This window comes from Pseudomonas sp. TE3552 (assembly GCF_056278945.1).
In genome coordinates this window covers 975,579-1,898,324 of sequence record NZ_JBWBQJ010000001.1, presented here as the reverse complement: position 1 = coordinate 1,898,324, position 922,746 = coordinate 975,579, and the positions used below count along the sequence as shown (strand labels likewise).

The 922,746-nt window shown below is 59.1% G+C and carries 770 protein-coding genes, 7 tRNA genes, 2 rRNA genes, 46 pseudogenes and 2 riboswitches (2 of these 827 running past the window's edge); of the genes and pseudogenes, 406 read left to right on the top strand and 419 right to left on the bottom strand.

The window, feature by feature from the left end:
• Positions 1-2,439: the end of a DUF5801 repeats-in-toxin domain-containing protein gene (locus ACZ9BB_RS08390; RefSeq protein WP_476213346.1), read on the top strand. 3,621 nt of this gene lie to the left of the window's left edge; the window shows 2,439 of its 6,060 coding nt (coding positions 3,622-6,060); its start codon lies beyond the left edge, outside the window; its stop codon occupies positions 2,437-2,439.
• A 115-nt stretch (positions 2,440-2,554) separates the two neighbouring features.
• Here the strand turns inward: ACZ9BB_RS08390 and ACZ9BB_RS08385 are convergent, their stop codons facing one another.
• The 8 genes from ACZ9BB_RS08385 to ACZ9BB_RS08350 all read right to left on the bottom strand — a co-directional run bounded on the left by ACZ9BB_RS08385 (position 2,555) and on the right by ACZ9BB_RS08350 (position 12,978).
• Positions 2,555-3,271, bottom strand: coding sequence for a response regulator transcription factor (locus tag ACZ9BB_RS08385; protein ID WP_476213345.1), 717 nt, complete (start codon positions 3,269-3,271; stop codon positions 2,555-2,557).
• Between the two features lie 624 nt (positions 3,272-3,895).
• On the bottom strand, positions 3,896-5,275 hold the full coding sequence (locus tag ACZ9BB_RS08380) for a TolC family outer membrane protein (RefSeq protein ID WP_476213344.1): 1,380 nt from the start codon (positions 5,273-5,275) through the stop codon (positions 3,896-3,898).
• A 2-nt stretch (positions 5,276-5,277) separates the two neighbouring features.
• Positions 5,278-6,591: an HlyD family type I secretion periplasmic adaptor subunit gene (locus ACZ9BB_RS08375; protein ID WP_476213343.1), complete on the bottom strand. Its 1,314-nt coding sequence runs from the start codon at positions 6,589-6,591 to the stop codon at positions 5,278-5,280.
• Positions 6,569-8,347 carry a type I secretion system permease/ATPase gene (locus ACZ9BB_RS08370; RefSeq protein ID WP_476213342.1) on the bottom strand — a complete coding sequence of 593 codons (1,779 nt, stop codon included), beginning with the start codon at positions 8,345-8,347 and terminating at the stop codon, positions 6,569-6,571. Before ACZ9BB_RS08370 ends, ACZ9BB_RS08375 begins: the two co-directional genes overlap by 23 nt.
• Before the next feature lie 303 nt (positions 8,348-8,650).
• Positions 8,651-9,895: a saccharopine dehydrogenase family protein gene (locus ACZ9BB_RS08365; RefSeq protein WP_476213341.1), complete on the bottom strand. Its 1,245-nt coding sequence runs from the start codon at positions 9,893-9,895 to the stop codon at positions 8,651-8,653.
• Positions 9,896-9,922: 27 nt separating this feature from the next.
• Positions 9,923-11,020, bottom strand: a complete 1,098-nt coding sequence (locus tag ACZ9BB_RS08360; RefSeq protein WP_476213340.1) for a carboxynorspermidine decarboxylase — start codon at positions 11,018-11,020, stop codon at positions 9,923-9,925.
• A gap of 349 nt (positions 11,021-11,369) precedes the next feature.
• On the bottom strand, positions 11,370-12,407 hold the full coding sequence (locus ACZ9BB_RS08355; protein WP_476213339.1) for a polysaccharide deacetylase family protein: 1,038 nt from the start codon (positions 12,405-12,407) through the stop codon (positions 11,370-11,372).
• Between the two features lie 13 nt (positions 12,408-12,420).
• Complete coding sequence (locus tag ACZ9BB_RS08350; protein WP_476213338.1) at positions 12,421-12,978, bottom strand: ester cyclase; 558 nt, start codon at positions 12,976-12,978, stop codon at positions 12,421-12,423.
• 93 nt (positions 12,979-13,071) lie between these two features.
• Here ACZ9BB_RS08350 and ACZ9BB_RS08345 point away from each other — a divergent pair, with 93 nt between their 5' ends.
• A complete protein-coding gene (locus ACZ9BB_RS08345) occupies positions 13,072-14,025 on the top strand; it encodes a LysR family transcriptional regulator (protein WP_476213337.1) in 954 nt (317 codons plus the stop codon).
• Between the two features lie 370 nt (positions 14,026-14,395).
• On the opposite strand, the gene ACZ9BB_RS08340 is transcribed toward ACZ9BB_RS08345, so the two are convergent.
• Positions 14,396-14,992, bottom strand: a complete 597-nt coding sequence (locus ACZ9BB_RS08340) for a TetR/AcrR family transcriptional regulator (RefSeq protein WP_476213336.1) — start codon at positions 14,990-14,992, stop codon at positions 14,396-14,398.
• A 607-nt stretch (positions 14,993-15,599) separates the two neighbouring features.
• Between ACZ9BB_RS08340 and ACZ9BB_RS08335 the strand changes: the two genes are divergently transcribed.
• From ACZ9BB_RS08335 to ACZ9BB_RS08300, 8 genes are all read left to right on the top strand, one after another.
• Positions 15,600-16,613 (top strand): SDR family oxidoreductase, encoded by a 1,014-nt coding sequence (locus ACZ9BB_RS08335; protein WP_476213335.1) that lies wholly within the window; start codon positions 15,600-15,602, stop codon positions 16,611-16,613.
• Positions 16,614-16,693: 80 nt separating this feature from the next.
• Positions 16,694-18,214 carry a class I adenylate-forming enzyme family protein gene (locus ACZ9BB_RS08330; RefSeq protein ID WP_476213334.1) on the top strand — a complete coding sequence of 507 codons (1,521 nt, stop codon included), beginning with the start codon at positions 16,694-16,696 and terminating at the stop codon, positions 18,212-18,214.
• A complete protein-coding gene (locus tag ACZ9BB_RS08325) occupies positions 18,204-18,815 on the top strand; it encodes an HAD-IB family hydrolase (RefSeq protein WP_476213333.1) in 612 nt (203 codons plus the stop codon). Before ACZ9BB_RS08330 ends, ACZ9BB_RS08325 begins: the two co-directional genes overlap by 11 nt.
• A gap of 3 nt (positions 18,816-18,818) precedes the next feature.
• Positions 18,819-20,582: an FAD-dependent monooxygenase gene (locus ACZ9BB_RS08320; RefSeq protein WP_476213332.1), complete on the top strand. Its 1,764-nt coding sequence runs from the start codon at positions 18,819-18,821 to the stop codon at positions 20,580-20,582.
• Positions 20,583-20,700: 118 nt separating this feature from the next.
• On the top strand, positions 20,701-21,786 hold the full coding sequence (locus ACZ9BB_RS08315) for an acyl carrier protein (RefSeq protein ID WP_476213331.1): 1,086 nt from the start codon (positions 20,701-20,703) through the stop codon (positions 21,784-21,786).
• Positions 21,787-21,870: 84 nt separating this feature from the next.
• On the top strand, positions 21,871-25,281 hold the full coding sequence (locus tag ACZ9BB_RS08310) for a beta-ketoacyl synthase N-terminal-like domain-containing protein (RefSeq protein WP_476213330.1): 3,411 nt from the start codon (positions 21,871-21,873) through the stop codon (positions 25,279-25,281).
• 59 nt (positions 25,282-25,340) lie between these two features.
• Positions 25,341-25,817 (top strand): SRPBCC family protein, encoded by a 477-nt coding sequence (locus tag ACZ9BB_RS08305; protein WP_476213329.1) that lies wholly within the window; start codon positions 25,341-25,343, stop codon positions 25,815-25,817.
• An 84-nt stretch (positions 25,818-25,901) separates the two neighbouring features.
• Positions 25,902-26,600: an outer membrane protein gene (locus ACZ9BB_RS08300; protein WP_476213328.1), complete on the top strand. Its 699-nt coding sequence runs from the start codon at positions 25,902-25,904 to the stop codon at positions 26,598-26,600.
• A 76-nt stretch (positions 26,601-26,676) separates the two neighbouring features.
• Here ACZ9BB_RS08300 and ACZ9BB_RS08295 read toward each other — a convergent pair whose 3' ends face one another.
• Positions 26,677-27,375, bottom strand: a complete 699-nt coding sequence (locus ACZ9BB_RS08295) for a lysophospholipid acyltransferase family protein (RefSeq protein WP_476213327.1) — start codon at positions 27,373-27,375, stop codon at positions 26,677-26,679.
• Positions 27,372-27,509, bottom strand: coding sequence for a hypothetical protein (locus ACZ9BB_RS08290; RefSeq protein ID WP_476213326.1), 138 nt, complete (start codon positions 27,507-27,509; stop codon positions 27,372-27,374). The genes ACZ9BB_RS08295 and ACZ9BB_RS08290 overlap by 4 nt, the downstream gene beginning before the upstream one ends.
• Positions 27,510-27,764: 255 nt before the next feature.
• On the opposite strand from ACZ9BB_RS08290, the gene ACZ9BB_RS08285 reads away from it, so the two are divergent.
• From ACZ9BB_RS08285 to ACZ9BB_RS08240, 10 genes are all read left to right on the top strand, one after another.
• Positions 27,765-28,478 carry an autoinducer binding domain-containing protein gene (locus ACZ9BB_RS08285; protein WP_476213325.1) on the top strand — a complete coding sequence of 238 codons (714 nt, stop codon included), beginning with the start codon at positions 27,765-27,767 and terminating at the stop codon, positions 28,476-28,478.
• Positions 28,479-28,864: 386 nt separating this feature from the next.
• Positions 28,865-30,031: a cellulose biosynthesis protein BcsQ gene (gene bcsQ, locus ACZ9BB_RS08280; RefSeq protein ID WP_476213324.1), complete on the top strand. Its 1,167-nt coding sequence runs from the start codon at positions 28,865-28,867 to the stop codon at positions 30,029-30,031.
• Positions 30,028-32,259 (top strand): UDP-forming cellulose synthase catalytic subunit, encoded by a 2,232-nt coding sequence (gene bcsA / locus ACZ9BB_RS08275; RefSeq protein ID WP_476213323.1) that lies wholly within the window; start codon positions 30,028-30,030, stop codon positions 32,257-32,259. The genes bcsQ (ACZ9BB_RS08280) and bcsA (ACZ9BB_RS08275) overlap by 4 nt, the downstream gene beginning before the upstream one ends.
• Positions 32,256-34,559 (top strand): cellulose biosynthesis cyclic di-GMP-binding regulatory protein BcsB, encoded by a 2,304-nt coding sequence (gene bcsB, locus ACZ9BB_RS08270; protein ID WP_476213322.1) that lies wholly within the window; start codon positions 32,256-32,258, stop codon positions 34,557-34,559. Before bcsA (ACZ9BB_RS08275) ends, bcsB (ACZ9BB_RS08270) begins: the two co-directional genes overlap by 4 nt.
• 7 nt (positions 34,560-34,566) lie before the next feature.
• Positions 34,567-35,808 (top strand): cellulose synthase complex periplasmic endoglucanase BcsZ, encoded by a 1,242-nt coding sequence (bcsZ, locus tag ACZ9BB_RS08265; RefSeq protein WP_476213321.1) that lies wholly within the window; start codon positions 34,567-34,569, stop codon positions 35,806-35,808.
• On the top strand, positions 35,784-39,644 hold the full coding sequence (locus ACZ9BB_RS08260; protein WP_476213320.1) for a cellulose biosynthesis protein BcsC: 3,861 nt from the start codon (positions 35,784-35,786) through the stop codon (positions 39,642-39,644). Before bcsZ (ACZ9BB_RS08265) ends, ACZ9BB_RS08260 begins: the two co-directional genes overlap by 25 nt.
• A 17-nt stretch (positions 39,645-39,661) precedes the next feature.
• Positions 39,662-40,330 (top strand): SGNH/GDSL hydrolase family protein, encoded by a 669-nt coding sequence (locus ACZ9BB_RS08255; protein WP_476213319.1) that lies wholly within the window; start codon positions 39,662-39,664, stop codon positions 40,328-40,330.
• Positions 40,327-41,001 (top strand): alginate O-acetyltransferase AlgF, encoded by a 675-nt coding sequence (locus ACZ9BB_RS08250; RefSeq protein WP_476213318.1) that lies wholly within the window; start codon positions 40,327-40,329, stop codon positions 40,999-41,001. Before ACZ9BB_RS08255 ends, ACZ9BB_RS08250 begins: the two co-directional genes overlap by 4 nt.
• Before the next feature lie 18 nt (positions 41,002-41,019).
• Positions 41,020-42,429, top strand: a complete 1,410-nt coding sequence (locus ACZ9BB_RS08245; protein ID WP_476213317.1) for an MBOAT family O-acyltransferase — start codon at positions 41,020-41,022, stop codon at positions 42,427-42,429.
• Positions 42,429-43,631 (top strand): alginate O-acetyltransferase AlgX-related protein, encoded by a 1,203-nt coding sequence (locus ACZ9BB_RS08240; protein ID WP_476218241.1) that lies wholly within the window; start codon positions 42,429-42,431, stop codon positions 43,629-43,631. The genes ACZ9BB_RS08245 and ACZ9BB_RS08240 overlap by 1 nt, the downstream gene beginning before the upstream one ends.
• A 41-nt stretch (positions 43,632-43,672) precedes the next feature.
• On the opposite strand, the gene ACZ9BB_RS08235 is transcribed toward ACZ9BB_RS08240, so the two are convergent.
• Positions 43,673-44,605: an AraC family transcriptional regulator gene (locus tag ACZ9BB_RS08235; RefSeq protein ID WP_476213316.1), complete on the bottom strand. Its 933-nt coding sequence runs from the start codon at positions 44,603-44,605 to the stop codon at positions 43,673-43,675.
• A 305-nt stretch (positions 44,606-44,910) separates the two neighbouring features.
• Here ACZ9BB_RS08235 and ACZ9BB_RS08230 point away from each other — a divergent pair, with 305 nt between their 5' ends.
• Both ACZ9BB_RS08230 and ACZ9BB_RS08225 read left to right on the top strand, forming a co-directional pair.
• Positions 44,911-45,870, top strand: coding sequence for an alpha/beta hydrolase (locus ACZ9BB_RS08230; protein ID WP_476213315.1), 960 nt, complete (start codon positions 44,911-44,913; stop codon positions 45,868-45,870).
• Between the two features lie 85 nt (positions 45,871-45,955).
• Positions 45,956-47,155, top strand: a complete 1,200-nt coding sequence (locus ACZ9BB_RS08225) for an MFS transporter (RefSeq protein WP_476213313.1) — start codon at positions 45,956-45,958, stop codon at positions 47,153-47,155.
• Positions 47,156-47,432: 277 nt separating this feature from the next.
• On the opposite strand, the gene fabF is transcribed toward ACZ9BB_RS08225, so the two are convergent.
• The 3 genes from fabF to ACZ9BB_RS08210 are packed head-to-tail and all read right to left on the bottom strand — an operon-like array spanning position 47,433 to position 53,033.
• Positions 47,433-48,731, bottom strand: a complete 1,299-nt coding sequence (gene fabF, locus ACZ9BB_RS08220; RefSeq protein WP_476213312.1) for a beta-ketoacyl-ACP synthase II — start codon at positions 48,729-48,731, stop codon at positions 47,433-47,435.
• A 46-nt stretch (positions 48,732-48,777) separates the two neighbouring features.
• Positions 48,778-51,927 carry an efflux RND transporter permease subunit gene (locus ACZ9BB_RS08215; protein ID WP_476213311.1) on the bottom strand — a complete coding sequence of 1,050 codons (3,150 nt, stop codon included), beginning with the start codon at positions 51,925-51,927 and terminating at the stop codon, positions 48,778-48,780.
• Positions 51,924-53,033, bottom strand: coding sequence for an efflux RND transporter periplasmic adaptor subunit (locus ACZ9BB_RS08210; RefSeq protein ID WP_476213310.1), 1,110 nt, complete (start codon positions 53,031-53,033; stop codon positions 51,924-51,926). Before ACZ9BB_RS08210 ends, ACZ9BB_RS08215 begins: the two co-directional genes overlap by 4 nt.
• Positions 53,034-53,252: 219 nt before the next feature.
• Here ACZ9BB_RS08210 and ACZ9BB_RS08205 point away from each other — a divergent pair, with 219 nt between their 5' ends.
• Entirely contained in the window at positions 53,253-54,713 is a 1,461-nt protein-coding gene (locus ACZ9BB_RS08205) for an efflux transporter outer membrane subunit (protein ID WP_476213309.1), read from the top strand.
• Between the two features lie 44 nt (positions 54,714-54,757).
• Positions 54,758-55,543 carry an SDR family NAD(P)-dependent oxidoreductase gene (locus tag ACZ9BB_RS08200; RefSeq protein WP_476213308.1) on the top strand — a complete coding sequence of 262 codons (786 nt, stop codon included), beginning with the start codon at positions 54,758-54,760 and terminating at the stop codon, positions 55,541-55,543.
• A gap of 112 nt (positions 55,544-55,655) precedes the next feature.
• Here the strand turns inward: ACZ9BB_RS08200 and ACZ9BB_RS08195 are convergent, their stop codons facing one another.
• The 3 genes from ACZ9BB_RS08195 to ACZ9BB_RS08185 form a co-directional block, all read right to left on the bottom strand.
• Positions 55,656-56,927: an OmpP1/FadL family transporter gene (locus ACZ9BB_RS08195; RefSeq protein ID WP_476213307.1), complete on the bottom strand. Its 1,272-nt coding sequence runs from the start codon at positions 56,925-56,927 to the stop codon at positions 55,656-55,658.
• A 196-nt stretch (positions 56,928-57,123) separates the two neighbouring features.
• Positions 57,124-57,747 carry a TetR/AcrR family transcriptional regulator gene (locus ACZ9BB_RS08190; RefSeq protein ID WP_476213306.1) on the bottom strand — a complete coding sequence of 208 codons (624 nt, stop codon included), beginning with the start codon at positions 57,745-57,747 and terminating at the stop codon, positions 57,124-57,126.
• 135 nt (positions 57,748-57,882) lie between these two features.
• Complete coding sequence (locus tag ACZ9BB_RS08185) at positions 57,883-58,290, bottom strand: winged helix-turn-helix transcriptional regulator (RefSeq protein ID WP_476213305.1); 408 nt, start codon at positions 58,288-58,290, stop codon at positions 57,883-57,885.
• 101 nt (positions 58,291-58,391) lie between these two features.
• Between ACZ9BB_RS08185 and ACZ9BB_RS08180 the strand changes: the two genes are divergently transcribed.
• Entirely contained in the window at positions 58,392-59,141 is a 750-nt protein-coding gene (locus ACZ9BB_RS08180) for an NADPH-dependent F420 reductase (RefSeq protein ID WP_476213304.1), read from the top strand.
• Between the two features lie 333 nt (positions 59,142-59,474).
• Complete coding sequence (locus ACZ9BB_RS08175) at positions 59,475-60,224, top strand: substrate-binding periplasmic protein (RefSeq protein WP_476213303.1); 750 nt, start codon at positions 59,475-59,477, stop codon at positions 60,222-60,224.
• A 96-nt stretch (positions 60,225-60,320) separates the two neighbouring features.
• Here ACZ9BB_RS08175 and ACZ9BB_RS08170 read toward each other — a convergent pair whose 3' ends face one another.
• A complete protein-coding gene (locus tag ACZ9BB_RS08170; protein WP_476213302.1) occupies positions 60,321-61,253 on the bottom strand; it encodes a helix-turn-helix transcriptional regulator in 933 nt (310 codons plus the stop codon).
• Between the two features lie 585 nt (positions 61,254-61,838).
• Here ACZ9BB_RS08170 and ACZ9BB_RS08165 point away from each other — a divergent pair.
• From ACZ9BB_RS08165 to ACZ9BB_RS08150, 4 genes are all read left to right on the top strand, one after another.
• The gene (locus tag ACZ9BB_RS08165) at positions 61,839-63,188 is read left to right on the top strand and encodes an MFS transporter (protein WP_476213301.1); all 1,350 of its coding nucleotides are present in this window, start codon (positions 61,839-61,841) and stop codon (positions 63,186-63,188) included.
• A 99-nt stretch (positions 63,189-63,287) separates the two neighbouring features.
• A complete protein-coding gene (locus tag ACZ9BB_RS08160; protein WP_476213300.1) occupies positions 63,288-63,980 on the top strand; it encodes a fumarylacetoacetate hydrolase family protein in 693 nt (230 codons plus the stop codon).
• A 42-nt stretch (positions 63,981-64,022) separates the two neighbouring features.
• On the top strand, positions 64,023-64,781 hold the full coding sequence (locus tag ACZ9BB_RS08155; protein ID WP_476213299.1) for an SDR family oxidoreductase: 759 nt from the start codon (positions 64,023-64,025) through the stop codon (positions 64,779-64,781).
• 33 nt (positions 64,782-64,814) lie between these two features.
• On the top strand, positions 64,815-65,771 hold the full coding sequence (locus ACZ9BB_RS08150; RefSeq protein WP_476213298.1) for a 2-hydroxyacid dehydrogenase: 957 nt from the start codon (positions 64,815-64,817) through the stop codon (positions 65,769-65,771).
• Positions 65,772-65,833: 62 nt separating this feature from the next.
• Here ACZ9BB_RS08150 and ACZ9BB_RS08145 read toward each other — a convergent pair whose 3' ends face one another.
• A complete protein-coding gene (locus ACZ9BB_RS08145; protein WP_476213297.1) occupies positions 65,834-68,854 on the bottom strand; it encodes an EAL domain-containing protein in 3,021 nt (1,006 codons plus the stop codon).
• Positions 68,842-69,861 (bottom strand): substrate-binding domain-containing protein, encoded by a 1,020-nt coding sequence (locus ACZ9BB_RS08140; protein WP_476218239.1) that lies wholly within the window; start codon positions 69,859-69,861, stop codon positions 68,842-68,844. Before ACZ9BB_RS08140 ends, ACZ9BB_RS08145 begins: the two co-directional genes overlap by 13 nt.
• A gap of 408 nt (positions 69,862-70,269) precedes the next feature.
• On the opposite strand from ACZ9BB_RS08140, the gene ACZ9BB_RS08135 reads away from it, so the two are divergent.
• The gene (locus ACZ9BB_RS08135) at positions 70,270-71,652 is read left to right on the top strand and encodes an LLM class flavin-dependent oxidoreductase (protein WP_476213296.1); all 1,383 of its coding nucleotides are present in this window, start codon (positions 70,270-70,272) and stop codon (positions 71,650-71,652) included.
• 73 nt (positions 71,653-71,725) lie between these two features.
• On the opposite strand, the gene ACZ9BB_RS08130 is transcribed toward ACZ9BB_RS08135, so the two are convergent.
• From ACZ9BB_RS08130 to ACZ9BB_RS08115, 4 genes are read right to left on the bottom strand one after another with little or no spacing between them, the layout of a single operon-like run.
• Positions 71,726-74,095, bottom strand: coding sequence for a CehA/McbA family metallohydrolase domain-containing protein (locus tag ACZ9BB_RS08130; RefSeq protein ID WP_476213295.1), 2,370 nt, complete (start codon positions 74,093-74,095; stop codon positions 71,726-71,728).
• 53 nt (positions 74,096-74,148) lie between these two features.
• Complete coding sequence (locus ACZ9BB_RS08125; RefSeq protein ID WP_454186292.1) at positions 74,149-74,898, bottom strand: ABC transporter permease; 750 nt, start codon at positions 74,896-74,898, stop codon at positions 74,149-74,151.
• Positions 74,899-74,905: 7 nt separating this feature from the next.
• The gene (locus ACZ9BB_RS08120) at positions 74,906-75,907 is read right to left on the bottom strand and encodes an ABC transporter substrate-binding protein (protein WP_476213294.1); all 1,002 of its coding nucleotides are present in this window, start codon (positions 75,905-75,907) and stop codon (positions 74,906-74,908) included.
• A complete protein-coding gene (locus tag ACZ9BB_RS08115) occupies positions 75,904-76,740 on the bottom strand; it encodes an ABC transporter ATP-binding protein (protein ID WP_476213293.1) in 837 nt (278 codons plus the stop codon). Before ACZ9BB_RS08115 ends, ACZ9BB_RS08120 begins: the two co-directional genes overlap by 4 nt.
• A gap of 135 nt (positions 76,741-76,875) precedes the next feature.
• Between ACZ9BB_RS08115 and ACZ9BB_RS08110 the strand changes: the two genes are divergently transcribed.
• Positions 76,876-77,619, top strand: a complete 744-nt coding sequence (locus tag ACZ9BB_RS08110; RefSeq protein WP_476213292.1) for a GntR family transcriptional regulator — start codon at positions 76,876-76,878, stop codon at positions 77,617-77,619.
• 144 nt (positions 77,620-77,763) lie between these two features.
• On the opposite strand, the gene ACZ9BB_RS08105 is transcribed toward ACZ9BB_RS08110, so the two are convergent.
• The 6 genes from ACZ9BB_RS08105 to ACZ9BB_RS08080 form a co-directional block, all read right to left on the bottom strand.
• Positions 77,764-78,165, bottom strand: a complete 402-nt coding sequence (locus ACZ9BB_RS08105; RefSeq protein WP_019578566.1) for an ExbD/TolR family protein — start codon at positions 78,163-78,165, stop codon at positions 77,764-77,766.
• Between the two features lies 1 nt (position 78,166).
• Positions 78,167-78,889 (bottom strand): MotA/TolQ/ExbB proton channel family protein, encoded by a 723-nt coding sequence (locus tag ACZ9BB_RS08100; RefSeq protein ID WP_476213291.1) that lies wholly within the window; start codon positions 78,887-78,889, stop codon positions 78,167-78,169.
• An 85-nt stretch (positions 78,890-78,974) separates the two neighbouring features.
• Positions 78,975-79,787 carry an energy transducer TonB gene (locus ACZ9BB_RS08095; RefSeq protein ID WP_476213290.1) on the bottom strand — a complete coding sequence of 271 codons (813 nt, stop codon included), beginning with the start codon at positions 79,785-79,787 and terminating at the stop codon, positions 78,975-78,977.
• 48 nt (positions 79,788-79,835) lie between these two features.
• Positions 79,836-80,861: an ABC transporter substrate-binding protein gene (locus ACZ9BB_RS08090; protein WP_476213289.1), complete on the bottom strand. Its 1,026-nt coding sequence runs from the start codon at positions 80,859-80,861 to the stop codon at positions 79,836-79,838.
• A gap of 37 nt (positions 80,862-80,898) precedes the next feature.
• A complete protein-coding gene (locus ACZ9BB_RS08085) occupies positions 80,899-81,687 on the bottom strand; it encodes an ABC transporter ATP-binding protein (RefSeq protein WP_476213288.1) in 789 nt (262 codons plus the stop codon).
• Between the two features lies 1 nt (position 81,688).
• Positions 81,689-82,561, bottom strand: a complete 873-nt coding sequence (locus tag ACZ9BB_RS08080) for an ABC transporter permease (protein ID WP_094989689.1) — start codon at positions 82,559-82,561, stop codon at positions 81,689-81,691.
• Positions 82,562-82,923: 362 nt separating this feature from the next.
• On the opposite strand from ACZ9BB_RS08080, the gene ACZ9BB_RS08075 reads away from it, so the two are divergent.
• On the top strand, positions 82,924-84,012 hold the full coding sequence (locus tag ACZ9BB_RS08075; protein WP_476213287.1) for an LLM class flavin-dependent oxidoreductase: 1,089 nt from the start codon (positions 82,924-82,926) through the stop codon (positions 84,010-84,012).
• Between the two features lie 123 nt (positions 84,013-84,135).
• Here the strand turns inward: ACZ9BB_RS08075 and ACZ9BB_RS08070 are convergent, their stop codons facing one another.
• Together ACZ9BB_RS08070 and ACZ9BB_RS08065 are read right to left on the bottom strand one after the other, a co-directional pair.
• On the bottom strand, positions 84,136-84,930 hold the full coding sequence (locus ACZ9BB_RS08070) for a class II aldolase/adducin family protein (RefSeq protein ID WP_476213286.1): 795 nt from the start codon (positions 84,928-84,930) through the stop codon (positions 84,136-84,138).
• A 120-nt stretch (positions 84,931-85,050) separates the two neighbouring features.
• Positions 85,051-85,956 carry a LysR family transcriptional regulator gene (locus ACZ9BB_RS08065; protein ID WP_476213285.1) on the bottom strand — a complete coding sequence of 302 codons (906 nt, stop codon included), beginning with the start codon at positions 85,954-85,956 and terminating at the stop codon, positions 85,051-85,053.
• A gap of 230 nt (positions 85,957-86,186) precedes the next feature.
• On the opposite strand from ACZ9BB_RS08065, the gene ACZ9BB_RS08060 reads away from it, so the two are divergent.
• The 12 genes from ACZ9BB_RS08060 to ACZ9BB_RS08005 all read left to right on the top strand — a co-directional run bounded on the left by ACZ9BB_RS08060 (position 86,187) and on the right by ACZ9BB_RS08005 (position 102,516).
• On the top strand, positions 86,187-86,795 hold the full coding sequence (locus ACZ9BB_RS08060; protein ID WP_476213284.1) for a cysteine dioxygenase family protein: 609 nt from the start codon (positions 86,187-86,189) through the stop codon (positions 86,793-86,795).
• The gene (locus ACZ9BB_RS08055) at positions 86,792-88,375 is read left to right on the top strand and encodes a rhodanese-related sulfurtransferase (RefSeq protein ID WP_476213283.1); all 1,584 of its coding nucleotides are present in this window, start codon (positions 86,792-86,794) and stop codon (positions 88,373-88,375) included. The genes ACZ9BB_RS08060 and ACZ9BB_RS08055 overlap by 4 nt, the downstream gene beginning before the upstream one ends.
• 127 nt (positions 88,376-88,502) lie before the next feature.
• Positions 88,503-89,471, top strand: coding sequence for an ABC transporter substrate-binding protein (locus ACZ9BB_RS08050; RefSeq protein ID WP_476213282.1), 969 nt, complete (start codon positions 88,503-88,505; stop codon positions 89,469-89,471).
• Positions 89,472-89,483: 12 nt separating this feature from the next.
• Positions 89,484-90,830: an LLM class flavin-dependent oxidoreductase gene (locus tag ACZ9BB_RS08045; RefSeq protein WP_476213281.1), complete on the top strand. Its 1,347-nt coding sequence runs from the start codon at positions 89,484-89,486 to the stop codon at positions 90,828-90,830.
• Positions 90,827-91,843 carry an ABC transporter substrate-binding protein gene (locus tag ACZ9BB_RS08040; RefSeq protein ID WP_476213280.1) on the top strand — a complete coding sequence of 339 codons (1,017 nt, stop codon included), beginning with the start codon at positions 90,827-90,829 and terminating at the stop codon, positions 91,841-91,843. Before ACZ9BB_RS08045 ends, ACZ9BB_RS08040 begins: the two co-directional genes overlap by 4 nt.
• Before the next feature lie 205 nt (positions 91,844-92,048).
• A complete protein-coding gene (locus ACZ9BB_RS08035; RefSeq protein WP_476213279.1) occupies positions 92,049-93,236 on the top strand; it encodes an acyl-CoA dehydrogenase family protein in 1,188 nt (395 codons plus the stop codon).
• Complete coding sequence (locus ACZ9BB_RS08030; RefSeq protein ID WP_476213278.1) at positions 93,233-94,192, top strand: D-isomer specific 2-hydroxyacid dehydrogenase family protein; 960 nt, start codon at positions 93,233-93,235, stop codon at positions 94,190-94,192. Before ACZ9BB_RS08035 ends, ACZ9BB_RS08030 begins: the two co-directional genes overlap by 4 nt.
• Positions 94,193-94,611: 419 nt before the next feature.
• Positions 94,612-96,744: a TonB-dependent receptor gene (locus ACZ9BB_RS08025; RefSeq protein ID WP_476213277.1), complete on the top strand. Its 2,133-nt coding sequence runs from the start codon at positions 94,612-94,614 to the stop codon at positions 96,742-96,744.
• Between the two features lie 56 nt (positions 96,745-96,800).
• Positions 96,801-98,375: a flavin monoamine oxidase family protein gene (locus ACZ9BB_RS08020; RefSeq protein ID WP_476213276.1), complete on the top strand. Its 1,575-nt coding sequence runs from the start codon at positions 96,801-96,803 to the stop codon at positions 98,373-98,375.
• 24 nt (positions 98,376-98,399) lie between these two features.
• On the top strand, positions 98,400-98,897 hold the full coding sequence (locus ACZ9BB_RS08015; RefSeq protein ID WP_008006142.1) for a RidA family protein: 498 nt from the start codon (positions 98,400-98,402) through the stop codon (positions 98,895-98,897).
• A 36-nt stretch (positions 98,898-98,933) separates the two neighbouring features.
• Entirely contained in the window at positions 98,934-101,420 is a 2,487-nt protein-coding gene (locus tag ACZ9BB_RS08010; RefSeq protein ID WP_476213275.1) for a TonB-dependent receptor plug domain-containing protein, read from the top strand.
• A 109-nt stretch (positions 101,421-101,529) separates the two neighbouring features.
• Positions 101,530-102,516, top strand: coding sequence for an aliphatic sulfonate ABC transporter substrate-binding protein (locus tag ACZ9BB_RS08005; RefSeq protein WP_476213274.1), 987 nt, complete (start codon positions 101,530-101,532; stop codon positions 102,514-102,516).
• A 191-nt stretch (positions 102,517-102,707) separates the two neighbouring features.
• On the opposite strand, the gene ACZ9BB_RS08000 is transcribed toward ACZ9BB_RS08005, so the two are convergent.
• Positions 102,708-103,892, bottom strand: a complete 1,185-nt coding sequence (locus tag ACZ9BB_RS08000; RefSeq protein ID WP_476213273.1) for an MFS transporter — start codon at positions 103,890-103,892, stop codon at positions 102,708-102,710.
• Between the two features lie 49 nt (positions 103,893-103,941).
• The gene (locus tag ACZ9BB_RS07995; protein ID WP_476213272.1) at positions 103,942-105,174 is read right to left on the bottom strand and encodes a serine hydrolase domain-containing protein; all 1,233 of its coding nucleotides are present in this window, start codon (positions 105,172-105,174) and stop codon (positions 103,942-103,944) included.
• A gap of 125 nt (positions 105,175-105,299) precedes the next feature.
• Here ACZ9BB_RS07995 and ACZ9BB_RS07990 point away from each other — a divergent pair, with 125 nt between their 5' ends.
• On the top strand, positions 105,300-106,187 hold the full coding sequence (locus ACZ9BB_RS07990) for a LysR family transcriptional regulator (RefSeq protein WP_476213271.1): 888 nt from the start codon (positions 105,300-105,302) through the stop codon (positions 106,185-106,187).
• A 48-nt stretch (positions 106,188-106,235) separates the two neighbouring features.
• Here the strand turns inward: ACZ9BB_RS07990 and ACZ9BB_RS07985 are convergent, their stop codons facing one another.
• Entirely contained in the window at positions 106,236-107,243 is a 1,008-nt protein-coding gene (locus ACZ9BB_RS07985; RefSeq protein ID WP_476213270.1) for an AraC family transcriptional regulator, read from the bottom strand.
• 131 nt (positions 107,244-107,374) lie between these two features.
• On the opposite strand from ACZ9BB_RS07985, the gene ACZ9BB_RS07980 reads away from it, so the two are divergent.
• From ACZ9BB_RS07980 to ACZ9BB_RS07965, 4 genes and pseudogenes are all read left to right on the top strand, one after another.
• A complete protein-coding gene (locus ACZ9BB_RS07980) occupies positions 107,375-108,559 on the top strand; it encodes an acetyl-CoA C-acyltransferase family protein (RefSeq protein ID WP_476213269.1) in 1,185 nt (394 codons plus the stop codon).
• A 13-nt stretch (positions 108,560-108,572) separates the two neighbouring features.
• Positions 108,573-109,424 (top strand): 3-hydroxybutyryl-CoA dehydrogenase, encoded by an 852-nt coding sequence (locus ACZ9BB_RS07975; RefSeq protein WP_476213268.1) that lies wholly within the window; start codon positions 108,573-108,575, stop codon positions 109,422-109,424.
• Positions 109,411-110,097: a TetR/AcrR family transcriptional regulator gene (locus tag ACZ9BB_RS07970; protein WP_476213267.1), complete on the top strand. Its 687-nt coding sequence runs from the start codon at positions 109,411-109,413 to the stop codon at positions 110,095-110,097. Before ACZ9BB_RS07975 ends, ACZ9BB_RS07970 begins: the two co-directional genes overlap by 14 nt.
• 37 nt (positions 110,098-110,134) lie before the next feature.
• Positions 110,135-110,374, top strand: a pseudogene (locus ACZ9BB_RS07965) (LysR substrate-binding domain-containing protein); the annotation flags it as partial.
• A gap of 28 nt (positions 110,375-110,402) precedes the next feature.
• On the opposite strand, the gene ACZ9BB_RS07960 reads toward ACZ9BB_RS07965, so the two are convergent.
• Positions 110,403-111,512 (bottom strand): MFS transporter, encoded by a 1,110-nt coding sequence (locus ACZ9BB_RS07960; RefSeq protein WP_476218237.1) that lies wholly within the window; start codon positions 111,510-111,512, stop codon positions 110,403-110,405.
• Between the two features lie 135 nt (positions 111,513-111,647).
• Positions 111,648-112,589 (bottom strand): LysR family transcriptional regulator, encoded by a 942-nt coding sequence (locus ACZ9BB_RS07955; protein ID WP_476213266.1) that lies wholly within the window; start codon positions 112,587-112,589, stop codon positions 111,648-111,650.
• A 497-nt stretch (positions 112,590-113,086) separates the two neighbouring features.
• Here ACZ9BB_RS07955 and ACZ9BB_RS07950 point away from each other — a divergent pair, with 497 nt between their 5' ends.
• From ACZ9BB_RS07950 to ACZ9BB_RS07930, 5 genes are all read left to right on the top strand, one after another.
• Entirely contained in the window at positions 113,087-114,463 is a 1,377-nt protein-coding gene (locus ACZ9BB_RS07950) for an MFS family transporter (protein WP_476213265.1), read from the top strand.
• A 122-nt stretch (positions 114,464-114,585) separates the two neighbouring features.
• On the top strand, positions 114,586-115,482 hold the full coding sequence (locus ACZ9BB_RS07945) for a LysR family transcriptional regulator (RefSeq protein ID WP_476213264.1): 897 nt from the start codon (positions 114,586-114,588) through the stop codon (positions 115,480-115,482).
• A 126-nt stretch (positions 115,483-115,608) separates the two neighbouring features.
• Entirely contained in the window at positions 115,609-116,274 is a 666-nt protein-coding gene (locus tag ACZ9BB_RS07940) for an RraA family protein (protein WP_476213263.1), read from the top strand.
• A gap of 228 nt (positions 116,275-116,502) precedes the next feature.
• The gene (locus ACZ9BB_RS07935) at positions 116,503-117,849 is read left to right on the top strand and encodes an MFS transporter (protein WP_476213262.1); all 1,347 of its coding nucleotides are present in this window, start codon (positions 116,503-116,505) and stop codon (positions 117,847-117,849) included.
• 79 nt (positions 117,850-117,928) lie between these two features.
• Positions 117,929-118,591 carry an RraA family protein gene (locus tag ACZ9BB_RS07930; RefSeq protein ID WP_476213261.1) on the top strand — a complete coding sequence of 221 codons (663 nt, stop codon included), beginning with the start codon at positions 117,929-117,931 and terminating at the stop codon, positions 118,589-118,591.
• Between the two features lie 197 nt (positions 118,592-118,788).
• On the opposite strand, the gene ACZ9BB_RS07925 is transcribed toward ACZ9BB_RS07930, so the two are convergent.
• Entirely contained in the window at positions 118,789-120,093 is a 1,305-nt protein-coding gene (locus ACZ9BB_RS07925) for a dicarboxylate/amino acid:cation symporter (protein ID WP_008073707.1), read from the bottom strand.
• Between the two features lie 564 nt (positions 120,094-120,657).
• Here ACZ9BB_RS07925 and ACZ9BB_RS07920 point away from each other — a divergent pair.
• From ACZ9BB_RS07920 to ACZ9BB_RS07875, 10 genes and pseudogenes are all read left to right on the top strand, one after another.
• Complete coding sequence (locus ACZ9BB_RS07920; protein WP_007896342.1) at positions 120,658-121,197, top strand: thiamine pyrophosphate-binding protein; 540 nt, start codon at positions 120,658-120,660, stop codon at positions 121,195-121,197.
• Positions 121,185-121,781: a thiamine pyrophosphate-dependent enzyme gene (locus tag ACZ9BB_RS07915; protein WP_476213260.1), complete on the top strand. Its 597-nt coding sequence runs from the start codon at positions 121,185-121,187 to the stop codon at positions 121,779-121,781. Before ACZ9BB_RS07920 ends, ACZ9BB_RS07915 begins: the two co-directional genes overlap by 13 nt.
• Before the next feature lie 65 nt (positions 121,782-121,846).
• The gene (locus ACZ9BB_RS07910; RefSeq protein ID WP_007896339.1) at positions 121,847-123,010 is read left to right on the top strand and encodes an acyl-CoA dehydrogenase family protein; all 1,164 of its coding nucleotides are present in this window, start codon (positions 121,847-121,849) and stop codon (positions 123,008-123,010) included.
• Between the two features lie 19 nt (positions 123,011-123,029).
• Positions 123,030-124,232, top strand: a complete 1,203-nt coding sequence (locus ACZ9BB_RS07905) for a CaiB/BaiF CoA transferase family protein (RefSeq protein WP_476213259.1) — start codon at positions 123,030-123,032, stop codon at positions 124,230-124,232.
• Positions 124,233-124,269: 37 nt separating this feature from the next.
• Positions 124,270-125,019 (top strand): electron transfer flavoprotein subunit beta/FixA family protein, encoded by a 750-nt coding sequence (locus tag ACZ9BB_RS07900; protein ID WP_476213258.1) that lies wholly within the window; start codon positions 124,270-124,272, stop codon positions 125,017-125,019.
• The gene (locus ACZ9BB_RS07895; protein ID WP_476213257.1) at positions 125,020-125,976 is read left to right on the top strand and encodes an electron transfer flavoprotein subunit alpha/FixB family protein; all 957 of its coding nucleotides are present in this window, start codon (positions 125,020-125,022) and stop codon (positions 125,974-125,976) included.
• A 14-nt stretch (positions 125,977-125,990) separates the two neighbouring features.
• Positions 125,991-126,821: pseudogene (locus ACZ9BB_RS07890) on the top strand (HTD2 family dehydratase); the annotation flags it as partial.
• Positions 126,822-126,830: 9 nt separating this feature from the next.
• Positions 126,831-127,646 carry an HpcH/HpaI aldolase/citrate lyase family protein gene (locus ACZ9BB_RS07885; protein WP_476218235.1) on the top strand — a complete coding sequence of 272 codons (816 nt, stop codon included), beginning with the start codon at positions 126,831-126,833 and terminating at the stop codon, positions 127,644-127,646.
• Between the two features lie 61 nt (positions 127,647-127,707).
• Entirely contained in the window at positions 127,708-129,099 is a 1,392-nt protein-coding gene (locus tag ACZ9BB_RS07880) for an aldehyde dehydrogenase family protein (RefSeq protein WP_476213256.1), read from the top strand.
• The gene (locus tag ACZ9BB_RS07875) at positions 129,068-129,283 is read left to right on the top strand and encodes a hypothetical protein (RefSeq protein WP_476213255.1); all 216 of its coding nucleotides are present in this window, start codon (positions 129,068-129,070) and stop codon (positions 129,281-129,283) included. The genes ACZ9BB_RS07880 and ACZ9BB_RS07875 overlap by 32 nt, the downstream gene beginning before the upstream one ends.
• Positions 129,284-129,461: 178 nt before the next feature.
• Here ACZ9BB_RS07875 and ACZ9BB_RS07870 read toward each other — a convergent pair.
• Positions 129,462-129,851, bottom strand: a pseudogene (locus ACZ9BB_RS07870) (LysR family transcriptional regulator); the annotation flags it as partial.
• A gap of 679 nt (positions 129,852-130,530) precedes the next feature.
• Here ACZ9BB_RS07870 and bcsE point away from each other — a divergent pair.
• From bcsE to bcsC, 9 genes and pseudogenes are all read left to right on the top strand, one after another.
• Entirely contained in the window at positions 130,531-132,072 is a 1,542-nt protein-coding gene (gene bcsE / locus ACZ9BB_RS07865; RefSeq protein WP_476213254.1) for a cellulose biosynthesis protein BcsE, read from the top strand.
• On the top strand, positions 132,069-132,269 hold the full coding sequence (gene bcsF, locus ACZ9BB_RS07860; RefSeq protein WP_476213253.1) for a cellulose biosynthesis protein BcsF: 201 nt from the start codon (positions 132,069-132,071) through the stop codon (positions 132,267-132,269). The genes bcsE and bcsF overlap by 4 nt, the downstream gene beginning before the upstream one ends.
• Positions 132,256-133,887: a cellulose biosynthesis protein BcsG gene (gene bcsG / locus ACZ9BB_RS07855; RefSeq protein WP_476213252.1), complete on the top strand. Its 1,632-nt coding sequence runs from the start codon at positions 132,256-132,258 to the stop codon at positions 133,885-133,887. The genes bcsF and bcsG overlap by 14 nt, the downstream gene beginning before the upstream one ends.
• Positions 133,857-134,093 (top strand): cellulose biosynthesis protein BcsR, encoded by a 237-nt coding sequence (bcsR, locus tag ACZ9BB_RS07850; protein WP_476213251.1) that lies wholly within the window; start codon positions 133,857-133,859, stop codon positions 134,091-134,093. The genes bcsG and bcsR overlap by 31 nt, the downstream gene beginning before the upstream one ends.
• Positions 134,090-134,812, top strand: coding sequence for a cellulose biosynthesis protein BcsQ (gene bcsQ / locus ACZ9BB_RS07845; protein WP_476213250.1), 723 nt, complete (start codon positions 134,090-134,092; stop codon positions 134,810-134,812). The genes bcsR and bcsQ (ACZ9BB_RS07845) overlap by 4 nt, the downstream gene beginning before the upstream one ends.
• On the top strand, positions 134,809-137,403 hold the full coding sequence (gene bcsA, locus ACZ9BB_RS07840; protein ID WP_476213249.1) for a UDP-forming cellulose synthase catalytic subunit: 2,595 nt from the start codon (positions 134,809-134,811) through the stop codon (positions 137,401-137,403). Before bcsQ (ACZ9BB_RS07845) ends, bcsA (ACZ9BB_RS07840) begins: the two co-directional genes overlap by 4 nt.
• A complete protein-coding gene (gene bcsB, locus ACZ9BB_RS07835) occupies positions 137,400-139,694 on the top strand; it encodes a cellulose biosynthesis cyclic di-GMP-binding regulatory protein BcsB (RefSeq protein WP_476213248.1) in 2,295 nt (764 codons plus the stop codon). The genes bcsA (ACZ9BB_RS07840) and bcsB (ACZ9BB_RS07835) overlap by 4 nt, the downstream gene beginning before the upstream one ends.
• A 3-nt stretch (positions 139,695-139,697) precedes the next feature.
• Positions 139,698-140,801: a cellulose synthase complex periplasmic endoglucanase BcsZ gene (bcsZ, locus tag ACZ9BB_RS07830; RefSeq protein ID WP_476213247.1), complete on the top strand. Its 1,104-nt coding sequence runs from the start codon at positions 139,698-139,700 to the stop codon at positions 140,799-140,801.
• 5 nt (positions 140,802-140,806) lie between these two features.
• Positions 140,807-144,302, top strand: a pseudogene (gene bcsC / locus ACZ9BB_RS07825) (cellulose synthase complex outer membrane protein BcsC).
• A gap of 66 nt (positions 144,303-144,368) precedes the next feature.
• On the opposite strand, the gene ACZ9BB_RS07820 reads toward bcsC, so the two are convergent.
• On the bottom strand, positions 144,369-144,518 hold the full coding sequence (locus ACZ9BB_RS07820) for a hypothetical protein (RefSeq protein ID WP_476213246.1): 150 nt from the start codon (positions 144,516-144,518) through the stop codon (positions 144,369-144,371).
• A 669-nt stretch (positions 144,519-145,187) separates the two neighbouring features.
• Here ACZ9BB_RS07820 and ACZ9BB_RS07815 point away from each other — a divergent pair.
• Both ACZ9BB_RS07815 and ACZ9BB_RS07810 read left to right on the top strand, forming a co-directional pair.
• The gene (locus ACZ9BB_RS07815; RefSeq protein WP_476213245.1) at positions 145,188-145,775 is read left to right on the top strand and encodes a hypothetical protein; all 588 of its coding nucleotides are present in this window, start codon (positions 145,188-145,190) and stop codon (positions 145,773-145,775) included.
• 197 nt (positions 145,776-145,972) lie between these two features.
• Positions 145,973-146,071: pseudogene (locus tag ACZ9BB_RS07810) on the top strand (LysR family transcriptional regulator); the annotation flags it as partial.
• Positions 146,072-146,243: 172 nt separating this feature from the next.
• Here the strand turns inward: ACZ9BB_RS07810 and ACZ9BB_RS07805 are convergent.
• Together ACZ9BB_RS07805 and ACZ9BB_RS07800 are read right to left on the bottom strand one after the other, a co-directional pair.
• On the bottom strand, positions 146,244-146,762 hold the full coding sequence (locus tag ACZ9BB_RS07805) for a cysteine hydrolase family protein (RefSeq protein ID WP_339547225.1): 519 nt from the start codon (positions 146,760-146,762) through the stop codon (positions 146,244-146,246).
• A 334-nt stretch (positions 146,763-147,096) separates the two neighbouring features.
• Positions 147,097-147,336, bottom strand: a pseudogene (locus ACZ9BB_RS07800) (IS66 family transposase); the annotation flags it as partial.
• Here ACZ9BB_RS07800 and ACZ9BB_RS07795 point away from each other — a divergent pair.
• Positions 147,317-147,547, top strand: a pseudogene (locus tag ACZ9BB_RS07795) (IS3 family transposase); the annotation flags it as partial. The pseudogenes ACZ9BB_RS07800 and ACZ9BB_RS07795 sit on opposite strands and share 20 nt — an antisense overlap.
• A 57-nt stretch (positions 147,548-147,604) precedes the next feature.
• On the opposite strand, the gene ACZ9BB_RS07790 reads toward ACZ9BB_RS07795, so the two are convergent.
• Positions 147,605-147,955 (bottom strand): hypothetical protein, encoded by a 351-nt coding sequence (locus ACZ9BB_RS07790; RefSeq protein WP_476213244.1) that lies wholly within the window; start codon positions 147,953-147,955, stop codon positions 147,605-147,607.
• 24 nt (positions 147,956-147,979) lie between these two features.
• On the bottom strand, positions 147,980-148,948 hold the full coding sequence (locus tag ACZ9BB_RS07785) for a GlxA family transcriptional regulator (RefSeq protein ID WP_476213243.1): 969 nt from the start codon (positions 148,946-148,948) through the stop codon (positions 147,980-147,982).
• A gap of 203 nt (positions 148,949-149,151) precedes the next feature.
• On the opposite strand from ACZ9BB_RS07785, the gene ACZ9BB_RS07780 reads away from it, so the two are divergent.
• The gene (locus ACZ9BB_RS07780; RefSeq protein WP_476213242.1) at positions 149,152-149,832 is read left to right on the top strand and encodes a cysteine hydrolase family protein; all 681 of its coding nucleotides are present in this window, start codon (positions 149,152-149,154) and stop codon (positions 149,830-149,832) included.
• 83 nt (positions 149,833-149,915) lie between these two features.
• Here the strand turns inward: ACZ9BB_RS07780 and ACZ9BB_RS07775 are convergent.
• From ACZ9BB_RS07775 to ACZ9BB_RS07715, 13 genes and pseudogenes are all read right to left on the bottom strand, one after another.
• Positions 149,916-150,089: pseudogene (locus ACZ9BB_RS07775) on the bottom strand (transposase domain-containing protein); the annotation flags it as partial.
• An 82-nt stretch (positions 150,090-150,171) separates the two neighbouring features.
• A complete protein-coding gene (locus tag ACZ9BB_RS07770) occupies positions 150,172-150,828 on the bottom strand; it encodes a reverse transcriptase domain-containing protein (RefSeq protein WP_476213241.1) in 657 nt (218 codons plus the stop codon).
• On the bottom strand, positions 150,804-151,112 hold the full coding sequence (gene tnpA, locus ACZ9BB_RS07765; protein WP_476213240.1) for an IS66-like element accessory protein TnpA: 309 nt from the start codon (positions 151,110-151,112) through the stop codon (positions 150,804-150,806). The genes ACZ9BB_RS07770 and tnpA (ACZ9BB_RS07765) overlap by 25 nt, the downstream gene beginning before the upstream one ends.
• A 96-nt stretch (positions 151,113-151,208) precedes the next feature.
• Complete coding sequence (locus ACZ9BB_RS07760; protein WP_476213239.1) at positions 151,209-151,505, bottom strand: Arm DNA-binding domain-containing protein; 297 nt, start codon at positions 151,503-151,505, stop codon at positions 151,209-151,211.
• Positions 151,506-152,103: 598 nt separating this feature from the next.
• Positions 152,104-153,921 carry a glycosyl hydrolase family 28 protein gene (locus ACZ9BB_RS07755; protein ID WP_476213238.1) on the bottom strand — a complete coding sequence of 606 codons (1,818 nt, stop codon included), beginning with the start codon at positions 153,919-153,921 and terminating at the stop codon, positions 152,104-152,106.
• Between the two features lie 54 nt (positions 153,922-153,975).
• A complete protein-coding gene (locus tag ACZ9BB_RS07750; RefSeq protein WP_476213237.1) occupies positions 153,976-154,344 on the bottom strand; it encodes a 5-carboxymethyl-2-hydroxymuconate Delta-isomerase in 369 nt (122 codons plus the stop codon).
• A 26-nt stretch (positions 154,345-154,370) separates the two neighbouring features.
• Positions 154,371-155,147 (bottom strand): ABC transporter ATP-binding protein, encoded by a 777-nt coding sequence (locus ACZ9BB_RS07745; protein WP_008006396.1) that lies wholly within the window; start codon positions 155,145-155,147, stop codon positions 154,371-154,373.
• A gap of 10 nt (positions 155,148-155,157) precedes the next feature.
• Positions 155,158-155,997: an ABC transporter ATP-binding protein gene (locus ACZ9BB_RS07740; RefSeq protein WP_476213236.1), complete on the bottom strand. Its 840-nt coding sequence runs from the start codon at positions 155,995-155,997 to the stop codon at positions 155,158-155,160.
• An 11-nt stretch (positions 155,998-156,008) separates the two neighbouring features.
• The gene (locus tag ACZ9BB_RS07735; protein WP_476213235.1) at positions 156,009-156,926 is read right to left on the bottom strand and encodes an ABC transporter permease; all 918 of its coding nucleotides are present in this window, start codon (positions 156,924-156,926) and stop codon (positions 156,009-156,011) included.
• A 62-nt stretch (positions 156,927-156,988) separates the two neighbouring features.
• Positions 156,989-158,599 carry an ABC transporter substrate-binding protein gene (locus ACZ9BB_RS07730; RefSeq protein WP_476213234.1) on the bottom strand — a complete coding sequence of 537 codons (1,611 nt, stop codon included), beginning with the start codon at positions 158,597-158,599 and terminating at the stop codon, positions 156,989-156,991.
• Between the two features lie 51 nt (positions 158,600-158,650).
• The gene (locus ACZ9BB_RS07725; protein WP_454188788.1) at positions 158,651-159,664 is read right to left on the bottom strand and encodes an ABC transporter permease; all 1,014 of its coding nucleotides are present in this window, start codon (positions 159,662-159,664) and stop codon (positions 158,651-158,653) included.
• An 87-nt stretch (positions 159,665-159,751) separates the two neighbouring features.
• On the bottom strand, positions 159,752-161,362 hold the full coding sequence (locus ACZ9BB_RS07720; RefSeq protein WP_476213233.1) for an ABC transporter substrate-binding protein: 1,611 nt from the start codon (positions 161,360-161,362) through the stop codon (positions 159,752-159,754).
• Positions 161,363-161,434: 72 nt separating this feature from the next.
• Positions 161,435-162,589, bottom strand: coding sequence for a mandelate racemase family protein (locus ACZ9BB_RS07715; protein ID WP_008006402.1), 1,155 nt, complete (start codon positions 162,587-162,589; stop codon positions 161,435-161,437).
• Positions 162,590-162,949: 360 nt separating this feature from the next.
• On the opposite strand from ACZ9BB_RS07715, the gene ACZ9BB_RS07710 reads away from it, so the two are divergent.
• From ACZ9BB_RS07710 to ACZ9BB_RS07700, 3 genes are all read left to right on the top strand, one after another.
• A complete protein-coding gene (locus ACZ9BB_RS07710; RefSeq protein WP_454186297.1) occupies positions 162,950-163,675 on the top strand; it encodes an oligogalacturonate-specific porin KdgM family protein in 726 nt (241 codons plus the stop codon).
• 91 nt (positions 163,676-163,766) lie between these two features.
• Positions 163,767-164,609, top strand: a complete 843-nt coding sequence (locus tag ACZ9BB_RS07705; RefSeq protein ID WP_476213232.1) for an NAD-dependent epimerase/dehydratase family protein — start codon at positions 163,767-163,769, stop codon at positions 164,607-164,609.
• Positions 164,606-165,487: an SMP-30/gluconolactonase/LRE family protein gene (locus ACZ9BB_RS07700; protein WP_476213231.1), complete on the top strand. Its 882-nt coding sequence runs from the start codon at positions 164,606-164,608 to the stop codon at positions 165,485-165,487. The genes ACZ9BB_RS07705 and ACZ9BB_RS07700 overlap by 4 nt, the downstream gene beginning before the upstream one ends.
• A 9-nt stretch (positions 165,488-165,496) precedes the next feature.
• Here the strand turns inward: ACZ9BB_RS07700 and ACZ9BB_RS07695 are convergent, their stop codons facing one another.
• From ACZ9BB_RS07695 to ACZ9BB_RS07675, 5 genes are all read right to left on the bottom strand, one after another.
• On the bottom strand, positions 165,497-166,252 hold the full coding sequence (locus ACZ9BB_RS07695) for a FadR/GntR family transcriptional regulator (protein ID WP_008006407.1): 756 nt from the start codon (positions 166,250-166,252) through the stop codon (positions 165,497-165,499).
• Between the two features lie 661 nt (positions 166,253-166,913).
• A complete protein-coding gene (locus ACZ9BB_RS07690) occupies positions 166,914-167,315 on the bottom strand; it encodes an ExbD/TolR family protein (protein ID WP_476213230.1) in 402 nt (133 codons plus the stop codon).
• 1 nt (position 167,316) lies between these two features.
• Complete coding sequence (locus ACZ9BB_RS07685; protein ID WP_476213229.1) at positions 167,317-168,036, bottom strand: MotA/TolQ/ExbB proton channel family protein; 720 nt, start codon at positions 168,034-168,036, stop codon at positions 167,317-167,319.
• A 52-nt stretch (positions 168,037-168,088) separates the two neighbouring features.
• Complete coding sequence (locus tag ACZ9BB_RS07680) at positions 168,089-168,895, bottom strand: energy transducer TonB (protein ID WP_476213228.1); 807 nt, start codon at positions 168,893-168,895, stop codon at positions 168,089-168,091.
• 327 nt (positions 168,896-169,222) lie between these two features.
• Positions 169,223-171,562, bottom strand: a complete 2,340-nt coding sequence (locus ACZ9BB_RS07675; RefSeq protein ID WP_476213227.1) for a TonB-dependent receptor — start codon at positions 171,560-171,562, stop codon at positions 169,223-169,225.
• Between the two features lie 155 nt (positions 171,563-171,717).
• Between ACZ9BB_RS07675 and ACZ9BB_RS07670 the strand changes: the two genes are divergently transcribed.
• Both ACZ9BB_RS07670 and ACZ9BB_RS07665 read left to right on the top strand, forming a co-directional pair.
• Positions 171,718-172,662, top strand: coding sequence for a LysR family transcriptional regulator (locus ACZ9BB_RS07670; protein WP_476213226.1), 945 nt, complete (start codon positions 171,718-171,720; stop codon positions 172,660-172,662).
• A gap of 181 nt (positions 172,663-172,843) precedes the next feature.
• Positions 172,844-174,451 carry an alkaline phosphatase family protein gene (locus ACZ9BB_RS07665; protein ID WP_476213225.1) on the top strand — a complete coding sequence of 536 codons (1,608 nt, stop codon included), beginning with the start codon at positions 172,844-172,846 and terminating at the stop codon, positions 174,449-174,451.
• A 150-nt stretch (positions 174,452-174,601) separates the two neighbouring features.
• Here ACZ9BB_RS07665 and ACZ9BB_RS07660 read toward each other — a convergent pair whose 3' ends face one another.
• Positions 174,602-175,507, bottom strand: a complete 906-nt coding sequence (locus ACZ9BB_RS07660) for a TauD/TfdA dioxygenase family protein (RefSeq protein WP_476213224.1) — start codon at positions 175,505-175,507, stop codon at positions 174,602-174,604.
• A 182-nt stretch (positions 175,508-175,689) separates the two neighbouring features.
• Between ACZ9BB_RS07660 and ACZ9BB_RS07655 the strand changes: the two genes are divergently transcribed.
• Entirely contained in the window at positions 175,690-176,610 is a 921-nt protein-coding gene (locus ACZ9BB_RS07655) for a LysR family transcriptional regulator (protein WP_476213223.1), read from the top strand.
• A 37-nt stretch (positions 176,611-176,647) separates the two neighbouring features.
• Here the strand turns inward: ACZ9BB_RS07655 and ACZ9BB_RS07650 are convergent, their stop codons facing one another.
• Entirely contained in the window at positions 176,648-177,649 is a 1,002-nt protein-coding gene (locus ACZ9BB_RS07650; protein ID WP_476213222.1) for an ABC transporter substrate-binding protein, read from the bottom strand.
• 288 nt (positions 177,650-177,937) lie between these two features.
• Here ACZ9BB_RS07650 and ACZ9BB_RS07645 point away from each other — a divergent pair, with 288 nt between their 5' ends.
• The 3 genes and pseudogenes from ACZ9BB_RS07645 to ACZ9BB_RS07635 all read left to right on the top strand — a co-directional run bounded on the left by ACZ9BB_RS07645 (position 177,938) and on the right by ACZ9BB_RS07635 (position 181,983).
• On the top strand, positions 177,938-179,530 hold the full coding sequence (locus ACZ9BB_RS07645) for an ABC transporter permease (RefSeq protein ID WP_476213221.1): 1,593 nt from the start codon (positions 177,938-177,940) through the stop codon (positions 179,528-179,530).
• Positions 179,527-180,342: an ABC transporter ATP-binding protein gene (locus tag ACZ9BB_RS07640; RefSeq protein ID WP_476213220.1), complete on the top strand. Its 816-nt coding sequence runs from the start codon at positions 179,527-179,529 to the stop codon at positions 180,340-180,342. The genes ACZ9BB_RS07645 and ACZ9BB_RS07640 overlap by 4 nt, the downstream gene beginning before the upstream one ends.
• Positions 180,343-180,371: 29 nt before the next feature.
• Positions 180,372-181,983, top strand: a pseudogene (locus ACZ9BB_RS07635) (arylsulfatase).
• Positions 181,984-182,086: 103 nt separating this feature from the next.
• Here ACZ9BB_RS07635 and ACZ9BB_RS07630 read toward each other — a convergent pair.
• Positions 182,087-183,133 (bottom strand): LacI family DNA-binding transcriptional regulator, encoded by a 1,047-nt coding sequence (locus tag ACZ9BB_RS07630; protein ID WP_476213219.1) that lies wholly within the window; start codon positions 183,131-183,133, stop codon positions 182,087-182,089.
• 207 nt (positions 183,134-183,340) lie between these two features.
• Between ACZ9BB_RS07630 and ACZ9BB_RS07625 the strand changes: the two genes are divergently transcribed.
• The 3 genes from ACZ9BB_RS07625 (at position 183,341) to ACZ9BB_RS07615 (ending at position 187,975) form a co-directional block, all read left to right on the top strand.
• Positions 183,341-185,599, top strand: a complete 2,259-nt coding sequence (locus ACZ9BB_RS07625) for a TonB-dependent receptor (RefSeq protein WP_476213218.1) — start codon at positions 183,341-183,343, stop codon at positions 185,597-185,599.
• Positions 185,600-185,638: 39 nt separating this feature from the next.
• Entirely contained in the window at positions 185,639-186,973 is a 1,335-nt protein-coding gene (locus ACZ9BB_RS07620; protein ID WP_476213217.1) for an LLM class flavin-dependent oxidoreductase, read from the top strand.
• 63 nt (positions 186,974-187,036) lie between these two features.
• Positions 187,037-187,975 carry an aliphatic sulfonate ABC transporter substrate-binding protein gene (locus ACZ9BB_RS07615; protein ID WP_476213216.1) on the top strand — a complete coding sequence of 313 codons (939 nt, stop codon included), beginning with the start codon at positions 187,037-187,039 and terminating at the stop codon, positions 187,973-187,975.
• A 97-nt stretch (positions 187,976-188,072) separates the two neighbouring features.
• Here the strand turns inward: ACZ9BB_RS07615 and ACZ9BB_RS07610 are convergent.
• Both ACZ9BB_RS07610 and ACZ9BB_RS07605 read right to left on the bottom strand, forming a co-directional pair.
• Positions 188,073-188,360, bottom strand: a pseudogene (locus ACZ9BB_RS07610) (helix-turn-helix transcriptional regulator); the annotation flags it as partial.
• Positions 188,285-188,788 carry a LysR family transcriptional regulator gene (locus ACZ9BB_RS07605; protein ID WP_476213215.1) on the bottom strand — a complete coding sequence of 168 codons (504 nt, stop codon included), beginning with the start codon at positions 188,786-188,788 and terminating at the stop codon, positions 188,285-188,287. The gene ACZ9BB_RS07605 and the pseudogene ACZ9BB_RS07610, both read right to left, overlap by 76 nt.
• A gap of 232 nt (positions 188,789-189,020) precedes the next feature.
• Here ACZ9BB_RS07605 and ACZ9BB_RS07600 point away from each other — a divergent pair.
• Positions 189,021-189,182: pseudogene (locus tag ACZ9BB_RS07600) on the top strand (conjugal transfer nickase/helicase domain-containing protein); the annotation flags it as partial.
• A 27-nt stretch (positions 189,183-189,209) separates the two neighbouring features.
• Here ACZ9BB_RS07600 and ACZ9BB_RS07595 read toward each other — a convergent pair.
• The gene (locus tag ACZ9BB_RS07595; RefSeq protein WP_476213214.1) at positions 189,210-190,145 is read right to left on the bottom strand and encodes an AraC-like ligand-binding domain-containing protein; all 936 of its coding nucleotides are present in this window, start codon (positions 190,143-190,145) and stop codon (positions 189,210-189,212) included.
• 572 nt (positions 190,146-190,717) lie between these two features.
• Between ACZ9BB_RS07595 and oxdA the strand changes: the two genes are divergently transcribed.
• The 11 genes and pseudogenes from oxdA (at position 190,718) to ACZ9BB_RS07540 (ending at position 200,797) form a co-directional block, all read left to right on the top strand.
• Positions 190,718-191,773 carry an aliphatic aldoxime dehydratase gene (gene oxdA / locus ACZ9BB_RS07590; protein ID WP_476213213.1) on the top strand — a complete coding sequence of 352 codons (1,056 nt, stop codon included), beginning with the start codon at positions 190,718-190,720 and terminating at the stop codon, positions 191,771-191,773.
• A gap of 87 nt (positions 191,774-191,860) precedes the next feature.
• Entirely contained in the window at positions 191,861-192,727 is an 867-nt protein-coding gene (locus ACZ9BB_RS07585) for a transporter (protein WP_476213212.1), read from the top strand.
• A 160-nt stretch (positions 192,728-192,887) separates the two neighbouring features.
• Positions 192,888-193,412, top strand: coding sequence for a group I truncated hemoglobin (locus ACZ9BB_RS07580; protein WP_476213211.1), 525 nt, complete (start codon positions 192,888-192,890; stop codon positions 193,410-193,412).
• 305 nt (positions 193,413-193,717) lie between these two features.
• A complete protein-coding gene (locus tag ACZ9BB_RS07575) occupies positions 193,718-195,232 on the top strand; it encodes an amidase (protein ID WP_476213210.1) in 1,515 nt (504 codons plus the stop codon).
• 76 nt (positions 195,233-195,308) lie between these two features.
• Positions 195,309-195,941 (top strand): nitrile hydratase subunit alpha, encoded by a 633-nt coding sequence (gene nthA, locus ACZ9BB_RS07570; protein ID WP_476213209.1) that lies wholly within the window; start codon positions 195,309-195,311, stop codon positions 195,939-195,941.
• 19 nt (positions 195,942-195,960) lie between these two features.
• Positions 195,961-196,614, top strand: a complete 654-nt coding sequence (gene nthB / locus ACZ9BB_RS07565; RefSeq protein ID WP_476213208.1) for a nitrile hydratase subunit beta — start codon at positions 195,961-195,963, stop codon at positions 196,612-196,614.
• 8 nt (positions 196,615-196,622) lie between these two features.
• Positions 196,623-197,051 (top strand): nitrile hydratase accessory protein, encoded by a 429-nt coding sequence (locus ACZ9BB_RS07560; protein ID WP_476213207.1) that lies wholly within the window; start codon positions 196,623-196,625, stop codon positions 197,049-197,051.
• A gap of 59 nt (positions 197,052-197,110) precedes the next feature.
• Complete coding sequence (locus ACZ9BB_RS07555) at positions 197,111-197,788, top strand: energy-coupling factor ABC transporter permease (RefSeq protein WP_476213206.1); 678 nt, start codon at positions 197,111-197,113, stop codon at positions 197,786-197,788.
• Positions 197,789-197,897: 109 nt separating this feature from the next.
• Positions 197,898-199,721, top strand: a pseudogene (locus ACZ9BB_RS07550) (acetyl/propionyl/methylcrotonyl-CoA carboxylase subunit alpha); the annotation flags it as partial.
• Positions 199,718-200,424, top strand: a pseudogene (locus ACZ9BB_RS07545) (hydroxymethylglutaryl-CoA lyase); the annotation flags it as partial. The pseudogenes ACZ9BB_RS07550 and ACZ9BB_RS07545, both read left to right, overlap by 4 nt.
• On the top strand, positions 200,414-200,797 hold the full coding sequence (locus ACZ9BB_RS07540) for a winged helix-turn-helix transcriptional regulator (protein ID WP_476213205.1): 384 nt from the start codon (positions 200,414-200,416) through the stop codon (positions 200,795-200,797). The pseudogene ACZ9BB_RS07545 and the gene ACZ9BB_RS07540, both read left to right, overlap by 11 nt.
• Before the next feature lie 18 nt (positions 200,798-200,815).
• Here the strand turns inward: ACZ9BB_RS07540 and ACZ9BB_RS07535 are convergent, their stop codons facing one another.
• Positions 200,816-203,020: a TonB-dependent siderophore receptor gene (locus tag ACZ9BB_RS07535; RefSeq protein ID WP_476213204.1), complete on the bottom strand. Its 2,205-nt coding sequence runs from the start codon at positions 203,018-203,020 to the stop codon at positions 200,816-200,818.
• Positions 203,021-203,432: 412 nt separating this feature from the next.
• Positions 203,433-204,290, bottom strand: a complete 858-nt coding sequence (locus tag ACZ9BB_RS07530; protein ID WP_476213203.1) for an AraC family transcriptional regulator — start codon at positions 204,288-204,290, stop codon at positions 203,433-203,435.
• A 151-nt stretch (positions 204,291-204,441) separates the two neighbouring features.
• Between ACZ9BB_RS07530 and ACZ9BB_RS07525 the strand changes: the two genes are divergently transcribed.
• Positions 204,442-204,834 carry a hypothetical protein gene (locus ACZ9BB_RS07525; protein ID WP_476213202.1) on the top strand — a complete coding sequence of 131 codons (393 nt, stop codon included), beginning with the start codon at positions 204,442-204,444 and terminating at the stop codon, positions 204,832-204,834.
• 50 nt (positions 204,835-204,884) lie between these two features.
• Here the strand turns inward: ACZ9BB_RS07525 and ACZ9BB_RS07520 are convergent, their stop codons facing one another.
• The 6 genes from ACZ9BB_RS07520 to ACZ9BB_RS07495 form a co-directional block, all read right to left on the bottom strand.
• A complete protein-coding gene (locus ACZ9BB_RS07520; RefSeq protein ID WP_476213201.1) occupies positions 204,885-206,165 on the bottom strand; it encodes an OprD family porin in 1,281 nt (426 codons plus the stop codon).
• A 275-nt stretch (positions 206,166-206,440) separates the two neighbouring features.
• Positions 206,441-207,136 carry a DUF4286 family protein gene (locus tag ACZ9BB_RS07515; RefSeq protein WP_057400013.1) on the bottom strand — a complete coding sequence of 232 codons (696 nt, stop codon included), beginning with the start codon at positions 207,134-207,136 and terminating at the stop codon, positions 206,441-206,443.
• A 23-nt stretch (positions 207,137-207,159) separates the two neighbouring features.
• Positions 207,160-208,053: a fumarylacetoacetate hydrolase family protein gene (locus tag ACZ9BB_RS07510; protein ID WP_476213200.1), complete on the bottom strand. Its 894-nt coding sequence runs from the start codon at positions 208,051-208,053 to the stop codon at positions 207,160-207,162.
• Between the two features lie 3 nt (positions 208,054-208,056).
• Entirely contained in the window at positions 208,057-208,857 is an 801-nt protein-coding gene (locus ACZ9BB_RS07505; RefSeq protein WP_476213199.1) for a 2-keto-4-pentenoate hydratase, read from the bottom strand.
• On the bottom strand, positions 208,854-209,660 hold the full coding sequence (locus ACZ9BB_RS07500; protein WP_476213198.1) for an IclR family transcriptional regulator: 807 nt from the start codon (positions 209,658-209,660) through the stop codon (positions 208,854-208,856). Before ACZ9BB_RS07500 ends, ACZ9BB_RS07505 begins: the two co-directional genes overlap by 4 nt.
• Before the next feature lie 287 nt (positions 209,661-209,947).
• The gene (locus tag ACZ9BB_RS07495) at positions 209,948-211,126 is read right to left on the bottom strand and encodes a fumarylacetoacetate hydrolase family protein (protein ID WP_476213197.1); all 1,179 of its coding nucleotides are present in this window, start codon (positions 211,124-211,126) and stop codon (positions 209,948-209,950) included.
• A 120-nt stretch (positions 211,127-211,246) separates the two neighbouring features.
• Between ACZ9BB_RS07495 and ACZ9BB_RS07490 the strand changes: the two genes are divergently transcribed.
• The 6 genes from ACZ9BB_RS07490 (at position 211,247) to ACZ9BB_RS07465 (ending at position 219,624) form a co-directional block, all read left to right on the top strand.
• Positions 211,247-212,224, top strand: a complete 978-nt coding sequence (locus ACZ9BB_RS07490) for a LysR family transcriptional regulator (protein WP_476213196.1) — start codon at positions 211,247-211,249, stop codon at positions 212,222-212,224.
• A gap of 133 nt (positions 212,225-212,357) precedes the next feature.
• Positions 212,358-213,905, top strand: coding sequence for a UxaA family hydrolase (locus ACZ9BB_RS07485; RefSeq protein WP_476213195.1), 1,548 nt, complete (start codon positions 212,358-212,360; stop codon positions 213,903-213,905).
• Positions 213,906-213,965: 60 nt separating this feature from the next.
• Complete coding sequence (locus ACZ9BB_RS07480; RefSeq protein WP_476213194.1) at positions 213,966-215,546, top strand: aldehyde dehydrogenase (NADP(+)); 1,581 nt, start codon at positions 213,966-213,968, stop codon at positions 215,544-215,546.
• 422 nt (positions 215,547-215,968) lie between these two features.
• Positions 215,969-217,402 carry an MFS transporter gene (locus ACZ9BB_RS07475; protein ID WP_476213193.1) on the top strand — a complete coding sequence of 478 codons (1,434 nt, stop codon included), beginning with the start codon at positions 215,969-215,971 and terminating at the stop codon, positions 217,400-217,402.
• 117 nt (positions 217,403-217,519) lie between these two features.
• A complete protein-coding gene (locus ACZ9BB_RS07470; RefSeq protein ID WP_476213192.1) occupies positions 217,520-218,446 on the top strand; it encodes a shikimate dehydrogenase family protein in 927 nt (308 codons plus the stop codon).
• A gap of 158 nt (positions 218,447-218,604) precedes the next feature.
• The gene (locus ACZ9BB_RS07465; RefSeq protein WP_476213191.1) at positions 218,605-219,624 is read left to right on the top strand and encodes a Gfo/Idh/MocA family protein; all 1,020 of its coding nucleotides are present in this window, start codon (positions 218,605-218,607) and stop codon (positions 219,622-219,624) included.
• 22 nt (positions 219,625-219,646) lie between these two features.
• Here the strand turns inward: ACZ9BB_RS07465 and ACZ9BB_RS07460 are convergent.
• The 3 genes and pseudogenes from ACZ9BB_RS07460 to ACZ9BB_RS07450 form a co-directional block, all read right to left on the bottom strand.
• A pseudogene (locus ACZ9BB_RS07460) lies at positions 219,647-219,957 on the bottom strand (Arm DNA-binding domain-containing protein); the annotation flags it as partial.
• 304 nt (positions 219,958-220,261) lie between these two features.
• Positions 220,262-220,477 (bottom strand): annotated as a pseudogene (locus tag ACZ9BB_RS07455) (ATP-binding protein); the annotation flags it as partial.
• A 284-nt stretch (positions 220,478-220,761) separates the two neighbouring features.
• Positions 220,762-221,574 carry a helix-turn-helix domain-containing protein gene (locus tag ACZ9BB_RS07450; RefSeq protein WP_476213190.1) on the bottom strand — a complete coding sequence of 271 codons (813 nt, stop codon included), beginning with the start codon at positions 221,572-221,574 and terminating at the stop codon, positions 220,762-220,764.
• A 328-nt stretch (positions 221,575-221,902) separates the two neighbouring features.
• Between ACZ9BB_RS07450 and ACZ9BB_RS07445 the strand changes: the two genes are divergently transcribed.
• The 8 genes and pseudogenes from ACZ9BB_RS07445 (at position 221,903) to ACZ9BB_RS07410 (ending at position 228,696) form a co-directional block, all read left to right on the top strand.
• Complete coding sequence (locus tag ACZ9BB_RS07445; RefSeq protein ID WP_476213189.1) at positions 221,903-222,166, top strand: hypothetical protein; 264 nt, start codon at positions 221,903-221,905, stop codon at positions 222,164-222,166.
• Positions 222,167-222,241: 75 nt separating this feature from the next.
• Complete coding sequence (locus ACZ9BB_RS07440; RefSeq protein ID WP_476213188.1) at positions 222,242-223,132, top strand: LysR family transcriptional regulator; 891 nt, start codon at positions 222,242-222,244, stop codon at positions 223,130-223,132.
• A gap of 257 nt (positions 223,133-223,389) precedes the next feature.
• Complete coding sequence (locus ACZ9BB_RS07435) at positions 223,390-223,881, top strand: TIGR03756 family integrating conjugative element protein (RefSeq protein WP_476213187.1); 492 nt, start codon at positions 223,390-223,392, stop codon at positions 223,879-223,881.
• Positions 223,882-223,994: 113 nt separating this feature from the next.
• Positions 223,995-224,609 (top strand): annotated as a pseudogene (locus ACZ9BB_RS07430) (DNA topoisomerase); the annotation flags it as partial.
• A 469-nt stretch (positions 224,610-225,078) separates the two neighbouring features.
• Complete coding sequence (locus tag ACZ9BB_RS07425; protein WP_476213186.1) at positions 225,079-225,822, top strand: GIY-YIG nuclease family protein; 744 nt, start codon at positions 225,079-225,081, stop codon at positions 225,820-225,822.
• 456 nt (positions 225,823-226,278) lie between these two features.
• A pseudogene (locus tag ACZ9BB_RS07420) lies at positions 226,279-226,482 on the top strand (DUF6130 family protein); the annotation flags it as partial.
• A gap of 649 nt (positions 226,483-227,131) precedes the next feature.
• Positions 227,132-228,016, top strand: coding sequence for a DNA-processing protein DprA (locus ACZ9BB_RS07415; RefSeq protein ID WP_476213185.1), 885 nt, complete (start codon positions 227,132-227,134; stop codon positions 228,014-228,016).
• Positions 228,013-228,696 (top strand): hypothetical protein, encoded by a 684-nt coding sequence (locus tag ACZ9BB_RS07410; RefSeq protein WP_476213184.1) that lies wholly within the window; start codon positions 228,013-228,015, stop codon positions 228,694-228,696. Before ACZ9BB_RS07415 ends, ACZ9BB_RS07410 begins: the two co-directional genes overlap by 4 nt.
• A 544-nt stretch (positions 228,697-229,240) precedes the next feature.
• Here the strand turns inward: ACZ9BB_RS07410 and ACZ9BB_RS07405 are convergent.
• Positions 229,241-229,627 carry an AAA domain-containing protein gene (locus ACZ9BB_RS07405; RefSeq protein WP_476213183.1) on the bottom strand — a complete coding sequence of 129 codons (387 nt, stop codon included), beginning with the start codon at positions 229,625-229,627 and terminating at the stop codon, positions 229,241-229,243.
• A gap of 496 nt (positions 229,628-230,123) precedes the next feature.
• Between ACZ9BB_RS07405 and ACZ9BB_RS07400 the strand changes: the two genes are divergently transcribed.
• The 7 genes from ACZ9BB_RS07400 to ACZ9BB_RS07370 all read left to right on the top strand — a co-directional run bounded on the left by ACZ9BB_RS07400 (position 230,124) and on the right by ACZ9BB_RS07370 (position 239,499).
• Positions 230,124-230,261 (top strand): hypothetical protein, encoded by a 138-nt coding sequence (locus ACZ9BB_RS07400; RefSeq protein ID WP_476213182.1) that lies wholly within the window; start codon positions 230,124-230,126, stop codon positions 230,259-230,261.
• A gap of 310 nt (positions 230,262-230,571) precedes the next feature.
• A complete protein-coding gene (locus tag ACZ9BB_RS07395; RefSeq protein WP_476213181.1) occupies positions 230,572-231,321 on the top strand; it encodes a DJ-1/PfpI family protein in 750 nt (249 codons plus the stop codon).
• Between the two features lie 103 nt (positions 231,322-231,424).
• Positions 231,425-233,605, top strand: coding sequence for a multicopper oxidase family protein (locus ACZ9BB_RS07390; RefSeq protein WP_476213180.1), 2,181 nt, complete (start codon positions 231,425-231,427; stop codon positions 233,603-233,605).
• Positions 233,606-233,648: 43 nt separating this feature from the next.
• Complete coding sequence (locus tag ACZ9BB_RS07385; protein ID WP_476213179.1) at positions 233,649-235,184, top strand: tyrosinase family protein; 1,536 nt, start codon at positions 233,649-233,651, stop codon at positions 235,182-235,184.
• Between the two features lie 94 nt (positions 235,185-235,278).
• Positions 235,279-236,742, top strand: coding sequence for a tyrosinase family protein (locus ACZ9BB_RS07380; protein WP_476213178.1), 1,464 nt, complete (start codon positions 235,279-235,281; stop codon positions 236,740-236,742).
• A gap of 11 nt (positions 236,743-236,753) precedes the next feature.
• Positions 236,754-237,530, top strand: coding sequence for a copper chaperone (locus ACZ9BB_RS07375; RefSeq protein WP_476213177.1), 777 nt, complete (start codon positions 236,754-236,756; stop codon positions 237,528-237,530).
• Complete coding sequence (locus ACZ9BB_RS07370) at positions 237,523-239,499, top strand: hypothetical protein (RefSeq protein WP_476213176.1); 1,977 nt, start codon at positions 237,523-237,525, stop codon at positions 239,497-239,499. The genes ACZ9BB_RS07375 and ACZ9BB_RS07370 overlap by 8 nt, the downstream gene beginning before the upstream one ends.
• 92 nt (positions 239,500-239,591) lie before the next feature.
• Here ACZ9BB_RS07370 and ACZ9BB_RS07365 read toward each other — a convergent pair.
• Positions 239,592-240,052 (bottom strand): annotated as a pseudogene (locus ACZ9BB_RS07365) (LysR substrate-binding domain-containing protein); the annotation flags it as partial.
• Between the two features lie 257 nt (positions 240,053-240,309).
• Positions 240,310-241,215: a LysR substrate-binding domain-containing protein gene (locus ACZ9BB_RS07360; RefSeq protein ID WP_476213175.1), complete on the bottom strand. Its 906-nt coding sequence runs from the start codon at positions 241,213-241,215 to the stop codon at positions 240,310-240,312.
• A 115-nt stretch (positions 241,216-241,330) separates the two neighbouring features.
• Here ACZ9BB_RS07360 and ACZ9BB_RS07355 point away from each other — a divergent pair, with 115 nt between their 5' ends.
• Together ACZ9BB_RS07355 and ACZ9BB_RS07350 are read left to right on the top strand one after the other, a co-directional pair.
• On the top strand, positions 241,331-242,173 hold the full coding sequence (locus ACZ9BB_RS07355) for a type 1 glutamine amidotransferase domain-containing protein (RefSeq protein ID WP_476213174.1): 843 nt from the start codon (positions 241,331-241,333) through the stop codon (positions 242,171-242,173).
• A gap of 66 nt (positions 242,174-242,239) precedes the next feature.
• On the top strand, positions 242,240-242,962 hold the full coding sequence (locus tag ACZ9BB_RS07350; RefSeq protein WP_476213173.1) for an SDR family oxidoreductase: 723 nt from the start codon (positions 242,240-242,242) through the stop codon (positions 242,960-242,962).
• A gap of 199 nt (positions 242,963-243,161) precedes the next feature.
• Here the strand turns inward: ACZ9BB_RS07350 and ACZ9BB_RS07345 are convergent, their stop codons facing one another.
• The 5 genes and pseudogenes from ACZ9BB_RS07345 to ACZ9BB_RS07325 form a co-directional block, all read right to left on the bottom strand.
• The gene (locus ACZ9BB_RS07345; RefSeq protein WP_052964729.1) at positions 243,162-243,803 is read right to left on the bottom strand and encodes a LysE family translocator; all 642 of its coding nucleotides are present in this window, start codon (positions 243,801-243,803) and stop codon (positions 243,162-243,164) included.
• A 318-nt stretch (positions 243,804-244,121) separates the two neighbouring features.
• Positions 244,122-245,552 (bottom strand): annotated as a pseudogene (locus ACZ9BB_RS07340) (IS1182 family transposase).
• A 137-nt stretch (positions 245,553-245,689) separates the two neighbouring features.
• On the bottom strand, positions 245,690-246,910 hold the full coding sequence (locus tag ACZ9BB_RS07335; protein WP_476218233.1) for an MFS transporter: 1,221 nt from the start codon (positions 246,908-246,910) through the stop codon (positions 245,690-245,692).
• Positions 246,911-247,135: 225 nt separating this feature from the next.
• Positions 247,136-247,717, bottom strand: a complete 582-nt coding sequence (locus tag ACZ9BB_RS07330) for a TetR/AcrR family transcriptional regulator (protein WP_476213172.1) — start codon at positions 247,715-247,717, stop codon at positions 247,136-247,138.
• Positions 247,718-247,970: 253 nt separating this feature from the next.
• Positions 247,971-248,177, bottom strand: a pseudogene (locus ACZ9BB_RS07325) (low molecular weight phosphatase family protein); the annotation flags it as partial.
• 3 nt (positions 248,178-248,180) lie between these two features.
• Here ACZ9BB_RS07325 and ACZ9BB_RS07320 point away from each other — a divergent pair.
• Positions 248,181-248,705 (top strand): CHAD domain-containing protein, encoded by a 525-nt coding sequence (locus tag ACZ9BB_RS07320; RefSeq protein ID WP_476213171.1) that lies wholly within the window; start codon positions 248,181-248,183, stop codon positions 248,703-248,705.
• 102 nt (positions 248,706-248,807) lie between these two features.
• Positions 248,808-248,987, top strand: coding sequence for a hypothetical protein (locus tag ACZ9BB_RS07315; protein WP_476213170.1), 180 nt, complete (start codon positions 248,808-248,810; stop codon positions 248,985-248,987).
• An 83-nt stretch (positions 248,988-249,070) separates the two neighbouring features.
• Here the strand turns inward: ACZ9BB_RS07315 and ACZ9BB_RS07310 are convergent, their stop codons facing one another.
• Positions 249,071-249,499: an NUDIX hydrolase gene (locus tag ACZ9BB_RS07310; protein WP_476213168.1), complete on the bottom strand. Its 429-nt coding sequence runs from the start codon at positions 249,497-249,499 to the stop codon at positions 249,071-249,073.
• Positions 249,500-250,095: 596 nt separating this feature from the next.
• Between ACZ9BB_RS07310 and ACZ9BB_RS07305 the strand changes: the two genes are divergently transcribed.
• Together ACZ9BB_RS07305 and ACZ9BB_RS07300 are read left to right on the top strand one after the other, a co-directional pair.
• Entirely contained in the window at positions 250,096-250,905 is an 810-nt protein-coding gene (locus tag ACZ9BB_RS07305; protein WP_476213167.1) for an NYN domain-containing protein, read from the top strand.
• Positions 250,906-251,076: 171 nt separating this feature from the next.
• Entirely contained in the window at positions 251,077-251,292 is a 216-nt protein-coding gene (locus tag ACZ9BB_RS07300) for a hypothetical protein (RefSeq protein ID WP_476213166.1), read from the top strand.
• 51 nt (positions 251,293-251,343) lie between these two features.
• On the opposite strand, the gene ACZ9BB_RS07295 is transcribed toward ACZ9BB_RS07300, so the two are convergent.
• The 3 genes and pseudogenes from ACZ9BB_RS07295 to ACZ9BB_RS07285 form a co-directional block, all read right to left on the bottom strand.
• Positions 251,344-252,000, bottom strand: coding sequence for a hypothetical protein (locus ACZ9BB_RS07295; RefSeq protein ID WP_476213165.1), 657 nt, complete (start codon positions 251,998-252,000; stop codon positions 251,344-251,346).
• A gap of 294 nt (positions 252,001-252,294) precedes the next feature.
• Positions 252,295-252,489: a DUF7740 domain-containing protein gene (locus ACZ9BB_RS07290; protein ID WP_253422315.1), complete on the bottom strand. Its 195-nt coding sequence runs from the start codon at positions 252,487-252,489 to the stop codon at positions 252,295-252,297.
• A gap of 286 nt (positions 252,490-252,775) precedes the next feature.
• Positions 252,776-253,410: pseudogene (locus ACZ9BB_RS07285) on the bottom strand (tyrosine-type recombinase/integrase); the annotation flags it as partial.
• Positions 253,411-253,797: 387 nt separating this feature from the next.
• On the opposite strand from ACZ9BB_RS07285, the gene ACZ9BB_RS07280 reads away from it, so the two are divergent.
• The 3 genes and pseudogenes from ACZ9BB_RS07280 (at position 253,798) to ACZ9BB_RS07270 (ending at position 256,890) form a co-directional block, all read left to right on the top strand.
• On the top strand, positions 253,798-254,016 hold the full coding sequence (locus ACZ9BB_RS07280) for a hypothetical protein (RefSeq protein ID WP_476213164.1): 219 nt from the start codon (positions 253,798-253,800) through the stop codon (positions 254,014-254,016).
• A 16-nt stretch (positions 254,017-254,032) separates the two neighbouring features.
• A pseudogene (locus tag ACZ9BB_RS07275) lies at positions 254,033-254,221 on the top strand (alginate O-acetyltransferase AlgX-related protein); the annotation flags it as partial.
• 245 nt (positions 254,222-254,466) lie between these two features.
• Positions 254,467-256,890, top strand: a complete 2,424-nt coding sequence (locus tag ACZ9BB_RS07270) for a glucose/quinate/shikimate family membrane-bound PQQ-dependent dehydrogenase (protein ID WP_476213163.1) — start codon at positions 254,467-254,469, stop codon at positions 256,888-256,890.
• A gap of 104 nt (positions 256,891-256,994) precedes the next feature.
• On the opposite strand, the gene pcaG is transcribed toward ACZ9BB_RS07270, so the two are convergent.
• The 3 genes from pcaG to pcaQ form a co-directional block, all read right to left on the bottom strand.
• On the bottom strand, positions 256,995-257,600 hold the full coding sequence (gene pcaG, locus ACZ9BB_RS07265) for a protocatechuate 3,4-dioxygenase subunit alpha (RefSeq protein WP_476213162.1): 606 nt from the start codon (positions 257,598-257,600) through the stop codon (positions 256,995-256,997).
• 11 nt (positions 257,601-257,611) lie between these two features.
• Entirely contained in the window at positions 257,612-258,331 is a 720-nt protein-coding gene (gene pcaH, locus ACZ9BB_RS07260; protein ID WP_476213161.1) for a protocatechuate 3,4-dioxygenase subunit beta, read from the bottom strand.
• Between the two features lie 103 nt (positions 258,332-258,434).
• Positions 258,435-259,364 carry a pca operon transcription factor PcaQ gene (gene pcaQ, locus ACZ9BB_RS07255; RefSeq protein WP_476218231.1) on the bottom strand — a complete coding sequence of 310 codons (930 nt, stop codon included), beginning with the start codon at positions 259,362-259,364 and terminating at the stop codon, positions 258,435-258,437.
• Between the two features lie 247 nt (positions 259,365-259,611).
• On the opposite strand from pcaQ, the gene ACZ9BB_RS07250 reads away from it, so the two are divergent.
• Complete coding sequence (locus ACZ9BB_RS07250; protein ID WP_476213160.1) at positions 259,612-260,658, top strand: Rieske 2Fe-2S domain-containing protein; 1,047 nt, start codon at positions 259,612-259,614, stop codon at positions 260,656-260,658.
• Positions 260,655-261,605 (top strand): PDR/VanB family oxidoreductase, encoded by a 951-nt coding sequence (locus ACZ9BB_RS07245; RefSeq protein ID WP_476213159.1) that lies wholly within the window; start codon positions 260,655-260,657, stop codon positions 261,603-261,605. The genes ACZ9BB_RS07250 and ACZ9BB_RS07245 overlap by 4 nt, the downstream gene beginning before the upstream one ends.
• A gap of 10 nt (positions 261,606-261,615) precedes the next feature.
• On the opposite strand, the gene ACZ9BB_RS07240 is transcribed toward ACZ9BB_RS07245, so the two are convergent.
• The 5 genes from ACZ9BB_RS07240 to ACZ9BB_RS07220 all read right to left on the bottom strand — a co-directional run bounded on the left by ACZ9BB_RS07240 (position 261,616) and on the right by ACZ9BB_RS07220 (position 268,109).
• Positions 261,616-262,329, bottom strand: coding sequence for a GntR family transcriptional regulator (locus ACZ9BB_RS07240; protein WP_476213158.1), 714 nt, complete (start codon positions 262,327-262,329; stop codon positions 261,616-261,618).
• 93 nt (positions 262,330-262,422) lie between these two features.
• Positions 262,423-263,664 (bottom strand): thiolase family protein, encoded by a 1,242-nt coding sequence (locus tag ACZ9BB_RS07235; RefSeq protein ID WP_476213157.1) that lies wholly within the window; start codon positions 263,662-263,664, stop codon positions 262,423-262,425.
• On the bottom strand, positions 263,661-265,544 hold the full coding sequence (locus ACZ9BB_RS07230) for a feruloyl-CoA synthase (protein WP_476213156.1): 1,884 nt from the start codon (positions 265,542-265,544) through the stop codon (positions 263,661-263,663). Before ACZ9BB_RS07230 ends, ACZ9BB_RS07235 begins: the two co-directional genes overlap by 4 nt.
• 156 nt (positions 265,545-265,700) lie before the next feature.
• Entirely contained in the window at positions 265,701-267,149 is a 1,449-nt protein-coding gene (locus tag ACZ9BB_RS07225) for an aldehyde dehydrogenase (RefSeq protein WP_476213155.1), read from the bottom strand.
• A gap of 129 nt (positions 267,150-267,278) precedes the next feature.
• Positions 267,279-268,109: a p-hydroxycinnamoyl CoA hydratase/lyase gene (locus ACZ9BB_RS07220; protein WP_007895816.1), complete on the bottom strand. Its 831-nt coding sequence runs from the start codon at positions 268,107-268,109 to the stop codon at positions 267,279-267,281.
• Between the two features lie 212 nt (positions 268,110-268,321).
• On the opposite strand from ACZ9BB_RS07220, the gene ACZ9BB_RS07215 reads away from it, so the two are divergent.
• Positions 268,322-268,810, top strand: coding sequence for a MarR family winged helix-turn-helix transcriptional regulator (locus ACZ9BB_RS07215; protein WP_095631958.1), 489 nt, complete (start codon positions 268,322-268,324; stop codon positions 268,808-268,810).
• Positions 268,811-268,867: 57 nt separating this feature from the next.
• On the opposite strand, the gene ACZ9BB_RS07210 is transcribed toward ACZ9BB_RS07215, so the two are convergent.
• Positions 268,868-270,178 carry an OprD family porin gene (locus tag ACZ9BB_RS07210; protein WP_476213154.1) on the bottom strand — a complete coding sequence of 437 codons (1,311 nt, stop codon included), beginning with the start codon at positions 270,176-270,178 and terminating at the stop codon, positions 268,868-268,870.
• 333 nt (positions 270,179-270,511) lie between these two features.
• Between ACZ9BB_RS07210 and mhpT the strand changes: the two genes are divergently transcribed.
• On the top strand, positions 270,512-271,738 hold the full coding sequence (mhpT, locus tag ACZ9BB_RS07205) for a 3-(3-hydroxy-phenyl)propionate transporter MhpT (RefSeq protein ID WP_476213153.1): 1,227 nt from the start codon (positions 270,512-270,514) through the stop codon (positions 271,736-271,738).
• Between the two features lie 34 nt (positions 271,739-271,772).
• On the opposite strand, the gene ACZ9BB_RS07200 is transcribed toward mhpT, so the two are convergent.
• The 6 genes from ACZ9BB_RS07200 to ACZ9BB_RS07175 form a co-directional block, all read right to left on the bottom strand.
• A complete protein-coding gene (locus ACZ9BB_RS07200; protein ID WP_476213152.1) occupies positions 271,773-274,196 on the bottom strand; it encodes an efflux RND transporter permease subunit in 2,424 nt (807 codons plus the stop codon).
• Positions 274,197-274,248: 52 nt separating this feature from the next.
• Positions 274,249-275,349: a WD40/YVTN/BNR-like repeat-containing protein gene (locus tag ACZ9BB_RS07195; RefSeq protein WP_476213151.1), complete on the bottom strand. Its 1,101-nt coding sequence runs from the start codon at positions 275,347-275,349 to the stop codon at positions 274,249-274,251.
• Positions 275,350-275,419: 70 nt separating this feature from the next.
• Positions 275,420-276,781 carry a DUF1329 domain-containing protein gene (locus ACZ9BB_RS07190; RefSeq protein ID WP_476213150.1) on the bottom strand — a complete coding sequence of 454 codons (1,362 nt, stop codon included), beginning with the start codon at positions 276,779-276,781 and terminating at the stop codon, positions 275,420-275,422.
• A gap of 15 nt (positions 276,782-276,796) precedes the next feature.
• Complete coding sequence (locus ACZ9BB_RS07185; protein ID WP_476213149.1) at positions 276,797-278,446, bottom strand: DUF1302 domain-containing protein; 1,650 nt, start codon at positions 278,444-278,446, stop codon at positions 276,797-276,799.
• Positions 278,447-278,625: 179 nt separating this feature from the next.
• Positions 278,626-279,393, bottom strand: coding sequence for a coniferyl-alcohol dehydrogenase (locus ACZ9BB_RS07180; protein ID WP_476213148.1), 768 nt, complete (start codon positions 279,391-279,393; stop codon positions 278,626-278,628).
• A 74-nt stretch (positions 279,394-279,467) separates the two neighbouring features.
• Positions 279,468-280,943 carry a benzaldehyde dehydrogenase gene (locus ACZ9BB_RS07175; RefSeq protein ID WP_476213147.1) on the bottom strand — a complete coding sequence of 492 codons (1,476 nt, stop codon included), beginning with the start codon at positions 280,941-280,943 and terminating at the stop codon, positions 279,468-279,470.
• A 293-nt stretch (positions 280,944-281,236) separates the two neighbouring features.
• On the opposite strand from ACZ9BB_RS07175, the gene ACZ9BB_RS07170 reads away from it, so the two are divergent.
• Both ACZ9BB_RS07170 and ACZ9BB_RS07165 read left to right on the top strand, forming a co-directional pair.
• A complete protein-coding gene (locus ACZ9BB_RS07170) occupies positions 281,237-283,012 on the top strand; it encodes a sigma 54-interacting transcriptional regulator (protein WP_476213146.1) in 1,776 nt (591 codons plus the stop codon).
• A gap of 217 nt (positions 283,013-283,229) precedes the next feature.
• Positions 283,230-283,841: a TetR/AcrR family transcriptional regulator gene (locus ACZ9BB_RS07165; RefSeq protein ID WP_476213145.1), complete on the top strand. Its 612-nt coding sequence runs from the start codon at positions 283,230-283,232 to the stop codon at positions 283,839-283,841.
• 91 nt (positions 283,842-283,932) lie between these two features.
• Here ACZ9BB_RS07165 and ACZ9BB_RS07160 read toward each other — a convergent pair whose 3' ends face one another.
• The 3 genes from ACZ9BB_RS07160 to ACZ9BB_RS07150 all read right to left on the bottom strand — a co-directional run bounded on the left by ACZ9BB_RS07160 (position 283,933) and on the right by ACZ9BB_RS07150 (position 287,793).
• A complete protein-coding gene (locus ACZ9BB_RS07160; RefSeq protein ID WP_476213144.1) occupies positions 283,933-285,036 on the bottom strand; it encodes a polyamine ABC transporter substrate-binding protein in 1,104 nt (367 codons plus the stop codon).
• Between the two features lie 39 nt (positions 285,037-285,075).
• Positions 285,076-286,413 (bottom strand): alginate export family protein, encoded by a 1,338-nt coding sequence (locus tag ACZ9BB_RS07155; RefSeq protein ID WP_476213143.1) that lies wholly within the window; start codon positions 286,411-286,413, stop codon positions 285,076-285,078.
• Positions 286,414-286,530: 117 nt separating this feature from the next.
• Positions 286,531-287,793, bottom strand: coding sequence for a serine hydrolase domain-containing protein (locus tag ACZ9BB_RS07150; RefSeq protein WP_476213142.1), 1,263 nt, complete (start codon positions 287,791-287,793; stop codon positions 286,531-286,533).
• Positions 287,794-288,180: 387 nt separating this feature from the next.
• Between ACZ9BB_RS07150 and fdhA the strand changes: the two genes are divergently transcribed.
• Together fdhA and ACZ9BB_RS07140 are read left to right on the top strand one after the other, a co-directional pair.
• Complete coding sequence (gene fdhA / locus ACZ9BB_RS07145) at positions 288,181-289,380, top strand: formaldehyde dehydrogenase, glutathione-independent (RefSeq protein ID WP_063340127.1); 1,200 nt, start codon at positions 288,181-288,183, stop codon at positions 289,378-289,380.
• A 254-nt stretch (positions 289,381-289,634) separates the two neighbouring features.
• Positions 289,635-290,235: pseudogene (locus tag ACZ9BB_RS07140) on the top strand (aldehyde dehydrogenase family protein); the annotation flags it as partial.
• A 256-nt stretch (positions 290,236-290,491) separates the two neighbouring features.
• Here ACZ9BB_RS07140 and ACZ9BB_RS07135 read toward each other — a convergent pair.
• From ACZ9BB_RS07135 to ACZ9BB_RS07110, 6 genes are all read right to left on the bottom strand, one after another.
• Positions 290,492-290,567: transfer RNA gene (locus ACZ9BB_RS07135), tRNA-Gly, on the bottom strand.
• Between the two features lie 63 nt (positions 290,568-290,630).
• On the bottom strand, positions 290,631-291,191 hold the full coding sequence (gene pgsA, locus ACZ9BB_RS07130; protein WP_007933765.1) for a CDP-diacylglycerol--glycerol-3-phosphate 3-phosphatidyltransferase: 561 nt from the start codon (positions 291,189-291,191) through the stop codon (positions 290,631-290,633).
• A 33-nt stretch (positions 291,192-291,224) separates the two neighbouring features.
• Positions 291,225-293,048 (bottom strand): excinuclease ABC subunit UvrC, encoded by a 1,824-nt coding sequence (uvrC, locus tag ACZ9BB_RS07125; RefSeq protein ID WP_476213141.1) that lies wholly within the window; start codon positions 293,046-293,048, stop codon positions 291,225-291,227.
• A gap of 3 nt (positions 293,049-293,051) precedes the next feature.
• The gene (gene gacA, locus ACZ9BB_RS07120) at positions 293,052-293,693 is read right to left on the bottom strand and encodes a response regulator transcription factor GacA (RefSeq protein WP_476213140.1); all 642 of its coding nucleotides are present in this window, start codon (positions 293,691-293,693) and stop codon (positions 293,052-293,054) included.
• 127 nt (positions 293,694-293,820) lie between these two features.
• Complete coding sequence (locus ACZ9BB_RS07115; protein ID WP_476213139.1) at positions 293,821-294,264, bottom strand: GNAT family N-acetyltransferase; 444 nt, start codon at positions 294,262-294,264, stop codon at positions 293,821-293,823.
• Positions 294,265-295,023 (bottom strand): carbon-nitrogen hydrolase family protein, encoded by a 759-nt coding sequence (locus ACZ9BB_RS07110; RefSeq protein ID WP_476213138.1) that lies wholly within the window; start codon positions 295,021-295,023, stop codon positions 294,265-294,267.
• Positions 295,024-295,649: 626 nt separating this feature from the next.
• Here ACZ9BB_RS07110 and ACZ9BB_RS07105 point away from each other — a divergent pair.
• Positions 295,650-296,729 carry a 3-deoxy-7-phosphoheptulonate synthase gene (locus tag ACZ9BB_RS07105; protein ID WP_476213137.1) on the top strand — a complete coding sequence of 360 codons (1,080 nt, stop codon included), beginning with the start codon at positions 295,650-295,652 and terminating at the stop codon, positions 296,727-296,729.
• Between the two features lie 57 nt (positions 296,730-296,786).
• Here the strand turns inward: ACZ9BB_RS07105 and ACZ9BB_RS07100 are convergent, their stop codons facing one another.
• On the bottom strand, positions 296,787-297,848 hold the full coding sequence (locus ACZ9BB_RS07100; protein ID WP_476213136.1) for a hypothetical protein: 1,062 nt from the start codon (positions 297,846-297,848) through the stop codon (positions 296,787-296,789).
• A gap of 339 nt (positions 297,849-298,187) precedes the next feature.
• Here ACZ9BB_RS07100 and ACZ9BB_RS07095 point away from each other — a divergent pair, with 339 nt between their 5' ends.
• The 10 genes and pseudogenes from ACZ9BB_RS07095 to ACZ9BB_RS07050 all read left to right on the top strand — a co-directional run bounded on the left by ACZ9BB_RS07095 (position 298,188) and on the right by ACZ9BB_RS07050 (position 311,224).
• Positions 298,188-299,069, top strand: a complete 882-nt coding sequence (locus ACZ9BB_RS07095) for an esterase/lipase family protein (RefSeq protein WP_476213135.1) — start codon at positions 298,188-298,190, stop codon at positions 299,067-299,069.
• A gap of 107 nt (positions 299,070-299,176) precedes the next feature.
• The gene (locus ACZ9BB_RS07090) at positions 299,177-299,458 is read left to right on the top strand and encodes a peptidylprolyl isomerase (protein WP_476213134.1); all 282 of its coding nucleotides are present in this window, start codon (positions 299,177-299,179) and stop codon (positions 299,456-299,458) included.
• Between the two features lie 135 nt (positions 299,459-299,593).
• Complete coding sequence (locus ACZ9BB_RS07085) at positions 299,594-301,462, top strand: extracellular solute-binding protein (protein WP_476213133.1); 1,869 nt, start codon at positions 299,594-299,596, stop codon at positions 301,460-301,462.
• Positions 301,462-302,523: a microcin C ABC transporter permease YejB gene (locus ACZ9BB_RS07080; protein WP_476213132.1), complete on the top strand. Its 1,062-nt coding sequence runs from the start codon at positions 301,462-301,464 to the stop codon at positions 302,521-302,523. The genes ACZ9BB_RS07085 and ACZ9BB_RS07080 overlap by 1 nt, the downstream gene beginning before the upstream one ends.
• Positions 302,523-303,545, top strand: coding sequence for an ABC transporter permease (locus tag ACZ9BB_RS07075; protein WP_476213131.1), 1,023 nt, complete (start codon positions 302,523-302,525; stop codon positions 303,543-303,545). Before ACZ9BB_RS07080 ends, ACZ9BB_RS07075 begins: the two co-directional genes overlap by 1 nt.
• Positions 303,546-303,559: 14 nt before the next feature.
• The gene (locus ACZ9BB_RS07070; protein WP_476213130.1) at positions 303,560-305,140 is read left to right on the top strand and encodes an ABC transporter ATP-binding protein; all 1,581 of its coding nucleotides are present in this window, start codon (positions 303,560-303,562) and stop codon (positions 305,138-305,140) included.
• Between the two features lie 76 nt (positions 305,141-305,216).
• Positions 305,217-306,633: pseudogene (locus ACZ9BB_RS07065) on the top strand (sigma-54 interaction domain-containing protein).
• A gap of 284 nt (positions 306,634-306,917) precedes the next feature.
• On the top strand, positions 306,918-308,309 hold the full coding sequence (locus ACZ9BB_RS07060) for a GntP family permease (RefSeq protein ID WP_476213129.1): 1,392 nt from the start codon (positions 306,918-306,920) through the stop codon (positions 308,307-308,309).
• A gap of 7 nt (positions 308,310-308,316) precedes the next feature.
• A complete protein-coding gene (hbdH, locus tag ACZ9BB_RS07055) occupies positions 308,317-309,090 on the top strand; it encodes a 3-hydroxybutyrate dehydrogenase (RefSeq protein WP_476213128.1) in 774 nt (257 codons plus the stop codon).
• Positions 309,091-309,268: 178 nt separating this feature from the next.
• A complete protein-coding gene (locus ACZ9BB_RS07050) occupies positions 309,269-311,224 on the top strand; it encodes an acetoacetate--CoA ligase (RefSeq protein WP_476213127.1) in 1,956 nt (651 codons plus the stop codon).
• Positions 311,225-311,419: 195 nt separating this feature from the next.
• On the opposite strand, the gene ACZ9BB_RS07045 is transcribed toward ACZ9BB_RS07050, so the two are convergent.
• A complete protein-coding gene (locus ACZ9BB_RS07045) occupies positions 311,420-312,529 on the bottom strand; it encodes a PilT/PilU family type 4a pilus ATPase (protein ID WP_476213126.1) in 1,110 nt (369 codons plus the stop codon).
• 119 nt (positions 312,530-312,648) lie between these two features.
• On the opposite strand from ACZ9BB_RS07045, the gene ACZ9BB_RS07040 reads away from it, so the two are divergent.
• Both ACZ9BB_RS07040 and ACZ9BB_RS07035 read left to right on the top strand, forming a co-directional pair.
• On the top strand, positions 312,649-315,186 hold the full coding sequence (locus tag ACZ9BB_RS07040; RefSeq protein WP_476213125.1) for a PAS domain-containing hybrid sensor histidine kinase/response regulator: 2,538 nt from the start codon (positions 312,649-312,651) through the stop codon (positions 315,184-315,186).
• A gap of 66 nt (positions 315,187-315,252) precedes the next feature.
• Positions 315,253-315,528, top strand: a complete 276-nt coding sequence (locus ACZ9BB_RS07035) for a peptidylprolyl isomerase (RefSeq protein ID WP_007933743.1) — start codon at positions 315,253-315,255, stop codon at positions 315,526-315,528.
• A gap of 195 nt (positions 315,529-315,723) precedes the next feature.
• Here the strand turns inward: ACZ9BB_RS07035 and ACZ9BB_RS07030 are convergent, their stop codons facing one another.
• The 8 genes from ACZ9BB_RS07030 to ACZ9BB_RS06995 form a co-directional block, all read right to left on the bottom strand.
• On the bottom strand, positions 315,724-316,650 hold the full coding sequence (locus tag ACZ9BB_RS07030) for a sugar kinase (protein ID WP_476213124.1): 927 nt from the start codon (positions 316,648-316,650) through the stop codon (positions 315,724-315,726).
• A 71-nt stretch (positions 316,651-316,721) separates the two neighbouring features.
• Positions 316,722-317,939, bottom strand: coding sequence for an amino acid deaminase (locus tag ACZ9BB_RS07025; protein ID WP_476213123.1), 1,218 nt, complete (start codon positions 317,937-317,939; stop codon positions 316,722-316,724).
• Positions 317,940-317,978: 39 nt separating this feature from the next.
• Positions 317,979-318,743 carry an IclR family transcriptional regulator gene (locus ACZ9BB_RS07020; protein WP_476213122.1) on the bottom strand — a complete coding sequence of 255 codons (765 nt, stop codon included), beginning with the start codon at positions 318,741-318,743 and terminating at the stop codon, positions 317,979-317,981.
• Positions 318,744-318,834: 91 nt separating this feature from the next.
• On the bottom strand, positions 318,835-319,224 hold the full coding sequence (locus ACZ9BB_RS07015; RefSeq protein ID WP_018927658.1) for a RidA family protein: 390 nt from the start codon (positions 319,222-319,224) through the stop codon (positions 318,835-318,837).
• Between the two features lie 30 nt (positions 319,225-319,254).
• Positions 319,255-320,046, bottom strand: coding sequence for an amino acid ABC transporter ATP-binding protein (locus ACZ9BB_RS07010; protein ID WP_476213121.1), 792 nt, complete (start codon positions 320,044-320,046; stop codon positions 319,255-319,257).
• Positions 320,043-320,705 (bottom strand): amino acid ABC transporter permease, encoded by a 663-nt coding sequence (locus ACZ9BB_RS07005; protein WP_476213120.1) that lies wholly within the window; start codon positions 320,703-320,705, stop codon positions 320,043-320,045. Before ACZ9BB_RS07005 ends, ACZ9BB_RS07010 begins: the two co-directional genes overlap by 4 nt.
• A gap of 9 nt (positions 320,706-320,714) precedes the next feature.
• Complete coding sequence (locus ACZ9BB_RS07000; RefSeq protein ID WP_476213119.1) at positions 320,715-321,377, bottom strand: amino acid ABC transporter permease; 663 nt, start codon at positions 321,375-321,377, stop codon at positions 320,715-320,717.
• A gap of 52 nt (positions 321,378-321,429) precedes the next feature.
• A complete protein-coding gene (locus tag ACZ9BB_RS06995) occupies positions 321,430-322,278 on the bottom strand; it encodes a transporter substrate-binding domain-containing protein (protein WP_476213118.1) in 849 nt (282 codons plus the stop codon).
• A gap of 341 nt (positions 322,279-322,619) precedes the next feature.
• Here ACZ9BB_RS06995 and ACZ9BB_RS06990 point away from each other — a divergent pair, with 341 nt between their 5' ends.
• Positions 322,620-323,051, top strand: a complete 432-nt coding sequence (locus ACZ9BB_RS06990; RefSeq protein WP_476213117.1) for a thioredoxin family protein — start codon at positions 322,620-322,622, stop codon at positions 323,049-323,051.
• A gap of 209 nt (positions 323,052-323,260) precedes the next feature.
• On the opposite strand, the gene ACZ9BB_RS06985 is transcribed toward ACZ9BB_RS06990, so the two are convergent.
• The 5 genes from ACZ9BB_RS06985 to cobW all read right to left on the bottom strand — a co-directional run bounded on the left by ACZ9BB_RS06985 (position 323,261) and on the right by cobW (position 331,840).
• Positions 323,261-324,907, bottom strand: coding sequence for a phospholipase D-like domain-containing protein (locus ACZ9BB_RS06985; protein WP_476213116.1), 1,647 nt, complete (start codon positions 324,905-324,907; stop codon positions 323,261-323,263).
• A 109-nt stretch (positions 324,908-325,016) separates the two neighbouring features.
• Positions 325,017-325,562, bottom strand: a complete 546-nt coding sequence (locus ACZ9BB_RS06980; protein ID WP_476213115.1) for a vWA domain-containing protein — start codon at positions 325,560-325,562, stop codon at positions 325,017-325,019.
• A 119-nt stretch (positions 325,563-325,681) separates the two neighbouring features.
• On the bottom strand, positions 325,682-326,680 hold the full coding sequence (locus tag ACZ9BB_RS06975; protein ID WP_476213114.1) for a magnesium chelatase ATPase subunit I: 999 nt from the start codon (positions 326,678-326,680) through the stop codon (positions 325,682-325,684).
• A 183-nt stretch (positions 326,681-326,863) separates the two neighbouring features.
• A complete protein-coding gene (gene cobN / locus ACZ9BB_RS06970) occupies positions 326,864-330,769 on the bottom strand; it encodes a cobaltochelatase subunit CobN (RefSeq protein ID WP_476213113.1) in 3,906 nt (1,301 codons plus the stop codon).
• Between the two features lie 3 nt (positions 330,770-330,772).
• Positions 330,773-331,840 carry a cobalamin biosynthesis protein CobW gene (cobW, locus tag ACZ9BB_RS06965; RefSeq protein WP_476213112.1) on the bottom strand — a complete coding sequence of 356 codons (1,068 nt, stop codon included), beginning with the start codon at positions 331,838-331,840 and terminating at the stop codon, positions 330,773-330,775.
• Between the two features lie 102 nt (positions 331,841-331,942).
• Positions 331,943-332,157, bottom strand: a riboswitch (cobalamin riboswitch).
• A 253-nt stretch (positions 332,158-332,410) separates the two neighbouring features.
• Positions 332,411-332,638, top strand: a riboswitch (cobalamin riboswitch).
• Positions 332,639-332,760: 122 nt separating this feature from the next.
• Here cobW and ACZ9BB_RS06960 point away from each other — a divergent pair.
• The 4 genes from ACZ9BB_RS06960 to cobM all read left to right on the top strand — a co-directional run bounded on the left by ACZ9BB_RS06960 (position 332,761) and on the right by cobM (position 334,921).
• The gene (locus ACZ9BB_RS06960; RefSeq protein WP_448724437.1) at positions 332,761-332,967 is read left to right on the top strand and encodes a CbtB domain-containing protein; all 207 of its coding nucleotides are present in this window, start codon (positions 332,761-332,763) and stop codon (positions 332,965-332,967) included.
• Positions 332,968-332,978: 11 nt separating this feature from the next.
• A complete protein-coding gene (locus tag ACZ9BB_RS06955) occupies positions 332,979-333,683 on the top strand; it encodes a CbtA family protein (RefSeq protein ID WP_476213111.1) in 705 nt (234 codons plus the stop codon).
• A complete protein-coding gene (locus tag ACZ9BB_RS06950; RefSeq protein ID WP_007898224.1) occupies positions 333,680-334,093 on the top strand; it encodes a cobalamin biosynthesis protein in 414 nt (137 codons plus the stop codon). The genes ACZ9BB_RS06955 and ACZ9BB_RS06950 overlap by 4 nt, the downstream gene beginning before the upstream one ends.
• An 81-nt stretch (positions 334,094-334,174) precedes the next feature.
• The gene (gene cobM, locus ACZ9BB_RS06945) at positions 334,175-334,921 is read left to right on the top strand and encodes a precorrin-4 C(11)-methyltransferase (protein ID WP_476213110.1); all 747 of its coding nucleotides are present in this window, start codon (positions 334,175-334,177) and stop codon (positions 334,919-334,921) included.
• Between the two features lie 197 nt (positions 334,922-335,118).
• On the opposite strand, the gene nfuA is transcribed toward cobM, so the two are convergent.
• The gene (gene nfuA, locus ACZ9BB_RS06940) at positions 335,119-335,703 is read right to left on the bottom strand and encodes a Fe-S biogenesis protein NfuA (RefSeq protein WP_007941757.1); all 585 of its coding nucleotides are present in this window, start codon (positions 335,701-335,703) and stop codon (positions 335,119-335,121) included.
• Between the two features lie 84 nt (positions 335,704-335,787).
• Positions 335,788-338,073, bottom strand: coding sequence for a fatty acid cis/trans isomerase (locus tag ACZ9BB_RS06935; protein ID WP_476213109.1), 2,286 nt, complete (start codon positions 338,071-338,073; stop codon positions 335,788-335,790).
• Positions 338,074-338,228: 155 nt separating this feature from the next.
• Between ACZ9BB_RS06935 and metH the strand changes: the two genes are divergently transcribed.
• On the top strand, positions 338,229-341,939 hold the full coding sequence (gene metH / locus ACZ9BB_RS06930) for a methionine synthase (protein ID WP_476213108.1): 3,711 nt from the start codon (positions 338,229-338,231) through the stop codon (positions 341,937-341,939).
• Between the two features lie 186 nt (positions 341,940-342,125).
• On the top strand, positions 342,126-342,347 hold the full coding sequence (locus ACZ9BB_RS06925) for a DUF2970 domain-containing protein (protein WP_476213107.1): 222 nt from the start codon (positions 342,126-342,128) through the stop codon (positions 342,345-342,347).
• 6 nt (positions 342,348-342,353) lie between these two features.
• On the opposite strand, the gene ACZ9BB_RS06920 is transcribed toward ACZ9BB_RS06925, so the two are convergent.
• Entirely contained in the window at positions 342,354-343,439 is a 1,086-nt protein-coding gene (locus tag ACZ9BB_RS06920) for an ABC transporter substrate-binding protein (protein WP_476213106.1), read from the bottom strand.
• A gap of 521 nt (positions 343,440-343,960) precedes the next feature.
• Here ACZ9BB_RS06920 and ACZ9BB_RS06915 point away from each other — a divergent pair.
• Complete coding sequence (locus ACZ9BB_RS06915; protein WP_476213105.1) at positions 343,961-345,619, top strand: nitrite/sulfite reductase; 1,659 nt, start codon at positions 343,961-343,963, stop codon at positions 345,617-345,619.
• A complete protein-coding gene (locus ACZ9BB_RS06910; protein ID WP_476213104.1) occupies positions 345,603-346,097 on the top strand; it encodes a DUF934 domain-containing protein in 495 nt (164 codons plus the stop codon). Before ACZ9BB_RS06915 ends, ACZ9BB_RS06910 begins: the two co-directional genes overlap by 17 nt.
• A 44-nt stretch (positions 346,098-346,141) precedes the next feature.
• Here the strand turns inward: ACZ9BB_RS06910 and ACZ9BB_RS06905 are convergent, their stop codons facing one another.
• Together ACZ9BB_RS06905 and sohB are read right to left on the bottom strand one after the other, a co-directional pair.
• On the bottom strand, positions 346,142-349,153 hold the full coding sequence (locus ACZ9BB_RS06905) for a leucine-rich repeat domain-containing protein (RefSeq protein WP_476213103.1): 3,012 nt from the start codon (positions 349,151-349,153) through the stop codon (positions 346,142-346,144).
• Positions 349,154-349,345: 192 nt separating this feature from the next.
• Positions 349,346-350,368, bottom strand: a complete 1,023-nt coding sequence (gene sohB, locus ACZ9BB_RS06900) for a protease SohB (RefSeq protein ID WP_476213102.1) — start codon at positions 350,366-350,368, stop codon at positions 349,346-349,348.
• 202 nt (positions 350,369-350,570) lie between these two features.
• Here sohB and ACZ9BB_RS06895 point away from each other — a divergent pair, with 202 nt between their 5' ends.
• The 4 genes from ACZ9BB_RS06895 to ACZ9BB_RS06880 all read left to right on the top strand — a co-directional run bounded on the left by ACZ9BB_RS06895 (position 350,571) and on the right by ACZ9BB_RS06880 (position 355,815).
• Positions 350,571-351,281 (top strand): histidine phosphatase family protein, encoded by a 711-nt coding sequence (locus ACZ9BB_RS06895; RefSeq protein WP_476213101.1) that lies wholly within the window; start codon positions 350,571-350,573, stop codon positions 351,279-351,281.
• A gap of 65 nt (positions 351,282-351,346) precedes the next feature.
• Positions 351,347-351,661 carry an SCP2 sterol-binding domain-containing protein gene (locus tag ACZ9BB_RS06890; RefSeq protein ID WP_007941766.1) on the top strand — a complete coding sequence of 105 codons (315 nt, stop codon included), beginning with the start codon at positions 351,347-351,349 and terminating at the stop codon, positions 351,659-351,661.
• Positions 351,662-351,967: 306 nt separating this feature from the next.
• Positions 351,968-353,815 carry an amidohydrolase gene (locus tag ACZ9BB_RS06885; RefSeq protein WP_476218229.1) on the top strand — a complete coding sequence of 616 codons (1,848 nt, stop codon included), beginning with the start codon at positions 351,968-351,970 and terminating at the stop codon, positions 353,813-353,815.
• Positions 353,816-354,096: 281 nt separating this feature from the next.
• Positions 354,097-355,815 (top strand): hydrogenase maturation protein, encoded by a 1,719-nt coding sequence (locus tag ACZ9BB_RS06880; RefSeq protein ID WP_476213100.1) that lies wholly within the window; start codon positions 354,097-354,099, stop codon positions 355,813-355,815.
• A 140-nt stretch (positions 355,816-355,955) separates the two neighbouring features.
• Here ACZ9BB_RS06880 and ACZ9BB_RS06875 read toward each other — a convergent pair whose 3' ends face one another.
• On the bottom strand, positions 355,956-356,315 hold the full coding sequence (locus ACZ9BB_RS06875; RefSeq protein WP_476213099.1) for a DUF6124 family protein: 360 nt from the start codon (positions 356,313-356,315) through the stop codon (positions 355,956-355,958).
• A 548-nt stretch (positions 356,316-356,863) separates the two neighbouring features.
• Here ACZ9BB_RS06875 and ACZ9BB_RS06870 point away from each other — a divergent pair.
• The 3 genes from ACZ9BB_RS06870 to ACZ9BB_RS06860 all read left to right on the top strand — a co-directional run bounded on the left by ACZ9BB_RS06870 (position 356,864) and on the right by ACZ9BB_RS06860 (position 360,076).
• Complete coding sequence (locus ACZ9BB_RS06870) at positions 356,864-357,727, top strand: LysR family transcriptional regulator (RefSeq protein WP_476213098.1); 864 nt, start codon at positions 356,864-356,866, stop codon at positions 357,725-357,727.
• Between the two features lie 115 nt (positions 357,728-357,842).
• Complete coding sequence (locus tag ACZ9BB_RS06865) at positions 357,843-358,988, top strand: SRPBCC family protein (protein ID WP_476213097.1); 1,146 nt, start codon at positions 357,843-357,845, stop codon at positions 358,986-358,988.
• Complete coding sequence (locus ACZ9BB_RS06860; protein ID WP_476213096.1) at positions 358,985-360,076, top strand: SMP-30/gluconolactonase/LRE family protein; 1,092 nt, start codon at positions 358,985-358,987, stop codon at positions 360,074-360,076. Before ACZ9BB_RS06865 ends, ACZ9BB_RS06860 begins: the two co-directional genes overlap by 4 nt.
• Positions 360,077-360,175: 99 nt before the next feature.
• Here ACZ9BB_RS06860 and ACZ9BB_RS06855 read toward each other — a convergent pair whose 3' ends face one another.
• From ACZ9BB_RS06855 to ACZ9BB_RS06820, 8 genes are all read right to left on the bottom strand, one after another.
• Entirely contained in the window at positions 360,176-360,370 is a 195-nt protein-coding gene (locus tag ACZ9BB_RS06855) for a hypothetical protein (protein WP_476213095.1), read from the bottom strand.
• 110 nt (positions 360,371-360,480) lie between these two features.
• On the bottom strand, positions 360,481-360,723 hold the full coding sequence (locus ACZ9BB_RS06850) for a DUF465 domain-containing protein (RefSeq protein ID WP_476213094.1): 243 nt from the start codon (positions 360,721-360,723) through the stop codon (positions 360,481-360,483).
• Positions 360,724-361,198: 475 nt separating this feature from the next.
• Positions 361,199-363,310 carry a hybrid sensor histidine kinase/response regulator gene (locus ACZ9BB_RS06845; protein WP_476213093.1) on the bottom strand — a complete coding sequence of 704 codons (2,112 nt, stop codon included), beginning with the start codon at positions 363,308-363,310 and terminating at the stop codon, positions 361,199-361,201.
• A 218-nt stretch (positions 363,311-363,528) separates the two neighbouring features.
• Positions 363,529-366,627 carry an error-prone DNA polymerase gene (locus tag ACZ9BB_RS06840; protein ID WP_476213092.1) on the bottom strand — a complete coding sequence of 1,033 codons (3,099 nt, stop codon included), beginning with the start codon at positions 366,625-366,627 and terminating at the stop codon, positions 363,529-363,531.
• Complete coding sequence (locus ACZ9BB_RS06835) at positions 366,603-368,018, bottom strand: Y-family DNA polymerase (RefSeq protein ID WP_476213091.1); 1,416 nt, start codon at positions 368,016-368,018, stop codon at positions 366,603-366,605. Before ACZ9BB_RS06835 ends, ACZ9BB_RS06840 begins: the two co-directional genes overlap by 25 nt.
• Positions 368,019-368,025: 7 nt before the next feature.
• On the bottom strand, positions 368,026-368,643 hold the full coding sequence (gene imuA / locus ACZ9BB_RS06830; protein WP_476213090.1) for a translesion DNA synthesis-associated protein ImuA: 618 nt from the start codon (positions 368,641-368,643) through the stop codon (positions 368,026-368,028).
• Positions 368,643-369,260, bottom strand: coding sequence for a transcriptional repressor LexA (lexA, locus tag ACZ9BB_RS06825; protein WP_476213089.1), 618 nt, complete (start codon positions 369,258-369,260; stop codon positions 368,643-368,645). The genes imuA and lexA overlap by 1 nt, the downstream gene beginning before the upstream one ends.
• A 38-nt stretch (positions 369,261-369,298) precedes the next feature.
• Positions 369,299-370,216 carry a LysR family transcriptional regulator gene (locus ACZ9BB_RS06820; protein ID WP_476213088.1) on the bottom strand — a complete coding sequence of 306 codons (918 nt, stop codon included), beginning with the start codon at positions 370,214-370,216 and terminating at the stop codon, positions 369,299-369,301.
• A gap of 103 nt (positions 370,217-370,319) precedes the next feature.
• On the opposite strand from ACZ9BB_RS06820, the pseudogene ACZ9BB_RS06815 reads away from it, so the two are divergent.
• Together ACZ9BB_RS06815 and ACZ9BB_RS06810 are read left to right on the top strand one after the other, a co-directional pair.
• Positions 370,320-372,063, top strand: a pseudogene (locus ACZ9BB_RS06815) (amidohydrolase).
• A 99-nt stretch (positions 372,064-372,162) separates the two neighbouring features.
• Entirely contained in the window at positions 372,163-372,900 is a 738-nt protein-coding gene (locus tag ACZ9BB_RS06810) for a TorF family putative porin (RefSeq protein WP_476213087.1), read from the top strand.
• 35 nt (positions 372,901-372,935) lie between these two features.
• Here the strand turns inward: ACZ9BB_RS06810 and ACZ9BB_RS06805 are convergent, their stop codons facing one another.
• A complete protein-coding gene (locus tag ACZ9BB_RS06805; protein ID WP_476213086.1) occupies positions 372,936-373,823 on the bottom strand; it encodes a Dyp-type peroxidase in 888 nt (295 codons plus the stop codon).
• A gap of 227 nt (positions 373,824-374,050) precedes the next feature.
• Between ACZ9BB_RS06805 and ACZ9BB_RS06800 the strand changes: the two genes are divergently transcribed.
• Together ACZ9BB_RS06800 and ACZ9BB_RS06795 are read left to right on the top strand one after the other, a co-directional pair.
• Positions 374,051-375,676 (top strand): NADP-dependent glyceraldehyde-3-phosphate dehydrogenase, encoded by a 1,626-nt coding sequence (locus ACZ9BB_RS06800; RefSeq protein WP_476213085.1) that lies wholly within the window; start codon positions 374,051-374,053, stop codon positions 375,674-375,676.
• Between the two features lie 68 nt (positions 375,677-375,744).
• Positions 375,745-376,764 (top strand): FUSC family protein, encoded by a 1,020-nt coding sequence (locus tag ACZ9BB_RS06795; protein WP_476213084.1) that lies wholly within the window; start codon positions 375,745-375,747, stop codon positions 376,762-376,764.
• A gap of 8 nt (positions 376,765-376,772) precedes the next feature.
• On the opposite strand, the gene ACZ9BB_RS06790 is transcribed toward ACZ9BB_RS06795, so the two are convergent.
• Entirely contained in the window at positions 376,773-377,666 is an 894-nt protein-coding gene (locus ACZ9BB_RS06790; RefSeq protein WP_476213083.1) for a DMT family transporter, read from the bottom strand.
• A gap of 134 nt (positions 377,667-377,800) precedes the next feature.
• Here ACZ9BB_RS06790 and ACZ9BB_RS06785 point away from each other — a divergent pair, with 134 nt between their 5' ends.
• Together ACZ9BB_RS06785 and ACZ9BB_RS06780 are read left to right on the top strand one after the other, a co-directional pair.
• Positions 377,801-378,238 (top strand): Lrp/AsnC family transcriptional regulator, encoded by a 438-nt coding sequence (locus ACZ9BB_RS06785; protein ID WP_476213082.1) that lies wholly within the window; start codon positions 377,801-377,803, stop codon positions 378,236-378,238.
• A 57-nt stretch (positions 378,239-378,295) separates the two neighbouring features.
• Complete coding sequence (locus tag ACZ9BB_RS06780; protein WP_476213081.1) at positions 378,296-378,625, top strand: YceK/YidQ family lipoprotein; 330 nt, start codon at positions 378,296-378,298, stop codon at positions 378,623-378,625.
• A gap of 68 nt (positions 378,626-378,693) precedes the next feature.
• On the opposite strand, the gene ACZ9BB_RS06775 is transcribed toward ACZ9BB_RS06780, so the two are convergent.
• Positions 378,694-379,365, bottom strand: a complete 672-nt coding sequence (locus ACZ9BB_RS06775; protein ID WP_431758902.1) for a Bax inhibitor-1/YccA family protein — start codon at positions 379,363-379,365, stop codon at positions 378,694-378,696.
• A 123-nt stretch (positions 379,366-379,488) separates the two neighbouring features.
• Here ACZ9BB_RS06775 and ACZ9BB_RS06770 point away from each other — a divergent pair.
• From ACZ9BB_RS06770 to ACZ9BB_RS06750, 5 genes are all read left to right on the top strand, one after another.
• Positions 379,489-379,576, top strand: a tRNA-Ser gene (locus ACZ9BB_RS06770).
• A 4-nt stretch (positions 379,577-379,580) separates the two neighbouring features.
• Positions 379,581-379,970, top strand: a complete 390-nt coding sequence (locus ACZ9BB_RS06765) for a hotdog family protein (RefSeq protein ID WP_476213080.1) — start codon at positions 379,581-379,583, stop codon at positions 379,968-379,970.
• Positions 379,971-381,004: 1,034 nt separating this feature from the next.
• Entirely contained in the window at positions 381,005-381,568 is a 564-nt protein-coding gene (gene msuE / locus ACZ9BB_RS06760; RefSeq protein ID WP_008073835.1) for an FMN reductase, read from the top strand.
• 10 nt (positions 381,569-381,578) lie between these two features.
• Positions 381,579-382,766, top strand: a complete 1,188-nt coding sequence (locus ACZ9BB_RS06755) for an acyl-CoA dehydrogenase family protein (protein ID WP_008073834.1) — start codon at positions 381,579-381,581, stop codon at positions 382,764-382,766.
• Between the two features lie 8 nt (positions 382,767-382,774).
• Positions 382,775-383,878, top strand: a complete 1,104-nt coding sequence (locus ACZ9BB_RS06750; protein ID WP_476213079.1) for a sigma-54 interaction domain-containing protein — start codon at positions 382,775-382,777, stop codon at positions 383,876-383,878.
• 13 nt (positions 383,879-383,891) lie between these two features.
• Here ACZ9BB_RS06750 and ACZ9BB_RS06745 read toward each other — a convergent pair.
• The 3 genes and pseudogenes from ACZ9BB_RS06745 to msuE (ACZ9BB_RS06735) all read right to left on the bottom strand — a co-directional run.
• Positions 383,892-384,041 (bottom strand): annotated as a pseudogene (locus tag ACZ9BB_RS06745) (ABC transporter ATP-binding protein); the annotation flags it as partial.
• Positions 384,040-384,885 (bottom strand): annotated as a pseudogene (sfnG, locus tag ACZ9BB_RS06740) (dimethylsulfone monooxygenase SfnG); the annotation flags it as partial. The pseudogenes sfnG and ACZ9BB_RS06745, both read right to left, overlap by 2 nt.
• A 46-nt stretch (positions 384,886-384,931) precedes the next feature.
• A complete protein-coding gene (gene msuE, locus ACZ9BB_RS06735) occupies positions 384,932-385,495 on the bottom strand; it encodes an FMN reductase (RefSeq protein WP_008073822.1) in 564 nt (187 codons plus the stop codon).
• A gap of 392 nt (positions 385,496-385,887) precedes the next feature.
• Between msuE (ACZ9BB_RS06735) and ACZ9BB_RS06730 the strand changes: the two genes are divergently transcribed.
• Positions 385,888-387,126 (top strand): acyl-CoA dehydrogenase family protein, encoded by a 1,239-nt coding sequence (locus tag ACZ9BB_RS06730; protein ID WP_476213078.1) that lies wholly within the window; start codon positions 385,888-385,890, stop codon positions 387,124-387,126.
• 7 nt (positions 387,127-387,133) lie between these two features.
• Here the strand turns inward: ACZ9BB_RS06730 and ACZ9BB_RS06725 are convergent, their stop codons facing one another.
• The 4 genes from ACZ9BB_RS06725 to ACZ9BB_RS06710 all read right to left on the bottom strand — a co-directional run bounded on the left by ACZ9BB_RS06725 (position 387,134) and on the right by ACZ9BB_RS06710 (position 392,159).
• Positions 387,134-387,349, bottom strand: a complete 216-nt coding sequence (locus ACZ9BB_RS06725) for a hypothetical protein (protein ID WP_476213077.1) — start codon at positions 387,347-387,349, stop codon at positions 387,134-387,136.
• A 334-nt stretch (positions 387,350-387,683) separates the two neighbouring features.
• On the bottom strand, positions 387,684-388,910 hold the full coding sequence (locus ACZ9BB_RS06720) for a carbohydrate porin (protein WP_134104550.1): 1,227 nt from the start codon (positions 388,908-388,910) through the stop codon (positions 387,684-387,686).
• 239 nt (positions 388,911-389,149) lie between these two features.
• The gene (gene pgi, locus ACZ9BB_RS06715; RefSeq protein WP_476213076.1) at positions 389,150-390,814 is read right to left on the bottom strand and encodes a glucose-6-phosphate isomerase; all 1,665 of its coding nucleotides are present in this window, start codon (positions 390,812-390,814) and stop codon (positions 389,150-389,152) included.
• 334 nt (positions 390,815-391,148) lie between these two features.
• Entirely contained in the window at positions 391,149-392,159 is a 1,011-nt protein-coding gene (locus tag ACZ9BB_RS06710) for a LacI family DNA-binding transcriptional regulator (RefSeq protein ID WP_008006387.1), read from the bottom strand.
• Positions 392,160-392,676: 517 nt separating this feature from the next.
• On the opposite strand from ACZ9BB_RS06710, the gene ACZ9BB_RS06705 reads away from it, so the two are divergent.
• The 5 genes from ACZ9BB_RS06705 (at position 392,677) to ACZ9BB_RS06685 (ending at position 398,098) form a co-directional block, all read left to right on the top strand.
• Entirely contained in the window at positions 392,677-394,236 is a 1,560-nt protein-coding gene (locus ACZ9BB_RS06705; RefSeq protein ID WP_476213075.1) for a sugar ABC transporter ATP-binding protein, read from the top strand.
• Entirely contained in the window at positions 394,233-395,255 is a 1,023-nt protein-coding gene (locus tag ACZ9BB_RS06700) for an ABC transporter permease subunit (RefSeq protein ID WP_476213074.1), read from the top strand. Before ACZ9BB_RS06705 ends, ACZ9BB_RS06700 begins: the two co-directional genes overlap by 4 nt.
• A 43-nt stretch (positions 395,256-395,298) precedes the next feature.
• Positions 395,299-396,225: an ABC transporter substrate-binding protein gene (locus ACZ9BB_RS06695; RefSeq protein WP_476213073.1), complete on the top strand. Its 927-nt coding sequence runs from the start codon at positions 395,299-395,301 to the stop codon at positions 396,223-396,225.
• Between the two features lie 164 nt (positions 396,226-396,389).
• Positions 396,390-397,028, top strand: a complete 639-nt coding sequence (locus tag ACZ9BB_RS06690) for a nucleoside/nucleotide kinase family protein (protein WP_476213072.1) — start codon at positions 396,390-396,392, stop codon at positions 397,026-397,028.
• 131 nt (positions 397,029-397,159) lie between these two features.
• On the top strand, positions 397,160-398,098 hold the full coding sequence (locus ACZ9BB_RS06685) for a carbohydrate kinase family protein (protein ID WP_476213071.1): 939 nt from the start codon (positions 397,160-397,162) through the stop codon (positions 398,096-398,098).
• Between the two features lie 356 nt (positions 398,099-398,454).
• On the opposite strand, the gene ACZ9BB_RS06680 is transcribed toward ACZ9BB_RS06685, so the two are convergent.
• On the bottom strand, positions 398,455-399,192 hold the full coding sequence (locus ACZ9BB_RS06680) for an NAD(P)H-dependent oxidoreductase (RefSeq protein WP_476213070.1): 738 nt from the start codon (positions 399,190-399,192) through the stop codon (positions 398,455-398,457).
• Positions 399,193-399,223: 31 nt separating this feature from the next.
• Positions 399,224-400,471 carry an acyl-CoA dehydrogenase family protein gene (locus ACZ9BB_RS06675; protein WP_476213069.1) on the bottom strand — a complete coding sequence of 416 codons (1,248 nt, stop codon included), beginning with the start codon at positions 400,469-400,471 and terminating at the stop codon, positions 399,224-399,226.
• Between the two features lie 128 nt (positions 400,472-400,599).
• Here ACZ9BB_RS06675 and ACZ9BB_RS06670 point away from each other — a divergent pair, with 128 nt between their 5' ends.
• Together ACZ9BB_RS06670 and ACZ9BB_RS06665 are read left to right on the top strand one after the other, a co-directional pair.
• Entirely contained in the window at positions 400,600-401,592 is a 993-nt protein-coding gene (locus tag ACZ9BB_RS06670) for a GlxA family transcriptional regulator (RefSeq protein WP_476213068.1), read from the top strand.
• 13 nt (positions 401,593-401,605) lie between these two features.
• Positions 401,606-401,815: pseudogene (locus tag ACZ9BB_RS06665) on the top strand (HD domain-containing protein); the annotation flags it as partial.
• Positions 401,816-402,406: 591 nt separating this feature from the next.
• On the opposite strand, the gene ACZ9BB_RS06660 reads toward ACZ9BB_RS06665, so the two are convergent.
• The gene (locus tag ACZ9BB_RS06660; protein ID WP_476213067.1) at positions 402,407-402,697 is read right to left on the bottom strand and encodes an excalibur calcium-binding domain-containing protein; all 291 of its coding nucleotides are present in this window, start codon (positions 402,695-402,697) and stop codon (positions 402,407-402,409) included.
• A 159-nt stretch (positions 402,698-402,856) separates the two neighbouring features.
• Here ACZ9BB_RS06660 and ACZ9BB_RS06655 point away from each other — a divergent pair, with 159 nt between their 5' ends.
• A complete protein-coding gene (locus ACZ9BB_RS06655) occupies positions 402,857-403,597 on the top strand; it encodes a Mut7-C RNAse domain-containing protein (RefSeq protein WP_476213066.1) in 741 nt (246 codons plus the stop codon).
• A gap of 67 nt (positions 403,598-403,664) precedes the next feature.
• On the opposite strand, the gene ACZ9BB_RS06650 is transcribed toward ACZ9BB_RS06655, so the two are convergent.
• The 5 genes from ACZ9BB_RS06650 to ACZ9BB_RS06630 all read right to left on the bottom strand — a co-directional run bounded on the left by ACZ9BB_RS06650 (position 403,665) and on the right by ACZ9BB_RS06630 (position 409,972).
• Entirely contained in the window at positions 403,665-404,984 is a 1,320-nt protein-coding gene (locus tag ACZ9BB_RS06650; RefSeq protein WP_476213065.1) for an outer membrane protein transport protein, read from the bottom strand.
• A 162-nt stretch (positions 404,985-405,146) separates the two neighbouring features.
• On the bottom strand, positions 405,147-407,048 hold the full coding sequence (locus tag ACZ9BB_RS06645) for an acyl-CoA synthetase (RefSeq protein WP_476213064.1): 1,902 nt from the start codon (positions 407,046-407,048) through the stop codon (positions 405,147-405,149).
• The gene (locus ACZ9BB_RS06640) at positions 407,048-408,004 is read right to left on the bottom strand and encodes a fumarylacetoacetate hydrolase family protein (RefSeq protein ID WP_476213063.1); all 957 of its coding nucleotides are present in this window, start codon (positions 408,002-408,004) and stop codon (positions 407,048-407,050) included. Before ACZ9BB_RS06640 ends, ACZ9BB_RS06645 begins: the two co-directional genes overlap by 1 nt.
• A 175-nt stretch (positions 408,005-408,179) precedes the next feature.
• Complete coding sequence (locus tag ACZ9BB_RS06635) at positions 408,180-409,271, bottom strand: VOC family protein (RefSeq protein WP_476213062.1); 1,092 nt, start codon at positions 409,269-409,271, stop codon at positions 408,180-408,182.
• Between the two features lie 86 nt (positions 409,272-409,357).
• On the bottom strand, positions 409,358-409,972 hold the full coding sequence (locus ACZ9BB_RS06630) for a TetR/AcrR family transcriptional regulator (RefSeq protein WP_476213061.1): 615 nt from the start codon (positions 409,970-409,972) through the stop codon (positions 409,358-409,360).
• Positions 409,973-410,325: 353 nt separating this feature from the next.
• Here ACZ9BB_RS06630 and ACZ9BB_RS06625 point away from each other — a divergent pair, with 353 nt between their 5' ends.
• Positions 410,326-411,561 carry an NADH:flavin oxidoreductase/NADH oxidase family protein gene (locus tag ACZ9BB_RS06625; protein WP_476213060.1) on the top strand — a complete coding sequence of 412 codons (1,236 nt, stop codon included), beginning with the start codon at positions 410,326-410,328 and terminating at the stop codon, positions 411,559-411,561.
• A 22-nt stretch (positions 411,562-411,583) separates the two neighbouring features.
• Here the strand turns inward: ACZ9BB_RS06625 and ACZ9BB_RS06620 are convergent, their stop codons facing one another.
• Together ACZ9BB_RS06620 and mhpA are read right to left on the bottom strand one after the other, a co-directional pair.
• Positions 411,584-412,228: a TetR/AcrR family transcriptional regulator gene (locus ACZ9BB_RS06620; protein ID WP_476213059.1), complete on the bottom strand. Its 645-nt coding sequence runs from the start codon at positions 412,226-412,228 to the stop codon at positions 411,584-411,586.
• Between the two features lie 2 nt (positions 412,229-412,230).
• Positions 412,231-413,889, bottom strand: a complete 1,659-nt coding sequence (gene mhpA, locus ACZ9BB_RS06615; protein WP_476213058.1) for a bifunctional 3-(3-hydroxy-phenyl)propionate/3-hydroxycinnamic acid hydroxylase MhpA — start codon at positions 413,887-413,889, stop codon at positions 412,231-412,233.
• 232 nt (positions 413,890-414,121) lie between these two features.
• On the opposite strand from mhpA, the gene ACZ9BB_RS06610 reads away from it, so the two are divergent.
• The 6 genes from ACZ9BB_RS06610 (at position 414,122) to ACZ9BB_RS06585 (ending at position 425,492) form a co-directional block, all read left to right on the top strand.
• On the top strand, positions 414,122-417,019 hold the full coding sequence (locus tag ACZ9BB_RS06610; protein ID WP_476213057.1) for an AAA family ATPase: 2,898 nt from the start codon (positions 414,122-414,124) through the stop codon (positions 417,017-417,019).
• Positions 417,020-417,141: 122 nt separating this feature from the next.
• The gene (locus tag ACZ9BB_RS06605) at positions 417,142-417,357 is read left to right on the top strand and encodes a hypothetical protein (protein ID WP_476213056.1); all 216 of its coding nucleotides are present in this window, start codon (positions 417,142-417,144) and stop codon (positions 417,355-417,357) included.
• A 116-nt stretch (positions 417,358-417,473) separates the two neighbouring features.
• Positions 417,474-418,982: an efflux transporter outer membrane subunit gene (locus tag ACZ9BB_RS06600; RefSeq protein WP_476218227.1), complete on the top strand. Its 1,509-nt coding sequence runs from the start codon at positions 417,474-417,476 to the stop codon at positions 418,980-418,982.
• Between the two features lie 30 nt (positions 418,983-419,012).
• Complete coding sequence (locus tag ACZ9BB_RS06595; RefSeq protein ID WP_476213055.1) at positions 419,013-420,125, top strand: efflux RND transporter periplasmic adaptor subunit; 1,113 nt, start codon at positions 419,013-419,015, stop codon at positions 420,123-420,125.
• Positions 420,122-423,217 (top strand): efflux RND transporter permease subunit, encoded by a 3,096-nt coding sequence (locus tag ACZ9BB_RS06590; RefSeq protein WP_476213054.1) that lies wholly within the window; start codon positions 420,122-420,124, stop codon positions 423,215-423,217. Before ACZ9BB_RS06595 ends, ACZ9BB_RS06590 begins: the two co-directional genes overlap by 4 nt.
• A 298-nt stretch (positions 423,218-423,515) precedes the next feature.
• Entirely contained in the window at positions 423,516-425,492 is a 1,977-nt protein-coding gene (locus ACZ9BB_RS06585; protein WP_476213053.1) for a preprotein translocase subunit YajC, read from the top strand.
• A gap of 5 nt (positions 425,493-425,497) precedes the next feature.
• Here ACZ9BB_RS06585 and ACZ9BB_RS06580 read toward each other — a convergent pair whose 3' ends face one another.
• Positions 425,498-426,400, bottom strand: a complete 903-nt coding sequence (locus ACZ9BB_RS06580; protein WP_476213052.1) for a LysR substrate-binding domain-containing protein — start codon at positions 426,398-426,400, stop codon at positions 425,498-425,500.
• Between the two features lie 150 nt (positions 426,401-426,550).
• Between ACZ9BB_RS06580 and ydiJ the strand changes: the two genes are divergently transcribed.
• The 3 genes from ydiJ to ACZ9BB_RS06565 all read left to right on the top strand — a co-directional run bounded on the left by ydiJ (position 426,551) and on the right by ACZ9BB_RS06565 (position 430,944).
• The gene (ydiJ, locus tag ACZ9BB_RS06575; protein ID WP_476213051.1) at positions 426,551-429,616 is read left to right on the top strand and encodes a D-2-hydroxyglutarate dehydrogenase YdiJ; all 3,066 of its coding nucleotides are present in this window, start codon (positions 426,551-426,553) and stop codon (positions 429,614-429,616) included.
• Between the two features lie 82 nt (positions 429,617-429,698).
• Positions 429,699-430,388 carry an SOS response-associated peptidase family protein gene (locus tag ACZ9BB_RS06570; protein WP_476213050.1) on the top strand — a complete coding sequence of 230 codons (690 nt, stop codon included), beginning with the start codon at positions 429,699-429,701 and terminating at the stop codon, positions 430,386-430,388.
• Positions 430,389-430,527: 139 nt separating this feature from the next.
• Entirely contained in the window at positions 430,528-430,944 is a 417-nt protein-coding gene (locus tag ACZ9BB_RS06565; protein WP_476213049.1) for a CBS domain-containing protein, read from the top strand.
• Between the two features lie 168 nt (positions 430,945-431,112).
• On the opposite strand, the gene ACZ9BB_RS06560 is transcribed toward ACZ9BB_RS06565, so the two are convergent.
• Together ACZ9BB_RS06560 and ACZ9BB_RS06555 are read right to left on the bottom strand one after the other, a co-directional pair.
• Positions 431,113-431,367, bottom strand: coding sequence for a hypothetical protein (locus ACZ9BB_RS06560; protein WP_476213048.1), 255 nt, complete (start codon positions 431,365-431,367; stop codon positions 431,113-431,115).
• A 686-nt stretch (positions 431,368-432,053) separates the two neighbouring features.
• Positions 432,054-432,248: a hypothetical protein gene (locus ACZ9BB_RS06555; RefSeq protein ID WP_476213047.1), complete on the bottom strand. Its 195-nt coding sequence runs from the start codon at positions 432,246-432,248 to the stop codon at positions 432,054-432,056.
• 178 nt (positions 432,249-432,426) lie between these two features.
• On the opposite strand from ACZ9BB_RS06555, the gene ACZ9BB_RS06550 reads away from it, so the two are divergent.
• Entirely contained in the window at positions 432,427-432,621 is a 195-nt protein-coding gene (locus ACZ9BB_RS06550) for a hypothetical protein (protein ID WP_476213046.1), read from the top strand.
• Positions 432,622-432,959: 338 nt separating this feature from the next.
• On the opposite strand, the gene ACZ9BB_RS06545 is transcribed toward ACZ9BB_RS06550, so the two are convergent.
• The gene (locus ACZ9BB_RS06545) at positions 432,960-433,196 is read right to left on the bottom strand and encodes a hypothetical protein (RefSeq protein WP_476213045.1); all 237 of its coding nucleotides are present in this window, start codon (positions 433,194-433,196) and stop codon (positions 432,960-432,962) included.
• A 101-nt stretch (positions 433,197-433,297) separates the two neighbouring features.
• Positions 433,298-434,524, bottom strand: coding sequence for an RtcB family protein (locus ACZ9BB_RS06540; RefSeq protein ID WP_476213044.1), 1,227 nt, complete (start codon positions 434,522-434,524; stop codon positions 433,298-433,300).
• Between the two features lie 91 nt (positions 434,525-434,615).
• Here ACZ9BB_RS06540 and ACZ9BB_RS06535 point away from each other — a divergent pair, with 91 nt between their 5' ends.
• Together ACZ9BB_RS06535 and osmE are read left to right on the top strand one after the other, a co-directional pair.
• Positions 434,616-434,855: a hypothetical protein gene (locus ACZ9BB_RS06535; protein WP_476213043.1), complete on the top strand. Its 240-nt coding sequence runs from the start codon at positions 434,616-434,618 to the stop codon at positions 434,853-434,855.
• Positions 434,856-434,866: 11 nt separating this feature from the next.
• Positions 434,867-435,235 (top strand): osmotically-inducible lipoprotein OsmE, encoded by a 369-nt coding sequence (gene osmE / locus ACZ9BB_RS06530; protein WP_476213042.1) that lies wholly within the window; start codon positions 434,867-434,869, stop codon positions 435,233-435,235.
• Positions 435,236-435,307: 72 nt separating this feature from the next.
• Here the strand turns inward: osmE and ACZ9BB_RS06525 are convergent, their stop codons facing one another.
• Positions 435,308-435,526: a DUF2188 domain-containing protein gene (locus tag ACZ9BB_RS06525; RefSeq protein ID WP_476213041.1), complete on the bottom strand. Its 219-nt coding sequence runs from the start codon at positions 435,524-435,526 to the stop codon at positions 435,308-435,310.
• Positions 435,527-435,747: 221 nt separating this feature from the next.
• Here ACZ9BB_RS06525 and ACZ9BB_RS06520 point away from each other — a divergent pair, with 221 nt between their 5' ends.
• Positions 435,748-436,110 (top strand): NUDIX hydrolase, encoded by a 363-nt coding sequence (locus ACZ9BB_RS06520; RefSeq protein ID WP_476218225.1) that lies wholly within the window; start codon positions 435,748-435,750, stop codon positions 436,108-436,110.
• Positions 436,111-436,128: 18 nt separating this feature from the next.
• On the opposite strand, the gene ACZ9BB_RS06515 is transcribed toward ACZ9BB_RS06520, so the two are convergent.
• From ACZ9BB_RS06515 to ACZ9BB_RS06475, 9 genes are all read right to left on the bottom strand, one after another.
• Complete coding sequence (locus ACZ9BB_RS06515) at positions 436,129-436,821, bottom strand: alpha/beta hydrolase (RefSeq protein ID WP_476213040.1); 693 nt, start codon at positions 436,819-436,821, stop codon at positions 436,129-436,131.
• A 40-nt stretch (positions 436,822-436,861) separates the two neighbouring features.
• The gene (locus tag ACZ9BB_RS06510; protein ID WP_476213039.1) at positions 436,862-437,635 is read right to left on the bottom strand and encodes a 1,6-dihydroxycyclohexa-2,4-diene-1-carboxylate dehydrogenase; all 774 of its coding nucleotides are present in this window, start codon (positions 437,633-437,635) and stop codon (positions 436,862-436,864) included.
• 228 nt (positions 437,636-437,863) lie between these two features.
• Positions 437,864-438,877, bottom strand: a complete 1,014-nt coding sequence (gene benC, locus ACZ9BB_RS06505; RefSeq protein WP_476213038.1) for a benzoate 1,2-dioxygenase electron transfer component BenC — start codon at positions 438,875-438,877, stop codon at positions 437,864-437,866.
• Positions 438,878-438,887: 10 nt separating this feature from the next.
• The gene (gene benB / locus ACZ9BB_RS06500; protein ID WP_476213037.1) at positions 438,888-439,376 is read right to left on the bottom strand and encodes a benzoate 1,2-dioxygenase small subunit; all 489 of its coding nucleotides are present in this window, start codon (positions 439,374-439,376) and stop codon (positions 438,888-438,890) included.
• Positions 439,373-440,737 carry a benzoate 1,2-dioxygenase large subunit gene (benA, locus tag ACZ9BB_RS06495; protein WP_476213036.1) on the bottom strand — a complete coding sequence of 455 codons (1,365 nt, stop codon included), beginning with the start codon at positions 440,735-440,737 and terminating at the stop codon, positions 439,373-439,375. The genes benB and benA overlap by 4 nt, the downstream gene beginning before the upstream one ends.
• 297 nt (positions 440,738-441,034) lie before the next feature.
• Positions 441,035-441,994 carry an AraC family transcriptional regulator gene (locus ACZ9BB_RS06490; RefSeq protein WP_476213035.1) on the bottom strand — a complete coding sequence of 320 codons (960 nt, stop codon included), beginning with the start codon at positions 441,992-441,994 and terminating at the stop codon, positions 441,035-441,037.
• Positions 441,995-442,112: 118 nt separating this feature from the next.
• Positions 442,113-443,042, bottom strand: a complete 930-nt coding sequence (catA, locus tag ACZ9BB_RS06485) for a catechol 1,2-dioxygenase (protein ID WP_476213034.1) — start codon at positions 443,040-443,042, stop codon at positions 442,113-442,115.
• Positions 443,043-443,093: 51 nt separating this feature from the next.
• Complete coding sequence (catC, locus tag ACZ9BB_RS06480) at positions 443,094-443,384, bottom strand: muconolactone Delta-isomerase (protein WP_123335597.1); 291 nt, start codon at positions 443,382-443,384, stop codon at positions 443,094-443,096.
• Between the two features lie 10 nt (positions 443,385-443,394).
• Complete coding sequence (locus tag ACZ9BB_RS06475; protein WP_476213033.1) at positions 443,395-444,543, bottom strand: muconate cycloisomerase family protein; 1,149 nt, start codon at positions 444,541-444,543, stop codon at positions 443,395-443,397.
• A 127-nt stretch (positions 444,544-444,670) separates the two neighbouring features.
• Between ACZ9BB_RS06475 and ACZ9BB_RS06470 the strand changes: the two genes are divergently transcribed.
• Positions 444,671-445,558, top strand: coding sequence for a LysR family transcriptional regulator (locus ACZ9BB_RS06470; protein WP_476213032.1), 888 nt, complete (start codon positions 444,671-444,673; stop codon positions 445,556-445,558).
• A 186-nt stretch (positions 445,559-445,744) separates the two neighbouring features.
• On the opposite strand, the gene ACZ9BB_RS06465 is transcribed toward ACZ9BB_RS06470, so the two are convergent.
• The 4 genes from ACZ9BB_RS06465 to ACZ9BB_RS06450 all read right to left on the bottom strand — a co-directional run bounded on the left by ACZ9BB_RS06465 (position 445,745) and on the right by ACZ9BB_RS06450 (position 448,111).
• Positions 445,745-446,644: a polysaccharide deacetylase family protein gene (locus ACZ9BB_RS06465; protein ID WP_476213031.1), complete on the bottom strand. Its 900-nt coding sequence runs from the start codon at positions 446,642-446,644 to the stop codon at positions 445,745-445,747.
• A 230-nt stretch (positions 446,645-446,874) separates the two neighbouring features.
• Positions 446,875-447,033, bottom strand: coding sequence for a hypothetical protein (locus ACZ9BB_RS06460; protein ID WP_476213030.1), 159 nt, complete (start codon positions 447,031-447,033; stop codon positions 446,875-446,877).
• 68 nt (positions 447,034-447,101) lie between these two features.
• Positions 447,102-447,413 (bottom strand): AzlD domain-containing protein, encoded by a 312-nt coding sequence (locus tag ACZ9BB_RS06455; protein WP_198537178.1) that lies wholly within the window; start codon positions 447,411-447,413, stop codon positions 447,102-447,104.
• On the bottom strand, positions 447,413-448,111 hold the full coding sequence (locus ACZ9BB_RS06450; protein ID WP_476213029.1) for an AzlC family ABC transporter permease: 699 nt from the start codon (positions 448,109-448,111) through the stop codon (positions 447,413-447,415). Before ACZ9BB_RS06450 ends, ACZ9BB_RS06455 begins: the two co-directional genes overlap by 1 nt.
• A gap of 385 nt (positions 448,112-448,496) precedes the next feature.
• Here ACZ9BB_RS06450 and dapA point away from each other — a divergent pair, with 385 nt between their 5' ends.
• The gene (gene dapA / locus ACZ9BB_RS06445) at positions 448,497-449,372 is read left to right on the top strand and encodes a 4-hydroxy-tetrahydrodipicolinate synthase (protein ID WP_476213028.1); all 876 of its coding nucleotides are present in this window, start codon (positions 448,497-448,499) and stop codon (positions 449,370-449,372) included.
• 60 nt (positions 449,373-449,432) lie between these two features.
• Entirely contained in the window at positions 449,433-449,819 is a 387-nt protein-coding gene (locus ACZ9BB_RS06440) for a DUF2784 domain-containing protein (protein ID WP_476213027.1), read from the top strand.
• Between the two features lie 15 nt (positions 449,820-449,834).
• Here the strand turns inward: ACZ9BB_RS06440 and ACZ9BB_RS06435 are convergent, their stop codons facing one another.
• The 4 genes and pseudogenes from ACZ9BB_RS06435 to ACZ9BB_RS06420 all read right to left on the bottom strand — a co-directional run bounded on the left by ACZ9BB_RS06435 (position 449,835) and on the right by ACZ9BB_RS06420 (position 454,042).
• On the bottom strand, positions 449,835-451,412 hold the full coding sequence (locus ACZ9BB_RS06435) for a sensor domain-containing diguanylate cyclase (RefSeq protein WP_476213026.1): 1,578 nt from the start codon (positions 451,410-451,412) through the stop codon (positions 449,835-449,837).
• A gap of 208 nt (positions 451,413-451,620) precedes the next feature.
• Positions 451,621-451,713: pseudogene (locus ACZ9BB_RS06430) on the bottom strand (amino acid ABC transporter permease); the annotation flags it as partial.
• Positions 451,714-451,990: 277 nt separating this feature from the next.
• Positions 451,991-452,770, bottom strand: coding sequence for an ABC transporter substrate-binding protein (locus ACZ9BB_RS06425; protein WP_476218222.1), 780 nt, complete (start codon positions 452,768-452,770; stop codon positions 451,991-451,993).
• 102 nt (positions 452,771-452,872) lie between these two features.
• Positions 452,873-454,042, bottom strand: coding sequence for a M20 aminoacylase family protein (locus ACZ9BB_RS06420; RefSeq protein ID WP_476213025.1), 1,170 nt, complete (start codon positions 454,040-454,042; stop codon positions 452,873-452,875).
• A gap of 84 nt (positions 454,043-454,126) precedes the next feature.
• On the opposite strand from ACZ9BB_RS06420, the gene ACZ9BB_RS06415 reads away from it, so the two are divergent.
• The gene (locus tag ACZ9BB_RS06415) at positions 454,127-455,116 is read left to right on the top strand and encodes a LysR family transcriptional regulator (RefSeq protein WP_476213024.1); all 990 of its coding nucleotides are present in this window, start codon (positions 454,127-454,129) and stop codon (positions 455,114-455,116) included.
• Positions 455,117-455,336: 220 nt separating this feature from the next.
• On the opposite strand, the gene ACZ9BB_RS06410 is transcribed toward ACZ9BB_RS06415, so the two are convergent.
• Complete coding sequence (locus ACZ9BB_RS06410; protein WP_476213023.1) at positions 455,337-455,864, bottom strand: DUF3087 domain-containing protein; 528 nt, start codon at positions 455,862-455,864, stop codon at positions 455,337-455,339.
• A 214-nt stretch (positions 455,865-456,078) separates the two neighbouring features.
• Here ACZ9BB_RS06410 and ppnN point away from each other — a divergent pair, with 214 nt between their 5' ends.
• Positions 456,079-457,452 carry a nucleotide 5'-monophosphate nucleosidase PpnN gene (gene ppnN / locus ACZ9BB_RS06405; RefSeq protein WP_476213022.1) on the top strand — a complete coding sequence of 458 codons (1,374 nt, stop codon included), beginning with the start codon at positions 456,079-456,081 and terminating at the stop codon, positions 457,450-457,452.
• A 271-nt stretch (positions 457,453-457,723) separates the two neighbouring features.
• On the opposite strand, the gene ACZ9BB_RS06400 is transcribed toward ppnN, so the two are convergent.
• The 17 genes from ACZ9BB_RS06400 to ACZ9BB_RS06320 form a co-directional block, all read right to left on the bottom strand.
• Positions 457,724-458,083, bottom strand: coding sequence for a DUF6124 family protein (locus ACZ9BB_RS06400; protein ID WP_476213021.1), 360 nt, complete (start codon positions 458,081-458,083; stop codon positions 457,724-457,726).
• 814 nt (positions 458,084-458,897) lie between these two features.
• Positions 458,898-459,269 carry a hypothetical protein gene (locus ACZ9BB_RS06395; protein ID WP_427623069.1) on the bottom strand — a complete coding sequence of 124 codons (372 nt, stop codon included), beginning with the start codon at positions 459,267-459,269 and terminating at the stop codon, positions 458,898-458,900.
• Positions 459,270-459,271: 2 nt separating this feature from the next.
• Positions 459,272-459,400: an HNH endonuclease gene (locus ACZ9BB_RS06390; RefSeq protein WP_476218220.1), complete on the bottom strand. Its 129-nt coding sequence runs from the start codon at positions 459,398-459,400 to the stop codon at positions 459,272-459,274.
• A gap of 128 nt (positions 459,401-459,528) precedes the next feature.
• Positions 459,529-459,978, bottom strand: coding sequence for an SMI1/KNR4 family protein (locus ACZ9BB_RS06385; protein WP_476213020.1), 450 nt, complete (start codon positions 459,976-459,978; stop codon positions 459,529-459,531).
• A gap of 257 nt (positions 459,979-460,235) precedes the next feature.
• Positions 460,236-460,643, bottom strand: coding sequence for a hypothetical protein (locus tag ACZ9BB_RS06380; protein ID WP_427623066.1), 408 nt, complete (start codon positions 460,641-460,643; stop codon positions 460,236-460,238).
• 384 nt (positions 460,644-461,027) lie between these two features.
• Positions 461,028-461,489 carry an SMI1/KNR4 family protein gene (locus ACZ9BB_RS06375; protein WP_476213019.1) on the bottom strand — a complete coding sequence of 154 codons (462 nt, stop codon included), beginning with the start codon at positions 461,487-461,489 and terminating at the stop codon, positions 461,028-461,030.
• 277 nt (positions 461,490-461,766) lie between these two features.
• Complete coding sequence (locus ACZ9BB_RS06370; protein ID WP_427623064.1) at positions 461,767-462,012, bottom strand: Imm74 family immunity protein; 246 nt, start codon at positions 462,010-462,012, stop codon at positions 461,767-461,769.
• A gap of 148 nt (positions 462,013-462,160) precedes the next feature.
• Positions 462,161-462,472, bottom strand: coding sequence for a hypothetical protein (locus ACZ9BB_RS06365; RefSeq protein WP_476213018.1), 312 nt, complete (start codon positions 462,470-462,472; stop codon positions 462,161-462,163).
• Between the two features lie 216 nt (positions 462,473-462,688).
• Positions 462,689-463,105 (bottom strand): hypothetical protein, encoded by a 417-nt coding sequence (locus tag ACZ9BB_RS06360; protein ID WP_476213017.1) that lies wholly within the window; start codon positions 463,103-463,105, stop codon positions 462,689-462,691.
• Positions 463,106-463,806: 701 nt separating this feature from the next.
• Positions 463,807-464,394, bottom strand: coding sequence for an SMI1/KNR4 family protein (locus ACZ9BB_RS06355; RefSeq protein WP_476213016.1), 588 nt, complete (start codon positions 464,392-464,394; stop codon positions 463,807-463,809).
• 16 nt (positions 464,395-464,410) lie between these two features.
• On the bottom strand, positions 464,411-464,578 hold the full coding sequence (locus ACZ9BB_RS06350) for a hypothetical protein (RefSeq protein WP_476213015.1): 168 nt from the start codon (positions 464,576-464,578) through the stop codon (positions 464,411-464,413).
• A 1-nt stretch (position 464,579) separates the two neighbouring features.
• Complete coding sequence (locus tag ACZ9BB_RS06345) at positions 464,580-464,954, bottom strand: SMI1/KNR4 family protein (RefSeq protein WP_476213014.1); 375 nt, start codon at positions 464,952-464,954, stop codon at positions 464,580-464,582.
• Positions 464,955-464,956: 2 nt separating this feature from the next.
• The gene (locus ACZ9BB_RS06340; RefSeq protein WP_476213013.1) at positions 464,957-473,137 is read right to left on the bottom strand and encodes a two-partner secretion domain-containing protein; all 8,181 of its coding nucleotides are present in this window, start codon (positions 473,135-473,137) and stop codon (positions 464,957-464,959) included.
• Positions 473,138-473,167: 30 nt separating this feature from the next.
• The gene (locus tag ACZ9BB_RS06335; RefSeq protein ID WP_476218218.1) at positions 473,168-474,877 is read right to left on the bottom strand and encodes a ShlB/FhaC/HecB family hemolysin secretion/activation protein; all 1,710 of its coding nucleotides are present in this window, start codon (positions 474,875-474,877) and stop codon (positions 473,168-473,170) included.
• A gap of 482 nt (positions 474,878-475,359) precedes the next feature.
• Positions 475,360-476,787 (bottom strand): FAD/NAD(P)-binding protein, encoded by a 1,428-nt coding sequence (locus ACZ9BB_RS06330; protein WP_476213012.1) that lies wholly within the window; start codon positions 476,785-476,787, stop codon positions 475,360-475,362.
• 155 nt (positions 476,788-476,942) lie between these two features.
• Entirely contained in the window at positions 476,943-477,287 is a 345-nt protein-coding gene (locus tag ACZ9BB_RS06325) for a hypothetical protein (RefSeq protein ID WP_429547148.1), read from the bottom strand.
• A gap of 129 nt (positions 477,288-477,416) precedes the next feature.
• On the bottom strand, positions 477,417-477,980 hold the full coding sequence (locus ACZ9BB_RS06320) for a helix-turn-helix domain-containing protein (protein ID WP_476213010.1): 564 nt from the start codon (positions 477,978-477,980) through the stop codon (positions 477,417-477,419).
• Between ACZ9BB_RS06320 and ACZ9BB_RS06315 the strand changes: the two genes are divergently transcribed.
• The 7 genes from ACZ9BB_RS06315 to ACZ9BB_RS06285 all read left to right on the top strand — a co-directional run bounded on the left by ACZ9BB_RS06315 (position 477,975) and on the right by ACZ9BB_RS06285 (position 485,268).
• Positions 477,975-479,000, top strand: coding sequence for a DMT family transporter (locus ACZ9BB_RS06315; RefSeq protein WP_476213009.1), 1,026 nt, complete (start codon positions 477,975-477,977; stop codon positions 478,998-479,000). The genes ACZ9BB_RS06320 and ACZ9BB_RS06315 overlap by 6 nt on opposite strands.
• A gap of 192 nt (positions 479,001-479,192) precedes the next feature.
• The gene (locus ACZ9BB_RS06310; protein ID WP_476213008.1) at positions 479,193-482,123 is read left to right on the top strand and encodes a monovalent cation/H+ antiporter subunit A; all 2,931 of its coding nucleotides are present in this window, start codon (positions 479,193-479,195) and stop codon (positions 482,121-482,123) included.
• On the top strand, positions 482,123-482,467 hold the full coding sequence (locus tag ACZ9BB_RS06305; RefSeq protein WP_476213007.1) for a Na+/H+ antiporter subunit C: 345 nt from the start codon (positions 482,123-482,125) through the stop codon (positions 482,465-482,467). The genes ACZ9BB_RS06310 and ACZ9BB_RS06305 overlap by 1 nt, the downstream gene beginning before the upstream one ends.
• The gene (locus tag ACZ9BB_RS06300) at positions 482,464-484,149 is read left to right on the top strand and encodes a monovalent cation/H+ antiporter subunit D (protein ID WP_476213006.1); all 1,686 of its coding nucleotides are present in this window, start codon (positions 482,464-482,466) and stop codon (positions 484,147-484,149) included. The genes ACZ9BB_RS06305 and ACZ9BB_RS06300 overlap by 4 nt, the downstream gene beginning before the upstream one ends.
• A complete protein-coding gene (locus ACZ9BB_RS06295; protein ID WP_476213005.1) occupies positions 484,146-484,634 on the top strand; it encodes a Na+/H+ antiporter subunit E in 489 nt (162 codons plus the stop codon). Before ACZ9BB_RS06300 ends, ACZ9BB_RS06295 begins: the two co-directional genes overlap by 4 nt.
• Positions 484,631-484,909 (top strand): K+/H+ antiporter subunit F, encoded by a 279-nt coding sequence (locus tag ACZ9BB_RS06290; protein ID WP_476213004.1) that lies wholly within the window; start codon positions 484,631-484,633, stop codon positions 484,907-484,909. The genes ACZ9BB_RS06295 and ACZ9BB_RS06290 overlap by 4 nt, the downstream gene beginning before the upstream one ends.
• A complete protein-coding gene (locus tag ACZ9BB_RS06285; protein WP_476213003.1) occupies positions 484,906-485,268 on the top strand; it encodes a Na+/H+ antiporter subunit G in 363 nt (120 codons plus the stop codon). The genes ACZ9BB_RS06290 and ACZ9BB_RS06285 overlap by 4 nt, the downstream gene beginning before the upstream one ends.
• Positions 485,269-485,356: 88 nt before the next feature.
• On the opposite strand, the gene ACZ9BB_RS06280 is transcribed toward ACZ9BB_RS06285, so the two are convergent.
• The 4 genes from ACZ9BB_RS06280 to ACZ9BB_RS06265 all read right to left on the bottom strand — a co-directional run bounded on the left by ACZ9BB_RS06280 (position 485,357) and on the right by ACZ9BB_RS06265 (position 487,813).
• On the bottom strand, positions 485,357-485,794 hold the full coding sequence (locus ACZ9BB_RS06280; RefSeq protein WP_476213002.1) for a DUF3995 domain-containing protein: 438 nt from the start codon (positions 485,792-485,794) through the stop codon (positions 485,357-485,359).
• 210 nt (positions 485,795-486,004) lie between these two features.
• Entirely contained in the window at positions 486,005-487,021 is a 1,017-nt protein-coding gene (locus ACZ9BB_RS06275) for an ABC transporter substrate-binding protein (RefSeq protein ID WP_476213001.1), read from the bottom strand.
• 118 nt (positions 487,022-487,139) lie between these two features.
• A complete protein-coding gene (locus tag ACZ9BB_RS06270) occupies positions 487,140-487,343 on the bottom strand; it encodes a hypothetical protein (RefSeq protein ID WP_476213000.1) in 204 nt (67 codons plus the stop codon).
• Entirely contained in the window at positions 487,343-487,813 is a 471-nt protein-coding gene (locus ACZ9BB_RS06265; RefSeq protein ID WP_476212999.1) for a hypothetical protein, read from the bottom strand. Before ACZ9BB_RS06265 ends, ACZ9BB_RS06270 begins: the two co-directional genes overlap by 1 nt.
• 410 nt (positions 487,814-488,223) lie before the next feature.
• On the opposite strand from ACZ9BB_RS06265, the gene ACZ9BB_RS06260 reads away from it, so the two are divergent.
• Together ACZ9BB_RS06260 and ACZ9BB_RS06255 are read left to right on the top strand one after the other, a co-directional pair.
• Positions 488,224-488,472 carry a hypothetical protein gene (locus tag ACZ9BB_RS06260; RefSeq protein WP_476218216.1) on the top strand — a complete coding sequence of 83 codons (249 nt, stop codon included), beginning with the start codon at positions 488,224-488,226 and terminating at the stop codon, positions 488,470-488,472.
• Positions 488,473-488,630: 158 nt separating this feature from the next.
• Positions 488,631-488,861, top strand: a complete 231-nt coding sequence (locus ACZ9BB_RS06255) for a hypothetical protein (RefSeq protein ID WP_476212998.1) — start codon at positions 488,631-488,633, stop codon at positions 488,859-488,861.
• Between the two features lie 76 nt (positions 488,862-488,937).
• Here ACZ9BB_RS06255 and ACZ9BB_RS06250 read toward each other — a convergent pair whose 3' ends face one another.
• Both ACZ9BB_RS06250 and ACZ9BB_RS06245 read right to left on the bottom strand, forming a co-directional pair.
• Positions 488,938-489,516 (bottom strand): hypothetical protein, encoded by a 579-nt coding sequence (locus ACZ9BB_RS06250; protein WP_476212997.1) that lies wholly within the window; start codon positions 489,514-489,516, stop codon positions 488,938-488,940.
• Positions 489,509-490,141, bottom strand: a complete 633-nt coding sequence (locus ACZ9BB_RS06245; RefSeq protein ID WP_476212996.1) for a hypothetical protein — start codon at positions 490,139-490,141, stop codon at positions 489,509-489,511. Before ACZ9BB_RS06245 ends, ACZ9BB_RS06250 begins: the two co-directional genes overlap by 8 nt.
• A gap of 272 nt (positions 490,142-490,413) precedes the next feature.
• On the opposite strand from ACZ9BB_RS06245, the gene ACZ9BB_RS06240 reads away from it, so the two are divergent.
• Positions 490,414-490,653 (top strand): DUF2789 domain-containing protein, encoded by a 240-nt coding sequence (locus tag ACZ9BB_RS06240; protein ID WP_007907886.1) that lies wholly within the window; start codon positions 490,414-490,416, stop codon positions 490,651-490,653.
• A gap of 24 nt (positions 490,654-490,677) precedes the next feature.
• Here the strand turns inward: ACZ9BB_RS06240 and ACZ9BB_RS06235 are convergent, their stop codons facing one another.
• The 14 genes from ACZ9BB_RS06235 to ACZ9BB_RS06170 all read right to left on the bottom strand — a co-directional run bounded on the left by ACZ9BB_RS06235 (position 490,678) and on the right by ACZ9BB_RS06170 (position 508,753).
• Positions 490,678-491,901, bottom strand: a complete 1,224-nt coding sequence (locus ACZ9BB_RS06235) for a methyl-accepting chemotaxis protein (RefSeq protein WP_476218214.1) — start codon at positions 491,899-491,901, stop codon at positions 490,678-490,680.
• Between the two features lie 593 nt (positions 491,902-492,494).
• Positions 492,495-492,899, bottom strand: coding sequence for a TraR/DksA family transcriptional regulator (locus ACZ9BB_RS06230; RefSeq protein ID WP_007935965.1), 405 nt, complete (start codon positions 492,897-492,899; stop codon positions 492,495-492,497).
• 326 nt (positions 492,900-493,225) lie between these two features.
• Positions 493,226-494,248 (bottom strand): ABC transporter permease, encoded by a 1,023-nt coding sequence (locus tag ACZ9BB_RS06225; protein WP_476212995.1) that lies wholly within the window; start codon positions 494,246-494,248, stop codon positions 493,226-493,228.
• Between the two features lie 114 nt (positions 494,249-494,362).
• Positions 494,363-495,928, bottom strand: a complete 1,566-nt coding sequence (locus ACZ9BB_RS06220; RefSeq protein ID WP_476212994.1) for a sugar ABC transporter ATP-binding protein — start codon at positions 495,926-495,928, stop codon at positions 494,363-494,365.
• 70 nt (positions 495,929-495,998) lie between these two features.
• Positions 495,999-496,925, bottom strand: a complete 927-nt coding sequence (locus ACZ9BB_RS06215) for a sugar ABC transporter substrate-binding protein (RefSeq protein WP_476212993.1) — start codon at positions 496,923-496,925, stop codon at positions 495,999-496,001.
• A 366-nt stretch (positions 496,926-497,291) separates the two neighbouring features.
• Positions 497,292-498,344, bottom strand: coding sequence for a Gfo/Idh/MocA family protein (locus tag ACZ9BB_RS06210; protein ID WP_476212992.1), 1,053 nt, complete (start codon positions 498,342-498,344; stop codon positions 497,292-497,294).
• Between the two features lie 212 nt (positions 498,345-498,556).
• Entirely contained in the window at positions 498,557-499,417 is an 861-nt protein-coding gene (locus tag ACZ9BB_RS06205; RefSeq protein WP_476212991.1) for a sugar phosphate isomerase/epimerase family protein, read from the bottom strand.
• A gap of 80 nt (positions 499,418-499,497) precedes the next feature.
• Entirely contained in the window at positions 499,498-500,523 is a 1,026-nt protein-coding gene (iolG, locus tag ACZ9BB_RS06200; RefSeq protein ID WP_476212990.1) for a bifunctional inositol 2-dehydrogenase/D-chiro-inositol 1-dehydrogenase, read from the bottom strand.
• A 32-nt stretch (positions 500,524-500,555) separates the two neighbouring features.
• On the bottom strand, positions 500,556-502,487 hold the full coding sequence (gene iolD / locus ACZ9BB_RS06195) for a 3D-(3,5/4)-trihydroxycyclohexane-1,2-dione acylhydrolase (decyclizing) (protein WP_476212989.1): 1,932 nt from the start codon (positions 502,485-502,487) through the stop codon (positions 500,556-500,558).
• A 31-nt stretch (positions 502,488-502,518) separates the two neighbouring features.
• Complete coding sequence (locus tag ACZ9BB_RS06190) at positions 502,519-503,340, bottom strand: TIM barrel protein (RefSeq protein ID WP_476212988.1); 822 nt, start codon at positions 503,338-503,340, stop codon at positions 502,519-502,521.
• Between the two features lie 26 nt (positions 503,341-503,366).
• Positions 503,367-504,869 carry a CoA-acylating methylmalonate-semialdehyde dehydrogenase gene (locus tag ACZ9BB_RS06185; protein WP_476212987.1) on the bottom strand — a complete coding sequence of 501 codons (1,503 nt, stop codon included), beginning with the start codon at positions 504,867-504,869 and terminating at the stop codon, positions 503,367-503,369.
• Between the two features lie 44 nt (positions 504,870-504,913).
• The gene (iolB, locus tag ACZ9BB_RS06180) at positions 504,914-505,723 is read right to left on the bottom strand and encodes a 5-deoxy-glucuronate isomerase (RefSeq protein WP_476212986.1); all 810 of its coding nucleotides are present in this window, start codon (positions 505,721-505,723) and stop codon (positions 504,914-504,916) included.
• A complete protein-coding gene (gene iolE, locus ACZ9BB_RS06175) occupies positions 505,723-506,613 on the bottom strand; it encodes a myo-inosose-2 dehydratase (RefSeq protein ID WP_476212985.1) in 891 nt (296 codons plus the stop codon). Before iolE ends, iolB begins: the two co-directional genes overlap by 1 nt.
• A gap of 190 nt (positions 506,614-506,803) precedes the next feature.
• Positions 506,804-508,753 (bottom strand): bifunctional 5-dehydro-2-deoxygluconokinase/5-dehydro-2-deoxyphosphogluconate aldolase, encoded by a 1,950-nt coding sequence (locus tag ACZ9BB_RS06170; protein ID WP_476212984.1) that lies wholly within the window; start codon positions 508,751-508,753, stop codon positions 506,804-506,806.
• 309 nt (positions 508,754-509,062) lie between these two features.
• On the opposite strand from ACZ9BB_RS06170, the gene ACZ9BB_RS06165 reads away from it, so the two are divergent.
• Both ACZ9BB_RS06165 and ACZ9BB_RS06160 read left to right on the top strand, forming a co-directional pair.
• Complete coding sequence (locus ACZ9BB_RS06165) at positions 509,063-509,983, top strand: MurR/RpiR family transcriptional regulator (RefSeq protein ID WP_476212983.1); 921 nt, start codon at positions 509,063-509,065, stop codon at positions 509,981-509,983.
• Between the two features lie 109 nt (positions 509,984-510,092).
• On the top strand, positions 510,093-510,704 hold the full coding sequence (locus ACZ9BB_RS06160) for a glutathione S-transferase (protein WP_476212982.1): 612 nt from the start codon (positions 510,093-510,095) through the stop codon (positions 510,702-510,704).
• 127 nt (positions 510,705-510,831) lie between these two features.
• Here ACZ9BB_RS06160 and hcnC read toward each other — a convergent pair whose 3' ends face one another.
• The 6 genes from hcnC to ACZ9BB_RS06130 form a co-directional block, all read right to left on the bottom strand.
• Positions 510,832-512,091 carry a cyanide-forming glycine dehydrogenase subunit HcnC gene (hcnC, locus tag ACZ9BB_RS06155; RefSeq protein WP_476212981.1) on the bottom strand — a complete coding sequence of 420 codons (1,260 nt, stop codon included), beginning with the start codon at positions 512,089-512,091 and terminating at the stop codon, positions 510,832-510,834.
• Positions 512,084-513,493: a cyanide-forming glycine dehydrogenase subunit HcnB gene (hcnB, locus tag ACZ9BB_RS06150; protein ID WP_476212980.1), complete on the bottom strand. Its 1,410-nt coding sequence runs from the start codon at positions 513,491-513,493 to the stop codon at positions 512,084-512,086. The genes hcnC and hcnB overlap by 8 nt, the downstream gene beginning before the upstream one ends.
• Positions 513,490-513,804: a (2Fe-2S)-binding protein gene (locus ACZ9BB_RS06145; protein WP_476212979.1), complete on the bottom strand. Its 315-nt coding sequence runs from the start codon at positions 513,802-513,804 to the stop codon at positions 513,490-513,492. The genes hcnB and ACZ9BB_RS06145 overlap by 4 nt, the downstream gene beginning before the upstream one ends.
• A gap of 245 nt (positions 513,805-514,049) precedes the next feature.
• Positions 514,050-514,289 carry a hypothetical protein gene (locus ACZ9BB_RS06140; RefSeq protein WP_476212978.1) on the bottom strand — a complete coding sequence of 80 codons (240 nt, stop codon included), beginning with the start codon at positions 514,287-514,289 and terminating at the stop codon, positions 514,050-514,052.
• A 234-nt stretch (positions 514,290-514,523) separates the two neighbouring features.
• Entirely contained in the window at positions 514,524-515,474 is a 951-nt protein-coding gene (locus ACZ9BB_RS06135) for a hypothetical protein (RefSeq protein ID WP_476212977.1), read from the bottom strand.
• Between the two features lie 183 nt (positions 515,475-515,657).
• Entirely contained in the window at positions 515,658-515,966 is a 309-nt protein-coding gene (locus ACZ9BB_RS06130) for a YdcA family protein (protein WP_476218212.1), read from the bottom strand.
• A 176-nt stretch (positions 515,967-516,142) separates the two neighbouring features.
• Between ACZ9BB_RS06130 and ACZ9BB_RS06125 the strand changes: the two genes are divergently transcribed.
• Positions 516,143-516,826, top strand: coding sequence for a response regulator transcription factor (locus ACZ9BB_RS06125; protein WP_476212976.1), 684 nt, complete (start codon positions 516,143-516,145; stop codon positions 516,824-516,826).
• Positions 516,804-518,198, top strand: a complete 1,395-nt coding sequence (locus ACZ9BB_RS06120; protein WP_476212975.1) for a sensor histidine kinase — start codon at positions 516,804-516,806, stop codon at positions 518,196-518,198. The genes ACZ9BB_RS06125 and ACZ9BB_RS06120 overlap by 23 nt, the downstream gene beginning before the upstream one ends.
• A gap of 994 nt (positions 518,199-519,192) precedes the next feature.
• Here ACZ9BB_RS06120 and ACZ9BB_RS06115 read toward each other — a convergent pair.
• On the bottom strand, positions 519,193-519,699 hold the full coding sequence (locus ACZ9BB_RS06115) for a DinB family protein (protein ID WP_476212974.1): 507 nt from the start codon (positions 519,697-519,699) through the stop codon (positions 519,193-519,195).
• A 224-nt stretch (positions 519,700-519,923) separates the two neighbouring features.
• A complete protein-coding gene (locus ACZ9BB_RS06110; RefSeq protein WP_476212973.1) occupies positions 519,924-521,042 on the bottom strand; it encodes an NAD(P)/FAD-dependent oxidoreductase in 1,119 nt (372 codons plus the stop codon).
• Between the two features lie 132 nt (positions 521,043-521,174).
• Between ACZ9BB_RS06110 and ACZ9BB_RS06105 the strand changes: the two genes are divergently transcribed.
• On the top strand, positions 521,175-521,480 hold the full coding sequence (locus ACZ9BB_RS06105) for a DUF2388 domain-containing protein (protein ID WP_476212972.1): 306 nt from the start codon (positions 521,175-521,177) through the stop codon (positions 521,478-521,480).
• Between the two features lie 24 nt (positions 521,481-521,504).
• Here ACZ9BB_RS06105 and ACZ9BB_RS06100 read toward each other — a convergent pair whose 3' ends face one another.
• Positions 521,505-522,470: a pyridoxal-phosphate dependent enzyme gene (locus tag ACZ9BB_RS06100; protein WP_476212971.1), complete on the bottom strand. Its 966-nt coding sequence runs from the start codon at positions 522,468-522,470 to the stop codon at positions 521,505-521,507.
• A gap of 188 nt (positions 522,471-522,658) precedes the next feature.
• On the opposite strand from ACZ9BB_RS06100, the gene ACZ9BB_RS06095 reads away from it, so the two are divergent.
• Entirely contained in the window at positions 522,659-523,318 is a 660-nt protein-coding gene (locus ACZ9BB_RS06095) for a methyltransferase family protein (protein ID WP_476212970.1), read from the top strand.
• Positions 523,319-523,452: 134 nt separating this feature from the next.
• Here the strand turns inward: ACZ9BB_RS06095 and ACZ9BB_RS06090 are convergent, their stop codons facing one another.
• The gene (locus tag ACZ9BB_RS06090) at positions 523,453-524,121 is read right to left on the bottom strand and encodes an HAD-IA family hydrolase (protein ID WP_476212969.1); all 669 of its coding nucleotides are present in this window, start codon (positions 524,119-524,121) and stop codon (positions 523,453-523,455) included.
• An 88-nt stretch (positions 524,122-524,209) separates the two neighbouring features.
• A complete protein-coding gene (locus tag ACZ9BB_RS06085) occupies positions 524,210-524,614 on the bottom strand; it encodes a response regulator (RefSeq protein WP_476212968.1) in 405 nt (134 codons plus the stop codon).
• A 198-nt stretch (positions 524,615-524,812) separates the two neighbouring features.
• Here ACZ9BB_RS06085 and ACZ9BB_RS06080 point away from each other — a divergent pair, with 198 nt between their 5' ends.
• Positions 524,813-525,754: a class I SAM-dependent methyltransferase gene (locus tag ACZ9BB_RS06080; protein WP_476212967.1), complete on the top strand. Its 942-nt coding sequence runs from the start codon at positions 524,813-524,815 to the stop codon at positions 525,752-525,754.
• Between the two features lie 21 nt (positions 525,755-525,775).
• On the opposite strand, the gene ACZ9BB_RS06075 is transcribed toward ACZ9BB_RS06080, so the two are convergent.
• Positions 525,776-526,549, bottom strand: coding sequence for a helix-turn-helix transcriptional regulator (locus ACZ9BB_RS06075; RefSeq protein ID WP_476212966.1), 774 nt, complete (start codon positions 526,547-526,549; stop codon positions 525,776-525,778).
• 111 nt (positions 526,550-526,660) lie between these two features.
• Between ACZ9BB_RS06075 and ACZ9BB_RS06070 the strand changes: the two genes are divergently transcribed.
• The gene (locus tag ACZ9BB_RS06070) at positions 526,661-527,764 is read left to right on the top strand and encodes an extracellular solute-binding protein (protein ID WP_476212965.1); all 1,104 of its coding nucleotides are present in this window, start codon (positions 526,661-526,663) and stop codon (positions 527,762-527,764) included.
• Positions 527,765-528,029: 265 nt separating this feature from the next.
• Complete coding sequence (locus ACZ9BB_RS06065; RefSeq protein WP_476212964.1) at positions 528,030-529,151, top strand: DmpA family aminopeptidase; 1,122 nt, start codon at positions 528,030-528,032, stop codon at positions 529,149-529,151.
• A 186-nt stretch (positions 529,152-529,337) separates the two neighbouring features.
• On the opposite strand, the gene ACZ9BB_RS06060 is transcribed toward ACZ9BB_RS06065, so the two are convergent.
• Positions 529,338-529,991, bottom strand: coding sequence for an NAD(P)H-dependent oxidoreductase (locus tag ACZ9BB_RS06060; RefSeq protein ID WP_008070720.1), 654 nt, complete (start codon positions 529,989-529,991; stop codon positions 529,338-529,340).
• A gap of 99 nt (positions 529,992-530,090) precedes the next feature.
• Here ACZ9BB_RS06060 and ACZ9BB_RS06055 point away from each other — a divergent pair, with 99 nt between their 5' ends.
• The 6 genes from ACZ9BB_RS06055 (at position 530,091) to ACZ9BB_RS06030 (ending at position 536,037) form a co-directional block, all read left to right on the top strand.
• On the top strand, positions 530,091-530,732 hold the full coding sequence (locus ACZ9BB_RS06055; RefSeq protein ID WP_476212963.1) for a TetR/AcrR family transcriptional regulator: 642 nt from the start codon (positions 530,091-530,093) through the stop codon (positions 530,730-530,732).
• 104 nt (positions 530,733-530,836) lie between these two features.
• A complete protein-coding gene (locus ACZ9BB_RS06050; protein ID WP_476212962.1) occupies positions 530,837-532,594 on the top strand; it encodes an L-lactate permease in 1,758 nt (585 codons plus the stop codon).
• Between the two features lie 284 nt (positions 532,595-532,878).
• On the top strand, positions 532,879-533,067 hold the full coding sequence (locus tag ACZ9BB_RS06045) for a DUF1843 domain-containing protein (protein WP_476212961.1): 189 nt from the start codon (positions 532,879-532,881) through the stop codon (positions 533,065-533,067).
• A gap of 41 nt (positions 533,068-533,108) precedes the next feature.
• The gene (locus tag ACZ9BB_RS06040; RefSeq protein WP_476212960.1) at positions 533,109-533,744 is read left to right on the top strand and encodes a DUF1842 domain-containing protein; all 636 of its coding nucleotides are present in this window, start codon (positions 533,109-533,111) and stop codon (positions 533,742-533,744) included.
• Between the two features lie 52 nt (positions 533,745-533,796).
• Positions 533,797-534,378 carry a DUF1842 domain-containing protein gene (locus ACZ9BB_RS06035; protein WP_476212959.1) on the top strand — a complete coding sequence of 194 codons (582 nt, stop codon included), beginning with the start codon at positions 533,797-533,799 and terminating at the stop codon, positions 534,376-534,378.
• Between the two features lie 189 nt (positions 534,379-534,567).
• The gene (locus tag ACZ9BB_RS06030) at positions 534,568-536,037 is read left to right on the top strand and encodes a GDL motif peptide-associated radical SAM/SPASM maturase (RefSeq protein ID WP_476212958.1); all 1,470 of its coding nucleotides are present in this window, start codon (positions 534,568-534,570) and stop codon (positions 536,035-536,037) included.
• Between the two features lie 82 nt (positions 536,038-536,119).
• Here ACZ9BB_RS06030 and ACZ9BB_RS06025 read toward each other — a convergent pair whose 3' ends face one another.
• The 3 genes from ACZ9BB_RS06025 to ACZ9BB_RS06015 form a co-directional block, all read right to left on the bottom strand.
• Complete coding sequence (locus ACZ9BB_RS06025; protein ID WP_476212957.1) at positions 536,120-537,067, bottom strand: LysR family transcriptional regulator; 948 nt, start codon at positions 537,065-537,067, stop codon at positions 536,120-536,122.
• A 29-nt stretch (positions 537,068-537,096) separates the two neighbouring features.
• The gene (locus tag ACZ9BB_RS06020) at positions 537,097-538,071 is read right to left on the bottom strand and encodes a quinone oxidoreductase family protein (RefSeq protein WP_476212956.1); all 975 of its coding nucleotides are present in this window, start codon (positions 538,069-538,071) and stop codon (positions 537,097-537,099) included.
• Between the two features lie 84 nt (positions 538,072-538,155).
• Entirely contained in the window at positions 538,156-539,595 is a 1,440-nt protein-coding gene (locus tag ACZ9BB_RS06015) for an MFS transporter (RefSeq protein WP_476212955.1), read from the bottom strand.
• 129 nt (positions 539,596-539,724) lie between these two features.
• On the opposite strand from ACZ9BB_RS06015, the gene ACZ9BB_RS06010 reads away from it, so the two are divergent.
• Complete coding sequence (locus ACZ9BB_RS06010) at positions 539,725-540,618, top strand: LysR family transcriptional regulator (RefSeq protein ID WP_476212954.1); 894 nt, start codon at positions 539,725-539,727, stop codon at positions 540,616-540,618.
• A gap of 211 nt (positions 540,619-540,829) precedes the next feature.
• On the opposite strand, the gene ACZ9BB_RS06005 is transcribed toward ACZ9BB_RS06010, so the two are convergent.
• The 3 genes from ACZ9BB_RS06005 to ACZ9BB_RS05995 all read right to left on the bottom strand — a co-directional run bounded on the left by ACZ9BB_RS06005 (position 540,830) and on the right by ACZ9BB_RS05995 (position 542,005).
• Complete coding sequence (locus tag ACZ9BB_RS06005; RefSeq protein ID WP_476212953.1) at positions 540,830-541,012, bottom strand: DUF1289 domain-containing protein; 183 nt, start codon at positions 541,010-541,012, stop codon at positions 540,830-540,832.
• 3 nt (positions 541,013-541,015) lie between these two features.
• On the bottom strand, positions 541,016-541,387 hold the full coding sequence (locus ACZ9BB_RS06000; protein WP_476212952.1) for a hypothetical protein: 372 nt from the start codon (positions 541,385-541,387) through the stop codon (positions 541,016-541,018).
• Between the two features lie 126 nt (positions 541,388-541,513).
• Positions 541,514-542,005 carry an N-acetyltransferase family protein gene (locus ACZ9BB_RS05995; RefSeq protein WP_476212951.1) on the bottom strand — a complete coding sequence of 164 codons (492 nt, stop codon included), beginning with the start codon at positions 542,003-542,005 and terminating at the stop codon, positions 541,514-541,516.
• Between the two features lie 383 nt (positions 542,006-542,388).
• Here ACZ9BB_RS05995 and katG point away from each other — a divergent pair, with 383 nt between their 5' ends.
• On the top strand, positions 542,389-544,677 hold the full coding sequence (gene katG / locus ACZ9BB_RS05990) for a catalase/peroxidase HPI (protein ID WP_476212950.1): 2,289 nt from the start codon (positions 542,389-542,391) through the stop codon (positions 544,675-544,677).
• Between the two features lie 69 nt (positions 544,678-544,746).
• Here katG and ACZ9BB_RS05985 read toward each other — a convergent pair whose 3' ends face one another.
• The gene (locus ACZ9BB_RS05985; protein ID WP_476212949.1) at positions 544,747-544,986 is read right to left on the bottom strand and encodes a hypothetical protein; all 240 of its coding nucleotides are present in this window, start codon (positions 544,984-544,986) and stop codon (positions 544,747-544,749) included.
• Between the two features lie 29 nt (positions 544,987-545,015).
• On the opposite strand from ACZ9BB_RS05985, the gene ACZ9BB_RS05980 reads away from it, so the two are divergent.
• The 3 genes from ACZ9BB_RS05980 to ACZ9BB_RS05970 all read left to right on the top strand — a co-directional run bounded on the left by ACZ9BB_RS05980 (position 545,016) and on the right by ACZ9BB_RS05970 (position 546,406).
• Positions 545,016-545,576 carry a lipid-binding SYLF domain-containing protein gene (locus ACZ9BB_RS05980; RefSeq protein ID WP_476212948.1) on the top strand — a complete coding sequence of 187 codons (561 nt, stop codon included), beginning with the start codon at positions 545,016-545,018 and terminating at the stop codon, positions 545,574-545,576.
• A gap of 402 nt (positions 545,577-545,978) precedes the next feature.
• A complete protein-coding gene (locus tag ACZ9BB_RS05975; RefSeq protein WP_476218210.1) occupies positions 545,979-546,176 on the top strand; it encodes a T6SS effector amidase Tae4 family protein in 198 nt (65 codons plus the stop codon).
• On the top strand, positions 546,173-546,406 hold the full coding sequence (locus ACZ9BB_RS05970) for a hypothetical protein (RefSeq protein WP_476212947.1): 234 nt from the start codon (positions 546,173-546,175) through the stop codon (positions 546,404-546,406). The genes ACZ9BB_RS05975 and ACZ9BB_RS05970 overlap by 4 nt, the downstream gene beginning before the upstream one ends.
• A gap of 70 nt (positions 546,407-546,476) precedes the next feature.
• On the opposite strand, the gene ACZ9BB_RS05965 is transcribed toward ACZ9BB_RS05970, so the two are convergent.
• Positions 546,477-546,851 carry a tautomerase family protein gene (locus ACZ9BB_RS05965; RefSeq protein WP_476212946.1) on the bottom strand — a complete coding sequence of 125 codons (375 nt, stop codon included), beginning with the start codon at positions 546,849-546,851 and terminating at the stop codon, positions 546,477-546,479.
• A 107-nt stretch (positions 546,852-546,958) separates the two neighbouring features.
• On the opposite strand from ACZ9BB_RS05965, the gene ACZ9BB_RS05960 reads away from it, so the two are divergent.
• Positions 546,959-547,852 carry a LysR substrate-binding domain-containing protein gene (locus ACZ9BB_RS05960; RefSeq protein WP_476212945.1) on the top strand — a complete coding sequence of 298 codons (894 nt, stop codon included), beginning with the start codon at positions 546,959-546,961 and terminating at the stop codon, positions 547,850-547,852.
• Positions 547,853-547,858: 6 nt separating this feature from the next.
• On the opposite strand, the gene ACZ9BB_RS05955 is transcribed toward ACZ9BB_RS05960, so the two are convergent.
• The 3 genes from ACZ9BB_RS05955 to ACZ9BB_RS05945 form a co-directional block, all read right to left on the bottom strand.
• Positions 547,859-548,752: a tyrosinase family protein gene (locus ACZ9BB_RS05955; RefSeq protein WP_476212944.1), complete on the bottom strand. Its 894-nt coding sequence runs from the start codon at positions 548,750-548,752 to the stop codon at positions 547,859-547,861.
• Positions 548,739-549,203 carry a hypothetical protein gene (locus ACZ9BB_RS05950; RefSeq protein WP_476212943.1) on the bottom strand — a complete coding sequence of 155 codons (465 nt, stop codon included), beginning with the start codon at positions 549,201-549,203 and terminating at the stop codon, positions 548,739-548,741. The genes ACZ9BB_RS05955 and ACZ9BB_RS05950 overlap by 14 nt, the downstream gene beginning before the upstream one ends.
• A gap of 304 nt (positions 549,204-549,507) precedes the next feature.
• Complete coding sequence (locus ACZ9BB_RS05945) at positions 549,508-549,909, bottom strand: GFA family protein (RefSeq protein WP_476212942.1); 402 nt, start codon at positions 549,907-549,909, stop codon at positions 549,508-549,510.
• A 244-nt stretch (positions 549,910-550,153) separates the two neighbouring features.
• On the opposite strand from ACZ9BB_RS05945, the gene ACZ9BB_RS05940 reads away from it, so the two are divergent.
• Complete coding sequence (locus ACZ9BB_RS05940; protein WP_476212941.1) at positions 550,154-550,708, top strand: P-loop NTPase family protein; 555 nt, start codon at positions 550,154-550,156, stop codon at positions 550,706-550,708.
• Positions 550,709-550,860: 152 nt separating this feature from the next.
• Here the strand turns inward: ACZ9BB_RS05940 and ACZ9BB_RS05935 are convergent, their stop codons facing one another.
• The 5 genes and pseudogenes from ACZ9BB_RS05935 to ACZ9BB_RS05915 form a co-directional block, all read right to left on the bottom strand.
• Positions 550,861-551,733 (bottom strand): DNA/RNA non-specific endonuclease, encoded by an 873-nt coding sequence (locus ACZ9BB_RS05935; protein ID WP_476212940.1) that lies wholly within the window; start codon positions 551,731-551,733, stop codon positions 550,861-550,863.
• A 236-nt stretch (positions 551,734-551,969) separates the two neighbouring features.
• Complete coding sequence (locus tag ACZ9BB_RS05930; protein WP_476212939.1) at positions 551,970-552,566, bottom strand: eCIS core domain-containing protein; 597 nt, start codon at positions 552,564-552,566, stop codon at positions 551,970-551,972.
• A 132-nt stretch (positions 552,567-552,698) separates the two neighbouring features.
• Entirely contained in the window at positions 552,699-552,872 is a 174-nt protein-coding gene (locus ACZ9BB_RS05925) for a GNAT family N-acetyltransferase (protein WP_476218209.1), read from the bottom strand.
• A gap of 112 nt (positions 552,873-552,984) precedes the next feature.
• Positions 552,985-553,610: pseudogene (locus tag ACZ9BB_RS05920) on the bottom strand (LysE family translocator).
• Between the two features lie 288 nt (positions 553,611-553,898).
• Positions 553,899-554,783 (bottom strand): LysR family transcriptional regulator, encoded by an 885-nt coding sequence (locus tag ACZ9BB_RS05915; protein ID WP_476212938.1) that lies wholly within the window; start codon positions 554,781-554,783, stop codon positions 553,899-553,901.
• Between the two features lie 107 nt (positions 554,784-554,890).
• On the opposite strand from ACZ9BB_RS05915, the gene ACZ9BB_RS05910 reads away from it, so the two are divergent.
• Positions 554,891-555,184 carry a muconolactone Delta-isomerase family protein gene (locus ACZ9BB_RS05910; RefSeq protein ID WP_095055732.1) on the top strand — a complete coding sequence of 98 codons (294 nt, stop codon included), beginning with the start codon at positions 554,891-554,893 and terminating at the stop codon, positions 555,182-555,184.
• A gap of 98 nt (positions 555,185-555,282) precedes the next feature.
• Here the strand turns inward: ACZ9BB_RS05910 and ACZ9BB_RS05905 are convergent, their stop codons facing one another.
• The 5 genes from ACZ9BB_RS05905 to ACZ9BB_RS05885 all read right to left on the bottom strand — a co-directional run bounded on the left by ACZ9BB_RS05905 (position 555,283) and on the right by ACZ9BB_RS05885 (position 558,400).
• The gene (locus ACZ9BB_RS05905) at positions 555,283-555,720 is read right to left on the bottom strand and encodes a transposase domain-containing protein (protein WP_476212937.1); all 438 of its coding nucleotides are present in this window, start codon (positions 555,718-555,720) and stop codon (positions 555,283-555,285) included.
• A gap of 81 nt (positions 555,721-555,801) precedes the next feature.
• Positions 555,802-556,137 carry an IS66 family insertion sequence element accessory protein TnpB gene (tnpB, locus tag ACZ9BB_RS05900; RefSeq protein ID WP_476212936.1) on the bottom strand — a complete coding sequence of 112 codons (336 nt, stop codon included), beginning with the start codon at positions 556,135-556,137 and terminating at the stop codon, positions 555,802-555,804.
• Positions 556,134-556,466 carry an IS66-like element accessory protein TnpA gene (gene tnpA / locus ACZ9BB_RS05895; protein WP_476212935.1) on the bottom strand — a complete coding sequence of 111 codons (333 nt, stop codon included), beginning with the start codon at positions 556,464-556,466 and terminating at the stop codon, positions 556,134-556,136. Before tnpA (ACZ9BB_RS05895) ends, tnpB begins: the two co-directional genes overlap by 4 nt.
• A 402-nt stretch (positions 556,467-556,868) precedes the next feature.
• The gene (locus ACZ9BB_RS05890) at positions 556,869-557,252 is read right to left on the bottom strand and encodes a tautomerase family protein (RefSeq protein WP_138867792.1); all 384 of its coding nucleotides are present in this window, start codon (positions 557,250-557,252) and stop codon (positions 556,869-556,871) included.
• Positions 557,253-557,752: 500 nt separating this feature from the next.
• Positions 557,753-558,400 (bottom strand): TetR/AcrR family transcriptional regulator, encoded by a 648-nt coding sequence (locus tag ACZ9BB_RS05885; RefSeq protein ID WP_476212934.1) that lies wholly within the window; start codon positions 558,398-558,400, stop codon positions 557,753-557,755.
• Between the two features lie 107 nt (positions 558,401-558,507).
• Here ACZ9BB_RS05885 and ACZ9BB_RS05880 point away from each other — a divergent pair, with 107 nt between their 5' ends.
• From ACZ9BB_RS05880 to ACZ9BB_RS05865, 4 genes are all read left to right on the top strand, one after another.
• Complete coding sequence (locus ACZ9BB_RS05880; protein WP_476212933.1) at positions 558,508-559,401, top strand: NAD(P)/FAD-dependent oxidoreductase; 894 nt, start codon at positions 558,508-558,510, stop codon at positions 559,399-559,401.
• Between the two features lie 103 nt (positions 559,402-559,504).
• Positions 559,505-559,894: an antibiotic biosynthesis monooxygenase family protein gene (locus ACZ9BB_RS05875; protein WP_476212932.1), complete on the top strand. Its 390-nt coding sequence runs from the start codon at positions 559,505-559,507 to the stop codon at positions 559,892-559,894.
• Positions 559,895-559,923: 29 nt separating this feature from the next.
• Positions 559,924-560,787 (top strand): class I SAM-dependent methyltransferase, encoded by an 864-nt coding sequence (locus tag ACZ9BB_RS05870; RefSeq protein WP_476212931.1) that lies wholly within the window; start codon positions 559,924-559,926, stop codon positions 560,785-560,787.
• 238 nt (positions 560,788-561,025) lie between these two features.
• Positions 561,026-561,448, top strand: coding sequence for a GNAT family N-acetyltransferase (locus ACZ9BB_RS05865; RefSeq protein ID WP_476218207.1), 423 nt, complete (start codon positions 561,026-561,028; stop codon positions 561,446-561,448).
• 324 nt (positions 561,449-561,772) lie between these two features.
• Here the strand turns inward: ACZ9BB_RS05865 and mqo are convergent, their stop codons facing one another.
• From mqo to ACZ9BB_RS05850, 3 genes and pseudogenes are all read right to left on the bottom strand, one after another.
• The gene (gene mqo / locus ACZ9BB_RS05860; RefSeq protein ID WP_476212930.1) at positions 561,773-563,419 is read right to left on the bottom strand and encodes a malate dehydrogenase (quinone); all 1,647 of its coding nucleotides are present in this window, start codon (positions 563,417-563,419) and stop codon (positions 561,773-561,775) included.
• 317 nt (positions 563,420-563,736) lie between these two features.
• A pseudogene (locus ACZ9BB_RS05855) lies at positions 563,737-564,451 on the bottom strand (GNAT family N-acetyltransferase).
• Positions 564,452-564,510: 59 nt separating this feature from the next.
• Positions 564,511-565,080, bottom strand: coding sequence for a YceI family protein (locus tag ACZ9BB_RS05850; protein WP_476212929.1), 570 nt, complete (start codon positions 565,078-565,080; stop codon positions 564,511-564,513).
• Between the two features lie 328 nt (positions 565,081-565,408).
• Here ACZ9BB_RS05850 and ACZ9BB_RS05845 point away from each other — a divergent pair, with 328 nt between their 5' ends.
• Positions 565,409-566,098, top strand: coding sequence for a hypothetical protein (locus ACZ9BB_RS05845; RefSeq protein WP_476212928.1), 690 nt, complete (start codon positions 565,409-565,411; stop codon positions 566,096-566,098).
• A gap of 36 nt (positions 566,099-566,134) precedes the next feature.
• Here ACZ9BB_RS05845 and ACZ9BB_RS05840 read toward each other — a convergent pair whose 3' ends face one another.
• From ACZ9BB_RS05840 to ACZ9BB_RS05805, 8 genes are all read right to left on the bottom strand, one after another.
• A complete protein-coding gene (locus ACZ9BB_RS05840; protein WP_476212927.1) occupies positions 566,135-566,575 on the bottom strand; it encodes an SRPBCC family protein in 441 nt (146 codons plus the stop codon).
• 147 nt (positions 566,576-566,722) lie between these two features.
• Positions 566,723-567,256: a Rossmann-fold NAD(P)-binding domain-containing protein gene (locus ACZ9BB_RS05835; RefSeq protein WP_476212926.1), complete on the bottom strand. Its 534-nt coding sequence runs from the start codon at positions 567,254-567,256 to the stop codon at positions 566,723-566,725.
• A gap of 122 nt (positions 567,257-567,378) precedes the next feature.
• A complete protein-coding gene (locus tag ACZ9BB_RS05830; protein ID WP_476212925.1) occupies positions 567,379-567,765 on the bottom strand; it encodes a nuclear transport factor 2 family protein in 387 nt (128 codons plus the stop codon).
• Positions 567,766-567,794: 29 nt separating this feature from the next.
• Entirely contained in the window at positions 567,795-568,175 is a 381-nt protein-coding gene (locus ACZ9BB_RS05825; RefSeq protein WP_476212924.1) for a nuclear transport factor 2 family protein, read from the bottom strand.
• Between the two features lie 79 nt (positions 568,176-568,254).
• The gene (locus ACZ9BB_RS05820; RefSeq protein ID WP_476212923.1) at positions 568,255-569,289 is read right to left on the bottom strand and encodes an aldo/keto reductase; all 1,035 of its coding nucleotides are present in this window, start codon (positions 569,287-569,289) and stop codon (positions 568,255-568,257) included.
• Positions 569,282-570,403, bottom strand: coding sequence for an alkene reductase (locus ACZ9BB_RS05815; RefSeq protein ID WP_476212922.1), 1,122 nt, complete (start codon positions 570,401-570,403; stop codon positions 569,282-569,284). The genes ACZ9BB_RS05820 and ACZ9BB_RS05815 overlap by 8 nt, the downstream gene beginning before the upstream one ends.
• A gap of 60 nt (positions 570,404-570,463) precedes the next feature.
• Positions 570,464-571,723 carry a cation:dicarboxylate symporter family transporter gene (locus tag ACZ9BB_RS05810; protein ID WP_476212921.1) on the bottom strand — a complete coding sequence of 420 codons (1,260 nt, stop codon included), beginning with the start codon at positions 571,721-571,723 and terminating at the stop codon, positions 570,464-570,466.
• Positions 571,724-571,836: 113 nt separating this feature from the next.
• Positions 571,837-572,262 carry a VOC family protein gene (locus ACZ9BB_RS05805; RefSeq protein ID WP_476212920.1) on the bottom strand — a complete coding sequence of 142 codons (426 nt, stop codon included), beginning with the start codon at positions 572,260-572,262 and terminating at the stop codon, positions 571,837-571,839.
• Positions 572,263-572,382: 120 nt separating this feature from the next.
• On the opposite strand from ACZ9BB_RS05805, the gene ACZ9BB_RS05800 reads away from it, so the two are divergent.
• Positions 572,383-573,258 carry a LysR family transcriptional regulator gene (locus tag ACZ9BB_RS05800; protein WP_476212919.1) on the top strand — a complete coding sequence of 292 codons (876 nt, stop codon included), beginning with the start codon at positions 572,383-572,385 and terminating at the stop codon, positions 573,256-573,258.
• A gap of 26 nt (positions 573,259-573,284) precedes the next feature.
• Here the strand turns inward: ACZ9BB_RS05800 and ACZ9BB_RS05795 are convergent, their stop codons facing one another.
• The gene (locus ACZ9BB_RS05795; protein WP_476212918.1) at positions 573,285-574,616 is read right to left on the bottom strand and encodes an aminotransferase-like domain-containing protein; all 1,332 of its coding nucleotides are present in this window, start codon (positions 574,614-574,616) and stop codon (positions 573,285-573,287) included.
• A gap of 88 nt (positions 574,617-574,704) precedes the next feature.
• On the opposite strand from ACZ9BB_RS05795, the gene ACZ9BB_RS05790 reads away from it, so the two are divergent.
• A complete protein-coding gene (locus tag ACZ9BB_RS05790; RefSeq protein ID WP_476212917.1) occupies positions 574,705-575,601 on the top strand; it encodes a DMT family transporter in 897 nt (298 codons plus the stop codon).
• A gap of 145 nt (positions 575,602-575,746) precedes the next feature.
• Positions 575,747-576,289, top strand: a complete 543-nt coding sequence (locus tag ACZ9BB_RS05785; protein ID WP_476212916.1) for an Hsp20/alpha crystallin family protein — start codon at positions 575,747-575,749, stop codon at positions 576,287-576,289.
• A gap of 186 nt (positions 576,290-576,475) precedes the next feature.
• Here the strand turns inward: ACZ9BB_RS05785 and ACZ9BB_RS05780 are convergent, their stop codons facing one another.
• Entirely contained in the window at positions 576,476-577,396 is a 921-nt protein-coding gene (locus ACZ9BB_RS05780) for a universal stress protein (protein WP_476212915.1), read from the bottom strand.
• Positions 577,397-577,672: 276 nt separating this feature from the next.
• On the opposite strand from ACZ9BB_RS05780, the gene ACZ9BB_RS05775 reads away from it, so the two are divergent.
• From ACZ9BB_RS05775 to ACZ9BB_RS05730, 10 genes and pseudogenes are all read left to right on the top strand, one after another.
• Positions 577,673-578,593 carry a universal stress protein gene (locus tag ACZ9BB_RS05775; protein WP_476212914.1) on the top strand — a complete coding sequence of 307 codons (921 nt, stop codon included), beginning with the start codon at positions 577,673-577,675 and terminating at the stop codon, positions 578,591-578,593.
• Positions 578,594-578,829: 236 nt separating this feature from the next.
• Positions 578,830-579,043: pseudogene (locus ACZ9BB_RS05770) on the top strand (hypothetical protein); the annotation flags it as partial.
• Positions 579,044-579,056: 13 nt separating this feature from the next.
• Positions 579,057-580,883, top strand: a complete 1,827-nt coding sequence (gene ftsH / locus ACZ9BB_RS05765; protein ID WP_476212913.1) for an ATP-dependent zinc metalloprotease FtsH — start codon at positions 579,057-579,059, stop codon at positions 580,881-580,883.
• 71 nt (positions 580,884-580,954) lie between these two features.
• Entirely contained in the window at positions 580,955-581,380 is a 426-nt protein-coding gene (locus tag ACZ9BB_RS05760; protein ID WP_476212912.1) for a potassium channel family protein, read from the top strand.
• Positions 581,381-581,550: 170 nt separating this feature from the next.
• Positions 581,551-581,712, top strand: a pseudogene (locus ACZ9BB_RS05755) (Crp/Fnr family transcriptional regulator); the annotation flags it as partial.
• Positions 581,713-581,854: 142 nt separating this feature from the next.
• A complete protein-coding gene (locus ACZ9BB_RS05750; protein ID WP_476212911.1) occupies positions 581,855-582,838 on the top strand; it encodes a zinc-dependent alcohol dehydrogenase family protein in 984 nt (327 codons plus the stop codon).
• A 163-nt stretch (positions 582,839-583,001) separates the two neighbouring features.
• A complete protein-coding gene (locus ACZ9BB_RS05745; RefSeq protein WP_476212910.1) occupies positions 583,002-583,565 on the top strand; it encodes an N-acetyltransferase family protein in 564 nt (187 codons plus the stop codon).
• Positions 583,566-583,822: 257 nt separating this feature from the next.
• Positions 583,823-585,643 carry a DAHL domain-containing protein gene (locus ACZ9BB_RS05740; RefSeq protein ID WP_476212909.1) on the top strand — a complete coding sequence of 607 codons (1,821 nt, stop codon included), beginning with the start codon at positions 583,823-583,825 and terminating at the stop codon, positions 585,641-585,643.
• Positions 585,644-585,681: 38 nt separating this feature from the next.
• Positions 585,682-585,831, top strand: a pseudogene (locus tag ACZ9BB_RS05735) (transposase); the annotation flags it as partial.
• 445 nt (positions 585,832-586,276) lie between these two features.
• Entirely contained in the window at positions 586,277-586,837 is a 561-nt protein-coding gene (locus tag ACZ9BB_RS05730) for a lipid-binding SYLF domain-containing protein (protein ID WP_476212908.1), read from the top strand.
• A gap of 97 nt (positions 586,838-586,934) precedes the next feature.
• Here ACZ9BB_RS05730 and ACZ9BB_RS05725 read toward each other — a convergent pair whose 3' ends face one another.
• A complete protein-coding gene (locus ACZ9BB_RS05725) occupies positions 586,935-587,873 on the bottom strand; it encodes a LysR family transcriptional regulator (protein WP_476212907.1) in 939 nt (312 codons plus the stop codon).
• A gap of 127 nt (positions 587,874-588,000) precedes the next feature.
• On the opposite strand from ACZ9BB_RS05725, the gene ACZ9BB_RS05720 reads away from it, so the two are divergent.
• On the top strand, positions 588,001-588,756 hold the full coding sequence (locus tag ACZ9BB_RS05720; protein ID WP_476212906.1) for a sulfite exporter TauE/SafE family protein: 756 nt from the start codon (positions 588,001-588,003) through the stop codon (positions 588,754-588,756).
• A 92-nt stretch (positions 588,757-588,848) separates the two neighbouring features.
• Here ACZ9BB_RS05720 and ACZ9BB_RS05715 read toward each other — a convergent pair whose 3' ends face one another.
• Positions 588,849-589,667, bottom strand: coding sequence for an aldo/keto reductase (locus ACZ9BB_RS05715; RefSeq protein ID WP_476218205.1), 819 nt, complete (start codon positions 589,665-589,667; stop codon positions 588,849-588,851).
• A gap of 285 nt (positions 589,668-589,952) precedes the next feature.
• Here ACZ9BB_RS05715 and ACZ9BB_RS05710 point away from each other — a divergent pair, with 285 nt between their 5' ends.
• The 7 genes from ACZ9BB_RS05710 to ACZ9BB_RS05680 all read left to right on the top strand — a co-directional run bounded on the left by ACZ9BB_RS05710 (position 589,953) and on the right by ACZ9BB_RS05680 (position 596,720).
• Positions 589,953-590,741 (top strand): alpha/beta hydrolase, encoded by a 789-nt coding sequence (locus ACZ9BB_RS05710; RefSeq protein WP_476212905.1) that lies wholly within the window; start codon positions 589,953-589,955, stop codon positions 590,739-590,741.
• A 279-nt stretch (positions 590,742-591,020) separates the two neighbouring features.
• The gene (locus tag ACZ9BB_RS05705; protein WP_476212904.1) at positions 591,021-591,998 is read left to right on the top strand and encodes an NAD-dependent epimerase; all 978 of its coding nucleotides are present in this window, start codon (positions 591,021-591,023) and stop codon (positions 591,996-591,998) included.
• Positions 591,999-592,048: 50 nt separating this feature from the next.
• Entirely contained in the window at positions 592,049-592,789 is a 741-nt protein-coding gene (locus ACZ9BB_RS05700) for a glycosyltransferase family 2 protein (protein WP_476212903.1), read from the top strand.
• The gene (locus ACZ9BB_RS05695) at positions 592,786-593,064 is read left to right on the top strand and encodes a lipid-A-disaccharide synthase N-terminal domain-containing protein (protein WP_320391148.1); all 279 of its coding nucleotides are present in this window, start codon (positions 592,786-592,788) and stop codon (positions 593,062-593,064) included. Before ACZ9BB_RS05700 ends, ACZ9BB_RS05695 begins: the two co-directional genes overlap by 4 nt.
• Positions 593,065-593,067: 3 nt before the next feature.
• On the top strand, positions 593,068-594,588 hold the full coding sequence (locus ACZ9BB_RS05690; RefSeq protein WP_476212902.1) for an ArnT family glycosyltransferase: 1,521 nt from the start codon (positions 593,068-593,070) through the stop codon (positions 594,586-594,588).
• Positions 594,585-595,520, top strand: coding sequence for an SdiA-regulated domain-containing protein (locus ACZ9BB_RS05685; protein WP_476212901.1), 936 nt, complete (start codon positions 594,585-594,587; stop codon positions 595,518-595,520). The genes ACZ9BB_RS05690 and ACZ9BB_RS05685 overlap by 4 nt, the downstream gene beginning before the upstream one ends.
• Before the next feature lie 300 nt (positions 595,521-595,820).
• A complete protein-coding gene (locus ACZ9BB_RS05680) occupies positions 595,821-596,720 on the top strand; it encodes a DMT family transporter (RefSeq protein ID WP_476212900.1) in 900 nt (299 codons plus the stop codon).
• A gap of 83 nt (positions 596,721-596,803) precedes the next feature.
• Here the strand turns inward: ACZ9BB_RS05680 and ACZ9BB_RS05675 are convergent, their stop codons facing one another.
• The 8 genes from ACZ9BB_RS05675 to ACZ9BB_RS05640 form a co-directional block, all read right to left on the bottom strand.
• Positions 596,804-598,252 (bottom strand): aminotransferase-like domain-containing protein, encoded by a 1,449-nt coding sequence (locus ACZ9BB_RS05675; RefSeq protein WP_476212899.1) that lies wholly within the window; start codon positions 598,250-598,252, stop codon positions 596,804-596,806.
• A gap of 531 nt (positions 598,253-598,783) precedes the next feature.
• A complete protein-coding gene (locus ACZ9BB_RS05670; RefSeq protein ID WP_476212898.1) occupies positions 598,784-599,599 on the bottom strand; it encodes a YfaP family protein in 816 nt (271 codons plus the stop codon).
• Between the two features lie 3 nt (positions 599,600-599,602).
• Positions 599,603-601,222 carry a DUF2300 domain-containing protein gene (locus ACZ9BB_RS05665; protein WP_476212897.1) on the bottom strand — a complete coding sequence of 540 codons (1,620 nt, stop codon included), beginning with the start codon at positions 601,220-601,222 and terminating at the stop codon, positions 599,603-599,605.
• Between the two features lies 1 nt (position 601,223).
• On the bottom strand, positions 601,224-605,798 hold the full coding sequence (locus ACZ9BB_RS05660; protein WP_476212896.1) for an alpha-2-macroglobulin family protein: 4,575 nt from the start codon (positions 605,796-605,798) through the stop codon (positions 601,224-601,226).
• Positions 605,795-606,433: a DUF1175 domain-containing protein gene (locus tag ACZ9BB_RS05655; RefSeq protein ID WP_476212894.1), complete on the bottom strand. Its 639-nt coding sequence runs from the start codon at positions 606,431-606,433 to the stop codon at positions 605,795-605,797. Before ACZ9BB_RS05655 ends, ACZ9BB_RS05660 begins: the two co-directional genes overlap by 4 nt.
• Positions 606,430-608,154 (bottom strand): DUF2138 domain-containing protein, encoded by a 1,725-nt coding sequence (locus ACZ9BB_RS05650; protein ID WP_476212893.1) that lies wholly within the window; start codon positions 608,152-608,154, stop codon positions 606,430-606,432. The genes ACZ9BB_RS05655 and ACZ9BB_RS05650 overlap by 4 nt, the downstream gene beginning before the upstream one ends.
• A gap of 35 nt (positions 608,155-608,189) precedes the next feature.
• On the bottom strand, positions 608,190-608,981 hold the full coding sequence (locus tag ACZ9BB_RS05645) for a YfaP family protein (RefSeq protein WP_476212892.1): 792 nt from the start codon (positions 608,979-608,981) through the stop codon (positions 608,190-608,192).
• A gap of 55 nt (positions 608,982-609,036) precedes the next feature.
• Positions 609,037-609,273, bottom strand: a complete 237-nt coding sequence (locus tag ACZ9BB_RS05640) for a hypothetical protein (protein ID WP_476212891.1) — start codon at positions 609,271-609,273, stop codon at positions 609,037-609,039.
• Between the two features lie 65 nt (positions 609,274-609,338).
• Between ACZ9BB_RS05640 and ACZ9BB_RS05635 the strand changes: the two genes are divergently transcribed.
• On the top strand, positions 609,339-610,088 hold the full coding sequence (locus ACZ9BB_RS05635; RefSeq protein ID WP_476212890.1) for an SDR family oxidoreductase: 750 nt from the start codon (positions 609,339-609,341) through the stop codon (positions 610,086-610,088).
• Positions 610,089-611,353: 1,265 nt separating this feature from the next.
• Positions 611,354-612,346 (top strand): hypothetical protein, encoded by a 993-nt coding sequence (locus ACZ9BB_RS05630; RefSeq protein ID WP_476212889.1) that lies wholly within the window; start codon positions 611,354-611,356, stop codon positions 612,344-612,346.
• A gap of 231 nt (positions 612,347-612,577) precedes the next feature.
• On the opposite strand, the gene yecR is transcribed toward ACZ9BB_RS05630, so the two are convergent.
• Positions 612,578-613,048: a YecR family lipoprotein gene (gene yecR, locus ACZ9BB_RS05625; protein WP_258696304.1), complete on the bottom strand. Its 471-nt coding sequence runs from the start codon at positions 613,046-613,048 to the stop codon at positions 612,578-612,580.
• 834 nt (positions 613,049-613,882) lie between these two features.
• On the opposite strand from yecR, the gene ACZ9BB_RS05620 reads away from it, so the two are divergent.
• Both ACZ9BB_RS05620 and ACZ9BB_RS05615 read left to right on the top strand, forming a co-directional pair.
• Entirely contained in the window at positions 613,883-614,707 is an 825-nt protein-coding gene (locus ACZ9BB_RS05620; RefSeq protein WP_476212888.1) for a TIR domain-containing protein, read from the top strand.
• A gap of 165 nt (positions 614,708-614,872) precedes the next feature.
• Positions 614,873-615,736: a DUF6216 family protein gene (locus ACZ9BB_RS05615; RefSeq protein WP_476212887.1), complete on the top strand. Its 864-nt coding sequence runs from the start codon at positions 614,873-614,875 to the stop codon at positions 615,734-615,736.
• A 662-nt stretch (positions 615,737-616,398) separates the two neighbouring features.
• On the opposite strand, the gene ACZ9BB_RS05610 is transcribed toward ACZ9BB_RS05615, so the two are convergent.
• The 3 genes from ACZ9BB_RS05610 to ACZ9BB_RS05600 all read right to left on the bottom strand — a co-directional run bounded on the left by ACZ9BB_RS05610 (position 616,399) and on the right by ACZ9BB_RS05600 (position 619,551).
• Positions 616,399-616,977 (bottom strand): hypothetical protein, encoded by a 579-nt coding sequence (locus tag ACZ9BB_RS05610; protein WP_476212886.1) that lies wholly within the window; start codon positions 616,975-616,977, stop codon positions 616,399-616,401.
• Between the two features lie 87 nt (positions 616,978-617,064).
• Positions 617,065-618,009, bottom strand: coding sequence for a pYEATS domain-containing protein (locus ACZ9BB_RS05605; protein WP_476212885.1), 945 nt, complete (start codon positions 618,007-618,009; stop codon positions 617,065-617,067).
• A 183-nt stretch (positions 618,010-618,192) separates the two neighbouring features.
• The gene (locus ACZ9BB_RS05600; RefSeq protein WP_476212884.1) at positions 618,193-619,551 is read right to left on the bottom strand and encodes an MATE family efflux transporter; all 1,359 of its coding nucleotides are present in this window, start codon (positions 619,549-619,551) and stop codon (positions 618,193-618,195) included.
• Positions 619,552-619,908: 357 nt separating this feature from the next.
• Here ACZ9BB_RS05600 and alaE point away from each other — a divergent pair, with 357 nt between their 5' ends.
• The 3 genes from alaE to ACZ9BB_RS05585 are packed head-to-tail and all read left to right on the top strand — an operon-like array spanning position 619,909 to position 622,533.
• Positions 619,909-620,370 (top strand): L-alanine exporter AlaE, encoded by a 462-nt coding sequence (gene alaE, locus ACZ9BB_RS05595; RefSeq protein WP_476212883.1) that lies wholly within the window; start codon positions 619,909-619,911, stop codon positions 620,368-620,370.
• Between the two features lie 9 nt (positions 620,371-620,379).
• Positions 620,380-621,378 (top strand): hypothetical protein, encoded by a 999-nt coding sequence (locus ACZ9BB_RS05590; RefSeq protein ID WP_476212882.1) that lies wholly within the window; start codon positions 620,380-620,382, stop codon positions 621,376-621,378.
• Positions 621,379-622,533, top strand: coding sequence for a cysteine desulfurase family protein (locus ACZ9BB_RS05585; protein WP_476212881.1), 1,155 nt, complete (start codon positions 621,379-621,381; stop codon positions 622,531-622,533). It begins immediately after the preceding gene.
• Between the two features lie 69 nt (positions 622,534-622,602).
• Here the strand turns inward: ACZ9BB_RS05585 and ACZ9BB_RS05580 are convergent, their stop codons facing one another.
• Positions 622,603-623,619 carry a LysR family transcriptional regulator gene (locus ACZ9BB_RS05580; RefSeq protein ID WP_476212880.1) on the bottom strand — a complete coding sequence of 339 codons (1,017 nt, stop codon included), beginning with the start codon at positions 623,617-623,619 and terminating at the stop codon, positions 622,603-622,605.
• Positions 623,620-623,667: 48 nt separating this feature from the next.
• A complete protein-coding gene (locus ACZ9BB_RS05575; RefSeq protein ID WP_476212879.1) occupies positions 623,668-624,369 on the bottom strand; it encodes an FMN-dependent NADH-azoreductase in 702 nt (233 codons plus the stop codon).
• 102 nt (positions 624,370-624,471) lie between these two features.
• Between ACZ9BB_RS05575 and ACZ9BB_RS05570 the strand changes: the two genes are divergently transcribed.
• Positions 624,472-625,335 (top strand): LysR family transcriptional regulator, encoded by an 864-nt coding sequence (locus ACZ9BB_RS05570; protein ID WP_476212878.1) that lies wholly within the window; start codon positions 624,472-624,474, stop codon positions 625,333-625,335.
• A gap of 32 nt (positions 625,336-625,367) precedes the next feature.
• Here the strand turns inward: ACZ9BB_RS05570 and ACZ9BB_RS05565 are convergent, their stop codons facing one another.
• Positions 625,368-625,997, bottom strand: coding sequence for a LysE family translocator (locus ACZ9BB_RS05565; RefSeq protein ID WP_476212877.1), 630 nt, complete (start codon positions 625,995-625,997; stop codon positions 625,368-625,370).
• A 299-nt stretch (positions 625,998-626,296) separates the two neighbouring features.
• Here ACZ9BB_RS05565 and ACZ9BB_RS05560 point away from each other — a divergent pair, with 299 nt between their 5' ends.
• The 3 genes from ACZ9BB_RS05560 (at position 626,297) to ACZ9BB_RS05550 (ending at position 627,804) form a co-directional block, all read left to right on the top strand.
• Positions 626,297-626,659, top strand: coding sequence for a hypothetical protein (locus tag ACZ9BB_RS05560; RefSeq protein WP_476212876.1), 363 nt, complete (start codon positions 626,297-626,299; stop codon positions 626,657-626,659).
• Positions 626,660-626,859: 200 nt separating this feature from the next.
• On the top strand, positions 626,860-627,252 hold the full coding sequence (locus tag ACZ9BB_RS05555; RefSeq protein WP_476212875.1) for a VOC family protein: 393 nt from the start codon (positions 626,860-626,862) through the stop codon (positions 627,250-627,252).
• Positions 627,253-627,498: 246 nt separating this feature from the next.
• The gene (locus ACZ9BB_RS05550) at positions 627,499-627,804 is read left to right on the top strand and encodes a panthothenate synthetase (RefSeq protein ID WP_476212874.1); all 306 of its coding nucleotides are present in this window, start codon (positions 627,499-627,501) and stop codon (positions 627,802-627,804) included.
• Between the two features lie 169 nt (positions 627,805-627,973).
• Here ACZ9BB_RS05550 and ACZ9BB_RS05545 read toward each other — a convergent pair whose 3' ends face one another.
• From ACZ9BB_RS05545 to yfcF, 3 genes are all read right to left on the bottom strand, one after another.
• Entirely contained in the window at positions 627,974-628,309 is a 336-nt protein-coding gene (locus ACZ9BB_RS05545) for a hypothetical protein (RefSeq protein WP_476212873.1), read from the bottom strand.
• A gap of 137 nt (positions 628,310-628,446) precedes the next feature.
• The gene (locus ACZ9BB_RS05540; protein WP_476212872.1) at positions 628,447-628,836 is read right to left on the bottom strand and encodes a c-type cytochrome; all 390 of its coding nucleotides are present in this window, start codon (positions 628,834-628,836) and stop codon (positions 628,447-628,449) included.
• 172 nt (positions 628,837-629,008) lie between these two features.
• Positions 629,009-629,641, bottom strand: a complete 633-nt coding sequence (yfcF, locus tag ACZ9BB_RS05535; protein WP_476212871.1) for a glutathione transferase — start codon at positions 629,639-629,641, stop codon at positions 629,009-629,011.
• Between the two features lie 214 nt (positions 629,642-629,855).
• Between yfcF and ACZ9BB_RS05530 the strand changes: the two genes are divergently transcribed.
• The 3 genes from ACZ9BB_RS05530 to ACZ9BB_RS05520 are packed head-to-tail and all read left to right on the top strand — an operon-like array spanning position 629,856 to position 631,491.
• On the top strand, positions 629,856-630,425 hold the full coding sequence (locus tag ACZ9BB_RS05530) for a thioesterase family protein (protein WP_476212870.1): 570 nt from the start codon (positions 629,856-629,858) through the stop codon (positions 630,423-630,425).
• Positions 630,426-630,469: 44 nt separating this feature from the next.
• Positions 630,470-630,973, top strand: a complete 504-nt coding sequence (locus ACZ9BB_RS05525) for an SLATT domain-containing protein (protein WP_476212869.1) — start codon at positions 630,470-630,472, stop codon at positions 630,971-630,973.
• Between the two features lie 32 nt (positions 630,974-631,005).
• Entirely contained in the window at positions 631,006-631,491 is a 486-nt protein-coding gene (locus ACZ9BB_RS05520) for an adenosine-specific kinase (RefSeq protein WP_476212868.1), read from the top strand.
• Between the two features lie 354 nt (positions 631,492-631,845).
• On the opposite strand, the gene ACZ9BB_RS05515 is transcribed toward ACZ9BB_RS05520, so the two are convergent.
• The 3 genes from ACZ9BB_RS05515 to ACZ9BB_RS05505 all read right to left on the bottom strand — a co-directional run bounded on the left by ACZ9BB_RS05515 (position 631,846) and on the right by ACZ9BB_RS05505 (position 634,207).
• Complete coding sequence (locus tag ACZ9BB_RS05515) at positions 631,846-632,667, bottom strand: MinD/ParA family protein (protein ID WP_476212867.1); 822 nt, start codon at positions 632,665-632,667, stop codon at positions 631,846-631,848.
• Positions 632,668-632,911: 244 nt separating this feature from the next.
• Positions 632,912-633,298, bottom strand: coding sequence for a cupin domain-containing protein (locus ACZ9BB_RS05510; RefSeq protein ID WP_476212866.1), 387 nt, complete (start codon positions 633,296-633,298; stop codon positions 632,912-632,914).
• A 96-nt stretch (positions 633,299-633,394) separates the two neighbouring features.
• Positions 633,395-634,207, bottom strand: coding sequence for an AraC family transcriptional regulator (locus ACZ9BB_RS05505; RefSeq protein ID WP_476212865.1), 813 nt, complete (start codon positions 634,205-634,207; stop codon positions 633,395-633,397).
• Positions 634,208-634,451: 244 nt separating this feature from the next.
• Between ACZ9BB_RS05505 and ACZ9BB_RS05500 the strand changes: the two genes are divergently transcribed.
• The gene (locus ACZ9BB_RS05500; RefSeq protein WP_476212864.1) at positions 634,452-635,312 is read left to right on the top strand and encodes a CAP domain-containing protein; all 861 of its coding nucleotides are present in this window, start codon (positions 634,452-634,454) and stop codon (positions 635,310-635,312) included.
• Positions 635,313-635,353: 41 nt separating this feature from the next.
• On the opposite strand, the gene ACZ9BB_RS05495 is transcribed toward ACZ9BB_RS05500, so the two are convergent.
• From ACZ9BB_RS05495 to ggt, 4 genes are all read right to left on the bottom strand, one after another.
• Complete coding sequence (locus ACZ9BB_RS05495) at positions 635,354-635,812, bottom strand: GNAT family N-acetyltransferase (RefSeq protein WP_476212863.1); 459 nt, start codon at positions 635,810-635,812, stop codon at positions 635,354-635,356.
• 24 nt (positions 635,813-635,836) lie between these two features.
• Positions 635,837-636,490, bottom strand: a complete 654-nt coding sequence (locus ACZ9BB_RS05490) for a peroxiredoxin (protein ID WP_476212862.1) — start codon at positions 636,488-636,490, stop codon at positions 635,837-635,839.
• Between the two features lie 256 nt (positions 636,491-636,746).
• Entirely contained in the window at positions 636,747-637,280 is a 534-nt protein-coding gene (locus ACZ9BB_RS05485; RefSeq protein WP_476212861.1) for a cysteine hydrolase family protein, read from the bottom strand.
• A gap of 248 nt (positions 637,281-637,528) precedes the next feature.
• The gene (gene ggt, locus ACZ9BB_RS05480) at positions 637,529-639,256 is read right to left on the bottom strand and encodes a gamma-glutamyltransferase (protein WP_476212860.1); all 1,728 of its coding nucleotides are present in this window, start codon (positions 639,254-639,256) and stop codon (positions 637,529-637,531) included.
• A 151-nt stretch (positions 639,257-639,407) separates the two neighbouring features.
• Between ggt and ACZ9BB_RS05475 the strand changes: the two genes are divergently transcribed.
• On the top strand, positions 639,408-639,923 hold the full coding sequence (locus ACZ9BB_RS05475; protein WP_476218204.1) for a methylated-DNA--[protein]-cysteine S-methyltransferase: 516 nt from the start codon (positions 639,408-639,410) through the stop codon (positions 639,921-639,923).
• Positions 639,924-640,068: 145 nt separating this feature from the next.
• Here the strand turns inward: ACZ9BB_RS05475 and ACZ9BB_RS05470 are convergent, their stop codons facing one another.
• From ACZ9BB_RS05470 to ACZ9BB_RS05445, 6 genes are all read right to left on the bottom strand, one after another.
• On the bottom strand, positions 640,069-640,887 hold the full coding sequence (locus tag ACZ9BB_RS05470; protein WP_476212859.1) for a helix-turn-helix transcriptional regulator: 819 nt from the start codon (positions 640,885-640,887) through the stop codon (positions 640,069-640,071).
• A 5-nt stretch (positions 640,888-640,892) separates the two neighbouring features.
• On the bottom strand, positions 640,893-641,432 hold the full coding sequence (locus ACZ9BB_RS05465) for a kinase inhibitor (RefSeq protein ID WP_476212858.1): 540 nt from the start codon (positions 641,430-641,432) through the stop codon (positions 640,893-640,895).
• A gap of 125 nt (positions 641,433-641,557) precedes the next feature.
• On the bottom strand, positions 641,558-642,151 hold the full coding sequence (locus ACZ9BB_RS05460; RefSeq protein WP_476212857.1) for an NUDIX domain-containing protein: 594 nt from the start codon (positions 642,149-642,151) through the stop codon (positions 641,558-641,560).
• A 242-nt stretch (positions 642,152-642,393) separates the two neighbouring features.
• The gene (locus ACZ9BB_RS05455) at positions 642,394-642,636 is read right to left on the bottom strand and encodes a hypothetical protein (RefSeq protein ID WP_019580101.1); all 243 of its coding nucleotides are present in this window, start codon (positions 642,634-642,636) and stop codon (positions 642,394-642,396) included.
• 12 nt (positions 642,637-642,648) lie between these two features.
• On the bottom strand, positions 642,649-643,149 hold the full coding sequence (locus ACZ9BB_RS05450; protein ID WP_253419738.1) for a hypothetical protein: 501 nt from the start codon (positions 643,147-643,149) through the stop codon (positions 642,649-642,651).
• Between the two features lie 158 nt (positions 643,150-643,307).
• Positions 643,308-643,745, bottom strand: coding sequence for a hemerythrin domain-containing protein (locus ACZ9BB_RS05445; RefSeq protein WP_476212856.1), 438 nt, complete (start codon positions 643,743-643,745; stop codon positions 643,308-643,310).
• A gap of 148 nt (positions 643,746-643,893) precedes the next feature.
• Between ACZ9BB_RS05445 and ACZ9BB_RS05440 the strand changes: the two genes are divergently transcribed.
• Positions 643,894-644,325, top strand: a complete 432-nt coding sequence (locus tag ACZ9BB_RS05440) for a GNAT family N-acetyltransferase (RefSeq protein WP_476212855.1) — start codon at positions 643,894-643,896, stop codon at positions 644,323-644,325.
• A 92-nt stretch (positions 644,326-644,417) separates the two neighbouring features.
• Here ACZ9BB_RS05440 and ACZ9BB_RS05435 read toward each other — a convergent pair whose 3' ends face one another.
• Positions 644,418-644,768 (bottom strand): hypothetical protein, encoded by a 351-nt coding sequence (locus tag ACZ9BB_RS05435; RefSeq protein WP_476212854.1) that lies wholly within the window; start codon positions 644,766-644,768, stop codon positions 644,418-644,420.
• A 162-nt stretch (positions 644,769-644,930) separates the two neighbouring features.
• Between ACZ9BB_RS05435 and ACZ9BB_RS05430 the strand changes: the two genes are divergently transcribed.
• The 8 genes from ACZ9BB_RS05430 to ACZ9BB_RS05395 all read left to right on the top strand — a co-directional run bounded on the left by ACZ9BB_RS05430 (position 644,931) and on the right by ACZ9BB_RS05395 (position 649,194).
• Positions 644,931-645,179, top strand: a complete 249-nt coding sequence (locus tag ACZ9BB_RS05430) for a hypothetical protein (RefSeq protein WP_007941139.1) — start codon at positions 644,931-644,933, stop codon at positions 645,177-645,179.
• Positions 645,180-645,195: 16 nt separating this feature from the next.
• On the top strand, positions 645,196-645,525 hold the full coding sequence (locus tag ACZ9BB_RS05425) for a DUF6388 family protein (RefSeq protein WP_476212853.1): 330 nt from the start codon (positions 645,196-645,198) through the stop codon (positions 645,523-645,525).
• 197 nt (positions 645,526-645,722) lie between these two features.
• Entirely contained in the window at positions 645,723-646,115 is a 393-nt protein-coding gene (gene tusD / locus ACZ9BB_RS05420; RefSeq protein ID WP_007904900.1) for a sulfurtransferase complex subunit TusD, read from the top strand.
• A gap of 1 nt (position 646,116) precedes the next feature.
• On the top strand, positions 646,117-646,479 hold the full coding sequence (tusC, locus tag ACZ9BB_RS05415; protein WP_192342638.1) for a sulfurtransferase complex subunit TusC: 363 nt from the start codon (positions 646,117-646,119) through the stop codon (positions 646,477-646,479).
• Positions 646,479-646,772: a sulfurtransferase complex subunit TusB gene (gene tusB, locus ACZ9BB_RS05410; protein WP_476212852.1), complete on the top strand. Its 294-nt coding sequence runs from the start codon at positions 646,479-646,481 to the stop codon at positions 646,770-646,772. Before tusC ends, tusB begins: the two co-directional genes overlap by 1 nt.
• A complete protein-coding gene (locus tag ACZ9BB_RS05405) occupies positions 646,769-647,104 on the top strand; it encodes a TusE/DsrC/DsvC family sulfur relay protein (protein WP_476212851.1) in 336 nt (111 codons plus the stop codon). Before tusB ends, ACZ9BB_RS05405 begins: the two co-directional genes overlap by 4 nt.
• The gene (locus tag ACZ9BB_RS05400; RefSeq protein ID WP_476212850.1) at positions 647,101-648,102 is read left to right on the top strand and encodes a glycosyl transferase family protein; all 1,002 of its coding nucleotides are present in this window, start codon (positions 647,101-647,103) and stop codon (positions 648,100-648,102) included. Before ACZ9BB_RS05405 ends, ACZ9BB_RS05400 begins: the two co-directional genes overlap by 4 nt.
• 90 nt (positions 648,103-648,192) lie before the next feature.
• Positions 648,193-649,194, top strand: a complete 1,002-nt coding sequence (locus tag ACZ9BB_RS05395) for a glutathione S-transferase family protein (RefSeq protein ID WP_476212849.1) — start codon at positions 648,193-648,195, stop codon at positions 649,192-649,194.
• 184 nt (positions 649,195-649,378) lie between these two features.
• Here the strand turns inward: ACZ9BB_RS05395 and cysG are convergent, their stop codons facing one another.
• The 6 genes from cysG to ACZ9BB_RS05365 all read right to left on the bottom strand — a co-directional run bounded on the left by cysG (position 649,379) and on the right by ACZ9BB_RS05365 (position 657,078).
• Positions 649,379-650,773, bottom strand: a complete 1,395-nt coding sequence (gene cysG, locus ACZ9BB_RS05390; protein WP_476212848.1) for a siroheme synthase CysG — start codon at positions 650,771-650,773, stop codon at positions 649,379-649,381.
• Positions 650,774-652,054, bottom strand: coding sequence for a serine--tRNA ligase (serS, locus tag ACZ9BB_RS05385; RefSeq protein ID WP_476212847.1), 1,281 nt, complete (start codon positions 652,052-652,054; stop codon positions 650,774-650,776). It abuts the gene before it with no gap.
• A 15-nt stretch (positions 652,055-652,069) separates the two neighbouring features.
• Entirely contained in the window at positions 652,070-652,444 is a 375-nt protein-coding gene (gene crcB, locus ACZ9BB_RS05380) for a fluoride efflux transporter CrcB (RefSeq protein WP_007941127.1), read from the bottom strand.
• Entirely contained in the window at positions 652,444-653,766 is a 1,323-nt protein-coding gene (locus ACZ9BB_RS05375; protein ID WP_476212846.1) for a replication-associated recombination protein A, read from the bottom strand. The genes crcB and ACZ9BB_RS05375 overlap by 1 nt, the downstream gene beginning before the upstream one ends.
• A 214-nt stretch (positions 653,767-653,980) precedes the next feature.
• Positions 653,981-654,604 carry an outer membrane lipoprotein periplasmic chaperone LolA gene (gene lolA / locus ACZ9BB_RS05370; protein WP_008008560.1) on the bottom strand — a complete coding sequence of 208 codons (624 nt, stop codon included), beginning with the start codon at positions 654,602-654,604 and terminating at the stop codon, positions 653,981-653,983.
• Between the two features lie 68 nt (positions 654,605-654,672).
• Positions 654,673-657,078 (bottom strand): DNA translocase FtsK, encoded by a 2,406-nt coding sequence (locus ACZ9BB_RS05365; RefSeq protein WP_476212845.1) that lies wholly within the window; start codon positions 657,076-657,078, stop codon positions 654,673-654,675.
• 309 nt (positions 657,079-657,387) lie between these two features.
• Between ACZ9BB_RS05365 and trxB the strand changes: the two genes are divergently transcribed.
• From trxB to infA, 4 genes are all read left to right on the top strand, one after another.
• Positions 657,388-658,347: a thioredoxin-disulfide reductase gene (gene trxB / locus ACZ9BB_RS05360; protein WP_476212844.1), complete on the top strand. Its 960-nt coding sequence runs from the start codon at positions 657,388-657,390 to the stop codon at positions 658,345-658,347.
• Positions 658,348-658,415: 68 nt separating this feature from the next.
• A complete protein-coding gene (gene aat, locus ACZ9BB_RS05355; protein WP_476212843.1) occupies positions 658,416-659,096 on the top strand; it encodes a leucyl/phenylalanyl-tRNA--protein transferase in 681 nt (226 codons plus the stop codon).
• Positions 659,097-659,183: 87 nt separating this feature from the next.
• Entirely contained in the window at positions 659,184-659,891 is a 708-nt protein-coding gene (locus ACZ9BB_RS05350; protein ID WP_476212842.1) for an arginyltransferase, read from the top strand.
• 100 nt (positions 659,892-659,991) lie between these two features.
• Positions 659,992-660,210, top strand: a complete 219-nt coding sequence (gene infA, locus ACZ9BB_RS05345) for a translation initiation factor IF-1 (RefSeq protein WP_002553999.1) — start codon at positions 659,992-659,994, stop codon at positions 660,208-660,210.
• Positions 660,211-660,365: 155 nt separating this feature from the next.
• On the opposite strand, the gene clpA is transcribed toward infA, so the two are convergent.
• Both clpA and clpS read right to left on the bottom strand, forming a co-directional pair.
• A complete protein-coding gene (gene clpA, locus ACZ9BB_RS05340; RefSeq protein ID WP_476212841.1) occupies positions 660,366-662,636 on the bottom strand; it encodes an ATP-dependent Clp protease ATP-binding subunit ClpA in 2,271 nt (756 codons plus the stop codon).
• Between the two features lie 30 nt (positions 662,637-662,666).
• Positions 662,667-663,029 carry an ATP-dependent Clp protease adapter ClpS gene (clpS, locus tag ACZ9BB_RS05335; RefSeq protein WP_015094394.1) on the bottom strand — a complete coding sequence of 121 codons (363 nt, stop codon included), beginning with the start codon at positions 663,027-663,029 and terminating at the stop codon, positions 662,667-662,669.
• A 225-nt stretch (positions 663,030-663,254) separates the two neighbouring features.
• Here clpS and ACZ9BB_RS05330 point away from each other — a divergent pair, with 225 nt between their 5' ends.
• A complete protein-coding gene (locus ACZ9BB_RS05330; RefSeq protein WP_476212840.1) occupies positions 663,255-663,536 on the top strand; it encodes a cold shock domain-containing protein in 282 nt (93 codons plus the stop codon).
• A gap of 62 nt (positions 663,537-663,598) precedes the next feature.
• Here the strand turns inward: ACZ9BB_RS05330 and icd are convergent, their stop codons facing one another.
• A complete protein-coding gene (gene icd / locus ACZ9BB_RS05325; RefSeq protein WP_007941117.1) occupies positions 663,599-664,855 on the bottom strand; it encodes an NADP-dependent isocitrate dehydrogenase in 1,257 nt (418 codons plus the stop codon).
• Positions 664,856-665,361: 506 nt separating this feature from the next.
• On the opposite strand from icd, the gene ACZ9BB_RS05320 reads away from it, so the two are divergent.
• The 22 genes from ACZ9BB_RS05320 to nuoN all read left to right on the top strand — a co-directional run bounded on the left by ACZ9BB_RS05320 (position 665,362) and on the right by nuoN (position 691,414).
• Positions 665,362-667,587: an NADP-dependent isocitrate dehydrogenase gene (locus ACZ9BB_RS05320; RefSeq protein WP_476212839.1), complete on the top strand. Its 2,226-nt coding sequence runs from the start codon at positions 665,362-665,364 to the stop codon at positions 667,585-667,587.
• A gap of 101 nt (positions 667,588-667,688) precedes the next feature.
• Positions 667,689-668,135: an NUDIX hydrolase gene (locus ACZ9BB_RS05315; RefSeq protein ID WP_476212838.1), complete on the top strand. Its 447-nt coding sequence runs from the start codon at positions 667,689-667,691 to the stop codon at positions 668,133-668,135.
• Positions 668,136-668,194: 59 nt separating this feature from the next.
• A complete protein-coding gene (gene mnmA / locus ACZ9BB_RS05310; RefSeq protein WP_476212837.1) occupies positions 668,195-669,328 on the top strand; it encodes a tRNA 2-thiouridine(34) synthase MnmA in 1,134 nt (377 codons plus the stop codon).
• A complete protein-coding gene (hflD, locus tag ACZ9BB_RS05305) occupies positions 669,325-669,948 on the top strand; it encodes a high frequency lysogenization protein HflD (protein ID WP_476212836.1) in 624 nt (207 codons plus the stop codon). Before mnmA ends, hflD begins: the two co-directional genes overlap by 4 nt.
• Positions 669,949-670,075: 127 nt before the next feature.
• Complete coding sequence (gene purB, locus ACZ9BB_RS05300; protein WP_476212835.1) at positions 670,076-671,446, top strand: adenylosuccinate lyase; 1,371 nt, start codon at positions 670,076-670,078, stop codon at positions 671,444-671,446.
• An 86-nt stretch (positions 671,447-671,532) separates the two neighbouring features.
• Positions 671,533-672,702 (top strand): ribosomal protein uL16 3-hydroxylase, encoded by a 1,170-nt coding sequence (locus tag ACZ9BB_RS05295; RefSeq protein WP_476212834.1) that lies wholly within the window; start codon positions 671,533-671,535, stop codon positions 672,700-672,702.
• A complete protein-coding gene (locus ACZ9BB_RS05290; protein WP_258700036.1) occupies positions 672,695-673,120 on the top strand; it encodes a GNAT family N-acetyltransferase in 426 nt (141 codons plus the stop codon). Before ACZ9BB_RS05295 ends, ACZ9BB_RS05290 begins: the two co-directional genes overlap by 8 nt.
• A gap of 233 nt (positions 673,121-673,353) precedes the next feature.
• Positions 673,354-674,115 (top strand): secretin N-terminal domain-containing protein, encoded by a 762-nt coding sequence (locus tag ACZ9BB_RS05285; RefSeq protein WP_476212833.1) that lies wholly within the window; start codon positions 673,354-673,356, stop codon positions 674,113-674,115.
• Positions 674,116-674,627: 512 nt separating this feature from the next.
• Positions 674,628-675,953 (top strand): isocitrate lyase, encoded by a 1,326-nt coding sequence (aceA, locus tag ACZ9BB_RS05280; RefSeq protein ID WP_095631551.1) that lies wholly within the window; start codon positions 674,628-674,630, stop codon positions 675,951-675,953.
• A gap of 522 nt (positions 675,954-676,475) precedes the next feature.
• Complete coding sequence (locus ACZ9BB_RS05275) at positions 676,476-676,889, top strand: NADH-quinone oxidoreductase subunit A (RefSeq protein ID WP_007905050.1); 414 nt, start codon at positions 676,476-676,478, stop codon at positions 676,887-676,889.
• A gap of 10 nt (positions 676,890-676,899) precedes the next feature.
• On the top strand, positions 676,900-677,574 hold the full coding sequence (locus tag ACZ9BB_RS05270; protein WP_019689823.1) for a NuoB/complex I 20 kDa subunit family protein: 675 nt from the start codon (positions 676,900-676,902) through the stop codon (positions 677,572-677,574).
• Between the two features lie 72 nt (positions 677,575-677,646).
• A complete protein-coding gene (nuoC, locus tag ACZ9BB_RS05265; RefSeq protein ID WP_476212832.1) occupies positions 677,647-679,431 on the top strand; it encodes an NADH-quinone oxidoreductase subunit C/D in 1,785 nt (594 codons plus the stop codon).
• A 2-nt stretch (positions 679,432-679,433) separates the two neighbouring features.
• A complete protein-coding gene (nuoE, locus tag ACZ9BB_RS05260) occupies positions 679,434-679,931 on the top strand; it encodes an NADH-quinone oxidoreductase subunit NuoE (protein ID WP_007905058.1) in 498 nt (165 codons plus the stop codon).
• A complete protein-coding gene (nuoF, locus tag ACZ9BB_RS05255) occupies positions 679,928-681,283 on the top strand; it encodes an NADH-quinone oxidoreductase subunit NuoF (RefSeq protein WP_476212831.1) in 1,356 nt (451 codons plus the stop codon). The genes nuoE and nuoF overlap by 4 nt, the downstream gene beginning before the upstream one ends.
• Positions 681,284-681,420: 137 nt before the next feature.
• A complete protein-coding gene (gene nuoG / locus ACZ9BB_RS05250) occupies positions 681,421-684,135 on the top strand; it encodes an NADH-quinone oxidoreductase subunit NuoG (RefSeq protein WP_476212830.1) in 2,715 nt (904 codons plus the stop codon).
• Positions 684,132-685,139 carry an NADH-quinone oxidoreductase subunit NuoH gene (nuoH, locus tag ACZ9BB_RS05245; protein ID WP_074878218.1) on the top strand — a complete coding sequence of 336 codons (1,008 nt, stop codon included), beginning with the start codon at positions 684,132-684,134 and terminating at the stop codon, positions 685,137-685,139. Before nuoG ends, nuoH begins: the two co-directional genes overlap by 4 nt.
• Positions 685,140-685,151: 12 nt before the next feature.
• Positions 685,152-685,697 (top strand): NADH-quinone oxidoreductase subunit NuoI, encoded by a 546-nt coding sequence (gene nuoI, locus ACZ9BB_RS05240; protein ID WP_219847839.1) that lies wholly within the window; start codon positions 685,152-685,154, stop codon positions 685,695-685,697.
• Positions 685,698-685,706: 9 nt separating this feature from the next.
• Positions 685,707-686,210, top strand: coding sequence for an NADH-quinone oxidoreductase subunit J (gene nuoJ, locus ACZ9BB_RS05235; RefSeq protein ID WP_476212829.1), 504 nt, complete (start codon positions 685,707-685,709; stop codon positions 686,208-686,210).
• Positions 686,211-686,212: 2 nt separating this feature from the next.
• Positions 686,213-686,521 (top strand): NADH-quinone oxidoreductase subunit NuoK, encoded by a 309-nt coding sequence (gene nuoK, locus ACZ9BB_RS05230; RefSeq protein WP_007940879.1) that lies wholly within the window; start codon positions 686,213-686,215, stop codon positions 686,519-686,521.
• Positions 686,518-688,371 (top strand): NADH-quinone oxidoreductase subunit L, encoded by a 1,854-nt coding sequence (nuoL, locus tag ACZ9BB_RS05225; protein WP_476212828.1) that lies wholly within the window; start codon positions 686,518-686,520, stop codon positions 688,369-688,371. The genes nuoK and nuoL overlap by 4 nt, the downstream gene beginning before the upstream one ends.
• A gap of 39 nt (positions 688,372-688,410) precedes the next feature.
• Positions 688,411-689,943 carry an NADH-quinone oxidoreductase subunit M gene (gene nuoM, locus ACZ9BB_RS05220; protein ID WP_476212827.1) on the top strand — a complete coding sequence of 511 codons (1,533 nt, stop codon included), beginning with the start codon at positions 688,411-688,413 and terminating at the stop codon, positions 689,941-689,943.
• A gap of 7 nt (positions 689,944-689,950) precedes the next feature.
• Positions 689,951-691,414 carry an NADH-quinone oxidoreductase subunit NuoN gene (gene nuoN / locus ACZ9BB_RS05215; protein WP_476212826.1) on the top strand — a complete coding sequence of 488 codons (1,464 nt, stop codon included), beginning with the start codon at positions 689,951-689,953 and terminating at the stop codon, positions 691,412-691,414.
• 67 nt (positions 691,415-691,481) lie between these two features.
• Here the strand turns inward: nuoN and ACZ9BB_RS05210 are convergent, their stop codons facing one another.
• Entirely contained in the window at positions 691,482-691,946 is a 465-nt protein-coding gene (locus ACZ9BB_RS05210) for a GNAT family N-acetyltransferase (protein ID WP_476212825.1), read from the bottom strand.
• Between the two features lie 327 nt (positions 691,947-692,273).
• Here ACZ9BB_RS05210 and ACZ9BB_RS05205 point away from each other — a divergent pair, with 327 nt between their 5' ends.
• Entirely contained in the window at positions 692,274-692,531 is a 258-nt protein-coding gene (locus ACZ9BB_RS05205; protein WP_476212824.1) for a hypothetical protein, read from the top strand.
• 421 nt (positions 692,532-692,952) lie between these two features.
• Positions 692,953-693,230, top strand: a pseudogene (locus ACZ9BB_RS05200) (OprD family outer membrane porin); the annotation flags it as partial.
• A 31-nt stretch (positions 693,231-693,261) separates the two neighbouring features.
• Here ACZ9BB_RS05200 and ACZ9BB_RS05195 read toward each other — a convergent pair.
• The 7 genes from ACZ9BB_RS05195 to ACZ9BB_RS05165 all read right to left on the bottom strand — a co-directional run bounded on the left by ACZ9BB_RS05195 (position 693,262) and on the right by ACZ9BB_RS05165 (position 699,614).
• Positions 693,262-693,462, bottom strand: a complete 201-nt coding sequence (locus ACZ9BB_RS05195; RefSeq protein ID WP_476212823.1) for a co-regulatory protein PtrA N-terminal domain-containing protein — start codon at positions 693,460-693,462, stop codon at positions 693,262-693,264.
• A 215-nt stretch (positions 693,463-693,677) separates the two neighbouring features.
• Positions 693,678-695,420: an ABC transporter substrate-binding protein gene (locus tag ACZ9BB_RS05190; protein WP_476212822.1), complete on the bottom strand. Its 1,743-nt coding sequence runs from the start codon at positions 695,418-695,420 to the stop codon at positions 693,678-693,680.
• Between the two features lie 47 nt (positions 695,421-695,467).
• Positions 695,468-695,740 (bottom strand): DUF2160 domain-containing protein, encoded by a 273-nt coding sequence (locus ACZ9BB_RS05185; RefSeq protein WP_476212821.1) that lies wholly within the window; start codon positions 695,738-695,740, stop codon positions 695,468-695,470.
• Positions 695,741-695,750: 10 nt separating this feature from the next.
• Positions 695,751-696,551, bottom strand: a complete 801-nt coding sequence (locus tag ACZ9BB_RS05180; protein WP_018925489.1) for a carbohydrate ABC transporter permease — start codon at positions 696,549-696,551, stop codon at positions 695,751-695,753.
• An 8-nt stretch (positions 696,552-696,559) separates the two neighbouring features.
• Positions 696,560-697,426 carry a carbohydrate ABC transporter permease gene (locus ACZ9BB_RS05175; RefSeq protein ID WP_253421468.1) on the bottom strand — a complete coding sequence of 289 codons (867 nt, stop codon included), beginning with the start codon at positions 697,424-697,426 and terminating at the stop codon, positions 696,560-696,562.
• Positions 697,423-698,520, bottom strand: coding sequence for an ABC transporter ATP-binding protein (locus ACZ9BB_RS05170; protein WP_476212820.1), 1,098 nt, complete (start codon positions 698,518-698,520; stop codon positions 697,423-697,425). Before ACZ9BB_RS05170 ends, ACZ9BB_RS05175 begins: the two co-directional genes overlap by 4 nt.
• Positions 698,520-699,614: an ABC transporter ATP-binding protein gene (locus ACZ9BB_RS05165; RefSeq protein WP_476212819.1), complete on the bottom strand. Its 1,095-nt coding sequence runs from the start codon at positions 699,612-699,614 to the stop codon at positions 698,520-698,522. The genes ACZ9BB_RS05170 and ACZ9BB_RS05165 overlap by 1 nt, the downstream gene beginning before the upstream one ends.
• 305 nt (positions 699,615-699,919) lie before the next feature.
• Between ACZ9BB_RS05165 and ACZ9BB_RS05160 the strand changes: the two genes are divergently transcribed.
• Positions 699,920-701,767, top strand: coding sequence for a sigma-54-dependent Fis family transcriptional regulator (locus ACZ9BB_RS05160; protein ID WP_476212818.1), 1,848 nt, complete (start codon positions 699,920-699,922; stop codon positions 701,765-701,767).
• Between the two features lie 159 nt (positions 701,768-701,926).
• Here the strand turns inward: ACZ9BB_RS05160 and cysS are convergent, their stop codons facing one another.
• Both cysS and ACZ9BB_RS05150 read right to left on the bottom strand, forming a co-directional pair.
• The gene (gene cysS, locus ACZ9BB_RS05155) at positions 701,927-703,309 is read right to left on the bottom strand and encodes a cysteine--tRNA ligase (protein WP_476212817.1); all 1,383 of its coding nucleotides are present in this window, start codon (positions 703,307-703,309) and stop codon (positions 701,927-701,929) included.
• An 18-nt stretch (positions 703,310-703,327) separates the two neighbouring features.
• Positions 703,328-705,025, bottom strand: coding sequence for a glutamine--tRNA ligase/YqeY domain fusion protein (locus tag ACZ9BB_RS05150; RefSeq protein ID WP_476212816.1), 1,698 nt, complete (start codon positions 705,023-705,025; stop codon positions 703,328-703,330).
• Positions 705,026-705,287: 262 nt separating this feature from the next.
• On the opposite strand from ACZ9BB_RS05150, the gene ACZ9BB_RS05145 reads away from it, so the two are divergent.
• Positions 705,288-705,791 carry a peptidylprolyl isomerase gene (locus ACZ9BB_RS05145; protein ID WP_064618823.1) on the top strand — a complete coding sequence of 168 codons (504 nt, stop codon included), beginning with the start codon at positions 705,288-705,290 and terminating at the stop codon, positions 705,789-705,791.
• Complete coding sequence (gene lpxH / locus ACZ9BB_RS05140; protein WP_476212815.1) at positions 705,788-706,540, top strand: UDP-2,3-diacylglucosamine diphosphatase; 753 nt, start codon at positions 705,788-705,790, stop codon at positions 706,538-706,540. The genes ACZ9BB_RS05145 and lpxH overlap by 4 nt, the downstream gene beginning before the upstream one ends.
• Before the next feature lie 123 nt (positions 706,541-706,663).
• On the opposite strand, the gene ACZ9BB_RS05135 is transcribed toward lpxH, so the two are convergent.
• From ACZ9BB_RS05135 to ACZ9BB_RS05105, 7 genes and pseudogenes are all read right to left on the bottom strand, one after another.
• Positions 706,664-708,193, bottom strand: coding sequence for a DHA2 family efflux MFS transporter permease subunit (locus ACZ9BB_RS05135; RefSeq protein WP_476212814.1), 1,530 nt, complete (start codon positions 708,191-708,193; stop codon positions 706,664-706,666).
• 216 nt (positions 708,194-708,409) lie between these two features.
• Positions 708,410-709,628, bottom strand: a pseudogene (locus tag ACZ9BB_RS05130) (EmrA/EmrK family multidrug efflux transporter periplasmic adaptor subunit).
• Positions 709,629-709,643: 15 nt separating this feature from the next.
• The gene (locus ACZ9BB_RS05125; protein WP_476212813.1) at positions 709,644-711,113 is read right to left on the bottom strand and encodes an efflux transporter outer membrane subunit; all 1,470 of its coding nucleotides are present in this window, start codon (positions 711,111-711,113) and stop codon (positions 709,644-709,646) included.
• Positions 711,103-711,582: a MarR family winged helix-turn-helix transcriptional regulator gene (locus ACZ9BB_RS05120; protein WP_476212812.1), complete on the bottom strand. Its 480-nt coding sequence runs from the start codon at positions 711,580-711,582 to the stop codon at positions 711,103-711,105. Before ACZ9BB_RS05120 ends, ACZ9BB_RS05125 begins: the two co-directional genes overlap by 11 nt.
• Positions 711,583-711,879: 297 nt before the next feature.
• Positions 711,880-715,548, bottom strand: a complete 3,669-nt coding sequence (locus tag ACZ9BB_RS05115; protein ID WP_476212811.1) for a translocation/assembly module TamB domain-containing protein — start codon at positions 715,546-715,548, stop codon at positions 711,880-711,882.
• Positions 715,545-717,272 (bottom strand): autotransporter assembly complex protein TamA, encoded by a 1,728-nt coding sequence (locus tag ACZ9BB_RS05110; protein WP_476212810.1) that lies wholly within the window; start codon positions 717,270-717,272, stop codon positions 715,545-715,547. Before ACZ9BB_RS05110 ends, ACZ9BB_RS05115 begins: the two co-directional genes overlap by 4 nt.
• 64 nt (positions 717,273-717,336) lie before the next feature.
• On the bottom strand, positions 717,337-717,987 hold the full coding sequence (locus ACZ9BB_RS05105) for a GNAT family N-acetyltransferase (RefSeq protein ID WP_476212809.1): 651 nt from the start codon (positions 717,985-717,987) through the stop codon (positions 717,337-717,339).
• A 234-nt stretch (positions 717,988-718,221) separates the two neighbouring features.
• Here ACZ9BB_RS05105 and xthA point away from each other — a divergent pair, with 234 nt between their 5' ends.
• Complete coding sequence (xthA, locus tag ACZ9BB_RS05100) at positions 718,222-719,034, top strand: exodeoxyribonuclease III (protein WP_476212808.1); 813 nt, start codon at positions 718,222-718,224, stop codon at positions 719,032-719,034.
• Positions 719,035-719,226: 192 nt separating this feature from the next.
• Positions 719,227-720,567 carry a substrate-binding domain-containing protein gene (locus tag ACZ9BB_RS05095; RefSeq protein ID WP_476212807.1) on the top strand — a complete coding sequence of 447 codons (1,341 nt, stop codon included), beginning with the start codon at positions 719,227-719,229 and terminating at the stop codon, positions 720,565-720,567.
• Between the two features lie 165 nt (positions 720,568-720,732).
• Here the strand turns inward: ACZ9BB_RS05095 and ACZ9BB_RS05090 are convergent, their stop codons facing one another.
• Positions 720,733-721,962 carry an acyl-CoA dehydrogenase gene (locus ACZ9BB_RS05090; RefSeq protein ID WP_030130892.1) on the bottom strand — a complete coding sequence of 410 codons (1,230 nt, stop codon included), beginning with the start codon at positions 721,960-721,962 and terminating at the stop codon, positions 720,733-720,735.
• Positions 721,963-722,136: 174 nt separating this feature from the next.
• Between ACZ9BB_RS05090 and ACZ9BB_RS05085 the strand changes: the two genes are divergently transcribed.
• The 4 genes from ACZ9BB_RS05085 (at position 722,137) to ACZ9BB_RS05070 (ending at position 726,485) form a co-directional block, all read left to right on the top strand.
• Positions 722,137-723,066, top strand: coding sequence for a LysR family transcriptional regulator (locus ACZ9BB_RS05085; RefSeq protein WP_476212806.1), 930 nt, complete (start codon positions 722,137-722,139; stop codon positions 723,064-723,066).
• A 206-nt stretch (positions 723,067-723,272) separates the two neighbouring features.
• Positions 723,273-723,674, top strand: a complete 402-nt coding sequence (locus ACZ9BB_RS05080) for a MerR family transcriptional regulator (protein WP_476212805.1) — start codon at positions 723,273-723,275, stop codon at positions 723,672-723,674.
• A 65-nt stretch (positions 723,675-723,739) separates the two neighbouring features.
• Positions 723,740-724,639: a hydroxymethylglutaryl-CoA lyase gene (locus ACZ9BB_RS05075; protein WP_476212804.1), complete on the top strand. Its 900-nt coding sequence runs from the start codon at positions 723,740-723,742 to the stop codon at positions 724,637-724,639.
• Between the two features lie 784 nt (positions 724,640-725,423).
• Positions 725,424-726,485 (top strand): 2-oxoglutarate and iron-dependent oxygenase domain-containing protein, encoded by a 1,062-nt coding sequence (locus ACZ9BB_RS05070; RefSeq protein WP_476212803.1) that lies wholly within the window; start codon positions 725,424-725,426, stop codon positions 726,483-726,485.
• A 39-nt stretch (positions 726,486-726,524) separates the two neighbouring features.
• Here the strand turns inward: ACZ9BB_RS05070 and ACZ9BB_RS05065 are convergent, their stop codons facing one another.
• Positions 726,525-728,231, bottom strand: a complete 1,707-nt coding sequence (locus tag ACZ9BB_RS05065; RefSeq protein WP_476212802.1) for an AMP-binding protein — start codon at positions 728,229-728,231, stop codon at positions 726,525-726,527.
• Positions 728,232-728,558: 327 nt separating this feature from the next.
• Between ACZ9BB_RS05065 and ACZ9BB_RS05060 the strand changes: the two genes are divergently transcribed.
• The 4 genes from ACZ9BB_RS05060 to ACZ9BB_RS05045 are packed head-to-tail and all read left to right on the top strand — an operon-like array spanning position 728,559 to position 734,126.
• Positions 728,559-729,722, top strand: a complete 1,164-nt coding sequence (locus ACZ9BB_RS05060) for an isovaleryl-CoA dehydrogenase (protein ID WP_223489832.1) — start codon at positions 728,559-728,561, stop codon at positions 729,720-729,722.
• A 12-nt stretch (positions 729,723-729,734) separates the two neighbouring features.
• A complete protein-coding gene (locus ACZ9BB_RS05055) occupies positions 729,735-731,342 on the top strand; it encodes a carboxyl transferase domain-containing protein (RefSeq protein WP_476212801.1) in 1,608 nt (535 codons plus the stop codon).
• Positions 731,343-731,355: 13 nt separating this feature from the next.
• Positions 731,356-732,171, top strand: coding sequence for a gamma-carboxygeranoyl-CoA hydratase (locus tag ACZ9BB_RS05050; RefSeq protein WP_476212800.1), 816 nt, complete (start codon positions 731,356-731,358; stop codon positions 732,169-732,171).
• A complete protein-coding gene (locus ACZ9BB_RS05045) occupies positions 732,171-734,126 on the top strand; it encodes an acetyl/propionyl/methylcrotonyl-CoA carboxylase subunit alpha (RefSeq protein ID WP_476212799.1) in 1,956 nt (651 codons plus the stop codon). Before ACZ9BB_RS05050 ends, ACZ9BB_RS05045 begins: the two co-directional genes overlap by 1 nt.
• 39 nt (positions 734,127-734,165) lie before the next feature.
• Here the strand turns inward: ACZ9BB_RS05045 and ACZ9BB_RS05040 are convergent, their stop codons facing one another.
• Positions 734,166-734,831 carry a LexA family protein gene (locus tag ACZ9BB_RS05040; protein ID WP_476212798.1) on the bottom strand — a complete coding sequence of 222 codons (666 nt, stop codon included), beginning with the start codon at positions 734,829-734,831 and terminating at the stop codon, positions 734,166-734,168.
• Between the two features lie 129 nt (positions 734,832-734,960).
• Between ACZ9BB_RS05040 and ACZ9BB_RS05035 the strand changes: the two genes are divergently transcribed.
• Both ACZ9BB_RS05035 and ACZ9BB_RS05030 read left to right on the top strand, forming a co-directional pair.
• Entirely contained in the window at positions 734,961-735,302 is a 342-nt protein-coding gene (locus ACZ9BB_RS05035) for a DUF6124 family protein (protein WP_476212797.1), read from the top strand.
• Between the two features lie 473 nt (positions 735,303-735,775).
• A complete protein-coding gene (locus ACZ9BB_RS05030; protein WP_476212796.1) occupies positions 735,776-736,927 on the top strand; it encodes a M14 family metallopeptidase in 1,152 nt (383 codons plus the stop codon).
• 39 nt (positions 736,928-736,966) lie between these two features.
• On the opposite strand, the gene ACZ9BB_RS05025 is transcribed toward ACZ9BB_RS05030, so the two are convergent.
• Positions 736,967-737,413 (bottom strand): winged helix-turn-helix transcriptional regulator, encoded by a 447-nt coding sequence (locus ACZ9BB_RS05025; protein ID WP_476212795.1) that lies wholly within the window; start codon positions 737,411-737,413, stop codon positions 736,967-736,969.
• Positions 737,414-737,509: 96 nt separating this feature from the next.
• Between ACZ9BB_RS05025 and ACZ9BB_RS05020 the strand changes: the two genes are divergently transcribed.
• On the top strand, positions 737,510-738,736 hold the full coding sequence (locus tag ACZ9BB_RS05020) for an MFS transporter (RefSeq protein ID WP_476212794.1): 1,227 nt from the start codon (positions 737,510-737,512) through the stop codon (positions 738,734-738,736).
• Positions 738,737-738,832: 96 nt separating this feature from the next.
• Here the strand turns inward: ACZ9BB_RS05020 and ACZ9BB_RS05015 are convergent, their stop codons facing one another.
• Positions 738,833-739,378 (bottom strand): cytochrome b, encoded by a 546-nt coding sequence (locus ACZ9BB_RS05015; protein ID WP_476212793.1) that lies wholly within the window; start codon positions 739,376-739,378, stop codon positions 738,833-738,835.
• Entirely contained in the window at positions 739,375-740,469 is a 1,095-nt protein-coding gene (locus tag ACZ9BB_RS05010; protein ID WP_476212792.1) for a catalase family peroxidase, read from the bottom strand. The genes ACZ9BB_RS05015 and ACZ9BB_RS05010 overlap by 4 nt, the downstream gene beginning before the upstream one ends.
• A gap of 164 nt (positions 740,470-740,633) precedes the next feature.
• Between ACZ9BB_RS05010 and ACZ9BB_RS05005 the strand changes: the two genes are divergently transcribed.
• Positions 740,634-741,140 (top strand): RNA polymerase sigma factor, encoded by a 507-nt coding sequence (locus tag ACZ9BB_RS05005; RefSeq protein ID WP_476218201.1) that lies wholly within the window; start codon positions 740,634-740,636, stop codon positions 741,138-741,140.
• Entirely contained in the window at positions 741,137-741,889 is a 753-nt protein-coding gene (locus tag ACZ9BB_RS05000) for an anti-sigma factor family protein (protein WP_476212791.1), read from the top strand. Before ACZ9BB_RS05005 ends, ACZ9BB_RS05000 begins: the two co-directional genes overlap by 4 nt.
• A 45-nt stretch (positions 741,890-741,934) precedes the next feature.
• On the opposite strand, the gene ACZ9BB_RS04995 is transcribed toward ACZ9BB_RS05000, so the two are convergent.
• The gene (locus ACZ9BB_RS04995; RefSeq protein ID WP_476212790.1) at positions 741,935-742,771 is read right to left on the bottom strand and encodes an IclR family transcriptional regulator; all 837 of its coding nucleotides are present in this window, start codon (positions 742,769-742,771) and stop codon (positions 741,935-741,937) included.
• A 245-nt stretch (positions 742,772-743,016) separates the two neighbouring features.
• On the opposite strand from ACZ9BB_RS04995, the gene ACZ9BB_RS04990 reads away from it, so the two are divergent.
• From ACZ9BB_RS04990 to ACZ9BB_RS04950, 9 genes are all read left to right on the top strand, one after another.
• Positions 743,017-744,042 carry an ABC transporter ATP-binding protein gene (locus ACZ9BB_RS04990; protein WP_476212789.1) on the top strand — a complete coding sequence of 342 codons (1,026 nt, stop codon included), beginning with the start codon at positions 743,017-743,019 and terminating at the stop codon, positions 744,040-744,042.
• Entirely contained in the window at positions 744,039-744,908 is an 870-nt protein-coding gene (locus tag ACZ9BB_RS04985; RefSeq protein WP_476212788.1) for an ABC transporter permease, read from the top strand. Before ACZ9BB_RS04990 ends, ACZ9BB_RS04985 begins: the two co-directional genes overlap by 4 nt.
• A gap of 6 nt (positions 744,909-744,914) precedes the next feature.
• On the top strand, positions 744,915-745,709 hold the full coding sequence (locus ACZ9BB_RS04980) for an ABC transporter permease (protein ID WP_476212787.1): 795 nt from the start codon (positions 744,915-744,917) through the stop codon (positions 745,707-745,709).
• An 8-nt stretch (positions 745,710-745,717) separates the two neighbouring features.
• Positions 745,718-746,008 carry a (2Fe-2S)-binding protein gene (locus tag ACZ9BB_RS04975; protein WP_476212786.1) on the top strand — a complete coding sequence of 97 codons (291 nt, stop codon included), beginning with the start codon at positions 745,718-745,720 and terminating at the stop codon, positions 746,006-746,008.
• Positions 746,005-747,360 carry an FAD/NAD(P)-dependent oxidoreductase gene (locus tag ACZ9BB_RS04970; protein ID WP_476212785.1) on the top strand — a complete coding sequence of 452 codons (1,356 nt, stop codon included), beginning with the start codon at positions 746,005-746,007 and terminating at the stop codon, positions 747,358-747,360. The genes ACZ9BB_RS04975 and ACZ9BB_RS04970 overlap by 4 nt, the downstream gene beginning before the upstream one ends.
• Positions 747,357-748,472: an NAD(P)/FAD-dependent oxidoreductase gene (locus ACZ9BB_RS04965; RefSeq protein WP_476212784.1), complete on the top strand. Its 1,116-nt coding sequence runs from the start codon at positions 747,357-747,359 to the stop codon at positions 748,470-748,472. The genes ACZ9BB_RS04970 and ACZ9BB_RS04965 overlap by 4 nt, the downstream gene beginning before the upstream one ends.
• A gap of 18 nt (positions 748,473-748,490) precedes the next feature.
• Positions 748,491-749,537 carry an ABC transporter substrate-binding protein gene (locus ACZ9BB_RS04960; RefSeq protein ID WP_476212783.1) on the top strand — a complete coding sequence of 349 codons (1,047 nt, stop codon included), beginning with the start codon at positions 748,491-748,493 and terminating at the stop codon, positions 749,535-749,537.
• Between the two features lie 293 nt (positions 749,538-749,830).
• Positions 749,831-750,961, top strand: coding sequence for a cell division protein ZapE (zapE, locus tag ACZ9BB_RS04955; RefSeq protein WP_476212782.1), 1,131 nt, complete (start codon positions 749,831-749,833; stop codon positions 750,959-750,961).
• Between the two features lie 121 nt (positions 750,962-751,082).
• Positions 751,083-752,387 carry a leucine-rich repeat-containing protein kinase family protein gene (locus ACZ9BB_RS04950; protein ID WP_476212781.1) on the top strand — a complete coding sequence of 435 codons (1,305 nt, stop codon included), beginning with the start codon at positions 751,083-751,085 and terminating at the stop codon, positions 752,385-752,387.
• A 73-nt stretch (positions 752,388-752,460) separates the two neighbouring features.
• Here ACZ9BB_RS04950 and ACZ9BB_RS04945 read toward each other — a convergent pair whose 3' ends face one another.
• The gene (locus ACZ9BB_RS04945; RefSeq protein ID WP_095053122.1) at positions 752,461-753,165 is read right to left on the bottom strand and encodes a YebC/PmpR family DNA-binding transcriptional regulator; all 705 of its coding nucleotides are present in this window, start codon (positions 753,163-753,165) and stop codon (positions 752,461-752,463) included.
• 231 nt (positions 753,166-753,396) lie between these two features.
• Between ACZ9BB_RS04945 and ACZ9BB_RS04940 the strand changes: the two genes are divergently transcribed.
• Both ACZ9BB_RS04940 and ACZ9BB_RS04935 read left to right on the top strand, forming a co-directional pair.
• On the top strand, positions 753,397-754,815 hold the full coding sequence (locus ACZ9BB_RS04940) for a type VI secretion system Vgr family protein (RefSeq protein ID WP_476212780.1): 1,419 nt from the start codon (positions 753,397-753,399) through the stop codon (positions 754,813-754,815).
• Positions 754,816-755,139: 324 nt separating this feature from the next.
• Entirely contained in the window at positions 755,140-755,685 is a 546-nt protein-coding gene (locus tag ACZ9BB_RS04935) for a cytochrome b (protein ID WP_476212779.1), read from the top strand.
• Here ACZ9BB_RS04935 and ACZ9BB_RS04930 read toward each other — a convergent pair.
• Both ACZ9BB_RS04930 and ACZ9BB_RS04925 read right to left on the bottom strand, forming a co-directional pair.
• On the bottom strand, positions 755,682-756,614 hold the full coding sequence (locus ACZ9BB_RS04930) for a 1-aminocyclopropane-1-carboxylate deaminase/D-cysteine desulfhydrase (RefSeq protein ID WP_476212778.1): 933 nt from the start codon (positions 756,612-756,614) through the stop codon (positions 755,682-755,684). The genes ACZ9BB_RS04935 and ACZ9BB_RS04930 overlap by 4 nt on opposite strands.
• A 207-nt stretch (positions 756,615-756,821) precedes the next feature.
• Positions 756,822-758,861, bottom strand: a complete 2,040-nt coding sequence (locus ACZ9BB_RS04925) for an oxidoreductase (RefSeq protein ID WP_476212777.1) — start codon at positions 758,859-758,861, stop codon at positions 756,822-756,824.
• Between the two features lie 209 nt (positions 758,862-759,070).
• On the opposite strand from ACZ9BB_RS04925, the gene ACZ9BB_RS04920 reads away from it, so the two are divergent.
• Positions 759,071-760,201: a carbon-nitrogen hydrolase family protein gene (locus tag ACZ9BB_RS04920; RefSeq protein ID WP_476212776.1), complete on the top strand. Its 1,131-nt coding sequence runs from the start codon at positions 759,071-759,073 to the stop codon at positions 760,199-760,201.
• Between the two features lie 3 nt (positions 760,202-760,204).
• Positions 760,205-761,245, top strand: coding sequence for an AraC family transcriptional regulator (locus ACZ9BB_RS04915; protein ID WP_476212775.1), 1,041 nt, complete (start codon positions 760,205-760,207; stop codon positions 761,243-761,245).
• A 349-nt stretch (positions 761,246-761,594) separates the two neighbouring features.
• Here the strand turns inward: ACZ9BB_RS04915 and ACZ9BB_RS04910 are convergent.
• From ACZ9BB_RS04910 to ACZ9BB_RS04855, 12 genes and pseudogenes are all read right to left on the bottom strand, one after another.
• Positions 761,595-762,429: pseudogene (locus ACZ9BB_RS04910) on the bottom strand (DUF2242 domain-containing protein).
• Positions 762,430-762,659: 230 nt separating this feature from the next.
• A complete protein-coding gene (locus tag ACZ9BB_RS04905; RefSeq protein WP_476212774.1) occupies positions 762,660-764,531 on the bottom strand; it encodes a SurA N-terminal domain-containing protein in 1,872 nt (623 codons plus the stop codon).
• A 102-nt stretch (positions 764,532-764,633) separates the two neighbouring features.
• Positions 764,634-764,710: transfer RNA gene (locus ACZ9BB_RS04900), tRNA-Asp, on the bottom strand.
• Positions 764,711-764,763: 53 nt separating this feature from the next.
• Complete coding sequence (locus ACZ9BB_RS04895) at positions 764,764-765,036, bottom strand: HU family DNA-binding protein (protein ID WP_002552737.1); 273 nt, start codon at positions 765,034-765,036, stop codon at positions 764,764-764,766.
• A 148-nt stretch (positions 765,037-765,184) separates the two neighbouring features.
• Positions 765,185-767,581 carry an endopeptidase La gene (gene lon / locus ACZ9BB_RS04890; RefSeq protein WP_476212773.1) on the bottom strand — a complete coding sequence of 799 codons (2,397 nt, stop codon included), beginning with the start codon at positions 767,579-767,581 and terminating at the stop codon, positions 765,185-765,187.
• A 251-nt stretch (positions 767,582-767,832) separates the two neighbouring features.
• Complete coding sequence (clpX, locus tag ACZ9BB_RS04885) at positions 767,833-769,116, bottom strand: ATP-dependent Clp protease ATP-binding subunit ClpX (RefSeq protein WP_007946893.1); 1,284 nt, start codon at positions 769,114-769,116, stop codon at positions 767,833-767,835.
• Positions 769,117-769,228: 112 nt separating this feature from the next.
• On the bottom strand, positions 769,229-769,864 hold the full coding sequence (gene clpP / locus ACZ9BB_RS04880; RefSeq protein WP_007901795.1) for an ATP-dependent Clp endopeptidase proteolytic subunit ClpP: 636 nt from the start codon (positions 769,862-769,864) through the stop codon (positions 769,229-769,231).
• Positions 769,865-769,957: 93 nt separating this feature from the next.
• Complete coding sequence (tig, locus tag ACZ9BB_RS04875; protein ID WP_476212772.1) at positions 769,958-771,268, bottom strand: trigger factor; 1,311 nt, start codon at positions 771,266-771,268, stop codon at positions 769,958-769,960.
• Between the two features lie 399 nt (positions 771,269-771,667).
• Positions 771,668-771,743 (bottom strand) — tRNA-His (locus tag ACZ9BB_RS04870).
• A gap of 78 nt (positions 771,744-771,821) precedes the next feature.
• Positions 771,822-771,906: transfer RNA gene (locus tag ACZ9BB_RS04865), tRNA-Leu, on the bottom strand.
• A gap of 57 nt (positions 771,907-771,963) precedes the next feature.
• Positions 771,964-772,039: transfer RNA gene (locus ACZ9BB_RS04860), tRNA-His, on the bottom strand.
• Between the two features lie 32 nt (positions 772,040-772,071).
• Positions 772,072-772,148: transfer RNA gene (locus tag ACZ9BB_RS04855), tRNA-Arg, on the bottom strand.
• Between the two features lie 276 nt (positions 772,149-772,424).
• Between ACZ9BB_RS04855 and folD the strand changes: the two are divergent.
• Together folD and pbpG are read left to right on the top strand one after the other, a co-directional pair.
• A pseudogene (folD, locus tag ACZ9BB_RS04850) lies at positions 772,425-773,280 on the top strand (bifunctional methylenetetrahydrofolate dehydrogenase/methenyltetrahydrofolate cyclohydrolase FolD).
• A gap of 269 nt (positions 773,281-773,549) precedes the next feature.
• Complete coding sequence (gene pbpG, locus ACZ9BB_RS04845) at positions 773,550-774,488, top strand: D-alanyl-D-alanine endopeptidase (protein WP_476212771.1); 939 nt, start codon at positions 773,550-773,552, stop codon at positions 774,486-774,488.
• Positions 774,489-774,548: 60 nt separating this feature from the next.
• Here pbpG and ACZ9BB_RS04840 read toward each other — a convergent pair whose 3' ends face one another.
• The 3 genes and pseudogenes from ACZ9BB_RS04840 to ACZ9BB_RS04830 form a co-directional block, all read right to left on the bottom strand.
• Complete coding sequence (locus ACZ9BB_RS04840) at positions 774,549-774,773, bottom strand: hypothetical protein (RefSeq protein ID WP_007901789.1); 225 nt, start codon at positions 774,771-774,773, stop codon at positions 774,549-774,551.
• Positions 774,774-774,783: 10 nt separating this feature from the next.
• Positions 774,784-774,999 carry a DUF6021 family protein gene (locus ACZ9BB_RS04835; RefSeq protein ID WP_339524448.1) on the bottom strand — a complete coding sequence of 72 codons (216 nt, stop codon included), beginning with the start codon at positions 774,997-774,999 and terminating at the stop codon, positions 774,784-774,786.
• Positions 775,000-775,092: 93 nt separating this feature from the next.
• Positions 775,093-775,820: pseudogene (locus ACZ9BB_RS04830) on the bottom strand (cysteine peptidase family C39 domain-containing protein).
• 167 nt (positions 775,821-775,987) lie between these two features.
• On the opposite strand from ACZ9BB_RS04830, the gene ACZ9BB_RS04825 reads away from it, so the two are divergent.
• On the top strand, positions 775,988-776,158 hold the full coding sequence (locus ACZ9BB_RS04825) for a hypothetical protein (protein ID WP_476212770.1): 171 nt from the start codon (positions 775,988-775,990) through the stop codon (positions 776,156-776,158).
• An 82-nt stretch (positions 776,159-776,240) separates the two neighbouring features.
• Here ACZ9BB_RS04825 and ACZ9BB_RS04820 read toward each other — a convergent pair whose 3' ends face one another.
• Positions 776,241-776,990: a TerC family protein gene (locus ACZ9BB_RS04820; protein WP_476212769.1), complete on the bottom strand. Its 750-nt coding sequence runs from the start codon at positions 776,988-776,990 to the stop codon at positions 776,241-776,243.
• 28 nt (positions 776,991-777,018) lie between these two features.
• Positions 777,019-777,261, bottom strand: a complete 243-nt coding sequence (locus tag ACZ9BB_RS04815) for a hypothetical protein (RefSeq protein WP_476212768.1) — start codon at positions 777,259-777,261, stop codon at positions 777,019-777,021.
• Between the two features lie 136 nt (positions 777,262-777,397).
• Here ACZ9BB_RS04815 and nhaR point away from each other — a divergent pair, with 136 nt between their 5' ends.
• Entirely contained in the window at positions 777,398-778,297 is a 900-nt protein-coding gene (gene nhaR / locus ACZ9BB_RS04810; protein WP_476212767.1) for a transcriptional activator NhaR, read from the top strand.
• 4 nt (positions 778,298-778,301) lie between these two features.
• Here nhaR and ACZ9BB_RS04805 read toward each other — a convergent pair whose 3' ends face one another.
• On the bottom strand, positions 778,302-779,456 hold the full coding sequence (locus ACZ9BB_RS04805) for an MFS transporter (protein ID WP_476212766.1): 1,155 nt from the start codon (positions 779,454-779,456) through the stop codon (positions 778,302-778,304).
• Between the two features lie 336 nt (positions 779,457-779,792).
• Here ACZ9BB_RS04805 and sstT point away from each other — a divergent pair, with 336 nt between their 5' ends.
• Positions 779,793-781,025, top strand: a complete 1,233-nt coding sequence (sstT, locus tag ACZ9BB_RS04800; protein ID WP_454187186.1) for a serine/threonine transporter SstT — start codon at positions 779,793-779,795, stop codon at positions 781,023-781,025.
• 141 nt (positions 781,026-781,166) lie between these two features.
• Here the strand turns inward: sstT and ACZ9BB_RS04795 are convergent, their stop codons facing one another.
• Positions 781,167-781,676: a DUF1993 domain-containing protein gene (locus ACZ9BB_RS04795; protein ID WP_007901777.1), complete on the bottom strand. Its 510-nt coding sequence runs from the start codon at positions 781,674-781,676 to the stop codon at positions 781,167-781,169.
• A 128-nt stretch (positions 781,677-781,804) separates the two neighbouring features.
• On the opposite strand from ACZ9BB_RS04795, the gene ACZ9BB_RS04790 reads away from it, so the two are divergent.
• Positions 781,805-782,452 carry a YceH family protein gene (locus ACZ9BB_RS04790; protein WP_476212765.1) on the top strand — a complete coding sequence of 216 codons (648 nt, stop codon included), beginning with the start codon at positions 781,805-781,807 and terminating at the stop codon, positions 782,450-782,452.
• A 131-nt stretch (positions 782,453-782,583) separates the two neighbouring features.
• Here the strand turns inward: ACZ9BB_RS04790 and ACZ9BB_RS04785 are convergent, their stop codons facing one another.
• On the bottom strand, positions 782,584-783,402 hold the full coding sequence (locus ACZ9BB_RS04785) for a shikimate 5-dehydrogenase (RefSeq protein WP_476212764.1): 819 nt from the start codon (positions 783,400-783,402) through the stop codon (positions 782,584-782,586).
• A 239-nt stretch (positions 783,403-783,641) separates the two neighbouring features.
• Here ACZ9BB_RS04785 and ACZ9BB_RS04780 point away from each other — a divergent pair, with 239 nt between their 5' ends.
• From ACZ9BB_RS04780 to ACZ9BB_RS04770, 3 genes are all read left to right on the top strand, one after another.
• Positions 783,642-783,998 carry a hypothetical protein gene (locus ACZ9BB_RS04780; protein ID WP_476212763.1) on the top strand — a complete coding sequence of 119 codons (357 nt, stop codon included), beginning with the start codon at positions 783,642-783,644 and terminating at the stop codon, positions 783,996-783,998.
• A gap of 446 nt (positions 783,999-784,444) precedes the next feature.
• Complete coding sequence (locus ACZ9BB_RS04775; protein WP_476212762.1) at positions 784,445-784,639, top strand: hypothetical protein; 195 nt, start codon at positions 784,445-784,447, stop codon at positions 784,637-784,639.
• Positions 784,640-784,739: 100 nt separating this feature from the next.
• Positions 784,740-784,922: a hypothetical protein gene (locus ACZ9BB_RS04770; RefSeq protein WP_476212761.1), complete on the top strand. Its 183-nt coding sequence runs from the start codon at positions 784,740-784,742 to the stop codon at positions 784,920-784,922.
• Here ACZ9BB_RS04770 and ACZ9BB_RS04765 read toward each other — a convergent pair.
• A complete protein-coding gene (locus tag ACZ9BB_RS04765; RefSeq protein ID WP_476212760.1) occupies positions 784,919-785,980 on the bottom strand; it encodes an AI-2E family transporter in 1,062 nt (353 codons plus the stop codon). The genes ACZ9BB_RS04770 and ACZ9BB_RS04765 overlap by 4 nt on opposite strands.
• A 147-nt stretch (positions 785,981-786,127) precedes the next feature.
• Between ACZ9BB_RS04765 and trhP the strand changes: the two genes are divergently transcribed.
• A complete protein-coding gene (gene trhP / locus ACZ9BB_RS04760; RefSeq protein ID WP_476212759.1) occupies positions 786,128-787,465 on the top strand; it encodes a prephenate-dependent tRNA uridine(34) hydroxylase TrhP in 1,338 nt (445 codons plus the stop codon).
• A gap of 76 nt (positions 787,466-787,541) precedes the next feature.
• Here trhP and ACZ9BB_RS04755 read toward each other — a convergent pair whose 3' ends face one another.
• Positions 787,542-788,258: a FadR/GntR family transcriptional regulator gene (locus ACZ9BB_RS04755; protein ID WP_476212758.1), complete on the bottom strand. Its 717-nt coding sequence runs from the start codon at positions 788,256-788,258 to the stop codon at positions 787,542-787,544.
• 283 nt (positions 788,259-788,541) lie between these two features.
• On the opposite strand from ACZ9BB_RS04755, the pseudogene ACZ9BB_RS04750 reads away from it, so the two are divergent.
• Together ACZ9BB_RS04750 and gudD are read left to right on the top strand one after the other, a co-directional pair.
• A pseudogene (locus tag ACZ9BB_RS04750) lies at positions 788,542-789,901 on the top strand (MFS transporter).
• Between the two features lie 25 nt (positions 789,902-789,926).
• Complete coding sequence (gene gudD, locus ACZ9BB_RS04745; protein ID WP_476212757.1) at positions 789,927-791,270, top strand: glucarate dehydratase; 1,344 nt, start codon at positions 789,927-789,929, stop codon at positions 791,268-791,270.
• 60 nt (positions 791,271-791,330) lie between these two features.
• On the opposite strand, the gene ACZ9BB_RS04740 is transcribed toward gudD, so the two are convergent.
• Positions 791,331-792,203 carry a LysR family transcriptional regulator gene (locus ACZ9BB_RS04740; protein WP_476212756.1) on the bottom strand — a complete coding sequence of 291 codons (873 nt, stop codon included), beginning with the start codon at positions 792,201-792,203 and terminating at the stop codon, positions 791,331-791,333.
• Between the two features lie 156 nt (positions 792,204-792,359).
• Here ACZ9BB_RS04740 and ampC point away from each other — a divergent pair, with 156 nt between their 5' ends.
• Positions 792,360-793,529, top strand: coding sequence for a class C beta-lactamase (gene ampC / locus ACZ9BB_RS04735; RefSeq protein ID WP_476212755.1), 1,170 nt, complete (start codon positions 792,360-792,362; stop codon positions 793,527-793,529).
• 193 nt (positions 793,530-793,722) lie between these two features.
• On the opposite strand, the gene ACZ9BB_RS04730 is transcribed toward ampC, so the two are convergent.
• Complete coding sequence (locus tag ACZ9BB_RS04730) at positions 793,723-794,259, bottom strand: DUF4174 domain-containing protein (protein ID WP_476212754.1); 537 nt, start codon at positions 794,257-794,259, stop codon at positions 793,723-793,725.
• A 165-nt stretch (positions 794,260-794,424) separates the two neighbouring features.
• Between ACZ9BB_RS04730 and ACZ9BB_RS04725 the strand changes: the two genes are divergently transcribed.
• A complete protein-coding gene (locus tag ACZ9BB_RS04725; RefSeq protein ID WP_476212753.1) occupies positions 794,425-794,793 on the top strand; it encodes a VOC family protein in 369 nt (122 codons plus the stop codon).
• Positions 794,794-794,800: 7 nt separating this feature from the next.
• On the opposite strand, the gene ACZ9BB_RS04720 is transcribed toward ACZ9BB_RS04725, so the two are convergent.
• The 3 genes from ACZ9BB_RS04720 to ACZ9BB_RS04710 form a co-directional block, all read right to left on the bottom strand.
• A complete protein-coding gene (locus ACZ9BB_RS04720; RefSeq protein ID WP_476212752.1) occupies positions 794,801-796,159 on the bottom strand; it encodes an erythromycin esterase family protein in 1,359 nt (452 codons plus the stop codon).
• Positions 796,160-796,252: 93 nt separating this feature from the next.
• Entirely contained in the window at positions 796,253-797,038 is a 786-nt protein-coding gene (locus tag ACZ9BB_RS04715; RefSeq protein ID WP_476212751.1) for a sulfite exporter TauE/SafE family protein, read from the bottom strand.
• A 155-nt stretch (positions 797,039-797,193) separates the two neighbouring features.
• A complete protein-coding gene (locus ACZ9BB_RS04710; protein ID WP_476212750.1) occupies positions 797,194-797,943 on the bottom strand; it encodes a hypothetical protein in 750 nt (249 codons plus the stop codon).
• A 249-nt stretch (positions 797,944-798,192) separates the two neighbouring features.
• On the opposite strand from ACZ9BB_RS04710, the gene ACZ9BB_RS04705 reads away from it, so the two are divergent.
• The 3 genes from ACZ9BB_RS04705 to ACZ9BB_RS04695 all read left to right on the top strand — a co-directional run bounded on the left by ACZ9BB_RS04705 (position 798,193) and on the right by ACZ9BB_RS04695 (position 800,753).
• Positions 798,193-799,341: an aldose epimerase family protein gene (locus tag ACZ9BB_RS04705; protein WP_476212749.1), complete on the top strand. Its 1,149-nt coding sequence runs from the start codon at positions 798,193-798,195 to the stop codon at positions 799,339-799,341.
• Positions 799,342-799,430: 89 nt separating this feature from the next.
• Positions 799,431-800,252, top strand: a complete 822-nt coding sequence (locus ACZ9BB_RS04700) for an aldo/keto reductase (RefSeq protein WP_476212748.1) — start codon at positions 799,431-799,433, stop codon at positions 800,250-800,252.
• Between the two features lie 30 nt (positions 800,253-800,282).
• A complete protein-coding gene (locus ACZ9BB_RS04695) occupies positions 800,283-800,753 on the top strand; it encodes a DUF1810 domain-containing protein (RefSeq protein WP_476212747.1) in 471 nt (156 codons plus the stop codon).
• Here ACZ9BB_RS04695 and ACZ9BB_RS04690 read toward each other — a convergent pair.
• Positions 800,718-803,078: a DNA polymerase II gene (locus ACZ9BB_RS04690; RefSeq protein WP_476218199.1), complete on the bottom strand. Its 2,361-nt coding sequence runs from the start codon at positions 803,076-803,078 to the stop codon at positions 800,718-800,720. The two genes, ACZ9BB_RS04695 and ACZ9BB_RS04690, sit on opposite strands and share 36 nt — an antisense overlap.
• A gap of 347 nt (positions 803,079-803,425) precedes the next feature.
• Between ACZ9BB_RS04690 and ACZ9BB_RS04685 the strand changes: the two genes are divergently transcribed.
• Positions 803,426-803,866 (top strand): CBS domain-containing protein, encoded by a 441-nt coding sequence (locus ACZ9BB_RS04685; protein WP_008011368.1) that lies wholly within the window; start codon positions 803,426-803,428, stop codon positions 803,864-803,866.
• 186 nt (positions 803,867-804,052) lie between these two features.
• Here the strand turns inward: ACZ9BB_RS04685 and ACZ9BB_RS04680 are convergent, their stop codons facing one another.
• Together ACZ9BB_RS04680 and ACZ9BB_RS04675 are read right to left on the bottom strand one after the other, a co-directional pair.
• The gene (locus ACZ9BB_RS04680; RefSeq protein ID WP_476212746.1) at positions 804,053-804,673 is read right to left on the bottom strand and encodes a glutathione S-transferase N-terminal domain-containing protein; all 621 of its coding nucleotides are present in this window, start codon (positions 804,671-804,673) and stop codon (positions 804,053-804,055) included.
• 159 nt (positions 804,674-804,832) lie between these two features.
• Complete coding sequence (locus ACZ9BB_RS04675; RefSeq protein WP_476212745.1) at positions 804,833-805,927, bottom strand: DUF1615 domain-containing protein; 1,095 nt, start codon at positions 805,925-805,927, stop codon at positions 804,833-804,835.
• 160 nt (positions 805,928-806,087) lie between these two features.
• On the opposite strand from ACZ9BB_RS04675, the gene ACZ9BB_RS04670 reads away from it, so the two are divergent.
• Positions 806,088-807,617: an FAD-dependent monooxygenase gene (locus ACZ9BB_RS04670; protein WP_476212744.1), complete on the top strand. Its 1,530-nt coding sequence runs from the start codon at positions 806,088-806,090 to the stop codon at positions 807,615-807,617.
• Positions 807,618-807,688: 71 nt separating this feature from the next.
• Here the strand turns inward: ACZ9BB_RS04670 and hemB are convergent, their stop codons facing one another.
• The 3 genes from hemB to ACZ9BB_RS04655 form a co-directional block, all read right to left on the bottom strand.
• Positions 807,689-808,663, bottom strand: a complete 975-nt coding sequence (gene hemB, locus ACZ9BB_RS04665) for a porphobilinogen synthase (protein WP_476212743.1) — start codon at positions 808,661-808,663, stop codon at positions 807,689-807,691.
• 141 nt (positions 808,664-808,804) lie between these two features.
• A complete protein-coding gene (locus ACZ9BB_RS04660; protein ID WP_476212742.1) occupies positions 808,805-809,647 on the bottom strand; it encodes a PhzF family phenazine biosynthesis protein in 843 nt (280 codons plus the stop codon).
• 23 nt (positions 809,648-809,670) lie between these two features.
• Positions 809,671-810,378 carry a glutathione binding-like protein gene (locus tag ACZ9BB_RS04655; RefSeq protein ID WP_476212741.1) on the bottom strand — a complete coding sequence of 236 codons (708 nt, stop codon included), beginning with the start codon at positions 810,376-810,378 and terminating at the stop codon, positions 809,671-809,673.
• Positions 810,379-810,685: 307 nt separating this feature from the next.
• Here ACZ9BB_RS04655 and ACZ9BB_RS04650 point away from each other — a divergent pair, with 307 nt between their 5' ends.
• Both ACZ9BB_RS04650 and ACZ9BB_RS04645 read left to right on the top strand, forming a co-directional pair.
• Complete coding sequence (locus ACZ9BB_RS04650) at positions 810,686-811,360, top strand: histidine phosphatase family protein (RefSeq protein ID WP_476212740.1); 675 nt, start codon at positions 810,686-810,688, stop codon at positions 811,358-811,360.
• A 92-nt stretch (positions 811,361-811,452) separates the two neighbouring features.
• Positions 811,453-812,508 carry a permease gene (locus ACZ9BB_RS04645; RefSeq protein ID WP_476212739.1) on the top strand — a complete coding sequence of 352 codons (1,056 nt, stop codon included), beginning with the start codon at positions 811,453-811,455 and terminating at the stop codon, positions 812,506-812,508.
• 99 nt (positions 812,509-812,607) lie between these two features.
• Here the strand turns inward: ACZ9BB_RS04645 and mnmH are convergent, their stop codons facing one another.
• Both mnmH and selD read right to left on the bottom strand, forming a co-directional pair.
• Entirely contained in the window at positions 812,608-813,711 is a 1,104-nt protein-coding gene (gene mnmH, locus ACZ9BB_RS04640; protein WP_476212738.1) for a tRNA 2-selenouridine(34) synthase MnmH, read from the bottom strand.
• Positions 813,711-814,745 carry a selenide, water dikinase SelD gene (gene selD / locus ACZ9BB_RS04635; protein WP_476212737.1) on the bottom strand — a complete coding sequence of 345 codons (1,035 nt, stop codon included), beginning with the start codon at positions 814,743-814,745 and terminating at the stop codon, positions 813,711-813,713. Before selD ends, mnmH begins: the two co-directional genes overlap by 1 nt.
• Before the next feature lie 506 nt (positions 814,746-815,251).
• Here selD and ACZ9BB_RS04630 point away from each other — a divergent pair.
• Positions 815,252-816,209, top strand: a pseudogene (locus tag ACZ9BB_RS04630) (nucleoside-specific channel-forming protein Tsx).
• A gap of 24 nt (positions 816,210-816,233) precedes the next feature.
• On the top strand, positions 816,234-817,268 hold the full coding sequence (locus ACZ9BB_RS04625) for a purine-nucleoside phosphorylase (protein ID WP_476212736.1): 1,035 nt from the start codon (positions 816,234-816,236) through the stop codon (positions 817,266-817,268).
• 106 nt (positions 817,269-817,374) lie between these two features.
• Here the strand turns inward: ACZ9BB_RS04625 and ACZ9BB_RS04620 are convergent, their stop codons facing one another.
• The 3 genes from ACZ9BB_RS04620 to ACZ9BB_RS04610 form a co-directional block, all read right to left on the bottom strand.
• Positions 817,375-818,331 carry a quinone oxidoreductase family protein gene (locus tag ACZ9BB_RS04620; protein WP_476212735.1) on the bottom strand — a complete coding sequence of 319 codons (957 nt, stop codon included), beginning with the start codon at positions 818,329-818,331 and terminating at the stop codon, positions 817,375-817,377.
• 29 nt (positions 818,332-818,360) lie between these two features.
• Positions 818,361-818,534 (bottom strand): DUF1427 family protein, encoded by a 174-nt coding sequence (locus tag ACZ9BB_RS04615; protein WP_476212734.1) that lies wholly within the window; start codon positions 818,532-818,534, stop codon positions 818,361-818,363.
• Between the two features lie 105 nt (positions 818,535-818,639).
• Positions 818,640-819,419, bottom strand: coding sequence for an AraC family transcriptional regulator (locus ACZ9BB_RS04610; RefSeq protein ID WP_476212733.1), 780 nt, complete (start codon positions 819,417-819,419; stop codon positions 818,640-818,642).
• A gap of 145 nt (positions 819,420-819,564) precedes the next feature.
• Here ACZ9BB_RS04610 and ACZ9BB_RS04605 point away from each other — a divergent pair, with 145 nt between their 5' ends.
• Complete coding sequence (locus ACZ9BB_RS04605; RefSeq protein WP_476212732.1) at positions 819,565-819,792, top strand: DUF6555 family protein; 228 nt, start codon at positions 819,565-819,567, stop codon at positions 819,790-819,792.
• 70 nt (positions 819,793-819,862) lie between these two features.
• On the opposite strand, the gene ACZ9BB_RS04600 is transcribed toward ACZ9BB_RS04605, so the two are convergent.
• The 4 genes and pseudogenes from ACZ9BB_RS04600 to ACZ9BB_RS04585 form a co-directional block, all read right to left on the bottom strand.
• The gene (locus ACZ9BB_RS04600) at positions 819,863-820,027 is read right to left on the bottom strand and encodes a metallothionein (RefSeq protein ID WP_476212731.1); all 165 of its coding nucleotides are present in this window, start codon (positions 820,025-820,027) and stop codon (positions 819,863-819,865) included.
• A gap of 199 nt (positions 820,028-820,226) precedes the next feature.
• On the bottom strand, positions 820,227-820,982 hold the full coding sequence (locus tag ACZ9BB_RS04595; protein ID WP_476218197.1) for a methyl-accepting chemotaxis protein: 756 nt from the start codon (positions 820,980-820,982) through the stop codon (positions 820,227-820,229).
• 102 nt (positions 820,983-821,084) lie between these two features.
• Positions 821,085-821,903: pseudogene (locus ACZ9BB_RS04590) on the bottom strand (cache domain-containing protein); the annotation flags it as partial.
• A 130-nt stretch (positions 821,904-822,033) separates the two neighbouring features.
• A complete protein-coding gene (locus tag ACZ9BB_RS04585) occupies positions 822,034-823,350 on the bottom strand; it encodes a Na+/H+ antiporter family protein (protein WP_476212730.1) in 1,317 nt (438 codons plus the stop codon).
• Between the two features lie 412 nt (positions 823,351-823,762).
• Here ACZ9BB_RS04585 and ACZ9BB_RS04580 point away from each other — a divergent pair.
• A pseudogene (locus ACZ9BB_RS04580) lies at positions 823,763-825,052 on the top strand (cache domain-containing protein); the annotation flags it as partial.
• A gap of 102 nt (positions 825,053-825,154) precedes the next feature.
• Positions 825,155-825,910, top strand: a complete 756-nt coding sequence (locus tag ACZ9BB_RS04575; RefSeq protein WP_476218196.1) for a methyl-accepting chemotaxis protein — start codon at positions 825,155-825,157, stop codon at positions 825,908-825,910.
• 156 nt (positions 825,911-826,066) lie between these two features.
• Here the strand turns inward: ACZ9BB_RS04575 and ACZ9BB_RS04570 are convergent, their stop codons facing one another.
• From ACZ9BB_RS04570 to ACZ9BB_RS04555, 4 genes are read right to left on the bottom strand one after another with little or no spacing between them, the layout of a single operon-like run.
• Positions 826,067-827,380 carry a sensor histidine kinase gene (locus tag ACZ9BB_RS04570; RefSeq protein ID WP_476212729.1) on the bottom strand — a complete coding sequence of 438 codons (1,314 nt, stop codon included), beginning with the start codon at positions 827,378-827,380 and terminating at the stop codon, positions 826,067-826,069.
• A complete protein-coding gene (locus ACZ9BB_RS04565) occupies positions 827,377-828,045 on the bottom strand; it encodes a response regulator transcription factor (RefSeq protein ID WP_476212728.1) in 669 nt (222 codons plus the stop codon). Before ACZ9BB_RS04565 ends, ACZ9BB_RS04570 begins: the two co-directional genes overlap by 4 nt.
• 3 nt (positions 828,046-828,048) lie before the next feature.
• Positions 828,049-828,330 (bottom strand): PepSY domain-containing protein, encoded by a 282-nt coding sequence (locus ACZ9BB_RS04560; protein WP_476218195.1) that lies wholly within the window; start codon positions 828,328-828,330, stop codon positions 828,049-828,051.
• Positions 828,331-828,368: 38 nt separating this feature from the next.
• Positions 828,369-828,686, bottom strand: coding sequence for a PepSY domain-containing protein (locus ACZ9BB_RS04555; RefSeq protein WP_476212727.1), 318 nt, complete (start codon positions 828,684-828,686; stop codon positions 828,369-828,371).
• A 175-nt stretch (positions 828,687-828,861) separates the two neighbouring features.
• Here ACZ9BB_RS04555 and ACZ9BB_RS04550 point away from each other — a divergent pair, with 175 nt between their 5' ends.
• The 5 genes from ACZ9BB_RS04550 (at position 828,862) to codA (ending at position 834,362) form a co-directional block, all read left to right on the top strand.
• Positions 828,862-829,941: a patatin-like phospholipase family protein gene (locus ACZ9BB_RS04550; RefSeq protein WP_476212726.1), complete on the top strand. Its 1,080-nt coding sequence runs from the start codon at positions 828,862-828,864 to the stop codon at positions 829,939-829,941.
• Positions 829,942-830,196: 255 nt separating this feature from the next.
• Complete coding sequence (gene queD, locus ACZ9BB_RS04545) at positions 830,197-830,553, top strand: 6-carboxytetrahydropterin synthase QueD (RefSeq protein WP_003173033.1); 357 nt, start codon at positions 830,197-830,199, stop codon at positions 830,551-830,553.
• A 255-nt stretch (positions 830,554-830,808) separates the two neighbouring features.
• Positions 830,809-831,639, top strand: coding sequence for an alpha/beta fold hydrolase (locus ACZ9BB_RS04540; protein WP_476212725.1), 831 nt, complete (start codon positions 830,809-830,811; stop codon positions 831,637-831,639).
• Positions 831,640-831,829: 190 nt separating this feature from the next.
• Entirely contained in the window at positions 831,830-833,101 is a 1,272-nt protein-coding gene (gene codB, locus ACZ9BB_RS04535) for a cytosine permease (protein ID WP_476212724.1), read from the top strand.
• Positions 833,102-833,114: 13 nt separating this feature from the next.
• Positions 833,115-834,362: a cytosine deaminase gene (codA, locus tag ACZ9BB_RS04530; protein ID WP_476212723.1), complete on the top strand. Its 1,248-nt coding sequence runs from the start codon at positions 833,115-833,117 to the stop codon at positions 834,360-834,362.
• Positions 834,363-834,420: 58 nt separating this feature from the next.
• On the opposite strand, the gene ACZ9BB_RS04525 is transcribed toward codA, so the two are convergent.
• The gene (locus tag ACZ9BB_RS04525) at positions 834,421-835,413 is read right to left on the bottom strand and encodes a diaminopimelate epimerase (protein WP_476212722.1); all 993 of its coding nucleotides are present in this window, start codon (positions 835,411-835,413) and stop codon (positions 834,421-834,423) included.
• A gap of 167 nt (positions 835,414-835,580) precedes the next feature.
• Between ACZ9BB_RS04525 and ACZ9BB_RS04520 the strand changes: the two genes are divergently transcribed.
• Entirely contained in the window at positions 835,581-836,732 is a 1,152-nt protein-coding gene (locus ACZ9BB_RS04520; protein WP_476212721.1) for an MFS transporter, read from the top strand.
• A 113-nt stretch (positions 836,733-836,845) separates the two neighbouring features.
• On the opposite strand, the pseudogene ACZ9BB_RS04515 reads toward ACZ9BB_RS04520, so the two are convergent.
• Positions 836,846-837,037 (bottom strand): annotated as a pseudogene (locus tag ACZ9BB_RS04515) (hypothetical protein); the annotation flags it as partial.
• 119 nt (positions 837,038-837,156) lie between these two features.
• Here ACZ9BB_RS04515 and ACZ9BB_RS04510 point away from each other — a divergent pair.
• Together ACZ9BB_RS04510 and ACZ9BB_RS04505 are read left to right on the top strand one after the other, a co-directional pair.
• On the top strand, positions 837,157-838,278 hold the full coding sequence (locus ACZ9BB_RS04510) for an HlyD family secretion protein (RefSeq protein WP_476212720.1): 1,122 nt from the start codon (positions 837,157-837,159) through the stop codon (positions 838,276-838,278).
• On the top strand, positions 838,275-839,867 hold the full coding sequence (locus ACZ9BB_RS04505; protein WP_476212719.1) for a DHA2 family efflux MFS transporter permease subunit: 1,593 nt from the start codon (positions 838,275-838,277) through the stop codon (positions 839,865-839,867). Before ACZ9BB_RS04510 ends, ACZ9BB_RS04505 begins: the two co-directional genes overlap by 4 nt.
• 9 nt (positions 839,868-839,876) lie before the next feature.
• Here ACZ9BB_RS04505 and ACZ9BB_RS04500 read toward each other — a convergent pair whose 3' ends face one another.
• The 4 genes from ACZ9BB_RS04500 to ACZ9BB_RS04485 form a co-directional block, all read right to left on the bottom strand.
• On the bottom strand, positions 839,877-840,317 hold the full coding sequence (locus tag ACZ9BB_RS04500; protein WP_476212718.1) for a carboxymuconolactone decarboxylase family protein: 441 nt from the start codon (positions 840,315-840,317) through the stop codon (positions 839,877-839,879).
• Positions 840,318-840,468: 151 nt separating this feature from the next.
• A complete protein-coding gene (locus ACZ9BB_RS04495) occupies positions 840,469-841,914 on the bottom strand; it encodes a mechanosensitive ion channel domain-containing protein (RefSeq protein ID WP_476212717.1) in 1,446 nt (481 codons plus the stop codon).
• Positions 841,915-842,156: 242 nt separating this feature from the next.
• Positions 842,157-842,783 (bottom strand): isochorismate family cysteine hydrolase YcaC, encoded by a 627-nt coding sequence (gene ycaC, locus ACZ9BB_RS04490; protein ID WP_123357471.1) that lies wholly within the window; start codon positions 842,781-842,783, stop codon positions 842,157-842,159.
• A gap of 127 nt (positions 842,784-842,910) precedes the next feature.
• A complete protein-coding gene (locus tag ACZ9BB_RS04485) occupies positions 842,911-843,777 on the bottom strand; it encodes a pirin family protein (RefSeq protein ID WP_476212716.1) in 867 nt (288 codons plus the stop codon).
• Positions 843,778-843,882: 105 nt separating this feature from the next.
• On the opposite strand from ACZ9BB_RS04485, the gene ACZ9BB_RS04480 reads away from it, so the two are divergent.
• A complete protein-coding gene (locus ACZ9BB_RS04480) occupies positions 843,883-844,791 on the top strand; it encodes a LysR substrate-binding domain-containing protein (RefSeq protein WP_476212715.1) in 909 nt (302 codons plus the stop codon).
• Between the two features lie 23 nt (positions 844,792-844,814).
• Here ACZ9BB_RS04480 and ACZ9BB_RS04475 read toward each other — a convergent pair whose 3' ends face one another.
• The 8 genes from ACZ9BB_RS04475 to ACZ9BB_RS04440 all read right to left on the bottom strand — a co-directional run bounded on the left by ACZ9BB_RS04475 (position 844,815) and on the right by ACZ9BB_RS04440 (position 861,067).
• Positions 844,815-848,030 (bottom strand): transporter substrate-binding domain-containing protein, encoded by a 3,216-nt coding sequence (locus tag ACZ9BB_RS04475; protein WP_476212714.1) that lies wholly within the window; start codon positions 848,028-848,030, stop codon positions 844,815-844,817.
• A 12-nt stretch (positions 848,031-848,042) separates the two neighbouring features.
• On the bottom strand, positions 848,043-848,663 hold the full coding sequence (locus ACZ9BB_RS04470) for a response regulator (RefSeq protein ID WP_476212713.1): 621 nt from the start codon (positions 848,661-848,663) through the stop codon (positions 848,043-848,045).
• Positions 848,664-848,814: 151 nt separating this feature from the next.
• Positions 848,815-849,264 carry a response regulator gene (locus ACZ9BB_RS04465; RefSeq protein ID WP_476218193.1) on the bottom strand — a complete coding sequence of 150 codons (450 nt, stop codon included), beginning with the start codon at positions 849,262-849,264 and terminating at the stop codon, positions 848,815-848,817.
• A 117-nt stretch (positions 849,265-849,381) separates the two neighbouring features.
• Positions 849,382-852,099 carry a magnesium-translocating P-type ATPase gene (gene mgtA / locus ACZ9BB_RS04460; protein WP_476212712.1) on the bottom strand — a complete coding sequence of 906 codons (2,718 nt, stop codon included), beginning with the start codon at positions 852,097-852,099 and terminating at the stop codon, positions 849,382-849,384.
• 2,094 nt (positions 852,100-854,193) lie between these two features.
• Positions 854,194-856,419, bottom strand: a complete 2,226-nt coding sequence (locus ACZ9BB_RS04455; protein WP_476212711.1) for an RCC1 domain-containing protein — start codon at positions 856,417-856,419, stop codon at positions 854,194-854,196.
• Positions 856,420-856,484: 65 nt separating this feature from the next.
• Entirely contained in the window at positions 856,485-858,914 is a 2,430-nt protein-coding gene (locus tag ACZ9BB_RS04450; RefSeq protein ID WP_476212710.1) for an RCC1 domain-containing protein, read from the bottom strand.
• 202 nt (positions 858,915-859,116) lie between these two features.
• A complete protein-coding gene (locus ACZ9BB_RS04445; RefSeq protein ID WP_476212709.1) occupies positions 859,117-860,454 on the bottom strand; it encodes a lysine N(6)-hydroxylase/L-ornithine N(5)-oxygenase family protein in 1,338 nt (445 codons plus the stop codon).
• 130 nt (positions 860,455-860,584) lie between these two features.
• Positions 860,585-861,067: a sigma-70 family RNA polymerase sigma factor gene (locus tag ACZ9BB_RS04440; protein WP_317851030.1), complete on the bottom strand. Its 483-nt coding sequence runs from the start codon at positions 861,065-861,067 to the stop codon at positions 860,585-860,587.
• Between the two features lie 301 nt (positions 861,068-861,368).
• Between ACZ9BB_RS04440 and ACZ9BB_RS04435 the strand changes: the two genes are divergently transcribed.
• From ACZ9BB_RS04435 to ACZ9BB_RS04425, 3 genes are read left to right on the top strand one after another with little or no spacing between them, the layout of a single operon-like run.
• Entirely contained in the window at positions 861,369-862,532 is a 1,164-nt protein-coding gene (locus ACZ9BB_RS04435) for an efflux RND transporter periplasmic adaptor subunit (RefSeq protein ID WP_476212708.1), read from the top strand.
• Positions 862,533-864,506: a MacB family efflux pump subunit gene (locus ACZ9BB_RS04430; RefSeq protein ID WP_476212707.1), complete on the top strand. Its 1,974-nt coding sequence runs from the start codon at positions 862,533-862,535 to the stop codon at positions 864,504-864,506.
• Between the two features lie 7 nt (positions 864,507-864,513).
• Positions 864,514-865,908 carry an efflux transporter outer membrane subunit gene (locus ACZ9BB_RS04425; protein WP_476212706.1) on the top strand — a complete coding sequence of 465 codons (1,395 nt, stop codon included), beginning with the start codon at positions 864,514-864,516 and terminating at the stop codon, positions 865,906-865,908.
• Between the two features lie 65 nt (positions 865,909-865,973).
• Here ACZ9BB_RS04425 and pvdP read toward each other — a convergent pair whose 3' ends face one another.
• Positions 865,974-867,599, bottom strand: coding sequence for a pyoverdine maturation tyrosinase PvdP (pvdP, locus tag ACZ9BB_RS04420; protein ID WP_476212705.1), 1,626 nt, complete (start codon positions 867,597-867,599; stop codon positions 865,974-865,976).
• A 356-nt stretch (positions 867,600-867,955) separates the two neighbouring features.
• Here pvdP and pvdM point away from each other — a divergent pair, with 356 nt between their 5' ends.
• The 9 genes from pvdM to ACZ9BB_RS04375 all read left to right on the top strand — a co-directional run bounded on the left by pvdM (position 867,956) and on the right by ACZ9BB_RS04375 (position 880,183).
• Entirely contained in the window at positions 867,956-869,326 is a 1,371-nt protein-coding gene (gene pvdM / locus ACZ9BB_RS04415; RefSeq protein WP_476212704.1) for a pyoverdine-tailoring dipeptidase-like protein PvdM, read from the top strand.
• Positions 869,323-870,609, top strand: coding sequence for a pyoverdine-tailoring periplasmic protein PvdN (pvdN, locus tag ACZ9BB_RS04410; RefSeq protein ID WP_476212703.1), 1,287 nt, complete (start codon positions 869,323-869,325; stop codon positions 870,607-870,609). Before pvdM ends, pvdN begins: the two co-directional genes overlap by 4 nt.
• 246 nt (positions 870,610-870,855) lie before the next feature.
• Complete coding sequence (pvdO, locus tag ACZ9BB_RS04405) at positions 870,856-871,755, top strand: dihydropyoverdine dehydrogenase (protein WP_476212702.1); 900 nt, start codon at positions 870,856-870,858, stop codon at positions 871,753-871,755.
• Positions 871,756-871,868: 113 nt separating this feature from the next.
• Complete coding sequence (locus tag ACZ9BB_RS04400) at positions 871,869-873,518, top strand: cyclic peptide export ABC transporter (protein ID WP_427624388.1); 1,650 nt, start codon at positions 871,869-871,871, stop codon at positions 873,516-873,518.
• Positions 873,519-873,820: 302 nt separating this feature from the next.
• On the top strand, positions 873,821-876,301 hold the full coding sequence (locus ACZ9BB_RS04395; protein ID WP_476212701.1) for a TonB-dependent siderophore receptor: 2,481 nt from the start codon (positions 873,821-873,823) through the stop codon (positions 876,299-876,301).
• Positions 876,302-876,602: 301 nt separating this feature from the next.
• A complete protein-coding gene (locus tag ACZ9BB_RS04390) occupies positions 876,603-877,184 on the top strand; it encodes a nucleotidyltransferase family protein (protein WP_476212700.1) in 582 nt (193 codons plus the stop codon).
• Between the two features lie 498 nt (positions 877,185-877,682).
• The gene (locus ACZ9BB_RS04385) at positions 877,683-878,042 is read left to right on the top strand and encodes a DUF6124 family protein (RefSeq protein WP_476212699.1); all 360 of its coding nucleotides are present in this window, start codon (positions 877,683-877,685) and stop codon (positions 878,040-878,042) included.
• A 709-nt stretch (positions 878,043-878,751) separates the two neighbouring features.
• Positions 878,752-879,111 (top strand): DUF6124 family protein, encoded by a 360-nt coding sequence (locus ACZ9BB_RS04380; protein WP_476212698.1) that lies wholly within the window; start codon positions 878,752-878,754, stop codon positions 879,109-879,111.
• Between the two features lie 712 nt (positions 879,112-879,823).
• Entirely contained in the window at positions 879,824-880,183 is a 360-nt protein-coding gene (locus ACZ9BB_RS04375) for a DUF6124 family protein (protein ID WP_476212697.1), read from the top strand.
• A gap of 282 nt (positions 880,184-880,465) precedes the next feature.
• Here the strand turns inward: ACZ9BB_RS04375 and ACZ9BB_RS04370 are convergent, their stop codons facing one another.
• From ACZ9BB_RS04370 to ACZ9BB_RS04340, 7 genes and pseudogenes are all read right to left on the bottom strand, one after another.
• On the bottom strand, positions 880,466-881,422 hold the full coding sequence (locus ACZ9BB_RS04370) for an alpha/beta hydrolase (RefSeq protein ID WP_476212696.1): 957 nt from the start codon (positions 881,420-881,422) through the stop codon (positions 880,466-880,468).
• Between the two features lie 74 nt (positions 881,423-881,496).
• Positions 881,497-893,895 carry a non-ribosomal peptide synthase/polyketide synthase gene (locus ACZ9BB_RS04365; RefSeq protein WP_476212695.1) on the bottom strand — a complete coding sequence of 4,133 codons (12,399 nt, stop codon included), beginning with the start codon at positions 893,893-893,895 and terminating at the stop codon, positions 881,497-881,499.
• A gap of 12 nt (positions 893,896-893,907) precedes the next feature.
• A pseudogene (locus ACZ9BB_RS04360) lies at positions 893,908-901,741 on the bottom strand (amino acid adenylation domain-containing protein).
• Entirely contained in the window at positions 901,738-905,160 is a 3,423-nt protein-coding gene (locus ACZ9BB_RS04355) for an amino acid adenylation domain-containing protein (RefSeq protein ID WP_476212694.1), read from the bottom strand. The pseudogene ACZ9BB_RS04360 and the gene ACZ9BB_RS04355 overlap by 4 nt, the downstream one beginning before the upstream one ends.
• Positions 905,161-905,696: 536 nt before the next feature.
• Positions 905,697-906,680 carry a TauD/TfdA family dioxygenase gene (locus tag ACZ9BB_RS04350; protein WP_476212693.1) on the bottom strand — a complete coding sequence of 328 codons (984 nt, stop codon included), beginning with the start codon at positions 906,678-906,680 and terminating at the stop codon, positions 905,697-905,699.
• Positions 906,681-906,722: 42 nt separating this feature from the next.
• Entirely contained in the window at positions 906,723-907,463 is a 741-nt protein-coding gene (locus tag ACZ9BB_RS04345; RefSeq protein ID WP_476212692.1) for a thioesterase II family protein, read from the bottom strand.
• 126 nt (positions 907,464-907,589) lie between these two features.
• The gene (locus ACZ9BB_RS04340) at positions 907,590-908,762 is read right to left on the bottom strand and encodes an MFS transporter (protein WP_476212691.1); all 1,173 of its coding nucleotides are present in this window, start codon (positions 908,760-908,762) and stop codon (positions 907,590-907,592) included.
• 164 nt (positions 908,763-908,926) lie between these two features.
• On the opposite strand from ACZ9BB_RS04340, the gene ACZ9BB_RS04335 reads away from it, so the two are divergent.
• Together ACZ9BB_RS04335 and ACZ9BB_RS04330 are read left to right on the top strand one after the other, a co-directional pair.
• Positions 908,927-910,750: a glycoside hydrolase family 15 protein gene (locus ACZ9BB_RS04335; RefSeq protein WP_476212690.1), complete on the top strand. Its 1,824-nt coding sequence runs from the start codon at positions 908,927-908,929 to the stop codon at positions 910,748-910,750.
• Between the two features lie 463 nt (positions 910,751-911,213).
• Entirely contained in the window at positions 911,214-911,603 is a 390-nt protein-coding gene (locus tag ACZ9BB_RS04330) for a hypothetical protein (protein ID WP_476212689.1), read from the top strand.
• Between the two features lie 31 nt (positions 911,604-911,634).
• Here the strand turns inward: ACZ9BB_RS04330 and ACZ9BB_RS04325 are convergent, their stop codons facing one another.
• Positions 911,635-912,627, bottom strand: coding sequence for a GlxA family transcriptional regulator (locus ACZ9BB_RS04325; protein WP_476212688.1), 993 nt, complete (start codon positions 912,625-912,627; stop codon positions 911,635-911,637).
• Positions 912,628-912,718: 91 nt separating this feature from the next.
• Between ACZ9BB_RS04325 and inhA the strand changes: the two genes are divergently transcribed.
• Complete coding sequence (gene inhA / locus ACZ9BB_RS04320) at positions 912,719-913,405, top strand: isonitrile hydratase (RefSeq protein ID WP_476212687.1); 687 nt, start codon at positions 912,719-912,721, stop codon at positions 913,403-913,405.
• A 40-nt stretch (positions 913,406-913,445) separates the two neighbouring features.
• Here the strand turns inward: inhA and ACZ9BB_RS04315 are convergent, their stop codons facing one another.
• From ACZ9BB_RS04315 to ACZ9BB_RS04305, 3 genes are read right to left on the bottom strand one after another with little or no spacing between them, the layout of a single operon-like run.
• The gene (locus ACZ9BB_RS04315; RefSeq protein WP_476212686.1) at positions 913,446-914,282 is read right to left on the bottom strand and encodes an SDR family NAD(P)-dependent oxidoreductase; all 837 of its coding nucleotides are present in this window, start codon (positions 914,280-914,282) and stop codon (positions 913,446-913,448) included.
• A gap of 48 nt (positions 914,283-914,330) precedes the next feature.
• Positions 914,331-914,588 (bottom strand): Atu4866 domain-containing protein, encoded by a 258-nt coding sequence (locus tag ACZ9BB_RS04310; protein ID WP_476212685.1) that lies wholly within the window; start codon positions 914,586-914,588, stop codon positions 914,331-914,333.
• Between the two features lie 31 nt (positions 914,589-914,619).
• A complete protein-coding gene (locus ACZ9BB_RS04305; RefSeq protein WP_476212684.1) occupies positions 914,620-915,357 on the bottom strand; it encodes an SDR family oxidoreductase in 738 nt (245 codons plus the stop codon).
• Between the two features lie 206 nt (positions 915,358-915,563).
• Here ACZ9BB_RS04305 and ACZ9BB_RS04300 point away from each other — a divergent pair, with 206 nt between their 5' ends.
• Positions 915,564-916,499, top strand: a complete 936-nt coding sequence (locus ACZ9BB_RS04300) for an AraC family transcriptional regulator (protein WP_476212683.1) — start codon at positions 915,564-915,566, stop codon at positions 916,497-916,499.
• Positions 916,500-917,023: 524 nt separating this feature from the next.
• Here ACZ9BB_RS04300 and ACZ9BB_RS04295 read toward each other — a convergent pair.
• Entirely contained in the window at positions 917,024-917,500 is a 477-nt protein-coding gene (locus ACZ9BB_RS04295) for an SRPBCC family protein (RefSeq protein ID WP_476212682.1), read from the bottom strand.
• A gap of 324 nt (positions 917,501-917,824) precedes the next feature.
• Here ACZ9BB_RS04295 and ACZ9BB_RS04290 point away from each other — a divergent pair, with 324 nt between their 5' ends.
• Positions 917,825-918,226 (top strand): lysozyme inhibitor LprI family protein, encoded by a 402-nt coding sequence (locus ACZ9BB_RS04290; RefSeq protein ID WP_476212681.1) that lies wholly within the window; start codon positions 917,825-917,827, stop codon positions 918,224-918,226.
• Between the two features lie 209 nt (positions 918,227-918,435).
• Positions 918,436-918,606: pseudogene (locus ACZ9BB_RS04285) on the top strand (LysR family transcriptional regulator); the annotation flags it as partial.
• A gap of 10 nt (positions 918,607-918,616) precedes the next feature.
• Here the strand turns inward: ACZ9BB_RS04285 and mrdA are convergent.
• From mrdA to ACZ9BB_RS04270, 3 genes are all read right to left on the bottom strand, one after another.
• Positions 918,617-920,509: a penicillin-binding protein 2 gene (gene mrdA, locus ACZ9BB_RS04280; protein WP_476212680.1), complete on the bottom strand. Its 1,893-nt coding sequence runs from the start codon at positions 920,507-920,509 to the stop codon at positions 918,617-918,619.
• 244 nt (positions 920,510-920,753) lie between these two features.
• Positions 920,754-920,869: ribosomal RNA gene (gene rrf, locus ACZ9BB_RS04275) — 5S ribosomal RNA — on the bottom strand.
• Between the two features lie 160 nt (positions 920,870-921,029).
• A 23S ribosomal RNA gene (locus tag ACZ9BB_RS04270) occupies positions 921,030-922,746 on the bottom strand; it runs 1,175 nt beyond the window's last position.

The following is a 922,746-nucleotide window of genomic DNA, read 5'->3' as shown; positions in this document are numbered from 1 at the left end:
CGGGCGGTAGTGCATCCCAACGCCAGCAATCCCGATGATTCGAAAACCCTGACTTCGGACGATCTGGTGACCCTGACGGCAACCAAAACCGACAAGGACGGCGACAGTGCCCAGACCACCCTGAACATCGGCCAGAACCTGGTGTTCAAGGACGACGGACCGAGCATCAGCACCACCGGCACCGAGCCAACGCTGACGGTGGACGAAACGGTGCTGGCGACCAACGACACCCAGGGCTTTGCCGCCAACTTCAGCTCGGCGTTTGGTGCCGATGGTGCGGGCACGCTGACCTATGCGCTGGGCGTGGTGGTCGGTGCTTCCGGGCTGGTGGACACGGCCAGCGGCCAGGCGGTCAACCTGTCGCTCAACGGTGGCGTGGTCGAAGGCCGCACGGCCACCAGCAACCTGCTGGTGTTCACGGCCAGCGTGGCCGCCAACGGCGAGGTCACCCTCGACCAGATCCGCGCCGTGGTGCATCCCAACACGACCAATCCCGATGACTCGAAGACCCTGACGGCGGACAATCTGGTAACGCTGACCGCGACCAAAACCGACAAGGACGGCGACAGTGCCCAAGCGACCCTCAATATCGGGCAGAACCTGGTGTTCAAGGATGACGGGCCGAGCATCAGCACCACCGGCACGGAACCGACGTTGACAGTCGACGAGACGGTGCTGGCGACCAACGATACCAAGAGCTTTGCCGCCAATTTCACCTCGGCGTTTGGCGCTGACGGTGCGGGGACGCTGACCTATGCGCTGGGCGTGGTGGTGGGTGCCTCCGGGCTGGTGGACACGGCCAGCGGCCAAGCGGTCAACCTGTCGCTCAACGGCGGCGTGGTGGAAGGCCGCACGGCCACCAGCAACCTGCTGGTGTTCACGGCCAGCGTCGCCGCCAACGGTGACGTCACCCTCGACCAGCTACGGGCGGTGGTGCATCCCAACGCCAGCAATCCCGATGATTCGAAGACGCTGTCGGCGGACAACCTGGTGACGCTGACGGCGACCAAGACTGATGGCGACGGTGACAGCGCCCAGGCCACCCTGAACATCGGGCAGAACCTGGTGTTCAAGGACGACGGCCCATCACTCGCCTTCGGCAACCTGATCGGGACCGGTAGCATCCTTCCACAACAAGGGTACTGGGATCATTCGAACGGAGCCGACGGGCTGGGGGCAACCGGTCTGGATATTTCGTTGGTGAATAACCAGTTCACCCTCGTCAGGCCAGACAACACGACCACGACCGGGACCGGCACGCTCACCGAGCAGTCACCCTCACCGGACGTCAATGGCGCCTACCATTTCGCAGGCACGTTGACCGGCGATTTCGACAACAACGCCTCCACGGCGAATACCAGCGTCGACTACACGCTGACCGCCTATAGCAATGGCAGCTATACACTGGACCTGGTGCAAGGCTTCAGTTCGACGATTGTGCTCAGCAGTGCCGACGGCTCGCTCAGTGCCGGCGGCCCGGACCCGGTGCGCACCTTGCTGATCCCGACGCAGAATCCGCCGACCATTCCTTCGCCATCTGAGGAGATTGTGTTCTTTTCCGCGAAAGCAACGGCGTCGACTGCGGACATCCTGACCGGTATCGGGGTCGGGAAACCCGACCCCACCGAAGCCCAGCTACAGACCACCCCGCTGCCGTCGTACATCGACTCGGCGGCCATGAACGTCAGCACGTCCGGCATCGGCGTCGCCAATAACATTCTCCAGGGAGACAGCCTGGCGGCCATCAGCAACGCTGATGAAAGTTTCGTGATCAATCCGGAGAGCCTGCTGACGGGCATGAAAATCTTCATCGACAACTCCGTGGGAGGTTACAACACGGCGACCGAGGACCTGTACTACCGGATCTACTACGAGGATGGCTCGTTTTCGGCCCTCACCGAGGTGAACACCCTGACGCCGGAGGCCGGCGGACAGGTGTCCTTCCTCGTTCAAAAGCAAGGCACGCTGCTGATTGACGCGGTTCAGCTGACGATGGGCCGAGGCGATGTCAAAATCCCGGTGATCCAGTTCATTCAGCAGACCGAGAACCTGGCCAGCGATGTCAAGCTGGCGTTCAACGCGACGCTGACGGACAAGGATGGGGACTCGGCGACGAGCACGTTCGATGCCAACCTGTTCGCCAACGACCTGGGCACCACCTTCGACTTCACCCTGGCTGGCACGACCGGTGAACGGGATGCCTTCAACGTCGATTTGTCATTCACCCAAAACAAGTACCAGGTCACCGGCTTCGATGCGAACGCAGGGCTGCGCGACACGCTGGTGCTCAACGGCGACCAGAGTTCCGTTGTCCAGTCGATCGACAACAGCGGCGCAAACAGCATCGTGACGGTTGCCGAAACGGGCGGACAAATCACAACCATCACCTTGGTCGGGGTCGACCTGCTGAGTACCGACATTGTCCATGGCAGCGCCTGAGGCAGCGCGCGCGTGAAAGAATGCGAGGGTGGGAAACCACCCTCGCATGCCTTACAGGTCTGATATGAGATTCACGGACGGCGACACAGTGACGGCCTGGGCGCCCCAAAGCAATTCAGCGCAGTTCCACCCAAGTGGACTCGGGCGGTTCTTCGTTGTTGGTGAGCCCGTGCTTCTGTGCGTATATCAGCAAGTCGATACGGTTAACGAGATTAAGCTTTTGATAAATGTTACTGAGGTGGTTGTGCACGGTGTGCTCACTGATACCCAGGCGCCCGGCGATGCACATGTATTTGGCAGACGGATCCCCCACGATGGCGCGAATCAGTTCCCTTTCGCGCAGCGTCAGCCGCGCCTGTTTCGCCTGCTCCGAATTGCATTTCAAAGGTATATGCCCGGTCGCGGCATAGTCGGCAAGCCCACCGACCCAGGCTCTGTCCAGTCCGATATCACGATGGTGGACCTGGATGATGGCTCGGATGATCGACTCTGTCGGGTCTTCCGCCAGCACGACGCCGCGTGCGCCCGCCTCTATCGCCTGGGCAACAGGGACGGTTTCGTACAGGCTCTTGAGCACCAGGACTTTCATTTCGGCGGTGCGGGTGAGTCCCGCGACGACCGACAACGGGTTCAGCGCATCCGGAAAGAAACTGAAAAAAATGACATCGGGACGCAACTGATCGGCAAGATCCAGCGCTTTGGTATAGGTGGTGGCCTGCCCGCTCACTTCCATCTGAGGCTTGCGGGCATTGATCAAGTCTTGAAGGCCCATAAGAACAAGAGGACGACAGTCGATCAGCATCACGCTTATTGGTTTTATTTGGGTCGTCATTACCGTCCTGACTCCCTTGAAAAATGAACGATGGCCTCCACCCGTTGGCCTTCCTGGATCAGCAGCTCATTCACCTGGCCACCACGATTGAAGGACAGATGCGAGCGCCGACAGGCCTTGACAGTGCCCGCCCGGGTATTAGCCCTGGGGGACACTTCCACCCGTTGCACCGGCAGGGATTGCGGACGTTCCCAGAAGCCGGGCAAAAGCCATCGAAACAACAGAAACAGGAATAATCATCAATAGGTTGCGTTTGATGACGTGCTCCCTCGAACCGCTCAACTGAGTCTAGGCCAGCCCGGCGCGCTGCCAGCCCAGCCATCCGCCAGTCGTCGAATCAGCCTCCTGCGGACACCCCGGCCGATGTTCCCAAGGGGGCCATCACCCCTAGAAAATCAAGGTCTTAGGCTCGCCGCCGGCGAACTGCGGTCAAAGCCTGCCCCGATCAAAATCGTCAATTAACCGACGAATGGCGTACAGCAAAGTACGACAATAAAACAACCGTCAATTTATCGGCGAAAAACCCACCTCGCCGAGCACCCACAAGCCAGCCCAAGCCCGTGGGCACGCACTGGAAAACCAGCCTGGCTGGAGAGGTATACGACGTCGGCATTGCTGGCAGAATCAGGGGGATGTGAGGTGTGGGCTGGAGCTGCGGGGGCTCAGCCAGGCATTGACGTTTTCGACACTCTCGACAGGCGGCTTGCCCGCCCAGCGATTGAGCGTGAAGACATTGGTGACGAAGTCGTATTGTGTCTTGAGCAGATCACGACGAGCCCGGAACTCGTTGCGTACGCTGGTCAGTACATCGACGGCATTGACCATTCCGTAACTGAGTCCTTTCTCTGCCGCCACTCTGGACAACTGCGCCGAGGCCAGGGCATGCCGGCTCGCACTGATCTTTTCTGCGCTCGAGTTGGCGGTCAGGTAAGCGGTGGTGATCTCCTTGACCACTTGGCGCTGGACTGCTTCCAGTTGCTGCTCCGCCACAATCTGATCCTGGTAAAGCCCACGCACCCGCGCCGAGATTGAGCCGCCGCTGTACAGCGGCACTTGCACGCCAATACCGGCGACATAACTGTCGGTACGCGGCGCCAGGGAGTTGTTGTAGCCCTCGTTGGTCTGCTGCGCGCTCAGAGAAAGGCTCACGGTCGGATAGTGCCCGCCCTTGCCGCCACGCAACGCAGCGCCTGCGGCCTCGACACCACTTTCATTAGCCTTGAGCGCCGGGTTTTGCGCTACCCCCTCGCGGACCCACGTCTCAAGACTCTGCGCCGAGACCTGTAGTTGCACGTCATCGCGAATCCGGTTGAGCTTCTCCTTGACCGGCCGGCCGACGATTTCCGCCAGTGCCTCGCGCGTTATGCTGGCCTGGTTCAGGGCATCCAGTTCCTGCGCCGCCAGCAAATCGACCCGGGCCTTGAGGTCGAGCTGATCGGTAATCAACGCCAGCTGCTTTTCGTACAACGCATTGACTCTGTCCAGACTCTTTTGCGTGGTTTGACGCTCCGCCTTTACCAACTCCAGTTCATCCTCGGCCGCCAACGCGGCGAAGTAACGCTGGGCCAAATCCACTGTGGCCTCGGCCTGGGCCTCCTGCGCTTCTGATTCGGTTTGCTTGGCCAGGCTTTTGAATCTTTGGTAGTTCTCCCACGCGGCCTTGTTGTAGAGATACTGACGCAGCGACAGGCTGTAGATTTCGCTATCGTAACTGCGCTGCACCAGGTCGCTCTCTTGATGAATCCGGTTCTGCCCGGCGTTGAGCGATATCTGTGGTAACAGCGAGCCCAGAGCCTCGCGTTGATGTTCCTCGCCCGCCTTCGCTCGCGCATACGACGCCAACACTCGCGGATCTTCTAGCCGGGCCTCGCGATACAACTGCATGAGGTCAGTGGAGTACGTCGAGGCACTGACCCCGGTCGGCTTTGCTTCAGTGGTTTGCGCCAGAACGGCACCCGCGGCAAACATGAACGCCCCGCCCAGCAGAACTGTCGACGCTCGCATGATCACTCCTCGATCATCGCTTGAGAGATGACATTGCGGGCCGGCTGCAGAAGGTATTGCAACAGCGTGCGTTGCCCCGTGATGATCAACACGTCCGCAGGCATCCCCGGCAGTAATTTGCGATCACCCAAGACGCGCACGCCGGCTTCGGTGACCCGGACCCGCGCCAGGTAATAGGGAGTCCCGGTCTTTTCGTTGACCAGCCGGTCCGCCGAGACACTGATGACCTCGCCCTGGATCACCGGCGTGGTCGCACTATTGAACGCGCCGAAACGGATATCGGCACGCTTGCCGATGGCGATGCGATCGATATCGACCGGAGCCACCTGGGCCTCTATGACCAGTTCAGAAACCGAGGGAACAATGTCCAGCAAGGGCGTCGCCGAGCGCACGACGCCGCCAATCGTGTGCACCGTCATGCCAATCACCATGCCCGATTCGGGTGCGCGGATGATGATATGGCTGAGCCGGTCCTCCAGGGCGGAAGCCTTCTCTTGCAGGTCGTAGATTTTGGTCTGGACATCGGCCAATTGTTTGGCGACATCGGCATTGAAGTCTTTATCGACTTGTAGAATCTGCAGCTGTGTTTCATTGATCTGCAGACGAGTCCTGGTGATGGTCGAACGATGGTCGGCCAATTCGGACTTGACCATTTCAAGCTTGCGCTGCTGCTCAAGCAGACGTTGTTTGTCGACGAATCCTTGCGACAACATGTCGGTCAATTCAACGATTTCACCGCTGTAGGATTTATTCAGTTGGCCCTTGACCCCGATCATCGCCTCCAGCCCCTTGATCTGTTGATTCAACTGACCGATGCGCTCTTTCAGAACCGATATCTGGCCCAGCCGTGACCCCCGTCGTGCGTTGAATACCTGGGTCTCGCCCTGGCGCGCTTCGGCACCTCGCTGACTGTCGGAATCGGTCACGACGTCAAAGCCAATTGCTGGCAGATTGTCCCGCTCAGCCTTGAGTCTTGCCTCCATGGCTCTGGCGGCAATGAGCTGGCTTCGGGTCATCTCGTATTCGGATCGCAGCTGGGCATCATCGAGAATAATCAGCGGGTCATCTTGCTTGACGATGTCACCGTCATGGGCCAACACCTCTTTGACGATGCCACCTTCGAGGTGTTGTACCGTTTTCCGATAAGCCTGCACGGTGACCACGCCAGGCGCGTAAGCCGCGCCATCGATCGGTGCGACCGCCGCCCAGGTGCCGAACACCCCGAAGGTCATCAATAAAATGCCAAAACCCAGGCGACGGATCTTTCGATCAGATACCGCCAGGTCGGCGAAGTTATCTGTTTGACGACTGAGCATCGTACTGTTCATCGGCATCACCCTTGCGAGTAGCCACCGAAGCCACGCTTGCGCCTGCTTGCGTGGCGTGCTTTTGTGCCCGCTGCGCGAGTTCGGCCAGCACTTGTTCGCGTGGTCCATAGAGACTGATAGCGCCATCACTCATCACCATCAGCCGGTCAAGTTGGGACACAATGTTGGTTCGGTGGGTAATCACAAACACGGTTGCACCTGTCAGCTTGAGCTGCTGGATAGCCACCGCCAGGGCACGATCACCGACTTCGTCGAGATTGGAATTGGGCTCGTCGAGGATAATCAGCCGCGGGTTGCCATACAGGGCACGGGCCAGGCCTATGCGTTGGCGCTGCCCTCCCGACAGCATGACGCCATCGCTGCCAATGACGGTGTCATAGCCATCGGGCAACAGCAGAATCATTTCGTGAACGCCGGCAGACTTGGCAGCCAGAACGACTTTCTCGGAATCGACCTCGGCGAAGCGGGCAATGTTCTCGCTGACGCTGCCTTCGAATAATTCAATGTCCTGGGGCAAGTAACCTATGTACGGCCCAAGTTCATGTTTGTCCCACGCACAGATGTCCGCGCCATCGAGCCGGACCACCCCATGCTGCGGCGCCCATACCCCCATCAGTGCCCTGGCCAGGGTGGACTTGCCCGCGGCACTTGGACCGATGATCCCGACAATGCAACCGGCAGGTACGCTGAAACTTATGTTTTTGATGATCGGGGTTTTCGAGCCAGGTGCCGCGACGATCAAATTCTCCACCTGCACATGCCCCTGAGGCGCAGGCAGTGTCATACGCTCGGGCTGAGCCTGTTGTTTATCGAGGATGTCGTTGAGACGGCGGTACTGCGAGCGGGCCGCAATAAAGCCCTTCCAGCTGCCGATGATCAGATCGATGGGGGCCAATGCGCGCCCTAGCAGCACGGACCCGGCAAACACCATGCCTGGCCCCACCTGATGGTCCACGGTCAGGTACGCCCCCAGACCAAGGATCAGCGATTGCACCAGGATCCGGAAAGACCTGGAAAGCGTGCTGATGATGCCACCTCTATCGCTCGCCCCGGACTGCAGCAACAGGACATTTCTCTGGCGACGCCCCCAACGGTCCATAAGGGTATCAAGCATGCCCATGGACTCGATGACTTCAGCGTTGCGCAGATTTTTCGTGGTGTGGAGCGTCGCGCCAATATGTTCCTTGTTAGCCTGGGCAAGTGCCGGCCCCGTCAACCTCTCGTTGAGAAACGCGAGAAATAACAACAACAACGCACTGCCCACCGCTACCCAGCCATACCAGGGATGGAACATGAACATCACAGCGACATAGATAGGCAACCAGGGCGCATCGAAAAAGGCGAACAATCCATTGCCGGATAGAAACTGTCTCAAGCCCGTCAAGTCGTTGAGCGACTGGGCCGAGGCATCCATGCCGCCACTTTCCAGCGCTCGTTTGAAACTGGCCTTATAGACCTGGCGACCCAGCAACACATCCAGCCGGGTACTGACCCGAACCATGATGCGTGAACGGACCCATTCCAGGGAGCCGAGCGTGACCACCAGTCCGGTCATGATCAACGTCAGCATCGCCAAGGTTGTCAGACTTCCGCTGGTTACCACTCGTCCATATACCTGAAGCATATAAAAAGTAGGAACGAGCATCAGCGCGTTGATGAAAAAACTGAAAAAACCAACAGAAACAAAGCTGTCTCTACAGGCTTTCAACGCGATTTTCAGGCTGTTGTCAGGTGCGCTTCGCATGGAAACTCCTGCTCGAAAACCCATCCATTGTGGAGCGTAGATCATGCCGAACGACTGTGTGCAGCAATTGCCGCTAATGCCAATCAGTCAAGCCGAAATGCGATCTGTAGCAGCTGCCGAGCCCGCGAGGTTGCGTTCAACTGCACAGCAGCCTGCCCGACGTAGCGCAATCACTGGCGGCTTCGTCCGAACGCGGCCCGAGCTGAACGCAGGCTTTCTTTGAGTACAAACCAAAACGCCGCTCAAATGAGCGGCGTTTCTGCGTTTGGAGCGAGCAAGAGCTTCGCAGGTAGTTTGCGAGCCTCAGGCGTTGCAGTTCCAGGGACGATCTCCATTCTCGTCCTTGATGCGGGTCGGCAGGCCCATCACATCCAGCGCCTTGAGGAACGGCTCGGCCGGCAGCTCCTCGACGTTGGCCATGCGCTGCACATCCCACTCCCCGCGCGCGACCAGCAGGGCTGCTGCTACAGGTGGCACGCCAGCGGTATAGGAAATGCCCTGGCTGTCGGTTTCTGCGTAAGCTTCCTCGTGGTCGGCCACGTTGTAGATGAACACTTCGCGCAGCTGGCCATCCTTGGTGCCTTTTACCAGGTCGCCGATGCAGGTCTTGCCGGTGTAGCCGGGCGCCAGAGAACTCGGATCAGGGAGCACGGCCTTGACCACTTTCAGCGGCACGACTTCCAGGCCTTCGGCGGTCTTGACCGGTTGCTCGCAGAGCAGGCCGAGGTTCTTGAGTACGGTGAACACATTGATGTAGTGCTCGCCGAAGCTCATCCAGAAACGCACGTTGGGCACGCCGAGGTTCTTGGACAGGGAGTGCACTTCATCGTGGCCGGTCAGGTACAGGTTCTGCGACCCTACGACCGGCAAGTCGTCGGTGCGCTTGACTTCGAACATCGTGTTGCTGGTCCACTGACTGTCCTGCCAGCTCCACACTTGGCCGGTGAACTCGCGGAAGTTGATTTCCGGGTCGAAATTGGTGGCGAAATACTTGCCATGGGAACCCGCATTGACGTCGAGAATGTCGATCGAATCAATGCGGTCGAAATACTGTTGTTGCGCCAGTGCCGCATAGGCGTTGACCACACCCGGGTCGAAGCCCACGCCGAGGATGGCGGTAATGTTCTTCTGCTGGCATTCCTCGAGGTGCTTCCACTCGTAGTTGCCATACCAGGGCGGCGTCTCGCAGATTTTGCCCGGTTCTTCGTGAATGGCGGTGTCCAGGTAGGCCACGCCAGTATCGATGCAGGCACGCAGCACCGACATGTTGAGGAACGCAGAACCGACGTTGATGACGATCTGCGATCCGGTTTCGCGGATCAGCGCCTTGGTCGCTTCGACATCCAGAGCGTTCAGCGAGAAGGCCTTGATGTCGGCGGGCTGCTTGAGGCTACCCTTGGCCTTGACACTGTCGATGATGGCCTGGCATTTGGAGATGTTGCGCGACGCGATAGCAATACGACCGAGTTCATCGTTGTGCTGCGCGCACTTGTGGGCCACCACCTTGGCGACACCTCCTGCACCAATGATAAGTACGTTCTTCTTCAATTTTTCTCTCTCTCCTTCTCTGCCAGCTTACGAAAGGCTGGACATGTAGTCGTTGAAACCAAACTCACGAACCACCTCGACACTACCGTCGAGTTGTTTCACTACGATGGACGGCATTTTCAGGCCGTTGAACCAGTTCTTCTTGACCATGGTGTAACCCGCTGCGTCGATGAACGACAGCCGATCGCCAATCGCCAGCGGACGGTCAAATTGATACTCGCCAAAAATGTCCCCGGCCAGGCAGGATTTGCCGCACACCATGTAGGTGTGCTCGCCTTCACTCGGCGCCAGTTTGGCGTTCAGCCGATAGATCAGCAGATCGAGCATGTGCGCTTCGATAGAGCTGTCCACTACCGCCAGGTGCTTACCGTTATAAAGGGTGTCGAGCACGGTGACTTCCAGCGAAGCGCTCTGGGTGATGGCGGCTTCGCCCGGCTCCAGGTAGACCTGCACGCCGTACTTCTGCGAGAAGGACTTGAGTCGCGCGCAGAACGCGTCCAGCGCGTAGTCTTCGCCGGTGAAATGGATGCCGCCACCGAGGCTGACCCACTCGACCTTGTGCAGCAAATGACCGAATCGCTCTTCGATGGTGCACAGCATCTGGTCGAACAAGCCAAAGTCGCCGTTCTCGCAGTTGTTGTGGAACATGAAGCCAGAGATTTGCTCGATGACTTGTTCGATCTTTGCCGGATCCCACTCGCCCAGGCGGCTGAACGGCCGCGCCGGATCGGCCAGCAGGTAATCCGAGCTGCTCACCTGCGGGTTGACCCGCAGACCGCGCACCTTGCCTGCTGAAGCTTCACTGTAGCGCTGCAACTGGCTGATGGAGTTGAAGATGATCTTGTCGCAGTTATCGAGCATCTCCTCGATCTCGTCATCGGCCCAGGCCACGCTGTAGGCGTGGGTCTCGCCAGCGAACTTCTGTCGACCGAGCTTGAGTTCATAGAGCGACGACGAGGTCGTGCCGTCCATGTATTGCTGCATCAGGTCGAACACCGACCAGGTGGCGAAGCACTTGAGTGCCAGCAAGGCCTTGGCCCCGGATTGTTCGCGCACATAAGCGATCTTCTGCATGTTCTGCAGTAGTTTCTGTTTATCGATGAGGTAGTACGGCGTTTTGATCATTTCGAGGCCTCCGGCAAGGCCAGCCAAAAAAGGATGCGCATTGTGCCTTCACTTGCTACATATCGAAAGAGCAGAAAGCCCAGATCGCTGAGTCGTCCTGAACTGGATCCAGGAGCATGTTGAACAATGGGACGTCGAACATGTCGTCGGCGCTGCCTTTGCCGCGAGGTCCTTTTCATGCGTAGCAAACGACTAGTGTAGCTCTCTGAACTTTCCAGCCTCTGGATAGATGACGGCCAGCCTTTACCTCTCTGCGGGAAAATCTGCGCTGTGAACGCGTTCTTTTGTTTGATGATTTTGGCGAAAGTTTTGCCGAGTCCACCCATTGTGAGTGTGGCTGGGCAGTTTTTTATATTGTTTCGGCTTCGCGCAGCGTCAGCGGGCTGTTCCGAACGTAGCGTGCAATCTCGTCCTTACGCATGAACGCGACCCCCGACCGGCTCTTGGTGTAACGCAGAAACTCGTCCCAGACCCTCACCATTTGCGGCGAACCGCTGATGCGGTCATGTGCACTGACCGACATCATGCGGCGGCGGGTGCCGGCCTCTTCGTAGAGCTGATCGAAGTCCAACTTGATCTGTTCCAGGAATTGGGACGGCGAATAGTTACGGCCTTCGATCAGCAGAATGTCGTTGTTGCGCAGCGTATACGGCACCACGACGAAGTCCTTGCCATTGACCTGTTCGATGAAAGGCTCATCGCGGCTCAGATCGTCGATGTGATAGGCATAGCCCAACTCTTGTAGCAGCGACAAGGTGTTCGGACCACGTCGCAGCCAGTTGCAGTTGTAGCCAATCGGTCGCTGACCCGTGACTTCTTCGACCATGCCGGCTGCCTGGACGAGGAATTGCTTCTCTTCCTCGCGGCTCATCGCATATTGGGAACTCCAGCGAGGACCATGTCCGGCTGCTTCATGGCCGCGTGCAACGATCTCTCTTGCCAGTTCGGGATGCCGCCGAGCCGCCTCGCCGATCATGTGCGAGGTTACCTTGACATGGTGGCGATCCCACAGATCGAGCATGCGCGCAATTCCCTCGCGATAACCGTAGGCGAACCAGGTGTTGGCTGCCGGGTCCGATGGGATGTCTGGCGGAAAATCTACCTTGGGGAAAGGACTGTCCGTACCTTTGGACGGCTGTCCACCCGCCTCGAACTGCATGGAAATGGAAACGACCAGCCGAATGCCGTCAGGCCAGAACTGACCATGGCTTGGTGTAGCCGCGGGCTTTGGCGTAGATGACACGGCTTGCGCGGCTGCGACAGTAGGGAGTACCGCACTGGCCGCAAGAACGCCCGCGGCCGCCCCGGCGCGATTGAGAAACGTGCGGCGACTGACTTGCTCCGATGTATTGGGGTCGTCAGCAGTGGATTCATGATCAATTTTCATCAGCGTGATTTCCTTACTGCGCAACGCCGAGTTGTTGGAGCAGAGTCAGGTTATCTTCGAGATGCCAGTTCTCAGCGATGCGACCGTCGACGACGCGGTAGATATCAGTCGCTATGAAGTCGATCGGCTGCCCTTTGCCCTGGACGCTCTTGAACTGACCGGTAAAGTGGCCAGTGAAACGCAAGTGAGCGATGACCCGGTCGCCGACTACCATCATCTGCTGCACTTCGCACTGGATATCGGGGATAGCCGCATGCATCGTTTTCGATGCTGCGATCGGCCCGGTGATGCCTTGGGGGCGACCTGGCGGCAGCGTGGAATCCTTGAAGTCAGGCGCCAGGGCGGCGCGGGCGAGCGCTTCATCGCCGGTGGTCCAGAACGTGCCATAGCGACGTGCTGCCAGGATCTGCGCCTCGACCTGTGCTCTGGCAAGACTTTGGTCGATGATCACATTGCGGGGGTGGACGAGCGAATCGGTCGCGGCAAAGACGGGGGGCACCGCGACGGTGATCAGGGAAGTGAGCAACCAACAACTTGCGCGGGTCAGGCGTGCAACAGGTAAAAGCGACATTAATGACTCTCCAATCGATAGGTAATGGATCGAACTGCAACTTTACGCAGCCATTTTGAGTAGGTCCCTTCAGTTTGATAATTGGCGTACTATTTGAATAACTTTCAAAAAAATTCGAAAATCATGGACTCTCTAGGCGACATCAGGCTGTTTGTCGAAGCAGCAAATCTGGGTGGATTGTCGGCCGCAGGCCGCAAGCTCGGGCTCTCCCCCGCTGCCGCGAGTGCGCGCCTCGTCAAGCTCGAATCGGTGTTGCATACGCGCCTGTTCGAGCGCACGACACGCCACTTGCGTTTGACGGATGAAGGTCGGACGTATTTGACCTATTGCCAGCAGGCACTCCAGGCGCTCGACGATGGCAATGCCTTTCTACAGGCCGGGAAAAGCGTCGTGGGTGGCAAGGTGCGAATTTCCGCAACCTCGGATTTCGGTCGCAACGTGCTAAAGAGTTGGCTTGACCAGTTCAACACGCAATACCCTGAGGTGAGGTTCGCGCTGGTGCTGACGGATTCATTGTCGAATTTGTTGCATGACGATGTTGATCTCGCCATCCGATTCGGCGTGCCGCCGGACAGTTCCTTCGTTGCCCGCCCCCTGGCGCCCAACCGGCGCGTGCTATGCGCATCACCCCGATACCTGGCGAAGCACGGCACCCCCGAACACCCAGGGGATTTGGAGCGTTTCGACTGCATCGTCCTCAACTCTGTCGCCGGGCCTGCGAACGACTGGCGCTTCACCCGAAATGGCAAAGTCGAAAGTTATACCGTCCCACTCGCAAACGCTCGCGAGACAAATGATGGGGCGGTCGCTCGAGAGTGGGCCGTTCACGGTTACGGCATTGCGATGAAATCAATGTGGGATATTGGCGCAGATCTACGAGCAGGACGCTTGAAGATCCTATTGCCGCAATGGCAATCCGCGGACGCGCCGGTACATGCCCTTTATCAACGTAACCGGTACATGGCACCTCGCGTACGCGCCCTTCTCGAGTTTCTGATCGAGCGCTTTGCAGAAGAATCCAGCAACCTGGACGAATATTTGCGCTGATACTCGCAACTGCAAGAATGAATAGAACTTGGATCCTTAAAACCTGAACACCCGCGCCGATACCCAGATCAAGATCCAGCGCGCCGTGGAAGGCTCCGCGGGAGGCTATGTTGGTCATGACGCCCTTCGTAATCGGCATCCTTGCGCTGATTACTCTGCACATCAAAAAATCACAGAACACTGACATGGCGAATCGCAGGGATGCTGAATAAAGCAAGCGCCATTCGCTGCTGTGTAAGCCGATGACTCTGGGCTCCTGACGGGAGTCGCCATCGTAAGCACGCTAGGGCGGCGTACGCGTGGTGACGCTTGGCGGACTTTGCGCAGCCGCAGCCATCATCGTATCGATTTGGATTCGATGGATGGGCTTCTATAAAGGCTCTGCTGTCTGGATAAGCGAGTTCAACACCAGCTTTATTTCAGAGGCCGGATCTTTATGTCCTTGCAGTATCAAACCTTCCGACAAAGCGGTGAAGGTTCTTGCAAGAGCGGCATACGCCAAAGGAGGCTTCTTGCCTGCATGATTAAATATAATAGTAATCAACTTGCCCAGGGCTTCACTATTCTCCTGATGCAGGTCGTAGTAATGCTTTGAAAACTCTTCATCGCGTAAGGCGATCAGTTGCAACTCAGCATCAAGAATCGCGCAACTGGTATTATTTTTAAGCGTATCAATATATGCATTCAATCCAAGGGTCAGCTCTTCCGATGAATACCCCGAAGTCAGGGTAACACCCAAGCGATCTATCTCAACTCTCTTGAACCTCTGAGTCAACTGCAGAAGCAAGTCTGACTTACTTGTAAAGTTTGAGAAGAAGGCCCCTTTTGAAAAGCCGGCCTCCTCGGAAATAGCATTGACACTGGCAGCATGAAAGCCTTTTCTCACCATAAGATCAGTGGCGGTGTCGAATAATCTATCTCTTGTTACTTGCTGACTTTCTTCTCGACCTAATCTCTTTTTGATCACACCTTCGGCTCCTTTGGCCAAACATAAAAATCTATTTGTAACTGAATGCAACGAATCTGCTACTCACTGTGCAAAAACCTGTTCCAACTATCATATCTTATACCAGACCCTCTTAATCATTTGGTATTTAAACTGTTAAGGAGTGCCATGTAAACGCCATGTACGGGGGTTCAAGATGGCTGCACCGACGATTTTTCGCCGGTATTGCAAGCGCTTTCAACTCATGAAGAAGTCTCAGCTCCAATACGTTCACACGCCTTGGCATCCGGCCTGGCACGTGCCTCCCCTGTCGGATCGAGTCAGCGAGGTGTCTTGTGACGCCTTCCAGGGACAGGCGACGGGTGGCGGAAATGCCTTGCGATGACCTTTATCCGGTCAATCCAAGTGAATGCCAGCTGCCGACGACGCTCTAAACCACTGGATTTTCGTGTTTTAGAGCGGATCCAAGAGCGTCGACCTTTCAGCGGCCATGAAATACCGCTTGATTTTCAGATACCGAATGGTTTTTACTTGCCACCGTTGATGGAACCAACGCCTGATCAAAGCATCGAGCCTGGGGACATCGATCTCAATGCAATAGCAGGTACCTCACAGGAGCTGGATTTTAATGGAATATGCCTTTGTTACAGGCGCTACAGGCCTGCTCGGTAATAATGTGGTTCATGCGCTTTTAAAGCGAAAAATCAAAGTAAAAGCGCTGGTCCGTTCCGTCGAAAAAGCCAAGAAGCAGTTCGGCAATCTGCCTGTCGAATTTGTCGAAGGCGACATGCTCAATGTCGATGCCTTCAGCCATGCCTTGCAAGGCTGTGATGCCTTGTTCCATACAGCTGCCTATTTCCGCGATAGTTACAAAGGCGGAAAACATTGGCAGAAACTGTATGACACCAATGTGACCGGAACCGAGCGACTACTGCAAGCCGCTTATGCCGCAGGCATTCGTCGTGCCGTCCATACTTCATCCATTGCCGTGTTGCAGGGCAACAAAGATCAAGTGATCGATGAAACAATGTCTCGCAGTGAATCGGAGGCTGACGATTATTACTTGAGTAAAATAATGTCAGAACAGAAAGTTCAGGAATTTCTGTTGCGGCACCCGGATATGTTCATCGCCATGGTATTGCCAGGCTGGATGTTTGGTCCTGGCGACATCGGCCCGACCTCATCAGGACAGTTCCTGCTCGACTTTGTCGGAAAAAAATTGCCCGGCGTACTGCCTGGAAGTTTTTCCGTTGTCGATGCCAGGGATGTGGCGGAGCATCAACTCGCGGCAATCACACGCGGCAGATCCGGAGAACGCTATCTGGCAGCCGGCAATCACATGGACATGAAAAGCATTTTCCAGGCGCTCTCGAGTGTTAGCGGCGTAAAAGCGCCGGAGCGCAAAGTCCCCCTGTTCATGCTGCGTATAATTGCCTTGATATATGAAGGTTATTACCGAGTTACGAAAAAGCCGGTACTCATCAGCACCTCCACTGTCAAGCTCATGGAGCAAGAACAAGGGCGTACACATTTCAGCCACAACAAAAGCCTAACAGAGTTGGGGTGCAAGTTCCGCCCCGTGGCCGAAACATTAACCGACACCCTGGACTGGTATCGGAAAAACAACTACATCGACGCCTAATTGAAACAATTTATATATAGCCTGCCTCTGTAGTACTTTATTGTCTAACCATATATTCAAGGATTGAGAGAGGTTGGTAAATGAAAAGCCTTTCATATAAAGAAGGTTTTCTGCATCGGTTCGTCGGTTTTTCAGAGACATTCCCTGACCATATTGCTATCAGAAATCTGGACGCGGAAGAAGATACCGTCACTTACCGAGAGTTGCGAATAAAAGCTGAAGAGTGCAATGGCGCTCTCAAAGCATTAGATGTATTGCCTGGCGACAGAGTAGCGCTTGTTCTACCCAATGGGGTGGAGTTCATTGCTTACTATTTGGCGATCATCGGGCGCGGTGCGGTTCCGGTCATTCTCAACTACAAACTGACGCCATTCGAAATGAACAGCGTCATCAGCATCGCCAGACCGATGCTGGTAGTGACGACCGAAACGCTATTGGAGCAGCATAGCGAGGCATTTCAGCCTGCCCACGGTGTTCGGCATTCCTTGGTGTTGAACGCCGGAAACGAGCCGTCATCGCCCCTGCCCGACAACGCAACGGCGGATTCTCGGCTTCCCCGACAGGCCGAATCCTTGTTATTGCCCGAAGGCAATCCGATTGTCTCGGTACAGTTCACCTATCGGGGCATCGGCAAACCTCTGGCCGTTGCTCATCGCTACCTTGATCTGACGCAATCAAGTGATGGGCTGCATGAGCAGTTTCATCTTCAAGGCGTCGGATCCGTTCATCTGGTGACACTGCCGCTGTACGCGATCTTCGGGCTGTCCGTGATGATGGTTTTCCCCCTGAGCGTGGGCGCCACCCTATTAATGACTAACACCTTGCTCAATAGGGATCTGGCAGAAGTCCTGTCCCAGCATAAGGTTACCTTTGCCTGCCTGGTGCCTGACGTCATTCGCTACTTCAATACACGACTGGCCAAACGCAAAGGCGCGCTTTTGCCAATGCACCCACAACTGATGATTTACTCGGGTGGCAGCCATCTACCGGCAGACGAAGCCGAGAAGCTGGGAAGGCTGCTGGGGTGCAATCCGGTGCTGCAAGGTTATGGATTGACCGAGAGCATGCCGGTGATTGTCCAGAGCTCGATTGGCAAGGTCCATCGCGGCGCCATGGGCCAACCGATCAGGGGCGTAGAACTACGGGTCGTCGATGCCGAAGGGCGGGATGTCGCACCTGGACGTATTGGTGAACTGCTGATTCGCGGCTCGATGGTGATTGACGGCTATATCGATGCAGAGGACGCCAATGCCCGGTTCTTCCGTGATGGTTGGCTACACACGGGTGATCTGGTCTGGCGGGACGACGATGGACATGTGTTCTTCTATTGCCAACGCCTGCGAATCTCGAAGATCAAAGCGCAAATGGTCGACCTGACTGAAATCGAATCCATTGCCCTGAAGCATCCAGACGTGGTGCGCGCGAAAGCTTACATCGTCCCGGACAACAAGGAGGTCAACGTACTGCACCTGTGCGTTGAAGGGAGCGGCGACCTGACTCAGAGCGCTGTCTCTACCCTGCTCTCGCGCTACCTCTCGGGCTTCAAGCTGCCCAAAACCATCGAGATCATCTCTCTCAAGGAAGAGATTCATGCAAGCTAATGGCACACAACCGGTACTGGCCGTTTTTGACTTTGACGGCACATTGACCGACAGGCATACGTTCTGGCGCTACATGCGTTATATCGTGGGAACCCGATCGTTCTGGCTCAGGATCATTCCCCTGCTGCCCAAGATGCTCAGTGTAATCGTTGGCATCACGCCATTGATGCAAGCCCGACTGGCATTCATTGCCTGTTATCTGGGCGGTCTGTCCGTTGAGCAAGAGCGCGAGCATGCCAAATATTTCATCAGCGAGCAGCTACCGCTCTGGCTCAGGCCCGAGGCCCTGCGCCGGCTGCAATGGCATCAGTCCATGGGGCATGTCACTGCGCTGGTCAGCAACTCGCCGGAAAACTACCTGATTCCCTGGGGCCAGGCAGCGGGTTTTGACTATGTCTGCGGCACCCGCCTGGCGACTGCGAAGAACAAACTGACCGGCGGCATATCAGGTACCAACTGTGTTGAGAGAGAAAAAGTCACACGGCTCAGAGGCTGTCTGAGCAACCTTGATGACTTTTACATTTATGCCTACGGAGATTCATCCGGTGACGATGCCCTGCTCGGCATTGCCAACTCTCCCTTCTACAGAAACTGGTACTAACCGATGAACACTCTGAGCACTTTGGCCCCCAAGCACTTCAGCCAACCCGGTAATACCCCGACAGTCATGATCGTAGGCGCCGGCCCTATTGGCTTGTCCCTGGCAATCATGCTGAAGAAGTGGGGCGTCTCTTTTCGCATTATTGAAAAGAATGCCGGCCCCTCGACCGCTACCAAAGCGATGGCCATCCATTCCAGAACCCTGGAAATTTTTCGGGACCTGGGTATTGCCGATCAGGCCATCAGCGACGGATTCACCATCAACCAGTTTTCGGTGCAATCGAACGCTAAACGGGTGCTGAACTACAACTTCTCCTACCTGGACGCCACCTATCCCCTGCTCCTCAGCCTGCCACAGCCGCAGACAGAGAAGATTCTGCTTGAGCGACTGAACAAGCTGGGGGCAGATGTTGAGTGGAATACCGAGCTGGTCGATATAGAGAATCAGCCGGGATCAGTGCAGATGACACTTCATCATGCGCACGGCAGCGACGAATCAATTTCCAGTCGTTGGGTGGTCGCGTGCGACGGTGCTCGCAGCAACATTAGAAAACGTCTTGATATGACCTTCGAAGGATCATCCTACGACCGCTTCTTCATGCTCGCCGATGCCGATATCGAGTGGTCTGGAAGTAAGGACGAAGGGGCTTTCTTCCTGGGTGCACAAGACGGTTATGTCGCGGTCGCGCCGATCAGCGCTGAATCCCGTTATCGACTCTTCATCGAGATGCCCTACAACCTACCGCCAGAAGGTGAGCGCCCTTCCTTGAGCCTGGAGAACTTTCAGCGGCTGTGCGAAGGACGCGGGCAAAAGATGACGCTGTCCAATATTTCATCGACCACTATTGCCTCTTTTCAACATCGCCGCGTGCAGTCGCTACAGCAAGGCTCTGTGTTTCTGGTGGGCGACTCGGCTCATATCGGCAGCCCAATCGGCGGCCAATGGATGAACCTGGGGGTTTCCGAGGCCTATAACCTGGCGTGGAAAATGGCCTATGTCGATCAGGGCCTGGCAGATCCATCGTTGCTGGAGAGCTACAACGAAGAGCGCTACCCGGTGGCCCTGGAAGTCGAGAACACGGCACACCGACTGACCGGACTGATTACCGTCAAGCATCGCGCCCTCGTTTGGCTGCGCGACAATGTTCTGCCATTGATAAGCAACAGGCGCAAGGTTCAGCGCAAACTGCCGTCGATGATTTCCGGGCATCAGTACCATTACGGCAAGAGTGATTACATTCAAGAATCACTGACGAAAAAGCAGCGCAAGAATTGGGACAAAAAAGGCAAGAAACCCGAATTCCAGACATCTTTGCCTCGCGCAGGTCAACTGGCTCCCGATATTGAGTTGTGGCAACTGCAAGGTATGCCGCCAAAACGCTTGATCGACTTGTTCCAAGGAACGTTCACGCTGTTGATTTTCAGCGCAGCCGATCAGTTTTCCCCTTTGTTACCGGGCTACTACTCGCTGGCCGAGTCGGTGGAGAAGGATTACCCAGGCATCAAGGCTTATTGCGTTATTGATGCCCTGAGCAGCGCCGAACTGCCTTCCTGGCACTCGACGTTGCTGGACCCCGATTGGCGGCTGCACAAGCGCTACCATGCCAAAGAGGGCACGTTGATGCTGATTCGTCCTGATGGCTACATCGCTTTCCAAGGAGCCGATGCAATAACCCTCTTCACTTATCTGAACGTAAGATCCGGGCTGCTCAAGGGAGCCAGAAAAACAACATCTTCCGAGATCGACGCAGTGGAACTCCAACTTTAAGTCTCTATATGGCTACTGCCAGTTTGCTTCATTGATTCACACAAGGCCCAACCCTGGGCCAAGACTTTTTATTTCTTGTTTATAGAAAACATATACCGACTTTGGTTAGGAGAACCTCATGCGCTTCCAACTCAACGATGTGGTGCAGGAATTCATCGTGTCCAATGGAAAAATAGCCAACAGCTATTTCTCTCTTTCAGAAAAGATCATTGATTCACTGTGCGAATCCAATATCGCAAAAGAATCAATATTGATGCGTTTGCTGGAGCAGGCTGAATCCGTCACTGCGCATTACTTCAATGCTCATCAACAAGTTCTCGAGGGTGTTTATGCCCATGGGATTGAAGCCCCCGTCAATAAAAACCTTCCGGTGCTGGAGCCCGTACACTCGAACCCGGTAATCCTGGCATCGGCTCCCATCGCTGAACAAACGCCCGCACTCACCTACGGGCAATGGTTGCGCACCGAAATAAGTTCGGCCACAGGATTCAAAAAGGAACAAATCGACTTCGATCAAAGTTTCGAGAGTCTGGGCATCGACTCTCTCGGGCTGGTCGATATTTTCGAATCCCTGGCCCAACACTTCCCGGAAAAGAAAGAACTCACATCACTGCTTTTTGATGCCCCCACTCCTACCGCCTTGCTGGCGCGGCTTGAAGCCGATCCGCAGGCGCCTGTCTTGGATATCGAAGTATGGGTACTTGAACAACTGGCGAATATCACCGGTTTTACGGTTGACCAGATCGACCAAAAACAAAGCTATGAAAGCCTGGGCCTGGACTCCCTCGTGCAGCTGGACTTCCTGGAGTCCGTCGTCGCATTGTGGCCGCAACTCAAGGCCAACAGCACTGAGCTGGCCAACGCCAAGTATCCGCAGGCAACAATTGCCCTGATTAAAGCCGCCCTGGCCGCCCCCGAGTCGACATCAACACCCGCTACCGACGTGCAATCACCTGCCACAACGGACGCCCAAGGGCAGGTAAACAACCTGCTTTTCAACTCCCTGTCCCCCCTGATCCCGGACGCGCCACAGTCGATCGACATTGAGACACCCTTTGCACAGTTGGGGCTCAACGGTTTTGCCCGAGAAGCACTCTGCCAATCTATGGCGCAACAGTGCTCTGCCAGCGAGTTTGCTGGTGAAGCGCTGATGTCGCGTCGTACGCCGCAGGACGCCTTGTCGCTTCTGGCAAGACTGAGCTGAAGTACTGAGCCGCTGTAAAAAAATGGCATGGAATCCGGGTGATCGGACAGATCACCCAGCATTTTGGCAATCAGGAGACAGGGTATGAATGGCGCGGTAACAACAGAGGGCGACTTTTGCTTCAGCGCAATGGCTGGCGAGTTTCCCGGGGCACCGTCAACGGATGCGCTATGGCACTTGCTGTCGCAAGGACAGATAGCGCCTATCAATTCGATGCTGGCACGCTGGGAACTGGATAAGGCGTCAATTTATTCAGCAAAGGCAGGAGAAAAGGATCGCGTTTACCTGGACAGTGCTTTTTGCCTGACCGATGACGTATCAACCCCTTCACGGCATGAAGGACGTCAGGTCGCCATCGGTAAGAAAGTACTCCAGACGCTCCTCACCCAACTTGCCGGACAAGGCTCGCCACTGATCACGGAACGCACCGCATTGGTGGTCGCGACGTCTTGGAGTGACGAGAGTTATTTCGTCACAGGCATGTCCGGAAAAGCCGATGCACCACAGGGCTACACGCCGGGTGAACAAGTGGCTGAACTGGCTGCGGCTTTTGCCTTTGGTGGCCCGGCGTTATCGGTCGACACCGCCTGCAGTTCGTTCCCCTATGCAATCGACATGGCTCAGGCTCTGGTCAATAGCGGACAGGCGGATAACGCGATTGTCATGGCACTGAACACCGTGCTGCCACCGGCGCTGTTTCTGGGGTTCTCGCAGTTGACCGCCTTTTCCGCCCGGGCCCAAATGCAGGCGTTCGGCCAGGACGCTGACGGCATTGTACCGGGCGAATGTGCGGTCGCCTTTCTGGTTGAACCCGTATCGCAGGCCCTGATTGCGCAGCGCCGCCCCCTGGGTGTTTTACGGGCATTGGGAATGTCCGCCGATGGCGCCGAAGGTTCAGTGTTTGCGCCTGGCAAACAGGCCCAGTACACGGCTTACCAGCGTGCCTATATCGGTCTTGATCCCAACGACGTGGACTACATCGAAACCCATGGCACCGGTACTCCGTTGGGTGATGCGACAGAGCTGGACTCGTTGAACAGCTTCTTCGCTCCCCACTGCACAGACGGCAAGAAAATTACCATCGGTTCGATCAAGTCCGTCATTGGCCACCCACTGGCCGCCGCCGGAGGCGCTTCGCTCGCCAAGGCGCTGATGATCTTGCGTCACAAAGGGATTCCACCTCAGCCCGACTACCGACCCAGCGCAAAAGTCGACGAGACCAGCCTGCAGCTGGCCACAAAGCAGATGCAGCCGCTCGCGGATCGTCAGTCGGCGATCCGGATCGGCATCTCCAGCTTTGGTTTTGGCGGCGCCAATGCGCATCTGGTGGTGGATGAATATATTCCCGATAACCGCCCTGCCGTCTCTCTAGCCAACCCCGGCGTGTTAATGCTGGACCTTGCGCTTGTCGAGGCTGAAGCAGCGATCGGCAGTCACAGCTCATTACAGTCATTCAAGCAACAGCTCGATCGGCCAGCAGCGCCATCAGTCAGTTTCCCTTATGGGCGTTTCGTTAATTACACCCCTGCCCCAGGTCAGCCGTTACTGGGCCAATTCCTGGCGCAGGATCGCGTCATTGATATCGACGGTTTCGGCATGGGCCCCAAACCTCTGGCTCATGTCGATCCGTTCAAGCTGTTGATCACCGATCGCGTCAATCATTTACTGCGACGCCTGCCAGGTGTGGCCGGCTCGCCCGGCACTGCGATGGTCATGTGCTGCAACATGGGTGGGGAACGCTTCAGCAATGCATACAGCAGCGCTCACAACTTCTACTCCCAGGCTCAAGGCACGCCACCGGGCGTGGAGGTAGCGGACGTGGCGACCATGTTGCCGAACATGTTGTCCGGCTACCCGGCGCAGATTTTTGACTTCAAGGGTTTCCATCAAACACTGGTCGGCACCCCGGGTTTATTCTGGCAAACCTTGCTGGCATCGCAGCAATGGTTCAAGAAGGGCGCAACAACGCTCTTGCTCGGTGCAGGGCGCTTTATCAGCGGTGAAATCGAGATCGAACGCGCCCGACACTCAGCGACGGTGCAAGGTGAAGGACTGGGGCTGATTGCGCTGCGTCCCTATCAACCAGACTCCAGCGACAAACCTTTACTGGTGATCCGCGCGGCGGTCCTCGCCCATGCCGCGAACTCACTGGAAGAGGCTTGCCAACTGCTGGGTAAAGAGCGGAGTCAATACCAGAACATTGAAGTCTGCGAGCTGCAACCTGACGCGACTCATGCAAACGGATCACTGCAAGAGATTACCGGCTTCCTGGCTGAAGCCAGTGGCATCGAAACCCTGTTGGCGGTGATGTTGAGTGCATCGGCTCGCACGGTGATCGAGGTTCGCGAAGCCGGCAAGGCCGTGATGTGGTTGTTTACTGAAAAGCTTCGGGAATGGAGCCCAGTGGCCGAACCCGCTCCTGCCATCAAGCATCCCTTTACATTGCGCTTTGCTCACTCGGCATCCCACGAACTGCAGCAGGTCATCGCGCCTGCGCGCCCTGTCAGCCTTGTCCGTGAGCCGCAAAACGACGGCGTCGATGTGTTGCAACTCAGCGACATGCTGACCAACACCCTGCTCTCAGGGCTGCGTGTCAGAGTTCGCGCCATGGAGGGCCTTTTCGCCCTGCACCGTGGAGCTGAAGTCCAGCGCCCGGCGCACTGGCAACGTAACCCGCAAAACATCGTGATCGCCAACGTCCAGCGCGGCCCTCAGTCACTGCACGCCCAGCTCGTGGTGAATGAAGCGCACCCTTATTTCTTCGATCACCCTCTTGATCACATCCCCGGCATTTTATTGCTTGAGGGCGTGTTGCAACTGATTGAACTCGCCCTGCCCCCACTGAGCGGGCGAGTCGCCTATGTCAAAACCCTGAATATCAAATTCCAGCAATACGTACAAAAGCAGGGCGTGATTGATCTGCATCTGGAACAAGACAAAGACCCCCATGTATTCAATGCAAAGGTCATGCAAGCCGGAAAACTGATGTGCACCTGCATCCTTGGGATGACCTACAGCTCAGCGTTCGAGACATCGCCCGCTGGCGAGTTCACGGCCACTCGCTGCCGCGACAAGGCCTTGCTGCATAAGGCCAGAGAAGAAAACGTCATCGTCAGTGACATGAGCGCATTCGCTCAGGGCTTGAGCGTGGACACACTCAAGCTGCCGGATGATCACTTCTTCCAGGAGGGCGACCCCGAGCACTATTCGATGGTGTATTTCCTCGAAGTTGCCCGCCAGTGCTACATGCAGATTGCCCACAGCTATCTGCGGATTCCACTCAATACCCCGATGAACCTGCTGGCCTTGAGTTTCACCCTGGATCGACCAATCCCCAGAAACAGTCCGCTGTCATTGGCACCGCAAGCCGGTTTTGACGCGCAGCAGCCGTTCAAAACCAACCGCATCTATATCGACCTGTTCAACCGGGGAGAAAAAATCGGTCAAGCCAGTATTACCGCTCAAGTGCTGAGTCAATCCGCACCCGCTGCCTGAGGCACTCAATTGATCCCACTCTCCCGCATGACCGTGCCCCCAACAATCAAGGTGTCGCCGTGAACGATGTCAAAGTGCAAGTCATAGTCAAATCGCCGCGTGCTGAAATCTGGAATATCTGGAGCAATTTTTCAGAAGCGCCGCTATGGGATACCGACGTTCGCCAGTGTGAACTCAATGGCCCGTTTCAACCTGGAACGCGAGGCAAATGCGTCCTCAAAAATGGCCTGAACATGCCGCTGAAACTGGAAGCAGTGAAGCTGCATGAAAGCTATCGGAACACGGCAAGACTGCTTTGGATCGACCTTGAGTTCGATCACCAGATGCGCAGGCTTTCCCCGGATGAAACCCATGTCATCCATAGCGCGAAGATCTCTGGCCCCTTAAGTTTTTTGTACCGCGGGCTGCTGCGCAAAATGCTGACCGCGGCAATGACCACTGCACTGCGCAACCTGTGCACTTTGGCTGAACAACGAGCGAAAGCCATCAGTGCTCCAGGGCTCGAAAAACCTGGAACGCATTTGCACCGCGTATGAAATATCCCGGGAGCGAGCGTGATGAACGCTCGCGCCCGAATACCCCTCGCTTACTTATCGATAACGGCACACTTCGGACCGAGCATGAACCTACTAAAAAAACCTCAGTATCTCGTGATGGGCGTCATTGGCATGGGCTTTATCACCCCGGCGTCCAGTTCCGCCGACACGCTCGGCCCCTACATCAGTGTCATGGGCGGCGTGAACTGGGTTGCTGCGCAGGACCTCAACCAGAACGACCTCGATTTTGTCGAGATGGAGTTCAATCAACCGTTACACTCCGGCTTCGCCACCGGACTGGCGTTGGGCTGGCGATTCCCCATCGGGCTCAGACCTGAAGTGGAACTCAGCTACCGCAAAAACACCCTGACCCAGTTCAATAACCGGGTCTACGAAGGCGGCGGGAGCATAGACGGCAAGGGCGAAGAGGAAGCCACCACCCTGATGGCCAACCTCTGGTACGACGTCTTGAACCTGCCAGCCCCCTTCAGTCGGTTCACTCCCTATATTGGCGGCGGCCTGGGCTACACCACCCTAACGGTCAGCGGTCTGGAAGCCGGCGGCGTCCAGTTCGGCGGCACTCATCGCGACACTGTATCGGCCTATCAACTCGGAGCCGGGGTAGGTTACGAGCTCACCGAACAATGGTCCATGTCCCTGGATTATCGGTACCTCAAGACTCGCGATGCGCACTTCGGTGACATTCAAGGCCTGCCCCAAGGCGATGTACGCACTGACTACAGCGCCCAGTCATTAATGCTCGGCCTGCATTATTGGTTCTAAGCGGGGAACTCCTCGATAGGCGTAGTTTCACCTATCGAGGAGTCTGGGGGATCCCTCAGTATTCCGTTCTTATCGACTAAATAACCGGAACCCTATTGTTGATGATCTCACGGGTGTAGCTTGCCAGTTCTTTGGCGCTCATACTCGCGACCACATCCGCCTCGATGGGTTGATGGGCGACGATACTGACTTCAGTAGAACGCAATGAGTTGTAAGCAATGTTCCCAACAGCAGGACTGATCGTGACGGGAACGATCCCTACCCCTATGTCCTTAGCAATCCGAAACGCCCCTGCCTTGAAAGGCAGCATATCCCCACCTTTGTTTCGGGTGCCTTCAGGAAAGATCCAAATGGAAGTATTGTCTGCGACGACACTCTTGGAAATCTTGCGCAAGCTCTGGATAGAAGCCCGGGGGCTGCTTCTGTCAATGAACAGGCTCCCCGTCAGCCAATACAATTGACCGACCAGGGGCAACCACCTAAGTGACTTTTTACCGACAATAACCGTGCCTGGTTTCAGCGCCTCGGCAACAATCAGAACATCATAGTTACATTGGTGATTGGCTACATAGATATAAGGTTTGGCAGCGGAGATAGTGTCGAACCCATCTACAGCGACACGAACCGAGAATATCTTATTGATCACTGAATATGACCGACAGGCCACATGCAAATTCCTGTTTTTTATAGGATTGACCAACATGTATATGCATAAAAAAGGAAAACTCAAGATAATGAACAGCACCACCAACAACCATCTCACAAACGAAATCATAGGTTACCCGCCTTGCCTGAAGCACTTGAGCCGGTGAAAAAGCCCTCTTGAACATCAACATGTTCAATCAGCGCAACACCATAAAAACCTTCATCATCAACACCGAGTACAGCCCCTGCTATAGAAGCCAGCATGACAGCCTCTCGAAAATATTATTTAGCCAGTACAACAAATCGAGAGCTGTATTAGTAGCTGCCCAAATGGGCAGGTTAAGTAAAGCCACATCCAACAATGAACAAGAAAATTATCTGTGCTACGGACCGGGCGCGGTGTTGCCGCTGTTTTCATCAAAACGAATACACCCCAGGACCGCCTCCCTGGCACGCGCCAATTATGTATAATACCCCCGCCCTTCTCACTGAGGGCGCTGACCACGGAAGGTAATATTTGTGAAAGAATGGCGCGAAGACTTCATTGAGTTAGTTTCTGGCTGCACCTCTGAGAATGAATTGCTCAATGAACTGGTTAAAATAATTTCCAACTTGGGATTCGAGTTCTGCTCCTACGGACTAAAAACCCCCTTTCCGTTGACATCCCCGCAATATTTTCTGTTTTCAAACTATCCTGCCCCCTGGGTAGAAAAATATGTCACCGAAGATTATTTTTCCCAAGACCCTACCGTCGAACATGGATTAACACGATCCATCCCCATGTGCTGGTCAGCGGAACAGCAAAGTCAAAGTCCGAATTTCTGGGAAGAAGCACGGCATTACAACCTAAATCATGGTTGGTGCCTTTCATCGCAGCGCGGATCCAACAGCATTGGCTTATTCTCTGTCTCCCGCTCCAGTGAATATATTTCACCGGCAGAACTTGAGAGCAAAGAGACCAAGTTAATCTGGCTGACTCAGTTAGCGCATGAGTCCATGACGCGTTTTTTCTCCGAAAAAAACGTACCTGGCATGTATAAGCCACTGACCGCTCGAGAAAAAGAAACGTTGAAATGGACGGCCATTGGAAAAACCTATGTCGAAATCAGCATAATTCTAAATATCGATACGCGGACCGTGAAATTTCATTTGGTCAATTCCATGCGCAAACTGCAAGCATCGAACAAAACCGAAGCAGCGGTCAAAGCGTCCTTGATGGGCTTGCTGTTCTAAGCACAATATATAACACCCTCTGAGACCTATATTTTTCGACCGGTCAATGTTCGCGCCCGGCGCGCAAAAAATTGCTCCGCATCTTTCGATACGGAGCATTTTTTTGAGTACCGCGCCTAAAACACATCAGTCAACTTTATTTTATACACAACCCAGCATAAAACCATCGAAGGCGATCAACACTCACACTTTCCATGAACAACGCAACACCTTAATACCACTCAGGCGAACACTAACAAGCCTCGCTGACTTTTTATAACAGTTATTGACACGCAAACGCAGACATCCTAGATTAATGGCACTCTGCCAACACCTAGACGACGCATCAACTTTGTTAAGTTAATGGAATGCTGAGTTTCTGAGTTATTTCATTCCTGGTATAACGCATGAAATATGTAGACGATATTACGAAACTCTTTACACGTTTTGGCGCCAATGCGGAGACTTACCAGGAAATACAACCGAATTATAAAGATTTCAAAGACGACCCGGTTACACCTGCGGTGGCTGAGCCAGAACCGTCGGCGGCATTGTCTCCCGCAACACCAACGCCCCCTGTGTTTCTACTGGACGAGCCACAGCCTTCTTTATTGAATGGCGCGCCAGTCGAGCCTGTGATGAATGCAGTCCTCTCGCAACCTTCCCCCAAATCCCCTCCCCTGACCGAGCCACCCACGAGTTCTGCTACGGGTGACCGTCAGCGATTGAGCGACCTGTTGCGTGAGCTCAACCAGGTTCGTCGAGACGGTCTGCCAGAGACGACTCACAAGCGGACCAAGGCGAAGGTTATTGCAATCGTTTCGGCGAATGGCGGGGTGGGTAAAAGCACCGTCGCCGCTGGCCTCGCGAAAACACTTCGGCGCCCTGGCGGGCGAACCATCGCGATTGATCTGGACCCTCAGAACGCGCTGTCCAGCCACTTGGGTATCACCAGGCAGGTTCCCGGGCTGATCCAGCTCAAAGAGCAAGGCGCAGACTGGGGCGCTCATCGCCTGCCGGGCTTTAACGACAGTGAGTGCCTGCCCTTCGGCACTGGCGAGGTGAACGATCGCCGCTTGCTCAGGCAGTTGATGCTTGAAGATTCTGACTGGTTGAATCAGCACCTTGCGTCAATGGACCTCAGCGAAAACGATACCGTGATCCTGGACACGCCTTCGGGTGCGACTGTCTATTCGCAACAGGCACTCGACGCCGCTGATCTGGTGCTGGTGATGACGGTGGCCGACGCGGCCTCCTACCTGGCACTGGACACCATGACCCAGTGGCTGGAAACCAGCCGACGACGCGCGCAGCGGCACCGCTATGTGCTCAACCAACGGGATGACTCGCGTTCGTTCAGCAGGGACATGCGCGTGCTGTTTCTGCGGCGGCTCGGCGCTAACCTGATCGGGACGATTCGCCTCGATCACCAGTTCAACGAGTCGCTGGCCTATGGTCGGGACCTGCTGCAGTACGCTCCCGAGAGCATTGGCTGTCAGGACATCCTGTCGCTGTCAGGCGCGGTCCATGCCCTGCTTTTCGCGGATGCTTGCAGCCAGCAGGGTACGCCATGACCGTCCAACTCAATCAGCTACCTGAAAAGACGTGGTGGTTGCAGGGGCTACTGGATACTTTCCAGGATCGCGTCAGTCGATGGCCCCTGCGTTGGCGCCAAGGCCTGAAAATCTCAGGCGCACTGATCGCGGCCTTGTTGGTGCTGGGCATCCTCACTGCGCCGCTGAATCTATATTCCCAGGCCGCGTTTGCCGCTGTCTGTTTTACCGCCAGCCTGATCATCCGCAAGCAAGTCGGGCGCCTGGCGATCCTTACCCTGATCACCCTCTCGCTGATCGCTTCGTTGCGTTACATGTACTGGCGCCTGACCGACACCCTGAACTTCGACAACTGGCAGGATGCCGTATTTGGCTACGGGCTGGTGCTGGCCGAACTGTATGCCTTGCTCGTCCTGGTCTTCGGCTATATACAGACCGCCTGGCCGCTGCACCGCAAACCGCAGTTTCTGCAACAACCTCCCGCTGAATGGCCGACGGTAGATGTCTTCATTCCCACCTATAACGAAGCATTGGGTATCGTCAAACTGGTGGTACTCGCGGCTCAGGCCATGGACTGGCCCGAGGGCAAATTGCGGGTGCATATGCTCGATGACGGACGCCGGGAGGAATTCAAGGTTTTCTGTCAGCAGATTGGTGTCAACTACATCACCCGCGACAACAATCAACATGCCAAGGCCGGTAACCTCAACGAGGCACTCAAAGTTACCGATGGCGAGTTCATTGCCATATTCGACGCCGACCACGTGCCCACCCGCTCCTTCCTGCAGATCACCATGGGCTGGTTTTTAAAGGACCCGAACCTGGCGTTACTGCAAACGCCGCACTTTTTCTATTCACCCGATCCATTCGAAAAAAACCTCGATACCTTTCGCTCGGTACCCAATGAAGGTGAGCTGTTCTACGGCCTGGTGCAGGATGGCAACGACCTGTGGAACGCAGCATTCTTCTGTGGCTCCTGCGCGGTCATCCGGCGGACTCACTTGCTGGAAGTCGGCGGCATCGCCACCGAAACCGTGACGGAGGATGCGCACACGGCACTCAAGCTCAATCGCCGTGGTTTCAACACTGCTTACCTCGCCATTCCACAAGCGGCGGGACTGGCCACCGAAAGCCTTTCCCGGCACATCAGCCAGCGCATACGCTGGGCGCGGGGCATGGTGCAGATTTTTCGGACCGACAATCCGTTATTTGGCAAAGGACTGAACCTGGGGCAGCGCATCTGCTACCTCAACGCCATGATGCACTTTTTCTACAGCCTGCCCCGCCTGGTGTTCTTGACCGCACCCTTGGCCTACCTGTTTTTCGACGCGCAGATTTTCCATGCCTCGGCGTTGATGGTCACGGTTTATGTACTGCCGCATATTTTCCATTCCAGCCTGACCAACTCCAGTATCCAGGGACGCTTCCGCCATTCCTTCTGGAACGAAGTGTATGAGTCGGTGTTGGCCTGGCACATTATGCGACCGGTGCTGTTGGCCCTGATCAGCCCTTCGCTGGGCAAATTCAACGTAACCGACAAGGGCGGCACCGTCGAAAAGGACTATTTCAACTGGAAGCTCGCGCGGCCTTACATCGTCCTGCTGACCTTGAACATGATCGGTCTGGCAATCGGCGTGGTGAAACTGGTCGAGAGTGATTCGGCCGAGGTCACTACCCTGCTGATCAACCTGGCCTGGACCGTGTACAACATCATCATCGTCAGCACCGCCGTGGCGGTGGCCACTGAGTCCTCTCAGGTGCGCAACGAGCCCAGGGTGCCCGCGGATCTGCCCGTGCGCGTCTATCGCGAAGACGGCACATCGTTCGATTGCATAACCCGGGACTTCTCACAAAACGGCGTGGGTCTGACACTGCCACCGCAGGTTCAGCTCAGCGCCAAAGAGAAGCTGCGGCTCTGCATTCTGCGCACACCTCCCTCAAGCCTCTTTCCCGCAACAACGATCTTCAGCAACGACAATGTGGCAGGCGTGAAATTCGAGGGTTTGACCCTGCGCCAGCAAAGTGAGCTGGTGCGACTGACCTTTTCACGGGCCGACACCTGGGCCAACACGTGGGGTAACGGCCGCCTCGACGCGCCCATGTCGGCGTTGCGCGAGGTCAGCAGCATTGGCTTGCGCGCCATCCTGCGCTTGTTCATTGCAACCCTAAAGGACAGCCAGGCGCTGCTACGCAAACGCCCGGACACTCCATCACCTATCGACTCCACCGCGGACACGCAACGATCTTGAAGCCTTCCACTCGCCGGACCTTTCTTCCTCGTCGCTCACTCACGCTGATCGCCTGCTCGCTAATGGGCTGGAGCGGCTGGGCATTGAGTGCTGCCGCCCAAATCAGCGCCACAGAGCCGGCGGTGATGCCGCTCGCAGCGCAGCCCGGGCCCGATGCCCCGAGCAACAGCTATACCCGCACCCTCAAGGAGCTGGGCAAAAGCTATTCGATGACCCTTAAAGGCGTGGAGGCTACCGACAGTGTGAATTTCGATGTGCGCGCCGATGAAGTCGTCACGGCTGCACAGGTCACGCTGCAGTACAGCTACTCACCGGCGCTGCTGGCCGACCTTTCGCAGATCAATGTGCTGGTCAACGATCAAGTGGCCGCCAGCCTGCCCCTGCCCAAGGAAGAGGCCGGTAAATTGCAGGTCCGGACCGTGCAGATTCCGCCGCAGACCATCACCGAATTCAACCGGCTCAGCCTGCAGTTCATCGGTCATTACACGATGCAATGTGAAGACCCTTTGCACTCCAGCCTGTGGGCCAGGATCGGCAACGAGAGCCAGCTGAGCCTTCAGGTGTCCTCGATTAAACAACCCAACGACCTGGCCGCCCTGCCGCTGCCCTTGTTCGATCGTCGAGACGCCTCGCCCCTGAAGCTGCCCTTCGTGTTCGCCGCGCGCCCGGGTGGCCCTGAGCTTGAGGCCGCCGGTATCTTGTCGTCCTGGTTTGGCGCCCTGGCCAGCTACCGCGGCGCAACCTTCCCCGCCAGCCTCACCAGCCTGCCGGCCAAAGGCAACGCCGTGGTGTTTGTCAGTGGCGGCGAATCAACGACCTTGAGTGGCGTACCGATCAAAGAGGCCACGGGGCCGACATTGACACTCGTGAGCAACCCGAATGATGCTCAGGGCAAACTGCTGATCGTTTCCGGGCGCGATGGCGCCGATCTCAAAGTCGCCGCGACAGCGCTGGCTCTCGGTGGCTCGGCCTTTTCCGGGCAGAGCGTGGTGATCGACCGGATCGACTCGCTCAAGCCACGCCAACCGTACGACGCGCCTAACTGGCTGCCCTCCGATCGCCCCGTTCGCCTGGGTGAACTGGCCAAACCCGCGGAACTCAATGTGTCGGGTTATAACCCGGGACAAATGACGGTTGCGCTGCGCTTGCCACCCGACCTGTTCAACTGGCGTGAGCCCGGTGCGCAACTTGACCTGAAATACCGCTATACGCCGCAACCGGTCTCCACCAATTCCTCGTTGCTGGTCAACTTCAACGACACCTTCATCAAGTCGATCGATCTGCCTTCGATCGAGAAACTCGGCAGTAGCGACAGCCTGCTGGCGATGCTCAAAACCGACGACAGCCTGGCCCGCACGTCGCGCATGCTGTTGCCGCTCAATTCCGTAGCGCTGCAATCACGTCTGCAATTTCGCTTCATGTATGACTACATCAAACAGGGCGAATGCCGCGACATCATCATCGACAACATGCGCGGTGTGATCGACCCGGACTCGACCCTGGACCTCAGCCAATACGAACATTTCATGGCCATGCCCAATCTCGGGGTATTCAAGGACAGTGGCTTCCCGTTCACCCGCATGGCCGACCTTTCTGAAACTTCGGTGATCCTGCCCAACGAGCCAGGCCCGGCCGATCTGAGCGCCTACCTGACCCTGCTGGGCCGCTTCGGCGACTCCACCGGTTATCCGGCCACCGGCGTGAAGGTGGTCCACGCCGACCAGGTGGCCGAGCAAAGCGACCGGGATTTGCTGGTACTCGCCTCGGGCAACAATCAGCCGCTGCTTGCGCAATGGCAAAGCCTTCTGCCGGCCAAAGGCGAAGAGGCTGCGCAGTACTTTGAACTGTCTGACCTGCCCTTGCGTGTGCGCAACTGGATCAGCCCGGATACGAAAACCAATCTGCGTGAAGCGCGCAGCAGCTTCAGGTTTACCGCTGACGACGGCAGTGCTTATTTGACTGGATTCGAATCGCCGCTCAAGAGTGGGCGCAGTGTGGTGTTTATCGCCAGCGCAAGGCCCAACGGTTTGGCCGACGTGACCAACGCCCTGCTCAGCAACGAAGAAAACGCCCGCGAGTTGCAAGGCAGTCTGGTGGTGGTCAGGGGCAAGTATGTCGAATCGCTGGTCGCCGAGCAGGATTACTACGTCGGGAGCCTGAGCCCATTGCGCTATCTGCAGTGGTACCTGTCGCAAAACGTAATGGCGCTCATGCTGTTCACGCTCCTCGGAATCCTGCTGCTTGCTTCGATGGCCTACCTGGCCCTGCGCCTACGGGCCAAACGTCGTCTTGGTCAATGAGCCACGCATGCCTGTGTCGTCCATGAGCAGCCGGGGTGTTTCACTTCGCCAGTGCCTGAGCGGTAACACGCGCAGGTTGAGCGCTGTGCTTGCGCTTGCCCTGCTGGCGCCTGCGATAGCGGCCGGGAAATCCTGTGAGTCGCCAGCCTGGCCACTGTGGCAAATCTATGCAACGCGCTTCGTCCAGGCCGACGGCCGGGTTCTGGAATCGAGCCAGGAAAACAATCACAGCACCTCTGAAGGGCAGTCCTACGGCATGCTCTTCGCACTGATCGGCAACGATCAGCCACGCTTTGACAAACTCTGGCGCTGGACCTCAGCCAACCTTGCAGGCTCCGCCACCGCCACACGCTTGCCGGGTTGGTTATGGGGGCAAGGTACGGACGGTCAGTGGCGCCTGCAAGACGCCAATTCGGCCGCCGACGCCGACCTGTGGATCGCCTACGCCCTGCTCGAAGCCGCACGCCTGTGGCATCGGCCGGACTATCACCAGGATGCCCTGCAGCTGATGGCGACGATTGAAGCGCAATTGGTCGTCAAGCTGCCCGGGCTGGGCCCGATGGTGTTGCCTGGACCACAGGGCTTCGTCCAGCCGGACGCTCTCTGGCGCCTGAACCCCAGCTACCTGCCCCTGCCACTGTTACGACGGCTGGCCAAGGAAGCACCCTCCGGGCCCTGGCAAGCGATTGCCAACAACACCGCGACGATGATTGCCCAATCCAGCCGCCACGGTTTCGTCGCTGACTGGGTCGGTTATCGAGGCACTTCAGCGCAATCGGGCGCCTTCACAAGCGACCCGATCCACGGCGACACGGGCAGCTACGATGCCATTCGCGTGTACCTCTGGCTGGGCATGAGTGATACCTCTGGACCGCTGGCAGCGCGCCTGCTCAAACGGCTGGACGGCATGGCCCGCAGCACTGTCGCAACGGGCTCTCCCCCGGAAACAGTCCAGGTTCTCCACGGCACTGTTCAGGGGCAGAGCCCGTTCGGATTCTGGGCTGCACTGATTCCCTACCTTGAGGCCAAGGGCCAACCCGGCTTGGCCGATCAGCAACGACACCGCGTGGAACTCGCCTTGCAAGAAGCGCTGGCCAGGCCTGATGCCGACGCCGGTGCGCCGCGTTACTACAACTTCATGCTCAGCCTGTTCGCCCTCGGATGGGCAGATAAACATTACCGATTCCGGGAAGACGGAACGCTGAAACTCTCCTGGGAGACCGCATGCACGCGCACCACCGCACGCTAGCCATCGCCGTCATGAGCGCATGGACGGCTGCTGCCCACGCTCAAAGTCCGACGCCACAGACATTACTCGTCGAACAAGGCCAGTACTGGCAGTCGCGCAAGAACCCTCAACGCGCTGCGGAGGTCTGGCAAAAAGTCCTGCTGCTGGACCCGGTCCAGGTTGACGCACTGTATGGCCTGGGCCTGATTGGCGTGCAACAGGGCAACTCACAACAGGCGCAGCAAAATCTCGCCCGCTTGCAGGCCATCCAGCCTCCGCCTCGGCAGGCACTGCAATTGGCACAGGACATCTCCCTGGCCCAGCCGCAGAACCAGCAGCGTCTGGAGGAGGCTCGACGCCTGGTCGATGCCGGTGAGCGCGACAAGGCGACCACGGTGTTTCGCTCGCTGTTCGATGGCCGCCCACCTCAAGGCACGATTGGCCGCGAGTATTACAACAACCTTGCCTTCAATCAGGCTGACTGGGCTGAAGCGCGCGGCGGATTTCAGCGCCTGCAACGTGAAATGCCCAACGACTCGATCGTCGCGCTGTTTTACGCCAAGCATCTGGTCCGCCATGAAGACAGCCGTGCCGAGGGCATCCGCGCCCTGGCCGCGCTGACCCAGCGTGCCGACATTGCCGGTGATGCCGACGAAAGCTGGCGCCTGGCGCTGACCTGGATCGGTCCGCCCAAGCCGGCGCAAGTGCCGTTGTTCGAGGCGTACCTCAAGACGCATCCGGATGACGTGGAAATCCGGGCGCAGATGAACAAGGGCAAGCAACAGGTGGCAACGACGGCCAGCAAGGAATGGCAACCGCCCGCCGAAGTCGCGCGCGGCCTGAAGGCGCTCAAAGAAGGCGATCAGGCCACCGCCGAACAGGCTTTTCAAGCACGCTTGAAAAGCCAACCCGATGATGCTGACGCGCTGGGCGGCCTTGGGGTTATTCGCCAGCAGCAACACCGACTGGCCGAAGCAGAAAAGCTCTTGAGTCAGGCCACGCGACAAAACGACGGTAGCCGCTGGCAAGTTGCGCTGAACGACGTGCGCTACTGGTCTGCGTTGCAGCAGGCCCGCGACGCCCAGGCCAAAGGCCAGGCACCTCAGGCACAGGTCTTGGTCAACCAGGCGCTGCGGCTGAATCCAAACGGGGTAGATGCTCGCCTCGCCCTGGCGGATATTCAGGCCAGCGCGGGCCAGTTCGATGACGCTCAGCGCAACTATCGGCAGATTTTGAACCTGCGCCGCGACGACCCTCAAGCACTGGAAGGGCTGGTTAATGTGCTGCTCAAGAGCGGCAAGAACGATGAAGCGCTGCAACTGATCAACAGCCTGCCCGCCACCGGACAGGCCAAGATCGGCCAGTCCGCACGCCTGCAAGCCTTGCGCGCGACGCAACTGGCCGCCCTCGCCGAACAACGCAACGACTTGCCCGCTGCGCGCAACGCCTTGCAAGACGCGCTGCGCTACGAACCGGACAACATCTGGACACGTTTCGCCCTGGCCCGCCTGAACCTGGCGATGGGCGAACCGCAAAAGGCTCGGGACCTGATCAACGCCATGCTCCAGGCCCGGCCCGACAATGCCGATGCGCTATACGTCAGCGCCTTGCTGTCGGTGCAGATGGGTGAGTGGAAAGCTGCCCAGACAACGTTGGGACGCTTGCGCCCCGACCAGCGCACCCCGGACATGGAAGCGCTGGCCGCTGATGTCAGCCTCAACCTGCAACTCAGCCAGGCGATCGAGTTGGGCAAGCGCGGCCAGCGCCAGGAAGCCCTGACCTTGCTCGATCGTATTCAGCCGACGGCCAACAACAGTCCCGATCGCACGGCGAACCTGGCTTCGGCGTATGTCGACATCGGCGAGCCGACCCGTGCGCTGGCCCTCATGCGCGGCCAGTTGCAAAACACCACGGCGCCCTCGGCGGACTTCATCCTGCAATACGCCGCGGTCCTGCTTAAAACCGGAGAAGACGCACAGGTCAACGAGATTCTGCGCGACCTTCAGAACAGGCCCTTGAACGCGCCGGCGCGCAAGCGTTTCGACGACCTGCTCTATCGCTATCGCATCCGCCAGGCTGACCAGCTGCGCGAAAGAGGCAATCTGGCCAGCGCTTATGACACGCTAGCGCCCGCACTGGCGCAACGCCCCGGTGACAGCGCTGCCGTCGCGGCGCTGGCGCGGATGTATTCGGCCAACGGCGACACGGCAAAAGCCCTCGAACTCTACAAACCGCTGTTACAACGTCAGCCAAACGACCCGCAACTGCTGTTGGGTGCCGCCAACGCGGCGGTGTTGGCACAGGACACTGCCTTTGCCGAACAGGCACTGCAACAGCTGCTCAAGACTGAATCCGGCAACCCTCAAACGCTGACTGAGGCCGCCCGCCTCTACCAGAACATGGGCCAGACCGGCACGGCGACCGATCTGCTGCGCAAAGCGGTGGCCATTGAACAGAGCGAGAAACGCAGAAGCCAGAGCGGCCAACTGGCCGGTTCGACGGTGGCGCCCAACCCTTTTGCCGGAGTGTCGGGTCCACGTAGCGAGGTCAGTCGCGACACCTTGCTGGCAGCGATCCCGCCACCGGTTCAGGAGATGCCGGGCAGCGTGAGGTCTGACACCCCTTTTGGCATCGATGCCCCGTCAAGGTCGCAACAGGCGAGCAATCGATTCGAGTCGCAGCTGCCGCGCGCAGCACTGGTGAGCGAGGACATCAGCCCCGCGCAACTGGCGCTGAATAAAATCCTTCAGGAGCGCAGTGCCTACGTCACCCAGGGCGTGAGCATTCGCAGCAACAACAGTGAGTCGGGGTTGAGCAAACTGACCGATGTTGAAACACCGCTGGAAATCAATATCCCGCTGGATGAAAGCCGCCTCGCCCTGCGCGTGACGCCCGTCTCGCTGAACGCTGGCAGTGTCAGCGGTGATGCACTGTCGCGCTTTGGTAGCGGTGCGCAGAGCGACGGCATCGGCTCGCAAAAAGCCGAGGGGGTCGGTCTTTCCGTTGCCATTCAACGGCCCGCGGATGGGCTCAAAGCCGATCTCGGCACCACCCCGCTCGGCTTCAAATACACCACCGCCACCGGCGGCATCAGCATTGATCGCCCGGTGAGCGACTCCTCTAATGTCCGTTACGGCGTGAGCGTTTCCCGGCGTCCGGTGACTGACAGCGTCACCTCGTTTGCCGGCACCACGGACAAACGCAGCGGGCAGTCCTGGGGCGGCGTGACCGCCAATGGCGGGCGCGGCCAGTTGAGCTATGACGACAACGAAGTCGGCGCCTATGGCTACGCCTCCTGGCACCAGCTATTGGGCAACCATGTCGAGTCCAACAACCGCAGTGAACTGGGCAGTGGTGTGTACTGGTACCTGCAAAATGCGACGGACAGCAAGCTGACCGTCGGCCTGAGCATGACCGGCATGAGCTACGCCAACAATCAGGACTATTTCACCTACGGCCACGGCGGCTATTTCAGCCCGCAGACGTTCTTCGCCCTGGGCGTGCCAGTGACCTGGGCACAACGCACCGGGCGCTTGACGTATCAAGTCAAGGGCTCGGTCGGCGTGCAGCATTTCGAGCAGGACAGCGCCGACTACTTCCCGAACGACAAAGCCCTGCAGGCGGCCTCGGGATTGCGCTACGAAGGGCAAAACAAAACCGGGATCGGCTACAGCGTCGCTGCGGCGGCTGAATACAAGGTCGCTTCGAACTTCCTGCTGGGCGCCAATCTGGGCCTGGACAACGCTCATGACTACCAACAAGTCAGCGGTGCCCTGTCTTTGCGCTACCAGTTCGAGGACATCAGCGGCCCCATGAGCCTGCCGGTCAGCCCATACACCTCGCCTTATTCCAACTGATCACTCTGGAGTTTTCGATGCCCACTTCTGCCCTTGCCGGCCTGACTCTCCTTGTTCTTGGGGAGAGCCACATGAGCCTCGCGGACCATTTGCTGGAACCGCTGCACGACAACCTGACTCGCCAAGGCGCCCTGGTTCACTCCATCGGTGCCTGTGGCGCCAGCGCTAGCGACTGGCTAATCAGTAAAAAAGTCGACTGCGGAGCCGAGCGCAAAGGCAACGACAAGATTGTGATCAAGGGGCGCGAGGCAACCACCACACCGATCCAGGACCTGATCGCCGCCGACAAACCCGACCTGGTGGTACTGGTCATCGGCGACACCATGGCGTCCTATGACAAGCCAGTGTTTCCGAAGGCCTGGGCATGGCAAAGCGTCACCGGCCTGGCCAAGGCCATCGCGGCCACCGGGACCCGTTGCGCCTGGGTGGGCCCGGCCTGGGGCAAAGCCGGTGGCATGTACCAGAAGAATGATGCCCGCACCCAGTTGATGTCGCAGTTTTTGGCCGCGAACGTGGCGCCTTGCACCTACATCGATTCGCTGACGTTCTCCAAACCCGGGCAATGGATCACCACCGACGGGCAGCACTTCACCGTCGCCGGTTATCAAGCATGGGGCACTGCGATTGGCGGTGCGTTGGCCAAACTGCCCGCCAACACCGTCAGCAGCACAGGAGCCGGTAAATGACCCGATTCGCATGTGGCTGGGCGTTGTTCGCCCCCTTGATGCTGAGCCTGCACGCCCAGGCCGCCGACATTGCCCTGTACCCGACGGGCCCGGATCAGGACTCGGCCTTCCTGCGCTTTATCAACGCCGCCGACCGCCCTTTGCAGCTGCTGGCCGAAGGCTCGCGGGCAAGCCTCAAACTGGAAGGCTCGAATGCTGTGTCCGACTACCTGCCCGTACCCGCCAACCAGCCAATCAAGGGCACCCTGGAACGCAACGGCAAAAGCCAGCCGCTGGACATCCAGGTGGCAGCAGGCGAATTTGCCAGCGTGATCGCTTTGCCAGACAGCACTCAAGGTATCCGCCAGGTCGTCATCCGTGAGCAACCCGACGACTTCAATAGCCTGAGAGCCTCGCTGGCGTTTATCAGTGCCGATCCAGCGTGTCCCCAGGCCAGTTTGCGCGCTGCGGGGAAGAACGCCGACCTGTTCAAGGAGGTGGCCGACGGCAGCGTGCAACGCCGAGCGATCAACCCGGTCAGCCTGTCGGTTCAATTGGTCTGTGCCCAAACCAACGTCGGTGCCCCGCTTGACCTGGGCCAGCTCAAGGCCGGTGAGCGCTATAGCGTCGTGCTGCTACCTGGCGCAAATGGTCCGCACCTGTTGCTCGCGACTGACGTCCTGGCCCACTGATCGGATCGCGCCACCACCATGGTTTTTGCCTCTCTCGAGTTTCTGACGTTGTTCCTGCCGCTGTTCTTGTGCAGCTATGCAGTGTGCCCAGCCGCCTGGCGCAACGTCACGTTACTGATCGGCAGCTGGCTGTTTTATGGCTGGTTGAGCCCGCGATTCCTCGCAGTGCATGTGGTGCTGACGATCACGGCGTGGGCCGGCGGCTTGCTGATTGACGCCTTGCGGGAAAAAGGCAAGGGCCGCGTGTGGCTACTGGTGATGCTGATCGTGCTCAACACGGCAGTGCTGTGCTGGTACAAGTACGCCAATATCGTCGCCGGCACGTTGATCGATGCCGTCACCTGGTATGGCGCCATACCGCTGGACTGGCAACGGGTCATCATGCCGGCCGGGCTATCGTTTATCGTATTGCAGGCGATTTCCTATCTGGTGGATGTACACCGCCGCACCGTGCCGGTCGAACGCAGCTTCATTAATTACGCCACCTATATCTCGATGTTCGGCCACTCGGTCGCCGGCCCCATCATTCGCTATGACTGGGTTCGGCGTGAGCTGAATCAGCGTCACTTCAATCTGCAGAATTTCTCGCTGGGCGCACGCCGGTTCATGGTCGGGATGAGCATGAAGGTGCTGGTGGCCGACACCCTGTCGCCGGTGGTCGATGTGGCGTTCAGTTTGCCAAACCCCAGCTTCTCCGACGCCTGGGTTGGCTGCCTTGCCTACTCCCTGCAACTGTTCTTCGACTTCGCCGGCTACAGTGCCATGGCCATTGGGCTGGGACTGATGCTGGGTTTTCACTTTCCCGAGAATTTCAACCGTCCGTATCTGGCCAACAGCATCCAGGACTTCTGGCGTCGTTGGCACCTGTCGCTGTCCAGCTGGTTACGTGACTATCTGTATATTTCGCTGGGTGGCAATCGCAATGGCATCTGGAAGACTTATCGCAACCTGTTCCTGATCATGGCCATCGCCGGCCTCTGGCACGGAGGCGATAGCTGGAACTATCTGCTGTGGGGCAGCGCCCATGGCATTGCGTTGTGTGTGAATCGTGCCTGGAACAGCTCTACCCTGCCCCCGGTACCGCCGGTGCTTTCCCATGGGCTGACACTGCTGTTCGTCTGCCTGGCCTGGACACTGTTCCGCGCCCCTGACTTTCATAGCGCGCTGCGCCTGTATGCCGGACAGTTCGGCCTGCAGGGCATCGCCCTCGGTGACGAACTGTCCGCGACCCTGCGCCCGGTACACGGCCTTGCGGGTTTGCTGGGTGTGTTCGGAATCATCGCACCGCTGCTGCGCCCTTACTGTGAGAAACAACTGGGCGGCATTGCGTTTTTCACCGCCGCCCTTTGGCCGATCGCCGGTTTAATGCTGTCGTTCGCACTGATCGCCAGTCGCGAAACCGTACCCTTCCTGTACTTCCAATTCTGATGACGAACCTAAAGCACACCCCGCCCCCCACTCCGCCCGATGATCTGGCGACACGCAGCAGTCGGTTGGCAGGCGTGGCGCTGCTGATATTCCTGTTCGTCGGAATGCTGTCCTCTGGCCGTCTGATTGTCTCAGGGCAAATCTCGCTACCCGATAAAGTGCTGCCCCCGCAGATTCTTGACGGCGATATCACTCATCGGATCGCCAAGGAACTGTCGAACGCTCAACTCCCCGCGACCTTCGCCGAGCTGGAGCGCGGAGTCAGTTGGCTGCTCCTGAACGACACCGGGCCGAGGGTTCGCTCAGGTTGTCCTGGCTGGTTGTTTTTGGCTGATGAGCTCAAGGTCAATCATCAAGCGCAGCGCAATGCCGATGCCAAAGTCCAGGCAGTGATTGATCTGAAGCAGCAGCTCTCCCAACGTGGTATCGGCCTGCTGGTAGTCATCGTTCCAGACAAGAGCCGCATCGCTTCCGGGCAGCGTTGCGCACTGCACCGCCCAACCGCTCTCGAAGGGCGCATCCAGGCTTGGACCTCGAAGCTGGAGGTGGGTGGCGTGTCGAATCTGGACCTCACCAGTGCGCTGACGCCACTGGGGGCCAGTGCCTGGTTGCGCACCGATACGCACTGGAGCGAATCCGGCGCGAAGGCAGCGGCCGATGCCATCACCCAGCGCCTGAAGACCCTGGGCATCAGCGCGACGCCACGCAGGTCGTTCAACGAAAGTCATGCCCCGCTCGCGGTGCGACCTGGCGATCTGGTGCATCTGGCGGGCATCGACTGGTTGCCGCTCAAATGGCAACCCGCACCCGAAATGGTCGCCCAAACCAACACCCACGAACGTCCCGTTGCGTCAGCCGACAGCCCTGACACTGAGGCAGACCTCTTTGGCGATGCCGACCTCCCCAACACCGCGCTCATTGGCACCTCATTCTCGCGCAACTCCAACTTCGCAGGGTTTCTGCAGCAGGCACTGGGCGCCCCCGTGGGTAACTTCGCCAAAGACGGCGGAGCGTTCTCTGGCGCGGCAAACAGCTACCTCAACAACCCGGCCTTCAAAGAAACGCCGCCCAAGCAAATCATTTGGGAGATCCCGGAGCGGGACCTGCAGACGGCTTACATCGACCCCATTGCCTATCGCTCGTGTACGGTTTCGGGTGGAGCTGACCACACGAAAAAAACGATCTGCCAAGCACCAGACTGATGTACTGAAAAATGTACCCATTGGGCCTCAAGGGGGTCTCGTTATGAAGTCCAGCCCTGCCCTCGCAACGCCGCTATGTCTCGCTTGGGAGCGACTCCAAACAGACGGCTGTATTCGCGGCTGAACTGGGACGGGCTTTCATATCCAACCTTGTAAGCCGCACTGGATACGTCCTGGTGTTCATTGAGCATCAATCGCCTCGCCTCGTTCAGTCGCAGCCATTTCTGGTACTGCAAGGGGCTCATTGCGGTGAGTTGGCGGAAGTGGTGGTGAAAGGTCGGAGTGCTCATCTGCACTCGGGCCGCAAGTTCATCGACGCGAAGCGCCGAGGTGTAATTCAACTTCAACCAATCGATGGCTTTGGCGATCCGATAACCTTGGCCATCGACAGAAGTTATTTGTTGAAGCCGGCTCGCCTGATCACTCTGCAAGAGACGGTAGTGAATCTCGCGCTGGATCAAGGGGGCGAGAACAGGAATGGATTCCGGCTCATCGAGCAGTGCCAACAAGCGCTCGAATGACGCCAGCATTGCCGGGGTCACTGAACCAATTCCTACCCCCTTCGCAACTGAACGATCGCGGGTTGGCGGCAGGCCACTTTGCGCTATCAGCTCAGCCAGCATGCGCAGATCGAGTTTCAAAGTCAGCCCCAGGCATGGCCGTTCCGGGCTTGCCGCTAGCACCTCTGAATTGGCAGGCAAGTCCAATGAGGTGATCAGAAAGCGCGACGTGTCATACGGATAACCCTCGCCACCTACCCAGAGCTGTTTCTCACCCCGGGCGACGAGAATGATGCTTGGCTCGACCATGCAGACGACGGGCGGCGATGGATGTTCGCGCCTGAAAAAGCCGAGGCCCGCAATGGGCGTTCCGTAATCACCTGGTTTCGGAATCTGCGCGCCGATGATCTGCGCAAGCGTTTCTTGCGGCGATGTCTGTTGAGGAGCGATGTCGTGTTTGATCGTCTTGTTCATCTTGTACCTCTTCGCTGAACTCTAACTTGCCAGCACACGACCGTCCTGCAAAAAAACAGAGACTCATAGAATCAGGCAAGTAATCCAGCGCAATGCACTACAGAGCGCCAGGGCAGAGCCGGAGAATGTTCATCCGACACACCCATTCAGGAATTTCCCATGACGACAACGCCACATTGGCTGATTAAGCGCCTGGGTCAAAACACTCCAGCAAACTGCAACTCAATCGAAAGGAATATCCGGTGAAAGGAATTTTTCTTGCCCTGGGGCTTCTCGTTACCTCTTTTTCTTCAATGGGAGCCGATATGTCAAACGGCGCGGACAACTTTTACAAAAGCGAGAAAGTGACCGTTGAAAAGGTCACCTTCAAAAATCAATACGGTATGAAGGTGGCGGGCAACCTGTTCACCCCGAAAGACCTCGCCCCCAAATCCAGGAACGCCGCCATCATCGTCGGCCACCCCATGGGGGCGGTGAAGGAGCAGAGTGCCAACTTGTACGCCACTAAAATGGCCGAACAAGGATTTGTCACGCTGTCTCTGGATTTGTCCTTCTGGGGCGAAAGCGAGGGCACGCCTCGCCATGCAGTCTCGCCAGATATCTACGCGGAAGACTTCAGTGCCGCTGTGGACTTTCTCGGCACTCGACCGATTGTCGACCGTGAGCGAATCGGCGTCCTGGGCATCTGCGGAAGTGGCAGCTTCGCTATCAGTGCCGCCAAGATTGATGCGCGTCTGAAAGCCATCGCCACCGTCAGCATGTACGACATGGGCGCGGCCAATCGAAATGGCCTCAAGCACGGCGTAACGGCTGAACAACGCCAGCAGATCATTCGCGAAGCGAGCCTGCAGCGCTATGCAGAGTTCCAGGGCGGTGAAATCCGCTACACCGGCGGCACGCCGCTCAAGCTGACCGGCAATGCCGTGGGCGACGAGTTCTACGATTTCTATCGCACGCCACGAGGCGAAGTCACTCCGGCTGGCGCATCGGCGCAGACAACCACAATGCCGACGCAGACCAGCAACGTGAAGTTCATGAACTTTTATCCGTTCAATGACATCGAGAGCATCTCACCGCGCCCACTGCTGTTCATTGCCGGCGCCCAGGCACACTCACGCGAGTTCAGTGAGGATGCCTACAAGCGAGCCGCCGAGCCTAAAGAGCTGCTCATCATTCCAGATGCCGGACACGTGGATCTTTACGACCGGGTCAACCTCATTCCATTCGCCAAGTTGACTACGTTCTTCAAAAGCAACCTGAAGTAGCCTGATCGTGCCCTTGCCGGGCGCCGGTTCTCTCGTAGCCTCGTTCCCGGGGCTGCGACGCTTCGCGCAATACAGGATTCAAATAATGACTGATCACCTGCTCCCAGTGCCTCATAAATCATGGGGCGCCGTGTTCGCCATGTCGCTCGCCGCTTTCGTGCTGGTAGCATCGGAGTTCATGCCTGTCAGCCTGCTGACACCGATTGCCGCAGATCTGCATATCACCGAGGGGCAAGCCGGCCAGGGCATCTCCGTCTCGGGGCTGTTTGCCTTGTTCACCAGTCTTCTGATCGCATCGGTGGCTACGCGGATTGAACGTAAACCCCTGCTCCTTTCACTGACACTGTTGATGATCCTTTCCGGAACGGTGGTCGCGTTCGCGCCGAACTACTGGGTGTTCATGATCGGCCGCGCGCTGATCGGTGTGGCGATAGGTGGATTCTGGTCATTGTCCGCGGCAACCGCCATGCGTCTGGTGCCTGATGATCAGATCACTCGCGCAATGGCAATCGTCAACGGCGGCAACGCTTTGGCGACAGTGATTGCAGCGCCATTGGGCAGTTTTCTCGGTGCCTTGATCGGCTGGCGCGGTGCATTCTTGTGCATCATCCCAGTTGCGGTAGTTGCCTCTGTCTGGCTTCTGTTTAGCCTTCCAGCGATGAAGTCGCAAAGCGATTCAGGCACTGGGAATGTCTTCAGGTTGATGAAAAGCCTACCGGTCGCGTTAGGCATGGTGGCGGTCAGTATCTTCTTCATGGGCCAGTTCATGCTGTTTACCTATTTGCGCCCGTTCCTTGAAACGGTCACACACGTCAGTGTTTCCATGCTGTCGCTGATGTTGCTCGTCCTGGGGCTGGCGGGCCTCGCGGGAACCTTCCTGATTGAAGCGTTGTTGAAAAATGGCCTGCATCGAACCCTCGTCGTCATCCCGATCCTGATGGCGGTGATTGCACTGGCGCTTGTTGCATTCGGCAGCTCGGTGGCCACCACCGCTGTCTTGCTTGGCCTCTGGGGACTGGTTGCGACGGCTGCACCCGTGGGATGGTGGACTTGGCTGGCAAGAACGTTGCCAGACGCTGCTGAAGCGGGAGGCGGCTTAATGGTAGCGATCATCCAACTGGCAATAGCGTCTGGCGCAACCGTTGGCGGGCTGGTCTTTGACTTGAGCGGCTATCGAGCGACCTTTGAGTTGAGCGCCACGGTGCTGGGCGTGGCGGCCGTTCTTGCCTTCCTGGCTGCACGCGCAGCATCGCGGGAGCCGCTTGCATCAGTGAACATTGCTTGAAGTGAATACAAGACACGCCAAGGCGTGTCTTGTAATTTCCGTTGAGCATACGCTCGCAGGTTGGAAGTTACGGTCAGCGCGCGCTGTCGACGATGGAGGCACTCGCGTTATGGTGGAGCGAGTATGGGAAAAGCGTGCCGGTTCAGACCTTCTCGACCTGACCTGGATGGCGTAAGGCGGCAATACCAACATAAGCTGTCATCAGCCCAATTGATGCAGCAAAGCGGTCTGGATCCCCTGCACCCATTGCTCAGCTCCGGTTGTCGTCATTTGAGCGTCACACTTCAGACTCAGGCTCCCAACGGCGAAACAGCACGCTGGCGTTAACACCGCCGAAACCGAACCCATTCGAGAGCGCATGCGTGATCGACAACTGCCGAGCGTTGAGTGCGACCAGATCAAGGCCGCCGGCCGCCTCATCGGGATGATCGAGATTCAGCGTGGGCGGCACCACCTGGTCGCGAAGCGCTAGTACGGTGAACACAGCTTCAATGCCTCCAGCCGCTCCCAGCAGATGCCCGGTGGCGGACTTGGTCGAGCTGATCGCGACGCTAGAGCCGCTCCCGAATACCGAGCGAATCGCTGCCAGTTCGCCTTTGTCACCGACCTGCGTGGAGGTCGCATGTGCATTGATATGCTGCACCTCGGCAGGACTCACAGCCGCCTGGCGCAGTGCCTGTTCCATGGCGCGGCGTGCGCCGCTGCCGTCCTCCGGACCCGCCGTCAAGTGATAGGCATCGGCACTGGTGCCGTAACCGACCAGTTCCGCCAGTGGCTTGGCTCCACGAGCCAACGCATGCTCCAGTGACTCAATCACCAGTAACCCGGCACCTTCGGACATGACGAAGCCGTCACGGTCGCAATCAAAGGGACGTGAAGCCTGCTGTGGGTACTCGGCAAAGCCAGTTGATAGCGCGCGGGCCGCCGCAAAACAACCCAGGGTTACACGGTCTATCGCTGCTTCGGTACCGCCGCATATGGCGATATCCGCCTCACCACTTCTGATGATTCTGGCCGCATCGCCGATGGCTTGTACCCCAGCAGCACAGGCTGTTACCGGAGCGCCGAGCGGCCCTTTGAATCCGTTCCGAATGGATACGTGCCCGGCCGCCATGTTGGCGAGAAAAGACGGCGCAGTGAATGGCGACAATCGGCGAGGACCACGCGCATCGGTGGTGCGGACAGCGTCGGCAATCGCGCCAAAGCCACCCACGCCCGATGCAATGATCGTGGCGGTCCGCTCCTGGTCTGTGACTTCTGTCGGATGCCAGCCTGCCTGCTCCAAAGCTTCGTGCGCTGCCACAAGTGCAAACTCGATGAAGCGATCCATCTTCTTGCGATCCTTGGCCGAGATGATGCGCTCCGGGTCGTAACCCGCGATGGCATCATCTTCTAGAGACGGCACCTGGCCGCCTACTGCAACGCCCGTACCCTCAGTAATGTCGTCGGGCAGGTTACGGATGCCAGAACGCCCAGCCAGCAATCTCTTCCAGACTTCTTCTACTCCGCATCCCAGAGGCCCGACAATTCCGACGCCCGTGACTACGATTCGCTTTTGACCTTCGAGATTAATCATTGAACCCTCTTCATTTTTCAGTCGACGTCCACGCTATGGCCTATGGCTAAAGCTTTGTGGTGAGGTGAACGGCGAGAGGACGGGATGGTGCCCTATCCACCAGGTTTGCTTGCTTATTCGCTGTTTCGGTTTGCCCCGTATCGTCAGGACGGATCTTGAACCAGATGGCGTACATCGCCGGCAGGAACACCAGCGTCATGATGGTGCCGACTAACGTGCCTCCGATCAGCGTGTAGGCCAGCGTCCCCCAGAAGACGGAATGGGTCAGCGGGATGAACGCCAGGATTGCCGCGAGTGCTGTCAGCAGTACCGGGCGGGCACGCTGTACCGTGGCTTCGACCACTGCGTGAAACGGGTCCAAGCCTTCTTGGGCGTTGTGATGGATCTGCCCGATCAGAATCAGCGTGTTGCGCATCAAGATGCCCGACAGCGCGATCAGACCGACCAGGGCGTTGATTCCAAACGGCTGATGGAAGATCAGTAGCGTCGGCACCACGCCAATCAATCCCAGCGGCGAGGTGAAGAACACCATGATCATTGCCGAGATAGAACGCACCTGGACAATGATGATCAACAGCGTCAGGGCAATCATGATGGGAACCAGCGGCACTATCGCCTGGCCGGCCTTGCCCGATTCCTCGATCGCACCCGCCTGCTCGATCCGGTACCCGCCAGGCAGCGTGTCGATAATCGGCTGCAGTTGCTTGACGATCACACCCGATACATCGGGCGGCTGAAGGCCTTCGGCAATATCGCCGCGCACGGTGATAGTCGGCGTGCGGTCACGGCGCCTAAGGATCGGATCCTCCATACGCACATCCACCTCTCCGACCTGGGACAGAGGGATACGCTGACCCGCCGCGCCCACCAATGTGAAGCCTTCAATCCGGGCGGGATCGAGCCGGATGTCACCCGCGGCGCGACCAACCACCTGCACTGAACGAATGTCTTCACGAACCGCCGTGATCGGCACTCCGGCCAGCAGGAATTGCAACTGCTGGGCGACTGCACTGGACGTCAGTCCAACCGCCTGCAAGCGATCCTGATCCAGGTTGAAATGCAGCGTCGGCGTCAGAGGGCCCCAGTCGCTGTTGACCGTCCTCATCATCGGGCTGGCTTGCATGACCTCTTGTACACGACCCGCAATCTCGCGCAGCTTCGTCGGGTCAGGCCCCATCACCCGGTAGGCCACCGGGTATGGCGAATACGGACCAAACACAATTTGAGTCGCCCTGACTCGGGCCTCTGGGGCGAGGCCTGCAGCGACCGCTTCGCGAAGACGGAACTTGAGGGTTTCACGTGCCTCCTGACTGTCCGTCAGCACCACGATCTTGGCGAACGATGGATCGGGCAGTTCTGGCGCCATCGCCAGGAAGAAACGCGGCGCGCCCTGCCCAATATAGGCCGTGACGATTTTTGCCTCTTCCTGCTGTTGCAGCCAGGCCTCGACCTTTGCAGCAGTGGCACTGGTCTGCTCGATGGAGGTTCCGTAGGGCATTTGCACCTCGACCATCACCTCGGGACGGTCCGAGGTCGGGAAGAACTGCTTCTTCACCAGGCTCATGCCCAGAACTGCCACGAAAAACAGCGTGATAACCGTGCCAGCCACCAGCCATTTGCGGGCGATGACGCGTGTCAGAAGCCGGCGGAAGCGGTTGTAACGGGGAGTGTTGTAGATAGCCGCATGCCCACCCTCGACCTTCTTGATGTCTGGCAACAACTTCACTCCCAGATAAGGGGTGAAAGCCACCGCGACGACCCAGGAAGCGATCAGAGCAATGCCGACGATCCAGAACATGTTGCTGGTGTACTCGCCGGCAGTGGACTGGGCGAAACCGTTGGGCATGAAGCCAATCGCCGTTACCAGCGTACCGGAGAGCATCGGCGCGGCCGTATGACTCCAGGCATACGCGGAGGCTTTGATTCGGTCGTAGCCCTCTTCCATTTTCACCACCATCATTTCGATAGCAATGATCGCGTCGTCCACCAGCAGTCCCAGCGCCAGAATCAACGAGCCGAGGGTAATACGGTCAAAGTTCTTTCCGGTGGCCGCCATCACCACAAACACTATCGCCAGCGTCAACGGTACCGCCGCGGCGACCACGAGACCTACCCGCCAGCCCATGCTGAGAAAGCAAACAAGCATCACCACAAGCAGCGCGACAAAAAATTTGACCATGAACTCGCCGACTGCCGAGTCAATGTTCACGGCTTGATCGGTGACCTTGGTCAGCGTCATGCCCAGCGGCATGCCTTCATTGATCTTCGTCGTCTCGGCGTCCAGCGCCTTGCCCAGGTCCAGGCCATTCCAGCCCTCGCGCATTATGACCCCCAGCAACAGGGCCTCTTCGCCGTTATTGCGCACCAGGAAGGTGGCAGGGTCTTCGTAGCCTCGTTCAACCGTCGCCACGTCCGAGAGCTTCAACGTGCGTCCCTGAATCACCAGGGGCGTGTCACGAATTTTCTCCAATTTATCGAAAGCGCCATCCACCCGCAGGAAAACCTGCGGCCCGTTGGTTTCGATGGAACCTGCGGGTGTGAGCACGTTCTGGCTATTTAGCGCGGCGAAGATGTCCTGGGGAGAAACGCCCAAGGTGGCCAGTCGGTCATGGGAGAAGGACACAAAAATGCGCTCGGCTTGCTCACCGATGATGTTGACCTTCTTCACGCCCGGCACATGCAACAGTTGTTGGCGCAAGGATTCAGCATCGCGCACCAGCAAGCGCTGCGGCTCGCCTTTGGCTTTCAGGGCGAACAGCGCAAACGTCACGTCCGAATACTCGTCGTTGACCAATGGCCCGATCACACCCGCCGGTAGCTTGGTGGCTTCGTCGTCGAGCTTTTTGCGCGCCTGATAAAACTCTTCCTGCACCTGTGAGGGTGGCGTGCGGTCCAACAACGACACCATGGTGAAAGCGAGACCGGGCCGCGTATAGGTTTCCGTGCGGTCGTACCATTTCAATTCTTGCAGACGTTTTTCAAGTGGCTCTGCTACCTGGTCCTGCATTTCCTGCGCGGTAGCGCCCGGCCACGCGGTAATGACCGTCAACTGCTTGACCGTAAACGGTGGATCCTCCGCACGCCCCAGCTGGAAGAACGCCAGGGTGCCTGCAACAGCAATCAGAAAGATCAGAAACACCGTGATAGATCGCTCACGAACGGCGATCGCGGAAAGATTGAAGCGCCCCTCGCTCATGGACGACCCCCGGCAACTTTGACGTCATCTTGTTGAGGCAATCTCACCTCTTCACCTTCGCGCAACAGATGTGCGCCTAACGCTACGATCTGCTCGCCGACTTTGAGGTCGCCCGCGACTCGCACTGTGTCGTCGCTCAAGCCCAGGACTTGTACAGGTCGCCAGGCCACCTTCGCCGGTGTACCGGCAATGACCCACACGCCAGTGCCTTGGCCTGGGTCATAAACGGCAGCGATCGGTACTTGCAGCCCCTGCCCTTGCGCGGTGCCTTCAGCGATCCGAAGCGTGACGGTCGAACCTATCGGCGCATTGGCCAGCGCGCCCTCAAGCACATACCGCGCCTCGAAGGTGCGTGTCATGCGGTCGGCCGAGTCAGACAGCAGCCTCAGCTTCGCTGTAACAGCGTCCGTGGTATTGCCATAAAGCGTTGCCTGCGCAGTGGATCCTGCTGCGGGGCGCAACGTCTCGGGCAGGTGCACGATGGCTTCGCGCTGCCCTGCCCGCGCCAGTCGAACCACGGGCTGTCCCGGGCTGACAACTTGTCCGGGCTCGGCGAGCGTCTCCACCACCACGCCGTCGGAATCGGCAAGCAGCACCGCATAGCCAGAAGCATTACGGGCAACGTCAGCCTGCGCTTCAGCGGCGCTAAGCTGCGCCTTTGCGGTATCCGCTGCGGCTTTGATCTGGTCGTAGGCCGATGCAGAAATAGCGCCTGCGGCAACCAGACTGCGGTATCGCGCCTCGTCATCTGCTGTCTGCTTGGCTCGGGCCCGAGCGGCTATGACCGACTCCTGCTGTGCTCGTGCCTGCAACCCCAAATCGATCGGATCAAGGCGTATCAGCGGCTGACCACGTTTAACGGTCTGACCGGTGTCGACCAGACGCTCAAGCACCTTGCCGGATACCCGAAAGCCCAGGTCACCCTGGACGCGGGCAACCACGACACCACTGAAAGAACGCGAGACGTCGGACGAAGCCTGAACAGCAGTGGACCTCACCAAAGGAGCATGCGTGCGTGGATCTTCAACGGTGGATGAGTCGCCACATGCCGTCAGGACGAGAGGCAACAAGCAAGCGGCAATGGGGAAAGGTCGAAGCCGGCGCATAGGTTCCCTTACTTAAAAATAGGACGAGCGCCATATTCTCAGTCTAGTGACCATATGTGTCAATAGTCACTAACCATGAAACATCCCGCTTCTCAAGCTCAACGAAGAAGTCGCCGTTATAAACGACAAAAACCAAAAACTTGCTCAAATCACCTCAATTGACAGGAAGTGACTATTGCGTAATATGGTCACAAACAATCCTCGATTGAAGGAATCTCAATGCCTCCCCTCCGTCCAATTGCTCTTTTGGTCATCGCCGGCTTATTGGCAGGTTGCGCGGTCGGTCCGGACTACCATCGTCCAGACGCTCCGCTTTCGGATCATTACTTGGGTCAGCCTTCTGTCGAACAGCGGCGTGGAGCGACGCCAACCACCCTTGTAGCTTGGTGGGAAGGCTTTGGTGATTCAGTGCTAACCGACTTCATCGCCAAGGCGCTTGAGCAGAACCTGGACCTGGCGCAGGCGTCGGCGCGAGTCACGCAGGCACGGGCCGGACTAGGTGCTGCAAATGCCGCTTTACTGCCCTCGGGGAACATCAGCGGACAGGCCGCGCGCTCCTACCAGTCAATCGAGACGCCGCTCGGCCAGGTGTTGAACTCAACGCCTGGCTATGATCGGTACGGAAGTTCCTACGAGGCCAACCTCGATGCTAGCTGGGAGGTGGACGTCTTTGGCGGACTGCGACGCGGACGCGAGGCTGCACTGGCCGAGTACCAGGCTTCCCAGGCGGGCGTCGCTGCCACACGATTGGCCATCGCCGCGCAGACCGCTGATATCTACATCACTATCCGCGGACTGCAGACCCGGCTGGACATTGCGAATCGGCAAGTCAAAACGCAGCAGGAGTTGCTAGAGAAAGTCCAATTGCTTTACAGCAAGGGGCTCGCCGCCAACTATCAGGTTCGCCAGACCGAGGGGGCGCTATCGCAGGTCCAAGCTACAGTACCGGCCCTGCAGACCGGCCTGGATGCTGCCATGAATGCGCTGGATGTCATGCTCGGCACGCCGCCAGGCACTCACCGCACGCAACTGGCAAGTGCGGGGAGCATTCCTGTAGCGCCGCAGTTAAAGGCGATGGGAACGCCGGCCGATCTGCTGCGCCGCAGGCCAGATCTCATCGTGGCCGAGCGCCGTCTTGCGGCCTCAAACGCTCGCATCGGGGAGGCGATTGCCGAGTACTACCCGAAGTTCTCTCTTAGCGCATTGCTGGGCAGTGCCACAGCTGTATCCGCAGGCAATCTTTTTACCAGCGGCGCCAGCCAGTCGGCGGGCGTATTGGGACTGCGCTGGAGACTCTTCGACTTCGGTCGCATAAACGCCCAAATCGACCAAGCCAAGGGACAGGAAGCCGAAACCCTGGCCGCTTACCGTCAGTCTGTGCTGCGTGCCACCGAGGATGTCGAGAACGCGCTCTCCTCACTGGTGAATCGGGAAGCTCAAGCAACCACCCTCACCGGGGGAGAGGCGTCTCTGACACAGGCTCGCCAATCGTCGTTCATTGCCTATGAGAAAGGCACGGCCAGCCTGATCGATGTCCTGCACGCTGACGAAACGATGCTGCAGGCTTCCGATGCCCGGGCGCAAGCGCGAACGGAATCGGCACGGGCGGCGGTGGCGGCATTCAAGTCGCTAGGTGGTGGCTGGCAACCTCCTGAAGCCCAACCTGTTGCGACACGATGACCTGACCAGGCGAGCTCAATAGAAACCAACCGGAGTACAGCGAAATGAAATCGAACGAGAATTCCTGGGTGCTCATCACAGGCGCATCAAGCGGATTTGGCGAGGAGTTTGCCCGGCAATACGCAGCGCAGGGAAAATCACTCGTTCTGGTAGCAAGAAGGCTGAGTAAACTCGAAGCGCTATCGGCGCAGTTGCGCGAACGCTTCGGCGTTGATGTGATCGTCGAACAAGTAGACCTTTCCTCGATCCCGGCGATCATCGAACTGCATGAGCGACTCCGCGAACGCAATATAGTGATCGATGTGCTCATCAACAATGCCGGTCATGGATTGCAAGGGCCTTTCCTGGATCAACCTCTGGATGAGTCCCTGGCGTTGATTGATTTGGATATCGCCAGCCTGACAGCCCTGACACGCCTTTTTGCGGCCGACATGCGAGCCCGCAAACGTGGGCACATCCTGATGGTCGCAAGCTTGCTGTCCTTCCAGGGCGTGAAGAATTTCGCCGTTTACTCTGCCGCGAAAGCCTATGTTCTTCGCTTCTCTGATGCGCTTCATCGTGAACTGAAAAATGACGGTGTCGTCGTTACCGCACTTTGCCCAGGGATGTCAGATACCGGATTTGCAGAAAGCGCCAAACAACGGATCACACCGGCCTTGAAAATGGTGATGATGCAGCCTCAACCCGTCGTGCGTGCAGGCATCCGCGCCCTGCAAGCCGGACGCATGAGTGTCGTACCAGGTTTTGGCAACAAGGCCATCACTGTCTTGACGTGGGCCACGCCACGTCGGTTTCATCAGAGCCTTATGGCGCAGGTGATGGGAGTCTGAGGGGGGTGACAAAGAGGCCTTTTACCTCAGGGGAAAGGCCCGAGATGTGTTCCTAAAGGTCGGGAGGCAACGCGTGCTCCCGACAGGACATTTATCGTGTAACAGCACTCAATTAGAAGCGGTAACTAACAGACGTACCGAGCCCGCTCGCACTGTTCTTATATTTGGCACTGTATGCACCTCTGGTCGGCGAGGTGTCGTTGACCTGCACGCTCTCTTCCCACAGGTAAGAGTAAGCAACATCGATCGTGACATTGTCCACCGGCGTCCAGCCAGCACCGAAGCTGACAACCTTCCGGTCGCCCGTAGGAATGCGCGGTCCACGATTGGTGTTATTGGCCGGTGACTGATCGACCGAAAAGCCTGCGCGAAGTACCCATTGATTGTTCAGTTGATATGCCGCACCGATAGCATGAGCCCACGTATCGTGCCAATTCTGTTCTTCGGTAATGGTGCCCAGCGCGCCGCTCAACGCAGGGGGTAAACCTGTGTTCTCGATGGTTAACGCTTTGAAGCGACTCCAGCGAGTCCAGGTGCTCCCCACGTATAGGGTCCAGTCGTTATTAAGCTGATGAGTCACCGAGAAATCCACTGACTCCGGGGTATCCACATCCAGCGAAGCGTCATAACTGCGGCCGCTGACCCCCAACACGCTAAAGATGCCGTCAGTGACCTTGGTCTTGGCATCCAATTGATAACTGACCTTGGAATGGTAGGTCATGCCCAAACGGGTTCGGTCTGTAGCCTGCACCAAGATACCGGCGTTAAAACCCAAGGCAGTGTCGTCACCCGTGCTTTTGAGTTTTCCGTCATTGCGACCAGGGCTAAGCGGATTGGGCACCATACCGGAAATTTCACCACCGATACGGTTGATGGTCGGACCGAACCCGATCGAAACTTTGTCGTTGAAGGCATAGCTGACAGTGGGCTGGAACGTAAGGGTCGTGACTTCGCTTTTGTTGGCGTAGTAACGCCCGGCGAAACCGCTGCCATAGTCAGTCATCAGACCGAAAGGCACATAAAAACCTACACCGAACGCCCAATGCTCATCGATCGGTTTGACGTAGTAACCCATAGGCACGGTGGTGGTTGGCACCATGTCGCCGTCTTCCTGGCCGCCGAATGTACTGCGGGTGTGGCTTATGTCGGACTTGGCGAAAAGAGTCGCCGCCCCCACGCTGACCTGTTCTCTTTTCAAGCGAGACATGCCCGCAGGGTTACCGAAGACCGTACTCGCATCTTCAGCGGCGGAAGAACGACCGGCAAACCCGGCCCCCATCCCACTGATGCTTTGTTCATTGAGAGCGAAGCCGCTTGCAAAAACGTTTGAGGATGCGAGCACGACAGCAAGGCCAAATGGGGTCTTGAGCACTATTTTTTTCATTGTTTGAACTCTATGGGTATCACTGAGATGAAGCACTAGAAACAGTGGACCACCATATTTATTCATGTGACCATATCAGTCAATGGTCACTTCACAGATAAATAAAATGCCCTTCGACGGATGGAAGAAGGGCAAAGTGAAAAGCCGTTTGGGATCTGACGCGTACCGCCCTATGCGATAAACCTTTAGCCAAAGGTCAAGGCATGAGGCTACGCAAGATGAGGTTGGAGGTGAGCGTAGGCGCCTCCTCGACGAAATCGAGGTTGTACTGCAGCAGCAAGGGGTTAACGAATGGCCGCAGTGCGAGATGTATCGCTTCTACTGTCTCGTCCAGCGGAGTCTTGCGTTCAAATTCGCCAATCTCTCGCCCCTCTCGCACGATTTGCAACACGAAGCGTTTGATCTGTGCGTCATAAGCCTGTGAACTGGGCCAGCTTTCCGACGCCGCAAACGCTGCAATGTCATAGAGTTTTCGGTCGTTAAAGAACAGATTCACACCTGTGGCGATCACCGTTTTGACCAAACGTCGAAAGCGCTCCGTCGGCGACAGGTCTTCTACATTGATAGCCTGCTCCACAGCCGCGACGATTTCTGCCAGACAATTTGCGCAGATGGCTTCACCGATCGCCTGCTTGGAATCAAAAAATTTGTAGATGTAGGCCTTGGAAAACCCGATGGCCTTGGCCAGGTCGGAAACCGTGGTTTTACCGTAGCCGTATTGACTGAAGTGTTCATTGGCTGCCGCGACAATCTGGTCTCGAATGTCGTGATCGGCTGGGCCACGGGGGCTGGGCGAAGAAGATATTGATGGCTGATTCATGGGGACAGCTTACTCACCCTATCGACGACTGACAACTTGTGACCGATAAGATATATAGTCACAAATCGAACGTTCGGAAACCACAGCTGATCAGATTTGAAACGGGTTGACGTTTGAGTAATCGAACAGGGCGGATTAGCGTTCCACAAGTCTATCGTCGCTAACGCTAAGTAGTTCCATACCTTTCGCCTCGTGCTGGTGACGAAGCTCAGCCCAGTCGATAAGGGCTGTCATAGCCGGGCCGAGTGCATGACCCAGCGTTGTCAGCGCGTACTCCACTCGCGGAGGTACCTCTGGGTATACGGTTCGCTGAACGATGTCGTCTTGCTGGAGCCCTTTCAACTGCTGAATGAGCATCTTCTGCGTGACATCGGGAATGAGCTTTTCCAGTTCGGAGAACCGAAGCGGCCGGCCTTTAGCGGCCATCAGCTCATTGATGATCACAATTTTCCACTTACCCTCCAGAACACGAAGCGTAGCGTTGATAGCGGCCGACCAAGCCTGCCGTCGTAAAGGGTTTTCACATTCCCACTCGCGCGCCATCAGTACTTACCTTTTGGTGGGTTACAGACAAAAACGTCGGTTCTTGCGGATGTTGCAGTATCGATAATAACGTATCCGGACTTTGAATCCTTGGAGGTGTTATGAAAATCGCAATCGTTGGTATTGGATCTATCGGCGCAACCCTTGCCCGAAGGCTTGTCACTGCCGGCCACGAAGTCAGTGTGGCCAACTCTCGGGGAAAAGAGACGGTAAGCGCTTTTGCCGAGGAAGCAGGAGCCGTTCCTTGTGACTTGCAAGATGTCTTCGATGGCGCCGACGCTGTGATTATTTCCATCCCCCAACCGGCCATGGCAGCTCTTCCTAAGAACCTGCTGGTCGCATTGCCATCCTCGGTTCCAGTGGTCGACACGAGTAATTACTACCCAGGCCTGAGAGACGAACGCATCGCCGCGCTGGAAAAAGGTCAAACGGAGAGCGTGTGGGTTAGCGGGCAGCTTGGCCGACCGGTGATCAAGGCCTTCAACAATATTCTGGCTTTTTCGCTGGAGAATCTTGGTAAGCCAAAAGGCGCGGACGGCCGTCTGGCTGTCGCAGTTGCTGGTGACGATGCAAATCATAAGCGTCTTGTGATGCAACTGATCGATGAAGTTGGATTCGAGCCGGTCGACAGTGGCAGCCTGGAGGACTCATGGCGTCAACAGCCCTGCACGCCAGCGTACTGCTGCGATTACACCGCTGATGAGATGCGTCAGGCGCTGAATGCCGCAGTCAAGGGAGCCGCGGCGCAGAAGCGAGAGGCGTTCAATACGCAACTCCCGGCGCTCTTCGCGAAAAATCCTTCGCATCATGACGTGGTTGAATTTAATCGGAGCTTCAACGAGGCCGGCTGAATTCCTCGTCCCCTATCCATCCGGCACCACGATTGTTGCAGCGCGGCACGCCACTGGTTTATTGGACAACATTATCTGATAGTCCTTAAGTGATAAGTGCAGCCGGCCTAGCTCGCCGATACCACGGCCTTTCCATGGCATCCGCTTTCAGGCGATAGCCGCCCTTGACTCCGTCAGCCACAGTCATAAGCGGACGGTCACTACTTGTCTCAACCGATACCGATAAGAGGCAATCCGCTAAACGCTCTTGTAAATCCTGCGCCATGCGTGCTATTTCGCCCTTTTAAAATCAGATCCCCCCTTAACCACCGCACAGCCCACTAGGCAGAACACGTGAACCATTCGACACTTACTGCCGCGCTGCTCTGTCTATTACTCGGCGCTCCCGTCAGGGCCGAGCAATATCAAGTCGTTACTGAAGAGTGGGCGCCGTACAACTACCAGGAGAACAATCAGCTCACCGGCATGGCCACGGAGATTGTTCGGGGCATAATGGCGTTGACTGGGGATGACTTTGAGGTGGTGCTGCTGCCCAGTATGCGAAGCACCCGCGCATTGATGAGCCGGCCCAAGACCATAATGTATTCCCTATTCCGCACGGCGGAGCGCGAACCGTTATACAAGTGGGTCGGACCGATCGTGGAAGAGTCCATTCACCCCTATCAGTTAGCCAATGCGCAGCAGCCGGTGAATTCCTTGGAGCAGCTACTGCACGCCCCACGGATCACGACGAGACATGCCGGCCTGATACCCGAGATTCTGCAGTCACGTGGCTTCAACAACCTTGAAAAAAGTGCGACCGAGAGCCTGCAGCTCTATCGCATGCTGCTAGCCGGGCGCACCGACATCATCATAGGCGACACTGATGCGGGGGTGGCTTACTACAGCCGCCAGTTGAACATCGCCCCCGGCACGCTGCGGCAGATTCCCATCGAGCTCTATCGCTCATCGCTGTACATTGCCTTCAGCCGCGACTGTGACGACGAACTGGTAGCCGCCTGGGCCAGGGCCCTGGAGCAGCTGCGCCACTCGGGCGAGTTGCAGCGCATCCAGGATCGATACAATCACCCCATCGGGCAATGAAAGCGCGGAAGCGCAAATCCGCTTCGCCAGCATAGCAAGCGTGGAATCCGCCCAAATCGACCTGGGTCCCCCGCCGCATCAACCGACAGCTGTCGATCACGTGTTGGACGGTGATTGCGGCGTATCGGGATTGAGTTGCTGACGTCTGAATTGCCCGGGCGGCTGGCCATGTATCTGGCGAAAGCGTCGGGAGAAATAAGCCTCGTCAGCGAAACCGCACAACCTCGCCACCTCCCCCACCGGCCGGGTTCCATTGAGCAGATAATTGCGTGCCGCGTGCATCCTGCGCTCGAGTACCAGCTCAGTGAAGGTCTTGCCGATTTCCTTGCGCAACCAGTGCGTCAGGTACGTTGGTGACAGGTAAGTCGCAGCAGCCACCTTGATCAGGTTCAGATCGGGGTCGGCAATATTCTTGCGCAAGTATTCGGACATCCTGCTTAGCGCATCGCGCCGGCTGACTTCGGCGGCATTCTCTTCGGCCAATCGTTTGAGCGGCTCGGCATACAAGGCACAAACGCTCCCCACCAGTTGCAGCAACAACCCCTTGAGCATCTCGCGGGTGCCGAACTGACGGTTCTCATCCAGGACTCGCATCTGTTCGATCAAGGCACAGACCTTGTTGAAATCCTCATCGGCCAGAATGAAATCCAGATGTTCCTGAAAGCGGAACGGTGATAACTCCGGGGCCAGCAAAATCGAGATTTCCTCCAGGTCCATCGGGTCGCACTGCAAATGCGGAAGCAGGAAGGTCTGGGAAAAATTGATCACCATGAAATTGCTGTCTGCCGGATGCGGAATCACGTGAACGCGATGCGGCAGGATGAAGGCCAGTGTATTGCGCGGAAACGGACGTTCGACGTTGCCGATGTGCTGCACGGTATCGCCACCGAGGTTGACCTGAATCTGGAAATACTCGTGGCGATGCGGGCTGGTTTCGGCGCGCCGGCCCTTTTTGTCGCGGATGTAAAAGTCCGTCAATTCGCTGCGTTGCTGCATGACGTAAGTGGGTACTCGACTCGGTGACGACATCGCCTGAAGATCCTCGACAGGTACATGGACAGGTTGTCGTCGCGCCGCGGAGCAGGCGGCGACGTCGCTGATTGTGAAGGCGGATACCGCTGGGTTCAACATGTCATCGGATGACACCAAAACACAGAGAATAAATTTTATCCATGTGTGATGTGTCGCCTGTCCAAAAAAACCACGCACAAGCACATATATTTAATTGTTTTAAAACAATAACTTATTAAACATTTTAGGCAAAAATGTGGAAATTGGCTGATTTGATTTTTCTTGGACACCTGCATTAGTCGCCTTTTTCATGAGAAAAAACGATCTAACGTCTCCGTTGATTTTGAGTGGTTGTACGACCACTGTGACAGGCAATGCAGCCCGACCCGTCCAAAAACAATCAAAAGGTGCGCACGTGATGAACCTACTTTTTTCCCTCGCCAACCCGCCCCCGACCGAGCCTCTGCGAAGGCGTATCTGAGCGCCTGACAGCGGCTGTCCGCGCCTCTCATTCAACTAGTGATAGCTCTGCCCCAGACTGGGGGCATCGGCTTCGGCTGCGCGCGAACATCTCGATTCTTCTAACAATAAAAAGGTCTACTCATGTCGAACTCGCAAACCTCTCCGTCCACCGCACCGTCGGCGAGTGCCGGCGCCCGGGACGCCCTGTTGCCTCAGCGACTGCCGACGCGTCGGCGCTGGTTCATGCTGTCGTTGCTGCTGATTGCAACCATCATCAACTACATCGACCGCGTGAACATCTCGATTGCGGCACCGTTCCTCGCCAAGGACCTGGGCCTGGACAAGATCGAAATGGGCCTGATTTTTTCCGCGTTTGCCTGGACTTACGCCCTCGCCCTGGTGCCCGCGGGGTTTGTTGCCGATCGCTTCGGTTCCCGCTTCACCTACGGGGTATCGCTGATCAGTTGGTCGACGGTCACCGTGTGCCAGGGCTTTGCCACAGGATTCGCTTCACTGTTCGGGCTGCGCCTGGCGGTCGGCGCCATGGAGGCTCCAGCGTTTCCGGCCAACAGCCGCGCGGTGACGGTATGGTTCCCGGCCCGCGAACGGGGCCTGGCCAGCAGCATTTACGTGTGCGGCCAATATCTGGGCACGGCTCTGTTTACCGGCGTGCTGTTATGGCTGGCCACAACCTATGACTGGCGCCATGTTTTCTACAGCACCGGGATACTCGGCATTGTGTTCGGTGTGATCTGGCTCTACTTGTATCGCGATCCGCTGAGCTGCAAGAACGTCAGCCAGGAAGAACTGAAGTACATCGAAGCCGGGGGCGGACTGGTCAAGAGCAGTCAGGAACGCACCCGGTTCAACTGGCGGCAGATCGCCGAGCTGTTCAGTTATCGGCAGATCTGGGCGATTTGCATCGGCAAGTTCGCCAGCACCTCGGCGCTGTACTTCTTCCTGACCTGGTTCCCGACGTACCTGATCGAAGAACGCAAGCTGACCATGATCAAGGCCGGGATCTTCGCGGTGCTGCCGTTCGTGGGTGCAACGGTCGGCATTCTGCTGGCCGGCATCATCTCCGACTTGCTGATCCGCCGTGGTTACTCAATGTCCTTCGCTCGCAAGTTGCCTTTGGTGGTCGGATCGATGCTGGGGATGTCGATTGTACTGGTGAATTTCACCGACTCGAATGTGATCTGCATTGCCGTGCTCACCATTGCCTTCTTCGCCCAGGGAATCGCTTCGTCGTCGTGGGCGGCCGTATCGGAAGTCGCGCCCAAGGAACTGATCGGCCTGACCGGCGGAGTCACCAGCCTGGCCGCCAACATCGGCGGGATCGTCACTCCGATTGTGATTGGCGGCATCGTCCACGCGACGGGCTCGTTTGCCTACGCCTTCTGGTTCATTGGTGGCGTGGCGTTGATGGGGACCTTGTCCTATTCGTTGCTGCTCGGTCGCTTGTATCGCATCGAACTCAAGGCGCGCTGAGTCAAATAAACCGTTTTTCTCCAACACAAAGCGGCATTCGTCCAACTTCGCAAAAGATTGCCGCCGTACGCTGACGCTTCTAACAGGACGACTACAAAAATGACGATGACCGAGTATGTGTTTACCCCGGATCTGCCCGTGACCTTGCCGGTTGCCGGCAGCCAGCTGCGCTTTCCCGTTGGCCGGGTATTTTGCGTCGGCCGCAACTACCCTTGGCCAGACACCCAAGGCCAGTCCCGCCAGCCGCCAGTGTTCTTCATGAAACCGGCGAGCAACGTGGTGGATGCGGCGGGTGAAGTGACTTTCCCGCCGTTGACCGAAGAGTTTGCCCACGAAATCGAATTGGTCGTGGCCATCGGTGAAGGCGGCGCCAATATTCCGCAGAGTCAGGCGCTGGCCTATGTGTGGGGCTATGCCGCCGGCCTTGATCTGACCCGTCGTGATGTCCAGCGCGCGGCCAAAAGCAATGGTTTGCCGTGGGAAGGTGCCAAGGTGTTCGACGGCGCCGCGCCAATGACCGCCATCGTGCCGGTCACGCGGGCAGGACATCCCGATGGTGAGTTGTGGCTGAACGTCAACGGCGAAGAGCGCCAGCGCGACAGCCTCGACAGCCAGATCTGGTCGGTCAGTGAAATCATCAGCCGCATCTCACAGTCAGTAGCGCTGCGGGCCGGTGACTTGATCATGACCGGCAGCCCGGCAGGCGTCGATGTCCTGCAACCAGGCGACATCATCAACGCCGGGATCGACGGCATCGGCCAACTGGAAATGCGCGTTGGTCAGCGACCTTGAACCCGGCTCACGCCCTCGTGAATTGAAAAAGGAGATAACAACATGTCCAGTCCTTTGAAAGTGGCCCTGGTCACCGGCGCCGGTAGCGGAATCGGTCGCGCCGTGGCTCTGGCGCTGATGGCCGATGGATTCACCCTGGTATTGGCTGGACGTCGGCCAGAGCCGTTGCTGGCATTGGTCGACTTGGCGCTCAGCGAAGGACACGAAGCGCTGGCAGTGCCCACTGATGTGCGCGATCCGGCCAGTGTCGACGCGCTGTTTGCCACCATTACCGAGGTATACGGACGCCTCGACGTGGTGTTCAACAACGCCGGGGTCAACGCCCCTGCCGTGCCGCTCGATGAGCTGACGTTCGAGCAGTGGCGAAACGTGATCGACACCAACCTCAACGGCGTTTTCCTCTGCGCCCGTGGCGCCTTCAGGCTGATGCGCCGGCAACAGCCACAGGGCGGACGCATCATCAATAACGGCTCGATCTCGGCCCATACCCCACGACCGTTCAGCAGCGCCTACACCGCCAGCAAACACGCGGTGCTGGGGCTGACCAAATCGCTAGCCCTGGACGGGCGGGAATTCAACATCGCCTGCAGCCAGATAGACATCGGCAACGCCCTGACCGAGATGTCGGTGCGCATGACCAAAGGCGTGCGCCAGGCCAACGGCACCATCGCCGTGGAGCCGATGGTGGACGTCAAGCACGTGGCCGATGCCGTGCGCTACATCGCCGGTCTGCCGCTGGAGGCGAACGTCCTGAACATGACCGTCATGGCCAGTGCCATGCCGTTTGCCGGTCGCGGTTAAACCGGCCTTTTTATTCCGCCACACGAGGTTTACATGAAGCCAGAAGTCTTGCAGCTCAGCCCGATCCTGATCCCCGAAATCAACGCGCGGCTCGATGAACTGTTTACCGTCAGACGCTACTTCCAGCAGGCCGACAAGCAGGCTTATTTGCAGGAACACGGCGCGAACATTCGCGGGGTGATCACCGGCGGGCATACCGGTATCAGTCAGGCGCTGATGGCGCAGCTACCGAAACTGGAAGTGGTGGCGGTCAACGGCGTGGGCACCGATGCGGTGGATCTGGCGTACGCCCGGGATCGCGGAATTCGCGTGACCGCAACCATCGGCGCGCTGACCGAAGACGTCGCCGACCTGGCCATCGGCTTGTTGATTGCCGTGTGCCGGGGTCTGTGCACCAGTGATCGTTACGTGCGTTCGGGGCAATGGCCCCAGAGCCCGACACCGCTGGCCCCGTTGCCGTTGGCGCGTCAGGTGTCGGGCATGCGCATCGGCATCGTCGGCATGGGCCGGGTCGGCCGTGCAGTGGCGACCCGGGCCGCAGCGTTTGGCTGTCCGATCAGTTACACCGATCTGCAGCCGATGAGCGATGTGAACCATACTTTCATCGCCGATCTGAAGCAGCTGGCCAGCAACAGCGATGCGCTGATTCTCGCGGCCGCCGCCGACACGGCTGAAGCCATCATCAATGCCCAGGTGCTGCAAGCGCTGGGCAAGGACGGGTATCTGATCAACGTGGCACGGGGCAAGCTGGTCAACGAGGTCGACCTGGTGGCGGCGCTTGCCGCCGGTGAGATTGCGGGTGCGGCGCTGGATGTGTTTGTCGATGAACCGAACGTCCCCGAGACACTGTTTGCCAACGAGAAAGTGGTGCTGCAGCCCCATCGCGCGAGTGCGACGCTGCAGACCCGCACGCGGATGGGAGAGATGGTGGTGGCGAGCCTGGTGGACAGTTTCGCCGGGAGAATACCCCAGGGCTCCGTGACTGACTGAAGGTTGGCCACCGAGGAGACGTTGCGTCCCCTCAGTGTCTCGGTGTCAGGTAAGCTGAGTCATTAATGCCCGGGCATTGGACTGCTTGGGCGTTTTACATCGCGTTTTCGCCTTACCGAGTCAGGGCTCGCAATGCGGCTCGGTTGAGGCAACCGGGGCGTACGCAGTAACAGACTGATTTGCGTTGCGCTGACCGCTCTGCTGAAAAAGTGGCCTTGAATTTCATCGCAGCCGTTTTCACGCAGGAAGGTTTGCTGCTCTTCGGTTTCGACACCTTCGGCAATGACCTTGAGCTTCAGTTTGTGCCCCAACGAAATCACTGCAGTGGCGATGGCTTTGTCGTTCTCGTTGTCAGGCAGATCGCGGACGAAAGACTGGTCGATCTTGAGTCTGGCGATCGGGAAGCTTTTCAATGCTGCGAGGCTGGAGTAGCCAGTGCCGAAGTCGTCGATCGAGAGACTGATCCCCATTGATTGCAGTTCCTTCATTTTGCTGATGGCTTGCTGAAGGTCTTGCATGATCAGACTTTCGGTCAGCTCCAGCTCAAGGTACATCGGGTCCAGTCCGGTTTCTTGCAAGGCATGCCTCACCCGGTCGATCAGGTCCCTTTCGATGAACTGACGCGCTGAAATATTCACCGACATGGTGATCGGCGGGCAGCCCGCATCCTGCCAGTCCTTGTTCTGTCTGCACGCGGCATGAATCACCCAGTCGCCGATGGGCACGATCAACCCGGTCTCTTCGGCCTGCGGAATGAATTTGATTGGAGACACCATGCCGAGCTCGGGGTGCTGCCAGCGGATCAGTGCCTCTACGCCGATAATCTGACCTGACTGCAAATCCACCTGTGGTTGGTACAGCAGCAGGAACTCGTCATGGCTGAGTGCGTTTCGAAGCCCGTCTTGCATGGCGAGCTTGCCCTGAACCTTGTTACTCATCTCGCTCGTATAGAACTGGTAGCTGTTGCGACCCAGCTCCTTGGCCCGGTACATCGCGGCGTCCGCGTTGCTGAGCAACGTGTCGGTATCGCTGCCGTCGGCTGGATAGGTGGCCAACCCCATGCTGCAGGTGACGTGGAGTGTATGTCCGCTGAGCTGAATCGGCCGCAGGATGGCTTCCTGGATTTTGTGCAGGGCTGGAGTAACGCCGTCGAGGTCTGAGGGCTGGTCGAACAGGATGATCACAAACTCGTCGCCACCCAGCCGCACGACGGTGTCGGTGCGGCGTACACACTCCAGCATGCGCTGCGCGACGGTTTTCAGCAGTTCGTCTCCAGCACTGTGCCCAAGGCTGTCATTCACCAGTTTGAATTTGTCCAGATCGAGAAACACCACCGTCACCAGCCGGCTGTAGCGCTGAGCATAAAGTATTGCCTGCTTGAGACGGTCTTCGAGCAGTGTGCGATTCGGTAGCCCGGTCAGTGCGTCATGGTCGCCCATATAGCGAATGCGCTTTTCGGTAAGTTGGCGTTCTATCGCAATGCCGGCAAGCGGTGTCGCCATATCGATCAGTCGCGTCTCGGTCGAGCTGGGGCTGCGTACGGTGTTGGAATACAAGGCAAACGTACCCAATACCTTTCGCTCATGGGACAGAATCGGCGTCGACCAGCAGGCGCGAAATCCATAGGGCGCAGCGGCTGAACGGTACTCCTCCCACAACGGATCCAGCTCGATATCCGTGACGATGACCGGTTCTCGTCGATACACCGCGGTGCCGCATGAACCGACGTTCGGACCGATCGCAATCCCGTCAATGAGCTGGTTATAGGCTTTCGGCAAACTGGGCGCTGCCCCGTGCAGCAGGTGCTTGCCATCCTCATCCAGCACCAGGATGGACACCATCATCCCCTCCAGTTGGGACTCGACCAGGTGAGCCAGGCTGTCGAGGACTTCTGCAAGCTCGGTGCTCCTGGCAATCAGCTCCAGGACATGACCTTGTCCGGCACGGATGACGGCTTCTTGCTCTAATCGGCTGTTCTGCAAGGCGAGCCGTTCTGTGGCGATACTCAATTGAACCGTTCTTTTTTCCAGCTGAAGTCGGTCTTTGAGGAATTGATTCACCGCGCGAGCCATGTTGCCGATCTCGTCTTTCCCATGTTCCGCCATCATCAAATGCGTTTTGTCAGTGCGCTCCTGACGCAATTGCCGGCTTATTTCATTCAGGCGTACGAGCACATGACGGCCCATGAAGACCCGGGTCACAAACCAGGCGAACACCAGGCTGGCGCCCAACATGATCAGCACCCATTGCTGGCTACGATTTGAGTCCTCGACCAGGCGCTGCAGGGCTTGGCGATAGTCTTCGGTGTAAGCACTGGATTGCGCACGGGCCACCGCGACCAGAACCCCGGCCTCATTCTTCAGTTCCTCATTGACGCGCTGTATGACGTTGTGCTGATTGATGAGCCTCAGGCGCAGGGAGAAGAGATCGGGCATCTCCACATTAGCGTCGGGTAACTTGCCTGTGGTGCGTGACAGACGCTCATATCGGATCCGCAGCCGTTGCACGGCATCACTGTCAACAGCCTGCGGCAGATCGAAAAGTAACACCGCCAGTTCCAGGCTGGCCCGGGTCTGAGTCGCGGTTAATCGGGCGGTGTGATCCTCCATGGTTTGCTCGAAGGTAACCTCGGTTTGCAGCAGGCTTTCTCGCAGCTGAGCAACGATGTTGGCGGTATTGCGGAACATCTGACTCGACTGATGCATGTCGAGTATCGCCACGCCACTGTTCGCGGCAGTCAGCTCCTGCACCAGTTGATCAAGGGCTTCAAGCTGTTCGACGGTCGCCGCATAGCTTGAACGCAGGGTGTCGGGGGAGCGGGTTGTCAGCAGCTGATCGGTCTGGCGTTCGATCAGCAAGGTACGCTGCAGCATGTCTTGCCCATTTTGCATGCGGACCAGTCGTTCATCCGTCAGCTGGCGGGTGGCGTTGTTTGACGTGCGCAAGGCGTAGACCGCAGTTGCACCACTCGCCAGGATCAGCAGCGCCAGCGCCAGAAACGCCAGCGTGAACTGTGCGCGTAGCGATTGCGGTAATAGCTGGCGTCCGAGCCGGGAAGTAACGTCCAATGTCAGGGATTCCATTGGTGGCGATAGATGTCTCGATAGCCATTGTCAGGGTCGTACTGGAATTTCTTCCCGCCGTCGAAGGCAATATTGTCGGCATTGACCAGGTGAATCGGCGCGACGAAGCCGCTCACCGGCTGACCTGCAAACAGCCGGTTCAATTCATCCATCACTTGCCAGCCATGCAGGTTGAGCGGCTCGGCCACGGTGACGGTCTGGTAGGTTTTTGCCTGTATGCGCAAGAAAGCCGAGGCGCTGCCATCACCGGCAGACAACAGACTGATGCCGTCACTGGGTATTGCGGCGTTGGTCAATGAGGCAATCGAGTAGTCGAAATAGATATCGTTGATGGCCAGCGTGTGGGTCCAGCGCTTGCCATAGCGCTGAAGCAGCTCCTTGGTGATCACCGGCATCTTCTCGCCACTTTCGGAGATCGCGACATCGCGCACTTCCAGCAACGTACATTCCTGACAGGCCCGAATGACGTTTTCCATGGCCTTGGCTTTCGCCATGGCGATGCTGTACTTGGAGTCGGTCAGGATGACCACACCGGCGTGTCCGTTTGACTGTGCCACTGCCGCCATGGCCGTGAGGCGAGCCACTTCGAGCGGGTCGGTCGTGACGTTCATGGCCACCGGCGTGCCGTCAATCGGACCGGGGCGCGCCCCGGCGTGCCAGCCAACCACCGGCACATCCCTGTTGGCGAAGAGAATCAGCGCCGCATTGTTCTCAAGGGCATCGGAGCCGCACAGGATGAGGCCATCGGGTTTCGCTGCCAGAGCATCGGAAAAGGCCTTTGCGCGCCCGGACGATGATCCAGCGCCATCGAATATCTTCAGCGTCCAGCCCATCACCTTGGCTGCCTCGCGAGCGCCCTGCGCGACACCGACAATTCCTCCGTTACGCAAATCTTCTGCGACAAGGGCGATGCTCTTGCCCCGCAGGGCTCGCGGGCCGGATTCAGGGCCGCTCCAGCGAACGGCTTCAAGGGTGGACCTGGAAACGATTTCCTGCGCTTGTATCACCGTAACCATGGCGTTTTCGGCACCCGCTGCGGTTGGCAGGTTCTGGCCGTATCCGGGAGTTGCCGTGCAAAGACAGAAAACCGTAATTGAAGCCGTCCAGAGTAGCCAGGGCCTGAATAACCAGGGCCTGATCAGGCAGGTTCGATCACCGCATGTGATGCCGGGTCTGGAGCAGATGGCGCGATCATAGTCTGGCATGGCGTCCCTTTTTGCCAAAAGTGCAGCGTTCACTATCCGAAAGGATAGTCGGTTCTGCTGTCATCAGGTCTTTTGTGGGAAAAGTGCGCGATATAGCCTGATACAAGCTTCTTATTCTTTTAAAGAAGTACAAATTGATTTTATAGTGCGTTTCAATCTATGCGCTGGAGTTGATACAGAAACGCCCCTTCAATTTGTTCAGGAGCCATGATGTCCGATCCAAAACCTCTGTTGTTTGCACTCTACGAACAAGCCAGTGTGGGCTGTGGAGGTGCGCCGAGCCTCTGGACGCATCCGGCTGACGAGCGCCTGGCAATCAACTCGTTGGGCTACTGGTCGAACCTGGCGCGCATTGCCGACCAGGCCAACCTCGATATGCTGTTCTTCGGCGATGTGCTGGGTTTCTACGACGTCTTTGGCGGCAATGCCGATGCCGCGATGAAATGGGCTGTGGAAGCTCCGGCCAACGATCCGTTGATGATCATTCCCGCCCTGGCCGCGGTCACCGAAAACCTTGCGTTTGGCGTCACGGTTACCACCAGCTATGAACACCCCTTCTCCCACGCTCGGCGTTTCAGCACCCTGGACCATCTCACCAATGGCCGGGTGGGCTGGAACATCGTCACCTCTTATCTGTCCAGCGCCGCGCGTAACTTCGGCCTTGAACAGATGATCAAACACGATGACCGCTACGAACGCGCCGAAGAATTTCTCGATGTGGTGTACAAACTGTGGGAAGGCAGTTGGGCCGATGACGCGGTGATCGCGGACAAAGCTCATCAGCTGTATGCCCGGGGTGATCGGGTACGGCCGATTAACCACGTCGGCGAGCACTATCGAGTCGCCGGGCCGCACCTCACCTCACCGTCGCCGCAGCGCACACCGCTACTGATCCAGGCCGGCTGGTCGGGTCGCGGTCGCGAGTTCGCCGCCAAGCATGCCGAGCTGATCTTCATTGCCAAATCCAACCCTCAGGAAATCCGTCAGGGCCTGGAGGACATATGGGCCAAGGCCCAGGCGCTCGGTCGCCAGCGTGAGGATGTGAAGTCCCTGACTGTATTGCGCATCGTCACCGCCAAAACCGAAATTGAAGCCCAGCGCAAATATGATGCGTTGCAAAGCAACTACCATCTTCAAGCGCAACTGGTGAGTTATGCGGGCGACACGGGCATCGATATCAGTCGCTATGCCGACAGCGATGCATTGTCGACCCACACCGAAGGGCTGACGTCCTATGTCATGCACCCCGATGGCAGTGGTAAGCCGTTGACCGCCGGGGATGTGAAACAACGCTTTGCCAAAGTCACCCGCGGCAGCGACCTGATCCTGGTGGGCACCCCGCAACAGGTAGCCGACCGGATCGAAGAACACGCGCGCATTTGCGGCACCAGCGGCTATATGCTCAATCCGCTGATCAGCCCTGGCACACTCGAAGATTTCGTGGAGTTGATCATTCCCGAATTACAGAAGCGCGGCCTCTACAGAACCCAGCCACAAAACGGTACCTTCAGGTCCAGGTTAAGGGCAGATGGCAGCAGCCATTTACCCGACTCGGCTTATGGCGCTTCATTCCGCTTCGGCAAGGCGCTATAGCCCGAAGGCGACTGCTCAAGTGTTATCAAGCAGTCGCCGAACGTTCGAGAAAAACGTCGCGGGGCATCAGCGTTTACAGCGTAAGAAACAGCGCCGAAGTCCAGATCCTGGATTGATCGCGCTGCCGGGCGCAGATGAACAATGGATGTTCACGGCCCGGCTGCAGATTCAGCTGCGCCAGCTCGATCTTCCCTTGCAGCTCGCGGGGCAGCGGCACAGAAGTTGTTCTTTCAAGGGATACTTTCAGTTCCGCTCCCGGCAGCTCTTCGATAATTTGTGATTGCGCCAGCAACTCCTCACCGGACAACTCCATCAGCACAGTCGGCGCGTGTACGTAAGGTTGCGGTTCAGACGGGTCGCCGACCTTGATGTAGTTGTCGATGCGGCTGTGGATCTGCAACGTCGCGCCGGCCAGCTGCGACAAGTCGATTTCAATACTGTCGGTGTCGCCGTTGGTGTCGGTGCGAAAGGCCAGAACCGTTGCATCCTTGCGCCATACAGTTTGCTCGGGGTGATCGAGTCCCAAGGCGCGAAAGCCACTGATGACCGCGCCCGTCACCCGAATCTCGCCGGTCCAGTAAGCGCCGCGATAGCGGTCCTTGATTCGTGCGCCCCCCAGACGCAGCCGAATACGTTGGGCGGAAAACCCCAGCTCCTGATGCAGATTGCGCGACCAGATCAGCTTGTCGCCATCGAACAGATCGACCTGCTCCCACCCCGCCTCGCCCAGCAGTCGATAGTCCAGCGTGGCATTCGAATCGGCCGTGAACACTTCACCCATAAAGTGCTGGCCCTGGCGCAGGCTGGCAAACGAACGCTCGCCAGTGGTGGCAAAGGTGCGACGGGCGCGAAGTGCTTTGCCGACACTGGCTCGGTCGAAGCCGTCGGCGACGACACCGGTCAGCCCGCCACGGGAGCCGAACACCGCCGTGGCCGGGACACCACCACCGCAACGGCCCTGATGCTCATCGCTGTTGGCAGCGGCACCGACCCAATAACCACGCTGAAGTGCTTCGGCGTAGACCCAATGGAATTGCCCCCAGGCCGAGCCAACCTCGATCAGACGCTCCAGCTCCGGATGATGCCAGTCGAGGTTGCAACGGCGTCCACCGACGTGAGGCATCATCAGATGGCCTTCAGGATCCTTGGCATAGGCCGCGTACAACTCGTCCACCGGCCAGGCGCCCGGTTTGATGGTGCCGGCGGTGAACTCGTTCCATTCGAAGGAACGCACCAGCCGTCCTTGATTGTCGAAAGGAAATTCAGGTTTGCGGTCATGCAGGAACACCACATTACGGTCGCCACCCGCGCAAGAATTGCCGCACCATTCGGTGCCGGGATAACAAACAAATCGACCCGGTTCATTGAGCTCGTGAATCAGCTGGACCGCCTGATCCCAGCGTTGCTCAGTGATATTGAAATCGTTGGCGGTATAACCGAGTACGTCGAGACCGGCAACATCGCGACCGTAGCTGAGGTTGTAGAGCGTGTCGTTCGTGCCCACGGTGTCATCGGAGTGCACATGCAGATCGGCGTACAGCGGGCGCAATGCCGTGCCGGCCGGATCGACCGTGACAAACGCCTGGGCCGCGCGCACAACAGGTGCCGCCACCTCGGCCGACAAACGCCACTCGCCCACTGCACCAAGGTCAAAACCTTCAAGCCGGGCAGTCGCCCAACCTTCAGTTGCCAGGGTGAACGGTTGTTGTCGTTCGCCCCCTTCAGGGTCAACGAGGGTCAGCACGCCCTGGAGCGGCAAGTTGCGGCAGGTGTTACCCCAGGCATCATCCACCCTGAGCAAAACGTCGAACGCCTCACCCGCGCTGACTAGACGAGGAACAATCAACTGCACACTTTGCGCCGGCCCCGGCACGATGTTCAGCAGCGGATCGCCCGGCACCTCGGCAAATTTCGAGCTGCCCAGTGGGTCGATGAACAAACGGAAGCGAAAATCTTTTTCGACGAAACTCTGCACCCGCGTACCCGCGCCGCCCTGACGACGATCGCCCAGGCGAATGGTGATCTTGTCCCCCGGGTTCAGGTATCCGTCGATGATGTCGATGATGATCGCTTTCTGAAATGGCCGTTCATGACCCTTCTGATCGAAGCGCACTTTCAAGTGCTGCACCGTGGCCTGGCTCTGCCCAGGGACCAGCTCACCGGCTTGATATTCGGCGCTGACATAGTTGGGGCCGGCCGGATTCGAAGTCTGGAACAAGGCCCAGTCAGAGTAGAACTTGAAGGCCAGTTTCAGCCAGGCGCCGTCCGCCAGACCGCTGCCACCGACCTCATAGACCAGTGTAATTTCATCCCATTGCCCAGCAATCAGCGTGTCACGATCACAGCCGATGCTGCCCAGGAACGGGCGTTTCTTGTTGCGTTCGTAGAGGCCTTGCGGGGCAATGTAATGCCCGGCTTCGCGGGGATCGAAAACGTTACTCACATGACACCTCGTGCAATGGTCCAGTAAAGATTTGAAGGGTTCGAAAACAACGCTTATTGCACGCGCCATTTCTGGTAGTGACGCTCGATACGCCTGAACACAAAACTCTCCATCAGCCAGGCAATCAGGCCGATCAGGACAATACCCAGCAGCACCTGACTGCTGTTGCCGATCTGCCCGCCTGTCGACACCATCCAGCCAATGCCTTGGGACGCACCGATCATTTCCGCCGCGACCAGCGCCCGCCAGCCCTGGCTGAAGCCAATGCGCAAGGCTGCTGTCACGAAGGGCAATGAGGCCGGCAGGTAAACGTGGGCCAGCAATTGCCAGGAATTGGCGCCCAGAGTGCGTGCCGCACGGACTTCACCGCCGCGAATACTCTGCACGCCCTCCTGAATGGTCACCGCCATGGGAAACATCGCAGCAATGAAAATCACCAGCACGATGGAGACATAGCCCAGGCCGAAAATGATCATGATCAGCGGCGCCCAAGCGATCGGCGGGATGGCCATGAACAGGCTGTTGAGCGGCGAGATGAAATCGCGAAACCGCGAGGACAGCCCTCCGGCCGTACCCAGCAGAATCGCGACGATCACTGCCGCACAGAAACCACCCACCTCTTCGAGGACACTGGCCCTGAGGTGCTGCCACAGCGAACTGTCGCCCAGCCAGCGCACAGCCTCGCGGGCGACGTCCCAGGGTTGCGGCAAGATGTAAGTGGGAAAGCGGCTGGCCAGGGCGATCCAGATCAACAGCAGGAATGGCAGTGACGCCCATCCCCAATTGGCTTTTGGCAAGGACATGGCGAACTCAGCGCGAGGCTTTTTCCAGGTAGGAGGTATCCACGATCTGGTCGGTCTTGAGCGTGGTATCGATAAAGCCCAGGTCGTGGGAGTAATTCATCAGGCGCTGGATGAACTGAATATCCGAAGCCTGCAAGTCCGCGGACCAGCCCAGTCGCGTCCGCGCTTGGGCGACGATGGTTTCTGGAGCAATGGTTTTGCCGTCAACGCCTTGCACCGGCTCGAGTTTGAATGCCTCTGCGATAATTCGATTCGACTCGGCCGGATGTTCGTTGAGGAAAGCGATGGCCTTGCGATGAGCGCGCAGCAGCTTCTCCACATCGTCCGGTCGCTCCTGCAAGGTTTTGGGTAACGCGATCACCACGTACCACGGGTATTCAGGCAACGCCTGGTTTACGTCGAGCAGAACCCGGCTCGACCCGCGCAACAACGACTGGCTGACAAAGGGCTCCCAGGAAAACGCCGCGTCGACGATGCCACGTTCCAGTGCGGCATTCATGTTGCCGGGCGGCATATCGATGATGTCCAGATCCTTGTCAGGATTGAGCCCGGCCTTTTCTTTCAGGACATAACCGCGCAGCAACACATCCATGCCACTGCCCTTCTTGACCCCGGCCAGTTTTTTTCCCTTGAGATCATCCAGTTTCGTAATCGGACTCTTGGCGTCGACAATCACCGCAGCCTGGCCGTAATTGACCTTCGCCAGAATCCGGCTTTGCAGCCCCCGGGAAAACCATTGGTACACCGGTGGCGTACCGACGTAGGCAACGTCCAGCTCGCCGGCTGCCAGTGCCTGTTGAATGACCGGACCATCCCCCAACGCCTTGAGATCGACATTCAAGCCTTCCTCGCGGTAGTAACCCTGTTTGTCGGCGATCAACGCCGGCGCGTTGGCCATGGCGAAGACATAACCCACACGCAGGGGTTTCTCTTCGCCTGCCATGGCGAATGTGCTGCTTGCCAGTGCGGCAACAGACAATGAAAGGGCAAGCAGCGAGCGTTTGATCATGCTGTCAACTCAGGTTGGCGGGTTGGATAAGCGGTGGCTGCAGACACTTCCATGACCTGGGAAATGCGCTCCATCAGCTCATTGCGGTAGTCGAGGAAGGCCGGCAAACGGCGGGTTTTCAGATTGGAGCGAGGCCGCGGCAGATGAATATTCAGTTCGCTATGGATACCGCCTGGGGCGATGTTGAGCACGATGACCCGATCGGCCAGGAACACCGCTTCGTCGATATCGTGGGTAATGAACAACACCGTCTGGCCCAGCTCTGCCCAGATGCGCAAGGTCTCTTCATTCATGCTGTTGCGACTGATGGCATCCAGCGCGGCAAATGGCTCATCCATCAGCAACACGCTGGGTTCGAGTGCCAGGGTTCTGGCCAGGGAGACGCGCTGCTGCATTCCGCCAGAGAGCTGATGCGGCAACCGATGCGCCGCATTCTCCAGACCGACCAGGCGCAGGTACTGCAAGGCTTGAGCCCGCTGCTGCGATTCGTTGGCCTGAGCCGTCATCCGTAGACCGAAACGGACGTTTTCCAAAGCGCTCAGCCAGGGGAACAACTGCGGCGCCTGAAACACATAACCCAACTCTGAACGCTCCGGACGCACCGCCGTCTGATTGATGCTGATCTGCCCGCTCTGAGGTTGCTGGAAGCCTGACAACAAATTCAGCAAGGTGGTTTTTCCGCAGCCGGAGGGCCCCAGGATCGCGACGAACTCACCGGGTTTAGCGTTCAGACTGAAAGAGGTAAACACCCGATGCCCATTGGGGTAGCTGAAGCTAATGTCATCGACCGTCAGCGCATCGGCTTGCTGTATGTAAGAAGTGGTTTCGAGCATGGCAAGTGTCGTCGGGTCGTTTACAATGGGAATACCTGACATAATACGTATTAATACATGTCATCCCAATAACCTATTTTTATAACCTTAGAAGTGAAGGCTCAACGCCCCACTCCAAGGCCATGGAAGCCGACAGTGTCCACGTCCATTCTTCGCGACAGCACGACCTCGCTTTACGAACAGATCGCCCATCAGTTGTTGGAAGAGATTCAGCGTGGCGACTACGAACCCAGCGGCAAGCTGCCGTCAGAGGCGGAGCTAGGCCAACGCTTTGCGGTGAGCCGCGTCACGGTTCGCCTGGCGGTGGGCAAACTCAGCGACGATGGCGTGGTGGAACGCAAGCAAGGCAAAGGCACCTTCGTAGCGGCCAAACAGGTGCGGCACGACCTGGATGCATTGCGCAGCTTTCATGAAGCCTTGTTGCTGCAAGGACTTAAGCCGAGCATGCGTGTCATCAACCATACCTTGCTGCCCGTGCCCGAATCGTTGCGCGCCGTATTTGCAGAGGCTGAGGATTGCCTGCTTCTGGAGCGACTGCACTTCGTCGATGACGAGCCCATCGCGCTGGGACGCAGCCATTTACCGGCCGAATTGGCCAGCGTGGTCTGGACTGAAGTCGAACATCAACCGATCTACTCCATTCTCGAATCGATCACTGGCATGGCGGTCACTCGTGCCGATCTGGCGATCCGTGCGCAGGAAGCCGACAAAAGTCTGGCCAGCGCCCTGCACGTCAAACGCGGCGCAGCGCTATTGGTCATGGAACGCACCTCCTGGTTTGCCGACGGCCGCTGTTGCGACCGCACAACGTTTTTTATCCGACCGGAACGCTATGCCTTCGTCCTCAGCGGCGTCTTCAAATCCACAAGCGGCAGATAGACCGACCGCTTATGGACACGCTGGAAACCAACCAACCCCATACGAAGGTCAGAGTGGTACGTCCAGCGTGATCAACGCCCGTAAATCGGCGATTGTTCAGACGATTGCTGATTTGAGAAAAGGGAGTTGCCATAAACCCGAATCCTATTTCGCCGTAATCACCGACAGCTTGGTAATCCCGGCCCGCTCGATCGAGGCCATCGCCCGCGCGACTTCGCCATAATTCACCCCGTTGTCCGCCTGCAGCTGCACGCGCACATCGGGGTTTTTCGCCTTGGCCGCCTGTAGGTTGAACTCGAGCAGATCCGCCTGGATCTCGTCCTTGTTGATGAACACCTTGCCCTTGTCATCGATGCTCACCACCAGCGGGTCTTTCTGCTCCACCGGCGCCACCGACTCGGTCTTCGGCAAGTTGATCGGGATCGCGTTGGTCAGCAGCGGTGCGGTGACGATGAACACCACCAGTAACACCAACATGACATCCACCAATGGCGTGACGTTAATCTCGCTGAGCACTTCATCGCTGTCTTGTGTGGAGAAGGCCATTTCAGGAGGCCTCCTTTACTTTCTGTCCAGCGACGGTGGCGCCGGATTTGCTCAGGACCGGGTGTAGTAGCACACGGAACGAATGCTTCTGCGCCAGGCTGTAGAAGTCGTGGGCGAAGTCATCGAGGTCGGCGGCGGTCAGCTTCAGGCGACGCAAAAAGTAGTTGTAGACCAGCACCGCGGGTACCGCGACGGCAATCCCGACACCGGTAGCGACGAGTGCGGCACCGATGGGCCCGGCCACGGTTTCCAGACTCGCCGAGCCCGCTGCACTGATGCCTTTCAACGCCGACATGATCCCCCAGACGGTGCCGAACAGGCCGATGAAGGGCGAGGTGCTGCCGATACTCGCGAGAATCGCCAGGCCGCTTTCCAGCGAGCGACGTTCTCGCACGATCTGCTGGCGCAGGGCGCGTTCGAGACGGTCTTGATGGTTGATCGACTGACTGAGATCGCTATTCTGGTTGTCGCTGACTTGAATCGCCGCATAACCGGCCAGCGCGACGCGGGCTGCCGCGCCGGGTTGGTTTTGGGCGAGTTCGGCCGCCGAGTCGAGGCTGGAGGCCGCCCAAAAGTGTTTATGGAATTTTCGATCCTGCGTCTTGAGCCGGGTGAACTGCACGCCCTTGAGCAAGGCAAGGCCCCAGGTGGCCACGGAAAAGAGGATCAACAGCCAGATGACGGTATGTTCGATGGATTCGAAGGGGGATGCGATCAGGTTCATGTTCAGGCTCTCCAACAAGGCTATGGATCGGTTGTAGCGATGCGCCTTTTGTCAGGTGGCCCGCGGTTCTATCGATGGGGTTGAATTACTTGATTTTGAAGTCGATGGGCACGCTGACCCAGCCGTCCTGGGCAATATCGCCCTGCTTGGCCGGGACGAAACTCCAGCGCTTGACCGCAGCCAGTGCGGCGTCATCGAGTTGATCTCGGCCGCTGCTTTTCTGGATCTGGATTTCACCGGGTTTGCCGCTGGCCAGGACATGCACCCGCAGCAGCACCGTGCCTTCCCAGCCGCGACGCATCGCCAGCGAGGGGTATTCCGGCGCCGGGTTCTTCAGGTAACCGGCGCTGGCCGACGCTGGGGTCACCGGTTTCGGTGCCGGTGGTGCTGGGGGTGCAGGCGTGGCGACCGGTTGTGGCGGCGCGGGCGGTGCCGGTGTCTGCTCTACCGGCTTGGCCACGGGTTTAGGCACCGGTTTAACCACGGGCTTTGGTTTGGGGATGGGCTTAGGTGGCGGTGGTTTCACAGCCAGCTCATCTTCAACCGGCGGTGGTGGTTCGACCACGGGCTGGGGAATCGGCTCGGGCGGTGGCGGCATCACCACCGGTGGTGCCGGCTGCGAGAACTCGATAGTCATCGGCGGAATTTCCGGTGGCACCACTGGCAATGCCGGCGGTGGTGTCTGGTTGACCCAGACAATCACCGCGCCATGCAGCACCAGCGCGAACACGCCCAGCAAGACCCCTTCGCGACGACTCAACACACGCTTGGGCGTGCTGTGCAGCCGCGACAGTGCCAGGGGTTCGCGGAAAACCCGGCCAAGGTCGAGCAACTCGCCACCGGGTGCCGGGTGCCGAAACACCTCTAGGGCACTTGCGGCGCTCTGGACATTGCCCATTCATTGACTCCTGTAAACATTCAAATTGAACACGCGCCTGGACCCGGACTAACGTGCCGGCTCCGATTGCGTCAATGTCAAAGGCACCAGGGAAAACACCTGATCATCCGTCAGCTTTTGCACATCGACACGATGGGGAAAAATGTTCTTTTCCACGAACAAGTCATCGACTTGCTGTAGCGCCTGAACATCCCGTGGTTCGAGCGGCAACAGCGCTTCGTCACCCCAGCTGCGTAGTCGCTGCGAGACTTCCAGGGGAATATCGTTGACCTTGGCGAACACCCGCGCATATTCGTCGGGGTGTTGCCGAGCCCATTCGAAGGCCTTGGCGAAACGCTGCAACACGTCGCTAAGTGCTTTGCGCTTGAGTGGGTCGGCGAGCACTTCATCGGAAGCCGTGATGAAGGTCAGCCCGGTGTTGATCCCCTCGCCGCTGATCAGCACCCGAGCGCCCTGCTGCTCGGCAAACGCCTGATAAATCCCGAAAGTGGCCCAGGCTTCGATCTTGCCGGCGTTGAATGCGGACAAGGCATCGGTCGGCAGGACGAATCCGACCTTGACGTCCTTCTCATCGACACCGGCATTGGCCAGGGCGCGAATCAACAGGTATTGGGAAATGCTGCCGCGGGCCGAAGACACCACGATATTGCGGCCTTTCAAGTCGGCAACGGTGCGGATATCCGAATTAGCCGGAACCAGGATCGCAATGCCCCTTGATTGACTGCGCCGTACCGCGACGATGCGCAATGGCGTGCCCCCGGTCGCGGCGGCAAGCACCGGCGTATCACCGGCCGGCCCCAGATCGACGGCACCGGCACGCAAGGCTTCGAATAAGGGAGCAGCACCCTGGAAGTTCGCCCATTCAACTTTGTAGTCGATGCCCTCCAACGCATTCGCCGCCTCGACCACGGTGCGCAAGCCCTTGGCTTGATCGCCCAGAATCAGCTTCACGCCGGACAAGTCTGACTTGGCAGCGGATGAAGATTGGGGCGCAACCGTGTCACCGCAACCGCCGAGCAACAACGCGACGCTGGACAACAACACCAGTGCAGATTTCCGAACGAGGATCGGCATAACAGAACATTCCTGTATCAATGAGTTGGAAGCTGCGTCAGCCATGGGCAAAACGCCGGACAGTGCTGTTCGTGAGTTGACGTCCAGCCACGGCAACGGTTTCCACTTCAACCCCCAACAAACTCAGCAAGCGCGCACGGATTTCCTGAAACCCCTCCTGACCGGTGTCTCGAGCTCGCGGCAGATCGATCGACAATTGTTCGGCGATCTTGCCGTTGGCCAGCACGATCACCCGATCGGCCAGCAGGATGGCTTCGTCCACGTCATGGGTGACCAGCAGCACTGCCGGGTCGTGTTTACGCCATAATTCGATGATCAGCCGATGCATGCGAATCCGGGTCAGTGCATCGAGCGCGGCGAACGGTTCGTCGAGTAGCAGCAGCTTGGGTTCGCGCACCAGCCCACGGGCCAGTGCCACGCGTTGCGCTTCGCCACCGGAAAGCGTCGCCGGGAAAGCTTCAAGCCGATGGGCCAGTCCCACTTCCGTCAGCGCCTGCACCGCACGAGCCTTGGCGTCCGGGGTGTGCAGACCAAGAATCACATTCTTCCAGGCGCGCTTCCACGGCATCAATCGGGGCTCCTGAAATACCGCGGCCCGTGCCTTGGGCACCAGCAGCTGACCGCTGTCGATACTGTCCAGGCCGGCCAGGCTGCGCAGCAAAGTAGTCTTGCCCGAACCGCTGGCCCCGAGCAGCGCGACGAATTCGCCCGGTGCGATGTCCAGGTCCAGGCCATCGATGACCCGTTGCTGGCCAAATTGGCGCACCACATTACGCAGTTGTACCGGTGCTTCTGACTGCAGGTTTTTTGCCGCGATAGTCGACATGTCAGTTCCTCACAAAAGATGGGCGCCAGGCCAGGGCAAAACGCTCCAGCGTGCGGATCAGTCCGTCGATCAATAAGCCGAGGACGCTGTAAATAAGCAGGCAGATAACGATCACGTCGGTGCGCATGAAGTCCCGCGCATCACTGGCCAGAAAACCGATGCCGGCGGTGGTGTTGATTTGTTCGACGAACACCAGGGCCAGCCAGGAAATCCCCAGGGAGTAACGCAGGCCGACAAAGAATGAGGGCAATGACCCCGGCAGGATCACATGCCAGATCAACTCGCGACGATTCAGGCCCAGGGTGTTGGCGGCCTCGATCAACTTGGGGTCGATGTTGCGAATCCCGGCGAACAGGTTCAGGTACACCGGGAAGGTGGTACCGGTGACGATCAGGGCGATCTTGGTGAACTCGCCGATGCCGAACCAGAGAATGAACAACGGCACCAGCGCCAAGGAAGGAATGGTGCGCAGCATCTGCATCGGCGAATCGAGGATTACCTCACCGCGCTTGGACAAACCGGTGATCAGTGCCGCGACGACGCCGACGCTGACGCCGATACTCAAGCCCAGCAGCGCGCGCTGCAGTGACACCAGCAAATGCTTGCCCAGCTCCCCGGAGACGATCATCGCCCAGAGGGTGCCGCCGATTTGCGAGGGTGCGGCGATGATCCGTTGTGGGATCAGGCCGAGCTGCGACGCCAGTTCCCACAAGAGCAGCAACGCAATCGGGCTGAGCAGGCGCAGAAAGACTTCGGGGGTTCGCCAGTTGTGTAGCCAGTCGGGGATCAGCTTCGACGCACCCTGGCTTTCAACAGCCTTGCTGACGGAAAACGAGCTACTAGTGCTCTGCGTATCGAAGGTCTTTTCGGTCATCAGGCTTCCTTCCTCATCAAGAATATGGCTTCGGTTTCATGCTATTCGCATAAAAAACACCAGTGAAATTCTTTTTGGGAATAACCTAATATGATTAAAAATCAGATAGAAAATAATCCAGATAAATTATTTGCATAATTAAACCCTGCAACCCACGTCCTGTGGCGGATGCATTCCTGACGCCGATTAAAATGCGTATTACTGATATCTTGTATTTTTTATGATTCATTTAATTAATAATTAACTTAGAACAAAACGGCATTTCACAGCCCTGCCCCGCTGCGCCTACTTTCGACGTCACAGACCGACCCCCTGCCCGGTGGAGGCTTGAATCACGCCTATCCAAAGACAAGGAACTCAGCATGAGCATCGAATTTATCGGTTACATCGGTGGCCACCAATCCTCGGAAACCCAGCCGCGCAGCGGCCCGGTGTTGCAGCCCGAATATGTGGAGACTGTCGCCCGCGCCCATGAGGAAGCCGGTTTCGACCGCGCCCTGGTGGCGTTCCACTCCAACAGTCCGGACAGCACGCTGATTGCCTCCCATGCCGCCAGCGTGACGAAAAAGCTGAAGTTCCTGATTGCCCATCGACCGGGATTCGCCTCCCCTACCCTGGCCGCACGACAGTTCACCACCCTCGACGTGTTCAATGGTGGACGCACTGCCGTGCATATCATCACCGGCGGCGATGATCGCGAATTACGCGCCGATGGAAGCTACATCGGCAAAGACGAGCGCTACGCCCGCACCGATGAATACCTCGACGTGCTACGTCAGGAATGGACCCGCGAAAAGCCCTTCGACTATCAGGGCAAGTACTACCAGGTCGAGGGTGCGCACTCGCAAGTGAAGTCGCCACAACAGCCAAACATACCGCTGTATTTTGGTGGCTCATCGGCGGCGGCCATCGCGGTGGCTGGTAAGCATGCGGACGTTTACGCGCTGTGGGGCGAAACCTACGAACAGGTGCGCGAAGTGGTGAATCAGGTGCGCGCCGAGGCGGCCAAGCATGGGCGCAGCATTCGTTTCAGCCTGTCGTTGCGACCGATTCTGGCCGACACCGAAGCGCAAGCCTGGGAACGTGCCGAGCGCATCCTGCAACAAGCCACAGCATTGGCCGAACAGAACGGTTTTGTTCGTCGCGAACCACCGAACGAAGGCTCCCGGCGCTTGCTGGCGGCCGCAGCCCAGGGCTCGCGTCTGGATAAGCGCCTGTGGACCGGGATCGCCGGCCTGCTCGGCGCACAAGGCAATTCGACCTCGCTGGTCGGCACCCCGGAACAAGTCGCCGAAGCCCTGCTCGACTACTACGACTTGGGCATCACCACGTTCCTGATCCGCGGCTTTGACCCACTTGATGACGCCATCGATTATGGCAAGCGCCTGATCCCGCTGACCCGTCAGCTGGTGGCGGAACGTGAACGGCAAGCGGCGGAAAAGGTGGCTTGAACCATCCTTGATCTTTTAAGCCTCAGGACCTTAGAAGATCGCAGCCTGCGGCAGCTCCTACAGGGGTTCGCTTCCCCTTGTAGGAGCTGCCGCAGGCTGCGATCCTTTGATCTTGCTCTTCAATTACTCCCTATATGCCGTATCAGTCCTTTCCAACTGCCGAATCAGCGCATCCCAGTGCCGCGCAACACCCGGCCCGTCACCACTTTTGAGCACCTCGGCCTGCTTCTCGACCTTGGCCACCACTTCGGCCGGCGGGAAGACCAGCTCGGCATTGCCACCGGCCTGCGCCGCGATCTGAATGTTGCAGGCACGCTCCAGGCCGTGCAGTTGCTGGAAGGCGTGTTCAACGCTGACACCAGCGGTCAGCAGTCCGTGGTTGCGCAGGATCAGCACACTTTTGTCCCCCAGGTCCGCCACCAGCCGTTCACGCTCGTCCAGGTCCAGGGCGATGCCTTCGTAACCGTGATAGGCCACCCGCCCGGAAAAACCGATGGAATGCTGCGAGATCGGCAACAGCCCATCGCGCTGGGCCGATACCGCGATACCGTCGCGGGTGTGGGTATGCAGGACCGCTTGCAGGTCGGGACGCGCGCCGTGAATGGCGCTGTGAATCACATACCCGGCGTAGTTGATGCCCAGGCCGGTCGGGTCGTCGACGATGGTGCCGTCGATGTCGACCTTGACCAGGTTGGACGCAGTAATTTCATCGAACAACAACCCGAAGGCATTGATCAGGAAATGTTCCTCAGGTCCCGGCACCCGCGCGGAAAAATGCGTGTAGATGTGGTCAGTCCACTTGAACAACGCCGCGAGCCGATAGGCTGCGGCCAGTTTGACCCGCACTTCCCATTCTTCGGGAGTGACGCGCTGGCGAACATTTTTTGAGACGCTGGATAACGGGCTGACGCTGCTCATGGCAAAACTTCCTGGATGGCCTTAAGGATTTCCAGCCAGCCTAGGGGATGCCAAAAAATAATAAAAAGCACATTTTAATCTAAGCTAATTATCATTTTTTTTTATGTCTTCAGTCGCTCGTCATGCCGCGTTCTTTAGCTTCTGCAGCGACCCGGCGACCAGTTTGCCAAAGGCATCGACCGGCCCTTGCAGGTTGCCGAGAAAGTGCGGGTAAATCAGCCACAGGTCCATCAGCGGTTTGAAATCCTTGAGCGGCATCACCGCCAACTGATCGAAATGCGCACTGCGCTCCAGCAACGGACGCGGCACCAGCCCGAGCCCCAGACCGTCGGCGACCAGGCCCAACTGCAATTCAGTACCGAAGGTTTCCAGATTGACCCTCAGAGCCAACCCCTGGTCAGACAAGGTTCGTTGCAACCCGGCGCGAAAACCGCAGCCGTCAGGGTTGAGAATCCAGCCACTCTGGTAAACGTCGGCGAGTTTGCATGCACGCTTGGGCACTTGCGCCTTGGCGCAGACCACCACCAATTCCATCTTGCCGATGGACTCACCGACGATGTTGTCCGGAAAAATCTTGCCCGCCGGGAACAGCGCCGCCGCGGCGTCCAGTTCACCACGTTCGATCTTGCCGACCAGTTGACTGCCCCACCCTGTTGCCACCTGCGCGCGCAATTCGGGGTATTCGACGCGCAGGTGCTTGAGGGCATCGAGCAGCACCACATCGCCGATGGTTTGCGGAACACCCAAACGCAGCAGCCCGGTGGGTGGCGCGTCGGTGGCCACCAGTTCGCGCAATGCGTCCATTTCCCGCAGGATCAAACGGCACTGTTCATACACCCGCGTGCCGATCAACGTGGGCTTGAGCGGCTTGGTGTTGCGGTCGAAAAGCTCCACGCCCAATGCTTGCTCGAAGTTCTGCACACGCCGGGTAATGGCCGGCTGGGTCAATTGCAACGACTCGGCCGCATGGCTGATGGACTGGCAACGAATCACTTCGACGAAGGCATCGATATCATCAATTTTCATTTGGCCCGCACATAGAGAACAGTCAATAAGATGTCTGAAAAGCATAGTTCTATTGCTGGAGTCTGGATAGCCCGGAGCGCTCCCCGGCTCCTATCGATAACGTCTAACGCTATTCAATCGAGTTCTTAATTCCTTTCAGCTATAACCTAATCATTAAAAAATAGCATATTAAGAACAATCATTATGCTTAGATAATCGCAACAACCTTCGAAACGAACGATGGAATCGCCATGACCCAGGCCCGACACCCGGAGAGACTCAGAGCATTCATAGGCGCCCTGGCTGAACTGATCGACAGCCATCCGCGCGAGGGTGACCTGTTGCATCGCGGCGCCAAGCTGCTCGGCCAATTGGTCAGCCACGACGACTGGCTGCCGGAAGACTTTGCCCGCCCCGATCCGCAGCGTTATCAGCAATACCTGTTGCATGCCGATTCACGACAGCGCTTCAGCGTCGTCAGTTTTGTCTGGGGGCCGGGGCAACGTACACCGATCCACGATCATCGGGTCTGGGGCCTGATCGGCATGTTGCGCGGCGCGGAGTACTCGCAGGGATTCGCCCGCAACCCTGACGGCACCCTGGTGCCCGAGGGCCAGCGGATACAGCTGGAACCCGGCCAGGTCGAAGCGGTGTCGCCCAAGATTGGCGACATTCATCAAGTCAGCAATGCCTTTGATGATCAGGTGTCCATCAGCATCCATGTCTATGGCGCCAACATCGGCGCCGTGCACCGCGCGGTGTATCAGCCCGATGGCAGCGAGAAACTGTTTATCTCCGGTTATTCCAACGCCTTTCTCCCCAACATCTGGGATCTGTCCAAAGAGAGCCAAGCCCTATGAGCACCCTACTGATCCGCTCCTTCGCCGAGATTCGAAAGGCACTGTTGAACAAAGAAGAGCTGGCCCTCGTCGATGTGCGTGAAGAGGCGCCCTTCGCCGAGGCGCATCCGTTGTTCGCCGCCAACATTCCACTGTCCAGGCTTGAGCTTGAGGTGTACTCGCGGATCCCACGGCTGAATACCCCGGTGACCGTCTACGACAACGGCGAAGGCCTGGCGCAGATCGCCGCTCAGCGCTTGCAACAACTCGGCTACATCAATGTCGGCTTGCTGGAGGGTGGCCTGGACGGTTGGCGCCGCGCCGGTGGCGAGCTGTTTATCGACGTGAACGTGCCGAGCAAAGCCTTCGGTGAATTGGTAGAAAGTCAACGTCACACACCGTCCTTGGCGGCGGAAGAAGTTCAGGCGCTGCTCGACAGCGAGGCCGACGTGGTGGTGCTCGACGCCCGGCGCTTCGATGAATATCAAACCATGAGCATTCCCACCGGCATCAGCGTTCCGGGCGCGGAGTTGGTATTGCGCGCCCGAGAACTGGCACCGGACCCGGCGACGCGGATCATCGTCAACTGCGCCGGGCGCACCCGCAGCATCATCGGCACGCAGTCGTTGATCAACTCAGGCATCCCCAACCCGGTTTCCGCCTTGCGCAACGGCACCATCGGCTGGACCCTGGCCGGTCAAAAACTGCAACACGGCCAGTCGCGCCGTTTCGCGCCGACCAGCGAAGAACACCGACACATCGCCGCTCAGGATGCCCGTCGCGTCGCCGACAAAGCGCTGGTCGGTCGCGCAACCCTGGCCGACTTGCAAGGCTGGCAACAAGAAGCAACCCGCAGCACTTACCTGTTCGACGTCCGCACCCCGGAAGAATTCGAGACTGGCCACCTGCCCGCCGCCCGCTCGACACCGGGCGGCCAACTGGTGCAGGAAACCGATCACTTTGCCAGCGTGCGTGGCGCGCGCCTGGTGCTGGTGGACGACGACGGCGTGCGCGCCAACATGTCGGCGTCCTGGCTGTCGCAACTGGGGTGGGAGGTGCATGTGCTAGATGACCTGCAGCCGGCGCATTTCAGTGAAAAAGGTGCCTGGCAGGCGCCGGTCCCTGCGCCGCAGCAGGTCGAGGAAATCAGCCCCGAAACCCTGGCCGAGTGGCTGACCCATGGCGACAGTGTGGTGCTGGATTTCACCAGCAGCGCCAACTACGTCAAACGCCATATCCCCGGCGCGTGGTGGGTGCTGCGTGGGCAATTGCGCGAAGCGCTGGCCAACGTACCGGCCGCACAACGCTACGTGCTGACCTGTGGCAGCAGCCAATTGGCACGGCTGGCTGTCGCTGATGTCGAGGCCCTGACCGGCAAGCCGGTGTTCCTGCTCAAGGGCGGTACGGCCAGCTGGATCGCTGCGCAACTGCCACTGCAAGACGGTGAAACTCATCTGGCTTCACCGCGCATTGATCGCTATCGCCGCCCCTATGAAGGCACCGACAGTCCTCGCGAAGCAATGCAAGCCTATCTGGACTGGGAATATGGATTGGTGGCGCAACTGGCCCGCGACGCCACCCATGGCTTTTTTGTGATCTGAGCCCTTAAGGCTTCTGCGCCGTATACCGGGCAGCGCCGTTTGATACGCCCAACGTTGAATTCAGCCCGACCCCTTTCTCCAGGCGGAGGTGACATGAAGCATCAAGTCCCGCCTGGAGCATGCTGTTATGAGTTTCACCCAGCCGTTCAAATATCTGCTGATCGCCACCGCCCTCACCTTTGGCGCCGTCACTCACGCCGCCGACCTGCAACCGCTGTTGGTGGCCAATCAAAAGTCCACGATCAAGGTACTGCTGGAGGTCTCCGGTGAACTGAAAAACGTGCCCTACCAGATCCAGTTCTCCGAGTTCCCCGCCGCCGCGCCGTTAGGTGAAGCGTTGAACGCTGGAGCGGTGGACATCGGCGCCCTGGGCGATGCGCCTTATGTGTTCGCCCTCGGCGCCGGTGCGCCACTCAAAGTGGTCAGCATCATTCATGCCGAGGGGCGCAATACCACTGCCATTCTTGTGCCCAAGGATTCACCGATCAAGGATGTCTCAGGCCTCAAGGGCAAGCGCATCGTCACCACACGCGGCTCGATCGGGCACTACCTGGCCATCAAGGCCCTGCGCGGCGCCGGCCTGAGTACCCAGGATGTGCAGTTCGTTTTCCTGCTGCCCAGCGAGTCAAGACTGGTGCTGGATAACGGCACCGCGGATGCCTGGTCCACGTGGGATCCCTACACCACCGTCGTCACCTCTCAGAGTCAGGCCAAGATCCTGGTCAGCGGCAGCAACCTGCTGAGCAATCACCTTTATCTCGCAGCCACCGATCAGGCCATCGTCGATAAGCGCCAGCAACTGGACGACTTCGTCGCCCGGGTCGACCGGGCCTACCGTTGGAGCAACGAGCACCCCAATGAGTACGCCGCCGCCCAGGCCAAAATCACCGGCCTGCCCCTGGCGGTGCATGTGGCCGTGGCCAAAGCGACCCACATGCAGCCGGTGGTGATTGACGACGCGGTCGTCAGCGGCTTGCAGGCCACCGCCGACATCTATCAGGAAGAAGGCTTGCTGACCCGACACATCGACGTCTCCCAAGGCTTCGACAAGAGCTTCAACAGCAAACGTCCCCCACTTACCCAGGCTTCGCGCTAAAGGAGTAGAACCATGAGCAAACAACGCCAACTCAAACTCGGGGCGATGGTCCATGGCGTCGGCCATGGTTGGGGCGAATGGCGCCACCCGCAAGCCCTGCCCAATGCCAGCGTGAATTTCGGTTTCTATCAGCAGCAAACGCAACTGGCTGAAGCGGCGAAGTTCGACTTCGTGTTTATCGCCGACAGCCTGCACATCCATGAGAAGTCGAGCCCGCACTACCTCAATCGCTTCGAGCCGCTGACCATCCTCTCGGCGCTGGCCGCGACCACTCGCCACATCGGCCTGGTGGCAACCGTCACCGTCAGCTACACCGAACCGTTCCAGGTGGCGCGCCAGTTTGCGTCCCTGGACCACATCAGCGGCGGTCGTGCCGGCTGGAACGTGGTGACCTCCTGGCTCAGCGGCACCGCCGATAATTTCGGCAAGACCGAGCACCCGCCCCATGCGGTGCGCTACCGCATCGCCAGGGAGCATGTGAATGTGGTCAAGGGGTTGTGGGACTCCTGGGAAGACGACGCCTTCGCCTACAACAAGCAAAGCGGCGAGTTTTTCACCCCCGGCAAACTGCATGCGCTGGCGCACAAAGGTGAATTTTTCTCGGTGAAAGGCCCGCTCAACATCGCCCGCTCCCGGCAAGGTCAGCCGGTGATTTTCCAGGCCGGCACCTCTGAGGACGGACGTAATTTCGCCGCGGAGAATTCCGATGCGATTTTCGTCAGCCCCGAGGGGTTCGACGAAGCACGCGCCTACTATCAGGACCTGAAAAAGCGCGCCAGTGGCTTCGGCCGGGATGCACAAAAGCTGTCGATCTTGCCGGGCATCCGTCCGATCGTTGGTCGTGATGAAGCGGAAGTTGAAAGCCGCTATCAGCAAGCGGTGGAACTGGTGAGTATTGAGGATGCGATTGTCGCCCTCGGCAGGCCGTTCAATGACCATGACTTCAGCCAGTACCCGTTGGATGCGCCATTCCCCGAGTTGGGCGATTTAGGCTCCAATAGCCAGAAAGGCGGCTCGGACCGGATCAAACAACTGGCCAAAGACGAAGGCCTGACCTTGCGCGAAGTGGCCCTGCGTTTCTCCCGGCCACGACGCGACTTCGTCGGCACGCCCGAGCAGGTTGCCGATGCCATTCAAAATTGGTTCGAAGAAGGCGCGTCTGACGGTTTCATCATCAATTCGGTGCTGCCGGACGGTCTGCAATATTTCACCGAACTCGTCGTGCCGGTGCTGCAACAGCGTGGTCTGTTTCGCGATGAATACAGCGGCACGACCCTGCGCGACAACCTTGGGCTCGAGGCACCCGCCAACCGTTACACAACCGCTCAGGTTCACCAGAAGAGCGAGGCGCTGGCATGAGCGAGTCCTTTAATCGCCTGCCGGGGCAGTTCAATCGTCGCGGCTTCCTGACGGCCAGTTCGATCGCTCTCGGGGCGTTGGGGCTGTCCTCGATGGGATTGGCTTCGCGTGCGTTCGCGCAAAACACCTCGCTTGCGGACCTGACCCTGGGCGTCGCCACTTATCGCGGCCAGGAGTCGTATTTCACCGAAGACGCCGGCACCGCTAACCGCCCTTACAAAGTCGATTACGCGGAGTTTGCCGGCGGCAACCTGATCGTCGAAGCGCTGGCCTCGGGCAGCCTGGACATCGGCTCCATGAGCGAGATCCCACCGATCTTCTCTATCCAGAGCCATCGCCAACCGCGACTCATCGCAGTGATACAAGGCGACGTGAACAACCAGGTGTTCCTGATTCCCAAGGACTCGAAACTCGAATCGGTCGGGCAGTTGCGCGGCAAACGGGTCGGGTACGTGCGCTCGACCACCTCGCATTACTTTCTGATCAAGGCACTGAAAGAACAGGGCCTGACGATGAACGACATCACGGCGGTAGCGCTCACGCCGCAGGATGGTTTCAGTGCTTTCCAGAGCGGTCAGCTCGATGCCTGGGTGATTTATGGGGTGTTTATCCAGTTGGCGAAATTCCGCAGTGGCGCCCGGGTGTTGAAAACAGCTGAGGGTTATTTGTCCGGCAACTACTTGATGGCGGCGCGCCCCGCGGCCCTCGAAGACCCGCTGCGCAAACAAGCGATTCAGGACTACTTGCAGCGCACGGCGCGCACGCTGGAATGGATCAATAACAACCCCGAACCCTGGGCCGCCAAATCCGCGCAGCTACTGGGCGTCGACAAAGCGGTGTTTCTCGACATGTACAACAGCCGCAGCCAGCCGTGGAAAGTCATCGAAGTGGACGACCAGGCGATAGCCTCGCAACAGGAGGTCGCGGATTTGTTCTTCGCTGCGGGTGTGTTGAGCGAACGGCTGGATGTCAGTCCGTTGTGGGACCGGCAGTTCAAGTTGTTGCCGATATGAGCCCTAAAGTCGACCCCCTCCCTGTGGCGAGGGAGCTTGCTCCCGCTCGGCTGCGAAGCAGTCGCAAAACGGTTTGCCTGAATCACCGCAGTGCCTGGATTTGGGGCTGCTTCGCGACCCAGCGGGAGCAAGCTCCCTCGCCACAGTTGGTTACGGTGGCCCCCCAACCATTGCTGCTCACACTTTTTGATCGAGTGAACCCACCATGAGTCTTTCTTCTCAACACCCGCCCTTGCTGCGATCGGTCGAGGCGGCGAATTTCGAAGCCTTGCTGGAAACCATCGGCGCACAACTCGGCGCCACGGCGCACCTTTATGACGAAAGCGGCGCCTTCCCCCAGGACAATTTCAAGCTGCTGCAGGAGCACGGTCTGGTCGCGCTGACCGTGCCCAAAGCCCTCGGCGGTGGTGGCGCGAATCTGGCCCAGGCGCGCAAGGCGATCAGCGCAATCGCCAAGGGCGAACCCTCGACGGCGTTGATCCTGGTGATGCAGTACATCCAGCACGCGCGCCTGCAAGACAGTAAAACCTGGCCCGAAGCATTGCGCCTGCAAGTGGCGCAAGACGCCGTCCAGCAAGGCGCGTTGATCAACGCCCTGCGGGTCGAGCCCGACCTCGGCACCCCGGCTCGCGGTGGTTTGCCAGCGACCGTTGCCCGGCGCACCTCCGCCGGTTGGCGCCTCAGTGGCCGAAAAATCTACTCCACCGGCAGTCATGGCCTGACGTGGTTCAGCGTCTGGGCGCGCAGCACCGATGAAGATCCGCTGGTCGGTGCCTGGCTGGTGCACAAGGACACACCCGGCATCAGCATCATTGAGGATTGGGACCATCTGGGCATGCGCGCCACGTGCAGCCATGAAGTGGTGTTCGACAATGTGCTGGTACCGCTGGATCATGCCGTCAGCGTCAGCCCCTGGAGCGCGCCGCAACCCGAACTCGATGGCGACGGCTTCCTGTGGATGTCGGTGTTGCTCTCGTCGGTTTACGACGGCGTCGCCCAAGCCGCTCGCGACTGGTTGGTGGGTTGGCTGGAACAACGCAAGCCATCCAACCTCGGCGCGTCGCTCTCGACCCTGCCGCGCTTTCAGGAAACCGTCGGGCACATCGACACGCTGTTGTTCGCCAACCGCAGCCTGCTGGATGCCGCCGCCGAAGGTCGCACGCCAGCCAGTAACGCCGCGCAACTGAAATACCTGGTGACCGGCAACGCCATCCGCGCCGTCGAGTTGGCCATCGAGGCGTCCGGCAACCCCGGCCTGTCACGCCACAATCCGCTGCAACGGCATTACCGCGATGTGCTGTGCAGCCGTGTTCACACGCCGCAGAACGATGCCGTGCTGCAAGGCGTCGGCAAAGCGGTCTTCGCCCAGCACCAGCAAAAGGAACGCCCATGAGCCAGCTCATTATCGCCAGCCAACTGGATGAAGACTTCAACGATGTGATTCGTCAGCGCCTCGCACACACGCATCCTGACGCCCGGTTAATCGACGTGCCGAGCGGCGTACCCAGCGACCTGCCGACTGAAGTCAGTATTCTACTGGCGCGGCCGATCAATGTGCGCGGCTATCTGGCACCGGACACACCGCCGCCGGGTTGGCCCTACGGTTTGAAGTGGGTTCAGGTGGTGTCTTCCGGCATCGACTTCTACCCCCAATGGCTGTTCAACGGCCCGCCGGTGAGCACTTCCCGGGGCAGCGCCGCCGAGAACATCGCCGAGTTCGCCCTGGCCGCGATCTTCGCTGCCGCCAAGCGCCTGCCGAACATTTGGGTGCATGACTCGCAATGGAATTTCACCGCACTGACGCCGCTCAAGGGCACCACGTTGGGGATTCTCGGCTTCGGTGCGATTGGCCGCAGCCTGGCGAGCAAGGCCCACGCCTTGGGCATCAATGTGCTGGCATCGCGTCAGAGTCAGACGCCGTTCGAGGTGGAAGGCGTCGAAGCCGCGCGAGATATCCATGACCTGTTTGCCCGTTCCGACCATCTGGTGCTGGCCGCGCCATTGACCGGTGCGACCCGGCATATCGTCAACAGCGCGGTGCTCGCCAGCGCCAAACCCGGCCTGCACCTGATCAACATCGCCCGCGGTGGTCTGCTGGATCACGGGGCGTTGCTTGAAGCACTGGACAGCGGAACGATCGGCCTGGCTTCGCTGGACGTCACCGAGCCCGAGCCTCTGCCGGACGGACATCCGCTCTACACCCATCCACGGGTGCGCTTGTCACCCCATACCTCGGCGATTTCCACCAACAGCCGCCATGAGATTGCTGACAGTTTCCTGGCCAATCTTGAGCGTTATCTCAACGGTTTGGCGTTGGAAAATCAGGCGAACGTACAACGCGGGTATTGAATCCAGCCGAACCACCGTCATCGCGGGCAAGCCACGTTCCCACAGGTTATGTACATGACCTGTGGGAGCGTGGCTTGCCCGCGATTGCGTCATGTCAGCCAAAGATAAAACATCAGGTTTACGCATTTAACCTACAAACTTAATGCCTGTTTTTTATAATTAACTTATAACTAATCGGACTTTTACAGCACCGTATTATACAAATACTGTTACAACCATCACCGACCCCTGACCAGGTGGAGGCCCACGGAACTGCACGTTTTTCCGGCCGACACCACTCCACGGTCAACTGCCACACCCAAACCCGAAACCGGCTCAAGCCCCCCGCCGCCATGGCTTTCGAAACATGGCCCCGGCAACGCTTTGCCCAAAAAAAACATAACGACGCCAACGCTGCGCTTACACACTTGGGGTTCACCATGCATAACACCTTCACTGCAAACCGTTTGACGCTGGCCGTGTCGCTGGCGATGTTCGGGTTGTCGGCCCACGCCGAAGAAAACACCATGGATGGTGCCCTCCCCGTTGTCACAGTCACCGCCGAACACCACAGCGAAGACCTGCAAAAAACCCCGCTGGCGATTTCCGCATTCGACGAAAAAGCCCTGGAAGACAAGCAGATCAAAAGCATCCGCGACCTCTCCGGGCAAGTGCCGAACCTGACCCTCAGCCGCCAGTCGATCTCCTACAGCGCCCAGACCTACGGGATTCGTGGCATCGGCGAAACTGACCCGATCCAGGAAGCCGCCGTCGCGGTGTACGCCGATGACCTGTACATCCCGCGGGCGATTTCCTCGATGCTCGACTTCAACGACGTCGAGCGCGTCGAAGTGTTGCGCGGCCCGCAAGGCACGCTGTATGGACGCAACAGCAGCGCCGGCGCGATCCGCGTGATCACCCGCGATCCGACCCAGGAAACCCGGGGTTTCTTCGAGCTCGGCGCCGGCAATTACAACGCGCAGAACGGCCGATTGCTGATCAGTGGCCCGCTGGTGGACAACGCGCTGTTCGGCAGTTTTTCGGCGATTCGCCTGACCCGTGACGGCACCGTCTCCAACCCGACCCGTGGCGAGGATGTGAACAACGTCGACATCCAGTCCTACCGCGGTAAGTTGCGCTTCAACCCGATCGATTCGCCGTGGGATGTGCAATTGACCCTGGCCGGTACCTTCGACCGTGGCGACACCACCAGCTATACACCGTTTGATGCCGATGGCCACTTCGATAAATTCAAGAGCTACAGCAGCCTCAATCCGAAGAACCGCCTCGACCAGGGCAGCTCGGTGCTGCGCGCAATCTACGCCATCGACGACCACTTGAACTTCAAATCGGTGACCGCTTATTCGGCGTTCAACCAGCCGGTGGACTATGACAACTCCGGGCAGGCCGCCCTCATTCAGAACAGCCTGATCACCTACAAGCAGGACTATGCCACCCAGGAGTTCCAGCTCAACGGCGACTACGACGATTTCAGTTTCAGCACTGGCCTATACCTGTACCGGGAAAAATTCGACGCCGAGCGCGACAGCCTGACCTACTCGATTGCGCGCAACCGGGTGATCGGCCAGGGGCAATACAGCACAACCAATACCGAAAGTTATGCGTTGTATGGCCAGGGCAGTTACAAAGTCACACAACAACTGTCGCTGATCGCCGGACTACGGTTCACCCGCGAACACAAGAACTTCGACTACACCAACTACGTGGTCAACACCGACCGGCAGATCACCGGTACCAATTTCAGCGCCGATTCAAGCAAATCCTGGCAATCCACCAGCCCGAAACTCGGCTTCGAATACGCCTGGACACCGCACCTCAACCAGTACGCCTATGTCGCCAAAGGCTTCAAGGCCGGCGGCTACGACAACCGCGCCCCGACCCAGGCTGCCGCCGAACAGGCGTTTTCGCCCGAGGACGTGACGACCTGGGAAACCGGCTTCAAGGGTGACTTCTTCGACCAGCGCCTGCGAGCCAACGTCGCACTGTTCTACAACGACTACAAAGACCTGCAGACCAATGCCTACGACCCGGCGTTGGGTGTCAGCTTGCGGACCAATGTCGGCCAGGCACACACCTATGGCGTAGAACTGGAAACCCTGACCGCGCTGACCCGCGATCTGCAACTGACCGCCAATGTCGGCTACCTGGAAAGCCAGTACGACGATTTCGAAAATGCCAGCGGCGCCGGTGTCGATGCCAACGGCAAACAGTTGGTGTTCTCGCCGCGCTGGAACGCCAGCGTCGGTCTCAACTACACCATCCCGGCCGGACTGCCCGGCACCTGGCTGGCGGGCACCGATGCGCAGTTCCAGACCAAGTCCTACGCCAACGCGCTCAACGACGACGTCCAGCAAATCCCCCAGCAGACCTTCTGGAACGCCAACACCCGTTACCTCTCCGGCGACGGTCACTGGACCACCACGCTGGCCGTAAAAAACCTGCTCGATCGCGCCTACCCGCAATCGGTCGGCTACGTGCCCTCCAGTGGCGCCCGCTTCTACTCCATCAACGACCCGCGAACCCTCTTGTTGTCCGTGCGCTACGACCTCTGATCCCTGACGCGCCCCTACACCGGATTCCTTACCGCTTGAACGCAAGGAGCACTACGATGGCTGTTACCCGTAGAGAACTGATTTCCCGCATTGCCGCCGTCGGTGGCTATTCCGCCGCTGTCAGCGCCCTCGGTGCACTGGGGCTGACGCCTCAGGCCGTGGCGGCGACTTTCAACCCGCTGCAACTGGGCAGCAGTGGCAAAGGCAAGCACGTGGTGGTGGTCGGCGCCGGCATTTCCGGGCTGGTCAGCGCCTACGAGCTGCGCAAGGCTGGCTTCACCGTGACCATTCTCGAAGCCCGCGAGCGAGTGGGTGGACGCAACTGGACCCTGAGGCGCGGCACCAAAGTCGATTTCGACGATGGCGTCAGCCAGACCGTCGACTTCGACGACGGGCACTTTTTCAACGCCGGTCCTGCGCGCATTCCCAGCCATCACCAGACGATCCTCGGCTACTGCCGCGAACTGGGTGTCGAGCTGCAAGTGCTGGTCAACAGCAGCCGCAACGCGCTGGCCTTGCCCGATCCGACCAAACCGGCATTCCAGTTGCGCCAGGCCGTCAACGACACCCGCGGCCAACTGTCTGAACTGCTGGCGCGCACCGTCAGCCGCAAGGCCCTGGACCAGGACTTGAGCGTCGATGATCGCAAGGCGCTGCTCAATTTCCTCAAGGTCTATGGCGATCTCAACGCCGACTTCAAATACAAGGGCTCGGTGCGCTCGGGGTACACCCGTATCCCCGGCGCCGGCGATCAAACCGGCATCACCCGTGCACCGCTGGAGCTACAGACCCTGCTCAACCCCAAGCTCTGGGGTGCGTTGGTGTTCGATGAGATCCCGGAGTTTTCCTCGACCATGTTCCAACCGGTTGGCGGTATGGACCGGATTCCCTACGCGTTCTACGACAAGCTCAAGGATACGGTGCGTTTCAACGCCGAGGTCAGCGACATTCAGACCTCCGAAAACGGCAGCCGCATCACCTACCGGGACCGCAAGACCGGCACCACCCAGACGCTGAGCGCCGATTACGCCATCGTCACGGTCCCCCTGCCGTTACTGGCCAAGCTGCCGAGTAACTTCAGTGCGCCCTTCAAGCAAGCGATTCTCAGCGCGCAAAGCGATCAGGCCAACAAAGTCGCCTGGCAGTCGCCGCGTTTCTGGGAAACCGACTTCAACATCTACGGCGGATTGTCGTACCTGGACCATGAAGTCAAAGGTTTGTGGTACCCCAGCGACCGGCTGAACAGCGCCCAGGGGATTCTGGTTGCGGCCTACAACACCAGCGAGTCAGCCCAGGCCTTCAGCAAGAAATCCCTCGCCGAACAGTTCGCCTCCTCGCGGCAAGCGGTCGAACTGCTGCACCCCGGTCACAGCACCAAGTTGCAAAAACCAGTGGCGATCAACTGGGCCAAGGTGCCCTTCAGCAAAGGCCCGTGGATCGTCAACGACGAGGTCGGCGAGAGCGCTTACCAGATCCTCAACGAGCCTCAGGGCCGCACGTACCTGGCCAGCGACGCCCTCGCCCATGGCGGCGTCGGCATCTGGCAGAACAGCGCCGCCGACTCGGCGCGACGCATCGTTTCCCTGATCGGCCGCCATGCCGAACGCCAGCAACCGGGCGTTGCCGCCTGACTGTTTTCAATAAAGGACTGACCGATGAAAACCATGACTTTGCTCACAGGACTCCTCATGACCGCCACCGCCCTCAGCAGCCACGCCGACGAGATCAAACGCATCGCCCTGCCCAATTCGAGTTTCCCGATTTCGCTGGCGGTGTCGGTGCCGGCGCAAACCGACCTGCTGTTTGTCAGCGGCCTGCTCGCCGACCTGCACGACCCCAAAGCACCGAAGGATTCCTTCGCTGCCTATGGCGACACCGCGACCCAGACCACCTCGATTCTCAACAAGCTCAAAGGCGTACTGCAAAGCCAAGGCCTGGACCTGGGTGATGTGGTGCAACTTCGGGTGTTTCTGGTGGGCGATCCGGCCAAGGGCGGCAAGCTCGATTTCGCCGGGTTGCAGGAAGGCTATACGCCGTTCTTCGGCAGCGCCGCGCAACCGAACAAACCGGCACGCACCGCCGTGCAGGTAGTCGCCCTGCCGCTACCGGGCGGGTTGGTCGAAATCGAAGCCGTCGCCGCTCGCAAGAAGTGACACGGACCTTAGCTGACATTCAGGAGCTTCACTCTCATGCTCAACTGCCAAACACGCCTTGCCGCGCCTGCCTACCGCCCGTTTTTGTTGCCCCTGTCGATTGCCTGTGGCCTGGCCTCGTTCAACATCGAGGCCGCCGAAAGCAGCTCACCGACTCTCGACACGGTAGTCGTCACGGGTAACCGTGGCACCGTCCAACGCACCGTCACCACCAGCCCGACTCCGATCGACGTGGTGACCGGCGAACAATTGCGTTCGGTGGGCAAACCGAGCCTGTTGGAGGCGCTGAGCAAGTTCATCCCGTCCTTCAACCTGCCCGACCGCGCCGGTTGGGATGCCAGCGGCGTGGTTCGCTCGGCCACCCTGCGGGGGCTGACAGCGTCCCATGTGTTGGTGCTGGTCAACGGCAAGCGCCGGCATACCAGCGCCACGTTGAACATCAACGGCATCAACAGCGGCGCGGCACCCAGCGACCTAGACCTGATCCCGGTGGCGTCCATCGATCACATCGAGGTGCTGCGCGATGGCGCGGCGGCACAGTACGGCTCGGATGCCATTTCCGGGGTGATCAACATCATCCTCAAGCAGACCACCGGTGGCAGCTCCGACACCACCCTCGGCCAGGGCTATGACGGCAAACGCGGGACCGCGCAGGAGGCGCTCAATTATGGTTTTCAGGTTGGCGACGCCGGTGTGCTCAATGTCTCGCTCGACACGCGCTATCAGGAGCGCGACAACAAGGCCGGTAGCAACGGTTACAGCTCGCATTATTATCCGCAGGCCGACGGCTCGCCCGACCCGCGCGAGGCCGATGCCAGCCACCACACTTACAAGGGTTACGGACTGCCCCGCAGCCAACTGGCCGATGTCGCCTACAACCTCGACCTGCCGCTGAACGATGCCGTCACGCTCTACTCATTCTCGACCTTGGCCACACGGGAGAACAACGACGGCCAGAACTTCCGCCTGCCCAATGGACGCAACACCATCACCACCGGCCCCAATGGCTATCCCGACGGTTACAGTCCTTACTGGCTGATCAACGAAACCGACTTCCAGTCCGCCTTCGGTGCCAAGGGCGAGGATTTCGGCGGCTGGGCCTGGGACCTGAGCAGCACCTACGGGCGTAACTACGCCAAGCAACGCACCTACAACAACCAGAACCCGTCGCTGGGCGAAAACACCCCGAACAAGTTCACCTCCGGCATTTACATTGCGGACCAACTGACCAGTAATCTGGATCTGAAAAACAGCTACGAAATCGGCCTGGCCAAGCCGCTGGATGTCGCCTTCGGCTTCGAGCACCGACGTGAAAGCTACGAGACCCGCGCCGGCTCCGAAGCCTCGTATATCGATGGCGGCTACGTGTTCCCCGCCGGCCATCCGCGCGCCGGGCAGCGTCCCGATCCGGGCGCCCAGGTCACCAACGGCATTACTCCTGAAGACGCACAGAAAGTCAGCCGCAACAGCGTCGCCAGCTACATCGACCTGGGCTTCTACCCCGTCGAGCAGTGGTACCTCGGCGTCGCCGCACGGTACGAGCATTACAACGAAGGCGTCGGAGGCACCCGCAGCGGCAAACTCAGCACCCGCTACGAATTCAACCCGGTGTTTTCGGTGCGCGGCACCATCAGTAATGGCTTTCGCGCGCCGTCGCTGGCCAATCAGATTTTCACCGCGCGCTCGACCGGGTTCGACACCATCAATGGTGTCTACCAGTCTTACAACTACGTGGTTCTGCCGGTGGATTCAGCCGGCGCCCAAGCCCTTGGGGCCGAGTCGTTGAAACCCGAACGCTCGACCAACTTCAGTCTCGGTTTCGCCCTGACTCCCAGCGAAGACCTGAGCCTGACCGTGGACGGCTACGTCATCAACCTGCGCGACCGTCTGGTGCTCAGCGAACGTTTCCAGGGCCCGGGCGTCGCCGCCCTGCTCGACAGCATTGGCGTGCCGGCCACCGCCGGCGCGCAGTACTTCACCAACGGCGCCAATACCCGGACGTCCGGGGTCGATGTGGTCGGCAATTACCGGCAGAACCTGAACCAGTTCGGCTCGGTGAGATGGACTGCGGCACTGAACTACAACCACACGAAAATCCTCAGCGTCAACGACACACCGTCACAACTGACCGCCCTGGGCGACTTCCAGCTGCTCGGACGCCAATCGCAAGCACTGATTACCAAAACCTCCCCCAGCAGCAAGATGATCTTCTCCGCCGACTGGGCGATCAGCGACTTCGACGTCAATCTGCGGCTGACCCGTTATGGCACCTACACCGAGGTCAACAGCTCAAGCGATCCAAGCCTGGATCGCGAGTATTCGGCCAAATGGATCACCGACCTGGACGTGGCCTATGCGCTCAACAAACAACTGACCGTCGCCGTCGGCGCGCAGAACCTGTTCGACAAGTACCCCGACCATATCGGCGTAAGCAACTCTTCGTTCGGCGATAACTGGGGCAGTTTTTCACCCTTCGGCTTCACCGGCGGTTACTACTACACCCGCCTGCAATACGCGTTCTGATGCCTGCAAAGTCGCCTAAGCTAATACTCAAAAAATATTTATAAATCGGTTTTTAGAACAATAGGATTCATACGTAGTTACCCGTCCTTTAATTATTGTCGAGCATGCCATGTCAAAATTCATCAAGAACCCTGGGGCGATATTCCGTCGTCCTGTCCTGGCCGGCCTGGTCGTTGCGCTGGCCTTGTCGTCTCTGACACTCCCGGCTCAGGCCCGGGAAAAGCTACGCATCGGTTACCAGAAGTCATCGACCCTGATCACTCTGCTGAAAACCCAAGGCAAGCTGGACAAAGCACTCGCCCAGGCGAACATCGACGTGAGCTGGCATGAGTTCCCCAGTGGCTTGCCACTGCTGGAGGCGTTGAATGTCGGCAATATTGATGTCAGCGCCGACGTGGCAGATACCGTGCCGATATTTGCTCAGGCTGCACAGGCCAGGCTGACTTACTTTGCGCAAGAGGCACCCTCGCCTTCAGCCCAGGCAATCGTCGTGCGCAACGATTCGCCGTTGCAGCAACTGGCAGATTTAAAAGGCAAAAAAGTCGCGGTAACCAAGGCGGCCGGAGCCCACTATTTGCTGATCGCGGCCCTGAATAAGGCGGGCCTGAAGTTTTCTGACATACAACCTGCATACCTGTCACCCGCCGATGGCCGGGCGGCTTTCGAAAATCAGAAGGTCGACGCCTGGGTCACATGGGAACCCTTCCTCAGCGGCGTGCAGCGTCAACTACCGACGCGCACCCTGGCCGACGGCAGTGGCTTGGCCAGCTACAAGCGTTATTACCTGACCGGCACGAGCTACGCCAAGGCGCACCCTGAAGTCCTCAAGCTGGTTTACGAGCAACTGCATGAAGCCGGTAATTGGGTTAAAAACCATCCCCGTGATGCGGCTCAAGTCCTGGGGCCGTTGTGGGGCGACCTCGATGTGGAAACAGTCGAAGCAGCCAACGCCCATCGCAGTTACCAGATACAACCGGTGAAGGCCGATCAGTTGGGCGAACAGCAGAAAATTGCCGATGCTTTTTTTGCCGCGGGCTTATTGCCCAAGGCGGTAGATGCCCACGATGTAGAGATCTGGAAACCCGTTAGCCAATAGTACGGCCGAGCGCGTCCGAAGCATTGTGCAACGGTAACGAATTCATGTGGCCTCGATCGATTCTCAATGGAATGACAATCCAGGGTGTCAACCCAAAGGCTTGCTTCCTGGATATCCTTGTTTGGGCGATGGCGGCCACACACTGACGAAAATACACCCCCATCCGTCCGGGCGACGATGCATCGTTCAACTCAGTCTGCGGCGATCTGTGCGCCTCCCTTGCGCGGCTCGGCACTGAAAAACAGAACTTTGACCACGATGACCAATACGGCCAGCGCCGCAAATAGCAAACCACTGTACAGGGTGCCCTGCAAACCCATGCGCGCCAGGAACCACCCACCCGTCGTTGACCCAATCGTCACCCCCAGGTTGATGAACGAGATATAAATGCCGGTGGCGAATTCGGGCGCTTCCGGCGCTTCGCAGGTCAGCCATATCTGCGTGACGATCAGCCCGCTGGTATGGGTCGCGCCCCAGATCACCACAATAATCAACATCGTCATCAGGGACGGACCGGCGAACAGGTACAACAGCCCATAGGCACCGGCCAGCAGGATCGGGTGCAGTAGGGTTGTCCGGACCATGTTCTGCCCGATCAGCTTGCCGGCATACAGATTGCCCGCGACGCCGCCAATACCGAAGATCACCAACAGGATGCTGATCATCTGCGCGCTCATGCCCGCTTCCTTGGCCAGGTACTCGGCCGAGTAGCTGTACACGGAGAACATCGCGGCGAAAATCAGAGTCGAGGCGGTGATGTTCAGCCAGAGTGGAAATCTGCGCAAAATAGCCAACTGCTCTTTGTAGGAAATACGGGTTTTGTCGGGCGCGTCCGGCAGCCGGGCAATGATCCCCAGGCCGGCAATGCAGTTGACCACGGCGCAGAACAGAAACGAGGCCTCATAGGAAAACTGCGCCGCGATCAGCGTCGTCAACGGCACCCCCAACACCATGCCCATACTGGTACCGACAAAGGCTTTGGCGGCTGCACGGGTTGACTCCTGCGGTGGGTACAGCGAAACGGCTGCGACAAAGGCCAGGGAAAAGTACACAGGGTGAAACAGCGCGGGGATGATGCGCAGCACCATCAAGGACTCAAAGTTGGGTGCATAGGCCGACAGCACACTGGTGCCGGCAAAAATGAACAACGCAATGGTGAGAACTTTTTTACGGTTGAAGCGCGACAACACCAGCACCATGATCGGGCCAAATACCGCAATGATCAGTGCAAACAACCCCACCAACAGGCCAGCCTGGGATGCACTGATCGAAAAGCGCTCGATAATCACCGGAAGAATCCCGACGACGCCGAACTCAATGGTGTAAACACCAAACAGGCCCAGTGCGAGAAAGTAGATCGGATGGAGCATTTTCATGAGTCGGACTCCAGCGTGACCACGACGTTGCCAAGCCGCACGACGCGCGTCATTGACTGAGCCCTTGTTTCGTTGATTGACGGTCACTGTCTATCGCCCCGTAAACGGCGTTGCAAAGGTCAACGGTGAACTGCCCGAACATGCCTTCGAAGGCGGTATTGGTGAAGGCAACGACCGTCAATTGTTCGACCGGGTCGACAAACCAGGAGTGTCCGTAGGCACCGCCCAACCGCCAGCTGCCAACCGATTCGGCTGTCTGTGCGGCGGCCGGGTCCTTGAGCACGGTAAAGCCCAGACCGAAGCCGCGACCGGGCCAGTTTTCCAGTTCGAGCTCGCCGGTCTGGTTGCAGGTCATGTCCTCGACCAGCGCTTTAGGCAACAACGGCGCGCCACCTTTGCGCAGGGTTTCGAGCAACTGGAGAAACTCACCGGCACTGCCGATCAAGCCCGAGCCACCGGAGTTGAAAGCCTGTGGATCGAGGGCTCGGCCTGGCTCCAGCTTGATGCCGGCAGTGCCTTCAAAAACCGGCACCACTTCCAGTTCTTTCATGCGCCTGGGCTGTGGCTGATCATTCAGGTATGCCGGGCTCAGGCGGCTGGCGTCGGACACGCCGAAACCGATATCGATCAAGCCCAGTGGCTTGGCAATCAGTGTGTCGATAGCGGTGGCCAGCGAAGTACCGATGACCGCAGCGATCACGCCGCCCAGCACATCGGTCGCAATCGAGTAGCCCCACGAGCTGCCCGGTTTGTACAGCAAGGGCGCGTGGCTCAGGCGGCGCAGATTTTCTTCCAGCGTCAGGTCGCTGCGCTCCATGCCATCGGACACACCGGCATCGCGATAAGGGCCACCTTGATCGCTTTCCAGAAAACCATACGTGAAGCCGGCGGTATGGCTCAGCAACTGACGCACCGTGATCGTCGCCGGCTGGCCGTCGCTCAGGGTTGGCTTGAAGTAAGGCAACCAGCGGGTGATGTCGTCATCCAGGTTGAGTTTGCCCTGTCCGATCAGTGCCAGGGCCGCTACCGAAACGATCGGCTTGGATACCGAAGACAGCCGAAACAAGGCATCCTCGCGCATCGGCAACTGCGCCTCACGGTCGGCCAACCCGGCCGCGCGCTGGTAAATGAGCTTGCCGCGGTGAGCCACCAGCACCACCGCGCCCACCAGGCGCTGATCGTGCAGGGTCTGCTCCAGCACCGCGTCGATGCGCGAAGCCAGCTGGACGGGTTCAAACGAGCGTAGAGACTGTAATGGGCGAAGCGGTTCGTTGACTGACATTGGCGGACCTGAATAGTTGGATGAATGACTCGATGTCTCGATGGTAGAGCCGGCCGTTGTCGGGAAACAGAGGTTACAATTCCGAGGTCCACGGACCTTTTTGTCCGCAATCAAAGGAGTGAGTGTTGGATAAGCTCAATGGCATCACGGTGTTCGTGCAGGTCGCCGAAAGCCTCAGTTTTGTTGGGGCTGGCCGCTTATTGGGGATCTCCGCCTCGGCGGTGGGCAAGAGCATCGCGCGCATGGAAGAGAAACTCGGCGCACGCCTGTTCCATCGCAATACCCGCAGCATCAACCTGACCAGCGAAGGCTCGTTGTTTCTGGAGCGCTGCCGCCGGGTACTCAACGAACTGGAAGCCGCCGAGCAGGAACTCTCCAGCTCCAGCGAGACACCACGAGGCAAACTGCGCATCAGCCTGCCGCTGCTGGGTGACGTCCTGTTCATGCAGCTCTCGCGATTCATGCAGCACTATCCGCAAATCCAGCTGGAGCTGGACTTCACCGATCGGCTGGTGGACGTGGTCGAGGAAGGTTTCGACGCCGTGGTGCGCACCGGCCAATTGCACGACTCGCGGTTAATGGCCAGGAAACTCGACAGCTTCGGCTTCTACCTCGTCGGCGCCCCCAGTTACTTCGCGAACCACGGCTACCCGCAGAATGTCGAGCAACTGCAGGAACACCACTGCCTGCATTACAAACTGCCCTCCACGGGCAAACTGGAAAAATGGCCACTGGCGGGGCTTGCCGAAGGCAGCGAGTTGAAAATACCGGCCACGATGGTCTGCAATAACCTTGAAATGCTGATCCACATGGCCCGCCAAGGACTGGGCCTTGCCTGCGTCCCGGAGTTTGCGGTGCGCGAAGCACTGGCGGCCGCAGAGCTGGTGTCGATACTGCCCGATCAAGTGCTTCGCACGTTGGACATCCAGGTGGTATGGCCGTCGAGCCGCTACCTGACGCCAAAGTTGCGAGCGTTTATTGATTTTGTGTGTGATGGGGGTGTTCGAGACTAAGGCTTTTGCGGGGCTGATAAAGCCTTGCCGTGACCCAACGAGCAGGGCTCATTCCTGAAACCGCGCCCGATACCGCCCCGGGCTCTCCCCCGTCCATTTTTTGAAGGCACGATGGAACGCACTCGGCTCCTGAAATCCCAACTGCTCGGCAATATCACTGATGCTCGCCTTGCTCTGGCGTAACCGTTCAAACGCCACCGCGCGCCGCACTTCATCCTTGATTTCCTGATACGAACAGCCTTCACGTCCCAGTTTCCGGCGAAAGGTACTGGGGCTCAGGTGCTGTTCCAGGGCGAAGGCCTGCAAGGTCGGCCATTCGCTGTAATGGCTATGGCGCAGGCGCTGATGAACCTGCGATGCCAACCCATGCTGGTTGCGGAAGCGGATCACCAGCCATTGCGGTGCGGTGCGTAGAAAAACTTTCAACGAAGCAAGGTCTTGAATCACCGGCAGGCGCAGGTAGTGACTGGCGAACTCGATTTCGGTGCGTTCGGTGCCAAAGGTCAGGTGGGGTCCCCAGAGCAAGGCATCATCACGCAGCGACAAACGCTGATGACGAAAGTCCGCACGATCGATAGGAATGCGCCGCCCGCCCAGCCAGCACAGTAGACTGATCATCAACACCAGAAATGTTTCTTCGCCCAACCGGCTGACCTCGCTGTTCTGCGCACGGGTCTGCAAGCTGATGACCGCACGCTTGCCACGCACGCTCAACGTGCCGCGAAAATCACTCAGGAACAGGGCGAAATTGGCCAGGCACTGACGCATGGCTTTTTCCAGCGTCGGCTCCTGAATCAATGCCCGACAGATCAAGGCAAAACTGCCCGGCGGCATACCATGGGAGTCCAACTGGAAAAATTCGTCGTTCAACTCACGAATCTGCACCAGCCACAACGCGGCGAAAGCCTTGGCCGGCACCCGTGCCGTCGGCTGATCCATCAGTGCCGGATCAATTCCCACTTGTTCAAGCACTGACCGCAGACGCTGCGGTTCTTCACGTAGTGCATGGATCATGGGGTACATGAAGTAAACCGCCACCGAATCCGTTTCCCGCATTTGAATGCCTCTCTCGTTACATCTGAACATGGCAAAAAACGCCATCACCCTTGAACAGTTTTGGCATAGGCCAGTGGCGCTGCTGATTCTAGACTCGTGCACAACAAAAAAGACCTATTCAGAGAGCCGACATGAACCATTCCGATATTTTTGTAGTGAGCGCCGTCCGTTCTGCCATCGGCGGCTTTGGCGGTTCACTCAAGGATGTGCCGCCTATTCAGTTGGCAACCGACGTTTGCCGCGCCGCTATCGAACGATCAGGCCTGGCCCCCGAGCACATCGGCCATGCGGTGATGGGACATGTGATCCCGACCGAGGCACGCGATGCCTACATCTCTCGGGTGGTCGCGATGAATGCCGGCCTCACGAAAGAGACCCCCGCCTTCAACGTCAACCGCCTTTGCGGCTCGGGTTTGCAGGCGATTGTCAGTGCCGCGCAAAGTTTGATGCTGGGGGATGCGGGGGCTGCGCTGGCAGGCGGCGTCGAGTCCATGAGCCGAGGCGCGTACTTGTTGCCGCAGGCGCGCTGGGGCGCACGAATGGGCGACATGCAGGCCGTCGACTACATGCTTGGGGCACTGCAAGACCCGTTTGCCGGCTTCCACATGGGTATCACCGCTGAAAATATCGCCGAGCACTATGGCATCACGCGTCAGGCCCAGGATGAATTGGCGCTACTCAGCCAGCAGCGTGCTGCCCGGGCGATTGCCGAAGGGCGTTTTGCCGGGCAGATCGTGCCGATCGAAATTGAAACCCGCAAAGGGACGGTGTCGTTTGCGACGGATGAGCATGTGCGGGCTGAGGTCAACGCCGAGCAATTGAGCCGCATGAAACCCGCCTTCAAAAAGGACGGTAGCGTCACCGCCGGTAACGCGTCCGGCCTCAATGATGGTGCCGGCGCACTGATCATGGCCACGGGCCAGACTGTTCAGGAACAAGGCCTCAAACCTATGGCTCGACTGGTGGGTTATGCCCATGCAGGCGTTGAACCTTCGATGATGGGGCTGGGACCGATTCCCGCCACCCGCCTGGTGCTCAAGCGCGCCGGCCTGACCGTTGCCGACCTTGATGTGATCGAGTCCAACGAAGCCTTCGCTGCCCAGGCCTGTGCCGTAGCGCAAGAGCTGGGCTTCGATCCGCAGAAGGTCAACCCCAACGGTTCGGGCATCTCGCTGGGCCATCCGGTGGGCGCCACCGGCGCGATCATCGCCACCAAGGCCATTCACGAACTGCATCGCTGCCAAGGCCGTTATGCCCTGGCAACCATGTGCATCGGCGGCGGCCAAGGCATCGCCGTATTGTTCGAGCGGGTTTGATAAGGACATGCGCATGAATCTTCAGAACATTGGCGTCATCGGCGCCGGCACCATGGGCAATGGCATCGCGCAAGTCTGCGCCTTGGCCGGCTTCAACGTGACCTTGATCGACATCAGCGAGAGCGCTTTGCAAAAGGCAATCGCGACCGTCGATAAAAACTTCGATCGGCAGGTCGCCAAAAACACGCTGACGCACGAGCAAAAGCTCACGGCCCTCGACAAGATTCGCACCAGTACCGATTACAACAGCCTGCAAAACGTGCAACTGGTGATCGAAGCCGCCACCGAAAACCTCGACCTGAAACTGCGCGTGCTGCAACAAATCGCCGCGCAGGTCAGCGCCGACTGTGTGATCGCCTCGAACACGTCGTCGCTGTCCATTACCCAACTCGCCGCCAGCGTCAGCCAGCCTGAGCGTTTCATCGGTCTGCACTTTTTCAACCCGGTGCCGGTCATGGGCCTGATCGAAGTGATTCGTGGCCTGCAAACCAGCGATGCCACCCATGCCCTGGCGCTGGACATGGCGACCACACTCGGCAAAACCGCAATCACCGCCGGCAACCGTCCGGGCTTCGTGGTCAACCGGATTCTGGTGCCGATGATCAATGAAGCGATCCTGGTGTTTCAGGAAGGCCTGGCCAGCGCCGACGACATCGACGCCGGCATGCGCCTGGGCTGCAACCAGCCAATCGGCCCACTGGCGTTGGCGGACCTGATCGGCCTGGACACCGTGCTGGCAATCCTTGAAGCCTTCTACGACGGCTTCAACGACAGCAAATACCGCCCTGCTCCGCTGCTCAAGGAGATGGTCGCCGCCGGTTATCTGGGACGCAAAACGGGGCGTGGCTTCCATGCATATGCCTGAGCGTTGCTCACGCTTCGCCGAATACCGGGACAAGGTGCTGGAGCTCTTTGCCAGCAAGGGTTTCGGTCAGGTCGGCATGCGTGAGCTCGCGACCTGCCTGGGGCTCGCTCCGGGCTCGTTGTATTACCATTACCCCAGCAAGCAGCACATGCTGCTCGACCTGATCGAGGAGTTCTATGAAGAGCTGCTGGTCACCCTGGGGCGCATTGAACAAACGGCCCCGGCAAAACGCGACAGACTCAACCATTTGATCCGCGCGCACCTGAATCTGCATCAGGAGATGCCTTGGCATTTTCGTCTGGTGGAGCGCGACAGCGGCTGCTTGAATGAAGAGCAACAGGAACGGGTCCGGCAGCTGCGCGAGCAGTACGAACGCAAGTTGCTACTGATGCTCGGCGTTCGACCCCGATTCAGTGAACAGGGCCGGATGGCTGCCGGTCATGCCATTGCCGCCTTGCTCAACAGCGCGCCCAGTTGGTTCATGCAGTACTCGTTGGATGAACGAGAGCGCGATAATCTGATGGAAAACATGGTGAGCGGCGCCATCGAGCGATTACTGGTGTCAGGCTCGGCGGGAGCTGGGCAATCATTGAAGAAGGCTCACGGGAACGACAACGACAACGACAACGTCAACCACGCCAGTACAAGAGGCAAATTACACTGGGGTGGATGACATCCGATGGCTTTAGGAAAAGTCTTCCGATTATTCGCAGGTCCGGATCCAGGTCAGCAGCTTCGACGGCATCTGCCGCATGATCGAAGCCGGCTTGGGCATCGGGATTCTGCCGTTGTCATCCGTGCGTGCCGAATTGCTCGGTACCCGCCTGATCGCTGTCGACTTGAGCGATGACTGGGCGCACCGTACCTTATTCGTGGGGGTTACGAGTCAAGCGCAACTGGCGCCGGAAGCGGCCAAGTTGTTTGAGTATCTGAGCAGCGTGCATGGCTGACCCTGTCGCTGGTTCAGCGCTGTTCTTTTCACACCAGCCGAATGAGCAAAAACACCAAAAGCACATTCAATACAGCCAGCGAACTCAGGCCCGCTAGCACGCCGCTAGCGCCCCAGGTCTGCAACAGGTATCCGCCCGCGAGGGGGGTCAAGGCTTGTCCAATGAGCGAAGGCCGAGCCATGCGTCCCATCAGCAAAACATAATGGGTGGGCGACATCAGGGCCAGTGGCAGCAGGCCTCGAACGATCGCCCGCAAACCATTACCCGCGCCGTAGATCACCAGACCCGGCGCGGTCATTGCCGGCGCGATGGTCACCAGCAACAGACCGATTGCCACGAATACCACGCAGATCAATGTCGTCCAGATGGGGTGTCGCTTTCGCGAAAACACTTGTAGAACGCGTGAGCCGACCTGGCTCGGACCGAGTAAGGCGCTCAGCCCGATGGCGGCTGCAAGCGAGTAGCCCTGCCCCTGCAACAATGAAATCAGCTGGACAGATATCGCCGTCATGATCACTGCACCCAACGCAAAAATCAGCGTGAGCAACAGGTAGATCCGCCGGTCGACAGAGAGGTTTTCATCACTCATGGCATGGCTTTTTGCGAGTGGCCACGCGCCACGCGCCAGCACCCAAAGATAAAGCGGTGCCACGGCAATGACCAATAGCACCCCATAAGCCACGCACGTCGCGCGCCAGCCAATGTGCTCGATGACCAGCGCGACCGCAGGCCATGACAGCGTTGTCGCAAACCCTGAAATAAGCGTGATCCCGGTAATCGCACTGCCCGCCCGCTCCCCGTATAGAGAACCTAAAGCGGCGAATAGCGCTTCATACAGCCCCAGCGCCATACCGACGCCAATCACTGCCCAAGACAAAAGAAACATCGGCAATGAGGTCGAGCTGGCCATCAGAAACAGCCCGATGGCGACGCCCAGGCCGCTACTGGCCAGGATGGGGCGGCCGCCATAGCGGGCGATAAGCCGGCTGGTCAATGGCGCCAGCATCGCGGAAACCAGAATGCTCAGCGACAGCGCGCCATACACCCATTGGCTGGCCCAACCGGTCTCTTTCATGATCGGATCGGCCATGACGGCCATCAGGAAGAACGAACCTCCCCAGACCAGAACTTGCAGCATCCCCAATACAAAAATGCCGAATACGCTTGGCAGTCGCGTTTGATGGTTCAAGACAGTGTCATCAGTGGTGAGAAAAAGCAGAAGTCGTGAGCCGTTGCGCAACTACGGGTAGGGGCTGACCGATTGGCCGATGGCTCAAAGCATGTGTCCAGCCCAGATCTTGCGATTGACCAGGTCGGCAGCAATTTCGATGAAAGCATCTCCGACGAATTTGGCAGCCGGGCTGACGCGCCTGTCCGCCGGAAAAACCTGAACCAGTTTACGCATGGGCACCGGATCGATCAGCGGCGCCGCACACAGCACGCCGGCTTCAACTTGGGCGTAAATCGACGCCAGTGGCAACGCCGTCAGACCGAAGCCATTGCGGACCAGATCGATCATCGCGCCGAACGAGTCGGCTTCAACGCTGGTCTTGAGCTTGATCCCGACTTCTCTGGCACAGTTATCCAGAATGACCCGAAGGCCATGTCGCGCGCTGGGCAATACCAGTTGCTGCTCGGCCAGGGAGGCAAAGGTCACCGGCGTGTCGATGCGCAGGTTGGCGCTGGCGGGGCCGACCAGCATCAGGTTTTCCATCATCACCGGCACAATCCTGAGCGTATGCAGGGGTTGCGGATCATAGGAAATGGCCAGTTCCAATTCGCCGCGCTGCACCCAATCCAGCAGATAGCCGCTGTAGGCCGAGGAAAATCGGACAGCCAGATTGGGATGCGCCTCGCGGATCTTGCGCACCAGCGGTACGGTGACGATCTCGGCAACCGTCGGCGTCGTACCGATGACCACCGTTCCACGAAAAGACGATCGGCCACCGACAACCGAGCTTCTGATCGATTCCATTTCCTCCATGATTCGGGTGGCATGGGCCAGCACTTCCCGACCGACGTCGGTAATTTCCATCCCGCGCCCGTGTCGTTCGAACAGGTAGGCGCCGAGCTCTTTCTCCAACATTCTGATTTGTCGGCTAAGGGCCGGTTGCGCGATGTGAAGCCGATCCGAGGCCTTACTGAGACTGCCCAGTTCGGCAACATGAATCAGGGTTTTGAGTTGAACGACATCCATTACCAGGCCAGTCAGCATCGGGCTCGGCGCGATATGCGTCGAAAGTGCTGTGAGTGTAATCGCATTTGCACACCTTGGAATGCCCCGCGAACCGCGTGTCGTGAGGCCTCAAGGCTTTCGAGCCGCCTGTATGCCCCAGCCCGCCGGGGCTGCACGCCAAGCTATAGAATTTAGGTATATCAGTTAGGCCCGCCTGGCGACTTATTACCCTCCTCACTCTGCGGTAGCGTGCAATCAACGTCGGCGCCAAAGAGCGCTCGACTCACTACAAGAATAAGATTCGAGGGCTCGCGCCATGATGTTCAATGCTTCGCCTTACCTGACCGGTCCGATTTCCCCGAGCCACGTACAGCTCACCACACTCGTGCATCCTCCCTCCTCCTTCTCTTCAGAAAACCCGGCCGTGAGCGGGTTCGCGCCTCTTCGTTAAGCCCAACAACCCATCGAGCCAGTCACGTCGGACACGCATCAGCGTGCTCCTCGTATCGCCTCGCCTTGAAGAAAGGGTGAACAGCATGTCCGCATCAATCACAGACGCCAAAGACCACGCAGCCGAAACCGCTCCGATGAAAGCGCCGAACCGCGTCAAAGCCATCATGGGTGCCTGCTCGGGTAATCTGGTGGAGTGGTACGACTTTTTCATTTACGCCTACACCGCCATCTACTTTGCCGCTTCGTTTTTCCCCAAGGGGGACACCACCAGCCAACTACTGGCAACTGCCGGGGTTTTCGCCGTGGGCTTTTTCATGCGCCCGCTCGGCGGCTGGATTTTCGGCTGGATCGCTGACACTCGCGGCCGCAAGGTTTCGATGATTATCTCGGTGTTCATGATGTGCGCCGGCTCGCTGCTGATCGCCGTCATGCCCACCTACGCAACCATAGGGGTCGCGGCACCGATTCTGCTCGTGGTGGCCAGGCTAATCCAGGGCCTGTCCGTCGGTGCGGAATACGGCACCGGCGCCACCTACATCAGCGAAATCGCGACACCGGGCCGCCGCTGTTTCTATGGATCGTTTCAATACTTCACCATCATTGCCGGGCAGCTGTTGGCCTTGATGACCGTGGTCATTCTCCAGCAAACCCTGACCGGCGATGAGTTGCGTGAATGGGGCTGGAGGATTCCGTTCTTCATCGGCGCCCTGAGCTCGATCGTCGTGGTGTATCTGCGGCGCGCCATGCATGAAACCGCGACCAAAAAAGACATGAACCGCAAAGACGCCGGCTCTCTGCGCGGCATGTTCAAACACAAACGGGCGGTCGCCCTGGTCGTGGCGTTCACCATCGGTGGCTCACTGTACTTCTATACCTTCACCACCTACATGCAGAAGTTCCTGGTGATCTCCGCTGGCTTCAGCCCGGAAACGGTGAGTTTCATCATGACGGCGGCCCTGGTCGGTTTCATGCTCTGCCAGCCACTGTTTGGCTTGCTCGCTGACCGTATCGGGATCAAGGCGCACATGCTGATGTTTTCCGGATTGGCCATGCTGCTGGTGATCCCTCTGCTCTATTCGCTGCAGTCGGTTAGCAGCCCGTTTACAGCGTTCCTGCTGGTGTTTGGCGGCCTGGTCATTGCATCGCTCTACACCCCGATTGCCGGGATCGTCAAAGCTGAACTGTTCCCGCCTGCGGTGCGTGCGCTGGGTGTGGGCTTTCCGTATGCCGTCGGCAATGCCGCATTCGGTGGCACTGCCGAGTACGTGGCCCTGTCGCTCCGATCACAGGGTGTCGAGGCGTATTTTTTCTTCTATGTCGCGGCGGTAGTGACCATCACCTTCATCGCTGCGATGTTGATGCCGAATCTGTCTCGCTACGGGTACATCAGCGGTAGCGGTGAGATCGAAGAGCGCACAGGGCTCAAGGGTTATTCAAAACCGAGTGCTGCCAGGGTCTGACCATTACGACGAAAAGCGCCCATTGGGCACCCGGCCATGGCCGGGTTTTGCTGTTTATCAGTCGCGCCAACTCGATGCTTTTGGTCAATAATGGAGCACTTTTTCTCAACTGAGCCCGAGTAATGATCACGTTCAAGCAACTGGAAGCCATCTACTGGATTGTTGAACTGGGTAGCTTCGAATCCGCGGCCATGAAACTGAACATGTCCCAGTCAGCCATCTCCAAGCGTATTCAGGAGTTGGAGGATGCCTTCGACATGCCGATTTTTGATCGTTCAAAACGCAGTGCGCGCCTGACAGAAAAAGGCACGGAGTTGTTCGAGCAGGCCACGGAGATTCTGCGCCAGCGCGATTACCTGCTTGAACGCATCAGCTCCAAGGAAGTGCTGGTCAGACGCTTTCGCATTGGCGTCACCGAGCTGACCGCCATGACCTGGCTCCCAACATTGATCGAAGGTATACGTAGCGCTTACCCCAAAGTGGTACTGGAACCCTCGGTCGAGCTCAGCACCGAACTGGTGGCTAAACTGGAGAACGATCAGCTCGACCTGATCATCGTTCCCGACATTTTTGCCGACGCACGTTTCGTCAGCACCCCGTTGAGTTCGGTGGAGAATGCCTGGATGTGTGCACCTTCGCTGCATCAGGGCAAAGAGATAATGAGCATGCAAGCCATTTCCTCATACACCGTTCTGACTCAGGGAGGCGGCTCCGGCACTGGATTGATCTATGAGCGCTGGTTCGCCCAGAACGACGTCCGGGTCAACCGTACGATCAAAAGCAACTACCTGATTGCCCAGTTGGGCCTGACCCTGTCCGGTGTCGGCATCAGCTACCTGCCTCGCCAGTGTCTCTCGCCATTGGTGGACCAGGGCCGTCTGCAGGTCATCGAAACCGAGCCCGCGCTGCCGCCCATCCACTACATCGCCGTACACCGCGCTGATCGTCTTCAGGGGCTCAGCGTCGAGGTTGCACGTCTGGCAACGCACTGCTGTGATTTCAGCCACATGGTGTGGTAACGCTGGCGCTGGACTCGAGAAAAAAAGTGATGTTTTTGCATGGATAAATATCGCTAATAGTACCGGACAACCTTTCTTACTATGAACGCATAGCCCACTAGGGTTCAGTCGTTCATGGAGGTCGCTATGTCATTGCCCGGTTCACGCATTTTCCCTTCTCCCCCCCAGGCTCCACGCTCGCTATTGGACGCTTTTCAGAGCGTCGTCACGCCGCACATCAGTGACAACCTCGGGCGCCACATCGGTGCCCGGGGGCTGACGCGCTATAACCACACCGGCAAACTGGTGGGCACCGCCCTGACGGTGAAGACTCGCCCCGGCGACAACCTCTACATCTACAAGGCACTGACGCTGATCGAACCGGGGCATGTGCTGGTGATCGACGCCCAGGGTGACGCGACCAATGCGGTCATCGGTGAGCTGATCAAGCTCTATGCGCAGCAACGTGGTTGTGTCGGCTTTATTGTCGACGGTGCCATCCGCGATGTCGCCAGTTTTGAAGAGACGCCGTGCTATGCCCGCAGTGTGGTGCATTGCGGCCCCTACAAAAGCGGCCCCGGTGAGATCAATGTCCCGGTGTCCATCGGGGGGATGACCGTCAACCCAGGTGACATCATTGTCGGCGATGAAGATGGACTGGTTGCCTTCTCCCCCGAACACGCTGAACAGATACTGCTCAGGGCGCGAGAGCATGATGCCCACGAACAACAGGTCAAAGCCGAAATCGCCACTGGCGCCATCGACCAGTCATGGCTGGACAAGGTGCTGGAAAAGGCCGGCCTGGCGAACTGAGCTCCGCTATGAAGCGATCCTGAATTCCCTTTAGCACATTATTGACTGCGCTATTTTTGCCGGGCTTTCAGCCCGGTTTTTTTTGCTCGCACATTTTATACAGCGCGAATCAGGCCTCGCAGTTTCATCAATAAAAGCGATCTTTTGACAGGAGTATTTGTCGCTTTTTTTACGGTTTCATAATTATTACTTTGGCCGGACAACACCGACAAAAACAAGGTCTGCCCCATGTCTATGCCTGAAGTCATAAAACCTGCTGTGCGCAGCAATTACCGCTGGGTGGTTGCAGCCCTGATTTTTCTGATTTACACCATCGCAGCCGCCGACCGGGCCAACCTGGGTGTCGCGTTGCCGTTTATTCGTAAAGAGTTTGAAATGAGCAATGCCGAGGCCGGCGGCTTGATGAGCCTGTTTCTGCTGGCCTATGCATTGGCACAGATCCCTTCCGGTTTTGCCTTCGGCCGTTTCGGCGTCAGCCGGATCCTGCCCGGCGCCATGGTGCTGACCTCATTGCTGACGGGCCTGGTGGGCACAGCCAGTTCATTGCTGGCACTCAAGCTGTATCGCCTGGGCCTTGGCGTCGCTGAAGGTCCATTACCGATCAGCATGACCACGACCATCAACAACTGGTTTCCACCGCGAGAAAAAGGCACCGCGTCAGGGATCTTCCTGTCCGCCGTCAAGTTCGGGCCGGTGATTGTGCCGCCACTCTGTGCCGTGATCATTTCGGTGTGGGGCTGGCGAGAGATCTTTTACTTCTTTGCCGTGCCCGGCATCGCACTGGCGGTGGTCTGGTATTTCATGGTCACCGACCATCCCTCCCGGAGCCGGTTCGTTAACGCCGCCGAGCTCAACTACATCATCGAGGAAACCGGCAGTACTGAAGCGACTCAACAAACCCGCCCCAAAAAGACTCCAGCCTGGGTGAGCAAACTCGATCGAGTCATACGTGCCCGCCACGAAACGCCCCTGGAGACCAATCGGCAGGTGTTCAAATCCTGGAACATCTGGGGCTGTGCCACCAGTTATTGCTTCCAACTGGGCGTGTCGAGCGTACTACTCGCCTGGATTCCGACCTACCTGATGACGGTCAAACAGTTCTCGATCATGAATATGGGGCTGGTGTCGGCTGCGCCATGGGTGGGCGCCGTGCTCGGCAACCTGCTGGGTGGTTTCTGCTCGGATCGACTGATGGGTGGGCGACGCAAGCCCGGCATGCTGCTGTCAGCACTCGGCACTTCACTGATGATGTACCTGCTGATCAACTCGCCCGCCGAACCGATTCCCTACGGCTTGCTGCTGTTGTTGACCGGTGCCGTTCTCAGCCTGGGTTTCTCTTCCTACATGGTTTATCCGATGGGGCTGACTACCAAAAAAACGTTCCCCATTTCCAACGCCGTCGTGAACATGGTCGGTCAGTTGGGCGCGGCGGCCACCCCCTTCATCACCGGGCTGTTGCTGGACAACTATGGCTGGAACTACGTGTTTGCCTGGCTGGCTGTCGGCTCATTCATCAGTTTCATCCTCTTGCTGACCATTTCCGAGCCACGGGCGAGATTGAACACCCCGGCTTGAAGTGCATTGCGAACAAAACCGAGCCGCTCATGTGAGCGGCTTCTGTCTGAACGATTGTCATCACTGCGAGGCGTTACACATGTCCCCCCAAGACAAAGAATTGGTTGCCCTGTTTGAAGGCCTGGATACGCCGGGCGTATCCGATGCCCTGGATAAACTGGGCCTGCCTGGCCAGTGCCTGGGCATCATGCCCCTGGATAACTATCGGCAAGTGGTGGTCGGGCCGGCCTTCACCGTGCGCTACGTCAGCGCCAGTTGCCCGCCGGGAACGGTCGGAGATTTCATCGATGATGTGGCCGAAGGTGACGTGGTGGTGATCGACAACGACGGGCGCACCGACTGCACCGTCTGGGGTGACATCATGACCCAATATGCCGGGAGTCAACGGATTGCGGCGACCGTTATCGACGGGGTCTGCCGGGACGTCAGCAAGGCACTCGGGGACGGCTACCCACTGTTCAGCAAAGGCCGGTTCATGCGTACCGGGAAGGACCGGGTCGAAGTGGAATCGGTCAACCAGCCAGTGTCCATCGGCCAGGCCCGCGTGTGCGCCAGAGACATTGTGGTCGCCGATGCCAACGGCGTGGTCATCGTGCCTCGGGATCGGGCTTATGAAGTGGCCGCCTGCGCCCGCTCGATCGAAGAAGTTGAAGCCCGTATCCGCGCCTTGATCGCTGAAGGCAAATCCCTCAGGGAAGCCAGGTCAGAACTGGGTTACCACACCCTGCAACGCAAGTCCTGATCGTCGCGGCTCTCCCCTTTCCCTTTGCCCTCACAGCCTGCCCACGACAGTGCAATGTGAGGGCTTTTTTTGTGCTGTTGCATCCAGCGCCTTTGCGAAACATGTGGCCGCCCCTTACGTTCGGATAAACGACAAAGAGCGAGCAGTCACGTCTGTGAATGCTCACCCTTTGATCTTGAAGACGCACCGATAACAGGTCAGACCGTCAGCGGTTTTTCTCCTGTGTCACCCTGAACATCCAGCGCTGCGGCATGACGCTCAGCCTCGTCCTCACTCACCAACTCGCCCTCCCATTTGGCCACCACCGCCGTGGCGATGGAGTTGCCCACCGCGTTGGTGGCCGAGCGGCCCATATCAAGGAAGGTATCGATTCCCAGAATCAGCAGCAAACCGGCTTCGGGAATATCGAACTGGGTCAGGGTCGCGGCAATAACCACCAGTGAAGCGCGCGGCACGCCGGCCATGCCTTTGGAGGTCAGCATCAACGTCAACAACATAGTGATCTGCGTACCGATGGACATCTCGATGCCATAGGCCTGAGCGATGAACAGCACAGCAAACGTGCAGTACATCATCGAGCCGTCGAGGTTGAAGGAGTAACCCATGGGCATGACGAAACTCGAGATCCTGCGCTTGACCCCGAAACGATCCAGCGCATGAAGAATCTTCGGGTAAGCCGACTCGGAACTGGCCGTGGCGAAAGACAGCAGGAAAGCTTCCCTGATCAGCACCACCAGTTTGAACACGCGCCGCCCCAGGAACATCCAACCGGCAAACATCAGCATTGCCCAGAGCACGATCAGCCCGAAATAGAAGTCACGCATGAAGACCGCGAACTTCACGAGAATGTAGAGTCCGTTGACCGCCACGGTCGCGGCCATGGCCGCCATCACCGCCAGCGGCGCGAGTTTCATCACGTAACCGGTGACTTTCAACATCGCGTGAGACAAATCCTCTATGACATTGATCAATCCTTGGGCCTTCTTGCCTAGAGAGGCCAACGCCACGCCAAAAAACAGCGAGAACACCACGATCTGCAGAATTTCATTAGTGGCCATGGCCTCCGCGAAAGACCTGGGCACCAAATGCGTCGCGAAATCCTTTAGGGTGAACACTGACGTTTGCAGGTTGGTCGCACTCGTCACCTCTGGTAATGGCAAGCCCAGGTTGTGCCCGGGTTGCAGCAGGTTGGCCATGACCAACCCCACCGACAGCGAAATCAACGACGCGGTGACGAACCAGCCCAGCGCCTTGCAAAAGACCCGACCCACAGCGCTTGCGTCGCCCATGTGAGCGATGCCCACCACCAGCGTCGAAAACACCAAGGGGCCGATGAGCATTTTGATCAGACGTAGAAAAATATCGGAGATGATCGAGATGTAACCGGCGACTCGGGTCGCCGCCGCTTTGTCCGGGAAGTTGAGGAAAATCATGTAGCCGATAACGATCCCCAGCAGCATGGCGATCAAGATGCCTGCCGCAGCCGGTAGCCTGTTTTTCATAACGCACCTGTTGTCGTATTTTCTGGAAAGTAGCCTGGACAAGCGCCCGCGTGATCACGCGATGGCGCTGAAAAACGCAAGGTCAGCCGCAGTGCTACGGAATGAAAAAGGCAAGTGCAAAGTGCCTGTAACGGCAGGCCGAGGATGGATGCGGGTGGAACAGGTCATGGGCAGAGGACAGGACGGGGCAAGCCAACTGCAGGAGGCTGTCATACATAGGTGCAATCCTCGGATCTTATAGTTGTGGTTGCGTCGGTTACGCGCTGTACCGACGTAGCGGAAAACTACGCTAGTCCTGTTCCCCCAATAAGAGCCGATCGCGCTCTACCAGATATGCCCAAAAGCTATGGCGCCGCGCTCAAGCACAGCGTTTTCGTCAATGGCAAACACTCAGTTTTCCTCTTCCTATAATTCGTGGTTATCGCCGCTCACTGCTGCGCACGCATCCGCCGTCCAGCTATACAAAACGGGCATATCTCAAAGACAAAAACGGTAGTCGTCGTTCTCCTCCAGCGCTCCCAGAATGAGTGAAAACACAAAAGCGGCACTGCTTGGGAGATAGGCATGTCAACAGAAGCTGAACAAACCGTGGGGCAGGATTGGCAAGAGGACGTGTTCCGCGTGCTCAAGGCCCACGATGTCAAACACGTGGTCTTCGTTCCGGATGCAGGCCATTCGGCGGCGATCCGTATGTCGTACGCTGACCCGGACATCAAGGCCGTGGTCCTCACCACAGAAGAAGAAGGCATTGGTTACCTCGCCGGCGCCTGGCTGGGTGGTGAACGTGGCGCCCTGCTGATGCAATCGAGCGGTGTCGGTAACTGCATCAACACCCTGGCTCTGCAAGTCTGCGCCGGCTTCCCGCTGCTGATGGTCGTCACCATGCGCGGCGACTGGGCCGAATTCAACGCGTGGCAGAACCCCATGGGTCAGGCCACCGAAGCCTCCCTGAACCTGATGAAAGTCATGACTTGGCGTGCCGACGTTCCCGAAGACGTCGCCCCGTTGCTGCACGGTGCCGCGACCATGGCCTTCAACGGTGATTCCGCCACTGCCCTGCTGCTCGGCCAGCGCCTGATTGGAGAAAAGAAATGGGTCAAGTAAGCGCAAACCACACCCTGTGCCGCCGCAAAGTGGTCAAGGCCTTGCTGGCCGATCGCAAAGACGTGCTGGTCGTGACCGGCCTGGGATCGGCGTCCTATGACGTCATGGCGGCCGGTGACAATGATCTGAATTACTACCTCTGGGCCGCCATGGGCAGTGCGATCACGGTGGGCCTGGGCCTGGCCAATGCCCAGCCGGACAAGTCGGTGGTGGTCGTCACGGGTGACGGTGAGTTGCTCATGGGCTTCGGCGCACTGGCGACCGTCGCGCTGCAAAAGCCCGCCAACTTGACCATCGCGGTGTTGGACAACGGTCACTTTGGCGAAACCGGCATGCAGGTCAGCCACGCCGGATTTGGCATTTCCCTGGACCAGGTGGCGAAAACCTGCGGCTTCAGCTGGACCGATGAAATCCGCGACATGGAAGGCGTACACAACTTGCGCGAGCGCTTTGCAACCCGCGATGGCGTCAAGCTCGCAACGATCAAGATCAAAGCGGAAAACCCGCCACGGGTGCTGCCACCGCGCGATGGTCACTACATCAAGAATCGCTTTCGCGCTGCCTTGGGTTTCAACCCGATCTGATTGCTCTATGCCGGACCCGGTCACGCAGGGCAAAAGCCGTGCGTGACGCACTGAGGAGAATAATAATGACCGACCGCAACGCTGAAGAACTCAATGCCATCCGCGAAGGCGTACGCGCTCTTTGCGCTGAATTTGATGCCGCCTACTGGCGCAAAGTCGACGAAGAAAAAGGCTTTCCGGAAACCTTCGTCAAGGCCCTGACCGACGCCGGTTGGCTGGCTGCGATGATCCCTGTCGAATATGGCGGCTCCGGCCTGGGTTTGGCCGAAGCTTCGGTGATCCTTGAAGAAGTGAACCGCTGCGGCGGGAACTCCGGCACCGTGCACGGGCAGATGTACAACATGTTCACCCTGCTGCGACACGGCAGCGAAGCGCAGAAAAGCTACTACCTGCCGAAACTCGCCAGTGGTGAATTGCGCCTGCAATCGATGGGCGTGACCGAGCCCACCACCGGCACCGACACCACCAAGATCAAGACCACCGCCGTACGCAAAGGCGACAAGTACGTGATCAACGGGCAGAAGGTGTGGATCTCGCGGATCCAGCATTCCGACCTGATGATCCTACTGGCGCGCACCACACCGTTGGCCGACGTACAGAAAAAGTCCGAAGGCATGTCGATCTTCCTCGTCGACCTGCGCGAGGCGATCGGCAACGGCATGACCGTGCAGCCGATCGCCAACATGGTCAACCACGAAACCAACGAGTTGTTCTTCGACAACCTGGAGATCCCCGCCGACAGCCTGATCGGTGAGGAAGGCAAAGGCTTCCGGTACATCCTCGACGGTCTGAATGCCGAACGCACCCTGATCGCTGCCGAATGCATCGGTGACGGTCGCTGGTTTATAGAGAAGGCCAGCGCTTATGCCCGCGACCGCGTGGTGTTCGGCCGCCCGATCGGGCAGAACCAGGGTGTGCAGTTCCCGATCGCTGAAGCACACATCGAGATCGAAGCGGCCGACCTGATGCGCTGGCGTGCCTGCGAGGAATACGACAGCGGCATCAACGCCGGGGCCAGCGCCAACATGGCCAAGTACCTGGCGGCGAAAGCCTCCTGGGAAGCGGCTAATGCCTGCTTGCAGACTCACGGTGGCTTTGGCTTCGCCTGCGAGTACGACGTCGAGCGCAAATTCCGTGAAACCCGCCTGTATCAGGTCGCGCCCATCTCCACCAACCTGATCCTGTCATACGTGGCCGAACATCTGCTCGAGCTGCCGCGCTCTTTCTAATAACAAGAGAGATAACACCATGAGCCAGCCCAAAGGCCTCCGCCCGCTCGATGGCATTACCGTCATCAGTCTTGAGCATGCCATTGCCGCGCCCTTCTGCACCCGACAACTGGCCGACCTTGGCGCCCGTGTGATCAAGGTCGAACGTCCCGGCACAGGTGATTTCGCCAGAGGCTACGACCAGCGTGTCAACGGCCTGGCTTCGCACTTCGTCTGGACCAACCGCTCGAAAGAAAGCCTGACTCTGGACTTGAAGCAAGACTCGGCCACCGAGGTACTGGACAGTTTGCTGGCCACCGCCGATGTACTCGTGCAGAACCTGGCACCCGGTGCGGCCGCGCGAATGGGGCTGTCATTCGAGGCTTTGCATCAGCGATTTCCGCGGCTGATTGTCTGCGACATTTCCGGCTATGGCGTCGGTGGCCCCTATGAAAAGAAGAAAGCCTACGACCTGTTGATTCAGAGCGAAGGTGGTTTTCTGTCGGTGACCGGCGGCCCGGGCGAGGAAGAAATGGCCAAGGCCGGCTGCTCGATCGCCGACATCGCGGCCGGCATGTACGCCTACACCGCAATTCTGTCGGCGCTGTTGTTGCGTGAACGTACCGGCGAAGGCAGCCACCTCGATGTGTCGATGCTGGAAAGCCTGGTCGAGTGGATGAACTACCCGATGTACTACGCCTACGACGGCGCCCCTCCGCCACCTCGCGCCGGCGCCGCGCACGCCACCATTTACCCCTACGGTCCCTTCCCCATCGGCGACGGCACCACCGTGATGCTGGGATTGCAGAACGAGCGTGAATGGCAGCTGTTTTGCGAGAAGGTATTGCTAGCGCCTGAACTGGCCAAAGACGAGCGTTTCTCGGCCAACTTCAAGCGGGTCGAAAACCGTCACGCGCTACGGCAACTCATCGTTGAAGCATTCTCCACGCTGAACTTCGATGCCGTGTTCGATCGGCTGGAGCATGCGCAGATCGCCAACGCCCGAGTCAATGACATGCAGGGGGTTTGGGACCATCCACAACTCCAGGCACGCGATCGCTGGCGGGAAGTCGAGACCTCTGCCGGCGCCGTGCCAAGCCTGATACCGCCCGGCAGCAACAGCGCTTTTGAACCGCGTATGGATGCTGTGCCGGGCCTTGGCCAACACACCGAACAGGTGCTCAGGGAACTGGGGCTGGGAACGGACCGCATCGAACAAATGCGCGCAGCCGGGGCTATCTGACAGCAACGATCAACTATTTTCGAGTGAACACTGCCCAATGAAGATCCTGGTAGCTGTGAAACGCGTGGTCGATTACAACGTGAAAGTTCGCGTCAAGGCGGACAATTCCGGCGTCGACCTCGCCAACGTCAAGATGTCGATGAACCCGTTCTGCGAAATCGCAGTGGAAGAAGCCGTACGCCTGAAAGAGAACGGTATTGCGACTGAAATCGTCGTCGTTTCCATCGGTCCCGCTACTGCTCAAGAGCAACTGCGCACCGCGCTGGCTCTGGGTGCCGACCGCGCCATCCTCGTCGAATCGGCTGAAGATCTGACGTCCCTGGCGGTTGCCAAGTTGTTGAAAGCTGTTGTCGACAAGGAACAGCCTCAGTTGGTGATCCTCGGCAAACAAGCCATCGACAGCGACAACAACCAGACTGGCCAGATGCTCGCAGCATTGAGCGGCTACGGTCAGGGCACATTCGCTTCGAAAGTCGAAGTCAGCGGCGATACTGTTGCCGTGACCCGCGAAATCGACGGCGGCGCGCAGACGGTTTCCCTGAAACTGCCGGCCATCGTCACCACCGACCTGCGTTTGAACGAGCCGCGCTACGCGTCCCTGCCAAACATCATGAAAGCCAAGAAGAAGCCTCTCGAAGTGCTGACTGCGGACGCTTTGGGCGTTTCCACCGCCTCCACCAACAAGACCCTGAAAGTCGAAGCGCCGGCTGCACGCAGCGCGGGTATCAAGGTCAAGTCGGTGGCTGAACTGGTCGAGAAACTGAAGAACGAAGCGAGGGTGATCTGAATGACGATCCTGGTGATTGCTGACTATTCAACTGACCAGCAGGACAACAAAGTAGTAGCTCCGGCCACGCTGAACACCGTTGCGGCTGCCGCGAAAATCGGTGGTGATATTCATGTACTGGTTGCCGGTGCAGGTGTTGGCGCTGTAGCTGAAGCCGCTGCAAAAATTGCTGGCGTATCCAAAGTGCTTGCAGCCGACAACGCCGCCTACGCGCATCAACTCCCCGAAAATGTTGCACCGTTAGTGGTCAGTCTGGTGATCGAACAACACTCGATTTACAGCCATGTCCTGGCCTCGGCCACGTCCAATGGCAAAAACATCCTGCCACGCGTTGCCGCGCAGCTGGACGTTGACCAGATCTCCGAGATCATCTCGGTCGAAAGCGCCGACACCTTCAAGCGCCCGATCTACGCCGGTAACGCCATCGCTACCGTGCAGTCGAACGCTGCGGTCAAAGTGATCACCGTCCGCGCCACCGGTTTCGACCCGGTTGCAGCTGAAGGTGGTTCGGCGGCTGTTGAAGCCGTTGCCGCTGCACACGACGCTGGCACTTCCAGCTTCGTCAGCGAAGAACTGGCCAAGTCCGATCGTCCGGAACTGACCGCTGCCAAGATCGTCGTTTCCGGCGGCCGCGGCATGCAGAACGGCGACAACTTCAAACACCTGTACGCCCTGGCCGACAAGCTGGGCGCTGCCGTCGGTGCTTCCCGCGCTGCCGTCGACGCCGGTTTCGTACCCAACGACATGCAGGTCGGTCAGACCGGCAAGATCGTTGCGCCACAGCTGTACATCGCTGTCGGTATCTCCGGCGCGATCCAGCACCTGGCCGGCATGAAAGACTCCAAGGTGATCGTTGCGATCAACAAGGACGAAGAAGCGCCGATCTTCCAGGTGGCCGATTACGGCCTGGTAGTAGACCTGTTCGAAGCCATTCCAGAATTCACCTCGGTGGTCTGAAAGGAGTAAACGCCATGAGCAACCTTGATATTTCTGCTTGGATCGGCCGAGTCGAAGAAAGCCGCGACCAGATTAGCTACAACTTGGTCAAGCGCATTGCCGCGACACTCGGCGAAGCTGCACCGCAACCTGGTGAAACGCTGCCCCCCCTGTGGCACTGGGCATTCTTCCAGGAGCCGGTCGCCGAGGACGGACTCGGCCAGGACGGCCATCCGGCGCGCGGTGGTTTCCTGCCGCCAGCGGACAACCGCAACCGCATGTGGGCAGGCAGCCGGCTAACGTTCAACCGCCCCTTGCGCGTCGAAGCCCAGGTCGATCGCCTCTCAACGATACTCAAGGTCGAGGAGAAACACGGACGCACCGGCTCGCTGCTGTTCGTCACCGTGCGCCATGAGTTTTTCCAGGACGGTGAGTGCGCATTGGTCGACGAGCAGGACATCGTCTACCGCGAACCCACCCCACCCAAGCTTGGCGGCACCGAACCACTGGCGGCCGGTCAGTGGCGCCAGCCCGTAGTTCCCAGTGCAACATTGCTGTTTCGTTATTCCGCGGTGACCTTCAATGGCCACCGGATTCATTATGACTGGCCGTACGTGACCGAGACCGAAGGGTATCCGGGCCTGGTGGTGCACGGCCCGCTGATCGCCACCTTGAACCTGCGCGCGTTCTTGCGCGCACACCCTGGGGTAACCCTCAAGCGCTTCAGTTTCCGTGGTGTGCGGCCACTGATTTCGCCTCAGCCGTTCGAAGTCGGCGGCCGGGTGATCGAGCCAGGCAAGGCTGAGGTTTGGGCAGGCAATCAGGACGGCACCGCGCAGATCGGTGAAGTCGAGTTCAGCCGGGGGAGAAACACCATGAATCCGTCGATTGTGCGCTCCGCCCTGTTTGTGCCGGCCACCCGTCCAGAGCGCATCCCCAAAGCCATCGCCAGCGGCGCGGACCGAGTCATTGTCGACCTGGAAGATGCCGTGCAGGAAAACCTCAAAGAGCAGGCCCGGGATAACCTTGAGCGCTTCTTGAGTGAACACCCCGAAGCTCAGGTGTTGGTTCGGGTGAATGCCCCGGAGCACTGGGCGCACACTGCGGACCTGGATCTTTGCCGTCGGCATGCCGGCGTGACCGCCATTCTGCTGCCCAAAACAGAAAGCGCGGCGCAGGTGTCCACCGCCTTTAGCACCGGCAAACCGATCTGGCCGATCATCGAGAGCGCCAAAGGCTTGGCGGCACTCAGCTCGATTGCCGGTGCGAAAGGCGCTGAACGCTTGTCGTTCGGCAGCCTCGACCTGGGCCTGGATCTGAACCTGACCGCCGGCAGCCGTGCTGCCGAAGAGATTCTCAGCCACGCCCGCTACGCCGTGTTGCTCTGCACGCGTGTTGCCGGACTGGCCCCGGCGCTGGACGGCGTCTTCCCCTCAATCCAGGACACCGCTGGCCTGCACAACACCGTTCAGTTTGCCCGCGATATGGGCTTTGGCGGCGCGTTGTGCATCCATCCGAGCCAAGTGGCAATCATCCATCAGGCGTTAAAACCCAGCCCTGAAGAGCTTCTCTGGGCGCAACGCATTGTCGACGCAGCCCGCTCAGGTGAAGGCGTCTTCGTGCTGGACGGGCAAATGGTCGATGCACCGGTCATCGGTCGCGCGCATTCCATCCTGGCGCGCGCGACTTGACTAAACGGCGGGACTTTTGTTCTGAAGCTGCACTTTCATTCACATTTCGCAGGACGGTGTCATGACTAACGTTTCCAGCCTCACCCATGCCATTTCGATCAACCCTGCCAATGGCGAGCAGATCCGCTACTACCCATTCGAGTCCGAGTCGGCACTGGAGGCTGCCCTCTCACGCGCCGCTGCCGGGTTCTCCCTCTGGCGCAGCAAACCTGCAGAAGAACGTTCGCAGTCGTTGATTGCCCTGGCGAAAGCATTACGCGGTAATGCAGAAACGATGGCAAACATGATTACCCAGGAAATGGGTAAGCCCACCACACAGGCGCGCGGTGAAATTGAAAAATGTGCGCAGCTCTGCGAGTGGTACGCCGAACACGGCCCCGCCATGCTGACCGCCGAGCCCACCCAGGTCGAGGGTGGTAAGGCGCGCATCGAATATCGCCCACTGGGCCCGATTCTCGCCGTGATGCCGTGGAACTTCCCCATCTGGCAGGTGCTGCGCGGCGCGGTACCAGCGCTGATCGCTGGCAACACTTACGTCCTCAAGCATGCGCCCAACGTGATGGGCTGCGCCTATCTGCTGCAGGATGCTTTCAAACGCGCAGGCTTTGAGGAGGGTGTTTTCGAAGTCATCAATGTCACGCCGGACGGCGTCTCGACCGCCATCGCTGATCCACGCATCGCCGCGGTGACGCTCACCGGCAGTGTTCGCGCCGGCATGGCCATTGGCGCACAGGCCGGTGCTGCCTTGAAGAAGTGTGTGTTGGAATTGGGCGGCTCCGATCCGTTCATTGTGCTCAACGATGCCGACCTCGACGAAGCGGTCAAAGCTGCCGTCATCGGCCGCTATCAGAATACCGGGCAAGTCTGCGCGGCCGCCAAACGCCTGATTGTCGAGCAAGGCATTGTCGAGGCGTTCACCCGCAAGTTCGTTGAAGCAACCCGCGAGTTGGTCGTCGGTGATCCATTGGCCGCAGGCACCTACATCGGCCCCATGGCTCGCTTCGATCTTCGTGATGAGCTGGATCGTCAGGTCCAGGAGACGCTGGAAGAAGGCGCGACATTGTTAATGGGTGGCAAGAAGGCTGAAGGCCCTGGCAACTTTTATGAGCCCACCGTATTCGCAGATGTCACCGACCGGATGACCTCGTTCAAACAGGAGTTGTTTGGGCCGGTCGCCTCGATCATCACCGCGCGCGATGCAGCCCACGCGCTAGAGCTGGCCAATGACAGTGAGTTCGGACTTGCCTCAACCATTTACACTCGCGATGTCGAGCTTGCCCAGAAGCTGGCGGGCGAACTGGAAACCGGCGGTGTGTTCATCAATGGCTATTGCGCAACCGACCCACGTGTCACCTTCGGCGGTGTAAAGAAAAGCGGTTTCGGCCGGGAGCTTTCACATTTCGGGGTCCGTGAGTTCTGCAATGCGCAGACGGTGTGGCTGGACCGCCACTGATTGCATCGACGGTTTTCCGACTCAATCAATATCCCAACGACTCTATCTGGCTTACCTGCGAGCCGAGCCGATGGAGATTCGCGCCGGCACCAACACCTCGCTTACGCGGGTCGTGGCGGTGTTTGGTGCGGTGATGCGACAGGACGTCTGCATTGGCGCTGTTCTGATTCTGGATGTGCCCTGATTTGCACCTTTCGTCTTAACGAAAAAAGCGGGGCCGTCGATGCCAGGGAAGATCGATGGACTCTTGATGACCATGGTATCGGAGCTCCCCGCACCTAACTGACAGTCAATAACTGAAATCATGCCCCAACTCTTTCTGCTTCGATTCCAGGAATCGTCTGACCCGAGGAAAGTTTGAGTGGGCTCTTGGGAAAACCATGGCGAATGCCGACATCGATCTTGTCTCGACTGAAGTGCAGTGACTCATAAGAACACGAGAGATTGATCTGGATATCGGGATGGCTCTGACGAAACTGCTCCAACCGCGGCATCAACCACAGCAGGCCGAAACTGGGTGATGAGTGTAATCGCAGACAATCAAGGCTGACGTCACTGGCGGCGCGCTCGGTCGCCACGGCGAGTCTGTGCAGAATACCGGAAACCTCAGTCAGGTATTGCTCGCCGACCGGTGTCAGCGTCACGCCTCTGGCTGTTCTGAAAAATAACAGTCGACCGATCATCGCCTCCAGTTTAGCCAGCTGGTGACTGACCGCCGAGGGTGTCAGGTCGAGCAATTCCGCCGCGCGTGCCCTAATCAACCAGCGAAAAGCGTACGTTGCATTGACCACCCGAGCGCGAACCGCCATTTTTATGGCGCCACCTGATTGTTTCTAATGACAACTCTCGAAGCAACTCTTGGACAATTCAAAAAATTGGCGGTACCATTTTGATATCAACCCTGCTGTCGACCTGCTTACCCGACACGACAAGCAGCAGATAAGCTTCGAAACCGTGGTTGCACCTACCTGTGCGTTGCGCTGCTTGCGGCAACATTGCGTACCGGACCCGGATCAAAATGCACGGATCAGCAGCTTGATTTGCCGTACACCCAGGTGAACACAGAAGTATTCGGACAAGACACTCGATGATTGCACGCCGCGGGTCCCGGCTTTACGGGACCCCGAGGCTCTGCCGTGGATGGCTCAAGAAGTCACACCAGCCAGATACCGAGTGCCGGCGAGCGCCGAGGATTGTTTTCGCATCCGATATGGCGACTGGCACATGAACGGGTCTACCCGTCCATGTCAGGCGCAGGGTTCATCGCTGAACATCCCTGGTTTTTTCGAGGTATTCCGGCCAGATGGCAGCTCCTTTGCAGCGGCCGGTTCACACCCGGTTCACAGGTAAGAAGGCGGTAGAGGATCGATTGTTGCGTAGGGCTCTCGGCCCGGTTGGTTTAAGGCATTTTTCGGGTACGGAGAGGTCAGTTTGAGTCATGTCAGCTTAGGCATCCGGCATTTGCAGGATGAGCAAGTGCTATTGCGTCAAGGCGGCCTGTACTGGGTCTCCGTCGACTTGAACAGCGATGCCGAGACGCTTGCGCTTCAGTTCCTGAGCGCCTTGCCACGAGCCCAGCCAACCACACTGGTGTGCGGCGGATGCGATCCCCAGACCCTGCTGGAAAACCTCGACGGCGAGTCCGGCCCGGAGCGTTTGCGGCTCTTCGAAGTTGCCGACGATGATCTCGGGATGGCCCTGAAATCCTGGGTGTCCGAGTTACATCGCAGCGTCAGGACTCCAGGCAGTCAAATCCTCCTGCTATTACCGGCCCTGGCGTGGCGGCGCTTTGACGCCCGACATCTGCAGCAATGGTGTGAAGAAGTGCGCCAGTGGTTGCGCCAGCGCCGCTGCACCCTGGTGGTACTGTGCCACGGCCAGGAACCGGCGGTGCATGCAGAATTGGTGGGACTGAACGAAGAGTTATCGGGGTTGGCGCAGTTGTATCGGCGTGACGGCAGCATCCGTTATCAGCAGCACTTCTGGCACAACGAGCAGGGCGTGTGTACCGCCCAGGATTTCGAACTGGAGCAGGTAGACGGCGTTCTTGGCCTGAGCCAGGCGCAACGTGGCAGCCAGCAAGCCATCCGCACCGATGACCAGCGCGTCTACCTGACCCAGCGCCGTGTACTCGAAGGCGCACCGCCGCTGTCCCAGCAATGGCGACTGTTCGAGGAGCGCGACGAGTTGCTGCTGCACGCCCTCAAGACGCGAGCCGCTAGCGTGATCGTGGCCATCGAAGGCAACGACCAGGTCGAAGACCTTGCCCGTCAGTTGCACAAATTGCGCAATCACTGCGGAACGGCACTGAAAATCATCGTTCGCGAAATGGAACCCTGCCTGCGCTACCGCGATGAGCGTCTGCTGCTAGCCTGCGGCGCCAATCTGATCGTGCCGCTGAAGGCCTCGCTGGCGCACTTTCTAAGCCTGACCGATAGCGTGCAGGGGCAGCTCTGGCATTACCGCAGCGACATTGATTTCCAGACCTTGTACGACCGCATGCACCCCCCCCATGTTCGCGGGCTGCTGACGCCGAGCACGTTCATCGCAACCCTGGACCAGGTGTACAACGGCGCCTCGGGCGAGATCAGCCACCAGTTGCTGAAACTGCAGTCACGTGGCGGGCTCGAGATCGAGCAATACCTGAGTCAGATCAGCCTGCGCCGCTATGGCGACATCGCTTGCGTGCTGGACGGCAGCTTCTACCTGTTTCTGTTCGCCTGCCGCGCCGATGGCCTGGAGCCTGCCCTTGGCAATATATGCCGCCTGCCATGGGCCGATATTTTCAGCGCCTGCGAGTCGTTGTCGTCGGTGGATCACTTGCCGCGCAAGGCCTTTATCGAGGCGACCGAATTGCCCGAGACCTTCCGGCTGGCGGATGAGCGGGTCATCGACAACCTGTCGCAGTCCGTCGGGCTGACCGGCTTTACGCCACACCGCATCACCCTTTCGCTCACGGAACCTTGCACATGATGTATTCCGAGTTGCTGCAGGTTATTGCCGCCAGCAGTCTGTTGACGCTGGCACTGGCGATGCTGCTGAGCCGTTTCGGTCAGCGTATCAGGCACGGGCTTGAGCGTTATTTGCGCCCGCGTTACTTGAAATCCCGTGGCGTACGTCGGCGTACGACTCCGCAACCTGCCAAGAGCGAGTCCCATGAGCCGTCTTGAAATCCCCATCATCGCGCAACCTGCGTGGAGCTGGCCGGGTCTGGGCCTGTGGAACCTGTACTTTCTGATCAAGTTACTGTTGTTCTGGGGCGGTTACCTCAACCTGCAGATCCTGCCCAATCTGGTGTTCGCTGCCGCCTTGCTGGTGCCGTTACGCAATCGCCATGCGAGCCTTCTGCGTTGGCTGATCGCGGTGCCGCTGGGGGTGGCGCTGTTCTATCAGGACTCCTGGCTGCCGCCGTTCAGCCGCCTGCTGGACCAACCCGGCGTACTGAACTTCACCGGTGAATACCTGCTGGAGCTGGCTGGCCGCTTCATCGACTGGAACCTCTGCGGGCTGCTGCTGATCGTGGTGGTGGCCTACCTGTTCGTCAGCCAGTGGCTACGCCTGACCACCCTGACCCTGGGCTGGCTGGCGTTGCTGGGCAGCGCCAACCTGCTGGCGTTGCAAGCGCCCGCGCAACAGGCTGCGAACCCCGGCACGGCTTCTGCCAGCGCCGTGGTCAGCAACGCCGAGCCCGACAGCGCGACGCTGGACGACTACCTGCAGAAGTTCTATGACACCGAGGCCGGCCGACGCGTCGAGTTCAAACCCTCGACTTCGGCGGCCCAGCCGTTCGATCTGCTGTTGATCAATATCTGCTCCATGGCCTGGGACGACCTGGACGCCGTGGGCCTGCGGGACAACCCGCTGTTGCAGCAGATGGATGTAGTGTTCGACAACTTCAACTCGGCCACCGCCTACAGCGGCCCGGCGGCGATACGCCTATTGCGCGCCAGCTGTGGCCAGCAACCGCACAGCAAGCTCTACGGCGTGGCGCCGGAGCAATGCCTGCTGATGGACGATCTGCGCAAGCTCGGGTTTGCCAGCGAAGTGATGCTCAACCACACCGGCCAGTTCGAAGGCTTCCTCGATGAAGTCCGCAGTCAGGGGACTCTGCCCAATCCGGCGGTGAACGCCTCAAACCTGTCGCGGGCACTGGTGGGCTTCGATGGCTCGCCGATCTGGCGCGACCGGGAAGTCCTGGACAAGTGGTGGCAGCACCGCGAGAACAACCAGGATTCGCGCGTGGCGCTGTTCTACAACACCACCACGCTGCACGACGGCAACCGAGCGCTGACCGCCGACGGCGGCACCAAGAGCGCCGAGTACAAACCTCGTGCCCAGGCCCTGATCGACGACCTGACGGCCTTTATCAAAGAACTCGAACGCAGCGGTCGGCGCGTGGCCGTGGTGATAGTGCCCGAGCACGGCGCGGCGCTGCATGGTGACCGCATGCAGATCTCCGGCATGCGCGAGATTCCGAGCCCGTCGATCACTCACGTGCCGGTGGGCATCAAGCTGATCGGCATGGGTTCCGCGGCGAATTCAGCGCCGCGGCATGTCAGCGCACCCACCAGTTACCTGGCCTTGTCCGAAATCATCGCCCGTTTGTATGCCGCCGCTCCCCAGGCCGAGGGCCAGGGGCTGGACTGGCAGGCGCTGTTGAGCGATCTGCCGCAGACACCTGCGGTGTCCGAGAACTCCGGCACCGTGGTGCTCGACTACGCAGGCAAGCCCTATGTCCGAATCAAGGAGAAAGGTGCATGGCTACCTTACCCTCAGCGCTTCAAATGAGTGCCTTGGCGCAGGCCCGTAACGGGCGGGCCGATGACATCGCCCGACTGAAGCTTGAGCTGGATCTGCCGGACCTCGAGTACGTGGACATTTCCGCCGAACTGGAACTGCGCCGCGCCTTGCAGCGCTGGCCGCTATTGGCCGAACTCGAAGAGGCACTGCCGCTGGAAACACAACTGAAGGCCCCACAGGAGGTGAGGACGTGAGATCGCTGAGTCTGCGCGGGTTGCGTGGAGGCGTCGGCAGCAGTTCCCTGCTGGCGGGGATAGGCTACGCCCTGCACAGCCTGGGCGAGCGGGTGCTGATGGTGGATATGTGCCCGGAAAACCTGCTGCGCCTGTACTTCAACCTGGCGACGGTGGAAAGTTGCGGCTGGGCCCGCGGCATGCTCGATGGCGAGAATTGGTACAACCAGGCCTGGAGCCTGCTGCCAAATTTGAGTTTGCTGCCCTATGGCCGCCTCGACCGTGAAGAACAACTTGAAATGGAACGCCGCCTGGCGAAGGACCACACCCTGTGGGCCAGACGTCAGGCCAGCTTGGCCGAGCACTACGACTGGGTACTGTTCGATGTGCCGCTGCGGCTGATCGGGCACGGCAACACCGGCCCCTGTCATTTCCCTATCCAGGTCGCCGAAGCGGACGCGGCCTGCCATGTGCTGCTGCAACAGCAAGAGACGGTGAGCGGTCCGCTGCTGGTCAATCGTTTCGATCCCGGTAGCCAGTTGCAGCGCGATCTGATGCTGATCTGGCGAAAGAACCACGCCGATCGGTTGCTGTCCCTGACCGTGCACAACGATGAGGCGATGCGCGAGTCGCTCGCGTTCAAGACCCCGGTCGGGCTGTATGCGCCGGGCAGTCTGGCGGCCCAGGACGTGCTGAGCCTGGCGACCTGGTGCCTGACCCGCCGCCGGGAGGTGGCATGATTGCCCGCTGGTTTCCCTACACCTACCTGCGTCGCGAGTACGATACCCCCCCTCTGACCGGACTCTGGCTGGCCTCGCTCAATGCTCTGGCCTGGCTGTTCCTGCGCCTGGAGGCGCCGGGCTGGCAGCAGTTGCGCGAGCAGCGCCAGCGTTGGTATCCGCAGTTGGCGAACAAGCCGCCGAGCCTGGGTGATCCGCTGCGTTTCCTGGTGCAAAGCGTCTGGTTGCTGCTGGTGCAGCCGCTGCGGCCACGCCGCCCGCTGAGCTGGCTGCGCTGGACGCGCCCCGCGCGGCTGCAGCAACGCCTGCTCGGCGTGCGCCTGGGCCGCTTGCTCGAAGCCTTGCCGCGCCATGTCCAGCAAAGCCGGCGAGTGCGGCAGAGCCAGATCTGGTGGAAAGGCCTGGAGCCTCGCCGTCGGCGCTGGCTGAACATCGGTGTGGGCGTGGTAGCGGTGGTGCTGATGTCGGTGTGCATCACCGAACCCTTCGGCTACATCGCTCAACTGGTGTTTGTGATTCTGCTCTGGGCGCTGGCCATGCTGGTGCGGCGCATCCCGGGGCGCTTCCCAACGCTGTTGATGATCGTCCTGTCGACCATCGTGTCCTGCCGCTACCTGTGGTGGCGCTACACCTCGACCCTGAACTGGAACAACACGCTGGACCTGACTATCGGCCTGTTGCTGCTGGCGGCCGAAACCTACGCCTGGCTGGTGCTGATCCTGGGCTATATCCAGACCTGCTGGCCGCTGGGGCGCCAGCCGGCGCAGATGCCTCGCGATACCCGGCTGTGGCCCACCGTCGATCTGCTGATCCCGACCTACAATGAGGACCTCTCGGTGGTCCGCGGCACGGTCTACGCAGCCCTGGGCATCGACTGGCCGCAGGACAAACTGCGCATCTACATTCTCGATGACGGCAAGCGCGAGAACTTCCGCCAGTTCGCTGCCGACGTTGGCGTCGGCTACATCACTCGCGCCGATAACCGGCATGCCAAGGCCGGCAATCTCAACCATGCGTTGAGCCGTATCGATGGCGAGCTCGTGGCGCTTTTCGACTGCGACCACATCCCTGTGCGCTCCTTCTTGCAGCTCACAGTGGGCTGGTTCCTGCGCGATCCGAAGCTGGCCCTGGTGCAGACCCCGCACCACTTCCTGTCTCCCGACCCGTTTGAGCGCAACCTGAACATGTTCCGTCGCCGGCCCAACGAAGGCGAACTGTTCTACGGCCTGGTGCAGGACGGCAACGATATGTGGAACGCGGCGTTCTTTTGCGGTTCCTGTGCGGTATTACGCCGCGCCGCGCTGGACGAAATAGGCGGCTTCGCGGTCGAAACCGTGACCGAGGACGCCCATACCGCGCTGCGCCTGCACCGGCGCGGCTGGAACTCGGCCTATGTGCGCATTCCCCAAGCTGCCGGGCTGGCGACCGAAAGCCTGTCGGCGCATATCGGCCAGCGGATTCGCTGGGCCCGCGGCATGGCGCAGATTTTCCGCACCGACAACCCCTTGCTGGGCAAGGGCCTGACGATCTTCCAGCGGATCTGTTATGCCAACGCGATGATGCACTTCCTGGCCGGACTGCCGCGGCTGTTGTTTCTCACCGCGCCGCTGGCCTTCCTGTTTCTGCACGCCTACATCATCTACGCCCCGGCGTTGATGATCCTGTTGTACGTACTGCCGCACATGATCCATGCCAGCCTGACCAACTCGCGGACGCAGGGCAGTTTTCGCCAGACGTTCTGGGGGGAGGTCTACGAAACGGTACTGGCTTGGTACATTGCCCGACCCACCACCGTGGCGCTGTTCAACCCCAGGAAAGGCAAGTTCAACGTCACGGCCAAAGGCGGCCTGATGGAGCACAACCAGTTCGACTGGAAGATCGCCCAGCCCTATCTGGTGCTCTCGGCCCTGAACCTCGCGGGCCTGGGCTTCGCCTTCTGGCGTTTGTTCACTGGCCCGGCGACCGAGATCGGCACGGTGCTGGTGAGCACTCTCTGGGTGGTCTACAACCTGCTGATCATCGGTGCCGCGGTGGCGATTGCCGCTGAAGTGCGGCAGGTGCGCCAGACCCACCGGGTACAGTCCAAGCTGCCGGCGGCCGTGCGTCTGGATAACGGTCGCTTCTACTCCGGCATGCTGGTGGACTACTCCGACGGCGGCGCCGGGTTCCAGGTGGATGTGCCACTGTCGCTGCCGGTGGGTGGTCACGTTTCTCTGCTGATGCAGCGTGGGCAGCGCGAGTTCCTGTTTCCCGGCGTGGTCTGCCGTAGCCGCAAGAACTTCGTGGGCATCAGTTTCACCCAGCTCACGGAGCAACAAAAGATCGATTTCGTGCAGTGCACCTTCGCCCGGGCCGACGCCTGGCTTAACTGGGGCGAAGACTTCGCCCCAGACCGGCCGCTGCACAGTTTCCTGGACATCCTCAAGCTGGGCGCCAAGGGTTACTACCGGCTCTACGAATACCTGCCGGCCTGGACCCACGTGGTGATCGGTCCGTTCCTGCGCCTGCTGGCCTGGCTGGGCAGTTACCTGCCGCGTATGCCCCTGGCGTCTTCCCCCTCCTCTTCTTCTATAACGGTGAACGCATCATGAGCCGCTATTTCAGCAAATCTCTATTTGCCAACCTGGCGCTCCTGGCCGTCGCCTGCGCGCAGGCCGCCCCGGCGCCTGTCACGCCCCCGCTGGCGCAGGAGCAGAAAGCCCCGAGCTGGGCCACCGCGCGCACCTTCGAACAGCTGGGGCGTTCGGCCGACAGCCTGTTGCTGGGGATCCACAACAGCGATCAGATCGAGTTCACCCTGCGGCGCGACCGTATCGCCAGCGATGCCAGGCTTAAGCTGGAATACACCCCGTCTCCGGCGCTGCTGCCGACACTCTCGCATATGCGGGTCTACTTGAATGACACTCTGATGAGCGTGGTGCCCATCGAGAAAGAACAACTGGGGCGCAAGACCACGCAGCAGATCGCCCTGGATCCCCGACTGGTCACCGATTTCAACCGCGTCCGCCTGGAGTTCGTCGGCCATTACACCGACATGTGCGAAGACCCGGCCAACAACGCCTTGTGGGTCAACGTCAGCCGCGCCAGCCAGGTTTCCCTGCAGGAACAGGCACTGGCGACCCAGAACGATCTGGCGTTCTTCCCGAGGCCATTCTTCGACGCACGGGGCGATGGCAAGCCGGTCATCAACCTGCTGTTCGCCGCCTCCCCGACCGTAGGCGAACAGCGCGCCGCCGGCATCCTGGCCTCTTACTTCGGCAGCCTGGCGGGTTGGCGCGGCGCCCGGTTCCCGGTGCTGTTCGATCAGCTGCCGGCGAGCCAGGACCAGGACCAGAACACCCTCAACCCTTCGGTGGTGTTCGCCACCAACGATCATCGGCCACAGTTCCTTGCGGACCTGGAGAAGTTCCCGCTGGTGCAGGCGCCGGTGGTGCAGCTGATCGACAACCCCAACGACCACTACAGTAAAGTGCTGCTGGTGATGGGGCGCAATGACGCTGACCTGGCGGTGGCCGCCCGTGCCCTGGCCCTGGGCGGCGAGCTGTTCCGCGGCTCGCGGGTAACGGTGGAAAACGTCCAGCAGTTGCAGCCGCGCAAGCCCTACGACGCCCCCAACTGGATGCGTACCGATCGCCCGGTGCGCTTCGCCGAACTGCTCAAGTACCCTGAGCAGTTGCAGGTCAGCGGCCTTCTGCCGCGCCCGATCATCCTCGACATCAATCTGCCGCCCGACCTGTTCGTCTGGCGTAACCAGGGCATCCCGCTGCAGACCAAGTACCGCTACACGCCGCCGTCGACCAACGACGACTCGCGCCTGAACATCAGCCTCAACAACCAGTTCATCACCAGCCTGCCGCTGCTGCACAACACCAACAGCCGTCTGGAAGAACTGCGCCTGGCGGTGCTGTCCAACGAGTCGGCGAACACAAGCGACCACCTCTTGGTGCCGGCGCTGAAAATCGGTGATCGCAACAGCATCCGCTTCGATTTCAGTTTCGCCAGTACCTTCGGTAGCTCCCAGCGCGACCGCTGCCAGACCTCCCTGCCGGTGGACACCCGGGCTCTGATCGACGATGAGTCGACCATCGACCTGTCAGGCTATCACCATTACATCGCCATGCCAGACCTGCGCGCTTTCGCCCGCAGCGGCTTCCCTTTCAGCCGCATGGCCGACCTGTCGGAAACCCTGGTGGTGGTGCCGACCAATCCGACCGCCACCCAGCTCAGCACCTTGTTCGAAGCGGTCGCCAAGATATCCTCGCAAACCGGCTTCCCGGCGCTGGCTCTGAACCTGAGCGACAACTGGGATGACGCCAGGAAAGCCGACGCCGACCTGCTGGTGCTGGGCGCCCTGCCCGCGGACCTGCGGGACCAGCCGGACCTCAACCTGTGGCTCGACCAGACCCTCGACTCCCTGATACAGGCATCGAATGCCGCCGCCGGTCAGGCTTCGGCCCGAGCCGGACAGATCAACGATGAGCGCAACCTGGGAGCCAACCGGGTCGATGTGTCGACCAAGGCCCCGATGGCGGCGATCGTCGGTATGCAGTCGCCCTTCCATAGCCAGCGCAGCATTGTCGCGCTGCTGGCCACCAACACCCCCGACTACCAGATGCTGCGCGAAACCCTGAGCGATAGCGGGAAAATCGACGCTGTGTCCGGTTCCGTGGCCATGATCCGCAGCAGCGGCGTGAACAGCCAGCTGGTCGGCGAGCAGTACTTTGTCGGCTACTTGCCTTGGTGGCTGATGCTCTGGTTCCAGCTCTCGGAACATCCGGTACTGCTGGCTGGCATGGCGGTCCTGAGCGTGCTGCTGACCACCTTCCTGCTGTGGCGCGCCTTGCGCTGGGCCGTACGTCGTCGACTGGCGAACGAGGAGTAAGGGATGAAAGCCTCCGTCGCATGGGTGTTGGCCCTGAGCCTGCCGGGTCTGGCGACTGCCGCCGAGTGCACCTGGCCGGCCTGGGAGAGCTACAAGAAGGCGATGGTGAGCCCCGATGGACGGGTGATCGATCACTCGTTGCAGCAGCAGATCACCACCTCGGAAGGCCAAAGCTACGGGATGTTCTTTGCCCTGCTGGGCAACGACCGTGACAGCTTCGCCAAGCTGCTGAACTGGACCCGGGACAACCTCGCCGGTGGCGACCTTAGCCGCCAGCTACCCGCCTGGCAGTGGGGCCTGAGCAAGGAGGGGCGCTGGCAGGTGCTGGATCCGAACAACGCCAGCGATGCCGACCTGTGGATGGCCTACAGCCTGCTGGAGGCCGGCCGCCTCTGGAAGCGGCCGGATTATGAAACCCTTGGCCGCAACATGCTCTGGCGCAGCGCCGCGCAAACTCTGCGCCCGCTGACCGGGCTGGGCCTGATGCTGTTGCCGGGGGATGTCGGCTTCGAATCCGCCGATGGCTGGCGGCTTAACCCCAGCTACCTGCCGCCACAACTGTTGGCGCGTTTTGCCCAAGTCGCACCCGTGTGGCGCGACGTGGCGAACAGTACCCGGCGCCTGCTGCTGGAAAGTTCGCCCAAGGGCCAGCCCGCCGACTGGGTGGTCTGGAAGGCCGGGCAAGGCTGGGCAGCAGATGCCAAGGGCGCGCTCGGCAGCTATGACGCGATCCGCGTCTACCTCTGGCTGGGCATGCTAGACCCCCAAGCCCCGGGCAGGGCCGAGTTGCTCGCGCAGGTCCAACCCATGGTGGCGCTGACGGCGCGGCTCGGCCATCCGCCGGAGCGTGTGGATGTCGCCTTGGGCACCGCAGAGGGCGTCGGCCCGGTTGGCTTCTCGGCGGCGCTGTTGCCGCTGCTGGCCAGCGCAGCCGAAGGCGGTGCGGCTCTGGCGGCCCAACGCGAACGCCTACGCCAGAACCCGCCCCCGGCGGACGCCTATTACAACCAATCACTGCTGATGTTCGGCCAAGGCTGGGACCAGCAGCGTTATCGTTTCGACAAGGACGGCCGGGTGCTGCCGGCGTGGACGTCATCATGCAAGTAGTGCTCATGCGCAAAGTCGTGTCGCAATGGACGTTGGTGTTGAGCTGCTTGTCGGGCACCGCGCTGGCTCAGCCGGTTACCCCCCAGGACCAGCAACAGTGGCTGCTCGGACAGGTACGCCTGGGCGAGGCGATGAATCGCGAGGACCTGGTGCGCGACTCGCTGGCGCGCCTGGAGTCGATTGCTCCGGAACATCCGCAAGTCTTGGTCGGCGGGATTCGCCAGGCCCTGCTGCAACATAACCAGCCGCTGGCCGAGCAACGCCTGGAGCAATTGCGCCGCCAGGCCCCGGGTTCGCCAGCGCTGCACCAGGCCCAGGCCCTGATCAAGCTGCAAAGCAAGGACGGTCAGCATCTGCTGCAGCAAGCCCGCCTGCTGGCAGCTGCCGGACGGGCCGAAGAGGCAGCCGCACAGTACCAGGAACTGTTCGGCAGCGAGCCGCCGGACTTCTCCAGCGCGCTGGAATACTGGGCTGTGCGCAGTGCCATCAGCGGCCAACGCCCCGCGGTGATCCAGCAGTTGCAAAGCCTTGACAGCCAGTACCCGGGTAACGCGGGGCTGCGCCAGATGCTCGCCGGCCTGCTGTTCGCCGAACAGCGCGATGCCGAAGCCTTGGCGGTTCTGCACCAGCTGGCCAACGATCCCCAAGCCAGCAACCTCGCCTCCGAGCGCGAGTACAACTACCTGAGCAAGCTGCCGGTCAGCAGCGAAACCGCTCGCGCCTGGGAAGACTTCCAGCGGCATTACCCCTATTCGACCTTCAAGAACCAGGCAGCCAAGCAGCTGCAGCACCAACGCCAGTTGCTCGGCGATCCGGCCTGGCGGGCCGGCGTCAAAGGCAAGGAGCTGCTGGAGGCCAACGACAATGTCGGCGCCGAAAAGCTCTTGCGCCGCGCTTCGCGCAGCTACCCGGATGATGCCAGCCTGATCGGCTCCCTGGGCATCGCATTGATGCATCAGAACAAGCATGACCAGGCCTATACGGCGTTCACCGAGGCCTTGGGCAAGGAACAGGACACTTACCCGGATCAGCAAATGGCAAGACCTGCAGTTGGCCAACCGCAACTGGATGCTGCTGCAGCAGGGTGACGAAGCCCTGGAGCGCAAGGACCTGGCGGCGGCCCGCAAAGCCTATCAACAGGCGCGCCAGGTCAAACCCGACGAAGCCGACTGGCTGGTGGGCCTGGCCAATGCCGCCCAGGCCGAAGGCGAAGACATTCAGGCCGAGGCCCTGCTGCTGCAGGCGCGCAAGCTGCAGCCCGACAACGGCAAGGCGGTGCGCGCTCTGGTGCGTCTGTACCAGACGCAAGCGCCGAAAAAGGCCCAGGACTACCTCGACACCTTGCCGGCAGCCACCCAGCGCGAATTTGCGGCCTTGCACCGGAGCCTGGAGCTCGACCGTCTTAAGCTTGAAGCGGATGCTGCGACCCGGCGCGCCGACTGGCCGACGGTTTCGCGGGTGCTGCTCAAGGCCCGGCCACTGGCCCCGGACGATCCCTGGCTGACCTATCGTCTGGCCAATGCCCAGCATGCACAGGGGCAAGACAGCGCGGCCGAAGACAGCTTTCGCCAGTTGATCCAGCGCCAGGGCAGCAATGCCCAGGCCCGTTACGCCCACGGCTTGTACCTGGCCTCGATCGGGCGCGACAGCGAGACGCTCGCCACCCTGGCTGCCATTCCCGCGGTGCAGTGGGACGGCAATATGCGCGACCTGTCCAGCCGGGTCGAACGCCGCCAGCTGTTGGCCCGGGCCCAGGCCCTGCGTGATGCCGGTCACGAGCCGCAGGCGATCGCCCTGCTGCTGCGCGCGCCGAGTACCGACGATCTGGCGACCCTCGCGGACTGGGCCTACCAGCGCGGCGATCAGCTGCAAGCCGAGACCTACTATCGGCAAGTCCTGCAGCGCGAGCCGCGCAACGCCGAGGCGCAGTTGGGCCTGATCGAAACCCTGATTGCCCGCGGCCAGCTTGCGCCGGCGCAGAGCGCGCTGGAAGAACTGGCAGTGCCAGCGAACGCGCCGGCAGCCTACCAGCGGCGCCTGGCCAATGCCTGGACCGGGGTGAACCAGCCGGACAAGGCGCGCGCGCTGTACGCCCGCCTGCTCGAGACGCCACAGAGCGATCCGCTGCTGTATCGAGATGCAGCGCGGCTGATGTCCCGCCAGCAGCCCCAGCAGGCGCTGGACAACTATGCCCGCAGCATGGCCGCCGCCAGCTTGATCGATCCCGCGCAGGCCAACCCCCGCGACGATCGCGCCATGACCCTGGCCAGCCGGGCGAAGGACGCCGACGAGTGGCTGCCGCGCAGCCTTCGCAGTGACGTGGACACCCTGTACCAGGAGCAGAACCCGACTGTGCATCTCTACCATGACTTCGCCTGGCGTACGGACAACTCGTCGTCGGGGATTTCCGACCTGACCACCCAGACCACCATCCTGCGCCTGGATGCGCCGATTGCCGAAGGCCAGGGCTTCCTCCAGGCCGAGCGGGTGGAGCTGGATGTCGGCAGTTTCGCCACCGAGGCGAACGGCCTGCACCGCGAGCAGTTCGGTAGCTGCGCACTGGTCACCAGCGGTTGCCCGGACACCTCCGAAAGCACCAGCGGCACAGGCCTGGCGATGGGCTGGAAAAATGAGCGCTGGGCGTTGGATCTGGGGCACTCGCCAGAAGGCTTCAAAGTGCCGAACTGGCTCGGCGGGGTCACCTACAGCAGTGATTGGAGGTCCCTCGGCTGGTCCCTTACGGCCTCGCGACGGCCAATGAGCAACTCGCTGGTGTCCTATGCCGGCGCGGTCGACCCGATCACCGGCATCACCTGGGGTGGCGTCACCGCCAATGGCGTCACCCTGGGGCTCAGTCATGACGAAGGGGGTGTCGACGGTGTCTGGGCCAGCCTCGGCGCCCACTGGTTGCGGGGCCAGAACGTCGCCGACAACCAACGCCGGTCGGCCATGGCCGGTTATTACTACCGCCTGATCGACCGCGCCGACGAGCGTCTTCGCACCGGTCTGACCCTCATGTACTGGGGCTACGACAAGGACCTGAGCGAGTACAGCCTGGGCCAAGGCGGTTACTACAGCCCGCAGCAGTACTATTCCATCGGCGTACCGCTCAACTATGCCTGGCGAAATGCCGACTGGTCAGTGCTGCTGGAAAGCTCGGTGGGCTGGTCTTATGCCAAGACCCGCGACAGCGATCTCTACCCCGTTCACGGGGCGGACAAGTTGCGCGAGCTGGTCGAGCAGGCCGGCTTCGTATTCGCCGAGGATGCCAGCCAGGTCAACGCCGGCAGCAGTAGCAGCGGAGTCAACGTCCGCCTGCAAGGCCTGTTCGAACGCAGGTTATCGGACAACCTGGTCCTGGGCACCGGCATCACCTGGCAGCACAGCGAGGGCTACGCGCCGAGCCGGGCCTTGCTCTACCTGCGTTACACCTTCGATCCCTGGCAAGGCAACCTTCCATTGCCGGTCGAACCCATAGCGCCTTACGCCGACAGGCGCTGAGGGCTACTCATACACCGTCACCCGATTCCGCCCGGTGTTCTTCGAAGCATCCAGAGCATGGTCCGCTCAGGTGATCAGGTCGGCGTGGTTAGTCGAGGGCTGGCTCAGGTCGGCCACGCCAAGGCTGATGCCGAGGCCCAGTGCCGACGCCACTTCCGGCGCCACCGCCGGGCAGATGCGGTCTGGTGAGGTGGTCGCTACCACGACCGCTTGCACCGCCCGCCCACCCGCCGAAGTGAGGGCACGGGCGCCGGTTCGTTTAATTCTATTCGCTGGAGTCGATACGGAAACGCCCCTTCAATTTTTTCAGGAGCCATGACGCCCGATCCAAAACCTCTGTTGTTTGCACTCTACGAACAAGCCAGCATGGGCTGTGGCGCACTAGCGCCTAGCGAAGGTTACCGCCACCATAGATGATCCGTTGCGCTGTATTGCAGAAGGACAGGCATGCTACATAAAGAATGGAGGCGTACTGGCCACAGGCGCGTGGTATTGAGCGGTGAGCACGCGGATCAATCCCCCGGGCAATCAAAGCCCTGGCAACAACCCAGTTACCCAACTGGGTTATTTTTTGGTTCTTCACGGAATCCCGGGAAACACAGAAACAAGAACGCCGATTTGACTGATGATGTTCGTGCGAGCATCACCCAACTCTACGACCGGCGTGATTCACGACCGGTTGATTCGCCTACCTTCAAGGTCCGTTTCTGATACGGATGGATCTTAATCTTGAATCGATACTGCGATTTAATCACTGGGGGAAAAATATGAACCAGAAATCTGACATCGAAAGTAAACGCTGGATAGTTCAGCTGCGCTTGCCCGGCTAATCACGCGTGACTATCCTGCCGCGCTCCAAATATTTTTCTCACAAGGAAGTCCCAAATGCGCCTGCTCTTAGCCGTCTTGCTCCCCCCTGCGTTACTCGCCGGGTGCGCCGGCATTCCCTACGAAAAGCCCGAGGATCGTGCGGCCATTCAGAAAGACCTAGCGGTGAAACCAGACGATGTTGTCACGATGACCCAGGTGTTGTGGTGCGCCAACCCCTACGGTGACATAACACCCTGTCAGTTGCAGGATGCACTGGCCGTGCAGACCCGCACAAAGCTGATTCTTGCCAGTTACAGCAATAAGCACTACAGGCCGGTCTTCCAGCCCCAGGCAAGCGAAGTCATGTGCGCCCACGCACAGGCATCCGTCGACACAGCGCCGAACTTCTACATGTTTACCAAAGACTACGCCCTGCAAATATGGCCGATTACCCCCGACGCAAAACCGGACTTACTGAAGAAGAAACTCATGCTGGATGCAATGACGCAGGGCAAAAAAACCTTCGTCGGCCCCCAAGGTAACTTCGTGGAGAACACCGGGCGGTACAATTATGGCGGGGGTTATATTGCTAACACTGCCATTCCCTATGCGACAAGGACGCAGGTATTGCAGTTGGTTAATCCTTGTGGGGGTCGGGAGTAGGAGGCCGGGCTCGCGAGGTTGTCGCAGCCTATTGTGCCGCTTCCTACTGGCGTTGCACCCGCTCGCTAATCCGACCGTACCGTTGAGGCCAGGGGAATTAGGGGACAGACTACGATTCTTTTTTGATGGGTAAGCAAAAAACGTGGTCTGCCCCCTAATTCCTGTCCCCTAATTCCCTAATTCCTCCGGTGCCGGATTACCATCGCACGGGTTACGGCCTGCATGTGCTTTACCCCAGTCGGCAACATTTGCCGTTGGCGGTATCAACATTCATTGGATTGGTGATGGAGAAGCTCGTTACTCACCGTAAGCGTTCCGGCAATACATCTTGCGGCCTATCACCAGATGCGACGGTGTTCGTATCTTTGATATACAGCAGACCCATAACGTCCCATTTAAAGTACGGGAATGTCACATGGTGCCAGTGCTTACGGCAAGTCATGTGTATTCCCGTAGTTCCGGGCTCTGCTAGAAGCTCCACTCCTCAGCCCGAACTAGCTGGCAGAACGGCCCGTCAAGAGTTGCATTGTGATGAGCAACGATGTCCTTAGCTTTCATCACTGGCGTGTCTGAACAGGTATGACCTTCGGCGACAAGTACCGCATCGAAGCCAAGATCACGAGCAGCACGGCAGGTGCTGTCGACGCAGTATTGAGTTTTCATGCCAGTGATTACCACACCGGTAGCCCCGCGAGACCGCAAATTGTCCGCCAGGTCGGTCATTTCGAAGGCGTTAGGCCGCCGCTTTTCGAATACCACCTCTCCACCCAGAAGCTTCAGTTCCTGCGCAACCATCGTCAACGGGCTGCCTGGTTCGATTGGAGATCCAGCGGGCCCGATGTGGCGCGAGAGAAAAATTGGAGCACCAGCGCTGCGTGCCTTGTCCATCAGCGTATTCACTGTTTCCAACAACTCTTCGCAGCGCCATAGTTTTTCCGGGCCGTGAACAAGCCCGACTTGGATATCGAGTATCAACAGGGCGTACATGGGTGCATCTCCTTGCGTTTGAGCCAGCGACACAAGGGCATAAAAAAGGCCCTGTCCATCGCTGGCGGGCCTTTGAAGTTCGTCTGCTATTGGCTCACGACACCTCGCACGCTCCGCTTTCAGCGGTCGTGGTGGTGGTAGTCGAGGTGAGGCAATAGTTAGTCATAGATCGACACTAGCAATATTGCAGCGATCTGACAAGCCAGAATCCTAGAGTGAGTGCTTTTGGCAGACGGCGTAGTGTAAGTCTACGGACATCAGGTCTTGTGTAACTCAGGCAGATACCCACTGATGCGGCAGCAGTTGATCAATCTCACTCGCCCGCTGCGTCGGCAACTTCGTACAAGCCGCCAATCGAGTGCAGTGCCTGTTCTGCCAACTGGCTTTTATTCGCCATGTGCAGATCGAAAAACTTGCGTCGGGCATGAGCCATACAACCAATTTCAATCATGCCTTTCTCGAAGCCGGCTTTGTAGCCAGCGAAGTCGTCGCACACCAGCTTGCCATTCCAGGAACCGAGGAAGTTACGCGCATGCTCTCCGGCACGGCTCGGGCTGAAGTCATATAACAACGAGCACCGGCATAGCCGGATCCGCTTCGTGACACCAACGGAGCGACATCGAGGACTGGATCATCAGATCCTGGCGCGGCGACATGAACTGTACGAACGGGCCAAGGAGAACAACCCGGAACGCTGGTCAGGTCAGACGCGTAACTGGGAGCCGATAGGCCCGGTGATACTGAACCCGGATCGGGAGCAGCAGACTGAGAAAAGAGCGGCATAGCTGAACGGTTGACGCGACAACTACCTTGAAAAACGCCGCCTGCCGTCGCTCAAACCCTCACGCATGGTTTTGCCATGGCAAAATTTTCGCGCCTGCGAAACGCTTTACAGCTCGACGGCAAAGCCCCCCCATGCCGATCGCTTCGGCAAAGCGTCCTAGGCGGTGAGGCTCGCTCAGGTGCGTAGCGGCTTCGCGGCGTGAGCGCACGGGCAGCCAGCGGCTGCCGGCGCCGCCCAGGCGAATAGAAAGGGGCCATTTCTCGTTGTGCCGGCTGACCAGGACCTCGCGCACCGCGCGGGCCTCGAGATAGATATCCCTGATCGGAACCTGATGGCTGTAGAGGTACAGTCCAACTGGCAAGGTTTCATCAAACTCAAGGCCACCATTACACCCTGCCCCGCCAGGCATGCCATGAAAGTCGCCAGCGCATTTTCAACGCTGTGCAAACAACGCCCGATAAGCGCTGGGTGAAGTCTGATACACCCGGTTAAAGTGCTGCCGCAGTGATACCGCGCTGCCGAAGCCCGCGTGCTGCGCGATAACCTCGATAGGTTCTTGCGTTGTTTCCAGCATTCTTTGCGCGTAGGCCAGGCGCTGCCCCAGTAGCCATTGCCCAACGGTCGTGCCCGTCAATTCCCGAAATCGGCGGGTAAAGTTGCGACGGCTCATCGCGACGCGTTCGGCCAGCGTATCCAGGGAATGTGGCACGCTCAGATTTGCCACAGCCCAGTTGAGCAACTCGCCAAGGCGGTCGCCGCCGCGCGCATAATGCAGCGGCTGCTCAATGTACTGAGCCTGCCCGCCTTGCCGGTGTGGCGCGGCGACCAACCGCCTCGCTATGCGATTGGCAACTTCAGCGCCATGCCAACGGCGCACCAGGTGAAGGCAACAATCCAGCGCCGCAGCGGTTCCGGCGGACGTTACGATTAGCCCGTCATCCGCGTCCAGATACAACACGTCCGGCACCAAGGTTACCCTTGGGTATAAAGCGGCGAACCGCTCAACGCTGCTCCAATGCGTGGTGGCTTGCCGGCCGTCCAGCAAGCCGGCTTCAGCCAGCACAAATGCCCCCAGGCACAGCCCCACTACCGTCGCCCCACGCGCGTGGGCAGCTCGCACCGCATCCAACATCGGTTCGGGTGGTACCTCGGCTGGGTCACGCCAGGACGGTACGATCAGCACATTGGCCTGCGCAGCATCGGCAAGGGTCAGGTCCGTTTGGATGGCAAAGCCCGTGTTAGTGCGCAGTACGCCTCCCACAGTAGGCTCTGCCGCGCAGATGTGTAGTTGGTAGGCCGGTAATCCCGCCGAGGAACGGTTTTCAAATACCAGGCACGGCACCGACAAGTGAAAAGGGCTGATTCCGTTAAACGCTAAAACAGCAATGGTTATGGATGGCATAAGGCGGATGGTCGATGAGGAATGAGGAATGAGGAATGAGGAATGAGGAATGAGGAATGAGGAATGAGCATCGATAGATATTGGCCCAATATCATCGAGCGATGTCCTTTGGGCCGCTAACGGCGAGCATAGCATCTCTCTAAGATTCGGGCTAAGGGTTGCAGCCACTCGCGAGCGACCAGAAACCCCACAGGAATCTGACCATGCCTACTATCCAAAAACGCGCCTTGATCGTGATCGATGTACAAAACGAATACTTCACCGGGAACCTGCCCATCGAGTACCCAAACCCGCTGGAAACCATTGCCAATATCGGCATCGCCATGGATGTGGCAAGCGCCGCCGGAATTCCGATCATGGTGGTCCAACAAACTTCGCCGGCCGGCTCGCCGCTGTTTGCCATCCATACGGATGGCTGGCAACTGCATCCGGTAGTGGCAGCGCGTGCTCATGACTACTCTGTGAGTAAGACCTTGCCCAGCGCCTATCCAGAGACCGATCTGGCGCAATGGCTTGAGAAGAACGGTATCGATACCCTTACGGTAGTTGGCTACATGACCCACAACTGCAATGCGTCCACTATCAACCACGCCTTACATAACGGTTCCAACGTTGAGTTTTTACATGACGCATCCGGCACCGTGTCGTATCGGAACCAAGCGGGTTATGCGAGTGCTGAAGATATCCATCGCGTCTTCAGCGTAGTGTTGCAATCGCGCTTTGCAGCAGTCATGTCGACCCAGGAATGGATAGATTGCGTCAAATTGGGCGTGCCCCCCGTGCGCGACAGCATTTACAAATCCAACCAGCGGGCTCGCAGAAAAGCGGAGCATGTCGCTGCATTTTCTGCCGGCCAACTCACCACGACTATGCCTTTTGAATGAGGCACTTCGATTCGAATCGTGGCCGGAAGAATGTGAGGGGCCGCTGTCGAAGAGTATGCCTCCGGGCATCCCGTCTTGCGCAACTAGACTGGTTGCCACCTATGCGGCAGCAACTCGGAAATCTCACTCGCCCGCTGCGTTGGCAGGCGTGTGAGGACCTCCTTCATATAAGCATACGGGTCATGCCCGTTGAGCCGTGCAGACTGGATTAAACTCATGATCGCTGCCGCCCGTTTGCCGCTACGCAGCGATCCTGCAAGTCGAGTCAGCCGAAGGGAATTTCACCCCTCGGCTGCTCACAGAACCGTACGTGACAGTCTCCCGTCATACGGCTCTTGATCACACATTCGATGCACGTAGTAAATACCAATGCGCGAACAGCTCCGGATTCTCTCTTCGAACAAGACGCAGCCGATGCTCCGCTTGACGTATAGAGATTCGGTACTTGCTCTTCATCCATTTGAGCAGGCGCGATTGCAACGCGCTCCACAATCGATAGCTGAAGTTTCTGTACCAGAATTTACCGTAGTATTCGATCCATCCTCGAATCACAGCATTGTACCTGCGAGAAAAATCCCTCAGGTCATCCGTCGTGGATCGATGGATGCGCCAGTGTTTGATCGTGTCCACCATCCTGCGCATCGCCTTCATCGACGCTCCCGGCATGCACTTACGAAAGAGTTCGCCCTTTGAGTTCCTCAGGGTTCGCACCTTGAAGTCATATCCGAGAAAGGTGAAGCTCGTCGCGACATTGTGCCGCTCGAATGTGTCGATGTAGACAATCTTCGACTTTTCTTCGTTGATGGTCAGGCCCACTTCACTCATCCGTCGCGTCAGGCTCTCCCTGATTCGAACAGCCTCGCTCATCCTTGTGCAGTGGATAACAATATCGTCGGCATACCGTTCAAACGGCACGCCGCGATGCGTCCTGTCCATCCAACGATCAAAGGCATAGTGCAGGAATAAATTGGCTAACCACGGATGAATCGGGCGCACCCTTCGGGATCGGATGTTGGCCACTTTACCGTGAGCGTTTGCTGGCCAAGTGGTAATTCAATAATCGCCGGCGCTTCAGCCACTCGTTTTGATTCGACCTTCAAAGGGATAAAAGCTGGTAGCGCGGCAGCCTGCTGATCACGGTAAAGCGGTAGCCAACGGCGCACGACATTAGCGTTGATACCGTGACTCATCGCGATGGCTGCCACCGAAACGCCGGGCTGCTCGCATTCGTGGACGACTTGGGCCTTGAAGGATTTTGTGTAGGACTTACGTTCACGCATGGCGATCCTGACATTAAGGGTAATTGCGTCCGCTTAAAATTACGCGGACACAATCGCCCTTATCGGCCGGGCTCGGAAGGTGTGTTCGCCGGCTCCTTACTTTTCCGTGGCCAGGCGCCTCGCATTACGCACCAGCCGCCGATGGACACGCGGATCGATGCCCCTGGCGACCAGTGCCCTCGCAGCATCACGCAGAGTACGAGCATCTCGTAAGCTAATTTCAGGATAGGTACCGAGAGAAATACGGGGTTGCTTATCCGCCCAGGAAAAGCGGAAGTGCCAGCACTTGGCGCCTTTCGTATTCACGAAAAGGGCGAGGCCGTTGTAGTCAGGGAGGGTGTAATCCTTGGTACGTGGTTTGGCGTGCCGGACTGCAGTATCGATGAGAGCCATCGTACAATCTCCGTCTCGTTTGGTTGGAGGAGATTTGTACGGTTTCCAGAGAGGCGAGTATCACGAAAAAGTGATCTACCAAGCGCCGGATTAATGTACTAAAAAATGTACTAAAAAATCGTGGCTGGTAGTGTTTTCGAGTGGAATTTACTGAAACGAAAAAAGAGGCCGAAGCCTCTTTTTCAGTTTCTGCAGACCTCAATAGAAGCCTGCAGAATAATAATTGGAGCGGGAAACGAGACTCGCATCTAGCGTCCGACCCATTGAAATATAAGGGGTTTCTGTTATTCCTGAAGCAGGAATGGACTTGATTCTGGACTTGTTTTCAGGGTGTATCAAGAGCAAAAAATGAGTGATTCCAAGCAACGCTATTGGATTCTACCTATAGCCAATTGACGATTTTGGCGGCTAGAAGTCCAGCTTTGAACTCGGCGTCACCGAGATTAACTTCATGGCTTATTCTCCGCGCAAGTTCTTCGACCTGCACTCCACCAACAAAAGCCAACTCGCCAAGCTACACGCTTACGGTTTAAGGCTGATACCTCGAGCAACAAAGACTTCACGGGCATGCGCCATCCAGCTCAAAGGCAAGCAACGACTATGGCGGCGTCGGGTCCACCGCGTTGAAATACAAACCCTGGCTATTACTCACTTGCCATGAATTTCCCCCACCCGTCTCGCTGAATACAACGCTGTCGAACTGCGAGTCCTTCAACCCATCGATCTGCACCTTGGCCGGGCCGCTGAAGCGTACGCGTTCGAACACCAGGCCCTGATGATAGGCGTTGCTCCGGCTATCGCCCTTGACCTCGATCGCCTTGCCTTGCGCATTCTCGACGCTCACATCAGCGACTCGGATATCCCGGAATTGCCCCGGGACTGTTGAACGCAGGTAATCCAGTTTGGCGTTCGGGTCGTTGTAGTCGAGGGTGAATATGAAGGCCTGTTTGACGGTATTGCGCATCGCCGAATCGCGGAAGGTGACGTTCCGCGCCCCGCCGCCCATGAAGTTAGTACTCTTCATTCGCAAACCGGCATCGGTGCCGTCAGAGACGTTGTCCTCGGCCAGAATGTTCTGAATCCAGGCACCTGTGTGGCTACCGGCAACCACCATGCCATGACCTTTGCGGAAGTAGTTGTTGAAGATCCACGCATCCTCCTGAGGCTTTTGATGCACCGCATCGGCACCGGTGCCAGCCGCGAAATTGACGCAGTCATCGCCGGTGTCGAAGAAGTTGTTGAAGACCATCGCGCCTTTGCTGTTGGCGAACTCGATGCCGTCGCCGTTGTTGGCGTCATAGGTCTTGTGCGTGGTATTGGCCAGCACCACGTTTTCGGTTTCCAGATTCATGATCCCGTGGAACGCCGGGTTCAACACGGTGAAACCGCCGTAGAACACGTTTTTCACATTACGCAGGGTGATCAGCGAAGAACGCATCTGCCCGTAGGCATCCTTGACATTCATGCCACGCGCCACCGCTTGCTCGACTTGCGCCTTGGCGAGAATGCCATCTTGCTGGTAGCGCCTGTTATCGCTGGGCAGGTAGAACGGCAAAGGCTGACCACGCTCATCGACGATATCCGTGCGCCGCTTCCAGCCATTACCATCAAGGGTGCCCTTGCCAACGATACGGATGTTTTCGAACGACTGGTGTTGACGTGGATCGCGGGGCAAGGCGTTGATCAGCGAGGCCGGGCGCACCGTGCTCGAATAGGGGTACTGAATGTAACCCGCCAGCGGATAGTCTTCGGCGCGCTCAGAACCCAGCAGTGTCGCGCCCTCGGCGATTTCCAAAGTCATGTTGCTTTTGAGATAAAGCGCGCCGCTTTTGTAGATGCCCTTGGGCAACAACACTTTGCAACCAACGGTACAGGCCTCGATAGCATTCTGGATGGCCAGGGTATCGAGGCTGCTGCCGTCACCCTTGGCGCCGTACTTCTTCACGTCGAACACCGGCGCAACCTTCGTCGTACGTTGCACCAGTGCCGGACTGTCAGCCGATTCCTTGCCATCGGCACCCACTGCACGCACGGTGAAACGGTATGAGGTGTCGGGTTTAAGACCTTGGGCGGTGTAGCTGTGAATGCCGATGCGGTAGTGGAAGTTCGCGGTGTCCTGCTCGTAGAAGCGGTCGATATAGGGCTTGGCCGGCGATACCCGGTCATTGTTGGCGTTGCTGCTGCCCAGCAGGACGCCGTTGGCGTAGACCCGATAGTCCTTGATGTCGGTGTGATCGGCAGGTTTTTCCCAGACGAGGATGATCTGCTGATCATCAAAGGCCAGGGTCGGCACTTGCAGTTTCGACGGTGCTTGCAGCGCCCACGATGACAGACTGCAACTCACGGCCAGGGTGGCGATCAGTGACCGCGCCAGAAAGTGCTTGGGCAGAGCAACAGCGGGAGGTTGATACGGCATGTCGTTTTCCTTGTCTTTGCCAGTCATCAAGCCAGGGTGTCTGAACCCACGGGTTCAGGCTGATAGCCCGGCTTCTTCGAGGTATTGACTACGATTGACGAACGTCTCCCCTGGCATTTCCCGTACATCCATGGACAAGGCTTCGACGTCTGGCAGCAGGCCCAGCAATGCGGCCAACACCGCCGAAGCCAAGCTGCGTTGCTGTTCGGCACTGCGCCCGGCAAACAGGTATAGGGCCACATGGACGAAATCATCCTGGGTAGCCCCGCAGCGGTAATGGACATAACCGTTGAGTCGAACCTTGATATCCCCCGGTTTGAATACGCCAAAGGCGTCGAGAGCATCGTGCACGGTGGCCAGCAGGGTCTGCTCGCCGACGCGCTGGGCCAGGGTTACGGGGCAATCGATGAGGCAATGGGGCATGGTTGTTTCTCCGCAAATCGGTCTGTTCAAACTGCCATTTGGCGCTCGGACTCTTGGCTGAAATCACGGCTGGCCTGCACCAGCATTCTTGTATAGGCGTGGGTCGCCAGGTCCTGATTGAGTGCCTTACTGTCGAGCAGTTCAACGATCTTGCCCTGCTGCATCACCGCCACCCGATCACACAGGTGCGTCACCACACCCAGATCGTGGGTCACCATCAAATACGTGAGCTTCTCGCGCTGGCGCAGATCCGCCAGCAAGTTGAGGATTTCCGCCTGCACCGAAACATCCAGTGCCGATGTCGGCTCATCCAGCAGCAAGACCCTGGGTTCAAGAATCAGTGCTCGGGCAATCGCCACTCGCTGGCGCTGACCGCCGGACAACTGATGCGGATAGCGATAGCGGTAACTGTCGTTCAAACCCACCTTGAGCAGGATCTCGCTGATCCGGTCGTCCTTGTCCGCTACCCCGTGAATGATCAGCGGCTCGCGCAGCGCAGTGTCGACCGTATGGCGTGGATGCAAGGAACCATAGGGGTCCTGAAAAACCATCTGCACTTGCCGGAAATGCGCCTTCGGAATCTTGTGCTGCAACGGCACGCCGGCAATGCTCAGCTCGCCGCTCCAGTGCCGATACTGCCCGGCCAGGCAGCGCAGTACGGTGGTTTTGCCCGAGCCGGACTCCCCCACCAAACCAAAGGATTCACCATCGGCAACGCTGAGGCTGACGTCGTGCAGCACTTGATTGAGGGCCGGGCCAACGCCGAAACTCAGGTTCAGCGCGTGTGCTTGGATCATGGGCATGGTCAATTCCTCAGCAAGTCAGCCAGAGCGGGTCGCGTTGCAGCACCGGCAATCGTTCGCGACGATTGTCCATGCTCGGCAATGCCGCCAGCAGGCCACGGGTATAGGGATGTTGGGCGTGTTGCAGGTCGCAGGCAGCCAGTGATTCCACCACCCGCCCGGCGTACATCACCAGCACGCGGTCACAGTAGTTGCGCACGAGGTTGAGGTCATGACTGACAAAAATCAGCCCCATTTCCTGCTGTTCAACCAACTCTTCAAGCACGCTTAGCACTTGTTGGCGCACCGAGACATCCAGGGCCGAGGTCGGCTCATCGGCGATGATCACTTGCGGCCGGGTGATGACCATCATTGCGATCATGATGCGCTGGCCCATGCCGCCGGAAACCTCGTGGGGATACAGGTTGTAGACTCGCTGCGGATCACGGATATGCACCTTTTCGAGCATTTCCATTACCCGCTCACGGGCCTCGCTGCGACTGGCCTTATGGTGAGCCAGGTATGCCTCGGCAATCTGGTCGCCGACCTTGACCACCGGGTTCAGCGAGTACTTGGGGTCTTGCATGATCATCGAGATGCGCTGTCCGCGAATCTTTTGCATGACTTTTTCACTGGCCGACAGCAAATCGACTTCACCGAACTGCATGGCCTTGGCGGTGATTCGGGTACTGGCCGGGTGCAACTTGAGCAGGCTGCGTCCCACCGTTGATTTGCCCGAACCTGACTCGCCAACGATGGCCAGTTTTTCGCGCCCCAGGGTGAAGGACACATCCCGTACCGCGTGGGTTTCTTTCTGACCATTGACGAAGCGCACATTGAGCCCTTCGACGTTCAATTTGATTGCAGACATACAGCCTCCAGTTACTCGCTGCGCGGATCAAGAATGTCCCGCAGGCCGTCGCCCAACAGGTTGAAAGCCAGGCTGACCAGCATGATCGCCGCACCTGGAACAGCCACCAGCCACCAGCACTCAAGCATGTAGCGCCGGCCTGTCGATATCATCGCGCCCCACTCCGGTGACGGTGCCTGGGCGCCCAGGCCGAGAAAGCCCAACGCCGCGGCGGTGAGGATGATCCCGGCCATGTTCATGGTCAGGCGGATAATCACCGACGACATGCACATCGGGACGATGTGCCGCAGAATAATTCGCGATGTCGAAGCACCTTGCAGCTCGACCGCCACGACGAAATCCGCCTTGCGCAACGACAGGGTTTCGGCCCGTGCCAGCCGCGCAATCGGCGGCCAGGAAGTCAAGGCAATCGCCACCACCGCGTGTTCGAGGCCAGGACCAAGGGCCGCGATAAACGCCAGCGCCAATACCAGGCTGGGGAAAGAGATGAAGATGTCGGTCAAGCGCATGAAGACCGTGTCCACGAAACCACCGTAATAGCCGGAAACCGTGCCGATAAACAGCCCGATAGGACCGACTATCACCGTGACCAGCGTGATGATGTACAGGGTGATACGCGAGCCATAGACCAACCGGCTAAAGATATCCCGGCCGTATTCATCGGTGCCGAACCAGTGAACGGCGCCGGGCGCCTGTAGCGCGTTGGCGAGGTTCTGTGCCACTGGATCGTGAGTGGCGATCCAGGGGGCAAATACCGCGACCACGACCAACAGCATCGCGACCAGCAGCCCGGCCAGGGTCATAGGGTTACGCAACAGGTGGTGCAGCACTTTCAGGCCGCTCTTGCACAAGGCATCGAAGCTGGACCCGGGGGTGCGATCCACCTGCCGCTTGGCGTTGGAATCGGTAGAAGACATGTTGGCAATCATTGGCATGTTCTCGGGTTGAATTCAGGATCACCCGGCGCGTCCGCAGACACGTCCGGCCGCATTCAGCGTTGCTTGTAGACGCCCAGGTAACGCGTCGCCTCGGCATCATCGCCAGCGAAGCCCTTGACGTCGGCAGCGCTGACCACGGTGTCGGTCATCTGCGAAATCATCAGGATCGGCCCGACCTGCTGGTCGTAGAGTTCCTGCGCCTGGTGATACAGGCTGAGCCGCTGCGCCCCGTCGCGCTCGACCCCGGCCTGGTCGATCAAACTGTTGAGCTGCGGGTTAAAGAACGAGGCACGCCAGCCCTGGAAGTTCGGCAAGCCGGCGTCATCGCTGTTGTTGGGGTTGTAGGCGAACGTCCGCAGGCTGAAATACGGATGCGGATACCGCTCGGCGCCCCGTGCGACGATGATCTCGAAGTTGCGCGCACGCATCGCGCCATACACCTGATTGCCGGTGCCCGTGACGATACTGGCCTTGATCCCGCCTTCGGCCAGCGTCGCTTGCAGGCGCGCGGCGATGTCGATGAAGGGTGGCTCCGACAACGTACGAATCGTGGTGCTGAAACCCTCGGGATAACCGGCTTCGGCAAGCAGTTTTTTCGCCTTGGGCACGTCCATGTGATAGCCCGGATCCGGCAGGCGCGCTTCCAGGCTCAGTTGCATCGGTTGTTGATTGAGCTTGCCGTAATACGGCATCACCTGTTCGTCCAGGCCTTTGTAGTCGATCAGGTTGCGCACCGCTTCGCGCACCTTGGGCTTGGCGAACTCGGGTTGCTTCATGCTCATCGCCACGTAGTACATCGTGCCGCGCGGCAACGACTGCACCTGGATTTTTTCCGAGCCGTCGATGGCCCGAATGTCTGGGGCCGCCATGCCGTAAGCCAGGTCAAGGTCACCGCGTTCAAGCATCAGGCGCAGCGACTGGGATTCGGTCATGTGCCTTACCACCACGCGCTTGAGTTTGGCCGCGCCGCCCCAGTAGCCATCGAATCGGGTCAGCAGCAGCGAGTCGTTGGCGCTCCATTTGGTCAGTATAAATGGACCGCTGCCGGCTTCGTTGGTCACCAGCCAGCCAGCGCCCAAGTCACCGTTTTTCTCGTGAGTCAGGGCGGTCTTGCGATCCACCACCACGGCGCTGGGTGAGATGGCCAACGAGTCGATCAACAGCAGCGGATCCATGGTTTGCGGCAAGTCGATCATCAGCGTGTGGGCATCACTGGCGCGGATCAGCGACTGGATGTTATCGACGCTGTAGCCGTAAGCCTTCCAGGTCGTCGCCAGACCGAAGTTGAGTTTCATCACCCGGTACAGCGACCAGGCCACGTCCTCGGCAGTCAGCGGATGACCAGAATGGAATTTCACGTCCTGGCGCAGGTGGAACGTCAACTGCTTGCCGTCCTCGCTGATCTCCCAGCGTTCGGCCAATTGCGGCAGGTGTTTTTCCGGGTTGCCTTGATCACGCTTGATCAATGTGTCGTAAAGGTTGGCGTTGACGCCGGAGGCATCCAGGCCGGGGGCGTTGGCCGGATCAATCGAGAACAGGTTGACCATGCTCATGCCGACGATCAGTTGATCAGCCGGGGTCTTGGCATTGGCCATTGTCATCGGCCCCAAGGCCAGAACGGCCGCCAACAGGCTTATGTGCAGTTTCGAAAAAGCAGTCTTCATTCAAGGATCCTTCTTTTTATAGTTTTATCGGTACTGCAGCAGCGTTGTGGATTAACGGGTGCGTGGGTCGAACACCTTGTACAAGGCATCGCTGATCAGGTTGAGCGCGACAAAGATCAGTCCAATCACCAACACACAGCCCATCACCGCGTTCATATCGCCGAGCATCAAACTGCTGGTGAGGTATTGGCCGAAACCCGGCCAGGCAAACACCGTCTCGATGAGCACCGCGCCTTCGAGCAGCGAGCCATAGGCCAGCGCCACGACCGTCAGCAACTGCACGAGGATGTTGCGAAAGGCATGCCCCCACACCACTTGGCGGCGTGACAGTCCCTTGACCCGGGCGGTGATGATGTACTCCTGAGATAACTGTTCGAGCATGAAGCTGCGCGTCATCCGGCTGATATAGGCCACCGAGTTCAGGCCGAGAATCAGCGCCGGCAACACGATGTGGCGCAAAGCGCTGGCAAAGGCTTCCCAGTCCCGCGCCAGAGTCGAATCGATCAGCAACAGGCCGGTTACCTCGGGCACCATGCCGTCATACGCCAGATCAATCCGCCCGGCACCACCGGCCCAGCCGAGCCAGGCGTAGAACACCAGCAGGCCCATCATGCCCAGCCAGAAAATCGGCGTGGAGTAACCGAACAAGGTGATCACCCGAGCCACATGATCCCCAAGGCGTCCCTGATTACTGGCCGCGCACACGCCCAGCGGCAAACCGATCAGCACGCCAAACAGGATGGCCAGGGTGGCCAGTTCTATGGTCGCCGGAAATACCCGCAGGATGTCGTCGAGTACCGGGTGACCGGTCAACAGCGCGTTGCCGAAATCGCCATGGAGCAGGTCATTGAGGTACAGGCCGAACTGGGTCCAGATCGGTTTATCCAGCCCCATCGCCCGGTACACCTGATCGTAAGTGGAACTGTCCGCGTCCGGCCCGACCACCGCCAGTACCGGGTCCAGCGGCATGACCCGGCCGATGACAAAGGTCAGGGCCAACAGGCCGAGCAACGTCACCAGCACCGTACTGGCGCGCCGGACGGTATTGGAAGCGCGAGCGCCCATGACAGAGGCAGTCATAACAAACATAGTGAGCTCCTGATAAATCGGTCACCGCTGTAGCCAAGACGCGAGGCTCACCCCGCGCGGTTTTCAGCGCTTCTTGTAGACATCCTTGTAGCGCGTGGTCGCTGCCGTGTGGCCTTGAAAGTCGGCAACGTCGGCGTAGATCAGCACCGTGTCGGTCATCTGCGAAACCGGCAAAATCGCGCCCACCTGTTGATCGAGTTGCTTCTGGATTTCCCGGTACTGGGCCAGTTGTTTGTTGGCGTCAGGCTCGACTTCAGCGCTCTCGATCAATTGGTTCAACTCAGGGTTGTAGAACGAGGTGCGCCAGCCCTGGAAGTTGCTCAACTTGGCCTCGTCGCGGTTATCCGGGTTGTACACCAGGGTGCGCAAACTGGAGTGGGGATGGCGCTCAGCCCCGCCACCGCCGCGCCCGACGATGATGTCGAAGCTGCGTTCACGCATGGCACCGTAAATCTGGTTACCGGTGCCCGTGATGATGCTGGCCTCAATCCCGGCCTGAGCCAGCGTCGACTGCAAGTTGGAAGCGATGTTGATAAAGGGGGGCTCGGCCAGCACGCGGATGGTGGTCTTGAAGCCGTTGGGGTAGCCCGCGTCAGCTAACAGTTTTTTCGCTTCATCGACATTCAGCCGATAACCGGGATCGGGCAAGCGTGCGGCAAGGCCCAGTGGCAACGGCCGTTGATTGATCACGCCGTAGTGCGGCATGACGGTCTGGTTGATGCCTTGGTAGTCGATCAGGGAGCGCACTGCCTTACGCACTCGTGCGTCGGCAAACATCGGTTGCTTCACACTCAGCGCTACGTAATAGAGCGTGCCACGCTGCAAGGTTTGAGTGCGCACTTTGTCGCTTTTTTGCAGGGCTTCGATATCCGGCGCGGACATGCCTTTAGCGATATCCAGGTCGCCGCGCTCGATCATCAAGCGCAACGACTGCGACTCGGTCATGTTGCGCATGACGATGCGTTTGAGTTTGGCCGGACCACCCCAGTATCCGTCGAAGCGGCTCATCAGAATCACGTCGTTGGCACGCCAGTCATTGAGCACGAAGGCCCCACTGCCGGCCGCATGGGTCACCAGCCAGGCGGCGCCCATGTCGTTGTTCTTCTGATGTTCGAGGACTTTCTTGCGGTCGAGAATAAACGCACTTGGCGAGGTCGCCAGGGTGTTGAGCACCAGCAGCGGATCGGTCGGCCGTGGCAACTCAATGACAAAGGTATTGGCATCCGTGGCGCGCATAGAGCGCTCGACGTTCTCGGCACTGAAACCGTACGCCTTCCAGGTCGAGGCCAACGCCAGGTTGAGCTTGAGTACCCGTTGCAGCGACCAGGCGACGTCTTCGGCAGTCAAGGGGTTACCGGACTGGAACTGCACGCCGGTGCGCAGGGTGAAGGTCAGGGTCTTGCGGTCATCGCTGACCTGCCAACGTTCAGCCAGGGCCGGCAGCAGGCGATCAGGCTGGGCGACGTCTTGCACCAGCAACATGTCATAGAGATTGGCATTGATCTCCGACACATCCAGCCCGGTGGCTGCCGCCGGGTCGAGGGACAGCAGGTTAATCATGCTCATACCGACAATCAGTTGATCGGCCGGCGTCTTGGCATAAGCCACAGGTAAAACGGCGACCGCCAGGGTGGCCGCCAATACCCGCGCCCACAGCGAAGGAAGAATGTTCATAGCGAGAGTGCCTTTCTTATATTTATAGGGCTCTCGGACGGCCCGGCGTGCACCGGGCAGCCCGTGTACAGGTCAGAAGCTGTTAAGCGTATGGGTCTCGATAAACTCGAAATCGATCTCTTCACCCAGGCCCGGCAAATCGGACAGGTGCACAAAACCATCGTTGTCCATCGGATCGACAAGGCGCTTGAGGTACGCCGGCACCTCGTCGTAATCCAGGTACGGATGCAGCAATCCACGCTCATACCAGGTGCAATTCTTGATCGCCCCAACCACCGCCAGGTTCGCCGCGCCATTGCCATGGATTTCGCAATCCATGCCGAAGGATTCGGCCATGTGCGCGACTTTCAGACACGGTGCGATACCACCGACACCAGCCACACCGGCACGCAGGATGTCGCAGACGTCATTCTTGACCCAGCTGGCCCGGCTCAAGTGTTTGCCCGACAGGGTTTCCGGTCCCAGTACCGGGATCTCCAGTTGGCCCGCCAGCCAGGCATAGGACTCGGCAGACTCTTCCATCATCGGTTCTTCGAACCAGGCAAAGTCGAGTTTTTCCAACTCACGTCCGATGTAGAGGGCATCGGTACGGCTGTACCAGTGATAACCATCGAGCATCAGGGCGATGTCCGGCCCCACCGCTTCGCGCACGGCGGCGCACGCTTTAATGTCGATGCGCGGGCTTGGGGCGAAGGACACGGGCGGCATCCAGGTGTGCAACTTGATCGCCTTGTAGCCGCGCTTGACCAGCGTTTCAGCGAAACGCCCGTAGTCTTCCGGCGTCGCCAGCCCGCCGGGCAGCTCATCGCCGCACATGGTTGAGCCGTAAGCCGGGACCTTGTCGCGAAAGCCGCCAATCAACTTGTGTACCGGCACGCCAAGCTTGCGCCCCGCCCAGTCCCATAACGCTTGTTCCACCAAGGCCAAGGCACGATCGGTCAACTGGCTGGCACTGCCACGCTGCCAGTGCGCCAGGTCGTGCCAGATTTTCTCGCGATCAAACGCGTTCTGCCCGACCAGCACTTTGCGTACAAAACCGTCCAGCACATAAGGACGAATCAGTTCTGGCGCACCGAAGGCATAGCCTTCACTGCCGTCTTCGGTCTGGATGCGCAGCAAAGCCATTTGGGCTTGGGTGACATCACCTGGGTGAGCGTGGCCAGCGCTGTCCACTGCGCGGCGGGTCGGGTAGGCAAATACCTGGACGTTGACTGCTGTGATTCTCATGGACGTCTTTAGCCTTCTTATTGGATTTGTGACAGGAGTGTCGTCTGTTGTCGTCGATCATATGTCATCGTACAACGCATGAAAAGACCCAATAAATAACCTACATCCCCTGCCTTTTTCCTCAATACCCAATCAAAACGCCCGTATTTAAAGACAACCAAGGAATAACACGCATTGCTTAAAAGCCCTGTTCACATGACACATGTGTAACAACATGTTTCAAAACTGGCAATAACCCATAGACGAGTCGTCTTGTCGTACGATAACGTATATCGGCACAACAAATGAGATCCATACGCAACACCATGCTGCTCGTAGTACACGTCAAACGACCCTAACAAAAACAAAAAAGAAGACCGTATGAACACCACCCTACGCACGCTCGTTACTGTCGCGACCCTCAGCCTGCCCTTCTGCGTCAGCGCTGACTCTGCCAGCATCAACTACCGCCACCAGTACACCGAGGACGACAGCGCCCACGCTGACCGAATCAAGTTCAACTACCGCCTGGACAGTGGACTGGGCTTTGAAGCGGAAATGAAATACCGCACGGCCGGTGACCGTGAAGATGTCGCCTACGACAACATGGTCAACAACGGCCATGAGTTCACAGTCAGCTACAACTACAAGCTCAGCGCGCAATCGACGCTGACCCCGGCCTTCCAGATGGACAGCTCGAAGGACTCGACCACTTACAAGTTCGGCCTCAAGTACAACTACAAAATCAACGATGCCTTCTACGTCGCCACGCGCTATCGCCTGGACGCCAAGAAACTGGATCGTGACCAGGTCAATGAAGACATGCCCGACCACATCAAGGATGACCAGACCACCAACCGCTTTGAAGGCTGGCTCGGCTATACGCCTGCCAACAAGTGGGCCTACGAATATCAGTTCATCTATTTCAAGACCGACTACATCCGCTACGACAACAAGAAGAGCGATTACGAACAGAACCTGATCGTCAAATACAAACTCACCAAGGAATGGGCGCCGTTCATGGAAATCGGCGACGTAAAAGTCGACTCCACGTCCCCCGATCGCCAGGCGCGCTGGCGTCTGGGCGTCCAGTACAACTTCATGTAAGACCAGGTATTGCCTGACGATCGCGCATCGCTCGCCAGGCAAGCGCCCCCCCGAACCAACACGCCACTACCGTTCAATGGAAGATCTGACCATGACCACACAACCCGCCTCGCCTAAACCCTTCAACCGCATTCTGCTGACAGGCGCCGCCGGCGGCCTGGGCCAGATCCTCAGAGAAACCCTGCAGGCTCACGCCGAAATTGTCCGCGCCTCGGACATCAGCCCTATGGCACCCAGCCGTGGTCAGTATGACGAAGTGATCAACTGCAACCTGGCCGACAAGGCCGGAGTCGCGGCGCTGGTCAAAAACGTCGATGCCATCGTCCATCTGGGCGGGATTTCAGTGGAGCGGCCCTTCGAGGAAATTATCGAGGCCAACATTCGCGGCACCTTTCATATTTATGAAGCGGCGCGGCAACACGGGGTCAAGCGAATTGTTTTTGCCAGCTCCAACCACGTCACCGGTTTCTACCCGCAGGACGTCGAACTGGATGCTCACTCTCAGCGCCGACCGGATGGCTATTACGGCTTGTCCAAGGCCTACGGCGAGGACATGGCGACGTTCTACTTTCACCGCTATGGCATCGAAACGGTGAGTTTGCGGATCGGTTCATCGTTTCCGGAGCCGCGCAACCTGCGAATGCTCTCGACATGGCTCAGCTATCCGGACCTGGAGCACCTGGTAGCTCGAGCCCTGCTGGCCAGCAATGTCGGACACAGCGTGGTTTACGGTGTTTCCAACAATCGTGATCAGTGGTGGAGTAATCGCCATGCCGCCCACCTGGGCTTTGCCCCGCAGGACAGTTCGGAGGTCTTTCGCACGCAGATTGAGCAACAACCCAAACCTGCCGCTGACGATCCCAACAGCCTGTTCCAAGGGGGAGCATTCACGGCTGCCGGGCCGTTCGGTGACCTGCCGGAAACACACCAATGAATGCCGAACTCATCGTCGACGCACGCAACGCAACCGGCGAAAGTCCGGTCTGGCAAGCTCAGGAGAATGCGTTGTATTGGGTGGATATTCCCGCGGGCCGCTTGCACCGCTGGCAGCCAGATGGCAAGACTGACTGTTGGCAGGCGGACGAAATGCTCGCCTGCATCGCCCGTAGTCCGGCGGGTCATTGGTTGGGGGCGCAGGAAAGTGGAGTGTTCAAACTGGTGCCTCAGACTGACGGACGCCTGCGAGCCGAAAAACTCGCCGGCGTCGAGCATGCCCGGCCGCAGATGCGCTTCAACGATGGACGCTGCGACCGCCAGGGACGCTTCTGGGCCAGCACGATGCAAACCAACATGGGCGTCGACGCGGTCGGGGTGCTCTATCGCTACGATCCGGATACCCGTCAGCTTACTGCGCAAGTGGAAGGTCTGGTGGTGCCCAACGGTCTGGCCTTCAGCCCCGATGGCAGAACCCTGTACCTGTCCGACTCGCACCTAACCCGGCAGCAGATCTGGGCGTTTGACTACGACATCGACAGCGGCACGCCACACAACCGCCGTAACTTCGTCGACATGAACGCCCATCCGGGTCGACCGGACGGCGCGGCCGTGGATTCGGAGGGCTGCTATTGGATCTGTGCGATTGATGCCGGCCTGGTGCTGCGCTTCACGCCCGAAGGAAAACTGGATCGCTCGCTGCCACTGCCGGTGAAGAAACCGACGATGTGTGCCTTTGGCGGCGCCCGACTCGACACGCTATTTGTCACCTCGATTCGCCCGCAAGGCATCGACCTCAGTGACCAGCCATTAGCGGGCGGTGTGTTCGCCTTGAATCCGGGCGTTAAAGGCCTGCCCGACCCCATGGCACGAGCCTGAGGCCTGCGTTCAGTCGTTCAACGCCTCGGCTTCTGCGGCCTCATAAGCGCGCCGCATTCGCTCGCGGCTGTTGGACAAGTGCAGGCGCATCGCCGCCCGAGCGGCGTCGGCATCCCGCCGGACAATCGCCTTATAGATGTCTTCATGCTCGCGGCTCAGACGTTCCAGATAGGGTTCCTTGTTGTCATTGACCACTCGTGTGGAATGCAGGCGCGCGCGGGGGAGGATGCTGACCCCAAGATGCAACATGATGTCGGTGAAATAGCGGTTACCCGTGGCCAACGCGATCTGCTGATGAAACTGGAAATCCGCGGACACCGCATATTCGACACTGACCGCCCTGGAGTTCAGGGCGTCCAGCGAGTCACGCATCAGTTGCAGTTGCTGGTCGGTACGGCGTACGCAGGCCAGGCCGGCCGCCTCCACTTCCAGGCTGATGCGCAGCTCAAGCACCGCCAACACATCCTGCAACGTGAGAATGCTGGCCGGGTCGATTCGAAAACCGCTCGGGCTCGGGATGTCCCGAACAAACGTGCCGATGCCATGCCGGGTTTCCACCAGGCCTGCCGCTTGAAGGCGCGATATAGCCTCACGCACCACCGTGCGACTGACACCATGTTCTTCCATGACCTGAGATTCAGTGGGCAGCTTTGTCGCACGGGCGAGCTCACCGCTGCAAATACGCCGGGAAAGTTCGGTCACCAACTCCTCCGCCAGACTTCGGTGCCTGCGGCGAACACTGGGTTGGATGTTCAGTTTGTCCATCAAAAACAAAAATCTCGGTTTTTCGAATGATTACGCATCATAGCTCATTCAGTTGTACGACAACGCATCAGCTCAAATGATGGTACTTCGCATGCAGCTGACGTTCGATTCGCTGCAATGGCGACAAGGACGTCGCTTATTTACAGTGGAAGAAACAGCGCCGAGGCCCAGTCCCAGACTCGGGCGCAGATGAACAATGGATACTCACGGCCTGGCTGCAGATTCAACCGGGCAAGCTCGATCTTCCCTTGCAGTTCGGTGGCTTACCTTCAGTTTCGGATGGAGCAATAGATTGGTTCAAGCGGGAAATATCCTGCATATGCATTGATCCGGGTTTAAGAGTGTCAGAGCAAAAGCGCTCTTCTCCCAACCTATCGGCACTCCTGTCCGATGCTAAAGCGCTTGAAATTGCAACACTGCGGGACCGTGCCTCTCGCCACTACAAAGACGCTGAAACTTTTCGGCGGCACTCGCTACATGCTCAATTAATGACCAACACATGACTAGCTCTGCGCTCTGCGCTTTTCGAGTCATTATCCACAGATATACCCACTCATTTTGTGGATAGCTTTGTTGAGTCAAACAGCTAGCGGAGTTCGCTCGCCAAACGCAGCCTCCCCCATCATCCACCGCCCCACATCCAATGCAATAAACCCGAGTCCTATTTCGCCGTAATTACCGACAGCTTGGTAATCCCAGCCCGCTCGATCGAGGCCATCGCCCGCGCTACTTCACCATAATTCACCCCATTGTCCGCCTGCAGTTGCACCCGCACATCGGGGTTTTTCGTCTTGGCCGCCTGTAGATTGAACTCCAGCAGATCCGTCTGGATCTCGTTCTTGTTGATGAACACCTTACCCTTATCATCGATGCTCACCACCAGCGGATCTTTCTGCTCCACCGGCGCCACCGACTCGGTCTTCGGCAGGTTGATCGGGATCGCGTTGGTCAGCAGTGGCGCGGTGACGATGAACACCACCAGCAGCACCAGCATCACGTCCACCAATGGCGTGACGTTGATCTCGCTCAGCACCTCATCATTGTCTTGTGTAGAGAAGGCCATGTCAGGACGCCTCCTTCACTTTTTGCGGATTGCCGGCGCGTGTTTTGTTCAGCGTTGGGTGCAGCAGCACGCGGAATGAATTTTTCTGCGCGAGGCTGTAGAAGTCGTGGGCAAAGTCATCAAGATCGGCCGCGGTGAGCTTCAGACGACGCAGGAAATAGTTGTAAACCAGCACCGCAGGTACCGCGACGGCGATTCCCACGCCGGTGGCGACCAGCGCCGCACCGATCGGTCCTGCCACAGTTTCCAGGCTGGCGGAGCCGGCAGCGCTGATGCCCTTGAGCGCTTCCATGATCCCCCACACGGTGCCAAACAGCCCGATAAACGGCGAGGTGCTGCCGATACTGGCGACCACGGCCAGGCCGGTTTCCAGGGAGCGCCGCTCCCGTACGATCTGTTGGCGCAGGGCGCGTTCGAGGCGGTCCTGGTGGTTGATGGCCTGACTCAGGTCGGCAGCGTGGGGTCCATCACTGACTTGGATCGCGGCATAACCGGCCTGGGCCACACGGGCAGCGGCGCCGGGTTGGGTTTCGGCCAGTTCAGCGGCCGAGTCAAGGCTCGACGCCCCCCAGAACTGTTTGTGGAACTTGCGATCCTGGACCTTGAGGCGACCGAACTGCACGCCCTTGAGCAAGGCCAGGCCCCAGGTTGCGACCGAAAAGGCCACCAGCAGCCAGATCACCGCGCTTTCGATGGATTCAAGTGGAGATGCTAATGCCATGATGTTTTCCCTCTGAACAAATCGCGGCGTGTGCAACACCCCGCAGCAATAGTTAGTGAATCTTGAAATCGATGGGTACGCTGACCCAGCCGTTCTGGGCCACATCGCCCTGCTTGGCCGGCACAAAACTCCAACGTTTCACGGCGGCCAGTGCGGCGTCGTCGAGTTGCTGGCGACCACTGCTTTTCTGGATCTGGATCTCACCCGGTTTGCCGCTGGCCAGTACCTGCACCCGCAACAACACCGTGCCTTCCCAACCCCGGCGCTGGGCCAATGCTGGGTATTCGGGCGCAGGGTTCTTCAGGTACGCGGCGTTGGCCGAAGCGGGCGTTACCGGAGCCGGTGCGGGTGGTGCGACTGGCGCCGGAGCCGGTGACGCAGCCGTTGACGGCGCAGGCGGTTGTTCCACCGGCTTGGCTACTGGCTTAGGCAAAGGCTTGAGTACCGGTTTGGATTTCGGAATCTTTTTCGGCGCCGGCTTGGCGGCCAACTCATCCACGACTGGCGGCGGTGGCTCGACCACAGGTGGCGGCGCTGGCAGCACGGGCGGCGACGGTTCGACTACCGACGGCGCGGGCTGGGAAAATTCGATGGTCATCGGTGGGATTTCCGGCGGCACGATCGGCAGTACCGGGTTGGGCTTCTGACTCACCCAATAAATCACCGCACCGTGCAGGGCCAATACCAGCACCCCCAGCAGAATCCCTTCGCGCCGACTCGAAAAGCGCTTGGGGGGACGCTGCAAACGCAGCTGCCCCAGAGGCGCACGGTGCGGCTGGCCAAGGTCGACCAACTCACCACTCGGTGCCTGGCGCCATTGCGCCTCGTGTGCACTGGCGGCGGCCTGGACATTGCCCATTGATTCACTCCCTACGGTTTTTTAAAACAAAAATCGACAGGCCTGCGTGGAAGGCCGTCGAGGGCTAAATCATCGGGGCTAGACGCTTATTCCTTAAAGTAATCTTTAAAGTTATACATAGACCTAATATGAATAAGTGAAATCCGCGCATACGCCAAAGCCACGGCCCGCGTGGCCTGGCGCCGGGATACGGTTTTTCAATGCTTTTTCAGGCATGCAAAATATTCAGTAAAGGCATGGCTCAACAGGGTTGTTTGCGCACAAGGTGACGGCGCTGGCGATGCTGCGGGTGATGCGAGTGTTCAACCCGGCCACCTATCGCATGGGCTAGAAGTCGTAGCGTCCGGTCACCCCTAGCGTGCGCGGGCTCCCCAACAGGCCTTCGTACCCGCCGTTACCGCCGGTCCACAGGGTGGTGTAATAGGTTTTGTCGAAGGCGTTTTTCAGCCACAGCGACACGTCCCACTGCCCCTGCTCATAGTTGCCGCGCAAGCCGGTGGACAGGTTGACCACGGCGTAGGCGGGAATCTGTCCGTAGTCGGAATCCTCCACCGTGCCCACGGCCTTGGAGCGAAAGGCATAGCTGCCGGTGACGTAGGGTTCGAAGCCGCTATCCAGGTTCCACTTGTACTCGCCGTTGGCATTGGCGATCCACTTCGACGCCCCCACCACTGGGTGCCCGCTCAGGTCGCAGGAAGCCGGCGCCCCTGGGCGCAGACTGACTTCCGGCGGGCACGGCGCATCCTTGTAGCTCAGGTAGCGCACATCGTTGAACGAGCCGTTGAGGTTCAGCGTCAGGCCCTTGATCGGCAGCCAGGTACTTTCCACTTCCACACCGCGCGAGCGCACGGAACCGGCGTTGGTCAGGTACTGCACCCGGTTGTTCTGGTCATAGGCGTTGGTCTGGTAACCGTTGACCTGCGTCCAGAACAGGTTGGCATTGAGCTGCAGGCGTCGGTCCCACAGCGTGCTCTTGAAGCCAAGCTCGGCATTGTTGGCGCGCTCGGTGCCGACCAGCAGCGAGTCCGCCCCGGCAGTCGGTGCGGAGCCGACCACGAGGTTGACCCCACCGGACTTCTCGCCGTGGGACAAGGTCGCATAGCCCAGCAGGTTTTCGTTTAAGCGGTAGCTCAGGTTGAGCAAACCCGAAGGGCTGGCGCTGTATTGCGTCAGGTTGCCGGAGTCATAGGCACCAGTGCGGTTACGTCGAGCCGTCGCGGCAGCGCCCGTGACGGCCGCACCGCCCACCGGGTTGTTACGCGTAACCCACGCGCTTTTTTCTTCATAGGTACCGCGCAAGCCTGCGGTGAAATCCAGGCGCTCGGTGAGGTGCCAGGTGCCTTGGGCAAACAGGGCGAAACTGTCGGTGCGGATGTGCCCGTTGCCCACGGTGTTGACGTTGGCCAATGCGCCTGCGGGCGTGCCGTTCCAGATATCCGCTTGGGGCCCGTAAGAGACGAAGGATTTGTTGTCCAGCGAGTTGCCGAAGTAGTAGGCACCCAGCACGTAGTCGAAGAAGCCACCGGTGGGCGATGCCAGGCGAAATTCCTGGGACCACTGCTTGTCTTCCACCGACACGCCGCCGTTATACGATGCCGGCACGTTAAGGCCGTCATCGTTGCGCGGGGTGAAATTCCAGAAGCGATAGGAACTGACCGAGGTCAGGGTGAAATCGCTCGGCAACGTCCAGTTGGCTTCCAGGGAGGTGCCGCCCTGGAACACGGTGACGCGCTGGTCGCTGTCCAGGTTGACCTTGCGATGGGTACCATCGACCAGGGTTGCCCCCGCAGCGGCCGCCCGCGACTGGTAGAGGTTGGTGCCATTGATGGTCGGCCCGGTGCTGTACAGCACGCGGGTGCCGGCGCTGGAGTCCTCTTCGTTGTAGTCGCCGATCCAGCGCAGGTTGAACGCCTCGCTGGGCTTGTACAGCAGTTGCCCGCGAAAGCCCTGACGGGAGCCGCCGTTGAGATCATGGCCGTCGTATTCGTTCTTGATGTCACCGTCGCTGCGCGTGCGATAGGCCGAGAAACGCCCCGCCAGTTCATCGGTCAGCGGGCCGGAGATCGTGCCCTTGGTCTGGAAGTAACCGTCCTCGCCCAGCGACGTTTCGATGCTGCGCTCCGGGGTGAAACTCGGCGCACGTGTGCTGATATTGATCACGCCGGCCGTGGTGTTCTTGCCGAACAACGTGCCCTGGGGGCCACGCAACACCTCAAGCTGTTCGATGTCCATCAGGTCGAACACCGCCATCCCCGGCCGACCGAGGTATACGTTGTCGATATACAAGCCCACGCTGCCTTCCAGGCCATCGCTGGCCGGATTGTTGCCCAGGCCGCGAATCGACACGCTGGACTGGCGCGCATGCATATAGGCCACGTTGACACTGGGAACCAGTTGCTGCAAATCCTGAATCCGATAGACCCGCTGGCTTTCCAGGGCCTGGCCGCCGATCACGCTCATCGGCGTGGGTACCTCCTGGGCGCTTTCCGTACGCCGTCGGGCAGTCACCGTGACGGTTTCCAGTTGGCCGCTGGCGCTTTCACTCGAGGGTGCGGGTTCGGCCGCGTGGCTGGGTGTCCAACTGGCACTGCCCGCCAGCAACATTGCCAGGGGCAGGCGTTTTAGCCTCCAGGGAGAGCAAGGTACAGCGGGCTTCAACAGACTCATAAGCGGCTCCGGAACCCGGAAATATCCATCACCTGATATTCCCTTAGGTTATTTATTTATGCTTTAACGAACATTTACTGCATAAGAGATAGCCTTTATAAGGAGTCGACCTGATGCATAGCCAATGCATTTCCTCGATATTTTTGATGTGAAAAATGCATATCGATCTGCGCCAACTTCGCCACTTCATCGCCCTTGCCGAACAACGCAGTTTTGTCGCGGCGGCGTTGACGGTGAACCTGTCGCAGTCGGCGTTCAGTCGCAGCATCCAGGCCCTGGAACACAGCGCCGGATGCCAACTGGTGGATCGCGGCCGCAAAGACCTGGCCCCCACCAAGCAAGGCCAGGTATTGCTCGAACATGCCCGGCGCCTGGTCAGTGGCGCGCAGCAACTGGCCAACGAGATCAGCCAGTTCAATAGCCTGGAAGCTGGCGAATTGCGCTTCGGTTGCGGCCCGGCGCCGGCGGCGGGATTGATACCCCGGGCCATTGGCAGTTTTATCGGGCGCTACCCCAAGGCCCGTGTGCAGTTCCAGGTGGATGACTGGCAAAGCCTGGGCAAACGCCTGCTCAGCGAAGAATTCGAATTCTTCGTCGCCGACACCCGCCACTTCGAAGCCCACCCGGACTACCACACCTACCGCTTGCGGCCGCGCAAATGGTATTTCTGCTGCCGCGCCGGCCATCCGCTGGCGCAGCAACACAGCGTGACGGCCGCGCAATTGATGAGTTACCCACTGGCTGTGACCATCCGCCCGCCGAACCTGCGCAAAGTCATCGTTGACCTCAGTGGCCGGCCCGATTACCTGCCCAATGTCGAATGCGAGAACGGCTACAGCCTGATGGGTGTGGTGCTGCGTTCCGACGCCATCGGCATCGTCAGCGCCAACAGTGATGTGCTGCACATGGCCCGCGGCGAGTTAGTGTGCCTGACGATCGATGGTCTGGCCGAAGACCTGGAGGAGCGTTACACCCGCTATGGCATCGTCAGTCGTGCGGGGTATCGGTTATCGCCGCTGGCGGAGGCGATGATCGAGCAGATCAAGCAGATCGATGAACAGGATGAGGGTGTGCGCGCGCTGGAGAATCTTGCTGTCTGAACCGGCGCTTTCGCGAGCAAGCCCACATTTGGAATGCGTTTCAACGGTGCGAGCTTGCTCGCGAAAACGCCGGCAGCAACACCCATGCATTGACTGCATCAAACCCAGTCCCCAAATGCACTTGCCACCCACCCATCCAAACAGCGAAAAAACCTCACCTGTCCCCCATTCGGTGAGCACCATGTCTGCCCCCCAAACCGTCCGCAACGTGCTGTACATCATGTGCGACCAACTGCGCCGCGATTACCTGTCGTGCTACGGCCACGCCCATCTGCACACGCCGAACATCGACCGCCTGGCCGCCGCCGGTGTGCGTTTCAGCCGCGCCTATACCCAGGGCACCATTTGCGGCCCCTCGCGCATGTCGGCCTATACCGGGCGCTACGTCAGCAGTCATCAGGTGGCGTGGAACGCGGTGCCGTTGCCCCTGGAAGAACTGACCATCGGCGACTACCTGCGCCCCCACGGCATCCGCACGGTGCTGGTGGGCAAGACCCACGCCACGCCTAACCTGGAGGCGTTGCAGCGCCTGAACATCGACCCCGACAGCGTGCAGGCAGAGCCGCTGAATGAAGTCGGCTTCGACGCCTACTTCCGTCATGACGGCATCTACCCCGACAGCCCGCTGTTCGACGACAAGCGCGAGTCCGCGCCCTATACCCATTACCTGCGCGAGCAGGGCTACAGCGGCACCAACCCGTGGCACGAATGGGCGAACGCGGCAGAAGGTGAAAACGGCGAGGTGCTCAGCGGCTGGCACATGCGCAACGCCGGGCGACCCGCGCGAGTCGCTGAGCAGCACTCGGAAACCGTCTACACCACCGACCGCGCCATCGACTTTATCCACGAGCAAGCTGAGCGACCGTGGTGCCTGCACCTGTCCTACATCAAGCCGCACTGGCCCTACATCGCCCCGGCGCCGTATCACGCGTTGTACGGGGCCGAGCATATCCAGGCGCCCATACAGCCTGGACAAACCAGCGATCACCCTGTGTATCACGCGTTCCGCCAGCATCAGGAGAGTCTGAATTTTTCCCGTGACGAGGTGCGGCTCACGGTGATTCCCACCTACATGGGTCTGATCAAACAGATCGACGATCAACTCGGGCGCTTGTTCGATTTTCTGCAAAGCAATGGCCGCTGGGACGACACGTTGATCGTGTTCACCAGCGACCATGGCGACTTCCTCGGCGATCACTTCCTTGGCGAGAAAGAATTTTTGCTGGAGCCTGCGGTGGGCATTCCGCTGATCGTACGTGACCCGCGGGCCGCTGCCGATATCAGCCGTGGCACGGTGGACGCACGCCTGGTCGAAACCATCGACGCCCTGCCGACTTTCCTCGACGCCTTGGGCCTGCCCGCTGCCGACCATCGCCTGGAAGGCCGTTCGCTGATCCCACTGCTGCACGCTCACGACATCACTTGGCGCCGCTACGCCATCGCCGAATACGACTACGCCTTCCAGGCCCCGGCCCGCGAACGCCTGGCACAACCCATCGACCGCTGCCGCATGACCATGGTGCGCAGCGAACGCTGGAAGTACCTGGCCTACGACGGCTTTCGTCCACAACTGTTCGACTTGGAGAACGATCCGCAGGAATTGCACGACCTGGGCAACGACCCGGCCTATGCCGAGGTGCGCGAAACCCATCTGGGGTATCTGTTCGAGTGGCTGCGTGGGCTGAAGCGGCGCACCACCATCAGCCACGCAGAGATCGATCTGCGTGGCCAACGGTTTCGTTATGGTGAGCCTGAGGCGGAGAAAGTGGTGCAAATCGGCGTCTGGTAAACGACGCAAATCAATGGGGTGAGATTCCTGTGGCGAGGGAGGCTTGCTCCCGTTCGACTGCGCAGCAGTCGCCGGCTTCTGGGGGGCTTCGCACCCCAGCGGGAGCAAGCTCCCTCGCCACATTGTCCACACAGTTGAATCTGCGCCGGCTTAGAGACCCTTGGTGGTTTTACTCGACTGCCCTTGCACCCCTACCGGCACATCGCCCTTGAGGGTGACCCGGCGCACGACGCGTTCCTGGGTGCCGTAGTCGTCCACGGCGTAATGCTGGGTCGCGCGATTGTCCCAGATCGCCACGTCACCGGTGCTCCAGCGCCAGCGCACGGTGTTTTCCAGGCGCGTGACGTAGCTTTGCAACAGGTTGAACAGTTGGATCGACTCCGCCTGTGAGTATCCTTTGAGACGTTTGACAAAATGCCCCAGCAACAGGGTTTTCTCGCCGCTGACCGGATGCACACGCACCACCGGGTGTTCGGTTTCGTACACCGTGGAAGTGAACACCTTGCGATATTCCTCAAGTCGTTCTACCGACACATCCGGCTTGATCGCGGCGTAGTCGTATTCGTTGCTATGCACCGCCCACAGGGTGTCGGCCAGTGCACGCAACTCGACGCTGAGGTCGTTATAGGCGGCGGACGTATTGGCCCAAACGGTGTCGCCACCGGACTTGGGCGCCAGCACCGAACGCAGCACCGAGGCTTTTGGGTAGGCATCGACGAAGGTCACGTCGGTGTGCCAGGAATTGGCGCGCTGGCCGCGCGTACCGTCCAGCTCCATCAGGAAGCGCGTGCCGTCGCGTACCGGCACCGTCGGGTGGGCAATCGGCTCGCCGAGCAGATGGGCGAAGGCTTCCTGGCTCTGGTCATCGAGGTGGGTCTGCTCGCGGAAGAAGATCACCTTGTATTGCACCAGCGCCTGCTGGATGGCTTCGACGGTGGCGGCATCCAGATCGCCGGACAATCTGATGCCACGGATCTCGGCACCGATGCGGCCAGCGACCGGGTGAATGTCCAGTGCCTGGGCGATGGGTTGAACAGCTAATGCGGCGTTGCTCATTGTGGTGACCCTCATGTGCCTGCTGATGGTGGGAACGCTTCCCGGCAACGCTCTATTAATATGCAATTTTGATCTAGCAAACTAATAAATGCATCGTTGACGGAATAATAGATTGCATTTAAAACCTCTGCTCCCTTGGTCGCAAATGCCTTCGACCTATTTTTAAAATGCAGGGAAAGCATATGGATCTTCGCCAACTGCGCTACTTCATCGCCCTTAACGAACACCGCAGTTTCGTACGCGCGGCCGACGCCATGGGCATCACCCAGCCGGCGTTCAGCCGCAGCATCCAGGGGCTGGAACAAGAGTTCGGCTGTGTACTGGTGGACCGTGGCCACAAGGATCTGCGCCCCACGCCCGAGGGGCAGGTGGTGCTGCAACACGCACTGACTCTGGTGCATGGCGCAGCCTTGCTCAGCAGTGAAGTGACGCGCATGACCAAGCTCGACGCCGGCGACCTGCGCTTCGGCTGTGGCCCGGCACCCGCCGTGAAACTGGTGCCCGACGCCGTGGCGCGCTTTATCACCGCCCACCCGAAAATCCGCACCAGTTTCCAGGTGGACAACTGGGAAAAACTCAGCCGCGCCCTGAGCCGCGAAGAGATCGAATTTTTTATCGCCGACATTCGTCAGTTCGAAACCGACCCGAATTTCCAGACCCGCGCGCTAACGCCCAAGCGTGGGGTGTTTTTCTGCAGGCCTGGGCACCCGCTGTTGGCCAAGGACAGCCTGTCGACCAACGACATGTTCGATTACCCCCTGGCGGCGCCGCTGATCTCCCAGGGCATTCGCAAACTGCTGGCGAACCTCAGCGGGCGCATGGATTTCTCACCGAGCATCCAGACCGAACATTTCCCGGCGTTGACCAAGATCGTGTTGCAGTCCAATGCCATCGGCGTGGGCACCGAGGAAGCCTTCGCCGACGACATCGCCCAAGGCACGCTGGTGCTGCTGCACTGGCGCAACCTGCCACAGAACATGGACACCCTGAGCGCCCGCTGCGGCATCGTCAGTCGCACCGGTTCACGCTTGTCGCCAGCGGCGAAGGCGATGATCGAGACGTTGCTGGAAGTGGATCGGCAAGAGGTGAGTGTGGCGGTCTAACCGGCCTCTTCGCGAACAAGCCCAGACACCACCAGACTCAGAGCCCCGCTGCGGCCAGATTCGGCGCCACCCAATCACTCACCTGGAACGGCCTGCGAATCAGCTTTTCCTTCGACGCCAGGTCGACCGCACCCTGTAATTTGCCCAGGAACACCGGGTCCAGGGTCGACGGGAAAATCTCGCTGAGGGTCTGGTCTTTCAAGTCATTGGTCAGGATCAGCGACGGGTAACTGGCCAGCCCCGACACCAATTGGATGTAGGCCTGCTTGTTGTTGTCATCGGTCAACCATTGCACCGCTTGCTGCTGGGCCTTGAGCAGCTTGGCCACCGCGTCGGGATGCTCGTCGACGAACTGTTTGCTGCCCACCAACACCGCCTGCACGCTGCCGGCGCCACCGAGGTCCTTGGTGGTCAACGGTATTTCCGCCAGCCCCTTGGCTTGCAATGCGGTCAAGTTCGAGCCGCCCCAAGTGGCATCAATCTGCTTGGCGGCCAAGGCGGCACCGGCTGCGTTGTAATCCAGGTTGATGACTTTCAGATCCTTTTCACTCAAGCCCTGGCTGGCCAACGCGGCGTCGAACGACAACTGGCTGGCCGTGCCGCGAAACACTGCGACACGCTTGCCCTTGAGGTCCTGCAAGGTCTTGATGCCCGAGCCCGGCACCACGCCGAGGTACTGCTTGATGTCCCGTGCGGTGGCACTGAGCAGGCGGGTATACAGGCCATTGGAACGGCCGATGATCGCTGCCAGATCGCCCAGGTAGGCCAGGTCCACCTGGCCATTGGCGAAGGCTTCGTTGATCACCGGGCCCGCGCCCTTGAAGTAATTCCACTGAATCTTGATGCCTTGGTCGGCAAAGGCTTTCTCGAAGATCTGCTGCTCGCGCAACACATCCGTTATGCCGCCGCCACTGTGCTGGCTGCCAGCACTGAGGTCGGGCACGGCAATGCGGATTTCCTTGAGTTCGGCAGCATGCACCAGCCCGGCCAACGCAGTGCCCGCGAACAGAGTGATCAGACGTTTAAAAGGCAATTTCATAAGCGCAGCTCCTTGTGGGCGAGGGTCGCCTGGGGAGCAGAAAGTAGGCACAGGCTGAGCAAAACTTTAAATACTATAAATTCACACTTTAATAGCTTTTAGACCTATGCAAGTTAAAACGCTGGCCCCAGAGGACTATGCATAAACAGCATGGAAAATATTCTTCGAATGCATTGGATGCGTGCAGGACAGAGGCTTTAAATGATTTTTCTTATCCCTCAATCATCTTGATTGCATTTTTATAAGATCAAAATCAGATAACGCCATTGGCGACAACGGAGGTCCTCCATGGCCCGAATTTCACTTTTGAGCCTACCGCTCGCGGCCCCCAGCGCCACCCCGCACTGGCCGGTACTCAATGAACGTCTGCTGCCATGGCTGCTGCCTTTGGCGCTTTCCGCGCTGTGGTGGCTGGGCAGCCGCCATCACTGGATGAGCGAGCAGATTCTGCCACCGCCGTCGCTGGTATGGAGCAGCGCGGTGGAACTGGCCGGCGGCGAGCTGTGGAGCCATCTGACAATCAGCTTGCAACGCCTGTTCTGGGGGCTGTTGGCGGGCATTGGCAGTGGGGCGTTGCTGGGGGCACTGCTAGGCTTCAGTGCGCGCGCCGAGCGCCTGGTGTTTCCGACGTTCAGTGCGTTGTCGCAAGTGCCGACGCTGGCCTGGATCCCGTTGTTCATGGTGTTTTTCGGCATCGGCGAGACCCTGAAACTGGTGGTGCTGGTGAAAGCGATCGTGGTGCCCGTGACCCTGCACACCCTGGTGGGCGTACGCGACGCCCAACCCCATCTACGGGAAGCCGCCCGCGTACTGCGCCTGCCCACCCACCTGTTGATCCGCCGCCTGATCCTGCCCGCCGCACTGCCGGCATTCATGGCCGGCGTGCGCCTGGCCCTGGCGGCCGGCTGGACCTCATTGCTGGCGGTGGAGTTGCTGGCCTCCAGCGAAGGCATCGGCTACCTGATGGTCTGGGCGCGCCAACTGTTCATGCTCGATATCGTCTTCGTGTGCATCGTGATCATCGGCGTACTCGGCGTGGTGATGGATCGCGGCATTGGCTGGTTGGACCACAAATGGGTGCACTGGCCGCATCCGGCCACCGCGCAGATTCGACGCGGCCCGCGCTATCAAGGCTGGCAGCGCCTGCAACCGTGGCTGCTGCCCCTGCTGCTGCTGACTCTGTGGCAGGTGGCGACGCAACAGGCTTGGGTAAACGCAAACATTCTGGTCAGCCCTTGGGTCGTGCTGCACACCACCGCCGCGGGTGTACTGGACGGCAGCCTGAGCGGCGCCCTGGGCACAAGCCTGAGACGTACCCTGGGCGGATTGCTGCTCGGCGGCGGCCTCGGGTTTGCGCTAGGTCTGTGGCTGGGGCTGTCGCGCCACAGTGAACGGGTGCTGGGGCCGACCCTGGCAGCCTTGCGACAGATCGCGATTTTCGCCTGGGTGCCGCTGCTCACCGCCTGGTTTGGTTTGGGTGAATTGGCCAAGTGGGTGTTTATCGCCCTCGCGGCGTTTTTCCCGCTGTTTATCGCCACTCAACGCAGCGTGCTGAACCTCTCGCCACAGCTCAGCGAGGCCGCGCAGGTGCTGCGTCTGGGTCTGACCCAGCGGCTGCGCCGCCTGATATTGCCAGGCGCTGCTGCGGGCATTTTCGCCGGTCTGCGCCTGAGCCTGATCTACGCCTGGCTGGGCACCATCGGTGCGGAATATTTCATGCCGTCCAACGGCGGTATCGGCAGCCTGATGATCGGCGCCCAACAACTGCTGCGCATGGACCTGATCATGAGCGGCATGCTCCTGGTCGGTCTCACCGGCGCAGCCCTGAACTTGATCGGCCAACGCATCGAAACCCGCGCCACCCGCTGGAGACACGCATGAACGCACCGATTGTCAGCTTCAACCATGTGGGCAAGTCCTTTGACGTCGACGGCTTCGAGTTGGAGGCTATTCGAGAATTCAACTTGGACATTGCCGAAGGCGAATTCGTCGCGATTGTCGGCTCCAGCGGCTGTGGCAAATCCACCCTGTTGCGCCTGCTGGTGGGGCTCGACACCCAGTTTCGCGGCGAGATTCGCGTCGACGGCCAAACGGTCAGCGGCATCGGCGGCGAGCGCGGCATCGTGTTCCAGGAGCACCGTTTGTTCCCTTGGCTGACCGTCGCGGAAAATATCGGCCTGGGGCTGGTCAACGAGCCCATCGGCCAGGCTGAACGTGACCGGCGTATCAGCGATTTTATCGAGCTGGTGGGCCTTAGCGACTTCACCCGCGCCTATCCTCACCAGTTATCCGGCGGCATGGCGCAACGGGTGGCGATTGCCCGGGGACTGGTGGCCAGCCCGCGCATCCTGCTGCTGGACGAGCCCTTTGGCGCCCTCGACGCCTTGACCCGCCAGCAGATGCAGGACGAACTCCTGGCGATTCGTGACCGCGCCAAGATCACTACGGTGCTGGTGACCCACGATGTGGAAGAAGCGATTTTTCTCGCCGACCGTGTGGTGGTGATGGAGCCAAGGCCCGGGCGGATCAAGCAAGTCGTCGAAGTTGCCCTGCCCCATCCACGCCAACGCAGCAGCTTCGAATTCCACCAGTTGCGCGAACAGCTGCTGCACGAATTGACCAGCGATGACCATTACCAGCCGCCGGTGCGCGAACAGATCCGCGACCTGCCACTGGCCTTTATTGCCTGCTAAAAGACCGCCTGCTAATGAGGAACGCCTTGATGCCGCAACGTCCCAATTTTCTAGTGATCCTGGCCGATGACATGGGCTTCTCCGACCTTGGCGCGTTTGGCGGGGAAATTGCCACGCCGCACCTGGACGCCCTGGCACTCAACGGCCTGCGTTTGACCGACTTCCACACCGCGCCCACCTGCTCGCCAACGCGCTCGATGCTGTTGACCGGCACCGACCACCATATCGCTGGCATCGGCACCATGGCCGAGGCGCTCACCCCGGAGCTGATCGGCAAGCCCGGCTACGAAGGCTACCTGAACGATAAGGTGGTGGCGCTGCCGGAGCTGCTGCGCGAAGCCGGTTACCAGACGCTGATGAGCGGCAAATGGCACCTGGGCCTGACCGCCGTACTGGCGCCTCACGCTCGTGGTTTCGAGCGTTCGTTCTCGTTGTTGCCGGGGGCGGCCAACCACTACGGTTTCGAGCCGACCTATGACGAGCACACACCGGGCCTGCTCAAATCCACTCCGGCGCTGTATATCGAGGACGAAACCTTCGTCGAGCAACTGCCCAAGGATTTCTATTCCTCCGATGCCTTCGGCGACAAGCTGCTGCAGTACCTCAAGGAGCGCGACCAGACCCGGCCATTCTTTGCCTACTTGCCGTTTTCCGCACCGCACTGGCCGCTACAGGCACCCGCCGACATTGTTGAAAAATACCGTGGCCGCTACGACGCCGGCCCCGAAGTACTGCGCCTGGAGCGCCTGGCAAAACTCAAGGCTCTGGGGTTGATCGACGCCGATGTCGAGCCCCATCCGCTGATCGAATTGAACACCCAATGGGCCGCCCTGACCGACGAGCAGCGTCAAGTGTCGGCGCGTGCCATGGAAGTGTATGCGGCGATGGTCGAGCGCATGGACTGGAACATTGGCCGGGTGGTGGAGTACCTGCGCCAGCAAGGGCAATTGGACAATACGTTCATTGTGTTCATGTCCGACAACGGCGCCGAAGGTGCGTTGCTGGAGGCTTTCCCCAAGTTCGGGCCACAGTTGCTTACCTACCTCAACCAGCATTACGACAACAGCCTGGACAACATCGGCCGCGCCAACTCCTACGTCTGGTACGGGCCGTCGTGGGCACAGGTGGCAACGGCGCCGTCGCGGCTGTTCAAGGCATTTACCACCGAGGGAGGGATTCGTGTGCCGGCGCTGGTGCATTACCCCCAGCTGTCGCTCAAGGGGCGCATCAGCCATGGGTTCGGCACAGTGATGGACATTACACCGACCATTCTGGACCTGGCCGGCGTACACCATCCCGGCAAGCAGTGGCGCGACAAGCCCGTGGCGCCGTTGCGCGGCAAATCGTGGCTGGGCTTCCTGTCGGGCGAGACCGCCGAGGTGCACGACGAACACACGGTCACCGGCTGGGAGCTGTTTGGCCGTCGCGCGATTCGCCAGGGCCAGTGGAAAGCCGTGTACATCCCCGGCCCCGCGGGGGCCGGCAACCTGGCAGCTGTATGACTTGGGCCAGGACCCTGGCGAGATCCATGACCTGGCCTTGAGTCAACCGGACAAGCTGGCCACTTTGATTGGCCACTGGCAGCAGTACGTCGACGAAACAGGCGTGGTGCTCAGCGCATCGCCGTTTCAGCCGGATTGAATTTCTGATTTTAAAGACTCTACGACACTCGAGTTGCCCTAACCGGCGTCGCCGGATTGCAACGTTGTTGCGCAAAGCTCCCTCGCGCGATGGCTTCTGCCATTCACGCACTCTCGCGCTCGATCAAACGACACGCCAGCAGATTCAATCGCGGCACGTCATCCTCCACGGGCAGGCGGCCCAGACTCTCCAGTACACGTGTGGCGGCCAGAACGCCGATTTCAAGCGCCGGGGGCTTGATAGTGCTCAGGCTCGGCAACAGCATTTCGGCAAAAGGATAATCGCCAAAACCAAACACAGCGCAATCTTCGGGGATGTTCAGCCCGGCCCTTTTTCCGGCCAACAAGCCACCGGCAGCAAGGTTATCGTTGGCGAAAATGATCGCGTCGGGACGCAAGGCCTCGCTCATCAATGCATCCATGGCTTGCTTGCCTGCTTCGAACGGAGCCCGGCCGGCGTCCGGCGTGAACACCCAAGGCTCCAGCTCCAACGCCAGCAACGTCGCGGCATAACCATTGCAACGCTCCTGCGCGCTGAGGTCTCCTACCATGCTGTTCTGCACAAAAGCGATGCGTCGATAACCCTTGCCGTGCAGATAACGAACGGCTGTCACACCGACTTCATAGTGGGAAAAACCGATCTGCACCGGTTCACGTTCAGGTTGGTAATCCCAGGTTTCAATTACCGGAATGTCCGCCTCCGCGATCATCTTTTCCGTGCCGGCGCTGTGGTAGTGGCTGGTCAGCACCAGCGCCGCCGGTGACCAGCCAAGGAACGCCCGAACCGCGTTTTCCTCCTGTTCCAGGGAGAAATAACTCGATGCCAGCAGCAGCTGATAACCGTGCAGGCTGAGGGTGTCGCTGAAGCCTTGAAGGGTGTTGGCGAAGATTGGGCCGGAGATGTTCGGGATCACCATCGCCACGATCTTGCCCCGCGCCGACGCCAGCCCACCAGCCACCAGATTCGGCACATAACCCAGCTCATTGACCGCCGCCGCGATCCGCTCGCGACGCTCGGGTGAGACCTGCTCCGGCTGGTTGAAATAACGCGAGACGGTGATAGCCGAGACGCCGGCGTGCATGGCCACCGTATTCAATGTCACGCGTCCGGCGCCGCGGCGCTTGCGTCCTGGAGTCTTTTTAATACTCAAGGAGGGATCCTTGTTAATAAGTTAAAAGCATATAAAGATAATTTTTTAGTATTTGACGATCTATAACGGTTTTCTCAATACTGATGATGGTAGCGCTACCAAAGCGTTTTGTCTGCTACTCGCTCGAGCGAATGCCCCAAGACAAATTCAAGGCGCCGTGGCTAAAGGTCAGCGGCGGTTCAGGGCAACTTCCAAGCAGGCACAACGATGCATTACATTCTTGGGGAACAACAGAAACTGTCGCGGTCGATACGCGCCGCCACGCCACGCCAGCAGCATTTGGGCCTGTTACTGGCTGGGCTCACAGCGTTACCACTACCCTATGCCGTTGCTGCGGACAGTACCGCAGCCGCCCAGGTTCAACCGATGACCCTGGAGGCAGTCACCGTCACTGCCACCCGCCGCGAAGAATCCCTGCAGAAAGTTCCGGTGGCGGTTTCGGTGGTGGACGGCGAACAGTTGGAGCGTGACAACCGCAACGGCGTCGCCAGTATCGTCCAACAGGTGCCGTCGCTGAATTTCCGTACCGGCGCGTCGAACAAAGACACCTCGCTGTTCATCCGCGGGGTCGGGACCATTTCCACCTCCCCCGGCGTCGAACCAACGGTGGCGACAGTGATCGACGGCGTGGTTTACGGCCGTCCTGGCCAGGCCACCCTTGACCTTCTCGATCTGGAACGCATCGAAGTGCTGCGCGGCCCGCAGGGCACGCTGTTCGGCAAGAATGCCTCGGCCGGGGTGCTGAACATCGTGACCAAGGCGCCCGGCACCGAGACCCACGGATACATCGACCAGTCGTACTACAGCGGCAATGAAAGCCGCACCCGCTTCGGCATCGGCGGCAGCCTGATTCCGGAGACCCTGACCGGTTCCGTCACCACGCTGTTCGGCAGCTACGATGGGAATGTCGACAACAAACACAACGGTCATGAAGTCAACGGCTACAACCGCAAGGGCGTGCGCGGCAAATTGGCATTTACTCCCAACGACGACGTCACCTTCACCCTCGCGGCCGACTACATGCAGTCCCACGACGATGCGCCCAACGGGGTCGTCACCAAGGCCCTGACCCCGGCGTTCGCCAATGCCTTGAACCCGGTGCGGGCCAGCAGCGATAACCGTGACATCAACACCGACACCCGCAGCCATGTGGAAGACGTCAACAAGGGCTTGTCCGGCCAGCTCGACTGGAACCTCGGCGACCACACCCTGACATCCATCACCGCCTGGCGCGGCTGGGACAACACCCAATACCAGGACGGCGACCGTCTCAGCACCATCACTGCAGCTTTCCCCGGCACCGCCGACAAGGGCGAGCTGGATTACAACCAATATTCCCAGGAGCTGCGTCTGGCCTCGCCCAAGGGCCAGTTTCTCGAATACGTAGGCGGCCTGTTCTACATGCACGGCAAGGACGAGGAAACCTACCGACGCACGTTGACCACCCTCACCACCGTCAATCGTGGCGTCGCCGACTACAGCACCACCAGTGACAGCTATGCGGTGTTCGGCGAAAGCACCCTCAATTTCACTTCGGACTTTCGCGGCATCGCCGGCCTGCGCTGGACTCACGACGATCTGGAATACGATCACCGCCGTGTTTCCACCTCGGCCACCGCTGTCAGCGGCATTCAGCCGGACACCAGCAGCTCCGGCTCGGTGGACGAAGACGGCTGGTCCGGTCGGCTCGGCGTTCAGTACGACTTGAGCGACGCGGTCACTACCTACCTGACCTATTCGCGAGGTTATAAAGGCCCGGCCTACAACGTGTTCTTCAACATGCAACCACGCGATACCGAAGCGCTGAAACCGGAAACCTCCAACACCTGGGAGGTCGGCATCAAGGCGACCTCATGGAACAATCGCCTGACCACCAATCTGGCGGTGTTCCACAGCGACTACGACAACTACCAGGCAAACTTTTTCGACACCGTCGCAGGTCAAGTGGTGACGCGCCTGATCAATGCTGGCAGCGTCAGTACCGAAGGTGTCGAACTGGATTACACCTTGCAGGCGACTCAACAACTCAAGTTATCCGGCGCCCTGGCCTACACCCGCGCGCGGATCGACGAGTTTGCCTGCCCAGCGGGCGCAGCGGCTTCGTGCAACGTCAACGGCAAACCACTGCCGTACACCCCGGACTGGAAAAGTTACGTGCGCGCCGACTACAGCGTTCCCCTGGACAACGGCCTGGATATTGAACTGGGGACCGACTACAGCTGGCAGAGCGAAGTGCAATACGACATCAGCCAAAATCCGAATACCAAACAGGGCGCCTACGGCATCTGGAATGCCAGCATTGCCCTGGCCGATTACAACGAAGGCTGGCGCGTAGCGCTGCTGGGCAAGAACCTCGCCGACAAGTCCTACTCACCGCTGTTAGCCAGTGGTGGGAACTACATCTACCGGGCTGTGCCCCGGGACGACGAGCGTTATTTCGGCGTGCAAGTGCGCAAGGATTTTTGAGCCATTGCACGCGCTCGACGATTGATCAAGGAACTGGCTATGACCCGCACAACCCGCCAACTCAAACTGGGCGCTTTTCTGATGGCCACCGGGCACCACGTCGCGGCGTGGCGCCATCCGCAGGTTCCGGCCGATGCAGGGCTGGATTTCAAGCATTACAAACATCTGGCCCAGATCGCTGAAGCAGCCAGATTCGATGCCTTGTTTGTCGCCGACAGCGTCGCCGCGGCGACGGGTGAAGCGGCCAGCCGCATGGCGCGCTCGGATCATTTCGAGCCGTTGACCTTGCTGTCGGCCCTGAGCGCAGTCACCGAGCACATCGGACTGATCGCTACCGCCACGACGAGCTACAACGAGCCCTACCATGTGGCGCGTAAATTCGCCTCCCTGGATCACCTGTCCGGAGGCCGCGCGGGCTGGAATTTGGTGACTTCCGACGCTGCTGCGGAAGCGGCGAATTTCGGCCGCGAAGAACACATCGGTCACGCCGAGCGCTACCGTCGCGCCCGGGAATTTCACCAAGTCGTCACCGGCCTCTGGGATAGCTGGGGAGATGACGCTTTCATCCGAGACAAGGCTTCGGGTCAGTACTACGACCCAGGCAAGCGGCATATCCTGGATCACAGCGGCGAATACTTCAAAGTCAAAGGTCCGCTGAACGTTGCCCGCTCCCCACAAGGCCAGCCGGTAGTCGTCCAGGCCGGCGCTTCACAAACCGGCCGGGAGCTGGCGGCGCAAACCGCTGAAGTGGTGTTTACCGCGCAGACATCACTGGCCAATGCCCAGGCTTTCTATGCCGATTTGAAGGGCCGCCTGGAAGCGTTCGGACGCAATCCTGACTCGCTGAAAATCATGCCGGGGGTATTTGTCGTGGTCGGTGAGACGCAAGCGCAAGCCTGGGAGAAGTTCGAAGAGTTCCAGGCGCTGGTCGAGCCCGAAGTCGGCATCGCCCTGCTTGGGCGCATGCTGGGCAACTTCGATTTAGCCGGTTACCCGCCGGACGGCCCATTGCCTGAGCTCCCGCTGACCGATAGCGGCCAGCAAAGCCGACAGAAACTGCTGACCGACCTGGCCGGCTCGGAAGACCTCAGCCTGGCGCAATTGGGCCGCAGAATCGCCGGCGGCCGTGGACATTACAGCCTGATCGGCACACCGGGACAAATTGCCGATGAATTGCAGAACTGGTTCGAAAGCGACGCGGCGGACGGTTTCAACGTGTTGGTCCCACACCTGCCCGGTGGGCTGGAAGACTTCGCGCAGCAAGTGGTGCCCGAACTGCAAAGGCGGGGGCTGTTTCGCCGTGAATACGAGGGCCGAACCCTACGGGAAAATCTTGGACTGGCGCGCCCGGGCAACAGCTTCGTATCAACCTGACAAGCAACCCTTCCAATGCCGGGAACGGCCTCAACAGTTCCGGCACAGCAAAGAGAGACGACGATGAGTTTTCTGAAAAAAATCTGTGCAGGTCTTGCCCTGCTCGGCCTGACCCACATCGCTGCCGCGGCGGACCCCGCGACGCTGAGGATCGGTTACCAGAAGGGCTCGATCGCTCTGGTACTTGCCAAGGAACACGGTCTCCTGGAAAAACGCTTCGGACAGACCGCCGTCAAGTGGATCGAATTCCCGGCCGGGCCGCAGATGCTCGAAGCACTGAACATCGGCGCGCTGGACGTCGGCTCTACGGGTGACATCCCACCGCTGTTCGCCCAGGCGGCCGGCGCCGATCTGGTGTACATCGGCGCCGAGCCGGCCAAACCCCAGGCCGAAACCATCCTGGTGCGCGGTGACAGCCCGCTGCATGACGTCGCCCAACTCAAAGGTAAGAAAATCGCCTTCCAGAAAGGCTCCAGCTCACACAACCTGATCCTGCGCGCCTTGAACAAGGCCGGTCTGAGCTACAAAGACATCCAGCCGATCTATCTACCTCCCGCAGATGCACGAGCGGCATTCGAACAAGGCAGCGTCGATGCCTGGGCGATCTGGGAGCCCTACGCGTCACTGGCCCTGAGCCAGAACGGCGGCCGCGTACTCGCCAACGGTGAAGGGTTGGGCCTGTCCGGCCCGGTCTACACCGCCCGGCGCGACTATGCCCAAAGCCACGGTGCTTTCCTGCACGCACTGCTCGATGAGCTTACCGCAGCCGAAGCCCTGACTCGCAGCCAACGGCAAGCAAGCCTTCAGGTGCTGACTCAATTCATGGGGCTGCCCGAAGCCGTGATCGCTCGTTACGTGGATAATCGGCCGCCATCACCGGTGCTTCCCATTGATGAAAAAATCATCGAAGCGCAGCAGGTCACGGCAGATCTGTTTTATGCCAACAAGCTGTTGCCTAAACGGCTGGACGTGAAGGATGCAGTCTGGACGCAGCCAAACTGAGGCAGACCTGGCGTGGTCAACGCGCCAGGTTCCGGATCACCAAACCGTCCTTCCGAAGAGCCTAAGGAATTCAGTACTCTCATCACCCGTGGCGTCGCTAGTCGAGCCTTCCACCCTGTTTCCGTGCGTGTTTGATATCTCTTGAGGGGGGAGCTCCGAAACGTCGGGCATATTCGCGGCTGAACTGGGCGACGCTTTCATAGCCTACCCGCAACGCAGCGGTGTTCACGTCGACCCTATCGGTCAACATCAGGCTGCGCGCGGCTTGCAGCCGTAACGATTTTTGATACTGAACGGGGCTGGTGCCTGTCAGCTTGCGAAAGTTGTGATGCAGAGTAGAGCTGGCCATGCCCGATCGTTCGGCGAGTTCGGCCACGTGCAGCGGCTTGAGTCGATCAGCAGATCGAAGATACCCTCCTCCATTTGCCGACCTATGAGCCCAGGGTCAACGGCATTGAGAGACACCTGGATTTGGGTACCTGCGAGCTTAGTGATCGAGGTAATCAACGGCTCACAGATGGTGCTCAACGCTGTATCACAGGCGGCTATGCGAAAGACCCTCTTGTCGTTCCAAGGATCGAATCCAAGCTCACTCTGAATGACAGAACCAAGAGTCTTCAACGCCGAACGTAGAGGGCCCCGCAGCGCCAAAGCCCGGGCGGTAGGGGTCATGCTCCGGCCTTTTTGGATTGGGACCAACAGCGGATCGCCCATAAGCTCGCGCAAGCGTGAAAGCTGCGTAGACATTGCCGGCTGGCTGATGTGAAGGCGTGAAGCCGCCTTGGTCACGTTCAACTCAGCCAATATCCACACACGAACGAAGCGCTGTTCGCCATTGCCCTATGGCCCATATTGTTCGCGATCGGCTGCTGGCGAACGCCACAAATCGCCCAGTTTCTGAACACTCAGGGGGTTGAGATCAGCATGCTGCAGGTCTTTCTGGCGGGCTTTGGCGCCTAACCACATCTTGCCTGCCATCGGCAATAAACCGGTCAGCGAACTATTGGAACTTAAGATTAAGAACACCTGAGAGTTTTGATGTCCGGTCACCCCAGATATTTTTCAACGTTATGCTCAAGAGTTCCCAGGTAAATCCAACGGTTTCAATCAAGACATTGAAGAATGGCGATGGCTGCAAAAACAAGTCGAAAAACTCAACGTCCACAGGAGGTGTGGTGACGGATTGAACATCTGGTCGTGTAACGTGTTGCAGAAGCGATAAAGACCGCCCATTTCACTCTCGCCGCAGGAGAGTCTGAGGAGCCATGCCAAAGGCCTTGCGAAAGGCGTGGCTGAAATGAGAGAAGTCGGAGAAACCGAAATCCAGCGCCGCCTGAGAAATACTGCGGACTTGACCGCGTTCAATGGCGTCGCGGCTGGCGAACAATCGCGCCTTCCAGATTTCCGCGACCGGCGATTTCTGATGACGGGCGAAAGCGCGCGTAACCGTGCGCGTGGAGACATGGTGAGCTTGGGCAATGCGTTCGAGCGACAGGTCCGCCTCGGTCAAATACTGATGGATGTAGTTCATGATCCGGCCGTACAGGTCCAACTCATCATGAGTCTGCTTTAAATCCTGGAGTTCCAGGCTGACCACCAGAAGGTCAAGCAACGTGCTGGAGTAACGACTGGATATTCCCGTGTTCTGGAAACCTGAAGGCATACCCGCGGCCTGGCGTAACATCTCGCGTAACGGAATCACCCCTGGGCGACGATCATCCAGAACCACAGCGGTGCAATCTGCTATGCCGGGCAACCGCTGACTGAGCAGTTGTCGCGGAATGCGCACAAGGTGATTATCGGTACCACCGAAGCTGAATCTGAACGGCTGGGATGCGTCATAAAGAAACAGATCATCCGCGGTGAGCTTCGTCCGTCGGTCAGCCTGTTCCAGTTCGCCGTAACCGCTCCGGGTAAAGCCCAACCACAAATCGTCATTAGGATCACTGCGCAGGTGCTGGGCGGAACGCTCCCAATAGTGCAAGGGTGCGGACAACGTGCAAATGTCCAATGCCCCCATGCTATGCACCTCCAGCACCCCGTCGAAATCGCTCTGCGCCAGCAGTTTGCTGTCTGCGTCCAGGCAGTGGTGACACACCACCTCCTTCCAGTAATCGAACCGGAGGGGTGCCGTAACGGCAAGCGTTGAATACTGACATGTCTGGCTCATTGCATTCACCTCGCGGCGGCGTTTCAACAAAAAAAGCGGGGTAACGTTTTTGCGAGCCAAGCAATTAGCAGGCCATCTTCATCGCCTCATTCCCGCTGTCAGACACCTTGGAAGATAGCCGCCTGCGAGCTCGGCTGGCGTTAAACAGGTAGATCCTTCCAACACTCCCCGTGCCACTTCTCGGGGCGCCTCCCCCCTTGTTTCACAAGCCCCGCACCATTGCTGCGCGCTGATATGCCGGCCTTTTTTGCCTGTCCTTTTTAACCAAACGGTTGTCCATTCGAGCCAAGCACGTTTCATCGCCCCTCGATAATTTTTACTCCATGCCGTGTCCCTACAAGCACCAATGATGAGGTGTCTGATGCATCCACAAGAACAGCAGCGACTGTCCGATTCATCCTGGTTTTTACAGCGATGGGACATGGCACCCGAAGAGTTTGCCACTTACCTGGTACAGCTCGGGACCTTGGCGCTGCAACGCCGATGGAGTGGTACCCGCCGCAAAACCCCCACATCCACTGGGATGTAGAACAGCGAACCGTCCGTTTGAGACGGAAATAAAGGAGCCCCCCATGGAATCTGCAATCGATAAACATCTCAAATGTCCCCGGACGTTGTCCCGTCGTGTTCACGACGATTACCAGCCACCCTTCCCGATGTTTGTCGGGCGAGCTGACGAAAACGTGAAGCAAGTCGTGATGGCTTACCTCGGGGTGCAATTTCGCGACGAGCAACGCGCCGCCGCCCTGCAGGCCATGCGCTACATTGACGCCAGCTTCTCCCTCACCGATGGCCCTGGGAATCACGACCTGACCTACCACCTCGACAATCAGGGGTATGGAAACTTCATCGCCGTGGGTTACTGGCGTGATCCTGCTGCCTATCACCGATGGTTACTTTCAGCGCCTGTGGCCGATTGGTGGGGCGACGAGGCACGCCTGAACGAAGGGTTGGGGTATTTCCGCGAAGTCATCGCACCACGTGCCGAGCAGTTCGAGACGTTGTATGCATTCAAGGACGATTTGCCAGGTGTCGGTGCGGTCATGGACGGCATAAGCGGCGAGATTGAGGAGCACGGCTACTGGGGCTCGGCGCGCGACCGCTTTGCTATCTCACAGACCGATTGGATGCAGCCGACCGGCGAACTGCAAGTCATTTCCGGCGACCCCGCCAAGGGCGGCAGGGTTGTGGTACGCGGCCACGACAACCTGACGCTGATCCGCTCTGGACAAGACTGGGTCGAAGCCGGCGACGAAGAGCGCGCACTCTATTTCAACGAGATGCTACCGCCACTGCAAGACGGCATGAACTTCCTGCGTGACGAGGGGCAGGCGCTGGGCTGCTACAGCAACCGTTTCGTACGCAATGTTGACCTGGATGGCAATTTGCTCGATATCGCCTATGACATCGGTCACTGGCGATCACTCGACAAACTGGAGCGCTGGGCAGAATCCCATCCCACTCACTTGCGCATTTTCACCACGTTCTTTCGCGTGATCGGGGGCCTTTCGAAGCTGCGGCTGTATCACGAGGTCTCGGTAGCGGATGGTAGCCAGCAACTGTTCGAGTACATCAACTGCCATCCGCAGACCGGGATGATGCGCGACGCGCAAGTGTCGCCCACCTGACTCCATCGCTGACTCCACTTTTAGCCCTGCGCGTCGCCTGATGGGCGCTAGCGGGGCACTTTTTGCCCGAAAAAAGGATCTTCGATCATGAAACGGTTCCGCTACCTGTCGCTTGCAGCCCTCCTCCCCAGCCTTTCCTCCCACGCTCTCGAAGTGGATCCTGGCGATTACGAGCCGCTCCCCGTGGGGGCGACCATCGGCGTCGTCTACTACCAGCACGCCACCACGGACAGTGCCTATGCCCAGGGTCACAAGACCAGTTCCGATTTCAACCTGACTTCCGATGTCGGCATTCTGCGTCTGCTGCACGTCTACCAGTTGAGCGAGCGACTGACCATCGAGCCTCAATTCCTATTGCCCTTCGGTCATGTCTCAGGCGGTGGTGACGCTTCTGCTTTAGGCGACGCCAGCGGCCTCGGCGACCTCATTCTCACTGCGCCGCTCAAGTACCGCCTCAACGACGCCAACGACACCCTCGGTGCGACCGCTTACTTGTACGTGCCGACTGGCGACTATGACAAAGACGACGCGCTCAACCTTGGCGAGAACCGTTGGAAGCTTGATCTCCAGGCCGCTTACGTCAAGCACTTCACGGAGAAGTGGGCCATCGACCTCGTCGGTGACGCCATCTGGTACGGAGACAACAACGACTTCGGCGCCAGCTCCGCCCGCCGGGAGCAGGACGTTTCCTATGGCGCTCAGTTAATGGGGCGCTACATGCCCGACGAGACCACGGCGCTGGCTATCGGCTTCGGCCACAGTTGGGGCGGGGAAAACCAGATCGATGGTGTCAACCAGGACGACAGGATGGAAACCACCAACTTCCGTGTCACGGCCAGGAAGTTTTTCACCGCCAAGGACCAACTCCAAGTGCAACTTGGACGCGACCTTGCGGTGGAGAACGGCCCCAAAGAGGACTTTCGCATGAACCTGCGCTACGTCAGGGTTTTTTAGACCCGCCCGTCTCTATCAGCCGTTGTCCTTATCAACCAAGCGTGTGCCCAACGACGAATTCAACTTGGCTCCATCGCAAGACTTCGCAGCCCGTACCAATCGTGCCAACGCGACAGTTGGCTAATGAGATGCCTCTCACCCGAAACGGAGTAACCAGACAATGACCGACCAGCAACCCACCATGGAACAACAACCCTCCCTCTATACCCGTCTTGGCGGCTATGACGCTATCTATCAGTTCGCAGGCGCAGTGTTGAGAAAGACAATGGGACATCCCGCCATCGGGCACATCTGGGCCCATATGTCGGAATCGACGTTCCAAAAGGAACACATCAATTTTGTCGATTTCCTTTCCGAGCACTGGGGTGGAAGCGCCAAATACAGGGGTAGAGACATGGTCACCGCGCATCGCGGGATGGGCCTGACCGAGGTGCACTGGCAAGCGGTGCTCGATTGTCTCGAGGCGTGCTACGACGACTACGGTCTGGCCCCGGATCTGCGCAAAGAGGTCAATGACTTCCTCATCAAGTTCAAACCGGCGGTGATCGGGAGCCCCTCCTATCGGGACGTCGTACTCGCACACCCGGAAATGGACCCGGCCAAAGGAATGAAGAGCGTTGGGGTTTTCTGGCCGAAACCCGGGAAGTCATCTCAGAAACAGACCACGCCCGAATCCGAAAACTAACACGCTCGTCAAAAACCGGAGCCACACCAATGGGGCGTATCCATAGGGTGCCCTTCATGCTGCAGAGCGCTCGCTCTGGCAGCTGACGGCTATCGTGGTGTGGCTATAAAAACACGGGCACTCGCGTCCCGCTCAACCAAGCGAATGTCCTCCTCAACCAAGCACCGCTCAATGTGCGGAGATAGTTTGATACCAGCCCCGGCCACGGCCCGCCAATCGTGCACACCGTGCCCGGGCATCCCCGAGATGACGTTTGAACAGACATTGCCAGCCCCTACGGGTTGGCACAGGACAAAGGACACCCCATGGCCATCATCCGCCCGACTCTCGAACAAGTGCAGGATCTCGCCAGCCGCCTGCACATACAGCTGACACCCGAGCAAGCCAGCGAATACCTGGCGCTTATGCAATCCAGTTTCGATGCCTACGATCTCGTCGATGAGTTGCCAGACTTCATCCCTCCAGTGCGCTACGAGCGCAGTGCTGGTTACCGCCCTTCAAGCACGGATAATCCGCTCAACGCCTGGTACTACAGAACCGAGGTGATGGGCGCCAGTTCGGGCAAGCTTGCTGGCAAGACGGTCGCGCTCAAGGACAATATCTCTCTGGCCGGTGTCCCGATGATGAACGGCGCCGCACCACTGGAGGGTTTCGTACCGTCGTTTGACGCCACCGTGGTGACGCGTTTGCTCGACGCAGGAGCGACGATCCTCGGCAAAGCCACCTGTGAACATTACTGCCTCTCCGGTGGTAGCCATACCTCGGACCCCGCGCCTGTGCACAACCCTTTTCGCCATGGTTACACGACGGGCGGTTCGTCTTCGGGCAGCGCGGCGCTTGTGGCGACGGGCGCGGTCGATCTGGCTATCGGTGGCGACCAAGGCGGTTCCATCCGCATTCCTGCCGCATGGTGCGGTATTTATGGAATGAAACCTACCTGGGGTCTAGTGCCTTACACCGGGGTGATGGCGATCGAGTCCACTTTCGATCATGTCGGCCCCATGACGAGCAACGTACGCGATAACGCTCTCATGCTTGAAGTGATGGCCGGAGCCGACGGGCTCGACCCTCGCCAGACCGCTCCCGAGGTCGATGCCTATAGCGATTATCTGGAACGAGGCGTGACCGGACTCCGGATCGGGGTTCTCCAGGAAGGCTTCCAACTCGCTAACCAGGATCCACGTATCGCAGAAAAGGTGCGCAGCGCTATCGCCCGACTCGAGGCGTTGGGCGCGCGGGTCGAGGAGGTCTCGGTTCCCGAACACACCCTGGCGGGATCGTTGTGGAGCCCTATCGGTTGTGAAGGCCTGACCATGCAAATGATGCACGGCAATGGCGCGGGTTTTAACTGGAAGGGGCTGTACGACGTGGGCCTGTTGGACAAACAGGTCGGTTGGCGCGATCAGGCGAACGCATTGTCCCCGTCACTCAAGCTTTGCATGTTCGTGGGTCAGTTCGGTCTGGAGCGCTACAACGGTCGCTACTACGCCAAGGCCCAGAACATTGCGCGCTTTGCCCGAGCTGCCTATGACAAGGCGTTGAACACCTATGACCTGCTCGTCATGCCGACCGTGCCAATCACCGCTCAGCCGCTCCCTGAACCGGGCTCTTCAATCACCGAGACCGTCACTCGTGCGTTGGAGATGCTAGGCAATACGGCCGCTCAGGACATTACCGGGCACCCCGCCATGTCGATCCCTTGTGGCCTGGTGGACGGACTGCCCGTGGGGCTGATGTTTGTCGGAAGACATTATGCCGAAGGCACCCTCTATCAAGCCGCAGCCGCATTCGAGGCCTCTGTCGATTGGCGGACGTTGTAAACCTGCGCATCGCATTGGCGAGCAAACACCGGCAAGTCGCACTGAAAGTGATTATCAACTTCAGAGGAACCAATACATGAGCCCTACCCACGAACATCATCACGATCACGATCACACCGAGCCCCCCGAGGCCATCGCCCTGCGTGTCAAGGCGCTCGAGTCCCTGTTGATAGAAAAGGGCTTGGTCGACCCGACCTCCATGGATGCTCTGGTGGACACTTACCAGCACAAGGTCGGCCCGCGCAATGGCGCTCAGGTGGTCGCCAAGGCCTGGTTCGATCCTGATTACAAACATCGGCTGCTGGAAGATGCCACCGCGGCCATTGCCGAACTGGGTTTTTCCGGCGTGCAGGGCGAAGACATGGTGGTGGTGGAGAACACCGCGACCGTGCACAACGTGACGGTCTGCACGCTGTGCTCCTGCTACCCCTGGCCGACCCTGGGTCTGCCACCCGTCTGGTACAAATCCGCGCCCTATCGGTCACGGATAGTCATCGATCCGCGCAGCGTGCTGGCCGAATTCGGTTTGATTATTCCCAATGACAAGGAAGTCCGCGTCTGGGACAGCAGTGCTGAGTTGCGCTACCTGGTACTGCCGGAACGTCCGGCCGGTACGGACGGCTGGAGCGAGGAACGACTGGTCGAGCTGGTGACGCGTGACGCCATGATCGGCACCGGCCTGCCCAAGACGCCGGGCGACGAAGCCTGACCCCGAGAAGGAGAAAACCATGAACGGTGTACACGACTTAGGCGGTATGCACGGTTTCGGCCCAGTGCTCACCGAGGAAAATGAACCGATCTTCCATCACGACTGGGAGCGCAGGGTCTTTCCGCTGTTCGCCTCGCTCTTCGCCGGCGGACACTTCAATGTCGACGAATTCCGACACGCCATTGAACGCATGGAACCGGCTGAATACTTGCAGTCCAGTTACTACGAGCATTGGCTGCATGCCTTCGAGAACCTACTGCTGGAAAAAGGCGTGATCAGCACTGCCGAACTGCAGGGCACGGCCAAACCAACCCCACCGGCACAGCCCGTCACGGTTTTAACACCGGACATCGTCGAGGCCGTAGTGCTCGGCGGCGCCTCTTCCCGGGCAAAGGAACCCGTCCCCGGCCGCTTCCGGGTCGGTGACCGGGTGCGGACGAAGAACCTCAACCCAACCACCCACACCCGACTGCCGCGCTACGCGCGCGGCAAGGTCGGGACCATCGAGATTGCACACGGCGCGTTTGCCACCCCAGACACGATGGCCCACGGTCTAGGCGAACAGCCCCAACAGGTCTATGCCGTTCGCTTCAGTGCTACGGAACTGTGGGGAGTGGCGCGAGCGGACAGTGTTTGCATTGATCTGTGGGACAACTATCTGGAGGCCGTATGAGCGCAAGCATGCCTCACATCCCCCCCATAGCCGGTCTGTCTCTCGACAATGAAGGCCCGGTATTCGACAAACCTTGGCAGGCCCAGGCTTTTTCCCTGCTGCTACACCTGCACCAAATCGGTCTATTCCCCTGGAAGGACTGGGTGCAGGTATTCAGCGACGAGATCAAGGCGAGCCCGGCGCAACCCGGAGAAAGCGTCAACGACACTTACTACCGGCAGTGGATTGCAGCCATGGAAAGCATGGTCACCACACTCGGTTTAACCGGTATCGAAGACATCACCCAACGCACCGAGGAATGGCAGCAAGCTTACTTGAACACCCCCCATGGACAACCGGTCACGCTGCTCAACGCGAGTTGCCCACCGCCCCATGGACACGAGCACGAACACCTGCCACGGCGCGAGCCGGTAGCGATCAGCCGTGCCGCAAACTGAGGCCGCAGTCATCCGATTTTTTACTTTCGAGGTCGTGAAGCGGCCAAGGGGCAATCGTCATGCATATCGAACCTAATCTGGTGGAAGCTGGAAAAATCTGGCTGAGCTATGTCACTGCCGCAGGTGTCGGCGCCTACACCCTCAAACTCGCTGCGCAAGCCATCGGTGAGCGTGGTGTCTTTTCGCTGCTGGCTCGCACTGTCACTGCCACGGCCCTGGTATTCAGCTTCTTCGAGCTACTGCCGCACTATCCAGTCGGTGTTTCCGAGGTGCATCTCATCCTGGGGTCAACGCTGTTTCTGCTGCTTGGCGCCGCACCTGCGGCAGCGGGTCTCGCCCTGGGACTGCTGATCCAGAGTCTGTTCTTCGCTCCATTCGACCTGCCGCAATACGGTATGAACGTCACGACTCTTCTGGTGCCGCTGTTCGCAGTCGCCGCCCTGGCGAAACGCATCATCGCGCCAGACACGCCGTATGTGGAGCTGAGCTACAGACAAGCTCTGGGGCTGTCGACCGCCTTCCAGGCGGGCATTGTCGCCTGGGTTGCGTTCTGGGCCTTCTACGGACAAGGCTTCACAGCCGAAAACGCCATGTCAATTCTGACCTTCGGCAGTGCCTACATGACCGTCGTCACCCTCGAACCGCTGCTGGACCTGGCCGTGCTGGCCGGTGCCAAGGCAACCCATCGCCTGCGTGGTAGCACGCTGCTCGAGCGCCGACTGTACCAGGCCGCCTGAGTCGACTTACTCCAGTCCAGGTCGGACTGTCCCCGGGCATTCGAAGACCGTAATGCTCGGGGCATCAAGAGCAACATCACCCCGCAACCTCGTGAGCAAAACCAGAGGTTACAGCGATATCGATCGCACCGCTCGGCACGTTCGAGAAGCGGATATTGCCATCAGTCTCGGTGGAACCAAGCCCAGCGAAAGCTATTTGCTCGCGGAAAAAATCATTGCGGCCGCCAAGGCCAGCGGCGCGGACGCCGTGCATCCCGGCTATGGTTTTCTCTCGGAAAACGCCTCGTTTGCCCATCAATTGGAAGCAGCGGGCCTGATTTTCCTCGGCCCACCTGCCAGCGCTATCGAAGCCATGGGCAGCAAGTCCGCAGCCAAGGCATTGATGGAAAAAGCCGGTGTTCCGTTAGTGCCCGGCTATCACGGCGAAGCGCAAGACCTGGAAACCTTTCGCGCTGCCGCAGAGCACATCGGCTACCCCGTTTTACTGAAAGCCACCGCCGGTGGTGGTGGCAAAGGCATGAAAGTTGTCGAGCGGGAGAACGATCTGCACGAGGCGCTCAGTTCTGCTCAACGCGAAGCGCAAGCCGCATTCGGCGACTCGCGGATGCTGGTGGAAAAATATGTGCTAAAACCCCGTCATGTGGAAATTCAGGTGTTCGCCGACCAACACGGCAACTGCCTTTACCTGAACGAGCGTGATTGCTCCATTCAACGGCGTCATCAAAAAGTCGTTGAGGAAGCACCTGCGCCTGGTCTATCACGCGAGCTGCGGCGCGCCATGGGAGAGTCCGCCGTTCAGGCCGCGAAAGCCATCGGCTACGTGGGGGCAGGCACTGTCGAATTCCTGCTCGATGCCCGCGGGGAATTCTTCTTTATGGAGATGAATACCCGTCTGCAAGTGGAACACCCAGTAACCGAGGCCATTACCGGTCTCGACCTGGTCGCCTGGCAGATCCGGGTAGCACGTGGCGAGCCTCTGCCGATCACCCAGGATGAAGTGCCGCTTCAGGGGCATGCCATCGAAGTACGCCTGTATGCAGAGGATCCTGAAGGCGGCTTTTTACCCGCCAGTGGCCATCTCGATTTGTACCGTGAGCCGGCTGGCGGCCCGGGGCGCAGGGTAGACAGCGGCGTCGCCGAAGGAGATGAAGTCTCGCCGTTCTATGACCCAATGGTGGCCAAGCTGATCGCCTGGGGCGAAAACCGTGAGGAGGCGCGCCAACGACTGCTGGCCATGCTCAAGGAAACGGCGGTCGGTGGTTTCAAAACCAACCTGGCCTTTCTCGCCCGCATCATTGGGCACCCGGCCTTCGCAGCGGCGGAGCTGGATACTGGTTTCATTTCTCGTCACGAGGCGGATCTGCTACCCGAGCAAGAGCCGCTACCGGACGACTTTTGGCGCGCGGCAGCCACCGCATTTGTCATCAGCGATGGCGAGCGCATGCGGCATGATGACCCCTACTCCCCCTGGAGTGGTCGCACAGGTTGGCGTACAGGTCTGCCCAATGAAATCGCGCTGACACTGCGCAGTGGTGAGACCACCTGCCCACTGAAGCTAGCGACAACCGATGATGCATCTGCCCTTCTTCAGCGCCAGACGTTTTACCGCAAAGGTGATGTTCTCTATCTGAAGTGGAACGGTGTATTGCATACGGTTCGCCAGGTGGACCCTATTGCTCATGCAGGTGCGGCTCAGTCGGGACATGGTGGCGGCCTAACGGCCCCCATGAATGGCAGCATCGTACGCATCCTGGTAGAGGCAGGTCAGCAGGTCGAGGCTGGCGCACCGCTGGTGGTACTGGAGGCCATGAAGATGGAGCATAGTATTCGCGCCCCCCACAATGGCGTGGTCCAAGCCATTTACTGCAGTGAAGGCGAGCTAATCAGCGAGGGCGTTGCCCTGGTCGAACTGGAAAAGGAGACCCCGCCATGAGCCTGCCATCGAGCGTTCGCTTGGTGGAGGTCGGGCCGCGTGACGGCTTGCAAAACGAGAAGCAGCCGATTGGGGTAAACGACAAGATTCACCTGATCAACCAACTCTCCGCCTCGGGACTCGGCTATATCGAGGAGGGGAGCTTTGTTTCCCCCCAGTGGGTACCGCAAATGGCTGGCAGTGCCGAGTCTTTGTAGGTATTGAACAGCGCGACGGCGTCATCTATGCAGCGCTGACTCCCAACCTCAAAGGACTCGAAGGCGCCATAGCAGCGGGCGTCAAAGAGATAGCCGTTTTCGCCGCCGCTTCCGAAGCGTTTTCCCAGCGCAATATCAACTCCTCGATAGCGCAAAGCATCCAGCGTTTCGTTCCGGTCCTGGAGCTGGCCAAGGCCCAGGGTATTAACGTGCGAGGCTATGTCTCCTGCGTACTCGGTTGCCCCTACGAAGGCGCAATTGCGCCGGAACAGGTCGCGGCGGTAGCCCGAGAGCTCTACACCATGGGCTGCTATGAGATGTCCCTGGGGGACACCATCGGCGTAGGCACCCCGGGCCAAAGCCGTCGACTGATCGATACCGTGGCTGAAGAGGTTCCACGCGACAAACTGGCCGGTCATTTCCATGACACCTATGGCCAGGCATTGGCCAATATCTACGCCAGCTTGCTGGAAGGCATCAGTGTAGGAAACTTCGATGCTGGAATTAAAGCCGCAATGTTTTTCGTCGGAGTGCCCAAGCCGGGCGCTGTTCGACCAAATCGCTGATAAGTGGTCAATGATGGTTCTGGCGGTGCTTGATGACGGGCCGCATCGTTTTAACGCCATCAGACGTCGCCTGGAGGGCGTCACCCAGAAGGCACTTACACAGTGCCTGCGGCGGTTGGAACGAAATGGTCTCGTCTCGCGCCAGATCATTTCGTTCTCGCCCGTAGCAGTGCAGTATGAGATCACCCCACTGGGGCGAACACTTCAGCAGCCATTTCGCGAATTGCATAAATGGACGCTCGACAAATTGCCTGAGGTTGAAGCGGCCCGGTCGAAATTTGACGAGGCCGCGGAGTTTAAGCTGATGGAGTGATTCGGTTAGCCGCGCAAGCTACAATTTATAGTTCAATGTCATCAGTGCATGACGCGGCGCCCCATAACTGACAGTGTCGAAATCCCCTTTCTGCGTTGCATATTTTTTATCGAACACATTATTAACATTGATTGACACGTCCATATTCCTTGTCAGCTCATAGCGCGCCATCAGTGACGTCAACGCATAGGGATCTTGTTCCGCCACCCTTGTGCTGGTACTGCTGCTTAAGAAGCGGCTTTGCCATCTGACGCCTCCGCCCAAGGTCAACTTTTCCAACATGCCAGGTAATTTGTATGTAGTGAACATCTGAGCGGTAGTGCGCGGTACCTGTGCGTTCAGCCTGGCGTCGTTGCCATCCTTGGCTGTGAAAGCGGCGACGCCAGCGTAGATGTTCCAATTGGGAGCCACTTCACCCTGCAGGTCAAACTCAATCCCGCGGGATTTGCTGCCATCAACACCTTTGTAAGCCTGCGCACCGCCTGGCGTAAGAAGACTTCCATCCGGTTGTGCAGCATTGTCCAGTTCGGTGTCAAACAATGCGACAGACGCACTCAGTCGCCCCTCCAGGTATTCAGCCTTGAGACCAATCTCTTTCGTCTTGCCTTCAGTCGGCGTGAGGACATTGCCGTTGCTGTCTCGGAACGATGTTTGCGGATTAAATATGCCGGTATAACTGATATATACGGAATACGTACTGTCGATGTCGTATATCAGACCAGCATAAGGCGTGAATTCATTGCTCTTCTTATAACTAAACGGTGTCCCGCCCGCGGCCTCGTCGATCTCGTACCGACTGAACCGCCCGCCGACAATCAATTTCAATGGGTCGGCCAATGAAAATCTCGCTGTGCTATAGAAGCCGCGCTGCTTAACCTCGGTATTGGTCGGTATAGACGCCATTGCATCAAAGTTGGGCTTGGGGAAACGATTATTCCAATTGTAGATATTGCCCGGCGTGAACCCTACAAAAAAGGGGCTGACATCGTCTTTATTCGAGGTATACCGAGAACTCATACCGCCCACTACCAGATCATGTTGGCGCCCCATCAAATCGAAGGGACCGCTCGCCATCACATCAAAGGTGGTTTGACGGCTTTTACCTTCGCCGGCCAAAGCAACCGGATAAGCGCCATCAGGAAAAGTGCCTAATCCAGTATCCTGGTCGGGTGTACCAGAACTCCCCATTAGCTGGGTGTCATACTCTGTACGGTACTGATTCACGACACCGTGGACTTTCCAGTCGTTATCAAACCGGTGTTCTAGTTCGGCAAAAGCGCTCTGCCGGGTACTGTCCCAGCTGTTCCAGTCCTCTGCCACAGATTTAGAACGCGACCACTCTGCCTCTGAACCATTGCTGAACCATAGAGGAGTACCGCCCCAAGTCGGTCGCTTAGGGGAACTGTTCTGATAGTCGTACCCTATATCCAAGGTGGTGTCTTCGGTGATATCTGCCTCAATGATCCCGTAGAAAGCTTGCTTTTGTGTTTGGTAACCATCGATGTAGGAGTGACCATCGTTATTGACCCCTACCATACGAACTCGGATACGACCGTCGGTTGTCAACGGTACGGAAATATCCCCCATCTCTCGGAAATTGTCCCAAGACCCCGCACTGATAGAAGTGGAGGCCGAGAACTCTGGCGTTGGTCTTTTGCGCACCAAGTTGATCGCAGCTGACGGATTACCCGTGCCGGTGAGCAGCCCGTTAGCCCCGCGCACAATTTCGACACGGTCGTAAAATGCAGTTTCCAGATCACTGATACCACTACCGTTGATGACATCGCCGATGACGGCCGGTATACCATCATACTGGATGTTGTCGATCAGAAAACCTCGGGAATAAAAACTCGTGCGTTGGCTATCTGATTGATAAGACGAGATGCCGGTCGTGTTCTCCAGTACCCCCTGAACTGAATCCAGCTTTTGATCGTCCATGCGCTGACGCGTTACCACGGAAACTGATTGCGGCGTCTCCCGCAGCGTCAACGGCAAGCGAGTTGCGGCCGTGGTCTGGCCGGTGGTGTAAAGTCCTGTCCCTTCCGTCGTGGTGGCATCGGGTGTTCCCGTCCCGCTTATCGTCATCGATGGGAGAATCATCACACGTTGAGACTGAGTGCTCTCATCGGCTTCGACAGTGTCCTGCGCCATTGCGCAACTCGAACTGCCTAAAAACATAAGCAGCGCCGCAGCAACCGGGCTTGCCACCAGACGCTCAGGCACGCAAGGGCGCCTCTCACCGCAGTGAGTCAACGAACTCCACATCAGCCATTCCTTATCAAAGAAAAAAAAACAGACAGCGGCCGACCGTCGAGAGACGGATTTGAGAGAGGGCCGACAACTCAACCGGCGCCAGGCCGGAGAACAGAAGTGACAAATCAACCTCAAGTGAAATTGATTTGCATTCGTTGTTGCGCAATCTAGCAACAAGCAACCATTGCCAGATATCGAAGGATGGCCAGATTGTTTTTCAGTTCAGCCAATGTCAGCGATTGATCGTCTCCAGCCGGAATGAGAAAGCTGCAAAACTTTTCGCAATGTAGAAATAAGCGGCAAGACCTTCCCGGTGGCAGCTTATTGCTGAGTCGTCCTGCTGCCAGGATTGATTAGGTTCGGATAGATTGGCAGCGAGCCATCACACGCCGTCAGGAAACAGGATTGACGGCACGGGCAATGATTCACCTGCGACAAGAGCGCTGGCTGAGCGGGCAGAGAGATATTGCACTGGTGGTTTGCCCACGGTTTTGCGGAACATCGTGATAAAGCCACTGGGTCCCTCATAACCGAGCTCCAATGCAACCGATTGAACGCTCTCTCCCTTGGTCATGCGTTGCAGTGACAGAATCACATGCAATTGCCGACGCCAACGTCCAAAACTCATCCCTATTTCCTGCAGCAAAAGCCGACTCATGCTGCGCTCACTCATGCCAATGCGCGTCGCCCAATCGTGCACCGAAATCTTGACCGCGGGGTCGGCCAAGAGCATTTCAGCGAGCCTGCGCAGGCGCATGTCGCGGGGCATCGGCAAATGCAGGTCCTGTACGGGGGCTGCCGACAATTCGTCCAACAATGTTGCGATCAGACGGTCTTCGCGCGCGACATTGACAGCGTCTCCCGAGAAGCTCGCCGCCTTCAGCAGCAACTCACGCAACAGCGGTGATACGCCAATCGTGCAGCAGCTTCGCGGAAGATCCGGGGCGGCATCAGGTTCAACAAACAGGCAATAACATTCTGTTTCTCCAGAGCCACGTGTCGCATGTGACAAACCACCGGGTATCCATACGGCACATTGCGGTGGAACGATCCAGACACCCTCTTCTATTTCACAATTGAGGATGCCGCGCACGGAGTAAAGCAGCTGCGCCTTACGATGTTGATGGCGGGCTTGCTCCCAATCCTTGCTCACCATCGAAGCGCTGAGGGCAACGACGGGCCGCGAAATGCTATCGACGTCCCATACGGTCACCGTGTTTTTATTAGCAGTGTTCGCCATAGCAGGTGTGCGCCCCACGCAAAGCCAAAAATAGTTTGGCTGATTCGAACAATATTGTGGCCAGCCTGTGCAATTAAGCCGGCTCGCTTCAGGGTATCCTGAAACCGCAGGACATCACAGAGGCTTGGCAACTCGTCGAAGGACTATAGAAATGCGTATAGACGCCACACAATTTCCGTTCGTTTGGTTGCAAAAAACCACACCGGGCACTAGTCAGGAAGAGTCACTTGCAGAGTTCGAAGCCTTGCTTGCTCGCAATGACCCCTTCGTCCTCCTGAACAGCGAAGGTCTAGATAAGGAGGAACCGGAACATTCACCAGACGAAAAGAAACAAATAGCGCTGTGGATGAAACGCCATAAGAGCGAACTCAAAAGTTATGTCAAAGCCTCGATTCATATCGAATCAAGTCTTACCAAACGCTTAGCAGGCAAAGCGTTCGCAGTTATGTATGAAAAATTTTGGGGCTATCCCATGCTCATGACAGCTACTGAAGATGAAGCCTTGGCGCTGGCGCAGAAATTATTGAAACCTACAGAAAAATAGCGGCGCACCTGTACGCCGCTACTCATCAAGGGAAGCGAACCGGAGACGTTTTATAGCAGCGAGATGGGGTAATTGATGAAAATCCGGTTTTCATCAAATTCATTGGTGCTGAAGTCCCGACGAATCGACGCATTGCGCCATTTCACGTTGAGGTTTTTCAGCGCGCCGCTCTGCACAGTGTAGGCCAGTTCGGTTTCACGGCCCCATTCCTTGCCGTCGTCAACGGTGGCGGTGTGTACGTTATCGCCGCTGATGTAGCGGTTCATCAACGTCAGGCCCGGTACACCAACGGCAGCGAAGTTGAAGTCGTGGCGCACTTGCCAGGATTTTTCCTTCGCGTTGTCGTAGCTGGAGTTGTAGCTGTCGTTGGCCAGGGTGCCGCCGCTGGTGCCGTTGACGCGCATCCAGGCATCGTCGCCGCTGACTTTTTGCAGGCCGACATAGAAGGTGTTGCCGCCGTATTTGGCCGAGAGCAGGGCGAACGCGGTTTTGTTGTCCAGGTCGCCGGCCAGGGCGTTGCCGTCTTCCTTGCCGATGAAATAGCCGAGGTTGGCGCCCAGGGTCAAGTCGCCGATGGGCTGGCTGTGGGTCAGGTTGAAATATTGCTGCTGGTAGATGTCTGACAGTTCAGCGTACCAGACGCCGACTTGGGTGCGCTTTTCATTGAAGGCGTATTCGCCACCGCCGAAGTTGAAGCGGTCAGAAGTGAAGGCACCACGGCCATTCATCGACATGTCTTCCATGCTCGCGTCGTTACGCGGACTGTTGGCGCGGAACTGGCCACCGTATAGGGTCAGGCCGTTGATTTCAGTGGAAGTTACCTGGCCCCCACGGAAGGTTTGCGGCAGGGAACGGCCGTCATCAGAGCGCAGGATTGGCAGCACTGGCATCCACTCGCCGACCTTCAGCTCGGTCTTCGAGACTTTGCCCTTGAGGGCCACGCCCAGGCGCCCGAAGTCATCGGCCGGACGGCCATCGTCATGCACCGGCAGCAACTGAGTGCCCGCCGTGCCACGGCCGCCGTCGAGCTTTACCGAGTACAGGCCCAACACGTCCACGCCGAAACCGACCGTGCCCTGGGTGAACCCGGACTTGGCATCGAGGATGAAGTTCTGAGTCCATTCCTCGGCTTTGCCTTGGGCGGCGTTCGGGTTGGTGAAGTTGCGATTGATGTAAGCGTTGCGCAAATTGAGGGTGGCCGTAGCGCCATCGACAAAACCGCTATTTTGATCGGCTTGAACAACAGCTGACGAACCCGCGCATAACGCAAGAGTCAGACTGATGAACGATGGATGTGCAGGCACGCTGCGGATAGTAACCGGGTAGCGCATGATGTTTCCTCACAATGAATTATTATTGTTTTTTGTTGCGATTTTTAGCTCGTGACAACGCATGCACAGACAGCCCGAAGAGCTAACTTCCGAGCGACCGAAGGAGTTCCTTATCTAGCCCGTTATTGAGCAACTTGATAATTGTTTAATATCGCCTTAAGCAAAACCCGAGCGTGCGCAGACGCGAGCTAAACTCAATGCCTGTATTGGCACGCTCGTGAGGAATTGCATGAGAACAACGACTGAACGTTAAAACGTACTCGAACGCTCGGCGATCAACCCGCACTCCCCGGCGTTTTGCAACGTGTGTATTCCAGTTGATAGAGCGTGGTTTCCGGTCCTGTCGATTGCCCCTCCAACAGCCGTTGCAGCTCGGCCACAAAAGACTCGCCAGCGACGCGAACGTAGTCAGGCGCACAACCTTCGATCATGACGATCCAGGCCGGTATCTGGGTGCCTTCGGCGCGGGCCTTTTTCTCTGCGGTTTCAACCTTGCTCACGGCCTCATCAGCTACACACAAATGCACGCCCGTAATACCCTGTTTATCCGCCAGGGGAGGTAGCACGCGTTGGCGCAGTGCATCTGATACCGATTTATGTTGCCCTTCAACAACATCGAAACGGACCGTTAACAAATACGCGCCCTGCCCCACACCGCTGGAGTAAGTGACTTCGCAAATGGATCGCGCGACATTGCGATAGGATTTCACCGACTGCTGGGTCCACGCCGTCGGGGTGTTGAGACGCGATAAATAATCCTGCCCTCCCAACACCTGCACAGAATCAGCCTCATAGAGGTTGAAATAAGTCGGCCCGGCATCCAAAGCGATGTACCGGCGTCCCCGCAAAAAGCCCGGAATTCCAGCCCGCTCAGGCATGTGCTCACGGTTATGCCACTCATAGAACTCGTCCCGCGCTTCGGGCAGAAGATCATGCCAGATCGCGACTACACCTGTTCCTGCAAAGCTCATAGCGTTTTTTCCTTTAGCGATAGTCAGTCAACATTGGGATGGCGGCCCGCGACCCATGCAGCCCCCATTTCAGCAACGTACGGAACCACGGTCTGAAATTGTTCACCCAACCCCTGGCCACCGACACGCATGGTGTCACCTGCCTTGAGGAATACCGGTGGCTTCTGCCCGAGCCCCACACCTGGTGGCGTACCGGTAATGATGACGTCACCCGGCAGTAGCGGCATGAAGCGACTGAGGTACGCGACAATATGGGCAACACTGAAGATCATCGTACGGGTATTGCCGGTCTGGAGACGTTTGCCATTCACATCGAGCCAGAGGTCAAGTGCCTGCGGATCGGCAATTTCGTCACGGGTGACCAGCCAAGGTCCCAGAGGAGCGAAAGAAAATCCGCTTTTGCCCTTGGTCCACTGGCCTTCGTACTCAAGCTGATAAGCCCGCTCGGAAACATCATTGGCCAGGCAATAACCGGCAATGTGATTCAATGCCTGCGACTCATCGATCTGCCAGGCAGGCGTACCGATGACGATGGCCAGTTCGACTTCCCAATCCAGTTTCTGAGCGCCCGTTGGCAAGATGACCGGGTCATTGGCTCCGCTGATGGACGCAGTGTGTTTGTTGAAGACCACCGGTTGGCTCGGGATAGGCGTATTCGTTTCAGCCGCGTGATCGGAGTAGTTCAGCCCGATGCAAATCAGGTTCGGTACGCTGCCTACGCACGGGCCAAGACGCGTGCCAGGCGCCACCACGGGCAGCTTTTCAACGTCGACCGCGCGCAGTTTTTCAAGCACTGCCGGGCTCAGGGCCGACGCATCGATGTCATCGACAATGCCCGAGAGGTCTCGAACGATCCCTTGCGAATCCAAGATTCCCGGCTGTTCCTGCCCCGGTAAACCAAAACGAACTAAGCGCATTTGTTACTCCTCCAGCGTTGAGAAATGGACAGACAATGAGCCTGCTCCGCCGAACTGAACATGCAGTGGCTGGTTAACGGGCACATCGAGAACACCTGCATAGGACCCGGTGATAATCACCTGCCCTGCTTGCAGCCCTATCCCTTGTGTAGACAGAAAATTGGCCAGCCAGACGATCGGCAACAACGGATCCCCGTCCGGATGGCGGCCCTTGATACTCACGAGCTCCGACGTTGCATCGCTCAGGGTGATAGCCAGTTCAGAGGGCATGCTGGCAGGGTTCGACAGCGTGATTGGGGCCCCAAGTACCAGGCCGTGATTGAATAGACCATCCGCGAGCAATTGCTCGAAGGGCAGTGTCTGTGGATCGGTATAACGGCAGTCGATCACTTCCAATGCCAAGCGCACGTCGCTGATCGCAGCAGCGATCTGTTCAGCGGTATAAGGCTCGACACGTGCCGGCAAATCATGGGCCAGGACGCACGCCAATTCGGGCTCGATGCGCGCCTTATCGGCGTCAGCGGCCAGTCGGTAACGTTCGCCGTTTACAATGCTGTCGCTGTAGATCGGGGCTACGATCCACTTGCCAGCCGGCGGCAATGCACACTTCCAGCCCCCCACGGTTTTTCCAGCCAATGGGCCCACGTGTTGCTGAATGGCAAAACCTTGTGCGAGGCTGCTCGGCAGGTTCGGGCCAGGCAAGGATGCCAGCCGAACCCCCTCTAGCCGTGCACGAACCAGAGCGGCAGCGGCGACTTCCAGCCCTGATCCGGCCTTGGCCTCAGCAGGTGCGAGTTGGCTCATACGCTCTCCGAATGCACGTTGTTCTGGCGCGGCCAAACCGTACCCAGCTTGTTAGCGGCCTCTTCCAGCAAGGCATGCAATTCGTCATAACGTTCGGGCTGCATGCGCAACACCGGGCCGGCGATACTCATCGTGCCCACCACAGTGCCGGACGGAACCAGCTTGACCGGTACGGCAATCGCCCAGACACCCGCCTCGGCTTCTTCAATGACCAAGCCATACCCGCGCTTTCGGGTCAGTGCCAGCTCGGCCAACAAGCCTTCGACGCTGTTGACCGCTTTCGGCCCGCGCCCAATCCCGGCGTCAGCTTTCCCCAGCCCGCTGCGCAGTGCATGCTCAATGGCCAGCTCATCAGACATCGTTGCCAGCCAGGCTTTGCCATTGGCGGTTGCATAGAGATTGATCGGTTTATCCATGGCCGGCGAATACATAAGCCCCGGCGCGGCGCCTTGGGCCGACGATAACCAGGACAAGGTGCCCTCGTTGACCACCGTCAACCGCACCAACTCGTGACATTGAATAGCCACTTGCTCGATGATCGGCTGGACCAATTCAGGCAAGCCAATTCCATGTAAATAGCGCTGCCCCAACAGTGCCAGCTTCAGCGTCAAGCGGTACTGCGACGTCGCTTCATCCTGCTCCGCCCACCCTTGCTCGACTAACTGAGCAAGCACCCGATGAGCAGGCCCCTTCTCCAGGCTCAGCTCGGCTGCGATATCGGACATCCGCATCCAGCGAGCCTCACGGGCCAGCAGTTCAATCGCCTCCAGGCAACGGTCAACAGCACCTTTAACGACTCTCATATTTTTCTCGACTTATCTTTGACAATGAGGTGGATTCGAGCAACATTGTTCGTACTGGAACCGTGTTCCAATAGTATGCAGGCGTCCCCGGATAAGTCAAACCCGCTTGCACCGGCTTGGCCTTATCGAGACAGAGCGGGCCATACAGCCGGTTACCCGGGACATGGGACGCCTGACAGAGATAAAAACCGAACCCTTCGGGTCCGGCTCTTTATCCATAGACAAGCGCCTGTGCATGTTCAATCTTTGCGGAAGAACGCCCAATGCCTCTCACCACCCCGCCTTACCTACAGCAGTCCGCGGGCAGCAAGATTGTGCATCATTGCTCGCAAGCCGAAAGTCCAAGGCGCCGCCTCATGGCTGTAGGTGACGGTATTGCGCAGCGTGCCCAGCAACGGACTCCCGATGCTGACCTCATCACCCTGCTTATGAGTGAAGCCGCTTCCCGGCTCCTCACGATCCTGGGTAGGCGCAAACAATGTCCCGAGAAAAAGCATGAAGCCGTCCGGGTATTGGTGATCACCGCCGACCGTCTGGGCTACGAGATCCAACGGGTCACGGCTGATCAGGGCCATGGAACTGCTGCCTTCAAGCGTAAAGCCGTCGCCGCCCTGGACGTGCAAATCCACGACGCAGTTGCGCACGTCATCGAGCGTAAACGCTTCATCGAACAGACGAATAAATGGGCCGATCGCACAGGACGCATTGTTGTCCTTGGCCTTGCTCAACAGCAGTGCGCTGCGGCCTTCGAAATCACGCAAATTGACGTCATTGCCCAAGGTGACGCCATGCACTTGGCCTCGGCTGTTCACCGCCAGCACAATTTCCGGTTCCGGGTTGTTCCATTCAGACTTGCGATGAATTCCGATTTCGCTGCCGCTGCCCACTGCGGCCAGAACCGGCGCCTTCGTGAAAATCTCCGCATCCGGGCCGATACCGACCTCCAGGTATTGCGACCACATGCCCTGCTTGATCAGCACAGCTTTAAGGCGCGTCGCTTCTGGCGAGCCCGGCTTGATTGCCCGCAAGTTATCGCCTATTGCGTCGTGCACCAAGCGGCGAACACTTTCAGCTTTGGCAGCATCGCCTCGGGCCTGCTCCTCGATGACCCGCTCAATCATGCTGGACGCGAACGTTACCCCAGCCGCCTTGATGACTTGCAAATCCGCCGGGGGCAACAGCGATGCCTTGTCGGGATCGGCATGGCTGCCGGTGTTCCCAAGCAACGCCTCGACAGTCCCGATGTATCTGCCAGGCGCCTGACGAACCGCCAACAACGGCGAGGCGTGTTCCAGCAGTTCGCTGATTGTCGAAAAGGCTTCAGAAAGATCAAACGCTCCTTCATCGCGCAACACCACCGGCGAGGGTCCTGCAATCGCCCCCGGGATCCAGGCACGGCCGATCAGCGTTCCGGCCAAGCCATCCACTGGCAGTGTGTTTTCGCGCGTCAGTTTCAAATTAGCCATAAAGCTTCCAGATCAGTCAGCCATCAGAGCCGTCAAGCTAATGGACCGCCCCCGCAAATCCCAATGAAAGAATCTCACTCATCAATGCTGTTTCGTTATCGACAGACAAGGCCTTATCCAATGGAAAACGATCAAATTACTTTTGGCAGTGTCACCCGATGGCTGAAGATCAAACATTTGGTACTGGTCAATAGCCTGGCCAAGACCCGCAATATGCACACCACCGCAGAACACATGAATGTTACGCAACCGGCCATCAGTAAATTGCTTCGCGATCTGGAAGTACTCTTGGGTTTCCCCTTGTTTGAGCGCCAAACGCGTAACCTGGTCCTGACTGAACTGGGGGAGTTCGTGGCCCGTTATGCACGCATTACCCTGGAAGACACGGAATCGTTCGTCGACCAGGTCAACAAGTTGCGTAAAGGCGGGCATGGCCATTTAAAAATCGGCACCATTTTCGCCGCGACATCCGTGGTGCTGCCTGAAGCGATCGCCAGCATCAAGCGGGAGCGTCCGCTCCTTTCTATCGAGGTGATCGAACAAACCAGCAATCACCTGCTGGAAATGCTCGAACAAAAAAAGCTCGATTTGATCATTGCACGCTTCACGGATGAGGATTGCCAGCCTTTCGAATTTACATCGCTGGGACCTGAACCCTTTTGCCTTGTCGCGAACAGCACACATCCCTTGTGCCGACTCGAGGAGGTCCCCACTGAAGCACTCAGCGAATGGCCATGGGTCATGTACCCCTTTAATACGCCGATCCGACAACGCATGGAGCGGGCTTTCACGCTGTTCAAGATCGTCCCGCCAACCAACACCGTGGAGACGATTTCCATGCAAACCTTCCTGCAGTTGCTTCAGTCTGGCCCCATGCTCGCCATGCTCCCCGAGTCCATGGTCCAGTCGCAACTGCAAAACGGCCAGCTGAAAATCCTCAACACGCCCTTCAAGGTTGAATCCCAGGATTACGGTGTGATCACTCGCAAGGACGAGCCCCTGTCAGAGCCAACGCGGAGGTTTGTCGCGACTTTATTAGCGTTCGCCAGACAACGGCAAACGGCTACAGAGAAGAGGGACTGCAAGCACCCCCAATAAAAGTCGATGAGGCAAAGTTATCGAGCAATCGAAAGCTCTCATTAGGCAGCCATTTCCATGAATCCTATAGTGCCGGCACAAAAGTGCGGCGCTATTAGCGACCGCCCACCACCCAGCAGCCCGTGAGGATGCGATGGAACTGATCATGAAAACCGGTGCAGCAGCTGTGCTGCGCTTGAACCCGCTGGACGATGTGCTGATTGCACGCCGACCGCTACTCGCCGGGGAAATCCTTGAGCCAGAAGGCATAACCATCCGCCAAGCGATCGTCCCGGGCCATAAAGTCGCCTCCCGCCGTATCGAAGCCGGTCAACCGGTGAGGCGCTATGGGCAAATCATTGGTTTTGCTGTTGTCGACATAGAAGCAGGCGAGCACATCCATGTGCACAACCTGGCCATGGGGGAATTCACTCGAGATTATGCTTTCAGCGTCGATGCGAAACCCAGCGTCAAGCCGAGTGAAGCCCCGTCGTTCATGGGTATCGTACGCCCGGATGGACGCGTCGCGACGCGCAACTACATCGGCATTCTTACGTCAGTGAATTGCTCTGCCACAGTCGCCCGGGCCATCGCAGACCATTTTCGTCGGGACATCAATCCCGGCGCACTGCAAGCGTTTCCAAACGTCGACGGTGTTGTCGCTCTCACGCATTCCGCCGGCTGCGCCGTTGATCCTGCGGGCGACGGTTTGAGCATGTTGCGCCGGACATTGGCCGGCTATGCGACCCACGCCAACTTTGCGGCCGTGCTGGTGATCGGGTTGGGCTGCGAGACGAACCAAATCGACTCATTACTCACAACCCAAGGACTCACCCGTAGCAATACCCTACGCACGTTCAACATCCAGGACAGTGGCGGTACATCCAAGGCCATCGCCAGTGGCATTGACCACGTGAAGCAATTGCTTGGCGAGGCCAATCAAATTCAGCGTGAACCGGTCAGCGCTCGCCATCTGGTCGTTGGGCTTCAGTGCGGTGGCTCGGATGGCTACTCCGGTATTACTGCCAACCCTGCGCTGGGCAACGCGGTGGATCGCCTGGTCGCCTGCGGCGGTACCGCGATTCTTTCCGAAACCCCTGAAATATACGGTGCCGAACACTTGCTGACACGACGGGCTGTGAGCCGTGAAGTCGGCGAAAAACTCATCGCTCGCATTCACTGGTGGGAACAGTACTGCGAGCGTATGGGGGCCGAACTAAACAATAACCCCTCAGCCGGCAACAAGGCAGGTGGCTTGACCACCATTCTGGAAAAGTCGCTGGGCGCGGTGGCAAAGGCTGGCTCGAGCAACCTGATGGATGTCTACGAATACGCCCAGGCCGTCACGGCCAACGGGCTGGTTTTCATGGACACCCCTGGCTATGACCCGGTCTCGGCAACCGGCCAGGTCGCCGGTGGCGCGAACCTGATTGCGTTTACCACCGGTCGTGGATCGGCCTATGGCTGTGCCCCGGCCCCATCAATCAAGCTGGCGACCAATAGCGCCTTATGGGCGCGTCAGCGAGAAGACATGGACATCAACTGCGGCGAAATAGCCGAAGACACTTTGACCATCGAGGCGTGCGGTGCAGCGATCTTTGAAACCATGCTGCGCATTGCCTCGGGCGAACGCAGCATGAGCGAACAACACGGATACGGACAAAATGAGTTCGTGCCTTGGCAGATCGGCGCCGTCACCTGATTTTCAGTCCTGGGGACGCCTTGCCCTTCTATCACATGCACTTTCAACCTGGAGACAACCATGTCCCTCATCACCGGCCAAAATTTTATCGGCGGTCAGCGCCGCGCCACGGGCAGTGTCATCGTCAAGAGTGTGGATGCCAGCACGGGGGAAACCTTACCCTATGCCTTCCACCAGGCGACTGCGCAAGAAGTCGAGGACGCGGCTCATGCAGCCCACAATGCTTTTTCCAGCTACCGCACCCTGAGCGCGAGCAAACGGGCTGAATTTCTCGATGCCATTGCTCAAGAGCTAGAGGCTTTGGACGATGAGTTCATTGCGCTGGTTTGCCGTGAAACAGCACTGCCTGTCGCTCGCATCCAGGGCGAACGCGCACGTACCAGCGGTCAAATGCGCTTGTTTGCAAACGTGCTGCGGCGTGGTGACTTCTATGGGGCTCGCATCGACCAAGCGTTACCCCTTCGCAAACCGTTGCCGCGCCCTGACCTTCGCCAGTACCGCACCGCAATCGGTCCGGTTGCTGTGTTTGGTGCCAGTAATTTTCCATTGGCTTTCTCCACGGCCGGCGGCGATACCGCCTCGGCCCTCGCGGCGGGTTGTCCGGTGGTATTCAAAGCCCACAGCGGCCACATGGCCACTGCAGAACAGGTCGCCAACGCGATCATCCGGGCGGCCGAGCGCAGCGGCATGCCCGTCGGTGTCTTCAACATGATTTATGGCAGTGGCGTAGGCGAAGCCTTGGTAAAACACCCGCTCATCAAGGGCGTTGGTTTTACCGGATCGCTCAAAGGCGGTCGAGCGCTGTGCGATATGGCCGCCGCTCGCCCCGACCCCATTCCAGTCTTCGCCGAGATGTCGAGCATCAACCCGGTCGTGATCCTGCCTCAGGCACTCTCGCGTCGAGCCGACAGTATCGCTCACGATCTTGTCGCCTCGGTGGTTCAAGGTTGTGGGCAGTTCTGCACCAATCCCGGGCTGGTGGTTGGTATTCGTTCGGCTGCATTTAGTGCCTTTCAGGATAGAGTGGCAGCGTTTATAAATGACCAACCGGCACAGACAATGCTCAACGCAGGCACCCTGCGTAGCTATGCGGCTGGCTTGCAGAACCTGCACGCGCACCCCGGCATCGTGCACCTGGCTGGCAGCAACCAACAGGGTCACCAAGCCCAGCCACAGTTGTTCAAGGCCGACGTAGCGTTGCTGCTTAACGGCGACAAGGTTCTTCAAGAGGAAATCTTCGGCCCCACGTCCATCTTCATCGAGGTCGCTGACCAGGCGCAACTCAACGCTGCCATCGATGCCCTTCACGGACAATTGACCGCAACCTTGATTGGCGAGCCAGAAGACCTTACGCAGTTCGTAGAGTTGACTGCTTTGCTGGAGATGAAGGTTGGCCGCATCCTCATCAATGGCTACCCAACGGGTGTCGAGGTCTGCGATTCAATGGTGCACGGTGGCCCTTATCCTGCCACGTCTGATAGCCGTGGCACTTCGGTCGGCACCTTGGCCATCGACCGCTTCCTGAGGCCAGTGTGCTTCCAAAACTACCCCGACGCGTTGCTTCCCGATGTTCTAAAGAACGCGAATCCGTTGAACATTTCGAGGCTCGTCGACGGTGCTCTCTCGAGAGATAGCTTGTAGGTTGGCAAACGGGCACGTCGGCATGCAGACGAATTGATTTCCGATTCCCTTAAGGCGCGGGCTAGTGCGCCTTAAGGTCACTCTGTACTGCTGACGCGCCAAAATTTTGCAGAGCAATCTACAAACGTTAAAACCTGTCGCTGGGGTCATTGCTCTCTGTATGAGCAACAGCGGCGACAGCTTGACGCTTGGGAACCTGTTCATCCTCTAGCGCCCTATTCGCCCGAACGCACGAGCAGGCTTTGCCGTGCTCGCTCGGCTGGGCGACGACGTCGGACGTATGAACTCAGCACCGCACAAAAACCAGCGTCCCGCTTGATCGCCCAAGGGGACTTCTCCCTTGACAAGGCGGCAATTTCGGTAACAGAATTACTGATGGAACGGCGTTACAATAACAACAATTGAGAAACCGGAGACACGTTATGAATCAGAGCATACCGATCGACGCTCATTCCAAAAGCCAGTCAAAGAAAGCCGCAGCTAGCGGCTGGATCGGCTCGGCACTGGAGTATTACGACTTCTTTATCTATGCGACCGCGGCGGCCTTGCTGTTTCCACAGCTCTTTTTTCCGTCTGATAACCCAGCGGTCGGCATCATTGCCTCTCTGGCAAGCTTTGGTGTGGGCTATATCGCCCGGCCGATAGGCGCTGTTGTCCTAGGGCATTTGGGTGATCGCCACGGCCGTAAAACGGTTCTGGTTTACTGCATGTTCCTGATGGGCTTCTCGACGATGTGCATCGGGCTGCTGCCAACGTACCAGCAGATCGGGATCTGGGCGCCCTTGCTGCTTGTGACGTTGCGCCTGATTCAGGGTTTTGCGGTGGCCGGGGAGATCTCCTGCGCCAGCTCCATGATTCTCGAACACGCTCCGTCCGGTCGCCGTGGTTACTTCGCGAGTTTTACCCTCCAAGGGGTTCAGGCCGGGCAACTGCTCGCGGCAGCAGTTTTCTTGCCTCTCGCTCATTTTATGCCTGCGGATCAGTTCGCATCCTGGGGCTGGCGGATTCCGTTCCTGCTCAGCGTCGTTGTCGTCATCATGGGATATATCATTCGCCGCCAGGTCGACGAGACACCTGTATTTGCCAAACAAAAAACGCAAGGCGAAGCAACTGTTCTGCCAGTTGTCGAAGTCATCCGGCAGAGCTGGGGTGACCTCTTGCGTGTGATCTGCATGGCACTTGCTGCGGTGATCGCCATTGTCGCCTCGGTATTCGGCGCCACCTATGCGGTTCAACCGGCCTATGGCATCGGTTTCCCGGCAGGCGTCTATTTGTGGATTCCTCTGCTGGGTAACATGTGCGCGGTGATCCTGATCCCCTTCGTTGGTAACCTCTCAGACAAGATCGGCCGCAGGCCCCCAGTCATTATTGGCGTTCTCTGCGCAGGACTGCTCTCGTACGCGTACCTGTACGCTATCAGCGTCCACAACCTGTGGCTTTCGCTGGTTCTCTCCGTACTCATGTGGGGCATCGCCTATCAGGGTTTCAACGGCGTATTCCCGAGCCTCTTTCCCGAATTGTTCCGTACGCGGGTGCGTGTGACCGGTATGGCCATCGGACAGAACATAGGGACCGCGATGACTGCGTTTCTCCCGGCAATCTTCGTTACTGTAGCGCCCCCCGGCTCCGAGAATATCCCACTAAAAATCGGTTCTCTTACATTAGGTATCTGTGTTATCGCTGCGATCGCGGCGTTCACTACACGTGAAACATACCGGATTCGCCTTGAAGATCTCGGCAAACGCAACGCAGTGCCTATTGCCAAAGAAGAATACGATCGTATGCGGGCCGAAGCGATGCAGGGCACAGCTCAGACAGACGCACCGAAGGATCTGGCTAGCCAACTGCGCTCGTAACGACTTTCGACGATCACACTGGTGCGACCATTAGGTTTTCGCGACCCACACAGGCCCGACGGGCAGAGCAGCATCCTGCGGTCGGCACTTGCCAATGCATAGCCATCGACGCTGTGCATGAGCCAAGAAGCCGCCAGGACGCCTCTTCCCGTCAACATCAAATATCAGGCAACCATGGCCTCACATATCACAGGAACAACTCGGCTTTATGGATTGGTCGGCCATCCGCTGACGGCTGCCAAGTCTCCGCAATTATTCAACCGACTCTTTATAGAACAGCAGGCAGACGCGGTTTGTATTCCATTGGAGGTCAAGGCCGATGACCTGTCCGCGTTCGTGAAGGGTGCCAGAGCGCTGAACAATCTCGCCGGCATCCTGGTCACCATGCCTCACAAGCAAAGGATGCTGGATGTTGTCGACGAACTTCATCCGACTGCGCGTCAAGTCGGTGCGATCAACGTCATTCGTTGCGAGACAGACGGACGTTGGGTCGGCGCCGTATTCGATGGCCTCGGCTGTGTTCTTGGCATGCAATGGGAAGGCAACCATCCAGCGAACAAAAACGTTCTTTTGGTCGGTGCTGGAGGCGCAGGCAGAGCGATCGCATTTGCCGTCGCGTCGGCGGGTGCTCGATCGCTGACTATCTCCGATGTCGACGAACACCGAGCCGAGGATCTGGCGAAAGCCGTTGCTGCCGAAACAGGTTGCATCACGCATTCCGGCCCACCCGACCCACATGGCTATGAAATCGTGATCAATGCCACGCCGCTTGGCATGAGCAAAAATGATCCTATGCCTGTGGACCCCGAGCGGCTCGAGCCCGGTACCCTCGTTGTGGATATCATCAATTCGCCAGACTCGACACCGCTTTGCGATGCGGCGCGTAAACGAGGGTGTCGTACCCAGGACGGTGGCCCCATGCACAAAGGTCAGGCGTTGCTTGCACTGCGCTTCCTTGGGTTCGATTACCACCCCGATAACGTAACAGCAGTCGATGCCGAATTATTGTTGCCGCCAGCAAGAGATGCCGGCCATTTGACGTAAAAGCGCTTCAGCGAAAACGGGGAAAACAACCCGTTTTCATCGAAGCGAATAAAGGGAAAGACCATGAATGATTCCAAAGTCGCTGAAACCTTTAGCGCGATCATTCTCAACCCGAACATTCCAAATGTCTGCTTGTACCGCGCCAGGAGTGAGTACGTATGAAAGTTGCGTTACTGGAGGTCAGCCATTGGCATGTCCCACTGTATCTGAATGCTCTTGAGGCCAATGGGGTTCAAGTGGTGGCCGTATCGGATTCGGAGCACGTGAAGGGCGAGGCCATTGCCGAGCGATTCAAATGCCCTTTGTATAGCTCATCCTATGAGTTGCTTGAGCGCGAGGAGGTCGATTTTGCTTTCGTGTTCGGCAGGCATTCTGAAATGCCGTCGCTGGCAGAGGCCGTGATCGCACGAAACATCCCCTTTGCCCTGGAGAAACCCTGCGGCATCAACATGGCGCAGGTCACACGACTGCGTGAGCTGGCCGAGCAAGCCAATCTCTACTGTGCTGTGCCGCTGATCTTCCGCATGAGTGAACTGCTTAGCGCTCTGCAAGATGCTGAGGGACGCTTGGCCGCGGACTTCAACTACATGTCTTTCCGCTTCATCGTAGGTCCGCCCGCTCGTTATGAAACGGCAGGCTCAGGCTGGGCCATCGATCCCGTTTTTTCTGGAGGCGGATCCACGATCAACGTGGCTACGCATTTCATAGATCTCTTCAGACTATTGACCGGTAAGGAGGTCTCTCGAGTCTCAGCCGTCATGAATTCACTGACACATCGGGGCGCCGTCGAAGACTATTCGTTATTGACCCTGCAGACTGAAGATGGCGTGATCGGTGTTGTGGAAACGGGATACAGTTTCCCCAGTACCGCCGACGAGCAGCGCGAGTTCTCTTTCACTCTTTCATCCGATCACATGTATGCCAAATCCGGTCCCGACCGAATCGAAATAAGGGATCGACAGAACCTTGCCGCCGGTACTCGAAGCCGCCGACTACAACTGGACACTGACGTCTATTACCCCCTGTTCGTCAAGCAAGTGCTTGCTGAATGCCGTAACGGTGCCAAGCCAATTGCATCATTACGCGACGCCGAGGCAATCATGCAGGTCATGGACGCGGCCTACGCTTCAGCTCGGCAAGGAGGTACGCTTTTGACGCTTACGCCGACTCCTGAATGATCTGAGCCGCCGAGCTGAATCCGAACTCCACCCACTGGTCGAACACGGCCTCGAAGGAATGCTCTGCCGCAAAACGTACAGCACGACGCTGCTGTTTACAGTGCTCATAGGGAGGATGCCTTGGGCAACCAAGGCGCGCGCCTCGTCACGTCGGGTGCGCGCTTCTTTGAGGCTGATTTGCGGGTAACAACCCAAGGACATGCGCTTCTGCTTGCCCGTCCACTAGTAACGGAAAAGCCAGATTTTTCCACCGCTGACCGTCACATTGAGCGTGAGGCCATCACTGTCACCGAGCGTGTAGTCATGGCGAATAGACATTTCTGAGAGTGCCATCGCGAGCTCCTGAACAGAGTCAGGTCCAGATGCTCATCTCGCTACGCAAACTGTTCCAGCAAAAAACCGATTCCGTACGCATCAGAATCCTGGACTTAAACGCACCGGATAGTGCTGGATTTCAGTGGTTCCCGCCGGAACAAAAAAAGGCCCCTAAGGTTCTGATTTCAATTGCTTGCAGAATTCAGTGGAACTCTATAGCGCAATAATTGGAGCGGGAAACGAGACTCGCATCTAATGTCCTAGCCATTGAAATCTAAGGGATGCCTTCAAGGGGGATATCGAGGGTGAAGGTTGCGCCCTGTCAGGCCCCGTCGCTGTGCATGGTCAAGCTGCCACCCATTTCCATCGCAGCTAGCGCGCAGCTGTGCAGCTCTTTGCGAGTAGTGAAGCCATGCGAAAAGATACGCGTCAGGTACTCTGGCGCAATCCCATTGCCGTTGTCGGCCACCGTGATACGCAATACTGGTCCGTCAGCGAGGGAGGCGACGAACGTGATGCACGGGCTGCGATCGATCAGCCGCGGTGGCGACGACGCAGTCTTTGTGCAAGAGTTCGCTGAGGTAGCTAAGCATTTCCGGGCTTTCGTCTACCACTAGCACTCTGGATTACAAGGCGTGTTTCCGGTGCTGCTCGTCGTCTGCGCCTTCCGTCGAAGGTCGGTCGTTGCTACTGCCATGGCGGCCGTCGTCGAAACTCAGGTGGCGTTGCTCGGTTGTGCTCGGTGACGATCGCGGTGTGTGTCAAATATTGCGATGACCATACGACTCAAGGAGATTCAACTCGTTAGCTGGACATAGGGCTTCAGGCAATTTGGAACAGACCATCAACAATTTGTGCCCGCCCAAGCCTCGCCTTCAAATCGCCGTCTATTTGCTCGGTATCCGCGCGATAAAGACCAACCCTGCGGTAGGCCTTGTTCTGATCTATGTCTACGCCTAAAAAGTGCCATACCACCCTCGAACAAACCGGTTTACGGGAATCACATGCTGAAACGCCCATCTTCAGCCCGTTGAGACGAGTTATTCGACTTTTAAAGCTTGGGATGAGAATGGTTTGACTGATTTCATTAGATGTCAGCGATTCGTAGTCGATGAGGAAAAGCCTGTCCTGCAGGTAGTACGCAAGGCCTTTGTACCGAGAGCGATCAAGATCTTCGACACCAGGGATACTGGACTGCAAACGCTCATGACGTTCATACATGAAACAGTCGTCACTTTCTCGCATATGCACCAGCGAGCAGGCGATGAAACCTGGATCCGACATTGCGTAATAGTACTCGTGGTAGTACCCCAGCAACGCCCGTATATGGTGTGATGATTGTTGTTCAAGATGTTCAATCGCTCGCTGCGCCGGTGTCAATTCCAGAGACGTGCTTGACTGATTGGACCGGGCGCCTATCAGGTTGACGAACTGCTCTGTCGGTAGGCCAATTTCGTATTCCTCCAGACCAAAAAAATCACAGATGCGTTTTAGATTGAATGCTGCAGGCAGACTGCGCCCACTCAAATACTTGTTGAACTGACCACGGCTGATTTTCAGCCTTCGGCAGACCTCTGCAGTGGATCGGTAGTGACGACACAGTTGTTTCAAATTGGCAGGGAAAAACTCACGCATTTTTCGATCAGTACTTATCCGCGAAGGTGCTAGAAGGCTTAAAGTTAGCAGCAATTCGCGCCACTATCGAACAACTCGCGCAATTGCATACGAACGGATAATGACTAAATATTACTGCCGGGGCAGCGAGCTCAAAATTCGTTCGTCTATACGACCCCGCGACTACAACAGATAGTAAGGAATACTACAGGCTTGAAGTCATAAATTACTCCTTACCGGTAAATGTTCTGATAGGACCACGGTATTATCGTGGTTATTTGTCACTAGACTTTCACGCGTTGTCGTCTGATTTTTTTTGAAACCACATCAGCATCCTCAGGAGCTAAACATGGATCGTTATCGCCCTTTGAAAACAAATGCCACCTCCACTTCGGTTCTCCTGATCGACACCAACGCAGAAGCGTCGCAGCTTTTGGAAAATGCTCTATTTCGGATTGGAACCGGCACTGGGCTATTGGAAGCCTTAACCTCAGTCACGCTGAAAAACTTAGGAGAAGTTGACTTTTATCGATTGATATCTTCAGCTTACATACCACTCCAAGAGGGCTTGGAACTTCTAGAGCAGTTCCATTCAAAATCCACAAAAAAATAAGTCACGCCTTGGCAGTTATCTTACAACTTGCTATCACCTTTTTCTTTTTTAAAGGGTGATAGCTGAGGAGCTATTTTGGAACTTCGCCATTTGCGCGGCTTCATCGCTGTTGCAGAAGAGCTTCACTTCGCGCGCGCTGCGGAGCGGTTGCACATAGAACAATCCCCACTTTCAAGGACGATCAAAGAACTGGAATCGGACATAGGCGCCCAGCTTTTTGACCGAACCTCTCGCGGCACCCGGTTGACGTGGCCTGGGCAAGTTTTAGCTGAGGCCGTCCATCGTATATTTCAAGCAGTGGACCAAGCACGTAGCAATGTTCAGGCAGCTGCAGCTGGATATCGGGGATCCATCAGGATCGCTTTATCCGATGGTGTTCTGCCTCAACGTTTGACAGCGATTTTGGCTCGGTGTCGAGAGCAAGAGCCAGAGGTGGAATTACGTTTATTCGAAGTCTCGTTATCCCAGCAATTGAAAGGACTGCGCGAGGACTTGTTCGATGTTGGCTTCGCTCGCTCAAAGGACATAGGTGAAGGCTTAATTGCTCAACCTGTATGGCAAACGCCGTTAACCGTAGCCGTACCTGCACGACACCCGCTCCTTGCCCTCAAGCACATTCCGTTGGACCAAGTACTGAACTACCCGTTGGTGCTGTTCCATCCTCAAACGCACGCCGGACTTCATCAGCAAATTGACAGTTTTCTGCGCCAAATACCGTCACCTGTGACAGTTGCCGGACAAGTGTCCAGTCAGGAAGTAATGCTGATCTTGGTCGCTGCCGGCTACGGTCTTGGACTCACCTGTGAAGCGCAGATGGCGCTGTGCCAAAGCGCCGAGGTCGTGACTCGTCCTCTGGCCGGTGATCCGCCTGTACTGACCAGTTACCTGCTTCGTTCATCAAATGATCCCAGCGAGCAACTGAAGCGATTCATAACCCGTGTCACCGATATGGACTCGGTCACTTGAACAGATAAACACTCCAAAAAGGCAGGACCGATTAGGTCCTGCATCAGACCCTCATTGCATCAGTACTCTCCCAGTTTGCTCAGCACGAAACTTGGGGATCCCCCCATATCCAAGGCACCCAGTCACCAAAGGCCCGTAACCCAGAAAGTCTCGACCACCACCATCGATAAATGGGTATCTACCAAGACGTATTTCGTCTTTCCCTTGAATCACGCTGACGTTTCTATAGATGGACATTGCCATCCACGGAACGCCCAATGAATCAAAAACATGAACAGCACGGCACCAAGGTCTTTTACAGCCCCATCGAAGCAGCCGTCCGCTGGAGCGACTTGCTTGTGCGAGAGATCGGCAGTCGCATCAGTGCGAATCTATGGGGAGCGGTATATCCGCGTGGTGGACTCCTGCATGGAGTCGATGACTACAAGAGCGCAGCCGTGGTTGCTCAACGCGCTGGCGACATCGTTACCCGCCGCGGACAGACTCATGTCTATCAGCCGATGCTAGGCAAAAAGCGGGATGGGTATTGGCCTGCGGGACCACTCAAGGAAAGCGATCCCAGCACGGGCAAATGGCAGGAACTGACACCCGGTCAATCTCAAACCTGCGCAGTGTTTCCAAACAACCTCACTCACACTCAATCCCCACGAGGTGACTATGCATGGGCCCTTTGGCGGCCCTATAGCTGCTGCGAACGCAAGGGCCAACTCTTCCTGGGAAGTACAGATTTCGCAGGAGCGAACCAATGAAAGCAGCCTACCAACGCGTTACAAGCCTCCCTCAATACAAGCCCTCCAGGATTCTGATAGCCGCCCTACTGCTGTCAGCAGCCACCACTCATGCCGCGAGTAAATACGAGATCATCGTTAAACGCTTGCTGACTCAGGCCACTGAGCTCGTGATTGCTACCGATGCTGATCGTGAAGGTGAAATGATTGCTCGAGAGATTCTTGATCTCTGCCAGTACCAAGGTTCGATTCAGCGACTGTGGCTGTCAGCCCTCAATGAAGCCTCGATTCGCAAGGCGCTGGCAACTTTGCGATCGGCCAATGATACCGTACTGCTGTATCACTCTGCCCTCGCCCGCTCCCGCTCAGACTGGTTGATCGGCATGAACCTGAGTCGGCTGTTCACCCTGCTTGGCCGACAGTCGGGGCATGGTGGTGTGCTCTCAGTCGGTCGCGTTCAAACACCGACGTTACGTTTGGTCGTTGATCGAGATCGCGATATTGCTCGCTTCATATCAGTACCCTACTGGGCTATCGATGTGGTGCTGACGCTTGGAGGACAGCCGTTCAACGCGCAATGGATGCCTGCGCCAGACACGGTGGATAATGCCGGACGCTGCATTCGGCAAGCGGCCGCACATCAATCGCTTCGGTGCCTTCAGGGAGCTTCGCAGGCCCAAATCACCTCGGTGGATACGCAACGAATGCGCGAAGCGCCTCCACTACCCTTTGACCTCAGCACGCTGCAACGTCACGAGGCCACCAACGACGACCCATTGGTGAATCGACGGAATGTGTCGGCCGCTTTTATCGAGCTACCGATCTTGGCCTTGGCAGTCGAAAAATCTATCTCCTTTCCTATTTTCACTGCTTCAGACACGTCAGATAGTCCTCTCGATCAGGCGCAATAAGCGGCCAGCGAATGACCGCCACTGACTTGTAAAGGAATCGCCCATGTGCAAGTCGTGACTGATTCTGTCGCGTGTTTTCGACAGGATCACGCATCCAGCCTATTCTTCCGGAGGGCCTTCGCACTACCCCATCCTACGTCAGCGATGCTGTCAAATGGACTTGCTGGGCTGGTGCTACAACGCTTTTGACCAGGCACCGAATCAGGCTCTAGAGGTCCCACTTTGTCTAGCAAGAAAATGTCATCTACAAGGGTGCATTTAAGCAAAACATTTGCGCCTAACAGTAAGCCATCATGAGGGCTGACACATGAAGCTCCGGGTAGGAATCACCGGTGAAGGTCTCAGTCTATATTTCGGCGAACCAGAGTGTCTGCGACTTGAACCATCCGCAGACGCCAATCAAGTCTCGCCCAGAGGCAACTATGTCTACGCGCACTGTGATGAGCAAGGCACGCCATTCTATATCGGAAAGGGGAAGGCGAGACGGGCATGGGACAACTCGCGCCATCAGCTCTGGCATCGATATGTAGAGCGTCACCTCAAAAATAAGTACACGATCCACATACTCGCAGACAACCTCTCTTCTGCGCAGGCTGAGAATCTCGAAAATGAATGGATTGCCCAAGAATCAGAGACCTTGGTCAACTGGATCAATTTTGGACGAAAATTTGACTTCAATGCACTGAATAAGTACCACGCACTTCGCGATGCAAACCGCGCACTCATTGTGGCGACTCGCTCATTGGAAAAGTCGGACCCAGAACTCGCCATCTCGCGCTACTACCAAGTCATTGCCGACACCGAGGCATATGCTTCACTGCAACTTGAGCACGGATTGATCGGCCTCCTGCTGGATGAAGAGAGGCAGGAGTTCGGCTACTCGGGTGAACTGCAAGCCCTTGATCGTCTCACACTTTGCCTCACGCACCTTGGACGCGCCCTGGAAGCTCAGTCTGCGACAGAGCAGTACTTTGCAATATATCGGGCCGATCAAAAGCTTCGCCTTGCCGAGTCGATCAAGACGCGTGTTGGTAAAGCAACCCGGTCATAGAAACCACTATACTGGCAGCGTTCACTTTCACAGATGCTGTTGCCTCGTTTGTTAACGCTCTTCCATCCATGGACTCGATGTTTATCATCACAATATCCTTCGCCAGCTCCAGCTGTGACATGGGCGTCCGCTTAAAAAGGCTAAAAATGGTGTCCACTTAAAAATTAGGTGGACACCATCGCCTTAAGCGATGGCATCAGGAAGGTGTGTTGCCCGGACGGTTACGCCGGACGCTTACCGATAGCTACCGGCTCCGTAGAGTCGGTAACACTTTCTGATTGAGATTCAGTGGCTGCGACTGTCAGCTTTACGCCCTGAGGAAATCAGTCAACCTAAATCAAGGTTCTTCAGGACCGGTGAACCGCGTTTCCTCAAGGCATTCAAATAGGTGGTTCCAACCGCGACATGCCCTGGTATTTGAAGAGTTGATCCGCCGCTTCACCGAAAGCTCGAATGACAGTACCAAAACTCATTGCCTATCCGCCGCTTGCCGAGCGCGCTCGCCCGCGGAGTTGTCATCATCCAGTATTGAACAGAGCACACCAGGATCATGCCAGTATTTGGCAAGGCGGCTGTTGAGGTATCACCACGTCTCGGTCACTTTACGTGACCGTCGACTGGGAAGGTACATGGACGCATACCAGTGAAGACCCGATTATCTAGGTCGGACTGAAGCCCGGCACTCACAAACGTCTTCTTGAAGTGGCCGACCTGACCTCCACCAACCGATTCGCGGGCGCATTTAGCCAGGGTGCGGGTAACCGTAATGTCGAATTGCAGCATCGGCACATGTCGGCACATGATAGACAGCACCACCGTGGGCTATATCGCCCTCGCCCAGCACTGCGATCAGGCCTTGCCCATCTCGGTACGACGTAAGTGAAGTGGAAGAGCACCCACTGACAATCAGCGTCGAAAGAATGCCCCCAACGGATGGATTTCGGCATCTGAGTCTCCTTACGCTCGACCGTGTGTGAAAACACTCTTCCTTTATCGGCCTTAGCTAGATGTGACCCTCGGCGTAGCTGCGAGAAAGCATCTCAATAGTCAATTCAATAACAATAGGTATGGCTATATGCCATCCTGAGCGTCTGAGAATCCGCAAGCGCCTAATGATTAGAGGCCCACGGCCTTAGCAATATGTCGAAGCATTACCAATGCGCGCTTACGATCTTGAGGTAGCGTTAGGATTGGTAAACACCTAAATTAGAGAGCTACTCAGACAGTAGACGCTGTAGATTGATACAATCAATGCTGCTCTCAAGTGGAGAGCCTATGGTTCAGAAAACAGATTTTTTGCGAGGCAACGATGAGCACATGGCTTGAGTCTTTAGCTCACAAGCCTGTTAACACAAGGGCTGAAATGGGTGCTTATGAGCACCTGTGGCGGCAACCGAAATCAACGACAAAGCGACTAGCTGAGCTCTTTGATTCGAATCCTGGGTGCCTACCATCAGATCTCGTGGATATGGAGAGCGCTCTCCAGGCCGCTGACGAGGTGATTGAAGAGTTGTCTAAACGCGGCGTCAGGCATTTCGGCGTCCGTGTGAACGGTACTCTCGATTATCCGGAACGCCTTCGCGACGCCAAAGACCCTGTGGAGATTTTGTACTTCATGGGCTCTTGGGAGCTAGCTGAAGCTCCTCACCGTGTTGCCGTGGTTGGGACTCGAAAGGTATCTCCCGAGGGTGCTGCCCGCACACGTCGTCTTGTTCGTGAGCTAGTAAAAAACGACTTCACGATTGTCTCTGGTCTAGCCCAAGGCGTGGACACCATCGCCCATACCACCGCAATTGAAGAAGGCGGACGGACCATCGCCGTAATTGGAACCCCCATCTCTGAGTCTTATCCAAAAGAGAATGCTGACCTTCAGAAGCTTATTGCTACGAATTACCTTTTGATAAGCCAAGTGCCTGTGCTTCGCTACATGGATCAAGGTCCTCAGTGGAATAGGCTTTTCTTTCCTGAGCGCAACAAAACCATGTCAGCGCTCACTGAAGCGACCATCATTGTAGAAGCAAGCCAAACATCAGGCACCTTGATTCAGGCAAAGGCTGCAATTGACCAAGGTCGCAAGGTATTTATACTAGAGAGCAACTTCCATAATTCTAAAATCACGTGGCCGGCCAGATTTGAAAAACTTGGGGCCATCCGTGTGCGTGAAACTGGAGACATTCTGCGAGAACTTCTATGAGTATGCCCTCTCGTTTAGCCGTAATAAGTGACTTGGAGCGCCCTGATCATTTTCACCTTAGAGACACAGATTATTGTTATTTTTGGGGTGAGTACACGCCATACGAGCATACGGATGGCAGAAAATGGAACTACTCCTCGACCAACCAACTGATCAGTAACTTAAAGAAAAAAATGGATCGCGCGGGCCAAGTGGACTGGCAGTATAAACAGCGCGCAATTGAAGAAGTTGCTTATGCACTGTCTCAAATGTGGCGCTGGGATGAGTTGCAAGCCTATAGCCCTGCGTTAATTCCGATGCCACCATCGAAAAGCAGATCTGATGCCATGTATGATCCTCGAATGGTCCAGATACTGCATTCGGTAGCCAAGAAAATTGGCATGGCACTCGACATACGCGACTGCTTGAGTTTCGACGGGAGCACCGGGGCAAGCCACGAAACTGACAACCGACCATCACCCGAAAGACTTTATCAAAGCCTCAGTATCGAAACAGCCCCAATTCAACGCGATCGGCGACCTGGTGTGATATTCATGTTTGATGACATGCTCACTACCGGAGCACATTTCATCGCCGCAGCAAGAAGAGTCAATGAGGTTTTTCCTGGTGTACAGGTCGTGGGAGTGTTTGTTGCTCGGCGCCGGGTGCCTAACCCAGTCGACGAGTTCGATGCGCTATAGAGTTAAAAATCTGTACAGAACGCGTAATGGATCTAATGTGCCGCAGATGTAAAATTATTTGGTTACAGACCCTGTAATTGCCTCTCTAAATTACGAATGCTAATCTCCCCCTCCGCTGTATCCGGTAGGTACCTGCCGTCCACACAGGCAAAACAATAGCACTCTCGTGACGGTCGAAATACCTAACCTACCCCGTCATGACACCTACCCTACCCTGAACTCGGCCAACGGCTGAACATAGCCTCCGCCGAACTTCTGGGTTTACGCTATTACTATGAAGCATTGGCAAGGAGGTGTGTGCAAGGATGTTTTGCACGTCACGATGTGCCCAACATTCATGCTGAAGTGGCTACCGGCAAGCCGTCGAGATCCTTCACATAGCGTCTATCCCGAGGACTTTGGCCTAAAATAAAGGACGCCAGCAGAGGCTGTGTGACTGGCCAGATAAACCTAAATCAGCGTTCACAATTTCTTGACTCATGCCCCCTATCTATAACTTTGCGCAGTCTGCCCCTAAGAAGTCAGGATTAGTAAGCCCTTTTTTCTATATTTTCGTCGCAAGTTCATCGTAACGGCAGAAAGCATTAGCAAGTTGCATCTGGCGGGGTGTTCGGCATTGAGCCTCAAACAAATTAGGAGACGCGACGAGTACACAAACACATTTTGCACGTGATGTAGCGACATTCAGTCGGTTTAGGCTGTAGAGAAACTCCATTCCACGCGGTGCATCGACATAGCTTGATGTTGTCATTGAGTAAATGACGATCGGCGCTTCCTGTCCTTGGAATTTGTCGACAGTTCCGATCCGAGCTCCCGAAATGCGATCCTGCAGCTCGAACACCTGCGCATTATAGGGAGCAATGGTTAGTATATCTTGAAGCGATATCAGTCGCTCAACACCATGCCTGTCGATCCAGGTCGTGCCTGACACAAGGATTTCCTTCACGAGCGTTCGAACGCAAATCAGCCTCTTCCGGCGATGAACTCTGATTGCCTTCAGAAAGGACTTCAACATAGCGGAGGCCTGAACCATTGAGGCGTCCGAGTGAGCGAATTGCTTGAACCTCCAATCCTGGGCGAGGATGAAGACGCCCCTCGTAGAATAGTTCGGACGTATAGGAGCAAATATCCGGATGAAGACGCCATGTCTCCGCAAGAAAAAGACCTCGGTCAGGCGCAATCGTCTGCTCTTCACCAAGAGAAAGAAACGGCACCTACGCGCGACTCTGGCAACATCAGAGCGGTGGTTTTCTGGGTGAGGACCAGAGACTGGACGAGGCGATGGATCGGACCTGAGCAGTGCGAACTGCATTTCAGGATGCGTCCCGCTCCCTTCCTCTACAGAACGATGCCGCCGAGCTGTATGAACCCTTGCCCGAAGAGCGCGGCATCAGCCTGACTATCAGTACAGTCAGGTCCCCGCGATCATGGCGGGCGACGCACAACTGCAGTTCGATGCCTTGTGCAACCTGCTCGACAACGCCATCAAATTTTCACTCGACCACCCTCAGGTGCGGCTGAGCGTGATCGCCGATCAGGACAGCGTCTGCATGACATGCGGCTGACGGTGAGCGATGCGTCGCCGGGTTGCCGGATATTGGCTGGGCAAGGCAACGCCGGCCATCGTCCGGCCTTGAAAAACGGTCGTCCGTGGATGCCCGCCAGCAGCGCCTGATACCACTCGGCAGATGCCCTGGAAAACGCCTTGCACGCAGAATAACGCCGACTATGCTCCCAACAGCTGTCCTACTGGCCATTGGCCTTAAGCGGCTAAACCTCCGGTTTTGCTGTCCGGGCCTCGCAATGCTGATTAGCAAGACGCTATGCACCTGACGACGCAATTGCGCTCGCCGCGGTGTTCCCCAGGAGGGAATCATGCCTGCACCAGGACAGTACTTGATCGCAATCGCGGTCTACGATGGCGTGGATTTGCTCGACGTCAGTGTTCCTTACGAGCTGTTCAACTGGATGGCTCAGATCGAGTCTTCGCAGAACCCTTCCGCCCCCACCCGCGTCGTGCGACTGATTTCCCTTGATGGGCCTTCCATTTCCACCCGGGACGGCATGACCATCGGTGGCGATTTGCCGATTTTCGATCAGCATTCCGAGCACATCAGTCTGCTGTGGATCCCTGGCGGTGACCCCGACGCCTTACAGCGTCTGATGAAAGATTCACACTGTATGACTTGGCTGTCGCAACGGGGCCAGGCCGCGCAATTTTCCGCCTCCGTCTGCGAGGGCGCCTTGCTCGCGGCCGCCGCCGGTTTGCTGGACGGTTACAACGCCACGACTCATTGGGCCTTCATCGCCTGCCTGAAACTCTTCACCCGTATCAACGTAGTGGATGGCTATCCGCGTTACGTCGTTGACGGGCAACGTATTACCGGTGGCGGCATTTCGTCAGGCCTGGATGAGGCCTTGAAAATTATCGCCCTGATCGCCGGGGAGATCGTTGCCCGGACGGTGCAGTTGAACATCCAGTACAACCCCGATCCGCCCTTCAACAGCGGTGACCCCTCCGTCGCCAGACCGCCGGTCTACACACGCGGCACCGCGCGCACCTGTGAATTCGATGGCATGGCAACGACCATCGCCGAAGTGCTCAAGCGCACAGGCCCCTCCTAACAGCGAGCGAGCAGCAACACTTCTCAAGTTGTTCAGTTGATCAAAGGACACGCGGCCATCGAGACCGTCGCAGACACTCGCGCAACAACGCAGGGAGAACAACATGGCTTCGCTTCACAGGGTTCTGGCCGGATTGATGATGTGTACAGCCTCCCACGCAGCGCTCGCCGACCTGGCAGCGCAGCCATTTCTGGCACCGCCCAGGCTTCTTGAAAAAGGCCAGCCCGGCACACTGAAAGCCACCGAGCTGGCCGTTCCACAAACGGGTTGCAACCCGGCGGGCGATATCACCCGCGACGGGCAAACCGTGGAACTCAATCTGCAAGTGCAGAAACGCGAAAACTACATGTACAACCCGGGCAATCCCGATGGCGCCAAGGACAAAGTGATGCTGCGTTCGTATGGCGGCTGCCTGTCGGGGCCACTCATCGACGTAAAGCCCGGCAACACCCTGCGGGTGCATCTGGACAATCAACTGGACAAGAACGACCCCAGCTGTCCTGGAGGACAGGATCCGGCAAATGGCAACCCCGGCTGCTTCAACACGATCAATCTGCACTATCACGGGATGCACGTCTCGCCAGCGGGCAACAGTGACAACGTGCTATTGAACATCGCGCCGCAAACAAAATTCGAATACGAGATCAACATCCCCACCGATCACCCATCCGGCACCTTCTGGTATCACGCGCACCGGCATGGTTCCACAGCGCTGCAGGTCGCCAGCGGCGCGGCCGGCGCCTTGATTGTGCGCGGCGACCGCCCCTACACCGGTGGCAAACCGGGCGACATCGACACCATACTCAAGGATGCCACTGGCAAACCCCTTGCCGAACAGGTCTTTCTGTTCCAGCAGATTCCCTACGCCTGCTTCGACGACCAGGGAGCGATTATCATGCAAAAGGATGGCACCTGGACGTGCCCCAGCGGCAAGACTGGCGTGGTGGAGAACTTCGACGAGCAGCTATCTTCGGCCACGGTATGGGATGAAAGCGGTCGGTTCACCAGCATTAATGGCGCGGTGCAACCAACCCTGCAGGGCATTGCCGCAGGAGAAATCCAGCGTTGGCGCTTCATTCACGGTGGCATTCACGACACCGTGAACCTGCAGATCGTGCCGATGAACACGACCAGCCCCAAAGCCACCCTCGCCCTCAAGGGCGTGCTTGGCGGTACACCGAAGGAACAGGAGGCATTGATCGCCGACCTGTGCCCGGTGACGGTGCCTGACTCCAGCAAACCGGTCGAGCTTGTCCCGCAATTCGAGATTGCCGCCGACGGGATCACACGCACGGCGATCCGCCCCATAGGCGTGAACAAGAAAAGCGTCAGCGGCGGCATCGGCAGCAACTTTCTGCAACCCGGCTATCGCAGTGACGTGCTGCTGATGTTCCCCCGTGACGGCACCTACTGCGTGCTGAACCAGGCGGCAACGCCCGCAGAACGCGCCAATGCCGGGCCTCACGGTGGCCCCGGCGGCCAGGGCCCGAACGAAATCCAATTGCTGGCGACGGTCATAGTCTCTGGCGGAAAAGTCGTGACCGACGATCCGCAGCGTTATATCCAGCAAGCGCTCTACGACGGCAACAAATCAGACTCATCGCTGCCGGCCGAGGCCCTGCAGGGACTGCTTGCAGGCAACCTTAAGCCCTGGCGCGGGATGGACGATCTCAAGGATGCAGTGGTCAACGACGACATTCAGAAGGTCGACTTTTTCATTGGCAATCCGCCATTCCCGCCCTCGCCTCCAGCGACCCCACCGTCGAAACCGGGAGAACCGTGGAAAGGTGCGTTCGGTTTTTTCATCAACTACAAATCCTATGACCCGGACCGTGTCGACTTCACTCGCCAGGTCAATACCACCGATGACTGGGTGCTGACCTCCCAGGGCGAACCCCACATCTTTCACATTCACGTCAACCCGTTCCAGGTGATGGATGTGCTGTACGCCAAGCCTGGCGAGAAACCCAAAAGCATCTACGGCCCGAATGGCGAGTGCCTGGTGCCGGCGGACGAACTGGGCCTGCAAAACCAGTACTGCGGGATGTGGCACGAGTTCAAGGACACCCTCTTCGTGCAGAACGACTATCAGGTACTGGTGCGCACACATTACGACCGTTACATCGGCGAGTTCGTCATCCATTGCCACATCCTCGACCACGAAGACGGCGGCATGATGACCAATATCCGGATCGTCCCGGACCTCAATGCCGCGGGCGGCGGCATTGGCATGGCCGGCATGAAGCACGCTGCGAATCAACCGTCGGATACCCATCAGCATTGATGGGTCATCCCTTTGCACGAAAACTCACGACAAGGAGTCGGGCATGACAACTACATCGACATCAACGCCGGTCACCAACCCCACCTGGTATGGGCAGATCCGTGACATGTTCACCACCCAGGACCAGCAGCACATGGCCGCGCAAGGCCTGGACCTGGCCAGCTACGAGGCTGTGGTGAATCACGCCGGTGACATCTATCAACAGGTTGCGGTGGGGAACATGCCACCGGGTCGGCCTTGGTCCCCTGACTGGGTGAGCACCTTCCTCAACTGGATGAACAACGGCTATCCAAAAGGCGTCCCTGTCACCAGCGCCAACGAAGTGGAGTTCGATGCACGATCGCTGTCCATTGCAGCGGCCCCGGCCGGCAGGATTCGCAAGGACATCACCATGCTGTCGAGCACTGAACTCAACCTTCTCAAAAAGGCGTTTTCCGGCATCGTGGCCAAGGATCCGGGCGACCCGAACAGCTATTTCGTCCAGGCCGGCTACCACTGGTTTCCGGCCCCCAATACTTACTGCATGCACCATGTCCCGGGCTACAACCCGTGGCACCGGGCGTATCTGGTCAGTTTCGAAAACGCCCTGAGATCGGTCCCCGGCTGCGAAAGCGTGACGCTGCCCTACTGGGATATCACCACGCCTTTCCCCGAAGTGCTCAAAAGCGCGCCCTTCGACACTTACGTGCTGCCGCAAGCGATCAGCCCGGACTATCCCGAAGGCTACGTCACCTCACGTTTTGACTACGACACGATTGCCCAGAACCTGCTGAAGTACGGTGTAACCGATGACGTGAACCGGGCCATGAGCAAGACCGACTGGGAAGACTTCCACGGCTACTGGTCGGACGCCAACTACAACACCATCATCGCGGCCCATGATGCCGGCCATAACTCCATCGGCCTGACCATGAGCGCCCAGGAAGTCGCGGCGTTCGACCCGGTGTTCTGGTTCTTCCACTGCAACTGGGACAGGTTGTTCTGGGAATGGCAGAAAAAGATACTGGCCACCGACCTGCATGGTTTGCTGACCACCATCAACCAGGACACGGACCTCTTGAGTTATCAGATCTTCAACGAAGCGACGCTCCAGTCCCTGAACCCGTTCACCAACAGCCCGCCGGAGTTGAACACGCTGGCGATCATCGACTCGGTCGCACAACTCGACATTGACTACGGTCCTCCTGCGACAGCCTCGAACGTCGACTTCCTGCCCAAGACCCAGCGCACGCTCGCCGCCAACAAACGCTTCACGGTCGAGGCCGGTCGGGTCAACGTGCGGGTCAGCGGTATCAATCGCCTGAAGATTCCCGGCAGCTTCTCGGTACACCTGCAGAAAGACGGAAAGACGATCGCATCCAGAGCGCTGTTTCAACCGGTGGCGGTTCAAACCTGCGCCAACTGCGTGACCAACGCCATAACCCACTTCGACTTCGAGCTGCCGCTGGCCGATGTGCTAGGCGGCAAGCTGAGTGTCTGGGTGGAGCCGGTGGACAAGAGTTTTGTCGGCGACCGCTTCCCGCAGAAATTGATGGGCAATCCCGTTATCGATGTGCAGCTATTGCTACAAACGGATTAGCGCCGTTGCTGGACCCAGGGCGCCGGACCCTACGTGATGAGGGCCGGCGCTGACGTTGGGCAGACATCACCTAACAAAAATGGAGCAAAGGATCATGACCGCTTCTCGCCAGGATGTTGCAACACTGGGTTCCGGATGGAACAAGACATTACTGAACTACGCACTGGCCATGCGAGCGCTGGACGAACAGCCGATAGAGGATCGCAATAGCTGGAAATTTCTCGGGGCCATGCATGGATTCCATCCCCAATTATGGATCAACGAGCGTTTGATCAAACCAGGCGCCCCGATTCCAGCGGATTTGACCAACAACACATTTGGCAATCAGTGCCAGCACGGCAGCTGGTATTTCGTTTCCTGGCACCGTGCCTATCTGTTTGCGTTCGAGAGCATCGTCGCCGCCAAGGTGAAGGAACTGACGGGCGACGACTGGGCGCTTCCCTATTGGAACTACCTCAACAGCAACAACCCGAAAGCGTTGTATCTGCCAGATGCCTTTGTGGCAAAAACAATGCCCGACGGCAGCCCGAACCCTCTGTGCAAATACCCTCGCCGCCCCGGAATCACCCAATTACAGCCTCACGGCGGGTTCAGCCTTGATGCGATGGACGAGAACGACTTTACCGTAGGCAATGGGACCCTGGGCTTCGGCGGTGGGATCACTGGCAATTTCGTCCAGTTCGACGGAATTGCCGGCGAGTTGGAAGTCAACCCGCACAACACGGTCCATGGCCTCGTCGGGGGCTATATGGGGAATGCCTTGCTCGCGGGCCTTGACCCGATCTTCTGGCTCCACCATTGCAATATCGACCGGCTATGGGAAGCGTGGATGAACACGCCAGGCAAGACGATGGTCAAGGATCCGCAGTGGTCCAACGGCCCGGCAGACCGTAGCTTCATCATGCCAGTACCCGCTGATAACGCACCTGGAGTAACGTTCACCAGTAAGGACACGTTGAAGGGTGGCAAATTTTATCGGCCCTACGATGATTTGGTCAGCGGTACGGGTGTAACGCCGGGAGCGATTGCTGTGGCACGGGTCAATATGGGTTCGCCCACTCAACAAACCGTTCAGCCCATTGGCGCCAATACAACGGCCGTCAAGGTCGGGGGTGCATCGGTCGACACCCACATCGATCTCGAACCGACAGCCGCCGCCAAGAGCATGGCCACCATGGGTGCGAAGACGCCAGGCAAGGAAGTAGCCCGGCTCTATCTTTCCCTGGAGTCTGTGCGCGGGTCCGCACCATCACCTCTTCTGGATGTGTACGTCAACCTGCCCGACGGTGCCGACCCGGCACTGAATGCTGACCGACTGGCCGGCAGCCTCACGCTTTTCGGACTCAACGTCGCCTCGCAAACGGACGGCCACCACGCCGGTACCGGGCTGGGCTATACCATCGACATCACCGACCTGGCCCAGCGACTGACGGACGCCGGCGACTTCGATCCGAATCATCTGCGGGTAACGCTTGTACCTGGAGAGCAAATATCGGATGAAGAACCGGTAACGGTCGAACGCATCAGCGTTCTCAAGCGAAGTGGTGTCGTGAGCTGAGGATCGACATCATGCGACCAGGCCTGGTTCTACGCAGCTTCACTTACGCTCCCTGGCCATTGCTTCTGGCCACGGCGGGGCTCGGCCTGGCGTTGTCCGTCTACAACGATGTCAGTACCGAAGGCCCGGCATTTTGTGTGGCAGTGAATGGCCTGTCGATCATGACCAGTTGGCCAGTTGCGCTGCAAGCGGAGCTGGCATTGAACCCACTTCACCGAATCCTGGCGAGTTGGTTCCTGATGCTGCTGGCCATGATGCCGCCCCTGTTGGCGATGCCGCTCATGCATGTTTGGCGCTCCAGCCTGCCCAGCAGGCGAATACGGGCGTCAGTCACGTTTCTACTCGGCTACTGCGCGTTATGGATGGCCGTCGGCCCGCTACTGTCGGCTCTGGCATTGCTGCTGCAGATCACTGCGGGGAAAAGCGCGCTGGTCGTGGCAATACTCATCGCCATGCTATGGCGTGCGGGTCCGTGGCACCGCGCGGCGCTCATTCGTGGCCATCAGCCACGGCGAATCGGCCTGTTCGGCTGGACCGCCGACAGGGACTGTCTGGCCTTCGGCATGACCCACGGCCTGTTTTGCATTGTTTCTTGCTGGGCATGGATGTTGGTGCCGCTGGTCAGCGGGGCCTGGCACATTCCGGTGATGGTGCTGGCGGGCGCCATCATGCTGGCTGAACGGCTCACGCCTCCGGGTCCTCGGCGCGGGTACTGGCCGCTGTTTTTTTCTCCTGTCCACCTTTACACCCTCCTCACCAAACCCAACAAGGAGCGTCGTCATGGTTAGGCGTGCATGTCTGGCAATCGGAGTGAGTACGGTAACGACGGCCACGAACCCGGGGCTGAGCTTCTCCTACCTGGACGGTGCCATACTCGCCGCCCGTTCGATCGGTGAGTGGGCCCTGCGTTCGGGCTTCGGTGCCGACAATGTAAGAGTCGTCGACGACGGTGATACCAAGGGCGTCGTGAATCCGGTTACGAAAGCACGTGTTCAGCAGGCCGTCGATGAGTTGTTTCCCGCAGGCGCGGAGGTCGTTGACCAATTGATCCTGGCCTTTTGCGGCCATGGACTGACCGGTCCGGTTTTCGACTCGATCTACTGGCTGTTCAGCGACTCGTTACTTCAGAAATACCAAGTCATGGCCGACGGCTTCTATGGGGAGTTGCTGCTGCACGGCGTCAAGCACATCACACTCATAAGCGACGCCTGCCGCGAAGCGCCCCAGGGTCTGGAGTTGCTGCGACTGGATCCCGTACGCGGGATCGTTGTGCAGGGCTCTCAAGTGGACAGCCCTCAATTTGATCGCCTGGTGTCCTGCCAGGACGGAAAACTCGGCTATATGGTCTATGACCCGGCGGCGGCTGCACCGGGCAAGTGCGTGTTTTCCGGTGTCATCGCGGATGCGCTCTGGGGCCTGGAACCGACCGCCATTGAAAACGGGGTGATCACGACCGCAACGCTGGGTAAATGCGTTCGTGCGCGTACCACCGAGCGTGCAAACACCTACCACCTCAAGCTCAACCCGCAATGCCGGGTCGATGTAGAGTCGATCGTGCTCTACGACACCAACACCCCATTGCAAGGCCCTGCCGATCTACAACCCTGGCCTGCCGGAAGCAATGTGGCGAAACTGGGCGCAGAGGCAGCAGTGGGCGTACCGGATTCCGCCGATCATCTCCTTGAACGGGTACAAACCGACGGTCTGTTCCGGGATCGCATACTCGGCAAGAGTTTCGGTCTCAAACGTTTCAACCTGACGGCTCCCGAAAGTCATGCCATTCCCATTCCCGCAGACAGCAAAGATCTGCTGAAGGATCTGGTTGAGCTGCGGCAAGCGGACAATCCCACGCCCGGTAAACAACAAATGGCCAAGGCGCTGGTTAAACAACTTGAATCCGACGCTGCCGCCAGCGAGGTTCGGGGCCGATTGGAGCAAATCAAACAGGTGGGGAGCGCGAACCTGATCGTCTGGGGCGATCAGGTCAACATCCTGCCTGCCAATCGGGTCAGGCAATCAGTGCTCAACGCCCCGTTCAATGAATTTCACGTTGATAGCGATGCCAACGGCACACCTGTTCTGGTGGAACTGAGCGACGGGCAATTTACCCCGGTTGTGCCTTATGACGGTTTGTATACGGTGGTCACATCCAGCACCGGAGGAAACGTTTTCCAGGCCTATGGGGTTCAAGGCTCTCCCGATAGGTACCAGGTCGCTTTGCAGGCCATTGACGACTTCGTAGCAGGCCGACTGCAAGTCGACAGTCTTGACCGATTGGCCGCCGACCTGCGGCACGAAAAACATGCCGATCCGATGCTGGGCGTCATCTGCGCCTATCTCTATCGAGCGGTGGCCGACTACGACAACATCCGTCGCATGGCTTACTTCTATGTCATCCAAGGCCAGGCTGTACCCTATGACATCGCACTTCTCGGGGCGATGCAGGTGTCACGAAACGAACAGGGCAATCTACGACTGAGTGTGCCAGCGGTGAAGGCACGCGAGTCGCGACAGAACGCGCCATCACTCCCCGACTACGCCATACAGGCAACTCCTGCCGTTCAAGCCTGCATTGGCGGTCGGTGCCCATGGCTCGGACTGGGCTGGGACTATGTCAACGATCCTCGGCCGGAGTGGGCCGTGCTTGTCGAGGGGCTTGCTGAACATGCAGCGAATGTTCGACGCAGCGGATCGACAACGTTGCCTAAGGATTCTGCACAACAACTTGCAAAGGACTGGGGTCTGCTGCCGGGTTGATCGGCTGACGGCCACATGACTCACAACCTCGCTCGTTCGGATCACCTCTGGCCTGAGAACTGACAGGGCTCAGAGGTAAATCCGCAACCGCCTCAACCCACCGCCCGCAACCATTCAAGCAAATCCGTTTCCAGGCTGCCGGGCTTGGGAGGTGTGGCGACAGCAAGCAATAATGTGAGCCGTCTTCAACAAACCCTGATGACGCGACCAGCACGCCGCTCTGGATATCGTCGCGAACCAGATGCCACGGCCCCATGGCCACCCCCAGACCGGCGACCGCGGCCTGAATGCTGAAATAGAAGTGTTCGAAAGACTGCCTCTCCGTCGCTGGGACCGGCTGCCCTGTTGCGGCAGCCCATTCCTGCCAGGCGGTGGGTCGGCTGGTCGTTTGCAGCAGAGGGGCCGTGGCGCGCAGGCATTTCCCTCGTTCATCGAACCACTGATCGACTTTATCCGGCCGACATACCGGCCCGACCTTCTCGGCAAGTAACGTCTCGGCGTGGTAACCGGGGGGCCGGGGAAAATCGTCTCGCCGTATGGCCAGGTCTATCCCGAGTCGGTGAACCCGGATCTGTCGTATGCCGAGGCCGAGAAAAAGTTCACGAGGGAAAATCGGCCCTCCTCATTGATTTACCGCTTGGCTAAACCGGCAGAAGTGGCCAATGTTGTGGCGTTCCTGGCCAGCGAACGTGCGGGTGATCAACGGCGCGGCAATCCGCGCAGAAGGCGGGACGGTTCAACCATCGCTTGATCAGGCATCGATCATGTATGAGCGAGCCTGCTCGTTTTAGCTATGAAGCTCACATTGTTTTAGGCTCGAGTGTTATCCAGGATGAACTCGATGAGCGCTTTGGATGCGGCTGATAATTGCCGGTGAGGCGGGTAAATAATCGAGAATGGTCGAGTGCGACCATTCAACTCCGGAAGTATTTCCACCAATTCCCCCCGCAGCACTTTCTCCCGGATGATGAAGTCATATGTCTGGCAGATTCCCAGACCGCTTTCGGCCAGTGAAACGATTCCCAGGACATCATCCGAAACCTCCACATTGGCTTGCGGCAGCCATTCGATATTTTTCCCGTCAAGGCAGAACAACCACGGTCCGATCTTGCCACTGCTGGGCATGATGAACGGCAGGCAAACGTGCTCGCCTAACATTCCAAGCGTCGCAGGAACACCGGCGCGAGCCAAGTATTGGGGAGACGCGACCAGGCACAGCCGTGCATCTTCCAGCTTGCGCCCCACCAGTCCACTGTCCGGCAACTGCCCCAGGCGAATCGCCAGATCGTAACCTTCGGCGACCAGGTCGACATTGCGGTTGGTGATGCTCAGCTCCACCCGCACAGCCGGGTATTGCTGGGAAAACGCACTGAGCAGCGGCGGCAGACGATGATGTCCATAAGTTGTCGGCACGCTCATTCGAACACGCCCGCTCAACTCGCCGTCCTGCCCGCGAATGTTGCGCTCCACCTCTTCAATCTGGGAAAACGCAGAACAAGTCTGTTCCAGATACAGCTTGCCGGCGTCGGTCAGGCTGAGTCTGCGAGTAGTGCGTCGCAACAATTGCACACCAAGACGCGATTCAAGCCTCGCCAACGCACGACTGAGCACCGAAGGCGTGGTCCCCAAGGCAACGGCAGCAGCACTAACGGTGCCCTGCTCAACTACGCGAATAAAAGCTTCCACATCGCCAAGATGGTCAAATCTACGAGGCATTATTGCTTTCCAAGTCCAAATGAATTCCATTGGCGGTAGTTTATCGCCATATCACACATCAATAGAGTATCCAGGTAGGGGCGGCAAGTGTTCGCCCAATTACTTTGGACACGACATGAAAACACTGACCCGTATTGCATTGACCGCAGTCTTCGCCAGCACCAGCTTGGCGGCCAGCGCTGACAATGTACTTGTGGTGCTTTCCGATTCGGCGAAACTCGATTTGAAGGACGGCAAGGTCTTTGCGACCGGCTTCTACCTGAACGAGCTTTTGCAACCGGTGAAGATGCTGCTCGACGCTGGCCATAACGTCACCTTTGCTACCCCGAACGGCAACGTGCCGACGGTGGACAAAACCTCCATCGATAAAATGTACTTCAACAACGATGAGGCAGAACTTCAGACCTATAAGGACTTGCTTGATCAACTGAAATTGACTCTGCCGGACCAATCGCCGGTCATCAGCCTTTCCCGAGTAGAGCAGATCGGTTATGTGCATTTCGATGCGGTGTACATTCCCGGTGGCCATGCACCGATGCAGGATCTGCTCCACAGCCGTCCACTGGGTCGCTTGCTGGCGGATTTCCATGCACAAGGCAAGACCACCGCACTCGTCTGCCATGGTCCGATCGCCCTGCTCTCGACCTTGCCTGATGCCGAAAACTTTACCCAACAACTCCAGACTGCGAAGCCGGCAAAGGGGCGCGCCGACTGGATCTATGCGGGCTACAAGATGACCGTTATCAGCAACAAGGAAGAGGAAGAAGCCAAAGGGCTGCTCAACGGTGGCGCAATGAAGTTCTACCCGCAAACGGCGCTGGAAAAAGCCGGTGGGGTGTACCGCAGCAACGCTTCGAATTGGACGCCTAATGTGGTCATCGATCGCGAGTTGATCACGGGCCAAAATCCGGCCTCGGCCATCGAGGTCGGCAAGGCATTGCTCGATCAACTGAAATAACAGGCCTGCGACATCGCACTATCCCCCTCCCACGATCCCGGATGTTGCCGGGTTTTGGAGCACTCAGTGAAAACTCGCACTTTCCTTATCACCGGAGCCAGCAAAGGCATCGGGCGCGCGCTCGCGGCTCAATTGTTCCAGGCAGGCCACCATGTTGTGGGCATCGCTCGCAACAGTTTGGATCGGCACTTTCCCGGCACCCTCATCTCCCTCGATCTGGGCGACCGGGAGCAGACCAAAAAAATGTTGGTCGAGCTCGTTTCACGTTATGACTTTGATGGTTTGATCAATAACGTCGGCCTGGTACGCCCCCAGCCTTTAGGTGAAATACACCTCGACGAATTTGATGAGGTCATGCGGATCAACCTGCATAGCGCCTTGCAGACAACGCAAGCATTGCTACCGGGAATGCGCAACCGAGGTTGGGGAAGGATCGTCAACATCTCCAGCCTGACCGTTCTGGGGATCCCACACCGCACCGCCTACGCCGCGGCAAAAGCCGCAATGGTCAGTTTCACGCGCTCCTGGGCTTTGGAGCTGGCAACCACCGGAATCACCGTCAACGCCGTTGCTCCAGGCCCCACGGAAACCGAGTTGTTCCGTGCCGGGAATCCGCTCGGCAGCGACGACGAAGCTCGTTATCTGGCGAGCGTTCCGATGGGCAGACTCGGTCGGCCGGATGAAGTCGCAGCAGCCATCGCCTTCCTGTTATCGGAACAGAGCGGCTTTATCACCGGCCAGACATTGTTTGTCGATGGCGGAGCGTCTGTCGGCAAATCGGCTTTCTAACGGCAACACTGCGGCTCAGCCGCTGCCAAGGTGGCGGTCGATAGTCGGCTCGTCACGGGGCAAAACCCTCAATCCGCCACCGGGGTGGGTGAAGCGCTACGCAATCTTCCGCTCGCTCGCTCGCTCAGTCAGGCTGAGGCCGCGCGTGTGTTTCGCAGTGCCCAGCCTTCCTATTACCGGAGTTACAAGCCCGACTCCCCTACGCCGCCTGCCGCCGCATGGTCAGGATAGCAGCACCAAAACCGATGAATGTAGACCCCACCACCCGGCTGACCCAACGGGATAGCGCAGGCCGAGTTAGCACACCCTTGGCCCGCGAGGCGAGCGCGGCATAGAGGCTCAGGGACGACACCGACAATGCCATGAAGATCGAGGTGAGGATCAGAAATTGCGGTAGCAATGCCGCACTCTGATCGATGAACTGCGGGAACAACGCGGTGAAAAACATCGTCGCCTTGGGGTTGGTCACCGCCGTCAGGAAGGCGGCTTTGTACAGTTTGGAACGAGTCGGCCGGCTTTCCTTCAAGTCGTCCTGAATCCCGTCCGGGAGCATCGGGCCCTTTTTGAACAATTGTCTGATGCCCAGGTAGAACAAATAACCGGCACCGATGAACTTCACTGCGTTGAACAGCCATTCGGAACTGGCAAGCAGCGCCCCCAGCCCCAGCATGGCAGCGGACGACAGGCAGAACAGGCCACTGGCGTTGCCGAGCGATGACCATATGGCGCTGCGCTGCCCATGGGCCAGGCTATTGTTGATCGCCATCAAGGTCGCAGGCCCTGGGCTGGCAATGGCAATCGCGGCGACCAATGTAAACGTCAGAATCGAGTGAGAATCCATTTTCAAAGCTCGTGGTGGTGGGGCTGGCATGTTACAGGAACGAGCGGAACAACGAGTTAAGTGGTGCTCGGTTTCCCAGACGGTAATTGGATTGAAAGCGTTCCTTGCCCACCGACAGCAACCGCCCCATAGCTGCCAGTGGTGACAGGCAGAAAACGGCCCAGAGTGTGTAAAAACGTCAGATTGGATTTTCTATATCGACGCTAGGAGACCGTGCTCACGTTTCGCAAGCTGATCAAGGTCACGACGTTTTCAGGAACAGTTAAAACGGCTCAGCAGCCTCTTAAAGTCATTTGGACGGGGTAAAAAGACCGGCTTTTACGCCGTTAACGCTTTCATCAAGCCAGTGGTGCCGATGATTTTCATGACCCGTTTCAGGTTGTAGGCGAGCACATTCAAGCTCATCTCGGCGCTTACCCCGTTAAGCTTTCGGGTCAGGAAGTGTGTCGCACCCATCCATTGTTTGAGCGTCCCGAAGGGATGCTCAACCGTCCGTTTTCGGATCCGCATCATTTCCGGCACGTTGCTCAGCCTGTTCTGCATTTCCTCCAGGACGGCTTCATGCTCCCAGCGTCGAACCCGCCGTTCCGTGCTCGGTGTGCACTGCGGTTTCATTGCACAGCCCCGGCATTTCGAACTCCAGTAACGGTGCAACGTCAGGCCTTTTTCAACGTTGGTATAGCGTCAGATCAGCGCCTCTCCAGCCGGGCAAATGTATTCGTTTTTTGCCGCGTCATAGATGAAGGCATCGTTATTGAAACGCCCTTCAGCCTTGGCTCCAGAGGTCATCGGCTTGGGCACATAGGCGGTGATGCCTGCATCGTGACAAGCCAGGATTTGTTCGCTTTTGAAGTAACCTCGGTCAGCCACTACCGACAACGTATCTGACGCCATTGCCTCGCGGGTCTGCTTGGCCATCGAGCTGAGTTGATCGCGGTCGGAACCGACGTTCGTCACCTCTTGAGCAACGATCAAATGGTGCTGAGTATCGACCGCTGTCTGCACGTTGTAGCCGACGATTCCCGTGTCGCGCGTCATCATGGAGCGGCTGTCTGGATCGGTCAGTGAGACCTGTTTATCCGGCGATTCATTGAGCTGAATTTCGATCGCCTGAAGCTCTTTCATTTGAGTTTTGAGCTTGGCGATTTTCTCTTCCAGCCGCACGGCACTTGGCTCGGAAGCTGTTGGTTCTTGCCGATCGGCAGCATCGAGTGCCGTCAGGTAACGGTTGATGCTCGATTCAATTTCTTCCATTCGCCGCTTCAGTTTGGCGCTGGTGAAATTGCGGTCGCGGTTGTTGACTGCTTTGAATTTGCTGCCATCGATGGCGACCAGATTTTCTCCGAACAGTCCCAACTGCTGACACAGCACAACGAACTGGCGACAGACGCCTCTGATGGCTTTGCTGTTGTCTTTTCGGAAGTTGGCGATCGTCTTGAAGTCCGGCATCAAACGCCCGGTCAACCACATCAGTTCGACATTGCGTTGGGCTTCTCGCTCCAAACGTCGGCTCGACTGGATGCGGTTGAGATAGCCGTAGATGTAGATCTTCAGCAGGATCGCGGGGTGGTAAGCAGGCCGACCAGTATCTGCCGGTATCGCACCTTCAAAACCCAGCTTGACCAGGTCGAGTTCGTCGACAAAGACGTCGACTACTCGCACCGGATTGGTATCCGTGACGTAATCGTCGAGGCTCTCGGGAAGTAAGGTGCCTTGGCCTCGATGTTCACCTTGGATAAAGCGCTTCATGGGCGATCCTTGCGATGAATTCCTCAGAAATCATAGCAAGGGTTCGCGGAGGCGTCTTTACACACTCTGTGCCGAAAGCAGACTCTCAAGCTATTTTTATGATCTTCAACATCCACCTAGCGGCCCATTGGCCACTCTTATTGCATGATTGCGCGATGGCCAGGCTTGAAACCATTGGCCCTAGCTAGCCAAACCACGGACAGACCGAGCAGCGCCAATATCAGCAGTGTTGGGGGGAAAGAGCTCGGCCCCGCATGATCCAGCAACAAGCCTCCAGCGATGCCACCTCCGGCCACTGCCAGATTGAAGATGGTGACCAGCATCGACTGCGCCACATCGGCGCCGTCACCGGCGGTATCGGCAATGGCCGTCTGTAGCAGCGTCGGAGCGCCACCGAACGTCAGCCCCCAGATCGCAACGCTGAGGAGCACAATATTGGGAGAGCTGCTTGCCATTCCCAACACCAGCGCCGCCATCGCGAAAACCGCCAGACTAAGAAGCGTCAGCACACGCAACCCACGATCCACCCACTTTCCTGTGACCCCGATACCGACGATAGAGGCGACACCGAAGACCAGCAGCACGAGGTCTATTCGCTGACCAAGCCCGACGGAGTCCAAAAATGGCGCGATGTAGGTGTAAAGGATGTTGTGCGCAAGTATCCAGACAAAGATCACAAACAGTATCGAGCGCAGACCTGGGGTCAGTAGAATTCTGCAGATCGGCTGGCGCTGACGTTCGGTTTGTCCCGCGTAGTCAGGCACGCCAAACCGCACCCACACGAACAGCAGTAACGCGAGGGCCGACATGATCCAGAACACGCCACGCCAATCAAACAGAGTACCCAGCCAAGTGCCTAGGGGCACGCCGAGACACAAGGCCACAGGTTGACCGATGCCGACCACCGCCAAGGCCCGCCCCTGCAAATCTTGGGGCACCATGCGTCGTGCATAACCGGCCAACAGTCCCCATATAACGCCCGCCGCCATTCCGGCGATGAACCGCGCAACCAGGGTCAGCACATAGTGGGAGGACAATGCCGTCACGGTGTTGAATACCAGCAACCCGCCGATCGCCAGCAGAAACAACGGCCTCCTGCGCCATTTTCGCGTAGCAGCAACGACCGGAATCGCCGCCAGAACCGAACCCAAGGCATAGAGCGTAACCAACTGACCCGCCATGGCCTGCGAGACGCCAAGACCCTGCCCGATCAAAGGCAGCAGGCCGGCTGGCATGGTTTCCGTCATGATGGTGATGAAGCCAGCCATCGTAAATGCCAACAGTCTCCACACGGGCAGCCTTTGCACAGAAGACGTTTCATCGAGACCCGGTGCTATCAATCCATTGTCGCCGTGCATGCTCATCGTTGTATCCCTGATAAAGAATTCATTTCCTGTTCCTGATCGACTGCCTGAGGTTAATTCAGGCAGCAACGGTGGTGCTTTTTTTGAACGTTCAAGGCCTCTTGCAAAATGAACAAAATTGCTTTGAATTTTATCTGGAATGATCATTCCAATTCTGAGCAAATAAATTTTGGTCTCTGTCAGACTTTCACTTGAAGAATTACAACACCCCGTCCTGAGTTACAACGCGTCTATCGCGACGTCGACCACATCCAGCAAACGTTGCCGACGGTTCTGGTGAGCACTGCCTTTACTCAATACCCGCAGACCCTGAATCGTGTTCACGATAAAGCGTGCGAGCGCGCGAGGTTTCTTGTGCGTGGGGATTTCCCCCTCTGCCTGACCACGGATGAGTGCACGCTCCAAAGCTTTCTCCAGACGCAGGAAGTTGCGGGAGACCAACTCGGCAATGGATTCGTCCTGGCCAGCCAGTTCCAGTGTGGCATTGGCGGCAAGGCAGCCGCGTTGCCCGGTATCGCTGAGTTCATCATTCACGATCCTCATCAGTAGTTGCTGGATCAGCCCTTTGACCGAGCCCGATTCCTGAAGCAGCGCTACGTTCGTGGCTGTCAGATCGTGATAACGGCGCAGCGCATGCTCGTACAATCCATGCTTGTTCTCAAAGGCGTTGTACAGGCTGCTTCGAGACAATCCGGTGCTGTCGACCAGATCCTGTATCGAGGTGGCGCAATAGCCGAGTTGCCAAAAAACCTGCATGGCTGCGTCAACAATCTCGTCATGCTCAAATTCTTTGGTGCGCATCGGACTAGCCTTTCTGGAATGATCATTCCAGAAAATACTAACTTCCTTCTCGCTCGTCAAGGGTGGCTTGATCTCACACCTTACTCCGCATCAATGGAGGACGCCGAGAGTACAAATCGGCGAAGAGCTGAAATCAACTCAGAAACGTCAACTGCAAATGTTGCGACTCTTCGTTTTTACACAGCCTCGGCCAGAAGTGGTCATTGTAATGCACGTCTAAGAACAGCTCGTAATCGTTATCGCGGATCCAAGTTCACTGCCTTGTCTTCACTATGACAATCATTTTGATGCGGTCGTGAATCTCTTGGAGTGCATGACGGAAAGGCTCATGTTTCTCACTGGTCGTCGGGTCTTCAAAACTCCACACGATCACCTCACCGGAGGTCGGCATTCGTGAGGCTTCTTCCGAGGACTTGTCACACAGCGTGATCACGTAGTGAAACTCCTGCCCCTCGAACTCAAAATGGGGTACTCGCATCAAGCAATGAGCCGAAGCGCAACCCTGACAGAGCAGTATCGGAAGATCGCTGCCAGCTCAGTGCTCGACAAACTATTTGCCGAACTGGATCGATGGCCAGAGATATTCAGGACAGCCGAAAGAGCCGGCGAGCTGGTTGATGTAAAAAGACAGATAGAGAAAGCCCTGAAGAAAAGAATCACTCAACTGATCGCCGGACTTCGGGACAAACATTTTGATCGGCACGAGCTAAGGATCATCGTGAAAAACGCGAGATACCTCTCCGATGCGTTTCCAACACTGTCACCGCTCAAGGCAAAATCCAGGGCTCAATTGAAGTCGGTACAAGCGTCGCTCGGCTCATGGCGCGATCATCATCAATGGTGCCTCCGGGCCGAGGCAGAACCTGATTTGCTCGAAATCGCACCCTACTGGGAAGTCGCGTCAGAACAGGCGCTGGCTGATGCCGAGCTGAAATTGGCGTCGCTGCTTGATCACCTAGAGAAAGACCTAACGAAGTCTAAAGACTGATATCAAATCAGCTTGAAAGTCTTTATATAGAGCCTCTGATACATTTTGAATCATCTAAAAAGTGCGCTACCCTCCGCCACCTCAACAGCAAAGGGTTTGCAGATGAAAATCAGTATTGAAACAAATGAGCAAGGAAGCGGTTGCAAAGTTTGGCTTGACGAAACGGCAGTTTCGTTCCCCAGCCTAGAGGACGCTAAAACCTACATTGCTCAACTCGAAGAGCGGATAGAGGCGGCCTCTCATACTTTTGCCCAGGATGCTGAAAGCCCGGAGGTTAGGTAAGCATCTCGTCAGCGGTCGCCTACGAGGCCAGTCTGCATACAACCTGATTGCTCGACGAGGCTGAGCATTAACCATCGCTCTTTCTAACAAGCATTAGATGTGGCTGAACTATTGCTCGACTCGGACGCACAGCGCTTGAGCAATGTACGGATCGAACCCCGGACATTACGCTTGTCCAAGTCCTTTGTTGAAAACCAGCGGCAGTCATCGATCTCGTTACAAGGGCGAGGTTTGCGCTGCCCTGCCAGCGATGCTTCGAAGAGAAAGTGGATAACTCTGCTGTCTTCGTATTCGGAGACATAGGAGAGTTGGTCAAAGGTCAACCCAGTTTCCTCTGCCATCTCACGCAGAGCGGCTTGTAGGGGCGTCTCACCTTGCTCGACGCGGCCACCAGGTAAATTCCATTTGGCGTTGCGTTTGCGGACGAAAAGAATTTCCTCGTCACGGCGATAGATCACCGTGGCGCGCCTTTTCAGATCTTTTTGCTTTGCTGTGGCTTCCGTTGCACCCATGAGCGGCACCCTCTGTCTGCTGACTAAAAAGCAGATCAAGCACGAAGTAACTCTTCGAGAATGCTGCGCCACAAAGGTGTCGATTTGATGACCGTTCAACTTGTTTCTTGCTGGCTACGGGATGAACTCTTGGGTCGGCCAAGCCATTGATGAGCTTCGTAAAAGACGGTCGTGCGAACGAGCCCTCAACTCAAGTCCGGATGACACTGAAGGGGAGCGAATGGAGACAAGTTCTTTTTTCACCGTCCGCTTTGGGTCGAGGGTGTGTAAAAACGTTTTTGAGCGCGACAGGTACTCAAAACTGGACTGGAAATCGCGCTTCTACGCGAAATCCACATCTGCTGACGTGTCGATAAATTTTCAGATTTAACGTAGACGCGCACACTCCAATTTTGGCGAGGCGTTTTTACACACTCTGGACCAAAGCTGCCTCTGACCGACCATCGGCTGCTATTGTCATTGGCTAATCGGTTCCAATCTGTACATCACCGCAACCCGTAGCCGTTGGCAAAACACGCTCTCTAGCGCGAAGCGGTGATTCCTATGTTCATCCGTGATTTAACGGTATGTTGAAGCCCTCAACTCAAGGACGACCCATGGCCATCCACCCACCTACCCCCACGCAAAAACACTTGGCAGTGTTAATCGACGCCGACAATGCCCCCGCCGCAATTGTCGAAGGTTTATTTGAAGAAATCGCCAAGTACGGTGTCGCCAACGTCAAGCGGATCTATGGCGACTGGACTGGCCCTCAGTTGGGTGGATGGAAAAAGGTGCTACTCGACCATTCGATTCAGCCTATCCAACAGTTCGCGTACACCAAAGGTAAGAACGCAACAGACAGTGCCTTGATCATCGACGCAATGGACCTGCTGTACACCCGACGCTTCGACGGTTTCTGCCTGGTTTCGAGCGACAGTGACTTCACTCGCCTCGCTTCGCGGTTACGAGAAGAAGGTTTGACGGTCTACGGGTTTGGTGAAGAAAAAACCCCGAGACCGTTCGTGTCGGCCTGCGACAAGTTCATCTATACCGAATTGCTGCGCGGTGAAGTGCTTGTTGCTGCAAGCAATGGACATGATCGACCCGAACCCGAGCCACCCGCCGAAATCGAGGCCGTCAAAGTCGCCAGTACGCCCGAAGTAAAAAAGCGACCCAAAGCACCAGTCAGTTTCATCGCAAAGATCTTGGATGACATTGCCGACGAGGACGGCTGGGCTCACTTGGGTGCGCTGGGCACCAACATCAGCAAATTGAGACCTGAGTTCGACCCTCGCACCCATGGGTATAAAAAGCTCAGTGAGTTGATCAAGGGGTATCCGGATACGTTTGAACTGCAAACTAGAGGAACGTCGGGAGTGGGTGGTTCAATACTCTATGCCCGACACCGACAGCCGAGCTCGTAGCCCCCCTCACCACAGACAGCTATCGGCCATCTGAAAGCACGACTAAAAGCATCTTGGAACCCCGCACATCACAGATAGCGTGAGACTCGTCTTGACGTCTGTTTCGCCGAATGTCAACTTGACATCAAGTACTCGATCAAGGAGGACTTTTCTGAAAAAGGAGCCAACACCATGGCGAGTAACTATTCGCTACCAGATGTATTGGAAAGAATGTACGAAAACCAGCTAGCTCTGGAGGCGGCCATTATGGAGTTAACACTATTGGCTGAGGGGCAAGGATCGCTGGACGTGGGCGGAAACGTTCGCGGAGCCTTGGAAGGGATCGCTGAAAACGCCGGCCATATCAAACAAGGCCTAGCTCGACTTAAAAGACTGGACATCGGCTAATCCCCACATCGCGCTACTGCATGGACGGCACTCGTCAGATATATGCCTCTCCTACCGACAGTCCGTTGCACTGGCAGCCAATGCCCCCAATGTACGACGTCGTGGGTTCCAGAAGGTCAGACACCAAATGCCCCACCACTCCAACCCTGCATCGAAGTAGTCACTCCATAGCTCACATCTGGAGGCAATATTGTCGTTATCAAACAACCCACCATTGACCTCCTTGACCCAATTCAGAGCAACCACATCGTCCCGATCTTCGACTCCGAGCAGTTCAAGCCATTCGCGAAAAAGCGCCTCGGCCTCCACCTCACCTCCCTCAAACTGGGTGAGATAGGGAGGCTCGCGGAAATGACTGTATAGAGCCAACGGCCCATGCTGATAGTCTTCGGTCAATGTCAGGTTACGGATTTCTGCTCGACTCAATGGAGTGGCGATAGCCCTATCCAAAGCCCAAGTCATACTCGGTTCGGGGTAATCGGCGCAAGGGAGCTTCCGGATCAGCTTACGATGCCAATCAAGCTGGCTGGCCATGATCTGCTCATACAATGCATTCAGAGCCAGTCGATGCATTGCTTCATCGATCAGTGAATTCTCCCTAGGAGACACAACCACAAACTCGAACACACACCCGGCGGCGTCCATCCGTTCACGCAGTGATTCTGTTCTTTCCTGATCGACAACCTTCAGCCCGAGTAAGTGATCCATCACCCTTCCAATCCTTCTTTCCTGGCAAAGTCGGCGTACCGCACTCACTGAGCGGACGTCAAAATGAAGGCGATATGCTAACAAATACGCTGCTGGGAAAATGTAGGAGTATTCGGCAAGTAGGAGAAGATGTGGCGAAAATTGAGGGGGTGGCCTACAGGCCCCGACTCTCAATCGGTAGACAGGAATGTCTTGGTCCGGGCAAACCACTCCGAATCATCACGAGAACAGAACATCGCGGGACGCCACCGCCAGGACGGGATGAACAGAAAACGCGCTGGCGTTAGTAAGCCATCAATCATCCAGATGCTCTGCCAAAAAGCCCACTAGATGGAGAGGACTTCGTGAATCGATCACCTTATAAATCAGATCGCGCTTGCTCCTCGGCAACTTCTTCACCACGCTCTTGGCCGAAGCTCTGACAGCTTCATCCGTTCCATGGATTCGAGCCGCAAGCAGTAGCACCAGCGTTGCATCAGAGAGGTTCATAATCAGCCCCAATAGTTAAGCTTTTGAGTGTACCGATTTCAATTTTGTAAACGCACGACCAACAAGCAACGCGGCACTGGTAGAAAAGCATTCCCAGCACCGCGAAGCCATCAATTAACCAAGCCTCTAATAGCCATCACCTACCGAAGGCTCAAACTATTCAAAGCCCGCGTGCCAACACCGCCCGCTCCCGCCCCAAGGCACCACCGAGCTGGGGGCTTCCACCCGCAGATAGCTTTTTCAGGTATTCCGCAATCATATCCAACTCTCCTGAAAGATTCGGTGCAGGCGCCGCCACAATACCCTTCTCTCCTCGCTCCCACCGATCAAGCTGGTCAGCCCAATCCTGCATCATTCGCTGACGCTGTTCGACGTACAGTGCGTGATTGTAAGTGGCTCGGACTTTGTTGGGTTCGGCATGGGACAGTTGCGCATCGATCCATTTCTCTTCATAGCCAAGCCCGTTGAGCGCGGTAGAGAGCGTTGCGCGAATACCGTGCCCCCGTCAGCTGGGTTTCATAGCCCATGGGCTTGAGCGCTACGTTGAGGGTGTTCTCGCTGATCCGCTTTGACAGGTCACTGCGATGGGGCAGTAAATAGCGCTGTGCTGGACGCCTGAGCTTGAGCAACTCCCGGACGATCGCGATTGCCTGACGTGAAAGCGGAACCACATAAGGCGGAATCTTGTTGCTACCCTCCTTGCGTAGTCGCACCTGTAACAATCACCGCCGGTATAGTCCAAATCCCCCGATCCAAGTCAAACTGCTCAGGCTCAGCTAACCGCAATTCACCTGTTCGCACGTCGGTCAGGAACAGCAAGCGCAAACCCAAAACAGTTGCTTTGCCACCACCGTAATGCCGCAACTTTTGCAGGAAGACAGGAAGGTCTTCCATGAGCAAATAGGGGTTGTTAGTCACCGGCAGCTCTGAATAAGGAACTGACCAAGACCGCATCCACGCAGTACTCATTGGTTGAGCGGTTTAACCGATAACCGATCAATCCTCATGGAGAGGCCCGCCCGCGGGCTTTTGCCCGCGCTTTCGTATCCGCCCTGTCATGCCTTCGTCACACCCACTATGCACAATGCGGTCAGCCAAAAGGATTTGGCCCCATCGACAGAGAGCCCGGCCAAGTGCCGGTTTTTTTCGCTCCAGCGACATGCTTTTCACGAAGTGCTCACAGAACGGAGCGCAGATTGAACGGACAAAAGGATTTGACCCCATACAGAGAGCCCGCCATTTGCGGGCTTTTTGTTGTCAGCCATTCCCGCTGCTAAGCTCTCCACTCCCTCGAATGGAGTCGAAGCGATGCCCTCCCCTGAATACTCTCTCCCCGATGCTCTTGAACGCCTGCATCACAACCAACTCGCCCTGGAGGCTGCGCTGATGGAGCTGACCTCACTGGTTGAGAAACAAGGCCATCCCGCGGCTGGCAACAACGTTCGCGGCGCGCTTCAAACGATCGGTAAGAACGCCGGACACATCACACAGGGCTTGGCCAAGCTGAGAGCCCAAGGCCCACACTGATCAAAGCAGCGGGCATCGACAGGCACTGGGCGCCCCCGTGGGTAACTTCGCCAAAGACGGCGGAGCGCTCTCTGGCGCGGCAAACAGCTACCTCAACAACCCGGCCTACAAAGAAACGCCGCCCAAGCAAATCATCTGGGAGATCCCGGTGTGGGACCTGCAGTCGGCTTACATCGACCCCATTGCCTATCGCTCGTTGCGGTAGGCCAATCGCATCTGGCCGAAGGCAATCTTCGCAAGCTCGCCCCGCGTATTTAGAGTCATTCCTCTCGATTGTTACCATCGCCGCAACAGTGTTTCTCCTTTTCGGTAAATGACAAATTGTCGCAGGGTCTGCTTTTTTTGATATCTTTGCGTAATTAACTAATTAGTTAACAGCTATTTTCAGACTTGCCTTCACTACTCTTAACCCTCCCCACAAACGTTCATGCGCCAGTAGGATCATGCAACATGACTAAGTCTCGACCTTCGGCATCCATCAGTCGCTGGCCCATCTGGGTCGTCGCCTTCGGCGTGCTGGTATTTGGATTATTCTTCGCAGCAGGTGGTGGTTACCTCGCCACGCTTGGCGGTAGCTGGTACTTCCTGCTCGCCGGTTTCGGTTTGATCGTGTCTGCCATACTGCTGTTCAAGCAGCGTCTGCAGGGGGCCTGGCTGTTCGCGGCGGTGATGGTGCTTACCGTGATTTGGGCGCTGGCCGATGTCGGACTGAACTTCTGGCCACTGATCTCTCGCTTGTTCGCCTTGGGCGTGCTGAGCCTGTTTGTGGCACTGATCTACTCCCACCTGCGCAAGGCCAATAGCCTGGCCAGCGGTCGCAGTGGCTACGCTCTGAGCGGTGTGCTGGCAATCGCCGTGGTTGCAGGTGGCGCCGGTATGTTCGTCCCCCATGCCCCTGTCTCGCCGACCGGTGACGGCCCAGGCCTGACAACGGTCGACCCTGCCAAGGCCCAGAAAAACTGGGAACACTACGGTAACGACGAAGGTGGCGGCCGCTTCGCCGCTCTGGACCAGATCAACCGTAGCAACGTCTCGAAGCTGGTGCCGGCATGGACCTACAATACCGGGGACATCGCGATCAGCGACGGCAATGGCGCCGAAGATCAGATGACTCCGCTGCAGGTTGGCGACAAGGTGTTCATCTGCACCCCGCACAACAACCTCATCGCACTGGATGCCGACAGCGGTAAACAGCTGTGGAAAAATGAGATCAACGCCAAGACCCGTGTTTGGCAACGTTGCCGCGGTGTCGCCTACTTCGACGCTACCGCCGCGCTCGCCCAGCCTGCTGACGGCAGCACACCTGTAAAGCCAGTGTCGATACCGGCCGGCGCCAACTGCCAGCGCCGTCTGCTGACCAACACCATCGATGCGCGCCTGATCGCTGTGGACGCCGACACAGGGGAGTTCTGCCAGGGCTTCGGTAACAATGGCCAGGTTGATCTGAAAGCCGGTCTCGGCGACGTCCCTGACTCCTATTACCAGCTGTCGTCGGCACCGCTGATGGCCGGGACCACCGTGGTCGTAGGCGGCCGTGTCGCCGACAACGTCCAGACCGACATGCCAGGTGGCGTGATCCGTGGTTTCGACGTCGTCACCGGCGAGATGCGCTGGGCATTCGACCCGGGCAACCCCGAAGACAAGCAAGCTCCGGCTGCCGGCAGCACGTACGTGCGCAGCACCCCCAACAGTTGGGCACCGATGTCTTACGACCCGGCGATGAACACCGTGTTCTTGCCGATGGGTAGTTCGTCCACCGACATCTACGGTGTGGAACGTACGGCACTGAACCACAAGTACGGCGCTTCCGTTCTTGCACTGAACGCAACCACCGGCGAAGAAAAGTGGGTCTACCAAACCGTCCACAACGACCTGTGGGACTTCGACCTGCCCATGCAGCCAAGCCTGATCGACTTCACCAAAGCTGACGGCAGCAAGGTGCCCGCCGTCGTGATCGGCACCAAAGCCGGGCAGATCTTCGTGCTTGACCGCGCCACCGGCAAACCGCTGACCAAGGTGGAAGAGGTTCCGGTCAAAACGTCGAACATCCCGAACGAACCTTACTCGCTGACTCAGCCGAAATCGGTGGGCATGCCAGAGATCGGCGCACAGACGCTGACCGAGTCGGACATGTGGGGGGCGACGCCGTTCGATCAACTGCTCTGCCGTATCTCGTTCAAGAAAATGCGTTACGACGGGCTGTACACCGCACCAGGCACCGATATCTCGCTGAGCTTCCCGGGTTCGCTGGGAGGGATGAACTGGGGCGGTATCTCGACTGACCCGGTACACGGTTTTATCTTCGTCAACGACATGCGTCTGGGCCTGTGGATCCAGATGATTGCGGCGAAGAAAGATGCCAAGGCTTCTTCCGGTGGTGAAGCACTGAACACCGGCATGGGCGCGGTACCGCTCAAAGGCACCCCGTATGCAGTGAACAAGAACCGCTTCCTGTCGGTCGCCGGTATCCCTTGCCAGGCACCGCCCTTTGGCACACTGACCGCGATCGACATGAAAACCCAGAAAGTCGCGTGGCAAGTGCCGGTTGGCACCGTCCAGGATACTGGCCCATTGGGTATCAAGATGCATCTGCCGTTGCCGATCGGCATGCCGACGCTGGGTGGTACGCTCTCCACCCAGGGCGGCCTGGTGTTCATCGCCGGTACACAGGACTACTACCTGCGCGCCTTCAACTCCGCCAACGGAAAAGAGGCCTGGAAAGCCCGGCTACCCGTGGGTAGCCAGGGTGGCCCGATGACGTATGTGTCGCCGAAAACAGGCAAGCAGTACGTTGTCATCACCGCAGGTGGTGCGCGTCAGTCGCCCGATCGCGGCGATTATGTGATCGCTTACGCGCTGCCTGATAGCCAGTAACCCCGTAACACCTGAAAGCCGCTGCCGCCCTGTGAGGGTGGCAGCGGCTTTTTGTTGTCTGCATGCTTGGCTCGTTGAACTCACTGACTCGGCACTAAGCGGATTTAAAAATCGAAGAACACCGTTTCACCCTCCCCCTGAATACGTATGTCAAAACGATAAGCCGCCTTGCCATCCACCTCGCAACGTTGCGCTATCAGCGTTTCTCGACGCTGCGGTTGCTCGATCAGATTAAGCACCGGGCACTTCGCGTTGGCTTGTGGCTCATCGGCAAAGTACAGCCGGGTTTGCAGGTGAATATTGATCCCGCGGGCAAACAGCGACACATTGATGTGCGGCGCCATCGGCACCCCGGCGGCATTCTTCACCACGCCAGGCTTGATGGTATTGAGTGTCCACTCCCCTGCATCGAAGGTGGTGGCGGTTCGGCCAAAGCTGTTGAAGGTTTTTTCCGAGTCGAAGACCGGGTCGTAAACCCCTTCATGATCGGCCTGCCAAAACTCCAGAAATGAGTCTCGCACCAGGTGACCGTTGCCGTCATAGACATGACCGATCAACAAAATCTGTTCGCCCTCGGCACCCGGCTTGGCCATCTGATTCCAGATTTCCTCCGGCCGTGTCGGGTTGCCGGCAGCCGCCAGGGCCAGACCGATATGTACGTAAGGGCCGGCTGTTTGCGAAGGGGTTTCGGGTAGCAGTTCGATAGGCATGGACGGACTCCTCAGCAGTTTTCGAAGTGGGTCTTGCGCTGGCCACGCAGCACGATGTCGAAGCGATAGGCCAGGCAATCCATCGGATTGGCATTACCCATGTCGAGCCGGGCGATCAGGCTCTGTACCGCCTCTGGATTGGCGATCGACTTGACGATCGGGCACATCGGGATCAGCGGATCGCCTTCGAAATACAGCTGGGTGATCAGGCGCGTGGCGATCGATGGCCCACTGATAGAGAAGTGGATGTGCGCCGGACGCCACTCATTCGGGCCGTTACGCCATGGGTAAGGACCCGGCTTGATGGTGCGGAAGCTGTAGTAGCCGTCACGGTCGGTCAGAGCCCTGCCGACACCGCCGAAATTCGGGTCCAGTGGTGCCAGGTAGCGATCATTCTTATGCCGGTAGCGACCACCGGCGTTGGCCTGCCACATCTCCACCAGGGTATGTGGGATTGGCTTGCCATATTGATCACAGACCCGGCCGGAAACGATGATCCGCTCGCCCACCGGCAAACCGCCGTTGTTGAAGTTGAGTAGCAAGTCGTTATCGAATCGACCCATTTTCAGATGGGAGAAATCCGGGCCGCTGGCTTCGCTGCCCGACTGGGGAATGCTCACCAAGGCTTGGCGTGGAGAACGGGCGATAGAGGTTTTGTAATCAGGGGTCAGGGCTTTGGGGTGCCAATTACGGTCACGAATAACGAAACGACTGCTGTCTGCATCAGACATGTCGATCTCCTGTTGTTTGATTTATGGAGCACTGCCTGCGCAGTTTCAAACAACAGAAGGCTGGGGAATATTGAAAAGCCACCTTCAATACATAACCAAACGGTTATGGATAAAGCCCTTCGCGATACGCCTGCCCTACCTCGCGCAGCACCTCGTTACACCACTGGGCCGCCAGGGACAAGGGCAAGCTGGCGTTACTGGAAATCCCCACCGAACCACCCGGTTCGCGCTGCCCCAGATTGATCTCAAACAGTTCGCCGCTTGCCAGATCCAGGCGCACTGCATCCAGTGGCGCGATCCAGATCGCCTCGCTGGACAACACATAACGACGGCTCAGGGCCACGGACAAGGTTTCCAGACGCTGCCGCGACTGGCTGATGCCGCATTGCACGAACAGGCTGTCGGCATATTTGCGAATCGTCGTCCCTGCCAGTGGCAGCACCAGCGGGAAATCTTCCAGGGCGCTACGCTCCAGTGGCTCGGCCAGCAAGGGATGATCGGGGCGCACCACCAGCGTCATGGATTCACTGTAAAGATGCTCGAAGGTCAGTCCCTGAATCTCCGGGCTATCGGTCATACGACCGACCACCAGGTCCACGTCACCCACCCGCAACTGCGACAACAAATAGGCGCTTGGCCCGGTCACCACACTCACCACCAGCGCCGAATGGCGCTCGTGCAAGCGCCGTACAACCTCAGGCACCAGCAAGCTTTCCACCGTCGACAACACGCCGAGTCGAACCTTGCCCGCCGCGTATTCGCCACCGCGCAAGGTATTCACCCCATCACGCAGCGCCTGCACCGAAGGCCCGGCATAACGCAAAAAGGCAACCCCGGCTTCGGTCAGGTTGACACCACTTTTACTGCGTATAAACAGGCTTGCCGCCAGCAGCTCCTCCAGCTCCTTGAGCGTCTTCGACATCGCTGGCTGACTCACTGCCAAGGTATCCGCCGCCCGCGCCAGGCTGCCCTGACGAGCCATTTCAAGAAAGCACACGAGGTGACGGAATTTGATGCGGGTGTCGATGTTCACTACAGAGCCCCGTGAAGTTGCCTCGATGGCGTCGAAGCGTTTGCAGGCGATCTTAGCGTGCACTCAATTTCCTGGCGACCGGATGGTGCTGGATTTCAGAGATTCCCGCCGGAACTGATCCGGGAGCGCTCACAAACCGACAATGGATCCACTAAATCATTAACAAGCAGATTTAATTTGACAATACCGCCAATAATCACCGCTAATGGATCCACTAAATAACAACAAACAACCTTGGAGAATCTCCATGTACCCCAAGAACACCTGGTACGTCGCCTGCACGCCCGATGAAATCGCTGGCAAGCCATTGGGCCGTCAGATCTGCGGTGAAAAGATGGTTTTTTACCGCGGCCACGAAGGCAGGGTGGCGGCTGTCGAGGACTTCTGCCCCCATCGCGGCGCACCGCTATCCTTGGGCTATGTGGAGAACGGCAATCTGGTATGCGGCTATCACGGTCTGGTGATGGGGTGCGACGGCAAGACCGTGGAAATGCCCGGGCAGCGGGTTCGCGGCTTCCCGTGCAACAAGACCTTTGCCGTGGTCGAGCGCTATGGTTTTATCTGGGTCTGGCCTGGCGATCAGGCACTAGCCGACCCTGCGCTGATCCATCACCTGGAATGGGCGGTCAGTGACGAGTGGGCCTATGGCGGCGGCCTGTTCCACATCCAGTGCGACTACCGGTTGATGATCGACAACCTGATGGACCTGACTCATGAAACCTACGTTCATGCGTCCAGCATCGGCCAAAAGGAAATCGACGAAGCGCCGCCGGTGACCACGGTCGACGGCGACGAGGTGGTCACTGCCCGCCACATGGAAAACATCATGCCCCCGCCCTTCTGGCGCATGGCTCTGCGCGGCAACAACCTGGCCGACGATGTGCCGGTGGACCGCTGGCAGATCTGCCGCTTCACCCCACCCAGCCATGTGCTGATCGAAGTCGGCGTGGCCCATGCCGGCCATGGCGGTTATCACGCTCCCCGGCAGTTCAAGGCGTCGAGCATCGTCGTCGACTTCATCACGCCGGAAACCGAGACCTCGATCTGGTACTTCTGGGGCATGGCGCGCAATTTCAACCCGCAGGATGAAGCCTTGACCGCGAGCATTCGCGAGGGACAGGGCAAGATTTTCAGCGAGGACCTGGAGATGCTCGAACGCCAGCAACAGAATCTGCTCAGCCATCCCGCGCGCAACTTGCTCAAGCTCAATATCGACGCTGGCGGCGTGCAGTCGCGTCGCGTTCTGGAGCGCCTGATCGCCAAGGAACGGGCCACGCAGGAGTCAATGGCATGATCGAAGTGCTGGTGGTATCGCGCAACAACGAAGCCCAAGACATCTGCAGCTATGAGCTGGCCAGTGTCGATGACCGACCGCTGCCGGCCTTCAGCGCCGGTGCGCATATCGATGTGCACCTGCCCGGCGGCTTGATCCGGCAATATTCCCTGTGCAATCACCCCGAAGAACGCCATCGCTACCTGATCGGCGTGCTCAAGGACCCAACCTCCCGGGGCGGTTCACTGGCCATGCACGAGCAGATCCACCCCGGCACGCGGCTGCCGATCAGTGAACCGCGCAACCTGTTCCCGCTGGTCCATGAGGCCAGGCGCAGTCTGCTGTTTGCGGGCGGTATCGGAATCACGCCGATCCTGTGCATGGCTGAGCGACTGGCCCACAGCGGCGCGGATTTCGAGCTGCATTACTGTGCCCGATCACGGGACCGTGCAGCCTTTGTCGAACGCCTGCAACACTCGCCTTTTGCCGACCGGGTGTTCCTGCATTTCGATCAGGAACCCGACACCGCGCTGGACGCGGCCAAGGTCCTGGCCACGCCACACAATGACGTTCATTTATATGTGTGTGGCCCCGGCGGTTTTATGCAGCATGTGCTGGACACGGCCAAGGCCAAAGGCTGGCAGGAGCAATGCCTGCATCGCGAGTACTTCGCCGCCAACCCCGTCGACACTGGCGCCGATGGCAGTTTCTCGATCAAAGTCGCTAGCAGCGGTCAGGTCTTCGAGGTGCCGGCCGACAAGAGCGTGGTGCAAGTGCTACAAGACCAGGGCATCGAGATCACCATTTCCTGCGAACAGGGCATTTGTGGCACTTGCCTGACTCGGGTTCTGGAGGGCGTGCCGGAACATCGCGACCTGTTCCTCACCGAGGATGAACAGGCTTGCAACGACCAGTTCACCCCTTGCTGCTCGCGCTCGAAAACGCCGCTGCTGGTGCTGGATATCTGATAAACCGCGCTCATTCCGAGCGGAGAATGACCTTCATCCGCTCGTCAGCCTTCGCTGAGCCGAAGACCTCGGCATAGCGCAACGTGGCGTTGGCGTGTTCGCGCATGATCGCTTCGGCACGCGCGCCCTGGCGATTGACCAAGGCATCGAACACCGAATGGTGTTGCATGTGGGCATAGTTGAAGCGTCGGTACTCCCGGACCATGTCGTTGCGGTCCACGGCCAGGGCGGTCACCGAAGCGAAGGGTAAATGATCGTTGCGTGCCAAGGCGTCGGCGATCGCCGGGTTGTGGCTGCCTTCGACGATCACCTCGTGAAAACGCATGTTGAGGTCGTGATAGACCTCTAGGTCTTCTATCGTCACGTACCCTTTGTCGAACAGCTGATCACCCTCCATCAGGCACTGTTCGAGGGTCGCCCGGGCTTCGTCCGAGAGCCCGCGCTCGGCGGTCTGACGCGCTGCCAGGCCTTCGAGTACGCCCCGCACTTCGACCGCACCGGCAACGTCATCGGGGCTGACCGAACGCACCTGAAACCCACGCCCGCCAAAGCGCACCAGCAAACCTTCCTGCTCCAGCGTGCGGAACGCCATGCGCACCGGCATCCGCGAGACGCCAAACAGCTCCGCCGTGGGGATTTCCATCAACCGCTCGCCCGCCGCCAGCTCGCCCGAGGCGATCATCTTGCGCAATGCGACCAGCACCGTTTGACCGGGCTTACTCATCCAGGCAACTTCCAGAAAGGTGGGTCTGCATAGTAACGCAAGACAGTGACGCAAGGATTGGGCTGACTGCAGCAAAGACCTCGGGGTTCTGCTTCAGCCTTGATACGCCGGGTTTTCGATCAGCAGAGCCATGCCCTGCCCGCCACCGACACACGCGGCGGCGATGCCATAGCGCAGATTGCCCTCACGCAATTGCCTGGCCAGGGTCAGCACCAGGCGCAAACCCGTGGCGGCCAAAGGATGTCCCAAAGCAATCGAGCCGCCCCGCCGGTTGAGCCGATCACCGTCCAGTTCAAGCGCCTGGGCCACAGCCAATACCTGAGCGGCCTGGGCCTCATTGATTTCCAGCAAGCCGATGTCACCAAGGGCCAAACCGCTGCGTTGCAGAAGCAGCTGGATGGCTGGCGCAGGCCCTATCCCCATGAATTCCGGTGCCACGCCCACCACGGAACTGGCCAGCAAATGAGCCAACACCGGACGCCGCGCCGCAGAAGCTCGCCCCACCAGCGCGGCCGCCGCGCCATCGACCACCGCGCAACTGTTGCCGGCCGTTTGCACACCGCCGGCATGCACCGCCCGCAATCGGCTCAAGGCGTCCAGATCGGTGGGTCGCGGGTGGCTATCACGCGTGACGCGGTCCACGCCCCGTGGCAACTGGATACTCCGTGGCTGATAGCTGGCCAGTTCGAAGCGCTCATTGCCGAGCGCCACCAGTTCCGGTTCAAACCAGCCATCGGCCTGGGCCTGCAGCGCGAGTTGATGGCTGTCGAGGGCATAGCGATCCACCTCTTCGCGGCTCAGGCCGTGCCGCCGGGCCAGGTTGTCGGCGGTGGTGATCATGTCTACGCCCGGGGCCGGGTCGTAGAGGGCTTCCCAGAGAAAGTCCTTGAATTCCACGCCCGCACCGAGCCGGAAACCGCTGCGGTGGGTATAGGCGGCAATCGGGTTGCGCGACATGGATTCGGCCGCCACGCACAGGGCCAACTGCACGCCGTCATCCAGCTGCCTCGCGGCCTGCCGCAAGAGTTCGAAACCGGTGGCGCAGATGCGCTGCACACCCAGTGCCGGAGTCTCTTGCGGCACGCCACTGTAAAGGCCGATATGCCGAGGCAGCAGGTAAGCATCAAAACTGGCCTGAGCCATGGAGCCGGCCAACACGCTATCGACCAAAGATGGATCGATAGCGGCGCGGGCCAGCACCTCGCGCCCGACCTTGATCCCCAGGTCGATCGGCGAAACCTGGGCCAAGGCCCCGCCGAGATCGACCCAAGGCGTGCGCAGTGCTTCGAAAATGGCTACATCGCCAAAGCTCGAATACTGCCCCGCACCGCTCACGGCAGAGGTCCGGCACGCAGGATGGAAGGTTCTTCGCCGCGATACAGCGCCTCGACCTTGTCGGCGCGCCACTGCAACACAGCGCGCTGATTGATCGAGCCCTTGTCGGTGATTTCACCGCGGTCGATGGAGGCGGGCTCGTCAAGCAGCGCGATCCATTCCAGGCGGCTGGCATTCCCGGTGGCGTCGCGGTTGAGCTGTTGCAGCCAATCGCTGAACCACTGACGCACCGGCGCGCTGGCCAGAACCTCGGCATCGCTGGCGTGGACACTCAAACCGGCCAGACGTCGGCATTCGTAAAGACGGGGAAAGACCAGCGCACCCAGGCACTCACGGTCCGGCGCGGCTACCACCAAGTCCTGAACATAGGGCGAACCTTCGAGCACCGCGCGATTGCGCAACGGGCCGACGCTGACAAACACGCCGGAACTGAGTTTGAAGTCCTCGGCAATGCGCCCGTCGAACATCAGTCCCAGTTGCGGATCACGGGCGTCAGCCAGTTTCAGCGCGTCGCCGGAACAGTAGAAGCCCTGCTCGTCGAACACTTCGGCGGTCTGCTGTGGCGCACGCCAGTAACCCGGCATGATGTGCGGCCCGCGAAAACGCCCCTCCAGCTTGCCGTCCACCGGCACCAGCCGCACTTCGCAACCGGGTGCCGGCAGGCCGATGTAGCCGGCCATGGACAATGGCCCGGTGGTGAACGTGCAGGACGGTGCCGCCTCAGTCATGCCGAGCCCGGCCATCATGCGAATGCGTTCGCCACAATGCTGTTCGGCGACCCGGTCCAGGCGATCCCAAACGCGTTGGGACAAACCGGCGGCGGCGAAAAAGAACAGCTTGATGCGCGAGAAGAAACGTTCACGCAACTCGCTATCCTGTTCCAGCGCGTTGACCAGTTCTTCCCAGCCTTTGGGCACGGTGAGGTACGCGGTGGGCGATATTTCCTTGAGGTTGCGCAGTGTTTCAGCAAACCCCTGGACGGTCGGCTTGCCGTCGTCCAGATAAAAAGTGCCGCCGTTGTACAGCACGATCCCGACGTTGTGGCTGCCGCCGAAGGTGTGATTCCACGGCAGCCAGTCCACCAGCACCGGGGGTTCTTCGCCGAACACCGGAAAAGTCTGCAACAACATCTGCTGGTTGGCGCAGAGCATGCGCTGGGTGGTGATCACTGCCTTGGGCAATTTGGTGGAGCCTGAGGTAAACAGGAACTTGGCGATGCTGTCCGGCCCGGTAGCCGCGAAAGCGCAATCGGCCTCGGCGCTGCCGGGTTGTTCCAGCAGGCTGGCAAAGCTCGCCTGATTGCGGCCAGGAATTTGACCGCGCACGGTGATCAGCGGCGTTTCGGCCGGCAGCACCGCATCGATCGCCCGCTGATAGGCCGCAGCGTCGCTGACGAACACCAGGCCCGGTTGCAGCAGATTGCAGACATGCCGCAGCTTGGCGAAATCCTGGGACAACAGCGAATAGGCAGGAGAAACCGGGCAGTAAGGAATCCCGGCATACATCGCGCCCAAGGCAATCTGTAAATGCTCGATGTCGTTGCCCGAGAGGATCGCCAGCGGTCGTTCGGCCGAAAGCCCATAACTGAGCAGGCGTTGGGCAATGGCGCGGACGCTGGTCAGCATCTCGGCGTAACTCACCCGGCGCCAGTCGCCGCCGTTCTGGCGAGCAGCGATAAAGGTCTGTTGCGGGCGCACATGGGCCCAATGCACCAGGCGATCCAGCAAACGTACAGGCAACCTGGCCAAGGGTTCCAGGGAGCGCATATACAGGATGCCCTGCTCTTCGCTGACCTCGACCGCAGGATGACCGATGGACACCTGGCGATAGCGCGGCGCGTTGGCTTCGATCTGGCGTGTCGATCTGAATTCGGAACTCACGTGCTTGCTCTCCATCAAGGCACGCCACCGGCTCGCAGAAATGCGTTCAACCGGGGCATGGCAGCCAGTGGCTGCAGCCTCTTTATTGTTATGTCTGCCTGCACACGGGCAACGATTGTTCTCAAGCGTTCGCTTGCCCGACGGTGCGGCGGATGCTCAGATCGGGTAGTGCCGCGGGCCGTTCTGCAAGGTCACCCAGCGTAACTGGGTGAAATGCTCGATAGACGCCTTGCCGCCAAAACTGCCATAGCCGCTGGACTTGACCCCGCCGAAGGGCATCTGCGCCTCGTCGTGCACGGTCGGGCCGTTGATATGGCAGATGCCCGACTCGACCCGCTGGGCCAGGGCCAGAGCGCGGCTGGTGTCGCGGCTGAAAATCGCCGCCGACAGACCGAACTCGGAATCGTTGGCCAGGCGCAGCAGTGCTTCATCGCCCTCGCCGCGCAACACCACCGCCACCGGGCCAAAGGATTCTTCGCGGTACAGGCGCATGGCATCGGTGACGCCATCGAGCAACGTCGGCTGCAGAATGCTGCCCGCAAGCTGGCCTCCGGTGACCAGGGTTGCACCCTTGTCGAGGGCATCGTCGATCAGCAGTTTGATCCGTTCGCCAGCGTTGCTGTCCACCAGGGAACCCAGCACCGAACCTTCGGCGTTGGGGTTACCGGCGGGCAAGGTGGCGATCTTCGCCGCCAGTTTGGCGACAAAGGCATCGGCCACCTTGGCATCGACGATCAGGCGCTCGGTGGACATGCAAATCTGCCCCTGATTGAAGAAGGCACCGAAGGCTGCGGCCTCCACAGCTGCATCCAGGTCGGCATCCTCCAGCACCAGGAACGGCGCCTTGCCGCCCAGTTCCAACAACGCCGGTTTGAGATGACGCGCCGACAATTCACCAACGATGCGCCCGACATGGGTCGAGCCGGTGAAGTTGACCCGTCGCACCGCCGGGTTGGCGATCAACCGCTCGACAATCGCCGCGGCATCCTGGGGCGCGTTGCTGATGACGTTCACCACGCCGTCACCGAGGCCGGCGTCCTGCAACACCTGGCCGATCAGCCGGTGCACCGCCGGGCTCAATTCCGACGCCTTGAGCACCACGGTGTTGCCGCAGGCCAACGGCATGGCGATAGCGCGGGTAGCGAGGATGACTGGGGCGTTCCAGGGCGCGATGCCCAGCACCACGCCGCACGGTTGACGCAGGGCCATGGCGAAGCTGCCGGGTACATCGGAGGGAATGACTTCGCCGGTGATCTGGGTGGTCATGGATGCCGCTTCACGCAGCATGTTCGACGCCAGATGCACATTGAAACCGTACCAGTTGGCCATGGCACCGGTCTCGCCGGCTGCCGCGATGAATTCCGCGCTGCGGGCCTGCAACTGCTCGGCCGCACGCAACAACCGGGTGCGTCGTTCATTGGGGGCCAGGGCCGCCCAGGCGGGGAATGCCGCTTTGGCCGCAGCCACCGCGGCGTCGGCATCTTCCAGGGTGGCGGCGGCAACCCGTGACACGACTTCGCCGGTCACCGGATTACGCCGTTCGAAGGTTCGTCCGTCTCGGGCGGGGCACGACTGGCCGCCGATCAGCAGGGGCACGTCCAGCATGGTGATTCCTCTTTATTGTCTTTATCGGGAATACGTTCGTGGGGGCTCACAGTAGCGCCTGGGCGCCGGGGCGAACAGCTGGCGGACGCTCGATCGCCCAGCTAGCTCGCCTAGATCTCAACGCGGGGTTCAGCGTTTGTAAGCCTGCAAACCGGGCTTGATGCTCTTGTCGTCGAGGAACTGCTTCATGCCCTGCTCGCGGCCACCTTCGGTATCCAGCAGGCGCGACTGATCGAGCTTGGCGTACAGGTAGTCTTCGTTCTGCTCCCAAGTGAGTTCGCGGCAACGCTTGAAGCCGTGCTTGGCCGCCCGCAGCACCACCGGGTTTTTTTCCAGCAGGTTACGCGCCAGCTCGATCGTCACTTCACGCAGTTGCGCCAAGGGTACGCTTTCGTTGACCAGGCCCATCTCGGCGGCTTTCTGCCCGCCGAAGGTCTTGCCGGTCATGATGTAGTACAGCGACTGACGATGGCCCACGGTGTCGGCCATGGCTTTGCTCACCAGGTTGCCTGGTGGGATGCCCCAGTTGATTTCCGAGAGGCCGAAAGTCGCTTCATCGGCGCAGATCGCCAAATCGCAGGCCACCAGCGGGCTGAAACCGCCACCGAAGCACCAGCCGTTGACCATGGCGATGGTCGGCTTGGCGTACATGCGCAGCAGTTTCCATTGCCATTGAGAGGCTTCGCGGCGGATTTTTTCCTGAAGAATTTCCGGACCGGCGTCCACTTCGCGGAAGTATTCCTTGAGGTCCATGCCCGCGGTCCAGGCTTCACCCGCCCCCGTCAGCACCAGTACACCGGCGTCTGGATCCTGCTCCAGGGTTTCCAGAACGTCGATCATCTCGCGGTTCAGGGTCGGGCTCATGGCGTTGCGTTTTTCCGGGCGGTTGAGGATGACCCAGGCAATGCCTTCCTCGATTTCCACTTTGACCGTTGTCCAGCGACCTTCGTAATTGCTCATGGCGATGCTCTCTTGTTCTTGGCTTGACGATGGGTAAAAACTAAACCCCAATATTAGTTATGTCAATTAACTATTAATGAAATTAACCGAATATTTTTTGTCCCGAAAACAAGCGCAACGCCCAGATATCTGAAAGAGGTCGTGGCTATCCCCGACCAATCTCGGCAAACTAGATAGTCTTCTTAACCGCCAGCCTGAGGATTCACCCTGCAATGGCCAAGTCTTCCAAGATTGCCGCCGCCCCCGAGGCCCCTGCCGACAGCGCCGAAACCCAGGCGCCGCTGGATTCCGCCCTGGACGATCTGATCGGTTACGCCATGCGCCGGGCGCAGCTGAAACTGTTCCAGAACCTCATTGGCCGGCTCTCGGTCCATGACTTGCGACCGGCGCAGTTCTCGGCCCTGGCGATCATCGACCAGAATCCCGGGCTGATGCAGGCCGACCTGGCCAAGGCCTTGACCATCGAGCCACCGCAAGTGGTGCCGCTGCTGAACAAACTGGAAAGCCGGGCACTGGCGGTGCGGGTGCGCTGCAAACCAGACAAGCGCTCCTACGGGATTTTTCTCAGCAAGACCGGTGAAGCCCTGCTCAAGGAGCTGAAACTGATCGCGGCCGAGAGCGACCTGGATGCAACGTCCAACCTCGACAGCCAGGAACGCGAAGAACTGCTCAGGCTATTAAAAAAGGTCTACCAGGCCTGAAACGCCAACGCCGGCGCGTTCCTGGGGAACGGCCGGCTACTTGGCAGGTAAAACGACTTACCAGATCGGCACGGTGTAGAGCACCAGAAAGCGGGTCTGGTTTTCATCGCGAAACGCTGCGCCAGCGGGGAAGTCATTGCGATAGATCGACTTGCGCGCCATCAGCCCGACGTTCTTAAGCGGACCGCTCTGGATTACATACCCCAGCTCCATCTGGAATTCTCGCTCCTTGCGATCGTCGGCATTCAGCGCCGTCAGCTCGATATGGTCACCGCGCACATAACGTAGCCGGCTCTTCAGCCCGGGCACCCCGGCGGCGGCAAAGTCATAGTCGTACATCGCCTGCCAAGTCCGCTCCTTGGCATTGAGGAAGTCCGAACTCATGGTCAGCTCACTCATGCCCATCAACTCGGTGCCCGACACATAAGGCGTTGCTGTGTCGCCACTGGCGTGCATATAGCCCAGGCTCAGGCGATGACCGCCGAAGCGATAGCCGAACAGCGCCGACAAGTTGCGGTTGTCCACCTTGCCGGCCTTGGCGCTGCCATCTTCGTCGCTGAAAAAACTGCGCAGATCGGTGGTCAGCGTGCCCTCGCCCACCTGCAGATTGTGCAGCAAGGCCAGGGTGTTCTGCTGGTACAAGTCCGCCACTCCGGCATGATAGGCACGCAGACTGAGGTCCTTGTTCACCTGATAATCGCCGCCAACATAGGCCATGTGCGATGAGGTCGCCGCGCCGTTGAAACGCCGGTTCGGGGAGGCGATGCTCATCGGCTGGTAGTTAGTGGAATCACGCTTGTTGATGCGATCGATGTAGCCGGTGTTGAAGGTCAGTCCGTCGATGTCCTTGGAACTGAGGGTGGTACCGCGAAACGTCTGCGGCAGTAGCCGTGACGGGCTGGCGAAAGCGAACGGCAGAAAAATCGATACATCACCGGTCTTCACTGTGGTCTGGGCAAAACGCATCTTGGCGGTCATGGCCAGGCGCGAATACTCGTCCGCCGCGCGCTTGTCACTGGCGGACACCGGCAGCAACTCAGTGCCGCTGCGGTCCGGCGACGAGTCCAGCTTGACCCCCATCAAGCCGCGGGTGTCGAGGCCGAAGCCGACGGTCCCCGGGGTAAATCCCGATTCCACATTCATGATGAAACCCTGGGCCCACTCCCGGGCTGCGGTTTTCGCACCGTCGTCCTTGTAGTCCCGATCCAGGTAGTAATTGCGCAGGGTCAAGGTGCCGTGACTGTCATCGATAAAGCCTTCGGCCAGCGCCGGAGTGGCAATCACACTCAAACCCAACAGGGCCAGACGACGTGCGCGAACAGGTAAGACTGAGGTCGCCGCAAGGGCGCCCCGAGGGAGATTTGGCATGTTCGATGTCCACTTATTGTTGTTGTTTTTTGAACGGGATCGTCGGGGGTTGCCCCAAGGATCTCCGGTCAGAGAATGGAAACGCCTGAGGGTGGCGTCAACCCACAATGACCGATAACCGAACATTAATATTATTATCTATTTTTAAAATTCATCCTCATCTGTATGACATCACATTGATTTAAATGAAATTAATTACATTTTTAAGCCGAAAACCTTGACTGTTCATTTTTTAGTTATCTTTGTTAATCTTAATTTCAGCCTGTTATCGCCTGCTGCAATCAGGCTCGCGTTCACCCGTCAGCCCCAACAAAAACAATAATGAGGTTCGCCATGGACACCCCATCACGTCGCACGACGCTGACCATCGCCCTGAGTTTTATCGTTGCACTGATCGAAGGCTTCGACCTGCAAGCCGCCGGCACTGCCGCTGCTGGCCTGCGCCAGACCTTTGCCTTGGACCCGAAACTGATGGGCTGGGTATTCAGCGCCGGCATCATCGGTTTGCTGCCGGGCGCCTTCTTCGGCGGCTGGATCGCCGATCGCATCGGCCGCAAAAAAATCCTCATCGGCGCCGTGCTGCTGTTCGGCGTGTTCTCGCTCAGCACTGCCTACGTCAGCACGCTCTCCAGCCTGCTGCTGGCGCGTTTCATGACCGGTCTGGGCCTGGGCGCCGCCCTGCCCAACCTGATCGCCCTGTGTGCCGAAGCCGTGGGTGAGCAACGTCGTGGAACTGCGATCAGCATCATGTATGCCGGCGTGCCGCTGGGCGGCGCGCTGGCGGCGGTGGTCGCCATGCTGTTCGCCGAGCATTGGCAGACGACCTTCATCATCGGTGGTCTCGTGCCCTTGCTGGTGGTGCCGCTGATGGTCCTGCTGCTGCCCGAGTCCGGCGCCTTTCGCCAGCAACAAGGCAGCGTCAATGTGGCGCGCGCTTCAACCGGCCAGGCACTGTTCGGCGAAGGCCGGGCTCGCGTCACCCTGGCGTTGTGGCTGAGTTACTTCTTCACCCTGACCGTGATGTATATGTTGCTCAACTGGCTGCCATCACTGCTGCTGGAACAGGGATTCAGCAAACCCCAGGCGGGCCTGGTGCAGATGCTGTTCAACATCGGCGGCGCCCTCGGTTCCCTGCTCGGCGGGCTGCTGCTGGACCGCTGTAACGGCATCAAGGTGGTGATGTTTGTATACGCCGGGTTACTGGCGGCGCTGGCCGGGGTCGGCCTGTCGGTGGGCATCGTCCCCATGGCCATCGCCGGTTTTTCCGCCGGGTTGTTTGTGATGGCCGCGCAGCTGGTACTTTACGCCCTGGCACCGCCGTCGTACCCGACCTCGGTGCGGGCCACCGGCGTCGGCGCGGCGGTGGCCATCGGTCGCCTCGGATCGGTGGCCGGGCCGTTGGCCGCGGGGCAGATTCTGGCGGCCGGGGCCGGCACCACCGGGGTATTGCTGGCGACCTCGCCCGGGTTGCTGATTGCCGCACTGGCGATCATCAGCGTGATTGCCCGTTCGACCGAGCCGCAGCTCAACCCGGCAAACCCGGTCGCGGACAAACCCTGACCGGGGTGCACTCCTTGTAGCAGCTGCCGAGCCCTCAGCCCTCCTTGACCAACAACCCATGCCGGCTCGCTTCAGGCTTTTTTGCGAAGACCTTCTGCGGCAGCAGCAACCAGGCCAAGGCAGGCAACAGGATCAAGGCACCGAGCATGTTCACCATGAACATGAAAGCCAGCAGAATCCCCATGTCGGCCTGGAACTTGATCGGTGAGAACGCCCAGGTCGACACTGCGACCGCCAGCGTCATGCCGGTCAGCAACACTACTTTGCCGGTGAACAGCAGCGCCTGGTAATACGCCTGAGCCAGGGTGTCGCCGGCACGCATTCGAGCCAGAATCACACTCAAGACATAGAGCGCGTAGTCGATGCCAATGCCCACGCCCAGTGCGATTACCGGCAGTGTCGCGACTTTTACCCCCATGCCCAGCCCCACCATCAGCGCCTCGCACAGAATCGAGGTGAGCATCAGCGGCAGCATCGCGCAAAGGGTTGCGCGCCAGCTGCGGAAGGTCAGCAGGCATAACAGGCTGACCGCGCCGTAGACCCAGAACAGCATCTCGCGCATGGATTTTTTCACCACGATATTGGTCGCGGCTTCGATCCCGGCGCTGCCGGCGGCCAGCATGAATTTGACCTCTGGCACCTGATGCTCGCTGATGAATTTCTCGCTGGCCTCCACCAGCCGATTCAGGGTATCGGCCTTGTGATCGGCCAGGTAAACGTACAGCGACAACATCGAGCAGCCCTGATTGAACAGCTCCCGCGGTGCACGGGTTTGCACGGCGCCCAGCGCACCGTCATTGGGGATCAGCTCATACCATTTGAAGTTGCCTTCGTTGTAACCGGCCGTGGCGATTTTACTCAGCGCCGCCATCGAGGTGGTCGACTCCACGCCGGGCAATTGCTCCAGTCGCCAGGCCAACGCATCCACTGCCGACAGGCTCGCGTAGCGAGTGCACTGATCTTCCGGAGTCTTGATCATGACCACGAAAATATCCGAGCTGGCCGCATAGTTTTGGGTCATGAACAGCGCGTCGCGGTTGTAGCGCGAGTCAGCCCGCAACTCCGGAGCACCGGGATCGAGATCGCCGATCTTCAGGTGCAGACTCACGGCAAAACCGAACGCTGCCAGCAGCAGGCCGCCCAGCATGGCGCCCATGGCCCAGCGCCGTTGGGTGAACAAATCGAGCACGCGCCACAACGGATGCTTGATCTGCGCCTGCAGCTCGGAGGTTTCCGAACTCAGGCTACGTTGCGCCGCTGCCGGGCTGACACCGATATAGCTGAGCAGGATTGGCAGCAGAATCAGGTTGGTGAAAATCAGCACCGCCACGCCGAGGCTGGCGGTGATCGCCAGATCCTGAATCACCCGGATATTGATCAGCAGCAACACCGCGAAGCCCACCGCATCACAGAGCAACGCGGTCATGCCGGCAGCGAACAGTCGGCGGAAGGTATAACGCGCGGCCACCACCCGGTGGGTGCCGCGACCGACGTCCTGCATGATGCCGTTCATCTTCTGCGCGCCATGGCTCATGCCAATGGCGAACACCAGAAACGGCACCAACGCCGAGTAGGGGTCCAACTCATAACCGAGGATGGCCAGCAGACCCAGCTGCCAGAGTACCGCCACCAGCGAACACGTCACCACCACCAGAGTGCTGCGCGCGCAACGGGTGTAGCCAAACAGCACCAAAACAGTCACCAACACCGCCATCACGAAGAACAATAAGACCTGAGTCAGCCCCTCGATCAGGTCGCCGACGATCTTGGTGAAACCGGTGATATGAATTCGCAGGTCGTCGCTCTGGTACTTGTCCCGCAGGGCTTCCAGTTGCTGGGAAAACTCACCGTAGTCCAGGGCCTTGCCGGTCTGCGGACTGATGTCCAGCAACGGTACGAAGATCACGCTGGACTTGAAGTTGCCGGCCACCAATTGACCGACCTCACCGGAACGCGCGACGTTGGTCCGCACCTGTTCGATACTGGCCGCCGAGCCATCGTAGTCGTCGGGGATCACAGTACCGCCATCGAGCCCCTCCTCGGTCACGGCGGTCCAGCGCGTGGTCGGGGTCCATAACGATTTCATGTACGGCCGGTCGACACCCGGCAGCAGATAGAGCTCGTCGTTGAGCCTGGCCAGGGTGTCGAGGTAGTCCTTGGTGAAAATTCCGCCCTGTTTGACCTCCACGGCGATCCGCAGCGAGTTGCCCAGGCCGCTCAACTCACTGCGATTCTGCAGGAAGTTGGCGACATAGGGATGCCCCGTGGGAATGGTCTTCTCATAACTGGCATTGATGCCGATGCGCGTGGCTTGCCAGCCGAGCACCAGCGTCACCAGCAGACACAGCAGGATCACCAGCGGTCGATGGTTGAAGATCGCCCGCTCGGCGAAGTTGCCCGACGCCTGGTCAAACTCTTCCAGGCGGCCGATCACGGTTTGGGTTTTGTCGTCTTTCAAGTCTGACTCCTGTTGCACGGGCCGTGGCCCGATAGCGCTACACCGTGAAGTTTCAAGGTTTGCCAGAGGCTCGTGGATCCTGGTCAGCGGCCACACCGCTCAAACCGACGCTGGCCAGGCTGCCGTCGGCCGCCTGTTGCACGGCCGCGACAGTCCCGCCGCTGCGGCTCTGACGTTTGTCGAAGCTAAGACCCTGGTCATGGCTGAATAAAAGTTCGCCGCCCTGGCTGGCCAACAGCAGGCTGCCATCGCGCAGTTCGATGGCGCTCGCCAGTGTTGATTCAATGCCGGTGTCGAGGCGTCGCCAACTGCCGCCACGGTCATCGGACCACCAGGCGTTACCGCGCAAACCATAGGCAATCAAGGCGCCGCCGCGAGTGCCGAGCAAGCCGAAAAAGCTGCCTTCATAAGGTGACTTCAAGGCCTGAAATGAATGCCCGGCATCGGTCGAACGCAACAACAAACCGCGCTCCCCCACCAGCAGCAGATCGTTGCCCGAGACGCGGATGCCATACAGGTTCAGGCCCTGCGGATTGTCCACATGCTGCATCCACGGCTGCCAGTTTCGCCCGCCGTCGTCGGTACGGTAGATCTGGTTGTAGGCGCCAACGACGTAGCCGTGCAGGCGGTCACTGAAGTACAGGTCGAGAAACGGTTTATCCGGTCCGTCGTCGAGCATATGCCGGGCATGCGCCAGGTTGCCGGCGCCGCCCGGTTGATTGGCATCGCGCTCAGCGGCCTGCACCGCCAGTGCGCCGGCAAGCTCACCGTCGAGTTGCTTGTTCCAGGTTTCACCGCCGTCCTCGGTGTGCAACACCACGCCCAGATGACCGACCGCCCAACCCTGCTCGGCATCGACGAATTGCACCGCCGTCAGGCTGACGCTGACCGGCACACTGGCCTGGCGCCAATTGATTCCAGCGTCATCCGAGAGCAGCACGATCCCGCGCTCGCCGACCGCCACCAGACGATCGCCGGCCCGGGTCAGCCCGAGCAATGCCGCGCGCTGGGCCTTGGCAGTCGGCAGTGCCGGCTTCTGCAGTACTGTAAACGTGCTCGCCTGGGCGCTGCACACACATGCCATCAAACCCAATGCCAGGACGCAGGCGCCCCGGCGCAGGCCGAAGCCTGCATAGCGTTTTTGCCCCATCATGTCTTTATCCCACTCGCAAAGTCACAGGCGACCGCAGCGCGCACCCTCACCCGCCGCGGCCTCCTCAGGTTCAACGCATGTTTTCGTTGGCCATGGCATCCGGCGTGAAATAGGAAGCCGAAGGTTTCGCGACCTTCTGGTACTGGACTGCCAGATCGTTGCTCGAGGAGTTGAGGAAGTAGGCGCCGGTGTCGAGGTTGTAGCTGCCCCACATGACCTGCGCGGTGAGGGCCGGCAGGTCCGGCGCCAGCAGCGTCAGCGAATACATCTGCCGTCCGAGCTTGCCCTGGGCGTCATACCCGTCGGCCATCAGGATCTGCCAGGAGTCTTCGTCGATGTAGTAAGTCCGACGCGGCACCACATGGCGCTTGCCGGATTTGAGCGTGGCCTCGACCACCCAGACCCGATGCTTCTCCCAACGCACCAGGTCAGGATTGAGGAAGTTCTGTTTGACCAGGTCGTCGCTCTTGGCCAGGGCGGCGCGGTTATTGTTGTAGGCGACGATCAGTTCTTTCTTGCCCATCAGCTTGAGGTCATAGCGATCGGTAGGCCCGAACAGCATGAACGCTTCGTCGAACAGACCGACCCCCGAGGTCACGAAGTCCGGGGTGTCGTAAGCGATGTTCGGCGCCCGACGCACTCGGCGCTGGCCGACCAGATACTGCCAGGCCGCACGGTTGGCCGGGTCCAGGTCCCAATGGGTCATCAAGCCTTCGCCGGCCTTGGACGATGGCAACTCGGTCAGCAGCTTGCCCACCAGGTACTTGCCGGAAAAGTTTTCCAGGCTGCCGCCTTCGACGTAGTAGGGAAACTGGTAGGTGTACTGGGCTCGGGTCGCTTGGACTTTCTTGCCGCCGGCAGTCATCAGCCAGGTATCGAAAGGCGAGCTGATGGTGTCGCCGCCCTGCCAGGACAATCGATAGTTCCACAGCACTTGCGTACCGTTTTCCGGGATCGGGAACGGAATGCCGCCATAGGCGCCGGTGACTTTCTCGCTCGCCACGTCCAGCGTGGCGCGGGTGGCATTCTTGCCGGTGTTGTCATACACCCATTGCGGGGCTGCCGCCGAGCGATGGGTCGGGTAGACGTCCAGGCGATAGTCCGGGTATTTCTTCAGCAGCAGTTTGGTGCCTTCGGCCAGTACATTGGCGTACTGCTCCATGTTCGAGGCCTTGATCGAATACAGCGGTTTTTCACCGGCAAATGGATCGGGACGTTTGTCACCTGGCTTGTAGCCAGGCGCGACCTTGGTATAACCGCCCTGCCAGGCCGGGATGCTGCCATCGGCGTTGCCGGCGCGCTCGCCACCAAGGGGTGTCAGTTCAGTCTTCAAACGTGCAGCCTGCTCAGGCGACACGACCGCCTGCGCCAGACTCATGCCGGCAAGGGTCAGGGTGAGGACGCAAGTGTTGAGAAATGCTTTGTTCTGCATGGCGAATCCACCTTATTAGAATGAGGTTTTCACGTAGAGCGAGACGAAGTCGCGGTCGGCCAACGACTGCCCGTAACTGAAATTGCCGTCCTCGCGCAGCCCGGCTTTCGGGGCACCGAAGAAGTTCACGTAGTTGAGGCCGACATCCCAGCGCTGTAGGTAGGTGGCCTTGAGCCCGACACTCCAGTCGCCGGAATGGGTATTGCCGAAGCCCGATTTGTTGACCGCCGAAGAGCGCCCATCGAGTACCACACCCATGCCGATTGGCACGGTCAGGTCGATCCCGTCAACGATCTGGAAGTACGCAGGCTCCATCAATACCCGCAGCGCCGTGGCATCGCGGGTGGTGTTGGCATCCAGCGCGGCGGCGTTCTCGGTCACGCTCAGGGTGCGGTTCCAGGCCAGCTCGGCCAGTGCCGAGCCGCCATCCCAAAATGCGGTTGGCGATAACAGGTAAATCGCCGACAGGTTGGCGTGAGCGGTTTTGCCCCTGGAAAACAGTGAGTTATCGCCGCCATCGGCTTCCATGCCAGGGGTCACCACTTGCAGATTGCTCACCAGCGGCGCGTTCCAGCGCACGGAGGTTTCACCGGCAAAGTTGAACGGTCCATAAGCGGTGGAGAAGCTGACGCCGGCAGTCTTGATGTCTTCGGCGTAGACCTGACGATAAGAACTCAGGATCGGCAACCCGGTGGCGGCCGCAGCCGTGCCGTCGAGGTAGGCGTACAGGCCGGTCGGGGTTTTGTCGTGATACTGCGCAGCGTAGAAACCCAGCTCCAGCTCGGTGCCGGTTGGCTTGAAGCGAATCTGCATGCCGCCCTGCCCCGAGTTTCGCGGTTTCAAATCGCCGCCATTCATCGTGTCGTTGCCGAACACTTCGCGCAGTGAACCGCTGCCATAACCGATGGCATCGACATCGCTCAGGTAGCTGCCGGCGCCGGGCACATTGGAACGTTCCCACTCGAACTGGTAGTAAGCGCCCACCGACAACTGCGGGTTGATCTGCAACTGCCCGGAGATCTGGTTGACCGGACGCAGGATCTCCTTGAACTGGGTCCCCGGCACGCTGAGCAACTTGACCACATCGGTCGGGCCCTGGGCATTGGCGATACCGTTGCCACCGTAGAACAAGCTTTCGCCGTAGATCAGGCTGTGTCGGCCCAGACGCATCACGCCCTGGGAGTTTTCGCCGAGGTCACCGCGCAGGAACACGAAGGCGTCGAGAATTTCCGCGTCGCGACCGTGGAGCTTGCGGGTTTCGCTGAGGAAATGCGTTTGCTCGCTGCTGTCGGTGTCCTGGTTGTAGATATCGTCGTACCAGGCTGCGCCGCTCACGCGCAGGCCATAATTTTGCCGGCTGAGGTCCATTTCGGATAACAGGTCCAGACGATTGGAGACCAGGCCACTGCTGAAGTTTTTATCGCCCTGACTCTGGATCGAGGGATACAGGCCGTTGGCGGTCGGCGCGTTGACCAATCGGCTGTCCTGCCCCTGCAGGCGCCAGGCCTGGCTGTACTTGATGGTGTTGTCCCAACGCAGTTTCCAGTCGGAATCACCAAGGTCCATTTGCATGGCCTCGACCCTTTCGACCATTACGCTTGTGCTGCATAACGCCAGAAACAGGGCGCAATGCTTGAAACGAAAGCAACGTTTAACGTTGTCCATGGACGCTCCTCATTATTTTTATTTTTGGCATGGCTTTGCACGTGTGGCGTGTGGGCTTGCCCACGCTGGGGTGCGCAGCGGATCTGAATTCAGGCGACGAGTTCTCTCAAGTAGAACTCGTGTGCCGGTTTACGATTGCTTCGCAGCCGAGCGCGAGCAAGCTCGCTCGCCACATGGTTTCAGATGTAGGTGGAGGCCAATCCGCCATCGACTGCCAGGTTGACGCCGTTGATCCAGCGCGACTCGTCGGCACACAGGAAAGCGATCACCGCCGCCACCTCATCGGCATAACCGGGGCGTTTCATGCGATGGGCATCGGCCTGGGTTCGGGCCTCACCGAGCATGCTCACGAAGTCGCCAAGGATCGGCGTGAATACCGGACCTGGCGCGACGCTGTTCATGCGCACCGAATGTTCGAGAAACCAGGGTTGGGCCTGCAGGTAATTCCAGACGATCAAGGCTTCCTTGAAATACTGGTAGCAGGTCTGGTCCGGTACCGGGTGCTCGGCCAGCCAGGCCTGCCCGGCGGCGAAACCTTCGATGCGCGCCAGCGCCTTGTGCTGCTCCAGACGTAACGGCCACTCGGCGCCGAGGATCGAGGCGATATTGACGATGCTGCCGCCAGCGTTGATGCGTGGCAGCAACGCGCTGCTCAAGTGGCGCAATCCCAGGTAGTTGACCCGCGCCAACAGTTGCGGGTTTGCAGTGCCCGGCACTCCGGCGATGTTGCACAGGCTGTCGATCCGTGCCGGTAGCTGCGCCAGCAACCGGTCGATGCTCTCGGCACTGCTCAGATCGCCCTGAACAAAACCGTCCAGGGTCATGTGCGGCGCCTTCAGGTCCACGCCAATCACGTGGGCGCCGTGGCTGCGCAGCAGGCTTGCCGTGGCGGCGCCGATACCCGAAGAGACGCCAGTCACCAGCACAATCTTGTTGTCGAGCTTCATGTTGAGTCCTCTTATTATTTTTGTGTACTCGGTGGGCCGACCTACCTTGTCGACCCCGGTAAAAAAACGGCCCGTCAGAACGGGTAACGCGGCGCCTCATCCTTGACCGTCACCCATTGCCATTGGGTGTATTCATCCCAGTCGGCCGGGCCGCCAACGCTGCCGGCATTTCCTGAGTTGCCGCGTCCGCCGAAGGGATTGATGCATTCGTCGGCCACTGTCTGGTCGTTGATGTGCAGCAGACCGCAATTGAGTTGCTCGCCCATCGCCATCGCGTGCCCGACCGAAGGCGAAATGATCCCCGCGGACAAGCCATATTCGGTGCGGTTGGCCAGGTCGATGGCCTCATCGTCGCTGGCAAAGCTCACCACCGTGGCCACCGGGCCGAAGATTTCCTCGTCGAATGCGCGCATGCCCGGGCGCACGCCGGAAAGCACCGTGGGTTGGTAGAAGAGCTGCTCATACTCGCCGCCGGCTTGCAGAGTTGCCCCGGCCGTCACACTCTCCGTGACGATTTCATGCACTCGCAACAGCTGGCGTTTGTTGATCAATGGCCCCAATACCGCCTCGCCGCGAGCGGCATTGCCCACCGTGATTGCCCGTGCCTTTTCCGCCAGTCGGCGGACCAGTTCTTGTGCAATCGACTCATGGGCCAGGATGCGTCCGGTGGCCATGCAAATCTGCCCCTGATGCAGCCAGGCACCCCAGGCGGCGTTGCTGGCCGCCAGTTCGAGATCGGCGTCTTCGAGCACGATCAACGAGTTCTTGCCGCCCAGCTCCAGGGCGACTTTTTTCAGATGACGCCCAGCCAGCTCGGCGACTTTGCGCCCCGCTGCGGTGGAGCCGGTGAACGCGATCATCCGCACATGCGGGTCGCGGCACAGCGCCTCACCGGCCGCTGCGGCCCCCGGCAACACCTGCAGCAACCCCTTGGGCAGACCGGCCGCCTCGAACAACCGGGCAATGATGAAACCGCCACTGACCGGGGTCTGCGGATCGGGCTTGAGCACCACGGCGTTACCCGCCGCGAGCGCCGGCGCCACCGAACGCAGGGACAGCACCAGGGGAAAGTTGAACGGCGAGATCACCCCGACCACGCCATGGGGCAACCGGCGTGCATAGGACAACCGCCCCGCTTCGCTCGGCAGAACCAGACCATGGGGTTGCGACAGCAGCCCGGCAGCCTGATGCAGCAACACGACCGCCTCGCGGACCTCATGTTCACCCTTGAACAGGCTGCCGCCGCTTTCCCGGGCGATGTACAACGCCAGCTCGGCAAAGTGTTGCTGGGCCAGTGCGGCAGCTTTACGAAAGATCTCTGCGCGTTCCCGTGGTCCCAATGCCGCCCAGGCCGGTTGAACACGAGCGGCGTTCAGGCTGGCAAACGCGATGTCCGCTGCATCGGCTAAACCGGTGACGGTCAATACCTCGCCGGTAGCTGGCTCGATGACTTTATTGCTGCCGCCCAGTGGACGTATCCAGTCGCCATTGAAGATGCGTTCGCACCACAGCTCGTCCCGCAGAAAATCAGATGGTTCACTTACCGACATTTCGGTCTCCCGGCTCTTGTGTTTGTCATTGCCTGACGCGGCCTTGCTAAAACGATGCAAGGCGTCTGCGTGGTGAAAGCGCTAGAGCAAGGGCTGTGCCGACTTCCTGCGTTGCGCCGCATTTCAAGTGGCGAAGGCTCTGGCCTGCGGGCTTTAGAGGGGCATTTGCGAATAGGACAAGGTGCTTGGCGTACAGCCGGCAGCTCGCCACTTGTCCAAATGATAAAGTTATGTTTAATAACTGTTTTGCTAGTTGATCATTTCGATCAGTCGACTCGCTCAGGGGCATAACAATGAACAATCCCCATTCGCTGCTTCCTCATCTTGCCGTGCAGGAGGAGCATTTCTCGCCCCGAGGCGACAGTACCCAACTGGCCGAAGGCAACTCACCGACCCTGGCCGAGTTGACCGAATGCCTGTTCTTTTCCCCTGTTGACGGACGTATCTGGCTCAACGACCAGCGCATGCTGCTATTGCACAGCTCATCCTTCGGCGCGCTGCGGCGCGAAATAATCGAGCGCCAGGGACTGGAACAGAGCCGCGGCCTGTTTACCCGCACCGGCTATCTCTCCGGTGCACGCGATGCGCGATTGATCCGCGAGCGCTGGCCAGACGCCGACGCCGCGGCGGTTTTCTCGGCCGGCACTCGTCTGCATACACTCGAAGGCATGACGAAAGTCGAACCCCTGCACTTCAAATTCGACGCTGACTCAGGCTTCTATGAAGGTGAATTCCTCTGGCACCACTCCTGTGAGGCCGACGAACATATCGCCGCCTACGGGATCGGCCAGGATCCGGTGTGCTGGACCGAACTGGGCTATGCCATCGGTTATGTCAGCGGGCTGTTCGGCCGTCTGGTGATCTTCCGCGAGACCGAATGCCGGGGCATGGGCCATGAGAGCTGCCGGGTGATCGGCAAGACCGCCGAGCAATGGGGCGATGTCGAACAGGACCTGAGTTATCTCACCGCCTCGCCCTCCAGCGTGGCGTCCAAACAGCCTCAAGCCCCGGCGCCCGCCCCCCAGGACGACGACAGCGAAAACCCCGGCGGACCAAAACCCATTGGCGCCAGCGCGGCCTTCAATGCCGCCACCCTCGCCTTGCAGCGCGTGGCGCCGACGCCCGCCACAGTGTTGTTCAGCGGCGAGTCCGGGGTCGGCAAAGAGTTGTTCGCCCGTCAGTTGCATCAGTTCAGCCCACGCCATCAAGCGCCTTTCGTGGCGCTCAACTGCGCCGCCATCCCGGATAATCTGATCGAGGCTGAGTTGTTCGGTGTCGAGCGTGGCGCCTACACCGGCGCGACCCATTCGCGCCCCGGACGCTTCGAGCGCGCCCAGGGTGGCACCCTGTTTCTCGACGAAATCGCCAGTCTCAGCCTGCCGGGTCAGGGCAAGTTGCTGCGTGCATTGCAGGAGCGGGAGATCGAGCGCATTGGCGGTGGCCAGCCAATCAAGGTCGACGTCCGGGTGGTGGCGGCCACCAATGTCGACCTGCGCAAAGCCGTGGCGGCCGGAGACTTTCGCGAAGACTTGTTCTACCGGCTGAATGTCTACCCCATCATGCTGCCGTCACTGCGCGAACGTCGCGACGACATTCCGTTGCTGGTGAATGCGTTCCTGCGGCGCTTCTGTCAGGCCTACGGCCGCAAACCCGCCGGCCTGACCATGCGCGCACTCAAGGTGTTGTTGCGCTATGACTTTCCCGGCAACGTACGGGAATTGCAGAATCTGGTGGAGCGCGGCCTGATTGCCAGCGAAGACGGCCAAGCCATCGATCTGGTCCACCTGTTTCGCAACGAGCCCATGCCGCAGGATGCGTACTCGCTGGACGACAATGGCAGCCTCGCCGCAACCGACCAAAGTCCCGCCGACACACCGCCTCGCCCAGCCTTGCTGGAAACCCTGGCTCGCCTGGAGCACGGCTTCTCCATTGAAGGGCTGGAGTCGCGCCTGATCGATGAAGCGCTGCAAAAAAGCGAAGGCAATCTGGCCGCTGCCGCGCGACTGCTGGGGTTGAGTCGTGCGCAGTTTGCCTATCGACTGAAAAAATACCGACAGGCATCGGCTTGATTCAGGCGGGTCAATGCATGGTGAACAGCGCTGAAAAGATTAATGAACTTAACTATAAAGCCTGAGGACTCTCGCCATCAGCCAACGAGACTTTTCGCCTCCGGGATAAACGCGCACTACAGAAATTATCGCTTTAAAAGTTTTACCCGATTAAGTATTTTGCATGGATGATTGGGCGACATGCGCCCCCTTTATTCATAGCGACAAGGGATCAACCGTGAGCGGACTGCGTGAACGTCAGAAAGTCGAACGACGCCAAGCCATCAGCAAGGCGGCGATCGAACTGTTCGAGCGTCAAGGTTTCCAGAACACCACCATCGAACAGATCGCCAACCAGGCTGGGGTGTCGGCGCCCACCGTGTTCAAGTACTTCGGCAACAAGCAGGAAATCATCCTGGAAATCCTGCACGACGCCGACCAGCGCGCCCTCAAGGACACCCGCAACCAGATCCCTGAAATTGGGGATCCGGTCGACGCCCTGTGCTACCTGGAACGCCTGCTGACCGGTTACGCCCTGGAAGTCATGCATCCCAGTCTTTGGCGTGAACTGCTGCCGTTGATTCTGTTTGGTGGTGATAACGGACTGCCCGAAGGTTATCAGGCCATGAACGATGCGCTCAGGGCCGAAATCAGCGGTTTGCTCAAAGAACTGCAACAGGCCGGCAAGCTGCGCGCCGACCTCAACGTCGACCTGGCCGCCTTCCTGTTGAACGACTACTCACACCTGCAGTTGTTCAGGCTGGTCAACCAGGAACAGCCGGACATCGAGTCACACTCCACTCAGGTAAGGCGTATCACCGAGCTGCTCTTTTACGGAATGCAGGCCTGAGAACGCCAGCCTCCTCCCAGACTGGCTGAATGCTATAGCCGAGGCGCGTCATTGCTGGCGAGCCCGGCGTCACGACGCCGGGCCACGATGATCAGCGGTTGGTCTTGATGGTGGTCCAGGTGCGGGTGCGGATCCGCTCCACGGCTGCCGGCATGGGCTGCAGAGCGAACAGTGTTTTGCGCGCTTCGTCCGGCACATACATGTTGGGGTTATTACGGATGTCAGCGTTCACCAGCGCGGTGGCGTCCTTGTTCGGATTGGGGTAACCGATCTTGTTGCTGATCCGGGCAATGACGTCAGGGCGCAGGATGTAGTTGATGAACTCATAGGCCTCTTTGGTATGGGGGGCGTTGGCCGGCACCATCATCACATCCGACCACATCGGTGCGCCTTCCTTGGGTAACGCCATCTCCACCCTGACGCCCTTGCCGGCCGCATCGGCCAGTTGCTTGGCCAGCGCCACGCCGCCAGACCATCCCACGGCTACACAGATGTCACCGTTGGCCAGGTCCATGCCGTAGCGTGAGGAGTTGAAGTAGGTGATGTGCGGGCGAATCTTCATCATCGCCGCCTGAGCCTGCGGGTAGTCCTCGCGCTTCTGACTGTTAGGGTCGAGGCCCTTGTAGTGCAAGGCGATGGGCACGATTTCGTTGGCCGCGTCGAGGAAACCGACACCGCAACTGGCCAGCTTGGCGAGGTTCTCTTCCTTGAAGATCATGTCCCAGGTGTTCATCTGCACATTGGCGCCCAGGACTTGCTGAACCTTGTCGACGTTGTAGCCAATCAGCGTGGTGCCCCACAAGTACGGTGCCGCATAGCGGTTGCCCATGTCACCCGCAGCTTCCAGGGTTTTCATGAACTCCGGGTCCAGGTGCTGCCAGTTCGGCAGCTGGCTGCGGTCCAGCGGCTGGACCGCAGCGGCGGCGATCAGGTGACTCAGGTTGGCGCTGCCCGGGTACACCACGTCATACCCGGAATTGCCGGTCAGCAGTTTGGACTCCAGGGTTTCGACACTGTCAAAAACGTCGTAGATCGGACGGATGCCTGTTTCCTCCTGAAAGCTCTTGAGCACTTCAGGTGGCAGGTATTCGATCCAGTTGTAGATCCGCACCGTGCGTTCTTCAGCCAGGCACACACCGCTGGCTAGCAACGACACTACAGCGCCCAATAAGGTGTTACGCAAAAACGTGTTCATGGTTAAGCACTCCTGCGCGGCCGCGAAGGCTCGCGGCACTTAATAGCGGTAGGTGAAGTACAGTTCCAGCGCACTGAAATTCTGGTCATCGCCGAACACCTGCTTGGCAGCGGCCAGTGGCTTGACCCAGTTATAGGAGAGCGACGTATAGAACGACGGCGTCGGGGTCCAGTCGAGGAAAACCACACTCTCATCGGCAAAGCGTCGATCGCTGACGGGTGCCCCCATGTAGTTTTTCTCGTCCAGCCAGAACTGATAGTGGATCGCGCCGAGAGTCAGCGTTTCATTGAGGTGGGTCTTGAGCGAGAACTGTTGAACGTTTTCGTTGCTGTTGAACAGCAGGTAGTTGCCGACGACATCCCCCACCAGCCAGGTGCTCCAGTCGACGAAGCCCTTGCTCAGCGAGTCCCAGGCTTTCTGCCGGTTGTCGGTGAGGTTGGCGTCGCCGGAGAAACTAGCGTAGCGATAGCCGAGCACCGGGGTCAGCGGTAACGTGTTGAAGGCGTATTCCGCCTGGCCGTACCAGGCGTTGGCATCGTAATCCACGCCTTCACCACTGCCCCGCTCCACGGCGTATTCGGCATTCAGCGTCAGGTCCGGCACGCCCGGTACTTTGGCCTTCAACGCACGCACGTTGTACACCTGCATCCCGTCCCGGCGTCGTGGCAGTGTACTGCCCTTGGGCCCCAGCGCATTGACCTTCATCGCCATGGCCCCCAGCGTCACCTGATCGTCGAGGTTGTAATCCAGGTTGACACCGGTCATGCGGAAATCACCCAGATCGTCGTCGGTGCGCAAGGTGAAGGCCTGGGTCTTCAACGCGCCATGATCCCAGGCCAGAATGGCCGAATCCTTGAAGGCGGTTCTGGGGCCAAGCCAGTAGGCGCCGTCCTTGAGTTGGTCGAGGTTACCGTCCATGACGATGAAGCCCGTCCCGATCATGTAGTTCTGGCGACCGGCAGTCAGCGTCCACTCGCCGGCCCGGAAACCGCCGTAGAGTTCTTCGGTGGCCACGTCGCCATCAGAGCTTCGAGTGAAGCCGCCGGCATCGCCATCGCCAAAGGTGGTCGCCGCCACCAGCGAGCCACCGGCCAACAGGCTGAAGTCTGGCTGCAGGGCATATTCCAGCTTGACGCCGGGCTTGACGTAGAACTCCTGCCAGTCGATTTTCGTACCGCCATTCTTGCCACTGCGCGCATCGACGCGGCCGCTGCCGAAGTTGACGTTACGGGTGGAAAGGGTCGCACCGCCGGCGGTGAAGTTGACCTCACCCTTGAGGTTGCCATCCTCGAAGGTGTAGCCCGCCAGCGCGACTTGGGCGGTCAGGGGTAAGCCGACCGCTAAGAGCGTTCGAGAGAAACGCGTCATGAAAACCATATGAAGCTCCTGTGTGATTATTGTTGTTACAGGGCAGTGAATGGCGGCGCAGAGCGCCGCCAACACCTGGCCGAGCCAGGTGAAAAGGACGCAAAATTCTTGTCTTTATGGGGTGTTTCAGTGGCTAAGATGCGCGGCGATAGCACGCAGCATGCGCACGCTGTCAGCATCGAACAGGCTGACGGCCTCGGTCAGCGATGACTGCTTGACGATCACCACACCGGACGGCTTATCGACGAACAGGTATTGACCATGAATGCCACCGGCCATGATCGCCTGGCTGTGGTCGTTGAAGACGTACCACTGGCTGCGGTAGGAAGCGCCGGGGGTCCAGTCGGAGAATTCGGAGTTTTTGGCGTAGATCGCCGGATCGGAGCCGGCGGCGATGCGTGCAACCGTCTCGGTCGACAGCAACTGCAGCCCATCATGACGACCGTCGTTGGCGAGCAGCCGACCGAACCGCGCCATGTCTCGCAAGGTGGCGTTGAAACCGGCACCGGCAACGCTACGCCCCCAAGGGTCGGCCATGAAGTAGCCGTCGCGCTCACACCCCAACTGGCTCCAGAGGTCTTGCAGCAATTGATTGCAAGCCTTGCCCGAAGCGCGCTCCATGACCCAGGCCAGGGCTTCGGTGGTGGCGGTCACGTAATGGAAAAAGCCGCCGTGACTGCCGCGTTTTTTCAGCGACGGCAGGTACTGATAGAGCGACTCGAACTGAGCGTACTGCGCAGGTGCCGGCTGGAAACCGCAGGCGTAGCCGTACTGAGAGCTTTCGGAGTTGGGATCGTCATAGACTTCGCTGTAGTCGATGCCCACGGCCATGTCGAACAGCTGGCGCACCGTGGCATCGCCAAACGCGCTGCCCAACAGTTCGGGCACGTAATGCGCCGCCGGCAATTGCGGATTGAGGATGCCATCGCAGACCAGTTGCTCCCCCAGGGTGCCGATCAGCGACTTGGTCACCGAAAACATGACGTGCCGGTCGCGGGGACGCTGGCCGTTGAAGTAATGCTCGAACAGCACGGTGTCGCCCTGCATCACCAAGAAGGCGTCGGTCTGACTGGCCACAAGGTGATCGATGACACTGACGCTCAGACCACATTCACTGTCGAAGTGCAGTTCATCCAGCGCTTGCGGAGCTTCCTTCAGGACACTGACTGGTCCGCTACCCGCTTCCACATCAATGGAGGGACGCAGGCGCGCCAGATTACGGAACCCCCATTGATTGAACGGTGGACGCATCCAGTTGTTCCAGGTGACGCGGCGTTTTGGCTCGGCCGGAAAGCCCTGCATAAACAAAGGCGCCAAGCGCCTGTCGAGTGACGATTCATTCGTCTCGATATAAAGACTGGCCAGCAACGGCACGGTGTTCTGACTCATCGGGTTTCCCCTGCAAAATGACTCTGCGTGAAAGCAGATGCAGGGAAATAATTACTCGGTATTATTTTTTAGTCAATAAAACCTTTTTGCAGATTAAAATTCTGATCACTGTGCTTTGATGGGGGCAAACACGGCGCTCAGCGCCCGTTACTCCTGCGCCAGCCCTGCCAACCGGGATGGTGATTGGGCGCTAAAGGCCCTCGCGGAGTGCTGATACCAGGCGTAGGATCGATACGATGACTGCTAATCACGCGTCGTTGGAAGGTGACTTCCAACCAATCTGCATTCACGCGCAAACGCAAGACATTTACCGCCGCACTGTAAGTCCGCGCGACCCTTCGCAGTACAAGGGCCGTGTTCTCACAACAACAAAAGCGAGGTGAAATCATGTCTGGTAATCGTGGTGTCGTGTATCTCGGCGCAGGCAAGGTCGAGGTGCAGACCATCCCCTATCCGAAAATGGAAGACCCGCGCGGCAAGCGCATTGACCATGGCGTGATCCTGCGCGTGGTTTCGACCAATATCTGCGGCTCCGACCAGCATATGGTACGTGGCCGGACCACGGCCCAGGTCGGGCTGGTGCTTGGCCATGAGATCACCGGCGAGGTCATAGAGAAGGGCCGTGACGTGGAAAACGTGCAGATCGGTGACCTGGTATCGGTGCCGTTCAACGTCGCCTGCGGCCGTTGTCGCAGTTGCAAGGAACAGCACACCGGCGTCTGCCTGACGGTCAATCCGGCGCGCCCCGGCGGTGCCTATGGCTATGTGGACATGGGTGACTGGGTTGGCGGCCAGGCCGAATACGTACTGGTGCCGTATGCCGACTTCAACCTGCTGAAGCTGCCCGACCGCGACAAGGCAATGGAGAAAATCCGCGACCTGACCTGCCTCTCCGATATCCTGCCGACCGGCTACCATGGCGCGGTGACCGCCGGCGTCGGCCCTGGCAGCACGGTGTATATCGCCGGTGCCGGCCCGGTCGGACTGGCTGCTGCCGCCTCCGCCCGTCTGCTGGGTGCGGCGGTGGTGATAGTCGGCGACGTCAATCCGCTGCGTCTGGCACATGCCAAGGCCCAGGGCTTCGAGATCGCCGACCTGACCCTGGACACTCCGCTGCACGAGCAAATCGCCAACATGCTCGGTGAGCCGGAAGTCGATTGTGCGGTCGATGCGGTCGGCTTCGAAGCCCGCGGCCACGGCCATGACGGCGCGCAGCACGAGGCCCCGGCCGATGTGCTCAACGCCCTGATGGGCGTGGTGCGGGTCGCCGGCAATATCGGTATCCCCGGTCTGTATGTCACCGAAGACCCGGGTGCGGTCAACAAAGCCGCCAAGCATGGCAGCCTGAACATCCGTTTCGGCCTCGGCTGGGCCAAATCCCACAGCTTCCACACCGGCCAGACCCCGACGATGAAGTACAACCGTCAGCTGATGCAGGCGATCATGTGGGACCGGATCAAGATTGCCGAGGTCGTCGGCGTGCAGGTGATCAGCCTGGACGACGCGCCGCGTGGTTACCACGAGTTCGATGCCGGGGCGCCGAAGAAATTCGTCATGGATCCGCACAAGCTGTTTACCGCGGCCTAGGGAACAGGTTGGAAAAAGGGCAGCCTTGAGCTGCCCTTTTTTATGGCCGAGTGTCCCGTCCTGAACCTGTTTCAGGACGGGACACCTATGTCATGCACCCCAATGGGATCAGTAAGCAGTCGCCGAACATTCGAGGAAAACGTCGCGGGGCGTGAGCGCTTATAACGTAAGAAACAGCGCCGAGGTCCAGACTCGGGATTGATCGCGCTGCCGGGCGCAGATGAACAATGGATGTTCACGCCCCTGCTCCAGATTCAACCGGGCAAGTCTGCGCGGCCGCCAAACGCCTGATTGTCGAGCAAGGCATTGTCGAAGCGTTCACCCGCAAGTTCGTCGAAGCCACCCGCGAGTTGGTCGTCGGCGATCCATTGGCCACAGACACCTACATCGGCCCCATGGCTCGCTTCGATCTTCGTGATGAGCTGGATCGTCAGGTCCAGCAAACGCTGGAGGAAGGCGCGACATTGTTAATGGGCGGCAAGAAGGCTGAAGGCCCTGGCAACTTTTACGAGCCCACCGTATTCGCAGATGTCACCGACCGGATGACCTCGTTCAAACAGGAGTTGTTTGGGCCGGTGGCCTCGATCATCACCGCGCGCGATGCAGCCCACGCGTTAGAGCTGGCCAATGACAGTGAGTTCGGACTTGCCTCAACCATTTACACTCGCGATGTCGAGCTTGCCCATAAGCTGGCGGGCGAACTGGAAACCGGCGGTGTGTTCATCAATGGCTTGCGCAACCGACCCACGTGTCACCTTCGGCGGCGTGAAGAAAAGCGGTTTCGGCCGGGAGCTGTCACATTTCGGGGTCCGTGAGTTCTGCAATGCGCAGACGGTGTGGCTGGACCGCCACTGATTGCATCGACGGTTTTCCGACTCAATCAATATCCCAACGACTCTATCTGGCTTACCTGCGAGCCGATGGAGATTCGCGCCGGCACCGACACTTCGCTTACGCGGGTCGTGGCGGTGTTCGGTGCGGTGATGCGACCCTGATTTGCACCTTTCGTCTAATGAAAAAGCGGGGCCGTCGATGCCAGGGAAGATGCAGGCCTTGGATTTTCTTTGACGCAAAAAAAATGGACCTCTTTTCAGAGGTCCATTTTTATATTTGGAGCGGGAAACGAGACTCGAACTCGCGACCCCGACCTTGGCAAGGTCGTGCTCTACCAACTGAGCTATTCCCGCGTCTTGGTGAGGCGCATTCTATAGAATCCTGATGCCCCGTCAACCCTTTGATTCAAAAAAGTTTTATTTCTTTTCCACATCTGTCTTCAGATGCGGCCAGGCGGCCCGCAAGTATTGGACCATGGACCACAAGGTCAGGCCAGCGGACACCATCAGCAAGGCGTAACCCATCAGGACCCAGAAGCTGAAGTCCGACGGATTGGCCAGCAGGATCACCAGCGCCAGCATTTGCGCGGCGGTTTTCCATTTGCCCAGGTTCGACACCGCAACATGGGCGCGAGCACCGAGTTCGGCCATCCACTCGCGCAGCGCCGAGACGACGATTTCGCGACCGATGATGACGGCGGCCGGCAGCGTGAGCCACAGGTTGCCGTGTTCTTGCACCAGAAGCACCAACGCAACGGCGACCATCAATTTGTCTGCAACAGGATCGAGGAAGGCCCCGAACGGTGTGCTTTGTTCCAGACGACGGGCCAGATACCCGTCCAGCCAGTCGGTCGCGGCGGCAAAGGCAAAGACCGAGGCAGATGCCAGATAGCTCCAGTGGTAAGGCAAGTAAAACAGCAAAATGAAGATCGGAATGAGCAGGACGCGTAGAACGGTAATCAGATTAGGGATATTCATCGACACAACTGGCTACGAGGTGAGTTGGGCATTCTACTCGCTGTGCAGATTTGCATAAATCAACTCTGCGAGCTTTTTACTGATCCCGGGTGCTTTGGCGATCTCTTCGATGCTGGCACGAGACAGCTCCTGCAATCCACCAAAATGTTTTAACAAATCGCGCCGCCGTGTCGGTCCGACACCGGCAACGCCCTCAAGCGTGGACGTGCGGCGAGTTTTCCCACGACGTGCGCGGTGCCCGGTAATGGCAAAGCGGTGGGCTTCATCGCGGATCTGCTGGATCAAATGTAGCGCGGGGGAATCGCCGCGCAAGGTAAATTCATGGGCCGCGTCGTTAAGGTACAGGGTTTCGAAACCGGCCTTGCGCGTCGCGCCCTTGGCCACGCCCAAGAGAATCAGGTCTGGCACGGCCAGTTCGTTCAACACGTCACGCGCCATGGACAGCTGCCCCTTACCGCCGTCGACCAGCAGGATGTCCGGCAACTTGCCCTCACCCTCCTTCAGTTTGCTGAAACGTCGAGTCAGGGCCTGGTGCATCGCGGCATAGTCGTCACCCGGTGTAACGCCTTCGATGTTGTAGCGACGGTAGTCGGATTTGATCGGGCCTTCCGGACCGAACACCACGCAGGACGCCACGGTGGCCTCGCCGCTGGAATGACTGATGTCATAACACTCGAGACGTTGCGGCGGCTCGTCCAGGCTCAGCACTTCGGCCAGGGCATCGAAACGGGCCGCGACGTGTTGCCGGTTCGCCAGTCGCGCACCCAACGCCTGCTCGGCATTGGTGACCGCCAATTGCTGCCAGCGTGCTCGCGTACCACGGACTCGATGGCTGATGGTCAATTCACGACCGCGCAGCTCTTCAATGGCCGCGATCAGGGTCGGAAAATCTTCATGCACCACGTTGACGATCAGCTCGCTCGGCAAGTCGCGTTCAGGGCTGCTGATGAAGTATTGGCCGAGAAACGCCGCCATGACTTCGGAAACGTCTTCTTCAATACCCACTTGCGGAAAGAAGTTCTTGCTCCCCAACACCCGGCCGCCGCGTACGCTGATCAAGTGCACACAGGCGCCCCCTGGATTGACGAACGCCGCGATCACATCGACATCACCCGTCCCGCCTTCCATGCTCTGCTGATCCTGGACCCGGCGCAGCAATGAGATCTGGTCGCGCAATTCGGCGGCGCGCTCGAACTCGAGGTTGACCGCCGCCTCCTCCATCGCCGCAGACAACTCGTCCGCCAACGCGTTGCTGCGCCCTTCCAGAAACATCACCGAGTGGCGTACATCCTCGGCATATACCTCGGGCTCCACCAAGCCGACACATGGGGCCTTGCAGCGTTTGATCTGGTATTGCAGACAAGGCCGCGTGCGGTTCTTGTAATAGCTGTCTTCACACTGACGAACGAAAAATGCCTTTTGCAGCAGGCTCAGGCTTTCGCGAATCGCACCCGCGCTGGGGTAAGGGCCGAAATATTTACCCTTGGCCTTTTTCGCTCCCCGATGGATGCTCAAGCGCGGGAACTGGCCATCCGAGAGAAAGACATAAGGGTAGGATTTGTCGTCGCGCAGCAAGATGTTGTACGGCGGACGCCACTCTTTGATCAGCGTCTGCTCAAGCAACAAGGCTTCGGTTTCGTTGGCCGTGATGGTGGTTTCGACCTGGGCGATACGGCCTACCAGCGCGGCGGTCTTGGGGGCAAGACCGGTTTTGCGGAAATAGCTCGCCAAACGCTTCTTGAGATTTTTGGCCTTGCCGACATAAAGCAGGCGCGCCTCGCTGTCGAGCATGCGATAGACACCTGGCCGCCCGCTGACCGTCGACAGAAAAGCACTTGGATCAAAAGTTTCAGTCATTTTTCAGAGGCTGGCATCAACCATGCCGTGACGAACCGCCAACAGCGTCAACTCGACATCGCTGCTGATCGAAAGCTTCTCGAAAATACGGTAACGGTAGGTATTCACTGTTTTTGGCGACAGACACAACTTGTCGGAGATGATCTGCACCTTCTGACAGCCGACAATCATCAACGCAATCTGGATTTCCCGCTCCGACAAGGCGTCGAAGGGCGAATCATTGGTTGGCTGGAACGACTTGATCGCCAGTTGCTGGTCAATCTGCGGGCTGATATAGCGCTGCCCGGCAAACACCAGGCGAATAGCCTGGACCATTTCCGGCAATCCAGCGCCCTTGGTCAGATAACCTGCGGCACCGGCCTGTAACAACCGGGTAGGAAACGGATCTTCTTCGCACACGGTGACCGCGACGACCTTGATGTCGGGATGACTGCGCAATAATTTGCGCGTGGCTTCGAGACCGCCGATCCCGGGCATCTTGACGTCCATCAGCACCACATCGGGTTTCAACTCACGCGCTTTGAGCAGGGATTCCTCCCCTGACTCGGCCTGACCGACTACTTGCAGGCCATCGATGTCAGCCAGCATTCGTGTAATGCCTGTACGAACGAGATCATGGTCATCGACTACTAGCACCCTAATCAAGCAGACACCTCGCGATTTGGTCTTATTGGGTTGTCGGACACCTTAGCAAAAAGCAACTGGCAGACCTAGCGGAAAGCAGCATATAAAAAGTGTCAAATCTTCTTGCGAGGCTTGCCGCCAGTGTGTTTCAGCGATGCAGTCCATTGATATCACGCTGCATTCTCAGGAAACACTGGTCTTTGCCGACCACCTTCAGGCCTTTTTTTTCGTAAAGCTTTTTTGCCGGATTATTTTCAAAAACGGTAAGACGCATTGCCGGACGTCGTTCCTTGCATGCCATGGCGAATACCTGATCAATCACCCAGGAACCGGCGCCCTGCCCCTGGTACGCTTCGAGTAAATGCAATTCGCGGATATACAAGGCTCTGGCGTCACGGCTCAAGCTGACATACCCCATCAGTGTGTCATCACCCACGATCAGCCAGTTTTCGCGTCCCTCCCAAGCGACATCGAAGGCCTCGTCCAGCCACAACAGTTCATGTTGAATGTAGTAGCGAAGCATATTTCGACAAGTCAGGTTACGAGCGAAGTCCAGGTCCCGAGACGTTGCCGGACGTAATTCGAAACCCATTCAAGCCTCCGCAACTGCCACGATTTGCCCCTTCCAGCCGTCAGCATTGCGGCGAGCAACGACCATAAGGTTCCCCGTACCCGGCGCCGCAACAATCAATGTCCCGTCCGCCGCCCAGATTGCGCTGCGCCCTGCCGACTCCCAGCCGCCCGTTGCGCCGCCATGGTTGGCCATCAGCACCGCCATCCCATGGGTTCGGGCATAGCCTTGCAATAGAGCGGTATCTGGAGCGTAGCCGTTTTCGGTGATCAGTACGCCCGCCGCATAAAGATCAGCGCCCTGCCCTGCGGCCGCTGCCGCGTGGCTGGCATGAGAAAAATCGGCGCAGACCGCCAACGCGACGGTGTCGGTACCGATCTTCAAGGTCGAACCGCCCGTGCCTGGAGCAAACACCACCTCTTCGCCCGGATGCAGATGCTGCTTGCTGTAAACCCCGAGCGAACCATCGGCGCCCAATACCAGGGCTCCGATCAACACCGGCGATTCGTCCGACAGGCGAATCGGCATCCCGACGACACTGGTCACACCGACTTCCCGCGCGAAATCGCGCAGCGGTTGCAACTCCCTGGCGTCTGGCGCGATGGCCAACTCCGCCGCCAGACCACGCTCATAGCCGGTCAGCGACAACTCAGGAAACACCAGCAATTGCACGCCCTGTTGCGCGGCAACCTGCATGAAGCGCTGATGCCAGGCAATATTGGCGGCAAGATCACCGGCAATGGCGATCGTTTGAGCGGCGGCGATGGTCAGTGTCGTCATGGTTCGTCCGTGTGAAGTTGTGGTTTGGGCGCAACGCAAAGTGTGTCACAACCCTCGATACACTCAAGCGATAGAAAAGCCTGTGATGATCGATAGCATTTTCTGATTGAATCCGCGTACCGGCCTCTAGTAAGCTCGGCGCATTCATCGGAGACAGATCATGTTAAACGCCCTTTTACAGCTTCGTACCGTCAGCGCCCCGCGCTCGGTTGCGGCTGCCCGGGTGAATGACGTTTGTACTTCGGTCAGCTTTTATTTTGGGTATTGGTTTAGCCACTGGCGCGCCTGATACCCACACGGCGCCCACTTTAAACGGGTCGCCACCAGAGAATTCTCAACCCCCGGTCGGCCTCCCGACCGGGGGTTTTGTTTTTTCAGCCCTGAACATTTTTAGCGTCACACCAGACAATTTGAGGATTCACGACATGAACTACGCCACTTATTACCGTCACGACAGTTTTACCGCCTGGCGATTTACCAGCCTCCGCTCGGGACAGCCTGCCGCCTCCGATCGGTCACCCACAGGTGGCAAGCACACACACACAGCCAATCCGGCTAATTGTCGAACACCCCAGTAGGGCCGAGCGCGCGGGAACGAACCCGCCGCCAGCCCAGGAAGCCCGAATATGAACTCGTCCGTCTCTGCTCTGCCGCTGTCCACCCTGAGCCCTGCCAATGAAGCGCTGACCTTGCGCCTGCCCAGCTCATTGCAACTCAAACAGCAATTACCACTCAGCAACGCCCTGACCCAGCAAGTCGCCGCCCACCGTCAGGCGGTTCGCGCGATCCTCAACGGTGAAGACTCCCGTTTGCTGGTCATCGTCGGTCCCTGCTCGATTCATGACCCCCGTTCAGCCCTCGAATACGCCAACCACCTTGCCCGCCTGGCCGCTGAAGTCAGCGATGAGATGCTGCTGGTGATGCGCGCCTACGTCGAAAAACCGCGTACCACGGTCGGTTGGAAAGGCCTGGCCTACGACCCGCACCTGGATGGCAGCGACGACATGGCCGGCGGTTTGACGCTGTCCCGGGAATTGATGCGCGAAATGCTGCAACTGGGTTTACCCATTGCCACCGAGCTGCTGCAACCAATGGCCGCCGGCTACTTTGACGACCTGCTGAGCTGGGTCGCGATTGGCGCCCGTACCACCGAATCACAAATTCACCGGGAGATGGCCAGCGGCCTGAGCATGCCGGTAGGGTTCAAGAATGGCACCGACGGCGGTGTGGCTGTCGCCAGCGATGCCATGCGCTCGGCCGCCCATCCGCATCGCCATTTCGGTGTCGATAGCCAGGGGCATCCTGCGATTATCCAGACACCCGGCAACGCCGATACCCATCTGGTATTACGTGGCGGTCATCGCGGGCCGAACTACGACCGTGACAGCATCGCTCAGGTGCACAGCGATTTGACCAGACTCAAGATTCCGGCGCGGATCATGGTCGACTGCAGCCACGCCAACAGCGGTAAAGATCCATTGCGTCAGCCAGCCGTGTTCAACGACGTGCTTGAGCAGCGCCTGCAAGGTGATCGATCGTTGATTGGCATGATGATCGAAAGCCATTTGTTCGAAGGTTGCCAACCATTGAACCCGTCGCTGCGTTACGGGGTGTCGGTAACGGATGGCTGTCTTGGCTGGGCCGGGACAGAACAGTTGTTGCAGCAGGCAGCCGAACGACTTCGTGCGCAGCGCTGTACTCAATAGCCGAAGTGACCAGCGCCCGCCTTCCAGTTTTCAAGCAAAAACTGGAAGGCGGTTGCCTTAAATCGGTTGCGACTGCACTTGTACCAACGTGACTTCAGACTGTTGGCTCACATCGTCGAGACGTTCGACCGAATAGGCAACCCGTACCGTCAAATCCCGATGCTCGCGCCAAAACCTGTAGGGAACGATAAATACCAGCGGTTGACCGGCCATTTCCCTTGAGATCTCACGATCATCGCGATGATTGAAATGCTCCCCGTCACATTTCAAATAAACCAGCTCACCCTCTTCTGCCTGGGCATTGTCGATCACGACGGTGATACCATCGATTGCATCTTGCAGATCCAGCCAACCCTCATCGGCCTCCAGCACGGAGGGCGGCAATAGCGGTCCTCGCTCCAGAGGGCCGATCACCAGTTGCGCAGGCTCCGAGAAGCGAGGCTCTTGACCCTCTTTCTCGACGCAATAGCTGATCGCAATGGTTGCACCAAGGTTGGGGGCAATACACTCGGGACTTACCCAGAATGACAGTTCGCCACCCACTGCAAAGGATTCGATTTTCAATGTGTCATTGAAGCTCGATTGTGGCGTACCGCTGGCCCAGGACAGCAAGATCCGATCTCCAGCCGTCATCCGCGCATACGGCCTGATCGTTACGCGCGCGCCCTCGGTGACCCTGTCGGGATCGAGCGTGCCGCCCACCGCATCGTTCACAATCACAGGCAGCAAATCCGACCGGACATCACCAACGCTCAAATGTAAACGCCCGGACTCCAAAGGCTCACAATGGAGCGCACTGTACAGCGTGTAGTAAACCTCGAGCGACCCGCCATCCAGTGCGGCGATGTGTACGCCCGACACACTAAAGACAATCACTCTGCCCACCTGGGCTTCGCTGACAAAACGCGATGCTTCATGCCGATACGCAACACCCTCTGCATCGATACCTGACCAGGACATGATCAGTTTGTCTCCGCAGGCCATGGTCTGATAAGGCGCAACAGTGACAATGGCTTTTCTTTCTGACGGATCGAGTATGGCGTTTTCCGCCTGCTCCAGCCGTGGTGCCGCCATGTATTGCTCTACAACATTCAGGTTCCCGACTTCATAAATAGTCATTCATACGCTCCAGTCCTTGGAATAAATACCGCCTTGAAGGTCGGCATCGAACGAAGCCTATTGAAACCCACGGCGTTGATCCGTGATGCAGGGCAATCGCGTTGGTTGCCACGGAAAAATGACGTTTCTGAAGTAGGTCATTGCGAGGAACCGCTCAACCATCGTTAAAAAGATGTCTAGATATTCCGACCAAGACCTCATGCTCATCCGAGTTTTCGTACCATTTCTATTCCGTTTTCGTCAGGTTACAGCGGCTTTTTCATACACCGCCGAGCGGCTGGTGTGCTTTAGAGTGCCCCCTTGAGCACACACCTGACCTACTGCGAAAAAGGAATCTACATGCTACGGAATGCAACCACTCACTATCCGATCCTGCTGGTCCACGGGCTCTTCGGCTTCGATCGCATCGGCAACCTGGAACTGTTCCATGACGTCAAGCTGGCCCTCAGAAGCGCCGGCGCCAGGGTCTTCATCCCGCATCTGTCGGCTACCCACAGCAATGAAACCCGCGGCGAACAACTGTTGGCGCAGATCGACCGGGTACTGCAAGGAACCGGTGCAAGCAAAGTCAACCTGATCGGTCACAGCCAGGGTGCATTGGCTGCACGGTACGCGGGGGCGCTGGCGCCAGAGACGGTCGCCTCGGTGACCTCGGTCAGCGGGCCGAATCATGGCTCGGAGCTGGCCGACTTCCTGCGCAAGGCGCTGACGCCCGGGCGCCTGCCGGAACACGTTGCCGGGGCGGTGGCCACCCTGTTCGCCGACTTCCTGTCGTTACTCAGTGGCAACCGGCATCTGCCACAGAACGCCATCGCCGCGCTCAATGCACTGACCACCGAAGGCGTTGGCGCCTTCAACGACAAATACCCCCAGGGGCTACCGAAAACCTGGGGCGGCAAGGGTCGTGAGCTGGTGAATGGCGTGCGCTACTATTCCTGGAGCGGCACCCTGCAGGGAAGCATCCTCGATGAAGGGCTCCATGCGTTCCATCCGCTGCACGGTTTCCTCAGGGCCTTCTCCCACTATTTCACCACCGAAGCCGAGCAGAATGACGGCATGGTCGGCCGATTCAGCTCCCATCTGGGTAAAGTGATCCGTTCGGATTATCCGCTGGATCATCTGGACAGCCTCAGCCAGACAACCGGTCAGGTGCGCAAGGGTATCGACCCGGTCGCCCTGTATGTGCAGCATGCCGAACGCTTGAGAAATGCCGGTCTTTAAGTCGTGTCACAAACGCTGCACGAAACAGACGAAACTTTGAGGGAGAAATAGCCCACTGAATCCGGTAGGCTCCGCATTTTACTGAACATTGAATGGAGTATTTTCCCATGGCCAGAGCCACTGCCCGTCACATCCTGGTTTCCAGCGAAGAAAAATGTAATGAACTCAAGGCCCAGATCGAGGCCGGTGCCGATTTCGCCGAAGTCGCCAAAGCCAACTCCTCCTGCCCTTCCAGCCGCCAGGGCGGAGACCTGGGTTCGTTCGGCCCAGGCCAGATGGTCAAGGAATTCGACACCGTGGTCTTCAGCGCACCGATCAACGTGGTACAAGGTCCGGTCAAGACCCAGTTCGGTTACCACCTGCTGGAAGTGACCAGTCGTCAGGACTGATCAACCCTTGAGTTTTCTACACAACGGCCCGCCTTTTGGTGGGCCGTTGTGTTTTCGTTACGTGATACGGCTGGCGAGGGACGCGTCGCTAGCGTACAAATTGTGCTTATCGATCACCCGGCTCTAAGGCTGACAATGCGACTGGCTTTCCCCACTTTATTGTTCACTGCCGTGGCCCTGTTGTTGGGCGCCGCCGGTGTGAACGCTGCACCACAACAGGCATTGACCGTGTACGGTGAACCGGCGAAATATCCCGCGGGTTTCAGTCATTTCGCCTATACCAACCCGCAAGCGCCCAAGGGCGGCACGATGCGGCGCTCGGCGCTGGAAATCGGTCATTTCGACCACATCCTGCCGTACATCGACAAGGGTATCGGGGTCACGCAGATAGACGGCTGGATCTACTCGCCCCTGGCCCAGCGCTCGCTGGACGAACCCTACACCGTGTACGGCCTGGTGGCGCAGCAGATGGAGCGTTCCGACGATGGACTGTCTCTGCGTTTCTACCTGAACCCGAAGGCCCGTTTCGCCGACGGCAAACCGATCACCGCCGAAGACGTGCGCTATACCTTCGACCTGTTGATGACCCAGGGCAGCCTGCGTTATCGCACGCAATTCGCCGACGTCAAAGGCGTCGAAGTGGAGTCGCCGCTAACCATTCGATTCAACTTCAAGAGCAACGAAAACCGTACCCTGCCGTTGGACCTCGCCACCTTGCCGGTGCTTCCCGAACATTGGTGGAAAACCCGCGATTTCGCCAATGGTGGCGGTTACGAGCCGCCGCTGGGCAGCGGGCCATACCGTGTGAGCAAGGTCGACTCCGGGCGCAGCATCACCTTCGAGCGTAATGCCGACTGGTGGGCCAGGGATTTACCGGTCAGCCGTGGCCTCTACAACTTCGATCATTTCAGCATCGAGTATTTCGGCGATACCGACGTCGCCCGCCAGGTCCTGCGTGGTGGCGCCTACGACTACAACCGCGAATTCTCCGCCACCGCCTACTCCATCGGCTACGAGAGTCCGGCCCTGAGCGACGGCCGCCTGCAAAAAGCCCACCTGGCAACGCAGGCACCACAACCGTCCCAAGGCTTTGTGTTCAACCTGCAAAACCCGATATTCCAGGATCGTCGAGTGCGCCAGGCGCTGGCCATGCTCTGGGATTTCGAGTGGAGCAACCGGCAGATGATGCGCGACCTGTACATCCGCCAGCAGAGCTTCTTTTCCAACACCGATCTCGCTGCCCGACAACTGCCCGACGCGGGTGAGCGGGCGATTCTCGAGCCGCTGCGCGGGCAGATCCCCGACGAAGTCTTCACTCAGGTCTTCGAAGCGCCGAAAACCGATGGCAGCGGCGTGATTCGCGACAAACAGTTGCAAGCCCTGGACTTGCTCGAACAGGCCGGCTGGAAACCCGATGGCGATCAACTGGTCAACGCCGAAGGTCAACCGCTGAGCTTCACCTTCCTGATCAGCCAGAACGGCATGGATCGTTTGCTGCTGCCTTATAAGCGCACCCTGAAACAAATCGGCATCGACCTGAACATTCGCCGCATCGACGCCTCCCAGTACGTAAACCGCCTGATGTCCCGGGACTACGACATGATCGTCACCGGCTACCCGGTCACCACCTCGCCGGGCAACGAGCTGTACAACTACTTTGGCTCGGCGGCGGCCAACGATCCCGGCTCCAACAACTACATGGTGCTGAAAAATCCGGCGGTCGATACGCTGATCAACGGCCTGGTCCGCGCCACCACCCAGGCTGACATGCTGCGCTATGCCCATGCCCTGGACCGCGTTCTGCAATGGAACTTCTACTGGATTCCCAATTATTACCCGCCAGGCAGTTCGACCGTGTGGTGGAACCGCTTCGGCATTCCCACTGTGCAAGCGAGCAATGACGAAGCCATCGAGAGTTGGTGGCAAGTGAGCACCACCCCACTGACCAACGAACAGATGACCGCCGAACTAATCAAACGTGGCAAACCCGGAGGGCCGCGCTGATGTGGGCTTACATACTGCGGCGCCTGCTGCTGATCATTCCGACACTGGTGATCATTCTTCTGGTCAATTTCGTCATCGTCCAGGCCGCGCCCGGCGGCCCGGTGGAACAAGCCATCGCACACCTGCAAGGCATTGGTGGCGCGAGTGTCGGCGGCGGTTCCAGCGAAACCATGCATGGCAGTTCCCGTGCCAGCCGAGGGCTAGACCCGCAGCTGATCAAGGAGATCGAAAAGCAATATGGCTTTGACAAGCCGGCACCGGAACGCCTGTGGCTGATGCTCAAGAGCTACGCCCGCCTCGACTTCGGCAAGAGCTTTTTTCGCGGTGCCACGGTCACCGACCTGATCCTGGAGAAAATGCCGGTGACCATCTCCCTCGGGCTCTGGGCCACGTTGATCACCTATCTGGTGTCGATTCCCCTGGGCATCCGCAAGGCCGTGCATCATGGCAGCCATTTCGATATCTGGAGCAGCACCGCGATCATCATCGGTTACGCGATGCCGGCGTTCCTGTTCGCCATGTTCCTGATCGTGGTGTTCGCCGGCGGCACTTCGTTGAACTGGTTTCCGGTGCGCGGCCTGGTCTCGGACAACTTCGAGTCGCTGTCGACTCTGGGCAAAGTCGCCGATTACTTCTGGCATCTGGTACTGCCGGTGACGGCGCTGGTGGTCGGTGGTTTCGCCACCCTGACCATTCTCACCAAAAACTCCTTCCTCAATGAAATCACCCGCCAGTACGTGGTCACCGCCCGGGCCAAGGGCTTGAGCGAACGCCGGGTGCTTTACGGCCATGTGTTTCGCAACGCCATGCTGTTGGTGGTGTCGGGGATTCCGCAGGCGTTCATCAGCGTATTTTTTGCCGGCTCGCTGCTGATCGAAGTGATTTTCTCCCTCGATGGCCTGGGTCGCATGAGTTACGAAGCCGCGGTCTCACGGGACTATCCAGTGGTCTTCGGTTCGCTGTTCATCTTTACCTTGTTCGGCCTGCTGATAAAAATCATCGGCGACCTCTGCTACACCCTGGTCGACCCGCGTATCGACTTCGCCGCGAGGAACGCCTGATGTTCAAGCTTTCGCCGCTGGGCCGTCGCCGTTTCGAACGCTTCAAGAAAAACCGCCGGGGCTGGTGGTCGCTGTGGTTGTTTGTCGGCCTGTTCCTGTTGACCCTGGGCGGTGAGCTGATCGCCAACGACCAACCGCTGATGGTCAGTTATCAGGGCTCGCTGTATTTCCCGGCGTTCAAGCGTCACACCGAGCAGGAATTTGGTGGGCAACTGCCGTTCCAGGCTGATTACCGCAGCGATTACGTGCAGAAGCTGATTCACAAGGATGGCGGCTGGATGCTGTTTGCGCCGATCCCGTTCAGCGACGACACGCCCAATTACGACCTCAATCAACCCGCACCGAGCCCACCGTCGAAGGTCAACTGGCTGGGCACCGACGATCAGGCCCGCGACGTGCTGGCCCGGGTGATCTTCGGGGCACGGGTGTCGATCCTGTTCGCGTTGGCGCTGACCTTCATCAGCGCGTTGATCGGCATCGCCGCCGGTGCCCTGCAAGGCTATTACGGCGGCTGGGTCGACCTGATCGGTCAGCGCTTGCAGGAAGTCTGGTCGGGGCTGCCGGTGCTGTACCTGCTGATCATCCTGTCGGGGTTCGTCGAGCCGAATTTCTGGTGGCTGCTGGGGATCATGGCGCTGTTTTCCTGGCTGGCGCTGGTGGACGTGGTGCGCGCCGAGTTCCTGCGCGGGCGAAACCTGGAATACGTCAAAGCCGCCCGTGCGCTGGGCCTGACCGACCGCAAGGTGATCGTACGGCACATTCTGCCTAATGCGATGAATGCGACCCTGAGTTACCTGCCGTTCATCCTGACCGGAGCGATTTCCACCCTCACAGCGCTGGACTTCCTCGGCTTCGGCATGCCGGCCGGCAGCGCGTCCCTGGGCGAATTGATTGGTCAAGGCAAGCAGAACCTGCAAGCGCCGTGGCTGGGGCTGACGGCGTTTTTCACCCTGGCGCTGATTCTTTCTTTATTGGTGTTTATCGGGGAGGCATTACGTGATGCCTTTGATCCTCGGTCTTGAAGCGGACTGTTGATATGAGTGACAACCTGATCGAAATCCGTGACCTCAATGTCGCCTTCAGCGGCCAGACCGTGGTGCGCAACCTGTGCCTGGACATCCGCCCCGGTGAATGCCTGGCGCTGGTCGGCGAGTCGGGCTGCGGCAAGTCGGTGACCGCCCACTCGATCCTGCAACTGCTGCCCGAAAGCGGCACGACAACCACCGGCAGCATTCGCTATCGCGGCCAGGAATTGATCGGCGCCGACATCAAGGCCTTGCGTGAACTGCGCGGCAACCGGATCGCGATGATTTTCCAGGAGCCGATGACCTCCCTCAACCCGCTGCACAGCGTTGAAAAGCAGATCGGCGAAACCCTGCTGCTGCACCGAGGGCTGGGCGGCAAAGCGGCGCAAGCGCGGATTCTCGAGTTGCTGCAACTGGTGGGTATCCAGAAGCCCGAAGAGCGGCTCAAGGCCTATCCCCATCAACTTTCCGGCGGCCAACGGCAACGGGTGATGATCGCCATGGCCCTGGCTTGCGAGCCGGAATTGCTGATCGCCGACGAGCCGACCACCGCACTGGATGTGACGGTGCAGCGCAAAATCCTGCTGCTGCTCAAATCCCTGCAACAGCGGCTCGGTATGTCGCTGCTGCTGATCAGCCATGACCTCAATCTGGTGCGCAGCATCGCCCAGCGGGTGTGCGTGATGAAGGCCGGGGAAATCGTCGAACAGGCGCCTTGCGAGACACTGTTCACCGAGCCGAAACATCCTTACAGCTGCGTGCTGCTGAACGCCGAGCCGGAAGGTGAAGCCCTGCCCCGGGATGAGCGTGAAAAAGTGCTGGAGGTGGATAATCTGCACGTACGGTTCGCGGTCGGTGGCGGCCTGTTCCAGCGTAAAACCTATCTGCACGCGGTGGATGGCATCAGCCTGAATGTACAGCGTGGCAAGACGCTGGGCATCGTCGGCGAGTCTGGCTCGGGCAAGTCTACCCTCGGTCAGGCGATCCTGCGTTTGCTCGATTCAGACGGCAGCATCCGCTTTCAGGGTGAGGCCCTGGATGGCCTGACACAAAAGCAGCTGCGGCCGTGGCGCAAGAAGATGCAGGTGGTGTTTCAGGACCCTTTCGGCAGTCTCAGCCCGCGGATGTCCGTGGCGCAGATCATCAGTGAAGGCCTTGAGGTTCACAGCCAGTCCACCCCTGCCCAATGCGAAGCCCAGGTGATCCGGGCGCTGGAAGAAGTGGGGCTCGACCCGCAAAGCCGTCACCGTTACCCGCACGAATTCTCTGGCGGCCAACGCCAGCGCATCGCCATTGCCCGCGCACTGGTGCTGAAACCGGCGCTGATCCTGCTCGACGAGCCGACCTCGGCGCTCGATCGCACGGTACAAAAACAAGTGGTCGCCCTGCTCCGTCAGCTTCAGGAAAAATACGGCCTGACCTACCTGTTCATCAGTCACGACCTGGCGGTGATACGCGCCCTGGCCCACGACATGATCGTGATCAAGGACGGCAAAGTGGTGGAAAGCGGTGCCAGCCACACGGTGTTCGACTCGCCGCAGCATCCGTATACCAAAGAGCTGTTGGCGGCGGCGCATCCGGGGTGGGCATAATCGGCGGCATGCCGTTGGACCGCGTCGCGTCCATCGCGGGCAAGCACAGGCAATACTTAATCAGGATCAGCCCCCCATGAACACCACCGAAAGCCTCAAGGACTACCAGCGCGTTCGCACCCTGGCGATCCGCTCGCTGTTCGAAATCATCGAGCAATCGAGCGAAGGCACGGTGATTGTCGACCGCGATGCGAACATCGTCTGGATGAACGAGCGTTATGCCCGGCGTTTCGGTCTGGAGTCGGCCGAAGGTGCGATCGGCAGGGCCTGTGAAAGCGTGATCCCCGGCAGCCTGTTGCGCGAGGTGGTGCGCACCGGACGACCCATCCTGCTGGACATGCAGGACACCCCCAAGGAACCGCTGGTGGTGATGCGCCTGCCGATTCACGACGATGCCGGTGCGGTGATCGGCGCCATCGGTTTTGCCCTGTTCGACGAATTGCGCAGCCTGTCACCGATGCTCAAACGCTACCTGAGCATGCAGGAAGAACTCGCATCGACCCGCTCATTGCTGCGGGCGCGGCAGACCAAGTACAACTTCGCCCATTTCATCGGCACCAGCGCCGCCAGCCTGGAAGTCAAACGCCGTGCCCGGCGCAGCGCCAGTGCCGAATCACCGGTGTTATTGCTCGGCGAAACCGGTACCGGCAAAGAGTTGCTGGCCCAGGCGATCCACGGCGCCTCGCCTCGGGCGCACAAAGCCTTCGTCAGCATCAACAGCGCGGCGATTCCTGAGTCGCTGCTGGAAGCCGAGTTCTTTGGCACCGCCCCCGGCGCCTTCACCGGCGCCGATCGCAAGGGCCGCACCGGCAAGTTGCAGATCGCTCAGGGCGGCACGCTGTTTCTCGACGAGATCGGCGACATGCCGCTGCCGCTGCAAAGCAAGTTGCTGCGAGTGTTGCAGGAAAAGGAATTCGAGCCGGTGGGTTCCAACGAAGTGATTCAGAGCGATGTGCGGGTGATCGCGGCCACCTCCACCGACCTGGAAGCGGCGATCAAACGCGGCGAGTTTCGCGCCGACTTGTATTACCGCCTCAACGTACTGCCGATTCAGGTCCCGCCGCTGCGGGATCGCCTCGATGACCTGCCGGCCCTCAGTGAAGCGATCCTCGAAGAGCTGCGCAGTCAGCACGAACTGAACCGCGAAGCCTTGGAACTGTTGGGTCAACACGCCTGGCGCAGGGAACATACGTGAACTGCGCAATGTTCTGGAGCGCGCGGCGTTGCTCAGTGATGATTTGATGCTGAACGTGGCGGATATCCGCGCGGCGATTGGCAGTTTTATCCCGGTGCAGCGTGTGGCGCCCTTGGCCATCGAGCCGGTTGCCCATGAGACTTTCAGTGAAGCTCGCGAACGGTTTGATCGGCAGTTGATTGAAGCGGCCCTCGCGCAATGCGGTGGGAAGGTTATTGAAGCGGCGGCGCGTTTGGGGCTGGGGCGGTCGACGTTGTACAAGAAGATGGTGGCGTTGGGGATTGCTGAGTCTCCATAAAGAGACATTGATCTCCATTGGTAGATATATTTTTCAAGATCAAAAGATCGCAGCCTTCGGCAGCTCCTACAGTGGATTTTCGCGTTCCCCTGTAGGAGCTGCCGGAGGCTGCGATCTTTTTGGGGCGCCGCACGTCTCAAAATAGAGACCACAGTCTTCCAAATATTCAAAAAAATCAGAATAAAACCTTATATTTCAACAACTTAATCTTATGGCACGAAACTCGCTATAGCCCTTCCCACAAAGCTTCACCCTACAAAAATAACAATCGAAGGAGACACACCATGAGTGTGATCATTGCCTTGGCAGCCCTCACGCTGCTGATGGTGGCTGCTTACCGTGGCTACAGCGTTATCCTCTTTGCCCCGATCGCCGCCCTCGGCGCCGTCCTGTTTACCGACCCTTCCGCCGTTGCCCCAGTCTTCACCGGGGTGTTCATGGAAAAAATGGTTGGCTTCGTCAAACTGTATTTCCCGGTGTTCCTGCTCGGTGCCGTCTTCGGCAAGCTGATCGAGTTGTCGGGTTTCTCCCGCTCGATCGTCGCGGCGGCGATTCGCTTGCTCGGCACTCGCCAGGCGATGCTGGTGATCGTGCTGGTCTGCGCCTTGCTCACTTACGGTGGCGTGTCGCTGTTTGTGGTGGTGTTTGCGGTCTACCCGTTCGCCGCCGAGATGTTCCGCCAGAGCAATATTCCCAAGCGCCTGATCCCGGCGACCATCGCCCTCGGCGCATTCTCGTTCACCATGGACGCCCTGCCCGGTACCCCGCAGATCCAGAACATCATCCCCAGCACCTTCTTCAACACCACCGCCTGGGCGGCGCCGTGGCTGGGGCTGATCGGCACGATTTTCGTATTCTGCGCCGGCATGCTGTTTCTGCAGCGCCAGCGCAACAAGGCCCAGCGCAGCGGTGAGGGTTATGGTTCAGAGCTGCGCAACGAGCCGGAAACCGCGCCGGACATCAAGCTGCCCAACCCGTGGATCGCGTTGTCGCCACTGTTGATGGTGGGCCTGATGAACCTGCTGTTCACCCGCTGGATTCCGCTGTGGTACGGCAAGACCCACAGCCTCGCGCTGCCAGGCATGGCAGCCCCCGTGACCACCGACATCGCCAAACTGACGGCGATCTGGGCGGTCCAGGCAGCCTTGCTGGTGGGCATCGTCATGGTGCTGGTGTTCGCCTTTCAGACGATTCGCGGCAAGTTGGCCGAAGGCAGTAAAAGTGCGGTCAGCGGTGCGCTGCTGGCGGCGATGAACACGGCGTCTGAATACGGTTTCGGTGCGGTGATCGCCTCGTTGCCAGGTTTTCTCGTGCTGTCGGACTGGCTCAAGAGCATTCCCAACCCGCTGGTCAACGAAGCGATTACCGTGACCCTGCTGGCCGGTATTACCGGCTCGGCGTCGGGCGGCATGAGCATCGCCCTGGCGGCGATGTCCGAGACGTTCATCAGCGCCGCCCACGCCGCCAATATTCCGCTGGAAGTGCTGCACCGGGTCGCCGCGATGGCCAGTGGCGGCATGGACACCCTGCCGCACAACGGCGCGGTGATTACTTTGCTGGCGGTCACCGGTTTGACCCACCGCGAGGCCTACAAAGACATTTTCTGTATTACGCTGATCAAGACACTCGCTGTTTTTGTGGTGATCGGTACTTTCTACGCCACTGGCATTGTGTGAGGTATTCATGACGACTCTTTCGGGCAAGACCGCACTGGTCACCGGTTCCACCAGCGGCATCGGCCTTGGGATCGCCCTGAGCCTGGCCAAGGCTGGCGCCAACCTGATCCTCAATGGTTTCGGCGATGCCTCCAGGGTGATTGCTGAGGTCGAGCAGTTTGGCGGCAAGGTTGGCCATCATCCGGCGGACGTCAGCGACCCGGCGCAGATCGCCGACATGATCGAGTACGCCGAGCGTGAGTTCGACGGCGTGGATATCCTGGTCAACAACGCCGGCATCCAGCACGTGGCGGCCGTGGAGGATTTTCCGGTGGAGCGCTGGGACTCGATCATTTCGATCAACCTGTCGTCGGTGTTTCACAGCACCCGTTTGAGCCTGCCGGGCATGCGCACCAAGGGCTGGGGACGGATCATCAACATCGCCTCGGTGCATGGCCAGGTCGGTTCGGTGGGCAAGGCAGCGTACGTCGCGGCCAAGCATGGCGTGATCGGCCTGACCAAAGTGGTCGGTCTGGAAACCGCTACGACGAACGTCACCTGCAACGCCATCTGCCCGGGTTGGGTGCTGACGCCGCTGGTGCAGAAGCAGATCGATGATCGCGCCGCGACCGGGATCGACCCGCAGCAGGCACAACACGACTTGCTGGCCGAGAAGCAGCCGTCGCTGGAATTCGTGACGCCGCCGCAGCTGGGTGAGTTGGTGCTGTTTTTATGCAGCGAAGCCGGTAGCCAGGTGCGTGGCGCTGCGTGGAATATTGATGGTGGGTGGTTGGCGCAGTAACCCGCCGCCAAACCCTGTGGAAAGGAAGGCTTGCCTGTGGCGAGGGGGCTTGCCCCCGTTGGGCCGCGAAGCGGCCCCATATGGAAGTCGAGCTGGCGACTGCTTCGCAGCCGAACGGGGGCAAGCCCCCTCGCCACAAAAGCCTGCGTGTTATGCATAAATAAGAAGAGGCCAAGCCATGTCCGACATCCTCTGGCAACCCGGCACCGAGCGCATCGGCAAGTCCCGCATGGAGGCCTTCCGGCGCTCGATCAATCAGCGACACAGCCTTGAAATCGCCGACTACCCTGCCCTGCACCAATGGAGCATCGATCAGCGCGAAGCCTTCTGGCTGGCCATCGTCGATTTCTTCGACGTCCGTTTTCACGATCAGCCAGACGCGGTGCTGATAGAAGGCGCGCAAATGCCCAGCGCCCAGTGGTTCCCCGGTGCCACCCTGAACTTCGCCGAACACCTGCTGCGCCGTCGCGACGATGCCGTGGCAGTGGTGGCCATCGGTGAAAACGGCCAACGGGAACAACTGACCTGGGCCGAACTGGCGAGCCAGGTCGCCGGTTTTCAAAACAGCCTGAAAGCCGCCGGTGTCGGCCTCGGCGACCGCGTGGCCGCGTGCATGCCGAACACTTGGCAAACACTGGTGGCGATGCTTGCCACCACCAGTCTGGGCGCGATCTGGTCCTGTTCATCGCCAGACTTCGGCACCCACGGGGTGATCGATCGTTTCGGTCAGATCGAGCCGAAAGTGCTGATCACCTGCGCCGGTTACCGCTATGCCGGCAAAGACCTCGACCAGACTGCCAAGGTCAATGAAATCCTCGGTCAACTGCCGTCCTTGCAGCAGTTGATCGTCGTGCCTTACGCACGCCCCCAGGCGCGCACCGAGGATTTTCGCAGCCAGGCCAACGTGACGCTGTGGGACGATTTCTACGAGCCGGGCGGCGAGCCGCAATTTGTCCCGGTGCCCTTCGCCCATCCGCTGTACATCCTCTATTCCAGCGGCACCACCGGCGTGCCCAAGTGCATTGTGCACAGCACCGGCGGCGTGCTGCTGCAACACGTCAAGGAACATGGGCTGCACACCGATCTGGGCCCCGGCGACCGTTTGTTCTACTACACCACCTGCGGCTGGATGATGTGGAACTGGCTGGTCTCGGCCCTGGCGGTGGGCAGCGCCGTGGTGCTGTATGACGGCTCGCCGTTTCATCCGGGCCCGGAGCGCTTGATCGACCTGATCGACGACGAACGCCTCAACGTCTTCGGCACCAGCCCGAAATTCCTCACCGCGCTGGAAAGCAATGGCTTGAAACCGTGCGAAAGTCATGACCTCAGCAGCCTGAAAACCATACTGTCCACCGGCTCGGCGCTGTCGCCGCAAAGCTTCGATTACGTCTACCGCGCGTTCAAGTCCGACCTGTGCCTGTCTTCGATGTCCGGCGGCACCGACATCGTTTCGTGCTTTGTGATTGGCAACCCGGTCCTGCCGGTGCGCCGTGGCGAAATGCAGTGCAAGAGCCTGGGCATGGCGGTCGAAGTGTGGAACGACGCCGGTACGCCTGTGATCGGCGAAAAAGGCGAGCTGGTGTGCACCCGGCATTTTCCGGCCATGCCCATCGGTTTGTGGCATGACCCTGACGGGGAGAAGCTGCGAAAGTCCTATTTCAGCCTGTTTCCCGGCGTTTGGGCGCAGGGTGATTACGCCGAACAACTGCCCGACGGCGGCATGTTGATCCATGGGCGTTCCGATGCCGTGCTCAACCCCGGCGGCGTGCGCATTGGCACGGCGGAAATCTACCGTCAGGTGGAGAAAATCCCGCAGGTGCTGGACAGCGTCGCCATCGGCCAGCAATGGCAGGATGACGTGCGAGTGGTGCTATTCGTGCGTTTGCGCGATGGCGTCGAACTGGATGAAGCGCTGCAACAACAGATTCGCCAGGTGATCCGCGCCAACACCACGCCGCGGCATGTACCGGCGAAGATTGTCGCGGTGACCGATATTCCGCGGACCATCAGCGGCAAAGTGGTCGAGCTGGCGGTGAGGAATGTGGTGCATGGCCAGACGGTGAAGAACACCGATGCACTGGCCAATCCAGAGGCACTGGAGCAATTTCGCGACCGCCCTGAATTGAACGATTGAAACCATAGATCCACAAGCGGGCTTATGTGGCGAGGGGGCTTGCCCCCGTTGGAGTGCGAAGCGCTCCCAAAGCCAGCGGATGCGGTGCTTCAGTGAAACCGCGTCGTCCGATTTGCGACTGCTACGCAGCCGAACGGGGGCAAGCCCCCTCGCCACAAAGGCTCGCTCCCACATTTTTGATCAGCGTCACCCCCTTCAGTCCACCAATCCCCATTCACCCGGCGGCGTATGGGGCCCGGGCGTAGCCTCGGCGTGCATTTTCAGGCGCAGTCGCAAGTTGTTCACCGAGTCCGCATGTTTCAACGCCTCTGCCTCATCGATCGCCCCCTCGACAAACAGTTCGAACAGCGCCCCATCAAACGTCTGCATCCCCGCCTCTGAAGACTTCTCCATGATCCCCTTGAGTTCGCCAAACTCACTGCGCCGGATCAGGTCGCCGATGGTCGGCGTTCCCAGCATCACCTCGACTGCCGCCCGACGCTGCCCATCGCGGGTACGCACCAAGCGCTGGGAAACAAACGCCTTGAGGTTGTTACCCAAATCGTGGAGCAGTTGCGCCCGGCGCTCTTCGGGAAACAAATTGATCACCCGGTCCAGCGCCTGATTGGCGTTGTGCGCATGCAAAGTGGAAATGACCAGATGACCGGTATCGGCAAACGCCAGCGCGTGTTCCATGGTCTCGCGATCACGGATCTCGCCGATCAGCACCACGTCCGGCGCCTGGCGCAGGGTGTTTTTCAACGCTGCATGAAAACTGCGGGTATCGACACCGACCTCGCGCTGGTTGACGATCGACTTCTTGTGCCGATGAATAAACTCGACCGGATCTTCGATGGTGATGATATGGCCGCTGCTGTGGCGATTGCGGTAATCGATCAGCGCCGCCAGCGAGGTCGATTTGCCCGAGCCGGTCGAGCCGACGAACAGTATCAACCCTTGTTTGAGCATCACGGTTTCAAGCAGCACTGGCGGCAGCTTGAGGTCTTCGAAGCGGGGAATGTCGAGTTTGATGTTGCGCGCCACGATGGACACATCGTTGCGCTGCTTGAAGATATTGAGCCGAAAGCGCCCGACCCCAACCAGGGAAAGCGCCAGGTTCATTTCCAGTTCCCGATCGAACTCCTGGCGCTGTTCGGCGTCCATGATGGACGCGGCAATGGCTGCGACTTCTCCCGGTTTTAACGGTTGCTCGGCCAGGGGTTTGAGCACACCGTCGAATCGCGCGCAGGGTGGCGCGCCCGTGGACAGGTAAAGATCGGAACCATTCCGGCTGGCCAGAATCTGCAACAGTGCATCGATTTCCATGGCAAAAAACACCCACGAAGCATTCAATTGAAAAATGACCCGCAGCGGGTCATCCAGCGTCTACCACTTTGCAAAGGATAGTAGATGCCGCCACACCGACTGACACGCAGGACATTGTGATGAACGCAGCACCGACCGCCAGCGATGCCCAGGCCCTGATTGCCCGACTGGACTGGACAAACAATCCGCTGGGCGCCGCCGATAACTGGCCGCAGAGCCTGCGCACCGCCGTAGACATCGTGATTCATTCGCCGATGCCGATGCTGTTGCTCTGGGGCCCACAGCTCACCCAGATCTATAACGACGGCTTCGCCTTCCTCGCCGGCAGTAAACATCCTCACGCTTTCGGACAACCGACGCACCTGATCTGGCCGGAATTGAAAGACTTCACCGACCCGATTTACAGCGCAGTCCTACAAGGCCAGGTACGAACCTACAGCGAACAGCGCTTCACCTTGCAGCGTGACGGTAAAGATTCCGACTTCTGGCTGGATTTGACCTACAGCCCCATTCGCAATGAAAGCGCCGAGGTCGCCGGGATTCTGGTTACCGCCATCGAAACCAACGAGCGGCGCCGCATCGCCCTGGAGCTGGAACAACGCTCCGCCGCCAGCCTCAAGGCTCAGCAAGAAACCGAGCAGCGTCTGCAACTGGCGCTGGCCGCCACCGATGCCGTCGGCACCTGGGACTGGGACATTGGCGAAGACCGTTTCATCGCCGATGCGCGCTTCGCTCAACTGCATAGTGTCGACGCAAGCCTGGCCAGCCAATTGCCCATCAGCGAATACCTTCATGGCGTACACCCGCAAGACCGCGCCATGATCGCCCGTAGCATCAAGCACTGCATCACCCATGGCAGCGAGTACGCCGAGGAATATCGCTTGCTGCAAGCCGACGGCCAACTGCGCTGGGTGTTTGCCCGGGGCCGTTGCTACAAGGATCACCATGGCCGGCCGATTCGCTTCCTCGGTGCCGCACTGGACCTGACCGAACGCAAAAACATCGAACAGGCCTTGCGCCAAAGCCAGACCGAGTTGCAGCTGATCATCAACGCCATGCCGATCCTGATCAGTTATGTGGACAGCGAGGAGCGTTTTCGCCTCAACAATGCCGCGTACCTGGAATGGTACGGCCTGACGCCCCAGGAACTTTACGGCCGCACCATTCGTGAAGTACTGGGCGACGAAGCCTATGCCCTGCGCGCCGACTACATCGCCGAAGCGCTGAAAGGCAAGACCTGTTGTTTCAGCATCAGTGCCGACCACCGCGACGGCAGCACCCGCCAAGCCCTGATGAACTACCTGCCACGCCACGGCGCAGACGGCGCGGTGAATGGTTTCTACATCTTTGTGATCGACGAGACCGAGCGCAAACAGACCGAAGAAGCGCTGCGCAACCTCAACGAAACCCTTGAAGAACGCGTGAGCGCCCGCACCCGACAACTGGCCGAAGCCAACCAGCGGCTGCAAAACGAGATGTTCGAGCGCGAGCGCGCCGAAGAAGCCTTGCGGCATGCGCAGAAAATGGAAGCGGTCGGACAGCTCACCGGCGGCATCGCCCATGACTTCAACAACATGCTCACCGGGATCATCGGCAGCCTCGATTTGATGCAGCGCTACATCGCCGACGGGCGTGCCGCCGAGATCGGTCGTTTTACCGAAGCCGCGGTGTCCTCGGCCCACCGCGCCGCCGCCCTGACCCATCGATTGCTGGCGTTCTCCCGGCGTCAGTCACTGGATCGCAAACAGCTGAATGCCAACGAACTGGTGCATTCCCTGGAAGATTTGTTCAGCCGCACCAAGGGCGATCACATCGCGCTCAAACTGAAGCTGGCCGACGAGGTCTGGCCGGTCAGCACTGACGTCAGCCAACTGGAAAACGCCTTGCTCAACCTCGTCATCAATGCCCGGGACGCGATGCCCGATGGCGGCGAGTTGCTGATCGAAACCGCTAATGTCTACCTCGACGGCAGCGACATCACCACCCTGGAACCGGTGAAGGCCGGGGATTACCTGATGATTGCCGTCAGCGACAACGGCGCCGGCATGACGCCATCGGTATTGGCCAAGGCCTTCGAGCCGTTCTTCACCACTAAACCCATCGGCCAGGGCACTGGCCTTGGACTGTCGATGATTTATGGTTTCGCCCAACAGTCGGGCGGGCACGTCAGCCTGCACAGCCGTCCGGGCCAGGGCACCAGCGTTCGCCTGTACTTGCCACGGTTGTACGTCCCGCTGCCAGAACACACTCCGGAGCCGGTCACTGGCGAAACACCCGCAGCGATTGCCGGTGAAACCGTGGTGTTGGTGGAAGACGATCCGGCGGTGCGCATGCTGGTACTCGACCTGCTCAATGAATTGGGTTATCACGCCCATGAAGCCGAAGACGCGCAGGCTGCCCTACCCTTGCTGGAATCCGACCTGCGGATCGATCTGCTGGTGACCGATGTCGGGCTGCCGGGCATGAACGGCCGGCAACTGGCAGAAATCGCTCGTCAGCATCGCCCCGCACTCAAAGTGCTGTTCATGACCGGTTATGCGCAGAAAGCCACTGAGCGCCAGGGTTTCCTGGAAGAAGGCATGGACATGGTGACCAAACCCTTTTCCATTGACCTTCTGGCCAACAAGATTCGCACGATGATCGGCCACGCCGACTGAGTTAAGGCATAATCGCGCGCCCCACGCTGGCACCAACATAGCCACCACCGTTGCAAGGTACTGCCAATGAAAGCCCAAGCCCGCCATATCCTGGTGAAAACCTCGGAAGAAGCCGAGCAGCTCAAACAACGCATCGCCAAGGGCGAAGCCTTCGATGTGCTGGCCAAGAAATACTCCACATGCCCGTCCGGCAAACGCGGCGGCGACCTGGGCGAAGTACGGCCCGGGCAGATGGTCGGTGCGATCGATGCCGTGATCTTCAAAAAACCGCTGCGGGTGGTGCATGGGCCGATCAAGAGCAAGTTCGGCTATCACCTGGTGCAGGTGTTTTACCGGGATTGATCAGTTGACCTGGCCTGTATGGTGGCGCTTGCCTGTGGCGAGGAAGCTTGCTCCCGCTCGGCTGCGAAGCAGTCGTAAGCCCTGTGTGCTCGGTGTATCAGGCAGACCATGTTGCCAGTTTTTGGGGGCTGCTTCGCACCCCAGCGGGAGCAAGCTCCCTCGCCACAAAATCACAAACACCACAGGCATTGCATTTCAATCTTTGGGAATCAACGCCCCCGGCACCTGAATCACCCGACTCGCCAACCGATGCCCCGCCTCTGCGGCCTCGACCGGGTTACCACCTTTCAAACGACAAGCCAGATACGCCGCACTGAACGAATCCCCCGCCGCCGTAGTGTCGACCACCCGTTCGACCTTCTGCGCCGGCACTTCAAATGACTCACCCTCACAGCGAATCAGACACGCCTCGGCACCACGCTTGAGTACCACTTCCGGCGTGCCGATCTGCTCGTAAGCCGCAAACACGCTCTCGCAATCAGAAAAATCAAACAGCGCCTGCTCATCATCGACCGTCAGCAACGCCAGGTCGATATAGGGCAGAACGCTGCGATAAGCCGCCCGTGCATCCTCGACCGAGGCCCACAAGCGTGGCCGGTAGTTGTTGTCGAACACGATCCGCGCATCCCGCTGTCGGGCTTCGATCAGGGTTTCCACCAGTTTCTCCCGACCCTGCACACCAAGCACCGCCAGGGTGATGCCGCTGAAATACAACACATCGTAATCCGGCAGCGCTGCCAGGATCGGCGTGGCCGCCGGGGTGTTGAAGCAATCGCGCACGGCCGCTTCATTGCGCCAGTAGAGAAAACGCCGCTCGCCGGCCGCGTCGGTCTGGATGCAATACAGGCCGGGCAAACGACCGGGCAACCGCTGGACCATGCCCAGGCCAATGTGTTCGCTGGCCCAGCTCTGGCACATTGCATCGCTGAAACTGTCATCGCCCAGGGCGGTGACGTAATCCACCGTACCGCCATCACCCAGCTCACGGGCCAGGTAGACCGCGGTGTTCAGGGTGTCGCCACCGAAGCTTTGTTGCAGCGTGCCGTCGGCGCGCTGTTGCAATTCGATCATGCATTCGCCGATCAGCGCGATGCGCGGGGTGTTGGGGCCGATGGTGCTCATATCGTGGGCCTCTGGTGTTTCTGTGTTGTCTGATAGGGCCCGCTCGCGATGGCCGCGCCTCGGTCTAAACCCTAGAAACAGGTTTCCATGGTTTCGATGACATTCAGCTGCTCATCCACCAGGCACCCGATGCGCCACTTGTCGAACGTCAAACACGGGTGCGATGTACCGAACGAAATGATATCGCCCACCCGCAACTCAACCCCCGGCGCCACGCTCATGAACGCGTGCTGGTCCATCACCGCCGTCACCTTGCAGGCACTCACATCCTCGCCGATCGCCGGCACTACACCCGCCTTGTAACGCAGCAGCGGCACTGGCAAACCGGCGTCATAAGCCACGTCACGCTTGCCCAGGGCGATCACCGCAAAACCCGGTTCCGGCAATGACTGCACGTGCGCCCACACTTCCAGCGCCGGGCGCAAACCTTCGTGCAAGTCGCTGCGGCGGTCGAGTACGCAACATTGCGCTTCTTTGTAGATGCCATGGTCGTGGGCCACGTAACTGCCGGGGCGCAGCACGCTGAGGAAACGCCCGCCGGCATTCTGCGCTTCGAACGACTCGGCGATCAGGTCGTACCAGGCCGACCCCGAAGCCGTGATGATCGGCTTGGCAATGGCGAACACACCGCTGTCCTGCAATTGCACCGCCAGGCGCACCAAAGAATCAGCGAACGCACGGATGCCGCTCACCGCGTGATCGCCGTGAATCACCCCTTCGTAACCCTCAATGCCGGTCAGCGCCAACGCCGGTTGTGCCGCAATCGCCTTGGCCAGCGCCAGCACTTCGGCTTCGGTGCGACAACCGCAACGACCGCCGACCACGCCGTACTCGATCATCACGTTCAGGCGCACCCCGCGCGAGGCGAAAAACGCGCCGAGGTCCGCGACGTTATCCGGGTGATCGACCATGCAATAGAAGTCGAAGGTCGGGTCTGCCAACAGGTCGGCGATCAGCGCCATGTTTGGTGTGCCGACCAACTGGTTGGCCATCAGCACCCGGTGCACACCATGGGCGTAAGCCGCGCGGGTCTGGGTGGCGCTGGCCAAGGTGATGCCCCAGGCACCGGCGTCCAGTTGCCGGCGAAACAGCGCCGGAGTCATGCTGGTTTTGCCGTGGGGCGCGAGTTCGGCGCCGCTGTTGCTGACAAAATCCTGCATCCAGCGAATGTTGTGTTCCAGCGCGTCGCGGTGCAGCACCAGCGCTGGCAGGCTGACGTCACGTACCAGGTTGGCGCCGATGTGGGCAAAGCCCTTTTCCACGGTGGCTGTATTTTTGGCGGAATACATGGTCGAACTCCTCACATTCGCGGCCGCAGGCAGCCGCTGTTATTCGTTGATACGCCGGGCGAGGCTGTTGGCGCTGTCGATCAGCACCCGGCGATAGTCGTTGTAATTATTCTTCGCATCGGCCCGTGGGGCGACGATGCACAGGGTTGCGATGGCCACGCCGTTCGGGTCTTTGACCGGTGCAGCAAAGCAATGGGTAAAGGTGTCGGCGACGCTATCGAAAGAAAAGAACCCGTCGATCCCGGCCTGACGGATTTCCTCGAGAAACTGCTCCAGTGGCAGACGTTCGCCGTCGGGCAGGATGAAGTCGTCGGGGTCGATCAAATCGACAATCTGCTGATCGCTCAGGTGCGCCAGCAGCAGTCGCCCGGAAGCGGTCCAGGGGATTGGCGCGTTCTCGCCGATGTCCGAGGAAATGCGAAAATGCCGCTCGCCCTCTTTCATCAATGCCACGGTGTATTTGCGCCCATTGAGCAGGCACATCTGCGCGGTTTCACGGGTCTGGCTGACAATTTCCTGCAGGGCATGATCGGCCTCGCGGGCCAGGTCGAAATGGCGCAAATGCGCCTGCCCGAGGAAGTACAACTGACGGCCGAGGTAAACGTGACCGTCCTTGCCCACGGGTTCCAGAATGCGCCGTTCCAACAGGGACGCGACCAGTTCGTAGACCGTGGATTTCGGGCTGCCAATGCCGCTGGCGATTTCGTTCGGGCGCAGGGGCTGGCCGATTTCCTTGAGGAAGTCGAGGATGTCGAACGCCCGGTCCAGACCGCGAGCCCGGCGCTTGATGGTGTCTTCGGTCATGTCTTCAGGTTCCCATTCAGAGTGCCGGGAGTTTACCCAGAGTGCGGTGGCGACTGTAAGGCCGACTTGCCCGCGAAGAATTCACCGCGGTTCAGGCCTTTTTCTTGTAGGCGATGCAGTCGATCTCGACCTTGCAATCGACCATCATGTTCGCCTGCACGCAGGCCCGGGCCGGGGCGTGTTCGCTTTTGAAGTATTCGGAAAACACCTTATTGAAACTCCAGAAATCCCGCGGATCTTCCAGCCAAACGCCCGTGCGCACTACGTCTTCGAGCCCGTAACCGGCCTCTTCCAGGATCGCGATCAGGTTTTTCATGGTCTGGTGAGTCTGCTCGACGATGCCGCCCACAATGATTTCGCCATCCACCGCCGGCACTTGCCCGGACACGTGCAGCCAGCCATCGGCTTCGACGGCGCGGGCGAAAGGACGGGGCTGGCCGCCACCGGCAGTGCTGCCGGTGCCGTAACGAGTAATGCTCATGAGTGTTTCTCCTGACTGAAAAATGAAGGCTTAAAAGCGCGTGCTCTTGAGAAATTCCGCCAGACGCGGCGACTGCGGGCGTTCGAACAGCTCCTTGGGTGGCCCCTGCTCTTCGATCCGCCCCTGATTCATGAAAACGATCTTGTCCGAGACCTCGAAGGCAAAGCGCATTTCGTGGGTCACCAGCAGCATGGTCATGCCGTCTTCGGCCAGGCCCTTGATCACGTTCAGCACTTCGCCCACCAGCTCCGGATCGAGGGCCGAGGTGACTTCATCGAACAGCATCAGGCTCGGGTTCATCGCAATCGCCCGGGCAATCGCCACGCGCTGTTGCTGGCCGCCGGACAACTGTCCGGGATAGTGATCACGACGTTCCAGCAGGCCAACCCGCTCCAGCCATTTTTCCGCCAGCGCCACCGCCTCGTCCTTGTGCAGCTTTTTGACCTTGAGCAAACCGAGGGTGACGTTCTGCAACGCGGTGAGGTGCGGGAACAGATTGAATTGCTGGAACGCCATGCCAGTCATGGCGCGATGGCGGGCAATGACTTTTTCCGCATGACGCACGCGCTTGCCGTTGACCTCGTCATAGCCGATGGATTCGCCGTCGAGCAAAATCTGCCCGCCCTGGAATTCTTCGAGCATGTTCACGCAGCGCAGCAGCGTGGTCTTGCCCGAGCCGCTGGAGCCGATCAGCGTGACCACGTTACCGCGCTGCAGGGTCAGGTCGACGCCCTTGAGCACTTCGAGCGGGCCGTATTGTTTGTGCAGGCCGCGAATGTCCAGCAGCGCTTGATTCTGTGTCGAGACTTGAGCTTGTGTCATGGCAAGGCCACCCGCTTTTCAATGTGCCGGCCGAGTAATTCGATGGCGTAGTTGATGACGAAAAACAGCAAACCGGCGAACAGGTAAAACTCCAGGGTCATGAAGGTCCGGGCGATGATCTGCTGGGTGCTGAGCAGCAATTCGGCAACGCCGATCACCGACAACAGCGTCGACGCCTTGACGATCTCGGTGGACGAGTTGACCCAGGTTGGCAAGATCTGCCGCAGCGCCTGGGGCAACAATACGTAGCCCAGCGCCTGGTAAAACGTCAGGCCGATGGCCTTGCTCGCTTCCATCTGGCCACTGGGCAGCGCTTGCAACGCACCGCGCACGATCTCCGCCACATGCGAGCCGCAAAACAGCGTCAGCCCCAGGGTGCCGGCCTGAAAGGCGCTGATCTGCCAGCCCAGTGCCGGCGCCATGTAGAAGCAGGCCAACACCAATACAAACACCGGCGTACCGCGAATGATGTCGACGTAAAAACGGAACGGCGCACGCATCCAGAACGTGCCATAGGTGAGCACCAGACCTGCGACGATGCCGACCAGCGTGCCCAACAAAATCGCCAGGGCCGAGCACTGCACACTCGTCAGAAAGCCTTGCCACAGGACTTCCCGGGCCACCCATAACTCATGCAACCAACTGGGAGATTCGTACATGGGGGGCTCCTATCGGCGAATCGCCAGACGCTGCTCGAAGTAACGCAGCAGCATGGCAATGAGGTAACAGGCCGCAACATAGAGCGCTGTGGTCACCAGCCAGGTTTCAATCACCCGGTAGCTCTCGACATTGATCTTGCGCGCGTAATAGGTCAGCTCCGGCACGGCAATCGCCGCCGCCAGCGAGGTGTCCTTGAACAGCGAAATGAAGTTGTTCGACAGCGCCGGCAGCACATTGCGCAGCATCACTGGCACGGTGACGTACGCCTTGACCTGCCATTCGCCGAGCCCGATTGCGAGGCCGGCTTCACGTTGCCCCTTGGGAATGCTCAACAGCCCGCCGCGAAACACTTCAGTCAGGTACGCCCCGGCATACAGCGACAGGGTGATGATGAACGATGGAATCTTGTCCAGACGAACCCCCAGGCTCGGCAACGCAAAGTAGATCGACAGGATCAACACCAGGATCGGCGTATTACGGATCACCGTCACATACACCGACGCCAACACCCGCAACGCACGGTGCTTCGACAGCAAGGCAAACGCCATCATCAGGCCGATCACGCAGCCGATCGCGATCGACACCAGCGCCAGCTCAAGCCCCAGACCGAGCCCCGCCAGCAAGGTATCGAAGTCGCGCCAGACGGCGGCAAAATTCAACTGATAGTTCATGGTCAGCAGTACCTTGAACGGGGCGATTCAGAGTCGCCCCGCTCTCACGGGATCATTTGAATTCAGCGGGGAAACCGATTGCAGGTGTAGGGAGGTCTACACCGAACCACTGCTTGAAGGACGCCGCATACGTCGGGAACTCAACACCGGTCATGCCTTCATGCAGCACTGTGTTAACGAAGTTCAGCCAGTCCTGATCGCCGCGCTTGACCGCACAAGAATAGGTTTGCGGGCTCCAGGCATAGGCCGGGCTGCGATAGCGGCCGGGGTTCTGCACCATCAGGTATTTCACCGACGACTGATCGGTGGCCGCCGCGTCGGCACGACCGGAGTTCACCGCCTGATACATCAAGTCCACGCTGTCGTACTGATCGACCTTGGCCTTGGGCAGCGCCTGATGCACCAGCTCTTCGGCATACACGTTCTGCAGCACCGCCACGATGACGCCATCGCCGGCAGCTTTCAGGTCGTCGATTTCCTTGTACTTGCTGTTGGCCGGCAACAACAGGCCGACGCCTTCGCGGTAGTACGGCAGGGTGAACGCAACTTGCTGCGCGCGGCTGGCGGTCACGGTGATGAACTGGCAACTCATGTCGACTTTGTCGGTGAGCAGATTCGGAATCCGCGCATCGGACGACTGCACCACGAACTCGACCTTGCTCGGGTCGTTGAACAACCCTTTGGCCACCATGCGCGCGATATCAATATCGAACCCCTGCAACTTGCCATCCGCACCCTGGAAGTGCCACGGCGCATTGGTACTGCCCGTGCCTACGATCAATTTCCCACGGGCCAGCACGCTGTCGAGCTTGCTGTCTGCCGCCTGGGCGACACCCACGACAGCAGCCGAAGCCGCGAACAGAAAAACACACGCTTTAAACAAGGAAGGTCGGCGATGCATGGCAAGCACTCCAGAGTTGTGTTTATTCCGTTATACCGGAACATGGTATGTAACAACGGAATAGACAGCAGAAAGTGTGCCACAGGATGTGGGCGGAATCTCGGGAGATTGGAAAGTGTTTTGAATCAAATGGATGCGCGTGAGCGCGAGGAAGGCGTTACGAAACGCACAAATAAGAGAACGCTACCGAGGGACACAGCGCTCGAGTACTTGCACCACATCTGAAGCCATAGCGATTCAAAATGAAGCAGAGCTCTACCTGTAATTTCTGACAGTAGACCCACCTGCTCGCCTCCTTTAACGTCAACAGGTCTTCGATTGTCTTTGAAAAGGAGATTTCAATGAGTTCGATGATTAACCCATCAACGCTGGCTCCGGTCTATCGCAAGGCCCTGAAAACCTGGCGCCCGGTGATTCTGTATTTCGGCAACCAACACTGCCCCGCCTGCGAAATGGCCGAGCCGGTTTTCCGTGCCATTGCCGAGCGGTACAAAGATCACGCGCACATATATGTGCTGAGTACGAGCGCTAATCCTCGGCATCCGAAAGTCACTGGCACACCGACGGTGCTGTTCTACAAGGAGGGCAAGCTGCTGAAAAAACTCAAGGGGATTGGAACCCGGGAAACCCTGGAAGAAAATTTCAAAAAGCACATCGGCAAGCTCAGGCCCAAACAGGTTGCCCGCAAACCCCGCCACGACTTGCCGTGGTTGCAGAAAACCCTCGGTACTTTATGCACCGCGCCCCGGGCACGGGAGCTGTTGAGCCGATAAGACGCAGCCCCCACAGGTTATGCGTCTTAATTTGCCGGCATTGGCGCTAATGCTTGAGCGACGCCAGTACCCGCTCGGCATTCGCACCGCACCCCATGCCCTCGGGCCGCCGATGACGCCCGGCTGGCGTTGATGCCCGCCGTACCCGTCAGTACCGCCAGGCAATGGGCAAATAACCGACCTGCTACAAAGGGCGCGCGCGAGTGTGTTTATCGTCCGGAAAAGCGCAACCGCGACAACATCCGCAGATCGCCCTCGCGGTAATAGTCATCGGTCCAGCTGTCATCCGCCGCCAACGGCCGGACCTGCTTGAGTTGCAGTTTTTTTGCGAAGTAGCGGAACCGGTAATGCTCGTAGAAGCGCAGCAGTTCCAGCCCGTAACGATCGGCCAGGTCGGTGTCGCCACGGATGATCAAATAGTTCTCGTCGTTGCCGTTACTCGCGGCGTCACTGAGGTTGTGGCTGCCGCTGATGATGGTCGGTGAATCGCTGGTGAAGTCGACGACGATGGCTTTGGTGTGCACCAGCAGGTTGCCCTTCTGGCCTTTCATGTTTTCCTTGAGCCAGCCTTCCAGGCCGGTATTGAGCAGCGCGGTGGCGGCGAATTCGGCGGTGCGGTCGGCGTGGAAACCGGTGATGCTGCTGACGGTGTTTTGCAGGCCGTAACGCAAGATGTCGTCGTGGGGCTGGCCGAGCAGCGCGTTGAGTATTTTGTCCGGCAAGGTGAATGCGGTGACAAACAGCAGGTCTTTTTTGGCGGCGTTGATGATCTCGACGAACTCACGCAAATCGCCCTCGCCCGAGCGCGGTGAGAAGCCGGCGAACAGCGGTTGGTCCGGCACCATCGGATTGTGCTCCGTGAGCCATTCCCGCGTGGCGCCGACGTCGGCCGGTATCGTCCAGACTTGCTCGAAGGTTTGCAGATAACTGGCGCCGATCCGAGCATCATCCAGCACATGCACGACGTTGGCCTGACGGTAAACGCCGTTGGCGGTGAAGTTGGTGCTACCGCAGAGTACCGCTTCGGGCTGATGCTGCCCCGCCGCATCGAGCCGGCTCAGGACCATGAATTTGTTGTGAAAGATATTGTGGGTGACTCTCCCGCGCTTGTTCGCCGCCGGGATTTTTTCCAGGCTGGCTTCGTTCAGCGCCGTGGTGTCTTCGCCGGGTTGGGCGTGGTACAGGATCCGAACCTTTACGCCGCGCTCGAAGGCGGCGTTCACCGCATCGACGATCACTTGCAACTGGTATTCGTAGATCGCGATGTCCAGCGCCCACTGGTCATCCTCGGCACGTTCGATGAATCCCAGCAAGCGTGCGAGCAGACCATTTTCCAGCCATTGCCGTGGAGCGTCGGGCCATTCTTCGATGGGCAGTTTCTTGTTGGCGCTGAGCAGCGCATCGAGGTCGGCAAACTTGCGCTGGAATGCCTGGCTGGCAGCCACCGCCCGGTTGAAAATCACGTTCTGACCCTTGGGCAGGCCATTGTCCGTGGCGACCGTCACTTCCAGAAACTCACCCAGCTGTGGCGCATCCGCGGTGCCGTAGGCCAGGTGAACCCGATAATGCATGGTCACACCCGGATTAACCGCGTAATCGGCCCAGCGAAACTTCTGTAGCGGCGCGGCATCGCTGGGGGTGGCGTGAAACTGGGGGAAGGTATGGGTCTTGCCGGGAAAGGTCAGGCTGTTGAACAGAAACAGCCAGGGTTTGTTGCCTTGCTGTTTTTCGATGGCGAACCCCAGCAGGCCTTTGCGACGGGGTTCGGCCAGGTCGATGGCCAGCAGTACGCCGTTGGTGCCGGCATAGGCTTTGACGCGGAAATCGTCCTGATCATTGCGGGCTAGAACGCGCATGGGTCACTCCTGTGATTGTCTTGCTTACAGAGCATAGGGTAGCGATGCGGATTAACCGCAATTATCCGATTCCGAGGTGATGCCTTCGCGAGTACTGCCAGCACACAACTCAACCTGAAATCAGCTCATCGATATGTCGATAATCAACCTGCAACTGCGCTGCCAACACCTTGGCCCGTCCAAGGCGAATCGGCCCGCGTTCGATGTCGATCAGCAGCCCCGGGCACTCCAGCGTCGGCAATGTTGACCACTCCTTCACCCGTCCATCAGTCACCAGCAGCAGCCTTTGCTGTTCAGCCGCAAAGCGCTTTCGTCGCGCCGCCAGCCAACGTTGCGCCTCACCCAGCGCAGCCAGCATCGGCGTCCCGCCACCGGCCCCCAACTCCTCGAGCCAGTCACGCAAGCCCGCGGAGGCTTTCAACCCTTGCACCTGCCACTTCGGCATATGACCGCTGGCAGTCAACAACGCCAGCCGCGCACGCTGCCGATAGGCATCGTCGAACAGTTGCGCCAGCAAGCCCTTGGCATCGCTCAACGCCTGATGACGCCGGGTCGAAGCCGAGGCATCGACGATCACCAGCCACAGTTCGTGGGGCGCGTGCGTGCGCAGATGGAACAACACATCGTCGCGCTGGCGTGGTCGGCCATTGAGCAAGGTGCCGGGCCAATTGATCGATCCGCTACGGGCCGCGTGGCGCTTGCCCTGCTTGCCGCCATCGAGCCGTCCTGCACGGGGTCTGGCATTCGCCCCCGCGTCTGTTCGAGGGCGAATGCCTAGGGCTTTTTTGGCCAGCTGGGCACTTCACGTCGTGCGCCAACCGGCAGCGCCTGGGCGGGCATTTCGCCCCACTGGCCCTGGCCTTCGCCGGGACTGGAATTTTGCCTGGATGGCGGCTGACTTTGTGGCGATGCCGGTGGCGAGTGTTCGCGACGGCGATGGCGCAAGGCAAACTCGGCGACTGCGTCGATATCCTCTTCGCTGATCGCGCTCGCCCCTCGCCACGCCGCGTGAGCCCGGGCCGCGCGCAACCAGACCAGATCGGCCCGCAAGCCATCGACGCCGGCCGCGAAGCAGCGCTCGGTGATCTGCGCCAGCGCGGCATCGTCGAGCGGAATGCTCGCCAGTGCCGAGCGCGCCTTTTGGCAACGCTCGCGCAGTGCGTGTTGCTGGCTTTCCCACTCGGCGCAGAACCCTTGCGGATCGCTGTCGAAATCCAGGCGACGACGGATAATCTGGCCGCGCTCGGCGGGTGCGGTATGGCCACTGAGGGCGACGTTCAGGCCAAAACGGTCGAGCAGTTGCGGACGCAGTTCGCCCTCTTCCGGATTCATGGTGCCGATCAGCACAAACTTCGCCGAATGCCGATGGGAAATCCCGTCGCGCTCGATCAGGTTGGTGCCGCTGGCGGCCACGTCGAGCAGCAGGTCGACGAGGTGATCGGGCAGCAGATTGACTTCATCGACATACAACACGCCGCCGTCGGCCTTGGCCAGCACACCGGGAGAAAACTGTGCGCGACCGTCGCTCAGGGCCGCGTCCAGATCGAGGGTGCCGACCAACCGTTCTTCGGTGGCGCCCAGGGGCAAGGTAACGAATTGACCGCTGGCCAACAGGTCTGCCAGACCTCGGGCCAGGGTCGACTTGGCCATGCCCCGTGGGCCTTCGATCAGCACACCACCGATTTTCGGGTCGATGGCGGTCAGGTACAGCGCGAGCTTCAAATCATCGGCGCCGACCACGGCGGAGAGCGGGAAATGGGGGGTGTCGGTCATGTTCAAATCTCAGTCATGGTCGGTGATAACTCTGTGGCGAGGGAGCTTGCTCCCGCTCGGCTGCGTAGCAGTCGTAAAACCTGAAAATGCGGTGTGCCTGACAGAACCTGGATTTAGTTTTGGGGCTGCTGCCCAGCCCAGCGGGAGCAAGCTCCCTCGCCACAGGTGTCCTTTGCTCACCAGCTAACTGTCTTCTTCTATGTCGAGCAACAAATTCTCCAGCGCCTCGCGGTACTCGCCCGGTTCCTGCCACAGACCCCGTTGCTGCGCTTCCAGCATGCGCTCGGTCATGTCGCGCAAGGCATGGGGATTGTGTTCGCGGACAAAGTCCCGGGTCGCCGGATCGAGCAAATAGGCGTCCGCCAGCAACGCATACTGGTGATCGTCGATCAACTGCGTGGTGGCGTCGAATGCAAACAGGTTATCGACCGTCGCCGCCAGTTCGAAAGCGCCTTTGTAGCCATGACGCTTGACCCCCTCGATCCACTTCGGATTGGCTGCCCGGGAACGGATCACCCGGTTCAGCTCTTCCTTCAACGTGCGGATTTTCGGCAAGTCCGGCTGACTGTGGTCGCCATGGTAACTGGCCGCTGTTTCGCCGCTGAGGCTTTCGACGGCTGCCAGCATGCCACCCTGGAACTGGTAATAGTCGTTGGAGTCGAGCAAGTCGTGCTCGCGGTTGTCCTGGTTTTGCAGCACTGCCTGCACCTGGCTCAGACGCTGGGCGAACTGTTCGCGGGCGGCGGTGCCTTCATCGGAGCCGCCGTAAGCGTAGCCGCCCCAGTTCAGGTAAACCTCGGCCAGGTCCTCGCGGCTTTGCCACAAGCGACCGTCGATGGCGCCCTGCACGCCCGCACCATAAGCCCCCGGTTTGGCCCCGAAGATGCGCCAGCCGGCCTGCCGCCGAGCCGCGTCTTCATCGAAACCGGATGCCAGCAGCGCTGTGCGCTCAGCACGGACCTTGGCTGCCAACGGGTTGAGATCGTCCGGCTCATCCAGCGCGGCGACCGCTTGCACGGCGGCGTCGAACAGCCGGATCAGGTTGGCAAAGGCATCGCGGAAGAATCCGGAGACGCGCAAGGTCACGTCCACCCGCGGCCGGTCCAGCAGGCTCAACGGCAAAATCTCGAAATCGTCGACCCGCTGACTGCCCGTCGCCCATACCGGCCGCACGCCCATCAACGCCATCGCCTGGGCAATGTCGTCGCCGCCGGTGCGCATGGTCGCGGTGCCCCAGACCGACAGGCCGAGCTGACGCAGGTGATCGCCGTGATCCTGCAAGTGCCGCTCAAGAATCAGGTTCGCGGACTGAAAACCGATGCGCCACGCGGTGGTGGTCGGCAGGTTGCGCACATCCACAGAATAGAAATTGCGCCCGGTGGGCAACACGTCCAGCCGCCCGCGACTGGGTGCGCCGCTCGGGCCGGCGGGGACGAATCGACCGCCGAGGGCGTCCAGCAGGCCGCGCATTTCAGCCGGGCCGCAGGCGTCCAGACGTGGCGCAACGACTTCGCGCAGGCTGTCGATGATGGCGTTCACTTCCGACCAATCACCCTCCTGTGGGCCTTTGTGGCGAGGGAGCTTGCTCCCGCTGGACTGCGCAGCAGTCCCATCTTTTGGGGCCGCTTCGCGACCCAACGGGAGCAAGCTCCCTCGCCACAGGGGCTCGCTCCCACAGGGTCCGGGGATGGCTTGTAGCTCGACCTCGGCATTCAAAGCCTGCTCGATCAGCTGCGCGGCGAACAGCTCCAGACGCTCGCGGGTATCCCCCGCCGTGCGCCACAGCTCATCACTGATCGACTGCAATGCCTGCGGACGAGGACCGTTCCAGGGCTCGGCCAACACGCAATCCAGCGGATCGAAACCCAGTGCGAACGCCTTGGCCAGCGCCCGCAACAAACTCGATTGCGCCCCACGACCATCGCCGCGCGGAATCCGCAGCAAGGCCAACAAGGTGTCGATGCGCAATCGCCCGGTCGGCGATTCGCCAAACACGTGCAGGCCATCGCGGATCTGTGATTCCTTCAAGTCGCACAGGTACGTGTCCAGACGTGGCAACCAGATCGCCGCGTCGGCGTCACTGTCGAGCTTATCGTCCAGTTGCAGTTCGCGGTCGATGTGCGTGTCGCGCACCAATTGCAGAATGTCACGCTGCAACTCTCGGGCGCGGCGTGGATCGAGCAATTGCGCTTCGTAATATTCGTCAGCCAACAATTCGAGATTGCGTAGCGGGCCGTAGGTTTCGGCGCGGGTCAGTGGCGGCATCAAGTGGTCGATGATCACTGCCTGCGTACGACGCTTGGCCTGGGCGCCCTCGCCCGGGTCATTGACGATGAACGGATAGATGTTCGGCAGCGGCCCGAGCAGCGCGTCCGGCCAGCAGCTCTCGGACAGCCCGACACCCTTGCCCGGCAGCCATTCGAGGTTGCCGTGCTTGCCGACGTGAATCACCCCGTGAGTACCGTAGGTGTTGCGCAACCAGAAGTAGAAAGCGAGATAGCCGTGGGGCGGCACCAGGTCCGGGTCGTGATAGACCGCGCTCGGGTCAACCTGATAACCCCGCGCCGGTTGAATGCCGACGAAGGTCAGGCCGAAGCGCAGACCGGCGATCATCATTCGCCCGCCACGGAACATTGGATCGTTTTCGGGCGAGCCCCAACGTTCCAGCACCGCTTGGCGATTGGCCTCGGGCAGCGCGTTGAACATCAGGTAGTAGTCGTCCAGCGCAAGGCTTTGCTGGCAGGGGCGCTGATCGATGGTCTCCAGGTCATTGCTGACGCCGCCGAGCAACTGCTGGATCAGCGCGGTGCCGCTGTCCGGCAGTTCAGCCGGCAATGGATAACCTTCAGCCTGCAATGCCCGCAGGATATTCAGCGCCGCCGCCGGTGTGTCGAGGCCGACGCCATTGCCGATACGCCCATCGCGCGTCGGGTAGTTAGCGAGGATCAAAGCGATGCGTTTTTCGCCATTGGGCACTCGCGCCAGATCGATCCAGCGCCGCGCCAATTCGGCGACAAAATCCATGCGCTCAGGTTGCGGCCGGTAGCAGACCACGTCGGACTGGCTGCGCTCGCTGCGCCAGGCCAGGTCCTTGAAACTGATCGGCCGACTGATGATTCGCCCGTCCAGCTCCGGCAGTGCGATGTGCATCGCCAGGTCGCGGGGGCCGAGGCCTTGTTCGCTGGCGCGCCAACCGGGTTCATTGTCCTGGGCGCAGATCGCCTGGATCACCGGAATATTGCGGCGAAACGGTCGCAGGTGCGGTGCTTCGGGGCTGGATTGGGCGAAACCGGTGGTGTTGAGAATCACCCCTGCCTCGACTTCATCCAGCAAGTCCTCAACCACCGTCAGGCAGCCGGGCTCTTTCAAACTGGCCAGCGCAATCGGCAATGGGTTCAACCCCGCCGCCTGCAAACGCTGGCAGAAAATATCGATGAAACCGGTGTTCGCCGCCTGCAAATGCGAGCGGTAAAACAGCACCGCCGCCACCGGCTGATCAGCTTGCCAGTCGGCTTGCCAATCGCTCAACTCAGCGGGGCTTTTTTGCGGGTGGTAGATCGCCGTGCGTGGCAGGGTTTGCGGCTCGGACCACGGGTAATCGCGGCCCAGCCAGCGACTGGCGAGGCAGCGAAACAGGTCGAGCGCGTTGGCCATGCCGCCCTGACGCAGGAAGTGCCAGAGCCGATCGCGGTCTTGCGCGGTTACGGTGCTCAGGTCACTGAGTTCCGGGTCCGGGCGATCGTCCCCCGGCACCAGAATCAGCTGTACGCCGCGCTGGGACAATTCCACCAGACGCTCAATGCCGTAACGCCAATAGGCGATGCCGCCGTGCAGCGAGATCAGAATCACCTTGGCGTGGCGCAGCACTTCGTCGACGTAGAGATCCACCGAGGCATGATTCTGCACCTGCATCGGGTTGGCCAGACGCACGCTCGGGTAATCGTCGGGCAACTGCTGCGCCGCTTCGGCGAGCAACGCCAGGCTGGAATCGCCGCTGCACAGGATCACCAGCTCGGCGGGGGTTTGTCCAAGGTCGGCAATGTTGTCATCCGACACGAAACCGCCGGGCTGGGTCCTGAGCAGGTGCATGGGTTAAACGCTGAGCGCAGCGCGCAATTGCGCTTCGAGTTGAACGGCGTCCAGCGCCTGACCGATCAACACCAGACGGGTGCTGCGTGCCTCTTCGGCGCCCCACTGACGGTCGAAGTGCTTGTCGAACCGCGTGCCCACGCCCTGGATCAGCAGGCGCATCGGCTTGTTCGGTACCGCCGCGAAACCTTTGACCCGCAGGATGCCGTGCTGGACCACCAGTTGCGTCAGCGCGTCCATCAGCAGGCTTTCGTCGGCTTGTGGCAGCTCGATGGAGATCGAGTCGAACGCGTCATGGTCATGATCGTGATCGTCTTCACCTTCATGGTGATGATCATGATGGCTGTGGCGGCTGTCGATGTGTTCTTCGGAACCGGCACCGAGGCCGATCAGCACGTCCAGTGGCAGACGACCGCTGCTGGCCTCGATGACTTTCACCGCTGGTGGCAGCTCTTCGGCGACTTCCAGGCGCACGCGGGCCAGGTCTGCGGCGCTGATCAGGTCAGCCTTGTTGAGAATCACCAGGTCGGCACTGGCCAGTTGATCGGCGAACAGCTCGTGCAGCGGCGATTCGTGGTCCAGGTTCGGGTCGAGTTTGCGCTGGGCATCCACTTGATCGGGGAACGCAGCGAAAGTGCCGGCGGCGACGGCCGGGCTATCGACCACGGTGATCACCGCGTCAACCGTGCAGGCGCTACGGATTTCTGGCCATTGGAAGGCTTGAACCAAAGGCTTTGGCAGGGCCAGGCCCGAGGTTTCGATGAGGATGTGGTCGAGGTCGCCGCGACGGGCCACCAGTTCGCGCATCACCGGGAAGAATTCTTCCTGAACGGTGCAGCACAGGCAGCCGTTGGCCAATTCATAGACGCGACCGCTGGCTTCTTCTTCGGTGCAACCGATCGAGCATTGCTTGAGGATCTCGCCGTCGATGCCCAGCTCGCCGAACTCGTTGACGATCACCGCGATGCGGCGGCCCTGGGCGTTGTCGAGCATGTGGCGCAGCAAGGTGGTTTTGCCCGAGCCGAGGAAGCCGGTAACGATGGTGACGGGGAGTTTGGCCAGTGTTTTCATCGGATGCCCTTTGGCAAGGTGGCGGGCATACGGGACGACGACCGGCAACGCGGGCGCGCGTGCCTGAAGAGTTCGCCACCGGATCACCCCGCCCGGTTGAAAGTGAGAATCTGTGTCGAGGCAGGTCTCCTGGCTGACGGTGTGCCGGGCGGGTCAGCCTGGCATTCGCTGCGCCTTCCCGCGAACCCGTTGCACAGGGTTTGCAGTGGCGTGGCAGCGAACATCACCGTTCACAGTTGCGGGGGCAGCCGCGGCATCGACCGCGTTCCCTTCTTAGCTTCGACAGACGCCGAAGAACCTCGAAAGCGCAAGGCTACGCATCGTGTGGGGGCGGGTCAATGTCCTATAGGAGAATGCGATCACTTGGAGGGGGGTTGCCTGTGGCGAGGGAGCTTGCCCCCGTTCGAGCGCGAAGCGGTCGCAATCAGATACATGCGGTCTGCCTGTAGATATGCAGTGCATGGTTTTACGACTGCTTCGCAGCCGAGCGGGAGCAAGCTCCCTCGCCACAGGTATTTGGTGTCAGTTGAGAACCCATGCCAATTGACTCCCCGCCCTCGCCCATGCTCTCCTACACACCTTGTTACGGGTGCCCTTCACAGGGTGAAACGGGAAACCGGTGAATCATGTGCTTTACTCTAAAGCCATGTCAGTCCGGTGCTGCCCCCGCAACGGTAAGCGAGTGAAGCGTCAGATCCACTGTGCCGGTCATACGGCATGGGAAGGTGATGCTTGCAGGTTTCGGCGCAAGCCCTGCCCCTCGCGAGCCCGGAGACCGGCCCGCAACACAAAGTGACTCTTACGTTCACTGAATAACAAACCCGCGGTGGGCGGGCGCTGTTCGAAATCTCTGCGAGCCCTTGGCCTGTGGAGGTTTTCATGCGCTCTATTCACCCGCTGACAGACCAGAGGGAAGCGCCATGTCGATCATCAGCAGCACCGGCAGCAACACCGATAAAAAGAGCACGATCAGCACCACTTCAACCCTGAGCCAACGCCTGACCGCCGCTTTTTGTGCGTCGATCCTTGGCGCTAGCCTGGTGTATTTCGCCGGTTTCTCTCACATTGAAGCGGTGCACAACGCCGCGCACGATACCCGTCACAGCTCCGCCTTTCCGTGCCATTGAGACCTGCTGAGATGATCAAGCGTATTGCGCAAACCGCAGGGTTCACCGGGCTGCTGGCCGCTCTGCTATTGACCCTGCTGCAAAGCTTTTGGGTCGCCCCGCTGATTTTGCAGGCCGAAACCTACGAAAAATCCGAGCCGGCCGCTGTTGAAATCCACGAACACGCTGCAGGCGCTGTCGCTCACACCCATGATGCCGAAGCCTGGGAACCGGAAGACGGCTGGCAGCGCGTGCTGTCCACTACCGGCGGCAACCTGGTGGTGGCAGTCGGTTTCGCCTTGATGCTCGCCGGTCTCTACACCCTGCGTGCACCGACCAAGACCTCTCAGGGCCTGCTCTGGGGCCTGGCCGGTTATGCGACGTTCGTGCTGGCACCGACCCTCGGCCTGCCGCCGGAGCTGCCGGGCACTGCCGCGGCTGATCTGGCGCAACGGCAAATCTGGTGGATCGGCACTGCCGCGTCCACGGCCGTCGGCATCGCGCTGATCGTGTTCAGCCGTCACTGGCTGATGAAAGCTCTCGGCGTGGCGATCCTGGCCGTGCCGCATGTGATTGGCGCACCACAACCGGAAGTCCATTCGATGCTGGCGCCGCAAGCCCTGGAAGCGCAATTCAAAATCGCTTCGCAGCTGACCAACGTGGCGTTCTGGCTGGCCCTGGGCCTGATCAGCGCCTGGTTGTTCCGCCGCAAAAGCGATGGTCAATACCGCGCATGACTGACGTCAGCGCAGCGCCGACCCTGGTGGTCGGCCTGGGCTGCCAGCGCGGCTGCCCGGTCAGTACGCTACGGGCGCTGCTCGATCAGGCGTTACAGGCCCATCAAATCGAGCTTCGTGAGATCAAGGCCCTGGCCAGTATCGACCTGAAGCGCGAAGAACCCGCCCTGATCGAACTGGCCGAACAGCTGGCATTGCCGTTGATGTATTTCAGCAGCGAACAATTGGCCGGTTATGAACCGCAACTTAGCCACCACTCGGACATCGCGTTCGAACGCACCGGCTGTTACGGCGTGGCGGAAAGTGCCGCACTGGCCCTGGCCGAACAATTGGCCCAGGCTCCGGCAAAGTTGCTGATTCCTCGACAAAAATACGCCCAGGCCACCCTGGCATTGGCCAGCGCTGCGTAAAATCCCGATAATCCCCGCCTTCGATCATGAGCATTCTTCATCTGCAGCGTGCCCAAGCCCTTTTTCTGACAGGAATCGACGATGACCGTCTACTTCATTGGCGCCGGCCCCGGCGACCCGGAACTGATCACCGTCAAAGGCCAACGGCTGATTCGTAGCTGCCCGGTCATTATCTATGCCGGCTCCCTGGTCCCTGCCGCCGTGCTGGAAGGCCACCGGGCCGAACAGGTGGTCAACAGCGCCGAATTGCACCTGGAACAGATCATCGAACTGATCAAGACCGCCCACGCCAACGGCCAGGACGTGGCCCGGGTGCATTCCGGCGACCCAAGCCTGTACGGCGCGATTGGCGAGCAGATTCGCTACCTGCGTGAACTCGACATCCCTTTCGAAATTATTCCCGGCGTCACCGCCACCGCCGCCTGCGCGGCCCTTCTGGGTGCCGAACTGACCTTGCCGGACGTGTCACAGAGCGTGATTCTGACCCGCTACGCCGACAAGACCGCGATGCCGGCCGGGGAAGAACTCGGTAGCCTGGCGCAGCACGGCGCGACCATGGCCATCCACTTGGGGGTCAATCATCTGGAGAAAATCCTCGCCGAACTTCTACCGCACTACGGTGCCGACTGCCCGATTGCCGTGATTCACCGGGCAACGTGGCCGGATCAGGATTGGGTGGTGGGGACGCTTGAGGACATTGCCGAAAAGGTCAAAGCCAAGGGATTTCGCCGAACGGCGCTGATTCTGGTGGGTCGGGTGCTGGGCAGCGATCACTTCAGTGAGTCGTCGCTGTATCGCGCGGGGCATGCGCATTTGTATCGCCCTTGAGCCAACCACTCCCTGTGGCGAGGGGCTTGCCCCCGTTCGGCTGCGCAGCAGTCGTAAACCAGACAACTCGGTGTATCTGAAAAATGCAGAGGGCCGCTTCGCGACCCAACGGGGGCAAGCCCCCTCGCCACAGGTTACCGATCTCCCATAAAAAAACGGTGCTCACGGGCACCGTTTTTTATGTCGCAGCGAACACCTTAGTAGTAGGCGTTTTCTTTCTGCGTGTGGTCGGTCACGTCACGAACACCCTTGAGCTCGGGAATGCGTTCAAGCAAGGTGCGCTCGATGCCTTCCTTCAGGGTGACGTCTGCCTGGCCGCAGCCCTGGCAACCGCCGCCGAACTTCAGCACGGCGATACCGTCTTCGACCACATCGATCAGGCTGACCTGACCGCCGTGGCTGGCCAGCCCCGGGTTGATCTCGGTTTGCAGGTAGTAGTTGATGCGCTCGTTGACCGGGCTGTCGGCGTTGACCATCGGTACTTTGGCGTTTGGCGCCTTGATGGTCAGTTGGCCGCCCATGCGGTCGGTGGCGTAGTCGACGACTGCATCGTCCAGGAAGGCTTCGCTGAAGTGATCGATGTACGCGGTGAAGCTTTTGAGCCCCAGCGCGGTGTCTTCGGGTTTTTCTTCGCCCGGCTTGCAGTAGGCAATGCAGGTTTCGGCGTACTGGGTGCCAGGCTGGGTGATAAAGACGCGGATACCGATACCCGGGGTGTTCTGCTTGGACAGCAGATCGGCCAGGTAATCGTGGGCGGCGTCGGTAATGGTAATAGCGGTCATGGAAACTCCTCGCAGGCTTGGACGCAGTTTACGCCAATCATCGCGCCGGACAAAGTCCTAGTATTTTTGTCAGGAAAGCAGCCATCAAAGATTCTCGTAGCGGTTCATGTCCAGCACGCCCTCTTCCACCGGGTCGGTGTCGTGGATATACCGACTCAAATCATGGAAATACTGCCAGAACTGCGGATGACTGCGGCGAATGCCCCAGCGTTCGACGATTTTCTCGAAGCTGGCGGCGTCTTTGGCGTTTTCCATCTCGTCGACGAAGGCCGGCACCTGCCCGGCCGGGATGTTGAACATGAAGTTCGGGTAGCTGCTCATAACACCCGGATAGATCGTCAACGTATCGAGCCCCGGCTGATAACGCAGCGATTCACCGAGCAGGAACGCCACGTTGCTGTGGGCCCGGTTGCGCAGCAGGCTGTAGACCTCGCGCTTGCCGCTTTGGCTCTCGATGCGCAACATCGTGGCTTCCGGCAACTGATCGATGACTTTCAAACCGGCAGCCGGGCGCGAAGTCAGGCGGCTCAGGGCCTGCTCGGCATTCTGCAAATCCAGATCAATGTTCGGCCGTGAGCAGTAAGCGCCGTCGCAGCGGTTGATCGGGTCAGGCTTGGCATTGAGTTCGCCGTACCGGGCCAGCAACTGCAGTGCGAAATCGCGTTTCGGGTCCTTTTCGTCCAGCGTCAGCGCCGTTGGTTTGTCGTTGTCGATGTCCTCGTAATCCAGCCACATCTTGAACTTGCCACTGTTCTGGTACCAATCGTCGAGAAAGCCGTCCCGCGAGTCGGCAGGCATCAGGCGCAGGAAGTTCTGCTCGGCACCATTGCGGATCAGGTCGAAGTACAGTCGGGTCTGGGCCTGATGGGACACGTTGCCGAATACGTCGAAGTTAACCGCCAACTGATAATACGTTCGCTCGAGCAGCGGGTAATCGAACAACCAAATGGTTTGCGGGACGTCACCGATCAGCCCCTTATTCACCGAGGCGCCGTCGAAATGCCGGAAGATGCTCAACAGAGCGTTGTCATTGCCGGCCCACAGGGTCGACCAGCTCGGTGGCGGCAGATCGGCGTAGCTGTCCCGGCGCAAGGCTTCATATTCATTGCGTTTGTTGCGGTAGTCGCGCCACAGGCTCAGGACACTGCCGACGTCATCGTTCTGCCCCGGCATCGCCAGCAACGGCGTAGCCTGGCCGCGATATTTCGGGTCGGTGATGTACAGGTCATGCTCCGGAGCCTGGAACAGCGCCCAGAAATTGTCGCGAATCACATCGGTAGCGATCTGACCACGGCAGACCGGACCGCGAATAAAGGTGCGCACGAAGTATTCGGCGTTATCGAGCATGAACTGGTAACGCGCCTGGGCCGGGATTGCCTCAAAGGTCGTGAACGGATTGGCCCGTCGCTCCGGCCCATAACCCGGTAATGCGTTGACCTGCCAGTTGCCGTTGTAAAACAGGCTTTTGATCCGCGCCATCTTCGCCGCGCTCAGCGGATAGGTGATGTGGGTCTTGTGCACGATCACGCCCTGCACCGGCCACAGACGGTAATAAACCTGAGTGCCCGGGTCGTCATTCGGTCGGCGGGTGTTGATCAAGTCAATGGGCTGCCCCGTCGGCGTGCGCGAACGTACCCACTGAAAGAAATGCCCCGGCTCGCCATCCTTGAAATACAGATGCGCCAAAAACCAGTGTTCGAACAACCATCGCCCCACCAGGCTTTCGCGTGCGCCCGGCGCGTTCAGCAGGTTTTCCCACTGCACCACCTGCAAGGCTTCCTTCGCACTGGGCACCAGGCCCTGCTCATCGATCGGCGCGCCAGAGGCCAGCCAGCGTTGCAACGTCTGGTATTGCTGATCGGTCAGGCCGGTGACCGCCAGCGGCATGCCTTCTTTCGGGTGAGAACTGGCATAACCGTTGAACTCCGCCGGCATGGCGCACATGTTTTCCCGGTTCAGGCCCAGGACGATCTCTTCCGGTAGTTTGGCATTGGGTTGCAACGGCGTTTTGTGGCCCAGTTCAAGCATTCGCGCCATCAATGCCGCCTGGCTGCCCTGGGCGTCGAGTACCGAATAAAAGCCCTTTTGCTGCCAGGCACGCTTGCCGAAGGCGTCATAGAACAGCCGGGTCGGCGCTGCGGCCTGCCTGCGTTCGCCATCATAAACAGGCGCCTTGGTTGCACCTCGGGCCGCCCCTTCGCCACTGCCCAGATTGAGCTGACAGGCGGAGTCGTAGCAGGCATGGCAGGCCACGCACTTTTCGGTGAAGATCGGTTGGATGTCCCGGGTGTAGGAAATATCCGGACCTTGCGCAGCGGCGCCCCCGCTTAAAAACAGCATCAACAAGCTGGTGACGACGCGATACGACATGTCCCTGGTCCTGATCATGAGAAAACGTCGCGATTCTACCGGTCTGGCCCGCGCACCAACATGAACGATATTCATGCAAAACCGGCACATGCTCCAAAAGCGCACAGGTTTGTTATTATCCCGGCCCTTCGTCATGGCCTTACCGAGTAGTCCAAATGTCCGATCGCAGCGTTCGCCTTCAAGCTCTCAAGCACGCCCTCAAAGAGCGCATCCTGATTCTCGATGGCGGCATGGGTACGATGATCCAGAGCTACAAGCTCGAGGAGCAGGATTACCGTGGCAAACGCTTCGCCGACTGGCCGAGCGATGTCAAAGGCAACAACGACTTGTTGGTGCTGACACGTCCTGACGTGATTGGCGGCATCGAGAAGGCCTATCTGGACGCCGGCGCCGACATTCTGGAAACCAACACCTTCAACGCCACCCGGATTTCCATGGCCGATTACGGCATGGAAGAACTCGCCTACGAATTGAACGTAGAAGGCGCTCGCCTGGCCCGCAAGATTGCCGATGCGAAAACTCTCGAGAACCCGGACAAGCCGCGTTTCGTCGCTGGCGTACTCGGCCCGACCAGCCGCACCTGCTCGCTGTCGCCGGACGTGAACAACCCTGGCTACCGCAACGTGACCTTCGATGAGCTGGTGGAGAACTACACCGAAGCCACCAAAGGCCTGATCGAAGGCGGTGCCGACCTGATCCTGATCGAAACCATCTTCGATACCCTCAACGCCAAAGCGGCGATCTTCGCCGTGCAAGGCGTGTTCGAAGAACTGGGCGTCGAGTTGCCGATCATGATCTCCGGCACCATCACCGATGCCTCCGGCCGCACACTGTCGGGCCAGACCACCGAAGCGTTCTGGAACTCCGTGGCCCACGCCAAGCCGATCTCCGTCGGCCTGAACTGCGCCCTCGGGGCCAGCGAGTTGCGTCCGTACCTGGAAGAACTGTCGAACAAGGCCAACACCCACGTTTCCGCGCACCCGAACGCCGGTCTGCCGAACGAATTCGGCGAGTACGACGAGCTGCCGGCAGAAACCGCCAAGGTCATCGAAGAATTCGCCCAAAGCGGCTTCCTCAACATTGTCGGCGGTTGCTGCGGCACCACGCCGGGGCACATCGAAGCCATCGCCAACGCCGTGGCCGGTTATGCCCCGCGTGAAATTCCGGATATTCCCAAGGCCTGCCGCCTGTCGGGCCTGGAACCGTTCACCATCGATCGCAGCTCGTTGTTCGTCAACGTCGGCGAGCGGACCAACATCACCGGCTCCGCCAAATTCGCCCGCCTGATCCGTGAAGACAACTACACCGAAGCCCTGGAAGTCGCGCTGCAGCAGGTTGAAGCCGGCGCCCAGGTGATCGACATCAACATGGACGAAGGGATGCTCGATTCGAAGAAGGCCATGGTGACCTTCCTCAATCTGATTGCCGGTGAACCGGACATCTCCCGCGTCCCGATCATGATCGACTCCTCCAAGTGGGAAGTGATCGAAGCCGGCCTCAAATGCATCCAGGGCAAGGGCATTGTCAACTCGATCAGCATGAAAGAAGGCGTCGAGCAGTTCATTCATCACGCCAAGCTGTGCAAGCGCTACGGCGCCGCGGTGGTAGTGATGGCCTTCGACGAAGCCGGCCAGGCCGACACCGAAGCGCGCAAGAAAGAAATCTGCAAACGCTCCTACGACATTCTGGTCAACGACGTCGGCTTCCCGCCGGAAGACATCATCTTCGACCCGAACATCTTCGCCGTGGCCACCGGCATCGAAGAACACAACAACTACGCTGTGGACTTCATCAACGCCTGCGCCTACATCCGCGACGAACTGCCGTACGCCCTGACCTCCGGCGGCGTGTCCAACGTGTCGTTCTCGTTCCGTGGCAACAACCCGGTGCGCGAGGCGATTCACTCGGTGTTCCTGCTGTATGCGATCCGCAACGGCCTGACCATGGGCATCGTCAACGCCGGCCAACTGGAGATCTACGACCAAATCCCGGTGGAGCTGCGCGACGCTGTTGAAGACGTGATCCTCAACCGCACCCCGGAAGGCACCGATGCCCTCCTCGCCATCGCCGACAAGTACAAGGGCGACGGCAGCGTCAAGGAAGCCGAGACCGAAGAGTGGCGCAACTGGGACGTCAACAAGCGTCTGGAGCATGCGCTGGTCAAGGGCATCACCACCCACATCGTCGAGGACACCGAAGAATCGCGCCTGTCCTTCTCGCGCCCGATCGAAGTGATCGAAGGCCCGTTGATGGCCGGCATGAACATCGTCGGCGACTTGTTCGGCGCCGGCAAAATGTTCCTGCCACAAGTGGTGAAGTCCGCCCGCGTGATGAAGCAGGCCGTGGCTCACTTGATTCCGTTCATCGAACTGGAAAAAGGTGACAAGCCGCAAGCCAAGGGCAAGATCCTCATGGCCACGGTCAAGGGCGACGTGCACGACATCGGCAAGAACATCGTCGGCGTGGTGCTGGGTTGCAATGGCTACGACATCGTCGACCTCGGCGTGATGGTGCCGGCGGAGAAGATCCTGCAAGTTGCCAAAGAGCAGAAATGCGACATCATCGGCCTGTCCGGCCTGATCACGCCTTCGCTGGACGAAATGGTGCACGTGGCCCGCGAGATGCAGCGTCAGGACTTCCATCTGCCATTGATGATCGGTGGTGCGACCACGTCCAAGGCGCACACCGCCGTGAAGATCGAACCCAAGTACAGCAACGACGCAGTGGTGTATGTCACCGACGCCTCCCGCGCCGTGGGCGTGGCGACCCAACTGTTGTCCAAGGAACTGAAAGCCGGTTTCGTCGAAAAAACCCGCGAGGAGTACATCGAAGTCCGCGAGCGCACCGCCAACCGCAGCGCCCGCACCGAACGCCTGAGCTACCCGGCAGCCATCGCCAAGAAGCCGCAGTTCGACTGGGGCAGCTATGAACCTGTCAAACCGACGTTCACTGGCGCCAAGGTGCTGGACAACATCGACCTCAAGGTTCTGGCCGAATACATCGACTGGACGCCGTTCTTTATCTCCTGGGACCTGGCCGGCAAGTTCCCGCGCATCCTCCAGGACGAAGTGGTCGGTGAAGCGGCCACCGCGCTATACGCCGATGCCCGGGAAATGCTCACCAAACTGATTGACGAAAAACTCATCAGCGCCCGTGCGGTGTTCGGTTTCTGGCCGGCCAACCAGGTGCGCGACGATGACATCGAAGTCTACGGTGATGACGGCAAGCCATTGGCCAAGCTGCATCACTTGCGCCAGCAGATCATCAAGACCGACGGCAAGCCGAACTTCTCCCTCGCCGACTTCGTTGCGCCCAAAGACAGCGGCGTGACCGACTACGTGGGTGGCTTCATCACCACCGCCGGGATCGGCGCCGAAGAAGTGGCCAAGGCCTATCAGGATGCGGGCGACGACTACAACTCGATCATGGTCAAGGCCCTGGCCGACCGTTTGGCCGAGGCGTGCGCCGAGTGGCTGCACCAGCAAGTGCGTAAAGACTACTGGGGTTACGCCAAGGACGAGACGCTGGACAACGAGGCGCTGATCAAGGAGCAATACACCGGCATCCGCCCTGCTCCTGGCTACCCGGCGTGCCCGGATCACACCGAGAAAGCCACGCTGTTCAAGCTGCTTGACCCGGAAGCGGAAGAACTCAAGGCCGGCCGCAGCGGCGTGTTCCTCACCGAGCACTACGCCATGTTCCCGGCGGCAGCGGTCAGCGGCTGGTACTTCGCGCACCCGCAGGCGCAGTATTTCGCCGTGGGCAAGATCGACAAGGATCAGGTGCAGAGTTACACCTCGCGCAAAGGTCAGGAGTTGAGCGTGACCGAGCGTTGGCTGGCGCCTAACCTGGGTTACGACAACTAACCCCCATCCCCTGTGGGAGCGTGGCTTTGTGGCGAGGGAGCTTGCTCCCGTTGGACTGCGTAGCAGTCCCATTTTTTGGGGCCGCTTCGCGACCCAGCGGGAGCAAGCTCCCTCGCCACAAAGGCTCCCACAGAGTTCGAGTCTGTTGTCTATGCTTGCCTTATACACATTCGTGACGGGGGATATATGGACGATCCAGTCGACAACAACAAGCCACCGACCTTCTGGCAGATGCTGCACAGCGTCATGGCGGCGGCGTTCGGGGTGCAGAGCGGGAAGAACCGGGCCCGGGATTTCACCCAAGGCAAGCCGAGTCATTTCGTGATTTTGGGGATTCTGTTCACGGCAGTGTTCGCGTTGACGCTGTTTGGCATCGTCAAACTGGTGGTGTACCTGGCGGGTATCTGAACCGGCTCAGTGCATCAGGGTTTGCAAGCTGAACGGGTAGCGATACGACGTGGGCCTGCCCTTGGCCGAGAGTCTTTTAAAATCCACGTCGTAATCCTGAGTGGTTCTCAAGGCCAGCAGTCGCCTGGCTTGCGCGTGGTCGATCAGCTCCAACAATGGAATCTGCCGGTCGCGCCCGCCGTACCGGCTGACATCCACGCCCTGATCGTAGTCATGCAACTGCACCAGAGCCCACCCACCCAGGGTGAAGTGCCCGCCCAGCAGCACGCTCAAACGGCCATCCAGCAGCGCCTGCAAGGCGGCCGGTGAATTGTTGACGGCGCTGAACAGCACGCCCTTGCCGGGCTGGCCTCCCGTTTCGGCGTACGCCTGCATGGCGCCGAAAGCCATTTCATCGTTAGCCGACCAGACCAGCGATGTTTGCGGGTAACGCTTGAACAATAACCTGGCCTGTTCATAGGCGCGCTCGCGGGTCCAGCCGCCATACACCAACTGGCGCAACCGCACTTCAGGGTGTTCGGCCAATGCCCGCATCATGCCCTGCTCACGCTGTTGCGCAGCGGGCGTGAGCTTCAGGCCGGAAAAGGCCACAAGGTCAATGACTTCACCGGGTGCGATTGGGCGATGCTGGCGAATCAGCTCCTTAAGCATCAGGTAGCCGCCCTCCTCATTGTTGGGCACCAGGCTACCCAACCAGTCGGGATACTTGTCCGGCTGGGCGCCGAGCAGGCGCATCTGGTCGGCGGTCAGGCCGTTGTTGACCAAAAACAGCTTCACGCCGCTACCTTGAGCCAGGCGCAGGATTTCGGGGGCAACATACAGTTCGTTGGAGAACACCAGATAGTCCGGCCGACTCGGCCCTTGTAGCGCTTCGCGGGCCTGTTTGAGTGTGGTCTCGGCGTTTCGCTCGGCATATTGGATATGCAAATCCATGCCCAGGTCCTTGGCCGCGGCCTGCATGAACTGCGAGTAACTGACCCAGAATATCTCTTGAGAGGTCCCAGGATTGAGAAACAATACGGACGCCGCCTGGGCACACGGTCCCAGGACCGCGCCAAGCGCCAGCACTACACCACAGAAGAACTTCAACATTGATCGTCCGAGCCCCCGGAAATTCGCCCGCGCATTATAGCCAGCGAAGTCCCGTAAAACGGCGCTTATTCCGGTTTTATCCAACAATCGTTGGTGCCGGGCCCGGACGGGGTCGGTTATTGATGGCTGACCCAGAACACCGCCGTGCCCACGACCAGGATGATCAGGAACAAAATCGCCCAAGCGTCGACCGTGCTATCGCTTTTCCTTGCTTTGGTTGGGTTGCTCATTGCATCGCCTCTTGTCGGTTTTATCGGTGATTGCATAAAGACTCGAGCACAGTTAAGACGATGATTGCCCGCACCACAAATGAGGGTTTTACCACTACGAATTTCATTAGTCGTTTTGGTTCTTTGCATATACTCAAACATCACTTTTGCGCATAACTGCAAACTGGTATCTTGCGTCGGCTCCGTTGGGAGTGCGCGGCCGTGCGCGCAGAATTGCCGAGGCTGTATCGGATGAAAGCTTGCGAAAACGCAGCTGTATCCAACCGGCCCAAGCCTGAGAACAGGACTTATATGTACGTATACGACGAGTACGATCAGCGGATCATCGAGGACCGCGTCAAGCAGTTCCGTGATCAGACCCGACGCTATCTGGCAGGCGAGCTGAGCGAAGAAGAGTTCCGCCCCCTGCGCCTGCAAAATGGCCTTTATATCCAGCGCTTTGCCCCGATGCTGCGGGTGGCGGTGCCTTATGGCCAACTCACTTCGCGCCAGACGCGAATGATGGCCAAAATTGCCCGTGACTACGACAAGGGCTACGCCCACATCAGTACCCGGCAGAACGTGCAGTTCAACTGGCCGGCCCTGGAAGACATTCCAGACATCCTGGCTGAACTGGCCACCGTGCAGATGCACGCGATCCAGACCAGCGGCAACTGCCTGCGCAACGTCACCACCGACCAGTTCGCCGGTGTCGCGGCCGACGAATTGATCGACCCGCGTCCATGGTGCGAAATCGTCCGCCAGTGGACCACATTCCACCCGGAATTCGCCTACCTGCCGCGTAAATTCAAAATCGCCATCAACGGTTCGACGTCCGACCGTGCGGCCATCGAAGTCCATGACATCGGCCTTGAGCCGGTGCACAACGCCGCGGGCGAACTGGGTTTCCGTGTGCTGGTCGGTGGCGGCCTGGGCCGTACGCCGGTAGTGGGCGCGTTCATCAACGAGTTCCTGCCGTGGCAGGACTTGCTGAGCTACCTCGACGCCATTCTGCGGGTCTACAACCGCTACGGCCGTCGCGACAACAAGTACAAGGCGCGGATCAAGATTCTGGTCAAGGCCCTGACGCCTGAAGTGTTCGCGCAAAAAGTCGATGCGGAAATGGAACACCTTCGCGGTGGCCAGACCACCTTGACCGACGCTGAAGTGCATCGCGTGGCCAAACACTTCGTTGACCCGGACTACAAGGCGCTGGACAACCAGACCGCCGAACTGGCCGAGCTCGACAAACAACACCCAGGCTTCGCCCGCTGGCGCACTCGCAATACCCTGGCCCACAAAAAGCCGGGTTATGTGGCCGTGACCCTGTCGCTGAAGCCGACCGGCGTCGCGCCGGGCGACATCACCGACAAACAGCTCGATGCCGTTGCCGACCTCGCCGACCGTTACAGCTTCGGCCAACTGCGCACCTCCCACGAGCAGAACATCATTCTGGCCGATGTCGAACAGAGCCAGTTGTTCGCCATGTGGGGCGAGTTACGCGAGCAAGGTTTCGCCACGCCGAACGTCGGTTTGCTGACCGACATCATCTGCTGCCCTGGCGGTGATTTCTGCTCCCTGGCCAACGCCAAGTCGATCCCGATCGCCGAATCGATCCAGCGTCGCTTCGACGACCTGGACTACCTGTTCGACATCGGCGAGCTGGACCTGAACATCTCCGGCTGCATGAACGCCTGTGGTCACCACCACGTGGGCCACATCGGCATTCTCGGGGTGGACAAGAAAGGCGAAGAGTTCTACCAGGTTTCTCTGGGTGGCAGCGCCAGTCGCGATGCGAGCCTGGGCAAGATCCTCGGCCCGTCCTTCGCCCAGGAAGCCATGCCTGACGTGATCGAAAAGCTGATCGACGTGTACATCGAACAACGTACCGAAGACGAGCGTTTCATCGACACCTATCAGCGTATTGGCATCGACCTCTTCAAGGAGCGCGTCTATGCAGCGAATAATTAAGAACAACGAAGTCATCGACGAAACCTGGCACCTGCTGCCCAAAGATTTCAACATCGACGAGATCAGCAACTGCGACGACCTGATCGTCCCGCTGCAACTGTGGCGCGAACACAGCCGTATGCTCAAGGCCCGCGATGGCGGCCTGGGTGTGTGGCTGGATGCCGATGAAGAAGCCGAAGAAATCGGTGAAGACGTGGGTAATTTCCAGGTGATCGCCTTGAACTTCCCGGCCTTCACCGATGGCCGCAACTACTCCAATGCTCGCTTGCTGCGTGACCGTTACGGTTTCAAAGGCGAATTGCGGGCGATTGGCGATGTGCTGCGCGACCAGTTGTTCTACCTGCACCGCTGCGGTTTTGACGCGTTTGCGATTCGCGCCGATAAAGACCCGTACGAAGCCCTTGAAGGCCTCAAGGACTTCTCGGTGACCTATCAGGCCGCCACCGACGAACCGCTGCCGCTGTTCCGTCGCCGTTGATGTCCTGGCCTTGAACCCTTTGCGGGGTTCAAGGCCATCCTCTCCTAGGCCTGCTCGGTGATCACCGGAAAGGGCCGCCCCATCACCACCCAATCGCGATAAAGCCTGGCCCGATCCTCCAGCGACATGAAAATTCCCAGCGGATTTTCAGCATCGACCTCTGTGGCCTCGACCACCCGGTTCAGCCAGTTCCACAACTCGTCCGATACCTGCGCTTCGCTCAACAGTCGCCAGACCCTCGCTTGCAACGCCAGATAGTCGACCTGAAAGTCTGCCGTCAGGCTGAGCCCGTCGATGAGCCTCAGGAAACGACTGCCTGACGGCTTGACCGCCAGTTGCTGCCAGATCGTTCGCCTGGCTTGCTGCAGCGCTTCTTCCCCCTGTTGTAACCACGCCTCTGGATTGCCATAACCGGGCCCCGGCGCGTTCAACCACAGGTTGATCCCTGTGCGCTGTCGATGGCTGATCAGGCGCCGCAATGTGTCTTCGTCCGTTAACGGGTTGCCCCAAAGCTGCACTCGCCCCCGAACAATGGCCTGGCTCAACACCGCCGACGGAACCCGGGTGATCCGGTTGTCACGCAGGTCCAGCGACGTCAGGTAGGGCTCGTCCCTAATCCCGATCGGGCACGTACTGATCTCTGTTTTCCTCAAATTCACCTCGCGCAGGTTGTCCATCCCTAATAACACAGGCGAAACACTCAGGGGGTTTTCACTCAAGTCCAGTGATTGCAAGTTAATCAAGTCACTCAGTTGCGACGCCGTGTTCTCCCTGAACTTGAGAAACGTGTCTTTCAGATTCAGCGTTGTGAGATGGCTCATTCGCGGGATCGCAGGCGGCAAAACACTCTCCAGCGCCCCCATGGCGTCAGATAGCCGCAGATCGACTTTCTCCAGATTCAATACCCGCAGATTGGGGAAAGACTCCAGGAACCCGTTCAAGCTCTCACGCTCTGTCAGGTGAAATCCGCGCATCGACAACTCGATCACCTCGTTGAACTTGATGTTCATGATCGGCAAGCGGTGGTAGTCCTCGAACTCCAGATCCAGTTTGTATCCCGCTAACGCTTCGCCGGAATAAAGGCGATTGGCCTGCGGCGGACACTTTTGCCAGATTGAGATCAGCTCGTCGGCCAGTTCTATCCGGGTCTCGCGCTCGAGTTCCATCGCGCGCTGCACCAGCGCGACGTTATGCACCGCGATTTGCGCATGAGTCATGCCCACAGCGTCCTCGTCGCCAGCGGCCAGAAAGTCGATGTCCATGTCATCGACATCCTGCAGGGACCGGTCGATCCAACTGGTCAAATCCGTACTCAATTGCTCAGACTGTTGCTTCAGACCATCGAGGCGTGACTGAGCGCTTGCTCCGGCATGTTGCAGCCATTCATCGGCCTGCGCATTGCCGAAGTCGGGATAGAGCTCCCTGACTTGCAGTCTCATCGTCTCGTGGCTCAACGCCGCAGCCTGGAGGGTCGTCGGAAAGCCGCCACCCCTCAAGCCCTGCATTTCAAAAGGCAACCCTCCGTCCATTCTGCCCAGGCCCAGGCCGAACTCGGCGCGCGATAGCGTCCGGTCGCGAAGGTTGAGCTTCAGTTCGTTGGCCGGGTTCAGCGACTGCAACTGCAGCGCCGCCCGCTCATCCGCGGACAACACACCGATGACGGCCCCGTAAAAGTCCGTGCGCGCGATGGCCTGGGCGACCACATCAACGTATTGATAGTGGTCGCCGATTTTGATCAAGCGACGACAATCAGCCGCATCAAGCGAACCGCAACGATCCAGCACCCGACCTTGCAGCGAGCCGTCTAGCACCTCGATTCGCAGGCCTTTTGGCCATCCGGGCAAGTTTTTCAGCGAATGCAAGGCCAGCGTGTCCGAATCAGAATGGGCCACGGATCGCAGATAAAGGCCTTCGTAAGCACGGTTCAGCCTCACATGCTGCTGATACTGGCGGGCCTTGCCATCCCAATGGCCATCATCGTTGAAGAACCCGGCATTCTTCGTCAGCCGGTGCATTTTGGGATAAACCGCCATGCCCTCCAGCGCGGTCAGTACACCCGCATGAAAGGTGCCGTCCTCGCGATCCTCTTCGCAAAAGTGAGCCGCCAGTGCCTGTTTCGTATCGGCCTCCCTGCCCTGAGCCACGATCCATTGACGCAACTGCCGGCTATCGTTGAACTCATGCAACGGCGAGGAATTGCCGGGGATGTACAGCAGCACCCTGGAGCCTGATCGCGCTCGAAAACACCAGATATCGGTTGCCGTATAACGGTACAGTTTCAACCGACTCGCCTCGACGCTCGAAGGCATCCTTGTAGGCGCTTGCAGTTGCTCGATTGTCAGAGTTTCCCAGGTCTGCGCGGCAGGCAACCCGGCGGCTTGCATGGCGAGTTCCAGTCCCTTTCGGGACAGGCACCGTTCTTGATATTGCAGCCGGGCCGCCATGACGAAAGCGGCCTTGACTGATGTCCTCAGGGCATAAGGACCGGGAGCAGCAATGACCGCGTCCGACGGCCAGGCCTGATCAAGATAAGTCTGGTATCGACGGGAAAGAAACAACCCCCAGACCCACTGTTTGAAATCGGCAGGCCGCAGATTGATTTGCGTGTGCGGGCCATAGGATTGCGGAACCGTGGCGCGGTAAATCCCTTCATAGGTGTCATGGTTGCCGTTGCCCACATAGGCAAACTCATCGACCTTCTCGACAATGCGCACCGACGGCCCGATGTCGGGCGGTGTGTACAGCCCAAACGCGGTTTCGCCGAAGCGCCCGTCACCCACCGTCTGATAATTGCCAAGCAGCGCCTGGATCAGGGTGCGAGAACTTCCCACCTGCCCCTGGTGGACACCGTTCTCAGGAGGATGCCCATGGTAGTTATAGTCGAGCGTTACCAGCAGGGCTGTCTGCGGATCAATGTCGGCTCCCCACTTCTCCTTGATCAAGCGCTCACCAAACTGAGCGGGGGTTTGCGCAAGTGCGGTATCCACCGCGGCCTTCAGTTCGTTACGCATCAGGACATTGCGCGTTGGGGCGTCGCCATGGGCGTGATCATTCATGTGCATTCCATTGCAAATTCTTGGGAGCCACCAGAATACCCAGCCGCAACTCAAGCGTAAGTCGGAATGATCGGCAGGCCAGTTAGGACGTTTCGCAGAGCCCGCAGGAAAGTGAACAGTCTGAAATGCCGGGCGAAAAAAAACCGCGGAAAATCCGCGGTTTGATTTTTTCCGGAGACGTCTGCCAGAGGCTTACCAGAAGCGTTGCTGGGTCAAGCGGCTCCACCAGCTCAGCAATACGCGATCGATCGAACCGCTGGCCGCGATGCCAATGCGCTCCTGCAGGCTTTTGCGTTCGGCGTAATGCAAGTGATAGAGCTCGGACTGTTTGGCGCGCTCGGCAAGGTATTCATCGCTGGTCTTGAGTTCATCCACCAGTTGCTTGTCCAGGGCCGCGACGCCCAGCCAGACTTCACCGGTAGCCACTTCATCGATGGCCAGTTGCGGGCGATAGCGGGCAACGAAGTTCTTGAACAACTGATGGGTGATGTCCAGTTCTTCCTGGAACTTCTCCCGGCCCTTCTCGGTGTTTTCGCCAAATACCGTCAGGGTGCGCTTGTACTCGCCGGCCGTCAGTACTTCAAAATCGATGTCGTGTTTTTTCAACAGGCGATTGACGTTGGGCAACTGCGCCACCACGCCGATCGAGCCGAGAATCGCGAACGGTGCACTGATAATCTTCTCGCCGATGCACGCCATCATGTAGCCGCCGCTGGCCGCGACCTTGTCGATGCACACGGTCAACGGCACGCCGGCTTCACGAATCCGTGCCAGTTGCGAAGACGCCAGGCCGTAGCTGTGAACCATGCCGCCGCCGCTTTCCAGACGCAGCACCACTTCATCCTTTGGCGTGGCGAGGGTCAGCAGCGCGGTGATTTCGTGCCGCAGGCTTTCAGTGGCCGATGCCTTGATGTCACCGTCGAAATCCAGCACGAACACCCGCGGTTTGACCTCGGGTTTCTTCTTTTGCTTTTTCTCGGTTTTAGCCTGGGACTTGCGCAAGGCCTTGAGCTGATCCTTGTCGAGCAAGGTTTGCTCCAGGCGTTCACGCAGCCCTTTGTAGAAATCATTGAGTTTGCTGACTTGCAGCTGGCCCGACGACTTGCGCCGACCTTTGCTGCGCAACGCCGCAAAACTGGCCAGGACCACCAGAATGGCGATCACCAGGGTCACAGTCTTGGCCAGGAAAATGGCGTACTCGAACAAAAGCTCCACGGGGACTCCTTCAATCAATGCGCGGAATAAACATGCGCGGGATACCTCCAGCATACCCATGCACCGGCTCGGCGACCAGTCGTGAAACCTCTGGCAACAGGCCTGTAACGGGCATTTCAAACAAGCGTATGTTTTTTCATTGACAGCTCACCGTCATCCTCATAACCTCGCCAAACCTTCAACGTACCGGGATGACGCGGACGTGGGCAGCATCTATTTGATTCGACATGGCCAGGCCTCCTTTGGTGCAGACGACTATGACGTTCTGTCGCCGACCGGTATTCGCCAGGCAGAAATCCTCGGCCAACACCTGGCCGAACTGGGTGTCAGCTTCGATCGCTGCCTGTCGGGCGACTTGCGCCGCCAGCAACACACGGCCAACAGCGCGCTGGAACAGTTCGCGGCCGTCGGGTTGCCGGTGCCTACCCTGGAAATCGATTGCGCCTTCAACGAATTCGATGCCGACGCAGTGATTCGTGCCCTGCTGCCGGCAATGTTGGAGGACGAACCCGAAGCGCTGGAGATCCTGCGTAACGCTGCGCAAAACCGTGCGGAGTTCCAACGCATCTTCGCCCTGATCATCGAACGCTGGCTCGCCGGCACCTACGACACACCGGGCCTGGAAAGCTGGCTGGGCTTTGTCGAACGCGTACAAGCTGGCCTGCAGCGGCTGCTCGATCACGCCGACAACACCCAGAAAATCGCCGTGTTCACCTCCGGCGGCACCATCACTGCCCTGCTCCACCTCATTACGCAAATGCCGGCAAAGCAGGCATTTGAACTGAACTGGCAAATCGTCAACACCTCGCTCAACCTGCTCAAGTTTCGTGGTCGCGAGGTGACCCTGGCTTCCTTCAACAGTCATACGCATCTGCAACTGCTGAAGGCCCCGGAACTCATCACGTTTCGCTGAGTCCGGACTATTTGTGACCCTGGCTGTAATCACCCAGCTCTTATTACCCAAGAAAGGATCGAACCATGACCTCCGTAGCTGATGCCGTACAAGCAATGAAAGCCAAGTTCAACCCAGCCGCTGCTGCTGGCCTGGACCTGGTATTCGGTTTCCGCATCGACGACACCAAGAACTTCTCGCTGATTGTCAAGGACGGCACCTGCGAACTGCAAGAAGGTGAAAACCCGGACGCCCAGGTCACTCTGGTGATGGACGGCGAAACCCTGGAAGGCATCGTCGACGGTTCGACCGACGGCATGCAAGCGTTCATGGGCGGCAAACTGCGCGCTGAAGGCGACATGATGCTGGCCATGAAACTGTCGGAGCTGTTCCCGGGCTAAGCACGTCGCTCCCGAGCTTCGGGAGCACGTCTGGCTGTAAACGAATCCCGCCCCTCGTGGCGGGATTCGTCGTTTTTCGCCCTCGGAAAACGGCTATCTGCGCAGATGCCGTCTATATTCCTTCTGGCCGTATGCGTCAGACATCGGCTGTTTGCCCTCGCTTCTTTTGTGAAGAATTTTGTGGAGAGCACTGCCATGAACCCACCTGACGAACATAACGGCATCAATCGTCGCAGTGTATTGCAAGGCCTTTCGGCAGGCGCCGTCGGCGCCTGGATAAGTCCGCTGATCGCAGGGAGCAAAACCATGCCCGACACCCCCGCCGACCTGATTCTGTACAACGGACGCCTGCACACCGTCGACCGCAAGAAACCCCAGGCCAGTGCCGTCGCGATCAAGGACGGGCGCTTCGTGGTGGTCGGCAGCGACGCCCAGGCCATGGCCCTGCAAGGCCCACGCAGCCAAATCATCGACCTGCATGGGCGCACGGTGATTCCCGGCCTCAATGACTCCCACCTGCACTTGATTCGTGGCGGCCTGAACTACAACCTCGAACTGCGCTGGGAAGGCGTGCCGTCCCTGGCCGATGCGTTGCGCATGCTCAAGGATCAGGCCGATCGCACGCCAACGCCGCAATGGGTGCGGGTGGTCGGTGGTTGGAACGAATTCCAGTTTGCCGAGAAGCGCCTGCCGACGATTGAAGAACTGAACAAGGCCGCGCCAGACACCCCGGTGTTCGTTCTGCATCTTTATGATCGCGCCCTGCTCAATCGTGCGGCGTTGAAAGTGGTCGGCTACACGCGCGACACTCCGAACCCGCCGGGCGGGGAAATCCAGCGCGATGCGAATGGCGAGCCCACCGGCATGCTGATCGCCCGGCCCAATGCGATGATTCTGTACTCGACCCTCGCCAAAGGGCCGAAGTTGCCGTTGGAATATCAGGTCAATTCGACCCGTCAGTTCATGCGCGAACTCAACCGGCTGGGCGTCACCAGTGCCATCGATGCCGGCGGCGGTTATCAGAATTACCCGGACGATTATCAAGTCATCCAGCAACTGGCCAAAGACCAACAGCTCACGGTGCGTATTGCCTACAACCTGTTCACCCAAAAACCCAAGGAAGAGCTGACCGATTTCAAAAACTGGACCAGCACCTCCCATTACGGCCAGGGCGATGACTTCCTGCGGCACAACGGTGCCGGGGAAATGCTGGTGTTCTCGGCGGCGGATTTCGAAGACTTCCTCGAACCACGCCCCGACCTGCCGCAAACCATGGAGCAAGAGCTGGAGCCGGTGGTTCGGCATCTGGTGGAACAGCGCTGGCCTTTCCGTCTGCACGCCACCTACAACGAATCCATCAGCCGCATGCTCGACGTGTTCGAGAAGGTCAACCGGGATATTCCGTTCAACGGTTTGCCGTGGTTCTTCGATCACGCCGAAACCATCAACCCACGGAACATCGAACGGGTCAAAGCCCTGGGTGGCGGCATCGCCATCCAGGATCGCATGGCGTTTCAGGGCGAATACTTCGTCGACCGTTACGGCGCCAAGGCCGCCGAAGCGACGCCACCGATCGCGCGCATGCTCGCCGAGGGTGTGCCGGTGGGCGCCGGCACCGATGCCACGCGGGTGTCCAGCTACAACCCCTGGACCTCGCTGTACTGGCTGGTCAGTGGCCGCACCGTCGGCGGGCTGGAGCTATACCCGCACGGTTTGAGCCGCGACACGGCGCTGGAACTGTTCACCCACGGCAGCGCCTGGTTTTCCTCCGAGCAAGGCAAGAAAGGCCAGATCAAGGTCGGGCAACTGGCGGACCTGATTGCACTGTCGGCGGATTACTTCCACATCGAAGACGAAGCCATCAAATGGATCGAATCAGTGCTGACCATTGTCGACGGCAAGATCGTCTACGGCACGGCCGAGTTCGAAAAACTGGGGCCACCACCGATTCCGGTAGTGCCTGAATGGTCGCCAGTGGTGAACGTACCGGGGCATTGGAAACCCCTGGCGCCGCTGACGGCTCAGGTTCATCAATGCGTGGGCGCGTGCGCGGTGCATGCCCACAGCCATGAGCGGGCGCGGTTGTCGTCAGCGCCGGTCAGTGACTTTCAGGGGTTCTGGGGGGCGTTTGGGTGTTCGTGTTTTGCGTTTTGAACCACAATTTTCCAAGCGCCACCGACCTAATGTGGGAGCGAGCCTGCTCGCAATGGGGGGTTAACATTCAACAGTGATATTAGATGTCAGTCCGCCATCGCGTTCAGGCTCACTTCCACATTGAATCGCTGTTCAACCTTCCTCCCGAAACACCCGCTGACACAAGCTTGACCTCGATCAGTTGTTCCCCACCGCACAATCACTACTATCGCGCTTCCATCGAAGGCCACGGACGGCTCATTGGGAGCCTGCGGCCCATTATTCTCAAGGAAGAGTCAATCGTGCAGTCATTGAAAATCATTCTGTTGTCATCAGCGTTCAACGGCCTGACCCAACGGGCCTGGCTGGATTTACGTCAGGCTGGCCACTCGCCCTGCGTGGTGCTATTCACCGACGACGAAGCGGTGTGCGAGCAGATCGAACATTCCGGCGCCGACCTGGTGATCTGCCCGTTCCTCAAGGATCGGGTACCGCAACAACTGTGGAGCAACCGCCAGCGTCCCGTGGTGATCATTCATCCGGGCATCGTCGGCGACCGTGGCGCCAGCGCGCTGGACTGGGCGATCACCCGAGAGCTCAGCCGCTGGGGTGTGACCGCGTTGCAAGCGGTAGAGGAAATGGACGCCGGGCCGGTCTGGGCCACGTGTGAGTTCAACCTGCCCCAGGATCTGCGCAAATCCGAGTTGTACAACGGACGCGTCAGCGATGCGGCAATCCTGTGTATCCGCGAAGTCGTGGAAAAATTCATCGGCGGTTTCGTGCCAGTGCCCTTGGACTACAGCCAACGTCATGTGATTGGCCGCTTGCAGCCGAACATGAAACAAGCCGACCGCAGCTTCAGCTGGCACGACAGCTCACGCTTCATCAAACGCTGCATCGACGCCGCCGACGGCCAGCCCGGCGTATTGGCGAGCCTGGCTGGCGGGCAGTACTACCTGTATGACGCCCATCCGGATTCGCGCAGTGGCACGCCAGGGGAGATTCTTGCGGTGCATGATGATGCGGTGCTGGTGGCGACCGGCGATCACAGCCTGTGGATCGGTTCGTTGCGACGCAAACCCCAACTCGGCGAAGAAACCTTCAAGCGCCCGGCCCGGCACGTACTCGCCGAACAGCTGACACAGGTGCCGACCCTGGATTGGTCGATCGCTTCGCAGCCCTTCAGCAACGAGCCCTATCAACCGATCCGCTACCGTGAATCGGGGCATGTCGGCGAGCTGACCTTCGAGTTCTACAACGGCGCGATGAGCACGGAACAGTGTCAGCGACTGGTGCAAGCCCTGCGCTGGGCCAAGTCCCGGGACACGCAAGTACTGCTGATCAAGGGTGGGCGCGGCAGTTTCTCCAACGGCGTGCACCTCAACGTGATCCAGGCCGCGGCGGTTCCGGGCCTGGAGGCCTGGGCCAATATTCAGGCGATCGATGACGTCTGCCAGGAACTGCTCAGCGCCCGGCAATTGGTCGTCAGCGGCTTGACCGGCAATGCCGGGGCCGGCGGAGTGATGCTGGCACTGGCGGCTGACATCGTCTTGGCCCGGGCCGACATCGTGCTCAATCCTCATTACAAAACCATGGGCCTGTATGGCTCCGAATACTGGACCTACAGCCTGCCCCGTGCCGTCGGCCGGGCGATGGCGGAAAAACTCACCGAAGATTGCCTGCCGATCAGCGCCACCCGGGCCTTGCAGCTGGGCATGGTCCAGGAAATCGGTCCGCGCTGTCCGGACGAGTTTGGCCTGTGGCTGTTGCAGCGGGCCAATGGTGCGTTGAGTGATTCGGCGTACCGGGCGGTGCGTGAGCGCAAAAGCCAGTTCGATACCCAATTGATGCAGCACTGCCGCAATGCCGAGCTGCAAGAGATGCAGCTGGACATGGTGCGCAACCGTAAGCAATTTGCCGAGAAGTGCCGGAATTTTGTGTTCAAGCGCAAGGCGTGTGGCACGCCACAGCGGTTGGTGGCGGATTGGGCGGTGGTGAAGGAAGTTGCGTTAGCGGACTGATTGTTTGGCACGAGGTGATTGGGCCAGACAGTGAAACCTGTGGCGAGGGAGCTTGCTCCCGCTGGACCGCGCAGCGGCCCCAAAAAAGGGACCGCTGCACAGCCCAATGTCAGTCACTCACTCGCCCCGGCAAACCGCGCCTACTTGGGTAGATCAATTTTATCCAACACCCGGTTCGCCGTGATCTCCGCCATCAGGATGCTGTTTGAAATACCCAGCAGGGCGTAGCGCGACTCACCTTCCAGATGATCCACCAATTGATGGACCATCACATCGACCGAGGCCAGCGTCTCGACCAAAAAAACCGCCAGGGTTTCGGCTGTGGCCTCTGGGGCCACGGCAAACAGCTTGCTGGGTTTACGGGCGGTGGCCTTGATGTCGGCATTCGACGGAAAGTGGAAGTTCAGAGCCCGCTCGGCGGCCTCGTTGAGCTTCTTTGAATCGGGTTCGTACGGGGAGACTGGATCGGTGTCTGGAGGATTGGGTGTGACCTTGAACATATGCTGAATTTCCTATTGGGTGCCACCCCTCTCGCGACTAAACGAGAGGGAGGCAGCTGCACGCAGGTTAGTCGACCGGGAAACTCAGCAATCCGGCGCGCCCGAGGGCGCCCTACGTACAGCCACCATCAAGTACAGGAATGAAAGACCTGCATGACAGATGCACGCACAACTGAGTTAACGCGGGCGACTAAACCCGATCACTGATGGGCAGTGACGGGAACCAAGTTACCGAGCGGGCCCAAGGCGCACAAGCCGGCGGATTCTGGCGCAGCCGTAGGCAACGGCGCAAGGTTTTGTAGCTTTCAGGAAGTAACCTTGAGGGCGCTTAAACAACCCCCGCCCCAGCAATGTTTAAAAGTGGGCGTGCACGTCAGATAGTGGGAAGGAGGTCCGGCGTCATGATTGATTGAGGTGCCTCTGAAGAGTGGCAGTGGCAGGTTTGGGGCCACTTCGCGCCCCAGCAGGAGCAAGCTCCCTCGCCACGGGCGGTATCGCAAGACCATGGCTGCTCTTACAATGCCCGCACCTCCCGCATCGGCCTTCCCATGGACATCGACCTCGCCCGCACCTTTCTGGAAATCGTCCGCCACGGCAGCCTGGCCGCAGCGGCCGAGAAGCTGCATGTCACCCAGACTGCGATCACCGCTCGCGTGCAGAAACTCGAAAGTCAGCTGGGCAGCACGCTGTTCGTGCGCAATCGCGCCGGTGCGCGCCTGACGCCCAATGGCGAGGCCTTTGTGGTTTACGCCAATCAACTGGTGCAGACCTGGGAAGCGGCGCGCCGGGACTTACCGCTGCCCGAGGGCTACCGCGATGTGCTGCACATCGGCGGCGAGGTCAGCCTGTGCAACCCGTTGATGCTCAGTTGGGCCGGCGAGTTACGCGAGAAGATTCCCAGCCACGCATTGCGCATGGAAATCCGCGACGGCGAAAACCTGCTGCGCCAACTGGAGCTGGGGGTGCTGGATGCGGCGCTGGTCTATCAGCCCGAGTATTGGCCTCGCCTGCAAGTGGAGCAGGTGCTGGAAGAAAAACTCATCCTGGTACGCCTGGCCGCACGGCCTGATCCTTACGTGTATATCGACTGGGGCCCGGACTTCCGTCGTCAGCACGATGCCGCCCTGCCGGAAAAAGCCAAGGCAGCCCTGAGTTTCAACCTCGGACCGCTGGCCTTGCAATACATCCTGGAAAACGGCGGCAGCGGCTATTTCCGCACCCGAGTGGTCCACAGCTATCTGGAAAGCGGCGTGCTGGAGCCAGTGCCCAAAGCCCCGGAGTTCAGTTATCCGACCTACCTGGTCTACTCCCGCGACCGCGACTCGGCGACCCTGCAACGGGCTTTCGACCTGCTGCGCGAAGTCATCAAGTCGGACGACGACTGGTCCCAGCGCTGGAACCCGCTGACCTGACACCCAGCAAGCGCCTTTGCACCGGAGCATGGCGCGTGTGCCCTCGAGGTTCGTCCAGCCTCTGCGACGGGATCGGCTAATCTGCTGGTTATAACAATAACCACAGGTGAACTCAGTGAGGCAGACCACCGAAGCATTCCGCGCGCGTTACCGTGCCGGTATTCATCCGCTCTACAACCCCTGGTTGCACGGTGCCTTTGTGCTGCTGTTCGGGTTGCTGGCCATCGGCGGGTTCTGGAGCACCGTGCATCGGGTACAACCCTTGGAATGGCTGGCGGTGCCGCTGACCCTGTTGTTCTTCAACTTCGGCGTGTACGTCGTGCATCGGCATCTGGGACACCACAAAAAGCGCCTGGCGCGGATGTTCTACGCCCGTCACGCCGGTGACCATCACAGCTTTTTCACCCCTGGCCACATGACTTACGACAGCGCCCGGGACTGGCGGGTGATTCTGTTTCCGGCCTGGCTGATCGTGTTGCACACCCTGGTCATTACAGCGCCCGCCTGGTGGCTGCTGGCTCAACTCAATGGCAACGTCGCGGGGCTGTTTGGCGGCTGCATGGTCCTCGGTTACCTGACCTATGAGGTGTTCCATGCCTGTGAACATCTGCAGCCAAGCAATCCAGTCACACGGTTGCCGTGGATCCGCCAGATGCGCCGCCTGCATGAACTGCATCACCACCGAGAGCTGATGCAGGAACGCAATTTCAATATCGTGTTTCCACTGATGGACTACCTGTTCGGCACTCTGTACTGGCAACCGGAACAGGCCCCTGCGCACCAGACGAGAATACCCATGACCCGCCTGCAGCACGTGATCGACATTGCCGGCAATCCAGTGGCCGTGCTCGCCTACGCCTGCACGGCGACACGTTGGCCGCAGTGGCATCCTTCTTCCCTCAAAGTCGATGGCCAAAGCGGCCCGCTGTATGCCGGGGCGCGGTTCGAGGAAGACATTCGGGCTGGCGGACGCGAGGGGCATTTGAGCTGGGAGGTCAGCGAATACCTGCCCGGCCGGCGCTGGAGCGCTCGGGCCCGGGGCGATCATGGGCTGTCGTTGGTGGTGACTTACGAGTGCGAGGCCGAGGGTGATGGCACGCGGTTTGTCCGCACCCTGGAATATTGTTTCAGCGGCCTGGCGATGCGCATCGCCAATCGACTGCTGCTCAAGCGACGCATCGAGCGTGAATCGGCGCAATCGTTGCTGGCGTTGCGCGAGATGGCGCAAAAACATCTAGCCCCGGCAGGAGTCAGCGCGTGAAAAAAGCCCTCAAATTCCGACATGTGTTGTTGCTGCTGATCATTGCCCTCGGCGCCGTCCTGTTGTTATTACCAACCAAAGTCCAGCCGATCGCCTGGGCACCGCCACCAGCGCCCTCCCTCGTCCATGGCCTCTATGCCGACAATCAACGCCTCAAAGGCGTGGAACGTGTCGGCGCCACGGACATCGACGGCCCGGAGGCGTTGCTGCTGGAGCAAGATGCCCTGATCACCGGCCTGCATGACGGCCGGTTGATTCGCACCAGTCTCGACGGCACAACCACCAAGGTGCTGGCCGACACCGGTGGCCGGCCATTGGGCCTGGCGCGGCATCCCAACGGTTTGTTGGTGATCGCCGACGGGGTCAAGGGTTTGCTGTCGCTCGATACTCAGGGCCGATTGATTCCATTGAGCACCACGGCCAACGGCGTGCCCTTGGGTTTTACCAATGACGTGGCCATCGACAAGCCCGGGCATTACGCCTACTTCAGCGATGCCTCCAGCCGTTGGGGCTATGGCAAGGATGGCGAGGCGATCATCGAGCACGGCGGCGACGGCCGTTTGCTGCGTTATGACTTCCAGAGCGGCAAGACCACGGTCCTGCTGGACCAGCTGGAGTTCGCCAACGGCGTGACACTGGGACCTGACGACGCGTTTGTGCTGGTCAACGAAACCGGCGCCTATCGCATCAGCCGGTATTGGCTGACCGGGCCGAAAGCCGGAACCCATGATCTGTTTATCGACAATTTGCCGGGGCTGCCGGACAACCTGGCGTTCAATGGCCGTGACCGTTACTGGGTAGCGCTGTATGCACCGCGCAGTGCACTGCTCGACGCCACGGCGCCCTACCCTCTGGTACGCAAAATGATCGTGCGCGCGATGACGGTCCTGCCCAAACCGCTGGAGAAACGCGCCTTCGCCCTCGGCCTGGACCTTGACGGCAAAGTGATTGCCAATCTGCAGGATGCCAGCAGCGGCAACTACTCACCCATCACCACCGTGCGCGAGTATGGGGACTGGTTGTATCTGGGGTCGCTGACAGCGCGGCACATGGCGCGGTTGCCGTTGAGCACGGCGTTGCAGCCATAGCGGTGATCAAGCGGGCTTGCTCTGCCAGCCAACATCAATGTTGAAGCCTGCGTTCAGCTGTAGCAGCTGTCGAGCCCCAGCGAGGCTGCTGCTACGTGGTTATTGGGTGACTTGAGTGTCGGCGTCGTCCTGCGTGCCCTCATTGTCTGGCAGCTCATCGATGCCCGGCTCCTCCTCGGGGTTGACGGTAATGCGGCCCGGGCTCAGGGGTTCGGGATGGGTCGGCATCGGGTCGTAGCCGCCCTGTTGTTCACTGGGATACTTTTCTTTATGAGGGAAGACTGAATCGGGCATGGGGCACCTCGCATGGAGTCGCAACGTTGGACTCTGATCGTTCGAGGTGCCGGTATTGATCCCCGTTCCAATTGTTCAGTCACCGGTCGTCGGTGATTCTGCACAGCGCCTCAGGACGGCGTCTTAAGTCGCTCAGCGATCTTGTCCTTGACCTGCACACGCTTCTCCTTGAGCTTCTTCAGTACCTCATCGCTGGGCGCATCCGATTGTGCGGACTCGGCCTTTAATACTTCGGCGTCCGCCTGGGAGTATTTGTTGAGCAGTGAATCCAGTAACGGATCCTTGGTGCGTTTTTGCTGGATCTCTTCCTTCGTGCAGCGCAAGTCCTGATAAAGGTCATGGGTCACCGGCATGGAACACCTCCGTTTGTTAATCGGTGGCAAACGTGATCGATTGCCTCCGCCAATTATCAGAATGGCCTCGGTTGCCCGGTTCTGTCGACCGTCTATCAGACCGGCGGTGTCCGTTCGTCGTCCTGCCGCAAACGCGATAAAACCTTTGCTCGAGCGCCCTCCTCCATTGGTTAACGATCATCTGGATCGCCCATATAAACCTGAGAGGAGAATGACCAATGGCGAAAAAACTCCAGGCGGCTCATCCCGACAAATAACTCCAAGCCTTGAGGCCAGTCAGTCAAGGCACGCTGCCACAGGGATTGCACAGTCTATGAAAATCCACAGCCTGGCGATCCATTGTGGCGAGGGAGCTTGCTCCCGCTCGGCTGCGAAGCAGTCGTGAAACCATTCACCGCGTTGTATCAGATGAACAGTGATATGGCTTTTGGAGCGCTTCGCACTCAGCGGGAGCAAGTCCCTCGCCACAATAGAATCAACTGCCCAGCACGCTGCGGATCATGCGCAATAGTGCTTCGGGGCCATACGGTTTGCTCAGCAGAAAGGTGTCGGGGCTGAGTTGGTGATTGCGCGAAATAATGTCCTGGGTGTGCCCGGAGGTAAACAGCACCGCCACCGGAGGATTCTGCACTTTGGCCCAGGCGGCCAGGTCCGAGCTTTTGATCAGGCCGGGCATGACCACGTCGGTGAAGATCAGGTCCACCGTCACGCCATCGAGCAACATCTGCATCGCCAGGTCACCGTTGGCCGCGGTCAGAACCTGATAACCCTCTTCACGCAATAAATCCACCGCCGAGCGACGCACCGCTTCGTTGTCCTCGACCACCAGAATGGTTTCGTGCCCGCCCCGGTGCTGTGGATCATGACGCATTGTCTCACCGGGCAACGGACGCAGGCTGCGAGGGAAATACAGCTGCACCCGAGTACCTTGCCCGAGGGCACTGGAGATCTCGGTATGCCCACCGCTCTGTTTGACGAAACCGAACACCATGCTCAAACCCAGGCCCGTACCCTGGCCGTCGGCCTTGGTCGTGAAAAACGGTTCGAAGGCCTGTGCGAGTACTTGAGGCGACATGCCGATGCCCGAGTCAGCCACCGCGACGCAGACATAGTCGCCGGCGATGATGCCCTTGCCTGCGCAAAAAGTGCGGTCGAGGGCAATGTTCTCGGCGCTCAGAGCAATGGTCCCTTCGCCTTTCATGGCATCTCGGGCGTTGATCGCGAGGTTGAGAATGGCGTTCTCCAGTTGATTGCGGTCCACGAAGATATGCCAGGGATCGTCCGGGGCCGTCACCTTGATCCGGATAGTTTCCCCCAGTGCCCGCTGCAACAATTCCCCCAAGCCTTCGAAAACCTGCCGCGGCTCGCAGACGGCTGGCGACAAGGGCTGACGACGGGCAAAGGCGAGTAATTGCGAAGACAGTTTGGCACCGCGTTCGACCGCGGCAATCGACGCGCTGACCCGGCGTTGCACGTTGGCGTTGTCCGGCTCGTGACGCGCCAGCAAGTGCAGGTTGCCGGCGATCACCTGCAACAGATTGTTGAAATCATGGGCCACGCCGCCGGTGAGGCCGCCGATGGCTTCGAGTTTCTGTGACTGACGCAACTGCTCTTCGGCCGCCAGCCGCGCTTCGACTTCATCAGCGACTCGCTGTTCCAGGTTGCGGGTGAACTTGAGCAACGATTCTTCGGCAATCTTGCGTTCGTGGATGTCGATCAGTACCCCGGGAAAGCGGAACGCCTCACCTCGTTCATTGAACTCGCAACACCCGCTGGCGAGTACCCACAGGTAACTGCCGTCAGGGCGCAGAACCCGATATTCGGCGTTATAGGGTATGCCGGTTTCCACCGATTGGTTGAACCGCTCCCGAGCCCAGCTGCGGTCGTCGGGATGAATCTGCATTTCGGCGATGAGCGGCGGCAGGTTGGCCAGGTCCTGGTTGGGTGGGTAGGAAAACGTGCGGGCGAATCGTTCGTCGCCCGACAGCACATCAGCCTTGATGTCCCAGACGAACGAGCCGAGCAACGCCCCGGCATTGAGGGCCAGGCGGACTCTTTCGTTGTCGGCGCGATAGGCGTTTTCGGCTTCCTGGCGTCGGCGTTCGGAAATCACATGGTCAGTGGTGTCGACCACCATCGCCATGACCCCGGCGGGGCACCCGTCATCATTGGCGACGGGGCTGTAGTAAAGATCCATCCAGACGTCTTCGGGGACGCCGTCACGCAACAGCACCAGTGCTTTGTTGTGATAGGACAAGGTGCCGCCCGCAAGGCAGGTGTCCACCACATGCCGATTGAATTCGGCGACCTCCGGCCAGCCCAGCTCCACCGGGGAACCCAGCAGATAAGGATGGCGCCCACCGGCAAATTTCGAGTAGGCATCGTTATAGATCATGTAGCCGGGTCGCCCCCACAACATCACCATCGGCAGGGGTGAGGCGAGCAATAACTGCACCGCGCTGCGCAGACTCCCGGGCCAGGCTTCGATGCGCCCGAGCTCGGTCAGGCTCCAGTCGAACGCGCGAATGCGTTCGGCCATTTCGCCGCTCCAACCGGTACATCCGTGGCTATTGTCTAGAAACTGCATCGACTGGCCTATGTCCTGTGAATGACATGTGTTCAGGCAGTGCAACGGCATGAGCAGACGGTGCGTACCCGTTTGTTTCGAGCACCGCCGACGCCAATGGTTTCATTGAGGTATAGCTGATTCTCAAGCGCCCCCCCGATGGGTATCAGTCGGCGCCGTATTCGGCGAACTGACCCGTACAGCAAGATTGCCGGATGCCCTGCCGGCAGCAGTCGTACTCAGCGAAAATCCCGGCTGCGCACATGAATACCGTCGAGCAATGGACTCAGGTCGCTCAAGCGTCCGGCAATCAGATGCCGCACCTCGCCTTCCTGTTCCCAGCGCCCATCGACCTTGAGCAATTGCGAGCCGACCAGTACCTGCCGTTGTCGTTCGGCCAGGTCGCGCCAGACCACCACGTTGACGTTGCCGAACTCGTCTTCAAGGGTCACGAAGGTCACGCCGCTGGCAGTCCCCGGACGCTGTCGACCGGTGACCAGCCCGGCGACGCTGACCGGACGTCCATGCTCGACCGCCAGCAATTCCCTGGAGCTGCGGCAACGCCGGGCCTTGAGTTCACTGCGCAGCAAAGCCAATGGATGTGGCCCCAAGGTAGTGCCGACACTGGCGTAATCGGCTTGCAAGTCCTCGCCCACGGTGGGTTTGGGCAGAGACACCGCCGGCTCTTCCTGACTCGGCAGGCCGGCAAACAAACCGAGTTGCTTCTGTACCCCCGCGACCTCCCAGCGCGCCCGATGCCGGTCACCGGCCAGCCCGCGCAGTGCACCGGCATCGGCCAATTGCTCTTGGGCGCGGGCATCGAGTCGGGCCCGTTCGCCAAGGTCGGCGATGTCGGCAAACGCCCCTTTGGACCTTGCCATCTCGATGCGCCGGGCATCGTCCTCGCGAAAGCCCTTGATCATCCGCAATCCCATGCGAATTGCCGGCTGCGCGCCGGTGATCGGTTCCAGGCTGCAGTCCCAGTCACTGGCCCGCACGTCCACCGGGCGAATCTGCAAATGATGGCGGCGAGCATCCTGGAGAATCTGGTCCGGGCTGTAGAAACCCATGGGCCAGCTGTTGATCAACGCACAGGCGAACGCCGCCGGCTCGTGGCATTTCAACCAGCAACTGGCGTAGGTCAGCAAGGCGAAACTGGCGGCGTGGGACTCGGGAAAACCGTAATCGCCGAAGCCTTTGATCTGCTCGAAGATCTGCGCGGCGAACTCCGCCGTGTAGCCGTTTTTCTTCATACCGTCCGCCAGACGTTCCTTGTGCGGTTCCAGTCCACCATGGCGTTTCCAGGCCGCCATGGAGCGGCGTAATTGATCGGCCTCGCCGGGGCTGTAGTCGGCGGCGACAATCGCGATCTGCATCACCTGTTCCTGGAACAGCGGCACGCCCAACGTACGTTTCAGTACGGCTTCAAGTTCTTTGGAGGGGTATATCACCTCTTCTTCACCCTTACGCCGCCGCAGATAGGGATGCACCATCCCGCCCTGAATCGGCCCCGGACGAACGATCGCCACCTCAATCACCAGATCGTAAAAGTTCTTGGGCTTGAGCCTGGGCAGCATCGACATCTGTGCCCGGGATTCGATCTGGAACACCCCGATGGTGTCGGCATGGCCAATCATCTCGTAGGTTTGCGGGTCTTCGGCCGGCACCGTCGCCAGGCTCAGGTCACGGCCCCGGTGCCGGCGCAGCAGGTCGAAACAACGGCGAATCGCGCTGAGCATGCCCAGTGCAAGGATATCGACCTTGAGCAGCCCGACCGCATCCAGATCGTCCTTGTCCCACTGGATGATGGTGCGCTCGGCCATGGCGGCGTTTTCCACCGGCACCAGGCTGTCCAGCGGCTGCTCGGAAATCACGAAACCGCCGGGGTGCTGGGACAAGTGCCGGGGGAAGCCGATCAGTTGCCCCGTCAGGCTCAACACCCGGCGCAACACCGGGCTGTCGGGGTCGAAACCACCTTCGCGCAGGCGCTCGACGGGCGGTGCCTGATCACTCCAGCGGCCGCAACAGTCAGCCAGGGCGTTGACCTGATCCGGCGGCAAACCCAACGCCTTGGCCACGTCGCGTACGGCACCGGCGCCATGGTAGGTGCTGACCACCGCGGTCAGCGCCGCGCGGGCCCGGCCATAACGCCGAAACACGTATTGCAGGACTTCTTCACGCCGCTCGTGCTCGAAATCCACGTCGATGTCCGGCGGTTCGTTGCGCTCTTTGGAGAGAAAACGCTCGAACAGCAGCGTGCTCCGATCCGGGTCGATCTCCGTGATTCCCAGCACGTAGCACACCGCCGAGTTGGCGGCAGAACCGCGCCCCTGACAAAGAATGTGTTGCTCACGGGCGAAATTCACAATGTCATGAACCGTCAGGAAATAACTTTCGTACCCCAGCTCGGCAATCAGCTCCAGTTCCTTGTCGATCTGCGCCAGCACCGCAGCCTTAGGACTTATTTCCCAGCGCCACCGAATACCCTTTTCAACCAGCTCCCGCAGCCAGGACGTAGCCGAGTGACCATCGGGCACCAGCTCCCGGGGATATTGATAACGCAACTGACCGAGGTCGAACATGCAGCGCCGGGCAATGCTCAGCGTCTCGTCGAGCAATGCCTGCGGATAGAGCTCGCGCAAGGCGTCGAGGCTGCGCAGATGCCGTTCGCCATTGGGGTGCAGGCGCAATCCGGCCTCGGCCACCGGCAAGTGATGACGGATCGCGGTCATGGTGTCCTGCAAGGCGCGACGGCCACGGGCGTGCATGTGCACATCGCCGCTGGCCACTGCCGGAATTCGCAGTTCCCGCGCCAGGGTCAGCAGCGCCGCCAGGCGCCGGGTGTCGTCCTGCCCGCGATGTAGCTGGATGGTCAGCCACAAGCGTTCGGCGAAAGTCTGTTTCAGCCAATGGCCCTGCGCAAAATCATCGACGGCGTCCGGCACCCACAACGCCAACAACCCCTGCAGCGGCTCGCTGAAATCCTCCCGCAGCACCTGATACTGGCCTTTCTGCGTGCGGCGTCTGGCGCGGGTAATCAATCGGCACAGGCTTTGGTAACCCTCGAGGTTTTCCACCAGCAGCACCAGTTTCGGGCCGTCTTCGATGCGTATTTCGCTGCCGATGATCAGCGGCAGCTCTACGGCCTTGGCCGCCTGCCAGGCGCGGACGATGCCCGCCAGGGTGCATTCGTCGGTGATTGCCAACGCCTGATAGCCCTGCTTCTTCGCCCGTTGAAAAAGCTCGAGCGCGCTGGAGGCACCGCGCTGAAAACTGAAGTTCGACAGGCAGTGCAGTTCGGCATAGTCGACACTCATGCAAACCAGCCTTGCAGCCACAACGGACCGTCTTCACCCACCACCCGATAGGCCCAGCCCTGCTGGCCGGAACGGGTTTCGACCAGGTAGTAATCGCGGCGCACGTCGTCGCCGTCCCACCAGCCCGACTCGATGCGCTCCGGCCCCATGAGAATGCGCGTCGAACCTTCGTGTACCGCCTGTGGTTCGGTCAGCAACCAGCCCGGACGTTGCACGACAGGCAATACCCCACAGGCCTGGCTGTCGACAGTGGCCTGCCACGCGCATTCCGGCCGGTGATCGGCCTGGAACCGCAAGCCCTGCACCGCGTCATCCCCCAGCCGTGCGCGCAAGCGTTCGCGCAGTTGCTCCCAGGGCAAGGACTGCTGTGGTCGATCGTCGAACAGTTCCTGACACTGGGGCACGAAGGCCGGTAGATCCTCGGCGCGCAGACGAAAACCGCGCACCGGCGCCTCGACCCGAACCTGTTCCAGACGCCCCCTGGCCAGTTCGAACAGCATCGCCGGATCGCGCTCGGCGCTGAGCAGGCCGACCTTGATCAGCGTGTCCGGCAACCCGGCGTGCTCAAGGTGCAGGTCAAAACGCTGCACACCGCTGTCCCGGCCACAGAGGAACGCCGACAGATCGCCGGTCAGCCTGCGTAATGGAAACAGCAGCGCCTGATGGGACTGCACATCGAAGTTGAGTTCGATGCGTACATCGAAACGGTCGGGCGGCAGGTAGAACGCCAGCGCCAGGTGCCGTAAACCGAACAAGGCATCCAGATGCCTGAGCACCTGGGCCTCGAAACGCCGGGCCAGGCTATGCCGGGGTAGCGCCTGCACCTGGCTCAACGTGCGCAACCCCATGCGCGACAAGGCCGTGGCAACGCTTGGCTCCAGGGCGATCCGGTCGACGGGCAACTGCCCGAGGTGATGCTGCAAGGCCTGATCGTCCGGCACTACCAGACCGTCATAAACGTTGGCCAGCACCCGCGCCGCCACCGGGTTGGGCGCGGCGACAATCCGATGACGAAACCCCAGCTCGCCGAGCTCGGCCCGCAACCGCGCCTCGAACTGCGGCCAGGGCCCGAACAGGCCCAGGCTGGATTCGATTTCAAACACCACGGCCCGCGGGTAATGCACGCTGACCTGGGAACTGAACCGATAGGCCCACGCGGCCAGGAACTGCTGCCAGTGTTCAATCTCGGCGGCGTCGTATTCGGCCGTGACGAATCCTTTGCTCAACGCCTGGGCGGCGGTCATCGACTGACCGGGCCGCAAGCCCAGCGCCCGCGCCGAACCGTTGACCGCCTGCAGCACCCGACGCTGGGCCGGGCCGGTCAGCAGCGCCAGCGGCTCATCGGGGTCGGGGCGTTGGCGCAGTACCGCGTCCAGTGCCAATTGCGGGAACAGAATGCAAACCCAGCGCATGGCAACCTCAATGCCCCACGGCAAAGGCAATCGGCGCCGAACGGGCCAGCCCGCCCCGGCACTTGAGCACCCGCAACTGAGCAGGTTTGCCGTCGATGGCAATGCGCAGGGCCGCTGGCGACGGGTTGATGGCGTCACTGAGCGAGCGATAGGCGAACGCCAGGGTCTGGCCGGTTTCCGCCGCCACCTGCAAACGCCGCAACGCCCGATCGTCGGCCTTGTGCGGCCAGCACAACACTGCCCCGCAACTGCCCGAACGCAGGCATTGTTCCGCCGCCCACAGCGCATCGCGCTCGCTGGCCTGGATGATCGACAGTTGCCGCAGATCGACCCCGGCGTTCTGCCAGGCCTGGGGATACGGCACGTAAGGCGGCGCCACCAGCACGATGCGTTCACCGGCCGCTGACAGCCGCGCCAGCGTCGGCCACACCAGTTGCAACTCGCCAACGCCCTGCCCCGCCAGGAGGATTTCGCTCAGTGCCGCTTCCGGCCAGCCACCGCTCGGCAATGCCGCATCCAGCGCCGCATGCCCGGTGGGTTGCGGGCTGATCGTTGGTGGCGCAGGCCGGCCTTTCCAGACCTGGCCGCCATTGAACAGCGTATCCAACGCAACGACGGCGCCCATCACCCTTGCCTCACCAGGCCGCAGAACACGCCTTCGATGGCCAGATCCTGATCGGCTCGAACAATGATCGGCTTGTAAGCCGGGTTGCGCGGCAGCAACCGGATACGCTCACCGTCCCGCTCGAAACGCTTGATGGTGACTTCGCCGTCGAGCCGCGCCACGACGATCTGGCCGTTGACCGCCTCGGGGTTGCGCCGCACACCCACCAGATCGCCGTCGAGAATGCCGTCCTCGATCATCGAATCGCCCTGGACCCGCAGCATGTAGTCCGGCACCCGCGAGAAAATCGACGGATCGAGCAGCAAGCGGCTATGGACCTCGGCATCGGCACCGATCGGCGCCCCCGCCGCCACTCGACCGAGTACCGGAACGTCCAGCAGCTCGGGCCGCGGCGGTTGATTCAGCAGCCGGATGCCGCGCGCCTGATGCGCATTGACCTCGATGAAACCCGCTTCGGTCAGCGCCAGCACATGCTTGCGCGCCACACTACGGGAGGCGAAACCGAAAGCCTCGCTGATTTCAGCGAGGCTCGGGGGCTGACCGTGTTCGGCGATGCGATCGCGGATGAAGGTCAGGATGGCGGTACGGCGGGGAGTTAAAGTCGTCATGGAGTACATTTGTACTCTTTCGGGTTTTTCCTGACAAGGGCCGCCAGTCAGCTCAGCCCACGAGAGGCCAGAAAACCGGCGATGTAATCGATAAAAGCCACCACTTTGGCGGTCGCTCGCCGATGGCTCGGGTACACCGCCAGAATGTGCGGGCCAAAGCTGTCCGGATCGATGTCGTAGTCCGCCATCACCCGCACCAGCCGACCATCGGCCAGATACGGCGCGGCGCTCCACAGCGGCGTGTGCAGCAACCCGCGCCCGGCCAGTGCATTGGCCAGCAGCAAGTCGTAATTGTCGCTGCGCAGTCGTGGCGCTTGGGGTTGCGGCAGGTTCAAGCGCTGCCCGTCGCGCTCGGCCCACCAGAATTCGCGGCTGAGCAAGGGATGGCGATACAACAACCACTCGTGTTCATCGAGGGTTTGCGGGGTGACCGGCAGCGCCTTGCGCGCCAGATAGGCCGGGCTGCCACACAACGCCAGACGATTGCTGCCAACGACGCGGGCGATCAGCCCCGGCAGGTCGTCATGGCCTTCGCGCAACGCCAGGTCGTAACCGCTTTCCAGCAGATTGACGAACTCATCGCACAGGTCCACTTGCAGATTGATTTGCGGGTACTGCTCCAGAAAACCGCCGCACACCTGATCGAGAAAGGCTTGCCCATAGGCCAGTGGCGCGGTGATTTTCAGATTGCCGCGCAGGCCATGCTGCAATTGCTCGATTTCCTCGCCGGCCTCGTCCAGCCGTTGCAGCACCTGACGCGCGGTTTCCAGGTAGAGCCGCCCCACTTCCGTCAGCAGAATCCGCCGGGTGCTGCGCTCGAACAGCCGAGCGCCGAGTTCAGCCTCCAGGTGATTGACCGCTTTGGTCAGGGCCGAGGGGGTCTTGCCCAATTGCTCGGCGGCGCGACTGAAACTGCCCAGCTGCGCCGTGACCACGAACATGTTCAATGCACTCAACTTGTCCATTCTTTTTCCATTCCGGCAAAAACGTTTTTCGTGAGTGAGGCGTTCTGCTGAGCGTGAGCAGCCACTAATCTGGCCATCAAACGCAATAACAAGGAAACATTCAATGAAAAGATTCATCCCGAATCTATTGATGGCCGCCGTGGCTTTTGCCTCGATGGAAGCCATGGCGGCGACCGATCTGGTGCTGCTCAACGGCAAGATATTCACCGCCGACCGCGCTCACCCGAAGGTGCAGGCGCTGGCGGTGCAGGACGGCAAAGTGTTGCAAGTGGGCAGCGATGCGCAGATCAAAGCCTTGATCGAGTCGGGAACCCAAGTGATCGATCTGGCCGGCAAGCCCCTGATGCCCGGCCTGATCGACAGCCATTCCCACGCGATTTTCGGCGGCCTGGAAATGGTCTCGGCCAATATGGAAGACGAGGTGGTCGACCTCGATGAACTGGAAAAACGCCTGCGCGGCTGGCGTGACGATGGCAAGGCCAAACATGGCGATGTACTGAGCGTGGCCGGCATGAGTTCGGCTTACTGGGCTCAAGCCGACGCTTTCGGCAAAAAATTCAACACCGGCGAATGGGCCGAAGTGCCTGTGGTGTTCACCGGCAGCGATCACCATACCGCGTGGGCCAACGACGTCATGCTCAAGCGCGCCGGTATTGATGCCGCCCTGCTCAAGTCATTGCCCGCCGCCGAACTTGACACCATCGGTAAGCATGCCGATGGCACCCCCAACGGGTTCCTGGTGGACGCCGGTTGGGACCGGGTCGCGTCAAAAATGCCGGTACCGAGCGCCGCCGATATGCTGAAGGCCGCGCAAACCGCCGTGCGTTACAACAACAGCCTGGGGATCACCGCGTGGATGGACCCCGCCGCCAATGCCGCTCCCGGCGAGCCGGTGTTCGCCCTCAAGCCCACGGAGAAAACCGTCGGCGTGTTGCCGGTGTACAAAGCGCTGTCGCAAAGCGGTGGCATGACCGCCCACGTCGCCGCCCTGTTAGTGGCCAATCCGAAAAGCGTCCCGGCCGATCTCGACACGCTGGACAAGGTCCGCCAGCAATTCCAGGGCATCCCCAACCTGACCCTGCCGGGTATCAAGATTTTTTGCCGACGGCGTGATCGAATACCCGGCCCAGAGCGCGGCGATGATCGACCCTTACAGCAACTCGCAAAAACAGGGCGAGCTGTTGATCGATCCGAAGCATTTCGGCGAACTGGTCAGTGCCATCGATCAACGCGGCTGGCTGGTGCACATCCACGCCATCGGCGACCGCGCGGTGCGCGAATCGCTGAACGGCATCGCGCAGGCGCGCAAGGATCGCCAGAGCGGCGTGACGCACTCCATCACACACCTGCAAATGGTCAACCCGAAAGAGTTTGCGCGGTTCAAACCGCTCAACGTCATCGCCTCCATGCAGTTGCTCTGGGCCACCGCCGACGATTACACCCTGGACATGATCAAGCCTTATGTCAGCGCCCTCGCCTTCCGCTACCAGTACCCGGCGCACTCGCTGCTCAAACAGGGCGCGACGATCGCCGGGGCCAGCGACTGGCCGGTGTCTACACCCAACCCGTGGAACGCCATGGCCCAAGCCATCACCCGCAAGGGACCGTTGGGGGTACTCAACGCCGATGAACGCCTGGACCGCGAAACCCTGTTCTACGCCTACACCCTCAACGCCGCCCGCACTATCGGTTTAGAGAAGCAAATCGGCTCGTTGAGCCCCGGCAAGCAAGCCGATTTCATCGTGCTGGATCGCGATGTGTTCAGCGTCGATGAGAAAGCCTTGCACGACACCCAAGTGCTGCAAACCTGGTTCGCCGGTCGCGAAGTCTACGCCCCGACACTCTAGAAAAAATCTCCGGTTAAGCGCAGTCCGCTCCCACATGGACTGCGCCGCGACAGCCTTGCCCGACACCTGCCCATAACAATCAAAACAAAGGCACTGACCATGAAAGCTTTCACCCTGCTCGCCCTCGGTTCCTTGAGCCTGTTGCCCCTGGGCAGCCAGGCCCTGCCCTTGACCGATGACTTTGCCGTGCTGGTCGACCTGACCCTGGCCAGCGACTATCGCACTCGCGGTATATCGCAAACCCAGAGCGACCCCGCCGTGCAGGCCGGTTTGACCCTGGCCCACAGCAGCGGCCTGTACCTGGGCGCGTGGAGTTCGAACGTCGATTTCGGCGGCGGCTTGAAAACCCGGCAAGAAGTCGATTACTACGGCGGTTGGCTGTGGCAAGCCACCGACGACATCAGCCTGGATGTCGGCTATCTCAAATACGCCTACCCCAAAGAGAGCCAGTTCAACCAAAGCGAGGTCTACGGGATTCTCAACGCCTACGGTGTGAAGCTCGCGGCCTATTACTCCGCCGATGCGCCGGGCATCGACAGCAAGCAGAGCACGTTGTACAGCTACGTCGGTTATGAAACCGAATTGCCCTATGGGCTGGGCCTGAAATTGCGCTACGGCGAAATGGACTTCAAAGACCCGCGCCTGTACTCGGCCTCAGGGCATGGCGAGGACGCTTACCACGAATGGGAGGCGAAACTGACCCGCGAAGTGGCCGGTGTGTTGCTGGGCCTGAGCTACATCGACACCGACCTGTCGAAAAACCAATGCACCAGCAACTATGGGTTTGACGATGTTTGCAGCGCGACCGTGGTGGCGAGTGTCAGCAAGTCCTTTTGAATACCCACCCGTTTTTTGCAGGAGCGGGGGCAGGTTTAGCCGATGCGCAATGCGCGCAGGTCGAGGCGACCGTCCTTGAGCGGTGGGCACCAGTAGTAGCCGCCAGTGATCGGTCGACTGATGCGGTACAAACCGTCGGTGATACCGTCCTCCAGACCGCTCATGCGCCGCAGTTGGGCTTCAAAAGCGTCGAGTGAAAAACCGAAGGCCAGGAACATCAGGCCGGCGCGATCGCCTTCGATCCACGGCATCGAGCGACGGACCACGAAGGCTTCGGGAGTGAAGCTTTCCTGGGCGGTGCGTTTGACGTGGGCGGAGATCGGCGCGTCGTCGAGTTCTTCGTTATCGCTCAGGCGACGGCCCATGATGTTGTCTTTCTCATGGGACGGCATCGCGTGGAAGCCTTTCAAATCATGCTGCCACTGCTGGATCGCGGCGAAGCTGCCACCGACCAGACCGTCCGCGCCTTCGCTCAACAACGCGGCGGCCACAGCGGCTTCGTCGTGAGGGTTTTCGGTGCCGTCTTCGTAACCGGTCAGGTCGTGGCCGGTCATGTGGCGGAAGGTTTCGTTCATCTGTACCAGGCGCAGGGCCGGTGCCAATGCGGCTTCGATCGCGTTGCTGCGATTGAGCAATTCACCACGGTCAACGCCGTGCAACCAGCACCAGAGGGCGTGTTGGGTCGACGGGTTGTCGACTCCGACACCGACCAGCGCCGGAAAGGCACGCAGCCCGTCGATCTGCGCGTGCAGTGCCTTGGCCAGGGATTCACCGAAACCGACCACCGCCGATTTGCCGTCCACCAGACGCATCAGGTTATCCAGCGCTGCCGGCAACGCCTCGATGGATTCAAGGGCGAAGAACATATGACGAGCTTGAGGCGGTACAGGGGTGGCGAGAATGCCCGGCTGGTAGTAACTCATATGAACTCCTTCAGAAAGAATGCGAAGTTTAACCGCAGGATCGTTACTTGTGTGTTTTCAGGGCAAAAGGTCGCAGCCCTGTGGCCCTGTGTAGCAGCTGCCGAGCAGCTGCTACGACGATCCGCAACGCGAGCCAAAAAAAATCATAAGATGAGCCATGACAAGCGAGTCCGAGGTCTGCTAAAACGATTCATCAGTGCATCACCCAATCCAGACGGGGTAGCGATATGACCACAGCACAGATCCTTGGCAACCTGTTTCCCAGCGCCGACAACATCCCGGAAAAATACCGCCTCAACGGCCAGACCGAACAGCGCGAATACCTGGTCGATGGCGAACTGAAAACCTGGTCCGGCCCCCTCGCCCAAGTCCGCAGCCCGGTGTACCTGAGCGGCGCGAATGGTGACGAACAAGTGATCCTCGGCAGCACGCCGCTGCTCGATGCCAACACCGCACTGACCGCGCTCGACGCCGCCGTCCGCGCCTATGATCGGGGCCAGGGCCTGTGGCCTACCATGCGTGTGGCCGAGCGCATCCAGCACGTCGAAACCTTCCTCGGACGCATGCGCGAACAGCGCGAGGCTGTGGTCAAGTTGCTGATGTGGGAAATCGGCAAGAACCTCAAGGACTCGGAGAAAGAGTTCGACCGCACCTGCGACTACATCGTCGACACCATCAACGCCCTCAAGGAGCTCGACCGTCGCTCCAGCCGCTTCGAACTGGAACAAGACACCCTCGGCCAGATCCGCCGCGTTCCGCTGGGCGTGGCGTTGTGCATGGGGCCTTACAACTACCCGCTGAACGAAACTTTCACCACGCTGATTCCGGCGCTGATCATGGGCAACACCGTAGTGTTCAAGCCGGCCAAGCTTGGGGTGCTGTTGATTCGCCCGCTGCTGGAAGCCTTCCGTGACAGCTTCCCGGCCGGGGTGATCAACGTTATCTACGGCAGCGGCCGCGAAACCGTCAGCGCGCTGATGGCTAGCGGCAAGATCGATATCTTTGCGTTTATCGGCACCAACAAAGCCGCCAGCGACCTGAAAAAACTCCACCCAAGGCCTCACCGCTTGCGTGCGGCGCTGGGTCTGGATGCGAAGAACCCCGGCATCGTCCTGCCGGAGGTCGATCTGGACAACGCCGTCAGCGAAGCGGTTACCGGTTCCCTGTCGTTCAACGGTCAACGTTGCACTGCGCTGAAAATCCTCTTCGTCCACGAAGACGTGGTCGAGGCGTTCATCGAGAAGTTCAACGCCAAACTGGCCGCCCTCAAACCCGGCATGCCATGGGACAGCGGCGTGGCCCTGACGCCATTGCCAGAATCCGGCAAAGTCGATTACCTGCACACGCTGGTGGCAGATGCCGTCAGCAAAGGCGCAGCCGTGGTCAACCCCAACGGCGGTGCATCCCGCGCGTCGTTTTTCTACCCGGCCGTGTTGTACCCGGTGACACCGCAGATGCGTGTCTACCAGGAAGAACAATTCGGCCCGGTCGTGCCGATCGTGCCTTACCGTCATCTGGACACCGTGATCGATTACGTCCTGGAATCGGACTTCGGCCAGCAACTGAGCATCTTTGGCACCAACCCGGTAGCGGTCGGCAGGCTGGTGGACACGTTTGCCAACCAGGTCGGCCGGATCAACCTCAACGCCCAGTGCCAGCGCGGCCCGGACACCTATCCGTTCAACGGTCGCAAGAACTCCGCCGAGGGCACGTTATCGGTGCATGATGCGTTGCGAGTGTTTTCGATCCGGACCCTGGTGGCGACCAAGTTCCAGGAAAGCAGCAAAGAGCTTCTCAGCGAGATCATCAGCGGACGAAACTCGAGCTTCCTGACCACCGACTACATCTTCTGAGGACACCGAGCCTGAGTATCATCAGAGGCCTTCGACTGCCACCGCTGCTGCGCCGGATACTGCGTCCGTTGCTGGACCCGTACCGGCGTTACCGCCATGCCAAACTGATCCATGCGGTGCGGGTTTCGCTGGGATTGCTGGCGACGATCCTGCTGACCACCGGCATCCACCTGCCCCATGGCGAATGGGCGTCGGTGACTATGCTGGTGGTGATCGGTGGCTTGCAACATCACGGCAATATCGGCAAGAAAGCTGCCGAGCGGGCCATCGGTACGTTGATCGGGGCCGGTGTCGGCTTGATGCTGGTGGCACAACAGGCCTGGCTCGGGATGCCATGGCTGACCTATTTCGCGATGTCGGTGGTGTGCGGATTTTTCTCATACCACGCCATCGGCAAGGGCGGTTACACAGCGCTGCTGTCGGCGATCACCGTGTTTATCGTTGCGGGGCACGGCGACAACCCGGTCACCGATGGCCTGTGGCGCGGGGTGGATATTCTGATCGGCATCGCCTTGGCACTGGCTTTCTCCTTCGCCCTGCCGCTGTACGCGGTGTATTCCTGGCGCTACAACCTGGCCGATGCGTTACGCGACTGCGCGGCAATCTACGGCCGCATCATCAAGGGTGAGTCCGTCACCGCCGACGAACACCTCAAGCTCATGAATCGCTTGAACGCAGTCATGGTTCAACTGCGCTCATTGATGCCCTCGGTGTCCAAGGAAGTGCGGGTTTCCATGACCGAACTCGATGCAATTCAGCGCAATCTGCGGATGTGCGTCAGCATCCTGGAAATCCTTGGCAATAGCCGGCCGAATGCCGACAACTCCGAGGCAATGACCCATCTGCAATTGGCATTGAAAGCCGAGCACCGACAGATCCGGGTACAACTGATCGGTATGGCTCGGGCATTGAAATCGGGTGCTTCGCAACGGCTCAGCCGGCCAGCCGAACCGCCATCAGACTCAACGCTGGATGCACCCGTCTACAGTCCGCTGGATGGCTACCAATTGCTGACCCGCCAATTGACCGCGAACATCGGCGAGATGCGCCAGCGCTTGGCGAAGACCGCACCGCGCTGGAACATCTGAGAGGTTGTTTATTGCGCCACCACCCGCCGGGGCTTCAGACCCCAACCCTGTTGCATCCCGGCGGCGGCCAACAGAATCGCGGCGACACCGATCCATTGCAGCGGCTCCAGGCGATGGCCGAAAGCGAACCAGTCAACGAATATCGCCGCAATCGGGTAGATGAACGACAGCGCGCCGGTCAGCGCGGTCGGCAGCTTTTGAATCGCGCCGTACAGCAACACATACATCAAACCGGTATGCACGATGCCCAGGGTCACCAGGCTGGCCCAGGCACTGGGCGCTTGCGGCATCGCAGAGAAATGCGCAAAGGGCGCGAGCAACAGCACGCCGGTGCAGACCTGGATCAACGCGATCAGATGCGGCGGCGTACCGGTCAGGCGCTTGATGATCAACGCGGCAATCGCGTACAGAAAGGCCGCCCCCAGCGCCAGAGCAATCCCCATCAGGTAATCGTTGCCGCCCTCGCCTTGCTCACCATGCGCACTGACAATCGCCAGCATCCCCAGAAACGAAATACCTAGCCAGAACAGTTTCTGCAGGGTGATTTTCTCCCCCAGAAACAGCGCGGCGAGCCCCACCAGCATGAACGGCTGGACGTTATAAACCGCCGTGCCGATGGCAATCGAGGCGCGAGAGTAAGACGCGAACAACAGCACCCAGTTACCGACAATCGCCACACCGCTCAGTACGGCCAGCAAAAAGGTGGTGGACGTCAAAATGCCGGGGCGCAGAAAGCCGAACGCAGCGCAGATGAGTAGCAAGGTGGCGGCACCGAACACGCAGCGCCAGAACACCACGTCCAGTACCGGTTGCCCGGACACCAGCACGAACCAGCCAATGGTTCCGGAAATCAACATGGCGGCAGTCATTTCGAATGACCCGCGACGTAGTGTTCTGTCCATCATCAACCTCCTGTGTTTGAGCCCAAAGTATGCCAATCCGCCGGTGGGATTCTCCAGCGCAAAAATCAGGCTAAACTCGGTTTCTGCCTTTTTTATCAAGGCCTATTCCGCTGATTGCCTAACAGGGGTTTTCCATGACCGACGACATCGACCAAGTGCTGATCAATGCATTGATGGAGGACTCACGCCGCTCGCTCAAGGCCCTGGCACAGATCAGCGGCTTGTCCTCGCCCAGCGTCGCCGAGCGCCTGCGCCGCCTCGAAGAACGTGGCGTACTCAAGGGCTACACCGTCGAGATCGACCCCAAATGCTTCGGCTATCAACTCCAGGCCATCGTCCGCATCCGGCCCCTGCCGGGCCAGTTGCAGGAAGTGGAGCGGCAGATTCAGGCGATCCCCGAATTCACCGAGTGCGACAAAGTCACCGGCGACGACTGCTTCATCGCCCGCCTGCATGTGCGCTCGATGGAACAACTGGACACTCTCCTCGACCGCCTCAACAGCCACGCCGAAACCAGTACCGCCATCGTCAAGAAAACCCCGATCAAGCGCCGGCTGCCACCGATGGCGTGAGTGCTGTTTTGTTCGCGAAGGCGTAGATTGATCTTTTTCCGGCGAAGGATTGGCGGTATGAAAACTCAGGCCATGTTATTGGCGGCGTTAATGCTTGCCGGCTGCGGCACGTTTCAGACGGTGGTGCGCAGTGACGAAACGGCGGTGAAGAGTCTCAAGGAGCAGAAAACCTACTGCGGCGCGGTTCCACGGATCTATAGCGGCGTGACGTATGATTTTTGCAGCCTGCATGCGCCTCCGGGCCCGGGCATCGATGAGTTCAAATACAACAATGCCACGCCCTTTGTGCTGATCGACGTAGTCATTTCCGGCGCGCTCGACACCCTGCTGCTGCCCTACACCATTTATCGGCAACAGGCCGATGGCAGCATTGTCATTACCGAATGACCTTGGACGCCCCGATTCCCAGACAATAAAAAACCCGCCGAAGCGGGTTTTTTACTCAAGGCTGGCGATCAATCATCGCGGCCCATGATGCCGAACAGTTGCAGCAAGCTGATAAACAGGTTGTAGATCGATACATACAGGCTGATGGTCGCCATGATGTAGTTGCGCTCGCCGCCATGAATGATGGCGCTGGTCTGGAACAGAATGCAGACCGAGGAGAACAGCACGAAACCTGCGCTGATCGCCAGTTGCAGACCGCTGATCTGGAAGAAGAAGCTCGCCAGCGTCGCGCCCAGCAGCACGAAGAAACCGGCTGTGATGAAACCGCCGAGGAAACTCATGTCCTTACGGGTGATCAGCACGTAAGCCGACAGGCCGCCGAACACCAGCGCGGTCATCGCGAAGGCCGAGCTGACCACTTCCGCACCGCCCTGCATGCCCAGGTAACGGTTGAGGATCGGGCCGAGCAGGAAACCCATGAAGCCGGTCAGCGCGAACGCAGAAACCAGGCCCCACGCCGAGTCACGGAGTTTGTTGGTGAGGAAGAAAAGACCATAGAAGCCAATCAGCACCACGAAGATGTTCGGGTAGCCGACACGCATCTGCTGAGCGACAAACGCCATCACGCCGCTGAATGCGAGGGTGAGAGCGAGTAAGCCGTAAGTGTTGCGCAGGACGCGGCTAACCTCTAGCTGCTCAGCCTGCACGCTGTTATTAACTGCGTAATCCTGTTCGCGCATGGCGACACTCCTGTTGGTTTGAAACGTTCAGTCGCAAAGATCATAACAGACGCTCTGTAACAAGCCATGCAGAGAGTTTGACAGTGTGTTTCATTCAGGTATTATGGCGCCCGCAACGCAAACGGAGGTGTGGCCGAGTGGTTTAAGGCAACGGTCTTGAAAACCGTCGACTGTAACAGGTCCATGAGTTCGAATCCCATCGCCTCCGCCATCTTATGTACGACAAAGCCCTGATTTTTCAGGGCTTTGTCGTTTCTGGGGTTTGGCAAAACTTGCCAGCCCACACTTCAGCCCACACCTTGGATGAAGTATTGCTTTTTGACCAGCGGCCAATTTTTTGGAAGCTAAATTGGGCAACCGGGATGAATTTCGTGTTCAAGCGAACGGTTTACGCGGGAGAACAGGTCACCTGCCACTGGCTCATCGCTGACATCGATGAACGCAGCCATGCTAAAGCCGAAGTCAGGATAATGAATGCTGAAGGCATCACTGTGATGGAGGCAACAACTTCTGGTGTGCTACCTGGAACTGAAGAGCGTGAATGCCTCAAGCTGATGCTTTCTGAAAGAGATCCCACCAACGTTGCTGCCAAATCCATGAATTGATGGCTTAGAAAATGGCTCGCTGAAGTGAGGCGTCCTTGCCCCGTTGTCACGAATTTATGCAGCCTTCAGCGTTCTAAACCGAATATTCAATACTATCGGCTCGGCCCAGCACCTTCGAGAACATGGGATTGATGTAGTCGTAGACCTTCCAGGCGTCGGCCAGAACTACCAGGATCATGTGTTGGCTCCTGTTGATGCCGTCCTCAAGAATCCAATCAGCCTGATGGGGCAAGATCAAGGCTGGCGTACTCTCTCCAATGGCTTTCAGTAGTTAGTCACCTAACAATACCCCAAAAAACCACAACTTGAATTAAGAGTCAGGGAGCCCCGTGTATACGAGTCTAGGTTCGCGGCCCTGATTTATTCGCCCTCCGCCAAGAGTGGCGATTCAAACCACCACAATTGCGTTCGCAGAGTTTTGGCTCGGTAACCTGGGTTACTTCGATACCGATCCCGATTCCTTCGATTTTGAGCAGATCCAGAATGACTGATCGAGCGCATGAGGCCGCATGTACTGGTTGGTGGTCGGGCGGCCGGACTCAGACTTACCCAGGTAGCGGGTGTCACCGCAGGCACCGTACACAGCTATCTGAGCGGCGACGGTGGAAGGTGAATACCGTACGCCTGGGTCGACCGCACTGTTGCCCGCTCAACAGTGATGCTGAACCGCTATTGGCTGAGCAACACTTGGCCGCTGCGAGGGGCGTTCCCCGCTGATATCGGCCTGCCAAGGCCAGCCAAAGGCGACTCACCCGGCACTGGCGGCTAGACAAAGTCTTGAGCTAATAACCAAAAAGTATTTACTGGATGTTTTTTAGATCATTTACATTTAATTCATGGATGCGGCAGTGTTGCCCGGTAAACAGAAGCGCCATTGTTGCTCAGGCAACAGTCGCTCAACAGTTAGCTGCCCGGGCAACAGCAGCCGAGATAACAAGTTAATCCATCTTATTGTTTTTAATAGTTATTTTAACCTTGGAACATCTCTTGCTCTGATGGCTGCACATCCCGCAACTCGAACAGGAACAGACCCCATGAGCACCCCACTTAAAGTCGTCGCCGTTTCCGGTGGAACCTATCGTCCGTCGCGCACCCTGGTGCTGGTCCAGGCCATCGTTGCCGAGCTGAGCCAGTACCTGCCAATCGAAAGCCGCATCATCGAACTGGGCGACATTGTCCGCCCGCTGGGCAGCGCCATGTCCCGTCAGGAGCTGCCGGAAACCGTTGAGTACGAGTTGAGTGCGATTGAGTCGGCGGACCTGCTGGTTGTGGCCGCACCCGTCTACCGTGGCGCCTACCCGGGCCAGTTTAAGCACCTGTTCGACCTGATTGGCCAGGACGCATTGATCGACACCCCGGTGTTGCTGGCCGCCACCGGTGGCAGCGACCGGCATGCGCTGGTAATCGATCATCAGTTGCGCCCGCTGTTCAGCTTCTTCCAGTCGGTGACCCTGCCCCTTGGCGTGTATGCCTCGGAGGCCGATTTCACGAATTACCAGATCAGCAGCGAAGCGCTGAAAACACGCATCCGCCTGGCAGTCGAACGGGCCGCACCGCTGTTCACCGCCAATGCCGCCGACTTGCGGAAAACAGCCTGAGGAACAGCCTGTGACCGCTATCCATACATCCAGACTTGAAACCCCGCTGCAGATCGCCCGGACGCTCGCCGCCGAGTTTTCCCGAACCGCCGCCGAACGCGACCATCTGGGCGGCACGCCGAAAGCCGAGCGCGACGAGTTGCGCCGCTGCGGTCTGCTGGCGATGAAAATTGACCAGCAATACGGTGGCCTTGGCGCCAGCTGGAGCGACACCCTGGAAGTGGTGCGCGAGTTCGCCAGGGTCGACAGCTCGATCGCCCATGTGTTCGGCTTCCAGCACTTGATGCTGGCCACGGTACGGCTGTTTTCCCGGCCCGAACAGTGGCAGCCCTGGTTCGAACAGACCGCGCGCAACAACTGGTTCTGGGGTAATGCCCTTAACCCGTTGGACACCCGCACCCTGTCAAAAAAATTTGCCGGCTATCGCGAGTTTTCCGGGCGCAAGAGTTTCTGCTCCGGCGCCTCCGATTCGGAAATGCTGATTGCCTCGGCGCTGGATGAATCCACCAGCGGCAAGCTGTTGATCGCCGCCATTCCCAGTCATCGCACCGGCATCACCTTGCACGGCGACTGGGACAACATCGGCCAACGGCAGACCGACAGCGGCAGCGCCACCTTCGAACGGGTGCGCGTGGAAGAGAATGAACTGCTGCTAGATCCCGGCCCGCTGAGCACGCCCTTTGCCTGCCTGCGCCCGCTGATCGCCCAACTGACCTTCGTCAATATCTTCCTCGGCATTGCCGAGGGCGCGTTCGAAGAGGCCCGCAATTACACCCTCAAGGAAACGCGCCCCTGGTTCAAGGCCAACGTCAGCCAGGCCAATCAGGACCCCTATGTCCTGCGCCATTATGGCGAATTCTGGGTCGGGCTGGAAAGCGTGCGCCTGCTCACTGAACGCGCCAACGCCCTGCTCGACCAAGCCTGGAGCAAGGAGCACCGGCTCGGCGCCGAGGAGCGTGGCCAACTGGCCTTGGCCATTGCCACCGCCAAGGTCGCCGCCACCCGCACCGGCCTGGACCTGACCAGCAGCCTGTTTGAAGTGACTGGCGCCCGCGCCACCCATGCCGCGCTGCGCCTTGATCGTCACTGGCGCAACCTGCGCACCCAGACCCTGCACGACCCCGTGGACTACAAGCTCCATGAACTGGGTGACTGGGCGCTCAACAAGACGCTACCCACTCCGTCCTTCTACTCATAGGCCCCACCATGCAACTACTCAGGCTGCCGCCCTCACCAGCCCTGGCCACCTCGATACGCGCCACTGCGCAAGTCTTCGAAGACCCGAAATCACAGGCGCTGCTGGCGCACCTGCAACAGGTCGCGCCCAGTGACGCCAGCGTGTTGATCATCGGCGAAACCGGGACCGGCAAGGAACTGGTGGCCCGTCATCTGCACAACCTCAGCGCCCGTCGCAACAAGCCGTTTATCGCGGTCAACTGCGGCGCGTTTTCCGAAAGCCTGGTGGAGGCCGAACTGTTCGGCCACGAAAAAGGCGCCTTCACCGGCGCCCTGAGCGCCAAGGCCGGCTGGTTCGAGGAAGCCAACGGCGGCACGCTGTTCCTCGACGAGATCGGTGACTTGCCGATGCCGATCCAGGTCAAGTTACTGCGGGTGCTGCAGGAGCGTGAAGTGGTTCGCCTGGGTTCACGCAAAAGCATCCCCATCGATGTACGGGTGCTGGCTGCGACCAACGTGCAGCTGGAAAAAGCCATCAACGCCGGGCACTTTCGCGAAGACCTCTATTACCGGCTGAACGTGGTCAGCCTGGAGCTCAGCCCGCTGCGCGAGCGACCGGGCGACATCCTGCCGCTGATCCGCCACTTCATCGCCGAGTACAGTCGTCGGCTGGGTTATGGCGAAGTGGTGCTGGATACCGAAGCCGAACAGAAGCTGGTGAATTACTCATGGCCGGGCAATATTCGCGAGCTGGAAAACGTCATTCACCACACCCTGTTGATCTGCCGTAACAATCTGATCCGTGTCCAGGACCTGCACCTGTCCAACCTGCGTATTGAACGCCAGGACGCCAGCAATACCGTCCAGGACGACAGTGCCGACGCCCTGTTGCAGCAAGCCTTCCAGAAGCTGTTCGAGGAAGAAAGCGGCGCCCTCCACGAGCGGGTCGAGGAAGCGCTGCTGCGCGCGGCCTATCGCTTCAGCCACTACAACCAGGTACACACCGCCAGCCTGCTGGGGCTGAGTCGCAACATCACCCGCGCGATGCTGATCAAGGTCGGTGAGCTGGTGGTGAACAAACGCCGCCCGGCACAAGACGCCCGGACGGTCAAAGTGGTCAACCTGTCGATCTGACTGGTGCTAGCGGTCAAGCAGCAGCTCCTTTACCCGCTGTCCCGCCTCCCAGATAGAAGTCCTGAATATCACTGCACGCGGCCAACTGCCCGGTCGTGCCTTCGCTGACGACTCGGCCGCTTTCCAGCACGTAGCCGTACTGGGCGTAACGCAGAGCCAGGTTCCGGGCTGGAGGCACCGGCGTTCTTCGCCTCGCTGCCGAAACCGTTGACGGCCTCGGGGTCGGCCTTGGCGATAATTTCCTGCAACACCGCGCGGGCCTCGGTCTCGGTTTCACGGGCGATGACAAAGGCGTTCACCCCAACTTTCACCGAGTGGCCATTGATCGCGGCCTTGGCCCGAATGTCGTCGACCTGGGCCTTGATGCCTTCGACAGTGTTGCCGTTGGTGAAGTACCAATCGGAGACCCGCGAAGCCATGTCCCGCGCCGCGCGCGAGCTGCCACCCTGGAAGATTTCCGGGTGCGGTTGCTGCAGTGGCTTGGGCTTGAGGGTGTAGTCGTGGAAGCGGTAGAAATCGCCATGAAAACTGAAGTTGTCCTGGGTCCAGATGCCCTTCAGCGCCTGGATGAATTCTTCCGAGCGACGATAGCGCTCATCGTGGTCCAGCCATGGCTCGCCAATGGCGCGGAATTCGCCCTTGAACCAGCCCGACACGATATTCACCGCGACGCGACCGTTGGTGAACTGGTCGATGGTGGCCAGCTGCTTGGCCGCCAGCACCGGACTCCATGGGCCAGGCAGGATGGCCGCGATCACTTTGAGCTTCTCGGTGGCGGCCAACAGTGCGTGGCTGATGGTCACCGATTCGTGTTGGTTTTCGGCGCCATAACCGGCAGTGAAGCGGATCTGTGACAAAGCGTATTCGAAGCCGGCCTTTTCGGCGATTTGCGCCAGCTTGCGGTTGTAATCGATGTCCCAGCTAGTGCGCTGTTCGATCTTGCTGACCACAAGGCCGCCGCTGACGTTGGGAACCCAGTAGGCAAACTTGATGCTGTTCTGGCTCATTGCATGTACTCCATTGATTCGTTGAAGTGAGGGTTGACCCGGGACGTCAGGCTGCGCTGGTGTCCGGTTGAACAGTCGGATTGAGGCTCAGTACCGCCGACTCGACAGCGCGCTCGATGCGTTCGAGCAACTGCGGGCTGGTGATCTGGTAATCGGTGAAATCGGCTTCGGCGGCATACACACCGATGGGCAAGCTCAGGGCCTGGAAAAAGCCGAACAGCGGGCGCAACTGGTGATCGATGATCAGGGCGTGACGGTCCGAGCCACCGGTGGCGGCCAGCAACACCGGCACGTTGTTCAACGCCTGGTGATGGACGAAATCGAACAGGTGCTTGAACAGTCCAGTGTACGAGGCGCGGTATACCGGGCTGGCAGCAATCAGCAGGTTGGCCGTTTCAATGGCCTGCAGATCGGCCTCGACCGCAGCGGGCAAGTCTTCACGGCGCAGCACCCCGGCAAACTGCGGGCCGACCTCGGACAACTCGATCAGGTGCAGTTCGATCGGCAGTTGTTGCGCAAGACCGGCGATCAGCGCCTTGAGCAGCACCAGGGTGCGCGTAGGCCGCTGCACGCTCCCGGATACCGCGACCACTTTCAGTGTGTTGCCCATTGCCCGTCCTCGTGGTGGCAGAGGCCACCGTGGCATCTGCACAAGGACTAGAGCAGCAACCGTGCCACTTCAATAATTCAATATAAATCAATTAGTTATACAGTTTTCGTAAAACGCCGCAGTGTCGTCCAACGGACAGGCTGTTGATCAACTGTTGCGCTCACAACAGTTGTCTCGCGGCGTTTGGCACGAAGCCCCGCCCGGGCCGCTGTTGTCGGGCGGTCAGCGCTTCAACAAGTTGCCCGGCAGGCGACAGGAGTGAGCGCCGTCGACACCCCGCACGCCCTGTAAAACGGCTTTTTACAGCGCCAGGCACGACCTGTGCACTGACAGCAGTACGCAGCAGATCGACCGCTCTGTTGCTTCTCTTGCCTTCCATAAGGAGCTGCACCATGACAGTCCAGCAACAACACCTGCCACACCCCCTCTCCACCGGTACCGACTACCAGGCCCTGGCCGAGCGCTTTCGGCCGATCTTTGCACGCATCGCCGCCGGCGCACTGGAGCGCGAGCAAAGCCGCAGCCTGCCCTTTGAACAAGTGAAATGGCTGAAGGAAGCCGGCTTTGGCGCCGTACGTGTACCGATCCCGTACGGTGGCGCCGGCGCTTCCCTGCCCCAGCTGTTTGAGTTACTGATCGAATTGGCCGAAGCGGACTCCAATTTGCCACAGGCGTTGCGCGGTCACTTTGCCTTTGTCGAAGACCGCCTCAATGCCCAGGCTGACGCACCACAGGACACCTGGTTCAAGCGTTTTGTCGAGGGTGATCTGGTGGGCAATGCCTGGACCGAAATCGGCAGCGTCAAGATCGGCCAGGTCGGCACTCGCGTCTCGCGTCTGGGCGAACACTGGGTAGTCAACGGCACCAAGTACTACAGCACCGGTAGCATCTTCGCCGATTGGATCGACCTCTATGCCCAGCGCGATGACAACGGTGCCGACGTGATTGCCGCCGTCCGCGTGCAACAACCGGGCATCTCGCAGAGTGACGATTGGGATGGCTTTGGCCAGCGCACCACCGGTAGCGGCACCTCGGTATTCGAAAACGCCGTGGTGGAGCCTGAAAACCTGCTCGACTTCGCCACCCGCTTCAAGTACCAGACGGCCTTCTATCAACTGGTGCTGTTGGCGGTTCAGACCGGTGCCGGCCGTGCCGCGGTGCACGACATCACGGAAGAAGTGCGCAAGCGCACGCGCATCTTCAGCACCGGCAATGCCAGCCACGTCAGCCAGGACGTCCAGGTGCAGCAAGTGGTGGGCAAGGCATCGGCGCAGGTCTACGCCGCACACGCCACCACCCTGCGCGCGGCGACCGCCTTGCAGGTGGCGTACGAAAGCCGCTTCGCCCATGACGAAGTCGCCGAACGCGAGGCCAACATCGCCGCCGAACTGGAATCGGCCCAGGCCCAAGTGGTAATCGCCGACCTTGTGCTGCGCGCCACCAGTGACCTGTTCAACGCCCTCAGCGCCTCGGCCACCAGCACCGGCAAGGCCTTCGATCGTCACTGGCGCAACGCCCGCACCGCGGCCTCGCACAACCCCCTCATCTACAAGGAACGCATTATCGGCGACTGGGAAATCAACGGCACCGAACCGCCCTACGTCTGGCAGATCGGCGCTGGATCGAAGTAAGCCGATATCACGCGGGTGCCAGATACCCCAGCACCTGCACCTGATCGGCCAGCGACGAAGCACGGGCCAGCAACGCGTCTGGCCCCTGGCTCGTCGCTACGCCCAGGAACCAACGTCCCTGGGCGCGGCTCTGGATACGCTCGATACCGCCATGCGGCAAGCTGACCTGCCCACCCAGTGCTTGGCCGACGGCAAGCGCACTCTCAAAGAGACGGGTGCGCATTTCGTATATTTCCATCTAACGCAACGCCCTATTTCACATTCCAGGCTCGCACACAGATCCCCTGTGAGCGAGCTTGACGCAATTACAAACTCGATCACCGGATAAAAGGATGGTGACGTTGTCTCTCACTCTGAGTGACTCGCCTGAAAAAGCTTCAACAATGTTCGATCGACTATGGTGCTGAACGTCACAACGTTCAGCACCATCTGACTCGCTCACTTCCTCTCGCGGTTCACCACTCCCTTCCTGTTTGAGAGGAAGCGTTGGATTGCCCTCGCTATCCGCAGTTGTCGAAGCAGATCCGGGCTGATTGTCAGCCCTGTCATTTCAGGATTTATTTCCACCAATACTCGACCTGAACACCTACGTTGGAGCCTTGCAGGTCTGTACCAAACGCACCGGTATCAGACAACGCCGACCCCGGAGATTGCAAGCTGGCGGCGCGTTGCGCAGCCTTGTTCCAGGTAGCATAGGTGTAATACAGACGAAATTCCGGCCTGTCCCAGAATCCCGGACCCTTCGGTGACCAGGTAGGCGCGATGGTGTACTTAGTGAGTTTTCGGGTACCGTCTGCAGCTTCAACCTGGTCGCGCCCAACTTCGGTGATCAACTTGAACTGGTCCGTGAACGCATAAATTGGCCGAACACCAATGGATAACCAGTTCTGATCATCACCATCAGGGCGCGTGTCTTTTTGATAGACCAATTCAACTTGACCACTAAAAGCATGAGTCATTTGCCAGTCGAAAAACTCCACGAGCCGCCAGCTCTTGTTGCTCTCATCCAACGTGGTATCACCGGTGTAGCCCAATGCGGTGCCCGGCCCTCGGCCGTATTGAACAGCGAACTTGTTGACTCCGCCAAGAAACGCGACCTGCTTGTGCTGGGCAACCACCGACCAGCCCTGATGAGCATTCTCGCGGCTCGGCTTGTCCAGATAACTGACGCCCAGTTGAACCTCGCCACCGGGATTTGTGTTGAATCCGCTGACGGTCACATCATGACGGGTAACAAAATCCTTTTGGAAGACGTTGTCCTTGCGTGAGAACACGTAGCTGTATTTCAGATCTCCCAATGCGACCTGGTCGAACCCAAAGCCTGTTGAGCTTTGGTTCCAGTAGAAGTAGTCGGAAATATTGATGTCGTTTCGGTTGTAGTAACGACGGCCCGCCCAGAAAGAACCGCCATTCAATGCCGGCATCTTGCTCCACTCAGCGTAGAGCTGACTCATCCGCGTATAGCCGTGCTCCCCGTCAAATTTTGGTTCATGGCCATACTCGTTATAAAACTGTGCCATGCCTTCCACGCTGACCACCGAGCCGTCGTCCAGTGAAAGCAGATCCTGGCGCAAATCCAGCTCCAGATATTGCTCACATTCGTTGCCAAGGCGGTATTTGGATTGCGCGCCCGGTAGCTGAAAACACGACTGTTTCCCTCCTTGAGTCGAATCTCCAACTCCGGTTCTGAAATAACCACTGAAGTCTGTTGAATACGCGTCAACGGGCAAAAAGCCGACAGCAAAGGACGCACCCAGAACTGCGCTGAGAGTTTTAACGTTCATTCATAACACCTTTTGTTTGTTATATTTATTGGACAAGGCCGATAACACGAACAGCACGCTTTTGATTCGGATACGCGACTAACTCCACGCACCGGTTTCCGACAGGGAAATACCAAGTTAAATCGAATAAAAAAGGCACTGCATTACCTGAACCAAAAGCATGCGAAAAATCCAGGCAGTGCAAAGTGACCACGACGAGCTAACGATAAGGCATTAGTCCCGTCCAATCTTATGAGGCTCTACCCCCGATGACGTCCTCGGAAGAAATCTATAAGACCCTGCGTCGAGGAATCATCAGCCGGTTGCGCGTCATAGCGAGTCAGGAGGCTATGCACGCTGTTACTTAGCTCCTTGCCCAGTTCCACGCCCCATTGATCAAACGAATTGACTCCCCAAATTACGCCCTGGACAAAGACCTTGTGCTCATAAAGGGCGATCAGCGCACCAAGGCTATGTGGATTGATGATCTCAAGAGCAACTGTATTGCTTGGCCGGTTACCGGGGATCACTTTATGCGGTGCCAGTCGTTCAATCTCACTGGATGAAAGGCCTTTGGCTTTTAGCTCTGCCTCAGCTTCACTGCGGGTTTTGCCCCACATCAGCGCTTGGCTTTGAGACAAGCAATTGGCGTACAGCCATTCCTGATGATCAGCCACTGGATTGTGGCTGACCACAGGCACAATGAAGTCAGCTGGAATCAGAGAAGTTCCCTGATGCAGCAACTGGTGGTAAGCGTGCTGTCCGTTACACCCCACGCCGCCCCAGATTACTGGGCCCGTGCTGCAGGACACTGACGTGCCGTCATGACGAACACTTTTGCCATTTGACTCCATGTCCATCTGCTGCAGATGCTTCACGAAGTTGCGCAGGTAATGGTCATAGGGCAAGAAAGCATAACTTTGCGCACCCCAAAAGTTGTGATACCAAACGCCGAGTACCGCTAAAAGAACAGGAAGGTTCTGTTCCAATGGTTCGTTCAGGAAATGCTGATCCATCGCGTACGCGCCGGATAGCAGCTCCTTGAAGTTAGCAATACCAATGGCCAGAGCAATCGGTAGGCCAATTGCAGACCATAGTGAGTAACGGCCACCGACCCAGTCCCACATAGGAAAAATGTTTGCTTCACGGATGCCGAAATCCAGCGCCGCTTGGCGATTACTGGTCACAGCAATGAAATGGCGATATAGCTTCTCCTCCGTCCCGCCCTTAGCCAAGTACCAGCTACGAGAAGCTTGTGCATTCTTCAAGGTTTCAAGAGTACTGAAGGTTTTGCTGGAGATGATGAACAGCGTTGTTTCTACGTTCAGTCCGGCTGTAACCTCTCGGAATTCACTGCCGTCGATGTTAGCTAGATAATGGCACCGCACTCCATGCCGAGCAAAAGGCGCCAATGCCTCAGAGACAAGCTCCGGGCCCAGAAATGAGCCACCAATACCAATGTTTACGACATCGGTGATGACCTTGTCGTTGTAACCACGCCACAGATGGTTATGGATACGACTCACAACGTCAGTCATTTGCGCCAGGGCTCCATGCACATCGCGCATCAAGTTGCGACCATCGACCATCAAAGCGTCACCCACTGGTCGCCGCAGCGCGGTATGCAGCACGGGACGCCCCTCGGAGCCGTTGATTTTCTCTCCACTGAACATGGCATGCGCTGCCTGTTCCACGCCTGCCTCGCGAGCAAGGTTTACAAGCAATGAACGCGTCTCGTGAGTGATCAGGTTTTTGGAGTAATCCAAAAAAAGCCCGCAGCCCGCCAAGGAAAACTCTTGAAAGCGTTTACTGTCATCTCGAAAGGCATCGCGCATACTAAAATTTTTCATGCTCTCCCGATGGTCGAGCAGATTGCGCCATGCCGGCAGTGCAGTTGCATCATTCGTTTTGTTGTAGTTATTCATGCCCAGCCCCTCTTCGCCAATACGGCTTGTGCCGTCTAAATCGACTCTTGTCTTGCCATTCAAATTTAAGCATTTCGTAATTCTGCGAACGCAGAAGCGCCTTCACAGGAATAAGCTCTGCTTTTTGCAGTTACAACCAATTACCTGAAGAAAACAAAACCGAACGCGGGGCACTCAAGCAGAAAACACTGAAAACATACATATACGTGCACGACAAATGGAAACCAGGTGCTAGTCGTTTAGTTTCAAAGTTATCCAGGCGGCGAGACGTGAACAAGAGTCAAGTAATTCACGTCTGCACCGCTAGATCCTCAGGACGAAATCCTGATTACAGTCATTTGGGAGCGCCGCATGAATCTCGCTGAATTAAAGAGGGTTTCAATCTAATAGTCTGACGTCTACCCTCAGGTTGCTTGATACGCTTCAATAAAAGCTTCACAGCCTGGGCTCCGAGTTCCTCGAGAGGTTGCGCTACAACTGTCAATCTTGGGCTAAAAGCATCCGCCCAGTCGAAATCGTCAAAGCCAACCAACGCGATATCCTTTGGCACCTCAAGCCCCGCTTCACGAAGGGCCTGCATTGCACCAATGGTCATCAAGTTGTTTGCAGTCATTATTGCGGTGGGCGGGTGCTCTAGCGATAGCAAATGGCGAGTGGCTTCCATTGCCGGCGCAATCGCCGATTCACCACAGCAAACCAATTGATCTTCGTACTCAATTCCAGCGTCAGCTAAAGCCGCACGGTAGCCGTCAATTCGCTCATGAGAAGAAGACTGGGTCAATCGTCCGGATACCATCCCGATACGCCGATGACCCAGCTTAATCAAATGTGCAATCAACTCTTGAGAGGAGTGCTTATTCTCTACCCCCACCTGATCAAAAGACGTCGAGAGAAGTCGATCGATGAGAACCGTGGGTATCTTGTTGGCTTTTAAGTAATTAAATACTCGATTTTCTGGATCATATTCCGAAGCGAGTACAATCCCGTCAACACGTCGCTCATGCAGTGCCTTGACCGCTTTGAGTTCCTGTTCCGGATCTCTTTGCGTATTGACCAATATCATCATCAATCCGCTTTTCGCGCATGCCGCTTCGATGGCACGTACTGTTTCACTGAAGTAATAGTTTGAAAGCGTAGCAATCGCCACGCCGATAGCACCCGAACCCGAAGAGGAGCGAGCCAGAGACCGAGCGAGTGAGTTTCGAATATAGCCTACGGACTCTACAGCCTGATTCACACTACGGACGGTGTCAGGATGTACTTTACGAGTACCGTTGAGTACATGAGATACCGTAGACATTGATACGTTCGCGGCTCTCGCGACATCGCTCATCTTTGCGCCCACTGTGCATCACTCCTTTCTCACGTGATTTGATGGATAGCGCTGAACTCATGTCCAGTTGCTACCTATTGTAAAGCTCACGGCGAGAAAATGCGTCGATGGCTCTCGGAATTGATGCCGGGGCGAGCCCGCAATTTCGTGAAAGACCCAGCGAGATGCGCAGCGCATCTGAAGTCTGTGAATCGAGATGGTGGAATCCGCTATGCAGCATAGCCGGGCACTCCTTTTTATTATCGTAGCGATCATCCTGCGAACCAATTGATGGACGCAGCAGCGCTTGTTGAAAAAAGCATAGCCGAGACGAAAGCGCTTGCGCAAGCGCTTTTCTAACATCCTTTTCATGTGCTCTTTGATCGGGGCTTCCCTAGGGGATGGACGTTGAAGTGCTTTTTGGAGAATTCCTCGAACGAAAAGGAAAGCGCTTGCGCAAGCGCTTTCCTTTCGACTATGTTGCTCAAACAAGAACACCGATGAGAGGTTTCAACTGCCTCTCAAATCGGTAGATAAGGAGTTAACAGCTATGCTGAGCACTGGATCTGAAAGCCCTCCTCCTGCCCTATTGGAAATGCATTCCATCTCGAAGTCATTCAATGGGGTGCGCGTCCTGCATGATATTGACCTCAGTATTTTCCCTGGACAAATCCACGCGCTAATGGGCGAAAACGGCGCCGGAAAATCCACTCTGATGAAAATACTATCGGGGGCCTATGTCGCCGACAGTGGCACTATACGAATCGACGGATGTGATATTCGAAACTATGGCGTGAACGATGCGAAGCGCCATGGCATATCCGTCATCTATCAAGAGCTCAGCTTGTGCGCAAATATGAGCGTGGTGGAGAACATCTACCTGGGTAGAGAGATTCGTCGATGTGGAGTTATAAACCGCAAGGCAATGACCGAAGGCGCGCTCGTAGTACTAAAGCGACTTGGCGTCACATTTGATCCGCACGCACTGGTCGGCACCTTGTCGATTGCGGACCAACAACTTGTTGAAATCGCGCGTGCAATTCATGCCGATACGCGAATCCTGGTGATGGACGAGCCTACAACGCCGCTATCCACAAAAGAGACCGAAAGTCTTTTTACATTGATTCGGCAGCTACGTGATGATGGCGTCGCGATCATCTATATCAGCCATCGAATGGCCGAGATATACGCATTGTCCGATTGTGTTTCGGTGCTCCGGGACGGTCGTTACGTTGGTTCGCTGGATCGCGTCACGCTGTCAGCTGAAACCCTGGTCCGGATGATGGTTGGCCGCGATGTTTCCGGCTTCTACGCCCATGAGCGTTCTTTGTGCTCTTACGAGCAACCGATACTACGTGTTCGCAATCTTACAGATGACTTCAAAATTCAGGATTGCAGTTTCGATCTGTATGCCGGCGAAATTCTCGGGATTGCAGGACTGGTGGGTTCTGGAAGAACCGAACTTGCCCGATTAATCGCAGGCGTCGATGCGTACTCAGGCGGAAAGATTGAGATGGACGGCGAAGTTGTAGTCATACGCTCTCCTCGCGATGCAGGTAACGCAGGCATCGTCTATCTGACAGAAGACCGCAAAGCACTGGGCCTTTTTCTCGACATGAGTGTCCACGACAATATCAATGTATGTGTTGTGGGAAGTGATGCTCGATTTGCGGGGTTTGTGGACCGAACGGCCGGAACTGGACGTACCGAACAAGCAATCCAGGCACTCAATATCAAAGCGTCTTCAGATATCAATGTTGGAGCACTGTCCGGAGGCAACCAGCAAAAAGTTTTGTTGGCTCGTCTGCTGGAGATGAAGCCCAGGGTATTGTTCCTCGACGAGCCTACATCGGGTGTCGACATTGGGGCTAAATCAGAAATATATAAAATCATCAATGCATTAGCAGCATCCGGCGTTTGCGTAGTGATAATTTCAAGTGAACTACCAGAGATCGTTGGAATTGCCGACCGTGTACTGGTCATGTGTGAAGGTAAACTTGTCACCGAACTCGGTGGCCATAGCGGTCTTGATATCACACCTGAAGCCATTATCGCGTTTGCCACAGGCAGCGACAGGTTGACTCTAGCCAACGGAGACTTAGTCCAATGACTTCCCCACTGCAAAGCAAAGTAGCAAGTGACCTCACCACGCCTGGTGTACGAAGCATCGCCGGAGCTTCCACCCAGGATAAAATGCGCCAACTGATGAGAGTGGCGGGCATGCTGCCCGTACTATTACTCCTTTGTGTGGGCTTTGGCCTGATGAGCGAGAGCTTTTTCTCGGTTCAGAATTTCTCGATCATCAGTCAGCAAGCCTCTATCAATGTGGTATTGGCGTCAGGTCTGACTTTCGTGATTTTGACAGGTGGAATCGACCTTTCGGTTGGTTCGATTCTGGCTGTTTCCGCAGTAGTGGCGCTATTGGTATCGCAAGTTCCGGGTTTTGCTCCCCTGGCCATCGCTGCGGGGCTTGGAGTCGGACTGCTGCTAGGGCTCGTCAATGGTGTATTGGTCGCGTTTGGAAAGCTACCGGCATTTATCGTCACGCTAGGCGGTTTGACTGCGATGCGTGGAATCGCACGCCTCATCGGCGAAGACAAAACGGTTTTCAATCCCGACCTGTCCTTTGCTTACATTGGAAACGATACGTTGTTCGGGGTGCCATGGCTGGTTGTAATCGCGGTAGTCGTGGTTACTCTTTCGTGGGTTATTCTTCGACGTACGGTGTTAGGCGTACAGATTTACGCAGTGGGCGGTAATCCTGAGGCCGCACGGTTGTCGGGAATCAAAGTCTGGAAAGTCCTGTTATTTACTTATGCCCTGTCCGGTTTGTTGGCGGGCGTGGGGGCCATCATGACTTCCGCTCGACTGATGGCTGCTAATGGACTGCAAATGGGACAGTCTTATGAACTCGACGCTATCGCCGCCGTTATTCTGGGAGGCACGCGCTTTACAGGAGGCGTCGGCACTATCGTCGGTACGCTAATTGGCGCCCTGATTATCGCTACACTTTCCAATGGCCTGATATTGCTGGGAGTTTCGGATATCTGGCAATACATTATCAAAGGTGTTGTCATCATCGGCGCGGTAGCCCTCGATCGCTTTCGGCAGTCAGGTGCACGAACCTGAATCATATATAACCCCCACACCCCAATAACAAGAGACAGTGCTCATGAAAAAAATAATATTTACCGCTGTTTGTACACTACTGGCATTTAGCAGCGCTCAAGCGCGAGAGTTGAAATCCGTCGGGATAACTGTTGGCTCGCTGGGTAATCCTTACTTTGTAGCGATGGTAGATGGCGCCAAAGCCGAGGCACTGCATATCAATCCCGCCGCAAAATTTATCTCAGTGTCGGCAGATTACGATTTGAATAAGCAGTTCACTCAAATCGATAACTTCATTTCTTCAGGCGTAGACTTGATTCTTGTCAACGCCGTCGACCCTGTCGCAATCGCGCCTGCGATTGCGAAAGCAAGGAAGGCAGGCATAGTGGTTGTGGGCGTAGATGTCATGGTGCAAGGTGCCAACGCCACGGTACAGACCGATAACGTCGAAGCCGGCAGGATTGTATGTCAGTACATCTCTGAGAAGCTGGGTGGCAAGGGTAACGTTATTATCCAGAATGGTACGCAGACCTCAGCAGTCTTGGACCGAGTCAATGGCTGTAAGAGTGTTTTCGCGCAGGCACCCGATATCAAAGTACTGTCTGATAATCAGGATGCCAAAGGCTCGCGCGAAGGTGGCTACAGCGTGATGCAAGGCGACTTGACTCGCTTTGCAAAAGTCGACGCGGTGTTCGCGATCAATGACCCCCAGGCCATAGGCGCAGACCTGGCAGCAAAACAACTCAAGCGCAAAGGCATCATTATCGCATCGGTGGATGGAGCTCCCGATATAGAGACTGCGCTCAAAAGCGATACACAGATCCAGGCATCCGCCTCTCAATCCCCTTGGGGCCAGGCACAACAGGCCGTAACGATGGGTTATGACCTGTTGAATGACAAATCTTTGGAAAGCACAACGGTACTGCTTCAACCTTCACTGGTAACACGAGCCAACGTCATGGAGTACAAAGGCTGGCAAGCTGACCACTGACCAATTGACCACTGAGCGATTGAGTCAAATGACATAGGGGTCCCACCTCTTTAATGCGGGGAATGGCTGCTGCGAGTTGCTCGCAGCGGCCGAACGGCATGAAAATCCCTAGAGGGGCGAACCTACGGGAAACCTGAGCGACGGCTGCTGAGAAGAGATTTGGCATGTTTACCAAAACAAACACAATAGTAAGTACAGAGCTACTTAACTACGTTAAGGCCCTGTCTGGGAATCGAATTGTCGTTGCGCTAGCGGGGCCGCCTGGTGCCGGTAAGTCCACCGTCTCTCAGGCCTTGGTAGAGGCTCTTAATAGCGTTATGCCGGGGAGCGCAGCTGTTATTCCCGGAGATGGCTTTCATTACGATGATGCGGTTCTTGGATCCTTGAACCTTTTAGATCGTAAGGGCTCACCTGATACATTCGATGTGGGTGGCTTCAGGAGTCTGCTGCTACGGCTTCGTGCGAACAACGAACCAGCGGTTGCCGTTCCGGTATTCGATCGAATCCTGGAGATATCCCGTGCTGCAGGACAATTGATTTCCTCTGACGTGAAATATCTCATCGTGGAAGGAAACTACCTTCTATTAGACCTCGCCCCATGGTCGTCCTTAAGAGACTGTTTTGACGCCACCATAATGCTGCAGGCTGACCGCAAAACCCTGGAAGCGCGCCTGCTTGATCGATGGCGATCATTGGGTTTCGATGAGTCTACTTCCTATGAAAAAGTTCATCGCAACGACCTTCCGAATGCCGACATTGTGATTTCGGCCAGCAATATCGCTGACTTCACGATCACAAATTAAGATCCCACTTCCTCTCTTTTGAGAAAGAATCACGCCGTTAACCAAGCGCTTTGCTTGGCTAGCTTTTTAACGCTAACAGGCCTACGAACGCTATTAACAACTTGTAGCGAACCTTTAAAGAGCGAATGACTATGTATCTGGTATGTGGTGAAGCGCTGTTCGATTTTTTCAGTGAAAACGACGTCAACGTTCAAGCTTCAAAAGTGAACTACAAAGCGATTGCCGGTGGTTCGCCGTTCAACGTCGCCGTCGGCTTGCGCCGTCTGGGCATCGACGTGGCGCTGTTCGCCGGGCTGTCCAGCGACTACCTCGGCCGGCGTTTACAGCAAGTGCTGCAGGAGGAAGGCGTGCGCCCGGACTACCTGCAGGACTTCGACGCACCGACCACCCTGGCGATGGTCGCCGTCGGTGCCGACGGCTCGCCGCATTACAGCTTCCGAGGCGAAGGTTGTGCCGATCGCCAGCTGTTGCCGGGGCATTTACCTGAATTAGGCGCTGAGGTGCGTGGGTTGCATATCGGCTCGTTCTCGCTGGTGGTGCAGCCGATTGCCGACACCCTGCTGGCCCTGGTCCGCCGGGAAAGCGGCAAACGCCTGATCAGCCTCGACCCCAACGTGCGACTCAACCCGCAACCGAATATCGAACTGTGGCGCGAACGCATCAACACTCTGGTCGAGCATGCCGACCTGATCAAGGTCAGCGACGAGGACCTGAACCTGCTCTACCCCGAGCGTGATCCGCAGAGCGTGATCCATGGCTGGCTGGAACACCGCTGCCAGCTGGTATTCCTCACCCGTGGCGGCCAGGGAGCAACGGTATTCAGCCGCCGCCATGGCAGTTGGTCGGCGCCGGCCTGCGCGGTGGTGATGGCTGATACCGTGGGCGCCGGCGACACCTTCCAAGCGGCATTAATCGCCTGGCTGACCGAACAGCAGCTGGATTCAGTGGAGGGTTTGCAGCGCTTGAGTCGCGAACAGATCGACGCGATGCTCACCTTCGCCGTCAGCGCCGCCGCCCTGACCTGCGGCAAGACCGGGCCGGACTTGCCTTATCGGCATCAGTTGGATTGATATCTGGTCGGGATCTGTATCGCGGGCATTGCAGTTTTCGCGAGCAAGTCGGCCCCAACCACCGCCGCTTGACTTGGGCTGTGGCGAAGGCTGACTGTTGCGGGCGCTGGCTGAACGGACAAAACAAACGCCCCGAACAAGTCGGAGCGTTTGTTGGGCTGGCCTTCAGTGCGTTTTCACACAGTCTGCGAAGGTCCTGATTTCAACTTCTACATACTTCAATGGAAGTCTATAGAAAAATAATTGGAGCGGGAAACGAGACTCGCCGTCCGTCGACTGGTTTACGCCAGGGTCTATGAAACAGCAGACACAGAAAACGAAACCAGAGATTCATAGGGATACCGATGGTGAGAAAACTATGTAAGCGAACGCGGTGCCTGCTTGGAATTGGGAGCGGAGATCGGGTGCAATTTCTCATCGAACTCATCAAGTGAGACGAATGAAAGCCCTTGCAGTGTGTCCAGCGAACGCAGGTGCTGTCGATACATCGCCAACTGAGTGACACGTGCTTCCTGAGAAATGTACGGTACGTGATAGGCAACAAAGGTCGGAAGCACTGTCATTCCGGTATAGGCCAACGTTCCACGCAGGATGGGCCGGAGCATGTCGTTGAGTTCACCGTGCACACCGCCGCTTACCAACATGTGTGGTTGACCGCCGACAGTGATGGCGAGCATGGCCTTCTTGCCAACCAGGCCGCCCTGATCGTAAAAGCGCTTTGCGCCATAGCAGACGCCAGATACCAATACTCGGTCTATCCAGCCTTTCATGATTGCCGGCATCGAGAACCAATAGATTGGGAAGTTGAAGATCACCAGATCGGCCTCCAGCAACTTGTCCAGCTCCTTCTGGATGTCCGGTGCCAGTGTGCGTTGCGAGCAATTGTGACGCTGCTCCAAGGCGTACGTCAGGTATTCGGAATTGACGCGGCTGCCAAAATCAGCCGCGCTGGCGATCGGATTCCAGCTCATGGCATACAGGTCAGACACTTCGACAGAGTGCCCCTGCTCCCGTAGTTCTTCGACAGCCAGATCTTTCATGGCCGCATTGAACGATTGCGGCTCGTTGTGCGCGTGGATAATGAGGATGTGCATTGGACAGCTCTCCATTGGGTTGGCCATCCAATCAGCCGGTGATGTCTTTACCGAAGATTGCGCGCGCGATGACTAGCTTCTGAATCTCATTGGTTCCCTCATAGATTTCGGCGATCTTGCAATCGCGATAGATCTCTTCGACACGGTAGTGCGAACCATCCGCCGCGAGCTCGCGCATAAAGCCGTAGCCACCAAAGATCTGTACCGCGTCGCGGGCGAATTCACCGGCAAGGTTGGTGCCGTACCATTTGGCCATCGCGGCCTCGGGCTCCGGAAAAGCGAGCCCTTCGTCCATGCGCAACGCCGCCTTGAGATACAGGTTGCGGGCGTTCTCGATTTCAGTGGCGCGCTCGGCCATCTTGAACTGCCAGTGTTGGAACTGCGCGATGGCTTTGCCAAACGCCCGGCGCGTCTTGAGCCGCGCGATACTGTGATCAAACAATGCCTGAGCCATGCCGGTCCCGCTGGCGGCAATCCCTATGCGTCCGAATGTCAGCGTTTGCAAGGCTATCTTGAGACCTTCACCGGGCTGGCCAACAACGTTCGTCATGGGCACTTTGACGTTGTCGAAGTAGATGTCCGCCGTCAGTTGGCCATGGTTGCCCATTTTCTTGTCGGGTTCGCCAACACGTACACCTGGCCAATTCAACTCGACCACCAACTCGGTCATGCGCGCGCCATCGACACAGAGCAGTACAACAAAGTCGGCAACTGGGGCGTTGGAAATGAAACGCTTGCGGCCGTTGACGATGTAACCATCTTCGGTGCGCGTAGCATGGGTGCCCATGGCCTCAACGCTCAAGTCGGTACTGGCATCTGGCTCGGTAGTCGCGAAACTCCCTATCTTGTCGCCGCTGAGCAAAGGCTTGAGATAGCGTTGCTTGATCGAGTCCGCCCCGTGGTTCAGCGCATTACCCGCGAGAATGCAGTGCACGTCCACGATGGCGGCCACCGAGTTCGAATGGTAGGCCAGCTCCTCGATCATCACGGCAGTGGCTGCGGTGGGGTATTTGAGCCCTCGCCCACCCACATCGGTGGCAAAGGGAATGCCGAATAAACCGGCCTTGGCCATTTTGGCGAACAAGTCACGCGGGAACGCTGCAACGGACTCCTCTGTGTGGCCAATGGCGTAGGCCACCGGGGCGACATGTTCGTCGGCGAAGCAACGAATCTCCTGGCGGATAGCCAGGATTTCCTGCGGGGTATCCAGGTCGTGATACAGGCGATCCTGGTGACGCGCAACAGTCGCATTGACCGAAGTATTGGCAAGATGGGTCATGGTTATCTCTTCTGTAGCCTGGGGAAGCAACGTGGTGTGAACGGTATGGAAACTGATGGAATGACGTAATAGGCAAAAACGACGGTAAATATGCGAATATCGCCATCCATGCCAAAAAAGGTTCCGCCATGACCACCGTTGCGATTCTGGGTTTTGACGACTCCTATGCCTCCGTTGTGGGAGGTTTTGCTGACATGCTTCAGGTTGCCAACGCGCACATGTCAAAACAGGGGATGCCACCGTCAGGTCTGTTTGAATGGCATTTCATATCGCAGAATGGCCGGCCTGTGCGCGCGAGCAATGGCCTCGAGCTTGGCATGCGGGCGCTGCCGAAGAACCAGCATTATGATTTGGTCTTTATTCCCAGCCTGCATTATCGCGGCTGGCAGCATTTCCAGGGCTTTCTGGAAAAACAGGGAGCTGTGCGTGACTGGCTGGTTAGCCAATGGCGAAATGGTGCATGGCTCTGTGCCAATTGCACGGGTACCTTCCTGCTTGCTGAGACGGGCTTGCTCGACAACAAAGTGGCGACGACCACTTGGTGGCTGGAGGGGCATTTCCGCAGCAGATTCCCGAAGGTTGATCTGCAAATGCGTCCAGTGGTGACTGAATCTGAACGTCTAGTGTGTGGCGGCGCACATGCCACATTTCTATTACAAGCGGTTCATGTGCTTAACAAATTCGCGGGAGAGGCCATCGCCAGGCAATGCGCCCGCAGCATGCTGATCGATTTGACCCAAACGACGCAGACACCTTTCCAGCCGCTTATTGCCGACAAGACCCACAATGATCCCTTGATTCAACGCGCCCAAAAGTGGCTTCAGGATCACTTGGCGGAACAGGTGCGCATGACAGACCTGGCGCAGAAGTTGGCCGTCAGCGAACGTACATTGATACGCCGCTTCAATAAGGTGCTTGAGCAGTCACCGCTCACTTATCTGCAGAACCTACGCGTTGATACGGCGCGAGCTTTACTGGAGGCTGGCGATCTGAGTACCGAGCGAATCGCTCACTATGTCGGTTACAGTGATATCAGCTCGTTTGCACGCCTGTTTCGTGAGCGCGTTGGATTCACTCCGGGGGCTTATCGAGCCAGGTTTCAGTTACCCATGGAGGACTGAGCAAGCCCTGCCGCCAGCAGATCGCCTGACCCATTCGCTACAAACCGCTACCCTCGCCTACCGTGCTGGCGAGGACGAAGGGTATGTGGTTTGCGCGCTGCTACACGATTTGGGCGACACCTTGGGCACCTATAATCACGCCGACATCGCGGCGGCCATCCTCAAGCCCTTCGTCAGTGAGCAGAATCACTGGATAATCGAAAAGCACGGGATATTCCAGGGCAACGTTTGCTGACGGGATCGAAAGCATGCTGGTAGTCCTTGAGCCTGAGGACTCGCTGGGTGACGTGGATCCGCACACAGTGCGAGCACAGATGATCGACATGCCTGCCCATGCGATTTGCACAGTCGTCAGGATTTCGGCATCGACATGAAACTACCGGGGCAACTAACGGCCGTGGTGGCCCGACCGCCGGTATTCGGTGCCAAAATTTCCTCTTTAGATGACAGCGCTACACGCGCCATCACCGGTGCCGATATGCCGGAATTTTCGATTCGTGTCGTGCCAAGCGCCGAGCCCCCCACAGGGATGGGTGAACCCGGCCTGCCACCGTTGGCCCCCGCCTTTGCAAATGCGGTCGCACGTCTCACGGGTAAGCCAGTGCGTGAGCTGCCCTTCAAGCTGACGTGACAGGTCCGGGGGACTGGCAGTCTAGAGCCCTAATCAGCCAGAGGCCAGTCCATTTGGAAAAGCCTTTGGCAATAGGATCGCGATTAACGAGCCCGGATATACGGGCTGGCACCCCTTTCGTTAACAACCTTCTCTAGCCATTTTGCCGGTACATAGCGATACCGCAGGATGAGTGGCGAAGAGTCACCGGCACCACTGCGCCTCACAGGGTATTCCATCGTTGTCGCCATCCATTTTCATTCCGGGACAATTTTGCAGAAAGTTTTTGGCTTCTGCGCATGAGGTCATCTGTGAGCAATATTTGCGTCCATCACATTTGATTGGAGTCGAAACAGGCTTCGGCGCAGTCGCGACTGTAGAGACTGTAGAGCCCCCTTTTTGATTCGATAGCTGGGCCGCAGCCCAAGACTGTAATTCGGGGGAAAGTTTCCAAGCCAACAGACCAACAACAAGCACAACCAAAATCAGTTTCATTTTGATCCATCCCTGATGAGAGAGCATTTGCATTCTCACGCCGCCTGCTTTCCAGCGTAACCCACAAATCCACACACAGCCTGTCCAGGGTTTGTAGCCTGCCGGAGAATATGTCCTGACTAGACTCGCTCATCCTGCAGCCCTGCCATACTGTTCAGCATGACCCGTGCAACCTTCCGCTTCTACGAGGAGCTCAACGATTTCCTGCCGGCCGAGCGACGGCGGCAGTCCTTCACTTGCGAGTGCGCGCAAGGGGCGACGGTCAAGCATATGATCGAGGCGCTCGGGATACCGCACACCGAGGTCGAGCTGGTGCTGCTCAACGGCGAGTCGGTGGGTTTCGAGCGGGTGATCTTCGACAGCGACCGGCTGGCGGTGTATCCCAAGTTCGAAGCGCTGGACATCAGCCCGCTGCTCAAGGTTCGTGCGCAACCTTTACGGGTGCTGCGCTTCGTTGCTGATGCGCACCTTGGCGGGCTGGCCAGCCTGCTGCGCATGAGCGGCTTCGACACCCTCTACGACAATGGCTTCGAGGATGGCGAGATCGCCGAAATCGCTGCGCAGCAAGGACGCATTGTGCTAACCCGCGACCGCGAACTGCTCAAGCGGCGGATCATCAGCCACGGCTGTTACGTGCATGCCCTGAAACCGTCGCTGCAACTGCGCGAATTGTACGAGCGCCTCGACCTGGCGCATAGCGCGCGGCCATTCAGCCTGTGCCTTCATTGCAACTTGCCGCTGCACGAGATCAGCCCGGAACTGGCCCGGTCGCAGGTGCCGCCACGCATTGGCGCCCTCTATTCGCACTTCTTGCGCTGCGATGCCTGCCAACGGGTTTACTGGGAGGGTTCGCACTGGCGCGGCATGTGTGCACTGCTGGCACCTTTGCTGGACCGATAGCCGAACGCCCCATTTGAAACCTTGAAGACGAGGCCGTCGTGATCATGCCTTCGATTTCTACGGACGATCAGTACCGATAAGTTGCCTGTACTGAAATCCCGTTCGCACTATTGTCGTAACTGGCACTGTATTCCGGTTGCAGGCCGGAGTTGTTCGACTGTTTTACCGAGACTTTGGAGTCCCAGAGATAGCCATAAGCAAAGTCTATTGTCAGATCGGCATTCGGCGAATAAGCGCCGCCCAAGGTCACGGCCTGGCGATTCCCGACCGGAACGCGCACGCTGCGATCGGCATTTCTGATGGGCGACGGATCATAGGCGTAGCCTGCTCGCAGCAGCCATTGTTGGTTCAATTGATAAGATGCGCCAACTGCGGTGGACCAAGTGTCGTGCCAGTTCATTTCTTCGGTCACACTTCCCAGGCCAGCCGCCTCGCCCACGGGGGAAAGACCGCTGTTGACTGCTTCGACCTTCTGGATACGGCTCCAACGTTTCCAGGTGGTCCCCAGGTATCCCGTCCAGCGACTATTGAAATGATGGGTGATGGAGGTGTCCACCGATTCGGGCATCGTGATGTCTATCTTGTTGTCATACTGTCCGTCCAGCGGGATAACGCTCGGGGAGCCGGAAACTTCAGTATGCCCTTTGAGTTGATAATCTACTTTCGAGTGATAGTTAATCCCCCAACTCGTTGCATCACTCAAGTCAAACAAGATGCCGAGGTTGTAGCCAAGTGCCGTGTCATCGCCTTTGATAGTGACCTGTGTGTCCTGGCCGTTGTTCAGGGCGCCGGTTGCCAAGTCATTCTTAAGCTTTGCATTGAAACGGTTTATGGTCGGTCCGCCACCAATGGACACGTAGTCGTTGATCCGATAGGCGATGGTGGGCTGCAGGGTTATTTCCTTGGTCGTGCTATAGGAGCCATGGTAACGGCCCTGAAAACTGCTCTCATAATCATTGATCAGACCACTCGGCGCATAAAGGCCCAGACCAATCGTAAAACGATCGTCAAGTGGCGTGGACATATAGGCGAAAGGCACGACCCCCAAAGGTACCGAGTCCCCTTTATTCGTTCCCGGGGCACTGCTCTGCGCATCACTGATGTCGTCGCTCACCGAGACGACGGCGGCACCGCCGGAAATCTCGGTACGCTTCAACTTGGTCAAGCCTGCAGGATTTCCAAAGATGGTGCTGGCGTCCAGCGCGGAAGATGACCTTCCCGCATAAGCAGTTCCTGCACTACTGGCGCTTTGTTCGTTCAGGGCAATGCCATTGGCGCCGGCAAATGTAGAGGTACCCAGTAGTGTCATGGCACTGATTAACTTAATCCAGACTGCACACTTTCGCTGAGCAAAGAGACACGGGATTACACGGTTGTTGAGTTTCATTTTCCACCTCTTGATTATTGTTCTTGTTGATTGCACGCAGGCAAGGCTTCGCCTTCCTGTGCACTTTTCAGTGCCGGTTGGAGTTGAACGAAGTTCGTGTAAAAAGCCCTGGCTGATCAGTACCAGGGCATGTTTGCTGGACTTACGGAGGCGATTTCGGGCTCATGTAAGCCACTCGATCTGAAAGCTATAGTGCCCCAGGAGCGGAGCCAGAACTTGCTGGCCAGTTCCGGCCCTGATGCAGGCAACATGGCCACGGCGGTTGTCCTGTACGACTTCCACGGCAATATCCGAAAGCCCCAGGCGTTCCACTTCCCGATGGACCACGTTGGCAATCTCCCGCTGCTGCAATGCAGGCTTGAATATCTTGCCCACCGCCGTCAGTGGCAGCGCTTCAAGGATTTCAATACGCTTGGGAACGGCTGCCCGTTCGCTGATGTGAAGATGGGCGAACGCCTCAAGCTCTTCGGCGTCGCAGGCTTGCCCGGGGCGCAGTTGAACGTAAGCGACCGGCACCTCGCCCGAGTACACGTCGGGGCTGCCGATGGCAGCGGCCAAGGCGACGGCGGGATGCGCCTGCAGAACCTCCTCGATTTGTTTGGGATCGATGTTGTGGCCGCCACGGATGATCAGTTCCTTCTTGCGTCCGGTGAGCCAGAAGTAACCTTGTGCATCCTGGCGACCCAAATCGCCCGTATTCAACCAGCGCTGACCATCGATATCGATCCAAAGGCCCCGGTTATGCCCCTCCTCCAGATAGCCCTCGAAGAGGTTCGGACCACTGATCGTGATCAGGCCGATCTCATCCACGTTGGCGTCGCGCAGGTATTCTCCAGAATCATCGAGCAAGACCGCGCGCATATTCTGGTAGGCGATCCGTAGCCCAATGGAGCCGATACGGCGCTCGCCATGGGGCGGATTGATGGAGGACACGCAGGCGCCCTCAGTCAGACCGTAACCTTCAAGGATCTTTACCCCGGTCCGGCGCTCGAACTCTCGCAAAAGCTCAGCCGGCATGGGTGCGGCGCCACACATTGCATAGCGAAGACTGGACAGGTCGCGGCCCTGCCATTCATTTTGCAGGAGTGCGGCATAGACCGTTGGCACGCCGGAAAAGAAGTTGATGCCGAAATGCTCGACTATCTCCCAGAATCGGGGGATCACCCCCTCGCCGCGATACCCCTGAGGTGTCCCAAGGATCACATGGTCGCCTTGAGTCCAAGGCATCAGCCCGGTAACCAGTTGTCCATTGACATGAAACAGCGGCAAGCCACAAAAGATAACCTGGCCACTACTGCGTGGCTGCATGTGAGCGGCCATGGCCCATGCATTGAATACTTCCGAGCCATGGGTACGCGCCGCGATCTTGGGGAGCCCGGTAGTGCCGCCCGTACAGATATAGGAGGAGCATTCCCCCTGGCGGATGTGCCGACCGCTCTTGAGGTGTGTATGCGGCTGCGTATTCATCAGCGATAGCCAATCGTGGATCGCGATACCGCTGTGTAATTCCCGCTCCTTTAGTGCCATGGTCTTCAGAATCCCACGCACGGATTCGGCGACATAGGGTTCCATGCTGACCCAAACGACAGACTTGATCCCGGGCAACTGATCCAGCTGCGAAGCCAGTTTTGGCCACAGATCGCTGCCCGGAGTCGGCGCGAGTGTCACCACCACGGAGGCCTTTGCGGCATTCAGCAAGCCAGCCATCTGCTTGGCTTCGAGCAGAGGATTGATCGCCATGACGATACCCGCCGCCTCCCCGCCCCAAATGGTGAAGTGGGTTTGCGGCAGGTTGGGCAAAATAAAGGCAATCACCTCGCCCGGTTTTATGCCCAAGTCATCGAAGGCATTCGCCGCGCGGGTGATATCCGCGAAAAGCTGGGAATAGTTCCACTCGCAGGTGCGCCTGAAGTCGGCGGCATCAGCGAAGAAGCTGAGCGCTGGCGCCTGGGGCGTGCGCTCGGCCGCCTGTCGCAGCGCTTCATACGTGCTGCAAGCCAGCCCACGCTCCCGCAAGGGGACTCGTTCGAGACGTTCGATGTCACTCAGGGTCTGCACCGTCATCAGGCTTGCTCCACTACTCGGTTGCGTTGTACGCCGAGGTCGATCACACCGTCGGCGCTGCGAATGCGCGCCTCGACCACGTCACCTGCCTTCAGATACTGCGTCCGGCCCTCCTGCGCCTTGAGAAACAGCTTCCACTTGGTGGCTTCTGGCATCAGGGCCGCAATGCGCTGCTTGGCAGGCGAAGGTACCGTCAGGGCGCAGCCCGCAGGAGTACCGGTGGCGATCAAGTCTCCAGTGGCGAGATCTTGCAAGGCGGAGAGTTCGGTAAGGGTTTCAGCGGGGCCGTATACCAGATTGGCCGTGCTGTCGTTCTGGCGCACCTGGTCGTTGACTGTCAGGCGCAGCTGCAGTGCCTTGAGGTAATGCATGCTCTTGGCATCCAGAAGGCAGAGGTATGGGCCGACCGGGCCGAAAGTGCGGAAGCTCTTGCCCTTGTAGAACTGCATCTGGGGAATCTGGATATCACGAGCCGAGTAGTCATTGACGATGACGACGCCTGCAATGAACTCATGCAGATTGGCGTCGGTGACAGCAATTGCGCCGGTGATCGCGCGCTTCATCACAAGCCCCAGCTCGATCTCGTAATCCAGGAAACGCACGGTGCGTGGCTTGATCAGGTCGCTGTCAGCCGCCACCAGGCAACTCGTCGCCTTGGTAAAGATCATGTTGAATTTCTTCGCATCCGGGTCCATGCCCGACTCGATCATGTGCTGACGGTAGTTGGCGCCCTGGCAGACGAACTGTTGGTTACGGGTGACCGGCGAAAGCAGTTTCACTTCGCCCTCACCCAACTCCGTACCTGTCATTTGAGCGAGGTCGTCGATACTGTTCTGGCGAATGAAGTCACCAGTGGTTTCAAAAGTACCGGGCACCACCGTGATACGGCCCTGGCGTAGCACGCCCCAGTGGATACCATTCTGAAATTCAAAGCGGACTACGTGTACAGCAGACATTGAAGGTACTCCTGGAGCAGTGTTTGTCCCGGGCTCAGTGGCGCGAGAACTGTGGTGTTGTTCTGAAGGGGGGCTGGCAACGCTGTAGACCAACGAGCCGCCGACGATCAAGGCACCGGCTTTGAGCACATCCCGACGGCCATACCTGGTTGCATTGCCCGACATGGCGGCAGCTCTACCCGAACATCCGCATGAGCGTTATCAACTTGCGAATGGTCAGGTCCGGGCTGCGCCGCAGGTTGCGGATCAGCGCACGCAGACTGCTTAAACTCATCTTGGGTTTTGTAAAAGTCTTGGGCATGCGCTGCCCCCACTGCGCCATTGCCTCGGGGCTCACCAGATGAATGCCTGTAGGCCGTGTGGCCGTGAAGATATCTCCGTCGCAGTAATGCTCGTGCTTATCGCCCCAAGGGTCTTGCCAGTAATCGAAGATCTGGCTACCCAGAATGTGTCGGCCGATTCCCCATGAGTGCTCCCAACCGCGCTCGCGCAGGACGCGCTGGCCCATTCCCACTGCGTCCGCATCGACGACCTCATAGGCGCTATGGCTATAGGTCGCCATGAACCCTTGCGCTATCGCGAGCGTATGGTGAGGCGTGGGAATTTCACCGAGGTCAAGGCGCATGAAGGTAACGATAGGTGTGCCATCGGCGAGGACCTGCACATCGCTGGGAATAAACCCGAAATGCTGCGTATACCAGGCACAGGTCGCCTGGTAGTCAGCCACTTCGATGACGATGTGGCCGAGTTTTAGTACTTCAGACGGAGCAATCGGCGGACGCTGCGTGGCGTTGATTCGCGGTTGCTCCTGCGCCAGATTCCAGGGAAGAGGAGCTCTGTGCCCCAGCGTTATACCTGGAGTCTGGTCGCAAACAGCTTCCACAATGAAACCGGAAGGATCGGTCAGCCTGACGTAATACCCGCCACCAGGATGTTCCGATTTCTCGACCGGTGACGCGCCTGGGATTCGCGTCAGTTTTTCCAGATCCTTGAGCGACTGGACTGCCAGTCCGAACCCGACAAAACGTGCATGTTCTGCACGATGGACGCGGTAACAGTATGAAGTAGGGTCGGCGGCGCGCAGGTAAAGCGTATCGGCGTCATGCTGACTTACCGTCAGGCCAAAGTCGGTCAGGAACCGCGCCGCTTCGTTCAAGTCCGGCCGCTGAAAGATCAGGTGAGTCAGATCCTGAGCCTTCACCGTCGGTTGCGGATGCCGGGCCGGTTGTGATGTCGCCAACTGGGGCAGTTGATTTTTGTTGGTCATTGTTCTTGTTTTCCGGGTTTTCAGGGTAAAGCCGTCCCCGCACCCCTGAAAAATCCAGGGATGTCTGGTTGAGTCGGTTGACTAACTCAGTCGATAGAAGGAAGTGCCGGCAACTCTGTGGTTGCCAGCGCACGAGCCTCCTCTGGTGACACACCCAATGCCCGCAGCACCAGCTCGGCGGTGTCAGAGCCCGATTCGCGCCACGTTCTGTGTCCTTCCAGCACCAGGAAAATCGAGCCGAGGACGCTGCTCGATATCAACGTCAGTACTGAGAGCAATTGCTCCTTTTCAAACGTGTACCGCCCACTGGACAGTCCGCTCAGAAGATCCGTCGTCGCTTGGCTGCTGAACATTTCGCGCAACGAAGAATTGCTCATGGCGAATTTATAGATGAACGCCCCCCACTGGGAGTCCTCGTGAGCCCGACGAATGAACAATCGAATGCCATTGGCGAGACGCTGAGCCGGATCAGAGAGGGAATTGAAGCTCTTGTTGACGCGCTCATGCATCTCCTTCGCGAGATGGCTGGCGACCGCCTCGAACAGACTTTCCATGCTGTCGATGTTGCTATAGACCGTTCCGCGCGCCACGCCTGCCTCTTGTGCGAGGTCGAGAATGTTCACTTGTGAGGTGCCTCTTTCAGCGAACAGGCGAAAGGCGGCTTGATGAATGCGGCGCTGTGTTGGATTTAGGGATTCCACGGTTCTCTCTCCAGGATTACCTTATGGCCCGATTGAACACATGTGTTCAGCCGACGTCAACAATGTTTTTTGAATCAAGTGCGTCAATCTCAATAAAAACCGTTCTATACCCGGAAAAATTAAGCGGTTAGTTGATACGACAAGATCGGCGGAGGGCTCAATACATTGACACAATTGAACATGAGTGTTCATCTGTGTCGTGTTTGTGGCTCGCCTTCTGGGCAGGTCATCAAGCCGGCCCATCGATGCAAACCAGGACCTCAACAACCTGAGCAAGCACTGTGCAGACGGTGCTCAAACGGTATGACCCTTAGCGATGGCTGGCCGAATTCTCATCAGCTGAAGGACAAAACATGACCGGCTCAAAGCTCTTCAAACCGCTTCGTTTGCCTAACGGCACGGTGATTCCAAACCGAATCGCCAAGGCAGCCATGGAGGAGAATCTTGCCAATGAGGATCACGCTCCAGGGGAAGCGCTGGTTAAGCTCTATCGGCGTTGGGCACAGGGTGGTGCCGGCCTGATCATCACTGGCAACGTCATGGTTGACCGTCATGCCTTGACCGGACCCGCTGGCGTAGTACTTGAGGACGATCGGCACCTGGGCAAATTCAGGCTGTGGGCCGATGCTTGCCGCAGTCACGGAGCCCAGGCCTGGATGCAAATCAATCATCCCGGACGGCAGCTGTTGGCTTCCATGGGGCAATCGGCACGGGGGCCCTCCGCGGTGGCTGTCGACATTCCCGGACTATCAAAGGCTTTTGTGTCGCCCAGGGCCTTGAATGAGCAGGAGATCGAAGAGCTGATTGAGCGCTATACCCAGGCTGCAGTGCTGGCTGAGCGCGCCGGATTCACCGGCGTGGAGATTCATGCAGCGCATGGTTACCTGTTCAGCCAATTCCTTTCGCCCTTGACCAACCGACGTAGCGACCGCTGGGGTGGCAGCCTGGAAAATCGTGCGCAAATTCTCCTGCAAACCATCGATGCAATACGTCAGCGAGTGGCACCGATCTTTTGCGTCGCTGTGAAGCTCAATTCCGCGGACTTTCAGCGCGGCGGTTTCGATGCCGAGGATGCGGCTCGCGTGGTGGAAATGCTCAACGCCAAGGCAGTCGACCTGGTCGAGTTGTCAGGTGGCAGCTATGAAAGCCCGGCGATGCAGGGGCAAACCCGCGATGGCAGCCGCTTGGCTCGAGAAGCGTATTTTCTTGAGTTCGCGGAAAGAGTAGGAGAAATAGCGCGCATGCCGCTGATGGTCACCGGCGGCGTGCGCAGAAAGGAGGTCGCGGAGCGAGTGGTGAGCGGCTCGGTGTCGATGGTGGGGCTTGCCACTGCGCTGGCTATCGAGCCGGCCCTGCCAAGCCAGTGGATGGCAGGTCAGGAGACCGAAGTGGAGCCCATCGTCGTCCCCTGGAAGAATAAGGCGCTGGCATCGCTTGCAGTGGCGTCGGTGGTCAAGAAGCAACTCGGCTTGTTGAGCCAAGGCAAACAGACAAAACCCAGGACGTCGCCACTCATGGCATTGATCGGCAATCAGCTGAAGTCTCGTCGCCAGGCGAAGAACTATCGGCAATGGATTGGCCGGGCATAGCCGGCCAAGAATGACATCAGGACTAGGGTAGCGGCTTACCGGCGATTTTCTTGGCTCTGGCAGGTGTGACACCCAGAGCCTTGAGAATCATCTCGGCGACCCGCTGGTCGTGCTCCGCCACCACACGCCCTTCGACAACCGAGCGCATGGCTCCGGTTGTGCACGATACGACCATGTCCAGGGCGATCCCTTCGTCCTCATAAGCGAAAGTGCCCGCGCACAGACCTTCACGCAGATCGCCCAGCACATGGGCAGCCAAGCGCGAGCGCATGGCCTGATCGGAATGAATGATGCGCAGCAGTGCGTTGGCCCATTGATGGTCGTACGCGGCCCGGCATACGAACATGCGCACGCCAATCGAAAGCCGCTGTGCACCGCAGTGCACGTCCGAACTCAGGGCGGAAATGGCATCGGAGAACTCGCTCGCCATGGCGATGCCAACCGCCTCGAGCACTTCGTCGCGCGTTCGAAAATAGTTGTAGATGGTGCCGTTGGATACCGCGGCCTCCGAGGCGACATCGAGCAGTGCAATCTCCCCCACCTCCTTACGTGCGACAAGACGCAATGCCGCATCCACCAGGCCGCGACGGGTGCGTTCACGCTTCTTGTGGCCCCGAGTGAGAGGCTCTTGCTCAGTTGCTTCTGAAGGAAAAGTGGGGGAAGGCATCTTCACGCTCTTAATCGAGGAGGCTCGTTGATGGTAATGGAAACGCTGTCGGCAGTGGAATCGGCGCTACCCATCAGGATCAGGCAGTCTCGAACCAGACTGCCTGCATCGAAGCCGGGAGCGTGGTGCATGATGATACGGTCGGGGCGGATCGCGACGAGCGTGCCTTTGGCAGCCAGCGGCAGGATGTCATGGTTCAGGTCTTCGATGAAGTCGCAAGCGCTGTCGGAGCGCTGACCGCAAGGTCCTATCTGCAAGAAGTGACCTCCCAGCTTTATCCAGGAAAACACCTCAGCAGCGCTCAGCAGTGACAACGGGTCAACACCGAATCCGACCAGGGTCAGGTTGTGTCCCAGAGCATCATCGCTCAGCTGGATCTCCTGTTGCCTGTTGCGAACCCAGGCCTGGGGAAACAGACTGCCACGAACCAGCTTGTCGCCACGACGATGCTGCACGAACAGACCGTCTTTGAAGATGTTTTTCGGCTTGATGTCCAGTTGCTCGAAGTACTTTCTGGTCGCGGGAGTCAACGCCAGCGTGCGCATCAGGCCGTGGATGAGGAAAGCCGCGATCTTGTTTCTCGGCATCACCAGACGGCCCATGAGTTTCGCCAGATTGATCATCGCCTGGGCATGGGGGCGGCGCTCTACGTCATAGGTATCGAGTATTGAAGGCGCGGCTTGGCCCTGAAGGACCCACGCCAGTTTCCAGGCCAGGTTGGCGCCATCTCGAAGCCCCGCTACGAGACCTTGCCCGACAAAGGGCGGGGTGATGTGGGCTGCATCCCCGACAAGAAAAGTTCGTCCCTTGCTGAATCTGTTGCAGCAACGCGCGTGGAATCGATAAATCGCCTTGCGCTCGATTTCCAGCTCCTGCGGATTGACCCATGGCGCGATTAGCCGGGCGATGCTTTCCGGGCTTTCCAGCTCTTCCCGGGATTCGCCCGGGTGGAGCATGAACTCCCAACGCTCCCTTCCGCCGGGAGCGGGCATGTGCGGCGTTGGGCGCTGTGGATCACAGATGAACTCAATGTGATCAATGGCTGACTTATGCCGGTTTTTGGCATCGACAATCAGCCAATCCTCTGCATAGGTTTGTCCTTCGAATTCCTGGTCAATCAAGGCCCTGACCCTGGAGCTTGCACCATCCGCACCGACCAGATATCGGGCGCGAATGAAATGCTGATGGCCATCCTGGTCCCGCACGGAGGCGACGACACAATCAGATTCCTCGACCAGATTCTCGAGCTCGAATCCACCCAGGCTAGTCACTGACTTCAGCCCAGAGACCTGTTTGCGCATCGCGTGTTCGAGGTCGGGTTGATAGAAAGTCACCAGTTTGGGATGGCCGTCGATGCACCCGGCGGTGTTGGCCCGACTGAATTGCCCGAGGACCGGGGAATGCATCTTCACTTCAGGGATAACGATCTTCTCGAACGCGTCTTCCGACAATCCGGCGAGTTGCAGGATGCGAAGCGCCTCGTTGTCCAGAGCGATGGCGCGGGGCATTAGTACGACCTCGTGGGTCTTGTCCAATACCAGGGTCTTTACCCCATAGCGGCCGAGCAGCGCCGCGATTGTCGCCCCTACCGGACCGTTACCGACGACCAGCACATCGACGGCGGTGGGAGGCAATTCGGAAACTTTCTTGTTGTTGTTCATCTCGAGCCCTTGTTGTGATTGAAGTCGTGAGACACGCAGGTCCCATCGTCAGGCAAGGTGAAGGTATGTAAAATTGAAACATTTTTCAATATTGAAATTACCGTCATTAATTTTCCGGCACCAGTTTCCGACCGACGAGGCTTGGCTTCCGAGCCGATCAGCGTTGTTATTGGAGTGACCACGTGCCATGCCTCACGGCGCATAACTCTGTTTCAGTCTTCAGGAATCCAACGTGGCACGTCCGCAGTCCCATCCGAACCCGGTCCAGCTCTGTTTCGTCGAGTTCGAGCTCGACGAAGCCAACGCCTGCTTGTTGCGTAACGGAGAAACCGTGGCGCTGGCGCCAACGCCCTTCACGCTGCTGTGCGTACTTGCGCGCCAGCCTGGATCGCTGGTGACCAAAGATGCCTTGCTTGATGCCGTGTGGGGGCATCGGTTCGTCAGCGATTCAGTGCTGAAGACGGCCATCAGCGATCTGCGCAAGGTGCTGGGCGACGACCCCAGGCAGCCTCGCTTCATTGAGACTGTGTCGCGGCGCGGCTATCGCTTCATCGCGGCGCCCTCCCTTGCGCCTTCGATGCCGCCGGCACCCGCGACGGTGCCAGCGGCCGATGCGTATCCGTCGCCGCCATTCATTGGTCGCACCGACAAGCTCTCAAGACTGCAGCGGGCGTGGGAACGGGCTTACGGCGGGCAACGTGCAGTGGTCTGGCTGGCCGGAGAACCGGGGATTGGCAAGACCACGTTGATCGAGCACTTCCTCGCCAGCCTTGGCGGCATCGCCTGCGCACGCGGTCATTGCGTGGAGCACTACGGCCCCGGCGAGCCGTACCTGCCGGTGCTGGAGGCGTTGGCCGATCTGTGCCGCAGCGACCCTGCCCTGCCGGCGCTGCTGCGCGCCGTGGCGCCGACCTGGCTGCTGCAACTGCCGTGGTTAAGCAGCGCGCAAGAGCGAGACGCGTTGCGGCGCGAGCTTGCCGGCATCGGTCCGGATCGCATGCTGCGGGAAATGGGTGAACTGCTGGACCGCTACACCGAGCAACGGCCGCTGTTGCTGGTGACCGAAGACCTGCACTGGAGCGATCGGGCGACGGTCCAGCTCATCGACTATGTGGCGCGACGACGTGGCCGCACACGACTTATGTGGCTGTCGAGCTTTCGCGTCGCCGAGGTGGTGGCGCTCGATCATCCGCTCAACTCGTTGCGCCACGAACTGCGCCTGCAACGTCTGTGCGAGGAAGTGGTGCTCGATCCGTTCTCGGAAACCGAGGTCGCTGACTATGTCGCGTTGCGTTCGGCCTCTCTAGCGCGCGATGAAGCCTTTGTGCGTGCCCTGCACGAGCGCACCGACGGAGTGCCGTTGTTCGTGTCGTCGGTCATCAGTGAAGTGATGGATCCTGCGGACGACGACGCCACCATCGAGGCCCGGCTGGCGGGAATGGCGGTGCCCGAGAACCTCGCGGCGATCATTGATCACTACATCACCAGGCTCGGGCCGGAGCAGCGTGCGCTGCTCTCGGCGGCAGCGGTATGCGGGGTCGAATTCCGGGTCGAGACGGTTTCGCTTGCCCTGAAGCACGACCTCGCCTCTGTGGCCGACACCTGCGAGGAACTGGTGCGCGAGCAGGTATGGCTCACACGGTCGCGGGCCACCGAAATTGAAGAGACGGTAGAGCTACCCTACTCGTTCCGGCATGCTCTTTTCCGCCAGGTGCTGTACGAACGCACGCCGCGCTCATCGCGCACCCAGCTCCATCGTCAGGTTGGCGCGGCCCTCGAACACGAGCGCAACGCGGGCGTGCCGGTTGCTGCCTCGGAGCTGGCAATGCACTTCGACCGGGCGCGGCAGCCGATGATCGCGCTGCGCTACTACGCCGAGGCCGCCGAAGCCGCGCTGCTGCACTTCAGCCCGGCCTTGTGCATCGGTCTCACTGAGCGCGCGCTGATCCTGCTGCGGCAGGCTCCAGAAGGAATGGAGCGCGATGCACTCGAAATTACCTTGGCCACGCTGCAGGGCGTGTCGGCTTTCCACACGCTTGGTGTCGGCAACGAAGCCAGGAACGCATTCGAACGCGCATACACGTTGCTCGCGCAGGTACCCGAGCATCCGATGCGCGGTCGCCTGCTGCACGGATTCGGCTATCTGCTCTGTCTGCGCGGTGACTATACGATGGCGCTGGCAGTGGCGGAACGCGCCGAGGCCCTCTCGTGCGAGGCGAACGATCCAGCGCTCATGCTGGTGGCGTGCATCGTGCACGGCGAGGTGCATCATCTCCAGGGGCGCACCCAGGCGACGCGCCGTTGGCTGGAGCGCGCGCTCGCGATCGCCGAGCCGCTGGACATCGGGGCGAACGAGATCTTTGCCGCCGATCCTCAAGTCATGCTGCACGGCATGTTGGCCATAGAACTGCTGCGTTCTGGCCTGGTTGAGCAAGGCCGAACCCACATGCAGCGGGCGCGGACCCGCGCACAGGCGCTTCGCCAGCCTATGACCTGGCTAGTCGCTACCTGGCAAGAGGTGTTGATCGAGGTGCGGATGGGGAACCATTTGCGTGTGGCGGCGCTGGCTGACGACATGCAGACGCTGGTCGATGAATATTCGCTCGCACTGGGGCGCACGGCTTGCCGCTGGTGGCGCGGCTGGGCCGAGGCGCGCAATGGCAAGCCACGCGAAGGCTACCGCAGCATCCGCGAGGCCTACGAAGAACACACCGGGCTCGGCATGCGTTCCGGTGCCAGCGAGGTGCTTGGCTACGCTGCCGAGGCGTTGCTGCTGGCGGGTGATTACGACGCTGCGCAAGTCGAGCTACAGGAAGCCCTACACGTTGGGGAAGAACTGGGTGAGCGCGTGTACCTGCCTCAACTGTTGCTGCTGGAGGCAAAGATTTCGCGGATGCAGGGCCGGCTCGATGCCGGCAGCATCGCCGTGCGGCGTGCGGTTGAGGAGGCGCGCACCCAGGAAGCCCCGTGGCTGGAGCTGCAGGCGTTAGTCGAACTGTGTGGGCACCACGACGCTACGGCCGAGGACCGCCAGGCCCTGGTGGCGCTGGCTGACCAGTTGCCCGAAACGGATGGAACCGAGCTGGTGAAACGTGCGCGCTCGCTGCTTCAGGCTACAAAGCCTGATTGAAGAGTTAAGGGCACAAACTTGTGGGAGCGGCGCTGTCCCGACCGAAGTCTGACCTTTCGCTTACGACTCGCCCCAGGGGACGGCCTACGCTGTCGTCGAACTTTCTTGCCCCCTGGTCTGTGATGAGTCTGAACCCTGAATCCAAGTACCCGAACCGCCGCTCGTACGTCGTGAAGCTGCGTAGCGATGCCGCGCCGGGGGCCCTCGTGGGCCGCCTCGAAAACCTGGTCACTGGACGACAGCGCGAGTTCTCGTCCGCCGAAGAGCTGCTGGAGTCGATTGCCTCGGACCTTGTGTCGACGGCCGACGAGCACATGGCAGATACCGACGGCGAGTGACGCCTCCAACATGAATAGCGCTCGATATGGCGACCGAACGGCGACGCTTCGCTGACGACTTCGCACACACCGGGCCCTACGCTGACGCCATCTCGAATCCACACGAGTCCAATGCGATGCCGCGACTTCCAGTTTCCTTTCCACTGCCCCTCCACACCGGTCGACCGACCTTGCAACGGGCCGGGCTCGCCGTTGTTGCGGCCGCCCTTGCCACTTCGATCGCCCTCGCCTTGGGCGGTTGCTCCACGCCGGTCGTCAAGCCGTCGGTCGAACTGCCGAGCAACTACGCCGCAAGCACAGCCTCCGAGATGGAGCCCGAGGCGGCATGGTGGGAGGTCTACCATGACCCGGTGCTGACGGATCTGGTGCGCCGAGCAGCGCGCGAGAACCGCGACGTCAAGATTGCCGCCGAGCGTCTGCGCGCCGCGCGTGCCGGCGAAACGGTCAGCCGTTCCTGGCTGCTCCCGAGCGTCGGCGCATCCGCCTCCGGCAGCGATCGCAGCACCGGCTACAACTCGGCGACGAAACAGGGTTATCCGGATACCAAGACCACCAGTGTGGGCCTGGACGTCTCCTGGGAACTCGACCTGAGCGGCCGCCTGCGCGCCGGCGCAGCGGCGGCCAACGCCGATGCGCTGGCCGCCGAGGACAGCATGCGCGGTGTACGCCTGCTGGTGATGAGCGACGTCGTCAGCAATTACTTCACACTGATCGGCGCGCAGCGCCAGGTCGCGACCCTGCGCGCCATCTCGGCGATGCAGGACGAGACGCTGCGTCTGGTCACCGCGCGCCAGCAAGTGGGGCTGGCATCCGCCTTCGACGTCGAGCGTGCACAGACCGACGCCTTGTCGGCACGGGCACAGATTCCACCACTGGAAACGTTGACGGAGGTATCGCGCCATCGCATCGCGGTGCTGATCGCCGACCAATCCTTCAATACCGCGAACATCCAGTCCTCGAATAGCGATGTGGCGGTAGTGCCCGAGGCCAAGCCGGGCCAGCCCGCCGCGCTGCTGCAACGTCGACCTGACGTGCTAGCGCTGATGGCGCAGCTCGACGCAGCCAATGCGCGCCGCCAACAGGCCGCGGCCGAGTGGTTTCCGCGGCTCTTCCTCGACGCGTCCTTCGGTCGCCAGGGCCTGAACCTGAACGGCGCCGATCTCGGCGCTGCGCGCTTCACTAACGTGGCGGGCCTGCTGGCGATGCCGATCTTCAACGCCGGGCGCACGCAAGCGATCAACGACGCTGCCGAAAGTGCTCAACAAGAGGCGCTGCTGCGGGCCGAAGACGGCATCGTACGGGCGCTCGAGGATGTGGAGAACGCCCTCGTCACGCTGACGCAGGAGCGTCGCCGCTCCGGGTCGCTGCAATTGGCCGCCGCCTCCGCGGAGTCTGCGCAGAACCGCGCCCAGTCGCTCTATAACCGCGGGCAGATCGACCTGTTGCCGCTGCTGGATTCGCAGCGGGCGCGCCTGGCGGCACGCTTGAACGCCAACGAAAGCAGCACCCGACTGCTGCTCGATAGCGTGCAGCTCTACAAGGCACTGGGCGGGGGCTGGCAGGTGTTCGAACAACCCGCACCCTCCACTGCCGCCACCAAAGCCGACCGGCCACCACTTTCCTAAGAACCTGTCGTTTTTCAAAGAGGAACCGCCTTGAAGAATTCCCTTACCGCGGCCGGCGCCTTGGCCGTAGCCGTCCTGCTGTCCGCGTGTAGCCCGGACCAGCCCACTGTGCAGGCACCACGACCAGTGCGCACCGTTGAAATCAGCTACGACAATGCCCGCGATATCAGTCGTTACGTGGGCACCGTACAGTCGCGACATGAAGTCGAACAGGCCTTCCGCGTGGGTGGCAAGGTAGCCCAGCGTAAGGTCGATGTAGGCCAGTTTGTGCGCGAAGGCGACATCCTGGCGGTGCTGGATGACAGCGACTACCGCCTCGCTGAGCAAGCGTCGCGACAACAATGGACGGTTGCCGTCGAGCAGACGCGCCAGGCCGATTCGGACCGCCAGCGTCTGACCGCGCTGAAGGCTGACGGCTCGGTCAGTGCGGCCGATGACGAGCGCGCGCAGACCAATGCCCAAACCGCGCATGCAACCGCCGAAGCCGAAGCGCGAAAGCTCGAGCTCGCGAGCAACCGGCTCAAGTACACCGTGCTGCGCGCCTCGCGTAGCGGCGTCGTCACGGCCGTGCGCTTTGAGGCCGGGCAGGTCGTGGCGGAGGGCCAACCGGTTGTCTCGGTTGCGAATCCGGATGAATCCGAGATCATTGTCGATGTGCCCGAGGATCAGTTGTCCGTCTTCAAGGACGCGCGCTTCAAGGCCTCGTTGGCCAGTGCGCCGAACGAGACCTTCGATGTCACGCTGCGCGAGCTGTCGCCGCAGGCCGCGGCACAGACGCGTACCTATCGCGCGCGGCTCAAGCCGCTGCAGGCTCTGCCGCTGGGCGCCACTGCGACGGTAAAGGCCGAGCGCGTAATGACAAGTGTCTCGGTGGCGGCGGTGCCGGCCACGGCACTGACCCAAAGCAGCGGCCAGCCGGCGCTGTGGGTGGTCACGCCCGAGGGCAAGAATCCGGTAGGTACCGTCGAACTGGTGCCTGTGGCGGTGTGGGGCTACCGCAACGATGAGGTGCTCGTCTCCGGGCCGCAGGCAGGCGTACTGGTCGTCACCGCCGGGGTGCAGAAGATGGCATCCGGACTGAAGGTCGCGCTTCCCGGCGCGGCGATTGTTGACGCGAACACCACACAGCAGGCCGCTCGATGAACAACTTCAACCTCACCGACTGGGCGCTGCGCCATCGCGCCATCGTCCTGTTCATGCTGCTCATTGTCGCGGTGGCCGGCGCCTTTAGCTTCACCAGGCTCGGTCAGCTCGAGGACCCGAACTTTTCCGTACCCTCCATGACCACCATGGTCATCTGGCCGGGCGCCACCGCCCAGCAATTGCAGGACCAGGTCCTCAATCGCATGGAGAAGAAATTCGAGCAGATCGACAACTTCGAGAAAGTGGTCACCTACGCGCGGCAAGGCTACGCGGGCATGACGCTCACCGTGCGCGGCGGCACCTCCAAGGCAGACCAGCGCGAGGCCTGGTACCAGGCGCGCAAGAAACTCAACGACCTGAGCCTGGAGATGCCTGATGGCGTGATCGGCCCGATCGTAAACGACGAGTACGGCGACGTGTATGGCCTGATGTACGCCGTCAAGGGCGACGGCATCGGCCACGCCGACCTGTCGGACGCGGCCGAGGACATCAAGCGCCAGATGCTGAAGGTGCCGATGGTCAAGAAGATCGATCTCATCGGCAAGCAGGCCAAGCGTGTCTACGTCGAGTTCTCGCACGAACGCCTGGCAGCGCTGGGCATTACACCGCTGGCCATCGCCGAAAGCCTCAAGAGCCAGAACACCCTGTTGCCCGCAGGCCAGATCGACACCCGCGGCGACCGCGTCATGGTGCGCGTGAGCGGCCAATTCGCCAGCGACGAAGCTATTCGCAATGTGCCCATCTCCGCAGGCGGCCGGCAGATCAAGCTCGGCGACATCGCGACCGTTACACGTGGCTTCGAGGATCCGCCAACCTACACGGTGCGCCATAACGGCCAGCCAGTGCTGATGCTCGGCATCACGATGACCAGCGACGGCAACATCGTGGACCTTGGCAAGGCGATGGACACGGCCGTCGCCAAGATCCAGTCCGAACTTGCGCACGGCGTGGAGCTGGAGCTCGTGGCCGACCAACCCACCACGGTGAAGGATGCTATCCACGACTTCGTGCACGCGCTGGCCGAGGCGCTGATCATCGTGATCGCAGTGAGCCTCGCCAGCCTGGGCTGGCGCGCTGGCCTTGTGGTCGCGACCACAGTGCCGCTGGTGTTGGGCGGCGTAGCGCTGGTGATGCTGGCGATGGGCTGGAACCTGGAGCGTATCTCGCTTGGCTCGCTGATTATCGCATTGGGCCTGCTGGTGGATGACGCCATCATCGCCATCGAGATGATGGTGGCGAAGATGGAAACCGGCATGGACCGCGTAAAGGCGGCCGCCTTCTCTTATCAGTCCACCGCCATGCCGCGCCTGACCGGCGCACTCATCACCGTCGTGGGCTTCCTGCCAATCGGCCTCTCGAAGTCCACCACCGGCGAGTACGCAGGTGGCATTTTCTGGATCGTCGGCGCCGCGGTGCTGTTCTCGTGGATCTGTTCCGGCATCTTCACGCCATACCTGGCGGTCAAGATGCTGCCCAACGATTTAGGCAAGCACCAGCATGGTGATATGTATGACACGAAGTTCTACCGCACCCTGCGCCGTCTGATCGACACCGCCATCGAGCGTCGCTGGGTGGTCATCGGCGCGACGTTTGGCGCTCTGGTGCTTGCTCTGGCCTGTATCAAGCTAGTGCCGCAGCAATTTTTCCCCAACAGTTCGCGTCCTGAACTGGTCATTGACCTGCGCGTCAAGGAAGGCTCCTCGTTCGCCGCGACGACCGAGCAGGTCAAGCACATGGAGGAGATCCTGGCGAAGGACGAGGACGTGCGTTTCTATACGGCCTACACCGGTGCCGGTGCACCGCGCTTCTATCTCTCGCTCAACCCCGAGTTGCCGAATCCGGGATTCGCCCAGTTCGTTGTGATGACCAAGGACCTGGATGCTCGCGAGCGGGTCCGTGCACGGCTGGTGACCTCGGCCGACCAACAATTCCCCCAGGCGTGGGTGCGCGTGACCCGGCTCGAGTTGGGGCCGCCTGTCGGCTACCCGGTACAATTTCGCGTCGTCGGCCCCGATACCCAGGTGGTGCGCAAGATCGCCCGCGACGTGGAGAAGGTGGTCGGGTCCAACCCGAAGGTGCGCGACCTCCAGCTCGACTGGAACGATCCGGTGCGCACGCTGAAGGTGGCGCTTGATCAGGACAAGGCGAGCGCGCTTGGCCTCACACCTGCCGACGTGTCGCTGGCGACCCAGACCGTGATGAACGGCGCAACCCTGTCGCAACTGCGTGAGCACGAAGACCTGATCGACATCGTGGCCCGTGCCGTGCCGGAGGAGCGCTTGAGCCTCGACACGCTGAAAGACATCAACCTCTACACGCGCCAGGGCACGGTGGTGCCACTGTCGCAAGTCGCACAGGTACGCTCCGAGCTGGAAGAGCCGGTGCTGTGGCGCCGCAACCGCGATATGGCGATCACGGTGCGTGCCGATGTGAAGGATGGTGAGCAAGGTGTATCGGTAACGCAGGAGATCCAGCCGTTGCTCAAGGATATCGAAGCGAAGCTGCCGTCGGGTTACCGCATCGACGTAGGCGGCGCGGTGGAGGAAAGTGACAAGGCCAACAAGGCGCTGCTGGCGGTGGCGCCGCTGATGCTGATCAGCATTTTGCTGCTGCTGATGCTGCAACTGCAGAGCTTCTCTCGCATGTGGATGGTGGTGCTGACCGCACCGCTGGGCCTGATCGGTGTGGTGCCGGCGTTGCTGGTGTTCCAGTCGCCGCTGGGCTTCGTTGCAATCCTGGGCATCATCGCGCTGGGTGGCATGATCATGCGCAACTCAGTGATCCTGATCGACCAGGTGCAAACCGAGATCGCCGAAGGGCGCGACCCATGGAACGCGGTGCTGGACGCCGCCATTCATCGGGCCCGTCCGGTGATGCTGACGGCGCTGGCCACCGTGCTTGCAATGATTCCGCTAACACGCAGTGTGTTCTGGGGGCCGATGGCAATTGCGATCATGGGTGGCCTTACCGTGGCGACGCTACTGACGATCTTTTTCGTCCCGGCGTTGTACGCCGCATGGTTCAAGGTGGGTCGCCAGCCGGCCGCTGACACCCAACAGGTACGGGGGGACGCCGCGCTCAGTTCTGAGTAATGGGTACCTTAGCACCGTGTTCCCGATCTCACTGCTATTAGAGAGGCTTGCTCAACAGCGTTTCTAAAGACAACCGAGGTCAGCCGCGAGGTTCTGCGAACGTTATTTTCTTTCGCCCCTTCGCGGCTCACGGGGAATACAAAGGCGTTGCTGGCAACGGACTGTGATCGGCCGATTGTGTTAATCGATACCCGTATCAACCGGCAGCTCCCACATAACTGACCTATCCTGAATCAGCCGAGAAGTATTAAACCCCTTCTGACGGACCCGAACGCTTTACAGCAATGGAGGCTGAGTGATGAGGGATCATCCGATTGAATTCCGCGCTGAAGATGGGCGCACGCCGCAGTCTGCGCCGCTTGCCACGGCCCACCCCACCAAATTTGCCACGTCCAGTAGCCGCATCGAGCTCTACACCCAGGAGTCGATGGTCAACTGGCTAGGCCCGTTTCAGCTAATGCGCACCGGCCTGCAAACGGCCGTGGCCACCACGATGGGGGCCTTCGCCGACCCACGCGAGATGCTGGCGGTGCTCAACCCTCGGGACTCTAACCCGCCCATCCCGGTGGCTGGCGACGGTGACGTGTGGATCGACTATCTGGCCGACACCGGCGATGGCTGGGACTCCACCTATTCCATGGCACTGTGTGTCAGCCAGGCTGTCGAGTTACCCGAACATCAACTCAAGCTGCCGCGCGGCGACGTGCTGTTGCTCGGCGGCGATCAGGTCTATCCCACGCCGGCCCAATCCGGCTACCGCACTCGTTTCCTGGACCCCTTCCGCGCCTCCTTTCCCGCGCCGGTGCCCACGTTGCGCCCGAATGACCAGGAACAGCCCGTGCCGCAGCCTGATGCACCGTTGATGATGGCCACGCCCGGCAACCACGATTGGTACGACGGTCTGCGCGGCTTCTCCCAACTGTTTTGCAGCCAGAAGCCCATCGGCGGCTGGGAAACCCGCCAACGCACCAGTTACTACGTGCTGCAGCTGCCCAATGGCTGGTGGATCTGGGGCCTGGACCTGCAGTTGGAGTCGATGATCGATCGGCAGCAGAAGCAATACTTCGAGCAGATGCACGCCAAATTGCAGCCAGGCGACCGCGTGATCCTCTGTACGCCCGAACCGAGCTGGGTGGACGAGGCCGAACGGTTGGCGCGCGAGGAGCGCAAGGCCTTGTCCTCGATCGAGACCCAGACGCCGCGTTTTCGCAGCCTGCGCGAGATCGAGGAGCTGTTGGGTGATCATCTGGCGGTGGTCCTGGCCGGCGATTCGCACCACTACGCGCGCTACCAGCCAAAAGCGGGCACCCAAGCGCCGCATCGCATCACCTGCGGAGGCGGTGGCGCCTTCCTGAATGGCACGCATCAGTTACCTGATCCGCCCAAGCCGATCAACGTCGGCGGAACCCGGCAGCACTATGAGCTGGCCGCGACCTACCCGGACAAGAAAACCTCCGGGCAGCTGCGTAACCGGGCGTGGCGGCTACCTACCCGCAACCTCTCGTTCTGCGGCATGCTGGCCATCTTGTACCTGTTGTTCGACTGGATGGTACAAAGCGCAAGCAAGGTCCCCCACTCGGCGCGGGGCAACCGCAGCCTGATGGAAGTGTTGTCTGACCTCCAAGCGTCCATTTCCAACATTGGCGAAGTCTGGCGACAGCTGTTCTGGGTCTTGGCCCACAGCCCTTCGTCGGTGGTGTTCGCCGTGGCCATCGTGCTGGGTTGCGCGGTGTTCTCGGCCGCCGGGGTCAAGCGCACCCGAAAGCTCGCCTATGGCATCGGCGCCGTTCACGGACTGCTTCATCTGGGGCTGGCGATCGGACTGCTGTGGCTCATGGGCCGCGTCAACCTCCACTACTTGCAGTTCGAGGCAGACAACCTGCGCCAAGCCTCGTTGTTCCTGGTGGAGACGCTGATACTCGGCGGCAGTTTGGGAGGCCTGCTGTTCGGTGCCTGGATGGTGACGACCAACATCTTGTGGGGGCTGCATAGCGAGGTGGTTTTTTCCTCGCAACGTATCGCCGACCACAAATGCTTCCTGCGCATGCACTTCAACGGCGACCGACTCACCCTTTACCCGCTCAAGCTGGAGAAAGTCTGCCGGCGCTGGTCCCTGGCCTCGGGCGTCTCCCAACTGGCGAAGGTGCAGCGCACCTGGCGACTGCGGGCAACGCCTGAAAGCACTGGCCCGCGCTTCGTGCCAACCTCGGGTGCGCTCGAACCGCAACTGATCGAGCCGCCCATCGAGATTCTGCGTGGAGGTGGCCGCCCATGAGCCGTTCAGCGCCCGGGCAAAGGCAAGCCCAGCAGCCACTCTCTGAACGCCACCAGAGAAGGCAGGTTCTGATACCGGTGTTGATAAGCGAGGTAATAGCTTCGGTCGCTGCTGATAGGCTCGAACAGCTCGATCAGGTCGCCGTTATCAATTTCATCCTGCACCAGGATTCGAGGCACGAGCCCGACGCCAATCCCGGCGACAACCGCCTGGATCAAATGTGAGGTGAGTTCGAAACTGGGGCCCGGGCGCATGGCCCTGTGGTCCAGGCCCTTTTTTTCGAACCACTCCGACCACGCATGGGGTCGGGTCACGACACTCAGCAACGTGTGCCTGGCAATCTCGATCGGCTCTATCGACGCCTGTGCAGATACGGCTTCGGGACTGGCAATCACAATCAGCTCTTCGGCTACCAGTTCATGGGTGATGTAGCCCGGCCAGTTGCCGGTGCCTGCGAAGATAATGGCGTTCATCTCGCTGGCAGCCGATGACAAATCGGAATGAACGATGCGCGAATGGATGTGCACCTGAATGCCCGGGTGCCCGGCATAGAAATCCTTCAGGCGCGGCAATAGCCATTTCGAACCAAACGTGGGCAGCACCGCCAGGTGCAGTGTTCCGCTCTGAGAGTTGAAGGCGATGGTTTGCAGGGTTGCACTGCGAATACGGCTCAACGCAGCGGCCAACTCATGCTGATACAGCGCACCGGCCGCGGTCAGTTCGATTCGTCGCCCTTCGCGCTTGAACAGCGGGACTTCCAACAACGACTCAAGGGTTTGCACCTGCCGACTGACGGCACTCTGCGTCAGCGCCAGCTCATCGGCCGCGCGGGTGAAACTGCAATGTCGGGCGGCGGCTTCAAAAGCGACCAGTAACGACATGGACGGGGTAAGTTTTCGCGGGTTCATTCATAAAGCTCATGCTAATGCTGCAGGAATTACGTTTGTTAAAGGGGCAGGAATAAGCAAAATCTAGCACAGCGGCTCAAACCGGCCGTTTGGATGATGCGCCATGCATGCATCCTCTGAATATAAAAAACTCGCTCAGGAACACCCGCCGTGATTGCCCTTTTAAACACCGATAATCAGCAACCTGCACACTACGAGCATTTCCTGAGCGATCTCAAGCAACAAGGCTTTCGCGGAGAAATCGTCTGGGACCATGGTTCACGAACCGTATTGGCCACCGATAACTCGATTTATCAGCGGTTGCCCCAAGCCGCCGTTTTCCCGATGGATACCGGCGATGTCCAGTTACTCACTCGCCTGGCCGCACTCCCCGCTCATCAGCGCATTGTGCTGACGCCAAGAGGCGGCGGAACGGGCACTAACGGTCAATCACTGACGAACGGGATCGTCGTCGACCTGTCGCGCCATATGAACACCATCCTCGAGATCAACGTCGAGGCACGCTGGGTGCGCGTGCAAAGTGGCGTGGTGAAGGACCAGTTGAACGCGGCACTCAAACCCCACGGCCTGTTCTTCGCGCCGGAATTATCGACCTCCAATCGAGCGACGATCGGTGGAATGATCAATACCGATGCCAGCGGGCAAGGCAGTTGCACGTATGGCAAAACCCGGGATCACGTCCTTGAGCTGTCTACGGTGCTATTGGGTGGCAACCTGCTCGACAGCCAGGCATTGGATGGCGGCAGCCTGAAAGGTGAGATGTCGCGCACTGACCGGATTGGCGAGGTTTACCGCTGCGCCAGTGAGATTTCGAACAGCCAGTCTGAGTTGATTGCGACCACCTTCCCCAAGCTCAACCGCTGCCTGACGGGCTATGACCTGGCTCATCTGCAAGAGGCCGATGGGCGTTTCAACCTGAACAGCGTGTTATGCGGCTCGGAAGGTTCGCTGGGTTTCGTGGTCGAGGCCAAGCTGAACGTATTGCCGATTCCCCGGCACTCGATCCTGGTCAACGTGCGTTACGCAGGTTTCATGGACGCGTTGCGCGATGCCAAGGCGCTCATGGCTCTCAATCCCTTGTCCATCGAGACGGTGGATTCCAAAGTGCTGATGCTGGCGATGAAAGACATCGTCTGGCATGGCGTGGCCGAATACTTTCCCACGGACCCGGGCACACCGACGCTGGGGATCAACCTTATCGAGTTCAGCGGCGATGACCCCACCGCGCTAGAGCAAGAGGTGCATGACTTTGTCGAGCATCTGCAAACGGACACCTCGGTGCTGCGCCTGGGCCATACACTGGCGACCGGCGCAGAAGCGGTAAAACGCATTTATGCGATGCGCAAGCGCGCTGTCGGGCTACTCGGTAACGTCAAGGGCGAGGCCCGGCCGCAGCCGTTTGTCGAGGATACAGCCGTGCCACCGGAGAACCTGGCCGACTTCATTCTGGAGTTCCGCGCGTTGCTGGATAGCTACGGGCTTGAGTACGGAATGTTCGGCCATGTGGATGCCGGGGTGTTGCACGTAAGGCCTATCCTGGACATGAAAGACCCTGCTCACGCCGCCTTGATCCGCCCTGTTTCCGATGCCGTGGCAGCGTTGACCCGCAAGTACGGCGGGCTGCTGTGGGGCGAACATGGCAAGGGATTGCGCTCCCAATATGTGCCGGACTACTTCGGCGAGCTTTACCCTTCGCTGCAAGCGCTCAAGGCCGCATTCGATCCGTTCAATCAATTGAACCCCGGCAAGATTGCAACGCCGGCGACTCAACCGACAGCACAGTTGACCCGAGTGGACGAGGTCGAACTGCGGGGTGCGCTCGACCGCACCATTGACGAGCGGGTGTGGCGCAGCTACGAGAGCGCCGTTCACTGCAACGGCAACGGCGCCTGTTACAACTTCGACCCGGACGATGCCATGTGCCCGTCGTGGAAAGCGACGCGCAACCGAATCCACTCGCCGAAAGGACGCGCCTCATTGATTCGCGAATGGCTGCGTCTGCAGGGCGAAAAAGGCCTGGACGTGCTGGACGTGAGCAAACGCATGCGCAGCGCCAGCCACCTGAGCAGTTTTATCCTTCGAGCCAAAAACACGCTGGCCATGAAATGGGGGCAACAGGATTTTTCTCACGAGGTCTATGACGCCATGACGGGCTGCCTGGCCTGCAAATCCTGCGCGGGCCAGTGCCCGGTGAAGGTCAACGTTCCTGAGTTTCGCTCGCGTTTTCTGGAGCTTTACCATGGGCGTTACCTGCGCCCGTTGAAGGACTACCTGATCGGTTCCCTCGAGTTCAGCATCCCGTGGCTCGCTCGTTTTCCATCGTTGTACAACGCGGTAATGAGCGCCAAACCCACGCGCTATGTGCTTGAGCATGTGGTGGGCATGGTCGACAGTCCGCTGCTCAGTGGGATGGATTTTCGCGCGGTGTGTGAGCGCTGGAACGTTCGCATCGCCACCACGCAGCGCCTGGAGGCTTTGACGGCCGAGCAGCGCCAGCGCAGTGTGATTCTGGTCCAGGATGCGTTCACTCGTTACTTCGAAACCCGCGTGGCGGCAGACTGGATGGAATTGATCGCCCGGCTGGGTTATCAGGTCTACCTCGCGCCGTTTGCACCCAATGGCAAACCATTGCAGGTGCAGGGTTTCCTGGGGGCGTTCGAGCGGGCCGCTCGTTTCAACGCACAGTCACTGCGCACATTGCAGCAGTATGGCGTGCCGCTGGTGGGGCTGGATCCGGCGATGACCCTGGTGTATCGCCAGGAATACAGCAAAACGCTGGCAAGTGAAGAGGCGCCGACCGTACTCCTGCCCCAGGAATGGCTCGCCAATACCCTGCCCCGGCAAGCGACGGATCCTGTTGCGCAGGCTTATCAATTTCTCCCTCACTGCACTGAAAAAACCAATGAGCCGGCCAGCGTCGGCCTGTGGCAACAGGTTTTCGAGCGACTGGGGCTCAAGCTTGAGGTCTTGGCGAGCGGCTGTTGCGGGATGTCTGGAACCTATGGACACGAAACCCGGAACATCCAGACCTCCACGGTCATTTATGGTCAGTCGTGGCAGCCGCTGGTGACAAAATTCGGCGCCGCAGGTCGATTGGTCGCCGATGGATATTCGTGCCGAAGCCAGGTTAAACGACTGGATGGCCAGGTTGTGCTGCATCCGCTCCAGGCTCTTCTGGGCCATTTAACCGAACGCGAGCGTTCGAAAAACGAATGACAGTGTCCCTCGGGACAAGGCTTTGGCAATCAGTAACCAAGGGGTGGTCTACGCTGAAAAAATACAGCCGGAGGACCTGATCATGTGCGGTCGACTTTCGCAGTATCGAGGCATTCACGATTTCGTCGCAGCGCTGAGCATGCCCACCCCTCTGATCAACAATGTCGGCGATCAACCGCTTGAACTCTACAACGCCGCGCCGTCGACTCAGCTTGCCCTGTTGCACCAGGAAAGCGGCTATCTGCACGCCGACAGGGTGCGCTGGGGATGGCGGCCGCTTTGGGCCAAGGATGGCGCGACGCCGATTAATGCGCGAGTGGAGAAAGTCGCCCACGACCCGTTTTTCAAGGCGATATGGCTGCACCGGGCAATTATTGCCATCGATAACTGGTTTGAATGGGTTTACGAGGGCGGCCCGAAGAAGCAGCCCTACCTCATCCGTCACAAGGATCGCACGCCGATCCTGTGCGCCGCGATTGGCCAATATCCAAGGTACGAACACGAACCGGACGAGCATGACGGCTTTGTGATCATCACCGCCGACAGCCAGGGCGGTATGGTGGATATTCACGACCGTCGGCCAGTGACGCTCACTGCCGAGCTGGCCTGGGAATGGCTGGATCCGGCTACACCGAAAAATCGCGCCGAACAACTCATGCTGTCGGGGGAACCGACCGAGGCGTTCGAGTGGTTCAAGGTCGACCAGGCGATTGGCAATGTGCACAACCAAGGACGAAACCTGATCAGGCCCATCAGCGGCCCGCATCCATGACTCCACCCCGACGCTGCCTTATCAGCCCGCCATCATGACGAGTGGAGCTAAAACAATCTGAACCTGCACTGTCCCTCCCAAGTCGAAAAAATTGGCAGCCATTAATCATTGAGGCATTCACTTTAAAAGGAGTCTTTCCATGAAGATTTGGGAAGTTATGACGAAAGATGTGTTAACCGCCAAGCCAAGCCAGACGATCCAGGAAGCAGCAAGCATGATGGCCAGGATCGATAGCGGCGCCATCATGGTGGAAGAGCAAGAGCGTCTGGTGGGCATGATCACGGACCGGGATATAGCCATTAGAGCTGTAGCCGAAGGGCTCGCCGGCAAAACCCCGATCAGTAAAATAATGAGTGGCGGCATCCGCTATTGCTTTGAGGATGAAGACATCGAGCATGTGGCAAAAAACATGGCCGACGTACAACTCCGTCGCCTGCCAGTGCTCAACCGAGACAAGCGCCTGGTTGGCGTGGTGTCGTTGGGGAACATTGCCAGCACTCGATCCCAGTCCGCCGCGGCGACTGTTTTGAGCGGTGTGGCACAGGCTCATCATTAGCCGGTTGGATAATGAGACATTCAAGCGTTCATCAGGATTAAAGCGCCCATGGATCTGGCACGCTCGCCTGGCCTGGCGTCCCGGTCGAACACCGGTTTGCGGGTCAGGCGACCCCTTCAGTTGGCTCGCCGCATCATCCGCCGGATCGCAGGCTCATTGCGCGGCACGTCATGCCAACTCGACGAGCAGGTCTTTGTCCTCCGGTCCTAACGCCGGATCCTGATCCTCCGATTTGTTCGTTTCACGTTTCTTTTTCAATCGGGCTCGAGCGCGCTCGGTGTCATAGGTCTTGCCTTCAGCCAAGGTGTTCAGGGTTGATGAAATTCGATAGAACCCACCACACGGTTCGCAATGAATGCGTACCCCACCTCCGAACGAAAGATCTTCCAGCGCATTAGTGTTTCCACACAACGGACAATTCATGGCCACCTCCTGATCCCGCCATAACGCTTAGGGTGACGAATAGCGGGGGCATGTTGATATCGACAGGGGCGATCCATGGAGGTTGCTTGTTTTTTACAGGTATCGGCGCAAGTGCGATCGACAGCTGCTACAAACCAAGGTGACCGTTAGTCACCTTGGCTGAAAGTAAACCGGGGATATACGCAAACGATAGCGCGACCTCACTGCGGTGAGGCAGACCTCTATCTACTCCGAAGCCAACGATTGCCTGGAGCGAACCGGCGCAATGACCGACCTCTCCTCGGTGTTGCGGTCCAGTAAGGAAACGCTGTAATCATAAGTAGAAATCAACGGCACCGGTTCGTCATGGCGAGACATCCGAAGCCATTGTCTTGTCCGTTCGATGTCAAAGAATTCGTTCCTGAATTTCATCTTCGCAACAAGGTTCGCCGAGACCCTGAATCGTCCACATCCGGCCGAACATTCGACCTCTGACCAGTCTCCTGCCGCGTGAACAGCTTTAGCGGCAGCCTGACAAATTAAGCACTTCATGTTCGATCTCCTTGTCCATGAATTACCAACTGTAGACGATCCATGACCTGGGAGCTCAGGCCGCGCCTGCAAAAAAATCCCAAGCAATCCACTCGCCCCGCCAGTGGTGACGGAGCCCATACATGAAGAGCCCAGCGCAATGGCTGGGCTGTTGGTTATCTTCTGTTTTCCAGCATTTTGTCGGCGAGCGCTTTGGCCCTTTGGATTAACAGGTTCTGTCTGTCTTCATGGGTGGCTTCTCCTACCACCGGTGCCGTCAGATTGCTTTCGGCAATTAACGCGGCACAGAAGTATTGATCCCAAACGACGCTTTGCTCCGACACCCGTTTGTTCATTTGGTCGGCGATCATATGCGGCTCCTTTTGATGAGGTAGCACCATTAGTTTACGCCCGAATCGCGAGCAACCCGCGCCGCTCAGGATGATCGGCATGCCTTTGGCTGGCGACAAGCCGTTTCCTGGACTAGGATTTTTACCGCACAGGACTTCGCCCACTGTGTTGTCGGGCGACTCATCAAAGGAGAGATAGATGACCTCTACTCATATTTCAGAGCAAACCTATCGTGGTTGGTCAAACCCCATCTTGCTTGAACTCAAGGAGCGAGAACACCAGCTTGACCCTTCGGCACGCCAGGCCTTGCAAAATGTCCTGGTAGAAAGAAGGCTTCTAAACACCGGAAACCCTGCTGGCAGTGATCGGCGCAAAGCTGATCCGGCCAAATAACGACCGGCATCAAAATCGCTTTCATACATCCGCGCTGCTGGCACTCTGCCGGCAGCGTGTTCGTAAGCAATCAGCCAATTCCAGACAAAAAAAAAGCCCAGGCAGCTGATGGACGCCTGGGCTTTAAAAATGCATAAACCGTGGTGGTGAACGCGGGGCGATATTACCCAATAGCATGACCTGTAACAAGATATTTTGACTCACCATCCAGTTACAAAACTCTCTAAGCCATTAAATAACCACACTATTTTTAAGTGATCTACAAAAAATCTCGTACAACCTTGCGCACGGAAAATGTAGCCTGTACCTGCGCAGGCATCCAGTGGACGCCGAGCGTCTTATAGGGGCGCCTCACCCTGCCCCGGCTCGGCCCTCGAGCCGGAATCGGGATACGACCCCGCGTTCAGATACGTCATCCATCGCTCGTACGCTTCATGCTGCCATTTCGTGACCCGCTCCCACTCCGCGCCGCTCAACTGACGGGCCGAAATCAGTTTCATCATTTCCGTGGTTGCCGCATCCAGGTCAACGATCAGCTCATGCGCATGGTGTCTGAAATCATCGGTAGTCGTCATTTGAGATAGCCTCGCCCCAGCGAATAAATCACTCCCTCAATACGACAGCAGAGCTGTTCACTCGCGTTAATTTTCCCGACCAGTGGAAGTACCTTCCATCCCTACCCCTTCACGCACACCACCTGACGCAAGGTGTGCAGCACTTCCACCAGATCACGCTGGGCATACATGACCTTGTCGATGTCCTTGTAGGCCATTGGAATCTCATCGATGACTGCAGCGTCCTTGCGGCATTCCACGTGAGCGGTCGCGCGGATCTGGTCTGCGACGGTGAACGTGTTTTTGGCCTTGGTGCGGCTCATGGTGCGACCGGCGCCGTGGCTGCAGGAGCAGAACGATTGCTCGTTGCCGAGGCCGCGAACGATAAAGCTTTTGGCCCCCATGGAGCCGGGAATGATCCCCAGTTCGCCCTTCTTCGCCGACACCGCGCCCTTGCGGGTGACCAGGATGTCCTCGCCAAAGTGCCGCTCTTTCTGCACGTAGTTGTGGTGGCAGTTCACCGCCTCCAGCGCGACCTCGAAGGGTTTGCGGATCACCTGTCGCGCCGCGTGAATCACCGCCTGCATCATCAAGGCACGGTTCTGCCGGGCAAAGTCCTGCGCCCAGCCCACCGCTTCGACGTAGTCATCGAAGTGCCGGCTGCCCTCCTTGAAGTAAGCCAGATCGCGGTCCGGCAGATTGGCGATGTGCTCGCGCATGTCAGCCTGGGCCAATTGGATGAACAGGGTGCCGATGGCGTTGCCAACACCGCGAGAACCGCTGTGCAGCATGAACCAGACGCGGTCGGCCTCGTCCAGGCAGACCTCGATGAAGTGATTACCGGTGCCGAGGGTTCCCAGGTGCTGACGGTTGTTGGTACTGGCGAGTTTCGGGTACTTGTCGGTGATCGCCTTGAACCGAGGATTCAGCGCCGCCCAGGCCTGATCGGCCTGTTGTGGAACATGGTTCCAGGCACCTTCATCGCGACGGCCACGGCCCAACGTGCGGCCATGGGGCACCGCCTTCTCGATGGCCGTGCGCAGGCCGTGCAGGTTGTCCGGCAAGTCGGCGGCGGTCAGTGACGTGCGCGCGGCGATCATGCCGCAGCCGATGTCCACGCCCACGGCCGCCGGAATGATCGCGCCCACGGTCGGGATCACGCTACCGATGGTGGACCCCTTGCCCAGATGCACGTCCGGCATCACCGCCAGGTGCTTGAAGATGAACGGCATCTTCGCGATGTTGATCAATTGCTGCCGGGCTTCGCTTTCAACCGGCACACCTTCGGTCCAGAGTTTGACCGGCTTGCCGTTGGCGACTTCCAGCAGTTGGTAGGCAGGTTGCTGCATAATTTCGACCCTCTTCGGATCAGACGAACATAACGCTCCATTGAGGTAAATGGGATTACTATTTCGTAGCGGGGAATTGCAGGAGGTCATCATGTGGCTTAACGAATATGAACAGCAACTTCGGCGTGACCTGCAAGGCGTAGCGTCGGATCTGAGGTGGTCGGCGGTAGAGCTTTTGCGTATCGCAGAGCAGTTGCGCCAGGCCGGAAATGATGTAGACGCAGAAGCCACGCTAAGGCTGTGCGCGTTGTTCCAGGGCGATGAAGAGCGACTGGCAGGCTATGCTGAAGAAGTGAAAGCAAAGACTATCACTCGAACGAAAGCTCACTAGAGAGCGTTGTCATGAACAAGCCTCTATGCGCGCTGATTGCCGTGCTGGCGGCGTCAGCGGGTTGCAACACCGAATCACATATCTATCGAGACCAACCGTTGGTCGCCAAGGTCGAAACCGGCATGACCAAGGATCAAGTCCAGCAGATTGGCGGCAAGCCGCTATCGATAACCGCTCGCACGGTGGAGCCCGGCACCTGCTTTGATTACAAGCTGAATCAGGCCGGTCATCAGCAGCCGTACAACGTCAGTTTCGACTACAGAGACAAGGTCGACCACAAAAGCTTCATGACGTGCGCGGAATGGAGTCACGTCCAACAAAAAGCCCGGGAATACTCCCCCTCCACCGGCGGGATGGGCGGAATGGGCGGTGGTTATTGACGTGTAGCAGCCTCGCAGGCTCGGCAGCTGCTACACGCTACAAAGCCCCGGCGAACCGGGGTTTCAAGTGCGCTATTTGTCTGATTTGTGGCTTTCTGATTTATGGCTGCGCGATGATCTTCCCGACTGGGCCCTGTAGGCAGGAAGCGAAGCCGCATAAGCCAGTGCTTCCTCTTTGCTGGAAAAGGCGCCAAGTCGGTCACCTTTGGTGCATACCCGCCAAGGGCCATTGCTCACGCGAAGTACGTCATAACCGTTCATGTGCATCTTGGTCAGCATCGGAACGTTCATAGTCACCTCCTTTTCGGCTGTGATAATTCAGGATTCGACCTGATTACCTTACACCCGACCTTCATTGAAGTGCCAACCAGACGTCGCGTCAGGATTCCGGCGTTACATTGCACTTTCAACTGCCCGATCGACTCCAACCCTTGAAGCAGACACCTTTACGAGTTTCGGTCTGAATATTGCATTTTTATGACTGTTTTATGACAAGTGGCAGTCGGGTCATCATGAAAGTACGCGCAACCGTTATTTGCGAGCAGGATCGGCATATTCTTCTGGTGCGCAAAGCCAGGAGTCGCTGGACCCTGCCCGGCGGAAAAATCGAGCCTGGCGAAACCGCCGCGGGTGCGGCCACACGAGAACTCTACGAAGAAACGGGGCTTGAGGTCGACGGCCTGCTGTACCTGATGGAGTGGGATACGGTCAGCACCCGGCACCATGTGTACGAGGCGTCGGTCGTGAACCTGGCAGACGCTCGGCCACAGAATGAAATCTTCGACTGCATCTGGTATCCGCTGGACGCCGTCCACAACCTGAACACAACCGACGCCACGCTCAGAATCGTCAAAGCGTTTCAGCGTCGCTTGTAGATCGCACAGAAGCCCGGCTCAGGCCAGTGCGGTGGCAGCCTTGTCGATGAACGCGGCAATCTCCGCCGGCATCGAGGCCAGCGATGCATGGCTGGCGTTCAGGGTCAGAATCTCCCGGGCGTTCAGCCGCACCGCCATCGATTGCTGGTTGTGCGGCGCGATCATCCGGTCGTAGGCAGAGACCTGATACCACGACGGTTTGTTCTTCCACGCCACCGTGTTGAGGGTGTCGCCAAATGTGCTGGCCAACGGTGCTTTCTGGGTGATGCCCATGACCAACCCGTCGATGGCGGGCAGATCCTGACAGAAGCTTTCGTGATAAAGCTCAGGCTTGACCCACAAATAGCCGTCGCTGTCAGGGGCCAGGTTCGCGGCCGCCGCCGGTGGATGCTGTTGCGTAATGCTCGCGGGACTTTCGCCGACGTCCGGGGCAAACGCGGCGATGTACACCAGCCCCACGACATTCGGTTGATCGCCGGCCTCGGTGATCACCGCGCCGCCATAGGAATGCCCCACCAGCAACACCGGCCCCGACACCTGGGCGATCATTTTACGAGTGCGCAGCGCGTCGTCGGCCAGGGAAGTCAGCGGTATCTCGACCGCACGGATGTTCGTATAGCCCTTGTGGATCAGTTCGGCGATGACCTTGTTCCAGTGGGCGGCACCGCCCCAAAAACCATGGACCAGCACAATGGTGGGTTTGTCGCTCATCAGGATGACTCCCGTTCATGGAGGGTGTGTTGCAAACCTGTCAGCCCAAATCGCCGCCACCGACCGGCATGACCATGCCGGTGATGTAGGAGGCTTCGTCGCTGGCCAGAAACAGGATAGCGCTTGCCTGCTCATCCAGGGTGCCGTAGCGCTTCATCAAACTGCTGTCGAGGGTCTGGTCGACAATCTGCTGATACCACAGCTTTTCCTGAGCGCTTTGTTCCGCGGTGTTGCGCGGGATCAGCCGCGGCGGTGCTTCGGTACCACCGGGGGCGGTTGCATTGACCCGCACGCCACGACCGGCCGTTTCGAACGCCAGGCACGCGGTCAGCGCATTGACCCCGCCCTTCGCCGCGCCGTAGGGCACGCGATTGACGCTGCGGGTGGCGATGGACGAAACGTTGACGATGGCGCCACTGCCTTGTTCGAGCATGAACGGCAACGCGGCATGGCAACACCACAGCGTCGGGAACAACGAACGGCGGACTTCGGCTTCGATCTGCGACTCTTCATAGTGCTCGAAAGGCTTGGTCCAAATCGTACCGCCAACGTTGTTGACCAGCACATCGAGGCGCCCAAAGCGCTCGACAGCGGTGCGCATCACGCGGCTGCATTCACTGTATTGCTCAAGGTCGGCAGTCAGGGCAAGTACCTGGCTGCTCTGCCCCAATTCCTTCTGGAGTTCGAACACCAGATCGGAGCGGTCGACCAGAATCAACCGCGCACCTTCGGCGGCCATGCGTTCAGCCACGCGCCGGCCGATGCCCTGGGCGGCACCGGTAATCAGCGCGATTTTTTCGTGGAATCTGTTCATAGGCACCTCATGCCGAAGCTTGTTTTTACGGGTAATCGCTGATGCCTGGCCGAACTATCTTCCGTGGCGAGCGAGCTTGCTCGCGCTGGGCTGCGTAGCGGCCCCAAAATTCTGGCAACAACTACCTTTTTTCGAGTGCTGCGCACTCGAGCGGGAGCAAGCTCCCTCGCCACAAAATTTTGTATGACTTGAAATCTTCTTAACCAACAAGCATCAGGATTTCTTCACTCAGGCCGCGCTGGCGGCAAATTTCTCGTAGTAGAAGTTCACCGGCGCAATGCCTTGATCGCGAATGAACTGGCTGACCGCCTCGACCATTGGCGGCGGGCCACACAGATAGACATCGACGTCACCTTCGTTCAAATGCCGAGGTTCGATGTGTTGGGTCACGTAGCCTTTGAGCGGGTGCCGGCTGTCGGGATTGGCCACGCAGGCACTGAAGCTGAAGTTCGGGATTCGTGCGGCGAAGGCTTCCAGTCGATCGAGTTCCACCAGGTCGAAATCGTTGGTGACGCCGTAGATCAAATGCAGCGGATGCTCACTGCCCTGCTCGGCGATTTTTTCCAGCATCGCGGTAAACGGCGCCAGGCCGGTACCACCCGCCAACAGCAGCAACGGACGGCGGATGTCGCGCAAATAGAAGCTGCCCAACGGTCCGGCCAGGCTCATGCTGTCGCCGGCCTTGGCCATGCCGGTCAGGAAACTGCTCATCAAGCCGCCGGGCACGTTGCGAATCAGAAAACTGACTTCACCGTCACGCTGCAACGAGCTGAACGAATAAGCCCGAGTCTGCTCGCTGCCGGGCACTCCGAGGTTCACATACTGCCCCGGCAGGAACGCCAGTTTGCTCAAGGCCTCGCCTTTGATCGACAGTGAGATGGTGCTGTCGGACAGCTGACGCACGGCGCTGATGGTCGCATCGTAGCTGGCCTGCCGGGTGCGGCAGACATCCGACGACACTGGCACCCGCACCACGCAATCGCTCTGCGCACGCATCTGGCAAGTCAGCACAAAACCCTGCTGCGCTTCGTCGGCGCTGAGCGCATCTTCGATGTACTCCTCGCCCAAATCATAGCGGCCGGCCTCGGCGAAGCATTTGCAGGTGCCGCAAGCGCCGTCACGGCAGTCCAGTGGAATATTGATGCCCTGGCGATACGCGGCATCGGCCACGGTTTCGCCGGCGTTGGCGTCGATGAACCGGGTGACGCCATCTTCGAAATTGAATGCAATGGAATGAGTCATGACGGCCGCCTCAGAGGTGGTAGACATCGATGACCTGACGAACGTAGTCGTTCTTCAGGATCACTTTCTTGGCCTTGATCAACGGGTTCTCACCGCGTACATCGAGGGTGTAGAAACTGCTGCCGAAATAGCTGTCGACGGTCTTGTAGCGAAAGCTCAGGGTGTGCCAGTTGAAGCGCACCTTGCACAGCCCGTCGGCCTGTTCGAGCAGCTCGATGTTGCTGAGATTGTGCGAGGTGCGGGTGTCCGGCACGCTGGCGCTGGAACGTTCAGTCTTGATGCGGAAGATGCGGTCTTCCAGGCCGGTGCGGTTGCCGTACCAGATCAACGAGATTTCCCGCTGCGGGTCTTCAGTCAGCTCGTCGTTGTCGTCCCAGGACGGCATCCAGAATGTCGCGTCCGGTGCGTACAACTCCAGCCAGCTGTCCCATTGCTTGTCGTCGAGGTAGCGTGCTTCGCGGTAGAGAAAATCGCGCACGGCGTCATAGGTGATGGTCATTGCACGGCCTCCACTGCAATCAATTCGGACTGTTCAGCAGCCAAGGCCTTGAGCATGGTCTGCTGCCAATATTTGTGTTGCAGCACGAACAGGCCTTCGTCTTCAGTGCGCACGCCGCTGAGCAGCGGATGCAGGTCGATTTCCTTGGCCGCATCATCGGCGCCTTCGACCCAATGTTCGGCGCCACGGGACATGTCGTTCCAGGTGGTGACGCTGCCCTGATAACCGGTCTGGCAAGAGCGAAATTCTTCCAGGTCATCCGGGGTGGCCATGCCGCTGACGTTGAAGAAATCTTCGTACTGACGAATGCGGCTCGACCGGGCGTGATCGCTTTCGCCTTTGGGGGCGATGCAATAAATGGTGATTTCGGTGCGGTTGACCGAGATCGGCCGCGCGATGCGGATCTGCGAACTGAACTGGTCCATCAGGTACACGTTCGGGTACAGGCACAGGTTGCGCGAGTTCTCGATCATCCAGTCGGCGCGAGCCTTGCCGAAATCCCGGGCCAACTCATCGCGACGCTCGTACAGCGGACGGTCCTCGGGGTTAGCCCAACGAGTCCAGAGCAGCATGTGGCCCTTGTCGAAGGAATAGAAACCGCCGCCCTGCTTGGCCCAACTGCCGGCACTCATGGTCGGGTTGCAATCACCGGCCTCGCGCTGTTTGCGCTGGTTCTGGGTGGCTGCGTAGTTCCAGTGCACCGAGCTGACGTGGTAACCGTCGGCACCGTTTTCGGCGGTGAGTTTCCAATTGCCTTCGTAGATGTAACTGGAGGAGCCGCGCAGCACCTCCAGGCCATCGGCGGACTGGTCGACGATCATGTCGATGATCTTCGCCGACTCGCCCAGGTGTTCAACCAGTGGCACCACGTCGGCCTTGAGGCTGCCGAACAGGAAGCCGCGATAAGACTCGAAACGCGCGACTTTGGTCAGGTCATGGGAGCCTTCGCAGTTGAAGCTCGCCGGGTAGCCGGCCGCCGCCGGATCCTTGACCTTGAGCAACTTGCCGGAGTTGTTGAACGTCCAGCCGTGGAATGGGCAGGTGTAGGAACTCTTGTTACCGGTCTTGTGCCGGCAGAGCATCGCCCCACGGTGGCTGCACGCATTGATAAAGGCGTTCAACTCACCGTCCTTGTTGCGCGCGATGAAGATCGACTGACGCCCCATGGTGGTAGTGTAGAAATCGTTGACGTTGGGGATCTGGCTTTCATGGGCCAGGTACAGCCAGTTGCCTTCGAAGATGTGTTCCATCTCGAGATCGAACAGCCGCGGGTCGGTGAACATCTCGCGCTTGCAGCGGTAGATGCCTTGTTCTTTGTCGTCTTCAAGCAGGGAGTGAAGGTATTCGGGTCGCAGGGACATGGCCGCCGCCTCCATTGTTTTTATTCAGGTAGGGCCATGCTAGGACGCGGGGATGGGGCGGACTATCCGCCGGTTGCAGACTTGTATCCGTTTTGTGCAGCAGGTGATGCGATGGCGGACCTGTGGCGAGGGGGCTTGTCGGAACGCCGCATCGCCCCGTCGGGTCGCGAAGCGGCCCCCGGCATTCTGTCAGGCACACCGCATCGGCAGGATTTACGACTGCTGCGCAGCCGAACGGGGGCAAGCCCCCTCGCCACAAGCAAGCTCCCTCGCCACAGGTTATTTATCGCAACCTATTCAGTGGCGACGTTTGAGGGTATCCGACGGCAATTCGCCAAACTGTTTGCGGTAACTGTCGGAGAACCGGCCCAGGTGCAGAAAGCCGTAATCCATGGCCACTTCCGTGACGTTGCGCACGTTGCAGGTCGGGTCGCTCAGGTTGGCGTGAATGCGTTCGAGCTTTTTCTGCCGGATGTAGTTTTTCGGCGTGTCCCCCGCGTTGCGTTCGAACAGCCCGTACAGCGAACGCAGGCTCATCCGTGCCTGGCGCGCCAGTTCTTCGCTGTCGATGTCCTGTTTGAGGTTGCATGCGATGTAATCGACAAGCGCCTCGAACGTGGCCGAGGGTGAGCCGGGATCGGTGCGCATGACGTTGGTTTTCATCAGCCCGAGCATCTTGCTGACAACGATTTGCGCATAGTGCTCCTGCACGCGGGGAATCTGCTCGGTGGCCTCGGCTTCCTGGCAAATCATCGCCAGCAGACCGACGAAACCTTCCAGTTCATTGAGCTGATAACGGTTCTCCAGGAACCGCACGCCCTGCCCCGGATACCGCCAGCGCTGCTCCTCGCACACCGATTCCAACAGCCGGGTGGGGACTTTCAGGATGAATTTTTCGCAGTCGTTGGAGTACGTCAGATCGACAGGATCGTCAGGGTTGATCAGCAGCAATTCGCCGGGCGCGAAGTAGTGTTCCTGACCATGGCCGCGCCACAGGCAATGGCCACGCAGCAGCACTTGCAAGTGATAGATGCTGTCCAGCGCGCCTGAGGTAACCCGCACACTGGCGCCGTAACTGATGCGGCACAGGTCAAGGCTGGCGAACTTGCGGTGATCGAGGCTGGCCAGCGGCCGGCCAGCTCGAGGCATCAGCAGGCAATGATTGCCAACATGCTGATTGACGTAGCCCGACACGGCGTAGGGGTCGGCGTGGTCGAAGACTCTGCTGCGATGACTCAACAACTGCGCTTGCATCATCGGATCACTCTCATTGTTGTTATCGGTTGCGTCGCCATTCCAGGGCACTGACCGTGACGCAAAAGGCCACGAGATAAACGGTCGGTTATCTCGTGGCCGGGGTCAGCTTCTGGTGTCGTCAGTCCTCAAGCGCACGCACTCGCTCGTGGCGTTGCTGCTCCTCAGGCTGGGCGGACGACTGCAGCGTGAAGTCGAAGTCGATTTCGGCAAAACGACCGCTCACACCATGGGCCGCCGCACGTTGCGGATCGTCGCTGAAGGTGATTTTGGCGATCAACTCGTCACGGGTGGCGTAGGCGAAATCGTCATGCAGGTACTGGTCGCCGTCAAGGTTGATCTGGGTGGTCAGGTGACGATGATCCGGCGCCGAAATGAAGAAGTGAATGTGCGCCGGCCGCTGACCGTGACGGCCCAGTTGATCGAGCAATTGCTGGGTCGGACCGTCCGGCGGGCAGCCATAGCCCGACGGCACGATGCTGCGAAAACGGTACCGGCCCTCGGCATCGGTGACGATCCGGCGGCGCAGGTTGAATTCCGATTGAGCGGTATCGAAATAGGAATAGGTGCCGCCGGTATTGGCGTGCCAGACATCCACCACCGCACCGGCCAGCGGTTCACCGGCGGTGTTGCGCACCTGGCCCTGCATGAACAACACCACGCCCGGATCGACGCCATCATCCAGCCGCGCTTCGCCGTTCGACAGCGGCGCACCGGCCACATACAGCGGGCCTTCGATGGTCCGTGGGGTGCCGCCGGATTTGCCGGCCTGCTCGTCTTCGGCATCCATCAGCAGGTCGAGGTAATGCTCAAGACCGAGCCCTGCAACCAACAGACCGGCCTCCTGCCGCGCGCCCAGCACGTTGAGGTAATTGACGGCTTTCCAGAATTCTTCCGGGGTCACGGCCAGGTCTTCGATGATGTTCACCGAATCGCGCAGGATGCGGTAAACCAGCGCCTTGACCCGTGGATCGCCGGCTTCGTTGAGCAGACCGCTGGCCTCTTCGAGAAACTTCTGGACACTGGCGGTGTGGGAAATCTTTACGTTCATGGTGGATCCTCATCTTGTAATTATTAGCGTAGCGAACTAAACAGCGCGGGCTTAGCGGTCATCCTCATGAATCGAAGAAGGATGCCGGCACATCGCGTCGACCTCGATGGCCATGTACGGGTACAGCGGCAATTGCATCAGCAGGTCGTGCAGTTCCTGAACGCTGTCGACATCGAACACGCTGTAATTGGCATAGAGCCCGGCGATGCGCCACAGATGGCGCCACTTGCCTTGCTGTTGCAGGCGCTGGGCCAGGGCTTTTTCGTCGGCCTTGAGCTGAGCGGCGCGTTCGGGGTTCATGTCGACCGGTAAATTCACGGTCATTTTTACGTGAAACAGCATGATGCCCTCCTCAGGCTTGATGAACGGCAGTGGATATTTTGTCCCGACGGAAAAACGCCAGGCGCTCTTCATCCAAATTCAGACCCAGCCCCGGTGTCTGCGGGACGTGCAGGTGGAAATCGCGGTAGACCAAGGGCTCGCGGAGGATATCTTCGGTGAGCAGCAGCGGGCCGAACAGCTCGGTATCCCAGCTCAGCGTGTTGAGCGTGAGGAAGGCATGGGCCGAGGCCAACGTGCCGATACCGCCTTCGAGCATGGTGCCGCCGTACAGGCCAATACCGGCCGCCTCGGCAATCGCGGCGGTACGCAGCACGGCGCGGGGGCCGCCGTTCTTGGCGATTTTCAGGGCGAATACCGAAGCGGCACCCTCGCGTGCCAGGTTGAAGGCGTCCTCTACACACTCGATGGATTCATCGGCCATGATCGGCGCCGGGCTCATGGCATTCAGGCGCACCATGCCGGCGCGGTTATTGCGCGAGATCGGTTGCTCGATCAGGTCGATGCCGTTGGTGCCAAGGATCCGGCAGGCCCGCAGAGCGACTGCTTCGTCCCAGGCCTGGTTGACATCGACCCGCACACTGGCGCGATCGCCCAAGGCCTTTTTGATCGCAATGACGTGGGCCAGGTCGCGGTTGACCTCGCCAGCACCAATCTTCAGTTTGAAGATCCGGTGGCGACGCAGGTCGAGCATCTTTTCCGCTTCGGCGATGTCCTTGTCGGTGTCGCCGCTGGCCAGGGTCCACGCCACCGGCAACGCATCGCGAACCCGACCGCCCAACAACTCGCTGACCGGCAGGCCAAGGCGTTTGCCCTGAGCGTCGAGCAAGGCGCTTTCCATACCCGATTTGGCGAACGTGTTGCCACGAATGCTGCGCTCCAGGCGCAACATCGCGGCATTCACATTGCCGCTGTCCTGGCCAATCAGCAGGGGCGCGAAGTGTTTGTCGATGTTGGTCTTGATGCTTTCGGGGCTTTCGTTGCCGTAGGCCAGACCGCCAATGGTGGTCGCCTCACCGACACCTTCTATGCCATCGGCACAGCGCACGCGAATGATCACCAGGGTCTGGTTCTGCATCGTATGCATCGCCAGCTTGTGCGGGCGAATGGTCGGCAGATCGACGATGATCGTCTCGATCGATTCAATGGCAGTTGCACGCATGTCGATACCCGTCAGGTTCTTGAAGTTCTGAAACGGATTCTCGTACGGCTTTTTCCGGGCGGCCAATATAGAATTGGTCTGGCTCGATACCTTAAAGGTATTCAACAGATCAACGTCCGGAGGCCTCATGGAACTGCGTCACCTGCGGTATTTTCAGGTGCTGGCTCAAACCCTCAACTTCACCCGCGCCGCCGAACTGCTGCACATCGCCCAACCACCGCTGAGCCGGCAGATCCAGCAGCTGGAAGACGAACTCGGGGTGCTGCTGCTCGATCGCGGCCGACCGCTGAAGCTGACCGACGCCGGGCGGTTTTTCCATGAACATTCCACCGCCCTGCTCGAACAATTGGGCAAGGTGTGCGACAACACACGGCGGATCGGCCTGGGCGAAAAAACCTGGTTGGGCATCGGCTTTGCGCCCTCGACACTCTATGGCGTGCTACCGGAACTGATTCGCCGACTGCGCAGCGGCGAGCCTCTGGCGCTGGAGTTGGGGCTCTCCGAAATGACCACGTTGCAACAGGTGCAGGCGCTCAAGGCCGGGCGCATCGATATCGGCTTCGGGCGAATCCGCATCGACGACCCGGCCATCCTCCAGACTGTACTCACCGAAGATCGACTGGTCGCCGCCCTGCCCGCCGGCCATCCACTGCTCGCCAGGCCCATCAGCCTGCGCGAACTGGCGAAAGAACCCTTTGTGCTCTACCCCGGCAACCCGCGCCCCAGTTATGCCGATCATGTGATCGCGCTGTTCGAATCCTATGGGGTGCACATCAACGTCGCGCAATGGACCAACGAGCTGCAAACGGCGATTGGCCTGGTGGGAGCGGGAATCGGGGTCACGTTGGTGCCAGCCTCAGTGCAATTACTGCACCGCGACGACATTGGCTTCACTCCGGTGCTGGAAGACAACGCCACCTCGCCAATCATCCTCAGCAGGCGCGTGGGCGATGTATCGCCGGGGTTGAATCATTGTTTGCAAATGATCGATGACCTGCTGCCGCGCGACAGCTAATTACATTAAGCCGTAATGCAATCTGTAGCAGCTGTCGAGCCTGCGAGGCTGCGTTCGGCTGCGAAGCAGTCGTAAAATCAGAGATTGCGGTATGTCAGGCAGACCGCGTTAGCCGGGTTCACGACTGCTGAGCAGCCGAACGCAGCCTCGCTGGGGCTCGACAGCTGCTACAGGGCGAACGCAGGCTCAGTGAGAATCCCCGTCCCACAACCAATTCCAGATGCCCGGTAACTCAACCGCTTCAGAACTGTCACGGACTGTACGCGCCATGGCCGCGCGCTGCAGCGCTGACGTATCGTCGTAAAACGCTTTCTGCGCGGTGACCAACCCCGTGGCACGGGCACTGTCGAGCAGAATTTGCAGGTATTCGCGGGTATGCCGGGCGGTGTAGCGGTTGAGATCGTGGAAGGTCACCACCACCGGAATCACCCCGTCCACCGTTGGCAACTCGCCGCGGGCGATGCGCTCGCGGACTACGGACAGCTGCCGCAGCATATTGGCCCGTCGACGGGGGCTGGCGTTGAACCCCCAGATCTTGCCGTCATTGGCGCTCAGGTCGGTCAGCAGTACGTGCATGCCATGTTGTTGATAGGCCGCAAAAGTGCGCTTGTCGTAGTTCCAGAATGGCGGGCGCACCAGGTTCGGCGCAGTACCCGTGATGCTGGCAATGTCTGCGCTGCCGTTGGCAAGCGACTGTTCCAGTTCTTGCGGGTCCAGGGAGCGATGGTTGGTGTGCCGGGGCGTGGCGGTGTGGAAGCCCAACAGGTGACCTTCAGTCTGTTCGCGACGCATGATCTGTCGGCCCGTTTCACTGCCGCCGGCTCCTGATGCACGGGTCTGCACGAAAAACACGGCTTTGATGTCCGATTGCAGCGGATTACGCGCCAGGCTGTCGAGTACGGTGACGGTCGGGTTGTAAAAACCGGACGCGCTAGGCCCGTCGTCGAAAGTCAGCAGAAAGCGGATCGGCGCTTGCGCGCGCAAACGCTGTTGCGTCTGCGGCGTCATTTCAATGGGTGCGGCGATGCAGCCAAGCAAGCCTACGGCGATGGCGCACGCGAATAAAACCTTGATCAACTGCTTCATGTTTTGCCTTGGGCCAGACCTTGCGGTCATCACGTTTAATGGCAAAAACCCCTCGCCCATTCATCCCTCGATCGGCCCGCAAAGCACTGCGAGCCGAGGTTGGATAAGGGTACACAGTGTTTGGTTCCAGCGCCCATGCCTACAGTCGATTGATTTCATTTCAGCAGGCACAAACCAAAAAGCCCCGCTATCCATGGCGGGGCTTTTGGTTTTGGGTTTATGCAAGCCGATCAGGGCTTCAACGGTCGCTCCTGGTCGCGGTCCGACAGTTCTTTACCGTCATCAGGATGCTTCCAGTCCGGCGTCGAACGCCTCTGCTGCTCAAGCTCTTCCTCCGTCGGCTCATCGATGTCCTCATCCGGGTCCGGACGCTTTGGTTCAGTGGTCATGTCCACCTCCCTTCCTCAAAGGATCAGTCATCTTTTTTTAAGCGTAGAACAGTTTCGGATGAGACGACTCAGAGCCACCACCGCAGAAAAAAGAAGAAGCCCATGCTCAATAACATGCTGAGCAAGGTATTGCGGGTGTAAAGCACCAGGCCCACGGCCACCAGTGAACTGATCAGGTACGGGTTGTCCCATTGCAGGTTCAATTGCTTGTCGGGCATGAATACGATCGGCCCACAGATCGCCGTGAGCATACCCGGCACCGCGAAACCGAGGAATTGCCGGGCATTGCTGCTCAAGCGCACCGGCAGTCGCGGCTCAAGAAATACGTAGCGGTTAAGGAATACCAGCAGGCCCATCCCGATAATTACTGCCCAGACCATCATGTGCGCCCCACATAGAGTTTGTTGCAGATAAAGCCTGCGGTCATGCCCGCCAGCCCCGACAACACCAGCGCCGAGCCCCATTGCCAATAACTGAACAGCACCGAACAGAACAGTGAGACCGCCACGCAGACCACCGTCGGAACGTTGCGCACCACCGGCGTGATCAAGGCGATAAACGTCGCCGCGATGGAGAAGTCCAACCCCAGGTGTTCAAGGCCCGGAATGCTGCTGCCCAGCACAATGCCCGCCAGGGTGAAGAGGTTCCACGCGATGTAAAACGTCAGGCCCACGCCCAGGGCGTACCAGCGATTGAACTGCTGTTTGTCATGCTGGCTGGTCAGGGCGAACAGCTCATCGGTGAGCAAAAAGCCCAGCCCCACGCGCCAGCGGCCCGGTAACGGAGAAATCACCGAGCGCATGCTCATTGCGTAAAGCAAATGCTGGGACGTCAGCAGCAACGTGGTCAACAGAATCGAAAAGACTCCGGCGCCGCCCTTGAGCATGCCGATGGCGACCAATTGCGCCGCGCCGGCAAACACAATGCTTGATAACCCCTGGCCTTGCAGGGGCGTGAGATTGGCCTCGATGGCCATGGAACCGGCCAGCAATCCCCAGGGCGCGGTCGCCAGGGACAACGGCATGATGGCCGCGGCGCCACGAAGGAACGCACTGCGCGGCATGAGTGAATTGGACATAACGCTCTACAACCAAGGAAAGAGCCCAGACTGTGCCAGCAGTCGTGGCCCAACGCTTGAACAATCTTGCGCACTTGCCAGAAGCGTGATTTCACGATTGACAAATACCCCGTCAGCTTTTAAAACTGGGCGCCTCATTCAGGGTGTAAGCAAGCATGTCCGCAACCTTCAACTTCAACACTGTCGTCATTGGCTTGAATGCCAAGGCACAAGGTTGCGTTGCGCACGCCCCTAAATCGAAGAAACAGTCGCTCATGTGACCGGGGCGCGCTGTCCCGTCAGATGAGCTGACAGGACATTGAGCGCGACGGACACCCCTCCTCTTGCTGACTTCCTTCTACGCTTCTGACGGTGACGACATCGGTCAACCTTCAGGAGAAAGTGCATGTCATCGTTTCAAGGTATCTGGGTTCCCATCGTTACGCCGTTTCACAATGGCGCGATCGACTTCGCCGGGTTGCGGCGGCTGGTCAGTCATCTGCTGGAAAAAGGCGTCGATGGCATAGTGGTCTGCGGCACCACCGGGGAAGCCGCGGCGCTGGGCAAACACGAGCAACTGGCCGTACTCGATGCGGTGCTGGAACAGGTTCCGCCAGAGCGCGTGGTCATGGGCCTGGCCGGCAACAACCTCAGCGAGTTGCTGCATTTTCAAAGCGAAATCCTGAAACGTCCCCTGGCGGGCTTGCTGGTTCCGCCGCCGTACTACATCCGCCCTTCCCAGGCCGGCCTCGAAGCCTTTTTCAAAACCGTCGCCGATGCGTCTAGCGTCCCGGTGATTCTCTACGACATCCCCTATCGCACCGGCATTGCCTTCGAGCAGGCGACCCTGCTGAGGATCGTCGCCCACGAGCGGATCGTCGCGATCAAGGACTGCGGCGGCAACCCGGCCACCACCTTCGCGCTGCTTTCCAGCGGCAAAGTCGATGTGCTGTGCGGTGAAGACAACCAGATCTTCGGCGCGCTATGCCTGGGTGCCAAAGGCGCGATTGCCGCCTCGGCCCATGTTCATCCCGAGCTGTTCGTGACGCTGTATCAACAGATTCGCGACAACCAGTTAGCGGCCGGCCGAACGACCTTCTTCCAGTTGCTGCGACTGATTCACAGCCTGTTCATCGAACCCAACCCCGCCCCGGTGAAAACCGCCCTGGCCCTTGAAGGGTTGATCCACGACGAGCTGCGAGCGCCGATGCAACGCAGCAGCGAAGCCACGGTGGAGCGTTTGAAGGAAGTATTGGCAGTGCTTGAAAACAGCAATCGATAGAGCACAAGCACCCAGCCCGAGTACCATGGAGCGATTCACATAACGCGTCAGGGAATCGACATGCTTTACCGAATCGCCGCCGACGGGCTGGTGCTGTCTCACTTGTTGTTCATTCTGTTCGTGCTGTTCGGCGGGCTGCTGGTGCTCAAATGGCACCGCCTGATCTGGTGGCACCTGCCCGCCGCCGCGTGGGGCGTGATCGTGGAAGTGTTCCACCTGACGTGCCCACTCACCGAGTGGGAAAACCGCATGCGCCACGCCGCCGGGCAAACCGGCTATGGCGGCGGTTTTATCGAACATTACGTGTGGCCGATTATTTATCCGGCCGGGCTGACACCCATGATTCAACTGGCGTTGGGCAGCGTGGTGCTGGCACTCAACGTGCTGATCTACCTGCGGCTGATCCGCTTATGGAAATTGCGCCATCCGAGTCGTTCAGGGCAATGACCCGCCTGGTTGAATTCAGTTGGCAATGACGCTCATGTTCCGGCCGCTGGCCTTGGCCACATACAGCGCCTTGTCTGCGGCGCCGACCAGGTCGTCGGGCTGGGTTTGCGAGGCCGGGTCGTAGGCGCAAACCCCCAGACTGACCGTGACCATGCCGTCCACGCCCTCACGGTGTTCGATGCCGGCCTGCTGAACCGCGCGGCGGATTTTTTCCGCCACCAGGAAAGCGCCTACATAGTCGGTGGCGGGCAGCACCACCGCAAACTCTTCGCCGCCATAGCGGGCCGCCAGATCGCCGGGGCGCTTGATGTTTTCCGTGATGAGGGCGCTGATTTTGCGTAGACACTCATCGCCCGCCAAATGACCGTAGTGATCGTTGTAGCTCTTGAAGTGGTCGACATCGATCATCAGCAGCGCAAGGCTGGTCTGGGCGCGTCTGGCGCGGCCCATTTCCGCCAGGATGAACAAATCGAATTGACGCCGGTTGGAAAGCCCGGTCAGTGCATCCTCCAGCGCCAGCAACTCAAGGCTGCGATTGACCTCGATGAGCTTTTCCTGAGCCCCCAGCAATTCGCTCTGGACATGATTCTGCTGGCGCATGAGGCGGATCAGGCGATAGCCCAGAATGCCCAGAAAACCCAATAGCACGGACACGATGCCCGCACTGCGTATTGATTCGTGCACCCAGCTGGCCAAGACCTCTTTCTTGTCGAGCGCGGCAAAGACCACCAACGGATAACCCTCGACCCGTCGAAACCCCACCACCCGCTCTACCCCGTCCACATAGGACTTGACCGTCGCCGTACCAAAATCGCCCTTGGGCAACAGCTGGGTAAACAGCGGCCCCTTGGCGACGCTGGTGCCGATGTCGGCTTCCTTGAACGGACGACGAACGACGATGGTGGCATCGGCGGCGATCAGGTTGATCACCCCGTTACTGCCCATGTCGATACTGTTGTACAGGTCCAGGAAATGCTTGAGATAGATCGAAGCCACCACCACGCCGGCAAACCGGCCATCGGCGTGATTGATCCGGCGTGACACGGTCATGATCCACTCACCGGTCGAGCGACTTTTTATCGACGGACCGATATGAGGACCGCGGTCGGGATGATCACGGTGGTAGATGAAATATTCACGGTCGGCATTATTGGCATTGGGCGGTATGACGTTAATGGCGTTGGCGAGCCAGCGTCCTTCTTCGTCGAATACGAATAGCCCATGGATCTGCGCCAGTTCACTGCGCTGGTCGTGGAGCAAACGTTGCAGCCTTGGAATTTTCGCCGCTTCCATGCCGTCGTTTTCGAGGCGGTCCACCAGGGAAAACAACAGCGTGTCGGCCTGTTTGATCGACGCCTGCGCCTGCGAGGCCAGGGTTTGCGCCAGGTTGGACATCGCCACTTCGCTGTCACGCAAATGATACTGGCGCGAATTCCAGCTTTCGCCGATCACGATGGCCGTCATCGACAGGCACACCGCAATGAGCAGCGAGACCACGTGTCGAACCTTGAGTCTTGACTCAACCTGCCCAGGTATCCAAGGCGTGGTGAGCCAAGTGTTTTCAATACGGTCTTTGACGGACGGATGCCCCATGACGCTCCCTGAATCCCTTATACATGGCGAAATTTCCGCTTCGCCCTTTTAACGCCATCCATTCATGCCTGGCGCTCAGCCCACAACGACTTATCAACGATACGATAGGTGATTTGCACGAGAAACGCTCATCGAAATCATTCGCCCGGATGGCCGCTACTTGAGGCTCCCCGCCAAAAACTGTTTCAAACACTCGCTGCGCGACTAGCAACGCCGACGGCAGGATAATCCAGCGATAGAAAGTGAAGCGGCTCATGCCGTACGCCCTCGCCGCTTCGATCTGCCCCGCCGGGACTGCCTGGAAGAAGCTGAAACAAAGCGGCCGGGGCGGCCTATGCCAGCCAGTCAAGCCCTGTAGCAGCTGTCGAGCCCCAGCGAGGCTGCGTTCGGCTGCGAAGCAGTCGTGAATCCGGATGACGCGGTTTGCCTGATGCACCGCAAGTTCTGGTTTGACGACTGCTGCGCAGCCGAACGCAGCCTCGCAGGCTCGACAGCTGCTACAGCTGCTACAGCTGCTACAAGGAAATGCATCGCCGCTGAAATTGCTTAACTGATTGGCATTAGCCCCGGCGGCCGCGTTATTTCGCGCCGTAGACGTCGAAATCGAAGTACTTTTTGTTGATCCGCGCGTACGTGCCATTGGCCAGAATCGTCGCCAGCGCTTTGTTCAGGTCTTCGCGCAACTCGACATCGCTTTTGCGCAAACCGATGCCGTCACCAACGCCGAAAAAGCCCGGGTCATCCAGGGTGGCGCCGGCGAACTCATAGTCCTTTCCCCGCTCAGTATTCAGGAACCCGTAACTGGCCTGGATAGCACCCTGCAACGAGGCATCGAGGCGCCCCACCACCAGGTCGGCGTACACCTGGTCCTGATTCTGATAGGACAGAACGTCCACGCCCTTCGAACCCCAGACCGCTTTGGCATACGCTTCCTGGGTCGACCCCTGCTCCACGCCTATGCGCTTGCCCTTGAGCGTTTCGAGGGTCGGCAGCAAGCCCGATCCACGCCGGATCACCAAGCGGGCCGGTGCATTGGACACCTTATCGGTAAACGCGATCTGCTCCAGGCGCTTTGGCGTGATGGTCATCGACGAAGCCACCGCATCGAACTTGCGCGCCAGCAGCGCCGGGATCATCCCGTCCCAGCTGCTTTCAATCCAGACGCATCGGGCATGCAGTTCGGCGCAGAGCGCTTCGGCGATGTCGACACCGAAGCCGGTCAGCGTGCCATCCTGATTCTTGTATTCCAGCGGTGGGTACGTCGGGTCAACGCCCAGTTTCAACACTTTGCCGGACCAGTCGGCCGCGCCGGCCAGGCCGGATGCCGTAAAGAACAGCAGTGAAACAGCCGCGATCATCTTATTCATTGTTATTTTCCTCTAGGGGGCTCGCCGAGCCAGGTTACCGACAGCTTTTTTACAACCGTGACGCTTGAATTCGCCCGTCTCTCGATGCGGAATTCAACGCAGAAATTGCTCGACCAGTTTCACCCAATAACTCGCCCCGATCGGCAGACAAGCATCATTGAAGTCATAGCCGGGGTTGTGCAGCAGACACCCGCTATCGCCTTGGCCATTACCGATCACCAGATAGCTGCCCGGGCACTTTTCCAGGATAAAAGCGAAGTCTTCGCTGGCAGTGAAGGGTCGCAGGTCTTCGATCAGTCGGCCTTCGCCCAGCCACTCCTGCGCGACCTGACGGGCGAACGCTGTCTGCTCGGGGTCATTGATCAACACCGGATGACAATGCTGATAGTCAATATGAGCCTGTGCGCCGAAACTGGCGGCCTGGCCCTGAACCAGCTCGGTAATTCTGAGTTCGAGCAGGCGGCGAACCTCGGGGGTCAACGCTCGCACACTCAAGCTCATTTCGGCGAACGCAGGAATGACATTCGAGGCGCTTCCGGCATGGATGGAACCCACCGTGATAATCGCCACGTCCTGCGGGTTGACGTTGCGCGACACAATGCTTTGCAGGGCGATCACGATCGAGGCGCACACCACCACCGGGTCGACAGCCTTGTGCGGCACCGCACCATGGCCACCGTGACCGATGACTTTGATCGTCACCGTATCGGCAGATGCCATGAACGGGCCGCTGTAAAACCCCAGGTGCCCGACGGGATAACCCGGTACGTTGTGCATGGCAAATATCGCATCGCACGGAAAGCGTTCGAGCAGGCCCTCTTCAAGCATTTTCCGGGCACCGCCCAACCCTTCTTCGGCCGGTTGGAAAATCAGTTGCACAGTGCCGTTGAACGCCCGGGTCTGCGCCAGATAGTGACCGGCCGCCAGCAAGGTTGCGGTATGACCATCGTGGCCGCAGGCATGCATCACGCCGTCAATCCGGCTGGCATAGGGCAAACCGGTGGTTTCCTGGATCGGCAGTGCATCCATGTCGGCGCGCAAACCGATGGACCGGCCCTCGCCATTTTTCAGGGTCGCCACCACCCCGGTCTTGCCCACCCCGGTGCTGACCTCAAACCCCCACTGCGTCAAACACTGTGCAACCCGCTCACTGGTGGCGAATTCCTCAAAGCCCAACTCGGGGTGCGCGTGAAGGCTGTGGCGCAAGGCGATCATTTCATCTTGCATCGCTGCAATACCAGGCAAGACAGGGCCGGCGTTCATTGTTGTGTTCTCTCAATAGGTCTGGGCGGCTGTTGGGGTCGATCTTAGGGAACGGAATCCGGGCTGGGGAGACGCAGTTTGGTTATGATGACAACCATTGGTTGTCAGCAAGGTGAGCATATGAAACTGCATCAACTACAAGCACTGATCGCCAGCGCCGAAACCGGCAGCATTCGCGCGGCCGCTCGTTCGCTGGATATGTCCCAGGCTGCCGTGACCAAAGCACTTCGCGAGCTGGAAACCAGCCAGCAGTTACCGCTGTTCACCCGAACGCCCAACGGCTTGAACTTCACGGAGTACGGGAAAGTGCTGCTGACCCACGCCCGGCTCGTGATCAAGCAACTGGAACATGCGCAGACCGAACTCGATCACATGCGCGGCAAGGCCCAGGGACGGCTCTGCGTCGGGATCACGCCATGGATCGCCCTGACCTTCCTGCCCGAAGTGGTGCTGGCCTTCCGGGAGCGCATGCCGGAAATCCGCCTGGAGTTGTTCGAAAGCCTGATGGCCGTGGCCCAACCACTGCTGCGCGACGGCAGCATGGATTTTGCGATCGGCCAGCTTCACCCGGCGCAATCAACCCAGGAGTTTGCCTGCGAAACCCTGCTCGATTACCAAACGTCGGTGTTGGTCCGCCAGGGTCATGCACGACAGGATGCCCGATCGATCCATGAGCTGCTGGAGCAGAACTGGACCTTGAACTACGCGCCGGACGGACACGACGGGCTGATGCAGGAGTTGTTCTGGAAACACGGTGCACAAATTGATGAGAACCGAATCGTCCGCGCCCATTCATTAGCCATCCTGCAGATGATGGTCGAGCGGGCCGACATGTGCACCTGGGGGCCTTCCATCGTGAGCATTGCCCCGCCCTTCCTCGGCCGCGTGGTTTCCCTGGACCTGAGCGAACAATTCGAACCCAGGCAGCTGAGCATCGTGACACGCCGCAACGGCGCGCTCAGCAATCCGGCACAGTGCTTCACCGAATGCCTGTTGCAAGTCATTCGACGCCATGCGCGCTCGGCGAAAAAGGAAGACCGGCAACTCTTTGAAACGCTGCGCCTGCGGGTTTGAGCGAGGTCAGGCGCACGTAAGCAATTTCCTGTAGCAGCTGTCGAGCCCCGGCGAGGCTGCGTTCGGCTGCGAAGCAGTCGTCAAACCACAACTCGCGGTGCATCAGGCAAACCACGTTAGCCGGACTCACGACTGCTTCGCAGCCGAACGCAGCCTCGCAGGCTCGACAGCTGCTACAGGCGAACACTGCGTTCGGCAGCCGCTACAGATCGCGGCTTAGTCAGACGCGTGTCTGTTTCACCGCCTCAAGCCAGGCCGGGTTCAATTGCGTCTGCTCGGTATCGATGCCCAGCGCCTGCATCCGCGCCTTGTGCTGATCCATCTCACGGGTCAGTTGGCCATGGTCGCTGGAGTTGCCGTCCAGCTGATGCATCTGGCTCAGTCCCAGATGATAGAAGCGCAGCAATTTCATGGCCGTCGGATCGCCCTTCTCTACCGCCGCCGTCACCTGGTGCATGATGTTGGTGATGCTCATCAGACTGCGCTTGAGCTGCCAACCGTACACCGCTGGCGCCATCCACGCCTGGGTCCAGAACGTGCCGCGCATCAGCGCCACCGTCAACAACAACGCGGCAAACACGCCGCCCACGTTGAACCGTAGATTGTCGCCCCCGGGCTCACCGAATAACGCCACCGCCGCCGTGGACAGCACCATCGCCAGCGCCAGGAAAATCAGGGCGACGATCACCGTGCTGCGCCGCGTCTGGCGTCGATAGATTTCGGCATTCATCGGCTGGATTTTGAACATTGCGACAGATTTCCTTGGGCAGGTGAGCAAAAAGAGTACGGGGCATTATCGCCTCCACGAAGGATTTAGCTATGCTGGGGCTGCTTTTCATCTTTTCATCGTCAAACGGGGACATAGCGATACAGCGTAGTTCGTGCCATCTTCATCATGGATTCACACTATTCGGATGCCATGCGCCGTTGTCGGCGGGTGACATCGTTTTAAGGATCATTGAATGACCCAACGACATGTAATCAACGCCTCGGTCAGCCCCAAAGGCAGCCTGGAAACACTTTCCCAGCGTGAAGTACAGCAACTGAGCGAAGCTTCATCCGGCATCACCTACACCCTTTTCCGCCAGTGCGCCCTGGCCATCCTCAATACCGGCGCCCACGTTGATAACGCCAAGACCATTCTGGAAGCCTACAAAGATTTCGAAATCCGCATTCACCAGCAAGACCGCGGCGTACGCCTGGAACTGCTGAACGCCCCGGCCGACGCTTTCGTCGATGGCGAAATGATCGCCAGCACCCGTGAAATGCTCTTCAGCGCCTTGCGCGACATCGTCTACACCGAAAACGAACTCGACGCTTTGAGCATCGACCTGAGTACCTCCCAGGGTATCAGCGACTACGTCTTCCACCTGCTGCGCAACGCCCGCACCCTGCGCCCCGGCGTCGAGCCGAAAATCGTCGTGTGCTGGGGCGGCCACTCGATCAACACCGAAGAATACAAATACACCAAGAAAGTCGGCCACGAACTCGGCCTGCGCAGCCTGGACATCTGCACCGGTTGCGGCCCTGGCGTGATGAAAGGCCCGATGAAAGGCGCGACCATCGCCCATGCCAAGCAGCGTATCCATGGCGGCCGTTACCTTGGCTTGACTGAACCTGGGATCATCGCCGCCGAAGCACCGAACCCGATCGTCAACGAACTGGTGATCCTGCCAGACATCGAAAAACGCCTGGAAGCGTTCGTGCGGGTTGGCCACGGCATCATCATTTTCCCCGGCGGCGCGGGCACGGCCGAAGAGTTCCTGTACCTGCTCGGCATCCTGATGCACCCGGACAATGAAAGCCTGCCCTTCCCCGTGGTCCTCACCGGGCCGAAAAGCGCCGCACCGTATCTGGAGCAACTGCATGCCTTCGTTGGTGCGACCCTCGGCGAAGCCGCACAGCAGCACTACGAGATCATCATCGACGACCCGGCTGAAGTGGCGCGGCAGATGACTCAGGGCCTCAAAGCGGTCAAACAGTTCCGCCGCGAGCGCAACGACGCGTTCCATTTCAACTGGCTGCTGAAGATCGACGAAGGCTTCCAGCGCCCGTTCGACCCGACCCACGCCAACATGGCCAACCTGCAACTGAGCCGCAACCTGCCGTCCCACGAACTGGCCGCCAACCTGCGCCGCGCGTTCTCCGGCATCGTCGCCGGCAACGTCAAGGACAAGGGCATCCGCCTGATCGAAGAACACGGGCCGTACCAGATTCGCGGTGATGCTGCAGTCATGCAGCCGCTGGACAAACTGCTCAAAGCCTTCGTCGCCCAGCACCGGATGAAACTGCCGGGTGGCGCGGCGTATGTGCCGTGTTACCAAGTGGTGGCTTGATACGCAAAACCCTGTGGAAGCGGGCTTGAGTTGCCGTTTAAACCACCGGAAACAAGAAACCCCGCGTGATGCGGGGTTTCTTGCATTTAAGGGGCTCAGTCAGGAACCCATCGTGGCGAGGGGGCTTGCCCCCGTTGGGTTGCGAAGCGACCCCCAAAACCACTCAACCCGATTGTGTCTGATAAACAGCATTCGCTGGTTTACGACTGCTGCGCAGCCGAACGGGGGCAAGCCCCCTCGCCACAACAAGCCCCTTTGCCATAGATCCTCGCTAGTCTTGTGGATCGAAATTATCCAGCACCCGGTTCACCGCCAACTCCCCAAGCATGACCACTGATTGAATCCCCAACATCACATTGCGATGTGGCATGTCCATCAATCCGGCGAACTCACTGAGCATCATGCTCGCTGACGCCAGGGATTCGCAGGCGTTGACCAGCAGGGTTTCGTTATCGACCTTCGCACCCACATGGTAAATGGTGCTGGGTTTGCGCTGGGTGGCTTTGGGGATGGGCGGCTTGAGGTAGTGGTCGAGGGCGCGGTCGGCGGCTTCGTGGAGCTTTTTCGAATCGAGGGATTCGTAGGGGGATGTTGGATCGGTTTCCGGTGGATTGGGTGTGGCTTTGAACATAGTGATGCTCCTTGATTAGTGGAGCCGCCACGGTTCGCTGCGAAACGAAGATAGGTGGCAGCTGTACGCAGGTTCGCAGACCGGGAATCAAGGAACCCGGCAGACCCGAAGATCTCCCGCGCACAGCCGCCATAACGCAATTCAGCGAACGAAAAACGTCATCTGAAAAGGAACGGTGGCGCTGTGCGCCTTGATTGACCCGGGCTGCGAAACCCGATCGCTGATTCGTCAGCGACCCGGAAACGATAGAGCCCGGCCTCAAGGCGCACAAGCCGGCGGATTCTGGCGTAGTCGTAGGCAACGGCGCAAGAATGTGTAGCCTGAGTGAGTGTCTGGAAGTGTCGTTTAAACAGCGCCTGTTTATCGGTCCGACTGTGGGTCTTGTGATGGATGGGCCGGCCTCTATCGCGAGCAAGCCCGCTCCCACAGTTGATTTGTGTCGGTCACAAATAATGGGTCCACAGAAGATCCAGTGTGGGAGCGGGCTTGCTCGCGAAGAAGCCCGAAAAAACACCCTCCAACTTTCGGTCAAACCACCGGATAAGTAAATTCGTCCCCTTTCCCTTCCAGTACCGTCTTGTGGCGACTGGGCTTGGAATACTGGCGTTGCGGACGCGGCTCAAACTCTCGGAAAACCTTGGAGAGACTTGATCGCACATTGCGAGACGAGGTACATCAACAGGCACAGGTGCTGGGGTAGATTTGTGGGGATCCCTCAGGGACAGATTTATTTTCTGACCACTACGCCCGAAGAAAACAAATAAATCCGCCCCAAATCCGCCCCCCTTTTCCTTTATTCCCTACTCCCCCAAAACTACAGTTCAATAAAACTAAACGCCTGACGAAACGCTTGCTCTGTCGTGGGGGCTGCCTCTAATTTTTTCAAAGCCTCCTCTAGAGACAAAGGCATATCGTAAGGCTTCATCCCGCGACGAACAGCTATGCCATACAGCGCATACTCTTCATCATCACTATGTTCCCAATAAGGTACCCTACCGATGATCTGATAGATTTTAAAAATCTCATCATCAAACTCCATTAGGTCATACAGAAAATATGGCGCGTTTTCTAAGGTGGCACTCTGAGCGCACCAGATTTGGAACTCAGTTTTACTGATAGCCTCACAAAATAGACAGACAAGTACGAACCCCATCAACTCGTCGTTATAGCGCTCGAAATTCAACATAATTACATTCCTCCTATAGCTTCGCCACCGATATGCCCCGTCTTTTTATGTACCATCTCAGGAATCAATTGCATTCGGCCGTTATCCTGATGATGATACCATGTGTAACCATCAATTTTCCTAGCGCCCATTTCAATCAAAATAAGCAAAATAAGCAAAATAAGCAAAATAAGGGGACAGATTTATTTTCTGACCACTACGCCCGAAGCAAACAAATAAATCCGTCCCCTTATCCGCCATTCTTAAAATTTTTCGACGCTCAGTTTTCTGCACGCCAATCGACTAGCCCCTTAACATACTTAAGCTTATCCAACATAAAACTAGAAAAATCCACCGACAACACTTTAAACCCATCAGCTTCAGAGCTAATCTCCACTACCGACCAATTATCCCTGGAATCAAAAGCATATAGCACATCACTTGAGTTACCAGAAAATACATACATACCCTCATACCCATCTACTTCTCTACCAGACATAGAAGAATACTTTACTGGACCATCATTTACATAAAACGCAGTGTCTAGCTCACCGAATCCAAAGTCCGCAAGAAATTCCAGATAATCAGTAGGCACACCTTTTCGGTCCGAATCGTCAACGCCGTTCAGTATGGCATCAACATTAGATATACAGTCACCATAACCCCCTTCATAAAGCTCAGCGGATGTTATTGCGCCTATAAGCTTTCGCATTTCTACTGCATTTTTCATAGTTATCTACCAAATAATTTTTCTGCTGAACCTTGCGCTCTATTAATGCCTCCCTGATGTTCTACACCTCGTGACATAAGGGGATTTATTTTCTGACCATGCGCCCGAAGCAAAAAAAATAAATCCATCCCCTTTTCCTGATACCAGTTGAGAGCGGATAAGTAGCAGTTCGGTAGCTGCCGAATAGCAGAAAAGAATCAACAGTTCGGCAGATAAAACAACACCGGCACGAGGCCGGTGTTGAAGGTTGCCAGGGTTCAAGAGAACTCTATTTTGCACTCTGACAGAGGGATCGAGCGGCCATCGGAGATGGCAAATTGATCACCTTCAATTCGGGCAAGAAGCAGGCCACGAGCCTTTGCTCCTGACTCAACTGCCTCCCGCCAACCTTCTATATCTCCATGGTAAGACAACACATGAAATAGATGGCCATCCGGCATATAAATTTTGCAACTGTCGGACACAACGCCACCGCTAGTTGCCCTTATTGAACCTGCAGAATCCAAGATGGCGTTAAATTGTTTCTTGGCTTTACTCTTCCCATCGTCTTCGTAGTAAACAAACTCCACCCCCTCAACAGGTCTTAAGCCTGGCAGCGCACGTTGCCCACGCTGCTCAATTGTTCCGCCAAGAATTTGTTCCAACACTTCCCGATCACTACTCATTACACGCCTCACTTAGTCGCCGGAGTGATTAAAAACTTAAAGTTTTCGACGCCTGCCTCGGTAAATACTTTTGAATAGAAACTCGCCAACTCTGAATGCTAAAAAAAGGAGACAGATTTATTTTATGAACGCTACGCCCGAAGCAAACAAATAAATCCGCCCCCTTTTCCTCACCGTGCGTAAGCGTGGACTCGCTCCGAAATGGCAGCAGCAATTGGAAGCCATTGACCGGCTACCTAAGAGCCAACAAAAATTCGTTGCACAGATGCTCGATGCCCCTGATCGCTCAGGCCACGACTAAAGCGAGCAATGAAGGAAGGGCTGTTTTGCAGTAAGTAGATAACACAACACCGGCACGGGGCCGGTGTAGGATGAGGACATCTATCAAATATGAGCAGAAATTCGTTTATATAAAAATTCATAAAAATCTGAAGCGTAATTAACATTCTCGCCGGACGGAAGCCGAAGACTCACGGGGCATTCACCACCTTTAAACTTTGAATAGTCAAAGAAAAAGACCTCCCCCATGTCAGTTTCGCTAACCACAAGCTTTTTTTCATCTACCAGATTATTTTTTATGCCCACAATATGTTGAAAGACAATATCTCCCCCATTGACACTCTCAAAGTCCACGCCATAGATACTGTAAATTTCTTCAGTACCAATTTCTCCACCCGCATACGTCTTTAAAAACCACTTGTACGACCCTGGCAGTTCAAGCCCTAGCCTCTGCTCCGCCTTCTTAATCCAGTCGTCACCCACGTGATCGACCTCACTACCAAAGCACACGATATCAGGATGCAGTGATACTAAATCCTCAATTTGATGCGCCGTAATTTGGCTCATTCCCAACTCCTAAAATCTGCAGATCGTCGCTGCCAGTACTGCACCTTCCACTTATCAAAAGCTGCCCTATCAATACAAGAAACAAAGGGGACAGATTTATTTTCTGACCACTACGCCCGAAGCAAACAAATAAATCCGTCCCCTTTCCCGTCCCCTTTCCCTTCCCTATTCCCCTTACTTTAGAACGCTCAGTAACAGCGCTCGGGCTATATGGATCATCCACCACAGATGGTTTACCACCACTGAGCCCACTCGCACCTCCATCTTTTGCACCTTTTTAATTCTCAATCTCTAAGGTATGCCCTCCCCTGAAAAAATCGGCCTGAATATCAGAGATAACCGTATCGATATCCTCGGAAGTCATAATCTGATGTTGGTTAGGCACGTCCCAAAACCTCATGGAGTTTCTATACACCACAAAGCCCATTTTATCGTTACCAGGAAAGAACATCTCGCCTTGAGCGGTCGCCGTTCTATCTCCAATTTTTACTTTGATATGACCTCGAGAGACTTCAAGAATCACTGCTCACCCCTCACATAAATAACTTTCTCGCCCATTGTTACAGGATTAGAAAAAAGGGGACAGATTTATTTTCTGACCACTACGCCCGAAGCAAACAAACAAATCCGCCCCCCCGATTTTATATATATCTGCTACCCGTTATCAAAAATTAGCTGTCAAGATTGAATCTAATCTGGCCACCGTCTGGCAGGTCTTTAATTTGACTGGCTATATCAGCTCTAAATCTCATCCCCTCCACAGCATCAGCCAAGTACAAATTATCCAGCACAAATTCACCGCCCAGTACGAACGGAACCTTAGGTAACAAACGCTTCCCGGCAGGGAGCTGACCGTTCTGCTTTTGCCATTGATGCGCTAACGGATAGCCCGTAAGCACCTCATAATCACTGAGGAGCATTTGTGCGCAGCTTTCAATATCATCAGCCAAGTATTCTAACGAGCCTGTTTCTGGGGCAAACAAATAAATCCGTCCCCTTTCCCGCGGCCTTAAGGCGCACAAGCCGGCGGATTCTGGCGCAGTGGTAGGCCACGGCGCAAGAATGTGTAGCCTGAGTGAGTATCTGGAGATGTCGATTAAACATCGCCGGTTTATCGGTCTCACTTTGGGTTTTGTGGTGGATGGGCTGGCCCCTCCCCCCAGTACAATCTATATTTACTCACATGAATCAGCCCATAACTAATAGCGAATCCACTTTCCCGTACTTATTATTTCCGGACTATTACAATCAACCAAATAAAGCCATTCTGGATCATGCCCTACCGTACCTACCAAGACCCCTAGAGTGTCAGGATGATCGGGCATCGCACCGGTATGGATTGCCCCAATATAACTGTTTTCACCCTCGGGATTGCGCAGTTGAAAACGTAATGACCCGTCGGCGTTGTAGATTGCAGCATTATTGGGAAAACCAAAAAACCAGGGAGCTTCAGGACAACTAAATCTTGAAGGCTCCTTATCAAAAACAACCAAAACACCAGTTCTATCAGGAAGCAAATTAAGCCTCTCATGCACCGGCATACTAATTTCAACACCACTATTTAAAACTAAAACCTGCTTAACATTTACAACCCTATGCTCTTGAGCATAGATCATATTTTTTTGAGCTCATCGAAACCTGTACATACCCCATCCCAACGGACGAACTGTTCGAGGAGCTGCCCATCATCAAACCCCCTCCTTGTTCTAACCTCACTAATTAACTGCATCACTCCAGCAACCTCAACGAGCTCATGTTAACTTCATACATTTCCGGGTTAGTTTGGGGCGGCTTATCCATAAAATTCATTTGATGCCCGCCCCTAGGCAAACGAGCCCCATTTATTGCATCCCACATATCGCCCACGCCCCCTCTCGAATTCCCACACCTGGCTTAACCGTAAATTCGACTTGAAACAATGATCCTTTTTTGAACTCTTCAGAAACAAAGAGGACAGATTTATTTTCTGACCACTACGCCCGAAGCAAACAAATAAATCCGTCCCCTTTCCCCTGTGCGCCGGTCGGCCCAGGTGATGCGCTGTCACCGCACAAAACCACCCCGACGTGGGTTTTCAGCCCGTCACAACACGCTCTGGACGACAAGAACCAACCGACAACAAAAAGCCCCTGGGTGTTCGGTGGCGAAACCATCGGACGGCCCAGGGCCCAACAAGCGCAGCGCGTTAGGCTTCGGGGCTCAAAGGGGTTTCCCCTTTGGAACAGCCGATTTTTTATGAATGGCGCGGCTCATTTGTAAACTGTCGGTAACGTACCTCTCCGGAAGCTTGCCAGCTCTACATGTAAGTATTTACCCTTCACTGTTCATCAATCCAGACAGCCTTAATCCAAGAACCTAGAGTTGGCCAACTTTCTGATGAGGTACCATCGTGCGCCCAAAACCTGATATCTCCTTCGTCCGATATACAGTAGTAGTTTCCATTATCTTCACAAAATGGAAGCCATACTTTAGGGACTCCAGCGCTCCAAGCCTCTCTTGCGGCATGCAAAAGCTCTCTAGGGTTATTTTGTGCAGAAGTAACTCTTAGTGCATCCTTCCCATTAAAAACACTATCACTGGCCTCCTTAAGAAAAGTTCTATACTCACCAGGAATGGTCACCCCTAGCTCTCTTTCATAGACATCGAGGAGACTTTCGTCTGGCAGTTCCTGCCGCACAGGCAAACTCATTCTGACGCTTTTAAGCTCGGCAATAGCTGAGTGAATATCAACAATCATTGCAACACCTCCCCGAAACAAAGGGAACAAAGGGGACAGATTTATTTTCTGACCACTACGCCCGAAGCAAACAAATAAATCCGTCCCCTTTCCCGGACGAGCAGCCTGATTAAAACCAGTAAATATTGTTCCGCCAATCTTTCCCTCTACAATTAACTGGAAAAACACCTTTTGAACCTTAACGCTATTCTTTACGCATATTGCTGATGACCCGATTCCAGTAGCGCACCGCTTCAAAATGCTGCTGCCTCGTCAACCAGGTTTTGTTCTCAGGACAGGTTGGATCGCCCCCCAGAATGACCGGTGTAATCTCGAACAACTCCATGCCCTTGGGGCGCTCTTGCTTATTCATTTCAGTCTGCCAACCAAGCAAATAAGCCCGGGAGGTCGCGGGCTACCGTGTCAATATACTGCCGATCCATACCTATAAACGGGATGCGCACTATCGGCATAGCTGCATCGTCAGTATCGAAGCCATATCCTTCTCCGCCTCCGCTCGAAGCGAACAAGAAGATGCCTGGGGCATATGTTTCGACCTCATATTCTCGATTGAAGTCGACCAGCTCCTCAGCTTTCCAAAAAATAATGTAGTTGTCGCCTATGAAGCCCTCACCACCATTATGCTCCTTGAGAAATTCGATATAACTCTTAGGAAGTGCCGACAGACCATCAAGAGTTTCGGATTCAGCAGGACCATTGAGCTGTCCCTCTGTCAAACTATATTTCATCGCTATCTTCCTAGGTCTTTCAGCAATTTGTTCCACCAAGGGGTTACCTGCTGTCGATGAACATCGCGAGGCAGAATAATTTTGTTGGTGGGGTCGGTCGGACTGCCACCAAATTTCACTGGATTGGTTTCATGCACATCCACTGGCTGACCGACAAGCCCTTGTTCTCGGCGGATGTTGCTGTTGGCTTTGTTAGCGGCATTTCTGGCAGCATTATATTCCGCCCCCTCCAGTAATCTGAATGGCCCTTGCGGCTTCGGTACGCCTACGGGGTAGCCTGCCCAATCTGAAATCGAGAAACTGCTCGGGGGAAGATCTACAGTCAATCGAGGCGCGACGCTTTCTGTGGCAAGGTTATCCGTTCCTTTTGCCTCCGCAATCCTCGCCTCAGCCGCCACCAACTCCGCCAGATTACCCCCAGCCTTTGGCCTCAGTCCACCCTCGGCGGTTTCGTAATAAAAGATGCCATCAGAGCCGACGACTTCAGTATTACCGGTCCTGGTATTAACGACCCGACGATAGCCATCCGGCAATGCACCCGTCTCGTTAAACGCCGCTCCTGCTGAGCTACCCTCACGATACCCCGCTGGAAGTACAACGTTGTCAGCGGCTTTAATGACCGTACTACCCGCCCCCAACTTCGCCAGCGTCTTAACCCGGTTCACCGGAAGGAAGTTCAACGCAAATTCAACGTCGCTTTGCGCACGGATCGCGGCGCTGGCGGTGGTGTTACCTTGCATGTCGTACAGGGTTGCCAATGCCGCTTTGGTTTGGCTCGCCTCGACGCTACTCATCAACGAGTCGACCGGGTGCTTGGTCAGCCCTACCAGGCCATTGGCGATTTGTTCGCTGCCTTGCGCCGGATTGCTCAGCAAGGCCCACGCCGAACCCGCTGCCTCCGACAATGCCTTCCCCGCACCTTGGGTGCTGCCGGTTACCGTGCCCCAATCCGTCAGGCCCGGGCCGACCGCCAGGTTCTTGTGGTAGTAATTGGCGTATTCATAACCGAGATCGCCGGTGTAGAGCCCTTGCAGGTTGATGGCATTGATTTTGTTGTCCGCGTACTGCGCCGCATGGGTGCTGCTGTAGTTGGCGATTAACGCGGCGGTTTCGGTGGGGGTGTAGGTTTTCTCGGGACCGGTTGCCGGAACATCCGTCGCCGCTGCGGGTGCGTACGTGGCGCCCAGCGGGGCCAGCGCGATGCCCAAATGCTTCACCGTCAGGGCATCGGGCGCAGCACCTTGGCCGCTTAGCACACCGTTCCAGTCTTTGTCGGTGTAATAAACCAGCGCTTTGGCCAGGCGTCTTTCCGCTTCTGCAGGGCTGAGTCCGGCTTCCTTCGCCAGACTGTCCGCCTGTTTCTTCAGTAGCGGGATTTCGTCTGGATGAAGCTGGCGGTTGTACTGATCGGCCATCAGCGAAACCCAGGCCGCTTTTTCAACGTCTTTACCGGCAAGACCGGCGGCGGTCAGGCCGACGATTTGTGCGGCGGCCTCGCGATATTCCGGCTGCGTTTTGAAGACATCATTCAAAGCGCCAGCCATGGCCTGGCTGGCACCGGCGGCCACTGCACCGGTCGCGAAGTCGCCGCCGGTGGCCGAGGACATCGCGCCGCCCATCATGGCGTGCAGCGCGGTTCGTCCAGCGCCACCCTCGGCCCACAGCGCCATGCCGACCGAGTCTTTATCGGCCGCTGCCTTGAGGTACTCTTTCTGAGCGAAGCTGCCGACCTGGCTGAACCCCACAGCCGCCGCAACGGTCCCGGCCTGGGCCACGAGTTCATCGACCAGGTTGTCGCCCAGGCTGCCGCCGTTGACTGCGGTTTTGACCACGCCCGAGGTAACGCCTTGTGCGCCGGCATGCACGGCGAAACCACCTATGCCCTCAAGGGTGGATAAGTCGAAACCCTTGGTGATGCTGTTGTAAGGCTTGGTTGTCCCGCCCAATTTCGGGTCGATCACGCCGGTGGTAAACCCTGCGACCATCCCGGAAATGGCGGCATTTTTCAGGCTGTCGCTGCTGAACGTGTCTTTAACAGCCGCGCCCAGATTGCCCTTGTTGTTGATTACGCTGACAGCACCCGTGCTGGCCATGGACGTCATCGCCGCCGTCGCAATGACGTTACCCCAGCCTGCCCCAACATAGGTCGCCCCTGCGGCCACGGCCTCGGCCGTCGTCGCCGCCGCCATCGCGGAGGCAGTGCCAGCCTGAGCCCCGGCCGCCGCGCCCGCCAGGCCACTGGCCGCGCCTGCGGTGAGGATCGTCACGACGATGATGATCGCCAGCATCGCGCCCTGACCCAGGCTGGAGTGGCTGTACTTGAAGGAGTCATGCACCTCCTTCACTTGGCGCCAGTCCACATCGCCGCGTTTTTCCGCTTCCTTGATCCAGGCCAGTTGCGGGTCAGCCTTGACCATCGCATCGATGGTCTGGCTGACGGTGTTTTGATTGATCTGTTTGATGTCGATTTTCAGCCCATCGACAGCCCGAACAGCCAAGGCACCCTGGGCAACCAGCGTGCTCTGACGCAACGTTTCATCGGTATTGCCCTTGCCCTTGGAGCTGGTCCAGGCCAGGTCGCTCTTGCTCTTGGTGTGGCTTTCGTCGTGGTAGTCCTTGACCCCCTCAAACGTGATGGCACCGCCGCTTTCAAGGATCAGGTCTTTGCCACTGTTGAGCTTGGCAACCTGGTAGCGCTGATCGCCGGCACTGGCGAGGGTGAGGCGGCCGCCGGTGTTGATCTCGGTACCGACGTGGGTGATCTGAGTGACTTCATCGCGCTGGGCCTTCTTGGCGCCCCAGTTCCCCTTCTCCTTCATGTCATACAGCGTATGCATACTGTTCTGCGCCGCCAGCAGGTTCAGCTTGTTGCCGCTGTACAGATACGCTTCGTTGCCGGCAATGATCTTGCTGGCGATGAGGTTGGTGTCGCGAGCCGCCTGGGCGTTGAAGTTATTGCCCGCGCTCAGGACGCTGGCGACCTGGGTGGTGCGGTCGTTTTCTTCGGTGATGCGTTTTTTGCCGTCCTTGGTTTTGCTCGCGACATTGTGGATGTCGTCAGCAGAGGTCACGTTGAAGTCTTGGCCGGCCTTGATGTTCAGGTTGTTCCCGGCTTTGACCTGGCTGGCGATGACATTGACGTCGCGGCCCGCATCCACGGTCAGGTTGCCGCCGACAGTAACGGTCGCGGCGAGGTTCTTCACGTCAGTGGTGATGCTCGACTTGTGGCCGCCGTCGCTGAATTCGTGTTTCTCGCTGGTATCGGTTTTGGCCGCCAGGTTGATGTCCCGGCCCGCCGTCAGGGTCGCGTTACCGCCACTGCTTATTGCACCGTGGCTGGTCAGGTCGCGGCCGGCCGCAACGGCCAGGTTTTCCCGGGCACTGATGCTGCTGCCCGCATCGGTCAGGGTGCGCATGCCGGCGCCGTCACGAACCTGAATCGCGGTGCGATCGTTGATGATGTCGCCCTTGAGCGCGACAAGGCTGACCTGGCTGGCGCGAATCTCGCCGGCCATGGCGTTGCGAATGCTGTCTTGCGCCAGTATTTGCAGGTCGTTGCCGGCCTCGACCAGCCCGCCCTGGTAGACGCTGCCGGCGCTTTGGACGTTGAGGTTGTTACTGGCGCGAAGCGTGCCGACGTTGACCAGATCGCCGCCGGTGAACAGGTTCAAGTCCCGGCCCTGGATCAGGCTGCTGCCGCGTACGTTGCGGTTATCCGCCTGGGCCAGGTACAGCACCGGCACGAGGACTTTTTGCCCGTCGACGATGCGGTTTTCCATCCAGACAATGTCATGGGTCAGCGCGCTGACCTGCTCGCCCGTCAACGAGACGCCCAGGCTCAGGCGCAGTGCATCTTTGCTGGCGAGGGCGTTATCCATCAGGTAGCGGTATTGGTCGTAATCGCTGGTCAAACCGCCGGCGAGAAAACGCTGGCCGGTTTTCGCCAGCACCGCATCGCGAATCAGGCGCTGCTCGTAGAGGCCATCGCCGAGTCGACGCCAAGTGCTGTCGGCGTTGACGTTCAACAGCTTGAGCAGGTAGTCCGAACCAAAGAACTGCGACAGGTTCGTGAGGTTCGGGTTGGTCTCGATCAGGTAGCGGCTGGTCGGGTCGGGGTTCTTGATGAACATCCCGTAATCGCCGTTGGGCAGCTGGAAGGTGGGCCCGGACGTAGGGTCCACGGAGATGAACGGGATGCCGCTGTAATCCACCGGTTTGAAGACGCTCTGTACGCTGCTGTCCGTCGCGATACGCTCGCTGGTCACAGTGCCAGCATCGCTCACCTGCGGGTTGAGGTTGATATCGATCCCGCCGACCCCGACGCCGGTCTGGTCATCGCCCAGCGTGCCGGTCAGTTGTTCTAGCGTGTTCTGGTGCAGCGTTCCGTTTTGCACGGCACGCGTGACGTTCAGGTTGACGGTGCCGCCGGCCTGAATCGTGGCGGCGTAGGTTGGCTGAAGATTGTCGGTCCAGACGGTGACGTTGCTTTGTTCCCGGAAGCGGCTGTCGCTGGAGCGCGATTTCAGCAGCTCGAAGCGGGCGTCGTCGTAGTTGCCGGCGGCCACGGCCGCGTTGAAGGCCGGGATGTCGACGAACTCCATCTGGTCCCAGTAGCCGGTGGAAATGCGCCCCGGCGTACCGATCTTGATGGTGTTCTGCCCGGTGCGGGTGGACGCGCCCTGATTGAGCAGGTCATCGGCAATGATGGTCAGGTTGTTGTTGGCGGCCAGCAGGCTGTAGCGATTCTGCACGCTTGAGGCTTGGATGTTGAGGTCTTTGCCGGCAACCAGACGCGCTGAAGCAGAGTCCTTGGTGGCGCGCTCGATGAACGTTTGGCCGATGGTGATCTGGCCGCGTTTGAAGGAGTCATGACCGCCGCAGTGTTGGCCGCACACCCAGCTCAAGGTGCCGCTCACCCGCTCCTGGCTCAGTTCGAATTCGGCCTTGGCGTTTTCCAGCGAGGCGGCATAAAGGCTGATGTTGCCTTCGCTTTCAATCGTCCCGGAGAGGTTGCGCAAGCTTTGCGCCTGACTGCCACCGATACCGGCGAAGCTCAGATTGCCGACGCTGTAGAGGTCGCCATACCGGTTGAGCAGGCTACTGGCGCGCAGGGTCATGTCACCACCGCTGAACAGTAATGCATCGGCACCGTTGGTGATGCCGCCGGTGGCGGTGAGGTTGACCTTGCCTTGGGCACCCAGTGTGCCGCGGTTGTCGATTTGCGCCGCGTCGATGCGCAGGTTCTGGCGTGCAGTCAGGTAACCAAGGTTATCCAATGTACCGCTCAGGTCGAGGCGTATGTCGGTGCCCGCGCCCATGCGTCCGCCGTTCTGGCTGACGTCATGGGCGGTGATGCCGAGTTTTTTTTGCGCGGATAACCGACCGCTGTTGAACAGATCGCCCGTAAGGTTCAGCGTGAGGTCGCCATCGCTGAGCAACTCGCCGCCGTTGTTCAGGCTTTCAAGGTTGAGCACCAGAGCGGTGCTGCTGGCCAGGCGATCACCGGATCGCAGCGTCAGCGAATCGCTGGTGTACGTCAGGGCCTCGTTGAGCTGTGCACGACCCAGCCCATCCACCGCGCCAAAGTTCCAGTCGCCACTGCCCAGGCCGGTAATCTTGCCACCGGCCCCGGCCAGGCTATCGAGGTGCAGGGTAAACAACCCGGAGTTGGCGTGTTCGAGGGTCCCGCCTCGGTTATCCAGCGAGCGGGATTCGAAACTGAACGACGTATTACCCACCTCGATGGTGCCGTTGCGGTTATTGACGGCGCCGTTGAAGTCGACGGTGCTGATGTCGTCTGGCGAGGCGCGGAGCGTACTGGCCTTGTTGCCCAGCGCACGGATCCGCCCCGAAGCGCTGTTGTCCAGCGTGTCGCCCTGGAGGGCCAGCCAGCTATTGGATTCGATCAGGCCGCCCTGGTTGATCAGCGAATCGACGGTCAGCTTCAGTTCGCCCGTCAGGCTGGCGATCATGCCGGCCTTGGTGCCGTCGCGGCGGTTATCGAGATTGCCGGCGGTCACCTCGACGGTGTTGCCCTGGATCGTACCGCCAAGGTTGTCGATGCTGCCCTTGCCGAGCTTCAGGCTGGCAAGCCCCGCGTCGGCGAGGAGCATGCCGCCGTTGTTGACCAGGCGTTGAGCATCGACCTCGATGGTTTTACCGAGCACCGTGCCGGCGCTGTTGTCCAGCCAGCCACCTTGCAGCAAAAGGCCGCCGTCGCTCTGAATGCGCCCTTTGTTATTGAGCAGCTGCGCCTTGATGGCCGCCGGATCGAAGATCAGGCTCATGCCCTGGGCGCCTGCTGCCAGCAGCCCTGCGTTACGGTTGTCGAGCCCCGAGGCGTTCAGATCAATGCGCTCGCCGACGATTTTCCCGCCGCGGTTGTCAACCTGGCCACCCGGCGCGCGAATGCTGACCTTGGACCCCAGCACGCTGCCGAGCTGGTTATTGAGGCTCGAAGCTTTCAGATCCAGGTCACCTTTGACCGCCAGCAGTCTGCCGCCCTGGTTGATGACCTCCTGGCCCGTGACTGACAGTTTGTTTTGCGCCTGAAGAGTGCCCGAAGTGTTGTCGAACCTGCCACGGGTGTTCACCTGCGCATTACCGGCGCTGGCAGACAGCAGGCCAGAGCGATTATCCAGCGTGGTGGTATCGACAATGAGGCCGCCAGCGTCGATTTGCCCGCTACGGTTATCCAGCTGGCGAGCGGTGATTGTCAGGCTGCCGCCCAGCACCTGGATCAAGCCTTCGCGGTTGTCCAGGCTGTCGAGTTGCAAGGACGCCGCCTGCCCCGCGCCAAAACCGATCACCCCTGCCAGGTTGACGATGGCCGGCGTATTGATCACCAGCGAGCGATTACCGACGATTCGCGCGGCGGTGCCCTGGTTGGTCACCCGGGCGCTGGTCAGATCGACCGCCGCGCCCTGAACCACGCCCTGATTGGTCAGGTCTTTGCTCGCACGGATACTCAACGAGCGACTGGCTTCGAGGCTGCCGCTGTTGGTCACCGAGGGGCTGGTGATGCTCAGGTCGCCCGTGGTGTTGCGGCTGTTGTCGGCTTCAATGCCGGCGGCAATCACGCCGGAGTTACTGAGTTTGTCGGCATTGATGTCGATGCGGTTGCGTGCGGCCAGGCTCTGCCGGTTGACCAGCTCGCCGGGCGTACGTACATCGACGCTGCCGGCGTACCCCTTGCCGGTCATCTCGACACTCTGCGCGTTGACCCGCAAGGCACCTTGGGCCGATGTCTGCGCCATGCTCAGATGGCCACCGGCATCGATTTGAATATCGCCGGCACTGGCGGCCATGTTGCCCGCCAGCTTGACCCCGACGCCCTGCTCGGTGCCCACCAGTTTGATGGTGTTGGCATACATCCCGCCCAGCGCCGCTGCATCGATTGCCAGTTGAGGCTTGTCGGCATCACGGGTCGCGCGAGGGGTGGTGGCCAGGCTGTCGGCGTTGACGTTGTTGGCACCGGTGATGACATTCAATTGCCGGGCATGGATGTCTGCGTTGATCTTCGCCGAACGGGTAATCAGGTCGAATTGATCAATGTTGGCCGCATCAAGCCCCATGCCATCGATGGTAATGCTGCCGCCATCCACCTCGAAGTGATCAAGCTTGCCGCTGCCGTCGAGTACAGGCTTGCCGGTGCTGAGGGTCACGCGCGGCGTGTTGATGAAGCCGCAACCGTTACAGCTCACGCCGTAAGGGTTGGCGATGATGACCCGCGCTGACTGGCCTGCCACTTCGGTGTAGCCGTTGAGCTGGCTGGGGCTACCGCCGTTGACTTCGTTGAGAATGGTGCCGGCTGCCCGTCCACCGAGCTGGCTGTTGCCCAGAATGTGGCCGCCCAGTTGGGTGTTCTGCACTGCGTTTGTCGCGTTGTTGAGGATCACGCCCTGGCGACCGACGTTGTAATCCTTGAACTGGTTGTGCGAGAGCCCGGCACCATTGGGCGCGGCAATATTGATCACCGGTACGCCGTTGCCGGCCTGCCCTATGCCGGTCTGGGTGTTGCCACTGACGGCGATGCCCTCGGCCTGGGCCCAGATCGGCTGCCAGAACATGACGTTCGCCAACAGCAATGCCAGCAAGCGTTTGGGCATGCCCAGGAAGTGCGTGCGAGGGGCCACGGCAGCGGAAGGCTGGCGGGACAGAAAGGCAAGCTGGTGAACGTCCATATTCAGAATCTCGACGCGATAACAAATGAATTAAAGAAACAGGTCGACCTGGAAGTAGATCGGCGCCTCGCGCTCGGTGAGCACGGAGGGGCGTTCCAGCGAGTGGGCGAACGTCACGCGAGTGGCGAGGTACTTGCCACGGGCGAAGAGTTCCAGAGAGTTGCTGGACATTCGGCCATGCACTTCGCTGTTGTATCGGTCATTGCTGATCACGCCTTGGTCATAGCCGACACTGGTGCCGTACTCGCTCAGTGCCGGGCGCAGCCAATCGACAGTCACCGGGCGGGTCCAGCGCAGTTCGTTGCGCCAGTAGCCGCCGCTGTCTCCGGATAAAAACTGGTCTTTATAGCCACGCACCGATGAACTGCCCCCCAGGCTGATGCGTTGCGGACTGAACAACACGTCTTCGCTGCGCTGGCCCGTGGCGAGGCTGCTGAACGTGAAGGACTCGCCCAGCCAGTTGAACGGCAACAGGTAACTGGCCGTGGCGGTGTACTTTCGATAACGAGCGTTGGCGGTAAGATTGCCGGCATCATCACGACGCTGGTCGTTGCCTTGTGCATCCAGCGCGCCGATGCCCTGCTGCATGCCCAGGTCCAGGTTGACGAACGACTGGCCAATACGCCGGCCGTGGTTGATACCCAACTGGGCTTCGGTAATACGCTGGCTGCTGTTATCCAGGCGGCTATCTTCGATGTAGTTGTTAATGCGCAGATGGGCGAAGCCGGCATTGATCGACGTTTTGCTCACCGCATCGCGATGGACGAGGCGCTCGGCGCGAAATTGATGATTCTCGCTGTCGCCGCTCTGGCTGAAGTTGAAACCATTGCCTTGGGCCTGGGAGCGGTATTCGCTCTGGCTGTAGGTATAACTGAAGTTCCACCAGCCCCACGGTACGTTGTAATAGAGCATGGCGTTTTTCGAGGTTTTCTGGTGATCGCTCACCGCGTCATGGCCGCCGCGCAACATCAACTGGTCGGCCAGCCCCAGCGGGCTATCCCACTCCAGGCCTGCGCCCCACTGCTGTTCACCGGTGCTTTTCTGACCGTCGTTGTTACGCGACAGGCTGGCACGCCAAGGCTTCTGTGGGTTGTTCTTGACCAGCACGCTACTGCCGCCGACCTGAACGCCGGGGGTCAGTTCCATTTGCGCCTGATTGGAGGGCAAGCGGTTCAACTGATCCACCAGTTGTTCTATTTCACGAAGATTGAGCAATTCACCCGTTTTACCGGGGAAGGTCATGGACAGTTCCCGATCGGAGATATGGCTGTCGTCAGCGCCCTTCAAACCCTCGAGTTTGCCCTCGACTACAAACACACTTAAGTGGCCGCTGGAGAGGTCTTGCTGCGGCAAGTAAGCGCGGCTGGTGATCATGCCCTTGGCGATGTAATGGTCGGTGATGACCTTGAGCAATTCGTTGAGTTGCGAGACGCCCAGGCATTGACCGATATAAGGCTTGAGCAAGCGCTCGCGGTCGGCAGCGGACAGACTGTCGGCGCCCTTGAGTTCGATGTCTTTGATAGGAAAGCAACGTGTATCTACTGGGCCCGCAGGTGTTGCGGGCAATGTTGGCTTGCCCGGCAGGTCCTTGAGTTCTTCCAGTCGACGCTGCTGTTCTTCAATCAGGCGGTTCTGGCGATCACGGATCAGGTCCTGGTCGCCCGGCGTTGGCAGGCTGGCGCCATCGGCGCTGCTCTGTGTGCCCAGGCCAAGCAATAGCGCGCACAGCACTGGCCACATCCGTGGGGAGATCAACATAACGCTCCATGTCATAAGTGCTGAGGGCGTACATCGATGCCCGCAGGGGAAGGGTCGTGGTCACCCTGAAATTGATGCCAGAAATACTGGCTAAATGACGCCAGCCATCACGGGCGGTAAACAGACCACACACATTTTGAAAAATTCAGCCGACAAGGAAATTAATATCAATTGTGTCAGACCAACTGAACCACGCGGCGGGCTCGATACAGCAGCGAGAGGCTTGCCCCCGTTGGGTTGCGGCCAGCAGGGTTGCGTTATCGACCTCGGGGTCGACGTGGAAAAGAGTGTCGTCTAAACAATGCTTGCTTAGTGGCCTGAGCGTTGTAGTGACTGTACTGGCCTCTTCGCAAGCCCGCACACAGAGGATCTTCGGCGAACACACTATCTGTGTACGCCTGAGATCAAATGTGGGGGCGGGGCTTGCTCGCGAAGAGGCCCGAAAGCCCTCCTCCAACTTTCGGTCAAACCATCAATCGCGCCGCAAGAGACTTGGCCTGGCTCGCCACGTCGGTCACTGCCGTGCTCTCCCACCACATGCCGCGCAGCGGCGGGCCCATGGCGAACAAACGGTTGGCGACCAGCCCATCAGCGCCTGAGACCGCGCCGTCATCCGCGGCCGCAATGCCCAACGCCAATGGCCCCGGCCGCACCAACCCGCGCGCCAATAGCTGCTGCGGCAATGGCCGCGCCACCCGCCGCCAGTCGTATTCGATGCCGCTGGAATTGATCAGTGCCGCGCCGTGCACCACGCAGGTTTCGGCCTCGCCACGGCGACGGATGCGGATACTCACCCCACCGCTCAACGAAGGCTCCAACCCTTTGAACGATGCAGCATGAATCCGCAACCGCCCTTCCCCGTGCAGCCGCGCCACCAACTCGGCACTCAACGGCGGAGAGCGATGGTGATGGCTCTCCCACCACGGCCGCACATGGCGCACGAATTGCCGGCGTTGCACGTCCGTCGCCTGGTTCCACAACCGCCCGATGTGCGCCCGCACCGTGTCGAGTGGCGCTTGCCAGTCGATGCCTTGGGCGATGGCGTCGCGGCAATGCCGACGCAGTTCGCGCATCAGCTGACGCGGTGTGCGAATGCTGTGGTCCTCGGCCAAAAAATCCGCCCAGGCCGGCGGCTGCCTACGCACGTGAGGCAGCAGACCATGACGGGAAAACACTTCGATCGGCCCGCGATGCCCGGCCTGCTCCAGCGACACCACGGCATCGACCATGGTCAGCCCGGAACCGATGATCAGCACCGTGGATTGTGGATCGAGCTGCCGCATGGAGACCACGTCCCACGGGTCGAGGGCGGCGGCGTTCAGGCCGCTGGATTCGGTCTGCGGCGTGCGTGCGGCGGGGAACATACCGGTGGCCAGTACCGCATAGGCGCCTTGCAAGCATTGCCCATCACTCAAGGTCAATTGTACTGAATCGTCCCGGGTTTGCAGGTCCACCACTTCGGCACGCACATGTTCGACGGTCGAGCCGTGGCGCTCACCCACTGCCTGCGCTTCGGCCAGACGCTGCTGCACATAGACCCCAAACAGCCCACGCGGCGGGAACAATTCACTGACTGGCACATGTTGCTGATCCGACTCCGGCCATCCACCCGCCGCGATGTGTTCGGTGAGCCATTGGGTCAAATCATCAGCGTTGTCGGGATCGACACTCATGCGCGCCGCGTTGCCGTTAAGCGTATGCCCCAGTTCGACCGCGCTATAGGCCTCGCCCCGACCGAGTTCGGCGCGGGGCTCGATCACCAGCGCCTGACGCTTGCCCGGCAAACGCAACAACTGCGCCGCCAGCATCGTGCCGCTCAGGCCACCACCGATGATCAGGATATCCGCGTGGCGGATGGGTTTGGTCGCCTGTCCGCTTGGGGTGTCAGTCATGCCGTTCTCACTGGTCAATGTTTACCTGAGACATCGGGCATATCGCCCCATGCAGTCACTCATTGGCGCTGCCGGACAGCCCAGCGTAGAAGAAAACACATCAACTAAAAAATGCAAGATGTTCCACTGTTGCCCCGCCAACAGCCTGGCCTGTCTCACCAACGCATCGATACGCCCAAATCGAGCACTTCGCTTTTATGGAATGGATCGTCGACCCAATACCGCATCTGCATTCCCCCCACCCACAGACTGTTAATAAATGCGCAAGCAGGAATCAAGAATGATGCTCGTCCCTCTTGAAGCGGAATCACTAATCTATTGGGAGTGTTGCCAACCTTGTATTCAAGGGTCACCTGCGTGCCCGGATAGACGTTCCGGTTCAATTCAATATCGACCCGGGCACCGGCAATGACATCTTCGAGAAAGACATTGTCGCCGTAAGCCACGGGTAGTACGGGTGCAGGTAAAAGCTCTGACGGCTTTTTGTGATTAATAGACATGTCTGAATCCGATGTTAAGGAGTGGGCCGCCATTCGCCGGCGCACTCATCATTGTTGGATCCGAGGCACATCGTCTACTGTGAGAAGCAACAGGTATATACGTGTTTTACGCGACAGAATCGGCACCGATCAAATCACCACATTACGCACAAAGCGCGCCGCCACGTCCCCCTCATTGCGATAGGAATGCGGCTGATTACTGGCAAACATAAAGAACTCACCGGCCGCGATTTTCTGCGGCTCGTTGCCGAGCATCAGGGTCAGGCAGCCTTCAAACACATAAATCTGTTCGCTATAGCCATCGGCATCCGGCTCCGAGGGGTAATACTCGCCTGGCTCAAGGCGCCATTCCCAGAGTTCCACTTCACGAGTGGCGGTAGCTTTGGCCAGCAACACCGCTTTACTGCCAGGGATCGTGCCGGCCCAGGCCAGTTCGTTGATGCGGCTCGGATCACGGGCCTCGGGGGCCTGGATCAGGTCGCTGAAGGCGACGTCCAGCGCTTCGGCGACGCGGTCGAGAGTGGTCAGGCTGACGTTCTTCTCGCCAGCTTCGATGGCCACCAGCATCCGCCGACTGACACCGGACTTTTCGGCCAGGGCGCTCTGGCTCATGTCGGCGGCATGGCGCAGACGTCGGACGTTCTGGCTGACGTGCTGGAGGACCGACGCCCGTTGGGTAGAATCTTTGTGCACTATATTGCTCACTGGGTGGCGTTGCGCAGTATACTGCCCAACTTCAGGCGCATTGTGCGTCTCCCTCAGGTAGCGCGCAAGGTCATGACGTCGACGAACTCCTCCCCGGCTTCCCCCCGCTTCTCACGGTTCAGCAAGGCCGAGTGCGTGCTGGTGCTGATCACCATGGTCTGGGGCGGGACCTTTTTGCTGGTGCAGCATGCGATGACCGTCAGCGGGCCGATGTTCTTCGTCGGCCTGCGTTTTGCCGCGGCGGCGAGCCTCGTCGCCCTGTTCTCCTGGCGTCATCTGCGCGAACTGACCCTGTTCGAGCTCAAGGCCGGGGCGTTTATCGGTGTGGCGATCATGCTCGGTTACGGTTTGCAGACCGTGGGTTTGCAGAGCATTCCCAGCAGTCAGTCGGCGTTTATTACCGCGCTGTATGTGCCGTTCGTGCCGTTGCTGCAATGGCTGGTGCTGGGGCGGCGGCCGGGGTTGATGCCGAGCATCGGGATCATGCTGGCCTTTACCGGGTTGATGCTGTTGTCGGGGCCGTCCGGCGCTTCGTTCAATTTCAGCCCCGGTGAAATCGCCACATTGATCAGTGCCGTGGCGATTGCGGCGGAGATCATTTTGATCAGCACCTATGCCGGCCAGGTCGATGTACGCCGGGTGACGGTGGTGCAACTGGCGGTGACGTCGGTGCTGGCGTTTCTGATGGTGGTGCCGACTCAGGAAGTGATTCCGGATTTCTCATGGTTGCTGTTGTGCAGCGCTTTGGGATTAGGTGCGGCGAGTGCGGCGATTCAGGTGGCGATGAACTGGGCGCAGAAGAGTGTGTCGCCGACTCGGGCAACGTTGATCTATGCCGGGGAGCCGGTGTGGGCCGGGATTGTCGGGCGAATTGCCGGGGAGCGGTTGCCGGCGATTGCCTTGGTCGGGGCCGGGTTGATTGTGGCGGCGGTGATTGTCAGTGAGTTGAAGACCAAGGGTAAGGTTGCCGCGCCTGAAGAAGAGTTGGAGCGGGAAACCCAGGGTTAAGCCGCAGCATCTGCATTGCTTGATAGATAGCTTGCCCGCGACGGGGCCGGCACAGGCGAAATTGCGCTCCCTGAAACAACATGAATCCGGAATTTTTCCGTCTATCTTGTAGGATTCTGCGACAGCTTGGCGTTTGGTGATCAGGGAGCTGGCACGTATGATGCTTCACAAACTTCCGCAGATTAGAAGCCTATGTCCCTGATAGTTCTACTGCTTCTGCCATTTATCGGCAGCTGTCTGGCAGCCTTGCTGCCGCACAATGCGCGTAACACTGAATCGCTGTTGGCTGGCCTGGTGGCCCTGATCGGCACCGTGCAGGTCGCCCTCCTGTACCCGCAAATCGCCCATGGCGGCGTGATCCGCGAAGAATTCTTCTGGTTACCCAGCCTCGGTCTGAACTTCGTTCTGCGCATGGACGGTTTCGCCTGGCTGTTCTCGATGCTGGTGCTGGGCATCGGCACGCTGGTTTCTTTGTATGCCCGCTATTACATGTCACCGGACGATCCGGTGCCTCGGTTCTTCGCGTTTTTCCTGGCATTCATGGGCGCCATGCTCGGGTTGGTGATCTCCGGCAACCTGATCCAGATTGTGTTTTTCTGGGAGCTGACCAGCCTCTTCTCATTCCTGTTGATCGGCTATTGGCACCACCGCGCCGACGCGCGACGTGGCGCCTACATGGCATTGATGGTCACCGGTGCCGGCGGTTTGTGTTTGCTGGCGGGGGTGATGCTGCTCGGCCATGTGGTGGGCAGCTATGACCTGGACAAGGTCCTGGCCGCTGGCGATCTGATTCGCGCGCATGCCCTTTATCCCATCCTCTTGCCCCTGATCCTGATCGGCGCCCTGAGCAAAAGCGCGCAATTCCCCTTCCACTTCTGGCTCCCCCACGCCATGGCGGCGCCCACACCGGTCTCGGCGTATCTGCACTCGGCGACCATGGTCAAGGCCGGGGTGTTTCTGCTCGCACGCCTGTGGCCGTCGCTGTCCGGCAGTGAAGAATGGTTCTACATCGTCGGCGGGGCCGGCGCCTGTACGCTGTTGCTCGGCGCTTACTGCGCGATGTTTCAGAACGACCTCAAGGGCCTGCTGGCCTACTCGACCATCAGCCATCTGGGCCTGATTACCCTGCTGCTGGGCCTGAACAGTCCGTTGGCCGCCGTGGCCGCGGTGTTCCACATTCTCAACCACGCCACCTTCAAGGCCTCGCTGTTCATGGCCGCCGGGATCATCGACCACGAAAGCGGCACCCGGGACATTCGCAAACTCAGCGGCCTGATCAAACTGATCCCGTTCACCGCCACCCTGGCCATGGTTGCCAGCGCCTCCATGGCCGGTGTCCCGCTGCTCAATGGCTTCCTGTCCAAAGAGATGTTCTTCGCCGAAACTGTGTTCATCAACGCGACGGCCTGGATCGAGATGACCCTGCCCATTGTCGCGACCATCGCCGGTACGTTCAGCGTGGCCTATTCCCTGCGCTTCACTGTCGACGTGTTCTTCGGCCCGCCCGCCACCGACCTCCCGCACACCCCGCACGAGCCGCCACGCTGGATGCGCGCGCCGGTGGAGTTGCTGGTGTTTACCTGCCTGGTGGTGGGGATTTTCCCGGCGCAAGTGGTCGGCCCGCTGCTCGCGGCGGCGGCATTGCCGGTGGTGGGTGGCACGCTGCCCGAGTACAGCCTGGCGATCTGGCACGGCTGGAACGCACCGATGATCATGAGCCTGATCGCCATGTCCGGGGGCACCGTGCTTTACCTGTTGCTGCGCAATCAGCTCAAACGCGGGCGCTTCGATCACCCGCCGCTGATCAGCCACTTGAACGGCAAGCGACTGTTCGAGCGCAGCCTGGTGATCATGATGCGTCTGGCCCGACGGCTGGAGCGGCGGATCAGCACCCGGCGCCTGCAAACCCAACTGTTTCTGGTGGTACTCGCCGCGGTGTTGGCCGGGTTGATCCCGATGCTGCATAGCAGCCTGAGCTGGGGCGAACGGCCGAAAATCCCGGGCTCGATCGTGTTCGTGATCCTGTGGCTACTGGCGATTGCCTGCGCCCTCGGCGCGGCATGGCAAGCCAAGTATCACCGGCTCGCGGCCCTGACCATGGTCAGCGTTTGCGGCCTGATGACCTGCGTGACCTTCGTCTGGTTCTCCGCGCCGGACCTGGCCCTGACGCAGCTGGTGGTGGAAGTGGTGACCACGGTGCTGATCCTCCTCGGCCTACGCTGGCTGCCACGGCGAATCGAAGAGGTGTCGCCGTTGCCGAGCAGCCTGCGTAAGGCGCGGGTACGGCGGGTTCGCGACTTGTTGCTGTCGGCCGTGGTCGGTGGCGGCATGGCGCTGCTGTCCTACGCGATGCTGACACGCCAGACGCCCAACGACATTTCATCGTTCTACCTCAGTCGCGCCCTGCCCGAAGGCGGCGGCAGCAACGTGGTCAACGTGATGCTGGTGGATTTCCGCGGCTTCGACACCCTCGGCGAAATCACCGTGCTGGTGGCGGTGGCCCTGGCCGTGTTCGCCCTGCTGCGACGCTTCCGCCCGCCGAAAGAAAGCCTGCAGCTGCCTGCTCAACAGCGTCTGCTGGCGCCCGACGTGGTCACCGATCTGGTCAACCCGCGTCACGCCAGCGACACCGCACTTGGCTTCATGATGGTGCCGGCGGTGTTGGTGCGCCTGCTGTTGCCGATCGCGTTGGTGATTTCCTTCTATTTATTCCTGCGTGGCCACAACCAACCGGGCGGCGGTTTCGTCGCCGGGCTGGTGATGTCGGTGGCGTTCATCCTGCAATACATGGTCGCCGGCACCCAGTGGGTCGAGGCGCAAATGAGCCTGCGACCACTGCGCTGGATGGGCACCGGGCTGCTGTTTGCCACGGTCACCGGGCTCGGGGCGATGGCTGCGGGGTATCCGTTCCTCACCACCCACACCTGGCATTTCACATTGCCGCTGCTGGGGGACATTCACATCGCCAGCGCGCTGTTCTTCGACATCGGTGTGTACGCCGTGGTGGTCGGCTCGACGCTGTTGATCCTGACCGCCCTCGCCCACCAATCGGTACGCGGTCATAAAACCAGCGCACAACCCAAGCCCCTGGCCAAAGCGGCTGCCACGCAAGGAGCCATCTGATGGAAGAAGTCATCGCAATCGCCATCGGCGTACTGGCCGCATCCGGCGTGTGGCTGGTGCTGCGGCCACGGACATTCCAGGTGGTCATGGGCCTGTGCCTGCTGTCCTACGGCGTCAACCTGTTCATCTTCAGCATGGGCAGCCTGTTCATTGGCAAGGAGCCGAACATCAAGGCCGGCGTGCCGCAGGATTTGCTGCACTACACCGATCCATTGCCGCAAGCGCTGGTACTGACCGCGATCGTCATCAGCTTCGCCATGACCGCGCTGTTCCTCGTGGTGCTGCTCGCCTCCCGGGGCCTGACCGGCACCGACCATGTGGACGGCCGGGAGCCTAAAGAATGAACCTGATGGCGCACCTGATTGCAGCCCCTATTCTGCTACCGCTGCTGACCGCCGCCGTGATGCTGATGCTGGGCGAGAAACACCGCCCGTTAAAAGCCAAAATCAATCTGCTCTCCAGCCTGCTGGGGCTGGGCATTGCCGTGATGCTGCTGCAGTGGACGCAAACCACCGGCGTGCCTGGCTCCATCGGTGTGTACCTGCCGGGCAACTGGCAGGTACCGTTCGGCATCGTACTGGTGATCGATCGCCTGTCGGCGCTGATGCTGGTGCTGACCGGGATCATCGGCGTCAGCGCCCTGCTGTTCGCCATGGCCCGCTGGGACGGGGCCGGCTCGAGCTTCCACGCGCTGTTTCAGATTCAGTTGATGGGTCTGTACGGCGCGTTCCTGACGGCGGACCTGTTCAACCTGTTCGTGTTTTTCGAAGTGCTGCTGGCCGCCTCTTACGGGCTGATGCTGCACGGTTCGGGCCGGGCACGGGTATCGTCGGGGCTGCATTACATCTCGATCAACCTGTTGGCCTCGTCGCTGTTTCTGATTGGCGCGGCGCTGATCTACGGCGTCACCGGTACGCTGAACATGGCCGACCTGGCGCTGAAAATTCCATTGGTGGCGGAGGCCGATCGTGGCCTGCTGCATGCCGGCGCGGCGATTCTGGCGGTGGCGTTCCTGGCCAAGGCCGGCATGTGGCCGCTGAACTTCTGGCTGGTGCCGGCCTACTCCGCGGCCAGCGCGCCAGTGGCGGCGATGTTCGCGATCATGACCAAAGTTGGCGTCTACACCTTGCTGCGCTTGTGGACGCTGCTGTTCTCCGGGCAGGCCGGGGCCTCCGCGTATTTTGGTGGCGACTGGCTGATCTACGGCGGCATGGCGACCATCGTCTGCGCCGCCGTGGCGATTCTCGCCGCGCAACGCCTGGAACGCATGGCCAGCCTGAGTATTCTGGTATCGGCCGGCATCCTGTTGTCGGCCATCGGTTTCGCCCAGCCGAACCTGATCGGCGCGGCGCTGTTCTACCTGGTCAGCTCGACCCTGGCCTTGAGCGCACTGTTCTTGCTGGCCGAGTTGATCGAACGTTCGCGTTCGGCCAACGAAATGCCCCTGGACGATGACGGCGAGCTGCTGCCACGGTCCCTGGAATCTTTGCAGCCGCCCAAAGGCTTCAACCTCGATGACGAACAGAAAGCCGTGGTCGGTCAGGTGATTCCCTGGACCATGGCTTTCCTCGGCCTGAGCTTCATCGCCTGCGCCTTGCTGATCATCGGTATGCCACCGCTCTCCGGGTTTATCGGCAAACTCAGCCTGCTCAGTGCCCTGCTCAACCCGCTGGGCCTGGGCCATGGCAGCGACGAGCCGGTGTCGTATGGTGCGTGGGCATTGCTGGCATTGTTGATTCTGTCCGGATTGGCCTCGTTGATCGCTTTCTCGCGGTTGGGCATCCAGCGTTTCTGGACCCCGCAAGAACGACCGTCACCCTTGCTGCGCCGCTTGGAATGCGTGCCGATCATCGTTCTGCTGGGGTTGAGCATTGCGCTGACGTTCAAGGCTGAACCGCTGCTGCGCTACACCCAGGCCGCCGCTCAGGCGTTGAACAACCCTGAGCAATACGTAATGGCGGTGCTCGGCACCCGCGCGATTCCGGGCCCGCAAGCCACGGCAGCGCTGCTGGAGGTGCAACCATGAAGCGTCTGTTTCCTGCACCGTGGCTGTCGCTGGCGTTGTGGTTTTTGTGGCTGGTGCTGAATTTGTCGGTGAGCCCCGGCAATCTGCTGCTGGGCGCGATACTGGGGCTCTGTGCCCCGCTGATGATGCGCAAGCTGCGGCCGCGGCCGGTCCGCATTCGTCGCCCCGGAGTAATCCTGCGTTTATTCTTGCTGGTCGGCCGCGACATGCTGGCGTCCAACCTCGCCGTGGCCTGGGGCGTGCTCAATGCCGGACGGCGGGCACCTCGCTCGCGGTTCATCAAGGTGCCGCTGGACTTGCGCGATGCCAATGGCCTGGCGGCGCTGTCGATGATCTGCACGGTGATTCCCGGCACGGTCTGGTCGGAACTGGCACTGGATCGCAGCATTCTGTTGCTGCACGTCTTCGATCTGGATGACGAAAGCCAATTCATCCAGCACTTCAAGGCGACCTATGAGCGCCCCTTGATGGAGATTTTCGAATGAGCGAATTGCTGTCGAACGCGATCCTGCTGAGCCTGTTCATGTTCTCGGTGGCGATGATTCTGACCCTGATCCGCCTGTTCAAGGGGCCGTCGGCCCAGGACCGGGTTCTGGCCCTGGATTACCTGTACATCATTGCCATGTTGATGATGCTCGCGCTGGGCATTCGTTATGCCAGTGACACTTACTTCGAGGCAGCGCTGCTGATCGCCCTGTTCGGCTTCGTCGGCTCGTTTGCCCTGGCCAAATTCCTGCTGCGTGGCGAGGTGATCGAATGAGCGGTGAACTGCCTCTGTGGGTGGAAATTGCGGTGGCGATTCTGCTGGTACTCGGCAGCCTGTTTGCGCTGATTGGCGCGATCGGGCTGGTGCGGATGAAGGATTACTTCCAGCGCATGCACCCGCCGGCACTGGCCTCGACATTGGGTGCGTGGTGCGTGGCACTGGCTTCGATCATTTACTTTTCGGCGCTCAAGTCGGGGCCGGTGCTGCATGCCTGGCTGATTCCGATTCTATTGTCGATCACAGTGCCAGTGACCACGCTGCTGCTGGCCCGGGCGGCGCTGTTTCGCAAGCGCATGGCGGGGGATGATGTGCCGGCCGAGGTGAGTAGCCGGCGCACGGAACCCGGCAGTTAAATCCGCGGGTTTGTGTTGATTGATAGGGACTCATCGCGGGCAAGCCCGCGATAGCAACAGATCAGACAACACAGTAAGTCCGGTCGTCTCAATTCCAGGCGACTGTCAGCAATCCGGCCGCCAACACCACACACAGCGGCGAATACGCCCATGTGTCGAGCCGGGCAAACTTCGAATCCTTGACCTGCTTGAAAAACCCCACCAAATTCGAATCGCCGATCGCCCGGGCGAACATCAGTATCGCGATCGCGCTGATCACCCATTGCAGCGACCAGTGATGCACCGTGGGCAGATACAGCCCGACCCGCAGGCACACCAGCATCGCAATCAACAGCAAGCCCACTGCCACCAGCAACGTGCCAAAGCGCGACGGCTTGAACGCGGGCCTTGATGCCTCATCGCCCTCCCCGGGCACGCGTGGCACCGCCGCCTCGCTGCCCCATTTGCCACCCGCCGCCCAATACAGGTGGACCAGGCTGATAAATAAAAAGATTGCAGCAATCCATTGCGCGACCAAAAGGCTCATATTCAGACATCCGGTGTGAAATGTTGCAGCAGGATGAACTTCCTTGCGGTTTTTTGTAAGGCGTTCGTCATCGGCGGTGGCTGCTTACGCTTGAATTGGCGGTGCGATTCGCTAACAGGCTCGCCCCCACATTTGACCGCATTCCCCTGTGGGAGCGAGCCTGCTCGCGATGTCGGTAGTCGACACAACACAACTTTCCAGCCAACCGGCTTATTTCAGTTCAGCAGAAACCTTATCCGCCACATCCTTGGGCACCCAGGCCTGCCACACCTGCGGGTACGCCTTCATGAACGCCTGCGCCGCTTGACGTGGCGGGGTGTGTTTTTCGCTCATATCAGCCAGGGCCTTGTTCAAGGCGTCGATCGGTAAATCGACCTTGCTGAAGAACTCGGTGATTTGCGGGTACTGTTTCTGGAACGACGCGGACACACCGATGGACAGCTTCGAGGGCAGTGAGCGAGTCGGCTTCGGATTAGGGTTGTCGGCCTCGGTCAGGGTTTTCCAGGCTTCGGCGTCGAATGGCGGCTCTTGCAGCTGTATCAGCTTGAAACGGCCGAGTAACGGCGTCGGGGACCAGTAATAGAACAGCACCGGCTTGCCCCGGCGAATCGACGAACTGATCTCTGCGTCCAGCGCCGCCCCCGAACCACTGCGAAAGTTCACGTAGCTGTCGTCCAGCCCATACGCCTTGAGCTTCTGCTTGTTGACCACTTCCGACGTCCAGCCGATCGGGCTGTTCAAGAAACGCCCCTTGTCCGGGGTTTCCGGGTCTTTGAACACGTTCTTGTAGCGCGGCAGATCGCTGACACTGCGCAGGCCCGGCGCCAGCGGTTTGATGCCCTTGGCCGGGTCGCCCTTGATCACGTACTCCGGCACCCACCAGCCCTCGGTGGCGCCCTTGACCGTATCGCCCAGTGCCGCGACTTTGCCCTCGGCTTCCGCCTTGACCCAGACCGGGCTACGGCCGGCCCACTCTTCGCCAATGACCTGAATGTCATTGTTGGCCAATGCGGTCTCCAGGGTAATGGTTGTCCCTGGCAAGGTGTCGGTCGGCAAGCCGTAGCCCTTCTCGACAATGATCCGCAGGATATCGGTGATCAGACTGCCGCTTTCCCAGTTCAGGTCAGCGAAGTGGATCGGCGCCTGGGCAGCGAACACCGGAACGGGTGAAGCCAACAAACCGAACGTGGCCAGGGTAGCGGCCAGCAACCGTCGAAACCCCTTCATGCTTTTGCACCTCGTGCTGTTCACAGCAATAGCAGGATAGCCTGACAAGAAGACCTCAAGCCTCTGGATACTCAGTCAACTGACTGTAGTAGAGGTTTCTGCTTTCGAGGGGACTGGGTTATTTTTCGGAAGATTCCTGCAAGCGCACAAGCTCTCGTCTGACCATGCTGGCGTACGCCGCCGGGCGCAACAGGTAGATCTGTGACGCCACCCAACTCAGCCAGGATCCCTGCAGAACGGCCTTCTGAGCCACCAGGCGCTGCGCCTCGGCGTGGGCACTGGCCTGGTTCTGTTCGTGGAAATCGGCGCGGGTCAAGGTCATTACTCGCTGGCCTTGAAGGTCACCAGCTCACCTTTGCGCCACTTGGCGGCCTTGGCAGTCACAGCTTTCAGGGTTTTGGTCAGGCCTTCCTGCAACTGTTGGTGGGCCGCGAACACCATCACCACGCTATGACCCTCCTTGAACACAATGCCGTGGCCGTCTGCGGTGGTCACAAACGCGTAATCGCCCAACCCGTACACCGTCAGTTTGATTTCGCGAAACTTGATGTCCAACTTGCCGCCTTCGCGACTAGGCAATACGGAGGCGCTGAAATGATCGCCGACCTTGAGCTTGAGCCCCGGTTTGTCATCCACCACCAACGCTGCTTCGGTGTCGATCTCGGCAATGTAGATGCCTTCAGCGCTCTGTTCGGTGATGTAGACGAAACGTGACTGAAATTGCTTGACCAGCTTTGCGCGCAAATCACCCAGTACGAACAAAGCATGCATATCGAGATTACTTACTGCCAAGGAAACATCCCCACATCTGAAAATGATGCCGCACGCAGGAAACACGCACAGCAGAAAAAAGCGGCAATGCCGAGGTGTAGCCAAATGACCCGGTTCGAATCCTGGAACGAGCAGAGCGCTCATCCATCGCGAGGTTTGAGAAGATTACTGGAACATTCCTCACGTCGTCTTGCCTGGCGGTCGACAGAGGTTGAAGGAAAATGCCCTTCTAACGGCCAGAGACAACCGGATTACCAACTTTAGGGAAAATTCTCTTTAAAAAAAGCACTTTTCCGACATATCGCCAGTAAAAAATTGCTTTAGATGGTCATCAATCGCCAACCAGTGACGGCGATTCTAGAGCAGCCATGCTCACCGAGACTACCCATAACAACGTACACACGTCGGTAAAACCACGAAAAGGACTTCATATGTGCGCATTGACCCACTTCGCCCAGCCTCAGGCACGGCACACAAACAACGTCTCATTGCTACCTTCAATGGTACTCCGGCAGCAGGAATTGCTCCCTGATGAGGCTCTGCTCCCGCGTTTTCGGGTGGTACTGGCCGGTAACGCCTTTTTCCACATCAAGGAAATTTCCACCGGCCGTATCAGAGGTTTCCGCGGCAACCATAACGAAGCCTGCGCCCTTGCCCGCTCGCTCGAGGCTAACGGCTGACGCACCCTGCGGCATTCATTTCCAGAGACGTTTCGTCACGCCGGCGACTTAACTCAGCCGCCGGCAGGCAACAGCTGCCATACTGCCCCGACAATGAACCCGTCCCCAGGGCGGACGGCGTTCAACACAATAGAATATTTGCAAGGGAAGACGGCTACGTGACGGAATTTGATATCGGTGAGTTTTTTATCCGGGGCGAAGCCAGAGAGGTCGAAGGCGAATTCCAGGCAGTCATTATCATGCGCGCCAAACCGCCGTTGACTGCTGTGACATATCACCAGGTCGAAAAGGATCGCTGGTTCAAGACCGCGGATGTCGCGGCCATTGCCGCCCAGGACGCCGCGAAAGCCCTGAAGCTTGCGGTCGATGAAGGGGCATTGAAAGTCTGAGATCGGGAGGGGGAAGAGAGAGGTGTCTGCGGCGTGCCAGCCTTGCACAGATAGCACGCCTTTATTCGGCAACCGGTCAGATCAGCTTGCGCTTGACCGCTTCATCCAGCGTGTTTTGGGTCAGGTGTTTGAGCACCGCGTCCCCACGTTCATTGAACGGCAAGCCGACAATCAGCAAAATCTGCATCCAGGTACGCGTGCTCTCCTGTTTGACGATTTTGCCCAACACGTTGCCTTCACGATCCTTGAACACCGTTTCCAGCGTGAAGGTGTTGCTGAACGTTGTCGGAATCACGAATAACGTGAAGCCGGTCAGCCAGGCACTCGCGATATTCCCCTGCTCGTTGTTAGTCAAAGTACTCGTCACATACAGGTTCGAGTCGACCTTGTCCGTGGTCACGCTTTTGAACTGCCCGGACTCCTTGAAGGTTTCCAGCATGTGCTGTTCCACCAGCGCCGGATTGCCGACGCCACCCGACAGTTCGCCGTTGAATTGCTGCTGGGTGGTCACGTGCAGATAAGCGCTGGGCTTGTCCTGCCTGGCCTGCGCTGGCGGCCATTCGCCCACCGGCGCCAACTCATGCTGGGAATAAGAAATGCAGCCTGTCAGGGTGCTGCTGACCAACAGCAGCAAAGCCAGAAGGTATTTATTCATGGGCAGTCAGTTCCTTTGACGGTGTACGCAACTGAGGGGTGGCACTGGCCAGCAATTGAGCGATCAGGTCACGCAACTGGGAACCGCCCAGGCGCGGATTGAGGTAGTCGGCGTTCCACAGGCCGACATTTTTGTCGAGCTTGACCTGCTCGACCGACTTGGCCAGTTGCTTACCCTGACGGTCTTCGATGATCAGCTCGCCCGCGAGGTCATACTTATCGACATAAATCGGCCCATCGACCCAGATCCAGATAGTCAACGTCACCAGCGCGCCGGGGATGTAAGCCGGATGCATGGTGCGTTTGCCTGCCAGTGAGGTCAGGTTGAACTTGAGCACCACGTCGTCTTCGCCCACCTTGGCCGGGAACGCCACAATGCGCTTGAAGTAGTCGCTCTTATCGACATAGGCGCTGACCTGCTCGGTCAGTTGCCGGCTGCCGTTGACACGCACCTTGTCGTCCAGGTCCGGGGCGGAAATCACCACGTCGCGGATCTCGGCACTACGATCGAGGGTGGACGGTGCGGGGCTCAAGGGCTCGCCAATGGGCCCCAGCGGCGTGAAAGACACACAACCAGTCAACGACAGGCCAAGTGCGATAGCCATCAGATAAACAAGACGCTTCACTGCTTACATCCTTTTCATGCGGGATCGGGGGCGGGTCGGCTCGAAAGACATCGCGCAAGGAATGGGCAGATCAGCACCGCAAGGCGCTAAACCTGGAACAACGACATCCCTGTACGGATTCTTTGAATGGCGGCTTGGTGACGCCAAAAAAACGCGACGGCATCGTAAGCGCTGGAACAACAACAGGCAATAGCCTAGTGCCATCATTGGTGGCGAATTCGCAGAAAGCTGCTAAACCCTATCGAACCCTTGAATCCCGCAAGGAGACAAAGATGGATTCACCCACACATGATTTGAAAGGCTTGTTCGATCAACTCGGCCTGGACTCCAGCGAAAAGGCCATCGACGATTTCATCGCCCGTCATTCGCCCCTGGCCGACGACAAGAAACTCATCGATGCCGAATTCTGGACCCCGCAACAAGCCGGCTTCCTCAAGGAACAACTGCGTGAAGACGCCGACTGGGCCCATGTGGTCGACGACCTGAACCTGCGCATGCACCAGATCCACTAATAACCGAACAATTGCCGGGCCCTCTCAGCGAGGGCTTTGCGGTTTGTAACCCAACCGCAAACCACCCCAATGCCGGCCCTTGAGCATGATCGGCACCGAGAGATCGTGCATCAGCTCACCGGTGTCGCGGGTGTAGGTCTGCAACAACACGGGCTGCTGATGGCTGCCACAGCGGATACCGGTGCGGTCGGCGAACTTGCGCTTGGTGCGGTTGTGCAGGGTATCAACCTGCGCATCACCGGTCAGCGGCTGACTGAACACGGTGTTGTGGGTCGGCACATAACCTTGCTGCGTACAGGCGATGGCGAATACCAGGCCTTCATGACGCGGCAGCAACGGCTCTTGAATCGCCGGTAATACCTGATCGGTATAGCGATCGAAGCGGGTCTGGTATTTGGCCGGGCTGGTGTTGGGGATCGCCTGATAATTGCGATCAAACAGGTCATCAAGACTGATCCGGCCCTGGTCGATATCCGCTTCGAAGCGCGCTGCAATCTGACTCGCCCCTTCGCGGGCCAGGTCATAAATCCGCTGGTGATAGTCATCCAGTCCGACTTCGGCCAGGCGTTCGCTGATGGTTTCGGCCTGCCCTTCCATTTGTACCGCCGCCTGGGCCAGACGCTGGGTTTGCTGGTCACTGATTGCCAGATCGCTGCGCATTTGTTCGATGGCGTGAAACAGGCTGTCGAGCTGTTCGCGATTGGTGTCCGCGCCCTGAGCGATTTCCCCGACCTGCCTTTCGACGCCAGCGGCCAGGCGCGCGATATTTTCCAGGTGCTGCCCCGTGTGTTCGACCTGTGCGACGCCAGTGTTCAGATCGCTGGCCAGTTGACGAATCTGCTCCACCACTTGCGCGGTGCGTTGTTGAATATCGGCGACCATCTCTCCGACTTCGCCGGTCGCCGTCGCCGTGCGCGCGGCCAGACCACGAACCTCATCGGCCACCACCGCAAACCCGCGACCATGCTCCCCGGCCCGCGCCGCTTCGATGGCCGCGTTCAGCGCCAACAAATTAGTCTGACTGGCGATGGACTGGATCACCAACGTTACCCGCTGGATATCGTCGCTGCGCAGGCTCAGGGCTTCGATCAACTCACGGCTGCTGCTGGCACGCTGGCTGAGTTGATGCATGCGTGCAATGGACTCGACCAGTTCCGTGCGCCCTGCCGCGCTGCTCTGATGGGCTTCGCTGGCCGCGCTTAAAGCATCTCGGCTGAGTGTCGAGGTGGCGTGTTCGGTGGCGATCATCACTTCTGCGCTGCTGACAATCTGCGCCGCAGCGTTGAGTTGCGATTGCAGTTTGTCCGCCAGTTGCTTGACCGAATAGGCCACGCCGGCGGCCGACAAGGCGTTATGACTGGTGGTGTAGGAAAGATCACGAGTCAACCCGGCGATGGCGCTGGAGCTGTCCTCTGAGGTTGCCTCGGGGAGTGCGCGCGAACGCAGGCGCGGTAGCCAGATAATCAGCACGGTCAATGGCAGGCCAAGGTAAAGCGACCAACCGCCCAATGCCATGCCGCACAGCAAGAGCATCAGGGCGATGCTTTGCAGGGTCGGCGTGAGCCACAGATTTTTCGGCAAAAGTACGGCTGCGGGCACTGCCCCAGCCAGAGACCCGTCTCGCGTCATCGTTTGTCACCCCAGGCATCTTCTAATTGTTGTATCCGCATTAAACGCCACTACAAGGCCATTATCTATGATCCGTTAGTAGTGGGGGGTTGCAGCAGATCAATAGAAGTGCGTGAAATTTTTTGGGCGACAAAAAGCTTCGCGGGCAAGCCTCGCTCCTACAGGTCATATCTGTAGGAGCGAGGCTTGCCCGCGATGGGGGCGCTACTGAATCAGGCCTGACGCTGGTGCTTGTCGATCTGTTCGTGACGCTCTTGAGCTTCGATGCAGTACTTGGTGGTCGGGCTGATCAGCAGGCGCTTCAGGCCAATTGGCTCGCCGCTGTCGTCGCACCAGCCGAAGCTGTCTTCCTTGATGCGTTCCAGGGCCTGTTCCAATTGAGGCAGCATGCGCTGGTCGCGATCGATCGCGTTCACCAGCCAGGTGCGCTCTTCTTCGACGGAAGCCGCGTCGGCCGGATCGGCCGGGGTGTCCAGGCTTTCGATGGCGATGCGATTCTGTTCGATGCGCTCATGGGTTTCGACTTTCATGTTCTGCAACAGCTCAGAGAAAAAAGCATGTTGCTCGGCATTCATGTAGTCATCCGCCGGCATGGCCAGCAACTTGTCCTTTGTCATTGATATCTCTATAAAAAAACGTGCATTAAGGCGAATTAGGGAGCGTTCCGTTGAACCTCGGACGGTCATTGGAACGGCGCCGTTTATTCCAAGCGCCACCCGGCACTCAATTTACGAGGGGCGGCAGTCTAAGGCCGACTTGAGGCCTCAGCAACTGAAAAGACAGCAAATCTGTCCGACAAAACCCTGAAAGTGCGCTATGGCAGGCTTTGAGGCGGTTATCGGAGTGCGTTTATAGCAAGAAATTCAGTCGAGCGGCTGTATATAGAAGACAAACGGCTGCGCCACGCGTATCAGGCGTGGCGCTTTTTGTGTTTCACCTGGCTTCAGCGCTTGAGTTTGCGCTTGTTGCGGTATTGGTCGATGACTACCGCCACCACAATGATCAGCCCCTTGATAATGTCTTGAATATAAGCGTCAACACCGACAAAGGTAAAGCCGCTGGCCATGACCCCGAGGATCAACGCACCAATCACGGTGCCGGTAATGCGCCCTACGCCGCCGGCCAGGCTGGTGCCGCCAATGACCGCTGCGGCAATCGCGTCCAGTTCATACGACATGCCCATCCCGGCCTGCCCGGTCGCGGCACGAGCCGAGGCCACCACCCCGGCCAGGCCTGCAAGCAACCCGGCGATGCTGTAGACAATCACCAGATGCCGCTTGACGTTGATCCCGGAGGTGCGCGCCGCCTGCATGTTGCCGCCGATGGCGTAGGTGTACTTGCCGTACTTGGTGTAGCGCAGGGCGATGTGAAAAATCACCGCCACCACCAGGAAAATGATCACCGGCATGGCGCCGTGCCCGATGGCCGTGTAGGAATCCGAGAGCATGCTCACCGGCTGACCTTCGGTGTAGTAGCGCGCCAGGCCGCGCGCCGAAACCATCATGCCGAGGGTGGCAATGAATGGCGGAATCCCGGTGATCGCAATGATGCTGCCGTTGATCGCCCCCGCCAGCAATCCCACCCCAAGCCCGACAATCACCGGAATCCACACCGGCAAGTCAGTCAGGGACGGAAACACCGCCCGGGCAAAGTCCGAGGTCTGGGCCAGGCTGGCGGCAATCATCGCCGACAACGCCAGCACCGAACCGGAGGACAGGTCGATACCGGTGGTGATGATGACCTGGGTCACGCCGATCGCCAGCAGGCCGATGATCGACACTTGCAGGATCATCAGCACCAGGCGCTGAGAGTTCATCAGGAAGCTCTGGTCCCGCACGATCCAGCCGAACATTTCGAAGACCAGGCCGATACCGATCAGCACCAGGAAGATACTCAATTCGGTCGGCAAGCGCCGGCGACTCTTGACCGGTACTGCTGCAGGCTTGTTTTCCAGTATCGCGTTCATAACCACTCACCCTTCAAATGAAATCCATGTGGCGAGGGAGCTTGCTTGTGGCGAGGGAGCAAGCTCCCTCGCCACACAATCCCCTTTCACCCTTGAACTGTGTTCACCCTTGATTCAATGACACTGGGACATGCCCGAGGCCAGTTGCATCACCCGTTCCTGGGTCGCTTCGCTGCGGTCGAGGGTGCCCATCAGGTCGCCCTCGTGCATGACCATGACCCGATCGCTCATGCCCAGCACTTCCGGCAGTTCCGAGGAAATCATGATCACCGCCATGCCTTCGCTGGCGAGGTAAGAGATGAGCCGGTAGATCTCGGCCTTGGCCCCGACATCGATGCCCCGTGTCGGCTCATCGAGAATCAGGATGCGCGGGTTGGTCATCAACCAGCGCGCCAGCAAGGCCTTCTGCTGATTGCCGCCGGACAGTGTGTCGATACACTGCTCCAGCGACGGGGTTTTCACCCGCAGCTTCTTGCACATGTCTTCACACAAGACGCGCAGGGCCTTCTGCTGGATGAAGCCGTTGCCGACGTAATGGGGCAATACCGCCATTTCCATGTTCTCCAGCACCGACAGGCAAGGGAACAGACCGCTGAGCTTGCGATCTTCGGTCAACAGCGCGAAGCCCTTCTCGATCGCCATGTGCGGATCGCTGATGCGCACCACTTCGCCGTCGAGGCGGATTTCGCCACCGTCGCTTGGGGTGATGCCGAAAATCGCCTCGGCGACATTGGTCCGTCCCGAGCCCATCAACCCGGCGATGCCAAGGATCTCCCCGGCATGCAGGTCGAAGGAGACGTCTTTGAAAATCCCGTCCAGCTTCAAGTCGCGTACCGACAGCAACAGATCGCCGATCGGCTTCTCGCGCACCGGGAACAGCTGGCTCAATTCGCGGCCGACCATCATCGAAATCAGGCTGTCGCCGTCCATGCTGTCGGCCCGTTGCAGGCCGATGTAGGCGCCATCGCGGAACACCGCCACTTCATCGGCGATGCTGAACACTTCGTTCATTTTGTGAGTGATATAGATGATGCCTTTGCCCTGGCTCTTGAGGTCGGCAATGATCGAGAACAGGTGGGCGACTTCCTTGTCGGTGATGGCCGAGGTCGGTTCGTCCATGATCAGAATGTCGGAGTCGTAGGACACCGCCTTGGCAATCTCGACCATTTGCCGTTCGGCAATGCTCAGGTTGCCCACCAGTTCTTCCGGATCGAGGTCGATCCGCAGACGCTCCAGCAGCTTGGCCGTGCAACGGTGCATTTCGCGGTGGTCGATCATGTGCAGGCCGTTGAGCTGCTCACGGCCGATCCAGATGTTCTCGGCGATGCTCATGTGCGGCATCAGGTTGAGTTCCTGGTGGATCATTGCGATCCCGGCCTGAAGCGCAGCCAGTGGTGTTTCGAAGACCACCGGTTTGCCCCGCAGGCGCAACTCGCCGGCATCCGGCTGGTAGATGCCGGCAATGATTTTCATCAGGGTGGATTTGCCGGCGCCATTCTCGCCCATCAGCGCCAGCACAGAACCGGGGCGTACCCGAAGCTGCACGTCAGACAAGGCCACCACACCGGGAAAACCCTTGCTGACGTTGATGATCTCCAGCAGGTACGGCTCATCGACAGGTGTTGCGATTGGCTGGATACCCACCAACGGGGTGCTCGAAGCAGTCGCTGAAGCGAACATGATCAGGTACTCCATCAGCAAGGTCGCGATTGCCACCTTGCGTGTTTATTGTTGTTATCGAACGGACGGATTATTTGAACTGGTCAACGTTTTGCAGCGTGATCAAGCGATATGGCACCCACACGGCCGGCTCGACCGGCTCGTTCTTGACCATTTTCACCGCCGTGTCGATCGAACCGTCCGCCTGGCCCTTGGCGTCCTGGAACACCGAAACGAGCAGAGAGCCCTTCTTCACCGCGTTCAAACCGTCGGGCGTACCGTCGACTCCGGCAATCAACACACTACCTTTGGCGACGCCAGCCTGTTGCAGGGCCATGGCCGCGCCAATCGCCATCTCGTCGTTGTTGGAGACCACCGCATCGAACTTGCGGCCTTGGGTCAGCCAGTCGTTGACCAGGGTCATGCCCTTGTCCCGCGACCAGACGCCGGTCTGCTCTTGCTCGATCTTGATGTTCGGGTATTTGGTCAGCACCTCTTTGACGCCCTTGGTGCGGTTGGTGGTGGAGTTGTTGGCCAAGTCACCGAGCAGAATCACGATGTCGCCCTTGCCGCCCATTTTCTCAGCCAGGTACTGCATCTGCATTTGGCCGGCCTCCAGGTCGTTGGAGGCGACAGTGACCACGCCTTTGGGCAGGTTCAGATCATCGGGACGGCGATTGACGTACACCAGTGGAATACCGGCCTTGACCGCCGCTTCGGTGATTTTTTTGGTGGCGGCGGTATCCACCGGGTTGACCACAATGGCATCGACTTTCTGGCTGATGAAGCTTTCTACCTGGCTCAACTGCTTGACCACATCGCTGCGCGCGTCTTCGAACTGCAGCTGGACGCCATCGGGATAGGACTTGGCTTTAGTGTCCATGGATTCACGCAGGTAGGTCAGCCAGGTGTCATCGAACTGCGACATGCTGACGCCGATTTTCATATCAGCGAGTGCGGCGCCGCTGGCGAACATCAGGGACAAGGCCAGCGAGGCGAAACGGATCTTGGTCTTCATGAAAAGTCTTTCTCCACATTCTTGTTGGTTTTATGGATAAGGCGTGACGATTTCAGTGAGTGGGCAAGCGGACAATCGGTGCCCCCGGAATGCAGCAGACCAGGGCACCCTTGCGTTCGACGCAAAGCAAGTGGGAGATGGAATGAAACGAGACGCGAGACAGGTCGCGAGCGAGGTGCAGCGCGGAACGTGAAACATGCAAAGCAGTGTTGAAGGTTTTCATCGACGGTACCTGGCTTTGTTTCTTGTTTTTGGTTCGCCCTTCACCCGTTCAAGGCCTGCTTGAGCGTGATCGGACGTTGATAGTCGGCAACCTGGAAACGACTTTATTGGAAAATAATTTCTATATCAACTCATTTTAGAATTTTATTCTGATTTTATTCCATGGCTCTCGAACCGGCTCAGCGCCACCACTTGATGGCGCTCGAAACTCAGCCGCGCAGCGTCTAGCACGCGGGTAGTCGCCAGTGCATCACGGGGTTCGACCGGCAATGGGCCAGCGCTCTGTAACGCGGTTTGTAGCTGTAAATAGAACTGGTTCCAGCAGCCACGCTCGGACGGCACCCGCTCACGCACCTCACCCTGCTCGAACCAACCCCAGCGACGGTGTTCTTCGACGCCCCAGCGCTCGCCTTCGGATTTCGGTGTGAGCCCGGCGAGGGTTGACGCCTCCTGCCCGTCCAGACCATCGACGCTGTAACAGCCCTGGGTGCCGGTCACGCGAAAGCGCGGGCCGGGGGTGTTTTGCAGGCAACTGCCACTCAGGTGTGAGGTCACGCCATTGGCATGGGTCAGGGACATGAAGAAGCCGTTGTCAAAGGTCTGGGCTTTTTCGAGGTAATCCAGTTCGGCGTAAACCCGGGTGACGGGGCCGAACAACAGCAGTGCCTGATCCACCAGGTGGCTGCCCAGATCGCGCAGAAAACCGCCGCCGCTGCCGTTGTTCACCGACTCTGGCGAATAGCGCTCGATCCGCGATTCGAAACGGGTGACCTGGCCCAGCGCGCCGGACTCGATGAGTTTGCGCACGGTGAGAAAGTCCGAGTCCCAGCGCCGGTTCTGGTAAACGCTCAGTTGCACGCCCTGGCGCTCAGCCATGGTGATCAGGGTTTGCGCCTGTTGCGCATCGGCGGCGAACGGCTTGTCGCTGACCACCGCCACCCCGTGTTCGATGGCGTCGAGCACCAGCGCCGGGCGACCTTTGAGCGGCGTCGACACCACCAGCACATCGACCCCAGCCTCGACCAGTTGGCCAATGCTGTCGAAGGCTGGAACACCGGGATATTCCGCCGCCAGCAGTTGTCGGCGCTCGGCGGAACGGGTGACCACGCCTACAAAGGTCGCCGCCGGCAAACTGCTGATCAGCGGAGCATGGAAAAACCGGCCGCCATGGCCGTAACCGACAAGTCCGATACGCATGAAAGTATTCTCCTTATAGAACGCAGCCCCTGTGGGAGCAGGCTTGTGTGGCGAGGGGGCTTGCCCCCGTTGGGGCGCGAAGCCCCCCTAAAACCAATCACCGCGATCTTGAATTTAGAAAGCAGTGACTGGTTTTACGACTGCTTCGCAGTCGAACGGGGGCAAGCCCCCTCGCCACACAAGCCTGCTCCCACAGGTTTTGTGTAGGTCGGTCAGCAACAGAGTTCGCTTCTGACGCGTTCGAGCATCATTCGATTGGACTCGTCCGGCCGGTCTTCCCAGGCGAACACCGAGACGGTGGCGATGCCATCGAACTTGAGCTCGCGCAAGGTGCCGAAAAACGCCGCCCAGTCGACCTCACCCTGGCCGATGTCCAGATGCTGGTGCACGGTGGCGGTGACGCCCGGCGGGTTGACGATGTAGCGCAAGCCCGAGGATGCCTTGTGGTTGTAGGTGTCAGCGATGATCAGGTGGCTCAGCTTTGAGCCGGCGTACTTCAGCATCGAGGCGATATCACCGACACCGTCGTCATAGAAAAACGTGTGCGGCGCGGCGTAGAGGTAGTTGATCCAGTCGCGGTCCAGGCCGCGAATGATGTCCACCGACTCGTTATTGCGCTCGCAGAAATCATAGGGATGAGCCTGGATATCGAGCTTGATGCCTTCGCGTTCGAACTCGGGGATCAGTTCGTCCATGGAACGCATGAACTGGTTCTCGCAGACCAATGGGTTGTCCGACTGGCCGGTGAACTCGGTATTGACCAACTCGCAGTCCATCTCCACGGCAATCTGGATCGCCCGCTTCCAGTTACGCACGGCGGCCACACGCAAACCTTCATCGGCGGCAGCCCAGTGGTACATCGGTAACAAGGAAGAGAGTTTGACCCCGGTGTCGCTCAGGGCTTTGCGAAATTCCTTGATCCGCGCCTTGTCGACCCGCGGGGCTTTGTAGAACGGCAAGAAATCTTCCCGGGGCGACAGTTCGATGTGTTCGTAACCGAGCTCGGCAACCTTGTCGACCATCTTGCCCAGGGACAGGTTGCGGTACATGTAGGGGTCTAGTGCGATGCGCATTAGTGTTGTTCTCCTTAGCCAGAAATCGACACTGTCCCCTGTAGGATCGCCGCCCGCTCGCTCCTACAGGGGGATCGGGGTTAGCCGTAGAAACGGGGGCGATCTGGCAGGCTGACTTTGACGATCTGGCCGCTGTTCTGCGCCTCGATGCAGGCATCCGCAGCGACGGCGGCGGCGAAACCATCCCATGCCGATGGCCCGCCGACCTGCCCGGCCCGCACGCCATCGATGAACGCCTGCAATTCGACGTCATACGCGGCGATGAACCGGTCCTTCCAGTCCATCAAGATCGCGTTGGACAGCTTCGCCCCACTGCGCAACTGAACCTGCGACGGCTCCGGCAGTTTGGCGATGCCGGTCTCCCCCACCACTTCGCACTGGATGTCGTAGCCGTACTGACAGTTGACGAATACTTCTACATCGATGCGCGTGCCCTTGGTGGTTTCCAGCAATACGATCTGCGGGTCTTTCAAATGGGCGTGGGCCTTGCTGGTCTTGCGCGGGAACACCACTTGCACCGACACATAATCGTCGTCGAGCAACCAGCGCAACACGTCCAGCTCATGGATCAGCGTGTCGGTGATCGCCATGTCGGTCTTGTAGTTTTCACCCACGGTCGGGTTGCGGTGGGCGCAATGCAGCATCAGCGGTTCGCCGATCTGGCCACTGTCGATCACTGATTTCAACGCCCGATAACCTTCATCGTACGGGCGCATGAAACCGACCTGCACCAGCCGTTTGCCGAGGGCTACTTCGGCCTCGACGATCTTGCGGCAGCCTTCGGCGGTGACCGCCAGCGGTTTCTCGCAGAACACCGGTTTGCCCGCCGCAATGGCTGCCAGCACAAACTCTTCGTGGCTCGGGCCCCAGGAGGTGACGAGGATCGCCTCGACTTCCGGCGCCTTGATCAACCCGTGGCCGTCGGGATAGACCTCGGCCGTCAGCTTCAAATCGGAAACGACCTTGGCTGCTTGCTGCAAATTGATGTCAGTGACCGCCACCACCTGGCTGTTGAGCAAGGTCTGGCTGCAACGACGGATGTGATCCTGCCCGATGGCCCCGGTGCCGATGACGCCAATGCGCAGTGAATTAGAAAGCAACGACATATAAACACTCCTGTTTGTTCGTTTCAGGGCAATCAGTATTGACGGGCCTTGGCCAGTCGTTCGTTGAGGGTCTTGGCCACTGCATCGGTGCGGGCGCTGGTAGAGACTTGCGCCACGCCGACCCGCCACCACGACAGGTATTTGTGAATCATGGTTTTGGGCAACACCTTGATATCGATCAGCGTCGAGACCGTCTGCAAGCGTGCATCGGCCAACGCGGCTTGCAGCTCTTCAACCGTGTTCACCTTGTAGGTCTTGCAGCCATAAGCCGCCGCGCTCATGGCGAAATCCACCGGCACGAAACCGCCATCGAGTTTGCCGGTTTCCGGATTACGGAAACGGAACTCGGTGCCGAAGCTGTCCATGCCGTGTTCCATTTGCAGGTTGTTGATGCAACCGAAGGTCATGTTGTCCAGCAGCACCACGTTGATCTTGCGCCGCTCCTGGATCGAGGTCGCCAGTTCCGAGTGCAGCATCATGTAGGAGCCGTCGCCCACCAGCGCATAGACCTCGCGCTCGGGCTCGGCGAGCTTCACCCCCAGTGCGGCATTCACCTCATAACCCATGCACGAATAACCGTACTCGACGTGGTAGGTGTTCACGCCCTTGCTGCGCCAGCTACGCTGCAAGTCGCCGGGCAGGCTGCCGGCGGCGGCGACGATCACGGCGTCATCGGCCAGGGTTTCATTGAGTACGCCAAGCACCCGGCTCTGGGTCAGGCAGGAACCGGTCAGCTCGATGAATTCGCGCAACACCGCCGGGTCCATGTGGTCGTTGATTTCCGGCACGAAGTCCTGGGTCTGGTACTCGACCTGATAGATGCGGTCCAGTTCCTCGTCCAGTTGTGCCTTGGCCTGGCGGGGTTGTTCGCCCCAGCCGGAGCGATAGTCGCCCAACACATCGGCCAACGCTTGCAAACCGGTCTTGGCATCCGCCAGCAGCTGCACGCCATCGAGTTTCAGGGCGTCGCAAGGGCTGATATTGAGGTTGAGGAATTGCACGTCCGGGTGCTTGAACAAGGATTTCGACGCAGTGGTGAAATCGCTGTAGCGGGTGCCGACGCCGATGATCAAATCAGCGTCCCTGCCCAACAGGTTCGCCGCCAGGCAACCGGTCTCACCGATCCCGCCGACGTTCAGCGGATGGCTGGACACCACCGCGCTCTTGCCGGCCTGGGTTTCGGCGAAGGGAATATCGTAGCGCTCGGCAAAGGCCTGCAACGCTGCATTGGCACCGGAATACTTGACCCCGCCGCCGCAGATGATCAGCGGTTTGCGCTTGCCTTTGAACAATGCCACGGCATCGCCAAGCATCGCTTCGGTGGCCGGCCGGCGCTCGATGCGGTGCACGCGTTTTTGCAGGAAGTAATCGGGGTAGTCGTACGCCTCGGCCTGCACGTCTTGCGGCAAGGCCAGGGTTACCGCGCCGGTTTCGGCGGGGTCGGTGAGCACACGCATGGCGTGGATCGCCGCGGTCATCAGTTGCTCGGGACGATTGATGCGGTCCCAGTATTTGCTCACGGCCTTGAACGCATCGTTGGTGCTGATGCTCAGGTCGTGGAACTGCTCGATCTGTTGCAACACTGGGTCCGGTTGGCGGCAGGCGTAGACATCGCCGGGCAACAGCAGCAAGGGAATGCGGTTGGCGGTGGCCGTCGCGGCAGCGGTCAGCATGTTCGCGGCGCCCGGCCCCACCGATGAAGTACAGGCGTAGATCTTGCGCCGCAGGTGTTGCTTGGCAAAACCGATGGCGGCGTGGGCCATGCCTTGCTCGTTGCGACCCTGATGGACGATCAGGTCGCCGCTGTCCTGTTCCAGGGCTTGCCCCAGGCCCAGCACATTGCCGTGGCCGAAAATGGTAAAGATCCCGGCGACGAATTTGCTCTGAACCCCATCGACCTCGATGTACTGGTTATCGAGGAATTTCACTAGGGCCTGGGCCATGGTCAGTCTTGTTGTGGTCATGCTTGCACCTTTTCCGTATGCAAATCCGATGTCAGCTCAGGGATTTCTGCAGATGATCCATACTCGCACCGATCGCCGTCTGGATATCCGCCAGGCCATGGACGCTGTCGGCAAACGGTTCGAATGACAGGTAGCCGCTATAGCCGCTACTGAGCAAGGTGTCGATCTGCGCCGCATTGCCGAGGATGTCGCCCTCGCCCACCAGCACCCGATGCCCGTCACGAATGCTCGCCAGTGGCGCCTCGGCATCCTCGACGCCAGATATGTGCACCAGCCCGGTCAGCTCGGGGAAGAATTCATGTTCGCTGGCCAGGTGATGGTGGAAGGTGTCATGCACCAGGCGGAACACATCCAGCCCGCCGATGGCCTTGATCGCGTCGACCGCAGTGCGTTTGCGTCGCAGCGAGCATTCTTCGAAACCCAGCGGCTCGATGAAACCGAGGATGCCGTGATCACGCAGGATCGGCGCCAGTTCACTCAGCGCCGTGCGCAGGCCGGACGCACGCTGCGCTTCGGTTCGTGGATCGGCGCGGTCGTTCAATGGGCACATCACCAAGCCCCGTGCGCCGCAATCACGGGCATAAGCGGCAAGCTTCAGGGCGTGTGCACGGCGCTCGTCATTCCAGACATCGAACGGATACAGCGCGTTGATCGACAGCACAGTGATGCCTTTGGCCGCGCACAGCTCACGGACGTGTTCGGGGGCGGTACCGTCCTCGATCTCGACGCCTTTGAGGTCATTGCGAATCTCGATGGCATCGGCCTTGAGCGTCACAGCCAATTCGATGAACGCAGGCAGGGGCAAGCGTGGGGCGACCATACGGTTCAGGGCGAAACGCAGGGGTTTGCTCATTTTTTATTGTTCTCCGCACAAGTGAATTATTTGGCTGTCGGCATGCTGAATTCAGGGCCCTTGGCAATGCTGTCGGGCCAGCGCTGCATCACGCTTTTGTAGCGGCTGTAGAAGCGAATGCCTTCTTCGCCATAAGCGTGGTGATCACCGAACAGCGAGCGCTTCCAGCCGCCAAACGAGTGCCAGGCCATGGGCACCGGAATCGGCACGTTGATGCCGACCATGCCAACTTTGATGCTGCGGGCAAACGAACGGGCGATGCCGCCATCGCTGGTGAAGCAGGACACGCCGTTGCCGAATTCATGGGCGTTGATCAGCGCCACGGCGCTGGCGAAATCCGGCACGCGCACGATGCCCAGCACCGGCCCGAAAATCTCTTGCTGGTAGATGCTCATTTCGGTCGTGACCTTGTCGAACAGCGTCGCGCCGACGAAGAAGCCATTCTCTGCTCCCGGCACCTTGAAGTTGCGACCGTCGACGATCAGTTGTGCGCCCTGCGCCACGCCTTGGTCGATGAAACCTTCAACCTTGGCCTTGTGTTCGGCGGTCACCAGGGGCCCCATGTCGCTGTCGCCCTGCATGCCATTGCCGACCTTCAGTTGATCGATGCGCGGCAACAGTTTGGCAATCAACTGGTCGCCGACATCACCGACGGCCACGGCAATCGAAATCGCCATGCAGCGCTCACCGGCCGAGCCGTACGCGGCACCGATCAGCGCATCCGCCGCCTGATCCAGATCGGCATCGGGCATGACGATCATGTGGTTCTTCGCCCCGCCCAGCGCCTGCACACGCTTACCGCGCGAGGTGGCTTGCTGGTGGATGTACTCGGCAATCGGTGTCGAGCCGACAAAGGAAATCGCCTCGATGTCCGGGTGTTGCAGCAAGGCGTCGACCGCGCTCTTGTCGCCCTGGACCACATTGAACACACCGTCCGGCAACCCGGCTTCGGTGAGCAAACGGGCCATCAGCAAACTGGCGGAAGGATCGCGCTCGGAGGGTTTGAGGATGAAGCAGTTACCGGTGACCAGCGCCAGCGGAATCATCCACAGCGGCACCATCACCGGGAAGTTGAACGGCGTGACCCCGGCGCAGACGCCCAACGGCTGGCGCAGGTTCCAGTTGTCGATGCCGCCGCCGATGTTGTCGCTGAAATCGGTTTTCAGCAGGTTCGGCGCGCCACAGGCGTACTCGACGATTTCGATGCCACGGGTCACTTCGCCCTTGGCGTCGGAGAACACCTTGCCGTGTTCGCGGCTGATGATTTCGGCCAGTTCATTGTGATGACGGTCGAGCAATTCCTTGAACTTGAACATCACCCGCGAACGGCGCAGGGACGATTGCTCGGACCAGGCCGGGAAAGCTTTCAAGGCCGAAGCAACGGCGTCGTCCACGGTCTTCTGGCTGGCCAGCCCGACCCGCGCCTGAACGCTGCCGGTGGCCGGATTGAAGACATTGCTGAACCGCTCGTTGCCGCTGTCCTGCACCTGACCGTCGATGTAATGGCCTATTACCGGGGCGTCACTCATTGTTCTTGTTCTCCCTTTGAATGTTGAAATTCAGGCTTTTTAGTTCAGAGCTCAAGCAGCCAACTGTGCTGCGGATCGTTATGGAACTGCCAGACGCGTTTCGGGCCGGCCATCACGTTCAGGTAATACGACTCGTAGCCATAGGGCACGCTGACCGGGTGATAGCCCTTGGGCACGACCACCAGGTCGCTGTTTTCCACAGCCATGGCCTGGTCGATGCTGCGATCGTCGGTGTACACCCGCTGGAACACGAAGCCCTGGGGCGGGTTGATCTGGTGGTAGTAGGTTTCTTCGAGAAAGCTCTGGTGCGGCAGATCGTCGGTGTCGTGCTTGTGCGGCGGGTAGCTCGAGGAGTGCCCGGACGGCGTACGCACTTCCACCACCAGCAGCGAATGGGCCGGCTCGGTGTCCGGCAGGATGTCGCAGACGTAACGGGTGTTGGCGCCCTTGCCGCGCACGCTGCGTTTCATGCTGTCGGGTTTGATCAGCCGTGGGCCGAGGTTTTCGGCTTTGGAGCCAGGGGCGGCGCACACGGCGATTTGCACATCACTGAGCGCGACCACTTGGGCTTGGCTGTCGGGAGGCAAATACACCGCGAACGGCGATTTGTCTTCGAACACCGACTGGCGATCGCCTATGTTGTCCCAGTCGAACGCGCCCTGCCCCGGTGCTTCGCCTTTGACGCTGACCCGACCGCTGAGCAGCACCAGGCACAGTTCCTTGTCGCCTGCGCTGACCGGCAGGGTTTCGCCGAGGCTCAGGCGGTAAGCGGCGAAGCCGACGTATTCCAGCTCACCCTGTCCCAACTCGACCATGGTCCGACCGCGGGCATTGCTCTTGACCAACAGGCTCATCACTTAATCCTCTCGTCGAGCAGCGCACGCAGCGTGTCATAGCCTTTTTTGGCGTAGACGTAACTCGGTGCCACCGCTGGATCCTGCTCGGCCTCGACCACCAGCCAGCCGTGGTAATCGGCGCCCAGCAGGACGTCGAGCAAGGCGCCGAAGTCGATATCGCCATCGCCGGGCACGGTGAACGTGCCGTTGATGATGCAGTCCGGGAAGCTCCACAGGTTGTTGCGCGCCAGTTGCACCACCGGTTTGCGCACGTCCTTGAAATGCACGTGACAGATGCGTTCGATGTGTTTGCGCAGCACCTGCAACGGTTCGCCACCGCCCATGTAGCAGTGGCCCGAATCGAACAGCAGGCCGACTTCACTGCCGGTCAACGCCATCAGCTTGTCGATGTCGGCCGGGGACTCGACGTAGGCGCCCATGTGGTGGTGATACGCCAGGCGCACGCCTTGGGACAGGGTGAAGCGCGCCAGTTCAGTGAGTTTTTCGGCGTAATCCTGCCAGGCCTGTTCGGTGTGAAAACGCGGGCGCTCGACCAGTGGAATGCGCTGACCTTGAATCGAGTCGGCGACTTCGCCATAGACCAGCACCTTGGCGCCGTTCTTCGCCAGTAGCTCGACATGGCTGGCGATGGCGTCGATTTCCTCGGCCGCGGAGCGCCGGGCCAGACGGCTGGAATACCAGCCGGAGACCAGTGCCAGATCGTAGGGCCGCAGCACGTCGCCGACGCCTTTGGCATCTTTGGGGAATTTACCGTTGAGTTCGAAGCCTTCGTAGCCGATGTCCTTGCCTTCGCTAAGGGCCGTACTCAACGGCGTTTCGCCACCCAGGGATGGCAAGTCGTCGTTGCTCCAGGAGATCGGGTTGATGCCAATTCGGATAGCGGGCATGGCTGCACCTTTTATTGTTTTTTCTAAAATGTTCAACCGATCACCTGTGGCGAGGGAGCTTGCTCCCGCTCGGCTGCGAAGCAGTCGCAAACCTGTGAATGCGGTTTACCTGATATACCGGGCCGGTTGATTTGGGACTGCTTCGCAGCCCAGCGGGAGCAAGCTCCCTCGCCACAAAAAGCCCCACCAATCAGCAATTTGTTCGAGCCCGGGCCGCGCGCCAGGCATCAATCAGTTCGACGAACGTGCCCTGCACCTGCCGGATCAGCGCTTCATCGTCGATTTCACCGGCCATCCACGCGCGGCTCGGTTCCTGGAAAATCGTCCGGCCCACGGCGAAACCACGGCAGGTCTGGCTCTGGCTGGCCTGCTGAAACCCTTCGGCCAGGGCCGCCGCCGGGGCATTCAAGCCCAGCAGCACCACGCCACGGCAATACGGATCGCGCTCCTGAATCAGTTCGTCGAGTTGTTTCCATTGCTCGGCGCTTTGCGCTTCGATCTTCCACCATGCCGGGTAGATGCCCAGGTTGTAGAGGCGTTTAAGGGCGCGATACAGCACGTCTGGATGCTGTGACGGGTGATCCTTGGGCGGAATGATCTCCAGCAGCAATTCATGCCCGCTGACTTGCGAGGCCTGATACAAACCCTTGATCTGCGCTTCCTGCTCCAGGCGCAGCAGTGGCTCGTCGTCGGGATGGAATTGCACCAGGCATTTGATGATCTGTTCTTGCGGCCAGGCGATCAGGTTGCTGCCGATCGAGCGCCCGTGTTCGAAGGCCAATGGCCGCGAACCCTGCACTTCCACCGGTCGCGCCACCCACCAGCCGCGACCGGTGGCGGCGTTCAGCGAGTCCTGACCGAAACGTTGATCGGCCAGCAAGCCAACATCGGCGTCGACGCCCTGCTCACGCAAATCCGCTTCGACCCGCTCCACGGCCTGGATAAAGAGTTGTTTGAGTTCACAGATAGCGCTCAGGTCGCGCCCGCCCTTGTGGGCCAGTTCCACCAGTTGCCCGCGATGATCGAAGGCAAAGATGAACAGTTGCTTCCACTGTTTGCGCGGCACGCTGACCTGATGCAGACGCTGCAACACCACGTCCTGATCCGGCCGAGTGATCGGCACCGGGCTGTTGAACAGGTAATCGAGTTCGGCGCGGGTCGGCATCGCCGGGGCGCAGGCATGGCGCGACACCACCAGGCCACCGCAGGCATTGGCCAACTGGCAGCAACGCTCGTCGCTGGCGTCCTCCAGCCAACCACTGAGGAAGCCGGACATGAAGGCATCGCCGGCCCCCAGCACATTCAGCACTTCGACCCGCACGCCGGGATAGATCGCGCCGTATTCAAGACGCGCCGGAATCGCTCCATGAATCACCGTGCAACCTTGCGGGCCGAGCTTGACCACCAACGTCGCCGCGCTCAGGCGCCGGACGTTGCGCAGCGCGGTGAGCAAATCCTCGGAACCGCCGGCAATCAGGAATTCTTCTTCCGTGCCGACGATCAGGTCGAAACGCGGGAGGATTGTCTGCACGTGCTGGCTGACGTTCTGGTCGGCGACGAAACGGGTTTCGCCATCTGCCTTGCCGGCCAGGCCCCAGAGTACCGGGCGATAGTCGATGTCGAGAATGCGTTTGACGTTGTGCTTTTCAGCGTACTCCAGCGCCTGGATGCTCGCCTTGTAGACGCCATCGGTGGAAAAATGGGTGCCGGTGATCAGCAAGGCTTTGCTGGAAGCGATGAAGGCTTCGCTGATGTCTTCGGCGCGCAACGCCATGTCGGCGCAGTTTTCGCGGTAGAACACCAGCGGAAAGGTTTCGCGGTCCTTGAGGCCCAGCAGGACCATGGCGGTCAGGCGTTGCGGATCGACCTTGATGCCGCTGACGTCGCAGCCTTCACGGGTCAGGGACTCAACGAGGAAGCGGCCCATGTGGTCGTCCCCTACCCGGCTCAGCATCGCCGATTTCAATCCCAGCCGAGCGGTGCCGAAAGCGATGTTGGCGGACGAACCACCCAGGTATTTGGCGAAGCTTGAAACATCTTCCAGCCGCGCCCCGACTTGCTGCGCATAAAGGTCGACGCCAAGGCGTCCCAGGCAAATCAGATCCAATTGACGCCCACTGGCAAAACGAGTCTGGCCCATGCTGGCTCCTGTTATTTTTATCAGCCTGCGTTCGGGGCGATGAAGGCGCCGAACACTCTTGGTGGATGCAGACTAAAACGAGCCGGACCGAATAATCAATATTTATTCTATATATTTTTTACGTGGAATATTTTTTCCAATAAACTTCGGCACAAGCGTTCCAGACACAGTGCATCGTTTCAGCAAACCGCACGCCGACTGCAAGCTCAAGATTTTGTTCGGGCCTACCCTGTAGACTGCGCACAGCCAACCTATTGTCAGGGGATGACTATTCGTCATCCCTATAAGAACAAGCCAGAAGGATTCCTTATGTCCAGCACCGATCAGCCGGCTACGACCGAGAGCACGCCCGACAGCGATCTCGCCAGCCCCCCGATCAATGCCGAGCGTCTGCTGCAGCTGATCACCAACGAGTACGAAAGCCTGCCGCGCCAGCTCAAACGCATCGCCAGCTACATGAGCCAGCAGAGCGACCGGATCATGGTCGACCGCATCAGCGACATCGCCCGCGAATGCGAAGTGCACCCGTCGGCCATCGTGCGGTTTTCCCAGCGCTTCGGGTTCAGCGGTTTCAGTGAAATGCAGGCGCTGTTTCGCGAGGCGTACACCCACAAGACCACGCCGGTACAGAACTACCAGCAGCGCATCCGCAGCATGATCGCCAACAAGTCGCAGAAAGCCAGCGGCGGCGACCTGGCGCGCGAATGCATCAATGCCACCCTGTCGGGCATCGAACGGCTGGGGCTGGAACTCGATGACCAGGCCTTCGACAAAGCCGTGGACCTGGTGGTGAATGCCGACAACATCTACGTGGTCGGGGTGCGCCGCTCGTTCGCGGTGGCCGATTACCTGGTCTACAACCTGCAACACACCAACAAACGCATCCACCTGGTCTCGGGTCTGGGCGGCAGTTACCGCGAGCAGATGCGTAGCGTGCGCGCCAATGACCTGGTGATCGCCATCAGCTTTACGCCCTATGGCAAGGAAACCCAGCACTGCTTGCGTATTGCCCAGCACCATCAGGCGAAAACCCTGATCATCACCGACAGCAACCTTTCACCTTTGGCCAAGCGCGCCAACACCGTGCTGCTGGTCAACGAAGGCAGTTCGTTTGCCTTCCGCTCGTTGAGCGCGACCTTGTGCCTGTGCCAGGCGCTGTTTATCGCCGTGGCTTATCGACTGGAATTGAAGGTCGACGAGATTCATGAGCAGGCAGGCTTTGAGGATTAGCCTTCGAGGATGAACAATAGGCCTGAGGATTAGCGCGAAACCGTTTGCAGGTCGCTGAACCTCGGCTAAGGTTGTCCATCCCCAAGGACCGTCTGTAAGGAGAGGCTCAATGAAACTGATCGGCATGCTGGATTCGCCCTACGTGCGGCGCGTCGCCATTTCCGCCAAATGCCTGGGCATACCGCTGGAGCATGAGTCGGTTTCGGTGTTCAGAAACTTCGAGCAGTTCCAGCAGATCAACCCGGTGGTGAAGGCGCCGACCCTGGTGCTGGATGACGCCGAGGTGTTGATGGATTCGACGCTGATCATCGACTACCTGGAGGCTCTGGCCGCGCCGGGTAAAAGCCTGATACCCAACGATCTGAAGCAACGCTTGCGCTCGCTGCGGCTGATCGGCCTGGCATTGGCGGCGTGCGAGAAGTCGGTGCAGCTTTACTACGAACGCAGCTTGCGACCAGCGCAGATTCAGTACGCGCCTTGGATGGAACGGGTCGAAGGGCAATTGGCCGCGGCATATTCGGCGCTGGAGCGGGAACTGGAAAAACAGCCGCTGAAGACCGACGGCTCGATTGCGCAGGACGGGATAACCCTGGCGGTGGCCTGGAGTTTTACCAACCTGGTGGTGCCGGATCAGGTGGATGCCACGCAGTTTGCGCGGATCAGGGCGTTCACAGAGTATGCCGAGGGGCTTGAGGTGTTTGTCGGTACGCCGATTAACTGAGCCACAACGATCGTTCCCATGCTCTGCGTGGGAATGCATCCAATGACGCTCTGCGTCATATCGGACGCGGAGCGTCCGGGGCGGCATTCCCACGCGGAGCGTGGGAACGATCATCATGCGGGCGTCCTCAAGCCAACTCCATTCCCTTCGATTCAACCTCCGGCACCCCTTCAAACCGATCCGCCAGAAACGGTGTGATATCCAGCGGCAACGGCTCGTTGTTCACCAGTTTGTCCAGCAACACGCCGGTGATCGCCGACGTCAGGATGCCGGTGCGGAAATGTCCGCAGGCATTCAGGTAACCCTCCACCCCTTTCATCGGCCCGAGTATCGGCAGCTCGTCCGGCGAGCCCGGACGCAACCCTGCCCAGCAGCGTTTCAGATTGATGTCGGCCAGCGCCGGAATGCAGCGCACCGCGCCTTGCACCAGGCCGCTGATTTCCGGGTAGGTGGTGGTCACGTCGAAACCTTTGTCTTCGGTGGTGCTGCCAATCAGGATTTCGCCGTTGTCTTTCTGCGCCACGTAGCAGTCGCTGGTGGTCAGGCACCCTTGCAGGATCTTCGGCATGCGTTCGGTCAGCAGGATCTGGCCCTTCACCGGTTTGACCGGGATGCGAATGCCGGTGGCCTGCTCGCTGAGGTCGGCGGCCCAGGCACCGGCGGCGTTGATCAGCGTGTCGCAATGGAACACGCCGGCCTCGGTGGTCTGCACGCCGCTGACCCGCGTGCCGTGGTGCAGCACGCCGGTAACGTTGGTGTTGAAATACAGATCCACACCGTTCTGCCGCGCGCCTTCGGTGTAGGCATCAGCCAGGCGGAACGGGCTGACCTGATGGTCGCAGAGAAACTCCAGCGCCCCCCTCGCCTCATGGCTGACACTCGGCTCGGCTTCGCGCAGCGCGGCTTGATCGAGCCAGCGCACCTGATCCGCCAGGTGCGGAATACAAGCGACGATGTGCTCGGCATAGAGCCGGTCTTCGTCGTCGTAGATCACGAATTTCAAGCCGGTCTTCTCGAACTTGAAATCCATCCCGTGGTTTTCCTGCAACTCCCGGTACAGGTCCGGGTACATCGCATTGGACTGCAAGGCGAAATCGAAGAACGACTGAGGCAGGATGTGCGGCGTACTGGAGTCCACCGCCACGGCCGCGCCTTGGGCTTCGCGCTTGCGATTGGCCGACATCATGCGAAAGAAGATCACCCCGCACCCCAGGCCCACAGATTCGCCGATCGCCCACAGGCCGCCGGCCGAAGCGCGGGTCGCGTTGCCGGGACGCTTGGCGTCGATCAGTGCGACTTTCAGGTGTTTGCGCTTGGACAATTGATAGGCGCAGGACGCCCCGATCACACCGCCGCCGGCAATGACCACGTCGTAAAACTTACTCATGACTTGCGGCCTCCGTGCCGACAGACTGAAACGCTGAAAAAGGAATCGGGTCGACGGGGAAACGCGGTCGCAACCAGCCCACGTCTTGCCGGCCGGTGGCTTCGCGCAAACGGTCGGTGCAATACCCGACACACATCCGCCCCTGACAATCGCCCATGCTCACACGGGTGCGCATTTTCAGGCTGGCCAGGTCTTGCACACCCTGCCCCAATGCCCGATCGATGTCGGCGCGGGTCGCGTGTTCACAGCGGCAGATCACCGTGTCGGCCGTCGGCAATGCGGTTTGCCCGGCACCGCGTTCGGTGTAGCGGTCGACGGCGGCGCGGAAACGCACGATGGACTTGAGCTTGGACAGGTAACGGTCACGCCTGACAAGCGCCAGTTCCGAGCCCAGTACATCGCGTTGCAGCAGGATCGACACCGCTGCGATTTTTCCCGCGAGCATGGCCGCCTCGCCACCGCGAATGCCGCCTATGTCACCGGCCAGGTGCACGTGGGGTTCGCTGCTTTGCTGCCAGATGTTGGCGCTGGCCCGCAGATAACCGTCATCGCTGAAGCCGTGGTTCAGGCCCATTTGCTGACTGAGTTGCGTGCGTGGAATAAAGCCGTAACCGACTGCCAGGGTCTGCGCGGCAATCCGTTCGGCGCGGCTCAGGTCCGGTTCCCAGGTGCTGGAGTACGGCGCGACGGTCACCGAATTCAACTCGCCCTCGCCCTGTGCCTCGACCACACCCCAGCCATAGTGCATGGGGATGCCGTGCAGTTTCAGGTACGCGAGCATGCTCAAGCCATCGAGAAACAGCTGCGGTTTGTTCAACAGCGCGAGGCTTTCCCGAGCGATCTTGCCGAACGCGCAGGCCTCGTAAACGCCGGCAACCGTCACCCCGGACGTGTGCAGCTGACAGGCCACCAATGGCAACAATGGACCGGTGCCCGCGATCACCACCGGCCCCTGAGGTTTAACCACGCCGCTTTTGATTTGCAGTTGCAAACCACCCAGCAGAATCACACCGGGCAGGGTCCAGCCGGGGAACGGCACGCTGCGTTCATGGCAACCGGCAGCCAGCAGCAACTGCGAATACTCGATCTCCTGCAAGCGCTCGTCAGCGTCCAGCAGCACCAGTGCACGAGTTCCTTCGGCGCCGACCACGCGATGGTTCAAGCGCACGTCGATCAGGCCCGACTGCTCCCGGAACTCCCCGTGCAATTTGTCCAACACTTCTGAATAGCGCGGCCCCAGATAATCCAGTTGAACGTTATCGCGCAAGGGGCCGCGATAGACCACCCCGCCGAGCCGTGAGGCTTCTTCAAGCAAGGTGCTACGCACACCGTGCCGGGCCAGCTCGATGGCCGCGGCCATACCCGCCGGCCCACCGCCGACGATCACCGGACGCAGGCTCATAGCACCTCCTGCCCGGCGATACGGTTGACCCGGGTTTCGACGCTCATGCCCTCACGCACGATTGTCTGGCAGGCGCGACGTTTGTGTCGGCCATCGATTTTCACCAGGCAGCATTGGCAAACGCCCATGCCGCAATAGGCACCGCTGACTTGATCGTGATCGTTACGGGCCACCTGACGCATACCCAGTGATTGAATGACGGTCAGCACGGTTTCGCCGATGGCGGCGCTGACCGTCTGGCCATTGATGCGCACGGTCAGGTCCGCCTGCACCAGTGGCTGGATATCGAAGGTTCTGTCTAGGCGTTGCATTGCGACGTTCATCCTTGAAAAGTTCGGGTAAGGGTTGTTCAGCTCCATGCTGCACTTACACCTGCGGGGCCCGATGATATGCAACATCGAGTGGGCCTGCCCGGGCACTTCGATAGCGCATCAGCTGCGCGCTGATGCACCGTAGTCTATGTCGCAGCAGGGGCCTGGATTGTTCACGGTAAGGCATATCGCCGAACGAAATGTTGATCCAGGCCAGTAAAAGCTGCCGCGCTCGTCTCCGATCGTCAGTTGGAAAACACGTAGTGCCCTTTGACCTTCTTCGAGCCGAGGAAGCCCAGGTCCGGGAACAGCAGTGTTTTGAGATAAGCGACAAAAAACACCATGCCCAAGGTGATCCCGGCACCGATGAGCGTCAGCACCGGATCCTTGACCTCCCCGCCGGACAGCGTCTTGAAAATTTCGGTCTTCGAATGCCCGCTTTCGAGCATCGCCACCAGTTGCCGTTTGCTTTCCTTTTTATCCAAGGTATTTCTCCTGTCAGGCAACACGAAATGAAAAGTGGAAGCGTATTGTGCGCCCACAGGGGGATTCTCGCTGCTTCAGGGGCCGAAAAGAAAAACGCCGCTTCTACCTGAAGTAAAAGCGGCGTAGACAAGCGCCTCGGGGAGTCAATGCGTGAGCAGGGCAATCAGAATGATGATCGGGATCGGAACACCGAGAAAGAACAGCAGTAATGAGCGCATGGGAGTTCTCCTGGGTTAGCGAACAGGTGGCAGCGTGGTGGTTGTGGTGGTGGTCACGTAGGCGTCGGCCTCCAGATACTCCACGGCATCCCGGCGACGACCGCCGAAGGTCGCGGCGAGGCTGGCAAAAAACGCACCGGCCAGCAGCGCGACGAACATCCATAACGCCGTCCACGCCGCGGCTTTGGCCGCGGTGTCAGCCGCTCGTTGCGCGGTTTGTTTGGCGTCGGCCATGGCTTTTTGGGTGCGGGCATAGACTTCATCGACACGACGTTCGGCATCCGCTTGCGTGAGGTTGGTCCGCTGCGCGACCAATTGCGCCAGGTAGGCCCGATCCTCGGCCGCCAGTTGACCGTCGTTGCTCAGGCTGCGCGCGAAGATCCGGGTAACAGTGCCATTAGTGGCCTCATCGCTAACGGCGGCCGGGCGATCATCGCGAAACAGGCTGTCGATGAAATAGCCGTACGGATCACTGTCGGTATTGCCGACAGCGCTGCCGGCAGCCCGGGTCATGGCGTTGGCGGCACCGCCAGCGACCGTCGCCCCGGCCTGCACGCCGCCGCTGACGATGTTGCTGACCGAGCCGACCACCAGGGTCGCGGTCACCAGCGTCGCCACACACCAGGCCAGAAAGCCATGGGCCGTGTCACGGAAATAAACCTCATCGCCATGCAGGTACGCCCACTTCACTCGTAGGCGACCGGCGATGTAACCGCCAAGCCCGGAAGCCACAATCTGGGTAAAGGCCAGCCAGACAATCGTCGAGATACCCAGGCCCTTGGCGCTGATGCCGTCATTGGCCCACGGCGAAACCACCGAAAAACCCAGACCGAAACCAAGCAGCACAAGGATCAACGACAATGCCGCCGCAGCCGCGGCGCCGGCAAATATCGCGCCCCAGGACACGCCCGATAGCGTGCTGGATTCATCTGCGGCAGGATAAAAACCCTCAGAAGATCTATTCATTGTTGTATCACTCCAGGCAGGTATTACAACTCGTCAAACGAGAAAATGCAGTCAGCGTGCCAGTCGTGATCTTTAAATAAATCGTTATTTTTCAATTAGTTGAAAACAATGAACTTCTCAAGGTCATGCAGTTTGCAAGGAGCCGGCCACCGGCGGCGGGTTTTATGCATTGCGCTAAACGAATTACTTGCGCTTGTAACTCTTGTTGCCGCCGGGCGTCAGGCAATACACCCCGCCTCTTGGCCCGGTGCAGAAGGTACCGGTGCCACAGGCGCAGCCATCGGTATCCTGTAACAACGTCTGCGGTCGCGCCTGTTCTTTACCGCCAAACATCGCCGAACAACTTTTCTTCGAGCCGCTGATGGAGCCGTCATTGCACAGGAACAGATCACCGTCGCAACGATCGATACCGCCCTTCTTTCCCGAACACGGCGTGTTGGCGGCCCAGGCGGATGAGCCGAACAGGCACAACAACAGCAGAAATATCGGCATCCAGCCACGACCTATTAAAGTGCGCACAGTGCAACTTCCCTTTAGAGTTATGGCCGGATGATATCAACGTTCTGGCCAGACTCTCGATGCAACATGAAAGTTAATTTAAAAAGCTCTGCGTAATTGTTGGCAAAATGAGCCCCACTTCGTATTGAACCGATTATCAGGCAAGCCCTATGACCCGCATCTTGACCATCGAAGACGACGCTGTGACCGCCCGGGAAATCGTCGCCGAACTGAGTAGCCACGGCCTCGACGTGGATTGGGTCGACAATGGCCGCGAAGGCCTGGAGCGGGCGGTCAGCGGCGACTACGACCTGATCACCCTTGATCGCATGCTGCCGGAGCTCGATGGCCTGGCGATTGTCACCACCCTGCGGACCATGGGCGTGGCCACGCCGATCCTGATGATCAGCGCCCTCTCCGATGTCGATGAACGGGTGCGCGGCCTGCGTGCCGGCGGCGACGATTACCTGACCAAACCGTTCGCCACCGATGAAATGGCGGCCCGAGTCGAGGTTCTGCTGCGCCGGCAGAACACCGTGACCGCCCAGGCCACCACATTGCGCGTGGCTGATCTGGAGCTGAACCTGATCAGCCACGAGGCCAGCCGCGACAGCCAGTTGCTCACGCTGTTGCCCACCGAGTACAAGTTGCTGGAATTTCTGATGCGCAACACCGGGCAGATCTTGTCGCGAATGATGATTTTCGAAGAGGTCTGGGGTTATCACTTCGACCCCGGCACCAACCTGATCGACGTGCACATCGGCCGTCTGCGCAAAAAGATCGACCCGCCCGGCAAAGTCCCACTGATTCGGACCGTGCGAGGCTCGGGTTATGCCATTGCTGAACCCCTCTAAAGGCTGGCGTTCCTCCAGCAGCCGCTTGCTGGCGCTCTACAGTTCGCTGTTCGTAGCCTGGAGCGGGATTCTCATGGGGGTCATGTACTACGAGGTGTCCAGCTACCTGGACACCCTGGCCAAACATTCGCTGATGCAACGTCAGCATCTGTTTTCACGCTTTTCGGGCGAGCAACTGGTTGACGCCCTCTCGGCCAGCATGACCTTCGACATTCGCGGCATCGATGCCTATGGTCTGTTCGATGACCAGCAGCGCTACCTCAGCGGCGCCCTGCGCGAGATCCCCAAGGGCCTGCCGATGGACAGCAAGATCCACATGCTCGACGACTGCGCCGACTCCAACGACCCGACCCTGCCCGCCGACAGCTGCGATGCCGTCGCGACCCGGACCCTGGACGGACGCTGGCTGGTGCTGGTGCGGGACAACGGTTCGTTGTTTGCCGTGACCCGGATCATCCTGCACGCGCTGCTGTGGGGCGTGTCGCTGACGATTTTGCCGGGCATCGCCGGCTGGCATTTATTGAGACGGCGCCCGCTGCGGCGGATCCGGGCGATCCAGGCCAGCGCCGAAGCCATCGTCGCCGGCGACCTGACCCGACGCCTGCCGCTGTCCAATCGCCGTGACGAACTGGACATGCTCGCCGCCATCGTCAACGCCATGCTCGAACGCATCGAACGCTTGATGCATGAGGTCAAGGGCGTGTGCGACAACATCGCCCATGACCTGCGCACGCCGCTGACGCGCCTGCGGGCGCAGCTGTACCGGATTCAGCAGCAGGCCGATGAAGGTTCGACGCTGGCCGTGCAACTCGACTCCGTACTCGGCGAGGCCGATACCTTGATGGCGCGTTTTCGTGGCTTGTTGCGAATTTCCGAACTGGAGGATCGCCAACGCCGTTCCGGTTTCGTGCAACTGGACCCGGTGCCATTGCTGCAAGAGCTGCATGACTTTTATCTGCCGTTGGCGGAAGAAGACGAACTGACCTTTGAGCTGCAACTGCCCGAATCCCTGCCCCGGCTGAACGGTGACCGGGCGCTGTTGTTCGAAGCCGTGGCGAACCTGCTGAGCAACTCGATCAAATTCACACCGCCGGGTGGCAAGGTGATTCTGCGTGGAGTGAATGACACCGGGCATACGCGGATTGAAGTACTCGACTCCGGCCCCGGCATTGCGCTGGCCGAGCGTGAGGCGGTGTTTCAGCGTTTCTATCGCACCGAGGGCGGCAACCCGCAAAGCGGTTTCGGGCTGGGCCTGTCGATCGTCGCGGCGATTGTCAGCCTGCATGGGTTTACGCTGGAAGTGGGCAGCAGCGAGCTGGGTGGGGCGCTGTTGGTGCTTGATTGCCGGCAGAGTTTGATTCCACAGGCCTGACTCCATCACCATCACAAAGAAGTCTCCTGTGGGAGCAATGCTGTTCACCTAAGAGAATCTTGAGCCAGAGAAACCTGTGGCGAGGGAGCTTGCTCCCGCTTGAGTGCGCAGCACTCACAAAAGTCGGCAATGGTTGTCAGATTTTTGGGGCCGCTACGCAGCCCAGCGCGAGCAAGCTCGCTCGCCACAAAGGTAGGCATGATCGTCGCGGCGATTGTCAGCCTGCATGGGTTCACGCTGGAAGTGGGCAGCAGCGAGCTGGGTGGGGCGTTGTTGGTGCTTGATTGCCGGCAGAGTTTGATTCCTCAGGCCTGACTCCATCACCATCACAAAGAAGCTTCCTGTGGGAGCAATGCTGTTCACCTAAGAGAATCTTGAGCCAAAGAAACCTGTGGCGAGGGAGCTTGCTCCCGCTTGAGTGCGCAGCACTCACAAAAGTCGGCAATGGTTGTCAGATTTTTGGGGCCGCTACGCAGCCCAGCGCGAGCAAGCTCGCTCGCCACAAAGGTAGGCATAATCGTCGCGGCGATTGTCAGCCTGCACGGGTTTACGCTGGAAGTGGGGCGCTGTTGGTGCTTGATTGTCGGCAGAGTTTGATTCTTCAGGCCTGACTCCATCACCATCACAAAGAAGCTTCCTGTGGGAGCAATGCTGTTCACCTAAGAGAATCTTGAGCCAGAGAAACCTGTGGCGAGGGAGCTTGCTCCCGCTTGAGTGCGCAGCACTCACAAAAGTCGGCAATGGTTGTCAGATTTTTGGGGCCGCTACGCAGCCCAGCGCGAGCAAGCTCGCTCGCCACAAAGGTAGGCATGATCGTCGCGGCGATTGTCAGCCTGCATGGGTTTACGCTGGAAGTGGGCAGCAGCGAGCTGGGTGGGGCGCTGTTGGTGCTTGATTGCCGGCAGAGTTTGATTCCTCAGGCCTGACCCAAATCTCCTGAACTGACACATCACCCGTGGGATTTGTTTGGGCCGGGAAGTTGGCGGGGTTTGACTCAGTACCCCGGAACCTCGCGCAGAAACACCGACAGGTCGGTGATCGGCGGCATGGCCGGAATTTCGACGTACATCTGGATCACCCAGCCCCGGTGATAGCTGGCGTGATTGACCACGTGCAACAGCATCGCACCAGCGCTCATGACTCCGTTTTCCCCCGACACGAAAGTGAACTCGATGGGTTTATCCAGCGAGTCGTCGGTCTGTGCTGAACTCCATCCGCAGAACCATTGATCGATCTCTTGTTGCGCCATTCGCAGCTCGGCAAGTTCGGTATGGAGCAGGTCATGGGACGTTTTGAAGTCGTGCCCTCGCCCCTCCAGATGGGCTCGCCAGATGCAGTCCACCACATAGGTCTGGTTCAAGGTGCCGATGATGTTGTTGAACACCGACACCCGTTTGCGGTTGAGTTCCTCCGGTGGCAGCGACATCAGGCTGTCGAAGAGGCGTTGATCGGCCCAGCGCTTGTAATCGGCGAGCATGCGGGCAGTGCGTACGTTGATCATCAGAGGTCTCCCATGACGATGGGCGCATTGCCAAGAATAGCCCTCGCGGTGAATGGCATCACAGTCACTGATAACCGGCACCTTCGCGGCGACCTGTGTAGCAGCTGGCGAAGCCTGCGTTCGGCTGCGCAGCAGTCGTGAATTCAGGCACTGCGGTCTATCAGGTAAACCGTATGGGCAGGTTTTACGACTGCTTCGCAGCCGAACGCAGGCTGCGCCAGCGGCTACAAGGAATGTGGAGCGGCTAGTATTTCCACCACCCGTTCAGCCAGCGCCAGGCAACTGGTCAGCCCCGGCGATTCTATGCCGAACAAGTTGACCAACCCCGGCACGCCATGCACATCCGGGCCGCTGATGACAAAGTCGGCGGCGGGCTCGCTCGGCCCGTTGATTTTCGGGCGAATGCCGCTGTAGGCCGGTTGCAAGCTGCCATCGGGCAACGCCGGCCAGTAACGCCGGATCGCCTGATAGAAACCTTCGCTACGGCGGGGATCGACGCGGTAATCGACTTGCTCGACCCATTCGACATCCGGCCCGAAACGCGCCTGACCGCCCAGGTCCAGGGTCATGTGCACGCCCAGCCCGGCGCTTTCCGGTGCCGGGTAAACCAGATGCCGGAACGGCGCCGGGCCGCTGAAACTGAAATAACTGCCCTTGCACAGCCAGGCCTTGGGAACGTGCTGTGCTGGCAAGCCTTCGATCCGGCTCGCCACTTCAGGCGCGGACAATCCCGCGCAGTTGATCAACTGACCACAGCTCAAGGTCATCGGCTGAGCCCCCCCCATGTGCAGCTCGAACCCCTGCTCGGTGCAACGGCCCGATTCCAATGGCGTGTGAAAGGCTATCGAAGTACCGCGCGCTTCAGCATCTGCCTGAAGCACAAGCATCAGGGCATGGGAATCGACGATGCCGGTGGACGGCGACCAGAGCGCGGCAACGCAGGACAACGCCGGTTCAAGCGCCCGCGCCTGCCCGGCATCCAGCCATTGCAGGTCATCGACGCCGTTGCGCCGGCCCTGCTCCAGCAACGCCTGCAAGGCATGGCGCTGACGGTCATCGGTGGCCACGATCAGCTTGCCGATACGCTGGTAATCGACGCCGCGCTCATCGCAGAAGGCGTACAGCCGTTGCCTGCCCTCCACGCACAATTGCGCCTTGAGACTGCCGCTCGGGTAATAGATGCCGGCGTGGATCACTTGCGAATTGCGCGAGCTGATGCCGACGCCAATCCCCTCGCCTGCCTCGACCAGAATCACTTCTCGCCCGGCCCGAGCCAGCGCCCTGGCCACCGCCAGCCCGACCACACCGGCCCCGACCACCACACATTCGATATCGACGCTCACCTGCCCTCCATTCATTCAAGCCAGCCCTCGCTCCCGATCCTGTGCCTATATCGAATCGGCAGGGAACTCCTGAGCACTGCCAGACATCCTAAATTATGTGGTACTTCCTTTACGCTTTCGGAGAACGCCGTCATGCGCCGTCTGTTGCTCATATCTTCACTAGTGCTTTGTTTGCCCGTTGGTTCGGCCATGGCCGATGTCGATGCAAAAGATGTCGCCACTTCGGCCGGGGTTTCCGCATCGCTGTACTCGACGTTCAAGGACCATAAAATGATGATCCCTGCCCGGGATGACGCCTCCAGCTTTGTTGCCAGCGGCGGGACGATTCGCGGTGCCTATCTGGAGTCTGTGTTGACACAGATCCGGCAAACCCATCCTGATCTGAAGGCAAGCGATGAAGAGCTGGCCAAGGCCATTCTGGTTCAGGAAAACCAGTAAAGCCTCAGTGATAGAGCCAGCGCTTCAATAGTGTCGCTGGCTCTGCTTTGCCTCAGCACTGCTTTTTTCCACCCCGGCGGACAGGCGTGCCCAGCCGGCCACCAACTGCGCGCTGATGCTGACGCCGCCGCACACCACAATCACCACATCATGGGCCTCGGCAATCGCCGGATGGTCAAGGTAGGCCACCGCCAACGAAACGCCGCATGCCGGTTCGACCAACTGGCGCAGGTCATTGGCGTAACGAACCACGCCCATGATCGCCTCATCATCGCTGAGCACCACGCATTCGTGCGCAAAGTCGAGGATGTGCTGCACCGGCCAGGCCGCCACTAGCGCCGCGCCAAGTGACGTGGCGACAGTATCGATGCGCGGCAATCTGACTGGGTGGCCGGCACTGACGGCAGCAGCGAACGACGCCGCCCCCTGGGTTTCGCACGCAACGAGCCGGCAATCCATGCGCTGATGACGAATCAATCCAGTGAGCAGACCGGCCAGCAAACCTCCGCCGCCCACCGACGTCACCAACACATCGACCTGAGGACAGTCCTCGAGGATTTCATCGATCATCGTGCTGTGCCCTTCCCACAACACCGGATGATCGAAGGCTGGCACGTATTCAGTGTCCGCGCCCTGTGCGAGTTCTTTCGCCCGTTGATTGGCTTCGTCCCAGACCTTGCCGTGAACGATCACCTCGGCACCGGTTTTCCTGATCCTGGCGCGGGTGGTTTCCGGGGTGGTGTTCGGCACCACGATGCAGGCTTTCAGCCCCAGGCTGGCGGCGGCCACGGCGGTGGCCAACCCGGCGTTGCCACCGGAAGGACAGACAACTTTGCGCTTGCCCTGCTCCGCTGCCTGACTGCACAGCAAGCCCATGCCACGTAGTTTGAACGAGCCGCTGGGTTGCAGGTTTTCCAGCTTGAGCCAGATACGCCGGGCCGGGGTCGACAGGCCTGGGTGCAGAATCAGGGGGGTTCTGATGTGAAGCATCGTGTGCTCCTTGTGATAGCGCCGGTTCGTCGAAATCTTTCAATGAGCCGGGGATGAACGACCAGGCTCATCCTTATCCAAGCTTAGTTCACCCTGCCTCGCGGCTACCGACCTGGTGACAACGCGCTGGCGTGGTGAGGTTCAAGACGGTATCTACACTGTGGCATATGCCCTTTGCGAAGTTAGTCATGAAAATCTCGGCCAGACTCGCCTTTTTCACCCTCCTCAGCACCCTTGCCTACCTCGCCCTCGCGGTGTTCGGGCTGGGTGGCCTGGCGGCTTTTTTCTCCCACCCGCCGCTGGTGCTCATTGCGCTTGCAACCCTGGTGATGGCGATTGTGTCTTTGTTCAGCGAAGGCAACCTGAGCTCCGGCGAACATGAAGACCGGGCCAATCGCTGGGTACTGCCGGTGTTTGGAGTGCTCGGGTTATTGAGCGGGTATCTGCCGGCCTACACCGACCGGGTCGATTTCTGGACCTTCGGTGGCGAAGGCGTGCGCTGGCTGGGCGCGCTGTTGTTCGTCGGCGGCGGCGCGCTGCGGATGTGGCCGGTGTTTGTACTGGGCAAACGCTTCAGCGGGCTGGTGGCGATACAGCCGGGGCATCGCCTGGTCACTGACGGTATTTATCGGAACTTGCGCAACCCCAGTTATCTGGGACTGCTGATCAATGGTGTGGGCTGGGCGCTGGCCTTCCGCTCCGGCGTCGGGTTGCTGCTGGTGGCGCTCATGTTGATCCCGCTGATCGCTCGCATTCGTGCCGAAGAAGCGCTGTTACAGGCACAATTCGGCAGTGAATACGAAGCCTACTGCGCCCGTAGCTGGCGATTGATTCCCGGGATCTACTAACACACAACGCCAATCCCACCGCCGCCATCGCGGGCAAGCCTCGCTCAGGTGTAGCGGTGATTCCTGTAGGAGCGAGGCTTGCCCGCGATGGCGTCGGCACATTCAGCATTGATATGACTGAAAGCCCTCCCACATCAGCGTGTGTACAGGCTGATTTGACTGTCGAGATCCACTCGTGCCTCGACCGCGTCATACCCGGCCAGAGTCGTGTGCGGGGTCTGGAGTGGATGGACGTGCGTCGCGGTGATGACCATGACATGGGCACCCGCCGCTTCGCCTGCGCGAATCCCCACGGCAGCGTCTTCGAAGATCAGGCACTCGGCCGGATCGACTTGCAGCCGGCGCGCGGCCAGCCGATAACCCGCAGGGTCGGGTTTGCCGGCGCTGACGTCTTCGGCGGTGACCATCACATCAGGTTCGGGAATACCTGCCGCCGCCATTCGGCGCAGGGCCAGCGCCCGCGGCGCGGAGGTGACGATGGCCCATTGGTTGGCAGGGAGCGACTTGAGGAAATTCGCCGCGCCGGACACCTCGACAATCCCCTCCACATCCTCGATTTCCGCCTCGGTGATCCACGCCGCTTCAGCGTCGGCGTCCACCCCGGGCAAGGCCAGACGGTTGATGGTATCGATGGCGCGAACGCCGTGGATCGTCGGCAAAAAACTCTCGACATCGACGCCATGGCGGACGGCCCAGGCCGTCCAGATACGCTCGGCGGCGGCGATGGAGTTGAGTACCGTTCCGTCCATATCAAACAAAAAGGCGCGGTATGACCTGTTGAACACGGATGCTTGAACTGACAAAGGGAGCTTCCTCTCGCAAGGGCCTGGCAGGTTTGCCGGGCAATGTAGCATCTGCGAGCAAATTGAGGGCGCATGCCGCAATGACGGTTCAACCAGCGGATTTGGATTTCAAGGCCCCTTCCACACAGTCCAGCAATTGCCCCACGGCCCAGGGCTTCTTGATAAACGCGACCGTATGCTTGACCCCGGAGCTTTTCGGGGTTTCGAAGCCAGACATGATCATGATCGGCTTGTCTGGCCAACGGTCGCCGAACTGGTTGGCCAGGTCGGCGCCATTGAGCTTGCCCGGCATGGTGATGTCCGTCAGCAACAGTCCCACCTGCGGCGCATGCTGCTCCAGAAACTGCGACGCGGCGTCCGCGCTGACCTTGGGTTCAACTGTAAAACCTTCCTCCTGAAGAATTTCGCAAAGAAACTCCAGGATCAACGGGTCATCCTCAACCACAAGAATCAAACCGTCAGACAAATGTTCGCCCGTCGATACTGGACTCATGACTGTGCCTCTCCCTGATTACATAAATGATCGCGAGCTTATCTCCCCTGCTTATCAGGTATGAGCAGCGGACTTCGCGGAAATTCATTTTTGATACAGCTCTGTTGGACATTCTCTGTCCAGGCCGACAAACACGACCGTTTGTCAGCGCATAATTGTGGTTAAAATGCCGCCCCTCCCTATTGCCGACCTTGCCCGATGAACCCAGACGCCCTTTCCGTCCTCCATGACCATTTGCTGACTGCGCTTGCGGCCGCGCCTGCAGAAACCCGTCGGCTGTTCCACGGTCGTGGCCGTTGCTGGCCAGGGCTGGAGCAATTGACCGTCGACTGGCTGCAGGGCGTGGTGCTGGTTTGCGTGTTCAAGGAGCCAGAGGCCTCGCAGCTGGAAGCCTTGAAGCAGCGGCTGATGGAGATCACCCAGTCACCGACGTGGCAGGCCTGCGGCGCGCACACCTTGCTGCTGCAACATCGGTACCTGCAGGAAAGCACCACCGAATGGCTGCTCGGGGAGCCGATCGACGAGATGACAATCACCGAGGGCGGCCTGCAATATCGAGTGGACCTGGGCCGCAAACAGAACACCGGCCTGTTCCTCGACATGCGCTACGGCCGCGATTGGGTGCGGGCCAATGCGCAGGGCAAGCGCGTATTGAATCTGTTTGCCTATACCTGCGGATTTTCGGTGGCTGCCATTGCCGGAGGCGCTGCGCATGTGGTCAACCTGGACATGTCCCGCGCGGCCCTGAGCCGTGGTCGCGACAATCACCGGCTCAACGGCCATGACCTGGGCAAGGTGAGTTTTCTCGGCCACGACCTGTTCAAGTCCTGGGGCAAGGTCATCAACAATGGCCCTTACGACCTGGTGATCATCGACCCACCGTCCTTTCAGAAAGGCAGCTTTTTGCTGACCAAGGATTATCAGCGCGTGCTGCGTCGTCTGCCGGAACTGCTCAGCCCACAGGGCACGGTGCTGGCTTGCATGAACGATCCGGCCTTTGGTGGCGATTTCCTCATCGATGGCGTCACCCGCGAAGCGCCGAGCCTGCACTTCGAACAACGCCTGGACAATCCACCGGAATTTCCCGATGCCGATGTAGAGTGCGGATTGAAGGCCTTGGTGTTCAAGCTGCAAGACTGAGTCACCCAGCCCCACAAGGTATCAACGCGGCTGCAATACCAGCGCAAACAACTCGCCATGCCCGTTCACATTGAGCTTGTGATAGAGATTGCGCCGATGCACCTTCACCGTTTCCGGGGAAATACCCAATTGCTGGGCGATGGCTTTACTGGAAAAACCCTGAAGAATCAGCCGGGCCGTCTCGACTTCGCGCACCGATAAACGCGCGTCGAAACGATCCAGCAGGGTCGCCAGATCGCCGGCCACGACCTCGGCGGTCGGCCCTTGCGGGGGCATCAGTTGCAGATGGCGGCGCATGGCCGCCAGCACCCAGTCGCGCACGCAGAGCAGACGGCCCTGCTCCTCAAGGGTGAACGCCGTCGAGCGTCCCAACGATAAACCGAGTACCGCAGCGTCGACGTTAACCATGAACTGCAACTCGTCGCTACCCACCACCGAACGGAAGTAGCTCAGGTAGTACTCACTCTGCTGAAACTGGTCCGGGGCCACAGCGGCCAGGCTGTGCAAGCCATCGTCAATACCGGCACAAGCGGCTTGGTAGAACGGATCGAGCAAGTACATGCCGGCGCTGTAATGCGCCAGTTCCTCATGCTCGTCGGCACCGCCGCTGGAGTCGAAATCAATCAGCAGCCGTGGCACCCGCCCCGCTCGCATCACCGCGACCAGCGCGTTATCCAGCGGCACCAGCAGCCGCAGCGTATCCACCAGCGCCCGCCAGAACCCGTCCTGACCCAACGCCGCGAATACCCGCGCCAGCCCTTGGTGCACCGGCAACTCTTTCAGCAACGCGTCCACGCCCTACCCCTTTCGAGTAACCCATGATGGGAATGGGTGAGTATCCCGCCTGCCGATACGCTGCAAGCACCTGAACATCACCGGCCTGCAGCAGGCCAGGAGTGCCGCATCATGAGTGGTCATCGCTCGCATATCAACCTGGGCCTGGGCGCCTGTTTGTGCGCTTCGCTTTCGGCGGTCGCCGCCGATGCCCCCACCGTGCACGTCTACAACTGGTATGACTACATAGGTCCCAACACCCTGCAGGATTTCAAGCGCGACACGGGAATCCAGCCGGTTTACGACACCTTCGACAGCGCCGAAGTCCTGGAAGGCAAACTGCTGACCAGCCGCAGTGGCTACGACGTGGTGGTGGCCAGCAACTTCAGCCTGCCGACGCTGATCAAGGCCGGGGCTCTTGCCCCACTGCCCCGCGCGCAAATGCCTGACTACAAAAACATGGACACCGGGCTGCTGGCGAAACTGGCCAACAACGATCCGGGTAACCAGTACGCTGTGCCGTATCTGTGGGGCACCAACGGCATTGGCTACAACGTCGACAAGGTCCGCGCCGCGTTGGGCGACAAGGCGCCGGTGGACTCCTGGGAGTTGGTGTTCAACGAGGCGAACCTGGCCAAGCTCGGCGGGTGCGGCGTAGCGATGCTCGACTCGCCGTCGGAGATGCTGCCGGTCGCGCTGCATTACCTGGGCCTGCCGCCCAACAGCACCGACCCCGAGGACTACAAGAAAGTCCTGGCGCTGCTGCTCAAGTTGCGCCCGCACATTGCCTACTTCAACTCGTCCAAATTCATCAGCGACCTGGCCAACGGCAACATTTGCGTGGCGGTGGGTTGGTCCGGCGCGATGCTGGAAGCCAAGACCAATGCCGAACAGGCGGGCAATGGCGTGAAGATCGCCTACAGCCTGCCGAAGGAAGGGGCGCCGGTCTGGTTCGACACGTTAGTGCTGCTCAAGGACGCGCCGCATCCGCAGCAAGGCCTGGCGTTCATCGACTACCTGATGCGCCCCGAAGTCATCGCCCCGGTCACCGATCACCTGTCCTACCCCAACGGCAACCGCAACGCGACCCGCCTGGTAGCCGAGAAGACCCGCAACAACCCTGCCGTTTACCCACCGGCCGAGGCCATGGCCAAGCTGTTCACCCTCGAACCCCTGCCGAAAGCGACCGAGCGCGTACGCACTCGTGTCTGGAGCATGGTGAAGAACGGTCAGTAAACCTGATGCCCGCGATCTCAACCGCAACGCATTTTTTGTAGCAGCTGTCGAGCAGCGCGAGGCTGCGTTCGGCGGCGAAGCCGTCGTGAATCAGGCTGGCGCGGTCGGCCTGACGCACCGCGAGTTCTGGTTTTACGACTGCTGCGCAGCCGAACGCAGCCTCGCAGGCTCGACAGCTGCTACAGCCGAACGCGGCGTTCGACAGCTGCTACTGGAACGGTCGATAGGCCGCCATTTTTTAAACGAATTGAAGATGAGAGAAACAATGAAACCACGTGCCCGCGACCTGAACATTCAGTTCGGCCAACTGCAACCCGGCCCCCTCAACGCCATCACCGATGTGCCCGGCGTACGGGTCGGCCACAGCAACGTGCGAGGGCGAACCGCCAGCGGCCGCGACATCCACACCGGCATCACACTGATCGAGCCGCGTGCCGGTTCCACCAATCAACAGCCGTGCTTCGCCGGCGTCCATGTGCTCAACGGCAACGGCGATGCCACGGGGCTTGAGTGGATTCGCGAGGCCGGTCTGCTGACCAGCCCGATCGCCTTCACCAACACCCACAGCCTGGGCGTGGTGCGCGATGCGTTGATTGCTCTGGATCGCCAGGACCACCCCGATGACGGGCGCCTCTACTGGAACATGCCCGTCGTATTGGAAACGTTCGACGGCTTGCTCAACGACATCAACGGCTTTCACGTACGCCCTGAACATGTCGCCGAAGCCCAGCGCTCAGCCGTCGGCGGCCCGGTCATCGAAGGCGCGGTTGGCGGCGGTAGCGGGATGATCTGTCATGAATTCAAGGGCGGGATCGGCACCGCATCGCGACGATTGAATGCCGCTCAAGGAGGCTGGACCGTAGGTGCCATTGTCCAGGCCAACCACGGCATACGCGATGAACTGCGCGTCGACGGTTACCCGGTGGGGCGTTATATGGAGAAGGCCGATTCGCCCTTCCTCAAAGCCTCGCTGCCGCATCCGGGCATGGGCTCCATCGTCGTCTGCCTGGCCACCGATGCACCGCTTTTGCCGCACCAATGCACGCGCCTCGCACAACGTGCCAGCCTCGGCCTGGCCCGCACCGGTGGCGGCAACGAAGACCACAGCGGCGACATTTTCGTGGCCTTCGCCACCGCTAACCGGCACGTGCCGCCGGCCGCCTATGAAGGCAAAGCCGCCCCCACCTGCGACAACCTGAGCATGGTCAACAACGATCACATCAGCGAACTGTTCCTGGCGGCCACCGAAGCCGTGGAAGAAGCCATCATCAACGCCCTGCTGGCCGCGAACACCACCGAAGGCAATGGCCATACGGTGCAAGGACTGGACGCCGGCGCCCTGCTAAAAGCCTTGCGTCAGGCCGGTTGGCCGGGGGGATTAGACTAATGGTACTTGAGCCCGCCCCCCTGTCTTTCTACGATGATTGTACGCAGCGGTTGGAGGTTTAAAGCCGTTGCGTAGGTGGTGAGTGAACTGAACCCCAATAAGCTCACCACTTGTTTCATGCGCATCTTGAGCCTCTGGGCTCTACTTCCTCCCCATCAAAGAGCTTTGAGGCTCTTTTTTTGTCTGTCAAAAAGCGTCGGCGCTGACCGGTCGGCAAAGGTGAATATCCTGAGCCGCGTCGCTGCGCCTGGATGCACCGAAAAGATCACGACCAATCACCCGCGCAACCTCCAGATGAACCGTCGGCTCCTGGATTTCCGAGTCGAGCAACAGCTCGGACGTCACAACGCTGGCACCGCAATAATCGAAGATTCCATGGTCGATCTGCGTCTTCATGGCGTCGGCATAACCGTGGCGCGCATAGGTTCCCGCATCTGCGCCGCCGACACCCACAAGGTGAACCCGCAGGTGGCGAAGCTTCTTCTCCAACTTGGCATCCGCACTGAAATCGAATGCCCAGCCATTGGCGAACACCCGATCGATCCAGCCTTTGAGCAGCGCCGGCATTGACCACCAATAAACCGGATACACCAGCACCAGCGCATCGGCGCCATCGATTCTCGCCTGCTCGGCGGCCACATCGGCGGGAGGCGGTGCTTCCCGATGATGGACGGCGAGATCGGCCGCGCCGAACCTCGGATCGAATCCTTGCGCCCAAAGGTCCGCGATCTCGAAAGAGTTGTCGGAATCAGCTGCGGATACACCTTCGCCGATCTGCCTGGCGAGGCTATGGGTGAGCGACTGTAGATCATGGTGAGCTACAACAATGAGTGCGTGCATGTCGAAACTCCTGCTACGGAATGAGTGATTGAGGGCCAGAGACGAGCCTTATATACTCTTGGTAAGTTACGATCAGTAAGCTACTTTTGGTACATAAGCATGTCAAGCACCGAAACACCTGAGCAGGATTCCAACCCGCAACCGCGCCGTCGAATGTCACGGGAAGAGCGCCAGCGCCAGTTGCTGGATGTCGCTTGGCAGCTGGTTCGAGAGGAAGGCACGGAAGCCTTGACCCTGGGCCGGCTCGCCGAACAGGCGGGGGTGACCAAACCGGTGGTTTACGATCATTTCACCACCCGCCCCGGGTTGCTGGCGGCGCTTTATCAGGAGTTCGACGCGCGTCAGACCGCGCTCATGGACGCCGCGCTTCAAACCAGTGAACCGACGCTGGCCAGCAAGGCAACGGTCATCGCGTCTTCATATGTTGATTGCGTCCTTCTCCAGGGCCGCGAGATACCCGGCGTGATCGCTGCGCTGACCAGCTCGCCCGAGCTGGAAAAGATCAAGCGCGAGTACGAAGCGATCTTCATGGACAAGTGCCGCAACGCCCTCCTCCCCTACGCCGGAACGGGTGTAATCGCGCCAGCGAGTCTTCGGGCGATGCTCGGTGCAGCCGAGGCGCTGTCCCACGCCGCCGCGACTGGCGAGATCACGCCAGTGCAGGCACAAGACGAACTTTTCGCAACGATCGTGGCGATGGTCGAAAGGAGCGCACGCCTCGGGGGCGGCCTCGAAACCTGAACGGCTGGCCCCGCCAAGCCAGCAGCATAATGCCACCTATACTCAAGCCACCTTCCCCCCAAACGGGGGTCTGCGCTATCAACAATAAAAAGCAGAGGTGGAACATGGTCTGGCAGCAAATCTACGATCCCTTCAGCAACCCGGTGCTATCCACCCTCATGGCAGCGGTGCCGGTGGTGGTGATGCTGGTTTCCCTGGCGTTTTTCCACGTCAAGGCGCATCTGGCGGCGTTGTTGGCCTTGGGCTCGGCCTTGCTGATCGCGATTTTCGCCTTCGGCATGCCAGCGAACATGGCGGGCTCGGCCGCGCTTTTTGGCGCCGCCAACGGTCTGTTGCCGATCGGCTGGATCGTGCTCAACATCATTTTTCTGCATCGGCTGACCACCGAAAACGGCTCGTTCAAGGTGCTGCAGGATTCCCTGGCGCGCATCACTGACGATCGACGCCTGCAACTGCTGCTGATTGCCTTCTGCTTCGGGGCTTTCTTCGAAGGCGCCGCCGGCTTTGGCACCCCCGTGGCGGTGACCGGGGCGATTCTGATCGGGCTGGGCTTCTCGCCCCTGGCCGCCTCAGGCCTGGCGTTGATCGCCAATACCGCGCCCGTGGCGTTCGGCGCTCTGGGCACGCCGATCATCACCTTGGCCAAAGTGACCGGGCTGGATGAAATGGAATTGTCGATGATGGTCGGCCGGCAACTGCCGTTTTTCTCGGTGATCGTGCCGTTCTGGCTGATCTGGGCCTTCGCCGGCTGGCGCAAGATGCTGGAAATCTGGCCGGCGATCCTGGTTGCCGGCGTCAGCTTCGCCGTACCGCAGTTTCTCGTGTCCAACTTCCACGGGCCGATGCTGGTGGACGTGATCGCCGCGCTGATTTCCATGGCCTGCCTGACCGGTTTCCTCCGGGTCTGGAGGCCGGCTACTGTGCATACTTCCGCCGCCTTGTCAGGCCGGACCGACAACTCCAGGGTGGAGGCGGACCCGAACGAGAAACCCAGCGCGACCTTCGCCAGCGACGCAAAACCCGCGGTGATGCGTGCATGGATGCCGTGGATCATTCTCACCGTCTTCGTCTTTGCCTGGGGCACTCAAAGCTTCAAAAACCTGTTCGATACCCGCCCGGCCATGGATCCGCAAACCCACTCGGCCAAGCTGGATCCTCAGGGCAAGCCAATGCGCGAGGCTAACCCGATCTTTGCCCCGACCGTGACCTTCACCACCATTCACCAACAAATCGAGAAGGTTCCGCCCGTGGTGCCCGTGCCCAAAACCGAGGACGCGATCTACAAGTTCACCTGGTTCACCAGCACCGGCAGCGGCATCTTGCTGGCGGCCATTCTCGGCGGCCTGCTGATGGGCTATTCCATCCCGCAACTGGCGCACCATTATTTGCGAACGCTGTGGGTGGTGCGTTATTCGCTCATCACCATTGTGGCGATGCTCGCCCTGGGCTTCCTGACCCGCTACTCGGGCCTCGACGCCACCATGGGCCTGGCCTTCGCCGCCACGGGCATTTTCTACCCTATGTTCGGCACCCTGCTCGGCTGGCTCGGCGTAGCCCTGACCGGCTCGGACACCGCCTCCAACGTACTGTTCGGCGGCTTGCAACGGGTAACCTCCGAACAACTGGGCCTGAGCCCGGTGCTGATGGCTGCGGCCAACAGTTCCGGCGGGGTCATGGGCAAGATGGTCGATGCCCAGTCGATCGTGGTGGCGTCCACCGCCACTCGCTGGTACGGCCATGAAGGGGAAATCCTGCGTTATGTGTTTTTCCACTCCGTGGTGCTGGCGATTCTGGTCGGCGGGCTGGTGACGTTGCAGGCCTATGTGGCGCCGTTCAGCCATCTGGTGGTGGGCGGGCATTGATCGACGCCACTGCCGTACTCGCAACCTGGTTTCGTCGATATCTGGTTTGATTAATCGCGATAAAGACATTTGCTGCTTATTAGAAAATAATTAAGCACGCCATTCTTCATCGCCAATCTTAATATCAAACAATCAAATGCCTAACTCATTGCTATTAATAAAACAGTCTTGAAAAATTTACAGGCATTACGCCACTTTTGACCATTGCATAATTATCGATGCCTGCTTAACTGCAAAAACTGCTGATGTGAGCAGTGCCCGTAAATACCACGGAAGGAATCGTTATGAGCAGTTCACCCCGCCATAGCATGCCCCCCTATGGGGTGGCCATCCAAAGCGCAATCAAGACCGGCGACCTGCCGCAAATGAAGACGCTATTGAAACAACGCGATGCATCCATACCAGAAAACAAAGAGCTAACTACCGCTTACGAGCAATTGGCTAAGGAAGTCGCACGCCTGGAAAAGCGTTAATCGCTGTTTCCGCTCCCCTTATTGCAATGGAGGCAATAACCATGTCTGGTTCTACTCAGCAATCTGTCGGCTTGTTCCCGCTCTGCTACCGAATTGGTACTTCGGCACCGGGCGCACAAAGTCTGGCACTTAATCTTTTGGTCTTTACCCCTGAGCAAACGGTAAGCGGCACTGCCGCAATTACTCAGGCCACCAACCCGCCGCTGGATGTGCACTCCGATGTCTGGGGCGAATACACCTACCTGACGGTCATGAAGCCCGGTGTCAGCAAGATACTGATCACCGCTCAAGGCAATAATGGCGGTCAGGGTTCGAACTCCATCGTGAATTTCAAGTTGCATCTGGTGGTCGGTAGCGACTGGAAAGAAGGCGTCGCCAATTACGAGTACTTCAATGGTCAGCGGTGGGTCAAGGTCACTGCTCCCGCCCATCTCGTCGAATCGGTGCCCTCCAACGCTTATAAATCAGCGCCTTTGGAGCCCGGTCCGGTCATTCCGGCGTATCCACCGATCATGCCGCTGTACGCCGCACCCATTCAAAGTGCCATTGCCAGCGGTGACCTGGCCCAGATGAAAAACCTGGCGCGCCTGGCCCAGCAACAACTGGATCAGCAACCCCAACTGCAAAGTGCGCTCGAAACGGCCAAGGGTGAAATCAACCGGCAGGAACGCCGCTGACCCGCCCGAAACGTGCCCGACTTGTCTTGAATACAAATAAGGGAGTAGCACCATGTCAATCGGACTTTTTCACACCCGCCTGAACGTCAGCAATCACTTACTGGGCGCACCGGTTTTAACCCTGGATTTGCTGGTAGATACCGTAAACAAGAAAGTCAGCGGTGTGGCCAGCATTTATCAAAGTACCTATCCTCCACTCAACTTCCGTGCTCGTGTATGGGGTAGTTACTCCGAGGCCAAACTGATCCCCGAGGCGGAAAGCCATATCCTCCTCTCCCTGGATGGCAGCCCAAGCGGCCCTTACAGCCAGATCGCCCAGACCTTCGACCTAAGGGGCATTTTAGGTGCCGATTGGTCCAGCGGTTTTGCCGACTACAAGTACTTCGATCAAGACCACTGGACTACCGTAAGACACGCAGCCGTCACCCAGGCGCCCGTTATTGTGCGCCCTGAGCATCCGCACCACGCGGTACCGCTCTACGCCGTTGCGGTGCAGCAAGCGCAAGCCAGCGGTGACCTGGCGCAACTGAAGGCCGTGGTCAGCCAAGGTGAACAGCAACTGGCCCACAGCGGTGCCCTGCGCAATGCGCTGGACCAGTTGAACGCCGAAATCGCTCGCCTGGAGGCCCGCTAACCTGAAGGCTGAGTTCGGCCGTAGCAGCTGCTGCGTTTGGCTGTAGCAGCTGCTACAGATTGCACTCGGGATTGGCCAATGCCCGAGCTCAACAACAAAAGGTAAATCCAGTCGCGCCATTGACCCAAGGAAGGCGCGAACACTTCGATGGATTCGTGCCGCGCACGCGTTGGTGCGCAAGGATTTCCCATGTCAGACAGTCGCCCTGCCCGCTACCTCAATGAAACCGACCTCAAACGCTACGTGCCGGTGCATGTGGTCTGGGAAATCACCCTGGCCTGCGATCTCAAATGCCTGCATTGCGGCTCACGCGCCGGCCACAGACGCCCCGATGAATTGAACACCCGGGAATGCCTGGACGTCATCGATTCCCTGGCAGCCCTCGGCACCCGCGAGATCACATTGATTGGCGGTGAAGCCTATTTGCGCAAGGACTGGACGCAACTGATCCAGGCCATCCACGATCACGGCATGTATTGCGCCATACAAACCGGTGGACGCAACCTGACGCCCGCGAAAATGCAGGCAGCGGTGGATGCCGGGCTCAATGGCGTCGGCGTTTCGCTGGATGGGCTGGCTCCGCTGCACGATGCAGTGCGCAATGTGCCGGGCTCATTCGAGAAGGCGGTGGACACCCTGCGACGCGCCAAACAGGCTGGGCTTGCGGTGAGCGTCAACACCCAGATCGGCGCGGCCACGTTGCCCGATTTGCCCGAGCTGATGGACCTGATCATCAACCTCGGCGCCACTCACTGGCAGATCCAGTTGACGGTCGCCATGGGCAATGCCGTCGATCACCCGGAGCTGTTGTTGCAGCCCTGGCAACTGCTGGAAGTAATGCCGTTGCTGGCGCGACTCTACCGCGAAGGTGTCGATCGCGGCCTGCTGATGAACGTGGGCAACAACATTGGTTACTACGGCCCTTACGAACACATGTGGCGTGGTTTCGGTGATGAACGCGTGCACTGGAGCGGCTGCGCCGCCGGCCAGACCGTACTGGCGCTGGAAGCCGACGGCACCGTAAAGGGCTGCCCGTCATTGGCAACGGTGGGGTTTTCCGGCGGCAACGTGCGCACCATGAGCCTGCACGATATCTGGCACTACAGCGAAGGCATGCACTTTGGCCGCCTGCGCGGCGTCGAAGACCTGTGGGGTTACTGCCGAAGCTGTTACTACAACGACGTTTGCCGTGGCGGCTGCACCTGGACGTCGCACTCCCTGCTCGGCAAACCCGGTAACAACCCCTACTGCCATTACCGCGCTCTGGACCTGCAAAAGCGCGGGCTGCGCGAGCGCATCGTCAAACTCGAAGACGCGGCCAAGACCTCTTTCGCCGTCGGGCGCTTTGACCTGATTACCGAACGCATCGATACCGGCGAGAAGGTCAGCAGCGTCAGCGACAGCGGCCAGGTGATCAAACTGGCGTGGGCAAACCAGGGCCAGAAATCGCCGGACGAGGGACGTATTCCACCGCAGCTGGCGCTGTGTCGTGGCTGTTTGCAATACATCCATGCCCACGAAGTGACCTGCCCCCACTGCGACGCCGATGTCGCCGCCGCAGAAGCCGTGCACCAGACAGACCGCGCCCGGCAACAAGCGATCATCAACACCCTGACCGGCCTGCTGGGGTTGCCGCAAAATACCTTCTTGAGTCAGTGAGAAACCTGTGGCGAGCGAGCTTGCTCGCTCGCCACAAAGGTAGGCATGACTGAAGCGTCGCGCTTAAGTAAACACATTGCACTCAGGGAGTGGCGCTTGGTTTATTTGCAGGGCTGGCCCAAGGCGGCCCTTTGGCGAACCTGCCCTCCAGCCAGTCCTTGAATGCCATCAGCGTCGCTGGCGTGAACGCGGCGGATGCCCGCACCAGATAGATCCCGCCCTGGGCATCCAGGTCCCACTCCGGCAGCACGCGCACCATCTGGCCATTGGCAATCTCCCGGCTCATCAACCACTCTCCGGCGCCCAGGATACCGACCCCGGCTTTGGCCGCGTCGAGTAATGCTTCGCCGTCGTTCGAGGTCAAGGTTCCCCTTGTGATGACCTTCTGCTGCCGATCGCCTTTGGACAAACGCCATTCAGGGAATGCCGCCAGACCGGTGAAGCCAAGACAATTATGATCGGTCAGTTCCTTCGGACAGGTCGGCATGCCGTGCTGCTCGATGTAGGCCGGTGATGCGCAGAGGATGCGACGATGATCGCTGAGCCGCTTCGCGACCAGACGGTTGTCGTTCAATTCGCCGATACGAATCGCCGCATCGAATCCTTCGGCAATGATGTCGACGACGCGATCGCTGTAATCCACCTCGACAGAGACCAGTGGATGAGCCGCCAGAAATTCCGGCAGCATCGGCGCCAGCCACAGCCGCCCCATCGCGGCGGGAAAAGCCAGGCGCAAGACGCCGCGAACCTGCGCAGCGCCAAGTGATGCTTCCTGTTCGGCCTCGATAATCAACCCCGTGGCAGAGCGCAGGCGCTCGACGAGGCGGCTGCCGGCATCGGTCAACCGCACTTGCCGCGTCGTACGCTCCATCAGCCGCACACCCAAGCGCTTTTCCATGGCCGCCAGGCGCTTTGAAATCACCGTCGGATGACGTTGCAGCAACCGTCCGGCGGCCACGAACGAATGCACGGAGGCAACCGCAAGAAGGGCTGCAATTTCATCGATATGGCGGCTGTCCAGTGGGTTCACGAAACACTCTTCTTCAAGTCACGGGGCGATCAGGGCTTGAGGACGACCGCACCGGATGATTGGCCACCTTCCAGATCGGCATGGGCTTTGGCCACATCCGCCAATGCATAACGGCCCCAGATAACGGGCTTGATTATGCCCGCCTCGACCGCGGCCAGTACATCGTCGGCCCGTTGGCGGTACTCGGTGATATTCGCAGTGTGCGCGCCGAGTGAAGGACGGGTCAGGAACAACGAGCCCTTGGCATTGAGCGTGGCCACCTCAACGGCTGTCGGCGCCCCGGAAGATGCCCCGAAAGACACCATCAAGCCACGGGGTCGCAGGCAGTCGAGCGACGCTTCGAACGACACGCGCCCGATGGGATCGTAGACCACGTCGGCTTTCTTGCCGTGGGTGATCTCGGCAACATCCGCGGCCAGTGTCTGGGGATTGAACACCAGCACCGCATCGCAGCCCAGCGCCTTGGCTTTCTCAATACTCTCGGCCCGGGACACCACCCCGATGACAAAGGCCCCAAGGTGTTTGGCCCAGGGCGCCATGATCTGCCCGAGGCCGCCCGCGACCCCATAAAGAACCATGGTGGTGCCGGGGCCGACCGGATAAGTCGTCTTCAGCAGGTATTGCGCGGTAATGCCTTTGAACAACACCGCGGCGGCCTCTTCAGCCGTCAATGCGTCGGGAATCGGCACCAGTCGCTCGGCCGGAAAAAGCCGCGCACTGGCATAAGCACCAACAGGCCCCGTCGCGTATGCCACCCGATCACCCACCTTGACGTTGCTCACCCCCGCGCCGATAGCGGCCACACGGCCCGCCCCTTCAAGGCCCAGCCCCGATGGCAATGGCAGCGGCACGGCGCCGTTGCGCTGAGACACATCGAGGAAGTTGACGCCAATCGCCTCCTGCTCCAGCCAGACTTCACCCGGCCCCGGTTCACGCGCCGTCACCTGCTCGATGTTCATCACCTCAGGTGCGCCGGTGTGTGAAATACGAACGACAGAAACCATAGCCTGACTCCTCCACTTCAGCGCAGCCCATCTGCGCAATGTGCGGGCAGTATCGGCATTCGATTTCAAGTGAACAATATAGCTTCACTGCAGTTCATTAGTGCACACGATGCAGCAGTCTGGAGTACTCGGATGTCGGGTCCCACGCGGTGCCAGCGCAACAGCAAGGGCCAGGACGATCAGCAGCGCGGCGACGGCAAACGTCATTTGCATGCCGCTGGTGATGGCGGCGGAAGATGCCGTGGTGATGTCCGCCGTGGCCGAGGCAAAGGCGAACACCGCGCCCATGACCGAAGCACCGGTAATCAGGCCGAGATTGCGCGACAGGCTGAGCATGCCGGAAATCACCCCGCGCTGATCCGGGCGTATGTCGGCCATGATGGCGGTATTGTTGGCCGCCTGGAACAGCGCATAGCTGGCCGTAATCACCGCGATGGGCGCCAGGTAACCGAGGAGGCCGAAGCCTGCCGGCATCATCGACAGCGCTCCCGCGCCGAGCGCCATGGCAACGAGCCCGACAAGGGTCATGCGCCGGGTGCCGAAACGGTCCACCAGGCGCCCGGCCGGCACGCCGGTCAGCGCAGCCACCAGCGGACCGACCGACAAGGCCAGGCCGACAAGTGCCGTGCCGAGCCCAAGCGCCCCCGAGAGATAAAACGGCCCGACCACCAGCGTCGCCATCATCACCGTCGAAACGAGCAGGCTCATGGCCAGGCTGGCGCTCAACCCCGGCTCGCGGAACAGGGCTAACCGGATCAATGGCGATGCAACCGTGGCCTCAATGAAGATGAAAATCCCGGCGCCAAAAACAGCCGCCAGCAACAGCGCGATATTGAGCGGACCAAAATCACCGTGGCCGATCGTCATGGCGAGCGCATAAGCGCCGAGCGTCAGCGCCAGCAGCAATGTGCCTGCCTTGTCGAACCCTGGCCGCTGGGCTTTCGCCCGCGCAGGGTCAGCAGGCAAATAGCGATAGGCGAGCAGAATATTCAGCACCCCCAGCGGCACGTTGAGCAGGAAAATCGCCTGCCAGCCTGCGCCTGCGATCAACATCCCACCGAGCGACGGCCCCAACGTGGTGCCGATCGCCGACATCGTTCCGAGCAAGCCCATGGCGCTGCCGGTTTGCGCTTTCGGCACCGTTTCACCGACAAACGCCACGGTCAGCGCCAGCATGATCGCTGCTCCGAGCCCCTGCACCGCCCGGGCGCCAACCAGCCAGCCGAGCGACGGCGCAACACCACAGGCCAGCGATGACAGGGTAAAAATAGCGATGCCCGCCAACAGCAAGCGCCGACGTCCGACCCTGTCGCCGAGCCGGCCGACACTGACAATCAACGTCGTGATCGCCAGCAGATACGCCAGCACGATCCACTGGACTTGCGCAAAGGACGCATCGAACACCTGGGCCAGCGTCGGCAAGCCGGCATTGGCGATGCTGGTGTCGAGTGAAGGCATCAACATCGACAACGAAAGGCTGGTGAGCGCCCAGCGGACCGAGCCTGATTGAGGGATGAATTGCATTGTTTTGGCCACGTCTGAAAGGTAGATCAGCAGCGTATGCCTGTGGTAGGCATGGCGGAAGGCGCAGCATTTGCACTTGATAGATGCGTTTGACGCCATGTCAGCTGCGCGCCGTGCTAACGTTGAGGCATGACGACTCCTGACCTGAATTTGCTGATGACCCTGGACGTGCTGCTCGCCGAAGGCAGTGTCGCGCGCGCCGCCCAACGACTACGGCTGAGCCCGTCGGCCATGAGCCGGGCGCTGGCACGATTGCGCGAAACGACGGGCGACCCGCTGCTGGTGCGGGCCGGGCGCGGGCTGGTGCCGACACCTCGGGCGCTCGAGCTGCGCGAGCATGTCAGTCGTTTGGTGCAAGACGCCGAAGCCGTTTTACGCCCCGCCGAACAGCTTGATCTCAAACAACTGGTCCGCACGTTCACGCTACGCACCAGCGACGGTTTCGTCGAAAACTTCGGACCGGCACTGATTGCCCGCGTCAGTGAACAAGCCCCCGGCGTGCGCTTGCACTTCGTGCAGAAGCTGAGCAAGGACAGCGCCGCGCTTCGCGACGGTTCCGTCGATCTGGAAACCGGTGTGGTTGGCGGTACGACGAGCCCGGAAGTGCGCACCCGCGCGTTATTCGAGGATCGTTTCGTGGGTGTCGTGCGGATGGGGCATCCACTGAGCCAGGGCGAGATCGGCGCCGCCCGTTATGCCGCTGGCAGACACGTCCTGGTCTCGCGGCGCGGGTTTGATAAAGGGCCGATGGATGAGGCCCTGAAAGCGCTGGGGCTGGAGCGGGAGATATCCACCATCGTCGGCGGTTTCTCGGCCGCGCTGGCGCTGGCTCGCGCCTCGGACCTGATCGCCACAGTGCCCGCGCAACACACCCGAAACCTGCGCGCGGGCCTGCACAGTTTTGATCTTCCGTTCGACCTGGCGCCGATCACCATTTCGATGCTCTGGCACCCACGGATGGATGCCGACTCAGCGCATCGGTGGTTGCGTGAATGTGTTCGAGAGGTGTGTGCGCAACTTTAGGGGCTGGAAGCGATTCCAGCCACGACACGCTTTTTGTAGCAGCTGCCGAAGGCTGCGTTCGGCTGCGCAGCAGTCGTAAGTCCGACTGACACGGTCGGCCTGATGCACCGCGATTTCTGGTTTTACGACTGCTACGCAGCCGAACGCAGCCTCGCTGGAGCTCGACAGCTGCTACAGCTGCTACGGATCGCAGTGCGGCCTGGTATTAACCTCAATCCTTCCTTTTCTGAAGACTCTTCAACCGCAAACTCGCGCGCTGCACCGCCGCCATTTTTTCCGGACGCTTCATGCGCTTCCATTTTCTGATGTCGTCCTTGGTGCGGCCACAACTGACGCACAACTCACCGCTTAGCTGGCAAACGGAAATACACGGATTTTCGATATCCTTGGCCACGCATCAACCCCGTGCCGAACGCTTGTGCGCCAGGCGTTGCTGCCAGTTTCCGGCATTGGCGCGCTGACATTGTTCTTCAGAATCAAACTGCACATGGGCTGCTACCGGGCTGACGAGAACATCCGCGTCACTTAACGCCACGGCCGTCAGTTCGACCATGCGCTCGCCCTGCCCGCTCGCCAGCGCCTGCTCTTTATTGGCCTGGGTATCGAAGACCCAAATCACCCTCAGGCTGGAAGGAAAGACGTCGTAATCGATCTCGTGGGTCAGCCAGCAGAACCCGACAATTTCCACTTTGGCTGTTTCACACGCCTCGGTCAGGGTAGCAACCAGGCGACGTTCGATGCGGGCCTGATCGCGTTTGCTTAAAGACATCGGGGTGGGTCCTTGGATGGTCGTCGACGGAAAGGCCCATCATACCTTCCGTCACTCGTTTCCTCTCTGCGTCATTGCCCGCGAAGAGGCCCGAATAAACAGCACAAATCCCAACTCGAAAAATACTCAGAGCCGCCCATGGCTCCCGGCCTTTCTCATTTGTATAAGCGCTACACGGCGCCCATCCGGCGATACTCGCTCCTCAACCCCAAACGGCACAAATCCAAGCTGCGGATACAGAAGCAGCCCCGCCGTATTCTCGTTGAAGCACGAAATCTGCACCTCGCTTGCCCGATGGCGCTCAAAGGCCAGCTCCACCATCGTCTCCACCAAAAACTTCGCGACACCTTTCCCCCGGGCCTTGGGCGACACGATCACATTGCCGATCGCGCAAATACCGTCGCGCTCAAACACATAAAAGTTCGCAAAGCCAACAACAGAACCGTCCCCCTCAACCACCGTCGAGTCTGAACGTAGAGCAATCGATGCATGCATTTGATCTTCCGTCAGCGGGTAGTGCGCCTTCGGGAACATGTAAAAAAGTTCTTGGGAGTTTTGAGGAAAGTCGCAAACAGCCAACACATCTTCAGCATTGACGGGGCGATGGGTTAGTAGCATTGGTTTGGTTCCATCCAAAGGTCGATGCGACAGATTACGTTTTGCCGACGCTGGATAAAAGAGACTCGTAACAACGGCTCCATCTCAAGGGCTCAGGTAAAAGATTCTGCCTATCAAGAGTGAATACTCCACCTATTAGCTGACTGCTTTATAGGCGTCTAACCTTAATGCAGCGCTGGCATGAGCTGGCCGGTTGAGACTTGATAAAAGATACGAATGAGTCAGAAGCGTACTAGGCTTGCCGTGGGCCACCGTACAGGCAACTCGATTGCTGCTATCCAGATTCCCGTGTGACCACGACGATCGGTTGATCGAACGGCTACAGCCTATGTCATTGATTTCGCTCGTCGCTATTGCGCGCCCACCCCGGGCCGGATAGCCGGATGAATACGACCAAAGGTAGCGCACACATGGCAAATGAATCGAAATGCCCGTTCAATCACGCCGCCGCTGGCGGTGGCACGACGAACCGCGACTGGTGGCCGAACCAACTGAACCTGAAGATCCTGCACCAGAATTCGCGGCTGTCCGACCCCACGGACGAGGGTTACAACTACGCCGAAGCGTTCAAAAATCTGGATTTTCAGGCTCTCAAGCAAGACCTGCATGCCCTGATGACCGACTCGCAAGACTGGTGGCCGGCAGACTTCGGTCACTATGGGCCGCTGTTTATTCGCATGTCCTGGCACGCCGCCGGCACGTACCGCGTCGGTGACGGTCGTGGCGGTGCCGGCTCCGGTCAGCAGCGCTTTGCACCGCTCAACAGCTGGCCAGACAACGTCAGCCTCGACAAGGCGCGGCGGCTGCTCTGGCCGATCAAACAAAAATACGGTCGCAACATCTCCTGGGCCGACCTGATCGTGCTCACCGGCAACGTCGCGCTGGAGTCCATGGGCTTCAAGACCTTCGGCTTTTCCGGTGGCCGGCCAGACGTTTGGGAACCGGATGAGGCCGTCTACTGGGGCTCCGAAAACAAGTGGCTGGGCGGTGACACCCGCTACGAAAAAGACAAAAAGGAACCCATGCAAGAACCCGGCGAAGGCCCACTCGTTGCTGAGCCGGGGGAAAATGAGGACAGCCGTACCGACGGAGGACGCAATCTGGAAAACCCGCTCGCCGCGGTGCAAATGGGCCTGATTTACGTCAACCCGGAAGGCCCGGAAGGCAACCCCGATCCGGTCGCTGCTGCGGTGGACATCCGCGAGACCTTCGGGCGCATGGCGATGAATGACGAAGAAACCGTGGCACTGATCGCCGGTGGCCACGCCTTCGGCAAGACCCACGGCGCCGGCCCTGCCGACAACGTCGGCGCCGAGCCCGAAGCCGCTGGCCTCGAAGCTCAAGGCCTGGGCTGGAAGAGCACCTTCGGCAGCGGTAAGGGCGGCGACACCATCACCAGCGGCCTGGAAGTGACCTGGACCACCACGCCCACCAAGTGGAGCAACAACTACCTGGAAAACCTGTTCGGTTTCGAGTGGGAACTGACCAAGAGCCCGGCGGGCGCCAACCAGTGGACGGCGAAAGGCGGCGCTGGCGCGGGCATTATTCCGGATGCTCACGACCCGTCGAAGCGGCGTAACCCGACCATGCTGACCACGGACCTGTCCCTGCGATTCGACCCGATCTATGAGCCGATTTCACGGCGCTTCCTGGCGAACCCGGACCAGTTGGCCGACGCATTCGCCCGCGCCTGGTTCAAGCTCCTCCACCGCGACATGGGCCCCCTCTCGCGCTATCTCGGCCCGGAAATGCCCAACGAAGAACTCCTGTGGCAAGACCCCATCCCGGCGGTCGACCATGCCCTGGTCAACGACAGCGACATCGCCGCACTCAAGGGCAAACTGCTGTCCTGCGGCCTGACCGTCTCGCAACTGGTGTCCACCGCTTGGGCGGCAGCCTCCACCTTCCGCGGCTCCGACAAACGCGGCGGCGCCAATGGTGGTCGCCTGCGTCTGGCCCCGCAGAAGTTCTGGCAAGCCAACCAGCCTGAGCAACTGGCCAGCGTGCTGGCGAAACTCGAGAGCATCCAAAGCGAGTTCAACAGTGGCGGCAAAAAAATCTCGCTGGCAGACCTGATCGTGCTGGCCGGTTGCGCCGGCGTCGAACAGGCCGCGAAAAATGCCGGGCAAACCGTCACGGTGCCTTTCACACCGGGACGGATGGATGCCTCGCAAGAACAAACCGACGTGGAATCCTTCGGCTACCTCGAACCCGTCGCCGATGGCTTCCGTAACTACCTCAAGAGCAAATACCGCGTACCGGCCGAGGCGTTACTGATCGACAAGGCACAACTGCTGACCCTCACCGCGCCAGAAATGACCGTGCTCATCGGCGGTATGCGCGTGTTGAACACCAACGTCGGACAAACCCGACACGGCGTGTTCACCCAGCAGCCGGAAGCGTTGACCAACGACTTCTTCAAAAACCTGCTCGACATGGGCGTGGAATGGAAACCGGTGTCGGAGGCCAACGAAGAGTTCGAAGGCCGCGATCGCAAAACCGGCGATCTAAAATGGACCGGTACCCGTGTGGATCTGGTGTTTGGATCGAATGCGCAGCTGAGGGCATTGGCGGAGGTCTATGCCTGCAATGACGCGCAAGAGAAGTTTGTGAAAGACTTCGTGGCGGCTTGGGTCAAGGTGATGAACCTGGATCGGTTTGATCTGAGGTAACACGAGCGACATTGCTGAAACCCGATGTTGCGGGCGCAGGCAGCGAAGTAAATAAAAACGGGCGTCTTGTCAGGCGTCCGTTTTGTTTACAGTTGTCTTGATCAGGCTCATCAGTAAGCCATCGCCGTCTCTAATACCGAACCCTGCCCATACGCAGATGTCATAAAAAGTGATGGCATCGCCTATGTTCAAAGGCCTCGGGCCCTGCTCCATTGAAGGGTGAAGCCAGTAGCTCACACACTTTAGGGTGCGCCGGATAATTTCAGTAGGCTTGGTTTCTGCCGAGGGCAGTTGCTGACTGCTGCTCACATCCAATGCTCCCGTATCGGAGTACAAAAATGACTCAGTCAATGCGGTACTTCCTATCGATCGTTCTTGCGACTGCTTCATTGGCATCGGCGAGTTTTCTCAACACTGCAGGCGCGGCAACCGCCGAGGACCTGACTGTCGACTCTCGGCAAGCCTTACAAACTCTCTACAAAGCCACACCATTTGCCGAAAGTGTTTCCCACAGCGCCAAAGCGATTCTTGTCTTCCCGAAAATCATCAAGGCAGGCCTTGTGTTTGGCGGCAGCTATGGCGAAGGCGTCATGTTTAAGGACAAGAAAGTAGAGAACTATTACAACTCCGTAACCGGGTCATGGGGGCTGCAGGCTGGTGCCCAGTCGTATGGCTATGCGGTTTTCCTGATGACCGACAAAGCCGCGGATTATTTACGTAAAACCAAGGGTTGGGAACTTGGTGTAGGCCCCACTGTTGTTGTGGTTGATGAAGGGGTGGCGAAGAATCTTTCCAGTACGACATTAAAGGACGATGCCTACGCGTTCATTTTCGACCAGCAGGGGTTAATGGCCGGGATCAGCATCGAGGGAACCAAGATCTCCCTGATCAAGCGCTAAAACGATCTTTTGATCTTCAACACGTAAAAGCCCCGCCCCAGTTAAAAATGGGACGGGGCTTTTTGCTGCGCAACGCGCTGGAATATGAACAACTCACCTTCTGCTTACACCGGAGATATCGTGGCCAGTGCACCAATCAAAATGGTCAACACCAGAAATCCACCCAGGAAAAATGCCATCTTGCCCATTGGGCCTCCTACGTTATGAGTTTGCGGTGCAGCGGCTACCGCTTCTGCTGATCGTGCCGGTATTGTGAGCTGGCAACCGAATGCATTACAGATGCAGATAGCGCAGAAAAATACGGATCAGCCGCAGCTCGCAGGGGCGACTATTCCCGCAACTCATCGCGCCCCCCCTCCTGTTTAGCGTTTACCTTGGGTACGGAGCGGCGAGAACCAAGGCATCATTTTCTTCAAGGACTTCTGGCGCAGAGGAAACGAGACCATCGGCAATCGCAGCGGCGATCATATCGACCTATGGAACGGGCGTAGACTAACGGACTGGCTGAGCTACCCTCGTATTCAGTTGGGTTTTTCCATCGAGGGCAGTTTCTCCGACTACCACGAATCGAAGGAAATATGGTTTTGGAAGGTCATATGAAAATTGTTAAAGGGGTATTGCTCGTCATCCTTATCGTTGCCTTGGCCGTCGTGGCGTTTAATTTGATATTCGTGGCAGTGTCTAGCTACTTTGGGCCGTTCTACGAGGGTGATGCGGACCAAAGTCGGAACTTTGCAATTTGGCTTTTGGGTAATGTGGGGGTCGGGTTACTTTCGATTGTTATGGGTGTTGTTTTGTATCGGCGACATCTGCGCAGGGCATCTGTTTGAATGAACAATTTCGGCACCGATGGTGGTGAGCGACCGGTGCCCCTCCTGCTGTTGTCCACTTGATAGAAAACTAGTTGCCCCGCCCGCCACCAAACGACCATTCATCTGCCGCGGTAGTGGTAATTACCACCATGACGTCCTCAGAGTCGATGCCTGGCGCTCGACTCAGTCTCTCGACCAGGTTGCGATAAAAACGCTGTTTCGTCTCGATGTCTCGAGGGCGACCGGCAGTAATCGCGATCAGCACAAAGTCATGGCTGCGCGGACCGCCCAGGTAGCCGGGATCAAATATCAATTCGCCCATTTCATGTTGATGAATGACCTGGAACCGGTCGGCCATCGGCACGTCGAAACTTTCCACCAACGCGTCGTGCAGCCCTTGTGAGAGGGACTGTAAATACTTGGCAGACTTTCCCCGGTGCAGTGAAATACGTGCAAATGGCATAACGGCCTACTCCTGAAAACCAACTGACAGGAGAAAACTATCAAGTCGATATGATTCCGAATATCAGATTTAATAGCGGCCATAGTCCTGAATTAGTGGATGATTCGATGCGCCGTCCAACCTTCGATCTTGATGTGCTGCGTACTTTCGTGATCGGTGTTGAGTTCAACAGCTTTGCCAAAGCGGCGGATCGGCTTAATCGCTCGACGTCTGCCGTGAGCGCACAACTCAAGAAACTTGAGGAACAGATAGGCACTCCAGTGCTGTCCAAATCCGGTCGAGGGCTGGTGTTGACGCCGGTGGGTGAATCCCTGCTCAGCCATGCCCGCCGGCTGCTTGAACTGAACGACAGCATTTTCCAGACCCTGCACGAAAGCCAGATGGTCGCCACGGTACGCCTCGGGCTCCAAGAAGACTTCGGCGAACACTTCCTCAGCGATATTCTGCGACGCTACGTCAAGATGTACCCGATGGTGAGCCTCGAAGTCAGGATCGCGCGTAATACCGAATTGCTTGCATTGATCGACAACGGCGGCCTGGACCTGGCCCTGTCTTGGGACACCGGGCACAAGTCCCCCTATTACACGCGCCTGGGTGAAACGCAGATGCACTGGATCGGGCCTCGTGATATGCCACCGCTCAACGGCTCTGTCGATACACCCCTGCCATTGATCATGTTCGACGCCCCTTGCGTGTTGCGCAGTGCGGCAACCCAGGCGCTGGATGAGGCGCGGATTCCCTGGCGAATCGCGCTGACCAGCCCCAGTGTTGGTGGCATCTGGGCAGCCGTTACTGCCGGTTTGGGCCTCACGTTGCGAACCCGCATCGGGCTGCCAGAACATCTCGCTGTGATTGCCGGTCTACCCACGCTGCCGACCCTCGGTTATGTTCTTTATCGTGGAACTGAACACTTGGCGCCCGCCACCCGACAATTGGCTGCGTTGATACAAACGCGTCTGGAAGAGCAGGCGTTCAATATCACTGGAGGCGCCCCCGTTTGATGCGGTCTAAAGCAAGTCGCCCAAGGTGTCGTACTTGTAGTACTGGCTGTAATTCAGCACATCACGAGGCGTCACCTTTTCCGGGAAAGGGCTGTACATCGGGTCATCAATCCGATGGAACTTGAACGTATCAGGGGCCGTTCCGTCAGGTACATAAGCTGCAGTGGGATGCTTCGCTTGCCATGCCGCCCAGAGCCGGTCGACATTGCAATGATGTAGAAAGAACACCGGATCGTTCGGCGAGGACGACAAGCCCATGTCACCGCCGACCCACACATGCACGTTGTTATGAATGCGTTCTTTGCCAGCCCATCCCTCGATGCTGTTGCGCGCACCACCGGTGGACTGCGCTGAATCATAGGGCGTTTTGTCATACACCGGATTTTCATGGATGACCTTGCGCACATTGGCTCGGCTGGGCAGCGACCCAGCTATTCCCAAATAACGCACCAGAGGGCGATTTACCCGGTTCAGTTCCATGGTCCGGCCATTTCCCATCACTCGCACCCGCCACTTCCCATCCACGAACTGCCCAAGGTATTCATCCGACCAGATGAGTGAAGTCCTCGGGTCCTGAAGTTCTGCGTCAGTATTCCAATCCCAGTACGGGACTCGAAAGTGTGGGTCGTTTACCGCCTTGCGAATCAGGGTTTCCAGCCGCACGAGAAAGTAACGATGCCACGGCAAGAATGATGGCCCGCCATGCGCAGCATTCCTGGCCATCTGCCCGGTAGGCGTTGCAATCATCATGGCCCGGTGGTGCCAGGCCACGAAGGAGTCATAAATCGAGAGATTGGCCTGCCCAGGCCAAGGATTCTGCGCGGGATCCTTGAGCCGCTTTACCCCTTCGACATATTTCTTGAGCGCTACGAGATCATTGACCGCATTAGACCTGATCATGATGGGCTCCATGGCCATGGTGGGCGGGATGGCCGGAGTGCTCTCCCCCGTCGCCATCGCCCTTGGCGAAAGATTCTGGATAGGCATCGATTACCGCGGTCATCAAATCGAGAGCCGATCCGTAAGACACGAATGGGGTGGCATGCGTATGGACTTGGCCAGCATCGTCCACAAACAGATGCGCCTGGACCGGGGCCCCATCAACCTCCACCTGGTAAGTGGTCACGATCCGAACAACATGCCCTTTGTGGTTAATCTCGCGAACAGTCCTGGCTTCATGCCCTGCATGCGGGTCCACGTACTCGGGAAACTGCTCTTTAATCCACGCAGGGTGCGTTTTGTCTGGATCGGTGATGGATATCTCGGCGAGCGCCGCTATGTCGGGGGGACTCAACAGTACGCTGGGATTCGTACCCGTAGGTTCAGGGCTGGAGACATTCTTCCGTGTCATGATTTCCTCCTGGAGAGCGGCCCCGGACGATTGTCCGGATTGGCTGGAGGAAGTGTAGTTGGTGATGGGTGGGGATGCAGTTGAAACCAATCCGCCGGTCTTGTGAGGACGCGACAGTTGTCACGACACAATCAAAGTCATCCACTCTCAAGTGGAACCGCCAGGCTTAATGCGTACTGCGATCCTACAAAGAGTGCACTGGCAGAGGCTGCAATTTTTTGATCTTTCAAAAACACAAAAGTCCTGTCCCACCTAAATGGATGACGAACCCGGTAAGGCAACGGCAATTCATAACCCAAAGCGGTCATCGAGACTGCGGCCAGTGATCCTGAATTTCATACCATGGAGCCTTGGACTTCACCTCGACATGCTTTTGCTTGTCGGAAGTGAAAGGTGTGTCCAGCGTGCCGAGAGCTATGGAAATCCATTGGGAGTATTCGCCCTGATTATTTGACCAGAAGAGCGACGAGCCGCAGCGGCTGCAGAATTGGCGCTCTACTGATTCAGAGGACGAGTAAAACCGGATGTCATCTATCCCCTGTGTCAGATCAAAGTCGACACGCAACACACTGCCATAGCTCGCAAATGCTGCACCATGGCTTTTGCGGCATTGACTGCAATGACAGTGAGAAACCGCTTTGGGGCGGGAACGGAGATGGTATTTGACGGCACCGCAAAGGCAACTGCCTTGGAGGGTCTCAGTCATTTTTGATGATGATCCGTTGATTAATCGACAGCACTTTAAGCGGTGAGCGGATGCAGTGTCGAGCGGCTGGTTTCAGGCCGATTGCTCTCAATCAGCCAGGAGCACACTTTTCAGAACTGATGAAGCAGTCGGGCGCCGCGCGCCCCCAATTGGCAGTGATGTTTTGCAGCCCCCCTCCCATCAGCCTTTAACTGACTATCCAAAACCTGCACAATCGCCGGCTTTTTCGCGACAGGAAGTCCCCATGCAACGGATTGTAATTCTGGGCAATGCCGGTAGTGGCAAATCTACCCTGGCCCGCGCCCTCGGCAAACGCCTGAGCCTGCCCGTGGTACACCTGGATACACTATTCTGGGAGCCCGGCTGGGTCGAACCCGACGCCGAGCAATTCCGCACACGGGTCCGCGACGCTATCGCACCGGATGCCTGGATTTGTGAAGGCAACTATGCGCGGCGAACCTTCGACCTTCGCCTGCCCCGTACCGATCTGATCATTTGGCTCGATACGTCACGGCTCAATTGTTTCATCCGAGTGATCATGCGCAGCATAATGAACCGCCCTCGCCCTGATCTGGCATCAGGCTGTACAGAGAAGTTCGACTGGGCGTTCCTGACTTTTCTGAAGTTCGTGTGGAATTTCGACAGTGGCTATCGTCCAGGCATCGAGACGGTACGCCTGGCCATTGGCCCGCAAATTCCTACGTTACACTTGCGCAGTACCCGGCAGATTGCCGCATTTCTCGATAGCTTGCCCGAACGCGAGCAGCAAGCTACATGGATCAGTTCTCGGAGGAAATGATGACGTCCGCTTACTGGACGCCGTCGTAATTCACTTGGGCGTCGGCCAGCAGAAAATTGGCCAGCGCCGACTTCGCAATCTTTCGACCATCTTCGCGTCCATGGTTGGTCTGGGGCTGAGAAGTCTAGCACTGGCACGCAGCCATCAAGCCATCAAGAGCGCCCTACGGAACCTGTGACCGGTAGATTCCCCAGCAAGTTGAGCCCGGTACTCTTCACGAAAGCGTCATAGTCCATTGGTCTCTCGATACGAGTTTCAGCGTTGGGAAGTACGTAGGCCCAGGCACGCTTGGACGATGCGTCGTAAACCAGCTTGAACAGGCGGGTTGGCACCCAGACCTTGTTATTCCCGATGGTGGTGTGGCCTGAATCAAAGAGCGGGCCGGTGAACACAAAAACATTACCATCGGCTCGCTTGGCAAACTTTCTGACATCGGACTCGACCTTACTCCAGATCTTCCGGTTGTTGGTGGGGTCTTGCGGCACCATGTTCGACAGCGCAAAGGATTGGGCCATTGCATTGGGGTTCGGTGCATCGGCTGCCGGGGATTGATGGCCACGGTCCACGGCCGGATGTTGGCTACGGTAGTCGCTCAACTCTGCCCGTCCACTCTTGGGGATGCGAGGGTCCGGGTAGAACTGGTTGGTGCGCTCCTCCCCTTTGGCATCCTGCAACTGGGCGGCATTAAGGCGTTCGACCACGACCAACGGCGTCTTACTGGTTTGCGAGTACAGCACCGCAAAGTTGTCGGAACACAGGGCCAGGGGTTTCATGGTTGCAGGCACAGTGGCCATGTTGATCGGTTTCGCAGCCGGGAACAGATCTGCGCAGCCATCAAACGATGCCTGTTTCTGTTTGTTTGAATAGAGTTCCAGGGCCGCGCTCTGGGTGATCGAGCCCGAGCGGGACGCTTGTTCCTGATGCTGGGTGGGCGGCTTGATGAAATCCAGCAGACTGCGGGCTTGGGCCCCGGTCGAGAGCAAAACAAGGGCCGACAGCCCAACTGCAATTTTGCGTAGGTGCATGCTTTAAATCTTCGAATTGGATTGAGGGGTAAACGTACGGCGAGTCCCTATTCACGGGACCAGGTGGAGGCGGTTGCTGATTAAATGGCGGCAAACATGTTTTCACTGTCCTTGATCAAAATGCCGATGCGGATCCGGTCGGATCCGAGCAATACAATTGCTGACGGTCGTGCGGGATTAATTGACCATTACAAATCACATTAGTGCTGAGCAGCGTTTACATTCGACTCGCCCCCTTAGTAAGTCCCTTCCCGCACCGACCGTCTGACCTCAGCCTGTATGGCATAAGCCGGCGCCTCTACAGCATTGAAATCTTGTGTATATCGCTGGGCAAATCCTTCTACCCCCCATTCCTGATACTGCTGCACATGCTTTAGTTCGTGAGCCCAGAGCGCGATGTTGTGTTCTGCGGTTTGAGCGTCCCGGAAGAGGATGATGTCGATCAGCGTCACGGCACCGACATCGGGGTTTTGCAGCATGGCCGTGGCAGCGTTGAATTGGCCGTTGTCGCTGACGTTGTAGCGCGCGGTGTCGAGGACGCTGGGGTCGTACCAGCGCAGCAGTTGCTCCCGGATGTGCGGTGGAATGGGGTGGATGCCGGCGTTGGCTGCTTCAGCGCGGGCTTGGGTCAGCCATAGCGCCAGGGCAGGTGCCGCGACCTGGTGGACGTCATCAGGCAGGGAGCCGAGCATCGGCTCCAGGTCTGGCAGGCAGATGCAGCCGTTCAGGCACACTTCTTTTTCGCCAGCTGGGCAAGCGTTGGTCTGGGCTGGCACTTCAAGCGTCAGGCAAAGCACAAACAGCGCCACCAGGCGCGCGGTAATGGGCGGCATTGGGCGCTCCAGGGACGGACGCAGCGCGAACAGTGGGTCACATTTGATCGACGATTCGCATAACTTTAGCGTAGTCCTGAACTAAGCACCCCAAGACAATCGCAGGACGACAGATCACTGAATCCACGGACTTTAGTCCACCGGCAGTTGTGAGGACGCGACAGTTGTCACGACGCAATCAAAGTCAATGAAATTACGCGTGGCGTTCTCGTCAAAAACCCCACGAACAGAGTATTTCATCACCTCAGGATCGCTCAGAATCTCCGTAAGTGCGGGCAGATCTTGCCGCGATAATGGACGTCCAATTAGCCTCTGCGCGCTTTAGCGTGGCCCTCTGCTGAGCCATGTTTGAAGGGAGAACGGGCCTAACAACGCAGACTGCCCCGCCGCATAGAGTCATTGCTGGCAGCACAAGGGATTACTTCTGGCTAAGCGTCGCGATGGACAGGCCAGACACGACAAAAGTCAAACCAGCCCCCACATTCAGACCATTGACCAGCCGCGGCCGTTGCCGAATACAGCTTGACAGGCCGGTAGCAAATATCCCCATCAGCGCGAAACCCACGGCAGTCAATGCGGCAAACCATACCCCATACACCAGCATCTGAAGGGTGACGGAGCCCAATTGCGGGTTGACGAATTGGGGAATGAACGCCAGGACGAACAACCCCGGTTTCGGATTGAGCGCCGCAGAAAGAAAGCCTGTGAGGAAGATGCTGCGCAGCGACTGATTGGCTGTTGGCGTGAAGTTGATCAGACTGCGGGCACGCAAAACCTTGATGCCCAGCCAAAGCAGATAACCCGCCCCGATCACCTTGACGATCAGAACGCGACTACCGACGTTTGCATGAGCAAAGTCAATCCCAGGCAGGCCGTCGTCACGTGGAACAGGATCCCTGTGCCCGAGGCCAGCCCTGACACGAAAGCGGCCATACGGCCCTGGCTGAGCCCTCTGCCAATCGCCAGCAGGTTGTCCGGCCCGGGGGACACAACCAGCAAGATGCAGGCTGCGGTATAGGCAAGCCAGGTATTCATTGGAAACACGGTCACTCTCCTTATGCGCGATAGCGGAATCCATCCTCATGTCGACCACAACTCTAGCCTGGATGTCGCAGGCAGCGCTATTCGAGACATCGATAAGCGTCCGCGGAACACACCTTGCATAGTTAAACGGTCGCCCATTTATGCGGCAGTAACTCCGTAATAGCTTAGCCAAGGTGCCTTCGGCAGGCGCTTACGGCAAAACGGCCAATGCGTGCGTTTGGCTCCAACACGCAGGCACGCAAGTCCCCATGTGGAGAGGAGTTGAATCTAGTCCTTGCCGAATTAATGCTAAGCCGCCAAGAGCGCTTGCCGGAGCGTCGCGACAAGCGGCTTGGGGTCGTCCTTGCGCCAGATGGCATAGACCCTGACCCGTGAAGGAAACCAGGGCAGCTCGCGAAATATGACGCTATCTGCAAGAAAATCCCGAAGACTCGCCTGGACAAAGGTAATGCCCAAACCTGAGGCCACCAGCCGCAAGGCTGCCAGCAGGTCATCCGCCTCTACCTTGATGTCAGGCAAGAAACCGCAAGCGGAGCAATTCTCAAGAAAACGCTGGCGGGCTGCAGGATTCTTTGACCGGGCCAAGGCAACCCAACGCTCCCCGTTCAAGTCTTGAGGAGCAATGCTCGCTTGCGTGGCCATAGCATGTCTTTTTCCCAGAACAAGCAGTAGCGCCTCGCTTGAAACCTCCATGGACTCTATGTCTGCGCTCTCAGGAACTGAATAAACCAGCCCGAAATCGAGCGCTCTGCCGAGCAGGGCCTCGGATTGTTCTGAGGAGCCCATGGGACGGAGTTCGAAGGTAGCAGCCTGATGGCCTGATTGCAGACCCGCAAGGGCACGCGGTAATACATTGGAGTGCATGGCCGCTTCGACATAACCCACGGCAATATGGCCTGTCTCACCAAGAGCGATACTGCGCGCCGCTGCTTCGACTTCAGATGCATGGGCGACCAGGCTGCGCGCCTCCTGATGGAAAAGACGTCCTTCGTCAGTCAGGCGCATGCGCTGACGTGTGCGGTCGAACAACCTCAGACCAAGCTGCGCTTCAAGCTGAATGATTTGCCGACTCAAAGGCGACTGCGAGATATGTAGACGGCTGGCGGCTTGACCGACATTTTCAGTTTCAGCGACAGCGATAAACGCAACAAGCAATCGAAGATCTAAGGTCATGTGAATCGGGTCTCAAGTCATGCAGAACGCGTCTTGGACCAGAATAGTATTTTTTGCAATTATCCGTGAACTGTTTAAACGACGAACGCCTTGAAGGGGATATATATATGCAGTTCATCACGCTTTCGCGTCGAGTCTCGGAGCGTTTTTCCGATGCGGATTTTGCGCCTCATCTCGAAGCCGAAGCCCAGCGTGCCAGGGCTCTCTATCTGGAGGGATTTATCCGCAACATCTGGCACCGTGGTGACATGGGTGGCGCCTGCCTGCTAGTTGAAGCCGAAAACGAGACTGCCGTTCGGGAAAAGCTGGCAACGCTGCCACTGGTAAATTCCGGGATGCTGGAAGTTACTTCTGTTGTACCGTTGAAACCTTATGGTGGATTTGGCCCAAGAATCCAGTAACCGCTCTTCGCCCGATAATATTTCGTACAGAGCCCAAGGAGGCACTCGATGCAATTCGTCAAACTAGGGTATGCGTCCGGGCCTCCCGTCTTGCGTCACTAAACCGGTTGCCACCTATGCGGCAGCAGCTGCGCAATATCACTTGCCCGTTGCGTCGGTAGGCGCGTGAGCACGTCCTTCAAATAAGTGTACGGTTCATGCCCGTTGAGCCGCGCATTTTGCTTTGTCTCGGCCGGAGTTGAAGGTGTTTGCAATGCCTGAAGCTCAGCCTCAATCGCCGCGATATCGGTATCGATCAGATCTTCCAGCAAGCTGGCCTGCGCCGGATTCAACTGCTCGCTACGCTTGGCAAACTTCAAGCGCTTGAGCGGTGCAATCTCGTGGGTCAGTTTCTCGATAACCGTTTGGTCGCGGTGGATCTTTTTGCCCATTGTCTCGACTGCCTGATCGAGACTCTCCACGCGCTGCATCAACTGCGCTGCCAGAGCGCGCAGTTGTTCAGGGGTTAGGTGGTCTAGATTGGGGAGCGAAGTCATGCTGCCGATTTTGCCAGAGTAGGCGAAAACCGACGACAGGCTGATCGGACAATTGCACGGCCAGACGGGACGTGTCAGAGATTACAGGATGGAAATCGCGTTGCCTGGCCCAACTCTTTGCCAAGGCAAACCCAGCACCAGAGCATGCAGTTGCTCGGCGGCCAACTCTATCTGCGAGCCGTGTCGAGAGCCGGGCCAGAAGAACTTGCCCTGATGCAGGCGGCGGGCCGCCATCCAGATACCCAGCCCATCATGCACCAGCACTTTCATGCGATTGGCGCGGCGGTTGGCAAACAGATAAGCACAGTGCGGCTGCGCCGCACCGAACACCGCGACCACCCGCGCCAGGGCGGTTTCGGTGCCGGCGCGCATGTCCATGGGCTCGGTGACAAGCCAGATGGAGTCAATGGGGATCATCGCAACAGATCTCGAAGAAAGGTCGCGCAGGCAGCCGCGCTTTCGGTCGGCCAGTTCACTTTTACGGTGCCGCGTGGGTGTGGGATTTCGAGGCAGATCATGGCCGGGGTGATATCTGATCGTGACGCCGACGACGGTAAAGCCACGGGGATAAAAGCAGGTTGCAAGACGGCACTTTTCTGCGATTGCAGCCGAATCCACTTGTGGACGAGGTTCGCGTTGAGGCTGTGGCTCAGTGCGACGCTGGCAATCGAAGCGCCGGGCTGGGCGCACTCTTGAATGACCTGGGCCTTGAAAGATTTGGAGTAGGAACGGCATTGTGGCTGCATGGAATACCCGCTTAAAAGGCTAGAACTGGTGCCCACTTAAATTTAAGTGCACACCATGTCTTGGCTTTTCAGGGCTGGGTAGATGACTTGGCCGGACGCATACCCTGCACAGGTGTCTTTGCCGGATGGACTTTTTCAACAGAATCGGCCATTTGCAGTCGTTAGCGAACGTCTGCAATGGGTCGTCCTCTGCCGGACTGTTTACTGAGCGTTGAAGTCCGATGCAAACGCTGGGTTAGTTAAATGCGAACGGGTGGTCAAGTCAGTGCAATTGATCATTAAGCGATGGCCTCAAGAAGGCGTGTTGCCGGACGCTTACAATATTCATGACTGCCTAACGTTTAGGTTAAGGAGCCGTGGTACGCGGTCCCAGAGAGCGAAGCGAACGGCTTGAACCGCTTATTATACGTTTACCCTGTAACTCAAGGTTGCCTCATCGCCTGTGATTCCTCGGAATCCCCAGCAATGACTTGGCTGCTCAAATATTGTGATTTCAACGTCAACCGGATTTATAGCCAAGTTTCGCTCAAAGGCTGTAAATATTTGCTTTATGAGCTTCTTTTTTGTTTCTTCCGTTCGCCCAGAAATCATGCTTATTTCGATTACTGTGTATTTTTCAGATCTACCGCCGGGGTAATAAAAATTAGTTTTATCTAGCGGGACGAAACGGTGAGCACGCTTGTCTTCGGGTAACCCAAGAACAGTAGTCATGCAATTATGTAGCACATCGGACATCTGTGCTTTTTTGGCATTTAAATTGTAGTCAATTCCATAGACGGTGATCATTGCGATTCCTTGCAAGCGTATAACTACTATTAGGTGACATGCCATGTCGCGTTTCTTGTCGCGATGGCGTGTCGTATAACGTTCCTTGTCGTCCTGTAAGTCCTTGTCTAGCTTAGAGGTGGTCGCGGTAAATACGACATTGCTCAGGGAGAAACGCGACATGGATGACGGCAAGTCCTGCTGCCCTCTAGAGTCGAAAGCAGCATCCGTACACTACTCATTTGCCATCACCGTGTCCACCGTCCACTTTTGGCCGATTCTGTTGAAAAAGTCGGTTTTCCCAAAACCGACTTTTTCAACAGAATCGGTCGATTGCAGCCCCTCGTGACAGGCAGAAATCGGCCACTCGACCCCAGTCACGAGTTGCTAGTTCGTGAGATGCTGAAGGTGATCCACCAAAGCAGCGTTTCGATACTGTCGCCATATTGGCGTGCGCCGGCCCAATATGACGGAGCGCCTGGACGACGGCCCCGGCCAAGCTGCCCGGAGCAATCAAATGCTTATCCGCCCGCGTGGTCGTTGCCACCGTGCGCGGCGATGAACATGGCGACGGCCGACCGGCAATAGGATTCGATTTCGTTGTCGTCCTCTGCTCTCGCCTCATCGAAGCGCGCGATAATCAGGAGATCGGACCCTTTGAAAAGCGCGGCAAACAAGCGGGCGGACCCCAGAGGATCGGGCACGTTCAGAACCGCCTTCGCGTGCAACTGACGCAACAGGGCCTCGATTTGGGTGATGACATAGGCGGGGCCGGCTTCGTATTGGCGCTTGCTTAACGACTTTTGATTCGTCTTGTCGGCCATGATCATGGCTTCGACACTGCGGACGTCCGGGCTCAACAGCGTGCGAAGCAGGGTTGATCCCACCGCCATGAGCTGATCTTCGGCCGAACCGTCGACGCCTTCAAAAAGGGCCTGTGGTGCAAACTGATGGCAGTGGGCCGCGATGGCCGCGCTGAACAGCGCCTCCTTGTTTTCGAAGTGCCGATAGATGCTTAGCTTGGATATCTTCGCCCGCTGGGCGACCTTGTCCATTGTCGTCGCTTGAAAACCCAATTCCACAAAAAGTTCGCACGCGGCGTCGACTATCGTTTGGCCAAGCGCCTCGTTGGCGGGCCGGCCGCGCCGGCCCTGGCTGTTTTCGGTCATAAAAATTCCAGTACTTGACAGTATTCTAATTCCTGAATTAGGGTACTTCAAAGTATCTTAAAAGTGCAAGCCAATCTCCCTTCATCCACGACACGGAGCCCATCACCATGAATGACGTCATCATCATTGGCGGCAGCTTTGCCGGTCTTGCCGCCGCCCTGCAGCTCGGCCGTGCCCGCCGAAAGGTCACCGTTCTCGATACCGGCCTGCCGCGCAATCGCTTCGCCGACCACTCGCATGGCCTGCTCGGCCACGACCACAAGCCACCGCTGGAGATCCTGGCCGAGGCGCGGCAGCAGCTGGCGCGCTATCCCACGGTCAGGCTGGTCACTGCCCGGGCCGAGAGCATCTCCGGCGCCATCGACGATTTCTCCGTCCTCACTGGCGATGGCGAAAGCCTCAGGGCGCGCCGCCTGATCCTGAGCTATGGCGTCGCCGACCATTTGCCTGAAGTTCCCGGCTTTGCCGAAGGCTGGGGCACCTCTATCGTGCCCTGCCCCTATTGCGACGGCTTTGAAGTTGCCGGCCGGCATTGGGGCCTCGTCTGGTCCGGCCCGCCGTCGCACAACTACGTCAGGCTGTACCACGACTGGACCGACACATTGACGGTCTTCGCCAATGGTCACGACATTCCACCCGACATCCGGGCCGATCTGGCGCGCCGCGGCATCCCTGTCGTCGATGGCCGGATCACCGAAATCGACCATGACGAGAGCCATAACGCCACCGTCAGGCTCGACGCCGGCCCCCCTGTCGCGGTCGACATCCTGTTCGCGCATCCGCGCAACAAGCCGTCCGCACGCCTGCATGAATCGCTGGGCCTCGCCACGGTCGATACGCCCCAGGGCATCGCCCTCAAGGTCGACGAGCGCCGCGAAACCAGCATGCCCGGCGTCTACGCCGCCGGCGACCTCGCCAATCCCCTCATGCCGTCGGTCACCACGGCATCATGGCAAGGCGCGATGGCGGGTATCTCCGCCCAGCAGTCGATGCTGGTTTGAGAGCACAGATTCCCTTCTTCGGTTGTCGCTGGCTTCTGAAGGTTGCTTCGAAGCAGCATCGATCACGCCAGTTTCAATTTCGCAGTAGACGGGAGCATTCACCATGGCCGACCTACAGCCGCAAGACCGTAAATTCCAACCGCTAGACGATAAATTCCCGCTTGAGCGCCAACTCGGCATCGCGGCCGCGCCAGTCGTGCTAATCAACCTCTTCACGCTCGATTACGCCGACGAAGCGGGCTTCCTGGACGCTTTCAAGGCGGCTGCCGAAATCCTGACGAAGCAGCCGGGCTTCATCTCCACCCAACTGCACCGAGCGATCGGCGATAGCCCGACCTACCTGAACTATGTGGTGTGGGAATCCACCGAGACGGTCCGCGCCGCCCTCACCCGTCCCGAGTTCGTCGCGAAGCTTTCGGCCTATCCGTCATCCGTCGTAGGCAGCCCGCACCTGTTCCAGAAGGTCGCCGTTCCCGGCTTTTGCACGGCCTAGTTAAGAACGAATCAAAACGAGGAGATGTCATGACAGAGCAAAATGCCTATCAGGTCGCCGACTGGAATGGCCAAAGCGGAGAGTACTGGGTCGCCAACCAGGCCCGGCTCGACGCCATGTTTGCGGTGTTCGGCCAGGCCGCGATAGAAGCCGCCGCGCCCGCGACGGGTGAGCGCGTGCTGGACGTCGGCTGCGGCGCAGGCGCGTCGAGTCTGGCTCTGGCCGCCCGCGTCGGCGCAGGCGGCCATGTGCTGGGCGTGGACATATCCGAACCGCTGATCGGCCGAGCGTGCGCGCTTGCGCCACAGGATACGCCGGCCCAGTTCCGGGTAGCCGACGCCAGCAGCGCCGAGCTGCCCGAGGGCGCGTTCGACATCCTGTTCTCGCGTTTCGGAGTGATGTTCTTCGACGATCCGACAGGGGCGTTCGCCCATATGCGACGCGCGCTCCGGCCGGGCGGGCGGGTCGCTTTCGTCTGCTGGCGCAGCGTGGCCGAGAACGATTGGGTGCGCCTGCCGATGGGCGCGATCAAGGGCATCGTCCCGCCGACCGCACCGCCCGATCCCGAAGCGCCCGGCCCGTTCTCGTTCGGCGACCGGGGACGGGTGACGCGCATCCTGACAGCGGCCGGCTTCACCGATATCGCTATCGCGCCCTTCGATGCTTGTATCCCGTTCGGTGAGGGCGGGACGCGAGACGCGGCGATCGATGACGCGGTGAAGATGGCGTTCGAGGGCGGCCCGCTGTCACTTATGCTCGCTAATCAGCCCGACGACATCCGCGCCCACGCCTCGGCCGCGGTTCGCGCCGCCTTCGCGGGCCTCCCCGGCGAGCGGTCGGTGATGATCGATGGCGCGGCGTGGATCGTCATGGCACGCAATCCGGAAAGCTGACAAAGGATTAACAGGGCAGACGCCCCCGCTCGGTGGAGCGGGGCGTCTTGGCCGGTCAGATTGATGTCGCTTCTGGCTTGGTCATCCGTTCCCCGGCAAAAGCGGCCACTCACGAATGGCCCGTATCTGGTCGATAACTGCCACTTGCATCTCTACATAGAGTGCACGCGAAGATCCTCGGCCAGCCAAAACGGTTTCACACAGAATCAAGGACGATGTATGAAACAAGTCGAGATTCATCACGCACCTGCCGCCACAGATTCTAGCCTTGGAAAAAGAGGCAGTTGGAGAGGGTTTCAGGTTTCTCACTCGGCTGATTGCCGAATGGCACTCCGGAGCGAATCGCTTCGATGCACCCGGAGAATGTCTTATGGCGGCGTATTTCAACCAGCAACTGATAGGCATCGGAGGCCTTTCAGTTGATCCATATGGCGAGACTAATACGGCAAGGCTGCGACGGGTTTACGTCGCAGCTTCTTCAAGAGGGCAACACGTGGGTCAAACGCTAGTAAAAGCGCTGGTCGCACATGCCACTCTTCGCTTTCAGAACGTGCGTCTTTCCACCGATACGTCCGAAGGAAACGCGTTTTACCTGCACTGCGGTTTCATGCGAACAGTGGATGTCCATGCTACTCATATCATGCTGCTAGGCGACGCCTGATTCAGGCTATCGGCCAGCAGCAGCCTGTCGCGAACGTCTGCAATGGGTCCAGAGTGTGTAAAAACGCGTCGCCAAAATTGAAGTATGCGCATCTACGTTAAATCTGAAATTTATCGGCACGTCAGCAGATATGGATTTCGCGTAGTAGTAGCGCGATTTTCAGTCCGGTTTTGAGTACCTGTCGCGCTCAAAAACGTTTTTACACAGCCTCGGCCGAAAGCAGTCATGTGAGCCGAGCTGAATCTACCCTTGCAAAAAAACAATCCCCACAAAAAAGCCCACTGACCGTCACCGATCCAGTGGGCTTTCCGATTACGCTTCTACTTACAAAGCCATATCCGTCGCAGCATTAGCCTTCGGCGCCTTGGCCGGAGCGGCCGGAGCAGCAGCCGGAGCCGCCACCTGACCAATCACCGGCGGCGGAGTCAGCTCCAGCACCTTGGCGGTGTAAGCCCACTCTTGCGCCACTTTCTCAGGGCTGCTGTTCAGTTGAGTGCCGTAGCTAGGCACGATCTGGTGCAGCTTTTCCTGCCAGGCTGGCGTTGCAACCTTGTCCTTGAACACTTTCTGCAGCACGGTCAGCATGATCGGTGCGGCAGTCGATGCGCCTGGCGATGCGCCCAGCAGGCCGGCGATGCTGCCGTCAGCCGAAGCAACGATTTCGGTGCCCAGTTTCAGCACGCCACCAGCAGCTTCATCACGCTTGATGATTTGCACACGTTGGCCGGCTTGCCACAGGCGCCAGTCTTCGGCTTTGGCGTTCGGGAAGTATTCTTTCAGGGCATTGAGGCGGTCTTCGTCAGACAGCATCAGTTGGCCTGCGAGGTACTCGACCAGCGGGTATTCCTTGATGCCGACCTTGGTCATTGGCCACACGTTGTGCGTGGTCGTGGTGGTCAGCAGGTCCAGGTACGAGCCTTCTTTGAGGAACTTGGTGCTGAAGGTCGCGAATGGGCCAAACAGGATGACGCGCTTGCCGTCCAGAACACGGGTGTCCAGGTGCGGAACCGACATTGGCGGTGCGCCAACGGAGGCTTTGCCGTAGGCCTTGGCCAGGTGTTGTTCGGTGATGGTCGGGTTTTCGGTCACCAGGAACGAGCCGCCGACCGGGAAGCCTGCGTATTCCTGGGCTTCAGGAATGCCGGACTTCTGCAGCAGGTGCAGTGCACCGCCGCCCGCGCCGATGAAGACGAACTTGGCGTCGGTTTCGGTTTTGGTGCCGTCTTTCAGGTTTTTGTAGCTGACGCGCCAGCTGCCGTCTGCGTTCTTGGTGATGTCTTGCACTTCGCTAGACAGTTTCAAGTCGAACTTCGGTGTGGTTTGCAGGTGCGCGACGAACTGGCGGGTGATCTCGCCAAAGTTCATGTCGGTACCGATCGGGCTCCAGGTGGCCGCGACTTTCTGGTTCGGGTCACGCCCTTCCATCATCAGCGGAACCCACTTTTTGATCACAGCCGGATCTTCGGAGTACTGCATGCCGGCGAACAGCGGGCTCGCTTGCAGGGCTTCGTAGCGCTTCTTCAGGAACTTGATGTTGTCATCGCCCCACACAAAGCTCATGTGCGGTGTGGAGTTGATGAACGAACGCGGGTTCTTCAGCACGCCTTGCTGAACTTGCCAGGCCCAGAACTGACGGGAGATCTGGAAGGCTTCGTTGATTTCAACGGCTTTCGCGATCTGAACTTTGCCGTTCTCGTCTTCCGGGGTGTAGTTCAACTCGGCCAGGGCGGAGTGACCGGTACCGGCGTTGTTCCAGCCGTTGGAGCTTTCCAGGGCGACGCCGTCGAGGCGCTCGACCATTTCCATCGACAGATCGGGTTCCAGCTCATTAAGCCAGACGCCCAGCGTTGCACTCATGATGCCGCCGCCAATGAGCAGCACATCGACTTTCTTTGCCTCTTCCGCGTAAGCGGACGTGATCCCCATCGACAAAGCCAGCCCCAGCAGGGCTGTGTTCAGTTTCTTAAACATCTGTAGCACCTATGATAAACGCCATCCGCCTCCAATCCTCGATCATGAGCAACCCAGGTGTACGGGTACGCAGGCAGCGTGCCGTGGGTTCCTGCACTTACAAGAATTTGAAGGTGGGCACACAAGGCCGACGTGATTCCATCGACCTCAGTTATATGTCACTCGTGCACTGATTTTTATCATTATTGGCTCAGCTACTGGAGCGACATTGATTCTGTCGGCACGTCTGTAGACGTACGAACTGAATAGTCAAACCAAATTAATGCGACAGAATATCACGCCTCGGCCAGCCTGCGCGCCCGAAAGGACTCAACAGTCTAGTCGGGACGAGACCCGCGCCCGGCGTCTTGGCTCAAACGATCCAGCACAAACGCCTTGGCGTTGCGCGTCATTCTTTTGGTCGAGATGCCGGTCGCGTTGCTTTTCTGCATCGATCATCGCCCGCTTGCCGTGTTTCTGCAGCAGATACGTATGTATCTGCCGCACCTCCAAAGAACTGTAGATCGAAGTGACATCCAGCAAGCCCATCAAGCCTTCGCTGCCGTGATCACGGGTGTTCATCAGCACATGAGTGCCGCGCACGCCCAGCACCTGGAAGCCCATCGACTCGAACCAGGGCACCTTGGCGACCGTGCAGGTCAGTTCGGCATGCGGGTAGCGACCGAGCATGTCTTGCAGCATCGCCCGCGCAACGCCCCGCCGCCGATGGCTGGCCTGCACCGCCATATACGCCACGCCGCACGCCTCGGGGTCATCCTTGACTGGCAGGTACAGCAGAAAGCCGATGACCTGCTCAGGGTCTTCGTCGTCCGTTGCGACGATGAGTTCGACCGCAATCCCTTTGGTGCCGTCGAGTGCTTCCAGGTAGAGATGAACCTCGTAGCCCACCGCGTATTGATACACGTTGTACAACGGGTTGCTCGGCGCGATGCCCACCATGCTGATGTCAGTCAGATTATCGACGACCATCTGCAGAATCTGGCTGTTGATGGGCTCTGGGCACGGGGTGGCAGAGTGGGTGAGCTGGGGCATTGCGTTTTAGACTCCGGGTTAAGCCCGCTATTGTCACAGATCGAGCCCTCGCAGGAAAATCAACGCTCGGGCGCGACAATGCGGAAGCGGATATTGATGTCGTTGGAGACAACCGTGTCGCCCCACTCCCCTTCGCCGATCTTGAAGTCCCTGCGTTTAAGAATGATGTCGCCATCGAAGATGCCGATGGCCTTCTCCGGCTTCAGCAGCACCTTCACCTGCAACTCACGCGTCATGCCCCTGAGCGTGAGGTTACCGGTGATCAGGTAGCGGTGATTGCCCAGCGCTTTCACCCCGGTCGATTCAAAGGTCGCCACCGGATAGTCCGCCGTGTTGAACCAGGCAGGCTTTTGCAGCTCGCTGTTGGCGTCGCTGCCCCCTGCGTCGATGCTGGCAAGGTCGATGGTCAGCTTGGCGTGGGCCGCGGAGGGGTTGGCCGTATCGAAATCGACCGTGGCGTCGAACTTACCGAAGGTGCCGTACGCCCGCGAACCGAACTGGTTATAGGTAAACGAGATCTTGCTGGCGGTGGTGTTCACCTGGGTGTATTCGACGGCGTGGGCGCAGGGCAAGGTGCCGGCCAGGAGGATGGCGAGCAATGCGGCGAAACGCGAGAATCGAGGGGTCATGGGATTCTCCGGTTGAAGCGCCCTTCAGGAATTGAAGTACCGCACCGACGTGGCTGCGATAGCTGGACTTAAGCAAATAATCGTTGGTTATTCCAGTGCAGCCGTACCGCGCGTCTTTACCCACAGCGCCATTACTGGATAATGGCATCCCGCCACAATCAGGCCCCTGACCTTGATATTTCAAGGTTTTCTATTCTACAGCCTGACAGTCACCTTCAAGGATGGACGATCGGCTACGGAACAAGGAATCAGCACCGTGATATCCCAGCAAGATTCAGCAATACCGCTTACCCGCACTCAGAAATTCACTTCATTGATCACCCGCGGCATGGCAGGGCTCAGTATCGTGCTGGGCGCCATGTGGGCGTTAATCACTTATGCGGTGCCGGACCCCAGCGTGTTCGGCTTCAGCTTCATCAGCTGGAAAAACGTGGTATTGCTGGTGAGTACCTTTCTGTTTCTGGGAACCGTTTCAATCGGCTGGCAGATTCGTAACTTCACACCGATGCTGCGCGGCACGCTGCAGTTTTTCATGGTCGCTGGCTTGTCTTTCGGCTTTTTTATCCTCGGCACCGAATACGCCAAGCCCTCTTTCGAATTCGCCAAACTGCAAGCCAAGATCGTCGAAAACGAAGGCAACAACCTGCTCGGCAAGCGCATGGAAGTGCTGGATAACGTACGCATCGAATTGGAGGGCTGCGAAAATATCGGCCGTTTGCCCACCTGTACGTTTGAACTGACCAACCTGAACGTGGACCGCAGCTTTCGCTTCGATGACGGCACCCGGCTGTTTGACGAGTCCGGCGGTCCGCTCGAGTTCGAGTCGATCCGGGTGGGCCAGGTCGAGGACAGCGCCCGGCTACGCTTTCAGCTGATTCGCAATGTACCGACCCGCGTTACGTTGATCTTCCAACAGAGCAACAGCAAGCTCAGCAAAACACCAGCGATCAAACTGGCGTTTCGGGATGGGAATGATGAGACGCTTACCGTCAAATTCAGTGAGATTGTAATGCGCTAGGTGCAGGAATAAAGGCTCTTCACTGTCTGGTTCAGCTCAGCGCTGCCCCAGAAATGACTGGAGGCTGTGATGCCCCTCGACGATCAACTCCCGAATAACTTCCTGGTACTGTTCTGCCCTACTCGGCTCGCGCAGCTCAAAGCTGGCGGACCAACTGATAAACGCCTTGGACTGGCCTGTCAGGGGCGCCAGTTTCACGGTGGCCACGTAATTATCCAAGGGTAATGGCGCCTCTTCGAAGCGGTATGAGAATGTCAGATTGCGGTCATCGACTGACAACAAACGCTCCCTGACGACCGCGCCATCGGCCAATACGAGTTTGCGAATGCACCCCACCATGCCATCAGGCTGGTTGTCCTCAATGCCGCTTTCGACAATCGCCGGATGCCACCTTTGAATCTCGCCAAACTTCTTCAACACGCTCCACGCGTGCGCTGCGTCACTGTCCAGAACAGCGGAAAATTCAACCATCGGCATTTGTGTTCCTCCTAGAAAAAACCTGCTTAAAAACCCCCACCGAACCTGTACTCAAATGCAGCGTTCGGAGGAGATGACATGAATGCCCGGCGCGCGCTCAAGGGCGGACTCGAGTAACACTCGGGCAATCCGCGACGCGGGGTTAAGTCACCAGCGAGCGGGCAACAGCCGTCCGGCCAGGCCAAGTGCGGAAACCAGCGCACACTCACCCAATCGCAACTCGTCTCGCTGCCCACCGATGACGCCGGGCCTTACATAGGTGAGCGAGTGAAAGCCAAGCCCGGCCAGATGCTTCTCCAGTTCGCCCTTCACTCGGTTGTAGAAGAAACGCGAAGTCGGATTCGCCCCGATGGCCGAATTGAGTACATATGCTGAGGTGCCATGCCGCCTGGCCAAGCGCGCCACATGCATCGGGTACTCGAGATCGACGCGTCGAAAGGCGTCTCTCGAACCGGCACTGCGCATCGTTGTGCCCAAGGTGCAGATCACGGCATCGGCCTGCCACCAGTCAACCGTTTCGGGCAAAATGTCGAAATCGACCAGAGGCGCCTGCAGCTTGGGATGAGCGACAAGTGCCCGGCGAACCGGAGCTACCACACGACTGATACGTGGATCGGCGAGCGCCAGTTTCAGCACCTCTCGCCCTACAAGCCCCGTGGAGCCAACCAAAACCAACTTCATTGCGAATACCGCTGGTCGAGTCCGCCCGCGCCGATGATAAAAACGTCACTCACGGTCGCTTCTCCCCTTGGTGATGGACGAACTCCGGTCCCGGCACTGCCTCAACCGGGACCGGTGGACGCTCAACCTTCGAACTGGTGATAGACCTTGGCGATGACCTTCCAGGCACCATCGATTTTGATCAGGGTCAGGTAATCGTTGTAGTCGGCACCGATCGCATCCTTCTCCATATCAACACGCACAACAGCGGTCGTCGGCGTGATCGCCAGTACGTCGAGACGGGTCGTGATGTCGGGGGCACTGCCGTTTTTCTGAACGAAATCAAACAGGTTTTTGATCGGGCCGCCGAGCAGTTGGCCATTAGTGAAGCCATACATCACCGCGTCTTGGTGGAATGCCTTCGCGACACCTTCCGTACTGCCCTCCCGCAGTCCTTCAACGTACTGATTGGCGACGGCAATGACGGCGTTGTACTCGGCGGTCGGTACTGCCTTGATGTTCTTTGACATGGTGCTCTCCTTTCGGTGAAGACGAGGGATCAGGCGTTCGGATGGGTGTGGTAGATCTTGCTGACGATGGTCCACTTGCCCTCTACCTTCAGCAGGTTGAAGAAGTCGGTGAAGCGGAATCCGGAAACGTTGTCGGTATCGACCCGCGCACTGGCAGCCGTGCCGACGATGTCGATGCGCACGATGGCGGCTTTGGCTTCCGGGGACGGACGGAACGCGGTGTCGATGACGTCATAGAGATTCTGGATCGCGCCTCCGACGAGCTTGTCGCCATCGACACCAAACATGGTGGCCTGCTCGTTGAAGGCGGGCTTCATCAGTGCGCTATCGGCCTTCGCGCCACCTTCGTTGTACTGGTTAAGCACCTCGACAATCGCGTTGTATTCCTGAACGTAAGTAAGATTGCTCATTGCATGACTCCTGATAAGTAACTGACACGGGATTGTTTTTTTTCGCACTCATGCGCTGTTGCAAGGCGCCGGCCTGCAATCATTCAACCGGCGCTTTTTCGGGGATCAAGCCGCGCACTTTCAACATTTCCCAGAAGGCCTTGGGGGCTGATCTGGACGCCGCTTGAAGATTCGTGCTGACGGCCTCTGCGTTCTGCGCACCGAGCAACACCGTGCTGACGGCGGGGTGCAATTTGACGAACTCAATCGCGGCGGACACGAGTTCGACATTGAACGCATCGCACACTTTTTCGATGCTCCTGACGCGCGTCAGGATGTCCTCGGGGACGGTGTTGTAGTCATACGTCAGGTTGCCGGCTTTCGTTCCTGTCGCCAGAATTCCCGAGTTGAAAACACCTGCCGCGATGATCGAGACATTGCGCTTTTGGAGTTCGTCAAAGGCACCGTCCAACGGCGCGTGATTGAGCAATGAGTAGCGCCCGGCAATCAGTGCACAATCGATGTCGAACTCGGACGAGGCGCGAAGTACCGAATCGGTGTCGTTTACGCCGAGGCCAACGGCCGATATATAGCCGCCTCCGCGCAACTCATCGAGCGCCCGGTAGCCACCGCTTTTATTGAGCTGATCCCAATAGATGGCGGCCTGATCGCCGTGCCAGGCTTCGCCCACATCATGCAAAAGCAGAACGTCGATGAAGTCTTGCCCCAGGCGAAACTGGCTGTCTTCGAACGAACGCATGATGCCGTCATAGGAGTAGTCGTACTCCGCCACAAAGGGCAGCGGCTCGACCCAATCAATTGCATATCGCCCTTTCACTTCCCTGAAGCGATTGGCGGGCTTCAGAATCCGGCCAGCCTTGGTGCTGAGCGTTACGTGTTGGCGAATTCCCAGCTCCCGGATCGCATGCCCCAAGTAATACTCGGCCTTGCCATGCCCATAGAACGGCGCTGCGTCGAAGTGCTGGATGCCTCCTTCGAAAGCCACACCGATGGCTTCTTCGAACTGGCGGTAGTTGACGTGGTTGTTGAAGCCCGCCATGCCGACGGTGCCCAGCCCGATGGGGCTGACCAGCGCCCGGGATTTGCCGAGTGGAGTTTTCCGTTGATCAGACATTCACTCCACCTCCAGCGTCGGTGGTGGGCCAGTCGGTATAACCCTCTGCCCCACCGCCGTAGTAAGCCTCACGGGGTGCAACGACCAACTCGAAGCCAAAGCGCAGACGCTCGACCAGATCCGGGTTGGCGATAAAAGGTCGGCCGAATGCGACGGCATCGACCTTGCCTTGCGCGCGCCGCGAAACGGCCAGATCAAGGTCATAACCGTTGTTGCCAATGTACGGGCCGTCGAACAACGCCCGTAGCGCGTCCAGGTCAATGCCTTCCGGTACATCGCGAGATGTGGCGGTGGCCCCTTCGACGATATGCAGATAAGCCAGTTGGAACGCGTTCAGTCGCTTGATCAGATAGCCGTAGGTGACCATGACGTTGCTGTCGGGCGGTGTATTGCCCGCGTCCGGCGTCACCGGCGAGAGGCGGATGCCAACCCGGTCGCTGCCCCAGATCGCGACCACGGCTTCGGTGACTTCGAGGGTTAACCGAGTCCGGTTCTCGATGGAACCGCCGTATTGGTCGGTGCGCTGATTGGTGGAATCGCGCAAGAACTGGTCTAGCAGATAGCTGTTGGCAGAGTGAACTTCAACGCCGTCGAAGCCTGCGCGTTTTGCACATTCGGCTGCGTGCTTGTACTGCTCGATGATGCCCGGGATCTCCGATGTCTCCAGAGCGCGGGGCATGGACACTTCAACCACGCCGTTGGCGGTGTAGGTGGTGCCTTGGGCTTTGATCGCCGATGGCGCCACCGGAAGTGCGCCATCCGGTTGCAGGTCTACGTGGGAGAAGCGTCCCACGTGCCACAGCTGGCAAACGATTCGCCCCCCCGCAGCATGGACGGCATCGGTCACCTTCTTCCAGCCAGCCACCTGCTCTGGCGTCCAGATACCAGGGGTCATGGCATAGCCGCGACCCTGGGCGGAAATATTGGTGGCCTCGCTGATAAGCAGTCCGGCGCTGGCCCGCTGGGCGTAGTAAGTGGCATGCAATTCGTCAGGCACACCGTCTTCACCCATGCGGCTACGGGTGACTGGCGCCATGACAATACGGTTGGGGAGATCGAATGCGCCCATTCGGTACGCAGAAAAAAGATCGGCTCTCAGGCTGTTATCGGTCATGTTTTACCTCGAATAAAAGACCAGAGCCATCGCCCAAGGCTGGCCGACGGCTCTTCATGGCTAGGTTTTCTGCACCACCCGGGCAACACCTGACGGCTCAATGCTGACCTTTTCCCACTTGGCGATGACCAAGGGTGCAATCGCATTGCCCAGCACGTTCAGGGTGGTGGTACCGCTGTCGATAATCCGGAAGATGCCGGCAATCAGTGCGACCCCTTCCAATGGAAGACCGGCAGACGCCAAGGTGGCGGACAGGATGATGATGGCGAAGCCGGGAACCCCGGCGGCCCCTTTGGAGGTCAGCACCATCGTCACCACCAGCAGTATTTGCTGGGACAGCGACAGGTCGATCCCATAGAGTTGCGCGACAAAAATCGTCGCCACGCCGAGGAAGATCGACGCGCCATCCAGGTTGAATGCGTAACCCACCGGCACCACGAAACTGACGATACGACGCGGCACGCCATAGTGTTCCAGCTTGCTCATCAGCTGCGGCATGACCGCCGCCGAGGCGGCGCTGGAGAACGCCAGAATCAGTTCATTACGGAAGTACTTGATCAGTTTGAAAATATTCTCGCCAATCAGGTAGCAAATGCCGCCCAGCACCACCAGCGCAAAGACAATCAGCGCCAGGTAAACCACACCGATCAACTTGAGCAAAGGCAACAGTGAGGCAAAACCGAAGGTCGCCACGGTAGCGCCGATCATGCCGAATACCCCGATCGGCGCATAAGCCATAACAATACTGACGACCTTGAACATTGCATCAGAGATGCCTTGAACCACCGCCACTACCGGTGCGCTTTTTTCTCTGGGGAGCGAGTTCAATGCCAGGCCAAACAACACGGCGAAGAACAGTACCGAGAGCAACTTCGCTTCCGACATCGCGACAAAAACGTTATCGGGGACGATGTTCTGCAGGATGACGAGAGCGCCCTTCGAAGGCTCCATGTTGACCGAAGCGGTGCTGTGGGAAATGCCCGAAATATCAGTGCCCGTGCCGGGCTCGAAGATATTGGCGAAACACAGCCCCATCACAATGGCCAGGCCGGTAATCGCGAAGAAATACCCCAGCGACTTGACGCCCATGCGCCCAAAAGACTTGTTATCACCGCCGCCGGCAATCCCCAGAATCATGCAACAGAAGACAATGGGAACCACGACCATCTTCATCATCTTGATGAAGATATCGCCAAGGGGTTTGAGGATTTCAGAACTGATCCACCCTTGATACTGCGGGTGTGTATTGAAGTACCAACCGACGAGCACGCCAAGCAACAGCCCGGCAACTATTTGCCAAACCAAAGGGATACGTTTCATGTCTAGCCTTCTTGTTGGAATGAAAGGACTGCGTTACGTAGCAGTTGCTAGAGTCATGAGCTTCCAGCTCACTTGAAATCGAATGGCACAACAAGGTTGTGCCATTACTTCTATTACTTGGCGAAGAGCTGGCTCATATCCTTGAACGCCTTGAACTCAAGTGCGTTACCACACGGATCGAACAGGAACATCGTGGCTTGTTCGCCGACCTGCCCCTTGAATCGAATGTAGGGTTCAATCACAAACTCGGTACCAAAGGACTTCAGGCGCTCGGCCAGGGCTTCCCACTGCTGCCACTGCAGGATGATGCCGAAGTGCGGGACGGGGACGTCGTGCCCGTCTACCGGATTGCTATGCACGCTCTCCTGAGAAGCGGTCTTTGGGTGCTCATGGATAACCAGTTGGTGACCGTAGAAATCAAAGTCGACCCACTGCGTGCTGGAGCGACCCTCTTGCAGCCCGAACACTTCACCGTAAAAGGTGCGTGCCGCCGCGAGGTCATAAACAGGGATCGCCAGGTGAAAAGGAGAAAGGCTCATCGGAACTCCAATCAAGGTGTTTTTATCGGTTTTGTTTTTGAGAACGGAGCCAATCGTAGAGCTGCAGAACAAACAAAAAAATCAATATATATTTCTTAGAAACACAATTAATATTTGTGAATGATCAAAGAACTGAAAACACTTATCGCCGTCGCACGGGAAGGCACCTTTGCCGCTGCCGGCAACAGGATCGGGCTGACGCAGGCCGCCGTGAGCGCCCAGATGCAGCGCCTGGAGGCCGAGCTGGGTTTCCAGATTTTCGACCGCAAGGGCCGCTCGGCTCACCTGAACAGGATGGGGCACCAGATACTTCTGCAGGCGCAGGAGCTGCTTCGCCTTTATGACAATCTGGGTTCCACCACGGTTGGGCTGCCGGCCAGCGTGCTGGTGAACATTGGCGCCATCGCTTCCGTGCAGCGCTCGTTCTTGCCGGATGCGCTCGCCAGATTTCACCAACAATGTCCGCAATGCCGAACCCGTGTGATCCCGGGTCTGTCGATGGAGTTGGTCAACCTGGTGGATGCTGGCGAGATCGACATGGCGGTGATCATTCGCCCGCCCTTCTCGCTGCAAAGCGATCTGCGCTGGACAACCCTGGCACTTGAGCCCTACCGGCTGATCGTTCCGCGCGATGTGCCCGGAGAAGACTGGTCGGCACTGCTTTCCAGCCAACCCTTCATTCGCTATGACCGGTCATCGTTTGGCGGCAGGCAGGTCGATCGTTTCTTGCGGCAGATGCATTTCACCTTGCGTGAAGTGTGCGAGCTGGATGAACTGGAGGCGATTATCAAGCTGGTCGAAAATGGCGTCGGTGTAGCGCTGGTGCCGCAGACGGCGACCCATCAGGACTGGCCCGCCGGGGTGCGTGCACTGGACTTGGGGCAGCACACCTTCCATCGTGATATCGGCCTCGTCCATCGGGCTCGGCAAAGTTTTACCGAGCCGGTACGGGTACTGGCCCAACTGATCGTTGAGCAGGTTCAGAGCGGCGTTTGAATCAAATCTGCACGGCCCTCTTCCGATTACGAATAAGCCCCAATCATCCACTTCACTTTTTCCAGCGCCTCGCGCAATGCCCCCATCTCCACCGAGCCCAGCGCCAGACGAAACGCATGGGGGACGTTGACCGAGGTGGCGAACGGTTCGGCGGTGGAAACCGAGACGTTTTCGCGCATCAATGCCATGGCGATCTGGTCGGCCCTTGCGTCTTCCGATAACGGCAGCCAAAGAAAATACGACGAAGGATGGCGAATGCATCGCAGCCCCGCCAGTACCTCAGCGGCCACGGCTTGTCTGGCCTGTGCGTCCTGGCGCTTTTCAGCCTCCAGTTGCATGACGGTGCCGTCGTCGAGCCATGTGGTGGCGATCGCCGTCATCACACCCGGGGTGTTCCAGGTGGTCGCTTTGATCGTGCGCTCCAGCGCGGGCACGTGTTGGAGGGGGGCGACCACGAAGCCGACGCGCAGTCCGGTGGCCACGCTCTTGGAGAGGCCTGACACGTAAACCGTCCTCTCGGGGGCGAGGTCCGCCAGCGGTGCGGGGGGATTTTCCGCGAGGAAGGCGTAAGCGGCGTCCTCAATGATCAGCAGCCCATGCCGACGCGCAATCGTCACCAGGTATTCCCGTTGATCGGCACTCATCACCCATCCCAGCGGATTATGCAGGGTCGGCATCGTGTACACGGCCCGCACGCGCCTGTGCCGGCACAGGCTTTCCAGCGCCTCCAGATCCGGGCCGTGATCGAGCACCGGTATGGGCACGATTTCAAGGTGCAGTGAGTCGGCCAGGGCCTTGAATCCCGAATAGGTCAAGGCATCCGCCGCAATCACGTCACCGGGTTGCAACAGCGCCATCATCGTCACGGCCAGCCCCTGCTGGGCACCATTGACGATCAGCACCTGCTCCGCCTCGACCGTCAGGCCTCGGACGCGCAGATGTCGCGCCACAGAGGCACGTTCATGCGGGCGCCCCGCGTGTGGCTGGTAGCGCAGCAGCGATTCCAGATCGCCGGCCGATGCGAGCTGGCGCAGGGCATTTCGCAGCAGTTCTGCCTGCCCGGGAAGCGCCGGATAGTTGAAGTTCAGGTCCGTCATGCCGGCGGCAACACTATGCTGGTCAATACTCTGGCCTGGCGACCACGAGGTTTCCCTGACGAACGTCCCCCGCCCCATCTCCCCGCTGACCAGACCCATGGCTTCCAGCTCCGCGTAAACCCGGCTAGCCGTCACCAGGGCCAGGCCTTCCGTTGCCGCCAACTGGCGGTGGGTCGGCAGGCGCGTGCCCGGCAACAGTCGTCCTGAGCGGATATCCGCGGCAAATTCATCCACCAATGATTTGTAGCGGGAACGAGGCATGCGCAAGTGTATCCATGACAATATTTTGATTGTATTGAGTTTCGTCCATACGATGCCTCCCATGCAACCTGCATGAAGGGGAACCTCAATGGAACGCACATCGCACCTGCAACACCACACCACGGAAAAGACCGCGAGCGGATGGCTCAACGGGTTCATTGGCGTACTCATCTTCAGCGGCTCGCTGCCGGCGACACGGGTGGCCGTTCTGGAATTTGACCCGGTCTTCTTGACGGTGGCCCGGGCCAGCATCGCGGCCATTCTGGCACTGTGCATGTTGCTGATTTTCAATGAAAAGCGACCGGCCAAGAATCAGCTTCTCTCCCTGGCAATCGTGGCCTTGGGCGTTGTATTGGGGTTTCCGCTGCTGACTGCGCTGGCGCTGCAATATGTGACGTCTGCGCATTCCATCGTCTTCGTTGGCCTGTTGCCACTGGCCACGGCAGCCTTCGGGGTCTGGCGCGGTGGCGAGCGTCCCCGGCCGGTTTTCTGGTTTTTCTCGGTGTTGGGCAGCCTGTTGGTGGTGGGGTTTGCCATCACCCAAGGCCTGACCGCTTCTCCTGCGGGGGACATTCTGATGTTGCTAGCCATCCTCGCCTGCGGATTGGGCTATGCAGAAGGCGCGAAGCTTTCAAGAACACTGGGCGGCTGGCAGGTGATTTCCTGGGCCCTGGTGCTGTCGCTGCCGGTCATGATCCCGCTGACCTGGTTCCTGGCCCCGCCTTCGCTCTCGGGAATCACCCCGACCGCCTGGTTCAGCCTGGCTTACGTCTCGCTGTTCAGCATGTTTATCGGCTTCGTGTTCTGGTATCGCGGGCTGGCCCAGGGCGGGATTGCCGCCGTCGGTCAGCTTCAGCTGCTACAGCCGTTTTTTGGCCTGGCGCTGGCGGCCACGCTGCTGCATGAACAAGTCAGCCTTGGCATGTTGGGTGTGACCGTTGCAGTGATCCTTTGCGTGGTCGGTGCGCGCAAGTTCTCGAGATAGACGGCTCGCCGCCAGAAACCGACTGTTGGTCGGTCTGGCGGCCGCAGGAATACTAACCTTTTAAGGTAAGGCCTGAATCTGTAGTGGTGGACCGGCCTCCGAGTTGTTCCCGGCCCACCGCAGTGCTCGATAGGAGGAATGAAAAATGGCCAATTTCGAGAAGAAAATGCCGGTGCATACCGACGACGAAAAGACCCAGCAACCGATGGCTGCAGACCCTTGGCGGCCCCTGGAAAAACTGCGCCAGCAGGTCGATCACCTGTTCGAAGACTTCAATCGTGGCTCGGGGCTGACGCCCTTCCGGCGTGGGTTGTTTGATGTCGAACCGTTCTGGAGTCGGGAATTTATCGGTCGCAGCCTGCCTGCGGTAGACATTACCGAGAAGGAGGAAAGCTTCGAAATCACCGCCGAACTGCCGGGCATGGATCAGGACAATATCGACATCAAATTGTCCAACGGCAATCTGATCATCAAGGGTGAAAAGAAAGAGGACAAGGAAGAAAAAAGAAAGGGTTATCACCTGTCAGAGCGTCACTATGGCTCCTTCCAGCGGGCATTCAGCCTGCCTAAAGGCGTCGATACCGACAAGATCGAAGCGAACTTCAGTAAAGGTGTGCTGAGCATTTCGCTGCCGAAAAAGCCCGAAGCCATGAACGCGGACAAAAAGGTGCAAATCAAATCAAGCTGAATCGCCCTTCGCGCGACAGAAAGCCCCTTGCCGGGAAACCGGCCAGGGGCTTTTCTGTGGTCGTGAGGAGTGCTAGCGAGCACCTGTCAGTTCCACGCTGTCACGGTACTCCGGCACCGAGACCGACCAGCCCAGCTCCAGGCTGATTCGCCTGCGCAAGCAATGGGTTCGCGCCGGTTGGTCTTCTCAGCCGACTCGGGGCGAGGGTTTGACGATCAACAAACTGCAGGGTGAGCGGTTCAACACGCTTTCGGCCGTGTTGCCAATGAACGTGTCGATGCCACGACGGTAGGTTGTTCCCAGTACCACCATGTCGAAGGCATGGTGTTGTGCGAAATGCACGATCACTTCAGAGGGAATGCCAGGCAACAGATGTTGCTGTTGTTGCTCGATCCCGTAGCGCTCGGCAAGCACCTCAAAGGCCTCCAGTTGAGCATCGCCGACCGCATCTCTCAAACTGCCCTCCAGTGCCGCCGTTGGTATGTTCACTTGAGCCTCCCCCAGCTCCGACCAGCCGTTGACATTGAGCAGGTGCAAGGTGGCGCCACAGGCTTCAGCCAGCGTAGAGGCCTGGTCGAGAATCCGGTCGTTGAGCCCTTGGGTCAGCGCCTCCAGATGGGACAGGTCGATAGTGGCAAGTATTTTCAATGGATTTGGGGTTGCGGCATCGATGACCAGGTGCAAAGGGGCCGGACACTCGCGCAACAACTGCCAATCCAGCGGTGTGAAAAACACCCGCTTCAACGCCGACTCTTCCTGGGCATCCTTGATGATCAGGCTCAGCGACATCTCGTTGACGAAGTGCAGGATCTCCTCGTAAGGGTGCTGCACCCACACCACCTCGCTGGTGACCTCGACGCCGTGTTTGCTTATCAATTGGGCTTGTTCGGCGAGCCATTGCCGATGGGTTTGCAGATAACCGTCCCGGGCCTGGGCAATTTGCTCGGGGGCAAACAAGCCGGCGACGGCCAAGGCCTGCAAGTAATCAAATGCCACGATGTACAGCGGCGATTGCATCGACCGGGCCAACGCGGCGGCCCGGTCGAACGCCGGAGTACGGGTCATGGATTGGGGGGCGATCAACAGTAAACGCTGAGTCTGCGACATGGGACACCTCGGCACGCGGCCATCTCGATGCAGTAAGTCCACAAACCCAAGACTGCGCCGCAACAACGCAAGAGAGGTTGATAATGATCAATATTTCGAAGATGGACGCAGGGCGACTCACCACACGTCGGGCCGCCTGCGGCATCACCCGCCAGGTTGATAAAGATCAATCCCACTCCCCGGCGCAGTGACAGGATAAAAACATGGCCTCGGTGCCCAAACCCAGGGGCGCCATGGAGTACGGTGTTTCTGCATTTTTTTGACGGGAGTTTGGTCATGTCTGAGCAATCACGCTTCATGCTGGTCGTCTCGCCTCTTATGGAAAACAGCCCCGCGTTCGACCGGGCCGCCGCATTGGCCAAAGCCTCGGACGCGGCCCTGCACATCGTTGCCTTCGATTACCTGGAAGGCCTGGCAACGGCTAGCCTGGTCAATGAACAAGCGCTGGAGCAGATGTGGCTCGGGTATGTCGAGCGCCATCGCCAATGGCTCGAAGAACAGGCCCGTCCCTTGCGTAAAATCGGAGTGCCCGTCACCACTGAAGTGGTTTGGGTTGAAAGACCGTTACAAGAAATCCTCGTTCACCTCAAAGAACAGCCGATGGCAGTCCTGATCAAGGCTCTGGAGTACGAGTCGCTGCTGTCACGGATAATGTTCACGCCCCTGGATATTCATCTGCTGCGCGAATGCCCGGTGCCGCTGCATTTTGTCAGCCATGCGCAGCACGCGCTGCCGCGCAGGATCGTCGCTGCGGTCGACCCCTTCCATAGCAATACTCAGTACAAGGATTTCAACGACAGGATTTTGCGCGAGGCCTCAAAACTGGCAAGCACCTGTAACGCTCAGCTCGACGTGATCTACGCCCACGACCTTTCATCCATCAGCGCAGACGAGTTCGATTTCGACAGTAGCTCGGCGTTGTTTTCTTCAGGCAAAGCCAAGACGCTGTTCGACGCACAGGGCGAAGCCTTTCGCGAACTGGCCGAGCGCAATGGTATTGCGCCAGAGCAACAGCACATGATCATGGGCAACCCGGCCCAGGTCCTTACCCAATACGCCGATGCGTACAACATCGATGTGATTGTCATGGGCCGGGTCGGCCACCGAGGCGTGGGCCGACTGGTGGGCAGCACGGTGGAACATCTGCTGTACAAAATGCCGTGCAGTGTATGGGTGGTTTCACCTGAGGAACTGTAGAGAACTGCTTCCCAGAAGCGCATCGACAAAGAATGCCAATGCAAACCGAGAAAAAAGGCTGATCCGCCTGAATTTCCCTGGTCTTGATTTATATCAAGTCCCCCGCGCGCCTATCGCCATCAGCAACCAGTCCCTTGCACTATGATTACCCCATCGGCTCTCGACAGGAGACTGCTATGCCGACCCTGCCTGCGAGCCAGCGGTTGCGCTTGTAAGACAGTGATGAGTTCGATCAGGTGCTGCAGGCAATGGCATGCCAGGCCGCGATATTGTTGCCGCCCTCTCAAGCGGTACTGATTGGCCTCCAACGGCGCGGCGAGCCTCTGGCACAGTGTTTACGGCAACATCTGTCACGTCAGACCGGCCAGCCAGCCAGCCAGCCAGCCAGCCAGCCAGCCAGCCAGGACTGCTCTATACCCGCTGAAGGTCAAGCGCTATGCCGATGACCTCACGAGCCAAGGCCATGAAAAAGAACGACCAGTGGAACCTCTCCTATTTCGCGATCGCTTTTATCGTCATGGGCCTCATGCAGGTCTTCTTTGTCGAGCACCAGGCCGTGCAACCCCTGCCCTACAGCCAGTTCCTGCAACTGTTGAACGAGCAAAAGGTCAGTGATTTGCGCATCGACAAGGACCAGATCAGCGGCAAATTGCAAGAACCCATCGATGGACGCGAGCGGTTCTCCACCGTACGGGTCGATCCGGCGCTGGCGACCGAACTTTCCCAATCGGGCGTCGGTTTTTCGGGGATCAACGAAAACACCTTTATGAACACTCTGTTGGGCTGGCTGCTGCCGTTCATGCTGATCATGGTGTTCTGGAATTTCCTGTTTCGCGGGATGGCGGAAAAACAGGGCCTTGGCGGTTTGATGAATGTCGGCAAATCCCGGGCCAAGGTGTTTGTCGAACGCGACACCGGGGTGACCTTCGCCGATGTCGCGGGCATCGACGAAGCCAAGGCCGAGCTGGTGGAAATCGTTTCGTTCCTCAAGGACAAGGCCAGGTACGCACGCCTGGGCGCGCACATTCCCAAGGGCACCTTGCTGGTCGGCCCGCCCGGCACCGGCAAGACCCTGGTGGCCAAAGCCATCGCCGGTGAAGCCGGTGTGCCGTTTTTTTCGATCTCGGGGTCCGAGTTCGTCGAGATGTTCGTCGGGGTCGGTGCGGCCCGGGTCCGCGACCTGTTCGAACAGGCACGGCAGGCGGCACCCTGCATCATCTTCATCGATGAACTCGACGCGCTGGGCAAGATGCGCGGCGTCGGCGTGTTAGGCGGCAATGACGAAAAAGAACAGACCCTCAACCAGTTACTGGCCGAGCTGGACGGCTTCGACCCCCGTGAGGGCGTGGTATTGCTGGCCGCGACCAACCGGCCGGAGGTCCTCGATCCGGCGTTGTTGCGGGCCGGCCGCTTCGACCGGCAGATTGTAATCGACCGCCCCGATCGCAAAGGGCGGCAGGCGATCCTCATGGTTCATCTCAAAAAGATCACCGTGGAGCCAGGGCTCGATAGTGCGCGTATCGCCGAAATCACCACCGGTTTCACCGGCGCCGACCTGGCCAATCTGGTGAACGAAGCAGCTATCGTCGCCACCCGGCGCGGCGCCGAGGCGGTCAGCCTGAACGATTTCACCGCGGCGGTAGAACGCCTCATCGCCGGGCTCGAACGCAAGAGCAGCCTGCTCGATCCCGACGAGCGCCGAGTGGTGGCCTATCACGAGATGGGGCATGCCCTGGCCGCCAGCACCCTGCCGGCCATGGACCCGGTCCATAAAGTGTCGATCGTGCCCCGCGCCATCGGCTCGCTGGGCTATACCTTGCAGCGACCGACCGAGGATCATTTCCTGATCAGTTGCCAGACACTCAAGGACCGGATTGTGGTGCTGATGGCCGGGCGTGCCGCCGAGGGCCTTGTCTATGGCCAGATCTCCACCGGGGCCGCCGATGATCTGGTCCGCGCGACCGATATCGCCCGGCAACTGATCACCCGCTTCGGCATGAGCCCCGAGCTCGGACAGTCGGTGCTGGAGAAGCAAACCCCAACGTACCTGGGAGACCGCATGGCCACGATGGGCGAAAAGGATTATTCGGAACAGACCGCTCGGGAAATCGACCTGGGCATTCGTGCCCTGCTCGATGAGGCTTACCAAAGGGCCAAGGCCCTGCTCGAAAGTCGGCGAGCCGACCTGGATGAAGGTGCCCGCCTGTTGCTGGAAAAGGAAACCCTCACGCCCGAAGAGTTCCCGCCACTGATGCCATTGAAGCCTCCTGCGGCACTACCGCGACCGTGATGCACCACTCAATCGTAGGTCGGCGCAGCCGCGCACGGACCGCTCCTCGCCCCTGCCACTGAAGGCTCGCCATGCTCGCAGTCACGCTAATCAACACGTTGGTGGTGATCGTCACGGTGGTGATCCATTACGAATGCCTGCTGCGCCTGAACGATTGGCTGCCCCGGCTCAAACTCTGGAGCCGTTTCAGGATCGTCGCCGGGGTGTTCGGCGCGATGCTGGCCCATGCGATAGAAGTCTGGTGTTTCGCGCTGGTCTATTACCTGCTGGTCCGCTCGGGTGAATGGGGTAGCCTGAGCGGCAATTTCGATGGCACGTTCATGGACTGCGTGTACTTTTCCTTCACCACCTTCACGACCATCGGTTTTGGCGATATTTCGCCCATGGGTAACCTCAAGTACCTGACCGGGTTGGAGGCACTGACGGGGCTGGTGCTGATTTCCTGGACCGCCTCGTTTCTGTTTCTGGAAATGCAGAAGTACTGGAAGAGCAAATAGCGCCCGGTGCCTGTGCTTCCTGAATCAATCAACTCTGCTTAACCGGCGCAGGCGTCCATTTCCGGCTCAACGGGCCAAACTTCTTCCGCTCGTCGATTCCCCCCATAAACGCCCGATTGAAACAATGATCCGAACTATGCTTCTACCCACTATCAGGGGGGCTATCTGCAATGCCCGAAACCCGACCCTATCAACATCACTATCTGAAGGCCGCCTGCTCCAATTGCAGCGTTCTGGAGTTGTGCCTGCCGATTGGCTTGACCGGCCAGGAGGTCGAGCGGCTGGATACCTTGATCGTCCAGCGGGTAAAAGTTAAAAAAGGCGCAGCTTACCTATGGGATCTGGGATTGGTCGAGATTTGCGGGCGTAACGTCAAAATCCTGAATCTGGACGGGCTCAAGCAACTGGTCGCCGGCTGTCACCGGCAGTCGCCCCTCTGACGCCTCACGGTGCACAGGCTTTTGGAGAATCGTCATGCACGCCATGGTTCTGCATACCCCCGGTCAGCCGCTGCAATGGGAGGAGCGTCCCGTCCCGCTACCCGACGCGCACCAACTATTGATCAAAGTCCTGGCCTGTGGCGTGTGCCGCACCGACCTGCATCTAGTGGATGGTGAATTACCACAAGCGGTGCTGCCGCGGGTGCCGGGCCATGAAATTGTCGGTGAAGTGACGGCGGCAGGTGCCGATGTCGCGCCCGACTGGGTCGGCAAGCGCGTCGGCGTTCCCTGGCTCGGCTGGACCTGCGGTGAATGCACATTCTGCCGCTCGGGCCGGGAGAACCTTTGCGATCGGGCACAGTTCACCGGCTGTCATCTGGATGGCGGTTATGCCGACTACGCGGTGGCCGACGCGCATTTCTGTTTCCCCATTCCGGACGCGCTCCCGACAATCGAAGCCGCACCGCTGCTGTGTGCCGGGCTGATCGGTTTTCGTGCGTTGCAGATGGCAAAAGGCGCGCGCCATCTGGGCCTCTATGGCTTCGGTGCGGCGGCGCATCTGGCGATCCAGGTGGCGCGGGGCCGAGGCCAGCAGGTGTATGCCTTCACCCGGCCGGGCGACAGCGAGGGGCAGGCCTATGCCCGGACCCTGGGAGCCGAATGGGCAGGCCCCTCGGATCAGCCGCCGCCGCACCCGTTGGATGCCAGCCTGATCTTCGCCCCCGTCGGTGCGCTGGTGCCGCTGGCGCTGGAGGCCACCGTCAAGGGTGGCTGTGTGATTTGCGCGGGCATCCACATGAGCGACATCCCCGGCTTCCCTTATCGACTGCTGTGGGGCGAACGCAGCATCCGTTCGGTGGCAAACCTGACACGCGAAGACGGCACGGCGTTTTTTGCGGAGCTACGCCATACCCCCGTGCACAGCGACGTCACCTGTTTCGCCCTGGAGGATGCCAATCAGGCGCTGGCGAGCCTGAGGGCCGGTCAGGTCAAAGGAGCAATCGTACTCATCCCCTGACGATCTCCCCGGGTTGATTTACATCAGGCTCGAGTGTTCGAGCCTGCCTGTTACGAGCATCTGATCCAGATCAGATTCCAGCACCTCCAAAGGGGTAAAAAGCAATGAAACACGTGGTTCGTTGCTTCGCGCGAGCCTTTCAATCCGGATGGAGAACTGCACCATGCTTACCGTGAAAGACCATAACGACAGAGCTGCGGCCATCTACGCCACCGTCACCGGGCAATACTGGATTGAAGCCCTCAGGGACGGTCGCCATGTGCTGATCCGGCCGCTGATGGAAGAAGACCGCGAACGTGAATATGCCTTTATCAGGCGCTTGTCCCCGGAATCGCGGCACATGCGCTTTCTGGCGCAAATCAATGAGCCCGACTCGGCCATGCTCAACCAATTGATGGATGTCGACGGCAAGCAGCGCATGGCTTATGTCGCCCTGGCCCACGACAACGGCCAGTTGATTGAAATCGGTATCAGCCGCTATGCCGCCACCGACGAGCATGAATGTGAATGCGCCGTGACAGTGGCCGATGAGTACCAGCATCTGGGCCTGGGCACGGCGCTGATGGGACACTTGATCAACGCCGCACGCAAGAACGGTTTTCGTCAGATGTATTCCATCGATGCCGCCAACAACGCGCCCATGCGTGATCTGGCCAAAGCCCTGGACTTCGAAACCCGCCACGATCCCGATGACAGCCGGCAGGTCATTCACCATCTATCTCTATAAAAAACGCCTCTCGGAGTCATCGATACTCCGAGGGGGCGTTTCAATTCGCAGGACTGCAACAACTGACCCGGTTTGATCGCCAGCACACCGTCGGCCAGTCATTCGGTGTTTTTTCCGACACTGTTCGCCAACAGCGCTAGGCTTACCCATAACGTGGACGATCATTCGCCATTTTGCAGGGAGCGCAAAAATGGAACTCATTAACCGTTGGCAACCTCTCTCTCCCACGACGGCCGGTATGAGGGAGGAATGCCACGATGAATATATCTAATCATTACAAATGGTCTGCCTTGGCCGCCATTGCGCTGACCCTCTTTACTGTACTGATTTTCCTGCTGATCAAATCCTACTCGTACGACACATCGACCTACTTCGAGTCGCGCGACTTCGTTCGCCAACTCAAGCAATACGATGCCAACTGGAACGTGAAGGTTCTAAGAGCAAAAATCGGCCTGAGCGACAACTTGTTTCTGGGAGCACCCGCTGAAGCAGAGCAGCGATGGGCACAGCTCGACAACCTGAACGGTGCGGGCCCGCTTTCGACTCTTTGGCAAACTCGACGGCAGGGTTATCTGGATGCGTTAGAAAACAAAACCCGGCTGGTCGAGCAATTCAAACAGCACAATACGACCTTGCGAATATCATTCGATGCCCTGCCTGAGCTGGAAGATGGCATTCGGGTATTGCTTGAGGATTCCAACGACAAACACCCCTCGGTGCATGCTGTGGCGGCCTCAGTGGCGTTCGATTTGACACTGGATACCCTTGAATACGCCCTCTATGTCTCCAGCGAAAGGGCTGAGGAAATTTCCAGCCATCTGCAGTATCTGAATGAATACATCCATCAACTGCCACCTGAACAGCGCCCGCCTTTCATCGCATTTTTAGGCGCTGTGAATGCCATTGTCCGAGAGCAGCCCATCGTCAATGACTTGCTCGATCGCATTAGTGTGATTCCGGTCGCACAGCAGCTGGACAGCATCAATGAGTTATTGAACGAAACACAACGGCGCACAAGCGCGACAGACCGCCAATATCACCTTTACCTGGGGATATGCGCCAGCATCATGGCACTTCTGTTGCTGTACCTGGCCGCCCGCCTGATTCGCAGTTATGCGCTGATCAACAAGATGAACAACGAATTGCAGATGGCCAACGAACGACTGGAGCAACGCGTCGAGGAACGCACCCGCAAACTGCTGGAAGCCGAGCGCGAGCTGGTCGATGCCGCCCGGATGGCCGGCATGGCGGAGATCGCGACCAATGTGCTGCACAACGTCGGGAATGTATTGAACAGCGTCAACGTCTCTGCCGACCTTATCACCCGCAAACTGGTGGCCAGCAAAACGCTCGGCCTGGCTAAAGCGGTGAACATGATGAACGAACATGCCCAAGACCTGGGGCAGTTCATGACGCACGATGAGAAAGGCAAACTGCTCCCCGTCTACCTCAATCAACTGGTCGGCTCCATCGCGACCGAGCAATCGGGCATCATTGACGAACTGGCGCAACTCACCAAAAGCATCGATCACATCAAGGACATCGTATCCACCCAACAGGCCTACGCCGGCGCTGCCAGGCTGGTGGAGCCGCTGAACATCGTCGACCTGTTTGAAGATGCGTTACGCATGAATTCCGGCGCCTTGAGCAGGCACCATGTCACGGTCACCAAGGACTATCAGGCCACACCGACCATCATCGGCGACAAGCACCGATTGCTGTTGATCCTGATCAACCTGATCAGCAATGCCAAATATGCGATGTCCAGGGTCAGCGACCATCAGCGCCATCTGACGCTGGGCATCAAGATTATCGATAACGCAACGCTGCGCCTCAGCGTTGCGGATCAGGGCGAAGGGATCGCGGCCGAGAACATGGCCCGCATCTTCAATCACGGCTTCACCACACGCAAGGAAGGCCATGGCTTTGGCCTGCACAGCTGCGCGCTGGCGGCGGTAGAGATGAATGGGCACATTCGCGTCCACAGTGACGGACCAGGCCGGGGAGCGGTTTTCACCCTGGAGATTCCGCTGGAGACGGCACCTGCATTGCCGGCAGCCGTAATGCCAATCAACTAAGCCCCAACGCATGCCCTGTAGCAGCTGCCGAAGGCTGCGGGCCATGGGGCAAGCAGTATCCGACGGTAGTGGCTGCTTGGCGCCGCGCTTGGGATCGTGTGATCCCATTTTTCGTTTTCCCGCCGGCGATCCGAAAAGTGATCTACACGACCAACGCCATTGAGAGCATCAACGCTCAACTGCGCAAGACAGGCGTCCGCGTTCGCTGTCGGTGAGGGTGATCTGCGAGACGTTGAAGACGATCCCGTGAGTGCCCATGTATTGGAAAGTCCCTTCGAACTTCATCCCGCGCATCCTTTCGAGGCAAAGAGGGCGATTCTCTACAAGGAGCGCATTGGATTCAAATCATTTCACCTTGCTGGCAAAGTGTGTACTCGGTTTGTCAGTACTTGAATGATGCCAGCGCCTTGTCAGGCGCCCGTTTTGTTTTTTTCGAACCCGGTCAACACACAGATGTCGAAACAAGTGATGACATTGCCACTGATCACAGGCCGCTGGCCTGCGTCATTCAGGGGCGAAGCCAGTAGCTCACACACTTTAGGGTGCGCCGGATAATTTCAGCAGGCTCGGATTCTGCCGAGGGCAGGTGCTGACTGCTGCTCACATCCAATGCTCCCGTATCGGAGTACTAACATGACTCAGTCAATGCGGTTCTTCCTATCGATCGTTCTTGCGACAGCCTCACTGGCATCGGCGAGCTTCCTGAACACTGCTGGTGCGGCAACCGCCGAGGATCTGAATACCGATTCCCGGCAAGCGTTGCAAACGCTCTACAAGGCCAGGCCAGTTGCCGAAACCATTTCGCACAACGCCAAAGCGATTCTTGTCTTCCCGAAAATCATCAAGGCGGGCCTGGTGTTTGGCGGCAGCTATGGCGAAGGCGAATTGTTGACGGGTAAGAAAGTCGAGGATTATTACAACTCCGTAACCGGGTCCTGGGGGTTGCAGGCAGGCGCCCAGTCATATGGCTATGCGGTGTTCCTGATGACCGATAAAGCCGTGAAATATTTACGTGAAACCAAGGGTTGGGAAATTGGCGTAGGCCCCACTGTTGTTGTGGTTGATGAAGGGGTGGCGAAGAATCTGTCCAGCTCGACGCTGAAGGACGATGCTTACGCGTTCATTTTCGACCAGCAGGGATTAATGGCTGGGGTCAGCATCGAAGGAACCAAGATTTCCCGGATCAAGCGCTGAAACCGGTCGTTTCGCGCTTGCGGGCGCAAGCGGTGAAGTGAAATGAAAGCGGGCAGCCGAGTGGCGCCCGTTTTTTATGTCCTCGATTCGTGATGCATCAGGCCCCCTGGAGCGTTACTGCATGCTTTCGATCAAGGTTTTCACCAAAGCCACGGATCATCTCCAGCAACGACTTCACCCGCAGCGGCAGATTCCCGGCCGGGTACACCGCGTGCATCTGTGGGCTCTCACCACTGCTGGAGGTGAGTTTGTACTCGGGACAGATCCGGAGCAGGCGCCCCGCCTCCACTTCGGGCTCCGCCAGCCAGTCTGCCAGGCGAGCGATTCCGACGCCCGCCAGGGCCGCCTGGAACACGGCCAAACCGGAGCTGAACCGAAATTTTGGATTAACCCGAAAGCTGATGGCCTGCGCCTCACTGCGAAAATTCCACTCCTTGAGAATCCGCGGTGCCGTATGCAGGATCAGCGAGTGCGCCTCCAGCGCCTCGATAGAGTCGGGCATCCCGCGTCGCTCCAGATACCCGGGGCTGGCATACAGGTAACGTGAATAATTCCAGAGCGGATAGCCGATCAGGTCACTGGATTGCGCAAACGCGCCGCGAATCGAAAAGTCCAGCTTGCTCTTGGCCGGGTCGATGGTCTCATCGGTGAAAATCACATCGACGTTAACGTCTGGATACCGCTCGCAGTACTGCGCGATCAACCGGGGCAATACCCCGTGCCCGAGAAGCTCAGGCGCGGAAAAGCGGATCCAGCCACAGGCCAGGCCGCTGAGACCGGCCAGGTCTTCATCCGCCTCACGTTGCAGATCCAGCATTTTGTAAGCGTGGGGCAATAAGCGCTCACCCGCCTCGGTCAAGCTCACAGCACTGGACGAGCGATTGAACAACTTGACCCCGACACTTTCCTCCAGGGCTTGAACGGCACGGGTCAGCGCGCTGGGGGAGCGCCCCAGAGTACGTGCGGCCGCGACGAAGCTGCGCTTGCGAGCCAACGTCGCGAAGGCTTCAAGCTCGCCCAACATATTTAATGCCACTCAGCACCTCATTGCACTTTTCGCAACGTGGCATTGCAACACAAAAAAGGCCCTTCCGTTAACCTTCCCGCTCAACTCACAAGGATGTAGGCAGCTGCCCCCTCCTTCATCGTCAGAGCCTGATTTCATGGTCGATATTGTCATCCTTTGCGTATTCGCCTTCGCCGCCGGCTTGATCGATGCAGCGGTGGGCGGCGGCGGACTGATCCAGATACCCGCGCTGTTCAACGTGCTGCCTACGGCACAACCGGCGGCGCTATTGGGTACCAACAAGGTCGCGGCAGCCTGCGGCACCGCATTTGCGGCCCGGTCCTTCGTGCGTAAGGTGGTGATCGACTGGGGTCTGGTGATCCCCGCCGCCTGTGCGGCCTTTGTCATGGCCTTCTTCGGAGCAGCCACGGTGTCGTTCGTACCCCAGTCGGTGATCCGGCCGGCGGTGCTGGTGTTGATCGTGCTGATGGCGATCTACACCTTCTGGAAAAAGGACTTCGGCGCCCTGCACAAACCCATGCGCATCGGTACCAAGGAGAAGCTGCTGGCGATCGTCATCGGCGGTGCCATCGGCTTCTACGACGGACTGTTCGGTCCTGGCACCGGCAGTTTCCTGATCTTCCTGTTTATCCGCTGCTTCGCCTTCGACTTCCTTCATGCGTCGGCGTCGGCGAAGCTCGTGAACATCGCGACCAACGTAGCAGCGCTGATATTCTTCATTCCGACGGGTAACGTTCTCTACCTGATTGCCATCCCCATGGCGGCATTCAATATCCTGGGCGCACTGACCGGCACCTGGCTGGCGGTTCATAAAGGGGTGCCCTTTGTCCGGGCCCTGTTCCTGGTGTTGCTGATGATCCTGATCAGCAAACTGTCCTACGACCTCCTGTAATTTTGAGGAGAACTACATGCATCCGGCGTTCGATCGTCTAGTGGCGCTACTTGATGCCCACGCGAGATCGCCCCGCCACCTCGCCAACACGCCTACCCCACCAGCGCAATCAACTGCTGGCGCTGCGCATCCGTGAGCATCGGGCTGAAAGCGGCGCCGGCGTTTTCCGCCATGTAGCGCGGGTTGCTGGTGCCGGGGATGACGCAGGTCACCGCCGGATGAGCCAGCAGGAACTTGAGCGCCAGTTGCGCCCAGCTATTGACCCCCACTTGTGCAGCCCATCCCGGTAGCGGCTTGCCTTTCAATCGAGCGAGCAAGGCACCGCCGCCCAAAGGCCGATTGCAGATCACCGCCACACCACGCTCACGACACAGCGGCAGGATTCGCTTCTCGACGCCGCGGTCGTCCAGGGCGTAGTTGATCTGCAAAAAGTCCAATGGCTCGGCCTTGAGTAACGCTTCCACCTCGTCATACGCCGACGCCGTGTAATGGGTGATGCCGATGTAGCGAATGCGCCCTTCTGCCTTCCATTGACGCAGGGTGGGCAAGTGGACTTTCCAGTCCAGCAGGTTGTGAATCTGCATGAGATCGATACGGTCGGTCTGCAACAGCTTGAACGACTGCTCCATCTGCTCGATGCCTTCTTCGCGGCCACGGGTCCAGACCTTGGTGGCCAGAAAGGCAGGTGAGCGTGGTTTATGAATCGACAGCAACTCACCGGCCGTCTGCTCGGCGCGACCGTACATGGGTGAGCTGTCGATCATCTTCCCACCCTTCTCGAACAACGCATTGAGAACGGCAGGCAGTTGCTTGTAGGCGGCCTCGGAAGGCGCGACATCAAAGCCGCGATACGTGCCCAACCCGACCATGGGTAACGGCTCATTGCTGGAAGGAATGGCTCGGGTCAGCATGTTCTTGCCTCCTGTTTCCGTCGACGGCGCCGCCGATGCAGCAAAGGCCGGACCGAAGGTGAAGACTGCCGACGCACCGGCAGCCAGCGTGAGTATCTTTCTGCGGCTGAAAACAATCGTACGCATGGGCCAGTACCAGACGGTTAAGGCGCGACGCATTCTTTGTAGCAGAGCGCGTTACGGCTTGATTGACTGGCACTGGGCAGCTCTCCTGCACAGCTGAAATGGCTGAACTACACTTTGACAGCGCTCTAGCAATAGCTGTCTCAAGGCCAAAAACAGTCAATGTCGTCCACTAAACTTAGCCGAATGTCACGAACCCTGGTGTCTCTCTTCGTATTCGTTGCCATTGCGTACCTGATACTCTGCGCCGCGCTGTTCGTGTTTCAACGCGCCCTCATCTACTACCCGCAACCCCGCGCCATCGATGCGCCCCAAACGCTGCTGACGCTGTCAGTCGCCGACGCGCAGGTGCTGGTGACCGTCAGGCCGCATGACGGCCCGAAAGCGCTGATCTACTTCGGTGGCAATGCCGAAGACGTTTCCCGCAGCCTGCCAGCGTTCTCGCAGGCCTTTGCGGATCACGCGATCTACCTGCTTCATTACCGAGGCTACGGCGGCAGTACCGGGTCGCCATCCGAGGAAGCGATCCAGCGCGATGCCATGACCTTGTTCGACAGTGTCTACAACACTCACCCCAACATCGCCGTGGTCGGGCGCAGCCTGGGTTCGGGCGTTGCCGTGCGCCTGGCCAGCCAACGCCCGGCCTCGCGGCTGATCCTGATCACGCCCTACAACAGCCTTGAAGACCTCGCCACCCGCCAGTTCCGCTGGTTCCCGGTGAAGTGGCTGCTTCAGGACAAGTTCGAGTCCTGGAAATACGCCGCTCACATCACGGTCCCGACGCTGTTGATCGAGGCCGAACACGACGAAGTCATACCGCGCTCAAGCACCGAACAGCTCTACACGCATTTCACCAAGGGCGTGGCTTCGCTGCAGGTGATACCGGGCACGGACCACAATTCGATTTCCGAGAGCCCCAAATACCTTAAGATGCTGGGTGCCGCGTTGTAAGGGCCATCACAACCGCAGGCCTATAAGGGGGCGCTCATCAATTCGAAATGAACGCTTAACATTTTTTTTACAATTCAACTGGCATGGTATACGGCTGCGAGTTCTGCGGCTCATGATGAGCATTGCGCAGACCTTTAACAGAACAACGGAGCGTGGCATGGAGCCAACGGTGGTATCGACTCAAAAAAATACGTTGATCAGCAAATACTTACAGGGGGTTGTCATGCAAGGGCGTCCTTTGCGCAGGATGGGAATCAGTCGCACACAGGCACAGGCCTCATGACGGTTCTGGTCACTGGCGCCGCCGGTTTTATCGGGTATCACACCGTCAAGCGTTTGTGTCGCGAAGGCCTTGAAGTGGTCGGTATCGACAATCTCAACGACTACTACAGCGTAGAGCTTAAACACGCACGGCTCAAAGAGCTGGAATCCCTACCGGGCTTTCGTTTCCAGGCCCTGGACATCGTCGACAAGCCGGCGTTGATGGCCTTGTTCGAAACCCATGCTTTCACCGAGGTTGTGCACCTGGCCGCCCAGGCTGGCGTTCGCTATTCACTGGATAATCCGGACGTCTATGCGCAGTCCAATCTGGTGGGTTTTCTGAATGTGCTGGAAGCTTGCCGGCACCATAGCCCGGCGCATCTGATCTATGCCTCGAGCAGCTCGGTGTACGGCACCAACAGCAAAATGCCGTTCTGTGTCGAAGACGCCGTTGATCATCCCATTTCGCTGTACGCCGCCAGCAAACGCGCCAATGAACTGCTGGCGCACAGCTATTGCCACCTCTATGGCCTGAAAGCCAGCGGCCTGCGCTTTTTTACCGTTTACGGACCTTGGGGGCGCCCTGACATGGCGCTGTTCAAGTTCACCGAAGCGATTCTCAAAGGCCAGCCGATCGACATCTATAACCATGGCCAGATGTCGCGCGACTTCACCTATATCGACGACATCGTCGAAAGCATCGCCCGCCTGCGTACCAAGCCACCGGTGCCGAACGAGCCAGACGCTGGTGTAAACCGAATTTTCAACATAGGCCGCGGCCAGCCGGTGGCGCTGCTGGAGTTTGTCGACTGCCTGGAATCGGCGCTGGGCATCAAGGCCCAACGCAACTTCATGCCGTTACAGGCAGGCGATGTGGTCAAGACCTGGGCCGATATTTCGGCACTGGCCGAGTGGGTCGATTTCCGTCCTCAAGTGACGGTTGAGACCGGTGTAGCGGAATTTGTGAAGTGGTATCGCCACTTCTATCAGATATGAAACGTGAGCCCTTGATAAATAAAAGACCAAGGAGCAACGGGGGGGACTCTATGAGCCAAGACATTTTTGTATCTGTATTGATTCCAGCAAAGAACGAAGCGAACAACCTCAAACCTTTACTTGAGGAAATCCGCGTCGCATTGGCCGATGAGGCCTACGAAATCATTGTGGTGGACGATGGCAGCACCGATTCCACCTTGCATGAACTGCGGCAGCTGAAAAACAACGGCCTGGACGCCTTGCGCATCCTGCGCCATGAGCGCTCGCTGGGGCAAAGCACCTCGCTCTACCACGCGGCAATCGCCGCCCGGGGGCAATGGCTGGCCACGCTTGATGGCGACGGTCAAAACGACCCCGCGGACATCCCCGGGATGTTGGCGCTGGTGCGCGGTGAAAAGGGTCTGGTAGACGTTCAGCTGGTGGCCGGGCACCGGGTCAACCGCCGCGATACCGCGAGCAAACGCTGGGCCTCGCGCTTCGCCAACGGGCTGCGCAGCCGCCTGCTCAATGACGCGACCCCGGACACCGGCTGCGGGCTGAAGCTGATCGAGCGCGCGGCGTTTCTGCGCTTGCCGTACTTCGACCATATGCATCGGTACATTCCTGCCCTGATCCAACGGCACAACGGCCGAATGATCGTGCACCCGGTCAACCACCGCCCCCGCACGGCCGGGGTGTCCAAGTACGGCAACATCGACCGTGCCCTGGTAGGCATTCTCGATCTGTTCGGTGTGTGGTGGCTGATCAAACGCACGCGGTTGAACACCAACGCACAGGAGATCGAAGGATGAACGTCTCCCGCGAAACCCTGTGGCTGGTGGTCGGCTTCGCTGGCCAGATCGCCTTTACCGGTCGCTTCGTCTTGCAGTGGCTGTACAGCGAATACAAAAAGCGCAGCGTGATCCCGGTGAGCTTCTGGTACCTGAGCATTGTCGGCAGCGCCCTGCTGCTCGCTTATGCCATTTACCGGGAAGACCCGGTGTTCATTGCCGGCCAGGCCTTTGGCTCCATCGTCTATCTGCGCAATTTGCAATTGATTGCCCGCAGCAAACACTTAAAGGACTGAGCCATGCGTAAAACCCTGTCGCCCGGCATCGAATGCCTGGGCTTGGTGCTGCTCGCCTTGCTATTGGTCGGCGCCGGCCTGGGGCTGCGCCAACCGCAGAACGTGGATGAGGAACGTTTCCTCGGCGTGGCGCTGGAAATGCTGCACAACGGCTCGTGGTTCATCCCCCACCGCGCTGCGGAAATATACGGCGACAAGCCGCCGATCTTTATGTGGACGGTGGCATTCTTCGCATGGCTCACCGGCCTGCCCGCCCTCGCCCTGTATATTCCGGGGCTGTTGTCGGCCGCGACGGTCACGGCCGTGGTCTACGACCTGGGCCGCCGGCTGTGGAATCCGCGCATTGGTCGAATAGCCGCGCTCTTGTACCTGGCCACGTACCAGACTTACAGCATCCTGCGTACCGGCCAGATCGACAGCCTGTTGATTCTGTTCACATCCCTGGGCCTGTACGGGCTGGCGCGGCATTTGCTGCTCGGGCCGGCCTGGCGCTGGTTCTATGTGGGCTGCGCCGCCATGGGCATTGGCGTGATCACCAAAGGGGTCGGCTTCGTCCCGGTATTGATGCTGATTCCGTATGCCTACGCGGTGCGCAAAAACTGGTCCGGCGTGGTGGCCATGCCGGGCCAGAAGCGCAAGTGGTTCCTGGGCTTTTTGGTTGCGCTCGGCGCCATCGCGATCTGGCTGCTGCCCCTGGCACTGTCCATCGTGCTCAATGGCACCGCGGAGGAAATCGCCTATGCGCGAGAAATCCTGTTGCGCCAGACGGCGGCACGCTATGCCGCCGCGTGGGACCATCGCGAACCGTTCTGGTACTTCTTCGTCAACGTGATCCCGCAATACTGGCTACCGCTGGTACTGGCCCTGCCATGGCTGGTACCGGCCTGGCGCCGGCAATTGCGCAAACACGACGGTCGAGTGCTGGTGCTGCTGAGCTGGGTGGTATTGGTGGTGCTGTTCTTCTGCCTGAGCAGCGGCAAACGCAAGTTGTACATCTATCCGGCGCTGCCCGGGCTGGTGCTGGTGGCGGCGCCGCTGATTCCCTGGCTGCTCAAGCGCTGGTTCGGCAAGCGTCCACGCGGTATGCGGATATTCCAGGCGCTGGTAGTGAGCTGGTTTGTCCTGTGGTTCGCCCGCGGCTTCATTGAGCCGATCAAGGACGGTCCCAACCCCCATGAAGCAATCATGGCGCAGGCAGCGACCATGACCCACGGTGCCGACCTGGTGTTGGTCAACTGGCGCGAGGGTCACTGGTTATTCGCTCGGCAGCCGATCGTGCATTTCGGGATGAGCAACTCCTCAGTCGAACAAGCGGCGCAGTGGCTGCGCGAACACCGTGACGCGTACGCCCTGGTCCCGGACGAAGTGCTGGCCCGTTGTTTCAACCCCCAGGCCGCCCATGAGCTAGGCGAAACGTCTCGTGCGCTGTGGTCGATCGTAGGCGCCGATGCCGATAACGGCCAATGCCAGCCCGGACAACCTGCAAAGGTCTATCGCTTCAGCTGGAACAAGGACAAGTCATGAGCAAGAAATGGAAGCTGAGCATATTTTTCATTGTCGTACTGCTCGGTGCCTACGCGGTATCCACACATTTCATGGTCCACCAGCAGCTGTATGCGCACTGGAAAAACCTCTGGCATGGCAACCCGGCACCAGAGAAAAATATCTGGCTGCCGGACTATAAAGCCGTGATCCAGGCCAAGCCGGTTGCGGACGTGACCAATTTGTCCGGTATCGCCTATGACCCGGACCATGATCGTCTGCTGGGGATCACCAATGGTGCGCCCCAGCAGATTGTGGCAATGAGCCGTAACGGCGACCTGCTCGAACGTTACCCGCTGATCGGGTTCCAGGACACCGAAGGCATTGCTTACATGGGCAACGGTCGTGTGGTGATTGCCGATGAAGTATTGCAGCGACTGTACGTCCTGACCTTGCCGGACAGCCCAGGCCCCATCCATGTGGAAAACGCACAGTTTGTCGCGATCGAGATCAACCTGAGCGAACACAACAAGGGCTTTGAAGGCGTGACCTATGACGCGGCCAATGATCGTATCTTCGCGATCAAGGAACGCGATCCGCGGCAGCTTTATTCGGTCACGGGCATGCTCGCCTCCATGGGCGGCTCGTTGCAGGTTCACATCAAGGATTTGACGAACTGGATCGACCGCAGCGTTTTCGGCCTGGATCTTTCCGAGGGTTACTACGATCCGCGGACCGGTCACTTGTTGCTGCTGAGTGAGCAGTCCTCCAACGTGACCGAGCTCGACGAGAACGGTAACTTCGTCAGCATCCGCTCCCTGCTCGGCCTGAATGACCTGAAAAAAACCATTCCGCAAGCCGAAGGCATGACCATGGACACCGCTGGCGAACTGTACATCGTGAGCGAACCCAATCTGTTCTACCGTTTCTCCAAATCGAAAGCTGCTGTGGCGCAGAATCAGCAGAAACAATAATGGGTTTCGTGCTGGACGGGCCGGCCTCATCGCGATGAGGCCCGCCAGAACACCCTCAAACCAGACGTCAATCCTGTGCGCATGCCTGCCCAGGCCCTCTCTCGATAAACAGCCCCTCCAACTGTCATGGTCGCGCAACCATACAGTTCGTTGCCCACGCCCTATCGCCGTACCGGTACTTCCTTCGCCAGGCTCCATAACCTGCAGGCGTTAACCTCAGCAACAAACAGATCTGATCGGAGTGTGCGTCCGCCCCCCCCAAGCGGACGTTCAACCGGCGAAGCCCGAAGGAAACGTCTCATGACGCAAACGAACGTAGCCAGTTTTCAAGAAACAAAGAATCAAGACCTGCAAGCCTATTTCCTGGGACTCATTTCGGTCGCGGCGTTTGCCATGACTTTGCCGGCGGCAAAAATGCTCGCTGGTGACCTGAGTGCCCTGCAAGTCGGGTTCTTTCGGTCGGTGTTGGCTGCGTTTGCGGCGATTCCCTTTTTGCTCATCGGTCGAGCCAAGCTTCCCAATCGCTCGCAAATCAAGCGGATGTTGCTGACCTCCACCGGCATCGTTTACGGCTTTCCGATCCTCACCGCGCTCGGCATGCAATACGTTCCGGTCAGCCACGGCGGCGTGGTGCTCGCTGCACTGCCGCTGTCCACGGCGATCTTCGGTACCCTCATTACAGGCACTCGCCCCTCCAAAATGTTCTGGGCGGTCTCAAGCCTGGGCTTCCTGGTGGTGATGGCCTACACCGTCATCAAGTCGGACGTCTCGGACATCTACATCGGCGATCTGGCGCTGCTGGGCGCCGTGCTGCTGGCCGGTTTTGGCTACGCCCAGGGCGGTGCACTGTCCAAGGAACTGCCGGGCTGGCAGGTCATGTGCTGGACCCTGGTCATCAGCCTGCCGGTGCTGCTCCCGGTCAGCCTCTGGCTGTATGACAGCCAGACCATCGCCACCCTGCCTGGACAAGGGGTCGCTGCCCTGCTGTTTCTGGCCCTGATCAATTCGCTGCTGGGTTTCTTCTCGTGGAACCGCGCCCTGGCCCTGGGTGGCATCCAGCGCATCAGCCAGCTGCAATTACTGCAACCGTTCTTCACGTTTGCCTTTTCGATCTTCCTGATGGGCGAGTTGTGGAACTGGTTGACCCCGGCCGTCTGCGCCATCGTCATCGTGCTGGTCTGGCTGTCCAAGCGCATCTGAACCGTTGAAGATTCGCTCATTCAGACCTGGGAGAAGTGGCCACGCTGGTGGAGTATTTCAAAAGCTGGCTGATGGGCATCAGGCTAACCGGGCGCCTGATCCAGAACGCCGTGGTCGGTGACTCGCTGGGCAGTTTCGCTGCCAGTCTGAGCGTCGATGAAACGCTTGAACTGGATGTCATTGCAGTGGCTGACGTTCAGGCGGATGTACTGATCGTAATCGCGGGTGTTGCTGAACAGTGACCCTGGGGCCAGGAAGATGCGGGCGTCATGGGCCTGTTCAATCAGACGGCGAATATTCACGTGCGCGGGGAAACGAGCCCACAGAAACAAGCCATCCACGCCGGGTTCATCAAACACCACGCCCACCTTGCCCAGCCACTCCCGCGCCCGGACACGCTCCTGCATTACCCGCTGACGCAGAACATCCAAATGGTGCTGATAGCGCCCGGACTCCAGGGTGTAGGTCACGATGGTTTCATCCATGGATGAGCCGCACAACAAGTTGTACATCTTCTGCTCCACCAGACGCTCGACAAACGCGGGTGGTGCCGCCACATACCCAAGGCGCAGGGCAGGACTGAGCACCTTGCTGAAGCCGCTGATGTAAAAGGTGCGATTCAAACCATCCAGGCTCGCCAGCCGAAGGGTTTGCTTGGCCGACAACGAGCCGAAAATATCGTCTTCGACAATATGAAAATCATACTTCTCGGCCAGCGAAAGAATCTTGAACCCCTTGGCCGGGGAGGTATTGCCGCCAGTAGGATTGTGGATCAGGGTCTGGGTCAGAAACAGTTTTGGCCGGTATTTGATCAGCATGGCCTCCATGGCCTCCAGGTCCGGACCATCAGCCATTCGTGGCACGGTAATGATGTTGAAATCGCGCCCCTTGATCAGCTTCAACTGCAGCAACAGGTAGCTCGGATCCTCGACCAGCAGGTAATCACTGGGCTTGAGCATGACACTACGAATCAGCGAGAACGCATGGGTCGCCCCCACCGTCACCACTATCTGGTTGCTGGAGGCATTGATGTGAACCTCGCGCAACTTGCGTGCAATCACCGAACGCAACTGCTGACTCCCCGCGGCAGGCGCCGGGACGCTGCAAGACAGCGTGTTTCGAATCAACCGTCCGGTAACAGAAACGGGAACAGCGTCAGCCAGCCAGGACGGAGGAAAGTAGCCTGAACTGACGGGAATATCGTATTGGGAAGGGTCCAGCGCACGGTACAGAAATCCCCCATGCAGGCTGGATGGCGGGACCAACTCGTCCAGGTCCTTGAGGGCTCCCGCTGGATTGGTCGCGAGAACGAAGTAACCGGCCCCGGGTCTGGACTCGATGATGTGCTGCGCCACGAGGTCTTCGTAAGCGCTACTCACCGTAAAGTTACTGACGCCCAGTTGTTTGGAGAGCGCCCTGACCGACGGCAACCGACTGCCTTGAACCCACTGCAAAGATTCAATGCGCGCAACAATCGCATTTCGGATCTGGTCCACCAACAGCGTCTTGCTGCTGCGATCTATCTCGAACATCTCATTCCCTTAATGAAACCACCGCCATTTCTGAAAATGTGGCCTTCCTGATGCCTGGCAAAGAGCAGGCCGGTGATCGACAAGCCAACACCGATACTCGCGCGCGAAGTCTCCCCCTGGAGTTAGGTAGGCAAAGTTTACGCCAGCGCTCAAAAAATGCCTTGGCTATTCCATTGAGTAAAAACTCGGGGATGAGAATGGGTTTTCATGGAGTTTGAGGACATTGCGATCCAAAGGCTCAAGGTTGAAGCTGTTTGCCGCGGTATCGGTTGAGAATGATCAGGTTTTGGGTCCGGGGCAATGGTCTCAGCAGTGCTGCGACAATTGCGTCATGCCTGTATGTCTCGTAAAACTTGCGCATGCGAAAGAGGAAAGCCCCAGAGGACACTGCCCCTCTGGATAATCACCCCTCAACTGAAGCCAATATTGGTCAGCAGCCTGCTGACCAATTGTACTGGCCATATTCAAGCAATCGGGCAGCAAACCGCTGCCCAATTTAATTGCCCAACAACCCGCTGGACAATTACCCCCTCACGGATAACTAAACCCCTTGACCAACGTCAACTCCCCCACTGCCCGCATCGGCACCAGGAACGTTTCCATCTTCTCGTTCGGCGTCCCCTCCTCCGTAATCACCGTGATCTGCGCAGTGGTCAGGGGCTGAACAGCCTCTTCCTGCCCATCCTCATCACTGCGATACCCGCCACCGTAGTAGTTCACGTACACCAGGTATTGCCCCTTGATCGGCGCTGGCATGGCGAAGATTTCCGGGCCGTAGCCGGTGGTGACGTCGACGTCGAGTGCGCCGCCGTTGGCTGCGACACGATCGCCGTACCAGATGTGGCTACCGTCAGGCGTAACCAGGTGCAGGTCAAGGTCGGTGCCGTCGCTGTCCCAGCCCAGCAACACGCGCAACTTGGCCGGGGTGGCGCCGCCGCTGGCATTGAGGAACTGCGTGCGATGGCGCTGTTGGCCATCGGGGCTGCGCACTTCAACGCTGTTGCTGCCGTTGGGGAATGAGAACGGGCGGTCGAAGCGGCCGGCGGGGTCGATCTTCAGCGGCATGCTGACGCCGTTGACGATCAGCTTGCCGGGCTCATTGCCCTTGGGGGTGGATTTGATCTGCCCGGTAATGCGAGCGGTATTGGCCTGCCCCACCGGAGTGTTGACCGATGAGGCCGGGTAATTAACCGTCTGGCGAAAGTTTTCGCCTTCGCCTTCGGGCGCACCCGTGCGCCAGCCGCCGATGGGGGTGTCGATTTTGACGGCGTTATCGGCGGCGAATGTCGTTGGCCATACGCAAAAAGAACAAAGGAACAGCAAGACCTGTGGGTAACGGAATTTCATGACCTATTCCAGCAAGAGGTGGCGGGCGAGCCCTTCGATGTAGGTTTCATCCTGGCCGTTGGGGTGTGCTTCGAAGGCCAGGTGCAGGTATTCGTGAGTCAGGTCGAGGCGGTCTTGCAGCGACAGCACACCGCGCACGTAGATGCGCTGGCGCTCGCGGTCGACAAAAGGACGGCCGAAGGCCAGGCGGCAAACGGCGAAGGTGCTGACTTCGTTGTAGCCAACCTCGCTTTCGAGGCGTTGGTGCCAACCGCGACGCTGGTTTTGCAGCCAATCTTGCGCGGCGGGTAGCGCTTCGCAGGAGGCGACGGGATTGTCCCAGCGGCTGAGGCTGGCGCGTGGGTAAGCGTGCAGCAGGATGGCGTCGTAGCGTTGACCGGCATTGGCCTGTTCGACGGCTTGCTGCCAGGAGAGCTTGTCCGGCCCCGGTTGGTCGGAGTGATAGGTGACGTTGCTGCCGGCCAGGACCAGGTCGCTGGTCCACGCGGCGATGTTGCGTGATTCGGTCGCGGCCGGGCGTGGGGCGACGCGTTGTCGGCTGCTGCTGTCGTCGATGCTCAGGCAATCGCCGTTGCGGGTAGCGTTTTGCAGCAGATAGGTGCGAATGGCGATGGCCAAGGCTTTGGCGGCTTCGGCAGGCTCGGGCCTGGCTTCGCGCTGCAGGACGCGGGCGACGTACTCTTCGCGGTCCAGGCGGGCGACCAGTTTGTCTTTGAGCAAGAACAACTCGCCGTCGCTGTGGATATCGAGTTGATTGCCGTTGGCGAATTCGACGCGATAGTCGCCTTGCAAGGGGCCGGGCGCTAAAACGCGATCCCCCGACATCACGCGTTTCAGCGGATAACGCGCGAACAGGCCGACCTCGACGCACTTCCCCGCCTCGGCTGGCCATGACGAAGGCAGTACCGTCGCCAGCGCCTGACCATAGTTGCCCAAGACCATTTGACTGGTGCCCTGCCCACCGGCCCAGATCGGCGTGCCGTCCGCTGTCCAGCCTGCGAACCCGCCCTGGCGCGACGAAGGATCCTGATCCCCCAACCAGCTCCAGGTTTTCACCCGCAAACGGCCACCGAGTTCGCCCACGACATTGCCATCAGCGGCATTCAGCACCACATCGAGCAACACTCGCCGCGCCTGATCCTGCGCCGGCATCACGGCCAATACCTTCAACAACTCAGCCACCGAAACCCGGGTCTGCGGTTGCACCGACGGCAAGTCCAGCAACCATTCTGGCGCCTGACGCGCCTGCCAGTACGTCCGCCACTGTGCCCCCGCAATGCCCAGGCGCGCAGGGTCGAAATACAAGCCGCAGGACTTCACCAACGCCTGATCACGACCGATCGTGCCACCCGTGGTGCAGCAATAGACTTCTTCCTTCGATTGCCCGCGACACGCATAAGCCGGTTCACGCGCGCCGGTATCCACCAGCCAGCCGTAGACAAACAACTTCCACACACTGCCCAGCGGCGTCTGCAGATCAGCAGGCAATGGCTCACGCGCGATCACCTGAGTGCGGTTCAGCGAAAGCAGTTCACCTTCGAAACCCAGCCGCAACGGCTCGTCCTGCGCTGTCGCCAGCGCAGGGATCCAACACAACAGCCACCAGACCAAACGCCGGGTCATGTCAGTTGACCGTAACCTGGCCGAGCGCCTGCTTCTGTTCCTGAGCCTGGTTCTGCGGTGCGTAGACCTGAGTGAAACGCACCGGCGGCAGGTTGAACTGACCTTTTTGCGAGAAGCGCACCAGATGCCGCAGGCGCAATTCACCGCTCAAGGCATCCACCGGAACCGCATAAGCCATTTGCCCCGGTTCGAAACGCGCCTTCTCCAGCGCGGTCGGCTCGGTGCCGGCCTTGCCCATCAGCTTGATGCCCCACGTGGTGCGCTCGACATCGGCACCCGGCGGCAGCGGCACTTCGAGCATGCCGTAGCGCAGCGGTTTCGTGGCTTTGCTGGTGATGATCACTTCGTCCAGGTACAGGCTGTCGCTGGACAATGGCTTGGTCCCGACCGCTTCGAGTTTGAATTCGAACGCTTCGTCACCCGGCACCAGGCGCGACAGGCGACGGGTGATGGTCACGGCCATCGGGGTCACTGGCGGTTGCTGGGTCTGATAGCTCAGCGCGGCACGCAGCGGGCGTTCTTGCGTCCCGCTCAGCGACAACGTTGCAGGCACGGTTGCAGCGCCTTGCCATGTCCAATACATCTCACCGGTATCACCGTACTTTTTCTTCCAGCCTTCACCCGGTGCCAGTGCGATGGTGGGCGAGGCCTGTTCGATGCTGCGTTGCAGCCAGGTCAGCGCCAAGGCGCGTTCCAGAGTCGATTGCTGTGGCAACAGGCGTTGCAACAAGGCTTGAGCGTGAGCCTGATCGAAGGCTTGCAGCGACAGGTTCAACGCTTCGACAAACGGCTGGGAACTGGCGGCCACGTGTTGTTGCGCTGCGTCCAGTTGACGACTGAACGCCTCCGGCAGATTGACCTTGGCCTGACGCGCCATCGATGCGGTCAACAGCCGAGCGCTGGCCAGCCCCAATGCCGAATCCGGATCGTTCATGACGAGGCTCTCTTCGCCATCGTCCATCACGCTCGCCGCATTGCCTTCGCCGGCTTTCACCAGGTCGTCGATCAAACCGCTGAGCAGCGTGTTCACCGGCAATTGCATCTGTTTGGCAAACGACAGAATCAGCGCCCGCTGCAACAGTGGCGTGTTCTGCGACTGCTTGGCGTACACCTCCAGCACCCGCTGCCAATGCTCCGGCGGCAGGCTCAGCTCCAGCGCTTTGCTGGCGTGCCAGTCGGCGTAGTAGGCATACGCGGTGAGGAACGCATCCGGCTCACCGTCGTAGCCCCACCAGGTGAAACTCGCCGACGGCCCGGCCATTTGCACCAGCCGCAGACGGCTGTTCTGCATGATCAAGCGCAAGCGATCGCGAATCTGCGGGTTCGACGACAAGGTTGGATAAGCGATGCTCAACGGCAGCAAACGACTGGCGGTTTGTTCGACGCCGCCGTACGGATAGCTCAGCAGATCATCGAGGGCCGAACGGAACAGCGCTTGCGGACTGTCATCCAGACGCAGGCGAATATCCGTGGCATCTGCCGGCAAGGTCAGAGGCGTATCACCGCTGGCCGCATCCAGGCTTTGACTCTGAGTCACCTGCCAGCCTTCACCGGACGCGGTCAGGCGCACCGCCAAGGCATCAGCGGTTTTGCCGTCCTGCACCAGCTCGGCAGTCCACTCGCCATTGGCCAAGGTGAATGCTGGCAATGCGATGTAGTTGATGCCGTTGTTCAAGGTCACCGGCACACGTTGCTCGGCGCCCGCATAATGAATCACCAGCTCAGCCTTGACCGGTTTCTCGGCCTGGCTGAAAGCGAACACGCCGAGATCCGGTTTGTCGCCGTTGCGGAATTTGGTCGGCCCGCTCCACTTCAGGTACAGCGGTTTTTCCGAGCGCACGAATTGCTTCTTCTGCCCCACCTGGCCGTCATCGGCAATGGCGCGGGCGGTGATGCGCCAGCGCGTCAGCGAGTCCGGCATTTTGAAGGTGAAGCGGGTTTTGCCATTCGCATCGGTGATCAATTCAGGCTGCCACGCGGCGGTGTCGACGTCTTCGCGACGTGGTCGCTCCAGCACTTTCACCCCGCGCTCGCTGCGGTTGGCTTTGCCCGGCGCACCTGGGCTGCCCGGCAATGCCACGTCGTAGCTGATGAACGACAAACTGGCGCTGGTGCGCACGTTGTTGCGCCGTGGGTGGTAGAAGAACTGGTCGATGGTTGGCGCCACTTCCGGTTGCAGGGCGTAGACCATCTCGTCCACGACACTGACCGTCAGGTGCGCCGGAATCGGCTTGCCGGCGAACTGGGTAGCGAGATCGACAGTGACGGTATCCCCTGGTTGATACGCCTCTTTGTCGGTGGTGATCGCCACATCGATTTGCGGCGCGACAACCTTGATCCCGGCGTTCTGGAAGCTGTATTGGCCACCCTTGGTGTAGAGTACGGAGAAGGTCAGGTTCGGTGCGAAGCTGTCCTTCACCGGGATCCGCGCGCGGTACTGGGTTTCGCTGAGCTTTTCCATCTTCAGCCAGTCGCCGCCCTTGGACAGCAGCGCCGTGGCCTCGACCTTGTCGCGCTCAAGGGACAACAACGCATCGCTGATCGGCTCGGGGTACGTGATCAACGCGAGGGCTTCGTCGCCGGCCTTGTACTCGGGTTTATCGAGGACGATTTCCACGGTGCCGGGCACGGCTTTGACGCCATCGCCGGTGACCGAATGACCGGTTGCGCCAAGCACGCGGCCGTGATCATCTTTCAGCGTCAGGTTGTAAGTGCCCGGACGGTCGAAGGCCAGGGTGAAGCCTTTATCTTTGGCGGTGAGTTTACCTTCGCCAGTGGTTTGATCCTCCAGACGCACCCAGTTGTAGCTGCTCGGGTTGACCGCTTTGCTCTGCTCGCTGCCACCTTCGTTGGCATAGCTGAAGGCAACTTTGCCGCCCACCGCACTGAACCGCTGAGGCGCGCTCAAGCGGAAACTCGCAGCACCGCGATCAATGAGGATCTCCTTGGTGGTCTTGACCCGATACGCCGCGCCATCGCTGGCGAACACGGTGAGCATGTAGCGGCTCGGTTTCTCGGCGGCAGGCAAGTCAAGGCTGGCGTTGCCCTTGGCGTCGGTGGTCAGTTCGGCGCTGGTCAGCTCCACCGGGAATTGCCCGAGGTACTGCAGCTCGTTATCGACCATCGACAGTTGTTGGGCACGCAGGCTAAGGCTCAACTTGGCGTTGGCCACCGGTTTGCCGTCCGGGTACAACAGCACCAGACTGCCCTTCACCGGTTCGCCAGTGCGGTAATCCTGCTTGGCCAGGTTCAGGGAAATCTCGAAGTGCGGCTTGATGTATTCAGCGACGCGGAAAGCGCTGCTGTAGGCCTGGTCCTTGTAGCTGAAACGCAGCTCATAGCCGCCAGCCACGGCGTTGTCCGGCAACTGGAAACGGCCCTGAGTACCGGCCTTGGAATCAAGTTTCAGCGCCAACGATTGCAGCGCCGTCCCCGTAGCATCGAGGACGGTCACATTGACGTCGGCAGCAGTCGGTGCCACGGAATCCCGCGCATTCTTGAACTCGCGACCGACGATTTTCAGCGACACCCAATCCCCCGGCCGATACAGCGGCCGGTCGGTGAACGCATAGAGTTTGGTGTCGTAGATTTCGCTGTCGTAATAGAAGTTCTCGGAGACGAACACCCCGCCCTCTTCGTCCTCGCCGATCACGAACGAACGCTCGGGGCTGACGTGTTTCAGACGCAGCAAACCATCGGTGTCGGTTGCGCCGCTGCTCATCACGCCCAAGCCGTCGGTCCACAGTACATTCACTTTTGGCACCGAACTGCCTTCATGTTTGCGTGCGGCCCACACCAGCAATTCATCGCCAGCAATCTTGCTCACGGCCACGGTGTTGGAGACGAAAACCATGGTGGTCGCGCGGTATTTGCCGACCAGCGCTTCCACCAGGTACAGCCCTGGTTTCAGGTTGCCCAACGGGATGTAAACATTGCCCGGCGCAACGCTGACGAACTCACTGGAAGAGCCCGCCAGGTTCACCCCTGTAGGCGGCTGGATCGGTTTGGCCTGCCACAGCGGATAACGGAATTGGCTGACCACCGGCAGGCCCGGAATCAACGCGAATTGTGGCTGTGCGTCGTAAGGCGTTGGCGCGGCGATGGCGGTGCCCATCTTCAGTTCCGGCACTTCCTCGGTGACTTGTTTACGCGATTCGTAGGAAAACGCCCGCTGCATCACCCGACGGGATTTGCGGTACCAGTTGTCCCACAGGTACGCGAGGGTGTTCGACAGGCCTTCGCCCTTGAACTGGCCGTCACTGACCACGCGGTGCAGGTTCTTCTGGCGCTTGAGGAAATCCAGCGGCTTGTCGATGCGATACACGCGGATGTCCGCGCCGCCGTAAGGCTCCATGCGGAACCGGCGGTAGTCACGGCCCGGCGCTTCGAGGCGAACCATCGCCTGTTCGTCGCTGGCGAAACTGCTGTCGGCCAGCAGAAAAAAGCTTTCACCGGCCACCGGCGTATAGCCACTTGGCTCGACAGTGTCTTCGGCGTTGACCGTGGCTAAAGGCGCCAGAAGGGCCAGCAGCAGTGGAATTCGAGAGCAAATGCGCAGCATGCGGGCACCGGTCATTGGGAGAGAAAGTTCAGTCGATAGACGCCGATGAAGTTGGGGTTGGCTGCGTCGGGTATCCATCGGGTGTCCTTCCATGTCATGAGTTGTTGCAGGCTTGCGGAGCGCATGCCGTTGTCAGTGGGGGTGGTAGTGCCGGTGTGATAGGCGATGAAGCGGCCCATCCAGATCATCAGGTGCTGGTCGTCGCCCTGATCGAAAAACATCAAGTCACCGGGTCGGGCCTGGGCCAGGTCGCGCCCCACCAGATGACTGTTGAACTGAATCAATTTGATCGCATTGACGTAAGGCCCGACCTTGCCGCCGCCCTGCTGCCATTGCTGGGCGAGGCCGCGTTGGGCGTCGCTCAGTTGCGGTTCCGGCGGCAGGTAGCGATTGGACAAGCCATTGCTGCGCAGCCATTTATCGTCATGGACTTTCAGCGCTTCGTTGGCGGCAAACCGCACCAGCCCGGCGCAGTCCTGCTGATACCAGCGTGGGCTCGGGCCTTGGGTCAGTTGTTCCTGGGCGATGCGCACGAACCAGGCGCGGAATATCTGGGATTGCTGCGGATCGAGCGCGGCGGCTTCGCTGGCGAACGTGCGAGTCCCCAGCAGCAACGCCAGCAGGCCGAGGCCTCGGATGAGTGCTGTCACAGGGCTTTCCACTCCAGCGGCAGCCACTGCCAGTGGCCGTCGGGCTCGCTGCCTTTGGGCAAGGTCAGGGCATATTTGCCATAGCCGCCGAGGGTGCGCAGTTTCGGGATCAGGTAGGTTTGCGCGGCGTTGTAGAACACCGGCTCCATGTCTTGCGGCAGGCTGTCGAGGGTTTCCTGCTGCATCAGTTGCGCCATGGAATCCGGGCCGAAATAGATCGGCATCAGCAGGTCTTTCGGCACGATGTCAGCCATGGGCGGGAAGCGTTTGTCGAGGGTGCCGAGGGCTTTGTCGACCAGTTTGTCGTCCAGGGAAAACAACAGCGTCGAACCGTGACGCGCAAGGCTGACGCGCATAAAGGCTTTGCCGGTGATCGCGTCGGGTTGCTCGGCATCCTTGGCCTTGTAGGGACCGAAGTTGGAGCTGACCTGGCGCTGCCACTGGTGGGTCTGGCCTTCCTGTTTCTCGACCACCGCAAACGCGTGCTCGGCGACGTTGCCTTCGTAGGCGCCGACCATCGAGCCGAACAAGTTGCCCAGGTCGCCGTCGAGTTTGGCGCTGTCATCGTCGTTCAGGCTGGCCACCAGTAGCGGCGTGTACAGCCGCGAATCGGCATACCAGCACAGACCGGCGGCACCGGCCATGTGTTCGGTCAGGGCTTGGGCCACGGCGTCGTCGGCGCCGAGTTTCACCAGCAGCGGTTTCTGTTGTTCGGCGGCCAGCGGCAAGGTTACGCAGGCGCTGGCGCCCATCGGCATGGCTTGCCAGATCGGTTTGAAATCGAAGTCTGGCTGGTTTTCCAGTTCGTCCATGGCCAGGAAGCTGTGCCAGCCCTTGTCGTCCATGTCGAAACGCAGGCCGGCGAAGTTCGGGATGAAGCGCTGGTAACCCATGGCCAGAACGCTGGAGTTGACCGAGAGACGTTGCTTCACTTCAGGCGCGCGGGGTTGCAGGCCGAAGGCTTCGGGGAACAGTTTCTGACCGCCGAGCAGTGCTTCCAGCGATTCAGTCGAGACCATGCCGGGTTCGTCGACTAGACCGTGGCCGGTGTCATAAAGCTTGGCCGGATTGGACAGCACCACCAGTTTGTCGCCATGGGAGGCGAACAGCAGCGCTTTGCTGTTGTTGTAGGTGAGTTGATAAAGCGGCACCACATCGCCGGCGACCTTGATTTCAGCCAGCTTGCTCAGCTGCGTATCCTCCAGCGCCACTTTCGCCAGTGGCTCCAGCACCTTGGCCAGCCCGCCGCGATCCATCACCAACAGGAAATCCTTGAGACGCCCATCCGCCCCACGCCACAGCGCCACGTCCGCCGGTTGATCGAAGAGCTGCTCGATCAGGCTGTCCTGCAACTTCAGGTCATGCTCGTAAATGATCCGTCGCAGACTGCCGATCAAACCGAGACGATCGGCGTGGGCTTCGTAATAGAAGACGAAATCTTCGGTCAGGGTTTCCTTGAGAAACGGCACCGCCAGCAGATCCTTGGGCAGTTGGCTCAGGGAATGGGTTTCGAGCAAACCATCTGGCCGGCTCATGCCCAGTTTGTCACTGGCCAATGCTGCCGGCGGGGCCTTGGGCTTGTGCATGAACCACCCCAATCCGCCCGCCACGCCGGCCACCAGGCATAGCCCGATCACCACTGCCGGCCAGCGACGGGACGCGTTGGCCACAGGTGCAGCAGCGGCCGGGGAAGCGGCCGGTAAAATAGTGTTATCACTCATGTTCACAAACCCAATTCATCCGTGGTGCGGGATGTTTAATAGTTGAAAGTCTTGACCAGTAGCAGGTCGCCGATCGCCCGCAAGGGAACGATGAACGTCTCGCGTTTTTCGTCGACGGTGTTTTCGTTGAGCACCAGGTTGATCTGCGAGGTGATCACCTCGTTCTGGTTGCTGGTCTCATCGAAGTTATAGCCGCCGCTGCCGAAGTTGCCCCAATAGTTCACGTAAACCAGATAGGTGCCATGCATTGGCGCGGTCATGGTGAACATTTCCGGGCCGGGACCATCGACCCCGTCCGGGTCCAGCCCACCGCCGTTGCTCATCGCCGGGCGTGCCCAGAACGCATGCTGGCCGTCGGGGGTAATAATGTGCAGGTCGAGTTCGGCCTTGGGATCGTCCCAACCCAACACCACACGAATTCGTGCCGGTGTACGCAGGTTGTTGGCTTCGTAGAATTGAACGCGCTTGAGCGACTTGCCCTCGGAACTGCGCACTTCGACGCTGTTGGACCCGGCGCCGAACGCATACGGCCGGGCAAAACGCCCTTGGTCGTCGGTGTACAGATTCAGGGGATTACCGTTGACCGCCAGGCTGTGGGGCGGACGTAGCGTGCCGATGGCCTTGAGCTGGCCTTCGATCATCGTGCGATTGCGCTGCACGCCGCGGTCGATGGGCGGCGTGGGATAGGCGACGCGAGGGTTTTCACTGCGGTCCAGCAGGCCGGAATAACGCCAGCCGCCCACCGGTTCCGACAACTCGGCCGAGGGCTCGGCCCACGCCACCTGAGCGCAGACCAACGTAATCAGCAGTGAAAGAACACAACGCATGTAACGCCTCCTGCCATGCATAACGAAGCCTTGCGCCCAATCCTCGGCGCGTTATTTATCTTACTGCTGGATACTGAAAAGCCGTTTGAGTCGCCTCAAGCACACCGTCATGTTTCAAAACATGACGGGATGTAAAGGCTGGCAATATAACATTCCCGCCAGTCTGTTTTTCCGGTCTTTTTGTGCGCATCTCTGCATTTTTTTCAGATAACCCGAACAGCATCTGATCGAACCACCTATCGGACAACACGAAGCAGTCCCATTGCGGGTCTTTAATGGTTGCAGGATTCAACGTCAGCCCCTCGATCTGTCCACCAACACGACACTCGGGACTGACATCCCATCGGGAGACTCGTCATGAAAATCGTCGTCATGGGCGGTACCGGGCTGATCGGCAAACACCTGTGCAAAAACCTGCAAGACCTGGGGCATGAAACCCTGGCCGCATCACCTAGCACCGGCGTCAACGCCCTCACCGGCGAAGGACTGCAAACCGCCTTGCAAGGCGCCGACGTGGTGGTCGACGTGGCCAACTCGCCCTCCTTCGAAGACGCTGCCGTGCTCGAATTCTTCGAAACCTGCGGGCGCAACCTGCTCGCCGCCGAGAAGGCCGCCGGCGTCAAACACCATGTCGCCCTGTCGGTGGTGGGCACCGAGCGCATGCTCGACAGCGGTTACTTCCGGGCGAAAATGGCCCAGGAAACACTCATCAAGGACTCAGGCATCCCCTACACAATCCTGCGGGCCACGCAGTTTTTCGAGTTCATCGGGGCCATTTCGCACTCGGGCGTCCAGGAAGGCGACACCGTGCGCTTGACCTCCGCCGAGCTACAACCGATTGCCGCGGTCGATGTCGCGACGGCATTGGCAAAGGTCGCCGTGCAAGCACCGAGTAATCAGACCCTGGAAGTGGCCGGCCCAGAGCGCTGGCCGCTGGTGGAATTCGTGCGCTTGTTCTTGCAGAACACCAACGATCCGCGTCAGGCCCAAGCGGACGACACAGTCCCCTACTTCGGTGCGCCAATCGATGACCATTCGCTCACGCCGGGAGAACACCCCATCATCGGGCCGACGCGCTTCGAAACCTGGCTCAAGAGCAGCGCTTGATACTCAAATGGGTAATTGCACAGACTTGCCCACCCATTTGCATTCGACCTGACCAGTCATTTGCATCGGAATTGACCATCACGCTTCGTGACCATGACCGGCAGAGAACGACCCATTATAGATAGTCCGAGTGTTCGACCGTCTAAAGTCGGTAGCTGTCGCATCACCGGGTTGGCTTATGTGACGATGGCACAAGGAAGCACTGCTATCTTGTGGGCTCTACACGTCGTTAAGTTGCACATGTCTGCGAGGAGGTTGATTAGGGGGCGGCACCGACCCAGTAGAGGGGCACGGGGAGAAGGAATACTAAGGGAAGCCGCTGGCGCCTTCAGCACCTTGCGTTGTTACCATGAATGCCCCATAGCTTTTGTTGCATCTCGTGATGCGCTCAGCATTCGTTGGTTGGAAGCTGAATGTTGCTCTTTGTAAGCCAGCGAACGCCGTAATCGTCAGCCGCTGTACCGAAAGTCCACGAAAGCCGGTTTAGCAATTCATGCTCGGTCGCGGGCTCAATAGCCTCAAGTACATCAACGGACACGATAGTGATTTCAGGATAGGGGGCCGCAGCGCGCACTAGAAACCCCACCCTGGTATTTGGGTCCCAAGCGGCGGCGAAGGGCACTACGAGCTGACCGGCCACCGAATATTTCTGTTTGGGATACGCCGACTTCCCCGTACAGGCGGCATATGCCCCCTTATCGTTGAAGAGCGCGTTGTGCAAATTCTCAAAGCGATTTGGGGACCTGTGTCGACGCCAGGAAGGGCAGTCAGGTTGTCGTGCTAACTGAAGCATCCCAAATTCGACGGTCACGTTCGCATGCAGCGTTCTAATTAAGCTGTCCCACATTCTTCATCGCTCGTTACGTCAGGATCGTGGTGGCGACTCAACAAGTGTGCCGACCGTAAACTAGCTTTATCCAGCTCCCGTCTAGCTTAGCCTAGATGCTAGGGGTAAGAGGCTTGGGGCCCGAGTTTACTTTGTACTACTGGCGAAAGCGCGAAACACCTCTGATTGCGAATTGAGCCCAGCATGGCCGGATCGGCGCTCCTGCCTCCAAGCTGTGTGAAAACGTCTTGGGACAGGTTCAACAGTTAAAACCAGAACGAAAATCTCGTTATGACCCAAAGCGGTCGGTGACCGCGTCTAGAATATCGATGGGCGGTGAGTGAGACATGAAACCTCGGCAATGCGGCTCGTCGCTGGCTACAATTCCAACGATCTATAAAGTAATGTCCAGCTGATATCTCTCATGCAGGAAGCGGCGATGAAGTATCTAACGAGGCTTTGTTACAACACGGACAACTGGAAGAAGCCCTCGGGCGTAGCGCCGGCCAAAGAGGTCAAAAGCTCCTATACAAGCAAATTCGGGTTCGGCCATGAGGAATGGCTGTTCAGAGATGATTGGGTCGTTGATGGTTGGCGTTACGCTTTCGTGCAAGGCGTTAACAAAAGCCGCAATCGATTACTCAAGGGCACGCAACCATTCGATCTGCACCTCTTCAGCATTGAGCCAAAAGCAAAACGCCGGTACGTGGGTGAAATTCGAGAAGTGGAATGCCTTACCGACCGTCAAGCGCAAGATGCGCTCGCATTGTTCCAAAGAAATGGCTGGTTTCAAGAGATGTGTGAAGAGATTGTCCAGCTTGGTCGTAATCCTGAGAACTTGGGGCATGACGAGTATGCCCCGTACGTATTTAACATCCGATTTCGGCTGGATAACGTCACGCTTTACGACGCTGATGAGTACTCGAAACCCGACGATCCAATTATAGAGCGATGCAAGCGCTATCAGCTCTATTCTATGGTTGTCGAGGGTGACCAAACGCTTGGGGGGCGGCGGAAACCATATGGCAAGGACTGGATCACCATCCCCAAGATCAAGCCCACTACTAGGACGGTGACTTATCAGCGCACAGCTGAGCATGCAAGGATGCAGAAGAAACTACTCGAGCAGCTGAAGAAAGATTATCCAGACGACATCGTACTTGCAGAACGTGAATACATCGATATAACTGTCGAGACCCAGGATGCGCTCATCCTCTATGAGATTAAGTCAGATCTGTTGCCTCGCACCGTCCTGCGGCAAGCTATCGGGCAGTTGCTCGAATACGCCTACCATACTCAGGTGCGCAAAAAAACGATCAGTTTAGTTGCGGTGGGACGAGAGCCTTTATACGGTGACGATGCGGAGTATTTAGATTTACTGCAGAGCAAGTTTGTCTTGCCGTTGAGCTATCTGTGCGTACCTTTGGACTAAGTAACATACGGAGGCTTTTGGCCGATTTTCTGCCCATCGCGACAGGCAGAAATCGGCCAGAAGTGGTCATTGCGGATATGCGCCTCACATTTTGTGATCGCTGAAGTTTGGCCAAACAATGGCAGTAAAGCGACAGTGCAGTTTTTCGAGTGAAAACCTGGCTCAGTTTCACGCCGTCTCTCAGGGAGTTTCGGAGAAATTGAGCCGCACCGTGAACCAGTATCGACGGAATTACTCAGCCATGATCGCCTGATACTGCTTCTGGTACTCGGCATAGGGTAGGTGTTGATCCATCAATGCTTTCACACGCGCTTCCTTGTACTGAGCGGGAGTCATCATACCAACCGGAACCGACGTGAGCGTTGGAGCTGAGGCCTGGTTAGCTGGTGTGATGTTACCGATGCATTGATATTTGACGATCATCTGGCCTGCAGTGCAATTACCCCAGCCGTCTCGGGCCTGGCAGTTCTGAGTTTTCCCACCGAAGGGTTCGGCGCGGTTGTAACCCCAAACCGCACATTTGCTGTTTGCAATTGACTCAGCTTGCTTATAGTCAACGACCGGTGTCTCAAAGGGCTTGAAGTCGTAAGCCATGTCGATCGAGCCGTCCGCTCTGCTCCCGCCGGTTGCGTAGAAGTCTTTACGGCTGGAGCAGCCCGTTGCAACAACTGCCAGCATGACTAGAAAAAGTAACTTACGCATAGAGGGAATCCTTTTCAGATACAAGAAGCACGATGGTAGCAATGAGCCTTGCCGCTGAGCTGGCATTGAGCCTGCTTTTAGCCAGATGTTGGCCATCCGTTTAGCCCCCAGGTCCACTCCAACTCCTGCGGCGACTGCGGCTCGGAGACGGTATCGCTAGCGGTCGGGGCCATGCCCAAAGAGGTCGCGTGGAGCAAGGCACCAGTGGCACGCTTTCAGTTTCGTAGAGTTCCTAGATCAGTGCTTGATGCACTACCTGTGGGAACCTTAGTCCGCATGAAACAGAACGGTTAGGATTTTTTTGTCGGACGCTAGGAGTTTTTTGCAGGTAATACCTGGACGTTTTCAGCCTGTCGCGACTGATCGGGGTTGGCTCGAAAGCCACGATTCAGATGAGGCCGCTGTCGACCACGGTGCAGCCATTTGAGGAGCTTCCCGGACGATACAACTCTTGGAGTGTGAGGGTACTGGTGTCCATACCTGTGAACCACTTTATGCACTGAATGGGCTTGGAATTACATACAACATCGTAGGTTGGTACAAGGTAATTTCATCCGCCTTGACCGCTTCTGGTCGACTCCTGCCTGTCGTGACCGGCAGAGAGCGGCCAAGAGCGGGCATTTGTCCAAAGACCAGATTCGGTTCTTTCTGTTTCTCGCCTTTCTCGAATCAGATACTTCGGAAGCTAGATAGGTTGTCGTTGTCAAACATCGGCGATGTACTTGTTAGACGCACATCCGCGTAGTACTGTTTCGGCTAACGCAGACATCGGACACGTTCGGGAAGCGCGGATCTTGTGTTTTAACGGATTGTTTATCAAAGGCGTGACGACTTATGTACTATCATGTAATCGTGGAAACCAGCGAAAAAAACAAGAAAGGCGATTATGAGCGCTGCTATGAATTAAATTGTGAAAGTCTCGATGAAATAGCCGAATTAATTGCTAGGCCATACTCTGAAAAGAAGCAAATTTATATTAACGGTAGATATATTGAGTACAACAATATCCGCCTGCTGAAGATAAAAAGCTCAGATAAAACACTAGGTGAGCTATCTAATATCGCACAAAGCTCTGTTAGTCCTGGCGTGTTATTTGTCTATACCCAGATTGTCATTGTTAATAGTGACAAGTATGTTGACGACATTACAAAGGATATTCTTAAGTCAGTAGGTGGAATTCTAACATCTAGCATTCAAACGTCGCTCCCGAAGCAAACTGACAAGAAGAGCGTATTTATCGTTCATGGAAGAGATAGTCTCGCAAAAACCGAGGCTGCACGTTTTGTCGAAAAGCTTGGATTTAAGGCTATAATTCTTCACGAGCAGGTAAGCGCAGGTAAGACAATTATTGAAAAAATCGAAGAGCACACCAGCGTAGGGTTTGCCATTGTCTTATATACACCATGTGATATTGGTGGCTTTGCTGGTGTAGAAGATCAGAAGTTTCGCGCACGACAGAATGTGGTTTTTGAGCACGGTTATATGATCTCTAAGCTTGGCCGTGCAAATGTTTGCGCTCTGGTCAAGGGTGACGTTGAACTCCCAAACGACATCAGTGGAGTGGTTTACGTTTCGCTAGACGACCATGGTGCGTGGCATTACGCCGTCGCAAAAGAACTGCGAAATTCGGGCTATGCTGTTGATATGAACAATATTTAGTTATTTATATTTGACTAGTCTCCCTCGGTTATCTGGCTACGTCCTCCCTTCGACACCTGCATTAGCGGTCAGTCGATAACGACTGCTCCTGGCCGAAACCCGCAGGTTATTGAATGAAAAAAAACCAACTTAGTCGACTTGAGCTTGTTATAATGGAGTTTTTAAATGAGTGAGCCTGAAACTCAAGTACAACTTCTCGACAGTGTCGTAGGCAGCCTGAAAGATATCAATCCTTGGATTACCACCGCAATTCTATGCGCGTTGATTGTATGGGCTATTATTCGTGCTCGCTCAGCGCACTTTCTCTACGATAGAGTTTGGAGGATGGTTGGTGGTGGAGAAATACAAAATCCGACACTAAAGGAATATTGGGCTGACGTCCGTGATGTTGAGGGTTTCAGGTTTCGAACTGGCATCAACTTTCCTTCGATGAAAGTTTTGTTGGCCACAGCACAGTGGACAAGAGAACATAATATTAATATCAAAGACTTATCTTTTGCTCGAGGCTGGATTCGCGATTTGCCATGGGCTTTCGGAAACCCACCGATCAGAATGATAAGAAGTTTAGTAATAGCCTTTTTGATTCCATTTGGCGTGCTTGCAACTGGCACTGCTTACATGCTGGGTAGCGAAAGTGTACTGTTGACTATAAAAGAATCGAAAGTGATTTTCTGGACAGATGGTTTTACGGCGACAAATTTTTTCTTTGAAAAAAATGTTCCGGAGTTCTCTGTCACTCAAAGCAACTGTTCAAAACTCCCCCTCGAAGCCCTGACCCAGGACGATGTAAGTGTTATCTGCGAAACATTGTCCCCAGATAACTTCAAAAAAATCAAAAAATCTTTAATTGAACAGCGGATTATTGCTGGATATTTTTTGGCTGTGTTGACGTTCATTTCATTCGTCCTCCTGCGATCACTTGCTCAGGCACAGATGGCGAGCAAACTGCGTAAAATTCCTATACCCAATTTTGAAGCAAGCGAGCCACAAGACGAACTAACACCCAGCATTCAGCCCGTGACGGACTGAGCTGGCAATTTGTCAAACGGAATCAACGGCTACTTCTGGCCAGCCTGATAGACCGCTTCCAGTCGGCTGCGGCCCCAGAGCTGATCGTCCGGCATTAACCGGCTCCCGCCTGTCGTGACCGGCAGAGAGCGGCCGATTCTGTTGAAAAAGTCGGTTTGCCCATAACGCTCGAATATTGATGGGTGAAAACACCTCTTTTGCACGCTGCCACGTGAAATCCGAGTCCTGAACCCTCTGCCCAAAACACAGATTTCAATCTCAGGCGCGTAATTTTCTGCCTCGGAAACCGAAGTCGACTTTTTCAACAGCATCGGCCAGAAGCAGTCGTTCACATATTTCCTGGATCGGAAGTCTCCAACTGCGCTTTTACTCCAGCCAAGGTAATCGACAGAGGACACGTTGACCCACACAGACACAAAAGGGTGGACTTGCGGCTGAGTCGCCCTGTTCATTTACAAAACGGACACAGGGCGAGTCCTTGACGATAACGAATACGACTCGGCCAGGCTTGATTGTCTGCCTCCTGGTGCCGGGATAATTTGCGTGGCGCGCACGCTGTAGAGCTGGTTGCATCACGGGACCTAATGATTAAGCTAAGGGGCCGCGGAACGCAGTCCCAGCGAACGAAGTGAGCGCTTTGAGCGCATTGTTGGGCGTCACTTTCACGACTTCTCCTGCCCGTACCTGGACCAATGGGGTGGCCGTAGAACATCGTCCGAGAATGCCTCATGGTATAGGCGATGGACGTGTTCGCAGAGTTCCAAGATTTGATCAAGAACCAGCGTTTCTTGCCACTCCCTATCGATAAAAGTGATCTCTGGGGATTTCCCTAATTGAAATGAGCCATGCGTGAGCGCGTTGCGGATGTGCTGAACCAAGGTGTCCTCGCCACGTTTGATGCTACCGGCGCGATAGATATCTCGGAACGCCCGAAGTGCAGAGTTTTCTGGAACATCGTCTAAGCCCCGCTCAAGATGCTCGCTCCTCATGTAACAGAGAGTAGAAAAGACCATAAAGACTGCTGATGCTCTGAGGCGACCACCTCGAATTACTTGGGCAGGAATATCTGGAGGCCCTCGGAAATCAATATCTGGGTTGCTCAGATCATGACTCGCAGCTACGCATTGGAACGCGGTTTGGAGCTTTGAGTTATCAATGTTCAGATTCTGTGTGAGAAGGCTAGCGCGTAGATCGTCATTCGACACCACCCGCAGGCGCTCAAGAAGAAGTGCGATGTCCATGAGTACTTCTTTGTGACGCCCAACGTTTGGTTAAGGGGCCGCGGAACGCGGTTCCGAGTGAGCGAAGCGAACGGCTTGAACCATTTGTTAGCGTTCACTACGAAGAAAATTTTTGACGGCAAAGCCCATTTCAAAATCTATGTATTTGTTAATTATTACGGATGATCCGTCTTTGAATGTAAGCCGGCACAAAGCAAGGAATGGACCATATGCCGATGTGCGAACACCAATGTATTCGCCAGCCTTGGAGCCGACATATATTTTGTTTCCCCAGTAGCTTCCGAAGAAAAATTCGGCTTTTTCAAGGTCTGAATACTCTTTGCTCTTGTGGCGAATTAGATAAATAAACACATCATATTCCTGCCCCTCTTTTCGGGATGGCTCGAGGACATGAGCTATGAAATAGCCTTTGCTGCTTTCGTATATTGAATTTCTTGAGGTTGTCCAGTCATCTGCCGTTGTTGCAACCTTGGATGTTCCGTTGCCATTTGCTCCAGGGGATGCGAACGACAATTGGCTTAGCTCTGGGGTTACAGCCTCAAGGAAATGGCTTTCGTCTTTGTAGTCGGAGGGGGCATATAGTTTTGTATGGTGTTGACTGACAAGCCAACCAAATACGCCGAGGACGATTGCTGGGAAGACGACCATAAACCAGATTATTGGCGTGCGCTCAGTAGCTTCCAGATGTCCTGATACCCCGACGACGAGACATGCAAAGCCATAGATTAGCACTATAAAAAGCGCAATTATCCCCAGCGGATTTTTCGCCAAGCCTTGGGCGGTGGTTCCGAAGTCTTTTACCGGATTCGACATTGCTGCCTCGTGATTGCTAACTGCTATTAGGCGACATGCCATGTCACGTTTCTTGTCTCGATGGCGTGTCGTACAACGTTCCTTGTCGTCCTGGAAGTCCTTATCTAGCGTAGAGGTGGTCGCGGCATACGCGACATTGCTCAGGGAGAAACGAGACATGGATGACGGCAAGCCCTGCTGCCTTGTAGAGTCGAATGCAGCTTCCGTGACACTACTCATTTGCCATCATCGTGTCCACCGTCCACTTTTGGCCGATTGCTGCCTGTCGAGAAGGGCTGCAATGCGCAATTCTCTGCCGATCACGGTTACGAAGCATGACAGTCAAATCCCATGCAACCGGTGGTCAGATGCGATGCAAATGACTGGTCAAGTGGAGTGCAATTTCGCACTCAAACGAAGGCCCTACACCAACCGCTCAATCTTCTGATGCTGCCAGACCATTTTGTAATACAGCGTCTGCAGCATCAGCATGCCCAGATACGCCACCGGAAACGCCATCCACACCCCTTGTAGCCCGAAGCGCGCATCCAGCAAGTACGCCACCGGCAATTGCACCCCGACCACGCAAACGATCGTAACCGCCACCGGCACCAACACCGTGCCGCTGGCGCGCATGATGCCGCCAACGATTGCCTGGAAGCCAAACACCAGCAGGCTCCAGAGCATGATGTGCAACAAGTGTTCGGCCATCGCCCGGGTGGAATCATCCGTGAGGAACAGCCCCAGCAACCAGTGCGACAGCAGATAACCCAACACCACAAGGCCACCGGTCAGGCACACATTGATCAACAGCCCCGTGCGCAAAATCGGCCCCATACGCTCGATGCGCCCTGCCCCGATCGCCTGCGCGCCGAGGATCGACGCCGTGATCGCAATCGACAGCGCCGGGAACTGCACGTAATTGACGATCTGCGTAACCGCCCCATACGCCGCCGTCGCCTGAGAACCGTGCTGGTTCACCAGCGCCAGAATCACCAACTCCGACAGCGACAACACCACCATCTGCAACCCGGTCGGCAGCCCGATACGCAACACCTTGCCGAGGATGTCCATGTCCAGCCGCATCGCCGCAAACATCTCCCGATCCGGCGCCAGCGGATGCTCCTTGCGAATCAACCGCCACGCCAACCATCCCATCGCCGCCAAGTTACCCACCAACCCCGCCCACGCCGCGCTCTGAATCCCCAACTGCGGCAGCCCCGACCAGCCGAGAATCAACGCCGGTGTCAGCGCCAGCCCCACACACGTCGACACCACCAGCGCCAACAGCGGCGACACCGTATCACTCACCCCACGCAGCAACTGCGTGAACAACACAAACACCAACAGTGACGGCAAGATCCACATCATCACATGCGCATACGCCACCGCATCGTCCAACACATCCACCGGCGTGCCCAAGCCCTGCAACGCCGGCCGCGCAAACACACTGCCCAACACCGCCGCCACCAACCCGATCATCGCCCCCAACAGCAACGTCGAACCGGCAATCGCCTTCACCAAATGCAACTCCCGAGCGCCCCAGGCTTGACCGATCAACACACCAGCGCCCGCGCCGAGGCCGATGACCAGGGCGATGAAGAAGAACACCACGGGGAACATGCCCGAGACAGCGGCTAAAGCCTGGGTGCCGAGCAGTTGGCCGATGTAGATGCTGTTGATCGTGCCGGACATGGATTGGAGGAAGTTGGAGAGGACCATGGGGGCGAGGAACAGGAGGTAGGTTTGCCAGAGGGGGCGGGATTGGGTGGAGATTTGCATTGAGGGTCCGTCTCGAATGGGGGCTGGCAGTTTGGAGATTCTACGCGGGGCCTGGGCACAATGCGCCAGGTGCTGACTCAGGCTATATAGCACTCAATCCGCGGGATCGAACCGAGGACGATCGGGCCGCACCGTTCTGGGGGCCATGATCGCCGAAACGCGTACAGCGATTTTGATCCCGCGCGTAGGCGTCGGTCGCGATAACCAGGCTTGCCCTCACTCAAAAAAACCAGCCATCTCCATCGGGAATGCCAGCCGTGTGCAAACAAGATGGGGGGGCAAACAGGAATCTCGTATGATTTCACGATTAACGTAAATAAATGCCGTGATTATCGTGGCAAACATTGTCGGTCCGCCATGCCCTCTCTAGATAACGAACTGAAAATAACACCCAATGCTCAGAAGTTGAAAAATTTCTGGGCAGACACTTTTGCGCTCAACACCTTCTGCTATTTGATCTCAATACCTATTGAGCTTGGCTTCGCGCAAATGACGTTCACCACGCACTTGACAGCCAGATTTATTGGGCTGTTTATCATTACAGGCACCGCCCGCCCATTCGGTATTTGGCGTGACTTCGTGTTCAGGAAGCTGAAGATTTCAGCAAGCGATACTGGAATAAAACCTTATATCGTGGATACGCTGGCCTATCTGTCATTCGAACTTCCGCTCTATATGATCAATATGAGCATGAGTGGCGCCTCGCTCACGCAGGCGTTGAGGGCCGCGTTGATATTCTGTGTCATCGCGGGTGTGGTTGGCAGGCCCTATGGCCTCTACAGGGCCTACATAAGAAGAAAGATTTTCAATCTGGACTGAGTACAACTTATGGATATCAAGTCGATCGTTCAAGTAATCACCTTACAAAAGGAATTTCGGGAAAACATTGTCATCGACTGCGGGCACACCACCATTTTTTCGGCAGACCAAGGTTATCGATTCGGCCTACAAGGAACGCCGAGCAAGACAGAAACTCTCACCTTCAAATTAGGGGTCGAGATATATCAGGCATTAGTCCGCACGAACAGAGACGTTCTGCTTAACCTGTGCCTGTCTGACCTCGTTGGTATCAAGGGGGGAAATGATGAACGCCGTAAAATCACCCAAGGCCTGAAAGGTGAACAGAAGTCTGCCTATATCCCTGAGGCCTACAAAAATCTTCTTGATGCTTATGATGTACCACTCGATAGAGTCAACGTCATTCTGCAGTCCACGGGCAACAAGCTCTTTAAGAAGATACTCAATCGCACGCGCTCTGGCATTGAACAACTCAAAGTAGTCGATCAAGGCTACGTCCACGAGACATTCCAGCAAACCAACGCTCTTTTTCTTTCAACGGAAAATCAGGGCCTGTTCTCGCTGACGACGCCGTATCTTTACGATACCCAGGTTGAGGACGCCTACTTTGGCGGGGCGTGGTGGAAAGATCACGGCTCGATAAATCAACGCGACCTGGAGCATTGTCCGTTGGCTCGCCTGAAAAAGAATCCTGTGATCAACCTCTATGAGACGGGAGGACGCGTACTATGTCCTGCGACCTATGGCGGGTTACTTTGCCAATTCGATAACACTACTGATCATATTGCCGTGTACGCGAGGGGCGATGATGAATTCATCGGAGAAAAGGTAGGGCGCGGCGTAGTGGCCGCCAATGTATTGATTGAACATTTCGCTCGAAATTGCGCGCAGATCATCATTAATCAGGAAGAACAGATCGAATATTCTTTCATTGAGAAAAATGCGGTAGGCACTTCCAGTCTGGAAAGCATCGCCTTTATAGATAAAGTACAGGATGTACTGCGCAGCAATAACATGGAGCTCGTTTAAATGACATCGACAATGGTATATCTCGACAACGCTGCTTCTGCCTTACCTTTCGAAGACGCTGTCAATTTCTGTCCCGCGCCAGGAAATCCGTCCAGTGATCATCCTGCGGGCCATGCCGCCAAAGCCATGATTGAAAAGACCAGGACGCAATTGAGCACACTGCTCGGAGGTCGGGCGGGCGAGTACTACTTTTGTTCAGGCGCCACTGAAGCGGCAAATATTATTATCCAAGGGCACTGCAGTTTCTTAACAACGACCCAGTCGCCACGCAATCAAATAATCATCAGTGCCATCGAACACCCTGCGGTATTCAATACCGTCAAGCATATGCAGCAACTGGGTTTTATTGTTCATATCGTCCCCGTCGACCGTCGTGGCATCATAGAAAGCGCCTGTTTGTATGACCTGCTCAACGAACACACCGCCATGGTTCTGATCATGGGCGTTAACAATGAAACGGGCGTGTGCCAGCCCATCGGTGATATAGCCAAAAGAGTAAAGGCATTTGACCCGAAAATTTCCATCATTTGCGATGGCGTTCAAATGATTACAAAAGTTGGAGCGCCTGATCTGACTTACGTTGATGCCTTGATTGGTTCAGGCCACAAACTGGGGGCCGCCAAAGGCATCGGCTTTTTTTTCATGAGTCATCGCCTCAGGCTCTTTCCTTCTCAATTCGGTGGGGAACAAGAGTCTGGAATCCGTCCAGGAACCGAGAACCTGTATGGTATCGAATCGTTATACCGAGCGCTTCGCCATCATGAAAAAAACGCAGATGAATATCATGACCATGTGAAGGAGTTGAACGTTCTCCTTCAAGAGACGCTTACACGCCTGAATATTGAGTTTTCGGTCAATACGCTGGACGGTGAAACGTCAGGTTATGTGCTCTCTCTCTGTTTCGCCGGGCTGGATGCGGGCGAGGCTATGAAATTTCTTGCGCAACGGAACATCTGCGTGTCCAAAGGCTCCGCTTGCAGCAGTGTTTCCCCTGTACCGTCTCGTGTGTTGAGCGCCATGAAGCTTACACCTGCCCAAATGAGCGCCACACTACGTGTATCCTTCAGTCCACTCTCCAAGCGCGAGGATGTTCTCGCTTTCTGTGAAGGCATAAAGGCAATCATGTCACCTGAGGCAAACAAAACGCAGGTCTGACGGCAGGACGGCAGAGAGCCCGCTTGGCAAGGGCGGTGTCATGGACCATGTCCATGCATCGCCATTTGCTCAATGAACATTCGAACGGAAAAAATCTTTACCTTCTACCAAGAAACCTGCAAGTGCATTTGCCGAGGCACTTAGTCCATGACGACCATTGGAAATCAGGAATGATTGTCGCGTCGCCCAGGGCGCACATAAAGGCCGCAACGCGACATCAAGGACATCAACATACATTTCACCGACGAGCTTCGGAACGATGGCGACGCCCAATCCCACATGCACCATACGGCACATGGCCTCAAGACTGCCTGCCTGGATGCTGGTGGTGAACCGGGCACCCAGTGCCGCATACTCTCTTTTCAACAGCTGCATCAATGAGGTGTCCAACTTCAAGCCGATCACCTTCTCCGACGTCAAGTCGGCAAGACTCAACGAGCCGGCGTCTGCAAGGCGATGGTGTTTTGGAAGCAGTATGTATAGCTGGTCTGTTCGATAGGGCACTGCATCAAAAAAATCCAGACCACAAACTTCGTTGCAGATACCGAAATCAGCTCCATGTCCCGCAATAGTACGCATGGTTTGCAGGCTGGATTGCTCTTCCAGTTCAACATCAATTTCTGGAAATAACTGCCCGAACGCGGCAATGTCTTCAGGGAGGAACTGCACGACGGCGGAAAGATTTGCAACGACGCGAACGGTCCCTTTTGTCCCGGACTTGAACTGCAAGAGTTCGGCACCCAGCTCTTGAATGCTGTCCGCTACAGTCAGCGCACTTTGCCATACTGCATTTCCGGCCGGCGTTACACTGATACCGCGAGCATGACGATGAATGAGCGGAAGCCCAACCAGCGCTTCAATTTCCGAGATCCTGCGACTTACCGCCGATGGTGTAATAAATTCGCGCTCCGCTGCGCGTGAAATATTGCCTTCCTGGCATACAGCGGCAAATAGACGTAATGAAACCAGATCCAACTTTCTAATTAAATCTTCCATGAAAACTCTATTCTCATCCTGAGTAAACCGCTTAAAAACCACAAGATTGTCAGTGCTTTTCAATAGCAGGTCAAGAAATCCGCCGGCCATGAATCAAGCCCCTTGACGAACACGGGGCTTGAGTTGCTTCATGCGGCATCAGGGTTTGCGTCCCCCGCCGCCGCTGCTTTCTCCTCCCTTGCGCCCGGCCTGCGTTGCGCCAGCGAACAAGCTGTCTGCCAACCCCCTGGCCTGCCGAGTCGCCGCCTCACGCGCGCTGAGGTCAACGTCTTCCCCCAGGATGGTTTTCTCAACAATCACCGAATGCACATCCGTCACGCCGATAAACTTCAGCCAGGCTTCCACGTAGGGCTTCTGGAAGTCGAAGCGCTCTGACGGCGTGATCGACTGCGCCGAAAAATCCATGCCTCGGGCGTACATCACCACGGCGGTTTTGTTATGCAGCATGCCTTCCAGACCGCGCTCCGGGTCGAAGCTGAACAGGATGTCTTTCTGCGATACCAAGTCGATGAAATGCTTGAGCTTGTACGGAATACTGAAATTCCACAGCGGTACGGACATCACTAGTACATCCGAGTTGTGCAGGTGAGCGGCCAGATCTTTCAACGTACTCCAGGCGTCTTGTTGTACCGGGGTCAATGGCGTGCCATTGAGTCCGGCGTATTTGGCCTCCATTGCCAGATCATTGAATTCCGGCAAAGCCATGTTCCAAAGGTCGAGGGTGATGATTTCGGTGTCTGGGGTGTTTTCTTGATAGCGCGCGATGAAGCTGCGGGCGACTTCGAGGGAGGCCGAGCGCTGTTTGCGCGGGGAACATTCGATATGGAGAAGCGTTGTCATTGCATGCCTCGGGGGTGATGGAGGGAGGTGGCAAACATTGCAACATAGTTTTATTTGGAATATAAATCGCAAATATATAAGCCATTAATCACATATCAAACTATGTTCGACACTCTGCTACTCAAAACATTTGTCACCGTCGTCGATGAAGAAGGCTTCAGCCGCGCAGCCGAGAAGCTGCACCTGACCCAGTCTGCGGTCAGCGGGCATGTGCGGCGATTGGAAGAACAGATTGGTAAACCTCTGTTGCGCCGTACCACCCGCTCCCAGCAACTGACTCCCGATGGCGAGCGCCTGGTTTCATATGCCCGCACGATCCTCGCGCTGAACCGTGATGCCTGGGCAGAACTGACGCGCACGCCGTTTCACGGGCGACTGCGGATCGGGGTATCCGAAGATTTTGTCGAATCGCGATTAATGCGCACTTTCCAGGAGTTCGCGGCGCAGTACCCAGGGATGGAGATCGACCTGCAGGTGGGCATTCCTGGCACGTTGCTGGCCTTGATGAAACAAAGGCATCTGGAGGTGGTCATCGGTTCTCTGTGCGAAACCAGCGACACGGGGCTGCTGCTGTGGCAAGAACCGCTGGTGTGGGCCTGGTCGGCGCAACCCGTCACCCAGTTACCGACGCCTCTGCCCCTGGCCCTGTTCCCCGAGCCGTGCCCTTATCGCGAGGTGGCGCTGACACGGCTGGCTCGGGCAGGAATCGCCCAACGCACGGCGATGTTGTGCAGCAGCACTGCTGGATTGCGAGCGGCGGCACTTTCCGGCTTCGCGATAGCGCCCATGGCCGTCAGTCAGTTGGGGCAAGGACTGACGGCTATTGGCGCAGAACAAGGGTTGCCAGAGTTGCCGGATGCGCAGTTTCGGTTGTTTAGCTCTCCTGAGGCGGATCAGGCGATTGTGGCAGCGGTCACTCAACTCATTGTGGAGTATTGCTCTACGCGGCGGGACCGAGTCGGTTAACGGTTTTTGGCGAGGTTCATAAGGTCGCCCCTTTAAGCCGGTTGGCTGAGCACCAGCAAACGAGTTGCTAGAGCCATCATTACCGCCGCGAAGCCATAAGCAGCAAGGCGCTTGGAAATCATGCCTTCACCGAGGCGTCCATGCAGCCGTCCGGCACAGAAGCCGAGCAGTGAATGGAAGATCAATGCGATCAGCGCAAGCAACAAGCCCAAGAACATCAATTGCGAGGTGACGTTGCTGGCACCTACGGTGACAAACTGCGGCAGGAATACCATGAAGAACAACAACGCCTTGGGATTTAAAAGGCTGTTGAGCGTGGCCCTGACAAAGATCTTCCGCATCGAAGCCTGTGTGGCTTGAGTATCAGTCTGCGCAGGGGGAGTCTTCACTGCCTGCCAGGCCAGCCACATCAGATAACAAGCCCCTGCCCACCGCAGCAAGTCAAACGCCGGCGCCCAACTCATCACCAGAGCACCGAGCCCTGCGCTAACCATGATGGTCATCAGCACATCGGCCAGGGTTATTCCTAAGGCTGCGGCGAGGCCGGCGCGCCAGCCATGGGCAACTGCATGGCTGCTGACGATAGCCATGTTAGGGCCAGGCACGATCAACAACAGCAAGGCCGCAACAATGAACAGGTAGAGGTTAGTGGCGTCCGGCATAGAGCAGTACCTCCCTTGGCTGGTGAGTAATGCTAACCGGTGATAGTCAGGTCCAAGCAGATACAGTGGGGATAGATTTGGACGCAACAGTCAGATATGGAGAGGCAAAAAATCCGTTCGAAAGTATGGGGGGGTCAAGTTCGGGCGGCTATTATTGGCCCGGTCGCCATCCGGTCGAGAAGACGTTCCATCCATTGCTGGCGTCGATAGTCACCATCACGTCAATGAAGTTCTCATAAAAAATCCTCGGCGTAACATCCGCTCCATACCCAACCAATAACACCCCGGAGCACACCATCATGAAACGCCAAATCCTTCTCAGCATCGCTTTCTCGTTTTTTGCAGTTAACGCTTTCGCCGCTTCCTCTGCTCACCCGGTCGTCGCTGAAGGCGGCTCGGATCGTCTGATTGAAAGTCGTGTGGCTGAAGGTGGTTCAGATCGTTTGATCGAGAACCGCGTCGCTGAAGGTGGTTCGGATCGCTTGATCGAGAACCGCGTCGCTGAAGGTGGCTCCGATCGTTTGATCGAGAATCGCGTCGCTGAAGGTGGCTCCGATCGTCTGATCGAGAACCGCGTCGCTGAAGGTGGCTCCGATCGCTTGATCGAGAACCGCGTCGCTGAAGGTGGCTCCGATCGTCTGATTCAAAATCGTGCCGCATGAATGAGTGGCTTTACAGCGGTCCCCCACAAGAAGCCCGGCCTAATAAGCCGGGCTTTTTTCATGAGTTATTTCAAGACTAGACAGCATTTAGTTGCTTTCCACCAAGCGGATGATCGGTCAAACACGCTCCGTGGACACCTTAATGGAGAAACAATCTGCTAGATTCACCGCTCAATTGACACGACAAGGAATGCTCGCTCATGAAATTTGGCTACATGATCATCTACGTCCCGGACGTTCCTGCCTCACTCCAGTTCTTTTCCTCAGCTTTCGGGCTTGGCGTTCGCTTCCTCCATGAATCCAATACCTATGGCGAACTCGAAACGGGAGAAACCGCGCTGGCATTCGCCGCTGATGAACTGGCCGTGATGAACTTCAGCACCGGCCATGTTTCGGCGCACTCTTCCCCCAAACCACTCGGAATCGAAGTCGGCCTGGTGACCGAGGATGTTCCAGCGGCGCATGCCAGAGCGTTGAAAGCGGGCGCCGTCGAAATCTCTGCGCCAAGCGCCAAGCCCTGGGGACAAACCGTCTCCTACGTTCGATGCCCTGACGGTACGCTGGTAGAACTCTGCACGCCGGTACAGCAGTAAATGGGGATCGGTAAGTCGGCATCTTTATAGACGACGCTGGTTTCATGCCAATAGGCGTTTAGCTGCCCATTGGCCTCATACTGAACCATCAAAGATGACCGTCCGTAACCCTGCCCCGACGGCCTCTCACCCTTCGCTATTCTTAACCACACACACCGCTGGCACGGCTGAAAGCTGGGCTTGCGGTATCACCGCCTGGAGCAAGGATTCGGTAAGGAGTACGCCACTTCAACAGAGTATCGAATAATGAAAATGCTACTGATGGTCGAGTTCCCCCATGAACCTTTCAACGCGCTGGTCAGGTCTGGGAAGGTCGGCGACATCATGAACCGCATCCTGGAAACCATTAAGCCGGAGGCGGCTTATTTCACTGAGCACGATGGCATGCGAAGTGGAATTTTTCTGATCGACATAGTGGATCCTTCCGAAATTCCGGGGTACGCCGAACCCTTCTTTCTCAACTTCCAGGCCAACTGCAAACTGCGTGTGGTCATGAGCCCGCAGGACCTGAAAAACGCCGGTCTGGAGGTACTCGGAGAGGCATGGGCGTGAGGTGTAATCAATGAGTGAGAAATCTGTGGCGAGGGAGCTTGCTCCCGCTTGAGTGCATAGCACTCACAAAAATTGACGACTATTCCGGATTTTTGGGGCCGCTATGCAGCCCAGCGCGAGCAAGCTCGCTCGCCACAACGCGTGCTCGCCGGACAGGCGAGCACTGTGCTTACTGAACGGTTTTCAGCTTGACCACATCACCGGAGATTTTGGTGGTGTAACCGGTCAGGACCCACGCCCAGAACCAGTTTTCCTGTACCTGGGTGTTGATCATGGCATCGCCACCTTTGGCTTTGATCGCCGCATTCTGAGCGCGAATGAAACGGTTGTTCTGCTGGATCGGAATAACGCCAAACAGCAGGAGGCCAGTGGCGGTCGCTTCACTATGGCCGACAACGGTGTACTGGCTGCTGTCGTATTGCTGAGTTTTCATCGGGGCGCCGGTGCAACCCGCCAACACCAGACCGAACAGGGCTACGGCAACAACTTTGCTGAGATAATTCACTGAATAACTCCATTAGAAATACCCGGGATCCATCTCTCGGGCAGCGTCTACTCTAACGGATGAAGTGGCCTATTGATATCACTTATACAGACTTCACGCGGCACTCAAAAACGCAATGATTGTTGATGAGCCACAGATCATTGCGGCTGAAATGTCTGAAGGTAGGCCAACAGGTTTTCGATCTTTTCCGGATCGCTGAGGCCCCAGAAAATCATCCGGGTTCCGGGGACCACTGCTTTTGGGGCTTCGATGTACGCAGTGAGTGTTTCGCGGGTCCAGACGACGCCTGAAGATTTCATGGCGGATGAGTATTGGTAGTCGGTGGTGCTTCCCGCTGAGCGTCCAATAATGGCATTGAGTTGCGGGCCGAAAGAACCCCGGGCCGAATCCCCTACTTGATGGCAGCCACCGCAGATGCGGTTAAACAGTTTCTGACCTGCCTCGGCATCCCCCGCCGCTTCTGCTTGCATGCTGAATAACCCGGTATTGAGCATCAAGGCCAAGGTGAGTACGGCGGCGTTTTTCATGTTCGGCTCCAAATCAGGTGTTGCTGACAACAAAAGCGGGTGGCTATTTCATCATGACTGGCGGCTTCACCGAAGCCTTGAAGCCCTATGGGACCGGTTACGCATCCCGAGATCGTCAATCAGGTCATTGTGCAAAATTTATTGAGCGCACGTTGACCTGATTGCACGCTGACTACATCGCAGGCCGTTGCAACTTGACCCACTCCTGCACCGTAGGCCGCTGCCATTGGCGCTGCGCATATTCCACCAGCGCGGGTGGCATGGCGTCTTCGTTGAGTATCAGCCGGTTGAGCATCAAGGCCAGGTCCACATCGGCGATCGACCATTGACCGAACAGGTACTCGGGGCTGTCAGCCAGCAGCGTTTGTGCGGCACCGATCAGCTTGCGCTTTGCCGACTCGGCAGCGGGCGACAAAGGCCCGGATTTGAGGTCATAAAACACCACCAATGTGGATCGCTCCTGCCGAATGGGCAGCAGGTCACTGCGAATCCATGCCTGGACTTGTCGCGCCTTCGCACGCTGCATCAGGTCTTGTGGGTAAACCGGCGCCTGGGGGAAAACGTCTTCCAGGTATTCAGTGATCGCCGACGATTCCGACAAGGCGAAGTCGCCATGCACGAGCGTCGGTACGCGCTGGGTTAGCGAGAGGCTGGCATAGTCCTCTGCCTGGTTTTCGGACGCGTCGAGATCCAGTGGGCTCATTTCAAACTCGATGCCCTTTTCGCGAAGCGCCACGAAAGCCGACATGGCGTAGGGGCTGGTGAATTGAGCATCAACGTACAGGCGCAGACGGGAATTATTCACGGGGTCATCTCCATATGGGAGCAGACACGCTACGAGATCCACAGCCATAAAGAAAATTCATGATTTTCATGGGCGCATTCCTGAGCGGAATACCGCGATGCGACGCATAAATGATCCAATTGCGCTTTACTCATGGAAAAAGTCATTTACACACCTACCTCCCTCCTGTGCCCTGCCCTAAAGTGCACCGCTCTCCTCAATCCTCGGCGTACTTATGAATCTCTGGTTCCGGCTTCTGCTCATGCTGTTTCGTCGTCCGTGGCGCAAGCCGGTTGACGCGCTGGCCACCACCGTTATCCGCATGCGCGTTTGGCCACTCGACCTCGACCTTAACCGGCACGTCACCAATGGCCGGTATTTCACCCTGGCCGATGTAGGCCGCATGGACTTTGTCCTGCGTAGCGGTGCCTACCGAGTGGCGCTGCGTCACAGGGCAGTGCCGATCGTTGGGGATACCTGGGGCAAGTTTCGGCGTGAGCTGAAACTGTTCGAGTCTTTCGAGATTCACACCCGGGTACTCGGCTGGGACGATAAATGGAGCTTTATGGAACACCGCTTCGTGAGCAAAGGGCGCGTGGTGGGCGTGGTCGTGATGCGCGGTCTGTTCCGCTCAGCCAAAGGCACGGTTGCGCCTGCAGAACTCGTCCGGGAGATGGGTTTGGCCGAGTCACCCGAAATGTCGACGTGGCTGACGGACTGGTCGCAAAGCTGCGATGACATGAGCCGCCAGCTCCGAGAGGAAGAAGGCCTGGCTGTCCCTGAACCCGGGCAGGCGACCAAATAGGAGCTAATATTTAGCTCAAATCCCTCCTGCAAAGGACTGCAACCATGAGCCGGCTTGAGCTACTGACCAAATGGAATCGCATGATTGTGCGGTTGCAGATTGAACACGAAATCAGTGCCCGGGATTTCGAGAAATTCAGCTGGAAACTGGGCATTCCCTGCGTGGTGCTGTCGGCGGTAGTCAGCGCCAGCGTCTTCGGTTCAATCAGTGACGCGTCGCCCGTATGGCTCCAGTACCTGGCCGGCATTCTGTCACTTTTGACCCTGGTGTTGAGTTCGGTCCAGACCTTCCTCAACTTTGACACCCGGGCCGCCGGGCACAAAGACACCGCCGAGAAACTCGGTGCGATATCCCGTGAGATTCAGGACGAAATCGCCAGCGGCAAGGACGAGGCTATTTTGGGCCCAATCGTTTTGGACATCCGCAAGCGCATTGATTCGATTCTTCTCGATGCCCCGACCCTGCCCAAGTCGACGATCAGGAAACTGGGGGATGTTCGCGTCTACACAGAGACACCGCCAACTGAGCAAGAAACCGTTCCGGCTTGATTAGAGGCCAGGCACGACAGGAGACGTTTGAGATGCAACTCATCACGTTGAAAATCGATAAGCCGCAAGAGACGAATTTCATTCTGGGTCAGACGCACTTCATCAAGTCCGTCGAGGATATCCATGAAGCGTTGGTTAATACGGTGCCAGGTATCCAGTTTGGCGTGGCCTTTTGTGAAGCCTCCGGCAAATGCCTGGTGCGCTGGTCTGGCACCGATACTGCCATGATCGAACTTGCGCAAAAAAATGCGCAAGCCATTGGCGCAGGCCATAGCTTCATCATTTTCCTCGGTGACGGTTTCTATCCGCTAAACGTGTTGAACACCGTCAAGCTGGTGCCAGAGGTGTGCCGTATTTTTTGTGCGACAGCCAATCCGACCGAAGTGATCCTCGCCGAGACGCAACAGGGACGCGCGATCCTCGGCGTGGTGGATGGCTTCTGTACCAAAGGTGTTGAAGGCGATGAAGACATTCTGTGGCGCAAGAACCTGTTGCGACAGATCGGCTACAAGCTGTGAATTGACCGTGCGGATACGAAAAAGCCCGCACAAGGCGGGCTTTGTAAATCGAGTAGGTGGCCAGTGCTGGTCTCTGGCTTGCAAGGTTTATCAGGCTTCTGACAGGACAGTTTTGTGCTGTTCTGCTTCACACGGCATAAGGGCTGGATCTCAGCGCGGAGATCTTTCTAACCGTGTACCCTTTGGAACGCGCCCTACGCTTCCTCGTTATCCACTTGCGCATCAGTCTGCGTCTTCACCTACAACTTGAGAATAGCAAAAAGTTCGAAGCCCTGACCGGGCTTTTAAGACCGATTTAATCCAGAGGCAAGCCCGACAGGACGCAAAGATACTAAGCCTTGCGCATCGACCGCCTCATCTGCCGGAATTCTGCACAAGTTGCTCAACGAAAAACTCCACATGCCCTCGAGGGTGAGTCGGCAAAGGCCAGGTGTCGACGTTATGGGCAAGGGCCTGGAAGGCTTGGACGCATTTGGAACGGGGAAAGGCTTCAAACACTGCACGCCCCTTTTGCGCGGCTTTGTGTGCGTTTTCGTCGTTTGGCACCGCGCCGGCGTATTGCAGCGAGACATCCAGGAACATATCGGTAATCTTTTCCAGCTTGGCGAACAGATTACGCCCTTCCGCCGGGCTGCTCGTCATGTTGGCCAGCACGCGAAAACGGTGCATGCCGTAATTCAGATTGAGTAATTTGATCAGCCCGTAGGCGCCGCTGATCGAGGTGGGTTCATCGCACACTACCACCATCACTTCCTGCGCCGCGCGGATGAAATTGACCACGGAGCCACCGATACCGGCCGCCGTATCGATGATCAGCACATCGAGCTTATCGCCAATATCGCTAAAGGACTGGATCAGCGCCCGGTATTGCGCAGGCTCCAGATGAGTCATGCTCTGCAAGCCAGAAGACGCCGGGGCGACACGAATTCCTCCAGGCCCGGGCACCAGGGTATCGGACAGCTCGCAACGCCCTTCGATGACATCGGCCAGTGTGTAGCGCGGTGTCAGCCCCAACAGAATATCGATATTGGCCAGGCCAAGATCGGCGTCCAGTAATACGACGCGCCGCCCCATTTTCGCCAACGCCAATGAAAGGTTGACCGCTACAGTCGTCTTGCCCACGCCACCCTTGCCGCCAGTCACAGCGATGACCTGTACGCAATGCACATCTTCCATTTCTTCTTCCCTTCCCTGCGCAGAGCGTACGTGTACGTCATGACAATCATCCAGATGCCGGAAGAATAGCTGAAAAGCGCGCAATAGCCGCTTTGTCTCCCGACAAGAGGCACTTCGCCATACTCCTTCGTAGCGTTTCAATGAAAACGCTGAAAGATCAAGGGCATTCGTCCCCACGAAGGGCCCCTAAAATCAGCGAAGTTATAGCCTGATCGATCATAGAAGACCGGGAAGCGACCAAGATCTAAATCCAGACGTCATTCATGGCAGTCCTTGTTCCTCCCTGATCACCGGTATTGAGCACACCACGCGGCTCGATCAGTAACAACTTCACCTCCCGCTCGGCACAAGGCTTGTGTTCGACCCCCTTGGGAACGACGTACATCGCGCCCTGCCCAACCACGACGGCCCCCTCTCGTAGATCAATACGAAGCTCGCCTTCGAGGACAATGAAGACTTCATCGGTATCGGCATGGGAATGCCAGACAAAGTCGCCTTCGATTTTCACGACTTTGAACTGGTAGTCGTTCATTTCGGCAATGACCTTAGGTGCCCATTGCTCGCTGAACAAAGCAAATTTTTCGGCAAAATTAATCGCGGTGCTGGCCGTTACGCCGGGTTGGGAATTCATTTGAGTCGCCCTCACTAACCAAGATATCGAGCCCTGACTTTATGAGGGGATCAGCGCCGCGTATTGCATGATTGTGCAAGTCGACCGGGAGCGCTCTCAGGCAAGGCCCAGCCTCTTCATCCACCGTCCGGGTGAGACGCCGTAGGTCTGGATGAACTGACGCGTCATATGGCTTTGATCGAAAAAACCCGCGGATACGGCCGCTTCTGCCATTGAATGACCTGCAAAGATCAGGGCTCTTGCCAGATCAAGCCGTCGTTGCGTCACGTATCGGTAGGGGCTCGTACCGTACAGCGCGCGAAAATCACGGCTCAGGCTCCAGCGGTCGCGACCACTCGCCTGCGATAACTCCTCCAGGGTAATGACTCGATCCAGCGAGTCATGAATAAGCGTACGCGCGCGTTCGGCCGCAGCGAAGTCAAACGCCTTGCGCCGCCCACGTTGACCGCCAACCAGATCCAGCGCTTGCGCGAGATCGTAAATGGCATCGTCTTCTTCCAGGGGCTCGATGGACGCGTCCAGGTTTTGCAGCAGCACCCGGGTCGCGGCACCCAGCCGTGGATCGCTCGATAAACCACCCTCGATGAATGGCAAGGGCTTGCCGCCTAATACTTGCTGAATCAAGGCAGGTTCGATGTAGATCATCCGATAATGAAAACCCGCTTCGGTACCGGCTTCACCGTCATGCACCTCGTCCGGATGCAAGACGATAGTGTTCCCGGGCAGGCCGTGCCGCCGGGTGTTGCGGTACTGGAAACTTTGCACACCCGACAGCGTTCGCCCGATGGCATAAGTATCGTGGCGATGCGGTGTAAACCCGTGGCCGCCAAAAAATGCCTCGATGCGCTCCATCTTCAACGGCTGAGCCGAGCGTTTTACCCAATCCTTGTCGCCCCTGGTTTTAATCATGTCCCTGTACCACCCGAATGATGCCGGTACGGTACCAGTCCGAGGGTCTGATGTCCTTGGGTGAATGGCCGGTTCTGCCCCATGGCGCTGCCACAAAATTTGTCTCTTCCCGCCGTGAACCAGTCTTCAGACCCGCAGTCTTAGCCGTGCCGTAAAAGAAGCTCACCCAACGAAGCGCTCCTACGGTCATCGCTCGTCCCAATCCCACCCTTTTCGTCGTCATCTCATCAGAGCTGTGTGTCTCATGCGCCCAACCGTCCGCTGCTGCCGCTTTATTTCGCTGTGCCTGATGCCTTTGTTCCCGCTGCTCGCCAGCCCTGCCCATGCCAGCGGCGAGCGGCAACTGGTGGAAGTCATCAACGATTACCGCGCCGACCCTGACCGCTGCGCGGGGCGGACGGTCAAGCCGTTGCGGCCGCTGTCACTGAAATCGGACTTGTCCTTGCCGATCGGCTATGGCGGTGGCTTGCGAGATGGTTTGAAGGCTAACGGCTATCAAGCGGTGACGGTGCGCACCATCCGCCTGGTCGGCGCGCAAGATGCCGATGAGGCATTTGACATGCTTCAGAGCGACTACTGTGGGGCGCTGCTCGATACCCAATACGCCGACATCGGCGTTACTCGCGCCCGCAGCGAATGGCGGGTAGTGCTGGCGCAACCGGTACTCGACGGGCGTATCGGTGATTCGCGAGCGGCGGGCAAGACGTTGCTGGCGCAGGTCAACGCGGCACGGGCCAGGCCGCGCATGTGTGGGCGCCAACGCTTCGCCGCCGCACGGCCACTGGCCTGGAATCCTGCGTTGGGGGCCGCCGCACAAGGCCACAGCAAGGCAATGGCCTACGGCAATTACTTCGCCCACCAGGATCCCGACGGTGATATGCCGGCGGATCGCGCCAGAGCCGCCGGTTACCGCGGCCGGCAGATCGGCGAGAACATCGCCGCCGGGCAAGGCTCCCCCAGCCAGGCGATGTCCGGCTGGCTGGCCAGCCCCGGGCATTGCGCCAACCTGATGAACCCGATGTTTACCCAGGTCGGCGCGGCGTATGCCGCCAACTCGCGCAGCAACGAGGGGGTTTACTGGACGATGCTGTTTGGGGCGCCTTGAGAAGGTTTCGAACCTTGCGTAAAAAATGGCTGGCCCTTGGGTCAGCCCTGTTTCAAGTCGAGACAGTAGGTGTAGTAACCCGTATCGCGCACATAACCCAATGACTCATACAACCGTTGCGCGGCGTGATTGTCCGTGGCCGTTTCCAGCACCATGCCCTTGGCGCCGGTCAACAGCGCGAAGGCTCGGGCGGTGTTCATCAGCAACGTCCCTACCCCTCTGCCTCGGGCGGCAGGTGTGGTGAAGAGGTCGTTGAGCAGCCAGGTGCGATGGGCGTCGATAGAGGAGAACGTCGGGTACAACTGGACAAAGCCAAGCGCTTCGCCCGTGGAGTCCTCGGCGAGGAAAATCGCCGATTCGTCCCTGGCGATGCGCTCGGCGATGAAATCGCGGGACTGCATCAGGTTCGAGGGTTGGCCGTAGAAGCCTCGGTAGGCGTCGAAAAGACTGGCAACTTTGTCAATGTGGGCTGCATCAACGCGCAGGATCTGGACGGCCATGTATGTACTCGCTAAACGGATGAGTTACTTCGGTTGCGCCACCGTGCGCAAATAGGGTTTCAGCGTCTTGAAGCCATCGGGATATTTCTTCCTGGCGTCTTCATCGGAGACCGAAGTGGGAATGATGACATCTTCACCCGGACGCCAGTTCACCGGGGTGGCGACGGTGTGCTTGGCGTTCAACTGCAGCGAATCGAGCAGACGCAACACTTCATCGAAGTTACGCCCGGCGCTCATTGGGTAGATCAGCATCGCCTTGACCTTCTTGTCCGGGCCGATGATGAACACTGAACGCACGGTGGCGTTGTCCACGGCAGTCCGTGCGCCGCCACTGGCATTCGGATGAATCATGTCATAGAGCTTCGCCACCACCAGATTCTCGTCGCCGATCATGGGGTAGTTGACCGCATGCCCCTGGGTCTCTTCGATGTCTTTGGCCCAGGTCTTATGGTTACTGACAGGGTCGACGCTGAGCCCGACGATCTTGGTGTTGCGCTTATCGAACTCCGGCTTGAGCCCTGCCATGTAGCCAAGCTCAGTGGTGCACACCGGGGTGAAATCCTTGGGGTGCGAGAACAGAATCGCCCACTTGTCACCGATCCACTCATGGAAATGCAGCGTGCCTTCGGTGCTTTCGGCAGTAAAGTCCGGTGCTTCGTCGCCAATACGGATTGCCATGTTCGTTCTCCTTACTATTGAGTCGTAGGGAAGCCGCCGGAACGCTGGCTGCTGTTCCGGCGGCATTCGGTGTCTGTGTTGAATCGTCAACGCGGATCAGTATAGGAGACGCTTGAGGACCCGGTAGTTAACCGCGCACCCGTCCTGCCCCCCTTGATGACCGGGCATTCAAGCCTGCGAACTGCGCTCGACCGACACCGCAAGCGCAAATGTCCTGGCCAGGGCAGGTTGGCGCCGAGCGGGGTTGGCGCTGTTTTCAGAGTTTGATTTCTCTGACCGGCATCACGTCGATCCGCGCCACGGAGCCGGTCAGGTGCGCCAGATCCTTGTTGTGTTCGGCGATGATGTCTTCGGCGCTCATCGTGCCGTTGTCGACAGTGGAATGGGCGTCGGCCACCAGCACGACGTCGTAGCCCAATTGATGCGCCTGGCGAACGGTGGCGTTAACGCAGTAGTCGGTTTGCAGGCCGCAGATGATCAGGCGGTCGGTGTCCAGCTTTTGCAGTTGTTCATGCAAGTGAGTCTGGTAGAACGAATCCGGGGTGGTCTTGCGCACGCGCAGGTCTTGGGAGGACGTTTTCAGATCGTCGGCCAGTTGCCAGCCTTCGGCGCCGTATTGCATCAGGCCGCCCTCTTCTTCGTGCTGGATCAGGATGACCGGGATGTTGGCGGTTCGGGCTCTGGTGCTAAGGCCGTTGATGGTTTCGATGACGCGCTGGATGTCGAAGCATTCATACTCGCCGATGCACAGCCCGCGTTGGACGTCGATGATCAGGAGTGCAGTACTCATGGCTTCCTTCCTTGATAAGTCGGTGGCTCGGAGACGGATTTCAACTCCCTTCTTGTAGCAGCTGTCGAGCTTGCGAGGCTGCGTTCGAGCGCGAAGCGGTCGCCATATCAGCGAATGCGGTTTGCCCTAATGAACGCGGCTAACCGACTTTACGACTGCTACGCAGCCGAACGCAGCCTCGCGGGCTCGGCAGCTGCTACGCGGGATCGGGGCCACCCGGGAGTTCAGGTGGCCGGTGATCTCCTGTTTCAGTAACCGAGTGACAACCCGGTATTGCGCCGTGGATCGTTCGCCCCATAGAAGCGGTTCTTGCCCACCGGTTTGCCTTCCAGCGAAGGCGCCCCTACCAGAATAGCCGCGATGTGGTTCGGATCCTGCGGCCCTGCAAACTTATGACCCCAACTTTCGAGCATCTTCTTCGTGTCCGGACTAACGGCGAAGTTTTCCAGGTTGGTTTCTTCCGGCAGCCACTGCTGATGGAAACGCGGCGCATCTACCGCTTCCTGGATGTTCATGCCGTAGTCGATCACGTTGAGAATGGTCAGCAGGGTCGCGGTGATGATGCGGCTGCCGCCGGGAGTGCCGACCACCATGACGACTTTGCCGTCCTTGGTGACGATGGTCGGGCTCATGGACGACAGCGGCGCCTTGCCGGGCGCGATGGCATTGGCCTCCCCTTGCACCAGGCCGTACATGTTCGGCACGCCGATTTTCGAGGTAAAGTCGTCCATTTCATCGTTGAGGATGACCCCGGTTTTGCTCGCCATGACACCGGCGCCGAACCAGTCGTTGAGGGTGTAGGTTACCGACACCGCGTTGCCCCATTTATCGACGATCGAGTAATGGGTGGTGTTGCTGCCTTCATGGGGCGCTACGCCGGGTTTGATCTCGCGGGACACGCCGGCCTTTTGCGGATCGATGACTTCGCGGATTTTGGTCGCGTAGTTTTTATCCAGCAAATGGGCGATCGGGTTTTTCACGAAGTCCGGGTCGCCGAGGTAGCTGTTGCGGTCCACATACGCGTGGCGCATCGCTTCGATCTGGTAATGCATGGCCTGAGCCGAGCGGTAGCCCAGGTCTTTCATCGGGTAGCCGTCGAGGATGTTCATGATCTCGCAGATCACCACGCCACCGGAGCTTGGCGGTGGCGCCGAGACCACATGATAGCCACGGTAATCGCACTCAATCGGGGCCAGTTCACGGGTCTGGTATTTGTCGAGGTCGGCCTGGGTGATGATGCCCTTGTTGGCCTGGCTGGAAGTGACGATGGCGTCGGCCACCCAGCCTTTATAGAAACCGTCGGCGCCCTTCTCGGAAATTTCCCGCAGGGTTTTGCTCAAGTCTTTTTGTACGAGTTTCTGGCCGACCTGCATCGGTTCGCCATTGCTCAGGAAGATCGAGCCCGAGTCGCGCATGTCTTTCTTGAAGACGTCGGTGGCGTACTCCAGCAAGTCGACATCGCCCTGCTCCAGCACAAAACCGTCTTCGGCAAGCTTGATCGCCGGGGCGATCACTTCCTTGCGGGGTTTGGTACCGTATTTCTTCAGGGCCAGTTCCATGCCCGAAACGGTGCCCGGCACGCCAACGGCAAGATGGCCGCGGGTGCTCAGGTCCGGGATGACGTTGCCCGCTTTGTCGAGGTACATGTCGGGGGTCGCGGCCAGCGGGGCTTTTTCACGGAAATCGAGGAAGGTCTTGCGCCCGTCCGCCAATTGAATCGTCATGAAACCGCCGCCACCCAGGTTACCCGCCGCGGGGTACACCACCGCCAGCGCGTAACCCACCGCAACGGCGGCATCGACGGCATTGCCACCACTCTTGAGGACATCGACACCGACATGGCTGGCCAGATGTTGGGCGGTGACGACCATGCCGTTTTCGGCCGCGACCGGGGCGACGGAGGCCGCGTGGGCCGTCAGGCAGCTCAGCGCCAGTGTGGTGGCAATGAGCGATTTGGCAAAAGGTTCGAACTTCATGAGCAGGTCTCTTTTTTGTTTTCAGGCTCTGTACAAAAACAGAGGAGCGCTTCAAAAGCAGAGGCAAGTATGGCTGGGATTGCGTATTGCGCCTCCCCGTCCAGGCAGTATGCTTGCCCCCCTGTTCAGCCTGTTTTCGGAGTTCGCCGGCATGAGTTATACCTTCACCACGATGGCGTCCCCGGTCGGCGAGTTGAAGCTGGTCGCGAACGGTTCAAGACTGGCGGCCATCCTCTGGGAAAATGACAAGCCGAACCGCGTACGGCTCGGGCCGATGAATGAAGCGGCGGACAACCCGATTCTGGTGCGTACGGTTCAACAGTTGCAGGAGTACTTTGCCGGCACGCGCAATCATTTCGAGCTGGAACTGGATTTCGCCGGGACTGAGTTTCAGAAGAAGGTGTGGCAGGCGCTGCTGACCATTCCGTTTGGCGAGACGCGTAGCTATAGCGAGATCGCCGAACAGATCGGTAATCCAGGTGCGGTCCGGGCCGTGGGTGCGGCGAATGGCAAGAACCCGATTTCGATTGTCGCGCCTTGCCATCGGGTGATCGGTGCATCAGGAAAACTGACGGGGTTCGCTGGGGGGCTTGAGGCGAAAGAGCGCTTGCTGACGCTGGAAGGTTGCCAATGGTCGGGCGCCAGCAGGATGGATGATTTGTTTTGAGCTAATGAGCCCTTGTGGCGAGGGAGCTTGCTCCCGCTCCAGTGCGTAGCGCTGGCAAAATTTTCGACAAGGGACGTTTCACGGCCAGCGCGAGCAAGTTCGCTCGCCACAGAACGTACAGTTTCAAAAAGCTCACAGGAATTGCCTAGATCGTCGCCCGCAACTCCCGTGGCGACAGGCCATAGTGTGAGCGAAAGCGCACCGCAAAACGTGAGGCCGAGGCGTAGCCGCTGGCACCGGCAATTTCACCGATGGGGCGCGAAGTGGTTTGCAACCATTGCAGCGCTGTTGCCAGCCGAACGTTTTCCAGAATATTCCTGAAACTGCTCCCCTCATTGGCCAGTTGGCGACGCAATGTCGACTCCCCCAGGTTCAAGTGTTGTGCGACATCCGCAACCGTCCAGTCTCTCTGCGGGCTGCTCATTATCAGCTGCTGCACACGTTCGCCCAGTGGATCGTTGCGATCCATCAGCAGCGGTCCGGCCAGGCCGCCAAGGCCCAGGCTCAGAAGCACCGCTTCCCCGTAGTGTGTGCGTAGCGCATCCGGAGCGTCCGCATTGATCGCGGCCAACAACTGATCCCATGCCTGCATGGTATGCCTGTCCAGAGGGACACATAGATCGGTCTTCAAGGCACGATGGCGACTCATGATCTGCTGACCATATCGGGTGCTGAAGTTACGCAATGTCGAACCGGGAAAGGTCACCACATCGGCAATGTAGTGACCGTGAAGACCAGGGAAGTTCGAGATGCCAAGTTCGCGCCCGGCCGGCATCAGAATCAGATGTTGCGGCCCGGCACGCATCTGCCGGTCATCCCATTGCAGCAGTTTTTCCCCCTGTCGCACTCGACACAAGGTGGTAGCGAATATCGGCACCCGCTGCAATGTATGGGGCTGTCGCGCCCGTATGACACACGCATCGATAATGTTTTCCCGGTGCTGTATGCCGACACAAGGGCGCATTGTTCTTAACGTCCGTAAGTTGAAGTGATGGTCGCTTTGGCCAAGGCGTTGGCATTGAGCATATAGCCCACCAAGGCTCCGCTGGCCTGGTTGTCGAGCGGTAGCTTATCGACTTTCAACGCCCATACGGTGAATTGATAGCGATGGGGCTTGTCGCCTGCAGGCGGGCAAGCCCCGCCGAAGCCCGATTGACCATAATCGGTTCGCCCTTGCACTGCGCCGGCAGGCAGGTTCGAGCCAACCCCTCTCGGCAAACTGCTGGTCGAAGCGGGCAAGTTGACCACCGTCCAATGCCACCAGCCGCTGCCGGTCGGGGCATCGGGATCGTAAACCGTGATTGCGTAACTTTTAGTCCCCGCCGGGGCATTGCTCCAGGACAGTTCGGGCGACGTATTCCCGCCTTCGCAACCGAAACCCTGGAACACCTCACGGCTGGTCAGCGGGCGGTTTTCAGCAATATCCTGGCTCTTCAGCGAGAACTCGGCGGCGTGTCCAGTGAGCACGACGCCCATGGACAATGCGGATAGGATAATTCTGATGTTCATCGTGACCTCATCTGAGTGTTGGCATGAGGCACGAGTCTAGAGAGGGCACAGGGTGATTACTGTGCCGAAATGCTCGACCATTGTGCCTGAACGCTCTCTCGACTCAGAACCCCATCCAAGCCTGCTCAAACCGGCCCGAAGATATTTTTCATCGCCGCATACTGCAGCAGCATGATGGTCTTGGCATCGCAGATTTCCCCGCGATAAAACGCCGCCAGCGCCTCGTCGAACGTCCACTCCAGCACTTCCAGTTCTTCGGTTTCTTCTTCCAGCCCGCCGCCATCGCTGACTTTCGAAGACGCGTCGTACTCGGCCATGAAGAAATGCAGCTTCTCCGTCACCGAACCGGGGCTCATGTAGGCCTCGAAAACCTTCTGCACATGGTGCACGCGATAGCCGGTTTCTTCTTCGGCTTCAGCACGAATGCGCTCTTCAGGCGCAACGCCTTCCAGCAGCCCGGCAGCCACTTCAATCAACAAACCATCGTGGCCATTGACGAACACCGGCAAGCGAAACTGGCGAGTCAGCACGACGGTTTTCTTTTCGCGGTTAAACAGCAGGATCGCCGCGCCATTGCCCCGGTCGTAGACCTCACGAGCCTGACGCTGCCATTCGCCATTGTTGCGCAAGTAATCGAAAGTGATTTTCTTCAGCAGATACCAGTCGTGGGACAGCACCTGAGACTCGATGATGTTGACCCGCTCGGCTGTGTTCGACATGACAATCCATCCCTATTTTCGTCAGAAGGCGTCCATGTTAGGCGAAAACAGAAAAACCCGGCGACTGTCGTAATGCTGTGCACTCAAGAGAACCTTGAGCCAGAGAAACCTGTGGCGAGGGAGCTTGCTCCCGCTGGGCTGCGTAGCGGCCCCAAAAATCTGACAACCATTGCGATTTTTGTGAGCGCTACGCACTCAAGCGGGAGTAAGGTATCCGTCCGGTCAACACACCTTCCTGACCTTCAGCCAATCTGCTCGAACCGCCGCCTGGTCACGAACAGCCCCGCGCCCACCGGCACGGCAAGGACCGACATCAATCCCAAGTCAAAGCCCAGCAACTGGGTCTGGCTCACTGCAACGCAGCCGATTGCGCCTGCCACCACCAGCGTCACCCCTAGCCACTTGCGCAGCGGGTACGGCTTAAGAAACCGATCAAGTAGAAAGGCCAGCGCCACAACGATGACCGTCTGGGTAATTTCGGACATGTGCAGCCCCACTCAGGTCTTGATGATCAGGGATTCGGAAGAGCGCTGTGGGCCAATCCCACCATTGACCTGCGCCTGGATGCTGACGATTACGTCGCCAGCATGGTAGGTGGGCAGAGCGTCATTGACGTACGAGCGCACACCCGCCGTTACAACAGTACCTGCGGCGACACTGCCTGCAGGTCCGGCTAAACCGCCCACAGTACCGGCAGCGCCACCGAAGGCGGAGGCGGCCAGGTTGGCGATCTTGGTGCGTTGGGCATTGAGGGCATCGCCCTGTTGCCGGGTCAGCGGCTTGGAGATGCCGATCATCATCACGCACGGCAGGCTCTTGGCCTGCATCTTGTCGTACACCTCGACGACCTTGCTGTTGACCTCATAGTGGGCGCTTTTCGCCTCGCCAAAATGCAGCTCGCGCAGGCGTCCGCGCTCGCTGTCGGTGAGGGTGATCTGCGAGACGTTGAAGACGATCCCGTGAGTGCCCATGTATTGGAAAGTCCCTTCGAACTTCATCCCGCGCATCCTTTCGAGGCAAAGATGGCGATTCTCTACAAGGAGCGCATTGGATTCAAATCATTTCACCTTGCCGGCAAGGTGTATTGGCTCCCTCGCCACAAGTTCTTACTGACTCAAGACTCTCTTGAGTGAACCGCATTGCGGCGCTTTTATCCTCAGGAAAGTTGCGCCTTGTATTCTTTCTGATACTCCCCGGCGAGGGTTTCTTTCTGTTGGTCGTCGAGTAACTTGCCGGCCATCTGAAAGAACTTCTGCTCCTCCTCTTTGAGGTGGTGATGGACCTTCTCCGAGAGTTTTTTCGCCGTTGTCAACCAGGACGGACTGGACATTTCGGTGGCATCCAGCGTTTCCATCATCTCGTCCATTTCGTGGTGTTCGGAGATAGCGTGGCGGCTAAGATCCACGCCGTTGTCGAACTCCATCAGCGGGATGTAGAAATGGCGTTCTTCAGCGGTTGCGTGGGCCTGAAGCTCGGATTTGAGCCGTTTGTAAGCCTCGACCCGTTCCGGGGTGTCGCCACTGGTTTGAATCAGTGCATCGGCATAGCGGCGCTGACGGTCGTGGCTTTCGCGCAAGGCTTCAAAAATGTTCACGGGCTGCCCTCAATGACTGCTTTCAACAACGATGCTGTTCACGCTAGACATTCCCGGAGCCCCGGGGGTTCCTTGGGCTTCGGGGGGATAGAACAATCGCCGCAACCGGGATAGGCTCCGTGTTCACTGCCATAAGGATGTGTTGCCTATGACTCTGCGAATCGAATTGTCGAAAAATGCCACTCCGGAGGAGCGCGAGGCGATCCTCACACCACTGCGCGCCTACAACGCCGCAAAGGCCGGGGCCACGGTGTCGGAGCAGATTGCTTTGCTGGTACGCAATGACAGCGACGAGATTCTCGGCGGGCTCTACGGCCGAGTGTTTTTCCAGTGGTTTTTCATTGAGTTGTTGTCGGTGCCGGAGCAAGCCCGGGGACAAGGCATGGGCTCGAAGCTGATGGAAATGGCCGAAGACCTGGCGCGGGAAAAGGAATGCATCGGGATCTGGCTGGACACCTTCGACTTCCAGGCGCCGGAGTTCTACAAGAAGCACGGCTACAGCGAGCTAGGGCACATTGCCGACTACCCGCCGGGCCACAAGCGCTTCTTTTTCCAGAAGCGCCTGGCGAACGACGCCTAATTTTGTGGGAGCAACCCCATTTATGTGATCGACACCGGACAATTGTGGGAGCGAGCCTGCTCGCTCCCACAGGGGCGGTGCATGGCCCATGCTCAGAGGCAGGTCGCCAACGCTGCCAACCGGCGCTTGGCCACGAAGTCGTCATGCTGGGCGTAATAGCTCAAGGCCGTGCCTGACGCATCACTGGTCACGTCCACGAAGGATTCGGCCGAACGGGTGTAGACCGTCGAACCGCCCTTCTTGCCCGGCTGCAAATACGCACCCGCATCAACGCCGAACACCGCCTCGTCCTGCCAGGCAAATTGCACGCACTGGGCGACGACTTTTTCCGGTTTGTCCGAGGTCAGGGTTTTGTAAGGGGTTTTGTTGCGGGCGTCGTTCATCGCCGATCCGGCGCAGCCCGCCAGCACGATTGCGGCCAGCGCCACCATCAGAATTCGCATTGCGTTCGCTCATCAGGAAAAAGCGGACTGTACCATCGTGGCGCGGCGTATCGTTCTGCTTTACTTCATTTATACCGCGACACCGCGCAACGATTCGCGCACCCTGTCGCGCCATTAACGCCGAATCGCCCATTTCTCCGGGCCCATTTTTCTGGAAAGGCCATGACCCCCAATGCCGAGTTCTACAAACCTTCCACCGACTATGCCGACAAGCTGATCAGCCAGATCGGTCAGACGCCGGCCTGGATCGCCAAGCGAATTGGCGTCACCGACAAACGGATTCGTTACATTCTCGACGGTGAAAGAACCGTCAAAGGCGAAACCACGCCCATCCAGATGACCTATACCGAGCAATTTGCCCTCGAGTGTCTGGCCGCGGCTGCCAAGGCCAGCAAAAAGCAGTCTTCGTAATTCCCAAGGAGTGACCATGGCGGCAACCGAACAGCAACACGAGCAGGCGCTGAAGAAGTTTCTCGACGAGCGTCCTGAGCTGCGTTCCGAGCTCGACAACCTCAATCCCCTGCTCGCCCAGGCCAGGGGCGAAACGGTGGCGCAGTACCGCGAAGAGCGCTTGCATGAAGCGTTCGAGGCCGAGGCTGAGCGCCTGGGTTTGTTTGCTTGGGAGCTGACGCTGCAACTGACCGCCGCCACGCCTGAGGATTACCAGGCCCAACGCATGGAAGTGCACAAGGAAGTCGCGCAGATGGCCGGCATGAAATGGCTGGAGTATTGCGAGTTATATGGGTTGACCAAGTAATCATCGCTGCTCAAGGAAGCCGGTGCGCTGGGGTTGCTGTCGCTGAAGATTCCGCGGCGCTGGCAGTTGGGTAACATGCCGCGCTGAATCTTGTATTGACTGCCCGCGATGGCCACGACTCGGTCCGCAGTAAACGCCCTTCGCCGCCCCGCCGATAAAGCTTTATCATGACCGCAGTTTTGCTGATCGAGTCCGTCATGAAGTTCGCCATTGCGCTGTTTTCCGCCGCCCATGCGCCCTCCTCGCGCCGTGCCTTGCTGTTCGCCCAGGCCGCGCTGGCTGGCGGGCATGAGATTGTCCGGCTGTTTTTCTATCAGGATGGCGTCTATAACGCGTCCGCCAGCGTGGTCACGCCTCAGGACGAGCAGGATTTGCCCAAGCAGTGGCGCAACTTTGTCACCGAGCATCAACTCGATGGCGTGGTCTGCATCGCCGCCGCCCTGCGTCGCGGGGTGCTGAACGAGGAAGAAGCCCAGCGTTATCAGCGTGAGGCGGTAGCGGTGGGCGCGCCGTGGGAATTGTCCGGCCTTGGCCAGTTGCATGACGCGGTGCAGGATGCTGACCGTCTGATTTGTTTCGGAGGCGCGTGAAATGGCCAAGTCCTTGCTGATTATCAGCCGTCAGGCGCCATGGTCTGGGCCTAATGCGCGCGAAGCACTGGACATCGTGCTGGCTGGCGGTGCCTTCGATCTGCCGATCGGCCTGCTGTTTCTCGATGACGGCGTGTTTCAGCTCGCCAATGAACAGAACGCCAAGGCCCTGCAACAGAAAGACCTGAGCGCCAACCTGCAAGCCTTGCCGATGTTTGGCGTCGAAGACCTGTTCGTCTGCGGCGAAAGCGCCGCGACCCGTGGTCTGGACCCCGAAAACCTGTCACTTGAAGAAGCCCAGGTGCTGACCGCCCAGGAAATCACCGCCCTTATTGACCGTTACGACCAGGTGATCACCCTCTGATGTCGACTTTGCATGTGTTGTCTCATTCCCCTTTTGGCGATGAACGTCTGAGCAGTTGCCTGCGCGTGATCGGCGCCAACGATGCGCTGCTGCTCAGTGGCGATGCGGCCTATGCCTTGCAGCCAGGCACCGCGCCGTTCAGCGCGCTGCACGCTCGCAACCTGAAACTGTTCGTACTGGCCGAAGATGCTCAAGCACGGGCACTGCAAGTCCCGGACTGGGCCGAGGCCATCGACTACCCGGCCTTCGTTGAGCTGTCGATTCACTATGACAAGGTCAACAGTTGGCTATGAAATCCCTGACCGTTGGCGCCCGCGCCATTGAACTGGACAAGGACGGTTTTCTGGTCGAACTGAGCGACTGGTCGACCGAGGTGGCCGCCGCCCTCGCAGCCGCCGAAGACATCGAGTTGAGCCCGGAACATTGGGAGATCCTCGAACTGCTGCGCCGTTTCTACGACGAATTCCAGCTGTCTCCGGCCACCCGCCCGCTGATCAAGTACACCGCATTGAAACTCGGCCCCGACAAGGGCAACAGCCTGCACCTGAACCGACTGTTCAAAGGCACCCCTGCCAAACTCGCCGCGAAACTGGCGGGCCTGCCCAAACCGACGAATTGCTTATGACCGACCATCCAGCGCTGACCCTCGAAACGCCCGCCGAGCATCCGTTCGCCCAGTTCGTGCGGATCCTTGGCAAGGGCAAACGCGGTGCCCGCAACCTGACCCGCGAGGAAGCCCGTGAAGCCATGGGCCTATTGCTCGACGACAAAGTCGAAGACACCCAGCTCGGTGCCTTCCTGATGCTGTTGCGGCACAAGGAAGAAAGCGCCGAGGAAATGGCCGGGTTCGCCGAAGCCGTGCGTGAACGCCTGAATCCGCCAGCGCTGGCGGTTGATCTGGACTGGCCGACTTATGCGGGCAAGAAGCGTCACTTGCCGTGGTACCTGCTGGCGGCCAAGTGCCTGGCGCAGAACGGCGTGCGTATTTTCATGCATGGCGGTGGCGCGCACACGGCGGGTCGGCTGTACAGCGAACAACTGCTCGAGACGCTGAACATTCCACTGTGCCGCAACTGGCAGCAGGTCGAGGCGGCGCTCGATCAGGGCAGTCTGGCATTCATGCCATTGGTGGATTGGGCCCCGCAGCTTCAGCGGATGATCGACTTGCGCAACACCTTGGGCCTGCGCTCGCCGATCCATTCCCTGGCGCGAATTCTGAATCCGTTGGGCACCCGTTGCGGCCTGCAGAGCATTTTCCACCCTGGCTATCAGGCCGTACATCGCGAGGCCAGCGGTTTGCTCGGCGACACTGCCATCGTCATCAAGGGCGATGGCGGTGAAATCGAGATCAACCCGGACGCCGACAGCCACCTGTATGGCACCACTGGCGGCGAAAGCTGGGATGAAGAATGGCCACAGCTGTCGACCCAGCGCCATGTCAAACCGGCCAGCCTGGAACCGGAGCATTTGAAAGCCGTGTGGCGTGGCGACGTGGTCGACAGCTACCCGCAAATGGCGTTGATCTCGACCATGGCCCTGGCCTTGCGCGGCCTCGGCCAGACTCGTGAGCAAGCATTCGAAACCGCCCAGCAATACTGGGACGCCCGGGACCGATCGATTTAACCGATCATTAACGCCTAACCTTTGCGCTTTTTGTTCGAACCTATGCGCATAGACTCCTCTCCAACGCTTATAGGTTGAGGAGTCACGAAAATGGGTTTGCTAGTCGAGGGCCGCTGGCAGGATCAGTGGTACACAAGCGGCAAGGACGGATCGTTCCAGCGTGAACAGGCGCAGCGGCGCCACTGGTTGACCGCCGATGGCAGGCCAGGCCCGACTGGCGTCGGTGGCTTTGCGGCCGAGGCTGGTCGCTATCATCTCTACGTGTCCCTCGCCTGCCCGTGGGCCCATCGCACGCTGATCCTGCGCAAACTCAAAGGCCTCGAAAACCTGATCGACGTATCGGTGGTCAGCTTTCTGATGCTGGAGAACGGTTGGACCTTCGACAAGGCTCACGGCTCGACCGGCGACACGCTTGGCGATCTGAAATTTCTGCATCAGCGCTATACCACCGATACCGCCGACTACACCGGTCGCGTCACGGTGCCGGTGCTATGGGATAAACAGACAAATCGCATCGTCAACAATGAATCGGCGGAGATCATCCGCATGTTCAACAGCGCGTTCGATGAGTTGACCGGCAACGACCTGGATTTCTACCCGGCGCCATTGCGGACCGAGATCGATGCGCTGAACGAGCGGATTTATCCAACGGTGAACAACGGCGTCTATCGCGCCGGGTTCGCCACCTCGCAGCAGGCTTATGAAGCAGCGTTCGATGAGTTGTTTGCTGAGCTGGATCAGCTGGAGCAACTGCTGGGTGCCAATCGTTACCTGACGGGTGAATACCTGACAGAAGCCGACATCAGGCTATTCACTACCCTGATTCGCTTTGATGCGGTGTATTACGGCCACTTCAAATGCAATCTGCGGCGGATTGCCGATTATCCGAACCTGTCGAACTGGCTACGGGAGATTTATCAGTGGCCGGGGATTGCCGAGACGGTGGATTTCACCCACATCAAAAACCACTATTACGGCAGTCACAAGACCATCAATCCGACCGGGCTTGTGCCGAAAGGGCCGGAGCAGGATTTCACCGCGACTCATGATCGGGAGCGGTTGAGCGGGAAAGGGGTTTGGCGCAAGGCCTGACGGAACACTGAAACCTGAAAATGATCACGATCAACTGTGGCGAGGGGGCTTGCCCCCGTTCGACTGCGAAGCAGTTGCAAACCGGCGGACGCGGACTTTCAGTAAGACCCCGTTCGACGCTTTTAGGGCCGCTGCGCGCCCCAACGGGGCGATGCGGCGTCCCGACAAGCCCCCTCGCCACAAGTCAGACCTGCCCCTGAGCCCCTTCGAACCACGCCAGTTTCTCGCGCAGTTGCACCACTTCCCCAACGATCACCAGCGTCGGCGCATGCACTTCATGCTCCGCCACCAGCCGTGGAAGGTCGGCCAGCGTGCCGGTAAACACCCGCTGATTGACCGTGGTGCCCTGCTGGATCAACGCCGCCGGGGTATCAGCCGCGCGACCGTGCTTGATCAACTGCTCGCAGATGATCGGCAGGCCCACCAGCCCCATGTAAAACACCAGGGTTTGTGCCGGCGCGACCAGGTCGGCCCACGGCAAATCGGTGGAACCGTCCTTCAAGTGCCCGGTGACAAACCGTACCGACTGCGCGTAATCGCGGTGAGTCAGCGGAATCCCGGCATACGCCGCGCAACCGCTGGCGGCGGTGATGCCCGGTACGACCTGGAACGGGATGCCATGGGCCGCCAGTTCTTCGATCTCTTCGCCACCGCGCCCGAAGATAAACGGATCGCCGCCCTTCAACCGCACCACGCGCTTGCCGGCCTTGGCCAGATCCACCAAATGCTGGTTGATCTGCTCTTGAGGCACGGCGTGATCGGCGCGGCGCTTGCCGACGTAGACTCGCTCTGCATCGCGACGGCACAAATCCAGAATCGCCGGCGCCACCAAGCGGTCATACAGCACCACATCGGCTTGCTGCATCAGCCGCAAGGCGCGGAAGGTCAACAGATCGGGATCACCCGGGCCAGCGCCTACCAAATAGACTTCGCCAGTGGCTACAGGTGCTTCACCGTTGATCTTGGCCAGCATCAAGCGCTCGGCTTCGGCGCCCTGCCCGGCCAGTTGGCGGTCGGCAATTGGCCCCTGGAAGACATCCTCCCAGAATGCCCGACGCTGCTGCACATCCGGAAACAGGCCTTTGACCTGAGTGCGAAAACGCGCCGCCAGACCGGCCAGTTGACCGTAGGTGGAGGGAATCCAGGTTTCCAGCTTGGCGCGAATCAACCGCGCCAGCACCGGCGCATCACCACCGCTGGACACGGCAATGATCAACGGAGAACGGTCGACGATCGCCGGGAAGATCACACTGCACAGGGCCGGTGCGTCCACCACGTTGACCGGCACGCAACGCCGATGGGCATCGGCGGAGACTTGCGCGTTCAGCGGTTCGTCGTCGGTGGCGGCGATGATCAGCCCGCAACCGTCCAGATCCGCCTCAACGTAGCCACGCACCAGGCACTCGCCGCCGCTGCCGACCACCAGTTCGCGCAGTTGCGGTTCGATTTCAGGCGCGACCACCCGCAGCAGCGCACCGGCTTCGGCCAGCAGGCGGGATTTGCGCAAGGCAATCTCCCCCCCACCGACGACCAACACACGACTGCCGCGAAGGTTATGAAACAGCGGCAGATAGTCCATTTAGCCGATGACCTCAAGACCACCCATGTACGGCTTGAGTACCTCAGGCACACGGATCGAACCGTCGGCCTGCTGGTAGTTTTCCAGCACCGCCACCAGGGTACGCCCGACCGCCAGGCCGGAACCGTTCAGGGTGTGAACCAGCTCAGGCTTGCCGGTTTCCGGGTTGCGGAAACGCGCTTGCATGCGCCGGGCCTGGAAATCGCCACAGTTGGAGCACGACGAAATCTCGCGGTACTTGTCCTGGCTCGGAATCCACACTTCCAGGTCGTAGGTCTTGACCGCGCTGAAGCCCATGTCGCCAGTGCACAGCGCCAGGGTGCGGTATGGCAGCTCCAGCAGTTGCAGGACTTTCTCGGCGTTGGCGGTCAGGTTTTCCAGCGCTTGCATCGAGGTCGACGGCTCAACGATCTGGACCATCTCGACTTTGTCGAACTGGTGCTGACGGATCATCCCGCGCGTATCGCGACCCGACGCACCGGCCTCGCTGCGGAAACACGGCGTGTGCGCCACGAACTTGATCGGCAGCAGTTTCGAATCGACGATTTCGCCAGCGACGATATTGGTCAGCGACACTTCAGCGGTCGGGATCAGGTACAGATCGGCTTCGCCATCGCGGCTGATCTTGAACAGGTCTTCTTCGAACTTCGGCAACTGACCGGTGCCTTGCAGGGCCGGCGCTTGTACCAGATAAGGCGTGTAAGCCTCTTCGTAACCGTGTTCGTTGATGTGCAGGTTGATCATGAACTGCGCCAGGGCACGGTGCAGACGGGCGATCGGACCGCGCAGCAGGGCGAAACGGGCGCCGGACAATTTGGCGGCGGTTTCGAAATCCAGCCAGCCGAATTTCTCGCCCAGGGCCACGTGGTCCTGAACCGGGAATTCGAAGGCCTTCGGCGTGCCCCAACGGCGCACTTCAACGTTGCCTTCTTCGTCATCGCCGATCGGCACCGATTCGTGCGGCAGGTTCGGAATGCCCAGCAGGATCGAATCCAGTTCGGTCTGGATCGCGTCCAGCTCGAGTTTACCGGCGCTCAACTCACCCGCCATGCGCTCGACGTCGGCCATCAGCGGCGCGATGTCTTCGCCGCGCTGCTTGGCCTGACCGATGGACTTGGAGCGCGCGTTACGTTCAGCCTGCAGTGCTTCGGTGCGGGTCTGGACGGTCTTGCGCTGTTCTTCCAGCGCTTCGATGCGTGCAACATCGAGCTTATAGCCACGGGATGCCAGGCGGTCCGCTACGTCCTGAAGGTTGCTACGTAACAGTTTGGAATCGAGCATGTCGGTTTCTCGTTATCAAAGTTTGGTCAAGGACAGGCCAGCCCAGGTGGCGAGCAGCCCGCCGAATACGCTGATGGCCGCATAGCCCAGGGCCAGCGGCACTTGCCCGGTTTCCAGCAGGCGCACCGTATCCAGTGAAAAGGATGAAAAAGTCGTGAGCCCCCCGAGGAAGCCGACGATCAACCCGGCGCGCACCGCAAACGATACCTCCGGGCGAATCAAAAACAGGCCGTATAGAACGCCGATCAGCAAACAGCCCACGATATTAACGGCCAGCGTCGCGGTATAGAAGTGCCGCGGCCAATTCGCATTGATCCAGTTACCGGTGGCGAAGCGCAACAGCGTACCGGCGACACCGCCGACGGAAACCGCAACAATCAAGGGAATCACTATTTTCTCCGCTGTCGGGGGCTTAGACGGTCAAGCTGCGCAAGGTGGTTAAGCTTTTCGCCGATCTTGAGCTCCAGGCCGCGAGGCACCGGCTGATAGAAATGTAGCGGTTCAAGTTCTTCGGGGAAGTAATCTTCGCCAGCGGCATAAGCGTCCGGTTCATCGTGGGCATAACGGTATTCGTCACCATAGCCCAATTGCTTCATCAATTTGGTCGGCGCATTGCGCAGGTGCAGTGGCACTTCGAGCGAACCGTGTTCGGTGGCACTGCGCATCGCGGCTTTGAAGCCCATGTACACCGCATTACTTTTCGGCGCGCAGGCCAGATAGGTAATGGCCTGGGCCACCGCCAATTCACCTTCGGGGCTGCCGAGGCGCTCCTGCACTTCCCACGCGGCCAGGCACAGGCTCAGGGCGCGGGGATCGGCGTTGCCGATGTCTTCGCTGGCCATGCGCACCACGCGCCGGGCCAGGTACAGCGGGTCGCAACCACCGTCGATCATCCGCGCGAACCAGTACAGCGCACCATCGGGATTGGAGCCGCGCACCGATTTATGCAGCGCGGAGATCTGGTCGTAGAAGGCTTCGCCACCCTTGTCGAAGCGCCGACGGGTATCGCCAAGCAGGCTTTGCAGCAGGTCGACGCCGATTTCGCTGTTGTCTTCGGCCAGGTCCGAGGCGTTTTCCAGCAGGTTGAGCAGGCGCCGGCCATCACCATCGGCGGCGGACAAGAGCATTTGGAAGCCTTCATCGCTGAGGCTCAGTTGCCGCTTGCCCAGCCCGCGCTCTTCGGTCAGCGCGCGATGCACCAGTTTGCGCAGGGCCGCTTCGTCGAGGCTTTTGAGCACATAGACGCGAGCCCGGGACAGGAGCGCGTTATTGAGTTCGAACGAGGGGTTTTCCGTGGTCGCGCCGATGAAAATCAGCGTGCCATCTTCAACATACGGCAGAAACGCATCCTGCTGGGACTTGTTGAAGCGATGCACTTCGTCGACGAACAGGATGGTGCGTCTGCCGTACTGCCCGGCCTGCTGCTTGGCGACTTCCACCGCCTGACGAATCTCTTTGACCCCGGCCAGCACCGCCGAAACCGTTTCGAAGTGCGCATCGGAGACTTCCGCGAGCAGCCGCGCCAACGTGGTTTTACCCACTCCCGGCGGTCCCCAGAAAATCATCGAGTGCAGGGCACCCTGCTCCAGGGCTTCGCGCAGAGGCTTGCCGCGAGCGAGCAGGTGTTCCTGACCGACGTACTCGTCCAGATTGGCCGCACGTAAACGGGCGGCCAAGGGCTGAGCAATCGGGGCACTGCGAAACAGGTCCATCACTTAGCGTTGAAACCTCGGGTTAATACAACTCTCTTAAGCCTGCTGGAAACCTGTGGCGAGGGGGCTTGCCCCCGTTCGGCTGCGAAGCAGTCGTCAAACCATCGCTCGCGGTATGCCTGATATACCGCAATAGCAGGTTTTGGGGCCGCTTCGCGACCCAACGGGGGCAAGCCCCCTCGCCACAAAAGCCCGCTCCCACAGGTAGGGCGGTTTATTCCTGGATCACATCGGCACCCTTGGGGATGTCGAACTTGAACTTGGACGCCGGGATCGGCTCGTTGGCCTTCACGCCGGTGAACAGGATATTGGTGCGCTGGCCGACGCTGTCGATCATCTGCATATCATTGACCAGACCATTGCGGAACGACAGGCGCAGGCTGTCGAACAGGGTGTCCTTGGTTTTCGGCTTCAGGGTGAAGTCGATCACGCCACCGGCTTCCTTGGCGCTGATGTCGAAGCTCTGGCTGATCTTCGATACATCACCGGACAGCAGCAACGCCGGGGTCTGGGTCAGACGCTGATCGAGATTCTTGATGGTGGCCTGTTCCAGATCCGGGTCCCACAGGGTCACTTTCTTACCGTCCGATACCATGGTTTGCTCGGCCGGCGCGTTGGTGTGCCAGTAGAACAGGCCCGGGCGCTGCAAGGACATTTCCCCCGCTGTTTCTTGTAACTGGGTGCCGCTGCCATCGAGGGTCAGCTGGGAGAAACGCGCGCTCAGGGTCTGGGATTTTTCCAGCAGTTGAGTCAGACGCGCCACGTCCTTGTCGTCGGCGTGGGCCGAGAGCGTGGTCAGAGCCAGTACCGGCAGCAACAGCATGCGGATAAGACGCATGGGAGTCCTCATAAACATTCGTGGGAGTGCGAGCGGCGCCTCAAGACGCCGCCCCTTTCAAAGCCGGATCAGTCGCGCACCGGGCCAGGGGCCAGGACTTCACGCGAACCGTTGGTGTTCATGGACGTCACGACCCCGGCCATTTCCATGGCTTCGATCATGCGCGCCGCGCGGTTGTAGCCGATTTTCAGCTTGCGCTGAACCGCTGAGATAGACGCACGACGGCTTTCCAGTACGAACTGCACCGCTTCGTCGTAGAGCGCGTCGGTTTCGGCATCGTCTTCACCGCCACCGCCGCCGTTTTCAAAGCCACTGCCCGCCTCTTCGACACCGTTGAGAATGTCGTCATTGTATTCCGGCGCCCCGCGCAGCTTCCAGGCCTCTACGACCCGGTGCACCTCGTCATCGGACACGAATGCGCCATGGACACGAATCGGCAGGCTGGTGCCCGGCGGCATGTACAACATATCACCGTGGCCCAGCAGTTGTTCGGCGCCACCCTGGTCGATGATGGTCCGCGAATCGATTTTGCTCGACACCTGGAATGCCATACGGGTCGGAATGTTCGCCTTGATCAGACCGGTGATCACGTCCACCGACGGACGCTGGGTCGCGAGGATCAAGTGGATGCCCGCCGCACGGGCTTTCTGCGCGATACGGGCGATCAGCTCTTCAACCTTCTTGCCGACGATCATCATCATGTCGGCGAATTCGTCGACCACCACGACGATGGTCGGCAGCTTCTGCAGCAGCGGTGCCTCGTCGTGGATGCTTTCGCGCTTGTACAGCGGATCGCTCAACGGCTCGCCGGCGTCCTGGGCTTCCTTGACCTTGGCGTTGAAGCCCGACAGGTTACGCACGCCCATCTTCGCCATCAGTTTGTAGCGCCGTTCCATCTCGGCGACGCTCCAGCGCAAGGCGTTGGCGGCGTCCTTCATGTCGGTGACCACCGGGCACAGCAGGTGCGGAATGCCTTCGTAGATCGACAGTTCGAGCATTTTCGGGTCGATCATGATCAGCTTGGCGTCTTCCGGGCCAGACTTGAACAGAATCGACAGGATCATCGCGTTCACACCCACCGACTTACCGGAACCGGTCGTACCGGCCACCAGCAAGTGTGGCATTTTTGCCAGGTCGGTGATGACCGGCTTGCCACCGATATCGTGCCCCAGGGCCAGGGTGACCGGGGACTTGAAGTTATCGTACTCGGGGGTCGACAAGACCTCGGAGAACCGCACGATCTGCCGGTCTTCGTTAGGGATCTCGATACCGACCGTGGTCTTGCCCGGAATCACTTCCACCACACGCACGCTGGTCACGGCCAGGGAACGCGCAAGGTCTTTCGCCAGGTTGGAGATGCGGCTGACCTTGACGCCGGCCGCCGGCTGGATTTCGTAACGGGTAATCACCGGGCCCGGGTGAATCGAATCCACCGAGACTTCGACGCCGAATTCCTTGAGCTTGATTTCCAGCAAGTGGCCGACGGCCGCCAGGGACTCAGGCGAATAATTGAGTTGTTTCTTTTCCGCCGGGTCGAGAATCGAGATCGGCGGCAAGGTGCCTTCCACGGCGCTGTCGACGAACAACGGCGCCTGCTTCTCTTTTTCCACGCGCTTGCTCGGAGCGGCCGGTTTGGGCGGCGCGGGAGCAATCACCGGCGGCACCTGCTTTTCGCGCTCGGACATGTGCTTGCTCAGGGCCTGCTCGCGCTCGATCAGACGCTCCTTGACCTTGGCTTGCTCGCGTTTGTCGGTGACGGTTGGGGCGACCACGTCATGCACGCGATCGTCGACTTCGCGCAGTTGAGCAACCAGTTGCTTGCGTTCGGTACGGGCCGCCCACCAGCGATTGGCTGCGCCCTGAAACAGTTCGAACAGATCGAGGGTGATCTTGCCAGTGACGTCCATCACCTTGAACCACGACAGGTCGGTGAACACCGTCAGGCCAAACAGGAACAGCGCGATGAACAACAACGTACTGCCCTGGATGTTCAGCGCGTTTCTGGCCAGATCGCCGAGGCTTTCACCCAACGCGCCGCCCGCGCCGGCCGGCAGACCGGTCGCCGCATGAAAATGGATATGGGCCAGCGCCGCGCCCGACAGCACCAGGAACACCAGGCCGATCAGGCGCCAGGAGAACAGCCAACCACTCCACTGCCACGGCTCGTGGCGCTGGCGGAAGATCTGATACGCCTTGATCGCCAGCAACAGCGGGAAAATGTAGGCGAAGTAACCCAGGACCATGAACAGGATGTCGGCGCTGTAAGAGCCGGCAGGCCCGCCGAAGTTCTGCACGTCGTCGATCTTGCTGTTGTGGCTCCAGCCCGGATCGTCCTTGCCATAGGTCAACAAGGCCATCATCAGGAACAGGCACAAGGCGCCGATGGCGATCAATGCACCTTCCTTGAGCCGGTAGTGCAATTGCTGACGCCAGAGCGGGACGACTGTTTTAGGTGCTGCGGTGGATTTCTTCAAAACGCTTCTTTTCCTGCGCCCATGGCGCGTCCATCTGTTGAGTGACTATAAAAAACTGCCCAATCCAGGCAGGTAAAAAAGTTAACAGGCGCAACCGGGACTACTTTTAACACTGCAACCCGGCTTTTCGAAATACGGCACACACTGCTTTTTTTGATACAAACCCTGTTACAGGCCAACATTGTACGGGTTTGTTCGCCCGATGCCATGCTTGAAGCCCTTGGGTGTAGCATAGCCAACAGCACAGTACGCGCGGTCCAATTTGAGCATGCATTCTCTTTTGTGACAAAGGCTTATGAGGTGTTTTTTATGAATGAAGCGAAGCATTCCCGCCTGATCATTCTGGGTTCCGGCCCTGCCGGTTACAGCGCAGCCGTTTATGCCGCTCGCGCCAACCTCAGACCCGTTGTCATTACCGGCATACAGGCCGGTGGCCAGCTGACCACCACCGTCGAAGTCGACAACTGGCCGGGCGATGTCGAAGGCCTGACCGGCCCGGTACTGATGGACCGCATGCAGAAACACGCCGAACGCTTCGACACCGAGATCATTTACGACCACATCCATACTGCCAAGTTGCAACAGCGCCCGTTCGAGCTCATCGGCGACAGCGGCACCTATACCTGTGATGCGCTGATTATCGCCACCGGTGCGTCGGCCCAGTACCTGGGGCTGCCTTCGGAAGAAGCCTTTGCCGGCAAAGGAGTTTCGGCCTGCGCCACCTGCGATGGCTTCTTTTACCGCAACCAGGTGGTCGCGGTGGTTGGTGGCGGCAACACCGCCGTGGAAGAAGCCTTGTACCTGTCGAACATCGCCAGGGAAGTTCATCTGATTCACCGTCGCGACAAACTGCGCTCGGAGAAGATCCTCCAGGACAAGCTCTTCGAAAAAGTCGCCAACGGTAATATCCGCCTGCACTGGAACCAGAATCTGGACGAAATACTGGGCGACGCCAGCGGCGTGACCGGCGCCCGCCTGCGTCACAGCCATACCGGCGAAACCAATGAACTGTCGCTGGCCGGCGTGTTCATTGCCATCGGCCACAAGCCCAATACCGACCTGTTCCAGGGCCAGCTGAAAATGCGCGACGGCTACCTGCTGGTCAAGGGCGGTAGCGAAGGCGATGCCACCACCACCGAAATCGAGGGTGTGTTCGCTGCTGGCGATGTGGCCGACCACGTTTACCGTCAGGCGGTGACGTCCGCCGGGGCCGGTTGCATGGCCGCGCTGGACGCCGAGAAGTATCTCGATGACATTCCCGCCGTTTGACGGTTAACCTTCTATCAGGCGGGCTCACCGGCCCGCCACCGCCCTCCCCTTCTGCAAGCCCGGATGCCATGCTGACTTGGTTACAACGCAACACCCTGACATTTCCGCCGCTGGAAAAAGCCATGCGCGACCCCAACGGGCTGCTGGCCGCAGGTGGCGACCTGTCCGCCGACCGTTTGATCCAGGCCTATCGCCACGGCTGCTTTCCGTGGTTTTCGGAGGGTCAGCCGATTCTCTGGTGGTCGCCAGATCCGCGCACCGTGCTGTTTCCCGACGAACTGCATGTCTCTCGTAGTCTGAATAAACTGCTGCGTCAACAACGCTATCAAGTGACCTTCGATCGGGATTTTGCCGCGGTCATCCGTGCCTGCGCCGCACCACGCGAGTACGCCGACGGCACCTGGATCACCCAAGCGATGCAGGACGCCTACGTCGAACTTCACAGGCGCGGCTACGCCCACTCGGTGGAAGTCTGGGATGATGGCGTGCTGGTTGGCGGGCTCTACGGCCTGGCCATGGGGCAGTTGTTTTTCGGCGAGTCGATGTTCAGCCGCGCCGACAACGCCTCCAAATATGGTTTTGCCACACTGGTACGACATCTGAAAGACTCAGGCTTTGTGCTGATCGACTGCCAGATGCCTACCGATCATCTGCACAGCCTGGGCGCCCGAGCGATTCCCCGCCGCGAGTTCGCCGGTTATCTGGCGCGACATCTGGATCAACCCAGTCATGCCACCTGGGTTTGCTGAGCGACTTTTGCGCGCGTGGCTTACACTTAATGCGGGGAAACGAATTGAGAACGCCCCCTAATCAAAAGTTTATCCCGAGGGTTGATCATGACCGAGTTGGCGCGTTTGAAGTTCTATGCCACTCAGCCCCACTCTTGCAGTTATCTGCCCGAGGAGCAGGCCACGACGCTGTTCCTCGATCCTAGTCAGCCCATGGATGTGCATGTCTACGCAGATCTGTCGGAAATGGGCTTTCGTCGCAGTGGCGATCATCTCTATCGGCCCCATTGCCAGCATTGCAATGCGTGCGTACCGGCGCGCATCCCTGTGGCACAATTTGCCCCCAACCGTCAGCAGAAACGCATCCTCAAACGCAATGCCGACTTGCAGGTGCGCCCGGCCAGGCCAAAGTTCAGCGAAGAGTATTTCGATCTCTATCAGCGCTACATCGAACAACGCCACGCCGATGGCGATATGTATCCGCCGAGCCGTGACCAGTTTTCCACCTTCCTGGTCAGGGACCTGCCGTTCTCCCGCTTCTATGAATTTCGTCTCGAAGGCCGACTGGTAGCAGTGGCCGTCACTGACTTGCTGCCCAACGGCATGTCAGCGGTCTACACCTTCTACGAACCCTCTGAGGAGCGTCGCAGCCTGGGACGCTATGCGATTCTCTGGCAGATCGCCGAGGCCCGGCGGCTCGGACTGGAAGCGGTCTATCTCGGCTACTGGATCAAAAACTGCAAAAAAATGAGCTACAAGACCCAATATCGCCCTATCGAACTGCTGATTAATCAACGCTGGGTCATCCTGAGCTAGAACCTCTTGGCTTAAACCCCACTTTTCGGGCACAATGCACGCCGCTTTTGCCTGGCGCAGTTGCACCGGGCCATTCATTGGACACCGAGGGCTTTACTGCATGTCGAAAGAAGACAGCTTCGAAATGGAAGGCACTGTCGTCGACACCCTGCCCAACACCATGTTTCGTGTGGAGTTGGAAAATGGGCACGTCGTAACCGCGCACATCTCCGGCAAGATGCGCAAGAACTACATCCGTATTCTTACCGGCGACAAAGTGCGCGTCGAGCTGACGCCCTATGACTTGAGCAAAGGGCGCATCACTTACCGCGCTCGCTAATCAAGTCAATACAAAACGCCCGGCTTATGCCGGGCGTTTTTGTTTGCCTGCGATTTAACAACCGCCGAAACCTGCTTGTGTAGGGGGATCGGCGTATAACAGACAGGCAGCAAAAAGGCGCTTTTCAGCGCCTTTTTGCTTTGTTGCGGTTAACGTCAGGCCATTTCAGCCGTGGTCTCGAACTCGAAGGTCAGCTCGCCGTCCTTGAGGTCGATGTGTACCACACCACCATGGTCGGCCAGTTCGCCAAAGAGGATCTCTTCGGCCAGTGGACGCTTGATCTTGTCCTGGATCAAACGCGCCATTGGACGAGCGCCCATTGCCGTGTCGTAGCCAGTCGCTGCCAGCCAGCCGCGCGCTGCGTCCGTCACCTCCAGCTGCACGCGCTTGTCTTCCAGCTGCGCCTGAAGTTCGGTAAGGAACTTGTCCACCACACTTTTGATGACCTCATGGCTGAGGCGACCAAACTGGATAATGGTGTCCAGACGGTTGCGGAACTCCGGCGTGAAGCTCTTCTTGATCACTTCCATCGCATCGGACGAGTGGTCCTGATAGGTGAAACCGATCGAAGCACGCGCTGCGGTCTCGGCACCGGCGTTGGTCGTCATGATGACGATCACGTTACGGAAGTCTGCCTTGCGCCCGTTGTTATCGGTCAGCGTACCGTGGTCCATGACCTGCAGCAGCAGGTTGAAGACTTCCGGATGCGCCTTCTCGATCTCATCGAGCAACAGCACGCAGTGAGGCTGCTTGGTGATGGCTTCGGTCAGCAGACCGCCCTGGTCGAACCCGACATAGCCTGGAGGCGCACCGATCAGACGAGAAACGGTGTGGCGCTCCATGTACTCGGACATGTCGAAGCGAACCAGCTCGACCCCCAACGCCTTGGCCAATTGCCGCGCAGCTTCGGTTTTACCGACACCGGTCGGCCCTGCGAACAGGAACGAACCCACAGGCTTGTCAGGCGACTTGAGGCCGGCACGGGACAGCTTGATCGCGGTCGACAGTGAGTCGATCGCTGCATCCTGGCCAAAGACCGTGAGCTTCAGGTCACGCTCAAGGTTACGCAACAGCTCTTTGTCGGAACTGGTGACGTGTTTTGGCGGAATTCGCGCGATTTTCGCAACGATGTCCTCGACCTGAGGCACTTCGATGCGTTTCACGCGCTTCTCGATCGGTTGCAGACGCTGATAGGCGCCCGCCTCGTCGATGACATCGATGGCCTTGTCCGGCATGTGCCGGTCATTGATGTAACGCGAAGCCAGTTCGGCAGCGGCGCGCAGGGCTTCATCACTGTATTCGATATTGTGATGAAGCTCGAAACGCCCTTTCAGGCCACGCAGGATACCAATGGTGTCTTCCACCGAAGGCTCCGACACATCGACCTTCTGGAAGCGCCGAGCCAGGGCACGGTCCTTCTCGAAGATCCCACGGAATTCCTGGAACGTGGTCGAGCCGATGCAGCGAATATCGCCCGACGACAGCAATGGCTTGAGCAGGTTCGAGGCATCCATGACGCCACCGGACGCAGCACCCGCACCGATGATGGTGTGGATTTCGTCGATGAACAGAATTGCCTGCGGACGTTTTTTCAGCTCATTGAGCAGCGCCTTGAAGCGCTTCTCGAAATCGCCGCGGTATTTGGTCCCGGCCAGCAAGGCCCCCAGATCGAGGGAATACACCACGCTGTTGGCCAGCAGGTCCGGCACCTGGTTGTCGACAATGCGCTTGGCCAGGCCTTCGGCAATCGCGGTTTTACCCACGCCCGCCTCGCCCACCAGCAGCGGATTGTTTTTGCGACGACGCGCCAGGATCTGCGCAACCCGCTCGACTTCCAGCTCACGACCAACCAATGGATCGATACGACCCTGGCGCGCGAGTTCATTGAGGTTGCTGGCATAAGCATCCAGAGGATTGCCTGAAGAAGAAGACTCACCGCCCTCGTCGTCCTGCATATCTTGTTCACCTTCAGAGTGATCGCCATGCCCCGGCACTTTGGAAATGCCATGGGCGATGTAGTTGACGACATCGATGCGCGCAACGCTCTGCTGTTTCAGCAGAAACACTGCCTGACTCTCTTGCTCACTGAAGATCGCGACCAGCACGTTGGCGCCAGTCACTTCGCGTTTGCCCGAGCTCTGCACGTGAAAGACAGCACGTTGCAATACACGCTGGAAGCCCAGGGTTGGCTGGGTTTCACGATCCTCGTCATGGAGGGGGATCAATGGCGTGGTGGAGTCGATGAACTCCTGCAGATCATGCTTGAGTTTGTCGAGGTTTGCGCCGCAGGCACGCAAAACGGTAGCGGCAGCCTCATTATCCAATAGGGCCAGCAGCAGGTGTTCGACGGTCATGAATTCATGACGCTTCGAACGAGCCTCCTTGAAGGCTAGATTGAGGGTGACTTCGAGCTCGCGGTTTAACATAGCTTCACCTCATACCCAAGTGGTCGGCGATTAACCGTCCTTCTCGATTTCACAGAGTAGCGGATGCTGGCTTTCCCTGGCGTACTGGTTGACCTGCATGGCCTTGGTCTCCGCGATGTCGCGGGTAAACACTCCACATACTGCCCGTCCTTCTGTATGAACGGCCAGCATGACCTTGGTCGCCAGCTCGCGATTCAGGTTAAAAAACACCTCGAGCACTTCGACGACGAAATCCATCGGTGTGTAGTCATCGTTGAACAAAACCACCTTGTACATCGGTGGTGCCTGTAAAGCAGGCTTTGCCTCCTGAACAGCAATGCCTGCGGAATCGTCGTCGTGTAAATCAGGGCGATCCTGATTGAATGTTAGTCGAATCTGGCTGATTGCATGCATGGAAAGAAAGGTTCGTCAGTTGTGCAAATACAGTGGTGGGGGCGGCCATCGACGATTTCAACACCGACTGCCCGGTCACCTTGACTATCGGGAAAACGGTGTTACAAACAATAGAGCCCACAGTGGGTAAAAAAGGTCCGCGGAGTCAATTCTATTTACAAGATTAGACTGCGGATTAACTGGATGATACTCCAGTGATGGAGTCTGTTGCAGAGGGATATGGGTATGTCAGTCGGCAAGGTGAAATGGTTCAACAATGCCAAGGGGTTCGGTTTCATTAATACCGACGCCAGAGAAGGTCGTGACGAGGATGGCAAGGAAATCGATTTTTTTGCCCACTATTCGGCTATTGATATGGACGGCTACAAGACCCTCAAGGCTGGTCAAACCGTTAGCTTCGAGATCATTCAGGGCCCCAAAGGGTTGCACGCAGTAAAGATCGCGGCCGTCACATCACCCAATGAACAGAGTGCACCTGCCATCAGGCAAGAAACAGTGTCGAGCTGACGCTCACCCGTCATCCAGTCATAAAAAAACCGCCCGAAGGCGGTTTTTTTGTGCCGATCGGCTTACATATGCGAGATCAGCGCATCGCCAAACGCGGAAGACGACAGCAGTTTCGCGCCATCCATCAGACGTTCGAAGTCATAGGTCACTGTCTTGGCGGAAATCGCGCCATTGGTGCCCTTGATGATCAGATCGGCTGCTTCGGTCCAGCCCATGTGACGCAGCATCATCTCGGCGGACAGGATCAACGAGCCCGGGTTGACCTGATCCTTGCCAGCGTACTTCGGCGCGGTACCGTGGGTGGCTTCGAACATGGCCACGGTGTCGGACAGGTTGGCACCCGGCGCGATACCGATACCGCCCACTTCGGCCGCCAGGGCGTCGGAGAGGTAGTCGCCGTTGAGGTTCAGGGTCGCGATCACATCGTACTCGGCCGGGCGCAGCAGGATCTGCTGGAGCATGGCGTCGGCGATGGCATCCTTGACGATGACGTTCTTGCCGGTTTTCGGGTTCTTGAACTGCATCCACGGACCACCGTCGAGCAGGGTCGCGCCGAACTCTTCAGCAGCCACTTCATAGGCCCATTCCTTGAAGGCACCTTCGGTGAACTTCATGATGTTGCCTTTGTGCACGATGGTCAGCGAGTCGCGGTCATTGTCGACCACATATTGCAGGGCCTTGCGCGCCAGACGCTTGGTGCCTTCCAGGGAGACCGGCTTGACGCCGATACCGCAGTTTTCGTCGAAACGGATCTTGGTAACGCCCATTTCTTCTTTAAGGAACTTGATGACCTTGGTCGCTTCCGGCGAGCCGGCTTTCCATTCGATACCGGCATAAATGTCTTCCGAGTTTTCGCGGAAGATGGTCATGTCGACATCGCCCGGTTTCTTGACCGGACTTGGCACGCCTTCGAACCAGCGCACCGGACGCAGGCAGACGTACAGGTCGAGTTGCTGGCGCAGGGCCACGTTAAGGGAACGGATGCCACCGCCAACCGGAGTGGTCAGAGGGCCCTTGATGGAAACCACATAATCCTTGACCGCATCCAGGGTTTCCTGAGGCAGCCAGGTGTCCTGATCGTAAACCTGAGTCGCTTTCTCCCCGGCGTAGACTTCCATCCAGGAAATTTTGCGCTCGCCGCCGTAAGCCTTCTTAACAGCAGCATCGACAACCTTGATCATGACCGGGCTGATATCAACACCAATACCATCACCCTCGATGAAGGGAATGATCGGGTTGTTAGGAACATTGAGAGAATGGTCCGCGTTGACGGTGATTTTTTCGCCGACGGCTGGAACCTGAATCTTCTTGTATCCCATGCTGAACTCCATTGTTTGGATTGAACATCTGGCTTCGTCCGAGCGTACCCCAGTTGAATCGGCGCGCAAACCCTATGTTCCGTCCATCTGCCGCGAAGCTGCACAGTTCGTGACGTACAAGCCTGAAAGTAAAGGGAAAAGCGCCAAACTCAAGCACGCCATACAAGGCTACTCCCCACACCTGCCTGCGACCTTTAGACCAATGGACGAGAATCGTTGCATATGAACCATCGGCAGATTGCCAGCTACCTATGTATAATGCCGCCGCTGACCACAGAGTCACGACGGCCGACCTCTCTGCCACTGGAAATGTAGCCGAGACTCTGGGCCCGAAAAAGCAGGATTGTTACCGCAATCCACCCGCTTGACGCTCGACCGATGCACCCAACATCACCGCAAAGAAACCTCGACATTCGGCTCATGGATGACTTTGAACGAACGCGCTTACCCGGCGCCCCTCGAGTTTCTGTGCACGCTTTAGCAAAGAAGAGAGAGTTAATCCGAATATGCCCACCCGCTCGAAGATCATCTATACCTTCACCGACGAAGCCCCAGCCCTCGCCACCTATTCACTGTTGCCTATCGTAGAGGCCTTCACCGCCTCCGCTGATATCGCCGTTGAAACCCGCGATATCTCTCTTGCAGGGCGCATCCTGGCCAGCTTCCCCGAGCAATTGGGCGATAAAGCCGTAGCCGACCACCTCGCCGAACTGGGCGACCTGGCCGTTACACCAGAAGCCAACATCATCAAGCTGCCGAACATCAGCGCTTCGGTTCCGCAACTGCAGGCCGCGATCAAAGAGCTGCAAGCCCAGGGCTATGCACTGCCGGACTACCCGGAAACCGTGACCAGCGACGCCGACAAAGAAGCCAAGGCCCGCTACGACAAGATCAAGGGCAGCGCCGTAAACCCGGTTCTGCGCGAAGGCAACTCCGATCGTCGTGCACCGCTGTCGGTCAAGAACTACGCGCGCAAGCACCCGCACAAAATGGGCGCATGGGCCAAAGACTCCAAGTCCCACGTAGCTCACATGAGCACCGGCGATTTCTACGGCAGCGAAAAAGCCGCCCTGATCGACGCCGCTGACGCCGTCAAAATCGAATTGATCGCTCAAGACGGCACCACCACCGTCCTGAAAGAAAAAACCACCGTGCAAGCCGGTGAAATCCTCGATTGCGCGGTCATGAGCAAAAACGCTCTGCGCAGCTTCATCGCCGCCGAGATCGAAGACGCCAAGCAAAAAGGCGTGCTGCTGTCGGTTCACCTGAAAGCCACCATGATGAAGGTCTCCGACCCGATCATGTTTGGTCAGATCGTTGCCGAGTTCTATAAAGACGCCCTGGCCAAGCACGCTGACGTGCTGGCGCAGATCGGCTTCAACCTGAACAACGGCATCGGCGACCTGTACGCTCGCATCAAGGCCTTGCCTGCCGAGCAACAAGCGCAGATCGAAGCGGACATCCAGGCGGTCTACGCCGTTCGTCCGTCGTTGGCCATGGTCAACTCCGACAAAGGCATCACCAACCTGCACGTGCCGAGCGACGTTATCGTCGACGCCTCGATGCCGGCGATGATCCGTGACTCCGGCAAGATGTGGGGCACCGACGGTCAGCTGCACGACACCAAGGCTGTGATCCCGGATCGCTGCTACGCCACCATCTACCAGGCGGTGATCGAAGACTGCAAGGCTAACGGCGCCTTTGATCCGACCACCATGGGCAGCGTGCCAAACGTTGGCCTGATGGCGAAAAAAGCCGAAGAGTACGGCTCCCACGACAAGACTTTCCAGATCAAGGCCAATGGCGTGGTTCGGGTTTCCGACAGCGCTGGTCGCACTCTGCTGGAACAGTCGGTTGAAGCCGGCGACATCTTCCGCATGTGCCAGACCAAAGACGCGCCGATCCAGGACTGGGTCAAACTGGCCGTCAACCGCGCTCGCGCAAGCAGCACTCCAGCGATTTTCTGGCTGGACCCAATGCGCGCCCACGACGGCGTGGTGATCGAGAAAGTTCAGGCCTACCTGAAGGATCACGACACGTCCGGCCTGGACATCCGCATCATGTCGCCAGTCGACGCGATGAAGTTCACCCTGGACCGTACTCGCGAAGGCAAAGACACCATTTCGGTGACCGGCAACGTATTGCGCGACTACCTGACCGACCTGTTCCCGATCATGGAACTGGGCACCAGCGCCAAGATGCTGTCGATCGTGCCACTGATGAACGGCGGTGGCCTGTTCGAAACCGGCGCTGGCGGTTCGGCACCGAAGCACGTTCAGCAGCTGCTGGAAGAAAACTTCCTGCGCTGGGATTCGCTGGGTGAATTCCTGGCCCTGGCCGCGTCCCTGGAACACCTGGGCGTGACCTACAACAATCCGAAGGCGCTGGTTCTGGCCAAGACCCTGGATCAGGCCACCGGCCAGTTCCTGGACAACAACAAGTCGCCATCGCGCAAAGTCGGCAACATCGACAACCGCGGCAGCCACTTCTACCTGGCGCTGTACTGGGCACAAGCCCTGGCGGCCCAGACCGAAGACGCTGCACTGCAAGCGCAGTTCGGCGAACTGGCCAAGACCCTGGCCGAGAACGAAGCGACCATCGTCGCCGAGCTCAACGCCGTTCAGGGCAAGCCAGTGGACATCGGCGGTTACTACCACGCCAATGCCGAGCTGATCAGCAAGGCCATGCGCCCAAGCGCAACCTTCAACGCCGCGATCGCTGCGTTGGTTTAAGGTTGTAAGGATGCAAGGAAGCCCCGGCCCAGTGCCGGGGTTTCTGTTTGTGGTGTTCACACACATTTATCTGTCAGACATGCAAAGTCTAAGGAAGTCTTATGGACTGGCTACCCCACATCACCGTCGCCACCATCGTCGAAGACAACGGTCGCTTCCTGATGGTCGAAGAGCTCAAGCACGGACGAACGGTACTCAACCAGCCCGCCGGCCATCTGGACCCGGATGAAACCCTGATCGAGGCCGCGGTACGTGAAACCCTCGAGGAAACCGGCTGGGATGTCGAACCGACCGGCGTGGTGGGCATTTACCTCTACACCGCGCCCAGCAACGGCGTGACTTACCAGCGGGTCTGCTTCAGTGCAAAACCCGTCCAGCACCATGCGGACTATCAATTGGACGACGGCATTGTCGGCGCGAAATGGCTGACGCGTGACGAACTGCTGCATCAGCGCGCAAACTGGCGCAGTGAGCTGATCATCCGCTGTATCGATGATTATCTGGACGGTAAACACTTCAGCCTCGAGCTGATCCGCCCTTCTCTTTAGCCTTGCAGGCTTGAGCCTGCTAGAATCGCGTCCTTTTTCAAGACACTCATTGAATCCCTATGCGTGATCCAGCCCCTTCTGCCACACAAAAGAAGCGCGTCATTGTCGGTATGTCCGGCGGCGTGGACTCTTCCGTTTCCGCCCTCCTGCTGATCGAGCAGGGTTATGAGGTGGAAGGCCTGTTCATGAAGAACTGGGAAGAAGACGATGGAACGGAATACTGCACCGCCATGGATGACCTGGCGGACGCGCAGGCCGTGTGCGACAAGATTGGCATCAAGCTGCACACTGCCAACTTCGCCGCCGAGTACTGGGACAACGTGTTCGAGCATTTCCTGGCCGAATACAAGGCCGGTCGCACGCCAAACCCGGATATCCTGTGCAACCGTGAAATCAAGTTCAAGGCGTTCCTCGATTACGCCATGATGCTCGGCGCCGACCTGATCGCTACCGGCCACTACGTGCGCCGCCGCGACGTCGATGGCCGCACCGAACTGCTCAAGGGCCTGGACCCGAACAAGGATCAGAGCTACTTCCTGCATGCCGTCGGCGGCGAACAGATCGCCAAGACCCTGTTCCCCGTCGGCGAACTGGAAAAGCCCGAAGTCCGCGCGATTGCCGAGAAACATGACCTGGCCACCGCGAAGAAAAAGGATTCCACCGGGATCTGCTTTATCGGCGAACGCCGCTTCAGCGACTTCCTCAAGCAATACCTGCCGGCCCAGCCGGGCGAGATCAAAACCACCGAAGGCGAAGTCATCGGCCGTCACCATGGCCTGATGTACCACACCATTGGCCAACGCCAGGGCCTGGGCATCGGCGGCCTGAAAGACGCCAGTGACGAGCCGTGGTATGTGCTGATCAAAGATCTGGAACACAACGAGCTGATCGTTGGCCAGGGCAATGATCACCCTTATTTGTTTTCCCGCGCCCTGCTCGCCTCGGACATCTATTGGGTCAACCCGATCGATTTGACCGAGCCGCGCAAATTGACCGCCAAAGTCCGCTATCGCCAAAGCGACCAGCCGTGCACGCTGGAAAAGACCGCCACCGGCTACCGCGCGACCTTCGATGACCCGCAACGCGCAGTCACCCCGGGCCAATCCGTGGTGTTCTACGACGGTGAAATCTGTCTCGGCGGCGGCGTGATCGAAGTGGCCGAGCCCTGGACCAGCAAGGGTCAGCGCTCATGACCCCGACTCAGGAGCAACTGACAGCCCTGGGCGGTGTGTTTCTCGCCGCGGTACTGGTCGACAAGATCGCCAAGACCGGCCAGACCAACGAAGCCGGCCTGACCTGCATGCTCGGCAGCCTGTTGATTCGCGACCCCAAGGACACGCTGGAAGTCTATGGTGGTGACGACATCAACCTGCGTGACGGTTACCGCGCCCTGATCGGCGCCCTGGAGCGCGACCCCAGCACCCTTCAGCGCGAACCGCTGCGCTACGCCCTGGCGATGCTGGGCCTGGAGCGTCAGTTGGCCAAGCGCAACGACATGCTGGAAGTGATCGGCAAGCGTCTGCCGCAGATTCAGTCCCAGGTCGAACACTTCGGCCCGGCTCACGAAAACGTGATCGCTGCCTGCGGTGCGTTGTATCAGGACACCCTGAGCACCCTGCGCCAACGAATTCAGGTGCATGGCGACATGCGCAACCTGCAGCAACCGAGCAATGCCTCGAAAATCCGCGCGCTGTTGCTGGCCGGGATCCGTTCGGCCCGCCTGTGGCGGCAGTTGGGTGGTCATCGCTGGCAGTTGGTGATCAGCCGGCGCAAGTTGCTTAAAGAGCTTTACCCGCTGATGCGCAGCAGCTGAACCGCGCCCGCAACACCGTTTTGTAGTCAGTAACGCGTAATACGCCGGTCAGTTGGCAACGGACCGGCGGATTTTTTCATGTATGATACGCGCCCCATTTCGTTGCCCGACTGTCCGAGAACACCCCATGCAGCTCTCTTCGCTCACTGCGGTTTCCCCTGTTGACGGCCGCTACGCCGGCAAAACCCAGGCCCTGCGCCCAATTTTCAGCGAATACGGTCTGATCCGTGCTCGCGTCCTGGTTGAAGTGCGCTGGCTCCAGCGCCTGGCCGCTCACCCTGCCATCAGCGAAGTGCCGGCGTTCTCCGCCGAAGCCAACGCGGTATTGAATACCTTGGCGGAAAACTTCTCTCTGGAGCACGCCGAGCGTGTCAAAGAGATCGAGCGCACCACCAACCACGACGTCAAAGCCATTGAATACCTGCTCAAAGAGCAGGCGGCCAAGCTGCCGGAACTGGCCAAGGTCAGCGAATTCATCCACTTTGCCTGCACCAGCGAGGACATCAACAACCTGTCCCACGCCCTGATGCTGCGCGAAGGCCGTGATGACGTGATGCTGCCGCTGATGCGCCAGACCGCCAACGCCATCCGCGAACTGGCCATCCGCTTTGCCGACGTGCCGATGCTGTCGCGCACCCACGGTCAACCGGCTTCGCCGACCACCCTGGGCAAAGAGCTGGCGAACGTGGTTTACCGTCTGGAGCGTCAGATCGCCCAGGTCGCCGCCGTTCCGCTGCTGGGCAAGATCAACGGCGCTGTCGGCAACTACAACGCTCACCTGTCGGCCTACCCTGAGATCGATTGGGAAGCCAACGCCCGCGCCTTCATCGAAGACGAGCTGGGCCTGGGCTTCAACCCGTACACCACGCAGATCGAACCGCACGACTACATCGCCGAGCTGTTCGACGCGATCGCGCGCTTCAACACCATTCTGATCGACTTCGACCGCGACATCTGGGGCTACATCTCCCTGGGTTATTTCAAACAGCGCACCATCGCTGGCGAAATCGGTTCGTCGACCATGCCGCACAAGGTCAACCCGATCGACTTCGAAAACTCCGAAGGCAACCTGGGCATCGCCAACGCGCTGTTCCAGCACTTGGCGAGCAAGCTGCCGATCTCCCGCTGGCAGCGTGACCTGACCGACTCCACCGTACTGCGTAACCTCGGTGTCGGCTTCGCCCACAGCGTGATCGCGTACGAAGCCAGCCTCAAAGGCATCAGCAAGCTGGAGCTCAACGAGCAAAAGATCGCTGCCGACCTGGACGCGTGCTGGGAAGTATTGGCCGAGCCGATCCAGACGGTGATGCGTCGCTACAACATCGAAAACCCGTACGAGAAATTGAAAGAGCTGACTCGCGGCAAGGGCATCAGCCCTGAGGCGCTGCAGACCTTCATCGATGGGCTGGACATGCCTGCGCAAGCCAAGGCCGAGCTGAAACTGCTCACCCCGGCCAACTACATCGGCAACGCCGTGGCGCAAGCCAAACGCATCTGATCGACCGTTCCAACCGTTTGAGACGCCCGGCAGCGCCGGGCGTTTTTATTCCCGTCTGAAAAGTGCATTTTTTCAATAGGTTACACATGAATCCTGATATTCCTCTTCAACTTCTGGGCGGCATCACGGCGCGCGAATTCCTGCGTGACTACTGGCAGAAAAAACCACTGCTGATCCGCCAGGCGATTCCTGATTTCGAAAGCCCGATCGACGCCGATGAACTGGCCGGCCTGGCGCTGGAAGAGGAAGTCGAATCGCGCCTGGTGATCGAGAACGGCGAGCGTCCTTGGGAATTGCGCCGTGGTCCGTTCGCCGAAGACGAATTCAGCAAACTGCCGGAACGTGACTGGACCCTGCTGGTTCAAGCCGTCGACCAGTTCGTGCCGGAAGTCGCTGAGCTGCTGGAGAACTTCCGCTTCCTGCCGAGCTGGCGTGTCGACGATGTGATGATCAGCTTCGCCGCCCCGGGTGGCAGTGTTGGCCCGCACTTCGACAACTACGATGTGTTCCTGCTACAGGGTCACGGCAAGCGCAACTGGAAAATCGGCCAGATGTGCGATTCCGAGAGCAAGCTGCTGCAACACGCCGACCTGCGCATCCTCGCTGATTTCGAAGCCACCGATGAGTGGGTGCTGGAACCGGGCGACATGCTCTACCTGCCGCCGCGTCTGGCTCACTGCGGTGTGGCTGTCGATGACTGCATGACCTATTCGGTTGGTTTCCGCGCGCCGAGCGCCGCTGAAGTGCTGACCCACTTCACCGACTTCCTCAGCCAGTTCCTGTCGGACGAAGAGCGCTACACCGACGCCGACGCCCTGCCGGCGGTCGATCCTCATCAGATCCAGCACGATGCCCTCGATCGCCTCAAAAGCCTGCTGGCCGAGCACATGAGCGACGAGCGTCTGCTGCTGACCTGGTTCGGCCAGTTCATGACCGAGCCGCGCTACCCGGAACTGGTAGTCGGCCCGGAAGAAGTGGAAGAGGAAGACCTGCTCGCCAGTCTGGAGCAAGGCGCCGTGCTGATCCGCAACCCGAGCGCACGCCTGGCCTGGTCCGAAGTCGACGACGACCTGCTGCTGTTCGCCAGCGGCCAGAGCCGTTATCTGCCGGGCAAGTTGCGCGAGCTGCTGAAAATGATCTGCGCCGCCGATGCCCTGCACATCGACAACCTCGGTGACTGGCTGAACGACGAAGACGGCCGCGGCCTGCTGTGCGAACTGGTCAAGCAAGGCAGCCTGGGGTTTGCTGATGAATAAAATTCACGTACGTGTCGCAGACTGGCAAAAGGACAACGCCGAGATCCGGCGCATTCGTGAAGCGGTATTCGTCGCCGAGCAATCCGTTCCGCCTGAACTGGAATGGGATGCCGACGACGAGGGCGCGGTGCATTTCCTCGCGCTCGAAGGCGACTTTCCGATCGGCACCGCCCGCCTGCTGCCTGATGGTCACATCGGCCGGGTGTCGGTGCTCAAAGACTGGCGCGGCTTGAAAGTCGGTGATGCGCTGATGCAGGCAGTGATCGGTGAAGCCGAGAAGCGCGGGCTGAAGCAGCAGATGCTGAGCGCGCAAGTGCAGGCCACGGCGTTCTATGAGCGCTTGGGCTTCAGCATGGTCAGTGAGGAGTTCCTGGAAGCCGGGATTCCGCATGTGGACATGGTGCGTCATTCGGCTTAATACCCTGTGGCGAGGGAGCTTGCTCCCGCTGGGTCGCGAAGCGGCCCCAAATTTTCAGGGCCGCTGCGCAGCCCAACGGGAGCAAGCTCCCTCGCCACAAAAGCCTTCAGGAACACCCCAAAACGCCCCGCCATCCCCCGATGCCGGGGCGTTTTGCTGTCTACGATTCAACTTGCCCCACCGCAAGCCGACAAACTGGCAAACTCAAATCTTTGATTGCGGAGATAACGGATATGTCCCTACGCACCCTGCTCACCACGCTGCTGCTGACCTGCAGTTTTACGGTCATGGCCGCCACCGAGATCGTGCCCCTGAATTACCGCACCAGCGCCGACCTGCTGCCGGTGGCGCAGAATTTCATCGGCAAGGACGGCCAGGTCAGCGCCTATGGCAACCAGCTGATCGTCAACGCAGAACAACGCAAGATCGACGAACTCAAGGCCGTGATCAGCCAACTCGACGTGGCCGCCAAACGCTTGCTGATCACCGTCGATACCAATGAAAACAACTTTCAGGGCGATCAGGGCTACTCGGTGAACGGTGCAGCCCCAAGCCAGACTCGCATCATCAATCGCAGCACCGAGAGCCGAGACGGCGGCATCCAGCAGGTTCAGGCCAGTGAAGGCACGCCAGCGCTGATCCAGGTCGGCCAGAGCGTGCCGCTCACCAGCACCCAGACCGACAGCTATGGTGATCCGCGCAGCCAGACCGAATACCGCAACGTCACCCAAGGCTTCTACGTGACTGCCAGCGTCACCGGCGACATCGTTCATCTGGCAATCAGTACCAACCGTGACCGGATGAGCCAGGAACGTCCCGATGTAGTGAACGTGCAAAGTACCGACACAACTGTCAGCGGTCGACTGGGCGAGTGGATCACCCTGGCCGGCGTGAATCGCCAGACCCAGGCCGACAAACAGGGCCTGACCCGCAGCTACTCTACGCAGGGCCGGGATGACATGACCCTGCGGGTGAAAGTCGACACGCTGGACTAAAGCACCAAAAACTGACTGATTAGTCGTATTAGACTAAAGATGTAGTGCTTGAAAAAAAGCACTACAAAACGTTTGACGAGCCAAAAAAGCAAAGGCATGATGGCCTCGCTCCCGCTAATCAGAGGCCCTGGCAAGGGCTTTCGAGTCGCTGTTCGCACCTACCCCGCGAGCCGATTCGTGTCTGTACCGCCCACAAGGTGTGTTTGACGAGGTTGCCGACTGGAACGAAGTTGTCCCGAGGGACGGAAGCGTAATTAGGTAACCCGGCTCCACACTGAAGTTCGCACCAAGGCCCACGACGCCCGAATGCGCCCGACAGTTCGCCCTTACCTGCTCACTTTCCCCTCGAGCCCATCGTTCATCCCGTCGCATCCCCGCCGAACCCGACTTGACCGCCTAAGCTTCTGGTCAGCGAGCAGCCTTTTACGCCCCTTTAAAATGCGTTATCTGGCTGGAGCAGGAATTTCCACCAAGAACGACTTTTTATCAAAGACGCGACGAGGTTTATCTCCATGGCACTGACACGCGAACAGCAAATTGCAGCCCTCGAAAAAGACTGGGCTGAAAACCCGCGCTGGAAAGGCGTGACACGCAATTACTCCGCTGCTGACGTCGTCCGTCTGCGTGGCTCGGTTCAACCTGAGCACACCTTTGCAAAAATGGGCGCCGAGAAGCTCTGGAACCTGGTCACCCAGGGTGCCAAGCCGTCCTTCCGTCCTGAGAAAGATTTCGTCAACTGCATGGGCGCCCTGACCGGCGGCCAGGCTGTGCAACAAGTCAAGGCCGGTATCCAGGCGATCTACCTGTCGGGCTGGCAAGTAGCCGCGGACAACAACTCCGCCGAATCGATGTACCCGGACCAGTCGCTGTACCCGGTGGATTCGGTTCCAACCGTGGTCAAGCGCATCAACAACTCGTTCCGTCGTGCCGACCAGATCCAGTGGAAAGCCGGCAAGAACCCGGGCGACGAAGGCTACATCGACTACTTCGCACCGATCGTGGCTGACGCTGAAGCCGGTTTCGGCGGCGTACTGAACGCCTACGAGCTGATGAAGAGCATGATCGAGGCAGGCGCCGCCGGCGTTCACTTCGAAGACCAACTGGCTTCCGTGAAAAAATGCGGCCACATGGGCGGCAAGGTACTGGTTCCGACCCAGGAAGCTGTACAGAAGCTGACCGCTGCGCGTCTGGCAGCTGACGTTGCCGGTACGCCGACCATCATCCTGGCTCGTACCGACGCCAACGCGGCTGACCTGCTGACGTCCGACTGCGACCCGTACGACCAGCCATTCGTGACTGGCGAACGCACCCAGGAAGGTTTCTACAAAGTGCGCGCCGGCCTCGACCAGGCTATCGCTCGCGGCCTGGCCTACGCGCCGTTCGCCGACCTGATCTGGTGCGAAACCGCCAAGCCGGATCTGGAAGAAGCACGTCGCTTCGCTGAAGCGATCAAAAAGGAATACCCGGACCAACTGCTGTCGTACAACTGCTCGCCTTCCTTCAACTGGAAGAAAAACCTGGACGACGCGACCATCGCCAAGTTCCAGCGCGAACTGTCCGCCATGGGTTACAAGCACCAGTTCATCACCCTGGCCGGCATTCACAACATGTGGCACAGCATGTTCAACCTGGCGCACGACTACGCCCGCAACGACATGACCGCCTACGTGAAGCTGCAAGAGCAAGAGTTCGCTGACGCCGCCAAGGGTTACACCTTCGTGGCTCACCAGCAGGAAGTGGGCACCGGCTACTTCGACGACATGACCACCGTGATCCAGGGTGGCACGTCCTCGGTAACCGCGTTGACCGGTTCGACCGAAGAAGAACAGTTCCACTGATCTGCTTCGCCTTGAGTAAACGGCCGTTGCGGACCGAATAAAAGCTAACCGCTGCGCTGCACATCTGACGCCCCGACTGGTTCGGGGCGTTTTTTTTGCCTGCGGGTGGATTTGCGGACAAACACATTGATCCAGAGCAGTTTCACGACCCGAAAAATCAGGTAAAACGACCGCGCTCGCTACTTGCAGTAACGCGCATATAAGACAACTTCACAGCGACTCACCCGTTAAGCAGTTTGAAAACCGCGACAAATAATATTGATTATCATTTAGCTGCAACTATGTTCGTTACATTCCCAACAAGACATATTTGACAAATCCCCCGCTAATGCCCGGACCGCATGGGCTGCAGGGCCTTGGAGGTGCGCTATGTCCTTATTCCGGTAAATAATTTCGCTATCGGAATTTTACTTGCTCGGTGTTTAGCCATAAAATCACCGCGATTGATTGCTGCGACATATCGTCACTGCTTTGTTTCTTTTCAAGCTCAGAGACCTTTGCTCTCTGTTAAGGATTACCAGCATGCCCGAAGCGACCGGACTCATGGCCCATAACTGGGGCTTTGCCATTTTCCTTCTGGGTGTCGGCGGCCTTTGCGCCTTCATGCTCGGCGTCTCCAGCCTCCTCGGGTCAAAAGCCTGGGGCCGCAGCAAAAACGAACCGTTCGAGTCCGGCATGCTACCTACAGGTGGCGCCCGCTTGCGGCTCTCAGCCAAATTCTATCTGGTCGCGATGCTCTTCGTGATCTTCGATATCGAAGCCCTCTTTCTCTTTGCCTGGTCTGTGTCCGTCCGCGAAAGCGGCTGGACCGGATTCGTCGAAGCTCTCGTTTTCATAGCAATTCTGTTGGCAGGTCTTGTCTACCTATTCCGAGTGGGCGCCCTTGACTGGGCTCCGGAAGCTCGTCGTAAGCGGCAAGCGAAGCTGAAACAATGAGGCTTTGGCAATGCAATACAATCTCACCAGGATCGACCCCGATGCTCCTAACGAGCAGTATCCGATTGGCGCACGGGAAACCGTTTCCGATCCGTTAGAAGATCAAGTCCACAAAAACATTTTCATGGGCAAGCTGGAAGACGTGCTCAACGGCACGATCAACTGGGGGCGCAAGAACTCCCTGTGGCCGTATAACTTCGGTCTTTCGTGCTGCTACGTGGAAATGACCACCGCCTTCACGGCGCCCCACGACATCGCGCGCTTTGGCGCCGAGGTTATCCGGGCATCGCCGCGTCAGGCGGATTTCATGGTTATCGCCGGTACCTGCTTCATCAAGATGGCGCCGATCATTCAGCGTCTCTACGAGCAAATGCTCGAACCTAAATGGGTTATCTCCATGGGTTCGTGCGCCAACTCCGGTGGCATGTACGACATCTACTCCGTCGTTCAAGGGGTGGACAAGTTCCTGCCCGTGGACGTCTACGTGCCTGGCTGCCCGCCCCGCCCTGAAGCTTTTCTGCAAGGCTTGATGCTGTTGCAGGAGTCGATTGGCCAGGAGCGTCGCCCACTTTCCTGGGTCGTTGGCGATCAAGGCGTTTACCGCGCCGAGATGCCTTCGCAAAAGGAACAGCGCCGCGAACAGCGTATTCAGGTAACCAACCTGCGCAGCCCCGACGAAGTCTGATCCAGATCTGTTCTTACAAAGAAACGAGAAACTGGCTTCATTCTTTACGTTGACCGAAAGCGATAAATAACCATGACTACAGGCAGTGCTCTGTACATCCCGCCTTATAAGGCAGACGACCAGGATGTGGTCGTCGAATTGAACAACCGTTTTGGCCCGGAGGCGTTCACCGCCCAGCCTACCCGCACCGGCATGCCGGTGCTTTGGGTTGCCCGCGCCAAACTCGTCGAAGTCCTGAGCTTCCTGCGCAACCTGCCCAAGCCGTACGTCATGCTCTATGACCTGCACGGCGTGGACGAGCGTCTGCGCACCAAGCGTCAAGGGCTGCCGAACGGCGTCGACTTCAGTGTGTTCTACCACTTGATGTCGATCGAACGTAATAGTGACGTAATGATCAAGGTCGCCTTGTCCGAGAGCGACCTCAGCGTGCCGTCCGTCACCAGCATCTGGCCGAACGCCAACTGGTACGAGCGTGAAGTGTGGGACATGTACGGCATCAACTTTGCCGGTCACCCGCACCTGACCCGCATCATGATGCCGCCGACCTGGGAAGGTCACCCGTTGCGCAAGGACTTCCCGGCCCGCGCCACCGAATTCGATCCGTTCAGCCTGACCCTGGCCAAGCAACAGCTTGAGGAAGAAGCCGCGCGCTTCAAGCCTGAAGACTGGGGCATGAAGCGTTCTGGGCCGAACGAGGACTACATGTTCCTCAACCTGGGTCCGAACCACCCTTCGGCCCACGGTGCGTTCCGCATCATCCTGCAGCTGGACGGTGAAGAGATCGTCGACTGCGTGCCGGATGTCGGTTACCACCACCGTGGTGCCGAGAAGATGGCCGAGCGTCAGTCCTGGCACAGCTTCATTCCGTACACCGACCGTATCGACTACCTCGGCGGCGTGATGAACAACCTGCCGTACGTACTCTCGGTCGAGAAGCTGGCCGGCATCAAGGTGCCCGAGAAGGTCGACGTCATCCGCATCATGATGGCCGAGTTCTTCCGGATCACCAGCCACCTGCTGTTCCTGGGGACTTACATCCAGGACGTCGGCGCCATGACCCCGGTGTTCTTCACCTTCACCGACCGCCAGAAGGCATACACGGTGATCGAAGCCATTACCGGTTTCCGTCTGCACCCGGCCTGGTACCGCATCGGCGGCGTCGCTCACGACCTGCCGCGCGGCTGGGAAAAACTGGTCAAGGACTTCGTCGAATGGATGCCAAAGCGTCTGGACGAATACCAGAAAGCCGCACTGGACAACAGCATCCTGCGTGGCCGGACCATCGGCGTCGCCGCCTACAACACCAAGGAAGCCCTGGAATGGGGCGTCACCGGTGCAGGCCTGCGTTCGACCGGTTGCAATTTCGACCTGCGTAAAGCACGTCCCTACTCCGGCTACGAGAACTTCGAATTCGAAGTCCCGCTGGCGGCCAATGGCGATGCCTACGACCGTTGCATCGTTCGCGTCGAAGAAATGCGCCAGAGCATCAAGATCATCGAGCAGTGCATGCGCAACATGCCGGAAGGCCCGTACAAGGCGGATCACCCGCTGACCACGCCGCCGCCCAAAGAGCGCACGCTGCAGCACATCGAGACCCTGATCACGCACTTCCTGCAAGTTTCGTGGGGCCCGGTCATGCCGGCCAACGAATCCTTCCAGATGATCGAAGCGACCAAGGGCATCAACAGTTATTACCTGACGAGCGATGGCGGCACCATGAGCTACCGCACCCGGATTCGTACCCCAAGCTTCCCGCACTTGCAGCAGATCCCTTCGGTGATCAAAGGCAGCATGGTCGCGGACTTGATCGCGTACCTGGGTAGTATCGATTTCGTTATGGCCGACGTGGACCGTTAAGCATGAATAGCACGCTTATCCTGACAGACCGTTTCGCCCTGAGCGAAACCGAGCGCTCGGCCATCGAGCACGAGTTGCATCACTACGAAGACCCGCGCGCGGCGTCGATCGAAGCCCTGAAGATCGTCCAGAAGGAACGTGGCTGGGTGCCTGATGGCGCGCTCTACGCCATCGGCGAAATCCTCGGTATCCCGGCCAGCGACGTTGAAGGGGTGGCGACGTTCTATAGCCAGATCTTCCGTCAACCAGTCGGCCGTCACATCATTCGCGTCTGCGACAGCATGGTCTGCTACATCGGCGGCCACGAGTCGGTGGTCAGCGAAATCCAGAGCAAGCTGGGCATCGGCCTGGGTCAGACCACCGCCGACGGTCGTTTCACCCTGCTGCCGGTCTGCTGCCTCGGCAACTGCGACAAGGCGCCGGCGTTGATGATCGACGACGACACGTTCGGTGATGTGCAGCCTGCCGGTGTTGCCAAATTGCTCGAGGGCTACGTATGACCCTGACTTCTTTTGGTCCTGCCAACCGCATCAAGCGTGTCGCAGAGACTCACCCGCTCACCTGGCGTCTGCGTGACGACGGCGAAGCCGTATGGCTCGACGAGTACCAGGCCAAGAACGGTTACGCCGCTGCGCGCAAGGCCTTCGCCGACATGGCCCAGGACGATATCGTCCAGACCGTGAAAGACTCCGGCCTCAAGGGCCGCGGTGGTGCAGGCTTCCCCACGGGCGTGAAGTGGGGCCTGATGCCCAAGGACGAATCCATCAACATCCGCTACCTGCTGTGCAACGCGGATGAAATGGAGCCGAACACCTGGAAAGACCGCATGCTGATGGAGCAACTGCCCCATCTGCTGATCGAAGGCATGCTGATCAGTGCCCGCGCGCTGAAAACCTACCGTGGCTACATCTTCCTGCGTGGCGAATACACCACCGCCGCCAAGCACCTCAACCGTGCCGTGGAAGAAGCCAAGGCAGCGGGCCTGCTGGGTAAAAACATCCTGGGCAGCGGCTTCGATTTCGAGCTGTTCGTCCACACCGGTGCCGGGCGTTACATCTGCGGTGAAGAAACCGCGCTGATCAACTCCCTGGAAGGTCGCCGCGCCAACCCGCGCTCCAAGCCGCCCTTCCCTGCCGCCGTGGGCGTGTGGGGCAAGCCGACCTGCGTGAACAACGTCGAAACCCTGTGCAACGTGCCGGCGATCATTGCCGACGGTGTGGACTGGTACAAATCGTTGGCCCGTGAAGGCAGCGAAGACATGGGCACAAAGCTCATGGGCTTCTCCGGCAAGGTCAAGAACCCGGGCCTGTGGGAATTGCCGTTCGGCGTCACCGGTCGCGAGTTGTTCGAAGACTACGCCGGCGGCATGCGCGACGGTTACAAGCTCAAGTGCTGGCAGCCAGGCGGCGCCGGTACCGGTTTCCTGTTGCCGGAACACCTGGACGCACAAATGTACGCCGGCGGCATCGCCAAGGTGGGCACCCGTATGGGTACCGGCCTGGCCATGGCGGTGGACGACAGCGTCAACATGGTGTCGTTGCTGCGCAACATGGAAGAGTTCTTTGCCCGTGAATCGTGCGGCTTCTGCACCCCGTGCCGTGACGGTCTGCCGTGGAGCGTCAAGCTGCTGCGTGCGATCGAGAACGGTGAAGGGCAATCCGGCGATATCGAGACCCTGCTGGGTCTGGTCGGTTTCCTCGGCCCAGGCAAGACCTTCTGTGCTCACGCGCCGGGTGCCGTGGAACCGTTGGGCAGTGCCATCAAATACTTCCGTCCAGAGTTCGAAGCCGGCATCGCGCCTACCCGCGCCGTCGTCCCGCCTCTGGCAAAGCCGATCGTAGTCGGCGCTTAACGCTTTAAAAAAGGCGAACGGTCCGTGCCGTTCGCCTTTCGTCCGATGACGCCTTTCGAGGCTGTTTGGATTTGGACGGATAACAAGATTCCATTAGCCACGCCCGCTGACACCGGGCCAACGAAGAACTTTGAACCATGGCCACTATCCACGTAGACGGCAAAGAGCTCGAAGTCGATGGGGCAGACAACCTGTTACAGGCATGTCTGTCACTAGGCCTCGACATCCCTTATTTCTGCTGGCACCCAGCCCTGGGCAGCGTTGGCGCTTGCCGCCAGTGCGCGGTCAAGCAGTACACCGACGAGAACGACAAGCGTGGTCGGATCGTCATGTCCTGCATGACCCCTGCCACCGACGGCAGCTGGATCTCCATCGACGACGAAGAAGCGAAAGTGTTTCGCGCAAGCGTCGTTGAATGGCTGATGACCAACCACCCCCACGACTGCCCGGTCTGTGAGGAAGGCGGTCACTGCCACCTGCAAGACATGACCGTGATGACTGGCCACAACGAGCGCCGTTATCGCTTCACCAAGCGTACTCACCAGAACCAGCAACTGGGCCCGTTCATTTCCCACGAAATGAACCGCTGCATCGCCTGCTATCGCTGCGTGCGCTTCTATAAAGACTACGCTGGCGGCACCGACCTTGGCGTGTTCGGCGCCCACGACAACGTTTACTTCGGTCGCGTTGAAGACGGCACCCTGGAAAGCGAGTTCTCCGGCAACCTCACCGAGGTCTGCCCGACCGGTGTGTTCACCGACAAGACTCACTCCGAGCGCTACAACCGTAAGTGGGACATGCAGTTCTCGCCGAGCATCTGCCATGGCTGCTCCAGCGGTTGCAACATCTCCCCGGGCGAGCGTTACGGCGAACTGCGTCGCATCGAAAACCGTTTCAACGGTTCGGTAAACCAATACTTCCTGTGCGACCGTGGCCGTTTCGGCTATGGCTACGTCAACCGCAAGGATCGCCCGCGTCAGCCACTGCTGGCCAACGGCGCGAAACTGGGCCTGGACGAAGCACTGGATAAAGCCGCCGACCTGCTGCGCGGCCGCAATATCGTTGGTATCGGTTCGCCGCGCGCCAGCCTCGAAAGCAACTACGCGCTGCTTGAACTGGTCGGCGCCGAGTACTTCTACTCCGGTATCGAAGCCTCTGAGCTGGAACGCATTCGTCTGGTTGCACAGGTGCTCAAAGACAGCCCGCTGCCGATCCCGAACATGCGCGACATCGAAGATCACGATGCGATTTTCGTCCTCGGCGAAGACCTGACCCAGACTGCTGCGCGCATGGCCCTGGCCCTGCGTCAATCGGTCAAGGGCAAGGCCGAAGACATGGCCGACGCCATGCGCGTTCAGCCATGGCTCGACGCCGCGGTGAAGAACATCGGCCAGCACGAGCTGAACCCGCTGTTCATCGCCAGCCTGGCTGAAACCAAGCTCGACGACGTGGCCGAAGAATGCGTTCACGCTGCTCCAGACGACCTGGCCCGCATCGGTTTCGCCGTGGCTCACGCCCTCGACGCCAGCGCCCCAGCTGTTGAAGGCCTGGACGCTGAAGCCGTTGAACTGGCCCAACGCATCGCCAATGCCCTGCTGGCTGCCAAGCGTCCGCTGATCATTGCCGGTACCTCGCTGGGTTCCAAGGCGTTGATCGAAGCGGCGGCGAACATTGCCAAAGCCCTCAAGCTGCGCGAGAAGAACGGTTCCATCAGCCTGATCGTGCCAGAGGCCAACAGCCTCGGCCTGGCCATGCTCGGCGGCAACTCGGTCGACGAAGCACTGCAAGCCGTGATCTCTGGCCGTGCCGACGCCATCGTGGTGCTGGAAAACGATCTGTACACCCGTACCGACAAAGCCCTTGTCGATGCGGCCCTGAACGCCGCGAAAGTGCTGATCGTGGCGGACCATCAGAAGACCGCCACCAGCGATCGCGCGCACCTGGTGCTGCCAGCGGCCAGCTTCGCTGAAGGCGACGGTACGCTGGTCAGCCAGGAAGGCCGCGCCCAGCGTTTCTTCCAGGTCTTCGACCCGACTTACCTCGATGCGAGCATCCTGGTTCACGAAGGCTGGCGCTGGCTGCATGCCCTGCGTTCGACCCTGCTGAACCAACCGATCGACTGGACCCAACTGGACCACGTCACCGCGGCCTGCGCTGCAAGCAAGCCGCAACTGGCCGGTATCGTCAATGCCGCACCGTCCGCTTCGTTCCGCATCAAAGGCCTGAAACTGGCTCGCGAACCGCTGCGTTACAGCGGCCGGACCGCCATGCGCGCCGACATCAGCGTGCACGAACCGCGTACTTCCCAGGACAACGACACCGCGTTCTCGTTCTCCATGGAAGGTTACTCGGGCTCGGTCGAACCGCGTCAGCAAGTACCATTCGCCTGGTCACCGGGCTGGAACTCGCCGCAAGCCTGGAACAAGTTCCAGGACGAAGTCGGTGGTCACATCCGTGCGGGCGACCCGGGCACTCGCCTGATCGAAAGCACCGGTGATTCGCTGAACTGGTTCGCCAGTGTTCCGCGCGCGTTCAACCCTGCTCCCGGCACCTGGCAGGTCGTGCCGTTCTTCCACCTGTTCGGCAGCGAAGAGAACTCGTCCAAAGCCGCGCCGGTGCAGGAACGCATTCCCGCCGCCTACGTGTCGTTGGCCAAGTCCGAAGCCGATCGCCTGGGTGTCAATGACGGTGCCCTGCTGAGCCTGAACGTAGCCGGCCAGACCTTGCGTCTGCCACTGCGCATCAACGAAGAGCTGGGTGCCGGTCTGGTCGCATTGCCGGCCGGTATCGCTGGCATTCCGCCGGCGATCTTTGGCAAATCCGTTGACGGTCTGCAGGAGGCAGCACTATGACCTGGTTCACTCCTGAAGTGATCGATGTGATCATCGCGGTCCTCAAGGCCATCGTGATTCTGCTCGCCGTCGTGGTGTGCGGCGCGCTGCTGAGCTGGGTCGAGCGTCGTTTGCTCGCCCTCTGGCAGGACCGTTACGGTCCGAACCGCGTCGGCCCGTTCGGCGCGTTCCAGATCGCGGCCGACATGATCAAGATGTTCTTCAAGGAAGACTGGACCCCGCCGTTCGCCGACAAAGTGATCTTCACGTTGGCGCCGGTCGTGGCCATGAGCGCCTTGCTGATTGCCTTCGCGATCATCCCGATCACTCCGACCTGGGGTGTGGCGGATATCAACATCGGCATCCTGTTCTTCTTCGCCATGGCCGGTCTGTCGGTCTACGCGGTGCTGTTCGCCGGCTGGTCGAGCAACAACAAGTTCGCCCTGCTGGGCAGCTTGCGGGCCTCGGCACAAACCGTGTCGTACGAAGTGTTCATGGGCCTGTCGCTGATGGGCATCGTGATCCAGGTTGGCTCGTTCAACATGCGTGACATCGTTGAATACCAAGCGCAGAACATGTGGTTCATCATTCCGCAGATCTTCGGTTTCCTGACCTTCTTCATCGCTGGCGTCGCCGTGACTCACCGTCACCCGTTCGACCAGCCGGAAGCGGAACAGGAACTGGCTGACGGTTACCACATTGAATACGCCGGCATGAAATGGGGCATGTTCTTCGTTGGTGAGTACATTGGCATCGTGTTGATTTCGGCGCTGCTGGTGACCTTGTTCTTCGGTGGCTGGCACGGTCCGTTCGGCATTCTGCCGCAGATCCCGTTCATCTGGTTCGCACTGAAAACCGCGTTCTTCATCATGTTCTTCATCCTGCTGCGCGCCTCGATTCCGCGCCCACGGTATGACCAAGTGATGGATTTCAGCTGGAAGTTCTGCCTGCCGCTGACCCTCGTCAACATGCTGGTGACCGCTGCGATCGTGTTGCTCAACACGCCCGCCGTCGCGGCTCAGTGAGGATAGAGAATCATGAAGTACATTTTTGACATCGTGCATGGCTTCTTCACCCAGCTTCGCAGCCTGGTGATGATTTTCGGCCACGCCTTCCGCAAGCGCGACACGCTGCAGTACCCGGAAGAAGCCGTGTACCTGCCGCCGCGTTTCCGTGGCCGTATCGTCCTGACCCGCGACCCCGACGGCGAAGAGCGTTGTGTAGCCTGTAACCTGTGCGCCGTGGCGTGCCCGGTCGGTTGCATCTCGCTGCAGAAAGCTGAAACCGAAGACGGTCGCTGGTACCCGGACTTCTTCCGCATCAACTTCTCGCGCTGCATTTTCTGCGGCCTCTGCGAGGAAGCCTGCCCGACCACCGCGATCCAGCTGACACCGGATTTCGAAATGGCCGAGTTCAAACGTCAGGACCTGGTTTACGAGAAAGAAGATCTGCTGATCTCCGGCCCCGGCAAAAACCCTGATTACAACTTCTATCGTGTTGCAGGTATGGCGATTGCCGGTAAGCCAAAAGGCGCCGCGCAGAATGAAGCCGAACCGATCAACGTGAAGAGCTTGCTGCCTTAAGGAAGAAAGATGGAATTCGCTTTCTATTTCGCATCGGGTATCGCTGTTGTGTCCACGCTTCGCGTGATCACCAACACCAACCCCGTGCACGCCCTGCTCTACCTGATCATTTCGCTGATCGCCGTGGCCATGACGTTCTTCGCCCTTGGCGCACCGTTTGCCGGTGTACTGGAAGTGATCGCCTACGCCGGCGCCATCATGGTGCTGTTCGTGTTCGTGGTGATGATGCTGAACCTGGGCCCGGCCTCGGTTCAGCAAGAGCGCGTCTGGCTCAAGCCCGGTATCTGGGCGGGCCCGGTTGCACTCGGCGCCCTGCTGCTGGCTGAACTGCTGTATGTGCTGTTCAGCCATTCCAGCGGTCAGGCCATCGGCCACACCACCGTAGACGCCAAGGCCGTGGGCATCAGCCTGTTCGGTCCTTATCTGCTGGTGGTCGAACTCGCCTCGATGCTGCTGCTCGCCGCAGCCGTCACGGCGTTCCACTTGGGCCGTAACGAAGCCAAGGAGCAATGACGATGCCTGCTATCCCTTTGGAGCATGGTCTGGCGGTCGCCGGCATCCTGTTCTGCCTCGGTCTGGTCGGCCTGATGGTCCGGCGCAACATTCTCTTCGTGCTGATGAGCCTGGAGGTCATGATGAATGCCTCCGCGTTGGCGTTCATCGTCGCCGGTAGCCGCTGGGCGCAGCCGGATGGACAGATCATGTTCATCCTGGTGATCAGCCTTGCAGCCGCCGAGGCCAGTATTGGCCTGGCGATTCTGTTGCAGCTGTATCGCCGCTTCCACACTCTCGATATCGACGCTGCCAGCGAGATGCGCGGATGAACCTTCTCTATTTGACTTTCCTGTTCCCCCTGATCGGTTTTGTGCTGCTGGCGTTCTCCCGGGGACGCCTCTCGGAAAACCTCTCGGCGCTGATCGGTGTCGGTTCCATCGGCCTGTCGGCAATCGTCGCGGCCTATGTGATCTGGCAGTTCAATGTTGCGCCACCGCAAGGTGGTCACTACACCCAGATGCTGTGGCAATGGATGGCGGTGGAAGGCTTTACGCCGACCTTCACCCTCTACCTGGACGGCCTGTCCGTGACCATGCTCGGCGTGGTGGTGGGCGTGGGCTTCCTGATCCACCTGTTCGCGTCCTGGTACATGCGTGGTGAAGCCGGCTACTCGCGCTTCTTCGCCTACACCAACTTGTTTATCGCCAGCATGCTGTTCCTGGTCCTGGCCGATAACCTGTTGTTCGTGTACTTCGGCTGGGAAGGCGTGGGCCTGTGCTCGTACCTGTTGATCGGTTTCTACTACAGCAACCGCAACAACGGTAACGCGGCACTCAAAGCCTTCATCGTGACCCGCGTCGGCGACGTGTTCATGGCCATCGGCCTGTTCATCCTGTTCCAACAGTTGGGCACGCTGAATATCCAGGAACTGCTGGTCAAGGCGCCTGAGCACTTCAAGGCCGGTGACTTCTGGATCGTTCTGGCGACCCTGATGCTGCTGGGCGGCGCTGTCGGTAAATCCGCGCAGCTGCCGCTGCAAACCTGGCTGGCGGATGCGATGGCCGGCCCGACTCCGGTCTCGGCACTGATCCACGCCGCGACCATGGTGACCGCCGGTGTCTACCTGATCGCCCGTACCCACGGCCTGTTCGCACTGGCGCCGGATATCCTGCACCTGGTAGGTGTCGTGGGTGGCGTGACGCTGGTGCTGGCAGGTTTTGCCGCACTGGTTCAGACCGACATCAAACGTATCCTCGCCTACTCGACCATGAGCCAGATCGGCTACATGTTCCTGGCACTCGGCGTAGGCGCATGGGATGGCGCGATCTTCCACCTGATGACCCACGCTTTCTTCAAGGCGCTGCTGTTCCTTGCATCCGGTGCGGTGATCGTTGCCTGCCACCACGAGCAGAACATCTTCAAGATGGGCGGCCTGTGGAAGAAGCTGCCACTGGCCTACGCCAGCTTCATCGTCGGCGGCGCAGCCCTGGCGGCCTTGCCTCTGGTGACCGCGGGCTTCTACTCCAAGGATGAAATCCTCTGGGAAGCGTTCGCCAGCGGTAACGAAGGCCTGCTGTATGCCGGTCTGGTCGGTGCCTTCATGACCTCGCTGTACACCTTCCGCCTGATCTTCATCACGTTCCACGGTGAAGCGAAGACCGAAGCGCACGCTGGTCACGGTATCGCTCACTGGCTGCCACTGTCGGTGCTGATCGTGCTGTCGACGTTCGTCGGCGCGATGATCGTTCCACCGCTGCACGGTGTGTTGCCGGAAAGCGTCGGCCATGCCGGCGGCGAAGCCAAGCACAGCCTGGAAATCGCTTCGGGCGCCATCGCCCTGTCCGGTATCCTGCTGGCCGCGCTGCTGTTCCTCGGCAAGCGTCGTTTCGTCACGGCCATCGCCAACAGCGGCATCGGCCGCTTCCTTTCGGCCTGGTGGTTCGCTGCCTGGGGCTTCGACTGGATCTACGACAAACTGTTCGTCAAGCCATACCTTGCGATCAGCCACATTCTGCGCAAAGACCCGCTCGACCAGACCATCGGTCTGATCCCGCGTATGGCCAAAGGCGGTCACACCGCCCTGAGCCGCACCGAGACCGGTCAACTGCGTTGGTATGCCGCCTCGATGGCTGCTGGTGCCGTGCTGGTAATCGGCGCCGTCGTGCTGGTAGCGGTCTGATATGAACCTTGCGAACTTGCGAAAGGAAACGAGCCCGTCATGATTCTGCCCTGGCTAATCCTGATCCCCTTCATCGGCGGCCTGCTGTGCTGGATGGGTGAGCGCTTCGGCGCCACCCTCCCCCGCTGGATTGCGCTGATCACCATGTCCCTGCTGCTCTCCCTCGGCCTCTGGCTGTGGGCCAACGGTGACTATTCATTTGCACCGGCGCCTGGCGCCGATCCGACCTGGGCGATTGAGTTCAAGCACGTCTGGATCCAGCGCTTTGGCATCAACGTGCACCTGGCCCTCGACGGCCTGTCGCTGTTGATGATCCTGCTGACCGGCCTGCTGGGTGTCCTCTCGGTACTCTGCTCGTGGAAAGAGATCCAGCGTCACGTGGGCTTCTTCCACCTGAACCTGATGTGGATCCTGGGCGGTGTCGTCGGCGTGTTCCTCGCCCTCGACCTGTTCATGTTCTTCTTCTTCTGGGAAATGATGCTGGTGCCGATGTACTTCCTCATCGCGCTCTGGGGTCACAGTTCTTCGGACGGCAAGAAAACCCGGATCTACGCGGCGACCAAGTTCTTCATCTTCACTCAGGCTTCCGGCCTGATCATGTTGGTGGCGATCCTGGGCCTGGTACTGGTCAACTTCAACGACACCGGCGTGATCACGTTCAACTACGCCGATCTGTTGAAAACCAAGATGTCGCAGACCACCGAGTACATCCTGATGCTCGGCTTCTTCATCGCCTTCGCGGTCAAGCTGCCCGTGGTGCCGTTTCACTCCTGGTTGCCTGACGCTCACGCCCAGGCACCGACCGCGGGTTCCGTGGACCTGGCCGGTATCTTGCTGAAGACCGCGGCGTATGGCCTGCTGCGTTTCGCCCTGCCGCTGTTCCCGAATGCCTCGGCCGAGTTCGCGCCGTTCGCCATGACCCTGGGTCTGATCGGGATCTTCTACGGTGCGTTCCTGGCTTTCGCACAAACCGACATCAAGCGTCTGATCGCCTTCTCGTCCGTTTCCCACATGGGCTTCGTACTGATCGGCATCTACTCCGGTAGCCAACTGGCGCTGCAGGGCGCAGTGATGCAGATGCTGGCTCACGGTCTGTCGGCCGCGGCACTCTTTATCCTCTCCGGTCAGCTGTACGAGCGCACCCACACCCGGGATATGCGTGAGATGGGTGGTCTGTGGTCGAAGATCGCCTACCTGCCGGCCCTCAGCCTGTTCTTCGCCGCCGCATCGCTGGGCTTGCCGGCCACCGGTAACTTTGTCGGTGAGTTCCTGATCCTGATCGGCACCTTCGCCAGCGCGCCATGGGTCACCGTGATCGCCACATCCGGCCTGGTGTTCGGTTCGGTCTACTCGCTGATCATGGTCCACCGTGCCTTCTTCGGCCCGTCCAAATCGGACGCGGTGCTGCATGGCATGGACGGTCGCGAACTGATCATGGTGGTTGGGCTTGCGGCACTGCTGCTTTACATCGGCGTGTACCCGCAACCGTTCCTCGACACCTCTGCCGCGACGATGCATGGCGTGCAGCAGTGGCTCGGCACCGCCTTCACTCAACTCGCTTCGGCCCGGTAAGAGCGCTATGGAATTCACGACTCAACACTTTATCGCGCTTGCGCCGTTGTTGATCACCAGCGCCACGATCATCGTGGTGATGCTGGCTATCGCATGGCGCCGCAACCACTCACAGACCTTCCTGCTGTCGGTGGCAGGTCTGAACCTGGCGTTGCTATCGATCCTGCCAGCCCTGAAAGTCGCGCCACTGGCCGTGACTCCATTGCTGCAGATCGACACCTTCGCCTGCCTGTACATGGCGCTGATCCTGGTCGCCACCCTCGCCTGTGTAACCCTCGCCCACGCCTACCTGGGCGATGGCGGTTCGGGCTACCCGGGCAACCGTGAAGAACTTTACCTGCTGATCCTGATGTCCGCCGCCGGTGGCCTGGTGCTGGTCAGCGCGCAGCATCTGGCCGGCTTGTTCGTCGGTCTGGAACTGCTCTCGGTACCGGTCTACGGTCTGGTGGCTTATGCCTTCTTCAATAAGCGCTCGCTGGAAGCCGGTATCAAGTACATGGTGCTGTCGGCCGCCGGTTCCGCGTTCCTGTTGTTCGGCATGGCCCTGCTCTACGCCGAATCCGGCAGCCTGAGCTTCAACGGCATCGGTCAGGCCCTGGCGGCCACTGGCCTGCCAAGCTCGATTGCACAACTGGGCCTGGGCATGATGCTGATCGGCCTGGCGTTCAAACTGTCGCTGGTACCGTTCCACCTCTGGACCCCGGACGTTTACGAAGGGGCTCCGGCTCCGGTGGCAGCGTTCCTGGCCACCGCTTCGAAAGTGGCGGTGTTCGCGGTAATGGTGCGTCTGTTCCAGATCTCGCCAGCGGCGAGCAGTGGTGTGCTGAGCAACGTGCTGACCATCATCGCCATTGCGTCGATCCTGTTCGGTAACCTGCTGGCACTGACCCAGAGCAACCTCAAGCGCCTGCTGGGTTACTCGTCCATCGCTCACTTCGGTTACCTGCTGATCGCCCTGGTGGCGAGCAAAGGCCTGGCCGTGGAAGCCATCGGCGTGTACCTGGTCACCTACGTGATCACCAGCCTCGGCGCGTTCGGCGTGATCACCCTGATGTCCTCGCCATACAATGGCCGTGACGCCGATGCCCTGTACGAATACCGCGGCCTGTTCTGGCGCCGTCCGTACCTGACCGCCGTGCTGACCGTGATGATGCTGTCCCTGGCCGGCATCCCACTGACCGCGGGCTTCATCGGCAAGTTCTACATCATCGCTACCGGCGTCGAGTCGCACCAATGGTGGCTGGTCGGCTCCCTGGTACTGGGCAGCGCCATCGGCGTCTTCTACTACCTGCGCGTCATGGTCACCCTGTACCTGATGGAACCGAACCTGCGTCGCCATGATGCGCAACTGCACTGGGAACAACGTGCAGGCGGCGTGATGCTGCTGGCGATTGCCGTACTGGCGTTCTTCCTCGGCCTGTACCCACAGCCGCTGTTGAACCTGGTTCAGCAATCGGGGTTGGCGGGTTGATCGCGTAAGCGATACTCGGTAGAAAACAGAAACGGCACCTTCGGGTGCCGTTTTTGTTTTTGGGCCATTAGAGTTTTTTCACCATCGGCACGCAGGCCAGTTGCAGACCTGAAGGTGATTGGTAAATCGCACTCCCCTCCCCGATGTATCCGCAGCGTCTATAGAAATCGGCGGCATTCAACGTCGCATCAAGACACACCTCGGTCAGCCCCAAATCCCGCGCCCGATCTTCAAGAAAACACAAAACACGCTTGCCCAGCCCGCGCCGCATGAAATCCGGGCGAATGAAGATTGCGCCGATTTCACGGTGCTCCAGATCGAGCATGCCGGTCGCCACGGGCTCGCACTCAACGCAGCCCAGATAGAAGTGCTTCTCCATCAGCGTGTCGTAGCCGTCTTCGGCCGAGCCTTTGGTCCAGTCGAGCATTTGCTGTTCGCTGTAGGCACCGATGCATTGATGTCGAATAGCTAACCGACGGATATCAAATGCAACCTGGGCGTCGCTTGGGGTGGATCTTCTAATCTCGAACATATCTCTCTCCATGAGCCATGTACGGACAGGGCATGAAAAAGCCCCGTCCATCTCTGGCGGGGCTTTGGGTACACGTCAAATGACAAACACGTATGACCTTATGGCCCGCCGGAAGCGGTCATAGAGGAGCACATCATAGTCATTCGATATTGGGTATTCATGGCTGGATAGTGCTGTGGATTGTTCCGACACGTCAATCGAAGCCGCCAAATGCGACTGGCGCCTACATTGGAATGGTGTGCGCTCTGTAGGAGATGCCGCAGGCTGCGATCTTTTGATCTTTAATGCCCTCTCCTTTCTAGGAATTTGCCTGCAAAGCGTTGAGCAATGGCTGACATTCCGCAGAAGGCATTTGCCGCTAAATTTGAAGATCACCTGTCGAGTGGAAATCCAAGAACCATGAAGCGGACTATTTTTTTAGAGTTGATGGATGGCCTCGATGCGTTAGCCAAAGAACGCCGAGGCAAAATCACCTTGAAAAAAACGCGTGTTAAACGGATCGGTGCCATGAAGGGTAAACTCGTTTTTCCAAATGACATCGATACCTCTCTGTCAGACAACCAGCTAGATACCTACGAAAGGTAGAAGCCACATCTGCGCACATGGATCTATCAGACCCACCCTGACCAATGTGGGAGCGAGCCTGCTCCGGTGGCGTCGATATGTTCAACATCGTCATTGCCTGACATTCCGCTATCGCGAGCAGGCTCACTCCTACAAGTTGTGTGCCGCTCGCTAATTCTGTGGCCACCCCGGATCACTGTGGGAGCGTGGCTTGTCCGCGAAGACGTCGGGTCAGTCGACATCATCATTGCCTGATACTCCGTATTCGCGAGCAAGCTCGTTCCCACAGGTTTCAGAGGTGCACCCGCATGGCTTGGCGTCCCAGCCACATGACGAAATTGTAATTCCCGCCTCACCTTGGTGTTATCCGCAGCTTGCAACGATGTCACCCGGCGACCATGCCGGCAGGCCCTTGCCCGCCGAACAATAAAACCCACTCCGAAGCACGTTCGAATCCGGCTTTACCCAAGGCACTGTCGGGGTCGGTGTGGATGCATTTGCAATGATCGGCTTGAAGCTCGATACCGGTGACCGGCGCAACGGTGGCCATAGTTCGTTTGATGTGATGCCAGTCGACAGTGATGGCCAAGCACGGGACGAATACACCAAGGTCGGTGGCGCTGCCAAAGTGCGTGCCTTGATACGGTGGTGAAGGTCGGCGACATGTTCCTCACCAACCCGGTAGTTGCGGCAGGTGACTTCCGACTATTGCCGGAAGCTTCCGGGATGTCAGAGAGTGTCAGTTGCCCGCTTACAAGTCTTTGGTCTTGTCGTCCTTCTTTTCATTCACGACGACGGGATCACGTGCCTGTTCTTTGGCGACAAACAGCTCCACCGAGCGGTCATTGGCCGCCATCATTTTTTCAAAGGCTCTGTCGCCGCCGCCTTCAGCCATGACCAGAGAAGACATCACCAACGCCGCTGCAAACGCACTCAGTTCCGCAAATTTCATGTTTGATTCCTCGTTTAATTAACTAACGAGGTCAAAGTAACAATCCGAACCTTTCATGACGGTGGCGCGCAAATTATATATCCGTTATGTAGCCTGGAAGGTATCTGTGGCGAGGGAGCTTGCTCCCGCTGGGTCGCTTGCTCGCGAATGCGGTCCATCAGGCACACAGTAAAACGGCACCTTACGGTGCCGTTGGCATTTCACATGACAGACAATTACTTACGCGCATCCGCCCACGATTTCAGTAGTTCGTTGTAGCTCACGGTTTCACCCTTGGGCTTCTCGTTGGCCAGTTTCGGCTTCGGTGCGCCCGGTTGGTCGAACCAGTATTGCGCGTCGCGTTCCGGGTTCATTTTCGGCGCGCAAGTGGCCTGGGCCTTGGAGCGCTCCAGACGGGTCATGATCGCGTCCTGATCCTTGGCCAGACCATCGAGCGCCTGTTGCGGGGTTTTCTCGCCGCTGGCGGCTTCGGCGATGTGGCTCCACCACAACTGTGCCAGACGCGGATAGTCCGGCACGTTGGTGCCGGTCGGTGTCCATTGCACCCGCGCCGGGCTGCGGTAGAACTCAACCAGGCCACCGAGCTTCGGCGCCAGGTCGGTCATGGCTTGAGAGTTGATGTCCGACTCGCGGATCGGCGTCAGGCCGACGATGGTTTTCTTCAGCGACACGGTTTTCGAGGTCACGAACTGCGCGTACAGCCAGGCCGCGAGCTTCTGTTTCTCAGGCGTGGATTTCATGAACGTCCACGAACCCACGTCCTGATACCCCAGCTTCATGCCCTCTTCCCAGTACGGCCCTCTCGGCGATGGCGCCATGCGCCACTTCGGCGTACCGTCGGCGTTCACCACCGGCAGGCCCGGTTTGGTCATGTCGGCGGTGAACGCGGTGTACCAGAAAATTTGCTGGGCGATGTTGCCTTGGGACGGCACCGGGCCGGATTCGGAGAAGGTCATGCCCGCCGCTTCCGGTGGCGCGTACTTCTTCAGCCAGTCGACGTATTTGGTGGTGGCAAAAACCGCTGCCGGGCCGTTGGTATCGCCTCCGCGGGTCACGCTGGAGCCGACCGGATGGCAGTCTTCGACACGAATGCCCCACTCATCCACCGGCAAACCGTTGGGCAAGCCCTTGTCACCGCCGCCGGCCATGGAGAACCAGGCATCGGTAAAGCGCCAGCCCAGGGACGGGTCTTTCTTGCCATAGTCCATGTGCCCGTAGACCCGCTTGCCGTCGATTTCCTTGACGTCTTCGCTGAAGAATTTGGCGATGTCTTCATATGCAGACCAGTTCACCGGCACGCCCAGTTCATAGCCATACTTTTCCTTGAACTTGGCTTTCAGCTCCGGGCGCTCGAACCAGTCGGCGCGGAACCAGTAGAGGTTGGCGAACTGTTGATCGGGCAATTGATAGAGCTTGCCATCGGGCGCGGTGGTAAAGGAGGTGCCGATGAAGTCCTTGATGTCGAGGGTTGGTGAGGTGAAGTTTTTACCTTCATTGGCCATCAGGTCGGTAATGGCTTCTGTCTTGCCGTAACGGAAATGGGTACCGATCAGGTCCGAGTCGTTGACCCAGCCGTCATAGATGCTCTTGTCCGACTGCATCACGGTCTGCAGCTTTTCCACCACATCGCCTTCTTGCAGCAGGTCGTGGGTGACTTTGATCCCGGTGATCTCGGTGAAGGCCTTGGCCAGCACCTTGGACTCGTATTCATGGGTGGTCAGGGTTTCCGAGACAACCTTGATGTCCATCCCGCGAAACGGCTCGGCCGCCTTGATGAACCACTTCAATTCCGCGAGTTGCTGATCGACCGTCAGGGTAGACGGTTTGAATTCGCCGCCGATCCACTTTTTCGCAGCGTCTTCGTAGGCATCAGCCCAGGCCGATGCGCTCAATCCGCTGAGTGCCAGCATGGCTGCCAGTGAAATGCTATGTCGCAGCTTATTGTTTTTGTCGAACATAGAGACCTCCTTTATGGGTTTCGGAGCAACATTGCCGAGCGATTCGACTAGCCCCAACGCATCACAGCCAACAGCCACACCAGGGACAACGCGAACGCCACCCAGATGCTCCAGTCGGTGACGCCGATTACCAGCAAATGCAGGTAGGCGCTGCCGAGAAGACCGATAAACAGCCGATCGCCACGGGTGGTGGTAATCGGCAGAAAACCTTTTCGAAGAATGCTTGGCGAACGTAATTCCCAGGTGGTCATGCCCACCAGGATCAAGGCTATGACGCCGAAGAACGCCGCCGTCGGGCCGGTCCAACTCATCCATTCCATCATCAGTTCCTCATACCCGGCCCAGGGCAAAGCCCTTGGCCACATGGTTGCGAACAAACCAGATCACCAGCATGCCCGGCAGGATGGTCAACACCCCCGCCGCTGCCAGCACGCCCCAGTCAATGCCGGACGCCGAGACCGTGCGGGTCATCACCGCGGCGATGGGTTTGGCGTTCACCGACGTCAGGGTTCGCGCCAGCAACAGTTCGACCCAGGAAAACATGAAGCAGAAAAACGCCGTGACACCGATCCCGGAGCCGATCAGCGGAACGAAAATCTTCACGAAGAACTTGGGAAAGCTGTAGCCATCGATGTAGGCGGTTTCGTCGATTTCCTTGGGAACGCCAGACATGAAGCCCTCGAGAATCCACACCGCCAGCGGCACGTTAAACAGACAGTGAGCCAACGCCACCGCGATGTGCGTGTCGAACAACCCGATCGAGGAATACAGCTGGAAGAACGGCAGCAGGAACACCGCCGGCGGTGCCATGCGGTTGGTCAGCAGCCAGAAGAACAGGTGCTTATCGCCGAGGAAGCGATAACGCGAAAACGCATAGGCCGCCGGCAACGCCACGGTCAGGGAAATGATCGTGTTCATGCTGACGTAGTACGCCGAGTTGAGGTAGCCGGTGTACCAGCTCGGGTCGGTGAAGATCACCTTGTAGTTGGCGAAGGTGAAATCCTGGGGAAACAGCGTCAGGCCGCCGAGGATTTCGGTGTTGCTCTTGAAGGACATGTTCAGCAGCCAGTAGATCGGCACCAGCAGGAACAGGATGTAGACCAGCAGTGGAATCAGCTTTCTCTTGCTCATGGCGGGCCTCACCGATTGGCGTCAGAGTGAGTCATGGCGGTGTAGAACAGCCACGACACCAACAGGATGATCAGGAAGTACACCAGCGAGAAAGCCGCCGCCGGGCCGAGGTCGAATTGCCCTACGGCCATTTGGGTCAAGGTCTGACTCAAGAAGGTCGTGGCATTGCCCGGACCGCCACCGGTCAGCACGAACGGCTCGGTGTAGATCATGAAGCTGTCCATGAACCGCAGCATCACCGCGATCAGCAGCACGCTTTTGAGCTTGGGCAACTGGATGTGTCGGAAAACCGCCCAGGCCGATGCCCGATCGATCCGCGCCGCCTGGTAATACACGTCCGGAATCGCCCGCAGCCCGGAGAAACACAACAACGCCACCAGCGATGTCCAGTGCCAGACATCCATCACCAACACCGTGACCCAGGCGTCCATGGTGTTGGCCGCATAGTTGTAGCTGATGCCCATGCCGTTGAGGCTGGACCCAAGCAAGCCGATGTCGGCCCGGCCGAAAATCTGCCAGATGGTACCGACCACGTTCCACGGGATAAGCAGCGGAATCGCCAGGATAATCAGCACCAGCGACGACCAGCGGCCCTTGATCGGCATGGTCAGGGCGATGGCGATGCCCAACGGGATTTCGATCAACAACACGCAGCCGGAATAGATGAACTGGCGCAGCAGCGAGTCATGCAGCCGTGGGTCGAGCAGCACCTGCTTGTACCAGTCGGCACCGACGAAGTAGCGGCTGGACTGGTCGAAGATGTCCTGCACCGAGTAGTTGACCACGGTCATCATCGGGATCACTGCACTGAACGCCACCAGCAGAAACACCGGCAACACCAGCCACCAGGCCTTGTTGTTCTGCACCTTGTTCATGGCTGTACCTCCAGCAAATACTCATCGGCGTAGACCATCAACCATTGCCCCGGGAAACTGATGTACGCCGTGCCCTCGGGCACCGGTTTGTCTTCGGCCAGGCGTACTTTAAGCAGCACGCCGTCGAGGTTCAGGGTCATGATTTTGTAGGTACCCAGGTCCTCGACGTGTACGACCTTTGCCTGCAACGCGTCATCAAAGGCCTCCTCCCACACATGAACGAACTCCGGACGGATGCCGACCTTCAGGGTTTTCCATTCGCTATCGGCGATCCGTTGCTGCATTGCGTGGGACAACGGCAAGTGGGTCCCGGCAAAACCGACACCGCCGGGTTGCGGTTGAACCTCGATCAGGTTCATCCCCGGGCTGCCGATGAAATAGCCGACAAAGGTGTGGCTCGGCCGCTCGAACAATTCCCGTGGCGTACCGAACTGCACAATCTGGCCGCCATACATCACCGCGATCTTGTCAGCGAAGGTCGAGGCTTCGAGCTGATCGTGGGTGACGTAGACCATGGTGATGTTGAATTGCTCGTGGATCTGCTTGAGCTTGCGCCGCAGTTTCCACTTCAGGTGCGGGTCGATCACCGTCAGCGGTTCATCGAAGAGGATCGCCGACACGTCATCGCGTACCAGCCCACGGCCCATGGAGACTTTTTGTTTTTCATCGGCGGTGAGGTTGCGCGCCTTCTTGTGCAGCAATGCCTGAAGGTCAAGAACTTCGGCGATTTCATGCACCTTGCTGTAAATCTTCGCTTCGATCATGCCTTGATTGCGCAGCGGGAAGGCCAGGTTGTCGAACACCGTCATGGTGTCGTAGACCACCGGAAACTGGAAAACCTGGGCGATGTTGCGCTTTTCCGGGGTCAGCTCGTTGACCACTTTGCTGTCGAACAGCACCTTGCCCTGGGACGGGCTGAGCAATCCGGAAATGATGTTGAGCAAGGTCGACTTGCCGCAGCCCGAAGGCCCGAGCAGCGCATAGGCGCCGCCCTGCTCCCAGACGTGGTCCATCTCGCGGATCGCGTAATCCTCAGGGCCGGCTGGTGTGCGGGTGTAGCTGTGGGCAAGGTTCTGCAAACGGATTTCGGCCATCAGGCAACCCTCGCAATGCGGCGACCGGGCGCCTGGACCAGCCGCCCCTGCATATCGAACACAAACAGTTTATGGGTCGGGATATAGATACGAATCGGCGCATCGACGTCGTATTCGTGCACCCCCGGCAAGTGCAGCACCAGCAGGAAATACTCGTTGCGCACATGGAGGAAGGTTTCCGAACCGCTGATCTCGGCCACCTCGACAGTCACCGCCAGTTCCAGATCGTCGTCGTTGCTCGGCACCAGCGAGATATGGCTGGGGCGCACGCCGAAACGGAACTCGCCCTCGCCCACCGGACGCAGATCGACGTTCAACGGAAAGTGCACGAAATTGGCGAAACTGACTTCGTTGCCGGCAATGCGCCCCGGCATCAGGTTGATCGGCGGCTCGGAGAACAGCTCCGCGGCCAGCACGGTTTGCGGCTGGTGATAAACCTCGGAGGACTTGCCGCTCTGAATCACCCGACCTTCGTGAAGAATCGTGGTGGTACCGCCCAGCGCCAGGGCTTCATTGGGTTCGGTGGTGGCGTAGATAGCGATGGTGTGGTGGGCCGCGAACAGTTCGCGCATTTCCTGGCGCAGCTCTTCGCGCAGTTTGTAGTCGAGGTTGACCAGCGGCTCGTCGAACAGAATCAGCTCGGCGTCCTTGACCAGCGCTCGGGCCATGGCGGTGCGCTGTTGCTGGCCACCGGAGAGTTCCAAAGGATGGCGCTGGAGGAATTTCTCGATGCGCAGCATCTTCGCGGTTTCCAGCACTTTGCTCTGGATCAGCTCGTTGGAAACGCCGGACTGGCGCAGCGGCGAGGCGATGTTCTCAAACACCGTCATGGTCGGGTAGTTGATGAACTGCTGATAAACCATCGACACATTGCGCAAGCGCACCGGACGCTGGGTGACGTCGACACCGTTCATCAGGATGCGGCCGCTGTCGGGCTTGTCCAAACCGGCCATCAGGCGCATGAGGCTGGTTTTGCCGGACAGCGTGCGACCGAGCAAAACGTTGAAGGATCCGGGTTCGAAGTTAAGGCACGCATCGTCGATCCAGGTCTGGCCCTCGATGGTACGGCTGACGTGTTCCAGGATTAGTGACATGGCTCGGCCTTTTTATTATTGGAGTCAAGCGACCGGAGCACTACAGCGACATTCGTGCCAGAAATTGCAAGCCGTTGATCCGGCTTGAGAATCCTGCAAGTGGAAGAAAAACTGCGTTCGTTGCTGAACAGAAATGAACAACCGCAACTGAACAATTGAACAATCCGGCGGTTGACAATGAACAATAGTGAACAACACTCTACGGATGCTTTAGCTGCACGAAGACCCGAATTTTGCCCGACCTGTAATGAATCGCGTCTTACCCATAACAAAAACAATAAAAGCTTGCTCAGAGGTCGACTGCCATGGCCGCACCTGCATCAAAGCTCTCCCACGACGCTATCATCCAGGACTCCTGGTCCCGCTGCCGCGCCTTCGGGCTCGATCATCAGAGCGCTCCGGCGTTCGATCAGCTGCCGGCCGATGACATCGCCCAGTTGCTGGAGCGCCAGCATTCACTGGTGCAGACCACCCATCAGGAAGTCCTGCCGTACTACGAGAACATCCTCAGCAACTCCAATTGCCTGATCATGCTCGCCGACAATCAGGGCCAGGTGTTGACGTCCTGGGGCACTCAGCGCTTCATCGAGCCGAGCCTGACTCGCGGTTTCAGCGCCGGTGCCAGCTGGGTGGAGCGTTGCAGCGGGACCAATGCGATCGGCACCGCGTTGGCCTGCGAGCAGGCCGTGCACATCGAGCACGATGAACATTTCCTCAAGGCCAACCGCTTCATGACCGGTTCCGCCGCACCGATTTTCGATGCCGAACGCAAGGTGATCGCGGTGCTGGATGTGTCCAGCGACAGCTACCTGCCGCCGTCCCACACCCTGGGCATGGTCAAGATGATGAGCCAGACCGTGGAGAACCGGCTGATCCTCAATCTGTTCCACGGCCAGCATTTCCAACTGACCTTCAACACCGGGCTGAACAACCTCGACAGCCAATGGGCCGGGCTGTTGATCTTCGACGAGACTGGCCAAGTGCTGTCGGCCAACCGTCGGGCCGACAATCTGCTGGGCATCAGCCTGTCGCGGGTCAGCGTCGAAAGCCTGTTCAAAGTCTCGTTGATGGAGCTGCTGAATCAGCCGGACGGCCTGCCGTTTTCCCTGCAAGCCTCGGGACGCAACCGTTTCCAGTGCCTGTTGAAGCGGCCGAAACAGGCGCCGATTCAGGCTCGACTGTTTTCTGAATTAAAGAGCGCTGAACTCACGACATCAGCACCCGCCGCCATCAGCCTCAACACCCTGCATTTTGGCGACAGCCGCGTGGAAAAAGCCGTGCGCCAGGCCGAGCGCTTGCTGGAAAAGGACATTCCGTTGTTGATCCACGGGGAAACCGGGGTCGGCAAGGAAGTCTTCGTCAAAGCCCTGCACCACGCCAGCTCGCGCAGCAAACAACCGTTCATTGCCGTCAACTGTGCGGCGATCCCCGCCGAACTGGTGGAATCCGAATTGTTTGGTTATGAAAAAGGTGCATTCACGGGTGCCAACCAGAAAGGCAGCATCGGGCTGATCCGCAAGGCCGACAAAGGCACCCTGTTCCTCGATGAAATCGGCGACATGCCCTTACCGACCCAGGCCCGGTTGCTACGGGTGTTGCAGGAGCGCTGCGTGCAACCGGTGGGCAGCAGCGAGCTGTTTGCGGTGGACATTCGGATCATTTCAGCGACCAACCGCTCGTTGCGCGAGCAGGTTCAGCTGGGGCGGTTCCGTGAGGATTTGTATTACCGCATCGGTGGCTTGACCCTGGAGTTGCCGCCCTTGAGAGAGCGCAGCGACAAGCAGGCGCTGTTCAAGCGTCTATGGGAGCAACACCGTGAACCATCGCAGTGGGCCGGGTTGAGCCCCGAGGTGCTGGCATTGTTCGGCCGCCATCCGTGGCCGGGCAATTTACGCCAGGTCAGCAGCGTGATGCAGGTGGCGCTGGCCATGGCCGAAGAACAACCCGTGCGGCCAGAGCATTTGCCCGATGATTTTTTTGTCGATCTGGAGATGGAGCCGGTGGATGCGCCAGAGCCGATAGCGGTTGATTTGAATGATGCCGAGGCATTGAATCGGCAGTTGCAGGCGGCCGGGGGGAATATTTCGCACCTGGCCCGGCGGTTGGGGGTTAGCCGCAACACCCTTTACAAGCGATTGCGCCAGGTTGAGTGACAAAGACCTTACGGATTGCGTAGGGCTTGAGATCATCGCGGGCAAGCCCGCTCCCATAGGGATTTGTGATGGCGCCAGCATAGGCACCGACGCACTTACGCCCTGCACATAAACAAAAACCCGCACAAGGCGGGTTTTGTTTTGTAGCCAATCAAGCAATCAGTCAGCCAATCGCCAGGTCGTCCCGCCCTTGCCGTCTTCCAGCACCACGCCCATGGCGGTGAGCTGGTCGCGGATGCGGTCGGATTCGGCCCAGTCCTTGTTCGCACGAGCCGCCAGACGCGCGGCAATCAGCGCATCAACCTCAGCCGCATCGACCCGCCCTTCGGCACCGGCCTGCAGGAAGTCATCGGCCTCAAGCTGCAACACACCCAGCACGCTGGCCAGTTCCTTCAAGCGTGCCGCCAAACCAGCCGCTGCATCAAGATCGCTCTCGCGCAGACGGTTGATCTCGCGGACCATCTCGAACAGCACCGCGCAGGCTTCCGGCGTACCAAAGTCGTCGTTCATCACCTGAGTGAAGCGCTCGACGAACGCTTCGCCGCCGGCAGGCGCCACGTTCGGCAGGCCTTTCAACGCATGGTAGAAACGCTCGAGTGCGCCTTTGGCATCCTTGAGGTTGTCTTCCGAATAGTTGATCGCGCTGCGGTAGTGGCTCGACACCAGCAGGTAACGCACGACTTCCGGGTGGTACTTGTCGAGCACGTCGCGAATGGTGAAGAAGTTGTTCAAGGACTTGGACATCTTCTCGCCATTGATGCGAATCATGCCGCAATGCATCCACGCGTTGGCGTAGGTCTTGCCGGTCGCCGCTTCGCTCTGGGCGATTTCGTTTTCATGGTGCGGGAACTCGAGGTCGCTGCCGCCGCCATGAATGTCGAAAGTCTCGCCCAGGCAGCAGGTCGACATCACCGAGCACTCGATGTGCCAGCCCGGACGTCCGGCGCCCCATGGCGATTCCCAGCTCGGCTCGCCCGGCTTGGCGCCTTTCCACAGCACGAAGTCCAGTGGGTCCTGCTTGGACTCGTCGACTTCGATTCGTGCGCCGATGCGCAGGTCTTCGATCTTCTTGCGCGACAGCTTGCCGTAGCCCATGAACTTGGCGACGCGGTAGTACACGTCGCCATTGCCCGGTGCGTAGGCGTAGCCCTTGTCGATCAGGGTCTGGATCATGCTCTGCATGCCAGCGATATGATCAGTGGCCCGCGGCTCCATGTCCGGCTTGAGGATATTGAGGCGCGCCTCGTCCTCGTGCATCGCGGTGATCATGCGTTCGGTCAGCGCGTCGAACGGCTCGCCGTTCTCCTTGGCCCGATTGATGATCTTATCTTCAATATCGGTGATGTTGCGCACATACGTCAGGTTATAACCGCTGAAACGCAACCAGCGGGTCACCAGGTCGAACGCGACCATGCTGCGGCCGTGGCCAATGTGGCAGTAGTCGTACACGGTCATCCCGCAGACGTACATGCGCACATTGTTGCCATCCAGCGGCTTGAAAACTTCTTTGCTCTTGGTGAGCGTGTTGTAGATCGTTAGCACTTTATGTTGTTCCTTGAATCACTGGCCCCACGAATCACGCAAGGTCACGGTACGGTTGAATACCGGAGCGCCCGGTTTCGAGTCCTTGATATCCGCGACGAAGTAACCTTCGCGCTCGAACTGGAAACGGTCTTCCGGTTGTGCATTGCCCAGCGAAGGCTCGGCACGACAACCAGTGAGAACTTGCAGCGAGTCAGGGTTGATGTTGTCCAGGAAACTGGCGCTGTCTTCGGCCTTTTCAGGGTTGGCCGAACGGAACAGGCGATCGTACAAACGCACTTCGCACTCGACGCTGGCGGCGGCCGGCACCCAGTGCACCACGCCTTTGACCTTGCGGCCTTCAGGGTTCTTGCCCAGGGTTTGCGGATCGTACGAGCAACGCAGTTCGACGATGTTGCCATCGGCGTCCTTGATCGCTTCGTCGGCACGGATCACGTAGCTGCCGCGCAGACGCACTTCGCCGTTCGGCTCCAGGCGTTTGTAGCCTTTTGGCGGCTCTTCCATGAAGTCTTCACGGTCGATATAGAGCTCACGAGCGAACGGTAGAACGCGCACGCCCATGTCTTCTTTCGGGTGGCACGCCAATTCGAGGTTTTCGACCTGACCTTCCGGGTAGTTGGTGATCACGACCTTCAGCGGACGCAGCACGCACATGGCGCGCGGGGCGCTGTGATCGAGGTCGTCACGGATGCTGAATTCGAGCATGCCGAAGTCGACCACGCCGTCGGAACGGTTGGTGCCGATCATCTCGCAGAAGTTGCGGATCGATTTCGGCGTGTAGCCACGGCGGCGGAAGCCCGACAGCGTGGACATGCGCGGATCGTCCCAGCCATTGACGTGTTTCTCGTCCACGAGCTGCTTGAGCTTGCGCTTACTGGTGATGGTGTAGTTCAGATTCAGGCGGCTGAACTCGTACTGACGCGGGTGCGCCGGCACTGGCAGGTTGTCGAGGAACCAGTCGTACAACGGACGGTGGCTTTCGAACTCCAGGGTGCAGATCGAATGGGTGATGCCTTCGAGGGCGTCCGACTGACCGTGGGTGAAGTCGTAGTTCGGGTAGATGCACCACTTGTCACCCGTCTGGTGGTGATGCGCGTGACGGATGCGATACATGATCGGGTCGCGCAGGTTCATGTTCGGCGAGGCCATGTCGATCTTGGCCCGCAGCACACGTGCGCCGTCCGGGAATTCGCCGGCGCGCATGCGGGCGAACCAGTCCAGGTTTTCTTCGACGCTGCGATCGCGGAACGGGCTGTTCTTGCCCGGCTCGGTCAGGCTGCCACGGTATTCCTTGGCCTGTTCAGGGGTCAGGTCGTCGACATAGGCCTTGCCGGCCTTGATCAGCTCTACCGCCCAGTCGTGCAACTGGTCGAAATACTGCGAGGCATAGCGCACTTCACCGGACCATTCGAAGCCCAGCCATTTGACGTCGCTTTCGATCGCGTCGATGTATTCCTGGTCTTCCTTGGCCGGGTTGGTGTCGTCGAAACGCAGGTGAGTGACGCCGCCGAATTCCTGGGCCAGACCGAAGTTCACACAGATCGACTTGGCGTGACCGATGTGCAGGTAGCCGTTGGGCTCAGGCGGGAAACGAGTAACGATCTGCGTGTGCTTACCCGAGTCCAGGTCCGCCTGGATGATCGGGCGCAGGAAGTTGACCGGCACGGCAGGGCCGGTCTTGGAATTCGAGGTAGGGTCGACAGTGGGCTTGCTCATAGGATCCTTGAACGTACAAGTGCGCGGCCAATTGGCCAAATCAAAGCGGCTGTTATAAATCAAAGGGGCTTATCATAGCCGATGCTGTCAAGTGGCTGACAGAGCGGGCCGGCAATCGGTTGCATTTAATCGGCCAGCAATGAAAAACAGCCTCGAAATTCGCGCCCGGCACGCTAAACTGCGTGCCTTGGCCGACACTGGCCGGACCGGTTGAGGGCTGTAGAGCCCCGAAACCCACGAATTCCTAGAATGAGTACCCATCATGACCCAAGTCAAACTGTCTACCAACTTCGGCGACATCGTCCTGCAACTGAACGCTGAAAAGGCACCGCTGACCGTTGCCAACTTCATCGAATACGTCAAAGCCGGTCACTACGAAAACACTGTTTTCCACCGCGTCATCGGTAACTTCATGATCCAGGGCGGCGGTTTCGAGCCAGGCATGAAAGAAAAGAAAGACAAGCGCCCAAGCATCCAGAACGAAGCGGACAACGGCCTGCCGAACAAGAAGTACAGCGTTGCCATGGCCCGCACCATGGAGCCGCATTCGGCGTCCGCGCAATTCTTCATCAACGTGGCCGACAACAGCTTCTTGAACCACAGCGCCAAGACCGTTCAGGGCTGGGGCTACGCGGTATTCGGCGAAGTGGTTGAAGGCACCGACGTAGTCGACAAGATCAAAGGCGTGGCCACCACCTCCAAGGCCGGTCACCAGGACGTACCTGCAGACGACGTGATCATCGAGAAAGCCGAGATCATTGAGTGATACTGCTGATTTCAGACTTGCATCTGGAAGAGGAGCGCCCGGACATTACCCGGGCGTTTCTGGATTTGCTCGCCGGACGCGCCCGCTCGGCGAGTGCGTTGTACATTCTGGGCGACTTTTTCGAGGCGTGGATTGGCGACGATGCCATGACGCCGTTCCAGCGTTCCATCTGCCAGGCCCTGCGCGATCTCAGTGACAGCGGCACGGCCATCTTTCTGATGCACGGCAATCGCGACTTCATGCTCGGCAAGGCCTTCTGTAAACAGGCCGGCTGTACGTTGCTGAAGGACCCGAGTGTCGTGCAGTTTTACGGCGAGCCAGTGCTGTTGATGCACGGTGACAGCCTCTGCACCCGCGACGTCGGCTATATGAAGCTGCGACGTTACCTGCGCAACCCGATCACCCTGTTTATCCTGCGGCACCTGCCCTTGCGCACACGCCATAAACTGGCGCGCAAGCTGCGCAGTGAAAGCCGTGCGCAGGTGCGGATGAAGGCCAATGACATTGTTGATGTCACACCGGAAGAAGTGCCGCGGGTCATGCAGCAATATGGCGTGAAAACCTTGATCCACGGCCACACCCATCGCCCCGCCATCCACAAGCTGCAGATTGGCGAGCAGGCGGCCAAACGCATTGTGTTGGGGGATTGGGATCGTCAGGGCTGGGCGTTGCAGGTGGATGAGCAAGGGTTTGCACTGGCGCCTTTCGACTTCACCCCGCCACCGCAACTGGCAGCACCCGCTAACTAACGACCGAACACAAAACCTTGTGGGAGCGAGCCTGCTCGCGATGGCGGATTCATGTTCAACATCCATGTTGACTGATCTACCGCTATCGCGAGCAGGCTCGCTCCCACATTAACCGCGCTGCGCTTAGTGCCCGGCCGCTGCAGGCCCCGCCTTCGCCGCAAACGGCGGTTTTGCCAGCCATACCAACAGAATCAAGCCCATGAACGCCCACCCCAGCAACGTGAAGTAATCCACGGTGGAGAGCATGTATGCCTGACTGGTCAACACATGATCCAGCTGCGCGTAGGCCGGGTTGCCCGCCCCGCCCAGCGTGTTCAACGCCTCCCGGGTTGCCGGCTCATAGGTGGTGATGCTTTCACTCAAATACGCATGGTGCTGATCGGCCCGGCGAATCCAGATCCAGGTGGTCAACGACGCCGCAAAGCTACCGCCCAGGGTCCGCAGGAAGGTCGCCAGTCCCGCGCCGTCGGCAATCTGGCTCGGCGGCAGGTCCGACATCAAAATGCTCAAGGTCGGCATGAAGAACAACGCCACGCCGATACCCATGAACAGCTGCACCAACGCAATGTGCTGGAAGTCCACCTCGTTGGTAAACCCGGCGCGCATGAAGCAACTCAAACCGATGCACAGGAACGCGCCACCGGCCAGCAGTCGCAGGTCGAACTTATGCGCATACTTACCGACAAACGGCGACAACAGCACCGGCAGAATGCCGATCGGCGCTACTGCCAGCCCGGCCCAGGTGGCGGTGTAGCCCATCTGGGTTTGCAGCCACTGCGGCAGAATCAGGTTGATGCCGAAGAACCCGGCGTAACCGCCCACCAGCACAATGGTGCCGATGCGGAAGTTGCGGTAAGCGAACAGCCGCAGGTTGACCACCGGATGCTTGTCGGTCATTTCCCAGATCACGAACACCGCCAGCGCAATCACTGAAATAGCCGCGCCGATAATGATGAAGTTCGACTCGAACCAGTCCAGGTCATTGCCCTTGTCGAGGATCACCTGCAGCGCACCGACGCCGATGATCAAGGTGATCAAACCGACGTAATCCATCGGTTGGTAACTGGTCACCACCGGACGCGCCTTGAGTTGTTGGCGCACCACCATCACCGCGAAAATCCCGATCGGCACGTTGATAAAGAAAATCCACGGCCAGCTGTAACTGTCGGTGATCCAGCCACCAAGGATCGGGCCGGCAATCGGCGCCACCACCGTGACCATCGCCAACAACGCCAGGGCCATGCCGCGCCTGGCGGGCGGATAGACCGCGATCAACAGCGTCTGGGTCATCGGGTACAACGGCCCGGCCACCAGGCCTTGCAGCACCCGAAAGCCGATCAGCTCCGGCATCGAGGTCGAGATGCCGCACAGAAACGAGGCCAGCACGAACAGCATCGTCGCCCAGAGAAACAGCTTCACTTCACCGAAACGCCGGCTGAGCCAACCGGTCAGCGGCAGCGCGATGGCGTTGCTCACGGCAAACGAGGTGATCACCCAAGTGCCCTGCTCCGAACTCACGCCCAGGTTGCCGGAAATCGTCGGCAGCGCCACGTTGGCGATGGTGGTGTCGAGCACCTGCATGAAAGTCGCCAGCGACAGGCCGATGGTGCTGAGTACCAGGCTGGGCGGCGAGAAAGAGGCGTTATTGCTCATCGCGAATCCTTTGGAGCTGAATTTTTTGGAGCGGGATTGGCACGGCGCCTGTTACTGACGCAGCTGACCTTATGGGAGCGAGCTTTTGTGGCGAGGGAGCTTGCTCCCGCTCGGCTGCGAAGCAGTCGCAGAGCTTTTGGGGTCGCTTCGCGACCCAGCGGGAGCAAGCTCCCTCGCCACAAAGGCTTGCTCCCACAGGGTCGGTGTGATGGCGAATCAGCGTTGCGCGGTTTTGCTGACCGCGGCGCTGTTGTCGTGGATCAACTGGGTGATCATCGCATCGGCCTCGGCCAACTGACGGACATAAATGCTGGTGCTGAACGAGGCCTTTTGCGGTGGCTGTTGTGCCAGCACCGGGCCGCTCTGATCGCGCAGGTTCACATCCACCTGAGTCGACAGGCCGACCCGCAACGGGTGTTTGGCCAATTCTTCGGCGTTGATGTGAATCCGCACCGGCACCCGCTGCACGATTTTGATCCAGTTACCGGTGGCGTTCTGCGCCGGCAGCAAGGCAAACGCGCTGCCGGTACCGGCGCCAAGGCTGTCGATGGTGCCGCTGTATTTGACGTCGCTGCCGTAGAGGTCGGCCTCGATGTCTACCGGCTGACCGATACGCCATGTCACGCAGCTGGGTTTCCTTGAAGTTGGCGTCGATCCACAGCTGATCCAGTGGGATCACCGCCATCAACGCCGTGCCCGGCTGGACACGCTGGCCGAGTTGCACGGTACGTTTGGCCACGTAACCGGTGACCGGCGCAATCAAGGTGCTGCGAGCGTTGTTCAGATATGCCTGACGCAATTGCGCGGCGGCGGACATCACGTCCGGGTGCGACGACACCACGGTGTCATCCACTAGCGCGCTGGTGGTCTTGAGCTGCTGTTGGGCGTTGGCCAGGGCGTTCTGCGCCGAGGTCAGGTCGTCGCGAGCGTGGGACAGTTCTTCCTGGGAAATCGCCCCGCCGGCGGCGAGGTTTTTCCGCCGATTGAAGTTGTCCTGGGCCTTTTGCACTTCGGCCTGCTGGGCATTGACCTGGGCTTTCATGCCGTCGACATTGCTGTACAAGCCGCGCACCTGGCGCACGGTGCGGGCCAGATTGGCCTGGGCACTTTGCAGACCGACTTCAGCGTCGTTCGGGTCGAAGTTGACCAGCACCTGGCCTTCGTGGACCAGATCGCCATCATCGGCGCCAATGCTCACCACCGTGCCAGTGACCAGCGGAGTGATTTCCACCACGTTGCCGTTCACGTAGGCGTCGTCGGTGCTTTCGCTCCAGCGACCGAAGAATTGGTGATAACCCCAGACGCCGGCTCCGGCGAGGATCACCATGATCGTGAGGATAGACAGCATCACTTTGCGCTTACGCGGATTGTTCGTGTCTTGAGTGTCGTCAGACTCTTTATTAGTTGGAGCAGGGGTTGCATCGGCAGTGGCCATGACAAGTACCTTGAATTAGTTGTGCTGCGTGGCTGGGGATGCGTTGGCGGCGGTCAGGGTTTCGCCCTGAAAGCCGCCACCCAGCGCCTGCATCAGTTGGATCGACAGATCGATCTGCTCGGCATTCAGGTTGGCCAGCTGACGCTGGGCCTGGAGCAATTGCTGCTCGATGCTGAGTACGTCCAGGTAATTCCCGATGCCGGAACCGTAGCGCTGGACCACGGTGTTGTAAGAATCCTGGGCAATATCGGTGGCGTGTTGCTGGGCACCGATTTGCCGGCCGATATCGTGCAACTGGTTGATCGTGTCGCTGACATCGCCCAGGGCTTTCACCAGGCTTTTGTTGTACTGCGCCACCGCGAGGTCGTAATCGGCATCGCGGGAATCGAGGTCGGCACGCAAGCGGCCTCCATCGAAAATCGGCACCGAGATCGTCGGCGCGATGTTGAAGAAGCGACTGGCGGAACCGAACATCGCATCTCCCAGCAACGACTCGACACCCGCCGCCGCGCTCAGGTTGAGGTTGGGGTAAAACCGGGTCTTGCTCGCCGCGATATTTTTGCTCGCGGCTTCAACCCGCCAGCGTGCCGCCACCAGGTCCGGGCGACGACCGAGCAATTCCGCTGGCAACACCGATGGCAACGCCACGGCGCTGGCCTGAAGGACTTTCGGCCGGGCGATTTCGTTACCGCGATCCGGGCCTTTGCCCAGCAGCACCGCCAATGCGATTTTCGCGCTTTGCAGGCGCTTCTCGGCGTCGATCAGGCTGGCTTCGGCGCTGGCTTCAAGACTTTCGGTCTGCTGGAACTGGTACTGACTGTCGATTCCCGAACTCAGGCGACGCTGGCTGAGGTCGAGCATTTGTTTGGTGCGCTTGAGGTCTTCGTTGGCCAGGTCATGGATGATGTGCGCCTGCCCCAAATCGCTGTAGGCGCGGGCGACGTCGGCGGACAAGGTCAATTGCGCGGCCTGCTGATCGACTTCGGCGGCACGGGCCTGGCCCAATGCGGCTTCCCAGGCATCGCGCTGACCGCCCCAGAGGTCGAAGTTGTAATTGAAAGTGGCACCAACGTTGCGCACGGTGGAATAGGTGCCACCCTGCCCGCTCGGGTCCTGATCACGAGCCAGACGCGAACGGCTGACACCGGCGCTGGCATCGAGGGTCGGCATCCGGGCGGCGTCGGCGGCATAGGCAGCGGCGCTGGCCTGATGAGCGCGGGCGTCGGCGATTTGCATGTCGGGGCTGTCGTGCAAGGCTTCGCGGATCAGGCCGTCGAGCTGCGGGTCGCCGAGGTTTTTCCACCAGTCGCTTTTCGGCCAGGCCGCGGGTGACAGGGTTACGCCGTTGAGGGATTGCCCGGCCTTGAGATTTTTCGCATCGAGGCTGACGCCTTCGGTGTTCAAGCCGCTGTAACTGGCGCAACCGGCGAGGCTCATGGCCAACAGCACCAGGCTCAGTCCGCTACGCAGGCTTTTACTGTTCATGGCCACCTACCCGCAGCAGGGTGATCGAGTCGCCCGCCGCTACCAGAATTTTCTTCAGGATCTGTTCGAGGGTTTTCAATTCTTCCGGGGTGATGGCGCCAGCCAGTTCGTTCATGGCGTCGGCACCGATTTCCGGTAGACGGTCAGTCAACTGCTGGCCTTGTTCGGTCAGCACCAGTTGCACCTGACGGCGGTCGGCCTCGGAGCGTTGGCGGGCGAGAAAGCCTTTTTGTTCCAGACGATCGAGCATGCGGGTCATCGAGCCGCTGTCCAGGGACAAGTGACGGCACAGCTCGGCCGGCGTATCGACGCCGAACTGGGCCATGATGATCAGCACTTTGAACTGCGCGGCGGTGATGCCGTGGGGTTCCATGTGCGTGTCGATGATCCGGTCCTTGAGCAGCGCGGCGCGGCCGAGCAAGAGGCCAAGATGGCAATTATGGAAATCGTATGAGGAGAAATGTTTCATCTGTCCACCAATTAGCTGCCTAGGCAGAGAATGCATGTCGAGATATTACTGCCTAGGCAGCGAATGTCAACGTAATAGTTAGGTTGCTTTGTATTTGACTGATAAATGGCTGTCGAACGACGACCACAATTCCTGTGGAGAGGGGGCTTGTCGGAACGCCGCACCGCCCCGTTCGGCTGCGAAGCAGTCGTCGCTTTTCGATTTGCAGGGTTTCAGAAAGAATGAAGTGGCAAGTTTTGGGGCCGCTACGCGGCCCAACGGGGGCAAGCCCCCTCGCCACAGGAATCGTGCAGGGGGTTAGAAATCCCGCTTGTAGAAGATGTCCAGCGAACTGGCTACGCCGCTGGCGGCTTCGAGGTAGACCTTTTTACTCAGTTTGTAGCGCAAGGCAATGGTGTTGGCCGGTTCGAACACGCCGACGCCATAACGCAGGCTGAGTTTTTCCGAGATGTTGCCGCTGGCCACTACGGCGGTGCTGGTACCGCTGCCCTGGGTATCGAGCTGGAAATCCTGAATGCCCAGGTCCTTGGCCAGTCCGCTGGTCACCCCCGAACTGCCCATCAAGCCCAAGCCGAGGGCGGCTTGCGCGAGCATGTTGTTGTCTTCACCGGTGGTACTCAATGGGCGACCCAGCACCAGATAGGACAACGCCTGCTCCTGACTCATCGCCGGCTCGGAAAAGATCTGCGTGGTCGGCTGCTCAGCGCTGCCGCTCAGGCGAATGCCGGCGATCACATCGTCGGTCTGGCGAATCGCTTCGATGTCCAGATACGGCTGATCGATGGGGCCTGCGAACAGCAGACGCGCCCGGCGCACCGTCAGTCGCTGTCCGTAGGCGCGATAACGCCCGTCGTTGAGCCACAGTTCGCCACGGGTGTCCATGTTGTCGCCGATGTGCACCTGGCCTTGCACGTTGGCAGTGAGGCCGAACCCGGCAAAGCTGAGTTTGTCCTGCCCGACCACCACATCGATGTCCATCGCCATGGCCATCGGCGGTTTGCCCTCTTCGGTCTGCTGACCGACGATTACCGTGTCATCGGAGACCTTGACCGTCGACGGCGGCAGCTCGCGCACGGTGATGTCGCCCTTGGGCACCAGCACCTTGCCGACGATCGCCAGTTTGTCGTCCTTCATGGAAATTTTCAGGTCTGGTGCGACTTCCAGCGCGGCGTAGGGTTCGACAGTGACCGGCAACTGCGAACCCTTGAGCGCCAGATCCACCGCCAGCGCCTGACCCCAGGCGATGTTGCCATTGAGGCTGCCCTGCCCGCTCTTGCCACTTTTCCAGCCGCCGTTCAGTTGTACGGTTTCGCCGACAATCACGGCTTGAAGTTGCAAGGCTTCGAACGCCATCGGCAGTTCAGGCCCGGAGATTTCACCGTCGCGCAGCTCAAGATTGCCGTTGACCAGCGGCGCCAACAACCCTCCGGAGAGCGTGCCGCTGCCGTTCAAGTGCCCAGTGAGTTTCTCGACCATCGGCACAAACGGTCGCGCCACGGACAAGTCCAGACCACTGAGGCGGAATGAACCGGACAGCGGTTTGTTCTTCGGCAGCGGGTTGATCTGCGCCTGGAGCATCAGCTCACCGAGCTTGCCGCCGACAAAGTTGAGGTCGGTGTCGATGCGTTTTGGCGTGAGTTTGCTGGTGAGCTTCAGGGTCTGGTACGGGAAATCCAGCCACTGATCCTTTTCCTTCATGCGCAACGTGCCGCCGCTGGCATCGACGCTGATCTGGCCGTTCGGACCGCTGGCCGGCAAGTCCAGTTGCAGGTCGGCGTTGAGCTTGCCCTTCCAGGCAAAATCCTTCGGCAACCACTGCGCCAGACTGTCGATCGGGAATTGCTTGAGGTGATAACGCAGCTTCGGCTCAGGCATCAGGCGCTGGTCTTCGCCGCACAGGCTAGCCGGGCCGGACATCCAGCAATGGGCGCCGAAGTTGATTTGGCCGTCCGCCAACCGCTCGAGCTTCGCCGGATTTTGCAGCTTCCAGTCCTGACCGCCAGCCTGGATATCGCCACTGGCCAGACGCCCGCGCCAGTTACCCTTATCCAGTGTGCCGTCGAGACCGAGCGCCAGTTTCAGCTTCGGTCCTTGCAGGTCGAGGGCGAGTTTCTGCTGTTTGATATCGCCCTGGGCACTGGCGGTCAACGTGCCCAGCGACGTATCGCCTGTTTGAATGCCGCTGCCCCTGAAGTCGATTTTCGCCCGTTGGGCGCTGTCGAGGGTGGCATCCAGATTGAGGCTTTGCAGGCGATTGTCTTCGAATGCCAGTTGCGTACCTTGCAGGCCGAGTTTGCCTTGTGGCGCCTTGAGCGTGCCGGCGACATCGACCCGGCCATTGAGCTGACCGCGCAGTTGCGGCCAGAGCTGGGCCAGGCGCGGCATTTTAATGTCGACCTGCCCGGCCAGTTTCTGTTGCAGGCTGCCCTTGCCGTTGATGCTGTTGTCGCCGAGGCGAATCTGCAAGGTACTGAGGTTCCACTGCTCGCCGGCGCCATCGGCCTTGGCCTGGATCACCGCCGGTTGGCCGCGCAGTTTGCCTTTCAAATCCAGGTCGGCGCTCAGGCTGAGCTGATCGTTCTTCATCTCGCCTTTGCTGCGCAACGGCCCGGCCAGTGTGCCCGGCAATTGCGCCATCCAGTACGCCGGATTGATCGCCGACAGGTCCAGTGCGGTGTCCCAGGCAATGCCATCGGCGAATTGCAGGTTCAGGTGGCCTTCGGCCTTGCCCTGCCCGGCTTCGAGTTGGAATTGTTGCAGGTAGATTTTCGTCAGGTCGCCGCTGAACGGGCTGTTCAGGCTGAACGCCCCGGCCGGGCCATCCAGCGCGGCCTTGAAATTACCGATGTAGTTGCCGTCGGTGTAGGAGACTTCACCGTTGAAGCTGCGCAGTGCCACTTGCGGCTCGTCGATCAGCGGATAGAGGCGGTGCCAGGGGAAGTCCAGCCAGTCGATTTTCGCTTCGGCACTGAGGCCTTTGCTCCAATCCAGTTGCCCGGTGAGCTTGAGGCTTTGTTTGTCGTTGGCCATCAGGTCGAGCCCGGCGATCTGCGCGCCCTTGGCGTCGACCTTGCCTTGCAGCAACAACGCAACCGGGCCTTGTTCTGCGGGCAGCGTGGCCTTGCCGAGCAACTGGTAGCCGTTTTTCAGGTCGCCGTCGCCGGTGAGTTCCAGTTGATTGAGTTGCAGGGTATCCGGTAGATCGGCGCTGGCCTTGAAGCCGTCGGCGGTGATGCGCACTTTGGCCGGCAGGTTTTCCACCAGCGGTTGCAGTTCGCCGGTCAGTTGTCCGTTCAGGTAGCCGCTACTGTCGGCTGTCAGGTTCAGGGTTTTCAGTAGATCGCCATCGACCTTCAGGGCCAGTGTCCAAGGCTCGGGCGCCGACAGCGTCAGTTTGCCTTCGGCGGTCAGCGGCCAGTTGCCGCTGGGTTGCAGCAGTCCGGAGAGGTTCAGGCTAAGGTCGTCGCGCTGCAATTGTACAGAATCAATCTGCAAGCCTTTCGCCGTCCAGTGCGCCGCCAGTTGCAGGCCCTTGAGTTCTTCGCTGCCGTTGAACAGCAGACGGCCGACCTTGACCTCGCCCAGCTCGATCGCCAAGGGCAATTTCAAGTCCGGCAGACTGATCGGGCCGCTGCCTGGTTCTTCCTCGCCCGGCGGGAATTGCAGGCTGACCTGCTCGGCCTGCAATTGCTCGATGCACAGCGTCATGCGCATCAGGCACAGCGGCGACCAGGCGAAAATTGCTTTGTTCAGCTCAACCCGACTGCTGTCCTGCTGCCACAGCAGATGATCGGCGCTCCACTGTCCTCCCAAACGGCCCTGGAAATTCTCCGCGGTCAAACCCGGCACTAACCCGAGCGCCCAACGGCTGCCCGTCGGAGTGCCCAGCACGGCGACCAGTGTCAGCACGATCAGCATCAACAGCGCCGGAATCGCCAGCAGCGTTAGTTTCAAACCACGCTTCACAGTTCAGGCCCCATGGAAAAGTGCAGTCGAATGCCGCCGTCGTCGTCCATCGCGTGGGCCAGGTCGAGGCGAATCGGCCCCACCGGCGAGACCCAGCGCACGCCAATACCGACACCGGTCTTGAGGTTCGGCAGTTCAAGTGTATTGAAGGAGTTGCCTTGGTCGATGAAGGTTGCGACCCGCCATTTTTCGGCGATGGAATATTGATACTCGACGCTGCCGGCCACCATGTAACGGCCACCGATACGGTCGCCATCGGAGTTTTCCGGGGACAGGCTCTGGTAGTCGTAACCGCGCACGCTCTGATCGCCACCGGCGAAGAAGCGCAGCGACGGCGGCACCGATTTGTAACCATTGGTGGCGCTGCCGCCGACTTGTACCCGACCGAGGAAGCGGTGTTTATCGAAGACCGTGGTCAGGCCTTTGACCAGCGCCGTGCCGTAGATCAAGTTGGTGTCCGAACCCAATCCTTCCTTGGCGACTTTGGTTTCGAATTGCAGGCGATAGCCGTTGTGCGGGTCGATGCGGTTGTCGCTTTTCAGGTACGAATAGCTCACGCCGGGCATCAGCAAGGTACTGAGCCCCGAGTCGTCACCGAGTGTGTATTCCTCGCGTTGCCACTTGAGCGACACCACCCGCTGCCAGCCGCTGGGCAACTTGCTGTGCCATTCGGGGCCGAGGGTCAGCAGCTTGCTGAGGGAGTCGGTGCCAGCGATTTCTTCATACTGATAGCCAGCGGCCCAGCGCAGTTTGTCGGTCAGTGGTGGGTCCAGGGGAATGTCGTAAAACACCCCGACGTTCTGCCGCGGTGCCGACAGTTCGGCTTCCCAACCATAGCTGTCGCCTTGCGGGTTGACCCAGTGCCGGGTCCAGTTGGCCTTGATTCGCGGGCCGACGTCGGTGGAAAAACCCAAGCCGAGCCCCATGGTTCGTGGCTTGCGGGTGTCGAGCTTGACCGCCACCGGGATCACGTCGTCCTTGGAGGCAGTTGGCGCTGCGTCGACGCGCACACCTTCGAAATAACCGCTCGATTGCAGCGCCTGATTGAGTTCGGCGATCAATTCGGAGTCGTAGGGCGTACCGGCCTTGAACGGCACCATGCGTTGCAGCAGGTCTTCGTCGAACGGCGTGTCGCCTTCAAAACTGACCTTGCCCAGTGCATAGCGCGGGCCGCTGTCGTAGATCAATTCGATGTCGGCAACGCCCGCCCGCGGGTCCACCAACAATTTCTGACGAGTGAAGCGTCCACTGAAAAAGCCGAAGCGCGAGGCCTGGTTCTGGATCATCCGCTTGGCGTCTTCGTAACGGCCATGGTTAAGCACCGCGCCAGGTTTCAACAGGTCGCTTTTCGGTACACGAAAGGATTTGAGGTCGGCCGCAGGCCCCTCGACACGCACCATGACGTTGCGCAAATGGATCGGCTCGCCGGGATCGATGTTCAGCACCAGGCGCGGCGTCTTGCCGCCCTTCACGTCGCTGTCGATTTGCGGCTGGTAATAACCCAAGGCCTGGGCGGCCTTGCGCGCCTGTTCTTCGGCGCCGCGACTGAAGCGCAGCAAGGCTTCTTCATCGCGATCGCCGAGGCTACCGATATAGCCTTCTATATTGGCTTTCAGTTCATCGTTGGACGGTTTGATCCGCACATCCAATTCACTTTGCGCCAGCGCCGCGCAGCTGGAGATCAGCATCAACACGCCACTGGTAAATCTTCCGGGAAACTTCATAGCGCGGATGCTATCACGAGCTTGGGAGCCTGATAGAGCCTGACCTGCCGCGAAAGTTCTACCCTTATGCCGTTGCTGTTTGTAACACCTGCGGGTTGGCGTGGAAAAACACGTGCTCACGAATCGGTCCTACGGCCACTTCGCCGATTTCCTCATAGCCCTGACGCTTATAGAACTCCAGATAACGAGGATTCCCGGTGTCGAGGATCACGCCCTGGGAGTGTTCATCGACCGCGCACCAGTTATGGACCGCCTGCAGCAATTGTTCGCCGAAGTGCTTACCCTGGAATTGCGGATGAACCCCCAGCAACGGCAGGACATGCACCGAATCGGACGGCACGCACGCCATCACGGCGGCGTGGTAATCGAGGTAGCGGCGGGTGCAGCGAAACCCGGTGCTGAGAACCATCCGCAGACGCCAGGCCCAACTTTCGGTGATGCCCAGGCGGCGTTGCGGCGGTGCGATCAGGGCGATGCCGATCAAACGGTCGTTGACCAGCAGGCCGATGGCCGGCAAATCCTGGATAAAGTGTTGTTTGATCAGCTCGCGCACCGTCGCTCGTACCCGCTGTTCATAACCGGGGCGCTCGGCCTCGAACAGGTAGCCGAACGTTGGCTCGTGCCGGTATGCCTGGTACAAAAGGGAGCGTGCTTCGCGAGAATAGCCGCTGTCGAGCATGTGAATATCGGCGATGGCGGTCGAGGTTTCGGGCATAACGGCAGATCTCCCTGGGGCGCGGCTCGGATGGCTGCGCTCTTATTGGTACGAGCCCTTGGGTGGTTTCACAGTTCCCCAGACAGGTATAGACCAAGCCGGGACCTTCATCGACCGCGAAGAGGCCCGATCTGCCAACACATCTCTGACAGAACACAACGAATCCCCTCACCCCAAGGCTGGCCCCATTCCTACATGTCAGCTAGCATCGCATTTTTGCCAGGACTGCCGACCATGAAGATCGTTTCCTTCAACATCAACGGGCTGCGCGCTCGCCCGCATCAGCTGGCAGCGCTGATTGAAAAGCATCAACCGGATGTGATCGGGTTGCAGGAAACCAAGGTCCACGACGATCAGTTCCCCCTGGCCGAGGTTCAGGCGCTGGGTTATCACGTGTATTTCCACGGGCAAAAGAGTCACTACGGCGTGGCCCTGCTCTCGCGCCAGGAGCCGATTGCGCTGCACAAAGGTTTCGTCACTGACGAAGAAGACGCTCAGCGGCGTTTCATCTGGGGCACTTTCGCCGACGCCAATGGCGTGCCGGTAACCATCATGAACGGCTATTTCCCACAGGGCGAAAGCCGTGATCACCCCACCAAGTTCCCGGCCAAGCAACGTTTCTACAACGACTTGCAGCAGTTGCTGGAAAGCCAGTTCAGTAACGATCAGCCGCTTGTGGTGATGGGTGATGTAAACATTTCCCCAGAAGACTGCGACATCGGTATCGGCCCGGACAACATGAAACGCTGGCTGAAAACCGGCAAGTGCAGCTTCCTGCCCGAAGAACGCGAATGGATGGCTCGCCTGAAAAACTGGGGCCTGGTGGACAGCTTCCGTCACCTGAACCCGGACGTTGCCGACCGCTTCAGCTGGTTTGACTACCGTAGCCGCGGCTTTGAAGATGAGCCCAAGCGCGGGCTGCGGATTGACCTGATCATGGCATCCCATGGTTTGTTGCCGCGCGTGAAGGATGCCGGCGTGGATTACGATCTGCGCGCAATGGAAAAGCCCTCCGATCACGCGCCGATCTGGCTTGAGTTGAGCTGATAATCCAAAGTTCAAGCGAAATCTACTATGGGAGCGAGCCTGCTCGCGATAAGGAAGTGACATTCAACATGGCTGTTGGCTGACAGTCCGCCATCGCGAGCAGGCTCGCTCCCACATTTGAAAACTGTCATCGTTCAGAAACCTTACTGACTTATTCTCCCCGGCACTTTCCTTGGCTTAATAAGGTGCCGCATGACGCTGCGCGTGTTGTTCCTGTCGATGCTCGCCGCCATGCTGCCATTGACGGTGTCGGCCGGCGATTTGCCGACGCCCGATCGTGGCCCGGTGCTGCGCATTCAGGGCTCCAACACCATTGGCGCGGCATTGGGCCCGGCGCTGGTCGAAGGGTTGATGCATGAACAGGGCCTGCTCAAGATTCACCGCGAAGCCCCGGACAAAGCCAACGAACAACGCATCGTCGGCGAAACCGTTCAGGGACGCCGAGTCGAGGTGGAGGTCGCGGCCCACGGCTCCAGTACCGGGTTCAAAGCCTTGAAAAATGCCTGGGCCGATCTCGCGGCTTCGTCGCGCCCGATCAAGGACAGCGAACGGGTGGATCTTGAACCGCTGGGCGACCTGAAAAGCCCGGCTGCCGAGCAAGTCATCGCCATCGACGGACTGGCGATTATCCTTCACCCGCAAAACCTGCTGAAGCAACTCAACACCGAACAACTGGCGCGAATCTTCAGCGGTGAAGCGAAAACCTGGGAAGAACTCGGCGGCAGCGGTGGGACAATTCATCTGTACGCGCGGGATGACCAATCGGGCACCTACGACACATTCAAGGAACTGGTCCTCAGCTCGCGTGGGAAAACGCTTAGCGGCAACGCGAAACGGTTCGAATCCAGCGAGCAATTGTCCGACGCAGTCAGTCTCGACCCGCAAGGCATCGGTTTCATCGGTTTGCCTTATGTGCGCCAAGCCAAAGCCGTGGCCATTGTCGATGGCGGCTCCCAGGCCATGCTACCGCTCAATAGCTTGATCGCGACGGAAGATTACCCGCTGTCCCGGCGACTGTTCTTTTACCTGCCTCCGAACGGGAACAATCCCTGGGCCAAGGCCTTGGTGAAGTTTGCCCAAAGCAGCGAAGGCCAGGCGATCGTCGCGGCCAATGGTTTTATCGCCCAGACCGTTCAGGCCATGGCCGTCACGCCGAATGCACTGATGCCTGAGGGGTATCAGGCACTCAGCCGCCATGCTCAGCGGCTGACCGTGAATTTCCGTTTCGAAGAAGGCAGCGCAACGCTGGACAACAAGGCCCGACGGGACCTGTCGCGGGTACTCGACTATATAAAGCAGCACGACAAAACCAATCGACAGGTGACGCTGGTAGGGTTTGGCGACGCCAAGAGCGACCCAATGCGGGCTGACCTGCTGTCGAAACTGCGGGCCATGGCGGTGCGGCGAGAACTGGTGAAAAGCGGTGTGGTGTTTCGCGAGATACGCGGTTTTGGCGCCGAGATGCCGGTGGCGGCCAACAGCGGAGATGAGGGGCGGATCAGGAATCGGCGGGTTGAGGTTTGGGTGTATTGAAACGGAGTGCGAACAACTGTGGCGAGGGAGCTTGCTCCCGCTCGGCTGCAAAGCAGCCGTAAAACCAGGCGATCCGGTACATCTGAAACAACCGGATTGCCGTATTTTAGGGCCGCTTCGCGCCCCAGCGGGAGCAAGCTCCCTTGCCACAAAAGCCCACCAGTCTTACTGACCGCTGCGCATCATTTCTTTCGGTACATATTTGCCAATCTCGAACTTGCCAATCGCCGCGCGGTGCACTTCGTCCGGGCCGTCGGCCAGGCGCAGGGTGCGTTGCATGGCATACATGTAGGCCAGCGGGAAATCGTTGGAAACCCCTGCCCCGCCATGGATCTGGATTGCCCGATCAATCACTCGCAACGCCACGTTCGGTGCGACCACTTTGATCTGCGCGATCTCGCTCTTCGCCACCTTGTTGCCGACGGTGTCCATCATGTACGCCGCTTTCAACGTCAGCAGTCGCGCCATGTCGATCTCCATCCGCGAGTCGGCGATCTTGTCGATGTTGCCGCCCAGACGCGCCAAGGGTTTGCCGAACGCGGTGCGGTTGACCGCACGCTTGCACATCAACTCCAGCGCACGCTCAGCCATGCCGATCGAACGCATGCAGTGGTGAATCCGGCCCGGGCCGAGACGTCCCTGAGCGATTTCGAAGCCGCGTCCTTCACCCAGCAGGACGTTTTCATACGGCACCCGTACGTTTTCGAACAGTACTTCGGCGTGGCCGTGAGGCGCATCGTCGTAACCGAACACCGGCAGCGGACGCACAATCTTCACGCCTGGGGTATCCACCGGCACCAGAATCATCGAGTGCTGCGCATGGCGCGGCGCATCCGGATTGCTCAGGCCCATGAAGATCAGGATCTTGCAGCGTGGATCGCAGGCGCCAGAGGTCCACCATTTCTTGCCGTTGATCACCCATTCGTCGCCATCACGCACAGCGCGGGCGGCCATGTTGGTGGCATCAGACGAGGCCACGTCCGGCTCAGTCATGGCGAACGCCGAGCGAATCTCGCCGCGCAGCAGCGGTTCGAGCCAGCGTTGCTTCTGTTCTTCATTGGCGTAACGCACCAGCACTTCCATGTTGCCGGTGTCCGGCGCAGAACAGTTGAACGGTTCAGGACCGAGCAGCGAGCGGCCCATGATTTCCGCCAATGGCGCGTACTCCAGGTTGGTCAGGCCGGCGCCGAGTTCGGACTCAGGCAGAAACAAATTCCACAGACCTTCAGCCTTGGCCTTGAGTTTGAGTTCTTCCATGATCGCCGTCGGCTGCCAGCGATCGCCCTCGGCGACCTGGCGTTCGAACACCGCTTCGGCGGGGTAAACGTAGGTGTCCATGAACGCGGTCACGCGCTCACGCAGTTCCTGGACCTTGGGCGAATAAGCGAAATCCATGGCAGCTCTACCTTTTTGACTGGGTTCAGAGGAGTTGTTCAGGTCATGGAATCGATGCTAGAACAGCGTTGATAATTTACCTAGCCTATTCTCGGCGTGTATTAACATTCATCACCGATATATGATCGACTGATCGAGCCACCTTCCTAAAATAAGAGCAGAGAGCGCAGCGCAATGAATCTGAGCAAGGTCGACCTCAACCTTTTCATCGTCTTCGACGCGATCTACACCGAAGCCAACCTGACGCGCGCCGGGCAGATTGTCGGCATTACTCAACCGGCGGTCTCGAACGCTCTGGCCCGCTTGCGCGAGACCTTCAACGATCCACTTTTCGTGCGCACGGCCCAAGGCATGGTGCCGACGCCGATGGCGCAGAACATCATCGGGCCGGTGCGTAACGCCCTCTCCTTGCTGCGGGTGTCGGTCCAGGAAAGCCGGATTTTCAACCCGTTACAGGCGGTCAAGACCTACCGCATCAGCATGACCGACCTCACTGAAGCGGTGATCCTGCCGCCGCTGTTCCAGCGCCTGCGACGCCTGGCGCCAACGGTGATCATCGAGAGCTTCCTGTCCAAACGACGCGAGACCACCAAGGAACTGGCGGCCGGGCGTCTCGATTTCGCGGTGGATGCGCCGCTCAACACCGACCCGCAGGTGCGTCACGTCAAGTTGATGGAAGACCGTTATGTGTGCGCCATGCGCAAGGGCCATCCGTTGGCGGGCAAAGAGAAATTCACCCTCGACGATTATCTGTCCCTGACCCACATCCATATTTCCAGCCGCCGTAGCGGTCTGGGTTATGTCGACCTGGCCCTGGGCAAAATGGGCATCCAGCGCAAGATCGCCCTGCGCTCCCAGCATTACCTGATGGCATCCCAGGTATTGCAGCAGACCGACATGGTCATGACCGTGCCGGAACGCTTCGCCCGTCGACATGACTTGTACTCGGTGAACCTGCCGGTTAAAGAGGTTCCACCGGTGGAAACTCACCTCTACTGGCACGAAAGCACCGACCAGGACCCGGCCAACCGCTGGATGCGCGAGCAGATGATCGAGTTGTGCCAGCAGGTTACGGCGCAGGAGAAGAAGCTCGATAAGGTGTAGGGCTTTGGTCCGCGGCGCCTTTATCGCGAGCAGGCTCGCTCCCACAGGAAATCTTTGTTTTACACAAATATTGTGTTCACCGTAGATCTATTGTGGGAGCGAGCCTGCTCGCGATAGGGCTAGCAAGAACAGCGAAACCCCATGCCCCTTGACGTAAACGTCAACCTGCCATTAGCTTAGCGCCATGACCTTTTTCGAGCGCTTCCATGAGCAGCCAGACCTATAGCATTTCCGACCTCGCCCGCGAGCTCGACATCACCACCCGGGCCATTCGCTTCTATGAAGAGCAAGGCCTGCTCAGCCCCGAACGCCGGGGCCAGGAACGCATTTACTCGCCCCGTGACAAGGTCAGCCTGAAGCTGATCCTGCGGGGCAAGCGCATTGGCTTTTCCCTGGCCGAATGCCGCGAGCTGATCGAGCTGTATGACCCCTCCAGCGGTAACACCAAGCAGTTGAACAGCATGCTGGCGAAAATCGCCGAGCGCCGGGAACAACTCGAACAGCAATTGCTGGACATCGAACAGATGAAACTGGAACTCGATACGGCCGAAGAGCGCTGCACCCAGGCGCTGGAGCAGACGATCAAGAGCCAACAGGCCGTCCAATAGATCTACACAAGCCCGCTCCCACAGGGTTCTCTCAGTATTCAGACAATCAGCACAGGTCGATTCCCATGTCCCTACCCACCCACGTACGCCTCGTCGAAGTCGGCCCCCGCGACGGTCTGCAGAATGAAGCCCAGCCCATCAGCATTGCGGACAAGGTGCAACTGGTCGATGCGCTGACCGCCGCCGGCCTGGGCTATATAGAAGTCGGCAGTTTCGTCTCGCCCAAATGGGTACCGCAAATGGCCGGTTCCGCCGAGGTCTTCGCGCAGATCCGGCGCAAGCCGGGCGTAACCTATGGCGCCCTCGCCCCCAACCTTCGAGGCTTTGAAGACGCCATCGCTGCCGGGGTCAAGGAAGTCGCGGTGTTTGCCGCGGCATCGGAAGCGTTCTCCCAGCGCAACATCAATTGCTCGATCAGCGAAAGCCTGGAGCGCTTCGTGCCGATCATGGACGCCGCCAAACAACATGGCGTCAGCGTGCGCGGTTATGTGTCCTGCGTGCTCGGCTGCCCTTACGAGGGTGATGTTGCGCCTGCGCAAGTTGCCCGGGTCGCTCGCGAGCTCTATGCGATGGGCTGCTACGAAGTCTCCTTGGGCGACACCATTGGCACCGGCACCGCTGGCGCGACCCGCAAGATGTTCGAAGTGGTGTCGGCCGACGTGCCACGGGAAAAACTGGCCGGGCACTTCCACGATACCTATGGTCAGGCCATGGCCAACATCTATGCCAGCCTGCTGGAAGGCATCGCGGTGTTCGACAGTTCCATCGCCGGCCTCGGCGGCTGCCCGTATGCCAAGGGCGCCAGCGGTAATGTCGCGACCGAAGACGTGGTCTACCTGCTCAATGGCCTGGGCATCGAGACCGGCATCGATCTGGATGCCTTGATCCGCGCCGGCCAGCAGATTTGCGCGGTGCTGGGGCGCCCTACCGGCTCGCGCGTGGCCAAGGCCCGCAGCGCACAGTGACAACGTGGATGTGTCCGGGTGTTACCGCGCACGCGGATACGTGGGCACAAACGAGTAACACGGAAACAAAATGTCAGGTTTGGACCGACTGAAAAAATCCACAAAAAATCAAACCGTTGATTTTAAAGGATTTTTTAAAGTTGGCACGGCTTCTGCTATCTCTATGGCATAACAAGAATAAAAACTGCAAACCAATAAAAATAAGACGTAACGACTCTGACATAACAAGAACAACACGGCAGAGACGCAGCTAACAGATTTTTTTGGAGAAGGTGTGCTTTTCAGGGTGCTTTTCGAAGTAACCCGCAACCGGGCAGAGAACAATAAAACTACCTTCAGGTAGCTCCCGAACTGGTTGGATCGCTTAGGCGAAAAAGTAGATCAGCGCTCAAAAAAATACGTTTGCTCTTGATCCCGGATGGGGATCGACAAAAACAGCGGTAAAGGGCCACGGTTGCCAAAAACAACAACAGACCGCCCCTCAATAATAAAAAAAGAGCACGTAACGACAAAATTAAAGGGGAGCTTCGGCTCCCCTTTGTGCTTTCTGCCTTCCTTGTAACCCCCCCCTGCTCAATCCCGCTGACTGTCCGTTCGTCGAAACTGTCAGAAATGGCAGGTCAAATCAAAACCCGGATCCCCTATAACTCGCCTTCCCTTCGGGGATTGCAGGGACGCTCATGATCCATGCCATGAAGGTCTGGAGCTGTTCCGTTGGCCACCGCTGTTCGTCAACGTCTCTGGAATGAGTACACGTCCCTTTACTGGATAAAAGGAGACGAACATGATCACGTTGAAAACCTTCAAGCTGCCCGCCAAGGTAACGGGCAGCACCGCCGATATCACGTTGGGAGAACAGCTGATCCGCGCCTGGCGGACAGATGGCATTTTCCAGATCAAGACCCGTGTCGAACAGGATCGCAAGACGCAAGCGGCAATAGCCGTCAGCAAGCGCTTTTTCAAGAAACCTCAAACCTTCAAAAGCAGTTGCATCAACGATTCAGCCTACAGCGGCTATATCGCTTCCGGCGAGGAAATCACTGCCGGCCAGGCGGATTACTCGGAGATTTTCACCATTTGCAAAGACTTGCCCGAGAGTGATCCGCGCGTCCAGAAGGGCTGGCCTTGCCATGGTCCGGTGCCATGGCCCGATAGCGTTTATCACAAACGCATGAAAGCGTTCATGGACGAGCTCGGCGCAGCAGGCGAGAAACTACTCAAGCTCACGGCGCTGGGCATGAACCTGCCAATCAGCACCTTCACCGACCTGACACGCGATGGCTGGCACCACATGCGCGTATTGCGCTTCCCGACCAAAACGTCCAAATCATCCCGTGGCATTGGCGCGCACACGGACTATGGCCTGCTGGTTATCGCGGCCCAGGACGACGTCGGCGGTCTGTACATTCGCCCACCGGTCAAGGGCGAGAAGCGCAACCGCAACTGGCTGCCGGAAGAAAGTTCGGCAGGCTTGTTCGAACACGAGGAACCCTGGACTTTCGTGACACCCACGCCAAGGGTGTGGACGGTGTTCCCTGGCGACATCATGCAGTTCATGACCAATGGCTTGCTGCTTTCCACCCCACACAAGGTCAAGCTCAATACTCGTGAACGCTTCGCCTGCGCGTACTTCCACGAACCGGGTTTCGAAGCTTCTGCCCGACCGTTGTTCGAACCAGGCAGCCAAGAATGCATCCATTACGGCGAGCACTTCACGAATATGTTCATGCGCTGCTACCCGGACCGAATCACCACCCGGCGTATCCACAAAGAAAGTCGCCTTGATCACCTGGAGGAACTGAAAACCCGCGACAGGCGAACTCCTCGCTACGCATCCAACCCATAAGTTGAGCGATGCCCTGGCCGGTGCTACCGGCCGGGGCATTCAAGCTTCGTGTCGATCCGTTACGGCCAATTCCTCAATGCTGATCTCGCGCATCCGGAACTTCTGGATCTTGCCGGTCACGGTCATCGGAAACTCCTCGACGAACTTGAAGTAACGCGGCGTCTTGAAGTGCGCGATGCGCTCCTTGCACCAGGCTTGCAGTTCCTGCTCGGTGGCGCTGTGGCCGGGGTGGAATTTGATCCAGGCGACGATCTCCTCACCATAACGGGAACAAGGAATGCCGATCACCTGCACATCGGCAACTGCCGGGTGGGTGAAGAAGAACTCTTCCAGCTCCCTTGGGTAAATATTCTCACCGCCGCGGATGATCATGTCCTTGTTACGCCCGGCAATGCACACGTAGCCTTCGTCGTTCATGCTCGCTAGGTCGCCGGTGTGCATCCAGCCTGCCTGATCGATAGCCTCGGCGGTGCCTTGCGGGTTATTCCAGTAGCCGAGCATCACGCTGTAGCCCCGAGTGCACAGCTCGCCAATGGTGCCGCGTGGCACCAGATTACCTGCCTCGTCGATGATCTTGCTTTCCAGTTGCGGCTGGGTGCGGCCGACAGTGGTGACGCGCAATTCCAGGTCGTCTGACGGACCGGTCTGCAAAGACACGGGGCTGGTTTCCGTCATGCCGTAGGCAATCTGCACTTCGCTCATGTGCATTTCGTTGATAACGCGACGCATCACCTCGATCGGACACGTCGCCCCGGCCATGATCCCGGTGCGCAGGCTCGACAGGTCAAATTCGGCGCGTTTGGGCTGATCGAGCATGGCGATGAACATGGTCGGCACGCCGTAGAGAGCGGTGGCCTTTTCTTCGGCGACCGTTGTCAACGTCAGCAACGGGTCAAACGCGTCGTTGGGATAAATCATGGTGCTGGCGTGGGTGACGCAGCCGAGGTTGCCCATGACCATGCCGAAGCAGTGATACAGCGGCACCGGAATCACCAGCCGATCACGGGCGGTCAACCCGAGGCTTTCGCCGACCATGTAACCGTTGTTGAGAATGTTGTAGTGGCTGAGGGTCGCGCCCTTGGGGAAACCGGTGGTGCCGGAGGTGTATTGGATGTTTACCGCTTGATCGAAATGCAGACTGTCCTGACGTTCGCGCAATTGCTCGACTGACACGCTGGCCGCCAGGTCGGTCAGTTGCGACCACGGCAGGAAACCCGATGGCGGCTGTGCATCCAGACTGATCACCCCGCGCAGTTCCGACAGGCATTCACTCTGCAATTGACCAATGGATTGCTCCGCCAATTCGGGGACCAACCCTTGCAGCATGCCGTGATAGTCAGACGTCTTGAAAGCCCCGGCGCAGACCAGCCATTGGCAACCGGACTGCTTCAATACGTATTCGAGTTCGGAACTGCGGTAAGCCGGGTTGATGTTGACCAGGATCACGCCGATTTTCGCACTGGCGAACTGGCTGATGCACCACTGGGCACAGTTCGGGGCCCAGATGCCGAGCCGGTCGCCGGTTTGCAAGCCCAACGCCAACAACGCTCTGGCGTGCAGGTCGACGGCGTCTGCCAACTGCTGCCAGGTGTAGCGCAGCTGTTGATGGCGCACGACCAGCGCCTCCCCGTTCGGGTATTGCGCGACGGTGTTATCAAACGCCTGGCCGATGGTCATCGCCAGCAAGGCTTTGTCCTGGGAACCACGGGTATAGCTGCGCTGCGGGCTTGCACTGGGTTGATCCATGACGACCCCTATTGTCTTTATTAATGGGCTGCCGACGGCGACCTGTGGGAGCGGCTTGTGTGGCGAGGGGGCTTGCCCCCGTTGGGCCGCGTAGCGGACCCGATATCTGCGAGTGCTGCGCACTCGAACGGGGGCAAGCCCCCTCGCCACACAAGCTCCCTCGCCACAGAGTGCGACGCTGGTCTTTCAGAACTGGCTCTACTCTCGCTCAAGTTGACGTTAACGTAAAGGGTGATTGACAGCCATTCGTCACAGGCTTACGTTAACGTAAAGGTGAGAGCCGAATCACTGCCCTCCCCACCCTACAAAAAAGCCAAAAGGTGCCCCATGAGCTACCCATCCCTGAACTTTGCCCTCGGTGAAACCATCGACATGCTGCGCGATCAGGTTCAGTCCTTCGTCGCCAAAGAGATCGCCCCGCGCGCCGCTCAGATCGACATCGACAATCTGTTCCCGGCCGACCTGTGGCGCAAATTCGGCGACATGGGCCTGCTCGGCATTACTGTGCCGGAAGAGTACGGCGGCGCGGGCCTGGGTTATCTGGCGCACGTGGTCGCCATGGAAGAAATCAGCCGTGGCTCGGCCTCGGTCGCCCTGTCCTACGGCGCGCACTCCAACCTTTGCGTCAACCAGATCAACCGCAACGGCACTCACGAACAGAAAAGCAAATACCTGCCGAAACTGATCAGCGGCGAGCACATCGGTGCCCTGGCCATGAGCGAACCGAATGCCGGCTCCGACGTGGTCTCGATGAAGTTGCGCGCCGACAAACGCGGCGACCACTACGTACTCAACGGCAGCAAGACCTGGATCACCAACGGCCCCGACGCTAACACCTACGTGATCTACGCCAAGACCGACCTGGAAAAAGGCCCCCACGGCATCACCGCGTTCATCGTCGAACGAGACTGGAAAGGCTTCAGCCGCAGCAACAAGTTCGACAAGCTCGGCATGCGCGGTTCGAATACTTGCGAGCTGTTTTTCGATGACGTCGAAGTGCCGGAAGAAAACATTCTCGGCGTGCTCAACGGTGGCGTGAAAGTACTGATGAGCGGCCTCGACTACGAGCGCGTGGTGCTTTCCGGTGGCCCGACCGGGATCATGCAGGCCTGCATGGACCTGATCGTCCCGTACATTCACGACCGCAAACAGTTCGGCCAGAGCATCGGCGAATTCCAGCTGATCCAGGGCAAAGTCGCCGACATGTACACCCAGCTCAACGCCAGCCGCGCCTACCTCTATGCGGTGGCCCAGGCGTGCGAGCGTGGCGAAACCGCCCGCAAGGACGCCGCCGGAGTCATCCTCTACAGCGCCGAATGCGCGACCCGAATGGCCCTCGACGCGATCCAGATTCTCGGCGGCAACGGCTACATCAACGAATTCCCGGCTGGCCGTCTGCTGCGTGACGCCAAGCTGTATGAAATCGGCGCTGGCACCAGTGAGATCCGTCGCATGCTGATCGGTCGCGAACTGTTCAACGAAACCCGCTAAACGGAGCTGTCCATGGCTATCCTGCATACCCAGCTCAACCCCCGTTCGGCGGAGTTCGCGACCAATAGCGCAGCGATGCTCAAACAGGTCGACGCCCTGCATACCCTGCTCGCCCAGGTGCAGCAAGGTGGCGGTCCCAAGGCTCAAGAACGCCATACTTCGCGGGGTAAGTTGCTGCCCCGTGAGCGGATCAATCGTCTGCTCGATCCGGGCTCGCCGTTTCTGGAAATCAGCCAACTGGCGGCCTATGAGGTTTATGGCGAAGACGTTCCCGCCGCTGGCGTGATTGCCGGCATCGGCCGGGTGGAAGGCGTCGAATGCATGATCGTCGCCAACGATGCCACCGTGAAAGGCGGCTCGTATTACCCGCTGACGGTGAAAAAACACCTGCGCGCGCAAACCATCGCCCAGCAGAATCGCCTGCCCTGCATCTATCTGGTGGACTCCGGCGGCGCCAACTTGCCGCGTCAGGATGAAGTGTTCCCGGACCGCGAACACTTCGGGCGGATCTTCTTCAACCAGGCCAACATGAGCGCCATGGGCATTCCGCAAATTGCGGTGGTCATGGGTTCTTGCACCGCCGGTGGTGCCTATGTGCCAGCCATGGCGGACGAAGCGATCATGGTTCGTCAGCAGGCAACGATTTTCCTTGCCGGCCCACCGTTGGTAAAAGCCGCGACCGGTGAAGTGGTCAGCGCCGAAGAACTCGGCGGTGCCGACGTCCACTGCAAGATTTCCGGGGTTGCCGACCATTACGCCGAGAGCGACGAACACGCCCTCGCATTGGCCCGACGCAGCATTGCCAACCTCAACTGGCGCAAGCTCGGCGAGGTGCAGCAACGTACGCCGATCGCGCCGCTCTACAGCAGCGACGAGTTGTACGGCGTGGTGTCGGCGGACGCCAAGCAACCGTTCGACGTGCGCGAAGTCATTGCCCGGTTGGTGGACGGCTCGGTGTTCGATGAGTTCAAGGCCTTGTTCGGGACGACACTGGTGTGCGGTTTTGCCTACCTGCACGGTTACCCGATCGCGATTCTCGCCAACAACGGCATCCTCTTCGCCGAAGCCGCGCAAAAAGGCGCGCACTTCATCGAACTGGCCTGCCAGCGCGGCATTCCATTGCTGTTCCTGCAAAACATCACCGGCTTCATGGTCGGCCAGAAATACGAGGCCGGCGGCATCGCCAAGCACGGCGCGAAACTGGTGACGGCGGTGGCTTGCGCCAAGGTGCCGAAATTCACCGTGATCATCGGCGGCAGCTTCGGCGCCGGTAACTACGGCATGTGCGGGCGGGCTTACGATCCACGCTTCCTGTGGATGTGGCCGAACGCACGGATCGGCGTGATGGGAGCAGAACAGGCGGCAGGCGTGCTGGTGCAGGTCAAGCGTGAGCAAACCGAGCGTAGCGGGCATCGTTTCAGCGCCGAGCAGGAAGCCGAGATCAAGCAACCGATCCTCGATCAGTACGAAGAACAGGGTCACCCCTACTACTCCAGCGCCCGGCTGTGGGACGACGGCGTCATCGACCCGGCGCAGACCCGCGACGTGTTGGCCCTGGCCTTGTCGGCATCGCTGAACGCGCCTATCGAACCGAGCCGCTTCGGCGTGTTCCGGATGTGATCTGGAGAAAACCATGAGCGACTTCAACACCCTCGAGCTGCAGACCGATCCGCGTGGCTTCGCCACCCTGTGGCTCAGCCGAGAAGAAAAGAACAACGCCTTCAACGCCGAAATGATCCGCGAACTGATCCTCGCGCTGGACAAAGTTTCGAGCGATGCCAGCCTGCGTTTTCTGCTGATCCGTGGGCGCGGCAAGCATTTCAGCGCCGGCGCCGATCTGGCATGGATGCAGCAATCGGCCGAACTCGATTACCACACCAACCTGGATGACGCCCGGGAACTGGCCGAGTTGATGTACAACCTCGCCAAACTGAAAGTCCCGACGCTGGCCGTGGTGCAAGGCGCGGCGTTCGGCGGCGCGCTGGGCCTGATCAGTTGCTGCGACATGGCCATCGGCACCGACGACGCGCAGTTCTGCCTGTCGGAAGTGCGCATCGGCCTGGCGCCGGCGGTCATCAGCCCATTCGTGGTGCAAGCCATCGGTGAGCGCGCGGCACGGCGCTATGCCTTGACCGCCGAACGTTTCGGCGGGCAACGGGCTCGGGAAATCGGCCTGTTGTCGGAAAGCTATCCAGCCTCCGAGCTGGAACAACGCGTTGAACAGTGGGTCGACAATCTGCTGCTCAATAGCCCGGCGGCCATGCGTGCCAGCAAGGATCTGCTGCGTGAAGTCGGCAACGGCGCGCTGACTCCGGCGTTGCGGCGCTATACCGAAAACGCCATCGCCCGAATCCGCGTCAGCCCTGAAGGCCAGGAAGGCCTGCGCGCTTTCCTGCAAAAACGCTCGCCCACCTGGCAAGCCGAAACCACCCCCAAGGAGCCGCGTTGATGAGCGCACCTGTTCTCACCACTTTGCTGGTGGCCAACCGCGGCGAAATCGCTTGCCGAGTGATGCGCACCGCCAAGGCACTGGGCCTGACCACCGTCGCCGTACACAGCGCCACCGACCGTGACGCCCGGCACAGCCGCGAAGCCGATATACGGGTCGACCTGGGCGGCAGCAAAGCCGCCGACAGTTACCTGCAAATCGACAAACTGATCGCCGCCGCCAAGGCCAGCGGCGCCCAGGCGATTCATCCGGGCTACGGCTTTCTTTCGGAGAACGCCGGGTTCGCCCGCGCAATCGAAGCCGCCGGCCTGATCTTCCTCGGCCCGCCCGCCTCGGCCATTGATGCCATGGGCAGCAAGTCTGCGGCCAAAGCCTTGATGGAAACCGCCGGCGTGCCGCTGGTGCCCGGCTACCACGGCGAAGCCCAGGACCTGGACACCTTCCATGACGCCTGCGAACGCATCGGTTATCCGGTGCTGCTCAAGGCCACGGCGGGCGGCGGCGGCAAAGGCATGAAAGTGGTCGAGGATGTCAGCCAACTGGCCGAAGCCCTGGCCTCGGCGCAACGTGAAGCACAATCCTCGTTCGGCGATTCGCGGATGTTGGTGGAGAAATACCTGCTCAAACCGCGTCATGTGGAAATCCAGGTGTTCGCTGACCAACATGGCAACTGCCTGTACCTCAATGAACGTGATTGCTCGATTCAGCGTCGGCACCAGAAAGTCGTCGAGGAAGCGCCCGCCCCAGGTCTGAGCCCGGAGTTGCGTCGCGCCATGGGCGAAGCCGCCGTACGTTCGGCACAGGCCATTGGTTACGTCGGTGCCGGCACCGTGGAGTTTTTGCTGGATGCGCGCGGTGAGTTCTTCTTCATGGAAATGAACACGCGCCTGCAAGTCGAACACCCGGTCACAGAAGCGATCACCGGCCTCGACCTGGTGGCCTGGCAAATTCGCGTGGCGCGCGGTGAAGCGTTGCCGATGACCCAGGATCAGGTGCCGCTGATCGGCCATGCGATCGAAGTGCGGTTGTATGCCGAAGACCCGGGCAATGATTTTCTGCCGGCTACTGGCCGACTGGAACTGTATCGCGAATCCGCCGAAGGGCCGGGGCGTCGGGTGGACAGTGGCGTCGAAGAAGGCGACGAGATTTCGCCGTTCTACGACCCGATGCTCGGCAAGCTGATTGCCTGGGGCGAAGACCGTGAACAGGCGCGTCTGCGGTTGTTGAGCATGCTCGATGAGTTTGCCATTGGCGGGCTGAAGACCAATATCAACTTCCTGCACCGGATCGTCGGCCACCCGGCGTTTGCCGCCGCCGAACTGGATACCGGGTTCATTCCGCGTTATCAGGAACAGCTGCTGCCGGAGCCTTCGCCGTTGAGCGATGAGTTCTGGCAAGCGGCGGCCCAGGCGTTCGCGCAAAGCCAGCCGACTGCTTCACGCGACGATGACTTGAGTTCGCCCTGGGCGATTAACAATGGTTTGCGTGTCGGACTGCAGACAGAAATCACCCTGCATTTGAGTTGCGAAGGGCAAGACCGGGCGCTGACCCTGGGCGATGCCGACGCTCATACCGCGCAGCTCAAAGGTGAATACCTGCTGACCGAACACAACGGTTTGCGCCGCCAGCACCGGGCAATCCGCCGTGGCGATACGCTGTATCTGCAATGGGACGGTGAGCTGCGCCGCATCGAGTCGTATGACCCGATCAGCGCCGTCGAAGCCAGTCACAGTCATCAGGGCGGGCTCACCGCGCCCATGAACGGCAGCATCGTGCGCGTACTGGTCGAGGCCGGGCAAACGGTCGAAGCCGGGGCGCAACTGGTGGTGCTGGAAGCGATGAAGATGGAGCACAGCATTCGCGCGCCACACGCCGGAATAATCAAGGCGTTGTATTGCCAGGAAGGCGAGATGGTCAGCGAAGGCAGTGCTTTGGTTGAGTTGGAAAACGCGTGAAATGAAGATCGGTCCTACGCGTTGCGAGGACCGATCTGATTAGAATTTGGCAGTCGCCTGAACCACCACGCCGATGATTCGACATTCTTCGGTGAAAAGGGCTTTCGGATACGTCGGATTGAGCGGGACCAGATAACGCTGCCCGCCCTCTTCGATCAGTTTGCGAAAGACGGCTTCGGCGCTGTCGGGCCATTGGGCGATCACCAGTTTGCCGGGCTCCGGCACAATAGCCGGGTCGACCAGAATCAGCATGCCCTCAGCAATGCTCGCACCTGTGGGGGCAGTCATCGCATCGCCGACCACCACTAGCCAGAACGCTGCGCCCTGAGCGTGGTAATCGGACAGCTCGAAGCGCGGCTTGCCGGCAACCGATAACGCGCCGTAGGTTGATAGCTCTCCGTCGCGCACCTCCCCGGTTTCCCGCCAGTCACTGACCGGGTAGCGAAAGTACGGGTTGTACTTTTGCGTCAGAGAGACCTCCTCATCCTCTGAGGGCAGCGGCTCCCTGATCACCATCGCCACTTCCAGATAATCCATGCCGAGCGCCCGCAAGACACGATTCATCTCTGCGATGCCGGGCTGACGACGTTTATTGAGCCAGTGGCCGACGCCACCCTGGGACATCCCGATGCGCTCGGCGAGTATTTCTTGAGTGACTTTGAGTTCACTCATTTTGGCCTTGACCAATTCAATCCATTTATCCATGTACGGCACGATACGTGGGGTACTCCGACCAACAAAACACAAATTGTAGTATTTAAATTCAAGACACAAATACAGTACGTACTAAGCTGGGCTTACGGATTTGAATCTATCACGGAGCTTGCCATCGTCATGACCATCCCCAGCAATACCTTGCCCGACATGCAAATCGACACCAGCCTCACCTCGCCAAAAGGCTCTGCCGCCGCGCAGCGGGCATTGGACTATTACTTGAAACCAGCTGTGTCAGAAGAGGCCAGCGAAGAACGTTTCTTCAATGTAAACCGTAACATCAGCAGCGAAGAGGCACTGGTCCATGCTTCGGATCTGTTGCGCTGTGCCGCCGCCACCGCGCACGAGTCAGCCAACCAACTGCAGGGTGCAAGCCGGGATCTGGCGTTTTCGACGGTGCACATGATCGACATGGCCAAGGCGATGGTGGACCGATCCCTGGAGGGCGATCAGAACGATTGAGGCGGGAGCGCTCTGGAGGAAGACAGGAAAATTTTTCCAATCGCGCAGATAAAAACATTTGACTTGCAAATGATAATGATTATTATTGCAAGCAACTGGTCGCGAGATCAGTCGATAGACCAAGGGACCTTAGGTCGGTCTCCTGGACTATCTCCTCATCAGGCTAATCACGGTTTTTGACCCGGCTTTTTGCCGGGTCTTTTTTTGCCAGTTTTCTGGCTTATGGCTTCAGGCTAATGAAGTCTGTGGGTGCTGCAAATTCGATTGGCGCGGATGATATCAAAAGAATATCTATTGGCAAGAGAGGCCCGGCAGCATTGGGCCAAACTAATGAAAATAGCACTTGAGAATCAATTGCGCAGTCTCTAAGCTGCGCTGGCGTCAAGGAGGACGCCCCCCCTGCAATTTCCCCCGGTTTCTCCCCCCCTTGCGTGTAAAGTAGCAGCCATAAAAATCATATTCAGGAACCGATTATGGCCGTGGCTAAATCTTCTTTCGACATCAGCGCAAACTTCGACAGCGGCAATATTGACGTGCTGGATATCAGCAATCCTCTGCAAGCGCTGCTGGCCATCAAGCCAGACACCCGCAGCCAGCATTTCCAGTGGTTCCACTTCAAGGCCAGCGGTCTGCACGTGGGTCAGGAGCATTGGTTTCGCCTGAACAATGCCAGTAAATCCTCATACAACAAGGCCTGGGATGGTTATCAGGCGGTGGCGTCCTACGACCACGTCAACTGGTTCCGGGTGCCAACCATCTTCGAAGGCGACTGCCTACGTTTCAGCCTTGAAGCCACAGCCACCCATGCCTGGTTCGCCTATTTCGAACCTTACAGCCGTGGCCGTCATGACTGGCTGATCGAACAGGCACTGACCAAGGCCGGCACCGAACTGCTGGCCACCGGCAAGAGCGTTGAAGGTCGTGACATCCAGCTGTTACGCAAAGGGACTGGTGCCGAAGGTCAGCGCAAGGTCTGGATCATCGCCCAGCAACACCCCGGCGAACACATGGCCGAATGGTTCATGGAAGGCGTGATCGAGCGTCTGGAAAAACATGACGACCCGGTAATGCAAAAACTCCTGGCCAGCGCCGACCTGTACCTGGTGCCGAACATGAACCCGGACGGTGCCTTCCACGGTCATTTGCGCACCAACGCCATGGGCCAGGACCTGAACCGCGCCTGGCAGAGCGCCAGCCAGGAGATCAGCCCGGAAGTCTTTTTCGTACAGCAGCAGATGGAAAAGTACGGCGTCGACTTGTTCCTCGACATCCATGGCGATGAAGAAATTCCCTACGTGTTCACCGCCGGTTGCGAAGGCAACCCGGGCTATACGCCACGGATCGAGAAACTCGAAGAGCACTTCCGCAGCCATTTGAAGCACCTGACCAAGGACTTCCAGACCAAGCACGGCTACACCCGAGATGAGCCGGGCAAGGCCAATATGACGCTGGCTTGCAACAGTGTTGGGCAGAAGTACGATTGCCTGTCGCTGACGCTGGAAATGCCGTTCAAGGACAACAATGATGCGCCGAATGCACTCACCGGCTGGTCCGGCAAGCGCTCCAAGCAGTTGGGCAAGGACGTGCTGACGACCATCGCCGAGATGGTCGACACCCTCCGTTGATACCCCTCGATGGCTGCATGCCCCGCATGCAGCCATGATTCATTCGGCGGCAATCCGCACACAATCCTCCGGTCCCAACAAGCGTCCATCCTCGGCACGCAACTCCAGCGGCCTCACCGCTCGACCATTCTGTCGGTCAACCACCCGCGAATGCGCCTCCCCCGCCTCATAGAAAAACGCCTCGCCCCACTGCCGCAACCCGATGATCAACGGAAACAGGCCCTTGCCCTTCTCCGTCAGCACGTACTCTTGATAAGCACTGCCATCCGACGCCGGCACCAGGTCAAAAATCCCGTGAGCCACCAACGTGCGCAGGCGTACCGAGAGAATGTTTTTGGCCATGCCCAGATTGCGCTGGAACTCACCGAATCGCCGCAGGCCATCGAACGCATCGCGCACGATCAATAACGACCACCAATCACCAATCGCGTCCAGCGAACGGGCGACCGGGCACTCGGCGCCTTCCATGCTTGTACGTTTAACCATGACAACGTCCGCCGGCAACCAATGTGGTTGCAATATAAAACCAGACTCCTTACCGTACAACTGGTTTTATTTTGAAACCACATAAGGACGTCTGTGATGAAACCTGACCACACCTTGAGCGGCGCAGTGGTGCTGCTGTTTGCCGTCGCCTGCGGCTTGGCCGTCGGCAATGTGTATTACGCACAACCGTTGCTCGATGCCATGGCCGAGGCCTTCGCCATGGACCCGGCAACCATCGGTATCGTCGTCACCCTCACCCAGATTGGTTATGGAGTGGGGTTGTTGCTCCTGGTCCCTCTAGGGGATCTGCTCAACCGTCGCCGGTTGATTGTCCTGCAAACTCTGTTTTCGGCGCTGGCCTTGTTGATGATCGCGTTAGCCTCGAACAGCACCTGGCTACTGCTCGGCATGGCGCTGACTGGATTACTGGCGGTCGTGACGCAAGTCCTGGTGGCCTATGCCGCGACTCTGGCCATCCCTGCGCAACGTGGACGTGTGGTAGGCGTGATTACCAGCGGCATCGTCGTCGGCATTCTGCTGGCACGAACGGTGGCGGGCGGCATGGCCGATCTGGCCGGTTGGCGTTCGATTTATCTGCTGTCTGCCGGGTTGACCCTGGTGATGGCGCTGCTGTTGTTTCGTGTGTTGCCCAGGCACGAAGACCCGCGACTGGATAGTGCTTACGGTGCGTTGATCGGCTCGGTCTTCACCTTGTTCAAGGAAGAACCGGTATTGCGTCAACGGGCCATGCTCGCCCTGCTGACTTTCGCCAGCGCCATGGTGCTGTGGACACCCTTGGTATTGCCCCTGAGCGCCCCGCCGCTTTCACTGACCCACACCGAAATCGGACTGTTCGGCCTGGCCGGGGCCGCCGGCGCACTGGCCGCCGCCCGCGCCGGGCATTTGGCCGATCGTGGCCTGGGTCAATGGACCAGCGGACTGTCGTTGTTGCTGATGCTCGCCTCATGGCTGCCCATCGCCCTCACTCAATCCTCGCTGTGGGCGCTGCTGCTTGGGGTGATTACGCTGGATCTGGGTTTGCAGGCCGTTCATGTCACCAGCCAGAGCATGATCTACAGCGTGCGCCCCGAAGCGCAAAGCCGACTCACCGCCGGCTACATGCTGTTCTATTCGATCGGCAGCGCCTTGGGTTCTATCGGTTCGACGGCGATGTACGCCTGGGTCGGGTGGATCGGAGTGTGCTGGCTGGGTGCGGGCATCAATTCCGTGGCGTTGATTTACTGGTGGCGAACGCTCGCCACCAAAACACCCAACACCTGTGGCGAGGGGGCTTGCCCCCGTTCGGCTGCGCAGCAGTCGTAAACCGATTAAACGCGGTATGCCTGACCTATCGCATTTAGGGCTGCTTCGCAGCCCAACGGGGGCAAGCCCCCTCGCCACATTTTTCAGCAACCCGGATCAGCCGCGATCTTTACCCCGCAACATGCTGTTCAGCACACCATCGCGGCGCACCCAACCGTGAAACAACGCCGCAGCCAAGTGCAGCAGCACGGTCAGGAACAGCAGGTACGCCAAATACCCATGCGCCTTGCGCAGAAAGGCAAACACCTGGGCATTCGCCGGCAAAATCGAGGGCAACTGCAGCGAACTGCTGAGCATCACCGGATCGCCAGCCGCCGAAATCATCGCCCAGCCCAGCAACGGCAAAATCAACATTAACGCGTACAGCAAGAGATGGGATGCCTTGGCCGCCAGCGCTTGCCAACCCGGCAAGTCCGCTGGCAATGGTGGCTGTCGAGTAGAAAAGCGCACGGCCAGACGCACGATCACCAACAGCAGAATCGCGACACCCAAAGGCTTGTGCAGATGGATCAGCCACTCATGGCGCTCGGAGACCGAGGCCACCATGCCCGCGCCGATAAACAACATCGCGATGACCAGCGGCGCCATCAGCCAATGCAGCAACCGCGCCAATGGCGCGAAATGATTCGGTTGGGCGCTCATTGTCGAGACTCCTGTGTGGCGTTGGGCAACTGCTTCACTTCGCTGGTGCGGCGCAGGTAGGAACGGGCGTAACCCGCTGAGCGAGCGGCAAGCAGCGGGTCGTCGGAGCCTTCGATACCGCTGGGCAATACCAGCGGGTCGTAGTTGATGTCACGGCACTCGCCATTGAGTTGCGGCTGAGTACTTTCGAGTACCAGGGTGCCGGCGTTCAGCACTTTTCGGCCGTCGGGCCAGGCTTTGCTTGCATCGTTGACCGGATCCCCGGGGTTCGCCAGGGTGATGTTCAACTGCCAACGCAGTGGTCCGCTGGACAAGCGCTGAAGCAGATCTTTCTCGAGGAAGTCAGCGCCCTCCGGTGCCGTCGCGCCTGCCACGTCCTGAACAATTGGCGCCATGCTCCAACGCACCGCCTGCCGCTGCCCCGCTGTATTCACCAGGTAAAACGCATTGACGCTGTTATACGTCTCGGTCGCAAAACTGGCAGAAGGTTTGGCAGTCTTGATCCAGGCCAGAAACGGCGCGGCTTCGGGGTGAGAACCAAAGAACGCCGGCACCGCCGCAGGATTCGGTTTGCCGGTGGCGGGGTCCGGTGACTGCGCCTGTTGCAATTGATAGAAAGCCTCGGGCGTGCCCACCGGGAACACCGGCATGCTGTTCATCCCGGTGCGCCACTGCTGACCGTTGGCCTGGGTGAAACGCAGCGCCAGGCTGCGGATCGGCACACTGTTGTCCGGCGCGTAAGGATTGCCGGCCGGCAGTGCGAAACGCCCGACCACCGGGGTCCGCGCTTCGCTGAACACCTGGGCACTGGAATACTCGCGCGCCTGGCCGCTGCTCTCGAAATGCCCGATCACGCACACCCCTTTGGCGTGGTTACGACGGAACCCCGGATGCACGCCGTTGTTTTTTTCCAGCACATTGATCAGCGCTGAAGGCGTCAGGCGTTGTGGGTCGAGTGTGCCGTTGACGTAGGCAAAAGCCCCGGCGAGCGCGGCGACCACCACGGCAATGCCGGTCAGGCGCAACGTCAGGCTCGCGGCACTCAACGGTGGCCGGCCTGGCCCCGTTGGCGGTGATGAGCGATCTACCATGAATGACTCCAGGGCCATCGGCCACAAGTGAGAAGAATCAAACAGACGAACCCCACCCAGGTTTATTCCATCGCCCGGTGTTTATTTTTCCGGGCGTGGAATAACCTCGAATGCCGGGCGTCTTCCTGAACACTCACCACAGCGTAGTGACTGGTCAGAACTTCATGAACGATATCGACGAACAACTCAGGGAAGTCATTCCCAGGCTGCGGCGTTTCGCCGTTTCGCTGACGCGCAACCCCAGCAGCGCCGACGATCTGGTGCAGGCCTGCCTTGAGCGGGCGCTGTCGAGTTGGGGCGACAAGCGCCCCGAAGGCGACTTGCGTGCCTGGTTGTTTTCGATTCTTTATCGACAGTTTCTCGACGCCCACCGCCGCTCACGGCGGTATGCGCGGATGCTCGAATTCTTTACCGGACGTGATGATACGCAGCCTTCGGCAGAGCGCACCGTGATTGCCCAATCGACCCTGCAAGCCTTCGACCAACTCAGCACCGAGCAACGGGCGCTGCTGCTCTGGGTATCGGTGGAAGGCTTGAGTTATAAAGAGGTCGCCGCAATTCTCGACGTCCCCACCGGCACCGTGATGTCGCGCCTGTCCCGCGCGCGCCAGGCCTTGCGCCAGCTCAGCGATGGCGCAATTACCCAACCTTCCCTGCGGAGACTCAAATGATCAGCATGCCTCCCAGCGAACGCGACCTGCACGCCTACGTCGATCATCAACTCAGCGATGCCGACCGACGTTTGGTGGAGACTTTTCTGGCCGGCAACGCCGAAGTGGCCGCGCAAGTGCGCGCCTGGCAGCAGGACGCCCAACACTTGCGCGCGGCCCTGAGTGGCGCCTTGCAGCAGGCGGCCAACCCGGACCTCGACCCGACGTTGATTCGCCAGCGTCTCAAACACCAGTCCCGCCGTCATCTGGCCAGTGCCGCGATGCTGCTGATCGCAGTCAGCGTCGGCGGATTGGGCGGTTGGCAGGCGCGACAAATGACTCTGGTCAGCGCTCCACTACCGATGACCGATGCCATGCAGGCCTACCGATTGATTGCCCAGCAAGGCATCCTGCCGGCGGATTACAAAGTCAGCGATGACGGCGATATGCAGGGCTGGCTCGACCGTTATTTCAGCCAGGCCCAACGCCTGCCGAACCTGACCGCTGCCGGATACAAACCCATCAGCGGGCGACTGCTCAGCACCGAACAAGGGCCGGCGGCGATGGTGGTTTATGAGGATCAGGACGGCCACAAAGTCAGCTTCTACGTCCGCCCGCCAGGGCCGAAAAACTTCCTCCTGCCTCGGGGGAGCCGCAGCGATGGTGAGTTGCAGGCCGAGTACTGGTCTGGGGCCGGGTACAACTATGCGATGGTCAGCCCAAGTGATACGCCGGCGGCGCAGATGCTCAAGCAGACGCTGAAGTTCTGAACACGCCACTGATCCCACAGGGTCAGCGATTATTTGGAGATTGTGTCACCCCTGCCCAAACACCTGCGAAGGCCTTCGCAACAGCGGATCGAACGGATTGATCCGCGGCCCGATCAGCGCGGCTTCGCGCTTGAGCATTTCCACCACTGTTGGCAAGCGATCCGGCCCCAGGCGATCACTGACCGTGGCGACACTCAGTGCCGCCACCGCCCGGCCTTCGCGGTCGAGGATCGGCACGGCCACCCCGGCCATGCCTTGTAACACGCCAGTGTTGCGCCCGGCATAACCGAGGGTGCGCACATTCTCGACTTCCGAGCGCAGGAACACCTCGTCATACAGGTGAAAATCCCTGAGCCGCGGCAAGTTGTAGTGAATCACCGTGTCGCGCTCTTCTTCCGGCAGAAACGCCAGAATCGCCAGACTGCCCTGCCCCACACCGAGCGCCACCCGCCCGCCGATGTCGCCGGTAAACGTGCGGATCGGAAACGGCCCTTCACTGCGGTCCAGGCAGATCGCATCGAAGCCGCTGCGCGCCAGCAAAAACAACGAATCCCCCAACGACGCCGACAGCCGCAACAACGCCGGCCGCGCCAGTTCCCGCAAGTTGCCGGTATTGCCGGCGCGGGCCGCCAACGCAAAAAACTCCAGGCTCAGGCGATAGCGCTTGCTGCGTGCGTCCTGCTCGACCATGCCCTCGTCCATCAGGCTGCGCAGCAAGCGGTGGGTGGTCGGTTGCGACAAACCGATGCGCTGAGCCAGTTGGGTCACGCGCTCTCCACCCTCGACGGTGTCACCCAGGCTACGCAGCACCGCAAACAACCTTGAGACGGCACCGACACCGACTTCATTCTGGTTTTCATTCCGTTCAGTGGAATCAGACATGTAATTTCTCGATGAAAAATTTACTCACTGAATGAAACTGAAAATAGTCATCGCTTCAGTGAAATATGGCATTGAGCCCATCCTATTCTTCGTCCTACTCTGCGTCCATACAGGGGCGATTCGAACAACAACGGCAGCCGACAGAAGTCGAGCGCCAACGCACCCCGGCAACATCCTTTTCGTATCTGCCCATACAAAAAAGCGCGCCTTTGGCGACGCATAACAATCTCAGGTGGAGCGCAGTCATGGCCTTCGTGCAACTTGAAAACCTCGGCAAACGTTACGGCGAAATAGACGCGGTCGTCGCCACCAACCTGTCGGTGGAAAAAGGCGAGTTCGTTTCCTTGCTCGGCCCCTCCGGCTGCGGCAAAACCACCACCTTGCAAATGATCGCCGGCTTCGTCGAAGTCAGCAGCGGGCGCATTGTGCTGGACGGTCGCGACATCACCCACGCCAAACCCGCCAGCCGCGGCCTTGGGGTAGTGTTCCAGAGTTACGCGCTGTTCCCGCACATGAGCGTGCGCGACAACGTCGCCTTTGGTCTGCGCATGCGCAAAGTGCCCAACGGCGAGTTGCAGCAACGCGTGGACCGGGTGCTGAAACTGGTTCGCCTGCACCAGCACGCCGAGCGTTACCCACGGGAGCTTTCCGGTGGCCAGCGCCAGCGTGTTGCACTGGCCCGCGCCTTGGTGATCGAGCCGCCGGTGTTGCTGCTCGACGAACCGCTGTCCAACCTCGACGCCAATCTGCGCGAAGAGATGCAGTTCGAAATCCGCCGCATCCAGCGCGAAGTCGGCATCACCACGCTGATGGTCACCCACGACCAGTCCGAAGCGCTGTCGATCAGCGACCGGGTGGTGGTGATGCAGGCCGGGCGCATCACCCAGATCGACGCGCCCTACACCCTCTACGAACACCCGCGCACCGAGTTCATTTCCGGGTTCGTCGGCAAAGCCAATCTGCTGCCCGGCGAACGGGACAGTGCTGGCGTCGTGCAGGTCTGCGGCCGTGGCGACGGTGAGCTGACCCTGAGCCTGCGCCCGGAAAAAATCGATCTGCGTGATGTTGGCCATGGTCGTTTGCAAGGCAAGATCGTCAGCCGCTTCTTTCTTGGCAGCCAATGGCTGTACGGCGTATCGACGACCTTGGGCGAACTCTGTGTGGTACGCCGTAACGACGGCTCGGCACCGCTTGCCGAAGGCATGGCGGTCGGGCTCGACTGGGACGCGGCGCTGCTGCGGGTGCTGAGTGTCGACGAGGTGTCGGCATGAACCTGATCAACGCCATTCACCGTGGACGTCAGGGTTATCTATTGTCGGCACCGTCCCTGGCCTTGTACCTCGGCCTGCTGATTATCCCGCTGGGCCTGACACTGGTGCTGTCGTTCAACGTCTTCGACTACAGCTCGGGAATCAACAGCGACGCCTACACCCTCGACCACTACAGCAGCCTGCTGGGCGACCCGTACTTCTACGAGATCTTCCTGCGCACAATGTGGATCAGCGCCCTGACCACCCTGCTCTGCGTGATGATCGGCGTGCCCGAGGCTTACATCCTCAGCCGCATGGGCGCGCCGTGGCGTTCGATCTTCCTGATTCTGATCCTCACGCCACTGCTGATTTCAGTGGTGGTGCGGGCGTTCGGCTGGAGCCTGTTGCTCGGTGCCGACGGCCTGGTCAACCAGACCCTGCAAGCCTTCGGTGGCTCGCCGATGAAGCTGCTCTACACGCCGCTCGCAGTGGTGATCGCGCTGGTCCATGTGATGCTGCCGTTCATGATCATTCCGGTCTGGACCTCGCTGCAAAAACTCGATCCGGCCGCCGAACAAGCCGCGCTGTCGCTGGGCGCCAGCCACTTCACGGTGATACGCAAAGTGGTGTTGCCGCAGGTCATGCCCGGCGTGCTCTCCGGCACCTTGATCGTGTTCGGCCTGGCGGCGAGTTCGTTCGCCATTCCCGGGCTGCTCGGCGGACGCCGGCTGAAAATGGTCGCCACACTGATCTACGACCAATACCTGTCGGAACTCAACTGGCCCATGGGCGCGACGATCGCCGTGGCCCTGCTGTTGCTCAACCTGCTGATCATGCTGTCGTGGAACCGGATGATCGAAGGCCGCTACAAGAAGTCATTGGGATAATTCGTCATGTCCAGAAACGGTCCTTTCGCCCTGCTGTTCCATGCCCTGGTGGTGCTGTTCATGCTCGCGCCGCTGGTGGTGGTGTGCCTTGTGGCCTTCACCCCGGAAAACACCCTGAGCCTGCCGACCACGGACTTTTCCTTGCGCTGGTTCCGCGCGGTGTTCGAACGGGCGGACTTTATCGATGCGTTCTACAACAGCCTGATCCTGGCGTTCTGCGCCGCCACGCTGGCGACGCTGATCGCGGTGCCAGCAGCGCTGGCGATCACTCGCTTCGAGTTCCCCGGACGGGACTTTTTCAATGGGCTGTTCCTGTCGCCGATCATTATTCCGCACCTGGTGCTGGGGGTGGCGTTGCTGCGGCTGTTCGCGCTGATGGGGGTGAATGGCAGCTTCGCCTGGCTGATCTTCGCCCATGTGCTGGTGATCACGCCGTATGTGCTGCGGCTGGTATTGGCGTCGGCCATCGGCCTGGACCGCAGCGCCGAACATGCCGCGCAATCGTTGGGCGCCGGGCGCTTCACGCTGTTCCGGCAAATCACCTTGCCGATGATTTTGCCGGGGGTCGCCGGTGGCTGGTTGCTGGCCTTCATCAACAGTTTCGATGAGGTCACGTTGTCGATCTTCGTCACCTCGCCGGCTACTCAGACGTTGCCGGTGCGCATGTACGTGTACGCCACCGAATCCATCGATCCGATGATGGCGGCGGTGTCGGCCCTGGTCATCGCGCTGACCGCGCTGACGATGATTCTGCTCGATCGGGTGTATGGCCTGGATCGGGTTCTGGTGGGTAAACAATGAGGGCGCCAATGGCTCTGCTGAAACGACTGGCCGAAGGCGACCGCCCGGCCCTGGACTTCACCCTCGACGGCGTGCCCGCCAGTGGCTTGCTCGGCGACACTCTGCTGACGGCCATGCTGACCTGCAGCGAACACCTGCGCGGCAGCGACTTCAGCGCCGAACCCCGCGCCGGCTTCTGCCTGATGGGCGCCTGTCAGGACTGCTGGGTGCGGCTGGGCGATGGCCGCCGGGTGCGGGCGTGTTCGACGCTGCTTGAAGCCGGACAGCACATCAGCCGCGAACCGGGGCGCTTGGTATGAACGCTGTGGTGATCATCGGCGCCGGCCCCGCCGGGATTCGTGCGGCACAGACGCTGGTGGCGCACGGCGTGCGCCCGATTCTGCTGGACGAAGCCGCACGCGGTGGAGGGCAGATTTATCGGCGGCAACCGGCGAACTTCAAACGCTCGCCCGTCAAGTTGTACGGCTTCGAAGCTGCCAAGGCCAACGCGCTGCATCAAACCATCGACGAACTGCGCGAGCAACTCGATTACCGACCCGACACGCTGGTGTGGAACGCCGAGGCCGGCGCGCTCGACACCTTGCATGAGGGCAGCGCTACGCGTGTGGCGTTCTCCCGGGTGATTGTCGCCACGGGCGCCACCGACCGGATTCTGCCGGTGCCGGGCTGGACGTTGCCGGGGGCGTACAGCCTCGGCGCGGCGCAGATCGCCTTGAAGTTTCAGGGCTGTGCCATTGGTGAACGCGTGGTGTTCGCCGGCAGCGGACCGTTGCTGTACCTGGTGGCGTATCAATACGCCAAGGCCGGTGCGAGCGTGGTCGCCGTGCTCGACAGCTCGCCCCTCAGCGCTCAGGCCCGAGCCCTGCCCGGCCTGCTGTCGCAACCGGCCACCCTCGCCAAAGGCCTTTATTACCGCACCTGGCTGACCGCCCACGGCATCCCGGTGCATCAGGGCGCAACCTTGAAACGCATTGATGGCGAACACCGCGTGCAATCGCTGAATTGGTCCAACTCAAAAGACGAACATCAGCTGGAATGCGACGCCGTGGCCTTCGCCCATGGCCTGCGCAGCGAAACCCAACTCGCCGATCTGCTGGGCTGCGAATTCACCTGGAACCCGCTCAACCGCGCCTGGCTACCGCAACGTGACAGTGCCGGGCGCAGCAGTGTCGCCCAGGTGTACCTGGCCGGTGACGGTGCCGGCATCATGGGCGCCGACGCGGCTGAAATGGCCGGTGAACGGGCAGCCCTCGCCTTGCTCGAAGACAGCGGTTACCTGATCCCGCCGCAACGTGCCACCCAGCTGGAACAGTCGCTGAAAAACATCGGCCGATTCCGCCAGGGCCTTGAGCGCGCCTTCGCCTTCCCCGAAGGCTGGGCCGCCGACGCCGCGGATGACTTGATGATCTGCCGCTGCGAAGAAGTGCGCGCCGGCGACATCCGCCAAGTGGTGCGTGAAGGCCATTGGGAAATCAACCGGGTCAAGGCCCATTGCCGGGTCGGTATGGGGCGCTGCCAGGGACGGATGTGTGGCACCGCCGCCGCGGAAATCGTTGCCTGCGCAAGCCGGCGCGCCGTCTCCGACATCGGTCGCCTAAGGGCGCAGGCACCGATCAAACCCCTGCCGTTCGGTCTGGAGGTCGAGCCATGATCGAGGTCGATGCAGTCATCATTGGCGGCGGTATTGTCGGGGCCTCCGCCGCCCTGTTTTTGAGCAAGGCCGGCCGTCGCGTTGCGTTACTGGAGCGGGACTTTTGCGGCTCGCATTCCAGCGGTGTGAACTACGGCGGCGTGCGCCGTCAGGGTCGGCCGCTATCGCAATTACCACTGTCGCAACGGGCTCATGAGATCTGGGGGCAATTGCCGCAGTTGATCGGCATCGACGGCGAGTATCAGCGCAGCGGTCACCTGAAACTGGCCCGCAGTCTCCACGACCTGCACGCCTTGCAGGACTACGCCGCCAGCAGCCAGGGCTTCGGCCTCGATTTACAGGTACTCGAGCGCAACGAATTGCGCGCACGTTTTCCGTGGGTCGGTGAGGTAGCGGTCGGTGCCTCGTTGTGCCCGGACGATGGCCACGCCAACCCGCGCCTGGTGTCTCCGGCGTTTGCCCAAATGGCGCGTCGGCATGGCGCGCAGGTGCATGAGCAATGCGCAGTGACGGCGGTGGAGCATGACGGTCAGCGCTTTCGCGTCAGCACGCAAGCCGGTCTCGAACTGCAGGCGCCTTGGCTACTGAATTGCGCAGGCGCCTGGGCCGGAAACCTCGCCGCGCAATTCGGCGAGGCGGTGCCGATGCACGCCGGGCATCCGGCGATGCTGGTCACCGAACCGTTGCCGCTGGTGATGAATGCCAGCACCGGGGTCGAGGGCGGTGGCATCTATGCCCGTCAGGTCGCTCGCGGCAACTGCGTGTTAGGCGGCGGCCAGGGCTTTGCCCTCGACGATGCCCGCGCCCGGCCTGGCCAAAGCGCAGTGCTCGAGATCCTGCGCCAGGCCGTCGAGCTGTACCCGTTTCTTGAAGGCGCCCAGGCGATTCGCACTTGGAGCGGCACCGAAGGTTATTTGCCCGATCGCCAACCGGTGATCGGCCACAGCAGCACTCAACCCGGTCTGTTGCATGCATTCGGCTTTGCCGGCGCGGGCTTTCAGATCGGGCCCGCGGTGGGCCAGGCGCTCACCGAAATCATCTGTAGCGGCGCGTCAAAGACGCCGCTGGATGCGTTTTCCATCACCCGGTTTCACTCCATCTCCGTAGCTTGATAGAGGAAGGTCGCGCCAATGAATAACCTCAAACGCACTGCACTGCTCGGTTTGTCCTGCATGAGCGCCCTGCTCACGGTCACCCAGGCCCAGGCCGAACCGACGCTTTACCTGGGCATGAACGGCGGGACCATGGAGCGGCTCTACGCCGACAAGGTGCTGCCGGCTTTCGAGAAAGCCAATAACGTCAAAGTGGTGATCGTCCCGGGAACCTCCGCCGACATTCTGGCCAAGGTCCAGGCCAGCAAAGGCAACCCGCAGATGCACGTGATGTTCCTCGACGACGGCATCATGTACCGCGCCATCGCCATGGGCTTGTGCGACAAACTCGAAGACAGCCCGACCCTGGCACAGATTCCGGCCAAGGGCCGCATCAAGGATCAAGCGGTGGCGGTCAGCCTCGGGGTTACGGGGCTGGCGTACAACACGCGGTTGTTCAAGGAAAAAGGCTGGAACGCGCCGACGTCATGGATGGACATGGCCGACCCGCGCTTCAAGGACAAACTGGTGTTCCAGTCGATGGCGTCGTCGACCTTCGGCCTGCATGGTTTTCTGATGTTCAACCGGATTCAGGGCGGCAGCGAAACCGACGTCGAACCGGGGTTCAAGGCCTGGCCGAACACCGTTGGGCGCAACGTGCTGGAGTACATTCCGAGTTCGGCGAAGATCTCCGAAATGCTCCAGACCGACGAAGCGGCACTGTTCCCGCTGACCCCGACCCAAGTCACCGCGCTGAAACTCAAAGGCATGCCGGTGGAATATGCGCAGCCCAAGGAAGGCTCGGTGGTGCTCAACGTGGCCGAATGCGCCATCGCCAACAACACCCAACCGGAACTGGCGCAGAAACTCGCCGCCTTCCTGCTGACGCCCGAAGCGCAAGCCGCCGCGCTTGAAGACGGCGATCAGATTCCATCCAACCCCAATACACCGACCACCGACAAGACCCGCGGTCAGGTCGAGGCGATGAAGCAGTACCTGAACACCGCGATCGCCATCGACTGGGACCAGGTCAACGAACAGCGCCCGGCGTGGAATGACCGGTGGAATCGCAGTATCGAGCGCTAAATAACTGACCGCCCCAAACCTGTGGCGAGGGGGCTTGCCCCCGTTGGGCTGCGAAGCAGCCCCAAAACCATACACCCCGGTTTATCAGAAATACCGGGAGGAAATGGTTGAGGGCGACTGCTACGCAGTCGAACGGGGGCAAGCCCCCTCGCCACAGGCAAGCCCCCTCGCCACAAAAGCCTTCTCACCACAGTAGCTTCACCAACACCAGTGGAAGGAAAATTCCCCATTTGGTTACACTACGCCGCCGCAGCTCGGGGGAGCCGGCCTCAAGACTACGGGGTGACATCACAGTGGCCGTTCGACCGCCCAACCGTCCGCGACTCACACCACGCTGGCCCGCGCTACGCCATTTCCTGGGCAAGGCACTCGCGGCCCCGGCCAGTGGTAACGCGCAAGGTCGGGTGATCCACGACTACTTCCGCCACAAGGCCCAAGCCCAGGGCTACACCCTCAGCCACAGCCAGCAGCGAGTGATCGACTGCATGGCGCAGCACGCTTCGGCGCTGCTGGGCACATCGGCGCCACCCCTCCCCGGTCTTTACCTCTATGGTGCAGTCGGTCGCGGCAAGAGCTGGTTGCTCGATGGTTTTTTCCAGGCCATCCTCGTCGCGGAAAAACAACGCCTGCACTTCCATGAGTTTTTTGCGCAACTGCACCAGGGCATGTTCAGCCATCGCAATCAGCCCGACCCACTGGCGACCACCCTCGACGAACTGCTGCAAGACTGCCGGGTGCTGTGTTTCGATGAATTCCATGTGCATGACATCGGCGATGCGATGCTCATCACGCGGCTGTTCAAAGCCTTGTTCAAGCGCGGGATTCTGCTGCTGGTGACCTCCAACTACCCGCCGGAAGGTTTGCTGCCCAACCCGCTCTACCACGAACGCTTCAAACCAGTGATCGAACTGATCAACTCGCGCATGCAGGTAATGGAAGTCGGCGGCCCCCACGATTACCGCAGTCAGGCGTGCAACCATGCGCATCAGGTATTCACCCAGGGCCAGTACGTCTGGCCAGCCACGCTGGCGCAGCGTCAGGCGTTGCAGCTGCCCGAACACGACACACCGGCCATTCGACTGCCCGTCGGGGCACGGCACCTTCAAGCCCGATACTGCGAAGGGCGAACCATCGGCTTCACCTTCAGTGACCTGTGCGAACAACCCACCGCGGTCATGGACTATCTGGAACTGTGCCGGCGCTTCGACCGCTGGATCATCGACAAACTGCCCAGCCTCGCCGATTGTTCAATCGCCGCCCAGCAGCGCTTCATCAACCTGATCGACGTCTTATACGACCAGGACAAGCACCTGATGCTGCTCGGTCACCAGTCATTGCGCGAAAGCCTGGGCGGCGATGCCATCGACCTGGCACGTACGCGCAGCCGGTTGGGGCAGTTGGTGGAGGTGAGAGATCTGGCTTAACCCCAGGGTTGGTGCAGCACCGGCCTTATCGCGGCCTGACAAGCACCACAACTTTCCCGCTATCATGTCGCCCATTTTCAGGGCCACCATGCCCTCCTCCTGATCAATAGCGAACCTGCCCATGGATACCCTCGCACAACTGCGCGCCGGCCAATTGTCGGGCATCACCCGTCTGGACCTGGCCTGCGGCCTGACAGAATTCCCTCGGGAAATCTTCGACCTGGCGGACTCGCTGGAAGTGCTCAACCTCAGCGGCAATGCCTTGCGCAGCCTGCCAGATGATTTGCATCGCCTGACCCGCCTGCGCGTGCTGTTCTGCTCGGACAACCAGTTCACCGAACTGCCCGCCTGCCTCGGTCAATGCACCGCGCTGACGATGATCGGTTTCAAGGCCAACGCCATCGAAAATGTGCCCGCCGCCGCCCTGCCGCCACTGCTGCGCTGGCTGATCCTGACCGACAACCAAATCCGCGAATTGCCGACCGAGCTGGGTGAACGTCCGCACCTGCAGAAGCTCATGCTCGCCGGCAACCAGCTGCAGCGTTTGCCTGAGAGCTTGAGCCACTGCCATCGACTTGAGTTGATCCGCATCGCCGCCAATCAGCTCACCGAGCTTCCCCAGTGGCTGCTGACGCTGCCGAGCCTGACTTGGCTGGCGTACGCCGGTAACCCGCTGGAAACCGAAGCCGATGCGGCGGCGCTTGAAGCCACGGCGAGCATTCCCTGGTCGGGGCTGAGCCTGGAGAAAAAACTGGGCGAAGGCGCGTCCGGAGTCATTCATCAGGCGTTGTGGGAACAAACCAAACACGTCGCGGTAAAACTCTACAAAGGCGAAATGACCAGCGATGGCTCACCGCTGCATGAGATGAATGCCTGCATCACCGCTGGCCTGCACCCCAATCTGATCCAGGTCGAGGGGCGGGTCGTCGGGCATCCGCAAGCGCAGGCCGGGCTGGTGATGCAACTGATCGATCCGAGTTACCGCAACCTGGCCGGGCTGCCGAGCCTGGCGTCCTGCACTCGCGACGTCTACGCCGACGACACCCGGTTCAGCGCTGGCGTGGCACTGTGCATGGCCACCGGCATCGCCTCGGTGGCCGAGCATCTGCACCGACAAGGCATCACCCACGGCGACCTCTATGGCCACAACATTCTGTGGAACGAACACGGTGATTGCCTGTTGGGGGATTTTGGCGCGGCATCGTTCCATGCCACCGCAGACAGCCTTGAAAGCCGCGCGCTGCAACGGATCGAGGTGCGGGCGTTCGGGGTTTTGCTGGGGGAATTGCTGGAGAGGATCGACTCGGGGTTGAGCGAAGATCAGCGGGTCGCGTTAGAGGATTTACAGCAGCGCTGCTGTCAGCCGGATGTGCTGGCACGGCCGGGGTTCAGTGAGGTGGTGCGGGAGTTGGCTGCATTCAACTAGCGGCAAATACAAAACCTGTGGCGAGGGAGCTTGCTCCCTCACCACAAGTCAGATCACAAACTGTCAGAACCGCTTAACCCGCCAACCCGACAAACATGTCCTGCACGTCATCGTGGTTATCGAGGCCTTCGAGGAACGCTTCGACTTCAGCCATCTGCTCATCACTCAGACCGCTGACCGGGTTCTTCGGCTGGTAGCCCAACTTGGCCGACAATACGGTGAAACCCTGCTCCGGCAGCGCTTTCTGCACCGCATCCAGGTCTGCGGGCTCGGTCAGGAACAGCGTCGCGCCGTCTTCGCCCGGCTCGAAATCCTGGGCACCGGCTTCGATCGCGGCCATTTCCGGATCGGCGTCAGGGCTGTCCGGGGACGCCTCGATCATGCCGACGTGGTTGAAGTCCCAGGCCACCGAGCCGGAAGCGCCCAACTGGCCCTTGCGGAACGCGACGCGGATTTCAGCGACGGTGCGGTTGATGTTGTCAGTCACGCATTCAACGATCAGCGGCACCTGATGCGGGGCGAAACCTTCGTAGGTCACGCGATGGTATTGCACGGTTTCACCGAGCTGACCGGAACCTTTCTTGATCGCACGCTCAAGGGTTTCGCGGGGCATCGAAGCCTTTTTCGCCTGTTCAACCACCAAACGCAGGTGTGCGTTGGTGGCGGTATCGGCACCGTTGCGCGCAGCAATGGTGATTTCCTTCACCAATTTGCCGAAAATCTTGCCCTTGGCGTTGGCTGCCGCTTCTTTGTGTTTAACCTTCCACTGTGCGCCCATTACTCACTCTCTTGATCTGTGGCGCCGAGACATCTATTGGCCGACGCATTGCGCAAGTTTATACGGCCTAAAGATGCCAATCGACCGAAAATTCCAACATCTTTACCCCACGACTGATCGACATTTTCACCAGCGCTTGTAGGGCAATTCTGAAAAGTCGATTTGCGGTGACGCTTCAGGGCTGTGGTTTCGTACCCTCTGCGCCCGTAATCCATGGCAGAAGCGCGTTCGATGCACAACGACAAGGAAAGTCCCTACACCCTGACACTCCTCGACGACAGTTTGAGTCTTCAGGTGTTGCAATTCAGTGGCCGTGAAGGCCTCAACCAACCCTATCGATTCGACATCGACGTGATCGGCCTCGCACCAGCGATAAACCTCGACCGATTACTGCAACAACCGGCGTTCCTGAGGCTTGAAGGTGATCAAGGCATTCACGGCGTGATCCATAGCGTCAGTCGCGAACATCGCGGCACACACCGGGTCGGCTACTCTCTGGTGTTGGCGCCCTACCTGCAACGACTGGAGCAGCACAGCTCACGTCGGGTGTTTTATCGTCTTGGCGTGCCAGCAATCCTGCGCCAGATACTGGAGCAACATCAGTTGCCCGAGCCCAGCTATCGCTTCGAACTGGCAAACGGATGCTACCCGCTGCGACCTTTTTGCATTCAGTACGATGAGAGCGACCTGGCCTTCATGCAGCGCCTGTGCGAAGAAGAAGGCATTCACTATCACTTCGAACATCAGCCCGACGGGCATGTACTGGTGCTGGCCGATGACAGCTTGAGCTTCCCCCAGGAGCCGCTGCTGATGCCGTTTCATGACGACGCATTCCACGACGCCGTCTCGCCAACAATCAGTGAATTGTTCCAGCGCCATGACCCGGCCCCCGCCCCTGCACAATGGGATGCCAGAAACCGCGGCGCGCAGGTGATCGGCGACGGCGCGGCCAACCATCCACTCGCCAGAACGGGCCCGGTGACAGCACGCCCTGCGCCCGAACAGCTTTATCGCGATCAGCTCAGCCGCCGACGGCTGGAACGTCTGCGTTGCCAGCACCGGCAGATCCACGGTCGAAGTAACCAGACTGAGCTGCGCAGTGGACGGATTCTGCAAGTGGCAGAACACCCGCTCTCGAGTTTCAACGATCAGTGGCTGCTCACCGACATCCAGCACCAAGGACAGCAGCCGTCGATTCTCGCCGATGACAAGCCCGGCATCCCCCGGCGCTACAGCAATCAGTTCACTGCCATTCCCTGGTCAACGGTATTCCGGCCGGTGCTCAAACAGGCCAGGCCGAGCATCCCGGGCTATCAGACCGCCCGGGTACTGGGCCCCGTCGGGCAACCGGCGGCGCTCGATGACCAGGGCCGCATCCAGGTCAGGTTGTGGCCGACGCTCGAGGAGGATGACTCCGCCGGTCTCTGGCTACCGGTCGCCCTCGCTGCGCCAGACGGGCGGATCGATTCGTCGAGGTTGCCCATGGCAGGCACCGAGGTGCTGGTCAGTTTTCTCGACAGCGACCCGGACCGGCCGGTGCTGTGTGCCGGCATCGGTCATCGCCAACCTTCCCGACCCGCTACCGAGCCACGCCGCGATGCCCGTCTGCTGCTCGATTGGCTGATCAACCGCTCGGATCTCGCCCCCTGATCTTCATCCCCTGTCGACCTTGCCCGCCGCTGCGGCGAGCCTGGCCAGGCACTGTCCAGGAGTTGCTTCACGCGTGTCTGATGTAAGCAGGCCATCGGCATGACCATGTGCGGCCCGTCCGCCGCCACTTCCAGGCGCCCTTTATCGCATCATAAAAAACGCCAGTTCCTTTAACGGAACTGGCGCTTTTTTGTGGCCAATCACTTGATCCAGAGCATTGAACAACCCATTTGCCTCAGGCAAATCCTACAAAACAGGATTACAGTGAGCGCATGCCGTCGAACAAGAACGGTGATTTCAGACCAGACCTGTGAGGAACACCGTATGCCCTGGAAGAATTCCGAATCACGCTACAGCACCGTGTCGATCGCGCTGCACTGGTTGATGTTGGTTCTGTTAGTACTGGTTTACGCCTGTATCGAATTTCGCGGGATCTTTCCCAAAGGCAGTGGCGGCCGGACGCTGATCAAGGAAGCGCACTTCATGCTCGGCCTGACCGTGTTCGTGCTGGTCTGGTTGCGGCTGTTCGCCCGCAGCCTGGGGCCGGCGCCGCAGATCTTCCCCGCCTCGCCTCACTGGCAAACCATGCTCGCCAAGCTGATGCACTGGGCGCTGTATATTTTCATGATCACCATGCCGATTCTGGGCTGGCTGATTACCAGTGCCGAAGGGCATCGGGTGATGTTCTATGGCATCGACCTGCCGTTGCTGATCGAAGAAAACAAACCGCTGGCCAAGCAACTCGAGGGCTGGCACGTGCTCGGCGGGACCATCGGCTATTGGCTGATCGGGCTGCACGCCGTGGCCGGGCTCTACCACCACTATGTGGTGCGCGATAACACGTTGCTGCGGATGATGCCACGCAGTTAGTCGCGACCGCTTCGCTCGAAACCCCGGCGGCCCTGCAAGCCGCCGGTGTGGATGAAGATCAAACGCGCTCCCCGGGGAAATTTACCGGCTTCGACCTGTTGCTTGAGTGCCATGAGCGCTTTGCCGGTGTACAGCGGTTCGAAAAGAATGCCGCTGGCCTGTTCGGTCTGCTCGACGAATGCAAGCAGCTGCGGATCGACTTTGGCAAAACCGCCACGGCTGGCGTCCAGCAATTCATACAAGGGATCGACCAAACCGGCTTCCTGCACAATCATTCCGACCTGCTGCGCCACGCCATGATCATCAGGCACCGCCAGCGCGCCATACACCGGGTGTTCACCCGCCTCGGCCAGCACCAGACCGGCCAGGGTCGTGCCCGTTCCGCAGGCCAGCCACCAGCCGTCGTAGTTGCTCCAGCCCGGACCGCTCAGTTGCTCGCGGGCCTGTGCCACCAACTGCATACAGCCCTTTGCCCCACGCAAGCCACCACCACCTTCCGGCACCGGTTGCAGCTCGGGGTACTGCTCCCGCCATGACTGCCAGAAGCCCGGTTCGTGCCGCGCTCGATAACCGCCATACCCCAACCAGTGCAACTGCATGCCGAACGCCTGCAAGTCCTTTACTGTCGGGGTGTCTTGCGGATGCCCGCGCAGCAAACCGACAGTGGTGAAACCGAAGCGTTTGCCCGCTGCGGCCAATGCGTGGAGATGGTTGGAGTGAGCACCGCCCAGGCTGATGATGCCTTGGGCGCCGTTCTGGTCGGCGGCTTTGAGATGTTCGATGAGTTTGAACCACTTGTTGCCGCTGATCAGCGGGTCGATCTGGTCCAGACGCAGGATGGCGACGTCGATGCTGGCCGTGGTGAGCCAGTCGAGGTGAAGGGGTTCGAGGGGGGCTTGGGGGAGCCAGTCTGTTGGAGGGGAAAGCATTGATGCCGGCTCTGGGTAAAGAGCCGGTATGTTAACAGCAGACTTGTGGCGAGGGGGCTTGCCCCCGTTCGGCGGCGCAGCCGTCGTAAACCGATTCAACGCGGTGATACTAAAAAATGCGTTGAATCGGTTTGGGGCCGCTGCGCAGCCCAACGGGGGCAAGCCCCCTCGCCACAGCAAGCTCCCTCGCCACAGATTTTGTGTTGATTACAACTCAGCCGCCAACCGCGAACCCTGGTTGATCGCCCGCTTGGCATCCAGCTCCGCCGCCACGTCCGCGCCACCAATCAAATGCACGTTCTGCCCGGCCGCGAGCAAACCGTCCTGCAACTCACGCAACGGATCCTGCCCGGCGCAGATCACAATGTTGTCCACCGGCAGCACTTGCGGTTCGCCGCTATCGCCGATGCGGATGTGCAGGCCGTCATCGTCGATCTTCAGGTACTCGACGCTATTGAGCATCTGCACCTGCTTGTTCTTCAGACCGGTGCGGTGAATCCAGCCGGTGGTCTTGCCCAGGCCATCACCGACCTTGGATTTCTTGCGTTGCAACAGGAACACCTCACGGGCCGGCGCATGGGGCGCAGCCTTGATACCCGCGACACCGCCACGTGCTTCAAGATGCGTATCGATGCCCCACTCCTTCCAGAACGCTTCGCGGTCCTGACTGGTGGGCACGCCTTGGTGCACGAGGAATTCCGACACGTCGAAACCGATACCACCGGCGCCGATCACCGCAACGCGCTTGCCCACCGGTTTACGCTCGAGGATCACGTCCAGGTAGCTCAGCACCTTGGCGTGCTCGACGCCCGGAATCCCCGGCACTCGCGGCGCAATGCCGGTGGCCAGGATGATTTCGTCGTAACCGCCCTCGACCAGCTGCGCCACGTCCACACGGGTGTTCAGGCACAGCTCGACATTGCTGGTCTGCAACTTGCGGTTGAAGTAGCGCAGGGTTTCGAAGAACTCTTCCTTGCCCGGTACGCGCTTGGCGATATTGAACTGGCCGCCGATTTCGCTGGCCGAATCGAACAGGGTCACCTGATGGCCGCGTTCGGCGGCCACAGTGGCGGCAGACAGACCGGCGGGACCTGCGCCAACCACGGCGATTTTCTTGATCTGCTGCACCGGCAGGTAATTGAGTTCAGTTTCATGGCAAGCCCGCGGGTTCACCAGACAACTGGTCAACTTGCCACCAAAGGTGTGGTCCAGGCAGGCCTGGTTGCAACCGATGCAGGTGTTGATTTCATCGCCACGGCCAGCGGCGGCTTTGTTGACGAAATCCGGATCGGCGAGGAACGGCCGCGCCATGGACACCATGTCGGCGTCGCCTTCAGCCAGGATCTGCTCAGCGACTTCCGGGGTGTTGATGCGGTTGGTGGTGATCAGCGGAATGCCTACCTCGCCGCGCAGTTTGGCCGTGACCTTGCTGAACGCCGCACGCGGCACTTTGGTGGCGATGGTCGGAATCCGTGCTTCGTGCCAGCCGATGCCGGTATTGATGATCGTCGCACCGGCCTGCTCGATGGCCTTGGCCAATTGCACGATTTCTTCCCAACTGCTGCCGCCTTCCACCAGGTCGAGCATCGACAGGCGGAAGATAATAATGAAGTTCGGGCCGACCGCTTCGCGCACCCGGCGGACGATTTCCACCGGCAGGCGCATGCGGTTCTCATAAGCACCGCCCCAACGGTCGGTGCGATGGTTGGTGTGGGCCGCGAGGAACTGGTTAATGAAATAACCTTCGGAGCCCATGATCTCGACGCCGTCGTACTCGGCTTGTTGCGCAAGCGTCGAGCAGGTGACGAAATCGCTGATCTGCTTCTCGATGCCTTCCTCGTCCAGTTCCTTAGGCTTGAACGGATTGATCGGCGCCTGGATTGCGCTTGGCGCCACCTGTTTCGGGCTGTAGGCGTAACGGCCGGCATGGAGAATCTGCATGCAGATCTTGCCGCCCGCCTCGTGCACCGCGCGGGTGACGATGCGGTGCTTGAGCGCTTCTTCTTCGGTGGTCAGCTTGGCCGCACCGGAGTACACCCCACCCTCATCGTTCGGGCCGATACCGCCGGTGACCATCAGGCCAACACCGCCACGGGCACGCTCGGCGAAGTACGCGGCCATGCGCTCGAAACCGCCGGGCTTTTCCTCAAGGCCCGTGTGCATCGAGCCCATCAGGGTGCGATTACGCAATGTGGTAAAACCCAGGTCCAGCGGGGCCAACAGGTGCGGGTAATGAGCGGCGGCCATCGGTAACTCCACAACGAGCGATCACAGAAAAAATGTAGGAGCTCTTCGGCCCCCATCAGTCATGTTCGACAGACTAAGAGCCGTACCGCTGTCACTCAATGACCGTAACTGACAACTTATTGATCCAAATGTGCAGCGCCCCTTGGCAAGCGTGGGCATGCGCCCTACCCTAGTCGCGAACCCTGCACACGGCTGTTGACTGTTTTCCCATGCGCAAACTTTTGTACCTGACCCTCTCCATGGCGTTGATCGCCGCCCTCACGACCTACGCCATGTGGGCCGCGGACCGTCCGGTGGGTCATTATCTGTCGGACTTGCGCATCAGTCTTGCGGTCGATCAGGGCACGCCCGCCGACCGTGGCAATCTGCTGGGTATCCAGCCTGAGCTGTTCCCCACCGACTACCAAAGTCCCGAACGCCTGCATCGCAAACTCGCGGCTTATTTGCAGAAGGCTCAAGACCAGGGCCTGCTGAATGAAAAGACCATCGTCGTACTGCCTGAACATATCGGCACCTGGCTGATGGTCTGCGGCGAAAAAGACGAGTTGTACCAGGCCACCACCCTCAAGGAAGCCATGAACTGGCTGGCGGTGAGCAATCCGCTGCAGTTCATCCGCGCCCTGATCGGCGCCGAGGGCTCCCGCCGTCTCGACGACGCGCACTTGCGGATGAAAGCCAAGAGCATGGCCAAGGATTACCAGGCGCTGTTCGGTGGTCTGGCAAAAGAATTCCACGTGACCCTGGTGGCCGGTTCCATCGTGCTGCCCGAGCCGAACATCAGCAACGGTATCCTGAACATCGGCCATGGCGCGCTGTACAACAGCAGTGTGGTGTTCGGTCGCGATGGCCTACCGATCGGCCAACCCCAACGGCAAATGCACCCGGTTTTCGCTGAGCGCGACACCCTCAAAGCCGACTCCGAGTACACGATCAACGTCGTCGAAACCCCAGCCGGGCGCCTGGGTGTGCTGATCGGCCATGACAGCTGGTACCCGGACAATTACCGCAAACTCGACGATCAAGGCGCACAACTGGTAGCGGTCCCGGCATTCGTCATCGGGCGCGGAGCCTGGGATCAACCGTGGCGTGGCTACAAAGGCCTGTCCGCGCCGGGTGCTGTCAGCCTCAAGGCCGGCGAAGTCAGTGAAGGTCAGGCCTGGTATCGGCTGACGCTGACCGCCCAGCCGCCCGATAGCCAGGCCGTAGCCGGCATGAGTGTGTTCCTGCGCGGTCAGTTCTGGGACAAGGGCAGCGCGGGCCAAAGCTTTCTCAGCAGCAACGGGCAGCATTTCGCCGACGGCGATGCCCGGGGCGCGCGCTTGCTGAACCTCTGGTTGTAAGCGATGAAACCACAGCCGATGCGCCTCGGGGATCTGTCGGTAGGCTTCGTCCATAGCCTGGCCGACGCCGTGCGCAGCCATGGCCTGGACCCACAACCACTGCTCGAACAGTACGGCCTCGACGCCGCGCGGCTGGCCGAAGCTGGCGCCCGCCTGTCGATTCCGCGTTACATGCGCCTGGGTCACGGCGCCATTCAACTGACCGACGACCCGGCGCTGGGTTTGCGCATGGGCCAGCTCAGTCGCCTGAGCCAGGCGGGCCTGGCCGGAGTCACCGCCGCCCAGGCACCGACCGTGCGCGAAGCGGCGCGCTGCCTGATTCGCTTCGAAGCACTGTACGGTTCCAACTATCGCGGCCAGTCGAGCTTTCACGAAGACGCCCAAGGCGCCTGGCTACGGTTCTATTCGATCAGCCCCTACAACGCCTACAACCGCTTTGTGGTGGACTCGATCATCGCGGGCTGGTTGCAGCAATTGTCCAGCCTGAGCCCTGCCCCGCTACGCGCCGAGCGGATCGAGATCGAATTCCAGGCGCCGGATTACCGTGAAGCCTACGCCGTGTTGGGCGATTGTCCGATTCAGTTTGGCGCCGAACAGAACCAACTGCGCCTGAGCCTGGACAGCCTCGCCCAGCGCAACCCGCAACACTGCCCAAGCACCTGGCGGCACCTGCTGCAACTGTGTGAGCGGGAACTGGAACAACTGACACGCACCCGTAGCCTGCGTGAGCGCATCACACAGTTACTGGGGCCGTTACTCAATGGTGGCCGGGAACCCGACCTGGAAGAAGTGGCGGCACGCCTGAAGCTGCCGACCTGGACCTTGCGTCGCAAACTCGCCGAGGAAGGCACGCAATTTCGTGCGATTCTCAACGACACGCGCCGCGACCTCGCCATGACGTACATCCGTGACACTGAACTGGCGTTCGGCGAAATCGCCTACCTGCTGGGATTTGCCTCTGCCGAAGCCTTTCAACGGGCCTTCAAACGCTGGAACGGCCAGACCCCCGGCGAATTTCGCCGCAGTCATCGCCAATCCGCATAGGGCTTACAGTTCGGTAGCGTCTTCGGCCGGTTCCAGCGGGTCGAGTTCAAACGCCTGGTACTCGAGCAGTTCTTCTTGATAATCGTCCATAATTAAACCCCCATCGCTTGTTGAAAAAAACGTCTGAATAAATGACCAGCGCCTTGAGCATAAAGTGCCCGCATGAAAGAAAAATGACGCGGGCACATCCCTATGTCGCTACTGAATAAAACGTAGCAGGCGGTCAGGAATTTATCACATGTTTTTTTCGATATGAGCTGTAGGAATGCAGCTCGGTTGATGCGGATCAATCTTGAAGGCCGCAACGGGATCGGTGTCATCTGACACGATCCCGTAACAAACGGGCCTATTACTGGCCGGAGACAGGCATAGCCGAAATTGGCTCGGTCGGTGCTGGCAGCGTGCTTGAGTCCGCTGCGGGAGTGATGTTTCCCGTGGATGAAGTCGGCTCGCTGCTCGCAGCCGGAGTAATCGGCGCCGCTTCAGCAGGTGGCACAACCGGCTCTGACGCGGCGGGTGCAGGTTCGGCTGCCGGCGCTGGAGCAGGCGCAGGTTCCGCCGCCGGGGGTCGGTACCAACTGAGCCGGTGCAACCTTGGCTTCTGGCACACCCAAGTCGGTTTTCGGCTTGTCAGGAATATGCGCGGCCTTCTTCGCTTCCGGCGGCAGGAACAATTCGACCAAGGTAAAGAAACGCTCGTAGAACTTGGCCGAGGACACGGTTTCGCTGGCGACCTTGACCATCGAGTCGTCGGACGAACCGATCGGCATCGACACCGAGCCCAACACGCCCACGCCCAGGCTGGCGGAGTTGTTGGTCTTCTTCAGCGCATAACGGTCCTGCAAGGCGTTGGCGAACATGGTGGCGTGATGCCCCTCGCTGCCGTCATCGGCACAGACCACACTGAAACTGATCTCCATATGGGTATCGCCGGTTTGCTGGAAGCTCTTGTGGCCACTGACCAGTTTCGGGTCACTGCTGGTGATGATGTAACCCTGACTGAGCAAGGCCCGACGGGCGGCTTCGCAGGTCTGCACATCGGTCACCGGGTAGCTGCGCGAGAACGTTCCGGAATCGTCGAAGTTCTCATGCTCATAGATGGCGGCCTTCTTCGACGAACAACCGGCAGCGGCGGCCATCACCAAGGCCAGCCCGACAACACGCATGGGAATTGATTTAAACATTGAACATCCTGAGAAAAACGGTTCGGGGCGTATTGTGCAACAGATCGATGCTTAGCGTCGCACCGTTTAGTGTCTTGAAACGGTTACAAGTCTACCGACAGTCATTGACAGGAAAAAGTCGCACGGTAAACAAGCAGGCGACGAGTAGCCATGCCGATTTTGTGTCACCCATAAAAAAAACCCCGGCCTTTCGGTCGGGGTCTTTGTGTCGCGCAACACTCAATCAGGCATCAGAAACGCTTGATGTCGGCTTCGCGTTCCAGCAGTTTGCGGTAGGCCGCGAAGTCTTGCTGGCCAATGCGCGAGGCGAGGAAGCGACGGTATTGAACCTTCTCTTCGTCGGTCGGCGCCGCGGCTTCGTTCACGCCATTCAGACGCACGATCACCAGGCTACCATCGGCCAGGGTCACGCTGCTGAAGGTCGGCTTGTCTTTGGAGACAGGCTTGGGCATGCGGAACAGCGCTTGCAGTACAGTTGGGTCGACCCCTTCCTGAGCGCGAGTAGCTGCAGCGGTGGCTTTCCAGTTCTGCCCATCGATCGCCTTGTCCAGTGCAGTCTTGCCATCGCGCAGGCTGGCGATCAGTTGATCAGCCTTGGTCTTGGCGGCGGCACTGGCGTGCTCCTTGGTCAATTGCACGCGTATGCTGGCAGCCACGCTTTCCAGCGGCAGTTGCTCAGGCTTGCGGTGTTCCTTGGCGCGCAACACGATCACGGTTTCCGGGTCCAGCTCGATGGCGGTGCTGTTGGCACCCTCATCCAGCACTTCAGGACTGAATGCAGCGGTAACCACGGCACGGTTGGCCGCGACACCTTCGCCACCTTCACGGCCGAATGGCGCGGAGGTATGGACGGTCAGCTTCAGGTCTTGTGCCGGCTGGGCCAGATCGGAGGACTCGAACGAGGAGTCTTCCAATTGTTTGGTCGCCTCGACGAAACGCTGCTCGACCTGCTGGGTTTTCAGCTCGCGGGTCAGCTTGTCCTTCAGGCTGGCAAATGTTGGAACTTCAGGCGCTTCAACGCCCAACAGCTTGATCAGGTGAAAACCGAAATCAGTGCGAACCGGCTCCGAAACCTGATCCTTGGCCAACGAATACAGGGCTTTTTCAAACGCTGGATCGTAGACGCCCGGACCTGCAAAGCCGAGGTCACCGCCGTTGTTCGCCGAGCCTGGGTCCTGGGAGAATTCCTTGGCCAGGGCCTCGAACTTCTCACCCTTGGCCAGACGCGCCTGCACTTCTTCGATTTTGGCCTTGGCTTGCGCCTCAGTCACCTTGTCGTTCACTTCGATCAGAATGTGCGCAGCCCGGCGTTGCTCGGACAGGTTCGCGGTTTCTTTCTGATACGCCGCTTGCAGGTCTTCGTCCTTGACGCTGACCTGATCAAAGAAGGAGGCCTTCTTCAATTCGAGGTAGTCGATGACCACCTGATCCGGCGTCATGAACTCCTTGGCGTGTTCGTCGTAGTAGGCTTTGACTTCATCATCGGTCAGCTTCACTGCCGCCGGGTCAGCCTTGACGTTCAGGGTGGCGAAATCGCGGGTCTGTTTTTCCAGACGGGCGAAGGCCAGAACCTGCGCATCGGTGACAAAGCCGCTACCGGCCAGGCCAGCGCGCAGCTGACCGATCAGCATTTCCTGAGCCAGCATCTGGCGGAATTGCAGACGGCTATAGCCCAGTTGACGGATCACCTGGTCGAAGCGCTCGGTGCTGAACTTGCCGTTCACCTGGAATTCAGGCGTTTGCAGGATCACTTGATCCAAAGCGGCTTCGGAGAAAGCGAATTTCGATTTTTCTGCGCCTTGCAGCAGCAGTTTGCGATCGATCAGGCCTTTGAGGGCCGATTCGCGCAGCATCTTTTCGTCGAGCAAGGAAGCATCGAAATCCTTGCCCAGCTGTTGCATGAGCTGACGGCGTTGCATATCGACCGCCTGGCTCAGCTCGTTCTGGCTGATTTCTTCGCCGTTGACCTTTGCCGCTTCATTCTTGTGCGTCGTGGCCCGAAAAATGGCGTCGAAACCGGTCAAAGCCATCAGTGCAACGATGACTCCGATAATGGTCTTGGCAATCCAGCCTTGTGAATTGTCCCTGATATTCTGCAGCATGCGTCCCCCAGAAACGGTTGAACTTCAAAATTAGGCAACCGTGGAGCGTGGGTAGAATCCGGATAGAAGAAAGGCGCATCCGAGGATGCGCCTTCTCGTAACTGGCGGAGCGGACGGGACTCGAACCCGCGACCCCCGGCGTGACAGGCCGGTATTCTAACCGACTGAACTACCGCTCCGCTGCCAAGTCAGGAATGACCCCGACCCGGATAGGCAAAAACCTGAATCGAACTTAGTTGACAGCTTCTTTCAGTGCTTTACCAGCTTTGAAACCTGGTTTTTTGGCTGCGGCGATTTCCAGCGTCTTACCGGTCTGTGGGTTACGACCGATGCGAGCTGGACGATCAGTCACGGAGAAGGTGCCGAAACCAACCAGAACAACAGAGTCGCCAGCCTTCAGAGCGCCAGTGACGGATTCGATTACAGCGTCCAGCGCACGGCCAGCAGCAGCTTTCGGGATATCAGCGGATGCAGCGATAGCATCAATCAGTTCCGACTTGTTCACTCTAAGTCCCCTTATATCTATTTGAGTATGATTCTAAGTTTTTTGGTGAAAGCAAAAACGAGTGCTGAATGGCCTACAGACACTTAAGAGCCGCTTTATAACAAGGGCTCTAAAAAACTGTCAAGAAAGCCCCCCAGGCAAATGCGTATTAATGCGTGCTAATTCTTTCCTTAGAGTCAGACTCGCGTTTCTCATCCTTTGTAACGATCTCCGGAGCCACATCCGGCAAGGGCTCCGGCGCGTATTGCAGCGCAATTTGCAGGACCTCGTCAATCCATTTAACTGGTTTAATCTGCAGATCTTGCTTGATATTGTCAGGAATTTCCTTCAGATCGCGTACGTTCTCTTCAGGAATGATCACCGTCTTGATTCCGCCACGGTGAGCCGCCAGCAGTTTTTCCTTCAAGCCACCGATCGCCAGCACCTGACCACGCAAGGTGATTTCGCCAGTCATGGCGACGTCCGCTCGCACAGGAATGCCAGTCAATGCCGACACCAGGGCTGTGCACATGCCTACACCGGCGCTAGGGCCGTCTTTCGGGGTCGCCCCTTCTGGCATGTGAATATGCGTGTCGCGCTTCTCGTGGAAGTCCAGGGGAATCCCCAGGCTCTTCGCACGGCTGCGGACAACGGTCAGCGCTGCGGTGATCGATTCGACCATCACGTCACCCAGGGAGCCGGTCTTGATCAATTGGCCTTTACCCGGCACGACGGCGGCTTCGATGGTCAGCAATTCACCGCCCACCTGGGTCCACGCCAGGCCTGTGACCTGACCGATCTGATCCTGCTGCTCGGCCAGGCCGTAGCGGAATTTACGCACACCCAGGAAGTGTTCCAGCATCTCGGCAGTCACCTTCACCGAGAAGCGTTTTTCCAGCGCATGCTCTTTGACCGCCTTGCGGCAAACCTTGGCAATCTGGCGCTCCAGCCCACGTACACCGGCTTCGCGGGTGTAGTAGCGGATGATGTCACGAATCGCTTCGGCGTCGAATTCCAGCTCGCCTTTCTTCAAGCCGTTGGCCTGAATCTGCTTGGGCGAAAGGTATTTGACGGCGATGTTGATCTTCTCGTCTTCGGTGTAACCGGGCAGACGGATCACTTCCATCCGGTCCAGCAGCGCCGGCGGAATGTTCATGGAGTTGGAGGTGCACAGGAACATCACATCGGACAGGTCGTAATCGACTTCCAGATAGTGATCGTTGAAGTTGTGGTTTTGCTCGGGGTCGAGCACTTCCAGCAACGCCGACGCCGGATCGCCACGCATGTCGCTGCCCATTTTGTCGATTTCATCGAGCAGGAACAGCGGGTTGCGCACGCCCACTTTTGTCATCTTTTGAATCAATCTTCCTGGCATCGAACCGATATAAGTTCGGCGATGGCCACGAATTTCCGCCTCATCGCGCACGCCACCGAGGGCCATACGGACGAATTTACGGTTGGTGGCGTGGGCAATCGACTCCGCCAGAGAGGTTTTACCCACCCCTGGAGGACCGACCAGGCACAGCACCGGACCGCGAATCTTCTTCACGCGCTTCTGCACGGCGAGGTATTCGAGGATCCGCTCTTTGACTTCTTCCAGACCGTAGTGGTCTGCATCGAGAATGTCTTCGGCACGGGCAAGGTCCAGACGCACTTTGCTCTGGGCCTTCCACGGCACTTGAACCAGCCAGTCGATGTACGAACGCACCACTGTCGCTTCCGCTGACATTGGCGACATTTGCTTGAGTTTGTTCAGTTCGGCCTGAGCCTTGGCCAGCGCGTCTTTCGGCAGGCCAGCGGCATCGATACGCTTTTTCAGCTCCTCGATTTCGTTGTGGCCTTCGTCGCTGTCGCCCAGCTCTTTCTGAATGGCCTTCATCTGCTCATTCAGGTAGTACTCGCGCTGGCTGCGCTCCATTTGCTTTTTGACGCGACCGCGAATGCGTTTTTCGACTTGCAGCAGATCGATCTCGGCATCCAGCAACGCCAGAACGTGCTCGACCCGGGCCGACAAATCGATGATTTCGAGGATTTCCTGCTTCTGCTCGATCTTCAGCGCCATGTGCGCGGCCATGGTGTCGACCAGGCGGCCTGGCTCATCGATGCTGTTGAGCGACGACAGGACCTCAGCGGGGACTTTCTTGCCCAGCTGTACATATTGTTCGAACTGAGCCAGCAGGCTGCGGACAAACACTTCCGATTCGCGCTCAGGCGCGTCGGCTTCATCGATCAGCGAGACTTCGGCACGGCAGTGGCCGTCGACTTCGCTGAAGCGCTCCACGGCGCCCCGCTGCTCGCCTTCGACAAGAACCTTGACCGTGCCGTCAGGCAGCTTGAGCAGCTGCAGAACGGTAGCGATGGTACCTACGCGATAAAGTGCTTCTTCGCCAGGATCGTCGTCAGCAGGATTTCGCTGAGCCAGCAGAAGGATCTGCTTGTCACCCGTCATCGCTGCCTCAAGGGCTTCGATGGATTTCTCGCGCCCCACGAACAGCGGGATAACCATGTGCGGATAAACCACGACATCACGCAATGGCAGGAGAGGCAATTCGATGGTCGTCTTCATGATTTCGCCTCTACGGCGGCCGTAAGGCCGTAAACAGATGGAAGTAAGCTTGAAACCAAGATGGGGGCTGTTTTCAAAAAAAACAAGCGGATAAAAAGAACCACTTTAAATATCGCCGCTTACGGCAGCGCCTGCATGGGTTCGGATGCATGCAAAAAACCGGGTTGACTGTCATGCCGCTGTCACAGACACCAACTCCCACAATAGCAAAGGGGCCCGAAGGCCCCTTCTTTATTCCAGCAGTGTGACGCTTATGCGTCTGGCGCTGCCTTGGCAGCCGGCTCACTGTTTTCGTAGATATACAGTGGCTTGGACTTGCCTTCTATAACGCTTTCATCGATCACTACTTTACTCACCTCGGACTGCGAGGGGATTTCGTACATAGTGTCGAGCAATACACCTTCGAGAATCGAACGCAGTCCACGGGCACCGGTTTTGCGTTCCAGGGCACGTTTGGCGACCGATTTCAGCGCGTCAGCCCGGAATTCCAGGTCCACGCCTTCCATCTCGAACAGCTTGGCATACTGCTTGGTCAGAGCATTTTTCGGCTCGGTGAGAATCTGCATCAACGCAGCTTCATCAAGCTCGTCCAGCGTGGCAAGTACCGGCAGACGACCGACGAATTCCGGGATCAGACCGAACTTGACCAGATCGTCAGGCTCGACTTCACGCAGGGACTCACCGACTTTCTTGCCTTCTTCCTTGCTGCGAACTTCCGCGTTGAAACCGATGCCGCCCTTGGTGGAACGGTTTTGAATAACCTTTTCCAGACCGGAGAACGCACCACCGCAGATGAACAGGATGTTACGGGTGTCGACCTGAAGGAATTCCTGCTGCGGATGCTTGCGACCACCCTGAGGCGGAACGGAAGCGACCGTACCTTCGATCAACTTGAGCAGGGCCTGCTGCACGCCTTCACCGGAAACGTCCCGGGTGATCGACGGGTTGTCAGACTTGCGCGAGATTTTGTCGATCTCATCGATGTAGACAATGCCCATCTGGGCTTTTTCTACATCGTAATCGCACTTCTGCAGCAGCTTCTGAATGATGTTCTCGACATCTTCACCTACATAACCCGCCTCGGTGAGGGTGGTTGCGTCGGCGATGGTGAACGGAACGTTCAGCAAGCGGGCCAGTGTTTCGGCAAGCAGGGTTTTACCCGAGCCTGTCGGGCCGATCAGCAAGATGTTGCTCTTGCCGAGTTCGACGTCGTCATTCTTTTTGTCACGCTGATTCAGGCGCTTGTAGTGGTTGTACACCGCTACGGCCAGAACCTTTTTCGCACGCTCCTGACCAATCACGTACTGATCAAGGATGCCGCTGATTTCTTTAGGCGAAGGCAATTTATGCGCGCTGCTTTCGGCCTGGGCTTCCTGCACCTCCTCGCGGATGATGTCATTGCACAGGTCGACGCACTCGTCGCAGATAAAGACCGAGGGGCCGGCAATCAATTTGCGTACTTCATGCTGGCTTTTGCCACAGAAGGAGCAATAGAGCAGCTTGCCGTTGTCCTCGCCGTTGCGGGTGTCAGTCATTCGTTCGATCCAAATCCGATAGGCTTGCAACACAAGATGAAGGCTATTGCGGGCTTTTTCAAGCCCGCTGGTGATCGGACCCGCCGACCAGCCTTATTTTGAGCTGCTTATTTTAAGCGGGTCGCTGGTTGATCACTTCATCGATCAACCCGTATTCACGCGCTGCTTCTGCGCTCATGAAATTATCGCGGTTGGTATCGCGCTCGATTTCTTCAAGAGTGCGCCCGCTATGCTTGGCCATCAGCGTGTTGAGACGCTCACGAATGAAGAGAATTTCCTTGGCATGGATTTCGATATCCGAGGCCTGGCCCTGGAAACCGCCCAGTGGCTGGTGAATCATCACACGCGAGTTCGGCAGGCAGTAACGCTTGCCTTGGGCACCGGCCGTCAGTAGAAACGCGCCCATGCTGCACGCTTGACCGATACAGGTGGTCGATACGTTTGGCTTGATGAACTGCATGGTGTCATAGATCGACATGCCCGCCGTCACCGAACCGCCCGGCGAGTTGATATAGAGATGGATGTCCTTGTCCGGATTTTCCGCTTCAAGGAACAGCAGTTGCGCACAGATCAGGTTGGCCATGTAGTCCTCTACCGGACCAACCAGAAAAATCACTCGCTCCTTGAGAAGGCGCGAGTAGATGTCATAGGCGCGCTCGCCACGAGCAGATTGCTCGACAACCATCGGGACCAAGCCGCCTGCGGCCTGGATATCAGAGTTCTGCTGAATATACGAATTACGGAACATGCTCTGCAGTCACTCCCAAATAGTTATGTCTTGAATACGCATAAGCCAGCACGAAGGCTGGCTTATGGTGTGTACTTCTTACCGCAAAAACAATCAGTCGGCTTGTGGAGCTTCTACCGGCTTGACCGCTTCTTCGTAAGAGACCGATTTGTCGGTCACGCTAGCTTTCTGCAGAACAGTATCCACAACTTGTTCTTCCAGCACAACCGAACGGACTTCGTTCAGTTGCTGGTCGTTCTTGTAGTACCAGGACACAACCTGCTCAGGCTCCTGATAAGCCGAAGCCATTTCCTGAATCATCTCGCGAACGCGGGCTTCGTCAGGCTTGAGGTCGAATTGCTTGACCACTTCAGCCACGATCAGGCCCAGCACAACGCGGCGCTTGGCTTGCTCTTCGAACAGCTCGGCTGGCAGCTGATCAGGCTTGATGTTGCCGCCGAACTGCTGAACAGCCTGCACGCGCAGACGGTCGACTTCGTTGGACAGCAGCGCCTTTGGCACTTCGATCGGGTTGGTGGCCAGCAGACCGTCCATTACCTGATTCTTGACCTTGGATTTGATCGCCTGACGCAGTTCACGCTCCATGTTCTTGCGAACTTCGGTGCGGAAGCCTTCCAGGCCGCTTTCCTTGATGCCGAATTGAGCGAAGAATTCTTCGGTCAGCTCTGGCAGCTTAGGCTCGGAAACAGTGTTCACTGTCACGGTGAACTCAGCGGTTTTGCCCGCCAGGTCGAGGTTCTGGTAATCCTCTGGGAAAGTCAGGTTCAGAACGCGCTCTTCGCCAGCTTTAGCGCCAACCAGGCCGTCTTCGAAACCAGGGATCATGCGGCCGGAACCCAGCACCAGCTGAGTACCTTTGGCGGAACCGCCTGCGAACACTTCACCGTCGACCTTGCCGACGAAATCGATGTTCAGCTGGTCTTCGTTCTGGGCAGCGCGATCGGCCACTTCGAAACGGGTGTTCTGCTTGCGCAGGATATCCAGCATCTTGTCCAGATCGGCGTCAACCACGTCGGCGCTCAGGCGCTCGACAGTGATGCCTTCGAAACCGGCAACGGTGAACTCAGGGAACACTTCGAATACGGCTACGTATTCCAGGTCCTTGCCCGCTTCCAGGGTTTTAGGTTCGATCGAAGGCGAACCAGCCGGGTTCAGCTTCTGCTCGACGACAGCTTCGTAGAAGGAAGACTGGATCACGTCGCCCACAGCTTCTTGACGCGCATCAGCCCCGAAACGCTGACGGATCACGCTCATTGGCACTTTGCCTGGACGGAAGCCAGCGATCTTGGCCTTTTGGGCAGTCTGCTGCAGACGCTTGTTGACCTGAGTCTCGATACGCTCAGCCGGCACGGTGATGCTCATGCGGCGCTCAAGAGCAGAAGTATTTTCAACAGAAACTTGCATGGATATTCCTCGTTGCACAGACGTTAGCCGGCCGTTTCCGACCCCAGAATCAAGGGCATGCATTCTAGTGGGTCAAACTCAAGAAGTCACCCTACTGAAAACGGGTAAAAAAACAGCAGGCAATTTATAGGCGGGGACAAACGGTTATGCCTCGCCCTGTTCGCAAATACAGCCAATCAAGCCAGGGCCCTGCGCCCACCTTCCTATATATAGAAGGAATCGGCAATCCGCCCCTGACAGCCAACCCCACGAGGGGATCGGCGGACAAATCGAGCATCATCGAGAAACATAAATACGACGAAACGACCCGCCCCTGCGGCCCACAACTGCAGCCGCCGACACTCAAACCACTGAAACAAAAAAGGCGCCAGACTGTTAAATCTGGCGCCTTTCGAAATATGGGGTGGACGATGGGGATCGAACCCACGACAACGGGAGTCACAATCCCGTGCTCTACCAACTGAGCTACGCCCACCATATTGCGTGACAAAGAAGCCAAACAACTTCTTTGTTGAGCCCCAACCAAGCCAACCGGCATGAGTGAAGCTTTATTTGGTGCGGATGAAGAGACTCGAACTCTTACGCCTCGCGGCGCTGGAACCTAAATCCAGTGTGTCTACCAATTCCACCACATCCGCGGGTTGAAGCTGTTAAAGCAAAGGCGCCAGACTGTTAATCTGGCGCCTTTCGAAATATGGGGTGGACGATGGGGATCGAACCCACGACAACGGGAGTCACAATCCCGTGCTCTACCAACTGAGCTACGCCCACCATATCGCGTTACTTGTGCCAAAGCTGCCTAATGGCGCACCCGGCAGGACTCGAACCTGCGACCATCCGCTTAGAAGGCGGATGCTCTATCCAGCTGAGCTACGGGCGCCTTGTTAATCTGTACCCTTGAAGGACTACAAACTAAGTGCTTTTCAGTCTTGCGGAAGCGTAACTCCGCTCGACCTTCTCAACCAGTGCTAGGCTGTGCCCGACAAGTGCGACGAATAGTATAGAGCCCCCCAGAGGTCGTCAAATCCTTTTTAAAAAAAAATTCATTTAATTAAAGGAGTTAGGGGAATTTGCAGACCAAGCGCCTTTGCCCTCACCTCATGACATGCGAGAATGCGCTCTCTTTTTTTCCCCTCTCGATGGTTAATCACGCGCAATGACTGCACAACTAATCGACGGCAAATCGATCGCCGCCAGCCTGCGCCAGCAGATCGCCAAACGAGTCGCCGAGCGTCGCCAGCAAGGCCTGCGCACACCCGGCCTCGCGGTGATCCTGGTCGGCAGCGATCCTGCCTCTCAGGTTTATGTCTCGCACAAGCGTAAAGACTGTGAAGAGGTCGGCTTCCTTTCCCAAGCCTACGACCTGCCTGCCGAAACCACTCAGCAAGCGCTGACCGATCTGATCGATCGCCTGAACGACGACCCGGCAATTGACGGCGTTTTGCTCCAGCTGCCTTTACCTGAACACCTGGACGCCTCCAAATTGCTGGAGCGCATTCGTCCCGACAAAGACGTCGACGGCTTCCACCCTTATAACGTCGGGGCGTCTGGCCCAGCGTATTCCGCTACTGCGTCCATGCACCCCTAAAGGCATCATGACGTTGCTGGAAAGCACCGGTGCCGATCTTTACGGGATGGACGCCGTCATCGTGGGGGCTTCCAACATCGTTGGCCGGCCGATGGCGATGGAACTGCTGCTGGCCGGTTGCACCGTGACCGTCACCCACCGCTTCACCAAGGATCTGGCTGGCCACGTAGGTCGCGCTGACCTGGTGGTAGTTGCCGCCGGCAAGCCCGGTCTGGTCAAGGGTGAGTGGATCAAGGAAGGCGCGATCGTGATCGACGTCGGCATCAACCGTCAGGAAGACGGCAAGCTGGTCGGTGACGTGACCTACGAATCCGCTCTGGCCCGCGCTGGCTGGATCACTCCGGTACCAGGTGGGGTTGGCCCGATGACCCGCGCCTGCCTGCTGGAAAACACGCTGTACGCGGCAGAAACACTGCACAGCTGAGTTCACCGTTGTTCGCAGCATCACCTGAAAAGAACCCCGCCCATCGCGGGGTTCTTTTTACCCGCAGAAAAAACTCGACCACCGACGGATCAGAGGTCGGGATGCCGGGCCAGATGACACAAAATTGATACAGCATTAAATATTCTTCACTTTTACCCCCTGTATGGCAGGCGCCTATGGCTTTCCTGGCACATACTCCTAAAATGCGTCGGTTTTAAGAAGCAGCCCGTTACAAAACGGCATATCCACCCCTTCATGAGTCCGCCAGCGTGAAAATCCGTCTTTCAATCCTGAGCCTATTCTTTGCATTTACAGGGACTTTCACCACGCCAACGGTCAATGCCGCCGAAACCACTGCAGCGCCACGAGACACTGCACAACTGAAGATCGCTTCCGGCAGCGCCTTGCTGATGGATATGCAAACCAACAAAGTCATCTATGCCAACAACCCTGACGTCGTAGTTCCAATCGCATCCGTCAGCAAACTGATGACCGGCCTGGTGGTGGTAGAAGCCAAGCAAAACATGGACGAATACCTTTCGGTCAACATCAGCGATACACCGGAAATGAAAGGCGTGTTTTCCCGAGTCAAACTCAACAGCGAATTGTCGCGCCGGGAAATGCTGCTGATTGCCCTGATGTCATCGGAAAACCGGGCAGCCGCGACTCTGGCCCATCACTACCCGGGCGGTTATGTCGCGTTCATTGCCGCCATGAACGCCAAAGCCAAGGCGCTGGGCATGACCAACACTCACTTCGTCGAACCGACGGGCCTTTCCCCTCGCAACGTGTCCACTGCTCGCGACCTGAGCAAACTGCTGATCGCCGCGCACAAGCACCCGTTACTCACCGAGTTGAGCACCACCAAGGAAAAAACCGTTTCGTTCCGCAAACCCAATTACAGCCTGGGATTCCACAATACCGACCATTTGGTCAACAAGCCTAACTGGGACATCAAGCTGACCAAAACCGGCTTCACCAATGAGGCCGGGCACTGCCTGGTATTGGTCACCAGCATGGGCAACCGTCCGGTTACGCTGGTGATTCTCGATGCCTACGGCAAGTACACGCACTTTGCCGATGCCACCCGTATTCGCAGCTGGGTCGAAACCGGCAAGAGCGCCAACGTGCCGTCCGTAGCCCTGCAGTACAAGTCCGACAAGAACCTCAAGCATCGCCAGAGCGGTGTGGTTGAAGCATCTAAATAAGGTCGAAACGCCTGTTAACGAAAAGCCCCGAATATTCGGGGCTTTTTTCGTCCGGTTGTCTCAATCATTGGGCAACGGCATCTGATCGTCATCCGGAATGCCATCCCCGGCACTCGGATCTCTCCAACCTTGCGGATGCTTCGTCGGCACCACTGTCGGCCTGGCCAAGGGATCCCGTAACGGACTGTCCGGATCCATCACCGGGTCCAGATCCGCTTCAGGGGTTGTCGGAACACTGTCTGGAGGGTCTGGACGCTTGTCGTCAAAGCTCGAGTCGGTAGACATACGCACCTCACTAAGACTTGGGTTTCAGATTACCGAGTGGGTCATAAGGTTTCGCGGGCGCCTTCTTGCCCTCCTCGCCCGGCTTTACATCCCTGGGCGCCTTGGCAGGCCCGATGGGGTCGACCTGAGGATCGGCAACGTCCGGGGAATCGGGATCGAAGCCCAACTCATTATCGGACGAATGCTCAGACGAGTGCGGGCCGGTGGGGGTATTGGAATGTGCCATGGGCGCCTCCTGGTCATGGTCCCGAAAAATCCGGGCCCTCTACATGAGACTTCAGCATAGCGTGCCGGTGCCATGCTGATGACGAGTGGAAACTTACTGCGCGGTCAACGCCTTCTTCGCCCTGGCGGCCGCCTGCTCCTGACCCGACTGGGCAAGTTCGTTCGCCGCGTTCAGCCAGCGCTGCTGGTCGACATTAGCCGGAATCTGGTTCGGCTGCTGGATCAATACAGCCCAGCCACCGGCATTTTCGAACGCCGACTCGAATGAGCTGAACCCCATCAGCAAGCGACGATCCATCCCGGCGCGCAGCAACACGGTCTGCTTCTGACGGTTGTAACCGGCGAGAATGGCGTACCGAGGCTCTGCCCAGAACGCCGAACCTTCGGTGAAGCGCACCATCACCGGATAACCGGCCGCGACCTGGGTCAGCAGTGCCGGCAAATTTTTGTCGAGGGGGTAGACCACCATCCCGTATTCGCGGGCGAGGTTCTGCATGTTCTGCTGCAGCTGGTCTTCGGCACCCGGCAAATGCAGGGGTTTGTCGAGCAATCCCGGGGTGATCACGATGCCCTGTTGCGACAGCAGGCTGGCCAGCACCTGGGGCCCGCTCTGATAACTTTGCCCACGGTAGAACGTACCGCTGAGTTCGACACGTTCCGGCAGACGCTTGATCTCAGGCGCCACACTGCCCGCGCAACCAGCCAGGCCGGCAACGCAGCCAACGATCAGCACCAAAGATCGAATTCGAGATAATACCCGCACCATCATCACTCTCTATTCAGACGCCAGGCAATCGCACAGCCGGCTTGGCTGTCGATCATAGGATGCCGCGCGGCAGCGGTATAGCCTTAACCGGTAGTTGATCACTTTCGATAGAGCGAACTGGTTGGTGACAGGCGACTTTTGGTCAATTGCCTGAAACACAGCAGCGACTAGACTGTTATTTGCAAAGCGTGTGTGCCCGATGCAGGGCAAAGAGGAGGCACGGATGAGCCTGACAATGACGATCGCGATGTTAATTGCGGGCTGGCTGGCCGTGGCCGCCGCCATGCTATGGGGTGTTTTGCGCATTACCCGCCGGCACCATCACCACCCGGTTCAATCGGCGCCCCTGGCGAAAACCGATAAATCGGCTGCACACCCGGCCACCGCGCACTGACTGGCGCTTTTTCAGTCGTACAAACAAAAAAACGGCCGCCTGGACTCTTGCGAGTTCAGGCGGCCGTTTTGTTTAACGCAGGTTAAGCTTCAGCGGCTATACGCTTCTGCCTGGCCCGTCGCGACAACATGTTCAAGCCTTCGATCGTCGCCGAGAACGCCATGGCCGCATAGACGTAGCCTTTCGGTACGTGGGCGCCGAAACCTTCGGCGATCAGCGTCATGCCGATCATGATCAGGAAGCCCAGCGCCAGCATCACCACCGTTGGGTTGTCGTTGATGAACTTGGCCAGAGGGTCAGCGGCCAGCAACATCACCAGTACCGACACCACCACCGCGATGATCATGATTGGCAAATGCTCGGTCATGCCGACGGCGGTAATGATGCTGTCGATGGAGAACACCATGTCCAGCATCAGGATCTGACCGATCGCGGCGGCAAAACCCAGGGTCACGGTCGAGGTGGCCGAGGTCGGATCAAACGGCGCCGGGTCCATGCTGTGATGGATCTCGGTGGTCGCCTTCCACAACAGGAACAGGCCACCGGCGATCAGGATCATGTCCTTCCAGGAGAATGCGTGGCCGAGAATATCGATCACAGGCTCAGTCAGCTGGACGATGAACGCGATGGTACTCAACAGCGCCAGGCGCAAGATCAACGCCATGCCGATACCGATGCGCCGTGCCTTCTGGCGATGCTGTTCGGGCAGCTTGTTGGTGAGGATCGAGATAAAGATCAGGTTATCGATGCCGAGCACGATTTCCATCACCACCAGCGTGGCCAGGGCAACCCAGGCGGTGGGGCTTGCAGCAAGTTCTAAAAGGTATTCCATGGGTCAGTCCTGACTCGTTGTAGACGGTTTAGATTTCCTGGGACGAAGAATCGGTTTTGTCCGTCTCTTTGGCCGGTTGTTCTTTCTTGCCGATCAGGCTGCCGGTGGCATCGCTCAAGGCTTGCTCGGCGGCCTTATGGGTATCGTCGATCGCCTGTTTGGCGCTTTCAGCAGCCTTGCCCATCAGTTGCTGGGCACTTTTCTCGGCCTGGTCACAACCGGCCAGCACCAACAAAGAGGTAATCAGCAGTGCCGTGGTTTTAAGTTTCATGATGCTTCCCTCGATAGAACAGACAGAACCGAAAAGGCGATCCGTCGATAGCGAGGCATTCTAAGGAAGCACATACTTCAGGAAAATTCGTATTTTTAGCGGTTATACTTCGGCTTTAACGAACTATAGGCCCGCTATGCTCAACTATCGGCAATTGCATTACTTCTGGGTGGTGGCCAAGACCGGCAGCATCGTGCGTGCCTGCGAGCAACTGAACCTGACGCCACAGACCATCAGCGGGCAGATCTCCCTGCTCGAGCAAACCTATGGCATCGAATTGTTTCGCCGGGTCGGCCGGCAGCTGGAACTCACCGAAGCCGGGCGGCAGACGCTGCCCTACGCCGAGCAGATGTTTCAACTCGGTGGCGAGCTGGAGTTGATGTTGCGGGCGCAGCCCAATGAGCAACAGATTCTGTTTCGGGTGGGTGTCGCCGATGTGGTGCCAAAATCCATCGTCTATCGACTGATTGCGCCGACCATGGAATTGAGCGAGCCGCTGCGCATCACCTGTCGCGAAGACAAACTGGAGCGTTTGCTCGCCGACTTGGCGATTCAACGCCTCGATCTGGTGATTTCCGACAGCCCGATGCCCTCGCATCTGGACATCAAGGGCTATAGCCAGAAACTCGGCGAATGCGGCATCAGCTTCTTTGCCACCGCCGAACTGGCGGCGCGTTATGGCCAGGATTTTCCCCGCAGCCTGCACGGCGCCCCGCTGCTGATTCCCGGGCCGGAAACCGTGGTGCGCAGTCGTTTGCAACGCTGGTTTGCCGAACAGCAGATCCAGCCGCGGATCGTCGGCGAGTTCGACGACAGCGCCTTGATGCAAGCCTTTGGCCAATCCGGCAGCGGGATATTCATCGGCCCGAGCGTGATTGCCGACGAAGTGAAACGCCAATGTGGCGTGGAGTTGATCGGCCAGACCGACGCGGTGAGCGAGTCGTTCTATGCCATATCAGTGGAGCGCAAGATCAAGCACCCCGGCATTGTTGCCATCACCGAAGGTGCCCGCCGCCAATTGTTCACCGAGATGTGAAGCCTCAGGCGCAGATTTCCCGGGGCTTGAAGGTCATCAGCGCCATCGCCAACAGGATCGAGACCAGGATAAAACCGGCTGCCGCGAAACCCAGTCCGCCCAGGCCCACACTATCGATCACCCGCCCACCGACCATGGCGCCCAAGCCGATTCCCAGATTAGCCCCGGCAATGTTCAGCGATGCGGCGAACGCCGGTGCCTCGGGCGCAGCCTTCATCAAACGCACATGACTGACCAGGAACAACGCCGCCTGAGTCACACCCCAAATTCCCATCGCCGCCGCCAGACCCAGTGGCGAATGAATGTTCGGCACCAGCGTCACCATGCCGGCAATCATGAACGCACAAAACGTCACGGAAGCGATCAGCGGGTGACGATCCACCGCACGACCGCCCAGCGAGTTGCCGATCAGCCCGACGGCACCGAAGCCCATCAGGCACCAGCCGACCACCGTGCCGTTGAAACCGGCTAAGCGCTCAAGAATGTCCGCCAGGTAGGTGTAGGCAGTGAACATACCGCTGAACACCAGGATCGACAGCAGTACGTGACCCAACATCAGCGGGCTGCGCAGGATCTTGAACTGCGAACGGAAGCTCACCTGATGCTGGTGCAGATTGGTTTTCGGCAAGTAGATAAACAGCAGCAACGCCTTGGCAAACGCAATCACCGCCAGAATACCGAAAGCGCTGCGCCAGCCGAACGCATCGGAAATCAGCGTGCCCACCGGAATACCGAACACCGTGGCGCAGACGATGCCGAAACCGATCTTGGCAATCGCCCGCCCGGCGTAGTCCGGCCCGACGATGTCCACCGCGGTTTCACTGGCCAATGCCCAGAACACCGGCAACCCCAGCGCCGGAATCAACCGGGCAATGGCCATCACCCAAATGTTCGGCGCCATCGCTGCCAGCGTGTTGGCCAGGCCGAACATGATCAGCACGCTGATGAACAGTTTGCGCCGCTCAAACCTGGCGAAGTACGCGGTCAGGAACGGCCCGAAAGCGGCGACGGTGAACGCGAACAGGGTCACCAGCAAACCCGCTTGAGGGATGCTGACGTCCAGATCACGGGCGATTGCCGGCAACAGGCCGACGATGATGAATTCCGTGGTCAGCACCGTAAAACCGGCGGCGGACAACAGAAGAATGGGCAACAGCATACAGAACTCCAGAAAAACGACGACACCAGCGACAGCCCGAAGGCTCACTGGCAGAACATGAAAATGAGGATGGCGAAGCTTAACAGAGTGTTTCCGGGCGAGGTTGCACGAACCTGCAAATCGCGTTGAGCAATCGGGTGGCAGATCGTCACAGGTCCGAAGGATCACGGCTACGCTGTGATAAAGTCCGCGACCCTGCGGTACTTACACTTTGCTCATCGGCCATTCACTGGCATTGATGTCGCGATCCTCTTCGGTTCCCTCCATGTGGCCTGCCCGGCTTTTTGCTGCATGAGCCAAGGAACCCTGCACCCTAATAAAATCAGAGATGCCGTTATGACCGCTTCATCCCCTTCTCTCTTGCAACGCCTGAAACACAGCAGCCTGGTCACGCAAATCATCATCGGCCTGATCGCCGGGATTACCTTGGCGCTGTTCGCGCCTGAGCTGGCGAAGTCCACCGCCTTCATCGGCAAAGTGTTCGTCGCGGCGCTCAAGGCTGTCGCGCCAATCCTGGTGTTCGTGCTGGTCATGGCTTCGATTGCCAACCACAAGCACGGCCAGGAAACCCATATCCGACCGATCCTGTTTCTGTATTTGCTTGGCACCTTCGCCGCAGCCGTGGTAGCGGTGATTGCCAGTACGCTGTTTCCGTCGAGCCTGGTGCTGTCGACCCAGGACGTCGCGGTGACCGCACCAGGTGGCATCAGCGAAGTACTGCAAAGTCTGTTGCTCAGCGTGGTCGATAATCCGGTCAGCGCGCTGATGAATGCTAATTTCATCGGCATTCTGGCGTGGGCAATCGGCATGGGCGTTGCGATCCGCCATGCCGGCGAAACGACTCGTGAGGTGCTGGGTGACCTGTCCAACGGCGTGACCTTGATCGTGCGCCTGGTGATTCGCTTCGCACCGCTGGGGATCTTCGGCCTCGTGGCCTCGACCCTCGCCACCTCCGGTTTCGGCGCCTTGATCGGTTACATGCACCTATTGGCCGTGTTGCTGGGCTGCATGTTGTTCGTGGCGCTGGTGATGAACCCCGCCATTGTGTTCTGGAAGCTGCGTCGCAACCCGTATCCGCTGGTACTCACCTGCCTGCGCGAAAGCGGCATCACCGCCTTCTTCACCCGCAGCTCGGCGGCGAACATTCCGGTCAACCTGGAATTGAGCAAGCGCCTGGGCCTGCACGAAGACACTTACTCGGTGTCGATCCCGCTCGGCGCGACCATCAACATGGCCGGCGCTGCGATCACCATCACCGTACTGACCCTGGCTGCCGTGCATACCTTGGGCATTGCCGTGGACATTCCGACGGCCATTCTGCTCAGCATTGTCGCGGCCATCTGTGCCTGTGGCGCCTCGGGCGTGGCTGGCGGCTCGTTGCTGCTCATTCCGCTGGCGTGCAGCCTGTTCGGCATCCCGAGCGAAATCGCCATGCAGGTGGTGGCAGTCGGCTTCATCATCGGTGTGTTGCAGGACTCGGCGGAAACCGCACTGAACTCCTCCACCGACGTGTTATTCACCGCGGCGGCGTGTCAGGGTGAAGAGTTGAAGGCGCAGCGTTTGGCGTAAAGCACACAAGGAGCCTGGCTTGCCGGCGATGGCGTAGGTGAGATCGCTTTCGCCGGCAAGCCAGGCTCCTATAGAGAGCAAGCAAAACGAAAAAGCCCGCCAAGGCTTAGACCTTGGCGGGCTTTTTTGTACCTGGGCGGTTTAGAACGCGCCCATGTAATCGCGCTTGCCCACTTCCACACCGTTGTGACGCAGCAGTGCGTAAGCGGTGGTGACGTGGAAGAAGAACTGCGGCAGACCGTAGCTCAGCAGGTAAGCCTGGCCAGTGAAGCGCTTTTCTTTAGGGGTACCTGGACGAGTCACGATCTCGATGCCTTCCTTGCCGTCGATCTGCTCGGGTTTGATCTCGCCGATGAAGGCCAGCACCTTGGCGATCAACGCTTGCAGTTCGGCGAAGGTGGTTTCGGTGTCGTCGTATTTTGGCAGTTCGACTTCAGCCAGACGCGCCGAAACGCCTTTGGCGAAATCAACGGCGATCTGCACCTGGCGCACCAGCGGGAACATGTCCGGGTACAGACGGGCTTGCAGGAACGCATTCGGGTCAATGTTTTTCGCCGTGGCGTGGGCTTCGGCCTTGCTCAGGTTGTTGCTCAGGGCATTGAGCATTTGCTGGAAAACCGGAACGGAAGCGGCGTACAGGGAAATGGTCATGGCAGTCTCGTGTAAGTGACAGGAGTGAAAAACGTTGGGCGATTATAGCCATGCCAGCGAGCCCTGCGACTTGTCTTTTATCCAGCAAGGATTAGGCTAGCCGCTTCGACTGCCTAGGGAAAAGCGCGATGAGCACTGAGCAAGAAACGACCTTCGACGAACCGCGGCTCAACAGCACGGAAATCCGCATTCTGGGCTCGCTGATCGAGAAACAGGCCACCAGCCCGGAAACCTATCCGCTGACCCTCAATGCGCTGGTGATTGCCTGCAACCAGAAAACCAGCCGCGAACCGGTGATGAACCTGAGCCAGGGCCAGGTCGGGCAGAGCCTGCGAGCCCTTGAAGGTCGTGGTTTCACCCGATTGGTGATGGGCAGCCGTGCCGACCGCTGGGAACATCGGGTCGACAAGGCGCTGGAACTGGTGCCGGCGCAGGTGATTCTGACGGGGCTGTTGTTTCTGCGCGGTCCGCAGACGGTCAATGAATTGCTGACCCGCAGCGGCCGCATGCATGACTTCGAAGATGCCGAGCAGGTGGTGCATCAACTGGAGCGCTTGATCGCCAGGGGTCTGGCGTTGTTGATCCCGCGCCAGGCCGGCCAGCGCGAAGACCGCTACATGCATGCGCTGGGTGATCCAGCGGATATCGAAGCGATCCTGGCTGCCCGGCAAAATCCGGTGGAACGTGGTGCCGGTGGCGGTGTGTCGGTTGAGCGAATCGAAGAGCTTGAAGCGCGCATCGCGGCGCTGGAAGAGCGGCTGGCACGCCTCGAGTAACCGTTCCCGATGTGCCGAGGTCCCTGTGGCGAGGGAGCTTGCTCCCGTTGGGCCGCAAGCCCGCGCCCACAAGGACAGCGCTGGATCTGTGGGAGCGGGCTTGCCCGCGATGGGGCCAGTACAGTCAACTGTCAGCTACGGGCAAACGCCACGGCTTTCTGGAACTGTTCATCGGTCGGCCGCACGCCGGTGTACAACACGAACTGTTCCAGTGCCTGGATCGCAATCACTTCCAGCCCGGTGATCACCCGCTTGCCTTCGGCACGACCGCGCACGATCAGAGGTGTTTCCGAGGGGATCGCTACTACATCGAAGACAGTTTCTGCCGCAGCGATAGCGTCAGGTTCAAACGCCAGTTGATCGGCCTCCGGCCCGCCGGTCATGCCGATCGGCGTGACATTGATCAGCATCTGCGGGCGTTGAGCGCCCAACTCCGCCTGCCAGTGATAATCCAACGATTCAGCCAGGGCACGCCCGGCACGCTCGTTACGGGCCACGATCAGGCCGTTTTTGTAGCCGCCATCGCGCAAGGCACTGGCCACCGCCTTGGCCATGCCGCCGCTGCCGCGCAGGGCAAAGGTCGAATCCTTGGGCACCTGATGGGTTTCAAGCAACTGGGCGATGGCGATGTAATCGGTGTTGTAGGCCTTGAGGTGACCGTTGGTGTTGACGATAGTGTTGATCGATTGAATAGCCTCAGCCGATGCGTCCAGCTCATCAACCAGTGCGATACAGGCTTCCTTGAACGGCATCGACACGCCGCAACCCCGGATGCCCAAGGCGCGAATGCCGCCAACGGCGCCCGGCAAGTCCTGGCTGCTGAAGGCTTTGTAGTAAAAATTCAGGCCCAGTTGTTCGTACAGATGGTTATGAAACCGCAGGCCGAAATTGCCGGGGCGCCCCGAGAGTGACATGCACAGCTGAGTGTCTCTGTTGGGGTTCATCTGCATTGGAATCTCCTTCAATAGCACTTTCGGATGGACGGGATTAGCCACTTCACCGGTTCTGATTGATCATAAAAGCCAGTCTGCACTTGGCACACAGCCGTAAAGAAGCCGGTACAGACCTTACACAAAATTTACCCAACGGCTGTGCTGATTTTCAAAAAAATGCTGTCTTAGAAGTATCCCCGCGACAACTTGTGTCTATTGCAGACGCGAGCGCCGGGTCGAAGAACCGAGGACTTATCATGATCCGTAAAATCCCCACAGTAGCCTTGCTGATCGGTGCTCTTGCTATCGCAGGGCAGGCAGAAGCAGGTGGTCATGGTCATGGCGGCTGGGAAGGTCCGGCTGTGTTTGGTGCGATCGTCGGCTCGGCAATCATTGGCTCAGCAATAATCGGCCGCGACCGTCCAGTGTATGTGGAGCAACCGGTCTACGTTCAGCCACAACCGGTGTACGTGCAGCCACCGCCCGTTTATTACCAACCGGCGCCGGTCTACGTTCAACAACCGATGTACTACCGCCCGGCACCGATCTATTACGGTCCGCCTCGCGGTTATTACGGCCCTCCCCATGGTTATTATCGTGGCGACCGCTGGTAATACGCTCATCAGGCCCGCGCTTTAAAAGCGTAATGCCGTTCATTTAGGCGCGCTCTTGGATCGTGCGTCCCTTTGTGGCGAGCGAGCTTGCTCGCGCTGGGCTGCGTAGCGGCCCCAAAAATCCGACAATCATCGCCAATTTTTGTGAGTGCTACGCACTCAAGCGGGAGCAAGATCCCTCGCCACAGACCTCTCTGATTCAAGACTCTCTTAAGTGAACAGCATTACCTTTAAAAGCGGGGCCTTTTTTGTGACCACTGGCCGGCCGAAGTCTGAATAAATCTCGCCAAGGTCGCTGTCGGGACAGTACCGGCACGCAAAGTTGGCATGATTGACCTGAGCGCCCTTCCCCGACTTTGGGGAAAACGGTCATATTTATGTCATATCAGGCCCGCAAGCTTGGATCTGTCCGTAAACAACAGGTTGATAAAAACAAGGACGACCTCATGCCCACACAAAATCCGCACCGCATAGTCGGCCTGCGCACTTCCGGCAAGGTGTACAACGCACTGACCGAGCTCAAGCACCTTGAAGCCCATCGCAGCGCCAAGTTCCTCTCGCTGCTGACGGAAAAACTGGTGCGCAAAGGCCTGCTCAATGAGCAGGAAGTGATGCATATGCTCGATCAAGTGGTGGACTGACCTCAGCACTCATTAGCGTCAATGACGACTATCGAAAGCGTTGATTGTCCGTTCAAGCGTCCGCTCCGTAAGGTAGCTCCATAGATTGATGGAGGTACTTATGGCTCAGGTTCAAATCATGTCCGTTATTGGCAGCGCCGTTCCCGCCCCGCTCAGGGCGCTAGGCTTGCTCGCCTGCTGGTATCTGGTGCAGGACGGCGAGCCGATCAGCGGTCCGCTCACCTCGCTTCCCGCCGCACAGGCCTTGTCGCAACGTATCGGCGAAGGCCAGCTCAGCGCTTAAGGCAGCTGAACCTTGGGCTTGGAATCGATGAAAATCGCCCAGCTCGACACGAACAACGCGGCAATCAACGGCCCGATGACAAAACCGTTCAAGCCGAATAGCGCCAGGCCACCCAGGGTCGAGATGAGGATCAAGTAGTCGGGCATTTTGGTGTCCTTGCCCACGAGGATCGGTCGCAGGACGTTGTCCACCATGCCGATCACGAACAGCCCGTACAAAGTGAGCACCGTGGCCTGCCAGATCGCGCCGCTGAACAGGAAATACGCCGCCACCGGTATCCAGACGATACCCGCCCCCACCGCTGGCAACAGCGACAGAAACGCCATCAACACCGCCCAGAGCAGCACGCTCGGGATGTCCAGAAACCAGAAAATAAAACCACCCAATGCCCCTTGTGTGATCGCTACCACCAGGTTGCCCTTTACCGTGGCGCGCACCACACGATTGAACTTCAGCTGCAAACGACGTTTCTGGTTGTCTTCCAGCGGTATCGCCGCACGTACTTTACGTGCCAGTTCGGCCCCGTCCCGCAGGAAGAAAAACAGCAGGTACAGCATGACGAAAAAGCTCACCACGAATTCGAACGTGCCCTGACCAAAGTTGAACGCCTTGGTCGCGACAAACTGGCTGCCTTGCATCGTGCTCTTGATGATGTTCTCCCGAAGCCCGCTCAGCTCACCCATGCCGAAACGGTCGAGCAAGTACTGAACATAGGGCGGCAGACTTTGCTTGAACTGCAACACATACCTGGCGATGTCCAGTTCACCGCTTTCGATTCGGTTGTACAGCGCCGCACCTTCCTGAACCAGTAAGGTACTGATGGTGATGACCGGCAGGATCGCGATCACCACACAGAGACTCAAGGTGAACAGGGCCGTCAGGTTGCGTGGCCAGCCGAACCTCTGTTGCACCTGATGCTGCAAGGGCGAAAAAAGAATGCCGAGGATGACCGCCCAGAACACCGCGCCATAGAGCGGCAGCAGAATCCATACGAAGGCAATGCTCACCAGGGTCAGCAAGACCATCAACGATGTGTTTTGCAGTTTCGTTTCGTTCATGTCCGATCCATGCCCGAGCCCATTCTGATGTTTAGTCCGCCACGGCTCGCGCGAGTGTCATTCGTTTGTTCACCAAGCATAGATCCAGATCAATAAACCCCGCGGGCAAGCCACTTACCCTTGCCGGCTTTTGCGATCGACACTGCCATGACCTGCGCCCTGACGCTCACCCCCCCGGAACTGCTCGCCCCTGCCGGCACCCTGAAAAACATGCGCTATGCCTTCGCCTACGGCGCCGACGCGGTGTACGCCGGCCAGCCGCGCTACAGCTTGCGGGTGCGCAACAACGAATTCGATCACGCCAACCTCGCACTCGGCATCACCGAGGCCCAGGCTCAGGGCAAGCGTTTCTATGTGGTGGTGAACATCGCCCCGCACAACGCCAAGCTCAAAACCTTCTTGAAGGACCTGGAACCGGTGATCGCCATGGCGCCGGACGCGCTGATCATGTCCGACCCCGGCCTGATCATGCTGGTGCGCCGGCACTTCCCGCAGATGCCGATCCACCTGTCGGTGCAGGCCAATACGGTGAACTGGGCCAGCGTCGAGTTCTGGCAGCAACTGGGCTTGAGCCGGATCATCCTGTCCCGCGAACTGTCGCTGGAAGAAATCGCCGAAATCCGTCAGCAGGTCCCGGCGATGGAGCTGGAAGTGTTTGTGCACGGGGCGTTGTGCATGGCCTATTCCGGGCGCTGCCTGTTGTCAGGCTACATGAACAAGCGCGACGCGAATCAGGGCAGCTGCACCAACGCCTGTCGCTGGAAATACTCGGCGACAGAGGCTGTCGAAAATCAACTTGGTGAAATCGTCCAGCCGTTCCAGCCCGAACCGACCCTGGGCATCGGCACGCCGACCGATCAAGTGTTCCTGCTGCAAGAGGCCAATCGCCCCGGCGAACTGATGCCGGCATTCGAGGATGAACACGGCACCTACATCATGAACGCCAAGGACCTGCGCGCCGTCCAGCACGTCGAACGCCTGACGCAGATGGGCGTGCACTCACTGAAGATCGAAGGCCGGACCAAATCGCACTTCTATTGCGCACGCACCACCCAGGTTTATCGCCACGCAATCGATGATGCGGTGGCTGGCCGGGCGTTTGATCGCAGCCTGATGACCGATCTGGAATCCCTGGCCCAGCGTGGCTACACCGAAGGCTTTCTGCGTCGGCATGTGCATGACGAATATCAGAACTACCAGAACGGCAGCTCGGTTTCAGAGCGCCAACAGTTCGTGGGCGAATTGACCGGCGAACGCCGTGATCGGCTGGCCGAGGTGCGGGTGAAGAATCGCTTTGGCCTGGGCGACCACATGGAACTGATGACGCCCAAGGGCAACTTCCACTTCGATCTGCATCAGTTGCAGAACGTTAAAGGCGAGGCGATTGAAGTGGCACCGGGGGATGGGCACACGGTGTATTTGCCGATTCCGGACGCGGTGGATTTGCGTTATGGATTGCTGATGCGCGATGTTGGTGTGAGTTAAAAATCATCAAGGACACGACACCGAACCTGTGGGACCGCGCTCCCGCGAAGAACGATGACTGGGTGTCACTGACGAATCAGGTGCCGCTCGCCGAAAACCGGTCGCGACTGTTGCTCAGGTGCAACCACATCGCCGCCCGCGCCGCCTCCGCATCCTGGCGTTTGATGGCGTTGAGAATCGCCTCATGCTCAAGGTTGGCGAGTTGCCCCAGCTTGCTCAAATCCGCCGCCCCGCGTTCGGCAGCATTGACCCGGGTCCGCGGGATCATGGCGCTGCCCAGGTGCTGCATGATCTCGGTAAAACACACGTTGCCGGTGGCTTCAGCGATCAGCAGATGGAAGCGTTTGTCGGCTTCGACGCAGCTGTCGTTGTTGGCGAGCAGACTTTGATAGTCGTCCAGTGCTTGCCGCATCTGCACCAACTGCTGCTCTGTGCGACGCACCGCGGCCAGCGCGGCGGCCTGGGTTTCCAGGCCCATGCGCAACTCCAGAATGCTGCGCACGCCCAGCGCGGTATCGACATTGAGCCGCAGCCCCTGCTCCGGCGCACGCTCAAGGACAAAGGTGCCAATGCCATGGAGGGTTTCCACCAGCCCCGAAGCCTGTAATTTCGAGATCGCTTCGCGCACCACCGTGCGACTGACCCCATGCTCCTGAACAATCGAGTTCTCCGACGGCAGCTTGTCCCCCGGCAGCATCTGCCCGAGCAGGATGCTCTGGGTCAGCTTGGCCACCAGATCATGGGCCAGGTTGTAGGCACGCTTGCGGGCAGGTGCGTCGATGTCTTCTTGCATGGTGATTATCCGTAAAACAGGGCTATCCGGATCGTAGCACCGGGATCGACTGGAATCTTCAGAAAACAACATCCAGCTTGTATGACAACACTCAACAACTTCATCAATCAAGCACCATCACAAACCCACTTCAGACCAGAAAAAGCATAGCAACCCCCAAATAAATAGCCATTTTATTGGAGTACAGCGCTTGTCGAATCAAAAAAACCAGTTGTATGATGTCTATCAACATCGCAACATCCAGCCACACCCCGCATAAAAATAACGAGTGGGAGAAAACGAAGTGAATACATCCATATCCGGGATGAACGATGGCGCTGATTCGGTCCTGCAGTCCGCCATCTCGAAAGTGAAACGCCACGTCCTGCCGCTGTTCGTGATCATGTTCATCGTCAACTACATCGACCGCGTAAACATCGGCTTCGTCCGCGCCCACATGGAACATGACCTGGGGATTGGCGCGGCCGCCTACGGCTTGGGAGCCGGTCTGTTCTTCATCGGCTACGCGCTGTTCGAAGTCCCCTCCAACATCCTCCTGCAAAAAGTCGGCGCACGAATCTGGCTGACCCGCATCATGCTGACCTGGGGCCTGGTGGCCGCTTGCATGGCGTTCATCCAGAACGAAACCCACTTCTACATCCTGCGGTTTCTGCTGGGCGTGGCCGAAGCAGGGTTTTTTCCCGGGGTGATTTATTACTTCACGCGCTGGTTGCCTGGCGTGGAACGTGGCAAGGCTATTGCGATCTTCCTCAGCGGTTCGGCCATTGCATCGCTGATCTCCGGCCCGCTGTCCGGGTTGCTGCTGCAAATCGGCGGTTTGGGCATGCATGGCTGGCAGTGGATGTACTTCATCGAAGGCATGTTCTCGGTCGGGCTGTGCGTGTTTGTCTGGTTCTGGCTGGACTCCAAACCCCACGACGCCAAATGGCTGACCCTTCCCGAGCAGGACGCGCTGGTCAAAGCCATCGATGACGAACAACTGGCCCGCGAAGCCGCGACGCCGATCAAGCCGTCGCTGGGCACACTGCTCAAGGATCGTCAGATCATCCTGTTTCTGCCTGATCTATTTCTTCATCCAGCTGACCATCTACGCCGCGACCTTCTGGCTGCCGAGCATCATCAAGAAGATGGGCGACCTGAGCGACATTCAGGTCGGGTTGTTCAACTCGATTCCATGGTTGCTGTCGATCGTCGGCATGTACGCCTTCGCCTCGCTGTCAGCCAAATGGAAGCACCAGCAAGCCTGGGTCGCCGCAGCCCTGTTGATCGCCGCTGCCGGGATGTTCATGTCCACCACCGGCGGGCCGATCTTCGCCTTCGTCGCCATCTGCTTCGCTGCACTGGGTTTCAAATCGGCATCGTCGCTGTTCTGGCCCATTCCCCAGGCGTATCTGGATGCGCGGATTGCTGCAGGCGTGATCGCACTGATCAACTCGGTGGGCAACCTCGGTGGCTTCGTTGCGCCGACCACCTTTGGTCTGCTGGAAGAACACACCGGCTCGATTCAGGGCGGGCTGTATGGCCTGGCTGCCACCTCGATCATCGCCGCGATCATTGTCTTCGCCGCACGCAACAAACCGAAACCCGCACCGGCCGTTGCCCCGGGCAAACCAGCGCACACACATTCAAGAACACACGCCTGAACACCTGCTTTTTAGGGACATAAAAATGAATGCACAAGACACCGCAAAAGCCCCGATCATCACCAGCATGCAGGTTGTGCCGGTGGCCGGCCACGATGGCATGCTGCTCAACCTGAGCGGCGCCCACGGCCCGTTTTTCACCCGCAACATCGTGATCCTCAAAGACAACGCCGGCCATACCGGTGTCGGTGAAGTGCCCGGTGGCGAGCGCATTCGCCAGACGCTCGAAGACGCGCGCTCACTGGTGGTCGGCAGCCCGATCGGCACGTACCAGAAGATCCTCAATCAAGTGCGCCAGACGTTTGCCGATCGCGATGCCGGCGGTCGCGGCCTGCAAACCTTCGACCTGCGCATCACCATTCACGCTGTCACGGGCCTTGAAGCCGCCTTGCTCGATCTGCTCGGCCAGCACCTGGATGTGCCGGTGGCCGCCCTGCTCGGCGAAGGCCAGCAGCGCGACGAAGTGAAGATGCTCGGCTATCTGTTTTACGTCGGTGATCGCAACGAAACCGATCTGGCTTATCGCAGCGAACCGGGCGCCGATAACGACTGGTTCCGCCTGCGCCACGAAAAAGCCATGAACGCCGACGCCGTGGTACGCCTGGCCGAAGCCGCTCACGCCCGCTATGGCTTCAAGGACTTCAAACTCAAGGGCGGCGTGTTGAGTGGCGACGAGGAAATCGAAGCGGTCACCGCCCTCGCCGAACGCTTTCCCGATGCGCGCATCACCCTCGATCCGAATGGCGCCTGGTCATTGAAAGAAGCGATCCGCCTGTGCCGGGATCAGCATCACGTGCTGGCTTACGCCGAAGACCCGTGCGGTGCGGAAAACGGCTATTCGGGCCGGGAAGTCATGGCCGAGTTCCGTCGTGCCACGGGCCTGAAAACCGCGACCAACATGATTGCCACCGACTGGCGGGAAATGGGCCACGCGATCCAGTTGCAGTCGGTGGACATCCCTTTGGCCGACCCGCACTTCTGGACGATGCAGGGCTCGGTGCGGGTAGCGCAGATGTGCCACGAATGGGGCCTGACCTGGGGTTCGCATTCCAACAACCACTTCGATATTTCACTGGCGATGTTCACCCACGTCGCGGCGGCTGCGCCGGGTGAGATCACGGCCATCGACACCCACTGGATCTGGCAGGACGGCCAACGCCTGACCAAAGCGCCGCTGCAAATCGTCGACGGCTGCGTGCAGGTGCCGAAAAAACCTGGCCTGGGGGTTGAGCTGGACATCGATCAACTGGCCAAGGCCCATGAGCTGTACAAAGGCATGGGACTGGGCGCGCGGGATGACAGCGTGGCGATGCAGTGCCTGATTCCGGGGTGGACGTTCGATAACAAGCGGCCGTGCCTGGTGCGCTAATCCTGAAAGCACTGCAATCCCTGTGGGCGAGCCACAAGCCCGCTCCCACAGGGTTTTGTATTAAAGCGAAGCTTGCAGCAACCAGTCCTTGAACGCGACCATTGCAGAAGTTTCAGTGCGCGACTGCAACCGCGTCAGCCAGTAACTGCCCGTGGTGATACCCATGGCGAACGGTTGCTCGATCGCACCCGCCGCCAGTTGCCGGGCAAACATCAGCGGCGGCGCCAATGCCACTCCAGCCCCTTGCAGCGCAGCCTCCATCATCGCCAGCGAGGAATCGAAAACGATGCTGCGCGGTGGTGCCGCATGGATAGAAAGTCCGACAGCCTGAAACCACTCCGGCCATTCATCCGTGCGATAGGAGCGCAGCAACGTTTGCTGCAACAGATCGGCGGGTGTGTGCAATTGCCGGGCGATATCGGGAGCGCACAACACAGACAACGGCGCCTCCATCAACCGCACCGCTTCAATCCCATGCCACGCCCCGGCACCGAAGCGAATGGCGTAATCCAGCCCTTCGGCGGCCACATCCACCCGATTGTTGTTGGTCGAAAGCCGCAAATCTATGAACGGATGTTTCGTCTGGAAATCCGCCAGCCGCGGCAATAGCCAGCCGACCGCGAAAGTCCCTACGGCCCCCACCGACAGCACCTCACGAAAATGCCCGCCCTCGAAACGCTCCAGGGTTTCGGCGATCCGGTCGAAGGAGTCGCGCAACACCGGCAGCAGGGTTTCACCTTCGCTGGTCAGCATCAGGCCTCGGGGCAGGCGTTTGAACAAGGTCACGTTAAGCTGAGCCTCCAGGCTTTTGACCTGATGACTCACCGCCGCCTGCGTGACGCACAGCTCCACCGCCGCCCGTGTGATACTCAAATGACGCGCCGACGCCTCGAAAGCGCGCAGCGCATTCAGCGGCAGATGAGGTCGAATCATGCCAACTCCCAAAATTTTCTAATGGCTCATCCGAAATATCGTCGTTTGTCACCGTTCGGCAAACTGCCTAGATTTGGCTCGCTCATCGGCAGCCAGGCTTGAAAAATCGCTCGGAGTGTAGCGGTTAACACCACGAAAAATCATGGAATTGAAACAATGACGAACAACAGAAGTACGGCCAGGTTGAAGATTCTTGCGGCTTGCGTGGCGATCTTCGGCGCCAGCCATTGTGTTGCCGCTGCCCAGACAGATCAGCCCATCGAGACGATTGTCAACGACGCCGTCCGGCCTGTCATGCAGGCCCAGGGCATTCCTGGCATGGCCGTGGCCGTAACACTCAACGGAAAACAGCATTACTTTAACTACGGCGTAGCGTCGAAAGAAACCGGGCAACCGGTAGCAAACGACACCCTGTTCGAGATCGGTTCGGTGAGCAAAACCTTCACCGCCACCCTCGCTGCCTACGCGCAAGCGATAGGCAAACTGTCCCTGTCGGACAACGCCAGTCAGGTACTGCCGACATTGCATGGCAGCGCGTTCGACAACATCAGCGTGCTGCAGCTGGGCACCTACACCGCCGGCGGCCTGCCGCTGCAATTCCCCGACGAGGCAGACCATCAGGACAAAATGCTCGGCTATTTCAAGCAATGGAAACCGGCCTATGCCGCCGGCACTCATCGCCTGTATTCAAACCCCAGCCTTGGGTTGTTCGGCTATCTGGCGGCGCAAAGCATGGGGGCGCCGTTCGATAAGCTGATGGAAAAAACCTTGCTGCCGAAACTCGGCCTGAAACACAGCTACCTCAAGGTGCCACAGGATCAGATGCCGCTTTACGCTCAGGGTTACAACAAGGACGACAAGCCTGTGCGGGTCGGGCCGGGCGCATTGGATGGAGAAGCCTATGGCGTTAAAACCAGCGCCTCGGACCTGCTTCGCTATGTTGAGGCGAACATGAATCCGACGTCGCTGGAAAAGCCCTTGCAGCAAGCCATCGCCACCACTCATACCGGTTACTACACCGTTGGCGAGATGACTCAAGGGTTGGGGTGGGAGTTCTACAACTATCCGGTAACGCTCGATACATTGCTGGCGGGCAACTCGTCGCAGATGTCCTTTGAGGCTCATGAAGTCCAGTGGCTGAACCCGCCCCAACCTCAACACAACACGGCGCTGATCAACAAAACCGGCTCAACCAGCGGATTCGGGGCCTACGTCGCCTTTATCCCGGCGAAGGACATTGGCATCGTGATCCTGGCCAACAAAAATTACCCGAACCCCGAACGAGTCAAAATCGCTCACAAAATATTCAGTGCGCTGACTGAATGATCTCAACAACCATTAAGGCTGGGCAAACACTCACCTGTGGCGAGGGGGCTTGCCCCCGTTGGGCTGCGTAGCGGCCCCAAAAACCAGTCAACGCGTTGTGTCAGATAGACTTCAGATGCCGGTTTTACGACTGCTGCGCAGCCGAACGGGGGCAAGCCCCCTCGCCACAGATTTTCACCACAATGGAGGAAATTCAATCATCCGGCATTTCAGGCGGTTTGGCGGGCTTCGTCGGTTTGCCCTTTGCACCTTTGGCCGGCGCAACTTCAGCCACCGGAGCTGGCGTCGGTACCGTCGCTTCCTTCTCGGCGGCCGGCAGCTGGTCGATGGTGTTGAAAATGTCTTTCAGCTCGACCGCATCCGATTGTTCAAGCTTCTTTTCGCCATCCTTGCCGATCAGGATGATTTTGCTCTTCGCGCCGGCGCCCAGTTTGAGCGAGCGGATCAACGCCATCGTCGATTGCGGGTCGAGGTCTTTGCCGTCCCGTTGACCCATCGTATTGATCACGGTGTACAGCACCATGTTTCGATCGGTGAAACCCTTGCGGCTGGCCGGTTCATCCAGCGATTTTTTCAGATTGATCCAGGTAGGGTCGACCGAACTGGGCGCGATGACGATCAGCGGACGGGCCCTGCCCACGTCTTTAACCAGAGGGGAATCGTCATCGGCGGCGAACAAGGGGCCGACGAAAGCCAACAGAGTAGCCAGGGTCAAAGACCTGATGAGCATGCGCATCTCCTTTTGATATCCACGCTCTAATGATTGCGCATCGCGGCGATCGTTCCGGGCGATGCACCGCGATTGTGTTCGCCTTGCCCAAGCTTAGGTCAGGGCGGTCATTGCGCAACACAGCCTGAGCTAATCTCATAGCTGATTCGCCGTGAGGGTTTCTCCATGAGCGCTCAGTTGAACCACACCATCGTCTGGTGCCGTGACAAACAGGTCTCGGCACGCTACCTGACCGACCTCCTAGGCCTGCCCGATCCCGAGCCGTTCGGGCCAATGCTGGTGGTCAAATTCGATAACGGGGTGTCGCTGGATTTCTACAACAACGACCCGCCGATCGCCTCCCAGCACTATGCATTTCTGATCGGCGACGAAGACTTCGATGCGGCCTTCGCTCGCCTGCAAGCGCGCAAACAGCCATGGTGGGCCGATCCATGCAAGCAACGGCTCAACGAGATCAACGATTACGCCGGTGGCCGGCGGGTGTATTTCGATGACCCGGACGGCCATTTGCTGGAGATTTTCACCCGCGAATAGAGCCCCGTCACAGGCCGAACGGAAAGGTGTCTTCCTCGTGTTCGATGAACTCAGGCGCTGGCAATGGCGAGACCGCGTGGGTTTTTTCGATCCAGATGTAAGCATCGAACTGCTCCGCCAGCACCGCCTGAAAGTAATGGCTCTGGCGCTCGGTCCTGGGTCGATAGATGACGCCGATGGCGCGCTCGAGCAATGACTCGGCCAGTACGTCCAGCAATTCCTCGCTCGGTGAGGTCCGCCAATCGAGCAGTGCTGCGGGGATGCCAGCCTTGAGAAACAGTTGTTCCCAGCTGTCGTCCAACGCCGGGATCACCTGTTTGATCTGCATCGGTTCGTCCCAGTCGTCGGCGGCCGCGACTGTGCCGTGGTCGGTGCCCATGCCGATAAGTACCGCTTGCGAGCCGTAGGCCGTGCGGCACAACTGGCCGATGTTGAACTGCCCTTCCCAGCCCATTTGCGTGGCGGCGGCATTGCCGATGTGCGAGTTATGCGCCCAGACCACCGCTTTGGTGCCCGCCCCGCGATGCTCCAACAAGGTTTGCAAGGTGTCGAACATGTGCCGGTCACGCAGGTTCCATGAGGCGGTCGAGCCGCGGTACATGGCGCGGTAATACTGCTCGGCGGCCCGTACGACGCGGGCGTTCTGGGTGGCGCTGAAAAATGCCTCGTCGTCGGCGACCATCGGATCAAGCCGTTCGCCCAGCAGCACATTCAATTGCTCGACCACAACATCCTCGCACGTGGCCATTTTGCCCCGCTCGGCGAAATGACCGTACAGTGCCGGGTCGTCATGCCACGGCGTCAGGCAGCTGTAGCGATGCCGGGCCTCTTTTGCCAGCTGCGGATCGGTCTTGTCGAGATAGCCCAGCACTTCGTCGATGGAATGACGCATGCTGTAGACGTCCAGCCCGCGAAATTCCACCCGCTGCTCAGGCGCCAAGCCGCGATTATGGTGGTGCAGCCAACGGGTAAAAGTCTGCACGGCCGTGTTGCGCCACATCCAGGTGGGGAATCGGGCGAAGGCCTGCTTTTTCCAGGCGCTGCGGCCCAGGTCGCGGACGCAGCGGTCGATCTGGCCGACATCGGGCCAGTCGGCTTCGACCGCGACGATGCCGAAGCCGTGCTGTTCGATCAGGTGACGGGTGATCGCTGCCCGGGTCTGGTAAAAATCCTGGGTGCCGTGGCTGGCTTCGCCGATCAGCACCACGCTGGCATCGCCAAAGCGGTCGAACAGTTCGCCGAATTCAGGCGAATCGAGTGCCGGCAACGGCTCGAGATGACGGCGCAGCACTTCGGCCGAGTTGCCCGGTGGCTCGTCGCGGGGGCGACGAAAGCGTCGCAGAAGATCGTTTGCGGAGCTGTTCATGGACGTCATGACTCCATCTGAACGTGGTCATAGTTTTGACTACGTCAGCGAGAGCATGACTCCATTAAACTCAGTGATCTACGCGATGCCGGATCAGAACGCCAGTTTGTAGCCAATCAGTACCAGCATCGTGGCCAGGCATGGGCGCAGCAGTTCGTCGGAGATACGCCCGGTCAAATGGCTGCCCAGGTAAATCCCCGGCAGCGAACCGACCAGCAAGTAGCCCAAAACGTGCCAATCCATGTTGCCCATGCTCGCGTGGCCCAGCCCCGCGACCAACGTCAGAGGCACCGCGTGAGCGATCTCGGTGCCGACCAGGCGACGGGTGGGCAGCATCGGATACAGGATGAACAGTGCGACGGTGCCCAGGGCACCGGCGCCGATGGAGGTCAGGGCCACCATCGCGCCGAGGACCAGACCGGTGATGACGGTCAGCGCATTCAACCGGGAGCCGCTGGGGTTGTAGTGGCCGCCCGCCCGTTTGTGGGCGAAATCGAGCAAACGCTTCTTGAAGAAAATCGCCAGCGCCGTAGCGAACAATACAAAACCCAGGGCCTGTTTGATGACGGCGTTCATCGCTTCGGGCGAGGTTTGCAAAGTGCTCAGGAACCACAGCGTCAGCGCCACCGCCGGCACACTGCCCAGCGTCAGCCAACCGGTAATCGCCCAGTCGATGTTCTTGTTCTTGCGATGAACCAGCACGCCACTGGATTTGGTAATGGCCGCGTACAGCAAGTCCGTGCCCACCGCCGTGGCCGGATTGATTCCGAACCACAGCAGGATCGGGGTCATCAGCGATCCGCCGCCCACGCCGGTCATGCCGACGATAAAACCGACCACCAGCCCGGCAACGACCAACCCGAAATTAACAAATTCCATTAATCCGTCCACATCGACACAGGAAAAATCTGGCCCGCAGCATAGCCATTTTTCTTATAACCAGTTATATCGATACGGTCTATCGTTATGCCAAGCCGGAACACGGTTTTCCCTCTCCACCACATCCCACAAGGGGATTGGGATCACTACTCTAATTACTGCACCGGCAGGAAGTTCAGGAACAGCAAACTCTGGGCGTAGTTGAGCCCGATCCGCCGGTAGCGCTCGTCGAGCATCTGGGTCAGCAGGTCCAGCCGCGCGACGATCTTGCCGAACTCCACGGCAAAGCTGAGGTTACTGCCCTCCTCCGAAATTTCGTTGGAAAACAGCAAAGGCTCGCCATCCTTGCTTTGCCGCTGGCTCAAGATCCACGTGGCTTTCTCGATGTTGCGCGCGGCATTGCTGACGAAAGTCGGGTTGAGCGCATCCGTCATGTAGAACTCCAGCCGATTGCCATGGGCCGTCACCAGCATGCTGCCGATGGCATAGATGAACGCGCCGACCCGGTCGCCGAGAAACTCCGGGCTCATGGCGAAGCTCAGCGCAGCCAGGTCTTTTTTGCCGCCGAGGGTGGGTAGCGGCTGTTGCTGTTCGATGGCCATGCGCACTTGTTTTTCCGCGGTGCCGACATCGAGGAAGCCGGATTTCTTCAGCTCGTCCGGGTTGCGCAGGTAGAGCTTGTTCATCAGCAGATAGAGGCTTTCGAGGTTGTCGCGCATCGTCAGGGTCGCCATGCGGTCGACGCTGGTCTGGAGGAATTCCTGGGGTTTGCCATTGCGAAACTGGCTGACCACATCGTTGCCCGGCTGATGGCTGCAACCACTGGCGAAGAGCATCGACAGGCTAATCAGCAGCAAGTAATGACGGCGAATTTGCAGGGTAAAGCGGGGTAAAACTCGAGCCATGGGTTCTTGAACTTGGGCATGGGCCGGCGGTGGGGATCGCCGCAGGCTGGCCAAGGATAGAACCGTGAAAGCTGAAAAAGTGCAGTGCCGGTGGTCCGTAAGCGCGGATCATCGCGAAAGCGGTTGCATATTAGTCATACTTTATAATTGAAATACTCGACACATAAGCTATAAATCCTTCCTTGATCGCGCTAAAACACGATCATTAGTATGACTACTTCTTAAAAACAACAAAAAGGAAGGTCAACCATGCTTCAATCCCGTCTCCTGCTCTGCGGCCTCGGACTGTCCCTGATGATCGCCACCCTCCCTGTTCACGCCGCTGGCTTGTCCAGCGAACACAAAGCCTTCGGCAAAACCAATGACGGCACGCCCGTCGAGCAATACATTCTGCGCAACAGCCATGGCCTGCAAGCCACGGTCATTACCTACGGCGCGACTCTGCAGTCGCTGAAGGTGCCGGACAAAAACGGCAAGCTCGACGATGTGGTGCTCGGTTTCGACGACGTGCAGGGTTATCAAAGCGGCACGGCGTACTTCGGCGCGACCATCGGCCGCTTCGGCAATCGCCTGGCCAACGGTGCTTTTGAGCTGGATGGCAAGCGCTTTCAGGTGCCGCTCAACGACAGCACCAACTCGCTGCACGGCGGGCCTCTGGGGTTCGACAAGCGGGTATGGAAAGCCGAACTGAGCAAGGGCCAGGATTCGGTGGGCGTAACCCTGACGTACCTGTCGGTGGACGGTGAAATGGGTTTTCCCGGCAACCTGAAAACCGAGGTCACTTACAGCCTCACCGAGAACAATGAACTGCGCATCGAGTACAAGGCCAGCACCGACAAACCCACAGTGCTGAACCTGACCAACCACAGTTATTTCAACCTGGCCGGTGCGGGTAACGGCGACGTACTGAAGCAGCTCACGACCTTGCACGCCGGCCGTTACACACCGGTCAACGGCAAACTGATCCCCACCGGTGAATTGGCCCCGGTCGCCGGCACACCGATGGACTTCACGCAACCGACCGCCATCGGTCAACACATCAAGGCCAATCACCCACAGTTGAAATTCGCCGAACCGAAACAAGGCGGTTTCGACTTCAACTGGGTGCTGGACGCCAAGGGTGACCTGGGCAAACTCGCCGCCGACGTCAGCGATCCACAATCCGGTCGCCGCTTGCAGCTCTACACCACTGAGCCCGGCGTACAGTTCTACACCAGCAACTTCCTCGACGGCACGGTCAAGGGCAAGGCTGGCAAGACTTACCCGCACTGGGGCGCGTTCACCCTGGAAACCCAGCACTATCCGGATGCGCCGAACCAACCGGGCTTCCCGTCCACGCGTCTGGACCCGGGCAAGACCTATACCCAGACCACCGTGTTCAAGTTCTCCGCCCAATAACACTGACGCCTCCTTTCTGGCTCCGACGGAACCACCAGGCTATTTTGCTGCCAACTGTAGTATCGATCGGACGTCAGAAAGGAGGCTTCATGCGTACTCTTGAGCTGGCCGGCAGCCATGTGCCGGTCATCGGCCAAGGAACCTGGCGCATGGGAGAAGAGCGCTCCCGACACGCAAAGGAAGTTGCAGCGTTACGCTTGGGTATCGAATTGGGCATGACCCTGATCGACACTGCTGAAATGTACGGTGAGGGGGGCGCCGAAGAGGTGGTGGGTGAAGCCATCGCAAGTAGGCGCGACCAGGTTTTTCTGGTCAGCAAGGTCTACCCCTTCAATGCCAGCCGCCAAGGCATTCCCCAGGCCTGCGAGCGCAGCCTGCGGCGGTTGAATACCGATTACATCGATCTTTATTTGTTGCACTGGCGCGGCGAGTATCTTCTTGAGGAAACCGTCGAAGCCTTCGAACGCCTGCGCGATGACGGCAAGATCGGCCGCTGGGGCGTGTCCAACTTCGACATGGACGACTTGAAAGAACTGGCCTCACCGGCCTGCGCCACTAATCAAGTGCTCTACAACCTGGAAGAGCGCGGTATCGAGTTCGATCTGCTCCCCTGGTGCCAACAGCAAAGGATGCCAATAATGGCCTATTGTCCGATCGGCCAGGGCGGGCACATGCTGGCCAACTCGACGCTCAAGCAGGTGGCCGCCCGTCATGAGGCGACCCCCGCACAGGTAGCGCTGGCATGGATTCTGCGTCAGAACGGCGTGATCGCCATCCCCAAAGCGGTCCGCCCCGAGCATGTGCAGCTCAATGCACAAGCGGCGCAGTTGCGGCTTGAAGTCGGGGATCTGGAGGCGCTGGACCAAGCGTTTCGCGCGCCACAACGTAAGCAGCGGTTGGCCATGGTCTGAGCCATCGCGGTTTTGTCAGAGGGCATCGGCATGAGAAGTACCGATCAGCTCGACTCCTTCAATTTGCCTCGCTTCGTCCAGGCGCAAGACCCTGTGTTCGAGTGGGTTCAGGAGGAACTGCGCGCCGGCCAGAAGCGCCGGCACTGGATGTGGTTCATCTTTCCGCAGTTTGCCGGGTTGGGTGACAGTGAAATGTCCCGCTACTTTGCCATTCGCTCCCGTGAGGAAGCCATGGCGTACCTGGAGCATCCGTTATTGGGTCCACGTCTGCGCACGTGCACACAACTGGTCCTGGACGTTCCTCAACGTTCGATCGCAAAGATTTTCGGTCACCCCGACAACCTCAAATTTCACTCATCGATGACGCTGTTCGCCCAGGTCACCCCCAAAGGCAGCCTCTTTCACCAGGCGCTGGATCAGTATTTTCACGGCATACCGGATGACTGGACGTTGTCGCTGCTGGACTCAAAACAGGCCCAGTTGCCCACCAATCAGCGTTGAGAAATCGTCATCGACGAACGGCAGGATCGCGTCCGCCACGGGTTGCAGCTGTCGGGTGAGGTAATGGTCGTAATCGATGGCCGCGCTGCGGGTTTCCAGCGGCTCAGGGCCAGCGACAGTGATCACGTAACTGATCCAGCCGCCGTTCTGATATTGGCGCGGGCGCCCCTGCCGGTCGTTGTAATCGTCGGCGATGCGCGCGGCCCGCACATGGGGCGGAACGTTGCGTTGATAGTCATCGAGGGGGCGACGCAGGCGTTTGCGGTAGATCAGGCGCTCGTCGAACTCACCGGCCAAGGTCTTGCGCACATAGTCACGCACGTAATCCTGATAGGGCTTGCGATTGAAGATCCGCAGGTACAACTCCTGCTGGAATTGCCGGGCCAACGGCGACCAGTCGGTGCGCACGGTTTCCAGGCCCTTGTAGACCATTTCATCAGTGCCATCGGCGCGGGTGACCAGCCCGGCATAGCGCTTCTTGCTGCCCTCCTCGGCGCCGCGAATGGTCGGCATCAGAAAGCGTTTGTAGTGGGTTTCGAACTGCAACTCCAGGGCACTTTCCAGCCCGTACTCCTGCTTCACATGCTCGCGCCACCATTGGTTGACGTGGTCTACCAGCGCATGGCCGATCTGCGCCGCTTCTGCCTGACCGTGAGCGCGACGCAGCCAGACGAAGGTCGAGTCGGTATCGCCATAGATCACCGCGTGGCCCTGAGCTTCGATCAGCTGGCGGGTGCGCAACATGATCTCGTGACCGCGCAAGGTGATGGACGAGGCCAGGCGCGTATCGAAGAAGCGGCAACCACTGGAACCCAGTACGCCGTAGAACGCATTCATGATGATCTTCAGCGCCTGGGACAACGGCGCGTTGTGTTCGCGCTTGGCGGTTTCGCGACCTTCGGCAACCCGGGCCACAATGGCCGGGAGGCAATGCCGGGTGCGGGAGAAACGTGCACCACGAAAGCCCGGCACCGATTCACTGTCGCCGGGATGCTTGAGCCCTTCGATCAAGCCCACCGGGTCGATCAGGAAGGTGCGGATGATCGACGGATAGAGGCTTTTGTAGTCGAGCACCAGCACCGATTCATACAGCCCCGGTTGCGAGTCCATGACAAAACCGCCGGGGCTGGCTTGCGGTGGCTTGCCGCCGAGGTTCGGCGCGACGAAGCCCTGGCGGTGCATCAACGGCATATACAAATGAGTGAACGCCGCCACCGAGCCGCCGCTGCGGTCCGCCGGCAAACCGGTGACGCTGGCGCGCTCCAGCAGGAAGGTCAGCAATTCGGTTTTGGCGAAGATCCGCGTCACCAGTTCGCAGTCCTTGAGGTTGTACTTGGCCAGGGCCGGCTTGTCCTCGGCGAACATGCGGTTGATTTCGTCCATGCGCTGGTACGGGTTGTCGATCGACTTGCCCTCGCCCAGCAGGGTTTGCGCGACGTTTTCCAGGCTGAACGAAGGGAAGCTCCAGGTCGCCGAACGCAACGATTCGATGCCATCGATGATCAACCGGCCGGCAGCCGAGGCGAAGTAATGATTGCGACTGCCGTGCTCGCGCCACTGCATTTCCTCGCCGCCGCGCCCCAGCTTCAACGGCACCGCCAAACGGCGCGCATGTTCGTGCAGTACACGCAGGTCGAACTGCACGACGTTCCAGCCGATGATCGCGTCGGGATCGTGGCAGGCGAACCATTCATTGAGTTTCTTCAGCAGCAGGGTTCGCGAGTCACAGTATTCGAGCTGGAAATCCACCACGCTGTCATCGCCATTGGGCGGCCCGAGCATGTACACCTGACGCTCGCCGCAGCCTTCCAGGGCAATGGAATACAACTCGCCCTGAGCGGTGGTTTCGATGTCCAGCGAGACCAGCCGCAGGTTCGGTCGGTAGCCGGGGGCGGGTTTCATTTGTGCGTCGAGCAGCAGGCCTTCGGCGTTTGGAGTGCCGCCGAACAAAACCGGCGCGGTGATGAAGCGCTCCATCATGTAGCGCTCCGGCGGGCGGATGTCGGCTTCGAACACCTCGACCCCGGACTTGCGCAACGCGGTTTCCAGGCGCATCAACTGACCGTGCTGCTGGCAATACAGGCCGAGCACCGGGCGATGCTCGAAATCCTGAAGGGCCAAGGGCCGCAGCTCGACGTTTTTCTCACCGCGCAGCAGCGCTTCGGCTTGCTCGCGCATGACCTGTGGAATGAACGCTACCGACGGTTGATGCGGCAGGCGGATGCGCCTGGGACCGGCATCGGTCGCCAGCCAGAACTCGACTTCCGTGCCGGCCGGGGTATCGCGCCAATGCCGGGTCAGGACGAAGCCCTGCTGTAAATCCACCACTGCAACCTCAACGATCTGATTCAAGTGGTGATTCTACGCGTGATCGACCTGTGGAGGCGGACTTGTGGCGAGGGGGCTTGCCCCTGTTGGCCTGCGAAGCGGGCCTAAAACCAGCCAACAGGTTTTTTCAGGCACCCCGCGTTGACCGGATTGCGACTGCTGCGCAGCCGAACGGGGGCAAGCCCCCTCGCCACAATTGCGAATGTGCCCGGGAGGGTTGCGGACTTTTACAAAGAAAAATCACTGAATGACGCTATTTGCGTGTTATCTGCCGCTTTGCGCCTTGCTCTGTGCGCCTGTCTCTACGATTCTTCAATAACAACGACAACACCCGAGAAACCGCCATGAAAACCGTCGCCCAACTGCTCAAGTTAAAGGCCCAACAGAATCAGCAAGTCCACTCCATTGCACCGCATCAAATGGTGCTGGAAGCGCTGATGGTGATGGCCGCAAAAAACGTCGGTGCGTTGCCGGTGCTGAAAGATGGCAAGGTCGTCGGCATCATCAGTGAGCGGGACTATGCGCGCAAACTGGTGCTCAAGGGGCGCTCCTCCGTCGGCACACCGGTCAGCGACATCATGGTGTCGCCGGTGATCACCGTGGACACCCATCAAACCGTCGAAACCTGCATGGGCATCATGTCCGAAAAACGCCTGCGGCACTTGCCGGTGGTGGAAAACGGCGAGTTGATCGGCTTGCTGTCCATCGGCGACCTGGTCAAGGAAGCCATCGCCGAGCAGGCTGAACTGATTCGGCAGTTGGAGCAGTACATCCGCGGCGAGTGATTCCAGAGCAACGCACATCCCCCTGTGGGAGCGGGCTTTTGTGGCGAGGGAGCTTGCTCCCGTTGGACTGCACAGCAGTCCCCTTCTTTTTTAGGTAGAGAGTGGGGCCGCTTCGCAGCCCAGCGGGAGCAAGCTCCCTCGCCACAGACAAGCCCGACTCCCCCCACTATTTGTTTGGCGGTGTTCCTATGGCCAATGCCGAGTGAAAACCGGTGCCAATACCGGGTGGCGGTCGAAGCGTTCAAGCCAGGCGAAGAACCCCGGCCGCGCAACACGCAAGTGCTCCCGGGTGCCCGCCCACCGCGTCACCACCGCCGCCAGAATATCCAGCGCACCCGGCTTTCCATCGTCCAGGTACAACTTGCCGGCGAACTGATCGGCAAACACCTCCCAATGCCAGTGCAGGCGTCGGCGGGCACCGGCCATGAGGTTTTGCCGGGACGATTCGTCCGCTTTGTCCAGCCAGCGCTCGGGGTAATCGATGATGCCGATGGCGGTGTAGCAATTGCTGACGATGAACACCAGGCCATGGATCACCTGATCGCGCTTGATCGGGTTTTCCGGCAACAGGTTCGACTCCGGGAACGTGAGGCCCAGATGAATCAGGATGGCTGCACTCTCGGTGAGAACGCCGCCATCGGGCAGCAGCAGGGTGGGAACCTGCTTGAGCGGGTTGAGCTTCTCCAGTGCCTGAAACGCCTCCGGGGACGCAGAAACATCGATGAAGCGATAAGCAACCTCGCACAGTTCCAGCGCGGCTTCGATGGCGGCCGCACCCGAATTCCGATGCCCGTAGAGCTGGTACATGACTAAATCTCCTCTGCGACTCTCTCTTTGTAGCAGTTGCCGAAGATTGCGCTCGAATACCTCATCAACAATACCAGTCAGTAAGCGCAATCCCTATGGCGTCTTAACTGACCGGCATTAGCCTCCCCGGCCGGGTTTCTCAGTCATTTTTAGGCTCGTTCACATCCCCGCGCGCTTCATGCAGAGCTGATATCGCTCATCGACCCGCTTGGCAAACCACGCCGTGGTGAGTTTGCGGGTGATTTTTGGGCTTTGCAGAACGATTCCCGGCAACACCTCCCGGGGTAATGGCCGGCCTTCGGCCTGTTCGGCCAGGGCGAAGACGCGTCGATAGAGCCTGGTGTCCTCGAATTCGAGACTTTTACCCTCCTCCAATTGATCCCGAATGGACGGATTACGCATGTCCAATTGCTTGCCGAGGGTACGCACGGCCAATTCCGTGGTGCCGGGCATGATCGAGCCATAGCGCACCAGATCGCCATCCAGCGCCAGCGGGATGCCGGTCGCGCGGCTTACCGCGTTCTGAAACGCCGCATTGCGGCTGGCGTACCAACCGGCATTGAAATCGGCGAAGCGATACAGCGGCTGCTTGTAGCTCACCGGATAACCGAGCAAGTGGGCGATACCGAAATATAGGCCACCGCGACGCGTGAACACTTCGTGGCGAATCGAGCCGTCCACCGGGTAGGGGTAATCCCGCGCCTGCTGCTCGGCAAAGTCGATGCTGACCTGCATCGGCCCGCCCGTGTGCACCGGGTTGAACCCGCCGAACAAGGTCCGGCCCATGGGCACCATGCCGATGAAGTCATCGAAAATCGCGCTGAGCTCTTTTTCGCTGCGCGCGGCATTCAGTCGGTCGCTGTAGCTTTTGCCGTTGGGTGAACGCACCTGCAAGGCACCGCTGACCAGCAAGCTGGGAATGTGGGCCTTATCGGCGCGGCGGTCGATTTCATCCCGGGCGATCTTGCCCAGGCCTGGCACCGGCGGATCAGCCTGAAACGTCGACTCTTGCTCAGCGACCGCGAGCACCGAACACAGGTTTTGCGTGGTCGGCGCAATCTTTTGCGCGGCAAACGCTGCGTAGATGTCCGTGGCCCAGCCCTGGCGGTCGACCGTTTTGGCCGGCAGCAGGCTTACGATCTCGGCCTTGACCTCGGCAGGCTTGCGGGCCGGCGGTTCCTGAGGGCGCTGAGTGCCGCAACCGGCCAGTACCAACAGCGCGGCCACGCTCATGATCAATCGATTGGCTTGCATGGTGCTCCATCAAATCCGTTGAGCCGGGTTAACCATACGATCAATGGCATGGCGCAGGCTATGACTATCCCGCCCTCTCCCTGTTCCGTAGCCGCTGTCGAGCCTGCGAGTGCCCCCCGGTTGAACCATACTTGATCCACACACCGAGGAGGACAGGCTCATGAACCGTAGCGACGTGCTGATCATCGGCGCCGGCCCGACCGGACTGGTCCTGGCACTGTGGCTGAGCAAGCTGGGGATTGGGGTACGGATTATCGACAAGACCTCGGCCCCCGGCACCACCTCACGCGCGTTGGCAGTACAGGCCAGGACGCTGGAGCTGTATCGCCAGCTCGACCTCAGCGAGGCCGTGGTGCAGAACGGCCATAAAGTGTGCGCCGCGAATTTCTGGGTCAAGGGCGAACCGGTCGCACACCTGCCGTTGAGCACCATCGGCGAGGGTTTGACGCCCTATGCGTTCCTGGAAATCTATCCGCAAGACGAGCATGAACAACTGCTGATCGAACGCCTGGAGACCTTTGGCATTACGGTAGAGCGCAACACCGAATTGCAAAGTTTCGAGGAAACCGGCGATGGCATCACCGCAACGCTGCGCTTGCCCGATGGCCGGCAGCAAACCTGCCAGGCCTGTTACCTCGCAGGCTGCGACGGCGCCCGCTCGATTGTGCGTAAAACCCTGGACACCGGTTTTCCAGGGGGCACCTACCAGCAGATTTTCTACGTAGCGGATGTGCAGGCCCGCGGCCCGACGTTCAACGGTGAATTGCATGTGGACCTCGACGAAGCCGACTTTCTCGCCATTTTTCCTTTGTCCAGCGACGGTCGCGCCCGACTGATCGGCACGGTTCGCGACGAACGCGCCGAGCGCGCCGAAACCCTCCAGTTTGCAGACGTCAGCAGACGGGCCATCGAGAATTTAAAGGTGCAGATCGATCAGGTGAACTGGTTCTCGACCTACCGCGTGCATCACCGGGTAGCGGATCACTTTCGTACCGGACGCGCGTTTCTGTTGGGTGACGCCGCCCATGTCCACAGCCCGGCGGGTGGCCAGGGCATGAACACCGGGATTGGCGACGCGATCAATCTGGCCTGGAAGCTCGCGGCGGTGTTAAGCGGCAGCGCCACGTCCAAACTGCTCGACAGTTATGAAACCGAACGCATCGCCTTTGCCCAGCGCCTGGTGGCCACCACCGACCGGGTGTTCAATTTCGTCACGGCCGATGGGCCAATTGCCGACGTGGTGCGCATGCGCGTGGCACCCTTTTTGATCCCGAAAATGATCTCGTTCGAGGCCGTCCGGGAGTTCATGTTTCGCACGGTGTCACAGACCACCCTCAACTATCGCGGCATGCCGTTGAGTGAGGGCGTTGCCGGCCATGTTCACGGCGGTGATCGCCTGCCCTGGGCCCACGACGGTGAAGGGGACAACTTCGAATCGCTGAAATACCTGACCTGGCAGGTGCATGTGTATGGCGACACCAGCGACGAGATGATCGCCTGGTGCAATGAGCATCACCTGCCGTTGCAAGTGTTCGATTGGCGGCCGGCGTTTGAAAAAGCGGGGCTGGCGCGCAACGGGTTTTACCTGCTGCGACCGGATACCTATGTGGCGATCGCCGAGTACAGCGCCGATCCGAAGGTGATCGAACGGTATTTCCGCGATCATGGGATACGGCCTTTTATCAGCTGAACCCGAGGCCACCGAAGATCAAAAATGTGGGAACGGGCTTGCTCGCTCCCACAGTGGTTATCGGGTGATCTTTAGATCCCGGCCAGGGCCAGGTCCATTGCGAAGTAGGTGAAGATCAAATCCGCCCCCGCCCTTTTGATCGCCCCCAGACTCTCACGCACGACGCGATCTTCATCGATTGCCCCGGCCTGGGCGGCGAATTTGATCATCGCGTATTCACCGCTCACCTGATACGCCGACAACGGCAGACGCGAGGCTTCGCGGATGTCGCGGATGATGTCCAGGTACGCGCCGGCCGGCTTGACCATCAGCGCGTCGGCGCCTTCCTGTTCGTCCAGCAACGACTCACGCACCGCTTCACGACGGTTCATCGGATTCATCTGATAGCTTTTGCGGTCACCCTTGAGCGCACTGCCGCCGGCTTCGCGGAACGGGCCATAAAGCGCCGAGGCGAATTTGGTCGAATAGGCCATGATCGCGGTCTGGCTGAAACCCGCTGCATCGAGCGCCTGGCGAATCGCCTGGACCTGCCCGTCCATCGCCGCCGACGGCGCGATCACATCGGCACCGGCCCGAGCGGCGGCCACGGCTTGTTTGCCGAGGTTGATCAGGGTCTGGTCGTTATCGACTTCGTGCTGGTGCAACACGCCGCAATGGCCGTGATCGGTGTACTCACAAAAACAGGTGTCGGACATCACGATCATTTCCGGCACGGCGTTTTTGGCGATGCGCGACATGCGCGACACCAGGCCGTTATCGTTCCAGGTGTCGCTGCCGTTGCTGTCCAGGTGATGAGACACGCCGAACGTCATCACCGACTTGATCCCGGCACGGGCGTAACGCTCGATCTCGCCAGCCAGTTTCGACTCGGGAATGCGCATCACCCCGGGCATGCTCTTGATCGGCACGAAATCGTCGATTTCTTCCTCGACGAAAATCGGCAGCACCAGATCGTTCAAGCTGAACTCGGTTTCCTGGAACAGGCTGCGCAGGCTCGCATTGCGGCGCAGACGGCGTGGACGTGCTTCGGGGAACTGACTGGGCATGGGTCTTCCTGAAAAACGGTGGATAAGACAAAAATCGTAGGGAGCGAAGCTTATGCCCAGCAAGTCGCGGGGCACAAACTTCGATCACTCAAGACTGCGTTACCGCGGCGGAAACAATCACCGCACTCCCTGTGGGAGCGGTTAAAGTGTCAGCGTACCGCTGATGCAGGTCACCACCGCACCGCCGATCCAGATCTCATCCCCTATCTGTTCCACCCGAATCCTCCCGGCGCGGCCCATGGTCAGCCCCTGGCTGACGACATAAGACGCCGGGGCCAGCCCTTCGCTGAGCAACCATTGAGCGATCCCGGCGTTCAGGCTGCCAGTGGCCGGGTCTTCTGGCATGCCGTCGCCGGAGATGAACGCACGCACTTCGAACTGTGCATCAACGCCATCGCGCTCGACGCACCACGGCGCGATCACACCGACGGCGAGGCCAAGCATCTGCGAATGATCCGGCTGCAAGTCCAGTACCTGCTGACGATCCTCGACCATCACCGCCAGCCAGCCGGCACCGTTGTCGACCCATTGCGCCCGCACGATGGCGCCCGGCGCCAATCCGAGGCCCCGCCGTACGCGCTCGACCAGTTCGGTATCCACCGGGCCGGACCTGAGCAGCGATGGCGCGAGAAACGCCAGCTCCGCCCCCTGCCGACGCACTCGCACCAGGCCCACGCCACACTCCTGAATGATCTCCTCACCCTTGGGCACCCCACCAGCCTCGAGCCAGGCATGGCACGTGCCCAGCGTCGGATGACCGGCGAACGGCAACTCTTGCAGGGTGGTGAAGATACGCACTCGATAGTCGGCCCGGGGGTCTCTAGGTTCGAGCACGAACGTGGTTTCGCTGAGGTTGGTCCAGGTCGCAAACGCCGCCATGCGCTCATCGCTGAGCCTGTCTGCGCCGAACACCACCGCCAGCGCGTTGCCCTTGAGCGCGACACAGCTGAAGACATCTACTTGCTTGAAATCGAATGAGCTCATTGCCTGCCTTGGTGATGAGGGATTCAAAGGGATTGCTTGGGGATTTCCAAGCCGCGAATCACCGCCGGTCTTGCCAGAAAACGCTCCAGCACGCGGGTGACGTTGGGAAAGTTCTGAATGCCGACCAGCTCGCCGGCCTCATAGAAGCCGATCAGGTTGCGCACCCACGGGAATGTCGCGATGTCGGCGATGGTGTAGCGCTCGCCCATGATCCAGTCGCGCCCTTGCAGGCGGCCCTCGAGAACGCTGAGCAAGCGCTTGCTTTCGTCGACGTAGCGATCACGGGGACGCTTGTCTTCGTAGTCCTTGCCGGCGAATTTATTGAAGAAGCCGAGCTGGCCGAACATTGGCCCGATACCGCCCATCTGAAACATTAGCCATTGAAGGGTCTCGTAGCGGGCCGCGGATTCCTGGGCCAGCAGTTGCCCGCTCTTGTCGGCGAGGTAAATCAGAATCGCCCCGGACTCGAACAGCGCCAGCGGTTTGTCCCCCGGGCCGTGGGGGTCGAGGATCGCCGGGATCTTGTTATTGGGGTTCAGCGACAGAAACTCAGGGGACAACTGATCTTGGGTGTCGAAGCCCACACGATGCGGCTCGTAGGGCAGCCCGATCTCTTCGAGCATGATCGAAACCTTGACGCCATTGGGCGTTGGCAAGGAATAGAGCTGGATCCACTCCGGGTACTGGGCCGGCCATTTTCGAGTGATGGGGAATGCAGACAAATCGGTCATCGGGAGCTTCCACGGGAAAAACGGAGTGAAGATCATAAGGGGGACGGGGATACGATGTGTACTGTGTCCATAAATCCGCAACATCCTGTCGATAACCTTTCCCCCAATCCGTTCAAGGTTGCAGTTAAAGTGCCAGGCCCCTCGCTCGGATCGAAGCTCGGATCGAACCAAAAGGGCTTCAGAGGACTCTGAGCATTGCCCTGTTAGAAATGGACCGGGTCAACGACATGGAAAACACCCTATGCTCGGAGCTTACGGTGTCAAGGTTTGTCAGCCTTAACCGAATGCGCTGAAGATCACCTATTCGATGATGAGTCCTTTGAAATTCGCCAAACGCTTCAACCATCGCGCGTATATCTTTCTGTCCTCTCTGCTGGCGGTCAGCGCGCTGTTTTTGTCGCTTGAGTCCAGCGAGAGCCGCGCCCAACCGGCGGATGGCACACAGACGCTGGTGTTTCTGCGCCATGCGGAAAAACCGGCCGGCGGCCTGGGTCAGCTCAATTGTCAGGGACTGAACCGCGCCATCGACCTGGCCACCTTGCTGCCGGAAAAATTCGGCAAGGCCAACTACGTGTTTGCCGCCAACCCGACGCGCAATGTCGAGGAAGGCGAACTGGATAACTCCTACAGCTACATCCGTCCCCTGATGACCATCAGCCCCAGCGCGATCAAGCTCGGCTTGCCGGTGAACATCGAGTTTTCGGCCAACGACACCAGCGACCTGGCCGATGAACTGCTTCGCGACAAGTACCACAACTCCATCATCTATACCGCCTGGTCCCATGGCTACCTGCCCGAGCTGATCAACAAGGTCGCCGGGGAAGCCGTCGGCAAGAAACAGAACATCACCGATGACTGGGCATCCAGCGACTACGACTCGCTGTATGTACTCACACTGACGTGGCACAACGGCAAGGCCAGCTTGCAAAGCCATACCTACAAGCAAGGGCTGGATAACGGTCGGGAGACTTGTCCGACTTAAGCTGTCTGCTGCTTCCCACACGCTGTCTGGAACACGGGCGCCAGGAGGCTGGGCTATCATGTACCCATCTTCCCATTGTCCGGAACCTTCCCATGTCGCTCTCATCCACAGCAGTCCCCGTCCGGGGCTGGTCGTTCTGGTGGAAACCCGCCCTGTTCGTCCTGGTAGCCTGTGTCGGCCTTTACTACGTCAAGTGGTCGCCCTACTACCTGAAGGCCTTTGTTGCCGCTGACAACCACAACATCGGCGCCTCCATCCTCAACGATCAACAGACCGCCCCCCTCGCCGCCGCTCTGACCTACGCCAAGGTGTATTTCCTGGCGATCTGGAAAGCCGCAGTGCTGGCGGTGATCCTCGGTTCACTGCTGCAAGTGCTGATCCCACGGGACTGGCTGCTGCACCTGTTCGGTCGTGCCGGTTTTGCTTCAACCCTGCGCGGTGGCCTGTTCGCCCTGCCGGGGATGATGTGCTCGTGCTGCGCCGCCCCGGTGGCCGCCAGCATGCGTCGACAAAAAGTATCGGTAGGGGCGGCGCTGGCGTTCTGGATCGGTAATCCGGTGCTCAACCCGGCCACGCTGGTGTTCATGGGCTTTGTACTCGGTTGGGGCTTCACCGCGTTGCGCTTGGTGGCGGGTATTGTGCTGGTATTCGGTGTTTCGCTGGTGGCCCAGCGTATCGCCGGCCCGGAAACCACGCCTGAACCGGCCGTCGAGGCGGTGGTAGAAGCCAGCGAGAAAGACACGCAACCGTTTCTGGTGCGCTGGGCCAAAACCCTGTGGCAATTGTTCTGGAGCACCATCCCCGTCTATATCCTGGCGGTGATGGTACTGGGTGCGGTGCGGGTCTGGGTGTTTCCGCATATCGACGGTGCCATGGCCAACAGCTTGCTGTGGCTGGTACCGCTGGCGATCATCGGCACGCTGTTCGTCATTCCCACGGCGGCGGAAATCCCTATCGTGCAAACCATGATGACCCTCGGCATGGGCACTGCCCCGGCCGTCGCACTGTTGATGACGCTGCCGAGCATCAGCTTGCCGTCGCTGTTGATGCTGCGTAAGGACTTCGACAGCCGGGTACTGGTGAGCGTGGCGCTGATGACCATGCTGATTGGTGTGGTGTGCGGGTTGATCGGGGCGGCTGTGCTTTAAGGGATGTAGCGCCTGTCAGGCCTCTTCGCGGGCAAGCCTCGCTCCTACAGGAAATGCAGGAGCGAGGCTTGCCCGCGAAGAGGACAGCAAACCCGCCACCTAATTGCGCTGGCTAGCACGCGCTCGCAGGTAGTCGAGCACCGCATCCCGCTCCCCGACAAACTCGATCCGCGCGCCCTTCTTCTCCCGCTGAAATGCATACATCGGGTCGTAATACTCGCGCAGCAATCCTTCGATCCAGCCCCGGTGCAAGTCCACGGCACCGCTGTTCGCCTGCTCGGCGAGCGCGTCTTCCATCAAGGTCAACATCCGCCGATGACGTTCTCCGCCCAGACGTTTCTGGACATTGTTCAGGCTCGCCAGCAAACGCTCGGAAAACAGCGCGAAGCCTCCATCGCCATGCACTTCGATGAACTCGGCACACAAGTCCACCACGTAATCGCGCAGGATCCGCTCGACCCGTCCTTCCAGGCTGTCTTCCAGCCAGACCATCGCAGATTGCTGCATGCCCTGATACAGCGGCAATGGCAGCGCACAACTGCCAATCGCGCGGCTCTCGTCTTCCAGCACGAACTGTTCGATACCACGGGAGCGCTTCTTCAGCACGTCCACGGCCAGGCGGTTTTCAAAGTCGATGTTGGAAGGTTGGCCCGTGGCGCGTTTACCGAAGCTGGAGCCGCGATGATGAGCGTGGCCTTCAAGGTCCAGGCCATTGCTCAATTGCGTGAGTACCTCGGTCTTGCCGGTGCCGGTCATGCCGCCCAGCAGGACGAAATCGCACTGGGTTACAGCCTGGTCGAGCGTATCGAGCAAGAAGGTGCGCATGGCTTTGTAGCCGCCACCGACCCGCGGATAGTCGATGCCGGCTTCATCCTTGAGCCACTGCTGGGTGATCTGCGAACGCAAGCCACCGCGAAAACAATACAAATAACCGTCAGGATGCGCCCGGGCAAAATCGGCCCAGGCCTGGATGCGCTCGGCCTTGATCTCGCCGGACACCAATTGATGCCCCAGCGTGATGGCCGCTTGCTGACCCTGCTGCTTGTAGCAAGTACCAACCCGTTGCCGCTCGTGGTCATTCATCAACGGCAAATTGACCACGCCGGGGAATGAGCCCTTGAGGAATTCGATCGGCGCGCGGACGTCCATCATTGGCCGATCGTTGAGGAAGATGTCGCGGTAATCGGTGAAGTCGCTGGACATCAAATCACCTCAACCGCGTGAGTCTGTCGCTCAACCAGTTCACCGATCGGCTCAAGGGCCAGACCGAGTTCGGCCGCCACCGCCAGGAACTGTTCGTTGCCCTCGGGGGTGACTGCAACCAGCAGGCCACCGCTGGTCTGCGGATCGCAGAGCACGCGTTTGTGCAACTCCTGGAGCCGGCCGACCTTGCTGGCGTAACTGTCGAAATTGCGCAGCGTGCCCCCCGGCACACAGCCCTGATCGAGGTAATACTCGACACCCGGCAGGCGCGGTACGCGGTCGTATCCGATGCGGGCGGTCACGTTGCTGCCGTCGGCCATTTCCACCAAGTGCCCGAGCAAGCCGAAACCGGTGACGTCGGTCATTGCGGTCACGCCATCGAGTTTGCCGAAACGGCTGCCGGGTTTGTTCAGGGTGCACATCCAGTCGCGGGCCAGGCCGATGTCGGCATGGCGCAACTTGCCCTTCTTCTCGGCCGTGGTGAGAATGCCGATGCCCAAGGGCTTGGTGAGATAGAGCAGGCAACCGGCGGTGGCGGTGTCGTTGCGCTTCATGTGGCGCTTTTCCACCAGCCCGGTCACGGCCAGGCCGAAGATCGGTTCCGGGGCGTCGATGGAATGGCCGCCGGCCAACGGGATGCCCGCCTCGTCGCAGACCGAACGCCCGCCGCGAATCACTTCCCGGGCAATCTCCGGCGCCAGCACATTGACCGGCCAGCCGAGGATTGCGATCGCCATCAACGGATCGCCGCCCATGGCGTAAATGTCGCTGATGGCGTTGGTGGCGGCGATACGGCCGAAATCGAACGGATCGTCGACGATAGGCATGAAAAAGTCAGTAGTCGATACCACGCCGCGCTCTTCGTCGATGGCATACACCGCCGCGTCATCACGCGAGGCGTTGCCGACCCAGAGTTTCGGGTCCAGATTCTGCGCCCCGCTGCCGGCCAGAATCACCTCCAGCACCTGGGGTGAAATCTTGCAGCCACAGCCTGCGCCGTGGCTGTATTGGGTCAGACGAATCGGCTCGCTCATCAGGGGTGCACCTTGTGAAGTCAATGCCGAGGATTCTACAGCAAGCCCATTCCTAGAGGGTCTTCACAACCCGCAGGAGTAAGCAATCCATTGTGGCGAGGGAGCCTGCTCCCGCTCGGGTGCGAAGCACCCGCAAAACTGGCGGACAGGGATTTTGAGACACCGTGTGCAAGGATTTAGGGCTGCTGCGCAACCCAGCGGGAGCAAGCTCCCTCGCCACAAAAGTTCTATGCCACAGATCGGGTTACTCATCTGATCGTCGATACCACTTTGGTGCATATCTCATCCAGATCCCTTCGCCCTCGAATTCCACTCCTTCCCCCTCACCTCGAATTCCTTGACCGAAAGGACAGTTAAACCGTCAATTCCTTAGATTTTTCCGTGCCTTGAACCAAACTGGTATGCCTTGTGCAAACGTTTGCGAGTCGCCGATACCGGCCTGTTCACTACCTAGCCACGCCAGCCCGCACCACTGGGCCTTCAATCCGCACGAAAAGGGACTTTTAATGCATTGCACCTCTCACCGCGTGACGTGTTCGCGCACTTTGGCTGTTTCCTTGCTGCTGGGCCAGCGTTACAGGACTACTCAGCAACCCCGCTTTGGCCCAACCGGCCACCGCCGAAGAATCCGCCCAAGGCGAAGCCCTCAGCGTCGAGGCCAGCCCGCCGAAAAAAGGCGCCTACTTGTCGGACTGGTTCAACCAGGACCTGACCGTCATTGGCAGCAAAGACATCAGTTTCGGCCCGCAACCGGCCGACGATATCTACCTGGAGTACGAGTATTTCGGTCGCAAGGGGCCGTTCGAGTTGTACGGCTATATCGACATCCCGAAGATCTTCGACATCGGCAACAGCCATGACAAAGGCGTGTGGGACCACGGTTCACCGGTGTTCATGGAGCACGAGCCGCGGATTTCCATCGACTACCTGGCCGGCCGCAGCCTGGCCGTCGGGCCGTTCAAGGAATGGTACGTGGCGTTCGACTGGATCTACGACCACGGCAGCAACAGCGCCAACCGTGCCAACACGCTGTACAGCGGGTTGGGCACCGACATCGACACCCATTCGCGGGTCAACCTGTCGGCCAACTTCTATGGCCGCTACCAGTGGGAAAACTACGGCGCCAGCAATGAATATTCGTGGGACGGCTACCGCGCCCAACTCAAATACATCGTGCCCATCAGCAGTTTCAGCAACGGCGCTTCGTTGACCTACATCGGCTTCACCAACTTCGACTTCGGCTCCGACCTGCACAACGACAACCCGGCACGCACCGCCAACGCCACCGTGGCCACCAACGTATTGCTCTATGCCTTCACCCACTTGCGTTTCACCCTGGTCGGCCGTTACTTCCACAACGGCGGCAACTGGGAGGATGGCAGTGAGTTGAATTTCGGCGACGGCGACTTCCGCGCCCGTTCCAACGGCTGGGGTTACTACGCCGGTGTCGGCTATCAGTTTTAAGGTTCATTTGAATAAGGAGGTTTTATGAAGGCAATGACCCGTTTTTCCCTGTCCGTCGGTTTGGCCATGAGCACCCTGCTCTCTTCTTCTGCCTGGGCGGTTGACGCGCCGATCCAGCCGAAAGTGATGCTGATCACCATGTTCGCCCCCGAAGCGCAGAACTGGATCGATCGCCTGGAGCTCAAGCAAGAAGTGCGTGTGCCGGGCCTGTCTGCCGAGTACCCGAACATTCGCTGCAACACCCAACAGGTGTGCCTGATGGTCACCGGCATGGGCCAGACCAATGCGGCGGCCTCGACTTTGGCCCTGGCGCTGTCGCCGAAATTCGACCTGCGCAAAAGTTATTTCCTGATCGCCGGCATTGCCGGCATCAGCCCGAAACACGGCACCATCGGCACCACCGCGTGGGCGCATTATCTGGTGGAATTCGGCACCCAGTGGGAACTGGATGCCCGAGATGCGCCGAAAGACTGGCCGACCGGCTACCTGGGCATCAACACCAAAGGCCCAAACGAGAAGCCGCCGCTGGACTACAAGACCGAAGTCTTCGAACTCAATCCGAAGCTGCAGGCCAAGGCCTTCGCCCTGAGCCACAAGGTCCAGTTGAGCGAGAGCAAGGAATCGGCGGCGTGGCGCTTGAAGTATCCGTTTGCCCCGGCCAATCAGCCGCCAGTGGTGACCCAGTGCGACACACTGGCGGGCAATACCTGGTTTTCCGGGACGCGGTTGAGTGAGCGGGCGGAAGTCTGGACCCAGCTGCTGACAAACAATGAAGGCGTCTATTGCACGACTCAGCAGGAAGACAACTCCACCTACGAGGCGCTGCTGCGGGCCAGCCGTGAAGGGCTGGTGGATGTCCGGCGCCTGGCGGTGGTGCGCGCCGGTTCCGATTTCGACCGGCCGGCGCCGGGCCAGAGCGAGGTGGATAACCTGCTCAAATACGCCGATCAGGGTGGGTTTGTGCCGGCGCTGGAGAACCTGTACCGCACGGGGAATCCGTTGGTGCAGGAGATTTTGAACAACTGGTCGGCTTGGGAAAAAGGTGTGCCTGAAGTCTGAGTTCGGCTTGAGGACGCCTTCGCGGGCAAGCCTCGCGCCTGCAGGTCCGCGCTGATTTCGAAATCGGCACCAACCCTGTAGGAGCGAGGCTTGCCCGCGAAGCTTTTTACGGCAACAGGATCACCTTGTCGCCGCTGCCCTGATTCACCTCCGCATACCGCTCCAGGCCCTCGGCCAACGGCGATTCAAGCAAGCCTTCCGGCAACGCCAACAGGCCCTGATCGAAAAACTTTCCGAACTGATCAAGCATCGCCGCACACGCCTGAACGCCGTACAGCAACGAGTTGATTCCCACCACCGAACCGCCCTTGCGATACAGCGCCAGGGCTGGCAATTGCACGTGCCCATCGACCGGTGCGGCGATGATCGCGATGCGGCCGAACGCGGCCAGTGCCGGGACCGAAGCCGGTAGCCAGAAGCCGGTGGTGTCGAAGATCACGTCGGCGCCGCCGGCATACACGGCGTTGACCTGTGCGCCCAGCTCTTCGGGCTTATCCAGTTGCAGCGTCTGATAACCCTGAGCCTGCAAATCCTTGACCTGCTCCGGCCGCCGCGCCGCCGCCAGCACCTGGGCGCCCCGGACTTTGGCCAGCGCCAATGCTGCGCTGCCCACCGCCCCGCCGCCGATCACCAACACCCGCGCTCCGGTCGTGACAAGACTGCGTTCCAGCGCATCCCACGCCGTGGTGTACGGCACACCGAGGCTGGCAGCCTGGGCAAAGCTCAGATGCGTCGGCTTCAGCGCCACGCCATTAGCCGGCAATTTGACGAATTGCGCATGGGAACCGTCGGCAAAGAAGCCCAGCTCACGACCGGTACCCCAGACTTCCTGACCGATCAGCGCCTGTGGACCTTCGACGACGATACCGGCGAAATCACGACCGGGAATCCGCGGCAACGTGGTGTAGGGAAACCGTCCCAGTACGTTTTTCACATCGCTGGGATTGAGGCCCGCCGCCTTGATCTGGACCAGCACTTCGTCGGTGCCGGGAACGGGAGTGGGAACCTCAACGTAGCGCAGGGCCGAGAGGTCGCCGGTCTTGTCGAATTGCAGTGCTTTCATGAGGGGCTCCATCGAATGGACAAAGGGTGTCAGGAAATCCAGCCCGCTACCAGTTGTCGGCCCATGGGCCACAACTGTTCACCGGCAAGCATGCCCAGCAGGCCCACCAATGCGATGGCCGGTGGCGCGGGGGAACGAAAGTCCAGTGCGCCATAGAGCAGACCGACGCCCAGACCGATACCCAACGAGATGAGATAGTTCACGACTGACTCCGTGGCATAAGGGGTATGCGCAGAGTCTAGAGAGAGGCCGCCACGGGCATCGGCCAAGTACTTCTGAATGTCGGCCAAACGGTGGCGGGCAGGACTTCAGCCCTGACGTTGGCTCGCGAAAAACTGCGAAGGTGCGACGCCCAGTTCCCGGCGGAACATGTCGCTGAAGCTGCTCGGCGAATAGCCCAGTTCCCGGGCAATCGTGCTGACCGCAACGCCCTGAATCAATTCGGCCGCCGCGGTCGCCAGTTGCACCTGCCGCCGCCACTCGGCGAAGCCCATGCCCAAACCGTCCTTGAACAGCCGCGCCAGGGTGCGCACGCTGGCCCCGGCGTTTTCGGCGTGCTGTTCGAAGGGAATGTCCAGCGACGGCGCGGCCATGACCGCCTGACACAGGTTCATCAGCCGCCGGTCGGAATCGTCCGGCAGCGGGATTTTCAGCTGTGAACGTCTGGCCCGCTTGAGCTCCAGTAATGCCAGGCCGACCAGCGCGTCGTAGTAATCCGGCGCGCCGTCATCGCCCTGCTCCACCAACCCGACGATCAATTCGCGCAGCAGCCCGCCGACTTCAATCACTTGAACACTGTCGTCCAGCGTTGCGGCCAATGCAGGTCGCAGATAGATGTTGCGCATCTGCAGGTCCGACACCACGCGAATCCCGTGAGGCACGCCCGGCGGCAGCCAGACAGCCCGTTGCGGCGGCACCACCAGCGCCTCGTGGGGCGTCTCGACCCACATCACGCCGCTCATTGCATACAGCAACTGGCCCCAGACATGCTCGTGCGGCTCGATATACAACCCGCGCGGATAGGTGCGCGCCAGTGGTTGCACGGGCACATCGGTGTCACTCAAATCAGGCGGCGTGGCAAGGGCCATGGGCTAGGATCATTGGGGGTCGGGAGGCCTCCATGGTAGCGAGGCACCCGGGTTGCCGCCAGTCACTGTCGCCACCTGACAATCCGACTGAATTTTCCGCACGCCTCGCGATCCCTCTATTACAACAGGGAGGAATACAGGCTTTATGAGCAACGCAAAACTTTTCGTCATTGAATACACGCTTCACGGCAAGCCCAAGTCTTTCATTATCCGACTGGAAAAAATGGACAATGCAGAGGCTTGGCACTGGGCAAGTTGCGACGCCGGAGTCGGCCGGATCCCGCGCTTTGGCCGTGAACGGGTGCAAAAGACCAGCAAACCGCTGGCGGAAAAATTCGGCATCGAGAATGTGACCTGGCGACCGGCCAGTTGAGCGTCAAAAAGGAGGGGACAGATTCAAACCGAAGTGGAGCCTGGACGGCTCCACTTTTTTGGCTGAACGGTCAGTGCTTTGCACACTTGCAGCCTTTGGTGGAGCATTCTTCGCCATGTTCGTGATGTTTGGCGCAGGCTTCACAGCAATAGTGCTTGCCGTGACGCGCGATCGGATGTTGGCCCAGTTTGCAGGAACATTTGGGGCAGTCGCAGATACTTTCACTGTCGATCATGAGTCTGACTCCATTGTTGTGGTCGTCAAGGTGCCACGGGTGCGCGACACCTCAAGCAAATGACCGCCCGTTCCCCAAACGGGTTCAAACAAACCCTTGGACGGTGTTTGCTTACTAATGAGGGTAGTCGCGATGCTGCATCCCGGTAGCATCACGGCTTAACTGACTGGAAGCCCTCTCGCCACAAAAGCACTATCAATCAGATACGGAATTGTCCGACCAGTTGCCCCAGACGCTGACCGAGATCGGCCAGGCTGCGCGAGGTTTGCGCGCCGAGCTGGGTTTCGTCGGCGACACTGTCCACGGCCACGGCGATCTGGTGCACGCTGCGGTTGATCTCTTCGGCCACGGCGGTTTGCTCTTCGGCGGCGCTGGCAATCTGGGCGTTCATCGAGTTGATGGTGCCGATCAATTGGGCCATGGCGTCCAGAGACGCCCCGGCCTCGTTGGCCTGGGCCGACGTGCCATCGCCGGCCTCGCTGGAGCGGCGCATGGCCTCGACCGCCGATTGGGTGCCGGCCTGCAAGCGGTCGATCATGCCCTGGATTTCCTGGGTGCTGATTTGCGTACGGCTGGCCAGCGCCCGCACTTCATCGGCCACCACCGCAAAACCACGCCCGGCCTCGCCGGCGCGAGCCGCTTCAATGGCGGCGTTGAGCGCCAGAAGGTTGGTTTGCTCGGCAATCGAACGGATCACCCCAAGCACGCTGACAATCGACGACACGTCTTTTTGCAGGCTGTCGAGGGACACACCGCTGCTGCGAATGTCATTCACCAGCGCATGAATCTTCACAATGCTGCCAGCCACCACACGCTTGGCGGCCTGACCCTCTTCGTCGGTCTGCTGGGCAGCGACCGCCGCGTTTTGCGCACTCTTGGCCACTTCCTGGGCCGCCGCCGACATTTGGTTGATCGCCGTGGCCACCTGATCGGTTTCGTGACGCTGGCGTTCCATGGCCTGATCCGAGCGCTGGGCCTGATCGGAGACCTGATTCACCAGCCCGGTCAGTTGCGAAGTCATTTCAGTGATCTGCCGTACCAGGCCGTGGATCTTGTCGACGAAACGGTTGAACGAGCCGGCCAGTTCGCCGAGTTCGTCCTGGCTGGTGACACTCAGGCGCCGGGTCAGGTCGCCCTCGCCCGCCGCGATGTCGTCGAGGTTGGCTTTCATCAGGTTCAGCGGACGCAGGATAGTGTTGGCCAGCAACATCCCGGCGACGGCGATCAGCAACAGCACCACCACGGCAATCCCGACAATGCTCAGCACCACGCCTTGCATGCGTTCCTGGACCTTGATCTCAACCAGCGCCACTTGAGCTTCGATGCCGTCAAGGTTGACCGAGGTGCCGACCGCCATGTCCCACTTGGACAGGTATTCGGTGTAGCCGAGCTTGGGCACCAGCACTTGGCTGTTGCCGGGCAGCGGCGAGCTGTATTGCAGGTAGTGGGTACCGTCCTTGGCGACTTTCACCAGGTCGCGGTTGACGTAGACGCCGTTCGGGTCGCGATTGTCCTTGAAGCTCTGGCCCACGCCTTCGGGGCTGTTGGCCTTGAACAGGCGCACCGTGTTGGAGTCGTAGCCGAAGAAGTAGCCGTCCTTGCCGTAGGTGATGCTCGACAGCAACTTGATCACCTGGGCCCGCGCCGCGTCATCGCCGGGGGCGGCTGCGTCGTAGAGCGGTTTGATCGTGGTCATGGCCACGGCAACATAACTTTGCAGCGTCGCCTTGGCATCGCCGAGCAGGCGCTGACGGGTTTGCTCGACTTCCTTGCTTGCCTGCTCTTGCAGGATAAACAGCGTGGTCAGGCTGATGATCAGCGCAAAGAGCAATACCGGGAGGACGGCAAGGGACAGGACTTTGGCCTTCAGGCTCATGCGCATGACGTTCACTCTTTTGATTTTGTTGGCGTGGTTAAAGGCTTTAACGGCACGCGAAACCAAAAGTTGAGTCAGGGTCACATTGATCCTGTGGGAGCGGGCAAGCCCGCTCACAGGGTTAGGGGTGTTACAACACCATCGCCGCTACCCAGCCGAACGCCAGCAGCGGCAGGTTGTAGTGCAGGAAGGTCGGGACCACGGTGTCCCAGATGTGGTGATGCTGGCCGTCGATGTTCAGACCAGAGGTCGGGCCCAGGGTCGAATCCGAGGCGGGTGAACCGGCATCACCCAGCGCGCCGGCGGTGCCGACGATGCTCACGATGGCGATCGGGCTGAAGCCCAGTTGCACGCACAACGGTACGAAAATCACCGCCAGAATCGGTACGGTGGAAAACGATGAGCCGATGCCCATGGTCACCAACAGGCCCACCAGCAGCATCAGCAACGCGCCGATGGCTTTGCTGTGGTCGATCCACGAGGCCGAGGACTCCACCAGCGTTTGCACTTGCCCGGTGGCTTTGATCACTTCGCCAAACCCGGACGCAGCGATCATGATGAAACCGATCATCGCCATCATCTTCATGCCTTCGGTGAACAGGTCATCGGTGTCGCGCCATTTGACGATGCCCGACGCCGAGAAAATCAGGAAGCCTGCCAGCGCACCGATAATCATCGAATCGAGCAACAACTGAATGATGAACGCGGCAGCAATGGCCAGACCGGCGACCATCAAGCTCAACGGGTTGTACTGCACCGCGACCTGTTCGACCTGCTCGATCTTTTCCAGGTCATAAACGCGCTTCTTGCGATAACTGATGAACGCTACCGCGAGGCCAAAAACCATGCCCAGTGCCGGAATACCCATGGCATGGGTGACGTTGATGCCGCTGATGTCCACCCCGCTACGCGCGACGTTGGCCAGCAGGATTTCATTGAGAAAGATGTTGCCGAAACCCACGGGCAAGAACATGTACGGCGTGATCAGGCCGAACGTGATGACACAGGCGATCAAGCGACGGTCCAGTTGCAGTTTGGTCAGCACATATAAAAGAGGCGGCACCAGCAACGGGATAAAGGCGATATGTATCGGCAAAATGTTCTGGGAGGCGATGGCCACCACCCACAGCAAACCGATCAGCAGCCACTTGACCTGACCGCCCCCATTGGCGTGCTGGCGATCGACCATGGCCAGGGCTTTGTCGGCCAGCGCATGGGCCAGGCCGGACTTGGCAATGGCCACCGCGAACGCGCCAAGCAAGGCGTAGGACAAAGCGACCGTCGCCCCGCCGCCGAGGCCACTGTTGAAGGCTTTCAGGGTCGCGTCGATGCCCAGGCCACCGGTCAAACCGCCCACCAGCGCGCCGACGATCAGCGCGATTACCACATGCACGCGGGACAGGCTGAGGATCAGCATGATGCCGACCGCGGCAATTACAGCATTCATTGTTGTTACCTCAAAAGCAGCGCGGTGAAGTAATCACCACCAAACGGAATGAGTCCGGCCGGCAGTCTGCAGAGCGCCGCCAGCGGATGGGGAGAAGGGTTTTATTAGAGGGCGCGCACTGTGCCGGACCGCTGCGGCCTTGTCAAAGCCAACACCCCGTTTGGACCGGGGACATGGTTTACCCTGTGACGAGGGGGCTTGCCCCCGTTCGGCTGCGAAGCAGTCGCAAAACCTGCCGATGCGGGTTGCCTGACTAAATGCCGGGGGTCGCTTCGCGACCCAACGGGGGCAAGCCCCCTCGCCATAGGTAAGACCCCTCTCCACAAAGCTTCGGCTTGCGACATAAAGAAAGCCAAACCCCGGCCGCTACAGTGCAAAGTCTCAGATATTTATCGAATAAAAGGACGTTCCCATGTCGCTCAGACAACTTTCCATTCAATGGAAAATCACCCTGTTGGCCGGGCTATGCCTGGCGGGCATCGTGACCCTGCTGGTAGGGCTTTCGCTGTATCGCATGGAGCACAGCTCGGCGCTGGTGAAAGCCTCGAGCAGGGAGATGCTCACCGAAGCCGCCCAGGCGCGCATCGAATCCCAGGGTGAAGTCCAGGCATTGGGCATTCGTCAGCAGTTCATGGACGCCTATCAATATGGCCATGGTTTCTCGCGACAGGTGCTGTTTCTGCGCGATCAGGCCGAGAAGCGCTTTCTCGATGCCTTCGACCTGCGTGAAGACCTGACCCGGCAGGTTAAGTCGGCCCTGCAGGCCAACCCGGAACTGCTTGGCCTGTCCCTAGTGTTCGAGGCCAATGCGCTGGACGGCAAGGACGAACTGTTCGCTGACCAGGCAGAGATTGGCAGTAACGAGAAAGGTCGTTTCGCCCTGTACTGGTCGCAACCGACCCCGGGCAAGGTGACCTCCATGGCCCTGCCGGAAAGCGACATGGCCGACACCAGCACCGGCCTCAGCGGCGAGCCGGCCAACGCCTGGTTCACTTGCCCGCGTGCCACGCTCAAGCCTTGCGTGATCGAGCCCTACTTCTATGTGATCGACGGCCAGAACGTGCTGATGACCAGCATCGTGTTCCCGCTGATGGTCAACGGCAAAGTCATCGCCTCGCTGTCGGTGGACATCAACCTCAACAGCCTGCAAGCGATCAGCCAGAGCGCCAGCAAGAAACTCTATGACGGCCAGACCAGCGTCAGCATCATCAGTCCGGTCGGCCTGCTCGCCGGCTACAGCCCGGACGCCAGCAAGCTCAGCCAACGCCTGGACGCCGTCGACACCAGCAACGGTGCCGAATTGCTCCGCCGTCTGACCGCCAGCAGCAAAACCGAAAGCCTGCACAGCAATCAGCAATTGAAAGTGCTGTCGCCGTTCCAGCCGATTCCCGGTGGCAAATCCTGGGGCGTATTGCTCGACGTGCCGGAGAAGGTCCTGGTCGGCCCCGCTGAAACGCTGAAAAAACAACTCGACGACAGCAACACAGCCGGTACGCTGATTGAACTGTGCCTGGGTGTGCTGGCGGCGCTTGTCGGCTTGCTATTGGTGTGGCTGATGGCGCGTAGCGTGACCCGACCGATCCTCGGCGTGGCGCGCATGCTGGAAGACATAGCCAGCGGCGAAGGCGACCTGACCCGGCGCCTGGCCTACGACAAGCAGGATGAACTGGGGCAACTGGCCGGTTGGTTCAATCGTTTCCTCGACAAGCTGCAACCGATCATTGCCCAAGTGAAACGCTCGGTGCAGGACGCCCGCAGCACGGCAGACCAGTCGTCTGCCATCGCCACCCAGACCAGCGCCGGCATGGAACAGCAATACCGCCAGGTCGATCAGGTCGCCACCGCGTCCCACGAAATGAGCGCCACCGCCCAGGACGTCGCCCGTAGCGCCGCGCAGGCGGCACAAGCGGCGCGCGATGCCGATCAGGCGACCCGTCAGGGTTTGACCGTGATTGACCGCACCACCACCAGCATCGACCACCTCGCCGCCGACATGAGCGCGGCCATGGTGCAGGTCGAAGGCCTGGCGGCGAACAGCGAGAAAATCGGTTCGGTGCTGGAAGTGATTCGTGCCATTGCCGAACAGACCAACCTCTTGGCGCTGAATGCCGCCATCGAAGCCGCCCGGGCCGGTGAAGCCGGACGCGGTTTTGCCGTGGTGGCCGATGAAGTGCGCAACCTGGCACGGCGTACTCAGGAGTCCGTGGAAGAAACCCGGCTGGTGATCGAGCAATTGCAGAGCGGTACGCAGGACGTGGTGAGTTCGATGAACAACAGCCATCGTCAGGCTCAGGGCAGTGTCGAGCAAGTCGGTCAGGCAGTGACAGCCTTGCGTCAGATTGGCGATGCGGTGACGGTGATCAGCGACATGAACCTGCAAATCGCCAGTGCGGCTGAAGAGCAAAGCGCAGTGGCCGAGGAGATTAACAACAACGTGGCGACCATCCGGGATGTGACCGAATCGCTGTCGGGGCAGGCCAATGAATCGGCGCGGGTGAGCCAGTCGCTAAACAGCCTGGCAAATCAGCAACAGGGCTTGATGGATCAGTTTCGCGTGTGACCTGACACCTGTGGCGAGGGAGCTTGCTCCCGCTCGGCTGCGCAGCAGTCGTAAACCTGCCAGCTCGGTCTGTCTGATTACACCGGAGTGAATGGTTTTGGGGCTGCTGCGCAGCCCAACGGGGGCAAGCCCCCTCGCCACACCTTCAGTCCTCCGTCAGCGTTTGGGCAATTCGATTGTCACTTTCAACCCGCCCCACTCGCTTTCTCCCAGCCTCAACACCCCGCCCCACGTGTCGACGATATCGCGCACGATGCCCAACCCCAGGCCATGCCCATCGGTCTGTTCATCGAGCCGGGTACCGCGGCTGAACACCTGATCGCGCTGGTCTTCGGGAATGCCCGGGCCGTCGTCTTCAACGCTCAACTCAAACCTTTCTGCGGTTTCGAGCACGCTTAACCGCACCTCGGCATCCGCCCATTTGCAGGCGTTGTCCAGCAGGTTGCCCAGCAACTCGAGCAAGTCTTCGCGATCCCACGGCAGTTGCAAACCGGCCGGTGCCCGGTAGCTCAGGTCCAGGTGTTCGCCGTGAATCATGTTTAACGTGGCCAGTAATCCCGGCAATTCGGCATCACAATCGAACAGCACCCCCGGCAGTGCATCGCCGGACAACCGGGCGCGGTTGAGTTCGCGATTGAGTCGCTGCTGGACCTGTTCCAATTGCGCCAGGAAAACTTTGCGCAACAGCGGGTGAGCATCGAGTTTCTCGCTTGAGGCCAGGCTCAATAACACCGCCAGCGGGGTTTTCAAGGCATGGCCGAGGTTGCCCAGGGCGTTGCGTGAGCGCTTGAGGCTGTCTTCGGTGTGGGCCAGCAAATGGTTGATCTGCGCCACCAGCGGTTCCAGCTCGACCGGCACGGCTTCATCCAGTTGCGAACGCTGGCCCTGCTGCAACTGGGCGATTTGCTCGCGGGCCTTCTCCAGCGGGCGCAAGGCGCGGCGCACGGTGATCCGTTGCAGCAGCAAAATCAGCAACAGCCCCGCCAGCCCCAACCCCAGACCGAGTTGCTGCATGCGACAGAAACTCTCGCGCACCGGCGTGTAGTCCTGGGCGACGCTGATGGAAATCGCCTGGCCCAGCCGCCGGTAGTCCGAACGCAACACTAGTAACTGCTGCCCTTCCGGCCCCAGTTGCAAATTGCTGTGCAGGCCTGGATGTTCGAGTTGCGGCAGGTCCTGATCCCATAACGAGCGGGAACGCCAATGGCTGTCGGCAAAGTCGATACGAAAATAGTGCCCGGAAAACGGTCGTTGATAGGCCGGCGACAAGTGCCGCTCATCCAGCTGCACCCCCTGCGGGCCACGCACCAGCGCCACCAGTAGGTTTTCGCTGTCGTTGCGCAGCCCCGCTTCGAGGTAGCGCTGCAAACCCATTTCGAACAGCCACAGGCTGGTTTGCGCCAGCACCAGGCCGACAATCACCATCACGCTGATCAGGCCCAGGCTCAAGCGGCGCTGGATCGACCTCACTGGGCTTGCCCGCCGAACAGGTAACCCTGGCCGCGACGGGTTTCGATCACGCTGCGGCCGAGCTTGCGTCGCAAGTGGTTGACGTGGACTTCCAGCACGTTGGAATCACGCTCGGTTTCACCGTCGTAGAGGTGTTCGGCGAGGTGGCTTTTGGAAAGGATCTGTTCGGGGTGCAGCATGAAATAGCGCAGCAGGCGAAACTCGGCGGCGGTGAGCTGGATGTCGGCGCCGTCGCGGGTCACGCATTGACGCCCCTCATCCAGATGCAATCCCGCAGCCTTGAGCGTCGGCTGATTGGCCCGACCATGGGAGCGGCGCAACAACGCCTGAACCCGCAGGTGCAGTTCTTCCGGGTGGAAGGGTTTGGTCAGGTAATCGTCGGCCCCGGCCTTGAGGCCTTCGATCCGCTCGGCCCAGGAGCCGCGCGCGGTGAGGATCAGCACCGGCGCGGCCAGGCCTGCGGCCCGCCACTGCGCCAGCACCTCGAGCCCCGGCAATCCTGGCAAGCCGAGGTCGAGAATGATCAGGTCATAAGGCTCGCTGCTGCCTTGGTACACCGCATCGCGGCCGTCGGCCAGCCAGTCCACGGCGTAACCCTGCCGGCTGAGGCCGGCCATCAATTCGTCGGCCAGCGGCACGTGGTCTTCCACCAGGAGCAAACGCATCGGTCAGTCTTCCTTGTCTTTGAGTAAATGGCCGGTGGTGGCATCGAGGTCCAGCTCGCGCACCACGCCGTCGCTGGTCAGCAGCTCGACTTCATACACGTAGACATCGTGTTTTTCTTCAAGCTCGGCTTCCAGCAGCTTGGCTCCGGGATATAGGTCCAAGGCTCGCTGCAACAGTTGCTCCAGCGGCAGGATCACACCCTGTTGGCGCAGGCGCAGGGCCTCGTCCTGATCCAGGTCGCGGGCCAGGACCACCGAGCAAAAAGCCAGGAGCATCAGCGCCATTCGACTGCCGATGCGCCGATTCAAACAAAACACCTTCATTACGTATCCTGCTGATCCTTGAGAATCTGCCCGCTGACAGCATCCATTTCCAGGTCCCACTCAATGCCCTGCGGGTCGCGCAATTGCACCTGGTAGATGTACTTGCCGTACTCTTCTTCGAACTCGGTTCCGGTGACGGTCGAGCCGGGATGTTTGGCCAGGGCAGTAGCGTTGAGCTTCTCGAAAGACACAATGGTACCAGCGTCACGCAGTCTCAGGGCTTCGTCGGGGCCCAGGTCGCGAGCGTGGGCGAGGCTGGCGGTCATGGCGGTGATGGCGGTGATGGAGGCGGTGAACAGGGCAGTCAGGATTTTCATGGGGTGTCTCCGTATTTTTTTATGTGTTGCCTACGGGAGGCTACCTTAGCGATTCGAACTTAACTGAAACTGAATTGCCATCATTGGGAATGGCACCACGATATCGCTCCCACATTGGATTCGTGTACCCACAGGACTCACATATAATCCCCCGCTGCCAGACATCGAGACCGGTATGACCGCTATCCACATCAAGTTCCCTTCCCTGACGCTCAAGGCTGGCCCGCGTGCCCTGGCGCGCATCCGTGCAAACGGCTTGAGCGCTGCCGATGTGGGGACATTGCCGGGCGCTGCCGGTGGCCCGAAAGCGCTGGGGATTCAGGGTCTGGACCTGGCGCTGTTCGGCGAATGGCTGCCGGCCGCGCCCCGGCAGCGTTCGCTGATCGGCGCCTCGGTGGGTTCCTGGCGGTTCGCCAGTGCCTGCCTGCCGGATGCCGCCGAAGGCATCCGCCGTCTCGGTCAGCTGTACACCGAGCAGAACTTCGCCAAAGGCGTGACCATGGCGCAAATCAGCCAGAGCTCCCGGCGCATGCTCGATGACCTGCTCGACGGTCGTGACGCGTCGATTCTCGATAACGCCCACTACCGACTGAACATCATGGTGGTCAAAAGCCACGGCCTGCTGGCAGACGATCATCGCGGTCGGCTGGGGCTGGGACTGTCGTCGGTGATCGCCGACAACCTGCGCGGTCGCGCGCGGCTATCGCGGCATTTCGAGCGGCTGATCATCCACGACCCGCGCCTGGCACCACCGGTCAATGCGCTGAACGACTTCCCGTCGCGCTTCGTTGCGCTCGATACCGGCAACCTGCGCCAGGCCCTGCTCGCCTCGGGTTCGATCCCGATGGTCATGGAAGGCGTGCGTGATTTGCCGGGCGCAGGCATGGGGACGTTCCGCGATGGCGGTCTGCTGGACTATCACCTCGACTTGCCCTACAGCGGCAGCGATATTGTGCTGTATCCGCACTTCACCGACCGGGTGATCCCTGGCTGGTTCGACAAGACCCTGCCGTGGCGCCGCGCCTGTCCTGAGCGCTTGCAGGATGTTCTGTTGCTGGCGCCGTCGAAGGAATACCTGTCGCGCCTGCCCTACGGCAAACTGCCGGACCGTAACGACTTCAAACGCTTCATGGGCGATGCCCCGAGCCGGCAGAAGTACTGGCGCGCGACGATGGATGAAAGCCGTCGGATGGGTGACGAATTTCTCGAGCTGGCCGCCAATGGTCGCCTGGGCGAGCGCTTGCTGACCCTCTAGTGCCCTGTCTCGCCAATACTGTTCCTTTTTGACGGTGGCTGTTGTCGCCATGCTGCGTTGCCGCTCCTCGCCATAGCGGGCTATGACTCGTCGCGGCGCCTTGCCTGACGACAACAGCCACTCGCCAAAAGAGGAACGTATTGGTGAGACAGGACACTGGTCAGTGTTTTCCCGCAACCCCAAACGCAAACTGTTAAACTCGCCGCCTGCCCACATCGCCGCGGCGATCGCCACCTGACAGAGCTGAACATCACTGTGGAAATCTTCAAAGAGTTTACCTTCGAATCCGCCCATCGCCTGCCCCACGTACCGGACGGCCACAAGTGCGGTCGCCTGCACGGTCACTCGTTCAAAGTGGCGATTCACCTGAGTGGCGACCTCGATCCGCATACCGGCTGGATCCGCGACTTCTCGGAGATCAAGGCAATCTTCAAGCCGCTCTACGAGCGCCTGGACCACAACTACCTGAACGACATTCCCGGCCTGGAAAACCCGACCAGTGAAGTGCTGGCCAAGTGGATCTGGAACGAATTGAAGCCCCTGCTGCCGGAACTCAGCGCGATCCGGATTCATGAGACCTGCACCAGCGGTTGCATCTATCGCGGCGAGTAACCCCTGGGGGAGATTCTGTGGCGAGGGGGCTTGCCCCCGTTGGGTTGCGAAGCAGCCCTGAAATCTCTGATACACCAAAGATCTTGTGAGTGCTACGCACTCAAACGGGGGCAAGCCCCCTCGCCACATGCCTGCTCCCTATTGCCCGCTCCCACAAGGGCAACTGCGTTTCGTCAGTGAATAGAAAAACAGCCTTCAATGGCTGTTTTTTTATGCCTATGCTTTTTGGCTCGCACACGCCAAGAGGACACACCCATGACTGACTGGCCGCTGCCTCAGACCTACCGTTTCAACGGGCACTTCGTTCGCTACGCCGTGCGTGGCGACGGCCCGCCGCTGGTGTTCGTGCATGGCACGCCCTTCTCTTCCCATGTGTGGCACCGAATTGCGCCGCACTTCATCACTACGCACCGGGTGCACTACTTCGATCTGCTGGGTTACGGGCAATCCACCCAGCCGGACGGAGATGTGTCTCTGGGCGTACAAAACCAACTGTTGGCGCAGTTGCTGGACCATTGGGGCCTGGAACAGCCAGACGTGGTAGCCCACGATTTCGGCGGCGCCACTGCGTTGCGCGCGCACCTTCTCAATGGCAAGGATTACCGCAGCCTGACGCTGATCGACCCGGTGGCATTGACGCCCTGGGGGTCGCCATTCGTGCAGCATGTGCGTCAGCATGAAGCGGCGTTCAGCGGGTTGCCCGATTACATTCAGCGGGCGATCGTACCGACTTACATTCGCGGGGCGATCAAGCGCGAAATTCCCGATGATGAACTGGCGCCCTATGTGCAACCCTGGCTGGGCGATCCTGGGCAAGCGGCGTTCTATCGGCAAATCGCACAGATGGATGAACGTTACACCCGCGAGGTCGAAGGGCTGTACCCGACGGTTCGCTGCCCGGTGCAGATTCTTTGGGGGGAAGACGATCAATGGATTCCCATCGAGCGTGGGCGGGCATTGCAGCAGATGATTGCGGGGGCGCAGTTTCAGGCCATCCCCAATGCCGGGCATCTGGTTCAGGAAGATGCCCCGGAAGCGATCGTGGCGGCGCTGCTGCGGTTTTTACCCCTGCACAAATCCCCCTGAAAAAACCAATATCCCTTGTGGGAGCGAGACTGCTCGCTCCCATATGGGTGCCGTGTTTCTTCAGGTGCACTGCTTTCGTGCCCCCTCCTGCAGCCAAATTCCTGTGCTCGTCTATAAATAACAACGCCACTGCGCGCTTGGCACGAGCACTGCAACACCCTCGCGTCCCCAATCCAGCAAGGAACGCCACATGACGCAGAACGATCCAGGTAACGATTACCCCCTCAGCGAAGTCCCGATGCACGCCCGCAAGGGGCTCGCCTCCACGGCCATGGTGCTGCTGGGGTTCACGTTTTTTACCGCGACCATGTTTGCCGGCGGCAAGCTCGGTGTGGCGTTCAGTTTTGGCGAGATGATGGCGGTGATTATCGTCGGCAATCTGTTGCTGGGGATCTACGCTGCGGGGCTTGGCTATATCGCCTTCAAAAGCGGCCTCAACTCGGTGCTGATGGGTCGTTTCTGCTTCGGTGAAGTGGGCAGCAAACTCAGCGACCTGATCCTCGGGTTCACCCAGATCGGCTGGTACGCCTGGGGCACCGCGACCGCAGCCGTCGTACTCGGCAAGTATTTCGAACTGAGCGAGGGCACGGTTCTGGGGCTGATGGTGCTGTTCGGCCTGGGCTTCTGTGCCACGGCGTACATCGGCTATCGCGGACTGGAGATTCTGTCGTACATCGCCGTACCCGCCATGATGTTACTGCTGATGCTGTCAATGTGGGTCGCGACGGTGAAGGTCGGCGGGCTCGAGGGCTTGCTCGCGGTGGTTCCACGCGGAACCCTGGATTGGTCGACCGCCATTACGCTGGTGTTCGGCACATTCGTCAGTGGCGCAACCCAGGCGACCAACTGGACACGCTTCTCCCGCTCGGCGCGAGTTGCGGTGCTGGCGAGCCTGATCGGCTTTTTCCTCGGCAATGGCCTGATGGTGTTGATCGGGGCCTACGGCGCTATCGTCTACCAGCAACCGGATGTGGTCGAAGTGCTGTTGCTCCAGGGATTTGCCATGGCCGCGATGGCGATGTTACTGCTCAACATCTGGAGCACCCAGGACAACACCATCTACAACTTCGCCGTCGCCGGCTGCAACCTGCTGCGCACCGGCCGGCGCAAAACCGTGACCCTGGCCGGCGCGGTGATCGGCACACTGCTCGCGCTGCTGGGCATGTACGACATGCTGGTGCCTTACCTGATTTTGCTGGGCACGGTGATTCCGCCGATTGGCGGGGTGATCATGGCGGACTTTTTCTTCCGCCATCGTGGGCAATATCCACGCCTGGCCGATGCACGGCTGCCCGCGTTCAATGGGGCTGGCCTGACTGCCTATGCCCTAGGCACCGTCGCGGCATTCAGTTCGCCGTGGGTCGCGCCACTGGTAGGGATTGCCGCGGCCGCGCTAACGTATGTGTTATTGACCGGCGTACTGGGTGCCCGTACCGCCGAAGCATCTCTACAAGATCTCTAAAAGGACTCGCCCGATGCACATCATCAACGCCCGCCTGCGCAACCAAGAAGGCCTGCATGAGTTGCACCTGGAAGACGGCCTGATCAGCAGCATTGCCCGTCAGACCGAAGCCCCGACCCTGGGGCCTGACGATCTGGATGCCGGCGGTAATCTGGTGGTACCGCCTTTCGTCGAGCCACACATTCACCTCGACGCCACCCTGACCGCCGGCCAGCCGCGCTGGAACATGAGCGGCACGCTGTTCGAAGGCATCGAATGCTGGGGCGAGCGCAAGGCCACCATTACCCAGGAAGACACCAGGATCCGCGCCAAGAAGACCATCCAGGCCCTCGCCGCCCACGGTATCCAGCATGTGCGCACCCACGTCGATGTCACCGACCCGGAACTGACCGCGCTCAAGGCGATGCTCGAAGTGCGCGAGGAAAGCCGCCACTTGATCGACCTGCAAATCGTCGCGTTCCCCCAGGAAGGCATCGAGTCGTACCGCAACGGTCGGGAGCTGATGGAAGAAGCGATCCGCCTGGGCGCCGATGTGGTCGGGGGCATTCCGCATTTCGAATACACCCGCGATCAGGGCGTGAGCTCGGTGAAGTTCCTCATGGACCTGGCCGAGCGCACCGGTTGCCTGGTGGACGTGCATTGCGACGAAACCGACGACCCGCACTCACGTTTCCTTGAAGTGCTGGCCGAAGAGGCCCGCAGCCGCGACATGGGTTCACGCGTTACCGCCAGCCACACCACGGCTATGGGTTCGTACGACAACGCCTACTGCGCCAAACTCTTCCGGCTGCTCGGGCATTCGGGAATCAGCTTTGTCTCCTGCCCCACCGAAAGCATTCACCTGCAAGGACGCTTCGATAATTTCCCGAAACGCCGTGGCCTGACCCGGGTCAATGAGTTGCTCGAGGCGGGGATGAACGTGTGCTTCGGCCAGGACTCGATCGTCGACCCGTGGTATCCGTTGGGCAACGGCAACATCCTGCGGGTACTCGAGGCCGGTTTGCACATCTGCCACATGCTCGGTTATCGCAACCTGCAAAGTGCGCTGGACCTGGTCACCGACAATAGCGCCAAGGCCATGAACCTGGGCGATCGCTATGGGCTGGAACAGGGACGGCCGGCGAATCTGCTGATACTGTCGGCGGACAGCGATTACGAGGTGATCCGCAGCCAGGGGTTGCCGCTGTATTCGGTTCGCGGGGGCAAGGTGTTGATGAAGCGACAGATGCCGGTGGTTGCGTTCAGTGATGGTTTGACCTGAGATCCTCGTTGAATGGGATGGCCCCATCGCGAGCAGGCTCGCGATGGCGATCTTGAATTCAACCCATCAACCGCGCCGTACCAAACAACCTGACCCGACTCAACTCGCCATCTATTTCCTCCAGCAGAATCGGTGCCGTGCCGCCTGGCATGACCACCTTCACTTCCCCGGCCACCACCCAACCCACTCGCCACGCCGCACACGCCACCGCGCTGGCACTGGTGCCCGACGACGCCGTCGGCCCTTCGCCGCGTTCAAACACCCGGGCGACGATTCGCCCCTCGGATTCAAGCATCGCCCATTGCAGGTTCACCCCTGCCACACACGGCTGCCCTGCACCCGTCGGCATGGCATAGGCGATGCGGGTCAATCCTTCGGCCAATTCCGGCCCGCGCATCTGTGCGTTACTCGGCAATGCCTCGGCGCCTGACACCAACGTCACGCAATGGGGATTACCGATGCGCACGAACTGGCTGCGGCTCCAGGCTGGGTCGAGCGCCGACAACGGCCGCACATGACAGACTTCACGACCATCGAGCGTCACGGCTTCAACCCCTTGCGCACCCACCGCTTCAGGCCCGAACGAGGGCTGTCCCAAGTCCAGCCAGAACCCTTGCACGCCATCGATTTCGGCGGGTTTCACTGAAGTCTCCACCGGCGAAACCGCATCGCTCTTGTCGTGATGAACCCTGAGCAGACAGGCCTCTTCCCTCGGCAGCAACCCTTGCTCACTCAGGGCCTGGGAAAAAATCGTCAGGCCATTGCCACTGCGCTCGGCCAGGGTGCCATCAGTGTTGACGATCAGCAGGTCAAAGGGCGGCGCCGATTGAAACGGCCCCACCAGCAAACCATCGCAGCGATGAGACTTGCTGCCGGGCGGTTGTGTACCGGGAGCCCAGCCGCAGAACGCCTCGATGGCCGACAACGCCCAGGCCTCACGGGTTTGTGCGGCATCGCTGGCCCGTTCAGGGACATCGATAGCGTTGCGGCGCAGGGCGTCAGGCGCCACGACCGCGTAAATATTGCCTCGAGCATCGTACATTCGCGTCATGGCGCCCCCTGTATGAACAATTGATATGTCGACGATATCGCGAAACAGCGACTGGCTGTGCAAGGATGTCACCCTGCCTGACTGCGACCCCGCCCGGACGTGGTGATCGAACCCTTTGCGGTTGTTCACTGTCCCTTGGGGACGCGACGTTTTTGCCAAGGATCGATATGACCAACCTCAACACTCAAGCCGCATTCGTTCCCGGACGCCTGGAGCAGATGTCCACCCGCATCGCCTTTTTCATCGCAGGTTTCGGCATTGCGGCCTGGGCGCCGCTGGTGCCTTACGCCAAGGCGCGGGTCGGGCTGGATGAAGGAACCCTTGGGTTGTTGCTGTTGTGTCTGGGGGTGGGTTCGATTCTGGCGATGCCCATGGCCGGCATTCTGGCTACACGTTTCGGCTGCCGCCGGGTGTTGAGCGGCGGGACTTTGTTGATCTGCGCGGCCCTGCCGCTGTTGGCGACGGTGTCTTCGATCCCGGCGTTGATCGCGGCGTTGTTCATGTTCGGCGCGGGCCTGGGCACGGTTGATTCGACGGTGAACCTGCAAGCGGTGATTGTCGAACGGGCCAGCGGCAAAACCATGATGTCGGGTTTTCATGGGCTGTTCAGCCTCGGCGGGATCGTCGGTGCGGCGGGTGTCAGCGCCCTGCTCGGTTTGGGTTTTTCGCCGCTGGGGGCGATGCTGGTGGTGATCGTGCTGCTGGTGGTGGCGTTACTCAAGGCCGCGCCGCATCTGCTGCCCTATGGCAGCGAAAGCTCCGGCCCGGCGTTTGCCGTGCCCCATGGCATCGTTCTGTTTATCGGCGGCATGTGCTTCATCGTGTTCCTGGCCGAAGGCGCGGCGCTCGACTGGAGCGCGGTGTTCCTGGCGCAGGAGCGCGGGATCGACACGGCGTATGCAGGGCTCGGCTATGCGGCGTTTGCGTTGACCATGACGGCCGGGCGATTGACCGGTGACAAGATTGTTCGACGCCTTGGCGCTACGCGGGTGATTGTGTTTGGTGGTCTGACGGCCGCTGCGGGCCTGGCACTGGCGACGTTCGCAGCGAGCTGGGAAGCGGCACTGGTGGGTTATGCGCTGCTGGGCGCTGGCTGTTCGAACATTGTGCCGGTGCTTTATACCGCGGTGGGCAAACAGACTGTCATGCCCGAAAGCATCGCCGTGCCGGCCATTACCACCCTGGGTTATGCAGGGATTCTCGCCGGGCCTGCGGTGATCGGCTTTATCGCCCATGGCAGCAGCTTGAGTTTTGCCTTTGGGTTGATGGCGGTATTGCTGGTGGCCGTGGCGATTGGCGGCAGGGTGTTGAAGGTCTGAAAAGCATCGCGGGCAAGCCCGCTCCCACATGATCTTTGGTGTACACAAAATCTGTGTTCACTGAAGATCCTTGTGGGAGCGGGCTTGCCCGCGAATGAATTCACCTCGGTCTATCAGAACCCGACGCTGGCCTGCACGAAGAACGTGCGCGGTGCGCCGACATACATCCCCGAGTTGTTATCGCTGGAACGGGTAAAGTACTGCTTGTCGAAAATGTTCTTCACCCCCGCGCCGACTTTCAGGTTCGACAGCTGTGCGCCGAAGTCATAACCGCCGCGCACGTTCCAGGTGACGTAACCCGGAATGACTGTTGAACCCGAAATCCTGCCAACTGACGACCGGTCGCAGAAACCCATTGTCACTAAATATTACTTACGTCATATTACATCAGTAATAAAGCACCGCTTCTGACAGGTATTTCTCCATGACCAGCATGCCCAGCCTTGAACCCGATCTTGCTGTTGCGGTGAACCCACCCAAGCCTCCCCTGCTCAAACGGCTGGTCTTTCTAACCGCGGCCATCGCGGCCCTGGTGTTCATCGGGCTGTACGCAACCCATTGGTGGACCGCCGGGCGTTTCATCGAGGAAACCGACGATGCCTATATCGGTGGCGACGTCACGGTGATCGGGCCGAAGGTCGCGGGGTATATCGAAGAGGTGCTGGTCACCGACAACCAGAGGGTCAAGGCCGGCGATGTGCTGATTCGGCTCGACGCCCGTGACTACCGCGCCAACCTGGCCAAGGCCGAAGGTGCGGTGGCTGCCGAAGAGGCGTTGCTGGCCAACCTCGACGCCACCGAACAACTGCAACACGCGGTGATCGGCCAGGCTCGTGCCGGCATCGATGCCACGGGCGCCGAAACCGCGCGCTCGCGGGACGATAACGCCCGCTACAAACGCCTGGTCAACAGCAATGCCGTCTCGGTGGAAAGCGCACAACGAGCCGATGCCACTTTCAAGACTGCACAGGCGCAGAGTGCCCGGGCCCAGGCCGAATTGCTGGCCGCGCAACGCCAATTGAACGTGATCGAAACACAAAAACAGCAAGCGCGCGCCGCGTTGATCCAGGCGCGGGCCGAGCGTGATCTAGCGCAGTTGAACGTCGGCTACACCGAGCTGCGGGCACCCGTCGACGGCGTGATCGGCAATCGTCGGGCACGGGTCGGCGCTTACGCCCAGGCCGGTTCGCAGCTGTTGTCGGTGGTGCCGGCCAGCGGACTGTGGGTCGATGCCAATTTCAAGGAAGATCAGCTGGCCCGGATGACGCCGGGCCAGCGTGTGATCGTTCATGCAGACGTGCTCAAGGGGCGTGAATTCCACGGTCATCTGGACAGCCTCGCGCCGGCCAGTGGTTCGCAGTTCAGCGTGCTGCCACCGGAAAACGCCACCGGCAACTTCACCAAAATCGTTCAGCGGGTACCGGTGCGAATCCTGCTCGATCCCGCTGACGGCGTGCTCGGTCATCTGCGCCCCGGTCTGTCGGTGACTGCCGAAGTGGACACCCGCGCCGAGCCTGAAACCCCGACCGTGGCCCGCGCGCCATGAGCCGCGCCCTCGCCGCCCCCGCGCAGCCGTTCAACGCCGCCAACATGGCGACGGCGACCAAAGTGTTCGCCTTCGCCACGATGTGCATCGGCATGTTCATTGCGCTGCTGGATATCCAGATCGTCTCGGCGTCGCTGCGTGACATCGGCGGCGGGCTCTCGGCCGGCACCGACGAAACCGCGTGGGTACAGACCAGTTACCTGATCGCCGAAATCATCGTGATTCCGCTCTCGGGCTGGCTGTCCCGGGTGTTCTCGACCCGTTGGTTGTTCTGCGCTTCGGCGGTGGGTTTCACTTTAGCCAGCCTGCTCTGCGGCGCGGCCTGGAACATCCAGAGCATGATCGCCTTCCGCGCCCTGCAAGGCTTTCTTGGCGGTTCGATGATCCCGCTGGTGTTCACCACCGCGTTCTTTTTCTTCACCGGTAAACAACGGGTGATCGCCGCCGCGACCATCGGCGCCGTGGCTTCGCTGGCACCGACGCTGGGGCCGGTAATCGGTGGCTGGATCACCGACATTTCGTCCTGGCACTGGCTGTTCTACATCAATCTGGTGCCGGGGATTTTCGTCGCGGTGGCGGTGCCGATGCTGGTGAAAATCGACCAGCCAGAACTGTCGTTGCTCAAGGGCGCTGACTACCTGAGCATGCTGTTCATGGCGGTGTTTCTCGGCTGCCTGGAATACACCCTCGAAGAAGGCCCACGCTGGAACTGGTTCAGCGACAGCACGATTCTAACCACCGCCTGGATCAGCGGCCTGGCCGGATTGGCCTTCATTGGTCGAACCCTGCACGTGGCCAACCCGATCGTCGATCTACGCGCCTTGAAGGACCGCAACTTCGCCCTCGGCTGTTTCTTCTCGTTCATCACGGGGATCGGCCTGTTCGCGACGATTTACCTGACTCCGCTGTTTCTCGGGCGGGTGCGCGGCTACAGCGCGCTGGACATCGGCCTGGCGGTTTTTTCCACCGGGGTGTTCCAGATTCTGGCGATTCCGCTGTACGCCTTTCTGGCCAACCGCATCGACCTGCGCTGGATCATGATGGCCGGCCTTGGGCTGTTCGCCCTGTCGATGTGGGATTTCAGCCCGATCACCCATGACTGGGGGGCGAAAGAATTGATGCTGCCGCAAGCCTTGCGCGGGATCGCTCAACAACTCGCGGTCCCGCCGGCGGTGACCCTGACCCTCGGCGGGTTGGCTCCGGCGCGGCTCAAGCATGCCTCAGGGTTGTTCAACCTGATGCGTAACCTCGGTGGCGCAATGGGTATTGCCGCGTGCGCGACCATCCTCAATGACCGCACCAACCTGCACTTCACCCGGTTGGCGGAGAACCTCAACAGCACCAACGAGGCGCTGAATCAATGGTTGTCCCAGGTCGGCCACAACTTCGCCGCGCTCGGCCAAAGCGGTGACATCGGCGTCACCGCCAGCCTGCATCAGCTGTGGCTGCTGACTTACCGCGAAGCACAGACGCAAACCTACGGCGATGCCTTTTTGATGATCATGGTCTGCTTCATCCTCGCCACGGCGATGGTGCCCTTGATGCGCAAGGTGCAACCACCGGCCGCGCCGAGTGCCGATGCGCATTGAGACTGACTATTACTCTTGAGGCATTTTGCGGAAACCCACAGCCAGGCGGTTCCAGCTGTTGATGGTGGAAATCGCTACGGTCAGGTCGACCATTTCCTTGGGGCTGAACTCGGCACTGAGCAGTGCATAGTCTTCATCCGGCGCATGGGTCAGGCTCAGTTGAGTCAAGGATTCGGTCCAGGCCAGCGCGGCGCGCTCACGATCGGTGAAGAACGGTGCCTCGCGCCAGGCCGTCACCGCAAACAGCCGGCGTGGCGTTTCCCCACCCTTGATGGCGTCGGCAGTGTGCATGTCGATGCAGAAGGCACAGCCGTTGATCTGCGATGCGCGCAGCTTGACCAGTTCGATCAGCGACTTTTCCAGCGGCAGCTTCGAGACGGCGGCTTCCAGGGCCATCATGGCTTTGAGGCCGTCTGGGGAGGCGGTGTAGAAATCGATACGAGATTGCATGGTGAGCTCCAATTACAGGTGGGGTTGGCGCTACGTTAATGCCGACCTGACGTTGGACAAATAGCCAATTATTGGGAAGTTGAGGATGCCAATGGACCACAAGATTTTCAGTGGCTGTACTCGCGAAGGGCCGGAACAGGCAACCAACACATCAGCCGCTACGCTTGCGCAACCACTGCAAAAACCCTTTCTTCTCTACCACCTTGGGTGTTTCCTGAATCAGCGTCTGAGCCTTGTTCAAGCGGAAATCCAGCAACGCCTTCATCGCTTCGCCAATGTCATGCCGCGCATCCAGGCACGGTTGGAGGTATTCCCTCTCGATCCGGTACAAAGTGCAGACCGTCTTGGCGCTAAAGTCCGCCGGCATCGCCGTATCGGACAAAATCCCGCCCTCGCCGATCACCTCTCCCGGCCCCATGCGCCCGGTTTCGAACTTGACCCCGCCACGGCTCAGCTCCACCGACACGACGCCAGATTCGATGATAAACAAATGATCGCTGACCTCCCCCGCCGGCAGGATCATTTCACCGGCGCGGAAGGTTTGCAGTGTCATGTTCTGACTGAAGGTTTCTTTCTCTTCCTGACGCAGGGTCGAGAAAATGTTCGAGGCGTCCAGCAATGCCCGTGGCCGCGACAGGTTGGCAGGTGCATTCGGTTCGACGTTCGACAACAGGCTGACACCACTGGCCTGCAAGTGCCGGAACGCCAGGTCGAACAGCAGATTGCGGACCATGCGTTTCTGGTCCATCGACACGACGAAACCACTGATTTCGTATTCCACGCCCGTGGCACTGGAGCCTTTCAATGCTACGCACGGCGCCGGTTTATTCAATAGATAGCGGCATCCTTGCATCGCCCGTTCCAGCGCATCGATCACCTTTTGCGGACGAGCGTGGGGGCTCACTTGCAAACTGATCGAAACCCCGAAAATGTCACTGGGCCGGCTGAAGTTGATGATCTTGGCCTTGGCCGCCAGGGAGTTGGGAATCACCGCCATGCTGCCTTGCGCGGTTTGCAGGCGCGTGGCGCGCCAGTCAATGTCGATGACCCGGCCTTCGGTGCCGTCGATGGAGATCCAGTCATCCAGTTGATAGGGTTTGGTGGTGTTCAGCACGATCCCGGAGAACACGTCGCTGAGGGTGCTTTGCAAGGCCAGGCCGACAATGATCGCCAACGCGCCGGATGTTGCCAGCACGCCTTTGACTGGCAGATCGAGAACATACGCCAGGGCGGCGATGATCGCGATCAGGAAAATCACCGCGCCAAGCAAATCCTGCAACAAGCGTCCGGTGTGCCCGACCCGTTGCATCATCACCGCACCGATCAGCACCGTCAGAGTGCGCGCACCGAACAGCCACCAGCCGATCTGCAAACCGGTGGCCGTCAGATGCAGCGGGACGTTGTCGACCCAGGGCGCCGTCTCCATGGGGTTCATGCCTTCGTTGAACAGCAGCATGCTGAACAGCGCGAAAATCACCAGCCGCACCGCCAGTTTCCAATTACTGCCGCTGGCTGCGATCAAACGCCACAACACCAGATCAATCAGAATCAGGATAAACGCGCAGAACAACGGATGATCGGTGAGCAGTGACAGCATCAAGCAACTCCAGCAAGGGCCAATGGCGCGAAGATCTCACAGATTGTAGGAGCTGGCGAAGCCTGCGATCGGCAAAACACCACAAAACCAATGTGGGAGCGGGCTTATGTGGCGAGGGGGCTTGCCCCCGTTCGGCTGCGAAGCAGTCGTAAACCGGGTCACCGCGTTCTAATTCAAGATCGCGGTGACTGGTTTTAGGGGTGCTTCGCGCCCCAACGGGGGCAAGCCCGCTCCCACATTAATTACTTGCTGTTGGTGAGAGTGTTGTAGCTGGTCATCAGGTTACGGTAGTCCGGGATGTGGTTGGAGAACAGGGTCGCCAGGCCTTCCACGTCATTGCGCCAGTCGCGATGCAGCTCACAGGCCAAGCCAAACCAGGTCATCAGCTGCGCGCCGGACGAAGACATGCGATCCCACGCCGATTGACGGGTCAGTTCGTTGAACGTGCCGGAGGCATCGGTCACCACGAACACCTCAAAACCTTCGGCCAGGGCCGACAGTGCCGGGAAGGCCACGCAGACTTCGGTCACCACACCGGCGATGATCAGCTGTTTCTTGCCAGTAGCCTTGATCGCCTTGACGAAGTCTTCATTGTCCCAGGCGTTGATCTGGCCAGGGCGAGCGATGTACGGCGCGTCCGGGAACAGTGCCTTGAGTTCCGGCATCAGTGGGCCATTGGGACCGGTTTCGAAACTGGTGGTCAGAATCGTTGGCAGCTTGAAGTACTTGGCCAGGTCGGCCAAGGCCAGCACGTTGTTCTTGAAACGGTCCGGATCGATGTCGCGCACCAGAGAAAGCAAACCCGCCTGGTGATCGACCAGCAGAACGGCGGCGTTATCCTTGTCGAGACGTTTGTAGGAAGTAGTCATGGGGAAATCCTCGCTTTTTATCGATGCCGAACGGGCCGGCTTGAGTGAACTCTGGTTTTTCGTCAAAACGCGGACAAGCAAGCGTAGTCAGCCAAGCCCGGCGCGCCACAGTGCTACAACAATGATTTCAACCGCTCATCCGGCCGAACCGGCCCGATTGGAAGTCGGCAAAGGCCTGATGAATCTCCTGCTCGGTGTTCATCACGAACGGGCCGTGGCCGACGATGGGTTCGTCGATCGGCTCGCCGCTGAGCACCAGCACCACGGCATCGTTATTGGCTTCCAGACTGAGCTGATCGCCATCGCGCTCGAACAACGCCAACTGCCCTTCACGCACCCATTCCTTCTGGTTGACCTGAACCGTGCCACGCAGCACCACCAGTGCGGTGTTGCGTCCTTCGTGCAGATCCAGGGTCAGCAACTTGCCGGCGTTCAAGCGAACGTCCCACACGTCGATCGGCGTGAAGGTTCGCGCCGGGCCGCTGTGACCGTCGAATTCACCGGCGATCAAACGCAGGCTACCGGCGTTGTTCTTGAGCGGGAGGCTCGGGATCTCACCGTCAAGAATCGTCTGGTAACCGGGGGCGGCCATCTTGTCCCTCGCCGGCAAGTTGACCCACAGCTGAACCATTTCCAGGGTGCCGCCGGTTTTGGCGAAACCTTCGGAGTGGAACTCTTCATGAACAATTCCCGAGGCCGCCGTCATCCATTGCACGTCGCCGGGGCCGATCTTGCCGCCGCTGCCGGTGGAGTCGCGGTGTTCCAGTTCGCCCTTGTAGACGATGGTCACGGTTTCGAACCCCCGGTGAGGGTGCTGGCCGACACCACGACGCTCGGTGGTCGGGGTGAATTCAGCCGGACCTGCGTGATCCAGCAGCAGAAACGGGCTGATGTGTTTGCCCAGGTTGTCGTAGGAAAACAGTGTGCGAACCGGGAAACCGTCGCCGACCCAGTGAGGTCGTGGGCTGGTGTAGATACCGATGATGTTTTTCATCTTTGCCTCCGAATCTGTTGTGTGACGCGATGGACAAAGCTTAAAACCGCGACCTTTGGTGCGCTAGACTGCAAAAATCAGCCTTAGCGTTCTATTTGGAGAACGATGGTGGAAGACCTCAACACCCTCTACTACTTCACCCAAGTGGTGGAACATCGCGGTTTCGCCCCGGCCGGGCGCGCACTGGACATGCCCAAATCCAAGCTCAGCCGACGCATTGCCGAGCTCGAAGAGCGCCTTGGCGTGCGCCTGCTGCACCGCAGCAGCCGGCATTGCTCGCTGACCGAAATCGGCCAGGCTTATTACCAGCGATGCCTGGCCATGCGTGTGGAAGCCGAAAGCGCCGCCGAACTGATCGAACGCAATCGCTCCGAACCCCAGGGCCTGGTGCGCATCAGTTGCCCTACCGCGCTGCTGAACACCTGGGTGGGGCCGATGCTGACCCGCTACATGCTCAAATACCCGTTGGTGGAGTTGTTCATCGAAAGCACCAACCGCCGGGTCGATCTGATCCACGAGGGATTCGACATCGCATTGCGCGTACGCTTTCCACCACTGGAAAACACCGACATGGTGATGAAAGTGCTGGGCAACAGCACCCAGTGCCTGGTGGGTAGCCCGGCGTTTGTGCAGCGTCTGTCGTCCCCGGCCACACCGGCGGACCTCAGTGGCCTGCCGAGCGTGCATTGGGGCGGCGCGCAGCGTGAATATCAGTGGGAATTGTTTGGGGCCGATGGCGCCAGCGCGCTGATTCGTCATACACCGCGAATGGTCACTGACGACTTGCTGGCCTTGCGTCATGCGGTGCTTGCCGGCATCGGCATCGCCCACCTGCCCAACGTGGTGGTGCGTGATGACCTGGCCGCCGGCCGACTGGTGGAACTGGTGCCGGGCTGGACACCCAAATGCGGGATCGTGCACGCGATCTTCCCCTCACGCCGCGGGCTGCTGCCGTCGGTGCGGACCTTGATCGACTTTCTGGGGGAGGAGTTCAGCCATAGTGATATTGCTTGAGGGCGGGGGGTTAGTTCCGACACTCAACCCTTGCTCAAGCGCTCGTCCAACGATGACATGGCGCTCTGCAACTGTTCGACAGCTTCGTCGATCAGCGCCAGATCCCCTCCGTCGATAACACGCTCCAGTTGCTCGCATCGTTCAATCAATCGCATCGCCCGGACCATGCGCGCACCGCCCTTGATGCGGTGCGCCAGGTCTTGCAGATCTGGGCGATTGCCACTGGCGTGCGCCTGGAGCAAATTATTCCGATCGCTGCGGTTAGTCACCGCCAGTTCGTGCACCAGTTGGTCAAGCAACGTGCGATCCTCACCGACGTATTGCTCCAGGCCACTCAAGTCCATCTCAGGCGTTGGTTGCTCCTCGACAAGCTCTGGCGCGCTGGCAAACCTGCGCGCCAGCCAGGTTCTCAGATCCTCCAGCAAGATGGGTTTGAACAGGCAATCGTCCATGCCCGCCTCTTGGCAGCGAACCTTCTCTTCGGGCTGCGCGTTGGCGGTAAACCCCAGAATCAGCGTCGCTGGCAATCCCTGCGCACGCTCTTCATCGCGTATTGCGCCGGCGAGTTCATAACCACTGAACCTCGGCATATTGCAGTCGGTAACGACCAGATCGAACTCGTGTTCGCGCCACAACTCGAGCCCCCGCGCGCCATCTTCGGCCTCCATAACACGATGCCCCAGATGACTCAGTTGCCATGAAAGCAATAATCGATTGGCCGGATAATCGTCGACCACCAGAATCACCAGCGGGCGCGTCGGCATCTGCGATTCGCTCGCCACCCCACCACTGGCAGGCAAAGGTGACAATGCGATCAGCTCAAGGTTGATGTCGACCCATGTGCCTTGCCCGAGGTCACTACCGAGTTGCAAACGGCCACCCATCATTTCGCACAATGTTCGGCTGATCACCAGGCCCAACCCGGAGCCGCTGCGAGCTGACTGCGGGTTATGGCTGGCCTGGACGAACGGGCTGAACAACCGTTGCCGGTCGACGTCGCTGATGCCAATGCCGGTGTCTTCAATGCGCACACTGACCGCCAGATGATCTGGCGTAACGGACGTCACCCGCAGTGTCAGGCTCACTTCACCTTTATGGGTGAACTTGATGGCATTGCTCAGTAGATTGGACAGTACCTGCTTGAAGCGTACCGGATCGACCAATACATCGCAGTCGCTGTGTTCATCCAGATCGATTCGCCACCCCAGCTCTTTCTGCCGTGCCAGGCCTTCGAACACCCGACACACCGATTCCACCAGCCCGCGTAGATTGGCGCGCTCAGGTGTCAGGGACAAATGTCCGGACTCGATGCGCGCGATGTCCAGAATGTCGCCGATCAGCGCCAGCAATTGTTGGGCGGCACTGGACGCCACCTCAATGGCAATGCGGTCAATGACGCCTTGGTCCGCACGTTTGAGGGCCAGTTCGAGCATGCCGATCAGGGCATTCATCGGTGTGCGGATCTCATGGCTCATGGTCGCCAGGAAGGTGGTTTTGGCGCGGTTGGCCTCATCCGCCACGTCCTTGGCCTCCTGCAATTGCCGCAACCATTGCTGGCGCTGACGGATCTGCCGACGCTGCCAGGCGATCCAGCCCAGGGCCAGCAACAGCAAGGCGCCAGCCACGGCAAACGCCTGAAGAATGGCCTGGCGATGGCGCAACCAATAGCTGTCTTCCAGCACCACGTCATGGCTCCAGCGGGCCACCAGATCGTCCATTTCCTGAGGCGAAATGCTCAGCAGTGCTTTGTTCAGGATCGAGTGCAGTTCCAGCGCGCCGCGGTCAGTGGCCAAGGCGATACGGGCGGGTTGATCGCCCACGGTGCTGGTGATTCGCAGGTGCTCGCGGTACTGCCGGGCAATCAGATATCGGGCGACGATCAATGAACTGAGCGTCGCATCAGCTTGCCCCTGGATCACCCGGTCCATGCCCTCGGCCGGGCTTTGTACCTCGACCAGACGCACCTGTGGCACCCGGGCCTGGATGAATCCGAGCAATGGATGACCGCGATAAATCGCCAGGCGTTTACCCGCTAGATCGTCCAGCGTCCTGGGACTGCCCGCCGTCGTTGCACTGACCAGCACAAACGGATTGCTGAGGTAGGCGCGGGTAAACAGCAACGCCTCCTCACGCTCGGTACTGGGCGTGACCACCGGCAACAGGTCGATCTCGCCGTCCTGCAATTGCTCGATTTGCCGATCCAGTGAGTTGCCGCGTTGTATCTGAAAGGTCAAACCGCTGCGCTGGCTGATCAGTGTCAGCAGTTGCGCCGTCAACCCGCTGAGCCGGCCTTGGGCATCGTAGAACGTCAGCGGGGCAAAGTTATCGATCGCGCCGACAGTGACCGTCGAATGCCGGTCCAGCCAGCGTTGCTCATTGGCACTCAAAGGCACCCGCTGTTGACCCGCCATGTTGACCCTGCCGGCACTCCAGCGCTGCTCGATGGTCGAGCGCTGATCCATGGGAATCGCCGCCAGCGCCTTGTCGACAATGCCTTTGAGTCGCGGATTGTCCAACGCCAAAGCGAAGCCGAACGGATTGGCATCCAGACCGGAAGGCCCTGCCAGATGAACGTTATTGAGGTAGTTATTGTTGATCAGGTAATGGGTGCTGATGAAATCGCCCAGGTACACATCGTCTGACCCGAACGCCACCGCTCCGAGCGCATCGAGCGCCGAGGGATAACGCTGTAAGGTCGCATCGGGATAAAAATCTTCTACCGTTTGTGCCTGCAAATAGTCATCGACCATGGCGATACGCTTGCCGGCCAGGTCGACGGGCATTCGCTCGTCCACTCGGGTAACCAGCATCGGCTGATCTTCGGCATAAGGGCGGGAGCGGGTCAGCGCGGGGTCGGCCGCCTCGAAGTTGTTCGAGGTGCCGAGCAGGTCCAGTTCATGGCGTTTGAGGGCCTCCATGGCTGCTTCACGAGTGGCATAACGCAGCACGTCGACTTTGACATGCAGCAGTTGCCCCAGCAGTTCGGCGTAATCGGCGGTGATGCCTTCCAGCTCATCGCGGTGGCGTGTCACCTCGAAGGGCGGGTAGTCCGGCCCTGTCACCCCGAGACGCAACACCCGTTTATCGCGCAGCCATTGCCAGTCCTTTTCATCCAGCCGGACCTCAAAGCCCTCCACAGTGGAGCGCCCCAGCAGATGCAACCGCTGCGGTTCGTCGGCCAGCGCCGCCGACACTGGCGGCGTAAGGCTCAGCATCAAGGCCAACAGAACGATACGCACGGTCGGCTTCTCTCAGATCAGACGATTGCGCTTGGCAAAATCACGCAGGTGCACTGCCGCGTTCACCCCAAGCTTTTCGATCAAGCGAGTCTTGTAGGTGCTGACAGTCTTGTGGCTCAGGTGCATCAGCTCGGCGATCGCCTTGTTACTCGTGCCCCGGGCCAGGTATTGCAGGATGGTCAGTTCGCGGTTGGAGAGTTTGTCGATCATCTGTTTTTCGCTGCGTTGCAGGGCGTCCTGCGATCCCGAGGGCAGCCGCGCGAAATAGGTATAACCGGTCATGACCGCATGCACGGCTTTTTGCAATTGACTCAGGACGTTGGTCTTGGCGACATAGGCCATGGCCCCGGCACGCATGCAACGCTCCTGAAAGAACCACGGGTCCAGCGACGAGAACACCAGCACCAGGCATGACAAGTCACAGGCTTTGATCCGTTCCAGCACATCCAGCCCATCACCTTCAGGCATGACCAGATCCAGCACCACCAGCCTGGGTGAATACTCACGGAGCATCGACAACGCCTCGCTACCGCTGGAGGCCTCGTAGATCCGTTTGAACCCCTCCTTCTCCAGTACGATTTTGACTGCGGCGCGTACCACCGGATGATCGTCCACAATCAGCACTGACTTCATGGCAACTCCCTGTGCAAGACCCGACGATTGCGCCCAAGCGCTCTGCGGATAACGCCGGATCGGACGCAACGGCCGCGCCAAGACTTTTGCATGGGAGGCAGGAAGAAGGTACCTGTCAGAAATGATAGTACCGACGAACGGTAGCCAGAAATCAACTGATCTGACACCGATACGGCCCGCGCACCGGGGACTGCGCAGCTTCACACTCAAGCGGATCGATGAGCGCCATCAGCCGTTGAATAGACACCAGATCAGGCAGCGCCGCATGGCTCACCTGAACCTTCTGCTGATCCTTCTGTTTAGTACCGGCGGCAGGAACCGGCGGCAAACTTGCCTGCCGGCCATCGTAGATCAAGGCGTGATGAACCTGGCGGTTATCGAGAAAGAACCCGAGCAGGTCCAACGCCCCACCCGCCAGCGAAGCATTGATGAGTACCAGATCGAACGGCTCGCACCCGTACTCGACCAGGGTCAGCATCTCCACAAGGCTTTGTACCGGTGCCACCCGGTAATAACCGAGCTGATTGAACAGCCGCTCGGTTTTCATCCGGTGAAAATGCTGCTCATCGGCGATCAGGATACGCAAGGCTTTGTTCGGCAAAATTGCCCCCCGGGAGGGTTTCAAATTCATAAGCGCGCAAGGCTACGGAAGACCTGACGCGCTTTCTGTAGGACTTTTCCTAAAAATAGATGCCTCTATCCGACGATGGGCGGTGCATTACTGCCAGCCAAACCGCCGGATATAGAAGCCCTTCACCGCTTGGGTCAGCGCCATGTATGCCAGCAGAATCACTGGCAGGAACACGAAATACAGCGACGGCAGCGCCTGCAGTTTGAAGTAATGCGCCAGCGGCCCCATCGGCAGGAAAATCCCCACGGCCATGATGACGCCGGTCATCACCAGCAGCGGCATGGCGGCGCGGCTTTGCAGGAACGGGATCTTCGGCGTGCGGATCATGTGCACGATCAACGTTTGGGTCAGCAGCCCGACCACGAACCAGCCGGACTGGAACAGGGTCTGGTGGTCCGGGGTGTTGGCATCGAACACGTACCACATCAAGGCAAAGGTGCTGATGTCGAAGATCGAGCTGATCGGGCCGAAGAACAGCATGAAGCGCCCCACATCCGCCGGCTGCCAGCGTTGTGGTTGTTTCAGCATTTCTTCATCGACGTTATCGAACGGGATGGCAATCTGCGAAATGTCGTAGAGCAGGTTCTGCACCAGCAGATGCATCGGCAGCATCGGCAGGAACGGGATGAACGCACTGGCCACCAGCACCGAGAACACATTGCCGAAGTTCGAACTGGCGGTCATCTTGATGTACTTGAGCATGTTGGCGAAGGTCCGCCGTCCTTCCAGCACGCCCTCCTCCAGCACCATCAGGCTCTTCTCCAGGAGGATGATGTCCGCCGCTTCCTTGGCGATGTCTACCGCGCTGTCCACCGAAATACCGATGTCGGCGGTGCGCAACGCCGGAGCATCGTTGATGCCGTCGCCCATGAAACCGACCACGTGGCCATTGCCCTTGAGCAGACGCACAATGCGCTCCTTGTGCGACGGCGTGAGTTTGGCGAAGACGTTGCAACTCTCAACCGCCACCGCCAGTTCGGTGTCGCTCATGCGTTCGATGTCGTTGCCCATCAGCAGGCCTTGCTGCTCCAGACCGACCTCGCGGCAGATTTTCGCGGTCACCAGTTCGTTGTCGCCGGTCAGCACTTTCACCGCTACACCATGAGCGGCCAGGGCCTTGAGCGCTGGCGCGGTGCTTTCTTTAGGTGGATCGAGGAAAGCCACGTAGCCGATCAGCGTCAGCTCCTGTTCATCGGCCAGGCTGTAAGTGTCGCGCCCCTCGCTCATCGGCCGCGCCGCCACCGCCACCACCCGCAGGCCTTCGGCATTGAAGGTGGCGGTGACCTGGCGAATCCGCGCCAGCAATTCTTCACTCAGCACTTCGTCGGCATCACCGTGGCGCACTCGGGTGCACACCGCCAGCACTTCTTCCACCGCGCCTTTGCAGATCAGCAGATGCGGCTGACCACGCTCGGCCACCACCACCGACATGCGCCGACGGGTGAAGTCGAACGGAATCTCGTCGACCTTGCGAAACGCGGTGCCGACCTTGAGTTCACGGTGAATTTCGACGTGTTCGAGTACCGCCACGTCCAGCAGGTTTTTCAGCCCGGTCTGGTAGTAGCTGTTGAGGTAGGCCATTTCCAGCACGTCATCGGAATCGTTGCCCCAGACATCGACGTTGCGCGCGAGGAAGATTTTGTCCTGGGTCAGCGTGCCGGTCTTGTCGGTGCACAGCACGTCCATGGCACCGAAGTTCTGGATCGCGTCGAGGCGTTTGACGATGACTTTTTTGCGCGACAGGAACACCGCGCCCTTGGCCAGGGTCGAGGTCACGATCATCGGCAGCATTTCCGGGGTCAGGCCCACGGCAATCGACAGCGCGAACAGCAACGCTTCGGTCCAGTCACCCTTGGTGAAACCGTTGATGAACAGCACCAACGGCGCCATGACAAACATGAAGCGGATCAGCAACCAGCTGACTTTGTTGACCCCGGTCTGGAACGATGTCGGCGCACGATCAGTGGCACCGACCCGTTGCGCCAGCGCACCGAAATAGGTGTTGTTGCCAGTGGTAAGGATCACCGCCATTGCCGTGCCGGACACCACGTTGGTGCCCATGAACAGGATGTTGTCGAGGTCCAGCGGGTTGTGGGTATGGTTGTCCTGCTGACGCGGAAATTTTTCCACAGGCATTGATTCACCGGTCATCGCGGCCTGGCTGACGAACAAGTCCTTGGCGCTGAGTACCCGGCAGTCGGCGGGAATCATGTCGCCGGCCGAGAGTACGATAAGGTCGCCCGGCACCAACAGTTTGATCGGCAGCTCGATGCGCTGCGCACCGCTGTCTGCCACTTCCCGGCGCATCACCGTGGCGGTGTTGCTGACCATCGCCTTGAGCGCGTCGGCGGCCTGGTTGGATTTGCTTTCCTGCCAGAAGCGCAGCAAGGTCGAGAGCACCACCATGGAGAAAATCACGATGGCGGCTTTCAGATCTTCGGTCAGCCAGGAGATGACCGCCAGCAAGGTCAGCAGCAGGTTGAACGGATTTTTGTAGCAGTGCCACAGGTGCGTCCACCACGGCAGCGGTTGCTCATGCTCGACTTCGTTGAGCCCGTATTGCCCACGCAGCGCATCGGCTTCGGGTTCACTCAGGCCGTCGCTGTGGCTGCCGAGGTTGTCCAGCAGTGAGCCGGTGTCGCTGTTGGCAGCGACGACCAGGGTTTGCGCGAGCGTCGGCGGCACTTCACGACTGACCTTGGTGTCAGTGAAGCTTTCCAGCAGCGCCAGTCGACGGAAGTGCCGGGCGATGTGGCGGGTACGCAGGAATCCGGCGAAGAATTCTTTGAGCAAGGTAAGGTTCATGGCAGTGCCCCCCAGGGTCAGCCGGGAAACCGTCGAGCAGGCGTGTCGAGGCGCTGCGATGACGACACGGGGTCGCACATCACACGCTGTAGAGCGTCGATGAGAGGACGTCGGGAATCGGGCCGTACTGGCCACGATCGGGATGCCGCTGCTCGCTTTTCGGCGAGACAACGGCACAAGAGGCTGCGCGTTATCTTGCCGAGAAAATGCCGGTTACCGAGACCGGCCGACAACTGTCACTCGAACAAGTACCCACTGTGGGTCTCCGCTATTGATGAAAACGCGCGAAGCTTACGCCGCGGTTTCTGGAGAGTAAACGCCGCCAGGGGGTGTGATGGGGGGAATCGCGGGGTTCTTCAGGAAGGGTTCAGGATTGGCGTGTCCAAGACACGAAACTCAAGAAAGGACTGCAGCGTTCAAGTATTCAACTATCGCTCCGTGAGGAGCGATAGTTATCGATTGACTGTCGATAGATTGAATAAGCCATCGAACCTGTTGAATCAGCTCCTCGTCCGGTCTTTCGGTCGCCGAGGTTTCAATTTCAAAGACGACAACTGCAAAGGATCTGGTTTGTAATACTGATTCACGACGTTTCCGCCCCACAATACATAGCTGCCATCCCGGCGCCTTGCAGCAAAGGAAGGATCAGTATGAGGAGGTGTCGGTGGTGGCGGAGGTGGATACTCGACATAAGGGAATCGCTTGATGGAATACAACTCGACCACATCACGACTCAAGTAACCGGCCAAATCCGGCGGCACCGGTGGAATTTCCCCTGCATCTTCCATCGCCAGGGTTGCTCCCCAAACAATAACGGCCCCGTAGACACCGCCTTGCGTTGCCACAACACCAAACGCACCGTTGGTGCTGTATACCCCGGTGACCAGACTGGCCAGCAATGCCTGTCGTGTCGCGGAACTCATTGCCCCTCCATGGGTGTTCATGCCCCAGACAACTACCTCATTGGTGCGCCCGTTTTCATGCTGGCTGAGTAGAAAAAAAGCGACGTCATTGGAATAGAGAGAGAGGATGCCATCGACCGTGATAATCCTTGAGCCTAGACGTGCATCGGAGACGTAATGCAAAGCCCCTGCTTGCTTTATGGCGCGCTTAATGTTGCGTTTAACGGTCTGCGTCAGTGACGCGCCACCGTAGCGCGGGGCACCCCATGCTTCAGCCTGCCCACGGCTATTGATGATGCAAAACGACCAGCGATTTGCTTTGCATACAATTACATCGCCCTGTAAGGCCAACAGGGATGCCGATGCAGACATCAGCCCACCCTCTGCGCTACGCCCCCAACTTACCGCTTTGCGACGAGATCGAGTGATCGCGCAAAAGGCCGTCGTCGAGGCGGTGACAGATGCGACTCCACCATCGTTCAAAATTGAATCAAGCTGAGCTGAAGGGATCGCTCCTCCACTGTCAGCCACCCCCCAGGTGACAATTTCTCCGTGGGAACCAATCGCACAGAATGCGTTAGCGGCCGCAATGATCCGCTCGACAAAAACACCGTCCAACAACGCTCGAACAGTAGGGTTGATCAAGCCACCATTGGCCTGATTGCCCCAAGCGTAAACCTTGCCGCCTGTAGTACGCACAGCGAAAGCGTTTTGAGTCGCGTAAATCGCCACTGGCTCGTCGAACCATAATTTGCTTTGAATCTCGGGCGCAATGACGTTACCCGAACCTTGCCTGCCTATCGCTCCGATCCTGTCAGCGTTCCCTGTGACATTTTTGTAGATAAAAGCAAAACACTCTCTGTTGGAATATACCGACTTGATATCTGTCAGCTTCACCGAAATATTCGCGGGGATATTCTCGCCCCATACCAACAGTTGATTACCACCCTGAACATTCACCAATGCGGCAAAGTCCTTTTCAGTCGAAAAGAGTTTTGCCGCCGGGTTATTTTGCAAGAAATTGATGATACTTGCAGGGACTGGAAGCCCCCACCCTGCCTGCCCTTGAAAATAGAGACTTTGAGTCTCGGGATCAATCAAGCCAAAAGCACCACCGGTGGATACGAAAATCCGCCCGGTAGGTTCGGGGACATGAAAAGAAAAATTCCCATATTGTTTCAGATAACTGTTTTCATTTTCCTCGAGAGAAATACCCTGAAACCCCGATTCGACAAGCTTCTCGGATGAAAATGTTTCTACACCTGTTTCTCCGCTGGCTGCTACAGGAATGACTGAAAACTTTAGTCTTTTCACCGGTATATTCCAACTTCACCCTCAAATCAATGGCGACACCTTCCGGTCCTGGAATCGGCGCATCATTCAAGTACCATTGATATCGTGATGCCGCCTCCGGATTTTCATCTGTGTTTTCATATCTATAACTTCCACGAACAACACTTCCAATGAGGGCCTCGCCAATAATGATGACACCACTGACTATGGGAATAGCTCTTTGATTCACGCCCATGACAATATTCTTGTCTGGAGTGAACTCCTCATTCTTGATATGCCCCCCCCAAGTAACGAAACTATTATTCTCTTTGCGTGCGGCAAAGGCAGCAGTGACATTACCGGCAGGTGATGGCGGTCCCTGGATCGTATAAATTTCGACCACGCCTCTGGTCAATGCACTCTGCAGGGCCGCAGGAACAACTCCGCCATCGAAGGTACCCTTGCCCCAAGTCACGACGGCACCTGTGACCGACCCTTGGTCGACAAGCGCCGCATAAGCACCGTTGCTGCAATAGATCTTGCGGATGTTACTGGCCAGGAGGGTCTGTTTGACTGCCGCCGGAATGGCGCCACCTGCAGCGGCCAACCCCCAGGAGATCACCGCCTTTGTTCGCCCGTCGGGCTGTTTGCTGACTAGCACGAAACTACTGTCATTACGTACCAGTTGGACTTCCCCACCATCATCCGTTTTAACGCGCGATGAAACCCGCTCAGACATGCTGCGAGGCGAAACAACAGGGGCAGATTGGAAAAGCTTTTCGATCTCCGTTCTGGTGTCTTCCTCAAGCAATTCTTGCGCGCTCATGGAAGATTCGGCCTCCGCCGCAAGGCTACTGCTCGCCGGCATGGCGCCTCCGCCATAGGCCGCAGCCCCCCAGGCCGCAGCCTGTCCATCCTTATTGATAAAACACATGGCCTGCGCCGCCGCCGAACACAAAACAATGTTGCCTCTGGCCGCCAGGCTGGCGGCCGATTCCGTCATCACTCCGCCATGGGCCGCCAGGCCCCAGGTTACAGCTTTGCTGCGGCCTCGTGTGATGACGCAAAAGGCACTGTCGTTGGCAACAACGGTTTGAGCACCACCGTCATCGTAAATTTTCTCCAGTGTTGCCGCCGGAATGACTCCATTGGCGCCCCAGGCAATCACATATCCGTCGCCATCGATGGCACAGAAGGCCGTGCGTGAAGCCACGATGCGCTGTACTGTCATCGCGTTGAGTTGAGGGAGGATTGCAGCAGGAACAACGCCGCCATTGACCGTACTCCCCCACGTATATACCTTCCCGCCGAGGGTCAAGACAGCAAATGCATCAGTTGTGGCGTAAATGGCCTTGGGCTGATCAAAAAACAATTTGTTTTGAATCTCGATCGGCACAACGCCCCCCGTTGCCTGTGTGCCGACGGCGCCAATAGTGTTAGCGCCCGGTTTGGGATTGCTATAGATAAACGCCAGCGAAGAGCTGTTGGAGTAGACCGCTTTGATATCTTGAAGATCGGGAAGAGCCGCAGGAATTCCAGGCCCCCACACCAGTAATTGGTTACCACCTCCCACCGGTACCATTGCAGCAAAACTGTTCAGAGTGGAAAACATGGTGATGGCCGGATTGTTATTGAGGTAGCCCGCCAGTTCGGGAGGTACGACACCTCCAAAGTTGGTAGCCCCTCTAACGGAGACATTCTGAGTCACCCGGTTTTTCAGTGCAAAAGCACCGGCGGTGGCAGTGAGCATCCGATCACTGGCGCCGTTGGCGTAGTACGCATACCTTCCCTGTTGCTTGAGAAAGCTGTTTTCACTTTCCTCCGTCGTGATGTTCTGGTAACCACAAGACCCAACGGTTTTGATGTCGGAAAAGGTTTCAACACCCCTTTCTCCGGTTGACGACACGGGGATCACAGAGAATTTAAGCGCGATACCTGCATGTTCCGGCAGAAGCGTCAGGTCCACAGTTTCCGCGACAATCTCATTATTCGCGGTCGTGTTGTACCAGCAAAAAATTGAATGACCTTCGGGGTTCTCCTCTGCATTCTGATAGAGATAACTACCACTGACAGTACCATCAACGTCGGGTTCTCCCATGATCTTGACATTTGTGACCGTGGGCATTGCACGCTCAATACTACTCATCACGAATCTCCTTTGATGAAGTTCTCTTTATGCAGCAACAAATCGTTGAGCAACGTTCATGTCACTCACTCGATGTAAGAAACCTCTCCGTTCAAGAAACCGAGATCCGGGGCTCCAGCCCCTTTGGCCTCCAGGCCGCGATGTGTAGAGAGAAGTACCCAGTAAGGACCGGCGGAATAGACACAGACTGCCGGAGAAAGACTGAAGGTGCCGGCGTTGCTTCCCCAGGAAGTGGCGGTGCGGTTATCCGTCACAGCGCAGAACGAACCATACGACGCACTCAGCGACACAACATGATCGAGCCCTGCTGGAACTGTCCCGCCTTCGCCCGGTTCTCCCCAGGCCGTCAAAGAACCATCATGTTTCAACGCGCAGAACGCAGTGGTAGATCCTGCGACATGCTGCACATTCTGCAAGAATGCCGGGGCATTCCCGCCAAACCTGGAGTTGCCCCAGGCAAACACCGATCCATCCGCCCTTAACACCGCAAAAGCGGCGCTGCTGGAGACAATCAACGTCACATTGACCAACTGCCCTGAAAGTTCATCAGGAATGCTTCCACCATGCTCGGAAGAACCCCATGCAACGACGGTTCTGTTTGCTTTGAGAGCAGCAAATGCGCGGTTGCTCGCACAAAGCCGCATAGCCCCTTGGGCTGCGGAGACCTGCAACCCATCCGGCCATGTTTCTCCCCAACTGAACACTCGTCCGTCATTCAATAACGCACTGAAGTCGTTTGTAGCACCGATAACCTGAGTCACCTGATGCAGCAGCGGAGCTATGGCTGGAGGAATGCTCCCCCCAAAGTCCGAACTACCCCAAGCTACGACACTCCCGTCAGAACGCAATGCAACGAATGCGCCCCCGTTTGAAAACAGTTTTTTTACATTCGTAAGTTGTGTCTGGATATCCGCGGGAATCACTCCGCCATACTCGGGGGATCCCCACGCCTGGACAGTCGCGTCGTTTTTTATCACCGCATAAGCGAGCCCACCGGCGGCGGTGTAACTGACTCCGGAGAGGCCCGCCGGTGGCAACATCTGAGATTGATCACTCCAGCCAAACAGACTTCCATCGTCCTTTGTTATGCAACCACTTCTGCGGCTGTCCTGACTGAATACACCCGTAATATTGGAGGGTCGCAGCACCATTCGGTCGAGTTCGGTACCCTGGTTCTGCAAGACCACAATCAATGCCCGTTCAGGTTCTGTATCCAGAAAAAAGCTCCCGGACTGACCGCTGGACTCACCTGCATAGGTCCACAAAACAGTACCGTTTGCACTGAGCGCCGCACTCAACACACTCAGGTTTGCATGATAGTGAGGCCCCGTCTGCGAGCGACTACCGACAACCTGAAGTAAACGACTGGCCTTATCTTCGATGTCTACCCAGGACACTTTCGAAGGGCGGTCTACTACCCCGCTCCGCTTACGCAGATAAGCGACACTTGCACGGCCATTGACGATTGCCTTGACCTTGGCATTTGGAATGAAAAACTTCAGAGCGACTCCAACCTGAGTAACCGGTAGCTCGATGGGCCCCTCAATCACCGACGTACCCTCTTCAGACAAGCCGTGCCAGGTCAGAAAAACCCTGTCATTCACTTCAAAGCCAGGCCCCGGAGTTTCGACCTCCACCGTCACGTCCCTCCCTCCCAGAACGCTGAGATCAATCATCTTGGTGACCGGGTCAGCGTCCATCACGGTTGGTGCATCAAGCCGATTGCCTTTGAGATCAACGACCACAGAAACGGGCACAGAATAAGGTGCACGTGGGTCCGGACTGTTTTGACATTGATCCACTACGGTGTACTTAAAGATGAAGTTTGCGTTGTCTCCAGCCAGCTCAAAAATGTCGTTGAAGAGGTCGAAGCACACTTGCCCAAGTTCCGCCTCGGCCTCGCTGACCTGATGCGTATAATCCTTACCATTACAATCAAGCCAGATCATGTCAGAAGTTCTGCAGTAGGGATAAGGAACGCAGACCAATACCCCTTGCTCGGCCCGTTCCATATCAATACCGTATTCAAGTACATCCTGTGGCAACTTCAGTAGAAGTTTTGAATGCCCCTCTTCCACAGGCTCGTCAGCCTTGTCACCAGGGCGAATATTGTTGTACATCACCCGTAAAATCGGAGTTGAAATTCCGACATTTTGGCTTATCCGAGTTACGCTGTAGAAAATCTGGTTAATGCGGTTACCTTGCAAGCGCAGTGGTGGGATCCACATCTCGACCTGCTTGTGTTTATCACTCGCTTCAATTGTTTTAGTGCCGACTAAAACTCCGTTAAGTGTGAGCCTACAAGTGTCATGTTCACTCATGTGAAGCCATGGATCTATGATAACCCGCTGCCCCCGAACATCGGACTCATATTGATCAATAGACAGACAAATATCCGCGTCCGGTGCATAGACAGGTGTATTGGAACCGGGAAGACTAGGCCAGTCCAAAGCCATTACGCTGCTTTTTGGCTTGCCTGGGGGGTTGGCGCTCATAACAAGTTCTCTTTGGGCCAATTTGGCACTTGGGTAATTAGAGAACCGGTGGAAGAGTCTCGTCTACTGTCAGATCTGATAGGTAATAATGCTTCTCCGACAAACGGTCGACTGACTCGCTCCCTGAAAAATAAAAACCCGCCATCTTTCGCAAGTAATGGCAGGTTGGTTTTATGTAAACGCTTGGAGAATTACACGCTTATCAACTGGCAGTCGCCAACAACAAATCCATCACCGACCGGCCTTGCCCACGCGACTTGCCATGCTCATACAACGAACCGGCAATTTCATCGGCGCGGATCGGCAGGATCGACAGCAAGGTGTCGCTCAAGCCGTGGCTGGCCTGGCAGAAGCCCTGCATGTAGATGCCGGCCTTGCAACGCTCGTCAGTGATCAGTTTGTAGTTGCGGTCGACTTCGAAATCACCCAGGTACTGTTCCAGCGGCGCCAGCAATTTGCGGTGCATCTGACGCTCGTAACCGGTGGCCAGCACCACGGCGTCATAATGGCGAACCGTGACTTCGCCGGTGGCATTGTTGCGCACCGCCAGCTCGATACCGCGCTCGGTGGCGGTGGCTTTTTCGACGGTGGTCAGGGTACGGAACGCATGGCGCGCGATGCCCGAGACTTTCTGCCGGTAGAAGATCCCGTAGATGCGTTCGATCAGGTCGATGTCCACCACCGAATAGTTGGTGTTGTGGTACTCGTTGACCAGACGCTCGCGTTCGCTGCTGGCCTGCTGGAACACCAGGTCGGTGAATTCCGGCGAAAACACTTCGTTGACGAAGGGGCTGTCATCGGCCGGTTTCAGCGCCGAGCCGCGCAGGATCATGTCCACCTGCACCGAGGGGAAGCTGTCGTTCAGGTCGATAAAAGCTTCCGCCGCACTCTGCCCGCCGCCGATGATCGCGATGCTCATCGGTTGGTTATTCACGCATGGCTGCTTGGCCATGCGCTCCAGGTACTGGGAGTGGTGGAACACCCGGCCGTCATCCTTGAGTGCCTTGAACGCTTCGGGAATGCGCGGCGTACCGCCGGCGCTGACCACCACCGAACGAGTGGTGCGCACATGCTGCAGCCCCTGAGTATCACGCGAAATTACCCGCAGTGCCTCGACCTGCTGGTGATGCAGCACCGGCTCGATGGCCAGCACTTCTTCGCCGTAGCGGCTCTGCTCGGTGAATTGCCCGGCGACCCAGCGCAGGTAGTCGTTGTACTCCATGCGGCACGGATAAAAGGTGCCGAGGTTGATGAAGTCCACCAGACGACCATGGTGCTTGAGGTAATTGACGAAGGAATACGGGCTGGTCGGATTGCGTAGCGTCACCAGATCCTTAAGGAAGGAAATCTGCAGTTCGCTCTGGGTCACCAGCGTGTTGCCGTGCCAGCGGTAGTCCGCCTGTTTGTCGAGAAACAGCACATCCAGTTCGCCCTGGCTCGGCCCGCGCTCCTGCAGGGCAATGGCCAGGGCCAGGTTCGAAGGGCCGAAACCGACGCCGATCAGGTCGTGAACGATGGGCGATGCAATTGCCTGTGTCATTTCCAGTGTCCTCTGGATGAACCCCTGAGCAGCGGGGATAAAGCCTGGGTGACCTGACCGGCCTTTGGCGGCAGCAGATCGTCTGTTGAATAGGAACGAGGACAATGAAAAAAAATTTAACGAGGCTTGATTAAGGGGCGTCCCACTGGCGCATGCGCACCCGGCAATGCTTCATGGCATTGACGATGTGTTTTTCCACCAACGCCCGGGAAATACCCAGGTGCTCGGCGATTTGCGGGTGCGACAAGCCTTCGATCTTGCGCAACAGGAAACTCTCGCGACACAGCCGTGGCAATTCCGCCAGCGCACGCTGGAGCATGTCCAGGCGCTGACCGTGATCGAGGCTGTTGTGAGGGGATGGCGTGAAGTAGCGCTCTTCGCTGTCGAGCACATCCAGGGATTCGACCTGGCGCAAGGCATTGCGTCGGTGGTCGTCGATCACCAGGTTGAGCGCGGTGCGATAAAGAAACGCCCGGGGCTGCTCGATCGGCGTATCGCTGGAACGCTCCAACACCCGCAGATAAGCGTCATGCACCACATCTTCGGCCACCTGACGGTTGCCTAGCTTGGCGTTAAGGAAACACACCAGCTCGCGATAGTAGTTTTCCAACATGACTCCCAGTCCTTGAGCCAGATCTGCGCCATCAAAGAGATGGCGGCACGATAATGGCAGCGCGCAAGAAGTGTAATTTATAGTAATTCTCATATAGATTTAAAGCACTGGATCCATTTGCCTGAGAAATAACCTCATTTGTCGACCTGTAACGCCATGTATCAACGCTTAAATTCCCGTTCGGGGTTCTCGTTTACAGGACAGCTTCCCGTGTCTGTCGGTCCACCGACAACGTTCAGCGGTGCGCATCACCAGCGCGATCGCCGAGCGACGGGCCGATTTTCACCGGCTGGAACCCCGCATGAAACGTCCCCGCCCTACCCGACGCGCCCTGTTTATCGCTCTGTGCCTGATCCCTGCCGTAGCCCTGGCCGCCTGGCAAGTGATCCCGCCTGGGCGTGAGAACCTTGTCACCGCCGCCGTGACCCGCGCCGACATCGAAAACAGCGTGACTGCCCTCGGCACCCTGCAACCGCGACGTTACGTCGACGTCGGCGCCCAGGCGTCCGGCCAGATCCAGAAGATTCATGTCGAGGCCGGCGATCAGGTCAAGGAAGGTCAATTGCTGGTGGAGATCGATCCCTCGACCCAGAAAGCCAAACTCGACGCCGGACGCTTTTCCATCGACAACCTCAAGGCCCAGCTGCAAGAACAGCGCGCCCAGCACGACCTGGCGCAACAAAAATACCAGCGCCAGCAGAGCCTCGCGGCTGGCGGCGCGACCCGTGAAGAAGATGTGCAGACGGCCCGCGCCGAAGTGCGGACGACACAAGCGCGCATCGACATGTTCCAGGCGCAGATTCGTCAAGCCCAGGCCAGTTTGCGCAGCGACGAAGCGCAGCTCGGTTACACGCGGATCTATGCGCCGTTGTCCGGCACGGTGGTCGCCGTCGGTGCCCGGGAAGGCCAGACGCTCAACGCCCAACAACAGACGCCGCTGATACTGCGCATTGCAAGGTTGTCACCGATGACCGTATGGGCCGAAGTTTCCGAGGCTGATATCGGCCAGGTCAAACCCGGCATGACCGCCTGGTTCACCACCCTCAGCGGTGGCGACCGGCGCTGGAGCAGCACCGTACGGCAGATTTTGCCGGTGCCACCGCGCCCGCTCGAACAGGCCCAGGGAGGCAGCCCCACCAGTGGTCGCAGTGGCAGTGAACGGGTGGTGCTCTACACCGTGTTGCTGGATGTCGACAACGCCGACAACGCCTTGATGACCGACATGACCGCCCAGGTATTTTTCGTCGCCCAGCAAGCGCAGAACGTGCTGACGGTGCCCACCGCGGCCCTGCAAAACGGCACCACGGCGGATCGCCAGGTGGCGCAAGTGGTGGCAGCCAATGGCGAGGTGCAGCGCCGCGAGGTCCGCACCGGGATCAGCGACCGGCTGCGCACGCAGATTCTCGACGGGCTGGCGGAAGGCGATCACGTGCTGAGCGCTCCGCTCACCGGCAGCGGAGGCTGAATGCAAACGCCCCTGATCGACCTGCGACAGATCCGCAAAGCCTACGGCGGTGGCGACAGTCCCTTGGTGGAAGTGCTGCGCGGCATCGACCTGTCGATCCACGCTGGCGAATTTGTCGCCATCGTCGGCGCTTCCGGTTCCGGCAAATCGACCCTGATGAACATCCTCGGCTGCCTCGACCGCCCCACCAGTGGCGACTACCTGTTCGCCGGGGAAAACGTCGCCGGCCTTGGCAGCGACGAACTGGCCTGGCTACGGCGCGAGGCCTTCGGCTTCGTGTTTCAGGGTTACCACCTGATCCCGTCCGGATCGGCCCAGGAAAACGTCGAAATGCCGGCCATTTATGCCGGCACCCCGGCGGACGAACGCCATGCCCGCGCGGCGGCTCTGCTCGAGCGCCTCGGCCTGGGCTCGCGCACCGGCAACCGTCCGCATCAGCTCTCTGGTGGTCAGCAGCAACGAGTGTCGATTGCCCGGGCCTTGATGAACGGCGGCCACATCATCCTCGCCGACGAACCCACCGGCGCCCTCGACAGCCACAGCGGCGCGGAAGTCATGAGCCTGCTCGACGAACTGGCCAGTCAGGGGCATGTGGTGATCCTGATCACCCACGACCGCGAAGTGGCCAAGCGTGCCAACCGGGTCATCGAAATCCGCGACGGCCTGATCATCAGCGACACCGCCACAAGTCCCTCGGCCGCCCTGCGCACGGCACGCCCCGGTGCGCTGCAAGCCGTGGACCTGCGCCAGCGCCTGAGCGCCGGCAGCGAAGCCAATGGCGCCTGGAAAGGCGAACTGCTGGACGCGGTTCAGGCGGCCTGGCGCGTGATGTGGATCAACCGCTTCCGCACCGCCCTGACGCTGCTGGGGATTGTCATTGGCGTTGCGTCAGTGGTGGTGATGCTGGCGGTGGGCGAAGGCAGCAAACGCCAGGTAATGGCGCAGATGGGCGCCTTCGGTTCCAACATCATTTACCTCAGCGGCGCCGCGCCCAATCCGCGGACACCGCCCGGGATCATTACCCTCAACGACGTCGCCGCGCTCGCCAACCTGCCCCAGGTACAGCGGATCATGCCGGTCAACGGCTCGACGGCGGGCGTGCGTTTCGGTAACGCCGATCACACCGCTTATGTGGGCGGCAACGACACCAACTTCCCGAGCATTTTCAATTGGCCGGTTGTTCAGGGCAGCTATTTCACCCAGGCCGATGAAGACAGTGCCGCCGCCGTCGCGGTGATCGGCCACAAGATCAGGGAAAAGCTGTTCAAAGACCTGAGCGACCCGATCGGCCAGTACATCCTGATCGAAAACGTACCGTTCCAGGTGCTCGGGGTGCTGGCCGAGAAAGGCTCCAGTTCCGGCGACTCGGACAGCGACAACCGCATTGCCGTGCCCTATTCGGCCGCCAGTGTGCGTCTGTTTGGCAGCCGCAACCCTGAATACGTCGTGATCGCCGCCCGGGATGCGCGCAAGGTCAAGGAGGCCGAGCAGGCAATCGAACAAACGATGCTGCGCGAGCACAAGGGCAAGCGCGACTTCGAACTGACCAACAACGCCGCCATGATCCAGGCCGAGGCCCGCACCCAGGGCACGCTGTCCTTGATGCTCGGTTCGATTGCGGCGATTTCGTTGCTGGTGGGCGGCATCGGCGTCATGAACATCATGCTGATGACCGTGCGTGAGCGCACCCGGGAAATCGGTATCCGCATGGCCACCGGCGCCCGCCAGCGCGACATCCTGCGCCAGTTTCTCACCGAGGCGGTGATGCTCTCGGTGGTCGGCGGTGTCGCCGGGATTGGCTTGGCGCTGCTGGTCGGTGGCGTGCTGCTGCTCGGCAATGTCGCGGTTGCGTTCCAGTTGATTGCCGTACTCGGCGCCTTCGGCTGCGCCCTGGTCACCGGTGTCATCTTCGGCTTCATGCCTGCCCGCAAGGCTGCCCGGCTCGATCCGGTCACGGCCCTTACCAGTGAATGATCGACCTATGAAAGTGCCCCTGACCCTTCTGGCCACCAGCCTGTTACTGGCCGCCTGCAGCAACCCAGCGCCACGTCCCGACAGCGGCCTGCAACCACCCGCCGCCTGGCAATCGCCGAACACCGCCGCCGCTGCACACAGCAACCGGCAATGGTGGACACAGTTCGGCAGCCCGCAACTCAATCGCCTGATCGAACAGGCCAGCGTGGGCAGCCATGACCTGGCCGCCGCTGTCGCCCGGGTGCAGCAAGCCCAGGCCAGCGCCATCATTGCCGGCGCGCCACTGCTGCCCGAACTCAAGGCCGGCCTCAACGCCAATCGCCAACGCTTGCTGCACGGCAAGGGCTACAGCCAACTGGACGTCAGCCCCGATAATCGCTCGCTGAATTATTACGATGCAGAACTGAGCGCCAGTTACGAAATCGACTTCTGGGGCGGCAAACGCGCGGCCCGGGACAGCGCCCTTTTTGGCTTGCAGGCCAGCGAGTTCGATCGGGCCACCGTGGAGCTGACCTTGCAAAGCGCTGTGGCCAACAGCTACACCCAGGGCCTGTCGCTGCGTGAACAGCAACGGATCGCCGAGCTGAACCTGGCCAACGCCCAAAGCGTGCTGCGCCTGGTGCAGACCCGCTACGACGCTGGAAGCGCTACGGTGCTGGAACTGGCTCAGCAAAAAAGCCTGGTGGCCGAACAGCAACGCAAACTGCCGCTGGTGCAACAACAGGCACGGGAAGCGCGGATCACCCTCGCCGCCCTGCTCGGCCAACCGGTGCAGGCGCTGACACTGACGGAGCAGCCATTCGATCAATTGCATTGGCCAGAGATTGCCAGCGGCGTACCCAGTGAGTTGTTGAGTCGCCGCCCGGACATCGCCAGCGCCGAAGCCAAACTCGCCGCTGCCCAGGCCGACGTGACCGTCGCCCGCGCGGCGCTGCTGCCCAAGCTGACGCTCACCGCCAGCCTGGGCACCGGTGCCGACCTGGCCTCGGATCTGTTGCGCACCACTTTTTACAACCTGTCCTCAGGGCTGGTGGCACCGATCTTCAACAATGGCCGCCTCAGCGCCGAGCGCGACAAGGCTACGGCGCGCCAACAGGAACTGCTGGAAACCTATCGCGGGGCAATCATCAATGGCTTTGCCGATGTGGAAAAAGCCCTCAACAGCATTCGTGGACTGGATGAGCAACGCCAGTGGCAGGGAGAGGAACTGAGCCAGGCGCAGAGCGCTTTCGACATCGCCCAGAGCCGCTACCGGGCCGGCGCCGAAGACCTGCTCACAGTGCTGCAAACCCAACGCACGCTGTATGCCGCCCAGGATCTGAATGTGCAGCTGAGATTGTCGCGGTTACAGGCCAGCGTTGCGTTGTACAAGGCGTTGGGTGGGGGATGGCAGGCGCTCTAGCTCAGAGTGAGTTGAGATCGCTATCGCGAGCAGGCTCGCGATGAACGATAACGCGGTCTATCTGATCAAACCGGCCATCCCTTGACCTTCAGATGCCGCGCATACCACGGCCGTCGGGGCACTTTGCGCAACAGCTCGCTCATGTTGTCTTCATCGCCGAAGGTGATGCGCAACGCCAGCTTCATGGTTTCCGGGTCCATCTCCACCGAGCGCCCCACCTGCAGGCCCGGGGTCGTGCTGCAACCATGGGTGTCCGGCCCGAGCCACGGATCGCCGACTTCCACCCAACGCCCCGGCGCAAACCACGGCACGCCGTTGACCTCCTGGCGGCTCAGCTCGCCTGGGTGAAAACGCTCATGGGCGCGGAACCAGTCTTCAATGCGATCGTCGATCCAGCCGTGGAAACGCCAGAACACCGGATTGACGTGGGACGAAAATGGATCGCCGAGAAAGTCGTTTTCCGCGGCATACCAGCGCGCCGCGAAGTCGGCCTGATCCCGGGCCATCGGCACCGGTATATCGTTGGACGGATCACGGGCCACCGACGCCCAGCGCATGTGCAGCCAATCGTGCAGGCCCAATTCGACCTCCGAGCCGAACTGGCCGAGGGTCAGTTTCGACAGATAACGCGGATCCCGGTACTGCGACTCCCAAACCTGGAAGTTGCTGTGATAGGTCTCTGCGGCTTTGATGTCACTGACCCATTTGGTGTACTCGTCGTCGCCTTCGGCCAACCAGGTCGGCGGCAAGGCATTGCCATCGTGATTGTCGAAAAAGCGCGCGAAGCCCTGGCGATCCCGCTCAAGTTCCGGTTGCGGCAGGGGGAACGCCGGCCATGACGGCAAATCCTGCATGGACCGAGCGGTGCCGAGCATGTGCCGGTGCATGAAGAAGAAATCGATGCCCGAACCGTTGCGGTCCTTGCGCGGCCCGCGAGCGTCACGCTCCTTGTCCCGTGGGCCGGGTTGCCAGCCGATACCGCGCAAGGCCTCGCGTTTTTTCTCCGAGAGCTTGTGCCATTTGTCCCGGGAGGCGTGCCAGAGCTGATGAAACAATCGATGTTCGGGGGACACCAGCCACGCCAGAAATGTCGGGTTGAGGGCGGTCCGCTCCCGCGCTTCGGGAAACCGGCGCTTGATGGCGATAAAACGGTTGTCGAGTTCGGGCAACCCCAGCGGACGATCCAGGCGCAGCACCTGGCCGCTGAACGTGCCGCTGCCGGCGTTGCCGAACGCCGCCCAGACTTCGTCGAGTTTGGCCTTGAACTCATACATTGGCGCCACCAGCGGGGCGTCAGTGCGCATCAGTCGCCAGTACAGTTCGGCGCCATTGGCCGGCGCCAGATCGCCGATCACCTGATAGTGCGGCACCCCTTCCCCACGCAGGCGAGTGCCGGTGTCCAGGTAACCGCGCAGGCCTCGCCCGCGGTGAGCGATGTCCAGAAACAGTTCCAGCCCATCCTGCGGCAAGCCCTCAAGCCCGGCATCGGTGCCGACGAAACGAATGTCCCAGACCCCGCGCAAGCTGTCCGCCAGTTGCTGCCCGGCGGTGCTGGCCAGGTCGACCGTGGCCTCCCCCGGCGTGATCGGCTCCTTCTCTCGGGTCAACTCACGATGTGCATAAAAAGCGGCAGGCACCGCAGCGCTCGTGAGCGCCAGGCCCGCCATGAACCAGCGTCGAGAAATCGTCATTGCCCTACCTGTGTCAGCCTTGAAGCAGGCTTTATCCAAGCTAGAACGTTTGTTGCGCAGGGAAATTTAAGCGCACCAGACAGCCCCTTGCTGTAGAGAGAGGGCTTTCCTGTGGCGAGGGAGCTTGCTCCCGCTGGAGCGCGGAGCGGTCCTGATTTTTCTCAGGCAGATCGCGTCTGCTGGATTGACGACTGCTTCGCAGCCGAGCGGGAGCAAGCTCCCTCGCCACAGGCAAGCCCCCCCTCGCCTCAGGAACTCGCACAAGCCCCCTAATTTTTTTTGCCGCTCACTCGTTCTTCTCAGATAGCAAAGGCCCCTGCGCCTGCACCGGGGCGGCGAACCTGACTGAGATGGCGATGACAAAAACACGTTCGAAAAAGGCCCTGTACCTCGGCCTGCCACTGACCCTGGCCATCAGTGCTGGCGCGGGCTGGCTGGCCTGGGATTATTGGTTCAAGGACAACCCCGGCTACCCGGTCAAGGTGATGAAACAGGCCACCGAACTGCAGGAGCGGATTCTTTCCTTCGACAGCCACATCACCGTTCCCCTGAGCTTCGGCGCCCATGGCAACGAGGCCGACAAGGACGGTTCCGGCCAGTTCGACTTGATCAAGGCCAACCGCGGTCGATTGTCCGGCGCGGCCCTGACGGTTTTCGGCTGGCCGGAAATGTGGAACGGCCCGAACGCCCCGCACAGGCCCACCGACGGTTTCGTCGAAGAAGCGCGCAACCAGCAGGAAGTGCGCTACAAAATCATCTCCGGCCTGGTTCGCGACTTTCCCAATCAGGTCGGCATCGCCTACACCCCCGACGACTTCCGGCGCCTGCACGGCGAAGGCAAGTTTGCGATTTTCATCAGCATGCTCAATGCCTATCCGCTGGGCAACGACCTGAGCAAACTGGACCTGTGGGCTGCCCGTGGCATGCGCATGTTCGGTTTCAGCTACATCGGCAACAACAGCTGGGCCGATTCGTCACGACCGCTGCCGTTTTTCAACGACTCCCCCGATGCCCTTGATGGACTGTCGGACATCGGCAAACAGGCCGTGCAGCGCCTCAACGATCTGGGCGTGATCATTGATGTGTCGCAGATGTCGACCAAGGGCCTGGAGCAAGTGGCGCAACTGAGCCGCACGCCGATGGTGGCCTCGCACTCGGCGCCACGGGCCGCGGTGGACATCCCGCGCAACCTCAGCGACAAGGAGCTGCAGCTGATCAAGAACAGCGGCGGCGTGGTGCAGGTGGTCGGTTTCTCGCAATACCTCAAACCGCTGACCCAAAACACACAAGACAAACTCAACGCACTGCGCGCGCGTTTCGATCTGCCGCCATTGCCCAACCTGGCGATGGCGCTGATGCCCGGCGATCCGATCATCACCGCCTGGTCCGAACAGAAGCTCGGTCAATACGCCAGCGGTCTGTATGCCATTCTTGAGGAAGAACCCAAGGCCACGCTCAAGGACCTCGGCGACGCCATCGATTACACCGTGCGCAAGGTCGGCATCGACCACGTCGGTATCGCTTCGGACTTCAACGATGGCGGCGGCATCAAGGGCTGGGAAAATGTCGGCGAAATCCGCAACGTCACCGCCGAATTGATCCAGCGCGGTTATTCCGAAGCCGATATCGCCAAGCTCTGGGGCGGTAACTTCCTGCGGGTCTGGGAACAGGTGCAAAAAGCCGCGAAGCCCACGCTGATTTCTCGCCAGGAACCAGTCAAGCCATGAATGACCGTCGGACCTTTCTGAAACAGGCCGGGATCCTCGCCGCCGGCCTGCCATTGGCTGCCAGCCTCGCCCCTCCGGCCGCCGCCGCGCAAACGCAAGTGCTGCCCCAGGACAAGTGGGCGCAACTGCGTCAGTTGTTCGACCAGGACCCGAACTACATTCACTTCGCCAATTTTCTGGTGACGTCCCACCCAAAACCGGTGCGCGAGGCCATCGCCCGCCACCGTGCCGCACTGGACCTGAATCCCGGGCTGGCCATGGACTGGGACCTGGGCGTGACCCACCAGCGCGAAGAAAACGTGCGGCTCTGGGCCGGCCGGTATTTGCAGGCCAAGCCGACGCAGATCGCCCTTACCGGCAGCACCACCGAAGGCCTGGCGATGATTTATGGCGGCGTGCAAGTGCGCCCCGATCAGGAAATCCTCACCACGGTTCACGAGCACTATTCCACGAACAACATCCTGAATTTTCGCAACCAGCGCGATGGCACCCGAGTGCGCAAGATTCAGTTGTTCGAGCAGCCACAGTCGATCTCGGCCGACCAGGTGCTGGCCGCCATCAACCGCAACATCCGCCCCGAGACCCGCGTGCTGGGCATGACCTGGGTGCACTCGGGCAGTGGCGTGAAGCTGCCGATCAGCGACATCGCCTGCCTGGTCGATGAACACAATCGCCAGCGCGACGACAAGGACCGGATCGTTTACGTGGTCGATGGTGTGCACGGTTTCGGCGTCGAAGACCTGAGTTTCCCGGCGATGAACTGCGACTTTTTCATTGCCGGCACCCACAAATGGATGTTCGGCCCTCGCGGTACCGGCATCGTTTGCAGCCGCAGCGAAGAACTCAAATACGTCAGCCCGAGCGTGCCGACCTTCTCCGAAGCCACGACCTTTTCCACCACCATGTCCCCGGGCGGCTATCACGCCTTCGAACATCGCTGGGCCGTGGATGAAGCGTTCAAATTGCACCTGGAACTGGGCAAGGCCGACGTCCAGGCGCGCATCCATCAGCTCAACAGTTACCTGAAACAGCGCTTGCTGGAGCAACCGGGTGTCGAGCTGGTCACTCCGGTCGATCCGGGGTTTTCGGCGGGGTTCAGCTTCTTCCGGGTAAAGGGTCAGGACTGCGATGCCGTGGCTGCCCACCTGGTGCAAAACCGCATTGTCAGCGATGCAGTCAGCCGCGACGTCGGCCCGGTGATCCGCACAGCACCCGGCCTGCTCAATACCGAAGCCGAGGTGGACCGCTTCATCGACGTGTTGGGCAAAAAGCGCTCCGCGTGAACTCTCGCTCCCAGGCCAATGCAGTTCACTTAGAAAGTCTTGAGTCAGAGACCTGTGGCGAGCGAGCTTGCTCGCGCTGGGCTGCGCAGCGGCCCCAAAAATCTGCCAGTCATTGCCGATTTTTGTGAGCGCTACGCACTCAAGCGCGAGCAAGCTCGCTCGCCACAAAAGCTCGCTCGCCACAATGGTCGGCATGACTGGATGAGTGAGCTGCGAAGCACAGTTTTCCTTTAACCGAGGCAACCTATGAAAACGCCCCACCCACCTTCCGCTCCGAGAACCCTGTCGGCCCTGGCGCTGACCGCACTGCTCGCCGCACCGCTCGCCGGCCTGCTGCCCGGCACCGCCCAGGCCGCGAACCCGCCAGCCCCCGGCAAGGTGTTCAAAGACTGCAAAGACTGTCCGGAAATGGTCGTGCTGCCCGCCGGCAGTTACACCATGGGCACACCAGAGGATGAAGTCGGCCGCCAGCCCGATGAAGGTCCACTGCATCAAGTGACCTTCACCCGCCCTTTCGCCATCAGTCGCTTCCAGGTTCTGGCCGGCGAATGGGACGCGTACGTGCGCGCCACCGGCAACACCCCCGCCGACTTCGATGATCGCCCGGGTCGTCGCTGCACGGCCGGCAAACCGAGCTTCAAACAGACGGCGCGCCACCCGGCCGTGTGCATGAACGCAGCCGAAGCCCAGGGTTACATCGCCTGGTTGTCGAAGAAAACCGGTCATGCCTATCGCATGCCCAGCGAGTCGATCCGCGAGTACGCCGCCCGTGCCGGCAGTACCGGGTCTTTCCCGTTTGCGTTCGATGAAGGCGCCGATTACCAGATCTCCAAAAACGCCAACACCTACGGCGCCGCCGACGGCTACAACTTCACCTCCCCGGCCGGCACCTTCCCGGCCAACGCCTTTGGCGTGTTCGACATGCACGGCAACGTTTACGAGTGGGTCGCCGACTGCTACCGCGAAGACTATGTCGGCGTGCCCAGCGACGGCAGCCCGTGGGTGGAACAGAACTGCAAACGCCAGGTCATGCGCGGCAACGACTGGGGCGAGGCACCGGTGTTTTCCCGCTCCGGCAATCGCAACAGCAGCCTGCCCACCAGCAGCGGCGACTGGCTGGGGTTTCGTGTAGTGCGCGAGTTCTGACTCTTTCAGGCCGACGCACGCCGGCATTACCGTCCGCGACCGTTTAAATAAAGTCCGCGACCATTCGTTTTCCTTAAGTACCGGCACTCCCTACGTGTCGAAAGGAATCCTCCATGACCAAGCCAACGCGTGGGGCGATCAACGAATTGTTCGCCCTGCTCAAGCCCTTCCGCCTGATTGTCTCTGTGTCCATCGTGCTCGGCATGATCGGTGGCCTGAGCGTCACCGTGTTGCTGGCGACCATCAACAATGCCCTGCACTCCGCTGACGGCCTGACCCGCACCGTGGTGATGATTTTCGCCGGGCTGTGTGTGCTGGCGCTGCTGACCTCGATTCTTTCCGACATCGGCACCAACTACGTCGGCCAGCACATCATCGCCAGGCTGCGCAAAGAGCTGGGGGAGAAAGTGCTGTCGGCGCCGATCGACCAGATCGAGCGTTACCGCAGCCACCGGTTGATCCCGGTGCTGACCCATGACGTGGACACCATCAGCGATTTCGCCTTCGCCTTCGCGCCGTTGGCGATTTCCCTGACCGTGACCCTCGGTTGCCTCGGCTACCTGGCCATGCTGTCGTGGCCGATGTTTCTGATGATGCTGGTGGCCATCGCCATCGGCACCACCATCCAGGCCATCGCCCGGGCCAAGGGCATGCGCGGTTTCTACGCGGCGCGCGACTCCGAAGACGAGTTGCAAAAGCACTACAACGCCATCGCCGAAGGCGCCAAGGAACTGCGCATCCACCGCCCGCGGCGTCAGCGCATGTTCGTGTCCGGCATCCAGAAAACCGCCGAGAAAATCTGTGACACGCAGATCCGCTCGATCAATACCTTCGTCATTGCCAAGTCGTTCGGCTCGATGCTGTTCTTCGTGGTCATCGGCCTGGCGCTGGCCCTGCAATCGTTCTGGCCCAGTGCCGACAAGGCCGTGATGAGCGGTTTTGTGTTGGTGCTGCTGTACATGAAAGGCCCGCTGGAACATTTGGTCAGCACCCTGCCGATCATCAGTCGTGCGCAGATCGCGTTTCGCCGGATCGCCGAGCTCAGCGAACAATTTTCCTCCCCGGAACCGCACCTGCTGCTGGAGGATCAGGGGCACAAACCCGGCCCGGTCCACAGCCTGGAACTGAGCAACGTGCGTTACGCCTTCCCGCCGGTGGAAGGCAGCGAGCCCTTCCGCCTCGGCCCGGTCAACCTGCGCATCGAGCAAGGCGACATTGTCTTCATCGTCGGTGAGAACGGCTGCGGCAAAACCACGCTGATCAAGTTGCTGCTGGGCCTCTATGCGCCCACCGAAGGCGAAATCCGCGTGAACGACCAGCCGATCACCGCCCTCAATCGCGATGACTACCGGCAGAACTTCACCACGATATTTGCCGACTATTACCTGTTCGATGACCTGATTCAGGGCGACCGGCAAGTGCCGCAGGATGCCACGCGCTACCTCGAACGCCTGGAGATCGCGCACAAGGTCAGCGTGCGCGACGGCGCATTCAGCACCACCGACCTTTCCACCGGCCAGCGCAAACGCCTGGCGCTGGTCAATGCCTGGCTCGAAGAACGGCCGGTGCTGGTGTTCGACGAATGGGCGGCCGATCAGGACCCGACCTTCCGCCGCATTTTCTACACCGAACTGCTGCCCGACCTGAAGCGCCTGGGCAAAACCATCATCGTGATCTCCCACGATGACCGCTACTTCGACGTTGCCGATCAACTGGTGCGCATGGAGGCCGGCAAGGTCAAAAGCGAACTGCAACCCGCCTGACCGACAAAGGCCAGGGGGCGCGCCAAGCCCCCCCCTGTGGCGAGGGGGCTCGCCCCCGTTCGGCTGCGAAGCAGTCGCAATTGCGTTGCATGCGGTGTGCCAGGCAGAACGAGGTTGCAGGTTCAGGACTGCTTCGCACTCCAACGGGGGCGAGCCCCCTCGCCACAGGGTGTTGGCCTCCACTTAACTGACCGGCATTGCCCCTGAACCGGAAAAATAATTTTCCGGTTTGCCGCGGCCTCCTCGTCTTAATGAGATGAATAAGAACCATTACCAACTATACCTGCCAAGGTCTTAACCTCATGTCCGCATCCCGTTTCATGCTTCGACCTCTGACCCGCGCCCTGTTAATGAGCAGCACGACCCGCTCCCGTATCACTTCCACCGGCCTGGGCCTGGCGCTGACCCTGGCCATGACGCCTTATGTCCAGGCCCAGGAATGGACCCTCAACATCCCGGCCCAGCCACTGGCTCAGGCGCTGCAGACGCTCGGTCAACAGACCAACCTGCAAATCATCTACAGCCCCGAGAGCATCCAGAACCTGCGCTCCAGTGCCCTCAACGGCCGCTATCAGGACGATGATTCGCTCAGCGCGATGCTCAAGGGCACCGGGATTCGCCACCAGCGCGACGGCAACACGGTCACGCTGCTGGAACCGGCCACCGGCGGCGCGATGGAACTGGCACCGACCAGCATCAACGGTCAGCAGTTGGGCGCGACCACCGAAGGCAGCAACTCCTACACCACTGGGGCGGTGACCATTGGCAAAGGCGAGCATTCGCTCAAGGAAACCCCGCAGTCGATCACCGTCATCACGCGCAAAATGCTCGATGACCAGAACCTGAACACCATCGAACAGGTCATGGAAAAGACCCCGGGGATCACCGTTTACGATTCGCCAATGGGCGGCAAGTATTTCTATTCCCGGGGCTTTCGCATGACCGGCCAATACCAGTACGACGGCGTGCCGCTGGACATCGGCAGCAGCTACGTACAGGCCGACAGCTTCAACAGCGACATGGCGATTTATGATCGGGTCGAAGTGTTGCGCGGCGCGGCCGGGATGATGAAAGGTGCCGGGGGCACCGCCGGTGGTGTGAACTTCGTGCGCAAACGCGGCCAGGACACCCCGCACACTCAACTGTCGCTGTCCGCCGGCACCTGGGACAACTACCGTGGCCAGGTCGATACCGGCGGCCCGTTGAACGACGCCGGCACCATTCGTGGCCGGGCCGTGGTCACCCAGCAGACCCGTCAGTATTTCTACGACGTGGGCGCGCGCAAGGACCAGATCTACTACGGTGCCCTGGACTTCGACCTGAGCCCCGACACCACCCTGGGCCTGGGCATGGCCTACGAAGACGTCGATGCCACCCCGTGCTGGGGCGGCCTGCCGCGCTACGCCGACGGCAGCGACCTGAAACTCTCACGCTCCACCTGCCTGAACACTGCCTGGAACAACCAGCGCAGCAAACGGGCCACTTACTTTGGCGACCTGAAACACGAGTTCAACGACAACTGGGCGCTGAAGGTTGCGGGGGTTTACTCAAAGAATACCCAAGACATGGAATACGCCTTCCCGAGCGGTTCGGTACCGGTAGGCGCCACCAGCTCCAGTACCCTGATGATCGGCAGCATCTATGACTACGATCAGGTCGACTACGGCCTCGACGCTTATGTGGACGGCAAGTTCGACGCATTCGGCCAAGAGCATGAGCTGATCGTCGGTGCCAACGCCAGCCGCTCCCACAAGGATGACTTCTACGCCGTGGCCCTCCTGCCTGAGCGTCAGAATGTGCTGAACCCCAACCACCACCTGCCCCAGCCGGATGAAAGTTTCTACCTGGCCAACGCCACCCGAGGGGGGCCGGTGGACATGCGGATCAAGCAATACGGCGCCTACTCCACCGCACGCCTGAAACTGGCCGATCCGCTGACCTTCGTCCTGGGCAGCCGCGTCAGCTGGTACAAATCCGAAACCGACTCCGTCTCGTTCTTCCGCGGCGAAGGCACGCCGATCAGTTCCGAGTCCAAGGAAACCGGGCAAGTCACTCCGTTTGCCGCCTTGCTGTTCGACATCAACGACAACCTGACCGTCTACACCAGCTACACCGATATCTTCACTCCACAGGGCGGTTACAAGACCATCACCGGTGCGACCCTCAAGCCATTGATCGGTCAGAGCTATGAACTGGGGATCAAGGGCGAATGGTTCGATGGTCGCCTGAACAGCGCCTTCAACCTGTTCCGCACCATCCAGAAAGACGCGGCCCAGGACGACCCGGCCTGCCCGGACAGCAGCTGCTCGCAAAACTCCGGCAAGGTCCGCGCCCAGGGCTTCGAAGCCGAAGTCAGCGGTGAAGTCATCGACCGTCTGCAATTGCTGGCCGGCTACACCTACACCCAGACCAAGGTGCTGGAAGACGCCGACGTCAGTCAGGATGGCGTGTCGTACAACACCTATGTGCCGCGCCACCTGCTGCGAGTATGGGGCGATTACGCCTTGAGCGGTCCGCTGGATCGCGTCACCGTCGGTGCCGGCGTCAATGCCCAGAGCGGCAACTACCGCGTTTCGCCTACCAGCAACAACAACGTCACCCAGGCCGGCTATGCGGTCTGGAACGGTCGCATCGGCTACCGCATCGATGACACCTGGTCCGTGGCGCTGAACGGCAACAACCTGTCCGACAAACGCTACTACGCCACGGTCGGTACCGAAGGTTTCGGTAACTTCTACGGTGAACCGCGCAACTTCGTGATGTCGGTCAAGGCTGACTTCTGATTGCAGCCTCAATGAAAACGCCCCGCAATTGCGGGGCGTTTTTTTGTGAGAAAAGGACGGTGGTTTAACTGAAAGTTCGACGGTGTTCCAGCGGGCCTTTTCGCGAGCAAGCTCGCTCCCACATTTGATCTCAGGCGTACACAGATAATGTGTTCACCGAAGATCCCCTATGGGAGCTTGCTCGCGAAGAGGCCGGCCCATCCAGCACAAAACCCGAAGTGAGACCGATATCGACTCCCCCGCATACCCTATAGGATGCATTGAGGGAATCTTTCTACCCAACGATGACTTGGAGGTGTCAATGAACAACGCTTCAAGAGTCCAGACAATCATTTCAGAAGACCCCGCTCGATGGCGCCTACTCCAGCTTGTTCATTCCCTGGGGTTGCCAGATTGTTGGGTCGGTGCAGGCTTTGTCCGGAACGCGGTCTGGGATTACTTGCACGGGCGCTTCCCATCCCCTATCTCGAGCGACGTCGACGTAATCTGGTTTGATCCATGTCACTGCACTCCCTCAGATGACAGAGCTTTAGAAGCAGCTCTGCGAGATTTGGACCCGACAGTCCTCTGGTCAGTAAAAAATCAGGCGAGAATGCATGTTCAGAACGGCGATAAACCTTACATCTCCACTACTGATGCAATGCGTTACTGGCCAGAAACAGCAACGGCAATAGCCGTCAGATTGCGCGAAGGAAACACCTGTGAGGTATCTGCCCCGTTGGGACTGGATGATCTTTTTAACCTGATCATCAGGCCCACATGGAGATTTACTGAAGAAAAAAAAGCGATGTACCAAGAGCGCTTGAAATCCAAGGGATGGACGACAACGTGGCCTCTACTCAGGCAGGAGCCTGGTCTACCTACAGTGCTATTCGAGCTTTGAAAGAAGACTTAATCAGGCACTTACCGGGTTTTAACAAGAAAGCGGATGCATTCGTTTATCCGGTGGTTTTACCCTGAGTCTCATTTTTTGGGAACCCCGCAGATCAACTGTGGGATCCTGCTCGCGATGAGGCCGGTACAGCCACCACAAGGCTCGGTGTCAGACCGTTAAACAAACACTGTTTAAACGACACTTCCAGACACTCACTCAGGCTACACATTCTTGCGCCGCTGCCTACGACTACGCCAGAATCCGCCGGCTTGTGCGCCTTGGGGCCGGGCTCTATCGTTTCCGGGTCGCTGACGAATCAGCGATCGGGTTTAGCAGCCCGGGTTATCTCTAGACGCACAACGTTCGCCGGTCATGTTATGGCGGCTTTGCGTGGGGCACTTCGGTGCGCCGGGTTCTAGAGTCCTGGTCTGCTAACCCGCGTACAGCCGCCACCTCTTTTTCGTTTAGCAGCGATGTGTAGCGGCTCCATAACTCTAGGAGCGTCATATGTTCAAAGCCACACCCAATCCCCCGGAAACAGATCCAACATCCCCCTACGAATCCCTCGATTCCAAGAAACTCAACGAAGCCGCCGACCGCGCCCTCGATTACCACCTCAAACCGCCAATCCCCAAAGACACCAAGCGCAAACCCAGCACCATTTACCATGTGGGTACGAAGGTCGATAACGAAACCCTGCTGGTCAACGCCTGCGAAACCCTGGCGTCAGCCAGCGTGATGCTCAGTGAGTTCGCCGGGTTGATGGACATGCCACATCGCAACATGATGTTGGGGATTCAATCGGTGGTGATGCTCGGGGAGCTGGCGGTGAACCGGGTGCTGGATAACCTCGATCCGCCGGCCTGATATTGATCTGAGCCTATAGGGCATCTGTGGCGAGGGAGCTTGCTCCCGCTCGGCTGCGCAGCAGTCGCAAAACCTGAGCATGCGGTGTATCTGAAAAACCGTGATCGCCGGGTTGGGGGCCGCTTCGCAGCCCAGCGGGAGCAAGCTCCCTCGCCACAACAGCATGGCTGTCTGCAAAGTTCTGCGGTGTTCTTTCGGGCCTCATCGCGAGCAGGCTCGCCCACAGCGATCGGTGTCGTTCATAAATCTTCTGGTCAAAGCAGATACCTGTGGGAGCGGCGGTGCGGCGATCCGGCTTACCCGCGATGAGGCCGGTACAGCCACCACAAGGCTCGGTGTCAGACCGTTAAACAAGCACTGTTTAAACGACACTTCCAGACACTCACTCAGGCTACACATTCTTGCGCCGCTGCCTACGACTACGCCAGAATCCGCCGGCTTGTGCGCCTTGAGGCCGGGCTCTATCGTTTCCGGGTCGCTGACGAATCAGCGATCGGGTTTAGCAGCTCGGTAAATATCAAGGCACGCAGTGTCATCTCTCGATCAGCCGGCTACTTTTGCCTACGCTGGTCTGCGTTATGGTGACTGTGCGTGGGGCACTTCGGTGCGCCGGGTTCCTTGATCCCTGGTCTGCTAACCCGCGTACAGTCGCCACCCTTTCTCGTTTAGCAGCGACATGTGGCGACTCCATTGATCAGGGAGTTTTACTATGTTCAAACCTACACCGAACCCACCGGAAACCGATCCAACATCCCCCTACGAATCACTGGATTCGAAAAAACTCAACGAAGCCGCCGACCGCGCCCTCGATTACCACCTAAAACCACCCATCCCCAAAGACACCAAGCGCAAACCCAGCACCATTTACCATGTGGGTACGAAGGTCGATAACGAAACCCTGCTGGTCAACGCCTGCGAAACCCTGGCCTCGGCCAGCGTGATGCTCAGTGAGTTCGCCGGGTTGGTGGACATGCCACATCGCAACATGATGTTTGGGATTCAATCGGTGGTCATGCTTGGGGAGCTGGCGGTGAACCGGGTGCTGGATAACCTCGACCCGCCGGCCTGATATTGATCTGAGGCTGCTATAGGGCATCTGTGGCGAGGGAGCTTGCTCCCGCTCGGCTGCGCAGCAGTCGCAAAACCTGAGCATGCGGTGTATCTGAAAAACCGTGATCGCCGGGTTTGGGGCCGCTTCGCAGCCCAGCGGGAGCAAGCTCCCTCGCCACAACAGCATGGCTGCCTGCAAAGCTTTGCGGTGTTCTTTCGGGCCTCATCGCGAGCAGGCTCGCCCACTGTGATCGGTGTCGTTCACAAATCTTCTGGTCAAAGCAGATACCTGTGGGAGCGGCGGTGCGGCGATCCGACTTGCCCGCGATGGGGCCGGTACAGCCACCAAAAGGCCCGGTGTCAGACCGTTAAACAAGAACTGTTTAAACGACACTTCCAGACACTCACTCAGGCTACACATTCTTGCGCCGTTGCCTACGACTACGCCAGAATCCGCCGGCTAGTGCGCCTTTGGCCCGTGCTCTATTGTTTCCCTGTCGCTGAAAAACAGCGATCGGGTTTGGTAGCCCGGGTTAATCAAGGCGCACAGCGCTGACGTTTCAAGCCAGTTGACGCTTTTTTGTCTGCTGTTTTGTTATGGCGGTTGTGCGCAGGGCGCCCTCGGACGCGCTGGGTTCCCTTGATGCCCGGTCTACCAACCTGCGTACAGTCGCCACCCTAATGTTTGGTAGCAATAGGTCTGCGGCTCCATCTATCAAGGAGTTCCATCTATGTTCAAACCAACACCCAACCCACCGGAAACCGATCCAACATCCCCCTACGAATCCCTCGATTCCAAAAAACTCAACGAAGCCGCCGACCGCGCCCTCGATTACCACCTCAAACCGCCAATCCCCAAAGACACCAAGCGCAAACCCAGCACCATTTACCATGTGGGTACGAAGGTCGATAACGAAACCCTGCTGGTCAATGCCTGCGAAACCCTGGCCTCGGCCAGCGTGATGCTCAGTGAGTTCGCCGGGTTGGTGGACATGCCACATCGCAACATGATGTTGGGGATTCAATCGGTGGTCATGCTCGGGGAGCTGGCGGTGAACCGGGTGCTGGATAACCTCGACCCCCCGGCCTGATATTGATCTGAGGCTATAGGGCATCTGTGGCGAGGGAGCTTGCTCCCGCTCGGCTGCGCAGCAGTCGCAAAACCTGAGCATGCGGTGTACCTGAAAAACCGTGACTGCCGGGTTTGGGACCGCTTCGCAGCCCAGCGGGAGCAAGCTCCCTCGCCACAACAGCATGGCTGGCTGCAAAGTTTTGCGGTGTTTTTCACGAACCTCGACAACTACCTCCACGGCGAACACCGAACCTGTAAGAGCTGCCGAAGGCTGCGATCTTTTGATCTTGAAGCTTTACGCTCAACCCAAATGCCGACCCAGCGCCCGACTCAAGCGCTCATGCACACTCAGCACATCCGGCATCACCGAAGCCAATCTGAGCAAGTCATGGGTCAGCCCCGGGCAATGTTCAAGTTCGACATTCACCCCCTGCGTGCGCAGTTTATCGACGTAGGCCTGGCCTTCATCGAGTAACGGATCGAACCCGGCCAGCAACACAATCGCCGGCGCCACCCCACGCAAGTCCTCAGCCAGCAACGGCGAGAAGCGCCAGTCCAGCAGGTCTTCGGGGCGGCGGGCGTAGTGCTGGTAAAACCAGTCCAGCGTGTCGTTCTCCAGCAGATACCCTTCGCTGAACAACAGGCGCGAATCGTGGGTGCGCGAGGCGTCGGTGACCGGGTAACACAGCATCTGCACCTTGGGGGCGATGGCCACGGTGTGTGGTTGAACCACTGCCTGCAAGGCCAGTACCGTCGCCAATGTGGCACCGGCGCTGTCGCCGCCGAACGCGACGCGACCGACATCCAGCCCCAGGGCCAGCGCCTGTTCCGCCAGCCAGGACAAGGCATCTTCACCGTCCTCCAGCGCCGTCGGGAAGCGGTGTTCCGGCGCCAGCCGATAGCCGACGGACAATACCGCACACGGCGTACGTCGGCAGAATTCGCGGCAGACTCCGTCATGGGAGTCCAGGCTGCCCACTACAAAACCACCGCCATGGAAATACACCAGCACCGGCATCGGTGCCGTCGCCCCGCTCAGGCGATACAAACGCAACGCCAGCGGCGCACCGTCCCGGGCCGTGGTGTTGACCTCAAGCACGTCAAGATCCTGAGGGGCATCCCAGCGCAATTGGACGGTGGTTTGTTCGAAGATCGCCCGCGCCTCGGCCGGCAGCAGTTGATGCAGCGCCGGCAGGCCTGCGTCCTGGCTGTCTTGTGCCAGGTCGAGGAAAGCTTCCAGATCAGGGTGTAACGACATCGAAAGAATCCTTCTATCAGCCAAAAAGGCTTCAGCAAAAAGGGGCGCGTCTGGGCAACGCCCCCCGGCAATGATTAAACCCGCGCCATGCAATGCTCGATCAACGCCTCGAGCTCGTGTTGATAATCCTGCATGAACAACTCCATGGTTGCGGCCCGATAACGCTGGCTGCTGTAGATGCAACGCAGCGCCAACTGGCCGTCGTACACCTGGCCGACAATCTCCAGCCAGTTGCCCAGATTGGCCAGCAAGCTGTAGTTGTCGCCGGTTTCTTCCAGCGCCGGCACCAGCAAGGCCTGCTCGTCGAAGCTCTGGTCGAACTGCCCCAGATAGTTGAACGTCACCCGTGCCTGTGGCAGATCAGCCAACTGGCGGGCCAGTTGCGGGCCGGCCAGGTGACGCAACACGCCGTAGCCGATGCCCTTCTGCGGAATGGCCGCCAACTGCGCCTGCACGTTGATGATCGACGCGCCGATGTCCGCGCTGTCGGGGGTGAGCCGTACCGGGAACATACTGGTGAACCAGCCCAGGCTGCGACTCAGGTCGATGTTCTCGAACAGGTCCTCGCGGCCGTGCCCTTCCAACAGAATCAGCGCCGACGGCTGTTCGCTCCAGCGACACAACGCGCGGCTGAGGGCCGACAGCAGCAAATCGTTGATCTGCGTGCGATAGACCGCCGGCGCCTGTTTGAGCAACTGTTCGGTGTACTCGCGGGACAACTTGAGCCGCGCCTGGGCCTGCTGACGCACCTGGTTCTTACCGCGACGGTTGTCGCACGGCAAGTCGACGCCCGGCTGATCCAGTTGTTCCAGCCAGTAGCCCAATTCCTGTTCGGCAATGAGCGGCGCCTGCGCCTGCAAGGCTTCGGCAAACGCGCGATAGCTGCTGGTGCGGATCGGCAGTTGCGGTTCGATGCCCATCACGCAGGCCTCGTAGGCCGCCTTCAAGTCATCGAGCAGAATCCGCCACGACACCGTGTCGACCACCAAATGGTGAATGACCATCAGCAGCCGCGCCTGGCCGTCCGGCAAGGCGATGTGCACCGCGCGCCAGGCCGGTCCATCGTCGAGTTTGAGGCTGCGTTGCGTCAGGTTGGCCAAGGCCTCGACCTGCTCACTGCTTTCGGCCTCGCGGCGCCACAACACAGGCTCGCGCCGATCCGTCGGTGCGGCGTAGCGCTGCAACCAGCGCCCGCCTTCCTGACAGAAACGCAGGCGCAAGGCGTCGTGATGGTTTTCGATCCAGCCCAGCGCTTGCTCCAGGGCATCCAGATCCAGCGCCTGACGCGCACTCAGCAACAACGACTGGTTGTAGTGATGAGGCTCGGCCATGCCCTCGGCAAAAAACCATTGCTGAATCGGCAGCAGATTGAACAGCCCCTCACTGGCCACATGGGTGAGGTCCACCGACGGTTGCACGGTGGCCGATTTGACTACGTTCTGTTCGACGATGCCGGCGATGGTCTGGTAGCGCATCAAATCACGAAGCTTGAGGTCCATCTGCAGCGTCGGGTGGTTCCTGACCCGGGAAATCACTTGCAGGCTCAGGATCGAGTCGCCGCCCAGTTCGAAGAAGTTGTCGCTGATACCGACCTGCTCCACCTGCAATACCTGCGCCCAGATGTCCGCCAGCAATTCTTCCTGCTGATTGCGCGGGGCAACGTACTCCTCGCTTTTGAACTCCGGCTCGGGCAGTGCCTTGCGGTCGAGCTTGCCGTTGGGGGTGACCGGGAAGGCACTGAGGCAGACGATCTGCGCCGGCACCATGTATTCAGGCAAAGTGGTACGCAGACTGGCCTTGAGTTCATCACTCAGCTCCTTATCACCCAAGTGCTGACCGGCGTCGGTGACGACGTAGCCGATCAGTTGCTTGCCGCTGGCATTGTCCCGGGCGATCACCAGGGCGTCGCGGACCTGCGCCAGTTGCCGCAGGCTGGCCTCGACTTCGCCCAGTTCGATGCGGAACCCGCGCACCTTGACCTGATGGTCGATGCGGCCGACGTAATCGACCACGCCGTCCAGGCGCAAGCGCACCAGGTCGCCGGTGCGGTACAGCCGCTCGCCACTGGCAAACGGGTTGGGCACGAAGCGCTCGCAGGTCAGGTCGGGCCGACCGTGATAACCACGGGCAACCCCGTAGCCACCGATGTACAACTCGCCGGCAAACCCGGGTGGCAGCGGATTCAAATCCTCATCCAGCACGTACAGCGAACGTGCGCCCACTGCCCTGCCGATCGGCGCATAAGCCGCTTCACAGTGCTGACTCACCGGCACTTTCCACAGCATTGGAGTGACCACGGTTTCCGTCGGGCCGTAGCCGTTGGTGAAGTACTCTGGACGCAGCGCCGCCTTGACCTGTTCGAAGGTCTGGTCCGGCACCGCATCGCCACCGAAGCAATAGATGCGCACCGGCGGCGGTGCGATACCGCTGGCCGCGGCGTACTCGGCCAGTTGCTTGAGGTAGGCCGGCGGGAAGCAGGCGATGGTCACGCCGTACTCGTGCAGTGCCTGGTAGGTCTGTTCCGGCGTCCACAGGCAACCGTCCCGCACCACCAACCGGCCGCCGCTGTACAGCGTACTCAACCAGCGTTCATGGGCACCGTCGAAGGCGAACGACATGAAGTGCAGCTCGCAACTGCGGGTGTCCATCTCATACAGTTTGGCGATGGCCTGACAGTGCATGCTCAGTGGCCCCTGGGTGACCGCCACGCCTTTTGGTCGCCCGGTGGAACCCGAGGTGTAAACCAGATAGGCCAACCCTTGCTCCAGCACGCGACACACCGGCGTCTCATCGCCATAACGAGATTCGTCGAGCTGATCCAACTCAAGGCGCAACAGGCCTTCGGGCGCCGGTAATGTCGCCCGCAGGCTGCTTTGGGTCAGCAGCAACGCCATGCCGGAATCTTCGATCATGTACGCCAGACGCTCCGGCGGATAATCGATGTCCAGCGGCACATACGCCGCGCCGCTTTTGAGCACGGCGAGGAAGCTGACAACCATTTCCAGCGAACGCGGGAGTGCCACGCCGATCACCACTTCCGGCCCCGCCCCATGTTCGATCAAGCAATGGGCCAGACGATTGGCCCGTCGTTCCAGCTCGCCGTAGCTCAGGCTCTGCCCGGCGCATTGCACTGCAATGGCCTCGGGTTGATTCACGGCGTGCCGGCTGATCAGCTCCGGCAACAGCTGCGGCTGATGATCGGCCGGCGGCTCGGCGCTCCAGGTTTGCATCGCCTGCCATTGTTCAGGCGACAGGCGCTGCAGGTTACCCAGGCGTTCATAAGGCGCACGCATCATCGCTTCAAGGGTGTTTTCCAGGGTCAGGCGAATTCCCTCCACCGCCTCGGCACTGAAGTGGCTGCGCAGGTACAGGTATTCGATCGACAGTTCGTCGCCGAGCATCACCGCCAGGTCCATCGGCACGTTGGTCACGCCATGGCCGATGGATTTGCCGAAGGTCAGGTCGGTGTCGTTTTCTTCCTGCAAGCGATCGTCGATCGGGAAGTTCTCGAACACCACGATGCTGTCGAACAACGCCTGGCCACCAAGGTTCGACCAACGCTGCACATCCGCCAGCGGTGCCTGGGAATAGTCGCGGATATCCAGGTTGTAGGCCTGGACCTGATTCAGCCAGTCGGCCAGCCGCTGATCCGGTTCCGGGGTCTGAATGATCGGCAAGGTGTTGATGAACAGGCCCAGCATGTTGCCGACATTCGGCAAGTTCTCGGGACGCCCGGACACCGTGGCGCCGAACGTCACCGTGCGCTGGCCGGTATAGCGTTGCAACAGCAACAGCCAGGCACCCTGGATCAGCGTGTTGGGGGTAATGCGCAGGTCGCGGCAGAACTGCAACAGCCGGGCGGTCTGCGCAATATCCCAGTTCGAATAAATCGCATCGTGGCCCGATACATCCGCCGAGTGCCGAGGATGAATCGCCTGACTCAACGCGGTAGGCTCGTTGACCACCGACAGGCGCGCCTTCCAGAACAGTTCCTGGGCGTCCTGATCCTGCGCCTGCAACCAGGCGATGAAGTCGCGGTAACGGCCGTTTTCGCCGCTGACCTGGCCCTTGGAGTAATACTGCAACACTTCACCGAATAACCGTGAACTGCTCCAGCCGTCCATCAGAATGTGGTGACTGGTCCAGACCATCTGGTACTGATCGTCGCTCAAGCGCAGCAGGGTCACCCGTTGTAATTTCGCCTCGGCCAGGTCGAAGCCCAGCGCTCGGTCCTCGGTGGCGAATTCGGCGATCTGCGCGTCGCTGATGTCCTGCCCGCGCCAGTCGAGCACCTGCATCTGCAAGGCCGCGCGGCAGTGGACGATCTGTAGGGGCTTGGTCAGCCCGTCCTGCCAATGGAAGCTGGTGCGCAGAATCGCCTGGCGTTCAATGATGTATTCCCAGGCGGCGCGGAAGCGCTCCACGTCCAGGCCCTTGACCGGCAGGCTGACCTGGTTGACGTACAGGCTGCTGCCGTTGTCCGACAGGGTATGGAACAGCATGCCTTCCTGCATTGGCGACAACGGATAGATGTCTTCGATCGCCGCAGCCGGCACCGGCAAGGCATCGAGCTGCGTCTGGTCGAGACGGGCCAGCGGGAAGTCCGACGGGGTCAGCCCATGGCTGCCCGGCTGGCTCGAGCGTTTGAACGCCGTACTGCCGCTGACCGGGCTTTCATCGTTCTCGAGAGGAACATTCACCTGCACCACACGAGCCAACCGTTCCACCGTCTGCTGCTGAAACAGGTCTCTAGGAGTGAAACGAATCCCCGCCTGACGCGCCCGGCTCACCACCTGAATGGAGATGATCGAGTCGCCGCCCAGGGTGAAGAAGTTGTCGGTCACGCCGACTCGCTCGAGTTTCAGAATGTCTTGCCAGATTCCGGCAATCTGCTGCTCCAGTGCAGTGCGCGGCGCCACGTAATCGCGCTGCAATTGGTTAGCGTCCGGGGTCGGCAAGGCCTTGCGGTCGAGTTTGCCGTTGGGAGTCAGCGGCAATTGTTCGATGAACAGCCATTGCGCCGGCACCATGTAATCCGGCAGATGCGCCTTGAGTCCGGCCTTGAGTGCCTCGCTCAGATCGTCCTGCTGTTGCGGGCTCAGGTCAGACTGCGCCGGCACCACATAGGCCACCAGTTGCTGGCCGCTATGGCCTTCCACCGCCAGCACCACACCTTCGCGCACGCTGTCGTGGGCCAGCAGGCGCGCTTCGATTTCACCCAGTTCGATACGGAACCCGCGCACCTTGACCTGATGGTCGATGCGTCCGACGTATTCGATTGCACCGTCTTCACGAAAACGGGTCAGGTCGCCGGTGCGGTACATCCGCTCGCCATTGCTGGCCAGCGGGTTGGGCACAAAGCGCTCGGCGGTCAGGCCCGGACGGAACAGATAGCCACGGGTAATGCCGTCACCGGCCAGGTACAGCTCGGCGGCAACCCCAATCGGCGCGGCCTGCAATTGGGCATCGAGCAAGTGCGCGGTGGTGTTCACCAGCGGCCGGCCGATGTTCGCCTGACCGCCGGCTTCACGACGGGTGCAGGTCGAATAGGTGGTGTCTTCCGACGGCCCGTACAAATCGTAAACGTGCTCGACCGCGGTCTCGCGGTACAGCGTATCCACCAGCGCTTGCTTGAGCGGTTCCCCGGCGAGATTGATGATGCGCACACCTGAAGGGATCTGCCCGGCACGCTGCAAGGCCGCGATGGCCGACGGTACGGTGTTGATCAGGCGCACCTGATCACGCTCCGGCAAGTCCGGCAATTCCAGGGCATTGCGCGCCATGATGATCGAACCGCCGCGGGCCAGGGTGACGAAAATCTCCCATACCGACAGGTCGAAGCACACCGAAGTCGAGGCCAGCACGCCTTGCAACTCCTCTTCGCTGTACACCTCGTGCGACCAATGAATCAGCGCCTGCACGTTGCGATGAGCGATCGCCACGCCTTTGGGTTTACCGGTGGAACCGGAGGTATAAATCACATACGCCAGGTTGGCGGAGTCGATCCGGCGTTCAAGGTTGTGCGGTGCCAGATCGGCAAAGTTCAGGCCAGCGGCCTCGACAAACACCAGCTGCGCCTGGGTCTCGGGCAACTGCGACAGTAAGTGCTGCTGTGTCAGCAGCACCCGCGCCTGACTGTCGTCGAGCATGTAGGCCACGCGATCCGCCGGGTAGTCCGGGTCCAGCGGCACGTAAGTGCCACCGGCCTTGAGCACTGCCATCAAGGCAATCACCAGTTCGGCAGAACGGGACATCGCCACGCCCACGCGGATTTCCGCACCGACACCCAGCGTTTGCAGATGACGGGCCAACTGGTTGGCGCGGCGATTGAGTTCAGCATAGGTCAAACCAGCACCGGCATGGCGCAAGGCAATCGCCTGTGGCCGCGCTTCGACCTGGGCTTCAAAGCCTTGATGGATCAAGGCCTGGGCCGGGTATACCGCATGATGGTCATTCCATTCGGCCAGCGTGCGCAGCTCGCTCGCCGGCAACAGGCCGATCTCGCCCAGCAAGCGTTGCGGCGCGTCGAGGAACTGGCGCAGCACTTCTTGCAGATGAGCGGCCAGGCCAACAATGCTGCGCTCGGCAAAGTGCTCGGTGAGGTAGTTGAAGTCCAGGCTCAACACTTCACCGGCACCGGCGATCAGCGTCAGGCCGTAATTGGTTTGCTCGCGATGTTCGAGACCGCTGAAACGCAAGCCGCCCGGATTGGCCTCCAGGGTGTCGGACACCGGGTAGTTTTCGAACACCAGCAAGGTGTCGAACAACGCTTCGCCGTTGAGCGCGGCCAGGCGTTGGATGTCTTGCAACGGCGTCTGTTCGTAATCGCGCAGCAGCAGGTTTTTGTCCTGCACGCTGCGCACCCAGTCGCAGACACTGCAGGTCATTTGCGGGCTGGCGATCACCGGCAGGGTATTGATGAACAGGCCCAACTGTTGCTCGATAGCCGGCAGGTCCACCGGGCGACCGGACACCGTCGCGCCGAATGCGACGCTGCTTTGGCCGGTGTAGCGCTGCAACACCAGCAGCCACGCGGCTTGCACCAGGCTGTTAAGCGTCACTTGCTGCTGGCGCGAGAAACCGTTGAGGCGCTGGGTGAAGGCTGCATCGAAAGTCAGCTTATGCACGCCTTTGCCGGGGCCGGACACGGTCTGCCCGTGGCAGGCCGAGGCCAACCGCGTCGGTTCGTCCAGTTCGGCCAATTGCCCGCGCCAGAAGGCTTGCGCCGCGTCCTTGTCCTGGTGTTGCAGCCAGGCCAGGAAGTCGCGATAACGGCCCTGGGCACTCGGCACCGGGTGCCCGGCGTAATCTTGCAGCACTTCGCCAAACATCCGCGAGTTGCTCCAGCCGTCCATGAGAATGTGGTGGCAGGTGAAGATCAGGCGATGACGATTATCGGCGGTGCGCAGCAGGCACAGGCGCAGCAGCGGTGGATTCTGCAAGTCGAAACCACGTTCGCGATCGGCCAATGCACGGGCTTCCAGCACGGCTTGCAAGTCCGGCTTTGCACGCACATCCACTTCCGGCATTTCCAGGGTCAGCTGGCGATAGATCACTTGCAGCGGTGCATCGAGGCCGTCGCGGCCCCAGATGAAACCGGCGCGCAGCACTTCATGACGATCCACCACCCGCTGCCAGGCTTGCTGAAAGCGCGGTACATCCAGCCCGTCGATATCCAGCAGCATCTGATAGACATAAGCGCTGGCATCGGCGTCGTACAAACTGTGGAACAGAATGCCCTGCTGCATCGGCGCCAGCGGGTAAATGTCCTCGATCCGCTGCGCCGCAATCGGCAGGCTGTCCAGATGCGCCTGGGACAACCCGGCCAATGGCACATCGGAAGGGGTCAGGCCGCCGCTCGGATGATTCAGGCAATGGTCAATCAACTCGCCCAGCGCCACTTCATAAGCGCGGGCCAGGGCGTTGATGGTCGCCTCTTCGAACACGTCACCGCTGTAGGTCCAGGTCAGGCTCAATTGCCCTTGGTAGACGCGACCGTCGATAGTCAGCCAGTTGCTCATCGGCGCCTGTTCATCCTGCCCGGCGCCCTTGTCTTCAGTGGCCGGCACCCACAAGGCGCCCTCATCGAAGTTGTTATCGAACTGCCCCAGGTAGTTGAACGTCACCTTGGGTTGGGACACGCCGCTCAGGGCCGCTTGCGCCTCATCACTTCCCAGATAACGCAGCAAGCCAAAGCCGATGCCTTTGTTGGGGATCGAGCGCAGTTGCTCCTTGATGCCCTTGATGGATGCTTCGAGGCTGGCCTGCGGGGTGAGGCGCACCGGGAACATGCTGGTGAACCAGCCCACGGTACGGCTCAGGTCGAGGTCGTCGAACAGGTCTTCGCGGCCATGCCCTTCGAGTTGTACCAGCGTGCTGTCGGAGGCGGTCCACTCACACAAAACCCGGGCCAGTGCGGTCAACAGCAAATCGTTGACCTGGGTGCGATACACCGCCGGTGCCTGTTGCAGCAATTGCCGGGTGCGTTCGGCATCCAGACGCGTATCGACGTTGCGCTCGAAGCGGTTCTGCAGTTGTCCATCAGGGTTGTCCAGCGGCAAATCCGCCGGGGCTTCGGCCAGTTGCCCGCGCCAGTAATCCAGCTCGGTTTCCAGCCCGGCGCTGCGCGCATAACCTTGCAGGCGTTCGCCCCAATCCTTGAACGCCGTGGTCTTGGCCGGCAGGCGCAACTGCGTGCCAGCGCTCAGTTGCTGATAGGCGGTTTGCAGGTCTTCGAGCAGGATTCGCCACGACACACCGTCGACCACCAAGTGGTGGATCACCAACAGCAGTCGCTGGCTGGCATCGGGCAGATCCACCAAGGCAGCACGGATCAACGGGCCATCGCTCAGGTTCAGGCTGCGCTGCAGCTCCAGGCACAGCGCCGGCAAAGCCTCGCTGTCTGGCAACGCCAAAGTGCGCAGCAGTGTGTTCGGCTGATCGACAGCGGCATGTTCCTGCGCCCAGCCACCTGCGGACTGGCGATAGCGCAGACGCAAGGCATCGTGATGCCGTTGCAGATGCTCCAGGGCCTGCTCCAGCGCAGCCGCTTGCAGAGGTTCGGCCGGGGTCAGCAGGATCGACTGGTTCCAGTGCTGACGCTGAGGAATCTCGGTGGCGAAAAAATACTGTTGAATCGGCGTCAGCACGGCAGCGCCGAGCACATCACCTTGCATCGCCTGCACCGCATCGCTCTGCTGCGCGACGGTGGCCAGGCGTTGCACGGTCTGGTGCTGGAAGATGTCTTTGGGCGAAAAGCGGATGCCCGCCTGACGCGCCCGGCTGACCACCTGAATCGAGATGATCGAATCGCCGCCCAGTTCGAAGAAGTTGTCGTTGAGCCCGACCCGCTCGACTTTCAACACGTCCTGCCAGATCTCGGCCAGGCACTGTTCGAGTTCGCTGCGCGGTGCCGCGTAAGCTTCTTGCACCAGGCTCACATCGGGGTTGGGCAGTTGCTTGCGATCGAGCTTGCCGTTGGCCGTCAGCGGCAGGCGCTCGAGGAACACCCAACTGACCGGCACCATGTAGTCCGGCAGGCTTTCACGCAATTGCGCCTTGATCGAATCGCGCAAGCCGGCATGGGCCTCCGCGTCCAGTGGTTCGCTCGGCACGATCCAGGTCGCCAGTTGCTGACCACTGAGCCCTTCGACCGCCAGCACCACGGCTTCACGCACCGCGTCATGCTTGAGCAATTGGGTTTCGATTTCCCCCAGCTCGATACGGAAACCGCGAATCTTCACCTGATGGTCGATACGACCGATGTACTCGATCACACCGTCGCCGCGCAGCCGCGCCAGGTCGCCGGTGCGGTACAGGCGTTCGCCGGCCTGAGGGTTAAACGGATCCGGAACGAAACGGGTGGCGCTCATGCCCGCCTGGTTCAGATAGCCTCGCGCGAGCCCGGCCCCGGCGATGTACAACTCGCCGATGCACCCTTGGGGCACCAGGTTCAGCGCGTCATCGAGCAAGTACCACGACAGGTCAACAATCGGCTGGCCGATCGGGCTGCTGTGGGTCTGTTGCAAGTCGGCCATGGACAGCGGGCGGTAGGTCACATGCACGGTGGTTTCGGTGATGCCGTACATGTTGATCAGGGTCGGCACGCGATCACCGAAACGTTCGAACCAGGGGCGCAGGCTCTGTACTTCCAGCGCTTCACCGCCAAACACCACGTAACGCAACGCATGGGTGCGCGACGAGGCACTGGCCACTTGCATCAGCGGTTTGAACGCCGACGGCGTCTGATTCAGGACGGTGACCTGTTCATCACAGAGCAAGGTATAGAAGTCTTCCGGCGACCGGGTGACATCGTGGGGCACTACCACCAGTTTGCCGCCATGGAGCAGCGCGCCGAAGATTTCCCAGACCGAGAAATCGAACGCGTAGGAATGGAACAGCGTCCAGCTGTCCTCAGGGCCGAAACCGAACCAGTGATCGGTGGCGCTGAACAGGCGAATGACATTGCCATGGGGCAGCAACGCGCCTTTGGGCTTGCCAGTGGAACCGGAGGTGTAAATCACATACGCGAGGTTGTCTGCCGTAGTCATGCAGGGCGGATTGGCCGTGCTGCTGTCCTGCGGTGGTTGATTCAGGTCCAGGCAGGCCAGCCCCGGCGGAATCGGCAGCTGCGCCAACAGGTGGCCCTGGGTCAGCAACAGCTCGATCTCGCTGTCCTCGATCATGTAGCGCAAACGGTCGTCGGGGTAGCTCGGGTCCAGCGGCACATAAGCGCCACCGGCCTTCAGCACGGCGACAATGGCGACGATCATGTCCAGCGAACGCTCCACCGCCACGCCCACTCGAACATCGGGGCCCACGCCACGGGCGATCAGCAGATGCGCCCATTGGTTGGCCTGTTGATTGAGTTCGGCGTATGTCAGCCGTTGCCCGGCGAACACCACCGCCGGCGCCTGCGGATGACGCTCGGCCTGAGCCTCGATCAACTGATGAATGCACTGGCTGACCGGGTGCACCACCGGGCTCGGGTTCCAGTGCGCGAGGAGTTGCTGTTGCTGCGCGTCATCGAGCACCGGCAGTTGGGCAATGCGCTGGGTCGGGTCCTGAACGATCGCCTGCAGCAGGTTACGCCAGTGCTGCGCCAGGTGTTCGATGGTCGCAGGCTCGAACAGGTCGGTGGCGTATTTGAGCACCGCTTCAATGCCATGGGCCTGTTCGGTGGTGTTCAGCACTAGGTCGAACTGCGCGGTCTCGCTTTGCCATTCCAGCGGCTCGATGCTCAAGCCGTTCAAGCGGGTTTCGACACTGATCCGGCTTTCGGCCTGGTGATTGAACATCACCTGGAACAACGGGCTGTGGCTCAGGCTGCGTCCCGGCTCCAGGGCTTCCACCAGTTGTTCGAATGGCAGGTCCTGGTGCGCCTGGGCTTCCTGGGCGGTTTGCCGAACCTGGCGCAGCAGATCGACGAAGCTGGCTTGCCCGTCGACGTCCGCCTTGAGCACCTGGGTGTTGACGAAGAAACCGATCAGACGCTCGATCTCCACGCGTCCGCGGTTGGCCACCGGCACACCGACGCGGATGTCGGCCTGGCCGCTGTAGCGGTGCAACAAGGCCTGGAACGAGGCCAGTAACAGCACGAACAGTGTGACGTTTTCCCGTCGGGCGAAGGCCTTGAGGCTGTCGCTCAGCGTCGGGTCCAGAATCAGGTTATGGCTGGCCCCGGCAAAGCTCTGTTCCACCGGACGCGCACGGTCGGTGGGCAGCTCCAGCACCGGTTGTTCGCCGCCGAGCTTTTGCTGCCAGTAGGCCAGTTGACGTTCCTGTTCGCCGGCCTCCATCCATTGCCGCTGCCACAGGGCGTAGTCGGCGTATTGAATCGGCAGGGCCGGCAGCCCGGCGTCATGCCCGAGGTTGAAACCGGCATACAACTGCACCAGCTCCTCGATCATCACCTGCAACGACCAACCGTCCGACACGATGTGATGCAGGGTCAGCACCAACACATGATCATGCGGGGTGACTTGCAGCAGGGCCGCGCGCAACAGCGGGCCGGTCTGCAAATCGAAAGCTTGCTGGCTCTGGGTCTGGACGAAGGCCTGGATCGACGCATCCTGGTTTGCCGCCAACTCAGGGCTCAGTTCGTGAATATCCAGGGCAAACGATCCTGCGGGCAGGATCGTTTGCAAAGGTTGCCCGGCGTCTTGAGTGAACACCGTGCGCAAGGTTTCGTGACGGTCAATCAGCGCCTGGACGCTGCGCTGCAACGCGGCCACATCCAGCGGGCCCTGCAAGCGCAGGGCCGTCGGAATGTTGTAGGCCGCGCTGTGCGGCGCCCATTGCCAGAGAAACCACTGGCGCTGTTGAGCGTAGGACAGCAACAACGGTTCTTCAGCCGTGCGCTTGAAAACCGGGGCAATGTCAAAAAGGTTGACGCCTTTCTGCTTGAGCAGAACCGCCAGAGCCTTTCTTTGCTTAGCCGAAAGTTGTCCTACCGACTCGATTAACTCTTGCACGCGTTGTTCCCCTCAAGAAATCAGTTTTTCCAGATCATCGAGGGATAGACGTTTGAGGGCCTCCAGGGATTTAGCCAATTCGTCCTGAACCGGCGATAAATCGACGCGCAATGCCTCGATGCGGGCGCAGAACGCTTGCAGGGTGTCGGCTTCGAACAGCTCCTTGAGCGGCACCTTGTCACCCAGCCGTTCCTTGATCCGGGTCACCACCAGCGTCGCCAGCAACGAATGCCCGCCCAATTGGAAGAAGTTGTCCGTCAGGCCGACGCGCTCGACTTCCAGCACCTCTTGCCAGACGGTCGCCACTTCCCATTGCAGATCGGTGCGCGGCGCTTCGTAACGCTGCAGCGTCGGATTGCCGCCCAGCGCCATCAGCGCCTTGCGATCGAGCTTGCCATTGGGGGTCAGCGGCAGCGCGTCGATCACGTGCAGATGGCTCGGCACCATGTGCGCCGGCAAACGATTGGCCAGGGCCGCCCGCAGGGTTTCCACCAACGATAAATTGCCCGGTTGGCTCGCTACGACGTAGGCATGCAGGTGTTTACCCGCCGCGCCCTCCTGCGCCAGCACCACGGTTTCGCGCACCTCGGGCTGCTCCAGCAATCGGGCTTCGATCTCGCTCAGCTCGATGCGGAAGCCGCGAATCTTCACCTGATGGTCGGCACGACCAATGTACTCAATCGTGTCGTCTGGCCCCTGGCGCACCAGATCGCCGGTGCGATACAGCCGCTCACCATTTGTGGCGAACGGGTCCGGCACGAAGCGTTCAGCGGTCAGGCCGGGACGCAGCAGATAACCTCGGGTCACGCCGGCACCGGCCAGGTACAACTCGGCCGCCAACCCCGCCGGCAGCACCTGCAACTGGCTGTCGAGCAGGTAGGCCACGGTGTTGTCCAGCGGCCGCCCGATGTTCGCCCGGCCATTGGCGGTGCGCAGGGTGAAGGTCGAATAGGTGGTGTCTTCCGACGGCCCGTACAGGTCATAAACCTGCTTGACCGAGGTGCTGGCGTACAGCGTATCGACCAGCGTCTGCTTGAGCGGCTCGCCGGCCAGATTGATGGTGGTGACCGACGCCGGAATCTGCCCGGCCCGTTGCAGCGCGGCAATTGCCGACGGCACGGTGTTGATCAACGTCACCCGCTCACGGGCCGGCAACTCGGGCAACGCCAAGGCGTTGTCCGCCAACACCATGCAGCCGCCGCTGGCCAACGTGACGAAAATCTCCCACACCGACAGGTCAAAGCAAATCGAAGTCGAGGCCAGCACGCCGCGCATCTGCTCATCGCGGTAAACACCCTGCGACCACTGGATCAGCGCCGCGAGGTTAGCGTGGGTGATCGCCACGCCTTTGGGCTTGCCGGTGGAGCCGGAGGTGTAAATCACGTAGGCCAGGTTCTGCGCCACGATGCCGCTGACCGGTGCCGTGGACGGATACCCGGCGAGCCGTTCGGCGCCCTCTTCGACCAACAGCACTTGTGACGGCAACGTCTCGGGCAACATCGCCTGCAACGCGGCTTCGGTCAGCAGCACCGCTGCGCAACTGTCCTCGAGCATGTGCAGCAAGCGCTCTTGCGGATATTCCGGGTCCAGCGGCACGTAGGCACCGCCAGCCTTGAGAATCGCCAGCAACCCGACCAGCATGTCCGGCGTGCGGCGCATGCACACGCCGACCCGCACTTCCGGCCCGACGCCCAGCGCTTGCAGCTTGTGCGCCAGACGATTGGCCCGGGCGTCGAGGCTGCGGTAATCGAGGGTCTGCTCGGCAAACAACACCGCCGCGGCCTGCGGTTGGCGTTGTACCTGCGCATCGATCCGCTCGACCACGTTGCGCGAATCCAGCGCCGTGACCGCGGCCTTGCCCCAGTCGACAGCCGCTTGACGCGGTGCGCCGTCCAGCAGTTGCAACGCGCCCAGAGGCTGCGAAGCATCCGCCATGAATTGCATCATCAGACATTCGAGCTGGGTGCTCAGGTCGGCGATGGTGGCGTGATCAAAACAGGCCTGATCGAAGCTCAAGCCGAGGGTCAACTCACGACCGGTAACCGCCACCAGCGTCAGCGGATAGTTCGTCTGCTCCTGACGCGAGAGGGTGGAAAACTCGAGCCCGGTGGCAGAGCCTTGGGCCAGCGCTTCGGCCATCGGGTAGTTCTCGAACACCAGAATACTGTCGAACAGTGCGCCCGCGCCCTGCCCCGCCCAGCGCTGAATATCGTAGAGCGGCGTGTGCTCATGTTCACGCAGGGCCAGGTTGAGGCTCTGCACCTGTTGAATCCACTGGCCGACCGGGATTTCGGCGGACGGCGCAGCCACCACCGGCAAGGTATTGATGAACAGGCCGATCTGCTGCTCGACGCCGGGCAAGTCCGTCGGCCGACCGGCCACAGTCGCGCCGAAAGCCACCGTGTCCTGGCCGGTATAGCGCTGCAACAGCACCAGCCACGCGGCTTGCATCAGGGTATTGAGGGTGACCTTCTGCTCCCGGGCGAAGCGGTTCAGGTCGCCGGTTTGTTGTTCGCTGAACACATGCTGGTAGTCGGCATAACCGCTGGCCGGCGTCTGACTGACCGGCATGGCGCTGGCCAGACGGGTCGGCTCCTGAAGGTCAGCCAATGCCGATGTCCAGAAGTCGCGACTGGCCTGAACATCGCGCTGGCCCAGCCACTCAATGTAATCGCGATAACGACCCGGAGCCGCTGCCGGGCTCATGCCGGCATAGCGTTGCAACACCTCGCCGAACAACTGCGAAGTGCTCCAGCCGTCCATGAGGATGTGATGACTGGTGTAGATCAAGTGATGCTGCGTTTCAGCGGTTCGCACCAGCAGCACGCGCAACAGCGGCGCCTGGTCCAGTTCGAAACCGGCGGCCAGATCTTCTCGGGCCAACTGATTGAGCGCTGCGTGAAGGTCATCCCGACCGCGCCAGTCCTGCACGGTCAGGGGCATCTGCACCGTCTGCCTTACAATCTGCACCGGCGCATCGGCGTCCTCGGGCCAGACGAATGCGGTACGCAGAATCTCATGGGCTTCCAGCGTCTGCTGCCAGGCCTGACGGAAACGCTCGGCGTCGAGCTGCTGTACATCGACCCGCAACTGGTTGGTGTAGGCCGGGCCGTCCGGTTCGTTGAGGCTGTGGAACAGGATGCCCTGCTGCATCGGCGACAACGGATAGAGATCGCTGATCTCCCGCGCCGGTACCGGCAGCGCCGACAGTTGCGCTTGCGTCAGGCTCAGCAGATTGAAGTCCGACGGCGTGACCCCGGCATGCTCACCGGCAGTGCAATGTTCGATCAGTCGTTCCAGCTCATGGCAATAGGCGTCGGCCAGCGCCTGAATGGTTTGCGGGCGGTACATGCCTTGGCCGAACGTCCAGCTCAATTCCAGCTCGCCGCCGTAGACCTGGCCGTCGACGCTCAGCCAGTTGCCCAAGGGCGCATCGTCATCCAGATGGTCACCGGTGCTGTCGGCAGTCGGCACCAACAGCGCGCCGTCAGCCGCATCGAACGCACCGTCGAACTGGCCCAGGTAGTTGAACGTAATGCGCGGCGGCGGCAGCTCACGCAGCGGTTCGAAGCCTGCGAGGTAGCGCAGCACGCCGTAGCCGATGCCTTTGCCCGGCACGGCTCGCAGTTGTTCCTTGATCGCGCACAGCGACGTGCCCGGCTCTGTCTGTGGGGTCAGTCGCACTGGAAACAGGCTGCTGAACCAGCCGACGGTGCGACTCAAATCCAGGTCGTCGAACAGGTCTTCGCGGCCGTGGCCTTCGAGCTGGATCAGCACCGAATCCTGCTCGCTCCAGTCGCACAACACCCGCGCCAGGGCCGTCAGCAGCAGATCGTTGATCTGGGTGCGATAGGCGGCCGGTGCCACTTTGAGCAGCGCGTGGGTCAGTGTCTTGTTCAGGCGTGAAGTGGCCCGAGCGGCTTGGCGACGAGTCTGGACGGTCTCGGGGAAGTCCCTCGGCAGGTCACTGTTGCCGCCCTCCAGCGTGCGCTGCCAATAATCGCGCTCGGCCTTCAAGGCATCGCTTTGCCCGTAACGGTGCAGGTGTTGCGCCCAGGCCTGGAGCGAACTGCTTTTGCCTGGCAGGACCATCGCCTTGCCTGCCGCCAACGCGGTATAGGCCTGCTGCAAATCCTCCAGCAGCACCCGCCAGGACACGCCATCCACCACCAGGTGATGGATCACCAGCAGCAAACGTTGTGTTGCGTCAGGCAAGTTCACCAGCACCGCGCGCACCAGCCGGCCTTGTTGCAGATCGAGACTGCGCTGGGCCTCGGTGGCCAGCGCTGGCAAATCGGCAAGGTCGTCCAGTGCCCGCACCCACAACAGGTCTGTGTGGCGCTGTGCCTGGAATGTCGCCTGCCAAGTCTCGCCCGACGCCTGGAAACTCAGGTTCAGCGCATCGTGCTGCTCGATCAGGGCGGCCAATGCGTTGTGCAGATGGGTCGCGTCGAGGGGGATTTGCGGTTGCAACATCACCGACTGGTTCCAGTGATGACGCTGGGGAATGTCGGTCTGGAAGAAGCGAGCCTGGATCGGCAATAACGGCAACTCGCCGCTGATTTTTTGCGCAACGCTGGCCGCCGGTTTGCTCTCGATCAACTTGGCCACCGCCGCCAACTGAGCGATGGTTTGCTTCTCGAACAGTTGCTTGGGGCTCAGCTTGATGCCCTGGCGTTTGGCCCGGGCGATGATTTGCAGGCTGAGAATCGAGTCGCCGCCCAGCTCGAAGAAGTTGTCGGTGCTGCCCACTTGCTCAAGCTTCAGGACATCGGCCCAGATGGCGGCAAGCTTCTGTTCGATCTCGCCCACCGGGGCAACAAATTGCTGCGTCACCAGCCCCGGCGCCGGCAAGGCACGCTTGTCCAGTTTGCCGTTGGCGGTCAGCGGCAGACGCTCCAGCACCACGATCTGCGCCGGCACCATGTACTCCGGCAGGCAGGCCTGTAACTGCTGGCGCAAGGCGTCGACATTCAACGCCAGGTCAGGCGCGGCCACGCAGTACGCCACCAGTTGCAGGCGCGCTTCATCACCGTCCAGCGGCAAGGCCAACACCGCGGCCTCGCTCACGCCGCCGAGGCCCAGCACTACCCGAGCGACTTCCGCCGGCTCCACCCGATAGCCGCGCACCTTGACCTGATCGTCGGCACGCCCGATGAATTCCAGCGCCCCCTGACGATTGCGGCGTACCCGATCACCGCTGCGATAAACCCGCGCCCCGACGGCGCCAAACGGATCCGGCAGGAAGCGCTCGGCGGTCAGCCCCGGCTGCCCCAGATAACCCAGCGCCACGCTGTCGCCGCCGATGTACAGCTCGCCCGCCACCTGATCGGCGACCGCGTTGAGTACATCGTCCAGCACGTAGACATGTGCGCCCGGCAAAGGACGGCCGACCGGCACACCACGAGCGCCGGAGTCGAGTTCCATGAGTTCATGGGTCAGCACGCCGACCGTGGTTTCACTCGGGCCATAGTGGTTGATGAACCGGCAGCCCGGCTTGAGTCGCCGCACCTGTTCGAGCAATGCCGGCGAGCAGGCTTCGCCACCGACTATCAGTGCATGTTGCGGTAGTACATCGGCGGCCCGGGACGCCTGCATCAGCGCCGCCAAATGCCCCGGCACGATTTTCAACACGCCCACTTGGTGCCCGGCCATGTAATCGGCAAACCGGTCCGGGTCGAAGCCCAGCTCTTCGGGCAATACATGCAACAAGCGACCGGAACACAAGGCGCCGAACAGCACGGTAAATCCAAGATCCGCGGCAATGGTCGAGACCAGCGCCATGCTTGCCGCAGGCTCCAGCGCCAGACGTTCCAGCGCACCGCGCACGTAACAGGCCAGAGCACCGTGGCTCACCAGCACGCCTTTGGGTTGGCCGGTGGAACCGGAGGTGTGAATCACATAGGCCGCTGCATCCGCCGACACGGTCAGCGAAGGCTTCGTCGTCGGCTGGTCCTGCCAGCGTTCGGGGGCGAAGGCCAGCCCCTGGCAACCGGCGACCGTCAGAGTGCTTTCTCGCGCGTCGCCTGCGGCACACAGCAGGACTTTCGCCCGCGCGCCTGCGAGCATCTGCTGCAAACGTGCGTCCGGCGCCTTGACGTCCAGCGGCATGTACACCGCCCCGGCCTTGATCACCCCTAACACACAGGTCAGCCATTCCAGGGAGCGCTCCATCAGCACCGCCACGGGTTGCCCGCTCTGCACACCTTGCGCTCGCAGGTAGTGGGCCAGGCGATTGGCGTCCTGATCCAGCGTCTGGAAACTCAACGTCCGTTCGAGACAGCGTGCGGCCAGCGCTTCAGGCTGTACGGCCACCTGACGATCCCATTGCTGCAACACCGACTCCGCCGGCTGCCGTGGCGCCAGCGCCGGAGGTACTGGCGTGGTTGCAAGACTGTGCAGCGGCGCCTGCGGGGCGCTGAGCAATTCGCGGAACAGGCCGAGCAGCGTCGGGATAAACCCCTCGATGGTCGAGTGCTGGTACAGGTCGCTGGCGTAGGTCATCTGCCCGTGAATCAGCGTGCCGTCATCGGTGATGTCCAGCGCCAGATCAAAGTGGGTGCCCTCTTTGTCCAGTGGATACTCGGTGACGCTCAGGCCCGGCAAGTTCATCGAACGTTGGGTCTGCATGCCGACGTTCTGGTTGAACTTGGCCTGGAACAAAGGGTTATGCCCCAGGGTTCGCTCGGGCACCAGTTCATCCACCAATTGCTCGAAAGGCAGCTCCTGATGGGCCTGGGCACCGAACGATGCTTCCCGAATCCGAGCCAGCAAATCGACGAAGCTGCCACGCTCATCGACCTGGCAACGCAGCACCTGAGTGTTGACGAAGAAACCGATCAGCCCTTCGACCTCGGAGCGCCCGCGGTTGGCGTTGGGCACGCCGACGCGGATATCGCGCTCGCCGCCAAGACGCGACCGACAGGAACAGCGAAAACCCGGCCAGCACCAGCATGAACAAGCTGATGCCCTGAGCCCGGGCAAAGCCGTTCAACTGCCGGGACAGGTCGGCACCGAAATCAAAGCTCAGGGTCTGGCCTTCGAAACTCTGGGTCAGCGGCCGGGGGAAATCCGCCGCCACGTCCAACAGCGGATGTTCATCACCCAGCTGCTGACGCCAGTAATCAAGTTGCCGCTCGCCCTCGCCAGCCTCCAGCCAGCGGCGCTGCCAGATCGCGTAGTCGGCGTACTGCAACGGTAACGCCGGCAACTGCGGTGCGCGCTCCAGGCTGAAGGCCTGATAACACTGCACGAATTCCTTGACCATGACGTCCATCGACCAGCCATCGGAGACGATGTGGTGCATGCTCACGATCAGCACATGCTCATCGTCCGCCAGACGGAACAGGCTGGCCCGCAGCAATGGCCCGTGGAGCAAATCGAACGGTTGCGCGGCCGCTTCCTGAACCCGTCGCGCCAGCTCGGTTTCACGTTCTTGCACGACGACGTTCGACAGGTCGACGCGTTGCAGCGGCACGCTCTGCTGGTCGAGGATGACCTGGCTCGGTTGGTCGTTGTCGGTCTGGAACACCGTGCGCAGCACTTCATGGCGCGCCACCAGATGATCGAAGGAGCGCAGCAACGCTGCCTCGTTCAGTTGCCCGTGCAAACGCAGGCCGGCGGCCATGTTGTACGCCGCACTCTGCGGCTCGAGCTGCCACAGAAACAGCAAGCGCTGCTGGGCAAACGAGAGCGGGATCACCGCGCAGTCGTGACGACTGACCGGCAGCGGCAGCAGGCTGAAGTCCTTGCCCTCCTCGCGCAGTTTGGCGAGAAACAGTCGACGTTGCTCCAGCGGCAAACCGACGAACCTTTTAGCGATACGCTCCGCCATATTGCCGCTCATACTTCTACTCCCTCCAAAGAACTCATGAACTGATCCATGTCGGACCAGTCGTTATCGCTGGCACCGTCTGCCAGTGTGGCCAGCTCCAGGGCCAGTTCGCCCAGCAACGGTTTCTCGAACAGGCTGCGCAACGGCAGCACCACGCCCAACTGGCTTTTGATCCGGGCGATCACTTGGGCGGCCAGCAACGAATGCCCGCCCAACTCGAAGAAATGGTCATCGACACCGACCCGTGGTACTTGCAGCACCTCGATCCAGATCTGCGCCAGCGCCTGTTCGGTGTCGGTTTGCGGGGCGCGATAGCTGCTCTGCAATTGGCTCGGATCGGGGATTGGCAGGGCCTTGCGGTCGAGTTTGCCGCTGGGGGTCAGGGGCAGGCGCGGCAACAGCAGCAAATGGCCGGGCACCATGTAGTCCGGCAGGTTCTTCTGCAGTGAGGCCCGGATTTGCTGACGCACAATCGCTTGCTCCGCCGCGCTGCCGAGCACGCTCTGATCGACCACCAGATACGCCACCAGTTGCGTGCCACCAGTCAGGGACAATGCCAGCACCACGGCCTCACGAATCCCCGGGCATTGCTGCAACCGCGACTCGATTTCCCCCAACTCAATGCGGAACCCGCGAATCTTCACTTGGTGATCGACGCGACCGATGTACTCCACCGCTCCATCGTCGCGCAGTCGGGCACGGTCGCCGGTGCGATACAGGCGCTCGCCGACCGCGAATGGATCGGCGATAAACCGTTGGGCGCTGAGCGTCGGCTGTCGGTGATAACCGCGGGCCAGGCCCGGCCCGCCGATGTACAACTCGCCCACCGCCCCTTGCGGCAGCAGGTTCAAATCGTCGTCGAGCACGTACAACCGGCGTTGCTCCAGGCCGTGACCGATCGGTATGCCACGCCACGACACCGCCTCGGCGGTCAACGTGCTGCAATCATGAATGGTCGAGACCACCGTCGCCTCGGTCGGGCCGTAGGTGTTGAGCAAACGCACATGACCCAACCCGGCGCGCTGCCACAGGCGCAACCCGTCCACCGCCATCGCCTCGCCGCCCACGTGAATCTGGCGCAAGGCGCCGAAGTGGACAGGCGGGTTGGCCGCGTAATCCTGCACCACCGAGTACCAGTAAGCGGCCGGTAAATCGGCCAGGGTAATGCCCTGTTCGACGATCACCTCGTGCAAGGTCGCACTGTCCCACAGGCGCGCATCGCGCAGGACGACGCCGGCGCCATGGCACAGCGGCGGGAAGAACTGCTCGACGAAACCGTCAAAACTGCTGGTGGCGAATTGCAGCACGCGATCGCCTTCGCGCAAGTCGCTGTAGTCGATCGCCCGCGCAATGAATTCACTCAACGCGCCGTGGCTGACGGCTACGCCCTTCGGCCGGCCGGTGGAGCCGGAGGTGTAAATCACGTAGGCGAGGTTCAGCGGATCTACCGTCACTTGCAGGTTGTCTTGATTCGCAGCGTCGCTGTCCGGTAGCTGGTCCAGGCACAGGCAATCGATGCCATCGAGCGCCGGCAGGCTGGTCAACAGGGAGTTTTCGGTCAGCAACAGTTTCAGCCCGCTGTCATCGAGTACATGGCGCAGGCGTTCGGCCGGGGTGTGCGGGTCCAGCGGCACATAGGCGCCGCCGGCCTTGAGTACGGCCAGCAACGCCACGGCCAGCTCCAGCGATCGCCCCAACGCCACACCGACCAGCACATCGGGGCCGACGCCCTTGGCGCGCAACTGATGGGCCAGACGATTGCTGCGAGCATTCAGCTCGGCATAACTGAGCGAGGGCGATTGATCGTCAGCCAGAATCACCGCCGTGGCGTCGGGAGTGCGTGCCGTCTGAGCCTCGAACAACTGCTGCATGCCAGGCAGTGGCGTCGGGACGACGACGGCTTGAATCAAGCGCTCGCGCTCATCGGTGCCGAGCATCGACACCTCGCCCAGCGGTTGTTGCGGATCACGGCAGACCGATACCAGCACGTTGTGCCAATGCTCGGCCAGCGCGGCGATGGTCTGTTCATCGAAGAGGTCGGTGGCGTAAGTGAACGCCGCGAACAGTTGCTCGCCCTCCTCCCGGGTGTCGAGCATCAGGTCGCTGGTGGCCGCATGCTGACGTCCGCTGCCGGCCAGTTGCTGCTCGCTCAGATAGCCGACCTGTAAACCGCAATCGAGCCGCACGTCCCGCAGATCGGTCACCAGCGGCTGGTGGTTGAACATCACCTGAAACAATGGATTGTGACTTTGGCTGCGGGCCGGTTGCAGGGCTTCGATCAACGCGTCGAACGGCAGCTCCTGATGGGCCTGGGCGCCAAGCGCCGCCTGACGCAGGCTCTGCAGCAGGTCGCTGAAACGGGTCTTGGCGGTGACCTCGCTGCGCAGGATCTGGGTGTTGACGAAGAAGCCGATCAAGCCTTCGGTTTCACCGCGGGTGCGGTTGGCAATCAACCCGCCGACGCGGATGTCGGTCTGGCCGCTGTAGCGATGCAGCAAAGTCTTGAAGGCGGCCAGCAGCACCACGAACAGCGTCACGCCCTGGCGCTGAGCGAGCGCTTTCAGGTCCTGGCGCAGGGGCCCGTCGATGATTTTTTCCAGGCGCGCGCCCTGGTGGCTGGACTGGGCCGGATAGGCACGGTCGGTGGGCAATTCGAGGATCGGAGGCTCTTCACCCAACTGCGTGTCGCCCAACTGCGTGCGCCAGTAATCGAGCTGGCGCTCGCGCTCCCCGGCTTCCAGCCAACTGCGCTGCCACAGGGCGTAGTCGCGGTAGTGCACGGTCAATTCCGGCAAGGTCGGTTGCCGCCCCGCGACCAGTCCATCGTAGGTGCGCATGAACTCATCGATCAGGATGTTCATCGACCAGCCATCGGCAATGATGTGGTGCAACGTCAGCAACAGCACGTGCTCCTGCTCGGCCAGGCGCAACAGGCGAATGCTCAGCAATGGCCCCTGTTGCAAGTCGAACGCCTGAGTGGCCTCAGCCATCATGTGCTGTTGCGCCTGCGGCCAGCGCCGCTCTTCGGGCAAGGCACTGAGGTCGTTGATCGCCAGTGTCAGGTCACGGGGTTCGGCCACCCGCTGGAATGCACGCTCGCCCTCCTGGCCGAAGGTGGTGCGCAGGCATTCATGACGCGCAACCAGCAGGCTGAACGCGCGCTCCAGCGCCTCGGTTTGCAGCGCACCGCTCAGGCGCACCGCCATCGGCAGGTTGTAGGCCGCGCTCTGCGGATCCAGCTGCCAGAGGAACCACATCCGCTGCTGGGCATAGGACAGGCCGTCACGCTCGTCGACCCCGATACAGGAGGTCATGGGAAGCTGCGCAAAATCGATGCCTTCGCGAGCCATGCCGGCCAGAAACAAGCGGCGCTTGTCCTGCGGCAGTTCGATAAAGCGGCGGGCGAGTCTCTGTGCGTCTGCGGCATTCATGCATTGGGTCCTTGCTGATCGGCGGCGTGACCAGGAGGCCTGGTCGTATCAACAAGAACGAATGGCTGGCGCGATGATTTAGCAGCACCGACAACCCCGCCCCCCCTGTGGCGAGCGAGCTTGCTCGCGCTGGGCTGCGCAGCGGCCCTAAAAATCTGGCAGTCATTGCCGATCTTTGTGAGTGCTACGCACTCAAGCGGGAGCAAGCTCCCTCGCCACAGGTTGCGCTGAGTCAGGACGCTCTTAAGTGAACACAAAAACGCCGAAGCCGGTACAGGACCGGGTTCGGCGACAAGTGCGTCAGAGACTCAGCCATGCCTACCTTTGTGGCGAGCGAGCTTGCTCGCGCTGGGCTGCGCAGCGGCCCCAAAAATCTGACAGTCATTGCCGATTTTTGTGAGTGCTACGCACTCAAGCGGGAGCAAGCTCCCTCGCCACAGGTTGCGCTGAGTCAGGACGCTCTTAAGTGAACACAAAAACGCCGAAGCCGGTGCAAGACCGGCTTCGGCGACAGGTGTTTCAGGGCTTCGATCGGTTCAACGCGCATCCTGGGAATGCCCTTCGGCCATCGCGACGATCACCTTGCGCTTGCCTTCGAACGGCGCGCGGGCATGCGCCGAGAGCATGTTGTCGAGCATCAGCACATCGCCCTCCTGCCAGGGAAAGCTGATGGCGCAATCATCGAGTACGGCGCGAATGTCCTTGAGTACTTCATCCTCGATGGGCGAGCCGTCGCCGTAGTAGACGTTACGCGGCAGGTCTTCCTCGTCGACGATGTCCAGCAGGGTTTCGCGCACCTCCGGCTGAAGGTTGGAAATGTGGAACAGGTGAGCCTGGTTGAACCAGACCATGTCGCCGGTCACTGGATGCCGCGCCACCGCCTGACAGGTCTGGCGGGTGCGCAGTTCTCCGTCGTCCTTCCACTCACAAATGATGCCGTGGGCCTTGCAGTAGGCCTCGGCCACCTCGCGATCCTGGGTGTTGAACACTTGCTCCCAGGCCACATCCAGCCCGTTACCGAAATTGCGCACATACATCAGCCCCTTGCTGACGAAGCGCTCGCGGATCGCGACAGGCATGCGGCGATAGACTTCCCGGCTGTCGGCAATCGGCGTTTCACCGCCCGAGGTGGCAGCGATCATGCTGTAGAACCATATTTTCATCGGCCAGTCCCGGGAGTAGGCCTGCTCGTTGTGCAACGGAATGCTTTGATGCGCCGGGTATTCGGTGGAGGTATAGACCCCTTGGGTGACGTTGGTACGCGGCGTCGAGCCGAACTCATAATTGAGCAGCGGATGGCCAAAGCCCGCAGCGAATTGACGGAACTGCTCGGCGCCATCCAGCTGGAACCCGCGAAACAGAATGCCGCCGTCACGCAGCAAATGCTCATCCACCAGTTCATTCAATTCATCGAACACCGCCAACAGGCTGGTATTCGGCTCGGTCGCCTCCACCAACAGCGGCAAGCGACCCCGCGCCGGCAACAACGGCCGAGCGGCAAAACCCACAGCAACACCCATGACGGGCCTCCTGTTAACACTCGATAAAGTGAACCGCGCGCGCTAAAAAACCGGCGCGGCCAGCTGCGCATGACGTCGGTGATGGACTTCCAGATGATTTTTGATAATCCGCAGCACCTTGGCTTCATGCTCATGAATGAAGAAATGCCCGCCGGTCATCATGTCCACCGAGAAACTGCCTTGGGTTTCCTGGCTCCAGCCGATCAATTGCTCGGTGGTGGCCTTGTCTTCCTTGCCGCCGAGCACGTGCACCGGGCACTTGAGCAACGGGCGCTGCATCGGACGGAAACGTCCGCAGAGCATGAAATCGGCGCGCAGGATCGGCAGCGTCAGGCTCATCAACTCCTGATTGGCCAACACGTCCTCGCTGGTGCCCTGAAAGGTGCGCAACTGATCGATCAACTGTTCGTCACTCTGCGGTTCGGCGAAGCCACGATCATAGTCACTGCGCATAGTCGGGGCGGCCGTGCCGGAAGCAAACAGCGCCACCGGTTCCGCAGCACCCAGGGCACGAAAGGCGTGGGCCATCTCGCAGGCCAGCAACGCCCCCAGGCTGTGACCGAACAGGGCATAAGGGCCGTGCAAGGACGGTTTGTGTTCCCTGGCCAATTGCAGGGCCAGGGCGCGCATGTCGGTCTGCAAGGGTTCGTCGTAACGGGCGCCCCGCCCCGGCAACTCCACCGGCTGCAACTGCAGCCACGGCGGCAACTGGCGCCGCCAGCGGCTATAGACCATGGCGCTGGCGCCCGAATAGGGCAGGCACAGCAGTGTCAGCTTCGTCACCGCACTTACCTCAATTGGTTATCTGTAAAAGAGAACGGATGAGGCGCGGTGAGAATTAGTCTGCAATGTCAGCCGCAACGCACTCTTTGTAGCAGCTGCTACGGATCGCATTGCGGGGTGTTCCATTTACTTGAGATGGCGATAGCTCTGCACCGCCGAACCCAACACCACGGAGCCGGCGGCAATCGCCACCCAGAACCCGTTGCGCGCACCGAACGCATCCACCAGCCAGCCCGAACTGGCCGCGCCGATCGCCACGCCGATGCTCAAACCGGTGACCAGCCAGGTCAGGCCTTCGGTGAGCTTGGCCGGTGGCACGATGCGCTCCACCAGCGCCATGGCCACAATCAGGGTCGGGGCAAAAAACAGCCCGGCGACGAACACCGCCAGCGACAGCCCGAAAATATTCGCCGCCAGCAGCAATGGCAACGTCGTCACCGCCGTCGCCACCCCGCCGTAGAGGAACAATTGCGGCAGCGGCAACTTGGAACGAAACACCCCGAACGCCAACCCGGCCAGGCATGAACCAATGGCATACACCGACAGCACAATACTCGCCGCCGCCGGCTGACCCTGCTGCTCGGCGAACGCTACGCTGACCACATCCACCACACCGACGATGGTGCCCATGGCGACCATCAACAGCATCAGCAACTGAATCTCGCTCGAGCGAATGATCGAGCCCTGATGGTGTTCTTCATGGGGATGCACCGGTGGCTCGGTGCCGCGCTGCAACACAAACGCCGTGACGCCGACCGCCAGCGCCAGCAATGCCGCCAATGGTCCCGCCTCGGGGAACACCGCCACGCATAGCCCCACCGACAGCGGCGGCCCGACAATAAAACACACCTCGTCCAGCACCGATTCCAGCGCATAAGCGGTTTGCAACTCAGGACGGCCGCGATACAACTCGGTCCAGCGCGCCCGCACCATCGCCGACATGCTGGGCATGCAACCGGCCAGCGCGGCAAACGCAAACAACGTCCAGTGCGGCGCCTGCAAACGGGTACATAGCAACAGCATCAACAACGCCCCACCACCGACCAATGCCGACACCGGCAAGATCCGGCTTTGGCCAAAACGGTCCACCAGCCGCGAAACCTGCGGCGCACAAAACGCCGTGGCCAGGGCAAAGGTCGCCGCGATGGAACCGGCCAGGCCGTAACCGCCCTGCAATTGCGAAAGCATGGTGATCAGGCCGATGCCGGTCATCGAAATCGGCATGCGCGCGAGCATGCCGGCCAGCACAAAGGCGCGTGCGCCTGGGGCATTGAATAGCTCGCGGTAGGGGTTTGCCATAGGTACCGACCTCAGCAAGGGGTCTGCAACTTGCCACAAACGTCTGCCCCTGGGAAAGCGTCGAATTGTTGCTTGAGTGTGAACGCCGGTCTGCCGGCAAATGAACTCTCGCAGGTTTAAACCAGTCAGCTAGATAGACCCTCGCTTTCCGGAGTTCCGCGGCAATGGCTGATCATTCCGAACGACAAAGCGCCATCGACGCCCACGGCATCATTGGCGACATGCGCAGCGCCGCGCTGGTCAACGACAAGGGTAGCGTGGACTTTTTCTGCTGGCCGGAATTCGACAGTCCGTCGATCTTCTGCGCGCTGCTGGACAGCCCCGAAGCCGGCATCTTCCAACTCGCCCCGGACCTGCCAGACGCTCGCCGCGAGCAGATTTACCTGCCCGACACCAACGTCCTGCAAACCCGCTGGATGAGCGATCACGCGGTGGTCGAAGTCACCGACCTGCTGCCCATCGGCGACAGCGAAGATGATTGGCCGATGTTGATGCGCCGGGTGCGGGTGGTCAGTGGCCAAGCGACGATCCACATGCATTGCGCCGTGCGGTATGACTATGCCAGGGCTCACACCAAGGTCCGGGCACGCGGCCAGAGTGTGTATTTCGAGGCCTCCGGTCAGCCAGCCCTGCAGCTGTGTTCGGATCAGCCCTTGAGCATCGAGGGCAATGCAGCGGTTGCCGAGTTCACCCTCGAACAGGGCCAGGGCGCCGAGTTCCTGCTCGGCGGCGTTGACGATGCGCGCTTCAAGGAAGGTGCCGCCGCACTGTGTCTGGAGCGCACCCTGAAGTTCTGGCGCGACTGGATCGGCCAGTCCAATTATCGCGGTCGTTGGCGGGAAATGGTCAATCGCTCGGCCCTGGCCCTGAAGCTGCTGACCTCGCGCAAACACGGTGCCATCCTCGCCGCTGCCACGTTCGGCCTGCCGGAAGCGCCCGGCGGCGAACGCAATTGGGATTACCGCTACACCTGGATCCGCGACGCCTCGTTCACCGTCTATGCCTTCATGCGCCTGGGCTTCGTCGAGGAAGCCAACGCCTACACGCGCTGGTTGCGCGGCCGGGTCAGCGATTGCCGCGGCAAGGCCATGAAGCTCAACATCCTCTACGCCATCGATGGCCGCCAGGAACTGCCGGAAGTCGAACTCTCGCATTTATCCGGCCATGGCGGTGCGACGCCGGTACGCATTGGCAATCAGGCCTATGAGCAAATCCAGCTGGACATCTTTGGCGAGCTGATGGACGCGGTGTACCTGGTCAACAAGCACGGTGAAGCGATTTCCCATGATGGCTGGAAACACACTGTGGAAGTGGTCGATCAGGTCTGCGAAACCTGGCAACAAAAAGACGTTGGCATCTGGGAAATGCGCGGCGAGCAGTATCACTTCCTGCACTCGCGATTGATGTGCTGGGTGGCTGTGGACCGAGCCATCCGGCTGGCCTCCAAACGCTCGCTGCCCGCCCCGTTCGCCCGCTGGGACCAGACCCGTCAAGCGATCTACACCGACATCTGGAGCAACTTCTGGAACGAAGAACGCGGGCATTTCGTCCAGCACATCGGCGGCACCGGCCTCGACGGTTCGATGTTGCTGATGCCATTGGTGCGCTTCGTCAGCGCCAGAGATCCGCGCTGGATCGCGACCCTTGAAGCCATCGAGAAAAGCCTGGTGCGCGCAGGCATGGTCTACCGCTACCGCAACGACGACGGCCAGATCGACGGCCTGCCCGGCACCGAAGGCGCCTTCGCCGCCTGCTCGTTCTGGTACGTCGAATGCCTGGCCCGAGCCGGCCAGGTGGAAAAGGCGCATTTGGAGTTCGAACAACTGCTTCGGTACGCCAACCCGCTGGGGCTGTACGCCGAAGAGTTCGACAGCCATGCCCGGCACCTGGGCAACACACCGCAAGCGCTGACGCACCTGGCGCTGATCAGCGCGGCGAGTTTTCTGGATCGGAAATTGAGCGGGGAGAAAAACTTCTGGCAGCCTTGAGACCGGGTCGCCTTCTTCGCGGGCAAGCCTCGCGCCTACAAGGTCATCCATAACCGCCAAAACTTGTCGGAAATGTCCCCTTTTACGACGTTTTTTGTAGGATCGAGACTACTCCCAATGAACTTAAACACGCACCGTCAGCCACTACTGTCCCTCCGTGGCGAGGGGGCTTGCCCCCGTTGGGGCGCGCAGCGGCCCCTTGAATGCACAACCCCACTCCTCCAGAAACACCGCATTTGCTGGCTTTGCGGCCGCTGCGCAGCCGAACGGGGGCAAGCCCCCTCGCCACAGAACCAGATAGGCCCAACCTACAATCACTAAACAAAACCAGCCCAATCAACACGCGGTAACTCATTCCTACATCCGGAAATACCTTGTTGCCAGCGCCTACATCCCTCCCTAACATCCACGCTCAACGGGAACAGCGGAGCTGTCCAACAAAACCCGAATTCAAGGAACCAGAATGACCCAGCGTATCCATCGCAGCATTGACGCCCCACTCCGATCAGGCCTGAACCGGGATGAACTGTGGGAGGGCCACGACAAAGGCCTGATCAAATGCTGGGAAATCGGCCGTCAACGCGCCGCCCGCTTCCCCGACCTCGCCCGACAATGCCTCACCGGTGAACTCCCGGTGCTAGGCTGGAAAGGTGGCGTCAGCCGCAGCCTGAAGAAACTCGAAAAATACGGATCTCTGAAATACCTCGCCCAATGGCAGGGATTGCGCGGGGAAGATCTGGATATTGATCTGAGCGCAGAGCGGGCATTGACCTGTTCCAGAACCAGAATGGTCGTGACGTTTACACCGGATCGGTCGAAGTATTTCAATCAGGTGGCGGACGTCGAAACCTGAGAGAAGGCTCTACGACGATTTGAATCGTCCCTCAAGGCATTACTGGATCTGCTGGAGGGTTGACGGAAAACCGCTCGCGATAGGCTTGCGGCGTCACGCTCATGGCCCGCAGGAAACTTCGGCGCAAGGTCTCTTCGCTGCCAAACCCGCATTGCACCGCGACCCGTTTGATCGGTACACCGGTGTCGCTGAGTAGCCGTCGCGCGGTTTCGACCCGAATCAGTTCGATGGCCCGCGCCGGGGTCTGGCCGGTGTCGGCGCGGTAGTGACGGACGAAGCTACGCTCGCTCATGCCGGCCTGCAAAGCCAAGGTCGGGATGCCGAGGTCTTTGGTGAGGTTTTCACTGATCCAGGCGTGAAGTTCGTCGAATCGGTTACCTTCTTTTTGCAAAGACAGGGTCACGCTGAATTGCGACTGGCCACCCGGACGCTTGAGAAATACCACCAATTGCCGGGCAACCTCCAGGGCCATGGTCCGGCCGAGGTCTTGTTCGACCATCGCCAGGGCCAGGTCGATGCCCGCGGTGACCCCGGCCGAGGTCCAGACCGGGCCGTCGTTGATGAAGATCGGGTTGGGTTCGACCTGTAGTTTGGGATGCTGGTGCGCCAATTGCTCACAGCGGGTCCAGTGCGTGACCACCCGCCTGCCATCGAGCCAACCGCTGGCCGCCAGCAAAAACGCCCCGGTACATACCGATGCCACGCGCCGACACCCGGTTGCATGCTCACGCACCCAAGCCACCAGTGACTGATCTTTCGCCGCGGCGTAAACGCCCCAGCCACCGGCAATGATCAAGGTGTCACTGCCCCGATCCGGCAACGGCTCTGCCAACAGCGCCAACCCCGCCGACGACATCACCGCCCCGCCACCGCTGGCAATCACCGACGGCGCATAAGGTGGGGGCAAACCTTGCTGACGGGCAATGTCGTTGGCTGAGGCAAACACCTGCAATGGCCCCGTAACGTCGAGCACTTGCACATTGGCAAAGGCCAGCACATGAATGGTTTTCGGGTGGCTAGGCATATTTGGCGTAATTCGTGGGGTGATTGGCGTATACGCCAGATCCTACGAGCCTAAAGTGAAGCCGTCCACCCAAACCAGGAGAAAAAACGCCATGACGTTGCAGATCGGTTTTCTGTTGTTTCCACAGGTTCAACAACTGGACCTGACCGGCCCTTATGACGTGCTGGCCTCGCTGCCGGACGTGAAAGTGCATCTGATCTGGAAGGATCTGATGCCAATCACCGCGAGTACCGGGCTGGTATTGAAGCCGACCATCGGCTTCGACGATTGCCCGCCGCTGGATGTGATCTGCATTCCTGGTGGCAGCGGTGTCGGGCCGTTGATGGAGGATGACGAAACCCTGGCCTTCATCAATGCCCAGGCCGCCAACGCGCGATATGTCACCTCGGTGTGCACCGGTGCGCTGGTGCTTGGCGCGGCGGGGTTGCTCAAGGGCAAACGCGCCACCACGCACTGGGCCTATCACTCATTGCTCGAGCGTTTGGGCGCGATCCCGGTGAACGATCGGGTGGTGCGCGACGGCAATCTGCTGACCGGTGGCGGGATCACCGCGGGGATCGATTTTGCCCTGACCCTGGCCACTGAACTGTTCGATGAAGACACGGCGCAACTGGTGCAACTGCAGCTGGAATACGCCCCGGCGCCACCGTTTGCTTCGGGCAGTCCCGAGACAGCGCCGGTCAGCGTGCTGGAGGAAGCCCGCAAACGCGCCGCCGCATCGTTGAAATTGCGCTCGGAAATCACCGAACGTGCAGCGGCGAAACTCGACCGCCGGTGAAAGAAACGGCAGCGGGGACCTAGATCCCCGCTGCCGTCCTTCAGGCCGGAAAATCCGTCGCCAGCGATGTGGCTTGCCATTGGCTGAGGTCCTGCTGCACCTGAGCGATTTTCTGCTGTGCCAGATCAACCGCAATCCGGCCCATGAACAGGTGCAGCGGCGGTTCGCTGACATTGACCGCCTGGATAATAGCCAGGGCTATCTTGTCCGGGTCGCCGGCCTGCTGACCGTCAAGGGTGTTCTGGTGCAGGTCCAGTGACGCTTGCGCGGCGGTGTAATCATCGATCCTGCGCTCGGCGACGGCCAGCGAAGCGCTGGACAGGAAACCCGTACGCACCGGTCCCGGATAAACCACGGTGGCCTTGATTCCCAACTCCTGAACTTCTGCCGCCAACGCTTCGGTCACGCCACCGAGGGCGAACTTGCTCGCCACGTAACTGCCCCAACCGGCATAACCGCCGTCGAAGCCGACGATCGACGAGATGTTGATCACGTGCCCACTGCGCTGGGCCCGCAACTGCGGCAAGGCGTGACGCAATACATTGAGCGGCGCAAACAGATTCACATCGAAATTGCGCCGCAACTCGCTGTCCGACAGTGCTTCGAAGGTGCCCTGCTGGCCGTAACCGGCGCAGTTGACGACCACATCAAGGCTACCGAAGACTTCAACGGTGCTTGCGATAGCACTGGCCACGCTGGATTCATTCATCAAGTCGACTTGCAGCGGCACAAAGCGCTCGCTGGCGGCCTGTAGCTCGCCGAGGTTACGGGAAGTGGCGGCAACGCGACCTCCCAAGGCCAACACGTGTTGCGCGAGGGCAAGGCCCAAGCCCTTAGAGGCGCCGGTGATAAACCAGGTTTTAGGAGCGTTTTTCATAAGTAAGTTCCTCTGTTTCAGTATTTGCTCGATAACATCAATGGCGCGTCACTCGGGCTGGCGGTACAGCACCATCCCCGCGTGATAGAGCACCCCGTCGCGAAAGTCGCCGTCAGCCGTGAAACCGGTGTCGTCGACATATTCGATGTGGTCGCCCTCCAGCCAATAGCGGCCCAGATAGGCGCTTTCCCGATGGCCGCGCGCTTCGTCGTAGCGCCCGCCGGGCAGCAGTTGGTGGCGGATCACACCGTCGGCGGTGACCCACAGGCCGACGTATTGGTCTTGATTGCCCGATGGTTTGGTCATTTCAGTTCTCCCGACTTCAATAGGCGACCGTTCAGAACGGACTGGCCGTCGGCCGCACGATCAATTCGCTGACATCCACATCGGCCGGCTGATCGATGGCGTAGGCAATGGCCCGGGCGATCGCAGAGGCGGGAATGGCAATCTTGCGAAACTCACGCATTTCGGCACGGCCACCAGCGTCGGAAATGCTCTCGGCCAGTTCGGATTCGGTCACGCCGGGGGAAATCACCGTGACCCGCACATCGCCCCCGACTTCCTGACGCAAGCCTTCGGAAATCGCTCGCACGGCGAATTTGGTGGCGCAGTACACAGCCGCGGTCGGGCTGACGGTATAAGCCCCTATGGAGGCGATGTTGATGAACTGACCGGAGCGCTGACGCTGCATCAACGGCAACCCGGCGGCGATACCGTGAAGGACGCCACGGATGTTGACGTCGATCATCCGATCCCACTCCTCGACCTTCAGTGCCTCGAGTTTCGACAGGGGCATGACCCCGGCGTTGTTGACGATCACATCGACCCGGCCAAAGCGTTCGACGGCGAAATCGATGAAGGCCTGTACGTCATCGCGGCGGGTAACGTCGACCGCCCTGAAGGCTGCGCTCTGGCCTGTTGCATTGAGTTCTGCGACCAGTGTTTCCAGGCGTTCTACGCGCCGGGCACCAAGCACCACATGGGCGCCCTGACTGGCCAGAAGACGGGCGCTGGCTTCGCCGATTCCGCTGCTAGCGCCGGTAATGACAACCACTTTGCCTTGAATGTTGGACATGAGTTTTTCCTTGATCTGGAGGCTGGAACATCCCGGATGGGGACGTTGCGACAGGTCCAGATTAGGGACGCTTCGATGGGTTTCGTTAGCCGGTTTCTCCTGGGTTCTTGCACGATCCTGTAGGCATAAAACAGACGCTGGCCGACACGTGCACAATCGGTTTTACTAGCCCCCGACTCAACCATCGGCCAAGGAGACTGTTCAGCATGACGGCTTCTACTTCCGCGAATGCCCTGCTCCAGGACGGCGTCGACATCAGGAGCGCCGAACTGGTGAGCCTGATGAAACGCTTTGCCACGGAGTACGGCGTTCACGCCACGCCGATCAAGGACTTGCACCTGATCCGCAGCGACCACCCCACCGAAGACCTGCACACGGTGCACAAACCGGGACTTTGCGTAATTGTCGAAGGACGCAAGGAAGTACGCCTGGCCGCTGAAAGCTACGTTTACGACCCGCTCAATTACCTGGTGGTGTCGGTCACCCTGCCCTTGGCCGGCAAAGTGATCGAGGCCAGCCCGGATCGGCCTTATCTGTGCATCCGCCTGGACATCGATCCGGCGCAGATCTGCCGTTTGATCGCCGATGTCAGCCCCATCGGGGTGCCTGGGCTGAGGAACACTGGACGCGGGCTGTTTCTGGACAGAATCGACGCGCCCTTGCTGGATGCCGTGTTGCGGCTACTGAGGCTGCTGGACACCCCGGAAGACATCGCAACCCTGGCGCCACTGGCACAACAGGAAATTTTCTATCGGTTGTTGCGCGGCGAGCAGGGCCAGCGCTTGCATGAAATCGCCATCCCCGACACCCAGACCCACCGTATCAGCCGCGCCATCGAATGGCTGAACAATCATTACGCCGAACCTTTGAGCATCGAAAACCTGGCGCAGATGATCAACCTCAGCACCTCGGCGCTGCATCACCGCTTCAAATCGGTGACAGCCATGAGCCCGTTGCAATACCAGAAGCAGCTGCGCCTGCAGGAAGCGCGGCGGCTGTTGTTGTCGGAGAACAGCGACATTTCGTCAATCGGCTACAAGATGGGTTACGAAAGCCCTTCGCAATTCAGCCGTGAATACAGCCGTCTGTTTGGCACCTCGCCGAGCAAGGACATCGCCCGACTACGCGCTCAGGCGATTTAACAGTTTTGTGTACGCCAGAATCAGGCAAATCAAGGGCATAAAAAAACCCGCCTAAGCGGGTTTCTCAAGACCATTGCGACATCCTGTCGGCAGCCATCCTGGCGTATGGTCGATCATCCGTGATCCTGAGCACGTCCTGTGCTGCAGTTGATGGATCCAGATTAAACGCATCGGTGAAGCTTAAAAAGACGACATACCACTGGCTACGTGTAAGTCATTGACCATTCAATGCAGGTTGCAGTTTTCTAAAGACGAAAAAAAACCCGCCGAAGCGGGTTTTTCCCAAGACCATATCGACTCCCTGTCGGCAGCGATCCTTTGCTATGGTCGATCATCCGTGACCCTGGAGCACTTCCTGTGCTTCAGTTGATGGAGCTAGATTACCCTTCGGATCCAATCCGCAATAGACGACATAGCTACTACCGCGTGTAAGACATTCGCCATAGCCGCCCCTCCGAAAACCCTTAGACGTATCAGTGATCAAGTGCCGGGGTCGCAAGTTTAGCGGCCTGCAGCCATCAGCCTCACTGGTGCTCGTGGGCGTTGGTTCTCAGAAACTCTTCGATATTGTTCATCTGCTCATCCCAGCCACGGCTGTCCATACGGAACGCCTTGAGCCTGCGCGACTGAGGGATATGATCGAAACCGGACTCGACGACCGTCAACAACGTGCCTTCGTCCATATCCTGGAGTTCGAATTTCACCAGCGTGGTGGGTTCCTGCGAGTAGTCTTTATCGGGCTCGACCGCATATGGATGCCAGCGAAACGAAAATACCCGCTCCGGCTCGACACGCTCCACCAGTACATTCCACAACAAGTGCTCATAACCAGGATAAGTAATCTGCCCCTGGGTCCACTCGCCGGAGACAAAACGCTTGCCCTCCAGCGCCACGCCGAACCACTGCCCGAAGGCTTCGGCATTGGCCAGCACGCGCCACACCTGCGAGCGCGGCGCCTTGAGCAGGATCTTCCTTTCGATGCGATCTGATGCTGGGTTCATAAGTCACCTCCTGTATTTGAACAGTAGGCCTGTAAAGACCATAAGACCAACCTAAAAGTTGTATCAAACGGGTGCCGCAATCAAGCGAGCCTGAAATATTCGGCCTCGATTTTGCCCATAAGTTCTGGTTTGAAAAGGAGATTCAGAGGGTTGAAACTAGCGCCCGCGTGCCCTGGCTTGAATATGAATCGAATGAGAAATGTCCTGAATGGCAGACATAGTTTCCGGACACCCCACAAGTGCTGCGTCAGGCTGCTGATTTGTTGACTGGTGGCGCCCCGCTACACTGCTTCTCAATTTCCCCTGTCACAGCGAGAAATCCCCATGCCCCCACGCTTGCTCCTGGCGCTGGCGCCACTTTTGTTCAGCACCCTTGCACAGGCCGTCGACTGCGACAACGCCACCGATCAAACGACGATGAATCAGTGCGCGGCGCAGCAGAACAAGGCGGCCGACAAAGAGCTGAATACGCTGTACCAGCAGATCACCACACGGCTGAAAGACAGCCCCGACGCCAAAAAACTGTTGGTCAGTGCTCAGCGCTCATGGATTGCCTTTCGCGATGCCGAATGCGAGTTCTCGGCGTCCGGGGTGGAGGGCGGCAGTGTGTATCCGCTGATCCATAGTAACTGCACCACCGAGCTGACCAAGGCTCGGGTCGAGACGTTCAAGAATTACTTGAAATGCCAGGAAGGGGATTTGAGTTGTCCGGTGCCTGGGGCTTGATGCTGCGGTGTTCTTGAGGGCCTCTTCGCGGGCAAGCCTCGCTCCTACAAGGGTTTCGGCGGTACATAAATTGTGTGTCCACCAAAAATCCAATGTAGGAGCGAGGCTTGCCCGCGAAGGCGTCCGCTCAGGCACCAACAATTACCGAACAAATACCTGCGCCGTCGTAATCGACATATCTCCACCCGGCAACTTGATGCTGCCGATCGGTGCGTCGGGATGTCGAGCAAGGTTTGCTCTGGCGTTTACCGCCGGAAGACGGGGTGGTGGATTTCGATATCCAGCTGTTGTGGAATCGCGAGCAGAAGATGAGCCAGGCCGAAACTGTGTTTCTGGAAAGCTTCCAGCACATGCTCAGCATTCGTGAGACTGTGCTGTGAAGCTTTATCGTTAGACGTGAGGGTCGCCCGGCGCTTTGCTCGGCGCGGCGTATTGCGGCTTCAGGTGACCGTCCTGATCGAGTAGCCAGGCGTCCATGATCTGCCGCACCACGGGACCGGCAACGCGGCCACCAGCCTCGCCGTTTTCGATCATCACCGAGATGACAATCTTCGGATGTTCAGCCGGGGCGAAACCAACGAATAAAGCATTGTCGCGGTTGCGCTCAAGGGTTTTCGCCCGGTTGTAGCGCTCGCCTTGCTTGATCGCCACCACTTGCGCGGTACCACTTTTACCGGCGATGCGGTACTGAGCCCCCTGCGCTGCCGCTCGGGCAATCCCACGGACGTCGTGCATTACCATTTGCATACCGTGGTTAACCTGCTCCCAATCACGCGGGTCCTTGAGCAGGATGTTCGGCATCGGGTGTTCATCTACCGGCGCCACGCCATCCACGGTCTTGGCCAGGTGCGGTCGGTTCCATACCCCCTTGTTGGCGATCAGCGCGGTGGCCTGGGCCAGTTGCAGAGGAGTGACCTGCATATAGCCCTGCCCGATGCCGAGGATCACCGTTTCACCCGGGAACCACGCTTGACGGCGCGTGGCGCGTTTCCAGGCCTGGGATGGCATCAACCCGGGAGACTCTTCGAACATGTCCAGCGAGACCTTCTCGCCAAGGCCGAACATCGCCATGTAGTCGTGCAGGCGGTCGATGCCCAGCTTGTGGGCCAGGTCGTAGAAGTAGGTGTCGTTGGAGCGCATGATCGCCGCGTCCATGTCCACCCAGCCATCGCCACTGTGGTTCCAGTTACGGTATTTATGATCGAAATCCGGTAGCTGGTAATAGCCCGGATCGAAGACGCGGGTTTGAGGGGTGACCACGCCGGCGTCGAGGCCGGCAATCGCCACTTCCGGCTTGATGGTCGAGCCCGGCGCATAAAGGCCGCGCAACACGCGATTAAACAGTGGCCGGTCGATGGAGTCGTGCAGTGCCGCATACTCCTTGAAGCTGATGCCAGTGACGAACAGGTTCGGGTCGAAGCTTGGCTTGCTGACCATCGCGAGCACTTCGCCGGTCGATGGGTCGAGAGCGACTACCGAGCCACGGCGATCACCCAGCGCGGCTTCTGCGGCCTCCTGAAGTTTGACGTCGAGGCTCAGTACGATGTTTTTGCCTGGGACTGGATCGGTGTGCTTGAGTACTCGCAGGACGCGGCCCTGCGCATTGGTCTCAACCTCTTCGTAGCCTACATGGCCGTGCAGCTCGGACTCGTAGAACTTTTCAATGCCGGTCTTGCCGATGGATTGCGTACCACGGTATTCCACCGAATCCAGGGCCTTGGATTCTTTCTCGTTGATACGACCGACGTAACCGATCGAATGCGCAAAGTGCGCGCCCATCGGGTAATGACGAACGAATTGAGGCTCTACGTCGATCCCTGGCAAACGGAACTCGTTTACTGCCAACACCGCAATCTGTTCTTCGCTGAGCTCGTAGAACAAGGTGACGGGCACGAAGGGGTGTCGAGCCTGCTTCATTGCCTTGTCGAACAGTGTGCGGTCTTCGGTCGGCAGGTGCAGGAGGTTGACCACCTCATCCAGCTCTTCCTTGACATCTGATGTGCGCTCGCGGGTGATGGTCAGGTTAAAACTGGGCCGGTTATCCGCCAGAAGCACGCCGTTGCGATCATAGATCAACCCGCGAGTGGGAGGGATCGGCAATACATGTACACGGTTATTTTCGGAGATCGTCGAGTGGTAGTCATACTCGACCACTTGCAGGATATACAGGCGCACTACCAGCGCGCAGGTAATGGCGACGACGAACAAGGCGCAGGCCATCAGCCTTTTGTTAACCAGGCGCGTCTCTTTTTCGTGGTCCTTGATCGGTATCGGTTCGGGCATTTCTGCAGCAGCTCTTTGACTGTAGAGGAGTGCCGATCCGTAGGCTTGAAATCAGTCCGTTAAAAAACGAACTGCACCATACCAAAAACGGTGTGGTCACTTTAGCGCGTCTGCCAAAATTTCATAAACGATGCAGCTAACATCAGGAATAGCGGTCGGGATATCCCTTCACTTGTCACGGCACTTTCCTGCGGACAAAACAAAACCCCTACCTGCAGATGCAGATAGGGGTTTCGGAATTTAATCTTGACGATGACCTACTCTCACATGGGGAAACCCCACACTACCATCGGCGATGCATCGTTTCACTGCTGAGTTCGGGATGGGATCAGGTGGTTCCAATGCTCTATGGTCGTCAAGAAATTCGGGTACCGAACCGTCTTTCGACGCTTCAGCAAATTGGGTATGCGATAGTTTGTGTGTTTACTTCTCGAACTTTCGGTTCATTGCGTCTTCACACACCGCAATCTGGTGCCCTTTCGCTCTTCAGCTCGAAGCCTACAAATTGCTTGGGTGTTATATGGTCAAGCCTCACGGGCAATTAGTATTGGTTAGCTCAACGCCTCACAGCGCTTACACACCCAACCTATCAACGTCGTAGTCTTCGACGGCCCTTCAGGGGACTCAAGGTCCCAGTGAGATCTCATCTTGAGGCTAGTTTCCCGCTTAGATGCTTTCAGCGGTTATCTATTCCGAACATAGCTACCCGGCAATGCCACTGGCGTGACAACCGGAACACCAGAGGTTCGTCCACTCCGGTCCTCTCGTACTAGGAGCAGCCCCTCTCAAATCTCAAACGTCCACGGCAGATAGGGACCGAACTGTCTCACGACGTTCTAAACCCAGCTCGCGTACCACTTTAAATGGCGAACAGCCATACCCTTGGGACCGGCTTCAGCCCCAGGATGTGATGAGCCGACATCGAGGTGCCAAACACCGCCGTCGATATGAACTCTTGGGCGGTATCAGCCTGTTATCCCCGGAGTACCTTTTATCCGTTGAGCGATGGCCCTTCCATACAGAACCACCGGATCACTAAGACCTACTTTCGTACCTGCTCGACGTGTCTGTCTCGCAGTCAAGCGCGCTTTTGCCTTTATACTCTACGACCGATTTCCGACCGGTCTGAGCGCACCTTCGTACTCCTCCGTTACTCTTTAGGAGGAGACCGCCCCAGTCAAACTACCCACCATACACTGTCCTCGATCCGGATAACGGACCTGAGTTAGAACCTCAAAGTTGCCAGGGTGGTATTTCAAGGATGGCTCCACGCGAACTGGCGTCCACGCTTCAAAGCCTCCCACCTATCCTACACAAGCAAATTCAAAGTCCAGTGCAAAGCTATAGTAAAGGTTCACGGGGTCTTTCCGTCTAGCCGCGGATACACTGCATCTTCACAGCGATTTCAATTTCACTGAGTCTCGGGTGGAGACAGCGCCGCCATCGTTACGCCATTCGTGCAGGTCGGAACTTACCCGACAAGGAATTTCGCTACCTTAGGACCGTTATAGTTACGGCCGCCGTTTACCGGGGCTTCGATCAAGAGCTTCGCGTTAGCTAACCCCATCAATTAACCTTCCGGCACCGGGCAGGCGTCACACCCTATACGTCCACTTTCGTGTTTGCAGAGTGCTGTGTTTTTAATAAACAGTCGCAGCGGCCTGGTATCTTCGACCGGCGTGGGCTTACGGAGCAAGTCCTTCACCCTCACCGGCGCACCTTCTCCCGAAGTTACGGTGCCATTTTGCCTAGTTCCTTCACCCGAGTTCTCTCAAGCGCCTTGGTATTCTCTACCCAACCACCTGTGTCGGTTTGGGGTACGGTTCCTGGTTACCTGAAGCTTAGAAGCTTTTCTTGGAAGCATGGCATCAACCACTTCGTGTTCTAAAAGAACACTCGTCATCAGCTCTCGGCCTTAGAATCCCGGATTTACCTAAGATTCCAGCCTACCACCTTAAACTTGGACAACCAACGCCAAGCTGGCCTAGCCTTCTCCGTCCCTCCATCGCAATAACCAGAAGTACAGGAATATTAACCTGTTTTCCATCGACTACGCTTTTCAGCCTCGCCTTAGGGACCGACTAACCCTGCGTCGATTAACGTTGCGCAGGAAACCTTGGTCTTTCGGCGTGGGTGTTTTTCACACCCATTGTCGTTACTCATGTCAGCATTCGCACTTCTGATACCTCCAGCAAGCTTCTCAACTCACCTTCACAGGCTTACAGAACGCTCCTCTA

What these genes read in the sequence shown, in the direction of transcription:
- ACZ9BB_RS08385 (WP_476213345.1), bottom strand. Translation starts at nt 3,271, where the DNA reads ATGACGACCCAAATAAAACCAATAAGCGTGATGCTGATCGACTGTCGT.
- ACZ9BB_RS08380 (WP_476213344.1), bottom strand. Translation starts at nt 5,275, where the DNA reads ATGCGAGCGTCGACAGTTCTGCTGGGCGGGGCGTTCATGTTTGCCGCG.
- ACZ9BB_RS08375 (WP_476213343.1), bottom strand. Translation starts at nt 6,591, where the DNA reads ATGCTCAGTCGTCAAACAGATAACTTCGCCGACCTGGCGGTATCTGAT.
- ACZ9BB_RS08370 (WP_476213342.1), bottom strand. Translation starts at nt 8,347, where the DNA reads ATGCGAAGCGCACCTGACAACAGCCTGAAAATCGCGTTGAAAGCCTGT.
- ACZ9BB_RS08360 (WP_476213340.1), bottom strand. Translation starts at nt 11,020, where the DNA reads ATGATCAAAACGCCGTACTACCTCATCGATAAACAGAAACTACTGCAG.
- ACZ9BB_RS08355 (WP_476213339.1), bottom strand. Translation starts at nt 12,407, where the DNA reads ATGAAAATTGATCATGAATCCACTGCTGACGACCCCAATACATCGGAG.
- ACZ9BB_RS08350 (WP_476213338.1), bottom strand. Translation starts at nt 12,978, where the DNA reads ATGTCGCTTTTACCTGTTGCACGCCTGACCCGCGCAAGTTGTTGGTTG.
- ACZ9BB_RS08335 (WP_476213335.1), top strand. Translation starts at nt 15,600, where the DNA reads ATGGAATATGCCTTTGTTACAGGCGCTACAGGCCTGCTCGGTAATAAT.
- ACZ9BB_RS08330 (WP_476213334.1), top strand. Translation starts at nt 16,694, where the DNA reads ATGAAAAGCCTTTCATATAAAGAAGGTTTTCTGCATCGGTTCGTCGGT.
- ACZ9BB_RS08325 (WP_476213333.1), top strand. Translation starts at nt 18,204, where the DNA reads ATGCAAGCTAATGGCACACAACCGGTACTGGCCGTTTTTGACTTTGAC.
- ACZ9BB_RS08320 (WP_476213332.1), top strand. Translation starts at nt 18,819, where the DNA reads ATGAACACTCTGAGCACTTTGGCCCCCAAGCACTTCAGCCAACCCGGT.
- ACZ9BB_RS08315 (WP_476213331.1), top strand. Translation starts at nt 20,701, where the DNA reads ATGCGCTTCCAACTCAACGATGTGGTGCAGGAATTCATCGTGTCCAAT.
- ACZ9BB_RS08310 (WP_476213330.1), top strand. Translation starts at nt 21,871, where the DNA reads ATGAATGGCGCGGTAACAACAGAGGGCGACTTTTGCTTCAGCGCAATG.
- ACZ9BB_RS08300 (WP_476213328.1), top strand. Translation starts at nt 25,902, where the DNA reads ATGAACCTACTAAAAAAACCTCAGTATCTCGTGATGGGCGTCATTGGC.
- ACZ9BB_RS08295 (WP_476213327.1), bottom strand. Translation starts at nt 27,375, where the DNA reads ATGATTTCGTTTGTGAGATGGTTGTTGGTGGTGCTGTTCATTATCTTG.
- ACZ9BB_RS08290 (WP_476213326.1), bottom strand. Translation starts at nt 27,509, where the DNA reads ATGCTGGCTTCTATAGCAGGGGCTGTACTCGGTGTTGATGATGAAGGT.
- bcsQ (WP_476213324.1), top strand. Translation starts at nt 28,865, where the DNA reads ATGAAATATGTAGACGATATTACGAAACTCTTTACACGTTTTGGCGCC.
- bcsA (WP_476213323.1), top strand. Translation starts at nt 30,028, where the DNA reads ATGACCGTCCAACTCAATCAGCTACCTGAAAAGACGTGGTGGTTGCAG.
- bcsZ (WP_476213321.1), top strand. Translation starts at nt 34,567, where the DNA reads ATGCCTGTGTCGTCCATGAGCAGCCGGGGTGTTTCACTTCGCCAGTGC.
- ACZ9BB_RS08260 (WP_476213320.1), top strand. Translation starts at nt 35,784, where the DNA reads ATGCACGCGCACCACCGCACGCTAGCCATCGCCGTCATGAGCGCATGG.
- ACZ9BB_RS08255 (WP_476213319.1), top strand. Translation starts at nt 39,662, where the DNA reads ATGCCCACTTCTGCCCTTGCCGGCCTGACTCTCCTTGTTCTTGGGGAG.
- ACZ9BB_RS08250 (WP_476213318.1), top strand. Translation starts at nt 40,327, where the DNA reads ATGACCCGATTCGCATGTGGCTGGGCGTTGTTCGCCCCCTTGATGCTG.
- ACZ9BB_RS08245 (WP_476213317.1), top strand. Translation starts at nt 41,020, where the DNA reads ATGGTTTTTGCCTCTCTCGAGTTTCTGACGTTGTTCCTGCCGCTGTTC.
- ACZ9BB_RS08240 (WP_476218241.1), top strand. Translation starts at nt 42,429, where the DNA reads ATGACGAACCTAAAGCACACCCCGCCCCCCACTCCGCCCGATGATCTG.
- ACZ9BB_RS08235 (WP_476213316.1), bottom strand. Translation starts at nt 44,605, where the DNA reads ATGAACAAGACGATCAAACACGACATCGCTCCTCAACAGACATCGCCG.
- ACZ9BB_RS08230 (WP_476213315.1), top strand. Translation starts at nt 44,911, where the DNA reads ATGTCAAACGGCGCGGACAACTTTTACAAAAGCGAGAAAGTGACCGTT.
- ACZ9BB_RS08225 (WP_476213313.1), top strand. Translation starts at nt 45,956, where the DNA reads ATGACTGATCACCTGCTCCCAGTGCCTCATAAATCATGGGGCGCCGTG.
- fabF (WP_476213312.1), bottom strand. Translation starts at nt 48,731, where the DNA reads ATGATTAATCTCGAAGGTCAAAAGCGAATCGTAGTCACGGGCGTCGGA.
- ACZ9BB_RS08215 (WP_476213311.1), bottom strand. Translation starts at nt 51,927, where the DNA reads ATGAGCGAGGGGCGCTTCAATCTTTCCGCGATCGCCGTTCGTGAGCGA.
- ACZ9BB_RS08210 (WP_476213310.1), bottom strand. Translation starts at nt 53,033, where the DNA reads ATGCGCCGGCTTCGACCTTTCCCCATTGCCGCTTGCTTGTTGCCTCTC.
- ACZ9BB_RS08205 (WP_476213309.1), top strand. Translation starts at nt 53,253, where the DNA reads ATGCCTCCCCTCCGTCCAATTGCTCTTTTGGTCATCGCCGGCTTATTG.
- ACZ9BB_RS08200 (WP_476213308.1), top strand. Translation starts at nt 54,758, where the DNA reads ATGAAATCGAACGAGAATTCCTGGGTGCTCATCACAGGCGCATCAAGC.
- ACZ9BB_RS08195 (WP_476213307.1), bottom strand. Translation starts at nt 56,927, where the DNA reads ATGAAAAAAATAGTGCTCAAGACCCCATTTGGCCTTGCTGTCGTGCTC.
- ACZ9BB_RS08190 (WP_476213306.1), bottom strand. Translation starts at nt 57,747, where the DNA reads ATGAATCAGCCATCAATATCTTCTTCGCCCAGCCCCCGTGGCCCAGCC.
- ACZ9BB_RS08185 (WP_476213305.1), bottom strand. Translation starts at nt 58,290, where the DNA reads ATGGCGCGCGAGTGGGAATGTGAAAACCCTTTACGACGGCAGGCTTGG.
- ACZ9BB_RS08180 (WP_476213304.1), top strand. Translation starts at nt 58,392, where the DNA reads ATGAAAATCGCAATCGTTGGTATTGGATCTATCGGCGCAACCCTTGCC.
- ACZ9BB_RS08170 (WP_476213302.1), bottom strand. Translation starts at nt 61,253, where the DNA reads ATGTCGTCACCGAGTCGAGTACCCACTTACGTCATGCAGCAACGCAGC.
- ACZ9BB_RS08165 (WP_476213301.1), top strand. Translation starts at nt 61,839, where the DNA reads ATGTCGAACTCGCAAACCTCTCCGTCCACCGCACCGTCGGCGAGTGCC.
- ACZ9BB_RS08160 (WP_476213300.1), top strand. Translation starts at nt 63,288, where the DNA reads ATGACGATGACCGAGTATGTGTTTACCCCGGATCTGCCCGTGACCTTG.
- ACZ9BB_RS08155 (WP_476213299.1), top strand. Translation starts at nt 64,023, where the DNA reads ATGTCCAGTCCTTTGAAAGTGGCCCTGGTCACCGGCGCCGGTAGCGGA.
- ACZ9BB_RS08150 (WP_476213298.1), top strand. Translation starts at nt 64,815, where the DNA reads ATGAAGCCAGAAGTCTTGCAGCTCAGCCCGATCCTGATCCCCGAAATC.
- ACZ9BB_RS08145 (WP_476213297.1), bottom strand. Translation starts at nt 68,854, where the DNA reads ATGGAATCCCTGACATTGGACGTTACTTCCCGGCTCGGACGCCAGCTA.
- ACZ9BB_RS08135 (WP_476213296.1), top strand. Translation starts at nt 70,270, where the DNA reads ATGTCCGATCCAAAACCTCTGTTGTTTGCACTCTACGAACAAGCCAGT.
- ACZ9BB_RS08125 (WP_454186292.1), bottom strand. Translation starts at nt 74,898, where the DNA reads ATGTCCTTGCCAAAAGCCAATTGGGGATGGGCGTCACTGCCATTCCTG.
- ACZ9BB_RS08120 (WP_476213294.1), bottom strand. Translation starts at nt 75,907, where the DNA reads ATGATCAAACGCTCGCTGCTTGCCCTTTCATTGTCTGTTGCCGCACTG.
- ACZ9BB_RS08115 (WP_476213293.1), bottom strand. Translation starts at nt 76,740, where the DNA reads ATGCTCGAAACCACTTCTTACATACAGCAAGCCGATGCGCTGACGGTC.
- ACZ9BB_RS08105 (WP_019578566.1), bottom strand. Translation starts at nt 78,165, where the DNA reads ATGGCCTTCTCCACACAAGACAGCGATGAAGTGCTCAGCGAGATTAAC.
- ACZ9BB_RS08100 (WP_476213291.1), bottom strand. Translation starts at nt 78,889, where the DNA reads ATGAACCTGATCGCATCCCCCTTCGAATCCATCGAACATACCGTCATC.
- ACZ9BB_RS08095 (WP_476213290.1), bottom strand. Translation starts at nt 79,787, where the DNA reads ATGGGCAATGTCCAGAGCGCCGCAAGTGCCCTAGAGGTGTTTCGGCAC.
- ACZ9BB_RS08090 (WP_476213289.1), bottom strand. Translation starts at nt 80,861, where the DNA reads ATGCCGATCCTCGTTCGGAAATCTGCACTGGTGTTGTTGTCCAGCGTC.
- ACZ9BB_RS08085 (WP_476213288.1), bottom strand. Translation starts at nt 81,687, where the DNA reads ATGTCGACTATCGCGGCAAAAAACCTGCAGTCAGAAGCACCGGTACAA.
- ACZ9BB_RS08080 (WP_094989689.1), bottom strand. Translation starts at nt 82,561, where the DNA reads ATGACCGAAAAGACCTTCGATACGCAGAGCACTAGTAGCTCGTTTTCC.
- ACZ9BB_RS08075 (WP_476213287.1), top strand. Translation starts at nt 82,924, where the DNA reads ATGAGCATCGAATTTATCGGTTACATCGGTGGCCACCAATCCTCGGAA.
- ACZ9BB_RS08070 (WP_476213286.1), bottom strand. Translation starts at nt 84,930, where the DNA reads ATGAGCAGCGTCAGCCCGTTATCCAGCGTCTCAAAAAATGTTCGCCAG.
- ACZ9BB_RS08065 (WP_476213285.1), bottom strand. Translation starts at nt 85,956, where the DNA reads ATGAAAATTGATGATATCGATGCCTTCGTCGAAGTGATTCGTTGCCAG.
- ACZ9BB_RS08060 (WP_476213284.1), top strand. Translation starts at nt 86,187, where the DNA reads ATGACCCAGGCCCGACACCCGGAGAGACTCAGAGCATTCATAGGCGCC.
- ACZ9BB_RS08055 (WP_476213283.1), top strand. Translation starts at nt 86,792, where the DNA reads ATGAGCACCCTACTGATCCGCTCCTTCGCCGAGATTCGAAAGGCACTG.
- ACZ9BB_RS08050 (WP_476213282.1), top strand. Translation starts at nt 88,503, where the DNA reads ATGAGTTTCACCCAGCCGTTCAAATATCTGCTGATCGCCACCGCCCTC.
- ACZ9BB_RS08045 (WP_476213281.1), top strand. Translation starts at nt 89,484, where the DNA reads ATGAGCAAACAACGCCAACTCAAACTCGGGGCGATGGTCCATGGCGTC.
- ACZ9BB_RS08040 (WP_476213280.1), top strand. Translation starts at nt 90,827, where the DNA reads ATGAGCGAGTCCTTTAATCGCCTGCCGGGGCAGTTCAATCGTCGCGGC.
- ACZ9BB_RS08035 (WP_476213279.1), top strand. Translation starts at nt 92,049, where the DNA reads ATGAGTCTTTCTTCTCAACACCCGCCCTTGCTGCGATCGGTCGAGGCG.
- ACZ9BB_RS08030 (WP_476213278.1), top strand. Translation starts at nt 93,233, where the DNA reads ATGAGCCAGCTCATTATCGCCAGCCAACTGGATGAAGACTTCAACGAT.
- ACZ9BB_RS08025 (WP_476213277.1), top strand. Translation starts at nt 94,612, where the DNA reads ATGCATAACACCTTCACTGCAAACCGTTTGACGCTGGCCGTGTCGCTG.
- ACZ9BB_RS08020 (WP_476213276.1), top strand. Translation starts at nt 96,801, where the DNA reads ATGGCTGTTACCCGTAGAGAACTGATTTCCCGCATTGCCGCCGTCGGT.
- ACZ9BB_RS08015 (WP_008006142.1), top strand. Translation starts at nt 98,400, where the DNA reads ATGAAAACCATGACTTTGCTCACAGGACTCCTCATGACCGCCACCGCC.
- ACZ9BB_RS08010 (WP_476213275.1), top strand. Translation starts at nt 98,934, where the DNA reads ATGCTCAACTGCCAAACACGCCTTGCCGCGCCTGCCTACCGCCCGTTT.
- ACZ9BB_RS08005 (WP_476213274.1), top strand. Translation starts at nt 101,530, where the DNA reads ATGTCAAAATTCATCAAGAACCCTGGGGCGATATTCCGTCGTCCTGTC.
- ACZ9BB_RS08000 (WP_476213273.1), bottom strand. Translation starts at nt 103,892, where the DNA reads ATGAAAATGCTCCATCCGATCTACTTTCTCGCACTGGGCCTGTTTGGT.
- ACZ9BB_RS07995 (WP_476213272.1), bottom strand. Translation starts at nt 105,174, where the DNA reads ATGTCAGTCAACGAACCGCTTCGCCCATTACAGTCTCTACGCTCGTTT.
- ACZ9BB_RS07985 (WP_476213270.1), bottom strand. Translation starts at nt 107,243, where the DNA reads ATGCGGGAAACGGATTCGGTGGCGGTTTACTTCATGTACCCCATGATC.
- ACZ9BB_RS07980 (WP_476213269.1), top strand. Translation starts at nt 107,375, where the DNA reads ATGAACCATTCCGATATTTTTGTAGTGAGCGCCGTCCGTTCTGCCATC.
- ACZ9BB_RS07975 (WP_476213268.1), top strand. Translation starts at nt 108,573, where the DNA reads ATGAATCTTCAGAACATTGGCGTCATCGGCGCCGGCACCATGGGCAAT.
- ACZ9BB_RS07970 (WP_476213267.1), top strand. Translation starts at nt 109,411, where the DNA reads ATGCATATGCCTGAGCGTTGCTCACGCTTCGCCGAATACCGGGACAAG.
- ACZ9BB_RS07960 (WP_476218237.1), bottom strand. Translation starts at nt 111,512, where the DNA reads ATGCTGCAAGTTCTGGTCTGGGGAGGTTCGTTCTTCCTGATGGCCGTC.
- ACZ9BB_RS07955 (WP_476213266.1), bottom strand. Translation starts at nt 112,589, where the DNA reads ATGCTGACTGGCCTGGTAATGGATGTCGTTCAACTCAAAACCCTGATT.
- ACZ9BB_RS07950 (WP_476213265.1), top strand. Translation starts at nt 113,087, where the DNA reads ATGTCCGCATCAATCACAGACGCCAAAGACCACGCAGCCGAAACCGCT.
- ACZ9BB_RS07945 (WP_476213264.1), top strand. Translation starts at nt 114,586, where the DNA reads ATGATCACGTTCAAGCAACTGGAAGCCATCTACTGGATTGTTGAACTG.
- ACZ9BB_RS07940 (WP_476213263.1), top strand. Translation starts at nt 115,609, where the DNA reads ATGTCATTGCCCGGTTCACGCATTTTCCCTTCTCCCCCCCAGGCTCCA.
- ACZ9BB_RS07935 (WP_476213262.1), top strand. Translation starts at nt 116,503, where the DNA reads ATGTCTATGCCTGAAGTCATAAAACCTGCTGTGCGCAGCAATTACCGC.
- ACZ9BB_RS07930 (WP_476213261.1), top strand. Translation starts at nt 117,929, where the DNA reads ATGTCCCCCCAAGACAAAGAATTGGTTGCCCTGTTTGAAGGCCTGGAT.
- ACZ9BB_RS07925 (WP_008073707.1), bottom strand. Translation starts at nt 120,093, where the DNA reads ATGAAAAACAGGCTACCGGCTGCGGCAGGCATCTTGATCGCCATGCTG.
- ACZ9BB_RS07920 (WP_007896342.1), top strand. Translation starts at nt 120,658, where the DNA reads ATGTCAACAGAAGCTGAACAAACCGTGGGGCAGGATTGGCAAGAGGAC.
- ACZ9BB_RS07915 (WP_476213260.1), top strand. Translation starts at nt 121,185, where the DNA reads ATGGGTCAAGTAAGCGCAAACCACACCCTGTGCCGCCGCAAAGTGGTC.
- ACZ9BB_RS07910 (WP_007896339.1), top strand. Translation starts at nt 121,847, where the DNA reads ATGACCGACCGCAACGCTGAAGAACTCAATGCCATCCGCGAAGGCGTA.
- ACZ9BB_RS07905 (WP_476213259.1), top strand. Translation starts at nt 123,030, where the DNA reads ATGAGCCAGCCCAAAGGCCTCCGCCCGCTCGATGGCATTACCGTCATC.
- ACZ9BB_RS07900 (WP_476213258.1), top strand. Translation starts at nt 124,270, where the DNA reads ATGAAGATCCTGGTAGCTGTGAAACGCGTGGTCGATTACAACGTGAAA.
- ACZ9BB_RS07895 (WP_476213257.1), top strand. Translation starts at nt 125,020, where the DNA reads ATGACGATCCTGGTGATTGCTGACTATTCAACTGACCAGCAGGACAAC.
- ACZ9BB_RS07885 (WP_476218235.1), top strand. Translation starts at nt 126,831, where the DNA reads ATGAATCCGTCGATTGTGCGCTCCGCCCTGTTTGTGCCGGCCACCCGT.
- ACZ9BB_RS07880 (WP_476213256.1), top strand. Translation starts at nt 127,708, where the DNA reads ATGACTAACGTTTCCAGCCTCACCCATGCCATTTCGATCAACCCTGCC.
- ACZ9BB_RS07875 (WP_476213255.1), top strand. Translation starts at nt 129,068, where the DNA reads ATGCGCAGACGGTGTGGCTGGACCGCCACTGATTGCATCGACGGTTTT.
- bcsF (WP_476213253.1), top strand. Translation starts at nt 132,069, where the DNA reads ATGATGTATTCCGAGTTGCTGCAGGTTATTGCCGCCAGCAGTCTGTTG.
- bcsG (WP_476213252.1), top strand. Translation starts at nt 132,256, where the DNA reads ATGAGCCGTCTTGAAATCCCCATCATCGCGCAACCTGCGTGGAGCTGG.
- bcsR (WP_476213251.1), top strand. Translation starts at nt 133,857, where the DNA reads ATGGCTACCTTACCCTCAGCGCTTCAAATGAGTGCCTTGGCGCAGGCC.
- bcsA (WP_476213249.1), top strand. Translation starts at nt 134,809, where the DNA reads ATGATTGCCCGCTGGTTTCCCTACACCTACCTGCGTCGCGAGTACGAT.
- bcsB (WP_476213248.1), top strand. Translation starts at nt 137,400, where the DNA reads ATGAGCCGCTATTTCAGCAAATCTCTATTTGCCAACCTGGCGCTCCTG.
- bcsZ (WP_476213247.1), top strand. Translation starts at nt 139,698, where the DNA reads ATGAAAGCCTCCGTCGCATGGGTGTTGGCCCTGAGCCTGCCGGGTCTG.
- ACZ9BB_RS07815 (WP_476213245.1), top strand. Translation starts at nt 145,188, where the DNA reads ATGCGCCTGCTCTTAGCCGTCTTGCTCCCCCCTGCGTTACTCGCCGGG.
- ACZ9BB_RS07805 (WP_339547225.1), bottom strand. Translation starts at nt 146,762, where the DNA reads ATGTACGCCCTGTTGATACTCGATATCCAAGTCGGGCTTGTTCACGGC.
- ACZ9BB_RS07790 (WP_476213244.1), bottom strand. Translation starts at nt 147,955, where the DNA reads ATGCCTGGCGGGGCAGGGTGTAATGGTGGCCTTGAGTTTGATGAAACC.
- ACZ9BB_RS07785 (WP_476213243.1), bottom strand. Translation starts at nt 148,948, where the DNA reads ATGCCATCCATAACCATTGCTGTTTTAGCGTTTAACGGAATCAGCCCT.
- ACZ9BB_RS07780 (WP_476213242.1), top strand. Translation starts at nt 149,152, where the DNA reads ATGCCTACTATCCAAAAACGCGCCTTGATCGTGATCGATGTACAAAAC.
- tnpA (WP_476213240.1), bottom strand. Translation starts at nt 151,112, where the DNA reads ATGCGTGAACGTAAGTCCTACACAAAATCCTTCAAGGCCCAAGTCGTC.
- ACZ9BB_RS07760 (WP_476213239.1), bottom strand. Translation starts at nt 151,505, where the DNA reads ATGGCTCTCATCGATACTGCAGTCCGGCACGCCAAACCACGTACCAAG.
- ACZ9BB_RS07755 (WP_476213238.1), bottom strand. Translation starts at nt 153,921, where the DNA reads ATGCCGTATCAACCTCCCGCTGTTGCTCTGCCCAAGCACTTTCTGGCG.
- ACZ9BB_RS07750 (WP_476213237.1), bottom strand. Translation starts at nt 154,344, where the DNA reads ATGCCCCATTGCCTCATCGATTGCCCCGTAACCCTGGCCCAGCGCGTC.
- ACZ9BB_RS07745 (WP_008006396.1), bottom strand. Translation starts at nt 155,147, where the DNA reads ATGCCCATGATCCAAGCACACGCGCTGAACCTGAGTTTCGGCGTTGGC.
- ACZ9BB_RS07740 (WP_476213236.1), bottom strand. Translation starts at nt 155,997, where the DNA reads ATGTCTGCAATCAAATTGAACGTCGAAGGGCTCAATGTGCGCTTCGTC.
- ACZ9BB_RS07735 (WP_476213235.1), bottom strand. Translation starts at nt 156,926, where the DNA reads ATGATTGCCAACATGTCTTCTACCGATTCCAACGCCAAGCGGCAGGTG.
- ACZ9BB_RS07730 (WP_476213234.1), bottom strand. Translation starts at nt 158,599, where the DNA reads ATGAAGACTGCTTTTTCGAAACTGCACATAAGCCTGTTGGCGGCCGTT.
- ACZ9BB_RS07725 (WP_454188788.1), bottom strand. Translation starts at nt 159,664, where the DNA reads ATGGGCGCTCGCGCTTCCAATACCGTCCGGCGCGCCAGTACGGTGCTG.
- ACZ9BB_RS07720 (WP_476213233.1), bottom strand. Translation starts at nt 161,362, where the DNA reads ATGAACATTCTTCCTTCGCTGTGGGCGCGGGTATTGGCGGCCACCCTG.
- ACZ9BB_RS07715 (WP_008006402.1), bottom strand. Translation starts at nt 162,589, where the DNA reads ATGAGAATCACAGCAGTCAACGTCCAGGTATTTGCCTACCCGACCCGC.
- ACZ9BB_RS07710 (WP_454186297.1), top strand. Translation starts at nt 162,950, where the DNA reads ATGAACACCACCCTACGCACGCTCGTTACTGTCGCGACCCTCAGCCTG.
- ACZ9BB_RS07705 (WP_476213232.1), top strand. Translation starts at nt 163,767, where the DNA reads ATGACCACACAACCCGCCTCGCCTAAACCCTTCAACCGCATTCTGCTG.
- ACZ9BB_RS07700 (WP_476213231.1), top strand. Translation starts at nt 164,606, where the DNA reads ATGAATGCCGAACTCATCGTCGACGCACGCAACGCAACCGGCGAAAGT.
- ACZ9BB_RS07695 (WP_008006407.1), bottom strand. Translation starts at nt 166,252, where the DNA reads ATGGACAAACTGAACATCCAACCCAGTGTTCGCCGCAGGCACCGAAGT.
- ACZ9BB_RS07690 (WP_476213230.1), bottom strand. Translation starts at nt 167,315, where the DNA reads ATGGCCTTCTCTACACAAGACAATGATGAGGTGCTGAGCGAGATCAAC.
- ACZ9BB_RS07685 (WP_476213229.1), bottom strand. Translation starts at nt 168,036, where the DNA reads ATGGCATTAGCATCTCCACTTGAATCCATCGAAAGCGCGGTGATCTGG.
- ACZ9BB_RS07680 (WP_476213228.1), bottom strand. Translation starts at nt 168,895, where the DNA reads ATGGGCAATGTCCAGGCCGCCGCCAGTGCACACGAGGCGCAATGGCGC.
- ACZ9BB_RS07675 (WP_476213227.1), bottom strand. Translation starts at nt 171,562, where the DNA reads ATGAGTCTGTTGAAGCCCGCTGTACCTTGCTCTCCCTGGAGGCTAAAA.
- ACZ9BB_RS07670 (WP_476213226.1), top strand. Translation starts at nt 171,718, where the DNA reads ATGCATATCGATCTGCGCCAACTTCGCCACTTCATCGCCCTTGCCGAA.
- ACZ9BB_RS07665 (WP_476213225.1), top strand. Translation starts at nt 172,844, where the DNA reads ATGTCTGCCCCCCAAACCGTCCGCAACGTGCTGTACATCATGTGCGAC.
- ACZ9BB_RS07660 (WP_476213224.1), bottom strand. Translation starts at nt 175,507, where the DNA reads ATGAGCAACGCCGCATTAGCTGTTCAACCCATCGCCCAGGCACTGGAC.
- ACZ9BB_RS07655 (WP_476213223.1), top strand. Translation starts at nt 175,690, where the DNA reads ATGGATCTTCGCCAACTGCGCTACTTCATCGCCCTTAACGAACACCGC.
- ACZ9BB_RS07650 (WP_476213222.1), bottom strand. Translation starts at nt 177,649, where the DNA reads ATGAAATTGCCTTTTAAACGTCTGATCACTCTGTTCGCGGGCACTGCG.
- ACZ9BB_RS07645 (WP_476213221.1), top strand. Translation starts at nt 177,938, where the DNA reads ATGGCCCGAATTTCACTTTTGAGCCTACCGCTCGCGGCCCCCAGCGCC.
- ACZ9BB_RS07640 (WP_476213220.1), top strand. Translation starts at nt 179,527, where the DNA reads ATGAACGCACCGATTGTCAGCTTCAACCATGTGGGCAAGTCCTTTGAC.
- ACZ9BB_RS07625 (WP_476213218.1), top strand. Translation starts at nt 183,341, where the DNA reads ATGCATTACATTCTTGGGGAACAACAGAAACTGTCGCGGTCGATACGC.
- ACZ9BB_RS07620 (WP_476213217.1), top strand. Translation starts at nt 185,639, where the DNA reads ATGACCCGCACAACCCGCCAACTCAAACTGGGCGCTTTTCTGATGGCC.
- ACZ9BB_RS07615 (WP_476213216.1), top strand. Translation starts at nt 187,037, where the DNA reads ATGAGTTTTCTGAAAAAAATCTGTGCAGGTCTTGCCCTGCTCGGCCTG.
- ACZ9BB_RS07595 (WP_476213214.1), bottom strand. Translation starts at nt 190,145, where the DNA reads ATGAGCCAGACATGTCAGTATTCAACGCTTGCCGTTACGGCACCCCTC.
- oxdA (WP_476213213.1), top strand. Translation starts at nt 190,718, where the DNA reads ATGGAATCTGCAATCGATAAACATCTCAAATGTCCCCGGACGTTGTCC.
- ACZ9BB_RS07585 (WP_476213212.1), top strand. Translation starts at nt 191,861, where the DNA reads ATGAAACGGTTCCGCTACCTGTCGCTTGCAGCCCTCCTCCCCAGCCTT.
- ACZ9BB_RS07580 (WP_476213211.1), top strand. Translation starts at nt 192,888, where the DNA reads ATGACCGACCAGCAACCCACCATGGAACAACAACCCTCCCTCTATACC.
- ACZ9BB_RS07575 (WP_476213210.1), top strand. Translation starts at nt 193,718, where the DNA reads ATGGCCATCATCCGCCCGACTCTCGAACAAGTGCAGGATCTCGCCAGC.
- nthA (WP_476213209.1), top strand. Translation starts at nt 195,309, where the DNA reads ATGAGCCCTACCCACGAACATCATCACGATCACGATCACACCGAGCCC.
- nthB (WP_476213208.1), top strand. Translation starts at nt 195,961, where the DNA reads ATGAACGGTGTACACGACTTAGGCGGTATGCACGGTTTCGGCCCAGTG.
- ACZ9BB_RS07560 (WP_476213207.1), top strand. Translation starts at nt 196,623, where the DNA reads ATGCCTCACATCCCCCCCATAGCCGGTCTGTCTCTCGACAATGAAGGC.
- ACZ9BB_RS07555 (WP_476213206.1), top strand. Translation starts at nt 197,111, where the DNA reads ATGCATATCGAACCTAATCTGGTGGAAGCTGGAAAAATCTGGCTGAGC.
- ACZ9BB_RS07540 (WP_476213205.1), top strand. Translation starts at nt 200,414, where the DNA reads ATGCTGGAATTAAAGCCGCAATGTTTTTCGTCGGAGTGCCCAAGCCGG.
- ACZ9BB_RS07530 (WP_476213203.1), bottom strand. Translation starts at nt 204,290, where the DNA reads ATGGCGAACACTGCTAATAAAAACACGGTGACCGTATGGGACGTCGAT.
- ACZ9BB_RS07525 (WP_476213202.1), top strand. Translation starts at nt 204,442, where the DNA reads ATGCGTATAGACGCCACACAATTTCCGTTCGTTTGGTTGCAAAAAACC.
- ACZ9BB_RS07520 (WP_476213201.1), bottom strand. Translation starts at nt 206,165, where the DNA reads ATGCGCTACCCGGTTACTATCCGCAGCGTGCCTGCACATCCATCGTTC.
- ACZ9BB_RS07515 (WP_057400013.1), bottom strand. Translation starts at nt 207,136, where the DNA reads ATGAGCTTTGCAGGAACAGGTGTAGTCGCGATCTGGCATGATCTTCTG.
- ACZ9BB_RS07510 (WP_476213200.1), bottom strand. Translation starts at nt 208,053, where the DNA reads ATGCGCTTAGTTCGTTTTGGTTTACCGGGGCAGGAACAGCCGGGAATC.
- ACZ9BB_RS07505 (WP_476213199.1), bottom strand. Translation starts at nt 208,857, where the DNA reads ATGAGCCAACTCGCACCTGCTGAGGCCAAGGCCGGATCAGGGCTGGAA.
- ACZ9BB_RS07500 (WP_476213198.1), bottom strand. Translation starts at nt 209,660, where the DNA reads ATGAGAGTCGTTAAAGGTGCTGTTGACCGTTGCCTGGAGGCGATTGAA.
- ACZ9BB_RS07495 (WP_476213197.1), bottom strand. Translation starts at nt 211,126, where the DNA reads ATGGCTAATTTGAAACTGACGCGCGAAAACACACTGCCAGTGGATGGC.
- ACZ9BB_RS07490 (WP_476213196.1), top strand. Translation starts at nt 211,247, where the DNA reads ATGGAAAACGATCAAATTACTTTTGGCAGTGTCACCCGATGGCTGAAG.
- ACZ9BB_RS07485 (WP_476213195.1), top strand. Translation starts at nt 212,358, where the DNA reads ATGGAACTGATCATGAAAACCGGTGCAGCAGCTGTGCTGCGCTTGAAC.
- ACZ9BB_RS07480 (WP_476213194.1), top strand. Translation starts at nt 213,966, where the DNA reads ATGTCCCTCATCACCGGCCAAAATTTTATCGGCGGTCAGCGCCGCGCC.
- ACZ9BB_RS07475 (WP_476213193.1), top strand. Translation starts at nt 215,969, where the DNA reads ATGAATCAGAGCATACCGATCGACGCTCATTCCAAAAGCCAGTCAAAG.
- ACZ9BB_RS07470 (WP_476213192.1), top strand. Translation starts at nt 217,520, where the DNA reads ATGAGCCAAGAAGCCGCCAGGACGCCTCTTCCCGTCAACATCAAATAT.
- ACZ9BB_RS07465 (WP_476213191.1), top strand. Translation starts at nt 218,605, where the DNA reads ATGAAAGTTGCGTTACTGGAGGTCAGCCATTGGCATGTCCCACTGTAT.
- ACZ9BB_RS07450 (WP_476213190.1), bottom strand. Translation starts at nt 221,574, where the DNA reads ATGCGTGAGTTTTTCCCTGCCAATTTGAAACAACTGTGTCGTCACTAC.
- ACZ9BB_RS07445 (WP_476213189.1), top strand. Translation starts at nt 221,903, where the DNA reads ATGGATCGTTATCGCCCTTTGAAAACAAATGCCACCTCCACTTCGGTT.
- ACZ9BB_RS07435 (WP_476213187.1), top strand. Translation starts at nt 223,390, where the DNA reads ATGAATCAAAAACATGAACAGCACGGCACCAAGGTCTTTTACAGCCCC.
- ACZ9BB_RS07425 (WP_476213186.1), top strand. Translation starts at nt 225,079, where the DNA reads ATGAAGCTCCGGGTAGGAATCACCGGTGAAGGTCTCAGTCTATATTTC.
- ACZ9BB_RS07415 (WP_476213185.1), top strand. Translation starts at nt 227,132, where the DNA reads ATGAGCACATGGCTTGAGTCTTTAGCTCACAAGCCTGTTAACACAAGG.
- ACZ9BB_RS07410 (WP_476213184.1), top strand. Translation starts at nt 228,013, where the DNA reads ATGAGTATGCCCTCTCGTTTAGCCGTAATAAGTGACTTGGAGCGCCCT.
- ACZ9BB_RS07400 (WP_476213182.1), top strand. Translation starts at nt 230,124, where the DNA reads ATGGCGGGCGACGCACAACTGCAGTTCGATGCCTTGTGCAACCTGCTC.
- ACZ9BB_RS07395 (WP_476213181.1), top strand. Translation starts at nt 230,572, where the DNA reads ATGCCTGCACCAGGACAGTACTTGATCGCAATCGCGGTCTACGATGGC.
- ACZ9BB_RS07390 (WP_476213180.1), top strand. Translation starts at nt 231,425, where the DNA reads ATGGCTTCGCTTCACAGGGTTCTGGCCGGATTGATGATGTGTACAGCC.
- ACZ9BB_RS07385 (WP_476213179.1), top strand. Translation starts at nt 233,649, where the DNA reads ATGACAACTACATCGACATCAACGCCGGTCACCAACCCCACCTGGTAT.
- ACZ9BB_RS07380 (WP_476213178.1), top strand. Translation starts at nt 235,279, where the DNA reads ATGACCGCTTCTCGCCAGGATGTTGCAACACTGGGTTCCGGATGGAAC.
- ACZ9BB_RS07375 (WP_476213177.1), top strand. Translation starts at nt 236,754, where the DNA reads ATGCGACCAGGCCTGGTTCTACGCAGCTTCACTTACGCTCCCTGGCCA.
- ACZ9BB_RS07370 (WP_476213176.1), top strand. Translation starts at nt 237,523, where the DNA reads ATGGTTAGGCGTGCATGTCTGGCAATCGGAGTGAGTACGGTAACGACG.
- ACZ9BB_RS07360 (WP_476213175.1), bottom strand. Translation starts at nt 241,215, where the DNA reads ATGCCTCGTAGATTTGACCATCTTGGCGATGTGGAAGCTTTTATTCGC.
- ACZ9BB_RS07355 (WP_476213174.1), top strand. Translation starts at nt 241,331, where the DNA reads ATGAAAACACTGACCCGTATTGCATTGACCGCAGTCTTCGCCAGCACC.
- ACZ9BB_RS07345 (WP_052964729.1), bottom strand. Translation starts at nt 243,803, where the DNA reads ATGGATTCTCACTCGATTCTGACGTTTACATTGGTCGCCGCGATTGCC.
- ACZ9BB_RS07335 (WP_476218233.1), bottom strand. Translation starts at nt 246,910, where the DNA reads ATGCACGGCGACAATGGATTGATAGCACCGGGTCTCGATGAAACGTCT.
- ACZ9BB_RS07330 (WP_476213172.1), bottom strand. Translation starts at nt 247,717, where the DNA reads ATGCGCACCAAAGAATTTGAGCATGACGAGATTGTTGACGCAGCCATG.
- ACZ9BB_RS07320 (WP_476213171.1), top strand. Translation starts at nt 248,181, where the DNA reads ATGGGGTACTCGCATCAAGCAATGAGCCGAAGCGCAACCCTGACAGAG.
- ACZ9BB_RS07315 (WP_476213170.1), top strand. Translation starts at nt 248,808, where the DNA reads ATGAAAATCAGTATTGAAACAAATGAGCAAGGAAGCGGTTGCAAAGTT.
- ACZ9BB_RS07310 (WP_476213168.1), bottom strand. Translation starts at nt 249,499, where the DNA reads ATGGGTGCAACGGAAGCCACAGCAAAGCAAAAAGATCTGAAAAGGCGC.
- ACZ9BB_RS07305 (WP_476213167.1), top strand. Translation starts at nt 250,096, where the DNA reads ATGGCCATCCACCCACCTACCCCCACGCAAAAACACTTGGCAGTGTTA.
- ACZ9BB_RS07300 (WP_476213166.1), top strand. Translation starts at nt 251,077, where the DNA reads ATGGCGAGTAACTATTCGCTACCAGATGTATTGGAAAGAATGTACGAA.
- ACZ9BB_RS07295 (WP_476213165.1), bottom strand. Translation starts at nt 252,000, where the DNA reads ATGGATCACTTACTCGGGCTGAAGGTTGTCGATCAGGAAAGAACAGAA.
- ACZ9BB_RS07290 (WP_253422315.1), bottom strand. Translation starts at nt 252,489, where the DNA reads ATGAACCTCTCTGATGCAACGCTGGTGCTACTGCTTGCGGCTCGAATC.
- ACZ9BB_RS07280 (WP_476213164.1), top strand. Translation starts at nt 253,798, where the DNA reads ATGCCCTCCCCTGAATACTCTCTCCCCGATGCTCTTGAACGCCTGCAT.
- ACZ9BB_RS07270 (WP_476213163.1), top strand. Translation starts at nt 254,467, where the DNA reads ATGACTAAGTCTCGACCTTCGGCATCCATCAGTCGCTGGCCCATCTGG.
- pcaG (WP_476213162.1), bottom strand. Translation starts at nt 257,600, where the DNA reads ATGCCTATCGAACTGCTACCCGAAACCCCTTCGCAAACAGCCGGCCCT.
- pcaH (WP_476213161.1), bottom strand. Translation starts at nt 258,331, where the DNA reads ATGTCTGATGCAGACAGCAGTCGTTTCGTTATTCGTGACCGTAATTGG.
- ACZ9BB_RS07250 (WP_476213160.1), top strand. Translation starts at nt 259,612, where the DNA reads ATGTACCCCAAGAACACCTGGTACGTCGCCTGCACGCCCGATGAAATC.
- ACZ9BB_RS07245 (WP_476213159.1), top strand. Translation starts at nt 260,655, where the DNA reads ATGATCGAAGTGCTGGTGGTATCGCGCAACAACGAAGCCCAAGACATC.
- ACZ9BB_RS07240 (WP_476213158.1), bottom strand. Translation starts at nt 262,329, where the DNA reads ATGAGTAAGCCCGGTCAAACGGTGCTGGTCGCATTGCGCAAGATGATC.
- ACZ9BB_RS07225 (WP_476213155.1), bottom strand. Translation starts at nt 267,149, where the DNA reads ATGCTGGACGTGCCCCTGCTGATCGGCGGCCAGTCGTGCCCCGCCCGA.
- ACZ9BB_RS07220 (WP_007895816.1), bottom strand. Translation starts at nt 268,109, where the DNA reads ATGAGCAATTACGAAGGTCGCTGGACAACGGTCAAAGTGGAAATCGAG.
- ACZ9BB_RS07215 (WP_095631958.1), top strand. Translation starts at nt 268,322, where the DNA reads ATGGCCAAGTCTTCCAAGATTGCCGCCGCCCCCGAGGCCCCTGCCGAC.
- ACZ9BB_RS07210 (WP_476213154.1), bottom strand. Translation starts at nt 270,178, where the DNA reads ATGCCAAATCTCCCTCGGGGCGCCCTTGCGGCGACCTCAGTCTTACCT.
- mhpT (WP_476213153.1), top strand. Translation starts at nt 270,512, where the DNA reads ATGGACACCCCATCACGTCGCACGACGCTGACCATCGCCCTGAGTTTT.
- ACZ9BB_RS07195 (WP_476213151.1), bottom strand. Translation starts at nt 275,349, where the DNA reads ATGATGGGGCAAAAACGCTATGCAGGCTTCGGCCTGCGCCGGGGCGCC.
- ACZ9BB_RS07190 (WP_476213150.1), bottom strand. Translation starts at nt 276,781, where the DNA reads ATGCAGAACAAAGCATTTCTCAACACTTGCGTCCTCACCCTGACCCTT.
- ACZ9BB_RS07185 (WP_476213149.1), bottom strand. Translation starts at nt 278,446, where the DNA reads ATGGACAACGTTAAACGTTGCTTTCGTTTCAAGCATTGCGCCCTGTTT.
- ACZ9BB_RS07180 (WP_476213148.1), bottom strand. Translation starts at nt 279,393, where the DNA reads ATGAAGCTCGACAACAAGATTGTGCTGGTGACTGGCGTCTCTTCGGGT.
- ACZ9BB_RS07175 (WP_476213147.1), bottom strand. Translation starts at nt 280,943, where the DNA reads ATGTCGGTAAGTGAACCATCTGATTTTCTGCGGGACGAGCTGTGGTGC.
- ACZ9BB_RS07170 (WP_476213146.1), top strand. Translation starts at nt 281,237, where the DNA reads ATGAACAATCCCCATTCGCTGCTTCCTCATCTTGCCGTGCAGGAGGAG.
- ACZ9BB_RS07160 (WP_476213144.1), bottom strand. Translation starts at nt 285,036, where the DNA reads ATGAACACGTTTTTGCGTAACACCTTATTGGGCGCTGTAGTGTCGTTG.
- ACZ9BB_RS07155 (WP_476213143.1), bottom strand. Translation starts at nt 286,413, where the DNA reads ATGGTTTTCATGACGCGTTTCTCTCGAACGCTCTTAGCGGTCGGCTTA.
- ACZ9BB_RS07150 (WP_476213142.1), bottom strand. Translation starts at nt 287,793, where the DNA reads ATGAGTCAGAACACCGTGCCGTTGCTGGCCAGTCTTTATATCGAGACG.
- fdhA (WP_063340127.1), top strand. Translation starts at nt 288,181, where the DNA reads ATGTCTGGTAATCGTGGTGTCGTGTATCTCGGCGCAGGCAAGGTCGAG.
- pgsA (WP_007933765.1), bottom strand. Translation starts at nt 291,191, where the DNA reads ATGAATATCCCTAATCTGATTACCGTTCTACGCGTCCTGCTCATTCCG.
- uvrC (WP_476213141.1), bottom strand. Translation starts at nt 293,048, where the DNA reads ATGACTGAAACTTTTGATCCAAGTGCTTTTCTGTCGACGGTCAGCGGG.
- ACZ9BB_RS07115 (WP_476213139.1), bottom strand. Translation starts at nt 294,264, where the DNA reads ATGGGTTTCGAATTACGTCCGGCAACGTCTCGGGACCTGGACTTCGCT.
- ACZ9BB_RS07110 (WP_476213138.1), bottom strand. Translation starts at nt 295,023, where the DNA reads ATGACGACACTGACCATCGCCGCCGCTCAAACGATCGCCATTGCCGGT.
- ACZ9BB_RS07105 (WP_476213137.1), top strand. Translation starts at nt 295,650, where the DNA reads ATGAACTCGTCCGTCTCTGCTCTGCCGCTGTCCACCCTGAGCCCTGCC.
- ACZ9BB_RS07100 (WP_476213136.1), bottom strand. Translation starts at nt 297,848, where the DNA reads ATGACTATTTATGAAGTCGGGAACCTGAATGTTGTAGAGCAATACATG.
- ACZ9BB_RS07095 (WP_476213135.1), top strand. Translation starts at nt 298,188, where the DNA reads ATGCTACGGAATGCAACCACTCACTATCCGATCCTGCTGGTCCACGGG.
- ACZ9BB_RS07090 (WP_476213134.1), top strand. Translation starts at nt 299,177, where the DNA reads ATGGCCAGAGCCACTGCCCGTCACATCCTGGTTTCCAGCGAAGAAAAA.
- ACZ9BB_RS07085 (WP_476213133.1), top strand. Translation starts at nt 299,594, where the DNA reads ATGCGACTGGCTTTCCCCACTTTATTGTTCACTGCCGTGGCCCTGTTG.
- ACZ9BB_RS07080 (WP_476213132.1), top strand. Translation starts at nt 301,462, where the DNA reads ATGTGGGCTTACATACTGCGGCGCCTGCTGCTGATCATTCCGACACTG.
- ACZ9BB_RS07075 (WP_476213131.1), top strand. Translation starts at nt 302,523, where the DNA reads ATGTTCAAGCTTTCGCCGCTGGGCCGTCGCCGTTTCGAACGCTTCAAG.
- ACZ9BB_RS07070 (WP_476213130.1), top strand. Translation starts at nt 303,560, where the DNA reads ATGAGTGACAACCTGATCGAAATCCGTGACCTCAATGTCGCCTTCAGC.
- ACZ9BB_RS07060 (WP_476213129.1), top strand. Translation starts at nt 306,918, where the DNA reads ATGAGTGTGATCATTGCCTTGGCAGCCCTCACGCTGCTGATGGTGGCT.
- hbdH (WP_476213128.1), top strand. Translation starts at nt 308,317, where the DNA reads ATGACGACTCTTTCGGGCAAGACCGCACTGGTCACCGGTTCCACCAGC.
- ACZ9BB_RS07050 (WP_476213127.1), top strand. Translation starts at nt 309,269, where the DNA reads ATGTCCGACATCCTCTGGCAACCCGGCACCGAGCGCATCGGCAAGTCC.
- ACZ9BB_RS07045 (WP_476213126.1), bottom strand. Translation starts at nt 312,529, where the DNA reads ATGGAAATCGATGCACTGTTGCAGATTCTGGCCAGCCGGAATGGTTCC.
- ACZ9BB_RS07040 (WP_476213125.1), top strand. Translation starts at nt 312,649, where the DNA reads ATGAACGCAGCACCGACCGCCAGCGATGCCCAGGCCCTGATTGCCCGA.
- ACZ9BB_RS07035 (WP_007933743.1), top strand. Translation starts at nt 315,253, where the DNA reads ATGAAAGCCCAAGCCCGCCATATCCTGGTGAAAACCTCGGAAGAAGCC.
- ACZ9BB_RS07030 (WP_476213124.1), bottom strand. Translation starts at nt 316,650, where the DNA reads ATGAGCACCATCGGCCCCAACACCCCGCGCATCGCGCTGATCGGCGAA.
- ACZ9BB_RS07025 (WP_476213123.1), bottom strand. Translation starts at nt 317,939, where the DNA reads ATGTATTCCGCCAAAAATACAGCCACCGTGGAAAAGGGCTTTGCCCAC.
- ACZ9BB_RS07020 (WP_476213122.1), bottom strand. Translation starts at nt 318,743, where the DNA reads ATGACCGAAGACACCATCAAGCGCCGGGCTCGCGGTCTGGACCGGGCG.
- ACZ9BB_RS07015 (WP_018927658.1), bottom strand. Translation starts at nt 319,224, where the DNA reads ATGAGCATTACTCGTTACGGCACCGGCAGCACTGCCGGTGGCGGCCAG.
- ACZ9BB_RS07010 (WP_476213121.1), bottom strand. Translation starts at nt 320,046, where the DNA reads ATGACACAAGCTCAAGTCTCGACACAGAATCAAGCGCTGCTGGACATT.
- ACZ9BB_RS07005 (WP_476213120.1), bottom strand. Translation starts at nt 320,705, where the DNA reads ATGTACGAATCTCCCAGTTGGTTGCATGAGTTATGGGTGGCCCGGGAA.
- ACZ9BB_RS07000 (WP_476213119.1), bottom strand. Translation starts at nt 321,377, where the DNA reads ATGAACTATCAGTTGAATTTTGCCGCCGTCTGGCGCGACTTCGATACC.
- ACZ9BB_RS06995 (WP_476213118.1), bottom strand. Translation starts at nt 322,278, where the DNA reads ATGCATCGCCGACCTTCCTTGTTTAAAGCGTGTGTTTTTCTGTTCGCG.
- ACZ9BB_RS06990 (WP_476213117.1), top strand. Translation starts at nt 322,620, where the DNA reads ATGAGTTCGATGATTAACCCATCAACGCTGGCTCCGGTCTATCGCAAG.
- ACZ9BB_RS06985 (WP_476213116.1), bottom strand. Translation starts at nt 324,907, where the DNA reads ATGCGCGTTCTAGCCCGCAATGATCAGGACGATTTCCGCGTCAAAGCC.
- ACZ9BB_RS06975 (WP_476213114.1), bottom strand. Translation starts at nt 326,680, where the DNA reads ATGACCGACACCCCCCATTTCCCGCTCTCCGCCGTGGTCGGCGCCGAT.
- cobN (WP_476213113.1), bottom strand. Translation starts at nt 330,769, where the DNA reads ATGCACCTGCTCAGGACCCAGCCCGGCGGTTTCGTGTCGGATGACAAC.
- cobW (WP_476213112.1), bottom strand. Translation starts at nt 331,840, where the DNA reads ATGAAAACACTGGCCAAACTCCCCGTCACCATCGTTACCGGCTTCCTC.
- ACZ9BB_RS06960 (WP_448724437.1), top strand. Translation starts at nt 332,761, where the DNA reads ATGTCGATCATCAGCAGCACCGGCAGCAACACCGATAAAAAGAGCACG.
- ACZ9BB_RS06955 (WP_476213111.1), top strand. Translation starts at nt 332,979, where the DNA reads ATGATCAAGCGTATTGCGCAAACCGCAGGGTTCACCGGGCTGCTGGCC.
- ACZ9BB_RS06950 (WP_007898224.1), top strand. Translation starts at nt 333,680, where the DNA reads ATGACTGACGTCAGCGCAGCGCCGACCCTGGTGGTCGGCCTGGGCTGC.
- cobM (WP_476213110.1), top strand. Translation starts at nt 334,175, where the DNA reads ATGACCGTCTACTTCATTGGCGCCGGCCCCGGCGACCCGGAACTGATC.
- nfuA (WP_007941757.1), bottom strand. Translation starts at nt 335,703, where the DNA reads ATGACCGCTATTACCATTACCGACGCCGCCCACGATTACCTGGCCGAT.
- ACZ9BB_RS06935 (WP_476213109.1), bottom strand. Translation starts at nt 338,073, where the DNA reads ATGTCGTATCGCGTCGTCACCAGCTTGTTGATGCTGTTTTTAAGCGGG.
- metH (WP_476213108.1), top strand. Translation starts at nt 338,229, where the DNA reads ATGTCCGATCGCAGCGTTCGCCTTCAAGCTCTCAAGCACGCCCTCAAA.
- ACZ9BB_RS06925 (WP_476213107.1), top strand. Translation starts at nt 342,126, where the DNA reads ATGGACGATCCAGTCGACAACAACAAGCCACCGACCTTCTGGCAGATG.
- ACZ9BB_RS06920 (WP_476213106.1), bottom strand. Translation starts at nt 343,439, where the DNA reads ATGTTGAAGTTCTTCTGTGGTGTAGTGCTGGCGCTTGGCGCGGTCCTG.
- ACZ9BB_RS06915 (WP_476213105.1), top strand. Translation starts at nt 343,961, where the DNA reads ATGTACGTATACGACGAGTACGATCAGCGGATCATCGAGGACCGCGTC.
- ACZ9BB_RS06910 (WP_476213104.1), top strand. Translation starts at nt 345,603, where the DNA reads ATGCAGCGAATAATTAAGAACAACGAAGTCATCGACGAAACCTGGCAC.
- ACZ9BB_RS06905 (WP_476213103.1), bottom strand. Translation starts at nt 349,153, where the DNA reads ATGAATGATCACGCCCATGGCGACGCCCCAACGCGCAATGTCCTGATG.
- ACZ9BB_RS06890 (WP_007941766.1), top strand. Translation starts at nt 351,347, where the DNA reads ATGACCTCCGTAGCTGATGCCGTACAAGCAATGAAAGCCAAGTTCAAC.
- ACZ9BB_RS06885 (WP_476218229.1), top strand. Translation starts at nt 351,968, where the DNA reads ATGCCCGACACCCCCGCCGACCTGATTCTGTACAACGGACGCCTGCAC.
- ACZ9BB_RS06875 (WP_476213099.1), bottom strand. Translation starts at nt 356,315, where the DNA reads ATGTTCAAGGTCACACCCAATCCTCCAGACACCGATCCAGTCTCCCCG.
- ACZ9BB_RS06870 (WP_476213098.1), top strand. Translation starts at nt 356,864, where the DNA reads ATGGACATCGACCTCGCCCGCACCTTTCTGGAAATCGTCCGCCACGGC.
- ACZ9BB_RS06855 (WP_476213095.1), bottom strand. Translation starts at nt 360,370, where the DNA reads ATGCCCGATTCAGTCTTCCCTCATAAAGAAAAGTATCCCAGTGAACAA.
- ACZ9BB_RS06850 (WP_476213094.1), bottom strand. Translation starts at nt 360,723, where the DNA reads ATGCCGGTGACCCATGACCTTTATCAGGACTTGCGCTGCACGAAGGAA.
- ACZ9BB_RS06845 (WP_476213093.1), bottom strand. Translation starts at nt 363,310, where the DNA reads ATGCAGTTTCTAGACAATAGCCACGGATGTACCGGTTGGAGCGGCGAA.
- ACZ9BB_RS06835 (WP_476213091.1), bottom strand. Translation starts at nt 368,018, where the DNA reads ATGCGCTGGGTTTGCATTCTGTTCCCGCAATTGGCACTGGACGCGGTA.
- imuA (WP_476213090.1), bottom strand. Translation starts at nt 368,643, where the DNA reads ATGGGCGCCGTCGTTGCGTTGGATACGCTGTTCAATGGCGGCCAGGTC.
- lexA (WP_476213089.1), bottom strand. Translation starts at nt 369,260, where the DNA reads ATGTACTCCATGACGACTTTAACTCCCCGCCGTACCGCCATCCTGACC.
- ACZ9BB_RS06820 (WP_476213088.1), bottom strand. Translation starts at nt 370,216, where the DNA reads ATGGACAAGTTGAGTGCATTGAACATGTTCGTGGTCACGGCGCAGCTG.
- ACZ9BB_RS06810 (WP_476213087.1), top strand. Translation starts at nt 372,163, where the DNA reads ATGAAAGCTTTCACCCTGCTCGCCCTCGGTTCCTTGAGCCTGTTGCCC.
- ACZ9BB_RS06805 (WP_476213086.1), bottom strand. Translation starts at nt 373,823, where the DNA reads ATGAGTTACTACCAGCCGGGCATTCTCGCCACCCCTGTACCGCCTCAA.
- ACZ9BB_RS06800 (WP_476213085.1), top strand. Translation starts at nt 374,051, where the DNA reads ATGACCACAGCACAGATCCTTGGCAACCTGTTTCCCAGCGCCGACAAC.
- ACZ9BB_RS06790 (WP_476213083.1), bottom strand. Translation starts at nt 377,666, where the DNA reads ATGGACAGAACACTACGTCGCGGGTCATTCGAAATGACTGCCGCCATG.
- ACZ9BB_RS06785 (WP_476213082.1), top strand. Translation starts at nt 377,801, where the DNA reads ATGACCGACGACATCGACCAAGTGCTGATCAATGCATTGATGGAGGAC.
- ACZ9BB_RS06780 (WP_476213081.1), top strand. Translation starts at nt 378,296, where the DNA reads ATGAAAACTCAGGCCATGTTATTGGCGGCGTTAATGCTTGCCGGCTGC.
- ACZ9BB_RS06775 (WP_431758902.1), bottom strand. Translation starts at nt 379,365, where the DNA reads ATGCGCGAACAGGATTACGCAGTTAATAACAGCGTGCAGGCTGAGCAG.
- ACZ9BB_RS06765 (WP_476213080.1), top strand. Translation starts at nt 379,581, where the DNA reads ATGTACGACAAAGCCCTGATTTTTCAGGGCTTTGTCGTTTCTGGGGTT.
- msuE (WP_008073835.1), top strand. Translation starts at nt 381,005, where the DNA reads ATGAGCACCCCACTTAAAGTCGTCGCCGTTTCCGGTGGAACCTATCGT.
- ACZ9BB_RS06750 (WP_476213079.1), top strand. Translation starts at nt 382,775, where the DNA reads ATGCAACTACTCAGGCTGCCGCCCTCACCAGCCCTGGCCACCTCGATA.
- msuE (WP_008073822.1), bottom strand. Translation starts at nt 385,495, where the DNA reads ATGGGCAACACACTGAAAGTGGTCGCGGTATCCGGGAGCGTGCAGCGG.
- ACZ9BB_RS06730 (WP_476213078.1), top strand. Translation starts at nt 385,888, where the DNA reads ATGACAGTCCAGCAACAACACCTGCCACACCCCCTCTCCACCGGTACC.
- ACZ9BB_RS06725 (WP_476213077.1), bottom strand. Translation starts at nt 387,349, where the DNA reads ATGCGCACCCGTCTCTTTGAGAGTGCGCTTGCCGTCGGCCAAGCACTG.
- ACZ9BB_RS06720 (WP_134104550.1), bottom strand. Translation starts at nt 388,910, where the DNA reads ATGAACGTTAAAACTCTCAGCGCAGTTCTGGGTGCGTCCTTTGCTGTC.
- pgi (WP_476213076.1), bottom strand. Translation starts at nt 390,814, where the DNA reads ATGAATAACTACAACAAAACGAATGATGCAACTGCACTGCCGGCATGG.
- ACZ9BB_RS06705 (WP_476213075.1), top strand. Translation starts at nt 392,677, where the DNA reads ATGCTGAGCACTGGATCTGAAAGCCCTCCTCCTGCCCTATTGGAAATG.
- ACZ9BB_RS06700 (WP_476213074.1), top strand. Translation starts at nt 394,233, where the DNA reads ATGACTTCCCCACTGCAAAGCAAAGTAGCAAGTGACCTCACCACGCCT.
- ACZ9BB_RS06695 (WP_476213073.1), top strand. Translation starts at nt 395,299, where the DNA reads ATGAAAAAAATAATATTTACCGCTGTTTGTACACTACTGGCATTTAGC.
- ACZ9BB_RS06690 (WP_476213072.1), top strand. Translation starts at nt 396,390, where the DNA reads ATGTTTACCAAAACAAACACAATAGTAAGTACAGAGCTACTTAACTAC.
- ACZ9BB_RS06685 (WP_476213071.1), top strand. Translation starts at nt 397,160, where the DNA reads ATGTATCTGGTATGTGGTGAAGCGCTGTTCGATTTTTTCAGTGAAAAC.
- ACZ9BB_RS06680 (WP_476213070.1), bottom strand. Translation starts at nt 399,192, where the DNA reads ATGCACATCCTCATTATCCACGCGCACAACGAGCCGCAATCGTTCAAT.
- ACZ9BB_RS06675 (WP_476213069.1), bottom strand. Translation starts at nt 400,471, where the DNA reads ATGACCCATCTTGCCAATACTTCGGTCAATGCGACTGTTGCGCGTCAC.
- ACZ9BB_RS06670 (WP_476213068.1), top strand. Translation starts at nt 400,600, where the DNA reads ATGACCACCGTTGCGATTCTGGGTTTTGACGACTCCTATGCCTCCGTT.
- ACZ9BB_RS06660 (WP_476213067.1), bottom strand. Translation starts at nt 402,697, where the DNA reads ATGAAACTGATTTTGGTTGTGCTTGTTGTTGGTCTGTTGGCTTGGAAA.
- ACZ9BB_RS06655 (WP_476213066.1), top strand. Translation starts at nt 402,857, where the DNA reads ATGACCCGTGCAACCTTCCGCTTCTACGAGGAGCTCAACGATTTCCTG.
- ACZ9BB_RS06650 (WP_476213065.1), bottom strand. Translation starts at nt 404,984, where the DNA reads ATGAAACTCAACAACCGTGTAATCCCGTGTCTCTTTGCTCAGCGAAAG.
- ACZ9BB_RS06645 (WP_476213064.1), bottom strand. Translation starts at nt 407,048, where the DNA reads ATGACGGTGCAGACCCTGAGTGACATCGAACGTCTCGAACGAGTCCCC.
- ACZ9BB_RS06640 (WP_476213063.1), bottom strand. Translation starts at nt 408,004, where the DNA reads ATGTCTGCTGTACACGTAGTCCGCTTTGAATTTCAGAATGGTATCCAC.
- ACZ9BB_RS06635 (WP_476213062.1), bottom strand. Translation starts at nt 409,271, where the DNA reads ATGACCAACAAAAATCAACTGCCCCAGTTGGCGACATCACAACCGGCC.
- ACZ9BB_RS06625 (WP_476213060.1), top strand. Translation starts at nt 410,326, where the DNA reads ATGACCGGCTCAAAGCTCTTCAAACCGCTTCGTTTGCCTAACGGCACG.
- ACZ9BB_RS06620 (WP_476213059.1), bottom strand. Translation starts at nt 412,228, where the DNA reads ATGCCTTCCCCCACTTTTCCTTCAGAAGCAACTGAGCAAGAGCCTCTC.
- mhpA (WP_476213058.1), bottom strand. Translation starts at nt 413,889, where the DNA reads ATGAACAACAACAAGAAAGTTTCCGAATTGCCTCCCACCGCCGTCGAT.
- ACZ9BB_RS06605 (WP_476213056.1), top strand. Translation starts at nt 417,142, where the DNA reads ATGAGTCTGAACCCTGAATCCAAGTACCCGAACCGCCGCTCGTACGTC.
- ACZ9BB_RS06600 (WP_476218227.1), top strand. Translation starts at nt 417,474, where the DNA reads ATGCCGCGACTTCCAGTTTCCTTTCCACTGCCCCTCCACACCGGTCGA.
- ACZ9BB_RS06590 (WP_476213054.1), top strand. Translation starts at nt 420,122, where the DNA reads ATGAACAACTTCAACCTCACCGACTGGGCGCTGCGCCATCGCGCCATC.
- ACZ9BB_RS06585 (WP_476213053.1), top strand. Translation starts at nt 423,516, where the DNA reads ATGAGGGATCATCCGATTGAATTCCGCGCTGAAGATGGGCGCACGCCG.
- ACZ9BB_RS06580 (WP_476213052.1), bottom strand. Translation starts at nt 426,400, where the DNA reads ATGAACCCGCGAAAACTTACCCCGTCCATGTCGTTACTGGTCGCTTTT.
- ACZ9BB_RS06570 (WP_476213050.1), top strand. Translation starts at nt 429,699, where the DNA reads ATGTGCGGTCGACTTTCGCAGTATCGAGGCATTCACGATTTCGTCGCA.
- ACZ9BB_RS06565 (WP_476213049.1), top strand. Translation starts at nt 430,528, where the DNA reads ATGAAGATTTGGGAAGTTATGACGAAAGATGTGTTAACCGCCAAGCCA.
- ACZ9BB_RS06560 (WP_476213048.1), bottom strand. Translation starts at nt 431,367, where the DNA reads ATGAATTGTCCGTTGTGTGGAAACACTAATGCGCTGGAAGATCTTTCG.
- ACZ9BB_RS06555 (WP_476213047.1), bottom strand. Translation starts at nt 432,248, where the DNA reads ATGATCGCCGACCAAATGAACAAACGGGTGTCGGAGCAAAGCGTCGTT.
- ACZ9BB_RS06550 (WP_476213046.1), top strand. Translation starts at nt 432,427, where the DNA reads ATGACCTCTACTCATATTTCAGAGCAAACCTATCGTGGTTGGTCAAAC.
- ACZ9BB_RS06545 (WP_476213045.1), bottom strand. Translation starts at nt 433,196, where the DNA reads ATGACGACTACCGATGATTTCAGACACCATGCGCATGAGCTGATCGTT.
- ACZ9BB_RS06540 (WP_476213044.1), bottom strand. Translation starts at nt 434,524, where the DNA reads ATGCAGCAACCTGCCTACCAACTGCTGGAAGTCGCCAACGGCAAGCCG.
- ACZ9BB_RS06535 (WP_476213043.1), top strand. Translation starts at nt 434,616, where the DNA reads ATGTGGCTTAACGAATATGAACAGCAACTTCGGCGTGACCTGCAAGGC.
- osmE (WP_476213042.1), top strand. Translation starts at nt 434,867, where the DNA reads ATGAACAAGCCTCTATGCGCGCTGATTGCCGTGCTGGCGGCGTCAGCG.
- ACZ9BB_RS06525 (WP_476213041.1), bottom strand. Translation starts at nt 435,526, where the DNA reads ATGAACGTTCCGATGCTGACCAAGATGCACATGAACGGTTATGACGTA.
- ACZ9BB_RS06520 (WP_476218225.1), top strand. Translation starts at nt 435,748, where the DNA reads ATGAAAGTACGCGCAACCGTTATTTGCGAGCAGGATCGGCATATTCTT.
- ACZ9BB_RS06515 (WP_476213040.1), bottom strand. Translation starts at nt 436,821, where the DNA reads ATGAGCGACAAACCCACCATTGTGCTGGTCCATGGTTTTTGGGGCGGT.
- ACZ9BB_RS06510 (WP_476213039.1), bottom strand. Translation starts at nt 437,635, where the DNA reads ATGAACAGATTCCACGAAAAAATCGCGCTGATTACCGGTGCCGCCCAG.
- benC (WP_476213038.1), bottom strand. Translation starts at nt 438,877, where the DNA reads ATGACTCATTCCATTGCATTCAATTTCGAAGATGGCGTCACCCGGTTC.
- benB (WP_476213037.1), bottom strand. Translation starts at nt 439,376, where the DNA reads ATGACCATCACCTATGACGCCGTGCGCGATTTTCTCTACCGCGAAGCA.
- benA (WP_476213036.1), bottom strand. Translation starts at nt 440,737, where the DNA reads ATGTCCCTGCGACCCGAATACCTTCACTCCCTGCTTGAAGACGACAAA.
- ACZ9BB_RS06490 (WP_476213035.1), bottom strand. Translation starts at nt 441,994, where the DNA reads ATGATGCAAGCGCAGTTGTTGAGTCATCGCAGCAGAGTCTTCGACCAC.
- catA (WP_476213034.1), bottom strand. Translation starts at nt 443,042, where the DNA reads ATGAACGTAAAGATTTCCCACACCGCCAGTGTCCAGAAGTTTCTCGAA.
- catC (WP_123335597.1), bottom strand. Translation starts at nt 443,384, where the DNA reads ATGCTGTTTCACGTAAAAATGACCGTGAATTTACCGGTCGACATGAAC.
- ACZ9BB_RS06475 (WP_476213033.1), bottom strand. Translation starts at nt 444,543, where the DNA reads ATGCGTGCAACTGCCATTGAATCGATCGAGACGATCATCGTCGATCTG.
- ACZ9BB_RS06470 (WP_476213032.1), top strand. Translation starts at nt 444,671, where the DNA reads ATGGAACTGCGTCACCTGCGGTATTTTCAGGTGCTGGCTCAAACCCTC.
- ACZ9BB_RS06465 (WP_476213031.1), bottom strand. Translation starts at nt 446,644, where the DNA reads ATGAAGCAGTTGATCAAGGTTTTATTCGCGTGCGCCATCGCCGTAGGC.
- ACZ9BB_RS06460 (WP_476213030.1), bottom strand. Translation starts at nt 447,033, where the DNA reads ATGACCACTGAACCAAAGCGTCCGGACCCGGATGAGGACATCGATGAG.
- ACZ9BB_RS06455 (WP_198537178.1), bottom strand. Translation starts at nt 447,413, where the DNA reads ATGGTCTGGGCAGTAATTATCGGGATGGGCCTGCTGGTATTCCTTAAC.
- ACZ9BB_RS06450 (WP_476213029.1), bottom strand. Translation starts at nt 448,111, where the DNA reads ATGTCCAATTCACTCATGCCGCGCAGTGCGTTCCTTCGTGGCGCCGCG.
- dapA (WP_476213028.1), top strand. Translation starts at nt 448,497, where the DNA reads ATGTCATCGTTTCAAGGTATCTGGGTTCCCATCGTTACGCCGTTTCAC.
- ACZ9BB_RS06440 (WP_476213027.1), top strand. Translation starts at nt 449,433, where the DNA reads ATGCTTTACCGAATCGCCGCCGACGGGCTGGTGCTGTCTCACTTGTTG.
- ACZ9BB_RS06435 (WP_476213026.1), bottom strand. Translation starts at nt 451,412, where the DNA reads ATGGGGCATCCGTCCGTCAAAGACCGTATTGAAAACACTTGGCTCACC.
- ACZ9BB_RS06425 (WP_476218222.1), bottom strand. Translation starts at nt 452,770, where the DNA reads ATGATCGCGGCTGTTTCACTGCTGTTCTTTACGGCATCCGGCCTGGCC.
- ACZ9BB_RS06420 (WP_476213025.1), bottom strand. Translation starts at nt 454,042, where the DNA reads ATGAACGCCGGCCCTGTCTTGCCTGGTATTGCAGCGATGCAAGATGAA.
- ACZ9BB_RS06415 (WP_476213024.1), top strand. Translation starts at nt 454,127, where the DNA reads ATGATGACAACCATTGGTTGTCAGCAAGGTGAGCATATGAAACTGCAT.
- ACZ9BB_RS06410 (WP_476213023.1), bottom strand. Translation starts at nt 455,864, where the DNA reads ATGTTCAAAATCCAGCCGATGAATGCCGAAATCTATCGACGCCAGACG.
- ppnN (WP_476213022.1), top strand. Translation starts at nt 456,079, where the DNA reads ATGACCCAACGACATGTAATCAACGCCTCGGTCAGCCCCAAAGGCAGC.
- ACZ9BB_RS06400 (WP_476213021.1), bottom strand. Translation starts at nt 458,083, where the DNA reads ATGTTCAAAGCCACACCCAATCCACCGGAAACCGATCCAACATCCCCC.
- ACZ9BB_RS06395 (WP_427623069.1), bottom strand. Translation starts at nt 459,269, where the DNA reads ATGTTGAATTTCGAGCGCTATAACGACGAGTTGATGGGGTTCGTACTT.
- ACZ9BB_RS06390 (WP_476218220.1), bottom strand. Translation starts at nt 459,400, where the DNA reads ATGGGCGCTAGGAAAATTGATGGTTACACATGGTATCATCATCAGGAT.
- ACZ9BB_RS06385 (WP_476213020.1), bottom strand. Translation starts at nt 459,978, where the DNA reads ATGAAAAATGCAGTAGAAATGCGAAAGCTTATAGGCGCAATAACATCC.
- ACZ9BB_RS06380 (WP_427623066.1), bottom strand. Translation starts at nt 460,643, where the DNA reads ATGAGTAGTGATCGGGAAGTGTTGGAACAAATTCTTGGCGGAACAATT.
- ACZ9BB_RS06375 (WP_476213019.1), bottom strand. Translation starts at nt 461,489, where the DNA reads ATGAGCCAAATTACGGCGCATCAAATTGAGGATTTAGTATCACTGCAT.
- ACZ9BB_RS06360 (WP_476213017.1), bottom strand. Translation starts at nt 463,105, where the DNA reads ATGATCTATGCTCAAGAGCATAGGGTTGTAAATGTTAAGCAGGTTTTA.
- ACZ9BB_RS06350 (WP_476213015.1), bottom strand. Translation starts at nt 464,578, where the DNA reads ATGAATAAGCAAGAGCGCCCCAAGGGCATGGAGTTGTTCGAGATTACA.
- ACZ9BB_RS06345 (WP_476213014.1), bottom strand. Translation starts at nt 464,954, where the DNA reads ATGAAATATAGTTTGACAGAGGGACAGCTCAATGGTCCTGCTGAATCC.
- ACZ9BB_RS06340 (WP_476213013.1), bottom strand. Translation starts at nt 473,137, where the DNA reads ATGGACGTTCACCAGCTTGCCTTTCTGTCCCGCCAGCCTTCCGCTGCC.
- ACZ9BB_RS06335 (WP_476218218.1), bottom strand. Translation starts at nt 474,877, where the DNA reads ATGTGGCCAGTGCTGTGCGCGCTATTGCTTGGCCTGGGCACACAGAGC.
- ACZ9BB_RS06330 (WP_476213012.1), bottom strand. Translation starts at nt 476,787, where the DNA reads ATGACTGACACCCCAAGCGGACAGGCGACCAAACCCATCCGCCACGCG.
- ACZ9BB_RS06325 (WP_429547148.1), bottom strand. Translation starts at nt 477,287, where the DNA reads ATGTCTATTAATCACAAAAAGCCGTCAGAGCTTTTACCTGCACCCGTA.
- ACZ9BB_RS06310 (WP_476213008.1), top strand. Translation starts at nt 479,193, where the DNA reads ATGTCCCTGATAGTTCTACTGCTTCTGCCATTTATCGGCAGCTGTCTG.
- ACZ9BB_RS06305 (WP_476213007.1), top strand. Translation starts at nt 482,123, where the DNA reads ATGGAAGAAGTCATCGCAATCGCCATCGGCGTACTGGCCGCATCCGGC.
- ACZ9BB_RS06300 (WP_476213006.1), top strand. Translation starts at nt 482,464, where the DNA reads ATGAACCTGATGGCGCACCTGATTGCAGCCCCTATTCTGCTACCGCTG.
- ACZ9BB_RS06295 (WP_476213005.1), top strand. Translation starts at nt 484,146, where the DNA reads ATGAAGCGTCTGTTTCCTGCACCGTGGCTGTCGCTGGCGTTGTGGTTT.
- ACZ9BB_RS06290 (WP_476213004.1), top strand. Translation starts at nt 484,631, where the DNA reads ATGAGCGAATTGCTGTCGAACGCGATCCTGCTGAGCCTGTTCATGTTC.
- ACZ9BB_RS06285 (WP_476213003.1), top strand. Translation starts at nt 484,906, where the DNA reads ATGAGCGGTGAACTGCCTCTGTGGGTGGAAATTGCGGTGGCGATTCTG.
- ACZ9BB_RS06280 (WP_476213002.1), bottom strand. Translation starts at nt 485,794, where the DNA reads ATGAGCCTTTTGGTCGCGCAATGGATTGCTGCAATCTTTTTATTTATC.
- ACZ9BB_RS06275 (WP_476213001.1), bottom strand. Translation starts at nt 487,021, where the DNA reads ATGAAGGGGTTTCGACGGTTGCTGGCCGCTACCCTGGCCACGTTCGGT.
- ACZ9BB_RS06270 (WP_476213000.1), bottom strand. Translation starts at nt 487,343, where the DNA reads ATGACCTTGACCCGCGCCGATTTCCACGAACAGAACCAGGCCAGTGCC.
- ACZ9BB_RS06260 (WP_476218216.1), top strand. Translation starts at nt 488,224, where the DNA reads ATGTGCGCATTGACCCACTTCGCCCAGCCTCAGGCACGGCACACAAAC.
- ACZ9BB_RS06250 (WP_476212997.1), bottom strand. Translation starts at nt 489,516, where the DNA reads ATGAATAAATACCTTCTGGCTTTGCTGCTGTTGGTCAGCAGCACCCTG.
- ACZ9BB_RS06240 (WP_007907886.1), top strand. Translation starts at nt 490,414, where the DNA reads ATGGATTCACCCACACATGATTTGAAAGGCTTGTTCGATCAACTCGGC.
- ACZ9BB_RS06235 (WP_476218214.1), bottom strand. Translation starts at nt 491,901, where the DNA reads ATGATCGCCACCGAACACGCCACCTCGACACTCAGCCGAGATGCTTTA.
- ACZ9BB_RS06230 (WP_007935965.1), bottom strand. Translation starts at nt 492,899, where the DNA reads ATGACAAAGGACAAGTTGCTGGCCATGCCGGCGGATGACTACATGAAT.
- ACZ9BB_RS06225 (WP_476212995.1), bottom strand. Translation starts at nt 494,248, where the DNA reads ATGAACGCGATACTGGAAAACAAGCCTGCAGCAGTACCGGTCAAGAGT.
- ACZ9BB_RS06220 (WP_476212994.1), bottom strand. Translation starts at nt 495,928, where the DNA reads ATGTTCGCTTCAGCGACTGCTTCGAGCACCCCGTTGGTGGGTATCCAG.
- ACZ9BB_RS06215 (WP_476212993.1), bottom strand. Translation starts at nt 496,925, where the DNA reads ATGAAGACCAAGATCCGTTTCGCCTCGCTGGCCTTGTCCCTGATGTTC.
- ACZ9BB_RS06210 (WP_476212992.1), bottom strand. Translation starts at nt 498,344, where the DNA reads ATGCGTATCGGACTTGTCGGTTACGGCCATGGCGGCCGGTTTTTCCAT.
- ACZ9BB_RS06205 (WP_476212991.1), bottom strand. Translation starts at nt 499,417, where the DNA reads ATGCGCATCGCACTAGACCCCTACATGTACCGCAACCTGTCCCTGGGC.
- iolG (WP_476212990.1), bottom strand. Translation starts at nt 500,523, where the DNA reads ATGTCGTTGCTTTCTAATTCACTGCGCATTGGCGTCATCGGCACCGGG.
- iolD (WP_476212989.1), bottom strand. Translation starts at nt 502,487, where the DNA reads ATGACCACAACAAGACTGACCATGGCCCAGGCCCTAGTGAAATTCCTC.
- ACZ9BB_RS06190 (WP_476212988.1), bottom strand. Translation starts at nt 503,340, where the DNA reads ATGAGCAAACCCCTGCGTTTCGCCCTGAACCGTATGGTCGCCCCACGC.
- ACZ9BB_RS06185 (WP_476212987.1), bottom strand. Translation starts at nt 504,869, where the DNA reads ATGAGTGACGCCCCGGTAATAGGCCATTACATCGACGGTCAGGTGCAG.
- iolB (WP_476212986.1), bottom strand. Translation starts at nt 505,723, where the DNA reads ATGAGCCTGTTGGTCAAGAGCAATGCCCGCGGTCGGACCATGGTCGAG.
- iolE (WP_476212985.1), bottom strand. Translation starts at nt 506,613, where the DNA reads ATGCCCGCTATCCGAATTGGCATCAACCCGATCTCCTGGAGCAACGAC.
- ACZ9BB_RS06170 (WP_476212984.1), bottom strand. Translation starts at nt 508,753, where the DNA reads ATGGGCCAGACTCGTTTTGCCAGTGGGCGTCAATTGGATCTGATTTGC.
- ACZ9BB_RS06165 (WP_476212983.1), top strand. Translation starts at nt 509,063, where the DNA reads ATGTCCAGCACCGATCAGCCGGCTACGACCGAGAGCACGCCCGACAGC.
- ACZ9BB_RS06160 (WP_476212982.1), top strand. Translation starts at nt 510,093, where the DNA reads ATGAAACTGATCGGCATGCTGGATTCGCCCTACGTGCGGCGCGTCGCC.
- hcnC (WP_476212981.1), bottom strand. Translation starts at nt 512,091, where the DNA reads ATGAGTAAGTTTTACGACGTGGTCATTGCCGGCGGCGGTGTGATCGGG.
- hcnB (WP_476212980.1), bottom strand. Translation starts at nt 513,493, where the DNA reads ATGAGCCTGCGTCCGGTGATCGTCGGCGGTGGGCCGGCGGGTATGGCC.
- ACZ9BB_RS06145 (WP_476212979.1), bottom strand. Translation starts at nt 513,804, where the DNA reads ATGCAACGCCTAGACAGAACCTTCGATATCCAGCCACTGGTGCAGGCG.
- ACZ9BB_RS06135 (WP_476212977.1), bottom strand. Translation starts at nt 515,474, where the DNA reads ATGAATAGATCTTCTGAGGGTTTTTATCCTGCCGCAGATGAATCCAGC.
- ACZ9BB_RS06130 (WP_476218212.1), bottom strand. Translation starts at nt 515,966, where the DNA reads ATGCCGATATTTCTGCTGTTGTTGTGCCTGTTCGGCTCATCCGCCTGG.
- ACZ9BB_RS06125 (WP_476212976.1), top strand. Translation starts at nt 516,143, where the DNA reads ATGACCCGCATCTTGACCATCGAAGACGACGCTGTGACCGCCCGGGAA.
- ACZ9BB_RS06120 (WP_476212975.1), top strand. Translation starts at nt 516,804, where the DNA reads ATGCCATTGCTGAACCCCTCTAAAGGCTGGCGTTCCTCCAGCAGCCGC.
- ACZ9BB_RS06115 (WP_476212974.1), bottom strand. Translation starts at nt 519,699, where the DNA reads ATGATCAACGTACGCACTGCCCGCATGCTCGCCGATTACAAGCGCTGG.
- ACZ9BB_RS06105 (WP_476212972.1), top strand. Translation starts at nt 521,175, where the DNA reads ATGCGCCGTCTGTTGCTCATATCTTCACTAGTGCTTTGTTTGCCCGTT.
- ACZ9BB_RS06100 (WP_476212971.1), bottom strand. Translation starts at nt 522,470, where the DNA reads ATGCTTCACATCAGAACCCCCCTGATTCTGCACCCAGGCCTGTCGACC.
- ACZ9BB_RS06095 (WP_476212970.1), top strand. Translation starts at nt 522,659, where the DNA reads ATGAAAATCTCGGCCAGACTCGCCTTTTTCACCCTCCTCAGCACCCTT.
- ACZ9BB_RS06085 (WP_476212968.1), bottom strand. Translation starts at nt 524,614, where the DNA reads ATGAGTCCAGTATCGACGGGCGAACATTTGTCTGACGGTTTGATTCTT.
- ACZ9BB_RS06080 (WP_476212967.1), top strand. Translation starts at nt 524,813, where the DNA reads ATGAACCCAGACGCCCTTTCCGTCCTCCATGACCATTTGCTGACTGCG.
- ACZ9BB_RS06070 (WP_476212965.1), top strand. Translation starts at nt 526,661, where the DNA reads ATGAGTGGTCATCGCTCGCATATCAACCTGGGCCTGGGCGCCTGTTTG.
- ACZ9BB_RS06065 (WP_476212964.1), top strand. Translation starts at nt 528,030, where the DNA reads ATGAAACCACGTGCCCGCGACCTGAACATTCAGTTCGGCCAACTGCAA.
- ACZ9BB_RS06060 (WP_008070720.1), bottom strand. Translation starts at nt 529,991, where the DNA reads ATGCACGCACTCATTGTTGTAGCTCACCATGATCTACAGTCGCTCACC.
- ACZ9BB_RS06055 (WP_476212963.1), top strand. Translation starts at nt 530,091, where the DNA reads ATGTCAAGCACCGAAACACCTGAGCAGGATTCCAACCCGCAACCGCGC.
- ACZ9BB_RS06050 (WP_476212962.1), top strand. Translation starts at nt 530,837, where the DNA reads ATGGTCTGGCAGCAAATCTACGATCCCTTCAGCAACCCGGTGCTATCC.
- ACZ9BB_RS06045 (WP_476212961.1), top strand. Translation starts at nt 532,879, where the DNA reads ATGAGCAGTTCACCCCGCCATAGCATGCCCCCCTATGGGGTGGCCATC.
- ACZ9BB_RS06040 (WP_476212960.1), top strand. Translation starts at nt 533,109, where the DNA reads ATGTCTGGTTCTACTCAGCAATCTGTCGGCTTGTTCCCGCTCTGCTAC.
- ACZ9BB_RS06035 (WP_476212959.1), top strand. Translation starts at nt 533,797, where the DNA reads ATGTCAATCGGACTTTTTCACACCCGCCTGAACGTCAGCAATCACTTA.
- ACZ9BB_RS06030 (WP_476212958.1), top strand. Translation starts at nt 534,568, where the DNA reads ATGTCAGACAGTCGCCCTGCCCGCTACCTCAATGAAACCGACCTCAAA.
- ACZ9BB_RS06020 (WP_476212956.1), bottom strand. Translation starts at nt 538,071, where the DNA reads ATGGTTTCTGTCGTTCGTATTTCACACACCGGCGCACCTGAGGTGATG.
- ACZ9BB_RS06015 (WP_476212955.1), bottom strand. Translation starts at nt 539,595, where the DNA reads ATGCAATTCATCCCTCAATCAGGCTCGGTCCGCTGGGCGCTCACCAGC.
- ACZ9BB_RS06010 (WP_476212954.1), top strand. Translation starts at nt 539,725, where the DNA reads ATGACGACTCCTGACCTGAATTTGCTGATGACCCTGGACGTGCTGCTC.
- ACZ9BB_RS06000 (WP_476212952.1), bottom strand. Translation starts at nt 541,387, where the DNA reads ATGTCTTTAAGCAAACGCGATCAGGCCCGCATCGAACGTCGCCTGGTT.
- ACZ9BB_RS05995 (WP_476212951.1), bottom strand. Translation starts at nt 542,005, where the DNA reads ATGCTACTAACCCATCGCCCCGTCAATGCTGAAGATGTGTTGGCTGTT.
- katG (WP_476212950.1), top strand. Translation starts at nt 542,389, where the DNA reads ATGAATACGACCAAAGGTAGCGCACACATGGCAAATGAATCGAAATGC.
- ACZ9BB_RS05980 (WP_476212948.1), top strand. Translation starts at nt 545,016, where the DNA reads ATGACTCAGTCAATGCGGTACTTCCTATCGATCGTTCTTGCGACTGCT.
- ACZ9BB_RS05970 (WP_476212947.1), top strand. Translation starts at nt 546,173, where the DNA reads ATGAAAATTGTTAAAGGGGTATTGCTCGTCATCCTTATCGTTGCCTTG.
- ACZ9BB_RS05965 (WP_476212946.1), bottom strand. Translation starts at nt 546,851, where the DNA reads ATGCCATTTGCACGTATTTCACTGCACCGGGGAAAGTCTGCCAAGTAT.
- ACZ9BB_RS05960 (WP_476212945.1), top strand. Translation starts at nt 546,959, where the DNA reads ATGCGCCGTCCAACCTTCGATCTTGATGTGCTGCGTACTTTCGTGATC.
- ACZ9BB_RS05955 (WP_476212944.1), bottom strand. Translation starts at nt 548,752, where the DNA reads ATGATCAGGTCTAATGCGGTCAATGATCTCGTAGCGCTCAAGAAATAT.
- ACZ9BB_RS05950 (WP_476212943.1), bottom strand. Translation starts at nt 549,203, where the DNA reads ATGACACGGAAGAATGTCTCCAGCCCTGAACCTACGGGTACGAATCCC.
- ACZ9BB_RS05945 (WP_476212942.1), bottom strand. Translation starts at nt 549,909, where the DNA reads ATGACTGAGACCCTCCAAGGCAGTTGCCTTTGCGGTGCCGTCAAATAC.
- ACZ9BB_RS05940 (WP_476212941.1), top strand. Translation starts at nt 550,154, where the DNA reads ATGCAACGGATTGTAATTCTGGGCAATGCCGGTAGTGGCAAATCTACC.
- ACZ9BB_RS05935 (WP_476212940.1), bottom strand. Translation starts at nt 551,733, where the DNA reads ATGCACCTACGCAAAATTGCAGTTGGGCTGTCGGCCCTTGTTTTGCTC.
- ACZ9BB_RS05930 (WP_476212939.1), bottom strand. Translation starts at nt 552,566, where the DNA reads ATGCCGCCCATTACCGCGCGCCTGGTGGCGCTGTTTGTGCTTTGCCTG.
- ACZ9BB_RS05915 (WP_476212938.1), bottom strand. Translation starts at nt 554,783, where the DNA reads ATGACCTTAGATCTTCGATTGCTTGTTGCGTTTATCGCTGTCGCTGAA.
- ACZ9BB_RS05910 (WP_095055732.1), top strand. Translation starts at nt 554,891, where the DNA reads ATGCAGTTCATCACGCTTTCGCGTCGAGTCTCGGAGCGTTTTTCCGAT.
- ACZ9BB_RS05905 (WP_476212937.1), bottom strand. Translation starts at nt 555,720, where the DNA reads ATGACTTCGCTCCCCAATCTAGACCACCTAACCCCTGAACAACTGCGC.
- tnpB (WP_476212936.1), bottom strand. Translation starts at nt 556,137, where the DNA reads ATGATCCCCATTGACTCCATCTGGCTTGTCACCGAGCCCATGGACATG.
- tnpA (WP_476212935.1), bottom strand. Translation starts at nt 556,466, where the DNA reads ATGCAGCCACAATGCCGTTCCTACTCCAAATCTTTCAAGGCCCAGGTC.
- ACZ9BB_RS05890 (WP_138867792.1), bottom strand. Translation starts at nt 557,252, where the DNA reads ATGATCACCGTCTATGGAATTGACTACAATTTAAATGCCAAAAAAGCA.
- ACZ9BB_RS05885 (WP_476212934.1), bottom strand. Translation starts at nt 558,400, where the DNA reads ATGACCGAAAACAGCCAGGGCCGGCGCGGCCGGCCCGCCAACGAGGCG.
- ACZ9BB_RS05880 (WP_476212933.1), top strand. Translation starts at nt 558,508, where the DNA reads ATGAATGACGTCATCATCATTGGCGGCAGCTTTGCCGGTCTTGCCGCC.
- ACZ9BB_RS05875 (WP_476212932.1), top strand. Translation starts at nt 559,505, where the DNA reads ATGGCCGACCTACAGCCGCAAGACCGTAAATTCCAACCGCTAGACGAT.
- ACZ9BB_RS05870 (WP_476212931.1), top strand. Translation starts at nt 559,924, where the DNA reads ATGACAGAGCAAAATGCCTATCAGGTCGCCGACTGGAATGGCCAAAGC.
- mqo (WP_476212930.1), bottom strand. Translation starts at nt 563,419, where the DNA reads ATGTTTAAGAAACTGAACACAGCCCTGCTGGGGCTGGCTTTGTCGATG.
- ACZ9BB_RS05850 (WP_476212929.1), bottom strand. Translation starts at nt 565,080, where the DNA reads ATGACCCCTCGATTCTCGCGTTTCGCCGCATTGCTCGCCATCCTCCTG.
- ACZ9BB_RS05845 (WP_476212928.1), top strand. Translation starts at nt 565,409, where the DNA reads ATGGCAGGGCTCAGTATCGTGCTGGGCGCCATGTGGGCGTTAATCACT.
- ACZ9BB_RS05840 (WP_476212927.1), bottom strand. Translation starts at nt 566,575, where the DNA reads ATGCCGATGGTTGAATTTTCCGCTGTTCTGGACAGTGACGCAGCGCAC.
- ACZ9BB_RS05835 (WP_476212926.1), bottom strand. Translation starts at nt 567,256, where the DNA reads ATGAAGTTGGTTTTGGTTGGCTCCACGGGGCTTGTAGGGCGAGAGGTG.
- ACZ9BB_RS05830 (WP_476212925.1), bottom strand. Translation starts at nt 567,765, where the DNA reads ATGTCAAAGAACATCAAGGCAGTACCGACCGCCGAGTACAACGCCGTC.
- ACZ9BB_RS05825 (WP_476212924.1), bottom strand. Translation starts at nt 568,175, where the DNA reads ATGAGCAATCTTACTTACGTTCAGGAATACAACGCGATTGTCGAGGTG.
- ACZ9BB_RS05820 (WP_476212923.1), bottom strand. Translation starts at nt 569,289, where the DNA reads ATGTCTGATCAACGGAAAACTCCACTCGGCAAATCCCGGGCGCTGGTC.
- ACZ9BB_RS05815 (WP_476212922.1), bottom strand. Translation starts at nt 570,403, where the DNA reads ATGACCGATAACAGCCTGAGAGCCGATCTTTTTTCTGCGTACCGAATG.
- ACZ9BB_RS05810 (WP_476212921.1), bottom strand. Translation starts at nt 571,723, where the DNA reads ATGAAACGTATCCCTTTGGTTTGGCAAATAGTTGCCGGGCTGTTGCTT.
- ACZ9BB_RS05805 (WP_476212920.1), bottom strand. Translation starts at nt 572,262, where the DNA reads ATGAGCCTTTCTCCTTTTCACCTGGCGATCCCTGTTTATGACCTCGCG.
- ACZ9BB_RS05800 (WP_476212919.1), top strand. Translation starts at nt 572,383, where the DNA reads ATGATCAAAGAACTGAAAACACTTATCGCCGTCGCACGGGAAGGCACC.
- ACZ9BB_RS05795 (WP_476212918.1), bottom strand. Translation starts at nt 574,616, where the DNA reads ATGCCTCGTTCCCGCTACAAATCATTGGTGGATGAATTTGCCGCGGAT.
- ACZ9BB_RS05790 (WP_476212917.1), top strand. Translation starts at nt 574,705, where the DNA reads ATGGAACGCACATCGCACCTGCAACACCACACCACGGAAAAGACCGCG.
- ACZ9BB_RS05785 (WP_476212916.1), top strand. Translation starts at nt 575,747, where the DNA reads ATGGCCAATTTCGAGAAGAAAATGCCGGTGCATACCGACGACGAAAAG.
- ACZ9BB_RS05780 (WP_476212915.1), bottom strand. Translation starts at nt 577,396, where the DNA reads ATGTCGCAGACTCAGCGTTTACTGTTGATCGCCCCCCAATCCATGACC.
- ACZ9BB_RS05775 (WP_476212914.1), top strand. Translation starts at nt 577,673, where the DNA reads ATGTCTGAGCAATCACGCTTCATGCTGGTCGTCTCGCCTCTTATGGAA.
- ftsH (WP_476212913.1), top strand. Translation starts at nt 579,057, where the DNA reads ATGAAAAAGAACGACCAGTGGAACCTCTCCTATTTCGCGATCGCTTTT.
- ACZ9BB_RS05760 (WP_476212912.1), top strand. Translation starts at nt 580,955, where the DNA reads ATGCTCGCAGTCACGCTAATCAACACGTTGGTGGTGATCGTCACGGTG.
- ACZ9BB_RS05750 (WP_476212911.1), top strand. Translation starts at nt 581,855, where the DNA reads ATGCACGCCATGGTTCTGCATACCCCCGGTCAGCCGCTGCAATGGGAG.
- ACZ9BB_RS05745 (WP_476212910.1), top strand. Translation starts at nt 583,002, where the DNA reads ATGCTTACCGTGAAAGACCATAACGACAGAGCTGCGGCCATCTACGCC.
- ACZ9BB_RS05740 (WP_476212909.1), top strand. Translation starts at nt 583,823, where the DNA reads ATGAATATATCTAATCATTACAAATGGTCTGCCTTGGCCGCCATTGCG.
- ACZ9BB_RS05730 (WP_476212908.1), top strand. Translation starts at nt 586,277, where the DNA reads ATGACTCAGTCAATGCGGTTCTTCCTATCGATCGTTCTTGCGACAGCC.
- ACZ9BB_RS05720 (WP_476212906.1), top strand. Translation starts at nt 588,001, where the DNA reads ATGGTCGATATTGTCATCCTTTGCGTATTCGCCTTCGCCGCCGGCTTG.
- ACZ9BB_RS05715 (WP_476218205.1), bottom strand. Translation starts at nt 589,667, where the DNA reads ATGCTGACCCGAGCCATTCCTTCCAGCAATGAGCCGTTACCCATGGTC.
- ACZ9BB_RS05710 (WP_476212905.1), top strand. Translation starts at nt 589,953, where the DNA reads ATGTCGTCCACTAAACTTAGCCGAATGTCACGAACCCTGGTGTCTCTC.
- ACZ9BB_RS05705 (WP_476212904.1), top strand. Translation starts at nt 591,021, where the DNA reads ATGACGGTTCTGGTCACTGGCGCCGCCGGTTTTATCGGGTATCACACC.
- ACZ9BB_RS05700 (WP_476212903.1), top strand. Translation starts at nt 592,049, where the DNA reads ATGAGCCAAGACATTTTTGTATCTGTATTGATTCCAGCAAAGAACGAA.
- ACZ9BB_RS05695 (WP_320391148.1), top strand. Translation starts at nt 592,786, where the DNA reads ATGAACGTCTCCCGCGAAACCCTGTGGCTGGTGGTCGGCTTCGCTGGC.
- ACZ9BB_RS05690 (WP_476212902.1), top strand. Translation starts at nt 593,068, where the DNA reads ATGCGTAAAACCCTGTCGCCCGGCATCGAATGCCTGGGCTTGGTGCTG.
- ACZ9BB_RS05685 (WP_476212901.1), top strand. Translation starts at nt 594,585, where the DNA reads ATGAGCAAGAAATGGAAGCTGAGCATATTTTTCATTGTCGTACTGCTC.
- ACZ9BB_RS05680 (WP_476212900.1), top strand. Translation starts at nt 595,821, where the DNA reads ATGACGCAAACGAACGTAGCCAGTTTTCAAGAAACAAAGAATCAAGAC.
- ACZ9BB_RS05675 (WP_476212899.1), bottom strand. Translation starts at nt 598,252, where the DNA reads ATGTTCGAGATAGATCGCAGCAGCAAGACGCTGTTGGTGGACCAGATC.
- ACZ9BB_RS05670 (WP_476212898.1), bottom strand. Translation starts at nt 599,599, where the DNA reads ATGAAATTCCGTTACCCACAGGTCTTGCTGTTCCTTTGTTCTTTTTGC.
- ACZ9BB_RS05665 (WP_476212897.1), bottom strand. Translation starts at nt 601,222, where the DNA reads ATGACCCGGCGTTTGGTCTGGTGGCTGTTGTGTTGGATCCCTGCGCTG.
- ACZ9BB_RS05660 (WP_476212896.1), bottom strand. Translation starts at nt 605,798, where the DNA reads ATGACCGGTGCCCGCATGCTGCGCATTTGCTCTCGAATTCCACTGCTG.
- ACZ9BB_RS05650 (WP_476212893.1), bottom strand. Translation starts at nt 608,154, where the DNA reads ATGAGTGATAACACTATTTTACCGGCCGCTTCCCCGGCCGCTGCTGCA.
- ACZ9BB_RS05645 (WP_476212892.1), bottom strand. Translation starts at nt 608,981, where the DNA reads ATGCGTTGTGTTCTTTCACTGCTGATTACGTTGGTCTGCGCTCAGGTG.
- ACZ9BB_RS05635 (WP_476212890.1), top strand. Translation starts at nt 609,339, where the DNA reads ATGAAAATCGTCGTCATGGGCGGTACCGGGCTGATCGGCAAACACCTG.
- ACZ9BB_RS05630 (WP_476212889.1), top strand. Translation starts at nt 611,354, where the DNA reads ATGAAGTATCTAACGAGGCTTTGTTACAACACGGACAACTGGAAGAAG.
- yecR (WP_258696304.1), bottom strand. Translation starts at nt 613,048, where the DNA reads ATGCGTAAGTTACTTTTTCTAGTCATGCTGGCAGTTGTTGCAACGGGC.
- ACZ9BB_RS05620 (WP_476212888.1), top strand. Translation starts at nt 613,883, where the DNA reads ATGTACTATCATGTAATCGTGGAAACCAGCGAAAAAAACAAGAAAGGC.
- ACZ9BB_RS05615 (WP_476212887.1), top strand. Translation starts at nt 614,873, where the DNA reads ATGAGTGAGCCTGAAACTCAAGTACAACTTCTCGACAGTGTCGTAGGC.
- ACZ9BB_RS05610 (WP_476212886.1), bottom strand. Translation starts at nt 616,977, where the DNA reads ATGGACATCGCACTTCTTCTTGAGCGCCTGCGGGTGGTGTCGAATGAC.
- ACZ9BB_RS05605 (WP_476212885.1), bottom strand. Translation starts at nt 618,009, where the DNA reads ATGAGTAGTGTCACGGAAGCTGCATTCGACTCTACAAGGCAGCAGGGC.
- ACZ9BB_RS05600 (WP_476212884.1), bottom strand. Translation starts at nt 619,551, where the DNA reads ATGCAAATCTCCACCCAATCCCGCCCCCTCTGGCAAACCTACCTCCTG.
- alaE (WP_476212883.1), top strand. Translation starts at nt 619,909, where the DNA reads ATGCCCTCTCTAGATAACGAACTGAAAATAACACCCAATGCTCAGAAG.
- ACZ9BB_RS05590 (WP_476212882.1), top strand. Translation starts at nt 620,380, where the DNA reads ATGGATATCAAGTCGATCGTTCAAGTAATCACCTTACAAAAGGAATTT.
- ACZ9BB_RS05585 (WP_476212881.1), top strand. Translation starts at nt 621,379, where the DNA reads ATGACATCGACAATGGTATATCTCGACAACGCTGCTTCTGCCTTACCT.
- ACZ9BB_RS05580 (WP_476212880.1), bottom strand. Translation starts at nt 623,619, where the DNA reads ATGGCCGGCGGATTTCTTGACCTGCTATTGAAAAGCACTGACAATCTT.
- ACZ9BB_RS05575 (WP_476212879.1), bottom strand. Translation starts at nt 624,369, where the DNA reads ATGACAACGCTTCTCCATATCGAATGTTCCCCGCGCAAACAGCGCTCG.
- ACZ9BB_RS05570 (WP_476212878.1), top strand. Translation starts at nt 624,472, where the DNA reads ATGTTCGACACTCTGCTACTCAAAACATTTGTCACCGTCGTCGATGAA.
- ACZ9BB_RS05565 (WP_476212877.1), bottom strand. Translation starts at nt 625,997, where the DNA reads ATGCCGGACGCCACTAACCTCTACCTGTTCATTGTTGCGGCCTTGCTG.
- ACZ9BB_RS05560 (WP_476212876.1), top strand. Translation starts at nt 626,297, where the DNA reads ATGAAACGCCAAATCCTTCTCAGCATCGCTTTCTCGTTTTTTGCAGTT.
- ACZ9BB_RS05555 (WP_476212875.1), top strand. Translation starts at nt 626,860, where the DNA reads ATGAAATTTGGCTACATGATCATCTACGTCCCGGACGTTCCTGCCTCA.
- ACZ9BB_RS05550 (WP_476212874.1), top strand. Translation starts at nt 627,499, where the DNA reads ATGAAAATGCTACTGATGGTCGAGTTCCCCCATGAACCTTTCAACGCG.
- ACZ9BB_RS05540 (WP_476212872.1), bottom strand. Translation starts at nt 628,836, where the DNA reads ATGAAAAACGCCGCCGTACTCACCTTGGCCTTGATGCTCAATACCGGG.
- ACZ9BB_RS05530 (WP_476212870.1), top strand. Translation starts at nt 629,856, where the DNA reads ATGAATCTCTGGTTCCGGCTTCTGCTCATGCTGTTTCGTCGTCCGTGG.
- ACZ9BB_RS05525 (WP_476212869.1), top strand. Translation starts at nt 630,470, where the DNA reads ATGAGCCGGCTTGAGCTACTGACCAAATGGAATCGCATGATTGTGCGG.
- ACZ9BB_RS05520 (WP_476212868.1), top strand. Translation starts at nt 631,006, where the DNA reads ATGCAACTCATCACGTTGAAAATCGATAAGCCGCAAGAGACGAATTTC.
- ACZ9BB_RS05515 (WP_476212867.1), bottom strand. Translation starts at nt 632,667, where the DNA reads ATGGAAGATGTGCATTGCGTACAGGTCATCGCTGTGACTGGCGGCAAG.
- ACZ9BB_RS05510 (WP_476212866.1), bottom strand. Translation starts at nt 633,298, where the DNA reads ATGAATTCCCAACCCGGCGTAACGGCCAGCACCGCGATTAATTTTGCC.
- ACZ9BB_RS05505 (WP_476212865.1), bottom strand. Translation starts at nt 634,207, where the DNA reads ATGATTAAAACCAGGGGCGACAAGGATTGGGTAAAACGCTCGGCTCAG.
- ACZ9BB_RS05500 (WP_476212864.1), top strand. Translation starts at nt 634,452, where the DNA reads ATGCGCCCAACCGTCCGCTGCTGCCGCTTTATTTCGCTGTGCCTGATG.
- ACZ9BB_RS05495 (WP_476212863.1), bottom strand. Translation starts at nt 635,812, where the DNA reads ATGGCCGTCCAGATCCTGCGCGTTGATGCAGCCCACATTGACAAAGTT.
- ACZ9BB_RS05490 (WP_476212862.1), bottom strand. Translation starts at nt 636,490, where the DNA reads ATGGCAATCCGTATTGGCGACGAAGCACCGGACTTTACTGCCGAAAGC.
- ACZ9BB_RS05485 (WP_476212861.1), bottom strand. Translation starts at nt 637,280, where the DNA reads ATGAGTACTGCACTCCTGATCATCGACGTCCAACGCGGGCTGTGCATC.
- ggt (WP_476212860.1), bottom strand. Translation starts at nt 639,256, where the DNA reads ATGAAGTTCGAACCTTTTGCCAAATCGCTCATTGCCACCACACTGGCG.
- ACZ9BB_RS05475 (WP_476218204.1), top strand. Translation starts at nt 639,408, where the DNA reads ATGAGTTATACCTTCACCACGATGGCGTCCCCGGTCGGCGAGTTGAAG.
- ACZ9BB_RS05470 (WP_476212859.1), bottom strand. Translation starts at nt 640,887, where the DNA reads ATGCGCCCTTGTGTCGGCATACAGCACCGGGAAAACATTATCGATGCG.
- ACZ9BB_RS05465 (WP_476212858.1), bottom strand. Translation starts at nt 641,432, where the DNA reads ATGAACATCAGAATTATCCTATCCGCATTGTCCATGGGCGTCGTGCTC.
- ACZ9BB_RS05460 (WP_476212857.1), bottom strand. Translation starts at nt 642,151, where the DNA reads ATGTCGAACACAGCCGAGCGGGTCAACATCATCGAGTCTCAGGTGCTG.
- ACZ9BB_RS05455 (WP_019580101.1), bottom strand. Translation starts at nt 642,636, where the DNA reads ATGTCCGAAATTACCCAGACGGTCATCGTTGTGGCGCTGGCCTTTCTA.
- ACZ9BB_RS05450 (WP_253419738.1), bottom strand. Translation starts at nt 643,149, where the DNA reads ATGAAGTTCGAAGGGACTTTCCAATACATGGGCACTCACGGGATCGTC.
- ACZ9BB_RS05440 (WP_476212855.1), top strand. Translation starts at nt 643,894, where the DNA reads ATGACTCTGCGAATCGAATTGTCGAAAAATGCCACTCCGGAGGAGCGC.
- ACZ9BB_RS05435 (WP_476212854.1), bottom strand. Translation starts at nt 644,768, where the DNA reads ATGCGAATTCTGATGGTGGCGCTGGCCGCAATCGTGCTGGCGGGCTGC.
- ACZ9BB_RS05430 (WP_007941139.1), top strand. Translation starts at nt 644,931, where the DNA reads ATGACCCCCAATGCCGAGTTCTACAAACCTTCCACCGACTATGCCGAC.
- ACZ9BB_RS05425 (WP_476212853.1), top strand. Translation starts at nt 645,196, where the DNA reads ATGGCGGCAACCGAACAGCAACACGAGCAGGCGCTGAAGAAGTTTCTC.
- tusD (WP_007904900.1), top strand. Translation starts at nt 645,723, where the DNA reads ATGAAGTTCGCCATTGCGCTGTTTTCCGCCGCCCATGCGCCCTCCTCG.
- tusC (WP_192342638.1), top strand. Translation starts at nt 646,117, where the DNA reads ATGGCCAAGTCCTTGCTGATTATCAGCCGTCAGGCGCCATGGTCTGGG.
- tusB (WP_476212852.1), top strand. Translation starts at nt 646,479, where the DNA reads ATGTCGACTTTGCATGTGTTGTCTCATTCCCCTTTTGGCGATGAACGT.
- ACZ9BB_RS05405 (WP_476212851.1), top strand. Translation starts at nt 646,769, where the DNA reads ATGAAATCCCTGACCGTTGGCGCCCGCGCCATTGAACTGGACAAGGAC.
- ACZ9BB_RS05400 (WP_476212850.1), top strand. Translation starts at nt 647,101, where the DNA reads ATGACCGACCATCCAGCGCTGACCCTCGAAACGCCCGCCGAGCATCCG.
- ACZ9BB_RS05395 (WP_476212849.1), top strand. Translation starts at nt 648,193, where the DNA reads ATGGGTTTGCTAGTCGAGGGCCGCTGGCAGGATCAGTGGTACACAAGC.
- cysG (WP_476212848.1), bottom strand. Translation starts at nt 650,773, where the DNA reads ATGGACTATCTGCCGCTGTTTCATAACCTTCGCGGCAGTCGTGTGTTG.
- serS (WP_476212847.1), bottom strand. Translation starts at nt 652,054, where the DNA reads ATGCTCGATTCCAAACTGTTACGTAGCAACCTTCAGGACGTAGCGGAC.
- ACZ9BB_RS05375 (WP_476212846.1), bottom strand. Translation starts at nt 653,766, where the DNA reads ATGGACCTGTTTCGCAGTGCCCCGATTGCTCAGCCCTTGGCCGCCCGT.
- lolA (WP_008008560.1), bottom strand. Translation starts at nt 654,604, where the DNA reads ATGCGTCTTATCCGCATGCTGTTGCTGCCGGTACTGGCTCTGACCACG.
- trxB (WP_476212844.1), top strand. Translation starts at nt 657,388, where the DNA reads ATGAATGAAGCGAAGCATTCCCGCCTGATCATTCTGGGTTCCGGCCCT.
- aat (WP_476212843.1), top strand. Translation starts at nt 658,416, where the DNA reads ATGCTGACTTGGTTACAACGCAACACCCTGACATTTCCGCCGCTGGAA.
- ACZ9BB_RS05350 (WP_476212842.1), top strand. Translation starts at nt 659,184, where the DNA reads ATGACCGAGTTGGCGCGTTTGAAGTTCTATGCCACTCAGCCCCACTCT.
- infA (WP_002553999.1), top strand. Translation starts at nt 659,992, where the DNA reads ATGTCGAAAGAAGACAGCTTCGAAATGGAAGGCACTGTCGTCGACACC.
- clpA (WP_476212841.1), bottom strand. Translation starts at nt 662,636, where the DNA reads ATGTTAAACCGCGAGCTCGAAGTCACCCTCAATCTAGCCTTCAAGGAG.
- clpS (WP_015094394.1), bottom strand. Translation starts at nt 663,029, where the DNA reads ATGCATGCAATCAGCCAGATTCGACTAACATTCAATCAGGATCGCCCT.
- ACZ9BB_RS05330 (WP_476212840.1), top strand. Translation starts at nt 663,255, where the DNA reads ATGTCAGTCGGCAAGGTGAAATGGTTCAACAATGCCAAGGGGTTCGGT.
- icd (WP_007941117.1), bottom strand. Translation starts at nt 664,855, where the DNA reads ATGGGATACAAGAAGATTCAGGTTCCAGCCGTCGGCGAAAAAATCACC.
- ACZ9BB_RS05320 (WP_476212839.1), top strand. Translation starts at nt 665,362, where the DNA reads ATGCCCACCCGCTCGAAGATCATCTATACCTTCACCGACGAAGCCCCA.
- ACZ9BB_RS05315 (WP_476212838.1), top strand. Translation starts at nt 667,689, where the DNA reads ATGGACTGGCTACCCCACATCACCGTCGCCACCATCGTCGAAGACAAC.
- mnmA (WP_476212837.1), top strand. Translation starts at nt 668,195, where the DNA reads ATGCGTGATCCAGCCCCTTCTGCCACACAAAAGAAGCGCGTCATTGTC.
- hflD (WP_476212836.1), top strand. Translation starts at nt 669,325, where the DNA reads ATGACCCCGACTCAGGAGCAACTGACAGCCCTGGGCGGTGTGTTTCTC.
- purB (WP_476212835.1), top strand. Translation starts at nt 670,076, where the DNA reads ATGCAGCTCTCTTCGCTCACTGCGGTTTCCCCTGTTGACGGCCGCTAC.
- ACZ9BB_RS05295 (WP_476212834.1), top strand. Translation starts at nt 671,533, where the DNA reads ATGAATCCTGATATTCCTCTTCAACTTCTGGGCGGCATCACGGCGCGC.
- ACZ9BB_RS05290 (WP_258700036.1), top strand. Translation starts at nt 672,695, where the DNA reads ATGAATAAAATTCACGTACGTGTCGCAGACTGGCAAAAGGACAACGCC.
- ACZ9BB_RS05285 (WP_476212833.1), top strand. Translation starts at nt 673,354, where the DNA reads ATGTCCCTACGCACCCTGCTCACCACGCTGCTGCTGACCTGCAGTTTT.
- aceA (WP_095631551.1), top strand. Translation starts at nt 674,628, where the DNA reads ATGGCACTGACACGCGAACAGCAAATTGCAGCCCTCGAAAAAGACTGG.
- ACZ9BB_RS05275 (WP_007905050.1), top strand. Translation starts at nt 676,476, where the DNA reads ATGCCCGAAGCGACCGGACTCATGGCCCATAACTGGGGCTTTGCCATT.
- ACZ9BB_RS05270 (WP_019689823.1), top strand. Translation starts at nt 676,900, where the DNA reads ATGCAATACAATCTCACCAGGATCGACCCCGATGCTCCTAACGAGCAG.
- nuoC (WP_476212832.1), top strand. Translation starts at nt 677,647, where the DNA reads ATGACTACAGGCAGTGCTCTGTACATCCCGCCTTATAAGGCAGACGAC.
- nuoE (WP_007905058.1), top strand. Translation starts at nt 679,434, where the DNA reads ATGAATAGCACGCTTATCCTGACAGACCGTTTCGCCCTGAGCGAAACC.
- nuoF (WP_476212831.1), top strand. Translation starts at nt 679,928, where the DNA reads ATGACCCTGACTTCTTTTGGTCCTGCCAACCGCATCAAGCGTGTCGCA.
- nuoG (WP_476212830.1), top strand. Translation starts at nt 681,421, where the DNA reads ATGGCCACTATCCACGTAGACGGCAAAGAGCTCGAAGTCGATGGGGCA.
- nuoH (WP_074878218.1), top strand. Translation starts at nt 684,132, where the DNA reads ATGACCTGGTTCACTCCTGAAGTGATCGATGTGATCATCGCGGTCCTC.
- nuoI (WP_219847839.1), top strand. Translation starts at nt 685,152, where the DNA reads ATGAAGTACATTTTTGACATCGTGCATGGCTTCTTCACCCAGCTTCGC.
- nuoJ (WP_476212829.1), top strand. Translation starts at nt 685,707, where the DNA reads ATGGAATTCGCTTTCTATTTCGCATCGGGTATCGCTGTTGTGTCCACG.
- nuoK (WP_007940879.1), top strand. Translation starts at nt 686,213, where the DNA reads ATGCCTGCTATCCCTTTGGAGCATGGTCTGGCGGTCGCCGGCATCCTG.
- nuoL (WP_476212828.1), top strand. Translation starts at nt 686,518, where the DNA reads ATGAACCTTCTCTATTTGACTTTCCTGTTCCCCCTGATCGGTTTTGTG.
- nuoM (WP_476212827.1), top strand. Translation starts at nt 688,411, where the DNA reads ATGATTCTGCCCTGGCTAATCCTGATCCCCTTCATCGGCGGCCTGCTG.
- nuoN (WP_476212826.1), top strand. Translation starts at nt 689,951, where the DNA reads ATGGAATTCACGACTCAACACTTTATCGCGCTTGCGCCGTTGTTGATC.
- ACZ9BB_RS05210 (WP_476212825.1), bottom strand. Translation starts at nt 691,946, where the DNA reads ATGTTCGAGATTAGAAGATCCACCCCAAGCGACGCCCAGGTTGCATTT.
- ACZ9BB_RS05205 (WP_476212824.1), top strand. Translation starts at nt 692,274, where the DNA reads ATGGCTGACATTCCGCAGAAGGCATTTGCCGCTAAATTTGAAGATCAC.
- ACZ9BB_RS05195 (WP_476212823.1), bottom strand. Translation starts at nt 693,462, where the DNA reads ATGAAATTTGCGGAACTGAGTGCGTTTGCAGCGGCGTTGGTGATGTCT.
- ACZ9BB_RS05190 (WP_476212822.1), bottom strand. Translation starts at nt 695,420, where the DNA reads ATGTTCGACAAAAACAATAAGCTGCGACATAGCATTTCACTGGCAGCC.
- ACZ9BB_RS05185 (WP_476212821.1), bottom strand. Translation starts at nt 695,740, where the DNA reads ATGGAATGGATGAGTTGGACCGGCCCGACGGCGGCGTTCTTCGGCGTC.
- ACZ9BB_RS05180 (WP_018925489.1), bottom strand. Translation starts at nt 696,551, where the DNA reads ATGAGCAAGAGAAAGCTGATTCCACTGCTGGTCTACATCCTGTTCCTG.
- ACZ9BB_RS05175 (WP_253421468.1), bottom strand. Translation starts at nt 697,426, where the DNA reads ATGAACAAGGTGCAGAACAACAAGGCCTGGTGGCTGGTGTTGCCGGTG.
- ACZ9BB_RS05170 (WP_476212820.1), bottom strand. Translation starts at nt 698,520, where the DNA reads ATGGCCGAAATCCGTTTGCAGAACCTTGCCCACAGCTACACCCGCACA.
- ACZ9BB_RS05165 (WP_476212819.1), bottom strand. Translation starts at nt 699,614, where the DNA reads ATGTCACTAATCCTGGAACACGTCAGCCGTACCATCGAGGGCCAGACC.
- ACZ9BB_RS05160 (WP_476212818.1), top strand. Translation starts at nt 699,920, where the DNA reads ATGGCCGCACCTGCATCAAAGCTCTCCCACGACGCTATCATCCAGGAC.
- ACZ9BB_RS05150 (WP_476212816.1), bottom strand. Translation starts at nt 705,025, where the DNA reads ATGAGCAAGCCCACTGTCGACCCTACCTCGAATTCCAAGACCGGCCCT.
- ACZ9BB_RS05145 (WP_064618823.1), top strand. Translation starts at nt 705,288, where the DNA reads ATGACCCAAGTCAAACTGTCTACCAACTTCGGCGACATCGTCCTGCAA.
- ACZ9BB_RS05135 (WP_476212814.1), bottom strand. Translation starts at nt 708,193, where the DNA reads ATGAGCAATAACGCCTCTTTCTCGCCGCCCAGCCTGGTACTCAGCACC.
- ACZ9BB_RS05125 (WP_476212813.1), bottom strand. Translation starts at nt 711,113, where the DNA reads ATGAACAGTAAAAGCCTGCGTAGCGGACTGAGCCTGGTGCTGTTGGCC.
- ACZ9BB_RS05120 (WP_476212812.1), bottom strand. Translation starts at nt 711,582, where the DNA reads ATGAAACATTTCTCCTCATACGATTTCCATAATTGCCATCTTGGCCTC.
- ACZ9BB_RS05110 (WP_476212810.1), bottom strand. Translation starts at nt 717,272, where the DNA reads ATGAAGTTTCCCGGAAGATTTACCAGTGGCGTGTTGATGCTGATCTCC.
- ACZ9BB_RS05105 (WP_476212809.1), bottom strand. Translation starts at nt 717,987, where the DNA reads ATGCCCGAAACCTCGACCGCCATCGCCGATATTCACATGCTCGACAGC.
- xthA (WP_476212808.1), top strand. Translation starts at nt 718,222, where the DNA reads ATGAAGATCGTTTCCTTCAACATCAACGGGCTGCGCGCTCGCCCGCAT.
- ACZ9BB_RS05095 (WP_476212807.1), top strand. Translation starts at nt 719,227, where the DNA reads ATGACGCTGCGCGTGTTGTTCCTGTCGATGCTCGCCGCCATGCTGCCA.
- ACZ9BB_RS05090 (WP_030130892.1), bottom strand. Translation starts at nt 721,962, where the DNA reads ATGGATTTCGCTTATTCGCCCAAGGTCCAGGAACTGCGTGAGCGCGTG.
- ACZ9BB_RS05085 (WP_476212806.1), top strand. Translation starts at nt 722,137, where the DNA reads ATGAATCTGAGCAAGGTCGACCTCAACCTTTTCATCGTCTTCGACGCG.
- ACZ9BB_RS05080 (WP_476212805.1), top strand. Translation starts at nt 723,273, where the DNA reads ATGAGCAGCCAGACCTATAGCATTTCCGACCTCGCCCGCGAGCTCGAC.
- ACZ9BB_RS05075 (WP_476212804.1), top strand. Translation starts at nt 723,740, where the DNA reads ATGTCCCTACCCACCCACGTACGCCTCGTCGAAGTCGGCCCCCGCGAC.
- ACZ9BB_RS05070 (WP_476212803.1), top strand. Translation starts at nt 725,424, where the DNA reads ATGATCACGTTGAAAACCTTCAAGCTGCCCGCCAAGGTAACGGGCAGC.
- ACZ9BB_RS05065 (WP_476212802.1), bottom strand. Translation starts at nt 728,231, where the DNA reads ATGGATCAACCCAGTGCAAGCCCGCAGCGCAGCTATACCCGTGGTTCC.
- ACZ9BB_RS05060 (WP_223489832.1), top strand. Translation starts at nt 728,559, where the DNA reads ATGAGCTACCCATCCCTGAACTTTGCCCTCGGTGAAACCATCGACATG.
- ACZ9BB_RS05055 (WP_476212801.1), top strand. Translation starts at nt 729,735, where the DNA reads ATGGCTATCCTGCATACCCAGCTCAACCCCCGTTCGGCGGAGTTCGCG.
- ACZ9BB_RS05050 (WP_476212800.1), top strand. Translation starts at nt 731,356, where the DNA reads ATGAGCGACTTCAACACCCTCGAGCTGCAGACCGATCCGCGTGGCTTC.
- ACZ9BB_RS05045 (WP_476212799.1), top strand. Translation starts at nt 732,171, where the DNA reads ATGAGCGCACCTGTTCTCACCACTTTGCTGGTGGCCAACCGCGGCGAA.
- ACZ9BB_RS05040 (WP_476212798.1), bottom strand. Translation starts at nt 734,831, where the DNA reads ATGGATAAATGGATTGAATTGGTCAAGGCCAAAATGAGTGAACTCAAA.
- ACZ9BB_RS05035 (WP_476212797.1), top strand. Translation starts at nt 734,961, where the DNA reads ATGACCATCCCCAGCAATACCTTGCCCGACATGCAAATCGACACCAGC.
- ACZ9BB_RS05030 (WP_476212796.1), top strand. Translation starts at nt 735,776, where the DNA reads ATGGCCGTGGCTAAATCTTCTTTCGACATCAGCGCAAACTTCGACAGC.
- ACZ9BB_RS05025 (WP_476212795.1), bottom strand. Translation starts at nt 737,413, where the DNA reads ATGGTTAAACGTACAAGCATGGAAGGCGCCGAGTGCCCGGTCGCCCGT.
- ACZ9BB_RS05020 (WP_476212794.1), top strand. Translation starts at nt 737,510, where the DNA reads ATGAAACCTGACCACACCTTGAGCGGCGCAGTGGTGCTGCTGTTTGCC.
- ACZ9BB_RS05015 (WP_476212793.1), bottom strand. Translation starts at nt 739,378, where the DNA reads ATGAGCGCCCAACCGAATCATTTCGCGCCATTGGCGCGGTTGCTGCAT.
- ACZ9BB_RS05010 (WP_476212792.1), bottom strand. Translation starts at nt 740,469, where the DNA reads ATGGTAGATCGCTCATCACCGCCAACGGGGCCAGGCCGGCCACCGTTG.
- ACZ9BB_RS05005 (WP_476218201.1), top strand. Translation starts at nt 740,634, where the DNA reads ATGAACGATATCGACGAACAACTCAGGGAAGTCATTCCCAGGCTGCGG.
- ACZ9BB_RS05000 (WP_476212791.1), top strand. Translation starts at nt 741,137, where the DNA reads ATGATCAGCATGCCTCCCAGCGAACGCGACCTGCACGCCTACGTCGAT.
- ACZ9BB_RS04995 (WP_476212790.1), bottom strand. Translation starts at nt 742,771, where the DNA reads ATGTCTGATTCCACTGAACGGAATGAAAACCAGAATGAAGTCGGTGTC.
- ACZ9BB_RS04990 (WP_476212789.1), top strand. Translation starts at nt 743,017, where the DNA reads ATGGCCTTCGTGCAACTTGAAAACCTCGGCAAACGTTACGGCGAAATA.
- ACZ9BB_RS04985 (WP_476212788.1), top strand. Translation starts at nt 744,039, where the DNA reads ATGAACCTGATCAACGCCATTCACCGTGGACGTCAGGGTTATCTATTG.
- ACZ9BB_RS04980 (WP_476212787.1), top strand. Translation starts at nt 744,915, where the DNA reads ATGTCCAGAAACGGTCCTTTCGCCCTGCTGTTCCATGCCCTGGTGGTG.
- ACZ9BB_RS04975 (WP_476212786.1), top strand. Translation starts at nt 745,718, where the DNA reads ATGGCTCTGCTGAAACGACTGGCCGAAGGCGACCGCCCGGCCCTGGAC.
- ACZ9BB_RS04970 (WP_476212785.1), top strand. Translation starts at nt 746,005, where the DNA reads ATGAACGCTGTGGTGATCATCGGCGCCGGCCCCGCCGGGATTCGTGCG.
- ACZ9BB_RS04965 (WP_476212784.1), top strand. Translation starts at nt 747,357, where the DNA reads ATGATCGAGGTCGATGCAGTCATCATTGGCGGCGGTATTGTCGGGGCC.
- ACZ9BB_RS04960 (WP_476212783.1), top strand. Translation starts at nt 748,491, where the DNA reads ATGAATAACCTCAAACGCACTGCACTGCTCGGTTTGTCCTGCATGAGC.
- ACZ9BB_RS04950 (WP_476212781.1), top strand. Translation starts at nt 751,083, where the DNA reads ATGGATACCCTCGCACAACTGCGCGCCGGCCAATTGTCGGGCATCACC.
- ACZ9BB_RS04945 (WP_095053122.1), bottom strand. Translation starts at nt 753,165, where the DNA reads ATGGGCGCACAGTGGAAGGTTAAACACAAAGAAGCGGCAGCCAACGCC.
- ACZ9BB_RS04940 (WP_476212780.1), top strand. Translation starts at nt 753,397, where the DNA reads ATGCACAACGACAAGGAAAGTCCCTACACCCTGACACTCCTCGACGAC.
- ACZ9BB_RS04935 (WP_476212779.1), top strand. Translation starts at nt 755,140, where the DNA reads ATGCCCTGGAAGAATTCCGAATCACGCTACAGCACCGTGTCGATCGCG.
- ACZ9BB_RS04930 (WP_476212778.1), bottom strand. Translation starts at nt 756,614, where the DNA reads ATGCTTTCCCCTCCAACAGACTGGCTCCCCCAAGCCCCCCTCGAACCC.
- ACZ9BB_RS04925 (WP_476212777.1), bottom strand. Translation starts at nt 758,861, where the DNA reads ATGGCCGCCGCTCATTACCCGCACCTGTTGGCCCCGCTGGACCTGGGT.
- ACZ9BB_RS04920 (WP_476212776.1), top strand. Translation starts at nt 759,071, where the DNA reads ATGCGCAAACTTTTGTACCTGACCCTCTCCATGGCGTTGATCGCCGCC.
- ACZ9BB_RS04915 (WP_476212775.1), top strand. Translation starts at nt 760,205, where the DNA reads ATGAAACCACAGCCGATGCGCCTCGGGGATCTGTCGGTAGGCTTCGTC.
- ACZ9BB_RS04905 (WP_476212774.1), bottom strand. Translation starts at nt 764,531, where the DNA reads ATGCTGCAGAATATCAGGGACAATTCACAAGGCTGGATTGCCAAGACC.
- lon (WP_476212773.1), bottom strand. Translation starts at nt 767,581, where the DNA reads ATGAAGACGACCATCGAATTGCCTCTCCTGCCATTGCGTGATGTCGTG.
- clpX (WP_007946893.1), bottom strand. Translation starts at nt 769,116, where the DNA reads ATGACTGACACCCGCAACGGCGAGGACAACGGCAAGCTGCTCTATTGC.
- clpP (WP_007901795.1), bottom strand. Translation starts at nt 769,864, where the DNA reads ATGTTCCGTAATTCGTATATTCAGCAGAACTCTGATATCCAGGCCGCA.
- tig (WP_476212772.1), bottom strand. Translation starts at nt 771,268, where the DNA reads ATGCAAGTTTCTGTTGAAAATACTTCTGCTCTTGAGCGCCGCATGAGC.
- ACZ9BB_RS04840 (WP_007901789.1), bottom strand. Translation starts at nt 774,773, where the DNA reads ATGTCTACCGACTCGAGCTTTGACGACAAGCGTCCAGACCCTCCAGAC.
- ACZ9BB_RS04835 (WP_339524448.1), bottom strand. Translation starts at nt 774,999, where the DNA reads ATGGCACATTCCAATACCCCCACCGGCCCGCACTCGTCTGAGCATTCG.
- ACZ9BB_RS04825 (WP_476212770.1), top strand. Translation starts at nt 775,988, where the DNA reads ATGAGCCTGACAATGACGATCGCGATGTTAATTGCGGGCTGGCTGGCC.
- ACZ9BB_RS04820 (WP_476212769.1), bottom strand. Translation starts at nt 776,990, where the DNA reads ATGGAATACCTTTTAGAACTTGCTGCAAGCCCCACCGCCTGGGTTGCC.
- ACZ9BB_RS04815 (WP_476212768.1), bottom strand. Translation starts at nt 777,261, where the DNA reads ATGAAACTTAAAACCACGGCACTGCTGATTACCTCTTTGTTGGTGCTG.
- nhaR (WP_476212767.1), top strand. Translation starts at nt 777,398, where the DNA reads ATGCTCAACTATCGGCAATTGCATTACTTCTGGGTGGTGGCCAAGACC.
- ACZ9BB_RS04805 (WP_476212766.1), bottom strand. Translation starts at nt 779,456, where the DNA reads ATGCTGTTGCCCATTCTTCTGTTGTCCGCCGCCGGTTTTACGGTGCTG.
- sstT (WP_454187186.1), top strand. Translation starts at nt 779,793, where the DNA reads ATGACCGCTTCATCCCCTTCTCTCTTGCAACGCCTGAAACACAGCAGC.
- ACZ9BB_RS04795 (WP_007901777.1), bottom strand. Translation starts at nt 781,676, where the DNA reads ATGACCATTTCCCTGTACGCCGCTTCCGTTCCGGTTTTCCAGCAAATG.
- ACZ9BB_RS04790 (WP_476212765.1), top strand. Translation starts at nt 781,805, where the DNA reads ATGAGCACTGAGCAAGAAACGACCTTCGACGAACCGCGGCTCAACAGC.
- ACZ9BB_RS04785 (WP_476212764.1), bottom strand. Translation starts at nt 783,402, where the DNA reads ATGCAGATGAACCCCAACAGAGACACTCAGCTGTGCATGTCACTCTCG.
- ACZ9BB_RS04780 (WP_476212763.1), top strand. Translation starts at nt 783,642, where the DNA reads ATGATCCGTAAAATCCCCACAGTAGCCTTGCTGATCGGTGCTCTTGCT.
- ACZ9BB_RS04775 (WP_476212762.1), top strand. Translation starts at nt 784,445, where the DNA reads ATGCCCACACAAAATCCGCACCGCATAGTCGGCCTGCGCACTTCCGGC.
- ACZ9BB_RS04770 (WP_476212761.1), top strand. Translation starts at nt 784,740, where the DNA reads ATGGCTCAGGTTCAAATCATGTCCGTTATTGGCAGCGCCGTTCCCGCC.
- ACZ9BB_RS04765 (WP_476212760.1), bottom strand. Translation starts at nt 785,980, where the DNA reads ATGAACGAAACGAAACTGCAAAACACATCGTTGATGGTCTTGCTGACC.
- trhP (WP_476212759.1), top strand. Translation starts at nt 786,128, where the DNA reads ATGACCTGCGCCCTGACGCTCACCCCCCCGGAACTGCTCGCCCCTGCC.
- ACZ9BB_RS04755 (WP_476212758.1), bottom strand. Translation starts at nt 788,258, where the DNA reads ATGCAAGAAGACATCGACGCACCTGCCCGCAAGCGTGCCTACAACCTG.
- gudD (WP_476212757.1), top strand. Translation starts at nt 789,927, where the DNA reads ATGAATGCACAAGACACCGCAAAAGCCCCGATCATCACCAGCATGCAG.
- ACZ9BB_RS04740 (WP_476212756.1), bottom strand. Translation starts at nt 792,203, where the DNA reads ATGATTCGACCTCATCTGCCGCTGAATGCGCTGCGCGCTTTCGAGGCG.
- ampC (WP_476212755.1), top strand. Translation starts at nt 792,360, where the DNA reads ATGACGAACAACAGAAGTACGGCCAGGTTGAAGATTCTTGCGGCTTGC.
- ACZ9BB_RS04730 (WP_476212754.1), bottom strand. Translation starts at nt 794,259, where the DNA reads ATGCTCATCAGGTCTTTGACCCTGGCTACTCTGTTGGCTTTCGTCGGC.
- ACZ9BB_RS04725 (WP_476212753.1), top strand. Translation starts at nt 794,425, where the DNA reads ATGAGCGCTCAGTTGAACCACACCATCGTCTGGTGCCGTGACAAACAG.
- ACZ9BB_RS04720 (WP_476212752.1), bottom strand. Translation starts at nt 796,159, where the DNA reads ATGAACAGCTCCGCAAACGATCTTCTGCGACGCTTTCGTCGCCCCCGC.
- ACZ9BB_RS04715 (WP_476212751.1), bottom strand. Translation starts at nt 797,038, where the DNA reads ATGGAATTTGTTAATTTCGGGTTGGTCGTTGCCGGGCTGGTGGTCGGT.
- ACZ9BB_RS04710 (WP_476212750.1), bottom strand. Translation starts at nt 797,943, where the DNA reads ATGGCTCGAGTTTTACCCCGCTTTACCCTGCAAATTCGCCGTCATTAC.
- ACZ9BB_RS04705 (WP_476212749.1), top strand. Translation starts at nt 798,193, where the DNA reads ATGCTTCAATCCCGTCTCCTGCTCTGCGGCCTCGGACTGTCCCTGATG.
- ACZ9BB_RS04700 (WP_476212748.1), top strand. Translation starts at nt 799,431, where the DNA reads ATGCGTACTCTTGAGCTGGCCGGCAGCCATGTGCCGGTCATCGGCCAA.
- ACZ9BB_RS04695 (WP_476212747.1), top strand. Translation starts at nt 800,283, where the DNA reads ATGAGAAGTACCGATCAGCTCGACTCCTTCAATTTGCCTCGCTTCGTC.
- ACZ9BB_RS04685 (WP_008011368.1), top strand. Translation starts at nt 803,426, where the DNA reads ATGAAAACCGTCGCCCAACTGCTCAAGTTAAAGGCCCAACAGAATCAG.
- ACZ9BB_RS04680 (WP_476212746.1), bottom strand. Translation starts at nt 804,673, where the DNA reads ATGTACCAGCTCTACGGGCATCGGAATTCGGGTGCGGCCGCCATCGAA.
- ACZ9BB_RS04675 (WP_476212745.1), bottom strand. Translation starts at nt 805,927, where the DNA reads ATGCAAGCCAATCGATTGATCATGAGCGTGGCCGCGCTGTTGGTACTG.
- ACZ9BB_RS04670 (WP_476212744.1), top strand. Translation starts at nt 806,088, where the DNA reads ATGAACCGTAGCGACGTGCTGATCATCGGCGCCGGCCCGACCGGACTG.
- hemB (WP_476212743.1), bottom strand. Translation starts at nt 808,663, where the DNA reads ATGCCCAGTCAGTTCCCCGAAGCACGTCCACGCCGTCTGCGCCGCAAT.
- ACZ9BB_RS04660 (WP_476212742.1), bottom strand. Translation starts at nt 809,647, where the DNA reads ATGAGCTCATTCGATTTCAAGCAAGTAGATGTCTTCAGCTGTGTCGCG.
- ACZ9BB_RS04655 (WP_476212741.1), bottom strand. Translation starts at nt 810,378, where the DNA reads ATGACCGATTTGTCTGCATTCCCCATCACTCGAAAATGGCCGGCCCAG.
- ACZ9BB_RS04650 (WP_476212740.1), top strand. Translation starts at nt 810,686, where the DNA reads ATGATGAGTCCTTTGAAATTCGCCAAACGCTTCAACCATCGCGCGTAT.
- ACZ9BB_RS04645 (WP_476212739.1), top strand. Translation starts at nt 811,453, where the DNA reads ATGTCGCTCTCATCCACAGCAGTCCCCGTCCGGGGCTGGTCGTTCTGG.
- mnmH (WP_476212738.1), bottom strand. Translation starts at nt 813,711, where the DNA reads ATGTCCAGCGACTTCACCGATTACCGCGACATCTTCCTCAACGATCGG.
- selD (WP_476212737.1), bottom strand. Translation starts at nt 814,745, where the DNA reads ATGAGCGAGCCGATTCGTCTGACCCAATACAGCCACGGCGCAGGCTGT.
- ACZ9BB_RS04625 (WP_476212736.1), top strand. Translation starts at nt 816,234, where the DNA reads ATGAAGGCAATGACCCGTTTTTCCCTGTCCGTCGGTTTGGCCATGAGC.
- ACZ9BB_RS04620 (WP_476212735.1), bottom strand. Translation starts at nt 818,331, where the DNA reads ATGAAAGCACTGCAATTCGACAAGACCGGCGACCTCTCGGCCCTGCGC.
- ACZ9BB_RS04610 (WP_476212733.1), bottom strand. Translation starts at nt 819,419, where the DNA reads ATGGCCCTTGCCACGCCGCCTGATTTGAGTGACACCGATGTGCCCGTG.
- ACZ9BB_RS04605 (WP_476212732.1), top strand. Translation starts at nt 819,565, where the DNA reads ATGAGCAACGCAAAACTTTTCGTCATTGAATACACGCTTCACGGCAAG.
- ACZ9BB_RS04600 (WP_476212731.1), bottom strand. Translation starts at nt 820,027, where the DNA reads ATGATCGACAGTGAAAGTATCTGCGACTGCCCCAAATGTTCCTGCAAA.
- ACZ9BB_RS04595 (WP_476218197.1), bottom strand. Translation starts at nt 820,982, where the DNA reads ATGGAACGCCAGCGTCACGAAACCGATCAGGTGGCCACGGCGATCAAC.
- ACZ9BB_RS04585 (WP_476212730.1), bottom strand. Translation starts at nt 823,350, where the DNA reads ATGAATGCTGTAATTGCCGCGGTCGGCATCATGCTGATCCTCAGCCTG.
- ACZ9BB_RS04575 (WP_476218196.1), top strand. Translation starts at nt 825,155, where the DNA reads ATGGAACAGCAATACCGCCAGGTCGATCAGGTCGCCACCGCGTCCCAC.
- ACZ9BB_RS04565 (WP_476212728.1), bottom strand. Translation starts at nt 828,045, where the DNA reads ATGCGTTTGCTCCTGGTGGAAGACCACGTGCCGCTGGCCGACGAATTG.
- ACZ9BB_RS04560 (WP_476218195.1), bottom strand. Translation starts at nt 828,330, where the DNA reads ATGGCGCTGATGCTCCTGGCTTTTTGCTCGGTGGTCCTGGCCCGCGAC.
- ACZ9BB_RS04555 (WP_476212727.1), bottom strand. Translation starts at nt 828,686, where the DNA reads ATGAAAATCCTGACTGCCCTGTTCACCGCCTCCATCACCGCCATCACC.
- ACZ9BB_RS04550 (WP_476212726.1), top strand. Translation starts at nt 828,862, where the DNA reads ATGACCGCTATCCACATCAAGTTCCCTTCCCTGACGCTCAAGGCTGGC.
- ACZ9BB_RS04540 (WP_476212725.1), top strand. Translation starts at nt 830,809, where the DNA reads ATGACTGACTGGCCGCTGCCTCAGACCTACCGTTTCAACGGGCACTTC.
- codB (WP_476212724.1), top strand. Translation starts at nt 831,830, where the DNA reads ATGACGCAGAACGATCCAGGTAACGATTACCCCCTCAGCGAAGTCCCG.
- codA (WP_476212723.1), top strand. Translation starts at nt 833,115, where the DNA reads ATGCACATCATCAACGCCCGCCTGCGCAACCAAGAAGGCCTGCATGAG.
- ACZ9BB_RS04525 (WP_476212722.1), bottom strand. Translation starts at nt 835,413, where the DNA reads ATGACGCGAATGTACGATGCTCGAGGCAATATTTACGCGGTCGTGGCG.
- ACZ9BB_RS04520 (WP_476212721.1), top strand. Translation starts at nt 835,581, where the DNA reads ATGACCAACCTCAACACTCAAGCCGCATTCGTTCCCGGACGCCTGGAG.
- ACZ9BB_RS04510 (WP_476212720.1), top strand. Translation starts at nt 837,157, where the DNA reads ATGACCAGCATGCCCAGCCTTGAACCCGATCTTGCTGTTGCGGTGAAC.
- ACZ9BB_RS04505 (WP_476212719.1), top strand. Translation starts at nt 838,275, where the DNA reads ATGAGCCGCGCCCTCGCCGCCCCCGCGCAGCCGTTCAACGCCGCCAAC.
- ACZ9BB_RS04500 (WP_476212718.1), bottom strand. Translation starts at nt 840,317, where the DNA reads ATGCAATCTCGTATCGATTTCTACACCGCCTCCCCAGACGGCCTCAAA.
- ACZ9BB_RS04495 (WP_476212717.1), bottom strand. Translation starts at nt 841,914, where the DNA reads ATGCTGTCACTGCTCACCGATCATCCGTTGTTCTGCGCGTTTATCCTG.
- ycaC (WP_123357471.1), bottom strand. Translation starts at nt 842,783, where the DNA reads ATGACTACTTCCTACAAACGTCTCGACAAGGATAACGCCGCCGTTCTG.
- ACZ9BB_RS04485 (WP_476212716.1), bottom strand. Translation starts at nt 843,777, where the DNA reads ATGAAAAACATCATCGGTATCTACACCAGCCCACGACCTCACTGGGTC.
- ACZ9BB_RS04480 (WP_476212715.1), top strand. Translation starts at nt 843,883, where the DNA reads ATGGTGGAAGACCTCAACACCCTCTACTACTTCACCCAAGTGGTGGAA.
- ACZ9BB_RS04470 (WP_476212713.1), bottom strand. Translation starts at nt 848,663, where the DNA reads ATGAAGTCAGTGCTGATTGTGGACGATCATCCGGTGGTACGCGCCGCA.
- mgtA (WP_476212712.1), bottom strand. Translation starts at nt 852,099, where the DNA reads ATGAACCTTACCTTGCTCAAAGAATTCTTCGCCGGATTCCTGCGTACC.
- ACZ9BB_RS04455 (WP_476212711.1), bottom strand. Translation starts at nt 856,419, where the DNA reads ATGAGTAGTATTGAGCGTGCAATGCCCACGGTCACAAATGTCAAGATC.
- ACZ9BB_RS04450 (WP_476212710.1), bottom strand. Translation starts at nt 858,914, where the DNA reads ATGAGCGCCAACCCCCCAGGCAAGCCAAAAAGCAGCGTAATGGCTTTG.
- ACZ9BB_RS04445 (WP_476212709.1), bottom strand. Translation starts at nt 860,454, where the DNA reads ATGACACAGGCAATTGCATCGCCCATCGTTCACGACCTGATCGGCGTC.
- ACZ9BB_RS04440 (WP_317851030.1), bottom strand. Translation starts at nt 861,067, where the DNA reads ATGTTGGAAAACTACTATCGCGAGCTGGTGTGTTTCCTTAACGCCAAG.
- ACZ9BB_RS04435 (WP_476212708.1), top strand. Translation starts at nt 861,369, where the DNA reads ATGAAACGTCCCCGCCCTACCCGACGCGCCCTGTTTATCGCTCTGTGC.
- ACZ9BB_RS04430 (WP_476212707.1), top strand. Translation starts at nt 862,533, where the DNA reads ATGCAAACGCCCCTGATCGACCTGCGACAGATCCGCAAAGCCTACGGC.
- ACZ9BB_RS04425 (WP_476212706.1), top strand. Translation starts at nt 864,514, where the DNA reads ATGAAAGTGCCCCTGACCCTTCTGGCCACCAGCCTGTTACTGGCCGCC.
- pvdP (WP_476212705.1), bottom strand. Translation starts at nt 867,599, where the DNA reads ATGACGATTTCTCGACGCTGGTTCATGGCGGGCCTGGCGCTCACGAGC.
- pvdM (WP_476212704.1), top strand. Translation starts at nt 867,956, where the DNA reads ATGACAAAAACACGTTCGAAAAAGGCCCTGTACCTCGGCCTGCCACTG.
- pvdN (WP_476212703.1), top strand. Translation starts at nt 869,323, where the DNA reads ATGAATGACCGTCGGACCTTTCTGAAACAGGCCGGGATCCTCGCCGCC.
- pvdO (WP_476212702.1), top strand. Translation starts at nt 870,856, where the DNA reads ATGAAAACGCCCCACCCACCTTCCGCTCCGAGAACCCTGTCGGCCCTG.
- ACZ9BB_RS04400 (WP_427624388.1), top strand. Translation starts at nt 871,869, where the DNA reads ATGACCAAGCCAACGCGTGGGGCGATCAACGAATTGTTCGCCCTGCTC.
- ACZ9BB_RS04395 (WP_476212701.1), top strand. Translation starts at nt 873,821, where the DNA reads ATGTCCGCATCCCGTTTCATGCTTCGACCTCTGACCCGCGCCCTGTTA.
- ACZ9BB_RS04390 (WP_476212700.1), top strand. Translation starts at nt 876,603, where the DNA reads ATGAACAACGCTTCAAGAGTCCAGACAATCATTTCAGAAGACCCCGCT.
- ACZ9BB_RS04385 (WP_476212699.1), top strand. Translation starts at nt 877,683, where the DNA reads ATGTTCAAAGCCACACCCAATCCCCCGGAAACAGATCCAACATCCCCC.
- ACZ9BB_RS04380 (WP_476212698.1), top strand. Translation starts at nt 878,752, where the DNA reads ATGTTCAAACCTACACCGAACCCACCGGAAACCGATCCAACATCCCCC.
- ACZ9BB_RS04375 (WP_476212697.1), top strand. Translation starts at nt 879,824, where the DNA reads ATGTTCAAACCAACACCCAACCCACCGGAAACCGATCCAACATCCCCC.
- ACZ9BB_RS04370 (WP_476212696.1), bottom strand. Translation starts at nt 881,422, where the DNA reads ATGTCGTTACACCCTGATCTGGAAGCTTTCCTCGACCTGGCACAAGAC.
- ACZ9BB_RS04355 (WP_476212694.1), bottom strand. Translation starts at nt 905,160, where the DNA reads ATGAATGCCGCAGACGCACAGAGACTCGCCCGCCGCTTTATCGAACTG.
- ACZ9BB_RS04350 (WP_476212693.1), bottom strand. Translation starts at nt 906,680, where the DNA reads ATGGGTGTTGCTGTGGGTTTTGCCGCTCGGCCGTTGTTGCCGGCGCGG.
- ACZ9BB_RS04340 (WP_476212691.1), bottom strand. Translation starts at nt 908,762, where the DNA reads ATGGCAAACCCCTACCGCGAGCTATTCAATGCCCCAGGCGCACGCGCC.
- ACZ9BB_RS04335 (WP_476212690.1), top strand. Translation starts at nt 908,927, where the DNA reads ATGGCTGATCATTCCGAACGACAAAGCGCCATCGACGCCCACGGCATC.
- ACZ9BB_RS04330 (WP_476212689.1), top strand. Translation starts at nt 911,214, where the DNA reads ATGACCCAGCGTATCCATCGCAGCATTGACGCCCCACTCCGATCAGGC.
- ACZ9BB_RS04325 (WP_476212688.1), bottom strand. Translation starts at nt 912,627, where the DNA reads ATGCCTAGCCACCCGAAAACCATTCATGTGCTGGCCTTTGCCAATGTG.
- inhA (WP_476212687.1), top strand. Translation starts at nt 912,719, where the DNA reads ATGACGTTGCAGATCGGTTTTCTGTTGTTTCCACAGGTTCAACAACTG.
- ACZ9BB_RS04315 (WP_476212686.1), bottom strand. Translation starts at nt 914,282, where the DNA reads ATGAAAAACGCTCCTAAAACCTGGTTTATCACCGGCGCCTCTAAGGGC.
- ACZ9BB_RS04310 (WP_476212685.1), bottom strand. Translation starts at nt 914,588, where the DNA reads ATGACCAAACCATCGGGCAATCAAGACCAATACGTCGGCCTGTGGGTC.
- ACZ9BB_RS04305 (WP_476212684.1), bottom strand. Translation starts at nt 915,357, where the DNA reads ATGTCCAACATTCAAGGCAAAGTGGTTGTCATTACCGGCGCTAGCAGC.
- ACZ9BB_RS04300 (WP_476212683.1), top strand. Translation starts at nt 915,564, where the DNA reads ATGACGGCTTCTACTTCCGCGAATGCCCTGCTCCAGGACGGCGTCGAC.
- ACZ9BB_RS04295 (WP_476212682.1), bottom strand. Translation starts at nt 917,500, where the DNA reads ATGAACCCAGCATCAGATCGCATCGAAAGGAAGATCCTGCTCAAGGCG.
- ACZ9BB_RS04290 (WP_476212681.1), top strand. Translation starts at nt 917,825, where the DNA reads ATGCCCCCACGCTTGCTCCTGGCGCTGGCGCCACTTTTGTTCAGCACC.
- mrdA (WP_476212680.1), bottom strand. Translation starts at nt 920,509, where the DNA reads ATGCCCGAACCGATACCGATCAAGGACCACGAAAAAGAGACGCGCCTG.